Here is a 912,216-nt window from a genome sequence, read left to right as displayed (position 1 = left end):
GATACGGCAGTGCCCCGATCCGCTTCACTGCTGCGCCGTCGACGAACTGGTCGACCTGCTCGAGGTCGACCGGGCCACCCGCGGCCAGCGCCGCGATCATCGATGCGGCGCCGGCGGGCTCGACGCCCAACACCGCGGTGTTGGTGGTCCGCTCAGCCAGGTAGGTGGTGATGCCGGCAATGCACCCGCCGCCGCCGACCGGCACGACCACCAGATCCGGCTCGGTGTCGAGCTGGGCGAGGATCTCCATGGCGATGGTGCCCTGCCCGGCCATCGTGCGCGGATCGTCGAACGGCGGGACCAGGGTGGCGCCCGTGCGGGCGACGTCGTCGAGGGCGGCCGCGGCAGCCAGGTCGTAGGTGGCCCCGCCGACGATCAGGTCGATGAACTCGCCGCCGTGGTAGCGAATCCGGTCGCGCTTCTGCTTCGGCGTCTTGGCCGGCACATACACCCGGCCGTGCACTCCCATCAGCCGGCAGGCCAGCGCGAAGCCCTGCGCGTGGTTACCGGCCGACGAGCAGACGACCCCGGCGGACAGTTCGGCCTCGGAGAGCTGCTTGAGCAGGTTGTAGGCACCCCGCAGCTTGTAGGACCGCACGCTCTGCAAGTCCTCGCGCTTAAGGTAGACGTCGGCGCCGGTGGCCTGCGAAAGCCGGTCGCTGTACTGCAGCGGGCTCTGGCTGACCACGTCCGAAATTCGCTGACCGGCCTCATCGATGTCGGCCGCTGAAATAGGTGGGCTCAGCGGCGTCCTTCGAGAATCATGGCTCAGTTCAGCGGACACCGATCAATGGTGCCACCGTGGGCCCCAAATCAGTGAATCGTTATGCCGATGCGCGCGGTGAAACGGCGCGCCAGCAGCGCCACGAGCTCGGGGTGTGCGCCGAGCGGCTCGGTCGCCGCCTGTGCGCCGCAACCGGCCAGCTTGGTGTGGAACACCCCGGGCGCCAGCAGGTAGGACGCGATGAACACCCGCCGCCCCCGAGAGCGGATCCGGCCCACGAGATCCGCGACGGTCGGCGCACCGGTGGCGACGAACCCGAGATGCACCTCACCCACCCTGTCGGCCAACAGCGAGGCGGCCTCGACCAGTTCGCGCCGGGCCGCCGGATCCGAGGAGCCGGCAGCGGCCATCACCACCGCGTCGCCGGGTGACCAACCCACCTCGAGCAGCCGGGTGTGCATGATCTCGGCCAGCACCGGATCGGGTCCCAAGGCCGGGGTGATCGTCACGCTCGGGTGTCCGCTTTCGGCGACCCGAGCCGGGAGGTCGGTGTTGACGTGATAGCCCGACGCCAGGAAGGCCGGAACGACGATCGCTGGTGCCGTCGAATCGGCCAGCACCTCACGAGGATTGGGTCCGAGCACGTCGACGAACGCGGTACGCACCGGGCCGACATGGTCGGCGACCGCCGACGCGATCTCGGTGATCGTGTTCAGCCCCAGCTGATTTCGGGTGCCGTGGGCGACCAGGATCAGTTCGGATGTCATGACGCCTCCACATCCACCGCGAGTCGGTAACCGCGCTTGACGACGGTCTGGACCACCCGCGGGGCGGCCAGCGCCGAACGCAGCCGCGCCATCGCGGTCTCCACCGCGTGGGTGTCCTCACCGCCGCCGGGCAGTTCGGCGAGAAGTTCCTCTCGGGACACCACCAGGCCGGGCGCCACCAGCAGCCGGCGAAGCAGGGCCATGGCCGCCGGGGGCAGCACCTTGAGCTGGCCGTCGACCTCGACGCTGGCGCTGCGGACGCTGATGCGGTGACCTCCTGCGCTCAATTGTTTTGCCAGACCGGGCAATTCCTCGGTGATCAGGCGGGCCAGGGCGCCCAGCCGATAACGCTGCGGTGAGCGCGGTTCGACGCCGAGCCGGGCCAGGGGGCTAGCCGTCACCGGGCCGACGCAAAACACCGCCACGTTGTGGCGAAGTGCGTGGACCAGACAGTCCAGTGCGCCAATGGCTTTCGCGCGTTCCAGCAGAGAAGCGACAGCGGGCGCGCTGGTGAAGCTCACCGCGTCGACGTCGGAATTGACAATCATCGAGATCAGCTGGTCGATGCGCCGGGTGTCGTCGGGCTGTTCCCAGCGGTACACCGGCACCCGGACCACCTGGGCTCCGGCCCGGGTCAGCGCGTCGCAGATGTCGGTGTCGGGTTCCCATTCGCTGGCGGCGCCATGCAGTTGCACCGCGATGCGCAGTTGGTCCACGCCCTCGGACAGCAGCCGTTCCAGCACTTCCACCGACGATTCCGACTCCGGGCTCCACTCCTCGCACAACCCGGCCTGGCGAACCGCGCCACGGGCCTTCGGGCCACGGGCCAGGATGCGCGTCGACCCCAGTGCCGCGAGCAACCCGTCGTGCACGTCCCAGCCGTGGGCGGCCTCGACCCAGCCGCGGAACCCGATACCGGTGGTCACCACCACCAGGTCGGGTGGTTCGGCGATGAGCTGTTCGGTCACCCGGTGCAGTTCGACATCGTCGACCAGCGGCACGATCCGGATCGTCGGCGCGTGAACGACCGCGGCACCGCGACGCTCCAAGAGCGTGATGAGTTCTTCGGCCCGGCGCGCGGCGGTGACCCCGACGGTGAAGCCCGCCAGCGGGTCAGCGACTTCTGATCTCGACGAATCCATCGACCACCCTGACGTCGTAGACCGGCAGTGCGTGTGACTCGTCGTCGAGGCACCGACCGTCGACCAGGGAGAACACCTGCTTGAGCAACGGCGACGCCACGGTTGGCTCGCCACGCCGATCCCCGACCAATCCGCGCGACATCACCGCGGCGCGGCCGAACGGGTCGATATTGCCGACCGCGGCCAGTGTGCCGTCGGCCAGTAGGAACAACGCGGCCTGCTCGCCGCCGGGCAGCAGCACCGCGACGCCGCGACCGGGCAGCAGTGCGCTACGCGGGCAGGCGGTGGTCCACACATCGAGGTCGAGTCCGACCCGGGCATCCGCAAGAACTGTCATGGTTTGAAGCCTCCAAGAACCTTGATAGAGGGGTCGTGTTTCGCGGCTGTTACGTTCGGCTTTCGGCCACGTTGACGCTGCCGGGCATGCCCAGCAGTAGCGGCACCTTGCGGGGGCCACTTTCGTCGAACGCGACCGTCGGGTCCGACTCGTCGGGGGCATTGACGAACGACACGAAACGGGCCAGTTTTTCCTGGTCGTTCAGCACACCCGCCCACTCGTCGGAGTAGCCCTCAATATGTCGGGCCATCGCGTCGTCGAGGTCGGCGGCGATGCCCAACGCGTCCGCACACACCACGTCGCGGATGTGATCAAGCCCACCCTCGATGGTCTCCTGCCAAACAGCGGTGCGCTGCAAGCGGTCTGCGGTGCGGATGTAGAACATCAGATAGCGGTCGATGTAGCGGACCAGGGTGTCGGAATCGAGGTCGCCGGCCAGCAGCTGCGCATGTTTCGGAGTGGCGCCACCGTTGCCACCGACGTAGAGATTCCAGCCCTTCTCGGTGGCGATCACCCCGACGTCCTTACCACGCGCCTCAGCGCATTCTCGTTGACACCCGGAGACACCCATTTTGATTTTGTGGGGTGAACGCAGTCCGCGATAGCGCAATTCGAGCTCGACGGCCATTGCCACCGAGTCCTGCACGCCGTAGCGGCACCACGACGAGCCGACACAACTCTTGACGGTGCGCAGCGACTTGCCGTAGGCGTGACCCGATTCCATGCCGGCATCGACCAACCGCTTCCAGATCTGCGGCAGCTGTTCGACGCGGGCGCCGAACAGGTCGATGCGCTGGCCGCCGGTGATCTTGGTGTAGAGGTCGAAATCGCGAGCCACCTGCGCGATCACCATCAGCTGTTCAGGGGTGACCTCACCACCAGGCAGCCGCGGCACCACCGAATACGTGCCGTTGCGCTGGATGTTGGCCAGGAAGTGGTCGTTGGTGTCCTGCAGCGCGGCCGTCTGGTCGTCGAGAATGTGGTCCGACGACGTGGACGCCAGAATCGAGGCCACCACCGGCTTGCAGATGTCGCAGCCGGTCCCGGTCCCATGCTCGGCGATCAGTTTCGAGAACGTGCGGATACCGGTCGACGCGACGATCTGGAATAGCTCCGCGCGGGACTGCGCGAAATGTTCGCACAGCGCCTTGGACATGGCCACGCCCTGCGACTCGAGCATTCGCTTGAGCATGGGAATGCAACTGCCGCAGGATGTTCCGGCGGCGGTGGCACATTTGATCGCCGGCACGTCGTGTGCGCCGTCAGCGATGGCTCCGCAGATGGCGGCTTTGGACACCGCGTTGCACGAGCAGATCTGCGCCTCGTCCGGAAGTGCGCCCACACCGACCTCGGCGCCGGCCGGCGAGATCAGCGTGGCCGGGTCGGCAGGCAGCGGGCGGCCGACCAGCGGGCGCAGGGTGGCGTACGCGGTCGCGTCGCCGACCAGGACTCCACCCAGCAGCGTCGAAACATCGTCGGAAACAACGAGTTTGGCGTAGGTCTGGTTGACGGCATCGTTGAGCACGACTTCCAGCGCCCCGGGTGTGCTGGCATGGGCATCGCCGAAGCTCGCGACGTCGACGCCGAGGAGCTTGAGTTTGGTGGACAGGTCGGCACCCGGGAATTCGGCAGCGCCGCCGACCAGCCGGTCGGCCACCACCTCGGCCATGGTGTAGCCCGGCGCCACCAGCCCGTAGCAGCGGCCTTCCACGGCGGCGACCTCACCGATGGCGTACACCCGCGGATCATCGGTCGCGCAACTGATGTCGGTCAGCACCCCGCCCCGTTCGGCGATCGGAAGCCCGCTTGTCCGGGCCAGTTCGTCGCGCGGGCGCACGCCTGCGGAGAACACCAGCATCGCCCCGTCGAGCCGCTCACCGTTGGACAGCGACACCGTGATCCCGTCGGCGCTCTCGACGATCTCGGTGGACGCGACGTCGGTGTGCACGACGATGCCGAGATCGGTGATCAACCGGTTCAGCAGCGCACCGCCGCCGTCGTCCACCTGGATCGGCATCAGCCTCGGCGACCGTTCCAGCACATGCGGCGTGAGGCCCAGCAGGCGCAGCGCGTTGGCCGCTTCCAGCCCCAACAGACCACCGCCGACGACGATGCCGGTCGCCCCGGGCCGGGCCGTGGCAGCGGCCGCGCGGATGGCGTCGAGGTCTTCCAGCGTCCGGTAGACGAAGCAGCGGTCGGAGTCACTACCGGGAATCGGCGGAACGAACGGGTACGAGCCGGTCGCCAGCACAACCGCGTCGTAACCGATGCGCTCGCCCGCCGAGGTGACGACCTCACGGGTGTCGCGTTCGATCGCGACGGCCGGCTCGCCGATCCGCAGATCGACCAGATCGTCTCCGGCATAATCATTTCCGGGCAGGGCCAGTGTCGTGCGGTCCCAGCCGTCGATATAGGACGACAACCCGACCCGGTCGTATGCCGCCGTGGGCTCCTCACACAGCACGACCACCCGCCAGATCCCGTCGCGGTCGCGATCCCGCAGTGCCTCGACGAACCGGTGGCCGACCATACCGTGTCCGACGACCACGACGGTCCGGCTCGCGGGGCTCATGCGACGGCTGCGGCGCTGTCGACCGCGGGGTTGTCGGACGTGATGACAGCGGCCCTCTTGGGTGTGCGGACGTAGGCCACCCAGGTGATCGCCGCGCACAGCACGTAGAAGCCGAGGAACACCCAGAACGCCATGGTCGCGGACTTCGCCGGGGACAGATACGACGCCCGCAGGGCGATGTTCACCCCGACCCCGCCGAGTCCGCCGATCGCACCGGCGATTCCGATCAGCGCGCCGGACATCCGCAGTGACCACGCGCTGCGCTCGGCCGTGCCGAGATCACGGCTCTTCGACTTGGCCTCGAAGATCGACGGGATCATCTTGTAGACCGAGCCGTTTCCCATTCCGGACAGGACGAACAACATGATGAATCCGGCGATGAACGCGGCCATGGTGGCACCGGATGCCGGCCCGGGCGTCGCGTCATCGATCTCACCCGCGGCGACCAGCCACATGGCGGCGGCGATCATCGCGAAGAACGTGTAGAGGGTGACCTTGCCGCCGCCGAACCGGTCCGACAGCCAGCCGCCGAGCGGGCGCGACAGGGAGCCGAGAACTGGTCCGATGAACGCGATCTGGGCGGCGTGCAGCGATGCCTGCGCGGTCATCGCCGGGGTCACGGGTCCACCGTGGGCCAGCCCGGCCAGGAAGTTGATCTGCAGTACCTGACCGAAGGCGAAGCCGAACCCGATGAACGAGCCGAAGGTACCGATGTACAGCAGCGAGATCAGCCACGAATCCCGATGTGCCGCAACGTCGATCAGCGAGCGCGCGTCGCTGCGCTGGTTGGTCAGGTTGTTCATGAACATCGCTGCGCCGACGGCGGCCAATGCGGTGAGCACCAGGTAGACGGCGCAGACCAGATGCGGTGACCGGTTGCCCACGCTCGCGATGACCAGCAGCCCGACGATCTGGATCACAGCAACGCCGATGTTTCCGCCACCGGCGTTGAGTCCCAGCGCCCAGCCCTTGTACCGCTGCGGATAGAAGGCGTTGATGTTGGTCATCGAGGAGGCGAAGTTGCCGCCGCCCAGCCCGGCGAAGGCGGCCACGATCAGGAACGTCGTGTACGACGTGCCCGGGTGTGCCATGAAATACAGCGTCAGCACCGTCGGGACCAACAGCGCCAGCGCCGAGAAGATCGTCCAGTTGCGACCGCCGAAGTGGGCAGTGGCGAACGTGTACGGGATCCGCAGCAGGGCGCCCACCAGGGTCGGCACGGCCACGAGGAAGAACTTGCCTGCCGCGTCGATGTGGTACACGCCCTGCGGCATGAACAGCACCATCACCGACCAGATGGACCACACCGAGAAGCCGACGTGCTCGGCGAAAATCGACCAGATCAGGTTGCGGCGTGCGATTTTCGCGCCGCCGTTGTTCCAGGCTTCGACGTCTTCGGCATCCCAGTCGTCGATGTCGTAGCCACTGCGGGTGGGTGAAGTCTGCATGCATTCACGGTAGGAATTCATTGTTGCGCCTTCGCTGCACGCCGTGATCGCAGTGTCACAACCTTCTCACTTTGGCGCGGACGCCGCCGTGAGGTCAGTACACGTCGCGCAAATAGCGCTTGGTCGCAACGAGTTCCCGCTTGTAATCGTGGGTGGCCTCGGCACTCAAGCGCCCATGGGTCGCGATGATCGTGCTCAGCGCGGCGTCCACACCGGTGGCCATACCGGTCGCGTCGCCGCACACGTACAGGTGTGCGCCGTCCTGAAGCCAGCTCCACAGCAGCGCACCGTTGTCGATCATCTTGTTCTGTACGTAGATTCGCTTGGCCTGGTCGCGGGAGAACGCCAGATCGAGTCGGCTCAGGAACCCGTCGGACACCATCTCGGTGAGATCGTCGCGGTAGTAGAAGTTCTCGGCGCGGTGCTGATCACCGAAGAACAGCCAGTTGCGGCCGGAGTGGCCCAACGCGCGGCGCTCCTGCAGGAAGCCACGGAACGGCGCGATGCCGGTGCCCGCACCGATCATCACGACCGGTGCGTACGGATCGTGCGGCGGACGGAAATGCGGTGAGTGCTGAAGGAAGATCGGCGTGGCCGCATCGGCGGCACGATCGGCCAGATACGTCGAACACACTCCCCCGCGCCGGGCGCCGTGCGGTCCCTCGTAGCGCACCACCGACACCGTCAGCTGCACTTCTTCCGGGCTGATCAGCGGGCTCGACGAGATCGAATAGGACCGTGGCGTCAGTCGCACGAGCGCGTCCTGCCATTGCCGGGTATCGGCCCGCACCCCGAAGCTGCGGATCACGTCGATTCCGTTGCGCCCCAGGCGCCAGGTGTCCAAGTTCTCCAGTGCGCCGCGCAGGTGTCTGACGGTCGCCTTGTCGGTGGCGGCGTCGGCGAGGAAGCTCACCAGGTTCGGGGTGAGCCGGCAAATGTCGTAACGGGTCGTCAGCGCTTCACGCAGCGTGCAGTCCACACCGTCGACCTCGACCACCTCGTCACCCGGTAAACCGGTGACCGACAACCATTCCGACACATCGTCGTCATCGTTGATCGGCATCACGCCGAGCGAGTCGCCGACGGAGTAGCCGACCCCATGCTCGGAGATGTCGAAGCCGAACTCCCGCACCTCCTTGGCCGCCGACACGGGCGTGAGCCGGACGTTGCGGCTCAGCTTGGCATGGATGGGGTCGGCGCGGGTGAACCGTTTGGGCGCGGTGGCGATCGGAACCTCCACTGTTGCAGTCGGATTGATGAGCCGGACGATCCGGCGGGTCCACTGCCCGACCGCCACCTCGTCGTGGATCTCACAGTCGCTGCGGTCGACGACCCGGCGCCCACCCAGCTCGGCCAGCCGGGCATCCACTGCGCGGGCGTGTCCACAGAACTGGCCGTAGGAGCGGTCGCCGATACCCAGCACTGCAAACCGGACGCCGGGCAGCGCCGGTGCGTCGGGTGCCCGTAACCGGTCCCAGAACGTGACGCCGTTGTCCGGCGGCCCGCCGTCACCGAATGTGCTCGTCACCACGAATACATCTCGGACACAGTCGAGTTCGGCTGGGTCGACATCGGCCATCGACGCCAGATCGGCCTCGACACCGTTGGCCGCGAATTCGTCCACCAACCGGGCGGCCAGATCCTCGGCGTTCCCGGTCTGCGAGGCCCACAGCACGACGGGTCCGCCCGACAGTGCCCGCCGGTCAGACTGCGCCCGAACAGGAGTCATATCGAGGGGGTGCAGACGCACCGCGCACACCTTCAATTCCGGCTGCAGAGACTGCTGATCGACCGCGTCGCTGGTCACGGCGTTGACCGTGACATCGTCGCCGTGTTCGTCGTTCCAGTGAAACGGCGCAAAACACGTCCCCGGCCGGACCCGCTCGGTGACGACGGCGGGCAGCACGGCGCGGCCGCGCCGCGACGACACCTCCACAGGCTGGCCGTCGAGGATGTCGAGGGCTGCGGCGTCGGCGGGATGGACCTCCACGAACGGTCCGTTGTCCAGGCGAGTGAGCTTGGCGACCCGACCGGTCTTGGTCATGGTGTGCCATTGGTGCGGCAGCCGACCGGTGTTGAGCACCAACGGGAATTCGTCGTCGGGGCATTCGCGCGGTTCCATGTGCGGCCGGGCGTGGAACACGGCGCGGCCCGACGGGGTGGCGAACTTCAGTACCCCGTCGTCGAGGTAGCGGATCGGGTGGCGATTCTCGGTGTCGCCGGGCGCGCATGGCCACTGCACCGGTGCCTCCCGCAACCGCTCATAACTGATGCCGCGAATGTCGTAGCCGGTCTGGGGATTGGCGAACCCCTTGATCTCGTCGAAGATCTCTTCACTGGACCGATAGTCGAAGTGCGCACCAAACCCCATTGCGGCGGCGACCTGGCAGATCAGCTGCCAATCGGGCCGGGATTGTCCGGCTGGCGAAACACAACGCTGCACCAGGGTCAGGTTGCGCTCGGAGTTGACCATCACACCGTCGGACTCCGCCCACAGCGCCGCAGGCAACACCACGTCGGCATAGCGGTTGGTGGCGGTATCGGTATACGCGTCCTGCGTGACGACGAATTCAGCGGCCTCGAGCCCGGCGATCACGCCGGCTCGGTTAGGCACCGAGGCCACCGGATTGGTGCAGATAATCCAGCAGGCCTTGATGTCGCGAGAGGCCATCTGGGAAAACATGTCGACGGTGCCGCGATTCACCTCGGTGCGGATCGTCCCCGGTTCCAGGCCCCACATCGACTCGACGAACGACCGGTCCGCAGCCGAGACCACGGAGCGCTGACCGGGCAATCCGGGCCCCAGGTAACCCATTTCGCGCCCGCCCATCGCGTTGGGCTGGCCCGTCAACGACAGCGGGCCGCTACCCGTCCGGCAGATGGCGCCGGTGGCGAGGTGCAGATTGCAAATGGCGTTGGTGTTCCAGGTGCCATGGGTGCTCTGGTTGAGCCCCATCGTCCACAACGACATCCATTCGCCGGCTTGACCGATCATCGTTGCCGCGGTGCGGATATCGGCCTCGGCCAGACCGGTGAGTTCGGCGACCCGCGCAGGCGAATAGTCAGCGAGGAATTCCGGCATCGCCGCCCAGCCCTCGGTGTGCGCCGCGATGAAATCCGCGTCGATATCGCCGGATTCCACCAGCAGATGCAGCAGACCGTTGAGCAGCGCGAGATCGGTGCCGGGCCGCAGTTGAAGGTACAGGTCGGCCTTCTCCGCGGTGGCGGTGCGCCGCGGGTCGACAACGATCAGCTTGGCGCCGGCCCGCAGCCGGTCGGCCATCCGCAAGAACAGGATCGGATGGCAGTCGGCCATATTGGCGCCGATGACGAAGAACAAGTCAGCGCAGTCGAAGTCGTCGTAGGAACCCGGCGGGCCGTCAGCGCCGAGCGATTGTTTGTATCCCGTTGCCGCACTGGCCATGCACAGCCGCGAGTTCGATTCGATGTTGACGGTGCGGATGAAACCCTTGGCCAGTTTCGTCGCGAGATACTGGGCCTCGAGCGACATCTGGCCGGACACGTACAGGGCGATCGAGTCCGGGCCGTGGCGATCCGCGATGTCGGCAAGCCTGGCGCCCACGGCCGCGACGGCGTCATCGACGGATGCGGCGTTGAATTCCTCTCCGCGGGCGGGACGAATCAGGGCATTCATCGCGCGGCCGTCGGGGTTGCCCATCAATTCGGCGTGTGTGGCGCCCTTCGTGCACAACCGGCCGCCGTTGGTGGGATGAAGCCGGTCACCGACGACACTGGCGATGACCGGACCTCCGAGGCCGGATTTGGTGCGCACCTCGATGCCACACCCCACACCGCAATACGAGCATGCGGTGCGGACGTGGTCAGCGCAGTCATTTCCGACACCCACGGCGCCAGACTGCCGAGGGCACATTACGGAAGATGCCGCGACGCGTTATCGCGACAATAAAGCGGCCTCACATCGCCGGCGGCGCTCGTGTGAGAACTCGCCCGACGATGTAACACTTGTCAACATGGCGACCGCCTCCTACCACCATGGCAACCTCCGACAAGCGCTGCTCGACCACGGTGTGGCGCTGGCCCGGGCAGGTGGCCCGGATGCGGTGGTGCTGCGCGACGTCCAGCGCCTGGCCGGGGTGAGCAATTCGGCCGCCTACCGGCACTACGCCGACCGGCGGGCGCTGCTTGCCGCGGTGAAAGCCGATGTCATGGCCCAGTTGGGTGCGGCGATGGCCGAGGCGGTGGAGCAGGTTGGCGAGGACGGTCCGCCGAGAGACCGGGCGCTGGCACGGTTCCGTGCCACCGGCCAGGCCTACATCGATTTCGCCGTCGCCGAACCGGGTCTGTTCCGCACCGCGTTTGCCCCGGACGGCACCGAACCGAACGAAGAGACGGTGCCCGCCGACCGGCATCCGTTCCAGATCCTGCGCGGCTGCATCGACGACCTTGTGGCGGCGGGCATGCTCGACCCCACGCGCCGGGATGGCTTCGACGAGGCCGCCTGGTCCGCCGTACACGGTGCGGCGACCCTGTTCCTGGACGGCCCGTTGGGGATGGCGGGAACCGACCGCCAGCACCTGATCACCGAGCGCATCCTGGACACATTCGGCGAGAGCCTGCACTAGCGGGATGTTGACAGCGTCAACTTTGGCCTGGCATGCTCGAGCATGTTATCGCCGTCAACATGAAGGGCCGCGCCCGTGTCCGTCGACATCCAGCCACCCCCGACGTCGGCCAACACAGCACGTCGAGGCCGGCCCCTCGCGATCCTCGCGGTCGTCCTGGTCGCCGCCCTGGCGATCAACGTCGAGACCACAATCGTCAATGTCGCTCTGCCGACACTGAATTCGGCGCTCGGCGCCTCGACCAAAGCGCTGCAATGGATCGTCGACGCCTACAACCTGGCGTTCGCCGCCCTGGTGTTGGCCGGCGGCACCATCGGCGACCGGTTCGGCCGGCGCGGCACGCTGATCAGCGGCCTGATCCTGTTCGCGCTCAGCAGCATTGGCGCCGCGCTGTGTACATCCACCGGTCCGCTGATCGCGATGCGGCTGGTGATGGGAGTCGCCTCGGCGCTGATCTTCCCCACCACGCTGGCCATCATCACCGATACCTTCCGGGAGCCGCGTCAACGCGCGGCCGCCATCGGCGTGTGGGGCGCGGTCACCGGCCTGGGCGTCGCACTCGGGCCCATTCTCGGCGGCGCCCTGCTGGAGGTGTACTGGTGGGGCAGTTTGTTTCTCGCGCTGGCACCGATCGCACTGGTCGCCGCGCTGGCCGCCCCGATCGTCATCCCGGCCTCGAATCCCGGTCGGGAGCACCGGCTCGATCGCGGCGGGCTCGTGTTGTCGGTCATCATGCTCGGCGCGCTGGTCTACACGATCATCGAAGCGCCCGACCGCGGCTGGGCCAGTGCGCCCACGCTGGCCGGCTTCGCCGTCGCGCTGGTCGCTGCGGTGAGCTTCGCCTGGTGGGAGCGCCGGCAATCCGATCCGCTGATCGACGTCACCCTGTTCACCAATCTGCGGTTCAGCGCGGCCAGTGGCGCGGTGACCGTGGCGTTCTTCGCGTTGTTCGGGTTCATCTTCCTGATCACCCAGTTCATGCAGCTGCTGCAGGGCAACAGCCCGCTGGAGACCGGGGTGCGCATCCTGCCCGTCGCCCTGTCCATCGCTGTCGGTTCGATCATCGGAACCCGACTGGCGGTGACCCGAGTCGGCACCAAAGTCGTTGTCTTCGTTGGCCTTCTGTTGCTGGCCGCGTCCTTCGGCTGGATCGCGGCCAGTGACTTGGCGATCACCTACCCGACGATGGCGATGCAGATGGTGCTGTTGGGCGGCGGCCTGGGCCTGACGACAGCACCGGCCACCGACTCGATCATGGGCGTGGTGCGCCCCGAGCAGGCCGGTGCCGGCTCGGCGGTCAACGACGCCACCCGGCAGGTCGGCGGCACCCTCGGCGTCGCGGTTATCGGGAGCATCTTCTCCACGCTCTACATCCGGCATCTGGCCGACAGCCAGGCCCTCGGCGCGATGCCGGCGGGCGCTCAGTCGACAGCCCGCGAGGGTCTGGCCCAGGGGCTGGCGGTAGCGGGTCAGGCGCCGCCGCCGTTCGCTGCCGCGGTACGCAGTGCCGTCGACAACGCATTCCTCGCGGGGTTGCAGGCCGGGTGCCTGACGGCAGCCGTGGTCTGCGTGGTGGGGGCGGTATTCGTGCTGGCAGTACTTCCGGCGCACCCGAGAACGTCGTTACCCGAATCCTAGGTTTCGGTCACCCGAAATCGAGGTATAGTCGTGCCATGACGAGCTTGGATCAGGTGCAGATCGCGGGCGTTCCGTGGCCGCGCTACAAGCTCGTCGCGTTACTGCTCGGCATGATTGTCTTCGCCGTGGTCGGCGTTGTCACGATGAATCCAGCGCCCGCCGTGCTGATGGCCGCCGGCATCTCCACTTCTGTGTGGCTGGCGTTCGGCATTCGCCGCAAGCACTAACGCTCCAGCACCCGCTTCAACGTCGCCAGGTCGGCCGTCACCGCCGCCGCATCGGCGGCATAGTCGTCGTCGGTCATGTCCGGTCTGCGCCGCAAAGTGAACACCACCTCGCACCAGTGATCTCCGGCCTGGACCACTCGCAGCGGGTTGAACACCGGCTCGCCCGACGGCAGATTCACCACATGGTCGAGCACACCCAGGTCGTTGGCCGGGGTGAACTCGATGGTGATCTCCCCCATCGGCGACTGCGCGACCCACGTGTCGCCGACGCGGGTCACCTCGCTTCGGGCCAGGCCGGCCGCCCACTGCGGCAGATTGGCCGGATCGGATGCGTACCGGTACACGTCGGCAGCGCCACGGTTGATCCACGCGCTGATGTGCTGGGACTCCATGGATTCCACGTTACTGAGGGCAGTGAATCCCGCACGTGCAGGTGTCGATCGATGGACACGTGCACTTCAGCGCCCATTCGATGATTCCGCGGGCTCGGGCCAGGGTCGCCATCTGCGCATCGATGTCGGCGAGCTTGGCCTCGGCCAGCGCCCGGCTGGTTGGCCGCCCGGGGGCGTCGTCGTGCAGCAACACGGCGATCTCGTCGAGCGCGAATCCGGCCGCCTTGCACAACCCGATGACCTCGAGTCTGGTCAAGACGGCGTCGTCGTAGCGGCGCTGCCCGCCGGCTCGCGACGGCGCGGACAGCAGCCCGATCTTCTCGTAGTAGCGCAGCGTCGTCGGCGCGATGTCCGCGCGTCGTGCGACATCGCCGATGGTCAGTGCAGTGGTCATGGCCATCCTCCGCGGCAGAGCTTGACTTGGAGTCAACTCTAAGTCATTGACTGTGCGGTATGGATTCTCTGCACGCCAGCCGGTACGCCCTATTGCGCACCTACCGCCGCGACGGCCGCGGTGTCGACACCCCGATCTGGTTCCACCTCGACGGCGACACCCTGGTCTTCCGCACCAAGCTCGGACCCAAGACCACGCGGATCACCAACAACCCGCGCGTGGAACTGCGGGTGTGCGACTACAAGGGCCGCGTCCCCGACTCCGCGCCCACGTTCGCCGGGCAGGCCACCCTGCTGTCAGGCGGCGAGGCCGAAGTGGCGAATCGGCTGCTGCACAAGCGGTATGGCTGGCAGTACAACCTGGTGCCGCTGTTGCCGCTGCCCGGTGTCAACAACGTCGACGCCGCCTTGCCGTGGCGGGAGAAGTGGCAGCGCATGCGCAATCCGAACCTCTGGCCGGGCAGCGCGATCGTGCGGGTACAGCTAGGCCTCGAGTAACAACCGCACGGTCTCGCGCAGGTCGGTCAGGCGCTGTCGTCCCAAAACCTTCTCCCAATGCGCCTCGACTGCAAGGGAATTAGCACGCATGACGCGTAGGGCTCCCCGCCCGCGCGACGTCAGCGTGATCAGCAGCGCACGCGCGTCGGCATTGTCGGGCGATCGCTCGACATACCCGTGTGCCTCCAAAGCGCGGATCGCCTGCGCTACCGCTTGCCTGCTGACGCGCAGCCGATCGGCCAGATCCGACGCGTGCAGCGCGCCCCCGGCCAGTGGCACAAGGGCCACCGCCTGCGCGGGGCGCAAGCCGTCGAGGCCCGCCGCCGCGAATGCCGCGCGCAGGCCCGGACCGCCACTGGCGGCCAGCATGTGCACCAGGGCCGGCACAGTGGGCTGCCAATTCACCCCGGAGACCGATCGTTTCGCCACGACAGAGAAGTGTGCCATCGTTCCCAATTTTGACAAGTGACTTGTCAATCACGGCTGAGCGCGTAAGGATGATCCGGTGCGGACGCGAATGGCGTACATGATCGGCGTGACCTGTGCCGTCGTCCTGACCGTCGCCGGGTGCCTGGGTGGCGGCCGCGCGGCAGGCATGCCGGGACAGTCCACCCAATCGCTGTCCGTCGGCGGCGTGATGCGTTCGTTTCACCTGTATCGGCCCGACGGTCTCTCCGGACCTGCACCGCTGGTCGTGATGTTGCACGGTGGCTACGGCGACGGAGCACAAGCCGAGCGCGCCTATCACTGGGATGCGCAGGCCGACTCGGGACGCTTCCTGGTTGCTTATCCGGACGGCGTGGACCGGGCATGGAACGCGGGATCATGCTGTGGCCGACCGGCCCGAACCGGCGTCGATGATGTCGCTTTCATTACCGCCATGGTGGCCGCGATCGAACAGCAGATCCCCGTCGACACCACGAGGGTGTTCGTCACCGGCATGTCGAATGGAGCCATGATGGCACTGCGGTTGGCTTGTCAGAGCTCACTTTTCGCAGCAGTCGCACCGGTCGCAGGCACCCTGCTGACCGGGTGCTCCGGCGCGTCACCGACCTCGGTACTGCAGATCCACGGCACTGCCGATGACCGGGTGCCCTACGGCGGCGGCCCCGGCACGGCGCTCACCGCGTCGGGCTCACCGAGGGTCGACGGACCCTCCGTCGAGTCGGTCAACGCCGACTGGCGCACAATCGACGGCTGTGCGCCCCCGGTTTCATCGAGCAGTGGTGAGGTCACAACTCTGCGAGCCGACTGCCCTGAGGGCCGCACCGTGGAACTGATCGCCATCGCCGGCGCCGGTCATCAATGGCCGGGCGGCGTGTCGAACCCCGTGGTGGAGAAGATCGCCGGCCTGTCGCCGCCGTCGACGGCATTGGATGCGACGGCGGCGATCTGGCAGTTCTTCACCCAGCACGCCCGCTCGCGCTAGCCGCCTAGGCAGCCAGGTCCCAGCAGGGCCTTCAAGTCCCCCATCAGCGCCGAGGACGGTGTGACCCGCAGCGCCTGGTCGAGTTCCAGCGTGGTGATCCGGTCGCCGCTGATCAGCCGCAGGTGCACCTGGGCCGTGCCGGGATGGCGGGCCAGCACCTGCTTGAGCGCGGTCACCTTGTCGATCGTGCACTGCCGGGTGGGCAGGCTCACCGCCAACGGCCGGTTCGCCTGGGCGTTCGAAAAGTCTGGCACCACAAGCTCGTTGGCGATCAGCGACATCCGGTCATCCTGCATGCGGACCTTACCGCCGACGAGCACCACCGCGTCGTCGGCGATCTCGGCGCCGAACAGCGAGTAGGTCTGCGGGAAGAACATCACCTCAATGCCACCCGTGAGGTCCTCCAACTGCGCGGAGGCCCAGGGCATTCCGTTCTTGTTGACCCGCCGGTTGACGCCGGCGAGGATGCCGCCGACCCGCACCTGGGTGTCGTTGGCGACGTCACCGGCGAGAATGGCCGGGATCTGGGTGTCGACCTGGGCGTTCAGCAGGTGCGCCACCCCGTTGAGGGGATGCCCCGAGACGTACAGTCCCAACATCTCCCGCTCCAGGGCCAGCTTGTGCTTGTCGTCCCATTCCTCGTCGGGCACGCGGATGGTGAACGCGGAATCCCCCGTATCGCCGTCGTTATCGCCACCGCCGAAGAGGTCGAACTGGCCGATCGCCTCGGCCTTCTTGGTGCCCAGCACCGAGTCGACCGCATCGGTGTGGATCAGGAACAGACCCTTACGCGGATGCTTCAGCGAGTCGAAAGCGCCTGCCTTGATCAGAGATTCAGTGACCTTCTTGTTGCAGGCCGCGATGTCGATCTTGTTCAGGTAGTCGGAGAAGTCGGTGAACTTCCCCTTGTCGGTGCGGGTGGCGATCAGCGAGCTGACCACGTTGGCCCCGACGTTGCGGATGGCGCCGAGCCCGAAACGGATGTCGTCGTCCACCGAGGCGAAGTTCTGCACCGACTCGTTGACGTCGGGCGGCAGCACGGTGATGCCGAGCCGACGGCAGTCGGCGAGGTAGACGGCTGCCTTGTCCTTGTCGTCACCGACGGAGGTGAGTAGGCCGGCCATGTACTCGGCCGGGTAGTTCGCCTTGAGGTAGGCCGTCCAGTACGACACCAGCCCGTAGCCGGCGGCGTGCGATTTGTTGAACGCGTAGCCGGCGAACGGAAGGATGGTGTCCCACAGGGCTTTCACCGCTTTTTCGGAGAATCCGTTGGCGGTCATCCCCTCCTTGAAGCCCTGATACTCGGCCTCGAGGACCTCGAGCTTCTTCTTGCCCATGGCTTTTCGGAGCGCATCGGCCTTGCCCATCGAGTAGGAGGCGACCTTCTGGGCGATGAACATGATCTGCTCTTGATAGACGATCAGGCCGTAGGTCTCGGCGAGGATCTCCTTGAGTGGCTCCTCGAGCTCCGGGTGGATCGGCTTGATGGCCTGCCGGTTGTTCTTGCGGTCGGCGTAGTCGTTGTGGGCGTTCATGCCCATCGGGCCGGGCCGGTACAGCGCCAGAACGGCGACGATGTCGTTGAACTCGGTCGGCTGCATGCGCCGCAGCAGGTCGCGCATCGGCCCGCCGTCGAGCTGGAACACACCCAGGGTGTCGCCGCGGCCCAGTAGCTCGTAAGCCTTGGGGTCGTCGAACGGCAACGTGTCCAGATCCAGGTCGATGCCCCGGTTGGCTTTGATGTTCTCGATGCAGTCGCCGATGATCGTCAGGTTCCGCAGGCCGAGAAAGTCCATCTTCAGCAGGCCGATGGCCTCGCACGACGGGTAGTCCCAGCCGGTGATGACGGCGCCGTCCTGCGGCCGTTTCCACAGCGGGATCGCCTCGATGAGCGGCTCGGAGCTCATGATCACCGCGCAGGCGTGCACGCCGGCGTTGCGGACCAGGCCTTCGAGCCCGCGGGCGGTCTCGTAGATGGTGCGGACGTCGGGGTCGGTGTCGATCAGCCCGCGGACCTCGGCGGCCTCCTTGTACCGCTCGTGGTTCGGGTCGGTGATACCCGAGAGCGGGATGTCCTTGGCCATGATCGGCGGCGGCAGCGCCTTGGTGATCCGGTCGGCGATCGCGAAGCCGGGCTGGCCGTAGTGAACGCGGGCCGAATCCTTCAGCGCCGCTTTGGTTTTGATGGTACCGAAGGTGATGACCTGGGCGACCCGGTCGCTCCCCCACTTCTCGGCGGCGTAGCGCACCATCTCGCCGCGTCGGCGGTCGTCGAAGTCGATATCGATATCGGGGGCCGACGGGCGTTCGGGGTTGAGGAAGCGCTCGAACAGCAGACCGTGCGGGATCGGGTCGATGTTGGTGATGCCCAGCGCGTAGGCCACCAGCGACCCGGCCGCCGATCCACGGCCGGGGCCCACCCGGATGTCGATGGAGCGCGCGTAGTTGATCAGGTCGGCCACGATCAGGAAGTACGACGGGAAACCCTTGCCGCAGATGACGTCGATCTCGTAGCTGGCCCGCTCGGTGTACTCCGAGGGCACCCCGTCCGGGAAGCGCCGGCGCAGACCGGCCTCCACCTCGTGACGCAGCCAGCTGCCCTGGTCGTGCCCGTCCGGAACCGGGAAGATCGGCATCCGGTCGGTCGGGGTCCACACATCGGCGTAGGACTGCACCCGCTCGCCGATCAGCAGCGTGGAATCGCAGGCCTCCGGAACTTCGGCGTCCCACAGCGCGCGCATCTCGGCGGCTGACTTCAGGTAGTAGCCGTCGCCGTCGAACTTGAACCGGTTGGGGTCCGACAGCGTCTTGCCGGTCTGGATGCACAGCAGCGCTTCGTGGTTGTGCGAGGCGTCGCGGGTGACGTAGTGGCAGTCGTTGGTGGCCAGCGCCGGGATGCCGAGCTTGCGGCCGACCTCGAGCAGGCCCTCCCGGACCCGGCGCTCGATCGACAGGCCGTGGTCCATGAGTTCGAGGAAATAGTTGTCCGGCCCGAAGATCTCCCGCCACTTGGCGGCCGCCTCCAGCGCCTCCTTCTCGTGGCCGAGGCGCAACCGGGTCTGCACCTCACCCGACGGGCAGCCGGTGGTGGCGATGATGCCCTCGGCGTGCTCGGCGATGATCTCGGCGTCCATCCTCGACCACTTGCCGAGCTGGCCCTCGAACGAGGCGAGCGTGGACAGCTTGAACAGGTTGCGCAAGCCGGTCGCGTTCTCGGCGACCATCGTCATGTGGGTGTAGGAGCCGCTACCCGAGACGTCGTCGCTCTTCTGGCCCGGATCGCCCCACAGGATGCGGCGGGTGTCAAAGCGCGAACCGGGCGCGATGTAGGCCTCGACGCCGATGATCGGCTTGATGCCTACCTTGGTGGCCGCGTTGTAGAACTCACTGGCCCCGAACATGTTTCCGTGGTCGGTCATGCCGATGGCGGGCATCTCCAGGCGCTGCGCCTCGGCCAGCATGGGCGTGATCTTCGCGGCACCGTCGAGCATGGAGTACTCGGTGTGGTTGTGCAGGTGCACAAAAGATCCGGCAGACGTTCCAGTACCCATAGGCCCGTCAGTCTAGGGCCGCGCACCGACAGCCTTCGGCGTGTCGCGGCACGTGTCTAGGGTGATTCTCATGTTCGCCCGCAAGCCCCCGCTGCGCAGCGTGGGTACCGACCCCGACTACCGCTTCACACTGGCCAACGAGCGGACCTTTCTGGCCTGGTTGCGGACGGGGCTGGCGCTGCTGGCCGGCGCTGTGGCGCTGGCCAGCCTGGTCCACGATTTCGGTCCGCGTCCGTTCCGGATCGTGATCACGGTGCTGCTGCTGGTGCTGTCGTTGATCGTCACCGCCGGGGCATACGTCCGGTGGGATGGCGCCGAGCGGGCAATGCGCGAGAAGCGGCCGTTGCCGACCGATCCACTTCCCCGGATCATCGTCTCCGGGGCGGCCATCATCATCGTGGCCGCGGCAGTGCTGGTCTACCTCGCCGAGTTCGGTCGGTGACCGCGAGCCCGGACGCCACGGCGGTGGCCGAGCGGACGGCACTCGCCTGGCAGCGCACGATCATCGGAGTGCTCGCGATCGGTGCCCTGCTGGTGCGGTGGAGTGTGGTCGAACGGTTTCCGCTGTGGCCCGGCGTCCTGCTCACCGGCGCCGCCGCGCTCGGCAGCCTCGTTCTGGTCCGGCGGCGCTACCAACGGGTCCGCGACACCGTGCTGACCGGGCAGACACCGTTGTCGCGATACTTCGTCCCAGCGGCCACGGCGTTCATGATCGCGCTCATCGCCGGGGTGGGCGCGGCAATCCTCGTGGAGTACAGCCGCCTCTAGGCCTCGTCTTTGAGCATGCGCGCTATTTCGCGGGCCTGCTCCTCGCTCACGTCACCGGAGAGCTGCAGCACCTCGCCGTCGATCCGCTCGGTGATCTTCGGCGCCCACACGACCACATTGGCCCGCACGAACGCGACCTGCTGGTCGATGTGCGAGGAGGTGAACTCGGCGAACGCGCGCGCCGACTCCGGGGTCATGGTCACCTGGACCATCTGCTTGGCGGTCAACGGGTTCAGGAACGAGTCGACGTCGGTGAGCTGAACCGTCAGCGCCTGAGGCCCGAGTTCGTACACCGCGGACTTGAGGATGTCGCAGATCCGCAGCGGCGCCTCGGGGGGCGTCGGGGGCGGCGGGTCGCAGTCCCCCGGCCGGATGACGAAGGGGCCTCCGGTCACCGGCCGCAGCGACAGTGGCTTGATCGTCAGCGGCGGCGGCGTCGTGGTGGTCGTGGTCAACGCGCTGTCGAGGTCCTGATGCTTGTTCAACAACGGAGCCAGCAACACACCGGCGACCGGCACGACGATGGCGATCGCTGCCACCGCGGCGACGATCGCGATCATGATCCGCCGGTTACGGAGGGAGTTGTCCGTCATGCGCTCCTCGATCTACAGCGAACGTGCCGAGGAGAAGCTACCCCAATCGGGCATCGCGCGGCGCGTCCTTGACCCCGAACCGCGCGAACACCATTGCGCCGAGGGCGACCAGGGTCAGCAGCGCCAACCCGATGCCGTAACCCGGCAGCAGCAACTCGTAGGTGGCGCCCATGACCAACGGGGGGAAGTAGCCACCCAGTCCGCCGGCTGCGCCCACCAACCCGGTGACGCTGCCGACCCGCTCCGGCGGGGCAAGCCGCGCGACCCAGGCGAACACACCACCGGTGCCCAACCCGAGGAAGAACGCGAGACCGACGAAGTCGACACCGGCCGGCCACTCCAGCGGCGGGCGGAACGCCACCACGGCGGCCAGCACCGCGGTACCGAGCAACGAGATGCTCACGACGGTGCGCGGGCTGATCCGATCGGACAGGATGCCGCCGATCGGCCGCGCGACCACCGCCGCGATCGCGAATCCGGCGGTGCGGGTGCCCGCACCGGCGAGGTCGAACGAGTAGACGTCCTTCAGATACGTCGGCAGGTACGTGGAGAAGGCCACGAATCCGCCGAAGACCACGCCGTAGAGCAACGACATCTGCCAGGTCACCGGAAGCTTCAGCGCCGCAAGCAGTTTCGGTAACACCGGATCGAGGTTCGGCACATATCTCGGTGAGTTACGCATCCCGAACCAGCACAGCGTCGCGGTCGCGACCAGTGCCACGGCCAGGATGACGTGGGTGGTCGTGTAGCCGAACCAGGCGACGAACCGCGGGGTGAACGCCGACGACAGCGCGGTGCCACCCATGCCGGCACCGAACACTCCGGTGGCGAAACCGCGCTTGCTCGGCGCATACCACTGGTTGACGAACGGAATACCGATCGCGAATGTCGTGCCGGCCAGGCCCAGCAGGAAGCCGAACACCAGCATCAGCGTGAACGACCCGGCATTGCCGGCGAACGCGACCAGCAGAACCAGCGGCGCGGTGGCGGCGGTGATGATGGGGAACATCAGCCGTCCGCCGTAGTGGTCGGTGAGCGCCCCCACCGGAATCCGGCCGACCGCCCCCACCAACACCGGCGTGGCGATCAACAGCGCCTTCTGGTTGTTGTTGAGGTGCATGTGCTCGGCGTAGCGGACAGCCAACGGCCCGATGATGTTCCACGCCCAGAACGTCACGGCGAACGCCCATGTCGCCAGCGCGAGATTGCGCCCCCGCCCCGGCAGGGCGGCGTCGGTGTCGATCCCCGGCGCGCTCATCGGTCGCGGTCCGCGGTTCCGACCGCGCTCCACGCCGTTCGGGTGGGGCGGGTGCCGATCGGTCGTTGATCGCGGGACCGGTAGACGATGTAGGGCCGGAACAGGTAGTGCACCGGCGCGGTGAACGCGTGCACCAACCGGGTGTAGGGCCAGACCGCGAACAGCAGCATTCCGACGACGGCGTGGATGTGGAACTGAATCGGCGCGGCCGCCATCGCGGCGACGTCGGGTCGCAGCACCAGCACCGAACGGAACCACGGCGACACCGTCTCGCGGTAGTTCGCCGCGTCCTGGCCTTCGCCGATCGCCACCACCGTGGTCCACAAACCCAGCACGATCGCGCCGACCAGCAGCACATACATGAGCTTGTCGTTCTTGGTGGTCGCCATGAACACCGGCCCGGTGGTGCGACGGCGGTACACCAGGATCACGATGCCGGCCAGCGTGCACACGCCGGCGACCGCACCGAGTGACAGTGCCAGGAAGTGGTACAGGCTCTCGTCGACGCCGATCGCGTCGGTCCAGGACTGCGGAATCAGCAGGCCGACAACGTGTCCCACGACCACCACCAGAATGCCGAAGTGGAACAGCGGCGAACCGATCCGCAGCAGGCGCGACTCATACAGTTGCGACGAGCGGGTGGTCCAGCCGAACTTGTCGTAGCGGTATCGCCAGATCGACCCGCCGACGAGGCTGCCGATACACAGATACGGCAGCACACCCCAGAGCAGAATGGTCATGGCCGCCCCTGGTATCCGGTCAGGCCCACCAGTTCGGTGGGCGGTGGTGGCGCTTCTGTCGCATGGGCTGCCGGAAGCGTGTCGCACACCGCGGCGACGGCTCGGGCGTAATGACTTCCCTTGCTGTGCAGGCTCTTGTGAAGCATGTCCAGACTCGGGCGGTACTGCGCGAGCAGCGCGCGGCCGGCCTCGAGATCGCCGCGAGCCGCGAATTCCAGAACCAGCGGCAGGTAGTCGGGCAACTCGCCGTGGGTGTCGATGACGGCGCCGCTCTGGCGATAGACGGACTTGAAGCGGGCCAGCACCTCACCCCGGCGGCGAGTATCGCCGTCGGACCAATACGACAGATACAGCGCGTGTTTGGAGCTGAAGTCGAAGGTCTCGACGTAGTTGTTCTGAAGGTCGGCCAATGTCCGGGTCCTCAGCTCGGCGAGCAACTCCCCCAGCGTGACAACGGGTGGCGAATCACCGTGCTCGGCGAGCGCCGCCACACAGGCGGGGAGCATCGCGACGAACTCGGCCGTCGGATAATCGAGGCAGCGTGCCGCCACCAGGTATAGCACCCGGTGGTCGGGCTCACGTCGCCGAATTCTCACGGGAACAACCCTTCCGGCGCACCGTTGCCGTCCCAGTTCAGCAGGTTCACCCGCTCGGTGCGCAACTCCTCACTGGAGGCCGCCGCATCGCTGGTCTGGCGCTGCCGCAACGCGGTGAACGTCTCGACCGCCACAGGCGTCGGCCGGCCGCTGGCTTCCCCGAACGGCCCGGACTCGTACATCCCCGGACCGTCGTCGAAGTCCAGTGCGCAGCCCATCTCCTCCAGCTCGTGCGCCTGCTCCTGATAGGCCGTCGGAATCACATAGCGCTCTTCATATTTCGCGATCGCCATCAGTCGGTACATCTCATAGATCGTTTCCTCCGACATGCCGACGCCGGCAGCAACAGCCGGATCGCCCTCACCCCGCAGCGTGACGCCACGCATGTACGACCGCATAGCCGCCAGTTTGCGCAGCACCTCGGTGACGATGTCGGTGCGTCCGGCGGTGAAGAGCTCGGCCAGATACTCCACCGGGATGCGCAGTGCCTCGATGGCGCCGAACAGGTTCGCGCAATCCTCACCGTCGTGGCCCTGCGCGCTGAGCACATCGACCACCGGCGACAGCGGCGGCACGTACCAGACCATCGGCATGGTGCGGTATTCCGGATGCAGCGGCAGCGCAACCCGGTACACCTTGGCCAACGCGTACACCGGTGACCGGCGCGCGGCCTGCAACCAGTCCTCAGGGATGCCGTCGCGCCGGGCCGCCGCGGCCACCGACGGGTCGTGCGGGTCGAGCAGCACGTCGAGCTGTGCCTCGTAGAGCTTTTGAGGATCGGTGGTGGCCGCCGCCTCCCCGACCCGGTCGACGTCGTAGAGGAACAGGCCCAGGTAACGCAGCCTCCCGACGCAGGTCTCCGCGCACACGGTCGGCTGGCCGACCTCGATGCGGGGGTAGCAGAGCGTGCACTTCTCCGCCTTGCCGGAGCGGTGATTGAAATACACCTTCTTGTAGGGGCAGCCGGTGATGCACTGCCGCCACCCGCGGCAGCGGTCCTGGTCGACCAGCACAATGCCGTCCTCGGCCCGCTTGTAGATCGCCCCCGACGGGCACGACGCCATACACGACGGGTTGAGGCAATGCTCACAGATCCGGGGCAGGTAGAACATGAAGGTCTTCTCGAGTTCGAAGCGGACCTTCTCCTCGGACTCGCGGCGGACCTTCTCGACGATCGGGTCGCGGTCCCCGTATTCACTTGCCCCGCCCAGGTTGTCGTCCCAGTTTGCCGACCAGGTGACCGCGGTGTCTTTTCCGGTGATCAATGATTTCGGCCGGGCCACCGGGAAGTCGTCGCCCAGCGGGGCGTCCACCAGGCTCTGATAGTCATACGTCCACGGCTCGTAATAGTCCGCCAACTCGGGCTGGACCGGGCTGGCGAAGATGCCCAGCAGCTTGGCCAGCCGGCCGCCGGATTTGGGCCGCAGCTTGCCCCGCCTGGTCAGCTCCCAGCCGCCGCGCCAGCGATCCTGGTCTTCGTAACGGCGCGGATAACCCTGTCCCGGGCGGGTTTCCACGTTGTTGAACCAGACATACTCGGTGCCGGCCCGGTTGGTCCAGGCCTGCTTGCAGGTCACCGAGCAGGTGTGGCAGCCGATGCACTTGTCGAGGTTCATCACCATGCCCATCTGGGCCATCACCCGCATCAGTAGCTCACCTCCTGCGGTCGCTTGCGTACGGTGGCCACGATGTCGCGCTGGTTTCCGGTCGGGCCCAGGTAGTTGAACGTGTAGGACAGCTGGGCGTAGCCACCGATCAGGTGGGTCGGTTTGACCAGCAGCCGGGTCACCGAGTTGTGGATACCGCCGCGCCGGCCGGTGGTCACCGACTTGGGCACGTCGATGGTGCGCTCCTGGGCGTGATGCACATACACCAACCCGTCCGGGATCCGGGGCGACACGATCGCCCGGCCGACGAAAACCCCGTTGGCATTGACACATTCGACCCAGTCGTTGTCGGCGACGTCGATGCCGGCGGCGTCACCGGTGCTCATCCACACCGTCGGGCCGCCACGCGACAGCGACAGCATCAACAGGTTGTCCTGATACTCGGAGTGGATCGACCACTTGTTGTGCGGGGTCAGGTAGCGCACCGTCACCTGGGTCGAACCGTCGTCACCGAGCCGCGGCTCGCCGAACAGCCGGTGCATGTCCAGTGGCGGCCGGTAGATCGGCAGCGCTTCGCCGGCATCTTGCAACCAGTCGTGGTCGAGGTAGAACTGCATCCGGCCGGTCAGCGTGTGAAAAGGCTTGAGCCGCTCGATGTTCACGGTGAACGGCGCGTAACGGCGCCCGCCGGTCTCCGAGCCGGACCACTCCGGTGAGGTGATCACCGGGACCGGGGCGCGCTGCGTGTCGGCGAACGTAATGCGTTTCTCGTCCGATCCTTCGGCCAGGTCGTGCAGCTGCTTGCCGACGCGCTCCTCGAGACTGCGGAATCCCGCGACCGCCAGCGCGCCGTTGGTGGTTCCGGAGAACGACAGGATCGCCTCGGCCAGTTTGGCGTCGGTGTCGATCGCCGGTCTGCCGTCGCCGGCGCCGCCGAGCATCACCCCGTTGGTGTGCGCCAGCCGCGCTGTCTCGGCAGCTAGCGGGAACGTGACGTTCTTGACCGTGAACCCGGCGCTGTCGGCGAGCGGCCCGACGGTGGCCAGCTTGTCGGCGATCGCGGTGTAATCGCGTTCGACGACCGTGTAGATCGGCTTTGTCGGGCCGGGCGGCGGCGTCTCCCCCGGGGTGTCGTGCATCAGCGGTACGCTGACCAGGTCCTTGCGGACCCCCAGGTGGGTGCGTGCGAGTTCGGAAAAGCGCTGCGCCAGAAGATGAAACGCGTCGAAATCGGTCTTGGCTTCCCACGGCGGGTCGATGGCCGGAGTGAACGCGTGCACGAACGGGTGCATGTCCGTCGAGCTGAGGTCGTGCTTCTCGTACCAGGTGGCGGCGGGCAGCACGACATCGGACAGCAGGGTCGTCGACGTCATCCGGAAATCGGCCGACACCAGCAAGTCCAGCTTGCCCTCCGGAGCGCGGTCGTGCCAGACGACCTCAGATGGCCGGGGCGCGGCGGGATTTTCCTCACCGAGCACGTTGTGATGGGTGCCGAGCAGATTGCGGAGGAAATACTCGTTGCCCTTGGCCGAACTGCCCATCAGGTTGGACCGCCACAGCACCAGCGTGCGCGGCCAGTTCTGCGGCGCGTCGATGTCCCGGATCGCCGGCTCGAGTCGGCCGTCCCCCAGCGCCGCGGTGACGTACTCGGCGGCACTGCCGGCGGTTCCGGCCTCGACCGCGGCCTGTGCGTCCTCGGCGACCTGCAGCGGGTTGGTGCTGAACTGTGGGTAGAACGGCATCCAGCCGTTCGCGGCGGAGGTGGCGATCGCGTCGGCGGTGTGCGCACCGGCCAGATGGCCTTGGGCCAGTGGAGAGTTGAGCGAGTCGGCGAGGTAGCCGTCGTTGCGCCACTGGTCGGTGTGCATGTACCAGTACGAGGTGCCGGGCATGGTGCGCGGCGGGCGCGACCAGTCCAGCGCGTTGGCCAGCGATATCCAGCCGGTGATCGGCCGGCATTTCTCCTGCCCGACATAGTGCGCCCAACCCCCGCCGTTGCGGCCCATACAGCCGGTCAGGATCAGCAGTGCCAGGATCGCCCGATAGGTCACATCGCCGTGGAACCACTGGCAGATGCCGGCGCCCATGATGATCATCGACCGGCCCTGCGACTGCTCGCTGTTGGTGGCGAACTCGCGTGCGATGCGGATGCACTGCGCGGCAGGCACATTCGTGATCGTGGACTGCCACGCCGGGGTGTAGGGCGTGTCGGCGTCGTCGTATCCGTCGGGCCACTGGCCCGGCAGGCCCGGTCGCGCCACGCCGTACTGGGCCAGCATCAGGTCGAAGACCGTCGTGACCAGGTGGCCGCCGACCCTGCGGGCCGGCGCCCCGCGGCGCAACACCGAACCGGACCCGTCGGGCGCGTCGAACGCCGGTAGCAGCACCTCGACCGGGTCGGCCTGCGCACCGGTCATGGTCAGGGCCGGGGTGACACCGTCGAGGTCGAGGTTCCAGCGCCCCTTGCCCGATTCGGCGTAGCGGAATCCGATGGAGCCGTTGGGTATTACGGGTGCGCCGGTGTTCTCGTCGAGCAGCACCGTCTTCCAGGCGTCCTCGGTGGCGGTGTCATCGGACAGATCGGCGGCGGTGAGGAACTTGCCGGGTACGTAGGCGTCGTCGTGTGGATCGAGGCGGACCAGGAACGGCAGGTCGGTGTAGGTCCGCACGTAGTCGGTGAAGAACGGCACCGACCGTTGCACGAAGAACTCGGTGAGCAGCACGTGGCCCATGGCCATCGCGAGCGCCGCGTCGGTGCCCGGCTGAGCGGGCATCCACTCGTCGGCGAATTTGGTGTTGTCGGCGTAGTCGGGGCTGACGACGACGACTTTCGTTCCGCGGTAGCGTACTTCGGCCATCCAGTGCGCGTCCGGGGTGCGCGTCACCGGTACATTCGATCCCCACATCATCAAGTAGGTGGCGTCCCACCAGTCCCCCGACTCCGGCACGTCGGTCTGGTCGCCGAACACCTGCGGACTGGCGACCGGCAGATCGGCGTACCAGTCGTAGAACGAGGTCATGACCCCGCCGATGAGCTGGATGAACCGGGTGCCCACACAGTGCGAGACCATGGACATCGCCGGGATCGGCGAAAATCCGGCGCAGCGGTCCGGCCCGTAGGTGGCAATGGTGTTGACGTGGGCGGCCGCCGCGATCTCGACCGCTTCCTGCCAGGATGCCCGCACCAAACCGCCCTTGCCGCGCGCCTGTTGATAGCGGCGACGGCGGTCGGGGTCGGTGGTGATGTCTCGCCAGGCCAGCACCGGATCGCCAAGGCGCGCCTTGGCCTCCCGGTACATCTCGAGCAGCACCCCGCGCACGTAGGGGTAGCGGACCCGGGTCGGTGAGTAGGTGTACCAGGAGAACGCGGCGCCGCGCGGACACCCCCGCGGCTCGTATTCGGGGCGATCGGGACCGACCGAGGGATAGTCGGTCTCCTGCATCTCCCAGGTGATGATGCCGTCCTTGACGTACACCTTCCACGAACACGACCCGGTGCAGTTCACCCCGTGGGTGGACCGGACCACCTTGTCGTGGCTCCAGCGGTCGCGGTAGAAGACATCGCCGGCGCGCCCGCCGCGGCGAAAGACGGCCCGGCCGTCGTCCGACTCCGACCAGCCGGTGACATATCGGCCCAGCTTCAGCAGCGCCTCAGACGCAGAGTCCCCACCCATCACCACCATTGTGGCGCTTGGCAATACGCCGCAACGTGGCTTTGCGGAGAATTGTTCGTGTCACATGGGAACCGGGGCATCGAAGGCCGGGATGCTTCCGATGGAATCACCGCCAGCGCGATCATGGGTGTGACAAAACTCGTTGCGAGAATGCGGTTGGCGGTGTGTCGACCGCCGGCTGATTCCTCGCGTAGCGCCCGTAGATGACGCCGATGTCGAGAATGATCACACCCACCACCGAACCCAGTCGACGCAGGGCATGAAGACTGGCAAATATCAGTCAGACACCGAACACGACTAATAGGCAGCACCTACGTAGAAGCTCCCTAACGCTGGCGAACGGCCCACCTGATACCCACCCGATCATCACGTCGTGATCGCGACAATATCCGGACCGGGAGCACTCACGAAAACTAAGGTCGAAAGCCAGCGCCCCACCCGTTTGCTGGGTGAAGTAATCGTTCGCGGGGACCAAATGACGCCGTTAGTACGGCACCTGCACCCGAGACCGCCGCAGCGCATCACCGCTGAACACCAGCAACGCCAGCCAGATCAGCGCGAAGCCGACCCAGCGGGCAGGGGGCATCGGCTCGTGCGCCACCACCACTCCCCAGGTCATCTGCATGGCCGGATTCAGGTACATCAGCAGCCCGAGGGTGACCAGCGGAAGCCGCTGGGCGGCGGCGGCGAAGAAGAGCAGCGGGATCGCGGTGATCGGCCCCGACAGCATCATCAACGCGATGTGGCCCGGCCCGTTGGCGGTGAACTGGCCGTGCCCGCTCAGCTCCAGCACGGCGATGTAGGCGATCGCGAAGGGTGCCGCGATCGCGGCCTCGACCCCGACGCTGACCCGCGGATCGCATGCCACCACCTTCTTGACCACGCCGTAGAGGCCGAACGTCAAGGCCAGCCCCAGCGCGATGAACGGCGGGCCGCCGACCTCGATGCCCAGCAGCACCACCGCCGCCAGCGCGATCAGCACGGCCACCATCTGAGCCCGGTTGAGCCGCTCTCGGAAGATCAGCACTCCGAGCAGCACACTGACTAGTGGGTTGATGAAGTAGCCGAGGGCGCCGTCGACCACATGGCCGTTGTTGACCGCGAAGATGAAGATGACCCAGTTCGCCGACACCAGTGCCGACGCGCAGAACAGCAGCAGCCAGGTGCGCCCGGTGATCGACCGCAGATCGGACAGCTTGCGCATTGCCACCAGCACGCCGGCCATCAGTATCAGCGTCCAGATGATGCGGTGGGCCAGAACCTCAAGTGCCCCAGCCGGTTTCAGTAACGGGAAGAATGCCGGGAACAAGCCCCACGAACCGTAGGCGCCGATACCGTAGAGCAAACCGCCGGTCTTGGTGTCCTGTTTGGTGGCCGTCACGATTCGCCGCGCAGCACGTCAAGCGCATGCTGCAGATCGGCCGGGTAGGGCGCGGTCACCTCGAAGCGCCTGCCGTCGGCCGGGTGCGCGAACGCCAGCGAGCGCGCATGCAGCCACTGCCGCTCGAGGCCGAGTCGCTTGGCGAGCACCGGGTCGGCACCATAGGTCAGATCACCGGCGCACGGGTGGTGCAGGGCGGCGAAGTGCACCCGGATCTGATGGGTGCGACCCGTTTCCAGGTGAATATCGAGAAGACTTGCCGCCCTGAACATTTCGACGGTGTCGTAGTGGGTGATGCTGTGCCGTCCGGTCTCGGTGACGGCGAACTTCCAGTCGTGGCCGCGGTGCCTGCCGATCGGCGCATCGATGGTCCCGCTCGAGGGATCCGGATGTCCTTGCACCACAGCGTGATACCGCTTGTCGACGGTGCGCTGCTTGAACGCCCGTTTGAGCAGGGTGTAGGCCCGCTCGGACAAGGCGACCACCATGACCCCCGAGGTGCCGACGTCGAGGCGGTGCACGATGCCCTGCCGCTCGTGGATCCCGGAGGTGCTGATCCGGAAACCCGCGGCCGCCAGCCCGCCGAGCACCGTCGGCCCGTGCCAGCCGACCGTCGCGTGGGCGGCCACGCCCGGCGGCTTGTCGACGGCGACGATGTCGGCATCGGAGTACAGAATGGTCATGCCCTCGATCTCTTCGGGCGTGTTCTCCGGCGGCGGTGCTTCCTCCGGGATCTGCACATGCAGCCACGCACCGGCCTCGAGACGGTCCGACTTGCCGGCCCGCGCGCCGTCGAGTTCGACGCCGCCGTCCTCGGCGATCGCGGCCGCGGCCGTGCGCGAAAGCCCCAGCAGCCGAGCCAATCCCGCATCGACACGCATGCCGGCCAGACCCTCGGGGACCGGCATGGACCGTTCGGCCATCAGGCCGTCTCGGCCTTGTCGTCGCCTGCGGCCGGCTCTGCCTTGCGGCGACCGGTGGTGTCGAAGTCGTAGCCGAACAGCGACAGCGCGACCAGCAGAATGGCACCGCCGACGACCGCCGGATCGGCCACGTTGAACACCGGCCACCACCCGATCGACAGGAAATCGACGACGTGCCCGCGCAGCGGACCGGGCGAGCGGAAGAACCGGTCGACCAGATTGCCCAGCGCGCCGCCCAGGATCATCCCGAGCCCGACAGCCCACCACGGCGACACCAGCCGTCGGCCCATCCAGAAGATGCCGACAACGACACCCGTCGCAACCAGCGTCAGCACCCAGGTGTAGCCGGTGGCCATGGAGAACGCCGCACCGGAGTTGCGGACCAGCGTCCAGGTGACGGTGTCACCGATGATCGACACCGGCTGACCGGGAGTCAGCCACCGCACGGCCAGAACTTTGGTGATCACGTCGAGGGCCAGCACTACGCCCGCCACCGACAACAGCAGCCGCAGCCGTCGTGGCGACGATGACCGGCCGACCTGGTGGTCGGCGGTGTCGATCGCCGGTTCGGTGCTGCTACTGGATTCGTCGGTCACCCCCCCATCATTCCCTAGTCTGTTGGGCATGCCCCGACTCGTCGTCGTTACCACCGGCGGGACCATAGCGACCAGCGCCGACGGCGAGGGCGTCCTGCGACCCGTCCACAGCGGCGCGGAGTTGGCCGCCGGGCTGGATGCGCGGGTGATCGACCTGTTCACGCTGGACAGTTCCCAGCTGAGCCCGGCCGAGTGGCTGCGCATCGGACAGGCTGTCGCCGACGCCGCCCGGGACGCCGACGGTGTGGTCGTCACCCACGGCACCGATTCGATGGAAGAGACCGCGCTGTGGCTGGAACTCACCTACGACGGCGACGTGCCGGTCGTGGTGACCGGGGCCGCCCGGTCGGCCGACGACCCCGACGCCGACGGTCCGGCCAACCTCCGCGATGCCGTGGCCGTGGCGGGCAGCCCACTCGCCCGCGGCCTGGGGGTGCTGATCTGCTTCGCCGGGCGGGTGCTGCCCCCGCTCGGCACCAGCAAGGTCGGTGGCACCGACCTGTTCGGCGGGCGCCCGCCCGTGGGCCGGGTCAGCGACGGGACGTTCGGTGTGACCGCGCGCAAGGAGCGGGCCTACCTGGGCCCGGTCGCCGAAGCGGTACGCGTCGACATCGTGGCGGCCTATCCCGGCGCCGACGGGACGGCGATCGACGCGTTCGTCGACGCCGGTGCCGCCGGCCTGGTGATCGAGGCGATGGGGGCGGGCAACGCCGGGACGCCCGTCGTCGAGGCGGTGCGCCGGGCCAGTGCCCGCGGGGTGGCCGTCGCAGTGAGCACCCGGGTGCCCGGTGGGCGCACCGCGGCGGCCTACGGGCCCGGCCACGACCTGGTGGCCGCGGGTGCCGTGTTGGTGCCGCGGGTGCGCAGCAGCCAGGCCCGGGTGCTGGTGATGGCGGCGTTAGGGGTGGGGCTGCCGGTCGCCGGCGTCATCGAGCGCCTGGGCTGAGCGGGCCCGGTCTTCGATCTCGGCGACATAGTCGGCCCAGTCCAGGCTGTCGACCGGGTTGGCCTTGAGCAATTCGGGGTGATCGATGGGGAAGGTCCGCATCACCCCCGGTCCGCTGCCGCGGGTTTCGAATCGCACGCTGACCACACCGTGGCCGGCGCCCTGCACCCAGCCGTGGCCGAACTCGGGATGACGGACGTCGTCGCCGATGCGCCAGCCACCCGCGTCGGGCGCCCGCTCCGGTGTCGGCGCGGGAGTGTCCGGCGTATCGACGACCTCGGCCTCCTGCTGCTCCAGATCGGGGAACAACGATTCCTGGCGAACATCGGACAACCCCGAAAAGCCAACGCCGAGAAGGCGAATGGGGCCGACGTCCCGGGGGTCGAGCAGCAGCCGCAGCGCGGTGGCGGTCAATGTGCCGAGGTTGCCGGTCGCGTAGGGCAGCGTCGCCGACCGGGTCAGCGTGCTCATGTCGGACCGCTTGAGTTTGACGGTGACCGTGCGGGCGCCGCGACCGTCCCGCTCCAGGCGCCGGTGGGCGTGCTCGGCGATCGGGCCCATGGCCTCGCGCAGCTGCTCAATGGTGGTCAGGTCCGCGGGGAATGTCGACTCGGCGCTGATCTGCTTGGCCTCCGCGCGTTCGGCCACCGGGCGGTCATCGATACCGCGGGCCAGGCGGTGCAGCGCGGGCCCGACGGTGGCGCCCAGGACGCTGGCCGCCTCCGCGTCGGTCAGGGCGGCGAGCTGGCCGATCGTGTCGATGCCCAGCCGGTGCAGCTTGTCCTCGGCCACCGGGCCGATCCCCCACAGCCTTCGCACCGGAAGGGAGTCCAGCAGCGTGCGTTCCTCGTCGCGACGGACCACCCGGAACCCGTCGGGCTTGGCCAGATCCGACGCGATCTTCGCGATCTGCTTGCCCGACCCGGCCCCGACGGATGCCACCAGGCCGGTTTCCTCGCGGACCCGCCGGCGCAGCATCACGGCGAACTCCTCGACCTCCTCGGCGCTGGCGCCGGCCAGCTCGGCCGGCTCGCCGAACGCCTCGTCGAACGACAGCTGCTCGAGGACGGGCACCATGGCGCGCACGGTGTCCAGCACGCGGCGGCTGGCCACGCCGTAGACCACGCCGCGCGGCGGCAGCACCACCGCGCCGGCGCCGACCATACGACGGGCCTGGTGCATCGGCATCGCCGAGCGAGCACCGAACACCCGCGACTCGTAGCTGGCGCCGGCCACCACACCGCGGCCGCCGAGACCACCGACGAGGACGGGGCGGCCGCGCAGGGTCGGACGGGTCAGCTGTTCGACGGACGCGAAAAACGCATCCATGTCGAAATGCAGGACCCAGCGCTCCACGACACCCGATGCTATTGGCAGGCCGAATGCAGTAGCCGCTTGCTTAATGCCGCGGGCGTGGCGAGGCCCAGAATCACCGGCATGAGCACAGGACACCTCATCGGCTATGCCGGCGGACTGGCCGTGGCGCTGGGGGTCGGCGCCGCGGTGATCCTCAATGCCCCCGCCGCGTCGGCGGATGCGTCGTCGGCCACGTCGACCTCGTCCGGTCACTCGGGCACGGCCAAAACGGCGCGGGTCACCCAACGCACGAACACGGTGGCGTCGATGAGGCGTGCGCCAACGCGAAAGGCCAGCGCGCCAACGCCTTCGGCGACGCTACCGGCGCAACGGATGCGAGGCGAACAGCTGCCGGTGCGATTCGGCCGCCGGCGGCGGTCGGCAACACCCTGAGCGTCACCACCGACTACGACGCCGACAACAAACCAGTCACCCTGGTCGGGGTCGTCGACGCAACCGGAGCCCAGATCGGAACGAGGATCGTTATCGAGGGCACTCCCGGCACGCCCGCATACAGCACCGACGGCCAGCACGCCGTCATCACCACGGCGTTCGACGAGTCCGACTACAAGTCGACCTCCCATCTGGCTGTGATCAACACCGTCACCGGCGCGCAGGTCGGCACCACGCTGACGTTCACCGGTGACTCGACGTTCGCTCCGCCGCTGATTGTGACGGCGGACGCGTCTCAGGTTCTCACCGTCGGGGTCCTTTACGGCTCCGGTTCGTTCGCCAGATTGGTCGACACCACCGGCGGCGCGTGGGAAGGCTTCTTCTTGCGCGGGTATCCGGACCGCGCACCGCAACTGGCGTCCGATGGCGTCCACGCATTGATCACCACCGTCTACTACGACGCCGATCTCGGGGACACGTTGGTGACGGTCATGGACACCGCGACCGGTACGCCCGCCAGTATCTCGAAACCCACGGTTAGAGTCGACGGCCTTCAAGACCGGGCACCAATCGTGACCGCCGACGGCCACGCTGTGATCACGACCGCCTTCACCGACTCGGCGACCGGGGTCGTCTCCAATCGGGTCGCCATCTTCGATGCCACGACAGGCAGCCAGATCGGCACCACTCAAACGCTCGCGGGCACGATCTTGGATTCGCCCCCACCGACGCTCGACGGTGACAGCGTCGTGATTCACACCAGCACCGGAGCCACGACGACCATCGACCTGGCCACCGGCGCCGCGCGAACTATGCTGCCCCAGTGGCATTTCAACCCGGCGGGTTTCTGGAACACCCGAATCGGTGAAGCTGTCTACTCCGGCCTTCTCGTCGCCGGATTTCTCGGCTCCGCAATCATGGCGTTCTACGTCCTGCCCGCGATCCTCTGGTACCCGCGGCAATCGGAGACACCTTGCGGACGTTAGGGCTGCTGCCGGCCGCCGAGGCCGCGATCGGTTGACTCGAATCGACGCGTCGCCTCGGCCAACACCTGTTCGGCGTCGTCGAGTTCCTGCAGGGCGTCGTGGAGTTGGCGCTGCGCGTCATCGACCCGCTTCCGGCCGGTGTCGCGTTCTCGCTCGGCGGCGTGCACCAACGCTTCCGCCTTCTCGCGTTCTCTGTGGCGCTTCCCCTGCTCGCGCTTCTCGCGAGCCGTGGGTCTGGCCGGCTCCGGGGCGCGCTCCGCATCCTCGGAGGGCTCCACGCCCTCGGCGAAGCCGGACCAGCTCTCGGGCTTGGCGAGGCGGCCCAGCGCTGCGGCCACCTCAGCATCAGCGACGGCCGCCTGCAACGTGCCGACCACGTCCTCGCGCACGGACGCGGCGGGTTCAATGATCTGCGCCAGCTCAAAGCCTTTCGCTGCCAACGCATCAATGAGATGGCGCTGCTCTGCGGACAGTTCGCGGATGCGTTTCCCATCCATCTTCTGATGCGCGGCGCGCAGCCGCTCACCGAGTCCGCTCAGCTGCGGTCGCACCGAGGAATCCCGAATCGCAAGCAGGTTGACCACCCAGGCCGCCTTCGTCGGCTTGCGCGCGGCTTTGATCGCCTTGGTCGCCTCGGCGTCACCGTCCTGCTTGGCCCGCTTGCCCAATTCGGCGCGCTTCGCAGTGAACTTGTCGGGCGGTTGCGCATAGAGCTCGTCGAGCGCGTCGTCTGCCATGAGGCCCTGAGTACCCCCTGGGCTCCGATAGCGCAGTTCGTCGTGGCCCTAATGCGGTAGTCGGTTACTGCAAGCCGTCGTGTGCCCAAGACCCACGATTGAGTGAAGGATGACTACTCCGGGGGATTCACATGAGATCTGGGCGCCGTGTGGGCAGAGTTGGCGGATTGGCGATCGCGCTGGGTGTCGGCGCGGCGATATCGTGGGCCGCTCCGGCCGCGTCGGCCGACAACAGTTCCGCCGCCTCAGCTGGGTCTTCATCGATGCACAAAGCTGTATCGGCGCGGCCGAAGCCCGCCAACGCTGTTCGAGTCGGATCCACGCCGACCTCGAAGCGCGCGCAGCAGGCAGCGCGCGGAACGGTCAGGGCGCCGCAGCGACTGCTGCGGATCCTCGGCGGGGACTCTGGCGGTACCGACGACTCGCCGACGGCTTGGGCTTCGGCCGCGGTCGCGCGTCGTGAGCTAGCCCCTTCTGCGGCTGGCGCGGCCGCGTCCACCGCGCCAACGGTGGTAGTCATCGACCCCCAGTGGGATGGGAACGAGGTAACGGTGCACGATAGCGGCACCGGAGCTCAGATAGGTGACACCGTCATCCTCGACGGCAGCGAGCCGACGCTTACCTACGCCGCCGGTGGCACCCGCGCTGTGGTCACCAACACCGTCTACACCGGTTATTCGCACAAGACTGAGATCGCCGTCGTCGACATCACCACCGGCACCCAGCTGGGCGAGACGCGCGTCCTCGATGGCCGACAATTCAATTCTCCGCTGATCAATGCGGACGGCGTCCATGTACTTATCGCCGTCAATAAGCCGAGCACACACATCGCCGTTGACGATGTGGACACCACCGCGATCGTCGTCATCGACACCATCACCGGCGAACAAGCCGGCAAGACGCTCACAGTTGAAGGGACACGCGGATATTCGCTAACCGACGATGATCAGACCCATCTTGTGATCACCACAAGCCTCAGCGACTTGACTCATATCACGACCATCGATTCGGCCACCGGCGAGCAGACCGGTGCAACACTGACGTTCCCGGGCCAGATCCTCAGCTGGCCTGGGCCCACGACGAGCGCAGATGGCGCTCACGTCCTGTTCATCGTCAGCGCCGCCGACGAGACACGAGTGGTGCTGCTGGATATCACCACGGCCACCCAAACGGGTACCGGCGTCACGATTGCTGGCACCACCAGACTCAATCCGGTCAGCGACGGAACCCGCTTGACCCTCATTACCGCGGTCGGCGCCACGAACACCCACGGCAGCAGCACCCACGTCGCGGTGATCGACACCAGCACGGGCAAGCAAGTGGGCGTCACCACCGACCTCACCGGCACCGTCGGCGCCGGATCGGTGACACAAGCCGGCACGACAGTCATCGTTGAGACATTCGCTGGACTGAGGGCGACCGTTGACACCACCACCGGTACCGCGGTGGTGGATGTCGCAGGCTTCCCATGGGGTTTCGACCTGGAACGCCTTAGAGAAAAACTGCAGGAGCTCGGGCAGTCACGACTCGGGCGATTGGTACAGACATTGGCCTATGCGATCGCGGGTGTGACGCTACCCGTGCGCCTGGCGCTGGCTGCGGTGATTTTCTGGGGCGCGATCGGCCTGGGTGGGTGGTTCAGCAACATCGCGCCACCAGCAAGCGTTCAGACCGCCGCTACGCCTTCGTGATCGCGACGCGCACGCCGTCGCCGATCTCCACGCCGTCCTGGGGCTCGCCGAAATCGAAACTGGTCGCCAGGATTTCGCCCGAGATCAGATCGGCATGAGCCGCAGCCCAATCCGCCCGTTCGGCGGGCACCGCCATGAGCACCCGAATGCGATCGCTGACGTCCAGGCCGCTCGACTTCCGCAGGTCCTGCAGTTCGCGGATACGGTCCTTGGCCCAGCCCTCGGCTTCCAGCTCAGGGGTGACGGCGCCGTCCAGCACCACCAGGCCCGCACCGTCGGGCAGTGCGGCCGTCCACTCCGGGTCGGCGGCCACCAGCTTGGCTGTGAACTCCTCCGGAAGGAGCACGGCCGGGCCCGCGCTGAGCGTGCCGTCGGCGTTGAGGACATAGTCACCGGCCTTGACGGCCTTGATCGCAGCCTGGACGTCCTTGCCGATGCGTGGGCCGGCGGCGCGAGCGTTGACCGCGAGCTCGAAGCGGCCGTAGGCGGGCACGTCGTCGGTGAGCTCGACGGCCTTGACGTTGAGCTCGTCGGCGATCAGATCCGTGAACGGCTCCAGGCTCTGCGGGTCCTCCACTGCCACAGTGAGTTTCGGCAGCGGTAGCCGCACCCGCAGCTTCTTCGCCTTGCGCAGCGACGACGCCGTCGAGCACACGTCGCGCACCTGGTCCATGGCCGCGACCAGCGCCGGGTCGGCCGGGACGACCCCTGGCTCCGGCCAGTCGGTCAAGTGCACCGAGCGCTCGCCCGTCAGGCCGCGCCAGATCACCTCGGTGGCCATGGGCAGCAGCGGAGCCGCCAGCCGGGTGGTCACCTCGAGCACGGTGTGCAGGGTGTCGATGGCGTCGGGATCCTCTTCCCAGAATCGTGAACGCGACCGGCGCACATACCAGTTCGTCAACGCCTCGGTGAACTGGCGCAGCTGCTCGCAGGCCCCGGAGATGTCGCAGACGTCCATCGAGTCGGTGAGCTGGTCGCGCAACTCGGCGAGTTTGGCCAGGATGTAGCGGTCCAAGACGTTGGATGAATTCGTGCGCCAGGTACCGACTTTCGGCGCGTACAAGGTCAGGAAGCTGTAGGCATTCCACAGTGGCAGCAGCACCTGGCGGACGCCTTCGCGGATGCCCTGCTCGGTGACGATCAGGTTGCCGCCGCGCAGGATCGGCGACGCCATCAGGAACCACCGCATGGCGTCGGAGCCGTCGCGGTCGAACACCTCGTTGACGTCGGGATAGTTACGCAGCGACTTGCTCATCTTGGCGCCGTCGTTGCCGAGCACGATCCCATGTGACACACAGGTTTTGAACGCCGGCGTGTCGAAGAGCGCACTGGCGAGCACGTGCAGGGTGTAGAACCAGCCGCGGGTCTGACCGATGTACTCGACGATGAAGTCGCCCGGGAAGTGAGTCTGGAACCAATCCTGGTTCTCGAACGGATAATGCACCTGGGCATAGGGCATCGACCCGGAGTCGAACCACACGTCGAAGACGTCCTCGATGCGGCGCATCGACGAATTGCCGCTCGGGTCATCGGGATTCGGCCGCGTCAGCTCGTCGATGTAGGGCCGGTGCAGGTTGTCCGGCCGCACCCCGAAATCGCGTTCGAGCTCGTCGAGACTGCCGTAGACGTCGATGCGCGGATAGGCCGGATCGTCGGAAACCCAGACCGGAATGGGGGTGCCCCAGTATCGGTTTCGCGAGATCGACCAATCCCTGGCCCCCGACAGCCACTTGCCGAACTGTCCGTCCTTGACATGCTCGGGATACCAGGTGATCTGCTGATTGAGTTCGACCATCCGGTCGCGGAACTCGGTCACCTTCACGAACCACGACGACACCGCGCGGTAGATCAGCGGATTGCGGCAGCGCCAGCAGTGCGGGTAAGAGTGCTCGTAGGTTTCATGGCGGATCAGCACGGGTGCGTTGACCGCGGCCGCCCCGGTTCCGTTCTTCAGGTCACGGATGATCTGCGGATTGGCGTCGAACACGTGCTGGCCCTGGTAGTCGGGCACGGTCGCATCGAATCGGCCCTTGGAGTCCACCGGCGTGACCGGCACGATGCCGACGGTGTCGGTGGTGGCTTTGTCGTCCTCGCCGTAGGCGGGCGCCATGTGCACCATACCGGTGCCGTCCTCGGTCGTCACGAAGTCCCCCCGCAGCACCTGAAAAGCGTTGGCGGAGGACATGAAATACGGGAACGGCGGCAGGTAGTGCAGCCCGAGTAGCTGCTCACCAGTGACGGTGGCCAGCACCTCGGGGTCCTCCCCCAACTCGCGGGCGTAGGCGCCCAGCCGGGCCTGCGCCAGCACCAGGCGCCGGCCATCCACACCCACCACCACATAGGTGACGTCAGGGTTCACCGCGACGGCCTGGTTGGACGGCAGCGTCCACGGCGTGGTGGTCCACACCAGCAGGTAGGCGCCATCAAGATCGGAGCCGGCCTGGGTCACCCGGAAACCGACGGTGATCGCCGGATCCTGCCGGCTCTGGTAGACGTCGTCGTCCATGCGCAGTTCATGCGACGACAGCGGGGTCTCGTCGTTCCAGCAGTACGGCAACACCCGCACGCCTTCGTAGGCCAGGCCCTTGTCCCACAACTGTTTGAAGGCCCAGATGACCGACTCCATGAAGGACAGGTCCAGTGTCTTGTAGTCGTTGTCGAAGTCGACCCAGCGGGCCTGGCGGGTGACGTACTCGCGCCATTCGCTGGTGTATTTGAGCACCGAGGCCCGGCAGGCGTCGTTGAACTTCTCGATGCCCATCTCTTCGATCTGGGCTTTGTCGGTGATACCGAGCTGGCGCTGCACCTCGAGTTCGGCGGGCAGACCATGGGTGTCCCAGCCGAACCGGCGCTCCACCTTGTAGCCGCGCATCGTGCGATAGCGCGGCACGATGTCCTTGACGTAGCCGGTCAGCAGATGGCCGTAGTGCGGCAGACCGTTGGCGAACGGCGGACCGTCATAGAAGACGTACTCCTCGGCGCCGTCGCGTTGCGCGATGCTGGCGCGGAAAGTGTCATCGGCCGCCCAGTAGTCGAGAACCTCGAGTTCCAGGGCAGGAAAATTGGGTGAGCCACCGGCCGGCTTGGGGTAGCCATTCTCGGTCACGGGCGCGTTCGTCTCCTGTGCCAGGTGTCTGGACACGGGGACGACGACGCGCGGAGTGCGCGAGCGCCGCGGTACCACCCCGCTTACGCACGTCGACGTGCGTCGCTCTTGACAGGCTGTGACGGGCCCACCCGTTCGGTTCTACTCGGTCATCTCCGCGCCGCGGCGCGGGCCTTTCTTCCGAAGGCTCCCCGGTGATGGCCGGATCGGTGCCGTTGGAGGAATTCTAGCCGTTAGACGATGTCGTAGACCGGGGTGGCCTCGGAGGTCACGCTGATCAGGCCCAGGCGGAACTGATTGGCCAGTTCCTCGACCGTGCAGCGATTCAGCCGACGCGAGTCGTACCACCAGTCCATCTGCACCTCGCCCTCGGCGCGGTAGGCGAGAACGCCCAGCGCAGGACCGTCGGCCAACTGCAGCGGCCCGAGCGAGGGCTCCGGTGGCAACCCGAGGAACGAGAAGGCGACGTCGGCCGGCAACGCGTTGAGCCGGGCTGGCATCAGCGCTTCGCGGACGTCGGCCAACAAGGCGTCAGCGTCCATGCCTCGCTCATCGGCACAGCACAGCCGAAGCGGCTGAACCGTGGTCAGGCCACTGACCGTCACAAAGCCGACCCCGATGGTGCGGGCGATCGCCCGGCCCAGCGCGGCCAGGAGAATCTCCTCGACGCCGATGCGCGCAGCGTCGACGGCTCCGTCCAGTTCGGCGGTCAGTTCGTGGGACAGGGGCGCCGACAATCGGACCAAATCTTCTGGTCGAGGCCGGCCGGGAATCTCATCATCGACTACCCGCACATTGCTAGACGGGTAGGTCACGGGAGCAACCATGCCCCCACCGTAGCGGTCGTGTCCCATAAATGGGAGACCAATCCCACATGTGTGACGATGGTGTCAATAAATATATCAATTTGTCGTATCTAGTCACCGGTACCCATTACCGGGAGTTCGGGTTATTGTGAGCTGTGCCCAGGACCGATGAGAACGGACGCCAGCTCAAAACCCTCCTCGATTACCTCCTCGACGGAGACATCGAAGCCAGGGACATCTACGACGCACTGGGCACTTCCAGCAGCACTTATTACCGGCGGGTGAAGGAAAATGACTACCCGAACGCCGAGGAATTGCGACTGGTGGCCTCGCGCTTCGGGCTAAGTTATCCCGACTTGCAAGTTCGATTCGGACTCATGAGTCGCGAAGAACTTCAGCAATACTTCGAATCGTCTCCATTTACGGTGACGACAATTAATATGACAACTACGACGCGTAATCCCGTAAAACTCTCAGAATTGAAGCCTCGACTCGACGCGCCTCCGCTGTAGTATTTGCTGAAGTTATTCGGGGGCGTAAGGCGACGACGGCATGGGTCTTGGGGCATTGATCACGATCACGCTTGCGTGCGTGGCGTGGAGCTTGTGGATCAGGCGACTCACCTGGTCATGCCGGTGGGAAGTTGCCGCCACTCTCAACATCGCACTGCAGGGCGTGGCGGTGTTCCTGATGTCCCCGTTCGCCTCGGAAACCATCGGTCAGCTGCTGCACTCGCTGACCGGCGTGTGGAACCTCGAGGACTACATCGGCCATGACTGCTACGTCGTCGCCGCGTCCGCGATCGTCTACAACGCCCTCGGCCGGCTGCAGGACGACACTGCGACGCAGGCCGCATTTAAGCAATATGTCGAGCGTCCGGCGACGCTCTGCATTCCCTTGCTATTGGCAACCTTTTCGATGGGCAACGGCGCGAAGATTTATCGCTCTGACTTCTTCACCGTGCCCACCGACTTTTGGCTTTCGGCCTATTGGCTCTTGCTGTGCGGGATGCTGATCTATCTGCTCGGCTACGGGTCGCGGGCGCTGTTCGTCCTGCGCCAGGATCGGCGGTCGCGGCGGATCGCCAACATCTACCTGGTGTCGTCGGCCAGCGGCATCCTCGCCTGCACGATTCGCATCGTCACCGCCTACGTCCCTGCGCTGCAGGAGATCGAGGGCGGCACCCTGGTCTGGTTCTTCGCCTGCATCTGCGGCGCCGGTTTCGCCCTGACGTCCGCCCATTCGTGGCGCGTCAAGACCCGGTGGTTCACCCGGGCGCCAGGCTGACCACACGGCTCGTGGCTGTCCACGGCGCCGCCGCAGGCAGTGGTCCTTCCTGACTAGACCAGGTCGGCGGAAGGTATTCTGGGCCGATGAAATTCGCCGTGGCCGTCCATGGCACGCGCGGCGACATAGAACCCTGTGCCGCGGCGGGTCTGGAATTGCAGCGCCGCGGGCATGAGGTCTGCATGGCGGTGCCGCCGAACCTCGTCGACTTCGTCGAGGCGGTTGGGCTGTCAGCAGTCGCCTATGGTGTCGACTCGCAGAAACAACTAGATGCCGACGTTTTCAGAGATTGGTGGGCAATCCGCGATCCGCGAACGGTGCTGCGAGAAGCTCGAAGCTATGTGGTCGAGGGATGGGCACAGATGAGTGAAACCCTCACCGCCCTGTCGGAGGACGCCGACCTCATCGTGACTGGCACCACCTACCAAGAGGTCGCGGCCAACGTCGCTGAGTACCGAAACGTGCCACTGGCTGCATTCCACTACTTCCCTGCGCGAGCCAACAGCCAGGTATTGCCGATACCGCTGCCGGCGGCCGTCTACCGACCCATCTTCGCCGCCGCGGAGTGGGCGCACTGGCGCCTCCTCAAGCCGGCCGAGGACGAGCAGCGACGCCAACTCGGGTTGCCGCGCGCCACAACCCGCGCGAGCCAACGAATCGTGGAATCGGGCGCACTCGAAATCCAGGCATACGATGAGGTTTTCTTTCCGGGCCTGACGCGTGAATGGAAAGGCAAGCGTCCTCTTGTCGGCTCTCTGACGTTGGAGCTTCCCACCGAAGCGGATGATGAGGTGGCGCAGTGGATGGCGGCAGGAACGCCGCCGATCTACTTCGGTTTCGGCAGCATGCCGGTCGAGTCTCCCGCGGTCGCGATCGCCACGATCGCCGACGTCTGTTCCGAATTGGGCGAGCGCGCTCTCATCAGCGCCGGCGTCTGGGATGTGGCGGCCGATCCAGCAGCCCCGCATGTCCGGATCGTTCGGTCAGTGAATCACTCGGCTGTATTCCCCCGCTGCCGCGCAATCGTGCACCACGGCGGTGCGGGAACGACTGCTGCCAGTGTGCGGTCAGGGCTGCCGACGCTGGTGCTTTGGGTGGCGGCGGACCAACCCGTCTGGGCACACCAAGTGAAGCGCTTGGGGGTCGGATCTGCTCGGCGCTTCTCCCGCATGACCCGCGACGCGCTGACCAAAGACCTTCGGAGCGTCCTAGCCCCGGCATGCGTTGCGCGCGCACGGATTGTCGCCGCACAGATGACCACACCGGGGAACAGCGTCGCCACCGCGAGTGACCTGTTGGAGAAGGCTGCCAGCAACCATTCCCTGACGTGAATCATCAATCCATTCAATACAAATCGACAAGGTAAAATCGCTCGACATGTGGATGGCCGTGCTGCTGCTGGGCGTAGCGGTCAATTTCGAGCCGACGCGCATCGGTTTGATCGCACTGATGCTCACGCAGCAGCGGCCGATCCAGAAACTCTTCACTTTTGTGTGCACCGCGTTCGCCATGACCGCTGGCATCGGCCTGCTCGTCCTGTTCGTCTTCCACCACGGATTCTTCGGATCAACACACGTCAATGGCGCCAAACTGCAGATCGGTTTTGGTGCCGTCGTCTTGCTGCTCGCCGCGATTCTGGCAAGCAACGCTCCGCTCGGTTGGCTTCCTCGCCCACGCGCGGTGGATTCCGGTGCCAACGGCCACGACACCGCACCGCAGGCTCGGCCAGCACCCACCGTCGCTGGGAGGGTAGCCACAAAGGTGCGCAGCATTCTCAACGGAAAATCGCACGTATTGTCCGGCGCCGCGGGTGCGGCCCTGGCGCTACCCAGCGTCGAATACATGGCCCTACTGGCGCTGATCATCGCCTCCAACCAACCAGCGATCGTCCAAGCGGCGGCCCTATTCGCTTACGTCATGTTGGCCAACATGGTGGCGATGATCCCACTTCTGACCTACCTGGTCGCGCCGGACATGACGCGCACTCAGGTTGCGCGGTTCAACGGCTGGATCCGCAACCGTCGCCGTCGCGATGTCGCGGTTCTTTTGGCGACGATTGGCGGGATCCTGTTAGGCGTGGGCATCTACAATCTCTGACGCCGCACGGACCCGCAGCTATTCGATGACCCCGTTGAGCCCGAACTCGGTCAGTGTCCCGTCGACTAGATCCCGCAGCCGCTGCTTAGTGTTCTCCGCCCCGATCTCGTAGGCCTCGACCGAGATCACGACCTTGCCATTGACCCGCGCAGACACCACGACGAGCTGGCCATGCGACCGCTCGATCTCCCGCCGGGTCACGTTCTGGTCGAGGGCCCGCAGCACAACCTTCTCCGCGGTCGTGCTGTCGACCTGAGCGATCTGCGGCGGCAGATCGCCGAGGTTCGAACACGACACCGGCAGGTCTTCGGAGTAGGAGAACAGCAATTCGGCCACGCCCTTGACCGCGGCCTGGGGCAACCACGGCATCAACGGAAACAGCTCCATGGCCGGGTCGGTCTGCTCCTTGGCCATCTGTCGTGACTCGCGCACGACGGCGCGCGCCTCGGTCAGGTCGACGGTCACCTTGTCCGGGTCGACGGTGGCATTAGCGAAGGCCATGGCCAGGGCCCGATCGTCCTCCAGGCTTTCGCGCAGGTTGATGGCGATCACCAGCGTGACGGCGCCGTCGGACTTCCGGCGCCGGCCCAGCCGCTCGGCGAGCTTTGCGGTAACCCCCACCAACAGCGAATAGCCGTTGCCACCAAGGCTTTCCGCCCGAGAATCCCATTCTGCGATGTCGACGAAGGCCGCCACCGACGGCACGTGGACAATCTCGTCTTTGGACTCACCGCCGGCGCGCGCCTTCCTTGCCTGGGCGAAGTCACGCCGTTTGCTCCACACCAGCTTCGCGCCCTTGACCAAGGCCCGGCGCGCCTCCGGCAGGTCCCGCAGGGCCTGACGCGCGTCGGCGACCAACGCCTGTCGCCGGGTCCGCGAGCCCGGCCGGTCATATCCCCCATCGCGCACGTTCCCAGTGACCGCCTCGAAGATCGCCAGCCCGGCGGCGGTCCCGTCGCCGATCACATGCGAAGCCACCATGCTGATCGCGGTGGCGCCGTCGGTCAGCGGCTGGACCACCAGGTACCACGTCGGACCGTGCTCGGGATCGATCGGCAGCGTCGCGAGCTCGTCTGCCCAGTCCATGAGTTCGTCACGTGGACGCGGAGTTTCGTTGATCTGGATCTCCGACGGCGCGTGGCTGGGCTGGACCCATCGGGGCCGGCCGAAGGGAAGCGGTGAGCGCTCGATGCGCCGACCGCCGAGCGAGTCGGAGATATTGCGGTGGAAGCGCCGGAGGCCTTCGTAATCCACGGGATGTTCGTAAACCCATACAGCCTGCATGAGCTGGCCGCGACCGGTGGCGCGCATCAGCTCGAATGCCGTCTGATCGAAGAACTCGAGCCGATGCTCGCGGGTTTCAGTGGTCACTGCTGAACCTCACTCGATCACACCGGACAGCTCGAAGTCGGCCAGGGCCCTGGCGATGGCCTCGCGCAGACGTACACGGGAATTATCGGCGCCCGGTTGATAACGGAACACCGGCAAGATGACCCTACCGCCCAGCCGCGCGGACATCACCGACATCAGGCCACGCCGCCGCTCGAGAACACCAGAAGTGAGATTACGGTCGACTCCGCCGAAGTAGAAGCGATCGGCTTTCGTTCCGTCCACCCGCAGGACGTCGTCTGGCACATCGCCCATGTTCGAGCAGGAGACCGGCACGTCGACGGAGAAGTTGAAGGCCATGTCAGCCATCCGTCCCATCGCACGCTTGGGCAGGAACGGGATTAGCGGCAGCAACTCCACCATTTCATCAGGCTTCTCACGTGCGGTGATCAAGCCTTTCTTGATCGCCGTACGGGCGCTGGAGAGATCTTTGGCCACCGGATCTGGATCGAACGTGACGTTGGCGATCGTCACGACGTTGCCTCCGGTGTCACCCAAGTCTTCCCGGTCACTGACGGGAATCAACAGCGTCACCGCGCCGTCACTCGGCCGTGTCCGGCCGACATGCTGCGCGAGCTTTCCCGCAAACCCGGCTACCAGTGAAAAATGGTTTCCACCGAGCTCTTTCGCTCGTTGATCCCACTGGTCTTTGTCGATGAGCACCGCCGCAACGGTTGTCATCACCGACTCATGGCCGTCGCGGGCAGACGTGGCCGGCGCTGCACTCGGGCGCACCAGCTCATCCTTGCGCCGAGTCGCCACCTTGACCGCTTTGACCAGCGTCCGCCCGATCTCTGGCAGATCGGCAGCGAATTGACGGAGGTCTTGGGCAACCGCACGACCGCGGGTCCGGGAAAATCGGGTCGGATAGCCGAGGTCTATCCCGGTGCCGTTCACAGCCGCGATAACCGACGCGACGACCCCGCCACCGTCGACGATCGCGTGGGACACCACCAAGCTGACGACCGTGGTGCCGTCGGCAAACGACTGGACACCCATCCGCCAGGCCGGAGACCGCTCGGGGTCCAGCGGCAACTCCACCTGCTCATGCGCCCAGTCCCACAGCTCCTCTCGCGGCCGCGGCTGCTCGACGATTTCCAGCGGGGCCTGCGGGCCCGCCACCGATACCCATCGGTGACGACCGAACGGCAGAGGCGAACGCTCGATCAAGCGCCCAACCAACCCGCGCCCGAAGTTCTGGTGGAACCGCCGGACCCCGTCGAGGTCAATATCGTGCTCGTAGATCCAGATCAGCTGCATGACGGCCTCCTGGCCGGCACCACGCAAAGCTAACAACAACGCCTGATCGGCGTACGGGACTACATTGTCTGCTCTGGGTTCGCCCACCGGCATCAAACCGTCGCGGCGGGCACGCGAGACGACGAGACCAGCTCGGAACGGCCGTCTGCAACCCGAAGGTAAATGCACTTCATCAGTTCGACGAACTCGGCGACCGACTCGCGGGCGATCGGGTTATCTGGGTAGGCGACCGTGATGATCGTGCCGGTGGCCCGCCGGTTCACCCACATGCCGACCTGATTGGCCGCGCCCAAGTCCGTGTAGATGTGCCCGTTGAGCGCATACCACTGAGACATGATCACGGGGTTCAGCGGCGGCAGGCCCACGTCGAGGTAGGACAGCATCGGGACACCCGGACCGGCCGGGCGGATGCGTGGTGTCTCCTCGGTCTCCGCCAGCTCGTAGACCCGCTCGATCGGCACGTTCGCCAGCGGCATCCCCTGGTCGAAAGACTCCTGCGCAGCGCGCGCGACCTCGGCGAAGTTGCGCGCGGCGACCGGCACTGACAGCGGAACCACACCGGTGAACCAGCCCGTGGTCATGAACTCCGCGGGGGTGCTGCGGGTGGTGGTCGGGGTGATGACGTAGTAGTCGTCGTCACCGGTGACCTGCCGATGGGCGATCGCCGCGGCGGCAAACACACCACCGATGAAGCGGACACCGGCGGCGGTGCAGGCCGACTCGAAGCGGTCGGTCTCGTGCTCGTCCATCAGTTGTACGGTGAGCAGGTCACCGCTGCAGTGCACCGACGGATCGCCGAGCGGCAGCGGGAACGTCGGCATAGTCCCGCCGTTGTTCTCCAGGAACTCCAGCCAGCCGCGGACATCGGGCGAATCCATCGTCAGCTGCCTGGTGTAGTCGTGCTGACGCGTGCAGTAGTCCTGGTAACTGCCGGCCTCGGGCAGCCGCAGCGGCGCACCGCCACCGGCCAGCGCCTCGTAGTTCATGTGCATCTCCACGAACAGCGCCATCATCAGCATCGCGTCGGCGTGCAGGTGGTCGACGCTGACGTAGAACGTGAAGTGGTCCTCGCGCTGGATCACACCGAACCGGAAGCAGTCCCACTCCAGCGGACTCGGGGTGTCGAGCACGTGCTTCTTCCACTGGGCGGAGTTCATCTCGCCGTGCTTGGTGGCCACGAACTGGATGTCGTTCGGGTTTTCCACCGTGTGGCGGACGATCTGGTCGTCCTCGTCGAACTCGAACCAGCTGTGGAAGGTGTCGTGCCGGCGCAGGTAGGCGTTGATCACAAACGTCATCGCCCGCACGTCGCACTTGCCCGGCATGTTCCACGCCGGGATCAGCAGCCGCGCCATCTCCAGCCCGTTGGCCGTGTGATTGCGGTAGCTACGAATGTGCTGGCCCTGCTGATAGCTGGCAGGAGCGTCGCTGACCGGCGCGTCGAGCACCTTCTTCAGGCACGCCGGTGACGGGCTCCACGACACGACCTTGCCCGGTGCGTCTACCCAGTCATGGATTGCTGTTAGTGCAACCACCGTTAATACCCCTTCGACCCTATTAGCGGGATGCGCTTGACGTTATGACGCCGGCGAGTGTCTCGCACAGGCTCTCGGCCAACGACCTAACAGTCGTTATGTCCATCGAACGAACGCGTATCCCCGTTTCAGTTTCAATCCGCGTTCTTAGTTCTAGGTTGCCCAACGAGTCCAAACCGTATTCAGAAATCGGCCGATCCGGATCGATTGAACGCCGCAAAATCAGGCTGAGCTGCTCGGATACCAGACGACGAACTCGCATCGGCCAGTCCTCGCGCGGCAGGTCGTGCAGCTCGGCCCGGAACGTGCTGGTGTCGGCAGGCCGGTCGGCACTGGACTTGAAGGCCTCGGCGAACGGGCTGCGCCCGGCAAGCTCGGTGAGCCAGGGCGTCCCGATCATCGGCGCGTAGCCGCTGTAGGCGCGGTCGTGCCGCAGCAGCGCCTCGAACGCCCGTGCACCCTCCTCCGGGCTGATCATCGTGGTGTCGCCCGCTGCGGCCAGGTGCTTGCCGGCACCGATCTGGTCCCAGGCCCCCCACGCGACCGCCGTGGCAGGCAGGCCCTGCGAACGACGCCAGTGGGTGAAGCCGTCGAGCCAGCTGTTGGCGGCGGCGTACGCGCCCTGACCCGGCGACCCCAGCAGCGCAGCCGCCGAGGAGAACGAGCAGAACCAGTCCAGCGGCTGTGCCGTGGTGGCGCGGTGCAGGTGCCAGGCGCCGTAGACCTTCGGAGCCCAGTCCCGTTCGATCAGCTCATCGCTGATGTTCGGCAGGATCGAGTCCTCGACCACCGCGGCAGCGTGCAGCACGCCGCGCACGGCCAAGCCGGTCGCTGTAGCCACGGTCACCAGACGGTCGACGGTCTCCGACAGCGCGATGTCTCCGCTGACGACCTCGACCTCGGTTCCGGCGGCCCGCATGCGCTCGATCTCGACGAGCGCCTCGGGCTTCGACTCCGACCGCGAGTTCAGCACGATCCGGCCACAGCCGGCCGCTGCCATCTTCGCGGCGAGGAACAAGCCCAGGCCGCCGAGACCACCGGTGATGATGTACGACCCGTCGCGGCGGAACACCTTGGCCTGCTCCGGCGGGACCACCACATTGCTGTGGCCCACCTTCGGTACCGACAGCAGCAGCTTGCCGGTGTGCTCGGCGGCGCCCATCACGCGGATCGCGGTGGCGGCGTCGGCCAGCGGGTAGTGCGTGGTCTCCGGCTGCGGCAGAACACCGTCTGCGGTCAGCTGGTACACGGTGTTCAGCAGCTCGCGGATCTGCGCCGGATGCGTGGTGGCCATCAGCGCCAGATCGACACCGTAGAAGGACAGGTTTTTCCGGAACGGGAACAGCCCGAGCCGGGTGTCACCGTAGATGTCCTTCTTGCCGATCTCGACGAACCGTCCGCCGAAGGCCAGGATGTCGACGCCGGCCCGCTGGGACGCACCGGTCAGCGAGTTCAGCACGATGTCCACGCCGTACCCGTCGGTGTCCCGGCGGATCTCCTCGGCGAAGGCGGCGCTGCGCGAGTCGTAGACATGCTCGATGCCCATGCCGCGCAGGATGTCGCGACGCTCCTCGGTGCCGGCGGTGGCGAAGATCTCCGCGCCGATGTGGCGGGCGATAGCGATCGCGGCCTGACCGACACCGCCGGTGGCGGAATGGATCAGGACCTTGTCGCCGGCCTTGATCTTGGCCAGGTCGACCAGGCTGTGCCAGGCGGTCGCCGAGGCGGTGGAGACCGCCGCGGCCTGATCGTCGCGCAGACCCGATGGCAGCGTCACAGCCACGTCGGCGTCGCAGGTCACGAACGTGCCCCAGCAGCCGTTCGGCGACATGCCGCCGACATGGTCGCCGATCCGGTGGGAGGTGACGTCCGGGCCGACCGCGGTGACCACACCGGCGAACTCGATACCCAGCTGCGGGTGCAGACCCTCGAAGCTCGGGTAACGGCCGAAGGCCAGCAGCACGTCGGCGAAGTTCAGGCTCGACGCGGTGACCGCAACCTCGATCTGACCCGGCCCCGGCGGGATGCGGTCGAACGCCGCCAACTCCAGGGTCTGCATGTCACCCGGGACGCGGATCTCCAGGCGCATGCCGTCGCGCGAGTGGTCGACCACCGTGGTGTAGCGCTCGTCGGGCCGCAGCGGGTTCGGGAACAGATGCGCGGTGTACCACTCGCCGGCGCGGAAGGCGGTCTCGTCTTCCTCGGAACCGGTCAGCAGTACGCGGGCAACCAGCTTGGCGTCGACATCGTCGTCGACGTCGATCTGGCTGGGGCGCAGTTCGGGGTACTCGGCGCCGATCACCCGCAGCAGGCCGCGCAGGCCGGCCTGCTCCAGGTTGGGCCGGTCGTCGGCCAGCACGGTCTGGGCGTTGCGGGTGACGACGTAGAGCCGCGGCGCGTCACCGGCGGTGTCGGCCAGTTCGCGGGCGATGCGGACCAGGTGGCGGACCTGCTCTCCCCCGCGATGCGGCAGCTGCTCTTCGGGGCAGCCGGCGATGCGCGCCGGGGACACCACGACCACATTGTCGAAGCCGCCCTCGGAGAAGTACGCGGTCAGCTGCTCGGCGTTGGCGGCGTGGTCGGCCTGCTGCGGCCAGGACATCGTGGTGACGTCCGCGTCGTTGAGCTTGAGCGCGTCGGTGAGCGCCGAGGCCAGCAGGTCGACGGTGTCGGAGGTGCTGACCAGCAGCCAGGTCGCGGAGTTGGTCTGGGTGACCTCGGCGAGCTGCTGCTGGCGCCACTCGATGCCGAGCAGCCGCTCGTTGAGCACCCGCTCGCCTTCGTTGGTCTCCGACATGCCGCTGCCCATCCGCAGACCCTGGACGGTGAACAGCACCGTGCCGTAGTCGTCGAGCAGGTCCAGATCGGCCTGAACAGTAGAGCCGTCGAGCGAGGTGATCCGGGTCAGGCTGTAGCGGGCATTGCGGACCGCGCCGTACACGCGCAGGCGGTCCACACCCAGCGGCAGCAGCAGCCCGCCGTTGCCGGAGGCCTGCACACCCGGGTGCGCCGCGACGGACTGGAAGCAGGCGTCCAGCAGCGACGGGTGCACGCCGTAGGAGGTCTGCTGGTTGCGGATCGAGGTCGGCAGGCCGATCTCGGCCAGCACGGTGTCGGCGCTCTCATCCGCGGCGTTGACGGCCTGCAGCGCGGTGAACGCCGGGCCGAACTGCACGCCGCGGCCGTCGAACCACTGCCGGACGCCCTCGCCGTCGGCGCGGTTGGGATGCGCCTCGCGCAGCGCGTCCATGTCGTAGGGCTGGCGCTGCTCGCCGGCGTCCGCGGCGCTCAGCACCGCGCTGGCGCGCTGCTCGCGCTCGCCGTCGACGTCGGTCTCGACCACGAACTTCAGCACACCGCTGGCGTCCGCCTCCGCCGTCGCGCTGACCGGTGTCAGATCTTTCAGCAGCAGCATCGCGTCGAACGTGACGTCGCGGACCTCGGCATCGTCACCGAAGACGGTGCGCGCCGCGGCCAGCGCCATTTCGCAGTAGGCCGCGCCGGGCAGCGCCGCCACGTTGTTGATCTGGTGGTCGACCAGCCACGGGTGCGCGGCGGTGCCGACCTCGGCCGCCCAGGCGTGCCGCTCGGGCTCTTCCAGAAGCCGGACGTGCGAGCCCAGCAGCGGGTGGGCCGCGATCAGATGCGTTCCGCGGGTCTGGTTTTCGGCGCCGTCCGGGATCAGCACCAGGTTGCGGTGCGCCCAGGTGGGCAGCGGCGCGTCGACGAGCCTGCCGATCGGGTAGAGCACGGAGAAGTCGACCTTCGCGCCGGCGGAGTACAGGTCGCCGAGGAACTCACCCATGCCGTGCGGCACTTCCTGACCGCGCCGCATTCCGGCGAGCGCGGCGACGGTGATGTCCAGTGTGGCCGCGGTCTGATCGATGGCGCGGATCAGCAGCGGGTGCGGAGCCAGCTCACCGAACACCCGGAAGCCGTCCTCCAGCGCGGTCTGCACGGCAGCCGAGAAGCGAACCGTGTGGCGCAGGTTGTCGACCCAGTAGTCGGCATCGCAGTACGGCTGCTCGCGCGGGTCGAAGGAGGTCGCCGAGTAGTAGGGCACCTCGGGAGCCATCGGGGTGATGTCGTCGAGCATCTCGGAGAGCTCGTCGAGGATCGGGTCGACCTGCGGCGAGTGCGACGCCACGTCGACGTTGACCTCGCGGGCCATGATCTCGCGGGCTTCCCAACCTGCGACGATCCGGCGGACGGTCTCGGTGTCACCACCGATCACGGTCGACTTGGGCGACGCCACCACGGCGACGACGACGTCTTCGATGCCCTGCTGCTCGAGTTCCTCGCGGACCTGCTGGGCCGGCATCTCGACCGACGCCATCGCGCCCCCGCCGGCCAGGCGCAGGCACAGCAGCGAGCGGCGGCAGATGACCTTGACACCGTCTTCAAGCGACAGCGCGCCGGAGACGACGGCCGCGGCGACCTCACCCAGCGAGTGCCCGATCACCGCGCCGGGCGCAACTCCGTAGGAGCGCATCGTGGCGGCCATCGCGACCTGGACGGCGAAGATCGTCGGCTGCACCCGGTGAATGCCCTCGACGGTCTCGGGCGCGGTCATCGCCTCGGTGACCGAGAAGTTCGACTCGGCGGCGATCAGCGGCTCGATCTCGGCGACCTTCGCGGCGAAGACCGGCTCGGTGGCCAGCAGGCCGGTGCCCATCGAGGCCCACTGCGAGCCCTGGCCGGAGAAGATCCACACCGGGCCTCGGTCGTCGTGACCGACGGCGGGCTGGAACGGGTCGTCGCCCTCGGCGACCTGACGCAGGCCGGCGATCAGCTCGGCGCGGTCGTCGGCGATGACAGAGGTGCGCATCGGGCGGTGCCCGCGCCGGCGGGTCAGCGTGTAGCCCAGGTCCGACAGCGAGAGATCGTCACCGGCGGCCTCGACCCAATCGGCGAGGCGCCCGGCGGTGTTGCGCAGCTCTTCGACGGAGCTGGAGCACACCGGGAAGACCAGCAGGTCCTTGGCCGCGTCGGTCTTGGCGGCGTCGACGACCGCCTGCGGCTCTGGGGCCTGCTCGAGAATCGCGTGCACGTTGGTGCCCGACATGCCGTATGACGAGACGCCCGCGCGGCGGGGGCCACCGTCCTTCGGCCACGGAATGTTCTCGGTCGGGACGAACATGCCGGTCTTGACCTTGGCGTTCTTCTCCGACAGTTGGGTGAAGTGCACGTTCTGCGGCACGACGCCGTGGTGCACCGCCAGGACGGCCTTCATCAGGCCGAGGACGCCGGCGGCGGACTCGGCGTGGCCGAAGTTGCTCTTCACCGACGTCAGGGCGCAGGGGCCGTCGGTGCCGTAGACGGTGGAGACGCTGTTGAACTCGATGGTGTCGCCCACCGGGGTGCCGGTGCCGTGCGCCTCGACCATTCCCACGGTGGTGGGGTCGATGTCGGCGGCGGCCAGCGCGGCCTGGAAGACGGAGACCTGGGCGTCGCGCGACGGGGTCAGGATGTTCTCGGTGCGGCCGTCCTGGTTGGAGGCGGTGCTCTTGATGACAGCGAGGACGCGGTCGCCGTCGCGCTGAGCGTCGTCGAGGCGCTTGAGCACGACGATCCCGCACCCCTCGGCGCGGACGAAGCCGTCGGCGGCGACGTCGAAGGAGTGGCAGCGTCCGGTCGGCGAGAGCATGCCCTGCCCCGAGGACGAGGCGTAGAGGCGCTGATCCAGCATCAGCATCACGCCGCCGGCCAGCGCCATATCGCTTTCGCCGTCATGCAGGCTGCGGCAGGCCTGGTGCACCGCGACGAGGCTCGAGGAGCAGGCGGTGTCGGTGGTCAGCGCCGGGCCGTGCAGACCGAGCGCATGCGAGATGCGGCCCGAGGCCATGCTGAACGGATTGCCGGTGAAGGCGTAGGCCTGATCGAAGGCGCCGGCGTCGCTGGTGACCATCGCGTAGTCGTCGTGCGACATACCGATAAAGACACCGGTGGACGTGCCGGACAGCGACGACGGGGTGAAGCCCGCCTGCTCGACGGCTTCCCAGCTGGTCTCCAGCAGCAAGCGATGCTGCGGGTCCATCGCGGTGGCTTCTCGCTCGTTGATGCCGAAGAAGTCGGGATCGAAGCCGGTGACGTCATCGATGAAGGCGCCCCACTTGGACACCGAGCGGCCGGGCACCCCGGGCTCCGGGTCATAGAGATCGTCAGCATCCCACCGGTCGGCCGGAACTTCAGTGACCAGATCAGCGCCCTCGAGCAACGCCTCCCACAGCTTGTGGGGCGAGTCGATACCACCGGGCAACCGGCACGCCATGCCGACTACGGCGATGGGGGTGACAGATGTCTGACGCACGTCCGCTCACACCTCTCTTGGCACTGGGCAAGGCAACCAAACCGGTCCAGCTAGCTCAAAGCGCCGAGTCAAAGTTGCCAATGTCCTCGGTAGCCTAGCCGTTTTTCGTTAAGTGCGCGACAAATGTTTCGACTTTTTGATTCGGGTTTGGACAAAGTGACCTATGGCCCTAAGGGTGTCCCCCGGCCGGTGGATAAGCGATAGCTGATCTCCGGACAGCGCTTCGCCGCCAGATGTTCTCAGCGCTTCCGTTGGCTCAGCTAGAAAAGCCTCTGAACTGGGAATTTGTCGGTCCCTTTACGCCGGAGCAACCAATGGGACCGCGGCCCGCACCCCACCCTCGGGGGCACGGTGGAAGTTGCAGAGTGTTTCCTATCGCAATTCGGCCTCAATTTGGCATCGACAGCGTTATAGCAAATTTCAAATATCGTGTTTTTTAAATTTGGCCGACGGCCCTTAGAGATTCCGGGCGCAGCTCCATTCAATAATGCTAAACGTCATGCTGGACGGCACCTCGAGCGACCGTGATAGCGTGGCGACCCTGAGAGTTTCCGCTACCCCGCCTCAGCATCGAAAAACCTTCTAGCCTGCGGTTACCGATCTGTTACACAGAAGATGGCTACTAACCTGAGAGTAGGCTGAGATTTAATTATTAGAAGCGAGGAAAACGTGATTCAGACCACATCTAGCCGAGCTCCGATACTTCGATTACCCGCTCACCGATAACTTGGAGACCAAGTCAGCAAACGCTTCTGGATAAATGACCGGCTATTTGCAGACATTTGGCGAACTTTCTCCGAAATAAGCGCAAATTGTTGGCCCGGCGGGCGCCCGGTGACATTTATCACCCGTTTAAGGGCGTGTTGTGAAGTACCTGTGAAAGTTAGCTGGAGCCCCGAGGGGCGACGTTTGGCGAGGCCAGCGCAACCGCTGGAGACGCTCCGACCAGGCAACTTCCCGGGTACCTGGGCGCCACAGCAAGGGCTCGGATCGGTGATCTGGGGCGGGAGTTAGCCCGCGACAACGCCCGATGACGGCGCGGGGAACCGCGCGCCGAACTCGGTGACGGGCTGGAAGCCGTGCTTGCGGGCCGCGGCCGCGCCGCGCCGGATCAGCGCGGCGGTGGTGACGAAGCCGGCCTGGTCAGCCAGCACAAACGGGGTGAGCAGCCGATTGTGCACGAAACTGAAGGACAACCCCGCCTCCGGCACCGCCCAGCCGAGCGACCCACCCAGGCCGACGTGACCAAATCCGGGCATGATTCCCGCGATGGGCAGACCGTGATATCCGAGGTGGAATGCCATTGGAAGAATCAGGTTGCGATCCGGCGTTAGGTTGCGCCGCCCGGTGAGGCCCGCGACCAATTCGGCCGACAGATAGCGTTTTCCGTCGATTTCGCCGCCGTTGGCGATCGCACCGTACATGCGGGCCAGGCTGCGCGCCGTCGCGATACCGTTGGCCGCGGGCAGTTCGGCGTCCAGCAACGGCATCGCGCCCTGCACGGTGGCCTTCATACCGGGGAAGTACATGGAGCCGAATATCGCCGACAGCTCGAAGGCAGCGACCCGCGGCGCGATGGTGTTGAAGAACGGGTTGGGAATGTTCATCTGGGGGCCGATGATCGAGGCGGCCTTCGTCGGCGCGCCGGCCGGTGGCCTGCCCAGGTGGATCCCGTCGGTGTCGAGCGGCTCGGCCACCTCGGTGCGGATCAGCTCGCGCATCCCGACCCCGGTGACCGCGCGGGCGAGTCCAGACAGCAGCCAGCCGTAGGTCAGCGCGTGGTAGGCGGGCTTGCCGAAGTTCCGGCCGGGCGCCGCCGCCGCGATGCGTTCCTCCATCACGACGTGGTTGAGCAGGTCGCGTCGGCGCACCCCACGCAGATGGGCAAGACCTGCGCGGTGCTGCATCATCTCGCGCACGGTGATCGCAGCCTTGCCGTTGGCGCCGAACTCGGGCCAGTACTCGGCCACCGGCGCGTCATAGTCGATCAGGCCACGGTCCACGAGCCGGTGGATGACCGTTGAGGCCACACCCTTGGTCGCGGAGAACACCATCGCACCGGTGTCCGCCGACCAGCGTTGCCGCCCCCGTCGATCCGACCAGCCGGTCCAGACGTCGACCACCGGCTGGCCGTCGAGGTAGACCGCCAGCGCGCCACCGCCGAACCGCGGATGCGGAAACATCGCCGAGAAATTGCGCAGCGCGCAGGCGAAGTGCGGATCAGCAGCGCCCTGGAGTCCATGGGGCACTGTGTCGCTGCCGCGAGTTGCCTGAGTCACAACTGAGAATTTAACCGGCCTAAGCACATCTGTAACAAATCGTTGCCATTTCGTTAGCTTGACGCGCGGCCCGTCATGTTGACTGCTCAGCCGCGTCGAGGAGGCGCTGGGCTGCCAGCGCCGGAGTGAGTTCCCCGTCGCGCACCTGACGCTCGATCTCGGCGCGCTGCGTGCGAACAGCCGGGTGGTTCAGCACCCGATCGAGTACGGCATCGCGCACCATCGACCACGTCCAGTCCACCTGCTGCGCGCGCCTGCGGGCGTCGAACTCGCCCGCCTTGGTGAGCACGTCGCGGTGTTTGAGGACGGTGTCCCACAGCTCGGACAAGCCCGCGCCCTCGACTGCACTCATCGTCAAAACCGGTGGCCGCCAGAGGGTTTCGCGCGGATAGATCAGCCGGATCGCGGCCGTCAGTTCACGTGCGGCGGCCTTGGCCTCGGTCGCGTGTTTACCGTCGGCCTTGTTGACCACCACGATGTCGGCCAGCTCCAGCACACCCTTCTTGATGCCCTGCAGCTGATCGCCGGTGCGGGCCAGGGTGAGGAACACGAACGTGTCGACCATGTTGGCGACAGCCACCTCGGACTGCCCGACGCCGACGGTCTCGACCAGGATCACGTCGAATCCGGCAGCCTCGGCGAGCACCACCGTTTCCCGGGTGGCCTTTGCTACACCACCCAGCGTCCCGGATGTCGGCGACGGCCGGATGTAGGCGTCCGGGTGTACGGCGAGCCTGGCCATCCTGGTTTTGTCGCCCAGGATCGAGCCGCCGGTGCGGGTCGACGACGGGTCGACGGCCAGCACCGCGACTCGGTGCCCCTGCTCGATCAGGTACATGCCCAGCGCCTCGATGGTGGTCGACTTCCCCACCCCGGGCACGCCGGTGATGCCGACATGCAGCGCTGTGCCCGCATCCGGCATCAGCTCCAGCAGCAGCTGCTGAGCCTGATCCCGATGATCGGCGCGGGTCGACTCGACCAGCGTGATGGCCCGCGACAGCGCCGCACGATCGCCGCCGCGGATCGCCTCGGCCAGTCCTGCGACGTCGGCCGGCATCAGGTGAGCGTGTAGCCGAGCCGCTCGGCGAGCTTGTGCAGCAGGTCGACCGCGGCGTCGGCGATCACCGTGCCCGGCGGGAAGATCGCGGTGGCTCCGGCGGCGTAGAGCTCGTCGAAGTCACCCGGCGGGATCACGCCGCCGACCACGACCATGATGTCGGGGCGGCCCACCGCGGCCAGCGCGTCGCGCAGCGCCGGAACCAGCGTCAAGTGACCGGCCGCCAGCGAGGACACGCCGACGACGTGCACATCGTTGTCGGCGGCCTGTTGCGCCACTTCCTCCGGCGTGGAGAACAGCGAACCCACGTCGACGTCGAAGCCGATGTCGGCGAACGCGGTGGCGATGACCTTCTGGCCGCGGTCGTGGCCGTCCTGACCCATCTTGGCGACCAGGATGCGTGGCCGTCGGCCGTCGGCCTCGGCGAACTTCTCGACCAATTCCGTTGCGGTACTCACGTTGTGGGCCTTCCCGACCTCGTCGCGGTACACCCCCGCGATGGTGCGGATCTCGGCTTGATGCCGGCCGTACACCTTCTCCAGTGCGTCGGAGATCTCGCCGAGGGTGGCCTTGGCCCGCGCGGCGTTGATCGCCAGCGCCAGCAGGTTGTTGCCCAGACCGTCCTCCCCGGCCGGGCCGGAAGCCGTTGCGGCACGGGACAGTTCGGCCAGTGCGGCCTGGCAGGCCGCCTCGTCGCGCTCAGCCCGCAGCTGCGCCAACTTGGCGATCTGCTCGGCGCGCACCCGGCTGTTCTCGACCTTGAGGACCTCGATGTCCTGATCCTCGGTGACCTGGTACTTGTTCACCCCGATCAACGGCTGAGCACCGGAGTCGATGCGCGCCTGGGTGCGCGCGGCGGCCTCCTCGATGCGCAGCTTCGGGATGCCTTCGTCGATGGCCTGCGCCATGCCGCCGTGCTCGCGAACCTCGGCGATGTGCGCGCGGGCCTTCTCGGCGAGCTGATAGGTCAGCCACTCCACGTAATACGAGCCGGCCCACGGGTCGATCGGCCGGGTGGTGCCCGACTCCTGCTGCAGCAGCAGCTGGGTGTTGCGGGCGATGCGTGCCGAGAAGTCGGTGGGCAGCGCCAGCGCCTCGTCGAGCGCGTTGGTGTGCAGCGACTGCGTGTGGCCCTGGGTCGCGGCCATCGCCTCGACACAGGTGCGCGCGACGTTGTTGAACACGTCCTGGGCGGTCAGCGACCAGCCCGAGGTCTGCGAATGTGTACGCAGCGACAGCGATTTGGGGTTCTTGGCGCCGAACTCGGCGACCAGTTCGCTCCACAGCAGCCGGCCCGCACGCAGCTTGGCGACCTCCATGAAGAAGTTCATCCCGATGCCCCAGAAGAACGACAGCCGCGGGGCGAACTTGTCGACATCCAGCCCGGCGTCCCGGCCCGCCTTGAGGTACTCCACACCGTCGGCCAGTGTGTAGGCCAATTCGAGATCGGCTGTGGCACCGGCCTCTTGGATGTGATAGCCGGAGATCGAGATCGAGTTGAACTTCGGCATCTTGGCGCTGGTGTAGCCGAAGATGTCGGAGATGATCCGCATCGAGGGCTTTGGCGGATAGATGTAGGTGTTGCGGACCATGAACTCTTTGAGAATGTCGTTCTGGATGGTCCCCGCCAGCTTCTCCGGCGGCACGCCCTGCTCCTCGGCCGCCACCACGTAGAGCGCGAGGATCGGCAGCACCGCACCGTTCATGGTCATCGAAACGCTGACGGTCGAGAGGTCGATGCCGTCGAAGAGCTGGCGCATGTCCAAGATCGAGTCGATGGCCACACCGGCCATGCCGACGTCACCGGCGACGCGCGGATGGTCGGAGTCGTAGCCGCGGTGGGTGGCCAGGTCGAAGGCCACCGACAAACCCTTCTGGCCGGCCGCCAGGTTGCGCCGGTAGAACGCGTTCGATTCGGCGGCGGTGGAGAACCCGGCGTACTGCCGAATGGTCCACGGCTGGTTGACGTACATCGTCGGGTACGGCCCGCGGATGAACGGCGGTTCGCCAGGGAAGCTGTTCAGCGGATAGCCCGCCGCCACGACGGCGTCGCGGTCGGCGCCGACGTAAACCGGCTTGACCGCGATCCCCTCCGGTGTCTGCCACTCCAGCTGCTCAGCGGTGTAGCCGTGCGCCGAGGCGGCAGCCGCGACGTGCTCGGCGACAGCGGCCTCGGTGGGTGCCGTCGTGGGCTGGTCGCCGTGCAGGGGGACCTCGGCGAAGCTCGGTACAGTGCCCGTGGTTGACGCGGTCATGGATCAGGCCCCCAATCGGGTGAGCAGGGACGAAAGTGCTTCGACCGCATCTATTTTGGCGGTCAGGTAACCGTCTGGTTTGTCGGCGGCCTCGGCCACCGCCTTCTCGGGGCCGGCCAGGTAGATCTGGGTAAGGCCCGCGGCCCGCGCGGCGGCCACCACATCGGAGGCATCGGTGCCGTAGCGCGCGTCGGTGCCGCAGATCACCGCGACCGTTGCGCCGCTGTCGGCGACGGCCGCGGCGGTCCCAGCCGCGTCGACCGTGCCCGGGTTCACCGCCTCGATGCCGCCGGAAGCCAGCAGGTTGGCGGCGAACGTCGCACGGATGTTGTTCTCGGCCAGCGGGCCCAGCGGCAGGAGCAGGACCTGTGGCCGCGAGCCCGTGCGGTCGAGGAAGGCATCCGAGCGATCGCGCAGTGCCTCGAAGCCGGCCGCATAGCGGCGCACGGTCTCCGACGAGTCGAGGTGCGGCAGCGGAGGCTCGGCGAGGTTGGGGAACTCGTTCACCCCGGTGACCGCGGTGCGGCGGTGGGCGATGTCGTCGGCCCGGCGGGCCCGCACCTGCTCGATCTGTTCGGCGACGTGATCGGTGGCCGCGACGAATCCGCCGCGCGCCTCGATGTCCTGGAAGTGCGACCAGGCCTGTGCGGCAAGGTTTTCGGTGAGGTCTTCGACATACCAGGAACCGCCCGCGGGGTCGAGCACTCGCCCGACGTGCGACTCCTCCAACAGCAGCAGCTGGGTGTTGCGCGCGATGCGGCGGGCGAATCCCGCGCTGATGCCGGGGAAACCGCTGGGGATCGCCACATCGAACGGCAGCACGGCCACGGTGTCCGCTCCCCCGACGCCAGCGCCGAACGCCGCCAGCGTGGTGCGCAGCACGTTCACCCACGGGTCGCGCTGGGTCATCATCGGCAGCGAGGTGACCGCATGCACGGTCGCCGCCCCGCTGTCGGGTTGGCCGAGTACGTCGGCGACCCGGGCCCAGAGTTGGCGGGCCGCACGGAATTTCGCGATCGTCATGAACTGGTCGTCGTCGGCCACCAGCCGGAAGCTGATCTGGCGCAGCGCGTCGGCGATCTCGATGCCCGCGTCGACCAGCGCACGCACGTACTCCACGGCCGCTCCCAACGCGCCGGCGAGCTCCCAGGCCGCGTTGGCGCCGCGGTTGTGGAACGCCGGTCCGTCAACCGTGATCGCGCGAATCCCGGTACCGCCGGCGAGGTTCGCGGCGACCCGGGTGACCTCCTCGAGCTCCGGTGTGCTGAAACCGCTGAGCGGCGCGGTGAGCGGATCGGCACCCAGATCGATAGACAGTCCGGTTTCCCGGGTCGCTTCGCTCCTGCCCGCCGAAGTGGCGCGCTGGGTGTCGTCGGCGCCGGCCACCAGCGCCAGCACCGCCTCGGCGGCGGCACCGAACTGCGCCCCGGCGTCGAGGATCACCGGAGCGAGTTCGATGAACACTCCCTCGAGCAGCCGGTCCAGATCCGCTGCGGCGACACCGGTGTCACCGACCCGCAGCACCAAGGCGCTGACGCCCTCGCTCAGGGCGCCCAGCACCGCGGCATTGCCGTCGGCGACCTGGCCGGAGAAGCCGGGCCCCGGGAACACCTCGGCGACCTTCCAGCCGGCGATGACGTCGCGGCGGGCATCGCCGCCGCGGACGAACGGCCATGCGCCCGGCAGCGGCGACTCGGGCAACTCGTCCAGTGCGGTGTAGAGCGGCCGGATCGAAAAGCCCTCGTAGGTGGGAGAGTCCAGCAGCGTCTCGGGCTCGGCGGGCAGATCCGCGGGATCTTTCCGGCTGCTCTTGGCCAGCACGCCGGCCACCGCGGTGCGCCAGCGGGCGCGGCCTTCCTCAACCTCTACTGACACCGGCAACTCCTGTTGTCGCAGCATGCGGCAGCCCGTACGGGGACCAGCCATCAGACCATCAGGCTAAATGATCACTTCAGCCGTGACGTGGCCGACTACGGCTACCCGCCGGTAACCCCCGTCGCACCCGGCGAGCTGTCGCGCGAGGGCCGTAACCTTGGTGAACGTGACATCGAAGGCTCGCAGCACGTGGCGCAGTGTGCGCTCAGCGGTGATCTCCACCGCGCGTCAGGTATCCCGCACGCGCCTCGTCGTCACCGCGATCGCCTTTGTGATTCTCGTCGCAGTCGTCGTGTTGGTGCCGTTGCCCAGCGCCGTGCAGCTCCGGGATTGGGCGACATCGCTCGGCGCGTGGTTCCCGCTGGCCTTCCTGGCCGCCCACATCGTTGTCACCGTTTTCCCGTTCCCCCGCACCGCGTTCACCCTGGCCGCCGGCTTGCTGTTCGGGCCGGCGCTGGGTGTGGCGATCGCCGTGGTCGCCAGTGCGTTGAGCGCGCTGATCGCCTTGCTGCTGGTGCGGGCCGTGGGCTGGCAGTTCAGCAAGCTGGTCAGCCATCCCGCGATGGAAGCGGTGGACGCCCGGCTGCGCGCCCGCGGCTGGCAGGCGGTCTTCTCGCTGCGGATGATCCCGGCCGTGCCGTTCTCGGTGCTGAACTACGCCGCCGGCGCATCCGCCGTCCGGGTCATGCCGTACCTGTGGGCGACGGTGGCGGGGTTGATCCCGGGCACCGCCGCGGTGGTGTTCCTCGGCGACGCCTTGACCGGCAACGTCAGTCCACTACTGGTGCTGGTGTCGGTGTGCACCGCCGCCGTCGGCGTCGCCGGCCTGGCCTACGAGGTCCGAACCCATCGCCGCCACCACTCCGTAGGTCACCAGGAGGGTCGACGCGGCGACGAAATTCCGGCCGAAATCCCGCACTCGGACGTGTGAGCCGACGGCAAGCGAGAAGTACACGGTCAGCATCACCGCGGTGAACCGCGCCAACGCCGGGAACCGCCACACCGATGCCAGGCCGATCGCCGACGCGGCCTTGATCGGCGCAAAGATCCAGCGCTTGTCCACCGGAAAGCGAACGCCATCGAGACATTCGGTGACGAAGGGCGCCGGCAGTGCGCAGGCCACCGCGTCGGCTGCCTGCGCGGCCGCGAGAGCCGTGTAAATCCGCGCCGGCGTCGGCATCGGACTACTGATCAGAGGTGTGCCGCGGCGCGTACTGCGCGTCGGCCGGCGGTGCCTGCTGCTCAGACAGCGGCGGGTACGACACCGGTGGGGTGATCTGCTGCGGCGGCGGCACCGGAGCGGCACCGACGGCGGGCACGGTGGCGCGGGCCTCGGCCTCGGCCTTGGCCACCGCCTGGGCGATAGCCGGGTCGGTCTGCGTGTCGAACCAGTCGGCGACCTCGTCGTCGTCGTCTTTGGCGGGAGCGTCGTCCACCGGCGACGGCGTATAGCGGAACACCCCGTCCTCGCCGGGCGCGCCCAGCAGCTTGGTGAAGCCCTGCAGCGCCGAGCCGAAATCGCTCGGCACCAGCCACACCTTGTTGGCTTCACCCTTGGCCATTTGCGGCAGGGTCTGAAGGTACTGATAGGCCAGCATCTCCGGGGTGGGCCGGCCGGCCTTGATCGCGGCGAACGTCTTCTCGATCGCCTTGGCCTGACCCTGTGCCTGCAGGTAGGAAGCGGCGCGCTCACCCTGGGCCCGCAGGATCCGGGATTGCCGTTCGGCCTCGGCGGCCAGAATCGCGGCCTGCTTGGCGCCCTCGGCCGCCAGTATCTGCGCCTGCTTCTGACCCTCGGCTTGTTTGATCGACGCCTCCCGGCTGCCTTCGGCGGTGAGGATCATCGCGCGCTTCTCGCGGTCGGCGCGCATCTGCTTTTCCATCGAGTCCTGGATGGACGGCGGCGGATCGATGCTGCGCAGCTCGACGCGGGCGACCCGTAGGCCCCAGCGGCCGGTGGCTTCGTCGAGCACGCCGCGCAGCTGACCGTTGATCTGGTCGCGGCTGGTCAGTGTCTGCTCGAGGGTCATGCCACCGACCACGTTGCGCAGCGTGGTGGTGGTCAGCTGCTCGACGCCGACGATGTAGTTGCTGATCTGGTAGACCGCCGCCTGCGGGTTGGTGACCTGGAAGTAGACAACGGTGTCGATGTTGACCGTCAGGTTGTCCTCGGTGATCACCGGCTGCGGCGGGAAGGACACCACCCGCTCGCGCAGGTCGACGCGGGCGCGGACCTTGTCGATGAACGGGATCAGCAGCGTGAGCTGCCCGGAGACCGTCTTGCTGTAGCGCCCCAGCCGCTCGATGACGGCCGCTTCGGCCTGCGGTATCAGCGCGACGGACTTGGCGACGACGATGATCGCGAAGATCACCAGCACCGCCAGCAGGACCAAACCGGCTATGGCACCGTCCATGACGAGTTCTCCTTACTCGTTCTTCCAGACGACCGCGGTGGCACCGTCGATGTGCATGACGGTGACGTGATCGCCCGGTTCGTAGACATCGTTGTCGTTGTAGGGCCGCGCCGTCCAGATTTCGCCGTCGAGTTTCACCTGGCCTTCATGACGCGATATCCGGTCCAGCACCAGTGCGTTCTTGCCCTCCAGCGCTTTCACCGGTTCGGGCAGACCCTTGCCCGCGGTGAATTTTCGTCGCAGCGCCGGGCGCACCAGTACCAGCAGCAGTATCGAGACCACCAGGAACACCGCGCCGTCGGCCCAGACGGGCCAGTCCAGCAGCCAGCTCGATCCGGCGGCAGCCAGGGCGCCACCGGACAGCATCAGCAGGAACATGTCGCCGGTCAGTGCTTCGGCACCAGCAAGACCCAGGGCGAACACGAGCCAGATCAGCGCCGCGGGCATGGCGCCAGGATATCTCGGCAAACGGCACAGCGGTTGCAGAAAGCCGGTTCGGTGCCCAACCACTACACTGCGAGCATCATGTGGTGCCCAAGTGTTTCGCTCTCCGTCTGGGCCAATGCCTGGCTCGCAGGCAAGGCCGCGCCCGACGACGTCCTTGACGCGCTATCGGCTTGGGCGCCAACACATTCGGTGACCGCATACGATTCTGTTGCGGCCGGCCATACCGGCTTGCCCTGGCCCGATGTCGACGATGCGGGCGCCGTTTCGCTGCTCCAGACACTCCGGACCGTGGCCGGCCGGTCGATCGACGCCGGGCCGCCCGCGATCAGCCTGGCGCTGCCGGTGCCCGGCGACGTCCGCGGTCTGGCAGCCGGAACCCAGTTTCAGCGCGACGCGTTGGGCGCCGGCGAGGCGATCATCGTCACTAGCCCGCTGGGCGACACCATCGGCCTGGTCCCGGATTTCGAGTACGACGACACCGACGACGAGCTGCCCGACGGCGACCGGGTGCCCGAACTGTGTGCGCTGTCGTGGACCGTGTACTCGCTACCGGCCCGCCCCGTCCTCGATCACCTCGACCTCGGCGAGGCGGAGTACAGCCTGCGGTCGGCCGTGCGTTCGGCTGCCGAGGCGCTGGGCGCGCTGCAGCTCGGCGCCGCGGGCGGAATCGACGATCCGCGCGGCCTCGTCGAGCAGGTGCTGGAAACCGGACGCCACCACCGTGCCCCCGATCACGCTCCGACGCGGGCGCTTCGGGTGCTGGAGAACGCCGCACACGTCGACGCGATCATCACGGTCAGTTCGGGACTGATGCCGATCGGGACGCAGAGCGCGTCGGAAGCTCAGATCGCCAGCGACGCGCTGCGGCCGCTGGCGACGGTGGTCCGCTCGGCGCGGATCGCGGCGGTCACCGCGATCCTGCACTCGGCCTGGCACTAGCCGCACAGGCGGGCGTGCAGAACGCACCGTCGACGCTGGAGCCGTAGCCCGGAACAGGCTCGGCGCCAACCACTCTCGCCGGCTCGCGGCCATCGCGAACCTCGTCGACGAGGTCGAGGATCAGCCGTGCGAAGCGGCGCTGAGCATTGGGCGTCGACGCCCGCGCCAGCGCGACCCCGAGTGAGTCGGCCTGCTCGCGCAGCTCGTTGTCGAGATCCCACACCACCTCGATGTGGTCGGAGACGAAGCCCACCGGGCAGACCACCACCGCCTTGGTACCGGCCTGCGCCAGCTCCGAAAGATGGTCGCCCACATCGGGTTCCAGCCACGGCACCTGCGGCGGCCCGGACCGGGACTGCCAGACGACGTCGTAGTCGGCGTAGCCGGCCGCGGCGGCCACCAGCGAGGCGGTGTACCGAACCTGGCGGGCATACAAGTCGGGGGCGCACCGGTCGGCCGCGCGCAGCGGGATCGAATGCGCGGTGAACACCAGCCGGGCCTCGGCGCGCAGCGGTTCGAGCAGTGTCGCGGCGGCCGCCGCGATGGCGTCGGCGAACATCGCCACGAGCAGTGGGTGGTCGAAGAACTGCCGCAGCTTCACCAATTCCGGGGCACCGTCACCGACGCTGGCACGGGCGCGGGCGATGTCCTCCTGGTATTGCGCGCACCCGGAATACCCGCCCCACGCCGAGGTGGCGAACACCGCGGCCCGACGCACCCCCTCGGAAGCCATTGCGGCAACGGTGTCTTCGACCATCGGATGCCAGTTGCGGTTGCCGAAGTACACCGGCAACTGCTCCCCGCGCTCGGCGAGTTCGGCGCGGATCTCGTCGATCAGCGCGCGGTTGATGCCGTTGATCGGTGAGACGCCACCGAAATGCAGATAGTGCTCGGCCACCGAGGCCAGCCGCTCCGGCGGGATGCCGCGGCCGCGAGTCACGTTCTCCAGGAACGGCATCACCTGATCCGGACCTTCGGGGCCCCCGAAGGACAGGATCAGCAGCGCATCAAACGCCGTCACTACAGCAGCTGCGTGCTGGCGCCGCCGTCGGCGAAGATGATCGTTCCGGTGGTGGCGGGCAGCCAGTCGGACAACAGCGCGCAGACAGTCTTGGCGACCGGGGTCGGATCCTTCATGTTCCAGCCCAGCGGGGCGCGCTGATCCCAGCCCTCTTCGAGCAGCTGCATCTGCGCACCGGCCTCTTCACCCAGCGCGCCACCGACGATCGCGCTCATCGCGAGCGTGCGGATCGGGCCTGCGGCAACAAGATTGGAGCGAACTCCGACCTTGCCGGCCTCGCGGGCGACGAACCGGTTCACCGACTCGAGCGCGCTCTTGGCGACCGTCATCCAGTTGTAGGCCGGCATCGCCCGGGTGGGGTCGAAGTCCATGCCGACGATCCCGCCGCCGGGGTTCATGATCGGCAGCACGGCCTTGGCCAGCGAGGCGTAGGAGTACGCCGAGATGTGAATGCCCTTGGCGACGTCCTCGTACGGGGCGTCGAAGAACGGGTTGATGCCCATGCCGGTCTGCGGCATGAACCCGATCGAATGCACCACGCCGTCGATCTTGTTGCCCTCACCGATCACCTCGGAGATGCGGTCGGCGAGGCTGTCCAGGTGCTCCTGGTTCTGCACGTCGAGTTCCAGCAGCGGCGCCGGGTTCGGCAGCCGATCGGCGATCCGCTGGATCAACTTCATCCGGTCGAAGCCGGTGAGCACCAGTTCGGCGCCGGCCTCCTGCGCGACCTTGGCGATGTGGAATGCGATGGACGAATCGGTGATGATCCCCGTGACGAGGATGCGCTTGCCCTGCAGAAGTGTCATGCGAAGTCCTTATCTCCTAGTGGCGCTGTGCGTCCCGGGGCCTAGTGGCCCATTCCCATGCCGCCGTCAACGGGAATGACCGCGCCGGCGATGTAGCTCGCGTCCTCCGATGCCAGGAAGCTGACCGCACCGGCCACCTCCTCGGCGGTGCCGACCCGCTTGGCCGGAATGAAGTCCAGTGCGCCGGCCTGGATCCGCTCGTCGAGCGCACGGGTCATCTCCGTGTCGATGTAGCCCGGTGCCACCACGTTGGCGGTCACGCCGGCTTTGGACAGCTCGCGCGAGATGGATCGGGCCATCCCGATCAGGCCGGCCTTGGCGGCCGCGTAGTTGGCCTGGTTGCCGATCCCCCACATGCCGGACACCGAGCCGATGTAGATGATCCGACCGAACCGGTTGCGCTGCATGCTGCGTGACGCGCGCTGGGTCACCCGGAACGCCCCGGTGAGGTTGGCGTTGATGACCTCCTGGAACCGCTCTTCGGTCATCCGCATGAGGAAGGCGTCCTTGGAAATGCCGGCGTTGGACACCAGTACCTCGACCGGTCCCTGGTGTTCCTCGACCTCTTTGAACGCGCGGTCGATGGCCGCGGTGTCGGTGACGTCGCACTCGACACCGAACAGTCCCTCAGGCGCTCCGGAGCCACGGTGGGTGACGGCCACCTTGTGGCCGTCGGCGGCGAGCCGCTGGGCGATCGCCAGTCCGATGCCCCGGTTTCCGCCGGTGACGAGAACAGAGCGGGAGACAAACGGTGGTCTGCCGGCCGGTTTGGCGTCGGCCGATTCTGCGGCTGCGGTTTCGGACATGAGTGTCAACTTAGTGCCTGCCGTCGGCCGCACCGAAATCAGCCGGGCAGGCGCCGGTTGATCAGCAACGCGGCCAGGGCAGCGACAGCCAGGACCAACGCACCCAGCCGCAGCCAGCCGGTACTGGCGTCACCCTTGATGGTTTCGTAGCCGATCTGGTCCTGCAGTGAGGTGAAGACCTCCTTGAGCTGCTGCAGGCTCGACGCGGTGTAGGCGTTGCCACCCGACAGGTCGGCGATCTTCTTGAGCATCTCGTCGTCGACCGGCACGGGCTGACGCTGATCGTTGATCTCGACGTAGCCGTACGGCGTGCCGAACGACACCGTGGAGATCGGCACGCCTTGATCTTTGGCCGTGCGCGCCGCGGTGAACGCGCCCTTCGGGTTGTCCGGGTTCGACGGCACGGTTTCCTTGCCGTCACTCATCAGCACGATGCGCGCCGGCGGCGGGGTGTCCCCGCCACCGATCACCGCGCCGACGGTCGCGATCGCCTGCAACGAGGTGAAGATCGCCTCGCCGGTGGCCGTGCGGTCGGCCAGCTGCAACTTGTCGATCGCGTTCTTGGTGGCTTCGCGGTTGGTGGTCGGCGAGACCAGCACGGTGGCGGTGCCCGCGTAGGCGATCAGACCGAGGTTGATGCCGGGGGTGAGCTGGTCGGCGAACTGCTTGGCGGCCTCCTGCGCGGCGGCCAACCGGCTGGGTTCGACGTCGGTGGCCCGCATCGACTGTGAGACGTCGATCGTCAGCATCACCACGGCGCGGTTGCGCGGGATGCGCACATCGTGGGTCGGCCCCGCCATCGCGATCGTCAGCAGTACCAGCGAGGCGATCAACAGGATGGCCGGCAGGTGCCGCCACTTGTTGGGTCGTTTGGGCGCAACACTTTCCAGCAGGTCCATGTTGGCGAAGCGCAGGATCCGCTTCTGCCGGGCGAACTGCGCGATGACGTAGAGCCCGACCAGTCCCGCGATGACGAGCAGGAAGAGGAAGAACCACGGATGTTCGAAGCCGCCCAGCGTCATCGGCCCGAGCAACGGCAATGTCATTGGCTGCCCGCCAGTGCGCCGCGGCGACGGGACGCGACGAACCGCACGATGTCGGCGATCCAGTCGCGGTCGGTGCGCAGAGTCATCAGTGGTGCGCCGCAGCGGCGCAACGTGCGCGCCACCTCTTCGCGGTGCACCGCGGCCGCGCGGGCGAAGTCGTCGCGCAGCCGCTCGTCGATCGTGAATTCGCGGGTGACACCGGATTCGGTGTCCTGCAGGATCACATCGCCGACGGGCGGCAGTTCGACGTCCCGCGGGTCGAGCACCTCGATGCCCAGCACCTCATGGCGCGCGGCGATCGCCCGCAGCGGCCGCATCCAGGTGATCGGTCCGAGGAAGTCGCTGATCACCACCGCCATGCCGCGCCGGCGTTCGGGCCGGCGCAGTGCGTCGATCGCGGCGGCCAGATCACCGCGCACACCGGCCGGCGCCTTCGGCATCGTCGCGATCGTCCGCAGCAGGGTCTGCTCGTGCATCCGCCCGGAGAGCGCCGGGACTCGGGTGATCGCGTCGCCGTTGGCGATGATCGCGCCGATCCGGTTGCCGCCGCCGCTGTTGAGGTAGGTGATCGCGGCCGCGGCGGCCACCGCCAGGTCGCGCTTCTCGCAGCCGGTGGTGCCGAAGTCGAGGCTCGCCGACATGTCGACCACCAGCCAGGTTTCCAGCTCGCGGTCGGCGATCATCTGCCGGACGTGCGGGTGGGTGGTGCGCGCGGTCACCGACCAGTCCATCCGGCGCACATCGTCGCCGGGCTGGTACATCCGCGACTCCCCCGGCTCCGAGCCGGGGCCGGGGATCAAGCCGAGATGATCGCCATGCAGCACCCCGTCGAGCTTGCGCTTGACGGTGAGCTCGAGGGTGCGCAGCGCCGCCGAGAGCTTGGCGTCACCGATCTCACCGCGCTGAAACGACGGCGGGTGGACGGTTTCCGAGTCGCTCACCGACCGTTGGCACCTGCCCCGGCGGGAACCACCGGCGGCGCCGAATGCCCTTGCTGCGGAACGGCATTGACCTGAGGCAGCGCGACGGTCTGCAGGATCCGGTTGATCACCGTCTCGGCCTTGATGTCATCGGCCAGCGCGTCGTAGGTCAGCACCAGCCGGTGACGAAGGACGTCGGGGATGACGTCGATGACGTCCTGCGGGATGACGTAGTCACGGCCACGCACCAGCGCCAGGGCACGGGCGGCGGCGATGATGCCCAGCGACGCACGCGGCGAGGCGCCGAACGCGACCCATGCCTTGACGTCGGTGAGGCCGAACTGCTCGGGACGGCGGGTCGCGGTGACGACCCGAACCACGTAGTCGACCAGCGCGTGGTGCACGAAGTTGTTGGCGGCGACGTTCTGCAGCCGCAGCAGGTCACCGGTCTCGAGGATCTGCTTGGGCTCCGGCGGGGTGACACCCATCCGGTAGATGATCTCGCGCTCTTCCTCCGGCGACGGGTAGTCGACGTTGATCTTGAACAGGAAGCGGTCGCGCTGGGCTTCCGGCAGCGGGTAGACACCCTCGTTCTCGATCGGGTTCTGAGTGGCCATCACCAGGAACGGCTTGGGCAGTTCGTAGGTCTTGCCGCCGATGGAGATCTTGCGCTCGGCCATGACCTCCAGCAGTGCCGACTGCACCTTTGCCGGGGCGCGGTTGATCTCGTCGGCCAGCAGGAAATTCACCACGACGGGGCCGAGTTCAATGTCGAATTCCTCGCGACCCTGGCGGTAGATGCGGGTACCGATGATGTCGGTGGGCACCAGGTCCGGGGTGAACTGGATGCGGGCGAAGGTGCCGCCGACGACCTTGGCGAAGGTCTCGACCGCCAGCGTCTTGGCGACGCCCGGCACACCTTCGAGCAGCACGTGACCCTTGGCCAGCAGCCCGACCAGGATACGCTCGACGAGCTGATCCTGGCCCACGATGATGCGCTTGACCTCGAAGATCGCCCGTTCCAGGGTGTGCACCTCGCCGGCCAGACCGTTACCGCCGGACGGCGGTGCGGCCGGGGCTCCGCTCGGCCCGGCAAACGATCCGGGGCCTGCGGGCGACCCACCTGGTGACGTCATCGACTTCCTCCACGAGCTGTTGGGTTTGGCGGGCACGCCGTGCCCTGCCACAACTATTCCAGGCGTTCTGAAATCCGTCGACGTGCCCCGGTTCGCTGGCGCGTCGAGAACGGTCGCCCGTTACGTCTCGATGATGCGCGTCAGATAGGGCGTCATACCCGCGGTGCGCACCGGGCTGACGGTCACCTGCCCGGCCGCCGACGACGCCTCGAGCATCTGCCCGTTACCCAGGTAGATGGTGACGTGTTGGGTCCCGTTGGGGCCGTAGAAGATGAGATCACCGCGCTTGGCCTGCGACGGCGGGATGTGGCGGCCGGCGTTGTACTGGTCGCCGGAGTACTTCGGAATCTGAATGCCGACTCCGGCGAACGCGTACCGGGTGAAGCCCGAGCAGTCGTAGCCCACCTTGCCGGCGTCTTCCTCCACGCCGGCACTGGGCCCGTTGATCGCGCCGCCACCCCACGAGTACGGCACCCCGCGCTGGGAGGCACCGCGGGCGATCACGTACTCGATGGCCTGCGGTCCACGCACCCGCCCGCCGGGGAACGCCGACGGCGAGCCGCCACCGAAGCCGAGACCGGACAGGAACTTGCGGCCCAGGTCCATGGTCGCCTGGGCGGCCTGCTGAGTGACCTGAAGCGAGGCGTTCGCCACGGCGACCGGGTCACCGGGGGCGCCCGCACTCAGGATCTTGGGCAGCGTCGGATCCCACTCGCCCGGATCGGCATTGGCCGGGCTGGCGATGCCCAGCCCCAGCGTTAGTGCCGTCAGGACCGTCCCGACGAAGAGCCGTCGAGAAGTGTTGCGAGACATGGGTACAACTCCGTCAGTATTCGATGTAGCGGACGACGAACGGGGTCATGCCGCTGGTGCGCACCGGCGAGATCTTCACTGATGAGCCGGTGTAGGGAGCCTCGAGCATCTGGCCCTGGCCCAGGTAGAGGGTCACGTGCTGGCTGCCGCCGGGGCCGTAGAAGATCACGTCACCGCGGCGCATCTGCGACGACGGGATCTTGCGGCCCATGTTGTACTGCGAGCCCGAGTAATGCGGCAGCTTGATACCGACGCCGGCGAACGCGTAGAGGATCAGCCCGGAGCAGTCGAAGCCGACCGTGCCCGCGCCGCTGTCGATGCCGTTGCTGGGGCCGGTGGCGGTGCCGCCACCCCAGGAGTACGGCACGCCCATCTGCGACATGGCCCGTTTGATGACGTATTCGGAGGCCTGCGCGCCGTTGGCGTAGGGAATGATCCCGTTGGTGATGCCGGTGTCGTCCGGCTTCAGGATGCCGAGCTTCTGCAGGAAGCTCTTGCCCATCTGCTTGGTCGCGTTCAGCGAGGAGGACGAGATCTGCAGCACCGCGTTGATGATCTGAATCGGGTCGCCGGAGACGAAGGCGCTGGGCACCATCGGCAGCGTGGTGTCCCATTCCGAGGCGCTGCCGTAGGGCGGGACGGTCCCCGCGCCCGGCGCCTTGGGTGAACCGGGGGCGGCCGGATCCCAGCGATCCCCCGGGGTCGCCGGGCCGGTCGCCGCCGACTGCGGCACGGCCGCAGGCGAATTCGCCGGCGCCGACCACCGGGCGGCGTCGAGCTTGTCCTGCGCCGCCTTGCGTTCCGCGGCCAGCCGGTTGATCTCGGCCTGCTGGTCGCTGAACGTCTGCTTGGCCGCGGTCAGCGCGCTGACCGCGGACTGCTGGCTGGCTTCGGCGTCGGCGACGGCCTTGTCGGCGTTCTCCTTCGCCAGCCGGGCCGCGGACTCCTGGTTGATCCGCTCGGTGCGGGCCCGCTGCAGATCGGTCATCACCTTCTGCGAGCTGACGGCCAGCGTCTGCCCGGCCGACGCGGTGGACAGGATGTCCTCGGGGTTGGTCGCCATCACCAGCGACGCCGACGGGCCGTTGACATAGGTGGCCGCGGCGAAGACGTCGAATCGCTTCTGCGCGTCAGCAATTGCGGCGTTGGCGTCCTTGACGCCCTGCGCGCTCGCGTCAACCTTTTCCTGGGCCGCGGCCGCCGCGTCGCGCGCGGCCTGGACGTCGACCAGCGCCTTGTTCACGCTCTCCTGCTCGGCCTGCACTTTGGCGCCGATGTCCTGCAGCCGCTGGTTGGCGTCGGCCACATCGGCGATCAGTCCCGCGATGGTGTTCGGGGCGGCACCGGGCTCGGCCTGCGCCAGTCCGGGCATCGTGAACGTCATGGCGACGGACAGTGCCAACGGACATACCGGCTTGGCGATACGGATAGCCGGCCGGAAAAGAGAGCCGCGTTGGGAACGTCTCATTCGACCCTGGTCTCCTCTGCTCCACACAGTCACGCCAGTAACAGATGTCACGTCAGTCACATCAATAACAATGGCGACAGTTGCACCGTACGTCACATTTGTCGCAGAGGAAACTTCCGGCAAGAATTACATGTTTGTCATTTACGGGATGTTGCCGAAAAGTAATCTTATGGATTTGCCAGAGAGTGCTATTTTCCCTGATCAGCAGGGTTAGCGGTATTTTGCGAGCGGCGTGCCCGAAGCTGCAGAACTCGGGTTAAAACAGCCGCTACAGCCACCCCGATCACGAGCGTGATCGTTAATCCCGTCCAGGGAAAGTCGGGCGTTTGCAACTGGTCCACAAATGCCAGTGTGCCGACCACGGGATTGGGGGCCGTCTTGGCGACGTCCTGCCCCGCCTCGAGGATCACGCGGTCGTAGGTGCCGCTGTAAGTGCCGGCCCACCCGGGGCTGAGCACGAGCACCGTCGACCCCGGGTCCGCACTTCCGATCTCGGTGGCGATATCGCGCAGCGGGGTGTCGATCGCCGGGCTCTTGTCCAGCACCACGACCTTGAGGTCGATGCCCTGTTCTTTGGCCGAGGCCACAATCTTCTGCAGACCCGCCACGTCGGCGGCCGGGGCGGCGACGCCGTCGGCGGCGACGTCGGCTTTGACCGCGGCCAGACACTGGTCGACCGGAGTCGACGGCGCCAGGCCGGCACTGCTGCACACCTCCACAGGAATGAAGGTCGGCGCGTGCGGAATCGTCACGATCGGAAACCGTACCTCGCCGCCCGGACCCGGGGTGGCACCACGCGCCGGAGAAGACAAGACTGGGTGCTGGCCCGCTGGCGACGGTTGATACCCCTGCCGCCCGCTTAGCAGGACAACCGTACTGTTAGTATGGAGACGGATGTCGACACAGCCCGTCGGCATCGAGGACAACGCCGGGAGTTGATGTGAGCAGCGAAAATTCGTCGAATTCGTCCCTGAACACGTATCGGTCGCGCGACACCTTGAAGGTCGGCGACAACAGCTACGAGATCTATCGCCTCGACGCGGTTCCCGGCACCGAGAAACTTCCCTACAGCCTCAAGGTGCTGGCCGAGAATCTGTTGCGCACCGAGGACGGCGCCAACATCACCAAGGACCACATCGAGGCCATCGCCAACTGGGATCCGACGGCCGACCCGAGCGTCGAGATCCAGTTCACCCCGGCGCGGGTGATCATGCAGGACTTCACCGGCGTCCCCTGCATCGTCGACCTGGCCACCATGCGCGAGGCCGTCGGCGATCTCGGCGGCAACCCCGACCAGGTCAACCCGCTCGCCCCGGCCGAGCTGGTGATCGACCACTCGGTGATCATCGACGTATTCGGTAGCGCCGACGCGTTCGAGCGCAACGTCGAGATCGAGTACTCCCGCAACGGCGAGCGCTATCAGTTCCTTCGCTGGGGCCAGGGCGCCTTCGACGACTTCAAGGTCGTCCCGCCGGGCACCGGCATCGTGCACCAGGTCAACATCGAGTACCTGGCCCGCGTCACCATGGTCCGCGACGGCGTGGCCTACCCGGACACCTGCGTGGGCACCGACAGCCACACCACGATGGTCAACGGCCTCGGCGTGCTGGGTTGGGGCGTCGGCGGTATCGAGGCCGAAGCCGCCATGCTGGGCCAGCCGGTCTCGATGCTCATCCCCCGCGTCGTCGGCTTCAAGCTGTCCGGCGAGATCCAGCCCGGCGTGACCGCGACCGACGTCGTGCTCACCGTCACCGACATGCTGCGCAAGCACGGCGTGGTGGGCAAGTTCGTCGAGTTCTACGGCAACGGCGTCGCCGAGGTGCCGCTGGCCAACCGCGCCACCCTGGGCAACATGAGCCCCGAATTCGGTTCGACCGCAGCTATTTTCCCGATCGACGATGTGACCATCGACTACCTGCGGCTCACCGGCCGCAGCGAGGAGCAGCTGGCGCTGGTCGAGGCCTACGCCAAGGCCCAGGGCATGTGGCACAACCCCGAGCACGAGGCCAAGTACTCCGAGTACCTCGAGCTCGACCTGTCCACCGTCGTGCCGTCGATCGCCGGCCCCAAGCGTCCGCAGGACCGCATCGAGCTCTCCGACGCGAAGTCGGCGTTCCGCAAGGACATTCACAACTACGTCGAGAACGGCAACCCCGCCCCGCAGACCAAGCTGGACGAGGCCGTCGAGGAATCCTTCCCGGCCAGCGACCCGGCGGTGCTGTCGTTCGCCGACAACGGGTCGGAGCCGCTGCACTCCGCGGCCGCAGGCGCCGAGGGCCGGCCCACCAAGCCGGTCAAGGTGTCCTCGGACGACCGCGGCGAGTTCGTGCTCGACCACGGCGCGGTCGCGATCGCATCGATCACCTCGTGCACCAACACCTCCAACCCGTCGGTGATGCTCGGCGCGGCCCTGCTGGCCAAGAACGCCGTCGAGAAGGGCCTGACCGCCAAGCCGTGGGTCAAGACGTCGATGGCCCCCGGTTCCCAGGTGGTCAGCGACTACTACGACAAGGCCGGCCTGTGGCCGTACCTGGAGAAGCTGGGCTTCTATCTCGTCGGCTACGGCTGCACCACCTGTATCGGTAACAGCGGCCCGCTGCCCGAGGAGATCTCGAAGGCCATCAATGACAACGACCTGACGGTCACCGCGGTGCTGTCCGGCAACCGCAACTTCGAGGGCCGCATCTCCCCCGACGTCAAGATGAACTACCTGGCGTCGCCGCCGCTGGTGATCGCCTACGCGTTGGCCGGAACGATGGACTTCGACTTCGAGACCGATCCCCTCGGTAAAGACAGCGACGGCAACGACGTCTTCCTCAAGGACATCTGGCCGTCCTCAAAGGACATCTCCGACACCATCGCCTCGGCGATCAACGAGGAGATGTTCAAGAAGAACTACGCCGACGTGTTCAAGGGCGACGAGCGCTGGCAGAACCTGCCGACGCCGTCGGGCAAGACCTTCGACTGGGACGCCGACTCGACGTACGTGCGCAAGCCTCCGTACTTCGACGGCATGCCTGCCGAGCCGCAGCCGGTCAGCGATATCACCGGCGCCAGAGTGCTTGCCCTGCTGGGCGATTCGGTCACCACCGACCACATCAGCCCGGCCGGCAACATCAAGGCGGGCACCCCGGCCGCGCAGTACCTGGACAGCAACGGCGTGGACAAGAAGGACTACAACTCCTACGGTTCCCGCCGCGGCAACCACGAGGTGATGATCCGCGGTACCTTCGCCAACATCCGGCTGCGCAACCAGCTGCTCGACGATGTCTCCGGCGGCTACACCCGCGACTTCACCCAGCCGGACGGCCCGCAGGCGTTCATCTACGACGCCGCGCAAAACTATGCGGCGCAGAACATTCCGCTGGTCGTGCTGGGCGGTAAGGAATACGGGTCGGGCTCCTCGCGTGACTGGGCAGCCAAGGGCACCAGCCTGCTAGGTGTGCGCGCGGTGATCACCGAATCCTTCGAGCGCATCCACCGGTCGAACCTGATCGGCATGGGCGTGATCCCGCTGCAGTTCCCGGCCGGCGAGTCGGCGGCGTCGCTGAAGCTGGACGGCACCGAGGTCTTCGACATCACCGGTATCGAAGAGCTCAACAACGGCAAGACGCCGAAGACCGTTCACGTCAAGGCGACCAAGGAAGACGGCAGCGCAGTCGAGTTCGACGCCGTCGTCCGGATCGACACCCCCGGTGAGGCCGACTACTACCGCAACGGCGGCATCCTGCAGTACGTGCTGCGCAACATGTTGCGGGCCGGCTAGCTCCGACGTGCCCAGGGTCAGCGAGGACCATCTGGCGGCTCGCCGTCGCCAGATCCTCGACGGCGCACGGCGCTGCTTTGCCGAGTACGGCTATGAGCAAGCGACCGTGCGCCGCCTGGAGCAGACCATCGGTCTGTCACGCGGTGCGATATTCCATCACTACCGCGACAAGGACACCTTGTTCTTCGCACTCGCGCGCGAGGATGCGGCGCGGATGGCCGACGTCGCGGCGCGCGAGGGGCTCATCCAGGTGATGCGCGACATGCTGGCCGCGCCCGATCAATTCGATTGGCTGGCCACACGTTTGGAGATCGCCCGCAAACTGCGCAACGATCCGGTGTTCCATCAGGGCTGGACGGAGCGCTCAGCGGAACTGGCGTCGGCCACCTCCGAGCGACTGCGCAGACAGAAGCAGGCGGGCCGGCTGCGCGACGATGTGGCGCCCGACGTGCTGCAGTGTTACCTGGACCTCGTGCTCGACGGACTGGTCGCCCGGCTGGCCGCGGGCGAGGATCCCCAGCGACTCTCGGCAGTGCTGGATCTGGTGGAAGATTCAGTGCGGCAGCGCGAGCGCGCTAGCGACGCGTGACGTGGTTGGGGCCACCGCGGCTGCGCATGGTGGTCCCGGACTCGCGCAACAACGCGTGGATCGAGCCGTAGGAACGACCCGTCGACGCCACCAGGGTGCGAATGCTCGCCCCGCCCTCGTAGGCGTTCCGCAGGTTGTTCAACAACTGATCTCGAGCTTCGTTGGGCTTCCTCATGATCACCCTCCCCGGTGGATCCGCACCAATAGCCCACAGAGTAGGAGCGTGCGTCGGGGAGTTGGGAGAAATGACCGAAATCGTTTATGCCAGTTGTCAGGCGAGCTCGATGAGGTCCCGGTACTCGTCGGACCAGAAGTCCTCGGTGCCGTCCGGAAGTAGCACCACCCTTTGCGGGTCGAGCGCTTCCGCGGCACCCGGATCGTGGGTGACCAGTACGACTGCACCCTGATAACTGCGCAGCGCATCGAGAACTTGTTCGCGCGAGGCGGGATCGAGGTTGTTGGTCGGCTCGTCGAGAAGCAGCACATTGGCCGTCGAGGCCACCAGACCGGCCAGAGCCAGTCGGGTCTTCTCACCGCCCGACAGTGTTCCGGCCGGCTGCTCGAGCTGGGGGCCGGTGAACATGAACGCACCGAGCAGGCCGCGCAGGTCCTGCTCGCCGGTGTCCGGGGCGGCGTGACGGATGTTCTCCCACACCGTCGCGTTGTTGTCGAGCGTGTCGTGTTCCTGTGCGAAATAACCGATCTTGAGCCCGTGCCCGGGTTCCAGTCCGCCGGCGTCGGGAGTTTCGGTGCCGGCGATCAGCCGAAGCAGCGTCGTCTTACCGGCACCGTTGAGGCCCAGCACCACGACCCGCGAGCCACGGTCGATCGCCAGGTCGACGCCGGTGAACACCTCCAGCGACCCGTAGTTCTTGGTCAGTCCCTTGACCACGAGCGGCGTCTTACCGCACGGCGCCGGCGTCGGGAACTTGATCCGAGCCACCTTGTCGGCCACCCGCTCGGCGTCCAACTCGGCGAGCATCCGCTCGGCGCGGCGCAACATGTTCTGCGCGGCAACGGCTTTGGTGGCTTTCGCGCCCATCTTGGCGGCCTGGGTGCGCAGCGCACTGGCCTTCTTCTCGGCGTTGGCCCGCTCGCGGCGTCGGCGCTGCTCGTCGGTGGCACGGGCGTCGAGGTACTTCTGCCAGCCCATGTTGTAGACGTCGGCCTCACCGCGCACGGCGTCGAGGAACCACACGCGGTTGACCACGTCGGCGAGCAGGTCGACATCGTGGCTGATGACGACGAGTCCGCCGGTGTGGTTCTGCAGGAAGCCCCGCAGCCAGCCGATCGAGTCGGCGTCGAGGTGGTTGGTGGGCTCGTCAAGCAGCAGCGTGGTGGCCGAGCCTGCGCCAGTATCGCTGGCGGCGAACAGGATCCGCGACAGCTCGACGCGCCGGCGCTGCCCACCGGACAGGGTGCGCAGCGGCTGGGTGAGCACCCGCTCCGGCAGACCCAGGCTCGCGCAGATGCGGCCCGCTTCGCTTTCGGCGGCGTACCCGCCGAGTGCGGCGAAGCGTTCCTCGAGCTGGCCGTAGCGGCGAATGGCCTTGTCGCGGGCGGCGTCGTCGACCACCTCGGCCATCAGTGCCTGCTGCTTCTCCAGATCGGACAGCAGCGTGTCCAGGCCGCGGGCCGAGAGCACCCGGTCGCGGGCCAGCACATCGAGGTCGCCCTCGCGGGGATCCTGCGGCAGATAGCCGATGTCGCCGGTGCGCACGACGGTGCCCGCGTACGGTTCGCCCTTCCCCGCCAGGATTCGCATGGTCGTCGTCTTGCCCGCGCCGTTGCGCCCGACCAGACCGATGCGATCACCCGGCTGGATCCGCAGCGCGGGGCCTTCAGCGAGGAGCAGTGTGCGCGCGCCGGCGCGGACCTCCAGGTCCGTTGCGGTAATCACGCGCACTACTCCTTCATGTCTGGCTACTTGTCGTCGGTGAAGACCGGGGCGCGGTTCTCGGCGCGCGCAGCAACCGCCTCTTCGAAGTTGGCGGTGAGCAGGCGCACATAGAGCTGCCCGAGGCCCTCGGCCTGCATATGCCCTTCCAGGCTACCGGCGTCCAGTCCACTCCACAGCGTCCGCTTGGTCAACTCGGTTCCCGGCCGGGAGAACGCCGCGATGCGGGTGGCGATCTCGAAGCAGACCGGCAACAACTCGTCGTCGGCCACCTGGCGGGACACCAGCCCGATCCGTTCGGCCTCCTGCGCGTCGACGTCGCGGCCGGTGAGCATGATCTCGAACGCCCGCGACGAGCCGATCGCGCGCGGCAGCAGATAGCTCAGGCCCAGCTCACTGGCGGTCAGTCCGTTGTTGATCCCGGCCGCGCGGAAATAGGCGCCACTGGCGGCGACCCGAATGTCTGCCGCCAGCGCCAGACACAGCCCGCCACCGATGGCGGCACCGTTGACCGCGGCGATGATCGGCTGGGGCAGCTTGCGCATGGCGAGGATCACATCGTCGAGCACCTGCATCGAGCGCAGTCCGAACGACGGGCGGGTCAATCCCGCGACGTGCGGCACCGAACCGGCGGACTTGTGGTCGGCCCCGGAGGAGAAGCCTCGGCCTGCGCCGGTGAGCACAACCGCGCGCACGTCGTTCTCATGGGCGAGTTCGGCGAGGACTTCCCGCAGCGGCAACATGACGTCGAACGCCATGGAGTTCATCCGCTCGGGCCGGTTCAGGGTTACCAGAGCCACGCCTGCCTGCGGTTTTTCGACGAGGACGAAACCAGAGTCACGAATCACCGTTGCACGGTAACCCGCGCGAAAGCCTCGGGGGCAGGAGCGGAGCGACTAGGGGGAAGTACTACGTCTCGGATTGCGACTGAGACGCGATGGCCGCGTCGACGTCGAACTCCTTGACCTGGCGGATCAGATCCTCGAGCGCGGCGGGCGGCAGGGCGCCGGCCTGGTTGAAGATCAGCTTGCCCTTCTTGAAGGCCATCAGCGTCGGGATCGAGCGGATCTCGGCAGCGGCCGCCAGCTCCTGCTCGGCCTCGGTGTCGACCTTGCCGTAGACGACGTCCGGGTGCTGTTCGGACGACTTGGTGAACGTCGGCGCGAAGGCGCGACACGGTCCGCACCACGACGCCCAGAAGTCCACCAGCACGATGTCGTTGCCGGTGATGGTGTCGTTGAAGTTCTGTGCGGTCAGGTCTTGGGTAGCCACGTCAGTCCTAACGTCTGGGTCTCGCTGTGTGTTCCCTCTAGCTGCTAATACAAACGGGCCAGGGCGCTGGCCGCATCGAAACCGCCGAACTCGTCGAGCGTGCCCTCGCGCACCCGATTCACCCACGCGGGGTCGGCGAGCAGGGCCCGCCCGACGGCCACGATGTCGAATTCGCCGGCCGCGAACTGGTCGAGCAGCCGGTCGATGGACGACGGCGGTATCGGTCCGCTGCCCTCGCCGGGCCGGAATTCGGTTTCCAGGCCCACCGATCCGACGGCGATGACGGGCAGGCCGGTCACCTTCTTGGTCCAGCCGGCCAGGCTCAGTTCCGGGTTCTCGTCGGGGAAGCCCGGCAGGTAGTGCCGCCGCGTCGACGGGTGCAGGACGTCGACCCCGGCCTCCACCAGCGGGGCGAGTAGTTGCTCGAGTTCGCTTGCGCTGCCGGCCACCTGAGCGTCGTAGCGGTTCATCTTCCACTGGGAGAACCGGTAGATGATCGGGAAGTCGGGGCCGACGGCCGCCCGCACCGCGGCGACGACCTCGGCCGGGAACCTGGTGCGCGCCGCCAGCGAGCCGCCGTAGCCGTCGGTGCGGTGATTGGTGTGCTCCCAGAGGAATTGGTCCAGCAGGTAGCCGTGCGCGCCGTGGATTTCGACGGCGTCGAAGCCGACGGCCTTGGCGTTGGCGGCGGCCACCGCGTACGCCTGCGCGAGTTCAGGTAGCTCTTCGGCGCTCAGCGCGCGGCCGGTCGTGCCACCGGCGATGTCGATGCCCGACGGGCTGACCGGTGTCTGGTCGGGGCGGTCACCGTCATGCACGCCGCGCGCGACGCCCTGGTGCCAGAGCTGGGCGGCGATGGTTCCAGCGTATGAGTGGACGGTATCGGTGACGGCGCGCCAGCCCGCCAGCACGTCGTCGCCGTCGAGGTTGGGGACGCGGTCGGGCCAGCCGGCCGCGGGATGCGGGATGCGAACGCCCTCGGTGATGATCAGCCCGGTGCCGCCGGCGGCACGCCTGCCGTAGTAAGCCGCGACGTCGGGTCCGGGGACCCCGTCCGGTGAGGCGGTCCGGGTCATCGGCGCCATCGCAAACCGGTTGGGCACGGTCAGCGATCCGACGGTCAGCGGAGTGAACAGTTCCTGCGCGCGTGCATCATCCATGACCGGCTACAACCGCATCGGGTGGCGTGTTGATTCCGTTCGGCTCACTGTGATTTTCGCGCGGTGGTCTCGATGAGCGCGACGGCGCGCTCGCGGGCACAATCGGCGTTGACCAGCAACTGATCTCGGCGCCCGGGCCACCAGAACAGCTCGATACCCAGCAGCACGAGGTACACGCAGGACGCGATCACATCGCGCGTCGAGCCGAATGCCGCGTCCCACGCCGCGGTCCCGATCGCGACGACGAGGATCAGTGGCACCACCCACCGGAAGTGTCGGCCGGTTTCGGCGGATGTGTGCATCCCGTCGGCGAAGTCGACCACCGGTTGCGCCAGCGCCGGGTCGCCGATGCGTCCGCCCCAGCGGGTGACGCCCGCGACGCGTACACGCTGTTCACCGGTCAGCGCCTTGGCGCCGGGCCAGTGCTTCGCCATCCGCCAGCCCAGCCAGATGCCGTAGATCACGGTGATGATGGCGCCCGCCAGCAGACCCGCGAACCACAGTCCGGAGTCCAGCCACGCCAGCAGGCCGAGGAAGATTCCGGTGCCGAGGCCCACCACGGCACCGCGACCGATAGCACCGCCGCGCCAGACGAAGGCCGGGACGGTGAGCATCAGCTCAGATTAGACAGTGAACCCCAGCGCGCGGAGCTGTTCGCGACCGTCCTCGGTGATCTTGTCCGGGCCCCACGGCGGGTTCCACACCCAGTTGATCTTGGCCTCGTTGACCAGGCCGGCGCCGACGAGGGCGGTCATCGTCTGATCCTCGATGACGTCGGTCAGCGGACAGGCCGCCGAGGTCAGCGTCATGTCGATCTTCGCGACGGTTCCGGTGTCGCCCTTCTCGACGTTGAGGTCGTAGACCAGGCCGAGGTCGACGACGTTGATGCCGAGTTCGGGATCGACCACGTCACGCATGGCTTCCTCGATATCGTCCAGCAACTGATTGGGCTCGGTCATCGCTTGTCCTCCAAGTCTTTTCGATGCGATGCCTGGGCCACTGCGTCCTTGAACGCCAGCCAGCCCAGCAGTGCACACTTCACCCGGGCCGGATACTTCGCCACACCGGCGAAGGCCACTCCGTCACCCAGCACATCTTCGTCGCCTTCGACGGTCCCCCGCGACGACACCATCTCGCTGAACGCCGCCACCGTCTTGAGCGCGTCGCCGACGGTCAGTCCGATCACCTGATCGGTGAGCACCGACGTGGCGGCCTGGCTGATCGAGCACCCCTGGCCGTCGTAGGAGATATCGGTGACCTTCTCGCCGTCCTCGGACAGCGCCACCCGCAGCGTGACCTCGTCGCCGCACGTGGGATTGACGTGGTGCACCTCGGCGCCGAACGGCTCCCGCAGCCCGCGGTGGTGCGGGTGCTTGTAGTGGTCCAGGATCACTTCCTGGTACATCTGCTCCAACTTCACGAGAAAAACTCCACCGCTCGCTTCACCCCGGCCACCAGGCGGTCCACCTCGTCGAGCGTGTTGTAGACCGCGAACGACGCCCGCGCGGTGGCGGCGATGCCGAACCGGCGGTGCAACGGCCAGGCGCAGTGGTGCCCGACGCGTACGGCCACGCCCTCGTCGTCGAGTACCTGCCCGACGTCGTGGGCGTGCACACCGTCGACGACGAAGCTCACCGGCGATCCGCGGTGCTCCAGCGTCGTCGGCCCGATGATCCGCACCTGGGGTAGTGCTGCCAGCCCCTCGAGTGTGGCGGCCACCAATTCGTTCTCGTGCGCCTCGACCGCGGCCATGCCGATCGTGTCGAGATACCGTGCGGCCGCGCCCAACCCGACGACCTGCGACGTCATCGGGGTGCCTGCCTCGAATCGCTGGGGTGCGGGCGCGTAGGTGGCGGCCTCCATGGTGACCGTCTCGATCATCGATCCGCCGGTGAGGAACGGCGGCATCGCGGCCAGCAGCTCGCGCCGGCCGTAGAGCACGCCGATCCCGGTGGGGCCCAACATCTTGTGACCGGAGAACGCGGCGTAGTCGACGTCCAGTGCGCGGAAGTCCACCGGCTGATGCGGAACCGACTGGCAGGCGTCCAGAACGGTCAGTGCGCCGACTGCCTTGGCCCGCGACACCAGCTCGCCGACCGGCGCGATCGCACCGGTGACATTCGAATGATGGCTGAAGGCAACGACTTTCACCCGCCCGTCGAGCTGCAGCGAATCGAGGTCGATACGGCCGTCGTCGGTCACGCCGTACCAGCGCAGGGTCGCCCCGGTGCGCCGGGCCAGTTCCTGCCACGGGATGAGGTTGGCGTGGTGTTCCAGTTCGGTGGTGACGATGACGTCCCCGGGACCGACCGCCTTCTCGAAGCGCTCGTCACCCAGCACATACGACACCAGGTTCAGCGATTCGGTGGCGTTCTTGGTGAACACCAGCTCGTCGGTGTCGGCGCCGACGAACGCGGCGATATCGGCCCGGCCTCGTTCGTAGGCGTCGGTCGACTCCTCCATCAGCTGGTGCGCACCCCGGTGCACCGCGCCGTTGGAGGTGGTCAGAAACTCACGCTCGGCGTCGAGAACTTGCAGCGGCTTCTGCGAGGTCGCCCCGGAATCCAGGTAGGCCAGCTGATGTCCGCCCCGCATGACCCGATTCAGGATCGGGAAGTCGGCGCGGATGCCAGTGACATCCAGGTCCACCGAGGCGGTCATGTCAGGCTCCTGTCGGCGCGGCCTGCTGGGTGAACCGCACGTAGCCGTTCTCCTCGAGCTCGTCGGCCAGCTCGGCGCCGCCGGATTCGACGATCCGGCCGTCGACGAAGACGTGGACGAACTGCGGGCGGATGTAGCGCAGGATCCGGGTGTAGTGCGTGATCAGCAGGACCCCGGCGTGCTCGGCCTCGGCATAGCGGTTGACACCTTCGGACACCACGCGCAGGGCGTCGACGTCCAGGCCGGAGTCGGTCTCGTCGAGGATCGCGATCTTCGGCTTCAGCAGACCCAGCTGCAGGATCTCGTGGCGCTTCTTCTCACCGCCGGAAAAGCCCTCGTTCACACTGCGTTCGGCGAACTGCGGGTCGATTTCCAGGTCGGCCATTGCTGACTTGACCTCTTTGACCCAGTGCCGCAGCTTGGGCGCCTCGCCGCGGACGGCGGTCGCCGCGGTCCGCAGGAAGTTCGACATCGACACGCCGGGCACCTCGACCGGATACTGCATGGCCAAGAAGAGGCCGGCGCGGGCGCGCTCGTCGACGCTCATCGCCAGCACGTCCTCACCGTCGAGGGTGATCGACCCCGAGGTGACGTGGTACTTGGGGTGGCCGGCGATCGAGTACGACAGCGTGGACTTGCCGGATCCGTTGGGGCCCATGACCGCGTGGGTCTCCCCCGACTTCACGGTCAGGTTGACGCCCTTGAGGATTTCCTTCTCGGTGCCGTCCTCGTTGGCGACGCTGACGTGAAGGTCCTTGATTTCCAAAGTGCTCATGGCTGGGTTGCTTTCGACTCGGTGATGGCAAGTTCTCGTTCGATGGCGTCCGTGAGGCGCTCGCGCACCTCGGGGACCGCGATCTTGGCGATGATTTCGTTGAAGAAACCGCGCACGACCAGGCGGCGGGCCTGATCCTCGGGGATGCCGCGGGCGCGCAGGTAGAACAGCTGCTCGTCGTCGAAACGGCCGGTGGCACTGGCGTGTCCGGCGCCGACGATCTCGCCGGTCTCGATCTCCAGGTTCGGCACCGAGTCGGCGCGGGCGCCGTCGGTCAGCACCAGGTTGCGGTTGACCTCGAAGGTGTCGGTGCCGGTGGCCTCGGCCCGGATCAGCACATCGCCCACCCAGACGGTGTGCGCGTCGGGCTTCTTGGAGTCCGGATCCCCTTGCAGCGCACCCTTGTACAGCACGTCGGACTTGCAGTTCGGCTGGGCGTGGTCGACCAGGAGCCGGGACTCGAAGAACTGCCCGGCGTCGGCGAAGTAGGTGCCCAGCAGCTTGGCGTCCCCGCCGGGGCCGGTGAACCGCACCGTCGTACTCGTGCGCACCACGTCGCCGCCGAGGGTGACGTTCACGTGGCCCAGCACCGAGTCCTTGCCGAGCTTGGCGTGATGCGCGCTGATGTGGACCATGTCGTCGGCGAAGTCGGCGATCCAGATGACGCCCAGGCCGGCCGAGTCGCCGACGATGATCTCGACGTTGTCGGCGTAGGTGCCGCTGCCGCGCAGATCGACGACCACGATCGCACGGGACAGTTCCTCGACGCGGATCTGCAGGTGGCCGTAGGCCACCCCGCCCTCGCCGGGACCGTCGACGGTGATCTCGATGGGCTCGGCGACCTCGGTGTCCCGCGCGACGGTGACGATCGTCGCGGAGTTGAATGACGAAAATGCTTGAGCGGCAACCCGATCGCTGGGAACGCCGCCCTGACCGAGTCGCTCGTCGCCGCGGCGGACGGTCTCGACCGTCACGCCGGGGCGCTCGGTCACCGTGATCGGCGCGGAGCCGTTGGCGACGGCGGAGCCGTCGTGCAGACCGCGCAGTCGCTTGAGCGGGGTGAACCGCCAGATCTCGTCGCGACCGCCCGGCACCTCGAAGGCGTCGACGTCGAAGGAGCTGAATTGCTCACCCTTGTTGATGGCAGTGAGTCGCGAACCCTCCACTGCCTTGGTCAGATTGCTCACTTAACCGACCGCACCTTCCATCTGCAGCTCGATCAGCCGGTTCAGCTCCAGGGCGTACTCCATCGGGAGTTCCTTGGCGATCGGCTCGACGAAGCCGCGCACGACCATCGCCATTGCCTCGTCCTCGGTCATGCCGCGGCTCATCAGATAGAACAGCTGATCCTCGCTGACCTTGGACACGGTGGCCTCATGCCCCATCGTGACGTCGTCCTCGCGGATGTCGACGTAGGGGTAGGTGTCGCTGCGGCTGACCGTATCGACAAGCAGCGCATCGCATTTCACGCTCGAACGCGACCCGTGTGCGCCCTTGTTGACCTGAACCAGGCCGCGGTAGGACGCCCGACCACCGCCGCGCGCCACCGACTTGGACACGATATTGCTCGACGTGTACGGGGCCAGGTGCAGCATCTTGGCGCCGGTGTCCTGGTGTTGCCCTTCGCCGGCGAACGCCACCGAGAGCACCTCGCCCTTGGCGTGCTCACCGGTCATCCACACGGCCGGGTACTTCATCGTCACCTTCGAGCCGATATTGCCGTCGACCCACTCCATGGTGGCGCCGGCCTCGGCACGGGCGCGCTTGGTTACCAGGTTGTAGACGTTGTTCGACCAGTTCTGGATGGTTGTGTACCGGCACCGGCCGCCGGGCTTCACGATGATCTCGACGACCGCGGAGTGCAGCGAGTCGCTCTTGTAGATCGGCGCGGTACAACCCTCGACGTAGTGGACGTAGGCGTCCTCGTCGACGATGATCAGCGTCCGCTCGAACTGTCCCATGTTCTCGGTGTTGATCCGGAAGTAGGCCTGCAGCGGGATGTCGACGTGCACGCCCTTCGGGACGTAGATGAACGAGCCGCCCGACCACACCGCAGTGTTGAGCGCGGAGAACTTGTTGTCCCCGGCCGGGATCACCGTGCCGAAGTACTGCTTGAACAGCTCGGGGTGCTCCCGCAGGCCCGAATCGGTGTCGAGGAAGATGACGCCCTGCGCCTCGAGATCCTCGCGGATCGAGTGATAGACGACCTCGGACTCGTACTGCGCGGCGACGCCGGAGACCAGGCGCTGCTTCTCGGCCTCGGGGATGCCGAGCTTGTCGTAGGTGTTCTTGATGTCCGCGGGCAGGTCGTCCCAGGTGGCGGCCTGCTTCTCGCTTGAGCGCACGAAGTACTTGATGTTGTCGAAGTCGATGCCCTCGAGGTTGGAGCCCCAGTTCGGCATCGGCTTCTTGTCGAATGTGCGCAGCGCCTTCAGGCGGATGTCGAGCATCCATTCGGGTTCGCTCTTCTTGGCCGAGATGTCGCGCACCACAGCCTCGGAGAGTCCACGCTGCGCGCTGGCGCCGGCAACGTCGGAGTCGGCCCAGCCGTAGCCGTATTTGCCCAAGGAGGCAATGGTCTCCTCCTGGGTCAACGGCGTCTCCGGGGTGAGTGTCATGCGACGCTCCTTCTGGTCTAGTGGTGTACCGGTGTGAGCGGCACGTGGGTGGTGCAGGCACAGTCGCCGTTGGCGATGGTCGCCAACCGCTGTACGTGGGTGCCGAGGACCTCGGACATGGCCTGCTTCTCGGCCTCGCACAGTTCCGGAAACTCTTCGGCGACATGCGAAACCGGGCAGTGGTGCTGGCAGATCTGGATGCCCTGCATGGGTCCGCCCACCCGCGTCGTCGCCGCGTAACCGGCCTTCGTCATTGCGTCGGCTACCCGCTCGGCAGTCGATTCAACGTCGTCCGGACCTTCCGTTACTCCCGCGAGGATCGCATCGATCCGGCGCCGGGCGAACGTCTGAACAGCCGCGTCCCCGCCGATTTCGCGCAGTTGGCGGATCGCGGCGGACGCCAGGTCGTCGTAGGTGTGCTCGAGCTTGGCACGCCCTGCCGCGGTGAGCCGGTACCGCTTGGCGGGCCTGCCGCGGCCGGCCTGCTGCCACGCCGCCGCGGCATTCGCCTGCGCGTCGCCGGCTTCGATCAGTGCGTCGAGGTGCCTGCGGACACCGGCGGCGGAGATGCCCAGCCGCTGCCCGATCTCGGCGGCGGTGATCGATCCCGACTCGACCAGGAGCTGCACAATGGAGCGCCGGGTCTGTCCGTCGTGCACTGCGGTGCCCACCACGGGCACAGCATCAGCATCGGACGGGAATTTCACAACACCAGTGTTACGCAATTCCCCAACCAGGTCTAGCAAGGGCACCCTTAGCACGCTGAGGGCGAAAAAGCTGCCGGATAGAGTGCTGTGGTGGCAGCCCGCCAGCTCTCGCTGAGTTCATCGATCGCCCGTCTGCACGGCGATGAACGCACCGTCGGCGCGCCCCTGAATGATGCCGAATTCCGCGCGATGCGCCGGACTCGGCTCTTCGGCGCCACCGGAACGGTGCTGATGGCGATAGGTGCGCTCGGTGCCGGTGCTCGCCCGGTCGTGCAGGACCCCACCTTCGGGGTGCGGCTGCTCAACCTGCCGTCACGCATCCAGACCGTGTCGCTGACCATGACCACCACCGGCGCGGTGATGATGGCGTTGGCCTGGCTGATGCTCGGCCGTTTTGCGCTCGGCAGCCGCCGGATGACGCGCAGTCAGCTTGATCACACTCTGCTGCTGTGGGTGGTGCCGCTGCTGATCGCCCCTCCGATGTACAGCAAGGACGTCTACTCCTATCTGGCGCAGAGCCAGATCTCGGCCAACGGGCTCAACCCCTACAAGGTCGGCCCGGCGCCCGGGCTTGGCCTCGACCACGTCTTCACGCTCTCGGTACCCAGCCTGTGGCGCGAGACGCCGGCGCCGTATGGACCGCTGTTCCTCTGGGTCGGGCGGGGAATATCCGCGTTGACCGGCGAGAACATCGTGGCCGCGGTCCTCAGCCACCGGGTGGTGGTTCTGCTCGGCGTCGGCATGATCGTGTGGGCGGTGCCGCGGCTGGCCCGCCGGTGCGGGGTGGCCGAGGTCAGCGCGCTGTGGCTGGGAGCGGCCAACCCGCTGCTGTTGATGCATCTGGTCGCCGGCATCCACAACGAGGCGCTGATGCTGGGTCTGATGCTCACCGGCACCGAATTCGCCCTGCGCGGCATCGATTCGGCCAAGCCGCTGTGGCCGAAGCCGCTGCGCTGGCCGCAGGGACGGGACGATTGGGCACAGTGGGTGCCGCCGGCGATGCTCGTTCTGGGCGCCGTGCTGATCACGATGTCGTCGCAGGTCAAGCTGCCCGGTCTGCTGGCGTTGGGCTTCGTCGGCATGGCGCTGGCCTACCGCTGGGGCTCGAACGTCAGGGCGTTCCTGCTGGCCAGCACGCTGATGGCCACGCTGTCGCTGGTGGTGATGGCGATCATCGGCTGGGCCAGCGGCCTGGGATTCGGCTGGATCTTCACGCTCGGCACCGCCAACGTGGTGCGCAGCTGGATGTCGCCGCCGACGCTGTTGGCGCTGGGTACCGGCCAGGTCGGGATCCTGCTCGGGCTCGGCGATCACACCACGGCCGTGCTGTCGCTGACCCGCGCGATGGGTGTGCTGATCATCATGATCACGGTCACCTGGCTTCTGCTGGCCGTGCTGCGCGGGCGGCTGCATCCGGTCGGCGGCCTCGGCGTCGCGCTGGGCGCGACCGTGCTGCTTTTCCCCGTCGTGCAGCCCTGGTACCTGCTGTGGGCGATCATCCCGCTGGCGGCCTGGGCCACCCGTCCCGGTTTCCGCATCGCCACGATCGCGGTGTCACTCGTCGTTGGAATCTTCGGGCCGACCGCGAACGGCGACCGCTTCGCCCTGTTCCAGATCGTCGACGCCACGCTGGCCAGCACGGTGATCGTGTTGGTGCTGATCGCGCTGACGTTCCATCGACTGCCCTGGCGCAAGGTGCCCGGGACCAACGAGACGTTCAGCGGTCAGGAGCCGGACGCCCCGCCTGCCGAGCCGCCCACCGAACCACCGGCGCCGCGCCCCGCGCCCGGCGCATACGCTGAGTCACCGTGAGTTCCGGCCGCGAAATCCCCGTGCGACTGCGCGGGGTGTCCAAGCACTATGGGTCGACGACGGCCGTTGCGAACCTCGATCTCGAGGTGCACGCCGCCGAGGTGCTGGCGCTGCTCGGTCCCAACGGGGCGGGCAAGACGACGACAGTCGAGATGTGCGAGGGCTTCACGCGCCCCGACGGCGGCACGATCGAGGTGCTGGGCCTGGATCCGGTCGCCGACAACGCGCGCGTGCGCGAGCGGATCGGCGTGATGCTCCAGGGCGGTGGCGGCTACCCGGCGGCTCGGGCCGGCGAGATGCTGAACCTGGTGGCCTCCTACGCCGCCAGCCCGCTCGATCCGGCGTGGCTGCTGGATACCTTGGGGCTCACCGACGCCGCCCGCACCACCTACCGGCGGCTCTCCGGCGGCCAGCAGCAGCGCCTCGCGCTGGCGTGTGCGCTGGTCGGACGACCCGAGCTGGTGTTCCTCGACGAGCCGACCGCCGGCATGGACGCACACGCGCGGCTGGTGGTGTGGGAGCTGATCGACGCACTGCGCCGCGACGGTGTGACGGTGGTGTTGACCACCCACCAGCTCAAGGAGGCCGAAGAACTCGCCGACCGGATCGTGATCATCGACCACGGCTCGGCCGTCGCGTCCGGTACACCCGCAGAGCTGATGCGCGACGGCGCCGAGGGCCAGCTGCGGTTCTCCGCTCCGCGTCAGCTCGATCTGACACTGTTGGTCGTGGCCTTGCCGGAAGGCTATGCGGCCAAAGAGGTTTCGCCCGGAGAGTATCTCGTGGAGGGCAAGATCGACCCGCAGGTGCTGGCGACGGTGACGGCGTGGTGCGCGCGGCTCGACGTGCTGGCCACCGATGTCCGGGTAGAGCAGCGCAGCCTCGAGGACGTGTTCCTGGAGTTGACCGGCAAGGAGTTGCGTCCATGAGCGACGCGTACGGAGCGAATCATGGGCAGACATGGCGCAACCGAGCCTGCGAGGTAGCGCCATGACGAGCGAGCTCTTCCCGGCGGGCACCTTCTCCCCCGACCCGCGGCCCAGTACGGTGCCGCGGATGCTGGCCGCGCAATACGGCCTCGAGCTGAAACTGTTGCTGCGCAATGGCGAACAGCTGTTGCTGACGATGTTCATCCCGATCACGCTGCTGATCGGGCTCACCCTGCTGCCGCTGGGCTCGTTCGGCGCGCACCGGGTCGCGGTGTTCGTCCCGGCGATCATGGCGCTGGCGGTGATCTCGACCGCGTTCACCGGCCAGGCCATCGCCGTGGCGTTCGATCGCCGCTATGGGGCCCTGAAACGGTTGGGCGCCACCGCCCTTCCGGTGTGGGGCATCATCGCGGGCAAATCGCTGGCCGTGGTGACCGTGGTGTTCCTGCAGGCGCTGCTGCTCGGCGGCATCGGCCTGGCCCTGGGCTGGCGACCCAACCCGCTCGGCCTGCTGCTCGGCGCGGTGGTGATCGCGCTCGGCACAGCGGGATTCGCGGCGATGGGGCTGCTGCTGGGCGGGACGCTGCGCGCCGAGATCGTGCTCGCCGTCGCCAACCTGCTGTGGTTCGTGTTCGCCGGGCTGGGGGCGCTGACGCTGGAAACCAGCGCGATCCCGCGCGGGCTCGCCTGGGTGGCGCGACTCACCCCGTCCGGCGCCCTCACCGAGGCGCTGACGCGAGCGATGTCGTTGTCGGTGGACTGGTTCGGTATCGCGGTGCTGGCGGCGTGGGGTGCGGTCTCGGCCCTGGCGGCGCTGCGCTGGTTCCGGTTCACCTGAGGCTATTCGATCGCCTGGTTCGGCTCGGTCGCCAGCTTCAGCGGTTCGTGCTCGACGACTCGGTCGGCGCCCGGCAGATTCGCGCACCGCGACATGTACTCGTCGATGCCGCTGGCGATCTCCTGCCCGGGGGTGCCCCACCCCGGCTGGTAGCCGTACACGTCGGCGAGCGGCCGGTGCTGACGGTCGCCGTCGAGGATCTCGACGGCGTTCGGACTCAGCAGCGCGGGGTGACGGACCCCGGCCGCCTCCGAGACCTTCAGCAGGTCACGGCGCAACGTCATGATGTAGTTCGCCAGCCGATGTGACTTCTGCTCGGGATCCAAACCCCGAGCGAGCCATGGGTTCTGCGTCGCGACACCGGTCGGGCAGCGGTCGGTGTGGCACTTCTGGGCCTGGATGCAGCCGATCGCCAACATCGCCTCGCGCGCGACGTTGATGAGGTCGACGCCCAGGGCGAACGCCACGATCGCGTTGGCGGGCAGGCCGAGTTTGCCTGACCCGATCCAGGTGACCCGATCGGTCAGACCGGCCTGTGCGAACACCCCGTAAACCTGGGCGAAGCCGACCCGGAACGGGAACGACACGTGGTCGGCGAAGACCAGCGGGGCGGCGCCGGTACCGCCCTCGCCACCATCGATCGTGATGAAGTCGACGCCGCGCTGCCCGTCCCCCATCCGGGCGGCCAGCTCCTGCCAGAATCCGATCTCGCCCACCGCGGACTTGATTCCGACCGGTAGTCCCGTGGCGTCGGCGACCCGCTCGACGACGTCGAGCATCTCGTCAACATTGCGGAATGCGGTGTGCCGGGACGGGCTGACAACGTCCTTGCCCTCCTGGACACCCCGGATCCGGGCGATCTCGGCGTTCACCTTGGCACCCGGAAGGTGGCCGCCCAGACCGGGTTTCGCGCCCTGGCTGAGCTTGAACTCGACGGCGCGGACCGGGCCGGACTGCACGACGTCGATCAGCCGGTCGAGATCGAACTCGCCGCGCTCGTTGCGGCAGCCGAAGTAGCCGGTGCCGATCTGGAACACCAGGTCGCCGCCCTGGCGGTGATGGTCCGACAAGCCACCCTCGCCCGTGTTGTGCCAGGAGCCGGCGAGCTTCACTCCCTTGTTGATCGCCTGGATCGCCTGCGGGCTGAGCGAGCCGAACGACATCGCCGACACGTTGACCACCGACGACGGGCGGAAGGCGTGCCGACGTCCCCGGGGTCCGCCCAGTATCTTTCCGCCCGGCAGCTCGATGTCGCGCCCGTGGATCGGCGAGGCGGGGACGACGTCGGAGAAGGTGGCCTGCTTGATGATCGGATAGGAGGCGTTCTCGGTGTCGTTGTCCGTACCGAACGCGAAGTAGTTGTTGTTCTTCTTGGCCGACGTGTACACCCAGCGTCGCTGATCGCGACTGAACGGCCGCTCGTCGTCGTTGCTGGTGATGATGTACTGGCGCAGCTCCGGGCCGATCGACTCGAGCAGATATCTCGCCCGCGCGATCACCGGGAAATTACGGCGGAGGGCATGCTCCTTCTGGACGAGGTCCTGCAGAGCGATGCCGGCGAGGGCGGCGGGAACCAGTGCGGCGAGCGTCCGCTTCTTCATGCGGCCCACCCTGCCATCGGTCCGGCCCCGGCCGGTAGGGACCGGAGTCACCACGCCGGGGGTCGCACGGACGGCCCTACTACAGGACGTAGTTAGCGGTCCTCTACGATCGGGCCGTGCCCGTCGGACGGTTTTTCCTGCGACTGGTGGACCTGCTGCCACTGCCGAGCCTGCGCGTCCAGCGCATCATCGCCGCCGCGGTGATTCTGACCCAGGGCGGCATCGCCGTCACCGGTGCGATCGTCCGCGTCACCGCGTCGGGGCTGGGTTGCCCGACGTGGCCGCAGTGCTTCCCCGGCAGCTTCGTCCCGGTCCCGCACGCCGAAGTGCCCGGCATTCACCAGGCCGTCGAGTTCGGCAACCGGATGATCACCTTCCTGGTCGTGATCACCGCGATCCTGGCCGTGCTGGCCGTTACCCGCGCCCGGCGCCGCCGTGAGGTGCTCGTCTACGCCTGGTTGATGCCGGCGTCGACGGTGGTGCAGGCGGTGCTCGGCGGCATCACCGTGCTGGCCGGGCTGGCCTGGTGGACGGTGGCGATTCACCTGCTGGCCTCGATGGCGATGGTGTGGCTGGCCACCCTGCTCTACGTGAAGATCGGCGAGCCCGACGACGGCATCTCGACCGCGCTGGTGCCCAAGCCGCTGCGGCACCTGACGGTGCTCGGTGCGGTGACGCTCGCCGCGATTCTGGTCACCGGCACCTTGGTGACCGGCGCAGGCCCGCACGCCGGTGACAAGAGCCCGCAGCGGGTGGTGCCGCGACTCGAGGTCGAGATCCTCACACTGGTGCACATGCACTCGACGCTGCTGATCGCCTACCTGGCGCTGCTGGTCGGGCTTGCCGCCGGCCTTCAGGCGGTGTTTGCGCCGCGGTCGATCATGACGCGGCTGGCGGTGCTCGTCGGTCTTGTTCTGGCCCAGGGCTTGGTCGGTGCGGTGCAGTTCTTCACCGGTGTCCCGGCCGCATTGGTGGCCGTGCACGTCGCGGGCGCGGCGGCCTGCACCGCTGCCACCGCCGCGCTATGGGCGTCGATGCGACAGCGGACCGAGCCCAAGACGCTCGAGGGCTGACTCGACTTCGAGGGCGAAGGCACGCTGCTGAAGATCGCGGGTGCGTTCGTCGAGCTGACGCCAGCCCAGCCCCGGCTCGATCACCTCGAGCTCCAGCAGCAGCGGATTGTCGGCGCCGCCGATGAGATCGACTCGGGCGTAGAGAAATTCACTGATGTCGATGCCCAGATGGCCCGCGGCGGCGGCCAGCGCGGCCGCGCCGACGTCCCACATCTCGAAGTCGGGATCGGCCGGGGCCAGCGACTCCTCGACGTAAGTCCCGGAATCGTGCAGCGTGGGCGACTCCCCTTCCGGCGGCAGCATCGGCCCTTTGGTGAACGCGTGCGACTGCCGGCCGCCGAGGAACACCAGCGCGGTCTCCCCCTGCTCGACGCGGGCGTCGTAGGGCTGGATCAACGCGGTGCGTCCGCTGTCCTGCAGGGCGCGGACGTGCTTGCGCGCCGCGGCGGCGTCGACGAACCTGCCGGTGTCGATCGAGCCGGCACCGATGGCGGGTTTGACCACGATCTCGCCCTTGGGCAGACGCACGGTGTCCCCGGGTTCGACGAAGAACGACGCGATGGTGGGGACGCCCGCGTCGGCGAGGTCCTGCAGATAATGCTTGTCGCTGTTCCAGGCCACCACGTCCGGTGCGTTGAGCAGATGGCGCACCCGCCTGGTCCAGGCCAGGAATTCCTCGCGGCGTTCGGCGTAGTCCCACGCGGCCCGCAGGATCACCAGGTCGGCCGTCTCGGTCGGCGGGTCGTCCCAGGACAGCCAGCGGGCATGCAGCCCCCGGGTGCGCAGGGCGGCGATCAGCCCGTCGTCGTCACCGTCGCCCGTCACCAGTTGCGGGCATCCGGCCAGCACGATGCTCGGATGGAAGACATCGGGACGAGCCAGATTCGGGCGAGCACTCACACCGGGGATGATAGTGACCATGCATGCGATCGAAGTCGCCGAGACGGGCGGCCCCGAGGTCCTGAACTACGTCGAGAAGCCGCAACCCACGCCCGGCCCGGCCGAGGTGCTGATCGCCGCGGACGCGATCGGCGTCAACTACATCGACACCTATTTCCGTTCCGGCCTGTATCCGCGGGAGCTGCCCTTCGTGCTGGGCACCGAGGTGTGCGGCACGATCGCCGCCGTCGGAGACGACGTCGCCGCGATCAAGCCCGGCGACCGGGTGGTCACCGCGGTGGCGTCTGGTGCCTATGCCGACTTCTGTACGGCCCCAGCAGATTTCGTCGCCTACGTACCGGACTCGGTGCCGTCGGACGCGATCGCGTCGGCACTGCTGAAGGGGATGACGGCGCATTACCTGATCAAGTCGGTGTACGCGGTGCAGGCCCGCGACTTCGTCCTGGTGCATGCCGGCGCCGGCGGCGTGGGGCTGATCTTGACGCAGTGGGCCACGAGCCTGGGTGCGCGGGTGATCACGACTGCCTCCAGCCCGCAAAAGGCGGAGTTGTCGCGGCAGGCCGGCGCGATCGAGGTGCTCGACTATCCCGACGAGCCCGGCGAGTTCGCCGCCAAGATCCGCGACCTCACCAACGGTCACGGGGTCGCGGCGGTCTACGACGGGGTCGGCAAGACGACGTTCGACGCCAGCCTGGCGAGCTTGGCGGTCCGGGGCACCCTGGCGCTGTTCGGCGCGTCCAGCGGACCGGTTCCGCCGGTCGATCCGCAGCGGCTCAACGCCGCCGGGTCGGTGTTCCTCACCCGGCCCAACCTCGCCCACTTCACCCGGACGCCGGATGAATTCGCTTGGCGAGCGGGCGAATTACTGGACGCGATCGCCAGCGGCTCGATCACGATCACCGTCGGCGGACACTATCCCCTCGCCGAGGCGGCGCAGGCGCACCGCGATCTGCAGGGCCGCAAAACGACCGGCTCGATCGTCCTGCTGCCCTGACTCCACCACTCGGCGAAACCGACGATTCGCAGGATTTGTGCGAGTAGATCGCTGCAAATCGTCGATCTCGGTGTCTTAGAACAGGGTCGGCAGCGCGAGGGCGGAGTCGACGGCCAGCGCGACGAAGACCAGCGCCAGGTAGTTGTTCGAATGCAGGAACAACCGCAGCGGCTTGACCGGGTTGCCGCGGCGCACGCCGGCATGCAGGCGGTGCGCCATGATCAGGAACCAGCCACCGGCCAGCGCCGCCACCGAGCCGTACAGCCAGCCGGCAGCAGGCGCGAGCGCCAGCGTCGCGATCACGGTCAGCCAGGTGTAGATCAGGATCTGCTTGGTGACCTGAAGCTCGGTGGCCACCACGGGCAACATCGGGACGCCGGCGGCCGCGTAGTCGTCCTTGTACTTCATGGCCAGCGCCCAGGTATGCGGCGGCGTCCAGAAGAAGATGATCGCGAACATCACCAGGGCCTGCCAGCCGATCGTGTCGGTGACCGCCGACCAGCCGATCATCACCGGCATGCAGCCGGCCGCGCCGCCCCACACCACGTTCTGCGAGGTGCGCCGCTTGAGCAGCAGGGTGTAGATCAGCACGTAGAACGCGATCGTGGCCGCGGCCAGATGCGCCGAGAGCAGGTTGGTGGTCCACCAGAGCCAGAAGAACGAGCCGACCGACAGCGTCAGGCCGAACACCAGGGCGTGGCTGCGCGGCACCGTGGCCCGGGCCAGCGGGCGGCGCTCCGTGCGCTTCATCACCTTGTCGATGTCGGCGTCGGCCACGCAGTTCAGCGTGTTGGCGCCCGCCGCGGCCAGCAGACCACCGAACAGGGTGTTGAAGATCAGCGGCAGGTCGACGGTGCCGCGGCCGGCCAGCAGCATGGCCGGAATCGTGGTGACGAGCAGCAGCTCGATGACGCGCGGCTTGGTCAGCGCGAGGTAGCCGAGGAGCCGGTCGCGGAATCGAATGGGCGCCCCGTCAACGAGGTGCACTTCGCGAACTCTCACGCAACTGACTCCTGACCTGACGATCTACTACAGAGGATGGTAGTCGGCCGCGCGAGCACTTCCGCACGGACGGGTCGATTCACGGTCATTCCATCGTGATGACACAGTTTGCGGTGTAGAGCTTCACCCGCGGGTAACGCTGGTAGCAGCACTATGCAGCCACCCACCTTGCAGCATTAGGGTGAAGAGGACCACCCAGCTTGCCGCCCTTTGATCACGCCAGGAGCGAGTTTGTGACCACTGTCGAAGAGATCGCCACGCTGACCCAACCCCACCACCCCGAGGACTGGACGGAGCTGGACTCCAAGGCCGTCGACACGGTGCGGGTGCTGGCCGCCGACGCGGTCCAGAAGGTCGGCAACGGGCACCCGGGCACGGCGATGAGCCTGGCTCCGCTGGCCTACACGTTGTTCCAGCGGGTGATGCGGCACGATCCGAGCGATACCCACTGGCTGGGCCGCGACCGGTTCATCCTGTCCTGCGGGCACAGCAGCCTGACGCTGTATCTGCAGCTGTATTTGGGCGGGTTCGGCCTGGAGCTCTCCGATATCGAGTCGCTGCGCACCTGGGGCTCCAAGACGCCCGGGCATCCGGAGTTCCGCCACACCAAGGGTGTCGAGATCACCACCGGCCCGCTGGGCCAGGGTCTGGCCTCCGCGGTCGGGATGGCGATGGCCGCACGCTACGAACGTGGCCTGTTCGACCCCGACGCCCCGGCCGGCACCAGCCCGTTCGACCACTACATCTACGTCGTCTGCTCCGACGGCGACATCGAAGAGGGCATCACCAGCGAGGCCTCGTCCCTGGCAGGCACCCAGCAGCTGGGCAACCTCATCGTGTTCTACGACAAGAACCACATCTCGATCGAGCACGACACCGATATCGCATTGAGCGAGAACGTCGCCGAGCGTTACCGCGCGTACGGCTGGCATGTGCAGGAGGTCGAGGGCGGCGAGAACGTGGTCGGCATCGAGGCCGCCATCGCCGAGGCCAAGAAGGTCACCGACAAGCCGTCGTTCATCTCGGTCCGCACGATCATCGGCTATCCGGCTCCCACCAAGATGAACACCGGCGGGGTGCACGGCGCCGCGCTCGGCGACGACGAGGTGGCCGCCACCAAGAAGGTCCTCGGCTTCGACCCGGACAAGAAGTTCGAGGTGCACGACGAGGTCATCGCGCACACCCGCAAGCTCGTTGATCGCGGCCGCGAAGCCCACGAGAAGTGGCAGGGTGAGTTCGACGCCTGGGCACAGCGCGAGCCGGAACGCAAGGCACTGCTGGACCGGCTGCTCGCCCAGGAACTGCCCGACGGCTGGGATGCCGACATCACCTACTGGGAGCCGGGATCCAAGGCGGTCGCCACCCGTGCCGCGTTCGGCCAGGTGCTCAACGACGTCGCCCCGAAGCTGCCCGAATTGTGGGGTGGTTCAGCCGATCTCGCAGGCAGCAACAACACGACGATCAAAGGCGTCAAGTCGTTCGGGCCGCCGTCGATCTCCACCGACGACTTCACCGCCGACTGGTACGGCCGGGTGCTGCACTTCGGGATCCGTGAGCACGCGATGGGCGCGATCCTGTCCGGCATCGTGCTGCACGGCCCCACGCGCGCCTTCGGCGGCACGTTCCTGCAGTTCTCCGACTACATGCGCGCGTCGGTGCGACTGGCCTCGCTGATGGACATCGACACCATCTACATCTGGACGCACGACTCGATCGGCCTGGGCGAGGATGGCCCCACCCACCAGCCGATCGAGCATCTGGCCGCGCTGCGGGCGATCCCCAAGCTGTCGGTGGTGCGCCCCGGCGACCCGAACGAGACCGCGTACGCGTGGCGCAGCATCATCGCCCGCGGCAACGGTGCGGGCCCGGTCGGTTTCATCCTCACCCGCCAGGGCATTCCGGTACTCGAGGGCACCAGCGCCGAAGGCGTCCAGAAGGGCGGCTACGTCCTGGGCGGCGGCAACCCGGCCGACGACGCCGACGTCATCATCATCGCCACCGGCTCTGAGCTGCAGCTGGCCGTCGAGGCTCAGAAGTTGTTGGCCGCCAAGGACATCAACGCCTACGTGGTGTCGATGCCCTGTGTCGAGTGGTTCAACTCGCAGCCGCAGGAGTACCGCGACAGCGTGCTGCCTCCGGACGTGTCGGCCCGCGTCGCGGTGGAAGCGGGGGTGGCCCAGAGCTGGTACCGGTTCGTCGGCGACACCGGCGAAATCATCTCGATCGAGCACTACGGCGAATCCGCCGACGACAAGACCCTGTTCCGCGAATTCGGATTCACCGCAGAAGCCGTCGCCGACGCCGCGGAACGCGTGATCGACAACTAATCCACACGACCAACTGAAGGGGAACGTCATGGCACAGAATCCCAACCTCGCCGCACTGTCCGCGGCCGGGGTGTCCGTCTGGCTCGACGACCTGTCCCGGGACCGGCTGCGGTCGGGCAACTTGCAGGAGCTGATCGACACCCGCAGCGTGGTCGGTGTCACCACCAACCCGTCGATCTTCCAGGCCGCTCTATCGCACGGAAACGCCTATGACGCACAGGTTTCCGAGCTCGCCGAGCGTGGTGCCGACGTCGACGCGACGATCCGCACCGTCACCACCGACGATGTCCGCGAGGCCTGCGACGTGCTGCGGCCGCAGTGGGAGGCCTCCGACGGCGTCGACGGCCGGGTCTCGATCGAGGTCGACCCGCGCCTTGCGCACGACACCGACAAAACCATCCTGCAGGCCATCGAGCTGTGGAAGATCGTCGACCGGCCCAACCTGCTGATCAAGATCCCCGCCACCGAGGCGGGTGTGCCGGCCATCGCATCGGTTCTGGCCGAAGGCATTTCGGTGAACGTGACGCTGATCTTCTCGGTCGAGCGGTACAAGCTGGTGATGGACGCCTATCTGCAGGGCCTCGAGAAGGCCAAGGAAGCCGGCCACGACATCGCCAAGATCCATTCCGTCGCATCGTTCTTCGTGTCCCGGGTGGACACCGAGATCGACAAGCGTCTGGAGAAGATCGGCTCCGACGAGGCGCTCGCGCTTCGCGGACAGGCCGGCGTCGCCAACGCCCGACTGGCCTACGCCGCCTACGAGGAGGTGTTCCTCGGCGGCGACCGGTTCGGCGCCCTGCGCGATGCGGGTGCCCGGGTGCAGCGACCGCTGTGGGCATCCACGGGCGTGAAGAATCCGGACTACTCCGACACCCTCTACGTCACCGAGCTGGTCGCCCCCAACACGGTGAACACCATGCCGGAGAAGACGATTGACGCGGTCGCCGACCACGGCGTCGTCACCGGCGACACGATCACCGGCACCGCGACCGCCTCCCAGGAGGTGTTCGACAAGCTCGACGCCATCGGCATCGACCTGCGCGACGTATTCCTGGTGCTGGAGAACGAGGGCGTGGACAAATTCGAGAAGTCCTGGCAGGAACTGCTCGACGCCACCCAGGAACAGCTCAACGCCGCGGCCAAATGACGGACCGGCCCGTACCCGGGGTGGTAGCGCCCGCCCCGGCCTCCTGGCACAACCCGCTGCGCGACAAGCGGGACAAGCGGATGCCGTTGATCGCCGGGCCGTGCGGCGTGGTGATCTTCGGTGTCACCGGCGATCTCGCCCGCAAGAAGCTGATGCCGGCGATCTACGACCTGGCCAACCGGGGGCTGCTGCCGCCGTCGTTCTCCCTCGTCGGTTTCGCCCGACGGGACTGGGCCGACCAGGATTTCGGCGCTGTCGTGCACGATGCGGTCTGCCAGCATGCCCGCACACCCTTTCGTCAGGAGGTGTGGGATCGGCTGGCCGAAGGGTTCCGGTTCGTCCAGGGCTCCTTCGACGACGATGCGTCGTTCCAGCGGCTGGCCGAGACGCTGGAAAAGCTCGATGTGGAACGCGGCACGGGCGGCAATCATGCCTTCTACCTGTCGATTCCACCGAAGTCGTTCCCGGTGGTATGTGAGCAGCTGAAGAAGTCCGGGCTGGCCCGTCAGCAAGAGGGCCGGTGGAGCCGGGTGGTCATCGAAAAGCCGTTCGGCCATGACCTGCAGAGCGCCATCGAACTCAACAAGGTGGTCAACAGCGTCTTCCCCGAGGAGTCGGTGTTCCGCATCGACCACTACCTCGGCAAGGAGACGGTGCAGAACATCCTGGCGCTGCGGTTCGCCAACGAGCTGTTCGAGCCGATCTGGAACAACCATTACGTCGACAGCGTGCAGATCACGATGGCCGAGGACATCGGGCTTGGTGGGCGTGGCGGTTATTACGACGGGATCGGGGCGGCGCGCGACGTCATCCAGAACCACCTGCTGCAGCTGCTGGCGCTGACCGCGATGGAAGAGCCGGTGAGCTTCCATCCGAGCGAGGTCAGGGCTGAGAAGATCAAGGTGCTCTCGGCCACCTCGCCCGTGCAGCCGTTGGACCTGACCACCTCTCGCGGTCAATACGCCTCGGGCTGGCAGGGCGGCGAGAAGGTCGTCGGACTGCTCGACGAGGAGGGCTTTTCGAAGACCTCCACCACCGAGACGTTCGCCGCGATCACGCTTGACGTCGACACCCGGCGGTGGGCCGGCGTCCCGTTCTATCTGCGGACCGGAAAGCGGTTGGGCCGCAGGGTCACCGAGGTCGCCCTGGTGTTCCGTCGTGCTCCCCACCTGCCGTTCGACGCGACGATGACCGAGGAACTCGGCAAGAACGCGTTGGTGATTCGCGTTCAGCCCGACGAGGGCATCACGCTGCGGTTCGGCTCGAAGGTGCCCGGCAGCGCGATGGAAGTCCGCGACGTCAACATGGACTTCTCCTACGGTTCGGCGTTCGCCGAGGATTCGCCGGAGGCCTACGAGCGGCTGATCCTCGACGTGCTACTCGGCGAGCCGTCGCTGTTCCCCGGCAACGCCGAGGTCGAATTGTCTTGGGAGATACTCGATCCCGTGCTGGATTACTGGGCTTCACACGGCAAGCCCGATCCCTACGAGTCGGGCACCTGGGGCCCCGATTCGGCGTTCGAGATGCTACAGCGGTCCGGTCGTGAATGGAGGCGTCCATGATTCGCGCCGGCGCCGATGCAGAGCGAGGCACGAGCGATGAGGAGAAGCGGCGCTGATGATTGTCGACCTGCCCGATACGACCACCAACGAGCTCAACAAGAAGATCACCGCGCTGCGCGAAGAGGGCGGGGCGATCACGCTGGGCCGGGTGCTGACCCTGGTGGTGGCGCCCGACATCGAGGCCCGGGTGGAGGACGCCATCGAGGCCGCGGTCTCCGCGAGCCGGGAACATCCCTGCCGCATCATCGTGGTGGTTCCCGCCGACCGGTTGGCGAACGACGCTCGGCTGGACGGTCAGTTGCGGGTGGGCGCCGACGCCGGCGCCGGTGAGGTGGTGGTGCTGCGGATCTCCGGGCCGCTGTCTCATCACGCCAGCAGCGTGGTGCTGCCGTTCCTGCTGCCCGATACCCCGGTGGTGGCCTGGTGGCCGGGCGTCGCCCCGGCGGTCCCCGCCGAGGATCCGTTGGGCCGCTTGGCCATTCGCCGGATCACCGATGCCACGGGGACCGAAGACCCGCTGGCGGCGATCAAGAGCCGGCTGCAGGGCTACACCGATGGTGACACCGACCTGGCGTGGAGCCGGATCACCTACTGGCGTGCCCTGCTGGCGTCGGCGGTGGATCAGGCCCCGTACGAGCCACTGACGTCGGCGCTGGTGTCCGGCCTCAAGGATGAGCCGGCCCTCGACATCCTGGCGGGCTGGCTGGCCAGCCGGATCGACGGCACGGTGACCCGTGCGGTGGGCGAGCTGAAGGTGGAGCTGGTGCGCGACTCCGAGACGGTGACGCTCGCCCGCCCGCAGGAGGGCATCACCGCCACCCTGACCCGCACCGCACGCCCGGAGGCACTGCTGCCGTTGCCGCGCCGAGAGACCCGGGAGTGCCTGGCCGAAGATCTTCGCCGGCTCGATGCCGACGAGATTTACCACGAGGCGCTGGCGGGTATTGAGAAGGTGCAGTACGTCTAGTCCCGTCGCCGGAAAGGCCGCCGCATGAGCCAGATAGTCGAGACCTACCCGGACAGCTCAGCACTGGTGGCCGCCGTCGGCGACCGGCTGGTGGAGGCGATCACCACCGCGATCGCCGCGCGCGGGCAGGCGTTCATCGTATTGACCGGTGGCGGAACGGGAATCAACCTGCTCAAGCATGTCGGCGCGCACGACGAGGCGATCGACTGGTCGAAGGTGCACGTCTTCTGGGGCGACGAACGCTATGTGCCCGCCGATGACGATGAGCGCAACGACAAGCAGGCTCGCAAGGCGCTGCTCGACCACGTCGACATCCCGGACAGCAACGTGCATCCGATGGCGGCCAGCGACGGCGAGTTCGGCGACGACCTGGACGCGGCGGCGCTGGCCTACGAGAGCGTGCTCGCCGCCAACGCCGAATCCGGCGAATCGACACCGGTTTTCGATGTCCACCTCCTCGGAATGGGCCCGGAAGGTCACATCAACTCGCTGTTCCCGCACACTCCTGCCGTCGCGGAGACCAAGCGTCTGGTGGTCGGTGTCGAGGACTCCCCCAAACCCCCGCCGCGGCGGATCACGCTGACGCTGCCCGCCGTCACCCGCTCCCGCGAAGTGTGGTTGGTGGTGTCGGGTGAGGGTAAGGCCGAGGCGGTCGCCGAGGCGGTCGGCGGCGCGAAACCGGCCGACTGGCCGGCGGCGGGCGCGAAGGGCCGTGAGGCCACGGTTTGGCTTCTCGACACCGAGGCGGCCAGCAAGCTGCAAGACTGAGCCCATGGTTGACAAGCCGCCCCCGCCGCGCACCGGTCGCGACCGGATCAAGACCCTGGCCCAGGCCGCGCTCAACGCCGACGTCACCGTCGACCAGCTCGACACGATCCTGACTCAGATGAGCGAGTCCCTCACCGACCTCAACACCACGATGAGCGGGATGAACGGCACCCTCGAATACTTCGAGGAGACGCTGGGCGTGTTCAACTCCACCCTGACCCGCATCGATGAGCTCGCGCCCCGGCTCAACGCGGTGGTCGAGCGAATGGAAGGGATCGTCGACCGCATCGAGCGCATCGTGGGAATCGGTGAGGCGGTGATGTCACCGCTGGCGGCCACCGAGTCGGCGGTGCGCGTGGTGGTCAACGCGATGCGCCGCCAGGGTCGTTAGCGGGTCAGCCCATGGACCTGCACGTCAAGGCCAGGGCACATTGGTTCCTGGGCTACGGGCTTGCTCGTTCAGCGCTCAAGGTGCTCGCACATCGCGGTGACCCGTTCGCGCGTCTCCTCATCGACAGCGACCGTCCGGAGAACACCTATCGCCTCATCGAGCAGATCCGGCAGCAGGGGCGAATATCCACGGCGATCGCAAGTGCATGGGTGACCGCTGACGCTGAGGTTGTCCGAAATGTTTTGCGCGACGACAGATTCCGAACCATCAAACCGATCGATCGCTCCCCTTTCCGCATCGTTCGGTGGCTGGTCGCAAAGACAGACCCGGACATGATGAATCCGGTGGAACCGCCGTCGTTGTTGGTGGTGGATCCACCCGTGCACACTCGGTTGCGTCGCCTCGTCTCACGGGCTTTCACACCACGCGCGATCGACGGACTCCAGCACCGCATCCACGCGATCACCGACACGGTGCTCGACGACCTCGCCGGCCACACGCACTGTGACCTGATAGCCGCCTTTGCGGCGCGAATTCCCATCGAGGTCATCGCCGAGATGCTGGGAGTGCCCCGCGACGAGATCCCGCAGCTCCACGCGTTCGCCGAACCGGGCGCCAAGCTTCTCACCACGACCGTTCCCGCTTGGGACGACTTCCGAGCGGCGTCCGCCGCACTGCTCGAATTCGAGGGCTACATCGCCGCACATATCGAACGGCTCCGGCGCAGCGGTGCGGACGACAGCATCCTGTCCGCAGTCCTGCAGGACAGCGACCTGACCGAAGAAGAGGTCAGGATGTTCGCCGGCCTGCTCCTCGGCGCCGGATTCATCACCACCACACATGCATTCGGCAATGCGGTGGTGGCGCTTCTACGTCACCCCGAGCAGCTCGCTCATCTGCAAGCGCATCCCGAGGGCTGGCCGAACGCGGTCGAGGAGACACTGCGCTACGACTCCGTCGCCCAGATCGGGGTGCGGGTGGCGACCGAGCCTGTCGAGATCGAGGGCTGCAGCATCGACGAAGGGCAGGCAGTGTTCGTCGTCATCGCAGGCGCCAATCGGGACCCCGCGGTCTTCGACCGTCCTGACGAATTCGACACCACCCGCGCCAATGCCCGCGAGCACCTCAGCTTCAGCTCGGGAATCCACGTCTGTATCGGCGCAGCGCTGGCGCGCCTGGAATTGAACATCGGTCTGCACGCACTGTTTCGGCGATACCCACAGCTTGCTCTGGATGGCGAACCGACGCTCAACGAAAGTACCCTGCTGCGCGGAGTGAAACATCTACCCGTCAGCCTCGGGCCCGCGGCAGTCGTCAACGCTTCACCACCAGCCGTCGGCGGGGTCGGCGGCTGACCAGTCGGCCAGCACGGGCGGTGCGACCAGCGGCAGCGGTCCGATGAGTTCTGCGGTGTTTTCGAGTGAACAAGCCTGCGTCATAGTGGGTTTGACGCATCTCCTGCCGGTTTGGTTCCCAACCGCGGACGCAGTCGTGCCGGGTCGATGACCGCGTCCTTCGCGAGATCGTCGGCGAGTACGGTTGCGGCCGCGGTCAGACCGAGGAGGTCGATGCCGTATGGCGGGTCGGTGACGCTGCGCAGGAGGATCGACGCACGCGTCAGTAGCGCTGCGGCACCCTTGCGGTTACCGCGCTGGATGTGCGTGATGCCGACGGCGAGTTGGGCCAGGCCCTGCCAGAGCGTGCGCTCGTCGTCGGGACCGTTCTTCCACGCGGCCTCGAAAACCTCATGTGCGTGAAAGGCGCGTCCTTGGTTCAGCAGATCCTGTGCATAGGCCAGTGTTTCGGCCGGTGGTATCTGAAGATCGTCCGGAATGCGGGGCACTCCTTCGACACCTTCTGGTAGCGGCCGGCCGAGTTCGTCGCGGGCCCTGGCATTGCGGGGCCGGCCGGACTCGTCGCGGTCGCGTGCCATGGGGCTAGCCGCTGTTTCGCAGTGCCGACGCCAGCCCGCTCATCGTGAGAAGGATGCCGCGCTGGACCAGCTCATCGTCGTCCCCGGACCGGTAGCGGCGCAGCAGCTCGACCTGTAAGTGGTTGAGCGGCTCCAGGTATGGGAAGCGGTTGAACACCGAGCGGGCCAGGGCCGGATTGTCGGCGAGCAGATCGTCTTGCCCGGTGATCAGCTGGTGGATCCGCAGAGTGCGGCCGTGTTCGGCGACGATCTTGTCGAACACCCGGGCGCGCAACTCCTCGTCGTCGACCAGTTCGGAATACCGGGCGGCCAGTCCCATGTCCGCCTTCGCCAGCACCTGAGCCATATTCGACAGCACAGTGGCGAAGAACGGCCACTTCTTGTAGAGCTCCTGGAGCACCGCGAGGCCGCCATCGTTCTCGGCGATCCACTCCTCGACCGCGGTGCCTGTGCCGTACCAGCCGGGCAGCATGACGCGTGATTGACTCCAGGCCAGCACCCATGGGATGGCCCGCAGATCGGAGATCGACGTGGTGGGTTTGCGCGATGTCGGCCGGCTGCCGATGTTGAGTGAGCCAATCTCGCTCACGGGTGTGGATGCTTTGAAGTAGTCGACGAACCCCGGTGTCTCGTGGACCAATTCGGCGTAGGCCCGTTGCGCGCGGGCGGCGAGGTCGTCGAGCACCTGGTAGGCCTGTTCGGCGAGGTCACCAAGACCCTCGGTGTCCAGCAGCGTCGACTCCAGTGTGGCCGCCAACAGGGTCTCCAGGTTGCGATGGGCGATGCGCGGCTCGGCATACTTGGCCGCGATCACCTCACCCTGTTCGGTCAGCCGCAGCGAGCCGTTGACCGCACCGGGCGGCTGGGCCAGGATCGCGTCGTAGCTCGGGCCGCCGCCACGGCCGACGGTACCGCCGCGACCGTGGAAGAGCCGCAACCGGATACCGGTCTTGCGGGCCGATTCCACCAGATCCAGCTCGGCCCGATAGAGCGCCCAGTTGGCAGCGAGGTACCCGCCGTCCTTATTGGAGTCGGAGTAGCCCAGCATCACCTCCTGGCTTTCCCCGCGGGCGTGGATCATCGCGCGGTACAGCGGAAGATCCAGCATCGCTTCGAGAATCGACGCACCGCGCTGCAGATCGTCGATCGTCTCGAACAGCGGAACGATACCGACGGGCGCATAGACGTCGTCGCCCGAAACATCCAGCAGTCCCGCCTCTTTCAGCAGGATCGCCGCTTCCAGCATGTCCGACACCGACTGGCACATCGAGATGATGTAGTTGGGTACAGCTTCGGGGCCGAACACCTTGACCGCGCGGGCAGCGGCAAAGACGATGTCGAGTTCCTTGCGGGCCAGCTCCGACACTTCTGAGTCGTCACGCACCAGCGGACGGCGGGTTTTCAGCTCGGCGGTCAGAACGTCGACCCGCTCCGGCTCGGACAGCGACGCGTAATCGGGATGTACCCCCGCCCACGACAGCAGTTCGGCGACGACCTCCTCATGGACGTCGGAGTTCTGCCGCATATCCAGGCTGCTGAGATGAAACCCGAAGACATCCACGGCTTCCCGCAGTCTGGCCAGCCGGTCGTCGGCCAGCAGCGCGCTGCCGTTGCCGCGCAGCGATGCGTCGATGACGTCGAGATCTTTCAACAATTCGTCGGGGGTTGCGTAGGGCTCCATCCCCAAATCGAGGGTGTGCTGCGGCGTTCGGTCCAGAATGTCGTGACCGGTCGCCGTGAGGCGGGCATGCACCACCCGCAATGCCCGCCGATAGGGCTCGTCCATCCGAGCCGGCTCGGTGCAGGCATCGGCCAGGGCGACCAGCTTGTCGGTAGTCTTCACCAGCCGCGCCGACATCGACAGTTCCTGCTCGAGCTTGGTCAGTTCAGCGAAGTAGTGCCCCAGCGCGGTGTAGGCGGCGCTGCCGGTGGCCAGCCGCACCACCTCGGCGGTCACGTTCGGGTTGCCGTCGCGGTCGCCGCCGATCCACGAGCCCGGGCGCAGAATCGGTTCCGGCAGCAGGTCGGCGTCGGGCCAACGGGCGCGCAGCGCCTCGCGAACCTCGGCGTTCACCTTGGGAATCACCTCGAAGAACGCCGCCGGGTAGTACCGCAGACCCACCTCGATCTCGTCCTGAATCTTCAACCGGGACAACCGGATCAGCGCGGTCTGCCACAGCGTCAGGATCTGTCGGCGCAGTTCGGTCTCGACCGGCTGGCCGTCCTCGGTCTCGTCCTGACCGTGCAACCGCACCCGCATCAGTTGGGTGATCCGGTGTTGGGTGTCGAAGACCGTGCGCCTGCGGGTTTCGGTCGGATGGGCGGTGATGACCGGCGCGACGAGCGCACCTGTGAGTGCCGTCTGCACCGTGGCGGCGTCCAGGTGTGCGGCGTCGAGCTTCTCGTAGGTGGCGGCCAGGGTGCTGGCCTGCGGCGGCTCCCCCGCTGCGACGTGCACGGCCCGACGCCGCTCGCGGTGGATGTCCTCGGCGACGTTGGCCAAGAGCGCGAAGTGCGTAAAGGCACGGATCACCGGGATGGCCTGATGGACGTCAATGCCGTCGAACAGCTGGGCCAGCTCGGACCGGTCGATTTCGGATCGTCTGACGCGGAACGACTCGACGCGGGCCTTCTCCACGAGCTCGAACACCTCGTCGCCGTTCTGTTCGCGCACGGTGTCGCCGAGGATCGCGCCGAGCAGTCGGATGTCCTCGCGCATCGGCTCGGTGGCCTCGCGTCCCACCTGGGTGCGCTGTACCGCGCCGATCGGTTCCAGCGACGCGTCCGCAGCTTCAGCCATCCCTCAAGTATTCCGGTGCTCGGTGGGTACTGCAGGGCGTGGGGTTGAGCAGGTGGTCCCCTCGTGATCTTGCCCCGTGGACCTTGCGGCCGGCTTCAACTACTGTCCAGGAATGCCGTGGGGAGCGGCAGTTCAGCCGAATAGGGGGCCGTATCGTCCTGTGCTGAGAATTTTTGCGACGCCGGAAGCCGCACGTCGGTCCAAAGCCGATTTCGTACTGGTGCTCGTTCTCGTCGCCGTCGCCGTCTTGATTTATCTACCGAAACTCATGGCGGTCGTGCTGGTCGACCACGATGACGTCATCAGCGTCGTCACCGCAACGTGCAATCAGGGGAATTTCCTGAACTCGCCGCTGAAGGGCCAGTGGGCGGATGCCTCGCAGTGGCAGCGGTACTGGCAATTGAGCTCCCACTGGTGCTTTGGCCAGATCCAAAGCGCCATGGTCGATTACGACATCCACCCGCCCTTCTACTTCTGGGTGCTGCATATCTGGTTCGTGCTGTTCGGCGTCTCACTCGTCAGCGCTCTGGTGCTCAATCTCGTCGTCGTGTGTCTGACAGCGGTGATCATCTACGTCACCTGCCGGGTGCTGGCGGTGTCGAGCACCCTGAGCTTCCTCGCAACGCTGGCCTGGACGGTGAGCCTGCCGTCGCGGACCGCGGTGAGCGTCATCCGGCAGTACTCACTGTTCACCATGTTCACCGCGGCGTTGTTGCTCGTGGCCGTTCTCTGGCTGCAGAAGAAGCAGTTGCGCTATCTGGTCACGCTCTGTGTCGTGCTGGTGGTCGGGGTCCTGACGCACTTTCAGTTCCCGATACCCGCTGCCGTCACCGTTGCCTTGGTGGCGGCAATTCTGTGGCGGCGTCGCTCAGTGAGGGAGATCGCTCAGCTCGGGCTCGCTGTCGTGGTAGCGGCAGTGGCGTTCTATGTCGTGGAGCCGGGTTTCATGGAATCTGTTTGGCGGGCGCGCGAACAGGCGCAGTCCTTCACGTTCCCGCAACTGTTCCAGCGCGCCGGTGCAATCATCCCGACGGCGCTGCAACTCTTCAATCCCCTCGACTGGTCGCACCCGTTGCCCTACGGACTACTCGACTGGGCGCAGCCCCAGTACGTGGTGATCAACCTGCTGAGCATCGCCATCGGTGTAGGCACGACATATCTCGTGGTCAGGATCGTGGTGCGTGCCATCCGATCGGGGCCGCGCGGTGTGGACGGTTGGCTGACGGTCCAGCGGCTGCCGATCTGTGCGGGCGTGTTGTGCCTGCTGACAGCCTTCGCCATGTACGTCTCGTTCGTCAGCCCCGTGCAAGCGATAGGTCTGCAATACCTGTACTTCGTCACACCATTGCTGTTCGTCGGCGTGGCGCGAATGGCTCAAGACGGCCTGGATGCCCAAGACAGCCCGAGCGTCCGCTGGCAGCGGCTGGTGTCCGCGCTACCCGTGGTGCTGTTGGTGTGTGCGATTGTCTCGTCGGCGTTGTTCGTGGTTCACCGTTCGGAGCTCGAACCGGTTCGCGATATCGCGCGTGCCGACGCGTTGATCGTGGACTCCGACCACTTCGGCGTGCTGCCCGCGATCCTGTGGCATGCCGATCCGCACACTAAGGTGTTCGCCGCGTCCCAGGATGCCATCCTTGCCAAGCATCCCGACGCCGGTCCCGCTGTGGCAGCCCACGAGTTCTACTACGTCAGCTCGACGGCATATGAAACACCCGGGCCAAGCAAGAGCAGATTCTGCGATGGCTGAGGACTCTGGGCCACGGCGACGGGGCCGTGGTGCGGCAAGGAGTCGTCCCGCTGATCCCGCTGGGCGGCGATATCTACCGGTTCACTCGCTGACGCGGGAGCGGCCTACAGATCAGCTGTACTTGATCTGCAGTGCCATGCCGATGATGGACACCACCCAGATGCCGGTGACGAACAGCGTGAGGCGGTCGAGGTTCTTCTCCACCACGGTCGACCCGGACAGGCTGGACTGCACACCGCCGCCGAACAGCGTCGACAGGCCGCCACCCTTGGCGCGGTGCAGCAGCACCAGCAGCACCACCAGCACGCTGGTGACCACCAGGATGATCTGCAGAGTCAAAACCATGGCGACCAGACTACCTGGTCGAAGCGGTCATCACGGCAGCGGCCCACCTGCGGCGATAGCCGACAGGGTGGCGAATTGCTCCCCATCCAGCGACGCTCCACCCACCAACGCACCGTCGACGTCCTTCTGGGCGACGATCTCGCCGACGTTCTTGGCGTTCACCGAGCCGCCGTAGAGCACCCGGATACCGTCGGCAATCTCCGGCGTGGCGAGATTACCCAGCTCGGCTCGGATCGCGGCGCAGACTTCCTGCGCGTCGGCGGCGCTGGCCACCCGGCCGGTGCCGATCGCCCACACCGGCTCGTACGCGATGACGATGTCGGCCAGCTGTTCCTTGGTCAGCCCGGCCAGGGATCCACGCAGCGAGTTCACGTTGAACTCGACATGGTTGCCGGCCTCGCGGACCTCCAGTTGCTCGCCAATGCAGACGATCGGCGTCAGTCCGTGCCGGAACGCCGCGGCCGCCTTCTCGGCGACCACCGCATCGTCCTCGTGGTGGTAGGTGCGGCGCTCGGAGTGTCCGACGACCACGAACGTGCAACCGAGCTTGGCCAGGAACGCGCCGCTGATGTCACCGGTGTAGGCGCCCGAATCGTGCTGTGACAGGTCCTGTGCGCCGTAGGTCAGCCGCAGTTTGTCGCCGTCGACCAGGGTCTGCACACTGCGCAGATCGGTGAACGGCGGGATCACCGTGACGTCGACCTTGTCGAAGTACTTGTCGGGCAACGAGAACGCGATCTTCTGGACGAGCGCGATGGCCTCGAAATGGTTGAGGTTCATCTTCCAGTTGCCCGCGATCAGCGGTTTACGTGCCATGTTCTCAGGACTCCAGGACGTCGATACCGGGCAGTGTTTTGCCCTCAAGGTATTCCAGCGATGCACCGCCGCCGGTGGAAATGTGCGAGAAACCGTCCTCGGGCAGACCCAACTGCCGCACCGCGGCCGCCGAATCGCCGCCGCCGACCACGCTGAACGCACCCTTGGCGGTCGCGCCGACGATCGCCTCGGCAACACCCTTGGTGCCCGCCGAGAACGCCGGGAACTCGAACACGCCCATCGGCCCGTTCCAGAAGATGGTGCGGGCGTTGGACAGCAGTGTGCTGAACCGCTTCACCGACTCCGGTCCGATGTCCAGGCCCATCTTGCCGTCCGGGATCTGGTCTGCCCAAACGGTTTCCGGCGGCGAGTCGGCGGCGAACTTCTCGGCCACCACGATGTCCACCGGCAGATGAATCACGTCGCCGTAGGTTTCCAGCAGTTGGCGGCAGGTGTCGATCATCTCCTCCTGCAGCAACGAGGTGCCCACCGAAACCCCTTGTGCGGCAAGGAAGGTGAAGCACATACCGCCGCCGATGACGATGCTGTCAGCCTTGGTCGCCAGGTTCTCGATGACGGCCAGCTTGTCCGACACCTTCGACCCGCCCAGCACCACGGCGTACGGTCGATCGGTCGAGCTGGTCAGCTGCTGAAGCACCTTGACCTCAGCGGCAACCAGCGCACCCGCGTAGTGCGGCAGCAGGGTCGCGACGTCATACACCGACGCCTGCTTGCGGTGCACCACGCCGAACCCGTCGGAGACGAAAGCGCCGTCGTCGCCGACCGATTCGACCAAAGCCTTGGCCAGCTTCAGCCGCTCGGCGTCGTCCTTGCTGGTCTCCCGCGGGTCGAAGCGGATGTTCTCCAGCAGCAACACGTCGCCGTCGGTCAGTCCTTCGGCGCGAGCGAGCGCGTCGGTACCGACCACGTCACCGGCCAGCTGCACATGCCGGCCCAGCTTCTCCCCCAGCGCGGCGGCCACCGGCGCCAGCGAGAACTCGGGCTCCGGTCCGCCCTTGGGCCGGCCCAGGTGCGCGGTCACGATGACCTTCGCGCCGGCATCGGCCAGCGCCTTCAGCGTCGGGACCGACGCGATGATGCGACCCGGATCAGTGATCTTCCCACCGTCGAGCGGGACGTTCAGATCGGAACGCACGAGAACGCCCCGACCCGAAACACCCTCGGCCAGCAGGTCGTCGAGCGTCTTGACGGCCATGGTTGTTAGAGGGACTTGCCGACCAGTGCGACCAGGTCCACGAGGCGGTTGGAGTAGCCCCATTCGTTGTCGTACCAGGACACGACCTTGGCCTGGTTGTCGATGACCTTGGTCAGACCGGAGTCGAAGATCGAGCTGTGCGGGTCGGTGACGATATCGCTGGAGACGATCGGGGCGTCGTAGTACTTCAGGATGCCCTTGAGCTTGCCCTCAGCAGCGGCCTTCATCGCGGCGTTGATGTCGGCGGCGCTGGCCGACTTGCTCAGCTCGGCGGTCAGGTCGGTGACCGAGCCGGTGGGGATCGGCACCCGCAGCGCGTACCCGTCGAGCTTGCCCTTGAGCTCCGGCAGCACCAGGCCGATGGCCTTGGCCGCACCGGTCGAGGTCGGCACGATGTTCAACGCCGCGGCGCGGGCCCGGCGCAGATCGCTGTGCGGGCCGTCCTGCAGGTTCTGATCCTGGGTGTAGGCGTGGATCGTGGTCATCAAACCCTTGACGATGCCGAACTCGTCATTGAGGACCTTGGCCAGCGGGCCCAGGCAGTTCGTGGTGCACGAGGCGTTGGAGATGATGTTCTGGCTGCCGTCGTACTTGTCGTCGTTGACCCCGAGCACGATCGTGATGTCCTCATCGGTGGCCGGCGCGGAGATGATGACCTTCTTGGCCCCGGCATCCAGGTGGCCCTGGGCCTTGTCACGCTTGGTGAAGATCCCGGTCGACTCGACCACGATGTCGACACCCAAATCGCCCCACGGCAGTTCGGCCGGGCCGGCCTTGACCTCGAGCGCCTTGATCTTGGTGTCACCGACGACGATGGTGTCCTCGCCTTCGAGGCTCACCTCATAGGGCAGCCGGCCCAGGATCGAGTCGAACTTCAACAAATGCGCCAGCGTCGCGTTGTCGGTCAGATCGTTGACCGCGATGATCTCGACATCGGTGTTCTTGCCCTGCGCCTTCTGCGCATCCAGAGCCCGGAAGAAATTACGGCCAATACGGCCGAAGCCATTAACGCCAACCCGGATGGTCACGTCATCTCCTCATAGTTGCTTCGCCAGTTCTCGCGCCCAGCCTAGTGGCCTGCTCACCGGCGTGCGCGACCGCCTAGAGGTCACCCGATCTGGGGCCACTTTGGTCGGCCCGGGGCGAGCCGGTCCACCGTTCCCGGATCGCCGGCAACGTGCCGTTCTCCTCGAGCGTGGCCTGCGCGACGTTGATCCGGCCCAGTAACGCGGTGTCGCTCGTCGGCACCGCGATCGCGATCTTCTCGGTGGTGATGCCGCGCTGAACTACGGCGATGCCGGGTGTCGCCTCGGCCAGCCGGGTCAGCACCGGGTCCAGCTTCATGAAGGCGTCGCAGCGGCCCGTCGACAGATCGCGCAGCGCGCTGCGAATGCTGCCGTAGTCGTACACCCGAACCCGCGCGACTTTGCCGTCGGCCAGCAACCGGTTCGCGATCGGCTGACTGGTGTTGCCCTGCTGCACCCCGATCGTCAATCCCTCGAGATCGTCGATCGACGCGACGTCGGGCAGCCGGGTGGCGTCGACAGCCAGCGCCTGACCGGAGATCAGGTACGGATCGCAGAACGCGGCCTTCAGCGCGCGAGAGCCGGTGACGGTGGTGCCGGAGGCCACGCAGTCGAACTCACCGGAATCCAGCGCGTCGAAGATGCCGTTGAAATCGCGCCCTTGGTAGCGGATGAACTCGACGTCGGCGCCGAGCTGCTGGCCGATGGCGGCCAGGAGTTCGACGTCCAGGCCGGTGCCGTTCACATCGTTGAACGGTGGGTCCGGCAATGCCGCCCCGACGCGCAACACCTCAGGCATGGCACAAACGCTAGCCCCTGGTCTGCCGCCCCGGGTGACGACGCCGAGAAAATTGGGTCCGCGGGCAGTACGCGCGCGAAAATGCCTGGCGCACAGCACCGATAGCGGCGCGCGGCGTTCAGGGCGGCCGACGGCGTCACGAAACCATGTTCAGCACAGAGGCATTCGGCGGGGCGCGTCGACCATGCCGGCGCGCCGCCCAGGACGGTGCACCTGCCACGACGCCATTACGCTGTTGTGATGGCAAGCGTTCTGTCGGTGAATCTGTCGGCGCACGCTCGGACGAATCCGGACGCGAAAGCGCCACGACCGACCGGCATCGACAAGCGGCCCACCCGCGAAGCGGTGATGGTGCGTGCGCCCGGTCCGATGCGCAGTGGTCTGGGCAGCGGTCTGGTCGGCGACACGATCGGTAACCAGAAGCTCCACGGTGGTGACGACCAAGCCGTCTACGCCTATGCCCGCGAGGACCTCGACGAGTGGGCGGCCCGACTCGACCGTCCGCTGTCCGAGGGGATGTTCGGCGAGAACCTCACCACTTCCGGCGTCGACGTCACCGGAGCACTCATCGGCGAACGCTGGCGGGTGGGCACCGACGGTCTGCTGCTCGAAGTCTCCGCACCGCGCACACCGTGCCGCACGTTCTCGTCGTTTCTGGACATCCGGGGGTGGATCAAGACGTTCACCGAAGCCGGCAAGCCCGGCGCGTATCTGCGGGTGATCACGCCGGGCGAAGTGCGTGCCGGCGACAGCATCGTCATCGAGGACAAGCCGGATCACGACGTGACGATCGGCTTGGTCTACCGCGCCCGGATGTCGGACCCCAGCCTGCTCCCCCAGCTGTTGCCCGCCGACGCGCTGTCGGCCGAACTCAAGGCCTACATCGCGAAGAAGACGGCGTAGTCGAGTCGACCGATGCCGCCGAGGAACGAGGCGGAGGAGGAGCGAGACAATCGGGGCTAGGCGTCTTCCAGCAGATCCGGCGTGACGGCCGACTCGGTATCGGGGATGCCGTCCTGCTTGGCCTTGCGGTCCGCCATCGACAGTAGGCGCCGAATACGGCCGGCCACAGCATCTTTGGTCATCGGCGGATCGGCCAGCCGGCCCAGTTCCTCCAACGACGCCTGACGGTGCTCGACCCGAAGCTTGCCTGCGGCGGCCAGGTGATCGGGCACGGTGTCGGCCAGGATCTCCAGCGCGCGTTCGACGCGGGCGGCGGCGGCGACCGCGGCGCGGGCGGAGCGCCGCAGGTTCGCATCGTCGAAGTTGGCCAGCCGGTTGGCGGTGGCGCGCACCTCGCGGCGCATCCGCCGTTCCTCCCACGTGAGCCGGGTGTCCTGGGCGCCCATCCGGGTCAGCAGCGCACCGATGGCCTCGCCGTCGCGCACCACCACCCGGTCGGTACCGCGCACCTCACGCGCCTTCGCGCTCACCCCGAGCCGCCGGGCAGCGCCGACCAACGCCAGCGCGGCTTCCGGTCCGGGACAACTGACTTCGAGTGCCGACGACCGTCCGGGCTCGGTCAGCGAACCGTGCGCGAGGAACGCACCCCGCCACGCCGCCTCGGCGTCGCCGACGCTGCCGCCGACCACCTGCGCGGGCAACCCGCGCACCGGCCGGCCGCGCATGTCCAGCAGGCCCGTCTGGCGCGCCAGCGCCTCACCGTCCTTTGCGACCCGGACCAGATAGCGGGTGCTCTTGCGGATGCCACTGGCCGACAGCACATGCACCACCGCGTTGTACCCGTAGAGGTCGTAGATGTCCTTGCGCAGGCGCCGGGCGATGATGCCCAGGTCCACCTCGGCTTCGACCACGACCCGGCCCGACACGATGTGCAGGCCGCCGGCGAAGCGCAGCAGCGAGGCCACCTCGGCTCGGCGAGCACTCACGGAATTGACGACCAGCCGGCTGAGTTCGTCCTTCACCTCGGCAGTCATCGCCACGGGTCGTCACCTCTCGGTCCATTGGCTGTCGGTCCCTGCACCCCGTCCCCCTGTCGCCCTCCTCCGGCCTGCACGGACGCAGCAGAGGAAGGGGAAGGCGGCGCGGTGACCGTTGTCCGGGTGCGCACACCGTCAAGCGCTGCAGCCAGCTTGGCCGGGTCATGTAAAGGTGTACCAGGTCTGGACACGTCGGTAAACTGAACTGAAGCTTCCAGCAGGCTTGCGGTACGCCGCAGTTGGTCACGTTCCCGGTCAGACGGGACCCGGGTCGCGTCGACGACGATCTCATGCACCGAGAAGCCCGGTGCGTGCTGAGCCAGAACGTGCAGATGCCGCTCGGCGGAGAAGCCCGCGGTCTCCCCCGGCTCGGCGGCCAGGTTGAGCACCAGGGCCCGCCGCGCCGCGGTGGCCTTCAGCGCCGCCGCCAACTCCGGCACCAGCACATGCGGGATCACACTGGTGAACCACGAGCCCGGTCCGAGCACCACCAGATCAGCGGTCATGATCGCGTCGATCGCCTGGCGGGTGGCCGGCGGATCACCCGGCAACAGGCGCACCCGGCGGACCTTGCCCGGCGTCGTCGCGACCGCCACCTGCCCGCGGATCACCCGGCTCATCCGCGGATCGCCTTCCAGACCGGCCACGTCGGCTTCGATCTGCAGCGCGATCGGGCACATCGGCAGCACCCTGCCCTTGACGCCGAGAACCCGGCCCAGCTCGTCGAGCGCGGCCACCGGATCGGCCAGCAGCTCGTTGAGGCCGGCCAGCATCAGGTTGCCGATGGGATGCCCGGCCAGCGCGCCACTGCCGCCGAACCGATGCTGGATGATGGTCGCCCACAACCTGCCGTGCGGACTGTCGGATGCCAAGGCCGCCAACGCCATTCGCAGATCACCCGGCGGAATGATGTCGAGCTCGCTGCGCAGCCGGCCGGAGGACCCGCCATCGTCGGCGACGGTGACCACCGCGGTGACGTCGTGGGTGAGCCGGCGGGCCGCGGACAGCGTCGCGTACAAACCATGGCCACCGCCGAGGGCGACGATACGAGTCATTCGCGACCCAGATCGCGGTGCAGGACCCGGACGGTCAAGTGCTCGTTGCCATCCAGCAGGCCGGCGAGCGCTTCGGCCATGGCGACACTGCGGTGCTTACCCCCGGTGCAGCCGATGGCCACGGTCATATAGCGCTTCCCCTCCTTGCGATAGCCGTCGACGACGAGTCTCAGCAGCTGATGGTAGGTCTGCAGGAACTCCGCGGCACCGGGTTGACCAAGGACGTAATCCCGAACCGCCGAATGCTGCCCGGTGTGCGGCCGCAGTTCGTCGACCCAGTGCGGGTTCGGCAGGAAGCGGACGTCCATCACCATGTCGGAATCCATCGGCAAGCCGTACTTGAACCCGAACGACTCGACCGTCACGGACGTCTGCGCGACGGTCTCGCCGGCGAAGGCACGTTCGATACTGTCGCGCAGACCGTGCACCGACAGGGTCGAGGTGTCGATGACCAGATCCGCCGACGCCCGAACCGAGGCCAGCATCGCCCGCTCGGCGGCAATGCCTTCGGCCAGGGTCTGGTTGCCCTGCAGCGGATGACTGCGCCGGTTGTTCTCGTAGCGGCGGACCAGGATGTCGTCGGAAGCCTCCATGAACAGCACCCGCGAATGGATGCCGCGGGTCGCCAGCTCGTTGCGTACCCAGTCCAGGTCGCCGGTGAACCCCCGAGACCGGACGTCCATGACGACGGCCAGCTGAGTGATCCGCGACCCGGCGGTCAAACCGAAGTCCACCATTCGGGCGATGAGTTCGGGCGGCAGATTGTCGGCGACGTACCAGCCCAGGTCTTCGAGCACCTTGGCCGCGGTGCCCCGGCCGGCTCCCGACAGGCCCGTCACCAACACCACGTCGATACCCGATTCCTCGCCGGTCTGGCCGGGGCGCATGTCCTCACCTGTGCTGTGATCTGTCATCGCGTCGCCTGTTCAGCAGACTGATCCTCGCCGACCGGCTCGTCCTGCGCAGGCGATACCGACGAATCCACCGTCACGCCTAGCGCTTCCAGCACGGCGGCTGCCGTCGCGGTGCCGATCCCGGGCACCGCGGTGATCTCGTCGACACTGGCCTGGCGCAATCGCGCCAGCGATCCGAAGTGGGTCACCAACGCCTTGCGCCGGATCTCGCCGAGCCCCGGCACCGAGTCCAGCGCCGAGGCCGTCATCCGCTTCGAGCGCTTGCTGCGGTGGTAGGTGATCGCGAAGCGGTGCGCTTCGTCACGGACCCGCTGCAGCAGATAGAGGCCCTCGCTGTTCCTCGGCAGGATCAGCGGGTCAGGTTCCGCGGGTACCCACACCTCCTCGAGCCGCTTGGCCAGACCGATGACGGCGACGTCGGCGACGCCGAGGTCGTCGAGCACCGCCTGCGCGGCGTTCACCTGAGGAGCACCGCCGTCGACGACGTAGAGGTTCGGCGGATAGGCGAACTTGCGGGACTTGCCCTCGGCGGAGAACTCCTCGATGGGCTGCTGCTGCTCGTGGACGTGGCGGGCGAAGCGCCGTCGCGTCACCTCGGCAATCGAGGCAACGTCGTCGGAGCGACCTTGGCCGGCGGCTTCGCGGATCGCGAAGTGCCGGTAGTCGGACTTACGCGGCAGACCGTCCTCGAACACCACCAGCGAGGCCACCACATCGGTGCCCTGGACGTGGCTGATGTCGACGCACTCGATGCGCAGCGGCGCGTCGGCCAGTCCCAGCGACTCCTGAATGTTCTGCAGCGCAGCCGATCTGGCGGTGAAGTCGCCGGCGCGCTTGAGCTTGTGCTGCTGCAGCGCCTCCTTGGCGTTGCGGTGCACCGTCTCGGCCAGGGCCTTCTTGTCGCCGCGTCGCGGAACGCGCAGCGCCACCCGCGAGCCGCGCAGTCCGGACAGCCAGTCGGCCAGTTCCTCGGCGTTGGGCGGCAGGCAGGGCACCAGCACCTCGCGCGGTACCGGATTGGTGGATTCGTCTGCGGCACCGCCCAATTCGGCCTGGTCACCGTAGAACTGGGTGAGGAACTGCTCGACCAGCTGCGCCTCAGCGGATTCACCTGGCCCGCTGGGCTTTTCGACCACCCAGCCGCGCTGGCCGCGAACCCGGCCACCACGGACGTGGAAGACCTGCACAGCGGCCTCCAGGTCGTCGTCGGCGAACGCGACGACGTCGGCGTCGGTGCCGTCGCCGAGCACCACGGCCTGCTTCTCCAGCGCCCGCTTGATCGCGGCGATATCGTCGCGCAGCCTTGCGGCCCGCTCGAAGTTCAGCTCGTTGGACGCCGCGTTCATCTCGAGCTCGAGCTCGCGGGCGAAACGGTCGGTCTTTCCGGACAGGAAGTCACAGAAGTCCAGCACGATCTTGCGGTGCTCCTCGGCGCTGACCCGTCCCACGCATGGCGCCGAACACTTGTCGATGTAGCCCAGCAGGCACGGTCGCTCGATCTGGCTGTGCCGCTTGAACACTCCGGCCGAGCAGGTGCGGGCCGGGAACACCCGGGTCAGCAGGTCGAGGGTCTCGCGGATGGCCCAGGCGTGCGAGTACGGGCCGAAGTAGCGGACCCCCTTGCGGCGCGGCCCACGGTAGACCGACAGCCGCGGATACTCCTCGTTGAGGGTGACGGCCAACACCGGGTAGGACTTGTCGTCGCGGTACCGGACGTTGAACCGCGGGTCGAACTCCTTGATCCAGTTGTATTCCAGCTGCAGCGCTTCGACCTCGGTGTTGACCACCGTCCACTCGACCTTGGCGGCGGTGGTCACCATCTGACGGGTGCGTGGATGCAGCGCGGAGATGTCCTGGAAGTACGACGTCAGCCGGGGGCGCAGGCTTTTGGCCTTGCCCACGTAGATCACCCGGCCATGCGGATCCCGGAATCGGTAAACCCCCGGTTCCACCGGAATGGACCCGGGCGCCGGGCGGTACGTCGACGGATCGGGCACGTTTCCAGATTAGTCGGGGCTCCGACAGGCACTACCGTCGACAGCGTGCCAGCAGCGCGCATCACCCGCCTCACCGAGTCGGACTGGGAACAGTTCGCCGAGCTTCGGCTGCGTGCACTCACCGACACCTTCGGCACCGACGACAGGCAGTACCTCGTCGAGGCCCGCTTCACCCCGACCGACTGGCGCCGCCGGCTGCGTGACCACGCGCAGTTCGTGGCCGTGCTGGGCGACCGGCCCGTCGGCATGGTGGCCGCCTATCAGGAGAGCGCGGAAGCGGCCTACGTGTACTCGCTGTGGCTCGAGCCGGAGGCCCGCGGGCGCGGGCTGGCCCGCTCGCTGGTGTCGGCGGCCGTGGACTGGGCACGCCGACGCGGGGTGCGCACCGCGACTCTTCGGATGGCCCCCGACAACGCGGCGGCCCGCGCGGTCTACGAGAGCCTGGGCTTCACCGAGGTGCCCACCGGCGGCGCCAAATCCGAAGTGGTGATGCGACTCACGATCCCGTGAGGTCGGGCCGGTACTTGGCGAGTTGCGCGCGCAGCGTGTCCATCGATCGCACCGCCCGCTCGCCGTCGACCGACTGAATGGCCAACACCGCGGCGTACTCGTAGTCGGCCAGGTCGACTCGGGCCCACCGAGCGCCCGGCGGGAACGACACCCCGACGACGTCCGTCCACGGAATCACCCGCTCCAGAAGAATGTTGCGCACCCCGAGCCCGGCGGGCCCGATGCGCAGCCGCGGGGTGGCCAGCAGCAGGATCGCGGCAGCTAGGATCACCCCGAGCCCACCCATCGCCACCTGGTCGGCGGTCTGCAGGGTCGCCCCGGTGTAGCGGATCTTCAGCAGGAAACCCACCACGATCCCGGAGGCCGCGACGACAAACGCGGCGCCGTAGGCGACGTACGGCGTCACGCGAGGCCGCACCACGACATCCCAGTCGCTGGTGCTCATGCCCCGCGCAGGTGGCGCAGCGTCAGCGCGGTGGACAGCGCGGCAGCGGCGGCCTGTGCGCCCTTGTCCTCGGCGGAGTCGGGCAGGCCGGCGCGGTCGAGCGCCTGTTCCTCGGTATTGACGGTCAGCACTCCGTTGGCGACCGGAGTGGACGCGTCCAGCGAGACCCGGGTCAGGCCCTGGGTGACCGCGTCGCAGACATAGTCGAAATGTGGTGTCTGGCCGCGGATCACGACGCCGAGCGCGACGACGGCGTCATGGGTGCGCGCGAGTTCCTGTGCGACAACCGGGATTTCGATGGCTCCGAGCACCCGGACGACGGTCGGGTTCGGTTGTCCGGAGTCCTCGGCCACCCGGCGGGCACCGTCGAGCAGCGCGTTGCAGATCTTCGAGTGCCAGGTGCTCGCGACGATGGCCAGCGACACATCCGAGGCGTCCATCTCCGGAAATTCGGGGAGGCCGGCGCCTCTGCTCACTACAGGGCCCCGCCCAGGTCGCCGGGCACGACCTCGTCGTAATCGTCGAGTCCGGTGAGGTCGTGACCCATCCGGTCGCGCTTGGTCATCAGGTAGCGAATGTTCTCGGCGTTGGCGCGCACCGGCAGCGGCACCCGCTCGATGATGTGCAGCCCGTAGCCGTCCAGCCCGACGCGCTTGGCCGGGTTGTTGGTCAGCAGCCGCATCGAACGCACCCCGAGATCGACGAGGATCTGCGCGCCGATGCCGTAGTCACGCGCGTCGGCGGGCAGCCCGAGCTCGAGGTTGGCGTCGACGGTGTCGGCGCCGGCGTCCTGCAGCTGGTAGGCCTGCAGCTTGTGCATCAGGCCGATGCCGCGGCCTTCATGGCCGCGCATGTAGAGCACGATGCCGCGGCCCTCGCGGGCCACCATCGCCAGCGCGGCGTCGAGCTGCGGACCGCAGTCGCAGCGCCGCGAGCCGAACACGTCGCCGGTCAGGCACTCGGAGTGCACCCGGACCAGCACGTCGTGGCCGTCGTTCTCCGGCCCGGCGATATCGCCCTTCACCAGGGCGACGTGCTCGACCTCTTCATAGATGCTCGAGTAACCGACCGCCCGGAACTCGCCGTGCCGGGTTGGGATCCGGGCCTCGGCGATGCGCTCGATGTGCTTCTCGTGCTTGCGGCGCCACTCGATGAGGTCGGCGATCGAGATCAGGGCGAGGTCGTGCTCGTCGGCGAAGATTCGCAGCTCGTCGGTCTGGGCCATCGAGCCGTCGTCCTTCTGGCTGACGATCTCGCAGATCGCGCCCGCCGGCTCCAGGCCGGCCAGGCGGGCCAGGTCGACGGCAGCCTCGGTGTGGCCGGGACGGCGCAGTACGCCGCCGTCCTTGGCGCGCAACGGCACAACGTGGCCGGGCTTGGTGAAATCCTCCGCGACGCTGCCGGGATCGGCCAGCAACCGCATGGTCGTCGCCCGATCGGCAGCCGAAATACCGGTTCCCACACCGATTTTGGCGTCGACGGTGACGGTGTAGGCGGTGCCGTGCTTGTCCTGGTTGACCGCGTACATGGGCAGCAGGCCGAGCTTGTCGCAGATCTCGCCGGACAGCGGCACACACAGGTAGCCCGAGGTGTAGCGGACCATGAACGCCACCAGCTCCGGCGTCGCCTTCTCGGCGGCGAAGATCAGGTCGCCCTCGTTTTCACGGTCTTCGTCATCGATGACGACGACGGCCTTGCCCGCCGCGATATCGGCGACCGCCCGCTCGACGGTGTCCAGCCTCGTCATCGTTGCCTGCTCACTTCCGCTGTTGTGCTACTAGACAGTATGAACCACCTGTGGCGCGTGGTTATTGCCCGTCCTGTTGAGCGGTCCGCTCACTCGGCTGGCGGCCGTCAGAGAGACCGGTCTGCGCAGGCCAAGGCCATGGTGTGACGTACGTGACAGGATTGGCCAGCGGGGTGAACGACCGATGAACTGAGCCGACTCGAGAGCCTCGATGAGTTGACTGTGCGGTCTCATCCGTCCCAGACGGGGCGGCGAGTCGCGGATGAAATCGCACAGCCGGCAACGGCTGCACGCAGGAGCGCGCGGCTCGGTTGGATTCCCCGCTGGGCTCAATGCTCGGGCGCGCCATGGGGACCGGTCAGGTGCGGCTGCGACCTGCCGCGGATCCTGGTTTAAGAAGGACCGGGTCGACGCCGCGGTCGTGTCCGCGCCGATGATCGCCGCCATCGTCGACGGCACCGGGCAGATCATCTACTTTCTGGTCGCCCATGCGAGGCTGCGGCAGTTGGCGGGGTTGTAGTCATCTTCTTTGCCCCGCTAGCTTTCGTAGGCAGCTTTCGAACTGCATTAGTAGGAGCCGGTGCCGCTGTTGCCGCCGCCGTTCGCGTTATAGAGCACCCATGTGTTTTGAGGGTTCGACGTCACCCAGCCGTTGGTGACCTTGTAATAACCGTCGTAGAAGGCCAGCGTGACGGATGTCGGACCGCTGCTTGAGCTCCAACTACTGCCACTTCCATTGGCGCCCCAGATGAAACTTCCCGCGGTCCTGGTGTAACAGGGCCCCGAGACGGTGCCACCGCATTGCCCCAGAGATTGATACCCGATCTGCAGGTCGCCTTCCGCGTCTCCGATGTTGATGCCCGTGACTACAGGTGCGTTGATCCCCAGGACTTTGGTCCAGCCAGTGTTGGTCTGCGCGCCGCCGATCGTCGGTGCGCTGTTGTAGCCGGCAACTGGCAGGTAGACCGTCATGACGTTGGACTGGCCGCCGAGGCTGTCGTAGACCGCGTAGTAGAAGTAGTCCTGCGTCTGGTAGGTGGTTCCGTTGGACACGAAGGTATTTCCCACCCCGAGCTTGGCGCGGGCGTGGAAGTAGGCCTGGTCCTTGGTGATCGTGTAGGTGAACGTTCCGTCGGAATTGATCTGCACCTGGCCACCGTTGGCCGTGGTGGCGGAGCTGGGCCAGACAACCGTGAGCCCGCTGGCGACCGTCGCGCTGAGCTGCCCCGTGGTCGTCTGCTTCCACGTCGTGGTGTTCAGGTTGAACGTTCCCGTGGCACCGCTGCTGGTATCGACGCCCGACACGTACTTGGCGACGTCGAACGGATCCTTGGTGAGGGTGAGGACCGGCCCCGCCGGAATTGCCGCCGTCTTTATTAGCGTCGACTTGTTATTGCCGTCGGTACCGATGATGGTGAAGCTATCGGCCCCGACGCTGGTGCGCGTGTAGGTGTAGGTGCCATCCTCGTTCACCGTCACGCTGCCGTGGGTAGGCTGGGTGCCCAAGGAGTATTTCAGCAGGCCGGTGTCGCCGGTCGGAATGCTAAGGCCGCCCTCGATCACACCCGAGGACGGGTTCGGGGAGCTGTAGGTCAGCGTGCGGGTGACGGTGTTGTTCACCGTCACCGTCACCGGTGTTACTCCACCGTGGTCGTCAGCGACCTGCACCTGGAACGAGTCGGAGGCGACTCCCTCCTTCGGGATGTAGGTGATCGCGCCGGTCGACGTATTGAGTTGCACGATAGAACCGTTGGTGGTGTAGATCGAGCTGGTCGTCGCTCCCGTCGTGCCGGGATTGACCAGCGAGTAGGTCAACGGATCGCCATCGCTGTCGCTGGCAGCGACGGTGCTGCGCCGGATGCCGAGGCCGGAGGCAGCGCCGAATGTCGGCGTCCACGAGGGGGCACTGTTCGTCCCGCCGGGAATCTGAACCTTGACGGTGACAAGGTAATTCTGACCGTCAGCCCCCTTCACGGTTACATCAACCGTGTCGTAGGGGTTGCTCGACGTTCCCGCATGGAAGTAGTCGGCGCCGGGAAGTGTTTGAGTGTAGGAGAATCCGCCGCCAGCACTGTTGATAGTGACCAGGGCGCCCCACGCCGACGTGTACGTGTTACCGGCTGCCGGCGAGAAGCTCGCCGCGTTACCGTTCTGATCGACCGCGTGGAACGTGCCATAGGCGTAGGCGGAGCCCAGAACCTTGCTCGGGTAACCGGAATTGTATGTAGTGCTCGTGGTGAAAGAAGTGCCCGGCAACGGGGTGTTGGCAACGGTCAAAATTTTGACCTGGAAGGTGAGTGTGTAGGGAGCACCGTCCGCAGACGTCACCGGAATGCTGACGGTGTCGTATTGGCCGGCCGCCCCCGCCGCAAAGAACGCAGCACCGGGAAGCGTGTTCGTGTAGGTATATCCGCCGTCGTAGGTGTTGATGGTGACCAGGGCTCCCCATGCTGAGGTGTAGGTGTTGCCGTCGGCGGGCTGGAAGCTCACCGAGTTGCCGTCCTGATCGACCGCGTGGAACGAGCCTGCCGCGTACTGCGAGGCGGTCTCGGGGGTCAAACCAATTGTGTAAAGCCAACTCTCATACGTGGTAGTGCGAGTATACGTCTGTAGGGCGGCCATCTCCTGGAACCGCTTGTAGATCCCGACCAGGGCGACATAGGTCACGAGCGTGAACGGATTGACTTGGGCCGCAGTCCAAGTCGGCAATACGATGTCGAACGCCTCTGCGGGGCTGCTGTACACGCCACCACCGAGGGCAACCGACGCCGCGACTTTGAGTTCGAGACTGGTGGCGTCGTGCAGGTCAGCCCGGGTGACGGTCGCGCCGGTGGTCGAGTAGATGACGTCGATGGCGATCTGTTCCATGTCATAAACGCCATTGAGCATGTCGGTCAAAACCGTCGCAGTCCCGGCTACGGCTGCACCCATGATCTTGTACGGCGTGATCACACCCAGAGCACCCGCGCCGTCGGCGATCTTGAAGGGCGGCACAACGCGATTCAAGAAGTCGCCGATCGCATTGAGGGTGGTCGCGAAGGTATAACCCGGGATCGACGAGGTGAAGAAGATAGCCGCGAAATTGAGGGAATCCCGAATCCACCGCACCGGACCACCGACGGGCGCAGTCGCGATCAGTTGGTCGAGTTGAGTTGTGAGCGCGTCGAGACTCTGATCGATTGGATGATTGGTGATGTCGACGAAGTGAGCCGGCGGACCAGGCCAGCCAACGAGTCGCGCCAGCGCCCTCGCCACGACGCTCAGGTAAACCGGGTCCTGGCTCGGATCCGCAGCGGCCGTCGCGGCGGCGGTGGGAGCGGCCTTGACAGCGGCGGTGGTCGCCTTGGCGATCTTCGGCGTGGTGGTGATCGGCGTCGTGGTGACAGCCACAGTTGGCGTGGCGGGGCTCGCGGTGTCGGTGAAAGGCGGGTTCACAGTATCTTCGGTCGCGGTCGCGGTCGCGGTCGTGCCGTCGCTTGGCGACGTCGTTGACTCAGCGGCATCCGACGAGCTCGCCACGGTGACGGACGGCGTCGACGTGGTGACACCCGCACCCGAAGTGGTGGTTGCGCTCGAACCCGATCCACTCGCGGCAGGTGAGGTGCGGGGAGCTTTAGTCGACTGCTTGCTGGCAGGTTGCTTCCGCGCGGACCCAGCCGTAGAACTTCCACGAGTGGGTTTCGAGGACGTGCCGGAGTCATTGGTCGAGGTCGCCTTCGGCGCGGAGTCCGACGAGCCCGCGTCCGCGGAGGCCGACGCCACCCCTTGCCCGGCGGCAACCGTCAGGCCCACGCCAACCGCAGCCGCCAAGATCCCGTTGCGAGCTGCTTGCCTCCCAATGTGCACGGAGGGCTTTCGGTGGCGAGCAGCCTTCTTCCGGTGGCGACCCCCGCGCTTCTTGGAACTCACCAACTCTCCCGCTCATCCGAATTGTGACGAGACTCACGGCGCCGCGGCGCGAGAGACGCACGCCACTTAGGCGCTACCGCAACGTAACATTACTTAGAAAATTTTCCAAAGCTTGCATTGGTCAAGTTTTCGGAAAACGCTGCTACCAGCTCATTCGACGCGACCTGCGCGAGTTGACATCCTCGAGTGGTGCTGAGCGACCGCCCAGCCACTACATATTCAGCAAATTAACCTACTAATCAATTGATCAGGCTTCACGCCGCAGGTCAGAGCTGGCGGTCGCCGAGCAGTCGCTCCACGTATTTGGCGATGACATCGACTTCGAGATTCACCGGCGTGCCGACCGGTGCGCGGCCCAGCGTGGTCAGAGACAGGGTGGTCGGGATCAGCGACACCTCGAACCAGTCGTCACCGAGGCCGGACACCGTCAGCGAGATGCCGTCGACGGTGATCGAGCCTTTCTCCACCACGTAGCGCGACAGCTCCGTTGGCAGGGCGATCCGCACGATCTCCCAATGCTCGGACGGCGTGCGGGACACCACATGACCGGTTCCGTCGACGTGGCCCTGCACGATATGGCCGCCGAGGCGGCTGTTGACCGCCGCCGCGCGCTCGAGGTTCACCGCACTGCCGACGTCGACCGCGGCCAGGCTGGACCGGTTGAGCGTCTCGGCCATCACGTCGGCACTGAACTGACCGCCGGGCAGCACCTCGACGACAGTCAGGCAGACACCGTTGACGGCGATCGAGTCGCCGTGGCGGGCATCGGCGGTGACGACGGGCCCGCGGATGACGAATCTGGCGGAGTCGGCCAAGTCATCCTTTCCGACGATCTCACCCAGTTCCTCGACGATTCCGGTGAACACGCGCCCAATCTAGCCCTGGCGTGACGACACTCGCCCTCCCCTACTGAAACCGCAGGTCAAGCCCCATCCCATCGGTGCTCACCAGCCTGGTAGCCGCGGCGTGGTCACCCCGACCCTCTACGATGCACCTATGCCGACGTGCCGCCGAATGTTTGCCGTCCTTGCCGCCCTCTTCGCAACAGCAGCGCTGTTTGTGGCGGGCTGCTCGTCCTCGTCGAAGCCCTCCGAGCCGCTACCGGATGCGACCGGACTGCTGCAGCAGTCCATTCAGGTCACCAAGGGCCTCAAGAGCGCCCACCTCGACATCACTGTCGGCGGCAAGATCGAAGGCCTACCCGTCAAGAAGCTCACCGGCGATCTGACCAACGTCCCCGCGACCGCGGTGTCCGGAAACTCGACGATCTCGATGGGCGGCTCGGATGTCGACATCCAGCTGGTCGTCCTCGACGGCACCCTCTACGCCGCCCTGACACCCAACAACTGGCTCGACATGGGCCCCGCCAAGGACATCTACGACCCCTCGGTGGTCCTCAACCCCGACAATGGCCTGGCCAACTGGCTCGCCAGCATCTCCGATGCCAAGTCGGAGGCCAGTGAGACCATCAACGGCGTGGACACCGTCCGCATCACCGGCAAGGTCAGCGCCGACGCGATGAACAAGCTGATCCCGCTCAAGGCGACCAGCCCGCTGCCCGCCACCGTGTGGATCCAGAAGGCCGACCCGCATCAACTGGTGCAGGCCAAGGCCGACACCGGCAATGGCAGCAGCATCCAGATCACGTTGTCGGAGTGGGATAAGCCGGTCACCGTCACCAAGCCCGCCGTCTGACGGGCGCAGGCGATGGCTGAGTCTCTGGACACTGGCGCCCACCGGGCGCAAGCCTCCGGCCGCAGCCGCCGGATCGTGATCAGCGCGGGCAGCCTGGCCGTGCTGCTCGGGGCGCTCGACACCTATGTCGTCGTCACGATCATGGTCGACATCATGTCGACCGTCGGCATCCCGGTGAACAAGCTGCAGCAGGTCACGCCGATCATCACGTGGTACATGCTGGGCTACATCGCGGCCATGCCGCTGCTGGGCCGGCTGTCCGACCGGTTCGGACGCAAGCTGATGCTGCAGCTGTCGCTGGTCACCTTCGCGGTGGGCTCGGTCGTGACAGCGATGTCGACGGACCTGACCATGCTGGTGGTCGGCCGGCTCATCCAGGGCGTCGCCGCAGGCGCCCTGCTGCCCGTCACGCTGGCGCTGGCCGCCGATCTCTGGGCGGCCCGCAGCCGCGCCGCGGTGCTCGGCGGTATCGGCGCTGCCCAGGAACTGGGCAGCGTGCTGGGACCGCTGTACGGCATCGGCGTGGTGCTACTGCTGGGCAAGTGGCAGGACGTGTTCTGGATCAACGTGCCGCTGACGCTGATCGCGATGGTGGCGATCCACTTCAGCCTGCCGTCCCATGACCGCAGCGAGAACCCCGAGAAGGTCGACCTGATCGGCGGCATCCTGCTGGCGATCGCGTTGGGCTTGGCCGTGATCGGGTTGTACAACCCGAACCCGGACGGCAAGACGCTGCTCCCGCCGCACGGCCTGATCCTGGTGATCGGCGCAGTCGTCGCGGCCATCGCATTCTTCGTCTGGGAGCGGTTCGCCCGCACCCGGCTGATCGAACCGGCGGGCGTCCGGTTCGTGCCGTTCCTGGCCTCGCTGGGCACCTCGCTGTGCGCGGGTGCGGCGCTGATGGTCACGCTGGTCAACGTCGAACTGTTCGGCCAGGGCGTGCTGGGCAAGGACCAGACGCAGGCGGCGTTCCTGCTGCTGCACTTCCTGATCGCGCTGCCGGTCGGTGCGCTCATCGGCGGCTGGATCGCCACCCGGGTCGGCGACCGGATCGTCGCGGTAGTCGGCATGCTGATCTCAGCCGGTGCGTACCTGCTGATCTCGCACTGGGGTACCAATGTGGCGAGCGCCCGCCACGATTTCGGTTTCGTGTCGCTGCCTGTCATCGACTCCGACCTGGCGCTGGCCGGCTTCGGGCTGGGCCTGGTGATCGGTCCGCTCACCTCCGCCGCGTTGCGGGTGGTGCCGGCGGCTCAGCACGGCATCGCCTCCTCGCTCGTCGTGGTGGCCCGCATGACCGGCATGCTGATCGGCGTCGCGGCGCTGAGCGCCTGGGGCCTGTACCGGTTCAACCAGATCCTCGCCACGCTGCCCAGCCCGGGCGGCAACAGCCTGGCCGCCAAGATCGCTGGCGAAGCCGAGCGCTACCGCACCGCATTCGCCATGCAGTACGGCTCGATCTTCTTCGTCACCGTGATCGTGTGCCTGGTCGGCGCCGCACTGGCCCTCTTCATCGGCGGCAAGCAAGCACACCTCGACGAGACCGACGACGCACCGTCGCTGACCGCGTCGCACTGACTCACACGTCGCGGGCCACCAGGTCGGCCCAGGTGTCGCGGCGCACAACGAGTCTGGCGTTGCCGTCCGCGGCGAAGACCACTGGAATCCGGCGCGCCCCGTTGTACTGGTTGGACATCGTGTAGCAGTACGCCCCGGTGACGGGAACGGCCAGCAGGTCGCCGACGGCCGGATCATCAAGGGGCACAACGTCGATCAGCTGGTCGCCGGATTCGCAGTGTCTGCCGACCACAGTGACGTCGGCGCCGCCGCCCACCCGGTCGACGAGCGTGGCCTCGAATCGCTGGCCGTACAGCGACACTTCGAGGTTGTCACCCATGCCGCCGTCGACCGCGACGTGGGTGACCACCCCGTGTTTGACGGTGGTGACGCGGTAGACCGTGCACGCCGCAGCGGCGGTCATCGAGCGGCCGGGTTCGACGATGATGCGGGCCTCAGCGGGGATGAGGCTGCGGGCCTTCTCGATCATCGTCTGCGCGTAGACGTCCACCGGCGGCGGCCGATCGGCGTAGGTGTAGCGCACGCCGAGTCCGCCGCCGAAGTCGTAGACGTCGAAGCTCCCGAGTTCGGCGACGGGCTCCACGGCGGCGGCCAGCTGCTCGGCATCGAGCAGCTGCGAGCCGACGTGGGTGTGGACACCATCGCAGCGCAGCACCTTGCTGCGGCGGATCCTCTCGATCGCCACTCGCGCGTCCGCGGGCAGCAGACCGAATTTCGAGCCGGCGTGCCCGGTGGCGACGGCGGCATGGGTGTCGGCCTCGATTCCCGGCACCACGCGCACCAGGCACGCCTGCCGACGGCCAGGCTCGACGATGCGTTCCAGTCGATCGATGTCGTCGAAGTTGTCGACGACGATCAGACCGACACCACTGCCGACGGCCATCTCGATTTCCTCGTCGGTCTTCGCATTGCCGTGCAACAGCATCCGCGCCGGGTCGGCTCCGGCGGCCAGTGCAGTGACGATCTCTCCCCCGCCTGCGACGTCGAGCAGCAGCCCTTCCTCGGCGGCGAGGCGCTGGATTGCGGTGCAGGGAAACGCTTTCGACGCGAACGCCACGTCACTTCGAGCCCACCGATCGCGGAAGGCGCTCAGGTACTCCCTGGCCCGCTGCCGCACAGCATCATCGGCGACCACCATGACCGGGGTACCGAATTCGGCGGCGAGTTCATCCAGCCGGCAGCCGCCGACGCTCAGCACGCCACCGTCTATCCGGGAGCCGGCCGGGAACAGGCCCAGCACGTCGGGATCGCTCATCTGAATAATCTTGCTTCATCGGCGAGGGTATCGACCCACGAGTCGGCGGGTACCCGACCGATCATGAGCAACGAACTTTCCGGCAAGAAGATCGCATTCCTGGTTGCCCCCGAAGGCACCGAACAGGTCGAGCTGACCAAGCCGTGGGAGGCCGTCGAACAGGCCGGCGGCACCCCGGAACTGGTGTCCACCGAGGTCGGCAAGATCCAGGCATTCAACCACCTCACTCCCGCCGATACTTTCGAGGCCGACAAGGCCGCCGACGCGGTGTCGGTGTCCGACTACGACGGACTGGTGCTGCCCGGCGGTGTCGCCAACCCTGATTACCTGCGCACCAAGCCGGCCGCGGTCGAACTGGCCAAGAGCTTCTTCGACGCAGGCAAGCCAGTGGCCGTCATCTGTCACGGACCGTGGACGCTGGTCGAGGCCGACGTCGTCGAGGGACGCCGGATCACGTCCTGGCCGAGCCTGCAGACCGACCTGCGCAACGCCGGCGCCGACTGGGTCGACGAAGAAGTCGTGGTGTGCACCGGTGGCCCGAACACTCTGATCTCCAGCCGCAAGCCCGACGATCTGCCGGCTTTCTGCGGAAAATTGGTGGAAGCTTTCGCTGGATAGCCCTTCGTCGGTAACGTCGCATCCATGCGGGGTTCGACATGCTGATCGCTGCCTTGCGAGATTTACAGTGGCGCAAGCGACGTTTCGTGATCGCGATCGTCGGCACCGGTTTGGTGTTCGCGATGACACTGGTTCTCACCGGACTGGCCAACGGTTTTCGGGTCGAGGCCACCCGTACGGTCGACGCGCTTGGGTTCGGCAGCTATCTGGTGAAAACCGGTGCGCCAGGGCCGTTCCTGGGGTCGTCACCGTTCCCGGCCGCTCAGCTGCAGCAGGTCGCGAAGATCCGGGGCCTCACCGCCGTGGTGCCGCTGGTCTATGGCAGCGCTACCATGCCCGACGGCGGATCGGCCCGCAATGTCAACGTGTTCGGCGCGTTGCCGCGCGGCCCGGGAATGCCGCCGATGGCGTCCGGCCGGGTGCCGACCCTGCCCTACGAGATGGCGGTCTCGAGCACGATGAACCGACCAGTGGGAGCTCGCGTTGAAATCGGTTCCAAGACAATGGAAGTCGTCGGCATCGTCGATGACTCGACAGCACTGGCCGGCCAGCCCAACATCTTTCTCACCGTGGAGGGCGCCCAACAGCTGTTGTTCTCCGGCCAACAGCTGCTGTCCTCGATCGGAATGAACGGAACGCCCGCGTCAATACCGAGCGGCTTCCGCACCGTTGATCGCGCCGGCGCGGTCGAGGATCTGTCTCGTGCACTCAAGGGTGCACGTCAGGCGATGACGCTGATGGCCGGGCTGCTGTGGGTGGTCGCCGCGCTGATCGTCGGGTCGATGATCTACGTGTCGGCCATCGAACGCACCAGAGACTTCGCGGTTTTCAAGGCCGTCGGAGTACCGGCACGTTCGATCCTCGGCGGCCTCGCCGTGCAGGCGGTGATCGTCGCGGTACTGGCCGCGCTACTCGGCGGTGTGCTGTCGGTGGTCCTCGGCCCGCTGTTCCCGATGCGGGTGGACATCCCGACGGCGGCGTTCGTAGCCCTGCCGATCCTGGCCGTGGTGATCGGTCTGCTGGCCAGTGTGGCGGGCCTGCGCCGCGCGGTGACCGTCGACCCGGCGCTGGCGTTCGGAGGGCCCTGACGTGGCAGACCTGCGGATCAAAGACCTCGTCGTGGAGTACTCCCGCGGCGAGTACGCGGTGCGCCCGATCGACGGGCTGAGCCTGGACGTCAGCGCCGGTTCGCTGGCAATCCTGCTCGGTCCCAGCGGGTGTGGGAAAACCACGCTGCTGTCGTGCCTCGGCGGGATCCTGAGCCCGTCGGCCGGCCGCATCGAGTTCGGTGACGTCGACCTGACCAAACTCGACGAGCGCGAACTGTCGGTGTACCGCCGCAACACTGTCGGCATCGTGTTCCAGGCGTTCAATCTCGTCGCCAGCCTGACCGCACTGGAGAACGTGATGGTGCCACTGCGGGCGGCCAAGGTGCCGCGCAACGAGGCGCGGCAGCGGGCCGAGGAGCTACTCACCCGGGTGGGACTGGCCGACCGGATGCGGCACCGGCCCGGTGATCTCAGCGGCGGTCAGCAGCAGAGGGTGGCGGTTGCGCGGGCGATCGCGCTGGACCCCCCGCTCGTGCTGGCCGACGAACCCACCGCCCATCTGGACTACATCCAGGTGGAGGAGGTGCTGGGTCTGATCCGTGAACTCGCCTCCGGTGATCGGGTAGTGGTGGTCGCAACGCACGACACCCGGATGCTGCCGATGGCCGACCGGGTGGTGGAGCTGATGCCCCACCTGCCCTACACCGAGCACGAGCCGGAGAACGTGGAACTCAAGTCCGGACAGGTGCTCTTCGAGCAGGGCACCCTCGGTGACTGCATCTACGTTGTGTCCAGCGGTGAAGTCGAGATCGTGCGCGAATTGTCAAGCGGCGGTGAGGAACTGCTGAAGGTCGCCGGTCCGGGCGACTATTTCGGGGAGATGGGACCGGTGTTCGGGCTGCCCCGCTCGGCGACAGTCCGGGCGAGAACAGACGCGACGGTGGTCGGCTACACGGTGCAGGCGTTCCGGGAAAAGCTGGGCGCCACCGGATCTCGGGAGATCGTCGAGCACAAAGAGCTGGAAGATTAGTTCCCCGGCACCAGACTCAGCAGCAGATCCGGCCCGATCCGGTCCACACCGTCGTAGCGCCACCGCAGCGCCCGCGCGATGCTGGGCACACCGACGTCGTCGACGGCGGTGACCGGGCCGCCAAGCAGGATCGGCCCGACGTAGGCCAAAATCCGGTTGATCACGCCGGCCCGCAGGAACGCACCCGCCAGCGTCGGGCCACCCTCGAGCAGCACGTCGGTGCGGTCGGACAGCGCCTGGATCACCTCGTGCGGGTCATGGGTGCGGATCACCATCGTGTGCGAATCATCGTTGAGCACATTGGCTTCCGGAGAGATCTCCCGCTTGCCGACGACGACCCGCAGCGGCTGACGGTCGGCCAGCCCGCCGCCGGGCAGCCGGGCGGTCAGCGTCGGGTCGTCGATGTCCACCGTGCCGGTGCCGACCACGATCGCATCACACGCCGCGCGGCGCACATGCAGATCGGCGCGGGCGGCGTCACTGGTGATCCACTGCGAGGAGCCGTCGGCAGCGGCGCTGCGGCCGTCGACACTGGTGGCGAACTTCCATGTGACGTGCGGGCGTCCGGTGCGCTGCTTGTGCAACCATTCCCGCAGCGGGCCGCCTGCCACCTCCTCCGCGCAGACACCGTCGGACACCGAGATCCCGTTCTGGCGCAATCGATCTGAGCCACCAGTGGCAACCGGATTGGGATCGGCGACGGCGTAGACCACAGCGGCCACCCGAGCCTCGATCAGGGCATCGACGCAGGGCGGGGTGCGGCCGTGGTGGTTGCACGGCTCGAGGGTGACCACCGCCGTGCCACCGACGGCGCGCTCCCCCGCCTCACGAAGCGCCACCACCTCGGCGTGCGGACCACCGGCCGGCTGGGTGCCGCCGACACCGACGACCTCGCCCTCGGCACTCAGAACGACCGCTCCCACAGGCGGATTCGGATACGTCGAACCCTTGACCCGCTGCGACTGATCGATGGCCAGCCGCATTGCGGCCTCCACCTCCGCCGGCGTGGGTGCCGTCATATCCGCAGATGCTGCGATGCGGTGGCGGCCTGCCGGCGCAGCGCCTCGACCGCGGCGGCCGGGTCACCGGCGCCGTAGACCGCCGAGCCCGCGACGAAGCAGTCCACCCCGGCTTCGGCGGCCTGCTCGATCGTGTCGGCATTGATGCCGCCGTCGATCTCCACCAGGATCGTCAGCTCGCCCGAGTCGACCAGCCGCCGTGCCGTCGCGACCTTCGACAACACCTCGGCGATGAACCTCTGCCCGCCGAAGCCCGGCTCGACCGACATCACCAGCAGGGTGTCGAAATCGCGCAGGATGTCGAGGTAGGGCTCGAGCGGGGTGCCGGGCTTGACCGACAACCCCGCCTTGGCGCCGGCGGCGCGGATGTCGCGCGCCACTGCGACCGGGTTCTCGGTCGCCTCGGCGTGGAAAGTCACGTTGTACGCGCCGGCCTCGGCGTAGCCGGGCGCCCAGCGGTCCGGGTCGTCGATCATCAGATGGCAGTCCATCGGGATGTCGGTCGCCTTGAGCAGACTTTCCACCACCGGCAGACCCAGGGTGAGGTTGGGCACAAAATGGCCGTCCATCACGTCGACGTGCAGCCAGTCGGCGCCCTCGACCGCGGCGGCCTCCTCGGCCAGGCGGGCGAAGTCGGCGGACAGGATCGACGGGGCGATCAGCGGTTTCATGGCAGCCATTAAACAGTCTTCTGCAGAGCGGCCGCGAACATGGCGTCGGTGCCGTGCCGGTGCGGCCACAGCTGCACGTGCGGCCCGTCGCCGAGCTGCTCGGCCGGGGCGAACAGCGGCCGGGTGTCCAGCGCGGTGACGCGATGGCGGCGCAGCGCATCGGACACCACCCCGACGGTCTCGGCCAGATGAGGCGAGCAGGTGGCGTAGAGCACCACCCCGCCGGGACGGACCAGAGCGATCGCGGCGGCCAGCAGTTCGCGCTGCAGTTTGGCCAGCACCGGCACGTCAGCCGGGGTGCGCCGCCAGCGGGCCTCCGGACGGCGTCGCAGCGCCCCCAGCCCGGTGCAGGGTGCGTCGACCAGCACGCGGTCGAAGCTGCCCGGCTGTAGCGCGGACTCGCGGCCGTCCACCCGCAGCACCTCGACCGGCAGGCCGCGGGTGTTCTGCTCGACCAGCTCGGCGCGTCGCGGAGCCGGTTCGATCGCGGTAACGGTGCCGCCCTGCTGCGCGCCGTTCGCTGCGATCAGCGCGGTCTTGCCGCCCGGCCCCGAACACAGGTCCAGCCAGCGGCCGCCGTCCTCGCCGACCAGCGGCGCCAGCGTCAGCGCGCGGGCCACCAGCTGGCTGCCCTCGTCCTGCACCAGCGCCTTTCCCTCGCGTACGGCCGACAGCCGGCCCGGATCGCCGCCGCCGAGATACACCGCGTACGGCGAGTAGCGCCCGACGGTCCCGTCGACGCCGGCGGCGAGTTCTTCGGCGGTCAGCACACCTGGGCGTGCCGCGAGGTGTACGCCAGGGCGGGCGTCGTCGGCGGCCAGGGTGGCGTCCAGTTCACCGGCGGCGGCGCCGAGCGCATCGGCGAACGCCTGGGCGATCCAGCGCGGGTGGGCGTGCACGAACGCCAGGTGCCCGACCGGGTCGGTGTCTTTCGGCGGCGCCAGCTCGGCCACCCAGGACGCTTCGTCACGGCCGGCGATTTTCCGCAGCACTCCGTTGACGAAACCGGCTCGGACACTGTCGAATTCGATACCCGCCTGCTCGACCGTGGTGGACACCGCGGCGTGCTCGGCGACGTTGGTCCGCAACAGCTGATAGCTGCCGAGCCGCAACAGGTCCCGCAGCACCGGATCGATCTGATCGATGGGTCGTCCGGCCGCGGCGGCGATGACAGCATCGAGCAGGCCGAGGGTGCGGCAGCTGCCGTAGGCGAGTTCGGTGGCGAACGCCGCATCGCGGCCGTGGATGCCACGCTCGGCCAGCATCGCAGGCAGCACCAGGTTCGCGTAGGCGTCCCGTTCCGACACCGCACGCAAGACGTCGAACGCGGCCTGACGGGCCGGGTCCAGCGGGGTGCGGCGAGGTCGGCGCGGCGGACGTTGTTGGGTGCGGTCCCGCCCGGGTGGCGCGCCGGTCCGGTCACGTTTCTGAAAGCTCTTTCCGCTCTGCGGCTTTCGCTTGTCCGGACGCTCACTCATGACGCTCGTACCGTCTCGTCCAGCCGGGCGCCGCGCGCCCAGTCGGCGGCGTTCATCAGCTTCTTGCCGGGCGGCTGCACCTGGCCGAGCAGCACCGGCTGCGACGCGGTCCCGACCCGCACACCCGACCGGTCCACCGCGATCTGCCCCGGCGCCAGCGGTGCGGCCGACTCGTCGACGGTCACCGGGCCCACCTTGACCCGCAGGTCGCCGATCATCGTCCAGGCGCCGGGATTGGGCGTCACCGCACGGATCCGGCGGTCGACGACGTGCGCGGGCAGGTCCCAGGACACCCGCGCCTGCTCGACGGTGATCTTCGGTGCCAGGCTGACCCCCTCGGCAGGCTGCGGCACCGGCGTCAGCGTGCCGTCACCGATCCCGTCCAGCGTCGCCTCCAGCAGACCCGCACCCGATTCCGCCAGCCGGTCGAGCAGATCACCGGACGTGTCGGTTGGGCGGACCGTTTCGGTGACCACCCCGTACACCGGCCCGGAATCCAGGCTCGGCTCGATCAGGAAAGTCGTTGCGCCAGTGACCGAATCGCCGGCGGCAACCGCGGCCTGCACCGGCGCGGCACCCCGCCAGGCCGGCAGCAGCGAGAAATGCAGGTTGATCCACCCGTGTTCCGGCACGGCCAGTAGCGCCTCGGACAGCAGCGCGCCGTAGGCCACCACCGCGCAGCACTCCGGCGCCAGTTCGGTCAGCTCGGCGATGAACTCCGGTGAGTTCGGCCGCGCCGGGCGCAGGATCGGGATACCCGCCTCGTCGGCCAGCCGTGCGACTGGTGACGGCGCGGGCTTGCCGCGACGGCCGGCGGCGGCGTCCGGACGGGTGAGCACCGCGATCACGTCGTGGCGCGGTGAGTCGATCAGCCGCTGCAGCGACGGCAGTGCCGGTTCGGGTGTGCCGGCGAAAACGATTCGCATACCTCTACTTTGGCACCTGGTAGAACTCGCGTTGCGACACCCCGGCCATCGGTGCGACGAACATCGTCGGAATCGTGGTGATCAGCCGGTTCACGGTCGCCACCGCGTCGTTGTAGTACTGCCGGGCGAACGCCAGCTTGTCCTCGGTATCGGCCAGGTTCTGCTGCAGGTTCAGGAAGTTGTTCGACGAGTTCAGCTGCGGATAGGTCTGGCCCAGCGCCAGCACCTGGCCGACCGCGTTGTCGAACTCCTTCTCGGCTGAACTTCGTTGCGCGACAGACTTTCCCGCAGTCGCAGCCGCCAACGCCGTCTGCGCGTCGGCGACGTGGTCGAGGATCGCCTTCTCGTGGGCGGCGAACGTCTGCACGGTCTGCACGAGGCTGGGGATGAGGGACGCCCGCCGGGTGAGCTGCACATCGATGCCGCCGAGCGCCTCGTCGACGCGGACGTCGGCCGCACGAACCTTGTTGTAGCCCAGTACGAATCCGATCAGCACCAGGACAGCGAGCACCAGCACCACGATCAGCACGAAGCTCACCATGATCCGCCTCCTCCCCCGCCACCGCCGCCGCCTCCGCCGCCACTGCTGAACCCGCCGCCTCCACTGCTGGACGACGATGAGGACTGCGAAGCGGTGTACGCGCCGATCGACGACGACAATGCCGACTCGAAGCTGTCGAAACTAGCACCCCCGCTGGTCGCGGCATGCCAACTGGTGCCCGACGAGGAGTGATACCACTCGGGCTGCGGATCGACCTGACCGGTCGCGGTCTGGTACTTGCGTGCCCACAGCGCGGCCACTCCGCCGGCCACCGCGAACGGGATGTAGGCGGTGTAGAGGTCCTTGTGGGCGGCGAAATCGAACCGTGCCTCGGCGGAGTCGGTGGACAGCATCCGGTGGAAACCGCCGGCCTGCGACCACAGTTCGCGGCCCGCGGCGGTGCGCCGGCTACCCACCCCGTCGGTCCAGGACCGGGCCGAGAACAGGAAGAACAGCGCGAACGGCAGACCCCACAAGGTGATCGGGAAGAACAACCAGTTGAAGAACCCACACGCGGCCAGCAGCAGCGCGATGACGTTGAAGAACCGCAGCCACAGCTCCTTGGAGCGTTTTTCCATCAGGCCGTCGAACGCCCACTTCTTGACCGCGGCGGCCATGTCTTCCTTGGCGCGCGACAGCTTCTTGCCTGCCGTCACGGTGCCGTTGGCGTCGAACCGGGCGTCGGGGCCGATGACCTTGAGCGCCCCGGCGACATCCACGCTGACCGGATCGATGTCGGCCCAGGCGTCATACGGGGCGCTGCCGGTGATGGTCCACTTCTTGTCGCTGACCTGGTGCAGGGTGATGAGCTTGCGCTCTGCGAGGTAGAACAGGGTCGCCGTCAGGCCGTTGGCCGGCACCTTCTCGGTGCGGATGTACTCGCACTGCACGGGGCCGAGGCCGGGCGGCGGCGCGTACTGCAGCGGGAACCCGGGTGAGGGTTCGACCGTCGTCCGCCACCACAGGTAGGCGCCGAGACCGGCGGCCAGGGAGGCACCGAGCAGCCACAGCATCGCGGGTAGCGACCGGCCCAGGATCGGATCCCACTTATAGCTCCACGGCAGCTCGGTGCGCGCCGGGGTGGGCACGTCGACGCCGGCGCGCACCGTCACCGGCGTCCGCGGATCCAGATTGCTCGCCGCCAGATGAACCCGGTCACCGCTGACGGTCAGGTTGTCGCAGGCGCGACCGACGCCGTAGCCGACCGAGCATTGGGCGCCGGTCACTCCGCCGGGCAGCGAGATCGAGATGTCGGCCCGCTCGATGACGTTGTTCCAGGCCGGAGCGATGACATTCCAGAAGAACGCCGAGCGCGACGACGGATCGCCGGTCGTCGACGCGAACGTCTTGCCTGCCCCGGTGCCGCCCGGGTCGAGGACACCGTCGACGGTGTAGCGGATCCGGTAGACGTGCGTGCCGTAGTCCAGATAGCTGTTCGGATCGCCGATCTTGGCCACCCGGAAGCGTTTTCCGCTCTCCCAGGACAGCGTGTAGGGCACCGGGCGGTCGTCGAGAAGGATCTCGGTGATCTGGGGCGGCTGACGGATGTGGGTGTTGTTGAGGTTCGCGACGTCCCAGTACCGGAAGATGCCGTGGCGCCCGCTGGGAAATTCGCCGGTGATGATCTCGGTGGCGTCCATCCGGCCGTTCCCGTCGACGACGAACTCGGCGTGATAGTCGGAGATGACGACCGGGTCCGACACCGGGCCGCCCTGCGAACTCCCGGTGAAGACCAGCGGCCACAGCAACCCGATGACGATGAGCAACAAGGTGATCGACAACCCGATGACCCGGCCGGTCACCTTCATGTTCACCTCCGCGGTCAGATGGTCGACATCACCCTATGTGCAAAGGATCGATCTGTACCCGAACTGCCTCGTGGTCGTGGCGTGCGCTCGCGATCGCGATCGCGCTGCGCAGCGAAGCGGCCAGTGCCAGACCCTCGTCGCGACCGACCCGCACCAGCATCCGGATGACGGGTTCGCCGGGTGCGGTCGCAGGCGGCCGGCGGACACCCGGCGGCAGGTCGACGGGTCCGAGCTGGTCGGCGTCCTCGGGGAGCTCGGCGTGGTCGAGCAGCGCGCCGACCGCGGCCGCGCCGCCGTCGACCGCGGCCATGTGCACACTGGGCGGCAGCCCGACCTCGGCGCGCGCCTCCAACTCGGCCTCGGCGTGGCCCACCGGATCCCACTTGATCAGCGCCTGCACGGTCGGGATCGCCGATTCCGCGACGACCGCCACCACCCCGCCGTCACCGCGCGGCCGCACCTGCGCGGCAGCCGCCATCCAGCGCCGCAGGGTGTCCTCGGCCGCCCGCAGGTCCTGGCGTCCGAGCAGCGCCCAGCTGTCCAGCAGCAGCGCGGCGCCGTAGCCGCCCGGCACGTGCGGCTCGGCGCCGGGGGTCGCGACGACGAGGGCCGGCCCCGGTTCGATCTCGGTGTGCACGGCATCCCCGGCCGAGGTGATGACCGGCGTGCCGGGGAAGGCTCGGCCCATCTCTTCGGCGGTGCGCCGCGCCCCGACGACCACCGCGCGGATCGCGTCGGAGCCGCAGCGCCGGCAGCGCAGCGCGGTGTCCATCCGCCCGCACCACCGGCACACCGCCCCGGCGGCATCCCGCTCGGACAGCGACAGCGGTCCCATGCAGTGCCGGCACCGCGCGATCGTGCGGCAGCGCGCGCACGCCACCGATGGCACGTAGCCCCGGCGCGGCACCTGGATCAGCACCGGCGCCTCCTGCTCGAGCGCAGCGCGCGCGGCCCTCAAGGCGAGCGACGGCAACCGCGCCGAGCGCGCGGCGGGGTCGCGTTCCTCGGCGTAGCGCTCGTCGTCGAGCGCGACCACTCGTGGCGCGGCGGCCCGCACCAACGGCCGGGGCGCGACCAGATCGTGCGCCCAGCCGCTGCGCACCAGCGCGTGCGCCTCGGCGGTGCGGGCGTAGCCGCCGATCACCGCCGCACACCGCAGCTGGTGGGCCCGCAGCATCGCCACCTCGCGGGCGTGCGGATAGGGAGCCCGCGGTTCGGCGAGGGTGTCGTCGCCGTCATCCCAGACGATGACCAGGCCGAGCCGGTCGACCGGCGCGAACACCGCGCTGCGGGTCCCGATGACCAGCCGGGCGTGCCCGCGCAGCGCGGACAGCCAGCGCCGGTACCGCGCCGACGGACCGAGGCCGGCCGACAGCGCGACGACGGCGGCCGGGTCGATCCGGGCCGTGGCGGCCCGCCATAGCGCGTCGATGTCGCGCTGGTCGGGAACCACGGCCAGCACCCCGTAGCCGCCGCCGACCGCGGCCGCGGCCGCCTCGGCGATCCGATCGCACCACTGCTCACCGGGCAGCGCCTGCCACACCGCGCGGGCGGCCCGGCCCTCACTGAGGGCGGTGAGGAACTGTTCGCCGCGGGCGTATCGGCCCCAGCCGGCCGGGTCGACGGGCTCGACGACCGGCAGCAGCGGCGCATCAGCCTGAGTCTTCTCGGCCCGGGCATGACGCGGCGGAATGGCCAGCCGCAGGACGTCGGGGCGGGTGCCCGCGTAGCGCGCGGCGACCGCGTCGACGAGCCTGCGGACCTCTTGAGTGAGCACCGGCTCGGCCGAGATCACCCGGTCCAGCCAGCCGAGCTGGCCGACATGGTCGGTGTCAGAACGACGTTCGAGCACGAAGGCATCGACCAGCCGGCCGTGGAAGCGGACCCGTACCCGCACGCCGGGCTGGGCGTCGTCGGACTGTTCGGTCGACACCAGGTAGTCGAACTCACGGTCGAGGTGCGGCACCGACAACATCGGCAGCACCCGGGCGATGGGTTCGTGCTCGGCGGCGCGCCGGATCGGCATCGTCGAAGACTAACGACGAGGCCGACAAACGTTTAGTCGGCCGCCGCCCGGCCGAAGAAGAAGCCCGCGGTGATCAGTACCTGCGAGGTGGCGTACACCCACCAGATCGGCACCTCGAGAGCCTGCGAATCGAGCACGAACCGGCCGATGCCGATCATCCCGTCGGAGACGGCGAAACACACCGCCCCCAGCGCCGTCCACGGGGTGGGCAGCTTGGCCACCAGCGCCGCGCACACCATCGCCGCCAGCACCGCCATGTAGAGGATCACCGGGATGGTTAGGCCGTCCGACACCAGCCGCGGCCAGAACCAGATCAGCAAACCGACACAGGCACCAACGACGACGGCCGCCGCCGCCAGACGTGGTGGGGTGGGCGCGCGCAGCGGCAGCAGCGCACCGAGGTAGCAGAGGTGCGCCACCAGGAACGAGCCGAGGCCGAGCACGAACGAGGGCTGCCACCACGGCATCGCGAGGAAGAAGTCACCGCCGGCGGAGAACAGCAGCGCCGCGACCAGCCAGCGACGCTCCCGGATGATCGGATGCCACAGCGCGGCCACCGCGAGCAGCACGGCCGCCAGCGCCTTGACGGCGGGCTGGCCCGGGAACCGGCCGGTGAGGACCGCGTTGTGCGGCAGCGTCAGCGCCGCGACCGCCAGGAAGATTCCGTAGCCGACCGCGACGGCGGCAGCGGCTGCCCACCACGTTGTCAGTGTCCGTAAGTACGGTGACTTCATGCCCAGCTCGGAGAGACCGCCGGTGGATGCCATCTTGCAGAAGGTACTGGAAGCGGTTCCCTTTCAGTTGACCGTTGACGGCGGAATCGAGGAGGCGCGCCGCCGCCTGCGGGACTTGCCGCGCCGCCAGGTGCACCCTGACCTGCGGGTGGAGAACCACCAGATCGACGGGCCCGCAGGCCCGATTCCGATCCGGGTGTACTGGCCGGACGACGTCGACAGTCCGCCGGTGACCATGTACTTCCACGGCGGCGGGTTCGCCGTCGGCGACCTCGACACCCACGACGGCACGGCCCGCGAGCACGCCGTGGCCGCGGGCACTCTGGTGGTGTCGGTCGACTACCGGCTGGCCCCCGAGCACCCGTATCCCGCGGCGGTCGACGACGTCTGGGCCGCCACCCAATGGGTGGCGGAGAACGCCGACCGGTTCGGCGCGGACGCCTCGCGGCTGGCGGTGGCCGGCGACTCGGCGGGTGGCACGCTCTCCGCGGTCGTGACGCAGCTGGCCCGGGACAACAGCGGGCCGCCGATCGCATTTCAGCTGCTCTGGTACCCGTCGACGATGTGGGACAACTCGCTGCCGTCGTTCGCCGAGAACGCCGAGGCACCGGTGCTCGACAACGCCGCCATCGAGGCCTTCACCAAGTGGTATGCCGGCAATGTCGACCTGAAAAACCCGCCGGTCGGGCTGGCGCCGGGTCGCGCGGCCGACCTGTCCGGGCTACCGCCGGCCTACATCGCCGTCGCCGGTCACGACCCGTTGCGCGACGACGGTGCCCGTTACGCCGAGTTACTGAGCGCCTCAGGTGTAACAGTCGACCTGCATTTGGCCGACACACTGGTGCACGGCTACCTCGGTTACGCCGGGGTGGTACCGGCCGCCACCGAGGCGACCGACCGTGGATTAGCCGCTCTGCGCGCAGCGTTGCACGTCTGAGCGGACGAAAACGCACGGCTAGCAGCAAACCTTGTCGGGACCGTCCGGACAGGCCAGAATGGCACCAATCGCCACAATCGGGAGGATCAACCCCATGAAGATCGCTGAAGCCGCCGGAACCCGGCGCACGCTCGGCTTCTGTCTCGGCGCTGTCGCGGCAGGTTTGGCCTCGGCCGTCATCGCCGCACCGGCCGCCGTCGCCGCACCGGACTGCAGCAAGCCTGCCGTCGATGCCCAGGTCGCCCAGTCGCAGGGCGCCATCCAGGGCTACCTCAACAGCCACCCGGACGGACAGCGGATGCTGATGACCGCGGCGCTGCAGCCGCGCGCTCAGGCCAGTGCCACCCTGCAGGCCTACGCCCAGTCCAACCCGCAGGAGTACCAGGAGTTCACCGCACTGCTGGCCCCGCTGGGCACCCTGCAGAAGCAGTGTGGCGTCCAGGTCATCCCGCCGCAGTATCAGTGGGCGTTCGACCAGTTCGTCGGCTGATCGCCTCCGCTCATCAGTACAGCCCGGCCGTGACTCGACGGCCGGGCTGACTGTTTGATGCCGCTACAACGCACGCATCGAGTCCTGGAGTGGCTCACCCAGCAGAGCGCCCAGGCACCGGCCACGCCGGAGTACGGCTCCTGGCTGTTGGGCCGCGTCTCGGAGAGCCAGCGCCGTCGGCGCATCCGTATTCAGATCATCCTCACGGTGTTCGTGGTGGTGGCCAACCTCATCGGCGTCGCGGTCGCGATGTCGGTGATCACCTTCGCCATCCCGGTGCCCAATATCTTCGAGGGCCGCGCACGGCCGATCATCACCATCGTGGCCCCGGTCTATGTCGGGGTCGCGGTGATCATCGGCTGGATCTGGGCCACCCGTCGCGTCCTCGACGCACTGCGCTGGGCGATCGAGGACCGCGATCCGACGCCGCGCGACCTGCGCAACACCTTCAGCGCCCCGTGGCGGCTGACCGTTATCCCGTTGGTGCTGTGGGGTGTTGGCGCGGCGTTGCTGACCACCCTGTTCGGCTTGGTCGACACCGGATACATCCCGAAGATGTTGTTCGGGATCACGTTCAGCGGGATCGTGGTGTCGGCCAGCTGCTACTTCTTTACAGAATTCGCGCTGCGGCCGGTGGCTGCGCAGGCCCTCGAAAGCGGTAAGCCCGAGCATCGGGGCGGCCCGGGAGTGCTGGGGCGCACGATCATGGCGTGGGTGCTGGGATCGTGCGTGCCGGTCGCGGGAATCGCCCTGGCGGCGGGCTTCACCCTGACCCTGCGCAACATGAACGTCACCCAGTTGGCGTTCGCCGTGCTGCTGTTGGCCGGTGCCGCAGCGATTTTCGGCTTCATCCTGATCCTGATCGCGTCGTGGCTGATCGCCACGCCGGTGCAGGTGGTGCGCGCCGCGATGCAACGCGTCGAAGACGGTGACCTCGACGCGCATGTGGTGGTCTTCGACGGCACCGAACTCGGCGAGTTGCAGCGCGGTTTCAACACGATGGTCGAGGGCCTGCGCGAGCGCGACCGCGTACGGGACCTGTTCGGCCGCCATGTCGGACGCGACGTTGCCTTGGCTGCGGAGAAACGCAACATCAACCTCGGCGGCGAAGAATGTTGGGCCGCAGTGTTATTCGTCGACATCGTCGGATCGACACAGGTCGTGGGCAGCCGGCCGCCGGTGGAGGTCGTCGAACTGCTCAACAAGTTCTTCGGTGTCGTGGTCGACGAGGTCGAGCGCTGCGACGGCCTGATCAACAAGTTTGAAGGCGACGGCGCGCTGGCGGTGTTCGGTGCGCCGGTGGCGCAGGAGCAGCCCGCCACCAACGCGCTCGCCGCCGCCCGGGCGATCGCCGAGCGCCTGCGCCGCGAGGTGCCCGAGATCTCGGTGGGCATCGGGGTGGCCGCGGGCATCGTGGTGGCCGGCAATATCGGGTCGCATCATCGGTTCGAATACACCGTCATCGGCGACCCCGTGCACGAGGCGTCCCGGCTGTGCGAGATGGCGAAGAAGATCGGCGCCGGACTGCTCGCCTCGGGTCCCGCGCTCGAAGCCGCCGACGCCGCCGAGCAACGCTTCTGGAAACTCGACGACGAGGTCACGCTGCGCGGCCGGTCGACGCCCACCCGGCTGGCCGTTCCCGCGACGACCACTGAGGAATGATTTCGGTCCTCGTTGGCTTGTGAGAGTTGGCAATCCAACCCTTGAGCAACGGAGGAACTCGATGACCACTCCCCTGGCCGGCCGGCGTGCGCTGGTCACCGGCGGTTCGCGCGGGATCGGCGCCGAGATCGTGCGCCGTCTGGTCGCCGACGGTGCCGCGGTGGCGTTCACCTATCAATCCTCCGCGTCAATCCTCCGCGCAAACGGCACAGGCATTGGCCGACGAACTCGTCGCCGCCGGAGGCAAGGTCGTCGCCATCCAGGCCGACAGCGCCGACGCCGACGCCGTCGCCGCGGCGATCGACGAGACGGTCGCGAGCCTCGGCGGCCTGGACATCCTGGTCAACAACGCCGGCATTGCGCTGGCCGGGACGATCGACGAGTTCTCGCTGGAGGATTTCGACCGGCTCCTCGCAGTCAACGTGCGCGGCGTGTACGCGGCCATCCAGCGTGCGGTCCCGCATCTGGGCGAGGGCGGACGCATCATCACCATCGGCAGCGTCAACGCCGATCGGGCACCGATGAACGGGTTGGCCGTGTACGCGCTGACGAAAGCTGCGGTTGCCGGTCTGACCCGCGGCCTGGTTCGCGAGCTCGGGCCGCGCGGCATCACGATCAACACCATTCAGCCCGGGCCGGTGGCGACCGACATGAACCCCGAAGTGGGCGGGTTCTCCGATCAGGTTCGACCGTTCATCGCGGTCGGTCGCTACGGCCAGCCGCGCGATATCGCCAGTGCAGTCGCCTATTTGGCGTCACCGGAGGCCGGTTACGTCACCGGCGTCACGTGGAACGTCGACGGCGGCTTCGTCATCTGACGCCCTCGCCCAATCCGACGATTGGCAGACAAAGCGCGAGATGACGCCTGCACAACGTCGATCTCGGCGGTGACTCGGACAGAACTCAGCGGTGTGACTTCCACCGGCGATAGGCCTCGGGCATGCACACCGCGCAGGGCCGATAGCCCGCCGCGACGGCCGTCGGCTCGTCAGCGAAGAACACCCGGTGCGTCACATACTGGCCGGCCCCGATCGCCCGCAGCGCTGACGGACAGTCCAGACGTCCGTAGATCCTGGCCCGCCGGTGCCCACCGAGACGCCCCGGCGTCAGGCTCGAATACTGTTGACCATCAGCAGCGTTCAGGGTGTACAGCGTGGTCACGACGCGTCGTGGAAGATCAGTCCGAGCGTCATGCGTGATCCGGTGTGCAGGGTGGACACCCCGTGGCGGACCGGACCGGCCGCCCAGCCACGATTGGACAGCACCGGCCGCTCGCGGGTGGTGATCACCAGCCCGTGCCCGTGCGGTATGGAGATCGCCGTACCGCGGGACTGCGCGCGGACGCTGCTCGTACAGCAGGAATTCGCCTCCGGTGTAATCGATGTCCGGCCGGGTCAGATTGATGACGACCTGTAACGGAAACACCAACTCGCCGTAGAGATCCTGGTGCAGAGCACACCATCCACCGGCCGTGTACTTGAGCATCAGCGCGGTGGTTCTGGTCTGCCCGGCGCGATGGCAGATGTCCAGCCACTCGTCGAGACTGTCGGGCCAGGGCGGGTCGCGGCGCAGTTTGCGCCACCAATCCCGGGCGATCGGCAGCAGCCGCGGATACAGCGCGTGCTTGAGTTCGGCCACCGCCTGCGGGTACGGCCGGGCGAAGTACCGGTACTGGCCTTCGCCGAAGCGGTAGCGGGCCATGTCGATGGTGGACCGGAACCGGCTGTCCTCCGGATAGATCGCCGCCAGTTCCGCGGTCTCGCCGGGGCTGAGCAGCGGGCCGGTCAGTGCGCCACCGAGAGTTTCCAGTTCGGAAGCGACCGCGTCCCAGTCGGTGGCGGCGACGCGTTGGTCATACGCGACGCCGGTCATCACGCGGCCTCCAGATCGAGCAGCAGGCGCTTGGCCTCCGGCCCGCCCAGGTAACCGCCCATCGCGCCATCGCTGCGCACCACGCGGTGGCATGGAACGACAACGGGCAGAGGGTTTTTCGCACACGCCGTTCCCACAGCCCGGACCGCTTTGGGACTTCCCGCCAGGGCGGCGACAGTGGCGTAACTGGCGGTCTGGCCGTAGCCGATCTCGGGCAGGTGGTGCAGCACGGCGCTGCGGAACCCGCCGGCCAGCCGCCAGTCCAGCCGCAGATCGAAGCTGCGGCGAGTCCGAGCGAAGTACTCGTCGAGTTCGCGTGCCGCCGGGTCCAGTCGATCTGGCGCGTAAAGAATTCTGGGGCTTATCTTTTCGGCCAATTGCGCCAGCACCGCGTCGTGATCCTCGCGGGCGTAGGCGACGCGCAGCAGCCCGTGGTCGGTAGCGGCCAGCAGCAGCGGCCCGACCGGGCTGTCGATCACGCGGTAGGCGATGTCGAGCACACCCTCGCGCTGGGCCGCCGCGGCCAGCCGCTGATGCAAGTCGGCCAGCTTCCCGGGGGCGGGCTGCGTGATTCGCTCCAGATCGCGAATGAGGGCGTCGCTGTCGTCGGTCATGGGGTGTCTCCTCTCATGTCGAGGTAGGTACGTCGAAGTGTGGCGATGCCGTCACTGGCGGCGCGGCGGGCGGCGGCCGCAGTGCCGCCGAGGAGCCCGGCGACCTCGCTGTAGGGCAGCCCGGCGAGATAGTGGTAGGCCACGGCGTGCTTCTGTTTGGGCGGCAATTCCTCGACCGCGGCGGCGAGGTCGTCGAAGTCGGCCGTGCGGGGGCCCGGACACTCGGGGACCGTGTCGGTCGGGACGGCCCGCCGAGCGCGGGCCCGGGTGATGTCGACGGCTTTGTGGTGCGCGATCGTGACCAGCCAGGCCTCGAGATTGGCGTCCGCGGGGAGGTCGGGGTAGGCCTTCAGCGCCGCCAGAAAGGTTTCCGACCAGGCATCGTCGGCGTCATGCGCTCCCACGATCGCGCAGCAGACCCGAAAGACGCTGCCGCCGTGGTCACGCACCACGGTCTCGAATGGCGGTTTGACTCTCACATCACGTAGACGTTCCGGCGTCGGCGTTTGTGAGATGCATACGCCGAAACCGACGTTCTACAGGCGTGGTCTCGCATTTCGCCTGCCAAACGTCGGTTTGGGCGCAGAGAGTGAGCCGGGCGGCTAGACCGAGTTCTTCAGGTCATCGACCTTGTCGAGCCGCTCCCACGGCAGGTCGACGTCAGTCCGGCCGAAGTGGCCGTACGCCGCGGTCGGCGCGTAGATCGGTCGCAGCAGGTCCAGGTCGCGCACGATCGCGCCCGGGCGCAGATCGAACACCGCGGTGATGGCCTTCTCGATCCGAGCCGGGTCGACGGTCTCCGAGCCGAAGGTCTCGACGAACAGTCCCACCGGCGCGGCCTTGCCGATCGCGTAGGCGACCTGCACCTCGACCCGCTCGGCCAGGCCGGCGGCGACAACGTTCTTGGCCACCCAGCGCATCGCGTACGCGGCCGAGCGGTCCACCTTTGACGGGTCCTTGCCGGAGAACGCACCGCCACCGTGGCGGGCCCAGCCGCCGTAGGTGTCGACGATGATCTTGCGGCCGGTCAGGCCGGCGTCACCCATCGGGCCGCCGACGACGAACGTGCCGGTCGGGTTCACCAGCAGGCGGAAGTCCGAGGTGTCCATCGTGTCGTGGCCCAGATCGGCCAGCACGGTGTTGACAACCTTTTCGCGGATGTCCGGCGCGAGAGTGCCTTCGAGGTCGATGCCCGCGGCGTGCTGCGTGGAGAGCACCACGGTGTCCAGCCGCACCGGGGTGGTGCCGTCGTACTGCACGGTCACCTGGGTCTTGCCGTCCGGGCGCAGGTAGTCCAGCACCCCGCTCTTGCGCACCTCGGTCAGGCGGCGGGCCAGTCGGTGCGCCAGCGCGATCGGCAGCGGCATGAGCTCCGGGGTGTCCTTGATGGCGTAGCCGAACATCAGACCCTGGTCCCCGGCGCCCTGCAGGTCGAGCGGGTCGCCGGCACCCTCGACGCGGGTCTCGTGGGCGGTGTCCACGCCCTGGGCGATGTCGGGTGACTGGCGGCCGATACCGATGTTGACGCCTGCGGTCTCGCCGTCGAAGCCCTTCTCCGAGGAGTCGTAGCCGATGTCCAGGATCCGCTTGCGGACGGTGTCGTTGATGTCGGCGAACGCTTCCTTGGCCAACGTCGTCACCTCGCCGATCACGTGCACCTGTCCGGTGGTGACGGCGGTTTCCACCGCGACGCGCGACTTCGGGTCCGCAGCGAGCAGCGAGTCGAGGATCGAATCGCTGATGGCATCACAGATCTTGTCGGGGTGTCCCTCGGTGACCGACTCGCTGGTAAACAGCCGACCTGCGCTCACAGTGTCATTCCTTTCAAAAAACTTAGTTCGGCGAATCGTATCTCCGCCCCTGACAGACCAAACCGGCACGGTACGTTCCGCGCAAGGCTTATGCGCACTTTTCTTCTATTGCGAAGCTAGGCCTCGCGCCGTAGGAGAGTCGCGATCGCGTCCACGATACGACTTGCCATCAACGTCTTGGACCCGTGTTCCAACGCGGACTCGGTGCCGTCGGCGCCCAGCAACCATCCGTCGTTGTTGTCGACTTCGAACGCCCGACCCTCGCCGACCGCGTTGACGACGAGGAGATCACAGCCCTTGCGGGCCAGCTTGGCCCGGGCGTGGAACAGCACATCCCCGTTGGCGTCACCGGTCTCGGCGGCGAAGCCGACGATGGCCCGCATGTTGGGCAGCTGCCCGTCGGTGCGCTGCCGGACCGCCCCGGCCAGCACGTCCTCGGTGCGTACCAGTTCGATCGTCGGCCCCTCGGTGACGTCGGGCTTCTTCTTGATCTTGCTGGTCGCCACATGCGCGGGCCGGAAATCGGCGACGGCGGCGGCCATCACGAGCACGTGCGCATCCGGCGCGTGCTTGGTGACGGCCTCGTGCAGCTGCTCGGCGGAGGTGATGTGCAGGACGTGCACTCCGGCCGGGTCGGCGAGTCCGGCGGTGTTGCCGGCGATCAGCGTGACGTCGGCACCGCGCTGAGCGGCGACACGGGCAACCGCGTAGCCCTGCTTGCCGGAGCTGCGGTTGCCGATGAAGCGCACCGGATCGATCGCCTCGCGGGTGCCGCCCGCGCTCACCAGCAGCTTGACGCCGCTCAGGTCGAAGGGCATCGCGTCGGACCGGGCCAGCAGCAGCTCGGCGAAGGTGGTGATCTCTTCCGGCTCGGGCAGCCGCCCGGGGCCGGTGTCAGCGCCGGTGAGGCGCCCCGAAGCCGGTTCGAGCACGACCGCGCCGCGACTGCGCAGCGTCTCGACGTTGGCGACGGTGGCCGGGTGCAGCCACATCTCGGTGTGCATGGCCGGCGCGAACAGCACCGGGCAGCGGGCCGTCAGCAGCGTCGCGGTCAGCAGATCGTCGGCGCGGCCGGCGACGGCGCGGGCCAGCAGGTCGGCGGTGGCCGGCGCGACGACGACGAGGTCGGCTTCCTGGCCGAGCCGGACGTGCGGGACTTCATCGACGTCTTCGAACACGCCGGTGCGGACAGGATGCCCGGACAGCGCCTCGAAGGTCGCGGCGCCGACGAATCGCAATGCCGATTCGGTGGGGATGACGCGGACCTCGTGGCCGGCCTCGCTGAGCTGGCGGATCACCGAGCACGCCTTGTACGCGGCGATGCCCCCGGCGACGCCGACGATGATCCGCTTGCGGTTCATCAATGAGCCCCGGCTGGTGGGCTACTCGCCTTCGGTGTGCTCGAGCAGGTCACCGTGGATCTCGCGCATCGAGATCGACAGCGGCTTCTCCTGCAGGCCAGGCTCGACCAGCGGGCCGACGTATTCGAGGATGCCGTCGCCGAGCTGGTTGTAGTAGTCGTTGATCTGGCGGGCGCGCTTGGCCGCGTAGATCACCAGCGCGTACTTGCTCGACACCCGGTCCAGCAACTCGTCGATGGGCGGGTTGGTGATGCCCAAGGGCGTGTCATAGGCGGTTGCGGCACCCGGGGCCGGATCGTAGTGATCCGTGCTGGCTTGCGTCACGTAGAACTTCTTCCTGGCGGATGTATGTGTCTGATTCGGTGTGTGCGGCGGGTTATCGACGTCTCACGCCGGCTTCGGGGCTCTCAACTGTCCAAATTTCTCGAGCCCACCAGCAAGGATACCAATTCGGCGCAGGCCGACTCCAATTGACTGTTCACGACGACGACGTCGAACCGGTCCTGAGCTGCGAGCTCGGCACGGGCGGTGGCCAGGCGACGCTCGACTTGCTCGTGGGTTTCGGTGCCCCGGCCGGCCAGCCGCTGCTCGAGCGCCTCCCAGCTGGGCGGTGCGAGGAACACCGACAAGGCCTCGGGCATCGCCCGTTTGACGGCCTCGGCGCCGGCCAGGTCGACCTCGATCAGCACCGGATGTCCCGCCGCCGCGGCCTCGGCCACCGGCGCGGCCAGCGTGCCGGATCGGTGGAGGCCGCCGTGGATGTCTGCCCATTCGAGCAGGTCACCGCGGTCGATCAGGTGCTGGAACTGCTCGGCTGTGACGAAGTGGTAGTCGACGCCGTCCACCTCACCCGGGCGCGGGGCCCGGGTGGTGGCCGACACACTGAAGTGCAGGTCGGGCAGCTGCTCGCGCAGGCGGCGGACGACCGTCGACTTCCCTACCGCCGATGGCCCGGACAGCACCACCACTCGGCCATAGCCGCGGTGGTCGGGCGAATCGCCCGCGCTGTCCGGCCCTCCGCCGGCATCCACCTAGGCGGTGAAGTCGAACTTTTCCAGCAGTGCCTTGCGCTGCCGATCGCCGAGGCCACGCAGGCGGCGCGTCGGGGCGATCTCCAGCTCGGTCATGATTTCCTGCGCCTTGACCTTGCCAACCTTGGGCAGGGCTTCCAGCAGCGCGGAAACCTTCATCTTGCCGAGGACCTCGTCGGTCTCAGCGTCCTTGAGCACCTGCTTGAGGTTGGTGCCACCACGCTTGAGCCGATCCTTGAGCTCAGCTCGTGCGCGACGCGCGGCAGCAGCCTTCTCCAACGCGGCTGCGCGCTGCTCGTCGGTCAACTGGGGAAGGGCCACGGGTTCCTCCGTCTCATCACCATCATTGTTTTGCCTGGGCCGGGTACTTCAGCCAGCGACAGCGACCGTACCCACGCTCTCTGACGAAATCTAACCCCACCCCCTGCTTACCGGTGCAAAGCCGCAGGATATGGCCCAAGATCATGTTGTCCGGACACCTGTCGGGACAGTCGTCCGCAGGCCCGGCGGCGGCGCGCGGATCTTCGCGATCAGCTCGGAAAATGCCGTCCTACCTGCATGTTCAGCGGGCATGCGTGATTCGCCCGTGACCTCCCGTCACGCCGCCCGGGTGCGGCCGGGCCAAATTTCACCTCACAGGCAGGTCGCGGCGTGTCGGGCGTGTCGAAGCGACCCTGAGCGACCACTTAGCGCACGCACAGCTCGGCGAAAGATTTTGCATAGCCCCACTACCTAACGTGGCCGATGTCGGGGGTTCAGCCGAGTTGTTCGAACCTCGAAGGGACGTGCCATGTCCATCACTCATTCGACCCGGGTTGCCGCGCTGGCGGCCGGGATCACTATCGCGGGACTGACGGTGGGGGTAGCTCCTGCCCTGGCCGACCCCGGCCCCGGCCCCGGCCCGGGCCAGTGCGAATTCCAGGGCTGCCAGGGACCGGGCCAGCGCGGGCCTGACGGACCGGGAGGCGACCGCCGTGGCCCTGGTCCGGCCGACTGGCGGGGCGGCCCTGGTGGCGGGCCTGGCGGGCCGCAATGGCGCGGGGACGACGACCGCGGCTGGCGTCCCGGGCCGCCGCCGCCCGACCTGGGCTGGCGCGGCATCGACCAGGGGCGATGGGATCACCAGCCGTTCAACTACAACGGCAACTGGGTGAGCCCGGTGTTCGACCAGGGCTATCAGGCTTGGGGGTTCTGGCTCTTCGGGGTGTGGATCCCGCTGTGAGCTACCCGAGGTAGGCGACCGCGTCGCGCAGCCGCTCGGCTGCCGCCCGGATCGCGGCGACATCCGGGCCTGCACGCAACACCTCGCGGGACACCGTGGGCAGCAGTTGGCCGGGCCGGGCGCCCCCGAGACCACCGAGCGCCTCGGGGCGCCCGCCCTGGGCGCCGACCCCGGGCACCAGCACCGGTCCACCGAGCCCGCTGAGATCGGGCACCACGTCCAACGTGGCGCCGACGACGACGCCGACCGACCCCGGCCGGGCGGGATCGGCCCGATTGATCGCGGCGGCGTCGTCGACGATCGATTGCGCGACGGTCCGCTCCCCCGCTACCGCCCGCTGGATCGATGCGCCTTCCGGATTAGATGTCGCCGCCAATACGAACACTCCCCGCCCGTTTGCGGCGGCGAGCTCCAAAAGTGGCTGCAGTGAGCCGAATCCGAGATACGGCGACGCGGTGACGGCGTCGGCGGCCAGTGGTCCGTCACCGGCCCACGCCTGGGCATAGGCCGCCATCGTCGACCCGATGTCGCCGCGCTTGGCGTCGGCGAGCACCAGCACGCCGGCTTCTCGCAGTGCGGCCGTCGTGGTTTCGAGCACCGCGAAACCCGCTGAGCCGTAAGCCTCGAAGAACGCCACCTGCGGCTTGACGATCGCGAAGCCGGCGTAGGCCTGCACGCAGATCTCACTGAACCGGGCCAAACCGTCGGCGCTGACCGGCAGATCCCAGGCGCGCAGCAGTTCCGGGTGCGGGTCGATGCCCAGGCACAGCGGACCGCGCTCGGCGATCGCGGCAGCCAGCCGGACGCCGAACGTCTCAGTCATGACCGAGGGCGGCGTGCAGTTCCTGCAGCGAGCGCACGTCGATATCGCCGCGGATGCCGGCCTCGATCCCCTGCACGGCAGCCGAGGCGCCCTGCACGGTGGTGATACACGGGACGTTCATCGACACCGCGGCCGACCGGATCTCGTAGCCGTCGATGCGCGGCCCGGAGTTGCCGTACGGGGTGTTGATCACCATGTTCACGTCACCGGCGACGATCGCGTCCACCGCGGACATCGCCGGGCGGCCATCGCCGGGCTCCTCGAAATGCTTGCGCACGACGTCGCAGGGAATCCCGTTGCGGCGCAACATCTCCGCAGTGCCCTCGGTGGCCAGTACCCGGAAGCCGAGGTCGGCCAGCCGCTTGACCGGGAACACCAGCGAGCGTTTGTCGCGGTTGGCCACCGAGACGAAAATCGTGCCGGTGCTGGGCAGCGAGCCGTACGCGGCGGTCTGACTCTTGGCGAACGCGCTGCCGAAGTCGCGGTCGATACCCATCACCTCGCCGGTGGACTTCATCTCCGGCCCGAGCAGCGAGTCGATCCCGGAGCCGTCGGCCTTGCGGAAGCGGTGGAATGGCAGCACCGCCTCCTTCACCGCGATCGGCGCATTCGGCGCGGGCGTCGCACCGTCGCCGGTGGCGGCCAGGACCCCTTCGGCGCGCAGCTGAGAGATGCTGGCGCCCAGCATGACTCGTGCACACGCCTTGGCCAGCGGCACGGCGGTCGCCTTGGAGACGAACGGCACGGTGCGGCTGGCCCGCGGGTTGGCCTCCAGGACATAGAGGACGTCGTCCTTGAGTGCGTACTGCACATTGAGCAGCCCGACCACCCCGACGCCGTGCGCGATGGCCTCGGTAGCCCGCCGCACGGCCTCGATGTCGCTGCGGCCCAGCGTCACCGGCGGCAGCGCGCACGCCGAGTCGCCGGAGTGGATGCCGGCCTCCTCGATGTGCTCCATCACGCCGCCGATGTAGACCTCGGTGCCGTCGCACAGCGCGTCGACGTCGATCTCGATGGCGTCCTCGAGGAACCGGTCGACCAGCACGGGGTGTTCGGGCGAGAGCTGGGTGGCCCGGGTGATGTAGCCGTGCAGCGTCTTCTCGTCGTAGACGATCTCCATGCCGCGCCCACCGAGCACATACGACGGTCGCACCAGTACCGGATAGCCGATGCGGGCGGCGATCTCGCGGGCCTGCTCGAAGCTGGTGGCGGTGCCGAACTTCGGTGCGGGCAGGCCCGCGTTGTGCAGCACCTGCCCGAAGCGGCCACGGTCCTCGGCCAGGTCGATGGCCTCCGGCCGGGTGCCGACGATCGGCACGCCGGCGTCGGCCAGCCGCTGCGCCAGCCCCAGCGGCGTCTGCCCGCCGAGCTGCACGATCACCCCGACCACACCCGGGCCGCCCTGCCCGGACTGCGATTCGGCGTGGTACACCTCGAGCACGTCCTCGAAGGTGAGCGGCTCGAAGTACAGCCGGTCGGCGGTGTCGTAGTCGGTGGACACCGTCTCGGGGTTGCAGTTGACCATCACGGTTTCGAAGCCGGCCTCGCTGAGCGTGGTCGCGGCGTGCACGCAGCTGTAGTCGAACTCGATGCCCTGCCCGATGCGGTTCGGCCCGGAACCGAGGATCAGCACCTTCGGCCGCTCAGTCTGCGGGGCCACCTCGGTCTCGGCGGCGGGGTCCAGCTCATAGCTGGAGTAGTGGTACGGGGTCTTGGCCTCGAACTCCGCGGCGCAGGTGTCGACGGTCTTGAACACCGGGTGGATGCCGAGCCGCTGCCGCAGCGCACGGACCCCGGCTTCCCCGGCCAATTCGGTACGCAGCGAGGAGATCTGGCGATCCGACAGTCCACTGTGCTTGGCCCGGCGCAGCAGGTCCTCGTCGAGGACCGGCGCCTCGAGCAGTTCCTGCCGCAGCGCTACCAACCCGGCGATCTGCTCGACGAACCACGGGTCGACGCCGGAGGCCGCCGCGGTGTCTTCCACACTGGCGCCAAGGCGCAGCGCCAGCTCGATGTCGTAGAGCCGCCCCTCGGTCGGGGTGCGCAGCCGGTCCAGTACATCAGTCACCGAGCCGTCGTCGTCGCGGCCGGTCCAGAAACCGGCGCGGGTGGTCTCCAGCGAGCGCATCACCTTGCCGAGCGCTTCGATGAAGTTGCGGCCCAACGACATTGCCTCGCCGACGGACTTCATCGTGGTGGTCAGCGTGGGGTCGGCGCCGGGGAACTTCTCAAACGCGAACCGCGGCGCCTTGACCACCACGTAGTCCAGCGTCGGCTCGAAGCAGGCCGGGGTTTCCTTGGTGATGTCGTTGACGATCTCGTCGAGCGTGTAGCCGATCGCAAGCTTGGCGGCGATCTTGGCGATCGGGAAGCCGGTGGCCTTCGACGCCAGCGCGCTGGATCGCGACACCCGGGGGTTCATCTCGATCACGATGAGCCGGCCGTCTTTCGGGTCGACCGCGAACTGGATGTTGCAGCCGCCGGTGTCGACGCCGACCTCGCGCAGGATCGCGATGCCGAGATCCCGCATGACCTGGTACTCGCGGTCGGTCAGCGTCATCGCCGGGGCGACGGTCACCGAGTCACCGGTGTGCACACCCATCGGGTCGAAGTTTTCGATCGAGCACACCACCACCACGTTGTCGTGGTGGTCGCGCATCAGTTCGAGCTCGAATTCCTTCCAGCCGTAGATCGATTCCTCGATCAGCACGTTCGCGGTCGGCGACGCGGCGAGCCCGTCACCGGCCATCCGCTCGACATCCTCGACCGAGTACGCCATGCCCGAGCCCAGGCCGCCCATCGTGAACGAGGGCCGCACGACCACCGGCAGGCCGAGCTCGGCGACGGTGTCCCGGACCTCCTCCATGGTGTAGCAGACCCGCGACTTCGCCGACTCGCCACCGACTTTGGCGACGATATCCTTGAACCGCTGCCGGTCCTCACCGCGCTGGATCGCGTCGAAGTCGGCGCCGATCATCTCGACGTTGTAGCGCTCCAACACACCGTTTTCGTAGAGCGCGACGGCGGTGTTCAGCGCGGTCTGCCCGCCCAGGGTGGCCAGCACAGCGTCGATCTTGTTGCCGCGCGCGGCCTGCTGGGCGATCACCTTCTCGACGAACGCCGGGGTGATCGGCTCGACGTAGGTGTGGTCGGCGTACTCCGGGTCGGTCATGATCGTCGCCGGGTTCGAGTTGATCAGCGTCACCTCGAGTCCCTCAGCGCGCAGGACGCGGCAGGCCTGGGTGCCGGAGTAGTCGAACTCGGCGGCCTGCCCGATCAGGATCGGACCGGATCCGATGACCAGGACATGCTTGAGATCGTCGCGACGTGGCATCTACTTCTCCCCCGCCATCAGGTCGATGAATTGGTCGAACAGGTAGTTCGCATCATGTGGGCCGGCTGCGGCCTCCGGGTGGTATTGCACCGAGAAAGCCCGTCCATCAACGAGTTTGATGCCCTCGACGACACCGTCGTTGGCGCAGGTGTGACTGACGATGGCCGGGCCGAAGTCGGTGTCGAAGACCTCACCCGCTTCGCCTTCCAACGCGAAGCCGTGGTTCTGGGCGGTGATCGCGACAGTGCCGGTCTGGTGGTCGATCACCGGCACGTTGATGCCGCGGTGGCCGAACACCATCTTGTAGGTGGACCGGCCCAGCGCCCGGCCCAGGATCTGGTTGCCGAAACAGATGCCGAACAGCGGGATCCCGGCGCCGAGCACCTCGCGGGTGACCCCGACGATGTGGTCGGCGGTCGCCGGATCACCGGGGCCGTTGGACAGGAACACCCCGTCCGGGCGCAGGTCGGCGATCTGCTCGAACGTCGCGTTGGCGGGCAGCACATGCGTCGCGATGCCCCGCTTGGCGAAGTTGCGTGGAGTGTTGGTTTTGATGCCGAGGTCGATTGCCGCGACGGTGAACCGTTGTGCACCTTCGGCTTCCACGGTGTAAACGGCGTCGGTGGACACCTGGCCGGCCAGGTCGGCGCCGAGCATCGAGGGCTGGTTGCGCACCCGGCTCAGCAGCTCGTCGGTGCCGGCGAGCGCGGAGCCGGAGAACACCCCGGCCTTCATCGAGCCCTGGCTGCGCAGGTGGCGCACCACCGCACGGGTGTCGATGCCGGCAATCCCGACGATGCCCTGCCGCTTGAGTTCGTCGTCCAGGGTGCCGGTGGCCCGCCAGTTCGACGCGCGCGGCGACGGGTCGCGCACGACGTAGCCCGCCACCCAGATCTTGTCGCCACGGCTTTCGGCGTCCTCGTGGTTCCAGCCGGTGTTGCCGATCTGCGGGGCGGTGGCCACCACGATCTGCCGGTGGTAGCTGGGGTCGGTCAACGTCTCCTGATAGCCGGACATCCCGGTGGAGAACACCGCCTCGCCGAGAGTCTCTCCGACGGCGCCGAACTCGGTGCCGGTGTAGACCCGCCCGTCCTCCAACACCAGATGGGCTTTACCCGTCACGCTGCTTCTCCTGTTGTCGTCCACCGGGCGTAATCGCGGCGGTCGTCACCGCGAAAACCCGTATCAATCTCAGTGCCTGACGGCAGCCGCCACCGGATCGCCAAAATGCCTGCCGGCGAATCGGTTTTGTTCCGGCCACCGGGAATGACTTTCCCGGCCAGTCCGCGCTCGGTACGGATGGCGGTGATGGCATCCTGCGGGATCCAGATCGGGGTCGCGCCGGAACGCTCGAGCAGGATGCCCTCGGGATAGCGGGTCAACACCGCCTTCGACCGATAGCCTAGGTCGCCGGCGGCGATGCGTTCCAGCCAATTTGGCGCCAGCGTGCTGCCCACATAGAGGCCCCGGGTCGGCGCGACGGTGGCCGAACCGAGCAGATCGGGCAGCGCGGGCAGTTCGCCCAGCAGGTCGTGTTGCCGACGGGCCCGCTGCTTCCAGCCGCGCAGCATCCGGCCGATCAGCACGCCGATGATGACGACGATCACGAACGCGAAGACGAACGAGCCGATCGCCGTACCGGTATTCATGCCGGACTCTTCCCATTTCGCGCCGTCACAACGCCGCGCAGCAGCGTGGCAGTGACCGTCGCAGGCAACGTCATCGCCGCGAACGGGGTGTTGGCCGAGCGGCTGGCCAGCTCGGTGCCCTCGACCACCCAGGTGGCGTCGGGGTCGACGACGACGAGGTTGGCCGGCTCGCCCACCTCCAACGGGCGGCCCTGATCGTCCAACCCGACGATGCGGGCCGGGTTTTCGCTCATCACCCGCGCGACACCGCGCCAATCCAGCAGACCGGTCTGCACCATCGTCTCGACGACCACCGACAGCGCGGTCTGAAGCCCGAGCATGCCGGGCCGAGCCCGGGAGAACTCGCAGCACTTCTCGTGCTCGGCGTGCGGCGCGTGGTCGGTGGCCACGCAGTCCAGCACTCCGTCGGCCAGCGCCTGCCGCAGGGCCTGGGCATCGGTGGCCTCGCGCAGCGGCGGGTTCACCCGGTTCACGCCGTCGTAGGTGGCCAGCCGGGTGTCGTCGAGCAGCAGATGATGCGGAGTTACCTCGGCGGTGATCGAAATGCCCTGTCCCTTGGCCCATTTGATGAGTTCGACGGTTCCGGCGGTGGAGGCGTGGCAGATGTGCACGCGGGCACCGGCGTCACGGGCCAGCAGGGCGTCGCGGGCGACGATCGACTCCTCGGCGGCCCGCGGCCAGCCGGCCAGTCCGAGCCGCGCGGCGTTGGGGCCCTCGTGCGCAACGGCGCCGACCGTCAGCCGCGGCTCCTCGGCGTGCTGGGCGATCAGCACACCGAGGCCGGTGGCGTACTCCAGCGCGCGGCGCATCACCAGCGGGTCGTGCACGCAAATGCCGTCGTCGGAGAACATCTTCACCTGCGCCACACCGGCGGCCATCAGGCCCATCTCGGTGAGCTGCTTGCCTTCCAGCCCCACCGTCACCGCGCCGACCGGGTGCACGTCGACCAGGCCGACCTGCTGACCGCGGCACCACACGTGGTCGGTCACCACCGGGCTGTCGGCCACCGGATCGGTGTTGGCCATCGCGAACACCGCGGTGTAGCCACCCAGAGCGGCTGCGGCCGAGCCGGTTTCGATGTCCTCGGCGTATTCGCGGCCAGGCTCGCGCAGATGGGTGTGCAGGTCGACGAACCCTGGCAGCAACACCTGTCCGGTGGCGTCGATCACGTCGGCGTCATCGGGCACCGCAAGCTTGGGTCCGATCTCGGCGATCTGCCCGTCGGCGACCAGCACGTCGACCTCATCACCCTCGCCGTAGAGCCGCACACCGCGGATCACCACGCTCATACCGACACCGCCTCGTCCGTGCCGACCAGCAGATGGAAGAGCACCGCCATCCGGACGTGCACACCGTTGGAAACCTGTTGCAGCACAGCCGATTGCGTCGAATCTGCCACCGCGTAGGAGATCTCCATGCCGCGCAGCATCGGGCCGGGGTGCAGCACTACCGCATGTCCGGGAAGTACGGCCTGCCTGCGATCGGACAGCCCGTACCGGATGGAGTACTCCCGCTCGGAGGGGAAGAATCCGCCGTTCATCCGTTCGGCCTGTACCCGCAGCATCATCACCGCGTCGGCGGCGGGCAGTTCGGCGTCGAGATCGTGCGACACCGTCACCGGCCAGTCGGCCACCCCCACCGGCAGCAGCGTGGGCGGCGACACCAGCACCACCTCGGCGCCGAGCGTCGCCAGCAGCGACACGTTCGACCGCGCCACCCGACTGTGCAGGATGTCGCCGACGATCACCACGCGGCGGCCCTCGATGTCGCCGAGGCGCTGGCGCAGCGTCAGCGCGTCCAGCAGCGCCTGGGTGGGGTGTTCGTGGGTGCCGTCACCGGCGTTGATGACGCACGGCCCGGTGCCGTCGGGTTCCAGTGTCCACTCGGCCAGTTGCTGCGCCGCCCCGGAGGCCGGGTGCCGGATGATCAGCGCATCGGCGCCGGCCGCGCGCAGCGTCAGCGCGGTGTCGCGCAGGGATTCCCCCTTGGCCACCGAGGACCCCGAGGCGCTGACGTTGATCACGTCGGCGCTCATCCACTTTCCGGCCACCTCGAACGACACCCGGGTGCGGGTGGAGTTCTCGTAAAACATCGTGATGATCGTGCGTCCGCGCAGCGTCGGCAGCTTCTTGACCTCGCGGCCGAGCAGCGCCTGGCGAAACCGGTCGGCGTCGTCGAGGATCGCGGTGGCCTCATCGCGGGTAAGGTCCCCCGCCGAGAGCAGATGTCTGATCGTCATCTGGCGGGCCCTCCCTGCGGTGCGATCCAGATACCTTCCACGCCGTCGTCCTCGATCAACCGCACCTTGACGTTCTCGCTGCGCGAGGTGGGTACGTTCTTTCCGACGTAGTCCGCCCGCAGCGGCAGCTCGCGGTGGCCGCGGTCGACGAGGACCGCCAGTTGCACCACCTTGGGCCTGCCGATGTCGCGCAACGCGTCGAGCGCGGAGCGCACCGACCGGCCGGTGTAGAGCACATCGTCGACGAGGATCACCAGCGCGCCGTCGATGCCGCCCGCCGGGATGGAGGTCTCTTCGAGCGCGCGGGGCGGTTTGAAGTCCAGGTCGTCGCGGTAGAGCGTGATGTCCAGACCGCCGCGCTCGACGGTGACGCCGGCGAATTCGTGAATCTTGGCGGCCAGCCGGTTGGCCAGGGTGACGCCACGGGTGGGGATGCCGAGGAGGATGACGCGGGGTGCATCGGGGCCGTCGAGAGCGGTTTTCTCGATGATCTGATGGGCGATGCGGGAAACGGTTCGAGCGACGTCCGCATCGGACATCAATTCGCGGTCGGTAGAGCCCACGAGCTTTCCGGACCTCCTTCTCCGCCTCTCTGGACGGATCGTTAAAGGATGTCGAACTGCCGGGCAGCTTAACAGGTGAACGCCAACGATCGCGAAACACGCCGGTCAGTAGAATCCTGACGGTGAATCTCGGAGACAACCGCACCTCCGTCGTGCAGGCAGTCGACACCGGAGTGCTGGCCGGAGCGGTCACTCTCGCCTGGCAACGTGGAAATGTGTTGCAGGTCAACGAGATCGGCTACCGCGACGTCGAAGCCGGACTACCCATGCAGCGGGACACGATCTTCCGGGTTGCCTCGATGACCAAGCCGGTGACGGTGGCGGCGGCGATGAGCCTGCTCGAGGAGGGCAAGCTCACACTGTCCGATCCCGTCACCCGCTGGCTGCCGGAGCTGGCCGACATGCAGGTGCTGGTGGATCCGACCGGCCCGCTGGATCAGACGGTGCCGGCGCGCCGGCCGATCACCATCGACGACCTGATGACTCACCGCAGCGGGCTGGCCTACGTGTTCTCGGTGACCGGTCCGATCAGCCGTGCCTACGGCCGGGTCTCGTTCCGTCAGGACCAGGACCACTGGCTGGCCGAGGTCGCGCAGCTGCCGCTGGTGCACCAGCCCGGCGAGCGGCTCACCTACAGCCACGCCACCGACGTCCTCGGCATCGTCCTGTCCCGGATCGAAGGCAAGTCCCTGCAGGCCGTGCTCGCAGAGCGGATCTTCGAGCCACTCGGGATGCCCGACACCGGGTTCTTCATCTCCCCCGACAAACGCGCCCGGGCGGCCACGATGTATCGCCTCGACGAGGAGTCCGGCCTGCAGCACGACGCGATGGGCCCGATACCGGTCACCGAGCCTCGCTTCTGCCAGGGCGGTGCGAGTTTGGTGACGACCGTCGATGACTACCTGCGGTTCGCCCGGATGCTGCTGGGCGGCGGCACCGTCGACGGGGTACGGGTCCTCTCCGAGGAATCGGTGCGGCTGATGCGCGCCGACCGGCTGACCGAGGAGCAGAAGAAGTTCCCGTTCCTCGGCCTGCCGTTCTGGATGGGCCGCGGCTTCGGCCTGAACCTCTCGGTGGTCACCGATCCGGCGAAATCCGCGCAGTTGTACGGCCCCGGCGGGCTGGGCACCTTCAGCTGGCCCGGCGCCTACGGCACCTGGTGGCAGGCCGACCCGGCCAACGACCTGATCCTGATCTACCTGATCCAGAACTATCCGAACCTGAGCGCGCCGGCCGCCGCGGTGGCAGGCAACACCTCGCTGGCCAAGCTGCAGTCGGTACAGCCGAAGTTCGTCCGCCGCACCTACGGTGCGCTCGGCCTCTAGACCATCGCGATCGGCGAGACCGGCGCCCCGATCTCCAGCGCGCCGGCGAGTTCGCGGCTGACGTCGTAGTCGAATACCACGTGGCCGGAGATGACGTCGATGTCGCGCTTGGCGCGTTGCAGCGGATTGTGCAGGAAATGCGCACTGGCACCGGATGATTCGAGAAGGTCGGCGACGACGGCGCGGGATTCGTGCACGATGTGCGCGGCCGCGACCCGGGCCTGGGCCCGCACGGCGCGCGGTATCCGGGCACCCTCGTCGACCATGCCCTCGATTGTCTCGACGGTGTCGCTCAGCAGTCCGTGCAGGGCGCGCAGCCGCACCCGGGCGTCGCCGAGGCGGATCTGCGCGGCCGGCTGCTGCTTCTGCGCGACGCCCGAGTAGGCCAGCACCCGTTCGCCGAGGCGGGTGGCGAACCCGTCGGCGACGGCCTCGGCCGCACCCAACGCCGGCATTGCCGCGAGCAGTGCCAGCGCGGGGACCATCGGCCAGCGGTAGGCGCTCGCGTCGTGGAGCGCAGCCCCCGGCGCCGTCCCGCCGTACACGTCGATCACACCGACCAGCCGGTGTTCGGGCACGAAGACGTCGTTCACCAGCACGTCGTGGGATCCGGTCCCCCGCATTCCATCGGTGTGCCACACATCCTGCACCGCAACATCGTCGGCGGGCAGCAGCACCAACGCGGGATACATTCCGTCATCGGGCCCGCACAGCGCGCCCACCATCACCCAGTCGGCGGCCATGATCCCGGTGGCCCACGACCATCGCCCGGACAATCGCACCCCGCCGTCGACCGGGACGCCGCGGCCGGTCGGCGCCAACGGCGCCGGACACAGCACCGGGCCGCCGGCGAAGACCTCGTCCTGCGCCCGCTCGCCGAACAGCGCGAGCATCCAGTTGTGCAGCGTGTAGAAGCCCAACGTCCAGGCGCTGGACGCGCAGCCGTGCGCCATCCGCCGCACCGGTTCCAGGATCGCGGGGAACGGTGCCTGCTCACCGCCGTAGCGGGCCGGCAACAGCAGCCGGGCCAGGCCGCTGGCACGGAAGTCGGCGATGGTGGCGTCCGGGAGGCGGCGCAACTCTTCGGCCTCGGCCGCGCGCTGCGCCAGACATGCCACGAAGTCGTCGCTGATCATCAGCCGACGCTACCATACCTTTTGGTATGGTTCTTAATGCCGCAGCATGATGTCGAGGAAACGCTGTTGCTGCGCTGCGGCTTTCGGGCCGGGGGCGGTCGCGGACAGGTGCAGGAATCCCACGCCGGCCGCGAACGTCGCATCGGCTCGGACGTCGGCGTCGGCGGCGCTGAAGCCGTCGTCGAGGTAGGCCTGCCGCACCGCGCGGCGCACCCGCCGGTCGGAGGCCGACACCGCCGCGGCGATGTCGGCATCGGTACGCGCCCACTCGCGCATCGCCCGCTCCAGCATCCAATGCCGTTGACCGAGAAGGGCTCTCATCATGCGGGCGAGCCGCTCCCGCGGGGGCAGTTCGGCAAGGCCGGCGAACTCGGCGCGGTCGGTGTCGTTGACCTCGGCCCAGGTGTCGGCCATTGCCCGCCGGTAGGCGCCGATGTCGGCGAAGTGCCAGTAGAAGCTGCCCTTGGTCGCACCGACGCGCTCGCACAGCCGCCCGACGGTCAGCGCCTTGACACCGTCGGTGGCCAGCAGCGAGAAGCCGGCCTCCACCCAGTCGGTGGCACTCAGCCGACCGCCTGACCCACTCGGCATCAGGGTCGCCGCGCCGTCACACACCAGGACGCGGCCGGGACCAGATAGCCGGTCGGACTGCGGTATTGGTCCAGTGCGGCGACCACGCCGGCGACCGCCTCCCGGCGTGTGGTCGCGTCGGCCGCCAGGAACGCCGGCCCGAGCGGCCCGGCGCTCAGTACCCGCTCCGCCGCGGCGTGACCGTCACCCTCGAACAGGAAGGGCGCGTCGACCGGGCGGATCGTCACGTCGACGAAGCCCGCGCCGGTCAGCAGCGCGGTGGTCGCATCGGGGTCGGCCATCGAGAACGGCCCGGGTTGGCCGGGTTCGGGCAAGGGCGGCCGTTGCGCACCGAGGATCGGCAGTGCCGTCGCGGTCGTCAGCACCATCCAGAGATTGTCGAGCAGCTGCTGCCACACCGACGCGGCCAGTCGGCCACCGGGGCGCAGCGCTCGAAAGATGTTGCGCAGAGCCGACTCTGGATCGTCGAAGAACATCAGTCCGAATCGGGCGTGCACGGCGTCGAACGGCACACCGGCGCCGGCCACCTCGGCCAGGTCGGCGGTCCCGGCATCGGCGGTCACCGCCACACCATGCACACCGGCCGCCGACATGCGTCGAGCGGCGGCGGCCACCATCTCGGCAGCCACATCCACCGCGGCCACCCAGCCGTCAGGGCCCACCTCGGCGCCCAGCGCGACCGCCGCGAGCCCGGCCCCGCAACCCACGTCGATGACCCGTTCGCCCGGAGCGGCGGCCAGCGCAGCCCGTGCCGCCCAGCCGTGCTCGCCCATCGCGGCGTCCATGGCTTCCGCGTGCTCGTCCCAGACCGCGGCCAGGGTCGCGAAGTGCTCCTCGGCGTCCATGCCGGGGAGATTACGCCTCGGGCGTCGCGCCCCGGACCGCGGCGGCGGCCGCACGGATCTGCGGGGTCACCAGCATGACCTGGCCCAGCACCCCGTTGACGAAGCCCGGCGACTCATCGGTCGACAGCTCCTTGGCCAGCTCGACCGCCTCGTCGACGGCCACCGGCTCCGGAACGTCCTCGGCGTGCAGCAACTCCCAGACCGCCACTCGCAGGATCGCCCGGTCCACCGCGGGCAGCCGCTCCAGCGTCCAGCCCTGCAGGTGCGAGGTGATCAACTCGTCGATGTGGGCCGAGTTCGTCGTGACGCCCCGGGCGACGGTGACCGTGTACGGATTCAGCGCCGACACCTCGGAGTTGGCCTCGGCCAGCGCGATGCGCGCATCGGCCACCTCGGCCGGCGTCAGGCCGCGGGCCTCGGCCTCGAACAGCAGGTCGACGGCGCGCTTGCGCGCCTGATGCCGACCCTTGTCGGCCTTGCGGTCGGCCATATCAGGCGTTCACACGCCCCAGGTAGCTGCCGTCGCGGGAATCGACCTTGAGCTTGTCGCCGGTGTTGATGAACAGCGGCACCTGGATCTCGGCCCCGGTCTCCAGCGTCGCGGGCTTGGTGCCCGCGCTGGACCGGTCGCCCTGCAGGCCGGGCTCGGTGTGGCTGACCTCGAGCTCGACCGTCACCGGCAGCTCCAGGTACAGCGGCGACCCCTCGTTGAACGCAATCTGCACCGGCATGCCCTCGAGCAGGAAGCCGGCCATGCGACCGACCAGCGCCTCGGGCAGCGGGTGCTGCTCGAAGTCCTCGGAGTCCATGAACACGAAATCCGAACCGTCGCGGTAGAGGTAGGTGGCGTCGCGCCGGTCGACGGTCGCGGTCTCCACCTTCACACCGGCGTTGTAGGTCTTGTCGACGACCTTGCCGGAGAGGATGTTCTTGAGCTTGGTGCGCACGAACGCCGGGCCCTTACCCGGTTTGACGTGCTGAAACTCGATGATCTGCCAGAGCTGGCCGTCGATGTTCAGCACGAGGCCGTTCTTAAAGTCGGCAGTTGATGCCACAGTCGGTCGTTCTCCTAGGTCAGGACAGCCAGTTCCTTGGGGAACCGGGTCAGCAGTTCGCTCCGGTCGCCGAGGACCAGGGTGTCCTCGATGCGGACACCGCCACGGTCGGGCAGGTAGACACCGGGTTCCACGGTCACCACGGAGCCAGCAAGCAGTGTACCGGCGGCAGCGGAGTTGATTCCCGGTGCTTCGTGGATCTGCAATCCGACGCCATGCCCCAGGCCGTGGCCGAAGAACTCGCCGTATCCGGCGTCGACGATCACCTGCCGAGCCGCGCCGTCCACGTCACGCAGTTCCGCGCCGACGTCCAGGGCCTCCCGGCCTGCCCGCTGCGCCGCGGCGACCAGCTGGTAGATCTCCCGCTGCCAGTCCGCCGCCGTGCCCAGCACGAAAGTGCGGGTCATGTCGGAGTGGTAGCCGCCGACCAGTGCGCCGAAGTCGATCTTGACGAAGTCACCGGCGGCCAGCACCGCGTCGGTGGGCCGGTGGTGCGGGATCGCCGAGTTGGCGCCGGTGGCCACGATGGTCTCGAACGACGGGCCGTCCGCGCCGTGCTCGAGCATCAGCGCCTCGAGCTGCCGACCGACCTCCTTCTCGGTGCGCCCGGGCCGCAGCCCGTCGCTGCTGACCAGCACCAACAGCGCCGCGTCGGCGGCCTCGCAAGCCAGCCGCAGCAGCGCGAGCTCACCGGCATCTTTGATCTCGCGCAGCGCCTCGACCTTGCCGGACGCGCGGACCAGCTCGGCTGCCGGCTGGTCGTCGACCTCGCCGGCCAGCACGTCGAACCCGTCGACGGTGACGACGTGGCTTTCGAAGCCGATCCGGCGGGCCCCGTCGGCCACCGCGCGGCCGACCAGGTGGCGTCCGCAGGCCCGTTCGATCACGGTTTCCAGGTCCGGCGCCTGCTGCGCGGCCTGCGTCCGATAGCGAGAATCGGTGGCCAACACGTCGGGCGTGTCGCCGGCGAACACCAGTAGCGCCGCGTTCGACCCGCTGAAACCCGACAGGTAACGCACGTTGACCAGGTCACTGATCAGGATGGCGTCCAATCCGTCGGCCGCCAGCTTGGCGGCCAGCCGGTCCCGACGTTGGGAATGTGTCACGTTCGCTGACGGTACTCGCTACGCTCATCACTCATGACTACGTGGTTGTTGCGCGGCCTGGCGTTCGCTGCCGGCATGGTGATCGTTCGTATCGTGCAAGGCACGCTGATCAACATCTACGAGACCAAGGCGGGACTGATCAGCATCGTGCTGGTCGTGCTGTTCGGTATCGCGTCGTTCCTGTGGGGCCTGATCGACGGGCGCGCCGACGCCAACGCCCAGCCCGACCCGGACCGCCGTCGCGATCTGGCGATGACCTGGCTGCTGGCTGGACTCGTCGCCGGCATCCTCAGCGGCCTGGTCACCTGGATCATTTCGCTGTTCTACAAGAACGTGTACGCCGAAGGGCTGATCAGCGAGGTCACCACCTTCGCGGCGTTCACCGCGCTGATGGTGTTCGTGCCCGCGATCGCCGCCGTGGCGCTCGGCCGCTTCCTGGTCGACCGCAAGCGGCCGCCGCAGGAACGTCGCCGCGAGGACGGCAGCACCGGTGACGTGTTCGACGCCGCACGTGAGGACGACCGCACGGGACCCATCGCGGGCCTCGGGCACAACGAGTCCGCCGCCACCGAGGCGCACACCTCGCCGGTGGCCACCGCCGAGCGCGACGAGCCGACCGAGCAGATCGACATGACGGGCAAGTCCGACAAGTCGTAGTCTCCCGAGCGTGCGGATTGTCGTCGAAAATCTTGGATGAAGCGCCGATAAGCTGCATGCTCGCGGCATTTGACGGCCACACCCGAAGGGTCCTCGCCCAGGCTGGCGTTATCGACACAAAGCGCGAGCAACCCTCGCGGTAACTACAGCCTCGCCGAGAGCTAGATCGCGTCCAGCGGCGCCCAGGCGCTGACGTCGAACTCGTTGTCGCGCGCCACGATCACCGGTCCCCCATGGCCCGGGTAATGCGCGGGAAAGACCGTGGCATGGGCCTGCGCCGCCTCGGTGAACACCCGCCTGCGGGTTCCGCGGGCGGCGGCCGCATCGACGTCGAACGCGCACGCGTCGTCGGGCCGCCGGATCTGGATCGGGCAGTGTGTCAGGTCGCCGACGAACACCGCGGGGCTGCCCGCGTCGAGCCACAGCACCGACGAGCCCGGCGTGTGTCCGGCCGCCGGGCGCAACCGCAGCGACGCGCTGAGCTGCAGGTCGTCCGACCACAGCTGGGTCTGTTCGGTCACCGGAATCACGCTGTCGGCCAACACTGTTCGCATACCGTCGTTCTCGCCGTCGCCACCGGGGCCGAAGAAACGGTAGTCGGCTTCGGGCATCACGTAGCGGGCGTTGGGAAACGTCGGCACCCATCGCCCGTCGACGAGTTGGGTGTTCCAGCCGACGTGGTCGGTGTGCAGGTGGGTGTTGACCACGATGTCGACGTCCGCCGGGTCGAAGCCGGCCTCGCCGAAGGCGGTGAGGAAATCCGTCGACAGATGGTCCAGGGGCGGCATGTGCGGCCGCTCGCGGTCGTTGCCCACGCCGGTGTCGACCACGACGATCAGACCGTCGACCTCCACCACCCACGATTGCATCGCTATGCGCCACTGCTCGGCGTCGCGGTCCCAGAAGTGCGGCTTCAGCAGATCGGCATTGTCGGCCCACGCCTGCGCCGGGGTGTCGGCGAACAGCGATGTCCGCATCTGGATCTGCGTTTCGAGGACTCGCGTGACGCTGGCCCCGCCCAGCGTCATCCGATTGTTCACGACTGGTCGAGCGTCGTTTCCAGGGTGGCCAGGTAGCGCAGCGCCAGCAGGTAGCCCTGGATACCCAGCCCGACGATCACGCCGGTCGCGACTCCGCTCAGATAGGAGTGGTGCCGAAACTCTTCCCGCGCATGCACGTTCGAGATGTGCACTTCGATCAGCGGGGCCTTGAGCTCGGCGCACGCGTCGCGCAGCGCGATCGAGGTGTGGGTCAGCGCGCCGGCGTTGAGGATCACCGGGTCGCCGGCGTCGGCGGCCGCGTGCAGCCAGTCGATCAGCTGACCTTCGCTGTTGGATTGACGGACCACCGCGGTCAGCCCCAGCTCAGTGGCCTGGGTTTCAACCAGCGTGACGAGGTCGACGTAGGTCGTGCTGCCGTAGATCTCGGGCTCGCGCCGGCCGAGCCGGTCCAGGTTCGGGCCGTTGAGCACCAAAACCGTTGTCATCGAGCCACCTCCGCATACGCCGCCGCCAGCAGTGCCGGGTCCGGGCCTTCCAGGCGACCCGGCTTGGCCAGGCCGTCGAGCACCACGAATCGCAGCACTCCCGAGCGGGTCTTCTTGTCGCCGGCCATGCTCTCGACGAGTTCGGGCAGCGCGTCGGCGTCGTAGCTCACCGGCAGGCCCAGCGCGGTCAGCACCGTGCGGTGGCGGGCGGCGGTCTCGTCGTCGAGTCGCCCGGCGAGCCGGCCGAGTTCCGCGGCGAACACCAGCCCCACCGATACCGCCGCGCCGTGGCGCCACTGGTAGCGCTCACGGCGTTCGATGGCGTGGCCCAATGTGTGTCCGTAGTTGAGGATTTCGCGCAGCGCCGACTCTTTCTCGTCGGCGGCCACCACCTCGGCCTTGACGGCGATGGCCCGACGGATCAGCTCCGGCAGCACGTCGCCGGACGGGTCGACGGCGGCCTGCGGGTCGGCCTCGATGAGGTCCAGAATCTTCGGGTCGGCGATGAAGCCGGCCTTGACGATCTCGGCCATCCCGGCGACGAGTTCGTTGTGCGGCAACGTCTCCAGCATCGCCAGGTCGACCAGTACACCCGCGGGCTGATGGAAGGAGCCGACCAGGTTCTTACCCGCCTCGGTGTTGATTCCGGTCTTGCCGCCGACGGCGGCGTCGACCATCGCCAGCAGCGTGGTCGGCACGTGCACGATGTCGACACCGCGCAGCCAGGTCGCGGCGGCAAAGCCGGCCACGTCCGTCGCCGCACCGCCGCCGAGACTGACCAGTGCGTCCTTGCGACCGATTCCGATGCGGCCCAACACTTCCCAGATGAACCCGACGACCGGCAGGTCCTTGCCTGCCTCGGCGTCGGGAATCTCGATACGGTGGGCGTCGACGCCGTTGTCGGCCAGATGCGCGCGGATCGCCTCGGCGGTCTGGGCCAGCGTCGGCTGGTGCAGGATCGCCACCTTGTGCCTGCCACCGAGCAACTCGCCGAGTTCACCGAGCAGGCCGGTTCCCACGATCACCGGGTAAGGCGGATCGACGGCGACCTCGATGGTCACCGGCGATGAGGACTCTGTCATTTGCGAACTCCGGCGCGGCGGGCGGCCAGCGCCGCCGGCGTGGCGGGCGTGACCGGGGTGGACTCCACTGGCTCAGTGGGAGATGTTGGGGCAGAACTCTTCTCGGACGTCGACGACGAGCGGCGCCACGGCGGCCTGCGCCGGCGCGGCGGTTGGGGATTCTCCAGCCGCGAAATGATATGGCGCACAACCGCACCGGGGTTGCGACGGTTGGTGTTGATCCGGATCGTCGCGACCCGCCGGTAGAGCGGCACCCGCTCGTTCATCAGCGTTCGGTACTTCTCGGCGTGGTCAGGCCCGGCCAGCAGCGGGCGCACGGTGCTGCCACTGGTCCGGCGCACACCTTCGGCCGCGCTGATCTCCAGGAACACCACCGTGTGGCCGGCCAGCGCGTCGCGCACCCCGGGTGTGGTGACCGCGCCGCCGCCAAGCGACAGGACGCCGTCGTGGGTGGCCAGCGCATCGCGGATGACCTCTTCCTCGATGCGACGGAATTCCTTTTCGCCTTCGTTGGCGAAGATGTCAGCGACGGTGCGCCCGGTCTTCTCCTCGATGGCGGCGTCGGTGTCCAGCATCGCCACACCCATCGCCTTGGCCAACCGCCGCCCGATGGTGGACTTCCCGGAGCCGGGCAGTCCGATCAGCACGGCTTTCGGCGCCATCGCGCTACCCCGACGCCCGAACTGGCGACTCCGACGGCATCCGCTCAGTGACCGCCTGCAGGTAGCTCTCGACGTTGCGGCGAGTCTCCGCCAGCGAGTCACCGCCGAACTTCTGCAGCACCGCGCGGGCCAGCACCAGCGCGACCATTGTTTCGACCACGACGCCCGCCGCGGGCACCGCGCACACGTCGGAACGTTGGTGGATGGCGACGGCCTCGTCGCCGGTGGCCATGTCGACGGTGGCCAGCGCGCGCGGCACGGTGGAGATCGGCTTCATCGCCGCCCGCACCCGCAGCGGCAGGCCGTTGGTCATGCCGCCTTCGAGCCCGCCGGCCCGGTTGGTGGAGCGCACCACGCCGTCGGGGCCCGGGTACATCTCGTCGTGCGCCTGGCTGCCACGGCGGCGCGCCGTCTCGAAGCCGTCGCCGATCTCGACGCCCTTGATGGCCTGGATGCCCATCACCGCGCCGGCGAGCTGGCTGTCGAGCCGGTTGTCGCCGCTGGTGAAGGAGCCCAGGCCGATCGGCAGGCCGTGCACGACAACCTCGACGATGCCGCCCAGGGTGTCGCCGTCACGTTTGGCGGCCTCGATCTGGGAGATCATGTCGGCCTCGGCGTCCTTGTCGGACGCCCGGACCGGGCTCTCGTCGATGCGGGGCAGATCGTCGGCGGCCGGCGGCGGTCCGTCGTAGGGCTTCGACGCGCCGATCGAGATGACGTGCGAGAGCACCTCGACGCCGAGCGCTTGTCGCAGGAAGGACCGGGCGACGGTCCCCGCCGCGACGCGGGCCGCGGTCTCCCGGGCGCTGGCCCGCTCGAGGACCGGGCGGGCGTCGTCGAACCCGTACTTGAGCATGCCTGCGAAATCGGCGTGGCCGGGCCGCGGACGGGTCAGGGGCGCGTTGCGCGCGACATCCAGATCTTCGGCGTCGACCGGGTCGGAGGCCATCACGGTCTCCCATTTGGGCCACTCGGTGTTGCCGATCTCGATGGCGATCGGACCGCCCAGCGTCTCGCCGTGGCGGACGCCGGCCAACACGGTGACCTGGTCCTGCTCGAACTTCATCCGGGCGCCGCGGCCGTAGCCCAGCCGACGACGAGCCAGCTGCTCGGCGATGTCGGCCGACGTCACGCGCACACCGGCGACCATGCCTTCGACCACGGCTACCAGCGCGCGGCCATGAGATTCACCGGCAGTCGTCCATCGCAACACGCGTCCCATCTTCCCACGTCGGCCACGGCAGACCCAATCTGCTTTCCCGGCGCCGGGGGTTCGCCGCGCAAGCAGCGGGTAACCCGCCACGCAGGAGGACATCATGCGCAACGCGGTCATCGTCGCCGCAGCTGGCTGCGTGATGTTCCTGGTGGCCCTCATCAGCGGCAGCGTGTGGGCCGCGGTCGGGGTCATCGCGTTGGCACTGACCGGATTGTTGCTGCTCATCCGCGACGTGCGGCGAGACGAACACAACGAGGAGGTGGCCGACATCGCGCCGATCTTGACGCCGGAGAACTTCGCTCCCGACATCGCCGACAGTGACACAGCCGACGTAACGGAGGCCGGGTCCGAAGGGGATGAATACGGTGACGACGATTTCCCGTTCGGCGAGCCCCTGCCGGCCCCGGCGGATGACAACACCCGTATCGCCTAAGTCCTGAAAGGACTCGATGACCACCGCACGACTACATACCGATTCGCGCTCTCTCGACCAGGCCCGCCGCACCGTGGACGCGGTGTCGGCCGCGTTCTCCGCGACCGTGGTCGGCCAGGACAATCTGCGGGAATCGCTTCTGATCGGACTCGCTGCCGGCGGCCACGTGCTGATCGAGAGCGTGCCGGGGCTGGCGAAAACCACCGCCGCGCGGGTGATCGCCGACTCCATCCACGGCGGCTTCCACCGCATCCAGTGCACGCCGGACCTGCTGCCAAGCGACATCATCGGCACCCAGGTGTACGAGGCCGCGACCAACCGTTTCGTCACCCAGCTGGGCCCGGTGCACACCAACATCGTGCTGCTCGACGAGATCAACCGCTCCAGCGCCAAAACGCAGAGCGCGATGCTCGAAGCGATGGAAGAACGGCAGACCACGATCGCCGGCACCGTCTATCCCATCCCCGAACCGTTCCTGGTGGTCGCCACCCAGAACCCCGTCGACCAGGAGGGCACCTATCCCCTGTCGGAGGCGCAGACCGACCGGTTCATGCTCAAGGACGTCGTGGCCTACCCGTCAGTGGCCGAAGAGGTCGAGATGATCCACCGGATGGATGCCGGGCTGTTCGACAAAGATCATCGCCGCGGCGCGGTGGTCGGACTCGACGACATCCGCACCCTGCAGCAGGTGGTGCGCTCGGTACAAATGGATCCGGCGCTGATGCGCTACGCCAGTCAACTGGTGGCCGTCAGCCGCAACCCGCAGGTGTATCTGGACCCCAAGCTGGCCCGGCTCGTCGAGTACGGCGCCAGCCCGCGCGCCACGATCGCGTTCTGCCGGGCCGCCCGGGCGCTGGCCGTGCTGTCCGGGCGCGGGCATGTCATCCCCGACGACATTGCCAAACTCGCCCACCGCATCCTGCGGCACCGGCTGATCCTGGGCTTCGAAGCGGCCGCGTCCGGAATCACCTCCGACACGGTGATCGACGCCATCCTGCACGCGGTTCGAGTGCCCTAGAGGCATGACTGCCCATCTCAGCCGGGCCAAACGGTTCTTCGGCACTGACACCCGCGGGCTCCTCGAAGGTGGCCGCTACGCCCTGTTGCACACCCGCAGTATGGAATTCGACGACCTGCGGCCGTACGTGCCGGGCGACGACGTTCGGGATATCGACTGGAAGGCCACCGCGCGGTCGGGCACGGTGTTGATCAAGCGCTTCGTGTCCGAGAAACACCACAAGATCCTTCTGGTCGCCGACGCCGGCCGGAACATGACCGCACTGGCGGCCGGCGGAGAAGTCAAACGCGATGTGGCCGAGGCAATTCTGGGTGCCTTCGGGTTGATCACACTCGGCCGTTCCGATGAGATCGGGATGGTGTACGGCGACGCCAGGGGCTGTGCCAGCATCCGGGCGGGCCGCGGCGAGACGCACATCGAAGGCATGCTCGCCCATTTCTACCGGCACATCACGACCAATCCCGGGCCGAGCGACATCGAGGCCCAATTGCGCTACGTCGCAACGCATTACCGGCGCCGCATGCTGGTGGTCGTGGTGTCCGACGAACCGGACGTCACCGCCGGGCTCGATGAGGTCACCGGCCGGCTGGCGGCCCGACACGACATGCTCTGGGCCTGTGTGTCCGATATGCCTGCGGTCAGCGGTGACAGCGACGGCTACGACGTGGCGACCGGTGCGGTGGTGCCCAGCCGGACTCGGCTGGGCCGCCGGGTCGAGGCGGCGTACCGCCGCGCCGAACATCGTCGGCGAGCCCGCCTTGAGGCGTTCCTGACCGCACACGCGATCCCGTTCACGACAATCGGCCGCAGCGACGAGATCCGGCCCCGGCTCACCGCAATGACGGAGGTGTTCGCCCGTGCCGGGTGACCTGCTGCGGTTCGTCAGCGGGCCCACCGCGTACTCGTCGTGGTGGCTGTGGCTCGCTATGGTGCTGCTGCTCCTTGTCATCGGTTGGTACGCAGCCGTTTTCGTGGCAACACTGCCGAATGCCCGGATTCGGGCGCTGCCCGCGCTTGGCGATCTGCATGCCCGGCTGACGCGGCGGCGCTTCGCAGGCAGCATCCGGCATATCACCGACCGCAGGCGCCGCGGCGAACTGTCCGACGCGCAGGCCTACGACGAGATGAGCCACACCGTCCGCAGCTTCCTGCATCAGACGACCGGGGTGCGGGCACAGTACCTGCACGTCGACGAGATCGCCGCGGGGACGCTGGCGGCGGCCGCACCGCTGATCGCCGCGCTGCGCGATGCGCGGTTCGACACCGCCGCGGACGCCGACCCCGACCGGCTGGGTGCTCAGGCCGAGGAGTTGATCCGCTCGTGGACCTGAGGTGGTGGCCGATCGCGGTGGCCGCGGTGGTCGCGCTGGCCGTTTGCGTGGTGCTGGCAATCGCGGTGCGTAGTGCGAAGGCCGATCGGCTACTACGGCCGCTTGCGCACGTCGACCGGCTCACCGCACTGCCCGAGTACGCCCGGATCCGCCGGCGCGAGACCGCATTGGCGGTGACGACGATCGCACTGCTGATCGTCCTGTTCCTGACCGCTGGGCTGACCGCCGCACGGCCGTCGGGATCGGGACGCGAGTTCGACGCGCTTCACCCCGAGGACGTGATGCTGTGCGTCGGCGCGCCGGTCACCGACGGCACCACCGCGCAGTTCCTCAACCACTTCGCCCGCCAGGCAACGACATTCGACGCTCAGCGGATCGGGCTGACCTCCCCGACGGTCCGGGTGTTGCCGCTGACCCGCGACTACCAGTACGCCGCACAGCGGCTCGGTGACTACGGCTCGCCGAACGCGCAGCAGACCGCCGAGTTCGCCAAGACGGTGAATTACTCCGACTATGCCCCGACCCTGCGAGACACCCTGGCACTGTGCATGACCGGGTTCGGCACCGAACCGACCACGCACCGACGTTCGCTGATTTATCTGGGCCCCAGCACGTTCGGGCCCGGTGACGAACGGTCGCTGTTCAGTGATCAACACGTCGCCGAGATGGCGGACAAGGCCGGCATCCAGGTGAACGCGATCGCGAGGGTGGACGTCAGTGATGCCGCGCAGCGCGGTGACACCGAGCTCGGTGCGCTCACCCAGCGGACCGGCGGACGGTTCTTCCGCTATCACGCGACGGGACCGGGCGGATCCGACCCCACGCTGAACGATGACCTCGACGCGATTCGCGCCAACCCTGCACCGGTGGTGCTGCCCGGCGGCGCGCGGATCACCGGGCAACTGCCCGACGAACCCGGCCCCCTGCTCATCGCCGGGCTGGTGGCAGCCGCCCTGCTGGGTGTCGCCTTGGTGGTGGTGCGGCGATGAGTGTGCACCCTGTGTTGCCGATGGCGCTCCTGCTGGTGCTGGCCGCCGTGATCGTCGCCGCCCGGGCGGTGACGTTGTCGGCGGTGCTGGCGCATCCCGGCGACCGGCGCCGGCCGGCGCTGTTGCGCTGGGGTGCAACCACATTGGCGTTGCTCCTGCTGGTCGCCGCGGCAGCGCGACCCGGTATCGACTCCCCCGCCCAATCCCACCCGGACCGCGATGTGGCCGCGGCCAGCCAGGGCGCAAACACCAACGTGTTCTTCGTCGTGGACCGGTCGGTGGACTCGCGCGTCTCCGACTACGGCGGAGCAACGCGGATGTCCGGGATCCGCAACGATATGGCCGCGATCGTCGACACCTACCCGAAGGCACGGTTCGCGGTGATCGGGTTCGCATCGGCACCGGACATCGCGTGGCCGCTGTCCGAGGACATCTGGAGCCTCAAGGCGGTCATCGCGGGCCTGTCTCCCTACGTCAGCGTGGCACCCGACGCCGCCTCGCAGGTGAATGCCGGTGCGGCCGCGAACCTGCTGCGCTATCAGCTCATCCAGGCCAGCCAGCAATATCCCGGCGCCCGGAACCTGGTGTTCTACCTCGGCGAGGGTGCCGGTGGGTCGACGGCACCGCAGGCCGCCTTTGAGGTCGGCGACCGGGTCTCCGGCGGAGCGGTCTTCGGTTACGGCACCGCGGCCGGCGGTCCGATCCCGGGTGCCTACGTCGACGGTGCGGTCACGTATCTGTCCGACGCCCGGTCGGGCGCGCCCGCGATCTCGGCGCTCGACGACATGCGATTGCGCCGAGTCGCAGACGAACTCGGCGTGCAGTACGTGCATCGTGAGCCCGCGCAGCCGGTGACCGGTGCGCTGCCGCAGCTGAAGCCGGACAGCGGCACGCAGAGCGCGTCACTGTCGTCCACCCCGGTCCCCGACCGCGTCGAGCTGTACTGGTTCTTGGCGCTGTTGGCCGCCATTGCGCTGCTGCCGGAGATCTACCTGACGGTGCGGGAGTTCTGGCGCACCCGCACATCGCGGAGGGAGGCGCGATGACTGCGGGTCGAGTGCGACTGCGGCGTCGGCTGCTGCTGTGGTCGGCGCCGGTGGTTCTGCTCGCGGTAGCCGCGGTGATCAAGATGATTTCGGTTGTGCTGGTTGGCGATTCGGCGGTGACACATTTCAACCGTGGCGACGGCGCGGCGCTGCGCGCCGATGCGTCGAGGCTCGGTGTGCTCAATCTGATCGAGCCCGCGAAGGCGCCGTTCGCGCGGGGATCCGCCGCGGTGCTGGAGGGTCGCCTCGACGAGGCCGACACCGACTTCGCCCGTGCGCTCGCCGACGATCCCTCGTGCCCGGTGCGGGTGAACGCCGAACTCGTCCGCGAAACACAGGGCGACGTGGCGGCCGCCGCCGGCCGAACCCCGGCAGCCGAGGAGCGTTACCGGAGCGCGCTGCGCCTCGTGACCGAGGCGCCCGCGAACTGCTTCGCAGGCAACGACGATTCACAGGCCGACCGGCGGGCGGTCCGCGCTCAGGCCGAAGCCCGCCTCAACGCGAAGATCGCTGGGCTGCATACGGTTCCGCCGCCACCGGAACTCAATGCCGCACCGCCGCCACCGCCGCCTCCCCAACCCCCCGCCGGTGTCGCGCCCGCCGAATCCAATACGCCGCCACCGGCATTGGGTCCGTCAGGCCAAGGCCTGTCGGACATCTCCCCCGACCGGCTGCCCAGCCCCGGAGCTCAGCCCTCGCCCCCGCATCAGCTGGGCGGCGGCGATCCCCTGGACCGGTTGCGCCAACTGCTCACCGACGCCGCATCGTCGGGCAGCGATGCGGGGTGACGACTGTGGGGCCTATGCAGTGAAATCACCGAATTTCTCTGCAGGAGGCCCACACTCGGGAGAGCATTCACCACACCACCAGCGCGGCCGCCGCCACGCTGGCCAGGCACATCGACGGACCGTGCGGCACCGTGGCCGTCCGGTCTCGCATCACCACGACAACGGCCGCCATCGCGGTCAGCACCGGCGCGCCCAGGGCGGCCAGCAGCCACACATCCGGCCCGAACGCTCCGGTCAGCCCGCCCACACCCAGTGCCAGTTTCACGTCACCGGCGCCCAGGCCGCCTGGAATCACCAGGTGCACAGTCAGATACAGCGCGGCCAGACCGAGGGCACCGGCCAGCGCAGGGACACCGCGGCCGCACACCAGCGCAGCAACCAGCACCGCGGCGGCACCGGGCAGCGTCAACGCGTTGGGCAGCCGCCGCTGACGGACGTCGAACACGGTCAACGCCACCGCCCACAGCAGCACGACCCCCACCAGACAAGCCCGCATGGCGGGACGTTAACCCAGTGCGGCCGCCATCTGCTCACGCGGCGCCGGTCGGCCTGTGAATTGTTCGACCTGACTGAACGCCTGGTTCAGCAGCATCTGCACACCGCTGATCACCTCACCGCCGGCGTCCTGCACGGCGGCGGCCAGCGGGGTGGGCCACGGGTCGTAGATGGCGTCGAGCAGCACCGGAACGCCCGCGAACACCCCGGCGTAGGCGGCGGCGGCGTCGGCGGGGATGGTGCTCACCAGGACGTCGGCAGTGGCCACCACCGCAGCAAGCCCCGGGTCGGTCAGGTCGCAGAACTCGGCGGTGATGTCGACCGCTCGGCCCAGCTCCAGCAGCCGGGCCGCCTTATCCCGGTTTCGGGCGACGATGGTGACCTCGGTGGCACCGAGGTCCGCCAGCGCGACGACCGCGGCGGGCGCGGTCCCGCCCGCGCCCAGCACGATCGCGCGCCGAAGATGACGGACGTGCCCCAGCGCACCGGCCACCCCGTCGATGTCGGTGTTGTCGGCGCGCCAGCCATGATCGGTGCGCACCAGGGTGTTCGCCGAGCCCACCAGCTCGGCGCGTTCGGTGCGCTCGTCGGCGACCTGCAGCGCCGCGAACTTGCCCGGCATCGTCACCGAAAGCCCCACCCACTCGGGCCCCAAACCCCTGACCAGCGTGGGTAATCCGGCGGCCGTGCACTCGATCCGCTCGTAGGTCCAGTCGGTCAGGCCGAGCGCGCGGTAGGCCGCCAGGTGCAGCAGCGGCGACTTGGAATGCGCGACCGGCGAGCCGAGGACTGCCGCCTTACGCGCCGTCACTAGCGTGCCGGCCCCGACATATTTGCGCTCTTCACTTCGTTCATCGCGCGGAGTCCAGCACGCCATTGCGCTTGGCCAGCTCGATGTTCGCCAAATGTTGCTGGTAGTCCCGGGTGAACAGCGTGGTGCCCTCGGTGTCCACGGTCACGAAGTACAGCCAGTCACCGGGCTCGGGGCGCTCAGCCGCGGCCAGCGCATCCTGGCCCGGCGAGCAGATCGGCGTAGCCGGCAGACCCTCCATCGCATACGTGTTCCAAGGGGTCACCTGCGCCCGGTCGGCGTCGGTGGTGGCCACTTCCTGGCGGTCCAACGGATAGTTCACCGTCGAATCGAATTCCAGTTTCTGCGGCACGGCCAGCCGGTTGTAGATCACCCGCGCGACCTTCGCGAAGTCATGGGGTTTGGCCTCGCGCTGCACCAGCGAGCCGACGATCAGGATCTGATACGGCGACATGCGCATCGCCGCGGCGGTATCCAGCAGTCCGACGCTCACATAGTCTTCGGCGCTCTGGCCGACCAGCTTGGCCACGATCTCCTGTGGCGACGCGGCCGGGTCGACGTTCCACGTGCCGGGCGCGATCAATCCCTCGAGCCGACGATGGTTCTTGCCCAGTGCGATCACGGGTTGCGTCGCCCACTCCGGCACGTTCAACTGCGCCGGCGGCGCCTGCTCGGCCACCCGGCGCAAGTCCTCGGCGGACACGCACTTCTGCTGACCGTTCGCCGGGACGCAGGTGGACTTGGAGATCAGCGTGAAGATGCCGTCGGTGACCTTGCCCGAGCCGACCTCGGCGATGTCGTCGAGCTGACGACCCTCCGGAATGACCAGCTTGCCCACCCGGTTGTGCGGATCGGCCAGCCGATCCACCGCCGCTGAGGCCGACATCTCGGTGCGCACCGTGTAATAGCCCGGCTGGATCGCGGCGATCGCGTCGTTGTTCTTGGCCGCCTCGACGAAGCCCTTGATGTTGGAGATGACGTTCTTGTCGCGCAGCGTCTGCCCGATCTGGGTGGTGGAGTCCCCGTCGTGGACCTGGATGACGACGTCGTCCTTGCCCTCGCCGGAGTACCCGCTGTCCCCACTGAAGAGCTTGGCGCCCAGGTAGACCGCAGCGACCACGATCACCACCAGCAGGGCCGCCGCACCGGCGCCGATTGCCCTGCGCCGGTTGCGGTTTCGCTTGGCACGGACCCGCTCGAGGCGGCTCATCTTGCCCCGCGGCGGTCCGACCGCGACCGGGCCGGAACGATCGTCGTAGTCGTCAGGCATCGTCGCCCTCATCTGTGTCGGCGATAGTCGCGTTGCGGCGCTGGTCGAGCCAGCCCTGCAGGATTCCCACCGCGGCGGCCTGGTCGATCACGCCGCGTTGGGACTTGGCACGTACACCGGCTTCTCGCAGCGACCGCTGCGCGACCACCGTCGTCAATCGTTCGTCGGCCAGCCGCACCGGCACCGGCGCGATCCGCTCGGCCAGCGCGTCGGCCACGTCGACCGCGTCCTGCGCCGATGTGCCGGCCCGGTCGGCCAGCGTGCGCGGCAAGCCGACGATCACCTCGACGATGTCGTGTTCGGTGACCAACGCGGCGAGCCGCCGCAGATGCTTACCGGTCCGCTCCCGCCGCACCGTCTCCACCGGGGTGGCGAGGATGCCGTCGGGGTCGCTGACCGCCACCCCGATCCGTACCGTGCCCACGTCGACACCGAGCCGACGCCCCCGCCCCGGATCGTCTGCGCCGGGCCGGTCGGGCACACGGTTCTGTGCGGACAGCACTGACGCTAGCTCCGCGCGATCTCTGCGCGAACCGCCCCCAGTGCCGCATCGATTCCGCCCGGGTTCTTCCCGGATCCCTGTGCCAGATCAGCCTTGCCGCCGCCCCGCCCGTCGACCGCCGAGGAAATCTGCTTGATCAGGTCGTTGGCGCGAAGCCCCGCGTCCTGTGCGGCGGGGTTGGTGGCGACGACGAACGGAACGGTGCCTTCGTCGCCTTCACTGATGAGCACCACGACACCGGGTTCGGAACCCATCTTGCCGCGAATGTCACCGACCAGGGAGCGCAGATCACCGGCGTTCATCCCGGCCGACATCCGCTGCGCCACGAGACGGACCTTACCCACCTGCTCGGCACCTGCGGCGGCGTTCGCCGCGGCGGCCCGCGCGGTAGCCAGCCGAACCCGGTCGAGTTCCTTCTCGGCGGCCTTGAGCCGCTCGACGAGATTGGCCACCCGCGCCGGCACCTCTTCCGACGGCACCTTCAGCGACGTGGCCAACCCGGCCATCAGCGCGCGCTCCTTGGCCAGGTGCCGGAACGAGTCCAGTCCCACGTAGGCCTCGACACGGCGCACACCGGAGCCGACCGACGACTCACCCAGAATGGTCACCGGACCGATCTGCGCCGAATTGTGCACATGGGTGCCGCCGCAGAGTTCCAGCGAAAACGGCCCGCCGATCTCGACCACCCGGACCTCGTCCGGGTACGACTCGCCGAACATCGCCATGGCGCCCATCGCCTTGGCCTTCTCCAGCTTCTCGTTAAAGGTGTGCACCTCGAAGTCGGCCTGCACGGCCTCGTTGGTGACTTCCTCGACCTGTGCGCGCTGCTCGTCGCTCAACGCGCCCTGGTAGTTGAAGTCGAACCGTAGATAACCAGGACGATTCAGCGATCCGGCCTGAACGGCGTTGGGCCCCAACACCTGTCGCAGTGCGGCGTGCACCATGTGGGTTCCTGAGTGGCCCTGGGTGGCGCCGCGACGCCACTCCGGGTCGACGGCCGCGGTGACGGTGTCGCCCTCGACGAACTCGCCGGACTCGACGTTGACGCGGTGCACCCACAGGGTTTTCGCGATCTTCTGCACGTCGGTGACCGCGGCCTTGGCCGCACCGCCGCCACCGGTACCGCTGATCCACCCGGCATCGGCGATCTGCCCGCCCGACTCGGCATACAGCGGGGTGCGATCCAGCACGATCTCGACGCGCTCCGCGGCCTGCTCACGACCGCCGTGGGCCACCACCGGCACCCGCTTACCGTCGACGAAGATTCCGAGAATCCTTGCCTCAGAGGTCAATTCGTCGAAGCCGGTGAACTCCGTCGGCCCGGCGTCGACCAGTTCACGGAACGCCGAGAGGTCGGCGTGCGCATGCTTGCGGGCCGCGGCATCGGCCTTGGCGCGGCGGCGCTGTTCGGCCATCAGCTCACGGAAGCCGAGCTCGTCGACGCTGAGGCCGGCCTCGGCGGCCATCTCCAGCGTCAGCTCGATCGGGAAGCCGTAGGTGTCGTGCAGCGTAAACGCCTCCGAACCGCCCAGCACGCTCTTACCCGCGGATTTCGTTGCCGCAGCGGCATCTTCGAACAGCTTCGACCCCGACGCCAGCGTCCGGTTGAACGCGGTCTCCTCGGCCACCGCGATGCGCTGGATCCGGTCGAAATCGCTGACCAGTTCGGGATACGACGGACCCATCGCGTCGCTGACCGTGACCATGAGCTCGGCCATGATCGGCTGCTCGACACCGAGCAACTTGGCCGCGCGGATGATGCGCCGCAGCAACCGGCGCAGCACGTAGCCGCGGCCCTCGTTACCGGGGGTGACGCCGTCGCCGATGATGATCGCCGCGGTGCGGCTGTGATCGGCGATCACCCGGTAGCGGACGTCGTCCTCGTGCGACCCCTGGCCGTATCCGCGCGGTGCATACTCGGCGACCTTGTCGATGACCGGACGCAGCAGGTCGGTCTCGTAGACGTTGTCCACGTTCTGCAGCAGGCAGGCGATGCGCTCGACACCCATACCGGTGTCGATGTTCTTGCGGGGCAACGGCCCGAGGATCTCGAAGTCCTCCTTCGACGTGCCCTCGCCGCGCTCGTTCTGCATGAACACGAGATTCCAGATCTCGATGTAGCGGTTCTCGTCGGCTTCCGGGCCGCCCTCGACGCCGTACTCGGGGCCGCGGTCGTAGTAGATCTCCGAGCACGGACCACACGGCCCGGGAATGCCCATCGACCAGTAGTTGTCGGCCATGCCGCGGCGCTGGATCCGCTCGATCGGCAGACCGGCGACCTCCTGCCACAGCTGCACGGCCTCGTCGTCGTCGTAGAAGACCGTCGCCCACAGCCGCTCCGGGTCGAACCCGTAGCCGCCCTCGGCGACCGGTTTGGTCAGCAGGGTCCACGCCAGCTCGATCGCACGGCGCTTGAAGTAATCGCCGAACGAGAAGTTGCCCGCCATCTGGAAGAAGGTGTTGTGGCGGGTGGTGATACCCACCTCGTCGATGTCGGGGGTGCGAATGCATTTCTGGATGCTGGTGGCCGTGTCGTACGGCGGGGTGCGCTGCCCGAGGAAGAACGGCACGAACTGCACCATGCCCGCGTTGACGAACAACAGGTTCGGGTCGTCGAGGATCACCGAGGCACTCGGTACCTCGGTGTGGCCTGCTTGCACGAAGTGATCCAGGAATCGCTTCCTGATCTCGTGTGTCTGCACTGGGTTTCCTTGCGTTCTTAGGTGCGGCTCGACGGACGCTTCGACCGCACTACATTACCGGGCGCCTTCTGCTCAGCCGCCGACGAAGCTCAGCCGGACCGATCGGCGCGGATTGTCCCGGTTCAAGTCGACGAGCACGACGCTCTGCCAGGTGCCCAGCAGCGGCGTGCCGTCGGCCACCGGGACCGTCACCGACGGCGCGACGATCGCAGGCATGACGTGGTCGGCGCCGTGTCCGGGTGACCCGTGGGAGTGCCGGTAGCGGTCGTCGCGCGGCAGCAGGCGTTCGAGGGTGTCGAGCAGGTCGTCGTCGGAGCCGGCCCCGGTCTCGATGACGGCGACGCCGGCGGTCGCGTGCGGCACGAACACGTTGAGAAGTCCATCACCACGGCCACGGCAGAACGACCGCACCTCGTCGGTGAGGTCGACGATCCGCCGCCGGGAGCTGTCGATGTCGAGCACGTCGGTGTCCACGAAATCCAAGCCTACGGACGTGTGCCAACCTCGGCGAAACCGTTGCCACCTCATATCGGGTGGAGGAAGGTGAAGGGTGCCGGTGGCGCCACCGGGGCGCTGCCCCGAAGTCGAAGGGGGTGGACCGTGCACGCACGCTCTACCACGTTTGCCGCGCGCCCGGAATCCATCGACGCCGGAATCGCGGTGTTCCGCGACGAGGTGATGCCGGCGTTGCAGGCCATGACCGGATGTGTGGGCATGTCACTTCTGACCGACCGTGAATCCGGCCGCTGCATCGTCACCACCGCCTGGGAGAACAGCGCGGCGATGCACGCCAGCGCCGCGGAGGTCCGGCTGTTCCGCGACCGGGCGGCGCAGGTACTGGGGGCCACCCCATCGGTGGACGAGTGGCAGATCGCGGCGCTGCACCGCGATCACCGCTCCGGCGACGGCGCGTGCGTCCGGGCCACGTGGCTGCAGGCCAGACCGGACCAGTTCGATCAGGCCGTCGAGTTCTACAAGACGACCGTGTTGCCGGAGATCGAGCAGCTCGACGGGTTCTGCAGCACCAGCATGATGTGTGATCGCTCGTCGGGCCGCGTCGTGGTGTCGACGACCTACGACAGTCACGACGCGATGGAACGCAGCCGCGACGCCGCGCGGTCGCTGCGGACCGCCCTGCTGCGGGATCTGGGTGCCGATCAGCTCGACGTCGGCGAGTTCGAGCTGGCCATCGCCCGGCTGCGCGTACCGGAAATGGCCTAGAGGGGTGACTTAAGTCTCTGCACATGGATCCGGGCCGGGGCTAGTTTTCGGGCCATGGGCAAGCAGAGACCGGTACTGGCCGCGGGGATGGCGCTGGCCGGCATCGCCGGGGTGTACCGCTGGGTGATTCGGCCGAAGATGTACGCCTGGGGAGCCACGGCCGACGAGGTCGCCGCGGAGCTTCCCGGAGACCGTCTGGTCGAACCGGGGCCGCGCACCACCCGCGCGATCACGATCGACGCTCCGGTCGAGGAGGTCTGGCCCTGGCTGGTGCAGATCGGTGAGAACCGTGGCGGTTTCTACAGTTACGACGTTCTCGAACGGCTGGTGGGTGCCCGGATTCGGAATGCCGACGTCATCCACCCGCAATGGCAGGAGCTACAGGTCGGCGACACCGTGTGGCTGGCGCAGCGCTACGGCCATTCGGCCAGACAGGTCGTCGCGGAGGTGGAACCGATGTCGCATCTGGTGCTGATGTCGCCGCCGGACTACCAACGGATGCACCGCGGCGAGAAGGCATCCGGCGCATGGGCGTTCTATCTGATCCCGCAGGGCGGGCAGACCCGGCTCGTGGCCCGCGGCAGTGGCGGTCCCGTCGGGCAGAGCGCCTTCGACATCGTGCATTTCGTGATGGAGCGCGGGATGCTGCGGGGCATCCGGCGGCGAGCACAATCCGCGCGAGCCGACGTCAGACCGGTATCGCTTCCACCACACTGATCGGCGACGCGGTCTCCACCACGCCGGTCAGCCGGAAGCCGGCCTGCGCGAGCAGCTCGCGGTACTGCTCGGTGGTGCGTTCCCGGCCGCCGGCGACGACCAGCATTTCCAGATCCACCCACTTGCCGATGAAATCCCCGTCGTGGTCCGGGATGACGAATTCGAGGAGCAGCAGTGTCGCGCCGGGTTTGATCGCGGCCCGGACGTTGCGCAGGATCGTCAACGCTTGCTCGTCGGCCCAGTCGTGGATGATGTGCTTCATCACGTAGGCATCGCCACCGCCGGGCACCGACTCGAAGAATGAGCCGCCCTGTACCTCGACGCGGTCGGTGAGCCCGAACTCGGCGAGCAACTTGGGTGCGTCGGCGACGACCTCGGGCATGTCGTAGAGGACGCCGCGGGCCGTCGGGGTGGCGGCCAGTATCGCGGCGAGCAGCCGCCCGTGCCCGCCGCCCACGTCGACGATCGTCGGGTAACGGCTGAAGTCGTAGCCGGCCACCACGGGCTGCACCGCGAACTCCGAGATGCTCGTCATCGCGTTGTTGAACAACTCGGCGAATTCCGGGTCCTCGCCCAGATACTCGAAGAATTCCTTGCCGCGCAAGGACTCGACGACGGGTTTGCCGGTCGTGACCGCGTCGAGTAGATGGGTCCAGTGCTCGCGCTGCTGGCGGGATCCGTAGAACAGCCCCGCGCCGCGCATCGACACCGCCGAGTCGGTCCGCAGCGTCTCGCCGAGTGCGTTGAGTCCGTAGCGGCCGTCGCGATGCCGCCGGAACACCCCGCGGCTGACCAGGGCCCGCATCAAGCGGTTCACCCCGTCGGGGTCGGCGCCGACGCGTTCGGCGAGGGTGGCTGCCGGCAGCGGACCATCGGCCAGCGCGTCGGCAATGCCGAGAGCACTCGCCACCTGGATCGCCTGGGACACCCACGTTCCGAGCAGCAGCTCGAGCATCTGGGCCGGGGCCGGGGCCATGCGGCGGCTCAGCCGGGTCAGCTGGCTTCGCACGTTCTCGACGAGCCGTACAACTCGCGCCGGTGGGACCTTGTCGGTCATGGGGTGTCGTCCTCCTGCAGGGTCAACGCCTGCGCCTGATGATCGCCCGCAGCTTGTCCAGCCGACTGGCGATCTCGCGCTCCGCGCCGTGATTGGTCGGCTTATAGTAGTCGACGCCCACCACCTCGTCAGGCGGATACTGTTGCGGCACAACGCCGTCGGGGTCATCGTGCGGGTACCGGTAGCCGACGGCGTTGCCGAGCTTGGCCGCCCCCGCGTAGTGCCCGTCCCGCAGATGTGCAGGCACCAAACCCGCCTTGCCGCTGCGGATGTCGTTCATCGCCGCGCCGAGCGCGGTGGTGACCGCATTGGATTTCGGCGCGGTGGCCAGGTGTACGGTCGCGTGCGCCAGCGTCAGCTGCGCCTCGGGCATGCCGATCAGTTGGACGGTCTGCGCGGCGGCGACCGCGGTCTGCAGCGCCGACGGGTCGGCCATCCCGATGTCTTCACTGGCCAGGATCATCAGCCGACGCGCCACGAAACGGGGGTCCTCCCCCGCGACGAGCATGCGCGCAAGATAGTGCAGCGCGGCGTCGACGTCGGAGCCGCGGATCGACTTGATGAACGCGCTGATGACGTCGTAGTGCTGATCGCCGTCGCGGTCATAGCGGACGGCGGCCTTGTCCAACGACTGCTCGATGGTCTCGACGCTGACGTGCTCGCCACTCTCAGCGGCGACTTCCAGCGCGGTCAGCGCGCGGCGGGCGTCACCGGCCGACAGCTGCACGAGCAGGTCGACGGCGTCGTCGTCGACGGTGACGGCACCGCCAAGACCGCGGGGGTCTTCGATGGCGCGCAACACCACGGTGCGGATGTTGTCCGCGGTCAGCGGCTGCAGTTGCAGGATCAGCGAGCGCGACAGCAGCGGCGCGACGACGGAGAACGACGGGTTCTCGGTGGTGGCGGCCACCAGCAGCACGACCCGGTTCTCGACCGCCGCGAGCAGGGCGTCCTGCTGGGTCTTGGAGAACCGGTGCACCTCGTCGATGAAGAGCACGGTCTGCTCGCCGTACGCCGCGGCGCGGCGCGCATTGTCGATGACGGCACGCACTTCCTTGACGCCGGCGCTCAGCGCCGAGAGCGCCTCGAAGCGCCGTCCGGTGGCCTGAGACACCAGCGACGCCAGCGTGGTCTTACCGGTGCCGGGCGGGCCGTAGAGGATCACCGACGCCGCGCCGGAGCCCTCGACGAGGCGGCGCAGCGGCGAGCCCTGGCGCAGCAGATTCTCCTGACCGACGACCTCGTCGAGGCTCGCCGGGCGCATCCGTACCGCCAGCGGAGCCGACGTCGGCGCGGCCGAGCTGCCGTCGGCATCGCCGGGCACGTCGAACAGGCTGTCGGACACGCCCTCAGACTTACCACGTTCGTAAGGTGGTCGTCGTGACCGCACGCGGCTGGGCCCTGTTCGCCGCGATGAGCGTCATCTGGGGTATCCCGTACCTGTTGATCAAGGTGGCCGTCGACGAGGTGTCGGTGCCGGTGCTGGTGTTCACCCGGTCGGCGGTCGGCGCGGTGCTGCTGTTGCCGCTGGCGGTGTCGCGGGAGAACCGCGCCCTGCTGCGCAGGCACTGGAAAGCAGTGGCGGCCTTCGCGTTCTTCGAGATGATCGCGGCCTGGCTGCTGCTATCGGACGCGGAGCGGCACCTGACGAGCTCGCTGACGGGGCTGCTGATCGCCGCCGCGCCGATCATCGCGGCGGTGTTGGACCGTCTGACCGGCGGTGAGCGGCTAGGCCCTGTCCGGATGGCTGGGCTTGGCGTCGGGCTGGCCGGGGTCGCGGTGCTGGCCGGGCCCGGCTTGTCGGCGGGCGGGGCGTGGCCGGTCATCGAGGTGCCGCTGACCGCGACGTGTTACGCGATCGCGCCGTTGATCGCCGCGCGGTATCTGGCGGACGTGCCCGGCCCGGCGCTGACCTCGGCCTGCCTGGGTCTGGCGGCGCTGGTGTATCTGACTCCGGCCGCTCTCACGTGGCCGTCGCACGCCCTGACCGGACACGCTTATGCGGCGATCGCGGCTTTGGCCGGGATATGTACGGCGCTGGCGTTCGTGGTGTTCTTCGCACTGATCAGGGAGGTGGGAGCCACGCGCGCGCTGCTGTTCACCTACGTCAATCCGGCGGTGGCGCTCATCGCCGGGGTGGCGCTGCTGCGCGAACCGCTGACCTGGTTCCACATCGCCGGATTGGTGCTGATCCTGACGGGCTCGGTGCTGGCGAGCCGGATGTCGTCAGAACACGTCACCGACCAGTAGCCGGCATGCCACGTCGACATCGGCGAGCGCGTCCTCGGGCCGCAGCGCGCCGCCGACGGTCCACGTGAGGATGCCGAACGCGGCCTGCTGCACCAGCCGCGAGCGGCGCAGTTGTTCGTCGGTCGGGTTGTCGATACCGGCGATCTCGAGGATGAGGTCGCGCAGTGTGGGGTCGTCGGGCGCATCGGCCTGCGCGCGGACGATCTGCGTCGAGGTGATCATCGCGTGGGCAAGATGTTTGTGCCGCAACAGGTTTCGACAGGCAGCGACCATCAGATTGGCAATGTCGTCGGCGGCGTCACCGCTGGGTGGTGGCGGTCGGAAGCGAGCCACTTGGTCGTCGAGCACCGCCGCGAACACGTGATGCTTGGACGGGTAGTAGCGGTACAGGGTGCGGAGCGCGACGCCGGCGTCGGCCGCGATCTCCTGGGCCTGGATGCGATCGATCTCCCTGGCCAAACCCAGTCGGGTGGCCGCGGACAGGATCGCGCCACGGCGATTCTCCTGGTCATCGGTCGCCGGGCGGGCCGGCGCCCGGGGCTCTCCGATCCGCGGCACGCCCTCAGTATCGGGCATGAGGTAGGTCACCGCGCACCGGTACCGATCAGCGGGACGCTCGTCACGGTTTGGTTCGGGGCACGCCACGATCGGTAGATGTCCTATGCGAAATATGGCCCGTGGGCGGTGATCGCCGGCGGTTCTGAGGGCGTGGGCGCGGAGTTCGCGCGCCTGTTGGCCGAGTCGGGCGTGAATCTTGTTCTGGTGGCCCGCAAACCGGAGCCGCTGGCGGTGACCGCGGCTGCGTGCCGCGGGCTGGGCGTCGAAGTACGCACCGTGGCAACCGATCTCGTTGCTCCAACTGCGGTGTCAGAATTGACCGCGCTGACTGACGGGCTCGAGGTCGGGCTGTTCATCTACAACGCGGGCGCCAACACCTGCAGTGCCGAGTTCTTGGACGCTTCGCTGGCGGATTTTCAACGGGTCATCGACCTGAACATCACCACGATGATGGCGCTGACGCAGCATTACGGACGCTTGATGCGCGAGCGGCGGCGCGGCGGGATCCTGTTGGTCGGCTCGATGTCCGGGTATCTGGGCTCGGTGCGCCACACGGTGTACGGCGGGGTGAAGGCCTATGGGCGGATCTTCGCCGAGGGCCTGTGGCTGGAGTTGCGCGACTACGGCGTCGACGTTTTGGAGCTGGTACTCGGGGTCACCCGCACACCCGCGATGGAACGGGTCGGGCTGAACTTCGACGTGCCCGGAATGCGAGTGGCCGACCCGGCCGACGTTGCACGCGAGGGCCTGGAGCAATTACCGAACGGCCCGGTGTTCGTGGCCGGTGGTAACGCGGAAGATGTTGCGCGGCGCGATGATCCGGACCGCACGAAGGTGGTGGCCGGCGCGCACCGGATGATGCAGAAGCTGATGGGGCTGACGTAGTCGCCGAGCGTGCTGGTTACCGTCGAATTCTCGTCACGAATCGACGACAGGGCGCACGCTCGACGAGCTAGTTGTTCGCGCCCGCCAGGGCGCGAGCGATCCGTGCGGCCGACGCGGCGACCAACGGCTGGCATCGCTGCGCGAGCACCCGGTCTGAGGTGACCAGCCCGATCGCCGCACGCGAACCGACCGTCGCCGCCACCGACACCATCGGGGCGGCGTAATCGCCGTGACGGACGACGACCCGGCGGCGGACCTTGTGCAGTTCGCCCCACCACGCGGCATCGGGCTCCCAGCCCTGGACGTAGCTCAACTCGGCGACCACATCCTCCGGCGACAGCCCGGCCAGCGCGGCAACGCCCAGTGCCACCCGGTGCGCCGGAATGCGCGCCCCCACCGACGTGGGTACCTGGCGCGCCGACGGCCCGCCCAACTTGTCCAAGTGAACGACCTCGCCGCGGTCCAGCAGACCCAGGTGCACCACCGCACCCGTGCGCACCTGGATCTCGTGCAGCACCGGCGCCGCGACCGACCGCAGTCGCACGTCGGCGCTGTCGCCGGCACCCCACGCCGAGGTGCGCGCCCCGAGCCGGTACCCGCGACCCGAATGGGTCAGCCACTGCAGTCGCACCAACTGGTCGAGGATGCGGTGCGTGGTCGAGCGGGGCAGGTGCGCCCGCGCGGCGATCTGGTCCAGGGTGAGCCCTGCTGACGTGTCCTCGAAAGCGTCGATGATGGCCGTGAACCGGTCGAGCATCGAGGCCGGCGCAGTGTCGGTCAGAGCCGCGGTCATCGGCACTCCTGTCGGCTTGGGGAGAATTCGTTCTACCGCACCGTAGCGGTCTCGATCACCGAGACGCAAGCATTCGGTCGGTGTGGCGCCGGTTAGAACAGCACTGTGCGGATCGGACTGTCGACGCCGATGGTGATGCAGCTGCCCGGAGTCTCCTCTGAGTGGGAAGTGTCCGCAGGAGTCGCCGACCTCGCCCGCATCGCCCGCACCGCCGACGAACTGGGCTTCGACCACCTCACGTGTGCAGAGCACATCGCCGTTCCGGTCGGCGAAGGCGGGCAGCGCGGTCTGACCTATTGGGATCCGCTCTCGACTCTGGGATTCCTGGCCGCCCACACCAGTCGCATCACGCTGGCGACATCGGTCGTCGTGCTCGGCTATCACCACCCGCTGGACATCGCCAAGCGGTTCGGCACGCTGGACCGGCTCAGCGAGGGCCGGCTTGTACTCGGAGTCGGCGTTGGGTCACTGGCCGAAGAGTTCAAACTGCTCGGCGCCGAGTTCGACGGCCGCGGCGAACGGGCCGACGACGCGATCCGCGCGTTGCGCGCCTCGCTGTCCACCACCCGGCCGTCCTACCGGGGCAGCCACTACGAGTTCGACGGGTTCGCCGTCGAACCCTGCGCCGTGCAGGAGCACGTGCCGATCTGGGTGGGCGGGCGTACTCTGCGCTCGCTGCGCCGGGCGGCACGTCTGGCCGACGGCTGGATTCCCTTCGGCCTCACTACCGCCGACGTAGAGGCGATGCTGGCAAAAGAAGACCTTCCGCCTGGGTTCGAGGTGGTGCTGTCCACCGGCCAGGCCGTCGACCCGGTTGCCGATCCCGACCGAACTGTCAAGCGGCTCATCGCGTTACGCGACGTCGGCGCCACGGCCGTCACATGCTCGGTGAGCTCCGACTCCCCCGGCCACTATTGCGACCAGCTCGCAGCATTGAAGGACCTGGCCGCCGAACTGTAGAGAGGACGCCGTGAGCGACACCCTGGAGAACCTCGAGAAGCGGTTAAAAACCCTTGAGGACGAACGTGATATCGCCCGGCTCATCGCCTCCTACGGGCCACTGGTGGACTCCGGTGACCCCGACGCGGTCGCCGCACTGTGGGCGGTGGACGGCGGCTACGACACCGGCGACTGGCAGATGTCGAGTCGCGCCGACGTCGCGGCGATGGTGCGCTCCGAGCAGCACCAGGGGTTGATCGCCCGCGGCTGCTGTCACTTCTTCGGCCCGCCCGCGGTCACCGTCGACGGTGACCGGGCCGTCGCGATCTGCCAGTCCATGCTGCTGGTACGACGGGAGGCGCGCGGCTTCGCCGTGGCTCGCGCCGGTGTGCACCTCCTCCACTTGCAGCGCAACGAGAGTGGCTGGGAGATCGTCAGCCGCACCGCCCGCCAGCTCGACGGCAGCGGCCAGGCCATCGAACTGATCGAAGCGGGGTTCGCCCGATGAGCGGCGTGTTAGACGGCAAGGTCGCACTGGTCACCGGCGCCGGCGCGGGAATCGGTGCGGGCATCGCCCGTCGCTTCGCCGATGAGGGCGCACGCGTGGTGGTGGCCGAATTCGACACCGCGTCAGGTGCTTCGATGGCCGACGAGATCGGCGGACTGTTCGTCGCCACCGACGTGTCGAAGCGGGACCAGGTGGAGAACGCCGTCGCCGCGGCGGTTTCCGAATACGGGTCGATCGATGTCCTGGTGAACAACGCCTGGGGTGGCGGCGCGATCGGACGCGTGGAGAACAAGACCGACGACGAGCTCGCACACGGTCTGGCCGTCGGGTACTACGGCCCCTTCTGGGCGATGCGCGCGGCCTTCGGCCACATGAAGGAACGCGGCTGGGGCCGGGTGATCAACATGTGCAGCCTCAACGGCGTCAATGCACACATCGGCTCGCTGGAGTACAACGCCGCGAAGGAGGCGCTGCGCACCCTCACCCGGACCGCCGCGCGGGAGTGGGCACCGACCGGGGTGACCGTCAACGCGATCTGCCCGGCCGCCAAAAGCCAAGCGTTCCTGGCTGTTACGGCTCAGCATCCCGAGATCGAGGCGATCGCCGACGCCGCCAATCCGATGGGCCGGATGGGTGACCCGTACGACGACATCGCCCCGATCGCGGTTTTTCTGGCCAGCGAGGGCTCGCGCTATCTCACCGGCAACACCCTGTTCGCCGACGGCGGCAGCCACATCAACGGCGTGGCCTGGGCGCCTGACTTAGGCGATTAGCGAAGCGGCAGGCCGGTCAGGGCCCGTGCGATCACCAGTCGCTGAATCTCGCTGGTGCCCTCGAAGATCGTGAAGATCTTGGCGTCGCGGTGCATGCGCTCCACCGGATAGTCGCGGGTGTAGCCGTTACCGCCCAGGATCTGGATCGCCTCGTCGGTGACATAGACCGCGGTCTCGCTGGCGAACAGCTTGGCCATCGATCCCTCCGCCGAGGCGAACGGCTTGTTGTTGCGCATCATCCAACCAGCCCGCCAGATCAGCAGCCGGGAGGCGTCGATGCGGCTCTTCATGTCGGCGAGCTTGAAGCCGGTGCCCTGGAAGTCACCGATCGGGCGGCCGAATTGCTCACGCTGGCAGGCGTATTCGAGGGCGTACTCGTAGGCGGCCCGAGCCACGCCGAGCGCCATCGCGCCGACCGCAGGCCGGGTGCGCTCGAAGGTCGCCATCGCGGCCTGGCCGGAGGTGCGCTTGCCTTCGCGGGCGCGGGCGATCTTCTGTTCGAATTTCTCCATCCCGCCCAGGATCAGGTTGCCCGGCAGACGCACGTTGTCGAGCACCACCTCGGCGGTGTGCGAGGCGCGGATGCCGTGCTTCTTGAACTTCTGCCCCTGCGAGAAGCCGGGCGTGTTCGGCGGAATGATGAAGGTGGCCTGACCGCGGGTTCCGAGCTCGGGATACACGGAGGCGACGACGATGTGGACATTGGCGATACCGCCATTGGTGGCCCAGGTCTTCGTGCCGTCCAGCACCCATTCGTCGGTGGCCTGCTCGTAGCGGGCGCGGGTGCGCACGGCACCGACGTCGGACCCGGCGCCGGGCTCCGAGGAGCAGAACGCGGCCAGATGCGGATCACCGGGCGTGCCGAACATCTCCGGCAGCCAGTGGCCCAGTTGCTCGGGGGTGCCGTTGGCGGCCAACGCCGCGGCGGCCAGCCCGGTGCCCAGGATCGACAGGGCGATACCGGCGTCGCCCCAGAACAGCTCTTCGAACACGGTGATCATCCCGAGGCCGGACGGTTCGGCGGACATCTCCGCGAACAGCTCGGGGGTGTACAGGCCGACCTTGGCGGCCTCCTGGATCAGCGGCCAGGGGGTTTCTTCGCGCTCGTCCCACTCGGCGGCCGCGGGTCGCACCACGTCGGCGGCGAACTGGTGGACCCAGTCGCGGACGTGGACGACTTCTTCAGGCAGTTCAAGGGAGAAAGTCATGGCTCTAGCAGGCTCCGGATCATCTCGTACCGCGTCGGCCGCATCGAGTGACGACCAGACTGCAGTCGGCGGTAAATCTCGTACAGTGAACGACTGTACACCGAGCGGTGCCTTATCGAGCCTGCGACGTTCGTCACACGCGCAATCAGGCGGGTTGCGTTACGAAATCGATAAGCTCCTCGACCCGGCCGATCAGCGCCGGCTCCAGATCGGTCCAGTCGCGGACCGAGGAGCGGATCCGTTGCCAGGCCCGCGCGATATCGGCCTGGTCATTGTGCGGCCACTTCAGCGCCGCACAGATCCCGTGCTTCCACTCGACAGTGCGCGGAATCGACGGCCACTCCCTCAGGCCCACCCGCTCGGGTTTGACGGCCTGCCAGATGTCGACATACGGGTGACCGACGACCAGCGTGTGCTCACCGCCGGGCCCGCGCCGGACCTCCTCGGCGATGCGCGCTTCCTTGGAGCCCGCCACCAGGTGATCGACCAGGACACCGAGCCGTCGGCCCGGACCGGGACGGAACTCCTTCACGATGCCGGCCAGATCGTCGACGCCACCGAGATATTCGACGACGACACCTTCGACGCGAAGGTCCTCGCCCCACACCTGCTCGACGAGTTCGGCGTCGTGGCGCCCTTCGACGTAGATGCGGCTGGCCAAGGCGACCTTGGCGCGGGCATCGGCGACCTTCACCGAGCCGGATTTCGTCCGCTGCGCCGCCGCGGGCGCCGCCCTGCGCAATCCGGTCAGGATCACCGGCTTGCCTTCGAACAGAAAGCCGGGACCGAGCGGGAACACCCGTCGCCGGCCCTTGCGGTCCTCGAGCTCGACGCGTGATCCTTCGACACCGACGACCGCACCGACGAAGCCCGACTGCGGATCCTCGACGACCATGCCCAGTTCGACGGCCTGTTCGGTGGATCGGGTCTTGTGTGCATTGTGCGGGTTGTTGGCCAGTACGTCGGCGCCATAGCGATCAGCCACCCGGCGATCGTAGGGGCCCCCGCTGCGAATGTGGCCCTGCGGCACGGCGCGTCGACATATCCTCTCGGCAACAGTGAGGGGTCGATCGTGCTCAAAGTTGCGGTGTCGCCAGACATGATGGGCGGTGATGTCGACGAGGGGTACGGCAAGGTGGCCGACGCCTTCCGCGCGAACCTGGCCTCCGGCAAGGAGATCGGCGCGGCGGTGGCCGTGTACCGGGACGGTGACAAGGTCGTCGACTTGTGGGGCGGTTACCGCAACGGGCTGACCAAGGCGCCGTGGCAGGCCGACACGATGGTCAACATGTTCTCCACGACGAAGGGCATCACCGCGCTGGCCTTCGCCGTCGCGGTGTCGAAAGGACTGCTGTCCTACGACGCCAAGGTCGCCGATTACTGGCCGGAATTCGCCCAGGCCGGCAAGGGCGATATCACCGTGCGTCAACTGCTCGCCCACCAGGCCGGTCTGTGCGCACTCACACCCCCGCCACGTCTGGCCGACATCGCCGACCCCGAGCGACTGGCGCCGATCCTGGCCCGCCAGGCGCCGGCGTGGCGGCCGGGTACCCGGCATGGCTACCACGCGATCACGCTCGGCTGGTACCAGTCCGAGCTGATTCGCCGCACCGACCCGGCCGGGCGGACGGTGGGCCGGTTCCTGGCCGACGAGATCGCGGCGCCGCTCGAGCTGGATCTGCACATCGGACTGCCGCCCCACGTCGATCGCAGCCGAATTGCCTTGTTACATCAGTGGAAGCGAGCCGAATCGCTGCTCCACTTGAACGTGATGCCCGCGGGCTTCGCGATAGCCGCGTTGAACCCGGTCGGTCTGGCCGCCCGCACCACCGCGGTGCCCAGCGATGTGAAGCCGTGGGACGGCGACTACAACCGCGATGCGGTCCGTGCGGTGGAAATGCCGTCCAGCAACGGGATTGGGACGGCACGAGCCGTGGCCAAGTTCTACGGCGCCGCTGCCACCGGCGGCGCGGAGTTGGGCTTGACCGACGACGTTCTGCACGAGCTGATGGCGCCTGCCAGAGAACCCAGCGGCGGCATCCGCGACAAGGTGATGAACGTCAAGGTGTTGTTCTCGTTGGGATTCTGCAAGCCCTACCCTCTCGTGCACTTCGGCTCGTCCGACAAGGCCTTCGGAACACCGGGTTTCGGTGGATCATTCGGGTTCGCCGACCCCGACACCGGGGTGGGTTTCGCGTACGTGATGAACCGGCTGGGCTTTCATCTGGCCAGCGACCCGCGTGAACTTGGGCTGCGCCAAGCGGTGTTCCGCGACGTGCTCGGAGCGCGGCCGCAAACGTAGCAGGCGTGACACGACGCACACTTGACTTGAAGCGCTTCAAGTTCGCCATAGTGGAGGCATGCCGACCACCCCGTTGACCAGGGACCTGACCATTCAGGAGGTATCCCGTCAGAGCGGTCTCACCGAGTCTGCGCTGCGCTACTACGAGCGAATCGGACTGATCGACCCGGTGCCCCGCGATGAGAGCAGCGGTCATCGCCGGTACCCACCGAAGGTCGTCGAGGCCATCGAATCGCTGAGCTGCCTGCGCAGCACCGGCATGAGCGTGCACGACATGCGCACCTACGTCGACAATATGCGTCGCGGCGCGGCGGCCGCCGCCGATCAGCGGCAACTGTTCGACGACCACGCCCGGCGCCTCGCCGATGACATCGCCCGACTGCAGGTGCGGCAACAGTATGTGGCCGCCAAAGCGCAGCTATGGGCGGCGCGTGAACGAGGCGACTCCGCCACTGAAGATGCTCTCGTGCCCGGCATCATCGCTCTCGGAGCGGAGCTGATGTCAGAGGAGAAGATCGGTGCCTGAACTCAGCCGGGTGCTGGTGACCGGCGGCTCGGGGTTCATCGCGGGCCACCTGATTCTCCGGTTGCTCGCCGACGGGTACCGCGTTCGCACGACGGTCCGAAACATCAATCGCGAGAACGATATCCGCGCAACCCTCGGCCGAGCCGGCGCCGAGGTCGATCGACTGGACATCGTTGCCGCCGACCTCACGTCTGATGGCGGCTGGGACGAGGCCGTGCGCGGCTGCGAATTCGTCCAACACGTGGCATCGCCGTTCCCGGCGCGCCAACCGGACAACGAGGACGAGATCATCATCCCGGCCCGGGAAGGCACACTGCGGGTTCTTGAGGCAGCGTCGGCGCATCGAGTGCGCCGCGTCGTGATCACCTCATCGTTCGCCGCCATCGGCTACAGCCCCAAGCCGTCCGGACAGCCGTACGACGAGACCGACTGGACCGACACCAACGACCCGGTCAGCCCGTACGTCAAGTCCAAGACGGTGGCCGAGCGCGCGGCATGGGACTTCGCGGCCCGGCCGGGCAGTCCCGAAGTGGCCGTGGTCAATCCGGTCGGAGTGTTCGGGCCGCCGCTCGACGGCAACCTGTCGACCTCCGTACAGATCATCGACGCTCTGCTGCACGGGCGACCTCCGCTGCTGCCCCGCGCCTCGTTCGCGGTGGTCGATGTCCGCGATGTCGCCGACCTGTTGATCCGCGCCATGACCGATCCCCGGGCCGCCGGTCAGCGCTACCTGGCCGCGGCGGGCCAACCGGTGACGCTGCCCGACATCGCCGCTGTGCTGCGCCGGCGGCTCGGCGCCGCGGCGGCGGCAGTGCCCCGCCATCAGCTGCCCGACTGGGCGGTGCGCGCGGCGGCGCGATTCGCCCCGCCACTGCGCGAACTGTCCGGTCTGCTCGGAACGCCGAAGGCGGTGAACAACAGCAAGGCCATCACGCAGCTGGGCTGGCACCCGCGGCCGATTGCCGACACCGTCACCGCGACAGCAGACGGCCTGCTGCGACTCAGCTCTGCTGTTGCTGCTGACCGCTGATCGCCGCGTCCAGCTTGGTCGGCGACGACGTCACCTCATCGATCACGGTGTGAATGAAACGCATCTTCTCGAGGACCGGAACCGGCAGCACGAACGGGTAGAGATCGTCTTTGCCCATCGACCGGTTCACCATGTTCAGCGACCACGCCAGCGGTAACCACATCTCGAGAATGTTGTCGAAACCGCTGGGCCCCAACACTCGTCGCTCGTAGGTGGCATTGGCCGGGGCGATGCCGAACGCCGCAGCGGTGTCCAGGGTGTCGCGGATGTGCAGGTAGTGTGCGAACGTCTCGGCCCAGTCCTCCGCCGGATGCATGGTGGCGTAGGAGGACACGTAGTTCTCCTCCCACCCGGGCGGCGCACCCTCGCTGTAGTGCCGGTCCAGCGCGGCCTGGTAGTCGGCGTCCGGATCACCGAACAACTCGTTGAACCGTTCGAGGTAATCGGGGGACGTTCCGACGAGCCGGTAGAAGTAGTAGTGACCCACCTCGTGGCGGAAATGGCCCAGCAGCGTGCGGTACGGCTCGTCCATCGAGGTTCGTAACTGCTCGCGATGGACGTCGTCGCCCTCGGCGAGATCCAGAGTGATCAGACCACTGTCGTGGCCGGTGAACACCTTCTCGTTGGCGCTGGACAACAGGTCGAAGGCCAGTCCGTACTCCGGGTCTTCGTCGCGGCCGACGATCGGCAGCTTGAGCTCGTACAGTTCGGCGATCAGCCGCCGCTTCGCCCGCTCGGCCAGCGCGAACGCGGCCAGTGCCGCGGTGTCGTTGTCGTTGGGCCGGGTGCGGGTGAGCCGGCATGACGCACACAGCTGCCGGACCGGCTCGACATGGACCAGCCAGTTGCATTCGGCCAGATGGAGATTGGCGCACAGCTGGAACTCGGCGGCGTCGACGGCTCCACCGTGTTCGCTGTCCTCTCCGGAGGCGATCACCAGAAAGGCCATGTCGTCCAACGAGAATCCGACCGAGCTTCCGCACGACAGGCACACCGAGTTCTCGAATGCCAAGTGCTGGCCACAGTTGGGACAGATGAAATCACGCATGCAGAACACCCCCGTCGTATGGTGCGACGTCCACCGAGACGTCGATCACGCTGTGTTCGGAATCGGTGTAGATGATGCCGCGCAACGGCGGAATGTCGGCGTAGTCCCGACCCCAGCCGACGGTGATGTAGCGCTCGTCGACCAGTTGGTCGTTGGTGGGATCGAGGCCGAGCCATTCGTTTTGCGGGGTCCACACCGCGGCCCATGCATGGGTGGCGTCCACGCCGTGCATCCGTTCCTTTCCCGGCGGCGGGTCGGTGGCGAGGTATCCCGACACATAACTCGCCGCCAATCCGTTGGCGCGCAGGCAGGCGATCGCCAGCCGGGCGAAGTCTTGACATACCCCTTCTCGCGCCAGCAAAACCTGGCTCACCTGGGTGGACACCGTTGTGGACCCCGACTTGTAGGTGAAGTCGGAGAAGATTCGGGAGTTCAGATCACGAAGCACCTCGACCAGCGGGCGGCCCGGCTCGAAACTCGGTGCGGCATACTCGCGTACCTCATCAGTGATCTCGGGTGGCCGCAGGTCGAGGCTGAACTCGGAGGCCAGCGCGCCGTTGTGACCGACGGGACGGACGGCTTCCCAGGGTGACAACGCCCAGGCCGCCCCGTAGCGCTCGGCCGGCGGCGGATCGACCTCGACGACCGAGCGGCTGGTGACGGTCAGCGCCCGGTGGTGTTCGGTGACGTGGAAGTACGAGCTGATGTTGCCGTAGACGTCCAGGCTGGTGGACCGGTCGGCCGGTATCGGGTCGATCTCGAGTTCGTATGCGAGACAACGTTGTCCGGCGGTGTCGCGGGGTGTGAGGTGGCCTCGGCCGTACGAGCTCGTGACCACATCGGAGTAGCCGTACTCGGTGCGATGCGTGATTTTGTAGGTGCGAGTCACGGCATCACCCGCATCTGGTCCGGCCCCCACAGCGGCTGCATCCCGCCGGGCAGCGACAGCTGGGTCTGGTTGATGACGTCGGACAGGTCACGCAGCGCGCTGTGCATTCCACTGAGCAGCCCGTCGAGCTCATGTCGGCGTCCTTCGTCGTCGACGTGCTCGAGCTCGGCGGGATCCAGCCTGCGCAACCGGGTGCTGATCTCGTCGACCAGCCGTTCCGGCCGCGACGAGCCCGACGCTCCGGGCAGCATGCGTAGATTCGACCGCAGCCGTTCCAGTTGATACACCAGCGATCTGGGATTCTCCCCGTCGAACAGCACCAGGTCGGCCACCGCAGCGACACTGACCTTGCCGAGGTTGCGCCTGCGGTAGATCACCGACGACTCACACACCACCAGAGCGGATTCGGTGATGGTCTGCTCGGCACCCGGGCTGCGCACCGTGGTCAGCGTGGCGCGCAGCAAAGCCGACAGCGCCAGCCCGCGCTCGATGCGCTTGCCGATGTCCATCATCGTCCATCCGGCGTCGCGCACCATCGACTCGGCGGCCACACCGGACATCGCCAGCATTCCGGCCAGGGTCTGTTGCTGGGCGGCGGCCAGCTGGGTGTCGTCGATCCGCGCCCCACGCGCCGAGCCGGCCTCGGTCAGTGCCCGCTCGACGGCGCCGAGCACCATCCAGGTGTCGTTGGACATCTGGTCGCGCACGGAACGGGCGGCCAGCCCCAGCCGTTCCACAGAATGGGCCAGCGATCCGGGGCGTTGTCGGTCGACGGTCAACGACCAGAGTGTGCGCCACGCGGCCGATACCGCCTCGGCGTAGGTGCCGGCCGCCTCGGTTTCGATCCCGGTGACCGCACCCAGCGCCTCCAGCAGGACGGGCACGCATTCGCTGCCCTCCATGTCCTGCCGGTAGCGATATTCGTGGTAGCGCTCGCGGGTGACGATCAGCAGCCGGGCCAGGTTCTCGGCCCGCTCGCCGTAGCGGCCCATCCAGAACAGGTCGGACAACACGCGCGGAGAGCTGATCGACCGGGTGCCGCTGGGCAGTTCCACCGGAGGCACGGTCAGCGTATCGACCCTGGCGCGAGTCGGGGGGCGAACCCAGACATCCTTGGCGGCAAGGGTTTTCAGGGCGTAGGCGGAATTTCCCGGCGCCAGCACATAGCCAAGCCCGCCGATCATCGGCGCATACCCGCCCCGCTGCGACACCGTGAACAACCGCATGCCGACGCTGGCCGCCGACAACCCGCCCGGAAAGTGGTCGGTGGGCGCGGAGGAGAACTGCGGCAGTTCCTGCCCCACCCATTGCCAGGGCTGGTCCTCGATGCGCGCGGCCAGTTCCTCCCGCTGCGCCGACGACAACGCCGGACCCACAATCGTCTCGCCGCCGACGGTCGACTTGATCAGCAAGTTGTTCAGCCGCGCCAACAGATGCGAACGCTCCCGCTCGAAGCCGCCCCAGTACAGCTGTGGGGTGTCCAGCAACGGCTTCTCCCCCAGCAGCCGATCCGCCAGCTGCGGCAGGAAGCGTTGCAGCCCTGGGCTTTCCAAGACTCCGGCACCGAGCGTGTTGACCACCGTCACCGCGCCGCGCCGCTGCGCCTCGACCAGTCCCACCACCCCGAGTCGCGAATCGGGCCGCAGATCCAGTGGGTCGGCGTATTCGGCGTCGACCCGACGCAGCACCACATCGACCCGCTTCAGCGTGCCGAGCGACCGCATCAACAGCTTGCCGTCCCGCACCACCAGATCGGCGCTCTCCACCAACGGGAAGCCCAGCACCGATGCCAGATACGCCTGGTCGAATGCGGTCTCGGAGTGGATACCGGGACTGAGGACCACAACCACCGGATCTTCGGCGGCCTCGGGTGCGGCCTCGATGAGCGCCAGTCGCAGCGCCTGGGCGAACGGCGAGCTCGGGCGCGGACCGATGCGCTCGTAGACATCGGGCACGGCATGCGCGACGACCCGGCGGTCTGCCAGTGCATACCCGGCGCCCGACGGCGCCTGCGCCCAGTCGGCGTTGACCATGAACCGTCCGTCGGCGGCCCGGCTCACGTCGCAACCGAGCATGAACAACTGATGGCGGCCGGGGTTCTCGATGCCGCGGGCGGCACGGATGTAGCCGGGGTGGCCGAACAGCAACTGGGGCGGCAGGATTCCGGTGGTGATCGCACGCCGCTCGCCGTACAGATCGGTCAGGACGGCGTCGAGGAGCCGAGACCGTTGCAGCACACCGGCTTCCAGGGTCTCCCAATCGGCTGCGGACACCACCAGCGGTATCCCGTCGAGATGCCAGGTGCCGGGCGTCGCGATGCCTTCGCCGTCCACCTCATCGATCTCGATATAGGTGATGCCGTCGTTGTCGACGAGCCCGCGCACCACGCCGCGCAACCGCTCGAGCCCGGCGCGGCCGCGCTCGCCGATCAGATCACCGAGTTCCTGCCACGACGGACGGATGGTGCCGGTGGCGTCGACGAACTCGTCGTACCCGGTGCCGCCGAAGGCTCCGGCGCCGCCGCGTGGGAGGTCGAACAGGGCGTCCTGGGCGCGCGCGGCACGGTACCCGGCGAGCAGACGGTCCGGGTCGTGGCTGGGCCGGCTCAGTCCCGAACCGGCAGCGGACAGCGACAACGGCCCACCTCCTGATTCTGAAGAGCTTTGCGCACGCACCTGGCCCGCCCCGAGCATATTCGGGTCGGTGGACCCATCAGTTCTGCAGCACCGTGCGGGCCCGTCGCAGGTCGAGAATCCCGGGGGCGCCGACGTCGGTGGCCTGGCGGGCCACCTTCTCCCGGATGTCGGCGACGTCGACCTTGCCCGGGGTGAAGCCGGTGGCCTCGAACCGTCGGCCGCGGCGGGATTCGGCCTCGACCGCGTTGACCGGCGGGGTGTCGTAGGCCCGACCGCCCGGATGGGAGACGTGGTAGGTGCACCCGCCGCGTGAGGTTCCGGTGGCCATGTCGACGAGTTCGAAGCGCAGCGGGCCGTCCACGGTGATGGTGGGGTGCAGCGCACTCGGTGGCTGCCAGGCCCGGTAGCGCACACCGCCGACGAGGACGTCGGGGTTCTCGGTGGCCAGCATCGGGATCGGGTAGCCGTTGCAGGTGAGGACGTGGCGCTGCCGGTCCGCGCCGATGGTGCGAACCTGGATGCGCTCCACCGACGAGTCGACGTAGCGCGCGGTGCCGGTGCCGGTCGATTCCTCACCCAGGGTGTTCCACGGTTCGATCGCACCGCGCAGCTCGATCTCCACCTGGTCGAACACCGCCGTGCCCACCCGGGGGAACCGGAACTCGGTGAATGGGTCCAGCCAGCTGGTGTCGAAGTTGACGTCGTGCGCGCGCAGATCCGCACAGACATCGGCGATGTCGTGAATGATGAAGTGCGGCAACAGGTATCGACCGTGCAGGTTGAGCCCATGTCGGATCAGCGGCGCCCGCAGGGGCTCGTCCCAGAACCGGGCCACCAGCGCACGCACCAACAGCGACTGGACCATCGCCATCTGGAAGTGCGGGGGCATCTCGAAACCGCGCAGCTCGAGCAGGCCGAGCCGGCCGCGCGCACTGTCGGGGCTGTAGAGCTTGTCGATGCAGAACTCGGCGCGGTGGGTGTTGCCGGTGATGTCGGTGAGCAGGTGCCGTAGCGCACGATCGGTCACCCACGGCTTGATACCGGTGGCCGACACCCGGGCGATCTCGGCGAAGGCGATCTCGAGTTCGTAGAGCGCTTCCGAGCGGCCCTCGTCGACTCGCGGGGCCTGCGACGTGGTGCCGATGAACCGGCCGGCGAACAGGTAGGACAGCGCCGGGTGGCGCTGCCAATAGGTCAGCAGCGACACCAACAGATCGGGCCTGCGCAGCAGCGGCGAGTCGGCCGGGGTGAGCCCGCCCAGCGTGATGTGGTTGCCGCCGCCGGTACCGCTGTGGGTTCCGTCAACGTCGAACGATTCGGTCGACAGGCGGGCCTGGCGCGCCTCGTCGTAGAGGGTCTGCAACTGATCCCGCTGTTCGGCGAAGCTGGCCGCGGGCGCGACGTTGACCTCGATCACACCGGGGTCGGGCGTGATCGACATCGATTGCAGCCGCGCGTCGGAGTGCGGGCCGTAGCCCTCGATCACCACCGCGCAGCCGACCTTCGCTGCGGCCGCTTCCACCCGTGAGATCAGGTCGACGAAATGCTCGAGTTCCTCGGTCGGCGGGATGAAGATGTACAGCAGACCCTCGCGAACCTCCGCCCCCATCGCGGTGGTGGGCGCGGCCTCGGCTTCCTCGATGCCGGCCTCGGCGGCTTCCGGATCGACCGGCAGTACACGGGCCCCGCTGGCAATCGGGTCACCGGGGGCCGACGGCCGCGGCGGCTGCCAGCTGATCGAGTTCAGCGGCAGCCGCAGGCCGGCCGGCGAATCGCCCTCGAGCAGGACCACCCGACCGCGGCGCAACCGCCAGTCAGCGCTCGCCCAGCCGCTGTCGTCCTCGCGGCGGTGCAGCGGCAGCAGGAAGGCGGCCGGTTCGGTCACCGGCTCCTCCAGCCGTGCCAGTAGCGCCGCCCGGGCAGACGCGCTGTCGGATTCCAGATCGTCGTCGGATGAGACCGGGTGGCCGGCAGGCTGGCGCACGGCGTGGGCCAGCCGGCTCAGCGGGTCTTCGAACACCGGCCGCACCTGGGTGGCCGGCAGTCCGAGGCCATCGGCTACTGCCGACAAGATATGTTGCGCGGCTTCAGGATTCACGTCGGCGGGGTCCGCACCCCACGGGTCGGCCAGCAGTCCGGCGTCATTCCACAGCGGCTGGCCGTCGCGGCGCCAGTGGATTCCGATCTGCCAGCGCGGCAACGGTTCCCCGGGATACCACTTGCCCTGGCTGCGCTGCACCAGACCGCCCGGCGCCCACACCGCCTTCAGCCGGGCGGCCAGCGCCGAGGCACGCTCCCGCTTGTGCGGCCCGTCGGCGGCGGTGATCCACTCCTCGTCGACCTGGTTGTCGATCGAGACGAACGTCGGCTCGCCTCCGATGGTCAGCCGCACATCCGCATCGGCCAGCCGCTGGTCGATACGGGCGCCGAGCGCGTTGATCGCAGCCCAGGCGGCGTCGGTGTAGGGCAGCGTGACGCGCGGATCCTCGTGGACGCGGGTCACGATGTTCGCGAAATCCAGTGTGGTCTCGGCGATCCCGGTGGCACCGGTGATCGGCGCGGCCGACGACGGGTGCGGGGTGGCGGCCAGCGGAATGTGCCCCTCCCCGGCGAACAGACCGGAGGTGGGATCCAGGCCGATCCACCCGGCACCGGGCACGTACACCTCGGTCCAGGCATGCAGGTCGGTGAAATCGGCGGCCGGGCCGGATGGTCCGTCGAGCGCCTCGACATCCGACGTCAGCTGGACCAGGTAGCCGGACACGAACCGGGCCGCCAACCCCAGTTCGCGCAGGATCGACACCAGCAGCCAGGCGGAGTCGCGACAGGAGCCGATCCCGGTGCGCAAGGTGTGATCCGGGGTCTGTACCCCGGCCTCCATCCGCACGCTGTAGCCGACGTCGCCGTTGACCGCCCGGTTGAGCGCCACCAGGAAATCGATGGTCCGGGTGCCGGGGCTGACGACGAAGTCGCGCACCCACGAACCCACCAAATCCCCCGGCCCCGACCCTTCCTCACCTTCGTCGACCGGCCGCAGGTACGGCTCGAGGTCGTCTTTGAGTGCCTTGGGGTAGGTGAACGGGAACGTCTCGGCGTAGTCCTCGATGAAGAAGTCGAAGGGGTTGATCACCTTGAGATCGGCGATCAGCCCGACCTTGATGGTGAGTTCCCGTGTCCGGGTGGGAAAGACGAGCCGGGCCAGAAAGTTGCCGAACGCGTCCTGCTGCCAGTTGACGAAGTGGTCGGCCGGCTCGACCTCGAGTGAGTAAGCCTCGATGGGCGTGCGGGAATGCGGCGCCGGGCGCAGCCGGACGATGTGCGGGTGCACCTCGACCAATCGGTCGAAGGTGTAGCTGGTCCGATGCTCCAGCGCCACTTTGATGCCCATAGGCCGCTAATCCCATCACAAGACATCCGAGCGCGCAGGGCGCACGAGCTACGACTGTCAGCCCGCTGGGCGGGTCTCGTGTCGGCGCCGCACCGCCAGCACCAGCACTCCGGCCAGGGTGATGCCCACCAGGTTGACCACCAACTGCGCCGCGGACTCCAGCGCGACGTCCCACTCTCCGACCGATGCGGCGACCACTGCGAAGCCCGCCGCGGGCACCGTGGTCACCGAGATGAACACCCCGACGAGTGCGGCCGACTTGGCCGACACCAGCGACAGCATGCCCGCCGCACCCGCGAGAAGCGCCACGACGAACGACAGCGGGCCGACCTGAAAGATGAAGTCGACGTCGGTGAGCTGACGGGTGCTGCCCAGCTTGATCCAGCCCACCGCCTCCCCACCGAGGACGAACGCCGCAGTGGCAGCCATCGCGACCGGGAACCCGACCAAGAGCGCGATCGACGCGCGGCGGGCCAAGACCAGCCGCCTGCGGACCAGCGCGACCGCCAGTGCCGCCAGCGGGCCGAACTCCGGACCGACGACCATGGCGCCGACCACCGTCACCGGTGAGTCGGTCACCACGCCGACGGCTGCGATCATGCATGCCAGGCACAAGAACAGCAGGAACGTGACGTTGAGCGTCGACTCCTCGCGGGTGCGGGCGGACAGTTCCTCCCACACGATCGCATCACCCGGGTCGCCGTCGGCTTCCTTCTCGGCGCGGTAGGCCGCGTTGGACACCACGGTGTCGACCAGGTCGAGGGTGATCGCTCCGCGGCGGCGCAGATCTAGCGCCTTCAGGTCGTCGATGACGTCGTTGGCGCTCTCCCGCGCGATGTCGGCGGAGATCTCGTCACCCGGCGGGTCCAGCGCGGCGCCCCGATGCACCACGAGATGCGTCACCCCGGGGTGCCGTCGAAGAGCCTCGACCACCTTGTCACGAAGGTCGTCCGGCGCGATCACCCGCAGATGCAGCACAACCGCGAGACTACTTCGCCGGGGGTGCGAGAATTGTGCGTGTGGATCGGCCCAAGCCGCGCTGGATACCCGCCCCGTTGCAGGCCTCGCTCGGCAAGCGCTGGGTGCAGGCCGTGCTGGTGATAGCGGTGTTCGCGCTCATCGGTGTGGTGTTCATGCTGACCACCGAGCGCAAGGACACCGCGTTCTGGGCCGGCTACACCGACGGACAGCGCTGGGTCGACTCAGGCGGTTACCAGGCTCACGAGGAGTCGATCGCGCAGTACTGCGCCACTGCGGCCGCGAACAGGCCCGCCAGCTACCGACGAGGCTGCATCGACGGCGCCCACAACGCCATGTCCGACATGAAAACGCTTCACTAGGACTGAGATTGGGCCGGGATCGGCTCGGTGGTCTCGGTCCTCGGCGACGGCCACGGGCTCGGCACCGGACGCGGACGCACCCGCTGCGGCCACCAGAACCACCGACCCATCAGGGCCGCGATCGACGGCGTCATGAACGAGCGGATCACCAGCGTGTCGACCAGCAGACCCATACCGATGGTCGTACCGACCTGCGCCAGGATCGTCAGCTCACTGAAGGCCATCGCGGCCATCGTCACCGCGAACACCAGGCCGGCCGAGGTGACCACCGATCCGCTGCCGCCCATCGCCCGGATGATGCCGGTCTTGAGCCCGGCCGGGATCTCCTCCTTGAGGCGGGCGACCAGCAGCAGGTTGTAGTCCGAACCGACCGCCAACAGGATGATCACCGCCATGATCAGCACCATCCAGTGCAGCGGCCGACCGATCAGGTCCTGCCAGATCAGTACTGACAGGCCGAACGACGTGCCCAGTGACAGCACCACCGTGCCGACGATCACCGCCGAGGCCACCACGGCGCGGGTGATGATCAGCATGATGATGAAGATCAGGCACAACGCGGCCACACCGGCGATCAGGATGTCGTAGTCGGCACTGTCCTGCATGTCCTTGAAGCTGGCCGCGGTGCCGGCGAGGTAGATCTTCGAGCCCTCCAGCGGGGTGCCCTTGATCGCCTCGAACGCGGCGTTCTTGATCGGCTCGACGTGCTTGAGGCCCTCCGGCGACATGGGGTCACCCTCGTGGGAGATGATGAACCGCACCGCTTTTCCGTCCGGCGAGATGAACATCTTCATACCGCGCTTGAAGTCCGGATTGTCGAACGCCTCCGGCGGAAGGTAGAACGAGTCGTCGTTCTTGGCCTCGTCGAAGGCCTTGCCCATCGCGCTCTGGTTTTCCTGCATGGCCGCGATCTGATCCTGCTGACCGGACTGCGTGCTCTGCATCGTCAGCTGCATCGTCCGCATCGACCGCATCGTGTCGATCATCGGCGGCATCAGCGTGCGCATCTGGGCCGTCAGCAGATCCAGCTTGTGCAGATCGGGCACCAGCTGCTGGAAGTCGTCGGTCATCGTGTCGATGCCGTCGAGGGTGTCGAACACCGACCGGATCGACCAGCACACCGGGATGTCGAAGCAGTGCGGTTCCCAGTAGAAGTAGTTGCGGATCGGCCGGAAGAAGTCGTCGAAGTCGGCGATGTGGTTGCGCAGTGTCTGGATGTCGGCCAGCGTCAGGTCCATCTTGCCGACCATGCTGTGGGTGACGGCGTTGAGTTGACCCAGCAGGTCGTACATCTGCGTCATCGTGGCGATGGAGACGTTCATGTCGTCGCCCATCTTCAGCATGTCCTTCATGCGGTCCTGCATGTAGGACTGGTTCAGCGTCTGCGTGGTGCCCTGCATGCCGAGCAGGAACGGGATCGAGCTGTGCTCGATCGGGCTACCCAGCGGTCGGGTGATGGTCTGCACCCGCCCGATGCCGGGGGTGTGGAAGATGGCCTTGGCTACCCGGTCGATCACCAGGAAGTCGGCCGAGTTCCGCAGGTCGTGGTCGCTCTGCAGCATCAGCAGCTCGGGACTCAGGCGAGCTTCCGGAAAGTGCCGTTCGGCGGCGGCGAACCCTTCGCTGGCCGGGATGTCCGGCGGCAGGTAGTGCCGGTCGTTGTAGTCGGTGTGATAGCCCGGCAGCGCGAGCAGCCCGATCAGGCAGACGAACGTCGTCGCGACCAGGATCGGTCCCGGCCAGCGCACGACGGCGGTGCCGATACGGCGCCAAAAGCGTTCGCGCGACGCCCGTTTGGGCTCCAGCCGGCCGAAGCGGCTGGCGATGGTGACGACGGCGGGGCCCAGCGTCATCGCGGCGGCGACCACCACCACCATGCCGACGAACAGCGGGATGCCCATCGAGTTGAACATCGGACTTCGAGTGAAGTGCAGGCAGAACAGTGCGCCGGCGATCGTCATGCCGGAGCCGACGATCACGTGGCCGGTGCCGTGATACATGTCGTAGTAGGCCGCCTCGGCGGTGGCGCCCTTACTGCGGGCCTCTTGATAGCGGCCGAATAGGAAGATCACATAGTCGGTGCCAGCCGCGATCGCCACCATCGTGAGCAGGTTGACCGCGAACGTCGACAAGCCGATCAAGTGGTGGTAGCCGAGGAAGGCCACCACGCCGCGGGCCGCCGCCAGCTCGAGGAACACCATGAACAGCGCCAGCAGCACAGTGCCGATTGAACGGTAGACGAACAGCAGCATCACGGTGATGACGCCGAACGTCAGCAAGGTGATGATCTGCAGGCTCCGGTCGCCGGCGATGTGGGTGTCGTTGATCAGGGCGGCCGAACCGGTGACGTAGGTCTTGAGCCCGGGCGGCGTTGGCACGCTTTCGACGATCTTCTTGACCGCTTCGACCGACTCGTTGGCGATGCCCTCACCCATGTTGCCGACCAGATAGGCCTGGACGTACGCGGATTTGCCGTCCGCGCTCTGCGAGCCGGCCGCGGTCAGCGGGTCGCTCCAGAAGTCCTGGACATGCTCGACGTGCGCCTTGTCGGCGTTGAGCTTCTTGATGATTTCGTCGTAGTACTTGTGCGCGGCGTCGCCGAGAGGCTGATCGCTCTCGAGCACGATCATCACCGAGGTGTTCGACTTGAACTCCTGGAACGTCGCACCGATCGTGCTCATCGCGATCGACGATGGCGCGTCCATGGCCGACATCGGCACTGACTGCTGCTGGCCGACGACCTCGACCTGCGGCACCACGATGTTCGTGATGACGGTCAGTGCCAGCCAGCCCAGGAGGATCGGCACCGACAGCCAGCGCACCCACTGCGCGATGTGCGGCCGTTTACCCGGCTCGGTCTGCGGCTTCTCGTCCTTGTTGAGAATGATCATGCGGACTTGACCAGGCAGAAGGTCTGGGCGTTCACCCCGGTGTTGGTCTTCTCGTCCTTGAGTTCACCGTTGACCGTGATCCGGCAGCCGATGGTGTCGCTGTCGCCCTGGGCGACGATATTGGCCGAGGCTGCCGGCGCGGTGGTCGTCAAGGTCAGAGACCACGGAAGGGTGACGTCCCGCGCGATCTGCGGCTGGGCGTCCAAGTCGAGATAGTTGATGGTCGCGACCGTCCCCGGCGGGCCGTAGATCTCGTACACGACGGTCTTGGGGTTGAACGGCTTGGTGTCGTTGGCCAGGCCGCTGCCGGGCCGGGTGGTCTCGGTCTTGCCGAACACACCGTGCAGGCGGTAGACGCCGAATGCTGCGATCAGCACCACGAGGATGATCACGATCGGCAGCCACACCTTCCGCAGCGCCTTCAGCGGGCCGCCACGGCGGGCCTTTTCACGCTTGGCGCGTCGGCCACCCGGCTCGTTCTCCCGCTGCTGAGGGCCGGCTTGGGCGTTGTCGCCTGCAGGCGCACCCGAGGAGGTGTAGGTCTGGCTTTCCAGCGTCACGACCGGTCCCCCTTCTGGCCTTGCAGTTCAGCCTGTCGATTTACCGCGGCTGCATTTAGCACCGCTACATAGTAGGACTAACGGATCTCGTCAGCATAACCCGTGTGATCAGCCTCATGGGTGACAGAATTTTCTGACCGGCGTCACAGCACCTTGGTGGGGGTCAGCCCGAATTCGGCGAAGATCTGCAGGACGGGTGCGGTCAGCAGCTCTTTGCTGTTCGGCCCGCCGGGCCGCCACGCCGCCACCGATAGTGAAACTTTCCCGTTCACCTGCCCGGACGCCAGGAACAGGGTCCCGCCGAGGTGGTCGAGGATCGCCGGGGTGGTCCTGGATTCGATCTGGCGGAGCAACAGATAGTCGGCGTCGGTGCCATCGGGGCGGTTCACCTCGGCCGCGAGTTTTCCGAGGTTGGAGCAACCGACCGGCGCGCCCGCCCCCAGCGCCATCCCTTCCAGGCCGCGCGCGAGGCGGGCCGGGATCAGCGGCGCGAGCGCCACCGGCCCCAGCAGGTCGAAAGTGCTCTCGGACAACGCGGCCAGGCTTCGCTTCAGTTCGGCGCGCACATCGCACAGGCTCGTCGTGACTCCTGCCGGGTCGATCATCACCGTCATCCCGCTCAGCGCATTGGCCCGGGTGTCCCCTGGCGTCCGTTCGCTGACCGGGAACTGCAGCCTGACCATGCCCTCGTCGTCGACCCGGCCGAACGCCTGCCCGAGCTTCGCGGCGATCGCGGCGAACAACGAATTACTGGTTCCGCCAAGGCTTTCCATGCGGCTTTGCCACTGGTCCTCGCCGAAATAGGCGATCATCGACGGCACGGTGACCAGCGCGCCGTCGTCGATCTTGCTCGGCCGTGTAGAGCGCCCGGCCGACGACTTGACCTCGCCGAGGCTGTTCTTGCCCAGGCGGGCCGCGGCGGCGATGGCCTTGGCGAAATCAGGAACGGAGCGCACGACCTCGACGGCGTCCTCGCGTAGCGCCTGGCCGCGGGTGCGCGAGTTCGGCGGCGGGTAGCCCAGGTCCCACGTCTCACCACTGGCGGCCTGTTTGATTGCCAAGGTGAGCCCGAGTCCGTCGCATATTGAGTGCGAGGCGATCAGCGTGATCGCAGCACCACCCTCGATGAGCGGCTGCACCGCCAGGCGCCAGGACGGCCCGGCCTGGGGGTCGATCGGGATGCGCAGCTGCTCGTCGAACCAGTCCAGGATCCCCTCGTAGGGGCGGGGGGTATCGGCGAGGTCGAGGTCCTCGGGACCGGTCCAGGCGACCCAATGGTCACGGCCGAATGGCAATGCGGATCGCTCGATCCGGCGCCCGAGCAGGCCGCGGCCGAGGTTGCGATGGAACCGGCGCAAGGCGTCGAGGTCAACCGGATGCTCGTAGATCCAGCCGTACTGGGCCAGCGGTCCACGACCGAGTGCCCGCAGTCCGAGGAAGGATCCCTGATCGATGTAGGCCAGCGTGGATTCCACGCCGCCATGTTATGCGGGGGCGCCGCTACTTCGCGGTAGGCGCCGTGCCTTTTCTCTTGAGCTCCACCCCGAGCTCGTCGGGCGGCACGAGATGGCCTTGCGCGCACCGGATTTCAACACTTGCGTCAGCACCACAGTTCAGATGAGTCAATCGCAGCCGGCTGTCGGCTGCCAGATGCCGCCGGCCCCACTCGAACATCGACCACACCACCGGCATGAGCTCGGTGCCGGCGTCGGTGAGCACGTATTCGTCGCGCACCCGTTGCCCCGGCTCGCGGTAGGGCCGCCTGGTCAGCAGGCCGGCGTCGACCAGTTCGGTGAGTCGCGCGGAAGTGGCCGCTTTGGTGATGCCCACCCGGCGGGCGAAGTCGTCGAACCGGGTGGTGCCGTAGTAGGCCTCACGCAGGATCAGCATCGCCGACTTGGTGCCGATGACGGCCATGGTCTTCTCGATCGGGCATTTGCCGATCGCCGACCAGGCGTCGCGATCGGCCAAGGGGCCCTGTAGCACTGTCACGTAAGTCACTCCATTTCTGAGTTGTTTTCACTATACCTAGGTGTTATAGCTGGGTATAGAGAGCAGTACTCAGCGACGAGTTCAGGAGGACAACATGGCCGGTTACTCAGGACGGGATGCCGTCATCGTCGGGGCGGTCCGCACCCCCGTCGGTAAGGGCAAGCCCGGAGGCGCACTGCATGGGGTGCTGCCCGCCGATCTGCTGGCGCACAGCCTCTCCGAGCTGGTCGCACGCACCGGTGTCGACCCGGCCGAGGTCGACGACGTGATCGCCGGCGCGGTGTCGCAAATCGGCGACCAAGCGGTCAACATCGCCCGCAACGCGCTGCTGGGCGCGGGCTTTCCGGAGTCGGTGCCGGGTACGACCGTCGACCGCCAGTGCGGCTCGAGTCAGCAGGCGATCTCGTTCGCTTCTCAGGGCGTCATCGCCGGCGCGTACGACGTGGTGATCGCCGGCGGTGTGGAGTCGATGAGCCGGGTGCCGATGGGCTCGTCGGTGCTGCCGGGCAGTGATCCGTTCGGAACGCGCTTCGCCGAGCGCTACTCCGAAGGTCTGGTGCCGCAGGGCATCAGCGCGGAGCTGATCGCCGCACGCTGGGGACTCTCGCGCACCGAACTCGACGAGTTCTCCGCCGCCAGCCACGAGAAGGCCGCCCGGGCCACCAAGGACGGTTTGTTCGACAACGAGCTGGCGCCGATCGCGGGTCTGCAGTTCGACGAGATCATCCGTCCGGGCACCACGGTCGACACCCTCGCCGGGCTCAAGCCGGCGTTTTACAACGAGGCCTACGCGGCGCGCTTCCCGCAGATCAAGTGGGAGATCACGCCGGGAAACTCCTCGCCGCTGTCCGACGGCAGTGCGGCGGTGTTGATCACCACGTCGGAGGTCGCGCGCCGGCACGGCTGGAAGCCGCTGGCCCGCATTCACACCACGACCGTCGTGGGCTCCGATCCGCTCTACATGCTGACCGGTGTCATCCCTGCGACCGAGAAGGTGCTGAGTCGCGCCGGCCTGACGCTGGCGGATATCGACCTGTTCGAGGTGAACGAGGCGTTCGCGCCGGTCGTGTTGAGCTGGGCCCGCGACACCGGAGCCGACCTCGCCAAGACGAACGTCAACGGCGGCGCGATCGCGATCGGTCACCCATTGGGTGCCAGCGGTGCGCGCATCATGACCACGCTGGTCAACGTTCTGGAGCAGCGAGGCGGGCGGTACGGGCTGCAGACGATGTGTGAGGGCGGCGGCATGGCCAACGCGACGATCATCGAGCGGCTGTAGACCGTGGCCACCGAGACCCGGTTCGACGGGGTCCGAGTGCGCTACGACAGTGCCAAGAGTTACGACGAACTGGTTGCCGCGCTGCTCGCCGATATCGGCGAGCAGCCGGTGCCGATCAACGACATCTCCGCCGCCCCCGGCGATTGGCATTCGTACCAGCACGCCGTCGAGAAGTATGTCGGCCCAAGCGGATTCATGTTGTTCGCGGTCCTCGACCACGGCGTGTGGATCAGCAAGGCCGGCATCGAGCGCAAGGTGTTGCGGGTGATCCTCGGCAACCCGTTGATCGCGATCACGATGATTCGCCACGACGTGACCGCGGGCCTGTTCGCCCCGGTCGAGCTGTTGATCCTCGACGAGGGAACCGGCAGCAGCCTGACCTACGTCAAACCGTCGTCGTTGATGGTCGTCGAGCCGAACCGGCCGCTGCTCGAGGCCGCCGAGGCGCTCGACGCGAAGCTGGCGGCGCTGGCCGCCAAGGTGGTCTAGCCAGTTCGGCGCGATTTCCGGGGTACAGCCCCGTGTTCTGTTCGGGGACATCGCTGACAGTTGTATGTCTCGGGACATCGCTGACACCTGGGTAGTGGCTGGGACCAGCATGGTTCATGGCCCAGAAGGTGACGGCGATGGACATTCGCATGGCTGCAGCATTGGCCGGGCAGATCGAGAACGTGGCGCAGTTTTGCCGCGATAGCGGTATCAGTAGGCAGACGTTCTACAAGTACCGCCGACGATTCCGCGAGGACGGTATCGCGGGGCTGCAGGAGCTCTCGCGGCGTCCGTTGAGGTGTCCGGGTCAGACTCCGGTCGAGATCGAGGAACTGATCGTGTTGCGGCGCAAGCAGTTGATTGAGCAGGGCCTCGATCACGGCGCCCAGTCGATCGTGTGGTCGCTGCAGCGCGACGGTGCCGCGGTGCCGTCGGTATCGACGGTGTGGCAGGTCCTGACCCGCCGCGGGGCGATCACCCCGCAGCCGCAGAAACGCCCGAAGTCGGCGACCAAGCGGTTCGTCTTTGATCGGCCCAACGAGTGCTGGCAGTCCGATTGGACCGGTTGGGCGCTGGCCGATGGCGCTGCGGTGGGTATCGCGGGCAGTCTCGATGATCACTCCCGCTACATGGTGGGGTTGCGTGCCTGCGCTGGTGATGCCGACGCCGCGCTGGTCTGGGAGGTGATCCTGGCCGGCATCGACGAATGCGGGATTCCGTCGATGTCGTTGTCAGACAACGGACTTGTCTACACCGGACGGTTCCGCGCCTATGAATCGGCGTTTGAGACCAACCTGCGGGCACTGGGCGTGCGGACCATCAATTCGGCGCCATTTCACCCGCAGACCTGCGGCAAGATCGAACGGTCCTGGAAGACGTTGAAGAAATGGCTCACCGCCCGCGACCCCGCCGCCACCCTCGACGAGCTCAACGCCCTGCTCGAGCAGTTCCGCAGCTTCTACAACCACCAGCGGCCCCACCGCGCCCACCGAGGCGCCACCCCCGCCGAAGTATTCCACGCCACCGCCAAGGCCCGGCCCGCTGACCGACCGGTACCGGCCCCAGTTATGGTCAGCCGCCACACGGTTGGCGAAACCTCGGGATACATCTTCGTCGCGCCCTACAAAGTCAACGTCGGACTGCGCTGGGCCGGCCACGACTGCGACGTCATCCGCGACGGCGAGCACATCACCATCCTCAGCGGCACGGCCCTGGTCCGATCCTTCACCGCCGACCCCACTCGCAACTACCAGCGCAGCGACAAAACCACCCGGACCTACCGCACCCGCGAACCCAAACCGACATCATGAATGTCAGCGATGTCCCGAGACATAAGTGTCAGCGATGTCCCGAGACACCACACGGGGTACAGCCCCGGAAATCGCGCCAGACTTGCGGGTGGAGGCAAAGCCATGACCCGCTACGAGCAGTATCCCGAAGACCCGCGACTGGCGGACCCCGAGTATGCCGAACGCGCGCTGAGGGGCGACTGGACGTTCATGAGCCAGCGCGAAGAGGAAGAGTTCCTTTCAGCCTTCGGTAGCCGCAAAGAGCGTAAGGCGATCAAAGCGCGCCGGAAAGCACTCAAGAAGGCCAACAAGCCAAGCTAGTCAGGTGGTCTGAAAGTTGGGCGTCACATCGCCCGACTGCGTCACATCGCGTAGCGGCGGACGATTTCCGGTTCGATGATGACCCGCAGCCAGTCCTCGTCGCGCATCTGGGCCAGATCCTGTGCCCGGATCGGATCGTCGAGATCCCAATAGCGCGCCGCCAAACGCTCGACGAGTTCCCAGGCTCCGTCGGAGGCCAGGGTTGTCGGGCCGGCCACCGACACCCAGCGTTCACGCTCCCCGACCGGCGCGGCCACGACCAGAGATGCGCGTGGATCGCGGCGTAGCTGACGCACCTTCGGGGTGTCGGACCCCGTGAAGAGTTGGACGTGACCGTTGGTGGTCACCTCGAACCACACTGGGCGAGGCTGTGGCGGCGATGCGCCGGCGGCGGTCGAGAAGAATCCGCAGAGCGGACGAGCGAGAAACGAAAGGTCTTGCGGGCTCAACGTTTCGGCGGTCATCGGCTCAGGCGCGGGTCAGCTCGAACAGTGGGATGACCCGGCTGGTCTTGGACTGATATTCGCCGAACCCGGGCGCTGCCGCGACCACCTGCGGGTAGAGCTCGTTGCGTTCGTCGAGCGGAAGCTCGCGAACGGTCACGTCGTAGGCGTCGGTGCCGATCTCGATATGCGCCCGCGGGTTGGCCCGCAAGTTGTGCACCCAGTCGGGGTTGGTGTCCGCGCCGGCCTTGGACCCGATGATGATCAGCTTGCCGTCGACGTTGAAGTAGGCCAGCGGCGCCAGCCGGGGCTGCCCCGACTTCGCGCCGGTGGTGTGCAGGAGCAGCAGCGGACGCCCTTCGAACGGCCCGCCAACGACTCCGGCGTTGGCCCGAAACTCCTCGACGATGTTCTTGTTGAACTCGTTCATGTACGCGGCATCAGGGGTATCGCTCATGGCTTGTCCAGCTTCTCGGGCTTGAAATCTATTCCGGATTCCTTGCGCTGCTGCGGCGTGATCGGGGCAGGCGCGTCGGTGAGCGGGTCGACACCGCCGCCAGACTTCGGGAACGCGATCACTTCGCGGATCGAGTCCACCCCGGCCAGCAGCGCCACGATACGGTCCCAGCCGAACGCGATGCCGCCGTGCGGTGGTGCGCCAAAGGTGAACGCGTCCAACAGGAATCCGAACTTGTCGCGGGCCTCCTCGTGGCCGATGCCCATCATCGCGAACACCCGCTCCTGGACATCGCTGCGATGGATACGAATCGAACCGCCGCCGATCTCGTTGCCGTTGCAGACGATGTCGTAGGCGTTGGACAGCGCGCTTGCAGGATCGCTGTCGAAGGTCGCTTCGGACTCCGGCGCCGGCGAGGTGAACGCGTGGTGCATCGCGGTCCAGGCCCCGGCGCCGACCGCGACGTCGCCCGACGCCGTCGCCTCCGCGGCGGACTCGAACATCGGCCAGTCCACCACCCAGGTGAACGCCCACGCGTTCGGGTCGATCAGGTCGAGTCGCTTGGCGATCTCGATACGGGTGGCACCGAGCAGAGCCCGGGCGCCCTTGGGCGTGCCCGCCGCGAAGAACACGCAGTCCCCCGGGCTGGCCCCGACATGAGCCGCCAGTCCGTCACGCTCGGCGTCGGACAGGTTCTTGGCGACCGGACCGCTCAGTTCGCCGTCCTCGCCGATCAGCACATAGGCCAGACCCTTGTGCCCGCGCTGCTTGGCGAATTCCTGCCAGCCGTCCAGTGTCCGGCGCGGCTGCGACGCCCCGCCGGCCATGACGACGGCGCCCACGTAGGGCGCCTGGAACACCCGGAACGGCGTGTCCTTGAAGTACTCGGTGCACTCGACGAGTTCGACGGCGAAGCGCAGATCCGGCTTGTCCGAGCCGAACCGGCGCATCGCGTCGGCGTAGCTGATCCGCGGGATCGGGGTCGGCAGGTCGTAGCCGATCGTGGACCACACGGCCCGCAACACCTCTTCGGAGACCGCGATGACATCGTCGGCGTCGACGAAACTCATCTCCATGTCCAACTGGGTGAACTCCGGCTGGCGGTCGGCGCGGAAATCCTCGTCGCGGTAGCAGCGCGCGATCTGGTAGTAGCGCTCCATGCCCGCGACCATCAACAGCTGCTTGAACAGCTGCGGGCTCTGCGGCAGCGCATAGAACGACCCGGGCTGCAGCCGGGCCGGAACCAGGAAGTCGCGCGCACCCTCCGGCGTCGAACGGGTCAGCGTCGGGGTCTCGATCTCGACGAAGTCGTGAGTCGCCAGCACCGAGCGCGCGGCCGCATTCACCTTGGAGCGCAACCGAATTGCGTCACCGGGACCGCCATGCCTGCGCATGTCGAGGTAGCGATACTTCAGCCGGGCTTCCTCGCCGGCCTGCTCGTCGAGCTGGAACGGCAACGGGGCGCTCTCCCCCAGCACCGTCAGCTTCGTCGCGTTGACTTCGATCTCACCGGTGGGGATCTCGGCGTTGGCATTGCCCTCGGGGCGGATGCCGACCACGCCCTCGACGGCCACGCAGAACTCGGCGCGCAGCCGGTGCGCCTGCGCCAGCACATCGGCGTCGTGGAACACCACCTGGGAAACACCCGACGCGTCGCGCAGATCGATGAAGATGACGCCGCCGTGGTCGCGCCGGGTGGACACCCAGCCGGCCAGTGTGACCGTCTGTCCGGCGTCGGAGGCCCGCAACGAACCTGCGGCGTGAGTGCGCAGCACTAGGAACTCCCTGGTGGTCGGAAACCGTGGCTAACGGAGGATCAAGAATCGAGGGATCAGTCTATGAGGTCTACCCGACCGAACATCCGTCACCTCGATGTATGGTCTCCCACGGAGGTAGCCCCGATGACCACGATGTATCCCTGTGAACGCGTCGACCTGGACTGGATCAAGGACGCACCGTTCCGCTTCTCCAACAGCGTCGACCTCGCGATCACGCCCGAGCAGCTGTTCGACGTCCTCGCCGACGCCGACTCCTGGCCGCAGTGGGCGAAGGTCATCACCAAAGTCACCTGGACCAGCCCCAAGCCGTACGGCGTCGGCACCACCCGGACCGTCGACATGCTCGGCGGACTGGTCGGTGACGAAGAATTCTTGGCGTGGGAGCCGTTCCGCTACATGGCTTTTCGGTTCAACACCTGCTCGAACAAGGTGGTGGCCGCGTTCGCCGAGGAGTACACGGTGACCGAAACGCCGGGCGGCTGCCGGCTGACCTGGACGCTGGCGCAACAGGCCAACGGGCCGGCCCGGTTCGGGCTGATCCTCGGCGGCCCGCTGATGAACCTCTCGTTCAAGTGGTTTCTGGCCAACCTGCGTCGCTACACCGACAAGCACTACAACTAGTAGAGCCCCTGCCACGCCTCGCGGCGCAGCGCGTCGGGATCGTCGACAGAGACGTCGCGGCTCGAGCGGATCACGCGGGTGGACCGCGTCGCGGTGTCATAGCGGGGCCAGTCCTCCAGCGCGCCGTGGGTGGCGAAGTTCAGCCAGGTGCGTTGCATCCGACGGCCCACCGCGGGCTGCACGCGCCGGCCGAGCGGATGGATCTTGCGGCCCAGGTACGAGCCGTAGCTGTGTTGGATGTGCACGATTTCGCTGCCGTGGGTGGCGCCGAGGCCGAGCATCCGCAGCGTCCACGTGGTGTGGTCGAAGCGGTAGACGTGGGTCATCGCGTGCGGGCTGTAGGCATCGGCAAAGGCCCAGGTGGGCGCCCCGAACATCACATCGGAACCCACCGCCACCTGGGCCCGACGGCGTGGATAGTCGGGATAGCCCGCCAGCACCCGGTCCCGCGCCTGCGGGGCGACCCGCTCGAAGTAGGCGTCGATCCCCTCGGCGGTGGTCGGCAGCATCGGCGGCTTGGACCAGGCGAACATCGACGCCTCATGGCTGTTGGTGCCGACGATCAGCGGGACCGGATTGACCTCGCCGACGCGGGCGGCCTCGATCGGATGTTTCGGCAACAGGTCGACGCCATAGGTGAGGCCGTAGGCCAGTGTCGGGGTGGCCTCGGCGCTGCGGCGCTGCATCTCCCCCGCGGCGCGGCGCAGCACCCGCTGCGGCAACACCGGGAACGCGGCCGGGTCGGCACCGACGAGCTCGACGAACTCATGAGCGCGCTTCGCCCGCGCGGCCCGGTCGGCGATCAGCGGCAGCGCCGGACTCTGGGCGATCGCGCGGGCGAACAGACCCTCACCGGCCGGGCTGGCGAGCAGCGCCAGCACCGATGTCGCCCCGGCGGATTCGCCGAAGATGGTGACGCGGCGCGGGTCACCACCGAATGCGGCGATGTTGTCCTGCACCCAGCGCAACGCCGCGATCTGATCCCGCAGGCACAGGTTGTCGGCGAAGCCAGCGCCCAGATCCCCGAGTTCGAAACCGCCGAACACGCCGAGCCGATAGGTCACGTTGACCACCACGACGTCTCCGTTGGCGGCCAGCCGCGAACCGTTGTAGAGCTGCAACTGCCCCGCGCCGTAGACGAAGGCGCCGCCGGGAATCCACACCATCACCGGCAGCGGGGTCGTCGTGTCCGGCGCCCAGACGGTCAGCGTCAAGCAGGCCTCGTCGCGGATCTTCGGGTCGTCGCGTCCGCCGCCGACGAACGAGCGGCCCTGCGGCGGCACGGGTCCGTGCTCGACGGCATCGCGCACCCCGGCCCACGGCTGCAGGGGAACCGGCGCGTGAAACCGGCGCTCCCCGATGGGTTGTTCGGCGTAGGGAATGCCGCGCCACACCCGCACGCCGCTTTCGGTGGTACCCCGCAGCGCACCAAGCGAGGTGTAAACCACGGTCGACGGATCCGCGACGACGGTCACGACTGAATCGTAGTGTGGCAAGGTGAACGACTTGGGTAACCGCAGTGTGAGTCCCGATCTCGAGGAGTGCTGATGACCTTCAACGAGGGAATGCAGATCGACACCAGCACCACCTCGACCGGTGGCGGCGGCCGAGGCATAGCGATCGGCGGTGGCCTCGGCGGCCTCGTGGTAGTGCTGCTGGCGGTGTTCCTCGGCATCGACCCCGGCAAGGTGACCGTTCCGCAGCAGGCCCTGCCGCCGGGTGCCGAGCAGTCGGGGTACGACCTGAGCAAGTGCAAGACCGGCGCCGACGCCAACCAGTACGTCGAATGCCGCGTGGTGGCCACCGGCAACTCCGTCGACGGCGTGTGGAGCGACCTGCTCAAGGGATACACCCGGCCCAAGATGATGCTGTTCAAGAATCAGGTGCAGACCGGGTGCGGCCCCGCGACCAGTGATGTCGGGCCGTTCTACTGCCCGGTCGACAAGACCGCGTATTTCGACACCGACTTCTTCCAGGTTCTCACCGATCAATTCGGTTCCAGCGGTGGACCATTGGCACAGGAGTACGTCGTCGCCCACGAGTACGGCCACCATGTGCAGGATCTGCTCGGCGTGCTCGGCCGCGCCCAACAGGGTGCGCAGGGCGCAACCGGCGGCAGTGTCCGCACCGAGCTGCAGGCCGACTGCTATGCCGGGGTGTGGGCGCACTACGCCGCGATCACCAAACAGCCGGGGACCGATGTCACCTATCTACAACCCTTGACGGATAAGGACATTGCCGACGCACTGTCGGCGGCAGCATCAGTGGGTGACGACCGGATCCAGAAGCAGGCCACCGGGCGGGTGAACCCCGAGGCGTGGACCCACGGTTCGTCTGCCGAACGGCAGAAGTGGTTCACCACCGGCTACCAGACCGGCGATCCCAAACAGTGCGACACCTTCGCGGCGCGCGATCTGGGCTAGCTGTTCGCCTGCAGCTGATCCGCTTCCGTACGAGCCGGATCACCGCTTACCGTTCGACACATGGACCGCATCCAGGTGACACCGGTGCTGACGATGTTCCGCATCGGCGGCTGGCAGTCCTACCTCGTCGACGACGGCACCGAGCGATTGCTGATCGACACCGGCGCACCCGACGGCAGTGCTGAACTTCTTTCCGCCTGTGGCACATTAGATTTGGTGATTCTCACCCACGGCCACGTCGACCACTGCGGGTCAGCCGCCGCGGTGCACGAGCGCACCGGTGCGCCCATCGCCGCCGGAGCCGGCGATGCCGAGGTCATCCGGGGCGGGCTGGTCGCGCCCGCACCGAACTTCGAAGACTGGGAAGTGCCGATCCATCAGAGTGTGGCGGCCGGTCTTCCGCCGGCAGCGCCGGCCGTACCGGTGGCGATCGAACTGCAGGGCTCGGAGGTCCTCGACATCGTCGGCGGTGCGCACATCATCGCCGCGCCCGGCCACACCGACGGCAGCATCGCAGTCCACCTCCCCGCGCACGGCATCCTGTTCACCGGCGACACCGTGGCCAACGTGGGCGAGGTGACACTCGGGGTGTTCAACCGGGACCGGGAACGCACCGCAGAATCGTTCCGCGCACTCGCTGAAATCGACTGCCGAACAGCCTGTTTCGGACATGGAGAACCCATCGCCGCGGATGCCGGGCGGCTTCTTCGCGACGCGGCCGCCCGGATCGGCTAACCGGCTTCGGGCAGCTGCGCGGTGACCTCGGCCCGGTCCGCGTCAAAGCTGAAATACCCCTGGATCGTCGAGGTTTCCGGTAGTGGGTCGCCGTAACTCCAGGCGACGTCGTCCACACCGCCGGCGGCCCAATAGGTCGCATACCCCTTGTAATTGCAGTAGCTCGAGGTCGCCGTCTGCCTCAGCAGGTCGGTGCGCACATGCTCCGGGGCAACATAAAGCCGTGGCGCCAGGGCGGTTTCGAACACGATCACGGTGTCGTCGGTGTCCACCAGAACCTCACCGGCAACCGTGACCCGGAGCCGCCGGCCGGTGGGCCGGCAGTCCACCCGGTGGTACGGGTTGGGCGGATAGTGCACGAGGGGGCGCCCCTCCTCCAGCCAGGTATCGACAGCATCCCACGGCACCCGTACATACCCGGGCGCCTCCGGCTCGGGTTCGGTTGGCAGACCGGCTGTTTCGCCGACCGGGAACACGTAGCTCAGTGCCGCACCGGCGCGGTGCACCAGCAGCGCGCGCTCGGTGTCGATGACGGTCTGCCCGTCGCGAATCGCCTGCACCCGGCGCGGGTGCGGTTCGACGTACACGATCGGGTCGGCCACCGGCGCGGAGAACCAGCCGGCCCGATCCGGGCCGAGCGGGCCGCGTCCGGCGACCAGACTCACCGCGGCCCTAGATCCGGGCTTCGGCGGCGATGGCGTTGTCGGAGGTCCGCAGCGGCCGGATCAACGCATCCTGGGTGAACGACGCGATCAACTCACCCTCTTCGGTGTGCACCGCGCCGCGGATGTAGGACATGCCGGCACCAACCTGGGTGCTCTCGTGGGTGTAGAGCAGCCAGCCAGCCCAGCTGACCGGCTCGTGGAAGCTCACCGTGACGGTCATCGGCGCGGTCGACACGGTGAAGTGTGACTGCGCGGTGCCGATGCCTTCGTGTGCGCGCATGGTCGTCGAAATACCGAGATGCCCGGTGAAGTAGGCGATCAACGCCTTGGCCAGATCGTCACGCGACGGGATGGGGTCGTAGTGCAGCCAGGCGTAGACCTCCGGGGGTCCGACCTCGTCGGGGCTGTTGATGTCGATGACGTCGACGAGCTTGACTTGCCTTCCGCCCATGGGCATTTCGCAGACATTGGCCTCGTTGGGCCCGGCCACCTCGGGGCGCGGCAGGTGGTGGCGGATCACGTCCGGGGTGGGCACATCGGCCAGCACGGTGAACGTCATGCAGCGCTTGTCGTTCTGCGAGGCGGTGATGATCGCCGAGGCCGTCGAGCGCCCCTCGGAGACGACGTCGATGTCGAGAATGACCGGCGGACCCACCAGGACTGCGCGTGCGAACACACTGTGCACCGAGCGAATCGACTTGCCCTCGAAGCGCTTTGCGGCGGCGACGATCACCTGGGCGAGAACCTGGGTGCCCTCGACGACCTGCCGCTCGTCGGCGTCGGCGATACCGGTGGGGGCGATGTAGCGGTCCTGGCTCTCGGCTTCGACGTCGAAGAGATCGAGCAGGCGCGCCACTGTCCAGTGGTTGGCGGCAGAGTCCGTCATGTGTTCCCTCACCTTGTCGTGTTCCAAGACGGTAACGTCATTCTCGTCACTGTAACCCGACCGATAAGCTGACCCGATGGCCAAGGCCAACGAACGAACGCCCGCGGCGGTGCGCGCCGATCCCGACTCGCGGGAGAGCCGATTCATGCGCTCGGCGTTGTCGATTCTGGCCGAGACGGGCCGCACCGACTTCACCGTCCTCGAGGTCGTCGAGCGCTCGAAGACCTCGCTACGGTCGTTCTACCAGCACTTTTCCACCAAGGACGAGCTGCTGTTGGCCTTGATCGACACGATCATGGCCGAGTCGACCAAGCACTGGCGTAACGAGACCGACGACCTGCCGGCCGCCGAGGCGATGCGGGTGTTGATCGACCGGATCTGCACGCCGGCCGAGTCCACCAAGCAGGACAGCATCAACCGCGGCCTGACCTACTACAACGACCATCTCGCGGAGTCGCTGCCCACGGAGTACTCCCGGGTGCTCTCCCCGCTGCATCAGCTGATCGGCGAAATCCTCGAGCGCGGGATCTCCGAGGGGACGTTCCGGTCCGATCTGGCAGTTGAGACCACCGCCGCGCTCATCATGCAGGCGGTGCTGGGCGCGATGCGGCTGCGCAGCCTCGGCGCCGAACTCAACGGTGTGCCCATCGATGGCGCGCACATCTACGACTTCTGCGTGCGCGGCCTGCTTCCCTGACCTGTTCGCCCTGTTCAAACAGCCTTTTTCGGCCGAGCTGTTTACCCAGCTACCATCGTGGTAACGTCATTACCGTTATCGACCAATCAGACTCTCTGGAGGCGAACATGCCCTCGCGCGAGCTTCCCTATCCCGTATTCGACGCCGACAATCACTTTTACGAGCCGAAGGAAGCGCTGACGCAATTCCTGCCGGACAACCGCAAGGGCGTCATCGACTACATCGATGTCCACGGCCGCACCAAGATCGTCGTCCGCAACACGATCAGCGACTACATCCCCAACCCGACCTTCGAGGTCGTCGCCCGCCCCGGCGCCCAGGAGGAGTACTTCAAGCACGGCAGTGGCGGCAAGAGCTTCCGCGAGATCATGGGCAAGCCGATGAAGGCCATCCCCGCCTTCCGCAACCCCGAGGCGCGCCTCGAGGTGCTCGACGGGCTGGGCCTGGACTACACGATCATGTTCCCGACGCTGGCCAGCCTGGTCGAGGAGCGGCTCAAGGACGATCCGGATCTGATCCTGGACATCATCCACGCGCTGAACCAGTGGATGTATGAGACCTGGCAGTTCAACTACGAAGGCCGGATCTTCTCCACCCCGGTCATCGATCTGGCCGTCGTCGATCGGGCCCTCGAGGAACTCGAGTGGTGCCTCGAGCGTGGGGCGAAGACCGTTCTGGTCCGGCCGGCGCCAGTACCCGGCTACCGCGGCACCCGCTCGCTCGGGCTGCCCGAGTTCGATCCGTTCTGGGATGCCTGCGTCAAGGCCGGCATCCCGGTCTGCATGCACGCCTCCGACAGCGGTTACGCCGCCTACCTCAACGACTGGGAGCCCGCCGACGAGTTCCTGCCGTTCAAGCCGACGGCGTTCCGGATGGTGTCGATGGGCAAGCGCCCCATCGAGGACACCATGGCAGCGCTTGTCTGCCACGGCGCGCTGACCCGCAACCCGGATCTGCGCATCCTGTCGATCGAGAACGGCGCGTCCTGGGTGCCCTACCTGTTCTACCAGTTCAAAGACGTGTATTCGAAGATGCCGCAGGAGTTCCCCGAGGACCCGATCGAGGCGTTCAAGCGGGCCGTCTACGTGGCGCCGTTCTGGGAGGACGACTTCAAGAAGATGTCGGAGCTGTGCGGTGTCGACCGCATCATCTTCGGCTCGGACTGGCCGCATCCGGAAGGCTTGGCCGACCCGATCAACCTCGTGGACGATCTGGTTGCCCAGGGCCTCACCGAACAAGAGCAGCGAAAGGTGATGGGCGGCAACTTGGTCGACCTGTTCAAGGTCCCCAACGAATCGGTGCACAAGCCCGACGTGCCCGCGCTCGTCATCGCATGACGGACGTGTCCTCCCCCGAACAACTGCTGTTCGCGTCGACGACGCAGGCGTTCCTGGAAAAAGAAGGGTCGCTGAGCCGGGTCCGCGAGTTGCACGCCGCGGACTCGTCCTTCGACAGCGCGTGGTGGCAGCGGGCCGCCGAGCTCGGCTGGGCCAGCCTGCTGGTTCCGGAAGAGCTTGGCGGCGGGAGTGTTTCGGGTGACGGCGTGGCCGATCTGGCCCTGGTGGCCGAACAGATCGGACACAGCGTGGCACCGGGTCCGCTGCATCCGGTCAGCACCGTGCTGGCGGGTCTGGTGGAGGCGCCGGACGGACATGGCGACACCATCGAAGCGTTGGTGTCCGGCGAGCTGATCGCATCCTGGGCGGTCTACGAACCGCGCCGCCCGCTGTCTCCGCTGCAGCCGGGGGTGACCGCGACGCGCACCGACTCGGGCTACCGCATCGACGGTGTGAAGGATCGTGTCGAGGCGGGCAGCGAAGCCGGCGTCTTTCTGGTCGTGGCCGACCTGGACGGCAGTCCTCGCCAATTTCTGGTCCCCGCCGACCGCGCCACGGTCACCGGGCAACGCTCGGTCGACATGGTAAAGCGTTATGCCCGGGTGGAATTCAACGGCACCGAGGTGGACGAGTCCGCCGTCGTCGGCGATGCCGCGTCAACGCCGGCGATCATCGAGCGGCAGCGGCAGGTCGCCCTGGTGCTCCAGTGCGCGGAGATCGTCGGGATCCTCGACACCGTGCTGGCGATGACGACCCAATGGATGTTCGATCGCCACAGTTTCGGCAGACCGCTGGCGTCCTATCAGGCACTCAAGCATCGGCTCGCCGATATGAAGATGTGGTTCGAGGCGTGCCGAGCGACCACCGCGGCTGCGGTCGCTGCTGTATCGGCACGCTCGGATGACGCCCCCGTGCTGGTCAGTGTCGCCAAAGCCTATGTGGCCGAACGCGCCCCGGTGATGTTGCAGGATTGCGTGCAGCTGCACGGCGGGATCGGTGTCACCTGGGAGCACGATCTGCACTTGTTCCTGCGCCGAACCGTGCTCTACCGCGCGCTCTACGGCTCACCCGACGACCACCACCGCGCCGTCTACGCGTTGAGCGCCAAGACCGTTGGACAGGAGGCTTCGGCATGACCGACGTTGCGACCACCACGGCCACCGAATCGATCGATGAATTCGCCGCCCGGGGCCGTGCGTGGCTCGCGGACAACATGCCGCGGGTCGATCCCGACAACCTTCCGGTCGCCCTGCGCGCCGAACAGTCCTCCTGGGACCGTGCCAAGGAGCTGCAGAAGCGCTTGTACGAGGGCGGTTTCGCCGGCCTGTGCTTTCCCCGCGAGTACGGCGGACAGGGCCTACCACTGGCCTATCAGAAGGCATTCACCGCCGAGTGCCGCGGCTACGAAATGCCACTGATCCTCAACGTGCCATCGTTGACCATCTGCGCGGCAACGATTCTGGACATGGGCACCGAGGCCCAGAAGCGTGAGCGCATCTCGGCCGCCATCCGGGGTGACGAGATCCTGTGCCAGCTGCTGAGCGAACCCAGCGGCGGCTCCGATCTCGCCGGCGTCATCACGCGCGCCGACCGGGTCGGCGACAAGTGGATCATCAACGGCGCCAAGACCTGGAGCACCAGCGCGTTCGCCGCCGACTATGGCCTGATGCTGGCCCGCACCGACTGGACCGTGCCCAAACACCAGGGCCTGACGATGTTCCTGGTGCCCTTGAACTCCCCCGGCATCACCATGCGCCGCATCAAAGAGGTCAACGGCAACGAGGAATTCTGCGAGGAGTTTTTCGACGGCCTCGAACTGGGTGACGACGCCGTCGTCGGCGAGGTCAACAACGGTTGGGAAGTCGCGTCGAGGCAGCTGCACCACGAGCGCCGCGCGGTCGGCGGCGGGTCGGAGTTCGCCAGCGGCACCGACTCGGACAACGCCGAGGAGATGCCACCGGATCACGTGGCCTACGCCGAGGTCACCGGCCAGGGCGACGACCCCGCTGTGCAGGCGCTCGCCGGTCGGGCGTTGGTCCGCCGGATCGTCAAGAATCAACTGATCGACCATGTGGGCAGTGCCATCGGCAACGGTTCCCTGCCGCCCAACGCCGGCACCTTGATTCGCCTATTCCAGGCTGAGACAACCGAATTGGAAGTCGACACCGCGCTGGCGATCGCCGGGACCGCCGGCGTGATCGACGAAGGCGAAGAGCTGTCAGGCTTGCTGGACAGCATCGGCGTGCGGTACCTGTCCCGACAGACCGGCTCCCTGGGCGGCGGCAGCAGTGAGATGGCCCGCAATGTGATCGGCGAACGGATTCTGGGCTTCCCCCGCGAATTCGCCGCCGACAAAGGCGTGCCGTTCAATCAGGTCAAACGCGGCCGCACCTAGGCCCGTTCACACTCGCAGGTGCGACGCGCCGAGACCCGCGACACCGTCGCGGGCGAACGCGGACCAGTAGCCGCGCACGCGACGCGCCAGTGCACGGTCGATGGCGTTGGGTGTCGAGCCGAGCATCGGCGCGTCGGCCCAGCATTCGGACTCGAACAACAGCGGCAGTTCGATGCAGTGGCAGGCGCCCAGTGGTGCGCCGGCCGGTGACCAGTCGACGCGGCAGGTCGCGGCGTTGCCGCCGTGCGCGGTCCACGTCGTGGCCAGTCTGCGCGCCGGGTGGCCGAAGATGCGCCGTGTCATGACGGCGCCGGCGGCGCGGGCCAAGCCGATCCGTTGAAGTCTTCGGGTGTGCGGATTCATCGCGAGGAACGGACCGGCATCGTTTGCGGTGAACCCCACGAGTATCTCGACGTGTGGCGCTGTGTCGCCGATACGACGGTGGCTATCGGGCAGTGGATCCAGGCCGGCGATGGGTGCGTACGGCAACCCGCCGGTAAGCCCGAAGCGCTGCGCGGCTGTCACAGCGGCGGTTTGAGCGTCGAGCAGCTGTTCCACGCTCGCGTCCGCCGGTGCGACGCCGCCGAGCGCATCGGCTACCGCCAGCCGCATCGCCGCGGTCATCGGCTCTCGGCCCTCGAGCAGGCCGAGTGGGGCGCTTTGGATGATGGCCCGGTGGAAGACGCCCGCAGATTCCGCAGACAGCATCAGCGAGAAAACCGAGTCGCCGCCCGCTGACTGGCCGAAAATCGTGACCCGCGAAGGGTCCCCACCGAAGGTGGCGATGTGCTGCTTAACCCAACGCAGCGCGACGATTTGGTCGCGCAGTCCCAGGTTTTCGTCTCCGTCTGCACCCGGGTTGAGGTAGCCGAAGATGCCGAGCCGGTAGGTGACCCGGACAACCACGACGCGACCCTCTGCGACCAGGAGGTCCGGATCGTACTTGGGCGCCTCCCCGCTCCCCGACATGTAGGCCCCGCCGTGGAACCACACCATCACCGGAAGGTTCTCGGCGTTGCTCGGTGCCGTGATGCTGAGTACCTGACACGCTTCGCTACGCGGAAGTTGGTCGATGACGGGACCGGTCACGAAATTCAAGCGGGACGGCAGCTGCGGACACGCCGGGCCTCGCTGCGTGGCGTCGTATACGTCGGTGTGCGGCGAGGCGAGGATGGGTGCGGTAAATCGCTCAGCGGTGGCATAGACGATGCCGCGCGCATTGATCAGGACGCCGTCGTCGTCGACGAGTAACGGTCCGCAACTGGCTTCCACTACCCGCTGTGTCACTGAATCACCGTACATCCGAGGCACTTAGAACAGCGTCGGCTGCGGCTCCGGCTGCGCGACGGGCTTCGGTGGCGCAGGTGGGGTGAACAATCGGCGGTCGCCGGCCAGCTTGTGCTTGGCCACCAGCGGTGCGGCCCGCTGCCGCAACGTGTCCCGGTAGTCGGCGGGCAGGTAGGCGCCGCGCCGGTACAACTGCCGATAGGGCGCAACGAGTTCGGGATGTGAGCGGGCCAGCCAGCTCATGAACACGCCGCGCGTCGAGCTGCGCAGGTGCAGACCGAACACCGTCACACCGGTCGCGCCGGCCGCGGCGATCTGGCCGAGCAGGCTGTCGAGATGCTCTGCCGAATCGGTCAGGTACGGCAGCACCGGCGCGACCATCACATGGCAGTCCAGCCCGGCGTCACGCACGGCGGCGATCAGGCCAAGCCGCGCCTGCGGGGACGGGGTGCCGGGTTCGACATCACGGTGCAGGTCGGGGTCGCCTACGGCCAGCGAGATCGCCACCGATACCGAAACCTGTTGTGCAGCATCGGCAATCAGATCCAGATCGCGACGCAACAACGTGCCTTTGGTCAGGATCGACATCGGGGTGCCCGCATCGGCCAGCGCCGTGATGATCCCCGGCATCAACGCATAGCGACCCTCGGCCCGCTGGTACGGGTCGGTGTTGGTCCCGAGTGCGACGGTCTCCCGGCGCCACGACGGGCGGCCCAGTTCCCGGCGCAGGACGTCGACGATGTTGGTCTTGACCACGATCTGGCTGTCGAAGTCCGCGCCCGGATCGAGTTCCAGGTACTCGTGAGTGGGGCGGGCGAAGCAGTACCGGCAGGCGTGCGCGCAGCCGCGGTAGCCGTTGACGGTGTAGGTGAACGGCAGCATCGAAGCGGCTGGAATCTTGTTCAGCGCCGACTTGCACAGCACCTCATGGAACGTGATGCCCTCGAATTGCGGGGTGCGGACACTGCGCACGAACCCGATGCGCTGCAGACCGGGCAAAGCCCCGTCGTCGACCGCTATCCCCTGGCCGCTCCATCGCACCGTTCTATTCGAACGCACGTTCGATGGCGTGTCAAGGGCTCGTCAGTCGTCGAGTTCCCCGGCGATGCCGCGTTCGAGGGCCGCGGTGGTCCGGTCGGGCAGGACCAGCAGCCCGTCGAGCTCGCCGCGGGCCAGGTCGTAGGCCCGTTCGCGTTCCTGCGGGGTGGCGCCGCTGTCGGCGGCGACGCGAAGCAGGCTCTGCGCGCGGGTCATTCGCTGCTGGTCTTCCCTGGAGAAGTCACCGCGACGGCGCCGCCGGGCCTCGTTCTCGGCGGCCTCGAACGCGGTGCCATAGGCCTCGACGGCGTCGAGGTACTGGCGCGCGGCCTCCGGGTCGTCGAGGAGGTCCTCGGCCTTGCCCGGACGCAACAGTTCCGCGCGCAGCTTGGCCCGGTGGAACGCCACCGTGAGCGGATCTCGCATGTCGGTCATCGCCGGGAAGTCGAGCAGTTTGGCGGCGTCAAGCTCGTACTCCAGCCAGCGGGCGTCGGTGCGACTGTGCTCGTCGATCACTCGGGTGACGGTGCGCCATTGTGCCGCTTGACTTTTCCGGCTCGCCAGTTGCGGGGCCGGCGGCAGCTCATCCGATTCGTTCTGCCGTCTGATCGCGGAGACGCCTCGCACGGCGGCATAGATCGCGCCGGCCAGCGGCACGATCACGAGCAGCAGCTCGAGCAACCGGAATATCAGCCCCACCTCGCCAGGATGCCACCTGGTCAGCCGGGTCCGTCGCTGGCGGCGGCCAGCAGCGGGACCAGTACATCGCCGACCGGGGTGGCCAGCCCGTGCTCGGCGGCCTTGCGGACGATGACTCCGTTGCGGATGTCCCATTCCAGCCGGCGCCGGGCTTCCCGGTCGGTGAGGATGGACGTCGTCAGGTCCTCGGGTGCGGTCGCGAACATCTCCGCCATTTGGTCGATCACGGCGTCCGGCAACCGTGCGCCCTCCGCGCGGGCCACGGCCAGGCATTCGGTCAGATAGCGGCGCGCCAGGGCGGCGACATCGTCGCGCCGGAACATGCCGGATCGCCGCCCGGCCAGCACCATGAACCCGGCCAGGGCGTTGACCAACAGCTTGCGCCACGCCGCGGTGATGAAGTCGGGATCGAGTTCGACCGTCATCCCGCCCGGGCGCAGCACCGCCGCCAGGGTCTCCGCATCCTCGCCGTCGGGTAGCACCAGGCGCGCTTCCGTGCGCAGCCGCACCCAGCCCTCCGGCTGTCTCTCGGCCGAGAACCACACGACCGCGGGCACGATATGCGCGCTCGGACTGAATCGGCCGACCCGCTCGATCTGCTCGACGCCGTTCTGCAGGACACACACGATCGTGTCGCCGGTGCACAGCCGCTGCAACCAGGCGGCCGCGTGCTCGTTCTGGGTGTCCTTGACCGCCAGGAAAACCAGGTCGACGGGACCCGCAACGTCGGCCGGATCGGTCAGCACCGGGCCGGGCACGACGATCGCCTCCTGGCTCTCGGGCCGCACCTCGATCTCGTCGCGCGGCGTGTGCCCGCACACGGTTACGGCATGACCGGCGGCGTGCAGCAGCGCCGCGACGGTAGAACCGATCGCGCCGGGACCGACAACAGCTATCGAGGTGCCCACCGCTCCCAGCGTACCTACGGTGGATGCGTGGCCGAGCCGTCGTTGCGCCGGGCGAACCCGTCCGATGCCGAGTTCATCGCCGAGCTCGCCGAGCGGGCCTACGAGAAGTACGTCGCACGCATCGGCCGCAGGCCGGCGCCGATGGACGCCGACTATGCCGCGCTGATCGGCGAGGCCACTGTGTGGGTGCTGACGCGTGGCGGGCAGCTGGTCGGCAGCCTGGTCACCTGCGTGAAAGACGACCATCTGCTGCTCGACGCCGTCGCCGTCGATCCTGAGGCACAGGGCCTCGGATACGGGGCGCTACTGCTGCGCCGCGCGGAGGACGACGCCCGCGAGGCCGGCCGAACGGAAGTCCGGCTCTACCCCAATGCGGCGATGACCGAGAACATCGCGATGTACCCGCGCTTCGGCTATGTCGAAACGCACCGCGCCGGTCAGGACGGGTTCCGTCGGGTGTTCTTCAGCAAGCGGTTATGAGGTCCACTTGCTCAGGTAGCACTGCGGGCTGTACGGCGCGTCCTGCGCTACGGCGACCTGGCCGTCGATGGAGACCTCGCAGTGCGCGTTCGGCGCGCCCTGTCCACCGTGCGTCGTGCTCGCCACCTGCAGGAATGCCCACTGCGGGTCCTCGAGGGTGGTCTGGAAAACCCACGGTGCATCCGGCGACACGGTGATGGTCTCGCGCTTCATGAACGGATTGGAGTCGGCGTTGAAGGCGTCTTTGCTCGGCGGCTGCGCCGTCAGATAGGTGATGGTGAAGTCGTACGTGCCGCCCGTCGCGAGCGTGTAGGTCACCTGGTGTCCGGGCGCCGGATCGGCGCCGGCTACCGCGCTAGTGCCCGCAACACCGGCAGCCGCCAACACCAGCGCCGCCCCGACTCTTGCTGTCACATTTCGCATATCGCCCATATCGACGACGCTACCGACATCGTTACCCGTGTCGGGGCGCCCGGGGTACCAGCGAATGACTAGCAGGTTAACGCGTTCGTCACACACAGATATGTCACAGAAACTTACCCGCTCTAACGTCCGGGTCGACACAAACCCTGGGTCGGGGGCCAACAGGTCTGTCGTGGCCCAAAGCTTGTCGTTCCCAACATGAAAGGGCCTCTATGCAACGCCGGCGTTCCGCATTGAATCGATCATTCCTGGCCGCCACAGGTGTGGCACTGACGGCAGGACTGGTGCTGTCCGGCTGCGGCAGCAAGGCCAGCGAAACCGACACAGCAAAGTCTGAGTCATGCGTGGACACGTCCGGGTCCAATATCAAGGTGGGTTCGCTGAACTCGCTGTCAGGGACGATGGCCATCTCCGAGGTCACGGTGCGCGACGCCATCAAGCTCGCCGTCGACGAGATCAACGCCAAGGGCGGTGTGCTGGGCAAGCAGATCCAGGTCGTCGGCGAGGACGGGGCCTCTGATCCTGCGGTCTTCGCCCAGAAGGCGGAAAAACTGATCAAGGACGACTGCGTAGCCGCGGTATTCGGCGGGTGGACGAGCTCGAGCCGTAAGGCCATGCTGCCGGTCTTCGAGAGCAACAACTCCCTGCTCTACTACCCCGTGCAATATGAGGGCCTGGAATCGTCGAAGAACATCTTCTACACCGGCGCCACCACCAACCAGCAGATCGTGCCGGCCCTGGACTTCCTCAAGGAAAAGGGCGTCACGTCGCTGTACCTGGTGGGTAGCGACTACGTGTTCCCGCAGACCGCCAACCGCATCATCAAGGCGTACGCGGCGGCCAACGGCATCGAGATCAAGGGCGAGGATTACACGCCGCTGGGCTCGACCGACTTCTCCACGATCGTCAACAAGGTGCGGGCGTCCAACGCGGGTGCGGTGTTCAACACCCTCAACGGCGACTCCAACGTCGCGTTCTTCAAGGAGTACACCAACGCCGGGCTCACCCCGCAGAAGATGCCGGTGGTCTCGGTGTCGATCGCCGAGGAAGAGGTCCAGGGCATCGGCGCGCAGAACATCGCCGGCCAGCTGACCGCGTGGAATTACTATCAGACGCTGGACAATCCGGTGAACAAGGCCTTCGTCAAGGCGTTCAAGGACAAGTACGGGCAGAACCGGGTGACCTCTGACCCGATGGAAGCCGCCTACGTGTCGGTGTACCTGTGGAAGAACACCGTCGAGAAGGGCAAGTCGTTTGACGTCAAGGCGATTCAGGACAACTGCGGCGGCGTGACATTCGACGCCCCTGAAGGCTTGGTCACCATCGACGGCGGGAACCACCACATCACCAAGACCGCCCGGATCGGCGAGATCCATCCCGACGGGCTGATCTACACGATCTGGGAGTCCCCCGGCCCGATCACGCCGGACCCGTACCTGAAGTCCTACCCGTGGGCCAAGGGCCTGTCGGCCTAGCACCCGCATGGAAGTCCTTGTCGGACAGCTGGCGACGGGATTGAGCCTCGGCTCGATCCTGTTGCTGGCCGCATTGGGGCTGTCCCTGACCTTCGGCCAGATGGGCGTCATCAACATGGCGCACGGCGAGTTCATCATGGTCGGCTGCTACACCGCCTTCGTGGTGCAGAAGGTGATCTCGAATACCGGTGCGTCGCTGCTGGTTTCGCTCGTCGTAGGATTTGTGGTCGGCGGCCTGCTCGGGGTTCTGCTGGAAGTCACCTTGATTCAGCGGATGTACGACCGGCCACTGGACACGCTGCTGGTGACGTTCGGTGTCGGGCTGATCCTGCAGCAGGCAGCCCGCAGCATCTTCGGTGCGCCCGCGGTCAACGTAACCGCACCGGCGTGGCTGTCCGGCGGCGTCGAAATCCTCGGCGCGGTGGTGCCCAAGACCCGGATCTTCATCCTGGTGCTGGCGGTGGTCAGCGTCATCGTCCTGGCGGCGGTGCTCAAGATGAGCCCGATGGGGCGGCGTATCCGTGCCGTCGTGCAGAACCGGGATCTGGCTGAGACCAGTGGGATTTCGAGCCGCCGCACCGACATCACCACCTTCTTCATCGGTTCGGGGCTCGCCAGCGTGGCCGGTGTCGCACTCACGTTGATCGGGTCGACGAGTTCGACGATCGGGCAGAGCTATCTGATCGACGCCTTCCTGGTTGTCGTCGTCGGCGGTCTCGGCCAGATCAAGGGCACCGTGATCGCCGCATTCGCACTCGGGTTGATGAACTCCTTCATCGAATACAGCACCACCGCATCGCTGGCAAAGGTGATCGTGTTCGTGATCATCGTGATCTTCCTGCAGGTGCGCCCCCAGGGCTTGTTCACCGTGCGGACAAGGAGTTTGGTATGAGGACGCTGCTCGGCCGATGGCAGACATGGGCAGGCTTCGCCGTTGCCGCGATCGTGCTGTTCGGTGTTGCGCCTGCGATGCTGTCCAGCTTCCGGCTCGGCCTGCTCGGGCAGTACCTGTGCTATGCGATCGTCGCCGCCGGCATCGGTCTCGCCTGGGGCCGCGGCGGCATGCTCACCCTCGGCCAGGGCGTGTTCTTCGGGCTGGGCGCCTACATGATGGGCATGCACCTCAAGATCGCCGACGCCGAGATCCGCAAGCAGCCCGTCCCGGACTTCATGCAGATCGCGGGAATCCCTGCGCTGCCGTCGTATTGGGAGCCGTTCTCGTCCGCGGCATTCACCATCGCCGCGATCGTGGTCATTCCGACCGGCATCGCGGCTCTGCTCGGCCTCGGGGTGTTCAAACGCCGAGTCAAGGGCGCCTATTTCGCGATCCTGTCCCAGGCCCTGGCCGCGGCACTGGCCATCCTGCTGGTCGGGCAGGCGACGGTGGGCGGCAGCAACGGGCTCAACGGTTTTCGCACATTCTTCGGTTTTCGGCTTTCCGATCCGGTGAACCGGCAGATGCTGTACTTCATCGCAGCGGGCACCCTGCTGGTGGTTGTCGCGGTGGTACGTCAGCTGATGCAGAGCCGCTACGGTGAACTTCTGGTCGCGGTGCGCGACGGCGAGGAGCGGGTGCGCTTCCTCGGCTACGACCCCGCCACCATCAAGGTCGTGGCCTACACCGCCGCCGCACTGTTCGCCAGCATCGCCGGCGCGCTATTCGCACCAATCATCGGTTTCATCACCCCGGCTCAGGTCGGAGTCGTGCCCTCCATCGCGTTCCTGATCGGGGTCGCGATCGGCGGCCGCACCACCCTGCTCGGCCCCATCCTCGGGGCGATCGGTGTGGCGTGGGCGCAAACCGCGTTCTCCGAACGCTTTCCGTCCGGGTGGATATACGCCCAGGGAATCCTGTTCATCGTCGTCGTCGGCTTCTTCCCGGCCGGGCTGGCCGGCATCGGAGCCCTGCTGCGCCGGCGTCGCCGCGCCAAGGCCGTCCCGCTCGCCGGTGACGTCCCGCAGCCGCAGGCCGAAACCGTCGGAGCCACATCATGACCGAGACCGCCGAACCGGTAGCCGGCGGCAATGTCGGCATGGGCACCGAATACCTCGAAGTCCGCGGACTGACCGTCGACTTCGACGGATTCAAGGCCGTCAACAACGTCGACCTCACCCTGTTCCAGGGCGACCTGCGGTTCCTGATCGGTCCGAACGGGGCAGGCAAGACCACCGTCATCGACGCGATCACCGGTCTGGTACCGGCAGAAGGCTCGGTCAACAAGTCGGGTGTGGACCTGCTCGGCAAGAAGGTGCATCAGATCGCCCGGCGCGGCGTGGGCCGAACCTTCCAGACCGCCAGCGTCTTCGAGCAGCTGACCGTACTGCAGAATTTGGACATCGCTGCGGGAGCGGGACGGTCGTGGTGGACACTGCTGCGCCGGCGGCGCGGGGTGCTGCCCGCCATCGAGGAGGCGCTCGACACGATCGGACTGACCGAGCTGGCCGACCAGCCGGCGGGGGTGCTGGCCCACGGCCAGAAGCAGTGGCTGGAGATCGGCATGCTGCTGGTGCAGAACGCTGACGTGCTGCTGCTCGACGAACCCGTCGCCGGAATGAGCGGCGAGGAACGCGAGGAGACCGGAAACCTGTTGCGCCGCATCGGCTCCTCGCGCACCGTGGTGGTCGTCGAGCACGATATGGATTTCATGCGGGCATTCGCCACGTCGGTGACGGTGCTGGCTCGCGGTCAGGTGATCGCCGAAGGGTCGGTCGCCGAGGTGCAGGCCAACCCGAAGGTTCAGGAGGTCTACCTCGGCACCGCCGCGGCAGGAGACTTGGAGGCGGTCGAATAGTGTTGCAGCTCATCGATGTCCGCACCGGATACGGGCGCTCACAGGTCATCCACTCCGTCAGCATCGAGGTGCCCTCGGACGGCGTCGCCGCGGTGATGGGCCACAACGGCGCGGGCAAGACGACCTTGCTGCGGGCAGCGGTCGGTCTGTTGAAATGCAGCTCGGGCCAAGTGCTGCTGCACGGCGAGGACGTGACCCGGTTGCGGCCCAACGCGAGGGTGGCCCGTGGACTGGCGTATGTGCCGCAGGGGCAGCAGTCCTTCGGGCAGCTGACCACAGCCGAAAATCTTCAGGTCGTCGCCGACGGTCGCAAGAACGGTAAGCAGTTGATCGACGAACAGCTCGACCTGTTCCCGGCGCTCAAGGAACTGCTGACCCGCCGGGCGGGTCTGCTCTCCGGCGGTCAGCGCCAGCAGTTGGCCATTGCACGAGCGCTGATCACCAGCCCCAAGATACTGATTCTCGACGAACCGACCGAAGGCATCCAACCCTCGGTGGTCGCCGAGATCGAGGCGGCGATCACCGCGCTCACCCGCCGCGGTGATCTCGGTGTGCTGCTGGTCGAACAGCACATCGGGTTCGCACTCGAGTCGGCTCAGCGCTACTACATCTTGGAGGCCGGGCGGGTCACCTCCAGCGGCACCGGCGGGTCGGCATCGGAGTCCGACGTCCGTGCGGCGATGGCGATCTAAACTTGCGACCGTGAGCTCTGTCACGGCAGTGAACAAATCCTCTGCCCGGCGCGTCCGTAGTTAAGTGACCAATCGTCCTCCCTGGGGAGTGAATACGGCGGTCAGCCGCCGGTCGGTTCTGGTCGGGCTCGGGGCGGTCGGCGCCTTCTTGGCCGTCGACCTCGGTGCCGTCGCCTACGCCAACAAATGGATCGGGTCCGGGATGACTCGACAGACATTCCTGGACGGGTTCCTCAGCGTCTACGGACGCCACCTCGGCTTCCGCAAGAACCACGCCAAAGGCGTCATCGTCACCGGCTACTTCGACAGCAACGGCAAGGGACAGGAACTCAGCCGTGCCGCGGTGTTCCGCCCGGGTCAGTACCCCGTCGTCGGCCGGTTCTCGCTGGCCGGTGGCAACCCCACCGTCGCCGACACCCCGGGCGCCGCCCGCGGGCTCGGGCTGGCGTTCGGATTTCCCGACAGCCGGCAGTGGCGCACTGCGATGCTGAACCTGCCGGTGTTCCCGGACAATTCCGCGCGCGGGTTCTACGACCGGTTGCTGGCCTCCAAGATCGTCCCCGGTACCGGGCAGCCCGACCCGGCGGCGATGAAGGCCTTCCTGGCCGCCCACCCCGAGACCGCCGCCGCCAACGCCATCATAAAGCAGCATCCCCCGTCGGCGGGCTTCGGCGACAGCACCTTTCGCAGCCTCAACACGTTCTTCTTCGTCAACAACGCAGGCGAGCGCTCGGCGGTGCGGTGGTCGCTCGTGCCGCAGCAGACCGCCCCGCCGCCACGACCAGGCGACGCCAACGGATTGTTCGACGCCGTGGTCCGCCAGCTGCGCGCCGGTCCGTTGCGGTGGCGGCTGATGATCACCGTCGCCAACCCCGACGATCCGCTGACCGACCCCACCCTGGCCTGGCCCGACGACCGGCACAGCATCGAGGTCGGCACGCTCACCCTCACCTCCGCGGCGACCGAGGCGTTGGGCAACGCCCGCGACATCAACTTCGACCCACTGGTCCTCCCCGACGGCATCGAGCCCTCCGACGACCCGCTGCTGTCCGCCCGGTCCGACGTCTACGCGGCGTCGTATCGGCAGCGCACCGGCGAACCGACATCACCGTCAGCGGTTCAGGTGACCGAGGTCAGCGCATGACACCGGTCGACCGCTATCCCGTCCGCACCCGAATCCTGCACTGGCTGACCGCTATTGGAGTATTCGCCGCGTTGTTCATCGGGTTCGTGATGGTCAACTCGCTGGGTGGCTACGGCGCGCTGCTCGGCGTGCACGTGACACTCGGGGTGTCGATCCTGGTGATCGTGGTGATCCGGGCGGCCAACCGCTTCACCCACCGCACCCCGCGGCTGCCGGACACGGTGGGCTCCGTCGAGCACCTGCTGGTCGTCGGCTCCGAGATCGGGCTGTACGCCCTGCTCCTGGCGCAGCCGCTGGTCGGGTGGGCGATGGTCTCGGCTGCCGGCCGGCCGGTCGTCGTGTTCGGATCGCTGCCCCTACCGCGGATCGCGCCGTTCGACGCCGACCTGTTCTTCCTGCTGCGGCAGACACATTCAGTGCTCGCCTACCTGCTGGTGGCCGCGATCGCCGCGCACGTCTCGGCGGTGCTGCTGCACACCCTCACGCTGCGCGACCGGATGTTGAGCCGGATGACCTTCGGCAGGCGGTTCGACGCAGAGGAGCCATGATGCGCCCGGTACGGATCGTCGCAGCGGCCGTCCTGGCCGCCGGCATGCTGGTCGGCGGTCCCGGCACGACCGCGGGTACCTGCGCGTGCGGCGGCATCGTCAGCCCCGACCTTGATGCGCGGGTGACCGGTGAACAGAGCCTGGTCGCCCTCGACGGCAACGCCGAGACCATCGTCATGCGCCTGGATCTGCACTCGGTGGCCGACAACGCCGCGCTGATCGTGCCCACCCCGACGCCGGCCACAGCCAGCCAGGCCGAACCCGGGTTGTTCCGCGAGCTCGAGCGGCTCACCGCACCCCGGATCGAACACGGCGGAACCGGACACAGCGGCCTCGAGGAGGCCGGCGCCGTACCCGGCGGCGGGCCGACGGTGGTGGCGCAGGTGCAACTCGGCCCGCTGGAGGCGACCACGCTGACCGGCGGCGACCTGACCGGCGTACGGCACTGGCTGGACTCCAACGGATACACGATGCGCCCGGAGGTCACCGCTGCGCTCGACCCGTACCTGAAACAGGGCTGGTCGTTCGTGGCCATGCGACTCACCGGCGGCGCACCGCTGAGCGGCCAGCTGGACCCGGTCCGGCTGGACTTCACGTCCGACCGGCAGGTGTATCCCATGCGAATGTCGGCCGTAGCCAAGGACACTCAACGGGTGACGATCTACACCCTCGGACAGCATCGAATGCAACGCACGGACGCCGACGCCTCCCGGCAGGACGTGACCGTCGACTACGCCGGATCGATCGAAGGCCGCACCACCGATCAGTCACTCACCGAACTGAGCACCAGAAATCCGTACCTGCCAAGATTTCGACAACCATCACCGAACCATCCTCGATCGCAACCGATTTCATCTTCTCCCGCGCCCCCAACGACGACCCGTATCAGCGCGTCATCGGCCGCGATGACGGCGACGCCGACGTGGGTGCCTTCCTCGTGGCGTTGGGCGCATCGGCGATCGTGGTCGTGCTGGCGGCGGCCGTGGGAACGATCTGGTTCGTCCGCTATCGGCGCTCAGCCCGCGTCGAGTAGGTGGGTGCCGTCGGACGGCGAGGCCACCGCGGCGCGCAACCGGCCGAACAGGTCGATCGCCGACTGGACCGTCTGATCGACCAAGGGACCGAACTCACCGTCATCGGCGCGATAGCGTCGTTCGGCGATCACCCCGACCAGCCGCGGATCCGACGACGCGAACACGGTCGCGGCGGCGTGGGAATCGGCGTCGTTCCACTGCTGAATAAGCGTCGCGACCCCGGCCCGGTGATCGGCCGGGTAATAGCGCTCGGCGGTGATGCTGATGTGTACGGCAGAACCGAGCGGCTGCATGTGCACATGCAAACGACCGTGGTAGGCGTTGACGAGGAAAAAGAACTCGTCGTCGTGGTGACCACGGAAATACCGCATTTGCCGGCTTTCCAGATAGCTCTCGATGAGCTGGGTGCCGACTGCGCCGTTTGCGGTGTTCATACCTGTTCAACGGCCCGCACGAACGACACGGTTCCCAAACCGGCCAAGGTTGCGCCAAGAATCTCGTGAGAATTGGTTAAATGGCGGGGAGCTACACCCCAACTTTATATTCATGTCCCGAAAAGCCGATTGACCGGTGCCGAATGATTGCATCGGAAATCTTTCGGTTTTGTCGTGCACGTCAGGTCACAAGGTAGTAACTTCTGCCGCAGCAGTAACTCCGATGACAAGGGACATGACAATGATCAAAGGTTTGTTGACGGCGGCTGCTGCCGCCGGAGCCATCGCGCTCGTCGGCGCGCCCGCTGCCTGGGCGATCACCAACGCCGAGGCCGACTACATCAAGGACCTGACCAGCGCCGGTATCGGCGGTGACCAGGCGGCCCTGATCGCCGACGGCCACACCATCTGCTCGGCGCTCGCGCAGGGTGCGGATCCGAACGAGCTGTCGCAGACCTACTTCAAGAACTCCGGGTCGATCAGCCACGCTCAGGCGGATGCGGCGATCAACTTCGCCAAGACCGATCTGTGCCCCGCGGGCTGATCGGCCCCGGATCACCGAGCGCGGCTGGCCAGTTCTAGGCCAGCCGCGTAATCACTTCGGCGACAACCGAGTCGACCGGGATATCGACCTGCGTGCCGTCGGCGAGATCTTTCACGCCCACGGTGCCGGCCTCGATGTCCCGGTCGCCTGCTACCAGGGCGATGCGTGCGCCGGAGCGATCGGCGGCGCGCATCGCGCCTTTGAGCCCACGGTCGCCGTAGGCCAGATCGACCCGCACACCTTCGGCCCGTAAGAGCGCCGCCAGCCTCGCCACCACCAACTTGGCCTGCTCCCCCAGCGGCACGCCGAAAACGTCGCAGCGGCTTGGGTTTCCGACGGTCTTGCCTTCGGCACGCAGCGCCAGAACCGTGCGGTCGACGCCGAGCCCGAACCCGATACCGGACAGGTCCTGACCGCCGAGCTGGCGCATCAACCCGTCGTAGCGGCCACCGCCGCCGATGCCCGATTGCGCGCCTAGACCGTCGTGCACGAATTCGAACGTGGTCTTGGTGTAGTAATCGAGGCCCCGCACCATTCGCGGATTGATGACGTACGGCACCCCGAGCGCGTCGAGGTGCGCGAGCACGGTGTCGAAGTGTTGCTTGGCCGCGTCGGAGAGATGGTCGAGCATCACCGGCGCATCGGCGGTCGCCTCGCGCACCGCCGGGCGCTTGTCGTCAAGCACCCGCAGCGGGTTGATTTCAGCCCGCCGCCGGGTGTCCTCGTCCAGATCGAGCTTGAACAGGAAGTCCTGCAACAACTCTCGATACTGCGGACGGCAGGTGTCGTCACCCAGCGAGGTGATCTCCAGGCGGAAATCCCTGAGCCCCAAGGACCGGAAGCCGGCGTCGGCGACGGCGATCACCTCGGCGTCCAGCGCCGGGTCGTCCACACCGATGGCCTCGACCCCCACCTGCTGCAGCTGCCGGTAACGGCCGGCCTGCGGGCGCTCGTAGCGGAAGAACGGGCCCGAATAGCAGAGCTTCACCGGCAGCGCGCCGCGGTCCAGGCCGTGCTCGATGACCGCGCGCATCACGCCCGCGGTGCCCTCGGGCCGCAGGGTCACCGACCGCTCACCACGGTCGGCGAAGGTGTACATCTCCTTGGACACCACATCGGTGGATTCACCGACCCCGCGCGCGAACAGCGCGGTGTCCTCGAAGATCGGCAGTTCGACGTCGCCGTAGCCGGCCAGCCGGGCCGTCCGCAGCAGGCCGTCGCGGACCGCGACAAACTCGGCCGACTCGGGCGGCAGGTAATCAGGGACACCCTTGGGTGCCTGGAATTCGCTCACTTCAGACCTTCGAGAAATGGGTTGGTACGGCGTTCGAGGCCGATCGTCGTGGATTCGCCGTGCCCCGGTAATACCAGGGTGTCGTCGTCGAGCACCAGCAATTTCTCGACGATCGAGCCGAGGAGGTCGCGGCCGCTGCCGCCCGGCAGATCGGTACGGCCGACCGATTGTTTGAACAGCGTGTCGCCGGTGAACGCCATCGGGTCCTGAGAGCCGGCCCGATCCACCCGGAACACCACCGACCCCTTCGTGTGGCCCGGCGTGTGGTCCACGGTCACTGTGATGCCACCGAGTTGGATCTTGTCCCCGTCGCGGTCCAGTTCGACCACCTGTTTCGGCTCCCGGAACAGCGCTCCGAGCGCGATCTGACCAAGCCGGGGACCGAACCCACGGATCGGGTCGGCCAGCATGAAGCGGTCCTCCGGGTGGATGTACACCGGGCAGCCGAAGGTGTCGCCCACCTTCTGCGCCGACCAGATGTGGTCGATGTGCCCATGGGTGAGCAGAACCGCGGCCGGGGTCAGCCGATTCTCGTCGAGAATGCGCTGCAGGGTGCCAAAAGCACGCTGGCCTGGGTCGACGACGATGGCGTCGGCCCCGGCGCGTGGGGCCAGCACGTAGCAATTGCATGCCAACATGCCGGCCGGAAACCCGGTGAGCAACACGTCGTCCAGTTTCCCATCCCGTGATGGCGAGGGTCGTGGCCGGTGTCTTCAGCATGAACTGGCACACTCGTTGCCGACTCAACCGCAACTCAACGGAGGACCACCACGGTGCCCACCAACGAACAGCGACGTGCGACAGCCAAGCGCAAGCTCGAGCGACAGCTGGAGCGCCGTGCTCAACAGGAGAAGCGTCGACAGTTGTTCGTCGTGATCGGCGGCATCGTCGCGATCGCGGTCGCCGCGGCCCTGGTCGTCACGTTCGTGCTGACGAACAAGGACGATAAGGACAAGACCGCGTCGGGCGCCACCAGTACCGCCCCGGTCGAGTCCGATGCGCCGACGACCGCTCCCCCCGCCACCGGCGGCCTGCCGGCGTTCAAGCCCAGCGCGAACCTGGGCTCCAACTGCCAGTACCCGGCATCACCGGAACCGGCCTCGAAGAAGGTCGACGCGCCCCACAGCGGCAAGGTGCCCACCAACCCCGCGACGGTCAGCGCCAGCATGAGCACCAATCAGGGCAACCTCGGCCTGGTGCTGGACAACGCGAAGGCTCCGTGCACGGTCAACAGCTTCGCCAGCCTGGCCCAGAAGGGCTACTTCAACGACACCCCCTGCCACCGGCTGACCACGTCACCGTCGCTGTCGGTGCTGCAGTGCGGCGACCCGACGGGCAGCGGAACCGGCGGACCTGGCTACCAGTTCGCTAATGAGTACCCCACCGACCAGTACCCACCGAACGACCCGGCCCTGCAGCAGCCGGTGGTCTACCCGCGCGGCACGCTGGCCATGGCAAACGCCGGGCCGGGCACCAACGGCAGCCAGTTCTTCCTGGTCTATAAGGATTCGCAGTTGCCGCCCAACTACACCGCGTTCGGCACGATCGACGCGACGGGACTGGCGACGCTGGACAAGATCGCCGCGGCCGGGGTGGCCGGCGGAGGTCAGGACGGCAAGCCGGCGACGGATGTGCGGATCAAGTCGATCCTGCTGGACTAGCCGGCGATGAGCCAGCCTCCGCCGTACTACCCGCCGCAGCCACCGCACTACGGCTCGCCGTACGGGCCCGGGCCGTATCCCTATCCGGCGCCGCAACCGACCAACGGGATGGCGATCGCGTCGCTGATCTGTGCGTTCGTGTTCGCCCCGCTGGGCATCGTGTTCGGCCACATCTCGCTGTCGCAGATCAAGAAATCCGGTGAGGAAGGCCGCGGGCTGGCCATCGCGGGACTGGTGATCAGTTATCTGGTGACGGTCCTGAGCATCGTGGTGATCCTCGCCGGGGTGGTCTTCTTCTCCTGGATGGCCCGGGAGCTGGAGAAGACCGGCGGGGCCGGCATCCCGCGGACCATGCCGGGAGGGAGCGGTCAACTGCCGCCGTTCAATCCGCCGGCCACCCTCGGCGCGAACTGCCAATACCCGGCCACGGCCACTCCGGCCGACAAGCCGGTCAAGCCGCCGGCGCCTGGCAGAACGCCGACCACACCGGCGACGGCCGACGCGACGATCGTCACCAACGCGGGGCCGATCGTCGTGCACCTCGACAGGGCCAAGGCGCCATGCACGGTCAACAGCTTCGAAAGCCTGGTCCGGCAGAACTATTTCGACAACACGCCCTGCCATCGGCTCACCGACGAACCGTCGATGTCGGTGCTGCAATGCGGCGACCCGACCGGCCAGGGCAGGGGCGGGCCGGGTTACCGGTTCGCCAACGAGTACCCGACGAACCAATTCCGGCCATTCGACCCGCAACTCAGGCAGGCCGTCAAATATCCGCGTGGCACGCTGGCCATGGCGAACGCCGGACCCGACACCAATGGCAGCCAGTTCTTCATCGTCTACAAAGATTCGATGCTGCCGCCGACGTACACCGTGTTCGGCCAGGTCGACAAGACCGGGTTCGCGATCGTCGACGACCTCGCCGTGACCGGTATCGCCGACGGTTCCCACGACGGGAAGCCGGCGAGACCGGTCACGATCAAGTCGATCCGGCTGAACTGAGCCAGGACCCTTAGCCGGGCAGCCCCTGCTCTTCGGTCGGCAACGGCGCGGGCCCCTTGATGGCCGGTGTGGCCGCGGGGAGCTGGCCGGCGGGCTGATTCGGCGACTGGGTCACGGTGACCCCGGTCGACATCTCCGAGCTGATCAACGAATCGGACGGCTGCGGATCGACGGCTACGGCGGCGAATGCCCCCAGCGAGATGAGGGCGCCGGCCCCGACGGTGGCGGACAACACGTGAAAGCGCTTCATATTCAATCTCTTTCCAAGTTGGTCTTGGCACTGAACACGCTTGGATACAAGTCGTTGCGTCGACTGAATATTCCGGCTATCGCGTTGAAATAATCTGCGGCGCAGACGCGTTGGACCGCTCGTTATGGCCATTAGTTTGCAAAGAATCGTTCGTATCGTTTACGGCGCGCTGGCCGCCGCCGCCTTCCTACTTGCCCCGACCGCCCTGTTCAACACGCCGACCGCCCAGGCCGCACCCGTCGCGCAGGGCTGCTACAACGGCGTGATCCCGTGGAATCCCTACCTGAAGAGTTGCAGCTTGCCGTCCACGCAGCCCCGCGTGCGTGGCGCCGCGCCGGATGCCACCGCGATCATCGCCTGCCGCAACCATCCCGGGTGCCTGTCCTGGTACGTCAACGGCGGTCCGTAGACCGCGGGCGTGATCAGGCCGCGCTCGTCACCCGGTAGACGTCGTAGACGCCTTCGACATTGCGTACCGCGTTCAGCACGTGGCCCAGGTGCTTCGGATCGCCCATCTCGAAAGTGAAGCGGCTCACGGCAACTCGATCATTGGACGTGGTCACCGAGGCTGACAGGATGTTGACCCGCTCGTCGGCCAGCACTCGCGTGACATCGGAAAGCAGCCGGTGCCGGTCGAGCGCCTCGACCTGGATGGCCACCAGGAACACCGACGTCGGCGACGGCGCCCAGTTCACCTCGATGATGCGCTCCGACTGTTGTTGCAGCGACGCGGCATTCGTGCAGTCGGTGCGGTGCACACTGACCCCGCCGCCGCGAGTCACGAAGCCCATGATGTTGTCGCCCGGCACCGGTGTGCAGCACTTGGCCAGTTTGGTCAGCACCCCGGGCGCGCCCGGCACGGCGACCCCGGTGTCGTCGGTGCTGCGCTGACGCACCGGCATGGTCGCCGGCGTGGAGCGCTCGGCCAGTTCGTCTTCGGCGCTCTCAGCCCCACCGAGCTGCGCCACCAACCGCTGCACGACGTGCCGCGGCGAGACGTGGCCCTCCCCGACCGCCGTGTACAGCGCGGAGACGTCGGCATACCGCAACTCCTGGGCCAGGGCCGACATCGCTTCGGCGTTGACCAGTTTCTGCAGCGGCAGCCCGCCCCGACGCACCTCGCGGGCGATCGAATCCTTGCCCGCCTCGAGTGCCTCGTCGCGGCGCTCCTTGGCGAACCACTGTCGGATCTTGGCCTTGGCCCGCGGGGACACCACGAATCCCTGCCAGTCGCGCGACGGTCCGGCATTGGGCGCCTTGGAGGTGAAAACCTCGACCCGCTCGCCGTTTTCGAGCTTGCGCTCCAGGGCGACCAGGCGGCCGTCGACCCGCGCGCCGATGCAGCGGTGGCCGACCTCGGTGTGCACGGCGTAGGCGAAGTCGACCGGTGTCGAGCCGGCCGGCAGGGTGACGACGTCCCCCTTCGGGGTGAACACGAAGATCTCCTGCACCGCAAGGTCGTAACGCAGCGATTCCAGGAACTCGCCGGGGTCCGCGGCTTCCCGCTGCCAGTCCAGAAGCTGGCGCATCCAGGCCGTCTCGTCGATCTCGGCGGACGCGTGCGGATGCGGAACACCGTTGCGGCCCTTGGATTCCTTGTACCGCCAGTGCGCCGCGATACCGAACTCCGCGGTGTCGTGCATGTCGCGGGTGCGGATCTGCACCTCCAGCGGCTTGCCTTCCGGCCCGACGACCGTGGTGTGCAGCGACTGGTACACCCCGAACCGCGGCTGGGCGATGTAGTCCTTGAACCGGCCGGGCATCGGCTGCCACAACGAATGCACAACGCCGACAGCCGCGTAGCAGTCGCGGATCTCCTCACACAGGATCCGCACACCGACCAGGTCGTGGATGTCGTCGAACTCTCGGCCCTTGACGATCATCTTCTGATAGATCGACCAGTAGTGCTTGGGCCTGCCCTCGACGGTGGCGTTGATCTTCATCCCCGACAGCGCGGCGGTGATTTCGACGCGGACCTTGGCCAGGTACGTGTCGCGCGACGGCGCCCGGTCGGCGACCAGCCGGACGATCTCCTCGTAGCGCTTGGGATGCAGGATCGCGAAGGACAAGTCCTCCAGCTCCCACTTGACGGTGGCCATGCCCAACCGATGCGCAAGGGGCGCAATGACTTCCAGCGTTTCGCGGGCCTTGCGGGCCTGCTTCTCCGGCGGCAGGAACCGCATGGTGCGCATGTTGTGCAACCGGTCGGCCACCTTGATGACCAGCACCCGCGGATCCCGCGCCATCGCGATGATCATCTTGCGGATGGTCTCGCCCTCGGCCGCGTTACCCAATGCGACCTTGTCCAGCTTGGTCACCCCGTCGACCAGGTGGGCGACCTCTTCACCGAAGTCGGTGGTCAGCGTCTCCATCGCGTAGCCGGTGTCTTCGACGGTGTCGTGCAGCAGCGCGGCCACCAGGGTGATGGTGTCCATGCCGAGCTCGGCCAGGATGTTCGCGACGGCCAGCGGGTGCGTGATGTACGGGTCGCCCGAGCGGCGCATCTGATCGGCGTGCTTGGCCTCGGCCACCTCGTAGGCGCGCTGCAGGATCGACAGGTCGGCCTTCGGGTAGAACTCGCGGTGCACCGCGACGAGCGGTTCGAGGACCGGGTTGACCGTGCTGCGCTGCGAGGTCATCCGCCGCGCCAGCCGGGCGCGCACCCGCCGCGATGCGCTGCTGGTGGTCTTCGGGGTGTCAGCCCGCGGCTCCGCGGGCGGGACGTCGGAGATCGGCGCGGGCGCGGCGGTCACGGCGCCGTTGTCCTCTGCCATGCCGTCACCTCCTCGCCACTGCCGAACCGACTTCGAGGATATCTCCCCCACGCCGACCGAGTGGCGAGCCTGGGCTGGTGCCGTCTGCGCTCAGATGGTTTGCAGGCTGGTCACCTGCAGGGGTGCGACCCTCTCGCGGCCGCCGAGGCCGGGCAGTTCCAGTACCACCGCGGCGGCGGGCACGTCGGCGCCCCCGGCCGTCAGCAGCGCGCGCGCGGCGGCCAGGGTCCCGCCGGTGGCGAGGACGTCGTCGATGATGACCACACGCCGGCCGGCCAGCTCGATCCCGTCGGCGGGGATCTCCAAGGTGGCCGTGCCGTATTCGAGGGTGTAGGTCTCGCTGTGCACCGGGGGCGGCAGCTTTCCGCCCTTGCGGACAGCCAGCACACCGATGCCGAGACGATGGGCGACCGCACCGCCGAGCAGGAACCCGCGGGCGTCGATGCCGGCGACCAGGTCGGCGCCTTCGGCGATTTCGGCCATCGCGTCAGTCACCACGGCCAGCCCGTGCGGGTCGGCCAGCACCGGGGTGAGGTCTTTGAACTGGATGCCCGGTTCCGGGAAGTCGGGCACCTCGCGGGTCAGCGCCTTGAGGACGTCGGTGACCGAAGCCGTCATTTCTCGAACACCCATCTGTCCATGTTCCAACCCGCGCCCCACTTGGTCGGATTGCCTTCGACGGCGTACATCTTCTTGGATGCCAGCACCGTGCGCTGCTGACGGTACAGCGGCAGGGTCGGCATGTCGCCCCACAGGATGGGCGAACTGTCGGCCAGCAGCCGGGCCTGTTCCTTCGAATCGGACGTGATCGCGAGCGCGGAGATGATGCCGTCGATCTGGGGGTTGGCATAGCGCGGCAGGTTGTTGCCGTTGCCGGCGAACAGCGTGTACGCGTCCAGCGCCGACGATCCCGTCGACCCGCTGCCGGTCGCGCCGCCGGTGCTGGCCAGCAGGACATCGAGCTTGCCGTCACGCAGCGCTTGCGGCCCCGCCGAATCCGAGGTCGCATCGACGACGGTGATGCCGGCGGCGGCACACGATTTGGTGATGGCGCCGACGGTCGCCGCCAGGCGCGGGTTGGGCGCCTGGTAGCCGATCCGCACGGTCAGCGGCTGGCCGCCCAGAGCGTCGCGGGCGGCGCCGGGGTTGGCCGGACCGAAGTCGGCGCCGATCGCCACGCCTTCGATCGCGCTGAAGGCGTCGTCGCTGGCCGGGTTGAGCCGGACGTTCGAGATCGGCGCTTCGGCGTTCAGTGCGATGAGGTCGCGCGGGGTGCACAGCGCGACCGCGCGCCGGGCCGGTGTCGCGGCCAGCGGTCCGTCCGGAGCGAAGATCAGCTGCTCGATCCCGCCGGACGGCAACTGGTGGCGGTCGTATCCGTCGGGCGTGGTCAGCGTGCCCGACGATCCGGTGGCCACGTCGACGACCTGAAACGTGCCGTTGTTGATCCGGTCCTGCACGTCGACGCCCCGCGGCCACACCGTGATTCGCTTGGTGATCGGCTTGGCACCCCACCAGCGATCGTTGGCGGTCAACACGACCGCACCCTCGGGCAGCACCGAGTCGATCTTGTAGGGCCCCGAGGACGGAAAGAGCTTCAGGTCGATACCGGGCTTGAGGTCCCACGTCGTGTTCCACGCCTGGGCGATGCGGTCGACGGCCGCCGGGTCGCCGCCCTGGATCGTGCGGGTGATGTCGACACCGAGCACGTCACCCAGCACGTGCGACGGCATCATCGACGTGGCGGTGAACAGCTGCAGATAGTCGGTGATGGCCCGGCCGGGAAAGTACGTCACCCGGGCCTTCTTCTGCCCCGGCTGGCAGTCGATGGTGTCGATGTCGAGGTAGCCGGCGCGGCTGGCGGCGTCGAAGGCCGGGAACCGCCCCGACTGCGCGGCCCACGCCAGCACCATGTCGTCACACGTCACCGGTTTGCCGTCGGAGTACACGGCGTTGTCGGCGATTTGGTAGTCGAGGACCAGCGGATCACGGCCCACCACCGACACCGATCCGAAGTCGTGATCGGCCAACACCTGTCCGTCGGGTCCATGAAAGTTGAACCCGGTGAGCACGCGGGCGAACGCCTGCGGCCCCGCCGACGCCGCCCCGCGCACCGTATTGGTGTTGTAGGAGACCAGCATGCCGTCGACGGCGTAGTTGATCTGGTCGGCCGGGCTCCCCGAACATGCCGTCAGGAGGCCCGGCGCGATCAACCCCAGAACAGCGGCCACTGCGACAGCGGCGGCGCCCCGGCGCCTGACTGCCATGACGCGCTATCGCCCGCGGGGGCTGCGTTTGCCGGTCGGCCGGCCGGGACGGGCCGGACGGGCACCCGGCGAGGGCTTGTTGCCCACGCTCGGTGTGCCACCGATGGCCGCCTCGGCCGGGACCGCCTCGGCGGCCTCGTCCAGATCGGCCCCGCCGCCGGTGACGACGTCGCTGGCCGTTGCAGACGGCTTGCGGCGGTTGAGCACCCGGCGGGTGTGGGTGCGCACCAAATCGGTGCGCTCGCGCAGCGACACCAGCAGCGGGGTCGCGAAGAAGATCGACGAATAGGTACCGACGATGACACCGACCAGCTGCACCAACGCCAGGTCCATCAGGGTGCCGACACCGAGCAACCACACCGCGACCACGATCAGCGCCAGGATCGGCAACACCGAGATCAGGCTGGTGTTGATAGACCGCATGAAGGTCTGGTTCACCGCGAGGTTGGCTTGTTCGGCGAACGTTTTGCGGGTGGTGTGTTCGAAGCCGTGGGTGTTCTCCTCGACCTTGTCGAACACGATGACCGTGTCGTAGAGCGAGAAGCCCAGAATCGTGAGCAGGCCGATCACCGTCGCCGGGGTGACCTCGAAGCCGACGATCGAATACACCCCGGCCGTGACGACAAGGTCGAACACCACCGTCGCCAGTGCCGAGATCGCCATGTACCGCTCGTAGCGGAAGGTGATGTAGATGGCGGCGAGCACGAGGAACACCCCGAGTGCGATCAGCGCCTTCTTGGTGATCTGGTCACCCCAGGTCTCCGAGACCGCCGAGTCGCTGATGGTCGTCTTGTCGGGCTGACCGTTACCGCCCTTGGGCTGGAAGGCATCGAACAGCGCGTCGCGCAGCTGCTCGGTCTGCTGGTTGGTCAGCGCCTCCGAACGGATCTGCACGGTGGCCGAGCCGCCATTGCCGACAAGCACGACCGACTCCGGCGACCGGCCCAGTGTCTTACTGAAGACGTCCTCGACCTGCTGAGTCGTGGCGAGGCCATTTTGGCCTGCGACCGGCATCGCGACTTTGGTTCCGCCCTCGAAGTCGATACCGAAGACGAAACCTTTCAGCGCGATACTGGCGATGCAGGCCAGCACGATAAGGCCGCTGATGGCGTACCAGAGCTTGCGCTTACCGATGACCTCAAAGGCGCCGGTGCCGGTGTAGAGCCGGACGAAGAAACCGTGCTTGGGCGCGCCGCCGGCGTCGGTGGCTTCTAAATCGGGTGCTTCGACGGCGGTGGATGCCGTGTCGTCAGTGGTGTTCTCGGCCATGTGAGTTACCTCCGTCCCGTCGCAGTGGCAGCGGCTCGGCGTTCCCGCGCGATCTGCTGCACCGCACCGAGACCGTTGAATGCCGGTTTGGCCATCGTCGGCGACTTCGACGCCAGGTACACCATCGGCCAGGTCACCAGGAACACCACGACGACGTCGAGGATGGTGGTCAAGCCCAGGGTGAACGCGAAGCCCTTCACCTGACCGACGGCCAGGAAGTACAGCACCGCGGCGGCCAGGAACGTGACCGCGTTGCCGGACAGGATCGTCTTACGGGCGCGCGCCCAACCGCGCGGCACCGCCGAGCGGAACGAACGCCCTTCTCGGATCTCGTCTTTGATGCGTTCGAAGAACACCACGAACGAGTCGGCGGTGGTGCCGATACCGATGATCAGACCGGCGATGCCGGCCAGGTCGAGGGTGTAGTTGATGTATCTGCCGAGCAACACCAGGATGCCGAACACCATTGCACCGGAAGCGACCAGCGACAGCGCGGTCAACAGTCCGAGCACCCGGTAGTAGAGCAGCGAGTACAGCAACACCAGCGCCAGACCGATGGCGCCTGCGATCAGACCGGCCCGAAGCGACGCCAATCCCAGTGTCGCCGAGACGGTTTCGGCCTCCGAGGATTCGAAGGACAACGGCAGCGATCCGTACTTGAGGACGTTGGCCAGTTGTTTGGCGGTGTCAGCGGTGAACGGCGGATTGCCGCCGCTGATCTGAGTGCGCCCACCGGGGATGGCCTCGCGGATCTGCGGGGCGCTGACCACCTGGGAGTCGAGCGTGAACGCGGTCTGGGTGCCGATGTTGGCGGCGGTGAAGTCAGCCCATGTGGTCGACGCCTGGTCCTTGAACTCCACGTTGACGACGTAGGCGCCACTCTGCTGGTCGAAGCCGGACGTCGCGTCCTTGATCTGGTCGCCGCTGATGATCGACTTGTCCAGGACATAGATGTACTTGTGGTCCTGCGAGCAGGCGACCAGCGGCAGGTTCGGATCGTCGTTACCGGCCAGGATGTCCGGCTGGTCGCACTTGCCTGCCATGTACTGCACCGCGATCAGCAGCAGGTTCTGGTTGGTGCTCTGCCGCAGCTGCTTCTCGAAGCTGATGCGAGCGGCCAGATCCTTGCGCGGATCCGGCGGGGCAGGTTGTCCGGGCGGGGCCGGCTGGCCGGGCGCGGGGGGCGCCGGGGCGGCCGTCGGCGGCTGACCCGGGCCGGGCGCAGGCGCGGGCGGGGCCGGTGTCGGCGACGGGGCAGGCTCTTCGGGGTACGGACGTGGCTGCGGCGCCGGAGCAGGTGCCGGCGCCGGTGCGGCGGGCGGGGCGCCGCCGGCTTCAGCCGGTGCAGGCGCGGGCGCTCCGGGAGCGGGTGCGCCGGGTGCCGGTGCGGGCACCGGGCCTCCAGGCCCACCGGCGCCGGGCACACCCGCGGCTTGCATCTGTTGCTTGATGGCCTCAACGGGGATCGGCTGGCCGATCACCGGGCGGATGAACAGCCGCGCGGTCTGACCCAGGTTGCGGGCTTCGTTGCCGTCGTTACCGGGCACGGTGATGACGAGGTTGTCGCCGTCGATCACGACTTCAGAGCCCGACACACCCAGGCCGTTGACGCGGGCGCCGATGATCTGCTGCGCCTGATTGAGCGCGTCACGGGTGGGACGGGATCCGTCCGGCGTGCGCGCCGTCAGGGTGACGCGGGTTCCGCCCTGCAGGTCGATGCCCAGCTTGGGACTGGTGCGCTTGTCCCCGGTCAGGAAGACCAGCAGGTACACCCCGATGAGCAGGACCAGGAACAGCGCCAGCCAGCGGTAGGGATGCACCGGCGCCGAAGACGATGCCACGTTGTTGTCTCTCCTAGGTTTGTGCCGCGTCCCGCGGTGCGGTCCTCAATCAACTCCCGCTAGAGGGTACGTGGCGGGCCTGGCGATCAGTCTTTGGTGAGGCGGTCCGCGTCGGACTCGGTGAGCTCGGTGGCTCCCGACTCGAGGACACCGTCCTCGTCGGCATCCGTGGCCTCGTCCTCGATGCGGTCGCGGATGGCGAGCTTCATCCAGGTGGTCACGACGCCGGGGGCGATCTCCAGGTCGACGTTGTCGTCGGTGATGCCGACGATGGTGGCCTGCAGGCCGGAGGTGGTGTGAACCCGGTCGCCGATGGTCAAGGACTCGTGCAGGTCGATCGTGGCCTGCATGGCCTTGCGCTGGCGCCGGGAGGCGAAGTACATGAATGCGCCCATGATGATGATCAGGGGCAGGAAGACGAGCAGGTCCATGGCGGAACGATTCTTTCGTATCGGGTGCTGGGTTCAGCGCGCCGCGACCATCAGGTCACGGGCTTCATAGCTGACCAGTCTGCCATTGTGCCGGTCCGGCTCCGACCGGCACCGCGGTGGAAGATGGTCGGATGGACCTGATCGACACCCTGCGCAGCACCGGGTCGGTGCGCGACTTCACCGACGAGCCGGTAGACGACGCGGTGCTGGCGCGCGTTCTGGACACCGCGCGATTCGCCCCCAGCGGAGCCAATGCGCAGGCCTGGCGGCTGGTCGTCGTCAAAGACCCGGTTCTTCGGGGAGCTCTCCGCGATCTCTATCGCCGGCCGTGGGTCGAGTACTTGACGCTGACCGCCGCCGGATTGCGGCCGTGGTCGCCGGTCAACGACCCCGCCGCCGAGGCGGCCGCCCTTGCCGCCGGAACCGCGCAGGCCGAGGAAGCCGCGGCCGCCGGATTGGCTGCCCACCTCGACGAGGTACCGGTGCTGCTGGCACTGTTCGCCGACCTGTCACAGTTGGCCGCCGTGGACCGCGACCTCGACCGCTACTCGCTGGCCGGTGGTGCGTCGGTCTATCCGTTTGCGTGGAGCATCCTGCTGGCCGCCCGCGCCGAGGGGCTCGGCGGCGTCCTGACGACGATGCTCATCCGGAAGGAAGACGAGGTCAAGCGGCTGCTGGGCGCCGAGGACCCGCTGGTGCTGGCCGCGGTGATCGCGCTGGGCCACCCCGTTCGCCAGGTGCGTCGGCTCACCCGTCAGCCGGTGGCGTCGTTCGCGACGGTCGACCGGCTCGACGGCGCTCCGTTTCCAGCAGGCAACGCCGACTGATTACGTTGATTCAGTCGCTCTGGGCGACGTAATCCATTGTCGAATCGGGCTATCAACCAAGTTTTCAGTTGCATCGCGCTGTTGGATGACTAGGCTCGAAGTACCCGCTTCGCGCCACGCCATTCGTCTAGGAGACCAGAAGTGACCACCCTCGAGCAGAGCCGCAAACTCGTCACCGAGATCCCGGGCCCCGGGTCCGTCGAACTGAGTAAGCGCAGGGTCGCCGCGGTTTCACACGGCGTCGGCGTCACCATGCCCGTCTATACCGCGCGGGCCGCCGGCGGGATCATCGAGGACGTCGACGGCAACCGGCTGATCGACCTCGGCTCGGGCATCGCGGTGACGACGATCGGCAACGCCTCGCCGCGCGTGGTGGAGGCGGTCCAGGCGCAGGTCGCGGACTTCACGCACACCTGTTTCATGGTGACGCCCTACGAGGAGTACATCGCCGTCGCCGAGCACCTCAACCGGCTCACCCCGGGCTCCTACGAGAAACGCTCCGCACTGTTCAACTCCGGGTCCGAAGCCGTGGAGAACGCGGTCAAGATCGCGCGTTCCTACACCCGCAAGACCGCGGTGGTGGCGTTCGACCACGCGTATCACGGGCGCACCAACCTGACGATGGCGCTGACCGCCAAATCGATGCCCTACAAGAGTGGTTTCGGGCCGTTCGCGCCGGAGATCTATCGCGCTCCCCTGTCCTATCCCTTCCGCGACGGCCTGATCGACAAGGAATGGGCCACCGACGGTGAACTCGCCGCCGAGCGGGCGCTGAACATCATCGACAAGCAGATCGGTGCGGCCAACCTGGCCGCCATCATCATCGAGCCGATCCAGGGCGAGGGCGGCTTCATCGTGCCCGCGCCCGGTTTCCTGCCGGCGCTGCGGGCGTGGTGTTCGGACAACAACGTCGTGTTCATCGCCGACGAAGTGCAGACCGGATTCGCCCGCACCGGAACGATGTTCGCGTGTGAGGACGAGGGCATCGAGCCGGATCTGATCGTGACAGCCAAGGGCATCGCCGACGGTCTGCCGCTGTCGGCGGTGACCGGGCGCGCCGAGATCATGGACGCTCCGCACGTCAGCGGTCTCGGCGGCACCTACGGCGGCAATCCCCTGGCCTGCGCCGCCGCGCTCGCCACCATCGAGACCATCGAACTCGACGGCCTGGTGGATCGCGCGAAGCAGATCGAAACGGTGATGAAGGACAAGCTCGGCCGGATGCAGGCCGACGACGACCGCATCGGTGATGTCCGCGGCCGCGGCGCGATGATCGCCGTCGAACTGGTGAAATCGGGTACCGCCGAACCGGATCCGGAGCTGGCGAAGACCTTATCCGCCAAGGCGCACGCCCAGGGCGTGGTGGTGCTGACGTGCGGCACCTACGGCAACGTGCTGCGGTTCCTGCCGCCGTTGGCCATCAGCGACGAGCTGCTGACCGAGGGCCTCGACGTGCTGGCTGAGATCCTCGCCGAACTCTGATGGTCCAGAACTTCATCGACGGCGAGCTCGTCGACTCGGTGAGCGGGGCGACGATGCCGATCGTCGACCCGTCCACCGGTGAAAAGTACGGCACCGCTCCGATTTCCAACGAACAGGACATCGACAGCGCGTACGCCGCGGCGAGCCGGGCGTTCGCCGACTGGAAGCGCACCACACCGTCGCAGCGACAGAAGGCGCTATTGGGGTTCGCGGACGACGTGGAGAAGGCAGCCGCTGACCTGGTCGCCGCCGAAGGCCGCAATACCGGTAAGCCCAACCATGTGACGCTGGCCGAGGAGATCCCTCCGATGGTCGACCAGATCCGCTTCTTTGCCGGTGCGGCAAGGGTTTTGGAGGGCAAGTCGGCCGGCGAGTACATAGCCGACCACACGTCGTGGATCCGGCGCGAGCCGGTCGGGGTAATCGGTCAGGTCGCGCCGTGGAACTACCCGATGATGATGGCGATCTGGAAGTTCTGCCCAGCCATCGCCGCGGGCAACACGGTCGTGCTCAAACCCAGCGACACCACCCCGGTCACCACGGTGATGCTGGCCGAGATCGCCGCCAAGCATTTCGGGCCCGGTGTGCTCAACGTCGTCTGCGGTGACCGGGTGACCGGCGCGGGCGTGGTCGCGCATCCGACTCCGCAGATGGTGTCGATCACGGGATCGGTCGCCGCCGGCCGCGCGGTTGCGGTCAGCGCCGGTGGGCATCTCAAACGCACTCATCTCGAACTGGGCGGCAAGGCGCCGGTGATCGTGTTCGACGATGCCGATATCGCCACTGCCGCAGAGGGAATCGCGGCGGCCGGCTACTTCAACGCCGGCCAGGACTGCACCGCGGCGACTCGGGTGCTGGCCCGAGCCGGTATCGCCGAGGACCTCACCGCCGCGCTCGCCGAACAGGCCGGCAGCGCGGTGACCACCTTCGGGCGCCCCGCCGACGACGAGGACGCCTGGGTGCCGCCGGTCAACAACACCAATCAGCTGGACCGGGTGCTCGGCTTCCTGTCCGACGTGCCATCGCACGCGACGGTGGCCGCCGGCGGAAAACGGCAGGGCGACAAGGGTTTCTACGTCGAGCCGACCGTGATCGGCGGTCTGCGCCAAGACGATCGGCACGTACAGGAGGAGATCTTCGGCCCGGTGATCACCGTCCAATCGTTCGCCGACGAGGACGAGGCCATCCGCTGGGCCAACGGCACCGAGTATGGGCTGGCGTCCTCGGTGTGGACCAAGGACGTGTCGCGGGCGATCCGGGTGTCCAATGCGCTGGACTTCGGCTGCGTGTGGATCAACACCCACATCCCACTGGTCGCCGAGATGCCGCACGGCGGTTTCAAGGCCTCGGGCCACGGCAAGGATCTGTCGATGTACGGGTTCGAGGACTACACCCGCATCAAGCACGTCATGGTCTACACCGGCTGAGCGGCTCGGCTCCCCCTCTATCGCCCAAACCGACGTCTCGCAGAGGAAGTACGAGTGCAGCCCTGCGCAACGTCGAGCTCGGCGCAACCGCAAGTCTTCGCGACGAGGACCGCGACCCGGCGGCGAATCTCGTCGCGGTCAAGCCCAGCGCGATGAGCTCGCTCAGTTCGTCGTCGGCGGGCCGCCGGCAGCGCTCGGCGATGAGAACGTCGACGTAAGAATTCAACTCGTCGACCGCCTTGGCAGACGGGAGTTCGTCGGCCCATCGCCAGAACAGCACCCGATCGTCGTCCGGCACGCCCAGCGTCGTGCAGATGTCGGCGATACGGACGAAGTCATCGTCGGGAACGAACGTGGCGGTCATGCAGTCAACAGTGACCCGAAAACCTCGTCGCGCCACCGGGTTTGTGGCGGAGATCGCACAGTGACCTCGGTTACGCACGAAGCCACCCACCGCGCGCTGGCGGTGGGTGGCTCCTCGGGGCGATCTTTTAGTGGGCGACCGGTGTCCGGCGATGACCGCCGAACATGTCACGCCAGCTGCGGTGCCGGCGCGGTTCGCCCTCGACGACGTCATCGGCAGCGTGATGCCGACGCGGCTCCATGACCTCGGTCGGTGCGGCGGCAACCGGTTCGGCGGCAACGGGTTCGGCGGTCACCGGACGGGTGGCGTAGCGGACGTCACGCAGGCTGTGCACCGAGACCCGGCCCAGCGCCATTGCGCCGAAGAAGATGATCAACGCGCCCAGCCCGCTGAAGAACGTCAGCTCCAGCGCGACCTGACCGGCGGTGCTGCTGGCCGCCGGCCCACCGAAGTCACCCAACCCCCACGGGCTGGCGAAGAGTCGGCCGACGACGAACCATGCGCCGGCGATGACGGCCAGCCAGCCGCCGAGCATCGCGGTCGCGCGGTTGCGCGACATCAGCAGGAGCAGGCCGCCGACTACGGCGACGGCTCCGGGTAGAACCTCGAGCCAGCCCCGGGCCGTGGTCCACGTCCACGGCGTGTCCGGGTCGTAGGCGAAGTTGAAGTACGGCCCGACGAACGGAATCAGGGCTCCCCACAACCCGAGCAGAACGAGCAGAAATCCACTGGCCGCGCCTCGGCTGCGCGCGATCTCCATCCGACCCGCGCGCGGGTCCAGGCGAGTGTCTACGTCTTTCATGACGCCTCCTTGAGTCAAGGGTCTATCCCGTGATGGACGTCGGGTACCCGTGTGTCGCAGACCTCTAACGAAGCTGATGGCCGCGGACCGAGAGCAAGTTCACAGGCCCGATTCGTAGCATCGTGGTCAACTGAGGAATAACGTTAGTTTTGCTAACGTAGTTTTATTTGGGCACAACGAAGCGCCCGCCAATCTTCTTCTCACCAGCTTGTCAATGGAGTCTCGTCATGCCGATTGATACTCGCGAAGCCCGTTTTGAGCAGCGCGTTGCCGATCTCTACGCGAACGACCCGCAGTTCGCCGCCGCCGCACCGGACCCCGAGGTGACTGCGGCCGCCGAGCAACCCGGACTGCGTCTTCCCGCCATCATCAAGACCATTTTCGACGGCTACGCCGATCGCCCTGCCCTGGGCCAGCGCGCGGTGCGGTTCCACCAGGATCCACAGACGCAGCGCACCACCGCCGAACTGCTGCCCGAGTTCGACACCATCACCTACCGTCAGCTGTGGGACCGCGTGCAGGCGGTGGCCGGCGCCTGGTCGACCGGCCCCGTCGCCGCCGGTGATCGGGTGGCCATTCTCGGCTTCACCAGCGTGGACTACACCGTCGTCGATCTTGCGCTGACGCAACTCGGTGCGGTGTCCGTGCCGCTGCAGACCAGCGCCGTGACCATCCAGCTGCAGCCCATCATCGCCGAGACCGAACCCGTGGTCATCGCGTCGAGCATCGACTATCTCGATGATGCCGTCGAGCTCGTGCTGGCCGGCCCGGCCCCGAAACGCTTGGTGGTCTTCGACTTCCGGCCCGAGGTCGACGACCAGCGCGACACGCTGGCCGCGGCGAAGGCCAGGCTCGACGGCGTCGAGGTGGTCACCCTCGCCGACGAGATCGACCGCGGGACAGGCACGCCCGTCGCGGCGGCCGATGCCAGCGAGGACGACCCGCTGGCCCTGTTGATCTACACCTCCGGCAGCACCGGCGCCCCGAAGGGCGCGATGTACCCGGCCCACAAGGTGGCCGATATGTGGCGCGCTTGTGCCGCGCACGGGGACGACAAGCAGGGCGCGTTCCCGGCGATCGTGCTGAGCTTCATGCCGATGAGCCACGTGATGGGTCGCGGTGCGTTGTACGGCGCGCTGAGCGCCGGCGGCACAGTCTATTTCGCCGCCCGCCCCGACCTCTCGACGTTCTTGGAGGATCTGGCACTGACCCGCCCGACCCAGCTGAACCTGGTTCCACGCGTATGGGACATGATCCATCAGGAGGTCCAGAGCGAGGTCGATCGGCGAGACGACAGCGCGGCACAGGTCCTCGCCGAGAAGCGCGCCGGCCTCCTGGGGAACCGATTCGTCTCGGCGATCACCGGCTCGGCACCGATCGCGCCGGAACTGAAGGCGTGGGTCGAGGACTTCCTGGACATGCACCTGGTCGAGGGCTACGGCTCCACCGAGGCCGGCGCGGTGTTCGTCGACGGCGTGGTGCGCCGCCCACCGGTCACCGACTACAAGCTGGTCGATGTCCCCGAATTGGGTTACTTCGGAACGGATTTACCGCACCCCCGCGGTGAACTGCTGGTCAAGTCGACGCAGCTGTTCCCCGGCTACTACAAGCGGCCCGAAGTCACCGAAGCGATGTTCGACGAGGACGGCTTCTACCGCACCGGTGACATCGTCGCCGAGACCGCGCCCGACCATCTGCAGTACGTCGACCGGCGCAACAACGTGCTGAAGCTGTCGCAGGGTGAGTTCGTCACCGTCTCCAAGCTGGAAGCCGCATTTGGGCGCAGCCCCGTGGTGCACCAGATCTATTTGTACGGCAACAGCGCACGGCCGTATCTGCTCGCGGTGATCGTGCCGACCGCCGAGGCGGCGGAGGGCCGCGACGCTGCGGAACTCAAGTCCCTGATTGCCGAGTCCCTGCAGGAGGTGGCCCGCGGCGCCGGGTTGCAGTCCTACGAGATCCCGCGTGACTTCCTCATCGAGACAACGCCTTTCACTCTTGAGAACGGACTGCTGACCGGTATCCGCAAGCTGGCGTGGCCGCGGCTGAAGGAACGCTACGGCTCGGCACTCGAGCAGTTGTACGTCGATCTGGCCGAAGGACAGGCCGACGAACTACGCGCCCTGCGGCAGAGCGGTGCCGACGCACCGGCGCTGGTGACCGTCACTCGCGCGGCCGGCGCGCTGCTGGGTGCAGCGACCGCCGATCTGCAGCCCGATGCGCACTTCACCGATCTCGGCGGAGACTCGTTGTCGGCATTGACCTTCGCCAACCTGCTCAACGAGATCTTTGGGATCGAGGTCCCGGTCGGCGTGATCGTCAGCCCCGCCAACGACCTGCAAGCGATAGCCGGCTACATCGAGTCCGAGCGCAGCTCGGGCAGCAAGCGGCCGACCTTCGCCTCCGTCCACGGGGCCGGTGCCACCGAAGCGCACGCCAGTGATCTCACGCTCGACCGCTTCATCGATGCCGCCACGCTGGCCGCCGCACCGCAGCTGCCGGGGCCGGCCAGCGAGATTCGCACCGTATTGCTCACCGGCGCAACCGGATTCCTGGGTCGCTACCTGGCACTGGATTGGCTGGAGCGGATGAACCTGGTCGACGGCACGGTGATCTGCCTGGTGCGCGCCAAGGACGACGCCGCAGCGCGCGCTCGCCTCGACGCCACATTCGACAGCGGCGACCCGAAGCTGCTCGAGCACTACCAGCAGCTGGCCGCCGACCACCTCGAGGTGATCGCCGGAGACAAGGGCGAGGAGAACCTCGGCCTGGACCAGCAGACCTGGCAGCGACTGGCCGACACCGTCGACCTGATCGTCGACCCAGCCGCGCTGGTCAATCACGTCCTGCCGTACCGGGAGTTGTTCGGGCCCAACGCTGTTGGCACCGCTGAGCTCATCCGGATCGCGCTGACCACGAAGCAGAAGCCGTTCATCTACACCTCCACAATCGGCGTCGGAGCCGGTATCGCACCGGGACGTTTCGTCGAGGACGGCGACATCCGCGAGATCAGCGCGACTCGGGCGGTCGACGACTCTTACGCGAACGGCTACAGCAACAGCAAGTGGGCCGGCGAGGTGCTGCTGCGCGAGGCGCACGACCTGTGCGGCCTGCCGGTCTCGGTGTTCCGCTGCGACATGATCCTGGCCGACACCACCTACGGCGGACAGCTGAACCTGCCGGACATGTTCACCCGGATGATGCTGAGCCTGGTGGCCACCGGCATCGCCCCGGCCTCGTTCTATGAGCTCGACGCCAACGGCAACCGCCAGCGTGCGCACTACGACGGCCTGCCGGTGGAGTTCATCGCCGAGGCGATCGACACGCTGGGTGCGCACGTCACCGACGGGTTCGAGACCTACCACGTCATGAACCCCTACGACGACGGCATCGGGCTCGACGAGTTCGTCGACTGGCTGATCGAGGCCGGCTACCCGATCCAGCGGATCTCCGAGTACGGCGCCTGGTTGCAGCGGTTCGAAACGGCGATGCGGGCATTACCCGACCGCCAGCGCCAGGGCTCGCTGCTTCCGCTGCTGCACAACTATCAGCACCCGGAGCGGCCGATCCGCGGATCGATCGCCCCGACCGACCGGTTCCGCGCCGCCGTTCAGGACGCGAAGATCGGTCCGGACAAAGACATTCCGCACATCTCGCCGGAGGTCATCGTCAAATACATCACCGACTTGCAGCTGCTGGGTCTGCTGTAGCGAACTCCACCCAACACCAGGGCCGCGATCAACGAGGATCGACGGCCCTGGTGTCATTTCGTCGCAAAGACCCTCGCCGGGCGGTTCGCCGGGACGCCTAGTACTATTTCCGACAGACTCGCAGCCTCCGGGGGCCGGCTGTGGGCGGTTCGGGAGCATATGCACAAGGACATGGGCATGGCCGCGTGGGTCCGGCGGTGGTGGCACCAACCCGACCAATACGACTGGCTGTCGGAATATCTCGCGTCGCGCCATCTGCAGCGCTTCAGTCGGATCCTGATCGCGTCGGTCGTCGTCATCCTCGGTGTGGTGCCCCTCGTGATGCTGTTCAGCTCGTCTGGTCCACAGGGTCAGGTCCACCGCACTGCCGCAGTCGTAATGTCAGCCCTGTCGTTCGGCGGGGCGTCCGCCTGGCTCGTCGGCTGGCCGAGCCGCCGTCAATCCGTGCTCTTCGCCATCGGTGCCAACGCGGGTGTGACTCTTGCGGTCGTGATCGCCGGGACACCGGCCACGGGGTTGCTGGCGTGTGCCACCTTCGCTCCCATTGCCGGCTATGTCGGCTTGTACCACTCCGGCCGGCTGCTGGCGGCGACGCTGCTCAACGCCATCGTCACCACCCTCTTCGCCGGGGTGCGGATTGCTGCGGCCGGCGACACCGCGATGGCTGTCGGACATGTGCTGGGTGTCCTGATCGCAGTGCTCGCTGTCCCGTTCGGAACCCAATTGCTCCTGCACCTGCTCACCCTTGACGCCAGAATGTCGAACACCGACCCGCTGACGGGACTGCGCAATCGCCGGGGCTACGACCAGTCAACCCTCACGCTGATCGCCGCGGCGGAGCGGCCACAGTCGCAGTGGCTGGCTGTGACTCTCGTCGACTTGGACGGCTTCAAGCAGATCAACGACACCCACGGCCACGGCTACGGCGACGCGGTGCTGATTGCCGTCGCGGACAATCTGCGGCGCGCCAGCGCCATGAATTCGGTGGTGGCCCGGCTTGGCGGTGAGGAATTCCTCATCGCCGAGCTGATCGGGCCGGACGACGCCGCGGGCACCGCCGAACGGTTACGCGCCGCCGTGGAGGCCGCGGCGGGTGAGGTGACCGCCAGCGTCGGCGTCGCGTCGATGGCACTGACGGATATCGGCGGCACCGTGGCCGCCGCGCTCACCGAGCTCGTCAGCCAGGCCGATGCGGCGATGTACGAAGCAAAACGGGCCGGCGGCAACCAGATTCGGGTGCGGGAAGCCGCCAGCCGAAGTCGGTGAGCGCGGGCGAAACTCAGGAGCTTTCGGTCGAATCCTTCGACTCATGCAGCACCGCGAGGATCTCGCCGATGCGATGACCGTGTTCGACCGGATGCCGCAGGGGCCGGTCGGCCCGGATCCGGTAGTAATTGCGCCGCCCTTCGCGCAGCCGGTCGAGATAACCCGCCTCGACCAGGTCGGCGACGATGCGCTGGGCCGCGCGTTCGGTCACTCCCACGCGCTCGGCGACGTCGCGCAAGCGGATCCCCGGATCGCGCGCGATGCACAGCAGGGTGTGCGCGTGGTTGGTGAGAAACGTCCACTCCCCCATACCGGAATCGTAGTTCGTCACTAGCAATACCTGAAACAACACGCGCCATCACGTCGTCAGACCCATATGCGACACATATTTCCCGAAGCTTGACATACGTATTTCAATACCCGTACTTTCCGTCGTATGTTGACCTCCTGGAACCCGCTTCTCGCCATGATGCTGACCGCACCGGCGACGTTCGCGCTGGTAGCGGCGGTCTGCAAACCACTCAGCGGCCGAGCGGCGGGCCGCGGCGGCGCGCTGGTCGCGGGCTTCGGCTTCCTGGCAGCTGCTGCGATGGCCGTCAACGTCGGCCGCGAGGTGCCGGTGACCGCAACCCTCGGTGGCCTCGGAGTTACCGTCGATCGGCTGGCCGCCGTGCTGCTGCTCCTGGTGTTCGGCGTCAGCACCGTGGTTCAGGTCTTCGCCATCCGGTACCTGGCCGGTGATCGGCGTGCCGGCTGGTTCACCGCCGGGGCGTCGCTGCTGACGTCGGCTTCAGCCGGCCTGGTCACCGCGACAACTCTGATCGGGCTCGCGATCAGCTGGACGATCGCAGGCATCGCCCTTTGCCTACTGCTCGGCATGTACTGGCACTTGCCCGCCGCCCGGGACGGCGTCCGTCGCACCGCCACCGCCTTCGTGATCGGCGACCTCGCGCTGTGGGCGGCCGTGGTGTTGGCGACGGCCCACTGGGGACTCGTGGACCTGCTCGCGCTGAATGCCGCGGACCTCGCCGGGCCCCTGGTGCCGCTGATTGCCTGCCTGGTGGTGATCGCCGCGCTCTCCCGATCCGCCCAGTGGCCCTTCCACCGGTGGCTGCCGGCCACCCTCGCCGCACCTACGCCGGTGTCCGCGCTCCTGCATGCCGGCGTGGTCAACGCCGGAGGCATCCTGCTCGTGCGCCTGGCTCCCCTGGTTTCCACAGATGCAGCTCGGATCCTGACGATCGCCGCGGGTGCCGCCACGCTGACCTACGGTGCGGTGGTCATGCTCGTGAAGGCGGATGTCAAAGGCGCGCTGGCGAATTCGACGATGGCCCAGATGGGCTTCATGATCCTCACCTGCGGCCTGGGCCTATGGGCGGCAACGATCTTCCACCTCGTCGCCCACGGGTTCTACAAAGCGACGCTGTTCCTGTCCTCGGGGTCGGCAATCGCTCAGCGGCGGCGGGCTTCCGCACGACCACCGGCACGAGCCATGAGTCGGCGGCGGCGCGCACTCACCGCCCTCACCGCCTCGGTGCTGCCGGCGCTCGCCCTATACGCCGCGGCGCAAGCGATTTCGCTGGCGCCCGGGCAACACACCGCGGAGCAGGCTCTGCTGGCCTTCGCGTGGGCGACCGGCGCAACCGTCACCTGGGGCTGGCTGACGAGGCGTCGCGGCATCGCCGCAGGGATTGCCGCGGCAACCTTGCTGTTCGCCGCAGCTATCGCGTACCTCGGCCTGATCACGGCCGTCGGGCACTTCCTCGCCCCGTCGCTGCCCACGCCCACCGCGCCAGCCGCTCTCGCCTGGAGCGTCGCCGCCGCCGTGAGCGCGGTACTGGCCGGGTTGGCGGTCCTGCGGCGAATGCCCGCCACCGCGATCCACCGCGCGATCTATGCGCGAGCCATCAGCACCGGATACATCGCTCCCTCCTCGCCCACCCACCTGACAGGAGCCCGCTCATGACCGTCACCGACACCGTCTCCACCGCCACCCGCCGAGCCCACCTGCGCAGCGACGTGGCGCTCGCCGCCCGGGTGTTGCCCACGCACTATCCACTGGGAACCTTCATCGCGGTCAACCCGTTGGCAGGCCTGGAAGCCATGCCCTTCGAACAGGCGATCCGCCGGGCCGGTGACCTCTACGGCATGCCGGCAACGCTGGCGCCCAACACGTTTCGCGAGCTGTACCGCGCGGGGCGCATCACCGACGACGACCTCGATGCGGCGATCATCCGCCGCTACCCCAATCTGCCCGGCCTGCCGACGCTGCAGCTCGGCGCGCACGAGGTCCGGCCGGTGACATTGTTGAGGGCCGATCTGCTGCACGGGCCCGGGCAGACAGAACACGTGCGTCGCTATCGGACGTGCGCTGAACAACACGATCCGCAGGCCGCCCACACCATCGACACCCAGGTGGGGAAATGGTGCTCGGCGTACTTCGGTCACGGCGCCTGGCCGATGCCGGGGCGGCAGAACGGGTTCTACTCGGCGTGGCGGGCGCTCGCATCCGGCGACCACACACTGAAGCGTGCTGTCCGCCAACGGCTTCGCGAGGTGCCGGCGCGCCCGGACGATGCCACCCTGGCCGCGCTGGACATGCTGGGTGTGCCGGACGAGGCGCGAATCGCCTACCTGCAGGCACATCTGACCTGCCTGCCCGGCTGGGCGGGGCACATCCAGTGGTGCAGCGGCACCGACGCCGGGATCGACCTCATGGCGTATCTCGCCGTTCGACTGACCTACGAGTGCGCACTGCTCGGCGGCGATCAGCAGTACCGGACCCTCGACCCAGCCCCAGAGCCGACGACACCCACGGCGCGTGACCGCGCCAACCACCTCGTCCGGTTCTGGGAGCTCGCCGGTGTCACCGAGGGTGAGCTGGGCGCGGCGGCACGGGTACTGGCAGCGCTGCCGGTAGCCGCACGGGAAATGCTGTGGCAGAACGCTTTCGAAGAAAGCTATCGCAATCGGTTGCTCAGCACCCTGCACGTCGAGCGGCACGAGTCCAGCGCGTCTGCGCATACGCAGCTGGTGACGTGCATCGATACCCGCTCGGAAGGACTACGACGCCACCTCGAGTCACTCGGCGGCTACGAAACCCTGGGCTTCGCCGGCTTCTTTGCCGTGGCCATCAGATTCACCGACCTGCTCGGTGGCGCGGCCAGCGATCTGTGCCCGGTCCTCATCGCGCCGAACTACGACATCACCGAGGCACCCTCCCGACACGGCGTCGAATACGCGGCCCGTCGGATCTCCGGTGCACTCGACCTGGCGGGCGCCGAATCGGCGTTTCACACCGCCAAAGAGGCACTGGCAGCACCCTTCACGCTCGCCGAGGTCGCGGGGTGGGTGGCCGGGCCACTGGCAACCATCAAGACGCTCACCCCCGGGCTGGCCGGTGCCCTGCGCCAACGGTTGCACCGCTGGGCGGTGCCCCACGCGCCGACAGTGCTCAACGTCGACGCCATACCGCTGGCCGAGCGTGTCCTGTACGCCCAGGTGGCGCTGACCACGATGGGCCTGGTCAGCGGGTTCGGCCGCCTGGTAGTGCTGTGCGGGCATGGGAGTTCGACCGAAAACAACCCGTACCAGGCCGCGCTGGAATGCGGAGCGTGCGGCGGACAGGCGGGCGGCCCCAATGCCCGCACCGCCGTGGCGATCCTGAACGAACCCCAGGTGCGAGAGGAACTGCGCAGCGCGGGTATCGACATCCCGGACTCGACGTATTTTGTTGCCGCGCAGCATGACACCGCTACCGATCGGGTGTCGATCCTCGACCGGCATCTGATTCCGGCCGATTATGCCGACGACGTCGATCGCCTGGTCGCTGACCTGGGTCGTGCGGGAGCGGCGTTGGCAGCCGAACGGTGCGCGACGCTGCCGGGGGCACCGCCAACGCTCTCCCCGCAACGGGCGGCCCGGCACGTCGCGGCCCGGTCGACCGACTGGGCCCAGGTCTACCCGGAATGGGGTCTGGCCGGGAACGCGGCCTTCATCGTCGCGCCCCGTGATGTCTCTGCCGGGCTGAATCTGGAGCGGCGCACGTTCCTGCACTCCTACGACCCGGATGTGGATCCCGACGGCGCAGCCCTGGAGACCATCCTCACCGCGCCGCTGGTGGTCGCTCAATGGATCAACTGCCAGTACTACTTCTCCACCGTCGCGCCGGACGTGTTCGGGGCTGGGACCAAAACCATCCACAACGTCGTCGGCACAGCCGGCGTGCTGGCCGGGCACAGCGGCGACCTGCAACTGGGTCTGCCATGGCAGTCCCTCGCCGACGGTGACCAGTTGCGGCATGAACCGCTCCGGCTTCACGCGGTGGTTCAAGCCCCACTGGACCGCATCGACACTATCGTCGAACGAAACCCCATCCTGCAGCACCTGTTCGGCAATGACTGGGTCGGGCTGGCCGCACGCGAGTCGTACGGAACACCCTGGCACCGGTGGACCCGCAACGGTTGGCAACCCTGGTTCGAATCCCCCTCCACTGCACAACTCTCGACGAGGAGATGATCCCATGACCGCACCCGCACTGACCAAGATGACCAAGATCGAGGTGGTGGTCCCCGGCGGCGAAGCCCCCGCCGTACGCGACCTCATTCAAAGCGTTGGCGCTACCGGATACACCAGCGTGTCAGGCGTTTCGGGCCTCGGGCACCACGGTTACCGACAGGGTCGGCTGCTCTTCAATCAGCAAGCGGCGCTGGAACTACTCATCACCGTTGTCCCGGAATCGAAAGTAGGTGCTCTCTTGGCCGGCCTGCGCCCGCTACTCGACGCGTCATCCGGGGTCATGTTCGTCACCGAGACCTACGTCAGCCGGCCCGAATACTTCAGCTGATTTCTCACCCCACCACAGAAAGGATCATCATGTCCGACCCGAAGAATGCCTGGCACCAGCTGCGTGCCGGAAACGAGCTCTTCTACGTACCGGCCGCAGGCCGCCGCCGCAATCCGATCGTCCACACCCCGACTGCCGCGGTATTCCGGTGCGCGGACTCACCGGTCGGCAGTGCGATGGCCTTCGGCCAGAGCTGGGGCTCCTTGCTCGAGGTCAGCACCTGGGGCCACGTGATCGACTCCGGTGTTCTGGCCACTATGGAGTACGCAGTCGATACCCTCGCCGTACCGCTGATCGTGATTCTCGGCCACGACGAGTGCCCTGCCGTGCGCGCGGCGATGCGGGCCTGGGATGAGGCGGTGATACCGGACGGAGCCGCCAGAATCCCTGTGCAGCAAGGGATCGCGTCCATCGTGCGGCGGGGTGTCGGGACCGACTCGGTCAAGGCCGTCACCGCCGCGCACATCGTGGAAACCGGCGTGGCGCTGACCGAGCGCTCACCGAAGATCGCCCACCACGTCGACACCGGCCGGTGCGCGATTGTCTGCGCCGGAATCGATTCCGATAGCGGGCACCTGCGCACGTACGCGACCATCGGGCCGGTCGGTGACGTGTCGGATAGCTTGCTGGAGTGCGTGTGAGTCAGATGAGCGCGATCACCAGCAGCACGACGGCGACCAACGGAAATGCCCCCTGAGTCACCGCCGCACGGGCCTTGTCCGGGGCGGACGCCAGCAGCACGACAGCGGCGGCGAGCATGGACCCGACGCCGGCGAAGATCAGCGCCGCACCGATTCCGGTGTGGCCCTGCAGGATTGCGATAATCCCGACGATACTGACGATCGCCAGGAACAGGTTGTAGAAGCCCTGGTTGAGGGCCATCAGTTTGGTGGTCTCGGCTTCCTCGGCGGTGGTGCCGAACACCGCGCGGGTGCGCGGCGTGGTCCACGTCAGCGACTCCATCGTGAAGATGTAGACGTGCAGCAGCGCGGCGAGGCCGGCGAAGATCACTGCGGCGATGACCATCGGCGCTCCCATCACTCGAAAAGGCCGGCCTGCCCCAGCCCGCTGGCCCGCGGCGGAGGAACCATGCCGAGGTGGGTCCAGGCTAGCGGCGTCGCCACCCGGCCGCGGGGAGTCCGCGCGATCATTCCGGCGCGCACCAGGAACGGTTCGCAGACCTCTTCGACCGTGGTGGCTTCCTCCCCCACCGCGACGGCCAACGTCGACACCCCGACCGGTCCGCCGCCGAAGCTCTTGGTCAGCGCGGTGAGCACCGCCCGGTCGAGCCGGTCCAGCCCGAGTTCGTCGACGTCGTACACCGCCAGCGCGGCCTTGGCGATATCGCGGGTGATCACACCGTCGGCGCGCACTTCGGCGTAGTCGCGCACCCGCCGCAGCAACCGGTTGGCGATACGCGGCGTTCCCCGCGAGCGGCGGGCAATTTCCGAACCGGCCTCGGCGCCCAGCTCGATGCCGAGGATCCCCGCCGAGCGGGCCAGCACCCGCTCCAGCTCGGGCGGCTCGTAGAAGTCCATGTGCGCGGTGAACCCGAAGCGATCCCGCAGCGGCCCGGTCAGCGCGCCCGACCGGGTCGTGGCACCGACGAGCGTGAACGGCGCGACCTCCAGCGGAATCGACGTCGCCCCAGGACCTTTGCCGACCACGACGTCGACCCGGAAGTCCTCCATCGCCAGGTACAGCATCTCCTCGGCGGGCCGGGCGATGCGGTGGATCTCGTCGATGAACAGCACATCGTGCTCGACGAGATTGGACAGCATCGCGGCCAGATCCCCGGCCCGTTCCAGCGCCGGCCCGGAGGTGACCCGCAGCGACGAGCCCAGCTCGGCGGCGATGATCATCGCCAGCGAGGTCTTGCCCAAACCCGGCGGACCGGACAGCAGGATGTGATCCGGTGTGCCGCCGCGGTTCTTGGCGCCTTCAAGAACCAGTTGCAGCTGTTCGCGCACCCGCGGCTGACCGATGAACTCGCGCAGCGACCGGGGCCGCAGACTGGCGTCGATATCGCCTTCGCCGACGGTCAGGGCCGGCGAGACATCACGCTCGAGTGCCTCGTCCTCCTCGTCTTCGAACCGGCTCATTTCTTACCCAGCATCGACAGCGCCGCCCGCAGCGCACTCTGCGTGGTCGCCTCCGGATCACCGGCCAGCACCTTATCGGTGGCTTCCTCCGCCTGCTTAGCCGCAAAGCCAAGTCCGACAAGGGCTTCCACCACCGGGGCGCGTACCGCGTGACCACTGGCCGCGGCCACCCCGCCGCCACCGGTGACCGGGCCGATCTTGTCCCGCAGTTCGAGCACCATGCGTTCGGCACCTCGCTTGCCGATACCGGGTACCCGCGTCAAAGCGGTCACGTCACCGTCGGCCAGCGCCTGGCGCAGCGCCGTCGCGTCGTAGACGGCCAGCGTCGCCAACGCGATCTTCGGGCCGACCCCGGACACCCCGAGCAGCGTCGAGAACAGGTCGCGGGCGTCGGAATCGGCGAAACCGTAGAGCGTCTGCGAGTCCTCGCGCACGATCATCGCGGTGATGAGCCGCGCCTCGGTACCGCGCCGCAGCGTCGACAGTGTCGACGGCGTGCACATCACCTTGTAGCCCACGCCGGCCGCCTCGATGACGGCATGGTCGAGCGCGATGTCGATCACCTCGCCGCGCACCGAGGCGATCACGCGCGGGCCGCCTTCAGTCGCGCCTGATACGCCCGCTTCTGCTCGGCAGCCATCGCCTCGGCCTTGGCCATCCGCGCGATCATCGGGGCGCGCCAGCAGTGGCAGATCGCCAGGGCGAGTGCGTCGGCGGCGTCGGCCGGGGTCGGCTTCTGCTGCAACTGCAGAATCCGGGTGACCATCGTGGTGACCTGAGCCTTGTCGGCGCGACCGTTACCGGTGACCGCCGCCTTGACCTCACTGGGGGTGTGGAAGTGCACGTCGATGCCGCGGCGCGCGGCCGCCAGCGCGATCACGCCACCAGCCTGCGCGGTGCCCATCGCGGTGTTGGCGTTCTGGTTCGCGAACACCCGCTCGATCGCGATCACGTCCGGCAGGTGAGTGTCCATCCAATGGTCGACGGTGTCGCTGATCGTCAGAAGCCGCCGCTGCAACGGCTCGTCGGACGGAGTCCGCACCACGTCGACGTCGAGCGCGATGACCTGGCGACCGCCGCGACTCTCGATCACCGAGAGGCCGCAGCGCGTCAACCCAGGGTCGACTCCCATCACCCGCACGGATCGCCTTTCGACTACGAACAGCTGTTCGATCACAGTAGCGGGCCGGGCCGACAGGACCGGTCAGGACACGCTGTAGGGCATCCCGTCGCGCATCGACTGGGCGATCTCCTCGATCCGGGCGCCGGAGCGCTTCCAGCCGGTGACCTGCTCGCGGCCGACCTCCTCGCCGTCGCGCGCGGTGATGATTGTCCACGGCACGCCGCACCACTTGGCCAGTAGCCAGAACGGCCACAGCAGCATGAACGGCAGCACGATCAGAAAGATCAGCATGTCGAGGGTGGCGAAGCCGGTCTCCCACGGGATCGTCTTCCACCACCAGCGACGCACCGTCCAGCGGACCCCGTCGGGGTCGGTTACCGTCACCTGGGACATCGTCACCTCCGATACCTGCCCGCAGCGTACGGTTCTTTTCCATGGTCTCGGGCGGTTCCCGCACAGTACGGAGCTTTTGCCGAGTGTGCCCGTCGGTGTGCGGCATCCTCGTCGACATCGACGACGACCGGGTGGTCGCCGTCCACGGTGACCGGGACAACCCCTTCTCCCGCGGCTACACCTGCCCCAAGGGCCGCGCCCTGCCGCTGATTCACCATCATCCCGATCGGCTCGAACGGCCGATGATGCGCACCGACGGCCGGCTGACCGAAACCACCTGGGACGCTTGCCTCGACGAGCTCGGGGCCACGTTGCGTGCCATCATCGCCGAGCACGGTCCCGCGGCGGTCGCCGTCAACTTCGGCACCGGCATCGGCATGGACGCCGCCGGCTACCGCATCGCCGAGGCGCTGCACCGCGCGATCGGTACACCGGCGAAGTTCAGTCCGCTGACCATCGACGGCACCGCCAAGGTTCTGGTCGCGGAGTTGATGGGTGGATCCGCGGGGCTGACCGGACGGCCCGATTACGAGAACGCCGAGCTGGTCATCTTGATCGGCAGCAATCCGGTTGTCTCTCACGGTCATACCGTGGGGATGCCCAATCCTCGCGGATTGTTCCGCGACCTCGCCGCGCGTGCGCAGCTGTGGGTGGTGGACCCGCGTCGCACCGAGACCGCCCGGCTGGCCACCCGCCACCTCGCGCCGCGGCCGGGCACCGACTACGCGGTGCTGGCCTACCTGGTGCGCGAGATCGTGCGCGAGGGCGCCGATACGTGCGTACCGGTCCAGGACTTCGACGTGCTGGCCGCCGCGGTCGAGCCGTTCACCCGCGAACATGCCGCCAGCCTCGCCGACGTCGACCCCACCGATCTCGACGACCTGCTCGCCGCCGTCCGCCGGGCCGGGCACATCGCGATCGACACCGGTACTGGTGTCACCATGTCGGCGAGTGCGAATGTCACGCAATGGCTTTCGTGGGCGCTGCTGATTCTCACCGGCTCGATGAACACCCCCGGCGGGGAGTGGTTCCACCCCGGGTACGGCTATCAGCTGGAGATGTTCGAGCTGCCCATTGCGCCGCCGGAGGGCAAGTCCAAGCCGGGTCCCCGCAGCCGGCCGGACACCCGCGCGTTCATGCGCGAATGGCCGTGCGCGACACTGCCGGACGAGATCGAGGCAGGCAATATCCGCGCACTGCTGAACCTCGGCGGCAGCCTGCTCACGGGTTTCCCGGCCACCGACGCGCTGCGGGCGGCGTTGCCGAAGCTCGAGGTGTTGGCCACCACCGAGATTCTGCCGACCGAGACGACGGCGCTGTCCACGCATGTGCTGCCCACCAAGGATCAGCTCGAGCGTCCGGACGTCACACTGTGGGACTTCATGAGTACGCGGATCTCCGCCCAGCACACGCCGGCGATGATCGCGCCGGTCGGTGAACGCCGCTCGATGTAGTGGGTGCTCGCCGAGATCGGCGCACGGCTGGGCCACGACATCGCCGACACGTCGATGACCGACGAGGAGATGCTAGGCAAGCTGAATGCCGGTGGTCGCGGGAGTTACGACGACCTGGTCACCACCGGGTGGGCCGAGGCCGAGCGGGAGCTGCCTGCCGCGTGGATGCAGCGCCATGTCGAGCGTCTCGGCGGCTGGCGGCTGGCACCGCAACTCCTGGTGGACCAGTTGCACGATCTGCGCCACCCGACCGGTCCGGTGCTGGTGCCGCGCCGCCAATTGCGAAGAGTCAACGCGCAATTGGAGTACCTCGGCGAACAGCCCGAGATTCTGGTGAACCCCGACGACGCGGCTGCCGCAGGCGTCGTCGACGACCAAAAGCTGGTGGTGCGCACCGAATACGGTGAAGTCACCGGGATCGCGAGACTGGACCCGTCGGTGCGCAGCGGTGTGGTGTCGGTGCCGCACGCGCACGTCGGCGCCAACGTCAATCTGTTGACCAGTAAGGACGACCTGGATCCGGCGACCGGGATGACGCGCTACTCAGGGGTGCCGGTCAGCCTGCATCCGGCCTGAGGTCACTCCTCGATCTGGGCCAGGATCTCGTCGGGGATATCGGCGTTGGTGTAGACGTCCTGCACATCGTCGCTATCCTCAAGCGCGTCGACGAGCTTCATGATCTTGCGGGCACCCTCGGCATCCAACGGCACCGTCACCGACGCCTGGAAGCCGGCCTCGGCGGAGTCGTAGTCGATACCGGCGTCCTGCAGCGCGGTGCGCACGGCGACCAGATCGGTCGGCTCGGAAATCACCTCGAAGCTGTCGCCGAGGTCGTTGACCTCTTCGGCGCCGGCATCCAGGACCGCCATCAGCACGTCGTCCTCGGACAGGCCGTTCTTCTCCAGCGTCACCACACCCTTGCGGGAGAACAGGTAGGCCACCGAACCGGGGTCGGCCATGTTGCCGCCGTTGCGGGTCATCGCGACCCGGACCTCGCCGGCGGCGCGGTTGCGGTTGTCGGTCAAACACTCGATGAGCACGGCCACACCGTTGGGGCCGTAGCCCTCGTAGGTGATGTTCTGCCAGTCGGCGCCGCCGGCTTCCTCACCACCGCCGCGCTTGCGGGCGCGCTCGATGTTGTCGTTGGGAACCGAGGACTTCTTGGCCTTCTGGATGGCGTCGTACAGGGTGGGGTTACCGGCCGGGTCGCCGCCGCCGACGCGCGCCGCGACCTCGATGTTCTTGATGAGCTTGGCGAACATCTTGCCGCGCTTGGCGTCGATGACAGCCTTCTTGTGCTTGGTGGTCGCCCACTTGGAATGGCCGCTCATCGGGTTCTTCTCCGTACTGTCCGTTCTGCCGTAACCCGACGAGTCTACTGGGCCGACCCAACGCCCATTGCAATCGTCGTGCGCCGAAGCCTGTTCGCCGGCCGGGCAGGCGGATAGATGTGGAATGCGTGTCCACCATCGCCGAACCACGCGCCGACGCCGACGAGGCATCCTCGAGCACCATCCGCACCGCGCTGCTCTCCAGCCTGATCGGCACGACGATCGAGTGGTACGACTTCTTCCTCTACGCCACCGCGGCCAGCCTGGTGTTCAACCAGGCCTTCTTCCCCCACCAGAGCTCATTGGTCGGAACGCTGTTGTCGTTCGCCACCTTTGCGGTCGGCTTCGTGGTGCGCCCGATCGGCGGGTTCGTGTTCGGCCACATCGGCGATCGCATCGGCCGCAAGAAAACGCTGGCGCTCACCATGTTCCTGATGGGCGGGGCCACCGCACTCATGGGCGTGCTGCCCACCGCCGAGCAGATCGGCTTGCTGGCCCCGATCCTGCTGCTGATCCTGCGCATCGGCCAGGGCTTCGCACTCGGCGGCGAATGGGCAGGCGCGGTGCTGCTCGCCGTCGAGCACAGCCCGGCCAAGCGCCGCGGATTGTTCGGCAGTGTGCCGCAGGTTGGCCTGGCGCTGGGCCTTGCGCTGGGCACCGGCGTCTTCGCGCTGCTGCAGGTTGTCCTGCCGGCGGGGTCGTTTCTGAGCTACGGCTGGCGGATCGCGTTCCTGTTCAGCCTTGTGCTGGTGGTGTTCGGGGTCGTGGTGCGCCTGAAGGCCGCCGAGACGCCGGCGTTCGAGAAGCTCAAGGAGCAGGACCAGCGGTCGGCGGTGCCGCTGCGCGAGATCTTCCGCCGCCCGACCGTGCGCTCGACTGTGCTGGGCATGCTGTCCCGCTGGGGTGAGGGGGCGGCCTTCAACACCTGGGGCGTGTTCGCGATCTCGTACGCGACGGCCACCCTGCACCTGGGCAAGGTGCCGGTGCTGATCGCGGTGACCGCGGCGGCGCTGGTGATGGCCGCGCTGCTGCCGGTGTCGGGGCTGCTGGTCGACCGGTTCGGCGCGAAAGTCGTCTACGGCACCGGCATCGCCGCGTACGGACTGGCGGTGTTCCCGGCGTTTGCGTTGTTCAGCACCCGCAGCCTCGCCGCCTACGCGATCGCGCTGATTGTGGTGTTCGGCGTGATCCACGCCTGGTTCTACGGGGCGCAGGGCACGCTCTACGCGTCGCTGTTTCCCACCCGGGTCCGCTACACGGGTCTGTCGACGGTGTATCAGCTTTCCGGCGTCTACGCCTCGGGCCTGACGCCGCTGATCCTGACGGCGCTGATTGCGGCTGCCCACGGAAAGCCTTGGCTCGCTTGCGGTTACCTCGTGTTCACGGCGGTCGTCAGTGTGATCGCGACCCGCCTGCTTCGGCCCGGTGACTTCGAGGAGGAGCCGGCCGCGAAACCCGTTGCCGCCGCAGCGGTTTAGCTCAAGTCGCCGTCGATGTAGCGCTGCAAATTCGGCGCAACCGCCGCGACGAGCTCGTCGTCGCTCATCGATGCGATCGGCTCGATCTGCCAGATGTAGCGCATCATCGCCAATCCCATGATCTGCGATGACACCAAGCCGCTGCGCACTTGACGATCCCTGTCGTCGACCCCCAGGCCCGACACCCCCATCAGCTGACCCTCCACCACCCGGCGCAGCTTCTCCCGTGTGCTCTGTTCGTGCGCCGCGGTCTGCAGCACCGAGCGCAGCACCGAACCGATCTCGTCGTCGGCCCATGCGCCGAGCATCAGCCGGATCAGCGCGGCACCGAGGTCGGGCACTGGGGTCGTCCAGGTCGCCGCGACGCTCTCCAGCCAGTGCTGCGGAGGATTCGTCGCCGCATCGAGCAGCCCCTCCTTGGACCCGAAGTAGTGGTACACCAGCGCCGGGTCCACGTCGGCGGCCCGAGCCACCGCCCGGATCGTGGTGCCGGCCGAACCGTTCTGGGCGAACTCACCGCGCGCGGCGTCGAGAATCCGCGCCGCCAGCACCCCCTTCTCGTCGCGGGGTCCCGGCGCGGTCACCCTCTTCGCCATGCGCTGCACCTAACCACGAGATTCATATTGCGTTGAGACTAGTTTCATCGTAGCGTGAAACTAGTCTCAACAGAACGTGAAAATAGGAGTCGGGGATGTCAGCCACCAGCGTGTCGGGTATCGACGCAGGTCAGCGCCAGCTGAACGGTCCACAGACGACTGGCAGGCAATACCGAAACCTCAGCGCACCGGAGCACCGCATCACCACCGACATCAACATCGCCGTCCCGATGCGCGACGGCGTGACGCTGATGGCCGACGTGCACCGCCCCGATACCGACGGCCGCTTCCCCGCGCTGATCGCCGCGTCGCCCTACCCCCGGCAGATCCAGGATCTCGGCGCCCCGGCCGGATTCATCGAAGCCGGCGCCACCGACTTCTGGGTGCCGCGCGGCTACACCCACGTCATCGCCAACTTGCGCGGCACCGGCGGATCCGGGGGCACGTTCGGCTTCTTCGACGCCCAGGAACGCCAGGACTTGTACGACCTCGTGGAGTGGGTGGCCGCCCAACCGTGGTGCGACGGCAACGTCGGGATGATCGGCATCAGCTATTTCGCGATGACCCAATTGGAGGCCGCGGTCGAACGCCCGCCCCACCTCAGAGCGATCTTCCCGGTGGCCGTCACATCGGATCTGTACGAAGGCGCGGTACACCACGGCCTGTTCAGCTCCTCGTTCGTCACGCCCTTCCTGTCGATGCTCGGGCTCACCGCCGCCCGCAGCGACGCGTTTTGGCGCAGCCGCCCGCTGGGTGTGGCGCGGTGGGCACTCAACACCCCGCCGCTGCACCACAAATTCGCGACGATGAACGGCGAGGCGGCGGTGACGATGATGCGTGGGCTGCTCAAGGTGCCCCACGATCCGCATCCGTGGGACGAACTGTGGCTCGACGCAGCAGTCAGGCACCCGACTCGCGACGCCTGGTGGGACGAACGCAACCTGCTGCCGTTACTCGAAAAGATCGATATCCCAGTCTATTTGGGCTGCGACTGGCAGAACGCGCCACTACACCTGCCGTCGACGTTCTCCACCTACGCCGCCCTGACCAACAGCGCCACCGTCCGGATTGGGATGCTCGGTGAATTCGGCCTGACCTGGCCGTGGGAAAGCCTGCACATCGAGGCCCTCGCCTGGTACGACCATTGGCTCAAGCGCGGTGACACCGGGATCCTCGACGGCCCGGCCGTCCGCTACGTACTGCCCGGCGCCGAGGGGTGGCGTACATCCGAATCCTGGCCGCCGCCAGGCACATTCCATGAGCTCGCGCTACGCGCCGACGGCGGGCTCGACGATGTCGAAGGCGACGCGGGTGGACGCGACCTCATGACGCTCGGCGCCGGGCTGGGTCGCGCCAAGCCCAGCGCGATCGATCCGCCTTCGGCACTAACCTGGATCACCCAACCGCTGCCCGAGCCGCTCGACGTCGTAGGGAACATCGAACTGCGGTTGGTCGCCAGCAGCACCGCCGCCGATACCGCCTGGATCGTCACGCTGTCCGACGTCAGCCCCGACGGCACCGCGGAGCCGGTGACCGCCGGGTGGCTGCGGGCCAGCCTGCGCGCGGTCGACGAGGCCGCCAGCCGGCCCGGCGCCCCGGTACTCCCCTGCCGGCACGCCGAGGCAGTGCCCGTCGGTGTCGACGTCGAGTATCGAATCCCGTTGGTGCCCAACGCGCGCCGATTCGACACCGGCCACCGTATCCAGATCGCGATCACCAGCGACGACCAGGATCCCGACACCCCGGCCATCATGAATTTTCGGCACGCCAGTGTCGGCACCAGCAGCGTCAACACCGTCCGCTCATCGTCCCGGCTGCTGCTACCCGTGCTCGCCTGAAGCAATGCGATCATGTACGCCATGGACCAGGCGACATACGACAAGGGACGGCAGATCCGCGCCGCGGTGCTCGGCGAGGAGTACGTCGCCAACGCCGAACGGCAGGCCGACGACTTCAGCAAGCCGCTGCAGGATCTGCTCACCGAATACTGCTGGGGTGCGGTGTGGGGCCGCGAGGAGTTGCCGCTCAAGACCCGCAGCATGCTCAATCTGGCGATGATCTCGGTGCTCAACCGCCCCCACGAACTGAAAACCCATGTGCGCGGGGCACTGACCAACGGTGTCACCCGCGAGGAGATCCGCGAGATCCTGCTGCAGGTGGCGATCTACGCCGGAGCGCCCGCCGCCGTCGACGGCTTCCGCGTCGCGCGCGAAACCTTCGCCGAACTCGACGCCCAATGAGCGACGCCATCGACGTCGGCTTCATCGGGTTGGGCAACATGGGCTTTCCGATGGCCGCCCGCCTGATCGAGGCCGGCCATCCGCTGGTGGTCTTCGACACCCGCCCCGACATCGTCGCCAAGGCGGTCGCGTTGGGCGCCCAAGCGGGCACCTCCCCTCGCGACATCGCCGACCGCGCCGAGACCGTGCTGGCCAGCCTGCCGTCGGTACAGGCCTCCCGCGACGTGGCGACCGGTCCGGACGGGGTGATCAAGGGTCAGCGCGTCAGACGCTTTGTCGACCTGTCCACCGTCGGCAGCACGGCCGCCCAGGAGATCCAGGGTCGGCTGTCCGCGCGTGATATCGCGATGCTCGACAGCCCGGTCAGCGGCGGTGTCGGTGGAGCCACCAGAGGCGCACTGGCACTGATGGTTTCGGGACCGCGCGACGAGTTCGAGGTTGTCGAACCGATCTTGGCCAACCTGGGCACCCCGTTTTTCGTCGACACGAAACCAGGCGCCGGCCAGACGATGAAACTGGTGAACAACCTGTTGGCCGCCACAGCGCTGGCCACCACCTGCGAGGTCGTGGTGATGGGTGTGAAGGCGGGGCTGGATCCGTCGGTGATGATCGACGTGATCAACGCCGGCTCGGGCGCCACCAACGCCAGTCGCGACAAGTTCCCGAAGTCGATTCTGCCGCGCACCTTCGACTACGGATTCGCCACCGGGCTGATGGTGAAGGACGTACGGCTCTATCTCGAGGAGGCCACCTCGCTCGGTCTGCCAACCGAAATGGCCGCAGCGGTCGGACGGGTGTGGGAACTCGTCATGAACGAAGAGGGCCCGGACTCGGACTTCACCTGTGCGATCAAGCCGCTCGAGGCGGCCGCGGGTGTGATCGTCGACGGCCGACCCACCAGCTAGTTACAGCGCGCGCCACCAGCTGATCGGCCGCTCCGCAGCCGAATTGCTCTGCCACGCCGGACGCCACAGCCCCGCCGACGATTTCGCGCCGTGCTGCTCGAGCACTTGATGGATCCGCCGACTCAACCAGTTGCGTGACATCATCACGACCTCCTACCGCCGCGCCCCGCGCCGAGACATCGAGTATGGGCAACTCTCCCGGCACAGCGGGACTGCCCAGGTTGACGTCGTCTAAACGTCGTGCGACAAATTGGCTGCGTCAGCCGCCGAAAAGCAGGTACAGGCCGGTGAACGTGTAGGCCACCATGGTCAGCATCATGGTCAGCTGGCCGGTGATCTGATGCCTTTTCGGCAACAGACGGATAGCGGCGTCGTGCGCGGCAATCACCCCGCCGATGTGTCCGGCCACCACAAAGCACACCTTGAGGGTGGCCAGCACTGCCGGGTGTGCGGACAGCACATAGGCCACTTCGACGTCGTGCAGGCCGAAGAGCGCGATCACGGCCTGCTGTCCCTTTTCGACGAGGTACGAAAGATAGTGCGCGAACACATATCCGACGACGATGGGGATCAGTGAGTGAGCCATCAGCCCGGGCAGCTCCCGGCGGCGCGCGCGATCGATCCCGCCGGTGGCCTGGGCGGCGCCCCAGAAGGTGGCGGCCACCACGAGCACGAACACCAGCAATCCGATGCTGCGCGTGACGGCCGTATTGATCCCGATACCGTCGGCGAAGTTGCGCCAGTCGGGGCTCGCCGAAAAACTGTCGAACGCGGTCGACCCGAGCAGAACGGCCAGCACGGCAAGGGTTCCCGGCCGCACCGGCAGGGTCCGCAGATGGTTGAACGGGTTGACCACGGCGATCTGTCCGCTCATCCGGTTGCGGCCGAACACCGCGAGCCGGGACGCCACCACGCTGTAGACGTCGAACGGGTCGGCGCGCGACAGCCAGCGCGGGCCGCACAGCAGCGCTCCACCGAGCGTGACGACGACATAGCAGGCGAGCCAGATCTTGATGGCCGTCAGCGACCCCGGGTCCGGGCTGGCGAGTTCCAGCCACACGAACGCGAACAACCCCGCCGCGCCCGGCCAGTATCCGAGCCCCTCCGGGTAGTTGCGCAGCGCGCGCACCGGTAGCACTCGACGGACGGTGCGCAGCGGCGAGACGGCGCGCCACACCGGACCGATGAGCACCGATAGCGTGGGGACGCCCACCCACAGCAGCACGTAGAACGCGCCCGGCAGCGCGTTGCCGGTGTCCTGCGGTCCGACGATGGCGACGGCGATGACCCACACCGCCAGCGCCAGAGCCAGCCCGGCCACCACCGATCGGGTCATGGGTGAATCGACCGCCCGCGTCACCCAGCCCGGCAGCGGGCGGCCCGGGCGGTCAGGGTCGAATCGTGGTGTGCGCCAAGCGAAGGCCACCACTGCAAAGGTGAGCGTCAGCGCCCATGCCGCACCGATGAGGGCGTACGAGTACGGAATCGGCAGATCGGTCGAGCCACCGAGGCCGTGCGCCAGTAGCGTGACGCCCGGCTGACTCACGGCTGGACTTGGATCGTGGCCACCGTCCGGTCGAGGTGGTGCAGTTCGACCGCGACACTGCCCGGGACGCCCACGCTAAACGAAAACTCCTGATCCGCTTTCGGTTTGACCTCAAACTCGTGTTCCGGGGTGGAGTGCACGTGCAGTTCGTCGTCGGCGTCACTGGTGACCCGCAGTGTGATCGGCTGGTTCACCTTGGCGGTCAACGTCGCGTTGGTGGGCGTCACGGTGCCGTGAGCGATCGTGATTTCCACGACCGGACCGGCGGCCTGCGGCACCGGCGGCTTGTTCGAGGTGCATGCCACCGCGGTCGCCAGGACGGCGCTGACGGCAATCAGCGTGCCCACCTTCACGTGTCGTCCCCTTCCGAATCGGCGCCCGCCTCGCCGCGACGGCGGTCGCGGATGGCAATGAACAACACCACACCCACCAAGATGACGGCCGGCGTCAGCGCGGGCAGTGCCAGCACCAGTGCATGGTGGGCGCCGTAGGTGACGATCACACCTGCGGCCCCACCGTCGGCCGCGGCTCCTCGAGTCGCGCGGGCTCCTCTTCGGTCCGGTTGATCCGGCCACCGCCCCATGTCAGCGCGGCGATCAGGATCAGCGTGCAGATCAGCACCACCACGCCACCCGCGGCGAACAGCCACGTCGGGTGGTTGAGGTTGCGCTCGCGCTGCAGGATCGTGATCTCCGGAACGAAGGGCCGGGTCATGTTCAGTTCGGCCGGCACCGCGGGTGCGTCGATGCCCGGGTCCTCAGGCAGGTAGATCGGGACACCAGCCATCAGCGTGCCGTCCTGCACGCGCAGCAGGGTCTTCCACTGGCCCCAGATCGGCACCGGGCGCGTCGAGCGGTAGTGCCCGGGGCCGACTCGTTCGAGCCGGTCGACGACCAGGCCGCGCTCGTTCGACAGACCACCCTGCCAGGACAGGATCGTGACCCAGTCCGGGTTGTCGCTGACCAGGCCCGGCGGGTTGATCCGCACGTCGGCGTTGGCCATCCGCTGCCCCGGCGGGCTCGGGATGTCGGTCAATGTGATTGTGGCCGTGTCATTTTGGGGCACCTCGGTGCGCAGCCCGTTGAACACGGCGCCACCGATGGCCAAAACCGTGACGACGACGATGGTGATGCCGATCGCCGGGCGGGGCAGACGCTGGCCGTTGAGGACCATCGACAGCAGCGCGCCGCACAAGCCCATCATGATCGCGACGGGGACCGCCATCGCCAGCGCTTCGGGCCACATGCTCGTCGGCCACGGATAGTGGTACACCGCGCCGACCCACAGCGACTCCAGCCATAGCCCGACGGTGCCGACACCCAGACCGGCCAGGGCACCGAAGACGATCGGCCGCTTGGCCAGCGAGGTGAGGGCGAGGAGCTCGACGACGACCGCGGGTCCGAGGTACAGCGGGAACCAGCTCGTGGGTGCGCCCAGGATCGGGCCGACGACGAGGGCGACTCCCCCGCGCAGACCGATCGCCAGCAGCGCTGCGATGATCGCCGCACCGCGGCCCAGTGTCAGGCGTGCGGCCACCAGCGCCATCGCGGCCGCGGCGGCGATCATCATCGGCTGCAGCACCAGCCGGAACTGTTCGACGCCGAAGTCGTATTCGATCTGGAAGACCGACAGACCGACGACCAGGCCACCGAACGACAAGTACTGCAGGAATTTCACGAACCGGCTGTCCGGTGGGGCGTCGGCGCCCATTGCCCGGCGTCCCTCGTACTCCAGGTACAGCACGGCGACCAGGGACAGACCCGCGCCGCCGATCAGCATCAAGTGCGTCGGGCCCCACAGCGTGACGTCCTGACCGAAGATCCGGTGCCACACGTCGTCGAGTGGGAAGCCGATCAGCGCGTAGAGCCCGCAGCCGGCCATCAGCAGACCACCGACCGGGGCGTACCAGTGTCGGGTGATCCGCACCGCGGCCGAACCGGGCTTGTCATACGGGATCACGACGGCCAGGACGCCCGCGATGAACAGCAGGAACAGCCCGAACAGGATGAAGTAATGCGCCGGGTTGGCCAGCGGTCCGGGGTCGCGGCCCTTGCCGATGTGCAGGCTCACGTCCCAGATGAAGCCGAACAGCGCGCAGATCAGCGTCGCCGAGAACAGCATGATGCTCAGCGCCACCCACGGCGGCCGCTTGAATCTGTTCCCGCCTCGCTCGGCGATGTTCTTCAACCAGGTGATGCGCTTGGTGCGGTGCTGATAGCCGATCCACAGCAGCACCGCGGTGACGATCGCCGCCACCACCGACAAGCCGATCACCTGATCCAGCGCCGCTCCTCCACCCTCAGAGGTCGCAGCCAGAATCGTCGTACGTTCCCCACCGATCATCGTTGATTCACTCCGCGGTCGAAGCCATGCCGGGTCACGGCCTGAAACTGTCCGCCGGAATACCCAGTACCGGCGGTCTCTACACGGAGTTTTTCATGCCGCTAGGCGCGGTGGGCGACCACGTCGACGAACAGCTTGTGCACACGCCGGTCACCAGTCATTTCAGGGTGAAAAGCGGTCGCCAGGACGCGGCCTTGGCGGACCGCGACGATGTGGTCGTCGGCGCGGGCCAGGACCTGAACGTCGGGCCCGACCCGCTCCACCCACGGCGCCCGGATGAACACCGCGTGTGCGGGGCCGTCGAGCCCCTCGAAGGGGATGTCGCCCTCGAACGAATCCACCTGACGCCCGAAGGCATTGCGCCGCACGGTCATATCGATGCCACCCAGGGGCACCGCCTCGCGGCCTTCGGCGCCGGCGTCGAGGATCTCGCTGGCCAGCAGGATCATGCCCGCGCAGGAGCCGTAGGCCGGCATACCGTCGGCCAGCCGCTTGCGCAGCGGGTCGAGCAGGTCGAATTCCCGCAGCAGATGGCTCATCGTTGTCGACTCACCACCGGGGATGACCAGGCCGTCGACGTTGTCGAGCTCACGTGCGCGACGCACCGTCGACGCCTCGGCGCCGGCCTCGCGCAGCGCGGCCAGATGTTCGCGGGTGTCACCCTGCAGGGCGAGCACGCCGACGCGAACGGTCATGGCCCGGCGTATCCGCGCTTGTAGCGGGTCAGCCCCTCCTGCATGACCGCCGCGACCATCTCGCCGTACTGGTTGAAGATCTTGCCCTGGGTCAACGACCGGCCGCCGCACGACGACGGCGAGGACTGGTCGTAGAGCAGCCACTCGTCGGCGCGGAACGGCCGCATGAACCACATCGCGTGATCCAAGGAGGCGACCATCAGATGCTTGCGTTCCTCGACGTGGTTGACCTGCGCCGAACCGAGCAGGGTGAGGTCGCTCATGTAGGCGAGCGCGCAGATGTGCAACACCGGATCGTCGGGCAGCGGGTCCTTGTGCTTGAACCACACCTGCTGCTGAGACGCCTTGCCCGGCAACAGGGCCACCTGATCGCGCGGCACGATGCGGACGTCCCACTCCTCGAACTGCGCGAAACCCGCATCGTCGAAGACCCCGCCCTTGGAGATGAACCCGGGCAGGTCGTCCGGCGGAGGTGCGGCGGGCATCTCGTCCTGGTGCTCGATGCCGCTCTGATCGGTCTGGAACGACGCCGACATCGAGAAGATCGTCTCGCCGTGCTGGACGGCGTTCACCCGGCGGGTCACGAATGAGCCGCCGTCGCGCAGTCGCTCGACGAGGTACACCGTGGGCTTGGTCGCGTCACCGGGCCGAAGGAAATACCCGTGCAGCGAGTGCACCTGGTACGTGGGATCGACGGTGCGCACGGCCGACACCAGCGACTGCCCGGCCACGTGACCGCCGAACGTGCGCTGCAGGAAACCGGAGTCCGGGCTGAACACCCGGCCGCGGTAGATGTTGACCTCGAGCTGTTCCAGATCGAGGATCTCTTCGATAGCCACCGTCGACTACCAGCCGCGCTGAGCGAGTCGGTGCGGCTCCGCGATCTCCTCCACGTTGATTCCGACCATGGGCTCACCCAGCCCCCGCGACACCCGCGCCAGCACGTCGGGGTCGTCGTAGAACGTGGTGGCCTTGACGATGGCGGCAGCCCGCACCGCGGGGTCGCCCGACTTGAAGATGCCGGAGCCGACGAACACACCCTCGGCGCCGAGCTGCATCATCATCGCGGCGTCGGCGGGGGTGGCGATACCGCCCGCGGTGAACAACGTCACCGGCAGCTTGCCCGCCCGGGCCACCTCGACGACGAGGTCATACGGCGCCTGCATGTCCTTGGCCGCGACGTAGAGCTCGTCCTCCGACAGCGACGTCAGCCGGCGGATCTCCGCGCCGATCGACCGCATGTGGGTGGTGGCGTTGGAGACGTCCCCAGTGCCGGCCTCGCCCTTGGACCGGATCATCGCCGCACCCTCGGTGATGCGGCGCAGCGCCTCACCCAAGTTGGTCGCACCGCAGACGAACGGCACGGTGAACTTCCACTTGTCGATGTGGTGGGTGTAGTCGGCCGGGGTCAGGACCTCGGACTCGTCGATGTAGTCGACGCCGAGGCTCTGCAGGATCTGCGCCTCGACGAAATGGCCGATCCGCGCCTTGGCCATCACGGGGATGGTGACCGCGGAGATGATGCCTTCGATCAGGTCGGGGTCGCTCATGCGGGCCACGCCACCCTGGGCGCGGATGTCAGCCGGGACGCGTTCGAGCGCCATGACGGCCACTGCCCCGGCACCCTCGGCGATGCGCGCCTGTTCGGGGGTGACGACGTCCATGATGACGCCGCCCTTGAGCATCTCCGCCATACCGCGCTTGACCCGAGCGGTACCCGTCTGCGCGCTGGCCGAGCCGTTGGATCCAGCCGCGGTAGCTCCGGTTTCCACTGTCAGTCCCTTCGTTTGATACGGATCCAGTCTAAAGGGCGATGCCAAACTGAATTTTTCGCGCCTTCAGTGGATCGGGTGCAACTCTTTGTCGGCGCCGCCAAGGCCGTCGGCCAGCAGGTTTGCCTCCTCGAGCAGTTCCCCGAGCTGCAGCGGATACACCGTCTGCCCGTTCGTGGCCAACTGATCGATCGTGGCGGAGTCACACCATCGGTGGCCGTGAATGTACCGCAGTTCCAGCTGCGTGCGCCCGGCCGTGGTCGGTTCGAACCGGCTAGTGCGATGCACGAAGTAGAACTCCTGGCTGGCGATGACCGTGCCGTTGAAGTCGATCAGCTTGTCCCGGCGCCACACCGGGCCCACCATCGCGGCCGGGTCCACCCGCAGCCCGGTCTCTTCGGCGATCTCGCGGACGGCGGCATCGACCAGCCGCTCCCCCGGCCACACCGCTCCGCCGACGGTGAACCACCAGCGCGGCGCCTCGCCGTCGCCGGTGAAAGCCGGATCGGATCCGCAGAACAACAGCACCGCACCTTGCTCGTCGAGCAGCACCACCCGCGCCGAGGTGCGGCGGTCCAGCTCGTCGGGCCCATCCGGGGTCGTCTCGGGAACCCGCTCGGCGATCTCGAAATAGGTCGGCAGCGGGGCGGTGCCGGCCAGCCGCAGCCATCGGACCGGACGGCGTTCGCGCAGCGCGAGGGTGTCGCGCACGGCGTCGTTGTGGAACCGCCGGGCCAGCAACACGCGGGCTTCGGCGTCAGCGAGTTCGGCGACCAGGGACACCGGCATCGACGTCGGATCGACCCTGGCAAGCGCCGCGGACAGCTCGTTCTCGGCGGCTTCGCGGCCGGTCCGCGGTGCCCGCTCCGCGGCATCAGCCAGCGCCGCGAGCCGCTTGCCTTCCGGGCGTCCGCGGTAGGTGTCGGCGGCCACCGCGCGGGCCACCACCGCGCGCCGTGCCAGCGCCGCGTCGAGCGCCTGCCAGGACAGGTCGTAGCGGATGTGCAGGCGATCCAGCCGGCTCGCGGTCTGCAGTGCCAGCAACGCGCTGACCACCAGCACGATGATCAGGACCGCGGTCAGCGACCAGTACAGCGCGGCAGGCATTACGAGGCCACCTGAACTTTGACGCCCGCCAGCGCCACCGTCTCGTACACCCGCATGATCTGGTCGGCCACCACCGGCCAGTCGTAGCGGCGCACCGCGACGTCGGCGGCGCTGACGTAGCGGGTGCGCAGGGCCTCGTCCCCGAGCACCTCGATCAGGGCCTCGGCCATCGCAGCGGAGTCGTCGACGGGGACGAGCCGGCCGGCCTCGCCGTCGAGCAGCACTCGCCGGAACGCGTCGAGATCGCTGGCCACCACCGGGGTGCCCGCGGCCATCGCTTCGACGAGCACGATGCCGAAGCTCTCGCCGCCGGTGTGCGGGGCGCAGTACACGTCCGCGCTGCGCAGCGCCGAGGCCTTCTCGGCGTCGTCGACCTGGCCCAGGAACCGCAGGTGTCCGGCGAGTTCGCCGCACTCCTCCCGCAGCTTGTCCTCGTCGCCGCGCCCGACGATCAGGATTTCGATGTCCTCGAATGTTTCGACCAGCCGGGGCAGCGCGCCGACCAGAACCGCCATTCCCTTGCGCGGCTCGTCAAAGCGGCCGAGAAACAACACTGTCTTGCCGGCACGCGGATAGCCGTCGAGCCGCGATGCCGACGCCAGTGCCGAGACGTCGACACCGTTGGGGATCTCGACGGCGTCGGAACCCAACGCCTCCATTTGCCACCGGCGCGCCAGGTCGGATACCGCGATCCGGCCGACGATCTTCTCGTGATACGGCCGCAGGATTCCTTGAAACACGCTGAGCGTTAACGACTTTGTGGTCGAGGTGTGGAATGTCGCGACGATCGGACCTTCGGCTGCCTGCAGCGCCAGCATCGACAGGCTGGGGGCGTTCGGCTCGTGCAGATGCAGTACGTCGAATTCCCCGCTGATGAGCCACTTCTTGACGTGACGGTGAGTGGCCGGGCCGAACCTCAGCCGGGCCACCGAGCCGTTGTAGGGAATCGGCACGGCCTTACCGCCGGAGACGACGTACTCCGGCAGCTTCACATGCGGCGACGACGGGGCCAGCACGCTGACCTCGTGGCCGCGCTCCCGCATCACTTCGGCCAGTTGCAGGATGTGCGACTGCACCCCGCCGGGCACGTCGAACGAGTAGGGGCAGACCATCCCGATCCGCATCAGGGCTCCCTCAACCTGGCCTGTCGCTCATCGGACAGGTCGGCCAGCCATTGCGGCTGCAGCATGTGCCAATCCTCGGGGTGTTCAGCGATATTCGCACCAAACCGGTCGGCCAGGGCCTGGGTGATCACGCCGACGTCGCGGCTGGAGCAGTCCAACTCGGGATAGAAGTCGACGGCCCAACCTTTCTCGGTGAACCAGGAGTGCACCGGAATCAGCGCCGCGCCGGTGTCCAGCGCCAGCTTGGCCGAACCAGCCGGCATCCGGGTGGCCTCGCCGAACAGGTCGACCGGCACCCCGGAGCGGCTCAGGTCCCGTTCGGCCATCAGGCACACCACGCGATTCGCCTGGAGCCTCTCGACCAACACCTCGTAGGCCGGCCGTTCGCCGCCGGTGAGCGGCAGCACCTCGAAGCCGAGGCTCTCCCGGTAGTCGAGAAATCGCTTGTACAGCGACTCCGGCTTGAGGCGTTCGGCAACGGTGGTGAAGGTGCCGTTGGCCTGGACCAGCCACACCCCGGCCATGTCCCAGTTGCCGCTGTGCGGCAGCGCGAGGACGGCACCGCGCCCGGCGGCCAGCGCGGCCTCCAGGTGTTCCTTACCGGTCACCGCTTCGTCGATCTGGGCGCCCAGTTTCTTGTGGTCCATCGTCGGTAACCGGAATGCCTCCCGCCAGTACCGGGCGTAGGAGGCCAGCGAGGCGCGAACCAACGAGTTCGGCACCTCAGCTGCCGTGGTGCCGATGACCCGGGCCAGGTTCTTGCGCAGCTGCTCGGGACCGCCGCCCTGCGCCGCATACCAGGCGCCGGCGTCGAAAGCGTTGCGCGCGAACAGCTCCGGCATGGCACGGACCAGCCGCCAGCCCGCCGCGTAGCCCAGGTCGCTGATGTGCTCGGTGCGCGGCAACCGATTACGGCTTGCCGTCCAGAGCTGCCCTGGAGTGGCGATCATGATTCGCCGCTTTCCGGTTCGTCACCGACCGGCTGCGCGGCGGCGGGCGGAATCTTGTCCATCGCGCCGGGGCTGGATCGCACCGAGTGCACGCGCTGGCCGACCGTCACCAGGCTGGTGACCGCCAGCAGCCACATCCCGATGGGCAGCAGGATCGGCATGGGGAACAACGGAAAGTCGGAGAGCCCGGCGCCGACCAGCACGATGATCAGTCGCTCGGGGCGTTCGATGAGGCCGCCACCGCCTTCGAGCCCGCTGGCCTCGGCGCGCGCCTTGACATAGGAGATCACCTGCGAGGTCACCAGGCAGATCATCGTGGCCACCGCCAGCGACGAGCTGTGCATGCTGAAGACCACCCACCACAGCAGACCGCAGAAGATCGCGCCGTCGCTGATCCGGTCACAGGTGGCATCGAGGACCGCGCCGAACCGGGTGCCCCCGCCGCGCTGGCGGGCCATGGCGCCGTCGAGCATGTCGGCGAGTACGAAGAACCAGACGGCGACCGCACCCCACCACAGCTGACCGATCGGGAACAGGATGAGCGCGGCCAGCACCGAACCGGCGGTGCCGATGATCGTCACCATGTCCGGGGTCAGCCCGACCTTGAGCGCGGCCTTGGCCACCGGCGTACTGAGCTTGGCGTACGCCGCCCGGGTCATCAGGTAGAAGTCGCTCACGACTGCGCCGCCCATTCGTCGGCCAGCAGCTTGCGGGTGTCGCGCAGCAGTTGCGGAATGACCTTGGTCTCTCCGACGACCGTGATGAAGTTGGCGTCGCCGGCCCAACGGGGCACCACATGCATGTGCAGGTGCTCGGCCAGCGAGCCGCCTGCGGACTTGCCGAGGTTGAGACCGACGTTGAAGCCGTCCGGACTCGACACCGACTTGATGACGCGAATTGCCTTCTGGGTGAACGCCATCAGCTCCGCGCTCTCACCCGTACTGAGGTCTTCCAGTTCCGACACCCGCCGGTAGGGCACCACCATCAGGTGTCCGGGGTTGTACGGGTAGAGATTGAGCACCACGTACACCTGTTCGCCGCGGGCCACCACCAGACCGTCTTCGTCCGAGAGCGTGGGGATGTCGGTGAACGGTTGCGGCGATCCCGCGGACCCGCCCGCCGCCTTCTGCGCGGGCACGTCGAGGATGTAGCTCATCCGGTGCGGTGTCCACAGCCGCTGGAGGCGATCGGGCTCGCCCGCGCCCCGATCGATGTACGCCTGCGCGTCGTCAGCCACCGTCGACCTTCACCAGTTCGGCTGTGGGCGCGGCATTCTCGCGGTCGGCGATCCATTTCACGATCGTCTCGATCGCCTGCTCGCGAGGCACGCCGTTGATCTGGGTGCGGTCACCGAACCGGAAGCTCACCGCCCCGGCCTCCACGTCGCGGTCCCCCGCGAGCAGCATGAACGGCACCTTCTGGTTGGTGTGGTTGACGATCTTCTTCGCCATCCGGTCGTCGCTGGTGTCGACCTCGACCCGCACACCCCGTGATTTGAGTTCGGCGGCAAGGTCTTCCAGATACGGTACGTGAGCCTCGGCGACGGGGATGCCGACGGCCTGCACCGGCGCCAGCCACGCCGGGAAGGCGCCGGCATAGTGCTCGGTGAGTACCCCGAAGAACCGCTCGATGGAGCCGAACAGCGCGCGATGGATCAAGACGGGGCGCTGACGCGACCCATCGGCGGCGGTGTACTCCAGCTCGAACCGGTCGGGCATGTTGAAGTCGAGCTGGATGGTCGACATCTGCCAGCTGCGGCCCAGCGCATCCTTGACCTGAACGGAGATCTTGGGCCCGTAGAACGCTGCGCCCCCGGGGTCGGGCACCAGCTGCAGACCGGACGCCTCGGCGACCTGACGCAGCGTTTCGGTGGCCTCGTCCCACATCTCATCGGAGCCGACGGCCTTCTCCGGGTTCTTCGTCGACAGCTCCAGGTAGAAGTCGTCGAGGCCGTAGTCGGCGAGCAGCTCGAGCACGAACCGCAGCAACGAGGCCAGCTCGTCGCGCATCTGCTCGCGGGTGGTGTAGATGTGCGAATCGTCCTGCGTCATGCCGCGCACCCGGGTCAGGCCGTGCACCACGCCGGACTTCTCGTAGCGGTACACCGAGCCGAACTCGAAGAGCCGCAACGGAAGTTCGCGGTAGGAACGTCCCCGTGACCGGTAGATCAGATGGTGCATCGGGCAGTTCATCGGCTTGAGGTAGTAGTCCTGCCCCGGCTTGCGCAGCTTGCCGTCCTCGTCGAACTCGGCGTCGATGTGCATCGGGGGGAACATGCCGTCGGCGTACCACTCGAGGTGACCCGAGGTGATGTAGAGCTGTTCCTTGGTGATGTGCGGGGTGTTGACGAATTCGTAGCCGGCCTGCTCGTGCTTGCGCCGCGAGTAGTCCTCCAGCTCACGCCGGATGATTCCGCCCTTCGGGTGGAAAACCGGTAGGCCCGAACCCAATTCGTCGGGAAAGCTGAACAGGTCCAATTCGACGCCGAGCTTGCGATGGTCGCGGCGCTGCGCCTCCTCGATCAGTTCGAGGTGGCGGTCCAGGGCCTCCTGCGATTCCCAGGCCGTGCCATAGATGCGCTGCAGGCTGGCATTGTTCTGATCACCCCGCCAGTACGCCGCCGAGCTCCTGGTGAGCTTGAACGCCGGGATGTAACGCGTCGTGGGGATGTGCGGTCCACGGCACAGGTCACCCCAAACCCGTTCGCGCGTGCGGGGATTGAGGTTGTCGTAGGCCGTGAGCTCGTCCCCGCCGACCTCCATGATGTCGGCGTCCCCGGACTTGTCGTCGACGAGTTCCAGCTTGTACGGCTCGTTCGCGAGCTCGGCGCGGGCCTCGTCTTTGGACTCGTACACCCGCCGGGCGAACAGCTGACCGTCCTTGACGATCTTGGCCATCCGCTTCTCGAGCTTCTCCAGATCCTCGGGGGTGAACGCCTCGGGCACGTCGAAGTCGTAGTAGAAGCCATCGGTGATCGGCGGGCCGATGCCGAGCTTGGCCTGTGGGAACAGCTCCTGCACCGCCTGGGCGAGGACATGCGCTGCCGAGTGCCGAATGACGCTGCGGCCGTCCTCGGTGTCGGCGGCGACCGGAATGACCTCGACGTCGGTGTCCGGCGTCCAACTCAGGTCGCGCAGCCTGTCCTCGGCGTCGCGCACGACGACGATCGCACCGGGTTCACCGCGGCCCGGAAGGCCCGCGTCGCGCACCGCCGTGCCCGCGGTAGTCCCGGCAGGCACCCGGATCGGGGCTGCTGGACCGGGGTGTGCGGGGGCGCTCATTGCTGGCCTCTTTCGGCGTAGTGGGGCTCAAACCGATTCTCGCCAGGGGCGGCGGGAATCGCCGACCATGCTATCGGGGTGCTGGTCAGGCGCCGAGGCCGATAGGGCTGTCCAAGGCGGGATGATCGAAGCCGAGCAGTCCCGCCGACCAGCCGACCGCGCCGAACAGCCACAGCGTGGCGACCACCACCGCGGCGGTGAACACCGCGCCCAAGGCCTGCACCCACCTACCCTGCCTGCGGAACCATCCCATCGCACTGTCGTAGCGGTCTTTGGTGAACGACAGGGTGCGGTGCGCCCAATAGAACTCGCTGGCCAGAATCGCCAGGCCGACGAACACGATCGCCCAGCCGGGGCCGGGGTACGGAATGGCGACGATCCCGACAGCAAGGACGGCGAGCCCCACGACGCCGACCACGGCCCGGTAGGCGAAATCGGCGACCGGCCGCGTCCGCAGCCGCTCCCGCCGGTGCTTCCATCGGTGCAGTAGCTGCTTCATGGTTGCCCCGGTTTCAGCAGCACGAACAGTCCTTCACCGTCGGCCAGCAGGTCGTCGCCGTCCAACAGCCGGATGTCGACGTAGATCTTGCGGCCCTCGGTCCGCAGCACCCCGGCCTCGACCTGGAGTTCCCTCTCGATCGGAACGATCTTGCGGTAGTTGACGTGCAGATAGGCGGTGCGCTGATAGGGCCCGCCGGTCAGGACGAACGACGCCTTGCCCAGCACCGAGTCGAAGAGGTGGGCGATGAGGCCGCCGTGCACCGCTCCGTTGCGGCCGAGGTGGTAACGCCGGAACCGGGCCCAGCCGCGCAGCCGCCCGTCCTCGCCGATCTCGGTCTCGTTGGGAATCGACAGAATGTTGCCGCGCATCGGCAGGTCGGTGCGACGGCCCGACGGCGTGGTCCACTCGTCGGCGTCATACGGCGCCAGCAGCGCCGACACCTGCTCGAGAAGATCAGCGGCCCGGGTGATCACCTCGTCGGGCGCGTCGACGGCGCGCGCGTGATCCTGCAGGTCGCGCACCGCGTCGATGAACCGGCCGTAGTCGGGCCCGCCCCTGCCCGTGGGCACCGGCGGGTTGAATCCGCCACCGGCATGCAGGGCCGCCGTCATGTCCTCTACCACCTGGTTACCGTATGCCGCCGGATGCGGCGTACTCACTTCGACAGTACGGAATGAGAAGCTGGTGCCCGTGAAGCTCAGCGACCTGGCCGGCCGCGAGTTGACCTACGCAGAGGTCGGCGCGACGGCCGCGGCCCTGCCGGCGGGCTACCGCCACGTGCGGTTGTCTGCACGCATCGGCAGCGGCCGATCTCGCTTCGAGAAGGCCGCCGACGCGGTGATGCGCTACGGAATGCTGCGGGGTGCGGGCCTGCGGGTGGTCGCGACGACTGATGTTGCCGAAGTGGGCACCGACGTACTCGGGCGGCTGGGACCGTTCGCCGCGCCGTGCCGGGTGGTCTATGTGGTCGACGAGCCGAACCGCCGCGGGTTCGCCTACGGCAGCCTTCCCGGCCATGCCGTGTCCGGTGAGGAGATGTTCGGGGTGCGCTTCGATCCCACCGACGAATCGGTGCATGCCGAGGTGGTGGCGTTCTCCACGCCGGCGACGTGGTGGAGCCGGCTCGGCGCGCCGGCGGCCGCGCTGGTTCAGCGGGTGATCACCCGGCGCTATCTATCGGCGGTCTAGGCGCAGCCGACGCTCTGCCGATGTTGCGCCCTCCACTGTGGCGGGTATGGGACTGTCATGCCGGTCGGTGATGACGTAGATCTGGCGGATGCGGCCGCTCGCATCGCCGAAGTCGCCCGCACCCTGTACGAGCGGCGAAGTCTCGACGGCGGTGTGGTCGCCGAACTGGTGGAACATGCTGCGGTGGAACTACCCGGCGCGGACTACGCCAACATCACAGTGACGGCAAGCCAATACGAAATCGACACCCCGGCGGCGACGCATCCGTGGGCGGTCCAGGTCGACGACATCCAGCGTCGGACTCAGGAAGGTCCGTGCGTGTCGTCTGCGTGGGAGCACCGCATCGTTCATGTCGAGGATTTGTCACATGAGACTCGCTGGCCCAGATTTTGCGCCGAGGCGCTCGACGTCACGCCCGTGCGCAGCATCATGGGTTTTCAGCTGTTCCTGACCGGCAAGTCCATGGGGGCGTTGAACGTCTTCTCCGAACGCCCCCATGCGTTCGACGAACGAACCCGCCAGCTGGGTTCGTTGTTCGCCGCGCACTCGGCTCTGGTGTGGGATGCGGCGCGGCGGGAGTCGCAGTTCCGCGAGGCGTTGGCCAGTCGCGACATCATCGGCCAGGCCAAGGGCATGATCATGGAGCGCTACAGCAAAGACGCCAACCAGGCGTTCGAGATGTTGCGGCAGCTGTCGCATGACACCAACGTGCCCCTGGCCGAGGTGGCGGCCAAGATCGTCGATGCGGCGCAGGCAAATCCGCGCTGACGGTTCGTCGCGGCCGCCGGGGGTATCCGTCGCTCCGACGAACCGTTAGGAGCGACATGAGCTTTCCCAAGCAACAGCAGAAGCCACCGGGCACTCAGTCCGAGATGAATCCCGTGCCCGACTGCGGTGAAGAAAGTTATCGGGGATCCGGTCGGCTGGCCGGCAAGCGAGCGGTGATCACCGGCGGTGACAGCGGTATCGGGCGTGCTGTCGCAATCGCCTACGCGCGCGAAGGCGCCGACGTGCTGATCGCCTACCTCAACGAGGACGGCGACGCCAAGAAAGTCGCCGGTTATGTCGAGCAGGCCGGCCGGCGGTGCGTGCTCGTGCCCGGCGACCTATCCGATCCCGCGCACTGCCGAACCGTAATCGACCGCGCTGTCGACGAATTGGGCGGGATCGACATTCTCGTCAACAACGCCGCCTATCAGATGACGCACGAGAGCCTCGAGGACATCACCGACGAAGAATGGGACTACACGTTCCGGGTCAACATCGGTGCGTACTTCCACCTGGCCAAAGCCGCGCTGGCCCATCTGAAGCCCGGGGCCGCGATCATCGGCAGTTCGTCGGTGAACTCCGATATGCCCTCGCCGACGCTGGCGCCCTACGCGGCCACCAAGGCCGCGATCGCGAACTTCTCGGCAAGCCTGGCACAGTTGTTGGGCGAGAAGGGCATTCGCGTCAACAGTGTGGCGCCGGGGCCGATCTGGACACCGCTGATTCCCGCGACGATGCCCCCCGAGAAAGTCGAATCGTTCGGCGAGAACACTCCCCTCGGACGGGCGGGTCAGCCCGCCGAGCTGGCACCGATCTACGTCCTGCTGGCGTCCGACGAAGGCAGCTACATCTCCGGCGCCCGGGTAGCTGTCACCGGCGGCCGGCCCGTGCTGTAGCCCCCGCGACCGCGCCGGGGTGTGAAAATCGCGGCTACCGGCTATTTCACTGCCGTGGCTGCTTCTGGTTTCACTCGTGCGGTGATTGTCGTGCCCGCTCACAACGAGTCCTCGGCACTGCCGGCATGTCTGACGGCAATCTCGGTTGCGGCCGAGCGGGCCGGTATTCCGGTGTCCGTCGTGGTGGTCTTGGACAGCTGCGACGACGGCAGCAGCGCCCTGGCGGATCACTTCGGTCCCGATGTGCACTTCGTGGAAATCGATGCCCACAACGTCGGAACAGCTCGAGCCGCCGGCTTCTCGTTCGCCCGCGACCACGGGCTGACCGGGCCTGACGTCTGGTATGCGACCACCGACGCAGACAGCAAGGTGGATTCCAGCTGGTTGGTGCGCCAGCTCACCGCACAGGCCGACTTGGTGCTCGGTGTGGTGCGGATCGCCAACTGGCGGCAGATCCCGATCAACGCGGTCCGTCGGTACCTTCGGGCCTATCACGCCAAGATCCACCCCGGCCGCGTTGCCCACGATCACATCCACGGCGCGAACATGGGTTTCACGGCCGACGCCTACTGGCACGTCGGCGGATTCGACGCGCTGCCGAGCGGCGAGGATGTCGATCTGGTCAAGCGGTTCGAGGTGGCGGGGTACCGGATCCGCCGCGATACCCGCCTGTCGGTGGCCACCTCCGCACGCCAGATCGGGCGCGCCCCAGCCGGGTTCGCCGCCCACCTTCGGGGGATGCTGGCCGAGCCGGAACGTGACACCGCGTGACCACCCCAACCGTGCTGCGGTGGCTGGATGCCGGTGAGCTGAACCTGCCGTTGCCCGGCTCGGGGGCAACATTGGTGCGCTGGCAGAGGCTGGTCGACCTGTGCGAGCTCGATGTGGTCGCCGGCCGACTCGCTGAGGCACACACCGACGCCGTTGCGATCTTGGCCGAACTTCACGGGCCACAGGTAAGCCCGGGCCGGCTGTGGGGTGTCTGGGCGGCTGAGGCCCCCGATGCCACCGTCGTCGCCCGCCACGACGGTGACGTCGTGGCGCTCAGCGGGACCAAGGCGTGGTGCTCCGGTGCCGGGCTGTGCGCCGATGCGTTGGTGACGGCCCACACCGAGACGGGTGCGCGCGGTCTCTACGCGGTCGACCTGCGCGGCGCCGGCGTTCAGCCGCTGGAAAGCACCTGGCGCAACGCCGGTATGGCCGACTCGGACACCCGGTCCGTGCGGTTTGCGGGCGCGCCCGCCATCCCGGTCGGCGCACCGGGCGACTATCTGACGCGGCCCGGCTTCTGGCACGGCGCGGCCGGGGTCGCTGCCTGCTGGCTGGGCGGTGCGCGCGCCGTGGCTGCCCCGCTGTATCGCGCCGTAGCCGAGAAGCAGCGCGAGAATCCGCACGCCGCAGCCCATCTAGGCGCGGTGGACACAGCACTGGCCGCGGCCGCCGCGTTGATGGCCAGCACAGCTCAACAGGTCGACGCCGCCCCGCAGAGCACCGGCGAGGTGGCGGCCCGACGGTTGCGCGCGGCGGTCGAGACGGCAGTCGACGAAGTCATCGCCCGCACCGCCAGGGCGCTGGGCCCGGCACCGCTGGCACTGGACGAATCGCACGCACGCCGCGTCGCGGATCTGAGCATGTATGTCAGGCAGAGTCACGCCGAGACGGATCTTGCGGCGCTGGGCGTGCTGGTGGCCCGGTGAACGTCGCCGCGGCAAGCAATGTGGCCCGGTTCGTCGCAGAACCGATCGCAGGCGGGGGGACATCGGCCGACGAATGGGAGCAGTGGCAGGAACCGCTTCCGCCTCTGCCGTTGGATCAGTGCCCGGCTCTGGTCGTGGTGGCACCCCATCCCGACGACGAAGCGCTCGGTGTCGGCGCAGCGGCGAGCGCACTCGCAGCTCGCGGTGTCGACGTGCACACGGTCATCGTCAGCGATGGTGGTGCGGCCTATCCCGGCATGTCCGGGGCCGAGCAGACGCGGCTCGTAGAACGCAGACGTGATGAGTCACTCACGGCGGCAGCGATTCTGGGCCTTCCGGTGCCGCAGTTTCTCGGCCTGCCGGACGGCGGGCTGACCGAGCGTGAATCCCAGCTGGCCGACATCCTCACCGGCGTGCTCGCCGATCGAGCCTCGGGCACGTGGTGCGCGGCGACCTGGCGTGGAGACGGCCATCCCGATCACGAGGCGGTCGGTCGCGCCGCCGCCACCGCCGTGTCTCGGGCCGGAGCCGTGCTCGTCGAGTACCCCGTGTGGATGTGGCACTGGGCCCACCCCGGCGACGAAGCCGTGCCGTGGCATCGCGCAGCGCGGCTCACCATGGATTCGGTTGCAGAGCAACGTAAAAGCGCCGCCATCGCGGCTTTCCGCAGCCAGCTGCACACCGATGTCGCCGGCCGCGATCCGATCCTTCCGCCCTATGTGGTGGCGCGGCTCGAGCGCGTGGGCGAGGTGTTCTTTCGGTGACAGCCGGTTTGCCTCGCAGCTACTTCGACGCCCTCTATGCGGAGTCGACGGATCCCTGGGATCTCGCCACGCGCTGGTACGAGCGCCGCAAATATGCGATCACCCTCGCCCTGCTGCCCCATGAGCGTTACCGGCACGCGTTCGAGCCGGGATGTTCGATCGGCGTGCTCACCGACCACCTGAGCGCTCGTTGCGATCGTGTGACAGCCACCGATGTCGCCGACGCGGCACTCACGCGCGCCGACGCCCGGCTGCGCGCCAGTGGGCGTCGCGATGCCGTGACCCTGCTGAATCAGTCATTCGATTCTGACTGGCCCGCAAGCGATTTCGACCTGGTCCTGATATCCGAGCTGGCCTACTACTTCGACGCCGCGACACTGCGCGCAACGGTGGACCGAGAGTTTCCTCGGCTACAATCGCCGGCCACCATCGTCACCGCGCACTGGCGTCACCCGGTGGCGGACTATCCGCTGTCCGGCGACGCGGCCACCGCGATCATCGCCGCGGCACCCGGATTGACTCGGATCGGCGGTTACCGTGACGACGACGTCGTCATCGAGATCTTTCACACCGGCTCAGCACAGTCGGTCGCAGCGCGCACCGGTGTTCCTGGGGCGCAGCCCCGCTGAATCACTCGTACGCCGGGTATTTCGCATCTCTGAGCCGGCGAGCGAGATGCACCGCGTTACGTGCGGCCGCCGCGGTCGCTGAGGCGATCGCCTCGGGCACTTCGTCGAGATCCTTGTAGTCCGTGGACTGCATCGCCTCGCCGTTCCAGTAGGTGCACCCTTGCGCGGGAATGCTAAAGCCCACGTCGTTGAGTGCTTGAAACAGGTCGGCAACGACTTTGTGCGCGCCGTCCTCATTGCCCACGACGCTGACGATCGCCACCTTGCCGACCATGGCCGGGCGACCCTCGTGATCCTTGTTCGACAACTCGGCGTCCAGGCGTTCCAGGACTCGTTGCGTGACGCTGGAGGGATGACCGAGCCACACCGGGGTGCTGATCAACAGGATGTCGGCGTCGAGCACCTTGGTTCTGATACCCGGCCATTGATCGCTGTCGCCCATGTCCGCCTCGACACCCGGGGCGATGTTGAAGTCGACGGCGCGAACCACTTCGCACTCCACCGACAGTTCCCGCAAGGTGGCGAACACGTGCTCGGCGATCAATTCACTGCTGGACGATGACGGGCTGGGTTTGAGGCTGCACACCAACGCCAGCGCTGTGAGAGGTCCTTCGGTGGTGGTCATTTACGCCGGGATGCCCGCTCCCCGGCGGGACAAACCTCAGGGCGCCACGTTGAGATTCGGCATCGGCGGTAACCCGGGGATTCGCGGTGGCGGTGGCAGACCGGGGATCAGGGGCCGTCGTGTGGTGGTGGTGTCCCACTCGGTCGTGGTCGTCGGAACCGTCGTCGTGGTCGTCGGCGTCGTGGTCGTCGTGGTGGTTGTCGTCGTCGTTGTCGTGGTCGTCGTGGTTGTGGTGGTGGGCGGCGTTGTGGTGGTCGTGGTCTCGACAGTGACGACGGTGGTCGGGGTCTGCGGTGGCGGGGCCTGCTCGGTGACGGTCTGCACCGGCGGGTTGGTCACCGTCGCGGTTTCAGCGGTCGGTGGCGCAGGCGGCGGACTGCTCACGACCGAGGTGACCGCGGTAGCCGGGAGGGGCTTGACCGATGGCGTATCGGGTGTGCTGGTTCCGGTGAGCGTGTAGGCGAAACCGCCGACGGCCACGGCGGCGACCGCGGCCGCACCGCCGAGCAGCAGTGGCACGCTGCGCGCCAGGCCTGACCCTCGCTTCGTGGCAGGCTCGTCGTCGAGGATCGCCAGGTCGTCGTCCTCGTCGCCATACCCGCGGTAGTCGTAATCGCCGTAGGCATAGGTCTGTTCGTAACCGCCGGTCTCGACGGGCGCCTCGTCGTTGGACCACGCCAGTGCCGCGGCCATCGTCGCCGACTGCGGACCGACGTCGGCGATCAGCGGCGCCGGAGCCATCCCGGTCGGCGCGTCTGCGGCCAGTTGGCGGGCCGCGGCCTGGCTCGCCCCCAGCGCGGCATCCAGATGCGGATGGGCGGAGACGGTGACCGGCATGTGCAGATGGTTCGAAAGCTGTTGCACGACAACCGTTGTCGCTCCTTCGCCGACGGCCGCGACGGCACTGATGTCGGTGCGTGCGATCGTGGCGCGATCGAGTACGCCATCCAGGGCGTGCAGTATCTGCTGGCCGTCGCCGGAGAGCTCGGCGAAGCGCACCGTCTCACCGATCTGACGGTAATCGGCAGCGCCGTCGGCGAGCGTGACGGAGGTAACGTCCGACGCGAAGTCGCACACCACGATCACACCGTTGCGAGGCAGACCGGGACCGGTCTGCAATGAGCGGAGTGCGGCCGCCGCATCGGAAACGAGCATCGGCGGGGCGACGGCCGAGGCGAGCGCAGGCAGATTCCAGAGGGCGTCGCGCAGAGCGTCGCGGCGGCCGGGACCCCAGTGCGCCGGAACCGCCACACCCGATACCGCCGCCAAGCCGGAGCCCTCGGCGTCGGCCAACCCGGACAACGCCGCGGCGAGCAGTTGCTCGGCGCGGTAGGCAAACCCGTCGTGTGTCAAGGGTGTCGGATCGCCGACGCGGTCGACGAAATCGGTCCACAGGTGATCACCGATCATGACCTCGGCGGGCCGGACGACCGGTGTGGCGCCGGCGCGCGCGGCGACCAGGCTGGTCGTGCCCACGGAGATACCCAACGGTTCGGTCATTCGGCCATGATCACCACGGCTCGCGAAGAATGTCACTCAGGCGCGCCGATTCGCCGCCTTGCTATGACCTAACTGTGATTTTGCTTGTTGCTCATTGTGTTTGCGCATGCCGATCGAGGTACGAGCAGATCACATCGACGAGCGCGGTCAATTCCCGATTGCTGCGCTGCGGGCCTTCCATCACCAGTTGGGTGATCACCAACCCACGCATGGTGGCCCAGATCAGGTCGCCGATCGCCGCGGCGTGCGGATTGTCCAGTCCCTCGGCGATATCACGGCTCAAATCTGATATTGCCCTTTGTAATTCGACCAGGTGGCGGGTGCCTCGCTTGTCGCGCATGGCTCGGGTGCCGATCAAGATTTCCAGCGAGGCGCGCGACGTCGGACTGGAGAATGCCTCCCACGCGGCGTGGACCACCAACTCGACCCGCTTGCGCCGGGATTGCGCGGCCGACGGGGGTGGCAGGTTACGCAGTAAGTCGAGCAGTTCGGCGAAACCCCGGTCGACGACGGCCATCAGCAGTCCGTCGCGGTCGCCGAAGTGATACTGCACCACGCCCCATGTCACGCCGGCCCGTTCGGCGATGTGCTTGGCGCTGGCCGCGGCGAACCCCTCCTCGAGCACGCAGCGCACCGTCTCGTCCAGCACCGCCTCGCGGGTTCGGTCAGCGCGCAGTTGATTACCACCGGGTGGCCGCCGCGGCGCGATCTTCGGAGTCACCACATCACCGTGTCCGCATGCGCCGCAGGCAAATCCTTCACCGACAACACACCCGGCGGTGCTGCGCACACCGCATCGATGGCGTTGACGGCGCGGGCGGCCGTCGAGATCACACCACCGTCGTTGTGGTCGACGCCGTCGAGCCCCAGATGGGTGTTGATCTCCACCCCGGGGCTGCCGTGTACCACCACGCGGTGTACGCCGAGCCGGCCGTCCGGCGGATACGGCCACTCCGGCGCGGTGACCGGGGTGAGCCGGTTGACGTGTTCCATGGTGATGACCGGCTGCCCGTCACGGATTCCCTCGACCGCGAACCGCACAGCGGCGACGTGGCCGGGCGCCACGCTCATCATCGTGCAGTCGATCTGCTCCGGCGTCACCCAGCTTTCGTGCCGCTCGCGCACCTCGTCGAGTTGGACGCCGAGTACATCGGCCAGCGAGCGGACCTGACCGCCCCACAGCGAGGTCAGCACGCCGGGCGCGAACATGATCGGGGTGTGGTCCGGTGTGGTGCCGAAACCGAAACTCACACCGGTGAATTCAGCGTCGTCATAGCTGCCGTAGTCGCAGATCTCGGACACCGTGATCGCGGTGGCCCGCCCGGCAAGCGTCAGCGCCGTGTAAACCAGGCTGTCACCGGAGTAGCCGGGGTCGACCCCGTTGATGTAGAGCGAGGTGCCGCCGTCGGCGCACGCCTGGGCCAGCGGTTCGCGGATCCACGCATCGGCGTGCTGCGGGGCGACCAGCCACACCATCGAGGTGCCGACGACGTTGGTCCCCGCACGCAGGAACCGGCAGATCTCCTCGATCGCCTCCCGCGGGCGCATTTCGGCCTGCGAGGTGTAGACGACACAGTCGGCGCCGAGAGCCACCAGAGCGTCGATATCGTCGGTGGCGACGACGCCGGTGGGCTCGTCGCGCCCGCAGATCTGCGCGGCGTCGCGGCCCACCTTGTCGACGCCGTGCGCGTGCAGGCCGACCAGTTGCAGGCCGGGCCGATCGATGATCATCGGCAGCGCATGCTTGCCGACGTTGCCGGTGGAGAACTGGATGACGCGCTTCACAGCAGATCCGTGATCGTCTTGAGGCCCGCCTCGTACAGCACGCCGGGCATCATGCCGCCGTCGATCTCGATCGTGGTGCCGTTGATGAAATCGGCTGCGCCGCTACACAAGAACACGACCGCACGGCCGATCTCCTCGGGTTCGCCTGCCCGGTGCATCGGCACGGCGTGAAAGTACTTCTCCCCCGTCGGGTCATCCTTGGGCAACACGAACGACTTGAAGTTGTCGGTCATCGTCGGCCCCAGCGCCAAACAGTTCACCCGCACTTTTGGCCCCCATTCCTCGGCCAGCGATCGGGTCAGGTGATTGAGGCCGGACTTGGCCGCGCCGTAGGACACCAGTGTCGGCGAGCCGGCCGGATGTCCGGCGCCGCTAGAGATGTTGACGATCGAGCCGACGCCGTCCTGCTCGCGCATCTGCCGGTATGCCCGGATGGCGAACCACATCGGGCTGATCAGGTTCATCTGAATGGCGAAGGCGTGGAACAACACTGTGCGTTCGTATTCGTCGTCGGCCGTGGGTGCGCCCTGGATGTGGGAGACGAGGCTCGGGATGCTCTCGACGTTGGGGGCGGGCACGGTGCCACCGGCATTGTTGACCAGGATGTCGATGCGCCCGTAATCGGCCACCACCGCGTCGACGAATGCGTCGATCGCCCGGTAGTCGCCCTGATCGCAGACGCGTTGGGAGGAACGAGCCAGCCAGTCCGGGTTGTCGGCCACCCCCGGGATCGCGTCCAGCGGCCCGCGTGAGCAGCCCACGACAGTGGCTCCGGCACGCAGCAATTCGTGCGCGATACCCAGCCCCACACCCCGGCTGGTGCCGGTGACAACGGCGACCTTGCCGTCCAACGGTCGGTCCACTGTGAGCTACCTCTCCACCGATTCTCATTAAGCGCTCAATATGATTACATGCTCAATGTTATTGGGCAATGAGTTGGAGGACAGCGGTATGGGCTTGCGCGGAGAGGCCGCGATCGTCGGCTACACCGAACTCCCCTCCACCAAGCGACCGACCGGCCCGCTGGAGTTCACCCTCGAGCAGTGGGCGCGACTGGCGGCAGCCGCTTTGGACGACGCGGGGTTGTCGGCGTCCGATGTGGACGGCATCTGCACCACGCATCTGCAGGAGTCGCAGATCTTCGTGCCGTCCACCGTCATCGAATACCTGGGCATCAAAGCCAATTTCGCGGAGATGGTCGACCTGGGCGGAGCCAGCGCCGTGGCGATGGTGTGGCGCGCCGCGGCGGCCATCGAGCTGGGGCTGTGCAACGCGGTGCTGTGCGTGATCCCCGCGACCCCGCTGACCCCCGTGAGCGCGCAGAAACCACTGGATGTCAGCGAGCTGATGTACTTCGGGGCGTCGAGCAACCGATACGGTTCGCCGCAGGCCGAATTCGAGATCCCCTACGGCAATCTCGGCCAGAACGGCCCCTACGGCCAGGTGGCGACGCTCTACGGCGCCACCTACGGCTACGACGAGCGGACGATGGCCAAGATCAGCGCCGACCAGCGGGTCAACGCCAATCACACGCCGGGGGCGATCTTCCAGAACGCACCGATCACCGTCGACGATGTGATCAACAGCCCCGTCATCGCCGCACCGCTGCACATGCTGGAGATCGTGATGCCGGTGATGGGTGGCGCGGCTGTGCTGGTGACCAATGTCGACCTGGCCCGCCGCAGCGCCAACCGGCCGGTGTGGATCAAGGGATTCGGCGAGCGGGTGCCCTACAAGACGCCCACCTACGCCCAGGATCTCCTGCAGACGCCGATGATCAAGGCTGCGGCGTCGGCGTTCTCGATGGCCGGGCTGACACCGGCCGACATGGACATGGTGTCGATCTACGACTGCTACACGATCACCGTGCTGCTCAGCTTGGAGGACGCCGGGTTCTGCCAGAAGGGCAAGGGCCTGCAGTTCGTCGCCGAGCACGATCTGACGTTCCGCGGCGATTTCCCGATGAACACCGCCGGCGGGCAACTGGGTTACGGGCAGGCCGGCACGGCCGGCGGAATGCACCACATCTGTGATGCCACCCGCCAGATCATGGGCCGCTCAGGCGCCACCCAGGTCAAGGACTGCCACCGCGCATTCGTCTCCGGTAATGGCGGCATCTTGAGCGAACAGACCACCCTCGTCTTGGAAGGCGACTAGCCATGGGCGATTTCGACAGGCCGATGCCGATCCCAACGCCGACCACCCAACCGTTCTGGGACGCACTGGCCGAACACAAGATCCGGATCCAGTACTCACCGTCAACCCAGCGGTACGTGTTCTATCCCCGGGTGCTCGCACCGGGCACATTGGCCGACGATCTGCAGTGGCGGGAGATCTCCGGCGCCGCGTCGCTGTACACCTTCACCGTGGCCTACCGGCCGGTCGCACCGCACTTTGCCGACAATCTGCCCCAGCTACTGGCGGTCGTGCAATGGGATGAGGGACCGCGGTTCTCCACCGAGATCGTCAACGCCGAACCGGCGGACCTCGAAGTGGGGATGCGCCTGGCGCCGGTGTTTTTCGACTATCCCGATGCCGGCGTCACGATGCTGCGCTACGAGCCGGCCTGAAAGCTATCCGACTTTGGCGTCGTCCGCGGCGTCCTGGACGGCGTGAAACTGCTCGAAGCGCAGGCACACCGTGGTGCCCAGCGCCGAGGAGTCGATGGTGACCTGATCAGCGAGGGCGCGCATCAACGGGATGCCGCGGCCGCGCGACCTACTCTGTGTGGCGGGCGTGGACTCGCGCCAGTGACCCTGATCGGCGATCGTGACCGTCAGGTTGTCGCCGTCGCGGACGGCTTCCACGTCGATGGTGCCGACCCCGCCTTTGAGCAGGTAGGCAAACTCGGCCGTATTGGCCAGGGCCTCGTTGACCGCTAGCACTACGTCGCTGAAACGAACTCGGTCGATATCACCGCAGGCCCGCAGCCAGGTCGCGAACTCGTCACGAACCCTGGCTGCGTTGTGCGCGTCAGCGACGACATCGTTGCGTATGAAGCGGTCACCGTCGGCTGAGGGGCTTGAGTAACTCGGTGTCGTCATGGCAAATCTCTTATACCCAACTTCCGAGAATTACTCACCAAGTGCGGCGCGCGCCTCATCGAGTGTCGCGTAGAGGCCGATGATGTCGGCCAATCCGACCAACTTGAGCGGCCGGCTTGTCGCAGGCCCACTGGCCACGACGCCGAAGCCGATCTCCGCCGCCGCCTTGTCACGGGCAGCGACCAGAACGCCCATTCCGGCCGAAGCCAGGAAGTCGACCTCGGACAGGTCGACGATGATGGCGCCCGGGTTCTTCGTCAGCGAGGTGGCGATGCTGGCCTCCAGCTGAGGCGAGGTCAGCATGTCGACCACGCCCGTTGCAGATATGACGACAGTTCGCCCGAACCACTCCTCGTTGATGACGCAGCCGGTATTCGCCGCTGTCGTTGTGCCGGTGGTGGCAGTGGCTTGTTCGTCCAAGATTCACCTCACTACGCGCGCCGGACGGCGCGCTCGCAATCACATCATGCCTGCGAGGCTTCCGTCTGAACCTGGCAAGAACTTACTAGCTCTTTGCGCCGAGCTGCTTGCGGCGCGTTGTCTACGCCCAAAATTCTACCGGGCCGACCTTCCCAGGCTAACGCACCGCGCCAGCGGATGCGTCAACGACAGTGAGCGCCAGGAACGCCACATCGTCGTCGGGACGCAGTACAGCGACCAGTTCGGCCAGTTCTGCCACCAGCTGGGTGGCGGGCATTCCGACCCGCTCGGCCAGGAAAAGCCGCAGCGCCGGTTCACCGAACGTGGTGTGCCCGTCGGGCCGGGCTTCCACGATCCCGTCGGTGTAGAGCAGCAGGGTCTGACCGGGGCTCAGCAACGTCTCGCACGCCTCGAATGTGGCGTCTGCGACTGCGCCGATCAACATGCCGCCCGACGAGCGAACCGGTCGGATGGCCCCGCTGTCGCGATCCAGCAGCAGAGCCGGCAGGTGTCCCCCGGTCGCCAGGGTGATTCGGAAGCCGTCTGCTTCGGGCCGCAGCTTGCCCGACAAGACGGTGCAGAACCGTCGTTCTTCGGCATCGGCGATCAACGCGGCATTGAGCTCGTCGAGGCCGTCGGTGGGGTCGTCATAGTGCTGTGCGGCGGCCCGCAGCGTGTGCCGGACCAGCGCGGTGACGGCCGCCGCGCCGGCGCCGTGTCCCTCGACGTCGCCGAGAAAGAAAGCCCACTCGTTGCGTGCCACGCCGAAGACGTCGTAGAAGTCGCCGCCCACCCCTCCGGAGGCGGCCGGGTGGTAGTGGGCGGCCATCGACAAGCCGGGAATCGCCGGCAGCGCCGACGGCAACAGGGCGCGCTGCAGCACGGCGGCGTACTCCTGCGCGGTGTCGCGTAGCTCGCGTTCGGCACGCACGGTCGTCAGGGCCGAGAGCCGCTGCTCGAGTGCGGTCATGACCATCGCGGCGAGATCCTCCAGCACGGTCAGCTGGTCGTCGGTGACGTCGCCCGGTTCGGTGTCGAGCACACTGACGGTGCCCAGCTGATGGCCGTCGGCCGTCGTGATCGGCGCCGCCGCGTAGAACCGGATACCGAATCTGCCTGTGACACTCGGATTTCGGGACGCGTACGGATCTGCGGCAGCATCCCGCACCACGTAGGTGCGGTGGTCACGGATGGCCACATTGCACAGCCCGGCGTCGCGCGGGATCTCGGTGACGCCCTCGACGCCGTACATGGCCTTGAAGAAGATGCGGTCCTCGTCGACGAAAGTGATCGAGGCGATGGGCTTGTCCAGGGAGCGGGCAGCCACGCGGGCGATGCGGTCGAACGCCGGGTCGGGTTCGGTGTCGAGGATCGCGTACCGGTGCAGGGCCCGCACTCGTTCGGCTTCGACCGCTTCGTCGCTGCGGGTGGAGAAATCAGTGGTCACCATGGGCTTTCCGCCGTCCGGCTAGTTGATGTTTCAACCCTACCCTCCGCGCCGAAACCCACAAACCGCCGAGAAACTGCGGGTAAACCGCTGCAATTCGTCGATCTCAGCAGTCTCGAGCGGTCACCTTCCTATACTGGACTCATGTCTAATAAGCCGTCGCCGACGCTGCCGCCGGGACCCTCGCTTCCGCCTTCGATACAGGCCGCGTTGATGCTGCGCTATTGGCCGCCTTTCGTGTCGGCCTGCCGTCGGCGCTACGGCAAGACGTTCACGCTGCGAATCGCCCAGATGGGCACGCTGGTGTACCTGGACGACCCGGCCGACATCAAGCAGGTTTTCGCCGGCGACCCCGCGATTTACCATGCGGGCGAAGCGAATTCGATGCTATCGGGGCTCCTCGGTCCGGCGTCGGTGCTGGTGGTCGACGATGAGGTCCACCGAGACCGACGGCGGCTGATGCTGGAGCCGTTCCACCGCGACGCCGTCGCACGACAAACCGAGGTGATGGCCGAGATCGCGGCGACCAATATCGCGAGCTGGCCGGTCGGCAAGCCCTTCTCGGTGGCACCGAAGATGTCTCAGATCACCCTGGAGGTGATCATGCGCCTGGTCATTGGTGCGAGCGATCCGGCGAGGCTGGCCGCGTTGCGCGAGGTGCTGCCGAGGCTGTTGAACCTGTCGGCCTTCGAGTTGCTCGCCATCGGGTCGCCCGGCCTGCAGACGAAGCTGCCGTGGCGCGGGGTGCGCCGCCGCATCGACGAGGCCGACCGTCTGCTGTATGCCGAAATCGCGGAGCGTCGCGCGGATCCCGACCTGGCGTCGCGCACCGACGCCTTGGCCATGCTGGTGCGCGCGGCCGATCAGGACGGGCGCACGATGAGCGACTCCGAGTTGCGCGACCAGTTGATGACGCTGCTGGTCGCCGGCCACGACACCACGGCGACGGGTTTGTCGTGGGCACTGGAGCGGCTGACGCGCCATCCCGCGGTGCTGGCCAAGGCGGTACGCGCTGCGGACGCGGGCGACGACGAATACCTGGACGCGGTGGCCAAGGAGACCCTACGCAATCGGCCCGTGGTATTCGATGTCGGCCGAATCTTGAAGCAGCCCGTGGAAATTGGCGGGTATCACCTACCGGCCGGGGTCATGGTGGCGCCTGGCGTGGGCCTGGTGCATTCCGATGAGCGCGTCTATCCCGACGCGGACCGTTTCGACCCGGACCGGATGATCGGCGCCACCTTGAGCCCGACGACGTGGCTGCCGTTCGGCGGCGGGGCGCGCCGCTGCCTGGGAGCGACGTTCGCGATGGCCGAGATGCGGGTGGTACTGCGCGAGGTGCTGCGCCGGGTCGAGCTGGAGACGACAACGGCGCGCGGTGAAAACCAACGGGTCAAACACGTGATCCTCGAGCCCAAACGGGGCGCACGGATCACGGTGTCGCGATTGCGGACTCCAAGCCCGACCACGGATGTACGGATGACCGGCCACACGATCTGAGCGGCTTCACCACACGCCGCCACCCAGGCGAAACCGCCGCCGAGTTTCGAAATCGTCGATTCTGTGAATTATCTGCGTGCCGTTTCCCAACCGAAAGAGGTTCCCAGTGAAGCGAATCGTGCATTCCGTGCTTGCGGCGTCGGCGGTGGGCGTCGTCCTGAGTGGCTGTTCAGCCTCGGAAATCGTCAACACCGGTGGCGACACCAAGTGCAAGGACTTCCTGACTCAGGACGAGAAGAAGCAGAACGACGAAGTCAGCAAGATGCTCAAGGACAAGAGCGGGCAGGATCCGTCGAACCTGGAGATCACCGCCACAAAGACTTCGGTCACGCTCTACTGCCAGACAATGGGCAAGGAAGACACCAAGATTTCAGAGGCGCCGCACGGCTGAGCAAGTCGTCGCCACCGTCGAACATCCTCGGAGACAACGTAATTCGCGGTTGAATCAGTTGGATACTGATTCCGACACGCGCATTGCTGCGCTTGGCCGGACATCGAACGTATGTTCTACTGGACGCCATCACCAGCCGCTGTCCAGGAGGAGATTCGACGTGACCATGACTGTAGACACCTACGCGCCGTCCACCGACGCCCAAACGCCGGACGTGGCGCCTCGCCCGATCGCAGCGACGACACCTGAATCCCCGGCGCCGTCGCCCTCGGGATCTTCCGAGCCCGCCAAGGCGCCGGCTAAGAAGGCAGGCAAGAAGACCAAGACGATCGAGCTCACGCTCACGGTGACGGGTACCGCCGACGGTGAGTGGCGTGCTGATCTCAAGCGCGGCACGGTCTTCGTGGCTCGTAACCTTGCGGTTGCCGCGGCCGCGGTGTCCCGGGCGGCCAAGGAACTGCATGAGGATCTGGCCACTCCGATCGACGAGGTCATCGAAGAGGCGCGTTCGGAGCAGGCCGCCAAGGTCGCCGCGCTCGAAGCCGAACTGGAAGCTGCCCGCAAGGCGCTCGCCGATCTGGACTGAGGACCTCGACTACGCTGTGTAGCGCCGATGCCGTCGGGGCGCTTTGCTGGCGTGGCACACGATGATCGTTGGTCGCGGCGCACGCCGCGTGTGCTTGGAGGTTTTTCCCATGCGTTCTCTCAGCGTGGCAGTAGTTGCCGCGGTTGCCGCCATATCCGTCTCTCCCGGGCTGGCGGCCGCGGCGCCGAAGGATTACTGCGCCGATCTGAAAGGCGGCAACACCGGCAGTACGTGCGAGATCCAGCTCTCCGACCCTGCGTACAGCGTCGACATCAGCATTCCGCTGGATTACCCCGACCAGAAGTCGGTCGCCGACTACATCTCCCAGACGCGTGACGCGTTCATCAACACCGCCAAGGCCGGCGGGTCGCCGTCGTCGTTGACGATCAAGCCGGCGGAGTACAGCTCGGCGGTTCCGCCTCGCGGCACGCAGGCCGTGGTGTTCACCGTGACCCAGAAGGTCGGCGGTGCGAGTTCTCAGACCACGTACAAGGCGTTCAACTGGGATCAGACCTACCGCAAGGCGATCATCTACACGGCCGCGCCGGACGACAAACAGAACACGCCGTTGTGGCGCGTGGACGATCCGTTGAAGACCGTGGCGCCGATCATCCAGTCCGAGCTGCAGCAGCAGCTCGCACCCCCGCCGCCGGTCGCGCCCCCCACACCGCCCGGGCAGCCGGCGTCGACCACACCGACGACCACCACCACGCCGCCGCCTCCCCCGCCGCCGTTGGCGTTCGCGCCGGGAGCGCTGTACAACCCCGCCAACTACCAGAACTTCGCGGTGGTCAACGACGGCGTGATCTTCTTCTTCGACCAGGGCGTGTTGTTGCCCGCCTCGGCCGGGGCGTTGCACGTGCTGGTGCCGCGGTCTGCGATCGACCCGATGATCGCCTAAGGCAGCATCACCGATTCACGACGCGAGTGCGGCGGCACCCACCGTCTTCGGCGGTCTCGCCATTGCTCGCGGTGCCCGCCGCGCGGGGTGCGCCACTGCAGGCCGGACCGGTCGCGAGTCCGCCTCCGGCCCAGCCTGGCTGCGCAGCATCGCCAAGGTGCGGTTCAGCAGCCGGGACACATGCATCTGAGAAATGCCGAGGTGCTGGGCGATCTGCGTTTGAGTCTTGTCGCCGAAGAACCTCATCATCAACACGGTTTGCTCGCGCTCAGGCAGCGCCTCGATGAGCGGGCGCACCGTCTCCACGTCGACCACCTTCGCCAACCCGGCGTCCAGACATCCCAGCGAGCTCGACAGCGTCGCACCGTCCCCGTCCCCGCCGGCGGGTGCGTCCGTCGACAGCGTGGAGTAGTTGCTGCCGGCGATGAGGGCGTCAACCACCGTTTCACGATCGATGCCCAGGTGCTCGGCAAGTTCGGACGGCGTCGGCGCCCGGCCGCTGCGTTGCGATAGCTCCGCGCGGGCTTGAATCAGTTGGCCCTGAAGTTCTTTCAGTCGACGCGGAACCTTCAACGCCCAGCCGCGGTCACGGAAGTGCCGGCGAACTTCACCCATGATGGTGGGGACGGCGAACGGTAGGAACTCGGTGCCTTTGTCGGGATCGAAGCGGTTGACGGCATTGACCAAGCCGACAGAAGCGGCCTGGAAGAGGTCGTCGTATTCCTCACCCCGGCCCCGGAAGCGCCGTGCCACATGCTTGGCCACAGGAAGCATCCGCTCGATGATCTCTTCGCGCTGACGGAAAAATTCATCACTACCGTCAGCTAAGTCCTGCAGACGCCGGAACATGCCATCCACATCGGCGTACTCATTGCGCGTTTCAACGCTGGACATCGGGTTACCTCGATCCGCCCCGCTTGCTCATTTCGCCGCGGCTCGAATCTGAACCCGGATGTCTTGTACCCCAACAGTGCACAACGCAAACACGTTCGAACCGCCGCGACACTCGGCGGCGGTGCGCGAAGGCAATTGGCGTGAGCATTCTCGGCGACCCGACTGGTGCTGAATGCGTTCGGGCACAAGCCTTTTGAATCGCCTACGTCGTCGGCGGCGGAACCTCTCGGGTGGTGCAGGTTTATCGAGCCCTGTTAGTGGACATGATGGCGGGGTGGTACCGGAGAAACCTCCGACGGTGAAACAAGCTCAGCTGAAAGCCGCAGACAGCATGGATGAGTCCGCGCTCAGTCAAGATCGGCTCGCGGATTCATGCGAACGACTCGCAGCGACCAGTCCGAATAAGGACTACCACCTCGAGCGCGCCCGACGGCACCGACGCATGGCCGAAGACGACCGCCAGTTGGCAGGGGAACTGCGGCGGATCGCGGACCAACCCTGACGCGGTCAGATGGGCCCCTACGACAGCGATGATGTGGTGGTCCCGGCTGGTATCGAACCAGCGACCTTCCGCGTGTGAGGCGGACGCTCTCCCACTGAGCTACGAGACCGGGGGTGGCGCACACCAGGAGGTGTCGAATTCGCCGACCAGGAACACTAGCACGGCAAGGCCATCCGCCTGGAATGCGCTCGTCGCGACACGTGAACAGTGGGGATTTGTGTGGCTTCGCTTGCGTCGACTATTGTCGTGCTTCGCAGCGAGCGACGATCTCGTTCGAGGCGTGCGGATGTAGCGCAGTTGGTAGCGCATCACCTTGCCAAGGTGAGGGTCGCGGGTTCGAATCCCGTCATCCGCTCGAAGGTGCAAGTGCGGCATCAGACCCAACGGTGGAGTGGCCGAGTGGTGAGGCAACGGCCTGCAAAGCCGTGCACACGGGTTCGATTCCCGTCTCCACCTCCAAGAGATTTGTCCCGCGCGATTAGCTCAGCGGGAGAGCGCTTCCCTGACACGGAAGAGGTCACTGGTTCAATCCCAGTATCGCGCACCAGTAATTATGCAGGTCAGAGCCTATTTCTAGCTTTTCTGACTGACTCTGTGCCAAATACATGCCAGATTGTCACGGCGGCCTCGGTGTCAGACCCATCGAGGAGAGTGCACGGCATGACTACTTCAACCACATCGCCCGACAACACCGTCCAGAGCTGGCGCGACCTCGCCGACCAGCTCACGCCTGAGCAGATTGCCTACGTCGAACACTGGGAAGCTCATCCCGAGATCCCGCCACGCGCCGATGGCTTACCCGTTGATCCCGAGCACCATCGCAGCTCCCTGATATTCACGGCAACGGAATTCGCGTGGCGAAACGCCGCCGCGGTGCGCTACGCGCACATCGCACCACCTCCCGGCGCCACGTTTGTCGGCGACTGGGCTGGCGACTTGTGGGATTCGGGCGATCCCGCCACGCGAATCTTCGAGGGCACCAAGCGCACCTGTGGACATATGGATGTCAGGATCGGCGGGTGGCAGGACAGCAACGGCCACACCGACTGGCAGATCACAGTCGACTCGAACGAGAAGTTCAACGATGGACAGATGACCAGCGCGGTGGCGCGCCAGGTCGCTGCCGCAATCGTTGAAGCCGCCGACGAGCTCGACCGACTCAGCGCTTGACCAACTGGCACCGACCCCGGCTGCCCCACGGAACATGGGTGGCCGGGGTCGCTCTCGTTGTCTATGTCTGTCGTGGCGGCCCCCACCGGCCCCTGCCAAGCTGGGCAAGTAACCTCGCCTAGCTGGCGTCGTCGAACGGCATATTTTCTAGGGGTCAGAAGGCGGAGGGGATCCTGGGTGGGCGAAGATGCAAAGGTGGGGGCCACTGAGCGGATGACATACGTCGAGCGGCTACTGGCCGAACTCGATGTCATCGAGCGCGCATACGTCGATATCCTCAATGCGAGCAGCATCAAGAACATCGACCCCAACCGCAGCGGCAGCGGGATCATCTTTATTGGCGCTGCAAAGTGGGGCTGGGAGTCGAGCGACAACGATCTCGAATCTGCCCGCATGGCACTGCTCCGTCAGATCCGGGACTGGCAGCCCCGCTTCCGGCTCCTCTTTCCACACCCCACACCCAAGGTGACTAACCGGCTCGACAAGAGCTTCGACCGGCTGGAGAACTGGCTCACTCGCAGTGGCAAGAGCCGCTCCGTCCCAGCAACTATCGCCGAAGCGCTTCAGACGATCAAAAACCACATCCAATCGCTACGCGCCCTGGTGGAGTTGCTGCCAGCCGATGAACATCTTGTCCGGCTCGTCGTAGACACCAACGCACTCATCGACAACCCCGACCTCGCTGCCTACACCGGCGAACTCGGAGACAGGTACGTCGTCCACCTAATCCCAGTCGTGCTACGGGAGATCGACGACCTGAAGCGTGCGGGGCGAAACGAAGCTGTGCGCGAAGGCGCCAAGCGCGCGGAAAGGCGACTCAAGGGCCTTCGCACCAACGGCGACATGCGTATTGGGGTCCGCGTACAGGGCGACGTAACAGCGAAGTTCGAACACATCGAACCTCGCTCAGATGCCCTGCCAGACTGGCTTGACCTAACCGTCCCAGACGATCGCCTCGTCGCCTCAGCGTTGTTGCTGCAGTCGCAACACCCGGCATCCGCGATGCACGTCGGCACCAGTGACATCAATCTGCAGACGAAACTCAGCGCCGTCGGGTTGCCCTTTGTATAGCCGCCGGCCATGTAACGGAAGTGGTTTCGCTTGACACGATCGGTTAGGCCGTCGTCGGGATGGATATCAGTCGAAACACGTTGGGATGATCACCACGTGTGAGCCGGGTGCGGAACCACAGCAATGCGCTGCATTGCCCGGTCGCCGACGGTTCGACCCCACCAGAAATATTGACGGGGAGGTGGGTAACGAGTCGCGACGAACGTCACGAGTCTTTTTTCCCGACCGAAACCCGACCGAAACTATTGCTCACCCCAACGGAATTCACTGCAAAACAACGGCTTTCACGCAATGCGATGTCCAAGCTCGACCGCCACTTGATCGGTGAGGGCTTCGCGCGCGATGCGTTCCGACCCTCGTAATCGCTCAAGCGTGCGCCTTGGACTCTCCTCCGAGTATCGCTCACGATCCGCCTCTTCCCACTGGATCTGCTGAACGGTCACAAGGACGTCTTGAACGACGTCCTGCCAGTCCTTCATGCGCACACGGACGTCACCAGACCCGAATGCGTTGACGAGCGCCTGCGTGTGCGCTTGCTCTGCCAGTGAAGGCAATTCAGCAGGGACTGGTCGTGGCGGGACAGTGTCCCACAGCGGATACACCATCCGTACCCACTGCCCGACCCGCTCGGCCATGTCCAGCATGCCTATGTAGGCGTTTTCAAGCCGCTCTTGTTCGCGGGCCTCTCTTGCGCTCGCTCTGGCGTCATCGCGGGCCTGCTTACCAGTCAGCCACGTGAAAAAAATGCCGGCCCCACCGATTGATATCGCTACTGTCGCTGTCGCCACAGGGGCGACCCACTCCCACGCCATGTGGCCGAGTCTCGCGCATGGTCGGCGCTCAGATCAGGGGTTTCGTCCCGACAGCATCGTGCGCGGAATATCCCCAGGCGTCGGAACTCAGCGACTAGCGCTGACAGGCCGTCGCGATTGCCTGAGCAAACTGGAATTCGGACAGCGGCGACGGCTTACCGCCGAGCTTTGTAACGAGGGCTTGTCTCTCTTGCGCGTGCCTGTGTACGACGGAGGCCGCGAACTCTCTGAAGGCTTCATCTTCCGCTGGCGTCCAGTCGTCGCGGTCTATGTAGCCGTCGAGCTCAGGGTGGAGGCGCAAGAACTGATCGTAAAGTTTGGCATTTTCGCGGCTTTGCGCAGCACGGAGCGCCACCATGCGGGGGTCTTGGTAGATACCCATGTGGTAGCCACCTCCCTTTCACAAGTAACGCACTCCATACCATTCTGCCCGACGCATCATGGTTCTGCCTAGATTGGGCGCGTCTGCGGTCGATAACCCCGCCAACCGCTGTGGAGACGGCAAGTCATCTATGTAGACGTGGAGCGAGTCGATGACGGCTCGGAGTAGTGCCTGGTCACTTGGCGTCGTGGCGGGATGTGACTCCATCCGCTCGGCGACTTTGCGGACATTTTCCAGCGATCTTTCCAGCTTCCAGGGGGTCGGATCCCAGTCATAGCCTGCTCTTGCCCAAACGTAGCCTCCGTCTTCGAGGGTGGCTTGCAGTTCAACCCTCGCAACACCGGACGCCCGATAGTAAGGCTCGATTTCCCGCCACAGACTCGTCGAGAAGCCCCGCCGACGTGCCCTCGGGTAAAGATAGAGCAGGTCATGGTTGGCGACGATTTCTGAGGTTTCTACGTCCCGGCTGAACCTGCGAATGAGCCCACCTACCGGCTCAGGTGGATCGCCCGCCTCTCCTGCTTGTGCGTCGTCGTAAACGCTGCCGTCCAGTCGGACTGTGCCAGTATGCTCACCAACGAGCTGCACTGAGAAGGGCTCGTACCGGCCTGATAGGTCCTGTGCCAACCTCTCAGCGGAGATATTTCCAACCCTGGCGCCAGCCTGCCAAGCGCTGATGACGATAGCTACTGATTCAGCGCACAGCGGTCTCGCCGCGCGGACGCTCCAGTGTTGTGCTCGGTAGGCGTCACAGTCATTTGTGTGCGGCTGATTTTCCGGCATGTCGGAAAAGATCTTCTCTTACTCCTGAGTCAGGCCGGGCACAAAACACGCGGAAACCACAGAGACCTCACGTTCAGAGGCCCTGTTTTTTGAGGAGCGTTCAGAGGCCCTGTTTTTTGAGGAGAAAGCCCAGTTGAGATCTTTCGCGGTGTGTACGGAGTCTGGGGATTCTGGACTGACAGCTGGAGGACTACAGAGTTAGCCATTCCTCAATGAACACGGTGAGCGCCAGCACCGCGAGATGGCGACCGGGGCGCCGGTGAGGCCCTGCACCGAATTCGAGGTGACCGCTTACCTGATTGACGCTCGCGGCCCGACGCATAACTCCACGCGTTTAGCCAGCCGGTATCAGGACGCCGGCCACGGTTGTCGCCGCGGTGGTATGCCAAACGAGGGTTGGAAACGGTGACTCCAGCCGCAGCGGATCGTCGACGAAATCTGCGATTCGGTGCGGGTCTGCGCACAGCTTGTCGACGAGTTCGGGGTTGTGATAGAGGTCACCGAACGCGGTCTGCAGAGCAGTCGAGAGGCCCTCGAATCCGCCGTTACGAGCCATTCGACCACCGAAATCACGTCGGCGTCGTCGAGGGTATCTGACAGCCCAGCCAGAAAGGGTGTGCGCCACTCGGCGACGGCGTCAGGCAGTTCGCGACCGTCCGCTTTGCCGGCCAGCGCCAGGATCGCCTGCTCCGCAAGCGTGTTCCCGATGTCGGTCAGCGTCCGGGTCGGTGAGCGCGCCCCTGTCCAGGGAAAGATTTTCGGCCTGGGTAAAAAAATCCTGAATCGCGGTCATTTGGCCGATGGGGTACCCACCCCGAACATTCTTTGGGGGGCCGGCCAGGCGCAGGCGAGACCGCCAATCAGGCTTTCCCTCCCCCGGCGGAATGCGCCGAGTGCCATATCACCACTGCCACTGGTCGGCCGGGATGTTGGGCGAGCCGTCCTCGTTGGAAACACTGTGGCCAATCTCGTTGAAGGGCACAGCCATCTCGTCGGGCAGGTTGTTCAGCACTTCGCCCATGCCGGGATCGGCGGTGAGCAGGTTGATCCAGTGATCCTTGCGGGCCGGGGTGATCTTGCCCTTCTGGACGGCGTTGGTGACCGTTTCCTCAATGCGCTGGCGCGCCACCGTAGCCTTGATCTGTCGGCCCTCCGCGGCCTCGGCACGGAGCGCCTCAGCGGTGGCGACATCCATCGCTTCGAGGCCGGCGGCCTTGGCTGCAGCCACGATGGCTGACGGTTGCAGGTCCGCGGGCCCGCCGTTGGCGACGGCGTCCTTAGCTGTCGCCAGAGCGACCGCGATGTCGGTGGTGTTGGTGGGCAAACCGAGGGTCTCGAGCAGTTCGGCTGCCTGCTAGTCGTCGAAGGTGAGCGCCATGATGGTTCCTCCTTATCCGGCGAGGCCGGTCAGTTTCTTTGCAGCAAAGGGGCGATCGACGCCCATAGCGGGCACGACGTAGGCCTGGACCCACCAGGAGCGGGTGGCCTTGTCCTCCCAGACATCGACCGTCAGGGGCGCCTCGAATCCGACGGTGCCGACTTGGCCCGACTCGATTGCCCAGCCGACGCCCGGCGTGATGCGCGGGTTGGAGAACAGGCCTACACCGGCGCTATCGAGCATGCTCTGGAGCTTGTCGCCGTACGCGACGCGCAGGCTGTGTGCTTCGTTCGGATGCACAACCAGCAGATCATGTTTCACGCCGAGCTCTTGCAGATCCGAGGCGAGCTGGGCAGCGGAGAGGTCCGCGGTGGGCAGCTCGCCGGAAGGGGTCAGCGTCGTCGGGTCACCGACGGTGACGAGATTCGACCAGTCATGCCCAGTGACGACGTTGGCGCCGCTGATCGCTGCCTCGACGGTGGCGATCGCCTTGACATCGAGCTTGCGGGCGATGGTGTTCGCGAGCTGGGTGCTCTGTTGCGTGAGGTAATTGACGTCGTTGCGTAGAAGCGTCTCCTGGCCGATCTGGAACTTGCCGCCCCAGTCTTCGACCTTGGCCAGCGTCGGGTCGGGGTCGACGCCTTCGACCACCTTGTACTCCGACAGGGCGTTGCGCTTCTCGACGTCGCTGGTGAAGAAATCCGACGCCTGGATGACGGTGTAAAGCATCCCGCCGCCCTGGATCGGCACGCCGAGGTGCCGGAAGAACTTGGGCAGGAGGATCTGCGAGTCTGCGAGTTGGGCGATTTTGGCCCGAATGATGGTCGGCTGCTTGAGCGCGATGTCGACGGTGAGCCGGCGCCCGTTCAGCTCGGGGATAAGTGCGTTGGTCATCTCGATTCCTCTCAGTACAAGCTGATCTCGGCGACGGCGCCGGATGATGCGCCAGTGATGGCATATCCGACAGCCACACCGCTGGACTTGGTGACGGCCTTCGCATTGGCGCCGACTTCGACTTCGGCGTTGGCCGCGATGCTTCCGCCGGCGGTGACCTTGACGACCCGGGAGTTGCCGCGGATCAGCGTCACGAGATCACCGGATGCTGCGTCATTGCCAGCGACGCCGCAGATTCGGCCGGCCGCGGTGGCCGGGGCTACGGCGATGTTGCCGCCGCTCGTACGGCTTCCGGAGATCGCGAGGAACGTCCGTGCGGTGACGGTGGCGGTGGCCTCGGCCGTGATGTTCGCGCCCGGGTCATAAACCGACGCGTTCGTGATGGTGGTGGACATTTCAGCCTTTCAGTTCGGCGGTGAGTCGGTGGTTTCGTGCACGCCTTGCCGCAGCGACCGCTACGGCGCGCGAGAGTTGCGTCGGAACCGCGTTGTTGTGCACCGTGGTTGCCGACTCGACGCGGTCGGCCAAGCCTGCGGTGACGGCCGCGTCTGCGCTGTACCAGGTTTCGGTGAGCATGGCCTGGCGCCAGTGGTCTGGCGTGCCGCCTGCGCGGTCGGCGTAGACCTGCGCGATGGTCTGGCTCAGCGTGTCAAGGACGTTCGCCATGGCGCCCATGTCGGAAGCGCGGCCTACGACGATGCCGCTGGCGTCGTGGATCATCATCTTGGCGTAGCGGTTGATCACGATCTCGTCGCCCGCCATCGCGATAAAGCTGGCCGCCGAGCCGGCCAGTCCGTCGATGTAGACGGTGGTGTTAGCCGGGTGGCGCTTGATGGCGTTGTGGATCGCGATGCCGTCGAAGACAGAGCCGCCCTCGCTGTTTATGCGGATGTCCAGTGTCGGGGCGGTCATTGCTTCGAGCTGATCTGCGAACCGAGCTGCGGTGATGCCACCAAGGCCGATGCTGTCGTAGATCCGCAGTTCAGCCACGCTCAACTCCGCAGCGCTGCCCGCTTCTCGGCAAGGGCGACAACGGAAGCCGCCGGATATACCCACCCCCGACCGGCACGGTGACGCGGTAGGCGCCCCCGGCGCGCAAGATCGCGGACATTCGACTGCGTGCATCCCAGGATGCTGGCCGCTTCTCGACTGCCGACGAGGTCATACTGGGCAATGTGGCTCGAATCCTGTTGCGCGTCAACTTTTCTTGCGCTAGGCGGAGTGTTTTCTTGCGATAGCGCAAGTTTCGCGACCCTCTGCAGCCGCGCGATGAAGTCGGCCAGTGGCGGGGTTGGGTGGCGATCCAGCAGGAGGACATCGAATGCATCGAGCAGGTATTGCGCCTCGGCCGGCCCCAGCAGCACGCCGCTGACTCGCTCGATCATGACCGGACCTGCATCTCGAGCCAGAGCCGATCGATCTCCCGACGCAGGGAGGTCAACGCCTGCCCAGTCGGATTGCGCCCGAACTCGCTGCGCAGCAGCTCGAGCTCCTCGACAAAGTCGCCGGGAGTGATCCCCTCGATACGCATCGCACCCCGCAAGCCGCGGGTCTGTCGACCATCACGCAGCGTGTGGGCCAGGTGGAACTGCGCTGCACGCCAACGCAAATGCAGCAGTTCGAGGACGTCACGAGGCATTGCGCACCTCCTCGGCGACACGCAGCAGCTCCTCTGCGAACTTGACTGCTTCGTCGGCGGTCGCGGTGTAGCGCTGCCACCCAATACGGAAGCGCACCCGCGGAGATCTCTCCTGCGACCACACTTCGGCGTCGATGTGGTTCTTGGCGGCGTCGATTCTCATCGGCCGCCCTCAATTCTCTCGGAGATGTCGGTCAGCACGCCTAAAAGCCGCAAAGCTTCTGGCGCGGTTAGATCGCCTGGATGGATGCGCTGCCAGTGACGAGCGATCTCGCCGAGCAGAGGGAGCATCAGGGGGTCGTATTCCGACTCCCGTCTCACCGTCTCAGTCTCACTCCCCGGTTCTATAGAACCGGGGGTGAGATGAGACAGACGGTCGGGTGAGACGAGACTGAGACGGCTTGAGACAGAGTTCATTTGACCGCTAACTTGTAGAAGGGGCGTTGATCTGTGCCGGTGTTGATGAGATCGCCTCGTTTTACGAGGTCATTCAGTGCTCGGTAGAACGTGGCGCGCTGCAGGTCGCTCGTATCCCGCAATGCCGTTGCCGTCGCACCTGTATCGGCGAAGTGAGACGCGAAGTGAGACAGCAGGGCGTCAGATCGGTGCTCGTGTCGCAGGGGGTGAGACGCGGCAACTGTGACGCTGCCGGTGCCGGGTATCGGATCGAGTTTCAGCGAGTGAATGTCCTGTTGAGGGCCATCTTTTCGCTTCTCCCGGCTGAGGATGATGGAGCCGTTCTCGGCGTCTCGCGACACTGAGTAGACCGTGTCAGCGCCGGCCTCGAATGCCGAAGATCCTCGGAAGGTCCGGCCATCCTTGCCGCTATGGTGCACCCCCAACACCACGCCGCGACCGCCGGGTGTCTGCTCGCGCAGCCGAGTGAGAGCATCGACGACAACCCCGCAATCCCTCGCTGAATTCTCGTCGGCGCCCACCATGCACCGCGCGAGCGTGTCGATGACGACGAGGCCATAGCCGTTCCATTCCACCAGCGCGGCTAGTCCGTTCATGTCGCCGTAGTGGGTGAGGTTGACTGGCCGAGGGAGCACATCGAAGGTGCCGTCGGGGATGGTCCTCTGCCAGCCCGACTCCCAGGCCTGTAGGCGCGCCTTGAGGCCAAACGCGCCCTCGGCCGCCACGTACAGAACCCGGCACGCCTCGGTCATCCGCGCTTGCCACGGTCGTGCTGTGGCCACGCTGGCGGCCCAGTCCAATGCAATGAAGCTCTTGCCGGTACCCCACATCCCGTACAGGAGTGCGACGGTTCCGCGATCGAGTACGTCGTCGATAAGGGGCTCGGGATCGGGCAGAGTGGTGAGTGCCGATCGAGAAAGCAAGAGTTCGGCCAATGCCGGCGGTCCGTGCTCCTCCGGCGGCGGCTGCGATGGTCCGGGATCGTCAGCGGGCCAATCGGGTTCGACCGCGGTGCCACGAAACACCGGGTCGCTGAATAGCTCGCTACCCATCTTTACCCCGCAGGGTGGCAAGACGGTCGGCGCAATCCCGCACAGAGGTGGCGGCCCGTTCGACCATCGGAGCAATATCCGCCTCAGCACCCTCGGCGATGGCAGACAGTGCCGCACCTGCCGCGGCAGTCCGACGTCGCAACGAGTCCGCCACCGAGGCGATCGCGTACTGGCGCACTGCAGCGGGGTCAGCACCGGACGTGGTTGCGGCCTTGAGCTGTTCGGCCACGGCTGGGGTCAACGATCCGGCTCGTTTCAGCTCGGCGAGCACCAGCTGCGGGCTGTGCGCTTGGTGCGCGTAGACCATCGAGCGCACCGTCGCGAGAATCTGTGCAAGCGCAGGGTTCTCAATGTCGTCATCCCGAACGAACGCCAGCGACACCAGCGCCAGATGATCGGACTCCCACAGCGCCGCACCGACCAGCAGCACGTCCACGCTGGGATGCGGGCCTATGGGCGGGATCTGAGCACTCATCGGTCACCACCGGCCGGATCTTCGTCGACGAGTCCGAGGTCGGCGTGCGCCTCCTGCGGCCGGCTGGCGCTAGACTTGGCGGTATCGGTGATGTTGTCTGAGGGCCGGTCCTGTGGCGGGGCCGGCCTTCTGCCGTTCAAGCGGCACCGCCGAACGGCTTCATTGCGCCGTCAATCTCGTTTAGGTCGAGGCGGACCAGACGGCCGCCGCTACGGTATCCGGTCAGTCGCCCGTCCGCGATCATCTGACGGATCGTGCGATCGGTGACTTGGAGGTATTCGGCCGCCTCAGCGATCTTGACGTAGCGACGACGAGCCGATGGTGTGGATTGAGGCACCACGGAACCAGCCTTTCTGGGCTGATTCGGTTGCCTACACCGCGCCCGACTGGAACCGGGCTTTCGCGCACCGCGAGGTCTCTGCCGTGAAGTGTACGAGCTATCCGCGGAACATGAAGTATTTCCGCCTGCTGCCGATCTGCGTGTTGGCAACGAATGACCGCAGGCGCTCTACTACCGCGTCTGGGTCTGGCAGCTCGACGACTCCGTGCTCGGGACAAACGAAGTGGCCGACTAGGTCGATTGAGATCTCTTGCGAGCCCGCGTCGTAACGCCGGGCGACCCGGCGGTCATCCTCGACATACCGAAGTGTCTCGCGGTCGAGGTCGTCGAACTTCCGATCCTGTTGTTGCTCCAGGGTCTCGCCGGTGCGGGCGTCGCGCAGAACCGTTCCGGGCGGGAAGCCGAGGCTCTCCTCTGTGTGCCGAGGCGTGTAAGGGACGGTGCGGTCACCGAACTTATTGTGCATCAACGCCTTATCGCCGCGAATCTCTCCAACGACCTTGTGACAGTTGTCGATGCCGCACACCAGTAGCACCGTCGCCGCATCCGGCCGCATCAAGCTCCCCCGTTCTCTGCAATCTTCGACAGCAGCGCGGCAATCTGCCGGTCTCGACCTTGCGCCGCGTGCTGATACCGCATCGCAGCTTGGGGCGTCGAGTGACCTAGTCGCGCCATCAACTCCGCGAGACTGGCCCCGGTCGCGGCGGCCAAGACGGCGCCGGAGTGCCGCAGATCGTGCCAGCGGAGGTCGCCGCGGCCAGCCGTGTCCCGCGCTCTATACCAATGTCGATATAGCGTCGACGGCTGCAGGTGGCCACCAGTCTCGTTCGCGAAGATTAGCGAGTCACGCTTGCGACCAACGAATTTCGACAGGTGTGACTCAATCTGCGGGATGATGTGCGGCGGTATGGCGACGTCGCGCACTCCCGCGTCTGATTTCGGCGTGGTGATGTCGAATGTGCCACCGTTGGTTCGCACCGCTGCGCGTCGGATGCGGATTACTTCATCGGATAGGTCGACGTCCCCCCGCCGCAGTTCGACCGTCTCGCCGAAGCGAAGAGCGCACCAGGACGCCAGGGTCACCATGAGCTGTAATCGCTCGGGCATCGCCGCTGTGACTGTGGCCAGCTCGTCAACGGAGGCGGGTCGAATCTTATGCACTCGCTTGGCCCGGCCCGCGCCGGTGATCCTGCATGGATTTGCGTCGATCAGCTCGTCGGCGACAGCGCTACCCATGATGGTGCGCAACAGGCTGTAGGCGTGGCTACGCATAGTTGGCCGATCCGCAAGCGTCGCGGCGTACCACTCGCGAACATCTTTCGGCGTGATCGAGGCAAGCTGTCGATTCCTGAAGGTTTCGAGTAGGTGGTCGTCGAGGATGGCCTGGTAGTGCTCCCGAGTACGCGCCTTGATCGGACGGCCAGCGACCTGACGACCGGCGAGCCACGTGGCAGCGTAGGCGCCGAAGGTGACCTTTTCGGGTTGGGCCACAGATGCCGGGTTCCACAGCTTGGCGTCGATCTCGCGTCGGCGGTCAGTCAGCCATGCCTCGGCATCGACCTTGGCGGCGAAAGTCTTCGGAGCCTTGATGTAATTGCCGTCGGGATCGGTGAACCTGACCTGATACCGACCGGACGGCAACTTGCGAATGTTGCCGAAGCCGCGCTTCTCCCGCTTGTCGGTGTCCCGCGCCAAACTGCGTGCCAAATCCGCCGCCTCACCGGAGCAACAATGGGACGAACCCAGTACCCGTTTCGTGCCAAATACGTGCCACATGAGCATACGGCATGTTCCGGTTGACTCCGCTTGGCTCACGCGATACTGTCCAGCGTGTCAGCAGTTCAGAGGCCATCTGCGCTGATCAGACAATTAATCCAGGAACACCGAGACCGCCTACTTCAATCCCAGTATCGCGCACCACGTGTATTCGCAGCTCAAATGCTATATCTGACACCCGCTTTCGCACCTTGTGAGCTATGAATGGGCAAATACTCCGCCGTGAGCATCTGATGCCGCAGTTGCGAGGGTCTGAGGACGGGCCGCGTTCACAGCGGTGAAGTAGGGGCCAGGAACGCCTGTCAATCGGCGAGAGGACTATGAGCTGAGCACGCGCCAGGCCGAACCCGGCTTGTCGCGACGCGATAATGCCCGTTTGTTATGTAAACGAGTTAGCTAGCTGGTACTAATTGTCCCAGTCGCTGATTACCGGGGGGATCTTGTGGCATTGAATCATGGCAAGCGTGGGGCCGGTCGGCATCGGGCTCGGGTACACCGTCAGCCGTACGGGTGGCTGGGTATCGGAGCACTGAGCCTCGGGGTCGGTGCGGCGTTGGCGACCGGAACCGGAATTGCACATGCTGAGGGCCCCGGATCGTCGGATGGCTCACCGTCGGCCACAGCGAGCCCGGCCAGTAAGCACAGCTCCCCGAAAACCATGGTGGGAGGTCACCAGCGCAGGACGTCCACAAGCACGGCGCAATCGTCATCGCAACCAGTGGTGCCCAGAACGACGACGAGTGGGTCCGGCTCTGCTGCCGCTGCAGTCGCAGCTGTGTCATCGACCGAGCAACCGGTGGCTGCTTCCGCACTACGGAGACGATCTACCCTGCGGCCTGCCAGCCCTAGCGGGACGTTCTCCGGTCCACCCATCCAGGCGCAAGCTTTGGTCACAGCCTCTGCAGCCTCGGTAGCCAGTGACCAACGACCCATCATCCACGCGCAGGCAAGTGTTGATCCAGTCACCGGCTTCTTCCAATCCCTAAATGCGTTTTTCAACAACCAAACTCCGACACTCAACCCTCACCAGACCGGTCAGAAGAGTTCGGGTGTGATAACTGGAGAGCTGGGAGCCGTTGACCCCGATAGCCCGACGTTGACCTACTCGATCATCAAGGAGCCGGTTCACGGCACGGTTCACATTGATCAGGCCAGCGGCATTTATACCTACACGCCTGATGCCACTTGGGCGCACCTGACCGGCGGTCCAGATACGTTCACGGTGTCGGTCAGCGATGCCGCGAGCGGCTTCGCTATCCACGGGCTGCCCGGGCTACTGCACTTGTTGACCTTTGGACTGATCGGCACTTCCGGTACGACCAGTAATCGCACCCTCAACGTCACGGTAACGCCAGTCAACCACGCGCCCACCCTGACGGTGACCACGACTCCGAACGTCGATGGCACCACGACGATCTCAGTCGTCAAGAGCGATCTTGACGGCGATAGTGTGTCCACCACCGCGACGGTCGCCAACGGCCATGGCACCCTCACCGCCACCCCAGGTGGATACACCTTCACCCCGGATGCCGCCTATGCGCACAGTCTCATTACCGGAGGATCGACGGCACCCGGCTCAGACACAGTCACGATCACTGGCACCGACGGCCACGGCGGGACAACCAGTTCCTCGACTGCCGTTACGATCACCCCGACAAACGCCAATCCCACTCTGACCGTGACTGCCACCCCCAACGCCGATGGCACTACGACGATTTCGGTCGTTAAGGGAGATGTCGATGGCGACACCGTGGCCACCACCACCAGCCTGGCAGCCGGTCACGGCACCGTGACCACCGCACCAGGCGGCTACCTGTTCACTCCTGACCCCACCTACGCCCACAGTCTCAGCAGCGGTGGATCCACAACCCCGGGATCCGACACCTTTACCGTCAGCGCCACCGACGGCTACGGCGGCAGCGGTAGCACAACCATCGTCGTTTCGATAACGCCCTCCAACAGCAACCCCACTGGGGGTGGCGTTACCGATCGCTCGACTAATAGCGTCAGCGGACAGGTATCAGGGACGATCATTGATGTAAGCGACCTCGACGGCGATACGTTGAGCTACAGCGTTTCCAGCGCCGGTAACGGCAGCGTCACCGTGACGGCAAACGGAGAGTTTACCTACACCCCAACTGCCAACGCTCGACGAGACGCATACCTATCCGAAGCAACTAGCACCGATCTGTTCGACCAGTTCTCCGTAACGGTTACTGACGGCCATGGTGGTGCCGTTGTCGTGCCGGTGACTGTGGCAGTGAGCCCAGCCCTGGCCACCTACGTGCAAGGCGACATTTTGCGCGATCCCTCGACGGGGTATGTCGCCATCCGTACATCCTTCGATGAGAGCACCTACCCCAACATGGCGTGGCTCGTAGCCAGCTCCTCGATCGGGGCAACACTTGCCTCGACGTCACAGGTGCAAGGCTGGGACCCACTCTTTCTCGTCGGAGCTGTTCCGGTCACCGTTCCCATTAGCCCGTCCGTGAGCTATCCCACCAACTCAGTCAAGTGGGATCCTCAAACCGGTGACGTGGCCATCCGGACCATCTTCGACGAATCCGATGCCCTGTTCGCCCCCAAGGCATGGCTAGTCGCCACGCCAACCACGGGAGCATTCTTCGCCCAGAGTTCACAAGTGGCGGGCTGGGACGACCTTCTCGTTCCCAACAGTTCGCCGAGCATCCTGAACTACACCACGGATGCTCCTGCCGCCAACGGAGCTGTCACGGGCCAGATCACCGCCAGCGATGCCGATGGAGACGTGCTGGCCTACAGTGCGCCCACTTCGACGGCCCACGGCTACATCGTGGTCACGCCGGGATCCGGAGCGTTCACTTACTACCCCACCGCAGGCGCACGCGAAAATGCCGCCCAGGTTGGGGCCGACCAAACTGACACGTTCACCGCAACAGTTACCGACGGTTTCTTTACATCGAATTCGCCCGTGACTGTCGCGATCGACCCAGCATCTGCTCCGGTTGCCGGCGATATTCGAGCGGAGTTTGACGGGACACGGCGCGCCATCTACGCGCCGAACGTCACCGCGTTCGGCGACTGGCTAGGTTTCGACCCTGCAATTGGCGGCATGTGGCTCACAGCCGACCAAGTCGACAACTGGGTTGATGTAGCCCTGCCGACCACTGCCGAGACACCCGGGACGGGTCCGTACTCGCCAGGAGACATCAAAATCCCCCCGAACTCAACCGCTGGCGCCCTCACCGAGTACGCAATCAAGACGGGGCCAACGATAAATAGCACCGCCAACTGGTTCGTATGCAGCACTCAGAACGCGTGTGGCAGCGTGCCAGACAGCTATGTTGCTGGGTGGGTCGACGTGAAATTGCCTACCGCATAATCCATTTCGAACTAGGTCTGAACCGCTAACATTCGCCCATGCCGCTGCGGATCGGTGAGACCTTCGCCGGATACCGAGTGCTGCGGCTGCTGGGTTCCGGGGGCATGGGTGAGGTCTATTTGGTCCAGCACCCCCGCCTGCCACGCCAAGACGCCCTGAAGGTGTTGCGAGCCGACATCTCCAGTGATCCCTCGTTCCGAGAGCGGTTCATCCGCGAAGCTGACCTAGCGGCTGGATTGCGACACCCGCACATCGTTGGCATCCATGATCGCGGCGAGCACGACGGCCAGCTGTGGATCGCAATGGACCACATCGACGGCACGGATACCGCCCAACTCATCGAGCAGCGCTATCCCGCAGGGATGCCAGTTGATCTCGTCTTGCGAATAGTGACCGCCGTGGCCAGCGCCTTAGACTATGCCCACCGGAAGGGCCTACTGCACCGCGACGTCAAACCGGCCAACATCGTGGTCGCCGACCTTGAAACCGACGACCCGAGCATCTTCCTCACCGACTTCGGCATCGCCCGCCCACTCGAAGACACCAACGGCCTGACCACAACCAACATGACGGTGGGGACTGTCGCGTACGCAGCGCCAGAACAACTGATGGGCGAGCCGATGGACGGGCGAGCTGACGAATACGCCCTGGCCGCAACGACGTACAACCTGCTGACGGGCGCACAACTGTTTCCGCACTCCAACCCCGCCGTCGTGATCAGCAGACACCTCAACACGACACCGCCCAGTCTGGCTGACTTTCACCCGGACTGCGCACGCCTTGACGACGCACTCCACAAAGGACTGGCCAAAAACCCGGCTCACCGTTTCGCAAGCTGTTCGGCGTTTACGCAGGCCTTGACCGCTGCTTTGCCTGGACAGGCAGGTGCGTCTGCCAACGCAACGACCCAAGCCGCAGTCCAATTCCGAACAGCCGCCCCCACCAGCGGTGGAACGCTAATTAAACCATCCGCCACTCGATCTCGGCTTGTCCTGGGCGGAGTCGCTGTAACCGTCGTGTTGATCGGCGTTGTCGGGATGCTGTGGCGGCCATGGCAGCACCCGCAAGCGACCACCGCCGTAATTGCGTCGCGCACTGACTCGACGACGACCACGGGCACGACCACACCGCCACCGTCTGTGGCAACCACAACGCCAAGGGCTCCAACGGTCACAGAAGCGGTGCTTCCGGTGCACCCGCCAGCGAATTCCGGATGCACCGGCTCCGTAACGGCGCACTACGATTTCCAGCACCCGCAACTTGGTCCGATGCGGATCTTCCTGCTCCTGGGGGAGAACAGAGTCAGGATGGACTCGGGGTGCGTTTCAGTTGTCTTGCCGTCGGGGGACGCGCTCTCTCCGATCTCACTCGATGCTGGTCTTGGGCTGGGATTCGCTGACCCACCTACGGATGCCACGGGCAATGTATTCATTGAGTTTCGCTCGATGTCAGCCCACGCGCCACCACAAGTGTTGGTGCTTGTTCCCACTACTTCCGGATTCGACCAATTGGGTCGAGATTTGATCGACGTCGAACTCGTGGGTCCCGGAGCGGACGGCAAGTACCAGCTTCGGCACTCCATGAACGACTGCACACCCTCATGTGCCGAAGGAACGTGGACCCACGAGACCCTGCGGTGGGACGGGAGCGATTACGTCGCTTGAGATCTACCCAACCCTGTTTCGTCGAATGTACGGCCTCGACTGAGAGTTGCTCGACGGTGCCGAAGGCGCCTGAGGTGCGCGCCATTGCCTTGGGCCTTTCCGCGATAAAGAGGTGGGTGGAACGTGGGCTGAGGAGTGCCCACGGGCTAACGGTGGGCTAATTACAGCACACTCTTTTCCGCACGCTTCCACAGGCTTCCACACACTAAATGCCCTACTATTAGCTGACTTTTGCGATATGCACTGATCACAGCTTCAATGCTAGCAAACTTAAAATGAGATTCAATCCCAGTATCGCGCACCACGCTTTACGCAAGCTGAGGCCATTTCCCGCCCGATCAAGTTCGCACCGCCTGAAAGACCGTTGAGGTTTCGTTGGCCGCCCCTCGTCGGGCCGATCATCTTCGACAACCGTGCCGCACTCAGACCCACCAGTTCGAGCACGGTGACGTCAGCGGGCCGAATGTCCTTGTCTGCAAAGGACGTAGCTTCGGCGCGTGCAAGCCTGGCGCAGCTACACCCGCTCTGCGGTCATGTTCATATCGACCGTCCCCTGGCAGGCACCGCTAAAGATCTCGGTGTGCATCGTGCCGGCGAGGGACCCGTCGGCCTGAGGGGTATAGCGCACCTCGGCATGGGCTGGATTCCACTGGATCGACCCGTCGGGCATCATGCATTGCCATTGGAAGTCGCTGGCTTGCGTCCAGGCCGACCCGTCCCAGGTGAACTGAACTGGCTGCGGAACCGTCGGGTTGCTCGGCGGAGGACCGCTCGTGATCGTGGCGGTGCACTTTCCGACCGCACAGGTCGATTGCAGCCCATAGGTTTCGGTGTGCTGCTGCTCGGGCTGACCGGCCGCCACGCTCGTGCCGCCCTTGGGGCCGACGATGAACGTGATGGCGTAGTCGCCGTTCCAGGACGCGGCGTCGGCGAAGGCGACGGGAGGAAGCCACAGGGCAGTCGCCACCGACGCAGCGCATAATCCGGCGAGGGCAATCACGCTGCGACGATCGATGCGAGCCACGGCTCGATAGTAAGGTGCAAGCAAACAAGACCAATAGTCTTAAAAATGTTCCCCTGGCACCGCCGACGGTCGTACGCTCCAACCATGACCGCTCCCGCGCAGCTGCCGTTCCGTCAGAGTCATCCACTGCGCTCACCCGACGACCTCGTCGCGCTGCAGGGCCTCGGTCCGATCCACAAAGTCCTCACCTCCGTCGGCGACGAGGCCTGGCTGGTAACTGGCTACTCGCTCGTGCGCCGGCTGATGGACAACGAACTCCTCGGCCGCACCCACCGCGACCCCGCCAACGCCCCGCGTAGCCGAACCTCGGCGTTGTTCGGCGGCCCCATCGGAGATTTCGACTCCGAGCCCACCGACCACGCCAGGATGCGCCAACTGCTGCAGCCGCACTTCGGCCCCCGGCACATGCGCACTCTGCAACCGAAGGTCGAGGGACTGTGCGCCGACCTGCTCGACGATATGGAACGCCAAGGCCCGCCCGCCGACCTGTTGACCGACCTGGCGCTGCCCCTGCCCATCCTGGTGATCTGCGACCTGCTCGGCGTCCCCTACGCCGACCGGGACCGCTTCCGGCTCTGGGTCGACGACGCCGCCTTCTCACCCGACGACGACGTCTCCCTCAAAGGCCTCGAATCCCTGATCGGTTATGGCATGGAGTTGGTGAGCGCCAAGCGCGCCCACCCGGACGATGACGTCATCTCCCGCCTGTGCGACGAGCCGGATCTCGCCGACTTCGAGATCGCCACCCTGGCGATGCAGCTGCTGTTCGCCGGACACGAGACGACGGTGACCCAGATCTGGGTCGGTTCGTTGGTGTTGTTGAGCAATCCCGACCAATGGCAAGCGCTGCTGCACAACCCCGACCTCGTCCCCAAGGCCGTCGAAGAGATTCTGCGCGCCGGCATGACCGGCGGAGTCGGCGTACCGCGCTACGCCCGAGGCGACATCGACGCCGACGGCGTGACGATCCGCGAAGGCGACCTGGTGCTGCTGGACCCGGGAGCGGCCAACCATGACCCGGACGTCTTCACCGACCCTGATCGCGTCGACCTCGCCCGCACCGGCGCCGCACACGTCGGCTTTGGATACGGCCTGCACTACTGCCTCGGCGCGGCGCTGGCACGCCTGGAGCTCAAGACCGTCTACTCCCAGCTCATCCCCCGGTTCCCGACACTGCAACTGTGCACCGATCCCGCCACCCTGAACGCGGGCTTCCATTCGTTGTCGCACGGCCTGGTCGCACTGCCCGTGACGTGGAGCTAAGAACCACGACGCGTTCCTGCGAGAACACTTCCGCCTGCCTGTGACCCTGCTGGCCAGACCTGTCAATCCGTCGCCGGTCAACTACGGTCCTGCGCTATGGCGGGGGTCAGAAGAACACTGATGCCCCACCAAGCACAACCTTACCTCATCGTCAATTTTTCTGGTGAAAACGGCCGCTGACCGCCACCTTTGCCGTAGATTTTTGACGACGCTGAGAACACAGCCGACCGGTCGGGGCCCGGTAGCGCAATCACACCGAAGTCCGACCGTCACAAGCGGGTCCCCAGGGATGGGCTACGCGAAGTGGCCACCCCCTTGGGCCACCGGCCCCCGCCCCTGGGGACCACTTGGTCTACAGACTCACGTCCACGCCGCCCGAGGTTGGCTCCACCGCGCCCGCGGTGAGCACGTCGCCCGGCGACAGGTCGCTGCGGCCGAGGCCCGAAAACAGCAGCCCGACGTTCGCCCCTTCCGCCGCCTCGTCCATCTTCTTGCGGAAGCTCTCGATCGCGTCGACGTGAACCGCCCGGTTCCCGTTGATCCGCACCTCGTCGCCGACCGCGATCTGACCGAGCTCGACGCGGCCGGTGGCGACGAGGCCGCGATTCTTGATGACGAACACGTCCTGCACCGTCAGACGGAACACGCGACTACCACATCCCCGGTGGGTGGTCCTCCGACCACAGACAGTCACCGTTCATCGTGATCGTGAACAGCTTCGGCAACACGGTCAGCTGCAGCGGCTGGCCGGCCTCCCCGAGCGAATGCACAACGGGCGCAAGCTCTCCCGGACCGATCACGGTCACCTGATCGGCGCCGCACACCGCGGCCGGGTTCAGCGGGGTGGCGGTCCACGACCCCGAGCGCAGGTTCGGGTTGCGGAAACCCTGACCGTGCAACGTTATTCCGGAGCCATAGCTCAGCCATCGGCTGACGGGATCGAACGGGTCGAGCACCGGCGCCCAACTGCCCGACGCCTGGCACACCAGGAAGTCACCGACGTTGGGCAAGCGGGTCATCACGTCCGCGAGATCCGCCGGGCAGGGCGCGCCGGCCTGCGGCGCCGCGACATCGGCGTGTGCGGGCGCCGTCGCGAACGCCAGCGCGGCGGTCGTCGCCGTCGCGGCCAGCAGTGCACCGCAACGCCACATGGTCAGCCGTACAGCTCGTCGATGTTGTCGTGGAAGTTCTCCACGACCGCTTTGCGCTTGAGCTTTAGGCTCGGCGTCAAATCGCCTGCCTCGACCGTCAACTCGCGATCGATGACCGCGAACCGCTTGACCTGCTCCCACCGGTTGAGATGCTTGTTGAGGGTTTCCACGTACCCTTCGACCATCGCCCTGGTCTTCTCGTCGCGGGCGACCTCTTCGAAGGGCTTGCCTTCCATGCCATTGCGGTCGGCCCATTCACGGATGGCCTCAGCGTCGAGGCTCACCAGCGCGACGCAGTACGGCTTGCCCTCGCCGTAGATGATGATCTCGCTGGCGAACGGGCAGATGCCTTTGAATGCCGCCGAAATCGCCGAGGGCGCAACATATTTGCCCTGCGAGGTCTTGAACATGTCCTTCTTGCGGTCGGTGATCCGCAGGAAGCCCTCGGCGTCGAGCTCACCGATATCGCCGGTGTGGAACCAGCCGTCGGAGTCGATGGCCTCGGCGGTCGCCTCAGGCAGGTCGTGGTATCCGCTCATCACGCCCGGTCCCTTGAGCAGCACCTCGCCATCGCCGGCGATCTTGACGTCCGTGTACGGCAACGTCCACCCGACCGTGCCGAACCGATACGCGTGCAGGCGATTCAGCGACGACGCGGCCGACGTTTCGGTCAGCCCATAGCCTTCCAGGACGATGGCACCGACCGCGTCGAACCACTGCGCGATGTCGCGATCCAGAGCCGCCGACCCGGAGATAAAGAACCGCAGCCTGCCGCCGAAGCGCTGCCGGATGGTGTTGAACACCAACCTGTCGGCGAGCTTGTGCTGCAACGCCAGCAGTGGTCCGACCCGGTGGCCGGCCTGCCGGGCACGCGAGACCTGCAGGCCCACATCGCTGGCCCAGTCGAAGAGCCGCTTCTTCGCCCCGCCCTCTTCGGCCATGGTCTCGGTGATGCGGCCGTGCACCTTCTCGAAGATGCGCGGCACAGCCCCCATGAACGTCGGCTTGATGACCGCCAGATTCTCGACGATCTTGTCCACCCGGCCGTCGATGACCGTCGGGAAACCCATCAGCAGCGGCATGGCCAGCATCACCTTGCCGAACGAGTGTGCCAGCGGCAGCCACAGATAGTTGAGGTCCTGATCGGACAACACATTCAGCGAATCCAGTGCCGCCGCAGTGTAGGTCCACGCCTCGTGGTGCAACCGCACACCCTTCGGCTTGCCGGTGGTGCCGGAGGTGTAGATCAGAGTGGCCAACTGCTCGGGCGGGATCGCGTCGATCCGGTCGGTGACCGCGGTGGGCTGGTCAGCCAACAGCTGCTTGCCCAATTGCTCGAGATTGTCGAGCGTGATCACCCAGTCGTCCTCGCTGGTGCCGTCGATGATCACCACTTTCTCGACGGCGGGCAGATCGGCACGGTTGGCGGTCAGCTTGTCGACCTGAGACTGGTTCTCCGCCACCACAACGCGGCTGCCCGAGTTCGCGACGATGAACGCGGTGTCCTCGGCGTTGGTGCTCGGGTAGACCGTGGTCGTGGCCGCGCCCGCGGCCAGGATGCCGAAGTCGACGATGACCCACTCGTAGCGAGTCCCCGACGCCAGCGCGACTCGATCCTCGGGGTTGATCCCCAAAGCGATGAGGCCCGCGGCGATCAGTTCGACACGTTCGCCAACCTGCGCCCAGGTGACACTGGTCCACCCGTCGTTCTCGGGATAGCGGAACGCTTCAGCGTTGGGGGTAGCCGCGACGCGATTCAGGAACATCCGCGGCACCGACGGCGCCCGGTTGTCGATCTTGCTCACGTCGGGCCGCTCTTCGGATTTACGCGGGCCTGCCATGGCGCGAGTTTATGTCGCGCCGCGCCGCCCGTGGGGGAATCGGGAAGCCCGAGCAAAGCGATTCACCGTCCGATCCGTGGGTACGCGGCGCCCATGGACCAAGCGCAGGCACCGCTGCTGGAGGCGATCGAGGACTACCGCAGGAACGACCGTTACGGCTTCACCCCACCCGGACACCGTCAAGGACGCGCAATCGATCCCCAGGTTCGGGAGGTGCTCGGCCTGCAGCCCTTCGCCGACGACCTGCTGGCTTTCAACGGCCTCGACGACCGGCTGTCGCGCGACCAGTATCTGCTGCACGCCGAACAACTGATGGCCGAGGCCGTCGGCGCCGAGGACGCATTCTTCTCGACGTGCGGCAGTTCGCTGTCGGTGAAAGCGGCGGCAAGGCCGCGGGCATGGCGATCCCGGACGCGACCGACCCGTCGCTGGACTGCTTCCGGGTCAGCGACGCGGGCTAGGCCTGTTCGATTTCGGCCGGCTCACGGTCCGCGGCGAGGTTGGCCAGCCGCCAGGTCGTTTCCCGGTTGCGCGGCCAGAAGCCGGCGAGCTGGATTCGGTCGGGCACGAACTTCATCGGCCCCTCGACCGCGACCTCGATCATCTCCACGCGGCAGCCGCCCTCGATATCGCTCAGCCGCAGCGTGATTCGTGCAGCGCCGACCGGACCCAGCTTCGCGAGCAGCACCAGTTCTTCCTGCGGTGTGCAGCTGAGCACCACGGTCTCGTCATTGATCACGGCCGGCCACACCCCGATCGAGTGCAGAATGCGGGTGCCCGGCGCCGGCCAGTCGGCGTCGACTGCACGCATGCGGCTATTGCCCACCACCCATTGCGAGTAGGTCCACCCGTCGGCCAGCACTTCCCAGACCCGTTCCCGTGGCGCGTCGATGTCACGCGTAACGCTCGTTGGCATGGTGCGCGAGTACCCGCTCCGCAGGAAAACATTCGTCAACCCGTGGTTGACGAATGCGCATCGTCAACTTACGGTTGACGCATGGAAGACAGCGCACGCATCGCCTACCCCGTCCGCCTCGACGACCTCATCGATGCCATCAAACGTGTGCACACCGACGCCCTCGACCAACTCGCCGACGCTGTCCTGGCCGCTGAGGCCCTCGGCGACATCGCCGACCATCTGATCGGCCATTTCGTCGACCAGGCCCGCCGATCGGGTGCCTCCTGGACCGACATCGGCAAGAGCATGGGCGTGACCAAACAGGCCGCCCAGAAACGCTTCGTGCCGAAGATGACGAATCTGGACGCCAACGATCTCGACCCGGAACAAGGCTTCGCCCGGTTCACGCCGCGGGCCCGCGCGGCCGTCGTCGCCGCCCAGAACGCCGCACACAAGGCGGGCAACACCGAGATCACCGCCGACCACCTGCTGCTGGGTCTGCTCACCGATCCGGCCGCGCTGGCCACTGCCCTTCTCCGTGCCCAGCAGATCACCGCCGACGCCGTGCGTGCCGCCATCACGTTGCCGCCGCGGGCTGCCGAGCTGCCGGCCCTTATTCCGTTTGATGCGGGCGCCCGCAAGGCATTGGAGCTGACCTTTCGCGAAGCCCTTCGGCTGGGCCACAACTACATCGGCACCGAGCACATGCTGCTGGCCTTGATGGAGGCCGAGGACGACGACGGCCCCCTGCACCGGCTGGGTTTCGACAAGGCCCGCGCCGGCGCCGATATCGCGGAGATGCTCACCGCGATCACCGCGGCCAAGGAGTCTTGAGCTCGGTCCCGTGGTCAGGCGTCGCGGTTGCGCCGACCCTTGTCGGCCACCAGATCACTGAGTCTGCGGTCCCAGTCGGCATACCGGAGACGCTCGAGCCGCCTGCGGTACAAGGCCCACAGCCCGGCCCCCGTCCCGGCGACGGCAGCCCAAAAGCCCACCGCTGCAATGGCGGCCACGGTGACCGCGTCGCTGTGGGACAGCGGGGCCACGGTGGGGGTTCCCGTCGCGTCGACCCAAATCCTGGTCCGGTCACCGGCCTTCATCTCTTCGTCCGTGAACACGACCCCAGAATGATCGCGGCCGTCGAATTGCCACATCAGCGGGGTACGCAGGGAGGCCTGATACGGCAGTCTGATGATCGTGGTGTTCTGCGTCGCGATCGCATCGACGTGTTGAACACGACGCTGCTGCCCGCCGCGGTATGGGTGCGAGCGTCGAAGACCGCGGTACCCACTGCGCCCGCCAGCGGTAGGGCCAGCAGCGCCACGATGAGCACGACCACCAGCGCGCCGGCTTCCAAGCGATCACTGCCGCGCACGATGGGGTTGCGACCGATCAGCCGCTGTAGCCAACGCCCCGTCGTGAGTGTGAACGTCTGCATGGGAAGTGTCTCTCTGGTCGCCGCGGCCGGCCTAAGCCGCATGCCGGAGGTGCTTGGCAACCGCCTCGACGGTTCCCTTTTCCTTGGACCGGCGGGCGGCATATCCGATGAAGGTCAGGTACACGCCGATCACCGCCATGACGACATACACCGCCGTCAAGGCTGCGTGCCAACCGATCATCCGGTTCGCCATCGAGGCAAAGGCGGCGGGAAACGCGATCAGGATGACGCCGCGCACGACCATCATCCATCCCAACACCGATACGAGGACCTCGGCCGGGCTGCGCCAGTACTGGTGGAACGCGACGACCGCGATGCCGCCCAACAACACGAAAGCCCCGGTGACCCAGGGCCATACGGCACTTGCGGTGAATTGCGCCAGCAGCGCGGTCATCTCCGACCCGCGCAGCGCCGCAATGATGGCGATGGCTGCGACGAAGGGCCCGATGACGCGGGCGAACATCCTGGTTCGTCCGCGGGGCTCGTGATTGATGTTCATGTGTGTCCTCCTTCGGCCCTGCAGTATTGATGCAACCACCGCTCGACCCGGGTCGGCAGGGTCGAAAGCCACCGGTGCCACGCCATGGCTCGGCGCCCGTCGCGATCGCGTTCGGCGACCTTGTCCCTCAGCTGGAATGACCAAAGACCTTCGAGATCGGGGCGGCCACCGCGTTACGCTCAGCCCATCGGTCGAACGCTGCTGATCATCCGAGCGGAAGAGCCGCGCGGACAGCATGTTTCCCGGCGAGGAGCACATGATGTCCAACGAAATCACCCAGCAGGGCATCCTCGTCGGGGTAGACGGATCGGTGCATTCCGATGCGGCGGTGGAATTCGCGGTCCGCGAGGCCGTCATGCGCAACGTCGAACTGAGCATCGTCCACGTCGTCAGCCCCATCATCGGCGGGTATAGCGGCATCGGCATGTCTGTCGCGCCCTTGCCCGAAGACATCGGCCTCCAGATGGAGGATGAAGCGCGTCAGATCGTCGACGACGCCGTGCGCCTCGCCCGCGAAAGTGCCGCGGGCGCAGCGCTACAGGTCAGGGCCGAGACGCCGTTTTCTCCCGTGGCGTCGGCTCTCATCGACATGAGCAAGCAGGTACAGCTGGTCGTGGTGGGCAGCCGCGGGCGGGACGCGTGGCAGCGCGCGCTGCTTGGCTCGGTGAGCACTGCACTGGTTCACCATGCGCACTGCCCGGTTGCCGTTGTGCACGGGCGGGTGTCGCCCGAACACGCCCACGCGCCAGTTGTCGTCGGTATCGACGGGTCGCCGGCCTCCGAACGCGCGACCGAACTTGCCTTCAACGAGGCCTCGCTGCGTGGCGTCGACCTCGTCGCACTGCATGCCTGGAGTGATTCGGTGCTGCCCGGTATCGACTCGATTCCGATCGCGGCAATCCGTGCCGAGGCCGAAGAGACCCTCGCCGAACGGCTGGCGGGCTTTCAGGAGCGCTACCCCGACGTCGCGGTGCGCCGGCTCCTGGTAACCGACTCCCCCTCGCGCAACCTCCTGGCGGAGTCCGAGTCAGCGCAACTGCTGGTGGTGGGCAGCCACGGCCGGGGCGGCTTTGCCGGCATGCTCTTGGGCTCGGTGAGCTCGAAGGTCGTCCACGAAGCTCACACCGCGGTGATCGTCGCCCGCCAAGACTGAAGCACCCGTCGATCGACGTCATTCCGCCGTCAGTGGCGCTCTCCAGATCAATTGGGTGCCACCGGATTCGACGTCGGACAGCCGGAAGACACCACCCACCGACTCTGCCCGCCGGGCGAGGTTGCGCAGACCGCTGCTGCGCTTGTTGTCCGCGGGTATTCCGCTGCCGTCGTCGGTGACCACGATGCTGAGGTTGTCGCCCACGGCGATGCTGACAGTGATCTTGTCGGCGCCGGAGTGCCGGACCGCGTTGCTCACGGCCTCGGTCACCACGGCTTCCGTGTGTGCGGCCAGTTCGGGGGCGATGATGCTCAGCGGGCCGGTGAGATTCAATGTCGCGGCGACGTCGCGGTTGCTCGTCAGTTGATCGAAGACGGTGTGAATGCGCGCCGCGAGCCCCTCTCCGGAATCCGCTGGATGCTGCAAATTGAAGATCGTGGAGCGGATCTCGGTGATGACAGCCTGCAGCTCGTCGACCGACCGCGAGAGCCGCTGCGCCAACTCAGGTTCTCGTATCCGAGCGATCGCACCCTGCAGATCCAATCCGACGGCAAACACCCGCTGGATCACCTGGTCGTGCAGATCATGGGCGATGCGCTCCCGATCGCCGAGAAGCGCGAGCTCAGCCGCATAATGCCGTGCCCGGTCGATTGTCAGGGCGATGGCCGCGTGGCCGGCGAAATCCCCTACCAGGTTGAGGTATTCGGTGCCGAACCGCGGAGCGTTGACGCTGCGCGCCACCACCAGCACCCCCAGGCTCTGCCCGTCAGCGCACAACGGCGCGACGACCGCCGGACGTTCGCCAACATCGGTGAACGCCTGGATCGGCTTGCGGAACGTCTCGGTGATCAACGGCTCGCCGGAGCGAAACACCGACCCGCTGGTCGACCCTTCCACCGGAATACGTTGGCCCAGTACCTCATCCGCATATCGGCCAACAGCAGCAGACACCACGAGCGTGTCCACCTCGTCGGCGGGCTGATCAGCATCCTCCGGAAAAAGCACGATGGCCTGCTCTGCCTCGGTGAGCTCACATACCCGCTCGGCGATGAGCTGCAACGGTCTGAAGTGCTTCCCGTCAGAAAGGATGGCGGCCGTGATTTCACGACTTGCACTCGTCCACAACGACGCAATGCGCGTTACCTCGAACAACCGGGCGTTGTCGATGGCGACCGCCGCAACCGAGGCCAGTGCCTGCGCGGTCACTTCGTCGGACTCGCTGAAGGAGTGCCCGACCCGATCATCGGCGACGTAGAGGCTGCCGAAAACCTGCTCGCGGATTCGGATCGGGATGCCGAGGAACGCTCGCATCGGCGGGTGCCCGTCCGGAAAGCCCGCCGAGGCCGGGTGTTGCGTCAGATCGTCGAGCCGTAACAGCTCAGTCCGTTCGCGCAGTTCGCCCAGGATCCCCTTGCCGACCGGAAGGTGGCCAATGCGCTCAACGGACTCGTCATCCATCCCGTCGTGGACGAAGGAAGTCAGCAAGCCGTCGCTACCCCATACCCCGATTGCGCCGTACCGCGCCCCCGTCAGGGTCAATGCGGCACTGATGATCCGGTGCAGCGTCGGATCCAGCTCCAGGTCGGAGCTGATCTCGATCGCCAGTTGGAGCAGCAAGCCCATTTGGTCGCGGTCGGCGGCCAGCTCGTCGAGCTGATCATGAATCCGGCGCACATCCCCCGAACGCTCCCGACCGAACTGCAACCCACGCCTACTTTCGCTGATCAACCCCGTCCCCCGCGCTGTGCCGGTGCCACTCACCGGATTGTGACAGTCCGATCTTGCCCACGACAGGGCGCGCGCCCATGCGTTTCAGCAAAATCCGATGTCGGCGCGTGCTGTTACAGATATCCGTAATGCTCGCTTGGATACCGCGCCGTTGCGCACGGGGTAGAGGCACCCGTGCCGGCCGGCACCGCCCTCGATGACCTTCTCCCCTAACTCGCGAACGTCTGTCGCGACACGATATCGACACGGCGATCGAGGAGGGCACGTGATCGAGTTACTGGCCGGCTTGCCAGATGACGTCGTCGCCTTCGCACTTCACGGCACGGTGTCCAAGGCCGATTACGACAATGTGCTGATCCCGGACATCAAAGCCAAACAGCTTCAGCACAACAGAATTCGGTTGTATTGCGAATGCGGGCCAGACTATGCCGGAATCGACCCCGATGCACTGTGGGAAGACACTGAGTTCGGCTTCGACTACCTCTTCGACTGGGACCGCGCAGCGATGGTCACCGACGCCGACTGGATGCGACAGGCAGTGAAGTTCTTCGGCGGTGTCTTCGGCTTCCTGGCCCCGGTCGGACAGTGGTGCGTGTTCCCGCACGCCGACATCGACACCGCACGCGAGTGGGTCGTAGGGACGGTTCGGGAACCCGACTTTATTCACCTCGAGTGAAGGAGGAGAAATGTCTGCAGATACGACGCAGCGGGGAATCGTGGTGGGTGTCGACGGCTCAGCGGTCGCGAAGACCGCCGTCGGCTGGGCGGCACGCGAAGCCGCCCTCCGCAACGTTCCTCTGACGATCGTCACGGTGATCAACCCGATGATGGCAACCACCATCCGTGGGGTGCCGATCATGTCGGAAAGCTATCTGAGCTGGCTGGAAGACGAGGGCCGCACAGCGCTCGGCGACGCCCTCAAAGCCGTCGAAGACGGTACGTCGACTACGCGGTCTATCGAGGTCCGCACCGAGATGCTGACAGGCCCGGTCGCCGCGACGCTGGTCGAGATGTCCCAGGACGCCGATCTGATCGTGGTCGGGAGCCGCGGCCTCGGCGTGATCGCCCGCGTCCTGCTCGGGTCGGTCAGCACCGCACTGATTCATCACGGGCGGTGTCCCGTCGCCGTGATCCCGCGCAACCCCCTGCACACGCCCTCCCCGGCACCGGTAGTTGTCGGGGTCGACGGATCACCGGCATCAGAGGCGGCGACCGCGATCGCGTTCGACGAAGCCTCGCGCCGGGGCGTCGAACTGGTCGCCCTACATGTCTGGAGCGATACCGAAATGCTGGGCTTCCGGGTACCCGACTGGTCGATCGTGCAGGCCGAGGCCAATGAGCTTCTGGCTGAACGGCTTGCCGGATGGCGCGAACGGTACCCCGACGTGACGGTGTGCCGTGTCGTCGCATGCGATGAGCCGGCGCGCCGGCTGATCGAGCAGTCCCGGTCGGCCCAGCTGGTGGTTGTCGGCAGCCACGGCCGTGGTGGTGTCATGTCAACGTTGCTGGGTTCGGTGAGCTCGGCGGTGGTTCACGCCGCTGAGGTGCCGGTGATCGTGGCGCGCCGGTGAGGGTACGGCTGCGATGCATGGAGCCGGAGGTCCCAGGTTGTCAGGCCCTTTGTCGACCCCGACCCACCGCATCAGGGTCCACCGGCCCTACCGCACTCGGAGAGTCCGTCGCAGAGTGGGGCCATGACGACAGCGATGCTTCGCTTGGGCGCAACCGCCGCAGTTCTGATGGCGGCCAGACAGTTCTTCCGCAACTGGGGCACCACCAAAGACGAGTGTTCGATGGCGTTGCCCGGCGACGACCTGGTCGGTCAACCTGCGGTGGTGACGACCGAAGGGGTGACGATCGAGCGGCCGCCGGACGCGGTGTGGCCGTGGCTGATTCAAATCGGCCAGGACCGCGCGGGTTTCTACGCATACCAGAAATTGCAGACGTTGGCCGGGCTCGACTACCACGACGCCGATGAGATTCACCCGGAATGGCAGCACCTCGCCGAAGGCGACACCGTTCGTCTGGCGCCCCGGGGTTGGCTCGGTCTGAAAGACGGCATCGTGGTGACGGTGGCCCGGCTCGAGGCGGGCCGATCGCTCGTTCTCCGCACCGCGGGCAGCCGAAACTTCTGGGACGCCGTCTGGTCGCTGAACGTGGTGCCGTCCGGTAACGACCACACCCGCCTCTTGATCCGCACCCGGGTACCGCTGCGTCAGCCGGGAGCCGTGTTGGGCGCCGAACTGATCGCGCCGGCGAAAGCTTTCATCACGCGGGCCATCCTGCTCGGGATCAAACAACGGGCGGAGAGCGAAGCCAGCACGCACTCGCCGGCCGTCCCCGCGACATCGCCTATTTCGCCAGCGTGACGCGCAGAAATTTATCAATGCCCAGCCGACGGAAGCCCCGGCGCCGTCGAGGTGAGAGCAACGCTGCCGCCGATGTCGCATCGATGATCTCCGGTGCCACGACGTCGTAGGTCGAGCCTGCCGAGGTGATCGTTGCACGGCCGGCCGCAAGCACGTTGCGAACCCAGTCGACCCCCGTGCCGTAGGGCAGCGGAACGACAAAACCGTCCGATACCGGATCCGCCACCACCGGGGTGACGTAGCTCTTGCCCGACTTTCGGCCGGTGTGCCGAATGACGCTGGCATACCAGTGTTTACGGCCTGCCAGCTGTAGCATCGCCGGATTCAACACATACTTGTTGAAGGTGCGCACGAGGTCTCGGACCGAGTCCATGGCGGTGTCGCGCATTCTCCGAATACTGGCACCGATGGCCGTCCCCAGGCAGAGCCGAGGCGTCCCTAGGCCGTGGGACATCGTGCGGTGGCTCTGTTGACTTTCGTCTCTATTGTCGCCGCGAGCGGCTGGAAACGATGGGGTGGTCCCACCCGACCGAGAGGGGCCGACAATGACGTCGACTTTCCATAGGACCATGAACCACGAAGAACTCGAGATCGTTGCGTGGGGATTTCTCCGTAGTGAGTTCACATCGGAGATCTATTGCGATTGGCCGATCGACCGCCGAGTCGACGCCTATCTCCTCCATTACGGACCGGCGCAGCTGCTGAATGACGGGTCCGCCTACAACGCACTTCTCGACCGCATCATGGCGAATATCGGTCCCGCCTTGCGCAAGGGAGTGCTCCCTTCACCGGAGGGATAGCACCGTGACGGTTATCCACAAAGCAGCCAAAGACTGGAAAGTCGACCCGAACTTCGTCGACTACGAGGGAACGCGCCGGGGATTCGACTGGTCGTCGGCGCCCGACGTGTGCGCCGGCATGGGGCCCGGAGCCTGCAACATCGCCTATGCGGCTGTCGATCGTCATCAGGACGGCCCGGCGGCGTCACGCACCGCGCTGCGATTCGTCTCGGCTCTCGACACCGACGGCGCAGTGGCCACCCGCGACATGAGCTACGGCGAGCTGGGCCGGTTGACCCGACAGTTCACCAACGTGTTGCGGTCGCTCGCGATCGGCCGAGGTGACCGAGTGTTCACACTCATGGGCCGCACCCCGGAGCTCTACATCAGCATCATGGGCGCGCTGCGCAACGGAAGCGTTGTGTCACCGTTGTTCTCGGCGTTCGGACCGGAGCCGATCGCGACCCGGCTCAGCATCGGCGAGTGTGACGTGCTCATCACGACCAAGGCGATCTTTCGCAAGAAACTGGCCAAAATCCGCGACCAGCTGACGTCGGTGCGACACATCCTGGTGGTCGACGACACCGTCGACAACGACGCCGCGCGCGGGACGCTGAACTTCTGGCACTTGATGGACAAAGCCGACGACAACGCACCCATCGAGCCGACCACGGCCGACGATCCAGCGCTGCTTCACTTCACCAGCGGCACCACCGGCACCCCGAAGGGTGCCTTGCATGTCCACGGTGCCGTACAGATGCACTACCTCACAGGTCTGTACGCCCTTGATCTCCACCCTGAGGACATCTATTGGTGCACAGCCGATCCCGGCTGGGTGACCGGGATGTCCTATGGCGTGATCTCCCCGCTGCTGCACGGTGTCACCTCGATCGTCGACGAGGCCGAATTCGATGCCACCCGGTGGTACACGATCCTGCAGTCGCAGGGCGTATCTGTCTGGTACACCGCGCCGACGGCGATCCGGATGCTGATCAAGGCCGGCCCAGAGCTTGCGGCTCAGTTCACGTTCCCGCATCTCCGGTTCATCGCCAGCGTCGGCGAACCGTTGAACGCGGAGGCCGTGTGGTGGGGGCAACGTGTGCTCGGATTGCCCATCCACGACAACTGGTGGCAGACCGAAACCGGCGGCATCATGATCGCCAACACCCCCGCGTTCGACATCAAGCCGGGCTCGATGGGCCGGCCGCTGCCCGGCATCGATGCGTGCGTCGTGCGTCATCGCGACGACGGATCGGTGTCGGTCATCGACGAACCGGACGTCGAAGGCGAGCTGGCACTCAAACTCGGCTGGCCGTCGATGTTCCGGGAGTACCTGCACCAAGAAGACCGCTACCGCAAGTGCTTCACGGACGGGCTGTACCTCACCGGTGACCTCGTCAAGCGTGACTCCGACGGGTACTTCTGGTTCGTCGGCCGCGCCGACGACGTGATCAAGTCGGCGGGTCACCTGATCGGGCCGTTCGAGGTGGAGAACGCGTTGACCGATCACCCGGCGGTCGCCGAAGCAGCCGTTATCGGCAAGCCGGATCCGACCGTCGGCGAAGTCGTGAAGGCATTCGTCACTCTCAAAGACGGTTTCTCCGCCGACGACGAACTACGACTTGACGTGCTCGGCCACGCGCGCAAACACCTCGGTGCCGCGGTCGCGCCCAAGGAGATCGAGTTCGTCGACTCGCTGCCGCACACCCGCAGCGGAAAGATCATGCGGCGGCTGCTCAAAGCCCGTGAGCTCGGGCTGCCCGAGGGCGACATATCCACCGTGGAAACGATGGCCGAAACCCACGCGCCGGCGGTGTCGTCGTGACCGATCGCGAGCTTGTGCTCAACCTCCTCTCCGACATGGTTCGGGTTCGCCGGATGGAGGAGAAATGCGCAGAACTGTACAGCGAGAGCAAGATTCGTGGCTTTCTGCACCTGTACGTCGGTGAGGAGGCGGTAGCGGCAGGTTCGTTGCGCGCACTGCGCCCCGACGATGCGGTGGTAGCGACCTATCGCGAGCACGCACACGCGCTGCTTCGCGGCATCCCGATGAAGTCGATCATGGCCGAGATGTTCGGTAAGCAGGAGGGTTGCTCGCGCGGCAGGGGCGGCTCGATGCACCTCTTCGACGCCGCCACCCGCTTCTACGGTGGCAACGCGATCGTCGCAGGCGGGTTACCCCTTGCCGTCGGCCTCGGTCTATCCGACGCCGTGAAACACCGAAATCGGCTGACTGCGTGTTACTTCGGTGACGGAGCGGTCGCGGAGGGTGCGTTTCACGAGTCACTGAACATCGCTGCGTTGTGGCGGTTACCGGTGCTGTTCTGTTGCGAGAACAATCTGTACGCAATGGGTACGGCACTGGACCGGGCCCAGTCGCAGACCGACCTCACCGCCAAGGCAGCGGCCTACAAGGTGCCGACTTTGTCGGTGGACGGGATGGATGTGACCGCCTGCCTCAACGCCGCGCAGTACGGTTCCGAGCACATCGAAAGCGCCGGCGGCCCGTTCTTCATCGAATTCCGCACCTACCGATTCCGCGCGCATTCGATGTTCGATCCGGAGCTCTACCGCGGCAAGGACGAAGTCGGGGAGTGGCGCAAGCGCGACCCGATCCAGCTGTTCAGCGAGAAGCATCTCCAGAACGGCAGCACCACACCCGCCGACATCGCAGCGATCGAATCCGCAGCGGATGACGAAGTGGCGGAGGCGGTCGCCTTCGCCGACGCGGGGACCTGGGAGAGCGTTGACGATCTCGAGCGCGACGTGTTGACCCCGCCACAGGAGGTTGCCCAATGAAGACGACATACCGCGCCGCCCTGCACGACGCGCTGCGCGACGCACTGAACGACGATCCGAGCGTGCTCCTGCTCGGTGAGGACGTCGGCCGCTACGGCGGCACCTATGCGGTGTCCAAAGGCCTGCTCGACGAGTTCGGCCCGGACCGGGTGCGCGACACCCCGCTGTCGGAGTTGGGTTTCGTCGGCGTCGGAATCGGCGCGGCGCTCGGCGGTCTTCGCCCCATCGTCGAAGTCATGACCGTGAACTTCAGCCTCCTTGCCCTCGACCAGATCGTGAATACCGCTGCGGCGCTGCGACATATGTCCGGCGGCCAGTTCTCGGTGCCACTGGTCGTCCGCATGGCGACCGGAGCCGGCAGGCAGCTGGCCGCCCAACATTCGCACAGCCTGGTACGCCCACATTCCCGGCATCAAGGTCGTAGCTCCGGCGACTGTGCAGGACGCGTACGGCATGCTTGGCACCGCCCTCGCCGACCCCGATCCGGTGATCTTCTTCGAGCACGTCGCGCTCTACAACACCGCAACCGACGTCGACAACCTGGTCCCCACCGACATTTCCCGCGCCGCCATCCGGCGGTCCGGATCCGATGTCACGGTGATCACCTACGGTGGCTGCCTGCCCAAAGCCCTGGACGCGGCCAACGAACTGTCACTGGCCGGAATCGACTGTGAGGTCATCGATCTGCGCGTGCTGCGCCCCCTGGACACCGACACGATCCTCGAATCCGTCCGCAAGACACATCGGGCCGTTGTGGTCGACGAGGCCTGGAAAACCGGCAGCCTGGCCGCCGAGATCAGCGCACGCATCGTCGAAGGCGCATTCTTCGACCTCGATGCACCGGTGGCCCGGGTGTGCAGCACCGAGGTGCCGATGCCGTATGCCAAACACCTCGAGCAGGCCGCGTTGCCGCAGCCGGACAAGATCGTCGCGGCGGTCGAGGGCCTCCTGGGCGCATCGTCATGATCGATTTCCAGATGCCGGCGCTCGGAGCCGACATGGATGAGGGAACGCTCAACGAGTGGCTCGTGCAGCCCGGTGACACCGTGTCCCGCGGACAAGTGGTCGCGGTGGTGGAAACCACCAAGGCCGCGGTGGAGATCGAATGCTGGCATGACGGCACCGTCCATGAACTGCTGGTGCCGGTCGGCGAAACGGTCCAGGTGGGAACCCCCCTCGCCACCCTGCTCGAACCCGGGGAGAGCGCCGAGAGCATCCCCGAAAAGCGCGTCGCACCCACACCAGTGACCGAGGCCGCCGAACCACGAGAACCGTTGCCCGCAATGCCAACTCCGGCCGCGCCGCCCAGCCACGGCCCCCGCCCCGGAGACCGCGCCTCATCATCGTCGATGGGTCTCCCCTGCCGCACGTCGTCTGGCTCTGTCGCTCGGCGTCGATGTCGAAGCGGTGACCGGGACCGGCCCACAGGCAGCGGTCACACTCAGCGATGTCGAACATGCGGCGGCGGTGGTGGCGATGCCACCGGCGGCCAAGCCCGCTGTCAAGGATCGCGCCACCGAGATGCGCAAGTCGATCGCCGCCGCGATGAGCCGGTCCAAACGGGAGATCCCGCACTACTATCTCGCCGACGAGATCCTCCTGGACAAGGCGCTCACCTGGTTGGCCGATCGCAATGCCGAGCGGCCCATCACCGAGCGCATTCTGCCTGCGGTACTGCAGCTGAAGGCTGTTGCCGTGGCGGCCCAACGGTTCGGCGAGTTCAACGGGTTCTGGCGCGACGACGGGTTCGAAGGCGCATCAGCGGTTCACGTCGGGGTGGCGATCTCGCTACGCGGAGGCGGACTCGTCGCGCCCGCCATCCACAATGTGGCCGAGAAGAATCTGTACGACCTGATGGGTGGGCTGACCGACCTGGTCGCCCGCGCGCGTGCCGGTTCGCTACGCAGCTCCGAGGTGTCGGATCCGTCCATCACCGTGACCAACCTCGGCGATCAGGGCGTCGATACCGTATTCGGTGTCATCTACCCGCCGCAGGTGGCCCTCGTCGGATTCGGGCGGCCAACGCAACGGGTGTGCGCCGTCGACGGCGGAATCCGGATATGTACCACCGTGCAGGCGACGCTGGCGGCCGACCATCGGGCCAGCGACGGCCACCGAGGCGCGCTGTTCTTGTCCGCGATCAACGAGTTGCTGCAGCAACCCGAGCTCCTAGAGAAATGACTTGACCATGGCTGACAACGATATTCGCGCCGAGATCCTCTCCGTCTTGACGACGATCGCGCCAGAGGTCGACGCCGACGAGATCAGTGACGACGTATTGTTGCGCGACCAGGTGGATCTCGACTCGATGGACTGGCTGAACTTCCTGATCGGCATCCACAAACGACTGCAGGTGGATATCCCCGAGGCGGACTATCAGTCGCTACGGACGCTGTCCGACGTCACTGACTACGTCAGTCACCGTTTGGCGCAGAGCTTCTGACCCCCGCGGACACAGCCGATAACTGGGCGACCGCCTGTTCGATACCCCGCGCCAATTCGTCGACATCGGAGGTGGTGTCGTAGTCGGCGATGATGCCGAACACCAGACTGTCCGCATAGCTGAGAATCGCAATGCCGGTGCGAAGTTGAAGCGCGATCGGTGGAATGGGTAGGACACTCACAACTTCCCGGCCCAGGATTCGGGATCGCTGACGCGGTCCGGGAACATTCGTGGCGACGGTCACGACTCCGCGTTGCGGCAATCGCGTGAGCAGCCGAACCGCCCATGCCGTCAACGGGAACGGCAGGAGACCAATCGACGAAATGAAGCCACTGCCGGCTTGACGCTGGCCGCTGCCCTTGGCGGTGGTCAACCGGCCGTGCACCTCGTGCAGCTGGTCAACAAGATCTTCCTTTTCCACCGGAAGGCACGGCAGCATCAGCGACACGCGGTTATCGACGGCCTCTCGCGCGTCGTTGGATCGAATAGACACCGGCACCAGCGTCCGCAGCGAGTTGCGCCGCGGCCGCTCGCCCCGCCGAACCAGCGCCGCCCTGAAGCTGGCGGTGATCGCAGTCAGCGCGACATCGTTGACGGTGACGCCGAATTCGTGGCAGATCGTCTCCACCTCCTCGAGGCTCACCCGCGCGGCGCTGTAACGACGCATCGTGCTGACCGGGCCGGCCAGCGATGATGTGGCCGCCGGGCGGAGCAGGCCGCCGGTGATCTCGACGACACCCCCGACGGCCAACGTTGCCGCGTTCGTCACGCCGACGGCAGCCTGCCAGATGCCGGATGCCCAATCCAACGGGTTCAGGCTGACTTTGGGGACGCGCACACCGCGGTCTGTCGGCTCGTGGGCGGCGCGGATCTCGCTCGCGAACGTTGCACCTTCCCCATCATCGCTGAAACTGGAGAGCAGATGCATGGTCGCGATGCCGTCCGCGACGCAGTGATGAATCTTCACCAGAACTGCCCACCGGCCGCCGGCCAAGCCCTCGATGATCCAGCATTCCCACAACGGACGGTCGCGGTCCAAGCGGCGCTCCATCACGTCCGCGACGAATCGGAACAGACTCTGGTCATCACCGGGGTCCGGCAGCGCCGCGCGATGAACGTGATGGGAGAGATCGAAATTGGGATCCTCGACCCACTCCGGTGGTTCGAGGTCGAGCACATGGGTGCGCACCATCTGTTTGAACCGGGGAATGCTCACGATCCGGTCGGCAACGTTGTCCACCAGTGACGCGAAGTCTGGCATCGGTCCTTCGATCACCGACACGCCGCCGACCGCCAAACTCACATGGCGGTCCGAATCCTCGGCCTCGAGGAAGCCAGCATCCAGAGTGCTCAGATGCTCCACGAAACCCACTCTGCGCCCGCAGGAAAGCACCGGCAAGGGCCCAAGGTCCCGGTCGCCGATGTCCAATGATCCCTATCAGATCACCCGTGACTGACCCACGATGGATCAATGACGCGCAAGCGTTGGTTGATGATGGAACCGTCGGGAAGCGATGAGGCAGCGCCTTATCGCACTCGAGTGGCCGGCGCCGGCAGGCATTTGCCACCCACTCACCTCACGACCGACGAGTTGATGTCGGCGACGCGACACCGTACCCACATCGACCTCGAACGGCTGACGGGAATTCGCGAACGCCGAGTGTCGGTGGGCGATGAGGACTCCTATAGCCTCGCGACCGCTGCGGCATTGGACTGTCTGGCGAAGGCTCAGCGGCAACCCGATTCGATCGACGCCGTGATCAGTTGCAGCATCACGAAATTCCGGGACGGCCTCACCCAGTGGTTGGAACCGACGATGAGCAGTGCGGTGGCCCAGGCCATCGGCGCCGAGACGGCCTTGACGTTCGACGTCTCCAACGCCTGCGCCGGCATGCTGACCGGCGTCACCATCGCGAACAACTGGATCCGGCAGGGCATCATCGAGCGGGCGTTGGTGGTCAGCGGCGAGTACATCTCCCAGCTCGGGCAGAACGCGGCCCGTCACATCCGCTCGATCATGAGCAAGGAGCTGGCCTGCCTGACCCTCGGTGACGCAGGCGCGGCACTCCTGCTGGAGCGTGCACCGGCCGGTTCGGCCGGCATAACTCTGGCCGGCTTCACCACCGTGGCCGATTACAGCCGACTGTGCCTGGCTTACCCCAAGGGGCCCGATCCCGGCGGCCGTATGTTCACCGATGCGCGCGGCATCCACCGGGCGGCGATGTCCAACACCCCACTACTGCTGCACGAAGTGCTCGAGACAGTCGGCATCTCGATCCACGACATCGATCATGTGATCACCCATCAGACTTCCGCTCGGGCGATCCGCAAGGGCATGGCCACGCTCGCCGACGATTTCGGCGACAACCCGCGACACGATGCGGTTATCACCGTCGACAGATACGGCAATACCGCGTCCACCACGCACACGGTGGCGCTGGTCGAGGAACTCGAAGCGAAACACATTCGGCCTGGGGAGACCATCGCGCTCATCGCTCTGGCGTCCGGACTCGAAATCGGCGTGGTCTTGCTGACTTTGGACGAGGAACTGGTGGGTCGATATGGGCACTGTGATTGAACAGGTCGCCGTGGGCGAGAGCCGGTGGCGGCACCGGCACAGCGCCCTGCATCTCGCGGTCGACACCGCACAGGATTGCCTACGCAAGGCGGCCCGCCACCCTCACGACGTCGACCTCCTGGTCAACGCGGGAATCTATCGCGACCGCAATCTCGGGGAGCCGGCACTCGCAGCGCTGATCCAAGAGGACATCGGCGCCAATCCCGAAGACCCGCATGCGGGCACGCACGGAACATTCTCCTTCGACGTCGCCAACGGCGCATGCGGCCTGCTGTCCGCGCTGCAGATCGTCGACGGCTTTCTCACGTCAAAGACCATCGACTGTGCGATGGTCGTGGCAAGCGACGCCGATCCCGGCCGCGGTATGAGTGAACACTTTCCGTTCGCACCGGCCGGCGCGGCACTGCTGTGCAGCCGGACCGACGAAGCCGCCGGACTCGAGCAGGTGCACTGGGCGAGCGTTCGAGACCGCAGCGAAACATTCAATGCCACAGTGGGTCTCAGAGACCACAAGAACGTCCTCCGCTTCCACCAGACCCTCCGGCGCGACGACGAGTTCGCCACCGCCGCGGCTGACGCCGCGCAGCGCTGCCTCCGCGCGTCCTCGCACACCATCGCAGACGTCGACGTCATCGTCGCTGCGCCTGCGTGGCCCGGCTACCGCGCGTCGTTGGCCGAGAAGTTGGGGGTGGCCGCTGATCGAGTCGTGGTCGCCGACGACGAAACAATGCACACCGCATCCCTGGCGGCGGCCTTCTCTCGGGCGACCTCGGACTGTGGCGGTGGCGACCTTGTGCTCCTGATTGCGGCGGGGGCCGGGATAACTGCAGGCGCAGCTCTGTACCGCATGCCGCGGTAGGTGGGCCCAGTCAGCGCCCTCGAGCCCTCCGACGGAGCACGGAAGGACCTTTGACGGTTATCTGGGGACCCAAGACCATGCTCCTGGCTGCTACCGGTCGCGCACCATTACCCCATGACGAACGCGGTCATCGACGCCGCAGGCTTGGCCGAACTGGTGTCCGCGCTGATCGACCGCGGGTACCGGGTGGTGGGCCCCACCGTCTCCGACAACGCGATCGTGCTGGCCGAGCTCGAGTCGGCCGACGAACTTCCTCTCGGCTGGGGCGTCGACGTGGGCCCCGGCCACTACCGGCTGCGCCGTCGGGATGACGACGCGGTCTTCGGCCATTCGGCGGGACCGCAGTCGTGGAAGCAGTTCCTGCACCCGCCGCGGCAGCGAGTGTGGTCATCGGACGGTGCTGCCCCCGAGGATTCACCGCGATATGCCTTCCTCGGGGTGAGGGGATGCGATCTCGCGGCGATCGCGATACTCAACGGAGTGCTCGGCACGGGCAGCCACCCGGACCAGGGATTCGTGGGACGGCTCGGCCGCATCTTCGTGGTAGCCGTCAACTGCACTGAACCCGGCGGCCTGTGCTTTTGCGCATCCATGGGAACCGGGCCTCAGGTCGGCCCGGGCTACGATCTTGCACTCACCGAGTGCGTCGACAGCAGCGGACGCCACTACCTGGTCGACGTCGGCAGTGACGAGGGTGCGCAGGTGTTGGCCGCGCTCCCCCAGCGGGATGCCGGCCCCGACGAAATCGCTTCCGCGAGAACCCAAGTGACCGATGCCGCACAGCACATGGGTCGGCAGATGCCGACCACAGACCTACGGGAACTGCTGATCGAATCGCGGGAGTCCCCACACTGGGACGAGGTCGCCAGTCGGTGTCTCACCTGCGGCAACTGCACCATGGCGTGTCCCACCTGCTTCTGCACCAGCGTCACCGACGTCACCGATCTCACCGGTGAGCACAGCGAACGATGGATGAGTTGGGCGTCCTGTTTCGAGTTCGACTTCACGTTCGTTCACGAGGGCAGCGTGCGGCAGTCCGGGGAATCGCGATATCGGCACTGGATCTCCCACAAACTAGGCACGTGGCACGACCAGTTCGGGAGCAGCGGATGCGTGGGCTGTGGCCGATGTATCGCGTGGTGTCCGACCGGAATCGACATCACCGAAGAGATGCACGCCCTCGCCCGGGAGCGCGACGGCGATGACTGACACCGTCACCTGGCCGGCATCGCCGTCAGCGATGAGCCCGGTCCCCTATCGGGTGCGCAAAGCCGTGTCCGAGAATCGCGATTCCTCGACGTTGGAGCTCGAACCGGTGGACCGGCCGCTACCCGCTCCCCTGCCGGGCCAATTCATGATGATGTACGCCTTCGGGATCGGCGAGATCGCGATTTCCGTCAGCGGTCTCACCGTCGGTGCCGACGCCACCATCACCCACACGATCCGGTCGGTGGGCGCGGTCAGCCGCGCGTTGCACGACGCGCAACCGGGAACGGTGATCGGAATCCGCGGCCCGTTCGGCACCGATTGGGGCCTGCGGGCCGCGACGGGGCGCGACCTCGTGATCGTCGCCGGCGGTGTCGGACTGGCCCCCCTTCGCCCCGTCGTCCTCGGCGTGCTGGCCGACCGCGCCGCCTACGGCACGGTCACCCTGATCGCCGGGGCGCGTTCTCGCGACGATTTCCTGTTCAGTGACGAGTTGCAGCGATGGGCCGCCAGCGACGCCATCGATGTGCACCTGACCGTCGACGTGCCGGTGCAGGGGTGGCCCGGCGAGATCGGATTCGTCACCGAACCGCTGCGCAGGCTGCCGCTGCGGGCGGAGAACACGTCGGCGTTCCTGTGCGGCCCCGAACCGATGATGCACAACAGTGCCCTCGAGCTGATCCGAAAGGGCTTGGCTCCCAGTTCGATCCGAGTCTCGCTCGAACGCAACATGCAGTGCGGAGTCGGTTGGTGCGGACACTGCCAATTGGGTTCACTGCTGTTGTGCCGAGACGGACCGGTCGTCGGATATGACATCGCCGCGCCGCTACTCGCAGTCAAGGAGTTGTAGATGAGCAGCACTCCCACCTTGGCGGTGTGGAAGTTCGCTTCCTGCGACGGATGCCAGCTCACGTTGCTGGACTGTGAGGACGAACTGCTGACCCTGGCCGGACAGGTGCGCATCGCGACCTTCCTGGAAGCCTCCAGCGACGTCGTCGCAGGGCCCTACGACGTGTCGCTCGTGGAAGGTTCGATTACCACTGCCGCCGATGAGCGGCGGATCAAGGCGATTCGCGAGCAGTCCACGATCCTCGTCGCGATCGGCGCGTGCGCGACAGCGGGCGGCATCCAGGCCCTGCGCAATTTCGCCGATGTCGACGAATTCGCCTCAGTCGTCTACGCGAAGCCCGAGTACATCGACACGCTCGCGACGTCCACGCCGGCATCGACACATGTGACGGTCGACTACCAGTTGCAGGGTTGCCCCATCGACCGCGGCCAGCTTCTGGACACGCTCGCCGCCCTATTGGTAGGGCGTAAACCTCGGCTGCCGGCCAAGACGGTGTGCACCGAATGCAAGATGCGTGGAGTGACCTGTGTCGTTGTTGCCGAGGGCATTCCGTGTCTCGGCCCGGTGACCCACGCCGGCTGCGGTGCCTTGTGCCCGTCGCACCACCGTGGTTGCTACGGGTGTTTCGGACCGGCTGCGACACCCAACACCGGCGCCCTGATCCCGGTGCTGAATCGAGACGGGATGTCGGACGCCGGTGTGGACCGCGTCTTTTCGACGTTCAACGTCACCGCCTTCACCGCCGAACGGAACGATCGATGACTCCTGAGGTCCGCACTCTGACAGTGGGCGCCTTGACGCGCGTCGAGGGCGAAGGGGCGTTACATGTCACGTTGGTGGACGGGGCGGTCGACAGCGTCGAACTCAACATCTATGAGCCGCCCCGCTTCTTCGAAGCCTTCCTGCGCGGCCGCGCCTACACCGAACCACCAGATCTCACCGCACGTGTCTGCGGTATCTGCCCGGTCGCGTATCAGATCAGTGCATGCAACGCGATCGAGGACGCCTGCGGGATTTCGGTCGGACCGGAACTGGCCGCCCTGCGCCGGCTGCTGTACTGCGGCGAATGGATCCACAGCCACGCCCTACACATCTTTCTGTTGCACGCGCCGGATTTCCTGGGCTATCCGGACGCCATCAGTATGGCCAGGGATCATCCCGATCTCGTCAAGCGCGGCCTGGCGATCAAGAAGACCGGCAACCGGTTGATGGAAGTGATCGGCGGCCGGGCCATTCATCCGATCAATGTTCGACTGGGCGGCTTCTATTCGGTTCCTCGCGCACGCGACCTCGAACCGTTGGCGCAGATGCTGCGCCGCTCGCTCGACGACGCTCTCGAAACATTACGAGTGATAACCGAATTCGAGTTTCCCGACGTCGAGTTCGACCACGAGTTCCTCTCGCTGTCCGACGGGGACCGATACCCCATCGAGAACGGCTCGATCTTGCGCAGCGCCGGATCGGCCTTCGACATCGCAGATTTCAGTGACCACATCGTCGAAGCACAGGTGAAGCATTCCACCGCCCTGCACGCGACATTGGACGGCAAGCGGTACCTGACCGGTCCGCTGGCCCGCTATTCACTCAACTCCGCGACGCTGTCCCCCGTCGCGGCCGAGGCCGCCACAGCCGCCGGACTCGGGCCGATCTGTCGAAATCCGTTTCGCAGTATTGTGGTTCGCATTGTCGAGGTGGTCTACGCCATCGAGGAATCGTTGCGGATCATCGCCGAATACGAGCGTCCGTCGAAGCCGTTCGTCGACGTGCCGGTGCGCGCCGGCATCGGGCATGGCGTCAGCGAAGCCCCACGTGGGCTGCTTTACCACCGTTACGAGATCGGCGGCGACGGTCTGATACGTGAGGCGCTACTGGTGCCGCCGACGTCGCAGAACCAGGGCGCCATCGAGTATGAGATGGCAGCGCTCGTCGCGGCGAACTTGTCGCTCGAGGATGCACCGTTGACATCGTTGTGCGAGAGGTCGATCCGCAATCACGACCCGTGCATCTCGTGTTCGGCACACTTTCTGACGCTGACGATCGACCGCACATGACAGGCGGCGTTCTCGTGATCGGGATCGGCAACGAGTATCGGTCCGACGATGGGGTGGGTTTGGCGGTCGCCGCCGACGTCGCCGCGCGGCAGCTCCGCGGTGTCGAAGTGCTGTCGGCGCCGCCCGACCCGGGACTGATGCTCGACGCGTGGACCGGACTGCCGCTCGTCGTTGCGGTGGATGCGGCCGCCGGACCCGGCGCGGTCGCAGGCCGGGTTCGCCGTTGGGTTCCCGGCGAACAACCACAGCCCACGGTCGTCAGCTCGCATTCGCTTGGGCTGCCAGAGATCTACGCGTTGGGTCAGACCCTAGGTCGGATACCGCGCAGGTTGGTGGTCATCACCGTCGAGGTCAAGGATGTCGGCTACGGTGTCGGGCTATCGGCAGTCGTCGCCGCCGCGGTGCCCGCGGCCGTCGAGTCGTCCTCGCCGAAGTGCAGAACGTGCAGCCGGCATCTTCGTCCACCCCGCCCCCACGTGTCGATGCCTGAGCGCGCGGCGCCCCGTCCGGGGTTCGGTCGGGTGGTCATCGTTGCGTCGGCTGGGGGTATCCCGGCCGTCAGCGCGGTGCTGGGCGGACTTGCCGGCGACATCACCGTGCCGATCAGTGTGGTGCAACATCGGGCAGCGCCGCAGGACGACCACGATGCGTTGGCTGAAATCCTGTCGCACCGCACGCGATTGGCGGTGCGTGTCGCGGTCGAGGGCGGGTCGGCAGCCCAACCGGGCATCACGGTCGTGCCGGGTCACACCATGGTGACCATCGACTCCCGAGGACGCTGGGCATTTGGCCGCCTCCCGTGGAACAACCGGCCGGGAGACGCTCTGCTGGTCAGTTCGGCCGCGGCATCGCCGACGATCGCCGTCATTCTGACCGGAATGCTGAATGACGGCTCGGAAGGGTGCCGCGCGGTGCAGTCAGGCGGCGGCCTGGTGATCGTCGAGGATCCACGCGACGCGAGCGCCGCCGATATGCCGAACAGCGCCATCGCAACCGGCTGCGTCGACGCTGTTCTTCCGCTGCGCGATATCGCCGCCGCGCTGTCGGTCCTCACCCAGACTGATCCGGCCGCTTAGTGATCGGCGTCGGATTTGGTCAGTACGTGGTCGGCGGTCTTGAGCAGGCTGCGGTGAAACTTGTACTGTGCCGAGATCAGGTCGTCGGCCAATTCCAGGGCGGCCTCCACGATCTTGTTACGCAGCGGCGCAACGGATTCGGGGATGGCTTCATCGACGGTGCTGCGGAATTTGCGCAATGCCGCCCCAGCGGCGTGCTGGCCGGCTTTGGCCGACTCACGCAGCTCTTCGGCGAGGTCAGCGGTCGGTGAATCAGGGACGCTCTGCTGCACTGTCTCGGTCATGACAGGACTCCTTGTCTCTCTATTAGGACTGTGAGACAAGCCTATTCGGGTCGCGGATCGGGCACACCGGGCGAAGGTCCCCTGACTGGCGTGCGATAGTCCACGATTCTTGATGCCCGGGTCCGCTTCGGCGTGATCGCCGCAGAACTACTGCCCGCGCGCGATGAGGACGGGTATCCGTACGGACTGGACGACCGCGGCGCTGACGGAGCCGAGCAGCATGCCGGCGAACCCGCCGCGGCCGTGGCTGCCGACCACGATGAGTTGAGCCTGTTTCGATTCCTCGATCAGACGATCGGCGGCCCCATGGCCGACGACTACCCGGCGGACGACGACGTCTGGGTAGCGTTCTCCCCATCCGGCCAAGCGCTCGCCGAGCACTTCTTCTCCCTGGCTTTCGATTGCCGGCCAGTCGACGTCGGGATAGTTCCAGCCATCCCAGTTCGTGCAGGCGTGGACCGCCACCAGTTCGACTCCGCGGCGGGACGCTTCATCGAACGCGATCGCAGTTGCCGATTCCGAACAGGGTGACCCGTCGATACCGACAACCACTGGAGCGGCCGCGGGCGGATACACATTGTCATCGTGGATCACCGCGACCGGGCAATGGCCGTGATGGCTCAGTGCCGACGAGACCGAGCCCAGCAAGCGCCTGGCGCGGCCACGGCCATGGGCTCCCACCACGACCAGTTGGGCGTCTTTCGACAGATCCGCCAGCGTGATCGCCGCGACCCCATTCATCATTTCGCTGTTGATCTCGATGGGGTCGGCTTCGGTCACGCGGCAGGCCATTGCCCGAGCCGACTGCAGGATGTCGCGCCCCTCGTCTTGCTGCCAGACTTCGAAACCAGACGGGACTTCCACGCCGGGAAACACGCTCACCGTTGGGGAGACGACATGCAGCAACGTCAACGGCACCTTGTGTAAGGCCGCTTCGCGGACCGCCCATCCGACAGCGACCTGTGCTGCCGGCGATCCGTCGACGCCGACGATGATGCCGTGGTGCGTTGTGGTTGCCGCCATGTGCCTCTCCTATCGCTTACACCAAGAACGCGGAGCCGTCCAAGCGGTGGAGGCCGTCGGTTAGCGGTCGTCGTGGAGTCGCCGGTAAGGGGTCGGCGTTCACCGGTGCCCAGCCCACCCGCAGCATGATCTGAGGGAATTGTTCGCCGCCGAATACGTCCCCGCGGACCGCCTCTCGAGTGTCCGTGATCTCAAGTACCTCCGAGACCGCGCACGAGGCCAGGCCTTGAACGGTCGCGGTGAGCATGACCGTGCTGGCCGCCTCACCGGCGCGCAATTGGCACCCGATATCGTCGTCCGCCGTCCCGAGGGCGAGCAGGACACCGTTGTCCTCGGCTGCGGGCGCATCGGCGGGTTGGTCGAGTGTCGACTCGAAGAAGATCCGGCCAGGCACCACCGCGGCGCCATCGATGAGTGGAACATTTTGCGCGGGTACACCTTCGGTCGCCGCGTAGCGGCCGGTCCACGCCATCAGCTCGTCAACATAACCGGTGTCCGTGCTGTGCCTGGCCACTGCCTGTTCCAGCAGTGCGACAAACTTGTCGGTGGTCTCGATCCGCCGCATCGTGACACCGAGGCGTGCCGCCCGAGCACCCATCAACGCGATGTCCCCCATCGCAACGGGCCAGGAGCTGTAAATCCGCCGATCGGTTCGGCGCCGGGGTATTGCCGCAGCCATGGCGATATCGGCCTCCGTCGGCGATCCACGGTGGACCTCCACGGACGCCAGGTGCTCGGGGTCGTCGGGATTCGGGATCCGGTGGACGGAGGCGCGCCAACCCAACGCCGCCAGAGCGACGGTCGCGTGATGCAGGGCGGCCCCGCAGCTGACGATCAGGTCGCGGCAGTCCGGATCGGTATGCGGCAGACGAAGGTCGAGGCGCGAATACAAGTTGAGGCTATGCGAACCGACCCGCCACTCCCAGGGCTGGGTGTTGTGAATCGACGGCGCGCGGCCGGCCAGCTCCAAGGCCGCACACAGGGTGGCGTCGTCAGGAAAATTCGTCGTCATCAACTCCCACCACCTTCGCTGTTGTCCGACCAACCGACGATGCCTGGGCGGCGGCACAGCAGGCCAGAGCCGCAAGTCATCAAAGTTGATGACCCGCGGTCTGCGGGTCTTGTCCGGATTTCCCACCGACGAGCGCAGAACCCGCCTGGTGAACGTGCGAATCCGACACCGGCACCGCTGAGGACTAGTGGGCCCTCGGGCAGGGACTTTCGCCCCTGCGTACCGCCAATTTTTGACGGTAGCGTCGAAAGCGTCCCGGCAACCTGACAGGAACCGGCCATGCCCAAGCGAGAATATGTCGCGCCGTCCGTAGTCGTCGGCGTGGACGGTTCACGGTGGGCTATCGAGGCAGCATGCTGGGCCGTCGATGAGGCGATTCGCCGGGACATCCCGCTGCGGTTGGTCTATGCCCTCGACCCGGGAGAAGGCGGCACCGACGATGCTGGGGCGCTCGCCCGCCGGTTTGCCGCGGCTCAAACGGCTGTGCGCTGTGCGGCCGCCGCCATCGAGTCGACCGACGAACCAGTCAAGATCGAGGCGGAGATCGTCCATCAACCGCCGGTGCCCGCGTTGCTCGACGCCTCCGGAGGCGCCGCGCTGTTGTGCGTCGGTGCCATCGGACTCAATCATTTCCGCGACGGCCACGTCGGCTCCACCGCCACTGCGCTGGCGGCAGGGGCGCACTGCCCGGTGGCCGTCGTCAGGGGACACGACCCGGTGCCGTCGGCACAACGCTGGGTAGCCGTCGAGTTGGACGGGTCAACGGGTGATGCCGTCCTGCGGCACGGGTTCGACGAGGCGCGGTCGCGGAGGGCACCGCTGCGAGTACTGACCATTTGGCGGTCGCGATATCCCGATATCCATGACGACCATGCGGTGGCCGCCGGAAACCGAGATGCCAAGGCGGCGTTGGAACGCCGCCTGAAGTGCTGGCGCAGTAACTATCCCGACGTCAACGTCAGCACTGCGGCTGTGCACGGGAACTCACTGAGTTATCTGATGGCGCAGGGTAATTCGATTCAGCTGCTGGTGGTGGCCCACGAACGCGGCGAAGGTATCGCAGAACTGCTCGGAGCGGCGGGCAATGCGGTGCTTCAGCGCGCCGATTGCTCGGTATTGATCTGCGAGCCGCAGAACCGGTTATGAGCCACAACAGCACTGATCACCAGATTATGGAGGACACAACATGGTGAAAGTCTTTCTCGTAGATGATCACGAGGTGGTCCGCCGCGGGCTCATCGACCTCCTGAGTGCGGACCCGGATCTGGAGGTCGTCGGCGAGGCCGGATCAGTCGCCCAGGCGATGGCCCGAATCCCCGCGGCGAAGCCGGACGTCGCAGTGCTCGATGTGCAGTTACCCGATGGCAACGGTGTCGAGCTGTGCCGCGACTTACTCTCTACCCTTGCCGATTTGCGATGTTTGATGCTGACCTCCTACACGTCCGACGAGGCCATGCTGGACGCAGTGCTGGCGGGCGCCAGCGGATACGTGGTCAAAGACATCAAGGGTATGGAACTGGCGCAAGCGATCAAGGACGTCGGCGCAGGCCGCTCGCTGCTCGACAACAGGGCTGCCGCGGCGTTGATGGCCAAGTTGCGTGGCACGACGAAGCGATCCGACCCGCTGTCGGACTTGACCGATCAGGAACGCACCTTGCTGAATCTGCTCGGCGAGGGCCTGACCAACAAACAGATCGCCGACCGTATGTTCCTCACCGAGAAGACCGTCAAGAATTATGTCTCGCGGCTCCTTGCGAAGCTCGGGATGGAGCGACGCACGCAGGCCGCAGTCTTCGTCGCCAAACTGGACCAACCCAGCCACGAGCACAGCAGGTACTGACTTCGGCCGGCCGACATGGCCGCCCCGCACAGTTCAGCGCCGTACCAACAGGACCGAGCAGTCCGGATACCCCAGGATGGGATGACAGTTCGGCACACTGAGCGAGGCGATGGTGTCGGCATCCGATCGTCCAACGACCGCGAGACCGATATGTCCGTCTCCCGAATTCCGGTCGTGCTCGCCACCCCAACCGGTGCCGGCCGGGACCGTCTCCACGTGAACGTCGGGATACCGCCGGATCCAGCTGTCCACCCGCCGATCGATCTGGCGCACGGTCGCTTCGCGCAACCGCCCCTCCTCCATGGCCAGATGCACCACATCATCGTTGTCGGCCTCGTCGGAGAGCACCACCGACACCACTCCCCCGACGCGTGCGCTGCCGTCGTCACGACTGCGGATGATGGCCACCGGACATCGCGCGTATGCGGCCAGGTGGCTGGCTGTCTCACCGAAGAGTCGTCCCCCTGCGCAATGCGGCGGCCGTGCGCCGATACACACCATGGAGGCGTTGGCCGACTCACGTTCAAGCGCAGTCCCCGGGGGTCCGACGACGATCGCCGTCTCGATGAGCAGAGTGGGGTGCATACTTTTGGCGACGTCGTAGGCGTCCACAAGAGCGGCGTCACACTCGCCGGCGGCGTCGCCGCGCGGGGCGCTGCGCACCGCCCGCACCAGCCGCAGCGTCACCCCGCGGGTGACGGCCTCGGCCACCGCCCAGCTGACCGCATTGAGCGACCATCGGGAGCCATCGACACCCACTACGACGGCACCAGGCAGTTCAACGGCGTGAACGACCATGCTTGCGCACGCTACCGATCGGAAGACCACGTGCGCGAGAGTCTTTCGTCGTCCGATAACACCGCTCCCGCATCCGCGTCGAAGCCGCGCGGAGGACTTTGTCCTCTAACCGAACTTTCCTGGCGACGAGACGATGGTCATCCGTGGAAGAAACGAGGTAATGCCCCGTGGCCGAAGGATTTCCGATCACCATCGATCGCCGCTACCACGATGCGATGCTGTTCAACCTCGACTGCGTTCTCGCCGGTCATGCTGGGCGGCCACACAACGCCGAGGCTGTCCCCACCACCGTGATCGCCCTGCTCCGCGAGCTCCGTGATCTGGGCGTCGGCACCGGCGCCTACTCGACCAGCTCGGACTGCGCCGAACTGCTGCGAACAACAGGGTTGTCTGATTGGTTTTCCGTGCACGCGGACGGCATCCTCGTCGCGGCACCGGGCGAAGCCGGCGCGCCGAACCCCGCGCCGCTCCTCGAGGTAGCCCGGCGGCTCGGTGCTCGGCCCGAGCGATGCGTGGTGGTCGACGACACCTGCACCACGATCGCAGCAGCCCGGGCCGGCGGGTTCGCGATGATCGTGGGTACCGCGCGGTTCGATCACACAGCAGAACAGTTGGCCGCCGGAGCGGATGTCGTGGCCGGAGATCTCGCTGATTTCGAACTGCGCACGGGTGACCAGCGGGTCTCGGCGCTCCCTCACGCGCTGCGCAGCATCGCTCAAATCGAGTCAGTGCTCCGTGGGCGCTCGCCGGCCTTCTTCCTCGACTTCGACGGCACGGTGTCCGACATCGTCGACGACCCCGCCGCCGCGACGCTGACGAACGGTGTGGCGCACGCCTTGACTGCGCTGAGTGGCGTGTGTCCGGTGGCGATCGTCAGCGGCCGTGCCTTGAGCGACATCCGTTCGAGGGTGGGCCTTCCCGGGCTGTGGTATGCGGGGACGCACGGTACGGAGCTTCTCGGTCCCGACGGCCAGATGTATCGCCATCCCATCGCCGACGAATCCGTGAGTCTCTTGCGGAAAGCGACTGAGGATTTGGCCGCCGTGCTCGAGTCGATCCACGGCGTCGCGATCGAAGACAAGCAGCTGTCGGTGGCCGTGCATTTCCGCATGGCGGCGCCGGAGCGAGTGCCCGACGTTCTCGCGGCAGTTCAGTCCGCCGGCCGACGCCATAACCTGCAGGTCACACACGGCCGGAAAGTGATCGAACTTCACCCGCGCGGCAAGTGGGACAAGGGCGACGCGGTCAACTGGATCATCGATCACCTTGATGCACCCAACGCAATCCTGCCGGTTTACCTGGGCGACGACCTCACCGACGAAGATGCCTTCGAAGCCATCAAACACAACGGCGTCGGGGTCCTCGTCCGGCACAACGAGGACGGCGATCGTTGCAGCGCAGCGGATTTCGCTGTCAATTCTCCTCACGAGACAAGCCTTCTGCTGAAGCGCCTGGTCGGCGAGCTGGCACCTGAGGCAGCACAAGACGCCGACGGTTGGGCGCTCGTCTATGACACCTATGAACCCGAAAACGAGCGTCTCCGTGAGGCTCTGTGCGCCGTCGGAAACGGCTATCTGGTGACCCGTGCGAGCGCAACCGAAGCGCGCCGGGGACCACTGCACTACGCGGGTACCTACGTGGCCGGCGTGTACAACCGCCTGACCGACGTGATCCGCGATGTGAGCATCAGCAACGAGAGCATCGTCAACCTGCCCAACTGGATTCCCCTGACGTTTCGCATCGACGACGGCCCCTGGTTCGACATCGACGGTGTCGACGTGGTGTCTTACCGGCAGACGATGGACATCAAGCATGCAGAATCGTTGCGCGAGTTACGCTTTCGCGACAGTGCGGGGCGGTGCACGTTGCTGACCCAACGGCGCTTCGCGTCCATGCACGATCCTCATGTGTGCGCGTTGCAGACAACGCTGGTCGCCGAGAACTGGTCGGGCACCATCGACATACGCTCGACGATCGACGCCACCGTCACCAACTGCGGAGTTCCGCGCTACGAGTCGCTGTCGGGGCAGCACCTCGGCGGCATCGCCATCAGTGAATTGGGCCAAGGATCCGTTCTGGTCGACGCCATGACGGTCCAATCGCGAATCCCGGTCGCCGTGGCGACCCATACCAGCGTGCGGTGCGGTGAGCGGCCCGCAACCGCGACCTATCACTTTCGCGATCAGGCCGACTCCGCCGGACACGACATCACCACCGACGTGGTCGTCGGCCAGCCGGTGACCGTGGACAAGGTCGCCGTCGTGTTCACCGGCCATGATCGAGCGATTTCGGTGCCCAGCGAGGCGGCGACGAATCGGCTGACGGAATTGGGTTCCTACGCCCAACTCTTCGACACACACAGTGCCATGTGGTTGCAGCTGTGGCGGAAGTTCGACTTCTCGATCGGAGGGTCGGCGCAGTCCGACCAACAAATTCTGCGGCTGCACATCATGCATCTGCTGCAGTCGGTTTCGGGCTACACCGCCGATCTCGATGCCGGCGCACCAGCACGCGGACTGCACGGCGAGGCCTATCGGGGGCACATCTTCTGGGACGCGATGTTCATCGCGCCACTACTCACGCTTCGCGTGCCGCAGATATCGCGATCCATGTTGGGCTACCGGAGCCGGCGACTTCCGGAGGCCCGCCGCGCCGCGCGTGCCGCGGGGTACGAAGGCGCGATGTACCCCTGGCAATCCGGCAGCGACGGGCGCGAGGAAAGCCAGCAGATGCATCTCAATCCGATGTCCGGACGGTGGCAGCCGGACAGCAGCCACCTCGCGCACCACATCGGCTCGGCCATCGCCTACAACGTCTGGCAGTACTACCAGATCACCGGCGACCGTCAGTACTTGATCGACCAGGGTGCCGAACTTTTGGTGGAGATCGCCCGGTTCTGGGCCAGTCGCGCTCGATACGACAGCGACCGAGGCCGCTTCGTCATCGACGGTGTGATCGGTCCTGACGAATTTCACTCCGGATATCCCGACCGTCCGCACAGCGGGGTCGACAACAACGCCTACACCAATGTGATGGCGGTGTGGGTGATTCTGCGCGCCCTCGAGGTCCTGCAGAAGCTGCCGTTACCCGATCGGCTCGATCTTCTCGATCGGTTGAATGTCTCCAGAGCTGAACTCGCACAGTGGGAATCGGTCAGCCGCCGGATGTATGTGCCCTTCCATGATGGAGTGATCAGCCAGTTCGAGGGCTACGACGACCTCGAGGAACTCGACTGGGCGGCCTACCGCAAGCGTTACACCGACGTCGGCCGGCTGGACCGGATCCTCGAAGCGGAGAATGACGACGTCAATCGGTACAAGGCGAGCAAGCAGGCCGACGTCCTCATGCTGTTCTACCTGCTGTCCGCCGACGAGTTGCGGCAACTGTTGGCCCACTTGGGTTATCAGTTCCTACCGCACCAAATTCCACGAACGATCGATTACTACACCTCGCGGACCTCGCACGGATCCACGTTGAGCGCAGTCGTGCACGCCTGGGTGTCAGCACGAGGCAACCGCGAACAAGCCCTGCAGTATTTTCGGCAGGTGCTGCGATCGGACATCGCCGACGTCCAAGGCGGTTCCACGGCGGAGGGCGTTCATCTGGCCGCCATGGCGGGAAGTATCGACTTGCTGCAGCGGTGCTTCACCGGCCTGGAAACCCGCGGCGACCGGTTGGTGCTGGGGCCGATGTGGCCTGAGAATGACGGTCCGCTGAGTTGCTCACTGTGGTATCGCGGGCATCGGTTGCATCTCGTCATCAATGGCCGCAAAGCTGACGTCACCGCCGACCCGACGGGGGCGCCGACGATCGAAGTGGAATGCCGTGGCCGCATTCATCGCCTTGCCTCAGGGCAGACCATTCACATCACGTGAGCCGGGGCCGGCCCCGAGCGCGACGAGGTGAAGCCGAAAGCGCGCTCAGAGGCCGGATTCACTGCACTCGGCGACCGCCGCCGTCGCAGCTTCGACGCGGCCGAGGTAGCGCTCCACCACATCCTTGTCGATCGCCGACGTACCGGCCGTCTGCAGCTTCGCGGTGGCAGCGGCGATGCCGTAGCGGACCGCGGCATCCATCTCCCACCCACGAGACAGCGCGACAACGATCCCGGCGACCATCGCATCTCCGGCGCCGACCCCGCTGACGGTGGGAACGGCGATGGAGGCGAAGCGACAGCTCTGCTCCCCCGTCACGAGCAACGCGCCGTCGGCGCCGAGCGACACCACGATCACCTCCGCGACGCCGCGGTCGATCAACTCCCGAGCGGCATCGATCTGTTCGTCCTCGGTCACCAGTTGCCGGCCCACGCACTCCCGCAACTCGCGCACACTCGGTTTCAGGAGAAATACGCCCGATGTGATGTGCCGCAAGCCTCCACCGGAGGTGTCGAGTATCAGGCGGGTGTTGTGCCGGCGGCACAGATCGGCCACCCGCTGATAGAAGTCCGTCGGGGCGCCGGGCGGCAAGCTGCCGCTCGCGACCACGAAGTCGGCTCCCGCTGCGACAGTTCCGAGTATCTCGAGGCAGCGCGACTGTTCCTCGGCCGTGAGCACAGGGCCGGGCAGCACGAACCGGTACTGCCGGCCCGTCGAGCTTTCGTTGACGGTGAAGCTCTGCCTGGTGACGCCTTGCACCGCGACGACGGTGCTCGGCACCCGTGCGGCGTCGAGGAGCTCCACGAGGTGGGCCCCGATCGGACCACCCGAGGTGAGCACGGCACAGACGTCGGCACCGAGTGCGCACGCGAAGCGGGCAACGTTGACTCCACCACCGCCCGCGTCGTAAGTCTCGGTGTGACACCGGATCTTGTCGGTGGGCATGACACGCTCTGCTTCGGCGGTCACGTCCAGTGCCGGATTCATCGTCAGGGTGACGATCGACGGCCCGTTCACAGGCCGGTCGGATAGGTCTCGGGGGTCTCGCCTTCAACCCAGACACTGTTGCGTTCCAACGGTTGCAGGGCGGTCGTGCGATCGATGTGAATGATGGCGTCGAACTGCTCACCCGGCCGGACGTGGTAGTAGTGACTCTGCCGTTCGGTCGCGGGTTGATAGATGACCCCGATCGCGCGACCGAGACGAACAGTGTCCAGTGGTTCGGCCGCTTCTCGACTGAGCAGGGCCGACACCAGGAACTCTGGACGGTCGACCTCGTGCAGCAGTTCCTCGATGCTGCCGTTGAGCGCCGGCCGGACCACCTTCCGCTCGGCCACGGCACCCCATTCGCTGGCGGCAGTGACCGTGCCCGAGTAGGTGGTGAATCCGATCAACACGGCCTGCTCGCCATAGCCCTCCCGGACCAGCTGGCCCAGCGTCAACTGCCCGTCGGCACCCACCTCGGTGGCCCGGGCGTCACCGACATGAGAGTTGTGTGCCCACACCACGATTCGGGCGGGTTCGCCGTCGTGGTGATGCAGGTGGGCACGCAACGCCTTCAAGGTCTGGAACATGTGCTGGTCCCGCAGATTCCACGAGGAGACCCGGCTACCGAACATCGACCGGTAATAGACCTCGGCGTTGCGGACGGTCTGCGCATTCTGCTGCGCGTAGAACAGTTCGTCTTCGGCGAGGAGTCCGTCACGGCGCGCATACTGCAGACCGGTGCGCTGCAGTTCGACCAATTGGTCGACAACCTGTCGCTCGCAGGACATCCCGGCGCCGAACGCGGCGGCGAATCCGTAGGCCTGACCGTCGTCGGCACCGGCGTGATCGAAACAGGCGTAGCGTTCTCGAGCCCGCTGCGCCGCATCGGGGTCCACGTTCTCCAGGTAGTCGATGACCTCCTGCATCGACCGATGCAGGCTGTAGAGATCGAGACCGTAGAACCCCGCCTCACGTCGCCCGTCGGCGCGGCACTGCGCGTTGTGGGTGCGCAGCCAGCCCGCGAAATCCCGGACGGTCGTGTTGCGCCACATCCAGGCCGGGAAGCGCTCGAATCCTTTCAGCGCGTCGTCGGCCGACGCATCGTCGCCGCGCCCGCGGACATACCGATTCACCCGGTACGCGTCGGGCCAGTCGGCCTCGGCGGCCACCGCACAGAAGCCCTTTTCTTCGATCAACCACTTCGTGATCTCCGCTCGTGCCTCATAGAACTCGCGAGTGCCGTGCGAACTCTCACCGATCAGCACGACTCGCGCATCGCCGACGATCTCCTCGAGCGCCTCTCGCGGAGGCACGCCCGAGGGCGCATCGACTGCACAGCGGCCGATCACCTCCGCGGGCGTCTCCGCGATGCGCAGCCGTGCGGTGCCGATACCGACCGTCGGAGTGGCAAGCAGTTCCCGAACTTCGTCGTCGGTGACCTGCTCGAAGTTCCAGAACGACTCCCCTACGGCCAGGAACGGAGTGGGCATCGATGCGCAGACGAGATCGTCGACCAGGCCGGCGAATTCGCGGCAGGTGGATTGCGGCGCGGCGGGAACGGCGATCACGATCTCCGCCGGGTCCATCTCCCGCAATGCCTGGACGGCGGCGAGCATGCTGGCGCCGGTGGCCAGGCCGTCGTCGACGAGGATCACCGTCTTGCCCGCCAGGTCCAGCGGCGGGCGCCCGCCACGGTAGGCAGCTTCACGCCGGACCAGCTCGCGGGCCTCCCGCTCGGTGGCGTCGCGCAAGTCCTGAGTCGTCACCCGCAGGGCCCGAATGACGTCGTCATTGACCACCACCCGCCCGCCGGAAGCCAACGCACCCATGGCGAACTCGGCGTGCCCCGGTGCGCCCAGCTTGCGCACGATGAACGTGTCCAGTGGAGCCCCCAGCGCCGCGGCGACCTCCCATGCCACCGGCACGCCGCCGCGGGCCAGACCCAGCACCACGAGGCCGGCGCGACCGCGATAGCCATCCAACAGGTGCGCCAGAACGCGGCCGGCTTCCCGACGATCACGGAAGATCCGCCGCGGATGCTGCTGCGGTGTCGTTCGCGCCGTGGTCATGAGTTACTCCGTTCCTTGGTCGGTGCGTTCCCGGGCAGTCATCCGCGAAACTCGAGCACGTCCCGCAACGGCCGGCGCGGGGTGACCGGGGGTGACTGCGTGATCACCGGTGCCAACCCGATACGGATCAGCAGTTGCGGATTGTCTTCGGCACCGGTCAGCGCGCGGACCACGTCACGACTGGCCTCCAACTCGGTGAGATGGGTCAGCGTGCACGTGGCCAAGCCGGCCTCGGTGGCCTCCAGCAGCACGTCGGAGAGCACCTCTCCGCAGTCCAGAGCGGCACGTCGCGAATCCTCGTAGGTCGAGAGCACCACGATCGTGGACTGGTCGTGGGAGACCTCCGGGCGCCGGTCGGGGTGTTCGGTCGCCGGGAAGACGCGGGCCACGTCGACCCGATCGCGCTCGGCGACCGACACCAGGCTGCTGTAGGGGACGCCGTCGGACACCTCGTACGGCGCTGTCCACCAGGCCAATTCGGCGTGATAGGAAGCGTCGTAGCGGCGCAGCGACTCGGTCAGGCGGGACGCCTCGGCCAGTTGCGGACGCAGCGAGTCGGGCAATACCCGCAGCGTGACCCCATCGGTGTCGATCGTGCTGCGCAGTACCGCCTCGAACGACGTCCAATCCGGTGGTGGCGCCAGCGGTAGCCGGTCCGTGCGCCGGGCCAGGATCGCATCGGCGCGCCTGCGCACGGCATCAGTGACGAACTCCAGCGCACTGAAGTCGACCGTCGCAAGATGGTCGGGTTCGTTGGGATTGGGAAACTTCGAGATGATCGCCTGCCAGCCTGCGGCGGCGACGGCCACCCGGAGATGGTCGAGGACGGCGCCGCAGCTGATCACGGCCTCCCGGCCGGACAGATCGGTGGCGTGCGGCACCCGGCTGGCATCGAGAAACAGTTTCAGCGAAGGCCCTTCGGCAACCCACTGCCACGGCTGACTGTTGTGCACCGAGGGTGCCCGGCACGCCAACTCCACCGCGTTCGCGATCACCTGGGGATCGAGCGCCGACATGGCCATGGGAAATCACCGCCTTCTGTCTGAATTGACCCTATGTCTGCGCACCCCGCCTGCCAGGGGTCGGAAGTCATCTCGATGGGGACCTAGCTTCAAGGCCTTTGTGCTCTCGAGGTAAGGACCTTGCACCCGCAGGGAGTGGCCGGAGTACCGCTGTGTGCGGGACGTGGGTCAGGCGAGGATCGACGGTATGGGATGGCACCCGCGGATCGCTGAAACGCACACGGGAATGGTGTTCTTGGTCGGTGACCGGGCGTACAAGATCAAGAAGCCGGTCCTCACCGATTTCCTCGACTTCTCCACCGTCGAGCGCCGCGAGTCCGCGTGCGCCGACGAGGTGGCGCTGAACCGCCGCCTGGCACCCGACAGTTACCTCGGCGTCGCCCACTTCACCGACGCCGACGGGGTCGCCGAACCGGTGATCGTCATGCGTCGCCACCCCGACGAGCTGCGACTGGCGACGATGGTGATCCGCGACGAACCGGTCGAGGATCACCTGGCCGCGGTGGCGGTGATACTCGCGCGATTCCATGCTGAGGCGGCGCGGAGCCGGGAGGTGGACGCCCAGGGCCGGGTCGACGCGATCGCCGCGCGCTGGCAGGAGAACCTGGTCGAGCTGCAGCGCTACGCCGAGCGCGGGGACGCCGGAATCGACGCCGATATGGTCGCCGAAATCGAGCGACTGTCAACGCAATTCATCACAGGCCGGTCGGTCATGTTCGCCCGCCGCATCAGCGACCACAAGATCGTCGACGGCCACGCCGACCTGCGGGCCGACGACATCTTCTGCCTGCCGGACGGTCCGGCCCTACTGGACTGCCTCGAGTTCGACGATTGCCTGCGCTACGTCGACGTCGTCGACGACGCGGCGTTCCTGGCGATGGATCTGGAGTTCCTCGGCCGCACTGATCTAACGGAGATGTTTAAGCGTCGCTACGTGAAGTCATCGGGCGACGATGCCCCGGACTCGCTGTGGCACTTTTACATTGCCTACCGCGCGGTCGTGCGCGCCAAGGTCGACTGCATCCGCCACGAGCAGCAGGACGAAGGTGCAGTCGCCGATGCACGGCGCCATCTGGCGATCGCGCGTGACCACTTGCGCGCGGGAGCGGTGCGACTGATCCTGGTCGGGGGCGGCCCCGGCACCGGCAAGACCACGTTGTCGCGGGCCCTGGCAGAAGAAATCGGCGCACAGGTGATCTCCACTGACGACGTGCGCGCCGAGATGGTGCGACTTGGCGAGATTGCCGGCACACCAGGGGTTCTCGACGAGGGGCTCTACACCGGCGAGAACATCGACGCAGTGTACGACGGTGTGTTGCGCCGGGCCCATCTGAGCCTGTGCGAAGGGCGAAGCGTCGTCCTCGACGGAACCTGGCAGGATCCCCGCCACCGCGCGCTGGCCCGGAGCATGGCCGCCGACAGCGGCGCGGTGGAAATCGAGTTCGCCTGCACCGCACCCCTGGATGCCACCGTCGCCCGCGTCAAAGACCGGGTGCAGACCACGTCGCAGGTGACACCCGAGATCACGGTCGCCCTGGCCGATCGCGGCGACGACGTCTGGCCAGACGCGCACCCCATCGATACCACCGGCCCGCAGGCCGATTCCCTGGCACAGGCCAAGGAAATCTGCGCGCTGGCCCTATAACTCAGTCCCGCAGAACAATTGGAGGCGATCCCCGATGCCGAACCGCTACGTCGAAGACATCAGCAACCTGAGTATGAGCGACGCGGAGGAAGCCGGCGGTAAGGGCGCCAACCTCGGCGAGATGGTGGCTGCGGCGCTGCCGGTACCACCGGGTTTCGTGCTGCTGCGCGACTGCTACCGGGCCTCGATGACCGCCGGCGGCGTCGCCGACGAGCTCAACGCCGCCCACCGCGCCGCGTTGGCCGACGTCCGGCCCGAGGAGCTCACCGACATGTGCCATCGCATGCAGGCTCTGGTGGCCAAGGCGGGCATGTCCGACGAGGTTCGCGAACCCGTGCTGGCCGCCTACCGTCGGCTCGGCCCGGACGCTGTGGTGGCGGTGCGCTCGTCGGCGACCGGTGAAGACGGCCGGGATGCGTCCTTCGCGGGGATGAATGCCACCATCACCAATGTCAGCTCCGAGCAACAACTCCTCGATGCGGTGCAGGAATGCTGGGCGTCGCTGTTCAGCCCGCGCGTGGTCACCTATCGCGCCAGCCGCAAGTTCACCGGCGACCCGGCCATGGCCGTCGTCGTGCAGACCATGATTCCGTCCGAGCGCGCCGGCGTCGCCTTCACCGCCGACCCGACAACGGGTGCACGGGACCGCGTCGTCGTCGAAGCCGCCTTCGGCCAAGGCGAGGTGGTGGTGTCGGGATCCGTGGAGCCCGATACCTATGTGGTCGCAAAGGACACCGGCGAGATCGTCTCGCAGCGCCTGGGGAACAAGGCGATCAAGATCGTCCGCGGTGCCGACGGTCGGGACCAGCAGATCACATTGCCCGAAGCCGAAGCCCGAGCGCAGGTGCTCACCGATCGGGAGCTGCGCGACATCGTGGCAATGGCGATCGCGAGCGGACGGCACAGCGGCTGTCCGCAGGACACCGAGTGGGCGATCGCGGCGGGCAAGATCTGGATGTTGCAGACCCGGCCGATCACCACCCTGCACCCGGCCACCACGTCGAGTTCGGAAGGCCACGAGGTGATCGCGCGCGGACTGCCCGCCGCCCCGGGTCTGGCCACGGGCGCGGTCCGGGTGCTGAGCAACCCCGCCGAGGGCAGCGCGCTGGTCGACGGCGAGGTGCTGGTGGCCAAGATGACCAACCCGGACTGGTTGCCGACCATGCGCCGCGCCTCGGCGCTGGTGACCGACACGGGCGGGATGACCTGTCACGCCGCCATCGTTGCCCGCGAACTGGGCGTGCCCTGCATCGTCGGCGCGCGCACCGCGACCACGGACCTCAAGGTCGGCACCGTCGTGACGGTCGACGGCACTCACGGTCACGTGCTGGCCGGCCGCGCGGTCGGCGGAGCCCAGAGCACGCCGGTCGTCGAACCGACGGCCGCTGCGGTCACCGCCACGGAAGTCACCGCGACCAAGGTCTACGTCAACCTCGCCATGCCGGACAGCGCTCAACGGGTCGCCGCCCAGGACGTGGACGGCGTCGGACTGCTGCGCGCGGAGTTCATCCTCACCGAGGCACTGTCCAACCGGCATCCGCGTGATCTGATTGCCCGCGGTGAGGGCGAATCACTGGTGAGCTCGCTGGCGAAGGCAGTCGGTCAGATCGCGTCGGCGTTCGCGCCACGGCCGGTCGTCTACCGCGCCACCGACTTCCGCACCAACGAGTTTCGTCATCTGGAGGGCGGCGAGGCGTACGAGCCCGTCGAGCACAACCCGATGATCGGTTACCGCGGTTGCTACCGCTACGTCAAGGAGCCCGACGTCTTCGCCCTCGAGTTGCGGGCGCTGGCACGGGTGCGCGAGCAGTTCCCCAATCTGCACTTGATGATTCCGTTCGTTCGGACGAAGTGGGAACTCGAGGAGTGCCTGTCGCTGGTCGACGCCAGTCCCCTGGGCCGCCAGCGCGGGCTGCACCGGTGGGTGATGGCCGAGGTGCCGTCGGTGGTGCACTGGCTACCGGAGTATGTCGGAATGGGCATCGACGGGGTGTCGATCGGCAGCAACGATCTGACCCAGTTGATGCTCGGCGTCGATCGGGACTCCGATGTGTGCGCGGAACTGTTCGACGAATCGGATGCCGCGGTGCTCGACGCGATCGGGCAGATCATTTCCACCGCCCGTCGATTGGGGATAACCTCTTCGCTGTGCGGTCAAGCACCCTCTACCAAGCCGGCATTCGCCGAACATCTTGTGCGAATGGGCATTACCTCTGTTTCGGTCAACCCCGACGCGGTCGGGCAGGCCCGGCGCACGATCGCCGCGGCCGAGCGACGTCTGCTCCTGGAAGCGGCGCTGGCCGGTGACGGTAACCGTTCCCGATGAGCTGGGTAAATCCCCAGCACTGACCGCCACGGCGGTCGCGGCGGCGCCGCTGGCCGATGTCCTCGACAGCCTGGGAAGCTCTACCGACGGGTTATCCAGCTCCGAAGCGGCCGCCCGGCTGGCGAGGCTCGGGCCGAATTCACTTCGGACGCATCGCGTCAGCGCCTGGGCCGTGCTGCGCAGGCAGCTCAACAATGCCGTGCTGGCCCTGCTGGCGGGAACCGCGGTGTTGTCGTTCTTCCTCGGCGACTCCACCCAGGCCCTGATCATCGGTGTGATCCTGGTGGTCAGCATCGGACTGGGCTTCGTCAACGAATACCGCGCCGAACGGGCAACCGCCGCACTGCATTCCCGAGTGCGTCATCATGCGGTGGTCCGCCGCGACGGTCACTACGCCAAAAAGGACGTCAACGAGCTGGTGCCGGGCGACGTCATCGAACTCACCCTCGGGGAGTTGGTACCCGCCGACGTGCGTCTGATCACCGTGAACGGACTCGAGTGCAACGAAAGCATCCTCACCGGCGAGTCCACCGCCACCGAGAAGTCCATCACCCCAGTGGCTCCCGATGCATCGCTGGCGGACTGTGCCGATCTCGCCTTCATGGGAACTGTGGTGTCCGCCGGAGACGCGACCGCGGTGGTCTATGCCACCGGCCTGGACGCGCAATTCGGTAAGATCGCGGCCGGACTGGGCGAACGGCAACCCGAAACCGACTTCCAGACCGGGCTCCGCCGGTTCTCGTATCTGCTTCTGCACGTGGCGATCACGCTGACGGTGATGATCCTCGCGATCAATCTGCTCCTGCGCCGTCCGGCGATCGACTCGGTACTGTTCGCTCTGGCGATCGCGGTCGGCATCACGCCGCAACTTCTGCCCGCCGTCGTCAGCACCAGCCTGGCCACCGGATCGCGACGCCTGGCCCAGCTCAAGGTTCTGGTCAAGCGGCTGGTGTGCATCGAAGACCTCGGTGACATCGACATCCTCATCACCGACAAGACGGGCACTCTGACCGAGGGCCGGATCACTCTGATCGAGGCCGTCGATACCTCCGGTGCACCCTCGGACGCATTGCTGCGCAAGGGTTTACTCGCTACCGACGTCGACCCCGCGTGCGGCGGCACGAGCGCCAACGAGATGGACGCCGCCCTGTGGGATTCCGACGCCGGGCGGCGGGTGGTCACCAAGGGCGCCCAGCGGGTCGCCGAGCTTCCCTTCGACCACACCCGCCGCGCGACATCAGCTCTCGTCGACGATGCCTGCGGACGGGTGCTGATCGTCAAGGGCGCCCCCGAACAGCTTCTCGTCCACTGCCCGGTCGTGCCGGAACGCGCACAGCATGTGCTGGACGAACTGTTCAGCCAGGGGCGACGTGTGGTGGCGGTCGCCAGCCGGCCCGCGCCCGAGCTCACCGCGATCACCCCCGCGGACGAGGCGGGGCTGACCCTCGACGGCTTCCTGGTCTTCGCCGACCCGCCCAAGGCCGCCGCACGCGAATCGCTGGCGCGGCTGGCCGAGCTGGGCATCGAGGTGAAGGTCGCCACCGGAGACAATGCAGTGGTAGCCGAAAAGGTTTGTGCCGAACTCGGTTTGGCATCCAAGGGGACGGTCTCGGGTGCCGAACTGGCCGGCCTCGATGACGCCGCCTTCGAGTCCACCGTCCGAAACACCAGCGTATTCGCCAGGATCTCCCCCGAACAGAAAGCGCGGTTGATCACCGTTCTGCGGCGTACCGGCCGATCGGTGGGGTTCCTCGGCGACGGCGTCAACGACGCACTGGCGCTGCATGCCGCGGACGTCGGGATCTCGGTCGACACGGCCACCGATGTCGCCAAAGACGCTGCCGACGTTGTGCTTCTGGAGAAGGATCTGGGCGTGCTCGCCACCGGGGTGGCCGAGGGCCGGCGCATCTTCGCCAACACGATCAAATACGTCTTGATGGGCACGTCGAGCAACTTCGGCAACATGTTCTCGGCGGCAGCGGCCTCGGCGGTCCTGACGTTCCTGCCCATGCTGCCCAGCCAGATTCTGTTGAACAACTTGCTGTATGACTCGTCCCAGCTGGCGATCCCCAGCGACCGGGTCGACGAAGAGCAACTGCACGCCCCGTCACATTGGAACATCGCGTTCATCCGGCGGTTCATGCTGACCTTCGGTCCCATCAGCTCACTGTTCGATTTCATGACCTTCGGGCTGATGCTCGGTGTCCTGCACGCCGGGCCGACCGAGTTCCGGACCGGATGGTTCGTGGAGTCGCTAGCCACCCAGACACTGATCATCTTCGCGATACGTACCCGTCGGGTGCCGTTCCTGCGCAGCCGACCCGGCGGCTGGTTGACCGCGGCAACCTTCACCGCCATCACACTCGGTGTCGTACTGACCATCTCGCCGGTGGCCCACGCCCTTGGCTTCACACCCCTGCCGTGGCAGTTCTACGGCGCGCTGGCCCTGCTCACCATCGCGTACCTCGTCCTGGTCGAATTCACCAAGCGAGTGTTCTACGCGGAGCCGATCCACCCGGCCGGCCCACCGCCGCGCGTCCGCGGTCGCGAGCACCGAATCGGCCGCCGGGCTGCACGATTCAGCCACGACGGCCGGCTACCGCAGCCGCACTGATATGGGCCGCCGTCCCTCAGCGAGGTGCGTGGGCGCGCAGGACGGCAAGCCGTTGTTGATAGTCGGCCTCGTCGATCTCGCCGCGGGCGAACCGGGCAGCCAGGACCTGTTCCGGCGACTCCGGGTACGCCGGGTACCGCGGGTCGGGGCCCGGCTGGGACGACCCGGCAGAGAACCGCACCAGCGCAACAATTCCGGCGACGAGTAGAACCCAGAACAACACCATGCCGATGGCCATGCCCGCATACCCCCAACCGCTCATGCCGTGGTCGAACCAGAACATCATGGGAACCACTCCCTCCTCTGAGCTCCGGCGGTGTCAGCTTCCAGCCTGCCCCGGGCCGATGGGCGTTTGGTGTTGGTTCGGTAAAGATTGGCTCAAGGCCCCAACCCGGCGCAGCGGCGCGGCACGATGATGGCATGGATGTCAGATCGCAGGCGGCTCCGGACGGCGCTGACCAGGGCTATCGCGCGTTGGTGGTCGACGACGAGAAGCCGCTGGCCGACGTTGTCGCCAGCTACCTGGAGCGCGAGCACTTCGAGGTGACGGTGTGCCTGTCCGGCGTGGACGCGCTGAGCGTGGCAAGACAGGTCGACCCGGATGTGGTGGTGCTCGACCTCGGGCTGCCGGGCATCGACGGTCTCGAGGTGTGCCGGCAGCTGCGGACCTTCTCCGACGCCTACGTGGTGATGCTGACCGCCCGCGACACCGAGGTGGACACGATCGTCGGGCTGTCGGTGGGGGCCGACGACTACGTGACCAAACCGTTCAGCCCTCGGGAGTTGGTCGCCCGGATCCGGGCAATGCTGCGCAGGCCGCGCTCGGTGAGCGCTCCTGCCGCACCCCTGGGTGAACCACACACCGAGTCGCCGCCGCGGGTGTTCGGTCCGCTCTCCATCGATGTGTCGAGTCGCCAGGTACTGCTCGACGACACGCCGATCTCGTTGACACGCACGGAGTTCGACATCCTGGCCGCGTTGTCGTCGCGGCCAGGTGTGGTCTGGACCCGCCGTCAGCTGATCGACGCGGTCTGGGGCGAACCGTGGGTGGGTAACGACCACCTCGTCGACGTCCACGTCGGGCACGTGCGGCGCAAGCTCGGCGACAATCCCGCCGAGCCCAAGTTCGTGTTGACCGTGCGTGGCGTGGGCTACCGGATGGGAACCGGACAGTGAACACGCTCAGCGGATTCGGAATGCGCCGACGTCTGTTGCTGGCCCAGTGCGTGGTTCTGGCCGCCGCCGGGGTGACGACCTGGGTTGTCGCGTCCGCGGTCGGGCCCCCGTTGTTCCGGGAGCATCTCACCATGGCCGGCGTCGCTCACGGCTCCAATGAGCAGTACCACGCCGAACAGGCGTATCAACACGCCACGGCGCTGTCGATCGCGGTGGCCACCTCGGTGGCCGCCCTGACCGCGCTGATTGCCACCTTCTACCTCAGCCGCCGCTTGCAGCAATCGATCGCCGAAGTGTCCGGTGCGGCGGCGGCCGTGGCCGAGGGGCGCTACGACATCCGGGTGGCCCCGCCCCGACTGGGCCATGAGTTCGACGAACTGGCAACAGCTTTCAATCAGATGGCCGAACGGCTGCAGGCGGTGGAATCGAGTCGGCGGCAGTTGTTCGGCGACCTGGCCCACGAGATCCGCACACCGGTGTCGGTGCTGGAGGCATATCTAGAAGCCGTCGAAGACGGCGTGCGGACGCTTGACCAGCCCACTATCGCGATGCTGCGTGAGCAGACCGGCCGGTTGGTGCGATTCTCGGCCGACGTCGCAGCCCTGGCCCAGGCCGAGGAGGCACACGCCACCATCACCCCGGCCTGGGTCGACGCCGCCGAGATCGTCAGATCGGTCCGCGACACGGCGGCCGATCGCTACGCCGCCAAGAACGTCGCCCTGAACATCCACGTGGACGATGGAATTCGCCTGTGCGCGGATCGGCAACGGGTGGCGCAGGTGTTGGGAAATCTGATCGACAATGCACTGCGCCACACGGCCTCCGGCGGGCACGTCACCGTCACCGCGAGCCGGGTCGCCGCCGAGGTGGTCTTCGGCGTCACCGACGACGGCGAAGGTATCGCCGCCGAGCATCTGCCGCATGTCTTCGACCGCTTCTACCGGATCGACTACGCACGTGACCGTCAGCGAGGAGGCTCCGGGATCGGATTGGCGATCGCCAAAGCGCTCACCGAAGCCCACGGCGGGCGCATCAGCGTGGCCAGCCGTGGAGCGGGCCACGGCTCCGTCTTCACGGTGACGCTGCCGATAGTGCCTACGGTCGCAACGCACGACGGCCGGACCGTCGACATGTGACTCGTCGCCGTCGGGTCAGTCATCCTCGAGCAGCGTCAGCGCCAACCGTGGGCAGCGCGCGACGGCGCGTCGCGCGTACTTCACCGAGCGGTCCGGCACCGACGGTTCCCGCGAGTTGTCACGGGACCTCGGGTATCCCCATTCGTCACGGCCCAATAGCTCCGGCAGAAGTTCGCTGCACAGTCCGCGTCCGTCGCAGCGTGTCCAATCGATGTGCAAGCGCAGCGTTGTCGTCGCCGTCCGGGTTCCCATCATCGCCGCCTGTTCGCATCGTCGGCCGGCCACCCGCCAATGGTGTGCACCAGCCGGTCACGGTCTACCAGCCGGGCGGGAAGGCGCTGCGCCCGTATCCAGTCGAGGGCCCGCCATCCGCGGATCACCGCAGCGGTGCTCACCGTGTTGGCCGCCAGACAACTCCGCGCCACGACGCTCACCGTGCGCCACACCGGTTCCGCGGACCAGCCGGTCTTCGGGTCGACGATGTGGTGCACCGCCTGCTGGCCGCGCCGCCAGCTGCGGCGCAGGGTGCTCGAGGTGGCCAGCGCCCACCCGGACTCCAGCGCGACCATAGCCGACGGTTCGTCGTCGCCGTCGCAGACGAGCACCTGCCAGCCCTCGGTGGGTGCCTGCCCGGCCGTGGCGATATCACCGCCGAGATTGACCAACACACCCGCGCCGGTGACGCGGTGCACCCGTGCGGCGCAGCGGTCGGCGGCGACGGCCTTGGCCGTCGAGCCGAGGTCGAGGACGACCCCACGGGGCACGCTGGCCACCCGCCCGGCGAGACCGATCATCTTCCAATCGGCCGATTGGGTGATCGACGATGCCAGGGGCACAGCGGAAGTCATGCCGGCGATGTCTCGGTCATACCCGAGCTCGATGAGCCTGGCGCCGATCGTCGGGTCCACGTCCCCATCGGTCTGCTGCGCCGCCAGGAGTGCCGCACCCAGCAATTCGGCGAGTAACTCACTGACCTCCGTGGGCCGGCCACGCTCTGCGAGCGCATTGATCTCCGAATCGGGGTTGAACCGCGATGCGGCCAGCTCGATGGCGTCGAGTTCGGAATCCACGGTGCACCGCGCGGTCCCGAGCACGTCGGGGTCGGTGACGATGATCTGCATGTCCATCGTCCAACGCTGCCAATGGCTTTCCGCGGTGGGCAGGTCACGTCCGGCGGCCCGCGTCTCGGCAGCGATCATGATCCGGCTGAGTCCATGAATCGAATGGTCACACCCGAAACTTTGAATTCTCGAAGAATTCACCCCGCCCCCACTGTGGACGCGTGATTGCCGCCGCAGGCACTGCTGGCAACATGCTGGGCGGACGACGGGAGTTGACTGCCAATCACGTCGTGAATCTGGTTGAGAATCTGTCGTTTTGGCGATACCTCGCAGTTTCGGTCCGTCGCCGCCGCGGCCTGAGCTGCTCGTCTTTGTTGGCTCAAAGAAGCTGACATCAGCTTGTAACGCATGGTTTCGACCCGTTCACACCTAGAGCCGATGGTCGTCGCGACAGCATGTGGTCTACGCACAGTGGTGCGTCGACTGAGTACCCGAAAGGACAGAGTGTCCCTCGCTGAGAAGGTGTTACGGGCCGCGCTGCTCGTCCCCGTCTTCGCGGCGCTGTCTCTGGTGCTTCGGGCCCATGACCGGCTGGGCCGGGCCCTGGCGTTGCCGGGACACACCGGCTTCGGCGCGGTGCTGACGTGCCGCCTACCGGATCTCATTGCCACCTACATCTGGGTCTTCCAGGAGTGGGAACCGGACTTGACCCGGTTCATCGCAAGCAGACTCGGCGACGGCGACGTTTTCGTCGACGTCGGTGCGAACATCGGCTACTACTCGCTGCTCGCGGCCGGTCCGGTTGGAGTTGGTGGCCGGGTCGTGGCCGTCGAGGCGTCCCCGACGATGTTCAGCGATCTGCACCACAACGTTGTGGTCAATGAGCACGGGGATCGCATTCGAGAGGTGAACATGGCGGCCGCCGCAAAGACCGGAACGCTGACCGTCTTCACCGGTCCGCGGCACAACGCCGGTATGACGACCACGCTATCGTCTCGTGGCCTGCATGCCGAGTCGACGGTCGAGGCCAAGCCGCTCGAGGAGATTCTGACGTTCCAGGAGATCACCTCGGCGCGGCTGATCAAGATCGACGTGGAGGGCGCCGAGCCCGATGTTCTGGCGGGAATGCGCAACCTCATCGGCACACTGCGCGACGATGCCGAGATCGTGGTGGAACTTTCGCCTCAGTGGTGGCCGGACCGGCTGCTCACACCGGCCGACGTGCTCCGGCCGTTCGTCGAGGCCGGTTTCAATGTGTACGCCATGGCCAACAGTTACGCCGCGTGGCGCTACCTCTGGCCCAACGATGTACGCGACGCCATCCGAGTACGCGAGCCGCTCACCACGCGGGCATCACGACTCGACCTCGTCTTGTCGCGTCACGACGGCGATCGCCTCCCGATCGACGGCCGCCGGAGTCGCTAGTCGCGTTGTGCGGCAGGCAGACTCAGCGTGAAGGTCGACCCCACGCCGGGTGTCGACTCGACCGACACCTCTCCACCGTGGGCGTGGGCGATCTCGCGCACCAAGGCCAACCCGATGCCATAGGACTGCCTGCCTGCCCGGGTGGTGTGCTCGGCGCCGCGCGCGAAGCGGGTGAACAGAGTCGCCATGGTGTCGGCGTCGATTCCGACACCGTCATCGGCGATCTCGGCCCGGATCATCGGACCCTGCCGGCTCAGCCGCATCTCGACCACGCCACCGGAATGTTCGTGACCGAGGGCATTGTCCACCAGCGCGGTGAACGCACGACGGAGCGCAGCGCGGGACCCGATGACATCGAATGAGTCTGGCTCGTCCGGTATTTCGAAGCGCAGAGTCACGCCAAGGGCTTCGGCATACGGCGCCAGGCTGTGCTGCACATCGGCCGCCACCGACGCCAGATCGACCCGGTCGCGGGGCGTGTCACCGGCCGTCATCGTCGCCGACGCGAGCAGGTCGTCGACGATATCGCTCAGCGCCCGGGTATCGGCGACAAGGGCGTCGGCCTCCGCACGAATCGCCTCGCCGTCGGCACTGCCGGCCCGCCTTGCCAGCAGCTGGGCTCGGGTGTGCAGCACGGTCAGCGGAGCCCTCAACTCGTGCGAGGCGTCGGCGACAAACCGCCGCTGCAGCGCCAGAGCCTGGGCCAGCGGACGCACCGAACGGCGGGTGAACAACACCACCACCGCGACCGATGCCAGGATGCCGGCCAACTCGGCGAACGCCACCGACATCAGCAGACGGTTGCGGCCCGTGTGGAAGGGGGCCAGATCCATCATCGCGACCACGCGACCCTCGGGCCGATCCACAACCAATGCGCGGTAGTGGCGCCCGTCGCTGTGGATGTCGCCGAATCCCGTTCCTCCGGACAGCAGCGCCACACCGGGTTGCCCGCCGTCACTGGTCGACACCGCACCGTTGTTGTCGCGCAACGCAAGTTCCATGTCGGGTGGCGGGTCATTGGCGTCGTCGGCCGACATGGCCAATGTCTGCAATTCGGCGTCGATCTGACGATTCTGCGCACGGACATACACCGTGAACACCACCCCGCCGACCACCAGCAGCACCAGGGCAAGGGCGACCGAAGCCTGGATCGCGGCGATCCGGCCCGCCCGCCGCACCACGGCGAGATCCCCAGCGGGGGTCATTCGAGCCCGAACCGATAGCCGGCACCGTGCACCGTGCGGATCACCTGCTTGCCGAGTTTGCGTCGCAGATAGTGGACGTAAAGATCGACCGCCCCGCCGGACTCGACGCCCTCGAACACCGAATCGAGTAACTGGGCCCGGCTGAACACCCGCTTGGGTGCGGCCATCAACGTCGCGAGCAGCGAGGCTTCCCGCTCGGACAACTCCACCTCACCGTGGTCGACTGCCGCACCGGTCACCCGGCGGGTCACCCGGTCCAGCCGCAAGCCGCCGGCCGCGACGACGGTCGCGGAGTTGTCGATGCGCCGCAGCAGCGCCCGCACCCGGGCCAGCAATTCGGCGACCTCGAAGGGCTTGACCAGGTAATCCTGCGCACCCGCATCGAGGCCTTCGACGCGGTCCTCCACCGCGCCGCGCGCCGTGAGGATCAGGGCGGGCGTCGCGACCCCCTTGGATCTCAGTAGCGCGATCAGGTCCGAGCCGTCCATCACCGGCAGCCCGCGATCCACGATGAGGGCGTCGTAGCGGCCCGTCAGGCCGCGGTGCAGGCCCTGCTGCCCGTCGTACGCGGTATCGACGTGGTACCCCTCGTCGGTGAGCAACTCGGCCAGCATCGCGCTCAGCGCGTGGTCATCCTCGACGACCAGAACCGCGGGGGTGACGTTGGGCGTGGGCACTCAGCGAGAGTGCCACGCGGCGCGACACATCGCCGCCGAACACGCCTTCTTCCGGCCTTTTCCGGGCGTCAAAGTAAATGACCTTGTCCTCTTAACGCAGGATGCGAATGTCACGACGATGACAACAGGACCGTCGAGGAGGGCGCGTGATCGAGGGTGTGGTGCCCAACCCACCGTGGTGGCTGCGGGTGCGGCCGCTTGTCGAACCGGTTCTGTTGGCCGTGACGGCGGCGGCGTTGCTCCTGGGCGGCATCGCCTGGCTTGCCGGCTGGCGCGACGTCGCCGTCAGTTGTTGGATCGCCGGGACGTTGTCCGCGGTGGTGCCTGCACTGGCCTGGGTGGTCCACTCGCTGTACCGGGGCCGCGCCGGGGTCGACCTGCTGGCGGTGCTGTCGCTGGTGGGCACGCTCTGGGTGGGCGAATACCTGGCCGGTGCGCTGATCGCGGTGATGCTGTCCACCGGCCGCTTTCTGGACGCGGCAGCGCAACGACGAGCCTCGAAGGATCTGCGTGCCCTGCTGACGCGTGCGCCGCGCTTCGCGCGCCGAAAGACCGGTGCCGCAGTCACTGTCGTCCCACTGGCCGACGTCGCGATCGGTGACGTGCTGGTGGTCGGGCCCGGCGAGGTGGTGCCGGTGGACGGACGGATCGAGGGCGCCGCGGCGGTGCTCGACGAGTCGGTCCTGACCGGTGAGCCCTTGAACGTCGAGCGGGCAGTCGGCGAGCCGGTGCGCAGTGGTGTGGTGAACGCCGCCACGGCCTTCGACATCCGCGCGACGGCCACTGCCGACGACAGCACCTACGCCGGCATCGTGCGGTTGGCACAGCAGGCCGGCTCCGAAAGTGCGCCCATTGTTCGGCTGGCGGACCGATATGCGGCGGCCTTCTTGCCGGTGGCCCTGGTGGTGGCGGGCATCGCGGGCTTGGCCAGCGGATCGTGGACCCGGGCGGTGGCGGTGCTGGTGGTGGCGACGCCCTGTCCCCTATTGCTCGCCGCGCCGGTGGCGATCGTGTCGGGCTTATCGCGGGCGTCGCGCCACGGTGTCGTGGTCCGCAGCGGCGGCGCACTCGAAAACCTCGGTCACGCAGAGACGTTAGTGATGGACAAGACGGGCACCCTCACCGCAGGTCGTCCCGTCGTGGTTGACGTGCTCCCTGCCCCTGGGCACGATCGCAGGGACGTTCTGCGGCTCGCCGCATCCGTCGATCAGATGTCTCCCCACGTGCTGGCCGAGGCGATCGTCACCGAAGCGCTTGCGCAGAACATCCCGCTGTCGTTGCCCGTCAACATGATCGAGCATCCGGGACGAGGCGTCGTCGCCACCGTCGACGGTGCCCAGGTTTCGGTGGGCAAACCCCCGGCCGCTGCACCGGACGCCGGGTGGGCCCGTGCGGCCGTCAATCGCGCGAGCCTCGACACGGCCGCGATCGCATGGGTGGCTGTCGACGGGCGGGTGATCGGCGCGGTGCTGTTACGAGATCCCCTGCGCCGCAGCGCTCCCCGAACCATGCGGCGGTTGCGTGCGGCCGGCTTTACCCGATTGGTCATGCTCACCGGGGACCGGGCAGCGCCCGCGCGCGAAGTGGCCACTGTGCTTGGTCTCGACGAGGTGTACGCGGATCAGAGCCCGGCGGACAAGGTCACCGCCGTACGCGCCGAACGGGAGAAGGCCGTGACGGTCATGGTGGGCGACGGCGTCAACGACGCCCCCGCACTGGCCGCTGCCAGCGTCGGGGTCGCGATCGGCGCGCGCGGGGCCACCGCGTCCTCGGAAGCCGCCGATATCGTGTTGACCACCGATCAATTGGACCGGCTTGCCGACGCGATGGACATCGCCCGGTGGTCGCGGCACATCGCGGTGCAGAGCGCGGTGGTCGGAATGACCTTGTCGTTACTCGCGATGGGCGTCGCCGCCTTCGGCTGGCTGCCGCCCGCACTGGGAGCGCTGCTGCAGGAAGCCATTGATGTCGCAGTGATTCTGAACGCACTACGTGCGCTGCGCAGCGATCCGACGACCGGACTCCGCCTGCCCCGCGATACTGAGGAGATGCTGCGCCGATTCGATGTCGAGCACGACGCGTTGCGCGATGCGCTGTCGCTGCTTCGCGATGCCGCCGATCAACTCGCGGCCGATACCGGTGAATCAGCGATCGGCGCGCTCGCCGATGCCTACCGCTTCCTCACCGAGAAGCTGTTGCCGCACGAGGACCGCGAACAGAACGAGCTCTATCCCGCGCTGGCCACACCGTTGGGCAGTGGTGAAGCCACCGCGACCATGAGCAGGACCCACGCCGAGATCCATCGACTGACCGACCGGATCGGCAATCATCTCGACTTGTCCCGCTCCGTCGGAGAGGTCCAGCCTGATCAGATCGACGACTTGCGCGCCTGCCTGTACGGACTTCATGCCTTGCTGCGCCTGCATTTCCTGCAAGAAGAAGAGAACTACTTCACCCTCGTCGCCCCGGATGCGGCCGGACCGGTCACCGACGACCGCGCGCGTCGCGATCAGCGCGGCATGCAGAGCTGATCTGAGCAGTGGACCTTCAGCAGATCGAGCCGTTCCTGGTGGCGCTGGCGATCGGACTGTTGCTCGGCTTCGAGCGCGAACGCAGCCACAGCCGCAAACTGCCGGCCGGTTCACGATCGTTCGCCCTGCTGTCACTTGTCGGTGCGGTGGCCGCCAGCTTCAACCTGTGGAGTGTCATCGCCGGAATGGTGTGCGTCGCAGCATTTTTGGCACTCGCATATCTGCGCACCAGCCAGCAGGACCCGGGGACCACCACCGAGATAGCCGCTTTCGCGGCGTATCTGCTCGGCGCACTCGCCTACACCAAGCCCGCGCTCGCCGTCGCCCTGGCCGTGATCGCGACGGTGTTGTTGTTGTCGAAGTCTCGCATTCACCGCTTCGCGCGCGAGATCATCAGCGAGATCGAACTCGAAGACGCCATCAAGTTCTTCGTGGTCGCGTTCGTCATCCTGCCGCTGCTCCCCGATCGCCCGATCGGCCCCTACGGTGTCCTGAACCCGGCAAAGGTGTGGCTGCTGGTCGTACTGCTCACCGGAATCGGCTGGATCGGCTACATCGGAGTTCGTGCGCTGGGCCCCCAGCGTGGCCTGCTCGTCACCGGCTTGGCCGGCGGGTTCGTCTCGGCCAGCGCGACAACGGCATCGATGGGTCGCGCCAGCCGGGGCGCAGTCGGGTATCGCGCCCCGCTGGCTGGAGCGCTGGTGGCCAGCGGCGCCACGTTCGTGCAGCTTCTGCTGGTGATCGGTGTCGTCGACGTCGAGGTGCTGCGCAGGCTGTGGCTGCCGGTCACCGCAGCGGGCGTCGTCTTGTTCGCGGTCGCATTCTTCGTCTACCGAAGCGCCGCCGCCGAACAACGCCGCGAGCCCGCACCGGACGACACCACCGGATCCACGCCGACCGCCCGACCGTTCGCGCTGCGGCCCGCTCTCATCCTGACCGCAGTCCTGACCGTCGCTCTGCTCATCGGCCGTTGGGGCGCCGCCGTGTTCGGACCGCAGGGCGCCATAATCGCCGCCTTCGCCGCCGGCCTTGCCGATGCCCACGCCGGCTCGGTCGCGGCGGCAAGCCTTGCCGCCAAAGGTGATATCACCGTCGACACGGCGCTGATAGCAATCGCGGCCGCGCTCGGATCCAATCTGCTCGTCAAGATCGTGCTGGCCTTCACCGCCGGCGGCCGGCGTTTCGGACTCGGGTTTCTGGCCGGCATCGCAGGCCCGGCGATCGTGTTCGGTGCGGCCCTGGCTGTCGTTGTGAACACCGGATGAGCTGTCAGGACTCGGCCGGCGGGACTGGCTAAGTCGACGCTGCTGTCTCAACGCTTGCGGCTGCAGCTGCCAGCCCGCCTACGCCAGGTGTAGCAGCCCCATCTCTCGCCTGTCGCGGTGCAGACGCTACGCGCTGACACCCGAGAAAACTGCCCCCGGCGTCAAATTTTCGCAAATTGGCTCACCCTCCGACCGTCAGCGTTTGGTGCCACCCACCGAACTGCCGACGGAATCCGCCGGGGCAGGATGTTCCTCAGGCTTCTTTGCGACGTGAGACTCCGTGCGCATCCGTTCGCGCATGTGCGGGTAGTGCAGCTCGAACGCCGGTCGCTCCGAACGGATCCGCGGCAGCTCGGTGAAGTTGTGCCGCGGCGGCGGGCACGACGTGGCCCACTCCAGCGAGTTACCGTACCCCCACGGATCGTCGACCGTCACCACCTCACCGTAGCGCCAACTGCGAAACACGTTCCACACGAACGGAATTACCGAAACACCCAGAATGAATGCACCGATGGTCGACACGATGTTCAGCGTCTCGAAGCCGTCGGACGGCAGGTAGTCGGCGTAGCGCCGCGGCATACCCTCATCACCCAGCCAGTGCTGCACCAGAAACGTGGTGTGAAAGCCGATGAACGTCAGCCAGAAGTGCAACTTGCCCAGGCGCTCGTCGAGCAGCCGGCCGGTCATCTTCGGGAACCAGAAGTAGATGCCAGCATAGGTGGCGAACACGATCGTGCCGAACAGCACGTAGTGAAAATGCGCGACGACGAAGTAACTGTCGGTCACGTGGAAGTCCAGCGGCGGGCTGGCCAGCAGCACACCCGACAGACCACCGAGCAAGAACGTCACCAGAAAGCCCAACGAAAACGCCATCGGCGTCTCGAAGGTCAGCCGGCCCTTCCACATCGTGCCGATCCAGTTGAAGAACTTGATCCCGGTCGGTATCGCGATCAGGAACGTCATGAACGAAAAGAACGGCAGGAGAACCGCTCCCGTCGCGAACATGTGATGGGCCCACACCGACACCGATAACACGGTGATTGCCCACGTCGCCAACACCAGGCCGTTGTAGCCGAACACCGGCTTGCGCGAGAACACCGGGAAGATCTCGGTCACGATGCCGAAGAACGGCAAGGCCACGATGTACACCTCGGGATGGCCGAAGAACCAGAACAGGTGTTGCCACAGGACGGCACCGCCGTTGGCGGGATCGTAGATGTGCGCACCCAGGTGGCGGTCGGCGAGAAGTCCGAACAAGGCGGCCGTCAACAGCGGAAACGCAAGCAGGATAAGCACGCTGGTGGCCAGGATGTTCCAGGTGAAGATCGGCATCCGGAACATCGTCATACCCGGGCATCGCATACACACGACTGTGGTGATCATGTTGACCGCGCCCAGGATCGTGCCCAGCCCGGAGGCGATGAGGCCCACCGCCCACAGGTCGCCGCCCGGCCCTGGCGAGTGCATCGCGTCGCTCAGTGGTGTGTAAGCCGTCCAGCCGAAGTCGGCGGCACCGCCGGGAACGATGAAGCCGGCAAGCACGATCAGACCGCCAAAGGCGAACAGCCAGAACGACAATGCATTCAGCCGCGGAAATGCGACATCCGGCGCGCCGATCTGCAACGGCAGCACCACGTTGGCGAACCCGAACACGATCGGCGTCGCGTACAGCAGGAGCATCATCGTGCCGTGAATGGTGAACAGCTGGTTGTACTGTTCGTTGGACAGGAACTGCAGCCCCGGAACCGCTAGCTCGCTGCGCATCAGCAGCGCCATCAGACCGCCGGTCATGAAGAAGCCGAACGAGGTCACCAGGTACATCTGACCGATCCGCTTCGGGTCGGTCGTGGCGATCAGGTCCACCACGGCCGCGCCCAGCGGGCGGCTGCGCGGCGGGAAGGGTCGGCTCGCGATGCCGGGCCGTGGAAGTGAGAGGGTCATGCCGACACGGTCCGCGTCTTCTGGTCGAGGCGTTCCCGTTGTGGGACAACGGTGTACTTCGGGTCGTGAGCCGAGGCCACCCCGGCATGGAAGATCGCGAACCGTGTGCACGCCGACCCCGCCAGTGCGGCGACGCCGGCCAGCACTGCGGCGCCTCGTGAGCGGTGGCCGGCGGCCGCGGCTGTGACCGCCGCGGTGAGCATGAGCGCTTTGGCCGCCTTGTCCAGCCGCCCGGCGGTGCCGGTGTGCAGCGCTTCGGCGGACAGGCCCATGCTGCGTGACATGATCTCGGACGCGGTGAGTTCGACGGCCGAGCCGATGATCACCGCCCGCCGGGCCGGCCCCGACTCACGCAGCGGCGCGGCCACCATGCCCAGCCCGCCGGCGGCCGCGGCCGCCGATCCGACGAACACGAACGGCATCTCACGATGACCGTCATGCCAGGCCGGCACCGCAGTATCGGCGATCAGCGCGGCGGTGTAGGACGCGACCGCGGGCCCGAGCAGTCCGGCGCCCACCGTCGCCACCCGGCCGGTACGTGGGAACAACCCGGTGACGGCGCACGCCGCCGCGACGCCGGCCTGCGGCCCGTAGGCCGACAGCACCCACGACCCGACGCTCATCGGCGAGCTCGGCTTGAACACCCGCAGCATGTTGACGAACCGGCCGGGCCGACCCAGATCGTGGACCAGCGCCACCAACGACGTCAGGATCGCCACGAGGGCAGCGAGTTTCGCGGGCATCGCCAGCCGTCGGCGTCCCGTCAACTCGGCCCCGGCCGCGAGTACCGACGATCCGCCGGCAAGTCCGCCGAGGAACAGGTAACCCGCGATGTCGAGTGCTGACCAGGTGGGTCCGTTGAGAATCGGTTTGCCGTAATAGGATTCGAACGTCGCGTCCGGCACCAGGGCCCGCTCGCCGCGCCGACCGCGCCTGCGCCGCCCCGGGACTCGCCCCGCCGCCCCGGTCACCGCTTCCCGGTCCGGCGGATCGGTGTAGTCGCGGCGGACGTCCGTCTCGTCGCTGGGACTCATCGCCGGCCGCCCAGGAACGTCGCACCCAACGCCGTCAGCATGCCGACCGCCGCGATCCCGACGTTGCGCCACATCTCCGGCAACGATCGCGTCGGCACCACCGGATCCGGCGGCAAGCCATAGACTTCCGGCTCGTCGAGCAAGAGGAAGAACGCGCCCGTCCCGCCGACTCCGTCGCCGGGATCCTCGCCGTAGAGCCGTGCGTCGGCGACTCCGGCGGTGTGCAACTGCTCGAGGCGGGCCTGCGCACGCTCCCGCAGCACGGACAGCTCGCCGAACTGGATCGAGTCGGTCGGGCAGGTCTTCGCACACGCCGGTTCCAGACCGTCGCCGATGCGGTCGTAACACATCGTGCACTTCCACACCCGTCCGTCACCGGCGCGCTGATCGATCACTCCGAACGGGCAGGCCGATACGCAATAGCCGCAGCCGTTGCAGATGTCTTCCTGTACCACCACGGTGCCGAATTCGGTGCGGAACAGCGCGCCGGTGGGACAGACATCCAGGCACCCCGCATGGGTGCAGTGTTTGCACACGTCCGACGACATCAGCCATCGGAACGCACTGGGCTCGGAAGTGGCTGTCTCCCCTGGCTTTTCCAGACCCGGCATGCCGAGGTCCACCCGGCCTGCCGTCTGCTGATTGCCCAGCGGTTTGCGTTGTTCGATGAACGCGACGTGACGCCAGGTATCCGCACCGAGGCCGACGCTGTTGTCATACGACATTCCGGTGAAGTCCAGGCCGTCGTCCGGCACGTGGTTCCATTCCTTGCACGCGACCTCACAGGCCTTACACCCGATACACACCGAGGTGTCGGTGAAGAACCCGTACCGGGGTTTCTCCTCCGGGTAACCGCCGTCGCCCGGCGGATCCCCCTGAGTCAGCATCTTGTCGAGATCCATATCGCTCACACCTCCGTCCCGGTCAGGTCGGTGATCCCGGCCCGCCGCTGGTAGTCGGTCACCAGGGCGTCGGCCGCCGCACCACGCGGGCGCCGTCCCGCACGGATGTCTGCGGTGAACGCCTTGACCTCTTGAATGTGCGAACTGGGATCGAGCACAATCGCCGACAGTTCGTTGGCGGCATCCCCGCTGCTGATCCCGTTGGGCCCCCAGTGGTAGGGCAGGCCGATCTGGTGAACAACTCTGTCGCCCAGCCGAAGCGGTGCGATCCGGTCGGTCACCAGGACCCGGGTTTCGATGACCCCGCGCGGGCTCACCAGGGTGGCCCAGCCGCCGTTGTGCAGTCCCCGTTCGGCGGCCAGTTCCGGGGATATCTCGCAAAACATCTCCGGCTGCAGCTCCGACAGGTAGGGCGACCACCGCGACATGCCGCCCGCCGTGAAGTGCTCCGTCAGCCGGTAGGTCGTCACCACATACGGGTAGACATCCGCGCCGTCATCCTCAGGCCCCGGCGTGTAGCGATTGTGCTTGTCGGGGAACGTGAATCGCACCGGATTGCGCTGCTGACCATAGAGCGCGTTGGCCACCGGCGAGTCCTGCGGCTCGTAATGCGCAGGCAACGGCCCGTCGACCACACCGGCCGGCGCGTACAGCCAGGCTTTGCCGTCGGCCTGCATGATGAACGGGTCGATACCGGACAGCGCCTCGATACCGCTGGCACCCTCGGGCGGACGGTAGTCCGGCGACTTGTCGACTTCGAAGTCGGGCACGTCGTACCCGGTCCACTTGCCCGCATCGGCATCCCACCAGACCAGCTTCTTGCGCTCGCTCCACGGTGTCCCGTCGGGTGCCGCCGACGCGCGGTTGTAGAGCAGTCGCCGGTTGGCCGGCCACGCCCATCCCCATTCCGGTGAGATCCAGTCCTGCTCGGTGTAGGGCTTGCGGCGCGCCGACTGGTTGACGCCCTCGGCATGGACCCCGCAGTAGATCCAGCACCCGCAGCGGGTGCTGCCGTCGTTGCGCAACTGGGTGTAGGCACTCAGTGGCTGTCCGTCGCTGTCGAAGCCGTTGATCTCGGCCAACACCGCGTCGGCATCGGGTTCGTCCAGTGCACCGACGGTGGGATAGTCCCACGTGAGGTCCAGGATCGGCCGGTTGCGCGGATCGGTTGAGCCGAACAGCCGTTGGCGGATGATCCGGCCCAGGTGGTACATGAACCACAGCTCGCTGCGGGCGTCCCCGGCCGGCTCGACGGCCTGCTCATGCCACTGCAGCATCCGGTTGGTGTTGGTGAAGCTGCCCGACTTCTCGGTGTGCGCGGCGGCCGGGAAGAAGAACACCTCGGTGGCCAGATCCTCGGTACGTAATTCGCCGGATTGGATCTCCGGGCCGTCCTTCCACCAGGTGGCACTCTCGATCAGCGAGAAGTCGCGCACCACAAGCCATTCCAGGTTCGCCATACCCAATCGCTGCATCTTGGCGTTCGCCGAACCGACCGCCGGATTCTCGCCGAGCAGGAAGTAGCCCTTGCACCGGCCGGCGATCTGCTCGAACACCGTGTCGTAGGTGCTGTGCGAGCCAGTCAGCCGCGGCAGGTAGTCGAAACAGAAATCGTTGTCCTCAGTGGCCGCATCGCCCCACCACGACTTGAGCAGGCTGACGAAGTAGGAGTCCATCTGCGACCAGAAGCCCTTGCGGGCGGCGTCGGCGTTGATGAATTCGGTGCGACTCTGCTGGTGCTCGGCGTACGGCATCGGCAGGTAACCGGGTAGCAGATTGAAAAGTGTTGGGATGTCGCTGGATCCCTGAATGCTCGCGTGGCCACGTAAAGCCTGGATGCCACCGCCGGGTCGGCCCATGTTGCCCAGCAACAGCTGCAGGATGCAGGCGGTGCGGATGTACTGCGACCCGGTGCTGTGCTGGGTCCAGCCGACGGCGTAGACGAATTCGCTGGTGCGCTCCGGCCCGGAATTCTCGGTCAGCGCGTCACAGACTCTGGCGAACACGTCCGGGGCGATCCCGCACACCTGCGCCACCATCTCGGGGGTGTAGCGGGCGTAGTGGCGCTTGAGGATCTGCAGCACGCAGCGCGGGTGTTGCAGCGTCTCGTCGCGCTGCGGCGTGCCCTCCATCGCGGCGCCACCCGAACCGTGCTGCTCGCCGCGCCCACTGGACCGGACGTCACCATTGGCGTGGCCACGTTTACCGGAGGCCGCCGCCACGCTCATGCCCTCGTACTGCCAGTCCTCGCTGTCGTAGTGCCGCTCCTCGGCGTCGAAACCGGCGAACAGACCGTCGAGATCGTCGGTGTCGGTGTACTTCTCGTCGACGATTGTGGCGGCGTTGGTGTATTTGACCACGAACTCGCGGAAGTACTTGTCCTGCGAGAGAACATGATTGATGATGCCGCCCAGGAAGGCGATATCGGATCCGGCGCGGATCGGCACATGCAGATCGGCCAGCGCGCTGGTCCGGGTGAACCGCGGGTCGACGTGGATGACCACCGCGCCGCGGGCCTTGGCCTCCATCACCCATTGGAAGCCGACCGGATGGCACTCGGCGAAATTCGAGCCTTCGATGACGATGCAGTCCGCGTGCGGAAGGTCCTGCAGGAAGGTGGTGGCCCCGCCGCGGCCGAACGAACTGCCCAGCCCGACAACGGTGGAACTGTGGCACACCCGCGCCTGGTTCTCGATCTGCACCACCCCGAGCGCCGTGAGCAGCTTCTTGATGAGGTAGTTCTCCTCGTTGTCCAGCGTCGCCCCGCCCAGGCTGGCGATGCCCATGGTGCGCGCGGTGCGCTTGCCGTCGACCTCCTCCTGCCAGGTCTCATCGCGGGTCGCAAGGATCCGGTCGACCACCATTTCCATGGCGGTGTCCAGATCGAGCGGTTGCCAGTCGGTGGCGTGCGGTGGCCGATACAGCACCTGGTGCAGTCGACCCTCACCGGTGGTCAGCTGGAGGCTCGCCGCTCCCTTCGGGCACAACCGGCCCCGGCTGACCGGGCTGTCCGGATTGCCTTCGATGTGGACGACCTTCTCGTCGCGGACATAGACGTGCTGCGCGCAGCCGACCGCGCAGTAAGGACACACCGAACTCACCACCCGGTCGGCGGTCGCGGTCCGGGGCTGCAGCGTCGCCGATCTGCGGGACTGCACGGCTGCCGCCTTGCCCATCGGATCCGATCCGGTGAACTGCCGGTACACCGGCCACTCTTCGATCCAACGCCGAATGCCCACGCAGCTCTCCGTCCACCCGCCCTACCGGTCGAGCGGACGTACCCGCTGCCAAGGCGACCAAACTCGGTTGGCTCACCTTCCCAGCGACCCGACAGCAGGCTGAGCAGGTGTGCCATCATGCCTGTGGGGGTGAGGAGGAGCACGTGCGTTCTCTACTGTCTGCGGTGCTGGCCGTACTGACACTCGTGGCCCTGGGGGGCACCGCCCCGGCCGCGGCGGTCGACGCACCGATCGGGCGTCTCGGTGACACGCTGCGGGTACAGACGAACGGGATCATCGCTGACGTCACCGTCACCGATATACAGCCCTCGGACGTCCCGCCGGGCTTCGGCTATCCCCCGCACTCGCCGCGTTTCCAGATCTACTCCGGCACCGTGGTGGTGCGGCCGGTCGCGGTGCCGAGTCCATCCGTGCTGGCGACGACATTCTCCTTCCGCGGGGTCACCCAGACCGGCGACGCCTATCTGCCGCGGAACTCCGATGCGCCGGACGCACTTCAATACGCGCTGCAGAACGCACCGCAGGGCTCGACCGTCGGTGGCCGGGTGTTCTGGGACTGTTACCGCGATCTGGTGTCCACCGTGGTCCTGATCAATCCGCACACCGGTGAGCACCTGGCCCAGTGGAACCTGTAAACCTGGCCGCTACCAAGAACTTTGACGCCGCGCAGATAGCCGAAGCCGTCGGCGCCGACGTCGGCGAGCTCGCCGAACTGGCCGCCGTCACCTTCCCGCTGGCGTGCCCACCGACCTCGCCACCCGATGCGATCGCAGCCTTCATCGCCGCCAACCTGTCGCCCGAGCGATTCGCCGACTACCTGGCCGACCCGTCGCGCACCGTGCTCGCCGCCCGCATCGGGGGCCGAATGGTCGGGTACGCCATGCTGATCGACGGTGCCGGTACCGACCCCGACGTCGCCAAGGCGCTCACCCTGCGGCCCGCGATCGAACTGTCCAAGCTCTACGTGCTCGCCGACAGCCACGGTTCGGGCGTCGCCGCCGCACTCATGAACGCCGCGGTGACCCACGCGTCCCGCGCCGGAGCGCGCTGTCTGTGGCTGGGTGTCAACCAGAAAAACCGTCGCGCGCAACGGTTCTACGGCAAACACGGCTTCGCCGTCGCCGGCACCAAGACGTTCCCCATGGGGCCGCACCTTGAACACGATTTCGTCATGACGCTGCAGCTATAGCCGGCGCCACGAATGTGACGGTTGCTCGACTGCGGCCCTGGTTTAGCAACGGGACCGTAAGGTGAACTCCGTTGGCTGATCACACCAGGCCGGATCTAGCCGAAAGGACGTTTGGGTGGACGTTGGATCAGCATCCGGCCCCGACGATCGTGTCGGTGATGATCTGGCGAAAGTCGACTGGGCGTCGACTCCGCTAGGTCCCGCCGCGGACTGGCCGCAGAGTCTGCGAACCGCCGTCAGCCTCGTGCTCTCCTCCCGGTTCTCCATGTGGATGGGCTGGGGACCGGATCTCACGTTCTTCTGCAATGACGCCTACCGGCGCGACACCCTGGGCCGGAAATACCCGTGGGCGCTGGGCCGCCCTCTCCACGTGGTCTGGAGCGAGATCTGGGACGACGTCGGTCCGCGGGTCCACCGGGTCCTGGCGACCGGCCAGGCGACCTGGGACCAGGGATTGCTGCTCTTCCTCGAACGGTCGGGCTACCCCGAGGAGACGTACCACACGTTCTCCTACAGCCCTCTGCGCGACGATTCCGGCCAGGTGGTCGGTGTCCTGTGCGTGGTCAGCGAAGAAACCGACCGGGTGATCGGTGAGCGCCGGCTGGCCACCTTGCGTCACCTCGGCTCGGATCCCTCCGTGGTGCGCACCGAGCAGGAGATGCTGGCCTTCGCGGCTCGCCAGCTCGCCGGCAACCAGCGCGATCTGCCGTTCAGCCTGACCTACCTGTTCGACGACGCCGGCGGCGCACGCCTGGCCGGTGTCAGCGGCATCGCCGCCGATCATCCCGCCGCGCCGGCGGTGATGCCCGCCGACGGCTCGGGAATCTGGCCCGTCGACGAGCCGGCTCAGGGTCGATCCGTTGTGGTCGACCTCGTCGGAGAACCGTTCACCGATCTGCCGACCGGCGACTGGCAGGAGCCGCCGACGCACGCGCTGGTGACTCCGCTTCAAGCCCAAGGCGGTACGCCGTCGGGTTTCCTGGTCGCCGCGCTGAACCGCTATCGGCCGCTCGACGACGAGTACCGCGGCTTCATCAACCTGGTCGCCGGCCACATCGCGACCGGGGTCTCCAGCGCCCGCAGCTACAGCGAACAGCAGCGGCGGGCCGACGAGCTCGCCGAGCTCGACCGTGCCAAGACGACGTTCTTCTCCAATATCAGCCACGAGTTCCGCACCCCGATCACGCTGATTCTGGGGCCCGTCGGCGAGCTGCGCGCCCACCCCGGCGTCGACGAGCACGCCCAGCAGGAATTGGATGTGATCCAGCGCAACGGCCTGCGCCTGGCCAAATTGGTCAATACCCTGCTGGACTTCTCCCGGATCGAAGCCAATCGTGTTCAGGCGCACTATGAGCCGGTAGACCTGGCCGAGGTGACCGCCGAACTGGCCAGTGTGTTCCGCTCAGCCATCGATCGCGCCGATCTGCAGCTGATCGTCGACTGCCAGCCCTTGACCGAGCCGGTGTACCTGGACCGCGACATGTGGGAAAAGGTCATCCTCAACCTGCTGTCCAACGCGCTGAAGTACACCTTCGACGGATCGATCACGGTGCGCGTCGTCCGTGACGGCGACGAGGCGGTGGTGAGCGTCGCCGACACCGGGATCGGTGTCCCTGCCGCCGAGATGCCGCGGCTGTTCGAGCGGTTCCACCGGATCAACAGTGCCCGCGCCCGATCCACCGAGGGCAGCGGTATCGGGCTGGCGCTGGTGAAGGAACTCGTCGGCTTGCACGGCGGCAGCATCACCGCCGAGAGCGTCGAAGACGCCGGCACCACCTTCACCATCCGGCTACCACTGGGGGCCGGGCATCTGCCGGCCGAGTCGCTCAGCCCGGCCGGGACCAGCCGCTCGTCGAACATCGCCGAGCCGTACGTGCAGGAGGCATTGCGCTGGCTGCCCGACGGCGACGACGGCGGCCTGCCCGCGGTGCCGGATCCGACGCCGGCCGTCGTCGCACCCCGGCGTGTTCTGGTGGCCGATGACAACGCCGACATGCGCGAGTACCTGGTCCGCCTGCTGCGCGGCGCCGGATATCACGTCGATGCCGTCTCCGACGGTCAGCAGGCCCTTGTCCGCATCCGGGCTGACCGTCCCGACCTCGTGGTCAGCGACGTGATGATGCCGCGCCTCGACGGCCTGGCACTGGTGACCGCGCTGCGCAACGATCCGCACACCGTGGGCGTACCCGTGCTGCTGCTGTCGGCGCGGGCCGGTCAAGAGGCCTCGATCGAAGGCCTGCAGGCCGGTGCCGACGACTATCTTGTCAAGCCGTTCGTGGCCGCCGAACTGCTGGCCCGCGTGCGCGCCAACATCGAACTGGCCCGGCTCCGCAGCCACCACACCCGCTGGCGCACGGCGCTGGTGGAGTCCCTGCAGGAGGCGTTCTTCGTCTGCGACGAAGTCGGCGCCGTCATCGAGATCAACAAAGCGTTCACCGATATCCTGGGCTTCGGGCCCGAGGATCTGCCGTATGCGCCGGAACATCCGTGGTGGCCGAACGCCGACACCCAGCCCGAAGCGCACCGGCTGATCGTCGACGCGTTCGCCGGCATCCCGGAGAAGCCGCTCGGCAGCTACACCATTCCGGTGAACCACCGCGATGGGCACCGGGTGTGGATCACCGCGAACATCGCCCACGCCCAGGACCCCGAGACCGGCCGCGGCGTCATGGTCGGCACGTTCCGCGACGTCACAGCCGAGCATTACAGCGTCCAGCGCCAGACCGCCCTGGCGACACTGAATCAGCAACTGGCCCAAGCCGATGCGGTGGACGACGCCCTGCACGGCGCGTTGGAGCAGCTGCGCGGGCAGTGGTCGGCACTGCGGGTCTTCGCCGCGATCTTCCCGGTCCGGGCCAACACCGCCGCGCCGGGACCGGAGCGCCCCGAGTTCGCCGGCGATGCGAACGAGGCGCTGTGGGAAAGCCTTTCGACACAGGTGCGGGAACGGATCACCGAGCTGGGCAGCACCGGGAACCTGCTCACCCCCGACATCAGCATTGCCGGGTCGGCGGGCATCGCACTGCAACATCCGCGCGGCATTCTGGTGATCTGGATCGATCTGCCCGAGGAGCGGCCGTTCACCCCCGAGGACATGACGTTGCTGACCGTGCTCGCCGGCCGGCTAGGGCAAGGCCTGCAGCGAGTTCACCAGGTTGACCAACAGCGCGAAACCGCGCTGGCACTGCAACATTCGATTCTCGGCCCAGCTGACCTGCCCGCCGGGTTCGCGGTGCGCTACCAGCCGGCCTCGCATCCCCTGCAGGTGGGCGGTGACTGGTACGACGTGATCGCGCTCGACGACGGCCGGATCGCTCTGGTCGTCGGTGACTGCGTGGGTCACGATCTGACCGCGGCAACGGTGATGGGACAGCTGCGCAGCGCTTGTCGCGCGCTGCTGCTCGAACGATCCAGTCCCGCAGCGGCATTGGCGGGTCTGGACCGCTTTGCCGCCCGACTGCCCGGCGCGCAGTCCACCACCGCGTTCTGCGCGATCCTGAATCCCGACACCGGGGAGTTGGTGTATTCCAGCGCCGGGCACCCGCCGCCGATCATGGTGTGCGCCGACGGCAGCACCAGCCTGCTCGAAGGCGGCCACTCCCTCGCACTGGGTATCCGGCCGGACCGGCAACGCCCGCAGGCCGAGGTGGCCCTGCCCGCGCAAGCCACCCTGCTGCTCTACACCGACGGCCTCGTCGAGCGCAGACGCCACTCGCTCGACGACGGAATCTACCAGGTTACCAACGTCATTCGCGATGACAGCGCCCTGGATCTCGATCAATTGGCCGACCAGATAATGACAAGCCTGGCCCCGCCGGGCGGATATCAGGATGACGTCGCCTTGTTGATCTACCGACATCCCAAACCGCTAGAAGTGACCATCCCGGCCGATGCCATGCATCTGGCTCCGGCTCGAGCAGCACTGCGGGACTGGTTGACCGCGGCCGGCATCGACCACGACCAGGCGCAGGATGTGCTCGTCGCCGCGGGCGAAGCGGTCACCAATGCGATCGAGCATGGCTACCGCCACAGCGAGGGCACCATCACCCTGCAGGCCACCTCCGACGTCGACCTGCTTCGCCTGACCATCACCGATTCCGGCTCCTGGAAGCCCAAGCAGACCGGATACACCCACCGCGGCCGTGGCATCCAGATCATGGAAGCGTTGATGGAGGATGTCGCGATCCTCCCCGACGCCACCGGCACCGTCGTCCGCCTGTCGACGAGGATCCGCCGATGAGCACGCCGCTGAACATCCGCATCGAACGAGCCGCCGACGGCCAGCTCGCTCTGCTCGCCACCGGTGAGATCGACGCCAGTAACGTCGGCGATTTCGCCGAGGCACTCAACGCCGGGGCCGGCGACGGCACCGACGTCCTCACCGTCGACCTCAGCGCGGTGGACTACCTGGACAGTGCGGCCATCAATGCCCTTGTCCCCCACGCCGAGTCGGTGCAGATCATCGCCAACCCGGTGCTGATGCGGGTGCTGCTGGTCAGTGGTCTGGGCGAGCTCACCAAGATCCGCTCGGCAACCGAATCCGACGACTGAGCGACTGAGCTAAAGCCCACCCGGACTGGTCAGCGCCAGCAGCCGCGACGTCGCCCGCAGGTACTTCTTGCGGTAGCCGCCGGCCAGCATCTCCTCGGAGAAGATCGTGTCGAGTTTGGCGCCGGAGGCCACCACCGGGATGCCGGCGTCGTACAGCCGGTCGGTCAGCGCCACCAGTCGCAGCGCCACGTTCTGGTCGTCGATCGGATGCACACCGGTGATGTACACGCCCCGCACGCCCTCGATCAGCGTGAGATAGCGCGACGGATGCATGGTCGCCAGGTGCGCACACAGTGCATCGAAGTCGTCGAGGGTCGCCCCGGGTTGCTCGGCGGCCTTGGCGGCCACCTCCTCATCGGAGAGCGGTTGCGGCGCCGGCGGAAGTCCGCGATGCCGGTAGTCCGGGCCTTCGATCCGCACCGTGGTGAAAATGCTTGCCAGCGTGTTGATTTCGCGCAGGAAATCCTGGGCGGCGAACCTGCCCTCGCCCAGCTGTTCGGGCAGGGTGTTGGACGTCGCCGCGATCGAGACTCCGCGCTCGACGAGCTGTGACAGCAGCCGCGAAATCAGGGTGGTGTTGCCTGGGTCGTCGAGTTCGAACTCGTCGATGCACACCACCACGTAGTCGGCCAGCAGGTCGATGCACTCCACGAATCCGAAGACACCGGCGAGCTGGGTCAGCTCACCGAATGTGGCGAAGGCCCTGGGATGTTCGGCCGAGTCGGGTAGTTGCCGGTAGGACGACGCCAGCAGATGGGTCTTGCCGACGCCGAAGCCGCCGTCGAGATAGATACCGGTGCCGGGCACGGTCTCCCGCTTGCCGAAGAGCTTCTTCTTTCCGGCCCGCCTGCGCTCCGCCTCCTCACAGAACGCAAGGCAGGCGTCGACCGCGGCGGCCTGGGTGGGCTCGGCCGGGTCGGGCCGGTAGGTCGCGAAGCTGACGTCGGCGAACGTGGGCGGCGGGACGAGTTGGGCGACGAGCCGCTCCGGGGACACGGTCGGGTGCCGGTCGACGAGGCGGTCCATGACACGAACCCTAACGACGTGCTGCAATCGACGTCATGGCCGACCCGAGCTCGAGCGACCCGGATGGGACGTACTTCACACTGCTGGACGACGCCGGCCCCATAGACGACGACCGGCTCTACGAGCTCTATGCCTACCCCCACGACCTGACCCGCTGCCTGGTTCGCGGCAACGCGATCATCAGCCTCGACGGCGGCGCCGCCACCGACGGCACCTCGGGCGGTCTGGGTGGTCCGGGCGACCGGCGGCTGTTCCGGGTCCTGCGCGAACTGGCCGACGTCATCGTCGTCGGCGCAGGCACCGCGCACGCCGAGAACTATTCGGGCGCACAGATGACGGTCGCCCAGCGCGGCAACCGGCAGCGGCGCGGCCAAAGCGAGGTTCCGCCCATCGCACTGGTCACCCGCTCCGGGCGGGTCGACAACGACTGGCCGGTGCTGACCCGCACCGAGGTGACACCGCTGGTGCTTACCTGCCACGACGTCGCCGCGGACACCAGCTCGCGACTGGGCGGCGCGGCCGAGGTGATCGCCTGCTCCGGCGACGATCCGGCCGAGGTGGACCCGGCGGCCGCCCTGACCGCGCTGGCCGAGCGCGGGCTGCGCCGGGTGCTGTGCGAAGGCGGACCCACCCTGATGGGCACCTTCGTCGAACACGGCCTGCTCGACGAGCTGTGCCTGACCACCGCTCCCATGCTGGTCGGCGGTGACGCCCCGCGGATCGCGGCGGGCTCCGGCCACGTGCTGACCGCGCTGCGCCGCAAGCACCTGTTGTCCGACGCCGACGGTTATCTGTACGGGCGCTATACGCGCGTCGGCTGAGCTATCCAGGCGTGCGGTGTCGCTAGGGTGGTGGGCATGCGCGATCGTCGGGTCTGCGCCGCGGTCAGCCTCGGCACCGCGGTGTTGACGGCTCTGCTGACCGGATGTGCCCCGTGGCTGGCGGCAAACCCGCAGTTCGCCAGCGACCATGCGCACAACCCGTCAGGGCCGACGACCACCAAACCGGCCGGCGGCCCCCCGGCCATCGCGGTGCCCAAGAACGAGTTGGGCTGGAAGGACTGCACCTCGAAGGTCTTCGGTGACGCCGGCGCGCCGCCGGCGCCCGGAGTGATTCTGGAGTGCGCCAACTACGACGCCGATCTGGACCCGATCGCCGGAGCCACCGGGACGGTGAGTATCGGTGTGGTGCGGGCGCGATCGGTGCAGACCCCGCCCGACGCCGGCCCGCTGGTGTTCACCACCGGCACCGACATCCCGTCGTCCATGCAGCTGCCGGTGTGGCTGTCGCGGTCGGGCGCCGACGTCCTGAAGAGCCATCCGATCGTCTCGGTGGACCGCCGCGGCATCGGCTTGTCCAGCCCGGTGGACTGCCGCGATTCGTTCGACCGCCAGGAGATGCGCGACCAGGCCCAGTTCGAGTCCGGTGACGACCCGGTGGCCAACCTCGGCGCGATCACCATGACCGCGACGACGAGCTGCACCGACACCATCGCCCCCGGCGACTCCGCCTACGACAACGCCCGCGCCGCCGAGGATCTCGAACGACTACGCAGCACCTGGGATGTCCCGGCCCTCGCGCTGATCGGCGTCGGCAACGGCGCCCAGATCGCCCTGGCCTACGCCGGCTCGCATCCCGACAAGGTGGCCCGGCTGGTGCTCGACTCCCCCGTGCCACCCGGTGTCAACGCCGAAGCCGCGGCCGAAGAGCAGGTCAAGGGCCAGCAGGCTGCCCTCGATGCGTTCGCCCAGCAGTGCGTGGCCGTCAACTGCGCGCTCGGACCCGACCCCAAGGGCGCCGTCGACTCGCTGCTGGCCGCCGCCCGCGCCGGCCGCGGCCCGGGCGGGGTGTCGGTGGCCGTACTGGCCAACGCGATCGTCACCGCGCTGGGCTTCCCCAGCGGCGACCGGATCGGCAGCACCGTGAACCTGGCCAACATCCTCGCGGCCGCCCGCGGTGGTGATGCCAACCAGCTGAACAGCCTGATCAACCGGGCCGAAGCGATGCGCGACAGCGACGGCCAGTTCATCAACTCGTGCAGTGACGCCCTGAACCGCCCGACGCCCGACCGGGTACGCGAACTCGTTGTCCAGTGGGGCAAGCTCTATCCGCAGTTCGGCACGGTCGGCGCGCTCAGCCTGGTGAGGTGCCTGAACTGGCCGAGCGGTGCCGCACCCAAGGAGCCCAAGGACCTAAAGGTCAATGTGCTGCTGCTGGGCGTGCAGAACGATCCGATCGCCGGCAACCAGGGTGTGCCCGCATCGGCGGCGACGATCATCAACGCCGGCGCGGCCAGCAAGCGGGTGATGTGGCAGGGCATCGGCCACGGAGCCAGCATCTACACCGCCTGCGCGCTGCCGCCGATGATGAGCTATCTGGACAGCGGCAACATGCCCCCGACCGACACCTACTGCCCTGCCTGAGCATCTGAGGCAGCCGGTCGGTGTACGGTTCCGACGTGGCGCTAGCTGACTCATCGCGATCCGGCCTGCTGGCCGCATTCCGCCCTCGGACCAGCCCGCCCAGCACGTCGGCGATTCTGCGTTCGGTGCTGTGGCCCATCGCAATCATGTCGATCATCCACCGCAGCTATGTGCTGTCGTCCAACGGCTACATCACCGACGACTTCGGACCCGTCTACCGGGCGGTGTCGAACTTCCGTCGCGGCCTCGACATCTACAACGAACACTTCGACTACGTCGACCCGCACTATCTGTATCCGCCCGGCGGCACCCTGCTGATGGCGCCGTTCGGCTATCTGCCGGTCTTCGCCTCGCACAACTGGTTCGTGTTCTTCAACACCGTGGCCATGATCATCGCCGCGTGCCTGCTGGTCCGGCTGTTCAAGTTCCCGCTGAGCTCGGTGGCCCTGCCCGCGCTGCTGCTGGCCATGTTCTGCACCGAGTCGGTGACCAACACGCTGGTGTTCACCAACATCAATGGCTGCATCCTGCTGTGCGAGGTGCTGTTCTTCCGCTGGCTGCTCGACGGCAAGGTCATTCACCAGTGGTGGGCGGGCGTGGTGATCGGGCTGTCACTGGTGGTCAAGCCGGTGCTCGGGGTGTTGTTGCTGCTGCCGCTGTTGAACAAGCAGTGGCGGACAATCGTCGCCGCGATCGCCGTGCCGGTGGTGTTCAACCTGGCGGCGTGGCCGCTGGTGGCCGACCCGATGAATTTCGTCGAGCGCACCCTGCCGTACATCTTCTCCACCCGCGACTACTTCAACAGCTCGGTCCTGGGCAACGGGGTGTACTACGGGCTGCCGACGTGGCTGATCCTGCTGTTGCGCGTGATCTTCCTGGTGCTCGCCGTGGCCAGCCTGTGGCTGCTGCACCGCTACTACAAGCACCGCGACCCGCTGTTCTGGATGCTCACCTCGTCGGGCGTGCTGCTGATTGCGTCGTGGCTGGTGCTCTCGCTGGCCCAGGGCTACTACTCGATGATGCTGTTCCCGTTCCTGATGACCGTCGTGCTGCCGAATTCGGTGGTGCGCAACTGGCCGGCCTGGCTTGCCACCTACGGGTTCCTGACGATGGACCGCTGGCTGATGTGGCGCTGGCCGACGACGGGACGCTTCCTGGAGTACATGAAGATCACCTACGGCTGGTCGCTGATGCTGATCGTGGTGTTCTGCGTGCTGTATTTCCGCTATGCCGACGCCAAGGCCGAGGACCGGCTGGCCGACGGCATCGATCCGCCGTGGATGCGAGAACCCCGGGCGGACGCCACGGTAACGTGAACCCATGAGTTCGATCCCAGCCCCCAAGCTCGAACTGACCGACGACGAGTGGCGCAAACGGCTGAACCCGGCCGAGTACGCCGTACTCCGCGAGGCCGGCACCGAGCGCCCCTTCACCGGCGAGTACACCGACACCAAGACCGAAGGTGTGTACGTCTGCCGGGCGTGCGGCACCGAATTGTTCCGCAGCACAGAGAAATTCGAGTCGCACTGCGGCTGGCCGTCGTTCTTCGACCCGTCGCACTCCGAAGCGGTGATCCTGCGTCCGGATGACACCCTCGGCATGCACCGGGTGGAAGTGCTGTGCGCGAACTGCCACAGCCACCTCGGTCACGTCTTCAGCGGCGAGGGTTACCCGACGCCCACCGATCAGCGCTACTGCATCAATTCGATTTCGCTGAAGCTGGTGCCGTCCGAGGAGTAGCGGCCCGCCGGGGCCCGAAGCGTTCCAGCAACGTGTCGAAGTCGATAGGCGCGCCGTAGAAGTAGCCCTGCCCGATATCGCAGCCGTGCTTCTGCAACCACGCCGCCGTCTGCGCGTTCTCGACGCCTTCGGCCACCGTGGTCATCCCGAGCGTGTGCGCGAGGTTGACCACAGCGACCACGACGGCCGCCGCGGTGGGATCGGTCAGCACCGGCGCGACGAAGTAACGGTCCAGTTTGACTTCGTCGTTGGGTAGGTCGCGCAGATACGACAGCGTCGAATATCCCGTGCCGAAATCATCGATGGCTACCCGAATGTGTTGTTCGCGTAGCTGATTCAGCACGTGCCGGGTTTGAGCGAGGTCACCGAGCACCATGTTCTCGGTGACCTCGATCGTCAGCTGCGACGGCGGAAGGCCACTCGCCGAGAGGGCGGCCGCGGCGCGACCTGGCACCGTCGCATCGGCCAGGAGCGGGGCGAACAGGTTCACCGCAACTGAGGCCTCGATCCCGGTCGCCCGCCACTGAGCGCAGTCTTCACAGGCCTTGCCGAGCACGAGGTCGGTCACCTCGTCCATCATCCCGTTGCGGCGGACCATCGGCAGGAAGTCCAGCGGCATGAGCACACTGCCGTCCGGTTGGGGCCACCGGACCAGGGCTTCGAAACCAACGAGATCGCCTGTATTCAACCGGAATTGGGGTTGATAGCCCAGCGTGAGCTCGCCCCGGTTGACCGCGTGCCGGAGATCGCTCAGCAGGGTCAGCACCGCCGATCCGCTGCGTTCGGGTACGTCGGTGGTGCGGAACAACTCCCGGTCCACGCGCGTCGAGGCCATCTCGGGAGTGAACAGGTGCACGCCGCCCGACCCCGCCCACTTCGCCGAATACATCGCGGTATCAGCCTGTTTCAGCAACGTTTCGGCGTCCAGCCCCGGATCGTCGGCCTTGGCGAGGGCCAGCCCGGCACTCGGCCGGATCGCCAGTTCGTGCCCGTCGACCATGAACGGCGCGGTGAAGGCGTCCACCACGCGGGCCCCTACCCGCTCGGAATCGTCGACCGGTCCGGTCATGACGACCGCGAACTCGTCGCCGCCGAGACGCGCCACCGTGTCATCGGGGCGCACGGCGCGGGTGATCCGGTCCCCCACCAACATCAGCAGCCGATCCCCCGCGGGGTGGCCGTAGCTGTCGTTGACGAGCTTGAAGTCGTTGAGGTCCAACACCATCAGCGCAACCGGTGCCCGGTCGCGCTCCCGACGTTCCATCACCTCGGCCAGCCGCTCGTTGAATCCGGTGTAGTTGGCCACCCCGGTGAGCGGATCCCGCAGCGCCTGATCGGCCATCTCCGCCAGCAGCCGCTGGTTGTCACTGATCGCCAGGAACTGGCGGATGAAGATCGCGCACGCCAGACAGGCACCAAGCACCATCACCGGGCGTGAGGTCAAATCCACCATCGGCTCGGTCATCGCGGCCAACAGCACAAGAATTGCGGTGAGGCCGGGCAGCCAGACCGACGCCCAGGCCGACTCTGTGCGAACCTTCGGCGGCGGCGCCGTCGGCTGTCGAGCCGTGAGCGCGGCGATCATGATCAAGAACATTCCGGCAATCCAGCCGGTGTCGACGAACGACCCGTGCGGGTAGACGTGTTTTACCGTGATGTAGGTGTAGACGCTATCGGACAGGATGACCCCCAGCAGGCCGGCTGTCAGCAGCACCAGAGTCGCGCGCTGACTTGACGGGCCGCGCACTATGAGCAGCAGACCCAAGGTCAACACGACGATCTCCAGCGCCGCATACACCGCTGGTAGAAATTGCGTCAGTTGTTTGTCTGTACCGCCCGCTTTGTACACCTCGTCCATCACCACGAGCCAGAACACCAAGAAGAACGAGCCCGCGACGACCATGCCGTCGAGGAGGAACCGGCCCAGGTGTCGCTTGGTCAAGCCAGTGGGAAAAAGTAAGAATGCCGCACCGCATCCGATCGGGAAGAGAACGAAGGGCCACGTCTGACTGGTGGTCAGCAGACGCCCGCCGAGAATCGATTCCACATAGATGACTGATGCCGCGCCCACCGCCCACCCGAAGAGGCCGACCGTCAGACAAATCCACGCGATCCGATAGCGACCCGTCGAGGACCGCGCTGCCCAGCCCGCACTGCATGCAGCAAGCGACGGGGCGGCGAGGAAAAGGACGTTGTTGATTCGGTTGAGCGCGGCCGGCGGCACCCAGTCTCCGATGAGCCACATGGCGATGGCGGCACCGGCAGCAGCGATGAAGACGGCAGCCCGTCCGTTGCGCATACCACCCCCTCACCGCCACGTTCACTGCCGCGAATGTTTCGGCGAAGACGGCTTTTACAGCAGTGTTACGTTAGCAACGCCGCCCCTGCAGAGAACCGGAAACGGCAGTCTTGACCATTTCCAGCAACTCGTCCGGCGGTAGCGGAAGCGCGTAGAAAAAGCCCTGGCCGATATCGCAGCCGAGTTCGCGCACCAATGCCGCGGTCTGTTCGTCTTCGACGCCTTCCACAACGACCGTCAACCCCAGCACATGAGCCAGGTCGACCACCGCCCGCACCACCGCGGCGGCCCGTTGGTCGATCAGGATCGAAGCGATGAAGGTGCGGTCGAGCTTGACCTCGTCGATCGGCAGGTCGCGCAGATAGGACAGCGCGGAATAGCCACTGCCGAAGTCATCGATCGCGATCCGGATCCCGTTGTGCCGCAGCTCTTCCAGCACAGTGCGCGTCCGCTCCGTGCTGTCCATGAACAGCTCCTCGGTGATCTCGACAGTCAGAGCCGACGGGCGCAGGCCGTGATCGGCGAGCGCGTGTGCGATCGTCTCCGGCAGATCGACGTTGGCCACCGACGGCGCGAAGAGGTTGACCGCCACGGAGACGTCAGCTCCGGCCCGGTGCCACGACCGGGCGTCGTCGAGCGCTTTGCCGATCACCAGTTGGGTGACCGAGCCCATCAGCCCGTGCCGGCGGACCAGAGGCAGGAACTGGTCCGGGGCCAGCACAGTGCCGTCCGGCTGGGGCCAGCGCAGCAGCGCCTCGGCACCGACGATCTCGCCCGTGCGCAGATCGAACTTCGGCTGATACACCAGTGTGAGTTCGCTGTGCTCGATGGCCACCCGCAGCTTGCCGAGGAGCTGGATCGCCGCAGCGGCCCCGAGGCCGGGCTGCGGCGGGGGTGCGCCGAACAGTCGCTTGTCGTCGGCATCGGCGAGCAGCTGCATTTCGGGGGAATACGTTTGCACAGCGCTGGCCCGAGACCGCTTGGCCGTGTACATCGCGATATCGGCACGCTTGAGCAGCTGCTCGACGGACAGGTCCGGTTCATCTGGCTCGGCCGTCGCCAGTCCGATGCTGGGCCTGATCAGCAGCTCGTGACCGCTGAGCAGGAACGGTTCCTCGAATGCTTCGACGACGCGGTGACCGACACCTTCGGCCGTCTCGGCACCGCCGTCGACCAGCACCGCGAACTCGTCACCGCCGACCCGGGCAACCGTGTCGCTGGCGCGCACGCAGTTCAGCAGCCGATGGGCAACTCCGATCAGCAGATCGTCACCGACCAGATGACCGAGGTTGTCGTTGACCAGTTTGAAGTCATTGAGGTCCACCGCCACCACGGCCAGCGGGAGCCCCTCGCGCTCGTGCATCCGCATCGCCTGCGCGAGCCGTTCGTTGAACAGCGCGCGGTTGGCCAGCCCAGTCAGCGAATCGTGCAGTGCCTGGTCGACGACCGTGGCCACCAACCGTCGGTTCTCGCCCACCGACACGAATTGGCGAGCGATGACGATCACCACCAGCAGGGCCGTCACTACCAAGACCACTCGAGACTCGAGCAGCGGCGCGGGTTTTGCGGCCAGAACGAGCCCGGCCAGGATCAGCGGAGCGAACGGCAGCCACACAGATGCCCACCCGGGCAGGGCCACCGCACTGCCGTGCTCGTACGCACCCTGGCGACCTGCCACCGCGGCCACGGCAATGAGTAAAAGGCCTGCCGCCCAGCCGATGTCGATGACATTGCCGGAGGCATACTCACTCTTGGCAGTCAGATACACAAAAGCGCTGTCGGACAACGCAAAACAGGCCAATCCCAACGTCAGCAAGGTCAGCGACAGCCGGTAGGGGCCACTCACCCGCACCAGGACCACCCCGGCGACCGTGAAGATCACCAGATCCGATATCGGATAGGCAAGGGAGACAATGAATGCCAACCGATCCGACTGGTCGGAGTGGTAGAGCGGCGCCAGGATCGTCACCCAACTCACCAGGAACAGCGATCCCGCGACGATCATCCCGTCGAGAAACAGCCGCCACCGCGATTGGGTGGTGTGTCCGACCGGGAACAGCAGCAGCGCCACGCAGGCACCGACGGGGAACACCAGATATGCCGCGTCGGCGATCGAGGGGAACGGGACCTCGTGCAGGCGTATTTCGTAGTACGCCCAGAGCGCTTCTCCGATCCCCCACCCGAGTAAGCCGATGGCCAGGGACAGCCATGCCAGTCGCATTCGGCCCTCGACCGCCCGAGCCGTCAGCAGCGAGAAGGTGACAGGCGGAACCGACATCGCCACGAAGACGAGGTCGTCGATGAGCGACAGATGCGGGCCGAATGGCCAGTCACCCAGAATCAACACCAGAAACGCGGCAAAGACGGCCGCCGCACCAACAGCGACATAGGAAGTCCTGGGCATGGCGAGAACCTTCCCCACGCCCCCAACGCATTATCTGACGGCACCGTCAGTCTAACTACGGCATCAGCTCGATTTGGGGAACATCAGCATCTGACCAGTGGCTCGAGCCACGCCGGACCGAGCAGGCCAACGTCTCCCGGGCACCGGATTCTCTGCACCTGATCAACACGTCGCGCAATTTGTCGGCCGTCAACGGCGGGCTGAAGTAGTAGCCCTGCCCGATGTTGCAGCCGTGCTCTCGAAGCCAATCCGCTGTGGTCGCGGTCTCGATGCCTTCGGCGACGGTGGTCAACCCCAGCTCGCCGGCCAGATTGAGTACTGCCCGCACGACGGCGGCCGCCCGCCGGTCGGCGGGGATCGGCGCGATGAAGTGGCGGTCCAGCTTGATTTCATCGACAGTCAGATCCCGCATATACGACAGCGCCGAGTACCCGCTGCCGAAATCATCGATGGCGATCCGAATTCCGTTCTGCCGCAATTGATCCAGCACCGTCTTGGTGCGGTCCATGTTGTCGAGGAACAGGTCCTCGGTGATCTCGACGGTCAGCTGCGACGGACTCAGGTCGCGGTCGGCCAGCGCCTTGGCGAATTTGCCGGGCAACCGTAGGTCGGCCATCGACGGCGCGAAGAGGTTGACCGCCGTCGGCACTTCGAGCGAATCGGTATTCCAGCGCACGACGTCATCGAGGGCCTGGTTGACCACCAGATCGGTGATCGAGCCCATCAGCCCGTAGCGGCGCACGAGGGGCAAGAACTCGTCGGGCGACAGCAGGCCGCGCCGGGGATGCGGCCAGCGCACCAGCGCTTCCACCCCCACGATCGACCCCGTGTCGAGGTCGAACTTCGGCTGGTACACCAGGGTGAGTTCGAGGTGGTCGATGGCCTGACGGAGCTCGCCCAGCAACCGGATCGTGCCGGCGCCCGTGCGGGACGCCGGCATCGGCCCACTGGCGAACAGGTCACTGTCCGGTGTCTCCACCAGCAGCATCTCCGAGTTGAAGAGGTGCACACCGCCACTGCGGGACCGCTTGGCCGAATACATCGCGATGTCCGCACGCTTGAGCAGATCCTCGGCGAGCAGATCGGGTTCGTCCTGCTCGGCGACCGCCAGTCCGACGCTGGGCCGGATCAGCAGATCCTGCCCGTCGACGATGAACGGCTCGTCGAACGCCTCGACCACACGGTGAGCGATCAGCTGCGAATTGTCCACCCGGCCCTCGATCAAGACCGCGAACTCGTCACCGCCCAGGCGCGCCACCGTGTCACCGGCTCGCACGCTGGCGACGATCCGGTCGGCGACCAGGCTGAGCAGCTCGTCACCGACCGGGTGACCCAGGGTGTCGTTGACCACCTTGAAGTCGTCGAGATCCATAACGAGAACCCCGACCGACAAGCCTTCACGTTGACGCATCTGCATGGCGTGATTCAGACGGTCGCGGAACACGATGCGGTTGCCGACACCGGTCAACGGATCGCGCAGCGCCTGCTCGGCCACCGTCGCGAGCAGGGTACGGTTCTCGCTCATCACCAGAAGCTGCCGCGCGCTGAACGCCAGCAACAGCACGATCCCGATGACCGGTATCGGCCCCGCCCTGATCTCCTCGGGAGACTCGGTGTACACCGCCGCGCTGGCCAGCAACAGCGGCACGAACGGCAGCCACACGGATGTCCAGGAAACCGGTTGCGCGACAACAACATCGCGATGGGCGAAGCTGCGTCCGGTGACGGCTGCAGCGACGAACAATCCCAGCCCGCCAAGCCATCCCAGGTAGAGAAGCGCATCAGCCGTCGGCTGTTGCGTCGCTGTCAGGTAAACGAATGCGACGTCGGAGATCGCGATAGCCAGCATTGCCGACGTCAGCAGGGCCAGAGTCCGGCGCTGCCCAGCTTGGGCACGCATCACGACCAGGACACCGATGGTGAGGACAGCTGCGTCCAGCACCGGATAGCTGGCGGAGATAGCCACTTTGAGCCCGTCGTCCGGGGCGGCCTTCCCGACCTTATCCAGCACGGTGATCCAGCCGACGATGGTGAACGATCCGGCGACCACAAGCCCGTCGACGACCAACCTGGTCCTCGATGCGCGACTGAACCCGGACGACAGCAGCAGCAACGCGATCGCGACAGCAATCGGCAACACGAGATACGCGATGTCCGCAATCGATGGGTAGGGATGCTCGACCCGGAACAGCCGATAGAAGAGCCAGAGAACGGCGCCGAGGGTGAACGAACCGAGACCGATTGACGTTGTCACCCATGCGATTCGCACCCGGCCGCGATTGGTCCGGGCGGTCATGGCCGAGGCCACTGTCGCGACGGCGGCCAGCGCGATCATCAGGTTGTCGGCGCTGGTGGCGAGCGACAGATGGGACCCGCTCAACCAATAGGCGAGTGTCACCACAAGCCAGATCGGCAAGACGCACAGGGCAAGGCCGACGACCAAGGCTATGGCCTGCTTCGCCCTCAGCCCTCTCACCCGGGCCCCCGATCGTGTGTCGGCCGTGCAGAACTCACGTTGCCGCAATCGTAGCGAACTCGGAGCTGCCGAACAGGGACTTGGCAGGCGCGTTTGCTACGGGAGCTTGGCGACCAACTCTTCGACACCGATCCGCGGACCGGTGAAGAACGGAGTCTCCTCGCGCACATGCCGACGGGCCTCGGTGGCCCGCAGGTCACGCATCAGGTCGACGATGCGATACAGCTCCGGAGCCTCGAAAGCCAAAATCCACTCGTAGTCGCCGAGTGCGAAGGCCGGCACCGTGTTGGCGCGCACGTCCTTGTAGCTGCGGGCGGCCATACCGTGGTCGGCGAGCATCTTGCGGCGATCATCGTCGGGCAGCAGATACCAGTCCAGCGAACGGACGAACGGGTAGACGCAGACGTAGTTGCCCGGCTCCTCGCCGGCCAGGAAGGCCGGGATGTGACTCTTGTTGAACTCGGCCGGCCGGTGCAGTGCGACGGCGCTCCACACCGGGGTCACGGCCCGGCCCAGCGTGGTGGTGCGGCGAAAGTCGTTGTAGGTCGCCTGCAGGGACTCGATCCGCTCGGCGTGGGTCCAGAACATGAAGTCGGCGTCGGCGCGCAGACCCGCGACGTCGTAGATGCCGCGCACGACGACGCCGTTGTCCTCCTGCTGTTTGAGGAAGGTCGCGGTCTCGTCGGCGATCGCGGCGCGGGACTCTTCGTCAAAGCCCAATTCGCCCGGCTCCGCCGCGAAGGTCGAGAACATCACGTAGCGGATCGTGGCGTTGAGCTCGTCGAAGTCCAGTTTGGCCATGGCACCATCGTGCCACGCGCCCCTGCCGCTATCGGCGGATGGTGGCAGCCGCCACAGCTTCGGCGGCCCGGCCCGCCACCCCCACACAGGCGGGCACGCCGATGCCGTCCAGATAGTTGCCCGCGATCGCCAGCGTGGGCGGCAGCCCGGCCCTCAGCTCGGCGGCCAGCTCGCGGTGCCCGGGGGCGTACTGCGGCATCGCGTCCAACCAGCGGTGCACCCGGACATCGACCGGGTCCACCGCGATGCCGAACACGGTCAACACATCGGCCAGCGCCCAGGACTGCAGATCGGTGTCGGAGGTCGTTCGGGCAATCTCGTCACCGAACCGCCCGAACGACAGCCGCAGCAATTCGGCGTTGCCGCGCGTCCCCCACTTGCGGCTGGACAGCGTTATCGCCTTGGTGTGCAACGGTTCTCCGCTGGCGACCAGCACACCGGACTGCGCGGGCAGCGGCGTACCGCCGGGGACGGCCAGTGCCAGCACCGCGGCCGAGGCGACCGGAATCCGGGCGGCCGCCGCCGCGGCGTTGGGCGCGACGTCGGCGACCAGCGGCGCCAGCCGCGGGGCCGGCACCGCCACGATCACCCCGTCGGCACGCCAATGCTGGCCCTCGTCATCGCGTAGATTCCAGCCCGTCCCGTCGGGGGCGATGTGCTGGATCGAGGTCGGTACCCAACGCAGCCGGCTGCGGGTCACCAACGTGTCCAGCAGCACCTGGTAGCCGCCGTCGATTGCACCGAACACCGGACCTTGCGTACTGCCCGGCAGCGCGCGCCGCCCGGCGTCGGTCAGGCTCGTGGCCCCCGCGTCGAGGGCGGCGGCCAGCGTCGGCACCGCGGAGCGGATGCCGATGGTGGCCGCCGAACCGGCATACACGCCGGACAGCATCGGGTCCACCGAGCGGGCGACGACCTGCTCGCCGAACCGGTCGGCGACCACCGCGCCGACCGCCGGATCCGCGCCGGCCTGCCAGTGCAGCGGCCGGCTGGGTTCGGCGGCCATCTGCGCGATCGTCGCGTCGTCGACCAGGCCGGTCACCGAGGCCGCGGAGGTCGGGATGCCGTTGACGGTGTCGGGCGGCAGCGGATGCAGGCGCCCCTGGCTGTAGATGGTCGGGCGGACGCCGGTGGTGCTGATCTGACGGCCGGCCAGGCCCAGCTCACTCAGGAGCGCGGGCACCTCGGGGCGGCGCACCACGAACGCCTCGGCGCCGATATCCATCGGCTGGCCCGCGATCCGTTCGGTGCGCAGAATGCCGCCGAGGCGGTCGGCCGGGTCGAACACCGTGATCTCGGCGTCCGGGCCAGCCAGCACGCGCAGTCGATAGGCCGCGACCAAGCCCGAAATGCCGCCCCCGACAACGCAATACCTCACAACGAATGCACCAGATGCACCAAGTCCGTCAGCAGCCCCGGGTCGGTCGCCGGCAGGACGCCGTGCCCCAGATTGAAGATGTGCCCAGCCGCACCGGCGTCGACCGCCAGGCGTCCGTCGTCGACCACCGAGCGCGCGGCCTGCTCGACCACCGGCCAGCCGGCCAGCAGCACGACCGGGTCCAGGTTGCCCTGCAACGCCACATTCGGACCGACCCGCAGCGCCGCATCGGCCAGCGAAGTGCGCCAGTCGACGCCCACGACGGTCGCGCCGGCCTCCCCCATGGCGCCCAGGAGCTCGGCGGTGCCCACCCCGAAATGCGTCATCGGCACCCGGTAGTCGGCCAGCGCGGCGAAGACGCGGGAGCTGTGCGGCAGCACATGGGTGCGGTAATCGGCCAGCGACAGCGTGCCCGCCCACGAATCGAACACCTGGATGGCGTCCACACCGGCGTCGAGCTGCACTTTCAGGAAGGCGATCGTCAGATCGGTCAGCAAGCCCATCAGCGCATGCCAGGTCGACGGGTCGGCGAACATCATCGCCTTGGTCCGCTCGTGCAGCTTGCTGGGGCCACCCTCGACCAGGTAGGACGCCAGCGTGAACGGGGCGCCGGCGAAACCGATCAGCGGTACCTCGCCGAGCTCGTCCACCAGCGTTGCCACCGCGTCGGAGACCGCGCTGACCCGCTGTAGCTCAAGACCTTTCAGAGCCGCCACATCGGCCGCGGTTCGCACCGGGTTGTCGATGACCGGGCCGACATCGGGCACGATGTCGAGTTCGATGCCCGCCGCGCGCATCGGCACCACGATGTCGGAGAACAAGATCGCCGCGTCCACCCCGTGCCTGCGCACCGGCTGCAGGGTGATCTCACTGATCAGGGCCGGGTCGAAGCAGGCCTGCATCATGGTGTTCTTGGCACGCAGTTCCCGGTACTCCGGTAACGATCGGCCGGCCTGGCGCATGAACCACACCGGGATGCGGCTGGGTTTGCGGCCAGTGGCGGCGGCCAGGTAGGGCGCCTCGGGCAGCTGGCGACGGGTACTCATCGCGTCCATGTTCCCACGAGCCCGCGCGCCCAGCCCACGAGCCCTGATGGCACCAAATCGGCGCGCCTGCCCACTCGACCTCGACGATAGGGCTAGCGTCATTTGGCGTGACCACTGCGGAACCCGCGCTTTTCCGCGAGGCGGTGGCGGCGATGAACACCGCCCAGGTACGGGCGGAGATCGAACTCGGTCCCATCCGTCCACCCCAACGTCTCGCGCCGTACAGCTATGCGCTGGGCGCCGAGGTCAAGCACCCCGACTCCGACATCGTCCCGGAGACCTCCGACGGCGATGCCTTCGGCCGGTTGATCCTGCTGCACGATCCCGACGGCTCGGAAGCCTGGGACGGCACCATGCGCCTGGTCGCCTACATCCAGGCCGATCTCGATTCCAGTGAGGCCGTCGACCCGCTGCTTCCCGAGGTCGCCTGGAGCTGGCTGGTCGACGCGCTCGACAGCCGCTCCGAGCACGTCACCGCCCTCGGCGGAACCGTTACGGCCACCACCTCGGTGCGCTACGGCGACATCTCCGGCCCCCCACGCGCGCATCAGCTCGAGATGCGTGCGTCGTGGACGGCCACCACCATGGCGCTCGACACTCATGTCCAGGCGTTCTGTGAGGTCCTCGAACACGCTGCGGGCCTGCCGCCCGTGGGAGTGACGGACCTGGGTTCTCGCTCACGCGCCTGACATGTCCGAACACGATGATGACGCCGCGGACGCGGCGCCCGATGCCGCAGCCGACGAAGCCGCCGAGGCGACTCCCCTGCTCTGCCCGTCCGGGGGCGTGCCACCGGTGTCGGTCAGCGTCGACGAGATCGCCCGCGCCGCCGACCAACTCGCGAAGGGCAGCGGACCGTTCGCCGTCGACGCCGAACGCGCGTCGGGGTTCCGTTACTCTAACCGCGCCTACCTGATCCAGATCCGGCGCACCGGCGCGGGCACCGTACTGATCGACCCGGTCAACCACGGCAGCAGCCCGATCGACGTGCTGCGGCCGGTGGCCGAGGTGCTGGCCGAAGACGAGTGGATCCTGCACGCCGCCGATCATGACCTGCCGTGTCTGGCCGAGGTGGGGATGCGGCCGCCGGCGCTCTACGACACCGAATTGGCCGGCCGCCTCGCCGGTTTCGAGCGGGTGAACCTGGCGGCGATGGTGCAGCGCCTACTCGGGCTCGGCCTCGCCAAGGGTCACGGCGCGGCGGACTGGTCCAAACGCCCGCTGCCCGACGCCTGGCTGAACTACGCCGCACTCGACGTCGAGGTGCTGGTGGAGCTGCGCGAGGCGATCGCCGGCGAGCTGGCCGGACAGAACAAATCAGATTGGGCCGCAGAGGAATTCGAATATCTCCGGTCCGCCGAGCCGACGGTGACCCGCCGCGACCGGTGGCGGCGGACGTCAGGCATCCACAAGGTTCGCAACCGCCAGGCGCTGGCCGCGGTGCGCGAACTGTGGACCGTGCGCGATCAGATCGCGCGGCGGCGGGACATCGCCCCGGGACGGATCCTGCCGGATTCGGCGATCATCGCCGCAGCCGTGGCCGACCCGAAGACCGTCGAGGAGCTGACCAAGCTGCCGATCTTCGGCGGGCACAAACAGCGCCGCAGCGCCCACGTCTGGCTGGCCGCTCTTGAGGCGGCCCGCACCAACCCCGACCCGCCCGACAGCGCCGAACCGCAGAACGGTCCGCCGCCCGCGGTGCGCTGGGCCAAACGCAAACCCGAGGCCGCCGCACGCCTGGACGCCGCGCGTGCGCGCCTGTCCGAGCTCTCCGAGCGGGTACACGTGCCCACCGAGAACCTGGTCTCCCCCGAGCTCATTCGCAGGCTGTGCTGGGACTGGCAGGAAACCAACGACGTCCGCGGAGCGGTCGAGACGTTCCTGCGCGACGGCGGCGCAAGGACATGGCAGCGAGCACTGGTCGTGCCAGTACTCACCGAAGCGCTGAGTTCACCTGCCGCCGAAGCGGATTGACTCAGTTCGTCTTCTCGGCGGAGTCGCTGACGGTGTCCTCGAGCGTGCCGAGTGCGGCCACCCACCCGGTGACCTGACGGGCGATGTTCTGCTCGGTCAGGCCGATCTCCTCGAGCACCTCACCACGGCTGGCGTGGTCGAGGAACTGTTGCGGCACACCGAGATCGCGGCACGGCACATCGATGTCGGCGGCACGCAACGCGGCCGACACCGCCGAGCCGACTCCGCCGTGCACACCGTTGTCCTCCATCGTCACCACCAGCTTGTGGGACGTGGCAAGGGGCGCAATCGCGTCGGGCACCGGAAGCACCCAGCGGGGATCGACCACCGTCACCCCGATGCCCTGATTACGCAGTCGCTGTGCGACTTTCAGTGCCATCGGCGCGAACGAGCCTACCGCGACGAGCAGGACATCGTTGCTCAGGCCCTCGTCCGGCCGCGCCAGGATGTCGAGACCGGACACCCGCTCGAGCGCCGGAATATCCTCGCCCACTTCACCTTTCGGGAAGCGGATCGCGGTCGGACCGTCGTTGACCTCGAGCGCTTCGCCGAGTTCCTCCCGCAGCCGCGCGCCGTCGCGCGGCGCGGCCACCCGCATCCCCGGAACGATTCCCAGGATCGACAGGTCCCACATGCCGTTGTGGCTGGCGCCGTCGTTACCGGTGATGCCGGCACGGTCGAGGACCATGGTGACCGGCAGTTTGTGCAGGGCGACGTCCATCATCATCTGATCGAACGCTCGGTTGAGGAACGTCGAGTAGATCGCCACCACCGGGTGCAGGCCGCCCATCGCCAGCCCCGCCGCCGAGGTCATCGCATGCTGCTCGGCGATGCCGACGTCGAACAGCCGGTCCGGGAAGCGTTCGCCGAACGCCGACAACCCGGTCGGGCCGGGCATCGCCGCGGTGATCGCGACGATGTCGCGCCGCTTGGTGGCGTAGGAGATCAGCGCGTCGGAGAACACCGACGTCCAGCCGGGGGCGGCCGACTTGGTGGCCAGCCCGGTGTCGGGGTCGATCACGCCGCACGAGTGCATCTGCTCGGCTTCGTCGTTCTCGGCCGGCGCATAACCCATGCCCTTGCGGGTCACCACGTGCACGATCACCGGCGCCTTGAAGCCACGCGCGTACCGCAGCGCGGTCTCCACGGCGTGCTCGTCGTGGCCGTCGATCGGGCCGACGTACTTCAGGCCGAGGTCGGTGAACAGCACCTGCGGGGACAGCGCGTCCTTGATGCCGGCCTTCACGCTGTGCATGGCCTGATAGCAGGCTTCGCCGATGACCGGCATACCGCGCACGGCGACCCGGGTGCGCTCCAGCACCCGCTCATAGCCCGGCTGCAACCGCAGTCCGGCGAGATGGTCGGCCAGGCCGCCGATGGTCGGCGCGTAGGAGCGGCCGTTGTCGTTGACGACGATGATCACCGGCCGCTTGGCGGCGGCGATATTGTTCAGCGCTTCCCAGCACATACCGCCGGTGAGTGCGCCGTCACCGACCACGGCCACCACGTGGCGGTTGCGGTGGCCGGTCAGCTCGAAGGCCTTGGCCAGCCCGTCGGCGTAGGACAGGGCCGCCGACGCGTGGCTGGATTCGACCCAGTCGTGCTCACTCTCGGCCCGCGCCGGATAACCCGACAGGCCGTCCTTCTTGCGCAACGAGTCGAACTCGGCGGCGCGGCCGGTGAGCATCTTGTGGACGTAGGCCTGGTGGCCGGTGTCGAAAAGGATAGGGTCGTGCGGAGAGTCGAAGACCCGGTGCAGGGCCAGCGTCAGCTCGACCACACCGAGATTGGGCCCGAGGTGGCCGCCCGTGGCAGCGACCTTGTGGATCAGGAACTGGCGAATCTCGGCAGCCAGCTCGGTCAGCTGCGCCTGGGACAGGTGTTGCAAGTCGGCAGGGCCGCGAACCTGTTCAAGCATTCGGCCAGTCTACGCACCGTCGTAGTGATCAGTCCTGTCCAGACGCGTAGACGTCGGGCACACCGTCGTGGTTGTCGTCGCGGTTCTCCAGCTCCCAGACCAGGCGGTAGTGGCGGTTGCGCAGGCGCAGCACAACCGCCGCGAGGATCGCGGCCAGCAAACTTCCCGCGAGCACCGCGACCTTGACGACATCGTGGCGTTCGGAGCCCGGATCGTAGGCCAATTCGCCGATCAGCAGGGATACCGTGAAGCCGATCCCGGCGAGCATGGACATGCCCAACACGTCGACCCAGCGCAAAGCCGAATCGAGACTGGCGCGGGTCACCGCGGACAGTAGCCAGGTGGTGCCGAACACCCCGACCGTCTTGCCGACCACCAGGGCCGCGACGATGCCCATCGCGATCGGATCGGACAGAGCTGTTATCAAACCGTCATAGCCGCCGAACGTCACACCGGCGGCGAAGAACGCGAACACCGGCACCGCGAAACCCGCCGACACGGGGCGTATCCGGTGCTCGAAGTGCTCGGCCAGCCCCGGTCCGGCGTCCGGACCGCCGGCCGCCGCGCTGCGCAGCACGGGCACCGTGAAACCGAGCAGAACACCCGCGACCGTGGCATGGACGCCGGATTCGTGCACGAAGGCCCAGGTGAGCGCCGCCAGCGGAAGCAACAGCCACCAGGACCGAATTCGCCGCTGCACGAGGACCGCGAACAGCGCCAGCGGAATCAGCGCGACCAGCAGCGCGGTGACGTTGATCCTGTCGGTGTAGAACACCGCGATCACGGTGATCGCCAGCAGATCGTCGACGACGGCCAGCGTGAGCAGGAATGTCCGCAGTGCCCCCGGCAGATGGGTGGAGAGCACCGCGAGTACCGCCACCGCGAACGCGATGTCGGTGGCCGTCGGAATCGCCCAACCCCGGGTGGCGCCGTCGCCCACGTGGAATGTGAATGCGACGAAGATCACCGCGGGCAGCACCATGCCGCCCACCGCCGCCGCGATCGGCAGCGCGGCGCGACCGGGATCGCGGAGATCGCCGGCGACGAACTCCCGCTTCAGTTCGAGGCCGACGACGAAGAAGAAGATCGCCAACAGTCCGTCGGCCGCCCAACCGCCCAGTGTCAGGTCGAGGTGCAGCCCGATCCGGTCGGTGCCGACATGGAGGTCGCCGAGCCGGTGGTAAGCGGCAGACCACGGGGAATTGGCCCAGATCAGGGCGATCGCGGCGGCCGCCAGCAGCAGCGCCCCGCCGACGGTCTCCCTGCGCAGAATCGTGCTGATGCGCGAGGTTTCCGACCACGAGCCCCGCGAGAACAACGCCCGGGGCAGCAACGGCTTGCGGTCGGCCACGATTGCCCTCCACTGTCGACGAACACGAAAAAGACCGCCGACCAGACTTCCCGGCACACCGGGGAGCCACTCTAGCGGCCGGTGACCGATCGCACCGCGTCCAGCGGCACCCGGCGCTCACGGTCAGACGCCGGCCAGACGTACGGCAGATCGTCGGGCACCCCCGGGAAGTGTGGGCCGTAGTGCAGTGGGTCCTTACGCAGCAGCGCCGACTGATGGCTGCGGTGGAAGTCCTGGTCGCCCAGCCACGGTGGCAACTCCCCTGCCGCGGCGAGTTCAGCCTGCGGGCGCGGCGAACTCAGGCCGGTGTTCTGCGTCAGGTCCACCACGAGCGTCGCGGCACAGGTGTCGCCCCGGCCCGTCGCACACCACACCGCGCAGACGTCGAGACCGTAGGTCACCAGTGCCTCTTCGTATCCCGCCCACATCGCGGCGGCAGGGTGATGCCGCCAGCCGTAGCCGGGCACGGTCAGCGCGCGAAGCACCTGGATGGCTTCGACGCGCTGCTTGCCGAGCCGTTTCGGATCGAGCACCCGCGCCGACGATCCGAAATCGGCGTACGGCAGAAACGTCTGCATCACGCAGGCATACCCGCGCTAGCGCGTCAGTACCGCCACACACTCGACGTGATGGGTGAGCGGGAACGAATCGAACACCCGCAGCTCCTCGACCGTGTAGCCCTGCTTACGGTAGAGCCCGACGTCGCGTGCGAATGACGCTGCCTCACAACCGATGTGGATCACCCGTGGCACCTCGGCGTCCGCCAGCTGGTCGATGATCTCGCGGCCGGCGCCCGATCTCGGCGGGTCCAGGACGGCGACATCGGCACGGCGTCGCTGTGTACTCAGTGCCCGGCGCACCGAGTCGGTCACCACCGAGACGGTGGCGAGGTCGGCCAGTGCCGCGTGCGCCGCCCGTGACGAGCCGCGTGAGGTGTCGACGGTGATCACCTCACCGGTGTCCCCGACACCGTCGGCGAGCACCGCGGCGAAAACGCCCGCGCCGCCGTACAGATCCCACGCGGTCATCCCGCGCTCCAGGCGCGCCCACTGCCCGATCAGTCCGCTGTAGATACGCGCCGCGTCGCGGTGCGCCTGCCAGAACGCCGTGACCGGTATCTGCCACTCTCGGGCGCCGACGCGTTGCACCGCTTCGTAATTGCCTTCCACGACTCGGGTCGAGGGCTTGCTCTTGCGGCCCGACCGCGGGCCGGACTGCACGACGTGCCGGTCGCCGTCGTCGTCGATGGCCACGTGTACGTGCGCACCGGCCGACCACGTCATGTCCGCGAGGCCGTCGAGCATGCCGGCAGGTAGTTGGGCGCAGTCGAGATCGGTGACGAGTTCCGAACTGTGGTAGCGGTGGAACCCCACGCGGCCTTCTCTGGTGGTGTCCAGCCGCACCCGGGTGCGCCAGCCGTGGGCCGCGCCGTCACCGAGCGGTTCGGCCACTCCATCCCAGGCGAAATCTCCGAGCCGGGCCAGCTGATTGGACACGACCTGACCCTTGAGCACCCTGGCCGCCTCGGGGGCGGCGAAGGCCAGATCGCAGCAACCGGCCCCGTCGACACCGGCGATTGGGCACAGCGACTCCACCCGGTCCTCGGACGGCTCGAGGATCTCGATTACCTCTGCGTGCCAATAGGATCCGCGGTCACCGGTCACCCGTGCCCGCACCACCTCACCGGGCAGGGCATAGCGGACGAAGACCACCCGGCCGTCGTGCCGTGCCACACAGCTACCCCCGTTGGCGGCCGCGCCGGTGTGCAGTTCCAGCTCGACCGTGTCCCCCTGGCCCACTATCGCGTCACTCCAAGAAGCCCCGTCGCACATCACCCGGTGCGTTCTGCGCCTGCAGCTCGTGTACTCGCTCCGACGAATTCAGTTGCCACGGAACCGAAGTCACCATCACATTCGGCATGAACAACAGCCGACCCTTGAGTCGCAACGCGCTCTGGTTGTGCAGCACCTGTTCCCACCAATGGCCCACCACGTATTCGGGGATGAACACGGTCACCACCGTGCGCGGGGCTTCCTTGCTGATCCGCTTGACGTAGTCCAGTACCGGACGGGTGACCTCACGGTACGGGGAGGCAACAACTTTCAGCGGGACGGTGATATCGCTGTCTTCCCACTTGTGCACCAGCTGGCGGGTCTCGGAGTCGTCGACATTGACGGTGATGGCCTCCAGCACATCGGGCCGGGTGGCCCTGGCATAGGACAGTGCGCGCAACGTCGGCATATGCAGTTTGGAGACGAGCACGACGGCATGGTTGCGGCTGGGCAGGACCACATCGCCCTGCTCGGCCTCCTGCTCGGCCAGCTCACGAGCCACGGTGTCGTAGTGCTTGTGGATCGCCTTCATCAAGATGAAGAGGCTGGACATGGCCAGGATGGCGATCCACGCACCGGCGACGAACTTGGTGACCAGAACGACGATCAGCACGGCACCGGTCGCAATGAAGCCGATCGTGTTGATCACCCGCGACCGCATCATGTGGCGGCGGGTGCGCGGATCGGTCTCGGTACGCAGGTGTCGCGTCCAGTGCCGGACCATGCCGATCTGGCTGAGGGTGAACGACACGAACACGCCGACGATGTAGAGCTGGATCAGCGCGGTGACTTCGGCGTTGAACGCGAGGACGAACGCGATCGCGGCCATCGCCAGGAAAAGAATGCCGTTGGAGAACGCCAGCCGGTCACCGCGGGTGTGCAGCTGGCGGGGCAGGTAGCGGTCCTGAGCCAGGATCGACCCCAGCACCGGGAAGCCGTTGAACGCGGTGTTGGCCGCCAACACCAGGATCAGCGCCGTGACACCGGTGATCAGCCACAGACCCAGCGGGAAGCCGGCGAATACGGTCTCGGCCAGCTGGGCCACCATCGTCTTCTGGTGGTAGTCGGCGGGTGCGCCGCCAAGCTGCTCGGCCGGCCGTTCGGCGATCTTCACGCCGATCTTGGTGGCGAGCACGATGATGCCCATCAGCAAGGCGACCGCAATCGTGCCCAGCAGCAGCAGCGTGGTTGCGGCGTTCTTCGACTTGGGTTTACGGAACGCGGGCACGCCATTGCTGATCGCCTCGACACCGGTCAGCGCCGCACAGCCCGACGAGAATGCGCGTGCGACAAGGAACACCAGCGCGAAGCCCATGACATCGCCGTGTTCGGAGTGCATGGAGAACTTGGCCGACTCGGCCTGCAGGTGGTCACCGAGTACGTAGATCTGGAAGAAGCCCCAGATCAACATGATGAACATGCCGATGATGAAGGCGTAGGTCGGGATCGCGAACGCGGTGCCCGACTCGCGAATGCCGCGGAGGTTGGCTGCGGTCAACAGCACGATCGCCGCCACGGCGAACCACACCTTGTGCTGGGCGATGAACGGGAACGCCGAGCCGATGTTCGACATCGCCGAGGCCATCGACACCGCGACGGTGAGCACGTAGTCGACCAGCAGGGCGCTGGCCACCGTCAGGCCCGCTGTCGGCCCCAGGTTCGTGGTCACCACCTCGTAGTCACCGCCGCCGGAGGGATAGGCGTGCACGTTCTGCCGGTACGAGGCCACCACCACCAGCATGACCAGCGCCACCGCCACCCCGATCCACGGCGCCATCGCGTAGGCGGACAGGCCCGCCACCGACAGCACCAGGAAGACTTCCTCCGGCGCGTAGGCCACCGACGACATGGCGTCAGAGGCGAAGACGGGCAAGGCGATGCGCTTGGGCAGCAACGTGTGGCTCAGCTTGTCGCTGCGGAACGGCTGCCCCAGGACCAGCCGACGTGCGGCGGTCGAAAGCTTAGACACGAGTGCCAAGAGTAGGCGCTAGCCGGTTTGGCTGTAGCGTTCCCCATACGGTCGGGTCGGCGGATGTCGAAGTCGAGAGGACACCAGGTGCGGGTAGTGGTGATGGGGTGCGGCCGCGTCGGCGCGGCGCTGGCTGACGCTCTGTCGCGGATCGGCCACGAAGTGGCGATCATCGACCGGGATCCCACGGCGTTCCACCGGCTGTCGCCGGACTTCTCCGGCGAGCGGGTGCTGGGCATGGGATTCGACCGAGAAGTGTTGCTGCGCTCCGGAATTCAGGACGCCGACGCGTTCGCCGCGGTGTCCTCGGGCGACAACTCCAACATCATCTCCGCGCGGGTGGCGCGCGAAACGTTCGGTGTGCAGCGCGTCGTCGCGCGCATCTATGACGCCAAGCGCGCCGCGGTCTACGAGCGACTGGGTATCCCGACGGTGGCCACCGTGCCCTGGACCACCGACCGGCTGCTGGGCGCGCTGGTGCGCGACACCGAGACGACGAAGTGGCGCGACCCCACCGGCACGATGGCCGTCGCCGAGGTGGCGCTCCACGAAGGCTGGGTGGGCCACCGGCTGACGTCCTTGGAGGAGGCGACCGGTTCCCGGGTGGCCTTCGTGATCCGGTTCGGCACCGGGATCCTGCCCGAACCCAAGACCGTCCTGCAGGCCGGTGACCAGGTCTACATCGCGGCGGTGTCCGGGCGCGCCGCCGAAGCGCTGGCCATCGCGGCGCTACCGCCCGGCCCCGACGTCGAAGAGGGGCACTGACATGGGTGACAAACGACTCAAGGTGGCGATCGCCGGCGCGGGTGCGGTCGGCCGGTCCATCGCCCGCGAGCTCTTGGAGAGCGAGCACGAGGTGACGCTCATCGAGCGCAACGCCGAGCACCTCGACGTCGACGCGATCCCGGCGGCGCACTGGCGCCTCGGTGATGCCTGTGAGATCAGCCTGCTGGAGTCGGTGCACCTGCACGACTTCGACGTCGTCGTCGCCGCCACCGGCGACGATAAGGCCAATGTGGTGCTGTCCCTGCTGGCCAAGACGGAGTTCGCAGTGTCCCGCGTCGTGGCCCGGGTCAACGATCCCCGCAACGAGTGGCTGTTCGACAGCTCGTGGGGCGTCGACGTGGCGGTGTCCACGCCGCGGATGCTGGCCTCGCTGGTGGAAGAGGCCGTCGCCGTCGGCGACCTGGTCCGGCTGATGCAGTTCCGCCAGGGCCATGCCAACCTCGTCGAGATCACCCTGCCCGACGACACCCCGTGGGGTGGCCGGCCGGTACGCAAGCTGATCCTGCCGCGCGACGCCACGCTGGTGACGATCCTGCGCGGTCAGCGGGTGATCGTGCCGGAAGCCGACGAACCGCTCGAAGGCGGCGACGAACTGCTGTTCGTGGCCGCGCCCGAGGTGGAAGAGGAACTGCGCAAGACCGTGCTGTCGTCGTCGACCTAGCGGTCGCGGCAGGCCGCGGTCGCGACCGACTCCGGGGATCGACCGCGATCGTCGCGGATGCCGACCGCCGACACGATGCCGGCGATCACCAGCAGTGCCGCCGAGGTCAGCACGCCGCGGCGAAAACCGTCCAAACTCACTGCGTCCCCGACGATCACAGCGGTGAACGCGATAGCGATCAGTCCCGCCACCCGGGCCACCGCGTTGTTGATCGCCGAGCCGATGCCGCTCTGGGCCGGGTCCACCGCCGCCAGGATCGCGGCCGTCAGCGGTGACACCGTGACCGACAGCCCGATCCCGAACAGCACCAGACCCGGCACGGTTTGCACCCACACGTTGCCGTGGGCCAGCGCCATCCACCCGAAACCCGCCGCCGCGATCACCGGCCCCACCGCCATGAAGCGGCGGGGTCCGTGCCGGCCCGCCAGTTCACCGAAGCGGGCGGCCAGCAGGAACGACAGCACGGGCACCGGCAGTGTTGCGAGACCGGCCTGCGCGGGTGAGAGCCGGCCGACTTCCTGAACGAACAGCGCCACCAGAAGCATCCCGAGCGTGATGCCCGCGTAGAGGAAGACGGTGGCCACGTTGCCGACGGTGAAGTTGCGGGCACTGAACACTGCGGGCGGCAGCATCGGATGGGTCGTGCGCCGCTCCCACCAGCCGAACGCGATCAGACAGGCGGGCCCGGCGATCAGGCCCGCGACGATGAGCGGGTGGTGCCAGCCCAGCCGCTGCTGCTCGATCATCGCGAAGACCATCGCGCTCAGACCCACCGCCGTGAGCACGGCGCCGACAACGTCGATACGCCCGGGCCGCCGGACCGGTTCGTCGCTCAGCCTGCCGGCCAGGACCATCGTCACGGCCAGCGGCACCACGTTGACCGCGAACACCCAGCGCCAGCCGAGGGTTTCGACCAGCAGGCCGCCCAGCAGCGGACCGATCACGAACGCGGTGCCGGTCCACGCCGTCCAGATCCCGATCGCGCGGGATTGCTCTCCTCCGGTGAATTTGGCGTTGATCATCGCCAGCGAGCTGGGCACCAGGAACGCCGCACCGAGCCCCTGCACGCAGCGCCCGATCACCAGCACCACGCCGTTCGGGGCCACCGCGCACACCAGGGACGCGACGCCGAACACGACCAGCCCGGTCCGTAGCACCGTCAGCCGTCCGAACGTGTCGGAGATGGCGCCGGCAACCAGGATCAGGGCACCCAGGGTCAGCAGGTAGCCGTCGACCACCCACTGCTGGATGACCAGACCGCCGCCGAGTTCAGCGCTGATGGCGGGCAACGCGAGGTTGACCACCGAGCCGTCGAGGAAGGCGACGAACGACGCCAGCACGGCGACGGCGACCAGCAGGCGGTCGTCGCGGGCAGTCACCGAAGATCAGTCGCCGGTGGGCGCCGACGGAGTCTCGTGGCTGTGCGCATGCGCGGCGTGGATCGCCCGCTGCGCGGCGCGGATCGCCAGATAGGTCACCAGAGCGGCGACGGCGGTCAGTGGCCAGCCCATCGCGATGCGGGCCACCCCCAGCCAGCCGGTCTGGTCGAGGTCGTAGAGGTGACGCTGCACCACGAAGCGCGCCGCGAAGACCAGCACCCAGGTCAGCGTCGCGATGTCGAAGGCCAGCACGGCGCGCCGGTTGCTGCGCCAGGCGCGGTCCTTGCTTTGCAACCAGCTCCACGCATAGCCCACGATGGGACGGCGGATCAGCACCGAGACTGCGAACACCCCGGCCCAGATCAGTGACGTCCAAATGCCAAGTAGGAAATAGCCTTTCGAGGCGCCCACGATCCAGGCGATCAGCGCGCTGATCCCCACGCCGATGAATCCCGAGATGGCGGGCTGCACGGAATCGCGGCGGTAGAGCCGCCACACCAAAATCAGGGCGGCGACGCCGAGCGCAGCGCTGATGGCGGACACCAGGCCGAACGCGGTGTTCACCGGGACCAGCACCGCAACCGGCAGTGCCGAATAGATCAGCCCGCTGACGCCGCCCATCTGGGCCAGCAGCGCCTGGGCCGCCGTCCGCTCCTCGGGGGTCTCGGCAACGTCGTCGGGGGTCGAGCCGTCGGTGCGATCGCTGTCTTCGACGGGACGGCTCAAGTCTGGATCTCGTAGTGCGGGTTGTAGATGGCCTTGGTGCCGTTCTCCAAAGTGCCCAGCCGGCCACGCACCTTCAGTGCCCGGCCCGATTCGATACCGGCGATGCGGCGCTGTCCCAACCAGACCAGTGTCACGGTGTCGGTGCCATCGAAGAATTCGGCGCGCACACCGCCGGCGCAGCCCTTGGCGTTGGTTTCGACACTGCGCAGGGTGCCCACCATGGTGACCTCTTGGCCTCGCTGGCAATCGATTGCTCGCTGGGCGCCGGAGTGGGCGGCTTCGTCAGTGAGCTCTTCGACGTCGCGCTGCTCAGGGTCCTCCGTCAACCGACGGGTGAGACGTCGGACGAAACTTTCGGCCGTAGCCATGGCCTCTCCTGATACTCCAGCGGATCACAATGCCAACGCAACGGTAGACCTCTTGGTTCCCCGACGCTACGTGGCATACCCGCGGCGGCCGTTGCTAATACGTCACAGGGCACGATCATGAGATGAGCATCACTTTCCGGGGAGTCACAGCGGTGCTGCTGCCCGGCACGGGTTCCGACGACGACTACGTGTACCGGGCGTTCGCCGGGCCGCTACACCCCGTCGGCACGGTGGTCGCGACGCCTGCGCCGCAGCCTGCCCGGCTGGTCGCCGGCTATCTCGAAGCGCTCGATGACGCCGCCCGCAACGGCCCGATCCTCGTCGGCGGGGTGTCGATCGGCGCGGCCGTGACGCTGGCCTGGGCACTGGCACACCCCGGGCACGCGGTGGCGGTGCTGGCCGCGTTGCCGGCGTGGAGCGGAGCGGCACACGAGGCCCCGGCCGCGCTGTCGGCCCGGCACACGGCGCATCAATTGCGCACCGAGGGCCTGGTCGCCACCACCGCGCAGATGCGGGCCTCCAGCCCGGCCTGGCTGGCCGACGAGCTGGCCCGCAGCTGGCTGGGTCAGTGGCCGGAGCTGCCCGATGCGATGGAGGAAGCCGTCGGGTATGTCGCCCCCAGCGTCGCCGAGCTGGAACGGCTCAGTGTGCCGATGGGTGTGGTGGGGGCGACGGACGACCCGATCCATCCGCTGGAGGTGGCGGTGGAATGGGTGGCGGCGGCACCGCACGCGGCGCTGCGGACGGTCAGCCTCGACGACTTCGGCCCGAACCCGGAGGTTCTGGGTTCGGCCTGTGTGGAGGCGCTGATCGAGGCGGCCGACTAGCCGCCGGTGCTGGAGCTGCGCAGCTGTTGCATGGCCGAGCCGGAGGCACTGCGCCGCTCGGTCGGCATCTCGCCCTGGCCCTGCTGCTGCATCAGCGCCTGCTGAGCGGCCGCCATCTGCGCCTGCTGCGCGGCGGCCTGCCGCAGCTGCTCGAGCATCGGCTCGGGCAGCTGGACCTGCAGCGGGGTGCGCACCGGTAGTGGGGTGTCACCGCGACGAACCACGGTGTCGCTCAAGGCTTCTCGCGCCTCGGCAACCAGGTTTTCCATCGCCTCGGGCGCGCCGTTGACCACACAGCGGATCATCCAGCGGTAGCCGTCGACGCCGATGAAGCGGACCACTCCGGCACCGGTGCCGACCACCTCACGACCCCACGGGCCGTCCTCGATGGACACCCGCGCGTTGTCCTTGCGCAGCGAATCAGCCAGCTCGCTGGCGACCTCGCGCCACAATCCGGGCGACTTTGGCGCCGCGTAGGCGGCGATCGTGAACCGGCCGTGCGGCGTGACCACCCATACCGCGCTGGGCACTCCCACCTCGTTCAGCTCAACCTGCACCTGGCCGGCCGCTGGCATCGGTACGAGCACCGAGCCAAGGTCCAGCCGGGCTTCGGCGGCGTCGGCCGGGTTGTCGAAGTCCTCGATGTCGAACGGGCCGCCCTCGTAGTCGTTGCCGCCGCTGTCGACGTCCTCGACGTCCTCGACGGCGACGTCCTCGACCGCCGGGGTCTCCGGCGTCGCGTCCGCGCCCGCTTCGTTCTTACGTCTGCCGAATGCCATCACAAACTCGCATGTCCGCCGGAGGATCCGTAGCCGCCCTCGCCACGGGTGGTGTCAGCCAGTCCGGCCTCGTCGAACGAGGCCACCTCGACCAGCTCTGGAAGTTCGACCCGCTGGACCAGCAACTGGGCGATGCGGTCGCCACGCCGGATCGTGATCGGCGTCGCGGGGTCGAGGTTGATCAACGACACTTTCACTTCGCCGCGGTAACCGGCGTCGATCGTGCCGGGGCTGTTGACGATCGAAAGTCCAACGCGCGCAGCCAAACCGGAGCGCGGGTGGACCAGACCGACCATGCCGTGCGGGATCGCCACGGCGATCCCTGTGCCCACCAGGGCGCGCTGGCCGGGCGCCAGGTCGACGTCCTGCGCGCTGAACAAATCCACGCCCGCATCGCCGTCGTGGGCGCGGCTGGGCATCGGGAGATCGCGGTCCAGGCGAACCACCGCGAGACTGGTCGGCACGATGCGAAGACTACCCTTGGCCGCGTGTCTGGTTCGCGTGTGACCTCGCAAACCGTGCGGTACCGCGAGCGGCTGTGGGTGCCGTGGTGGTGGTGGCCGCTCGGCCTGGCTCTGGCCGCCCTGATCGCCAAGGAAGTCACCATGGGTGTGCGCACCCTGCCGGTGTGGCTGCCCTACGCCCTGCTCGGCGCGGTCGCGGTCGGCGTGCTGCTGTGGATGAGTCGTACCGAGGTCCGGGTCGTGACCGACGGCGCTGAGGTCGAACTGTGGGCCGGTCAGGCGCATCTGCCGATGTCGGTGGTCTCCCGCTCGGCCGAGATCCCGCGATCCGCGAAGTCGGCGGCGCTGGGCCGCCAGCTCGATCCGGCAGCGTTCGTGCTGCATCGCGGCTGGGTGGGCCCTCTGGTTCTGGTCGTGCTCGACGACCCGGACGATCCGACCCCGTATTGGCTGGTCAGCGCCCGCCATCCGGACCGGGTGCTCTCCGCATTGCGGAGCTGATCAAGCGGCGCAATCGGTGCAGAGCAACACACCGTTCTTGTCGCTGGCCAGTCGGCTGCGGTGATGCACCAAAAAGCAGCTGGAGCAGGTGAACTCGTCTGCCTGCTTCGGAACAACGCGTACCGATAGCTCCTCGCCCGACAGATCGGCACCGGGCAGCTCGAAGTTCTCCGCGGAGTCCGTCTCATCGACATCCACCACGGCCGACTGCGCCTCATTGCGGCGAGCCTTCAATTCCTCGAGCGAATCCTCGGACACCTCGTCAGTCTCGGTGCGCCGCGGGGCGTCGTAGTCGGTAGCCATCTTGTCGTCCCCTCGTAACCTCAGCATGGCTTTGTATCAGCGTGGAACGGATCCGCCAAACTATTCGTGCCCGGATCCCCCTTACGTCGTGTGTGATTTACGTCACATGTATTCAATCCGATGAATGGGCGTGTTGGACGAGGATCGGGCGACTGCCTCTAGAGTGCATCCGTGGTCGCTCAAATCACGGAGGGCACGGCCTTCGACAAGCACGGTCGCCCGTTCCGTCGACGCAACTACCTGCCCGGACTCATCGCGCTGGGCGTGATGTTCGTGATCACCGCCATCGTGTGGGGGTTTGTGCTGACCCGCCCCGTCGATGTGCGGGAAGCCGCGACCTGCAACCCGCCGCCACCGGCCACCGATCCGGCCGCCCCCAAGCTCGGCGAGCAGGTGTCGCACTCGTCGATGATCGACGTCGCGCCGGCCAAGCTGGTCGACACCAAGATCCGGGTGCTCAACGCCAGCGGCCAGGGCGGACAGGCCGGTGAGGTCGCCGGCGCGCTACGCGACCTCGGCTTCGCCCAGCCCACCGCGGCCAACGACCCGATCTACACCAACACCCGGCTGACCTGCCAGGGCCAGATCCGCTTCGGCTCCAGCGGACGGGCCGGTGCGGCGGCGGTGTGGTTGGTGGCGCCCTGCGTCGAGCTGTTCCAGGACGATCGCAAGGACGACTCGGTTGACCTGGCGATCGGCACCGACTTCACCACGCTGGCGCACAGCGACGACATCGACGCCGTCCTGGCCGGGCTGCGTCCCGACGCCACCGAGCCCGCCGACTCGACCTTGCTGACCAAGATCCACAACGGCACCTGCTGACTAGGGCAGCGCCCGCAGTCCCCCGGATCGCTCCAGCGCTTCGGTGAGCGCGGCCGCGACCCCGGGCGCCGCCGCCACCAGCAGGCCGCCCTCCTCGCCGGGCTCCGGCAACGCCACCACTGCGCCCGCCTCGGTGGCGATCAACGCCCCGGCCGCCCAGTCCCACACGTTCAGGCCGTGTTCGTAGTGGGCATCCAGCCGACCCGCCGCGACCAGGCACAGGTCCAGCGCTGCTGAACCGATCCGGCGGACGTCGCGCACCTGCGGCAGCAGCTGGGCCAGCAACGCCGACTGCTCGGCGCGCCGCTGCGGTGCATAGCCGAAACCGGTGCCCACCAACGCCATCGACAGGTCGCTCACCGTGCTGGCGCGCAACCCCCGGCGCTGCCCGGCGCCGAGCACGTGGGCGCCGGAGCCGACCGCTGCGGAATAGATGTCACCGCTGACCACGTCGGCGACCGCACCCGCGACCGACACTCCGTCGATCTGCGCAGCGATCGAAATCCCGTATGCCGGAATGCCGTACATGAAGTTGACTGTGCCGTCGATCGGGTCGATCACCCAGCAGACCGCGCCGTCGACCCCGGCGGCCGGACCTCCGCCTTCCTCGCCGAGGATGACATCGTCCGGTCGCAGCGCACCGAGCCGATCACGCAGCAGCAGTTCGGTTTCGGTGTCGACAACAGTCACCGGGTCGGTCGGCGTGCTCTTCGTGCGGATCGCGTTGGCGCCGATCGAGTCGTCCTCGCTATCGAAGACCTCCGCGCGCCGGCGGCGGACGAATGCGGCGGCTTCGGCGGCCAACTGCTCGGCCAGCACGCGTAATTGTTCTGCCCGGTTGTCGCTCACCTGACCATCGCAGCACAGGAATCCCGACACCCAAAGGGCGGCGCAGCCACTAGTGTGTGGAACGCGTAGACCGCCCGCCTCGCCGAGGAGCAGCCCATGCCCGACACCGAATCCCCCACCCCCGGATCGAACCGCGGCTTCGGCGTCGATGTCGGTGGCAGCGGGGTCAAGGGCGGGATCGTCGATCTGGACACCGGCAAACTGATCGGCGAGCGGTTCAAGTTGCTCACACCGCAGCCGTCGACACCGGAAGCAGTCGCCAAGACCGTGGCCGAGGTGGTCCGGCACTTCGACTGGACCGGCCCGCTGGGTGTCACCTACCCCGGCGTCGTCGTCAACGGCGTCGTGCAGACCGCGGCCAACGTCGACAAGGGCTGGATCGGCACCAACGCCTCCCAGATCATCAGCGACGCACTCGGCGGCCAGCAGGTGACCGTGCTCAACGACGCCGACGCCGCCGGCGTCGCCGAACAGCGCCACGGCGCCGGACGCAACCGGGACGGCGTGATCGTGTTGCTGACCTTCGGCACCGGAATCGGATCCGCGGTGATCCACGGCGGCCAGCTGCTGCCCAACACCGAGTTCGGCCACCTCGAAGTCGACGGCAAGGAAGCCGAGCATCGGGCGGCCTCCTCGGTGAAGGAACGCAAGGACTGGAGCTACGAGCGGTGGAGCCAGGAAGTCACGAAAGTGCTGGTCACCATCGAGAACGCGATCTGGCCCGACCTGTTCATCGCCGGCGGCGGCATCAGCCGCAAGGCCGAGAAATGGATACCGCTGCTGAAGAACCGGACCCCGGTCGTGGCCGCGGAGCTGCTCAACGAGGCGGGCATCGTCGGGGCCGCGATGGCGGCTCAGACCGACGTCACACGCTGATTTTTCCTTGCTCGGCGCGGTTCGGGCCCACAGTGTCGTTACAATGGTCAACGGCGGCCGCCTACCGGATATAGCGGCGAGAATCCACCACGAGATCCACGCCAATAGTCCTCATAGCCGACGCTTTCGGTGGCGCGCCCACGCCCACCGAGAGCCAGCACGACCGAAAGGGTGTACGTGGCAGCGACCAAGGCAAGCCCGGCAACCGAAGAGCCGGTGAAGCGCACCGCCACCAAGACTCCCGCGAAGAAGCCGGCAGCCAAGGCAGCCAACGGTTCCGCGCCGGCCAAGCGTGCCACCAAGGCCGCTCCCCGCGCAGCCGAGGCCGGCGATTCCGAGATCACCGATGTCACGGCCGCCCCGACCAAGGCGCGTGCCACCAAAGCAGCCGCCAAGAAGGCGCCGGCCACCCGTGGCCGGGCCAAGAAGGACGCCGCCCCCGCCGACACCGATGCCGAGGCCGGCACCGATGACGAACTCGACGGCGAGCTCGACGGCGACCCCGAACTCGACGTAGCCGACGACGATCTGGAACTCGACGACCTCGAGGACGTTGCCGACGACACCGACGACTCGTCGGACGACGACAGCGACGACGAGACCGAGGAAGGCGCCGCGACCAAGGCTGCGCCCGCCGCCGAGGGCGAGTCCGGCGACGACGAAGACATCGCCGAGCCGTCCGAGAAGGACAAGGCCTCCGGCGACTTCGTCTGGGACGAAGAGGAGTCCGAGGCACTGCGGCAGGCCCGCAAGGACGCCGAGCTGACCGCGTCGGCCGACTCGGTGCGCGCCTACCTCAAGCAGATCGGCAAGGTCGCGCTGCTGAACGCCGAGGAGGAGGTCGAGCTCGCCAAGCGGATCGAGGCCGGCCTCTACGCCACGCAGCTGATGGCGGAAAAGACCGACAAGGGCGAGAAGCTGCCCGTGCAGCAGCGCCGCGACATGCAGTGGATCTGCCGCGACGGCGACCGCGCGAAAAACCATCTGCTGGAAGCCAACCTGCGTCTGGTGGTGTCGCTGGCCAAGCGCTACACCGGCCGCGGCATGGCGTTCCTGGACCTCATCCAGGAAGGCAACCTCGGTCTGATCCGCGCGGTCGAGAAGTTCGACTACACCAAGGGCTACAAGTTCTCGACCTACGCCACGTGGTGGATCCGCCAGGCGATCACCCGCGCGATGGCCGACCAGGCCCGCACGATCCGTATCCCCGTGCACATGGTCGAGGTCATCAACAAGCTCGGCCGCATCCAGCGTGAGCTGCTTCAGGACCTGGGCCGCGAGCCCACGCCCGAAGAGCTGGCCAAGGAAATGGACATCACGCCGGAGAAGGTGCTGGAGATCCAGCAGTACGCGCGTGAGCCGATCTCGCTGGACCAGACCATCGGCGACGAGGGCGACAGCCAGCTCGGAGACTTCATCGAGGACTCCGAGGCCGTCGTGGCCGTCGACGCGGTGAGCTTCACGCTGCTGCAGGATCAGCTGCAGTCGGTGCTCGAGACGCTCTCCGAGCGCGAGGCGGGCGTCGTGCGGCTGCGGTTCGGCCTGACCGACGGGCAGCCGCGCACCCTCGACGAGATCGGCCAGGTGTACGGGGTCACGCGTGAACGGATCCGGCAGATCGAGTCGAAGACCATGAGCAAGCTGCGCCACCCCAGCCGCTCGCAGGTGCTGCGCGACTACCTCGACTGAGGTCAAGCCGATTCAGCTGTGCCACAGCCGTTTTCAGTCGGCAGCACGCGCTGCCGGTTGCATTCTGCTGACCTTGGCCGCAGCGTGCTCCCACGGCCCCGCGCCGCATGCCGCGCAGACCGAAACAGTGCGTGCCGCGCCGATGCCGGTCGCTCCGGTGCGCCCGCCCAGCCCGCCCACGCCCGACATCCCGGCGGTCTCGAAAATCATGACCGCCGCGGTGGCCGCGAACCGATTGCCCGGTGCCGTCGTCGTGGTCGGGCACAGCGGCAAGGTCGTCTTCCGCAGGGCCTTCGGCGTCCGGAAGCTGGCCGGCGAACGGGGCCTCGACGGAGCGCCCGCCCCTGCTGAGCCGATGACCGAGGACACGATCTTCGACCTCGCCTCGTTGACGAAGCCGCTCGCCACCGCAACGGCCGTCATGCAGCTCTACGAGCAGGGCCGGCTAGGCTTCGACGACCCGGTGCAGCGATACCTACCCGGCTTCAACCTCGGCAACGATCCCAAGCGCGCCGAGGTGACCGTGCGCATGCTGCTCACCCACACCTCCGGCGAAACCGGCGACGTCGAGCTCAAAGACCCGTGGGGACTGGATGCACCAGACCGGACGGAGGGCTTTCGTCGCGCGCTCACGACGCCGCTGGAATCCGCTCCGGGCGAAGTGTTCCGCTACTCCGACATCAACTTCATCCTGCTCGGCGCACTTGTCGAGCAGCTCACCGGCGAGCCCGAAGACGACTACGTGCAGCGGAACGTGTTCGCCCCGCTGGGTATGACCGAAACCCGTTATCTCCCTGTGGCGAAGGTCTGCGGTCCGCACACGATTCGCGGTGCGGCGGCGTACTGGGCACCCACCAGAGTCACTGAATGCGCTGCGGGACAATGGGATACGAATCTCCTGCCGCTCATCGCGCCGACGGCGTGGGATGAAGAGAACCCCGGCGACCCCAGTCGCAACCCCGATTTCGGCAACCTGCTGCGCGGTACCGTGCACGACACGACGGCACGGCGAATGGGTGGAGTGGCCGGACACGCCGGGGTGTTCTCGACCGCCTCGGACGTCAGCGTCTACGCCCAGGCATTGCTCGACCGACTTGCGGGCCGGCCGAGCGCGTTTCCGCTGCAGCAGTCCACCCTCGAATTGATGACGTCGCCGCAGCAGCCCGGGCACAGCGCGGGACAACTCGACGCGGCCAACGCTGCGGCCGCCGGAGAAAAGCCCGAGCGGCATCCGGCGATTCCCGGGCAAAACCTTCGCGGCTTCGGCTGGGACATCGATACGGGCCAATCCACCACGCGCGGTGCGGTCTTCCCCATCGGCAGCTTCGGTCACACCGGCTTCACGGGCACCTCCCTGTGGCTGGATCCGGGCTCGGACACCTACGTCGTCCTGCTGTCCAACGCGGTCCACACCCGGGGCAGTGCACCGATCTCGCCCTTGCGTGCAGAGGTGGCGACCACAGTCGCGCAATCACTGGGCCTTTACGACAGCGCTCGCCCAGGCGGCTGACCGGCCGCACGTCGGCGTCGCGGCATGTCTCCCACTAATTGTCTCCTCTGTCAGCAAATACCTGTGCGGTGCGCTTCGGCAGTGTCATGATCTCGGAGAATCAGCTCTTCCCGGATCTCTCAACCTGAAGGGACTCCCGTGCTTTCTGACTCTGCTTTCCGGTCGAAGTGCACCACTGCGAGGTCAGCGCTATACCTCGCCGTCGGGGCGGCATTCGCTGGGGCCGGCCTCTTTTTGGCGGGTTCCGCACAGGCGGCGCCGGGCAACGACGCCTCGCCCGACGGACTCCAGTGCCTCATGACCAACACCGATTGCCCATCCGGCGTCGAGGTGCCGGCCCGACCCGCCGCGGTTACCGCGAATGCGGTCGCCCCCACTGCGCTGGCCGCCGCCGTCAGCAACATCTCCGTACGAGACATTCCCATCATCGGGATATTCATCGGGAACGGCGCCGACGCGCAGCCAGGCTGCGTCGGCAGTGCTTGCAACGGCGGCAACGCCGGACTGCTCATCGGCAACGGCGGGAACGGGCTCGACGGCGGCAACGGCGGAGCCGGCGGGTTCTTCTTCGGCCGCGGCGGGAACGGCGGCGCCGGTATCGCAGGCGTCGAGGGCTCCCTTCCCGGTGACGACGGGGGCCACGCCGGGAACGGCGGCAGCGGTGGCGCCGGTGGCTTCTTCTTCGGCCGCGGCGGCGACGGCGGCGTCGGCGGAACGGGCGGCAACGGCGCCGGCGGAGGTACCGGAACCCCGACATTCGGCGGCAACGGCGGCGACGGCGGCAACGGTGGTGATGGCGGGGCAGCCGGACGGGGTGGCTTCTTCGGGCTCTTCGGCCTGGATGGCCATACCGGCAACGGCGGCAACGGCGGTACCGGCGGAGTCGGTGGCGGTTCGTTCACAACACAATTCGCGGGCGTTGGCGGCAACGGCGGCAGTGGCGGTAACGGCGGTGCGCTGGGCGGGAGCGGCGGCACCGGCGGGGCCGGCGGTCTCGGCGAATCCGGCGGCGACGCCGGCAACGGCGGCAAAGGTGGCGCCGGCGTTACGGGCGGAGCAGGCGGCACGGGCGGCGCAGGCGGCTTGGCCGCCACGGGCAACGGTGGCCTCGGCGGCAACGGCGGCCAGGGCGGCACCGGGACCAGCACCGGCGGGGCGGGCGGAGCCGGCGGCTACGGCGGTACCGGCGGCCCGGGCAGCAGCGGCTTTGCCGGCGGCGCAGGCGGCACCGGCGGAGCCGGCGGCCAAGGCGGTGCCGGAGCCACCGGCGGTGCCGGCGGCACTGGCGGCAACGGCGGCTTCGGCGGCGTCAACTTCGACTTCGGACAGAACAACACGGGCGGGGCCGGGGGCACCGGTGGCGCCGGTGGGACCGGCGGAGTGGGCACGGTGGGCTCCGGCGGCCGCGGTGGCACGGGCGGAACCGGCGGCTTCGGCGGCAACGCCGCAAACGGACAGACCAATACCGGTGGCGCCGGCGGCTCCGGCGGAACCGGCGGCAAAGGTGGCGCGGGCGCCAACGGGGCCAATCCGGGCAGCACCGGGGGCAGCGGCGGTGCGGGCCAAGCTCAATCCGGCGGCGTCGGCGGCAAGGGCGGCACCGGCGGCGGAGGCGGCACGGGCGGCGCAGGCTGAATCACGCTCAGCCACCCAAAATTCAGGTGCGCGGGCATGCCGCACCCGCATACCCTGGCGCCGTGTCCAGCAGGGTGAATGTGTCCTCGGAATCGACCTACGAACGTGCGGTCGGGTACTGCCGCGCGGTGCGGATCGGGCCGCACATCGCGATCTCGGGAACCACCGGAGCGGGCGACGATATCGTCGAGCAGACCCGAAATGCTTTGCAGCGCATAGGGTCCGCGCTATCCGACGTCGATGCCGCCCTATCCGACGTCATACGGACCCGGATCTACGTCACCGACATCTCTCAGTGGCGCGCCGTCGGCGCGGTGCACGCCGAGTTCTTCGGCACCGTTCGACCGGCGGCGACCATGGTCGAGGTCGCCGCGCTCATCGAACCCGGGTTGTTCGTGGAGATCGAGGCCGACGCCTACGTCGACGGCTCGAACGGCTGAAACCGGCCGTCCGGCCCCGGCCGGTACGGGGTGACATTCATCACGGCACTGATCGGCAGCCGGCCATACAGATGCGGGAACCTCATCGACTCCGGGTCCGTTGGAACACCAGGTTCCCAACGCAGCGGCGAATCCAGCTTCTGCGGATCGATGTGTAGGAGCACCAAATCGGTGCGACCGGCGTAGAGCCGGTTGGCCGGCAGGTGCACCTGCTCACGCGTCGAGAGATGGATGAATCCGACTTCGGTCAGAGATGCGGGGCAAAGTTCGCCAACGCTGTGGGCGGCTTCCCAGTCTCGCTCTCCGCACAGGTGGAGTAAGAATTCCGGATTCGGGTACATACGACCACACTGCAGTACCCGCAACACGACGAGGCGTGAGACACGACACAGCGTTAAACCCCTGGGGAACAAGGCCCAAACGAAGAACGTCTGAGACAGTAGAGATACGTGACGGTGGCGCCCAGTCACCGACGCGATGAGCACCTTACGGAGGAGCTATGAACGCAACGTTGACCAGTCCCGAATTGACCAGGGCTGATCGCTGCGACCGCTGTGGAGCAGCGGCTCGCGTGCGCGCCAAGCTCCCGTCGGGCGCCGAACTCCTGTTCTGCCAGCATCACGCCAACGAGCACCAGGCCAAGCTGATCGAGCTGGCCGCGGTGATCGAAGTCAGCCCGTCGGAGGCGTAGTAGCCGCTCACGGCCGCGTCGCTGGGCAGGACCGCTGTCGTCAGGAATGCTGGACTGGTCATGACTGACCAATCCGCCAAACCGTCTCGCCATCACATATGGCGGATCTCGAAACGGACATTGTCCAAGAGTTGGGACGACTCGATTTTCTCCGAGTCGGCTCAGGCCGGTTTCTGGTCGGTGCTGTCGTTGCCGCCGCTGCTGCTCGGGATGCTGGGCAGCCTGGCCTACATCGCGCCGCTGTTCGGGCTAGACACCCTGCCCACCATTGAGAACCAGCTGATCAACTTCGCGAACAGCTTCTTCTCGAAGAACGTGGTCAACGAGATCATCGAGCCGACCGTTCGCGACATCGTGGCCGGGGCGCGCGGCGAGGTGGTGTCATTCGGCTTCGTGATCAGCCTGTGGGCCGGCTCGTCCGCCATCTCGGCGTTCGTCGACTCGGTGGTGGAAGCCCACGACCAGACCCCGCTACGGCATCCGGTACGGCAGCGGTTCTTCGCGCTCGGGCTCTACGTGGTGATGCTGGTTTTCGTGATCGCCAGCGCACCGTTCGTAGCGCTCGGGCCGCGCAAGATCTCGTCGTACCTGCCGGACAGCTGGGACAACCTGCTGCACTACGGCTACTACCCCGCCCTGGTCTTGGCGCTGGTGCTCGCCGTGACGATCCTCTACCGGGTATCACTGCCCAAACCGCTGCCGACCCATCGGCTGGTGTGGGGAGCAGTCCTGGCGACGACCGTGTTCGTGGTCGCGACGATGGGCCTACGGTTCTACCTGACCTGGATCACCAGCACCGGCTACACCTACGGGGCGCTGGCCACCCCGATCGCATTCCTGCTGTTCGCGTTCTTCCTCGGCTTCGCGATCATGATCGGGGCCGAACTCAACGCCGCGATCGAAGAGGAATTCCCCGCGCCGATGCCGCACGCCGATCAGGTCCGAACGTGGCTGCGGCGCAGGGCGAAAGCCCGCAGTGACGGCGACGCCGAGGCCGAGCAGCCACAGCCGGCGCCGGACGACACCGCTGAAGCCGCTCCCGTCAGCCCTTCTTGAGGTTCTCGTAGACCCGCTTGCAGTCCGGGCAGACAGGCGAGCCGGGCTTGGCCGCGCGGGTCACCGGGAACACCTCGCCGCACAGCGCGACGACGTGGGTGCCCATCACGGCACTCTCGGCGATCTTGTCCTTCTTGACGTAGTGGAAGACCTTGGGGGCGTCGTCGTCGGTCCCGTCGTCGACGCGTTCGTCGGTGTCGGTGCGTTCGATCGTCTGGGTCTGCATAGAAGACATTGTGCCCGGTAAGACAGCCGTAAGAAACCGGCATGCATATCGATCACGGAATGTGGAACAGTGGAGGTATGAAGCGTGAGCTGGGATTCGACGACGAGGGTCGGCCCGTGCTCATCACCGCCGCGGCGACGCCCTATGAGGAGCAGCACCGCCAGCGCGTGCGGAAGTATTTGACGATCATGTCCTTTCGGATCCCGGCGCTGATTTTGGCGGCCGCGGCGTACGGCCTGTGGCACAACGGCCTCATCTCGCTGGCGATCATCGCGGTGTCGTTGCCGCTGCCGTGGATGGCCGTACTGATCGCCAATGACCGTCCGCCCCGACGTGCCGAAGAACCCCGTCGCTTCAACGACACCCCGCACCGGACCCAGCTGTTCCCGCGTGCCGAACGTCGCGCGCTCGAGGCCGGGATCCCGGCAGCGCAACCGCATTCGGCCGGTGGGGCCGACCGCGGTTCCCACTGACCCCCGGTAGCGTCCTTTCTCAGGACATTCTCAGGGCTCCTCGGTATTCCCGCACTTCAGAGGGTGTGAACCCGCAACCTTGCGGGAACTCTTAGCTCCGATCGCACGTTGAACGCTTTGACAGATGCAGCCGATCAGGAGGCCACCATGGCAAATGCCACCACCACCCGGTTCGACAGCGATCTGGACGCTCAGAGTCCAGCCGCCGACCTGGTGCGCGTGTATCTGAACGGCATCGGTAAGACCGCGCTGCTCACCGCCGAGGACGAGGTCGAGCTGGCCAAGCGCATCGAGGCCGGGCTCTTCGCCCAGCACCTGCTGGAGACCAAGAAGCGGCTGTCCGAGAACCGCAAGCGCGATCTCGCCATCATCGTGCGGGACGGGCAGGCCGCCCGCAGCCACCTGCTCGAGGCCAACCTGCGTCTGGTGGTGTCGCTCGCGAAGCGCTACACCGGCCGCGGCATGCCGCTGCTGGACCTCATCCAGGAGGGCAACCTCGGTCTGATCCGCGCGATGGAGAAGTTCGACTACACCAAGGGTTTCAAGTTCTCGACGTATGCCACCTGGTGGATCCGTCAGGCCATCACCCGCGGTATGGCCGACCAGAGCCGCACGATCCGGCTGCCCGTCCACCTCGTGGAGCAGGTCAACAAGCTGGCGCGGATCAAGCGTGAGATGCACCAGAGCCTGGGCCGCGAGGCCAGCGACGAGGAACTCGCCGAAGAGTCGGGCATCCCGGTCGAGAAGATCAACGATCTGCTGGAGCACAGCCGCGACCCGGTAAGCCTCGACATGCCGGTCGGCAGCGACGAGGAGGCTCCGCTCGGCGACTTCATCGAGGACGCCGAAGCCATGTCCGCGGAGAACGCGGTCATTGCCGAGCTGCTGCACACCGACATCCGCCACGTGCTCGCCACGCTCGACGAGCGCGAGCAGCAGGTGATCCGGCTCCGGTTCGGCCTCGACGACGGCCAGCCCCGCACCCTCGACCAGATCGGCAAGCTGTTCGGCCTGTCCCGCGAACGGGTTCGCCAGATCGAGCGCGAGGTCATGGCCAAGCTCCGCAACGGTGATCGGGCGGATCGGCTGCGGTCCTACGCCAGCTAGATAAGCAACCCCCCAAGTGTGCCCGTCGGCGATGCCGGCGGGCACGCTGCCGTGGGCGGCAGTGTTGCACATCCGTTTTCCCAGCTAGCCAAGTAGACTCGGGACAGACGAAGGGTGTCCTTATGAACGATCTGGTCGATACCACCGAGATGTATCTCCGCACGATCTACGACCTCGAGGAAGAGGGCGTGATCCCGCTGCGCGCACGCATTGCCGAGCGCTTGGAGCAGAGTGGCCCGACAGTCAGCCAGACCGTAGCCCGGATGGAACGCGACGGCTTGCTTCAGGTCGCCGGCGACCGCCATCTCGAATTGACCGAGAAGGGCCGCGAACTCGCGGTCTCGGTGATGCGCAAGCACCGCCTCGCCGAACGGCTTCTGGTAGACGTCATCGGCTTGCCGTGGGAAGAGGTCCACGCCGAGGCCTGCCGCTGGGAGCACGTCATGAGCGAGGACGTCGAGCGCCGCCTGGTGCAGGTTCTCGACGACCCGACCGTGTCTCCGTTCGGCAACCCGATCCCCGGCCTGTCGCTGCTGGGCCTGGACATGAGCCAGTTCGAGGACGCCAACCTGGTCCGCCTGACCGAGCTGCCCGCCGGCTCCCCCGTCGCCGTGGTGGTCCGTCAGCTCACCGAGCACGTCCAGGGTGACGTCGAACTGATCGGCCAGCTCAAGGAAGCCGGCGTGGTGCCCAATGCCCGTGTCCAAGTGGAGAACAGCCCGCACGGCGGTGTGACCATCCTGATCGGCGGCCACGAGAACGTGCACCTGCCCCACGAGATGGCCCACGCCGTCAAGGTCGAGAAGGTCTAGCCTCCCTCAGACCGCGCGGCGGCCGAACGTGCGCCGCGGCGGAAGCCGCACCCCGAGCCGCTTGGCCAGCCGATACCCGGTGCCGGCCAGCTCGCGAATCTGTTCGGGTCGCAGGCCCGACTGCAGCGCCGTGTCGAGCATGTCCGCCATCCGGTGCTCGGGATCGCTGCGCAGCGCGGCCTCCAGCGACAGCCCCGCCAGCGGCCCGTCGCCCCGGGCGTACGCCGAAAAGGCCAGCAGCACAAGCGCTTCGGTGCGCCAGGGGTCGGGCAGTGTGCGCGACAGCACCGCCCACAACGCTTCGGCGTTCGCGGCGTCGGCGCCGACGGCCAGCGCGTAGAGCGTGTCGCGCACGTCGACGTCGGTCAGCGCGCACGCCAGCATCGCGAGCTCGGACTCGTCGAGCTCGGCCCCGGCATTCACGCGGGCGGCGAGCGCCATGGCTGCTTCGACGTCGCGGCGACCGCACCCGTCGGGATCGGCCCGCCAGTCGGCTTCTCGCGCCTGCGCATGCTCAGAGATGGCCGGCACCAGCGACGCCGCGCGGCCGGCGTCGGCAACAGCAACCACCGCCTGCAGATCGGAACGACGTGGATACAGTCGCCGACCCTCCAGCACGGCGGCCGCGGCCAGTGGCGAGGCCATCGGATCCTCCACCGCCCCGAAGGCACCGCAGCCGTCGACGCAGTGCCATCGGCCACCCGCCTCGATCCGGTCGACGACGTGGGTGGCATAGATCTCCATGCCGTGAGCGGACAGCGCGGTCGACAGGTCATCGCAGATGTCGCGATAGTCCTGATTGCACATCGGGCACGGGGCGCCCTCGGCATCGACGATCACCACCACGACGGTGTCCCCACCCGACGCGGCGGCGAGTTCGGCGAGGTGAGAGAGGTCATCGCCGATCGTCTTGGACAGGTCGACGCGCATGACGGCGCCCATCTCGCCGCCTTCGAGGGCCACCAGCACCAGTGACTTCTCCGGCACGAAGCCGAGAACGGCGGGCAGGGCGGCGATCAGCGCGCCGGGACGGGTGAAGCGATAGTCGGGTTCGTGTGTGGTCATGGCCAGACGGTCGCAACCGGCGCCGACCAAACCGCGCCGTCGAGCACCGATTAGCCCAGGGTTGGGGATGAAGTCGGATCTGGGGATCGATCCGCGAGGGCCGCGACGCATTGTTCATGTCGTATTGACACGGTCGGCATGCGAGATTCGGCAAACCGGCGTACACCTTGTCCTCATGAGTGTGGAATACGACCTCGTCGTGATCGGCTCGGGACCCGGCGGCCAGAAGGCGGCCATCGCCGCGGCCAAGCTGGGCAAGACGGTGGCCGTCATCGAGCGCGGGCAGATGCTCGGTGGTGTCTGCGTCCAGACCGGCACCATCCCGTCCAAGACGCTGCGTGAGGCCGTGCTCTACCTGACCGGTATGAGCCAGCGCGAACTGTACGGCGCCAGCTACCGGGTCAAGGACAAGATCACGCCCGCCGACCTACTGGCCCGCACCGAACACGTGATCCGCAAAGAGGTCGACGTGGTGCGAAACCAGCTGATGCGCAATGGAATTGAGCTCTACGTCGGGCACGGCCGGTTCGTCGACGAGCACACCGTCGAGGTGGAGGATCCCACCCGCGCCGAGCACATCACCGTCAGCGGCCGCTACATCATCATCGCCACCGGCACCAAGCCCGCCCGGCCCGCCGGCGTCGAATTCGACGAGAACCGGGTGCTCGACTCCGACGGCATCCTGGATCTCAAGACCATCCCGGGTTCGATGGTGGTCGTCGGCGCCGGGGTGATCGGCATCGAGTACGCCTCGATGTTCGCCGCCCTGGGCACCAAGGTCACCGTCGTGGAGAAGCGTGACACGATGCTGGACTTCTGCGACCCCGAGATCGTCGAGGCGCTGCGTTTCCACCTGCGTGACCTGGCGGTGACGTTCCGGTTCGGCGAGGAGGTGACCGCCGTCGACGTCGGCTCGGCCGGCACCGTCACCACGTTGGCCAGCGGCAAGCAGATCCCTGCCGAGACCGTCATGTACTCGGCCGGACGGCAGGGCCAGACCGACCACCTGGACCTGGCGAACGCCGGCCTGGAGGCCGACAACCGCGGCCGGATCTTCGTCGACGAGAAGACGTTCCAGTCCAAGGTCGACCACATCTACGCCGTCGGCGACGTCATCGGCTTTCCCGCCCTGGCCGCCACCTCGATGGAACAGGGCCGGCTGGCCGCCTACCACGCATTCGGCGAGCCGACAGCCGGCATGACCGTGCTGCAGCCGATCGGCATCTATTCGATCCCCGAGGTGTCCTACGTCGGGGCCACCGAGGTCGAACTGACCAAGGCCGCGATCCCCTACGAGGTCGGGGTCTCCCGCTACCGCGAACTCGCCCGCGGACAGATCGCCGGCGACTCCTACGGCATGCTCAAGTTGCTGGTGTCCACCGAGGATCTCAAGGTCCTCGGCGTGCACATCTTCGGCACGGCGGCCACCGAGCTGGTGCACATCGGCCAGGCGGTGATGGGTTGCGGCGGGACCATCGAGTATCTGGTCGACGCGGTCTTCAACTACCCGACATTCTCGGAGGCCTACAAGGTCGCGGCCCTGGACGTGATGAACAAGCTGCGCGCCCTGAACCAGTTCCGCCGCTGACCGCTCAGCAGTCGCTGTCGAACGACGTCGGCGCGTCGTCGCCCGGGCCGCCTGCCTCGGCGCGGGCCAGCAGGGCGGCGGTCGCCGCGTCGAACGGCGACGAGTACGAGATGTTGTCCTGGCAGCCGCCGCCGTCGCGTCCGCCGATCACGCCGGTCACCGTCGCGCCGGCGATCCACGGGCCGCCACTGGTCCCGTCACCGAGGCCGTTGCAGCGCAGCCAGGGATAGCCCCCGTCCACGCCGGCGGTCGTGTCACAGCCCAGCGGCGGTCCGCCGTCGCCCAGCGGGTAGCCGATCACCGTGACCGGACCGGAGGGGGCCGTGCCCAGCGTCAGGGCCTGACCGGTCACGGCTTCGATGCTGCCGCCGGCGGGTCGGCTGACCCGCGCGACGGCGTAGTCGGCCTTGGGGTCCTGGGTGGCGACCCAACGGGGGTCGAGGTACACGGTGTCGACGGTCCAGACAGCACCGGGAGCGGCGCTCTGGTCGAATCCCGGCACGAACGTGGTGGGCAGGCCGGCAGCCAAGCAGTGCGCGGCGGTCAGAATCAGGTCCTGGCTGGTGGAGTGGATCACCGAGGCGGTACAGGTGTGGGTATCGGTGCCGCCGAGGAACAGGGCGCCCACGGCGGGGCGGGGCGCCACCGGCCGGGCGTCGGTGACCACCGATTGCGCCGCACTGGGCTCCTCGGCGGCTTTGGCCCGCGGTTCGGCCGTCGAACGGCAGCCGGCGACCAGAACCGCGGCCAAGGCCAGGTTCAGTGCCACCGATGCAGTTCGCATGGCTCGATCATGCCCGATTGGGGCGTTGCGGACCTGCCTCGAGGATTGACACCGGGGAACGGCGGGCACGCCACCTGCGTTGTGCAACACGGGCGCAATGACAGCGCTCACCCGAATCTGTGCCCGATGTCGCCGGCCCAGCGGATCCTGCGAGACACTGGTTGTCACGGTAGAAGGGGACGACGACGTTCCCGGGCACCGCGAGGAGGCGGAGACGATGACTGACGAGCAGGGACAGCAGTACCAACCCGAGCAGACCGGAATGTACGAACTGGAGTTTCCGGCGCCGCAGCTGTCCGCGCCCGACGGGCGCGGACCGGTGATGATTCATGCTCTTGAGGGGTTTTCCGACGCCGGCCACGCCATTCGCCTGGCTGCTGATCACCTCAAGGCCAAGCTCGACACCGAGCTGGTGGCCTCCTTCGCCATCGACGAGCTGCTCGACTATCGGTCGCGCCGGCCGCTGATGACGTTCAAGACCGACCACTTCACCGACTACGACGATCCGCAGCTGAACCTGTACGCCCTGCGGGACAGTCTGGGCACACCGTTCCTGCTGCTGGCCGGGCTGGAGCCGGACCTGAAGTGGGAGCGGTTCGTCACCGCCGTCCGCCTGCTGGCCGAGCGTCTCGGGGTGCGCCAGACCATCGGGCTCGGCACGATTCCGATGGCGGTCCCCCACACCCGGCCGGTGACGATGACCGCGCACTCCAACAACCGCGAGCTGATCACCGACTTCACCCCGTGGGTCGGCGAGGTGCAGGTGCCGGGCAGCGTGTCCAACCTGCTGGAGTACCGGATGGCCCAGCACGGCCATGAAGTCATCGGCTTCACCGTTCACGTGCCGCACTACCTGGCCCAGACCGACTTCCCGCCGGCCGCTGAGGCACTGCTGGAACAGGTCGCCAAACTGACTTCGCTGCAGGTACCGCTGCGCGCCCTGACCGATGCCGGCGAAGGTATCCGCACCAAGATCGACGAGCAGGTCGAGGCCTCGCCGGAGGTCGCTCAAGTGGTGACGGCCCTGGAGCGCCAGTACGATGCTTTCGTTGCCGCTCAAGAGAACCGGTCGCTGCTGGCGCACGACGAGGAACTCCCCAGTGGCGACGAGTTGGGCGCGGAATTCGAGAAATTCCTCGCTCAGCACGCCGAGGACTTCAAAGACGGTTTCAACGACACCGGCGAAACCTGACGAAGCCCACCGCACCGATGATGGGGTTGGCCATGACGCAACAGAAGTCTCAGCGAAAGCCCAATCTGCAACCGGTGCGGGACGTGACACCCACACTGCACTTCCGGACCATTCACGGTTACCGGCGGGCGTTCCGGGTGGCGGGCTCCGGTCCGGCGCTGCTGTTGATCCACGGGATCGGTGACAACTCGACGACCTGGCATTCGGTGCACAGCACGCTTGCCCAGCGGTTCACCGTGATCGCCCCGGACCTGCTCGGGCACGGACAATCCGACAAGCCGCGGGCCGACTACTCGGTGGCGGCCTACGCGAACGGCATGCGCGATCTGCTCAGCGTCCTCGATCTCGACAAGGTCACCGTGGTCGGGCATTCGCTCGGCGGTGGGGTGGCGATGCAATTCGCTTACCAGTTCCCGCAATTGGTCGAGAGGCTGATCCTGGTCAGTGCCGGCGGCGTGACCAAGGAAGTCAATGTCGCACTGCGGGCGGCCTCGCTACCGATGGGCGGTGAGGCGTTGGCGCTGCTGCGGCTGCCGATGGTGCTGCCCGCGTTGCAGGTTGCCGGCCGTGTCCTGGGCAGCGTGTTCGGCTCGACGGGTCTGGGTCGCGACCTGCCCGACGCGCTGCGCATCCTGGCCGACCTGCCCGAGCCGACCGCATCGTCGGCGTTCACCCGCACGCTGCGCTCGGTGGTGGACTGGCGCGGGCAGGTGGTCACCATGCTGGACCGATGTTATTTGACCGAATCCGTTCCTGTGCAACTCATTTGGGGCGATCAAGATGCGGTGATCCCGGTCAGCCATGCACGGATGGCACATTCGGCCATGCCGGGCTCGCGGCTCGAGATCTTCGGCCGCTCCGGGCACTTCCCGTTTCACGACGACCCCGAACGCTTCGTGGAAGTCGTCGAGAAGTTCATCGATTCCACCGCTCCCGCCGAATACGACCAGGACGCCCTGCGGGACCTCCTGCGCAGCGGGCTGTCCGGGCGCGCGGTCACCGGTTCGCTGGACACCCGGGTCGCGGTGCTCGACGCGTTGGAGGCCGACGAGCGCAGCGCCACCTGACTCAGCGGTCGTACAGTCGACATATGACCGTCGACGTGACTGTGCTGCGGGTGTTCACCGATGCGGGAGGCGACTTCGGCAATCCGCTCGGCGTGGTGGACGCGGCCACCGTGCCCGCCGGTGAACGACAACGCATCGCCACCGAATTGGGTTACAGCGAAACGATATTCATCGACCTGCCGACCGATGGATCGACCACCGCGCACGCCCGCATCTTCACCCCGGCCACGGAACTGCCCTTCGCCGGGCATCCCACGGTCGGTGCGGCCTGGTGGTTGCGCGACCGTGGCACGCCGATCCGCACCCTTCAGGTGCCGGCGGGCATCGTCGGAGTCAGCTACGACGACGACCGCACCGCGATCCGCGCTCGCGCGGAATGGTCACCCGAATTCGCCATTCACGATCTGCGTTCGGTGGACGAGGTGTTGGGCGCCGATCCAGACGACTACTCCGATGACGCCGAGCATTACATCTGGGCGTGGGTGGATCGCGATGGAGGACACATCCGGTCGCGGATGTTCGCCTCCGACCTCGGCGTTCCCGAGGATGAGGCGACAGGCTCGGCGGCGGCGCGGATCACCGATTACCTCAGTCGCGACCTGACCATCACACAGGGCAAGGGCTCGCAGATCTATACAACATGGGATCCGGAGGGATGGGTGCTGATCGCTGGCCGCGTGGTCAGTGACGGTGTGCGACAGCTGGATTGAGAAGGTTCAGCCGGAGGTGCCGACGGCGCGATGGGCGCGCAGCGCCTCGATCTCGCGCTCGAAGTCCTCAGCGGAGCTGAACGAGCGGTACACCGACGCGAACCTCAGATAGGCGACTTCGTCGAGTTCGCGAAGCGGCCCAAGAATGGCCAGGCCGACCTCATGGCTGGGGATCTCCGGGGAACCGGCCGCCCGCACGGTGTCCTCGACCTGCTGAGCGAGCAGATTAAGTGCGTCGTCGTCGACGTCGCGGCCCTGACAGGCTCGGCGCACGCCGCTGATGACCTTTTCTCGGCTGAACGGTTCGGTGACGCCGCTGCGCTTCACGACCGCGAGCACTGCGGTTTCCACGGTGGTGAATCGCCGGCCGCATTCGGGGCAGGACCGGCGCCGCCGGATGGCCTGACCTTCGTCGGTCTCGCGGGAGTCGACGACGCGGGAGTCCGGGTTGCGACAGAACGGACAGTGCATGACCGCTCCTTCGCTCCGCCGTGGTCCGATGATTCGAACCACTGAGAGCCTACCTGCGCCGTCTGTCGAGCGGCCACGGCCAGCACGGTGGTCAGCCGATCGGCGCGATGAGCGTCTGCCCGGCGTCCAGTGACGCCGACTCGAGCTTGTTCAGGTCGCGGATGCGTTGCATAACCTGTCCGGCGGGCGCATCCGGTGCGACCCGCCCGGCCAGCTGCTGCAGCGTCTCCCCTGCCTGCACCTGAACGACGGCGAGCTGGTCGGGCATCTGTTCGCTGGCCGCCGGCGAGCCACTGAAGTGGCCGACCATGCCGAGCCACAGCGTGATCAGCGCGGCCACCCCGGCCAGCGCGATCGTCACAGCGGTGCTGACCGGCCTGCGCGTGTGCGGAGCCCGGGAGAAGGCGACACCGGTGCCGCGGTACTGGATCGGCGCGATCGCCGGCCGGGCCGGGTGCGGCCGGTAGGCGCGAGGTCCTGCCGGACGGCGCCGAGCTGGGGCGACGGGCGCGCCGGACGTCCGCCGGTAAACCGGTGCCGGGATGAAAACCTGTCGATCATCGATGACTGTCATGTCTGAAGTCCTTCCCTCGAAGCCGCCGCTGTTCGCTCTTGTGTTCGAAATATACTCGATCATGCGTTCGAAAACCGAACATGTGAGCGAGCGTGTTCGAAGGATAAATCCGACCACCGACAAGTTTTGTTCCGATCACCGTCGATCCGGACCGGATCGCGACACGGTCGAACAAATGTTTGAATTTCTCGACATGCGCGACTACATTCGGCCCCATGAGCGACCGCAGTGAGACATCGGGTACCGACACAAGCCGCCGCGATAACGCCGACTCCGGGCTGACGGAGCGGCAGCGAACCATCCTCGAAGTGATCCGGGCTTCGGTCACCAGCCGCGGCTATCCCCCGAGCATCCGGGAGATCGGCGACGCCGTCGGCCTCACCTCGACATCGTCGGTGGCGCACCAGCTGCGCACCCTCGAGCGCAAGGGCTACCTGCGCCGCGACGCCAACCGACCCCGAGCCGTCGACGTCCGCGGCGCCGATGAGTCCGTCACCCCGGTGCGCACCGAGGTCGCCGGTTCGGATGCCCTGCCCGAGCCGACGTTCGTGCCGGTTCTCGGGCGCATCGCCGCCGGCGGCCCGATCCTGGCCGAGGAGGCCGTCGAGGACGTCTTCCCGCTACCGCGCGAACTGGTCGGCGAGGGTTCGCTGTTCCTGTTGAAGGTCGTCGGCGAATCCATGGTGGACGCCGCGATCTGCGACGGTGACTGGGTCGTGGTCCGTCAGCAGAACGTGGCCGACAACGGCGACATCGTCGCGGCGATGATCGACGGTGAAGCGACGGTCAAGACGTTCAAGCGTACGGGTGGTCAGGTCTGGCTGATGCCGCACAACCCGGCGTTCGACCCGATCGACGGCAACGCCGCCGCCATCCTCGGCAAGGTCGTCACCGTCATCCGCAAGGTCTAGCCGGAGGAGGCGAAAGCCTCACTCCGCCTTGTGGAATCCATTCGCCTGCGCGAGTTCCTCACTGGCGAACCACACCTCGGGCACGGTGTCGTTGTAGAGCGCAGAGTCCGGGGTGTAGTACAGCCCGGAATGCGTATTGGCCTTGACCACATAGCCTTCCGGCGCCTGATAGGGGTCAGACAGCGGAAGGTGGATCGCCGGGCGGTTGGCTGCCGCTTCGGTGTGGACATCCGACGACAACACCTCGGCGGGCGCCGTGGACGCGTCCTCTTCGTCCTCGATGTCGACCACATCGGACTCGACGATGTCGTCGGGGTCCGGCTCGACCGGCTCGGGCTCCGGCTCGAGCTCCGGTTCGGCGGCGCGACGACGCCGCGGCGTGCCGAGCTCACCCAGGTTGAGCCGCCACATCGACTGCGACTCCCCGAGGTTCACCGCTGCATGACGGCCGGAATCGCTTGATTCCTCGTCGTCGAGTTCCTCGACCTCGGCGTACTCCAGTTCGGCAGGGGCCTCGTCGATGTCATCGGCCTCGTAGCCGCCGGCCTGCTCAGCCTCGTCGGGTATGCGGGTCGGCGTGGTGTCGATCGAATCCTGATCGCCGTCGAACACATCTTCGGGGCCCGGCTGCGACTTCTCGCTGTCCTCGGGCGCCCAGCCGAATCCCGGCGCCGCGGCGACCTGTGCGCCGCCACCGTCGGGATAGGTCGAGAACCGCGAGGCGGCAGAGGCCTCGGGCGCGCCGACGGCCTCATGCGGCCAGTGATCGTCGTCGTCGTAGTCCGAGTCGTGAAAGTCGTCCTCGATCTCGTCGCCGGCACGGCGGCGCCGCTGCAGCCACAGCAGGCCCAGCCCGATCACGGCCAGCAGCAACAACACCGGGATGATGATCAGCAGCCACCACCAGTGGAATGCGGACCCCTTGCCGGAGGTGGCGCCCGACGGGCCGGCCTGTGCCCCGGCTGCGGCCGGCACCTGCACACCGGCCAGCGACCCGGCCAGCTCCGGCGGTTTGGTGGTGAATGTGTTGCTGGCCTTGTCCCAGGAGATCTCGCCCCCGCTGAACTTCTGGGTCACGGTGTCGCCGTTGACACTCTGCTCACCGGTCGGCACACCGAGCTTGCCCGTCGCCCCGCCCAGCTTGGCCCAGGCGGCGTTGATCGCACCGCGGACCACGATGGCGCCGTTGTCGGGCGTCCAGAAGATGACCGGCTTGTCGGCCGCGCTGAAGGCGCTGACCCGGCTGTTGGGCGCGCCGCCGTCGGCTTCGGTTCCGGTCGGCAGGCCCAGATCGCCGGTCGGTCCGCCGGCGGCTTCGTACTTGGCCAGGATCGCGCCGGTCACCGCATGCGCGCCGGTGGCCGGTGAGTAAAAGATCTTGCCGCCGGCGTAATCCTGTGCGGCGCCGTCAGTGCCGATGGGCTGCTGGGCACCCTGTCGGGCACCGAGCGGTCCCGAGAGCCCGCCCGCGGCGCGCCAGGCCTGGTTGATCGCCGTCGTCGCGTCGCTCGGCACCTCCACACCGGCCAGGTTGTTGGCCAGTTCGGGCGGCACGGTGCTGAAGGTCTTGGCGGCGGTGTCATACGAGATCTCGCCGCCGGTGAACTTCTGGCTCACGACGCTGCCGTTGTAGGTCTCGTCCGCGGTGGGCACGCCCATCGTGCCCGCCGAACCGCCGAGCTTGTCCCACGCCGCATTGATCGCGCCGCGCACGACCCAGGCGCCGGTGTCGGGAGTCCAGAAGATCGCCGGCTTGTCGCTGGCACTGAAGGTGCTCACGCGACTGTCCGGTCCGACCAGGCCGGGCACCGAATCGATGGTCGGGAAGCCGAGGTCGCTGTCGGCGGGACCGCCGAGCGCGGTGTACTTGTCCAGGATCGCCCCGGTGAGCAGGTGCGCGCCGGTGGCCGGGGTGAAGAAGATCTTGCCGCCGCTGAAGTTCTGGGCGAACCCGTCGCCGACGGCGTAGACGTCGCCGTCCTTGGTGCCTACCGAGGAGGTATCACCACCGGCCGCCTGCCACGCCTGATTGATGGCATCGCTGGCGTCACTCTGGGGGTCCGCGATCGCGCCGGGCGCCCACAGCAGCGCAGCCGCAGCCGTCGCGAAGACGCCGAGCGCCATCCGCCCGACGCCTCTACTGAGACGACTTCCAAGCCTGGTCATGCACTCTCCCCGTAGTTTCGGTCAAGATGCTTCCCCTCATCCTCCGTGTCAACTGTGCTTCAGCACCTCACGACACGCGGCGTTTCTCAGAGATAACCGACGCGTTGACGGGCCAAAATACGCGAAAAGCCCAGGACAAACCTGGGCTCGTCGCCGGCACCCGACGCATCGGTAGCCGCTCGCACATGACCGAAAGAGCAGTTCAGCGCCCTTCGCCGGGCTAGACGCCCAGGCTGCGGCCGATGATTTCCTTCATGATCTCGGTGGTGCCGCCGTAGATGGTCTGGACGCGGGCATCGAGATACGCCTTCGCGACCGGATATTCCCGCATGTAGCCGTAACCGCCGTGCAGCTGCAGGCAGCGGTCGACGAGATGGACCTGCTTCTCGGTCGAGTACCACTTCGCCATCGACGCCTGCTCGGCGGTCAGCTTCTTGTCGAGGTGCAGCCGGATGAATTCGTCGACCATGATGCGGACGGCGGTCGCTTCGGTGGCCAGCTCGGCCAGCAGGAAGCGGCTGTTCTGCTGGCTGCCGATCGGCTTGCCGAACGCCTTGCGCTCCTTGGTGTACTGCAGCGTCTGCTCGAGGACGCTCTCCATGGCCGCGGCCGCCATGACCGCGATGTTGAGGCGCTCCTGCGGGAGGTTCTGCATCAGGTAGATGAAGCCCTGACCCTCCTCACCGAGCAGGTTCTCCGCCGGAACCTTGACGTCGGTGAAGGACAGTTCGGCGGTGTCCTGGGCGTCCAGGCCGATCTTGTCCAGGTGGCGGCCGCGCTCGAAGCCCTCCATACCGCGCTCGACAACCAGCAGCGAGAAGCCCAGCGCGCCCTTCTCCGGGTCGGTCTGGGCCACCACGATCACCAGGTCGGCGTTGACGCCGTTCGTGATGAACGTCTTCGAGCCGTTGAGCACGTAGTGGTCACCCTGCTTGACCGCGCGCGTCTTGATGCCCTGCAGGTCGCTGCCGGTGCCCGGCTCGGTCATCGCGATCGCGGTGATGTATTCGCCGCTGCAGAACTTGGGCAGCCAGCGCTGCTTCTGCTCCTCGGTGGTGAGCTCCAGCAGATACGGGGCGACGACGTCGTTGTGCAGCCCGAATCCGAGGCCGCTGTAGCGGCCGGCCGCGGTCTCCTCGGTCAGGATCACGTTGTAGCGGAAGTCGGCGTTGCCACCGCCACCGAACTCCTCCGGCACGGCCATGCCGAGGAAGCCCTGCTTGCCGGCCTCGAGCCAGACCCCGCGATCGACGATCTTGTCCTTCTCCCACTGCTCGTGGAAGGGGGCGACGTGCCGCTCGAGGAACGACCGGTAGGCCTCGCGGAACAGCTCGTGCTCGGGCTCGAACAGGGTCCGCTCGTACTTGACGGTTGCGTTCTTCTCGACAGCCATGGGTTCCCTCCGGACGGCGTGGGGTTTGCGCACGAGAATAACCAACCGGATGGTTGGTCGCCAAAATCACAGGTCGGGGCGCCGCCGCCTAGAATCACTGGGTGCCTGACGCCCGCAGGAGCCTCACCCACTGGGGAGCGTTTCACGCTGAGGTCGCCGACGGCGAGATCGCAGGCGTCACCCCGTTCCCCGGGGACACCGATCCCTCTCCCCTGCTCGGCAACATCCCCGGGTCGCTCAAGCACTCGTCGCGCATCGCCACGCCCGCCGTCCGCCGCGGATGGCTGCGCGACGGCCCCGGGCCCAGCACTGCACGCGGCGCCGACGAGTTCGTCGCGATGGACTGGGACGAACTGACCGAGCTGCTCGCCGGCGAGCTGCGCCGGGTCGTCGACACCTACGGCAACGAAGCGATCTACGGCGGGTCCTACGGCTGGGCCAGCGCCGGCCGGTTTCACCACGCACAAAGTCAGGTGCATCGGTTCCTGAAAATGCTTGGCGGATACACCTTTTCGCGGCACTCATACAGCTTGGGCGCCACCGGGGTGATCATGCCGCGGGTGGTCGGCACCCACGATGACCTGTTCAAGCGGTCCACCGAATGGAACGTCATCGTCGAACACACCGACCTGCTGGTGTGCTTCGGCGGGGTGAATCTGAAGAACACCGGCATCAACCACGGCGGCACCACCGGGCATCCGGCACGCGAAGCGCTGCAACGGTTCCGCGCCAAGGGCGGACGCATCGTCTCGATCAGCCCGCTGCGCAGCGACGTCGACGGCGACTGCCGCTGGCTGCCTGCGGTACCGGGCACGGACGTGGCGATCATGCTGGCGCTGGCGTACGTGCTGGCCACCGAGAACCTGGCCGACCGGGAGTTCCTCGAGATCTACTGCACCGGCTACGAGCGATTCGAGCGGTACCTGCTCGGCACCGACGACGGCGTGCCGAAATCACCGCAGTGGGCTGCCGAGATCTGTGGGATCGACGCCGCTGTCCTCACCGAGCTGGCCACGACGATGGCCTGCAAGCGCACGATCGTCACCGTCAGCTGGTCACTGCAGCGGCTGCGCCACGGCGAGCAGGCTCCCTGGATGGGACTGACCCTCGCGGCGATGCTCGGCCAAATCGGGCTTCCCGGAGGCGGATTCGGCCACGGGTACGGCTCGATGAACGAGCCGGGCCTGCCGCCGCTGCGGTACCGGCTGCCGGCACTACCGCAGGGCTACAACCCGGTGCAGACGTTCATCCCCGTCGCGGCCGTCAGCGACATGCTGCTGCACCCGGGTGAGAATTTCACCTACAACGGGCGCATCCTGACCTACCCCGACATCAGATGCGTGTACTGGGCCGGCGGCAATCCCTTTCACCACCACCAGAATCTGTCCCGGCTGCGGCGGGCACTCGGGCGGGTGGACACCGTCGTGGTGCACGAGCCGTACTGGACGCCGATGGCGCGGCATGCCGATATCGTCGTGCCGTCGACCACCGCGTTCGAACGTGACGACTTTTCCGGGTCCCGCAACGACCCGCTTCTGGTGGCGATGCCCGCGCTGGCGCCGCCGTTCGCCACGTCCCGCGACGACTACACCACCTTCGCTGCGCTCGCACAGCGACTCGGCTTCGGCGAGCAGTTCACCGAGGGACGCACCGCCCGACAGTGGTTGCAGCACCTGTACGAAAAGTGGTCGGCAGAAATCGATTTCGCTGTTCCCGAGTTCGACCAGTTCTGGGCCGACGGCGTCGTGCGGCTTCCCGTCGAGACCGGACTCACCCTGCTGGCCGACTTCCGCGCCGACCCGCAGGCACACGCACTGGCCACACCGAGCGCCAAGATCGAGATTTTCTCCGACGACATCGCCGGGTTTGACTACCCGGACTGCGCCGGCCACCCCCGCTGGTATGAGCCCACCGAGTGGCTGGGTGGGGAACGTGCCCAGCGTTTTCCGCTTCACCTGATCGCCAACCAGCCCGCCACCCGGCTGCACGGCCAGCTCGACGGCGGTGCGGTCAGTCAGGGCGCGAAGGTCGAAGGCCGCGAGCCGATTCGGATCCACCCCGCCGATGCCGCACAGCGGGGCCTGGTCGGCGGTGACGTGGTACGGGTGTTCAACGACCGCGGGGCATGCCTGGCCGGCGTGGTGATCGACGAGGCGCTGCGGCCGCAGGTGGTGCAGCTGTCGACCGGCGCGTGGTACGACCCGCTGGATCCGGCCGACCCGGACGCGATGTGCGTGCACGGCAATCCCAACGTGCTGACCGATGATGTCGGCACCTCGTCGTTGGCTCGCGGGTGCACCGGCGCCGCCGTGCTGGTTCAGGTCGAGAAGTTCACCGATCCGCTCCCGCCGGTGCGGGCGCATGAGCCCCCGGTGATTCGGTAGCAGTTTTTCTCAGCTTTTTCTCACATTCGGCTCACGCCATAAGTGCGCTCATGCCATGATCGCAGCAATCTCGATATCGACGAAGAGAGTTTGCTGATGCGTAAAAATCTCCGCACCGCCGCGCGCTCGGCGATGGTCGCCGCCCTGGCGATGCTCGCGGCCGTCGTTCTTGCCATCACCAGCACGATCACCTCGGCGGTCAGCCTGGCGGCGGTGGCTTTGATCGTCCCGGGCACGGGCACCCCGGATCCCTCGGTGCCGCCGCTTGGCACTAACTACATGGAAAACGCAGTGAACTACTACATCCAGCCGCTGGATCCGGCCTGCGCGACGGTCTGCACGCCCGAGCCGGTGCCCTACATCGCGCAGTTCTGGCCGTTCCCGTTCGCGGGCTGGGGCGGTCTCAACGGCGCCAAGTGGAACGTGTCCGTGGCCAGCGGTGTGCAGAGCCTCAACGACCAGATCGCCGCCGCCAACACAGCCGACCCTGGCGGCGACATCGTGATCTTCGGATACTCGCAGGGCGCGACGGTGTCGAACATCGTCAAGCGGCAACTGGCCGACGCCAACGGCGGAGTCATCCCCGACCGGTACTCCTTCGTCCTCATCGGTGACCCCCAACGCCCGAACGGCGGCCTGTTCGAGCGGCTGGCGCTGCTCGGCACCGTGCCGATCCTGGACGCCACGTTCGGCCAGCCGGCCCCCACCGACACCACGGTGCTGCCCGCGGTGAACACCACCGACATCGCGTTCCAGTACGACGGGGTCGCCGACTTCCCGGCCAACCCGCTCAACGTGCTGGCCGACCTCAACGCGCTGGCCGGGTTCTGGTACATCCACGGCAACTACCTGTCGCCGCGGGGCACCCAGCCGGCCACCGAACTCCCCTACGGCTACACGATTCCGGAGCTTCAAGTGGCGATCGACTGCTCGCAGAGCCCGAAGAACTGCCAGACCTACAACGACACGCTCTACATCACGATCCCGGCCAAGACCCTGCCGATCATGCAGCCGCTGCTGGACATCGGCGCGGCGACCGGCACCACCGCGATCATCAAGCCGTTCGTGGACCTGATCTCGCCGGTCACCCGGGTGCTGATCGAAACCGGTTATGACCGAAGCAATTACGGCCGGCCGACGCCGTTCACCATCTTCACTCCGATCGACCCGGTGAAGCTGAGTGTCGACCTGGCCAAGGCGGCCGTCCAGGGTGTCCGCGACGCACTGGGTGACCTCGGTGTGGCGGTTCCGGCGGCGCCGTCGACGCCGGCGGCGACCCCCACGAGCACGCTGGCCGCCGCAACCACCAGCGCGTCGGCAAGCAGTGAGCCGACCGCCCAGAAGTCGGGCACCGAGACCGCCTCGAAGCCGGTACAGCGCAAGGCCTCCAGCCGTCCCAGCCTGACCGCCAAGTCCGAGAAGCCCAAGACCGACGACACGGTGAAGAGCACCGGTAAGCCGGCGAAATCTGGCCTGGGCAAGAGCGGAAAGCCCTCGGCGGCAAGCGCTTCCGCTCAGGAAAGCTCGGCGAAGGACGCGGCCTAGCTGGCGTAGTCGCGCAGGCCGGCGGCCAGCGCGGCGGGCACCCGAGCTTTCAGGCGGGTGCCCGCTTCGGTGTGCTCGACGGCGTCGACATGTCCGTCGCTGTGCAAGCGCGCGACGAGATCGCCGCGGTCATACGGGATCGTCACGTCGACGGTGACCTCCCGCGGCTCGACGAGCTCGCCAAGCCGACTGCGCAGGCGCTCCAGTCCCTCGCCGGTGTGGGCCGAGACGAAGACCGCGCCGGGCAGCGCCCGACGCAGCTGTGCCAGCGTCAGGTCGTCGGCGGCGTCGATCTTGTTGACCACCAACAACTCCGGAGCCGGGGGTGCGTGGTGATCGTTCTGCACCTCGCGGATCACCTGCCGAACCGCCTCGATCTGGGCCAGCGGGTTGCTGTCGGACCCGTCGACCACATGCACCAGCAAGTCGGCGTCGACAACTTCTTCCAGTGTGGAGCGGAACGCCTCGACCAACTGAGTGGGCAGGTGCCGGACGAACCCGACCGTGTCGGTCAGCACGAACGGCCGTCCGTCGTCGAATTCGCCTCGGCGAGTAGTGGGTTCGAGGGTGGCGAACAACGCGTTCTGGACCAGTACACCGGCACCGGTCAACGCGTTGAGCAAGCTGGATTTGCCCGCGTTGGTGTAGCCGACGATCGCGATCGACGCGGTGTCGCTGTACAGCCGGCGGCTGCGTTGCGTGTCGCGGATCTGCTTCATGTCTTTGATCTCGCGGCGCAACTTGGACATTCGCTCGCGAATGCGGCGCCGGTCGGTCTCGATCTTGGTCTCACCGGGGCCGCGGGTACCCACACCTCCGCCGGCCCCGCCGGCGCGGCCACCGGCCTGCCGCGACATCGACTCACCCCAGCCGCGCAGCCGCGGCAGCATGTACTCCATCTGGGCGTAGGCCACCTGCGCCTTGCCTTCCCGGCTGGTGGCGTGCTGGGCGAAGATGTCGAGGATCAGTGCGGTCCGGTCGATCACCTTGACCTTGACCACCTTTTCCAGCGCGTTGAGCTGGGCGGGGCTGAGTTCGCCGTCGCAGATCACGGTGTCGGCGCCGGTCGCGATCACGATCTGGCGCAGCTCTTGAGCCTTGCCGGAGCCGATGTAGGTGGACGGGTCGGGCTTGTCGCGGCGCTGGATGAGTCCTTCCAGCACCTCGGAACCCGCGGTCTCGGCCAGTGCGGCCAGCTCGGCGAGGCTGGCTTCGGAATCGGCCGCGGTGCCCTCGGTCCACACCCCCACCAGGACGACCCGCTCCAGGCGCAGCTGGCGGTACTCGACCTCGGAGACGTCGGTGAGTTCGGTGGACAGCCCGGCGACGCGCCGCAGCGCGGCGCGGTCCTCGAGCGCGAGTTCGCCGACGCTGGGGTCGGAAGAGTCAGGTTTCGTCATAGGCCTTGCGTGTCAGAAGCGGTAATCGATGGTGTCACGCCTGTCCAACGTGGCGCATCCGAATAACGTGCCGTCAGTGCTGGGCCGCCCACCAGGCGTCGGCGAGTTCGCCGTGCGCAACGAGGACCGACGGGCCGCGCAGCGAGCTGGAGGTGTGGCTGACCTCGACGGTGACCTCGCCGCCGGGGATGCGGACCCGCATGGTGCCCGTCGACAGGTTGAGATGGTTGAGCGCGGCGACCGCCGCGGCCACCGTCCCGGTACCGCAGGAGCGCGTTTCGCCGACACCACGCTCGTGTACCCGCATGGTGACCGCGCCATCACGGGCAATGGTCAGCACCTCGACGTTGACGCCGTCCGGGAACTGGCCGCGGTCGAACACCACCGGCGCGGCGACGTCGAGCGCGGCCAGCGCCTGTTCGGTGAGGCCGGGATCGAGGCAGGCCAGGTGCGGGTTGCCGACGTCGACGCCGACACCGGTGAAGTGCCTGCCGCCGACGGTGGCGGTGCCGGTCCCGAGCAGGTTGACCTTGCCCATGTCGACGGTGACCTCGGCCTGCAGCCCGTCGGCGTGGTGTACGACGACCGGCCGCGGACCGGCCAGGGTGCCGACCACGAACTCGTCGCGCTTCTCCAAGCCGCTCGCCCGCAGGTAGTGCGCGAACACCCGGACCCCGTTGCCGCACATCTGCGCGATCGAGCCGTCCGCGTTGCGGTAATCCATGTACCAGTCACCGGCATCGACCCCTTCGGGAAGCCGATCCAGCACACCGGCGTCGACGACGGCCCCCGCGGTCGTGACCCGCAGCACGCCGTCGGCGCCCAGCCCGCGGCGCCGGTCGCACAGCGCGGCCACGGCGGCGGGCGCCAGGTCCAGCTGTGCGGGCAGGTCGGGCAGCAACACGAAGTCGTTCTCGGTGCCGTGCCCCTTGGCGAAAATCACGAGTTCAGGATACGTCCCGCCACCGGGAGACCACCTGGTCGGCGAGGTCAGCGGCCGCACCGCCGAGCCAGTGGATGCGATGGTCGCGGCGAAACCACGATCGCTGCCGACGCACGTAGCGCCGGGTGCCGATGAAGGTCAGTTCGCGAGCCTGGGCCAGTTCCTCCTCGCCGCCCCCGGCGTCGAGCGCGGCGAGCACCTGGGCGTAGCCGAGGGCGCGGGCTGCGGTGACGCCCTGGCGAAGTCCGCCGCCGAGCAGCGTGCGCACCTCGTCGACCAGGCCGGCCTCGAACATGAGGTCGGTGCGCCGCGCCAGGCGGTCGTCGAGAATGCTTGTCTCCCAATCTAACCCGACGATCAGCGTACCCCAGCGGGGCGCTCCGATCCGGGGGGCCGACGCGGCGAACGGCTGGCCGGTCAGCTCGACGACCTCCAGTGCGCGCACGATCCGGCGGCCGTCGGTGGCCAGGATCGCCGCCGCGGCGGCCGGGTCGCGGCGGCCCAGCTCGGCGTGCAGCGCGCCCACCCCGATCTCGGCGAGCCGCTGTTCCCACCGGGCGCGCACGTCGGGGTCGGTGGCCGGGAACGCCCATTCGTCGAGCAGCGACTGGATGTAGAGCATCGACCCGCCGACGATCACCGGTGGCGCGCCGCGGGCCGCGATGGCCTCGACGTCCGCGGCGGCGGCCTCCTGATAGCGCGCGACGGTGGCGGTCTGCGTGACGTCGAGGACGTCGAGCTGGTGGTGCGGGATGCCGCGCCGCTCGTCGACGGTGAGCTTGGCGGTGCCGATGTCCATGCCGCGGTACTGCTGCATGGCATCGGCGTTGACGATCTCGCCGCCGAGCCGTTCGGCGACGTCCAGTGCCAGTGCCGACTTGCCGGTCCCGGTCGGCCCGATGACCGCGATGGGCCTGCTCACGGTTTCCAGACGCCGACGAAGTAGCCCACGCCGTACGGCGCGCCGTGCATCAGCTCGGTGGTCGAGCGTGGCGCGGGTCCGGTCAGCCCGGCCAGCACCTGATAGGCGACCCGGCCGACGATGCCGCCGGGAAGCCGGGTCAGCGCGTCGACATCACCTGCGCTCAGCGCCGCGTGCAGCGCGGCCTGAACCGGCACCGAGTCGGGGTCGTAGCCGCCGGGCGCCGACGGGGTCAACGTGTTGGCGCCGTCGGCCACCACCAGGACACCCACCGGCGCATCGATGGCGTCGATCTCGGTGCGTAGCGCGCGGCCGTAACCGATCGCCGTCCCCGCGTCGTGCTCGGCGTCGTACACCCGAACCTGGGCGCGGGCCGATGGATTGGCCTGCCCGCGAAGCCAGCCGGTGACCAGTGCGCACAACGGCAACGCCCGCACCGCGCCACCCGCGTCCGGGGACAGCGCGACGGGGACGTCGACCCCGTACCCGGCGAACGTTCCGCGGGTATTCGGCTCGATGACGTCGTCGGCCGCCCCGACCCCGATGGCGATCCAGCGGTCGGGCAGCTCGACGACAGCCGCCAGCGCTGCGGCGCGGAACCCGGCGACTTCGGCGGCGGCGCCGGCCAGCTCGGGCACCAGGACGGGCGCCGACGGCGTCAGGACAACGGCGGACAGCACGCCCAACACGGTAGTGGCCGTCAGCCCGCCACCGGCTCGGCGGCGGGCTCGGTCTGCGACGTGGCTTCGCCGTGGGCCAGTGCCGCGGTGGCGCACACCATCACCGCGACGGCCGTGATCAACATGAACCAGCCCGTGTCGCCGGGCCTCAGCGTCTCACCGAGGACGAAGATGCCCAGGACCGAGCCGACGATCGGTTCGGCCACCGTCATCGTCGGCAGCGACGCCGCCATCGACCCGGCCCGGAACGCCGATTGCTGCCACGCGGTCGCGGCCACCGCGACCAGCGCCCACGCATAGAGCTCGGGGCTCATCAGCACCGCCACGATGCCGTGGTCGATACGGCCGACGACACCCTTGGTCAGCACCGCGAACAGCCCCCACAGCGAGCCGGACACCAGCGCCAGCAGCACCGCCGCGGCGGGCTTTCCGGTCAGCACCTTCGCCCCGATCACGCACGCGATCAGCGCCGGGCCCATGATGGCGGCCACCCAGATCCACAGCTCGAGGCCCGCGCGGGAATGTCCTTCGGTGGGGTTGCCGACGGTGACGATCACCGCCACCGACGCCGCCAGCAGCACCGCCCACAACCATTGCGTGCGGGTCACCCGGCGGTGCGCGAAGTAGGCGCTCATCGGCAGGGCGAATAGCAGCGAGGTGACCAGCAGGGCCTGGACGAGAAGCACCGACCCGAACCCGAGCGCGGCCGCCTGGAATCCGAAGCCGGCGCCACCGGCCACACTGCCCAGCCACCACGTCTTGTCGCGCAGCAGCCGCTTGAACAACGCGATCGGGCTCACCTGCTCGTCGGTGACCTCATGTGCGGACCGCTGCTGGATCACGTCACCGACCGCGATGAAGAATGCGGCACACAACGCAAGCAGGACAGCGATATCCGCCTTTGCCATCAGTGATCTCCTCCACCCTCGACGCCGCCAGCGTGCCCGGCGATCACAAGAGTCCGCAACCTCAGACCAGCCAACCCGGGCGCACAGGTGGCATCGACCTGGTTCAATACCAACGAGGACGGCGGCCGAAGCCACGGACGCCGGCCACGGGAGTAATGGCGCCGCGTCGCGCGGCAGATGCGCGGGCTTCCCGCGCGGAGGGTAGGTGAGGCGAGTCCATGACCATTGACGAACCCAGCGCCGGCGGATCCCCGAAACCGGCCCCCCGACCGGGACCGCCGCGACCCGTCCCCAAGCCGCACGCCCCCACTTCCCCACTGGCGGTGCCGCCGTCCAGCGACCCGCATCGGTTCGGTCGCGTCGATGACGACGGAACGGTCTGGCTGATCACGTCGGCCGGTGAGCGCACTATCGGCTCGTGGCAGGCCGGCGACACCGAAGCCGCCTACGCCCACTTCGGCCGGCGCTTCGAGGATCTCGCCACTGAGGTCACGCTGATGGAGACGCGGCTGGCCTCCGGCACCGGCGACGCCCGCAAGATCAAGGCGGCGGCCGCCACACTGGCCGAAACCTTGCCCACCGCAAGCGTTCTCGGCGATCTGGACGCACTGGCCGCCCGGCTCGCCGCGATCCGCGACCACGCCGAGGAGACCGCCGCGGCCGATCGCGCCCGACGCGACGAGCACCGCGCCGAGCAGACCGCACGCAAGGAGGCGCTGGCCGCCGAGGCCGAAGAGCTGGCGGCAAGCTCGACGCAGTGGAAGGCCGCCGGCGACCGGCTGCGCGCCATCCTCGACGAGTGGCGGACCATCACCGGTCTGGACCGCAAGACCGACGACGCGCTGTGGAAGCGTTACTCCGCGGCGCGGGAGACCTTCAACCGGCGCCGCGGCTCGCACTTCGCCGATCTGGACCGGGAACGCGCCGGCGCCAAACAGGCCAAGGAACAGCTGTGCGTGCGCGCCGAGGAGCTGTCCGGGTCCACCGACTGGTCGGCGACAGCGTCGGCGTTCCGCGATCTGCTCGCCCAGTGGAAGGCAGCAGGACGGGCGGCCAAGGATGTCGACGACGCCTTGTGGCACCGGTTCAAGGCGGCACAGGACACGTTCTTCGCTGCGCGCAATGCGGTGAACGCCGAGCGCGACACCGAATTCCAGGCCAACGCCGCCGCCAAGGAAGCGTTGCTGGCGGAGGCGGAGAAGCTCGACACGTCGAACCTGGACGCGGCCCGCGCCGCGCTGCGGACGATCACTGACAAGTGGGATGCGATCGGCAAGGTTCCGCGGGAGCGGTCCGCCGACCTGGAACGCCGGCTGCGCGCGGTGGAGAAGAAGGTGCGCGACGCCGCGGACTCGGGGTGGACCGACCCGCAGGCGCAGGCCCGCGCCGAACAGTTCCAGGCTCGCGTGGAGCAGTACGAGCGGCAGGCGGAGAAGGCCGAAGCCGCGGGACGCACCAAGGATGCGGCCGAGGCCCGGGCCAACGCCGAGCAGTGGCGGCAGTGGGCCGACGCCGCGGTGGAATCGCTGGGTAAGAAGCGCTAGGTCGCGGCCGGCGGCTGCTTGCCTTCGCGGCGGTCGAGGTCTTCGAGCAGTGTGCGCGATTGACGTTCGCTCGCGGCAGCGCGCCGCTGTTCCTCAGCGGCCAGCTGCACCGCGGTGCGGGTCCAGACCACGCGCGCCCAGTGGAAGGTCAGCAGGATAACCGCCAGCCAGCCCAGCAGCAGGCCGATGCCCGGGCCGGGATGTCCGTGCACGGCGGTCTGACGCGACCAGACGGCCAGCAGCCCGAGCGCGCTGGACAGCGCCGAACCGGCCAGGGCGATCCACGCCAGGAACCAGCGCCGGGTGGTCAGCGCCAGCATCGAGAAGCCCACCCCGAACACCAGCGCGAACCAGGTGAACAGCCGCGACGGCAGCGCGATACCCACGCTGAGCGCCTTGCTGTCGCCCATCAGCACGTCGACGCCGCGGGCGCCGCCGGTGTGCGGCAGGATCAGCGACACCAGCAGGACGAACACCAGGATCGCCACCACCATGGCTCGGGCGCCCGGCTGGATCTCCCCGGCCACCTTGCGTTCGGCCTTTTCCAACTCTGCGCGGTATGCCTCGAAGTCACTCATAGCTGGCATCCCGTCGTCTCCTCGATCTGCGGTCGGCCGACCGGTGGCAGGCCCAGCCCGACCGTGCGGGGCCGCTGCCCGGCCGCGTGTGCGTCGCCGGCGCGGGTGCGGCGGTGACTGAGCAGCGGCGCATCGGCGATCAGGTGGTGCGGGGCGGCGCCGGTGACGGTGGTGGTGACGATGTCACCGGGACGAGGGGCGGCATCCCCCGGGGTGAAGTGCACCAGCCTGCCGTCGCGCGCGCGTCCGCTCATCCGAGATGTGCTGGCGTCTTTGCGGCCCTCGCCGGTGGCCACCAGCAACTCGACCTCACGGCCGATCTGGGCGGTGTTCTCCTCGAAGGAGATCTGCTCCTGCAGTTCGATGAGCCGGTCATAGCGTTCCTGCACAACAGCTTTCGGCAACTGACCGTCGAGTTCGGCGGCCGGGGTGCCGGGCCGCTTGGAGTACTGGAAGGTGAAGGCGGCACTGAACCGGGCCTGGCGCACCACGTCGAGGGTGGCGGCGAAGTCGTCCTCGGTCTCGCCGGGGAAGCCGACGATGATGTCGGTGGTGATCGCGGCGTGCGGCATCGCCGCGCGCACGCGGTCGATGATGCCGAGGTACTTCTCGGCGCGGTAGGACCGGCGCATCGCCTTGAGCATGCGATTGGATCCGGATTGCAGCGGCATGTGAAGGGCCGGGCAGACATTCGCGGTCTGGGCCATCGCGTCGATCACGTCGTCGGTGAATTCGGCCGGGTGCGGTGAGGTGAAGCGGACCCGCTCCAGGCCGTCGATGTCGCCGCACTGGCGCAGCAGTGCGGCGAAGGCGCCCCGATCGCGCGGCGTGCCCGGGTCGGCGAACGAGACGCCGTAGGCGTTGACGTTCTGGCCCAGCAGGGTGATCTCCAGCACGCCCTGGTCGACCAGCGATTGCACCTCGGCGAGGATGTCGTCGGGGCGACGGTCGACCTCTTTACCGCGCAGCGACGGCACGATGCAGAAGGTGCACGTGTTGTTACAGCCCACCGAGATGGAAACCCATGCCGCGTAAGCGGATTCACGTGCCGCAGGCAGAGTCGAGGGGAATTCCCGCAGCGACTCCTCGATTTCGACCTGCGCCTGCCGGTTGTGCCGGGCGCGGTCGAGCAGGGCAGGCAGCGAGCCGATGTTGTGGGTGCCGAAGACGACGTCGACCCAGGGCGCCTTCTGCAGCAGTCCCTCACGGTCTTTTTGAGCCAGACAGCCGCCCACTGCGATCTGCATGTCAGGGTCGGCCTGCTTGCGCGGCGCCAGGTGGCTGATATTGCCGTACAGCTTGTTGTCGGCGTTTTCCCGGACTGCGCACGTGTTGAACACCACCACGTCGGCGTCGGTGCCCTCGGGCGCGCGGTGGTAACCGGCGGCCTCGAGCAGGCCGGCCAACCGCTCGGAATCGTGGACGTTCATCTGGCAGCCGTAGGTCCGGACCTGGTAGGTGCGACCGTCTCCCGAACCGGGCAGTTCGCCCGCCGGATTGTTGTTGGTCAGCACCGATGTCACATGCTCATCGTACGGAGCGGTCCGAGGGACAGAGAAATCGCGGATTGATCAACGCTCGGCAAACTTGGGGTTACCTGGGTAGGGTCTGAATGCATGGGGCGCGACGGCGAACAGCCGATGATCTCGATTCAGGGCGTCAACAAGCACTTCGGCGACCTGCACGTTCTGAAGGACATCAACCTCGAGGTCGACCGCGGCCAGGTCGTGGTGGTGTTGGGTCCCTCGGGTTCGGGCAAGTCGACGCTGTGCCGAACGATCAACCGTCTGGAGACCGTGGATTCCGGCACGATCACCATCGACGGTGAGCAATTGCCTTCGGAGGGACGCAAACTGGCGCAGTTGCGCGCCGACGTCGGCATGGTTTTCCAGTCGTTCAACCTCTTCGCGCACAAGACCATCCTCGACAACGTCGCACTGGCGCCGGTGAAGGTGCGCAAAGTCAGTAAGGACAAGGCCCGCGAAAACGCGCTGTCGTTGCTGGAGCGGGTGGGGGTGGCCAATCAGGCCGACAAATATCCTGCCCAGCTGTCCGGCGGTCAGCAGCAGCGGGTGGCCATCGCGCGTTCGCTGGCGATGAACCCGAAGGTGATGTTGTTCGACGAGCCCACCAGCGCGCTCGATCCGGAAATGATCAACGAAGTGCTGGCCGTCATGAGCTCCCTGGCGTCCGACGGAATGACGATGGTCGTGGTCACTCACGAGATGGGTTTCGCCCGTCGCGCCGCCAACCGGGTGGTGTTCATGGCCGACGGAGCGATCGTCGAGGACGCCCCGCCCACCGAGTTCTTCGACAACCCGCGCTCGGAGCGCGCCAAAGACTTTCTCGGCAAGATCCTCAACCACTAAGGGCGAAAGGAACACCTGCTATGCCTGCACTCCCCCGTCTTTCCTGGCGGCTTGTCGGCGCTGCGGCGCTGGCGGTCGCGTTGCCGTTCGCCGCGACCGCGTGCGGCGGTGGCGGCAGCGGCGACAAGCTGGTGATCGGCACGAAGTTCGACCAGCCCGGTCTGGGATTGAAGAACCCGGACGGCACGATGAGCGGCTTCGACGTGGACGTGGCCAAGTACGTCGCCAAGGAACTCGGCTATCCCGAGGACAAGATCGAGTGGAAGGAATCGCCGTCCGGGCAGCGCGAGAACCTGATCCAGAACGGCCAGGTGAAGTACATCGTCGCGACCTACTCGATCACCGACGCGCGTAAGCAGAAGGTCGACTTCGCCGGGCCGTACCTGGTGACCGGCCAGTCCCTGCTGGTGCGCTCCGACAACAACGACATCACCGGCGCAGAGTCGCTGCAGAACAACAAGAAGCTGTGCTCGGTCAGCGGATCCACCCCGGCCCAGCGGATCAAGGACAAGTACCCGGGCGTCCAGTTGCAGCAGTACGACACCTACTCGGCGTGCGTCGAGGCGCTCAAGAACGGTGCGATCGACGCGGTGACCACCGACGAGGTGATCCTCGCCGGGTACGCCGCGCAGTCGCCGGGCGCGTTCAAGATCGTCGGCAAGCCGTTCTCCGAGGAGCGCTACGGCATCGGGCTGAAGAAGGGTGACAAGGAGTTGTGCACCAAGATCAGCGATGCGGTGAAGAAGATGGAGGCCGACGGCTCCTGGAAGGCCGCGTTCGACAAGAACCTCGGCCCGGCCGGCATCACCGCTCCGGCGCCGCCGGCACTCGACGGCTGCTGAGGTCGCGCGGGCGTGGAGGTCTTCAGCGAGTATCGCGGCCAGATCTTCGAGGCGTTCTGGACCACGATTCAGCTCACGGTGTTCTCCGCGATCGGAGCGCTGATCCTCGGTACGGTGCTGGCCGCGATGCGGCTGGCACCGGTGCCGATGCTGAATTGGCTGGGCACCTTGTATGTCAACGTGGTGCGCAATACCCCGCTGACGCTGATCATCTTGTTCTGTTCGTTCGGACTGGCGCAGACGCTGGGCATCACGCTGGTGGACGCGACGTCGGCAACGTCGATCGAGGACAGTAACTTTCGGCTCGCGGTGCTCGGGTTGACGGTCTATACCGCGTCGTTCGTGTGCGAGACGGTGCGTTCGGGGGTGAACACCGTGCCGTTGGGCCAGGCCGAGGCCGCGCGCTCGCTGGGCTTCACGTTCGGCCAAAACCTGCGAATGATCCTGCTGCCGCAGGCATTTCGGTCGGTGATCATTCCGCTCGGGTCGGTGTTGATCGCGCTGACCAAGAACACCACGATCGCGTCGGCGATCGGGGTGGCGGAAGCGGCGCTGCTGATGAAGGGGATGATCGAGAACACCGCGGCGCTGGTGACGGTGGGCACCATCTTCGCGCTGGGATTCGTGATCCTGACGCTGCCACTGGGCCTGCTGTTCGGGTGGTTGGGTAAGCGGCTGGCGGTGGCCCGATGAGTACGGCCTCGGTTCTCTTCGACGCGCCGGGTCCGCGGGCGCGGGTCCGCAACCGGATCATCTCGGTTGTCACGATTGTCATTGCGGCGCTGATCGTTTGGGCGGTGGTCGCCAAGCTCGCGAGCAAGGGTCAGCTGACGGCGGCCAAGTGGGAGCCGTTCCTGACCGGCAACCTGTGGAAGACCTACGTGCTGCCGGGTATTGAGGGCACGCTGACCGCCGCGGGGCTCTCGATCGTGCTGGCGCTGATTCTCGGCTTCCTGCTGGGGATGGGACGACTGTCGCATGTCGGCTTCATCCGGTGGCCCTCGGCGGTGATCGTGGAGTTCTTCCGCGCCGTGCCGGTGCTCATCATGATGATCTTCGCGTACTTCCTGTTCGCGCTGTACGACGTGTTCATGTCCACGCATCTGGCGCTGGCCGGTGTGGTGACGGGTCTGACGCTCTACAACGGTGCGGTGATCGCCGAGATCGTCCGCGCCGGGGTGAACTCGCTGCCCCGTGGGCAGAGCGAGGCCGCGGCCGCGCTGGGCTTGCGCTGGGGACAGACGATGCGGTCAATCCTGTTGCCGCAGGCCATCACATCAATGCTGCCGGTGCTGGTATCACAGTTGGTGGTCGTGCTGAAGGACACCGCGATCGGCTACCAGATCACGTTCGTCGAGATGGTCCGCCAGGGCACGGTCGTCGGGTCGAGTTACGGCAACTACATTCCCGCGCTGATCGTGATCGCCCTGTTGATGATCAGCGCGAACTTCGCGTTGTCGGTGGCGGCCACGCGCCTGGAGCGACGGTTGCGTCGTTCCAAGCGTGCGGGTGTCCCCCAGCAGACACAGGCGGCGTTGGAGCCGGGTGACTAGGCCATGAGCACGTTGTCGTCTGATCTGCGCACACTCAGTTATGAGGCGTACATCTACTTCTATCCATTGGTGACGATGGATATCTCGCGGCTGCAGACATTGAACCGCACAGGGGTGGGTGCCGGCCCGCCCAACGAGTTTCACCACATCCGCGAATACCCCGACGCCGACTTCCGAGCGGTGGTGCGGCCCAACTTCGACACCCTGTACTCGTCGGCGTGGCTCGACCTGACCCAGGGACCGGTGATACTCGACGTTCCCGACACTGATGACCGGTATTTCATGCTTCCGCTGCTGGACATGTGGACCGATGTCTTCGCCAATCCCGGGAAGCGAACCTCCGGAACCGGGCCGCAGCGGTACGTGATCGTCGGCCCCGGCGACACCGGCGAACTGCCGCAGGACATTCCGGTCATCCACGCGCCCACGCCGCATGTGTGGATCATCGGCAGAACCCAAACCAACGGGCCGGCCGACTACGCGGCCGTGCACGCTGTGCAGGACGGCTATACACTCACGCCGCTGGCAGCGTCGACGTTCGTCCGGGATGAGACCTACGACGTCGCCACCGAGCCGCTGCGCAAGGTGAACGCGATGGCAGCGCTCGACTATCTCACCTATGCCGCGGACTTGCTGAGCGTGAATCCCCCTCACCCGACCGACTTTTCGATCCTGGCCCGGCTGTCCGGCCTGGGCATCGAGGCGGGTAAGTCGTTCGGTGCCCAGCGGTTCTCCGCCGAGCAACGCGCCGAGATCGAGGCCGGCGCACAGGATGCACTGGCCGCCATCACGTCGTCGGCCCCGACGTTGGGCACCATCGTCGACGGGTGGATGACCCTGAGCGAAGGCATGGGCGTCTACGGCAATGCCTATCTGCGGCGTGCCGTCGTCACCCTGGTAGGACTGGGAGCCAACCCTCCCGAGGACGCGGTGTATCCCATGCTGGTGACCGACGCCGACGGCCAACCACTGGCCGGCGAGAACGATTACGTCATCCACTTCGACGCAGGCAAGCTGCCGCCGGTGGATGCCTTCTGGTCGGTGACGATGTACGACGCCGAGGGTTACCAGGTCGCCAACGAGATCGATCGCTTCGCGATCGGTGATCGGGATGCGCTGCAGTACAACGCCGATGGTTCACTCGATCTGTACCTGCAGCACAGCAACCCAGGCCCAGAGAAGCTATCCAACTGGCTGCCCGCGCCGCTGGGGACGTTGGGCGTCACGATGCGGCTCTATGCCCCGCGCCGCGAGGCCATCGCCGGGACATGGCATCCGCCCGTGGTCCGGAAGGTCTGAGCACTCTTCAACTCCTAAGCTGCTCAAGGAGTTTGGAACCAGACTCCGGAGTCCGCACGCTGCATCGGCGACTTAGAACGGTCCGCCGACCTGGATGCCTTGGTTGACCTCGTCGATGGCTTGTTCGGTCAGGTTCAGCGCGGCGACTCGATGACCGCCCTTATTCTCTGAGGCCGCCCGCAATTCGTCGGCCGCCAGCTGAAGGTAGCCAACGCCGTTGTTCATGGCAGGACCGATCTGCGGTGGCGGCGGCGGGAAGTAGCCGTCGAAAGGTCCACCGGCGAACTCGATGCCCATGTTGACCTGATCGATGGCTTGCTGGGCGAGGTTGATGGCCGTGACGCGGTGGCCGCCCTTGTCATCCTGGGCGGCTTGCAGTGCGCCGATCGCCTGCTGCAGGTCGTTACGGGCGCCATACATGTCGGGCTGGTCGGCGTGGGCGATGCCCGCCCCGGCGGTGGCCAGAGTCAGTGCGGTCAACATCGATGTGATGCCCAACTTGATCGTTGCACGAGGCATGTCTGCGGGGTCCTCTCCCAGAGCGTGCGTGGCTAGGCGAGAAGTATTGCACGAGCGCCCAGATACGATCCCAAAAACGGGCTCGGAGAGAATCATTCACAGGAAGCCGCGCGGCCTAAACCTTCAATTTGGCGCACCGTTGCAGTAGTTCGGCTGACGGCGGCTGATAGAAGCTCAATACCGCGTGCTCGCAACCCAGTTCGGCGAACTGCGGCAGCTGAGCCAGCTGAGCGTCGACCTGTCCGGGGTCGCTCGGGTACAGGAAGATCTGCACCGAGCGACGGATCTCGGCGGGGTCGCGGCCGACTTCGGCGCAGGCCTCGTTCAACCGCGCGTTGGTCTCCCCCCACTTCTGCGCGTCGTCGTGGCTGGGCATGTTCCACTCGTCGGCGTGCCGGGCGATCACCCGCAGCATTTTGGGCTGCGATCCGCCGATGACGATCGGCGGGTGTGGGCGTTGTATCGGCTTGGGTTCGCAGAGGGCATCGCGCAGCGTGTAGAACTTTCCCTCGAACGTGACCGACTCCTCGGTCCAGAGTCGGCGGATCACGGTCAGCGCCTCGTCGAGCATCGCGACTCGTGTTCCCGGACTGGGGAATTCGATGCCATACCCGCGATGCTCGGCTTCATGCCAGCCCGCCCCGATACCGAAGTCCAGTCGGCCGCCGCTGATGTGATCGACGGTGACGGCCATCTTGGCGAGCACTGCCGGATTGCGATAGGCACCCCGGTCACCATGCAGCCGATCCGGGCCTGCCGGATCACGACGGCCATCGCGGCCAAGGTCGTCCAACCCTCATGCGTCGGCATCGTGTTCTCGACCAACCCGTAGAAGTGGTCGTAGTTCCAGATGCCCTCGAACCCGAGCTCACCGGCGGTCCGCCAGAATCGCTCGAGCTCGGGATAGTCGAAGGTGGGCGCGAGCTTGGCCGAAATCCGCATGCGATGAAGCCTAGCGACTAGACCCGCCTGCGCTCCCGTTCTGCTGCCAGCCCCTCACTGACCACGGCCACCGCCATGCTCTGGTTGTAGCCGCGCCGGGCCAGCATGCCGACCAGCCTGCGCATCACCCTGGCGTCGTCGTCGCCGTCCAACTTCTCCCGGCGCAGCTTCTGCTCCACCAACTCCTCGGCGCGTTGCCGCTCGGCACCGGCGTCGATACCGTCGAGCGCCGAAGCAATCACGTCGTCGTCGACACCCTTGGTCCGCAGCTCAGCGGCCAAGGCGCGCTTACCTTTTCCGGCTCGCGCCCGCCTGGACCGAACCCACTGCTCGGCGAAGTCCGCATCGTCGATCAGGCCGACGGCGGCCAGCCGGTTGAGTTCGTTCGCGGCGATATCGTCGGGATATCCCCGCTTGGCCATCTGGCCGGCGAGCTCGGATCGGGTCCGCGGCCGCACGGTGAGCAGGCGCAAACACAATGCGTGCGCCTGCTCCGCGCGGGTCTCAGAAGTCGACTGGGGCGGGGAGGACGTCATCGACGAGTTCATCGGTCATCACCGCACCGATCCCGAGCTTCTCTTTGATCTTCTTCTCGATCTCGTTGGCCACGTCGGGGTTCTCGTTCAAGAAGTTGCGGGCATTCTCCTTGCCCTGCCCGAGCTGCTCACCCTCGTAGGTGAACCACGATCCGGACTTGCGGATGAAGCCGTGCTCGACGCCCATGTCGATCAGCGAGCCCTCACGGCTGATGCCCTTGCCGTAGAGGATGTCGAACTCGGCCTGCTTGAACGGCGGCGACACCTTGTTCTTGACGACCTTCACGCGGGTGCGGTTACCGACCGCGTCGGTGCCGTCCTTGAGCGTCTCGATCCGTCGCACATCCAGGCGGACCGAGGCGTAAAACTTCAAAGCCTTACCACCCGTTGTGGTTTCGGGCGAGCCGAACATCACGCCGATCTTCTCGCGCAGCTGGTTGATGAAGATCGCGGTGGTACCCGAGTTGTTCAGCGCACCGGTCATCTTGCGCAGCGCCTGGCTCATCAGCCGGGCCTGCAGGCCGACGTGGCTGTCACCCATCTCGCCCTCGATCTCGGCGCGGGGCACCAGGGCGGCCACCGAGTCGATGACCAGGATGTCGAGCGCCCCGGAACGCACCAGCATGTCGGCGATCTCGAGCGCCTGCTCACCGGTGTCGGGCTGGCTGACCAGAAGGGCATCGGTGTCCACGCCAAGCTTCTTGGCGTAGTCCGGGTCCAGCGCGTGCTCGGCGTCGATGAACGCCGCGATGCCACCGGCAGCCTGGGCGTTGGCAACCGCGTGCAGCGCGACGGTGGTCTTACCCGAGGATTCCGGGCCGTAGATCTCGATAACGCGGCCGCGCGGCAGGCCGCCGATGCCGAGGGCGACGTCGAGGGCGATCGATCCGGTCGGGATGACCGAGATCGGCTGGCGCACCTCCTCGCCGAGGCGCATCACCGAGCCCTTGCCGAAGTTCTTGTCGATTTGCGCGAGTGCGAGCTCGAGGGCTTTCTCGCGATCAGGTGCCTGCGGAGCCATGGTGATACCTCTTCCGGTAGTCGTTGGTGACCGGTTCTCGGTCGGTTGGTCGTGACGCTAGATCACGCCACCGACAAGCTTCACCAGACTAGCGAACAGGTGTTCGAAAGCAAGGAGGCGCGCCGCCGCGTGTCGGCTACCACTGATCGCGCGGCACGTCGAAGTCCGCGCACAGCGCCCGCCACACGTCGCGGGGCTCCACACCGTCCTCGATGGCCTGCGCGGCGGTGCGTCCGCCCAGCTGGGTCAGCACATGATCCACCAGCAGCGAGCCGCCACGAACCGGGCCGAATTGCCCTTCGACCAGTTCCTGGAATTCCGTCAGCCGCACGCCACCAATTTACCCAGCCACCCGCATCGCTTCATGGCACACCCGTACCGGATCGGTGACTCCCGCGATGCTCTCGCCGGCGCGCCGGGCCGCCTCCCGATACCCCGGCGCCGACAGCACTTCACCGACCTCGGCTACCAGAGCCTCGGCACTCAGCGGGCGGATCAGACGCGCACTGCCTTGTCGCACAACACGATTGGCCAGCTCCCATTGGTCGCCGCCGCCGGGCAGCACCACCATCGGCACCCCGGCGAGCAGCGTCTTGGACAACATCCCGTGCCCGCCGCCGCAGATCACCAGATCGGCGTGGGTCAACAGCTCGTCCTGGCGGCCCAGCCCAACACTCGCCCACGCCGGCACGTCCAACTCCTGGCCGCCGAGCCGAGAGATCACCACCCGGGCACCCGCGGGCAGGGTGCGACCGGGCACCAAATGTTCCAGTACCAGCTCAGCCACACCTCCGGCCCCGGTGGTGGCGGTCGACGGCGCCACCACGATCACCGGGCCATCCCCGGGCGGCACGGGCAGCACCGCATCCGTCGGCTCGAAGTGCAGGGGGCCGACGACGACGGCCTCGGCCGGCCAGTCCGGTCGTGGCACCTCGAGTGCGGGCAGGGTGGCGATCAGCCGTCGGACCGGTCCCGGGTCGCGGGCCGGCAACCCGATCTCGATCCGGGCCGCCGAACGCTGACGCTCCCCTTCCTTGACCGACCGTGCGGTCAAGGCGCGCATGATCGTGTCCCGCAATCGGCCGCGAATCCCGGTGCCGGGCGCCAGGCCGCTGCCCAACGGTGGCAGGCCGCGCGACGGCAGGTACAGCGGGTGCGGGCACAGCTCGACCCATGGAATGTCGAGCAGCTCGGCGGCCATCCCGCCGCAGGCGGTGATGACGTCGGAGACGATCAGATCGGGCGTGAGTTCGCGCAGTACCGGCACGTTGAGCACGGCCATCCGCGCCGCGCGTTGGTGAATCTTCGCGCCGGCGTCGGTGTCATCGTCGTCCTCGGTGACATCGAGACCCACGAGTTCGACGGCCTCGATGCCGGCGGCGCGGGCGGTGTCCAGCCATTCGGTGCCGGTCAGCAGTATGGGGTGATCCCCCGCGTCGGCCAGCCGCAGGCACAGTGCGATCGCGGGAAACGCATGACCCGGGTCCGGACCTGCCACCACCGCGACGCGCACGGGCCTACCCTGCCATAGCCGTTCGCAATAGGCTGGCGAGCATGACCGAGCAAATCACCAACGTGAGCTCCGATATCGACAACGCCCATACCGTCGAGGTCTTCCTGCACGCACTGCAGGATCAGGACCTGGCCACCGCCGATGCTCAGCTCGACGACAATCTCATTTACCAGAACGTCGGTTTCCCCACCGTCCGCGGCCGTAGGCGGACCATGAAACTGTTCAAAGGCCTGCAGCGGCCCAGCTTCGGCTTCGAGGTGAAGATCCATCGCATCGCAGTCAACGGCCCGGTGGTGCTCACCGAGCGAACCGATGTGCTGCGGCTGGGCCCGGTGCGGCTGCAGTTCTGGGTGTGCGGTGTCTTCGAAGTGAAAGACGGCCGAATCACCTTGTGGCGGGACTACTTCGACATGTACGACATGACCAAGGCGACCGTCCGCGGCCTCATCGGCGCGGTGATCCCCGGCCTGCTCCCGACGCTCTAGGCGCGGCGGAGCTGGCCCAGCTCGTCGAAGGCCTGCGCCCACCCCATCAGGCGGTCGGTCGCGTTCGACAGCTCGTTACGGTAGCGCTGCTGGGACATCGGCGAGCTCGACATCCCGCCGGCGTTGGCGGCCGACACCAGTTGCGCTGCCGCGGTGACCATTTCGTTGTACTGCCGCACCCCGGTGTTGAGCTGCGCGGTGAACGCATTGATGGTCGGCGCCAGATACGACTGCGAATGCGGCGTCTCGATCGCGGCGCGCTCCATCGAGACCACCTCGTCGGCGGTGGCGGCCATCGTCGCCGCGGTGCGGTCCGCCGCCGCGACGAGCTCGCGAATCTCCTCCGGCGGCAACATGTTTCCGCGCTGCATCACACCCAGTAGCGAATGAAATCCCCGCTCGGAGGCACCCAGCGCCGACATCGACGGGCGCGCCACCGATCCGTGCGGCGGCAGCCGACGTCCGCTGACCTGACGTTGCGGCGGCAGCGGCTCGCCGCGCAGCCAGCGGTAGCGCAACAGGAACAAGGTCGCGGGCACCGCGGCACCGGCGGCGATCACACCGGTGATGATCAGACCCCACACCGGCACGCTCCAGGTGGCGAGCAGCCCGGTGACCGCAACCCAGAAAATCGTCGCAAACGAGAAGAACACGCCCAAGCGCAACGCCCACCGCCGCTTGCGCAGCAGCCGGGCCCGCGGATCGGAGACGGCACTGAGCTTCTGCGCCGCCACGTCGGCGTACTCGCTGACGGTGTCGATACCGCGCTGCATGGCCGAACGCCATTGGCGCGATACGAATCCCGGCTTGTCCGGTGTCACCGCCATCGAGATCGCCTCCTACTGGCCGAGGGGTTTCTCGGGCTCGGGTGTGCTGGCCGGCGTAGCGGGGGTCGCGGGCGCAGCGGTGCCGCCGGCAGGTAGCGCGTCCCCGCGCATCGAGGCGCGAATCTGCTCGAGCCGGGAATGGCCGGCCATCTGCACGCTGGCCTGCTGGACCTCCATCATGCGGCTCTGCACGGAGTTCTGCGCGAGCTCCGCCTCGCCCATCGCGGTCGCGTAGCGGCGTTCGATCTTGTCCCGCACCTCATCGAGGCTGGGCGTGTTGCCGGGCGCGGCGAGCTCGCTCATCGAGCGCAGCGAGGCGCTGACCTGCTCCTGCATCTTGGCCTGCTCGAGCTGCGACAGCAGCTTGGTGCGTTCGGCGATCTTCTGCTGCAGCATCATGGCGTTTTGCTCGACAGCCTTCTTGGCCTGCGCGGCGGCCTGCAGCGCCTGGTCGTGCAATCCCTTGAGGTCTTCCACGCTCTGCTCGGCGGTGACCAGTTGCGCGGCGAACGCCTCGGCGGCGTTGTTGTATTCGGTGGCCTTGGCGGCATCTCCGGACGCCACCGCCTGATCGGCCAGGGTCAGCGCCTGGCGAACGTTCACCTGCAGCTTCTCGATGTCGGCGAGCTGACGATTCAGCCGCATCTCCAGCTGACGCTGGTTGCCGATGACCTGCGCGGCCTGCTGAGTCAGCGCCTGGTGCTGACGCTGGGCGTCTTCGATCGCCTGCTGGATCTGCACCTTCGGGTCGGCGTATTCGTCGATCTTCGAGTTGAACAGCGCAGTGAGGTACTTCCACGCCTTGACGAACGGATTGGCCATCAGTTGCTCCGTCTTTGTATCGGGTGCCGCAGTTCGGTGGTCGTGCCCAATTTATCGGTTAACCATGCCCGGCCACACCCTTGTAGGCATGTGACCCCGGTCTGACTGGTCGAAACCTCAGGCCACCGCCATCGCAACGGGATGCGGGATGACGACCTTGGTGGTGACGTCGATCGAGCTGTCCTGGGCCGGCACGGCGGTCAACCGGGCGATTCGCTCGCGGTTGGCCATCTTCTCGCCGGCATCGGTGAGCACCCGCGACAGCGGGACGTCCAAAGCCGTGCAGATCGCACTGAGCAACTCGCTGGAGGCTTCCTTGCGGCCACGCTCCACCTCGGACAGGTATCCCAGGCTCACTCGGGCCGAATCGGACACCTCACGAAGGGTGCGTCCCTGCGAAGTGCGGGCGTCACGCAGCACGTCGCCGATCACCTCACGCAGCAGTACCGCCATCGGGTGTCCTCCTCCAAGAGTTGCAACGACTACTACAACGCCGCGCACTCTCGATTTGGTTCCCAGAAACCTCAGGTTCGCTTCACCAGGTCGTGCAGCCGTCCGATCGCCTCGTGGACGGCGGCCAGCCGGATGTCCCAGCGTGAACCGTCCAGCCGCAGTTCGACGACCTCCGTCGTCCCCGGACCGGCCAACCCGAGGAACACGGTGCCGACGGGATGGCCGCCGTGCGGCTCCGGTCCGGCCACCCCGGTCAGGCCCACTCCCCACGTCGCCGCGCAGCGCTCGCGCGCCCCTTCGGCCAGCGCAGCCGCGGTGGGTGCCGCGACCGGGCCGACGTCATCGAGCAGTTCGCGTGAGACGCCGGCCAGCGCGATCTTGGTGTCGACGGTGTAGGTGACCAGGCCACCGCTGAGCACGGCACTCGCACCGGGCACGCCCGCCAGCGTCGCCGCGAGCAGGCCGGCGGTCAGGGACTCCGCGGTCGCCACGGTGTCACCGCGGGCGGTCAGCAGGGCGACGAGCGCGCGAGCGCCGTCATCGACCAGCGGATCGCTCACGGGAGTCCTTGACCGCCGACACCACATAGTCGACGCCGGTGAGCACCGTCAGTACGACCGCGGCCCATATGATCACCCAGGCCACGATGTGCCAGGCCGGCGGCCAGTTGTGTAGCGGCAGGACGAACAGCCCGATCGCGACAGCCTGCACCAGGGTCTTGAGTTTGCCGCCACGCCCCGCGGGGATCACCCCGTGCCGCAGCACCGCGAACCGCAGCAGGGTGATGCCGAGCTCACGAATCAGGATCACCACCGTCACCCACCACGGCAGGTCGCCGAGCATGGAAAGTCCGATCAGTGCCGCGCCGATCAGCATCTTGTCGGCGATCGGGTCGGCGAGCTTGCCGAACTCGGTGACCATCCCGTAGGTGCGGGCCAGCGAGCCGTCGAACCGGTCAGTGATGACCGCAACCGCGAAGATGATGAAAGCCGTTACCCGACTGGCTGTTTCATGGCCGTCGCCGGCGAAGAGGAACAGCAGGAAGATCGGAACCAGCACCAGACGGATCCCGGTCAGCAAGTTGGCGACGTTGGCCACCCGCACGCGCGGGACCGCCGGACCGGTTTGGGGTTGTCCCGACACGGCATCAGAATATCGGTTGGCAGTCGGGCGCCTCACGCCCGATACTCTGCACCCGTGAGCCCTGACGTCGTCGTCCGCCGCGCCCGTACGTCGGATGTCGCCGATATCAAGCGTCTCGTCGACATCTACGCCGGCCGCATCCTGCTGGAGAAGAACCTGGTCACGCTGTACGAAGCGGTCCAGGAGTTCTGGGTGGCCGAGTATGCCGGCGAGGTCGTCGGGTGCGGTGCGCTGCACGTGCTGTGGGCTGATCTCGGTGAGGTCCGCACGGTCGCCGTCGACCCGAAGGTCAAGGGCCGCGGCATCGGTCATGCGATCGTCGACCAGCTCCTCACGGTCGCTCGCGAACTGCAACTGCAGCGGCTTTTCGTGCTGACCTTTGAGACGGAGTTCTTCGCCCGCCACGGTTTCGCCGAGATCGAGGGAACGCCGGTGACCTCTGAGGTGTACGACGAGATGTGCCGGTCCTACGACATCGGTGTCGCCGAGTTCCTCGACCTGTCGTACGTGAAGCCGAACATCCTCGGCAACACCCGCATGCTGCTCATCCTCTGACGTTGAGTGAGCGCTGACGCATCTCTTCGCGCCGGTTTTTGCGACATCAGCGCTCAATGAATGGCCCTGTGGATAGCCGCATGCGCGCTAGCAGGTCGGCAGGCACCGTTGACCAGCGTGACGCAGATTTTCATTGGCTCAGAGGCGCTGGCCGCTAACCAGGTGAACCGCTACCAGCTCGCCAAAACCCATCAGCGCGTCTTTCCCGATGTATATGCGCCGCCCGGCGACCTGACCCTGCTGGACCGCACCAGGGCGGCGTGGCTGTGGTCGGGAAGAAAGGCCATTGTCACCGGTCGTGCAGCAGCGGCACTGCATGGCGCCAGATGGGTCGATCCCGACATCCCGATCGAGCTGAACTTCACCAACAACCGCAGTCCACGCGGGATCGTCACACACCGCGAAACCCTGCTGGCAACAGAACTGACCTGCCGCGACGGCTTGCCCGTCACGACGATCCCCCGAACCGCATTCGATCTGGCGCGTCGCGGCAATCCCCGTCGCGGTATCGCGGATCTGGACGCGCTGGCCAATACAACCCGCTTCAGCGTCAACGACGTCCTCTCACTCGCCGACGCCCACCCGCATCTGCGAGGCGTCCGACGAGTGCCGTCCATGTTGGATGCCGTCGACGCCGGCGCGCAGTCGCCGCGAGAGACGTACCTGCGACTCGATCTCGTCGACGCGGGCTTCCCACGGCCCCAGACGCAGATCCCCGTGGCTCGACCTGGCGGCCGCTGGTATTACCTCGACATGGGTTGGCCCGAGATTCTGGTCGCGGTCGAGTACGACGGTGAGCATCACCGCACGAGCAGGACCGCCTACTCCATCGATGCCGAGCGGCAGGACTATCTGATGTCGGTCGGCTGGATAGTGGTGCGCGTGCTGGCGGATCACCAGCGCAGTGATGTCATCCGTCGTGTGCGGCGAGCATGGGACGCCCGATTACACCGAGCAGCAAGTTGATTGAGCGCTCACGCTTCATCTCCGCGCGGAATATGAAGCGTGAGCGCTCAATGAATGACTAGAAGTCCTCGTCCTCGTAGCTGTCGTCGTCGTCCTCGGCGCCCCCGCCGCGGATCGCCATCAAGGTCGCGGCGAGTTCGTCGGGCTTGACCAGTACCTCGCGCGCCTTCGAGCCTTCCGACGGCCCCACGATGCTGCGGGTCTCCATCAGGTCCATCAACCGGCCGGCCTTGGCGAAGCCCACCCGCAGCTTGCGCTGCAGCATCGACGTCGAGCCGAATTGCGAGGACACCACGAGTTCGACGGCCTGCAGGAAGACGTCCATGTCGTCGCCGATGTCGGGGTCGACGTCGGTGCGCTCCCCGGTCGGCTTCGCGGTGGTGACACCTTCGGTGTACTCAGGCTCGGCCTGGTCCTTGCAGGCCTGCACGACGGCGTGGATCTCCTCGTCGCTGACGTAGGCGCCCTGCAACCGCTCGGGCTTGCTGGCGCCCATCGGCAGAAACAGGCCGTCGCCCATGCCGATCAGCTTCTCGGCGCCCGGCTGGTCGAGGATGACCCGGCTGTCGGTCAGCGATGACGTCGCGAACGACAGGCGCGAGGGCACGTTGGTCTTGATCAAGCCGGTGACGACGTCGACCGACGGCCGCTGGGTGGCCAGCACCAGGTGAATACCGGCCGCACGGGCTTTCTGGGTGATCCGCACGATGGCCTCTTCGACATCACGCGGGGCGGTCATCATCAGGTCGGCGAGCTCGTCGACGACGGCAAGGATCAACGGGTAGGGCTTGTACACGCGTTGGCTGCCCAGGGGCGCGGTGATCTCCCCGGAGCGGACCTTGGCGTTGAAGTCCTTGATGTGGCGCACCCGGGAGGCCTGCATGTCCTGGTAGCGCTGCTCCATCTCCTCGACCAGCCAGGCCAGCGCCGCCGCCGCCTTCTTGGGTTGGGTGATGATCGGCGTGATCAGGTGCGGAATGCCTTCGTAGGGCGTGAGTTCCACCATCTTCGGGTCGATGAGGATCATCCGCACTTCCTCGGGGGTGGCGCGGGCCAACAACGACACCAGCATCGAGTTGACGAAGCTGGACTTACCCGAGCCGGTAGAGCCGGCCACCAACAGGTGCGGCATGTCGGCCAGGTTGGCCGACACGAAATGGCCTTCGATGTCCTTGCCCAGCCCGATCACCAATGGGCGATGGTCGCCGCGGGTCGAGGGTGCGGTGAGAACGTCTGCCAGACGGACCATTTCGCGGTCGGTGTTGGGCACCTCGATGCCGACGGCGGACTTGCCGGGGATCGGCGCGAGGATACGGACGCTCTCGGTCGCCACCGCGTAAGCGATATTGCGTTGCAGCGCAGTGATTTTCTCGACCTTGACGCCGGGGCCGAGCTCGACCTCGTAGCGGGTGACTGTCGGGCCGCGGGTGCAGCCCGTCACCGACGCGTCAACCTTGAACTGGTGGAGAACGTTCGAAATCGCGTCCACCATCTGGTCGTTGGCGGCGCTGCGTCGCTTCGGCGGGTCACCGGCCACCAGCAGGTCCAGCGACGGCAGGGTGTACGGGCCCTCGACGACGCGATCCAGGACCTTGGTCTCCTGCTTGGCGACGTCCTCCTTGGGCGGCGCCGGCTTCTTACGTCGCGTCTTCACCGGCTCGGGAACCGTCGGCGCGTCCTCGTCGAGCGGGTAGTTGTCCAGCGGCGTGCCGACCGGACCCTGCGCGCCGGGCCAGGCCGGCGCCTCGTCGGTGTAGGACCGCGGGTCGTCGTAGTAACCGTCGGAGAAGTCTTCCGTCTCAGCGGGCGCGGCGTCCTCGGGCTCGTCGTCGTAGTACTCGTCGTCCTCGTCGTAGTGGTCGCGCGTGCTGAACATCGCGTAGAGCGTGTCGGGCACCTCGCGGATCGTGGTGCCGGTCAGCAGCAGCAGCCCGAACAGCGCGGCAAGGATGAGCAGCGGGGTCGCGATCCACGCGGTCAGCCCGTCGGACAGCGGACCGCCGATGGCGAAGCCGATGAAGCCCGCGGCGCGTTGGCGCGCGCCGGGGTCCTGGGGCGCCCCCGACCACAGATACCACAGCCCCAGCACCGGCAGCGCGACCATCGCGCAACCCAGAATCAGGCGGGGCCGCGCTTCAGGATTGGGTTCGGTGCGCATCAGCAGTACCGCGATGACGGCGATCGCGATCGGCAGCAGGACAACCGCGCCGCCGACCAGGGTTCGCAGCACCGAGTCGATCCAGGCGCCGACGGGCCGGGCGGCGTCGAACCAGGAGCTGGCCGCGATCACCACCGCGACGGCCATCAACCCCAGGGCGATGCCGTCGCGGCGGTGACCCGGCTCGATGTCGCGGGCTCGACCGACCGATCGGGCGGTCGAGCCCGCCCCCTTGGCCAACATCAGCCAGGTCGCCCGCGCGGCCCGTCCACCGGCGGCCGCCGCGGTGGCGACGGGCGAGGAGGTGCGCTTCTTGGCGGGCTTGCGTCGCGGCGCCGGCTTGGCCGGCCGTGACGCACCCTTTGACCTGGTCGTTCGCGCGCTTGAGCGAGCGGCCGTCTTGTTCGCCATGCGGGCAAGCCTAGTCGCAGATGCCCCATCTGCACCATCCGCAACACCCGTTACGCGGCGCGTCGTTGCCAACCTGCGACCAACGCCCGAAATCGTGCCCGCGCCGCTGACTGGGACCCCTTCTTGCGGCATTACAAAGCAGGTCTAACGTAAGCGCCGTCACACCTACTCGAAGCCGCTGAGGAGCTCGCTCATGCCCGTCGTCGTCGTTGCCAGCTTCACCGTCAAGCCCGAATCCGTCGACGCTGTGCGCGAGGCCTGCAAGAAGGCCGTCGCGGCGGTTCACGAGGAGCCCGGTTGCGACCTCTACGCCGTGCACGAAGGCGACAAGACGTTCGTCTTCGTCGAGCAGTGGGCCGACGAGGACGCGCTGAAGACTCACAGCACCGCACCGGGCGTGAGCACCCTGTTCGGCGAGATCGGTGAGCACCTCGACGGCGCTCCGGACATCAAGATGCTGCAGCCCATCCCGGCCGGCGACCCCGCCAAGGGCCAGGTCCGCCCGTAAGCATGGGTGGACTCGACGGCAAGGTCGCACTGATCACCGGTGCGGCCCGCGGCCAGGGCCGAGCGCACGCGCTGAAGCTGGCATCGGAAGGTGCCAGCATCATCGCGGTCGACCTCTGCGACCAGATCGCCAGCGTCCCCTATCCCCTGGCCACCCCGGAGGACATGGCCGCCACGGTCAAGCTCGTCGAGGACACCGGGGCGCGCATCGTCGCCTGTGAGGCCGATGTCCGCGACCGGTCGGCGTTGAAGTCGGCCGTGCGCAAAGGCACCGAGGAGCTGGGCCGGCTCGACATCGTGATCGCCAACGCCGGGATCGCCCCGATGGCCGACGAGAACGCGTGGCAGGACGTCATCGACGTCAACCTGACCGGGGTCTATCACACCGTCGACGTGGCAATGAAGCCGATGATCAAGCAGGGCGACGGCGGCGCGATTGTGCTGACCAGCTCGGTGGCCGGCTTGGTCGGCATCGGAGCTCCGGTCGCCGGATCACTGGGCTACACGGTCGCCAAGCACGGCGTGGTCGGTCTGATGCGGGCGTACGCCAATTTCCTTGCCCAGTTCAATATTCGGGTCAACTCGGTGCATCCGGCCGGGGTGAACACACCGATGATCGACAACGAGTTCACCCGCTCCTGGCTGGAAGGCTTCGCTCAGCAGTCGCTCGGCGGCCCGGATATGAGCAATCCACTACCGGTGGAGACCCTGGAACCCGAGGACATCGCCAACGCGGTGTACTACCTGGTGTCCGACGCCGGCCGCTACGTCACCGGCGTCACGCTGCCGGTCGACGCCGGGTTAACGAACAAGCGCTGACCACTAGCATCGGGTGACGATGACACCCGATCTGGAGCTGACCAGCATCCCGGCCTGGGCGGTCGAACCCAGGTGTCCGGCCGCCGATCTCACCGGCCGTCAATGGACTGTGCTGGCCATCGGAGCCGACGCCACCGGCATCGCCGAGCAGTGGCGGGCCCAGATCAACGCCGAACATCCCGATGCCGAGCCGCGAGTGCATCACGTCGCCGACGCAACCGCGGCTTGTGCGGCGTTGGACGCCGACCTCACCGACGCGAAAGTCGGATGGCGGCTGCTCGTGGCCGGACCCGCGCACGTGTGCCTTCGCGTGCGCGCCCATGCGATGGAACTTGGGGCCAACGACGACGAAATCGTCGTTGCCAGTACGGAAGTGGACACTCGCGAGATCTACTGCGCGCACTGCCGCACCACCATGACCGCGACGGTGGGGCTGACCGACGAGATCTCCTGCCCCGGCTGCCGCCGTCAGTTGTACGTCTACTACCACGTCTCCCGGCGCCTCGGTGCTCACCTCGGATTCGCGACCACCGGCACATGACCACGCTGACGTTGACGGTCGTCGACATCGACGACACCGTCCCCGGGATCAGGACTCTGACCCTGGCCGATGCCGACGGCGGCGTACTGCCGTCGTTCACGCCGGGCAGTCACCTGGTGATCGAATGCGCCGGCGGCGCCAACGCGTACTCACTGACCGGGGAGACCGCCGCACCCCACCACTATGTGGTGTCGGTTTTGGAATGCCCGCAGGGCCGGGGTGGATCGCGTTGGATCCACCGGCAACTCGGTGTCGGCGACACCGTCGTCGCGCATCCGCCGCGTAGTGCGTTCGCCCCGGTGTTGCGGGCGCGCCGCCACCTGTTGATCGCCGCCGGAATCGGGATCACCCCGATGATCTCGCATCTGCGCAGCGCCAAGCGGTGGGGACGGGACGTGCTGTTGCTCTATGTCTTTCGTGAGGGGCGGGGCGCATACGTCGACGAGATCGGCTCGCTGACCGACAACGCCTCGTTCTTCACCGACCGCGCGGCCTTCCTCGCCGAACTGGCACCAGTACTGGCAGGCCAGCCGTTCGGCACCAACGTCTATATTTGCGGTCCAAGCCAATTCATCGACGACGTCGTCGCAATGGCTGCCGAGTTGGGCTGGCCGCCGAGCCGCATCCATGTCGAACGCTTCGGCGGGGAGTTGGCGCCCGGCGACCCGTTCGAGGTCGAATTATCGTCAAGCGGACAGGTTTTCACCGTCGAGTCGGGTGTCTCACTGCTGGAGTGCCTGACCACACGCGGTCATAGCATCCCGAACCTGTGCCGGCAGGGTGTCTGCGGTGAGTGCCGAGTCACCGTGCGCTCGGGCACCGTGATGCACCGCGACCTCTTCCTCACCGACGACGAGCGGCGTCACTCGATGATGGCCTGCGTCTCCCGCGCCCGTGGCCGAGTGGAGTTGGAACTGTGAGTCGGCTGGTGTCCGCGGCGGATCTCATGGCGGCATTTCCCTTCCCGTACACAGCCGACTCCTACCGCTACAGCACCAACATCGCCCCCGCCCGCGGTGTCGTGACCACCGCAACCGGGCGCTGGGGTCAGCGGGTGGTGGACATCGACAGCGAGTACACCCGCGAAGTCGCCGAGCGCCGCCGCATTGTGGCCGCGGATCCGTCGCGGCATGCGGTGCTGCCGCATATGCGGATCGCCGCCTGGGACACCATGGTGCTGCTGATGACCGAACTCGCCACCTCGTGCCCGGCGACCATGTCCCTGACCCGCGACGGCGACACCTGGCACTGGCGCAACGAATTATTGCGCATCACACAGGATTTCGTGATCAGTGACGAAAGCAGCCTGCCGTGCGATCCGCTGGCCTTCATCGCCGGGCAAGTGCAGGAGGACATCGTTCTGCTTGACCAGCGCGACGGAGACCTGTTCGCCGACGCCGGCGTGGTCACCTTCGCCGCCGGCTGGTCGTTCGGATTCGACGTCGGGATGACGTTCCTGGAGATACACGGCCCGGTTCCGCGGCTGCGCGAAACCGGCGTGATCACTCGAGCCCGCGAGTTCCTGATGCGCCTGCAACCAGGCGACATCTACCGCCGGACCAACTGGTCGATGACGGTGGGACGTCGGCTCGATGTCTCCACCGAGGCCGCACCGGAGTGGCTGCCGGACCGCGCGCACCTCGACGCCGTCGACGACGACACGTTCGGCCGGCTCATCCACCTTCGGGTGGAGGTCCAGCATGTGATCCGGCTGCCGGAGTCGGGTGCGATCTGCTTTCTGATCCGCAGCTACATGCTGCCGCTGGCCGACATTGCCACGGTCGACGAGTGGCGCACTCGGACCGCCGCGGTGCTGGCCGAATTGCCGGACGACATGGCCGAATACAAGGGCCTGAGCGGCTTTCGGGACCGCGCGGTGGCCTGGCTGCACAAGCACTGAACCGCGCCGGGTGCGCTGTGGCTTTGTTGGTATCCGTAGTCGGACGTGGGCTCTGTACTGGTCGACATGACAACCTCGGCAGATCCCACCAGCGCCAGCGCCTACGACACCATTGCCTCGGCCGACTTCCACACCATGCCTTCTGTCGACTCGTGGCACCCTGCCTGGTCACGCAGCCCGCTCGGCGACCCCGCCGACGCGGAGGAACCGCAGGTGGTGCGGTCGGGCCAGGCTCCGGTTGCGGCTGCAGTGGCTGCAGCGGTGCTCGCCTTCGGGCTGCTGGGCGTGGTGGCGTGGGACCATGCCGGTGACAGCCGGTCCGCCGTTGTCACCGTGGTCCCGGCCGCTGCGCATCCCACGGCCCCGTCCGCCGCATCCGTACCCGCTCCGAGGGCGAACGCGGACGTGTTGGTGACCGCCCCGCCCGCACTGCCGGACATCCAGCCCGCGCCGCCGGTTGTCCGTACGGCCGCCGCGCCGGTACATCAGTCGGTGGTCGCCGCCCCGCCTCCGAGCCCCGCAGCCGATGCGCCGTTGCCACCACCGGATGCCCCGGCTCCCGCCGCACCTTCGGTGAACGCCACACCCGTGGTGATCGTCAACGTCCCGTTGCCGCAGCTCCCAGCGCCCTCGCCGGTACCGCTTCCCAAGCTGCCACCGCCACCGTCGGTTCCCCCGGCCCCACCGCCGCTGCCCACCCTCAAGCTTCCAACCCCGTCACTGCCCGCGTTCTGCCTGCCACCGAAACATCTCGTCAACGGCCAATGCGCCTGACACTGCAGTGGCGAACAGCGCACCGACGATGGCAGACCCATGATTGAATCCGACCATTCGGAAGGGAGTTGACCCATGACGAACGTCGGACCACACGATGACCCGCAGGCGCGAATAGCCGACCTGGAACGTCAACTCGCCGAGGCCAAGGCCACCCAGCAGGCACAGCGCAATAGTCAACCGAATCAATGGATTTCCGCGCCATCGCAGTTCGCCGGAGCGTCCGTTCGACGCCCGACGGGCACCTGGCGCGGGGCGAACCTGCTGGGTGCCATCGCCGGACTGATCGGGCTGTGCGGCGGCGGTGCGTCTGCGTTGACTGCGGTCCTGCCGTCGAGTGCGTTGTGGACCAGCGCCATCGTGTGCGGCGCACCGAACCAGCTCATGGTGAACACCTCCAACTACAGCTACAGCCCGAACCAATCTGGAACCACAGTCGATTTCGTGTGCCTGCGTACCGACGGAGCGCACGACGCGAGTTGGTTCACCATCACCGCCCTCCAGTCGGTGTTGGTCGCGCTGATCGCCGCCGGCGCGGTAGCCGTCGTACTGGCGGCGCGCCGTGTGCGACAGAACCAGGAGCTCTCCAGGCGGTTTGCGGTCACCGCCGGCGTCCTCGGTGTGATCGCAGTCGCCACCGCGACATTCGTCCTGTGGACCGGACTCAGCGGCCGGAATAGCCCCACACAGATGCCACCGGGTGGCACATTGACAGTCGACGGCAACGGCCAGTCGAAGTCGATCGCCTGCAACGACGGACATTTGACGGTGACCGGCCGCGATATGACCGTCACGGTCACCGGCCACTGCGCCCGGCTCTCGATCGACGGCGTGATCAATCACATCACCATCGACTCGGTTGATGCGATCGACGTCGACGGGCTACAGAATGTGGTGACCTATCACTCCGGAACCCCGACGATCACGCAGTCGAACGATCAGAACACCGTTGGACAGAACTAGATTTCGATGACCGTCGGCACGATCATCGGCTGGCGGCGGTAGGTCTCCCCCACCCACTTTCCGACCGTGCGGCGCACGACCTGCGCGATGCGCACCGGGTCGGTGACATTGTCGGAAGCAAGCGATTCCAGCTCCGCTTCAACATTGCGCGCCACCGGCTCCAGCGCCTTGGGATCTTCGGAGAAGCCACGCGAGTACAGGTGTGGCGGTCCGGCCGGCCGGCCGGACTCCCGGTTCAGGACGACGACGATCGCGACGAAGCCCGAGCTGAGGATGAGCCGCTCGCCCAATGTCGCCTCGCCCACGTCGCCGGAGATCAGTCCGTCGACGAACATCTTGCCGACCGGCACGGCACCGGCGATCGACACCCGGCCACCGACGAGGTCGACGCTGACGCCGCTCTCGGCCACCACGATGTTCTCTTCGGGCACACCGCTGCGCGCGGCCAGCTTGGCGTTGGCCCGCAGCATGCGCCACGTCCCATGCACCGGCATCACATTGCGCGGCCGCACCCCGTTGTAGAGGAACAACAGCTCACCGGAGTAGGCATGGCCCGAAACGTGCACCCGCACTTGCTGATTGGTGACCACTCGGGCACCAATCTTGGCCAGGTCGTCGATGACTCCGTAGACCGCTTCTTCATTGCCGGGGATCAGCGACGACGACAGAATGATCAGGTCATCGGAGGTGATCGTGATGCTGCGGTGCTCCCCGCGCGACATCCGGGACAGCGCCGCCATCGGCTCGCCCTGCGTACCGGTGGTGATCAGCACGACCTGCCCGGGGGCCATCTCCTCGGCCATCGCGATGTCGACGACGTCGCGGTCATCGACATGTAGGAAGCCCAGCTCGCGGGCGATGGCCATATTCCGCAGCATCGACCGGCCGACGAACGAAACCCGCCGGCCCAATGCTATTGCGGCATCGACGATCTGCTGCACGCGGTCGACATTGGAGGCGAAGCACGCCACGATGACCCGCTGCCCTTCGGCGCCGCGCATGAGCCGGTGCAGATTCGGGCCGACCTCGCTTTCCGACGGCCCCACGCCGGGGATCTCGGAGTTGGTCGAGTCGCACAGGAACAGGTCCACCCCGGCGTCACCCAACCGCGACATGCCCGGCAGATCGGTGGGGCGGCCGTCGAGCGGCAACTGGTCGAGCTTGATGTCACCGGTGTGCAGGACGGTGCCTGCACCGGTGTGGATGGCGATCGCCAGTGCATCGGGGATCGAGTGGTTGACCGCGAAGTACTGGCATTCGAACACGCCATGGGTGCTGCGCTGTCCCTCGGCGACCTCGACGAACGAGGGGGTGATCCGGTGCTCACGGCATTTCGCGGCCACCAGCGCGAGGGTGAACTTGGAGCCCACCACCGGGATGTCTCCGCGCATCTTGAGCAGGTACGGAATCGCCCCGATGTGGTCTTCGTGGGCGTGGGTCAGCACCAGGGCTTCGATGTCGTCGAGGCGGTCCTCGATCAGCCGCAGGTCGGGAAGGATCAAGTCGACGCCAGGCTCATCGTGGTTCGGGAACAGCACCCCGCAGTCAATGATCAGCAGTCGGCCAAGATGCTCGAAAACGGTCATGTTGCGGCCGATTTCGTTGATGCCGCCCAGCGCCGTCACGCGCAGACCTCCCGGGGCCAGCGGCCCGGGAGGCGACAGCTCCTCGTTCATCGCAAGACGGCCGCTGCGCGGAGGTCGGCGGCGAGTTCGTCGAGCTGCTCGGCGTTGGCCGGCACCTGCGGCAACCGCGGATTGCCCACCTCGATGCCCTGCAGCCGCAGACCCTCCTTGGCGAAGGTCACCCCACCCAGCCGCGTCTGCGCGGCGTTCAGCGGAGCCAGCGTCACCGCGATCTTGCGCGCGGTAGCCACATCACCGGAGTTGAACGCGCTCAACATGTCTCGTAGCTGGCTCGCCGCCACATGGCCCCACACACTGACGAAACCAACGGCACCCATCGCCAGCCACGGCAGGTTCAGCGCGTCATCGCCGGAGTAGTAGGCCAGTCCGGTCTCGGCCATGATCTGCGCGCCGCCGTGCAGATCGGCCTTGGCGTCCTTGACCGCAACGATGTTGGGATGCGCCGACAGCGTGCGCATGGTGTCCCAGTCGATCGGGATCACCGAGCGCGGCGGGATGTCGTAGAGGATCACCGGCAGGTCGGTGGCATCGGCGACGGCGGTGAAGTGCGCGACCAGACCGGCCTGCGGCGGGCGGGAGTAGTACGGCGTGACGACAAGCAGGCCGTGTGCCCCCTCGGCGGCCGCGGCCTTGGCCAGGTGCACGCTGTGGGCGGTGTCGTAGGTGCCGGCACCGGCGACGATGCGGGCGCGATCGCCGACGGCCTCGAGCACTGCCGCCAGCAGCGCACGCTTCTCGTCGTCGGTGGTGGTCGGCGACTCGCCGGTGGTGCCGGACAGCACCAGCCCGTCGCATCCGGAGTCGACGAGGTGGGTGGCCACCCGGGCGGCGGCGACCGTGTCCAGCGTGCCGTCGGGCTTGAACGGCGTCACCATTGCGGTCAGTACGGTGCCCAACCGGGCGCTGACGTCGAATCCGCTGGTGCTCACGGACACCTAGATTACCCGCTCCGCTCAGGCCTCTGTCGCCAGCGGGGACGTCGCGACCTCGGTGCCGTCGGCCAGTTCGGTGATCTCGAAATCGGCGAAGACCGCGGGTGCGGTGTCAGCCAGCTCGCGCAGGCAGGCGATGGCCAGGCGACGAATCTCGACATCGGCGTGTTCGCTGGCCCGCATCGCGATGAAATGGCGCCACGCGCGGTAGTTGCCGCTGACCACGATGCGGGTCTCGGTGTCGTTGGGCAGCACGGCACGGGCCGCCTGCCTGGCCTGTTTGCGACGGAGCACGGCATTGGGCTGGTCGGCGAACTTGGCTTCCAGCCGGTTCAGCAGCTCGAGGTAGGCCGCCCGGCTGGCGTCGGCCGCCTCGAGCAGGATCTGCTGCAGCTCCGGGTCGTCCTCCAGCCCGGGCGGCACGACAACCTGGGCGTCGGTCTCGGGCACGTAGCGCTGCGAGAGCTGTGAGTAGGAGAAATGCCGGTGCCGGATCAGCTCGTGGGTGCAGGACCGGGAGATGCCGGTGATGTAGAAGGACACCGAGGCGTGCTCGAGTACCGAGAAGTGACCGACGTCGATGATGTGCTTGAGGTACGACGCATTGGTGGCGGTCCGCGGGTTCGGCTTGGACCAGCTCTGGTAGCAGGCCCGGCCGGCGAATTCGACGAGCGCTTGGCCGCCGTCGGCGTCGGTGCTCCACGGCACGTCGGCGGGCGCCAGGAACTCGGTCTTGGCGATCAGCTGCACACGCAGCGGCGCGGTCTCGGCCACCGGCTCACCTTAATCCGATGTCACTGAGGCACATCTTCGGCGTAGCGAATCTGATTCCCGCCGCTGCGTTTGGCCGCATACATGGCGCTGTCGGCTCGCGCGATCAACCACTCGATCAGTTCCAGTGGTTTGAGCGCGGGGGCGCGGATCACCGTCGAAGCCAGGCCGAAGCTGGCCGTCACGCCCCATGGCACCGCGGCGATGGCCTTGCGCAACTCTTCGGTGCTGTCCCGGGCTTCGTCGAGAGTGCACAGCTGCGCGAAGAGGAATTCCTCCCCGCCCACTCGTGCGATTGCGGTGTTGCTGCCACTGACATGCCTGAGGCTGTCGGCAACGGCGACGAGAACCATGTCGCCGGCCGGGTGGCCCAACGTGTCGTTGAGCTTCTTGAAGCCGTCGAGGTCGATCATGGCCACGGTGAAATAGGGCCGAGACCGGTAGTCAGCGTGACGCAACAACGCCTGGGCAGACCGGAAGAAGCCGCGGCGGTTGGGCAAGCCGGTGAGCGTATCGGTCGACGACTTCAGGGAATCGACCGACAACCAGTGCACCATCACCTGCCCGCAGAAGGGGACCGCCAATATCCCGCCACACAGGATGAGCAGCTTGGCCGCCGCCATCGCCGTATCGCCGGCCATGGCGATCCGCACGGCGCTGACAACCGCCGTCGCCACGCCCGTGCCGAGGGTCAGCACGAGAAAGGGTGCGGTGTGGAAGAAGGCGACGTAACCGGCCAGCCCCACAAAGGCCACGGCGCCGATCATCGCGGTGCGCGGGTCGGCTTCCGCCAGAACACCCGCCGCGATACACGCATTACCCGCGATCGAAAACACTTGAGACTGAACACGAGTCGGCCAACGGTATAGGTACGACACCGAGATCACGGCCAGCCCCGCGCTGGCGACGTACGCGGCGATGCGCTGCGCCGGGGTCTGCGGTCCGGCGGGGCTCGCCAACGTCAGCGCAATGGCCGCGGCGATGGTCAGCAGCACCACGAACATCAGCCAGCGCATGAACGGCAGGAGCCGGCGGCCCTTCAGATAGGATGTCAGCCAGTCGTAGTGATCGGGCTGCCGCCACCACAGGCCGATGCCGTGCACTTGTCCCTGCGCCCCCGTGCTGTGATCGTGGTTGCCACCGATGGTAGTGATATCGGCAGGCCGCGATAGCAACTTCACTCAGTCCGGTCGGACCCGAACAAGGAGGCACATGCCAGACGTGCGCTGGGGAACCGAGATCGAAGCGTCCGGCTACGCCGGCCACCCGGGTGTGCAGTACTCCCCTCGGCCAACCACATTCGCGGACCTCTTCGCCGAGTCGCAGCGGTGGGCCGACCGCACGTTTCTGGTTCACGGTGAACGACGCGTGTCGTTCGCCGCATTCTCCGACGCCGTGAACGCCGGAGTCGGTGAACTGCGGGACGCGGGTGCCCGGCCCGGAGACCGGATCATGCTGTACGCCTACAACAGTCCGCAGTGGGTGATCGCCCTCTGGTCGGCCTGGCTGGGCGGCGCGGTCCCGGTGCTTGCCAATCGCTGGTGGAAGCAGACCGACGTCGACCACGCCATCGAACTGCTCGAGCCGCGTCTCATCTTGACCGACACACCGCTGGGCGGCGTGCGGGTGACAACCCGCGACATCGGCTCGTTCGCCGCCGCCCAGTACCCCACGGACGCCGGCTCGTACGAAATCGATGATCCGGACGCGACGTCGGCGATTCTGTTCACCTCGGGCAGCTCCGGCCTGCCCAAGGCGGTCGAGCTGTCGCGACGTGCCGTCATCGCCAACCAGCACAACATCCTGGCCGTCACGAAGCGGCTGCCGCATCAGCTCAATCCGGATGCGCCACAGACGGTCTCGTTGGCGAGTACGCCGATGTTCCATGTCGGTGGGCTGTCGAATCTGTTGAGCAACCACCTCACTGGCGGCCGGGTGGTGATTCCCGAAGGTCGGTTCGACGCCGGTCAAATCCTCGGATTGATCGAACGCGAGGGCGTGCACAACTGGGGCGGTGTGCCGACCATGGCGATCCGGGTACTCGAACACCCGGAGTTCGACTCCTTCGACCTGTCGACGTTGCGGTCATTCCCGCTCGGCGGGGCGGCGGTACCCACCGCACTGCTGGACCGGATGCGGATCCGGCTGCCGCAACTCGCCAGTCGCGGGCTCGGAAACACCTGGGGTATGACCGAAGCCGGTGGATTTCTCACCGCCGCAACGGGTCGCGACCTGGAGAAGTATCCGGGCACGGTGGGACGCCCCTATCCGGTGGTGGAGCTGGCGATCGACCGGCCGGACGCCGAGGGAGTCGGGGAAGTCCTGGCCCGCTCACCAACGGTGATGAACGGCTATGTCGGCATCGACGACGGGACCGTCGACGACGAGGGCTGGCTGCACACCGGCGATCTCGGCCATCTGACGGACGGCTATCTGTTCATCGACGGCCGCGCGAAGGACATCGTCATCCGCGGCGGCGAGAACATCGGCTGCGGCCAGGTGGAAGCCGCATTGTCGAGCCATCCGGCGGTGGTCGAGGTGGCCGCCATCGGGCTACCGCATCCCGACCTCGGCGAGGAACTCGCGGCGGTCGTCGTGCACCGCCCACGTGATCTCGCGCCCACCGAGGACGAACTGCGCGCTCACGTCTCGGACATGTTGGCGCACTTCGCGATTCCCACACGATGGCACATCAGCACCACCGCGCTCCCGACCCTGCCGGGTGAGAAAGTCGACAAGAAGAGCCTCGCCGAACTATTTCGATGACGCGGACATGTACGCGAAATCGACGCCATGGCTGTTGATCGCACTCCATCACGACCCTGATGCAGATCTCGGCGACAGGCCCTACACGTGACGCCGCAACGCGCCGACGAGGTCGCCACGCTGACCGACCGTGACCGTGCCCAGCCCCAGCCAGCCCGCCATCGACTGCAGTTCGGCCGCCAGCCGGGGCGCGACCAGGGCCGGGTTCTGGCCCGGCTCGGTGAACGCCCCGACCACATTGAGGGCGTCGCCTGCCCGTTCGGCCTTGAGGTCGACGCGGCCGACCAGGCGCCCGTCCAGCAGGAACGGCCACACGTAGTAGCCGAACTTTCGCTGCTTCTCGGGCACGTAAATCTCTATCCGGTAATGGAATTCGAACAGCCGCTCGACGCGCGGACGGAAGAAGATCAGCGGGTCGAACGGACACAGCAGCGCCGTACCGCGATCCGCCCGGGGCACCGTCACACCGCTCGCCAGGTACGCCGGCGCTGACCAGCCGTCGACCTCGACCTCTTCGAGCTCACCGGAGGCGACCAGCGCGGCGACCGCGGGCTTGCTCTGCTTGGGACTGAGCCGGAAGTAGTCACGCAGATCGGGTTCGGTGGCCACGCCGAGCGCGCTGGCTGCACGCAGGATCAGCTCCCGCACCGCTTCGGCGTCGTCGACCTCGCGCGAGAACACCTCGGGTGGCAGCGCCTTCTCGGTGAGGTCGTAGTGCCGGGCGAACCCGGACCGCGTCGCCGTCGTCAGCGCGCCCGACGACCACAGCGCCTCGGCCACCCACTTGGTGTCGCTGCGATCCCACCACGGGCCCTTGCGGCGCGCCCGCTCGCCTTCCAGATGCGCTTCGATCTGGCCCGCGGTGCTCGGACCGAGTTCGTCGACGGCAGCCAGGATGTTCTCGGCCAGCTGCGGATTCTTCTTGACGATCTCCTTGCCCCACCGGCCGTGGGTGTATTCCCGCATCCGCCACCGCATCAGCGGCCAGTCCTCCACCGCCATCAGCGCGGCCTCGTGCGCCCAATACTCGACCAGCAGCCGCGGCGCCCGCGCGCTGTGACTCCACGCCGCAGAATCGAGGACGTCCCGGTCGTAGGGGCCGAGCCGACTGAACACCGGTGCGTAGTGCGCGCGCACCGCCACCGACACCGAGTCGAGTTGCAGCACCTGGATCCGGTTGATCAGCCGGCGCAGATGCGAGCGGGTGACGGCACCACGGGGTTTGGGCTCGGCCAGGCCCTGCGCCGAAATGGCGACGCGGCGGGCCTGATCTGCCGACAGCCGGGTCATGCCCGCAGGTAGGAGTGGAACCGGTAGCGCAGCCCCGAACGACTGTCCTGCCAGGGGCCGGACTTGCCGACCCAGGATTCGTCGAGCACCGGGGCCAGCGCGTCGTCGTCTTCCAGGCGCAGGTCGATCTCGACCTCGGTCACCTCGCAGTGCGTCGCCGCGGGCAGGGCCAGGTGATAGACCTCCGCCCCGCCGATCACCCACATGTCGGCGTCGTGCACCTCGTCCAGCCCGGTCACCACCGTCGCTCCGTCAGCCATGTAGTCAGCTTGCCGGGTGAGTACGACATTTTTGCGGCCCGGCAGCGGACGCACCGAAGCCGGCAGCGACTCCCAGGTGCGCCGGCCCATCACGACGGTGTGTCCCATCGTCAGGTCCTTGAAGCGGGCCAGGTCCTCCGGAAGGCGCCAGGGAATCCCGCCGTCACGGCCGATGACACCCGAGGTGGACTGCGCCCAGATCAGGCCAATACTCATACGGCGACGGGCGCCTTGATCGCCGGGTGCGGATCGTAATTGCGGATCTCGACGTCTTCGAAAGTGTAGTCGAAGATCGAATCACGCTGCGCCAAAACAAGTTCCGGGTACGGGCGAGGATCACGGCTCAGCTGCTCGGTGACTTGCTCGACGTGATTGTCGTAGATGTGACAGTCCCCGCCGGTCCAGACGAACTCCCCGACATCCAGTCCAGCCTGAGCGGCCATCATGTGGGTCAGCAAGGCGTAGCTGGCGATGTTGAACGGCACCCCGAGGAACAGGTCCGCGCTGCGCTGGTAGAGCTGGCAGCTCAGCCGTCCGTCGGCGACATAGAACTGAAAGAGCGCGTGGCACGGGGCCAAAGCCATCTGCGGGATCTCGCCGACGTTCCACGCCGAGACGATGATCCGGCGGCTGTCCGGGTCGGTGCGCAGCAGATGCAGCGCGGCGCTGATCTGGTCGATATGGTCCCCGGACGGCGTCGGCCACGACCGCCACTGGACGCCGTACACCGGACCGAGATCACCTGTCGGCGAAGCCCATTCATCCCAGATGCTGACACCGTGCTGCTGTAGCCAGGCGACGTTGGAGTCGCCGCGCAGGAACCACAGCAGTTCGTAGACGATCGACTTGAGGTGCACCTTCTTGGTGGTGATCAGCGGGAAGCCGGCCGAGAGGTCGTAGCGCAGCTGGTGGCCGAACACGCTGCGGGTACCGGTGCCGGTCCGATCGGATTTCGGTGTGCCCTGCTCGAGCACAAGTCGCAGCAGATCCTCGTACGGCGTGGCGATCGGCACCCGCTCAGCTTACGTCTGCGGGCAGAGAGTACAAACGAAGCCATGCCGACCATCTCCGACACTGTCACCACTGCCGACGGAACCTGTCCGGTCACCCTCGCCGTCCCCGCCGGGCAGGGGCCCTGGCCCGGGGTGATCATGTATCCCGACGCCGGCGGTACCCGCGCCACGGGCGTCGACATGGCGGCCCAGCTGGCCGACCTGGGCTACGCGGTGCTGGTGCCCGACGTCTATTACCGCAGCGGTGACTGGGCGCCGTTCGACATGGAGACGGTGTTCAGCGACAAGAGTGAGCGGCAACGCCTGTTCTCGATGATCGGCAGCGTCACCCCGGACGCGATGGCCTCCGATGCTCGGGCGTTCTTCGACTACCTGGCGGCGCGCCCCGAAGTCACCGGCGAGACGTTCGGCACCACCGGCTACTGCATGGGTGGCCGGACGTCGTTGACGGTCGCGGGCCGGGTGCCCGAACGCGTCGCGGCGGCGATGTCGTTTCACGGTGGCGGCCTGGCCACCGACGATCCGGGGAGCCCGCATCTGCTGGCCGATCAGATCACGGCAGCGGTCTATGTGGGCGGGGCCCGGGACGACGCCTCGTTCACCAAGGCCCAGGCCAAAACGCTCGACGACGCTCTGACGGCGGCCGGCGTCGAGCACACCATCGAGTGGTATCCGGCCGAGCATGGATTCGCGGTCCCCGACAACGGCCCCTACGACGAGGCCGCGGCGAAACGGCACTGGGATGCGATGAAGGACTTCTTCGGGGCGCACCTAGTCCGCTGAGTTGTGGTCGCGGCTGCGACGCAGGCTGGCCAGCGCGCGAATGACGCCGCGCGATGCGTAGACGGCGACGAGACCCGACAGCGCGATCAGGAAGATGAACGTCACCAGCCAGTTGGTGCGGCTGTGCGGGACGTTCCACCAGACGATCGTGAACAGCACCGCGCAGACGAACACCACGATGTCGCGCCAGTTGCCTTTGTAGGACGACGCGATCTCGCGCAATTCGCGGCTCTTCTCGGTGGCGTCGATCAAGTCGACGATGCGTTCGTTGATGCTCTGGCGCAGCCTGGCCCGCAGATCGACGTTGTCTTCGGGCAGCTTCTCGAGCAGTTCGAGATCGGCCTTGATAGCGCCACGGACATCAGGTCCGCGGAGGTTGCCGGCGGCGACGCCGAGCAGCGCTCCGCCTGCGATCGGTGCGGCTCCCAATGCGATCTCGGCGATTCCCGACATGCAGAAGACGGTAGGGCCGGGCGGCCCGCCGGTCCAGGAAGCGAATGAAATCGTGTCGCTCCGCGCAGGTGGGTCGGGTTGGCGACCCGACGGAGATGCGTCGCAGTAGGCGAGCTCGCAGGTCGGATGACGTATTTTGATACGGCGAACAGAGCACGACTGGAAGGCGAGACCGATCCCAGCCACACGTCAGCAAAGCGACAACGCCAGGCGCCGCATAGAACGTCGCGCAGCAGATCACCGGGCGTCCAACGAGCGCTGGCGCAGCATCCTGGCTGGTGCGACTGAGGTGTTCCGCCGTGAGGGGTTTGCCCGCGCCCGGCTCGAAGACGTGGCCGCCGAAGTCGGCATCAATCGGGCATCGCTGTACTACTACGTTGGAACGAAGGAAGAGTTGCTGATCGCGCTGGTCGAGGAGCCTGCGCGTGAAATGACCCGCCACTGCCGTGAGGCGTTGGACTCCGACGGGCCTGCCGACGTCAAACTGCGGACCGCACTGCACTGTTTTGTCGAAGATCTGCAGAAGTACCCAGAGCTGTTCTTGCTGTTCAGCGAGAGCCAGCACATCGCCGGGATTCCCGACGCCGAAGGCATCAGCAGGAACGCCCAGGACTACGTGGACACGCTGCTTGCCATCATTGATGAGGGTGTGAAGGCCGGCGTTTTCCGCGGCGACCTGGATGCAGGGCTCGTGATGCACGGGATACTTGGCATGTTCAACTGGATTCACAAGTGGTACGTGCCGGGCGGGCGTCGTTCACTGACGGAGATCGGCGAGGTGTTCGCCGAGATGATTTTCTCGGGCTTGCGCCCTTGAATTCGGTTCCTGCCGAGAGGAATTCACCATGCCATCGCTAGACCAGGTCTCCCGCGCCGAGGTCGCCGACGACTTCACTCGCGGCATGTACGACTTCATGTTCGGTGATCGCGACCCCGTTGCCGAACCCGGCACAATCGGCGGGACGCGCGGTGACTGGTGGACCGTGATGGCGAACTCCCCCGCGGCGCTTCGGCATGCCGTGCGCGGATTCCGCTTGTACCGCGAGGAAGTCGGCATCCGCGCCGACTATCGCGAGCTTGGCCAGATCCGGGCGGGCTGGGTAGTCGGTAGCCAGTTCGTGTTCTCCCAGCACTGCAAGGCCTGCCGGGCGGCAGGGATTTCGGAGGACAAGATCGCCGCGGTCCCGTCGTGGCAGACCGCGGATTGTTTCGACCGCGCCGAGAAGCTGTTGCTGGCCTACACCGACTGCCTGGCCGGCCAACAGGGCCGCGTGCCCGACCAATTGATGGCACAACTGCGGGAAGTGTTCAGCGACAAGGACATTCTGGAATTCACCTACACCACCACCATGTACGTCATGCACGCGATCATGTCGCGCGCATTGCGACTGGAATTCGATGATCGTGACGACCCGGTGGTGGAGGTGGACGACGTCGAAGGCGGCGGAGTCCTCGACATTGGGGCGGCAACCTCCGGTGACGATTAGCGCGACGGTACCGCCTGCCGATTGAAGACCCTCTGATCACAACGGCCAACTCCCCGTGTGCGACGGAAGACGCAGCGGGACGGCTGATTGCAGTGGGCGTGGTGCGGTTGTCGTGATGGCGTCGAGCATCAGGGTCACGTAGCGCCGCCAGCCGTCGCTGGTGGGATCCATGGTCCACAGCACGCTGTTGAGCATCGCGATGATGCGGGGAAGGTCGTCGGCGACCAGGTCGGCCCGCACCACACCCGCCTCCTGGGCTCGGCGCATCAGCTCGTAGAGCGCCTCGTCGAGTCGCGCCGACACGTTGTCGAGTGCATCGGCTTTGCGCGCCGCGGCCAGGATGCTGTGTTCGCGCGCACCCAGCGAGATCGCGGCTTCGACGATGTCGGTGAGGCCTTGAAGCGGGTCGCCGTTCTGCCGGGCCTTTTCGATTGCGGGCAAAAGGTTTTCGGCGATGCTCTGGTCGAGGGCGGCACGGATCAGATCACCCTTGGTGGGAAATCTGCGATACAGGGTTCGCTCCCCCACCCCGGCGCGACGAGCTACCAGTTCCATATGGGCGTCGGGGCCCACTTCGGCATAAACCTCGCGGGCGGCATGCAGTATCCGCTCGGCGTTGCGTGCCGCGTCAGCTCGTACACGCGTTGTCGTCACCACGTGACCGGCAGTTCCTTCAGGCGCCAGATGGCTTGGTCGTTCATGAAGTCCAGGTTTTCTTCGGGCCCGGCCAGCCGCAGGGTCGGAAGCCGGCGCGCCAGGGTGGTCAACGCGATGTCCAATTCTGTACGCGCCAGGTTCTGTCCGACACACTGATGCACTCCATACCCGAAGGCCAAGTGGCCGCGCAGGTTTCGGTCCATGTCGAATGTTTCGGGGTGATCGACGAACGCCGGGTCGTAGTTCCCCGCGGTCAGGTTCATCATGACGTGCTCGCCCTTGCGGACCAATTGTCCGCCCAGTTCGAAGTCCTCGGTCGCGATCCGGTCGACCAGCCCGCTGTGCACGATCGTCAAGTACCTCAACAGCTCGTCGATGATCTGGAGCCGGACGTTCGCGTCGTCACTGTCGCGCAGCCGGGCGAAGGCGTCCGGATTCTTCAACAGCACCAGCGTGCCGAGTGCGATCATGCTGGCCGTGGTCTCGTGACCGGCCTGCAGCATGACCCATCCGGTCATCGCAGCCGTCATCACACTGATCTCACCGTTCGCGACGTACTGGGTCATCAAGCGCGACAACAGGTCGTCGCCCGGCTCGTCCTTCTTGCGCTGCAGTAGTTCGGTGATGTACCCGATCATCGTCATGATCGATGCGGTTCTCCGCTCGTCAGTCGTTTTGACGTCGAGACCCGCGACGCTGTGCTCCTCGAAGTACTCGTGATCCTCGTAGGGCACGCCCAACAGCAGACAGATCACCAGCGACGGCACCGGCAGCGCGAAGTCGCGAACGAGATCGCAGGGCGGCCCGGCCGCAATCATCTTGTCCAGGAAACCATCGACGAGCTTCTGGATGTCGGGCGCCATCTCCTTGGCGCGCCGGACGGTGAAGTCCATGGTGAGCATGCGGCGTAACCGGTTGTGCTCGGGATCGTCGGTGCGCGCGAAGAACACCGGCATGTCGTCGTCTTCACCGGGTGGTTTGACCGACTCGGGAAGGGTGTTGGCGCTCATCCGCGGATCGGTGACCGCAGCCCGAATGTCCTCGTAGCGGCTGGCCACCCAGGCCGGCTGTCCGGTGAAGAGGTTGGTCGCTCGGCGCAGCCCTGGCTCCGCCCGCCACGCAGCAAACTCTACCGGCGGATCGAGCGGGCACCGGGGTGCCCGTGGGGCAGGCATCGTGGGCAAATCGACGTCGACCTGATTCGTTACGGTGTCTCCTCGCCCAGAGTTCACATCCGACAGTTGACTGCCACTTCGGTGAGCCTAGATGCGCCCGACCAGGCAGTCAACGGGTCTCCGATCTGGCGCGTAGCGGGTGGTTCGTCATTACGATGTATGAACAGGCCCTGGGGGGTTAGCCATGCATTTCCGAATCGACCCGCGAATTCAGCACGCAGCTGTTCCATCGACGGTCCTCGCAAAGATGCGTCCGCTGACGTGACGACTCCGGTTCTGGACCTGGACGGCCGCGTCGTCGACCGCCGACAGGAGATCGACGAACTTCGAGCGGCAGTGGCAGCAGCGGGGCGGACCGGCGGGGGCTGCTTGTTGTTCAGCGGTGCTCCGGGTGTCGGCAAGTCCACCCTGATCCAGGCCTTTGGCATCGAGGCGTCCAAGGGCGGCTGCGTGTTCGCTTATGGACGCTGCCGAGCCGATGCGCCCGCGCCGTACTCGGCGTTGGCCAGCGCGCTCGGCTCCGTCGTACGCAGCATGCAGGCCACCGGGCCCGCCGAGCGCGCGCGTTGGCAAACCGAACTCGTCAGTGACATGTCGGGCACCGCCGGCACCCTCGCCGAACTCGTCCCCGAATTGGCCACTCTCCTGGGCGATTTCGGGCACGCCGACGATCTTGATGCGGCGGACTCGCGCCGTCAGCTACACCGGGCCATCATTCGGCTGCTCTCCGCCACAGCCTCTTATCGGCCGGTGGTGCTTGCGGTTGACGACCTTCAGTGGGCTGACCGAGACACGCTGCTGCTACTCGCCGAACTCTTGACGGTGTCCCTCCGCAACGTTCTGCTCCTGGGCGCGCACCGGGCGGGTGAGTTCGATCCGATCGCCGCGGCTCTGAAATCCGATGGCCTGCAAGCTATCCAGCTCGAACCGCTGGCCCGCGAAGATGTCGAGGAATTGCTCGCCGACGTCTGCGGCCGCAGCGTGGAGGTGGGCGACGTGGCCGCAGAGTTCCATTATCGGACAGGCGGCAATCCGCTCCAGGTCCGGCAACTCTTCTACCGCGCTCAGCGCGAAGGCGCGCTCACGCCCGTCGGCCCGGGGGGCCAGCCCAGCTGGGACCTTCGGGTTCTCACGTCTATCGAGGTCTCCGCGACCACCGCCGAATTCCTGGCCCGCTATCTCGACCAGCTCCGCCCCACCGACCGGGAAGTGTTGAGTTCACTGGCGTGCATCGGCGACGAGTTCGACCTCGATGACGCCACCGCCGCCGCGGCGCAGTCACCCGACGTCGTGGCGCGTGCACTGTGGGCATGCCTCGAGCTTCGACTGATCGAGGCCCTTGATGCCCGCGGTCAGCGGATCACCAACGCCATCAGCCGTGACGCCCACTACCGATTCAGCCATGACCGGGTGGCTGAAGCGGCACGCGCGGGGTTGTCGGACGACGATGCCCGCGCGATCCATCTCCGCATCGGCCGACGGCTGATCGCTCTCGGGGACGACCGGGTCTTCGAAGCTGCGCGCCACGTGAGCATTGCTGGTCTCGGTCTGACGGATGATGCCGAACGCACCGGCTTCGTCGAAGTCGTCGGACGCGCCGCGCGAAAAGCCCGGGCCCAGGCTTCTTTTCCGTTGGCCCTGGATTACTGCCGCAGTGCGCTGGACCTGCTCGGCGAGCAACGGTGGGCCACCCACTTCACGCTGACGCGGCAGTTACACCTCGACGCCGCCGACGCCGCCTTGCTCGTCGGTGATGTGGCGACCCTCAACGCATTGCTCGACGAGGCCGAGGAGTTCCTGGACCAACCGCCCGACCGTGCGCGAATCGCCTATCTACGCCTCAAAGGGCGTGTCGTGGAGAACCGCCTCCAAGATGCGCTCGAGATCGGGCTTCGCGCGCTCGATGAACTCGGTGAGCGGGTAGCGGCCGACGCCGGCAAACCGCGCATGGGTAATGCCGTCATCCGGATGAAGATGACGATGCGACGTTGGAGCAACGAACGACTGCTGGACCTACCGCACTGTGAGGACGAGCGAGTCATCGCGCTGCACCCGATTCTCGCCGAGTTGTGCAACATGGCCGTTCTCATCCGGCCGAACATCCTGCCCCTGCTCGTTCGGAAGCAACTCGATCTCACTCTCGCTCATGGCCACACGCCGTCATCACCGTTGGTGATCGCCGGGTACGGCATCGTCCTCGTATTGCTCGGTGACTACGAAGGTGCCCAGCGCTTCGGCGAGGCCGGCAGGTCGCTGGCGGCGCGTCCGGAATTCCGTGAGGCCCGCCCGCAGACGGTGTTCATGCACTTGGACTACATCAAGCATTGGCGCCATCCGATCCGCGACGGATTGGGCCAGCTCCGCGAGGCCATCGAGGAGGCACTCGACCAAGGTGACCAGGAGAACGCCGGATTTCTGGTCACGGTTCTGCTCTCGCAGTCGTTCTGGCTCGGCCGTCCGCTGGCGGAGATCGACGCCCTGGCGCGATCGCTGATCCCGCACATCCGTTCCCAACCGGTGCCCAGTGCACTCAGCCAAGGGATGCAGCAGATCTGTCTCAACCTCATGGGGCGCAGCGATGATCCGCTTCTGCTCGCTGGCGAGAGCGGCTATGACGAGCGCGAGATACTGCCCGCAGCCCGGCGCGAGGGCGACACGGTGGCACTCGCGGCGGCCGCGGCGATGCGGCAGGGACTGCACTTCTGGACCGGCGACCACGCCGGCGCGGTCGCCGCCACACATGAAGCAATGGAGCACATCGACGGCCTGACGGGAGTGCCCGCCTCACAGCTCGTTTACATGCTCGGTGCCCTCAGCATGATCCACTCCGCACCAAAGGATTCCGCGACGACACGCTTCGTTCGCCGCGCTCTGTCTCTGCACCGGAAGTGGGCGGCTGGCGCACCCGAGAATTATGCGGCGCCCTACGCCTTGATCCAAGGCGCGTGGGCGCGAGCGCACGGGCAGAACACCAAGGCAGATCGCTTCTTTCACGAGGCGATCGCCCTTGCGGAAGAGAATCAGCTTCCCATCGTGGGCGCCTACACTCATGAGGAAGCAGCTGCCCTCTACACGGAGACGGGGCGGGCGAGTCTTGGCGAACACATGTTGCGCTCGGCATACCAGCGATGGCTGAACCTCGGTTTCGTGGTGCGCACCGACAAGCTGGCACGGGACCACCCCTGGCTACTTCGCCGTGACCTGACGGGTTCGGCCGGGATCGATCCGGTCGGGGCACATCAACTGCTTCACTCAATGTCCGCCGCTCGGACTGCGGACACTCTGGCCAACATCATTCTCGGGTCGGTGGCTGACACGACCGGTGCGGATCGAGTTCTGTTCCTCACTGGTGAATCGGAACACCTGACGGTTCGGGCCATCAACGACCGAGGCGCCATCTCGATCATCGATGGGCCATGGACCGAGGTCTCATACGATGCGGATGTCGTGCGTCGGGTGATCGAGGACGGCTCCCCCGTGATCGTTGCCGCGGATCGCGCAGCAACCAAGCCGTCAACACTTGCCGCTCCAATCATTCTGCACGACAGGATAATCGGCGTGGTCTATGCCGAGAAGGGCGAATCCGCAGGAGTTTTCAGCACCGTCGACGAACAGGCCGTCGCCTTCTTATGCGTCCAGGCGGCCGCGCCGTTGTGGAATTTCCAGCTCGAAGCACGGCTGCGGGCCGCCGACGAGTACCGGCAATCGCTGATCGACGTGCAATCGCGCTTCGTGCCCAATGAACTGCTGCGGATCCTCGACATCGACGACCTCCGCCGCGTGCGCAGCGGTTACCGCGTCGAACGTGAGATGACCGTGCTGATCAGCGACATCCGCAGTTACACGACCATGATCGAGGACATGGATGTAGCCGAGGCAGGCAACTTGGCATCGGGCTTCATGCGCGCGGTGGAAATGCCGATCATCGGCTACAACGGCATGATCCAAGACATGCGCGGTGACGAGATCGTCGCCGTCTTCGAGTCCGAGGCGGACGCCGTCCGAGCGGGGTTGGGCATGTTGCGCTCCCTGCGCGAGCACAACCAAGAACGCAAGGCTCGCGGTTCCGAGGAGCTGCGGGCCGGTATCGGGATCAATACCGGCACCGTGGGGGTCGGTCTGGTCGGCGGAGTTAACCGCATGGTGCTCACCCTGATCGGCGACGCAGTTAACCTCGCCGCGCGGATCGAGAGCACGAACAAGCGATATGGTTCCGCGTTGCTGATCTCCGACCAGACGTATAGGCGCATTGCCCATCTGGAGGAGTTCAGCGCGCGGCGCATGGAGATGGTCAGGGTGGTCAACCGAAAGAAGCCGGTCGTCATTTATGAGGTGTACGAAGCGGATTCACCAGATCTTCGGGATGCGAAGCGTGCTGCGCAACCCGCCTTCGACGAGGCGTTCGCCCTGTTCGATGCGGGTCACGTCGATGGAGCGCGAGCCGCTTTCGAGCGCTGCCGCGCGTTGCTGCCCGACGATCCGGTTGCGCCATTGCATTTAGCGCACTGCGACGCGATCTCGCGTGGCGAATTGGACCCCGGTCAGGAGATCGTTCTGCTTAGCAAGTAGTTCACTACTCCATTTTGGAAATTCGGTGAATTGATTGCGCGCGCGTCGATTTCCTCTGCCATGATCGAGGCGAAAGATCTACGACTTGTCGGGGGTTCGTAGTTATGTACATGAGTGCTGAGCGATTTGCTTTGGCCAACCAGGCGGTTCGCGAGACTTTCGCGCAGTGCAGCATTGTCTGGCAATCCATCCCGCACTGGGACGTGGGCGACCCTGGTCAGATCACGGTCGCTGACGGCAAATTCAGCCCTCCCGGCTTTAAAAACCTCATCTATAAGCGGAAGAGGTTTCAGGTCACCCTCGCCCAGGCGAATGCACCGACCCCTGATGCGCTGCTCACCGAAGTGATGGCGAGGACGAAAGTGCTCGCAAGAATTTTCGACAACAACATCCTGCCGAAGCTCTATACCAATGCCACGCTGAGTCTGCCGACGAACAACGGGGCCACCGATCTCTTGAACCAGCTGATCCTCGCCCGCGCGCACGTGGAGGACGGTGGGTATCGGGCGCCTTCCTGCCTGATCACGAATACGATTGGACTCACCAATCTCAGCCAGATTTCGGGTGGAACTTTCATCCTCGAGCCACTGCTCGCCGCAGGGAATATCAACGCGCTGCACCGGACCTCGAAGCTCAACGGAGACGACAAACACACGCGAATCGTTGTGCTGGGGCGGCGGCGGCGGATTCCGCAGGGCGCAGCCCCGGAGGCATCGCCCGGTGAAGAGCCGGTGGACGTGGCGGTGAGCGTTCCTCCCAGCCTGGAGATCGATGGCGAAACCGGTGGGGGCAACATACGGCTCACTGCACGAATCCGCTACGCGTTGAGGATCACGGATGACCGCGGCCTCGCCAACATCCACGAGCCCTGAGTCATTCGCTGGCGAACCGAACCCGATGGTGGCCCGCCAGCTCGACGACTATCTCGCGCTGTGTAAAGAGGCCTGCGACGGGGAGATCGCTCGACTCTACGGACCGGATGAACGCCAAGAAGGCGGCCTCTACGACCTCATCCTCGATTACCCACTACGGGGCGGAAAGGCCCTTCGGCCGGCGCTGAGCATCGCGGCGTGTCTTGGACTCGGCGGCCATCTCGAAGCCGTGCTGCCTACGGCCGCCACTCTGGAGCTCTATCACAATGCATTCCTGATCCACGACGACATCGAAGACGAATCCTGGTGGCGGCGTGGCAAACCCACGTTGCACATCGACCACGGCGTGCCAATCGCCATCAATGTCGGCGACGCCATGCTTTCGCTGTCGCTGCAACCGCTGCTCGACAATGTCGAACGCGTGGGACTCGGGCCGGCGCTGCGCATCCTGCGGGCCGTCGCCAAGATGACCCGGCTCACTGTCGACGGACAGGCCCTAGAGCTCGACTGGGTGCGGTCGAACAGGTGGCGGCTCAATGATGCCGACTACCTGAAGATGGTGGAGCTGAAAACCAGTTGGTACACGTTCATTACTCCCCTGCAAGCCGGCGCGATCGCGGCCGGGGCGGCGCCCGATCGCATGGAACCGTTGGAGTCTTTCGGCCGCCATCTCGGCGCAGCCTTTCAGATAACCGACGATCTGCTCAACCTTCGTGGCGACCCGGAGGAGTACGGCAAGGAGATTGGCGGGGACATCTGGGAGGGCAAGCGCACCCTCATGCTGTTGCACACCGTGCGGCACGCCGAACCATCGGATCAGGCTCGCGCCATGGCGATTATGGCGAAGCGCCGCCCCAGTGTGGATGGCGAACTGGGTGTGACAGAGCTCCTCGATTCGCTGACTACTCGAGGCGAGCTGTCCGAGTCGGGACGCGCCGAACTCGAGGGGCGCCTACAGCAGCACCGGCCGTCGGAGTGCAAAAGCATCGATGATGTTCGGTGGCTCTATGAATTGATGCACGATGTCGGCTCGCTGAGACACGCACGCGATGTCGCCGCGGCACATGCCGAGAAGGCAGCGGCGGTGTTGGCAAGCCTGGACTGGTTCCCGCACAGCCGCCACCGTGACATGCTGGCCGATCTCGTGGACTACGTACACGGGCGAACGCGATGAGCCCCGAAGAGATGGCCGGGATGCTGGCGGAACTCGAGCGTGTCCGCGAGCTCACCCTTGATCTCATCGACCGCGCGACACCACAGTTGCAGCCGCCGCCACCCGACGAAGCCGACGGCACAGCGCGAGCTACTTTCGACCTCCTACTCGGCGCACGGCGCGCGGTCCTCGGTAACCCCGCGGCCGCCCGGAAGATACATGACCTCCTCGTCGCCGAAGGACGCCGATACGCGGACACCCCTCGGGGAGCCCGCCTACGTGACGGACTGATCGCCTCGGAATCGGTGGAGAACCTTCGACGGGTCTGGGAGATGGTCAGCCTCAACGTCCTTGGCGGCCCCGCCAGTCCTAGCGGAACCCCGGACGCCTGGGCGGATCTGCTGGTCGATGCTCTGGTCGGGCACGGCCTTGACGACTCCACGCTGGCTCGTTTGCGGCCCGAGGGGTTCGCATGACGCTCACCGATCCGCAGGAAGCACTGGCCGATAGAAGCGATTTCTTCGGCTATCTGCTGGGCATTGCGGCCCTGGCGCACATGGTTCGCACCATGGCTGCCGACGGTGACCAGGAGCCTCGACCCGCCGCTGACTGCGACGACTTCGTGTATGCACTGCTCGGGCTGGCGAGCACCGGTGCTGCAATCGAGCGAATGGCCAACTGTGTCACCCCATCGCAGAACCCCCATGAGGTCACCGCCACGAGGTTCCTGCGATGACCGCGGTACTCGCCCGCAGCGACTTCCTGCGAACCCCGATCCTGGCCGCGGCACGGCCCGCTGGGTTCAAGGAATGGCATCACTTTGTGATCCATGGGCACGGCGTGCGGATACTGATCAACTTCAGTCTCAACAACGAGGTATTCGGCACCGATGACGTCCGGCTCGCACCGCGCGTCATCGTGATCGCACATGACGAGAACTGGGCCGGTGCCATCGAGCGATTCGACGAGCACGCTGTAGCGGTATCCGCCGACCTCGGCGCGCTGACTATCGGTACCAACCGGATGACCATCCGGCCCGACGGTTATCGCGTGTCGATTGATCTCCCCGACAATGCGATTCAGGGCGACGTGCATTTCAGCTCGACCAGTCAGCCGTTCGCGGTCCGCAACGAGCCCGCGGGCGACGGCCGGATCAGCTGGCTCTTTGTGCCGAGGCTGCGCGCGCAGGGCTGGTTGCACATCGGCGATCGAGAACACCGTTTCGACGACGACCTCGCCTATCACGACCATAACTGGGGCCGATTCCGGTGGGGCGACGACTTCGGCTGGATATGGGGAACCATCCTGCCCAGCGGGCCCGAGAACCCGTGGTCAATGGTGTTCGTGGAGATCACAGACCGCAACTGGCTGCGCTCGGTGTCGCGGTCGCTCTATGTATGGCATCACGACGAGCCGGCCGCGATATTTCGTCACGCCGCAGTGCAGACGCGCTCGAACGGGAGGCTCCCCCGCCCGGCCGACTGCACCCTGCCACCACCGATGCGGCTACTGCTCGACGGTGAAGTACCCGGTGTCCCAGAGCGAATCGCCATCAATGCCACCCGCGCCGGCGATACAGTGCGCGCAGAATTTCACTCACGTTCCTATGCTCGACTGGCGCAACCCAGCGAAGTGCGTCTCGACCGCTCAACCGTGCTCTGCGAAACCGACGGAACGGTGCGGGCGAGCGGCACGGTCAACGGCGAGACCTTCGAATTTGAGGGCACCGGTGTATTCGAGTTCCTCTATGGCTGAAAACATTTCATCGCTCCTTCGCCGGTCAGTCGAACATCTGCGAGAAGATGTCCCCGGCAGCTACCGACTGCTGGTCGCCGAACTCGGCCCAATGGTTGTCGAGCTCGATGTCGGCGATGAAGTGTTCTCTATCCGCGGTGGCGATCATCTGCAGGTGTCTGCCGGTTCCGCGCAGACGGTCAGCGTCCGCATCACCACGTCGCGAACGACCATCCTGGACCTCATCGACGCCAAGGTCGGCCTGGATGACGCCGTCGAGGCCGGCATGGTGACGGTACGCGGCTCGCTCGATGACATCCAACGCGCCCACGCTTCGCTACGGGCGTATGTGCACGCCGCGGTCAGAGCGGCAAGCGTGCCCGCGCTGCTGTCGGATCTGAGGGTGGGTACGCCATGACCGACGGCATCACAACACCGGGATCCTGCAAGCGCCGTCCCACCGTAGCGGTGATCGGCGCCGGCATCGCCGGGTTGACCGCCGCTCAGGAACTCGCCGAGCGAGGGTTCGTCGTCACGGTGTACGAGGCAGAACACGACGAGCGCAACGGATTGGGCCCCAAATCTGCCGGTTCGTACCCGCCTGTCAAGCTCGGTGGTCTTGCCGCATCTCAATATTCGACGGTCGGCACACACAACGGAAGTGACGCTGAGCTGAGACCGTTCCCCGGGCGCCGGGGTCACCCGCCCTCGCCCGGCCGGGCCGTGGCGGGTGAGCATGGCTTCCGCTTCTTCCCGGCGTATTACCTACACATCTGGGACATGTTTCAGCGCATCCCGGTGTACCAGAACACCCATCGGGCCGACGGCACGTCGCACTGGACGCCGACCTCACGCACCGTTTACGACAACGTCCGGCGAGTCGTCACCCAGGGCGCCACCGCCGACGGCGAACCCTCGCTCATCTTTCCTCGCGAACTGCCGCGGAGCCCTGCCGAATTCCTCAGTGTCTTAACGCAACTCACGACGTTCGGATTCGCCCCGACAGATGTCGCGATCTACGAGAGCCGGCTGCTGCGCTACCTCGTCACCAGCCCGCTACGCCGCGCGTTCGAACTGCAGAACGTCTCGGCATACGACTTCTTCGTCGGGCACGATCCCCAGAGCGGGACGAACAGATATACCTATACGCCGCGGTGCGACAAGCTATTGCGTCAGATGCCAAGAGTTTTGGTCGCCCTCGACTCGCGCTGGGGTGACGCGCGGACGAATCTCAGCACGAATCTGCAGCTGTACCTGAGCATGGACCGCCGCGACAACAAGGCCGACGGCGTGCTCAACGGTCCCACCACCGAATCGTGGTTCGACCATTGGTATCACCACCTCCTTGCGCTCGGCGTCCGCTTCGTCCATACGGCGGCGCTTCGGCTTGACCCGCCGGCGCTCGACCCGAAACAGCCGCCTCATCTACGGCCGCGTGCGCAGATCACGTTCACCAACGGCGCCCGGGTGACCGCGGACTACACGGTCGTCGCGGTCGATGCACCGGCGGCCGAATACCTCGCTTCCGCATTGCACGCCGGAGGCACCGGCGGTACTGCAGCCAAGCTGGCAGGATTCACCACCACAGCTCCCCCGCCCGATGGCCCGCTGCAACCCCGCGACACCCGGCCGAAGCAATGGCGAGACCCCTACTCGATGGACCAGCTGGGCCGAGTCCCCTGGGATCGGTTCCAAACACTGTGTGGGATCCAGTATTACTTCGATACCGAGTTTCAACTTGTCCGCGGCCACATGCTCTACGTCGGCAGCGAATGGGGTCTCTCGTCGGTCAACCAGAGCGGATTGTGGGAGAAGCGACCGATTTTGGACCGCGACGGCCACGTCTCGGTGCTCTCGGTCGACATTGGCGATTTCAATACCCCGTCGTCTCACGTGGTCGACGAGTTCGGCCAGGCCAAGGCGGCACGCGACTGCACCGCCGACGAGATCGCCTCAGAAGTGTGGCGCCAGATCACCACCGCCCTGGCCGGCAATTCCAGCTCGGCCGGACATGGGGTCGTGCCGACGCCGATGTGGTACGCGCTCGATCGCGGTCTCGTGATGGGGGGCGGCCCCGGTCAGGGTCAAGGCCGGGTGGTCCGCAACAAGACGCCATACTTGGTTCCCATCGTGGGAGACTGGGGCAACCGGCCCAGCGCCGAGCCGTGGAATCCGCACGGAACGTCGTGGAGCTTCATTCCGCCCGAGGACGTCTGGCACAAGAACCTTGAGCTGGCCAATGTCTGGCAAGCGCGTCATGGCGGCTACCAAGTGCACAACAACTCGGTGGTCTTCGCGGGCACGTGGAACAAGACATTCACTCGGTTGACGTCTATGGAAGCCGCATGTGAGTCGGCCCGCCACGCGGTCAATGCCATTCTCGACCACTACATCTGGGTGGAATCGGGCGGTGCCGACCGCCGGGAGAAGAGCCCGCCGCTTGAGTGGGTGTTCCCGTACGGGTTCCTCGATCAGAGCCTGTCGAGTCCGATCCGGATGCCCACCCCCGCAGGCGATTACTGCTATGTGTTCGACATCGAGAATCGCGAGCCCGCGGACACCCGCCCCCTACGCAATCTCGATTCAGATTTCTGCGAGCGGTCACTGCCGCATCCCTTGGACATCGTGGCTCCCTACCCGCTCGGCATCCCTACACCTCTTCCGACCGCACCTGCAGGAGGCTGAAATGTTCACACCTTCACCTGATTATTTGCAGCAGCTGTTCGCCTATCTTCAGGCAGGACAACAGCTTCTGCAGCAGTGGACCGCTCTGGCGGGTAGCCCGCCGCCCCCTGCTAACCCGTTCATGCCGCCCGCCGCACCGGCGGCTGGACAGCCCATGCCCGCCACACCGTTCCCGGCGCTGCCCGCGCCTACCGCGCCGGACTACGCCCAACAATTGTTCAGTTACCTGCAGGCGTGGCGTCAGTACCTCGAGCAGGCCGCGAGCCCGTCACCGGCGACATCGCCGACATCGCCCACTGCGCCGGCACTCGGTGGCCTACTGCAAACGGCTTCTACCCCCCATCACGCTGGCGGGTCAGACACACCGACACCGCCCCCGGACAACACCGGTACCAAGAGCAATATGATCAAGGACACCAGCTCGGGGTCGAAGCTGCCGGATCCGAACATAGCGGTCCCACCCGCCCTGAAATCTCAAACGCAAGTACCTGATTCGGAGAAGGAGGGCGTGCAGGTACTGATTCCGCCGTTCCTAAATACCGGCAACCAGGTCGACCGCCTCGGTGAACGGGTCCGCGGGCAGGACTCGGCCGCCTCGGCGGTACAGGCAGCGGCGCCTGGACAGGCATCAGACCGAACTAGCCCGCGAGCTGCTACAGCGTTCCAAAGTGCGATAGATCGCGTTAATCCCGCTCTGGTGCAACCGATGATTGCCAAAACGCTGTTCTCGCCGGGGTTCGAAACATCCTCGGGCTAAGCCCAATTCATTCCATCAGCCCAGCCGCCACCGTCGCGCCAAGATTCCAGCACGCCTCCAGGTCATCCTTGGTCGGCTTGCCGGACACGATGACCGTCTCCGCCGCCCGCGCCCAGCCCAGCCCCGCGGTAATACCGTCGATGGCCCGTTCGGCTCCCTCGGTGCCCTCATTGCCGTGCAGGTAGACCCCGAACGGCCTGCCGCGGGTGGAGTCCAGAATTTGGTAGTACGACTGGTCGAACGCGTGCTTGAGTGCACCACTGATGTAGCCGAGATTGGCTGGGGTGCCCAGCAGATAACCATCGGCGTCGAGCATGTCGGCGGCCGAGCACGTCAGCGCGGGCCTACGCACCACCTCGACACCGTCGATCTCGGGGTCGGTGGCACCGGAGAGGACCGCCTCGAACATTTCCTGGCAATGCGGCGACGGCGTGTGGTGCACGATCAGCAGACGCTTCACTGTCGGCCTCCAAGTTCAATTGAATTCAAAACGACCCGTTTGTTGGCATTGCCGCCGGATATAGGACGCCCCGCACACAGCCGCGTCGCAGCCCGGCGCGGCCCAATCTCAACGAAGGAGATCTTCCCATGCGTAAGAGCATTGCTGTCGCGGCTACAGCTGGAGCTTTGCTGTTCGGCGGTGCTGGCGTTGCGCACGCCACCGTCGCACCGGCACCGGCACCGGCGTCGACCACGGCAACGTTGGCCCAGGACAACGACAACAACCAGGGCAGCGACAAGTCGGGCCTGTGGGGCCTCCTGGCCTGCTCGGTTTGGGGGGACTCGCAGGACTCAAGCGTCGCAACGACGTTCACCACGCCGCGGGTACCACCGGTACGACAGGTACCGGGACCGTCCGCCCATAAGTCGTGATCACGGGGCGAGCCCCCGCCGGCGAGCGAGCCGGCGGGGGTAAGCTCACGACTCCGCTTGCAGGGCAACAGCTTTGCGCATTGTCTCGCGAGCACGACCGCGATCACCGGCGTAGTCGTAGGCCCGGGCCAACCGGTACCACCGCAGCCAATTGTCCGGGTCGGCCTCCAATTCGGCGCGCACACTGTCGAATAGCGCGTCGGCAGCGTCGCGCTGGATGCGTCCCGAGGGCGTCCGTGGCAGCTGGCTGACGTCGAGCTCCATCCCTGCTTCCACGGCCAGCCGCGCCAACCGTTGATGGGCGAACCCCGCCCGCAACGTCGCCACCATTGCCCATGCACCGATCACCGGCAGGATCAGCACCCCGATGCCTAGCGCGATCGCCACGGGCGTGCCACTGGCGATCAGCATGACCCCGCTGCGGCCCAGCAGCAGGAAGTAGACCACCAAGGCCGCACACATGAGACCGATCAGCAGCTGAATGCGCACGGCAGGGTTCACAGGTCGAGCAGCGGTTCGATTCCGATGGTGAGGCCGGGCCACGCGGCGACCTGGCGGACGGCGAGCAGGACGCCCGGCACGAACGAGGTCCGGTCGAGGCTGTCGTGGCGGATGGTCAGCGTCTCCCCCAAGGTGCCGAACAACACCTCTTGGTGCGCAACCAGTCCGGTCAACCGGATGGAGTGCACGGGCACGCCATCAACGTCGGCGCCGCGGGCGCCTTCCAGGCCGGTACTCGTGGCATCGGGGTTGGGCGGCAAGTCTTTTCGCGCCTCGGCGATCAACCGCGCGGTCCGGGTTGCGGTACCCGAAGGGGCGTCAGCCTTCTGCGGGTGGTGCAGTTCGATCACTTCGACGGACTCGAAGTAGGGCGCGGCCTTCTGCGCGAAGTGCATCGACAGCACGGCACCGATCGCGAAGTTGGGAGCGATCAGCACGGCGGATTCGGGCTTGTCGGCCAGCCATGAGCGAACGGTGTCCAGGCGCTCGTCGGTGAAGCCGGTAGTGCCGACGACGGCGTGGATTCCGTTGTCGATGAGGAACTTCAGGTTGTCCATAACGACACTTGGGTGGGTGAAGTCGATGACCACTTCGGTATCGCTGTCGGTCAGCAACGACAGCGCGTCCCCGGCGTCGACTTCAGCGCTGAGCGTCAGATCGTCGGCCGCCCGGACGGCCTCGCACATAGTGGTTCCGACTTTGCCTCTGGCTCCCAGGACCGCAACTCGCATACCTGCAGCCTATCGAGGCCCGGGTCACCCTCATCTCAATGCATCAATCGCTGCCCGTCGCATGTTGCTAGGACATACCATCGGTCTGGGGAGGTCGGGGATGTTCAAGAACTCTGGGTTGGCCGTAGCAATCAGCGCCGCGTTGATCGCGGCAGCGCCGGTGAGCAATGCCGCAACGGTGCTCACGATCGAGGGCGGTTTCGTCGGGATGCAGCACTTTGTGCACTTCGTGCCCACACAGTTGCACGGCGACCTGTGCAAGAGCCCGAATCACTGTCAACCCGTCGATTACTTCGCGTTTCCCACCGACGCCTTCACCGCTCAGGGAGCGACGAACGTGCAGCAGGCCATCACGCGTCTGCCTGCTGACGAGCAAATTATCCTCTTCGGGCACAGCCAAGGCGGACAGGTCGTGTACTCCGACCTGCGACGGTTTGCCGCGGACCCGGCCAGCGCGCCAGACCCCTCGCGACTGACCTGGGTCTCGATCGGCAACCCGGAGAATCCGTACGGCGGGCGGCGACCCAAGACCGAACATCCGACCACGCCGTGGCTGCCGCCAGACACCGCGTATCAGGGCACCGAAGTCATCCGGCAGTACGACGGGTGGGCCGACTGGCCGGACGACACACGCAACCTGCTTGCGGTCGCCAATGCGTTCGCCGGAATGTTCTCCATTCACACCAACTACCGCAACGTCGATCTGAACGATCCGAACAACGTCCGGTTCACCCCCGACGTGGCCGGGCAGCCCGGCAATGTCACCTATGTCTGGGTGCCGACGAAGACCCTGCCACTGGTCGCCTGGGCCGGACCGCTGGCCCCCGCGCTGGACAAAAAGCTGCGACCGATCATCGAGGCGGCTTACCACCGACCGGTCGACATTCCCGATCCGGACGTGCCCTCGTCAGCCGCGGACCAGCCGTCTCGATCCGCTGCTGCGCCGGCCAAGGCAGCATCGACGAAACGCGCCAAAGCCGGTTCCGGCAGCGCCAAGTCGACAAGCCAGCCCACATCGAAAGGCTCGACAGCGTCGTCGGCTCGCCGACGGTAACGCCACGGTGATGGTCGGAGCTCAAAGTCAAGTAGCCAGTGCAACGTTCATGCGGCTTGGCTGATGAGAGTGGCCAGGCGTTGGGCTGGGGTGTCGAGGTCGAGGGTGGGTCGGGGTTGAATCGCCCTGGCTTTCCCGGAGGCTCGGGCTATTGGATTCCGATCAGTGGTTGGTCGGTCCGGTGTGCATCGTAGAACGCGGCTTCGAACTCGGCAGGCGGGATGTCACTGAGGTAGCTGTGCAGGCGGCTGGTGTTGTGCCAGTACACCCAACTCAGGGTGGCCAGCTCTACGTCCTCGACGGTTTTCCACGGCCCGCTGCGAGCCGGTCCGTAGATCAACTCGGCCTTGTAGTACCCGTTCACCGCCTCCGCGAGGGCATTGTCGAAGCTATCCCCGACGGTTCCGATGGAAGGGACAGCCCCGATCTCGGCGAGCCGTTCACCGTAGCGAAGAGACGTGAACTGCGACCCCGCATCCGAGTGACATACCAAGTCGCGCAACGTAGTTCCGCGTGACCATCGTGCCATCTCCACAGCGTCGAGCACCATCGAGGTCCGCATATGCGACGCCGCCCGCCAGCCCACGATCATCCGTGAGTACGCATCGACGATGAAGCACACATAGGCCACCCCGGCCCAGGTAGGCACGAATGTCAGGTCCGTCACCCAAAGCTGATTGGGGGCGCTCGCGGTGAACTTGCGTTTCACCAAGTCCGGGTGCCGCGCCGCGGCTGGGTCGGGCTTGGTGGTGCGAACCCGTTTGCCGCGCCGGACTCCTTCAATTCCGGCGGCCCGCATCAGCCGAGCCACCTGGTCACGGCCGACGTCGTGGCCGTGCCGGAGGGCGGTTTTCCAGAGCTTGCGGGCCCCATAGACGCAGTAATTGTCTTCCCAGAGCTGCTGCAACGCCGGCCCCAGGACGGCGTCACGCTGGGCCCGCGCTGACGGCGCCCGAGTCTTGGCGTCGTAGTAGGTGCTCGGGGCCACCTGCAGGCCTGCGCTGCGCAGGACGGTGCAGATGGGCTCGACCCCGAACGCCTCCCGGTTGGCGTCGATGAAATCGACTATTTCTTGTGTTGGCGGTCGAGCTCCGCCCCGAAGAAACTCGCCGCACGCTTCAGAATTTCGTTGGCCCGCTTGAGTTCTCGAATCTCTTGCTCGAGTTCTTTCACCTTCGCAGATTCCGTTGTCGTCACACCCGGTGCGTGGCCGTCATCGATGTCGGCCTGGCGCACCCAGGAGCGCACCGATTCCATCCCGTACCCGAGCTGGCGGGCCACCCGCGCCACCGTGCCCTGCTCGGTCCCCAGCTCTTCGCGCAGCGTGCGGACCATACGCACCGCCGCGGCCTTCTCCTCTGAGCTGTAACGGCGCGTCGTGGGCTTCCCGGGCGACTGTTCCTTCGGCATACCTGCATCCTCGTTTCCAAGGTCAGGAGCCTCCAACATTTCCAGGGCGATTCAGGGTCGGCTGTTGAGTTTGTCTTGGATTCGTTTGAGGTCAGCTTTGGTGTGGCCGCTGAGATCGGTGCCCTTTTCAAACCAGAACCGCAGCAGTCGATTGGTGTTCTCGTTGCTGCCGCGTTGCCAGGGTGAATGCGGGTCGCAGAAATAGACCGGGGCCTGTAGCTGCAGGCTGATGTCCTGCCAGCCGGCCATTTCGCTACCCCGGTCCCAGGTGAGGCTGCGGCGTAGGTGAGCGGGCAGGTCGTTCATCGCCTCGATCATCGCGGTGGCCACCGAATCAGCGGTGTGATCGGCCGGTAGGTGCAGCAGGATGGTGAACCGGGTGCTGCGCTCCACCAACGTCCCGATCGCGCTGGTGCCGCGGCTGCCCAGGATGAGATCGCCTTCCCAGTGCCCAGGCACCGCACGGTCCTCGACGACGGCAGGACGCTGGCTGATGGTGATCACGTCGCTGAACTTCCCGCGGCGTTCGCTGTGGTCACGGGGCTTGCGGGCGGTGCGTTTGGTCGACAGGCACTTATTGAGGTCAGCACGCAGCTGACCGCGGCCCTGGACGTAGAGGCACTGATAGATCGTTTCGTGGCTCACCCGTGCCAGCCTGTCATCGCCGTGATCACGCGCCAACACCTCGGCGATCAGTTTCGGGCTCCACCCGTCATCCATCCAACCCTCGATGGCTCTACACAACGCACGGTCTTCGAGCTTGAAAGCTTTAGGCCGCTTGGCTTTCTGTGCGGCACGGGCGTGAGCCATCAGGGCGTGATAGTCGCCGTCATCGTTGCGGTTTCGGCGGATCTCGCGATAGATCGTCGTGCGGTCACGACCGAGCTTCTCCGCGATCTTGGCCGCACTCAGGCCAGCATCGCGGCCGCGCATGATCTCGACCCGTTCCTCCACACTGAGTCGGTGGCCACGCCCGCCAGGCAGCATCTTGTTGCCCGGTTCGAGCAGACCACGCTGACCGCGTCCGCCGATCTGGATCGTCATGGCCCCAGCCTCACGCCACCACATCGACGCTGCCGTCGTCGACACGCCCATCTGCCGTGCCGTCGGGATCAGCGGCTCGCCTTGGCACACCCGATCAAACAACTCCCGCCGGGTCGACCTCGGATGCGGATAACCACTCGGCACGATGACCTCCACGAATCAACCAATGATGCGTTGACCGTATGAACCTGCCGAGCGATCTCCCGCCCCGGCGTTACGTTCGACAGCCGCCCGCCGCCGCTGACTTACAGCGGCGCGGCGCCGCGCAGATGCTCGAAGATGAGCGACGTCTGGGTGCCGGACACGTCGGCATCGGCATTGAGGTTCTCGACGACGAATGACCGCAGATCATCGGTGTCGCGGGCGGCCACGTGGATGATGAAATCGTCGGCGCCGGCCAGGAAGTACACGTCCATCACCTGCGGCTTGCGCCGGATCTGCTGAATGAAGTTGAGGATCTTGCCGCGGGCATTTGCCTGCAGGCACACCGAGATCATCGCCTGCAAGTACAGGCCGATCGCAGCCGGATCGATATCGGTGTAGAAGCCGCGGATCACCCCGATGTCCTGTAGTCGCCGCACCCGCCCGTGACAGGTCGACGGAGCGATGCCGACCGCGTCGGCCAGCGCGCTGTTCGAAATCCGGGCATCGGCGTGCAGCGCCGCGAGGATTCGCCGGTCGACGTCGTCGAGGTCCGCCCGAACATCCTTCGGAACCGAGGGCGGGCGGACATCAGATTTCGTTGATCGTTCGACCATAGCGCGATCTTACCGAATATTTGTCGTCATGATTGCCATCACATCGAATGTTCTTCACACTTGGTGTAAGCAAACCCCAATCAAGGAGCGATCATGCGCGTCGGCATCCCGACCGAGATCAAGAACAACGAATACCGCGTCGCCATCACCCCCGCTGGGGTTTCCGAGCTGGTTCGCCGCGGCCACGACGTCATCGTCCAGGCCGGCGCCGGCGAAGGATCCGCGATTCACGACGCCGACTTCAAGGCCGCCGGTGCGCAGATCATCAACAGCGCCGACCAGGTGTGGGCCGAGGCCGATCTGCTGCTCAAGGTCAAGGAGCCGATCGAGGCCGAGTACTCGCGCATGCGCAAGGACCAGACGCTGTTCACCTATCTGCACCTGGCCGCGTCGCGGCCGTGCACCGACGCCCTGCTCGCCTCGGGCACCACGTCGATCGCCTACGAGACCGTGCAGACCGCCGACGGCGCCCTGCCCCTGCTGGCCCCGATGAGCGAGGTCGCCGGCCGCCTGGCTGCACAGGTCGGTTCCTACCACCTGATGCGCACCCAGGGCGGTCGTGGCGTCCTCATGGGTGGCGTCCCCGGCGTCGCCCCGGCCAAGGTCGTCGTGATCGGCGGCGGCATGGCCGGCGACAACGCCGCTGCCGTCGCGTGGGGTATGGGCGCGCACGTCACCGTGTTCGACCTCAATATCAACATCCTGCGCAAGATCGACGCCGAGTACGGGGGCGCCATCGAGACCCGCTACTCGTCGCGGCTCGACCTCGAGGACGCCGTCAAGCAGGCCGACCTGGTCATCGGCGCCGTGTTGGTGCCGGGCGCCAAAGCACCCAAACTGGTCACCAATGCGACTGTGGCACAGATGAAGCCGGGCGCAGTCTTGGTCGACATCGCCATCGACCAGGGCGGCTGCTTCGAGGACTCGAAGCCCACCACGCACGACGACCCGACGTTCCGTGTGCACGACGCGGTGTTCTACTGCGTGGCCAACATGCCCGGCGCGGTCCCGCGCACGTCGACCTACGCGTTGACCAACGCGACCATGCCGTACGTGATCAAGCTCGCCGACAAGGGTTGGCAGGACGCTTGCCAGTCCGACCCGGCGTTGGCCAAGGGCTTGTCGACCCACCACGGGCAGCTGCTCAACCATGAGGTCGCCCACGACCTCGATCTGCCCTACACCGATCCGGCCGGCCTGCTGGCCTGAAAGCCTTTGTGAGCCACTAGCTCACCCGCACAGCGAACCGGGACTGCTCACTGCAGCGTCCCGGTTCGTTGGTGTTCAGGGCCGGGACATACCCTCCGGCGGATGGCCCAGGCAGATCAGCGCACCCAGCGGATCGCGCAGTACCGCGAGGGTGCCCCACGGTGTGTCCTCGCCGGGCATGAGGATCTGCGCGCCCAGCGCCTCGGCCTGTTTCACGGTCGCGGCGACATCGTCGACGGTGATGTAAACCTGCCAGAAGGACGGGACCTCGGCCGGAAAGAGCTTGGCGGCGTCCATGATTCCCGAATACGCGCTCTCCCCGACGAAGACCTGACCGTAGCGCTCGGGCCCGACGGCATCTGGGGCGCCGCCGGTGCCGATCTCCTCGATGCGTGCGCCGAGGACCGTCCGGTAGAACGCCAATGATGCGTCGTAGTCCTTACTCTGGCATTCGAACCAGTACGGGGTGCCGTGCTCTCCCCATTCGGTGAAGCCCGAATGCGTGCCGGGCTGCCAGAACCCGATGACGGCGCCGGCGGGGTCGGTGACGACCATCATCGAACCCAGGTCGCCGACCGCCATCGGCGGCACCATGACCGTCGCACCCGCCGCTTCAGCCGCCGCGACGGTGGCGTGGGCGTCCGCGGTGTTCAAGTACACCGACCAGATGTTCGCCGGACCCTCGCCCATCGGCGGGACCATCCCGGCCACCCGCTTACCGTTGCGGGTGAAATTCTGGTAACCACCGAACTCGGGGTTGGCTGGTCCCTCGAGGTTCCAGCCGAAGATCTGCTCATAGAACTCCGCAGCACGCGCGGGATCACTGCTCATCAGGTCGAACCAGATTGGCGCCCCGACCGGGGCAGCGTAGTCACTCACGATGAATCCTTTCGGCTGGTTTTCTCCTAGGACTGACACCCACCGCGAGGAAAACTCATCGCGGACGCATCACCTCGGGCAGCGCCAACGCGGCGACCTCCGCGATGAGCGGACGCAGCGGTTCGGCGTGCGCGTCGTCGGATTGGGTGCGGGTCATGATCGCCAACAAGATTCGTTCGCCGTTGGGGCCGAAGGCGATCCCGACGTCGTTGGTACTGGCGTAGTCACCGGAACCGGTCTTGTCGGCGGTCGTCCAGTCGGGCGGTAAGCCGCCCCGCATGCTGGAGGTGGTGTTGGCACGCATCCAGTCGTCGAGCTGCGTGCGGTGCGTCGTGTCGAGAACATCACCGGTGAGCACCCTCGCGATACCGCCGCCGAGCGCTCGGGGCGTGCTGGTATCGCGCGGATCGCCAGGAAGGGCCGAATTCAGTTCGGTCTCCCAACGATCGAGCCGACTCCGGTCATCACCGATACTCCGAGCGAACGCGGTGATCGCCGGTGGTCCGCCGATGACCCGCAGCAACAGGTTCGCCGCGGTGTTGTCGCTGACTTGCAGGGCGGCCGCGCACAGATCCGACAATGTCATTGGCTTACCGGCATTCGGCTCGGTACGTGGGGAGTTCGGCTTCAGCTCGGCGGGCTCAACCACCACGGTGTCGGTCAACCGCAGCTCCCCCGCTTGAGCCTTCTGCAGCACTCGAGCCGAAAGGTAAGCCTTGAACGTCGAGCACATCGCGAACAGGTCCCCGTCGCGATGCGCCAGTTCGACTTTCGACTCCAGGTTCTGCGCATATAAGCCGACGAGGGCGTTGTGCCGCTTTTCCAACGCAGCGATGCGCTGGTCGACAGGTGGCAGTGGTTCGGCCGGGTCGCTGAGTGTCGGATGAGCTGGCGCGGTCTTGGTACCGCACGCCGCGACGACGGTCAGCGCCGCACCGGCGACCAGAAAGCGTCGGCGGGCCAGGCTCATTCCGCGTCCCGGGCCAATGCCGCCACGATGTCGGCCGCGCTTCCTCCACTGATGTACCGCCACGATGTGCCCGCCCACAGATTGGTGCCGTGCGGGTCGCCGGCGGCCACCGCGGCGCGGCGCAGTGGGCCGGTCATCTGGTTGACTTCCGGATAGCCCAGCGGCGCCACATCGTCATAGCGGGCGGTGAAGTTGTTGGCCAGTCCGCGCGCATACCGCCCCGAGAATGCCCGTGTCACCACGGTTTCGGTGAAGCTGACGTCGGTCAGCGCCGCGCGGTGGGCGGCGTTGGTGCCGGCCTCGTCGGCCAAGAGGAACGCGGTGCCTGCCTGGGCGGCGGCTGCTCCTGCGTCCAGCACGCGGCGGACATCCGCGGCGCTGGAGAGGCCACCGGCCGCGATCACCGGCAGATCGTAGGCCGCGCGGATCGCCACCAGCAGTGAATCAAGAGGGGCGTCACCGGGGAGCGCGACGGGGTCGAACGTCCCACGATGGCCACCCGCCTCCGGGCCTTGCACCACGAGGGCGTCGGCGCCGGCGGCCACCGCCACGCCCGCCTCGTCGAGGCTGGTGACGGTCACCGCCACCACGACGCCCCGGTCACGCAGACGGGCAATGGTTTCCGGACTCGGGCAGCCGAAGGTGAACGAGGCGACCTCCGGCGCGGTGTCGGCGACCACGTCGAGCTTGGCCTGCCAGCCGTCGTCGTCGGCGTGCGGTTCGGGAATCTCGGCCCCGTAGTGTTCGGCCAGCGGAGCCAGCTGCTCGCGGTAGCGGGCCAACGCGTCGGGCGTCGCCGCAGACGGCCCGGGCACAAAAAGATTCACGCCGATCGGTGCTGACGTCAGCGCGCGGGCCGCGGCGATGATGTCGGCGAATTTGTCGGCCGTCAGATAGCCGGCCGCAACGAATCCCAAGCCGCCGGCGTTGGACACCGCGGCCGCCAGGGCGGCCGTGCTTGGACCGCCTGCCATTGGTGCACCGAGAATGGGTACCGCCAAATCCTGCAGGCTGAAAGGCACGGCTAGCTCCTGATGGTCCGAAGTGGCTGTGGCAGAGAACGTTTGGACTTGTGCGGCCCCAGGACGGCGGCACCGAAAGGCTTGGTCAGCACCTGTCGGGCGATCGCATTGACCTCATCGAGGGTGACCGCGTCGATGTGCTCGAGTGTGCTGGAGACGCTGCGGTACTCGCCGTAGTTCAACTCACTGCGGCCCAGCCGATGCATCCTCGACGCGGAGTCCTCAAGGCCGAGCACCAGGCCGCCGCGGATCGAACCCTTGGCAATCCGGCACTCCGCTTCGGTGATGCCGTCGCGCGCCACACCCTCGAGAACCTCGGTGGTCAACCGGACCACCTCGTCGAAGCGTTCGGGAAGGCACGCCGCATACACCGACAATGCCCCGGCATCAGAGAAGGTGTCAACAGAGGAGTACACCGAGTAGGCCAGGCCGCGGTTTTCTCGAATCTGTTGGAACAGCCGTGAACTCAGGCCGCCGCCCAACGCGGTGTTGAGCACCGACAGCGCCCAGCGGTGCGGCCAGTTCCGGCCGGGCACCCGCACGCCCAGCGACAGATGGGTCTGCTCGCCGTCACGGGTGATCAGCTGCAGATTGGGCGCACCGGTCAGCCGTCCGGTGCCCTTGCGCGGCGGCTGGGGTTTGCGGCCTTTGACCAGGTGCCGCCCGAAGTGCTTGCGCACCAGGCGGACAACCTCGTCATGATCGACATTGCCGGCCACCGCCACGACCATTCGCTCCGGGGTGTACCGGCGCACGTGGAAGGAGTGCAACTGCGAGCGGGTCATCCCGGAGACGGAATCGACGCTGCCGATCACCGGCCGTCCGACGGGATGGTCGCCGAACATGGCGGTCAGAAACACATCGCCGAGAGCGTCTTCGGGATCGTCGTCGCGCATCGCGATCTCTTCGAGCACGACATCGCGTTCCAGTTCGACGTCGTGGGATGCGCACACACCGTTGAGCACTACGTCAGACACCAGATCGACAGCCAGCTCGAGATCGTCGTCCAGCACGTGCGCGTAGTAGCAGGTGTGTTCCTTGGCGGTGAATGCGTTCAGCTCACCGCCGACAGCGTCGACGGACTGCGCGATGTCGACGGCCGTGCGAGTCGGGGTCGACTTGAAGAGCAGGTGCTCGAGGAAGTGCGCAGCACCGGCGACTGTAGGACCTTCGTCGCGGGAACCGACGTTGACCCACACACCCACCGACGCCGAACGCACCGATGGCACGAATTCGGTGACGACTCGCAGCCCGCCGGGAAGCACCGTGCGCCGCACCGCAACCGGCGCCTCATCGAGACGCCGGCCGCGGCGAAGTGCAGGACTCTTAGCTGCTGGCGGTCGCGGCATCGGCATCAACGGGCGCCGGTGCGTCATCGGGCGCGCCAGCGCCTTCCTCATCGACCAGGATCAGCGAGATCTTGCCGCGGTTGTCGATGTCGGCGATCTCGACACGGAGCTTGTCGCCGACCTTGACGACATCCTCGACCTTGGCGATCCGCTTGCCCTTGCCCAGCTTCGAGATGTGGACCAAGCCGTCACGGCCGGGCAGCAGGGAGACGAACGCACCGAAGTCGGTGGTCTTGACCACGGTTCCGAGGAACCGCTCGCCGACCTTGGGCAGCTGCGGGTTGGCGATCGCGTTGATGCGGTCGATGGCCGCCTGAGCCGACGGACCGTCGGTCGCACCCACGAACACCGTGCCGTCGTCCTCGATCGAGATCGAAGCGCCGGTCTCCTCGGTGATCGCATTGATCATCTTGCCCTTGGGGCCGATGATCTCGCCGATCTTGTCGACCGGCACCTTGATCGCGGTGACGCGAGGTGCGTACGGGCTCATCTCGTCGGGCGCGTCGATGGCCTCGGCCATCACCTCGAGGATCGTCAGACGCGCGTCCTTGGCCTGCGACAGCGCACCGGCCAGCACCTGCGACGGGATGCCGTCGAGCTTGGTGTCCAGCTGCAGAGCGGTGACGAAGTCCTTGGTGCCCGCGCACTTGAAGTCCATGTCGCCGAAGGCATCCTCGGCACCGAGGATGTCGGTCAGCGTGACGAACCGACGCTCACCATCAATATCGTCGGACACCAGGCCCATCGCGATACCGGCGACCGGGGCCTTCAGCGGCACACCGGCGTTCAGCAGCGACAGGGTCGAGGCGCACACCGAACCCATTGAGGTGGAACCGTTGGAGCCCAACGCTTCCGAGACCTGACGGATCGCGTACGGGAATTCCTCGACGCTGGGCAGCACCGGCACCAGAGCGCGCTCGGCGAGCGCGCCGTGGCCGATTTCGCGGCGCTTCGGGGAGCCGACGCGGCCGGTCTCACCGGTCGAATACGGCGGGAAGTTGTAGTGGTGCATGTAGCGCTTGGAGGTCTCCGGCCCCAGCGAGTCAATCTGCTGGGCCATCTTGACCATGTCGAGAGTGGTGACACCCATGATCTGGGTCTCGCCGCGCTCGAACAGCGCGCTGCCGTGCGCCCGCGGAATGATGGCGACCTCGGCCGACAGGGCGCGGATGTCGGTGACACCGCGACCGTCGATGCGGAAGTGATCGGTCAGGATGCGTTGCCGCACAAGCTTCTTGGTCAGCGAGCGGTACGCCGCGCCGATCTCCTTCTCGCGGCCGGCGAAGGTCTCGCCGAGCTCGCCGAGCACCTCGTTCTTGATCTCGTCGGTGCGGTCGTCACGCTCCTGCTTACCGGCGATGGTCAGCGCCTGCGACAGCGGCTCCTTGGCCACGTGGGCGACCGCGGTGTAGACGTCGTCCTGGTAGTCCGGGAACAGCGGGTAGTCGGCGACCGGCTTGGCAGCCTTGTCCGCCAACGCCTTCTGCGCATCGCACAGCACGGCGATGAACGGCTTGGCGGCTTCGAGGCCCTCGGCCACCACGGCCTCGGTCGGCGCACCGGCGCCACCGGCAATGAGCTCGATGACGTTCTCGGTGGCCTCGGCCTCGACCATCATGATGGCGACGTCGTCACCGGCCTTGCGGCCCGCGACGACCATGTCGAAGACGGCGGTCTCGAGCTGCTCGACGGTGGGGAACGCAACCCACTGGCCGTCGATCAGGGCCACGCGCACGCCACCGACCGGACCGGAGAACGGCAGACCGGAGATCTGGGTGGACGCCGAGGCGGCGTTGATCGCCAGCACGTCGTACAGATCCTTGGGATCCAGGCTCAGGACCGTGACCACGACCTGGATCTCGTTGCGCAGACCCGAGATGAAGGTCGGGCGCAGCGGACGGTCGATCAGACGGCAGGTCAGGATCGCGTCAGTGGAGGGACGGCCTTCGCGACGGAAGAACGACCCGGGGATGCGCCCGGCGGCGTACATCCGCTCTTCGACGTCGATCGTCAACGGGAAGAAGTCGAAGTGTTCCTTCGGGGCCTTGCTGGCGGTGGTCGCGCTCAGCAGCATGGTCTCGTCGTCGAGGTAGGCGACGACGGCGCCGGCAGCCTGCTGAGCAAGCCGGCCGGTCTCGAAACGCACGGTGCGGGTGCCGAAGCTCCCGTTGTCAATGACGGCGGTCGATTCGAACACGCCTTCGTCGATTTCAGCTACAGACATAGAAGTCCGCTGCGCCTTTCTGATTTCACTGTTCAGCTGTTTCGCGTCATCACAGGAATCCAGTCGGCTACGGCCGTCGATCGAAGCGGCCGGGCGCTTCCCAGGAATTGGGGCCCGGCAGCCACTACCGAAGACCGCCCGATCAGGGAAGCTTCGCTATGACACGCAGGAACGGGACACGCGGATATGCATGCACCGCACCCGTTGCACGAGCCGGACAGCGGCTCGCAACGCCCCTATGTTACACGGCGGGTCTTCGCCTCAGCGGCGAAGACCAAGGCGCTCGATCAGCGAGCGGTAGCGCGCGACATCGAGGTCGGCGACGTACTTGAGCAGCCGGCGACGGCGGCCGACCAGCAGCAGCAGACCGCGCCGCGAGTGGTGGTCGTGCTTGTGCTGCTTGAGGTGCTCGGTGAGGTCGGCGATGCGCTTGGTCAGCAGCGCCACCTGGGCTTCCGGCGAACCGGTGTCGGTCTCGTGCAGACCGTACTGGCCCAGGATTTCCTTCTTCTGCTCGGCGGTAAGCGCCACGAATACATCTCCATCAATCGGTGCCGCGCGGGAAACAAGTCGAGAAATACGTGGGCCGCCGCGGACTGCAGCACCGCCGTATCGAACGCCGACTCTAGCAGCGTGAGCACTGCGAACCGAAATCCTGGCCGGCGAGACCTTGACAACATACAACCAATCGGTTGTATGTTGTGGGAGTGACCGTAGATCTGGAAGACCGGGCGGACGCCCTCTTCCATGCGCTTGCCGACCGAACCCGCCGCGACATCATGCGCCGGGCACTGGCGGGCGAGCATTCGGTCTCTGCACTCGCGGGCAAGTACGACATGAGCTTTGCCGCAGTGCAAAAACACGTCGCCGTGCTGGAGAAAGCCGGCCTGCTCACCAAGCGGCGCCACGGCCGCGAGCAGCTGGCCAGCGGCGACGTGGCGGCTGTGCGTTCGGTGGCGGCCATGCTCACCGAACTCGAAGAGGTCTGGCGCGGCCGCATCGCGCGCATCGACGAACTCATCGCATCTGAGAAGGAGAACGACTAATGCCCGTCACCGGCGTCACCCACGATCTGGAGAACCTGACGCTGACCATCACCGCCGATTTCGCGGCACCGGTGCAACGGGTGTGGCAGATCTACGCCGACCCGCGGCAGCTGGAGAAGGTGTGGGGACCGCCGTCGCACCCGGCGACCTTCGTCGACCACAGCCTTACCCCGGGCAGCCGCGTCACCTACTTCATGACCGGGCCGGACGGCGAGAAGTACACGGGCTACTGGGACATCACGAGCGTCGACGAACCGACCAGCTTCGCGTTCCGCGACGGCTTCGCCGACTCCGACTTGAACCCGAATCCTGACATGCCGGTCTCGGAGAACACCTACACCTTCACCGAGCACAACGGCGGCACGCGCGCGGTCTACGTGGCCAAGTTCGCGTCCGCCGAAGGCCTTCAGCAGGTGCTGGACATGGGTGTGGTCGAGGGCTCCACGTCGGCGATCAACCAGATCGACGAACTGCTCGCGTCCTGAGCGTCAGTCCTGTGCCGACAGGATCGCGCGGGCCTTCTCGGTGTCCTTGCCCATCGCCTCGACGAGGTCACTGACCGAGTCGAACTTGAGCTGACCGCGCAGCCGGGCGACGAAGTCGACCGCCACGTGCTGGCCGTACAGGTCGGCGGCGGTGTCCAAGACGAAGGCCTCCACGGTGCGGGTGCGCCCGGAGAACGTCGGGTTGGTGCCCACTGAGACGGCGGCCTGATACCGCTCCCCCGGGACCACCGACCCGGTCACCGGGCCGTGACCCAGCACGGTGAACCACGCCGCGTAGACGCCGTCGGCGGGGATCGCGGAGTACATCGGCGGTGCGACGTTGGCGGTCGGGAAGCCCAGGACGCGGCCCCGCCCGTCGCCGCGGACCACCACGCCCTCGACCCGGTGCGGGCGGCCCAACGCCTCGGCGGCCGTCACCACGTCGCCTGCGTCGACGCATGACCGGATGTAGGTCGACGAGAACGTGACGGTCTCGCTCTGGTGGTGTTCGGCGACCAGCGACATGCTCTCGACGGCGAAGCCGAACCGCTCGCCGGCCTTGCGCAGGGTGCCGACGTTGCCTGCCGCCTTCTTGCCGAAGGTGAAGTTTTCCCCGACGATCACCTCGACGACGTGCAGACGCTCCACCAGCAGTTCGTGGATGTAGCGGTCCGGGGTCAGCTTCATGAAGTCGGTGGTGAACGGCACCACCAGGAAGACGTCGATCCCCAGTTCCTCGGCGAGCTCGGCGCGCCGCGTCAACGTCGTCAGCTGAGCCGGGTGGCTGCCCGGGAACACCACCTCCATGGGGTGCGGGTCGAACGTCATCAACACCGTCGGCACCCCTCGCGAGCGACCGACCTTGACCGCACGCGCGATCAGCTCGGCATGCCCGCGATGGACACCGTCGAAGACGCCGATGGTCACCACACATCGGCCCCAGTCCGAGGGGATCTCGTCCTGTCCGCGCCAACGATCCACGTCGGCAAGCCTACGGCGCGCCGCCCCGGCCGGACACGCTAGATCCCCAGATCAGGTGATGATTGCCTAAACTTTTGGATGTGAGTCCTGACGAGAGCCCCAACCCCGGGGTACACGACCTGACGACGGTCGCCCAGGACTACCTCAAGACGATCTGGTCGGCCCAGGAGTGGTCGCACGAAAAGGTCAGCACCAAGCTGCTGGCCGAACGCATCGGAGTGTCGGCCAGCACCGCCTCGGAGTCGATCCGCCGACTGGCCGACCAGGGCCTGGTGGACCACGAGAAGTACGGCGCGGTGACGCTGACCGAGCGGGGCCGGCTCGCAGCGCTGGCGGTGGTCCGCCGGCACCGACTGCTGGAAACCTTCCTCATGCAGGAACTCGGCTACAGCTGGGACGAGGTGCATGACGAGGCCGAGATCCTCGAACACGCGATCAGCGACATGATGCTCGACCGGATCGACGCCAAACTCGGTCACCCGACCCGCGACCCGCACGGTGACCCCATTCCCAACGCCGACGGCCGGGTGCCGACTCCCCCGGCGCGGCAGCTATCGGCATGCGTCGACGGCGAACTCGGCACAGTGGCGCGAATCTCCGATGCGGATCCGGAAATGCTGCGCTACTTCGACACCGTCGGCATCAGCTTGGACTCGCGCCTGCGCGTGCTGGCCCGGCGCGACTTCGCCGGCATGATCTCGGTGTCGGTCGAATCCTCCGACGGCGCAGCAAACACCGTGGACTTGGGAAGTCCTGCTGCCCAAGCCATTTGGGTCGTCGGCTAGCCGGTCAGCGTCGCCGGGCGGACCACCACGACCGACTTGGTACGCGAACCGCGATCCTCCAACAGCGCAATCACCCGACCCTCGGGATCGGTTGCGGCATAGACACCCTCGATGCCTGCCGCGACCAGGGGACGGCCGTGGCTGGCGTCGTCGGCTTCAGCCTCGGTGATGTCGCGGCGCGGGAACGCCAACAGGCACGCCTCGTCAAGGGAGTAGCTCAGCAGCGGATGCTCGGCCAGTTCGTCGAGCGATCGGGCATGATCGAGCCCGTAGCCGCCGACACGGGTGCGGCGTAGCGCGGTCAGGTGTCCCCCGACGCCGAGGCTCTCGCCCAAATCTCGTGCCAGAGCCCGGATATAGGTGCCTGAGGAACAATCGACTTCGACGTCGAGGTCGACGAACGCGCCGTCCCGCCGCGTACCCAGCCCCTCGAACCGCTCGATGTGAACCCGCCGCTCGGCGAGCTCCACCTCCCGGCCTTCGCGCACCAGCTGGTAGGCGCGCTTTCCGCCGATCTTCACCGCGCTGACCGCAGACGGCCGCTGCGCAATCTCACCGCGCAGGCTCGCGATGCCGGCCTCGATCTGGTCGTCCGTGACGTCGACAACGGAAAAGGACTGCAGCACTTCCCCTTCAGCGTCATCAGTGGTGGTGGACTGACCCAACCGGATGGTCGCGGCGTAGGACTTCGAGGTGGCGGTCAGCAGCCCCAGGATTTTCGTAGCCCGCTCGATGCCGATGACCAGCACGCCGGTGGCCATCGGGTCCAACGTTCCGGCATGGCCGACCTTGCGGGTGCCGAAGATCCGGCGGCAGCGGCCCACCACGTCGTGGCTCGTCATTCCGCCGGGCTTGTCCACCACGACAATGCCGGGCGCTGGACTGCTCACAAGACGATCGCCGTCAGGACCAGCCCACCACCCACCGACCACCGACCGGCCAATTCGTTCAGCGGCGGGCCCACGCGTGCAGCGGGGTCGATCAGAATGCGGGACACGAAGGTTCCGGTGACGCCGGAGGCATCGACGTCGAAGGTGATGTGGGCGTCTTCGAACCCCAGCCACCGCTCGGTCAGCGGGAACCACGCCTTGTAGGTCGCTTCCTTGGCGCAGAACAGGATTCGATCCCAATTCAGTCCACCGGACAGCGCGCCGATCTCATGACGCTCAACGGGCAGGCTGATCGCGTTCAGCACCCCATCGGGCAGCACACCATGCGGCTCGGCGTCGATCCCGACCGAGCGCACCGCAGAGCTGCGCCCGACCACCGCCCCGCGGTAGCCCTGGGTGTGGGTCAGACTTCCGACCACGCCGTCGGGCCAGCACGGTTGACCTTTGTCGCCTTTGAGAATCGGCACCGGCGGAAAACCCAGCTGCCCCAACGCGACCCGCGCGCAATGACGAACGGTGACGAACTCATTGCGCCGCTTGGCCACCGACTTGGCGACCAGCGGCTCTTCCTCGGGCAGCGGTGCCAGGTCCGGCGGATCGTCGTAGGCCTCGGCGTACACCAGCTCGGCGAGATCGGGCAGCACCGCCCGCATCAATTCGCTCATGCGCGGCGGCTACGGAGACGCTCGCGCAACTTCGCCGATTGCTCCGCCATCTCCTGGGTGATGACGAAGTGTCCACCGAAGTCGTTGAGGTAACCCGGCGCGTACTGCGGGTCGGGCAAGATCTGCCGCAACCACCGATAGGGCTTGCGGCGCCGCCACTCTCGGGGATAGCCGACGGACACTTCCTCGAAGCGCACCTCGTCGTACCAGGTGGTTCGCGGGATGTGCAGGTGACCGTAGACCGAGCAGACCGCGTTGTACCGGGTGTGCCAGTCCGCCGTCTCGACCGTCCCGCACCACAGCGAAAACTCCGGGAAGAACAACACATCGCAGGGTTCACGGCGCAGCGGGAAGTGGTTCACCAGCACCGTCGGAGTCATCCAGTCGAGTTCCTCGAGCCGGTTCCTGGTGTAGCGCAACCGGTCCCGGCACCACGCATCACGGGTGGCGTAGGGCTCACTGGACAACAGGAACTCGTCGGTCGCCACCACGTTGCGGTCCCGGGCGATCGCGAGGCCCTCAGCCTTGGTCGTCGCGCCCGGGGGCAGAAACGTGTAGTCGTAGAGCAAGAACATCGGCACGATCGTCGCCGGGCCACCCTGCTCGGTCCAGACCGGGAAGGGATGCTCCGGGGTGACGATGCCCATCTCGTCGCACATGTTGACCAGATAGTCGTAACGGGCCCGACCGAACACCTGGACCGGATCCTTGCCGGTGGTCCACAGCTCGTGATTGCCCGGCACCCAGATCACCTTCGCGAAACGCCGGCGCAGCAGATCCAGCGACCAACGGATGTCGTCGGTGCGCTCGGCGACGTCACCGGCGACGATCAGCCAGTCGTCCGGCGTCGAGGGGTACAGCGATTCGGTGACCGGCTTATTGCCGGTGTGACCCGTGTGCAGGTCACTGATCGCCCAGAGCGTGGGTGCCACAACACGCCAGCCTACTTGCGCACGTCCGGTTAGACTGCCAGCGGTCGGGGCTGACCACAGAGGGGGAGACATGGTCGCCGCAGTGCGCCTCTCCGTCAGCCTGTTGGCACTCGTCGCCGCGGCAGTGTTCACCATCCGAACCGGGCCGCCGACGGATGCCGAGCACACACCAGTGGAGCTGCGGTCCACCGACGCCCCGATCAGCAACGTCATCACCACCACGAATCCCAAGCCGTTCGACCCGTGCAACGACATCCCGTTGGACGTCATCGCAGGCCTGGGCCTCGAAGCCAGCCCGCCCACCCCCATGGAGAGCTGGCGCTGCCAATACGACGCGGGCAACTACCAGATGGCTGTCGAACCGATCATCTGGCGGACCTACGCGCAATCGTTGCCCCCCGACGCGGTCGAGACCGACATCAACGGCCACCGCGCGGCCCAGTTCTGGGTGATGAAGCCCACCGACTGGAACAACCGGTGGTGGTTCTCGTGCATGGTCGTGTTCAAGACCAGCTACGGCGTGATCCAGCAGTCGCTGTTCTACTCTCCCGTCTACTCCAACCCCGATGTCGACTGCATGCAGGAGAACCTGATGCGGGCTCAGCAGCTCTCGCCGCACTACATATTCTGAACGGTGTGCGCAGCAGCCGACCTCGAAAGTTTGTCGACCGCACCCTTTCCCGCGTTCTCCGGATAACACCCCCGACCACGGCGTACGTCGTGCATCACGGCGTCGAGGTGCCCATGCGCGACGGTGCGGTGCTGCGCGCCACCCACTACGCGCCCGTCGGCGCCCCGCTCGGCACCATCCTGGTCCGCTGCCCCTACGGCCGGGCGTTCCCGTTCTCGCTGATCTACGCCCAGCTCTACGCCGCGCGCGGCTATCACGTCCTGCTGCAAAGCGTGCGGGGCACGTTCGGATCCGGCGGTGACTTTGTGCCGATGGTCCACGAGGCCGACGACGCCGCCGACACCGTGGTGTGGCTGCGCAGGCAGCCGTGGTTCACCGGCACCTTCGCCACCATCGGGTTGTCCTACCTGGGCTTCACCCAGTGGGCGCTGCTGTCCGATCCCCCGCCGGAGCTGGTCGCCGCGGTGGTCACGGTGGGTCCGCACGACTTCCACGCCTCCTCGTGGGGCACCGGGTCGTTCTCGCTGAACGACTTCCGGGGCTGGTCGGACATGGTCGGGCACCAGGAACAGACGATGTCTCGCCGCCTGGCGTTCCAGACCAGCGCGGGACGCCGGCTGGAACGGGCCACTCTCGGCCTCCCGGTGGGCGCCGCCGGCCGGGATCTGCTCGGCGAAGCATCACCCTGGTTCGAGTCGTGGATCGACCATCCGGCGGTCGATGACCCGTTCTGGGACACCATGCGGATGACGCAGGCACTTGACCGCTGCGAAGTACCGGTCCTTTTGATCGGCGGCTGGCAGGACCTGTTTCTGGAGCAGACCCTTGAGCAGTACCGCCACCTGCGCGGCCGCGGGGTCGACGTCGCGATGACCATCGGCCCGTGGACGCACACCGACATGATCGTGAAGGCGGGCGGAACCACCGCCACCGAAACGCTGAACTGGCTCGGCACGCATCTGGCCGGCACTGCCACCGCAGCCCGCCGCAGTCCGGTGCGGGTACACGTCGGTCATCACGGCTGGCTCGACCTGCCGGACTGGCCGCCCGCCACCGGTGAAGGTGTGCTGTACCTGCAGCCGGGCGGCCGGCTGGCCGCTGCACCGCCACCGGCCGATGCCGCGCCCTCACGGTTCCGCTACGACCCCGCCGACCCGACCCCGACCATCGGCGGCCGACTGCTCTCCCGCAGAAGCGGCCGCCGCAACGACGCGCCGCTGGCCGAGCGCGCCGACGTGCTGAGTTTCACCAGCGGCCCGCTGGACGCCGACCTGTACGTGTTCGGCGAGCCCGCGATCGAGCTGGCGCACGACGCCGATATCGAGCACGTCGACGTGTTCGTACGCATCAGCGAGCTCGATGCCCGCGGGCGTTCTCGCAACCTCAGCGACGGGTACCGGCGGCTGAGCGCGCGATCCCAGGGGCCGATCCGCATCGAACTCGACGCCATCGCGCACCGCTTCCCGGCCGGAACACGGATCCGGGTGCTCATCGCCGGCGGCTCCCATCCGCGGTACGCCCGCAACCTGGGCACGGGCGAACCGGTGCTCACCGGGCAGCGGATGGTCCCGGCACTGCACACCGTGCACCACGGAGCCGGCGGAACGTCGAAGCTGATCCTGCCCGCTTCTGCGCATCTGCCGTCAGGTGACGGCGGCGCGAACGCGGGCGGCGATCGCATCTAGCGTCGCGGAGTCATGCACCGGATCCCCGAGTTCGGTCGTCGCGGGTAGCTGCACCCAGCTGGTGCAGCCGCGGTAGTGCGGCTCGCGCGCCAGCCGGATCGGCTCGGCGAGCGCAACGGCTTGCACCACCAGCACCGTCAGCTGATGACGGGGGCGGAAGTCCAGCCGGTCGGCTTGCACCGATTCGGCCGTCCAGATGTGCAGATCCTCGATGCCGGCCAGCCCATCGGCATTGGAAACAGCCACGGCGGCAACGACTTTGGCAGCAGCTCGGATCACGATGTGGGTTTCGGTGCTGTCGGTCTCGGCTTCCGCGAGAAGGTCGCGATGTTCCGGACGAACCCGGTCGGCATGGCTGTGCGCGACCGTCGGGAACAACAGGAATTCGTCGGCTGCCACGGCGAACCGCTTCTCGTGAATGCCGCCCTTACGCAGCAGTACCGTCTGCCGCCCGTCGAGCAGCGCGTGCACTGCCGCACTCCACTCCTTGAGGGCGGTCGTCACGTCGATGCAAGCCTCGCCCGCACCTCGGGGCGGCGCAGCGGCGGAACGGTTTTCGGTGGCTGGCGGCGGGCGGGAAGCTCGCCCAGCAGTCGGGTCGTGGTGGCCGCGACCTCGGCGACCGCGATCTCGAAGGCCTCGGCGTTCGCCTCGGACGGACGAGTGATCCCGCTGACCTTGCGCACGTACTGACGAGCGGCCGCGGTGATCTCTTCGTCGGTGGCCGCCGGCTCCAGACCGCGCAGCTCGGTGATGTTTCGGCACATAGGGTCCAGCATGCCTTCCTTCGGACGAGAGTTCAGCCCGCGCGCGCTGATCGGATTGCTATCCCGCACCCATCTCACTCACATCTTCTCGGCCTAGCCTGGCCGCCAGCACGGCGAATTCGCGCGACGAGAAGGGTGCACCATGACTGCGGGAGCTGCACCGCCTCGCGCTCGAATGAGCAAACGGTCGGCCGGGAGGCCGCGGGGCTCGAACACCGATGTGCGCCGCGAGATGATCATTGCCGCGGCGATGCGCGTCTTCGCCTACCGCGGGTATGACGCCGCCAGCATGCAAGAAGTCGCCGACCTCATCGACATCACCCGTCCGGCGGTCCACCACCATTTCCCCGGCAAGGCGCCGCTCTACCGCGCGGCTCTGGAGCGGGCGTGCGCCACCGCCATGACACCGGACGCGGTGCAACCGTTCAGGCAGTTCACGCCCGAGCAGAGCGACCTGCGCGTGGCGTGCGCGCTATTGGGGACCTCCCTTGCCCAATCGCACCGGATCGCTGAGATCGCGCCCCGGATCGCCGGCGTCGCGGCCGACCTGCGACGCCTGTGCGCCGACGCGCTCGGCTCGACCGGTGACGAGCAGCAGGTCGATCTGCTCGTCACCGTGATCGTCGGCCGATGGGTCCTGATCGCATGCGACCTCAGTTGGCTGGATCTCGACATCGACGTGGACCGTTTGTGAGCAAACTCCTAATCGTCGGCCCGGCACGTTTGCGCCGCGAGGACATCCCGTCGGAGTAGATTGACGGCTGCTCTGCGATGAGCGGGTCATGCATGTGGGTGAATCCATGCAACGAGGGTCGGAGGTCCGGTTGCGAATGCGACGGATACGCCGAACCATCTCAGCCCTCACCCTGCTCGCAGGGGCTGCCGTTGCGTCGGGCTGTGGTGGGCCGGGCAATCTGGCGCACGTCGCCAATAACCTTCAGTCCGCGCTGATCTCGATGCCGGGGGTGGCGGACGCGTGGGTGTACCACGATGAGAGTTACGCCGAGGGCGTTGTCTTCACCGTCGTGGTCGACGTTCCGACCGCGACGCGGACCCAGTTGATCGCCGTCGCCGACCGGATCGCTGCGACCCGCATCAGCCAGATCTCGAACTACACCGAGGACGTCGAATTCTGGGTGACGCCAAACAAACCCGTGACAGTCCGACGGGAATCGACCATCGATCCCGTGCAGATGGCCGACGACGCCGAGCGAATCCGTACGATCGCTGCGCACACCGACGGCCGGGTCGACTGGTTCCGCGACGACGATGGCGACACCCGGCTGTCGGTCACCGAGAGTCACACACCCGGGTCCGACCTCCTGAGCACTGTTCGGCGAACCGTCGACGACGGCGACGTCACCATGACGGTGTCACCCGCTGCGCCGTCGTCGCTGACACCCCGGATGCGGGTGTCCTTTCCGCTGAGCGAGCAGGCCCACACCTTGATTGAGCGGTTCGTCGACACCGTTCCCGTCGACATCTTCGGGATGCGGATCGACAACGACGGCCTCCGCGTCCTGCAGGCCATGGTGCCCGCCGATCCGGCTGTCGCCGAGCAGGAACTGTCCACGGTCATCCGGGAGAGCAGGCCCGTGTCGGCAGGCCCGATGTGGTTGGCGTGGTACGTCCCGAGTGCGCTCGGCGGTGTGCCGATGTTCGGCGGTCTCGTCCAAGTCCGCGACTGTTCGACCGCAACCGCGCAGATCCGCCAGGCGTCGCTGCGGTCGAACGACGAGGAGGGTTCCTCCCTGCAGACCCGCCTGCAATCGATGATCGACACCTGCGCAATGCCTGAGCAGGTCGCCACCGAGGTGGGGCCACGGCAGGTCAGTACCGGCGTCTCGCCTTCTCCCCCAACGCCTTTGGCTCGGCGCCAGACTCCGGCCAGTGTGCGGACCGTTACCCTCCCCGCCGTTGCCGACCTTCGGGCATCCGCAGGCAATACGGGAAGCCACACCTCCCCCGCCCACGCCGCGCGTCGGCCGCTACCCGCGTCGGCCCCACCGTCGGCGGCGGCCGTGACTCCGATCGCTCCGGCTGGCAGCGGTCCGGTCAGCGTCCCCGGGGGTTCCCCGCACCCCGCGACCGCACCGCACCGCTCGACAACCCGGACGGCACGACTGGGCCGTTAGCCGTGCCGATACGGTGTCCCTATGACCGGCGACGACATCCTGCTCATCGAGACCACCGACCGCATCCGCACGGTGACGCTGAATCGGCCCAACTCGCGCAACGCGCTGTCGACGGCGCTGCGCAACCGCTTCTTCGGTGCGCTGCGCGAGGCGGACGCCGATGACGAGGTCGACGTCATCATCGTCACCGGTGCCGATCCGGTGTTCTGCGCAGGGCTTGACCTCAAGGAGCTCGGTGACACCACCGAACTGCCCGACATCTCCCCCAAGTGGCCACCGATGACCAAACCGGTGATCGGTGCGATCAACGGCGCCGCGGTGACCGGCGGGCTGGAACTGGCGCTGTACTGCGACATCCTGATCGCTTCCGAGCATGCCCGTTTCGCCGATACCCACGCCCGGGTGGGACTGCTGCCGACTTGGGGGCTCAGCGTGCGACTGCCGCAGAAAGTCGGTGTCGGGCTGGCCCGCCGGATGAGCCTGACCGGTGACTATCTGTCCGCCGAGGATGCGTTGCGTGCCGGACTGGTGACCCAGGTCGTCGCCCATGACGAGCTGCTGCCGACCGCCCGGTCGGTGGCCGCCTCGATCGTCGGCAACAACCAGAAAGCCGTGCGCGCCCTGCTGGCGTCGTATCACCGCATCGACGAGGACCAAACCGGTTCCGGGCTGTGGATCGAAGCGATGTCGGCCAAGAAGTGGATGGCGGCAACGTCCGGTGACGACATCGCCGCCAGCCGCGCCTCGGTCATCGAACGCGGCCGCAGCCAAGTCAAATAGCCTGTACCTAAACAGCTTTCGCGGTGTCGATGAGGCTCTGCCACTTCGCCAGCGTGCCGGCATCTTTGGCGATGATGTTGCCGATCTGCAGCTGACTCAACGTCACGCCCTGCAGCGTATAGCTGCTGTTGTTACCGACGATGGTGATGACCACCGAGCCCGATGTGTCGCTGACATCGAACTGGGTGGCCTGCATCCAGACGAAGTCCAGCGTGTCCTTGGCGGGGTCGAAGGCCAGCGTCTGGTTGCTGCCCCAGGTCCAGGTGATGGTGGTGGTCGTGCCGCCGGTCACCGGTGTGCCGCCGCCCCCGCCGCCACTGGATCCGCCTGCGTCGTAGTTGACGACATTGATCGTGCCGTAGTCGTTTAACACCATGCTGAACGCGCCCTGTGGATCACTCAGGCCGGACGCGCCGGTGGTGGCCTGCCCGAGGGTTCCCGGGGTGTCGCGCAGCACCTGCCACATCGACAGCATCCCAACGCCGTTGGCCCGCGCGAAGTCCTCGAGCGCCTGCGCATCGGACACGGTGAACACCTCGGTGGTGACGTCGTTGACACCGAGCATCGGGGTGATGCCGATATTGCTCCAGCCGAATGTCAGCCCCCGTGCCGAATACATCGTCTTGAGCTGCGAGTAGGTGGACTGTGCTGATTCAATCGCGTAGGCGCCCATGGCTTTTGCGTACGGTCCGCTGGTGGGTGCGGCGGATTCTCCATAGTCCATCGCCATCACGTTCACGCCGTCGAGTTTGACTCCGGCGGCCAGGGCCGCGTCCACCACCTTGAGGCCATCGGCGGTCAGCCCGCTCGGCAACACCGGCAGCGTGTACCAAATCTGCACCTGCGGTTTCTGCTTCTGAAGTAGCGCCAGGGCTTGGCTGTTCAACGTGATCGATGCCGAGTCGGCCACGGCGGCGCCCTCGATATCGAAATCGATATGGGTCACGCCGTAGGTGTCGATGACCGCGGCGTAGGCGGCGGCCAGTTCCTGAGCGGTGCGGCCCTTGGCGGCGTAGGCCTGCGCGATGCTCGTGCCCGATGCGCCGCCGAAGGAGATCATCACATCACCGCCGGCCGCCTTGAACGTGGCGATCGACGTGTTGATCGCCACGGCCTGTTCGTTCGTCGAACTCGGTTCCAGCGCAGCCAATCCCGCCCACGCGAGGTTGCCGTTCTGGTCTGCTTGCATGAAGCCGAGCGTCACCAGTGAGGTGCCGTAGGTCTTCGACAGCGTCAGCAGGTTCGGCACCGGGTAGGCGCCCATATCGATGTACGGGGCGAAGAAGCTCTTGCCCCACTGCGCGGTGCCACCGGGCGTCGAGGAATCGTCGTTCAGGATTGTGCCGAGCGCCGATGCGTCCGCGATGGTGGCACCGACGGGGTTCGACAGCGTGACGGTGAATGTCTCGTTCGGCTCGACGGAGGCGTCGACCAGCACGTTCACCTTGATGACCTGTTCGACCATCCCCGGTGTGAAGGTGACGGTGCCCGAGTTCGCCTTGTAGTCCTGGCCCGCTGTCGCCGACCCGTCCGACGTGGCGTAGTTGAGGGTGACCGTCGAGGTCGACGCTTGAGAGAGCTTCACGGTGAAGGACAGGATCGTCGTGGCCCCGCTGGCACCTTCGGACACCGACGCGTCGCTGATCGACGCGCTCGGCACCGTGGGAACGGTTTTGTCATCGTCGTCGATGATGGTGCCTGTGGCCGTTGCCCGGCCGATCGTGGCGCCGAACGGGTCGGACAGCGTGACGGTGAACGTCTCGGCCGGTTCGATCGTGGTGTCGCCGAGCACGTCGACGTTGATCACCTGGGTTGTCACCCCGGGGTTGAAGACCAGCGTGCCCCCGACATTGACGTAGTCCTGCAGGGCTGTCGCCGACCCGTCCGCCGTCAGGTAGCTGACCGTGACCGTCCTGGTGGTCGGCTTGGACAGCGTCACCGTGAATGAGGCAGTGGTGACGCCGCCGGTGCCCTCGAGAACGCTGGTGTCGGTGACGGAAATGCTGGGCACTGCCGCCTGCGGGTGCAGAAGGTTTTCGATCTCCTTGCGGATCAGGGCCAGCACGCCGGTCAGCAGCTGCAGCGGCGACGGTGGCAGGTGCTTGATTCCGAACAGCGAGAGGAATTTCGACAGGATGTCCGACGGCCGGATCGCGGCGACCGCAGTATGCCGTACCGGCGTCACTGCCGCCTTGGGCGCCGACACAGTGGCCTCACCCGGATCCGCGGCGGCTGCTGAAACCGATACTGCGGGCGCCGAACTCGCTGGACCCGCAGTGCGTTCGGGTGCTGATTCGGTGGGCGCGGCGGGCTTGGTGCTGTCGGAGGTGACGACGCGCGCATCGAGACGGCTGGGCACATCCGGCCGCGACGCCGAGGGTGTGCGGGCGGGCTTCTTGGGAGCGCCGCACTTGGCAGCGGACGGCGCCTGCGCCCCGCGGCGCGATGAGCCCACCGACGCCTTCGATGGTTTCGACGGTTGGGCCGCCGAGCCACTGTCCGGGGTGTCAGCTACTGCCACACCGGGGTGGGTGGCGACCGCGAGACCAAGACCGAGCGCAAACGCCGTTGAACCGAACCGGTATCCAAAAGCAGTTGAACTCATGGCACCCCCGTAGCCGGACAGAATGTCAGCAACGTTCAGTATTAGCGCATCGCCCGGGCGGGCGGAACGAAGTCAGCAAAAATTGATGCTTAGGTAAGCGACATATTGGAGTTCGCATTCTCTAGGCCTGGCCGCATGAATGAGGCGCATGAGGTGTGCGGCAGCGACGAGTGGCGGCAGTTGATGCGCGAGCAGATTCTGCCCTGGGTGCTGGGCGATGTCGACCTCGGCGACGACGTCCTGGAGGTCGGACCGGGCTACGGCGCCGTCACCGACGTGCTGAGCACCACGGTGCCGCACGTGACGTGTGTGGAGATCGACGAGAAGCTGGCCGCGATGCTCACCGAGCGGTTCTCCGGTGTGCCGGCTGTGGAGATCCTGCGCGGCGATGCCACCGAGCTGGATTTCCCTGATGGCCGATTCTCGGGCGCAGCCTGTTTCACGATGCTGCACCACGTCCCGACCGTCGAGCTGCAGGACCGGCTGCTCGCCGAGGTCGCCCGGGTGCTGCGGCCGGGTGCCGCACTGGTGGCCAGCGACAGCATCGGCAACGACGACATGGAAGCCGCCCACGAGGGCGACACCTACAACCCGGTCGACCCGGCCGGACTCGAGCACCGGCTGGCCGCCGCCGGCTTCGAGCGAATCACTGTGCGCACGAACGACTTCGGCTGGGCAGCGATCGCCCACCGCTAGCCGGTGCCGGGCACCAGCCAACGTCCAGAGAAGGCCCGCCAGCCGACGAAGACCAGCCGCAGCACCATGAAGGTGCTCAGCCCCGACCAGATCCCGAGCAGACCCCAGCCGAACACCAGCGACAACCAAATCAGCGGCAGAAAGCCGATCAGCGCGCTGACCAACGTCGCGGTGCGCATGAACGCCGCATCGCCGGCACCCAACAGCACACCGTCCAGCGCGAAAACGACTCCGGCGACCGGCAACTGCGCCACCATGAACCACCACGGCACCCCGATCGCGGCGAGCACCGAGCGGTCGTCGGTGAACAACGACGGCAGCACCGAGGCGCCGACCGCGAACACGGTCGCGAGCACCGCCGCGGCGATCGTGGAGAACACCGTCACCCGCCACGCCACCGACTTCGCATGCTCTGTCCGGCCCGCGCCGAGCGCGGCGCCGACCAACGACTGTGCGGCGATCGCGAGCGAATCCAGCACCAGCGCAAGAAAATTCCACAGCTGCAGCACAACCTGGTGTGCGGCGACGGCCGCCGCGCCGAACCGGGCGGCCACCGCGGCCGCCGAGACGAAGCACGCTTGGAAGGCCATGGTGCGCACCACCAGATCGCGGCCCATCACCACCTGCGCCCGCAGCACCGACGTGTCCAGTCGCAGCGGAACTCTTTCGACCAGCAGCGCACGGCAGAACAGGATGGCCGCCAGCCACTGCCCCACGAGATTGGCGATCGCCGAGCCGGCCAGCTCCAGTCGCGGCAGACCCAGCCAGCCGTAGACCAGCAGCGGGCACAGCACGGCCGAGACGCCGAACCCCACCAGCACATAGCGCAGCGGACGCATGGTGTCCTGCACCCCACGCATCCAGCCGTTGCCTGCCGCGGAGATCAGGATGGCGGGGACACCGAAGATCGCGATGCGCACCCACGGCATCGCGGCGGAGGCGATATCGCCGCCGCTGGATTTCGTGCCCGCGATCGCCGACACCAGTGGAACCGCGGCCAGCTGTACCGCGGCCACGATCGCGACGCCCATCGCCAGCGCCAACCAGGTGGCCTGCACGCCTTCACCGACAGCAGAGGTCCGGTCGCCCGCGCCATAGAACCGGGCGGAGCGTGCCGTCGTCCCGTACGACAGGAACGTGAGCTGGGCGCTGACCACCGAGAGAATCAGGCCGCCAATCGCCAGGCCCGCGAGGCTCAATGCGCCCAACCGGCCGACGATCGCGATATCGAAAAGTAGGTAAATCGGCTCAGCCGCAAGGACTCCGAGCGCGGGAAAAGCGAGTGCGGCGATGCGCCTGCCAGTGACGGCCGCGTCGTCGGCCGAGTCAGTCATCGAATTTCACCTTTTGCACTCGAAGTGCGAGTAGATCGCTGCCAAAGGTGAAATTCGATTGTGGGCGGCGCCGACTCAGCCAAGAGCGGCGGTCAGCTGCGCCACCACGTCGTCGATCGGTCCGGCCGCGGAGTAGCCGGCGGCCAGAGTATGTCCGCCGCCGCCGAAGCCGCTGGCGAGTGTGGCCAGGTCATAGCTCTTGGCCCGCATCGACACCGACCAGTGTCCGGGTTCGATCTCCTTGAAGACGGCGGCGACTTCGGCTTCGTGAGTCGTGCGCACGATGTCGACGATGCTCTCAACCTCTTCGGACCGGTTCGCCATCCAGTCCTCGTTGGCGACCACCGCGTAGACCAGTCCTCGCCCGCCGGCCGCCTCAGGGATCAGCTGCGCACTGGACAGCACCCGGGACAGCAGCGGCAGCCACACGAACGGGTGGGTGTCGAACAGCTCCCGGCTGATCGCCGCGTTGTCCACGCCGAGTTCCACCAGACGCGCGGCCAGCCGCAGCGCGGCCGGGGACGCCCACCGGAACGAACCCGTGTCCGTGGTCAATCCGGCGTACAGGCACGACGCGACGTCACGGTCAATGGTCTTGCCCCACGCGTCGAGCAGCTCGGCGACCACCATGGTGGTCGAATCTGCCTTCGGGTCAACAAGATTCACGCTGCCGAACAGCGTGTTCGACTTGTGGTGATCGATGACGAGCACCGCGCAGCCGAGCTGGGTGAACTCCGACAGTGCGCCGAGCCGGTTGACGCTCGGAGCATCGACCGTCACCACCAGATCGACGTCGCGGCGCATGTCACCGGGAGCCACGAGCAGATGACCACCGGGCAGCATGCGCAGCGACTCCGGCAGCGTCGACGGCGTCGCGAAACTCACCTCGACATCGACACCCTCGCGCTCGAGGATCAGCGCCAAAGCCAGGCCGGCGCCCACACTGTCGGCGTCGGGATGGACGTGGCAGATCACGCCAACCACGCTGGCGCCGCGCAGCACCTCCACGGCGCCATGCGCATCCACCCGCCCGCCGAGGCGGGGGATCTCAGTCGTCGAGTCGATCGCGGTCACCGGCGTCCTGGTCGTCCTGCGAAGAAACGCTGCTATTTCCCGGGTCGCTGCGCTCCAGCCCAACGTCCCCCTCTTCTCCTACCACACGGTAGGGCTGCGCGTCTCCTGCAGGAGTGGCCCCGGCCCGGATCCGGGCCACATCGGCGTCGGCGGCGCGCGCCTTGGCCAACAGCTCCTCCATCCGGACGGCGGCATCCGGCATGGTGTCCCGCACAAAGGTCAGCGTCGGCGTGAAGCGGACGCCAGTGCCGGCACCGACCTTCGTGCGCAGAACGCCCGTCGCCTTCTGCAGCGCGGCGGCCGCACCGGCGTAGTCCGGCTCCTCCTCGATCGCGCGGCCCATCACCGTGTAGTACAGCGTGGCGTCGTGCAGATCTCCGGACACCTTCGCATCGGTGATCGTCACCCCGGCCAGCCGGGGATCCTTGATCTCGAACTCGATCGCCGAGGCAACGATGGTGGAGATTCGCTTCGCCAGTCGCTTCGCCCGTGCGGGGTCAGCCACCTTAGGTGCGCTCCTTCTCGACGAGCTCGTAGGTCTCAATGACGTCGCCTTCCTTGATGTCGGAGTACGTCAGCGTCAGACCGCATTCGTAACCCTCGCGCACCTCGGTGACGTCGTCCTTCTCCCGCCGCAGCGACGAGACCGTGAGGTTCTCGGCGACGACGACGTTGTCACGCAGCAACCGCGCCTTGGCGTTGCGGCGCATGATCCCGGACTGCACGAGGCAACCGGCGATGTTGCCGACCTTGGACGACCGGAAGATCGCGCGGATCTCGGCACGGCCGAGTTCCTTCTCCTCGTAGATCGGCTTGAGCATGCCCTTGAGCGCGCTCTCGATCTCGTCGATCGCCTGGTAGATCACCGAGTAGTAGCGGATCTCCACACCCTCGCGGTTGGCCAGCTCGGTGGCCTTGCCCTCGGCACGGACGTTGAAGCCGATGATGATCGCATCCGAAGCCGACGCCAGGTTGACGTTGGTCTCGGTGACACCACCGACACCGCGGTCGATGACGCGCAGTTCCACCTCGTCGTCCACCTGGATGCCCAGCAGGGCCTCCTCGAGCGCCTCGACCGTACCGGCGTTGTCGCCCTTGAGGATCAGGTTCAGCTGGCTGGTTTCCTTCAGCGCCGAATCCAAGTCTTCCAGGCTGATCCGCTTGCGGGCACGGGCGGCCAGCGCGTTGCGCTTGCGCGCGCTGCGCCGGTCGGCGATCTGGCGGGCGATGCGGTCTTCGTCGACAACCAGGAAGTTGTCGCCGGCACCCGGCACCGACGTGAAGCCGATGACCTGCACGGGCCGCGACGGCAGCGCCTCGGTGACGTCCTCGCCGTGCTCGTCGACCATGCGGCGGACGCGGCCATAGGCATCACCGGCCACCACCGAGTCGCCGACCCGCAGCGTGCCGCGCTGGATCAGCACAGTCGCCACCGGGCCGCGGCCACGGTCGAGGTGGGCCTCGATAGCCACACCCTGGGCTTCCATATCGGGGTTGGCCCGCAGGTCCAGTGCCGCGTCGGCGGTCAACAGCACCGCTTCTTCCAGCGCCTCGATGTTGGTGCCGTTCTTGGCCGAGATGTCGACGAACATGGTGTCGCCACCGAAGTCCTCGGCCACCAGGTTGTACTCGGTGAGCTGCGCCCGGATCTTGGCCGGGTCGGCGCCCTCCTTGTCGATCTTGTTGACCGCGACCACGATCGGCACGTCGGCGGCCTGCGCGTGGTTGATGGCCTCCACCGTCTGCGGCATGACACCGTCGTCGGCGGCGACCACCAGGATGGCGATGTCGGTGGCCTTCGCGCCGCGGGCACGCATGGCGGTGAACGCCTCGTGACCCGGGGTGTCGATGAAGGTGATGAGCCGCTCGACGCCGTCGTGCTCGACACCGACCTGGTAGGCACCGATGTGCTGGGTGATGCCGCCGGCCTCGCCCTCGCGGACGCTGGCCTGACGGATGGTGTCCAGCAGTCGGGTCTTGCCGTGGTCGACGTGACCCATGACGGTGACGACCGGCGGGCGCACCTCGAGGTCTCCCTCGTCGCCCTCGTCCTCGCCGTAGGTGAGGTCGAAGGACTCGAGCAGCTCGCGGTCCTCGTCCTCGGGCGAGACGACCTGCACGTTGTAGTTCATCTCGCTGCCGAGCAGCTCCAGGGTCTCGTCACCCACGGACTGGGTGGCGGTCACCATCTCGCCGAGGTTGAACAACGCCTGCACCAGCGCGGCCGGGTTGGCGTCGATCTTCTCGGCGAAGTCGCTCAGCGACGCACCACGGGCCAGCCGGATGGTCTCGCCGTTGCCGTGCGGCAACCGCACACCACCGACGACCGGGGCCTGCATGTTCTCGTATTCGGCCCTTTTCGCGCGCTTCGACTTACGGCCGCGACGCGGGGCACCGCCGGGACGACCGAACGCACCGGCCGCGCCACCGCGCTGACCGGGACGACCGCCGCCACCACCGGGACCACCACCACCGGGACGACCGCGGAAGCCACCGGCAGCGGCTCCGCCGCCGCCACCGCCGCCGGGACCGCCGGTGCGGTAGTTACCGCCACCACCGCCACCGGGACGACCGCCACCGCCGGGGCCGGGCCGGGGCCCGCCACCGGGACGCGGAGCACCGGGCCGACCGGTCGCACCGGGCCGGGCGCCGGGCGGACGAGGAGGCATGTTGCCGGGTGTGGCTCCACCCGGACGCGGCGCGCCGGGACGCGGACCACCGGCGCCGGGCCCGGGCCGCGGGCCCTGCGGGCGCGGCGCGGGACGCTCGACCGGCTGGGCCGAGGAGAAGGGGTTGTTGCCGACGCGCGGCGGCCGGGGCATGCCCGGCTTGGGTGCGGCCGGTCCCGGACGAGGACCGGGGGTCGGCGCGGGGCCGGGACGGGCCGGTGCCGGCGCGGCCGAAGCCGCGGGGGCGGCGGGGGCCGCAGGCGCGGGCGGCGCCGGAGGCGGCGCAGCCGGGGCCGGGGCGGCCGGCTTGGGTGCCGGCGGCGCGGGCGGCGCGGTTGCGACAGCGCTGTCGGACACGGGTGCCGCGGGCTTGGGCGCCGGGGCTCCGTTTCCGGCAGCCTTCGCCGGCGCGGCCTTGGCCGGGGCTTTGTCTGGCTTACCGCCGCCGAACGATTCCCGCAGACGGCGGGCGACGGGGGCTTCCACCGTCGATGACGCGGATTTGACGAATTCGCCCTGATCGCTCAGCCGGGCGAGAACTTCCTTACTGGTGACACCGAGTTCCTTGGCCAACTCGTGTACGCGGGCCTTACCTGCCACTACATCTCCTACTCAAGAGGCGACAGCGGTGGTAGGCCGCGCCTCGGGTTTAGCTACGACGCATGGTCATCGTCGGGACTTCACGGTGTGCTCATGTTCTTCGCTGCCTGTTCTCTTGCCGGGCTGGCTGGGTCAGTCAGCGCCCGTCTGGGCTCTGACGTACTCGACCACCGCGGATGTATCCGGTGAACCGGTGATGCGCAACGCTCGCCCGAAAGCTCGCCGTCGAAACGCTGCCTGAAGGCACCGGTCGTCGGGGTGCAGCCACGCACCCCGCCCAGGGAGGTTACCTGCCTGATCAACGGTTAGGGCGCAATGGCCGTTCCCGTTCGACACAGCCACCACTCGGAGGAGATCGACGGCCAACTCTCGCTTCCGGCACCCGACACATGTCCGCACCGGTCCTTCGGTACGTCGATGCGGTCTCTCGGGAGCCGGAGTCTCGCGCTGGATCACGGCACAGTCTACCGTCATCGCGGCACTGCTCAGAACCACCCTTGGCTGGGAGTCGTCAGTTCACTTTGTCCTGATATTTCGAATATCCGCCACGCCCGACGACGCCGGTCTGGTCGGCCGGCAACGCCCCGACCCGGATGCCCAAAGACATGGCCCGGTCCAGGTTGATGTAGATCCCGGCCCCCTGGCGGCCGGTCGCGACGATGCCCTCACCGAAGCGACGCAGCGCCTCGTCGAGCTGATCGAACAGGTCGGCGGCGGCGTCGAAGTTCGAGTAGGCGTCGGCAGTCTTCTCGGCACCGAGAAACTCGAAGGCGGCTCCTCCGAGCAGGATCGACATGTCCTTGCACGCGGTGGCGCGGACGTCGAACGTCTCGCCCGAGGGAACGGCGTACTCGAGTCCGACCACACCGGCCGGGCAGTCCAGCGTCTGCCATTCCCCATAGTTGTTGAACCGGTGCGCACGCACGCCCGTGTCGTGGGTGTAGAGCCATTGGTAGCCGTGCCAACTCGGCGGATAGTCACCGACGCGCACCACGCCGACCACCAGGTCGCGCCGTCCCGCGGCCTGCGCGAGCGCGGCGGACAGCTCCCTGAGCCCCAAGGTGGCGGCCAAGTCGTCGGGCCGGCCCGTCCAGATGATCCGTCCGCACTGCATCACCTGCGTTCCACCGGGCCCCGACACCGTGACCGAGTACGGGCCGCCACCCGAGCCGGCGATGTTCAACACCGTGGAGTTGAACATCCAATGGACGTGATCTCCGAGCGCCTCCGCAAGCCGGGACCACAGGACCCCCGCCCCGCCGTGCGGGTAGAGGAATCTGTCCGTCGGCTCATCTGCTCGAGGCGAGGCCCGCAGCCGAGGCAGCGCGGTGGCCAGCACCGAGGCGAATCGCGGCGAGAGGATGCGCTGCGACGCCCACGCCGCGGGGATCTTCCGTGGATCGACCCCGAAGACCTTTCGGGCGTGCGGCGCCATGAACGTCTCCGAAAGGTACGGGCCGTACCGGTTCTTCACCCAGTCGTCCAGCGTGTCGTCAGTCCGGCCGGCGGGTGCCGTCAACTTCCAGGCAATCAGCGAGGCAGCACCGCGGATGCGTACCGACAACGGCGCCGCGTGGCGGAATTGCTGCCAGTCGAACGGATAACTGATGACATAACCGTCTCGCAGGATGCCGCTGCGCCGATCGATGTCGGACATCGGGATGCCCCCGAGCCGATCGGCCAAATCGCGCCACATCCTCCGCTGCTCGGCGGTCGACGACAGGAGCCGGTGACCACCGATGTCGACCTCATGGCCGGCCACCGTCGCGGCGCGCGCCAACCCTCCCACCTGACCGGTGTGCTCGACGACGGCTACCGAAGACCCGGCGGCCACACACGCGTCCGCCGCGGTGAGCCCGGTCGGGCCGGCGCCCACGACAAGCACGTCGACGGACTGCGGAGCCCCGTGGTCTGACAACGAAATTTCCCCCCTGTTGACGATGGGTGTACCCACCGATCACCGACGCAGTACACCCGAGCGCCTCAACGCTCGGCTCGCGTCAGTGCTCCACGTCGTGAGACGCGGCGGGGTGCGGGTCGCCTTCGGGTGCCGCCGCGTCGCTGCGAATGTCGATGCGCCATCCGGTCAATCGGGCGGCCAGTCGGGCGTTCTGCCCCTCCTTGCCGATCGCCAACGATAGTTGGAAGTCGGGCACCACGACCCGCGCCGCGCGGGTGGTGGCGTCGATGACGGAGACCGAGACGACCTTGGCCGGCGACAGGGCGTTGGCGACGAATCGCGCTGGGTCCTCGTCGAAGTCGATGATGTCGATCTTTTCGCCGGACAATTCGCTCATCACGTTGCGCACCCGCTGGCCCATCGGGCCGATGCACGCACCCTTGGCGTTGAGCCCGGGAACCTTCGAGTTGACCGCGATCTTGGATCGATGCCCGGCCTCGCGGGCCACCGCGACGATCTCTACCGACCCGTCGGCGATCTCGGGCACCTCGAGCGAGAACAGTTTGCGGACCAGGTTGGGGTGCGTGCGCGACAACGTGATCAGCGGTTCGCGGGCACCGCGGCTGACCCCGACGACGTAGCAGCGCAGCCGGTCGCCGTGCTCATAGGCCTCGCCGGGCACCTGCTCGGCCGCCGGGATGACGCCTTCGGCGCCTTTGGTCTCGCTGCCCAGTCGCACAACGACCAGGCCGCGGGCGTTGGCGCGGGCGTCGCGCTGGATCACGCCGGCGACGATGTCGCCTTCCCTGGCGGAGAATTCGCCGTAGCTGCGCTCATTCTCGGCGTCGCGGAACCGTTGCAGCATCACCTGTCGGGCGGTCGTGGCCGCCACTCGGCCGAATCCCTCTGGCGTGTCGTCCCATTCGCTGATCAGATTGCCATCGGCGTCGGTCTCGCGCGCAATCACTTGCACGACACCGCTTTTGCGGTCGATATCGATGCGGGCGTCGGGCTGATGACCCTCGGTGTGCCGGTAAGCGGTCAACAGAGCCGACTTGATGGTGTCGAGCAGCTCGTCAACCGAGATGCCGCGGTCGATCTCGATCGCATGTAGGGCGGTCATGTCGATGTTCATGCTTCGGCCTCCGTTCCAGCTGCTCCCGCAAGTTCCAGTTCGCGCGGCTTTGGCGGTGAAAATTCCACCTGGACAACAGCTTTGACGATGTCAGCCAGCGGAATCCGGCGCACCGTCCAGTCATTGCGGTTTCGCACCACGAGGTCGACTGCGCCGTCGGACACGATGCCGAGCCGGCCGGTGACGGTGGTTCCGTCGGCAAGTTCGGCGTCGACCAAGCGCGCGTGCGCGCGACGGAAATGCTTCTCGGCGGTCAGCGGCCGCTCCACTCCCGGTGAGGTGACTTCGAGAACGTAGGCATCGTCGTTGTCCAGGCCGTCGAGCAGCGCCGAGGCCGAACGGGAGAGTTCGGCGACGATGTCCAAGTCCAGCGGCTTGTCGCCGTCGGCGATCACGGTGATGCGCGGCGGCTTCGGGCGGGTGTCGATCACGACATCTTCGATTTCGTATCCGGCGCGCACGAACTCACCATCGAGTAGCTCGATCACCTGCTTCTGGGTTGGTAGCCCCGTAGAACGGCCAGCCACGGCGAGCTCCTCATCTTGAGTTGTGCTGATCAGCTGCGTCGGATGCAGGGCTCTCCAGAGAGCCAGCCCTCAACGATACGCCAGCCCACGCCACCGCAATGGCAGGATGTTGGCGTGCTGAGCCGAGATCCCAGGCCTTTCCCAGGCATCTCCCGTCGACGAGTTCTGGTCGGCGGGGGCCGCGGCTTGGCACTGCTCGCGGTGTTGGGCGCGGCAACGACCGCCTGTGACGCGGCACCGCCTCCCGAACCCGATCCGCTGGAGCAGCAGGCCGAGCTGGCCCGCCACGACAGCGAACTGGCCGCCGCCGCGGCGAAGACCGCTCCCCCGTCACTGGCTCCGGCGTTGACCGAGGTTGCGGCCGAACGCGGGCGGCACTTCACGGTGCTGAACGCGGAGGTCGCCCGGCTGTCCGGCAAACCAACGTCGTCGACAAGCGCGACATCTCCGACCACCACATCGGCGGCCGCCACGCCGCCACCCACGGCTGCCGACGTCGTCGCCGCGCTGCGCAGCTCGGCGGACAGCGCCACCAAACTGGCACCCACTCTGTCCGGGTATCGGGCCGGGCTGATGGGATCGATCGCGGCGTCCTGCGTCGCCGCGTACACGGTGGCACTGCCGCCGGGGAAGGCCGGGCAGTGACCTCACCGACGTCTCCGACGCCGTCGACCACACAAAACGCCGACCGGCCGTCCGATGCCGCCGCCGGTGCGCTGTTCGACGCGGTGGCCGCCGAGCACGCGGCGATCTACGGCTACGGCATCGTGTCGGCCCACAGCTCCCCCGACGAGAACGACCTGGTCTCGGAGGCGATGGCGCAACACCGTGAACGTCGCGAGGCGGCCATCGCGATGCTGAGTGGCCGCTCGGCCAACGCGCCGGTGCCGGCCGCGGGTTATCAGCTGCCGATGACGGTCAACACGCCCACCGACGCCGGCAACCTCGCGATCCGCATGGAGGACGACTGCGCGACCGCCTGGCGCGCAGTCATCGAGCAGGCGAGCACCGATCAGGACCGCACGTTCGGGGTCGGGGCGCTGACCGAGACGGCCGTTCTGACCGCGCGCTGGAAGCAGGTGCTCGGCGTCAAGCCGGTGACGGTCGCATTCCCCGGCGGCACCGAGTAGTCAGGACGCCAGCGCCGCGGCGATATCCGCGACCGCGCCATCCACACCGATCTCGCGCTTCTCGCCGGTGAACCGGTTACGCAGCTCGACCACGCCGTCGGCCCAGCCGCGACCGACCACGACGATCCACGGCACCCCGAGCAATTCGGCGTCCTTGAACTTCACGCCGGGTGAGGCGGTGCGGTCGTCGAACAGCACCTCCAGGCCGAGGCGGTCCAGGTCGCGGGTCAGCTCCTCGGCCCCGGTTCGCGCTTCGGCGTCCTTGTTGGCGATCACCACGTGCACGTCGAACGGCGACACCGACGCCGGCCAGCGCAGGCCCAACTCGTCGTGCTGCTGCTCGGCGATCACCGCGACCAGCCGCGAGACCCCCACCCCGTAGGAGCCCATGGTCAGGCGCACCGGCTTACCGTCCTCGCCGAGCACGTCGGCGGAGAAGGCGTCGGTGTACTTGCGGCCGAGCTGGAAGATATGGCCGATCTCGATGCCGCGGGCCGACACCAGCGGGCCCGCGCCGTCGGGCGACAGGTCACCGTCGCGAACTTCGGCGGCCTCGATGGTGCCGTCGGCGATGAAGTCGCGGCCGGCCACCAGGCCGACGACGTGCTTGCCGGTTTCGTCGGCGCCGGTGATCCACACCGTCCCGTCCACCACGCGGGGATCGACCAGATAACGAACACCGTTGGCCAGCAATGCTTTCGGGCCGATGTATCCCTTCTTGAGGAAGGGGTACTTGGCGAAGTCGGCGTCCTCGAGCATCGCATAGTCGGCCGGCTCCAGCGCGGCGCCCAAGCGCTTGTCGTCGACCTCCCGGTCGCCCGGCACACCGATCGCCAGCAGCTCCCACTCGCCGCCCGGCGCACGGACTTTGAGCAGCACGTTCTTGAGTGTGTCGGCGGCGGTGATCTCCCGGCCCAGGCCCGCGGAGTTCGCCCACTCGACCAACGACGCGATGGTCGGGGTGTTCGGTGTGTCGTGCACCGTGGGCTCGGGCAGGCCGTCGAACGGCCGCGACTCCGGGACAGCGGTGACCACCGCCTCGACGTTGGCCGCGTACCCGGACTCGAGGCAGCGCACGAAGGTGTCCTCGCCGATCTCGCTTTCGGCCAGGAACTCCTCGGACGCCGAACCACCCATTGCACCGGACACGGCCGAGACGATCACATAGCGAATTGCCATGCGCTTGAACATGTTCTGATAGGCGTCGCGGTGTGCGTGGTAGGCAGTTTTGAGGCCGTCGTCGTCGACATCGAACGAGTACGAGTCCTTCATGATGAACTCGCGGCCGCGCAGGATGCCCGCGCGGGGCCGGGCCTCGTCGCGGTACTTGGTCTGGATCTGGAACAGCGTCAGCGGGAAGTCCTTGTAGGAGCTGTACTCCCCCTTCACCGTCAGCGTGAAGAACTCCTCGTGGGTAGGGCCGAGCATGTAGTCGTTATCGCGGCGGTCCTTGAGCCGGAACACCCCGTCGCCGTATTCCGTCCAGCGGTTGGTGGTCTCATACGGCGCCTTCGGCAGCAGCGCCGGGAACAGGATCTCCTGGCCGCCGATCGCGACCATCTCCTCCCGCACGATCTTCTCGACCTTGCGCAGTACCCGAAGGCCCAGCGGCAGCCACGTGTAGAGGCCCGGGGCCACCGGCCGGACATAGCCAGCACGGATCAACAGTTTGTGGCTAAGCACTTCGGCGTCGGCTGGGTCGTCGCGCAGGGTGCGCAAGAACAGCTCGGACATGCGGGTGATCACAGTGGAACAGCCTAGCGATGAGCACTCGCACGAAGAGCCGAGGACTCCGGTGCCGGTGACCGTTCTCGCGGAGCCCTCCCCGCGGCGTGCACAGTTTCCCGCGCGTGCCGCCGCCGTGGCGTGTTGTGATGTGCGGACACACGCATGACCCGGGAGGTGCGCAGTGTTACCGGAAGCGTCCGACAGCCACACCGACGGCTCGGGTCCACCCGCTGTCGTCGCCCGTGGCATCCGTATGCGCGGACCGTGGGGACCGGTATACGGTCCGATCGACCTCGAGATACCGACCGGCGGGGTCAACGTCCTGATGTGCCCGGCCGGCTCGGGACGCACGGCACTGCTGACGACGATCGCCGGGCGGATGGCGCCGCAGTCCGGTGAACTGACCGTCTTCGGTGCCAACAACACTCACGAGATCTTCACCCGATCCGCCCTCGCCGGGATCGACGAGCTAGACACCGTTCCCGAGTCGGTGACGGTTCGCGATCTGATCACCGAGCAATTGCGTTGGGACGCAGCGTGGTACCGCATCGTCCGACGCGCTGACACGAATGCACTGACAGCCACGTGCGCGTCCGTGTTCGGTCCGCATCCGCTGCCTCCGCTCGACGAGTATTTCGAAGAGCTCTCCGAGCTCGACCGGTTGCTCCTTCGCATCGCCCTGGCCAACACCAAGCGCCCCCCGTTGCTCGTCGTCGGCAATCTCGATTTCGTCACCAGCGACCTCAATCGGGACCTGCTCATCGGGCGACTGATCGAGCTTGGTTGCGAACAGACCATCGTCACGGCCACGGTCAACGGGGTGTCAGGACACGATGTCCGGTCACAGATCCCGGTGGCCAACGCCGATCGCGCCGAATTGTCGGAAACCCAGAAAGGGACGGGTTGACCATGCTCGCCGGAATGTCACTGGGCACCGACCTCAAGCGCTACTCCCGGGGTCTGCTACCCCGCATCGCCCTGATCACCATCGTCCTGATGCCACTGCTGTACGGGGCGATGTATCTGTGGGCATTCTGGAATCCGTTCGCCGCGGTCAACAAGGTTCCCGCCGCCCTGGTCAACGAGGATCGCGGCACCCAAGCGCAGGGCAAACCCCTACGGGCCGGTGACCAGGTGGCACAGGCGCTCAAGAACTCCGGCCAGTTGCAGTTGCACGAGACGTCGGCGGCAGACGCGGCCAAGGGGCTGGCTGACGGCACCTACTACTTCACGATCACGATCCCGGCCGATTTCAGCGCCGACATCGCCTCGCCCTCCGGCAATGAGCCCACCCCGGCCAACCTGAAGTTCACTTTCAACGACGCCAACAACTACCTCGGCTCGATCATCGGTCAGAACGCCGCGCGGGAGGTCATCAATCAGGTCAATTCCAGTGTCGGCGAGCAGACCGTTGGCACGGTGCTGACCGGGCTCACCGACGCCGGAGCCGGCCTCAAGGCCGCAGCCGACGGCGCCGACCGGCTGGCGTCCGGGTTGGACACCGCCGACGCCGGGGCCCATCAGCTCGCCGCCGGATCGACCACCCTGGCCACCAGCATGGCGACCGCTCGAGACGGCGCAGCCCAATTAACCACCGGCACAAAGCAGTTGAACGCCGCCGTCACCAAGGCGACCGATCCACTGGTGCACGTGCTCGCGCGGGTCGACGGGTTGGGACTGGATCCGGCCGAGGTCGGCGCGGTCGCCGAGCACCTCAGCGGTGCGGTGCGCTCGACCTCCGACCGAATAGCCGCGTTGAACATCGATCAACGGCAGGCCGCAGCCCTCGTCGATCAGGCGGTGGCCACGCTGTCGAACAACCCAGACCCCACGGTGCGCGATGTCGGGACAGTCCTCGCCGGTGCCCAGCGGCTGCTTCGGACCCAAGGGATCGATCCCGCGACCGACGACGGGCTCGCCCGACTGCGCGACAGCGCAGCCCAACTCGAAAACGAGTTGGGCGACCCCACGAGCAGGTTGCGGACCTTCCTCACCGCGGCGGTCGACGGTTCGCTGCGCGCTGATGTCCTGAAGCTGCGCAGCGGCGTCCAACAGCTCGATTCCGGCACGCAGCGGCTCAGCGCCGGCCTGGTGGCGCTGACCGACGGCAGCCGTCAGCTGGCGGAGGGCGCGCAACGGCTGGCCGATGGCACCGGCCAGCTACGCGACGGCAGCCAGGAGCTGGCCGGCAAGCTACGCGAAGGATCGACGCAGGTGCCGTCGTGGACGCCGCAACAGCGCGAGACCGTAGCCAAAACCGTTGCCTCCCCAGTGAATCTGGACATGGAGACGCACAACCCGGCGGCCACCTTCGGCACCGGATTCGCTCCGTTCTTCCTTCCGCTGGCGCTGTTCATCGGCGCGCTCATCATCTGGATGCTTCTGACGCCGTTGCAGTCCCGGCCGATCATCAACGGGCTGGGGGCGCTGCGCGTGGTGCTGGCGTCGTACTGGCCTGCCCTTCTCGTCGCGGTGAGCCAGGTTTTGGTCATGTACGTCGTGGTGCACTACGGCGTCGGGCTGAAGGCCCGCTATCCGGTGGCGACGGTGGCGTTCCTGATCCTGGTCATCGCCGCGTTCCTCGGCATAATCCAGGCGTTCAACGCCGTGTTCGGCGTGGCGGTCGGGCGCGTGGTCACGCTGGCGTTCCTGATGCTGCAGCTGGTGTCGGCCGGTGGCATCTATCCGGTGGAGACCACCGCCAAACCCTTCCAGGTGATCCACCCGGCAGACCCGATGACCTACGCCGTCAACGGTTTACGCCAACTCATCAACGGCGGGATAGACCACCGATTGTGGATTGCGGTGGCGGTGCTGTCCGGCGTTCTTGCCGCATCGCTGGCGGCCACCGCATGGGCTGCCCGCCGGAACCGCCAGTACACGATGGAGCGGCTGCACCCGCCCATCGAGGTGTGAGCCCGATGCCCTCTAGGGTGAGTGAGTGACAACCGAATCGTCGCCCACAGGTTCTGCTGGCTCTTCTCTCGCGGCCCAAACTTACGCCGGTCGGATGCCGTCGCACGTCGGCGACATGGCGGTCGAGACTCACGGCATCGCGCCGGTCCCACCCGAGAACCGGTACGGAACCGCGCGCCGCCTGTTCACGGTCTGGTTCGCCCCGCAGGTCAACATGACGGTGGTGTTCACCGGCACGCTGGCCGTGGGGCTCGGGCTCGGTTTCTGGCTGGGCCTGCTGGCGATGGTGATCGGGACGGTCATCGGTTCGTTGGTGGTGGGCTATCTGTCGACCTGGGGTCCACGCACCGGCACCGCCCAACTTCCCAACGCGCGCATGGCCTTTGGTGGCACCGTCGGGGTGGTCGCGGTGATCCAGTGGTTGTCGTCGATCGCCTGGGACGGCTTGGTCGGCCTGTTCGGCGGTGAAGCCCTGGCCGAACTGGTGGGCATGCCGTTCTGGCTGGCGGTGGTGATCGTGCTCGCGGCGCAGGGCGCTGTCGGCGTCTTCGGTTACGAGGTCATCCACCGCGTGCAGGCGGTGATGACGGTCGTGTTGATCGCCACCTTCGCGGTGTTCGCGTGGAAGCTGATCAGCGGCCACCAGGTGATCTCGCTGCCCACTCTCGGTGGCGCGGACCTGGCCGGGGCGTTCGTGCTGGAGGTCACGATCGCGCTGAGCCTGGCGATCTCCTGGGCCAGCTATGCCTCCGACTACAGCCGGTATCTGCCGGTGTCCACCTCACGCACGGCGGTGTTCGGCTATACCTTCGGCGGCTTGGCGGTGGCCTACATCGCCGTCCAGGCCATCGGGGTGGCCGCGGCGGGCACGCTCACCGATCAGACCGCGCAGGGCGTGCGCGAGATCATGGGTGGCGGGGTGCTGGGTGCGATCGCGCTCTTGGTGATCGCGCTGGGGTCGGTGGCCTCCAACGCGATGAACGACTACAGCGGGTCGCTGGCGCTACAGACTGTCGGCGTTCGGGTGCGACGACCGGTGTCGGCGGTCGTGGTGGTGATCATCGCGTTCGCGCTGATCATGTGGCTGCACTCCGGTGACATGGCCACCCGCTTCCAGGGTGTGTTGCTGTTCGTCAGCTACTGGATTCCGGCGTTCGTCGCAATCGTGGCGATCGACTGGCGTTATCGCAGTGCCGGGCGCGCCACCGTCGATCCGGCCGCCGAGGTCACGCCCCGCACCGACGCCATCGTCGCGCTGGCGGCGTTCTTCGTGGCGTTCGCCGCGGCGGTCCCGTTCATGCACACCAACCTGATCGTCGGCCCGGTCGCCACCGCTCTGCACGGCGCCGATCTGGCGTACTTCGTGAACTTCCTTGTGGCAGCAGCGGTTTACGGTGGTTACCGGGTGATGCGAGCGCGCCGGTCCTAGAGCTCGAAGCGGCGCTGCAGCGCGTCGAGGAGCCGACGGACCTCGTTGATGCGCGTATTGAAGCGTTGCAGGTCGCGGCGCAGCCGAATCTCGCTGTGCTCGCTTCTCGCGGTGCGGAGGCGCGCGGCGTGACTTTCGAGTTCGTCGAGCTCCCGCAGCAAGATCTCCTCGAATACCCGGGCCTGCGCCTGGTCACCGGAATGCGAGGACCCGCCAGGCCTGACCTCGAGGTCCTCGTGTGAAATCGCCACCACGCTCATCGCCCATAGCCTGGACCGCATCGAGGCGCGGGCAGTTACCGCGTCGTACCGGTCGGGTAAGCATCAGTTCACGCTGACGCGAGCCGCGGTGTGAGGCGGCTAGAGTTCGCCGGCCTCGACGGCCTCGCGGGTGTGCTGGGCCGCGGCGATGTCGCGAGTGGAGAATCCGATGCCCAGCGCGGCCACCCCGACCAGGACGGCGATGCCCGCCACCCACAGCAGCGAATAGGTGTATCCCTGGCCGAGGGCGTCGAGCTGGGCGGGCGTCATGTACTTCACGGGCCCCGTCGTGCCACCCAGATACAGCGTGCGGGAGGTCTGCACCGCCTGGACGATCACCAGCACGAGCGGCCCGCCGAGGTTGAACACCATGAGCGTCACCGACGAGACGGGGCCGATCTCGCGCGGCCCCACATTGGCCAGCGTGCACAGCGGCAGGATCACCGAGATGATGCCGATGCCCAGCCCGCCGACGACAATCGGGACGAACAGGTCGGGGAAATACGGGATCGACCGGTTCAGCGTCGACCCGTAGAGCATGGCCGCCAACACCAACAGGCCGCCGCCGAGGATCACCCAGCGCGGCGGGATCCGCAGCGCCAGTTTGGTGGCCGCCACGTTGCCCACCACGAACGCGGCCGCGAACGGCATGAAGCAGATCCCGGCGCGCAGCGGCGAATAGCCGAGCACGTCCTGGACCAGCAGACCGATCATCACACTCAGCGTCAGCATCACGCCGCCGGCCATGAAGTAGGCCACGAAGGATGCGACCCGGCTGCGGTTGTCGAATATCGAGAACGGCACCAGCGGGTTGTCGGCGCCGCGCTCCACGATCAGGAACGAGACGAAGAACACCACAGCGGCCACACCCGCGCCGATCACCCACGGGTCGATCCAGCCGCGCGGCGGCCCCTGGGTGAAGACGAGGACGGCCGACGTACACGCCAGGGTGGCCAGCAGGGCGCCGGTGGCGTCCAGCTTGAGCCGTTCGTGCCGGGTTTCCTCAAGCCGGGTCAGCCCGACGACGATGATGAAGATTCCGATCGGCACGTTGACCAGGAAGGCCAGCCGCCAGGACAGACCGGTCACCGCACCGCCCGCGACGAGGCCCAGCACCGACCCGAGGCCCTGCATGGCCGCCGAGACGGCCAAGGCCTGATTGCGGGCATGCCCGACGGCGTAGGTGGTGGCGATCAGCGCCAGACCGGTCGGTGCGGCCACCGCGGCACCCATGCCCTGCACGGCGCGGGCGACGATCAGCGTCCACTGGTCGTTGGCCAGCCCGCAGGCCAGGGAGGCGATCGTGAAGACGCCGACACCGGAGATGAACGCGCGTTTGTGACCGACGGCGTCGCCGACGCGGCCGCCGAGCAGCAACAGCCCACCGAAGGCCAACACATAGGCGGTGATCACCCAGCTCTTGGAGGCATCGGACAGGCCGAGCTCGGCCTGCATGCGCGGCAGCGCGACGATCACGATCGTGCCGTCCAGCGTGGACATCAGCTGCATGCCGGTGATCGCGACGATCGCCAGCCCCAGCACTCTGGTGGAAAGCGGGCGCGCGGTCGGCTGAGGACCGCTCGCACCAGACATGGGTGACTACCCTACTGGCCGCCGAGGCGGCGGTTGCTGAACCCTGGCGGAGTTACAGCTCGCCGGCGTCGATCGCTTCCTTGACTTCCTGGGCGTGCGCCACCTGTGCCGCGGTGTAGCCGATGAACAGCGCGACGGCGCCGACGATCACCGCGACGGCGGCGACCCACAGCAGGCCGTACGTGTAGCCCTGATCCAGGGCGTGCAGTTGCGCCTCGTTCATCTTCTTCACCGGTCCGGTGGTGCCACCCAGGTACAGGGTGCGCGAGGTGATGACGGCCTGAATGATGGCCAGCACCACGGGACCGCCGAGGTTCTGGAGCATCAGCGCGATCGCCGAGACCGGGCCGATCTGGTCGAAGCCAACACCCGCGATGGCCGACACGGTCAGCGGCACGACGATCATGCCGATGCCGAAGCCGCCGACGGTGATCGGCAGGACCAGGTTCGGGAAGTACGGGATGCCGCCGTTGAGCGTGGAGCCGTAGAGCATTGCTCCGAGCACCAGCACGCCGCCGGCGATCACCAGGATCCGTGGCGGGAAGTACGACACCAGCTGCGAGGACGCGCCCAGGCCGATGCCCAGCGCGATCACGAACGGGATGAAGCCGACGCCAGCGCGCAGTGCGCTGTAGCCCATGATGTCCTGCACGTACAGGCCGATCAGCACCGTCAGCGTGAACATCACGCCACCGGCGAGGAAGACCGCCGCGAAGGTGGCCAGCCGGTTGCGGTCACGGAACAAGGTAAACGGCACAACGGGGTTGACGGCACGGCGCTCGACGAACACGAACGCGACGAAGGCCAGGACGGCCGCGGCCCCGGCGGCCAAGGTGACCGGCGACAGCCAGCCGTTCTCGGGCGCCTGCGCGAAACCGAACACCGCCGCGGTACAGCCGACGGTCGCCAGCAGCGCGCCGGCGGCGTCCATCTTCATCCGCTCGCGGTGCGTTTCGCGCAGGGTCCGGCGGGCCAGGTAGATCATCAGCAGGCCGATCGGGACGTTCACCAGGAACGCCAGCCGCCAGGACACCTCGACCAACGCGCCGCCCACGACCAGACCCATCACCGAGCCGATACCGGTCATGGCGGCGAATACCGCGGTCGCGGCGTTGCGTGCCGGCCCCTTCGGAAATGTGGTGGCCACCAACGCAAGTCCGGTCGGAGACGCGATCGCGGCGCCGACACCTTGCAGCAGCCGGGCGATCACCAGCGTCGCCTCGTCCCACGCGACGCCGCACAGGACCGACGCGATCGTGAAGAGCGCGACACCGACGATGAAGGTGCGCTTGCGGCCGATCGTGTCGCCGAGGCGGCCGCCCAGCAGCATCAGGCCGCCGAACGTCAGCACGTAGGCGGTGATGACCCAGCTGCGTCCCGCATCCGACAGCGCCAGCTCGTCTTGGATCTTCGGCAGTGCCACGATTGCCACGGTGCTGTCCATCGTGGCCAGCAACTGCATGCCGCCGATCGCGGTCACCGCGGCGAAGAAACGGGGCGAGGGCAGCCAGCTCGGAATGTACTTGCTCGTCTTAGCCAGGGCTGCCGGCTCGAGGCGCATGGGGACCGCGCGCTCAGAACTGTTGGCGGTCGTCCGCGCAGCGTCGTTGAGGGCCGTCATACCGAGCTACCCTACAGTAATCTTAAGAAGAGATTAAGCCGCGAAAGCCGCTACCGGACCGATCACGATGATCGCCGGGGGCCTAATACCGTCGGTTCGAATCCGATCCGGCGCATCGCGCAGCGTTGTGCGCAATACCCGTTCGGCCGCGGTGGTGCCGTGTTGCACCACCAATACCGGAGTTTCCGCAGGTCGGCCGCCTGAAATCAGTGCCTCGGCAAATAATTCGATGCGTTCGACCGCCATCAACAAAACTAGCGTTCCCGACAATTGCGCCAGCGCATTCCAATTCACTAACGATTCCGGATGGTCAGGGCGTAAATGGCCGCTGACCACGACGAATTCATGATTCACAGCGCGATGGGTGACCGGCACTCCGGCCATTGCCGGCACCGATATGGCGCTGGTCACACCCGGTACGACTGTGACCGGTATCCCGGCCTCGGCACAGGCGAGAACTTCCTCATATCCGCGGGCGAACACGAACGGGTCGCCGCCTTTGAGGCGGACCACGAAGCGGCCCTCGCGGGCGCGTTCTATAAGAACTTTGTTTATGGCTTCCTGAGCCATCGCCCTTCCGTACGGAATCTTCGCGGCGTCGATCACCTCGACGTGCGGACCCAGTTCGGCGAGCAGTTCCGGCGGGGCCAGCCGGTCGGCGACGACGACATCGGCGCGGGCGAGCAGCCGCCGACCGCGCACGGTGATCAGCTCGGGGTCACCGGGGCCACCGCCCACCAGGGCGACGCTGCCGGGGGTGACGTCGTCGGGGTCCTCGGCGGTGATCAGTCCCTGCTGCAAAGCCTCGTGGATCGCCGAGCGGATCGCGGCCGAGCGCCGGTGTTCCCCGCCGGCCAGCACACCGACGAGAAGTCCGTCGTGGGCGAACGACGCCGGCGTGACGGCGCTGCCCTCCCGGGCGTTGTCGGCGCGCACACAGAAGATATGCCTGCGGTCGGCCTCGGCGACGACGGCGGCGTTGACGGCCGGGTCGTCGGTGGCGGCGATAGCATACCAAGCGCCCTCGAGGTCGCCGTCGCGGTAGTCCCGCAGCTGCAGAGTGATGCCCGGGTTCGTTGTCGTCAGAACCTCGACGGCCGGCGTCGCGGCCCGCGCGACCACGTGCACGTCGGCGTCGTCGGCCATCAAGAGCGGGATCCGGCGCTGGGCCACCGTGCCGCCGCCGATCACGACGACCTTCTTGCCGGCCAGGCGCAAGCCGACGAGGTAGGCGTTCTCGGTCACCCGGGCAGCTTAGTCAAGGCAGCGTGTGCCACAAATCGAGCAACCGAGTGCGGTTGGGCCGCGGGATGCGTGTGGAGGTACGACGCATGCACCCCGGCCCGCACCGCCCCCTCCCGCACCGGCTGGCCGTCGTGGCGCAAGAAGGCCCACGCGGGTTCCGGCGTTTCGGCGAATTCACTTGTGGTGCGGTGGAATTCGTGTCCAACGACTCGCTGGCCCGCGGTGTGCAGCGACGAGTCGGACATCGCGACGGCCTCCCGGTAGCCCAGCGTGAGCCTCGGGGTGAACCGGGCCGACCCGGCCAGCACGCCGCACATGGGGTGACCGTCGAGGTCGTCCATCAGATACGCCAGTCCGCCGCATTCGGCCTGCACAGGTGCGTGGCGGGACAGTTCGTGGATCTCGGTGCGCAGCGTGCTGTTGGCCGACAAGTCGGCCAGGTGTTGCTCGGGGAAACCGCCCGGCAGCACCAGCGCTGCGGTCCGTTCGGGCAGGCCGTCGGTGAGCGGGTCGAACTCGACGACGTCGGCGCCGGCGGCGCGCAGCAGCTCCGGGTGCTCGGCGTAGCCGAAGCTGAAGGCCTTGCCTGCGGCCATCGCAACCACCGGCCTGTCCGCCCTCGGCTCACCGACCACGTCCTCGGGCGCCCATGCCGGCGCAGACACCCGCGAGCCGCCGAGGGCCAGGACGGCGCGCAGATCGACGTGGCGGGCAATGAGTTCGGTCATCGCGGCGACCGCGGCGCGGGCCTGCTCACCGTGCTCGACAGCGGTCACCAACCCCAGATGACGCGAGGGCACCGCCAGCTCGTCGTGACGGGGAATTGCACCGAGCACCGGCACCCCGACCACCTCACACGCCTGGCGCAGCACCTCTTCGTGGCGGTTGCTGCCCACCCGATTGAGGATCACTCCCCCAATGTGCACGCCCGGGTGAAAAGTCGAAAATCCTTGCAGCACAGCGGCAATACTGTGCGCCTGACCGCGCGCGTCGACGACCAGCACAACGGGAGCACCGAGGAGTTCGGCGACGTGCGCGGTGGAACCGCGCGCCGGAGTGACCGGATCTTGGTCGATGCGGCCGTCGAAAAGGCCCATCACACCTTCGATCACGGCGATGTCGGCGTCGCGGCTGCCGTGCCGGTACAGCGGGCCGATCAGCTCCTCGGGCACCAGGACCGGGTCCAGGTTGCGGCCAGGCCGGCCCGCGGCCAGCGCGTGGTAGCCGGGGTCGATGAAATCCGGTCCGACCTTGAACGGCGCGACCCGATGCCCGGCTGCCCGCAGCGCACCGATCAAACCCGTTGCGATGGTGGTCTTTCCGCTACCCGAGGCGGGTGCGCCGATCACGACGGCGGGGATGCTCATCAAGCTCACCACTCAATGCCGCGCTGGCCTTTGCGGCCGACGTCCATCGGGTGCTTCACCTTCGTCATCTCGGTTACCAGGTCGGCGGCGTCAATCAGCCGTTGCGGGGCGTCGCGGCCAGTGATCACGACATGCTGGCCGCCGGGCCGGTTGAGCAGCGTCTCGACCACATCTTCGACGGCCACCCAGCCCCACTTGAGCGGATAGGTGAACTCGTCGAGTACATAGAAGTCGTGTCGTTGGTCGGCGAGCCGCGCGGCGATTTCGGTCCAGCCTTCGGCCGCCGCTGCGGCATGGTCGTCGTCCGAACCGGCTTTGCGCGTCCAGGACCAGCCCGAGCCCATCTTGTGCCATTCCACCGCGCCACCGAGCCCCTGCTCGTCGTGCAGCCGCCCGAGCGCCGCGAACGCCGACTCCTCACCGACCTTCCACTTGGCGCTCTTGACGAACTGGAACACCGCCACGCTCATCCCGGCATTCCACGCGCGCAACGCCATTCCGAAGGCGGCGGTGGATTTTCCTTTGCCGGGACCGGTATGCACTGCCAGCACCGGGGTGTTGCGCCGGGCCCGGGTGGTCAGCCCGTCATCGGGCACGGCGAGCGGCTGACCCTGCGGCATGGACGTAACCTTTCCGAACGCTCAGGCAGCGCGGCGCACGGCCTGTGCCAGATAGTCTGCGCGCAGCTGCTCCAGTTGCAGCATGGGGGCTTCCAGATGGTCGGCGAGGTCGGCGGCCAGGCCCAGCCGCACGTAGGACGTCTCACAGTCCACCACCACTGCGGCGGCACCCTCGGCCACCAGTCGGCGCGCAGCAGAACGGCTGCGCCCCAACGGATCCGGCCCACCGGTGGCCCGGCCGTCGGTGAGCACTACCACCAGCGGACGGCGGGTGCGGTCGCGCACCCGCTCGCGAACCACGATGTCGCGGGCCGCCAACAGCCCGTGCGCCAGCGGGGTGGTTCCGCCGGTGTCGAACCGGGTCAGCCGCCGCGACGCGATATGCGCCGACGTCGTCGGCGGCAGCAACACTTTCGCGCCGTCCCGGCGGAAGGTGATCACGGCGACCTTGTCGCGGCGCTGGTACGCGTCACGCAAGAGCGAGAGCGCAGCACCCGACACCGCGGACATTCGGTCACGGGCGGCCATCGACCCGGAGGCGTCGACCACGAAGATCACCAGGTTGCCTTCCCGGCCCACCCGGATGGCGCGGCGGATGTCCTCAGGGTGTGGTCGCAACCGGCCGTTGCCGGCCGCATTCAGCACGGTGGCGAACAGGTGCAGGCCGTGGCCTTGCTCGGGGGCGTCGGTGGCTTTGATGACCGCGCCGGAGCGGTTGCGGGCCCGCGACCGCCGGCCGGGGTTGCCCTCCCCCACGCCGGGAACGGTCAGCGCCCGGGTGCGAAACGTCGCCGCGGGCGGCGCCGCCGGCTTCGGCGCGGAGGATGAATTACCTTGCGGCGCAGACAGTCGCGCAGACCCATCGCTGCGCTGTCCACCACCGGGCGGATCGGGGTCGGGCTCCGGCTCCGACTCAGGACCGCTCTCGGTCGCGGCCAGCGCCTCATCGAGTTGCGCGGGGTCCAGACCCGGGTCGTCGAACGGGTCGCGCCGGCGCCGGTGCGGCAGCGCCAGCTCGGCGGCCACCCGGATGTCCTCACTCGTCACGACGATATTTCCCGTCGCTTCGCTCGCCCCAGCATCCGCACCCCGCCAGGCCGCGTGCGCCACCGCCGTACGCGCCACGACGAGGTCGGCACGCATGCCGTCGACGTCGAACGCCGCGCACAGCGCCGCGATCCGGTTCAACTCGGCGTCCGGCAACGTCACCGCGGCCACGCGCGCACGGGCGTCGGCGATCCGGGCGGCCAGCTCACTGTCCTGTCCGGCGTGCAGCGCGGCGAAGCCGGCCGGGTCAGCCTCGTAGGCCAATCGCTGGCGGATCACGTCACTGCGCACCGCCACGTCGCGCGAGGCATGCACGTCGACGGTCAGCCCGAACCGGTCGAGCAACTGCGGACGCAGCTCACCCTCTTCGGGATTCATGGTCCCGATGAGCACGAACCGCGACTCGTGCGAGTGCGAGATTCCGTCGCGCTCGATGTGCACCCGGCCCATCGCGGCGGCGTCGAGCATGATGTCGACGAGGTGGTCGTGCAGCAGGTTGACCTCGTCGACGTAGAGCACACCGCCGTGGGCGCGGGCCAGCAGGCCCGGCGAGAACGCATGCTCGCCGTCGCGCAGCACCTTCTGCAGATCCAGCGAGCCGACCACCCGGTCCTCGGTGGCCCCGATCGGCAGTTCGACGAGCCGCGACCCGGAATCCACCTCGGCGAGAATCGCGGCCAGTGCCCGCACCGCGGTCGACTTCGCGGTGCCCTTCTCGCCGCGGATCAGCACGCCGCCGATTTCGGGGCGCACCGCGCACAGGATCAGAGCCAGTCGCAGCTGGTCGTGCCCGACGATCGCGCTGAATGGAAAAGCGGGTGCGCTCACGGCTTTTCGGCCAGGATCGGTGCGGCCGGACGCAGCATCGGAACGTGCGGGATGCCGTCCTCGACAAATTCTGCGCCGTCGACGACGAAGCCGTGGTTGGCGTACATATCGACGAGGTAGGTCTGGGCGTTGATCCGGCACGCGTGGTCGCCGACGTCGGCCAGCGCGGCCTGCATCAGCCGGGTGGTGTGCCCCTGACCGCGGGCGGCCCGCTGGGTGCAGACCCGCCCGATCCGAAAGGCCTTCTCCCCGCCGGCGTGCTCCTCCATCAGCCGCAACGTGGCGATCACCGTGCCGTCGGGTTGCTCCAGCCAAAAGTGCCGAGTCTCGGCCAGCAGGTCACGGCCGTCGAGTTCCGGATACGGGCACGCCTGCTCGACGACGAACACCTCGACCCGGAGCTTCAGCAGCTCATAGAGAGTCGCCGCGTCGAGGTCCTTGGCCCAGGAGCGGCGCAACGCGACCGTCACACCACCCCCGCGGGTTCCGGATCGCCGGAATCCGAAGCGACGGGCGTGCTGTCGGGGCCGGCGGCCTGGGCAGCACGGCCCGCGCGGGTTCCGCTCTCCAGGCCGAGAACCTTCGTGCCGTGCGCCCATACCTCACCGAACAGATCCGGGTTCTCCGACAGCTTGACCCCCAGCGAGGGCACCATCTCCTTGAGCTTGGGCAACCAGCTCTGGTAGCGGTCGGCGAAGCAGCGCTCCAGCACCTCGATCATCGCGGGGACCGCGGTGGAGGCACCCGGGGAGGCGCCGAGCAGGCCGGCGATCGAACCGTCGGCGGCCGCCAGCACCGTGGTGCCGAACTCGAGCACCCCGAGCTTCTTGGAGTCGCGGCGGATCACCTGCACCCGCTGACCGGCGATGTCCAGCTCCCAGTCGGAATCCCTTGCAGTGGGGGCGAATTCGCGAAGATTGTCGACACGGTCGGCTTCGCTGAGCGCCAGCTGGCCGATCAGGTACTTCAGCAGCCCCATCTCGGTGAGACCCACACCGATCATCGAGGCGAGGTTGTTGGGCTTCACCGACAACGGCAGATCGGTGACCTTGCCCTCCTTGAGGAACTTCGGCGACCAGCCGGCGAACGGGCCGAACAGCAGCCACGAACGGCCGTTGATGACGCGGGTGTCCAGGTGCGGCACCGACATCGGCGGGGCGCCGAGCGGCGGCAGCCCGTACACCTTGGCCTGGTGGGCGGCGGCCAGTTCGGCGTTGCCCGTGCGCAGCCACTGCCCACTGACCGGGAAGCCGCCGAAGCCCTTGGCCTCTTTGATGCCGGCCTTCTGCAGCAGCGGCAGGGCGCCGCCGCCGGCACCGACGAAGACGAACTTGGCCGACAGCTTGCGCTTCTGGCCGGTGCGCCGGTTGTGGACCTTGACCGTCCAGCCGCCGCCGGACTCCTTGTGCAGGTCGAGCACGTCGTGCCCGAACAGCGTGGACATGCCCCGCTCGGTGCCGAACGCCAGCAGCTGGCGGGTCAGTGAGCCGAAGTCGACGTCGGTGCCGTCCTGCGTCCAGTTCAGGCCGACCGGCTGGGAGAAGTCCCGGCCCTTCGCCATCAGCGGTAACCGGCGGCTGAACTCGTCGCGGTCGTCGATGAACTCCATCGTGGCGAACAGCGGATTGCGCACCAGCGTCTCGCGTCGGCGGCGGAGATAGTCGACGTGCTCGGCGCCCTGCACGAAGCTGACGTGCGGGATGGGGTTCAGAAAGCTGCGAACGTCGGGCAGGATTCCGTGCTCGTGGGCATAGGCCCAGAACTGGCGGGTGACCTGGAACTGCTCGTTGACGTTGATGGCCTTGGCGATGTCGATGGTGCCGTCGGCCTTTTCCGGGGTGTAGTTCAGTTCGCACAGCGCGGAGTGGCCGGTACCGGCGTTGTTCCACGGATCGGAGCTCTCGGCGGCGGCCGCATCCAGGCGCTCGACCAGCGTGATCGACCAGTCCGGCTGGACCATCCGCAGCAGCGCGCCCAAGGTGGCGCTCATGATTCCCGCGCCGACCAATACGACATCGGTCTTGGTGGTATCTGACACCGGATCGTCGTCCTTTGCTCTAGCTGTCTAGATAGTCAGGTTATCCCGCCCGACACTGACTTATTCGCGAGAGTCGCCAGCACCACACCCCCGCCCTGCTCACAGTTAGGGTAGGTGCCGTGACGACAGCGCAGGCCGAATGGGCCGACGATGTCCTTCCCGGCTACCAACAGGCCACGATGGCGTTGGGGCCGGACCCCGACGGTGAGGGCGATCTGTTCGCCACGCTGGTGCGCCGCGCGGACGGCGAGCCGGCCGCGCAGGCCGTCCTGGCGGTACACGGATTCACCGACTACTTCTTCAACACCGAACTGGCCGACCACTTCACCGGCGCCGGGTTCCGGTTCTATGCACTCGACCAACACAAGTGCGGCCGGTCCTGGCGCGAAGGCCAGACCCCACACTTCACCACCGACCTGGCCCGCTATGACCGCGAGCTGGAGCGGGCAGTCGCGGTGATCGCGACGGAGAACCCCGGCGCCACGATCCTGGTGTACGGGCACTCGGCCGGCGGGCTGATCGTGTCGTTGTGGCTCAACCGGGTGCGGCGCCGCCATGCGACCACGGCACTCTCGATCGGCGGTCTGGTGCTCAACAGCCCGTGGCTGGATCTGCACGGGCCGGCGATCCTGCGCACCCGGTTGACGTCGACCGCCATCGGCGCCATGTCGCGGGTACGCAAAACGCGGGTGGTTCGCGGCACAAGCAAGGGCGGCTACGGGCTGACGCTGCACCGTGACTACCACGGCGAGTTCGACTACAACCTGCAGTGGAAGCCGCTGGGCGGATTCCCAGTGACGTTCGGCTGGATCCACGCGATCCGCCGCGGCCATGCCACGTTGCACCGCGGCCTGGATGTCGGTGTGCCGAACCTGATCCTGCGCTCGGATCACAGTGTCACCGAGAGCGCCGACGCGGCGGCCATGCAGCGCGGCGACGCGGTACTCGACGTCACTCAGATCGCGCGCTGGGCGGGGTGCATCGGCAACCGCACGACAGTCGTCCCCATCCGCGACGCCAAGCACGATGTGTTCCTGTCGCTGGCCGAACCACGTGCGCAGTCCTATCGCGAGCTGTCCAGCTGGCTTGATTTCTATCGTGCGCATCTGGCGTCGGCCTCATCGGCTGCCGGTCGGGGTTAAGGGGATTTCGTTGGAACACTTCGACATTGCGATCATCGGGACCGGATCGGGCAACTCGATTCTCGACGAGCGCTACGCCGACAAGAAGGTCGCGATCTGCGAGCAGGGCGTCTTCGGCGGCACCTGCCTGAACGTGGGGTGCATCCCCACGAAGATGTTTGTCTACGCCGCCGAGGTGGCTCAGACCGTACGCGAGGCCGCCCGGTTCGGCATCGATGCCAGCATCGACCGGGTGCGCTGGACCGACATCGTCTCGCGGGTGTTCGGCCGGATCGACCCGCTGGCGATCGGCGGTGAGAACTACCGACGCTCCTCGCCGAATGTGACTGTCTACGACAGCCATACCCGCTTCACCGGGCGCAGCGGTGACGGGTACCTGCTGCGCACCGACGCCGGCGACGAGTTCACCGCCGATCAGGTGGTGATCGCCGCCGGGGCACGGGCGATGGTGCCCGACGCGATCGCCGGCTGCGGAGTCGATGTTCACACCAGCGACACGATCATGCGCATCCCCGAGCTTCCCGAGCATCTGGTGATCATCGGCGGCGGGTTCGTGGCAGCCGAATTCGCGCACGTGTTCTCGTCGTTGGGTAGCCGGGTGACGATCGTCATCCGCGGCGCCGCGATGTTGTCACACTGCGACGACACGATCTGCGAGCGCTACACCGACATCGCGGGCAAGAAGTGGGAGATTCGCAGCCACCGCAACATGACCGGGGCGCATCTGGACGGCTCGCAGACCGTCGTCGAACTCGACGACGGATCGGAAATCGCCGCCGATGTCGTTCTGGTAGCCACCGGCCGCAAGCCCAACGGCGACCTGCTCGACGTGCACAACGCCGGGGTGAAGCTCGACGAGAACGGCCTGGTTGCGGTCGACGAGTACCAACGCACTACGGCACGAGGCATTTTCGCGCTCGGTGACGTGTCGTCGCACTATCAGCTCAAGCATGTCGCCAACCACGAGGCGCGGGTGGTGCGGCACAACCTGCTGCAGGACTGGGACGACACCGATGCGCTGATGTACTCCGATCACCGGTTCGTGCCGTCAGCGGTATTCACCGATCCGCAGATCGCGTGTGTCGGGCTGACCGAAAACGAAGCGCGCGCAGCCGGTTACAAGATCAACGTCAAGGTGCAGGACTACTCCGATGTGGCGTATGGCTGGGCGATGGAGGACACCACCGGCTTCGCCAAGATCATCGTCGAGCAGGACAGCGGGAAGATTTTGGGTGCTCACATCATGGGCCACCAGGCGTCGTCGTTGATTCAGCCGCTGATCCAGGCGATGAGTTTCGGGCTGCCCGGCCAGGAGATGGCCCGCGGTCAGTACTGGATTCACCCGGCGCTGCCGGAGGTGATCGAGAACGCGCTGCTGGCGTTGTGCGGCGAGCCGCCCTGGCCGCCGTCGCGCCGGCACTGACGGGTCACCTCCCTCTCGCGAGCAGACGCAAACGCCTCCGAAAACCGGCGTGTTGCGGACCCTTTGTGTCTGCTCGCGGTGGTCAGTGCGCCCTCCGCTTGACGTGACACACACAACACTCCACACTTGCAGTCATGTCCGGTCAGAAATCCACAGAAACGGTCAGCTGAGTGCTTCCCGTCGCGCGCCAGGAGGCGATCGTGGCGGCGGTCAGCTCCGGCCAGGTGATCAGCACTGACGACCTGGTGCAGCGGCTGGGCGTGTCGGCGGAAACCGTGCGCCGAGACCTCGCGCTGTTGGAGGAACGCGGTGTGATCCGCCGGGTGCACGGCGGTGCTGCCGCGGTGGACCAGCGCCGAGCGATGGAACCGTCGTACACCGAACGCTCGGTCATCCGGCATCAGGCGAAAGCGCAACTGGCCAAAGTCGCTGTGGGACTTCTGGAGAACGGTCAGACCGTCGTCCTCGACATCGGTACGACCGCGGTCGCGGTCGCCCAGGCGATTCCCCGAGGATTCACGGGCACGGTCATCACGCCGTCGCTCCCGGTCGCCGTCGAGCTGGCCGACCGTCCCGGCATCGAGGTCCTGCTCGCCGGCGGACGCGTCCGCGCCGGAGACCTGGCCTGCTCGAACGCGCATACCAAAGCCTTCTTCGCCGACGTCTATCCCGACATCGCACTGCTCGGCTCTGGCGGGGTCGATGCGCGCGCGGGACTCACCGACTTTCATCTCGACGAGATCGACGTGCGGCGCACGATCATCGCCAACAGCGCGCGCAACTACATCCTGGCCGACTCCTCCAAGCTCGGGCAGGTCGCGCCGCATCGCGTCTGTCCGCTCAGTGCGGTGAACGGCCTGATCACCGACCAAAGCACCGATGCCGCAGTCGCGGCGGCCTTCGAAGAGACGGGAGGTGTGGTCTTGTCAGCGCGACCCGCAACCGCGGCCACCGCCTGAAACGCTTCACCAAACGGGTGCGGGCGGCGTTGCAGCGCCGCCCGCCGGACCGAGCCTCATATCCGAAACAGTCTCCAGTCAGAAAGACCGATCCAGTGACCCATCCTTCCACACCGCCCAGCGAGAACATCGTCATCGCCGGCACCTACACCGACACCCTGGAGCGCTCCACCGGACGATTTGCGTCGTTCGCGGTGGCGTTCGCCTTTGTCTCGATTGCCACCGGCATCTTCACCACGTACGGAAGCGTCTTGAAAAGCTCTGGCCCGCTCGGCATTTGGACGTGGCCGATCGTGATCGTCGGACAGCTGGCCGTATCCCTGCTGCTCGGCGCCCTGGCCGCCCGCATCCCGGTGACCGGGTACGCCTATCAGTGGGTGTCGCGGCTGGCCAACCCGATCCTGGGCTGGATCACCGGCTGGATCTCCTTCACGTTCCTGGCCATCGTCGCCGTCGCGGTGGACTACACCGTCGCTGCGACGGTCGTCCCCGCGTTGTTCGATTTCACCGGTACAGCACTGACGTCGTTCCTGATCACCGCCGCCATCCTGCTGCTGCAGGGCCTTCTGGTCGCGGTCTCGACCAAGTGGACCGAACGAGTGAACAACTTCGCGGTCAGTGCTGAACTGATCGGCATGGTGGCACTGGTCGTCCTGCTGTTCATCGTGGGTGTCATCACCCACAAGTTGTCGGCGGGCAACTTGTTCTCCCGCGGCGACATCCCGGCCGAGGGTTACTGGAACTTCGGCACGGCGACCGCGGCCGGGCCCTGGATGCTCGGCTTCCTGCTCGGCGCGTTCACCATCGTGGGGTTCGAATCCGCCGCCAACCTGGCCGAAGAGACCAAGCGACCGGAAGTCGTTGTGCCACGGGCAATGTGGCAGGCCGTGCTGGCCTCGGGAGTGCTCGGCTTCCTGTTCCTGCTGGTGGTGACCGCCGCCGTCAACGACCCCACGGCTCTGGCCGAGTCGGGAACTCCGATCGCCGACGTCATCCGTGACATCCTCGGCTCATTCGTCGGCACGGCCCTGCTGATCCTGGTGGCCATCGCGATCTTCGCCTGCGGTCTGGTGATCGTGATGAGCGGCGTGCGACTGACCTGGGCGATGTCGCGCGATCAGCGGTTCCCCGGGTGGCAGGCCCTGCACAAGGTGTCCCCCCGCACCAAGACCCCGCTGAATGCCACGATCGCGATGACCACGATCTCGGCGGTGATCCTCGGCGTCTTCTCCACCAGTACCGACGCGCTGTTCATCCTGTTCTCCGCGGCGACTCTGCTGCCGGCCGTGATCTACGCCATCACCGTGGCGCTGTACATCGCCAAACGGCGTCAGCTGCCGCAGAGCGCCGGCTTCAGCCTCGGCCGGTGGGAGGCTCCGATCATCGTCGTGGCGGTGGCGTGGCTGGTGTTCGCGCTGTCGCTGTTCCGCGACGCGTCGTTCCGGCAACCGTGGCTCTACGTTTTGGTGATGGTGGCGATCGGCGCGGTCTATCTGGGCTACCTGCTGATCACGCGCGGCCGCGACGGGCTGAAGATGCCCGAATTGCGTTCCATCGATGCCGAACTCGACCAGGCGGCCGGCGCGAGGGCTGTCGCCGAGGACGTGCCGCGATGACCGTCCTGGCCATCGATCAGGGCACGTCGGGTACCAAGGCCATCGTCGTCGACCCCGACGACGGGGTGGTGGGGTTGGCCGAGGTGCCGGTGCATCCGCGGTATCTCAACGGCGGCGGCGTCGAACAGAGCCCGGACGAACTGCTCGACTCGGTCCTGACGGCCGGCCGGGGCGCGGTTGCCCAGGCCGGCCGCCCGATCGAGGCGGTCTCGCTGGCCAACCAGGGCGAGACGGTGCTGGTGTGGGATCCCGACACCGGCCGCGCCTTGACCCCGGCCATCGTGTGGCAGGATCGCCGCGCCGAATCACTGTGTGCGGCCTTGAGTGGATCGGCCGAGATACTGGCCGCCCGCACCGGACTGGTGCTCGACCCGTACTTCTCGGCGCCGAAGATGGCGTGGCTGCGTCGCAACGTCGAGACCGCCGGAGTGGTGAGCACCTCCGACACCTGGCTGCTGCATCAGCTGACCGGAGCATTCGTCACCGACGCCACCACCGCCAGTCGCTCCCTTGCCGTCGACCTGGGCGCCCATGAGTGGAGCCGCGAACTGCTGGCGCTGTTCGAGCTCGACGGCGAACGCCTGCCCGATATCGTCGGTAATGACGAAACCATCGGCACGACAACCGCATTCGGCGGTGAGATTCCAGTCGGCGGGATTGTCGTCGATCAGCAGGCAGCCCTGTTGGCGGAGGCCTGCTTCGAGCAGGGCATGGCCAAATGTACCTTCGGCACGGGCGCCTTCCTGTTGGCCAACACCGGCACCACCGGTGTTCATTCGACGACGGGACTGACCTCCTCGGTGGCCTGGCGGATCGGCGGCCGGGACACCTTCTGTGTCGACGGCCAGGTGTACACCGCGGCCTCCGCCGTTCGGTGGCTGTGCTCACTCGGCATCATCGGCGGTGCCGAGGATATGGACGGTATCGCCGCGCCGGAGAACGACGGGGTCCTGTGTGTGCCGGCGCTGGCCGGGCTGGCCGCCCCGTGGTGGAAATCTCAAGCGACCGCGGCTATTTCGGGGATGACGTTGTCGACGGGCCGCGGGCACCTGGTGCTGGCCGTGCTGCAGGGTATCGCCGCCCAGATCGCCGAGCTGGTCACTGCCATCAACGACGACACGACCACGCCGTTGACCACATTGCGCGCCGACGGCGGCCTGACCCAGTCGACGGTCCTCATGCAGGCGTGCGCCGACGTCCTCCAGATCCCGGTCGAGGTGTACCCGTCCGCTCACGCCACCGCGCTTGGCGCGGCGGCACTGGCCCGTCTGAGCCAGCACCCGAATCAGGCGCTGCCCGAGGTGGTCCCGGAGTGGACACCCGCGGCGACCTACGAACCAAGCTGGACTCAACCGCAGGCCAACGAGTTTCGCGATCGGTGGCGCGATCTGGCCGCCACCACGTATCTCACCCAGGAGCATTTATGACCACCCCCACCGCCTACGACCTCGTCGTCATAGGCGCCGGCATCGTCGGATCGGCAATCGCGCGTGAACTGTCCGGGCACCAGCTCTCGGTGGCGCTGATCGAAGCCCGCAACGACGTCGGTGACGGCACCAGCAAGGCGAACACCGCGATCCTGCACACCGGCTTCGACGCCAAGCCCGGCACCCTGGAATCGGAGCTGGTGCACCGTGGATACCACCTGCTCTCCGACTATGCCGAGCACACCGGCATACCGGTCGAACACACCGGCGCCATCCTGGTCGCCTGGGACCAGGAGCAGCTGGACGCCCTGCCCGACTTGAAGGCCAAGGCGGAAGCCAATGGCTATCAGCATTGCCAGATCATCGATGCCGCAGCCGTTTACGCCGACATCCCCGACCTCGGGCCGGGCGCCCTCGGTGGATTGACAGTTCCCGACGAATCCATCATCTGCACGTGGACGGTCAACCTGGCGCTGGCCACCGACGCCGTCAACCGCGGCACCGTGCTGCTGACCGACCATCGGGTCGACGGCGTCGACATCGGGCCTGACACCACGACGCTGCACACCACCCAAGGTGACGTCGCCGGACGCTGGATCGTCAACGCGGCGGGACTCGGCGCTGACCTCATCGACGCACTCTTCGGCTACCAGCGTTTCACTGTCACCCCGCGCCGCGGCGAACTGATCGTGTACGACAAACTCGCCCGCACCTTGGTGAACAAAATCGTGCTGCCGGTGCCGACGTCGCGCGGCAAGGGTGTCCTCGTCAGCCCCACCATCTACGGCAACGTGATGCTCGGCCCCACCTCCGAAGATTTGCACGACCGCACCGCCACCGGCACATCCGAGGCCGGTTTCGACTTCCTGCTGAGCAAGGGCCGGGCTCTGATGCCGCGACTCTTGGACGAGGAGGTCACCGCCACCTATTCCGGACTGCGCGCGGCCATCGACCACGGCGACTACCTGATTCAAGCCGACCCTGCGCAGCACTACCTGCTCGTCGGCGGTATCCGGTCCACGGGTCTCACCGCCGGTATGGCGGTGGCCGAATACGTTCGCGATCAACTCGCCGAGGCCGGCTTGGTCATGACACCAAAGGCCGCGTTGCCGGATCCCCCACGGATGCCGAACCTCGGCGAGGCGTTCCCCCGTCCCTACCAGCTGCCCGAGGCCATCGAGGCCGACCCCGCATACGGGCGGATTGTCTGTTTCTGCGAACGCGTCACCGAGGGTGAGATTCGCGACGCCTGCCATTCGGTGATCCCACCCACCGCGTTGGAAGGACTGCGGCGGCGCACCCGCGTGATGAACGGCCGCTGCCAAGCGTTCTTCTGTGGCGCGGAGGTGCAGGCGTTGTTCGAACGTGAAACGTGCCAGGAGAGCAGGCGATGACCACCACCGAAGCGGTCGACGTCGCCATCGTCGGCGCCGGTCCGGCAGGGCTGACCGCCGCCACCGAGCTCGCGCGCAACAGTGTGTTGAATGTCGTTGTCCTGGAACGCGAGTCAGAGGCAGGTGGGATTCCCCGCCACAGCGATCATCCCGGTTACGGCCTGCGGGATCGCAAGACGTTCATCAGCGGACCCGCTTATGCACGGCGACTCACCACCGACGCGCGCAACGCGGGCGCGACGATCCGGACCAGCACCATGGTCACCGGTTGGGCCGATGACCACACCCTCGAACTCACCTCGCCCCGGGGGCGCCACACCCTGACCGCACGGGCGATCGTCTTGGCCACCGGTGCCCGCGAGCGCCCGCGCGCGGCGCGGATGATCCCCGGAGATCGCGGCGCCGGCATCTACACCACCGGGCTGCTGCAGAACGCCGTGCACCTTAAACATCGCACCGTCGGGCGCCGCGCCGTGGTCGTCGGCGCCGAACTCGTGAGCTACTCGGCCGTCCTGACCCTCAAGCACGTCGGTTGCCAAACCGTGCTCATGACAACCGAATACCCGTCACCGGAGTCCTACGGCCTGTTCAACCTGGCCGGCCGTACACCGTTGCTGGGATTGCAGGTCGCCACGCGCACCAAGGTCGTGCGGATCATCGGCAAGCCGGCAGTCACCGGTGTCGAGGTCGAGGATCTCCGCACCGGACAACGCCGCATCGTCGACTGCGACACCGTCGTGCTGACCGGTGATTGGATTCCCGACCACGAGCTCGCCCGCAGCACCGGCCTGGACATCGACCCGGGAACACTCGGTCCCGTGGTCGACACCGCATTACGGACCAGTCGGGCGGGTGTCTTCGCCATCGGCAACCTGTTACACCCCGTCGACACCGCCGACATCGCTGCCCTCGACGGCCACCACGTCGCCGACCAGGTTCGCGCCCACCTCACGGGGAATCGGTTCAGCGACAATGCAGTTCGCATTCTTGCCGACGCACCGCTGCGCTGGGTGGCACCCAACCTGGTGCGCCCCGGCGACCCGGCGCCCGCCAGGCACCGCCTCCTGCTATGGACCGATCGACTGGTCCGCCTCCCGAAGGTCGTTGCCCGCCAGGACGGCAATATCGTAGGGCGCAAGACCCTCCCCTGGCCCGCCTCGCCAGGACGGGTGTTCCGCGTCCCGTCCAGCATCCTCGATCGTATCGACGAACGTGGCGGACCGGTGACGTTGTCGCTGGCCAACTGAGGACTCAGCGAGCGGAAACGACGAAGCCCCAGGGCAATTCGAGCCGGTGGGCCGCCAACAGATCGGCGTTGGAGAGCACGGCGGTGACAGTGTCGTCGGCCACCACCACACCGCCGTCCAGCACGATGGCCCGGTCGCACAACTGAGCGGCGTACGGCAGGTCGTGGGTGACGATCACCATGGTGGCGGGCAGCGCCGCCAGCGTCTCGGCCAGTTCGCGGCGCGCCACCGGGTCGAGGTTCGCCGACGGCTCGTCGAGCACCAGGATCTCCGGCTCGCACGCCAGCACCGTGGCCAGTGCCGCGCGGCGGCGCTGGCCGCCGGACAGATGCGCGGGACTGCGATCGGCGTGCTCGGTCATCGATACCACGTCCAGGGCGGCGGACACCCGGGCGGCTAGCGCGTCACCGGTGACCCCGAAGTTGGCCGGTCCGAACGCGACGTCCTGGGCGACCGTCGGCATGAACAGCTGATCGTCGGGGTCCTGGAACACCAGCCCGACCCGGCGACGGATGTCGCGAAGAGTCGTGCGATTCAGCGCGATTCCGCTGATCTCTATCGCGCCCGATGTCGCGGTGAGTACACCGTTGAGGTGCAGCATGAGCGTGGTTTTGCCCGCCCCGTTGGGGCCGAGGATGGCGACCCGCTCCCCCGCCGCGATGGTCAGGTCGACGCCCTCGAGCGCGACACGGCCGTCGGGATAGCGGTAGTGCAGACCCTCGACGCGGATCGCCGGCGCGCTCATCGCAGTACCCACGCCGAGGCGGCCACCGCGGCCGCCGCCACCGCCGGTGACAACGCACCGACCCACTGCACACCGGAGGCTCGCGGTCCGGCACCGACGATCGCCAGTTCGGGCACCTTGCCGTCGAAGCCCCGGGACACCATCGCCAGATACACACGTTCACCACGCTCGTAGGAACGCAGGAACAGTGCGCCAATACCTTTCGCGATCGCGCCGGCCTGATGGATCGCCCGTGGCGAATCACCGCGCGAGATCCGCGCCATCCGCATCCGGCCGACTTCGGCTGACAGCAGATCGATGTAGCGGATCATCAGCACGAGCATTGAGGTCACCAGGCCCGGCATCCCGAGCCGGCTCAGCGCCAGCGGCAACTCCCGTGCCGAGGTGGTGGCGGCGACCGTCAGCGAGGCGGCCACGCCCAGAGTGCCTTTGACGACGATTCCCCACGCCGCCCACAACCCGGCCACCGACAGCTGCAGGCCGCCCACCGCGACGCGTTCCCCGCCTTCGGCGAACGGCAGCAACACGGCCAGCACGATGAACGGCGCCTCGATGAGCATCCGCGGCAGAATCCACCGCAGCGGGATGGCAGCCACCCGCCAGACCACCAGGACGATTCCGGCGTAGACCGCGAACGGCCAGATCATCTCGCGTGGGGTTGCCACCACCGCGAGGACGAACAGCACCAGCCCGGCGATCTTGACCTCGGCGGGCGCCCGGTGCACGACCGATTCACCGTCGCGATAGAGCGGGTGGGAGTGCCCGGCACCCATCTGGTCAGTCCTTCGCGCGGCGGCTGCGGGCGATCAGCCAGAACCCGCCGAACGCGATGCCGAGCACGACGACAGCGCCGATGATGCCGGCGAGTCCACTTGTCGCCGGGTGCCCGAAGATCGTGTAGTCGGCCAGGGGCGACGTCGACATGGCGTGTTGGGTCGCATGCTGGGCGATGCAGTTTCCGGTCAGTTGTTCACCGTGACCGGTCTGGACGACCTGGCAGCCCTGCAGGGTGGCCGAGTCCAGTCCGTCCGGGCTGGAGCTGGCGAAGTAGGACACCACCCCGGCGATCAGCAGGATCGCGACCCCGAAACCAGCCCAGAACTGCCAGCGCCGGGCCGTGTTTGCACTCATGCGGGCACCGCCGCCCGCTCGCGGTCACGGCGCAGCAGGTAAACCAGATCCGGTCGGGACCGGGCGACGGCCACCACGGTCACGGCGGTGATCAAGCCTTCACCGATGCCGATGAGGACGTGGGTGCCGAGCATGTACGCCGCCACCGTGCTCAGCGATGTCGGCGCGGCACCACCGATCGCGTATTCGATGACGAAACCCATTGATGCGCAGACCGTTCCGAACAGAGCCGAAAGGAAACCGATGACGCCGAGCGCGGGGACCGAGTCAGGGCGACGTCGTCGCACCAGCGCGTAGAGGAGCCGGGCGGCGGAGTATCCCGCGGCCACACCGATAATCGCCATGTTCGTGATGTTCATCCCGAGCGCGGTGACCCCGCCGTCGGCGAACAACAGGGACTGCACCACCAGCACGATCGTGATGCACAGGACGCCGGTGTACGGGCCGATTAGGATCGCGGCGAGCGCGCCGCCGAGGAGATGCCCGCTGACGCCGGGCAGGATCGGGAAGTTGATCATCTGCACCGCGAAGATGAAGGCGGCGACCAGGCCGGCCAACGGGACGGTGCGCTCGTCGAGTTCGGTGCGCGCCCGCCAGCCGCAGAACGCCACCACGGCGACCGCCACGACTCCGAAAACCACGGAGGTAGGCGCGTTGACCAGGCCATCGCTCATGTGCATGGCCGTGATCTGGACGCTCAACATGCCTCCTCGCGATCGGGTGTGTGCCCGGTGGTCCAACCCTAATCCGCGAGCCTGATATCTGTCTACCTGTACAGATAATCGAGTGGACCGATCACCTCACTCCGCGTGGGCGGCACCGATCCAGTGCAGCAGGTCGTGCACGGTGTGATCCTCGAGGCGGTAGCTGACCTGCCGTCCCACCCGCGTCGAGGTGACCCAACCCTGCTGACGCAGCACCCGAAGTGCCTGTGACACGGCGTTTTCCGATCGGCCGACAGCGGCGGCGAGATCACCCACGCAGATTCCGGGTGCGCGGTGCAGACCGAGGAGGATCTCCAGCCGGTGCGGGTCGGACAACAGATCGAAGCGCTGAGTCCAGCTGTGGATGTCGACGTCGGCCAGCGCGGACGAGGCACGCTCGACCTTCGCCGTGTCGCCGGGGGCATCCATGCCTAGGAATCTAGCCCAGCGAGCGGGTCGAACTCGGGACGCTGGAACAATCCGGCCCGTTCGCGCGACTATTGATGCGTGGACTGCGATGTCGCCCGGGAGGCGTTATCGGCCCGGATCGACGGCGAACGTGAACCCGTTCCCGCGGCCCGGGTCGACGAACATCTCACCAGCTGTGACGAGTGCAGCGCGTGGTACGCGCGAGCGGTCGAGCAGACCCAGCAGCTGCGGCGGCTGGCCGGCCGATCCCAGGTCGCGGCCGTCGCCACTCCGAGTCCGTCGGTGCGGACGCCCCGTCCGGCAGCCGGCACCTGGCTGCGGTGGACGCTGGCGGTCGTCGGGGTCGTGCAGGTGGCGCTGGCAGTAGCTCAGGCCCTGGGCGTCAACGTTGGGACCTCGGGCGCCGCCCACCACGCGATGATGGGCGGGCATCTACTCAACGAGTCGACGGCGTGGTCGGCGGCGCTGGGTGTGGTGATGATCGTCGCCGCCGCGCGGCCGACCGCGGCCGCGGGTTTGGCCGGCGTGCTGTCGGTGTTCACCGCGATCCTCACCGCTTATGTGATCAGCGACGCGGTGTCGGGTGCGGTGAGCCTCGACCGGATTCTGTCGCACCTGCCGGTGCTCATCGGAACCGTCCTGGCGCTGCTGCTGTGGCGGACCGCGCGGACGTCCGGTCCCGAGCCTCGGTCCGACGCGGTGGGCGTCACCGCCGACGTGGTGTTGCCCGACAACGCTTCTCGCGGCCGTCGGCGCGGGCACCTCTACCCCACCGACGGCGCTGCCTGATCGTCCTCTCGCCCAAACCGACGCTCCGCAGAAGAAGGCCGAGACGCGGCCTGCACAACGTCGGTCTCGGCGCAGGTTCTTATAGCATCACGCCGAACATGATCGCCATCCCGGCGGCCATCATCGATTGGCAGAGGATCCCGAGCGGGCGCGCGGCCTCGACCGGCTCACGCTCCATCCGCACAGCCAAGTAGCGATACAGCCAGAACACCGCGGCCAACGCGAAGCCAATGGTGCACACCCAGTTCAGCGTCGCGATATATGGCGGATAGCCGACGCTGTGGTCGGTGCCCGCCGCGTCGGTGCCGCCCATGTCCATCCCCGGCATGCTCGCGTGCCCGGCATGGCCGGACGCTCCCGCCGAAGGGCCAGCAGGCGCGACGTCGGCGGTAAAGGACGCCTGCCCTGGCAGCAACCGGCCGTTCATCACCGCGTACATCCAGGCCATCGCCAGCATCATCAGCGCGTGATAGACGCCGGCGATCCGGTGACCAGCGCAGATCGGGCTCACTGTGACCGCAACGAACCAGAGGGTCGCAAGCAGGAAGAACACCATCGGCGCGACGGTGGGCAGTGCGGCTCCCCACGGCCAGGCCATCACCGCCATCGCCACCGCCATCACAACGTGCAGGAACTGGCTGACCACAGTGGCCGGCCGCCGGTCGCCGACGACGAGCGTCGACAGGCACTCCGCTGCGGCGATCACGAACAGGAGCGTGACGACCCAGCGCAGCGTCAGGTCAGCGATCACCGGTCGATTCCTTCTCTGCTCCGCACGTCAGCATTGGTCGATCCATCGCACCAGAAAGTTCCCATTGCGGCGACTCGACTACGACAAGCAGTCGTAGACTCGCGTCGATGGAAGCCACCCGCGCAGGCACCCGACCAGCAGGTCGGTGGATCCTGGGCGGCTACCTCGCCACAGTCGCCGCGCTGGTCGCCTACGCCGTCGTGTCCGGCGAACGCCGCTTCAGCGCCACCGGCGACTCCTACCCCGGTGCGCCGACCAGCGTCGCCGAACTGATCGGATACTTCACCGCGACCCTGGCCGGCGCGATCTGTCTGGGCTCGCTGGTCTTCGTCATGATCACCGCCGAGCCCGACGAGCGCGGTGTGCTCGACGCGTCGTCGTTCCGAGCGCACCTGCTGGCCGAGCGACTGGCTCCGGTCTGGTTGGTGACCGCGCTCGTGATGATCCCGGTGCAGGCGGCCACTGCGTCGGGTGTATCGGTCGCCCGGTTGATTGGTGGTGGCGGCCTCGGAACTGCCCTCGGCGCATCGGAAATGGCGCGCGGCTGGATCGTCGTGGCGGTGATCGCGGCCGTGGTGACCGTCAGCCTGCGTGCGACGGTGCGCTGGGTGTGGCATGCGGTGCTGCTGATTCCCACGTTCATCGGCGTGATCGTGCTGCCGGTCAGCGGTAACGCGGGCCAGGGCCCCGATCACGACTACGCAACGTCTGCGGTGATCGTGTTCGCCCTCGCGCTGGCGGTGTTGACCGGTGTGAAGATCAGCGCTGCCGTCTCGCCGCCGAAAGCCGAACTGCGGCGGCGGGTTCGGGTCGTTGAGCTCACGGCCGGCGTGGCGGCGCTGGTGTACGGGGCCCTGCTATTAATCCTGTTGGCAACGCCGACCTGGTTTGGTTCGGACTACGGACGATTCGGCGCGCTGGCCGCGGTGGCCCTGCTCGGCACCCTGTTCGCGAAACGAGCGGCAGGCGCACTGGGCGCCGTTCTCGCGGTGGCGGCCGTCTCCGTTATGGCAATTCAGACCGCGCCACGGCTGCTGACCCACCAATTCACCGCATGGGATGTCTTCCTCGGCTATCAGCTCCCGGACCCCCCGAGTGCGCTTCGGCTGCTGACGGTTTGGCGCTTCGACGTCCTGCTCGGGGTGGCGGCCATCGCGCTGGCCGTGGGCTATGTGATCGGCTACCTCCGGTTGCGACGGCGCGGCGACGGCTGGCCGCCCGGTCGTCTGGCCGCGTGGCTGTTGGGTTGCGCCGCGCTACTGTTCGCCACCAGCTCGGGTACCCGGGCGTACGGCTCGGCGATGTTCAGTGTGCACATGGCAGAACATATGGCCCTGAACATGTTCATCCCGGTGTTCCTGGTTTTGGGCGCGCCGATCACCCTGGCGCTGCGGGCGCTTCCTGTCGCAGGCGCCGGCCGTCCGCCCGGGCCGCGGGAATGGCTGCTCTGGCTGGTGCACTCTCCGGTATCGCGGTTCTTGTCCCATCCCGCAACGGCTTTCGTGTTGTTCGTGGGCTCGCTGTACGCGGTGTACTTCACCCCGGTGTTCGACACCCTGGTGCGTTACCACTGGGGTCACGAGTTCATGACCGTGCACTTCCTGATCACCGGGTACCTGTTCTTCTGGGGCATCATCGGCATCGACCCCGGCCCCAAGCGGCTGCCCTTCATCGGACGCCTCGGACTGTTGTTCGCGGTGATGCCGTTCCACGCGTTCTTCGGAATCGCAACGATGACCATGACATCGGTGCTGGGCGGCACCTTCTACCGCAGTCTGCGGCTGCCCTGGCTCACCAGCCTCGGCGACGACCAACATCTCGGCGGTGCGATCGCCTGGGGCTCGAGTGAGCTTCCGGTGATCGTCGTGGTGATCGCCCTGGTGGTGCAGTGGGCGCGCCAGGACCGTCGGACCGCCGCCCGTACCGACCGGCATGCCGATGCCCACTACGACGACGATCTCGACGCCTACAACGCGATGCTGCAGGAGCTGGCCAAAAACCGGCGCTGAGCCAGCGTCTCAGACGAGAACCGTCTTCGTCGTGACGGCGGCGAAACGGTCCTGGACATCAGCCCAGTTGACGACGTTCCAGAAAGCCTCGACATAGTCGGCTTTGACGTTCTTGTACTGCAGATAGTAAGCGTGTTCCCACATGTCGACCTGCAGCAACGGAACGATGCCGGGTGGAACGTTCGCCTGCTGATCGTAGAGCTGGAACGTCAGGAGCGCGCCGCGGAGCGGCTCATAGCCCAGCACCGCCCAACCGGAGCCCTGCAGCCCGTTAGCAGCGGCGGTGAACTGGGAACGGAATCCGTCGAACGATCCGAACGCGTCATCCATCGCCGCCGCCAGTTCACCGACCGGCTTGTCACCTCCGTTGGGCGACAGATTCTTCCACCAGATCGAGTGGTTGAGGTGGCCGCCGAGATGGAATGCCAAGTTTTTCTCGTTGAGGAAGATCGCGGCGTGGTCGTCGTTGGCGCGCGCTTCTTCGAGTTTGGCGAGCGCGTCATTCAGGCCCTCGACATACGTCGCGTGGTGCTTGCTGTGGTGGACCTCGTTGATCTCACCAGAGATGTGGGGTTCCAGCGCGCTGTAGTCGTAGTCGAGCTCAGGCAAGGTGTAACCGGTCATCACATCAGCTTATCTGTTCAGGTGTTCAGATGATAGAGTGACGTCAGGCAGGCCGGTCGCGGGCGACGAGTCGATGCAGCACATCGCCAAAGCTTCACATTGAGGTGGCAGCCCGCGTCCGGCTTCGCCACAAGCTCGCGCGTGACACCGGTACGACAAGATCAGCGCTCAACCAAGGTCGGCAGAAGAAGTGTGCCGACTCACTCGATCGGTTCGTCACCCAAGATCGTGGTGCGCAACATCATTCGACCGGAGTCGTCGGCGTATTGCCCGGCGCGGTGCAGCACACCGCGGTTGTCCCAGATGACGGTGTCGCCCACCGACCAGCTGTGGCGATAGACGTTGTCCGGGCCGGTGGCCTTCTCCAACAGATCGGCCAGGATGGCCCGACCCTCGTCGACGTCCATCCCGACGATGTAGTCGGCCGAGGCGCCGAGCACCAGCGACTTACGTCCACTGCGGTGCGTCCACACCAGCGGGTGCTCGTGCGTCGGACGGGATCGCCACCGCGCCAGGTCCTCGGCCGTCGGGTTCGGCGTGATCTTGCGCTGCGAGGCCTCCAATGAGTGCACCACCCGCAGCGGCCCGAGCCGCTCCTTGTCCTCGTCGGACAACACGTCGTAAGCGGTATAGGCACTGGCGAATTCGGTGTCACCGCCTTCAGCGGCCACCTGTTTGGCCGATAACAGCGTGGCCTTCTGCGGGCATTCGTCGTTCGTCGGGGTGCAACCGTCGATATGCCAGAGGAACGCGGCGCGCAGGTATTGGGCGCTGGCATTCTTGGTCTTGTCCATCGTGATCGGATAGATGCCCGACACCGGATGGCGGCCATCGGCGGACCGGTCCACCTCGCCGAGGCGGGAGCAGAACGCGACCTGCGCCTCCGGGGTCAGGTTGAGGCCGGGGAAGACCAGAACTCCGTTGTCCTCCAACGCATCCAGGACGGCCTCGGCAGTGTTGTCATCGGTGCCGAGTTGATCGGAGTTCAGTCCGGTCACCTCGGCCCCGACCGTTGAGGTCAGCTTGGTGATGGTGAGCGTGCTCATGAGACCTCCTAGGGTCGGGGTTCGCTGACGCGCACCATCTCGGCGTCGCATGCGTCGACGGGCCGCGGCTGGTGCATGATCTCGACCGACATCGCCACCATGATCAGCGAGTAGATGAGGTACAGCAGGTTGGTCGCATCCTGCGGCAGCTCGTCGAGCGAGAACTTGTCGCAGTATTCGATCGCTTCTTCCAGGCGGGGAAAGAACGCGTTGTAGAAGTGCTCCATGTCGGCCATGCTGCTGTTGACCCGCTGCTCCCACCGCTCGGTCTCAGTGGCCAGGCACCACACGGGAGCGAACTCCTCGAGTTCGGCAAACGCGCTGGGCAACATCGCTTCTGACATGCCTATGCCCCCGCCCCGGTGGTCTCGCGCTGATAGTCATCGACCCAGTCGACGACGGCTTTGTGCAGATGCCGGACCAGGATCTCCTGGTCGTTGAGCGGGAAAGCGTCGACGACACCGGTTTCCAGTGCGGCCTGGGTGCCCCCGAGCATGCCGGCGTCCTGCAGCGCGAACTCTTTGAGCACGACCGACGCCACCTCGTGTTCGATACGCTCCCGGACAGTGCGCGCCGGGCTGAAGTACGTGAACGCCTCGAAACGGTGCGTGTTGTGCGAGGTGGGCCAGTAGCGATAGAGCAGATACCAGCCGCCGTAGATCAGAATCTCGATGTTGGGGAAGATCTGGAAGTTCGAGATGCCCCACGGCTCGATGTTGCCGGGGTTCAGACCGGGCGGCAATTCACCGATATCCGGTGTGCGCCAAGGCCCGACAAGTCCGCTCTGGGTGGCGAGCTCGATCGGATACATGTACTCCGGCGGCAGCAGCCAGCGTCGGGTTCCGGCGGTTGACACCACCCGGTGTGGCCCGTCGAGTTGGAAGTGTGCACAGGTGAATCCGGCGTTCGGGACGCGCACCTCCGGCGGCACCTGTTGGGGGTGCAGGGACGGCACGTGGTAGTACTCCTGGAAGGCGTCGGCGAAGATCTTCCAGTTGCTGTTGTTATTGGCCACCCACTCGTAGCGCTCAGTCAGCTTCTCGAACGGGTAGGCGTCGAGCGCAGTCACCATGGGCCCGAGGAACTCTCGCAATGTTTGGCGGGGCTCACGGTCGAGGTTGATGAAGATGAAGCCGTTCCACACGTCGCAGTGCACCGGGCTCAGCCCGTACTGCTCCTGGTCGAGGTCGAAGAACTCCCCGCTCTGCTGGACGAAGTTCAGCGCACCATCCAGCCCATAGCGCCAGCCGTGGTACTTACAGGTGAATTGGCGGCAGGTGCCACGGACCTCTTCGGTCGGATAGTCGTTCCACGCCAGCTTGTTTCCTCGGTGCCGGCAGATGTTGTGGAAGGCGCGGATGACGTCATCCTTGCCCTTGACCACGATCACCGACGCCCGCGCGACCTCGATCTCCTTGGTGAAATAGCTGCCGACACGCGGCAGTTCCTCCACCCGGCCGACGTTGAGCCAGGCTCGCTTGAAGATCGCCTCACCCTCGAGCTTGTAGAACTCCGGCGAGGTGGAGTCTTTGAACGAGATCGGGCCGGTGCCCAGATCCGGGTAGTGCTCGGTCCAGCTGCCTTCGGCGGGCTTGGGCCAGGTGACGGCGGCCATGGGAACCTCCTGGTATCGGATTAGGTTGCTGACAAGTGCTGTGCGGCAGCCGTTCTCACATCACTGCGCCACCGTTGACGCCGATGGTTTGACCGGTGACGAAGCCGGCTTCATCGGAGCTGAGGAATCCGACCATCGCGGCGATGTCGTCGCCGGTGCCCAAATGTCCGATGGGGATGTTGGCGGCCATCTGCTCGGTCGACGGCAGGATTCCGGCGGCTTGTTGCTGATGCTGCATCGGCGTCTCGATGCCCGACGGCGGGATGTTGTTCACCGTGATGCCGCGCGCAGCGTACTCGCGGGCCAGGGACCGGGTCAGGCTCAGTACCCCGCCCTTGGATGCCGCGTAATGGGCCATTTCCGGAGACCCCCGCTGGGCACTCGACGACGAGATCATGATGATCCGTCCCCAGCCGGCGGCGAGCATGTCCGGCACCGCGAGCTGGCAGGCGTGAAAGGTACCGGTCAGGTTGACCGCGATGACCCGCTCCCAGTCCTCGACGCGCATATCCACGAACGGCGCGAAGCCGAACAGTCCGGCGCTGGTGACCAGAATCGTCGTCGGCCCGAGCTCGGAACGCACCTTCGCGAACGCGTCTTCCATCACCGGGCGGTCGGCGACGTCGGCGCCGACTCCGATCGCGGTCACACCTTCGGCACGGAGGTCGTCGGCAACTCGTTGTGCCGCAGACTCGTTGAGATCGAGGACGGCGACGTTGTTTCCGCGGCGCCCGAGTTCGTGGCATGTCGCTTCACCCATACCCGACCCGCCGCCGGTGACCACCGCAACCCTGCTCATTGACGCTCCCTCACTCGTAGACGATCCGCACGGTCTTGGTCGTGGGCATCGCCTGACACGTCAACACCCAGCCGTCGGCAACTTCGTCGTCGTCGAGCGCGTTGTTGTTGAGCATCCGCGCGGCACCTTCGGTGACCTGCGCGATACACGTTCCGCAAGAACCGGTTTCGCACGACGACGGCGCCTTCAAACCCGCCATCCGCGCAGTCTGCAGCAACGTGTTACCGGACCGGTAGTCCGCGGTCGTGGTGCGCCGGTCCAGCTCGATGATCACCTGATCGGTAACTTCGTCGCCGGCTGCCGGCGCCGCATCGACCGGCGTGGCCGCGACGAACCGCTCGAGGTGCACCTGAGCGGCGGGCACCTTCGAGTCCCGCAACGTGGCCTCCACCGCATCCATGAACAGCGTTGGGCCGCAGACGAAGTATTCGGCGTCGCCGACGCCGGCGAGAAAAGTCCTCAGCGCGGTCGGGGTCACCACACCGTGCTCACTGTCGAGGTGGTGGTGTACAGCGATCCGGTCGCCGTATTCCTCGGCGATGCCGCGCAGTACCCCGGCGAAGATCACCGAGTCCGCGCTGCGGTTGGCATAGAACAACCGAACCCGCCGGCCGGTGGTCGCCAGCGCTGTGCGGATGAGCGAAAAGACCGGGGTGATACCGCTTCCGCCCGCGAAGGCCACGATGTCCCGGTCCGAGGAATCCAGAACGAAGCGGCCCTGCGGGGCTTCGGCGTGGATCTCGGCACCGGCCACCACGGTGTCGTTGATCCAGTTCGACACCACCCCGCCCGGGTCACGCTTGACGGTGATCCGCAGGGGTTCGGCCAAGGCCGGCGACGACGACATCGAATAGCAGCGCCGGTGCTCCACGCCGGCAACCGTCACCCGCAGGGTCAGGTATTGGCCGGCGGCATAGCGGAACCGGTCTTCGTGGTCGGCGGGCACATCGAAGACCAACGAGACACAATCGGCGGTCTCGGACTGCACATCGGAAATCCGGAGCCGCACGACATCGTCGCCGCTGAGTGTTGTTCCCATCGCGGCCAAGGATATCAAGTACTTGTCATTGGTATCAAGCACTTGATTTCAGCGTCAGTCGGCGTCCGGGTGCAGAGTGAAGGAGACCTCGCCGTGCCCTTGTACGACAATGCGAACCAGCAACTCCGCCAACGTCTTCCGCTCTTCGGCGGTCAGCACGGAGAACAACTCGTCATGGGCGGCGACGGCGTCGGCATTGGCGGCGGTAACGGTGCGCCGCCCCTTCTCGGTGAGGTAGGCACGCTGGATGCGCCCGTGCTCGGGATCGGGCTTACGTTCGATCAGACCGTTCTTTTCCAGCGTGGCCAGCGCCAGCTGAGCCCCCTGGGGGCTGATCAGCAGCCGGCGACCGAGTTCGGCCCCGGACAAACCCGGTTCGTCGGCGAGCTGACGCAACAGACCGGTTTGCGCACTCGTGACACCGTGTTTGCTCATCGCTTCGTTGACGGTGTGCCCTGAGTAGTGAAACGCCTGCTTGAGCAGCCAGAGGAGATTCTCTTGTCCGTTTTTCATTGCGCTGCCGCCTGTTTGTAGACCTCGCCGCCCTTCATGACGAATCGCACGTCGAGGGTCGTCGAGATGTCCGCGGAGGGATCTCCGGGTACCGCGATGATATCGGCTAGATTCCCCGGTGCCAGACGTCCGAGTTCGTCGGCCTCGTCGATCAGCTCGGCGCTGGTGATAGTGGCCGCACGCAGCGCCTGCATCGGCGTCATCCCGCGATTCACCAGCGCGACGAGCTCCTTGGCCTGTTGACCGTGCGGTATCGCCGGGGCGTCGCTGCCGCAGGCGATCTTCACCCCGGCGGCGATCGCCTTGGGCAGCATCGCCTTGGCTTGTGGGAACACGGTCTCGGCCTTGCGCCGCAGTTCCGGCGCGATGCGGTCGATCGCCATCGCCTCGGTCAGATACGTGGTGGAGACCAAGAAGGTGCCGTGGTCCACCATCATCTGGATGGTCTCGTCGGAAGCCAGGAAGCCGTGCTCGATGCAGTCGATCCCCGCGCGGATGCACGCCTGGATCGCGCTGTCCCCCACCGCATGTGCGGCGACACGAAGGCCGGCCCGATGGGCCTCGTCGGCGATCGCGGCGAATTCGGCGTCGGAGAACTGCTGAGAACCCGGCGAGGTGCTGTGCGACATGACGCCACCGGAGGCCGACACCTTGATCAGCTTGGCGCCATGGCGGATCTGATACCGCACGCACGCCTGCACATCGGGCACGCCGTTCGCAATACCCTCGGCCACGCTCAGCGGCATGATGCCCGGGGCCAGTCGCTGGAACACCGTCGGATCCAGATGCCCGCCGTAGGGCGTCACCGCATGCCCGGCCGGATAGATGCGTGGCCCGATATGCCAGCCCTGGTCGATCGCGCGTTGCAGGGCGACGTCGAGCAGATATCCGCCCGTCTTGACCATCAGGCCGAGGTTGCGGACGGTGGTGAACCCGGCCTCCAGCGTGGTGCGCGCATTCACTGCGCCGCGCAGCGTGCGGTAGGCCGGATCGTCCTGCACCCCGTGCATCGGACTGGGCAGCCCGTCGGGACCGCCCGGGCCGCCGATGAGCAGGTTGAGCTCCATGTCCATCAGCCCGGGCAGCAGGGTGACGTCACCGAGGTCGATGACAGTGGCCGAATCCGGCAGCGGCGAGGGTGGATTCACGGCGGTGATGCGATCGCCGTCGACGACGATGACGGCCGGCGACCGAACCTCCCCGGCCTCGATGTCCGCCCACCGGGCCGCTTTGAGAACAGTCGCGCTCACGGGACCGGTTCGATGACGCAGTCCAGCGCGGTCGCGCCGGTGTCCGGAACCTTGGGCTGTTTCCAGCACTCCACCGGGAACGACACGATGATCATCGAGTACAGCAGGTGCATCAGATTCAGCACATCTTCCGGCAGATCGTCCAGAGAGAACTTGTCGCAGTACGCGATTGCCTCTTCGGCGCGCGGAGTGATGGCGTCGTAGAACGCCTGCATCTCGGCCATGGTGCTGGCCAGCCGCTTGGCGTAGCGCTGCGATTCCGATGGCAGACACCAGTCGGCGAACTCTTCGAGATCGGCGAATTCCTCGGGCAGTTTGGCCATCGTCACACCTCGGCTTTCTTGCGCTGGTACTCGTCAACCCAGTCGGCCGTCTCCTTGTGGAGGTGCCGCAACAACACTTCCTGGTCGTTGAGCAGGAACTTGTCGACGTAGCCCGACTCGACCATCATCTGCGTGGCCTCAAGGGTATTGGCGTCCTGCAGGCCGTACTCCTTGAACGAGGCGGCGGCCAACTCCTGCGCTATGCGTTCCCGCGGGCTGCGCGGCTGCGGGAAATACGCCGAGCCTTCGAAGATGTGGGTGTTATGCGAGGTGGGCCAGTAGTGGTACGTCAGGTACCAGCCCTGCCCCCAGATGAGGATGACGAAGTTCGGGAAGAGCTGGAACGAGTCCAGCCCCCACGGATTGCACTTGGCCGGGTTCAGGCCCGGTGGCATCTCGCCGAGGTCTGGTCCGTCCCACGGCCCGAAAAGTCCACTGCGGCAGATGTCTTCGATCGGCTTGCGCATCTCGGAGTCCATCTCCCAGACCCGCACTCCCGACGTGCTCACCAGGCGGTGTGGGCCGTCGATGCGGTAGTACGGGGCCTCGAACCCCGCTTCGGCCGCGGCTTGCGAATACTTCGTCGGTGACTGGTTCGCGTGCAGTACCGGCGCGTGATAGAACTCCTGGAACGCATCGAGGTACAGCTTCCAGTTCGCCTTGACCTCGCATCGGTAGTAGAACCGCGACGTCAGCTTGTCGAAGGGATAGCCCTCCAAGCCGGTGATCATCGGGCCGAGGAACTCGGTCAGCGACTGCTCGGGCACGGGCGCGAAGTTGACGAAGATGAACCCCTCCCAGACATCACAGTGCACGGGCACGAGGCCGTAGCGGTTCTTGTCCAGGTCGAAGAACTCCTCCTCCTGCTGAACGAAGGTGAGGTTGCCGTCCAGGTCGTAGCGCCAGGCGTGGTATTTGCACACGAATTGCCGGCAGGTCCCCGAGCTTTCCGCCCGCGGGTCGTCATCCCAGACCAGCTTGTTGCCCCGGTGCCGGCAGATGTTGTGGAATGCGTTGACCTTGCCGTCACGGTTGCGCACCACGATGATCGAGGTGTTGACGACCTTGAGTTCTTTGGTGAAGTAGTTGCCGGTACGTGGAATCTGTTCCACCCGGCCCACATTGAGCCAGGCGCGCTTGAACACCGCCTCACGTTCGAGTTCGTAGAACTCCGGGCTGATGGAATCCTCGTAGGACACCGGACCGGTCCCCAGCTCGGGGTAGTGCTCGGTCCAGCTGCCTTCGGCGGGCTTGGGGAAGCGAGGCAACGTCTTCTCCTTCGACGGGTGGATACCGTTCGACGCTATTGCTGCCTCAGAAGAATAACAAGTAGTTGATATTGATCGATAGGGGTTGCCCAGAGATCAGCGCCGAATCGTCTCGCGGATGACGGTGGCGAAGCGCTGCCCCATACGTTCGTGAGCTCCCGGCCCCGGATGCAGCCGATCGACAAGCGGGAACTCGGCGAAATCGGTCGGCCCGTAAAGGTCGAGTCCGTCGACGTAGCGCAGATGCGGGTCGGCGGCCGCGCGTTGGCCGACGATACTGGCGAGCTCGTCGCGGATGACGCTGAGCGTGAGCTTGCCTGCCGACACTTCGGTCGGATCACCGGTGGCGGCGAAAGCCAGTGTTCCCCCGCTGAAGTCCGGGGCAAGCGGTCCCGGCGTGTGTTCATGGATCGGACAGTGCACCGCGGAGACGACGATGATCGGCGTGGTCGGGTGGCCGTCGCGGATAGTGTCGAGGAAGCCGTGCACGGCCGGACCGAACGCGCGCACCCGCATCAGGTCGGCGTTGACGATGTTGATACCGATCTTGACGCTGATCAGATCGGCCGGAATATCGCGCATCGTGCGGGCCGTGAAGGGGTCCAGCATCGCCGCCCCGCCCATCCCGAGGTTGACCAGTTCGACGTCGGCGCGGGCCGCAGCCACCGCCGGCCAGGTCCCCGTGGGCCGTACGGCGTTGGACCCGTGACTGATGGAACTGCCGTGATGCAACCAGACGGGCCGCGAGATCGGCGAGGCCTCCAGCGGGCGGTCGCTCCGTAGCGCGATGAGTTCAGTGATCTCGTTGTGCGGCAACCAGATTTCGACCGTCTTGTGCCGATCCGGAAGGTCGGCGAAGCGAATCACGCTCGGCGCGCCGGGGATCAGTTCCTCCGTACCGGCGGTGGCATCCTTCATCAGCACATTGCCGCCGGACAGGCTGGCGTGCGCGGTCAACTCCCCGTCGACGACCAGATCGTAGACACCGTCGGGTCGCATGGGCATGCCCCGATAGGCAGGCCGGGTACGTAGTGCTTCGAGTTCGATCTCGGTGGCCCGCGTGTCGAACACCAATCGGCAACCGGCAGGCTGAGATTCGGCCATCGCCAGCTGGGGGTCATAACACTGCGCCCTGGCCCATGCGGGCAACCGGTGCGGCAGCAGGCCGTGTGGCGTCTATTCGAGTTCCTGGGCACCGCGCAGGAACTCGAGGGATATCGGCGTAGTGACGCGCACGGATTCAGCCGACGACGGTGTAATCCTCGTCGGCGAGTGCAGCCCGCACCTGCTCGACGGTGATATCGCCGTCGACCCGCACCACCGATGTGCCCTCGGCGTCGAGGTCGATCTCGACGCCGTTGACCGCTGGCAGTTCGGTGAGCGCTTCGGTGACCACCCGCACACAACTCTGGCAGTGCAGGCCGGTGACCTCGAATGTCTGTGACACGAAATATGCCTTCCGTTAGCGGGCGTCGAAGTTACGCAGCCGCAGGCTGTTTGAGACGACGAAGAATGACGAGAACGCCATCGCCGCACCGGCGATGAGCGGGTTGAGCAGCCCGGCGGCGGCGATCGGAATGGCCGCCACGTTGTAGCCGAACGCCCAGAACAGATTGGTCCGGATCGTGCGCATGGTGGCCTTGGCCAGGTCGAGGGCCTGCGGGACGATGTCGAGATCGTCGCGCACCAGGATGATGTCGGCGGCGCCGATCGCCACGTCGGTGCCGCGCCCGATCGCCAGGCCCAGGTCCGCCGACGCCAGCGCGGGGCCGTCGTTGATGCCGTCGCCGACCATGGCGACCACTCGGCCCTGTTCGCGCAGTTGCTCGATGACGTCGACCTTGCCTTCCGGCAATACCTCGGCGATGACTTCGTCGATGCCGACCTGCGCCGCCACCGCGCCGGCGGCGGCGGCGTTGTCACCGGTGAGCAGTACGGTCCGCAGCCCCCTGCGGTGCAGGGCGGTCACCGCGTCCGACGCGGATTCCTTGACCGCGTCGGCTACCGCGATCGCCGCGCAGACCTGTCCGTCCACCGCGACGAATACCACTGTCTCCCCGCGGGATTCACCACTGCGCCGAGCTGACTGAACCGACTCGGGCACGTCGGCCTGCCCGGCGACCCAGGACGGGCGTCCGACTGTCACCCGGTGCCCCGACACCGTGCCGGCGACCCCGCGACCTGGATGGGCACGGAAATCCTCCACCGGCCGACGCTCGTCGGTGGCGGTCGTGATGGCCACGGCGACAGCATGTTCGGAGGCGACCTCGACGGCCGCGGCCAGCGCCAGCACCTCCTCAGGTGACCGGTCGTCGGTGACGGTCACCTCGGTGACCGCAAGATGCCCGGTGGTCAGCGTGCCGGTCTTGTCGAACACCACGGTGTCCACCGCACGGATGGCCTCCAGCGCCCGATAGCCCTTCAGGAAGATGCCGAGCTGCGCGCCGCGCCCGGAGGCCACCATCATCGCAGTCGGGGTCGCCAACCCCAGAGCGCAGGGGCAGGCGATCACCAGTACCGCCAGTGCGGCCGAGAACACCCGGTCAGCGTCGGCTCCGGCCAACAGCCAGCCCACTGCGGTCAGTGCCGCGATCAGGAACACGACCGGCACGAAGACACCGGCGATCCGGTCGGCCAGCCGCTGAGCGTCAGCCTTCTGGGCCTGTGCTTCTTCGACCAGCCGGACCATCCCGGCGAACTGCGTGTCGGCCCCCACGGCGGCGGCCTCGACGATCAACCGGCCGTCGAGCACTACCGTCCCGCCGATCACCGGCCCACCGGGCCGGGCGCGCGAGGGTTTGGCCTCGCCGGTCATCGCGCTCATATCGATCGCGGCGTCACCCTCGACCACCAGCCCGTCGGCGGCGATCGTCTCGCCGGGACGCACCACGAACGTCTGCTGCTCTTTGAGTTCGTCGGCGGGCAGCACCATTTCGCTGCCGTCGGCCAGCAGCACCGACACATTCTTAGCGCTCAGCGCGGCGAGCGCCCGCAGCGCGCTGCCCGCCCGCGACTTGGCTCGCGCCTCGAAGTACCGGCCGGCCAGGATGAAGACGGTGACACCGGCGGCCACCTCCAGATAGATGGCGTCACTGCTCAGCAGCGCCTGCCAAATGCCTGCGGCCTGCCGATCGTGGTGGCCGATGAAGATCGTGTAGAGCGACCACAGCGTGGCAGCGGTGACCCCGACCGAAATCAGCGTCTCCATCGAGGCGGTGCCGTGGCGGGCGTTGCGCAGCGCGACCCGGTGGAACGGCCAGGCCGCCCATGTGACGATCGGCGCCGCGAGGGCGGTCAGCAGCCAGCCCCAGCCGGTGAACCGGGTGCTGGGCACCACCGCGAACATCACCGACAGATCGGCCAGCGGCACGAACAGCACCGCGGCGATGGCCAGTCGGCGCAGCAGGCTGCGGGCCAACGTGTCGTCGGGGTCCACCGGTTCGGTCGCTGTCGCCGAGCGCGGGGCGGCGTCATAGCCGGCCTTACGGATCACCTCGCACAGGTCGTCGGTGGCCACCGTTTCGGCGATATCGACGCTGGCCACCCGGGTGGCGAAGTTGACCGACGCGCGCACCCCGTCGAGCTTGTTCAGCTTGTTTTCGACCCGGGCGGCGCACGCCGCGCACGACATCCCTGAGACATCGAGTTCGACACGATGGGCGACGTCAGCCACGCCGCTGGCGGCTGTGCCGCCCACGACCGACATCGTCATCGCTCTCCTTGGTTGAGTGGGGACCCGACCGAAGAGTCGTCTGCCGAGGCCGTCAGGTTCCCGGCCACCCAAAATACGCTCCGGCAACAGCCCCGGAACGTGCCGGTCACGCTGATCCCCTACTCTCACTGAACGTGGCCGAACGCAACGACGACCCGGTGACCGCACTGGCACTGGCCGCCGGCCGAGGTGATTCCGCTGCTCTCGACGCGTTCATCAAGGCCACCCAGCGCGACGTGTGGCGCACTGTCGCTTTCCTCGGTGATCCCGGTCACGCCGACGACCTGACGCAGGAGACGTTCCTGCGTGCGCTGGGCGCACTCCCCCGCTTTTCCGGGCGATCCTCGGCCCGGACCTGGCTGCTGTCGATCGCCCGCCGCGTGGTCGTGGACCAGATCCGCCGCAATCAGGCACGACCGCGCACCACGTCCGCGATCGATGTCGAGCAGGTGCTCGACACCCGGCGCAGCGCCAGCCGGTTCGAGGACATCATCGAGATCAGGATGTTGCTCGACGGTCTGGACTCCGATCGCCGCGACGCCCTGATGCTGACCCAGGTGCTGGGACTCTCCTACGCCGAGGCGGCCGAGGTGTGCGGCTGCCCGGTGGGCACCATCCGTTCCCGGGTGGCGCGCGCCCGCGAGGATCTGCTCAGCGCCGCCAATCGCGAGGACGAGGTCGGCTGAGCCACCGCAGTTTGTTTGTCGCTCGACAACTGTTGTTCCCCGGTTAATACACCGCGCGGGGGGGGAACAGACACCGGTGACGTCTTTACCCTCACTGGCACTGGTGGCCATTTTCATCGCGTCCGCGGCCGTCATCTGGATCGCCGGGATCGAGTTGTCGCAAACGACCGACGTGCTCTCGCAGCGCTGGCATCTCGGTTCCGCACTCGGCGGGGTGATCTTGCTGGCGATCGCGACGAACCTGCCGGAGATCGCGATCACCGCCAGCGCGGCGCTGTCCCATCACGTCGACGTAGCCGTGGGCAACATCCTCGGTGGCATCGCGATCCAGACCGTGGTGCTGGCCGTTCTCGACGCCGCAGGCACGCGCCCGCGTAAACCCTTGACCTACCTGGCCGCATCGCTGACGTTGGTACTGGAAGCCGGGCTCGTGGTGGCGCTGCTGGTGATCGTGGTGATGTCCACTCAGTTGCCGAGTTCGTTGATCGCCTGGCGACTGACCCCCGGTGCAGTACTCATCGTCGTGGTGTGGGCGATCGGCCTCTTCCTGATCCGGCGGGCCGGACATGGACTGCCGTGGCACGAATCCGGGCACGCGCCGGACAGCCAAGAGAAGCCACCCGGGCACTCCACGGCGACCAACGAGAAGACCGCGACGACAAAGGGCGTCACCACCGGCCGCACCGTCACCGTTTTCACCATCGCAGCCGTCGCGACACTGGTAGCCGGTGTCGTGATCGAACGCAGCGGTGAAGAGGTGTTCGGCCGCTGGGGAATGTCTGGGGTGCTGTTCGGCGCCACCGTGCTCGCCGCCGCCACGTCACTGCCTGAGCTGTCGACGGGCTTGGCGTCGACCCGGATGGGCGACTACAAGCTGGCGATGAGCGACATCTTCGGCGGCAATGCCTTCCTGCCAGTCCTGTTCCTACTCGCGACGCTGCTATCCGGTTCGGCAGTGCTGCCGACCGCCCATCACACCGATATCTACCTGACCGCCCTGGCAGGCCTGCTCACCGTGGTGTACATGGCGGGATTGATCTTCCGCCCACAGCGGCAGTGGCTACGGATGGGACTGGATTCGATTGCCGTGGTGATCCTGTACCTCGTCGGCATCCTCGGGTTGGCGTTCATCAGCGGATAACCCTTGTCTAGTGGCAATCATTACTCATCAGCAAGGAATGCCGGCCACGCGCAGCGGGTAAGCAGTCCACATGCGTGCGTTGACAGTACAGCCCGGCCAAGCCGATTCACTCGCCGTCGAGGACATCGACGAGCCCACCGCCGGACCGGATGAGATGCGCGTGGCCGGCCTGGCGATCGGTGTCTGCGGAACGGACAAGGAGATCGCCGCCGGCGCGTACGGCTGGGCTCCGCCGGGACGTGATCGCCTGGTTCTCGGCCACGAGTCGCTGGGCCGGGTGCTCAGCGCGCCCGACGGCAGTGACTTCATCGAAGGCGACCTGGTGGTCGGCGTGGTGCGTCGACCCGATCCGGTGCCCTGCGGCGCCTGCGCCCACGGTGAGTTCGACATGTGCCGCAACGGCCGCTACACCGAACGGGGTATCAAAGAGATCGACGGATACGGCAGCGAAATCTGGTGTGTGGAAACCGATTACGCAGTCAAAATCGACGACGCTCTGGCCGAGGTCGGCATGCTGATGGAACCGACCACCGTCGTGGCCAAGGCATGGGAACAGGTGTACCGCGTCGGGCAACGGGCCTGGTTCGAACCGCGCACCGCGCTGGTCACCGGCGCAGGCCCGATCGGTCTGCTCGCGGCCCTCCTGGGCGTCCAGCACGGTCTGGAAGTCCACGTGCTGGACCGGGTCACCGACGGGCCCAAACCGGGCATCGTGGATGCCCTGAACGCCACCTACCACCACACCAGCGTCGAAGAGGCGGTCGGAAAGGTACAGCCGGATATCGTCATCGAAGCCACCGGGGTGGGCTCGCTGGTGTTCGACGCCATGAAGGTCACCGGCTCCTACGGCATCGTCGCGTTGACGGGTGTCTCTCCGACGGGCCGCAACCTCACGGTGGATGCGGGCGGGCTCAATCGCGACATCGTTCTGGAAAACGACGCGGTGGTGGGTTCGGTCAATGCCAACCTGCGCCATTACCGGCAGGCCGCCGAGGCGCTGGCGAAAGCCGATCCGACGTGGTTGGCCAGCTTGATAACCCGGCGCGTGCCGCTGCGTGACGCGACGAAGGCGTTCGCCGCCGGTGATGACGACGTCAAGGTCGTCATCACCCTCGATGAATCGCGTTAACGCTTGGTCGCGGTCACCACCAGGTACTCGGCCGAATAGGCGGTGCGCCCGGCCTCACCCGACTGGTTCCACGTCTCGAGGAACGTGAGGAAATCCCGGTCCAGGTCGGCCACCCGTTCAGGCTGATCCTTGCTGAATGCGTACGCGGCGATGGTCGGGCCGTAGTTGCGCTTCCAGTACTCGCGGAACTCCACCGGACTGGGGCTGTGCTCCATGAGTGTGGTCTGGCGTCGGAACGTGAGATCGGTGACCTTGTCGCCGAACAACTCTCGCACATGGTCTTCGTCGCCCCACAGCGGTGCGGGAGAGGCGCCCGGCAGCGGCGGTGCGGCGTACGGCTTCATCGTGGCGAACAACTGGCCGATGAAGCCCTGCGGCGTCCAGTTGATCATCCCGATCGTTCCACCAGGACGGCACACCCGCACCAACTCATCGGCCGTCGCCTGGTGGTGTGGTGCGAACATCGCCCCCAGGCACGACAACACGACATCGAAGTCGTTGTCGGCGAAGGGAAGTGCTTCGGCGTCGGCCTCGACCCACTCGAGCTCGACGCCGCGGGCGGCGGCGATTCGGCGCCCGGCGTCGAACAGCTCCGGGGTGAGGTCGCTGGCCGTCACTCTCGCGCCGGCCTCCGCGGCCGGGATCGAGGCGTTTCCGGACCCCGCCGCCACGTCGAGCACCCGCTGTCCCGGACCGACGCCCACCGCCTTGACCAGCTCTGGGCCCAGCGAACCAACAAGCTCGGCCGCCACCGACGGGTAGTCGCCCGACGCCCACAGCGCGCGGTGCTTGGCCTTGAGCGCGCGGTCGGTCGAATTATTCTGCTCTGCTCCGGTGCTCATTCCAGTTCTCCTTCACAGTCGTCATGCGCACAGGATGCGCGTACCTGTGGCACGAGAAGGAGAATTGGCCAGAAAGCCGCGGGTTGGAACTAGTCCAGAAAGCCGTGCAGCAGGGCTGCCGAGCCGGCGACGTGCGCCTGCATCGCGGCACCGGCGGCATCCGGGTCGCCGGCGAGGATCGCGATGACGATCGCCTCGTGCTGTTCGTCAGAGTGGGCAATATTGCGGCGCAGCAACGGAATCTGGTCGAGCAATGCGTTCAGCCGCATCCGGTTCTCCGCCACCAGCGGCACCAGCGACGCGGATCCGGCGGCCTCGGCGATCGCCAGGTGCAACCGCGAGTCCAGCCGACGATAGTCGTCCGCGCAGGCGCACCGAACGTCGGACAGCCGCGACCACAACCCCTCGCGCTCGGCGGCGGTCAATGTTCGGGTCGCGGCCATCCGGGCCGCGCCGACTTCGAGGATCTCGCGCAATCGCAGTGCGTCATCGATGTCGGCACGGCTGAACCGCACCACCCCTTCGGTCTGGGCGGGCAGCGACTCGGCCAGGAACGTGCCGCCGTAACGGCCGCGGCGCGACACCAGATAGCCGGCGTCGGCCAGTGACTTGATCGCCTCCCGGACCGTGTCGCGGCTGACGCCGAGCCGAGTGGCGAGTTCGCGTTCAGGTGGCAGCGAGTCGCCCGGCGTCAGCACGCCGAGCTTGATCGTCTGCAGCAGCCGGCCCACGGTGTCCTCGAACGCGTTGCCGAGGCGCACCGGACGCAGCAGCGCCTCATGGGCCTGCTGCGGTTCCGGGTCGGCCACCATGACGATTACAGCGGCGTGACGTAGTGGCCGGTGATGCCGCCGTCGACCAGGAAGCTCGACCCGGTGATGAACGACGAGTCGTCACTGGCCAGGAACGCCACCGCGGCGGCCAGCTCCTCCGGTTCGGCGAACCGGCCCATCGGCACGTGCACCAGCCGGCGGGCCGCCCGCTCGGGATCCTTGGCGAACAGCTCCCGCAGCAGCGGGGTGTTCACCGGGCCGGGGCATAGCGCGTTGACCCGAATGCCCTGACGCGCGTACTGAATTCCGAGTTCGCGCGACATCGCCAACACGCCGCCCTTGGACGCGGTATAGGAGATCTGCGAGGTGGCCGAACCGTTGACCGCGACGAACGACGCGGTGTTGATAATCGAGCCCTTCTGCGCCGGCACCATGTGCCGCAGCGCCGCCTTGCAGCAGAAGAACACCGACTTGAGGTTCACGTCCTGCACCCGGTCCCACGCGTCGATGCCGGTGTTCTCGATGAGGTCGTCGTCGGGCGGGCTGATACCGGCGTTGTTGAACGCGATGTCGACCCCGCCGTGCAGCTCGAACGCGGTGTCGAAGAGCTTGTCCACCGCTACCTGGTCGGCGACGTCGACCTGAACGAATGTCACGTTCAGGTCGTTGGCGACGGACTTGCCGGTGGTCTCGTCGAGATCCCCGATGACGACGATCGCGCCTTCGGACCGCATCCGCTTGACGGCGGCGAGGCCGATCCCGCTGGCACCACCGGTGACGACGGCGACCTTGTCCTTGAGTCGCTGGGACAGATCCATCTAGCTCTCCTCTACGGCAAAAAAGACGTTCTTGGTTTCGGTGAAGTGCAGGGGTGCGTCCGGCCCGAGTTCGCGGCCCAGCCCGGACTGCTTGAATCCACCGAACGGGGTGTTGTACCGGACCGACGAATGCGAGTTCACGCTCAGATTGCCGGCCTCGACCGCCCGCGACACCCGCATCGCCCGCGACAGGTTGTCGGTCCAGATCGAGCCGGACAGACCATATTCGGTGTCGTTGGCCAGTCCGATGGCATCAGCCTCGTCCTCGAACGGCAGCACCGTGACGACCGGGCCGAAGATCTCCTCGGTGACGGTGCGGTCGGTGCGCTGCGGGGTGAGCACCGTCGGCGGGAACCAGTAGCCGGGCCCGTTGGGCGCGGAGCCGCGGAAGGCGACGTTGGTGTCATCGGGCACGTAGGCGGCCACCGACTCGAAGTGCTTGCGGGACACCAGTGGGCCCATCTGGGTGTCCCGGGCGGCCGGATCGCCGACCACCAGGCCCTTGACGGCCGGCTCGAGCAGTTCCATGAACTTGTCGAACACACTGCGCTGCACCAGGATCCGGCTGCGCGCACAGCAGTCCTGCCCGGCGTTGTCGAACACGCCGTAGGGGGCCGTGGCGGCGGCCTTCTCCAGATCGCAGTCGGCGAAAACGATGTTGGCACTCTTGCCGCCGAGCTCCAGGGTGACCCGCTTGACCTGGTTGGCGGCCCCGGCCATCACCCTCGTGCCGACCTCGGTCGAGCCGGTGAACACGATCTTGCGCACATCCGGGTGGCTGATGAACCGCTCACCGACCACCGAACCCCGCCCGGGTAGCACCTGAAACAGGTCCTGCGGCAGACCGGCTTCCAGCGCGAGCTCACCGAGCCGCATCGAGGTCAGCGGCGTCCACTCGGCCGGTTTGAGCACCACCGCGTTTCCCGCGGCCAGCGCGGGCGCGAAGCCCCACGCCGCGATCGGCATCGGGAAGTTCCACGGCGTGATCACCCCGATCACACCCATCGGCTCGTTGAAGGTGACATCCAGGCCGCCAGCGACGGGAATCTGCTTGCCCGACAGGCGTTCCGGAGTGGCTGAATAGAACTGCAGCACATCGCGAACATGGCCGGCCTCCCACTCGGCAGCCCCGATGGGGTGCCCGGAGTTGGCGACCTCGAGCGCGGCGAGCTCACCGACGTGGGCGTCGACCGCGGCGGCGAAAGCGCGCAGCGCGGCGGCCCGCTCCGCGGGAGCCTGCCTGGCCCAGGCCTTTTGCGCGACCTTGGCACGTGCGACCGCGTCGTCTACCCCGGCGGCGTCGGTCAGCTCGACCGTGCGCAGCGCTTCTTCGGTCGCCGGATTGACCAGTTCAGTGGTACTCAATTCACTCTCTCTGTTGTAGAGGTTCGGGCGGCTTCGACCAGTCCGGCGAACACCCGAAGGTCGTCCAGGGTCTCCTCGGGGTGCCACTGCACGGCCAGGACGAAATCGTCGCCAGGCAACTCGACAGCCTCGATCACGCCCTCACTGTCGAGAGCGCTGATCATCAGCCCGTCGCCGAGCCGGTCGATCGCCTGATGGTGGTAGCACTGCGCGTTCGTGCCCTCACCGATCAATCCTGCCAGCCTGCTGCCGGCCACCGTGCTGATTGAGGAGGTGGTGAACACCGCGTTGCCCTGCTGATGGCGGGTATGCCCGACGACATCGGGCAGGTGCTGATGCAGTGTGCCGCCCAGCGCGACGTTGAGAACCTGTGCGCCGCGGCAGATTCCGAGCACGGGAAGATGCCGGTGAATCGCGGCGCTCACCAAGGCGAGCTCCCACGCGTCGCGAACGCGGTCCGGCTCATCGGTGCTGGGATGCGCGTCGTGACCGTAGGCGCCCGGGTCGACGTCCCTGCCGCCGGTGATGATCAGGCCGTGGATTCCGCCGAGGATCTGGTCGACGATGCCGGCGTCGACGGGTTGCGGCGGCAGCAGCGTCGCGATGCCACCGGCCAGCGTCACACCTTCGATGTAGATGCCGGGCAGGAAGCTGGCGTGCACATCCCAGATGCCGGTCTGAGCCTGCTGCAGGTAGGTGGTGAGGCCGATGACAGGACGCAGCCGGGCCTCGTTCTCAAAGCCGCTCAAAGCCACGCACCCTTTCCCAGTCGGTCACGGCCGAATTGAACGCGGCCAGCTCGACGCGGGCGTTGTTGAGGTAGTGCTCGACGACCTCGTCACCGAAGACTTCGCGGGCCACCGTCGATCCCTCGAACAGCGCAGCAGCCTCGGCCAGCGTGGTCGGCAAGCGCTGCGCGCCACTGGTGTAGGCGTTGCCCGCGACGGCGTCGGGCAGTTCGAGCCCGTTGTCGATTCCGTACAGACCACCGGCGATCAACGCGGCCACGGCCAAATACTGGTTGACGTCACCGCCGGGCGCCCGGCACTCCATCCGCATCCCGTTTCCGTGACCGACCACCCGCAGCGCGCAGGTCCGATTGTCCAGACCCCAGGCGATCGCGGTCGGCGCGAAGCTGCCGTCGACAAAACGTTTGTAGGAGTTGATGTTCGGCGCGTAGAACAGGGTCAGTTCACGCAGCGTCGCCAACTGGCCGGCGATGAAGCTGCGGAACATCGGTGACATGCCGAGCTCATCGTCGTCGTCGGCGAACACCGCCGACCCGTCCTCGCCGCGCAGCGAGATGTGGATATGACAGCTGTTTCCTTCGCGCTCATCGTATTTCGCCATGAACGTCAGGCTCTTGCCGTGCTGGTCGGCGATCTCCTTGGCGCCGTTCTTGTAGATCGTGTGGTTGTCGCAGGTGGTGCGGGCATGGTCGTAGCGGAAGCCGATCTCCTGCTGACCGAGGTTGCACTCGCCCTTGACACCCTCGCAGTACATGCCCGCGCCGGCCATCCCGCGGCGGATGTCACGCAGCAGCGGCTCCATCCGCGTCGAGGCCAGCATCGCGTAGTCGATGTTGTAATCGGTGGCCGGCGTCAGCCCCCGGTAGCCGGACGCCCAGGCCTCTCGATACCCGTTGTCGAACACCATGAATTCCAGCTCGGTCGAGGCATACGGCACCAGACCGCGTTCGGTGAGCCGGTCGATCTGGCGATTGAGGATGCTGCGCGGCGCCTGGACCACCGGACGGCCGTCCGTCCACGACAGGTCGGCCATCACCAGCGCAGTGGCAGGCTGCCACGGAATGCGGCGCAGCGTCGCGAAGTCGGGCGTCATCACCATGTCGCCGTAACCGGTCTCCCAGCTCGAGATCGCATAACCGTCGACGGTGTTGTTGTCGACGTCGACAGCAAGCAAATAGTTGCAACACTCCGCGCCGTGCGCGGCGACATCGTCGACGAACAGCTCGGCCGAGATCCGCTTGCCCGTCAGCCGGCCCTGCATATCGGCGAACGCAACGATGACCGTGTCGATCTCACCGGCGGCCACCAGGCTCTCCAGCTCGGCCTGCAGCAACAGACCGGGCCGGCGTCGACCAGCACCCTCAGTCGTCACGCGCGCCCCTCTCGATAGCACCGGAATGATTAGACGGAAAGTCAACCATTGGACATCGCCACGGCGGCGACATCGTCCTCCAGATTTACACGATTGTCACTCCAAAGGTAGGACACCAGACCAATAGCGCTCTATTGTCCCTACTCAGGAGAGCGCCGGTGGACGCCTCTTCGTCAGCACGCCCAGAAGGAGACACCGTGCCAGAGGGTCACGAACTACTCGACGACGACGAAAAACACCTCGCCAGCCTCGGGTATACCCAGGAGCTGCACCGGTCGTGGTCCGGCTTCAGCAATTTCGCCATCTCGTTCTCGATCATCTCGATCCTGGCGGGCTGCTTCACCTCATTCGGCCTCGGCTGGAACAACGGCGGCCCCGCGGCCATCGCCTGGGGCTGGCCGATCATCTCGGTCTTCATCCTGCTCATCGGTCTGTGTATGTCCGAGCTGGTGTCGGCCTTCCCGACATCGGGCGGAATCTATTGGTGGGCAGCCAAACTCGGCGGCCCGAAGGCCGGGTACTACACCGGCTGGCTCAACCTGATCGGCCTGATCGCGATCCTGGCCTCAGTGGCCTACGGGTCGGCCACCTTCCTGGACCTGACGCTGGGCACCTTCAGCGAGGACTGGCTGGCCGGCTACAGCCTGACCCGGACATTCATCCTGTTCCTCGTCATCCTGGTCATCGTCGCGACCATCAACATCTTCTCCAGCCACCTGCTGGCCGTGATCAACAACATCTCGGTCTGGTGGCACGTCGCGGGCGCGGCGGCCGTGATCGTCATCCTGTGGGCACTGCCCGAGCAGCACGCCAGCTTCTCCACGGTGTTCGCGACGACGGTCAACAACACCGGCTTCTTCGGCGGCTCCACCTCGGGCTTCGGCTTCCTGCTGTTCGTGCTGCCGATGTCGGCGATCCTGACCCAGTACACGATCACCGGCTACGACGCGTCGGCCCACCTGTCAGAGGAGACCAAGAGCGCGGCCGATGGCGCCGCCAAGGGCATCTGGCGCTCGATCTTCTACTCGGCGATCGGTGGCTGGATCCTGCTGCTGACCTTCCTGTTCGCAGTGCAGGACGTCGACGGCGTGACCAAGGGCGGCGGCGCTGTCGCCACGATCTTCAGCCAGGCGATGGACTCCAAGTGGGTCGGCATCGTGTTGCTGATCTCGACGGCCGGCCAGCTGTTCTGCACCACGGCCTGCCAGACCAGCGCATCGCGCATGCTGTTCGCGTTCAGCCGTGACCGGGCGGTGCCCGGACATCAACTCTGGGCGAAGCTCAGCACCAGGAAAGTGCCCGCCAACGCGGTGATGGTCACCGCGGTGATCGCCGTGATCATCACCCTGCCCGCGCTGGTGAAGGTCGACATCAACGGCGCCCCGGTGCCGGTCGCGTTCTTCGCGGTGGTCTCGATCGGCGTGGTGGGCCTCTACCTCTGCTTCGCGGTGCCGATCTACTTCCGCTGGAAGGCCGGTGACTCGTTCCCGCTCGGCCGGTGGAACCTGCGCGGGCACCACAAGTGGATGGCGCCGTTGGCCCTGGCCGAAATCATCATCACCTCGATCATCGCGATGTTCCCGACCTCGCTCGGCGGTGCTCCGTGGGATGACAGCTTCGAGTGGAAGTACGTGAACTACACCCCGTTGCTGGTCGGTGGCGTGCTGATCCTGCTTTTCATCTACTGGCATGCGTCGGTGAAGAACTGGTTCACCGGCCCGGTGCGGCAGATCGACATCACCGGTGAAGAGCTGGAGGGGGTTTCCTAAGACTCAGGAGACCACACCCCAGGCCCTCCGTGAGGCGGGCCCCGCGCCCCTCGTGCCCCAGGCCGAGGGGCGCGGTTTATGTGACTGGGGTCTCGGGCCGGTTAGGACTCGTTCCGCGCGGGTAAATAGGAGGGCCGAACTCAGCGAAACAGACGGGATAGGTCGGAACCGATGTGTGGAGCGGCGGGCGAGGTCCGTCTCGACGATCAGGCCCCCGACGTGGCCGCGGTGGCGGCCATGGCGGAAACGATGGAGCCCCGCGGGCCGGACGCCGCGGGCGTGTGGTCGCAGGGCCGGGTGGCGCTCGGCCATCGTCGGCTGAAGATCATCGACCTGTCCGAGGCCGGTGCACAGCCGATGGTGGACGCCGACCTCGGGCTGACGATCGCCTGGAACGGCTGCATCTACAACTACGAAGCCCTGCGCGACGAGCTCGCCGGGCACGGTTACCGGTTCTTCTCGCACAGCGACACCGAGGTGCTGCTCAAGGCGTACCACCACTGGGGTGACAAGTTCGTCGACCGGCTGTACGGGATGTTCGCGTTCGCCATCACCGAGCGCGACAGCGGCCGTGTGCTGCTCGGCCGCGACCGGCTGGGCATCAAACCGCTGTACATCAGCGAGGACTCGCACCGCATCCGGTTCGCGTCGTCACTTCCCGCGCTGCTGGCCGGCGGCGGCGTCGACACCCGCATCGACCCGATCGCCCTGCACCACTACCTGACCTTCCACTCGGTGGTGCCCGCCCCGCGAACCATCCTGTGCGGAGTCCGCAAACTCTCCCCCGGCACGCTGCTGGCCATCGAGCCCGACGGCAAGCGACGGGAAATCACTTACTGGTCACCGGATTTCAGCCGCCGCGAAGACCGCGCGGACTGGAGCGAACGCGATTGGGAGGACGCGGTTCTCGACGCCCTACGAGCCGCCGTCAAGCGCCGTCTGGTCGCCGACGTGCCCGTCGGCTGCCTGCTTTCCGGCGGGGTGGACTCGAGCCTGATCGTCGGTCTGCTCGCCGAAGCCGGACAACACGGCCTGTCGACGTTCTCCATCGGCTTCGAGTCGGTCGGCGGGGTCAAGGGCGACGAGTTCATGTACTCCGACATCGTGGCCAAGCGGTTCGGCACCGACCACCATCAGATCCGCATCGACACCGCCCGCATGCTGCCCGCCCTCGAAGGCGCGATCGGCGCGATGAGCGAGCCGATGGTCTCCCACGACTGCGTGGCGTTCTACCTACTGAGCCAGGAAGTCGCCAAGCACGTGAAGGTGGTGCAATCCGGCCAGGGCGCCGACGAGGTCTTCGCCGGCTACCACTGGTATCCCCCGATGGCCGAACCCGACGCCGCCAGCGTCGATGGCTCCGTCGCGCGCTACCGCGGGGCGTTCTTCGACCGCGACCATGACGGGGTGGCCGCACTGCTCTCCGATGAGCGGCTCAGCGGCCGCGAGGATCCCAGCCTGACGTTCGTCGCCGAGCACTTCGCCAAGCCCGGAGCGCAGACCGGTGTGGACCGCGCCCTGCGCCTGGACACCACCGTGATGCTGGTCGACGATCCGGTCAAACGCGTCGACAACATGACGATGGCGTGGGGGCTGGAAGGCCGCGTGCCATTCCTCGACCACGACCTGGTCGAGCTGGCAGCGACCTGCCCGCCCGAGCTGAAGACCGCGCACGGCGGCAAGGGCGTACTGAAAGAAGCTGCCCGCCAAGTCATTCCGGCCGAGGTGATCGACCGGCCGAAGGGGTACTTCCCGGTGCCGGCGTTGACCCATCTGGAGGGGCCGTACCTGGAGATGGTGCGCGACGCGCTGTACGCACCGCAGGCCAAGGAACGCGGCCTGTTCCGGCCCGAGGCCGTCGAGCGGTTACTGGCCGATCCCAATGGCCGGCTGACGCCGCTGCGCGGCAACGAGCTGTGGCAGATCGGGCTTCTCGAGCTGTGGTTACAGCAGCACGGAATCACCGGGCCGGCCGCATGACCGCGCACACCGAGGCCATCACGATGGGGCTGCACGACGCCTCCCCCCAAGAGCTGGTCCGGGAGATGTCGGATGACGTGGTGCTCGAACTCGGTTGGGGCAGGCTGATATTCGGTCAGACCTTCGCCGATCCCGACAAGCTGGCCGCCGTGCTGCAGCATGAGGAGCAGGGCCGCCGCGACATCTGCATCTACGCGCGCGAATCGCATGTCCTGGTGGCCAAGTCGCCGGCCGAGCTCTTCATCGATCCCAGCCACACCTACCGCTGGCGGCTGCACCCCGACGAGCCCGAGGGCCCCGCTCCGGTCGGATTCACCGTCCGCCCGCTGCGCGATCAGGCCGAGGCCGACGAGATGAACCGGGTGTACGTGCGCTGTGGCATGGTGCCCGCCCCCACCGAACTGATCTGGAACAACCACCTGCACTGCGACGCGGTCGAGTATCTGGTCGCGGTCCGCGACGACGACGGATCGGTGGTCGGAACCGTCACGGGTGTGGACCACAAGCGGCTGTTCAACGACCCCGAGGACGGCTCGAGTCTGTGGACACTGGCCGTCGACCCGACCGCCAGCCTGCCCGGGATCGGCGCATCGCTGACCCGCACGTTGGCCGCGGTTTTCCGCGGGCGGGACCGCGCCTACATGGATCTGTCCGTGGCCTACGACAACGAGGCCGCGATCGCGCTGTATGAGAAGCTCGGCTTCCAGCGCGTGCCGGTGCTGGCCGTCAAACGCAAGAACGCGATCAACGAGCCGCTGTTCACCCCCGCGCGGGAGACCGTCGACGACCTCAATCCGTATGCGCGCATCATCGCCGACGAGGCCATGCGCCGCGGTATCCACATCGAGGTGCTCGACGCCGAGACCGGTGAGATGCGGTTGTCGTACGGCGGGCGCAGCGTGGTGACCCGGGAGTCCTTGAGCGAATACACCTCCGCGGTGGCGATGAGCCGCTGCGACGACAAGCGGCTGACCCGGCGCATCGTGTCCGAGGCAGGCATCGTCGTGCCGAAAGGCAGGCTGGCCACCTTCGATGCCGAAGACCACGCATTCCTGGCCGAGGTCGGCGACGTCGTCGTCAAACCGACGCGCGGTGAACAGGGCAAGGGCATCACCGTCGGGGTGGACAGCCCCGAAGCGCTGGATGCCGCACTGGCCCGCGCCCGCGAACAGCACCCTGAGGTGTTGATCGAACAACGCGCTCCCGGCGACGATCTACGCCTGGTGGTGATCGACGGCAAGGTCGTCGCGGCCGCACTGCGGAAACCGGCGGCGATTGTCGGGACCGGTAAGCACACCATCAGGGAACTGATCGAGACGCAGAGCCGTCGCCGCGCCGCGGCAACCGGCGGCGAATCGCGCATCCCGCTCGACGATGTCACCGAAGCGACGGTGGCCGAATCCGGTTGGTCATTCGATGACGTTCTGCCCGAAGGCGAGCGGCTGCGCGTGCGCAAGACGGCGAACCTGCATCAGGGCGGCACCATTCACGACGTGACAGCGATCGTGCATCCCGAGCTGTGCCGGGTGGCCGTGGTGGCCGCCGAGGCCATCGGCATTCCGGTCACCGGCATCGACCTGCTGGTGCCCGACGTGACCCGCGACGAGTACGTGTTCGTCGAAGCCAACGAACGCCCCGGCCTGGCCAATCACGAGCCGCAGCCGACCGCACAGGCTTTCGTGGATTTCCTGTTCCCCGGCCAGCCGGGTCTACCGCAGGCGTGGACCCCTCAGGAAGCGACGGACGCGCCGCCGCGCTGACCTCACCAGGTGCTGGTGCGTAACACGATCTCGGCGGCCAGCTGCGCGGTGGACTCCGCGGCGTTGCGCCGGCCGGTGAACTCCACCAGTCGGTAGTCGCTGTAGACGTAGCGCTGGCTGGCCCGGGCCAAAGCGCGTGCGGCGGGAGTGCTGACCAGCGCGGTGGTGTTGATCTCCACCGGCGGGCAATCCTCGTCGCGGACCACGCCGTTCTGGTCGGGAACACGCGGGTGCCCGCGGTCGATGACGACGAGACCGGTGAACCGGTCCAGACGGGTGGCGGCCAATTCCCACGCGAGCTCGGCGCCGGCGCGGTCGCCCACGAGGATTCCCCAGCGGACGTCGAGTGCGTCGAGGATGCCGATCACCGCTTTGGGATGTAGCCGTGGGTCCGCGCCGATGACAACCGTGCGCACCGACGCCGTGTGCAAGCGCTGACAGACCCCGTCATAGGCGGCCGGTGCGTGCTGGGCGGCTCCCAGGATGACGACGTAGGGGCCCTTCTCCGGGCCGGTCACGCTGACCGGGACGGGGAACCCATCGACAGTCACCATTGTCGAAGGCATTTCGCCACGTTACTGCGAAAGTGGCTTTCACGAGGCAGTTTCCGCAGGGTTCCTCATCTCCTACTCAGGTCGCGCGACGGATCTTCACAGACTGTTTGGCAAATACATCCAGAAATGTCTGTGGCAGTGACGCTTTGGCGTCGATGCTGGGATCAGGTGTGGGAAAAGCGATTCCGAAAACTCCATACCTGCCCACATTCTGGAATGCCATGTAAACACTACTGGCCGAACCCATCAGCTGCATCGTTTGCTGGTATGCCAATGCGTCGTCACTCAAGCCGGGGAGGTCGGTGGTGGTGATGGGGATGCCCTTGCTGTTGGTGTCGAAGTACGTCTCGAACTTCGCGCAGCGGCCGGCGGCTGCCTCGAGCCTGTCCAGATCCAACGGCCACGACAGCACCGTCATCACGATGCGGGCACCGTTGTAGGAAGCCGAGTATTTCGCCGCGCTGCCCGGCCCGCGCTCGGCCGAGTCGGCGATGACATTGGTCAGGGCATTGGCACAGCCCTCGGGGCGGGACCGCATCGACGGCGGACTACCGGAGTTGTCCGGTTGGCCGAGTTGTTCGACGATGCGGTCGTACTGCACGCCGGGCGGGAAATCGCCCGGGCCCAGCGCGGCCTTCTCCAGTGTGGCGCCCGGCCACGTCGCGGTACCGGACACGGTCGAGCCGCAGCCGGCCAGCAACACCGCGCCCACCGCTGCGACAGCTCCAAGCGCCCGACCCGACATCGTTTCAGGCTACCGGTGCAATCGGGTACTCACCGTCGGTCGCACGGCACCGCCACCGTTGAGCAGTGACAACAGCGCGTCGATGTCGACGTGCTCGACGAGTAGATCGGCCATCAGATCAAGCTGGGCATCCCGGCGGGCGGGCACCTGGGTGTCGGCCGCAACCTCGAAACCGGATCGTCCGGCGGACGCGGCGGCGGTGGTGAGCCAGTCGCGCCGGAATTCGTCGTTGTCCAACAGGCCATGCCAATGGGTGCCGAACACCGCGCCGCGGACGTAGCCCTGGGCGCTGCCGTCGGCGTCGAACCAGCCGTCCTCGCCGCAGCGGGACACCCGGCCGTGATGGATTTCGTAGCCGCTCAATGGACTCTGCCAGTGCCGCAGCACCTTCTCCGGCGCGAAATCGACGTCCAGGTCGAGCAGTCCCAGCCCCGCCACATCGCCGGAGCGGGTTTCGACGGTGTCGCCGATCCGGTGCCCCAGCATCTGAAAGCCGCCGCAGATGCCCAGTACCGGGCGGCCCGCGGATGCGTGCGCGATGATCGCGTCGGCCAGCCCTCGTTCCCGCAACCACATCAAGTCGGCGACGGTGGCCTTGCTGCCGGGGATGACGACGACATCGGCGTCGGCCAGCTCGGCGGGCTCGCTCGCCCACCGGACCAGCACCCCGGGTTCGCAGGCCAGCGCTTCGATGTCGGTGGAATTGGAGATGCGCGGCAGCCGGATCGCCGTGACCCGCAGCCACTGCTCGCCGCGCGGCGGCGCCGGAACCCCGACGACGTGGCCGGCCACCACCGACACCGAGTCCTCCGCGTCCAGCCACAGTTCGTCGCTGTACGGGACGATGCCGTAGGTGGGGCGCCCGGTGAGCTCGGCGAGCTGGTCGAGGCCCGGCGCCAGCAGCGCGGGGTCGCCGCGAAACTTGTTGACGATAAAGCCCGCGATCAGCGCCTGGTCTTCCGGCGACAGGACGGCGACCGTGCCGAACAAGTGGGCCAGCAGCCCACCGCGATCGATGTCGCCCACGATCACCACGGGAAGGTTGGCCGCGCGCGCCAAGCCCATGTTGGCCAGATCCGTTGCCCGCAAGTTGATCTCGGCCGGCGAGCCCGCGCCTTCACACAACACGACATCGAATTCGGCTCGCAGCGATGCCAATTCATCGGCAACCACTCCGGCAAGGCGGTCACGGTGCTCGATGTAGTCGCGCGCGCTCACCTGCGCCACCGGGTGGCCCTTGACCACCAGCTGCGAGGTGCGGTCACTGCCGGGTTTGAGCAGCACCGGGTTGAATCGGGTGCTGGGCGCCAGGCCCGCCGCGCGGGCCTGCATGCCCTGGGCCCGGCCGATCTCGCCGCCGTCGACGGTGACCACCGAGTTGTTGCTCATGTTCTGCGCCTTGAACGGCGCCACCCGAATTCCCTTGCGCGCCAACAATCGGCACAAGCCGGCGACGACCATCGACTTGCCGGCGTCCGAGGTGGTGCCCGCGATCAGCAGCGCGCCGCCAGTCACGGTGCGAGCGTCAGTATTTCCGCGCCATCCTCGGTGACGACCAGGGTGTGCTCGAATTGCGCCGTCCACTTACGGTCTTTGGTGGCCACCGTCCAGCCGTCGTCCCAGATCTCGTAGTCCAGTGCCCCGAGGTTAATCATCGGCTCGATGGTGAACGTCATCCCCGGCTCCAGCACGGTCTCCACCTCGGGCTGGTCATAGTGCAGCACCACCAGACCGTTGTGGAACGTGGTGCCGATGCCATGGCCGGTGAAGTCGCGAACCACGTTGTAGCCGAAGCGATTTGCGTATGCCTCGATCACCCGGCCGACGACCGACAATGCCCGGCCGGGTTTGACCGCCTTGATGGCGCGCATCGTCGCCTCGTGGGTGCGCTCGACAAGCAGGCGGTGCTCCTCGCTGACGTCACCGGCCAGGAACGTGGCATTGGTGTCGCCGTGTACACCGTTGATGTACGCGGTGACATCGATGTTGACGATGTCGCCGTCCTCGATAACGGTCGAGTCCGGGATGCCGTGGCAGATGATCTCGTTGAGCGATGTGCAGCACGACTTCGGAAATCCCTTGTAGTACAAGGTCGACGGGTAGGCGCCGTGATCGATCATGTAGTCGTGGGCGATGCGATCCAGCTCGTCGGTGGTGACCCCGGGTGCGACCGCCTTGCCTGCCTCGGCCAGCGCCCCGGCGGCGATCCGCCCGGCGATGCGCATCTTCTCGATGACCTCGGGGGTCTGGACCCACGGTTCGCTGCCTTCGGCGACGGTCGACTTGCCGACGTATTCGGGCCGCTCGATCGCCGTGGGGACCGGCAGTTCTGGTGAGACCACTCCGGGCCGGAGTGCAGTGCGTACAGCCATGTCGCCAGCCTAATGGCGCCGCAACAGCGGGCGCTTGGGACCGCGGACGTTGACCGACCCCATCACCACCCGCCCGGTGAGCACGACATGCGGGCTGCCCTCGGCCGGAGGTTCCTTGCGGCGGTCACGGGCACTGCCGGCGTAGACCGTGACATCGTCAATCGATGCACTGGCACCGTCGGGCAACCGGAGATCGAGCGACCCGCGCACCAGATCGAGTTCGATCACCACGACGGGTCCGGCGAACCGGGCGTTGGTCAGGTCGAGGTCGACCGAGCCGACGCGGCGCACCAGCGCCAGCCGGGTCGGCACGGTCCACTCCCCGTGCCGCTTGAGCGAGCCCATCCAGCCCCGGAGTTCCACCCGGTCCGCCGCCGAGGTGACGATGGCGCCCGGCCCGGGCAGATCGTCGACCAGAGCGTTGAGATCTTCGTGCATCCGGGCCGCCGACACCTGCGCCGAACGCTCCTCGAATTCGCCGATATCGATCAGCCCCAGCGCGACGGCGTTGTGCAGCCGCCGCAGCGTTCCGTTGCGATCAGCGTCGGAAACCCGCAGCCCAGGGGTGTGCTCGATTCCAGTCATGGCCATTCCACGGTACCTGTTCCACCTCGGCTAGCCTGGGCCGATGAGTGCGTCGATCTCTGGGCTGCCGCGCCGAACCGTCCTGATCGGGGCCGCCGTCGTACCGATCGCCGGCTGCAACGCCAACACCGGTGAACTCGTCGCACCGCCGACGACCGCAGCGCCGGGTCAGGTTCTGGCCGCCACCACCGAGATCCCGGTGGGCTCGGGCAAGGTCGTCGGCGACACCGTGGTGACTCAGCCGACAGCCGGGGTCTTCGACGCGTTCGTCGCCCGGTGCACCCATGCCGGCTGCAAGCTGTCCTCGGTCACCGACGGCAGGCTCGACTGCCCGTGTCACGGCAGCCGTTTCGGCCTCGACGGCGCGGTGCTGCGCGGGCCGGCCATGACGCCGTTGACCGCGGTGGCGGTCAAGGTCGCCGGCGGCAACGTCGTCGCCGGCTGACTCAGAGCCGGGCGGCCGCCCCGGTCAGCACGTCCTGCGCGCCCAGCCAGGTGTCGCGGACGATGTCGGCGACCGGGAGAACCTGGCCGATGCGTGACGAGACCTGGCCGGTGTTGGCCACACTGGCCTCCATGTCGCCTTCAAAGTAGAGCTCGGTCACGCCGCTGATCAGCGGCGCGGTCGCGCCTTCGGTCGACACCCGGCGAGCCAGACCGACATGCAACACCCGCATCGTCGGATTACCGGGCAAGTCGAGCAGGATCGTCCCGGAGTCGTCGGCGGCGACGATGGCGTCCTTGAAGTTCGCGTGCACGGCCGCCTCCCGGCTGGCCAGCATCCGGGTGCCCATCTGCACACCCTCGGCACCCAGCACCACCGCGGCGGCAGCCGAGCGGGCGTCGCAGATTCCACCGGCCGCGATCAGCGGCAGATCGACCTGTTCGGCGATCAGCGGGAGCAACACCAGGGTGGACGCCCCGAGCGCCGACTTGAAACCGCCACCCTCGACGCCCTCGACCACCAACGCATCCACGCCGGCGTCGACAGCCTTCAACGCCCCTTTCAGCGAACCCACCACGTGCACCACCGTCATGCTCGCGTCGTGCAGTCGCGCGGTGAACAAGGCCGGGTCGCCCGCGGAGGTGAAGACATGCCGGACGTTCGCCTCGGCCAGTACATCGACGATCGACGGATCCCGCTTCCATCCTTGGATCATCAGGTTCGCGCCGACCGGAAGGTCGGTGAGATCGCGCACCCGGAGCAAATCGGCGCGACCTTCCGGCGTGAGGGTTTCGATCACCCCGAGTCCGCCGGCCTCGGACACCGCGGCGGCGAGCGACGCACGCGCGATGTAGGTCATCGGCGCTTGAACCACGGGGTAGGTGACCCCGAGCAAACTCTGAATCCGGTTGGTCACGCCTCATCTAAACACCCGGGAAGCTCCGGTCTCGACCAGGCAACGACCCGCGAACGTTTTGAACATGCAGGTGCAATTCTGGCAACGGATATATACTGACTTGCACATCTTCTAGCTGCATATTTGGAGGTCTCACGATGCGCTATCAAATAATTGCTCGCCGCATGTCGCCATCCCACAGTGACGACTATCGCCACGTCGTGGAGGTTCAGTACCGCGTCGGCGGTGACATCGGGAGCTGCCGGCGCGAGCAGATGGTCAACCGACTCGGCCGCGGCGACACCGCGTATATCGCGGGCGATGACTACCACTCAGAGGTCGGCGTCTTCGACCTGTTCAGGTCCAGGGCCCTGCGGCGGGACAAGTATCTGCGGAGCTACGGTCACGACGACCACTGGAACGACAGCCTGCTGCAGTTGCCGGCGTTCTGAGGCCGGACCCGCGGTCAGGCCAGATAGTCGGCGGGAAGCTCCTGCAGCATCATCTTGACCATCCGGACGGCATACTCCGAACTACCGCCACCCACGATCAGCGCCGCGAACGCCATGTCACCGCGGTAGCCGGCGAACCAGGCGTGCGAGCCGCCCTCGAACTCCGCCTCCCCCGTCTTACCGCGCACGTCGCCGGCGTCGTTGATGTCCTTGGCGGTGCCGTTGGTCACCACCAATCGCATCATCGGGCGCAAGCCGTCGAGCATGGCCGGCGAGATCGGCGGATGATCACCGGTCTCGGCGGTCTGGCTGCCCACAATCAGGTGCGGGCTGGGCGTCTTGCCCGCCGCCACGGTCGCGGCCACCAGTGCCATTCCGAAGGGCGTGACCAGGACCTTGCCTTGGCCGAAACCGTCCTCGGTGCGTTCGGCCAGGTTCACCGTCGGCGGCACCGTGCCGGTGACCGTGGTCAATCCATCGATCGTGTAGTCCGGGCCGATGCCGTACTGCGAGGCGGCGACGGTCAGCGCGGTCGGGGGCATCCGGCTGGCCAGTTCGGCGAACGTGGTGTTGCACGAGTTCGCGAACGCCTTGGACATCGGGACCGTGCCGAGGTCGAACTTGTTGTAGTTCGGCACCGTTCGGTGGCCGATGTCGATCTCACCCGGGCAGCCGAGCAGGGTGTTGGGCGTGGCCATGTTGCGGTCGATGGCCGCGCCGGCGGTGATGATCTTGAAGGTCGAACCCGGCGGGTACAGGCCGGTGGTGGCCGCCGGGCCGTCGGCGTCGGCCGCCGCGTTCTGCGCGACACCGAGGATTTCACCGGTCGACGGCTTGATCACCACCAGCATCGCCTTGCGGCCCTGGGTGTCGACGGCGTGCTGCGCGGCGTTCTGCACCGCGCGGTCCAGCGTGATGGAGATCGACGGCGCCGGGGTCGGCGCGACCTCGTGCAGCACGTCGATGTCGGCGCCGTTCTGGTTGACGCTGACCACTTTCCAGCCGGCCTCGCCGTCGAGCTGGTCGATCACCGCCTTCTTCACCTGGTTGATGACGGCCGGGGCGAAGTGGTCGTCGGTCGGCAGCAGGTCGGCCTGCGGAGTGACGACGACGCCCGGCAGCATGTCCAGCGCTTGGCCCACCTTGTCGTGGTCCGCCGGTTTCAGCGTCACCAGATCCAGCGGCGCGCTCGAGGAGCTGGCCTGTTCCGCCAGACGCTGCGGGTCCAGGGTGTTGTCGAACTGGCGCAGCTGGTCGGCGACCACCCGCGCGGTGGACATCAGCGCGCTGCCCGCCTTGGCGGCGTCGAGCTGATAGCGGTAGAGGTTGGCCGGGGCCAGCACGTCGGTACCGCCAAGCTCATTGACCGACGCCCGGCGAGGCGCTTCGGCACGCAGTGAAAAATGTTGATGCTCACCGAGTTTGGGATGCAATCCGGTGGGGGTCCAGCGGACGCGCCAGTTGCCCTCGTCGCGGATCATCTGCAGCACGCCGTCGTAGGTCCAGGTTCGCTTCTTCGGCAGCTGCCAGGTGAAGCGGTAGTTCACGCTGCCCGTGTCTTCGGTGTAGCGCGAGCCGAGGATCTGGGCGTCGAGGTGGGTGGCCTGCAACCCGGCCCACGCCTCGTTGAGCGCGGCCTGGGCATCGGCCGGCTTGTCGGAGAGCTGAGCCGCCGACGCGGTGTCCCCCTTCGTGAGGTCGGCGAAGAACTTCTCCGCGGCCGGCCCCGGCCCGTCCGGGCGCGGGGTGCACGCCGACAGCGTCGCCGATGCCGCCACCACCGCCAAAACCGAGATGACGCCTGTGACTCGTGTTGCTAATGAGGTGCAAGTAGCCATTGGGGCAAATGTTATGAGCCCGTGACCCGAAAGTGCCGCAAACACACCGACGCCCGACGCCTCAAGTCGGGCCGTCGGGCGTCGGGGCAGGGTTCGTCAGGTGACGGCGGCCAACGAGTACTGCTTGGCCCAGGCGACTTCCATCGTCGCGCCGGCGGCTATGTCCGGCCCCATGGTGTCCAGCTGGATGCACAAGTGCATGGCGCCCGGCGGGAACTGCGACTTGTTGGTCGAGGTGAATAGCGGCACCCCGTCCACGTAGGTAGTGATCTGCGTGGATGTCCACTTCACCGCGTAGGTGTGCCACTGAGTCGCGTCGACCGCCACGCTGGCCCTGATCTGTTTGTTGGACGGGCCGTAGTGCAGAACCGAGTTCACCGTCTGGCGCGTCGGGTCGTCCCACATCTCCATGAAGTCGACTTCGCCGCCCTTGGGCCAGTTTTCGGCGTCGGGCCACAGCAGCAGAACCGGGTCGTAGTTGGCCGCGCCGGCGGGAACGCGCAGACGCACCTCCCAGCCGCCGTACTTCTGGCCCGGCGTCCACGCGATGCCCTCGTCATTCCCCTGCGCGTCGCCGGTGATCGTCATCGTCCCGTTCGAGAACGACAGCGCAGACGGCGTGCGGGTGCCTTCCGGATACGTCCCGGTGTAGACGACGAACTGCGACAGCACCGAGGCGTCGGTGAAGTTGACCGTGCGTGACGGCGCTCCCCAGGTGGCGGGACCGGTGCGTGGCGCCGCCGTTCCGGTTGCCGGGGCGGCGGTCCTGGCCGCCGTGGCCAAGGAGGTCTGAACTTGCTTGAAGAATGCGTTGACCGCAGCGGTCACCATGGCCACCGGGTTGGGCAGCGGCGACTTCACCGGCGTGGCGGTCTTGGCGACGGGGGTGGCGTTGGCCGGCGAGGCGCTCGCCTGCGTCGAGCTGGTCAGCGCAGCGGGGCGAACAGTCGGCGTGGCGGCTGATCGCGTGCCCGAGGTGGTGGTCGCGGCGGACTTGGCCGGCCGGGCCGAGTGACCGCTCGCGCTCGGGCCCGCCGCATTTCGGGGTGCCGAATGCGCGGACGGGGACGATCCCGATCCCGACGCGGTGTCCGCCGCGGCGGCGCCGGCCCCGGACAGCAGTGCCGCACCGATGCCGAGCGCCGCGACCGCACCGCCGGTCCATCCCGCACAGGTCGCCGGCGTGAAAGACTCTCGCCCCATGTTTCCCCCTACCCTGCTCGCGCGGCGCGGGGCGCCACACGGCGGTCACCCCGACACCGGCCCCTGTTGGCGCGACTTCGTCGCGCTACAAAGATAGCGCCAATTGACGCCGACAAAAGCCAACTCGCGGAATTCATTTGAGCCGACAACTTTTTCGAGTCGGTCAGGCGATCGACGCCAACGAATACTCTTTGACCCACGCCACCTGCATCTGCGCTCCGGCGGAGATGTCGGGGCCCAGCATGTCCAGCTGGATAGCCAGGTGCATCGGGCCGGGCGGGAACATCGAGGTGTCATTGGTGGTGAAGATCGGCGTGCCGTCGACATAGGTGGTGATCTCGGTGGGTGTCCACTTCACCGCGTAGGTGTGCCACTGCGTGGCGTCCACCTTCATGGTCGCGCCCGCCTGCTGATTGGTCGACGAGTAGTGCAGAACGGAGTTCACCGCCTGCCGGGACCCGTCGCCCCAGATCTCCATGAAGTCGATTTCGCCACCGGTAGGCCAATTTTCGGCGTCCGGCCACAGCAGCAGCACGGGGTCGTAGTTGGGTGCACCGGCGGGGATCTTGACCCGGACCTCCCACGCGCCGTACTTCTGACCCGGCCCCCAAGCGATCCCGGCGTCGTTGCCTGCCGCGTCGCCGGAGAGCGTCATGACGCCGTCGGCGAACGAGATCTGATTCGGTGTCCGATTGCCGTGCTGGGTCGCGCCGTTGTAGACCCACCAATCCGACAGCACCGACCAGTCGGTGAAGAACGCGGATCTCGTTGGCGTGCCCCATGTTCCGGTGCCTGGGTCGCCGGGCGGCGGAATCGTTCCGGTCACCTTGGCGGTGAGACTCGCCTTCGAGCCCCATCCCGGAACGAGCAGGCCCATCAGACCGTGATAGCGACCGGCCATGGCGTCGCTGACCGATGCGGTGAAGATGTCGCCGGTCGTCGGGTCGAAGCCCGACCCGGGTGTGTAGGTGAACTTGCCGGTGCCGTCGACCTCCACCGTCCCGTCGGCGGCGGTGCTGACGGTGTATTTCAGCGTGTCCCCGTCGGCGTCGCTGCCGATGACCTGTCCGGTGATCGTGCCGTCGCCGTTGATGACGTTCTTGGACGCGTCGTAATAGATCGTCGGCGTGCGGTTGAAGAATGTGACCTGGATCTGGCGGGCGAATGCGCTGAAGATGCTCAGTGGATTGGCCGCTGCCGCAGCGCTTTTGGTGGCCTTAGCCGACTCCGACGGTTGAGCCGCCGCCGTTGCCGAGGCGGTTGTTTGCGGCGCTGCCACCACCTTGACCCGCCGCCCGGTGGACCCGACTCCCGCCGCCGGCGCCGCGGTGCGCCGCGCGGCCACCGCTTTCTTCTGCGGGCCTCGCGTGGCAGCAGTGGTGCGCGACGACGGATTCGAATGGGCCGCACTGGACTGCGACGAAGCGGACGACCCACCGTCAGCTGCCGCGATCCCACATCCCACGGTGATCGACGCGCCGACTCCTACCGCCATCAGCGCCCCGGCCACCCAACCCGAGCACGGCAAACCAGAAACAGGACCCCGCATGTCGACCCCCCGATCCGACAACGCGAGCAGACCGCAAATCCCCAGGGCCCCCCCGCGAACTCCCGACATAGACGCGACTTACATCGCGTCGCACCTACATTAGGCGGGAGTGGGACGATCTCGTCTCAGATCAGGCAAATGTGAATGTGACGAAATCAGTCGAGCAGGACCGTCGCGAACATCCCGACCTCGGCGAAGCCCACCCGGGCGTAGGCCGCGCGTGCGACCTCGTTGAAGCTGTTGACGTACAGGCTGGCGATGCGCCCGCTGTTGACGACCGCGGCAGCCACGGCCGCCGTGCCCGCGGTGCCGAGCCCGTGGCCACGCCACTCCGGGTGCACCCACACGCCCTGTATCTGACCGACCACCGGAGACTGCGATCCCACCTCGGCCTTGAACACGACCTGGCCGTGCTCGAAACGGGCATAGGCGCGCCCCGCCGCGATCAGACTGGCGACCCGGCGCCGGTAGCCCCGACCGCCATCACCGATACGCGGGTCGATGCCGACCTCACCGATGAACATGTCGATGGCGGCGACCAGGTAGGCGTCGAGCTCGTCGACCCGCACGCGCCGCACCGCCGGGTCGATCCGGGACGACGGCGCCACCCCCAGCGCCATGAGTGGTTGACGGTCGCGGACGTCGCGGGCGGGTCCCCACGCGTGCTGCAGGCGGTCCCACATCGGTAGCACCAACTCGGCCCGCCCGACCAGAGACGAGCAGCGGCGCGCGGTGCTCATCGCCTTATCGGCGAATGCATGCAGGTCGGGCTGCGCACCGCGCAGCGGGATCAGGTTGGCCCCGGCGTAACACAGCGATTCGTCCGCGCGCCGGCGCGTCCACAGCTCTCCGCCGATCGCCTGCGGCTCCACCCCATGCTCGGCGACCCGCGCCGCCACCATGCAGGAGCCCACCGGATCGTCGGCGAGCACGCGGCCCACCGCCGCGGCATCGCGCGCCATTGAGACCCGTCGTTCGTCGACCAGACGAAACAGTGGCGGAGCCGACATGGGCGTTACTTTCTGCGGATCGACAACCCCGGCGGGTTACGCCATCAGCTTACGGTCACGACCGGCGAACCGCTGGCAGATGTATCCGTGCCGCGCTGGTCCTCGGCGAGTCTCATTGCCTCTTCAATCAGCGTCTCGACGATCTGCGCTTCCGGCACGGTCTTGATGACTTCGCCCTTGACGAAGATCTGTCCCTTGCCGTTGCCCGACGCCACGCCCAGGTCCGCCTCGCGGGCCTCGCCCGGACCGTTGACGACGCAGCCCATCACGGCCACCCGCAGCGGCACGTCGAGCCCGTCCAGACCGGCCGACACCGCGTTGGCCAACGTGTAGACGTCGACCTGAGCCCGGCCACACGACGGGCAGGACACGATCTCCAGACCGCGCGGTCGCAGATTCAGCGACTCCAGGATCTGGATGCCGACCTTGACCTCCTCGACCGGCGGTGCCGACAGCGAGACGCGGATCGTGTCGCCGATCCCCCGCGACAGCAGCGAACCGAAAGCGACCGCCGACTTGATCGTGCCCTGGAACGCCGGCCCCGCCTCGGTCACGCCGAGATGCAGTGGGTAGTCGCATTTTTCGGCCAGCTGCTCGTAGGCGGCGACCATGACGACGGGGTCGTTGTGCTTGACGCTGATCTTGATGTTGCCGAAGCCGTGCTCCTCGAACAGCGAGGCTTCCCACAGCGCGGACTCGACGAGCGCCTCCGGGGTGGCCTTGCCGTACTTCTCCAGGAACCGCTTGTCCAGTGAGCCGGCGTTGACCCCGATCCGGATCGGAATGCCGGCGGCGCCCGCGGCCTTGGCGACCTCGCCGACCCGCCCGTCGAACTCCTTGATGTTGCCGGGGTTGACGCGCACCGCCGCACAGCCTGCGTCGATCGCCGCGAAGATGTACTTGGGCTGGAAGTGGATGTCGGCGATCACCGGAATGTTGCTGTGCTTGGCGATCTCGGACAGCGCGTCGGCGTCTTCCTGGCGCGGGCACGCCACCCGGACGATGTCGCAGCCCGCGGCCGTCAGCTCGGCGATCTGCTGCAACGTCGAGTTCACGTCATGGGTCTTGGTGGTGCACATCGACTGCACCGAGATCGGGTAGTCGCTGCCGACACCGACGTCGCGCACCATGAGCTGACGGGTCTGTCGGCGCGGCGCCAACACGGGCGCCGGCGGGGCGGGCATGCCCAGGCCAATGGAAGTCACGTGGGTTCTCCTACTGGAACAGTCGGATCGGGTTGACCAGGTCGGCGGTGACGGTCAACAGCATGTAGCCGACCACCACGACGAGGATCACGTAGGTGGCGGGCATCAGCTTCAGGTAGTTGACCGGCGCCGCGGCGACTTTGCCGCGCGCCGATCGGACGAGATTGCGGATCTTCTCGAAGACCGCGATTGCGATGTGGCCGCCGTCGAACGGCAGCAGCGGAACCAGGTTGATCGCGCCGAGCACGAAGTTCAGCTGGGCCAGGAAGAACCAGAACGCCACCCACAGCCCGTGATCAACGGTGTCGCCGCCGATGATGCTGGCGCCCACAACGCTGATCGGGGTCTCGGGATCACGCTCGCCGCCGCCGATGGAGTGCACCAGCGCGCCGACCTTGGTCGGGATCTTCGCCAGCGACTTGCCCAGTTCGACGGCGAGATCACCGGTGAACGCGAACGTCGCGGGCACCGCCGACAGCGGGTTGTACTGCGTGGGGGCGAACACCTCGGGCGCGACGCCGATGGCGCCGACGGTGGTCGGCGCGGTCGCATCTTTGGAGGTCCACCGCTGCGTCGCGGTGACGTCGACGGTGGTGGTGAACTCGCGGGACTGCCCGTTCTCAACACGGTCGACGGTGAACACGGCGGGGCCGTTCACCTTGCGCACCGCGGCGACGAGCTCGTCGAAGGTGCCGACCCGGGCGTCGCCGACCTTTGTGATGACGTCGCCCTTCTTGATTCCCGCCAGTGCCGCCGGCCCTGGCCCGGTGCAGTCTCCGGCCTTGTCTTTGCTCACTTGCGGTGCGACACAAGCGGTTTCGCCAACCATCGCGTTCGTGGGCTGATGGAGATTCGGCAGGCCCCAGACGATGGCGATCCCGTAGATCAGCACCAGACCGATGATGAAGTTCATCGCCGGCCCGGCGAACAGCACCGCGACGCGCTTCCAGGTGTCCTGCCGGAACATCGCGTAGGGGCGCTCTTCTGGCGTGAGTTCCTCCACCGACGTCATGCCGGCGATATCGCAGAAGCCGCCGAGTGGGACGGCCTTGACGCCGTACTCGGTGGACCCGAGCTTGTTGGGCCGGTGCGTCGACCACAGGGTCGGTCCGAAGCCCACGAAGTAGCGGCGCACCTTCATCCCGGTGGCGCGCGCCACCCACATGTGGCCGCACTCGTGCAGCGCCACCGAGATGAGGATGCACAGTGCGAACAGCGCGATGCCGAGAACGAACATCATCGGATTGAAGCGACCTCCTGTGTGACGGCCTCGCGAGCCCGTTGCCGGGCCCAGCGCTGCGCGTCAAGTACTTCCTCCACGGTAGCTGGTTCGGCGACCCACTGGTCCGCAGCGTGCAGCACGTCGGCGATTGTTCGCACGATGGCCGGGAAGGTGATCTGGCCGTCGAGGAAGGCCGCGGCGGCCTCTTCATTGGCGGCGTTGTAGACCGCGGTCAGGCAGCCGCCGGTTGCTCCGGCGTGCCGGGCCAGGTCGACGGCCGGGAACACCGACGCGTCGAGCGGCTCGAACTCCCAGGTCGACGCCGTGGTGAAGTCGCAGGCCGCGGCCGCATTCGGCACCCTCGCCGGCCAGCCCAGCGCCAGCGAGATCGGCAGCTTCATATCCGGCGGGCTGGCCTGGGCAATCGTCGAGCCGTCGGTGAACGTGACCATCGAGTGCACGATCGACTGCGGATGCACCACGACCTCGATGCGGTCGTAGGGCACGCCGAACAGCAGGTGCGTCTCGATCAGCTCGAGACCCTTGTTGACCAGCGACGCCGAGTTCAGCGTGTTCATCGGGCCCATGTTCCAGGTGGGGTGGGCGCCGGCCTGCTCGGGTGTGACGGGCTCGAGTTGTGCGGCCGACCAGCCGCGGAACGGACCGCCCGAGGCGGTGAGCACCAGCTTGGCGACCTCATCGGCGGTGCCGGAGCGCAGGCACTGGGCCAGCGCCGAATGCTCGGAGTCGACGGGCACGATCTGGCCGGGCTGCGCTGCCTTGACGACCAGCGGTCCGCCCGCGACCAGGGATTCCTTATTGGCCAGCGCCAACCGTGCGCCGGTGGCCAGCGCGGCCAGGGTGGGCTCCAGTCCCAGCGCCCCGACCAGGGCGTTGAGCACGACGTCGGCCTCGGTTTCCTGTACCAGCCGGGTCACCGCATCGGGTCCGCTGTACGTGACGTCCCCGACTTTCTCGGCCGCGGCCGGGTCGGCGACGGCGATGTTGGTCACGCCGGTCTCGGCGCGCTGCCGAGCCAGCAGGTCCGGGTTCCCGCCGCCGGCGGCCAGACCGACGACATCAAAGCGGTCCGGGTTCTCGGCGATGACCTCCAGCGCCTGGGTTCCGATGGAACCGGTACTGCCCAGGATCAGGACCCGGAGACGGTTGGCGGGGCTCACCCAACAATTGTGCCGCGTGTGACTGGGTGCTTTGAAGCAAGAAGACGGATGTGACACATGTGTGACACGGACCCGTCCCGACCGATCCTCGGCGTAGGGGCTTCCGAATTGCCTGTGCGTTGCCAAACCGGTCGGGGACCAACCGGAACAGATCCACACGACAAGGGAGTCATCTATGGCATTTCACCGCACCGTACTGAGCGCCGCCGGGCTGACGGCGGCCGCCGTACTCTTCGCCGGCTGCTCGTCCACCAGTACGACGGCCGAGTCGTCGACCACCAGCGCGGCGGCCACCACCAGCACCACCACGACCACGTCGGCGGCGGCAGCACCGGCCGGCTCGCTGGTCGGCCCCGGCTGCGCGAGCTACGCCGAGCAGGTGCCGACGGGGCCGGGTTCGGTCGCCGGCATGTCGAAGGACCCGGTGACGGTGGCGGCGAGCAACAACCCGCTGCTGAAGACCTTGACGTCGGCGCTGACGGGCAAGCTCAACCCGAACGTCAACTTGGTCCAGACCCTCGACAGCGGCCAGTTCACGGTCTTCGCTCCCACCGACGACGCGTTCGCCAAGATCGATCCCGCCACCATCGAGAAGCTCAAGACCGATTCGAACCTGTTGACCTCGATCCTGACCTACCACGTGGTTCCGGCGCAGGCGAGTCCCGCTCAGGTCGTGGGAGAGCACAAGACCGTCCAGGGTGCGACCGTCACCGTGACCGGGTCGGGTAACGACCTGAAGGTCAACGACGCGAAGGTCGTCTGCGGCGGTGTCCAGACCGCGAACGCGACCGTCTACCTCATCGACACGGTGTTGATGCCCCCTGCCCAGTGATCCTGCCCATTCACGCGACGACCACAACACATCCCGAATGGTGCGCTGAACCTCTTCCAGCGCAACGCTTTACGAAAGGAATGATCGAATGTCGATGAAGATGTCCAAGAAGGCGGGCTCGCTGGCCGGTCTCACCGCAGCCACGGCTTTCGGCCTGTCGGTGGCGCTGAGCCCCGTCGCCGTCGCCGACAATCACAGCGGTCCGGTCGGGCCGGGTTGCGCGGCGTATGCCCAGCAGGTGCCCACCGGCCCCGGTTCAATCAGTGGCATGTCCATGGCGCCGGTAGCCGTTGCGGCGTCCAACAATCCGATGCTGACCACACTGACGGCGGCGTTGTCCGGCAAGCTGAACCCGGAGGTGAACCTCGTCGACACCCTCAACGGCGGTCAGTTCACCGTGTTCGCGCCGACGGACGACGCCTTCGCAAAGATCGACCCGGCCACCATCGATGCGCTCAAGACCAATAAGGACTTGCTGACCTCGATCCTGACCTACCACGTGGTTCCCGGCCAGGCCGCACCCAACAAGGTGGTGGGCACCCACACGACGGTCCAGGGCCAGGAGCTGACCGTCACCGGTTCGGGCGATCACCTTCAGGTCAACGGGGCCAACGTGGTGTGCGGTGGAGTGCGCACCGCCAACGCGACGGTGTACCTGATCGACACGGTGCTGATGCCGCCGGCGCAGTAGGCTGGCGGGACCCGCACGTCAGCCGGCGTCGTCGATCGACAACTCCGGCGGCGTGCGGGTCAATCCCCGGGTCAGCACCAGCAGGTAGACGATGCCGATGCCTAGCCAGCTCAGGCCCAGGATGAGGGCCTTCTCGTCGAGCTGGGTCAGCAGGTAGACGTCGATGATGACGCCCGCGGCCGGCAGCAGGACGTAGCGCCACGGGTTGAGGCGGTCAGAGCGGTGGCGGGCGAAGTAACCGATGACGGCGACGTTCACCAGAGCGAACGCGGTGAACGCGCCGAAGTTGATGAACGACGTCGAAGTGGCCACGTCGAGGAAGATCGCGGCCAGCCCGATGATGCCGACGAGCACGATGTTGGCCGCCGGGGTGTGGAATCGCTCGAGGATCATCGCGAACATCCGTCGCGGCAGCACACCATCACGACCCATCGCATAGAGCAGCCGCGACACCGCGGCCTGGGCCGCGAGCCCGGAGGTGAACTGGCCGAGGATGAGCGCCGCCAGGAACACCGCACCGAACAGGCTGCCGCCGATGGTCTTGGCGATGTCTTCGGCCAGCGAGTCGACGTTGTCGAACGTGCCGCCCGGCGAGACCAATGTGACGAAGTACGAGACGACCACGAAGATCGCACCGCCGATCAACGCGACCAACACGATCGCCCGCGGGATCGTCTTCTCCGCGTCGTAGGTCTCCTCGGTCAGCGTGCTCACCGCGTCGAAACCCAGGAACGAGTACGCGGAGACGGCGGCACCGGCCGCGATCGCGGCGAAGCCGCCCGCGCCCGTGAAAGGTGTTGTGGAGACCAGTGTTTCAGAGTGGGAGACCAGATGCGCGATCGAGAGCGCGACGAAGATGGCGAGGATGAGCAGTTGGAAGGTCATCAACACGAAGTTGGTGCGGTCGGCGACCTTGAGCCCGATGATGTTGAGCGTCGAGGTGATGAGGATGAACGCGACGATCCACACCCAGAACGGCACCCCGGGGAACTCACCGGACAGATACGCCCCGCCGATGAGCCAGATCACCAGCGGCAGGAACAGGTAGTCCAACAAGATCGCCCAGCCGACAACGAATCCCAGCCGGGCGTCGAGCGACTTGCGGACATAGGTGTAGGCCGAGCCCGAGACGGGATAGTGCTTGGCCATCAATCCATAGCTCAGGGCGGTGAACAACATCGCCACGGTCGCCAGCAGGTAGGAGCCGGCGCTGGCGCCGTTGGACTTCTCGGCGATCACGCCGAAGATGCCGAGAACGATGATCGGCGCCATGTACGCCAGACCGAAGAGCACGACCGAGTGCAGCTTCAGGGTCTTCTGCAAGCCGTGATGATGCTCAGTGGTCACGCTTCCCCATTCCCGGAGACGGCAGCATAGAAACATGCCCACACTGCTGTGGTTCCGCCGCGACCTGCGCCTGCACGATCTACCCCCATTGCTGGAGGCCGCCGCCGACGGGAACGAGGTCCTCGCCTGCTTCGTACTGGATCCGCGGCTGGAGAAGTCGTCGGGCCCCCGACGCCTGCAGTTCCTCGGCGATTCCCTGCGCGCACTCTCCGACGCCCTCGACGGCCGGCTGCTGATCACCCGCGGGCGACCCGAGGAACGAATCCCGCTGTTGTGCAAGCAGATCGATGCCACCGAGGTGCATGTCTCGGCCGATTTCAGCCCGTTCGGCGTGCGTCGCGACGAGGCGGTGAAGGCCGCTCTGACCGAGGCCGGAGCGACGTTGCAGCCGACCGGCTCGCCGTATCTCGTCGCGCCGGGCCGAGTCACCAAGGACGACGGAACCCCGTACAAGGTGTTCACTCCGTTCCTCGCCAAGTGGCGTGAGGTCGGCTGGCGCAAACCCGCACCCTCGGCGTCGGCGACGGTGAACTGGATCGACCCCGCGGGGCTGGCGCCGAAGCTGCGGGTCGAGGCCCCCGACCCGGGCGCCGACCTGGATCTCGCAGCCGGTGAGGCCGCGGCGCTGGCCGGCTGGGCGGAATTCGTCGACTCGGGCCTGGGTGACTACACCGAGGACCGCAACCGTCCGGACAAGCCGGGCACCAGCCGGATGTCGGCGCATTTGAAGTTCGGCACGATCCATCCGCGGACAATGGCCGCCGATTTGAGCTTTCGCGCTCAGGGTCCGGCCACGTATCTGCGCGAGCTGGCGTTCCGCGACTTCTACGCCGCGGTGCTCGACCGGTGGCCGGACAGCGCCTGGTGGAACTGGAACCGCAACTTCGACGCCATCGAGGTCGACACCGGGCCGGAGGCCAAGAAGGCGTTCGAAGCCTGGAAGGAGGGCCGCACCGGATTTCCGATCGTCGATGCGGGGATGCGCCAGCTGCGCGACTCGGGCTTCGTGCACAACCGGGTGCGGATGATCGTGGCGTCGTTTCTGGTCAAGGATCTGCACCTGCCGTGGCAGTGGGGCGCACAGTGGTTTCTCGAGCAGCTGGTCGACGGGGACATGGCCAACAATCAGCACGGCTGGCAGTGGTGTGCGGGCTCCGGCACCGACGCGGCGCCGTACTTCCGGGTGTTCAACCCGACCACGCAGGGGCAGAAGTTCGACCCCAACGGCGACTACGTGCGGCGCTGGGTGCCGGAGCTGGCCGATGTCGACGACGTCCACAAACTCAAAGGCGGCCCGCCGCCCGGTTACCCGGAGCCGATCGTGGACCACGCCGCGGAGCGCGCCGAGGCGTTGCGCCGCTACAGCCAGATCGGCTGAGCCCGCGCTGACGGCATGTGCCAGAATTACCGGCAGTTGCCGTCGCTAGACAGGAGCCGCAATGGTCAGCACCGAGGTGGAGCGCTACACAGAGGTCGATCCGGCCGACGTACCCTCGGCCGCCTGGGGTTGGAGCAAGATCAACCCGCGCACCTGGCACGCGCTCGGCATCTTCGTCACGCTGTTCCTGCTGGCGATGCTGAAGGGTAATCACGTCGGCCACGTCGAGGATTACGTGCTGATCGTCTTCGCGGTCCTGGTGTTCGGTGCGACCGTCCGCGACTGGTGGGGCCGTCGCCGCGGCTGGATCCGCTAAGAACCTTCTGCCGAGATCGACGTTTTGCGGCGATCTTCTCGCACTTTTCGTGCGAAACGTCGGTATGGGCGAGTTGGTGGGCAGTTAGCCGCTTGCGGCCAGCTGACCGCAGGCCGCCGCGATCTCCCGTCCGCGGGTGTCGCGCACCGTGCACGACACGCCCTGCGCCCGAACCCGCCGGACGAACTCGCGTTCCACCGGCTTAGGGCTGGCATCCCACTCGCTGCCCGGGGTCGGGTTGAGCGGAATCAGGTTCACGTGCGCCAGCGGTCCGAGCGCTTGGTGCAGCTTCTTGCCCAGTAGATCGGCGCGCCACGGTTGGTCGTTGACGTCGCGGATCAGCGCGTACTCGATCGACACCCGCCGGCCGGTCTGGTCGGCGTAGTAGCGCGCGGCGTCCAGCACTTCGCTGACCTTCCAGCGGTTGTTCACCGGCACGAGGGTGTCGCGCAGTTCGTCGTCGGGCGTGTGCAGCGACAGCGCCAGCGTCACCCCGAGGTGTTCGTCGGCGAGTTTGCGGATGGCCGGCGCCAGCCCGACGGTCGACACCGTCACCGACCGCGCCGAGATCCCGAAGCCCTCCGGCGCCGCGGCGGTGATGCGCCGCACCGCGGCCAGCACCCGGTTGTAGTTGGCCAGCGGCTCGCCCATGCCCATGAACACGACGTTCGACAGGCGATCGCCGAACTCGTCGCGCAGCGTCACCGCCGCCGCCCGCACCTGCTCGAGGATCTCCGCGGTGCTCAGGTTGCGGGTCAGCCCGCCCTGGCCGGTCGCGCAGAACGGGCACGCCATGCCGCAGCCGGCCTGCGACGAGATGCAGACGGTGTTGCGGTTCGGGTAGCGCATCAGCACCGACTCGAAGGTGGTGCCATCGTGGGCGCGCCACAACGTCTTTCGGGTCTCCCCCTTGTCGCACTCGATCTCGCGGGCCACCGACAGCAGCTTCGGGAAGAGTGCGTCGGCGCATGCGTCGCGGACTGCGGCGGGCAGGTCGGTCATCTGCTGCGGATCGGCCAGCAGCCGCCCGTAGTACTGCTGCGCCAACTGCTTGGCCCGAAATGCCGGCAGCCCGAGCTCGGCCACCGCGGCCGCGCGGCCATCGGCGTCGAGGTCGGCAAGATGCCGCGGCGGTAACCCACGCCGCGGTGCCTCGAAGACCAGCTCTTGTTTCATCATGTCCAGTATCCCGGACGCAGGAGCTACACCAGCAGCGTCAGCACGATCCACCCGGCGACCGCCGACGGCAACATCGCGTCGATGCGGTCCATGATCCCGCCGTGGCCCGGCAGCAACGTCCCCATGTCCTTGATGCCCAGGTCGCGTTTGACCTGCGACTCGACCAGATCCCCGAGCACGCCGGTGATCACCAGCATCAGCCCGAGCGGCAGGCCGACCCAGGCCGGCTTGTGCAGCAGGAAGGTGACGGAAAGCACGGCCGCGGTGATACCGAACAGCAGTGAGCCGCCGAGGCCCTCCCACGATTTCTTGGGGCTGATCGCCGGGGCCAGCAGATGCTTACCGAACAGCACGCCGGCGATGTAGCCGCCGATGTCGGCGAAGACGACGGTGGCGATGACGATGAAGACCCGGACGCCGCCGTGGTCCTGGAAGATCAACAGCGAGGTGAAGCTCGCGAACAGCGGCACCCAGGTGGCCAGCAGCACCGTCGCGGCGATGTCGCGCAGGTAGTTGACCGGCTGCTCGCGCAGACCCTGGCCGACCAGGCGCCACACCATCGACACCACGATCGTGCCGCCGTAGGCACCGAGTGTCCCCGCCACTCCCCACGGCCAGGCCAGCCAGATCATCGCCTGGCCACCGAGCAGCAGCGGGACGACGGGCATCGCGTAACCGTGCTCGCGCAGCTGGCGCACCACTTCATGGGTGGCGATCGCGATCGCGATGGCCAGCAGCGGCAACCACCATTTCGGCGCGAACAGCAGGCTGCCGATCGCCATCGAGCCGAGCACGACGCCGACGGCGATCGCAGCGGGCAGGTCACGCCCGGCGCGCGAGCTCTTGGGCGCTGGCTGCGCGGCCGCGCCGCCGGTTTCGGTTTCCGCCACTTCGATGCGTTGCTGAAAGGTGGCTACACCTCCAGCAATTCGCCTTCCTTGTGCTTGACCAGCTCGTCGATCTGACCGACGTAGGTGGCGGTGGCCTTGTCCAGGTCCTTCTCCGCGCGACCGACCTCGTCCTCGCCGGCCTCGCCGTCCTTGCGGATGCGGTGCAGTTCCTCCATGGCGCGGCGGCGCACGTTGCGCACCGACACCTTGGCGTCCTCACCCTTGGACTTGGCCTGCTTGACCAGATCGCGGCGGCGTTCCTCGGTCAGCTGAGGGATCGACACCCGAATGATGTTGCCGTCGTTGGTGGGGTTCACACCCAGATCCGAGTTGCGGATCGCGTCCTCGATGGCGCGGAGCTGCGAGGCCTCGTAAGGCTTGATGACGACCATCCGCGCCTCGGGCACGTTCACGCTCGACAGTTGCGTGATCGGCGTCGGTGAACCGTAGTAGTCGACGACGACGCGCGCGAACATGCCGGGGTTGGCGCGTCCGGTTCGGATGGACGCCAAGTCGTCGCGGGCCACCGCGACGGCCTTCTCCATCTTCTCTTCGGCGTCGAAGAGCGCCTCTTCGATCATGTAGTGGTCCTCCTCAGCCGCTGACCAGAGTTCCGATCTTCTCACCTGCGACCGCCCGGGCGATATTCCCGTCGGTGAGCAGGTTGAAGACCAGGATCGGCATGCCGTTGTCCATGCACAAGCTGAACGCCGTCGCGTCGGCCACCTGCAGGCCGCGATCGATGACCTCGCGGTGGGTGATCTCGGTGAGCATCTGCGCATCCGGGTCCTGGCGCGGGTCGGCGGTGAAGACGCCGTCGACCGCCTTGGCCATCAACACGATGTCGGCGCGGATCTCCAGGGCGCGCTGCGCGGCGGTGGTGTCGGTGGAGAAGTAGGGCAAGCCGATGCCGGCGCCGAAGATGACGACCCGGCCCTTCTCGAGGTGGCGCACCGCGCGCAGCGGGATGTACGGCTCGGCGACCTGGCCCATGGTGATGGCGGTCTGCACTCGGGTGACGATGCCTTCCTTCTCCAGGAAGTCTTGCAGCGCAAGGCTGTTCATCACCGTGCCGAGCATGCCCATGTAGTCCGAGCGGGTGCGTTCCATGCCGCGCTGCTGCAGCTGTGCACCGCGGAAGAAGTTGCCGCCGCCGATCACGACCGCGACCTGCACGCCGCTGCGCACCACCTCCGCGATCTGGCGGGCGACCAGTGCGACGACGTCGGGATCGAGCCCGACCGAGCCGCCGCCGAACATCTCCCCACCGAGCTTGAGCAGCACCCGCCGATACTGCGGGCGGATCTCCCGCGAAGGCGTCGCCTTGGCACCGTTGCTGCTGGCCGTCTCCCCCATCAGACTCCTCGGACTAGTCGGATTCCTGGCATGAGAGTGCCATCCCGGCGACATTCGGGACGGCACTTCCATCCTGCCTCATCGCGCCAACTGCCGATTTCCCGGGTTGTGCCTGGTGCGCACGTCACCACAGCACAGCGATACCCGCCGCGGCGAACGATAAGACCCCGACCGAGGCGAAGACCGCACGCGGCACGGGCTCGCCGGTGCGGCGCTGGCGGGCGTTGCCCATTCCGAGTAGACCGCCGATCACCACGAGGATGGCCAGCTTGACCCCAATTTTTGGATAGTTCAAGACAATTCCGGCCGGCCACGGCGCGGCCAGCGCCACACCGGTGAGCAGTGAGATCAGCAGGCCGTAGTCCATCAACCTGGTGGTGCGAAAGCGTCGAGCCGCCGCCTCGGCCGCCCAGGCGCCGAACGTGACGGCGAACCCGACGATGTGCACCAGCACAACTACGTGACGTAGTAGTTCCATGTCGGTGAGACTACGACACCCGGCTCTCAGCCGAGATGAGCTTGAAGCAACCAGGCCGGCATCGACTTGCGGCCCTTCGGTTCGTCGCGCAGATCCCCGCCGGCGAACTCGACCATGTGCGCCATCTCTTCTGGCACGTTCGCATGGATGCGCGCGGGCCGAATGTCGTCGATCACCCAATACGGTTCGACGGCGGCGCGCAGCTCGTCGTCGGTCACCGGATGCGCGGGCCCGTTGGCGGGCATCGCTCGGGCGTCGAAGACCAGGACGAAGTAGGACGCCCCGGGGGCGGCCGCGCGCACGATCGAGCGCTGATAACCGTCGCGGAGCTCCACCGGCATCGAATGGAACAGCGTCGAGTCGACGATCGTGCCGAATCTGCCGTCGTAGCCGCCGAAGTCGCTGATATCGGCGACCTCGAAGCTGGCGTTGGCCAGGCCACGCTTGGCGGCCTCGGCGCGGGCGAGCTCGATCGCCGTGGGCGAAAGATCAAGGCCGACGGTGGTGAAGCCGCGTTCGGCGAGATACATCGAGACCGCCGCCTCCCCGCACCCGGCGTCGAGGACGTCGCCGTGGAACTTGCCCTGCTCAATCAGTGCGGCGATTTCGGGTTGAGGTTCATCGATGCTCCACGGCGGACGAAAGCCCGCGAACTCCGGAGCCGACTGCCGGTAGGCCGTATCGAAGAGATCTTCTGGCGTCATACTCCACGACTATCAACGAAGTTGATATATGTCAATATACTTGACATGGGTGCAGGTCACGACGAGCCGCTGGGCTACCTGCTGCACCGAGTGGCCTCCGCGCTGCGCGCCGAAGTGAGCTCCGCCGCCCTCGAACCAGCCGGCCTCTCGTTCCCGCAATACATCTGCATGCGGATCCTGTCCCGCTTCCCCGACCGCTCGAACGCCGAACTGGCCCGCGACACCGGAGTCTCGCCGCAGGCGATGAACATGGTCCTGCGCAGCCTGGAGGAACGCGGGCTGGTCACCCGCCCGGACACCGTGGCATCGGGACGCTCGCTGCCCGCGAAGCTGACCCGCTCGGGTGTGGAGCTGTTGGAGCGCACCGACACCGGCGTACGCGCGGCCGAGCAGCGGCTGATGGTCGACCTGTCCCCCGAGCAGCGGCGAGAATTCCGAACGATTCTCGCCGCCCTCAGGTCACGCTGATCAGCCGCTGGCTGCCTCAGTGATGGCCGTGGCACGCCTTCGGCGGTGACGGCGGCAGGTCCAGCGCGGGGTTACCGTCGAAGAAGCCGATCGGCTTCAGATGGAAACCCACGTACGCGCACGGCATCACCGGCCAGTCCTCCGGCCGGACGATGTGGTGAGCGCCGAGGGTGTACCACAGCACCACGTCGGTGTCGTCCAGCGGAGCGTCGTCGGCGACGAACTCCGGCAGCCCCTGGGCGTCCGCCGACTGATACATGTAGTCGCCGGCGGCGAACTTCTCCGCCGGGTCGTACTTCGTCACCCACAGGTTGTGCTGGACGAATTTCGCCCGGTCGTAGATGTAGGAGCCTTCCTGCACCATTACCGGAACGATCTCTCGCGGCACCAGCTTGTAGGCCACCGGGCTGCCGAGTTCGTTCTTCTTGGACGGGTTGGTGACCTTCCAGTACCGGCCGGTGTTCCAGTTCCAGTCCCGGGCGCCTTCGGCTTCCGAGGCGACCAGCGTGTCCTTGGTGATCCAGGCGTTCTTGTGCGGGTTGAGCTCCGGATCGGGTTCCACAACCGAATCCACCTCGTAGACACTGTTTTTCGCACCGTCGACGGTCATGTCGAGTCGGAAGTTGAAGAAGTGCTGGTGGTTCGGACCGTAGATGCCCGGGGCGACGAGCTTGCCCCACCGCGGCGACTCCCCTTCCTCGACCGCACCGGTGGTGAGCACGCCGGAGAGTTTGACCTCGACCTCGATCGACGCGTCGTTGTAGAAATACCAAAAGAATCCGTACTCGTAGTTGCCCACGGTGCAGATCATCGACACGACGAGCCGCCGTGAGCGCCGGACCTCGACCTCACCGGTACGGAAATCCGTGTGTTTCCAGGAGATTCCGTAATCCTCCTCGTGCATACAGATCGCGTTCGGGATCGTCACCGCGTTGCCGTCGGAATCGTTGACGGTGCCATCGAAGTAGAAGATCTCGCCCAGGCAGTCGCAGCCCAAGGTCAGCGGGTTTGCCGAGAACCCCATGCCCACTTCACCCATATCGAACACGTTCTTGTTCCAGTGGGTCGGTGACGTGTCGCCGTAGGGCACCACCATTTCCGAGAGCGATCCCCGGTACAGGATGGGACGGGTCTCACCCCGGTCGGTATAGGTCACCTCGTGAATCGTCAATCCCTCGCGCGGGTTGAAGCCGACACGCAGAGACCACTTCTGCCACTGCACCTTCCAGCCGTCGACGGTGAAACTCGGCCCGTCCGGCTGGGTGATCTCGATGGTCTTGACATCGTCACGAAACTCGGTGAACGCGGGCCGGTTGTCGGCGTCGAACATGAACTGCGCCGAGTAGTTGCCCGCCTTGGGCGGCAGCGGAACGACGCCGTGGTCCTCGACGTCGAGCACCGTCATGGTGTCGAGGTCGAACGTGACGATCACCCCTTCGACCGGGCGCGCGTAACCGTGCTCGGAAGGCGCGGCTCGCATGAACGTCAGCGGCCGGCAGATCAGCGGTGAGTTCTCGTAATGGTCCTGCGCACCGTAATAGCCCGCGGGCCAGGGATCGATCATGGCCAGGTCGAAGTCGGTGATGCCCCGCTTGCGCATTGCTTCCTGCCACCGCGGATCGGCGCGGACGACCTCCTCCACGCCCGTCATGTGCTCGACCAGATACGACGGGAAACGCCCGGGAATCGCCGTCCAGGACTCCACCACCCGGGCGCCGATGTCGACGACCGATTCGTAGACCAGCTTGGCCGCGGCGTCGTACATGGTGCAAAACGCGCGCCGCGGCACATCGGTCAGCGACTCGAAGGTCAACTGCTCGTTCTTGTCCGGCTCGGCGAGCTGGATCATCACGAACTTCAGTGTCGCAGTGGCATAGTCGGACTCTTTGACGATCGCGGCCGCCGCCTGGATTTCGGCCCCGCTGAGGGGGTCCAGAGGGTAACCGGCACGGTCATCGGTCGTTGCCGTGCTCAGCACGGTGCTGTCCATGGTCATTCGAGCTAAACCGCCTCAGGGCTTGGTGTTTCGGATTTCTTGAGATCCAGCACGGCCAGATGGGCCAGTGCGTCTTCGGAGCTCATCTTGTGCGCCGATCGCCGGCCGAAGATGTAGACGATGACGCCGAGGGCGAACATGCCCGCCGCGATGCTGCCGGTCCACATCATCCAGGTGCTGTCGGGCACATCCTTGATCCACGACTTGGCGAACGAGTAGTACACGCCTCCGAGCGTGCCCAGCGTGCCGATGGTGACCGTGATCCAGACGCCGACCATGCCGCCCGGGATGCGCCAGAACTTCTCGGCCGCATAGCGATCGGCGTACTTCTCTCGGGCCAGGATGACCGGGAACAGGAAGAAGAACCCGGAGATCAGCCAGGCGATGGACAGACCGCCCTGCAGGAACACCGTGACGTTGGCCATGCTGCTCTGCGAGTACAGCCCCACGATCAACAGCGAGGAGAGCACACCCTGAATCAGCACCGCGGTGACGGGGTTGCGCGTACGCGGGTTGAGGTGGGTGAAGATGCGCGGCAGGTGACGCTCTAAGCCGGAGACGAAGATCAGCCGCGAATAGGTGACCTGGTAGCTCATCAAGGCCACGAACACGATGCAGGCCAGCACAACGGCAGCCACTTCCATCACGCCCTTGGGCGCAGCAGTGCCGAGCATCCCGATGACGCCGGTGACCGGATCGACCTGATCGGCCGGCAGCACCATCACGGTGCCGAGGGTGGTGAGCAGGTAGATCAGGATCAGCGCAATCGATCCGTACACCACCATCTTCGGACCGCTCTTACGTACCGAGAGGAACTCCGCACCCATGTTGTACGGCGTCTCGACACCGACCAGATAGAGCAGCACGGTGCCGTACAGGAAGCCGGCGCCGGCGAAGTCGGGCACCAGCGCGGCGTGCGCGGTGAACGGCTGGGCCGAACCGTTGCGGAACGCATAGATGACGCCGGAGATGAAGATGACGGCGGTCAGCGCCCAGTAGACGACGAAGACGGTATTCATGATGCGTTGGTTGGCAGCGAGTTTCGCCAGCGCCAAGCCGATGACGGCCCACAGCAGCGCCACCTGCAGGATGATCGACAGCGTCAGGCCCAGTTCGGCGTGGAACGCCAGCAGCAGGAACTGCAGGATGATCGCGGGTGAGGATGCGGAGTTGAGTACCACCGGAATCCACGACAGGTAGCCGCCGATGAATCCCCAGGTTTCGCCCATGGTTCGGGTTGCCCAGATGTAGACACCACCTTCCCCGGGCCACAGGTTGCCGAGTTCGGCGACCGCCATACCGGCGGGGATCAGGAAGGTGAGGATGCCGAGTATCCACATCGGGATCGCGGTCCAGCCGCCGGCCGCCATGATCGACGAGCCGGTGATCCAGCAGATGATGAAGACGTAGGTGGCGGTGAGGCCGAAGGTCGTCATCACCTTCGGCAGCACCTGCTCGGGGACGAGCTCTGTGGTGAGCAGCTTGTCACGCCCAGCAGACGCCGGCGCGTCCATTTGTTGCGTCATACGTGTTTACTCCCAATCCTTGTGGATCAGTTGATGATTTGTCCGTCTCTCATCCGGACGACACGGCTCGCTTCATCGGCCACCGTGGGATCGTGGGTGCTGGCGACTACCCTCACGCCCAGCGTCGAGCACAGGTCACGCAGAATGCGCACCACCGTCTCCCCCGTGCGGTGGTCCAGGTTCGCAGTCGGTTCGTCGGCCAGTACGAGCGTCGGGTTGCTGATCAGTGACCGCGCGATCGCGGTGCGCTGCTGCTCGCCGCCCGACATCTTGGTCGGCTGGTGGTGCACCCGGTGGCTCAGGCCGACCAGGTCGAGAAGTTCCAGCGCCCGCTGGCGCAACGCCTTGCGGTCGTAGGGTTCGAACATCAGTGGCAGCTCGACGTTTTCCACCGCGGACAGGAACGGGATCAGGTTGTAGCTCTGGAAGATGAACCCGATGGTGTCGTGCCGCAATGCCGCGAACTGGCTTTCGGTGAGCCGGGCGGTGTCGCGGCCGGCGATCAGCACCGAGCCCTTCGTCGGGCGGTCCAGGCCGCCGATGATGTTCAGCAGCGTGGACTTGCCGCTTCCGCTGGGTCCCATCAAGCAGACGAATTCGCCTGGCATGACGGTCAATTCAGCGGCTATCAGCGCTTTGACGACTTCGTCGCCGAGCTTGTGCAGCTTCCAGACATCGCTGATCTCGATCACCGGCGATGGGTCGGTCACCGATGCGACGTCGGGAAGGGCATCTTCGACTGCGGTCATGTCTAACCTCCGGTCGACAGGGAGTGGACGGGGGGACGCGACGCCGCGTTCCACGTGGGTATGACACTGGTCGCCAAGGCGGCGACGATGCTGACGGCGACGGCGATCACCGCACCGAATCCGAGGCCGGTCGCCGAGACGCCGGTGGGCACCAGACCGAGTGCGCCCAGTGCGACGGCGGCCACGGCCGCCAGCACCACGCCGACCAGCGCGCCGAGGGTGGCCGCCACCGCCGGTTCGACCAGCAGCGCGGCGATGACGGGCCGGCGCGGCACGCCGGTGGCGCCGAGCACCCCGAGTTCGCGGGTGCGGTGCGCGATCGTGCGGGTGGTGGCCACGGCGACTTCGACGACACCGACGAGCAGCACTGTGATCGCGATCAGGATGACGGCACGGCCGATCTCACTGGCGTGGCCGAGTGAGGCCGACTGTTCTCCGATGCCCGCGGACATCCCGAAGACGATCACCACGAGGAACGCGCCCGTCGCGGTGGTGACGATCGGCAGCACCATCTCGCGAACCCGCCGTCGCGCCGAAAGCCATCCGTAGGAGAGTCCGAACGTCATCATCAGCGAGCTCCAAGCAGGTCGACCGGACGGTTTTGAAGGAGGCGGTGCACGGGTATCAGCGCGCCGACAATCGACATCGCGGGTAGGAACCCCGCGACCATCCCGGCTGCCTGCAGCCAGGCCACCGGAGTGGCGATGCCCGGAATCACCAGCCACACAGCGATTCCCGCAGTCAATACACCCACCGCATAGGCGGCCACGAACACCACCGCGGATTCCACGAGGAAGAAATAGAGCACCTCGTCGGCCAGGCCGATGCTGGACATGATGCCGAATTCCCGCCGGCGTTCCTGCACGGCCGCGAGGAAGGACGACACCGCGATGATGAAGCCGAGGACCAAGCCGATGATCGAGATGATGCCCAGCGTCGAACTGGTCACCTTGCCGGAGAACAGTGCCGAGAATTTCTGGTCGAATGTCAGCGGGCCGGTTCCGCCCACCGTGTCGTAGATCAGTCCGGCGCCGGCGGGATCGGGCTTCACCGATGGATCGGAGGTCGACCGCAGACCGACGGCATCACCGAATGTCGTGCCGAGACTGCGGCTCTTCTCCTGGCCGGCCGGTGCGAAGACCGTCCACCAGCCGTTGCTGCCCACCACCGACTGCGCCAGTGGCGCCGGCACCGTGACGGACTCCCCCTGCCCACGCACCCGCACCGCGAGACTCTGTCCGCCAACGGTGATTCGGTCGCCGTCGCGCAGGCCGAGGCGCTGCGCTACCCCGGCCCCCAAAGTGGCTTCACCGGTTGGATTTTCGTCATTGCCCCGTAACGAGACGGGAGTCCCGTTGATGTCGGTGACCCCCGACAGGGTCTTGATCGCCCGCCACCCCTCAGGGGCGTCGATCACCGGGGCCGGACCGTCGGCCACGAGGGCCTGCACGGTGCTGTCGTAGTGCACCCCGGCAGCGGGCACCGCCCACAGCTGTGCCCCACCGATCACGTCGGTCACCGAATCGGCGCCGGTGATGGCGAAACTCGACGAGATCGTGCGCACCACCGTCACACACGTGATCGCCAGCGCAATACCAAGGACCGACAACACAAATCGCTCCGGCCGTCGACGGATGTTCGCCCAGGCGAACCGGAGCAGACGCACGAACGTCTTGTTCCCGGAAGCAGGGGCGATCACCGATGGCCGCGAAATCGTTGTGGAGGAAGAGGTTTCCACATCGAAAATATTCGGCGTGCACTGTTTCGGCCACCGAATCCGTGGATGTCACTCGAGTTACGTGAGCACCCGAGCTGTTAAATCAAGGTGTCTGCGAGCGTTGCTGCGCGTTGTCGATGCGCGGCCACGGCTGTGCCGCCTCGAGTTCGTAGGCCAGCTCGAGCAGCCTGCGTTCATGCCCGATCGGGCCGGCCAGCATCATGCCCATCGGCATACCGGACGCCGATTGGGCCAGCGGCAACGAGATTGCGGGCTCACCGGTGGCGTTCTGCAGCGGCGTGAATGCCACCCAGTCGATCAGTCGGTCGATGATCTGCTGGTAGTCCGCGGTGGGGTCCAGGTGCCCGATCCGAGGCGTTTCCTCGGCCAGCGTGGGCATCAGGATCACGTCGTAGGTTTGATAGAGCCGATCGGTGACGCGCCGCAGCCTGCGCAGGCGGGTGATCGCGATCGGCAACTTGTGCAGGTTGCGGCTGGCGTACCGATCGAGACCGAGAGTGAGGTTGTCCAGCTTGGTCTTGTCGAAACTGGCCCCGAACGTCCGCTGCCCGGTGCGCACCAGCGTCATCGCCAACAGTGCCCAGTACAAGAGGAAGTCGTCCAGGAAGTAGCGCGGCACCGGCGGCTGGTCGAGGTATTCGACGTTATGGCCAAGGCCGGCAAGCACTTCCGCGGTCTTGAGGGTGGCGTCGCGGACGCTCGGCGCGGCCTGCCGCAGCACCGACTGGGTCACGACGGCGACGCGCAGCCGGGTAGTACCGGGCCCGGTGACCGCGCCGATGGGTGGCAGCTTGCGGTTGCGCCACACGCGCTCGGCTTCACGGTAGAACGCTGCGGTGTCGCGCACGCTGCGGGTCAGCACACCGTCGTTGACGATGCGCACCGGCATCTGCCGGGTCATCTTATCCAGCGGCAGCCGACCGCGAGAGGGCTTGAGGCCCACCAAGCCGTTGCAGGCGGCGGGAATTCGGATGGACCCACCGCCGTCGTTGGCATGGGCGATGGGCACCACGCCGGCGGCTACGAAGGCACCCGAGCCCGACGAGGACGCCCCGGCGGTGAAGTCGGTGTCCCAGGGGTTGCGGACCGCCCCCAGCCGCGGATGCTCCGCTGAGGCACTGAACCCGAATTCCGAGAGCTGGGTCTTGCCCAGCGGCACCAGACCGAGAGCCAGATAGAGGCTGGCGAACTCACCGTGCGCGGGCTGAGGGCGCGGCTGCCAGGCGTCCGTGCCCTGCATCGTCGGCATGCCGTCGACGTCGACGTTGTCCTTGATATAGGTGGGGACGCCGTCGAAGAAGCCGCTGCCACCCGCGTACGCGCGCGCCAGCGCCCGCTCGAAGGTCTCATGCGCGAGCCCGTTGAGGATCGGGTTGACCCGCTCGGTGCGGGCAATGGCGGCCTCGACCAATTCGGGGCGGGAGACCTTGCCGGTGCGGAGGGCGTCGACCAGGGCCACGGCGTCCAGGGTGCCGAGCGCGTCGTCGCGGTAGGCGTTCACATGCTGCATTCCGTCGACGCTAGCAGGCACGTGTTGAATAACGGCGGTTCCCCAGGAATGGCAAAACCCCGCGTCTCCGGGATCGCCGGATGTGACGCGGGGTTTTGTAATGAGCGGTTGGTGCGCCGCCCAAGTCTTACTGCTGGCCGACCTCGAAGCGGACGAACCGGGTGACCGTCACGCCGGCCTCGTCGAGCAGCGCCTTGACGGTCTTCTTGTTGTCGGACACCGACGGCTGGTCGAGCAGCACGACGTCCTTGTAGAAGCCGGTGACGCGACCCTCCACGATCTTGGGCAGCGCCTGCTCGGGCTTGCCCTCGGCCTTGGCGGTCTCCTCTGCGATACGACGCTCGTTGGCGACGATGTCCTCCGGCACGTCCTCACGGGTGAGGTACTTGGCCTTCAGCGCGGCGATCTGCAGCGCCACGGCGTGCGCGGCCTCAGTGTTATCGCCGGTGTACTCGACCAGGACACCCACGGCGGGCGGCAGATCGGCAGCCCGCTTGTGCAGGTAGGCCTCGACGTTGCCGTCGAAGTACGCCGCGCGGCGCAGCTCGAGCTTCTCGCCGATCTTGGCCGAGAGCTCCGCGACGGCCTGCTCGACCGTCTTGTCACCGATCTTGGCGGCCTTGAGAGCGTCCACATCGCCGGCCTTGGCGGCCGCGGCGGCATCCACCACGTCGTTGGCCAGCTGCTGGAACTCGGCGTTCTTGGCGACGAAGTCGGTCTCGGAGTTGAGCTCGATCAGCGCGCCGCCCTTTGCGGCAACCAGGCCTTCGGCGGTGGCGCGCTCAGCGCGCTTGCCGACGTCCTTGGCACCCTTGATGCGCAGCGCCTCGACAGCCTTGTCGAAGTCACCGTCGCTCTCGGCAAGGGCGTTCTTGCAGTCGAGCATGCCCGCACCGGTGAGCTCCCGAAGCCGCTTGACGTCGGCAGCGGTGTAGTTAGCCATGTGGCCCTTCCCTAAGAACTAAGAAGTTTCAGTGGTGGTTTCGGTGGCGACCGGCCCGGCGTCGCTGGGGGCCGACGCGGTGGCGCTGGCGAGCAGCTCCTGCTCCCATTCGGCCAGCGGCTCGGCTCCGGCCCCGGCTTCGGAGCCGGACTTGTCGCCCGCACCCGAGCGGGCCTGCAGGCCTTCGGCCACCGCGGACGCGATCACCTTGGTCAGCAGCGCCGCCGAGCGGATCGCATCGTCATTGCCCGGGATCGGGTAGTTGACCTGATCCGGGTCGCAGTTGGTGTCCAGGATCGCGATGACCGGGATGCCCAGCTTGATGGCCTCGCTGACCGCCAGGTGCTCCTTGTTGGTGTCGACGACCCAGATCGCCGAGGGCACCTTCTGCATGTCGCGGATACCGCCGAGGCTGCGCTCGAGCTTGTTCTTCTCGCGGGTCAGCATCAGGATTTCCTTCTTCGTGCGACCCTCGAAGCCACCGGTCTGCTCCATCGCCTCGAGCTCCTTGAGGCGCTGCAGACGCTTGTGCACGGTGGAGAAGTTGGTGAGCATGCCGCCCAGCCAGCGCTGGTTGACGTAAGGCATCCCGACGCGGGTGGCCTCGTCAGCGATGGACTCCTGAGCCTGCTTCTTGGTGCCGACGAACAGGATGCTGCCGCCGTGGGCGACGGTCTCCTTGACGAACTCGTAGGCCTGATCGATGTAGGTCAGCGTCTGCTGCAGATCGATGATGTAGATGCCATTGCGGTCGGTGAAGATGAACCGCTTCATCTTGGGGTTCCAGCGTCGGGTCTGATGCCCGAAGTGGGTGCCGCTGTCAAGCAGCTGCTTCATGGTTACAACAGCCATGATGGCCATATCCTTTTGTGTCGGTTGTCGCCCGGCTTCGGGTGAAGCCAAGCCCTGGCGCCTGAGGCGTGCCGACCCGTCGTTTCCGACGAGACCAACCGGCATGCGTGGTGCAAGTGTCGATGTAGCGAACTTGCGGAACAGGCGCGCGAAGTCAACCCGCTCGCGCGAGTTGCGGATCAAAGTTTACACCGCTCGAGGGGGTGCTTTGTCCACAGCGCCACGCCGGTCCACAGCCCGGGCTCCGGCGACTTCCGTCCGCCGGCATATCCCGCTGAACTGGAGCGATGCGCGTCGTTGCGGTGCTGGCGGCCGCCGTGCTGCTGTGCGCGCCGCCCGGACGGGCCGACGCCGGGCGGCTGGTGTGGCCGCTGCGGCCCCCGCCCGCGGTGACCAGGGCCTTCGATGCACCGTCACCGGATTGGCACCGCGGTCATCGCGGCGCGGACCTGGCCGGGGCTGCTGACCAGCCCGTTTATGCCGCCGGCGCGGCAACGGTGGTGTTCGCCGGGACGCTGGCCGGGCGGCCGGTGGTGTCGCTGGCGCATCCCGGCGGGCTGCGCACCAGCTACGAACCGGTCGAGGCGGTGGTCCGGGTCGGTCAGCAGGTCGACGCGTCGACGGTGCTGGGTCGGTTGCTGCCCGGGCACGCGGGCTGCCCAGCCGCCGCCTGCCTGCATCGGGGAGCGATGTGGGGCCCGGCGTCGCGGGCCGACTACGTCGACCCACTGGGGCTGCTGGCCAGTACGCCGGTTCGGCTCAAGCCGCTGGCGCGGTGAGCGTGTAGGCGTCGCGCGACATCTGGAAGGCGTTGCCCGTCTTGCTGTCGGCGCAGGTAACTCCGGCGGGATCGACCGTGCAGGTGATGCTGCCAACTGATCGCCGGTCGCCGTAGTGCAGCGTCGGCGGCGCGTACTGCCCACTGAAGAACAGCTGGCTCATCACGAATCCGAAGCACGGCGCCTGACCCTCGGCGAGCTGAAGGTTCTCCCCTCCCGGTTCGCCGATGGCGCCGGGGACATTCGCGCGCGGGCAGGTGTGGGACTGCGGGGCGATCCACCTGTGCTCGTCCGCCTTGCACCACGCGAAGGCTGACCCGTCGGGCGCGGTGCCGAGTTGGCAACCGATGTTTCCCGACGGAGCCAGGAACTGGATCTTGGAGTGCGCTGCCTGGGCGGTGGGAGCCAGGACGCCGGCCGTCACCGCTGCGGCCACAGTGAGCGTCGCGATCTTGTGCATGCGCCCAAGCAGACGCCGCCGCAGCAGCTACCGAACCCAAGTTCTGAGGCGTCCGTAGGCTGGTGAGCAATGAGTATTGCGCCCGATACGACCGTCGTCCTCGGCCACCGATTCGCCACTGAGGTGCCCGAAATCGCGCTGCGCTGGCAGGCCGAAGCCGCCCCCGATCCGCGGCTGCTGGTCCTCAACGAGACGCTGGCCGCCGAGCTCGGCCTGAACCCCGAATGGCTGCGCGGCCCCGATGGGATCGGGCTTCTCGTCGGGACCCAGCTGCCCGCGGACGCCGAACCCGTCGCGCAGGGGTATGCCGGTCACCAGTTCGGTGGCTATGTGCCACGCCTCGGCGACGGGCGCGCCCTGCTGCTGGGTGAGCTGGTCGACACCGAGGGCCGGTTGCGCGATCTGCATCTCAAGGGATCGGGTCGCACACCGTTCGCCCGCGGCGGCGACGGCTTGGCCGCCGTCGGGCCGATGCTGCGCGAGTATGTCATCAGTGAAGCGATGCACGCCTTGGGAATTCCGACCACCCGCTCACTGTCGGTGGTCGCCACCGGACGCACGGTGCAGCGCGAAACGGTGTTGGACGGCGCGGTCCTCGCCCGGGTCGCGTCGAGTCATCTGCGCGTTGGCAGCTTCCAATATGTCTCTGCCGCAGGCGAATCGGAGGTGCTGCGCCGACTCGCCGACCACGCGATCAGCAGGCACTACCCCGCCGCCGCGGACGCCGACAAGCCGTACCTCGCCCTGCTGGAGTCGGTGATCGCCGTGCAGGCGGACCTGATCGCGCAGTGGATGCTGGTCGGGTTCATCCACGGCGTGATGAACACCGACAACATGACGATCTCGGGCGAGACGATCGACTACGGGCCGTGCGCATTCATGGACACCTTCGACCCGAAGACGGTGTTCAGTTCGATCGACTCGTGGGGCCGCTACGCGTACGGCAATCAGCCGACGATCGCCGCGTGGAATTTGGCCCGCTTCGCCGAGGCGCTGCTCGGGCTGATCGACGACGACCAGGATCGCGCAGTCGAGCGGGCAACGGCGTCGCTGCAACAGTTTCCGCAGCTGTATTCCGCGGCGTACGCGGCGGGCATGCGCCGCAAACTCGGACTCAGCGAGAACGTCGACGATGCTGCGGCGCAGAAACTTTGCGAGGACCTCGTGGCGCTGCTCGAGAGTGAGCGCGTCGACTACACGTCATTCTTCCGCCGACTTGCCGGCGGTGTGGTGGAACCGGCATTCGAGGCGTGGGCCGGCCGGTGGCGCGAACTGGATCCCGATGTCGAGGCGATGCAGCGGGCGAATCCCGTCTATATCCCCCGTAATCATCTGGTCGAGGAAGCGCTGACGGCCGCGTCCGCAGGTGACATGGAGCTGTTCGACCGGCTACTGCGTGTGGTGAGTTCTCCCTACGACGAACGCCCGGGATTCGAGCGTTACGCCGATCCCGCCCCCGAAGACTTCGGCAACTGCTTCCAAACCTTTTGCGGCACTTAAGCGTTCAGGCGCGCGGGTGCGCCTGATCGTGCACCGCGCGCAGGCGCGCGACGGTCACGTGGGTGTAGAGCTGCGTGGTGGCCAGCGAAGAATGACCCAGGATCTCTTGGACGATGCGCAGGTCGGCGCCACCTTCGAGCAGGTGGGTGGCGGCGCTGTGGCGCAGACCGTGCGGACCGATATCGGGCGCGCCGTCGACCGCCGACATGGTTTGGTGCACGACGGTTCTGGCCTGGCGGGGGTCCAGTCGCTTGCCGCGGGTGCCGAGCAGCAGCGCTGGGCCCGAGTCAGCGGTCGCGAGTTCGGGTCGGCCGTCGCTCAACCAGGCGGTCAGCGCGGCCAGCGCCGGCGCTCCGAACGGCACGGTGCGCTGTTTGTTGCCCTTGCCCAGGACGCGCAGGACCCGCCTGCCGGTGTCGACGTCGTCGATGTCGAGGCCGCAGAGTTCGCTGACGCGGATGCCGGTGGCGTAGAGCATCTCGACGATCAATCGGTCGCGCAGCGCGAGCGGGTCGCCTTGCTCGGCACCCAGGTCGGCAGCGGCCATGGCCGCCATGGCCTGGTCCTGGCGCAACACCGCGGGTAGCGTGCGGCGGGCCTTGGGTAGCTGCAGCCGCACGGCCGGGTCGTCGGCCAGCAGTCCGCGTCGGGTCGCCCAGGCGGTGAACGTCTTGACCGCCGAGGTGCGGCGGGCCAGGGTCGTGCGGGCCGCTCCGCTCGCGGACTGGGCGGCCAGCCATGAGCGCAGGATCGGCAGGGTCAGACCTGCCAACCCGGCGCCGGGCGCGCGTTCATCGAGAAAGGTGAACAGCGATCTCAGATCGGTGAGATAGGCCCGTTGGGTGTGCTCGGAGCGGGCGCGCTCCAATGCGAGGTGCTCGGCGTACTCGTCGAGGATCGCCGCGTAGTCGCTCGGGTCCACGCCTCTACGTTCGCACCCGCGAGCGTTACCGCGGCCGACCGACGCGGCACCGTGTCCTGCCTGTTACCAGTCGCAGACCGGGTGAGGCATCAGTTGCTGCGCTTGAACGGATTCCAGCGCGATCGCGGCGTCTCGCTCGCCGCGTGACCCGGGCACCACTGCCCGGCAGGCACACCTCGGCGTACGGCGTCGACGTGCATACCGCACCCCGCCCAGGTCGTCTTTCCACACTTACGACAAGTGACGGCACGACACATGAGATTTCCTTTCGATACCGCTGGCTAGGCCAGGCTCAGGAACAGCTTCTCGAGTTCTTCGATGGTGAGGTCGTTGGCGCCGACCGCCTTGTCATCCGACGGGTCGAGGCAGTCTCGCAGCCCACTAGCGATGATGGCGAATCCGGCCCTGTTCAACGCTTTTGATACAGCAGCGAGCTGGATGACGACGTCTTTGCATCCTCGTCCGTCCTCGATCATGCCGATCACACCGCCGAGCTGGCCGTGAACGCGCCGCAATCGGTTCAGCGCCGCCTCCACAGCGACATCACACCGGGGCTGCTGATTCTCGACGCCCGCGTCGTCGACTTTCGGATCTCGCATAGTTTCTGTATACCATACCCCCTATGGTATTACTACTGAGGACAACGGCTGCGGAATGCGGCCAGAGTCCGGTGGTACCTGCGAGGAGATGACCTTGTGCTCTAAACGCAGCGTGTCGATGCCGTGACGATGACGAAACGACGGTCGAGGAGGGCATACCCCCAATGTTTGGCTTGCTGAAACGGTTCTGGGTGGTGGCGATCGTCGTCATCGCCCTGGTAGCAGCGGTCGGCGTGGTCAGCCGGCTCCGAACGTTCTTCGACTCCGACAAGCCTTACACCACCGCCGAGATGCCGGCCGACGCGATCAAGCCGATCAACACCAAGCGGGTGACGTATGAGATCGTCGGCCCGCCAGGCGCTTCCGGTCGGGTGAGCTACCTCGACGTCAACGGCAAGACCCGAGAGGCGGCCTTTACCGAACTGCCGTGGTCCGTGACAGTGAGCACGACCGACCCCGGTGTCCTGGCCAATGTCGTCGCTCAGGGTGACACCGACGCACTCGGCTGCCGCATCCTGGTCGACGACAAGCTCGTCGCCGAAAACTTCGCCAATGGCCGCGACGCCCAGGCCTTCTGTCTGGACAAAGCCGCATGAGCGCGCACGAGAAGGACACTCGCACCCGGGTTCCCCGCACCATCCGAGCGCTCGCGGTCCCGCTCATCCTGGTCTGGGTGGCCTTCACCGCCGCGGTGAATCTGCTTGTCCCTCAGGTCGAGAAGGTCGGCATGGCCAATGCCGTGTCGATGTCACCACAGGATGCTCCCTCGGTGATCGCCGCCAAGCGGATGGGACAAAAGTTCGGTGAGTCGACCTCTGACAGCATCGCGATGGTGGTGCTGGTCGGCGATCAACCGCTGGGTGAGGCCGCGCACCGGTACTACGAGACGCTGGTGGGCAAGTTCAACGCCGACACTAAGCACGTCGAGCACGTTCACGACTTCTGGGGTGACATGATCACCGCCGCAGGCGTGCAAAGCAGTGACGGCAAGGCCGCCTACGTCCAACTGAACCTCGCCGGCGACCAGGGCAGCACCGAGGGCAACCATTCGGTGGACGCCGTCCGCAAGATCATCGCTGACACCCCTCCCCCGGCGGGCCTGCACGCCTATGTCACCGGGCCTGCGCCGCTGACCACAGACTCACTCGAGGCGAGTGACCGCGGCATGATCAAGATGACTGTGGTCACGATGATCGTCATCACCATCATGCTGGCTCTGGTGTACCGGTCCTTCAGCACGGTGCTGCTCATTTTGGCGATCGTGGGGATCGAGATGGGTTCTGCCCGTGGCGCGGTCGCGGTGATCGGCCACTTGGGCATCATGGACTTCTCGACGTTCTCGGTTCCGCTGATGACAGCGTTGTCGATCGCCGCGGGTACCGACTACGCGATCTTCCTGATCGGCCGCTACCACGAGGCCAGGCAAAATGGCGAGGACCCGGAATCGGCCTACTACACCGCTTTTCACGGGGTTGGGCATGTCATTCTGGGCTCAGGCCTGACCATCGCGGGCGCCATGCTGACGTTGCGCCTGACCCGGCTGTCCTACTTCAACTCGCTGGCCTACCCGTCGGCACTGGCGCTGATCATCGTCGTGGCCGCGGCGCTCACCGTGGCCCCTGCCATTCTGGTCGTGGCCAGCCGCTTTGGACTGCTGGACCCCAAGCGGATGATGAAGACCAGGGGGTGGCGCAAGGTCGGCACCGCAACGGTCCGCTGGCCCAAACCGATCTTGGCCGCGGCAACCAGTGTCGTGCTCCTCGGCCTACTCGCCATGATCGGCTACAAGACGAGCTATGACGACCGGCACTACATTCCCGACGACGTGCCGGCCAACGTTGGCTACACCGCAGCCGAAAAGCACTTCAGCACAGCCCGGCTCAATCCCGACATCATGACGATCGAGTCGGACCATGACATGCGCAATCCAACCGACATGATCGTGCTCGACCGGATTGCCAAGGCGCTGTTCAGGATCAAAGGCATCGCAATGGTGCAGAGCATCACGCGGCCTCTGGGCTCCCCCATCGCGCACAGTTCCATTCCGTACCAGATCAGCATGTCCTCGGTGCCGATCACCCAGAACCTTCAGTTCTTGAAGGAGCGGGTCGGTGACATCAGCAAGATGAGTGATGACATGGGCACGATGATCGCTTCGATGACGCAGATGCAGGCGTTGATGGTGAAGTTCTCCACCGCCATGCACACCACCGTCGGCTCGGCCAACGGCATGGTCGACTCCGCGCATCGCAGCGTCGCTGACATGAACACCATGAAGGCCACCCTGGACCAGATGCGGGATAACATCGCCAATTTCGATGACGAGGTGCGGCCGTTCCGTAACTACTTCTACTGGGAGCCACACTGTTTCAACATTCCGGCCTGCTTTGCGGTGCGTTCGGCGTTCGACGCCATGGACGGCGTCAACACGTTCAGTGACAACATGGCCGCGCTGCAGACCGACATGACCGCGATGGTCGACGGTATGGACAAGATGGTCAATGGCATGGGCGACATCGACGCGCTGGTGCCCCAGATGGTGCAGGAGTTCGGCCCGATCATCACGACCGCCACGACGATGCAGCACACGCTGCAGACCATCCACAGCAGTTTCGACGGGCTCATCCAGCAGATGCAGCAGATGACCGACACCGCGACCGCGATGGGTGAGGCATTCGATGCCTCCAAGAGCGACGATTACTTCTATCTGCCACCGGAAGTGTTCGCCAACCCCGACTTTCAGAAGGGGCTCAAGCTGTTCCTCTCCCCTGACGGCAAGGCGGCGCGGCTCATCGTCACCCACGATGTGAACCCCGCCTCCGAGGCGGGCATTTCGGTGGTGGACGACCAGCTGACGGCAGCGCACGAGGCGATCAAGGGCACCTCACTGGCCAACGCCGATGTCTACCTCACCGGGACCGCGGCCACGTACCGCGATGTGCAGGCAGGGGCGAAGTACGACACCATGATTGCCGCGTTCGCTGCTCTGACCCTGATTTTCATCGTGATGCTGATCATCACGCGCGCCCTGGTGGCGTCGATGGTGATCGTCGGCACGGTCGTGATCTCGCTGGGTGCCGCGTTCGGCCTGTCGGTGTTCATCTTCGAACGGATCGTGGGCATCGAATTGAACTGGATCGTGCTGGCATTCGCGGTGATCATCCTGATGGCCGTCGGCAGCGACTACAACCTGCTGTTGGTGTCGCGATTCAAGGAGGAGATCGGTGCCGGCATCAACACCGGCATCATCCGGTCCATGGGCAGCACCGGCACCGTGGTGACCGCCGCGGGACTGGTGTTCGCCTTCACGATGGGTTCGATGATCTCCGGCGACCTGCTGAACGTAGGCCAGGGCGGCATGACGATCGGCATCGGGTTGTTGCTCGACACGTTGATCGTCCGGTCGTTGATGACACCGTCGATCGCCGCGATCCTCGGGCCCTGGTTCTGGTGGCCGCTGCGGGTGCGCCAACGCCCGGCCTACAGCGAGCGGATGCCCGCAGTGTCCAGACCCGAGGCCAGGGAGCCGGACGCCGACGACGACACCCAGGTGCTCGCCCCGGCCTAACCGTCCCCGGCTTCGGCTTCGGCGAGTTCCTTCTTCCACTGCCGGAAGGTCTCTTCGGTGCGGCCGCGCCGCCAATAGCCGGAGATCGACGCCCACTTAGCGTCGACGCCGCGCTCCTTGCGGATGTAGGGCCGCAGGTTGTGCATGACGGCTTGGGCTTCGCCGTGAATGAAGACCTGGACTTGGCCCGGCAACCACGGGGTGGTGGTCACGGCCTCGATCAGCGGGGCGTGATCACCGGCCCGGTCGTCGCCGATGAGATCGGCGCGCCCGCCGCGGTAGATCCAATTGATCGCCACGGATTCCGGTGCGTTGAGCTCGACTTCGTCCTCGGGTCCGGCGACTTCGATGAAGGCTTTGCCAACAGCATTGAGCGGCAACGCTTCCAGAGCAGCGCTGATCGCGGGAAGGCCCGCTTCGTCACCGGCGAACAGGTGCCAGTCGGCGGCCGGGTCCGGCGAGTACGCTCCGCCAGGTCCCATCAGGTGGATGGTGTCGCCGGCTTTGGCGGCAGCGGCCCACGGCCCGGCCACCCCGTGCTCGCCGTGGACCACGAAGTCGACGGTGATCTGGCGCGCTTCGGGATCGACGCGGCGCACCGTGTAAGTGCGCACGGTGGGCTGCTGTTCGGGCGGCAGCACCTTGAAGCTGTCCAGCGTCAGCGGTTGCGGCAGCGACGAGACGTCGACGTCGTCACGTACGAAGACGAACTTGACGTAGGAGTCGGTGAACTCACCAGGTGTGAAGGTGTCGAACCCGGTGCCACCGAGGACGACCCGCACCATGTGCGGGGCCAGCTGCTCGGTGCTGACAACCTGGAATGTGTGTAGTGGTCGACCGGCCACATCGCCTCCCGACGAGAATCGTTAGCCAACCGCCTTGACTATACGTTTCGACCTCGGGTTGTGGCCGTCCACGTCGGTCAGGGCGGTGTACGCACCAACCGCCAGCAGCCGTCGTCGCGGCGGGCCAGCCCGGCGATCTCGAGCATCGCCAACGGGCCGAGCACCGCGGTGGGCGCCAGGCCGGAGGCCACCGCGATCTCGTCGGCACTGCGCACACCGCGGGCGGGCAGCGCCTCGTACACCTGTTTCTCGGCATCGCTCAAACCGTCGAGCGGACCTGTCGGCCGCGGCTCCTCATCGGCGAATTCGCCTGCTCGGCCGACCAATTCAACGACCTCGTCGGCCCGCGTCACCAGCTCGGCACCGCCGCGCAACAGCACATGACACCCCATCGACGAGGCCGACGTCACCGGGCCGGGCACTGCGCACACCACCCGGCCCAGAGCCCGTGCCCACGCCGCGGTGTTCGCCGCCCCGCTGCGCACCCCCGCCTCCACCACCACCGTGGCCGCACCCAGCGCCGCGACCAGGCGATTGCGGGTCAGAAAGCGGTGCCGCGCCGGCCGCACGCCCGGCGGATACTCCGTGAGCAGCAGGCCCGCATTACTGATCCGGTGCAGGAGCGACGAGTGTCCGGCCGGATACAGAACGTCGATGCCGCCGGCCAGTACCGCCACCGTCGGCCCGTCGGCGGCCAGCGCAGCACGATGTGCGACGCCGTCGATGCCATAGGCGCCGCCGGAGACCACGGTGACCTCACGCTCGGCCAACCCGTTGGCCAATTCGGCTGCGACGTGTTCGCCGTAACTCGAACATGCGCGGGTCCCGACGATGGCCGCCGATCGCTCGGCGACCTCGTCAAGCCGGGCCGGTCCGATCGCCCACAGCGCCAGGGGTGGTCGGCCCTGCGGCCGCTCTCGCACGGCCGCCCCACCGAAGCCCGTGAAGGCCAAGGTCGGCCACTCGTCGCTGTCGGGGGTGATCAGCCGGCCACCGCGCCGCTCCAGCAGGTTGAGATCAGCTTCCGCCGCGTGGATATCGCGTCGGGCGGCCGTGCGTTCGCGCAACGCGTCGCTCACCTCGCCGGCAGCGACCCGCTGGGACGCTTCCACCGGGCCGACCTCGCCGACCAGCGTCGCGATCTCGTCGCAGGGCGGTTCGGCCACCCGGGACAGATACGCCCATGCCAGGGTGGTGACGTCGTCGGTCATGGCTTCGCTCCTGCCTGGCGGAAGCTCAGGGCCACGGCGACGTCGTCAACATTGGGCATCGTTCGGCCGGCCAGATCCGCCAACGTCCACGCGACCCGCAAGGATCGGTCGACACCACGAATGCTCAACACACCGCGTTCCAGTGCGGTCTTCAGTGGCGCCATCGCGGTGCTGTCGAGCCGGAACTTTCGGCGCAACACCGAACCAGTCACCTCGGCGTTGGTGGTGAAACCATAGCGACGCCAACGTTCGGCGGCCGCCGCGCGGGCCTGTCCGACCCGATCACGCACGGCCGCAGTGCTTTCCGCGGCCTCGGGCGCGAAAGCACCGGCACGCACCGTGTGCATCTCCACCCGTAGGTCCACGCGATCCATGAGCGGGCCGGACAGCTTGCCGAGATAGCGTCGCTTGTCCAGCGACGTGCAGATACAGTCCTTCGGGTCGGTCTTGGCGCACGCGCAGGGGTTGGCTGCCATCACAAGTTGGAACCGCGCCGGGTAACACGCCACACCGTCACGTCGGGCGAGCCGGATTTCCCCGTCTTCCAAGGGTGTTCGCAAAGACTCAAGGACACTGACCCGAATCTCGGCGCACTCATCGAGGAACAGGACGCCGCGGTGCGCGCGACTGACCGCACCCGGGCGAGCCATGCCCGAGCCGCCGCCGACAAGTGCCGCCACACTCGACGAGTGGTGCGGTGCGATGAACGGCGGCCGGGTGATCAGCGGGGTGGTCTCCGAGAGCATACCGACCACCGAATGAATGGCCGTCACCTCCAAGGCCTCGCTTTCCGTGAGTTCGGGCAACAGCCCCGGGAGGCGTTGCGCCAGCATTGTTTTCCCGACACCAGGCGGACCGGTGAGCATGAGATGATGCGCCCCCGCAGCGGCGACCTCGACCGCGAACCGGGCGTGGCTCTGGCCGACGACATCGGCCAGGTCGGCGACCTGCTCGGCCTGCGATACCCGCGCGTCGACCCGGTCGGCGAGAGCGGCCTTTCCCTTGAGCCAGCCCTGCAACTGCTGCAGTGTGCGAACCCCGAGGACCTCGATACCGTCGACCAGGCTGGCCTCGGCCAGGTTCACGATGGGCACCACCACGGTGGGCCAGCCCTGCTTCTTGGCGGCCAGCACCGCGGGTAGTACGCCACGCACTGGGCGAATCCGCCCGTCGAGTGCCAACTCTCCCAACAACACCGTCTTCTCCAGTCGATCCCACTGCTTCTTGTGACTCGCCGAGAGCACGGCGGCGGCGATGGCGATGTCATAGAGCGAGCCGGTTTTGGGCAGGGTGGCCGGCGAGAGGGCCAGGGTCAGGCGCGACTGCGGCCAGTCGTTTCCGCAGTTGGTGATGGCCGCACGCACGCGATCGCGGGACTCACGCAACGCGGCATCGGGCAGTCCCACGAGATGGACGCCGGGCAGCCCCGAGGTGATGTCGGTCTCGATCTCGACGATCTCACCGTCCAGCCCGCGCACCGCGACCGAGTAGGCCCGTCCCAATGCCATCAGCCGACCCCACGCAGGTGGGTGATCTCCGGAGTGCGCTGCCGACCGATGCGCACCCCGATCACATCGATGCGCACGGCCGCCCAACGCTGATCCTGGCCGGCCAACCAAATTCCGGCCAGCCGGCGGATGCGACGCACCTTCGCGGGCGTGACCGCGTACTCCAACCCGCCGAACCCGTCACCGGTGCGGGTCTTCACCTCCACGAACACCACCGCGCGATCTCGGGTGGCGGCGATGATGTCCAGTTCGCCGTAGCGGCACCGCCAATTGCGGGTCACGATCCGCAACCCGAGCGCCTCGAGATGCTCGACCGCCAGCTGCTCCCCGAGCGCACCAAGTTGATTGCGCGTCAACGTCGTCATGGATGCAGCGTCGACCACCCGTCCGACACCCGTCGACACCGATGACCCGAAATTGCGTGAGAACCGTTAGTTATCCCCAGATCCGGGTTCATCCACAGCGGAGTTCAACACGCTGATGAGGTGGACCTCTGCTGTCGCCATGCACACCGAAGCCGGGTGTCACACGCCACCGAACTCACGTGATGGGATACAGCACGAAGCGGCCCCACGCCACCAAGGCAAACACGCAGATGAATACGACATCACCGAACATCGACACCCATTCACTGCGCCGGAAGCGAGTCGTCGCAGCACCCGCCATGAACAACATCAGCCCGGTGGCCGCCAGTGGAACCAATGTCGGCGCGACGTTCACCAGCCCGGGGAGCACCAGCCCTGCGGTGCCGAGAAATTTGATGGTTCCAATCGCTTTGACGTGAGCAGGGCTGAAATCATCGACCCAATGTTGACTGGCCGACAGAGCCCGATAGCGGGCTTTACTCAGCAGGATCTGGCTGGCACCGCCGACGGCGAACGCAACCGACAGTATGCCGGCAACAACCCAAAGCATCGTGTTCATGATCTCGCTCTCTGTGGTTACCTCAGTCCTTCCGGACTCGTCATTGGTGATGACGGGTTCCGCCGACGCGAGGTAACAACATGACGCATGACACCAGCAGAGAGCAGCAATTCGAAGCGCAGCGAGGACGCTTGCTGACCATTGCGCACCGAATCCTGGGTTCATACGCCGACGCCGAGGACGCTGTGCAGGAGGCGTGGCTGCGCTTCGCGCGGCAAGACCCGGCATCGGTCGACAATCCCGCCGGCTGGCTCACCACGGTTATCGGTCGTGTCTGTATCGACATGTTACGCGCCCGCGCGGCCAGGGCCGAGGTTCCGTTTGGCGATGGTTCCCCCGAACTTGTCGTCGCCGATGACGTCGACGGGCCGGAAGACTCTGCTGTGCTGGCCGACTTGGTGGGCATCGCACTGTTGGCTGTGCTGGGGTCACTCGGCCCTGAGGAACGGCTGGTGTTCGTTCTGCACGACATGTTCGCCGTCCCGTTCTCCGACATCGCCGGCATCGTCGGCAAGACGACGGGTGCGACGAAAATGGCCGCAAGCCGTGCGCGGCGGAAGGTCCGCGCGGCACCGACGTCCCCATCCGCTCTCCACGAGCAGCGTGCCGTCGTCGATGCATTCCTGCAGGCCGTCCGCGATGGTGACTTCGACGCCCTACTCGACGTTCTCGCGCCCGACATCAAATGGGAGCACCACACCGCACGCGGAGTCACTGTCACCGTCGGCGCCGCCGAAGCGGTCGATGCGGTGCGCCGCGGACGACGCGCGAAGGTGACCGCGCGGCGCGTTCTGGTCAACGGGACGCCGGGAATTGCGGCATGGAGCAGCCGGGGTAAACCCCTTGGCCTCATGGTGTGCACGGTGAAAGACGGTCGACTGAGCGCTATTTCATCGATCACCGACCCCGTGCGTCTGGCGACGCTGGCTCTGCCGGAGCCCTAGAGCGGTCCGAACCCGCGTTCACCCCGCGGCCTCACACCAGATCAATCGCCTCCGCGATCGACGGCAGCACCCGCGCCGGCCGGAATGGATAGCGCTCGACATCCTCGATCGTCGTCGAACCCGTCAGCACCAGAATGGTTTCCAGTCCCGCCTCGATACCGGCCACCACATCGGTGTCCATCCGGTCGCCGACCATCACCGTGCTTTCCGAATGGGCCTCAATGCGATTCAACGCACTGCGAAACATCATCGGGTTCGGCTTGCCGACGAAATACGGCTCCCGCCCGGTCGCCTTGGTGATCAACGCGGCCACCGACCCAGTCGCGGGTAGCGGCCCCTCGGCGGATGGACCGGTCACATCCGGATTGGTGGCGATGAAGCGGGCACCCCGACCGATCAACCGGATCGCTTTGGTGATCGCCTCGAACGAATACGTCCGTGTTTCCCCGAGCACCACAAAGTCCGGGCCCGTATCGGTCAGCGTGTACCCCGCCTCGTGCAGCGCTGTCGTCAACCCCGCCTCACCGATCACATACGCCGACCCACCCGGCAGCTGATCGTTGAGGAACGCCGCCGTGGCCAGCGCGGAGGTCCAGATCGCCGCCTCCGGCACGTCCAGCCCTGAGCGCGCCAACCGCGCCGCCAGATCACGCGGGGTGTAGATCGAATTGTTGGTCAAGACCAGGAACCGGCGCTGTTTGTCGATCAGGCACTGCAAGAATTCCGCGGCCCCGGGTAGCGCGTGCTCCTCGCGGACCAGGACGCCGTCCATATCGGTCAGCCAGCATTGCGGCGTCGCACGCATGGCCCTCCCTTCGCGCATGTTCTCAGCATCAGTGTTCCCCGACACCGAGCTGCCAACCCCGTGATCAAGCAGCGGAGTCATGACGCGAGTCCGGCCGCCGACCCACGCAGGACCACTCGGCCACCTGTACACGTCTGGGTGAACCCGGACAACGACATCGCTCGAAACGCGCTGTCATCGCTGACCCGCGGAACATCCTGTGCGCCTATCGAATCCGTGCCATACAGAACGTTCCATCCTACCGATCCGTTGTCGTCGGAATGGACAGCCAGCAACGCGTCCCGCGCCGACATCTGATCGAGCAACGTACCGAGGATCTGGTCGGGTTCGACCAGTACCACCACCGGCTCCGCCCCCGCGGACGACAGTCGGGCTACCTCGTCGCGCAAACCGGTCTGCTCGGCCAGCAGGATTTGCAGCAGCATCCTCTCGCTGGATTTATCCCGGTGCACGGCACCGACTTTGGTGCGCACCCACATTCCACTGACCAAGCCTTCGATGTGTTCGACGACCGGCGGTAACGCACGCCGGTCGACGTGCAGCCGGACCGACAGGCAGGTCCGATATGACGCACGCGCTTCAGTCAGCGTGTTCATACCGCCGGCGCACCCGCTCGCAACGCCGCGGAAGGTGATCTGCGGCTGATGGTCGGGGTCGTAGCGAAAGATCACGTGCTCGGTCATCAGCTGGCCTCGCGGCGGACGGCTCGCTCTCCCACGACGATCGTGAGACGTTGCCGCGCAGGCAGATACACATCGACGCACAGGGGCTCACGCAGCCGGCGAAGAGCCATCAGGGCTCGGATCATGACGACACCACCGAAGGACGACGCTGCAGTGCCACCGAGACGGTCAACACCACCAGTCCGGTGACAGCAAGCACCGCGCCCGCCGCCGCCGGAGCGGTGTAGCCGTAACCCGCGGCGATGACCAGCCCCCCGATCCACGCACCTGACGCATTGGCGATATTCAAGGCCGAGTGATTCAGTGCCGCGGCCAACGTCTGCGCCCGCGCGGCGACATCCATCAGCCGGGTCTGCAACGCCGGCGCAATAGCCGCGCCACTCGCACCGATGCCGAACAGCAGCACCATGGCGGTGAACGGGTTGTGCGCGGCGGCCACGAAGACCGCCAGCACCACCGCCAACGACGTCATCGAGAGGTACAGCCCGCGGATGACCGAGCGGTCGGCCACCCGACCGCCGGCGAAGTTGCCGACCACCATGCCGACACCAAAAACCATCAGGCCCAGGGGAACCCAGGAGCGCGGCACTCCCGACACGTCGGTCAACGTGGTGGCGATGTAGGTGTAGACGGCGAACATGCCGCCGAAGCCCACCATGCCGATCAGCAGCGCCAGCCACACCTGCGGGCGCCGCAACGCGTCCAGTTCGGTGCGAGTGCTCGTGGCGTGACCCCGGCCGATATCCGGCAGCCACATCCAGATCGCCACCAACGTCAACAAGCCGATAGCGACGACCAACGCGAACGCGCTGCGCCAGCCCAACAGTTGCCCCAGCCAGGATGCCAGCGGCACCCCGACCACGGTCGCCACCGTCAGCCCCGTCATCACCTGCGCGACCGCCTTGGCCCGCCGCTCGGGTCCGAGGAGCCGCGCGGCCACCAGCGCGGCGACGCCGAAATACGCGCCGTGTGGGAGGCCGGCAAGGAAGCGTGCTCCGATCAGAACGGGATAGTTGGGCGCCAGGACGGTGGCCACGTTGCCGATGGCGAACAACGCCATCAGGCTCATCAGCACGATCTTGCGGTTGAACTTCGCGGTCATCGCGGCCAGCACCGGGGCGCCGACCACAACGCCGAGCGCATAGGCGGAAATCACATGGCCCGCGGTCGGCTCGGAGATGTGCAGTCCACCGGCGATCTCGGGCAAGAGGCCCATCGCGACGAACTCATTGGTGCCGATGCCGAACGAACCCAGCGCCAGGGCCAGGATGCCCAGCCCTGTTCTTGTCGGGCACAACGTGGGAGAAGCCGCCGGCGCGGCGGGTCGGGAGGTGAGTGTCACGGGAGCTATCGCCTTTCTGTGCGGTGGCGGTTGCTGCCGCAGTGCAGCGCTCGATCCCTGCCCCGACACTAGCGCCACTTACACCGCTCAACCAACCGACTTTTGTTTTATTTCGGTGAAAGTGACGGGTGTCTCCATCGCTATGCAGCACAGATAGTTCTTGGTTCAATGGAAAGGTGCCCGTCACCAGGCGTTCTGCCGCCCCCGCTACCGCCGGGGAGATCTTCGGGCTCATCCGTGACGGTGTCGCCACCACCCGCACCGAAATTCGGGAACTGACCGGTCTGTCCAGGACGGCCGTGGGAAGCCGCATTGCCGCACTCGGGCGCCGCGGCCTGGTCTCCGAAGGAGAAGAGGGACCGTCGACCGGCGGCCGGCCCCCCGCACTGGTCCGGTTCAATGCCGAGGCCGCAGTGGTGCTGTCAGCAGCCATCGGACGAAGTCGCACCCGATTGGCTGTCTGCAACCTCGCCGGCGACATCCAGGCGCTGGCCGATATGGACTCTGAGATCCGCATCGGCCCCGACGACCTGATGCCCGACCTGGTCAAGCGACTGGAGGTTCTGCTCGACGAGACCGGCAGGCCCCTTCAGGACGTACTCGGTGTCGGGGTCTCGCTGCCTGGAACCGTCGACCAGCAGCGTGGCTGCAGCCTGGCGTCGCCGGTGATGAGCGGATGGGACGGCGTCCCGCTGGAGCCGTACTTCCGCAACCTGACGTCGGCGCCGATCGTGCTCGACAACGACACCAACGTCCAGGCCCTCTCGGAACGTCGCGGCCCGCTGAAGATTCACGACGACCTGCTGCTGATCAAGGCATCCACCGGACTCGGCGCCGGGATCGTGTCCGGCGGGGTACTGCAACGCGGCGCCGTCGGCGCGGCCGGCGAGTTCGGCCACAACAAGACCGCCGCTGCAGCAGGCATCCCGTGCCGATGCGGCGACACCGGATGCCTGGAGGCCGTCGCCGGCGGGTGGGCGCTGGTCCGCACGCTGCAGGAGCAGGGCCGAGCCGTGAACCACATTCGCGATGTCGTCGAACTGGCCAATCACGGCGACGGCGAGGTGCGCCGGCTACTGCGCGAAAGTGGCCGCCACGTCGGCGAAGTGATCGCCGCAGCGGTGAACCTCCTCAATCCCGAGGTGCTCGTCGTCGGCGGCGACATGTCAGGCGCCTACGACGTCTTCGTGGCCGGGTTACGAGAGACGTTGTACGGCAACGCAACTGCGCTCGCGACTCGGCATCTTCAGGTCGTCCCGTCGACCTATGGCGATAAGGCGGGCAATATTGGTAGCGCGGCGCTGGTCTTGGAAAAGATCTTGTCCGCGGACGCGATCGACGCATCGCTGCGCTGATGACCTATTGGCGCACCCGGTAGCCCAGATCGGCGAGGATGCCGAGCTCGACCGGACTGAGCACCCGCACTTCCGCTCCGTCACCGTCGTCGCCAGGATTCATCATCTTCTTGTTCTCACCGGTGAAGACGTGGCCATTCAGGTGCGCGACATTGCTGACGTTCCACTCCGGGTCGGTGAGCAGCGGCACCGGTTTGCCGTCGTAGGCCGCCATCGCATTCGGCCCGCCGAAGAACAGTCCGCCGTCGCCGCCGGTGAGATTCGGCTCGAAAGCGGTGTTGAACGTGTAGTCGTCGTTGATCACCTTGGTGCCGTCGGCAGTCACGATGAAGCTGTCGAACGTCGGGTGGTTCTTGCCCTGGGGCGACCCCGGGCCCGAGATGCCGGTGTCGAAGCCCAGCGTGTGCACCAACTCGTGCATGATCGTCGCCTTGAAGTCGTCCTTGCCTTCGGTGACGGCGTCGTCGCTCAGCGCCCAGTTCGCGTTCCAGTTGACGTCGATATCGCCGTCGGGCAAGGCGCCGTTGGCATCCTCACCGGTGATCAGCTTCTGCTGGACCACCGTGCGGAAGTACCCGGGCGAGTCGTCATCGACGCGATCGCTGGCAGCCTGCGCGAGGTGGTTCGGTTCGTTGTCGTCGGCGACCTTGTAGGTGATGGTGACGGGTTTGGGAACCTCGAGATAGGCGGCGACGGCGTTGGCGGCGTCAGTGAGCGAGGCTTTGGCCTCGTCGGTCCAGTGCGCATCGCCCTCGGGGTAGATGAAGTCGAAGGTGACGACGTTGTCGGTGCCCGCCGTGAGGTGGTCGGGCTTGTCCGGGCTGGCCGCGGCGACACTCGGCGTCACCGCAGATTCGGCCGCCGTCGGCTGCGCCTCAGGCTGAGTGGACGAACATCCCGCCACGACCGCGCACACGGTCGCACTCGCCGCCCCTACCCGCAACCACACCGTTGACGACATACTCCCCCTTGAGTTAGGACGGAGTGTACGTCAGCGATTCGTCGCTCACACGTAAATGCGTTGCGCGGTAGCGTTATTCGGGCAGCCGCAGCTCGGGCTTCTCGACCTCTTCGATGTTGACGTCCTTGAACGTGATCACCCGGACCTGCTTGACGAACCGCGCCGGGCGGTACATGTCCCACACCCAGGCATCGGTCAGGCGTAGCTCGAAGTACACCTCGCCGTCGGTGTTGCGCGGCACCAGCTCGACGCTGTTGGCCAGGTAGAAGCGGCGCTCGGTTTCCACGACGTAGCTGAACTGCCCCACGATGTCCTTGTATTCGCGGTACAGCGAGAGCTCCATCTCGGTCTCGTACTTTTCGAGATCTTCGGCACTCATCGGTTCAGCGGCCCTCTTTGTCTTCGGTCGTGGTGCTATCCATCTTGACTCACACCTGATCGTCTTGCTGCGGGGGTGGGCACTCCATCACCATCTCCGTACCACCGGAGCGGGCCACCCGCCGCACATTGATGTAAGAAAACCTGTGCTGACGGCACGGTCCCAGGTCGTTCAGCGCCGCACTGTGCGCCGGCGTGCTGTATCCCTTGTGCTCGGCGAAGCCGTAACCCGGATGTTCGTCGTCCATCGCCACCATCAGCCGGTCCCGGCTGACCTTGGCCAGCACGCTGGCCGCGGCGATACAGGCCGCCGCGGCGTCCCCGCCGATCACCGGCAGCGACGGCATCGGCAACCCCGGCACCCGGAATCCGTCGGACAGCACATATCCCGGTCGCACCGACAGCCCCGCCACCGCGCGGCGCATGCCCTCGATGTTGGCCACGTGCACCCCGCGCCGGTCCACCTCGGGCGCCGGTATGAACACCACGTGATAGGCCAGCGCGTAGCGCTTGATGATCGGGAACAGGCGCTCCCGCTCGGCGTGGTTCAGCTTCTTGGAGTCATCGAGCGCGGCCAAACTCTCGAGACGATTCGGGCTCAGCACACAGGCCGCCACCACCAGCGGGCCTGCGCACGCACCCCGGCCGACTTCGTCGACCCCGGCCACCGGGCCCAAACCGCTTCGGTACAAAGCGGATTCGAGGGTCCGCAGTCCTGACGATTTGCGGATCACCGTCCGCGGCGGCCACGTCATCGCCGGCACGGATCAGCCCTGCTGCGGGTCGAACGAGGACACACCACCCCAGCGAGACGGCGGCCACGCGATGAACCGCGCCTTGCCGATCACGTTGCTCACCGGCACGGTGCCGGCCGTCGGGTCGCCGGTGCACAAAATGCCCTTCTGGGCGTCGGCGGGTGTGCTGGTGCAGTGGGCCCGCGAATCCGCCGAATGCGTGCGGTTGTCCCCCATCACCCACAACCGGCCGTCGGGCACCTTGACCGGACCGAACTCGTTGCCCAGGCACGGGTACACCAGCGGGTCGGCCATCATCGTCTGCGCGTTGAGGTACGGCTCGGTGAGCGGCTTGCCGTCGACGGTCAGCCCGGTGTCGGCGCGGCATTGCACCGTCTGGCCGCCGGTCGCGATGACGCGCTTGACCAAGTCGTTCTCGTCGGGCGGCACGAACCCGACCACGGACAGCGCGTTTTCGATGTAGCGCACCACGGTGTTGGTGGACCGGATCGACTTGTATCCGACGTTCCAGTTCGGTGGCCCCTTGAAGACGATGACGTCACCGGGACGCGGGTCACCGAACCGGTAGGTGACCTTGTCGACCATGATCCGGTCGCCGACGCAGCCTGCGCAGCCGTGCAGGGTGGGCTCCATCGATTCCGACGGAATCAGGTACGGACGCGCGATGAACGTCAGCATCACGTAGTAGAGGACTATCGCGATGGCGACGAGGATCGCGCCTTCGCGCAGCGCGGACTTCTTTTTCTTTTCCCCCGTCTCAGGGGTGTCGTCAGCGGCTTTGCCGCCCGGAACGTCCGTCTGCGTGGCGTTGTCCGGAGTGGAGTCGTCCGAGCCCGTTGTGTCGGTCACGTCGTTAGCGTAGTCAGACCAGCTGACTGCTCACGCCGCGCACGCGTCGGAGCTCAGCGCTTTTCCTTGATCTTGGCCTTCTTGCCCCGCAGCTCGCGCAGGTAGTACAGCTTGGCGCGACGAACGTCACCGCGGGTGAGGACCTCGATGTGGTCGATGTTGGGCGAATGCACCGGGAAGGTGCGCTCGACGCCGACGCCGTAGCTCTCCTTGCGCACGGTGAAGGTCTCGCGGATGCCGCCGCCGGAACGACGGATCACGACACCCTTGAAGACCTGAACGCGTTGCTTGTTGCCCTCGATGACCTTCACGTGGACATTGATGGTGTCCCCGGGGCTGAAGGTCGGAATGTCGTCGCGCAGCGACGCCTGGTCGACGAAGTCCAGCGTGTTCATCGGTGACACTTCCTTGCGGTTCGCGGCGCAGCCACCTGCCTGCGCAAAACGCGCTGGCGGTCGCCGGGCCGATGGATTCGGGCACGTGGTGTATGGCGCAGCAGGCGGAAAAGTCCCAGCCCGCGCGGCAACTGCTCAATTGTGCCAGATGCACCGCGAGCAGTGAAATCGCGCGACCCGCCGAGGTGCCGTTGATCTGTCAGTCAGCTAATCGCGCGGTGTAGAAAAGATACCGTTAACCTGGACTACGGTCGGGCGGCAACGCGGCACCCCGGATCTCAGCGTTCCACCAGGCCCTCAAGGAGATGGACATGCGACGGCATCTGTCGATGCTGGTCACGGGCACCGCAGCGGCACTGATCGGCGTCCTGGTGGCCGCCTCGTCCGCAGAGGTGAACGCGGGCGCCAGCGACGCAGCGGCCCGCCCGGTGAATCTGCTGTCTGCCGATCCGAATGCCATCGCGCAATCTCCCGCCATCGATCCCCTGCCCGACGCACCCCCGGCATCGTTGGCCAATCTGGACGTGCTGGCCAAGCAAGCCGCCTCCGAGGCCGCTCAGGACGGCGCCGACATCAGCTTCACCCTGTTGGACCGAAGGACCGGGAAGGTCCTCACCGGCGGTGACGACGCCCCCTTCCCGGTGGCCTCGGTCAGCAAACTGTTCATCGCCGACGACCTACTGATGCAGGTGGCCAAGGGGCAGCGCCAGCTGACACCCGAGGAGCAACAGTCCTTTGACGTGATGCTGCGGTCGTCCGACGACAGCGCCGCGGAGGTGTTCTGGGGCGAGGGCGGCGGCAACGCAATCATCAGCCGGGTCACCGCGCGCTATGGACTGTCCTCGACCACCGCACCGTACGACGGCAACTGGTGGAACACCATGAGCACCACCGCCGATCTGGTCCGCTACTACGACATGCTGCTCGACGGCGCGGGCGGTCTGCCCGCCTCGCAGGCCGCCGCCATCCTCGGCGATCTGTCGGCGTCGACTCCCACCGGCGTGGACGGTTACCCGCAGCGGTTCGGCATTCCCGACGGGTTGTTCGCCGAACCCGTTGCGGTGAAACAAGGTTGGATGTGCTGTTGGAACGGCGGCAACTGGCTGCACATGTCCACCGGCGTGATCGGCTCGGACCGTCGCTTCGTTCTGGCCATGGCCTCACTGCAGCCGGTCGACGACGCCACCGCGCGCAACACCATGACCCAAGCCGTCAAGACGATGTTCCCCGGCGGGCGGATCTGATCCCGCATCACCACTAACGGCGCGGCGGTCCCGGCGGCGGCTGACGGAATTCGGCCCGCGCCCGAAACGGCCGGGTCGGTTCGTTGCCTGCCGTTGTCGCCACCGCCGTCGCGCTCGCCATCGGGCTGGCCAGCCGTGTTGTCGGCGCGGTCGGACTGGCCGCACGCTGCGGACCGAGCACCATCGGACGGGTGGCCTGGGCGCTCTCGTCGTCGTTCTGTTCCAGCACGCTGCGCGCGATCCGCTCGATCGCGCCCTGCACCTGCATCCGGTCGGGCCTGCCTTCGAAGGCAGGCGAGCGGGTGAGGGTGTCGGTGATCCAGCTCGCCAGCATGTTGCGCGCATGGTTGACCTCAGCGGCGCCGGCCGCGGTGAGCCAGAGTTGATCGCCGCTGCGCTGGGCGTAGCCGGTCGCGACCAGCCGGTCGAACGTCGGCTCCAGAATTTCGACGGGCACCCGGTGCTGCGACGCGACGGCGCTGAGGTCCGCCGCACCGGCCACCTGTGCGTGCCGGTAGATCTGCAGCGCCGCCCACATCAGCGGGACGTCGAGGCGGGTGCCGCCCGCCCGGGCAAGGGCCGGCAGGTGCTGGCCCCGGCTTTCCCGCAGTAGCCGGCTGACCGCCACTTCCAGCACCTTTTCGGCCGGTTCGGTGGTCGGCATACCGAACCCTTCGCCGAGGTCGGTGCTGCCGGTGGCGGCCGCGTCGCGCAGCGGAACCTGTTTGAGGAACAGCGCCAGCACGAAGCCGACGATCGCCACCGGCGCCGCGAACAGGAACACCTTGCTCAACGAGTCGGCATAGGCGTCGATGATCGGCGCGGCCGCCGCGGGCGAAAGCTTGTGCAACGCCTGCGGTGACTGCGCGGCCTCGGGTGAGGCGCCACTGGCGGCCAGGGCCGGCGGCAGCCGGTCGGCCAGAAAGTTGCTGAACAGCGAACCGAAGATCGCGGCACCGAACGAACTACCGATCGTGCGGAAGAACGTGACACCCGAGGTGGCGACACCCAGATCGGTGAAGTCGACGGTGTTCTGCACGGTCAGGATCAGCACCTGCATGCTCAGCCCGATCCCGGCACCGAGGACCAGCAGGTCCAGCGACTGCACGAGCGTGGAGGTATGGGCGTCCATCAGCGACAGCAGAATGAACCCGACCGCCATGATCGCGGTGCCGGCGATCGGGAAGATCTTGTAGCGCCCGGTGCGACCCACGATCACACCACTGGTCAGCGATGTGGCCAGCAGGCCCAACACCATTGGCAGCGTGTGCAGGCCCGAGACTGTGGCCGACACCCCGTCGACGAACTGCATGTACGTCGGCAGGAACGTCAGCGCACCGAGCATCGCGAAGCCGACGACGAACGACAGCACACAGCACACCGTGAACACCGGGTCGGCGAACAGCCGGATCGGCAGAATCGGCTCGGCCGCACGCTTTTCGACGAACACGAAAGCCACCAGCACCGCCACCGAGCCGACGAACAGTCCGATGATCGTCGGCGAACCCCAGGCGTAGGTGGTCCCGCCCCAGCTGGTGGCCAGGGTGAGTCCGGCCGCGCCGAGGCCGACCAGCACGATGCCGGGATAGTCGATGACCGGCCGGGCCGTGCGGCCCAGCGCCGGAATCGCCACCGCCGCGACGGCCAGCACCACGACGGCGACCGGGACGTTGATCCAGAACGCCCACCGCCACCCGATGTGGTCAGTGAACAGCCCGCCCAGCAGCGGGCCCACGACGGTGGTGACGCCGAAGACCGCGCCGAGGGCGCCCTGGTATCGGCCGCGTTCGCGCAGCGTAATCACCTCGCCGATGACCGCGACCGCGGTGACCGTGATGGCGCCACCGCCGATCCCCTGCAGCGCCCGGGAGGCGACCAGCATGGACATGGATCCGGCCAGACCGCACAGCACCGAGCCGGCGAGGAAGAACAGCACCGCGGCCTGGAAGACCGTCTTGCGGCCGAAGGTGTCGCCGAGCTTGCCGACCACCGCGGTCACGATCGTGGACGCCAGCAGATAGCTCGTGACCACCCAGGACTGGTGGCCGGCTCCGCCGAGGTCGGCGACGACGGTGGGCAGCGCGGTAGCGACGATGGTCTGATCGAGGGCCGCCAGCAGCATGCCGAGCACGACAGCCAGAAAGACGAAATTGCGCTGCCGGCCCGTCACCTGCGCAGCCGCCGGTGCTGGCGGAGCGCCGGTGGATGGACGAGTCACGCACTCTTTCATACCCTGCAGCATCACCGGGTAACCGCCGACGGTGCCGTGCGCTCAGTCACCAGGACCGCTCTTCAGACCGGTGAAATCCGGGCGGCTGCAACGCAACCAGCCAAAAAGTCTGCACGCGACCGAGTTACCGTCGCGCAACCTCAGTTGTTGGTCGTCGCTATCCGCAGGGTGAATCCGCCGCGATGGCGATGCAGCGTGACATCAGCGCACATTTGGTGGGCCAGCCATAGTCCGAGACCGGCGCCTGTGGTGTCGGAAGCGCGCAGAAGACCGGCATAAGGATCCGTCGGGCCGGCGCCCGCGTCGGTGACATGGGCGACGAGCCGATCGCGGTAATTCCAGATCCGCAGCGTCGTCGGCGCGGTGCCATAGACCATCGCGTTGTCCACGCCCTCGCTGACTGCGAAGATCATGTCGCTCACCGTTGAGTCGCCGAGCGCCGTCAGAGATTGCTCGGCGATGCGCCTAACCGCAGACCGCGCCGCGTCTGCGGTGGGATTCGTCAGCGTGATAGACGGCGGTTCGGGTTCGGGCGGTGGCGGGTTGTTGATGAGGCCGGCAAGAAATCCGGTGGGGTCGACGAAGTCTGGGTTGATCACATGCCCACCGTCAACGGTGGCGAGATGCGGATGGGTACGGGTCACGTCGGCGAGCACCTCTGCGGGCGTGTGGCGCACGTCGTAGGGGCACAAACCCCACACGGGGTACGCGTTGTAGGCGTCGTTGACGGCGGCTTCGTACCGCGCCCACCACCCCCACTCCACACCGACACCGGGATGCGGGACGTCCCCGACGATGCGGATCTGAGTGGCACCCTTGCGCGTGTGCTCTGCCATCAACTCCTGGTACGCGCGGATCGAGGCGGCCGGCCGGGCATATTGCATCTCCCCCGACAGGAAGGAAATGCCGCGGGTTTTCGTCAGCGCCGAACGGACCAGTTGGCTATTGGCCTCACCCAAGGTGACGAGCGTTGGTTCTCCGGCGGCTACCCCGTCGGCGAGGAACGGCAGCACGATCGCAAGAAATTCGTCGTCGCTGCCGTACAGCGCCGCCTCGTGAAAGTAGCCTTTCGTCCCTGATGCTGCGCCCGACCTCACGCTGACTCCCCCACGCCGACGAAATCGAGATTCATCAGCTGGACGATCCGTGCCACCAAGTAGCCGGGATTGCGAAGGACTATCCGCGCCTGGTGTTGCCGCCCGAGTTCGTCCAGTTCGACGATGGCGTGATGATCGACGAAATCAAGGCCGGCCACGTCGATGTCGACAGGCTCGCCCTGCGCTAAATCGGTGCGGCGCAACGCCTTCCGAAACAGGGTCTGCACCGACCGGTCAATCTCGCCCGCCAGCGCCACGCCCGATTCGGCCGCATGCCATCGGAACATTGTTCTGGCGTTGCTGACCGGATGCATGCAGGCCAGCTCCGCGACCGCGTCGGCCCCGAGCACTGCCCGGTCATACCCGCACATCGCCGAGAACGGGTGACCGATCATGTACCGATCGATCTGGTGTTCATAGCGGGCGAAGGCATCTAGCTGCGCCGGTGTTACAACCAGCGGCGTGGCATCGGCCGCAACCCGTAGCCCAGCAAAGCCGGCCGCCAGCGCCGCCGACGTGGCCGCCGCATACGCCGCCACCTGCTTGACTCCGGACACGACATGCCCCACGCCGTACGTGCCTCGAACCGACTCTATGTGCACCGCATCGGCACGATCCGGGGCCAGCTCGCCGAGCAGCCACTCCCTCAGATCCGCGATTTCGTCCGACGAACCCGCCGACACATACCGGACCTGGAGTCCTTGGGCCAGGCCGTCGGCCAAAAAGGCCTTGGCCTTCGTCGCAAAGGTAGCGGGGTCGTCATAGGCCAAACACACATGGTCTCGTGGGCCGAAGCCCTCCACGGAGCCCATGACCATCGATGCCCGCACTGCTCCAGCATAGGCTCACGCAGTCGGGCCGTGTTCGATTAAGAGCAACGCCTCAATCCAATAAGTCAGGCCGGCGTTCTCGCGTGCGTTGCACCGCCTGCTCGTGACGCCAGGCGGCGACCTTGCCGTGATCGCCCGAGAGCAGCACATCCGGCACGGCCAGCTCACGCCAGATCGGCGGCCGGGTGTAACTCGGCCCTTCGAGCAGACCGTCCTTCTCCGGTGAGTGCGAATCATCCTGATGCGAGCGCGGATTGCCCATCACGTTCGGTAGCAACCGCACCACCGCCTCGATCATCACCAACGCCGCCACCTCACCGCCGGCCAGCACGTAGTCACCGATCGACACCTCTTCGACCCGCATCCGCCGGCGCGCGTCCTCGGCCACCCGCTGATCGATGCCTTCGTAACGGCCGCAGGCGAAAACCAGGTGCCGCTCCCCCGTCCACGCTTGCGCGTCGTTCTGGGTGAACAGCCGCCCCGCCGGCGTCGGGATCACGAGAACGGTTTCCTCAGTGCAGATCTCGTCGAGAGCCGCCCCCCACACCGGGGCTTTCATGACCATGCCGGGACCGCCGCCGTACGGGGCGTCGTCGACCGAGTGGTGCACGTCGTGAGTCCAGCGGCGCAGATCGTGCACGGCAAAATCCACGATGCCCGACTCGATCGCCTTGCCCGGCAGGGACTGTCGGACGGGGTCGAGATACTCGGGAAAGATCGAGATGACGTCGATGCGCATCTCAGCCCAGACTGTCCAGGTCCAGAAGCCCGTCCGGAGGATCGATTTCGACGATGCCGTCGGCCAGCGACACCGACGTCACGATCGCACCGACGAACGGCACCAGCACTTCGGCACCGTCAGCGCCGCGCACCGCCAGCAGTTCCCCGCCTGCGGTGTGCAGCACTTCGGTGATGGTGCCGACGGCGCGACCATCGACAGTGCGCACCGCCAACCCCTCGAGTTGGTGGTCGTAGAACTCGTCGGGATCCTCGATCGGCGGCAGCTCCGCGGAATCGACGACAAACAGGTTGCCCCGCAACTCGTCTGCGGCATTGCGATCGGAGACGCCCGCCAACCGGACCAGCAGCCGCCCGCCGTGCGGACGGACCGCCTCGACGACCACGTCGCGCCCACCTCCGCCACGAGATGGCTTGAGGTGCAAGGTGTTACCTGGCGCAAAACGCTCGTCGGGGTCGTCCGTGCGGACGTCGACCACCAGTTCGCCGGTGATCCCGTGAGCCTTGGCCACCCGCCCGACGACGAGTTCCATTGCGTTACTGGTCGGTGTCCACCACGTCGACGCGAATCCCGCGGCCACCGATGCCGGCGACCAGGGTGCGCAACGCGGTCGCGGTGCGACCACCGCGGCCGATCACCTTGCCGAGGTCATCGGGATGGACGTGGACCTCAACCGTGCGTCCCCGCCGGTTGGTGACCATGTCGACGCGGACGTCGTCGGGATTGTCGACGATCCCGCGGACCAGATGCTCCACGGCGTCGACGACGACCGAGCTCATTCTGCGGCGGCCTCAGTGGACTCGGCAGCCGGCTCAGCGGTCTCGGCGGCCGGCTCAGCGGCCTCGGCCTTCTTGGCCGGAGCCTTCTTCTTCTTGGGCTGAGTCGCCTCGCCACCCGGGGCGCCATCGGCCTCGGCGAGTGCGGCGTTGAAGAGGTCGAGCTTGCTGGGCTTGGGCTCCTTGACCTTCAGCGTGCCCTCGGCGCCGGGCAGACCCTTGAACTTCTGCCAGTCACCGGTGATCTTCAGCAGGTTGAGGACCGGCTCGGTGGGCTGGGCGCCGACGGACAGCCAGTACTGCGCGCGCTCGGAATCGATCTCGATAAGGCTCGGCTCTTCCTTGGGGTGGTAGCGGCCGATGACCTCGATCGCGCGGCCGTCACGACGGGTGCGCGCGTCGGCGACAGCGATGCGGTACTGGGGGTTGCGGATCTTGCCAAGCCGGGTGAGCTTGATCTTGACAGCCATGAACTAACTCCTGTGGGTATCACGCTGCAATTCAGCGATGCCGGCGGATTGCCGGATCCGGTTTTGCCTCGCGCGCGTGACCAGCCCGCAGCCATAGTCGCGGGTCGGACAGCCGCCCATTGTGCCAGACGGCGCTGGTCAGGTGTTAATCGCGAGAGCAGCCCCCGCGGCGCTCAGACGATCTTCTGGATGCACTTCTGCTCGACGCGACGCGTCATGCGCCAGCCGTCGGGCGTGCGGACGAACGCGTCGTCGTACCAGAGCCCGCAGAACATGATCTGACCGTCGTCACCGAGCGCCATCGGGTTGAACAAGATCGTTCGCGACGTCGCGGTATCGCCGTTGAGGCGGATGTCGAAGTTGCCGAGCATGTGGAAGTACGCCGGAAAGTTCGGCAGCACCTCCGCCAACCAGGCCTTGATGTCGGGATAGGCGCCCGCGATCCCGCCCAGTTCGGTGTAGTCGATGTGGGCGTCGGGGGTGAAGACGCGATCAAGGTCGTCGAACCGGCGGCTGTCGATCGCCGTGGAGTAGTCCACCAGCAGCTGCTGGATCTCCAGGCGATCCGAAATCTCTTCAAGACTCAGCATGCGCGTGATTCAACACCGGATGGCTGCGCTCGGCTGGCGGGGTCCACACCTGCGGGACACTTTCTACTAAGGTTTGCCTAACCAAATCTTCGGAATGGAGCTCGCTGTGCCGGAACCCGGCTTCTCACTGATCATTGGCTACGCGAGTGACATGGGCACCGCCGAATACATCGCCATGCAGCTGGCCGACGCCGTCAAGGCGGCCGGGGTCGACGTCACCGAGATCGAACTCAACGATGTGGCGCTCGACGACGTCCGGGCAGCCACCCACCTCATCGTGGTGGCCTCGACGTTCGGCGAGGGCGAAGTGCCCGACAACGGCACCGTGTTCTGGGAGGAGCTGTCCGCCTCCGACGCCCGCTTCGACGGTCTCCGCTACGCGGTCCTGGCACTGGGCGACAGCTCCTATGAGTTGTTCTGCAATGCCGGACGGATCATCGACGCCCGACTGGCGGAGATGGGCGCGCAGCCATTGGCCGACCGGGTCGAATACGACTGCTACCGCGAGGGCGACGCCAAGGGGTGGATCGCCGACATCGCCACGATCCTCGCGGAGGCCGCCACCGCCGCACCCGCCTCGGCGCTGCCGGCGGCACCGAAGCCTGCGTCGAGCCGCCGTCCCGAATTCACCCCGTGGACCGACGCGCACCCCTTCACGGCGACCGCCGTGGTGAACCGGCTGCTGACGTCGCCGGAGTCCGATAAAGAGGTCCGCCACATCGAGCTGGATCTCGGCGATTCCGGAATCACGTATCAGGCCGGTGATTCGGTGGCGGTGCACCCGGTCAACTCCCCCGAGTTGGTCGAGGCGATGCTGGCCAAGCTGGGTGTCGACGACAGCTACGTCTTCGGCGACACCGGCCTACCGCTGGGCGAACTGCTGGCCGGTCATCTGGAGATCTGCGCTCCGTCGCGAGCCCTGCAGGCGCTGGTCGCCACCCGCGCCGACGACTCAGAGGCTGCGGCGGCGCTGGGGTCCACCGACGCGACGGTGGTCTCGTCGTGGCTGCACGGTCGCGACGTGCTCGACCTACTCGAGCTTGCCGAGCTGGAGCCCGACGAGGTTCTGGAGACGTTGCGGCCCTTGCAATTTCGCGACTACTCGATCGCGTCCAGCCCGCTGGTCCATCCCAACCACCTGCACCTGACCGTGGCGACCGTGCGGTATCAGTGCCGTGGGCGCGCCCGCGGTGGCGTCGCCTCCACATTTTTGGCCGATCGCGGGCAGCAGGTCCGAATCCATCTACGCCCCAACCACAATTTTCGGCTGCCCGCCGCCGACGTGCCGATCATCATGGTCGGGCCGGGCACCGGCATCGCGCCGTTCCGGGCGTTCCTGCATGAGCGCCAGGCGACCGCCGCGCCGGGCAAGTCCTGGCTGTTCTTCGGCGACCGGCGTCGTGCGACCGATTTCCTCTACGGCGATGAGCTCGTGCAGTTCCGGGACTCCGGCGCGCTGAGCCGGCTGGATCTGGCGTTCTCCCGCGAGACCGACGCGCCGAAAACATACGTCCAACACCGGATGAAGGACAACGCCGCTGAGCTGTTCGACTGGCTCGCCGAAGGTGCGCACCTGTATGTGTGCGGCGACGCCGACCGGATGGCCAAGGACGTCGACCGCACCCTGCACGAGATCGTCGCCGAGGCCGGCGGCATGGACGCCGCCGCGGCACACTCCTACGTCAACGAGCTGATCAAGTCGCATCGATACATGCGGGACGTCTACTGATTCTCAGCGGGTTAGGCTCAGAGCCCATGCGCAGACTTCTCGCGGGCCTGGCGACGTCGCTCAGCTTATTGACGGCAACGGCAGGAATTGCCAACGCGGACAACATCGATCAGCCCGCGGGCTCGGTGCCGATTCCCGATGGTCCCGCGCCCGCATGGATCATCGCCGACATGGACACCGGCCAGGTGCTCGCCGGCCGTGACATGTATGCCGCCCACCCGCCGGCCAGCACGATCAAGACCCTGCTCGCCCTGACCGCGCTGGATGAGCTACCTGATCTGAACGCGACCGTGGTGGCCAGCAACTCCGACACCCTCGTCGAATGCAATTGTGCGGGTGTGCGACCCGGACGCGTGTACACCGCGCGTCAGCTGCTCGACGGGCTGCTGCTGGTGTCCGGTAACGACGCCGCCAACACTCTGGCCGACATGCTCGGCGGCTACCAGGCTGCGGTCGACAAGATGAACGCGAAGGCCGTCGCGATCGGGGCGACCAACACCCACGCGACCACACCGTCGGGACTGGACGGAGCGGGTGGTCCGGGGTGGACCACCCCGCACGATCTGGCCGCGATCTTCCGTGCGGCGATGGCCAATCCGGTGTTCGCACAGATCACCGCGCAGCCGGTGGCGATGTTCCCCGGCGAGACCGGTGACAGGCCGCTGGTGAATCAGGACGAGCTGCTGGCGCGCTACCCGGGTGCGATCGGCGGTAAGACCGGCTTCACCGACGCCGCCCGCAAGACGTTCGTCGGCGCCGCCGACCGTGGCGGCCGCCGCCTGGTGATCGCGATGATGTACGGCCTCATCCGTGAGGGCGGGCCGACGTATTGGGATCAGGCAGCGGCACTGCTGGATTGGGGTTTTGCGCAGAACCCATCCGAGAGCGTCGCCGCGCTCTAGATCGCCCGGCTAGCGGTGTCCGCCGCCCGAATTGAATCCCGGCTGAGCAGCGTCACCTTCGCTGATCTGGTACGGCGGGGTGGCCAGGTCGTTCGGGGTGGCCACGATCGCCGAGTTGTTATCCGACGGCGGGGCACCGGCGGAAGCCTGGTTGTCCGGCACGACCTGGAAATTCGAATCGGAGTCCGGCACGACGACCGGCGCCGCGGTGCTGCCGGGGGCACCCGGTACCCAGGCGAGGAGGTCGCGGGTGCCGTCGTTGAAGACGACGCTGTTCGGGATATCGCCGACGACGTCGAAGTAGAGCATTCCGCCATTCGACGCCCCCCAGATAGAGGGGTAGAAATCGCCGGACTCAGCCCGGGCCCCGAAGCGCTCGATGAACGGCGGGTAATTGCCACCGAACCCGTCGATCGTCAGCTTGGCCGAATACAACTTGCCGTTGTGTGGCACCGGGTCCGAACTGGGCTTGAGCTTGCCGACGGCGTAGCCGATGTAGGGCAAGCCATTTGGCCCGTTCAAGGTTTCCTGCTCGCCGAACACCCTCACGCTGTCGACGGCCCAGGCCGGCGCGGCGGTGACGCCGGCAACGCCGAGCGCGGCGACGGTGGCGGTCACTGCGGCCAGTTTCGCGATCTTCACGGTGTCTCCCAGCTGATCGATGCCAACATTTCCAGGGTTGTTTCCACTGACTTTACTGTGACGTACCTCTCACCGCCCAGACAATGCGGTGTCTGCGTGATCCATCCCGACGACGCGTAAACCCGTCGCGCGTCATCGCAACACATTCGAGACGCGCTCGCGTCATTGCCGAGGCGGGCGCTGATTAGCGTCGGCAGTCATGCCGGCCCGCCCGTTCGTCGCGATGCTGGGCATCGCCATGTCCTTGGTGCTGGTCGCGCCGGCCGCGGCTGCGCCCACCCCGCAACCGGCGGGGGCGGTGACCGCGCCGCCCGACGGTCCGGCGCGGGCATGGCTGGTCGCCGACCTCGACAGCGGCCAGATCCTCGGCAGCCGTGACCCTTACGCCGCACATGCGCCGGCCAGCACCATCAAGCCGCTGCTGGCGATGGTGGTACTCGACCAGTTATCGCCCAACGCCGCGATCCGTGCGACCGCCGCGAACGTCGGCGTGGAGTGCTCGTGTGTCGGGCTGGTACCCGGCCAGGTCTACACAGCACGCCAACTCCTCGACGGACTGCTGCTGGTGTCCGGCAACGACGCGGCCAATCTGCTGGCCGACATGCTCGGTGGTCAACAGGCCGCCGTGCAGAAGATGAACGCCAAGGCCTATCAACTCGGCGCACGCAACACTCGGGCGGGTTCGCCGTCGGGGCTGGACGGACCGGGTTGGGAGTCGGTGACAACACCGCACGACCTGGCGGTGATCTACCGGGAAGCGTTGCGCTATCCCCTGTTTGTCCAGATCGTCCACCAGCACTCGGCGCTGTTTCCCGACAAGTCCGGGTTCAAGGAGATCAAGAACCAAGATCGCTTGCTGCGCAGCTATGCCGGGTTCATCGGCGGCAAGAGCGGCTACACCGATCTCGCCCGCGAAACCTACGTCGGCATGGCCCAGCGCAACGGCCATCGGCTGATCGTGGTCGAGATGTACGGCGACGACGACCTGTGGAACCAGGCCGGTCAATTACTCGACTGGGGCTTCAGCCACTACCCGGCGTGAACCACCGCAAACGCGGCGCTATTCGCTTGACATCGGAAAGATCAACAATTCAGCAATATTGCCGAATTGACGTCCATTCGAGCTAATTAGCTCTACTCTCAGGTCGGCCCATGGGCCGTTCTTATCAGCGTTGGTTTCGGGACGGGGATCGTTGATGGAGTACAGCACGGGTCAGACGCGCAGGCGCAGAGCCGCACACAAATTCGCTGCGTGGCTGGCGGCGGGCACGATCACCGCGGGCCTCGGCGCCGCGATGGTGGGCGGCACCGCCGTCGCATACGCCGACACCGGATCGTCCGGGTCCGCGTCGCACTCCAGCTCGGAGGCATCGAACTCCACTGCGACAAAGCGTGATTCAACCGGCTCGTCGCGCCGGTCGGTCGCCAAGCTCGCACCGAAGCCCGGCCCCGCCAGCGCGGGGGCAAGCGAGCCGAGGTCCCGGTCCCTCTCCCTGGTTCCCGACTCTGCCGCGGTCAAGCCCAAAGCCGCTGCGACACCGCAGCAGCCGACACCCCAGCAGATTCTTCAATACACGTTCTTCAACAGATCACCGTCGGTTACTCCTACTCAGAGCGCGCAAAGCGGTGAGAACAAAGAGATCACCGGCGCGCTCAACGGCACCAGCAACAACGGGCTCGGCCTGACCTACAAGCTCACGCAGAACACCAAGTACGGCGATCTCAGCTTCGACCAGAGCACCGGGCAATACACCTACGTCGCCCGCCAAGACTTGATCACACCGGGAATCACCGATCAGTTCACCGTCGCGGTCAGCAACGGCGCCGGCGCCAAGCTGCCGGGTGTACTCGGCCAACTTCAACTCGCCCTGCACTCGATGGCTGTCGCCCTCGGGGCGGCCAAACCGGACACCGTCGAAAAGACGATCACGATCGCGGTCACCGGCACCGGCCAGTACGGGACTCCCGACACGAACGCGAAGTGGTACCAGGACCAGCAGGTCGACAACAGCTGTGTGCTGGTTGCCGACGCGGGGATCATCGGCCAGCTGACCGGGGATCTGCCGACCGAGCAATACATGATCACGCTGGCGAAAAACACGACGAGCGTGTCGAACCCGCCGCGAAAGATGTACCTGGGCACCCAGGCGGAAACCAAGTTTGCCGGGCTGACGATCGTTGACGGCGTGGCCCTGTTGAAGCAGTTCGGTATCGACGGGACCTATACGACGTACAAGACCGTGCCGCGGGGCGGCCAAACGCGACAAGAGGCCGCGCAGGTCAAGGCCGCGGACGGGAACCGGGCACTGACTGCCCTCTCGGCTGCCCTTGCCGCGGGCAAGGCGGCGATGGTCGACGTCGATGCAGATTCGATCGTCAAGGCAGCCAACGGGCAGGTCAGCGACACCATCGCAACGGAAACCAACCACATGGTCGTGGTGACCGGCGTCGACATCAAGGCCGGACTGGTCTACCTCAACGACGGCAATCTGAGCAAGGGCAGCGTCGGCATCCCCATGAAGGCATTCCTGGATTCGTGGGGCGCAGATAACTTCGGGCTCGTCACCGCGCAGAAGGCAGTGTCCGAGGCGTCGTTGCCCGCCGCGACCGTGACCCTGTCCATCGCCGCCTGACCCGCGCCCGCATTGATCCAGAACTGAGAGCGATATTTCGGCGAAATCTTCGCTCTCAGTTCTGGATCAACGTCAGTAGACCCGACCGCGCAGTATCACCCGGTCAGGGTTGGCCAAGATGTCGGCGCCGCCGCGGGGGTCCTCGGTGAAGCACACCAGATCCGCGGGCGCACCGTCGTCGAGAACCGGCCGGCCGAGCCAGCGACGCGCATCCCAGCACGCCGCGCCGAGCGCATCGGTCGGGTTCATCCCGATGCGCTTGAGTGCCTCGACCTCGTCGGCGATGCGGCCGTGCACGATCGTGCTGCCGGCATCGCTGCCCGCATAGATCGGCACGCCTGCCTCCCGGGCGGCCGCCACCCGCGGATAACAGCTGGCATAGAGGTCGCGCATGTGGGCGGCGTAGGTCGGGTATTTGCTTGCGGCGTCGGCGAATCCGGGGAAGTTCTCGATGTTGATCAGGGTCGGCACCAGCGCGGTGCCGTGCTCGACCATCATCGCGATCGTGTCGTCGGTCAGGCCGGTGCCGTGCTCGATGCAGTCGATGCCCGCACCGATCAGTCCCGGCAGCGCGTCCTCACTGAACACGTGGGCGGTGACCCGGGCACCCTCGTCGTGCACGGCGGCGATCGCCGCGCGCAGAACGTCGTCGGACCACAGCGGCGCCAAGTCCCCCACCGAACGGTCGATCCAGTCGCCGACCAGCTTGACCCAGCCGTCGCCGGCCCGGGCCTGGGCGGCCAGCGCCTCGGGCAGCTGCCACTCATCCTCGAGTTCGATGGCGAAGCCGCGCGAATATCGCTTGGGGCGCGCCAGATGTCGGCCGGCGCGGATGATCCGCGGCAAGTCGTGGTGATCGTCGAGACTGCGGGTGTCGGTGGGCGATCCGCAATCGCGCAGCAGCAGCGCGCCGACCTCACGTTCCCGCTCGGCCTGGGCGATGGCCTCCTCGAGCGGGATCTCGCCGTGCTCACCCAGCCCGACGTGGCAGTGCGCGTCGACCAGGCCGGGCAGAATCCAGCCGCCGTCGAACACGGTTTCGGCATCCGCGACCGGTTCGGCACGCAGGATGCCGTCGACGATCCACCACTCGACGAGCTGGCCGTCGGGCAGACTACGGCCCCGGACGTGGAGCGCGGGCACTACTTCTTGCCCGGGAACTTCAGCTTGGACAAGTCGAAATCGGCCAGCCCGGGCGGCAATTCGTTGAGGCCTTCGGGCATACCGGACAGGTCCGGGAAGCCGCCGGCGAGCAAGGGATTCTGCTTCGGCGGCGTCGGACCGCGGTTGCCCTTCTTCTTGCCCGCCTGCTTGTTCTTGCCCTTGACGTTCTTCTTCGACGAGCGACGCCCGAACGGCATGCCCATCGCTCCGGCCATCTGCGACATCATCTTTCGTGCTTCGAAGAAGCGATCGACGAGCTGGTTGACCTCCGACACCGTGACACCGGAGCCGTTGGCGATACGCAGCCGGCGTGAGGCGTTGATGATCTTCGGGTCGGCCCGCTCCTGCGGCGTCATACCGCGGATGATCGCCTGCAGGCGGTCGAGCTGCTTGTCGTCGACGGCGGCCAGCGCGTCTTTCATCTGGCCCGCGCCGGGCAGCATGCCGAGCAGGTTGCCGATCGGCCCCATTTTGCGGATGGCGAGCATCTGCTCGAGGAAGTCTTCCAGCGTGAGTTCGCCGGAGCCGATCTTGGCGGCGGCCTCCTCGGCCTTCTGCTGATCGAAGACCTGCTCGGCCTGCTCGATGAGGGACAGCACGTCGCCCATGCCGAGGATTCGACTGGCCATCCGGTCGGGGTGGAAGACGTCGAAGTCCTCGAGCTTCTCGCCGGTCGACGCGAACAGGATCGGCACGCCGGTGACCTCGCGGACCGACAGCGCCGCACCACCGCGGGCGTCGCCGTCCAACTTGGTCAGCACCACACCGGTGAACCCCACTCCGGACCCAAACGCCTCGGCGGTGGCCACGGCGTCCTGACCGATCATCGCGTCGAGGACGAACAGGGTCTCGTCCGGGCGCACGGCGTCGCGGATGGCGGCCGCCTGCGCCATCAGCACGTCGTCGATGCCGAGGCGGCCCGCGGTGTCGACGATGACGACGTCGAAGTGCTTGGCCTGCGCCTCGGCCAGGCCGCCGGCGGCGACGGCGACGGGATCGCCGGGGCCGGCCCCCTCCGTGTCGGCGGCGTCGGGCGCGGTGCCCGGATGGGGGGCGAAGACGTTGACGCCGGCGCGTTCACCGACGATCTTGAGCTGGTTGACCGCGCCGGGCCGCTGCAGGTCGCAGGCCACCAGCAGCGGGGTGTGGCCCTGACCTTTGAGCCACTTGGCGAGCTTGCCGGCCAGCGTGGTCTTACCGGCGCCCTGCAGGCCGGCCAGCATGATGACCGTCGGCGGGTTCTTGGCGAAGGCCAGCTGACGGGTCTCGCCGCCGAGGATGCCGATGAGCTCCTCGTTGACGATCTTGACGACCTGTTGGGCGGGGTTGAGCGCGCCGGAGACCTCGGCGCCGCGCGCCCGCTCCTTGATGCGGTTGACGAAAGCGCGCACGACCGGCAGCGATACGTCGGCCTCCAGCAGCGCCAGCCTGATCTCGCGCGTGGTGGCATCGATATCGGCGTCGGTCAGCCGGCCTTTGCCACGCAGGCCGGCCAGCGCACCGGTCAACCGGTCGGACAGGGATTCAAACACGGGGTAAGCCTAGCGGTCGACGTCCGGCACCGAGATCGACGCCATGGTCGCGCCTAGGCCGCCATTACGACCATGGTGTCGGTTTCGCGCGGGACTAGCTGGCTTCCTCGGCGGGCTTGGCGGGCGGCGGAGTGGGCAGCACCTCGAAGAGTTCCCGCTCCAACTCGGACCGGGCGGTATCGGCGGTGTGCGACGCGGGCACCGAGATGCCGAACGCGTCGACCACCGACGATCCCAGCGTGGTGATCTTGGCCCAGCCGATGTCCGCGCCGGCCCGCTCGAACACGCCGGTCAGCATCGCGAGCAGCCCGGTGCGGTCGGTGGTGCGGATCTCGACGATCAGCTGGCCCTCCTCGCTGCCGGCGTGCCACAGGATGCGCGGCGGCGCCGGCACGGCGTTGATCGGCACCGCCGGCTTGTGCTCCCCCACCCGTCCGGTGCCGTACTGCGCCGCCTCTTGGTCGCGCTTCTCCAACGCGGACATGACGTCGAGCTCGCCGCGCAGGGCGAGGATGAATTGCTGACGCAGGAGCTCGGCGGCGGGCGGCGCGCCGAAGTGGGGCGAGACCACGAAGGTGTTGATCGCCGTTCCCCCCGCGCTGTTGACCGATGCCGAATGCACCCGCAGCGAGTTGAGCGCCAGGACTCCGGCGGCCTTGGACAGCAGACCGCGGCGGTCCGGGGCGATCATCGCCACGTTGAACGTGTGCACGCTCTCCCCCGGCGTCATCTCGACGTGCACGCCGCCGTCGGCGGCAAGCGAAAGATGATGCGGGTCAATGGGATCCGCCTGCGGTTGCGGTTCACCGGCGATCATCAAGCGGCAGCGCCGGACCAGGTCGCCGATCAGCGAGGCCTTCCAGTCCCCCCACACCCCGGGACCCGTGGCCAGTGAATCCGCCTCGGCCAGCGCATCGAGCAACTCGAGCAGCACCGGGTCGCCACCCAGTGCATCGATGACGCCCGAGATGGTCTTGGGATCCTGCAGGTCCCGGCGGGTCGCGACGTCGGGCAGCAGCAGGTGATACCGGACGATCGCCGAGAGCACGTCGATGTCCGAGGGCCACAGGCCCAGCCGGGTGCCGACCTGCACGGCCAGCTCGGCGCCGATCACACTGTGGTCCCCGCCGCGGCCCTTGCCGATATCGTGCAGCAGCGCGCCCAGCACCAGCAGGTCCGGGCGCGACACCCGCGTGGTGAATGTGCTTGCCCGCGCGACGGTTTCAACGAGATGCCGGTCGACGGTCCAGATGTGCACGACGTCGCGGGGCGGCAGGTCGCGCACGGCCCCCCACTCAGGGAAGAGTCGCCCCCACAACCCGGTGCGGTCGAGCGCCTCGATGGTGGCCACCGTGGTCGGACCCGCGGCCAGCAACACCAACAAGTCCTTGAGTGCGTCGCGCGGCCAGGGGGTGCGCAGTTCCGGCGCCGAGGCCGCCAGCCTGCTCAACGTCGAGGCCGACATCGGCAGCCCGGTGGTCGCCGACGCCGCGGCGACCCGCAGGATCAGGCCCGGGTCGCGCTCGGGGCGGGCGTCGCGCGCCAGGATCACCTCGCCGGCGAATTCCACCACCCCTTCGTCCAGCGGGCGCCGAGTTGGCCGGCGCAGCACCGAAAGTCCGCGCTTGGGAAGGGCGTTGGCCGCGGTGCGCAGGCCCGCATCGACGTAGTAGCTGATGGTGCGCGCGGCGTCGGAGAGCACCCGGGCCAGATCGAAGCGGTCACCGATGCGCAGCGCCGCACCGATCTCGTCGGCGAACTGGGCCAGCAGCTGGTCGCGGCCACGCTTGGACGACCGGTGAAGTTCGGTGCGCACATTGAGCAGCGACAGATGCGCGCCGCCCAGCGAGCCGGTCGGTGACACCAGCGAGTGGCTCGGGTACACGTCGGCCAGCTGGGCGATCGCCAGCGCATTGAGCAGCTGGACATCACGCAGGCCGCCGCGGCCGCATTTGAGGTCGGGCTCGGCACGGTGCGCGATCTGACCGCTGCGCTGCCAGCGTGCCTGGGTGTGCTCGACGAGTTCGTCGAAGCGGGAGGCGATCCCGGTGCGCCACTGCCGTCGCGCCCCGCCGATCAGCAGCTGAGACAGCTCGGCGTCGCCGGCGATGTGCCGCGCCTCCAGCATCGCCAGCCCGGCCGAGATGTCCTCGTTGGCCACCGCCAACGCCTCGGGCACCGTGCGGACACTGTGATCGAGCCGAATATTGGCGTCCCACAACGGATACCACAGCAGTTCGGCCACCTGGGTGACGATGTCGGCGGGCATGTTGTCGTGCAGCAGCATGAGGTCGAGATCGGAGTACGGGACGAATTCGCGGCGGCCCAGGCCGCCGGTCGCGACGATGGCGAAGCCGCTGGTGGCGGTGATCCCGATCTCGGTGGCCTTGGTGGTCAGCCAGAACTCGTGAAGGTCCAGCAGGGCGTCACGCAGTGCAGCCGAATCCAGTTGTCGCTGACCGCCTTCCAACAGTTGCTTGTTGGCGGCGGCCAGATCTTTCGCGGGTTTGGACGAACCCGCCGCCGGTGCCTCCCATCGGGAAGCGCCGGCGGCGGAATCTCTTGATTGCTTTGTCATCTCAGTCCTCCAACGGCCGACCCTCGATCAACGCTCACTCGGTGTGGCCGCGAAAGAACCTCACAACGTGTGCGTCAGAGAGCGTCGGACCCACGCTCACCGGTGCGGACCCGAACAACGGTCTCCACCGGGCTGACCCACACCTTGCCGTCGCCGATCTTGCCGGTCCGTGCGGCCTGCACGATGACGTCCACCACCTTGTCGACGGCGGAGTCATCGACGATGACCTCCACACGCACCTTGGGCACGAAGTCCACCGAGTACTCCGCACCGCGGTAGACCTCGGTGTGACCCTTCTGACGTCCGTAGCCCTGGACCTCGCTGACGGTCATCCCGAGGATTCCCGTCTGCTCCAGACCCGTCTTGACGTCTTCCAGCGTGAACGGCTTGACGATCGCAGTAATCAGCTTCATTTCCCTCATTCCTCCGCGCCGTGACGTCCGAGAACCGAGCCGGTGCCGGCGGTTGCGAAGTCGTACGCGGTCTCCGCGTGCTCGGCTTCGTCGATGCCGGATGCCTCTTCCTCGCGATCAAGCCGCAGTCCGATGGTGTACTTCACGATCAAGGCCAAGATAGCTGTCCCGATGGCGGAGTACCCCAGAACCGCGAAGGCACCGATGGCCTGCTTGATCAGCTGATCGAAGCCACCGCCGTAGAACAGGCCGGAAACCGCGGCCGGGGCCTCCGAGGTGGCGACCAGGCCGACCATCAGGGTTCCGAACAGACCACCGACGAGGTGCACGCCGACCACGTCGAGCGAATCGTCGAAGCCCAGCTTGTACTTCAGGCCGACCGCGAGAGCGCAGACGATGCCGGCGCCCGCGCCGATCGCCAGCGCGCCAACCACATTCACCGACGAGCAGGACGGGGTGATCGCGACCAGGCCGGCCACGATGCCCGATGCCGCACCCAGCGTGGTGGCGTGACCATCGCGAATCCGCTCGGTGAGCAGCCAGCCCAGCATCGCGGCACCGGTGGCGACGGTCGTCGTGATGAACGTGACACCGGCAATTCCGTTGGAGCCCACCGCAGAACCGGCGTTGAAGCCGTACCAGCCGAACCACAGCAGACCGGCGCCGAGCATCACGAACGGCAGGTTGTGCGGGCGCATCGGGGTGCCCGGCCAGCCGAGGCGCTTACCCAGGATGATCGCCAGCACCAGGCCCGCGGTACCGGAGTTGATGTGCACCGCGGTTCCACCGGCGAAGTCGATTGCCTTGAGCTTGTTGGCAATCCAGCCACCGGTCTCACCGGTGACACCGTCGAAGGCGAACACCCAGTGGGCGACCGGGAAGTACACGAACGTGGCCCACAGGCCGGCGAAGACCAGCCAGCCGCCGAACTTCAGGCGATCGGCGACTGCGCCCGAGATCAGGGCGACGGTGATGATGGCGAACATGAGCTGGAAGGCGACGAACACCACCTGCGGAATGGTTCCGGCCAGCGGGATCGAAACGGCCGCATCCTCCGGTTTGAGTTGCAGGTAGGTGCCACCGATCAGCCCCTTGAGGCCGAAGTACTGAGTGGGATCGCCGAACAGATTGAACTTGTCATTGCCGAACGCCAGCGAATAGCCGTACAGCACCCAGAGCACTGTCACCACGCCCATGGCACTGACGCTCATCATGATCATGTTGAGCACACCCTTGGCACGCACCATGCCGCCGTAGAAAAAGGCCAGACCAGGCGTCATCAGCAGCACGAGCGCGGAGCTCGCAAGCATCCATGCTGTGTCGCCGGTGTCCGGCACGCCCATCACCGGGAATCCATCCACTCGCAGTTTCTCCTTCACCCATGCCACGGTTAGGCACCGTTGACCTAGGCCAAGACAATGCGCAGTGGTTGTTTCAGCCGAGACGCCTAGGTGTTTCGCGCGTGTGAACGGATCGGCAGTCTTCGTTTCGCCGGTGTTACATCCCGCAATTGACGCCGCCGCGAACGCTTTCCGAGCTATCCGAGCAGCGCGTCGACGAAAGCGGCTGGCTCGAACGGGGCGAGATCGTCGGGGCCCTCGCCCAATCCGACGAGCTTGACCGGTACACCGAGTTCCTGCTGAACGCGGAAGACGATGCCGCCCTTGGCGGTGCCGTCGAGTTTGGTGAGCACCACCCCGGTGATGGCGACGACGTCAGCGAACACCCGGGCCTGCGCCAGACCGTTCTGCCCGATCGTCGCGTCGAGCACAAGCAGCACCTCGTCGACGGCCGCCCGTTTTTCCACGACGCGCTTGACCTTGCCGAGCTCGTCCATCAGACCGGTTTTGGTGTGCAGCCGCCCGGCGGTGTCGATGACGACGACGTCGGCGCCGGCTTCGATGCCCTTGTCAACCGAATCGAAAGCCACCGACGCCGGATCGGCCCCCTCCGGGCCACGGACGACGTCGGCGCCGACCCGCGACGCCCAGCTCTGCAACTGGTCGGCGGCGGCCGCGCGGAAGGTGTCGGCCGCACCGAGAACGACGCGGCGCCCGTCGGCCACGAGAACGCGGGCCAGCTTGCCGACCGTGGTGGTCTTCCCGGTTCCGTTCACGCCGACGACCAACAGCACCGACGGCTTGTCCTCGTGCGGCAGCGCCTTGATCGAGCGGTCCAGGCCGGGGTTCAGTTCGGTGATCAGCACGTCACGCAGAATGGCGCGGGCGTCGGCCTCGGTGCGGACGGTGGCGCTGGCCAACCGGCTGCGCAGCTGCTCGATCACCGAGGTGGTGACCACCGGGCCGAGGTCGGCGATCAGCAGAGTGTCTTCGACCTCTTCCCACGAGTCTTCGTCGAGGTCACCGCCGCCGAGCAGGCCGAGCATGCTGCGGCCGAGCGCGTTCTGCGATTTGGCGAGCCGCCCGCGCAGCCGTTCGAGCCGGCCTTCAGCTGGCGCGATGGTGTCGATCTGGGGACCGGCCGGCGCGGGCGGTGCCTCCGCGGCCGGTGCGGGCTGGGCTTCCGGCTCGACCGGAGGGGCCGGCGGCGCTACTCCGGTGTCACGGGCAACCGGTTCCTCGGCGACCGGCGGCTCGGGCAGCCGTACGTCTTCGATCGGACGCGTGATCGAGTCGCGCGGGATGGCGGCGTCGTCACCGACTCCCGGCAGCCCGGTGGTGTCGATGGTGGGCGGCTTGGGTGCCGGCGCTTTCGGGGGCGCAGTTGTTGCTGACGATTGTGTGAACGAAATGCCCGACGATGCGCTGTATCCGCCGGATCGGTCGATCGGTGTGGGACTCTCTGAGCTGCGGCGCAAACTGATTTGGCGTCGCCGGTAGCGAACCAGACCGATGATGAGTGCAGCGACGACCAGGACGGCGATGACCGCGATAGCGATCCAGAGACCCTCTGACACCGTGCCATTGTTTCAGGGCGCGGAGTGCCGACGAGTCGCCGGTGGGCAACGGGGTATGTAGTGACGATGGACCGGACGGGGATGGCGAGCCGCAAGCTGCGCCACATCGACGCCTGCCTGCACGGACCAGTTGAATACGAAACGGTCACCACCGGGTTCGAGAACTACCGGCTGCCCTACAACGCCCTGACCCAGACGAATTTGGGCACCGTCGACCTCAGCACCGGTTTCCTCGGCTCGCAGCTGCGCGCCCCCGTCCTCATCGGGGCGATGACCGGCGGCGCGGAGCTGTCCCGGACGATCAACCGCAACCTTGCCGAGGCGGCCCAGAAGCTTGGCGTCGGCATGATGCTCGGCTCGCAGCGCATCATGCTTGACGACCCCGATGGCACGGTGGCGGCATCGTTCAGCATTCGCGACCTCGCCCCCGACGTTTTGCTGATCGGCAACATCGGGCTGGCTCAGCTCTCCGATGACGTCGCACCGAAGATCGCGGCCGCACTGGACAGGATCGGCGCCGACGCGCTCGCGGTCCACACCAACCCGCTGCAGGAGGCGATGCAGGCCAACGGCGACACCGACTTCAGCGGTTCACTGGAGCGGTTGCGCCGGCTGGCCGACGACCTGCCCTACCCGATCCTGCTCAAGGAGGTCGGGCACGGCATCGGGTCGGCGGCCGCGGAGCGGCTGCGGGACCTGCCGATCGCCGCGGTCGACGTCGCCGGTGCGGGCGGCACGTCGTGGGCGCGGGTCGAGCAGCTGGTGCGGTACGGCGAGGTGTGCTATCCGGCGGTCGCCGAATGGGGTGTGCCGACCGCGCAGGCGCTCACCGAAGTTCGCGCCACGCTGCCGAACATGCCGCTGGTGGCTTCCGGTGGCATCCGCACCGGGGTCGATGCCGCGAAGGCCCTGATGCTGGGCGCCGATGTGGTGGCGCTGGCCCGTCCGCTGCTGGCCCCGGCGATCGAGTCGCCGGCCGCGGCGCTGGACGCGCTACACGGCTTCATCGAAGAACTTCGGGTGTGCCTGCACGGCTGCAGCGCGGCGGACCTGCCCGCGCTGCGGCGGCTGAGCCTCACACCCTGCGGCTGAGCCTGTCGACTGCGCCCTGCAGGGTCGGAACGACATCGAAGATCTCGGTCAGCCCGACCAGCTTGAGTGGCCGACTGGTGCCTGGCCCGTCGGCGACCACCGCAAACCCGATGTCCGGCGTTGCCGCCTCGTACGCGTCGACGAGGACCTGCATACCGGCCGAGCCGAGGAAGTTCAGGTCGGTCAGGTCGACGACGAGGGCGGCCGGTCGCTGGTCGAGAGTGCTGGTGAGTACCTGCCCGAGACGCGGCGACGTCAGCAGGTCGAGTGCGCCCGAAGCACTGACGACAGCGATTTCTCCCAGCCAGTGCAGGCGGGGATCGTATGCGTCCAAAGCCACCCTTGCGCGATCGGTGCCCGGGTGCCGGGCGTCAACTTATCGAAAGGCTGCTGGTTGAACCCCGGCGAACAGATTAGCTCACGGTGATGAACGGACTGGGCCAGCACCTGCGGGCGAGATTGGCGCTAGCGTGGGTGGTGATGGCAAACCAGTCCGCGCCCGAGGTCGCGCACCGCGACGTCGAGGTAGCACTGGACGGATCGCTGAATCTGCGTCGAACGGCACTCACGTTGCTCACCGCCGTCCGGCCTGCGCTGGCGGACTGGGCGGTACTGGCGATGCCTGATGAGCCCACCGGCGGCCTGGCGCTGCACGGCGGCACCAGCGTCACGTTCTCCGCTGTCATCTCCCGATCGTCGGCCAGCGAGCGCGGGATCGATCAGGTGCTGCGCACCGGCCAGCGACTACACCGCCACGTCGACCACGACATGTCACCGGCCGAGATCGGCACCCGATTACGCCATTCCGGCCTGGCCGAGGAACTCGCACGGCTGCGTCCGGTCGACGTGTTGACCCTGCCGCTGACCGCCCGTGGCGCGACGCTGGGTGTGTTCGTCCTCGCCCGCACCGAAGGCCGACGGTTCGACGCAGACACCATCGTGGAAGCCGAGCGGGTGGCCGCCAGGGCCGCGCTCGCCCTCGACTCCGCGCGGCTCTACGAAGAGCGCGGCCGGTTGGCCACGGTGCTGCAGCGCACGCTTCGACCCCCACAGCTGCCGCAGCTGACGGGGTTCTCGGTCGCCGCGCGGTATCGGCCGGCCGTGGAGCATCTCGAAGTCGGCGGCGACTTCTACGACGTGCTGGGTACCGACGACGACCTTCTCATCACCCTGGGCGACGTGTGCGGCAAGGGCGTGGACACCGCCGCACTCACCTTGCAGGCGCGCCAAACCATCCGTACCGCAACGCATTTCGATCGGTCCCCGGATCGGGTGCTCAACGCGTTGAATTCGGTGCTGTGTGACCAGAAGGTCGGCGCGTTCGTCACGGCGCTGTACGCCCGGGTTCGCCGCGGCCTCGACGGTCAGCCCGCCGAAGCCGATATCGCCGCCGCCGGGCATCCCGGTCCAATTCTGATTCGCGCCAGCGGTCACGTCGAGCAGGTCGACGTCTCCGGCATCGCGGCCGGGGTGAAAGCTGGTGTGCCGTACCGCCCCGCGAGGGTCCAGTTGCATCGCGGCGACACCCTGCTGATGTTCACCGACGGTGTCGAGGAGGCCCGTCGGGAGGAACGTCTGTACGGAGTGCCCCGACTGCTGGAAATCTTGCCCGCCTACGCCGGCGCCGGCGGCGAGGTGATCTGCGAAGCCGTCGAGCGCGACGTCCTGGAGTACCTCGACGGTGATCCCCACGACGACATGGCGCTGCTGGCGGTCACATGCGAGAGGTGACGCGGCTCGCGGAGTACCAGAAGGCGTTGGCCACCAGGAACCGAGTGCAGGCGACCGGCATCGTCACCGATCTGCTCAAGAACGGCGCCGACCCGGTGGCCGTGCTGACCGAGGTGATCGCCGCCTCGCAGCGCGACGTCGGACTGCGTTGGCAACGCGCCGAATGGACCGTCGCCGACGAACACGCCGCCACCGCGATCTCGGTCGCCGCGACCCGCGCTGTCGGCGAGCACGTGAACGGAATTCCCCTGCGGGACAAGTCGGTTCTGGTGGCCTGCGCGGAGCGGGAATGGCACGAGTTGCCGGCCATGATCATCGGGTGCGCGCTGCGTGCGAACGGCTGGGACACCACTGTGCTGGGTGCTGCCACCTCGCCGATGCGGCTCAGCCAACATCTCGCCGACAGCGGACCCGATGCGGTGGCGATCAGCTGTTCGGTGCTGGGAGCACTGCCCACCACGCGCCGCTTCATCGAGGCGGCCACCGCGGCCGGAGTGCCAACACTGGTCGGCGGTCCCGCGTTCGGGTACGACAATGTCAGAGCCCACGCGCTGGGTGCGACCGCCTGGGCCTCAGACGCCTACGCCGCGGTGTTGACCATGGAGGCGTTACCCACGATTGCCCCTGCCCTGCCGGAGATCTTGCCGACGGCCGCCAGCGAGCAGGCCTTCCTCGACCTGCATCACCGCCGAATCGTCGAGGCGCTGCGCGACCGGTGGTCACTGACGCGCGAACCGCACCCGAACGCAGCCTTCGCCGACCTGGCCAGTGACACGTTGAATCAAGCCCTGCACGCATTGTCCGCGGCGCTGCTGACTTCAGATCCCCGGCCGATCACCGAAACCGCCTGGTGGATCGGCGATGTGCTGGCGGCCCGCGGCGCCGACCCCGCGGTGGTGGCGGAGCTGGCGACGCTGCTCGGCGATGTTCTCGACGACTCGCCACTGGCGCGCGAACTTGTGCGGGCGCACTTCCACATCGAGAACGACTGAGCTACACCGGCTTACGAGCTCGCGCTGGCGACCAGTTCCTCGCCGCGCATCCGCTGCGAGATCACCGTGGTGATGCCGTCGCCCTGCATCGTGACGCCGTAGAGAGCGTCGGCGATCTCCATGGTCGGCTTCTGGTGGGTGATCACGATCAGCTGGGACTGTGCCCGCAGCTGTTCGAACAGCCCGATCAGCCGGCGCAGGTTCACGTCGTCGAGGGCGGCCTCGACCTCGTCCATCACGTAGAACGGCGAGGGGCGGGCCCGGAAGATCGCCACCAGCATGGCCACCGCGGTCAGCGACTTCTCGCCACCGGAGAGCAGGGAGAGCCGCTTGACCTTCTTGCCCGGCGGCCGCGCTTCGACCTCGACACCGGTGGTGAGCAGATCGTTGGGGTCGGTCAGCAGCAGCCTGCCCTCGCCGCCGGGGAACAGCGTCGCGAACACCTGCTCGAACTCGCGCTCGACATCGGCATAGGCCTCGGCGAACACCTGCAGGATGCGCGCGTCGACATCGGCGATCACGTCGAGCAGGTCCTTGCGGGCGGCCTTGACGTCTTCGAGCTGCGTGGCCAGGAAGTTGTAGCGCTCTTCGAGGGCGGCGAACTCTTCCAGTGCAAGCGGATTCACCCGGCCCAGCTCGGACAGTTCACGCTCGGCCCGCTTGGCGCGCCGCTCCTGCGTCGGACGGTCGAACCGCATGGGCGCGGGTGCGGAGACCTGCTCGCCGCGTTCCTTGGCCTGTTCGTATTCGGCCATCTCCAGCTCCGACGGCGGCAGTGCGATATCGGGGCCGTATTCGGCGATCAGGTCGTCGGCAGCCATGCCGAACTGCTCGAGCACCATCTGCTCGAGCTGTTCGATCCGCAGTGCCGCTTGAGCTTTGGCCACCTCGTCGCGGTGCAGCGAGTCGGTCAGCGCGGTGATCCGGGTGTTCAGCGCGGTGACCTCCTCCCGCGCGGCGGTCATCGCGGTGGCCCGCTCCTGGCGTTCGGCCGCCAGGGCGTCGCGGCGTCGGGACGCTGCCGCGACAACGCCGCTGAGGTGCTCGGCGACGCGGCGGCCGGATTCGGCCACCGCGGCCGCGACGGCGGCGGCATGCTCGCGAGCCGCGCGGGCCCGCTGAGCGCGGATGCGCGCCTCCCGCTCGGCCGCCGCTGCCCGGCGCAGCGAATCCGCCCGTCCACGAACGGCATTCGCGCGTTCCTCGGCGGTGCGCACGGCCAACCGCACCTCCACCTCGACGGCACGGGCTTCCTCGGCGGCGGCCTGCATGTACTGGCGGTCCTCCGGTGCGTCCTCGACCTCGGTCTGCCCCTCCTGGGCGGCGGCCAGCCGGTTCTCGAGTTCGGTGAGCTCCTCGACCGTCTGCAGCCGCCCGGCCTCGAGCTCGTCGCGCTGGGCCTGCTGACGGCGCCACTCCCCCTCAGCCGCACGGGCTTCCTGCCCGAGTCGGCCGAGCTGCTCGTAGATCGCCGCGATCTCGGCATCGGATTCGTTGAGTGCTGCCAGCGCCTGCTCGGCGGCGTCCTGTCGCTCACCCTGCTCGGTGAGCGCACCCGCCAGCGCCGCCGACAGCTCATCGACCTGGGTCTCGGCTGCGGCGAGTTCGCTTCTGGCCTTGTCGATTTCGCCGGTGATCTCCAGCGTGCTCGGTTTACGGTCGGAGCCGCCGGTGACCCACCCCGCGCCGACCAGGTCTCCGTCGAGGGTGACCGCGCGCAGTGTGGGCCGTGCCGCGACGAGATCCAGCGCGGCGCCGAGGTCGTCGACGACGGCGACGTCGGCGAGCATCGCCGTCATTGCGCCCTGCAGCCGCTCGGGCGCCTCGACCAGATCCAGCGCCCACAGCGCGCCGGCGGGCAGCGAACCGAACTGGCGCGGCGCAACGGGCCAGTCCCCCAACACGATTGCGGCGCGGCCGCCGTCGGCGTCCTTGAGCGCTCGCACGGCCGAGCGGGCGGCGTCGAAGTCATCGGCGGCCACCGCGTCGGCGGCGGCACCCAGCACCGCCGCCAGCGCCGCCTCGTAACCCGAACGCACTCTGACCAACTTGGCGATCGTGCCGAACAGCCCTGCACCGCTGCGGTTTTCGGTCAGCCACGCCGAGCCGTCCTTGCGCTCGAGACCCACGGCCAGCGCATCGATGCGGGCCCGCAGGGAGGCCACCTGTCGTTCGGCGGCGCGCTCGGCGGCCTGCAACTCGGCCACCCGTTCGTCGGCCAGGCGTAGCGCGGTGATCGTGCGGTCGTGATGTTCGTCGAGGCCGATTTCACCCTGATCGAGTTCACCGACGCGGCCCTGCACGGTTTCGAACTCGGCCCTGGCCTGCTGGGTGCGGGCGGCGGCCTCTTCGATCGCGTTGGTCAGCCGGGCGACACCCTCGTCGATGGACTCGACCCGGGCGCGCACCGTCTCCACCTGACCGGCCAGCCGGGCCAGCCCTTCGCGGCGGTCGGCTTCGGCTCGGACGGCGGCTATGTGTGCGCGTTCGGCCTCGGCGGCCGCACGTTCGCGCTCACCGAGTTCGGCGCGGGCGAACTCCAGCCGCGATTGCGCCTCGGCCAATTCGGCCAGCAGCTCCTGCTCACGGGCGGCGACCTCGTCGGCCTCGGCGTCCAGCGCATCGGGGTCCGGGCCGGTACTCGCGGTGGGCTCGGACTCCAAGTACTGGGCCCGCTCGGAGGCGATCCGGACGGTGGCGCTGACCCGTTCGGCCAGCGCGGACAGCCGGAACCAGGCCTGCTGGGCGGCATCGGTGCGTTCCGACAGCGTCGCCACCGCGGCCTCGTGGGTGGCCAGCGCCTCACTGGCGATGTCGAGGCGTTTCGCGGCCTCGTCGTGCTCGCGGCGCAGCGTGGTCTCGGTGTCGTCGGCGCCGGCGAACTCCGCACGCCGGGTGACCAGGTCGTCAGCGGCCAGGCGTAGGCGCGCGTCGCGCAGATCGGCCTGGATGGTCTGGGCGCGGCGGGCCATCTCGGCTTGGCGGCCCAGCGGCTTGAGCTGACGGCGCAGCTCGGTGGTCAGGTCGGTGAGCCGGGCCAGGTTGGCGCCCATCGACTCGAGCTTGCGGACCGCCTTTTCCTTGCGTTTGCGGTGTTTGAGCACACCGGCGGCCTCTTCGATGAAGGCTCGTCGGTCTTCGGGCCGCGACTCAAGGATCTGCGAGAGCCGACCCTGGCCGACGATGACGTGCATCTCGCGGCCGATACCGGAGTCGCTGAGCAGTTCCTGGACGTCCATCAGCCGGCAGCTGCTGCCGTTGATCTCGTACTCGCCCGCGCCGTCGCGGAACATCCGCCGGGTGATCGAGACCTCGGAGTACTCGATCGGCAGCGCATTGTCCGAGTTGTCGATGGTGAGCGTGACCTCGGCGCGGCCCAACGGCGCCCGCGACGACGTGCCGGCGAAGATGACGTCTTCCATCTTGCCGCCGCGCAGCGTTTTGGCTCCCTGCTCGCCCATCACCCAGGCCAGCGCGTCGACGACATTGGACTTGCCGGAGCCGTTCGGCCCGACCACACAGGTGATGCCGGGCTCCAGGCGCAGAGTCGTCGCCGCGGCGAAGGACTTGAAGCCCTTCAGCGTCAGACTCTTGAGGTACACGGCGAGCCAGACTACCGCTCGCTAAAGCCGCTGATGGGTTCGCCGCGCGGTGACCAGTCGACAACAACATTGTCGACGTGCCCCGGTGTTTTCCCACTATGCAGCAGCTGTAACAGCTGTTCACATGCGTCACGCGACCCTTGCGCGACGACCAGCACCCGGCCGTCGGCCTGGTTCTTCGCATAACCGGTCAGACCCAGCTCCAGCGCCCGCGACCGGGTCCACCAGCGGAAGCCCACGCCCTGGACGTGGCCGTGCACCCAGGCGGTCAGCCGGACGTCAGGATCGGCCAACGTCATCCACCTCGAAGCGGACCTCGGTGCCCGATTTGAGGGTGCGACCGACCGTGCACACCTGGTCGATCGCGCGGTTGACCACCACCACGAGGCGTTCGATCTCCTCGGCCGAGAGCCCGGACAGGTCGATCTCCAGCTTCTCCTCGAGCAGCGGGTAGCGCTCCTGGTCCCGGTCGGCGGGCCCGGAGACCCGGATCACCGCCGGATAGTCGTCACCCAGGCGGCGGCGCAGCGGCTGATCGCTGCTCAATCCGCTGCAGCCGGCCAGCGCGATCTTCAGCAATTCGCCGGGGGTGAACACACCCTCGTCGGTCTCCGAGCCGATCAGCACCTCGGCGCCGCGGCTGCTGCGCCCGGTGTAGCGGCGGATGCCGGTGCGTTCCACCCACAGGTCAGTCATGTGTCTCCTTGCGCCCAAACCGACATATGGCCGGAAAAGTACGAGTAAATCACTGCACAACGTCGATCTCGTTCGGTGTCACCGTCGGGGGCGGGGTTTGGCCGGTTTTGTTTGACACCGTGGACAGTAGAACGACGAGCGGTTCATGAACTTCTCGCGGCGGATCGCGGTGCCGCAGCGCGGGCAGGGCAGATCCTCGCGGCCGTAGACGTTCAGTGACCGGTCGAAGTACCCGGACTGCCCGTTGACGTTGACGTACAGCGAGTCGAACGACGTGCCGCCCTGGCCGAGTGCCTCGCGCATGACCTCGGTAGCCGCGTCGAGCAGCTCGCCAAGCTGGCGGCGGGTCAGGTTGGCGGCCAGCCGCGCCCCGTTGATCTTGGCGCGCCACAACGCCTCGTCGGCGTAGATGTTGCCGATTCCCGACACCACGGTCTGATCGAGGAGTTGCCGCTTGATCTCGGAGTGCTTGCGGCGCAACACCGTAACGACGGCATCGCGGTCGAACCGCGGGTCCAGCGGGTCGCGGGCGATATGGGCCACCGGCTCGGGTACCCGGCTGCCGTCGACGTCGACCAGGTCGGCCAGCTGCCACCCGCCGAACGTGCGCTGGTCGACGAAACTCAGCGCGGTGCCATCGTCGAGCAATGCCGCGATGCGCAGGTGATTGGTGTTGGGCACCGGCCCGAGCAGCATCTGTCCGCTCATCCCCAGATGCACGACTAAAGCGGTCTCGTCAGAGAGGTTGAGCCACAGGTACTTTCCACGCCGGTCGGTCCCGGTGATCTGCGCGTCGAGCAGCCGGGCGGTCAGATCGGCCGCGCCGGCCTCGTGCCTGCGCACGGCCCGCGGGTGGTGCACCCGCACCGCGGAGATCGACCGGCCCGCGACATGCGCCTGCAGACCGCGCCGGACGACCTCGACCTCGGGTAGTTCAGGCATCAGAACATTGAATACGACTGTGGCTCAAGCGTTGTCCAACGTATTCCAGGCCGCGGCGGCCGCCTTCTGCTCGGCTTCCTTCTTCGACCGGCCCACGCCGTGGCCGTACTCGGTGTCCATCACCATGACCACGGCGGTGAACTCCTTGTCGTGATCGGGCCCGGTCGAGGTGACCACGTAGGACGGCGGTCCCAGACTGCGCGACGCGGTGAGCTCCTGCAGGCTGGTTTTCCAGTCCAGGCCCGCGCCCAGGGTCGGGGCGGTGTCCAGCAGATTGCCGAACAACCGCAGAATCACCTCCCTCGCAACGTCGATGCCGTGCTGCAGATACACCGCGCCCAGTAGTGACTCCATGCCATCGGCGAGAATGCTGGACTTGTCGGCCCCGCCGGTGTTGACTTCGCCGCGGCCCAGGAGCAGGTGTGCGCCCAGCCCCTCGTCGGTGAGGCCGCGTCCCACGTCGGCCAGCGCCTGGGTGTTGACGATGCTGGCGCGCAGCTTGGCCAGGTCACCTTCGGTGCGCTCCGGGTGGCGGTGGAACAGCTCATCGGTGATCGTCAGGCCGAGCACCGCATCGCCGAGGAATTCCAGCCGCTCATTGGTGGGCAGTCCGCCGTGCTCGTAGGCGTAGCTGCGATGCGTCAGCGCCAGCGTCAGCAAGTCTTCGGCCATGTCGACGCCCAATGCGGCCAGCAGGTTTTCGCGTGGTGGGCTCACGAAGTACCAGCCCCCGGCTCGGGGGCGTCGGGATCTTCGGCGGGGAACATGCCCGCCAACTTGGCAAACCGCGGATCGATCACGTCGTGCTGGTGATCCGGTTCGGCGCTGAGTGAGACACCGCACTGCGGGCACAGACCCGGGCAGTCGTCCGAGCACACCGGGGCGAACGGCAGGGCGAGCCCGACGGCGTCGACGATCGACTGTTCGAGGTCGATGGTCTGGTCGATGACGTGGCCGACTTCGTCTTCCTCGGTGGTCGATTCCGTGGCGCTGTCGGGGTAGGCGAACAGTTCGGTCAACGAGATCTCGACATCACCGGTGACCTCGGTCAGGCAGCGTGAGCACTCACCGCGGGTCGGCGCGTACACCGTGCCGGTGACCAGAACGCCCTCCGATACCGATTCCAGCCGCAAGTCCAGGGTCAGGTCCGCACCGCGTTCGATCGCGATCAGGTCCAGTCCAATGCGCGACGGACTGGGCACGGTCTCGTGCAACTCCAGCATGGCTCCGGGGCGCCGGCCCAACCGGGAGATGTCGAATACGAGCGGCGACCGTGACTTGTGCTTTGCGTGAGCACTGTTCAGCGTCGCCATAATCCGATCTTAAAACCCGGCGCGGTGCGAATCAGCCGGTAGGCACGGGTCGCGCCGATCAGCGCTGTACGTAATCGTGTGTTCCGGCGGCGGTGCGCAGCTGATGACGACCGCGGCTCACCGAGCGCAGGGTGCCGTTGAGGTAGTCCTCGAACTGGGCGAGCTTGTTGTCGACGTAGATGTCGCACTCGCCGCGCAGCCGGTCGGCTTCCGCGTGGGCGGTGTCGATCAGTCGAGTCGACTCGGCGTTGGCCGCCTGCACGACCTCGGTCTGCGAGACCAGGCGCTGCTGCTCCTTGATGCCTTCCTGCACGGCCTTCTCGTAGGAGATGTTGCCGTTCTCCACAAGCCGGTCGGCCTCGGCCTTGGCCCTGCTGGTGGCCGCCTCGTACTCCCGCTTGGCCGTGGCCGCCAGGCGTCCGGACTCCTCGCGGGCCTCGGCGACCATCCGCTCGCTGTGCTGGCGGGCCTCGGCCACCATCCGGTCGGCCTGGGATTTGGCTTCGGCCAGCAACCGGTCGGCCTCGGCGCGCGCATGACTCAGCAGCGAGTCGGCCTCGGCGGTCGAGTTCGACACCATCGAGTCGGAGTGCTCCTTGGCCTCGCGCAGCAGCGAGTCGCGGGCGTCCAACACATCCTGAGCGTCGTCGAGTTCGCCGGGGATGGCGTCCTTGATGTCGTCGATGAGCTCCAGCACGTCACCGCGCGGAACCACGCAACCAGCCGTCATCGGAACGCCGCGGGCCTCTTCGACAATCGCGCTCAACTCGTCGAGTGCTTCAAAAACTCGGTACACGGCGCCGCCCTCCTGGCGTAGTTGGTAGTGACCAGTGTGCCTGGTGTTACGCCTGTGACTGCGGTGGCGGGCCGGTGTGTCGGAAAGACTTTTTTGCTAACCGCACCGGTCAGAGGGCGTCCCGCCGGTGATTATGTCGGCCTGACGCCCCCTGCGGTGCAATTCCGTCGCTACTTGAGGGCCGCCGCGATCACGTCGCGGGCGCGGTCGAGCATCGAGGCGAACGGGCCGACCGCGAAATTCAGCTTCGCCGATTCGACACCGGGATGCGGACGGGTCGGTGCGATCGCCTGGGCTGCGCGTACCGCGCCCACCATCCGCTCCAGGTCCGGCGCGTCCAGTTCGGACTGCAGCTTGTTGAACTCCTCGTTCTCCTCGTGTTCGGCGTGCTCGATCACCGCGTCGCGGAACTTGGCGAGCTCGTCGAGGAACTCCTTGGAGTCGATGTCCATCTTCTCCAGCGCGGAGAGTTGCTCCTTGGCCTCATGCTCCTCGTTGAGCCGGGCGTCGACGATGCTGTCGCCGTCGGTCACCTCCATCCGCGCCCGCGGATGAACGACCATCTCTTCGGCGGTTTCGTGGACGGCCAGGAGCTGCCGCAGGTCGACGAACGCCTTCTCCCTGGCCTTGGAATCCGAGGCGTGCAATACCTCGTCGAACATGTCCTTGATCAGGTTGTGCTGATCCTTGAGGAAGTCGACGACGTCGGTCGTGGACTGTACGAATGTTTCAACCACAGCAATACCTCCGCTGCATTGGGGCTTGTCGGCGCGGGGCTGTGCGCCAACCACGCGATACCCGGGGCACCTCGGCCCAAAACGTCAGCGGTCGCGATCGGCCAGCTTGGCCTGCAGGCGACGGTTCACCGACTCCGGCAGCAGCGCTGACACGTCACCGCCCAAGGTGGCGACTTCTTTGGCCAGCGACGAGGAGACGAACGAATACTGCGGTGTGGTGGCTACGAAGAAGGTGTCCACCCCGGCGATGTGCTTGTTCATCTGGGCCATCTGCAGCTCGTACTCGAAATCGGTTCCGGTACGCAGACCTTTGACGATCGCGGTCAGCCCGCGCTGTTTGACGAAGTCGACGACCAGGCCCTGGCCGGACTCGGCGCGCAGGTTCGGCAGATGCGCGCATGCTTCGTCGATCATCGCGATCCGCTCGTCGATATCGAACATCCCCGACTTCTTGGGGTTGATCAGCACGGCGACGATCACCTCGTCGAATTGCGCTGCGGCCCGCTCGAAGACGTCGATATGACCCAGCGTCACCGGATCGAACGATCCCGGGCATACCGCGCCACTCATAGCGGATGACGCTAGCAGGCCGCGATCTCGATGCGGGTATCTCCGTAGCGCCTGGCGTCCCATGGCGTCCACCCCGGCGGCCAGGTGATTTCCGGGGATGACGCCGGCCGCTCGATCACGACCACGCACTCCGACCGCAGCCAGCCGCCCTGCTCCAGACTCTCCAGCAATGCTTCGATCTCGGCGGTCGACACCCCGTACGGCGGGTCGGCCAGCACCAAGTCCACCGGCCGATCGGACCCGGCCGCCAGAACCGTCGCGACCGCACCGCGTCGCACCGTCGCACCCGTCAGTCCGAGGGTTTCGATATTGCGTTTGATGACAGTGACTGCGCGCGAATCACTTTCGACGAAGAGCGCGGACGACGCACCACGCGACAGGGCTTCGAGACCGAGTGCGCCAGACCCGGCGTAGAGGTCGAGCACCCGAAGACCGTCGAAGTCCCGGCGCGCGGCAAGGACATTGAACAGCGCCTCACGCACCCGGTCGGTCGTCGGCCGGGTACCCCGCGGCGGCACCTCGAGGCGCCGGCCGCCGGCGCTGCCCCCGACGATGCGGGTCAGGCCGATCCCCCGGTCAATCCCTCCGAACCGATCACCACCAGCAGGTCGCCACCTTCGACCTGGGCGGTGCTGCCGACGGCGACGCGGGTGACGGTGCCACTCTTTGGTGCGGTGATGGCGGCTTCCATCTTCATCGCCTCGATGGTGGCGATGGTCTGACCCGCTTTGACCTTCTCGTCGACGCTGACCCCGACGGTGACCACCCCGGCGAACGGGGCGGCGACGTGATCGGCGTTGTTGCGGTCGGCCTTCTCGGCGGCCGGCACGGTTTCGGCGATGTTGTTGTCGCGCACCATAACCGGACGCAGCTGGCCGTTGATGATGCACATGACGGTGCGCATGCCGCGCTCGTCAGGCTCGGAGATGGCCTCCAGCCCGACGATCAGCTCGACGCCGCGCTCGATCTCGATGCGGTGCTCGTCGCCGTGGCGCAGGCCCGACCAGAACTGGTTGGCGCTCAGGCCCGAGGTGTCGCCGTACTCCTCACGATGCGCCTCGAATTCCCTGGTGGGACCGGGGAACAGCAGCCGGTTCAGCGCAGCTTGGCGGGCCGGACCGGGTTCGCCGAGCACCTTCTCGTCCTCGACCGACAGCGGCTGCTCCGGCTTGGCGGCGCCGCGGCCCTCCAATGCCTTGGTGCGCAACGGCTCTGGCCATCCGCCGGCCGGGTCCCCCAGCTCGCCGCGCAGGAACCCGATCACCGAGTCGGGGATGTCGTGACGGGCCGGGTCTTCGGCGAACTCCTCGGCGGTGATGTCCGCGCCGACCAGGGCCAGCGCCAGATCTCCGACCACCTTGCTCGACGGGGTGACCTTGACCAGCCGGCCCAGGATCCGGTCGGCGCCGGCGTAGGCGTCCTCGATGTCCTCGAAGCGTTCACCCAGGCCCAGCGCGATGGCCTGTGTGCGCAGGTTGGAAAGCTGGCCGCCGGGGATCTCGTGGTGGTACACCCGGCCGGTCGGCGCAGGCAGGCCGGCCTCGAACGGGGCGTACACCCGGCGCAGCAGTTCCCAGTACGGCTCCAGGTCGCACACCGCATCGAGGCTGATGCCGGTATCGAAGGGCGTGTGTGCCGCGGCGGCGACGATCGCCGACAGCGGCGGCTGGCTGGTGGTGCCCGACAGCGGGGCCGCGGCACCGTCGACCGCACTCGCCCCGGCATGCCAGGCCGCGGTATAGGTGGCCAGCTGACCGCCGGGGGTGTCGTGGGTGTGCACGTGCACCGGCAGGTCGAAGCGGCTGCGCAGCGCAGCGACCAGCGTGGCCGCCGCCGGCGGGCGCAGCAGCCCGGCCATGTCCTTGATCGCCAGTACGTGTGCGCCGGCGGAGACGATCTGCTCGGCCAGCCGCAGCCAGTAGTCCAGCGTGTACAGCGTTTCGGCGGGGTCGGACAGGTCACCGGTGTAGGACATCGCGACCTCGGCGACCGCCGAACCCGTCGCGCGTACCGCATCGATGGCCGGTCGCATCGACTCAACGTTGTTGAGCGCGTCGAAGATTCGGAAGATATCCACGCCGGTGCGGGCAGCCTCGTCGACAAAGGCGTGCGTCACAATCTCCGGATACGGGGTGTAGCCCACCGTGTTGCGGCCGCGCAGCAGCATCTGCAGGCAGATGTTCGGGATCGCCTCCCGCAGCGAGGCCAGCCGCTCCCACGGATCTTCCTTCAAAAACCGAAGCGCCACATCGTAAGTCGCGCCACCCCAGCATTCGATCGACAACAGCTCAGGGGTCATCCTGGCGATGTAGGGCGCGACTTTGAGCAATCCCGACGAGCGCACCCGTGTCGCCAGCAGCGACTGGTGGGCGTCGCGGAACGTCGTATCGGTCACGCCGATTGCGGGAGTTTCCTTGAGCCACTGGGCAAATCCCTGCGGGCCGAGTTCGTCAAGGCGCTGCTTGCTGCCCGGCGGTGGGGGTGCCGTGATGTCGATATCGGGCAGCTTGTCCTGCGGGTAGTACCGGGGCCGGTCGCGGTAGGGCGAGTTGACGGTCACCTCGGCCAGGAACTTCAACATCTTGGTGCCGCGGTCCGCCGAGGTGCGCGCGGTCAGCAATTCCGGGCGCTCGTCGATGAACGAGGTGGTGATCCGGCCGGCCTGAAAGTCCGGATCGTCCAGAACCGCTTGCAGGAACGGGATATTCGTGGACACACCGCGAATGCGGAACTCGGCCACCGCCCGCTTGGCCCGGGCCACCGCGGTCGGGAAATCACGACCGCGACAGGTCAGCTTGACCAGCATCGAGTCGAAGTGCGCAGCGACCTCGGCGCCGAGATGGGTTCCGCCGTCCAGGCGGATACCCGCCCCGCCCGGCGAACGGTAGGTGGTGATCCGGCCGGTGTCGGGCCGGAATCCGTTGGCCGGGTCCTCGGTGGTGATGCGGCACTGCAGGGCCGCACCGTGCGGTGCGATGGTCGCTTGGCTGAGCCCCAGATCGGTCAGCGACTCCCCCGACGCGATCCGCAGCTGCGCCGAGACCAGGTCGACATCAGTGATCTCCTCGGTCACGGTGTGCTCCACCTGGATCCGCGGATTCATCTCGATGAAGACGTGGCGCCCACGCTCGTCGAGCAGGAACTCGACGGTGCCGGCACAGGTGTAGCCGATGTGACGGGCGAAGGCCACGGCGTCCGCGCAGATCTGGTCGCGCAGATCGGGATCCAGGTTGGGTGCGGGCGCCAGCTCGATGACTTTCTGGTGTCTGCGCTGCACGCTGCAGTCACGTTCATAGAGGTGCATGACGTTGCCGTAGGTGTCGGCCAGAATCTGAACCTCGATATGGCGCGGGTTCACCACCGCCTGCTCGAGGAACACCGTGGCATCGCCGAACGCCGACTCGGCCTCGCGACTGGCGGCCTCGATGGCCTCGGGCAGCGCCGACGGCTCGGTGACCCGGCGCATCCCGCGGCCACCGCCACCGGCGACGGCCTTGACGAACAGCGGGAACTCCATCGACCGGGCGGCCTCGACCAACTCGTCCACCGAGGCCGACGGAGCCGAGGACGCCAGCACCGGCAGACCGGCATCCCGGGCCGCAGTGATCGCGCGCGCCTTGTTTCCGGTCAGCTCGAGGATCGAAGCATCGGGACCGACGAACGTGATCCCCGAAGCCGCGCACGCCGCCGCAAGTTCCGGATTCTCCGACAGGAAGCCGTAACCGGGATAAATCGCGTCGACGCCGGCGGCCTGAGCGGTAGCGACGATCTCCTCGACCGACAAATACGCCCGCACCGGATGCCCGATATCACCGATCTGATAGGACTCATCAGCCTTCAGTCGATGCAACGAATTGCGGTCCTCGTAAGGAAAGACCGCCACCGTTCCGATGCCCAGTTCGTACGCGGCGCGGAATGCTCGGATGGCGATCTCACCGCGATTGGCGACGAGGACTTTGGAAATCACCCGGAAACCCTACCCTTGTCGCCTCGCCCGCGCCCGGTGACTAGATGAGCGTGGACCAGTAGTTCCAGAACCGCACGAGGATCAGCAGAAGCAGAGCGGTGAACCACAGCGTCACCAGCGACCACCGCCAGGTGTAGAGCACCCGGGCCACCACATTGCCTGCCAACGGGCGCAACGCGATCGAGGAGACCACCACCAGCAGGGGCACGGTGACCGCCCAGACGACCATGCAGTACGGGCAGAGCGCGCCGATGCGGTACAGCGTCTGGAAGATCAGCCAGTGGATGAACACCACGCCCAACGCGGTGCCGATCATCAGTCCCGTCCAATACCACCGCGGCAGCCGCACGTTCGTCACCGCGAGGAGGCCGGTGACGACGACGACGGAGAACGCGGCGATGCCGATCAGCGGGTTGGGGAAGCCGAACGCCGACGCTTGCGGCGTGATCATCACCGAACCGCACGACAGCACCGGGTTGATGCTGCAGCTGGGCACATAGGCCGGGTTGACCAGGATCTCGATCTTCTCGATCGTCAGGGTGGCCGAGGAGATCAGGCCGATGACACCGGCGATCAGCACCCACCAGGCACTGGTCCGGCGCACCGCGACCCCAGCCGACGGGTCTTTCGACTCGACGGGTTCGGTCGGTTCGACCGGTGCCGGGGTCGCCACGCTCATGACGTCGGGGCCGGCGTGGGCGGGGTCGGGCTCTGCGGTGTCGGGGCGGCGTCCAGGCCGGGCACGTTGCCGACGACCGCCTTCACCTTGGCGATCAGGTCCTCCGGCGAGGCCGGGCTGATGTCTTGCCCGTTGAGCCGGATGGTCGGGGTGGCGGTGATCTTCGACGCCGCGGCCAGGCCCTCGACCATGTCGCTGTGCTTACCGGAGTTGATGCACTGCGGGACGCTGCCCGCCGCGCCGGCCTGCCGGGCGGTCTCGATCAGCGCCCTGTTGTCCGGCGCACTGCTCGAACCTTCTTCGGGCTGCTGGGCGAACAGCGCGCTGTGGAAGCGGACGAAGGCGTCCTTGTTCTCGTCGGCGACGCAGTAGGCCGCGTTGGCCGCACGCGTCGAATAGTTCTTGTTCGCCGAGGAGTTCAGGATCGCAACCATGTTGTAGTCGGCGGCGATGGCACCGGTCTCGATCAGCTTGCTGATCGTCGGGCCCATGACCTTCTCGAAGTCCCGGCAGTGCGGGCACTGGAAGTCCTCGTAGAGCGACAGGACCGCCTTCGGCTCGTCGGTGCCGTCCTTCTTGATCAGCTGGCTCGAGGTGATCCGGACCGCCTGCGCGTTGCCGGCCGCCGCGGTCTTCTTGTCGTGGCTCATCACGATGTAGAGCACCAGAGCGACGGCGAAGATGACGACGATCGCGGTCAGCCCCAGCTGGATAGCCAGGTTGCGCTTACGGTCCTGGGCTTTCAGGTCGTAGCGGGGGGTGCTTTTCTTGTTGGTGGCCACGGGTCAGCTGATCCTCGCTGTCAAGACTGCAGTGTTAGCGCCTCTAGAGTACCGGCGGCCCGTGTGGCGACTGATCAGGCGCGAGCGAGGTGCGCGCGCAGCGCCGAGATCATCTCAGCGTTGCACCGGCTGACCTGTCCGCCCAGCGCGTTGAGGTTCAGGAATGCATGGGTCATCGGGCCCATCTGCCTCGTGTCGACGGGCACCCCCGCTGCCTGCAGTTTTGCGGCGTACTGTTCGCCCTCGTCGCGCAGCGGGTCGAAGCCCGCGGTGACGACGAGCGCCGGTGCGAGCCCGCTGAAGTCGTCGGCCAGCAACGGCGACACCCGCGGATCGGTGATGTCGACGTCGGAGCCCTCGACGTAGGCGTCGGCGAACCAATCCATGTTGGCTTTCGACAGCAGGAAGCCGTCGGCGAACAGGGTGCGCGAGCGGGTCCCGCCGCGCAGGTCGGTGACCGGGTAGATCAGCCACTGCAGGCTGGGCTGCCGGCCGCCGCCATCGCGAGCGAGCTGGGCCACCACCGCCGCCAGGCAACCACCGGCGCTGTCGCCGCCGACGGCGATGCGGTCCGGATCAGCGCCCAGATCCGCGGCGTTCAACACCGCCCACAGGTAGGCGGCGTAGGCATCGTCGGCGGCGGCGGGCGCCTTGTGCTCGGGTGCCAGTCGGTAGTCGATCGCCAGAACGTGCACGCCGGCGTCCCGGCAGATGAGCCGGCAGGCCGAATCATGCGTTTCGAGGTCACCGAAAACGAATCCCCCACCGTGGTAGAAGACCAGCAGCGGCGCGCCGTCGGCGTCGGCGGGGCGATAGTGCCGGGCTGGAATGATCCCGGCCGGACCGGGGATGTCGATCGGGTCGATCGCAGCGACATGGACGTCGGCCTCATCGAGGCTCGCGGTCGCTTCCCGGTTCTGCCGCCGGGTGGCGATCGGATCACCGGTGACCGCGAGGCTGCTCATCCCCGTCGCCCGCTGGGCGGCCAGCATCATCTGGATGGACGGATCGAGGGTGTTTCCGTCGATCGTGATCGCGCGGCCACCCGATAGGAGCCGCTTGAGCGCGCTCGGCAGGTGTGGAATGAGCTTGACGCCGGCTCGGTTCACCACCGGCAGCGCCCGCTTCACGAATCGGCCCTTCGGAGTCCCGGACACGGTTTTCGTCATCTCCTCGGTTCTGGTGTGCAGACCGGTATCGCCGCAGCGTACGGGACCACGACTGCCGGCGACCGGCCAACCCCGCGCGCAGTCACCGGTTGACGAATCCGACAATTCGATCATTTCTCGGCGGCGGCGCGCCGGGCCTGCTCAGACGACATATCGCCGTGGGTACTATCGTCACCCGAAGTCGGTTGACCCGTAGCCGATTGCGACGGGTTCTGTCCCCGACTCACTTCGACTCCACAGACAGGTGACATGATGCCGGCGGCCGCGATCCCCACCGTCACGCTCAACGACGACAACATTCTCCCGGTTCTGGGCCTCGGCGTCGCCGAGCTGTCCGCCGCGGAGGCCGAGAGCGCGGTGGCCAGCGCCCTGGAGGTCGGGTACCGGCTGATCGACACCGACAAGGGCAATGAAGAGGCAGTCGGGCGCGCCATCGCCGCGTCGGGCATTGCCCGTGACGAACTGTTCATCTCCACCAAGCTCGCCACCGAGGATCAGGGTTTCCAGTCCTCGCAGGACGCGATCAGGGCCAGCGTGCAACGTCTCGGTCTGGAGTATGTGGACCTCTACCTGATGGACTGGCCCGCCGAGGCCAACGGCAAGTACATCGACGCCTGGGGCGGAATCATGCGGGCCCGTCAAGACGGCCTGATCAAGTCGATCGGTGTCGCGAACTTCACTGCCGAAAACCTCTCGGACATCATCGACTTGAGCTACTTCCCGCCGGTGGTCAACCTGGTCGAACTGCATCCGCTGCTGAATCAGTCCGAGCTGCGCGGTGTGCACGCCGGGCATTCGATCATCACCGGAGCGTCCATCCCGTTGGCTGAGAGCAAGCTGCTGGAACTGCCCGCGGTTGCGGAAATCGCTGCGGCTCATGGCAAGTCGGCAGCGCAGGTGCTGATCCGTTGGAGCCTGCAGCAGGGCGATATCGTCATTCCCCGCGGCACCGATCCGGCACAGATCGCCGGGAATGCCGACGTGTTCGACTTCGACCTCACGCCCGAGCAGATCGAGTCCCTGGGCGGGCTCGACGACGGGACCCGGTTCGTGCCGAATCCGGCAACCTAGGCCCCGCCGTCGATACCGCTGCGACTCAGGCGTCCAGCAGCCAGTCGTTCGGGCTGAACAACTCGCAGTGCACCTGCTCCTTCGCGATGCCGCGGGCGGTCAGCTGTGCGCGCACCGCCTGCACGAAACCATCGTTGCCGCACAGGTAGATCTCGGCGCCGTCGGCGATCTCGATGTCCTCGAGGTTCATCAGTCCCTCGTGAATCCTGGCGTTGTCACCGTCGACGCCTTCGGCATACCAGAGATCCAGGCTGCCGTCGGGCAGGATGTCGACCAGTTCGCGGTGCCGCTTGCGCAACGGGTGCGTCTCCTCACTGCGGTCGGCGTGCAGAACCTGCACCGGCGCCGTGTAGCCGTGTGCGACAAGGCATTCCAGGATTGAGACCATCGGCGTGATGCCGATACCGGCGGAGATCAACACCACGGGAGCGCCGCTGCGCGGCTCGGGCAGATCGCCGAACGGCACCGTGACGTCCAGCAGGTCACCGACCCGGACATTCGAGCGGATCCAGTTGGACACCTCGCCCGCCGGGCTCTGGTCGACGGCGTCGACCGGCTTGACCGCGAAGGTCAACTCGGCGGCACCCGGAGCGTTCACCAAGCTGTACTGACGCAGCTGACGCGCACCGTCGGGAAGTGTCACACCAACCGAAACATACTGCGCAGCAAAAGCGTTCGAGATTCCCTCAGCACCTACGGTCACCAGCACAGCCCCCGACGGGTCGTCTTCTCGGGCGGTGACCCGCAGCCGGCGGAAGACGTCGCCGGTGTCGACCCCGGCACGGGTGTAGAGCTCACGCTCCAACCCGATCAGCGTGTCGGCCATGATCCAGTACACCCGGTCCCACGCCGCGGCGACCTCGGCGGTCACCGTGTCGGCCCCCAGGATCTCGACGATCGCGGCGAACAGGTGCTCGTGCACGATCGGGTACTGGTCGGCGGTGACGCCCAGTGAGGCGTGCTTGTGGCCGATGCGCGAGAGCAGTTCGCTCGGGTGCGGCAGATCCGGATCGACCAGATGCGTCGCGAAGGTCGCGATCGACGCGGCCAGCGCGCGCTGCTGCGATCCCTGAGCCTGGTTGCCGCGGTTGAACAGGTTGCGCAGGAGTTCGGGATGTTGACCGAACATCCGCCGATAGAACGCCACCGTGATCTCATCGACGTGCGCGCCGACGAGCGGCAGTGTCGCCTTGATGATCTCGGCGTGCTCGGGCTCAAGTTCGTGAACCTCGGCCGCTTCGATTGCGGTGGTGGTCATTTCGGATCCTTTCACTTCAGTTGTAAAACGACGGGCAGCATCTGGCTGCCGACGAGGTCGGAGATGGTGTAGCGATCGAGTTCGGCGTAGAACGCCTCCTTGGCGTCGGCGAGCACTCGCCGCAGCCGGCAGCCCGCGATCAGCGGACACGCCGATTGCCCGGTGCAGTCGACGACTTCGCGGTCACCTTCGAGGCGGCGGACCAGCCAGCCGAGCGATGCGTCGCGCCCGGCTTCGGTGAGTTCGAGGCCACCGGTGCGGCCGCGGCGGGAATGCACCAGCCCCAGTTCGGTCAGTCGCGAGACCGCCTTGGCGACGTGATTCTCCGACGCGCCGGCGGCCGCGGCGACCGTTCTGGTGGTCACCCGCTGCTCGCGGGTCTGACCGGTCGCGAGCAGCATCATGGCCCGGAGGCCTAGGTCGGTAAACCGTGTGAGCTGCATGAACCTGACGGTAGTTTATTCCGCATCTGGAATGCGCATTTAACCGATGTGGGCTTGAATACACGAATCGGTGCGGATTTTTGACCTGCGAGGACGTTGGATTATGCCTCCGCGCTGCCGGCCAGCCACTCGTCCCAGGGCACGCTCCAGTCCCCGTTCTGCCATATCTGCAGCGGTTGTCCGCCGGTATTGCGAACTTCGACAACGTCTCCAGGCTGGGAGAAATCGTAGAACCACCGCGCGTTGCCCGTGTTGACGTTGAGGCAGCCGTGCGAAACGTTCGTATTGCCTTGCGCCCACACGGTGCTTTCCAGCTGGTGGATGTAGATCCCGTCCGTACTCAGGCGCACCGCGTAATGGATGGTCTCCTTGTACCCGAGGCGTGAGTTGATGGGCAGGCCGTAAGTTGAGGAGTCCATGACGACGGGATTGGCCTTGTCCATTACCGTATACGTCCCTGGTTGTGTCCAGAACGAAAAGGTCTGGTCGCCAACGGTTTCCGTCCCACCCATGCCCATGGAGGTGGGTATGGTGCGAACAAGCTGACCGTTGTTGTAGACCTGGATGGTCTTGGTGGAGTCGTCGGCGACAGAGACGTGCGCATCGCCGATAGCGAACGACACCTTGGTGTCTTCCTGGCCGTAGAGGCCCCCGCCGAGATTGGCTCCGTAGACGTTTGCCGCTGCCGACACTGTCGTTCCGGAGCGGTAATAGTGTTGCGGCCGCCAGTGAGCGTTCTGATCGTCTACCCAGTACCAGGAGCCTTGCACCGCAGGCTTTGTGGTCACCACGAGGCGACGCTGCGCGGCGGCACGGTCGGTGATGGGTTCGTCGAAGTGGGCGACCACGACGACACCCACACCGTAGGTGCCGCCTTCGGTCAGCTCCGCGCCCGAGGTGGTAGTCAACGTCACCTTGGTCTGGTTGCCTGGTGTGAGCGTGCTGAACGTCGACGTCTGCGTGGCGGGCACACCGCCGACACCGCGACTGTTCACCGTCAGCGTGTAGGTGCGCCCATAGCCGAGCGGCACGCTCGGCTTCCACACCTGGGCATCCGGAGTCAGGACACCCGGCACCGGCTTGTCCTCGTCGTTGGTCATCCGGACGTCGGTGAGAACGCCATCCGCCGCGGCCACCCGCACCGCCCCGAGCGGGTCGACACCGGCAGCGCCCGGGCCCGGCACGATCGTGATCCGCGCCGGCGCCGGAGGCGGAGCCGCCACAGTCGGCTCGGTGGTGGAACGACCGCCGATCCACCAGCCGAGAAGCACGGCGATCAGCACGATCGCGACGGTGGCACCAACGATGACAGGACGGCGGCGGACGGCCACGGCATGACTCCTCGAAAGTTCTTGCAGGGCAGGGATGAAGGGCGTCAGGCGGTCAGATCATGGGCGGCGGCATTGCCGAACTCGTCATCGACGAGTACCACGCTGCGTTCGGGTGAGTCGATCAGCGATGCAGCGATCGAGGCCCGGTACCCGGATCCGCAATGAACCCATACCTGCCCGCGCGGCACGTGGTCGAGCCGAGCGATCAACTCGTGCAGCGGAATGTTGACGGCTCCGGCGATATGACTGTCGTCGTATTCGTGGCGTTGCCGCACGTCGAGAACGGTGAGATCTTCCACGCCGTGGATCTTGGCCAGGTCGGCGAAGTCGGCGACGCGGTAGCCCGCCAGCGATTCGCCGTCCGCCAAAGCCGCGATATCGCCGGCGGCCGAGCCGGTTATGTTGTCGACACCGATGCGGGACAACTCCCGACGCGCCTTCAGGATCTGGTCGACATCGTCGCCGACGAGCGTCAGCGGGGCGCCCCAGGCGTAGAGCCAGCCCAGGTAGGTCACGAATTGGGTGGACAGTTCGAATCCCATCGTGCCCGACAGGTGTCGGGCAGCGAACGCCGTGCGGCTGCGGAGGTCGACGACCCATTCGCCCGCGTCGATACGGCGGCGCAGTTCTGCGGCGTCGACCGGTTCGGGTAGCGACAGGTCGACCGGCGCGGGACCGTCGGCGTTGATGACGCCCATGTGGGCGTAGTACGCGGGATAGTCGGACAGGCCGGCGATCAGCTGATCGACATAGGTCTGTTCGTCGTTGGTCAACGCCGGGTTGGTGGTGCGCTCCTGGGCGATCGTCGACGAGTCGCCGCTGGCCGGGCTGGCCGAGCAGAAGCTGCCGAACCCGTGCGTGGGATAGATCTGCACATCGTCGGTGAGTTCGGCGGCCAACCGGCGCACGGAGTGGAACTGCGCGTGCGTCAACTCCTTGGTGTATTCGGCGCCGATCAAATCGGTGCGCCCGGTGGTGCCGTGCAGCATCGAACCGCCGGTGAAGACCCCCGCCGCTTTACCGGCCGCATCGTGGAGCACGTAGCTGACGTGGTGATGGGTGTGGCCTGGCGTGTGCATCACCGAAAAACGGAACGGGCCCACGTCGATGACGTCACCATCGCCGACGGCGCGGCGGTCGTAGCCCACGTCGTCGCCGGCTGCCACGACGTATTCCGCGTCGACCGTGCGCGCCAACTCGAGCCCACCGGTGATGTAGTCGTTGTGGATGTGCGTCTCCAAGACGTGGGTGATCGTTGCGCCGCGGTCGGCGGCCAGCTCCAGAACGCGGTCGATGTCACGTTGCGGGTCGATGACGGCAGCCACGTTGTCCTCGCAGACCAGGTAACTGCGATCGCCCAATCCCGACGTGTCGATGATGGTGACGTCCATGTTTGTTTCCTCCGTTCGAATGTGTTCCGTGCGGCCGTGCGCGTCAGCGCAGCCAGAGGGTGTCGACGACGACGAACGCCGCGACGGCGAAAACCAGTACGGCGAACCACCGCTGCAGCCGGCCGGTGTACAGGCGGGTGCCTAGGTGTCCGGCGGCCAGTGACGCGGTGGTCGCGGTGGCCGCGAACGCAGCCGCCACGGTCCAATTGATGTGCAGGCCCTGCAGGTGCGACACGACTCCGGCGGCTGAATTGGCCACAATGATCAGCAATGAGGTGCCGACGGCGACGGGCATCTCGACACCAAGCATGAGCACGAGGGCAGGAATGATCAGGAATCCGCCGCCAACGCCGAAGAGGCCCGTGAGCAATCCCACCGTTGCGCCTGCCGGGATGGACCGCGGTGCGCATCGCTGCCAGTCGATACCGCCGGCGGTATCGCACGCTGTGCCGGTTGACCCGTCCTCCCTCAGCATCCGGACCCCGGCCAGCACCATCACCGCGGCGAAGCCGAGCAGCAGCGCCGACTGAGGCAGGTGCGACCCGAGCGCCGAACCGGCGAATGTGGCCGGAATTCCCGCCGCGGCGAACACCGCCGCCAGCCGCCACTCGACGTGGCGTGCCCGAACCTTCGGCAGAGCACCCACCGCCGAGGCGATACCGATCACCAGCAGTGACACCGGAATCGCCTGCGCCATGTCGAGTCCCACGGCGTACACCAATGCCGGCACGGCCAGGATGGAGCCGCCGCCGCCAAGCAGGCCCAGCAGCACTCCGATAATCGTGCCGAATAGCAGGGCTAGCGCGATCGTCATGGTGGCCTTGCAGTGTCAACCCGGTATGACGGGGAACTCATCCGACATGCCCGCCGTCGCCAGCCCAGGAGCCCCCCGCTCATCGCCCCGTCGGGCAGCCAAACTCTGTAAGCGATTGCGCATCAACATGATTGATACGGGTCTCACGCTCATGACAGTTTCCCCTTGTCGATCCGGTTATCGGCTACTCATCCAAACCTGCTGTCGACCTACATACCCCAGTAGGTATATTTCAATCATGTACCGACAATGAGATCGCCGCACCGACCAGAGGGCCTGCGCAGCCAGCGGGCCTGTTCGATATCGATCTGCGGCCGTCTGCGAAAGGAGACACCATGTCCACCGCAGTCCCCGAGGTAGACGTGACCCGCGCGCTCGCTCTGCTGGCCGGAAGCGACGCGCGACTGCTCGATGTGCGCGAAGACGACGAGTGGGCGGCCGGGCACGCCTCGATCGCTCGGCATATGCGGTTGGGCGACCTCGATCCGCGCCAGTTCACCGAGTCCGGGACGGTAGTGGTGACCTGCCGCTCGGGCAACCGGTCACGTACAGCCGCAGCAGCGTTGGTTGACGCCGGCGTCGACGCCGTCAACCTCGACGGCGGGATGTTGGCCTGGGCCCGGGCCGGCCAACCCCTCGTCCGTGACGACGGTATGCCCGGCACTGTGGCCTGACAATTCGCCGTCGCTTCCGTCCGACACCGATCTGGAAGGACATCTGATGTGGGGCAAACGATCCGACATGATCATCCACGACGCAGATCCGTTCAACGCCGAACCGCCGCCGCAAGCCCTTGCCGCCGAGGCCATCACTCCTGTCGATGTCTTCTACAGTCGCAACCACGGAACCATCCCGGACATCGGCGCGCAGGACTGGCAGCTATCTGTCGGCGGCCGCGTCGCTCGACCACATGTGTTCACCCTCGACGAGATCCGCCAGCGGTTCGCCCGCGCCACGGTCATCGCCACCATGCAGTGCGCGGGAAATCGTCGAGCTGGGCTGATCGCGGTCCGCAGCATCCCTGGCGAAGATCCGTGGGGCTCTGGTGCCGTGTCAACCGCCGAATGGTGTGGCGTCCGCCTCGCCGACATTCTGGACGATGTCGGCGCCGAGGACGCCGACGGGTTGCATGTCGCTTTCGACGGTCCTGACGTCTCCTACCTTGCCAACCCTCCGCAGAACTACGGCAGTTCGATCGACATCGTCAAAGCCCGAAGCCCCGAAGTGCTGCTTGCCTGGAGCATGAACGGCCAGCCACTCCCACGCGTGCATGGCGGACCGGTCCGCGTCGTCGTGCCCGGCTACATCGGCGCCCGCAGCGTCAAGTGGGTCACCGCCATCACTGTCGGCGACGCTCCCACCGACAACTACTTCCAGGCCAGCGCCTATCGGATCGTCGCGCCCGACATCGACCCCGAAACGATCGCGCCGGGTGACGGCATCTCGTTGTCGACGCTGGCACTGAACAGTGACATCCTCAGCCACCGCGATGGCGATCAGGTACCAGCGGGAGCGCTGACCCTTGTCGGCTACGCCCAAGCCGCCGATGGCCGTCGCGTCGCCCGCGTCGATGTCTCCACCGACGACGGAATCACGTGGGGCCAAGCCGATATCAACCTGCCTGCCGGCCGGTGGGCGTGGTGCCGCTGGACATACACCGTCCAATGCCACCCCGGTCGACTTGCGGTGGCGGTCAGGGCATTCGACGACACCGCCGCTACCCAACCGGAAAGTGCTGCGGCACTGTGGAATCCGAAGGGTTACCTGAACAACTCCTGGGCCCGCATCACCCTCAACGTCACCTGAGCCACCTTGGAAGCAGATCATATGCCGGCACAGCCTGCCCCCACGGCGAAGAGCCGCCGCCGCGACATCATCCTTCTCGGCATCGCAGTCATCGCGGCCATAGCTTTGGCCGCAGCGCTGCTGATGCGCCACACTCACCAGGACAACGGCTCCACGCCGAGAAGCACTGTCGCCGTTGCCCCGCCGACATCGTCAACAACCGGACCCCGTCCAGCGCTTGGCCCACTCGGTGAGGTAGCTCGTCGCCAGACCGGCGACCCGTTGGCGCTTGGCTCACCGGATGCGCCCATCGTCCTGGTGGAATTCGCCGATCTGCGCTGTCCATTCTGTGCGGAGTTCTCCCGCAACACCGAACCGGTCCTGGTCCAGCGCTACGTCAGCAGCGGTGTCCTCCGCATCGAGTGGCGTGACATGCCGATCTTCGGGCCTCAGTCCAGGGATGCCGCCCGCGCAGCCCGCGCTGCCGCTGCGCAAGGCCGATTCTGGCCGTTCGTGCAGACCGTGTACTCCACTGCACCGGCCACCGGTCACCCTGACCTCTCTGCCGCGAAATTGCACGACATCGCCCGACAAGTTGGTGTCCCCGACCTCGCCCGATTCGATACCGATGCCGCATCCACGCACTTCGACGCCGCCATCGACGCCGACCTCGCACAGGGACAAAGTCTCGGGATTCCTTCCACCCCAGCCTTTTCGATGAATGGACATCCTGTCCTCGGAGCTCAACCGACGGACGTGTTCACCACCCTGGTTGACGACCTGGCCGCCGGAAAGCCGACGGAAAAGTGATTCACGTCGGCGTCATCGGCGCGTTCCTGGGCGGCCTGTTGGCTCTGCTCAGCCCGTGCTCGGCATTGCTACTACCCTCCTTTTTTGCGTACGCCTTCACCGACGGAAGGACCATCCTGGCCCGGACGGCGATTTTCTTGGCCGGTCTGGCCACGGTGTTGATCCCGCTCGGAGCGGGAGTCGGCGCAGTGGGAGCAGCCATCACCGCCTACCGCACTCAGACGACTCTGGCTGCCGCCGTCGTCATCATCGCCCTTGGCGTTGCGATGATATTGGGCAAGGGCTTCACAGTGGGCCGCGCACAGCGCACCGCCGGATCGCTACGCGTCCAGGGACCACTATCGGTATTCGCACTCGGCACGGTGTACGGTCTTGCCGGCTTTTGCTCGGGCCCCTTGCTCGGCGCCATTCTCACCGTCGCCGTCGTCGGATCGGACCCCCTCTACGGCGCTCTGCTCATGGCCGTCTACGCAGTCGGTATGACCGTGCCGCTGGCACTCTTGGCCTTGACGTGGGACAGGCTGCGCATGGGTGAAAAGTCTTGGTTACGTGGGCGACCACTACGCATCGGACCGCTGCATGCGCATACCAATTCCGTCATTTCCGGTGTGTTGTTCGTCGGCATCGGTGTCTTCTTCCTCACCACCGCAGGCACCGCCAACCTCGGCGGCATCCTGAGCGCCGAAACCGAAGTAGCCGTTCAAGGCTGGCTGCGGCGTGCTGTCGCGGACCCCGACCTCGTGCTCGGCGTCGGCCTGGTCGCCAGTCTCGTGGCGGTCGCCGTGCTGGCTGTGCGGGTGCGTGCCGCCAAGCGAGACAATGCAATCGAGCCACGGCCTTCGCAGGACCGCGTCGAAGACAGCCGATTCTGATTCATTACCCGCTCGGGCAGGTGGCGGCGGCCTTGCGAAGTTCGTCGGCCGACGCCTGGTCCACCGGCAGTGCGTAACCGCGCAGGACGGCGATGAACTGCATCGCGTACTGGCACCAGAACGCATGGTTGGGCGGCATCCAGGTGCCCGGCGGCTGGTCGCCCTTGTCCTGATTCACCTGACCCTCGACCGCGAGCAGATTGGCCGGGTCGTTGGCGAACCGGATTCGCATGTCGTCCGGCCAATTCCGGGCGCCCATGTCCCATGCGTACGCCAGCGGGACCAGGTGGTCGATCTGCACGGCGGCACCGACCTGCGCGCCGCGGGTGAACGGAATCGTCTCGCTCGTATAGGGGTCGTGAAGGACACCGGTCGCCACCGCCTGCGGGCAGCGTTTAGTGAACACGAAGGTCTTGTCGACGAGATCGCGATCGAGGATGTCGTCGCGGGTGTCGCAGCCGTTGTGCCCGCCCGGCGCGGAATTGTTGTCATCCCAGGCATCGCCGAACGCTGCGCGCCGGTAGTCGTAGCCGCGAACCCGCTGGGGAACGATCACAATTCCGTCGAGCACGTCGGTACCCGGCGCCACCGTTGGCACGTCGGCGCGAGCGATCATGGCGTCGGGATGGCTGGTCGACGACATCACCTGCACCGAGACGATCACCGACAGCGCGGCAATCACCGCCAGCCACATCAGCGGCCGACGTCTCACGATTTGTCCAGATAGTCGATCCGGTCACCGCCGGTGAACTGCCCGGCCAGGACCGCCATCCCACGGTTGGCGGGGTCGCGGGCGTAGATCGACTGGGCCACTTCGCGCGCATCCACGATGACCTCGAGGTGCTCGGCCAGCGACAGGAACCGCAACGTGATCGGGCGCCCGGACTGATTGAGCCCCAACACATCTCCTTCGCGGCGCTCCTGCAGATCCAGATCGGCCAGCGCAAAGCCGTCCAGCGTGCTCGCCACCGCGGTCAACCGTTCGCCGGCCTTGGATCCCTCCGGGAGTTTGGTGGCCAGCAGGCAGAGGCTGGCGTGCGAGCCGCGCCCGATGCGCCCACGCAGCTGGTGCAGCTGGCTGATACCGAACCGGTCGGCGTCCATCACCACCATCACCGTCGCGTTCGGTACGTCCACGCCGACCTCGATGACGGTGGTGCACACCAGGACGTCGATGTCTCCCGCGCGGAACGCGGACATCACCGCGTCCTTCTCGTCTCCGGAGAGCCGGCCATGCATCAGACCCAGCCGCAGCCCGGCCAGCGGCCCGCGACCGAGATGATTGAACAAGTTGATGACGGTCTCGGCGGGCGGACCCGCCTCCTGCTCGCCTGATTTGTCGTTTTCGTCGATGCGGGAGGCGACGACATAGGCCTGCCGGCCCTCGCCAACCTCTTCGGTGATCCGCTGCCACGCCCGGGCCAGCCACTGCGGCTTGTCCTTGATGAAGATCGTGTTGGTGGTGATCGGCTGGCGTCCGCGTGGAAGTTCGCGCAGCGTCGAGGTTTCCAGATCGCCGTACACCGTCAGCGCGACGGTGCGCGGAATGGGCGTGGCCGTCATCACCAGCAGATGCGGTGTCAGCCCTTCAGGGGCCTTGGCGCGCAACCGGTCTCGCTGCTCCACACCGAACCGGTGTTGTTCATCGACGACGACGAAGCCGAGTTTGTGGAATTCGACGGCGTCCTGCAGTAGCGCGTGGGTGCCGACGACGATGCCCGCCTCCCCCGAGGCCACCTCGTCGCGCACCTGACGTTTCTGGGCAGCCGACATCGACCCAGTCAACAGCGCAACCCGGGTGGCGCCGTCCTCGCCGCCGAGCTGGCCGGCCATCGCCAACGGCCCGAGCACACTGCGGATCGATTGGGCGTGTTGGGCGGCAAGGACTTCCGTCGGCGCCAGCAGCGCGCACTGGTAGCCGGCGTCGACCATCTGCAGCATCGCCACCACCGACACGATCGTCTTGCCGGAGCCGACCTCACCCTGCAGCAGCCGGTTCATCGGCTTGCTGGCGGCCAGCTCGGCGGCGACGACGTCGAGCACCTCGCGCTGACCCGCCGTCAGCGCGAAGGGCAGTCGCGCGATCAGCGCGGCGGCCAAACCGTCGTCGCGGTACGGGGCGACCGGTCCGGATTCGGAGAGCTCGCCGTGGCGGCGCTGCGCCAGCGCCCACTGCATGCCGACCGCCTCGTCGAACCTCAGACGCTCGCGGGCGGCCTCCCGTTCGGGCTCCCGTTCTGCCACGTGGATGGCGCGCAGCGCCTCGTCCTCGGAGATCAAACCGCGCTCGCGCACAACGCTTTCCGGTAACGGATCGACAATCGGATCCAGCACCGCGAGCACCTGCTGTACGCAGGCGTAGATGTCCCAGCTCTGCAGCTTGGAGCTGGCCGGGTAGATCGGGAAGAAGTCGCGTTCGAACGCCGACATCGCCAGCTCCCCGCTCTGCGTCGTCGAGGTGTCGGCGATCGTCTTGAGCGACTTGCTGCCGAACACCCGGCCGTTCGGCGAGTTGAGCACCAAAAAGTCCGGGTGGGTCAGCTGCATATTGCCCTTGAAGAAGCCAACTTCGCCCGACAGCATGATGCGAACGCCTTTGACCAACTGATTCTTGAGCCACTTGGCGTTGAAGAACGTGGCGGTGACCTTGCGTCGGCCGGTCCCCAGAGTGATCACCAAGTATTCGCGCTTGGGTGAGCGATTGGTCCAGCGGACGTCGGCCTTGTCGATCTCGCCGACCAGCGTGATGTGCTCGCCCTCTTCCGGCGGCGCCTCGTCCTCGTCCCAGACCGACATCCCGTGGATGTACTTGCGCGGGTAGTGCCGCATCAGATCGTCGACAGTGCGGATGCCGAAAACGTCGTCGAGCAGGCCGGCGGCCTTGCCACCGACGATGCCGTCAAGCCGGTCGGTGAGGGTGACCATGGCTACTCCACCCCGATCAGCAGCGCGTCGCCGCGGTGGCCGGTGGCATACGTGGCGAATTCGATTCCGGGATGGCGCCGGTGGACGTGATCGGCCAAGGCGTCAGCGATCGCCGGATCGACGCCGTCGCCGATCAGCACGGTCACCAGCTCGCCGCCGGCCACCAACAACAGATCGATCAGCCCGGTGGCCGCACCGGTGACATCGTCGGCGACCACCAAGACCTCGTCACCGGCGATACCCAGCCCGTCACCGGGTTCACAGCTGCCCGCCCACGTCAGCGCCTGCTCGGTGGCGGTGCGCACCGACCCGTGCCGGGCGGCCGCGGCCGCCCTGGCCATCGAGTAGCCGTCATCGACGGCCTGCCGGCCCGGGTCGTGGACGGCCAACGCGGCCAGCCCCTGCACCATCGAACCGGTCGGCAACGCGACAACGTCGATGCCCCAACCGATTCCGGCGGTACACCCGGCAACCAGCTCCTCGGCCGCCACATACCCGTTGGGCAGCACCATCACCTGGGCGGCGCCGGCATCGACCAGCCCGCGCAGCAGGTCGCGGGCGACGACACCGTTGGCCGGATCGGCCAGTTCGGTGTCCGGACGCAGCACGCAGGCGCCCTCCTGCTCGAAAAGCTCTGCGGCACCGTCACCGTCGACGACGGCGAGCACCGCGCGGTCCCGGCTCCAGCTGCCCGGCGAGACCCGGGCTGGGCCGGTGCTCAGCACCGAGATCTGAATCCGGCTGACCGAGCCGGCCGCCAGGCCGGCCTCGACGGCGGCGCCGGCGTCGTCGGTGTGGACGTGCACCGAGTACCGGTCGGCCGAGGCGGCGATCGCCACCGAATCCCCGAGTTGCTCCAACCGCGTGCGCAGCGGGTCAAGCGCGGCCGCATCGCAGTCGGCGAGCAGATACATCACCTCGAATTGCGGTGGAGCCGGATCCGCGGGTGCGGCGCTGTCGATGCGCGGTGGCCCCGGTTGATAAGCGTGCCGGTGTGGCGCGTGCCCGGTGACCGTGGCGGTCAGGGCATCGAGAAGGACCAGGAATCCGCGGCCCCCGGCGTCGACAACGCCGGCCTCGGCCAGCGCGTCGAGCTGCTCGGGCGTGCGCTCCAAGGCCGTGACGCCGGCCTCGCCGCTCGCAGTCAGTGCCTCGGCCAGGCTTGCGCCGTCGGCAGCCCACTGCTGGATGGTGTCGGCGACGGCCTGCAGCACCGACACGATGGTGCCTGCCACTAACTGGCCGCCCATCGAGGACACCACCAACCCGACGGCGTGGCGCAGCGCGGCACCCAACAGAACCGCGTCGATGTCGGCGAGCCTGCCATCGGAGTCGGTGGCCGCGGCGGCGGTGACGTCGGCCAGCCCGCGCAGAATCTGGGACAGGATCACCCCGGAATTTCCCCGGGCGCCGTGCAGTGCCCCTTCAGCCAGCGCGGCGGTCACCTCTCGGACACCGGCCGAGCCGGTCACCGACTCCGCTCCGGTCAGCGCAGATCGCATGGTGAAGAGCAGGTTCGTCCCGGTGTCCGAGTCGGCCACGGGGAACACATTGAGCCGGTTGATCTCGTCGGTGTGGGTGATCAGATCACCGACGGCGGTGTGAGCCCAATCGCGCAGGGCCGATGCGTCCAGCCGCCGGTCCGGCATGGCACCTCCTCGCGATCCCTGGCCCACCACACGGCTTTGTCGCGCCAGCCTAACCAGTCCGCCCGACACCGCGATGCCACCGGCACACAGGACCGGCGGATGTTAGGGTCACCGCAGGTCAGCGAGGCTCGGACGGGTTCGTTCGAGCGTGGGACCGGCTCATTTTGGCGTTCGGTTCGCCGGACGGCTATCCTAGTCAGGTTGTCGGGTCACCCGTCGTGCGGTCGTTGGCCCCCAGACACAGTTCGACTACTGACTTAGAGGAGTTCTACATGGCTGCCGTGTGCGACGTCTGCGGAAAGGGCCCCGGCTTCGGCAAGTCGGTGTCGCATTCCCACCGCCGGACCAGCCGCCGGTGGAACCCGAACATTCAAACCGTGCACGCCGTGACCCGCCCGGGTGGCAACAAGCACCGCGTGAACGTCTGCACCTCCTGCCTGAAGGCCGGCAAGGTCAGCCGCGGTTAATCCGCTTTTCCTTCACGCCCAAACCGACATTTGGCAGCAGAAGCTCGAGTAAAGCTCTGCACAACGTCGATCTCGGCGTGGGTTACGGCAATCGCCAGTCGATCGGCTCCGCGCCCATTCCGGCCAGCAGTTCGTTGGCCCGGCTGAACGGGCGCGAGCCGAAGAATCCCCGTGACGCCGACAGCGGCGACGGATGCGGCGACTCGATCGCCACGCAGCGACTGCCGTCCAGCATGGGTTTGAGCGTCGACGCATCCCGTCCCCACAGGATCGCCACCAGCGGTTGATCGCGTGCCACCAGTGCGCGGATGGCGCATTCGGTGACCGCCTCCCAACCCTTCCCCCGATGTGACGCCGGCGTGCCGGGCCGCACGGTCAGCACCCTGTTGAGCAACATGACGCCGCGCTGCGACCACGGCGTGAGATCGCCGGTGGACGGCTGCGGGTGCCCGAGGTCGGCGGTGTATTCGGTGAAGATGTTCGACAGGCTGCGTGGTAGTGGCCGCACATCGGGCGCCACCGAGAAGCTCAGGCCCACCGCGTGGCCGGGCGTCGGATACGGGTCCTGGCCGACGATCAGCACCCGCACCTCATTGAACGGAAAGGTGAAGGCGCGCAGCACGTTCGGCCCGGCGGGCAGATAACGCCGGCCGGCGGCGATCTCGTCGCGCAGGAACTGCCCCATCTGGGTGACCTGATCGCTGACTGGGGCGAGCGCCTGCGCCCAGCCCTCCTCGACGAGTTCGGTCAGCGGCCGGGCGGTGGTCGTCACCGGGGTAACCTAACGCGCGCCGTCAGTCGAAGGATTGCCAACCCGCCGGACCGGCCCAGTCCCGGCCGTCGACCAGCACACCGGGTGCACCGTCGCGCACCGTGCCGATCACCCGCCAGCCGGGCGGCACCGTGCCGGGAAAGCAGGCGACGAGGGCGTGATCTTCGCCACCGGAGAGCACGAGCGTCAGGGGGTCGACACCCACGACAGCGGTCGCGGCGGCGATGGCCTCGACGTCGGCTCGCAGCGCGTCCGTGGCGAGGTCGACGAGAACCCCGGAGCCGTGGGCGATGTGGCCGAGATCGGCGAGCAGACCGTCGGAGACGTCGGTCATCGCCTGCGCGCCGGCATCGGCCGCCCGCACACCCTGCCCATAGGGCGGCTGCGGCACGAGGTGCCGCTGCCGCACCTCGTCGAATCCACCAATGTCATTGCGGCACAGCAGGTATCCAGCCGCCGAGCGGCCGAGCTCACCCGCGACGGCCACCACCGACCCGGCTCGCGCCCCGCTGCGCAGCACCGGCGCTCGACCACCGAGATCGCCGAACGCGGTCACCGACACCACCCACTGCGGGCTGGCGACCAGATCACCACCGACGATCCCGGCGCCCAATGCGCCTGCCTCCTGCCACATCCCGTCGGCCAGCTCCTGAGCCCGCGACGCCGGGGTGTCGGGTGGGGCCCCGAACGCGACGACGAACGCGCTCGCCCGCGCACCCATCGACTCGACGTCGGCGGCGTTCTGCGCGATCGCTTTTCGGCCGACCTGCTGCGGTGACGACCAATCGAGCCGGAAGTGCCGCCCCTCCACCAGCATGTCGGTGGTGACCACGACCCGACCGTCCGGCATGTTCACCACTGCGGCGTCATCGCCCGGCCCGACCGTCACGTCCGCTGGTTGACGACGATGGGCCACCAGCCGGTCGATCATCGGGAACTCGCCGAGCTGACGCAAAGTGGGGTCACCACCGTCGGCCACGAGGTCTGCCCTCCTGTTGTCGCCCAGGCTGATCGGCACGGCAACCTGCGGTACGTTGGGGCCTTGCCGGCACCGTGACATGCCAGTCTAGGTCGGCGCCGCGCGCGAGCGGCTATCGAGACGAGGAGGCGGCGGGTGGTGGAGGCCTACATACTGATCCAGACCGAGGTCGGCCGCGCCGAGGTCGTCGCCAAGCAGGTGGCCGAGCTGCCCGGCGTGCTGTCATCGGAATACGTGACCGGACCGTACGACGTGGTCGCCCGGGTCGGCTCGGACACCAAAGACGAGCTGACCGCCTCGGTGGTGCCCAGCGTGCAGCAGGTCGCCGGGATCACCCGAACGTTGACCTGCCCCATCGCCGATGCCGACTGAGCCCCTGCCCGCCGTCACCGAAGACAGCCTGTCGGACGGTCCACCACGCGCGCTGCTGATCGCCGGGATCATCGTGGCGGTGGTGGCGATCGGTGCCGTCCTGGGCATCGCGGCCACCCGTAAGGCTCCGGTTCAGCCGGTGGTCATCGCCGCCGTTCCGGCGCCGCAGGCCGAATCCGCGACCTGTCGCGAGGTCGTCAGTGCCCTGCCCGACAACCTCGGTGAATTCCACCGGGTCGCGGCGGCCGACCCCGTGCCGGCCGGCACTGCGGCCTGGCGTGGTGCGGCCGACAACTATCCGGTCATTCTGCGGTGTGGCATCGACCGGCCTGCCGAGTTCGTGGTCGGCTCCCCCATTCAGGTGGTCAACGCGGTGCAGTGGTTTCAGGTCACCGATCCCGGTACCGACCGCAGCACCTGGGTCACCGTGGACCGCCCGGTCTACCTGGCGCTCACCCTGCCGAAAGAGTCAGGGCCGACGCCGATTCAAGCGTTGTCGGATGTGATCGCGCGGACCATGCCCGCGGTGCCGATCGCGCCGAACCCGCCCCGGTGACTCAGCGCAGTCCGGTTCCGCGGGCCAGCGCGGTCTCGACCATGGTGCCGACGAGCGTCGGATAGTCGATGCCGCTGGCGGCCCACATCCGCGGATACATCGAGATCGTGGTGAAGCCCGGCATGGTGTTGATCTCGTTGATCACCGGCCCGTTCTCGGTGAGGAAGAAGTCCACCCGCGCCAAACCCTGGCAGTCCAGTGCGTTGAACGTACGAATTGCCAAGTGCCGCAGCTCTTCTGCGACATCGTCGTCGACTTTGGCGGGCACGTCGAGTTCGGCGCCGTCATCGAGATACTTGGTCGCGAAGTCATAGAAGCCGTCGTCGCGGCCGCCGATTCCGGCGACCCGGATCTCACCGATCGCGCTGGCTTGCACTGACCCGTCCGGGAATTCGAGGACGCCACACTCGAGCTCACGGCCCTCGATCGCGGCCTCGATGATCACCTTCGGATCGTGCTGGCGGGCATCGGCGATCGCCGCGGGCAGCTCGTCGGGGCTCATCACCCGATTCACCCCGATCGACGAACCCCCGCGCGCGGGTTTGACGAACATCGGAAAGCCAAGGCGCATGATGTCATCGAGCGTGGGCGCCTTCTCCTGCGGCCGCAGTACGACGTGATCGCCGATCGGCAGTCCGTCGGCGGCCAGCAGCTTCTTGGTGAACTCCTTGTCCATGCCGGCCGCACTGGCCAGCACGCCGGCACCCACGTACGGCACGCCGGCGAGCTCGAGCAGCCCCTGGATGGTGCCGTCCTCGCCGTAGGGTCCGTGCAGGATCGGGAAAACGACGTCGACCGCGGCCAGCACCTCACCGGCGGCCTGTCCCAGCGACACCAGTTCCCCGTGGCGCTGCGGGTCGGCCGGCAAGGCCAGCGCGGTGCCCGACTCGCCGCTGACTTCGGGCAGTGTGCGGTCGGTGATGGCCAGGGTCTCGGGCTTGCCGTCGGTCAGGACCCAGGAGCCCTGCGGGGTGATGCCCACGGCGACGACCTCGAAGCGTTCCGGGTCCAGATTCCGCAGGATGCTTCCGGCTGACACGCACGAGATCGCATGCTCGGAGCTGCGGCCTCCGTAGACGACGGCGACGCGGATACGAGAGGTCACAAACTAGAGAGGCTACAGCCCAGCCGGTATGAGCACGATTTGGCGCTGTGAGCAGCGCCTATTGGGCGTCGAGGGCTGCGACGACGTCAGCGACCAGGTCATCGGTGTCCTCGATGCCCGCCGAGATCCGGGCGAATCCGTCGGCTACCGGGTCGCCCCACCGGGCCCGTCGGTCCACCGAGGTGTGGATGCCACCGAAGCTGGTCGCCGCCACCAGCAGCTCGCTGCGTCGCACCAGCGCGTGGACGGCGGCCTCGTCGGCGAGTTCGATCGACACCAGTCCCCCGAACCGCCTCATCTGGCCGGCGGCCAGCGGGTGCGACGGGTCGCCGGGCAACCCCGGGTAGCGCACCGAGCGGACTCCTCGATGACCCTGCAGTGCGGTCGCCAGGGCGAGGGCGTTGGCGCACTGCCGCTCGAACCGCAGGCCGACGCTGCCGAGGCTGCGCAACACCAGCCACGCCTCGAAGGACCCGAGGATCGCCCCGGCCAGCAGCCGCTCGCGTTCCACCGCGGCGATCAACTCGGAGTCGCTGCCTGCGATGTAGCCGGCCAGCATGTCGCTGTGCCCGGCCAAGGCCTTCGTGGCGCTGGCCACCACCAGGTCGGCACCCAGCGCCAGCGGTTGCTGACCCAGCGGCGTGGCGGTGGTGTTGTCGACCAACAGTCGCGCGCCGCGGCGGCGGCAGGCGTGGGCCAGCCGGCGCAGATCGACGACATCCAGCGCGGGGTTCGTCGGGGTCTCGGCCAGCACCACATCGGCGGTCTCGGCGGCATCACAGATCTCGTCGGCGGTGGCTTCGCGGACGGTGATGCCAAGTGGTGCAAGGCTTTCCGTGGCATAACGGCGCACCTGGTAGTAACCGTCGGCCGGCACCACCAGCACTGAACCGGGTGTGGCCGTCGCCCGCAACGCCGCGGTGATGGCCGCCATGCCGGAACCGAAAACCAGTGCCGCCTCAGCGCCTTCGAGCTGTGCCAGCGCAGACTCCAGCTGCCGCCAGGTCGGGTTGGAGCCGCGACCGTAGGTGTTCTGTTCGCTGCCCTCGTCGTCGGAGAGGTGGTACGCCGACGCCAGAACCGGGCCGGGACCAACCGGATCACCCGGAACCGGTAGGGAACTCACAGCTTTGACGGCGCGGGTCGAGTCGCCGAAGTGGTCGCTCATTCCGGTTTGGTGCTGCGGCCCAGCAGCAGCGCCACCGCCTGGTCGACCGATAAACCCTTGTGGCACACCCGGTGAACCGCATCGGTGAGCGGCATCTCGACGTCATAGCTGGCGGCCAACGCCAGGATCGACTCACACGACGTGACACCTTCGGCGACGTGCCCGCCGGCGGCCAGCTGAGCGGCCTCCATCGTCCCGCCGCGCCCGAGTCGCTCACCAAAGCTGCGGTTGCGCGAATGCGGTGACGTGCAGGTGGCGACCAGATCGCCCACCCCGGCAAGGCCGGCCAGTGTCGCCGGCTTGGCGCCGACTGCGATGCCGAGCCGCATGATTTCGGCCAGCCCGCGGGTGATGATCGCCGCGGCGGTGTTCTCCCCGAGACCCACTCCGGCGGCCATGCCGCAGGCCAGGGCGATGACGTTCTTGCACGCGCCGCCGATCTCGGTGCCGATGACGTCGGCGTTGGTGTACGGGCGGAAGTATCCGGTGCTCAATGAGCGCTGCAGGGTGATCGCCCGCCCGGAGTCGGTGGAGGCCACCACGGTCGCGGCGGGCTGGCCCTGCGCGATCTCGTCGGCCAGGTTCGGGCCGGAGACGACCGCAACCTGGCTGGGGTCGACGCCGGTGACCTGCACGATGACCTGGCTCATCCGCATCAGGCTGCTCAGTTCGACACCCTTGGCGAGGCTCACCAGGGTGGCGCCGTCGGCGATCAGGCCGCGCCACTGTTCGAGATTGGCGCGCAACGTCTGCGCGGGAACCGCGAGCAGCACCGTGGTGAGTCCGTCGAGAGCCTCGGCCGCATCGGTGGTCGCGCGGATCGCGGTAGGCAGCGCGATATCGGGTAGATAGCCACTGTTGGTGTGTGTGGTGTTGATCGCCTCGGCGACTTCGGCCCGCCGTGACCACAGCCGCACCTCGGAACCGGCATCAGCCAGCACCTTGGCCAATGCGGTTCCCCAGGCGCCCGCGCCCATCACCGCCGCAGTGCCCACCGTGCTGGTCATGGTCATTAACGTAGCCCACGCCGCTGCGACCGCTCGGCGACCAGGAATGCACTAGGCCCGAACGACGCTGAGAGGATGGTGAGCATGAGCGGCGCAGCCGATATCGGCGTGATCATCGCGGTGAAACGCCTCGCGGCCGCCAAGACCAGACTCAGTCCGGTGTTTTCGGCGGCCACCCGGGAGCAGGTGGTGCTGGCCATGTTGGTCGACACCATCACCGCGGCCCGCGGAGTCGACGCGGTGGCTTCGATCACCGTGGTGACCCCCGACGACACGGCGGCAGCGGCAGCCCGTGAGCTCGGCGCGGAGGTGCTGGCCGATGCGACGCCGCCAACCGAGCCCGACCCGCTCAACACGGCCGTGCGGTTCGCCTGGGCGGCGGTGAGCGAGAAGACTCCCAATACCGTTGTGCTGCAAGGTGATCTGCCCGCGTTGCAGACTCACGAACTCACCGAGGCGGTGGCAGAGGCCCGGGCACACCGGCGCAGCTTCGTCGCCGACCGCCCCGGCAGCGGCACAGCGGCGCTGTTCGCGTTCGGTGTTCCGCTCGATCCACTGCTCGGCCGTGATTCGGCCCGGCTGCACCGCGACTCCGGCGCCGTGGAACTGACCGGCGCGTGGCCGGGACTGCGCTGTGACATCGACACCGTCGAGGACCTGGAGGCGGCTCGGCTGCTCGGTGTCGGTGCGGCGACGACCAGGGCAATCGCGCACCACTGATGGTTAACAACGCTTGAACGGACATCGACTTTAGGCTGCGCCGGTCCGCACGACCCTCCGATGGGGGATGATCGAAAGTGTGACGGAGACGGAAACCGAAGCGCGATCGACGGAAGACGACTGGCAGCCCGGCGAGGCCGCGCCGGAGGCACCCCCCGCGGCCACGGCCACCGCCGTCGACAATGAACTGCCCGAGGACCGCTACCTCAACCGCGAGCTGAGCTGGCTCGATTTCAATGCCCGGGTGTTGGCGCTGGCGGCCGACACCTCGTTGCCCCTGCTGGAGCGAGCCAAGTTCCTGGCGATCTTCGCGTCCAATCTCGATGAGTTCTACATGGTCCGGGTGGCCGGGCTGAAACGTCGCGACGAGATGGGTTTGTCGGTGCGGTCGGCCGACGGGCTGTCCCCGCGGGAGCAACTGCGCCGCATCGGCGAACGCACGCGCCAGATCTCGTTGCGCCAAGCCGAGGTCTTCATCGAGTCGGTGCGTCCGGCGTTGGCGGACGAGGGAATTCAGATCGTCACGTGGGCCGACCTCACCGACGCCGAACGCCGCGAACTGTCGACGTACTTCCATGAGCAGGTGTTCCCGGTTCTCACACCGCTCGCCGTGGACCCGGCACACCCGTTCCCGTTCGTGAGTGGGCTGAGCCTCAACATGGCGATCACCGTCAAGTCCCCTGACGACGGCGGCGAGCACTTCGCCCGTATCAAGGTGCCCGACAACGTCGACCGGTTCGTTGTCCTCAAGGGCACCGACGGCGATAGCGACGTCCGATTCCTGCCCACCGAAGAACTCATCGCCGCTTTCCTGCCGGTGTTGTTCCCCGGCATGGAGATCGTCGAGCATCACGTCTTCCGCATCACCCGCAACGCCGACATGCAGGTCGAGGAAGACCGCGACGAAGATCTGCTGCAGGCGCTGGAACGTGAACTGGCACGGCGCCGATTCGGCTCGCCGGTGCGCCTCGAGGTCGCCGACGACATGACCGAGCACATGCTCGAACTGCTGTTGCGTGAGCTCGACGTACATCCCGGCGATGTGGTGCAGGTGCCGGGGCTGCTGGATCTTTCGTCGCTGTGGCAGGTGTACGACGTCGACCGCCCCGCGCTCAAGGACCGCCCGTTTGTGCCGGCCACCCATCCGGCCTTCGCCGAACGCGAGACGCCGAAGAGCATTTTCTCGACGCTGCGCGATGGCGATGTGCTGGTGCACCATCCGTATGACTCGTTCTCGACGAGTGTGCAGCGCTTCATCGAACAGGCCGCCGCCGATCCGAATGTGTTGGCAATCAAGCAGACGCTGTACCGCACCTCGGGCGACTCCCCCATCGTCAACGCGCTCATCGATGCGGCCCAGGCGGGTAAGCAGGTGGTCGCGCTGGTGGAACTCAAGGCGCGCTTCGACGAGCAGGCCAACATCAAATGGGCTCGCACGCTGGAAGATGCGGGCGTACATGTCGTTTACGGGCTGATCGGGTTGAAGACGCACTGCAAGACCTGTCTTGTCGTGCGCCGCGAAGGGTCGACGATCCGTCGTTACTGCCATATCGGCACCGGTAACTACAACCCGAAGACCGCACGGTTGTACGAGGACGTCGGCCTGATCACCGCCGCCCCCGACATCGGCGCGGATCTGACAGACCTGTTCAATTCGCTCACCGGCTATTCCCGCAAGGTCAGCTATCGCAACCTTCTGGTCGCCCCGCACGGTGTGCGCAAGGGAATCATCGAACGGATCGAACGCGAGATCGAGGCACACAGTCAGGGCGGCAACGGCCGGATTCGGCTGAAGGCCAACGCCCTTGTCGACGAACAGGTCATTGACGCGCTGTACCGCGCATCGCAGGCCGGGGTGCGCGTCGAGGTGGTCGTCCGCGGCATCTGCGCCCTCAAGCCGGGCGCCGAGGGATTCTCCGAGAACATCGTCGTGCGCTCGATTCTCGGCCGCTTCCTGGAGCATTCGCGGATCTTCCACTTCAACGCGATCAACGAGTTCTTCATCGGCAGCGCCGACATGATGCACCGCAATCTCGACCGTCGGGTCGAGGTGCTGGCTCAGGTGAAAGACCCGCGGCTCACCGCGCACCTCGACGAGATCTTCGAATCGGCGATGGATCCCTCGACGCGGTGCTGGGAACTGGGACCCGACGGCCACTGGACCGCGTCGCCGCAGGACGGCCGACAAGTCCGCGACCATCAGGTGTGGCTGATGGAACGACATCGGCAGCACTGAGTGCATCCTGCAGTTGCGACCACCGGATCCGGCCCCGTCCAGGGACCCGAATTGATTTGCGGGAGTTGAGGTGGCCAAGAGAGCGTCACGTGACAGCTCGAGGACCAAATCGACGAAGAAAGCGGCGACCAAGAAGGGCAAGACTCTGCAGCGGCGGGTCCTCGCGGCCGGCGCTGCGCTGTGGCGGCCTGACCCGGATACCGGCGAGCTACATGTCGCGGTGATTCACCGGCCGCGCTACGACGACTGGTCGCTGCCCAAGGGCAAAGTCGATCCCGGTGAGAACGAACCGGTCGCCGCGGTGCGCGAAATCTGGGAGGAAACCGGTCAGCGCTGTCAGCTGGGCCGGCGTCTGATTCAGACGCACTATCAGATTCCGCAGGGCACCAAGATCGTTCACTACTGGGCGGCACGCGCGCTGGGCGGCGAATTCACTCCCGGTGCGGAAGTCGATCTGCTCGAATGGCTGCCGGTCGAGGATGCGGCGAAGCGCCTCACCTACCCGCACGACCGGGACGTGCTCAAGGCGTTCACCCGACAACCGGCCGACACCACGACGGTGTTGGTCGTGCGGCACGGCACGGCGGGCATCAAGTCCCGCTACAAGGGCGACGACCGAAGCCGACCGCTGGACAAGAACGGTCGCGCGCAAGCGGAATCGTTGGCCGGCCAGCTGATGGCCTTCGGGGCCACCGATATCTATGCCGCCGATCGGGTTCGGTGCATTCAGACGGTCGAACCGCTGGCGCAGGAACTCGGCGTGACGATCTCCGCCGAACCCACGCTCACCGAAGAGGCGTACGCCGGCGATCCAGACGCCGCGCACAACCGCATCATCAAGATCGCCGCACACGGTGGCACACCGGTCATCTGCACGCAGGGCAAGGTGATTCCCTACCTGCTGGCATGGTGGCGCGGCACCGACAAGCCGGACAAGTCACGCAATCGCAAGGGCAGCACCTGGGTGCTGTCCTTCGCCGGGGACCGGATCGTGGCCGCCGACTACATCGACAGCCCACTGGCGACGAGGCCCTGACACGCGAATACGCCGCGGGCGTTGAGCCCGCGGCGTATTCAACTTCTGTGTTTAGCGACGGCCCTTCTTGGCCGGAGCCTTCTTAGCCGGAGCCTTCTTGGCCGGTGCAGCCTTCTTGGCGGGCGCGGCCTTCTTGGCCGGAGCCTTCTTAGCCGGAGCCTTCTTGGCGGGCGCGGCCTTCTTGGCCGGAGCCTTCTTAGCCGGAGCCTTCTTGGCCGGTGCAGCCTTCTTGGCGGGCGCGGCCTTCTTGGCCGGAGCCTTCTTGGCCGGTGCAGCCTTCTTGGCGGGAGCCTTGGCAGCAGCCTTCTTCACGACCGCCTTGCGAACGGCCTTCTTGACCGCAGCCTTCTTGACGGCGCCGCCGACAGCACCGCGCTTGACGGCGGGGCCTTCCGACGGAAGCTTCTGTGAACCAGAGACGACGGCCTTGAATTGAGCGCCGGGACGGAAAGCGGGAACGGAAGTCGGCTTAACTTTGACGGTTTCGCCGGTGCGCGGATTGCGCGCCACGCGAGCGGCACGGCGCCGCTGCTCGAAAACGCCGAACCCGGTGATGGTCACGCTGTCGCCCTTGTGCACCGCGCGCACAATGGTGTCGACGACGTTCTCCACCGCCAGTGTTGCCTGCCGACGATCTGAGCCCAATTTCTCCGTGAGTACGTCGATGAGCTCTGCTTTGTTCATTCAATTCCTCCGAAGCCAGTGGTCCACTTTGGACCGACTGCAGAACACGGTAAACCCAAGAGCTGCATATTTCCAAGAGCCACGCCCAATTTCAGGCTCTACTTAGGAGGATTTCAGCAATCCGCTTGCCGCCCTAGGGCGGTGAATCGAGGGGGTCGGAACCCCCTTTTTGGGGCGGGATTTCGGCATCCCGCACCGTTCAGGAGGGCGTCGAAATACGCGGCTTCCAACTCGGGCGGGCGGCCTCGAAAGCTTCGATTTGATCGCGTTTCCGCAGCGTAAGGCCGATATCGTCGAGACCTTCCAGCAGTCTCCAAGCTGTGTAATCGTCAATCGTGAACGGCACCACGGCCGTTCCCGCGGTGATATTTCGATCTTGAAGATTGACAGTGATTTCCAGCCCCGGATTCTGCTCGATGAGCTTCCAGAGAAGTTCAACATCATCTTGAGCGACTTCGGCCGCCAACAGTCCGGCCTTGCCCGCGTTGCCGCGAAAGATGTCGGCGAAACGGGACGAGATGACGACCCGGAATCCGAAGTCCATGAGCGCCCAGACCGCATGCTCACGCGACGAGCCGGTGCCGAAGTCGGGTCCGGCGACCAAAACCGAACCCCGGTCGAAGGGGCTGAGATTCAGAATGAACGAGGGATCGTTGCGCCACGCGGCGAACAATCCGTCCTCGAAACCTGTTCGGGTGACCCGCTTCAAATACACCGCCGGAATGATTTGGTCGGTGTCGACATTGGACCGTCGCAACGGAACGCCGATGCCGGTGTGGGTGTGAAAGGCCTCCATCGTGTTCTCCTTAGCAGGTCTAGTTTTTAGAGATCGGCGGGCGAGGACAGCGTTCCGCGCACCGCGGTCGCGGCGGCGACGGCGGGCGAAACCAGATGTGTGCGGCCGCCCTTGCCCTGCCTGCCTTCGAAATTCCGGTTGGATGTCGACGCGCAGCGTTCGCCCGGCGCCAGCTGATCGGGATTCATTCCCAGGCACATTGAGCAGCCGGCCTGCCGCCAGTCGGCGCCGGCGGCGGTGAAGATCTCGCCCAGCCCTTCGCTTTCGGCCTGCGCCCGCACCCGCATCGATCCCGGCACGATCAGCATCCGCACCCCGTCGGCGACCTTGCGGCCCCGCAGGACGTCGGCCACCACCCGCAGATCTTCGATGCGTCCGTTCGTGCACGAGCCGACGAAGACGGCGTCGACGCCGACCTCACGCATCGGAGTGCCCGCCCGAAGGTCCATGTATGCCAACGCCTTCTCGGCGGCCTGCCGCTCGGCATCGCTGGTCATCAACTCGGGATCCGGCACCGACTCGCCCAGCGGCACACCCTGACCGGGGTTGGTACCCCACGTCACGAATGGGCTCAGCGTCGTCGCGTCGATGTAAACCTCGGTGTCGAATTCGGCGCCCTCGTCGGTCTTCAGCGCCTCCCACGCGGTCACCGCGGCATCCCAGTCCACACCCGTCGGCGCGTACGGACGGCCGCGCAGGAATTCATAGGTGGTCTCGTCCGGAGCGACCATTCCCGCGCGGGCGCCGGCTTCGATACTCATATTGCAGATCGTCATCCGGCTTTCCATCGACAGCGATTCGATGGTGCTGCCGCGATATTCGATGACGTAGCCCTGGCCGCCGCCGGTCCCGATCTTGGCGATCACCGCCAGGATGATGTCCTTGGCGCTCACCCCGGGAGGCAGTGCGCCGTCGACGTTCACCGCCATGGTCTTGAACGGCCGCAGCGGAAGTGTCTGAGTGGCAAGCACATGCTCGACTTCCGACGTGCCGATCCCCATCGCGATCGCACCGAACGCGCCGTGAGTGGAGGTGTGGCTGTCGCCGCACACGATCGTCATCCCGGGTTGGGTCAGACCGAGTTGGGGTCCCATCACGTGGACGATCCCCTGCTCGGCGTCGCCCATGGGATGCAGCCGGATGCCGAACTCGGCACAGTTGTGCCGCAATGTCTCGACCTGGGTCCGGGAGATCGGGTCGGCGATCGGCTTGTCGATGTCGACGGTCGGAACGTTGTGGTCCTCGGTGGCGATCGTGAGGTCCGGGCGGTGCACCGGACGGCCGGCCAGCCGCAGCCCGTCGAAGGCCTGCGGGCTGGTCACCTCGTGAATGAGGTGCAGATCGATGTAGATCAGATCGGGTTCACGCGACGCACCGGTGCCGGTTCCGGCGACCACGACGTGGTCGTCCCACACCTTCTCGGGCAGTGTCCTGGGCTTGTCGGACTGAGCCATCAGTTCTCACTTCACTTTTCGACTCCCGGAACATAAGTCTGGATATCTCACATTTCGGGACGCTAGTATCTCTCTATGAGACAGGATAGCGGCATCGGCGTGCTCGACAAAGCCGTGGGCGTACTGCACTCGATCGCCGATTCACCGTGCGGCTTGGCCGAACTCTGTGAGCGGACCGGCCTGCCGCGGGCCACCGCGCACCGGCTCGCCGCCGGCCTCGAAGTCCACCGTCTGCTGGCGCGCGACAACGCGGGACGCTGGCGCCTCGGGCCCGCCATCTCCGAATTGGCCGCCCACGTCAACGATCCCCTGCTGGCGGCAGGCGCCACGGTATTGCCGAGGCTGCGGGAGATCACCGGTGAGAGCGTTCAGCTCTACCGCCGCGACGGCACCACCCGGATCTGTGTCGCAGCCCTGGAACCGCCTGCCGGACTTCGCGATACCGTGCCCGTCGGAACGCGCCTGCCGATGACGGCCGGGTCCGGGGCCAAAGTGCTGCTGGCGTTCAGCGACAACGCCACCCAGCAAGCCGTGCTGCCGACAGCGAAATTCACCGAACGCACGCTGGCCGAGGTCCGCCGCCGCGGCTGGGCTCAGAGTGCAGCCGAGCGCGAACCCGGGGTGGCCAGCGTCTCGGCGCCGGTGCGCGATCGCACCGGCGCGGTGGTCGCGGCGGTGTCGGTGTCAGGCCCTATCGACCGGATGGGTCGTCGGCCCGGGGCCCGCTGGGCGGCCGACCTGGTGGCCGCCGCCGATGCGCTCACCCGGCGACTGTGATCCCCGCGACAGCCGTGCGGGACGGCCTGACAAACTGACGCGATGGGAACGAATCAGCGCAACCAGATCGTCATGTCGGACGCCGAGATCGCCGACTTCGTGGCACGCAGCCGCACCGGCACGATGGCCACCATCGGGGCCGACGGACAGCCGCATCTCGTCGCCATGTGGTACGGCGTCCTCGACGGTGAGATCTGGGTCGAGACCAAGGCCAAGTCGCAGAAGGCGGTCAATCTCCGTCGCGATCCGCGGGTGAGCTTCCTCATCGAGGACGGTATGACCTATGACACGCTGCGCGGCGTCTCCTTCGAAGGCGTGGCCGAGATCGTCGACGACCCCGACACCATTTTCAAGGTCGGTGTCAGCGTGTGGGAACGCTACAACGGGCCATACACCGACGACCTCAAGCCGGCCGTCGACATGATGATGAACAAGCGGGTCGCGGTGCGCATTGTGGCCAAGCGCACCCGCTCCTGGGATCACGGCAAGCTCGGCCTGCCCGCGATGCCGCTGGCCGGTTCCACCGCGCCCACCGAGTAGTCCTGCCGTAGAACGACGAATCGCCCGGTCGGATGACCGGGCGATTTCGTTTGGTAGCCCCGATGGGATTCGAACCCACGCTACCGCCGTGAGAGGGCGGCGTCCTAGGCCGCTAGACGACGGGGCCGGAACCAAATCTGTGGCACGCCTTGCGGCGTACCGGGTTGCCAGCATAGCTCAGAGGCCGTTGCCGACATAATTGCTGGGGTACCAGGACTCGAACCTAGAATGGCTGAACCAGAATCAGCTGTGTTGCCAATTACACCATACCCCATTGGCTGCCTATAACCGCTGGTCAGGCACCCTTATCCCCTGCTTGGCGAGGGATTGAGTGCCGCTGCCCAGTGGTTGCGGGCCGACGAGCAGACTACCAAAGATTTCAGGCGTCTTTTTCCACGGCCCCGGCGTGGTCGCGTGACTCGCGCAGTCGCTGCAGGCTCCGCTCACGTCCCAGCAGCTCCAGCGATTCGAAGAGCGGCGGGCTGATGGTGGATCCGGTGACGGCCACCCGGATCGGGCCGAACGCCTTGCGCGGCTTGAGCTCGAGGCCCTCCAGCAGTGAAGCCTTCAGTGCCTCCTCGATGGCCGGCGTCGTCCACTGCGCCGCCCCCTCGAGCGCGGTGATCGCCGCGTCGAGCACTGGAACCGCGTCGGGGCGCAGCTCCTTGGCCGCGGCCTTGGGATCCAACTCGTAGGCGTCGTCGTCGAAGAACTTCAGCAGTCCCCACGCGTCGGAGAGCACCACGATGCGCGTCTGCACCAGCTGCGCGGCGGTGGCGAAGCCGGCATCGTCGAGCCCCGTGTCGTGGCCGTGAGCCTCGAAGTAGGCGCGCAGCCGCGCGGCGAAGTCCGCCTCGTCGAGACGACGGATGTGTTCGGCGTTGATGGCGTCGGCCTTCTTCTGGTCGAACCGTGCCGGGTTGGAGTTCACGTTCACGACGTCGAACGCGGCGACCATCTCGTCGAGGGTGAAGATGTCGCGGTCCTCGGCAATCCCCCAGCCCAGCAGCGCCAGGTAGTTCAGCAGCCCCTCGGGCAGGAAGCCGCGGTCGCGATGCAGGAACAGGTTCGACTCCGGGTCGCGCTTGGAGAGCTTCTTGGTGCCCTCCCCCAACACCGGTGGCAGGTGCGCGAATTCGGGTACCCGCTCTGCCACCCCGATACGAATGAGGGCCCGGTATAGCGCGATCTGACGGGGCGTCGAGGGCAGCAGATCCTCGCCCCGCAGGACGTGGGTGATCCTCATCAACGCGTCGTCGACCGGATTCACCAAGGTGTACAACGGTTCTCCGGTCGCCCGGGTCAGGGCGAAATCGGGAACCGTTCCGGCGGCGAACGTTGTCGTGCCACGAACCAGGTCGTGCCAGCTGATGTCTTCGGCCGGCATCCGCAGCCGCACCACCGCAGTGCGCCCCTCCGCCTCGTAGGCGGCGCGCTGCTCCTCGGTCAGATCGCGGTCGTAATTGTCGTAGCCCAGTTTGGGATTGCGCCCGGCCGCGACGTGCCGCGCCTCCACCTCCTCGGGAGTGGAGTAGGCGAGGTAGGCCTCGCCCGCGTCGAGCAAGCGGGTCAGCACATCGCGATAGAGCTCGGTGCGCTGCGACTGCCGGTAGGGCTCGTGAGGGCCGCCGACCTCCGGGCCTTCGTCCCAGTCCAGGCCCAGCCACCGCAATGCCTCCAGCAGTGCGTTGTAACTCTCCTCGGAGTCGCGCGCGGCGTCGGTGTCCTCGATGCGGAACACGAACGTCCCGCCGGTGTGTCGGGCATAGGCCCAGTTGAACAGGGCGGTACGCACCATCCCGACATGCGGGATGCCGGTCGGCGACGGGCAGAACCGTACGCGCACCGTGTCGTTGGCGACCGCGGTCATCAATTGCCCTTCCGGATAACAGGATTGGTCAAGGTGCCGATGCCCTCGATGCTGATGCTGACGGTGTCACCGTTTTCGATGGGCCCCACCCCTTCCGGTGTGCCGGTGAGAATGAGATCGCCGGGCAGCAGCGTCATGACCGCGGAGATCCACTCGATGATGGCCCCGATGTCGTGGATCATCATCGAAGTCCGGCTCAGCTGGCGCACCTGGCCGTTGACCTCGGTGCGGATCTCCAGATCGGAGGGATCGAGATCGGTGACGATCCACGGGCCGGTGGGACAGAACGTGTCGTGCCCCTTGGCGCGCATCCACTGTCCGTCGGCCTTCTGCTGATCGCGGGCGGACACGTCGTTGGCGATCGTGTAGCCCAGGATGTTCTCCGCGGCACGGGCGGCCGGGACGTCCTTGCAGGGCCGGCCGATCACGACGGCGAGCTCACCCTCGTGGTGCACCGGTGAAGCGTTGGCGGGCAATTGAATTGGTACGCCGGGGCCGATGATCGACGTGTTGGGCTTGAGGAAGATCACCGGGTCCTCCGGCGCCTCGCCGCCCATCTCCTCGATGTGGGCAGCGTAGTTCTTGCCCATGCAGACCACCTTGCTGGCCAGGATCGGCGCCAGCAGGCGGACATCGGCCAGCGGCCAGCTCCGGCCGGTGAACGTCGGCGTGCCGAATGGATGTTCGGCGATTTCACGAACGATTTCACTCCCGGGGTCTCCTTCGATGCTGACGAAGGCGACCCCATCGGGGCTGGCGATTCGACCCAGGCGCATGCGAACAGACTAGTGCTGCGGTTTCGCCGAGCCGAAAGCCCCCGACCGGCGTTGAGTGAGTAACCACGTGCGCCCCTTCTCGCACGTTCTCTGCGCCAGCGCTCACTCAACAGTCTATCTCATATAGTGAGATATTGATTCCGCATTGTGGGACGTGCGTGGAATCATGGGCTCATGGCCGTCGCAACGATCAGCACCGTGCGGCGCTGGATGATGCTCGTGATCGCGTTGTTCGCCACGTTGTCGGCCAATGTCTTCATCAACGGGGCGGCTTTCCTGATCCCGACTCTGCACACCACGATGGGTCTCGACCTGGCCAAAGCCGGTCTGGTGTCAGCGATGCCGAGCTTCGGCATGGTGGTGACGCTGATCGCCTGGGGTTATGTGGTGGACCGGGTCGGCGAGCGCTTCGTGTTGTCGGTCGGCTCCGCGCTGACCGCGGCCGCGGCGCTGGCGGCCGCGTCGTCACACTCCCTGGTTCTGGTCAGCGTCTTTCTGTTTCTGGGCGGAATGGCGGCGGCGAGCAGCAATTCGGCCAGCGGACGACTGGTCGTCGGGTGGTTTCCGCCACACCAGCGCGGATTGGTGATGGGTATCCGCCAGACCGCGCAACCGCTGGGAGTCGCGTTCGGCGCGTTGGTGATTCCTCGGCTGGCGCAGTCCCACGGGGTCGGCGTCGCGTTGCTGTTTCCGACGATCGTGTGCGCGGTGGCGGCCGTGATCTGCGCCATCGCCGTGGCCGACCCGTCGCGCCCGCCGCGCGCCGAGGCGCCGGCCGAGCACCTGGCCAACCCCTATCGCGGTTCGGCATTGCTATGGCGCATCCACGCCGTGTCGGTGCTGTTGGTGGTGCCGCAGTGTGTGGTGTGGACGTTCACGTTGGTGTGGCTGATCGTCGACCGCGGCTGGTCCGCGGAGGGCGCCAGCCTGATGGTGATGTTCGCGCAGGTGCTGGGAGCGCTCGGCCGCATCGCCGCGGGCCGCTGGTCGGACCGGCTGGGTCTGCGGCTGCGGCCGATCCGGACGATCGCGATCGCCGCGGCGACGGCGATGTTCCTGTTGGCGCTGACCGACGCCCTGCACTCCCCGCTGAGCATCGCGGTGATGGTCGCGGCGTCGGTGATCACGGTCAGCGACAACGGGTTGGCGTTCACCGCGATCGCCGAGATCGCCGGACCGTTCTGGAGTGGACGCGCACTGGGCGCGCAGAACACCAGCCAACTGCTGACGTGCGGGCTCGCCCCACCGTTGTTCGGCGCGCTGATCGGTGTCGTCGGTTACCCGATCGCGTTCGCGGTGTGCGCGCTGTTCCCCGTCGTGGCGGTGCCGCTGGTGCCGGCCGACCCCGCTCGCCGGGACTAGAGCGCCGCGCGGATCCGGTCGCCGACCTCACGGGTCGACAGCGTCTCGTTCCCGCGGGTCGCCAGATGGTTGGCGACAGCCTTGTCGACCCGGGCAGCCGCGGCGTCCTCGCCGACGTGACCGAGCAGCAGAGCCACCGACATCACCGCCGCCGTTGGATCGGCGATGCCCTGCCCGGCGATATCGGGCGCACTGCCGTGCACTGGTTCGAACATCGACGGATTGGTCCGCGTGGCATCGATATTGCCGCTCGCAGCCAGGCCGATTCCACCACACACGGCCGCCGACAGGTCGGTGATGATGTCGCCGAACAGGTTGTCGGTGACGATGACGTCGAACCGCCCCGGATCGGTGACCATGTGGATGGTGGCGGCGTCGATGTGCTGGTAAGCGACCTCGACGTCCGGGAACTCGGAGCCGACTTGCTCGACTACCCGTGCCCAAAGGCTGCCCGCGAAGGTCAGCACATTCGTCTTGTGCACCAACGTCAGATGCTTACGCCGGGACTGGGCGCGCGCGAACGCGTCGCGCACCACCCGTTCGACACCGAACGCGGTGTTGACGCTGACTTCGGTGGCCACCTCATGCGGGGTGCCGACGCGCAGCGCGCCGCCGTTACCGGTGTAGGGGCCTTCGGTGCCTTCGCGTACGACGACGAAGTCGATTCCCGTCACGCCGGACAGCGGGCTGGCCACCCCGGGGTACAGCCGGCCCGGCCGCAGGTTCACGTGATGGTCGAGGGCGAACCGCAGTTTGAGCAGCAGGCCGCGTTCCAGCACACCGCTGGGCACCGACGGGTCTCCGATGGCACCGAGCAGAATCGCGTCGTAGCCGCGAAGTTCCTCGATGGTCTCGGCAGTGAGCAGCTCGCCGGTCGCGTGGTAGCGGCGCGCACCGAGGTCGTACTCGGTCTTGTCCACGCCGGGCAGCACCACATCGAGCACCTGCAGCGCCTCGCCGATCACTTCCGGGCCGATACCGTCGCCCGCGATCACCGCCAATTTCATGACAGGTCCACCACTTCCAGGGTCGTCGCGCCGACGGCGTCACGGATCGCCGACCGGACATCGTCGGAGACGTCGCGCTCGAGCCGCAGCATCAGGGTCGCGGCTGTGCCGCTGGTGTCCTGGCTCAGCTGAGCCGCCAGGATGTTCACATCGGCATTCCCGAGCAGGGTGCCGATCTTGCCGAGCGCACCCGGCTGATCGGAGTAGTGCAGCACCAGGTTCACGCCCTCGGCGCGCAAATCGAAATTGCGCCCGTTGATCTGGACGACCTTCTCGACCTGCTGCGGCCCGGACAGGGTTCCGGACACATTCGTCGCGGTGCCGTCGGGCCCCACCACCCGCACATCGACAAGGCTGCGGTGGTTGGGGCTCTCGCTGGCCGTGATCAGCTCGCTCTGCAGACCGCGTTCCGCGGCCAGGTTCGGCGCGTTGACGAACGTCACCTGCTGATCGGTCACCGTCGAGAAGAAGCCGCGCAGCGCCGAAAGCTTCAGCACCTCAACGTCTTCCGAAGCGATCTCACCGGAGACCCGCACCGACAGGTTCGACGCGGCGCCGGTGGACAGCACGCCGACGAGCAGGCCGAGCTTGCGGACCAGATCCAGCCACGGCGCCACCTCTTCGCTGACGGCGCCGCCGCCGACGTTGACCGCATCCGGCACGAACTCCCCCGCGAGCGCCAGCTTTACGCTCGCCGCCACATCGGTGCCGGCCCGGTCCTGGGCTTCGGCGGTGGAGGCACCGAGGTGTGGGGTGACGACCACTTGCGGCAGCTCGAACAGCGGGCTGTCGGTGCACGGCTCGGTGCTGAACACGTCGAGACCCGCGGCGAACACATGACCACTGGTGATCGCGTCGGCCAGGGCCTGCTCGTCGATCAAGCCGCCACGGGCGGCGTTGACGATGATGACGCCCTTCTTGGTCTTGGCCAGTGCCTCCTTGCCGAGCAGACCGGCGGTCTCCGGGGTCTTGGGCAGGTGAACCGAGATGAAGTCCGCGCGGCCGAGCAGTTCGTCGAGCGGGAGCAGCTCGATGCCGAGCTGGGCGGCGCGGGCCGCGGGCACATACGGGTCGTAGGCGATGACGTGGGTGCCGAAGGCGGCCAGCCGCTGGGCGACGAGCTGCCCGATCCGGCCCAGGCCGACGACGCCGACGGTCTTGCCGAAGATCTCGGTGCCGGAGAACGACGAGCGCTTCCAGGTGTGCTCGCGCAGCGTCGCGTCGGCGGCGGGGATCTGCCGCGCAGCCGACAGCATCAAGGCCAGCGCATGCTCGGCGGCGCTGTGGATGTTCGACGTGGGCGCGTTGACCACCAGCACCCCGGCTGCGGTGGCGGCGTCGACGTCGACGTTGTCCAGACCGACGCCGGCGCGGGCGATGATCTTCAGCTTGGGCGCGGCGGCGATCACCTCGGCGTCGACCGTGGTGGCCGAGCGCACCAGCAGCGCGTCGGCGTCGGCGACCGCTTCCAGCAGTTTCGGCCGGTCCGGGCCGTCGACCCAGCGCACCTCGACCTGGTCACCCAGGGCTGCGACGGTCGACTCGGCGAGCTTGTCTGCGATCAGTACAACGGGCAGATTCACGCCGGTCAGCCTAGTGTGTCCCGGTCAGTAGACGACCATCGGCCAGCCGTCGGAGCGACGCTGGTCTACTAATGGCGTGGACGTCACCGTCGTCGGCAGTGGTCCCAACGGGATGGCCGCTGCCGTCATCTGCGCGCGAGCCGGTTTGAGGGTGCGTGTGATCGAGGGTCAGCCGACGTTCGGCGGCGGTGCCCGCACTGCCGCCGACCCGGAGTACGCCGGGATCCGCCACGATGTCTGCTCAGCGGTGCACCCGCTGGCGCTGGCGTCACCGTTCTTCGCCGAGTACGACCTGGCCGCCCGCGGGGTGCAGCTGGTAGTGCCGGAGATCTCCTACGCCAATCCCCTGCCGAACCGTCCCGCCGCCATCGCCTACCACTCGCTGGAACGCACCTGCGCAGAGCTCAGCGACGGCAGCTCCTGGCGCCGGTTGTTCGGACCGCTGGCCGAGCACCCCGATGGTGTCGTCGGATTCTTCCTCGGCGACAAACGGTCACTGCCGCCGGATCTGATCACCACCGTGCGATCCGGTCTTCGCGTTCTCGCTCAGGGCAGCCCGGCATGGGGCGTGCTGCGTGGCGACGATGCCCGGGCGTTATTCACCGGTGTTGGCGCGCATGCGATTTCGACAATGCCGTCGCCGGTCAACAGCGGCGCGGGAATCATGCTCGGCACGCTCGCGCACACGGCGGGCTGGCCGGTGCCGGTCGGCGGCAGCCAGGCGATCATCGATGCGATGGTGGCCGACCTGCGCGCCCACGGTGGCGAACTCGTCGTCGGCGAGCCGGTGACCTCACCTCCCCCCGGCGTGGTCATCTACGACACGGCGCCGACGGCGCTATTGGACATCTACGGCTCGCAGGTGCCGGACAAGTACGCAAAATCGTTGCGCCGCTACCGGTTCGGCCCCGGTGTCTGCAAGGTGGATTTCGTGCTCTCCGGTGACATCCCGTGGCGCGACGAACGATTGGCCAGCTCCCCCACCGTGCACATGGGTGGGTCCCGGGCGCAGATGGCGCTGTGCGAAAAGGAGATCGCGTCGGGCAGGCACGCCGAATGGCCGATGACGCTGGCCTCGCTGCCCCACCTGTCGGATCCGTCGCGCATCGACTCCGCGGGACGGCGGCCGCTGTGGACCTACGCGCACGTGCCGGCGAACTCGGCCACGGACGTGACCGAGACGATCATCGGGCTGTTCGAGAAGGCCGCCCCTGGTTTCCGCGATCTGGTGCTGGCATCGCGCTGCACCACCGCCGCGCAGATGTCGGCACACAACGCCAATTACGTGGGCGGCGACATCATCGTCGGTGGGGCAACGTTGTTCGCCGCGATGGTCGGCCCCACGCTGCGCTGGAATCCGTGGACCACCCCGATCCCGAAGGCGTACCTCTGCTCGTCGGCGACGCCGCCGGGCACCGGTGTGCATGGCATGTCCGGTTACTACGCCGCGCGCACCGTGCTCAAGCGTGAATTCGGGCTGCCGCTGCCGTCGCTGGCTCCGTAGTTCCCGCGGCTGCTACGAAACCTGGTCGAACAGCAGCGCGAGCTGCCCGGGCGAGATCGACACTCCGCACTGATTGCGCAGGTCGCGCAGCGGCCGGGCGATGTTCTGCAGGTCGTTCAGCTCGCCGAGGTGGCCGGCGAAGTATCCCCGCACCGAGGCCCGCGCGTCCTCGGGCGACTGACTGGCCGCGGCGGTGAGCACATCGTCAGCGCCGGGATGGTTGGCCAGATAGCCGCCGGCCTCGGCCAACACTCCGCTGGCCGTCGAGGACAGTCCGCTGGCGGTGCAGGGCGCGGCGGCGGCGGTCGGCATCGCGGCGGCGGCTCCGACACCGAGGGCACAGGTCACCACCGCACCGAACGCAATACCTCTAAGTGTCATGCCGAACTCCTTTGCCGTCACGATGATCGCCCGAAGCGGTTTGCACGACGGAGTACCCACGACTCGACTCCCTATACAGAAGCCCTTACTGTTGTAACTTCGGGAATTCCGCCACCCGGGCTGTAGGGAAGCCCTAGCATCAGCGGACATGACCATCTCCCCGGCCACGACCACTCCCGAGTCGGTCGCCGTGCGCGTTGCGATCCCGTTGCGCGAACGCCGCTACGACTGGTTCTTCATCGTGGTGTTCACGGTGTTCATCGGATCCTCGTTCACCGGTGACATCGTGAACATGGTGGGCCGCCCCGACCCGGACTCGGACTTCTTCCTCGCCCGGATGGTGTACCAGGTCTACGCCGACGGCACCGATCCCCTGCTGATCGCCAACCCACGGTTTCTTCAGGTCGGTGCCAGCGTGTCCGCGGTCGTCTTCGGCACCTTCTACGTGGTGGCTGTCTATGCCTTCATCCGCGGCCGCGAGTGGATCCGCAAACCGTCGTTCATCTATACCGGGATGGTCGTGCAAACCACGTTCATCGTGGTGATGGTCGGATTCGCCGGGGACGCACCGCTTTTCCAAGCGGTGTGCAACACGATCTACGACTACACGTTCACCAACGTGCCCAAGGCGCTGGCCTACAACCTGCCCTACATCGTCGTGCCGATTCTGCTGACCGCGCGGATGTGGCGGGCGCATCCGTTCACTCGCCCCGAACGCAGTTCGGCGCGCTAACCGGTGCTGAACACCGGTTAGCGCGCCGAAATCTGACGAAACTAGGCGGTTTCGGTGATCGGCCGGTCGACCCAGCTCATCAGGTCGCGCAGCTTCTTGCCGGTGACCTCGATCGGGTGCTCGGCGTTCTTCTTGCGCAGCGCCTCAAGCTCCTTGTTGCCACCCTCGACATTGGCGACGAGCCGCTTGACGAAGCTGCCGTCCTGAATGTCCTTGAGGATGCCCCGCATCCGCTCCTTGGTGTCGGCATCGATGACGCGCGGGCCGGAGATGTAGCCACCGAACTCCGCGGTGTCGGACACCGAGTAGTTCATCCGGGCGATGCCGCCCTCGTACATCAGGTCGACGATCAGCTTGAGCTCGTGCAGCACCTCGAAGTAGGCCATCTCGGGGGCGTAACCGGCCTCGACCATGACCTCGAAGCCGGCCTTGACGAGTTCCTCAGTGCCACCGCACAACACGGCCTGCTCACCGAAGAGATCGGTCTCGGTCTCTTCCTTGAAGTCGGTCTTGATGACGCCGGCGCGGGTGCCACCGATGCCCTTGGCGTAGGACAGCGCAAGCGCCTGGCCCTCGCCCTTGGGGTCTTGGTCGACGGCGATCAGGCAGGGCACACCCTTGCCGTCGACGAACTGGCGGCGCACCAGGTGGCCGGGGCCCTTGGGGGCGACCATGCCGATGGTGACGTTGGCCGGCGGCTTGATCAGCCCGAAGTGGATGTTGAGGCCGTGACCGAAGAACAGCGCGTTGCCGTCCTCGAGGTTGGGCTCGATGTCGTTCTTGAAGATCTCGGCCTGCGCGGTGTCAGGAGCCAGCAGCATGATGACGTCGGCCCACTTGGCGACCTCGGCGGGGGTGTCGACCTCGAGGCCCTGCTCGGTGACCTTCTCGCGCGACTTGGAGCCCTCCTTGAGGCCGACCTTGACCTGCACACCCGAGTCGCGCAGGCTCAGCGAGTGAGCGTGGCCCTGGCTGCCGTAACCGATCACACCGACCTTGCGGCCCTGGATGATCGACAGGTCGGCGTCATCGTCGTAGAACATCTCAACTGACACGATTGAACTATCCTTTTCGTTGTTTTCTTCGGTGGGGTCTTTTACTTGGCGTTCGTCATGCCGCGCGGACCGCGCGACAGTGACACCACGCCGGATTGCACGATCTCGCGCACGCCGTAGGGCTCGAGCACCCGCAGGAACGCTTCGATCTTCTCCTGGGTACCGGTCGCCTCGATCGTCAGCGACTCGGTGGACACGTCGATCACCTTGGCGCGGAACAGGTTCACCGCCTCGATGACCTGGCCCCGGGTACCGGCGTCGGCGCGGACCTTGATCAGCGCGAGCTCGCGGTGGACCGAGTTCTCGGAGTCCTGCTCGACGATCTTGATCACGTTGATCAGCTTGTTGAGCTGCTTGGTGATCTGCTCGAGCGGCGTCTCCTCCGCGGTGACGACGATCGTCATCCGCGACATGTTCTTCTGCTCGGTGGCGCCGACGGCCAGCGACTCGATGTTGAAGCCACGCCGGGAGAACAGCGCTGCCACCCGGGCGAGCACACCGGGCTTGTCTTCGACCAGCACCGAAAGGGTGTGGGTGACCGTGTTTCCCGCCATCAGGCCCGTCCCTCCTCGTTGTCATCGAACAGCGGGCGGATGTTGCGCGCCGCCATGATCTCGTCGTTGCCACAGCCCGCGGCGACCATCGGCCACACCTGCGCGTCGGCGCCGACGATGAAGTCGATCACCACCGGGCGGTCGTTGATGGCCCGAGCCTGGTTGATCACGTCGATCACGTCTTCCTCACGCTCGCAACGCAATCCGACGCAGCCAAGGGCTTCGGCCAGCTTCACGAAATCCGGGATGCGGTGGCTGTGCGTGGCCAGATCGGTTTGGCTGTACCGCTCTTCGTAGAACAGCGTCTGCCACTGACGCACCATGCCCAGGTTGCCGTTGTTGATCAGCGCGACCTTGATCGGCACGCCTTCGACCGCGCAGGTGGCCAGCTCCTGATTGGTCATCTGGAAGCAGCCGTCACCGTCGATCGCCCACACCTCGGCATCGGGCCGGGCCATCTTGGCGCCCATGGCCGCCGGGACGGCGTAGCCCATGGTGCCCAGACCACCGGAATTCAGCCAGGTGCGCGGGTTTTCGTAGGAGATGAACTGCGCCGCCCACATCTGGTGCTGGCCGACACCGGCCACGTAGATGGCGTCCGGCCCGGCGATCTTGCCCAGTTGGGAGATCACGTATTCCGGGCTGAGGCTGCCGTCATGCTGCGGGTCGTAGCTCAGCGGATAGGTGGCCTGGATGCCGTTCAGGTACTCCCACCAGGCGTCCTGGTTGGCGCGGGGATCTGCGCCGATCTTGCGCAGCGCCTCGATCAGTTCGGTGATCGCGAGCTTCACATCGCCCACGATCGGCACGTCGGCGTTGCGGTTCTTGCCGATCTCGGCCGGGTCGATGTCGACGTGGATCACCTTCGCCTCGGGCGCAAAGGAATCCAGCTTGCCGGTCACCCGGTCGTCGAACCGCGCACCCAGGGCGATCAGCAGGTCGCTCTTCTGCAGGCCGGCCACCGCGGCGACCGTACCGTGCATGCCCGGCATACCCAGGTTCTGCTGGTGGCTGTCCGGGAAGGCACCGCGGGCCATCAGCGTGGTCACCACCGGGATGCCGGTCAGCTCGGCCAGCGTCCGCAACTCTTCGGTTGCCTCGCCGCGGATCACGCCGCCGCCGACATAGAGCACCGGCTTGCGCGCGGCGGCGATCAGCTTGGCGGCCTCGCGGATCTGCCTGCTGTGCGGCTTGGTGTTGGGCTTGTAGCCGGGCAGGTCGATCTGCGGCGGCCACGAGAAGGTGCACTGCCCCTGCAGGATGTCCTTGGGGATGTCCACCAGGACCGCCCCGGGTCGGCCGGAGGCGGCGATGTGGAACGCCTCGGCGATCACCCGCGGGATGTCGTCGCCGTTGCGCACCAGGAAATTGTGCTTGGTGATCGGCATCGTGATGCCGGAAATGTCGGCTTCCTGGAAGGCGTCGGTCCCGATCAGGCTGCGACCGACCTGCCCGGTGATGGCGACCACCGGGATGGAGTCCATCTGCGCGTCGGCCAGCGGGGTGACCAGGTTGGTGGCGCCGGGACCCGAGGTGGCCATCATGACGCCGACCTTGCCGGTGGCGTGGGCGTAGCCGCTGGCGGCGTGCCCGGCGCCCTGCTCGTGGCGGACCAGCACGTGGCGCAGCTTCTGCGAGTCGTAGAGCGGGTCGTAGACCGGCAGCACCGCGCCGCCGGGGATGCCGAAGATGGTGTCGACACCGATCTCCTCCAGCGAGCGCACCACCGCCTGGGCGCCCGTGAGCTGCTGCGGGGCGACGCGCTTGGCGGCCGCCGTCCCGTTCTTACCGGCTGAATGTGCTGCGCCTGAGCTGGCGGCGGTCGCCGACGGCTCGGGTGGTCGCGTGGTGGGAGCGCTCACGGTGTCGTCCTTTTCGATCCTGTTCGTTCCTTCGGGCAAGAAAAAACCCCCGTCAGCTTCGGCGGCTGATCGAGGGTTGCGCGCTGGTGCGTGTGGCTATGCCCGTGTCGGGGCAAGCGCGGCACCAACGCGCTGGCCAATTACTACGAGCATTCCGCCGGTCTTCATAACCTGCGACGGTAGCCTCCGCACTGGTCAAGCGTCAAATCCCGATGCGGGTCGGCGAGGCGCCCCGCCGGGTGGTGGGATGATGGCTGCCATGCCCTCCCGTCGTGCACCTGACGATTCGACCACCAAACCGGCGGTGATCCGGATGTCGCCGATGGCGCATTTCGCCTCCGGCTTCCTAGCACTTGGGCTGTTGGTGATGATCACGGTGTTCCCCACCTGGGGTGCGGTGTTCATGGTGCTGCCGATCCTGGCGTCGGCGGCGATCGTGCGTCTGCGCACGGTGGCCGACCGCGACACACTGACGGCCCGCACGCTATTGAGCAGCCGCACCGTCGGCTGGGATGAAATCGACGGTCTCCGCTTCGACCGCACCTCGTGGGCGCGGGCGCATCTGCGCGACGGGTCGGAGATGATGCTGCCCGCGGTGACGTTCGCGATGCTGCCGCTGCTGGCCGAGGCCAGCGGCGGACGGGTGCCCAACCCGTACGACTAGTTAGGCGAGCGGGTTGTTGCCGTGCAGGAACACCCACGCCGCGATGCCGCCACCGATTCCGAGCAGCAACGCAATGAACGACCCGATGAACGGCCGCCTGGCCCACCCGCGTCCGCCGTCGAAACCGAAGCGGCCGGGGCCGACCAGGATGATCGCGGAGGTCGCGACGATCAGCACCAGCAGGTACTCGATGCCGTCGGGCCCGAAGACCGCGAGGTAGCCGTCCTGGCGCTGCGCCGAGATGATCGTGAGCAGGCTGTTCACCAGGTATGCGATGCCGCCGGCGGCGGCGACCGGGGTGAACAGTCCGAGCACCAGCAGCACCCCCACGAGGATTTGGGCCCCGGCGCCGACATAGGTCAGCACACTGGCGTGCTGATATCCGGCGTCGGCGAGCGCGGTCTTGAAGCCGTCCAGGCCCTGGCCGCCCCACCACCCGAACGCCTTCTGCAGTCCGTGGCCGATGAACGCCGCGCCGATGACGACGCGCAACAGGAACAGGCCGATGTCCTGGGTGCCGCGGCGGCCGGCGGCCTTCGCGCGCTCCTCGGCGTCGATGGGTTCGATCTCCATCGGCGTGGCCTGCGAGGGCGTCGGATCCAGATGAGGCTGCACGTATGGCAACGGTTCCGGGTCGTGCAGCAGGCCGTAGCCGGTCGACTGCGCCGAACCCGGCAGTCCCGAGCCGTAATGCGGGATCGTCGTGGTCTCGAAATCGCCACCGTAGGTGGCTGAGGGCAGATCGTCCTCCGGGTCGACCAGCTGGGCCGACGCCGGTCGGGCCGAGGAGTCGTCGGGGCGCTGCCAGTGCGGATCGGGGCCTTGACTCGTCACGCAAGTCAGAGTAAGTGCAGTTCGCCGCAAATCGGGGATTTGAGCGGCGCTTCTAGCGGGCAATATTGCCTGGATTTCAGGCCGCGACCGGGCCGTCGTGGCGAACATCGGCGCGCTGTCCGTAACCTGACGGGCATGCAGCTACGCCGGTCGGTTCGCGGAGTGCTGGTCGGGCTCTGTGCAGCGTCGGTCGTGGCGGGCTCGTCGGCGGGCTGCGCGAAGTTCAACAACGACATCTCGCAGCCCTTCACCACGGCTCCGCAGCTGGCGCCCGGACCGTCGTCGACGCCACCACCTCCGCCTCCCCTGCCGCCCAAGCCGTTCCCGAAGGCGTGCCCCGCGCCAGGAGTGATGCAGGGATGCCTGGAGAGCACCAGCGGTCTGATCATGGGACCGGACAGCAAGACCGCCATCGTGGCCGAACGCACGACCGGTGCGGTCAAGGACGTGTCGGTGAGTGCTGAGCCGAAGATCCGCACCGTCATCCCGGTCGATCCGAGCGGCGATGGCGGATTGATGGACATCGTGCTTTCGCCCACCTACTCGCAGGACCGCCTGATGTACGCCTACATCAGTACACCGAGCGACAACGAAGTGATCCGGGTAGCGGACGGCGACATCCCCAAGCCCATCTTGACCGGGATCCCCAAGGGTGCCACCGGCAATAGCGGTTCGCTGATCTTCACCAGCCCGACGACGCTGGTCGTCCAGACGGGCGACGCCGGTAACCCGGCATTGGCCGCGGATCCGAAGTCGTTGGCGGGCAAGGTGGTTCGCCTCGAGCAGCCGACGACGGTGAACCCCGCCCCGCCGACCACCGCACTGTCGGGCATGGGGCCGGCAGGCGGTATGTGCATCGACCCGACCGACAAGTCGCTCTACATCACCGACCGCTCGCCGGCCGGTGACCGCCTGCAACGCATCTCGCCGGACGCCAAGACCACGACGGTGTGGACGTGGCCGGATCGTCCCGGCGTCGCGGGCTGTGCGGCGTTGGACGGCACGATCCTGGTGAACCTCGTCAACGCCAAGCAGACTGTCGCGGTGCGACTGGCGAAGGGCACGGGTTCGGTGACCGGTGAGCCCGAGGTGGTGCGCCAGGACACCCACGGCCACGCCTGGGCATTGCAGGTGGCTCCGGACGGAAACATTTGGGGCGCAACGATCAACCGCACGGCCGGCGATGCCGAGAAGCTCGACGACGTCGTCTTCCCGCTGTTCCCGCAGGGCGGCGGCTTCCCGCGCAGCAACGCCGACAACACCTGACGCGCGGACCAAACGGGTCTCCCAGGGCCCCCCACCGGCGGGCAACATCCGCAGGTGACGGCCCCGGACGCCGGCGGGTTTCTGGTAGCGTCTACCAAATATTGGGTCAGCCGGGTATCGGATCTCAGCCGTTGGAGGAGCCGTGGGGCGGTCGCGCATGACGCCGAAGCTGGGCGCCGGCCACGCCTACGACGACGGCACGCGTCGCACCGAGATCCTGCAGACCGCGGCGTCGATCATCGCGACCTCGGGGCTGCGGACGTCGCTGCAGGAAATCGCTGACGCCGCAGGCATTCTTCCCGGCAGCCTCTATCACCATTTCGACTCCAAAGAAGCGATCCTCGTCGAGCTGCTGCGCCGCTACCACGAAGATCTGGACCGAATCGCCGACGAGGCGCAGGGCCGGCTCAACGATCCGGAATTCCGGCCGGCCTTCGACCAGATCGCCGATCTGTGCAAGGCGATTGCGCACTGTTCGGTCACCCACCGCGCCGCACTGCAGATGTCGTTCTATGAGGGACCGAGTTCGAATCACGAACTGACCACGTTGGCAGCGCGGCGGCCCACGGCGCTGCTGCAGTCGATGCTGGAAACCCTGCGGGCGGCGCGTTGGAGCGGTTACCTGCGCTCCGACGTCGACCTCGCCGTCCTCGCCGAGCGGATCGTGCAGACGATGCTGCAGATCGGGCTCGACGTCATCCGCGGCAATGCCGGCCCCGACAAGTCGGCGATTCTGCTGTGCCACATCCTTCTCGAGGGCTTGGCTACCGGCTCCCCAAGCGACGAACAACTCGATGGGTCGGCGGCGTTCAAGGCCGCCGACGCGGTCGTGCGGTCCTGGACCGACGACGCCGACGCCGAGCCCGACGACAAGGCCGCGCACGTACGGGCCATCGCCAGAACGGAATTCGGCAAGAAGGGCTACGAGGTCACGACCGTCCGGGACATCGCGTCGGCCGCCGGCATGGGCACCGGCACCGTGTACCGGTTGATCGGGTCGAAGGACCAGTTGCTCGCGTCGATCATGCAGTCGTTCGGCGAGAAGGTCGCGATGGGGTGGTCCGAGGTGTTGGCCGCGGACTCCACGATCGTCGAGAAACTGGACGCGCTCAGCTGGATCAACACCAACGCGATGGACCGCTTCGCCGACGAGTTCCGCATCCAGCTCGCCTGGATGCGCCAGTCTCCCCCGGACACGCCCAATCCCGGTTGGTTGTTCACCAAGCGGGTCCGCCAGATGAAAACCCTTCTCTCCGAGGGCATCAGGTCAGGCGAGATCAGTATCGACAGCCCGTCGAACGATCTGCTGGCGCGCTCGGTGATCGGCGTCGGCTGGATTCCCGAAAGCATCCTGCGTCAGGTGGGTACCCGCGCTTCGCTGCTGTGTGTACGCGACACCATGCTGCGCGGCGTCGTCAACGACCAGGCGTGACCGTCGAGGCTGTTGTTACCGCGCGGACGTGCGAGTGACAGTGTCGATAACAACAGGCTCGGCGGAGACTCAGGCCCCTACTGCGGATCGAACAGCACCGGCAGCGATGTCGGTGACCGGAATACCTGTCCGCGGATGTGCGGATCGTCGCCGTCGGGGTCCATTCGCAGGTTGGGCAGCCGGTCCAGGAGAAGGTTGACGGCGGTGCGCATTTCGAGGCGCGCCAGGTGCATGCCGAGGCACACGTGGACGCCATACCCCCAGCCGAGGTTGCTGCGCGGCTCACGGAAGATGTCGAATTTATCCGGGTCGGGGAAACGATCCTCCTGACGGTTCGCCGCACCCAGCATCGGCATCACCGAGGCGCCCGCCGGGATCGGCACCCCACCCAGTTCGGTGTCCCGGGTGGCGACGCGAGTGATGGTCAGCAGCGGCGGATTCCACCGCACGCCCTCCTCGATGGCCTGAGGCAGCAGCGACCGGTCATTGCGCACCGCGTCGAGCTGAGCAGGGTCGGACAGCAACGCGAACAGCAGGTTTCCGAGCGACCGGTAGGTCGTCTCGACACCGGCGGGCAGCAGCAGCCGCAGGAACGAGAAGATCTCCTCGTCCGCCAGCTTCTCCCCGTCGATCTCGGCTGCGGCCAGCAGGCTGATGAGGTCGTCACGCGGTTCCGCTCGGCGGGCTTCCAGGATGGGCCGGTAGTACTCGACCAGCGCGGCCGAAGCCGCCAGTCCCCGTTCGGGATTCATGATCCAGCTAAGCAGCGAGATCGACCAGCGCTGGAACTGCGGGTAGTCCTCCTCGGGCAGTCCCAGCAATCCGGCGATGATCCGGCTCGGGTAGGTGAACGTGAACTCCTTGACCAAATCGGCTTTACCGTTGGCGGCGAAGCCGTCGATCAGCTCGTTGCCCACCCGTGCGACCAGTTCGTCCTGAAAGCGCGCAAGAGACTTCTGCGAGAACGCCTTCGAGATCAGCGCCCGCAGCCGGCCGTGAACCGGTTCGTCCATGCCCAGCATCACCCGCTCACCGAGCACCGGGCCGAATGCGGCGATCACACCCGAGGACGAAAACGTCTCGTTGTCGCGCAGCATCTGCTGCGCTTCCTCGAATCGGTACACGATGAAAACAGGTAGGCCGGCCTCGCCGGGCATGTTGGACCCTTCGATCCGCTGCACCGGCTCTTCTCGACGCAACCGCGCCAACTCCGGAAACGGGTCGCGCACGTTGCCGGACACAACGTCGTCGAACGAGCCGAAGTCGTCGAGGTCGTCGAAAAGTTGCTCCATACCGCACTCCTTGAGAATCGTGAACTCGTTGTCAGCCAGCTTTTTTCGCCAGCGCGCAGGCACCTTCGCCCGGTGGTGGCGGCGTCACGTCGGGTCGGCCGTCGGGCAGGCCCTGCTGCCACGTCGACCACTTGCCCACCGAGAACGGGCCTTGCGCTCCCGCCTTCTCGTAGTTGCCCTGCGGGTCGTACACCTTGGCCTCGGGATAGGGCCACGGGCAGGCCACCGACGTGGCCGCACCACTGGCCTTGATCACCCAGAACCAGCCGCCGTATGCGAAGTACGACACGTTGATGATCGCGAACATCACGAGGAAGGTGCCGAGTACCGGCTTGGTGGGGAACAGCTTGGCCTTCGCGGCGAGCTTCTCCGCCACCGACTTCCCGGTGTCGTCGCGGTAGACCAGGATGGCCGCCGGGATCATCACAAAGGTCACCGACAGCGACTCCCACAGCAGGGGGAACTGGAAGGTGGTGCCCGGGAACAGTGTTCCGAACGGGATCGCCTGAGAGTAGATATACAGCCCGGTGCGGACCAGGCTGATCTCCAGGATGGCGTCGAAGATGAAACCGATCATGAGCACCAGACCGCCAAGACTGATCAGGGGATGCCGGGTGACGAAGGACTCGGGACCGTACTTGGCCTGCAGCTTGCGCAGAATCCAGATCGCCGGGAAATACGGACCGAAATAGAATGTCACATAACCGAATACGATGAACGGCTCGACCGTCGGTGACATCATGATCAAGTACCAGGATTCCGGCCAGTGCAACAGCATCGGGTTGTACACCGCGTACGGCGACCAGTTCATGATCGGGTCCTGCCACACGATCAGCGTCGTGCACAGCACCATCAGCAGCACCGGGCTCCCGGGGTTCCTCCGCCACCCGCGAATGAAGACGATGGTGAGCACCGCGACCATGATCGCGGCACCGATCTGAGGCACCAGCTGCCAGTGATCCCAACCGTTGAGGAACTCGACGGGACGGGGGCGCCCTTCGACGTTCGGGTTCGCGACCCGAGGGTCGACCTGCGTGCGACCGACCGCGACGAACAACCCGAGGAAGCCCAGCCAGGCGACAAGAGCGATCACCCGGCCCCAGTTCGGGCCTGATCGCTCCGACTCGGTGGGTACCGGTGCCGGGGCGGATTCCTGCGTTGTCATCGGATCAGCCTTCCTCTCCGAAGCGATCCACCAGATGCGAGTTGACGCCGTCGGCATCGAGGGTGCGCGCCACCAGATATCCCGCTCCCATCCATGCGCGACGCGTCCATTTACCCAGCGACACACGGGTTCCCGGCGCACCCGAGGCGGCCGGCATCATTTTCACCCGCTCCAGCGCCTCCTTGACACCGCGCGGGCTGAGCGGATGCGAATCGGCGAACGCGCGGACCAGGGTGGCAGCCACGTCGTGGTTGACCACCGTCACGCAGTACTCCGGCCGGCTGCCGCCGTAGCGCGCGGCGTACCGGTCGAGCCACGCCTGCCCGATCGGATTGCCCTCGTCGTACTGGTCCACCCCGACCCACCCCATGAAGGCGTTCCACATGATCGGGTTGACCCACGCGTTCTGGAAGGCGGTGGTGGTGAACCGTGGCGGATCCCAGTTGAGCGCCTCCAGCACCGGATTGACGAAGACGATGCCGAAGCCGAAACCCAGGTGCACGACGGCTTCTGCCTTCGCCTCGTGCAACGACCGGACCGCATCATCGACGTCCTGCGCGGTCTGGGCGATCGCCGCCTCGGCGACGATGCGAATACCCTTGCGCCGACAGGCACTTCGCAGGTTTTTCAGGTAGCTCTCACCGATAAGACTCTGTTCGACCAGCACGCCGATCTGGCTCAGCCCGCGCTTGGCGACGAGGTCGGCGAGGAAGATCGGCTCATCGGTCATCGAGCCTTGGGGAAACGAGAACGTCCACTCGCCGAGCCAGTCGTCGGTGCCGGTGACGCTGATCGCGGGAACTTTGAAGCGGTCCTCGATCGCCTCACGCAGCGGCACACAGTTGTCGGTGATGTTAGGCCCGAACACCACCAGGCAGCCCTCGTCGACGAGTTCGCCGTAGGCGTCGATCACGGCCTTGACGCTGCCCTTCGGCAGCCCCTCGACTTCCTTGTAGATCATCTGCACCGGCCGGTCGAGGTAGCCGTCGGCCATGGCCTCTTCGAAGACCAGGTCGAAGCATCGGGTGAAGGACGACAGCAGCTCTTCGGGAAAGCCGGGGGGCAGTGTGAAGTCCATCAGGTAGCCGACCTTGATCGGCTCCGCGGTGCTCTCGTAGGACATTCGATCTCCTGGATCGCTAGTGGGGTGCGGTGAGGTAGACGTCGATCATCTCGGCGAGTCCGCGGCCGACCACCGCATCGTCGGTCAGCGGACCTGCGATCGCCGCGAGTGCCGCATCGCGCATCGACAACCCTTCGGCGATCAGCCGGCCGGCCGCGATCAGTACGCGGGTGGAGGCAACTTCGCGAAGCCCACCGGTCTCGAGGCGGCGTACGGCCTGGCCGAAGCGCACCAGTTCTGCGGCTACCGCGGGCTCGATTCCCGCCTCGCGGGCCACGATGCCCTCCTCGACTTCCGGTGTGGGGAAACCGAATTCGATAGCAACCATGCGCTGGCGGGTGGAATCCTTCAAATCCTTCAGCACGCTTTGATAGCCGGGGTTGTAGGACACGACGAGGCCGAAACCGGGTGCGGCGTCGAGTGTCACGCCGAGCCGCTCGATGGGCAGCTGGCGGCGATAGTCGGCCAGTGGGTGCAGAACCACGGTCGTGTCCTGGCGCGCCTCCACCACCTCGTCGAGGTAGCAGATCGCACCCTCGCGCACCGCTCGGGTCAGCGGGCCGTCGACCCAGACAGTCTCATCACCCCGCAGCAGATAGCGGCCCACCAGGTCCGCCGTGGTGAGGTCGTCGTGGCACGCCACGGTGATCAGCGGCCGGCGCAGATCATGGGCCATCGCCTCGACGAATCGGGTCTTGCCACAGCCGGTCGGCCCCTTCAACACCAGCGAAAGCCCTTGCCGGTAGGCCGCCTTGAATACGGTCTCCTCGTTACCGACCGGCTGGTAGTAGGGACGCTCTCCATCAGGGAGGTAGGCAGCCCCGTTCTGGTGCTCGAGCTCGCCCGGGAGCTGTGGCATGACTTTCGGTCCCTTCCCCGCATCGCTGCGGTGGTTGGCAGCCTATCGCGGAACAGATGTTTGTTTCAAGCACGCGGCACGGATGCGCGTCGGCGCACCTCGGCGCCTCGGACGGCCGACCGGAACAGCGGTCCGATGACACTCGTGAGCTGCTCAGGTCGGCCCACGACCGCGTATGCGGCACTACCGAAGACGGTGCGGAGTTCCGCCGAATCGACGCTCGCTCCGACGGTGAGGCACACGCAACCGGTGCCGCCCCGGCGGGCCTCCGTCAGCGCTCGGCGTGCGTCGGCCGCGCCGTATCCGCGCTCGTAGCCATGGTCGTAGGCAAGTCCATCCGACACCACGACGAGCAACCGACGCGACGTGCCGCCGCGCTCCTCCAGCACCCTGGTTCCGTGCCGGATTGCGGCCCCGAGGCGCGAATACGCCACTGGGCGGACGCTGTTGAGTTTGCGCAACACCTGGCTGTCCAGATGATCGTCCATCCGCTTGATCGGCATGACGTTGACCGCCGCTCGGCCCTGAGAGTTGTAGGCGTACAGGGCGACGCGATCACCGAGATCGTTCAGCGCGACGACGAGATTGGCCGCGGCGACCCGCTGCTGCTCGTGCACCGTCTTACCGACCGTGCCGGCCTCAGCCGACGATCCGGACACGTCGAGCAGCACCAGCACCGACAGGTCTCGGCGGCGACGCAGGCTGTCCAGGTACACCGCCTCGTCCGGCGCCGAACCGGCCCGCACCTCTACCCGCGCGCCGACGGCTGCGTCGATGTCGATGTCATCGCCCTGAGCCTGTCGATGCCGCCGGTGCAGACCCATCCCGAGGCGCGCCAATGGCCGGCGAAAGGCGATGGCGTCGTCGATCGCCGCCGACGCAGCGAGTTCGACCGACGGTTCGACCTCGCGCACCGTGCACCAATCCGGGCGGTATCGCTTGTTGTTGACGTCCCATTCCGGGTACCGCACGCCGCCGGCTGTGGCGTCCGGCCCATCCTCCGCGCTCGCTGAGGCGGTGGACGACACGGCGCCGGTGCCGCGGTTGGCCGCGTTGGTGCGATGCGTGGGTGCATCCGCGCCTGGCGGCCCGCCGCCGGAACTGCCCGCACGGGTAGACGACAGCATCTTCTTGAGCCACTTGCCGATGAAGCCGCCGCCACCGACGGGGCTGCTGAACAGGTCCGGTTCGTCTCCGTCCGTGGGCATTTCGCCGTCGTCGAGCTCCTCGAGCTCAGTTGTGCCGTCGCGCCGGGGAACGTGGCCTTGCGTGTCGCGGTCGGTCGTGTTGACGCCGCGGCCGATCAGCTCGAGCACCCGTTTCGGCCGGATCTCACCGAACTGTTCGGGCGCCGCCGCGATTGCCGCGGAGCCTGTGGCGATCTCCAGTGATTCCGCGGGCGAACGGCTGCGGCCGGCCACGTCGGCGTCGACCAACGACGCCAGGCGTGCGGGCAGTAGGTCGGCGTTGGCCAGCAGCGCACGATGCCCTTCCACGGCCAGGTACCGAGCCGCCACCCGGTTCTTGCGGCCGATCGCCCGGACGACTCCCGCGTCGAGACTGCCCGCCGCGATCAGTGAGGCCTGCACGGCGATCGCCTCGACAATCGCTGTGTGGTCCGTGGCGGGATCGACGTAGATCGTCTGCCCGTCGGTCCACGGCGATGACCCCGACTCACCAGGCGCGACGTCCACCGCATGGCCGGCTAATGCCGACGCGACGACACCTAAGCAAGCGAGCCGCTCGTCGTCGATCACCGAGCACCTCCGCCTGCCCCGACCCGCCATCGGATTTGTTGACCAAATATCTGTTCCAACCGTAGAGTTCGACCGAACGGCAGTCAACTGACCGGTTCGCGGTGTCGGGGTCGCGGTTCTGAAGAGTCGAATTGACAGGGTGACGACATGATCGACTTCACTGGCCAGGCGGTGATCGTGACGGGCGCCGGGCGTGGACTCGGCCGGTTGTACGCGCTCAATTTGGCGAAGCGTGGCGCGGCTGTCGTGGTCAACGACCTCGGCTCCACCATGCGCGGTGAGGGTGTGGATTCCACGGTCGCAGACTCGGTGGTCGACGAGATCACCGCTGCCGGCGGGCGGGCGGTGGCCTCGTACGACTCGGTCGACACCCCGGCGGGTGGTGCCGCGATTGTCGCGGCCGCGGTGAATGCGTTCGGCCGTCTCGACGCCGTGGTCAGTAACGCCGGCATCTTCGGCAGTGTTGCGTTCGAGGACCTTTCGCACGACGACTGGACCCGAATGCTGCGTGTGCACCTCGACGGCGGTTTCCACCTGTCCCAACCCGCCTACCGGGTGATGAAGGCCGGAGGCGGCGGACGGTTCGTGTTCATCTCGTCCTCGGCGGGTGTTTTCGGCCAGCCGATGGAGGCCCACTACGCGGCGGCCAAGGCCGGTCTCATCGGGTTGACCAATGTGATTGCGATCGAAGGCGAGGCGTTCGGTATCCGCGCCAACTCCGTTCTGCCGACCGGCTTTTCACGGATGGTGACCGAGACCGTCGGCGACGAGAAGTTCCTGGCCGAATCGGGCTTCATGCGCGCCATTCGGCCAGAGCTGGTGGTGCCACTGGTCGTGTATCTGGCGAGCACGACGTGCACGTTCAGCCATCGAATGTATTCGGCCTGTGCTGGGCGTTACGCTCGCGCGTTCATCGGACTCAGCGAGGGCTGGCTGGCCGACGCCGATACCGAGCCGTCCGCGGACGACATCGCCACCCATCTCGACCAGATATCGGCTACCGAGAAGTTCATCGTGCCGAACTCGATCGTCGATGAAGTCCTCGAAGTCTGCGATCGCCGCGGCATCAGCGCGATGCCCGGCGATGCGGACGTCGAATTCCCCGAACCGCAGAGGAGCTGACCGTGAATATGGCTGACGAGGTGTTGCCCATGACCGGAGGGATCCGTCCTATGACCGACCGCTATCGATTTCATAAAGGAATCGACACGGCCTTGTTTTGACCGCGCGACCCGATACGGTCTTGATGGCCAATCAAGATCGACACGGACGGGGAAGCGTTGTCACCGAACATCCACCGCCAGGTGTCGGCCGGCGTCGCCGCGTTGATCTTGTCGAGCTGGTGTGCCAGTCCCCTGGCGGGCGCGGAACCGGCGGCGACCCCAGGAGTACCCTGCGGCAGCATCATTGAGCAGCTCGCGGCCGCCCCGGAAGTGTTGCCGGAGATGCTCACCGGCGCACTGCCGGACGCAGCGGCAGCGCCAGCAGCGCCGGTCGCCGCACCCGTCGCGGTGCCGGTCGCGGCAGCGCCCGTCGCGGCTCCGGCTCCGGTCGCTGCCGCACCGGTGGTCGCCGCGCCGATCGCCGACAGCGCGCTGGCCCCGGCACCGCCGGCCGCGGTACCCGTCGTTCCGGCGGCAGTGCTACCGGTACCAGTGGCTCCCGCTCCGGTCGTAGTCCCCGCTGTGCCTGCGGCGGCCCCGATTCCAGCTGCAGCACCGGTTCCCGTGGCAGCCCCGATTCCTGCCGCCGCACCGGTTCCTGTTGCTGCCCCGGTTCCGGCTGCAGCCCCGGTTCCTGTTGCTGCCCCGGTTCTGCCCGCCGCACCTTTCGAGGCACCCGCACCGCCAGTTGTGGCGCCACCGGTAACCGCTCCTCCGATCACCGATGTGACTCCGGTGGCCGACATTTCGCCCGTGCCACCGGTCGCGGCTCCCGTCGCCGACGCCGCACCGGTCGCCGAGGCCGCACCCGTCGTGGAGGCCGCCGCGGTACCTGCTGCTCCCGCACCGCCGCCGACCGCACCGGCTGCGGGGCCGGAGCTGTTCTCGCTCAACGTCGATGCGGCTCCGCCGCCGGCAACAGCGATCGCGCCTGCCCCGGAAGCTGCGGCAGCGGTGCCTGACGCCGCGGCGGCACCGATGGCCGCTCCGGTCGTCGACTCCGCGGCCGCCATCCCGGCTCCGGTCCCACCCGCTGCGGTTCCCGTGGTCGTGCCGCCGGCACCGCTCCCCCTCGGCGCCCCCGTTCCCGTCGTCGCCGCCCCCGCGGGACCTGTTGCGGCCCCGCCGATTCCGGCTGCCCTGACCACATTGCCCGACACTGCGGCACTGGCTCCGCCGCTGCCGGTTCAGGCCCTTGTCGACGCTGTGCCGGGCGGAGGGCTGCTACCCGACCAGATACCGCTCCCTCACGACCTGGTCTGTGAGGGCACCGCGTGGTCGGCTGCGTCGGCGAGCGACGGCACCCACCACGACCAGCACGCGGCACGGCCGCCCCTCTGGGTCGACGAGCCGCGAGGGTAGCTGCGCGCTAAGGCCCTGACGGCCATGGTTGTTAGAGGGACTTGCCGACCAGTGCGACCAGGTCCACGAGGCGGTTGGAGTAGCCCCATTCGTTGTCGTACCAGGACACGACCTTGGCCTGGTTGTCGATGACCTTGGTCAGACCGGAGTCGAAGATCGAGCCGTGCGGGTCGGTGACGATATCGCTGGAGACGATCGGGGCGTCGTAGTACTTCAGGATGCCCTTGAGCTTGCCCTCAGCAGCAGCCTTCATCGCGGCATTGATGTCGGCGGCGCTGGCCGACTTGCTCAACTCGGCGGTCAGGTCGGTGACCGAACCGGTGGGGATCGGAACCCGCAGCGCGTACCCGTCGAGCTTGCCCTTGAGCTCCGGCAGCACCAGACCGATGGCCTTGGCCGCACCGGTCGAGGTCGGCACGATATTCAACGCCGCGGCGCGGGCCCGGCGCAGATCACTGTGCGGGCCGTCCTGCAGGTTCTGATCCTGGGTGTAGGCGTGGATCGTGGTCATCAAACCCTTGACGATGCCGAACTCGTCATTGAGGACCTTGGCCAGCGGGCCCAAGCAGTTCGTGGTGCACGAGGCGTTGGAGATGATGTTCTGGCTGCCGTCGTACTTGTCGTCATTGACCCCGAGCACGATCGTGATGTCCTCATCGGTGGCCGGCGCGGAGATGATGACCTTCTTGGCCCCGGCATCCAGGTGGCCCTGGGCCTTATCGCGCTTGGTGAAGATCCCGGTCGACTCGACCACGATGTCGACACCCAAATCGCCCCACGGCAGTTCGGCCGGGCCGGCCTTGACCTCCAGCGCCTTGATCTTCGTCTCACCGACGACGATGGTGTCCTCGCCCTCCAGGCTCACCTCATAGGGCAGCCGGCCCAAAATCGAGTCGAACTTCAACAAATGCGCCAGCGTCGCGTTATCGGTCAGATCATTGACCGCGATGATCTCGACATCGGTGTTCTTGCCCTGCGCCTTCTGCGCATCCAGAGCCCGGAAGAAATTACGGCCAATACGGCCGAAGCCATTAACGCCAACCCGGATGGTCACGTTGTCTCTCCTGTCGAGTGTTCGCAGTACCGCCACACCGTAGAGGTCGCCGCACGCGGGTGGTGTCCCCCAGATTGGGGGGACCACCGTGGGATACCGATGTGCGGTACCGCGATATCACCCCGGACGACCCCCACCACGGGGTGGTTGCCATGGCCGTCGATCGACAACCTGGACCCATCCGCTGGTATGAAGACGAAGGAGCACAGCGATGATCACGCACTTACGCAGCACCGCCGGGCTCAGCTCTCGCCGGCTGTCCACGGGTGATCGGGTGCGAGTGGCATCAGGCGTGTACGGCAATCCCGGCAGGATCCGGTCAATCTCGGCCGGGCACATACTCGTTCAGTACGACCACGGCGGTCGCGAGGTCATCGACCCCACGCGCCGGCCGGTCTGGGTGATTTCAGCCGCCGGAACACTGTGAGCCTCCAACGAATGATGAGCGCCATCGACGGCGCGATGGTGTCGGTGACGCTGTCCGGCCCGCCGTTGGGCCGCACGATCATCATGCTCGAAGAACCGGCCCGAAACCCGGTAGCTCAAGACGCCTTACGGGAACGCCTGCAGGTTGCGATGTTTCGCATCGTCACTGTCCCAATCGTCGACGGGCTGAACGCGAAGTCGATCATCGGGTTCCTGGACGACCTGCGGATCACGAGCGGACTGCTCGTCGGTGACGGCGCCGGGGCGGAATTGGCATGGGATCTCGCGGCGGCCCATCGCGAGCGTTTCACCGGGCTGGTGGTCATCGATCGCGGCCACCCGCGGGTGCCCGATTCCGACGGCATCGTGCGGGACGGTGATTGCCCCGCGGTAGTCGTCGACACCACTGTTCTGGTCGAGGGCAGATCGGCACACGGCGTTGCCCGTGCGAGCAGACGTCACGTGCACGCGGACTTTCGACTCGTCGACCTTGCCGGGCCGCCCAGTTCGCAGCACTTCACCGCGCAACTGGCCACCGAGATCGTGATGCGGGCACTGTCATGCTGACATCGGCACGCTAACCAAAGCCCCAGCGCTTCAGGGCCTCTCGACTGCGCCGGTCACCGGCCATCACAATGGAGGCCCCGTCTCGCCACACCGAGTCCGCGACTACCCGCAGCGCCGACAGTGCGTCGCCGCCACCCAGGGACGTCACCGTCACGGCACCGTCGGCAACAGTCGCGTTCCAACCAGGTTGTGGGCCGACCCGCATGCGGGACAACGGTTCGTGGAGGCCACGCAGGTCTTCGGCAAGGTATGTGGGGCGTCGACCTTCAGGCGCGAGGATCAGATCTGCCGGTGTACTCACACCGCTGAGCACGAGCATGCTCGGTAGACCGGCGGCATTGGCTGCCGCGATGTCGGTGTCGAGCCGATCACCCACGACCAATGGTGCGTGGGACATGCCGCGAGCCAGAGCATCTCGAAGCATCGTGGGCGCTGGCTTGCCGACCACCTGGGGCTCCACCCCGGTCGCGGCTCGCAGCGCTGCCACCATCGAACCGTTGCCCGGCAACAATCCGCGTTCGGTCGGCAGGGTCACGTCGGCATTCGTCGCAACCCACAATTCACCATCGCGAATGGCAAGCGTGGCCTCCGCCAGGTCTGCCCAACACGTGTGAGGTGAATGGCCCTGCACCACAGCGACGGGTTCGTCGCTGTGGGAACGCACCGGCCGCAGCCCGACGAGAGCGATCTCGGCGGCAAGCGAATCGGTGCCCACCACCAGAACCCTGGAATCGGGCGGCAGTTGGCGGCTCAGTGCACGCGCGGCGCTCTGGGCGCTGGTCAAGACATCGCCCGGTTCCGCCGCGAACCCGATGCCCACCAGGTGATCTGCGACCTCGCCGGCGCTTCGGGACGCGTTGTTGGTCACGAAGACTTTGCGCGCGCCGGCGGCCGCTAGCGCTGCCACCGCCCCCGGGGTGGGCGAGTGACCGCGGAAGACCGTTCCGTCTAGATCCAGCAGGAGGCAGTCATGCGCAGCGGCGAGGGACTCGGACGCCTCAGCCGTCCGGTCGTCGACATTTGTCATCGATCAACAAATTCTCGGAAGCTGTTCGCCCAGTTCACGTTCGATCACTCTGGTGGTGCCGAACGGGGTGCGACCGACCACCATGCCCGGGTGCTCCTCGACCGCGCGGCCGATGATCACCGCCCCGTTGCCCTCAGGTCGGGATCGCATGGCCGCCAATACCGCTTCGCTGTGTGCCGGGTCGACGAATGCCACCAGCTTGCCCTCGTTGGCGACCTGGAGCGGATCGAGACCCAGGAAGCTGCAGGCCGACGCGACCGTGTCCGGCACGGGGATGAGCTGCTCGTCGAGTTCGACTCCGACACCCGCGGTCCGGGCGATCTCGACGGTGGACGCCACCAACCCACCGCGGGTGGGATCGCGCAGCACGTGTACGGCATTCGGGTCTGGGACTGCGGCGAGCATCGCCGCGACCAGCAGATGCAACGGCGCGCTGTCGGTGGTCACCGTCGTCCCGAAGTCGATGCCCTCGCGCACGCTCATGATCGCCACACCGTGCTCGCCAATGGCGCCCGACACGATCACGTGGTCGCCCGGGCGAGCTTGCTCGGGTCCGATACGCACCCCGTCAGGTACCACACCGACCCCGGCGGTGTTGATGAAAAGCCCATCGGCGCTGCCCTTTCCGACGACTTTGGTGTCGCCGGTGACGATGCCAACCCCGGCCTCGGTGGCCGCCTTGCCCATCGTCTGGGCGATGGCGCCGAGCACCTCGAGCTCCAGACCTTCCTCGATGATGAATCCCGCCGTCAGCCCCAGAGGCTGCGCACCGCTGCACGCCAGATCGTTGATCGTGCCGTTGACGGCCAGATCGCCGATGTTGCCGCCGGGGAAGAACAACGGGTTCACCACGTAGGAGTCGGTGGTCAGCGCGATACGTCCGCCGGCGACGGACAGGACTGCGGAGTCGCGGGCCGGCCCGCCCGCCGATCCGAACGCCGGCAGAAAAAGATTCTCGATCAGCTCTTCGGAGAGGATCCCGCCGCCGCCGTGGCCCAGCACGATCCGCTTGGTCTCCCGCAGTGGCAACGGGCACACCCAGTCCGACGGATCGATGCCGACCGAATCAGACATTGGCGGCGGTCTCCAGCCGGCGGAACTGGTAGTAGGCCGCACATGCTCCCTCGCTGGACACCATGGTGGCGCCCAACGGCGTGCGGGGCGTGCATGTCTTGCCGAACGCCGGGCACTGGTTGGGCTTGAGCAGACCCTGCAACACCTCGCCGCTGTGGCATTCGGCCGACTCCTGCACCTGCAGGTGACCTACGCCGAACTTGAGCTCGGCGTCAAACTCGGCATAGCGCGGCGACAGCGCCCACCCCGACTTGGGAATCATGCCGATGCCACGCCACTGCCGATCGACCACCGAGAACACGTCGGCGAGTGTCTGCTGCGCCACCGTGTTTCCGGCGTCGCTCACCGCCCGCGGATAGGCGTTGCGCAATTCGGCCTTGCCTGATTCGAGCAGATCGACGACCTGGCGCACTCCCTCGAGCAGATCGAGAGGCTCGAATCCGGTTACCACGATGGGCACTCCGAACCGCTCGACGAGCGGGCCGTATTCACCCGTGCCCATCACCGTGCAGACATGACCCGCAGCCAGGAAGCCCTGCACCCGGTTGGTGGGTGAGCTCAGGATCGCGGTCATCGCCGGGGGAACCAGCACATGCGAGATCAGCACTGAGAAATTGGTCAGGCCGAGTCGCTGTGCGTGCAGCACCGCCATGGCGTTGGCCGGTGCGGTGGTTTCGAATCCCACGCCGAAGAACACCACCTGCTTGTCGGGGTTGTCGGCGGCGATCCGGGTGGCGTCCAACGGCGAGTAGACGATGCGGACGTCGCCGCCGCGGGCACGCACGCTGAACAGGTCGTGGCGGCTGCCGGGCACCCGCAGCATGTCACCGAACGAACAAAAGATCACGTCGTCGCGCGCGGCGATCTCCAGTGCCCGGTCGATCATCTCCAGCGGGGTGACGCACACCGGGCAGCCGGGCCCGTGGATGAATTCCACTGCGCCGTCGAGCAACTGGTCGATGCCGTTGCGGATGATTGAATGCGTCTGCCCACCACAGACTTCCATGATGGTCCAGGTTCGGGTGGCGCGCCGCCGGATCGCGTCGACCAGGTTTCTGGCGGCGGCCGGATCGCGGAATTCGTCGAGGTACTTCATGCCGGTTCCCTCCTGCCCTGCCCTTCGGTGCCGCCGAGTTCTTCGTCGAGCACGCCGAGGTCTTCGAACATCTTCAACGTTTCGTTGGCCGATGCTTCATCGAGCCGGGTGATCGCGAAACCCGCATGAACGATGGTGTATTCACCGATCTCCATATCGGGCAGATACGCCAGGCACACCGTCTTGGTGGTGCCGCCGAAGTCGACGGTCGACATCCGGGTGCCGGCCTCCTCCCAGATTTCGATCACCTTGCCGGGGATTCCGAGGCACATACGCCATTCCTTTCCGGTACAGCCGCTGCGTACTCGTCGGCGAGCAGCGCGGCGGCGATGGTGGCCTGGCCCAGCGCCAGGCCACCGTCATTGCAGGGGACGATTCGGTGGCTGAGGACGTCGAACCCGTCCTCGGTGAGCGTGTGCCGCAGCCCCTGCAGCAGAAGGCGATTCGCGAACACGCCACCGGTCAACCCGATGACCGAAACGCCCGCCGCCCGAGCACTTTCGGCGGCTGCCACCGCGGTCGCACGGATCACCGCCTGGTGGAAACCGGCAGCCAGATCGGCGAGCGCGGTGCCAGACCGCATGCCCTCGACGATTCCGGCGATCACCGGCGCGGGATCCAGGACACCGTCGGCGACATCGAAATTCAGCGCGGTGGGGTGTCCGTGGCGGGCCAGATGCTCCAACTCGATCGCGGCCTGCCCTTCGTAGCTGACCTCCTGACATACGCCGAGCAGGCTTGCCACCGCATCGAACAATCGGCCCATGCTGGTGGTGCGGACGCAGCCGAGACCGCGAGGGATCTGCTGGCGAAGTATGTGCAGCGCGGTTTCGTCGAAGCTCGCCACCGGCGGCAGCTCGCCCGTCCACTCGATACCGGCCCGGTACAAGAGATCCAACGCGGTGCGGGCTGGGTGACGGACCGCACCGTCGCCGCCAGGCAGTGCGAACTCCCGCAGGTGGCCGACCCGGGTGAAGTGAGAAGCATCGGTGATCGCCAGAAGTTCACCGCCCCAGATGGTGCCGTCGGTGCCGTAGCCGGTGCCGTCATAGGTGACCGCGATGACCGGCGTGCCCAGCCGCCGATGCTCGGCAAGCAGGGCGACCGCGTGCGCGTGATGGTGTTGGACGGCGACGACGGGCCGACCGAGGGCGTAACGGTGTGCCCACGCGGTGGTGGCGTACCCGGGGTGCATATCGCAGGCGATCACGTCGGGTGTGCGATCGGTCATGAACGCCAGATGCTCCAGCGCCGACTCGAAGCAGACTTGCGTGCGCGGGTCCGCCATATCGCCGAGATGCGACGACATGTGCGCGTGCCCGTCCGCGCCAACCAGGCAGAACGTCGTCTTCAGGTCGCCGCCGGTGGCGAGGATGACGCGATCGGGCAGCGGCCCGGGCACCGACACCGGGAGCGGGGCGTAGCCGCGGGAGCGACGCAACGGCACCTCGTTGCCGTTGTCGATGGTGACCACCGAGTCCTCGCACGACACATAGATGGGCCGGTCGTGGGTGAGCACCGCGTCGGCGAGCCCCTCGATCCAGTCCAGGTCGTCGTCGCGGAACACGATCGGGGATCCGCCCCGGTTGGCCGAGGTCATCACCAGCGGCACAGAGCCGAGCCGGTCGAACAGCTGGTGGTGCACCGGCGAGTAGGCCAGCATCACGCCCAGCTCGGTCAGGCCGGGCGCCACCTCGTCGGCGATGCCGCTCCCCCGGCGGGCCACCAACACGATCGGCGCCGACGGTGAGGTCAGGGCGTCGACCCCCGCGTCGTCGAGCACCGCGATCTCGCCGGCGGCCCCGACATCCGCGGCCATCACTGCGAACGGTTTGGCCGGCCGGCTCTTCCGTCGGCGCAGCTCTGCCACGACGGCGGCGTCGTCGGCGCGGCAGGCCAGGTGGAAGCCGCCGATCCCCTTGACCGCGACGATCAGCCCGTCCCGCAGCGCGGCGACCGCCGCACCGATCGGGTCATCGTCCCGGGCGGGGCCGCCCACGGGCTGCCAGCGCAGCCGGGGCCCGCAGTCCGGGCAGGCGATCGTCTGCGCGTGATAGCGGCGATCCAGTGGATCGTGGTACTCCGCGTCGCACGCCGGGCACATTGGGAAGCCGGCCATTGTCGTCGCAGGACGGTCGTATGGCAGGTCGGTGATCACGGTGTAGCGCGGCCCGCAGTTGGTGCACGTGATGAACGGGTGCCCGTGGCGGCGGTCCGCCGGGTCGCGCATCTCGCGCAGGCAGTCCGCACACACCGCGATGTCCGGTGGTACCAGGGTGCGCGACTCGTCACCCTGTTGGCTGCCGACGATATCAAACCCGTTGGCGCCGTTCGGGTCCACGTACCGGGCGTGCACGCGGTCGATGCGCGCCGCCGGTGGTGTGCGGTCCCGGATCGCCGCGATCGCCGCTTCCACATCGGCGGCCGGGCCCTCCAACTCACAGTGGACCGAGCCGGCGTCGTTGTACACAAATCCACCCAGCCGGAACTCGGCGGCGATCCGCGCGACCGCCGGTCGAAACCCGACGCCCTGCACCACACCGGTGATGTTCAGATGCACTCGCACCATCATCGGATCGCTGTCACCTCAGCCCGCCGAAACAGAAGGCCACTCGCGTCGATGGGCTGTCCACGCGGGTAGATCACACCAACGCTAAACCCGCCTCGTGATGACCACAATCACAATTTCGCAGCGAAAGTCTGCGTTTTTCCGTCCAAAAGGCCCTCGGCTGCGCCCGCGCCGCGCTGTAGGGTGCAGACCTGCCCGACTCGGAGAATGGAAAGACCGACAATGCACGAATTGTCGCTGTGCCACGCGATCGCCGGGGTGGTGAGACCCTACGCGGCCGGCCGGCGGGTCGATGTGGTGCGGGTGCAGATCGGCGCGCTGCGTCAGGTGGTGCCCGACTCACTTTCGTTCTGCTGGACGCTGGTCCGCGACGACGAAAGCATGCCCGAGGCCGAGTTGGAGCTCGAATTCGTCGCTGCCGAGGTGGACTGCCGCGGCTGCGGAGAGCATTCGGAGATCACCTCCCGATGGAGCGTGTGCTGCCCGCGCTGCGAGAGCGCCGACGTGGAGGTCGTTCGGGGCAACGAGTTCCTGGTCACCTCACTGGACGTGACGTGACCGGGGAAGCGAAAGGTTTTCAGCATGGGTAGGTTCCACCGCCACGACGACGGCACCGAGCACAGCCACGAGCACGACGAGCACGGGCACCATTCCCACGATCACGGCGACCACAGTGGTTACTCCACCGGCTCGCAGCGGGTCGAGGTGCTCGAACACATCTTCGCCGAGAACGACACCCGGGCCGACATCAACCGGGCAGCCTTCGAGAGCAACGGAATCCGGGCGCTAAACCTGATGAGTTCGCCGGGATCGGGAAAGACGACGGTGCTGGCCGCGACCCTCGACGAGTTGGCGAACGATTTCGCCGTCGGTGTGATCGAAGGTGATATCGCCACCGATCTGGACGCGGCGAAGCTCGGTGGCCGCGGTGCGCAGATCTCTCTGCTGAACACCAACAACGGCTTCGGCGGCGAGTGCCACCTGGATGCACCGATGGTCAACCGCGCACTGCAGGGTTTGGACCTGCCGCTACTGGATCTGGTGATCATCGAGAATGTCGGCAATCTTGTCTGTCCCGCGGAGTTCGATGTTGGTGAGCACGCCAAGGCGATGGTCTACTCGGTGACCGAAGGCGAGGACAAGCCGCTGAAGTATCCGGTGATGTTTCGTTCGGTCGACATCGTGCTGCTGAACAAGATCGACCTCGTTCCGCACCTCGATGTCGATGTCGACACCTATGTGTCCCGGGTCCGCGAGGTGAATCCGACGGCGACGATCCTGCCGGTGAGCGCACGCACCGGGGAGGGTATGTCCGATTGGTTCGATTGGCTCCGTAACTTCACTTCCGCGACACAACGCTGACCTACGCGCGACGTCGAAATTAACGCGCGTACCGGGTTTTTCGCAGCTGGCTGCTCTTTACCGGTTTATCAGACTTCGAGGACGCACGGCCAGCCTTCTCCCACCAATTCGCAAGCGTTGACAACGACCTGGCCTGGGAGTAGACCCAGAAACTAACGCCGCGCAAGAGGGCCGACGGTCGACTCCGGCGGCGCCAGGGACGGACGACTCCCGTCCCGGGAAGCTGCGAGCATGCCGACGGAAGCAGCAGTCAAAGCGGAACAAACTCTGATCCACGTCCTCTGGATCAATGCAGGCCTCAGTTGCGATGGTGATTCGGTGGCGTTGACTGCCGCCACCCAACCCAGCGTCGAAGAGATCGCCCTCGGCGCGTTGCCGGGCCTGCCCCAAGTCGCGGTGCATTGGCCACTGATCGATTTCGAGTGCGGCCCCAGTGGCGGTGCGGATGACTTCCTTGAATGGTTCTTCCGGGCCGACCGGGGTGAGTTGGAGCCGTTCGTGCTCGTCGTCGAGGGCTCGATCCCCAACGAACAATTACATACCGAAGGGTATTGGTGCGGCTTCGGCAACGATCCCGCGACCGGCCAGCCGATGACCACGAGCGCATGGCTGGACAGACTGACGCCCAAGGCCACCGCGGTGGTGGCGGTGGGAACCTGCGCTGCCTACGGGGGCATCCACGCGATGGCTGGAAATCCCACCGGCGCCATGGGCGTTCCGGATTACCTCGGCTGGGACTGGAAAAGCAAGGCCGGCATTCCCATCGTCTGTGTACCGGGTTGCCCGATCCACCCAGACAACCTGTCGGAGACGCTGACCTATCTGCTTTACATGGCGACCGGGCAAGCGCCGATGATCCCGCTCGACGACGCACTGCGTCCACAATGGCTGTTCGGCAAGACCGTTCACGAGGGGTGCGATCGGGCCGGGTATTACGAACAGGGCGATTTCGCCACCGAGTACGGTTCGCCAAAGTGCATCGTCAAGCTTGGATGCTGGGGCCCCGTCGTGAAATGCAATGTGCCCAAACGTGGCTGGATCAACGGCGTCGGTGGATGCCCGAATGTCGGCGGCATCTGCATCGGCTGCACCATGCCGGGCTTCCCGGACAAATTCATGCCGTTCATGGACGAGCCGCCCGGCGGCAAGCTGTCCACAGCGGCTTCAGGGCTCTACGGTTCGGTGATCCGTAACTTGCGCGAAATCACGGGCCGCACAGTCGATAAAGAGCCGCGGTGGCGGCACAAGGGCAAGGAACTCACCACGGGTGCCCGGCGCACCTGGTAATCAATTGGATCGAAGGTAGTAGTTCGATGACAACGATCATTCCTGAGCCGTCGCAGATCAAGAACGAACCGGGCGCCCTCGTCGAAATGGCGTGGGATCCCATCACCCGGATCGTCGGCAGCCTCGGCATCTACACCAAGATCGACTTCGACAACCGGGAAGTCGTCGAGTGTCACAGCACATCGTCGATCTTCCGCGGTTACTCGCTCTTCATGAAGGGCAAAGACCCGCGCGACGCACACTTCATCACCAGCCGGATCTGCGGCATCTGCGGTGACAATCACGCCACCTGCTCGTGTTACTGCCAGAACATGGCCTACGGAGTCAAGCCGCCGCACCTGGGCGAATGGTTGATCAACCTAGGCGAGGCTGCGGAATACATGTTCGACCACAACATCTTTCAAGAGAATCTGGTCGGCGTCGACTACTGCGAGAAGATGGTCTCCGAGACCAACCCCAGTGTGCTGACCAAGGCAGAAAATGCCGTGGCACCGCACGCCGATATGCACGGCTATCGCACGGTCGCCGACATCATGCGCGCGCTCAACCCGTTCACCGGCGAGTTCTACCGGGAGGCGCTGCAGGTCAGCCGATACACCCGAGAGATGTTCTGCCTCATGGAAGGCAGGCACGTACACCCGTCGACCCTGTATCCCGGCGGAATTGGCACGACAGCCACGATCCAACTGATGACCGACTACATGACCCGGCTCATGCGTTACGTCGAGTTCATGAAGAAGGTCGTGCCCATGCACGACGACCTCTTCGACTTCTTTTACGAGGCACTGCCTGGCTACGAGAAAGTCGGCCTGCGCCGCACGCTGTTGGGGTGCTGGGGCTCGTTCCAGGATCCCGAAGTGTGCAACTTCGCATATAAGGACATGGAGGATTGGGGCCGGGCGATGTTCGTCACCCCTGGTGTGGTGGTTGACGGCAAACTGGTCACCACCTCGCTGGTCGACATCAACCTCGGTATCCGAATCCTGTTGGGGCACTCCTACTATGACGACTGGAACGACCAGGAGATGTTCGTGCACACCGACCCGCTGGGAAATCGGGTGGACCGCCGACACCCGTGGAACCAGCACACGAACCCCCGGCCCCAGAAGCGCGACTTCGACGACAACTACAGCTGGGTGATGTCACCTCGGTGGTTCGACGGCACCGACCATCTGGCTCTGGACACCGGTGGCGGCCCCCTGGCCCGGCTCTGGTCGACGGCGCTGGCGGGGCTGGTCGACGTCGGCTACGTCAAAGCCACCGGCAACAGTGTCCAGATCAATTTCCCCAAGACAGCCCTCAAGGGTCCCGTCGAATTCGAGTGGAAGATACCGGTCCACGGCAGCAACACCATCGAACGCAACCGGGCTCGCACCTACTTCCAGGCCTACGCCGCGGCATGCGCGCTGCACTTCGCGGAGAAAGCCCTCGTCGAGATCCGGGCCGGGCGCACCAAAACGTGGGAGAAGTTCGACGTCCCCGACGAAGGCATCGGGTGCGGCTTCACCGAGGCGGTGCGTGGTGTGCTGAGCCACCATATGGTGATCCGGGACGGCAAGATTGCGAATTACCACCCCTATCCCCCAACGCCGTGGAATGCCAATCCTCGCGACAGCTACGGCACCCCGGGTCCGTACGAGGATGCGGTGCAGGGCCAACCCATCTTCGAGGAGAACGATCGGGAGAACTTCAAGGGCATCGACATCATGCGCACGGTCCGCAGTTTCGACCCATGCCTGCCCTGCGGGGTGCACATGTACCTGGGCGACGGCAAGTCGCTGGACAAGCTGCACACCCCGACGCAATCGCTGACCGGGGAGTGACGGATGGACGCAGATTCGCACTGGCGGTCGGCGGGTGAACGGATACAAAGCCTGCTGGACGCCAGCGCGGTCGGCGGCCCGATCGCCTCGGCACGCGCCGAGCAGTTGGTGCGTGAAGTGGTTGATCTGTATGGGACCGCGCTTGCCCGGGTCATCGAGCTTGTCGATGGGGCGGCAACCGATCGGCTGGCGGCCGACGACCTGATCGCCAGCTTGCTGCTGGTGCACGGCGTGCATCCGCATGATGTGACGCGCCGAGTGTCGCACGCCCTGGACAGCGTCCGGCCCTACCTCGGGTCACACGGCGGCGATGTCCAGCTGCTGGATGTCAGCAACGGGGTTGTGCGGCTGTCATTTTCGGGGAGCTGCAAGAGCTGCCCCTCGTCGGCGCGCACGCTGGAGCTGACGGTCGAGGACGCCGTTCGAGCCAGTGCGCCGGAGATCACCACAATCGAGGTCGTGCCCGCGGAACCGGCTGCCGGTACCACGCTCTTTCCGGCCGCGTCGCTGATGTCACGGCTCCAGGACACCGGCGGTCACCGAACCACCTGGCACCCGGTGCCCGAACTTGCCGAGCTGGAACCCGGTGAGGTCGCGGGTTTCGCAGTCGGCGACACGGTCGTGCTGGCCTGCCGAGCTGCCGAGAAGGTGCTCGCTTACCTCGATTTCTGCCCGGGTTGCGCCGGTTCCCTGGCCGGTGCACGCCTGTCGGGTGATGTTCTGCGGTGCCCGCGGTGTCACGCGCGCTACGACGTCCTCCACGCCGGCGTCGGAGTCGCCGGTACCGGTGAACATCTCGAACCGGTGCCGATGCTCACCCGAGATGGTGTGCTGTCCCTTGCCGTGACGGGTGAACCGATCGGAGCCTCGGCATGACCACGTCAACTATGGAGGTATTGGCCAGGATCCGCAGCACGCGCACGGCGGCGCCGTCCACGGACGAACGGTGCGAGATGTGCGCCGACCCCATCGCCGACCGACATCAACACGTCGTGAATGTCGCCGCGCGCCAGCTGATGTGTGTGTGCCGTGGTTGCTATCTGCTGTTCACCGATGCCGCTGCCGCGCTGCGGTACCGGGCGGTGCCCGACCGCTACCTGTCGTTCCCCGACTTCACGCTGGGCCGTGCGCGGTGGGAGGCGCTACAGATCCCGGTGGGTTTCGCGTTCTTCTTCCGCAACTCCGGGCTGGACCGCACCGTGGCGTTCTATCCAGGACCTGCGGGCGCCACCGAATCCGAATTGGACATGGCGGCCTGGTCGGCGGTGGCGGGTGATCCGCGGGTAGGTCTGCTCGCCGACGACGTCGAGGCACTTCTGGTGCGGGTCCCCGATTCCGGGGGGACTCCCGAATGTTTCCTGGTACCGATCGACGCCTGCTACGAATTCGTCGGCGGGTTGCGCCTGCTCTGGCGGGGATTCGATGGCGGCACTCAGGCACGGGAGTTCATCGATAGTTTCTTCGCCGGGGTCGCCGCGCGCAGTGCGGTGCGACTGCCATGACAGCGGACGTGACATTCCAGGTGCTCGACGTGACGCCCGAACGTTACGCGGTGACACCCATTTTGGCCGCCGAGATCGGCATCACCACCGCCGGTGAAGCACCGATTCAGGCCATCGCACTGCGCTGCCAGGTCCGCATCGACCCGCCCCGTCGCTCCTATACCGACGAGGAGGCGGCTGGGCTGCTCGACTTGTTCGGCCCCCGCGAACGCTGGGCAGCCACTCAACGCAATTTCCTGTGGCTGCACGCGGCAGCCATGGTGCCCGGCTTCGTCGGGACGACTCGGGTAACTCTGCCGCTGGCGTGCACCTACGACGTCGAGGTCGCCGGGGCCAAGTACTTCCACGCGTTGCGCGACGGCGTGATCCCCCTGCAATTCCTGTTCAGCGGGACAATTTTCGATGCCGGCGAGCCGACACTGCGCGTACGACAGGTGTCCTGGGAGTGCGAGGACTCCTTCGACATGCCGGTCGCCGTGTGGCGCGACCTGGTCCATCAGCACTATCCGGACTCCGGTTGGGTGCGTCTGTCGAAGGACACCATCGCTGAGCTGTGCTCGTTCAAGTCGGCGCGCGGTCTGCTCAGTGTCGATGAGGCGGTCGCCGCACTGCTGAGCGGCACCGCGCAGCCCATGCTGTGCACCAACGGATCCGGCCGGGAGAGACCGTGAACACCGGCTGGGACCGGGCCCGCACCATCGCCGACGCAGTGCTCTACGAGGGATATCTGCTGTATCCCTACCGGGCATCGTCGCCGAAGAATCAATGTCGCTGGCAGTTCGGCGTTCTCGGTCCGCCGGGCGCCGCGGAAGCCGGGATCGGCGAGGAAAGGTCGCTGGACACCCAGTTCCTGATCGCGGGTGGTGGCAGCCTTACGCTGGTCGTACGGTTTCTTCAGCTACAGCGCCGTCAGACCGAGACCCTCGAGGACGGGAGCTGGGTCCCCGTCGACGAACTCCGGACACCCGGCGGACACTGGCTGAGCTGGGATGAGGCCGTGGAATGCGAAATCAACATCGGCACACTAAAACTCGATGACAAGCATCGATCGTGGACACTGCCCTTGGCGGTATCCGGAGGGACCGCTGTCGAGGAAATCAGCGGGGGCCGGCTGGTACGTACCCGACGTGACCTATCTGCTGAGGTGACCGTCGACGCGGTCCGCGACGACCATCTGCACCGCATCAGCCTCTCGGTCGAGAACATTACGGCACCAGCCGCCGATCCAGCCGGCGCGATCGCCGGCTCGATGATCGGCACGCACGTCATCGCCGAATCCACTGGCGGGCAGTTCGTCTCGTTGCTGGAACCGCCACCGGACGCGACCGCCGCCGTGACGCGATGCCGGCACCGCAGATGCTTTCCCGTGCTCGCCGGCGCACCCGGCGAGAACGACCTCCTGCTGATCTCGCCGATCATCCTGTACGACCATCCCCAGGTGGCCGAGCAGAGCAACGGCGCCCTCTACGATTCGACGGAGATCGACGAGATCCTCACCCTGCGGGTGATGACCATGACCGACGAGGAAAAGTCGCAAGCGCGCGCCACTGACCCGCTGGCGGCCGCGATAATCGACCGCTGCGATGCAATGTCGCCCGAGGCGATGCAACGGCTGCACGGTGTGCTCCGTGACCCGCGTGCCGGGACGACGCCCCCCGCAGGGCTCGTCCCCGAAGTTCCCGACGGTGTCAACTGGTGGGATCCGTTAGCAGACGAGGAGGTACGTCCAGAGGTCGACGCCGTCCTGATCTCCGGTGTACCGGTGGCCCGTGGTAGCCGCGTGCGGCTTCGGCCCAGTCGCCGCGCCGACGCCCAGGACATCTTCGTGACCGGACGGAACGCGCACGTCACCTCTGTCCACCAAGACGTCGACGGCAACACGCATGTCGGCGTGGTAGTCGACGACGATCCCGCCGCCGACCTGCACGAGTGGTACGGACGCTACCTCTACTTCGCTCCTGACGAGGTCGAGCCGCTCGACCTGCAAACGTCTGATCACGAAAGGAGTTCGGCATGGCAGTCATAGGGTGGGTCGCCACGTGCGTGGTCGCAGCAGCCATAGTGGCCGGCGCGGTGATCGGGGTCCGTTCTATCCCCGACGTCCAGCGCTACCTGCGGATCCGGCACATGTAGCGATCCAATGCCGTCACGCATCCTGGTCGCTGGAATCGGGAACATCTTCCTCGGCGACGACGGGTTCGGGTCAGAAGTGGTCCGCCTGCTCTACGCAACCGATGGCGCCGAGCCGGACTTGCGGGTCACCGACTACGGAATCGGTGGCATGCATTTGGCTTACGACCTGCTCGACGCCTGGTCGGCGCTCGTCCTCGTCGACGCCCTGCCCGACCGGGGCTCGCCCGGCACGGTGCACGTGTTCACTGCCGATCACGAGACCTCCTGCCTGGCCACCGCGCTGGATGCCCACAGTATGGACCCCGGCGCGGTGTTCGCCAGTCTGAGAGCCCTGGGCGGGACCGCGCCTCCCACTGTTGTGGTCGGCTGCGAGGTCGCCGACATCGCCGACGGAATCGGGTTGAGCGAGCCGGTCCGCGCGGCCGTTCCCGCGGCGGTGGACGCTGTTCGAGCGGCGATCGTGATGGTGCGGCAACGATATACGGCGCAGGAGGTGTGAGCAGATGTGCCTGGGCATACCCGGTAAGGTGATCAGCCTCGTCGAGGGTTACGGGGGCCAGCTGGTCCTAGCCGATGTCGCCGGCGAGTCGCGCCGCGTGAACATCGGCATGCTGCCCGAGGAGACATTCGCTCCGGGTGACTGGGTCATCATTCACATGGGCTTCGTGGTCGAGAAGACCGATGAACGGGGCGCCGAGGCGGCGCTGACCGGTCTGCGGCTGATGGGCAGCGGAATCGACGAGGCCCCGTGACGGCACGACTGACGGCCGATGCTGTGGGATGGGAGTTGTTCGCCCGCTTCGCTTTCCCACCCAACGAGCTGGGCTACTGCGGGCCTCCGGATGCGTCGGTTCTCCTGTCCGGCCGCTCGCGTGCCGACGTCGCCGGACATGCCCAGGGTTTCGACGGCGCCTGGGCATACCTCGAAGAAATCGCGGCAGCGGCCGGTATCGACGATCCGCTCGACACCGAGGTGGTGCGCAGCTACTGGGTGGGCGGACCGCTGCTCGACGCAGTGAATTGCGGCACCCTCACCGCGAGGCTGCGCACCCTTTTCGCCAACCAGCCCACCGGCATACTCGACAGCGTCGGCTCCCACGGCCTGGCCCATCACAGTTTTCACGTGTTAGTCGTCTATCCCTGGATACGGTTCCTCAGCGGCGACCCGACCACACCGCTGCGGATACTGCAGGCGTGCCGGATCCGCTGGGGAACGGTCGACTGGGTCGACGACGAACATCTCGGTTTGCTTTCCCAGCCGCTGCAGTTCGACGGATACCGCCTGTTCCTCGGTGCCGAGGTGCTCGAGACGGCACGCTGGCGGCGCGATGGAATCACGCTGGCGCCACGACCGGAAAGTGGCGATAGGATCGCTGCCCACTGGGATTGGACATGCGGCCGGCTCAGCGAGCAAGAGGTCACCGCACTGGCGGCAGCTACGGCGTCGACGCTCGAACTGGTGAACTCGGTGCGCCGCTAGCGCCGCAGCACACCGATCACGGCCGCCGTCAGTGCCACGGGATCGATGGGATGCGGCACGGCCGCGTCGGCGCGCGACCAGCGCGCCAACCAGTCGTCGCCTGCCCTGCCGGTCAGGACGATCAGCGGGGGGCATAGGTCGAGCTCATCCTTGAGCTGCTTGGCGATCCCCATCCCTCCCGCGGGAGTGGCTTCACCGTCGAGAATCGCCGCATCGATGTCACCGGAATCCATGCACTGCAGGAGCATCGCCGGAGTCGCCACCTCGCGGTAGCAGAAATCGGGCAAATCCCCCGCCGGGCGGGATCCCAGTGCCGCGATGACGCGCTGTCGTGCTGCACGGTTGTCGCTGTACACCAGCACGGAGACGGGTGTGGTCATGGTGAGAGCGTAAGCCAGCAATCGCGTTCGGTGACACGGCAATACACCATCCCCCCGTCGGGCCACCCGCCCGGGGGATGGGCGGACGCTCGTGTCTCCGGGACCATCGAATCGACTCGAGGTCGCGGGTTATCCCGCGCGCGAGGACCGATAAGGAGGCCGCAGGTCATGCTCGCGAACCACACCACGCTGGTGCGATTCCTGATCGAGGAGCGCCGCCACCACCCCGATGCCAGCGGCGAACTCAACGCGTTGATCCTCGATGTTGCCCTTGCCTGCAAGGCGATCTCGAACCGGGTGGCCCAGGGTGAACTCGGCGGCGTCCTGGGCTCCGCTGACGCCGTGAACGTTCAAGGTGAAGTGCAGCAGAAGCTCGACGTGCTGGCCAACGAGTACTTCCTGCGGGCCTGCGAATGGGGCGGACAGGTGGCCGGGATGGTCTCGGAGGAGATCGACGACCCCTATCCCCTGCCGATCCAGTATCCGCGAGGGAAGTACCTGCTGATCTTCGACCCGCTGGACGGCTCGTCCAATATCGACGTCAATGTCTCTGTCGGCAGCATCTTTTCGATCCTGCGCGCGCCGAATCCGGGTGCCGACCCCTCGCTGGAGGACTTTCTGCAGCCGGGCACCGAGCAGGTGTGCGCGGGGTACGCGATCTACGGCCCGTCCACCATGCTGGTGCTGACCGTCGGGACCGGTGTGTACGCGTTCACCCTCGATCCCGGTTTGGGTGAGTTCTTCCTCAGTCGTGCACAGATCACGATTCCCAGCCACACAGGAGAATTCGCGATCAACGCCTCAAACCGCCGGTTCTGGGAGCCGGCGGTGCAGCGTTACATCGACGAGTGCCTGGCCGGCCAGACGGGCACGCGAGCCAAGGATTTCAACATGCGCTGGGTGGCGTCGCTGGTCGCCGAGACCCACCGCATCCTGACCCGCGGCGGGGTGTTCCTCTACCCGCGCGATTCGAAAGACCCGTCGAAACCGGGCCGGCTTCGCCTGCTCTACGAGGCCAACCCGATCGCATTCCTGGTTGAACAGGCAGGCGGACTGGCGAGCACCGGCCGTGGCCGCCTGCTCGAGGTTCCACCCACGAGCCTGCATCAGCGGGTTCCGCTGATCTTCGGTGCCGCCGAGGAGGTTCGGCGCATCGAGCACTACCACACCGACAGCAATGACAGGCCGGACGGCCTGCCGCTGTACGGCATTCGTGGCCTCTTCCGGTCTTCGGTGGGCTGAAAGGAGCTCCGATGTCTCGTCTTCATCCGATCATCTCGGTGACCGGCTCGTCCGGTGCCGGCACGACGTCCGTCATGCGCACGTTCGATCAGATCTTCCGCAGAGAAGGCATCAACGTGGCCTACGTGGAGGGCGACAGCTTCCACCGCTTCGACCGTGCCGAGATGAAGCTTCAGATCGCGGACGCGCACGCCCGCGGCGACCACACGTTCAGTCATTTCGGGCCGGAGTCCAATCTGTTCACCGAGTTGCAGGATCTGTTCTGCTCCTACGGCGAGACCGGGACGGGCAAGGTGCGCAAGTACTTACACGACGCCACCGAAGCTGCCCCCTACAACCAGGAGCCGGGCACCTTCACACCATGGGAGACGCTGCCCGACGACACCGACATGCTGTTCTATGAGGGTCTCCACGGCGCGATCGTCACCGAGGACGTGGACGTCACCCGCTACGCGGACTTGAAGATCGGCGTGGTCCCGGTGATCAACCTGGAGTGGATTCAGAAGCTGCACCGGGACAAGGTGTCCCGCGGGTACACCTCCGAAGCGGTGACCGACACCATCTTGCGCCGGATGCCCGACTACGTGAACTTCATCTGTTCCCAGTTCTCGTATACCGATGTGAACTTCCAGCGTGTCCCGATGGTGGACACGTCCAATCCGTTCATCGCCCGGTCGATCCCGACGGCCGACGAGTCCATGGTGATCATCCGGTTCCGCGACCCGCACGGCATCGACTTCCCGTATCTGCTGTCGATGCTGCACGATTCGTTCATGTCCCGAGCCAACACCATCGTCTGCCCCGGCGGCAAGATGGATCTGGCGATGCAGCTCATCTTCACCCCGATGGTGCTGCGGCTGTTCGAACGCCGCAAAGCTGAGCTGACCGTGCGCTGACTCAGCGCACGAAAGCCCCGGCGGCATTCGCCAGATCCAGCAGTGGCTGGGGCAGAACTCCGAACACCACTGTGACCCCCGCGGCCGTCGCGATGGAGATGCCGGTCAATCGATCCGGTGTGTGCACCCGCGCGGGCTGCATGGGGGTGTCGTCGGCGTACATCATCACCACCACCTTTGCGTAGACGAAAGCGGTAACGGCACTGGCGATCACGCCGACCAGCACCAGCAGGAGCTGACCGCCGTGCGCTGCCGCAGAGAACACCGCGAACTTGCCGATGAATCCACTGGTGAGCGGGATGCCGGCGAAGGCGAGCAGGAACAGCGAGAACACCACCGCGGTCAGCGGGTGCCGCCGTCCCAGCCCCGCCCAGTTCGCGATCGCCGTCTCCTCGGTGCCGGTGTGGTTGCGCACCAGGCCGATCACGGCGAAGGCACCCAGGGTGGCCAACGCGTAGGTCGCCAGATAGAACAGCGTTGCCGACAGTGCGGTGCCGTCCGCGGCGATGACGCCGGTGAGAATGAAGCCTGCCTGTGCCACGGCCGAATAGCCGAGCAACCGCTTGAGATCTGTCTGTCCGACTGCCAGCACCGCGCCCGCCACCATCGTCACCATCGCGATCAGCGACAGCACGGGGCGCCAGTCATGGTCGAGGCCGGGCAGTGCGACGTAGAAGATCCGCAGCATGGCCCCGAAGGCGGCGACCTTGGTGGCGGCGGCCATGAACGCGGTGATCGGGGTGGGGGCGCCCTGATAGACGTCGGGGATCCAGGAGTGGAACGGCACCGCACCGACCTTGAACAGCACGCCGACGGCCACCAGTGCGGTACCGGCGAGAGCGAGCGCACTGTCGGTGCCGGTTTCGACGGCGCGGGCGATGCCGGGCAGGCTCAGGGTGCCGGAGTAGCCGTACAGCAGCGCGATGCCGTAGAGGAAGAAGGCTGACGAGAACGCGCCCAGCAGAAAGTATTTGAGTGCGGCTTCCTGGGACAGCAGCCGCCGGCGTCGGGCCAGTCCACACATCAGATACAACGGAAGCGAGAACACCTCCAGCGCCACGAACATCGTCAGCAGGTCCCCCGCGGCAACGAAGATCAGCATTCCGGCCACCGAGAACATGGCCAGCGGGAACACCTCGGTCTGCACGGTGTTGACGCGCACCGCCGTCATCTCCGCGACGCTTCCTGGCACCGTCGATGCCTGCGGCGTGAACGACACCGAGCCGCCGCGCGCGTCACGTTGCGCGACCAACGCCATCGAACCCAGGCCGACCATCAGCACGACACCCTGAAGTAACGACGCCGGACCGTCGGAGATGACCGCGCCGGAGACAGCGGGACCGACGGTGCCCGCCAGCGCGACGACGGCGACCAGCCCGGTCGCCAGCCCGGCCAAGCTGACGCAGAGCTGCAGTAGGTAGCGGTGTCGGCGTGGCGCGAACGCTTCGATGAGCACGCCGGCGACGGCGGCACCGAGAATGATCAACATCGGTGAGAGCTGGCCGTATTCAACGCTGGGTGCAGTCATGGGTGTGCCCCTTCCGCGACGGCGGGTGCCGGGTCGGATACACCGACGGTGGTCAATGTGTGGGCGACCGCCGGGTTGATGACGTCGAGGGCGATCTTGGGATAGACCCCGAGTCCGATCAGCAGTGCGATCAGCGGCGTGACCACGAGCAGCTCCCGTGTGCCGAGGTCCCGGACTGTGTCGTTGCCGCGGGTGACCGGGCCGGTCATCATCCGTTGGTAGAGCCAGAGTATGTAGACCGCTGAGAGCACCAGCGCGACGGAGGCGATGACGGCGAAGGCGGGGTAGCGGGTGAATGTGCCGATGAGGACCAGGAATTCACTGATGAACGGCGCGAGTCCCGGAAGCGCGAGGGTGGCCAGGCCGGCGACGAGGAAGGTGCCTGCCAGGATGGGCGCGACTGTCTGGATGCCGCCGTAGTCGGCGATGAGGCGGCTGCCGCGGCGGCTGACGAGGAATCCGGCGATCAAGAACAGTGCGGCGGTGGAGATTCCGTGGTTGACCATGTAGAGGGTGGAGCCGGCTTGGCCTTGGCTGGTCATCGCGAAGATGCCGAGGATGATGAAGCCGAAGTGGCTGATCGAGGTGTAGGCGATCAGCCGCATGACATCGGTCTGGCCGATAGCCAGGACCGCGCCGTAGACGATGCCGATCACGGCCAAAGCGATGACGACCGGGCGGAACCATGTTGCGGAATCCGGGAACAGCGGCAGGCAGTAACGCAGCATCCCGAATGTGCCGACCTTGTCCATCACCGCCATCATCAACACCGCCGACGACGGCGTCGCCTGAACGGCGGCCCCGGGTAGCCAGGTGTGAAAAGGCCACAACGGCGCCTTCACCGCGAACGCGATCAGGAAACCGAGGAATAGTGCATGAGCGACAGCGGGATTGACGGTGAACGTTCCCGCGGTGACAGCGTCGGCGATGGCGCGGTAGTCGAACGTTCCGCCGTCGAATGCCGTGCTGCGCGAGGTGAGGACGTAGAGGCCGATGACCGCGGCAAGCATGGCGAGTCCACCGCACAGGCTGTAGACCAGGAACTTCAGCGCGGCCCTGGATCGTCCGGCACCGCCGAAGCCGCCGATGAGGAAATACATCGGGATCAGCATGGCCTCGAAGAAGATGAAGAACAGCAGGATGTCCAAAGCCACCAGGGCCAGCAGCACCATGCCTTCGACGGCCAGGGTGAGCGCGACATAGGCGTTGACCGACCGCGAACGACCGTCGGCATCGTGCCAACCCGCGATGATCAACAGCGGCACGAGCACCGCGGTGAGTACCACCAGGGCCAGTGCGATGCCGTCGACGCCAAGGATGTATCCGGTTCCGAAAGACGGTATCCACGGATGGTTTTCGACGAACTGGAACTGCTCGCCGGCCGGATCGAACCGCACCGCGATCACGATGGCGATGACAAGGACACCGATCGCGACGGCCAGCCCGGTGAACCTCGCGGAGCGACCCGTCGTCGCGGGAAGGATCGCGATCAAGCCGGCACCGGTGAGCGGGATCAGCCACAGCAGGCTCAGCCACGGGATCTGATTCATCACAGCCTCACCATCACCAGCATCGCGACCACCAGAGTGGCACCCAGAAAGATCGACAGCGCGTAGGAGCGGGCAAACCCGGTTTGCATGCGACGCACCGAGTTCGACGCCAGAGCCACCGCTGCGGCAATACCGTCCACCGCTGCATCGATCCCCCGCCGCTCGACAGCAACCAGTCCCCTGGTGACTGCGCGGCCGGGCCGCATGAGGGCGGCTTCGTTGAACGCGTCGCCGTACAGATCATTAAGCGCGGCCACCGTCGCGGCTGAAACCCATTCGGAGGCAATCGGGTTGACGGGCTTGCGGAGATACATCCGCACTGCGACCGCGATGCCGATGGCGACGACGCCGAGTGCGGTGACGGTGATGATCCAGGCGGGGATCAGGTGTTCGGTTTCGTGGTGGCCGACGACGGGTTCGAGCCAGTGTTGCAGGGTGCTGCCGATGGCCAGCAGCGCGCCGGCGCCGACGGAGCCGATCGCCAGGATGATCATCGGCGCGGTCATCGACGCAGGCGATTCGTGCGGGTGGGTGTCGGGCTTCCAGCGGCGTTGGCCGAAGAAGGTGAGCAGCATCACGCGGGTCATGTAGAAGGCGGTGATCCCGGCACCCAGCAGTGCGGCACCACCCAGTAGCCAACCTTCGAGTCCGCCGGAGTTGAAGGCGGTTTCGATGATGGCGTCTTTGGAGAAGTAGCCGGCGAACGGCGGCACACCGATGATGGCGAGGTAGCCCAGCCCGAAGGTGACGAACGTGATGGGCAGCAGGGTGCGTAGGCCGCCGTAGCGGCGCATGTCGGTTTCGTCGTCCATGGCGTGCATGACCGAGCCGGCGCCCAGAAACAGTCCGGCTTTGAAGAAGCCGTGGGTGAGCAGGTGCATGATCGCCACCGCATATCCGGCGGGCCCTAGCCCGGCGGCGAGCACCATGTAGCCGATCTGGGACATCGTGGAGGCGGCCAGGGCCTTTTTGATGTCGTCTTTGGCGCAGCCGATGATCGCCCCGAATAACAGGGTGACCGCACCCACGGTGACGACGGCGGTCTGGGCGGCCGGGCTGTGGTTGAAGATCGGCCCGGAGCGGACGATCAGGTAGACGCCGGCGGTGACCATGGTGGCGGCATGGATCAGGGCGGACACGGGGGTGGGGCCTTCCATGGCGTCACCGAGCCAGGACTGCAACGGCACTTGGGCGCTCTTGCCGCAGGCACCGAGCAGCAGCAGCAAGCCGACGGCGGTCAGGACACCGTGACTCATTTGGGGGACGGAGTCGAAGACGGTGCTGAAGGTGACCGAGCCGAGGGTGGCGAACAGCACCATCAACGCGATGGCCAAACCCATGTCACCGACCCGGTTGACCACGAACGCCTTTTTCGCCGCGGTCGCCGCCGACGGTTTGTATGACCAGAAGCCGATCAGCAGATACGACGCCAAACCGACACCTTCCCACCCCATGTAGAGGCCGAGGTAGTTGTCGGCGAGCACGAGTAGCAGCATCGCGGCGACGAACAGGTTGAGGTAGGCGAAAAAGCGGCGCCGGCCGGGATCGGTCTTCATGTAGCCGATCGAATAGATGTGGATCAGCGCGCCGACTCCGGTGATCAGCAGCACGAAACACATCGACAGCGCGTCGAGTTGCAGACCGAAGTCCACGCGCAAAACACCGACGGGCACCCAGGAGAACAACACGTCGTGCACCGCGCGGTCCCCGCCGGGCAGCCCGAGGAGGTGGGTGAACAGCACCGCGCCGCAGGCGAAGGCGCCGAGCACCGCCGCACACGCCAGCAGATGCCCCCACGCGTTGGTCGCTTTACCGCCCAGCAGCAGGATGACGGCCCCGGCCAAGGGCAGCGCGATGGTCAACCACACCAGTGTCTGCATATCAGTGCCGCAGCAGGTGGGCGTCGTCGACGTTCGCCGAGCGTCGGGTCCTAAAGATCGTCATGATGATCGCCAGGCCAACCACGACTTCGCAGGCGGCGACCACCATGGTGAAGAACGCCACCACCTGCCCATCCAAGTGGCCGTGCATGCGGGAGAAGGTGACGAACGCCAGGTTCGCGGCGTTGAGCATCAACTCCACACACATGAACATCACGATCGCATTGCGCCGCAACAACACCCCCGCCGCACCAATCGTGAACAACAACGCCGACAAATACAGGAAATAATCGGGAGTCATTGGCTCACTTCCTGATTCAGCGTGCCGTCATTCTCGTGATCGCGCGTAACGAGCAGAGACAAGACGGTGCCATCGCGGGTGAGAGTTCGGCTCACCGAGAGCGCGCAGTCGCTTCCGTCCGGCAGTCGCGCCGGGGTGTTGACGGCATTGTGCAATGCGTACACACCCGGGCTGGGTAGCGGGGTGGCGCGCGCCCCGGTTTGGAAGCGCTCGATCACCAACTCGCGCTGAGTCTTTCGCCGCTCGAAGCGCTCCCGGTGCGCCAGCACCATCGCCCCGAGCGCCGCGGTGATCAACAACGCACTGGTCAACTCGAACGCCCACAGATCACGGGTGAAGATCAACGTCGCCAGGCCTTGCACATTGCCGCCCGCATTGGCCTCCGCCAACCCGGTGACTCCCGACGTCGCCACGCTGCCGATTCCGGCGATCAGCAGAATGCCGAACCCCAAGCCAGTGAGGGCCGCGGCCACACGTTGCCCGCGGAGCGTCTCGATCAGCGAGTCGGCCGAGTCGACACCGATCAGCATGAGAACAAACAGGAACAGCATCATTACCGCGCCGGTGTAGACCACGATCTGCACGACGCCGAGGAAGAGCGCATCCTGCGCGACGTACAGCACCGCAAGGTTGATCATCGCCGCGCCGAGGAACATGGCCGAATACACCGCTTTTCGACTCACGACAACGCCGACGGCCGCCACCAGTGTCAGTGGCGCGAGGATCCAGAACATCACAGCTGTCATCGCGTCGATTCCTTCACGTGTCCCAGGTAGTAGTCGTCGTCGGTCACCCCGGGTGCCATGGCGTGCGGGGGTGGTTGCATCCCGGGTTGCAATGGGGCCAGTAGTTTGTCCTTGCCGTAGATGAGGTCGGAGCGGTTGTCGTCGGCCATCTCGTAGACGTTGGTCATCGTCAGGGCGCGGGTGGGGCAGGCCTCGATACACAGTCCGCAGCCGATACAGCGCAGATAGTTGATCTGGTAGACCCGCCCGTAGCGTTCACCCGGGGAGAAGCGTTGCTCCTCGGTGTTATCCGCACCCTCGACGTAGATCGCGTCGGCGGGGCAGGCCCAGGCGCACAGCTCGCAGCCGATGCACTTCTCCAGCCCGTCGGCGTAACGGTTGAGTTGGTGGCGGCCGTGATAGCGCGGGGCGACCGGCCCCGGCTTCTCGGGATACTCCTCGGTGATAGGACGCTTGAACATCGTCCCGAACGTCACGCCGAAACCCTTGACCGCGCCGAGGAAGTCAGGCATCTCCGCTCCCCCACGATGCGACGGCGACCTGCTCGTGTACCTGTTTTCCGTTGCGCATCGGCACTCCGTATGTCGGGGCCGGCCACACCGCGGCGTTCCGCTGCCCAGGAAGGGGTGGCACAGGAAATCCACCGGCCATCGGGTCGAACTCTGCTGTCTGCAAAGAGGTTCCACCTGTTCGCCGGACTCGGGTCACGCGCCGAACGCCAACGACAAGGGCCAGCAACACCGCAGCGGCGATCAGATTTTCGACGAGGCCGCTGTGGCCGATGCTGTGCAGGACGGCGACGATCATGATCCAGACCAGGGAGACGGGGATGAGTAGTTTCCAGCCCAGCGCCATGAACTGGTCGTAACGCAACCGCGGCAAGGTGGCGCGAAGCCACATGAACACGAACATGAACGTCCACACCTTGGCCACGAACCAGATCAGCGGCCACCAGCCGGTATTGGCGCCGTCGATCAGGCTGATCGGCCACGGGGCATGCCAGCCACCCAGGAACAGGGTGGTCGCCAAGGCCGAGACGGTGGTCATGTTGACGTATTCGGCGAGCATGAACATCGCGAACTTCAGCGACGAGTACTCGGTGGGCAGGTTCATACGGTCAACGCATCATTGGTTGATTCGTGGAGGTCATCGTGCCGAGTGGTTATCCGCATCCGAGGTCGACCCGGCGGGAGTTGTTTGATCGGGTGTGCCAAGGCGAGCCGCTGATCCCGACGGCACGGCAGATGGGCGTGTCGACGACGGCAGCGTCGATGTGGTGGCGTGAGGCTGGGGCCATGACGATCCAGATCGGCGGACGCGGTCAGCGTGGTCTGCTCGAACCGGGCAACAAGATGCTGCCTGGCGGGCGTGGCCACCGACTCAGTGTGGAGGAACGGGTCGAGATCATGCGCGGCCGCGATGCTGGCCTGAGTGCGGCCAAGATCGCGGAGAAGCTCGGTCGTGACCGCACGACGATCTATCGCGAGATCCGCCGAAACCGCAACGATGACGGCGACTATCACGCCCTGATGGCTCACGCCCGTGCCGCACAGAAAGCCAAGCGGCCTAAAGCTTTCAAGCTCGAAGACCGTGCGTTGTGTAGAGCCATCGAGGGTTGGATGGATGACGGGTGGAGCCCGAAACTGATCGCCGAGGTGTTGGCGCGTGATCACGGCGATGACAGGCTGGCACGGGTGAGCCACGAAACGATCTATCAGTGCCTCTACGTCCAGGGCCGCGGTCAGCTGCGTGCTGACCTCAATAAGTGCCTGTCGACCAAACGCACCGCCCGCAAGCCCCGTGACCACAGCGAACGCCGCGGGAAGTTCAGCGACGTGATCACCATCAGCCAGCGTCCTGCCGTCGTCGAGGACCGTGCGGTGCCTGGGCACTGGGAAGGCGATCTCATCCTGGGCAGCCGCGGCACCAGCGCGATCGGGACGTTGGTGGAGCGCAGCACCCGGTTCACCATCCTGCTGCACCTACCGGCCGATCACACCGCTGATTCGGTGGCCACCGCGATGATCGAGGCGATGAACGACCTGCCCGCTCACCTACGCCGCAGCCTCACCTGGGACCGGGGTAGCGAAATGGCCGGCTGGCAGGACATCAGCCTGCAGCTACAGGCCCCGGTCTATTTCTGCGACCCGCATTCACCCTGGCAACGCGGCAGCAACGAGAACACCAATCGACTGCTGCGGTTCTGGTTTGAAAAGGGCACCGATCTCAGCGGCCACACCAAAGCTGACCTCAAACGAATCCAAGACAAACTCAACAGCCGACCCCGACCCACCCTCGACCTCGACACCCCAGCCCAACGCCTGGCCACTCTCATCAGCCAAGCCGCATGAACGTTGCACTGGCCACTTGACTTTGAGGTGTGAAACCCGCCCACCAGTTCACCTTCGGCCTCGGGCAGGTCGAACGGTGCCCGGTTGGTCTCACCGACCATCGAGGTGACGTACACCGCGAACGACGGCAGCAGCAGGAACACATACCAGGTGTGTTCCTGGGCGGCGACGATCCCGGAGGTGGACATGGTGCCGGCGTAGAGGAACACCGCCGCGAACGACAGGGCCATGGCGATCTCGTAGGAGATGACCTGCGCGCTGGATCGCAGACCGCCCAGCAGCGGGTAGGTCGAGCCCGACGCCCACCCCGCCAGGACGATGCCGTACACCCCGATCGAGGTGACCGCCAGAATGTGGAGCACCGCCACCGGCAGATCGGTCAACTGCAACGGCGTCCGGTGACCCAACACCGACACCACCGGACCCAACGGGATCACCGCAAACGCCATGAAGGCGGGAATCACCGAAATAACCGGGGCCATCAGATAAATCGGCTTGTCCACCCCGGCCGGGACCAAGCCCTCCTTCAGCGCCAGCTTGATGCCGTCGGCCAGCGACTGCAGCAACCCGAAGGGACCCACCCGGTTCGGGCCGTACCGCATCTGCATGCGGCCCAGGATCTTGCGCTCCAACAGGATGGCCACCAACACGGTCAGCATCAGGAAGGCGAAGACCGCGACCGCCTTGACCACAATCAACCACCACGGATCATGGCCGAACACACTCATATCCGGGTAGCTCATGCGGTCCTCTCCCGTTCAATGCGCACCACCGCACCCGCGGTCACTCCGAGCTGTTCATGCACGGCACTCCCCGGTGAGTTCATCGGCAGCCACACCACACCGTCGGCCATCTCGGTGACCACCAGGGGCAGGCTGATCGCGCCCCGATCCGTCGAGACGGTCACCACATCACCTTCGGCGGCGCAGATCCCGGCCGCCGTCACCGCCGACAACCGCACCACCGCCGGCCGCGCCGTACCCGCCAGAAACGGCTCCCCATCCTGTAACCGGCCGGCATCCAACAACAACCGCCACCCCGCCAGCACCGCCTCACCCTGGGCGCATTCGGCGGGTGGTGTCGGCAGGTAGTCCGCCAGCGACGAGTGCATGCCATCCCAGCTGCCGAGACGACCGATCTCCGCGTGAACCGTTGCGGCGTCGGGTGTACCGAGGTCGATACCCATTGCTGCTGCCAGGTTGTGCAGGATCCGATGGTCGGACGCGTCGCTGGTGGAAAGAGCAGCTTCGAAGGACCTGGGGCGGCCTTCCCAGTTCAGGAATGACCCCGTCTTCTCGGCCACCGTCGCGACCGGGAACACGACGTCGGCGCGATCGGTCACCGCGCTTCGCCGGACCTCCAGACTGACGACGAATCCGGCCGACTTGATGGCCGCCAGCATGGCGGGCGGGTCGGGCACGTCCGCCGGATCCACCCCGCCGACGAGCAGGGCACCGGCTCCCAAGGTCACCATCTCGCTGAGGTTCAGTCCAGGGCGGTCCGGCAAACCGGTTGTGCCCCAGACACGTTCGACCTGCTCACGCGCACGCGCATGCTGGACGGGCCGGCCACCGGGCAGGAGATTGGGTAAGCAGCCGGTTTCCACGGCACCACGATCACCGGCACGGCGCGGAATCCAGGCCAGCCGCGCTCCGGTCTGTTGAGCCACTCGAGTCACGGCCGACAACGCGCCGCGACTGGTGGCCAGTCGTTCCCCGACCAGGATGATCGCGTCCGGCGGTAGCGCGCCGGTCAGGCCGCCGAGGGTCACCGCTTCCTGCCCGGGTTCGGTCAGCACCACGTTGGCACCCAGCTTGACCGATCCCGGTGAGGCGAACGGTGCGATCGTCACGATCCGCAGCCCGCGCTTGCGGACCGCTTTGCGCAGCCGCAGGAACACGATTGGGGATTCGTCCTCTGGTTCGAACCCGGCCAGGACCACCAACGGTGCGGCCTGCAGGTCGGCGTAGCTCACGTCGCGGCGTCCGGCGACGTGTGCCGCCAGGAACTCCTGTTCCTCGACCGAATGTGGGCGGGAGCGGAAGTCGATGTCGTTGGTGTCCAGGGCGATTCGTGCAAACTTGGCGTAGGCGTAGGCGTCCTCGGCGGTGGCACGGCCGCCCACCAGCACACCGGCCCGGCCGGACCTCAATCCCGCGGCTGCCACCGCGATGGCTTCCGACCACGACGCCGGACGCAAGCGTCCCGACTCACGGATCATCGGGGTGGTGATGCGGTCTCCGACCCGAGCGTAGGTGAAGGCCCAACGACCCTTGTCACAGTTCCATTCCTCGTTGACTTCCGGGTCGTCACCGGCCAACCGGCGCAGCACCACGCCGCGGCGGTGATCGGTGCGCTGGGCGCATCCGGAGGCGCAGTGCTCACACACGCTGGGGCTGGACACCAAATCGAAGGGGCGGGCCCGGAACCGGTAGGCGGTTCCGGTCAATGCCCCGACCGGACAGATCTGCACCGTGTTGCCGCTGAAGTAGGAATCGAACGCCTCACCCGGGCCGATCCCCACCTGCTGCAGGGCGCCACGCTCGAGCAGCGAGATGAACGGATCCCCGGCGATCTGCTCGGAAAACCGTGTGCAACGGGCACACAACACACACCGCTCCCGATCCAGCAGCACCTGACTCGACAAGTTGATCGGCTTCGGATAGGTCCGCTTCACCTTGTCGAATCGGCTCTCCGTGCGTCCACTGCTCATGGCCTGGTTCTGCAGCGGGCATTCACCGCCCTTGTCGCAGACCGGGCAGTCCAACGGATGGTTGATCAACAGCAGTTCCATCACCCCGTGCTGCGCCTTATCGGCGGCCTCGGAGGTGAACTGGGTGCGCACCACCATGCCGTCGGTGACCGTGGTGGTGCAGCTGGCCATCGGCTTGCGCTGGCCCTCCACCTCGACAAGACACTGCCGGCACGCCCCCACCGGATCCAGCAGCGGATGATCGCAGAACCGCGGGATCTGCACACCCATCAACTCCGCCGCCCGAATCACCAACGTGCCTTTAGGCACTCGAACGTCGACATCGTCGATCGTGACCGTGATCATGTTGACGTCGATCAACGTCATCAGGCTCCCACCTCCTCCGGCGCGGCGAGCATCGCCGCGCGTGGGTCGAACGGACAGCCACCGCTGAGGTGCTCTTCGTACTCGGCGCGGAAATGTCTGATCGACGAGATCACCGGCGAAGCCGCCCCATCACCCAACGCGCAGAACGACTTTCCGTTCAGCGTGTCGGCGATGTCGAGCAGGTTGTGCAGGTCCGCATAGGTGGCCCAGCCGTTCTCGAGGTCGGCATAGATCTGGCTGAGCCAGTAAGTGCCCTCGCGGCAGGGTGTGCACTTGCCGCAGGATTCGTGGGCGTAGAACTGGGTCCAGCGCCGCACCGCGCGCACAACACAGGTGGTTTCGTCGAAGATCTGCAGTGCCTTGGTACCCAGCATCGAACCGACCGACGCCATGCCTTCGTAATCCAATGGCACGTCCAGGTGTTCGGCCGTCAGCAGTGGAGTCGACGACCCGCCCGGCGTCCAAAACTTCAGCTCGTGTCCGGCCCGGACTCCACCGGCGTGTGCCAGCAACTCACGCAACGTGATCCCTAGCGGAGCCTCGTACTGACCCGGTTTCGTCACATGCCCCGACAGCGAGTAAATGGTGCACCCCGGTGATTTCTCAGTGCCCATCGAAGTGAACCACCCGACGCCGTTCAGCAGGATCGGCGGGACGCTGGCGATGGATTCGACGTTGTTGACCACCGTCGGGCAGGCGTACAGCCCGGCTTCGGCGGGAAACGGTGGGCGCAGGCGGGGTTGGCCACGCCGACCCTCCAGCGAATCCAGCAGAGCGGTCTCCTCACCGCAGATATAGGCGCCCGCACCCGCATGCACGATCAGATCGAGGTCGAACCCCGAACCCTGGATGTTCTCCCCGAGATAGCCTGCCTCGTAGGCCTCGGCCACCGCGGTCTGCAACCGGCGCAGCACCGGCACCACCTCGCCGCGCACATAGATGAAGGCGTGCCGGGCCCGGATGGCATAGGCCGCGATGATCGCACCCTCGATCAAGGAGTGGGGTGTCGCATACATCAGCGGAACGTCCTTGCACGTACCGGGTTCCGACTCGTCAGCGTTGACCACCAGATAGTGCGGCTTGGCATCGTCCTGCGGAATGAACGACCACTTGGCACCGGTCGGGAAGCCCGCACCGCCGCGCCCGCGCAGACCGGACTCCTTCACCGTGTCGATGACCTCGACGGGTGTCATCGTCAGCGCCTTGGCGAGGGCTTGGTAGCCGTCGTGGCGCAGGTAATTGGTGAGGGTCCATGATTGCGGCTCGTTCCAGTGACGGGTCAGCACACGATCTAGCGCCATCTCAGACCTCGTCCCGATCGGCGGGAGCGAGCCCCGCCAATGTTCGTGCGGTGCTGCGGAAGGGGCACAGCTGCGCGCCCCGAGTGGGGTGCGGTGCGCGGCCGGCGCGGATGTCGTTGATGAGTTGTCGTGCGCTGGTGGGGGTTTGGTTGTCGAAGAATTCCCAGTTGATCATGACCACCGGGGCGTAGTCGCAGGCGGCGTTGCACTCGATGTGCTCTAAGGTGATGCGGCCGTCGCCGGTGGTGTCCCCGGCGTGAATGCCGAGCTCGGTCTCCAAAGTGTCCAATATGGCGTCACCGCCCATGATGGCGCACAGGGTGTTGGTGCACACCCCGACCAGATAGTCGCCGGTGGGGGTGCGCCGGTACATCGAGTAGAACGTCGCCACCGCGGCGACTTCGGCCTCAGTCAAGGCCAGTTGTGCCGCGCAGAAGGCGATTCCGGCGGTGGTGAGGTAGCCGTCTTCGGCTTGCACCAAATGCAGCAGCGGCAGCAGCGCCGAGCGGGCCTGCGGGTAGCGGGCCATGATCACCGCCGCATCGGCGGCCAGCCGGGCGGTAACCTCGCCCGGGTAGGTGGCCGGTCCGCTGATCGGCGGCCCGGGTTCGTCCGGGCGCGGCCCCAACACCAGATCGATGCTCATCGGTCGACACCTCCCATGACCGGATCAATGGAGGCGACGGCGGCGATGACGTCGGCGACCATGCCGCCCTCACACATCGCGGCCACCGCTTGCAGATTGGTGAACGACGGATCCCGGTAATGCACCCGATAGGGGCGGGTGCCGCCGTCGGAGACCATGTGCACCCCCAACTCGCCGCGCGGGGATTCCACCGCGATATACACCTGCCCGGCCGGCACCCGGATCCCTTCGGTCACCAATTTGAAGTGGTGGATCAACCCCTCCATCGAGGTGCCCATGATCTTGGCGATATGCGCCGGCGAATTCCCCAACCCGTCCGGACCCAATTCGAGGTCGGCGGGCCAGGCGAGTTTCTTATCACTGATCATCACCGGCCCCGGCTCCAACCGATCCACACACTGGGCCACGATCTTCAATGACTCGTGCATTTCACCGACCCGGATCAGATACCGGCCGTAACAGTCCGCCCCGTCATCGGTGATGACGTCGAAGTCATAGGTCTCATACCCGCAATACGGTTGAGTCTTCCGCAGATCGTGCGGCAGCCCGGTCGAGCGCAGCACCGGGCCGGTGATCCCGAGCGCCATGCAGCCGGTCAAATCCAGGTAGCCGATGCCCTGGGTGCGGGCCTTCCAAATGTAGTTCTCGGTCAACAGGTCTTCGAGCTCGCGTAACCGGCCCGGCAAAATCTTGAGTAGGTCCCGTACCCGCTGGGGTCCGTCGTCGGGCAGGTCGGTGGCCAACCCGCCCGGGCGGATATAGGCGTTGTTCATCCGCAACCCGGTAATCGCCTCAAACACACTCAAAATCAGCTCGCGTTCGCGGAAGCCGAAGAACATCGGGGTCATCGCCCCCAACTCCATCCCCCCGGTGGCCAACGCCACCAAATGACTGGAGATGCGGTTGAGTTCCATCATCATCACCCGCACCACACTGGCCCGAGCCGGGATGTCATCGGTGATGCCCAACAGTTGTTCCACACCCAGGCAGTAGGCGGTCTCGTTGAAAAACGGGGACAGATAATCCATCCGGGTCACAAACGTCACACCCTGGGTCCAGGTGCGGTACTCCAGGTTCTTCTCAATCCCGGTGTGCAAATACCCGATCCCACACCGGGCCTCGGTGACCGTCTCACCCTCAATCTCCAAGATCAACCGCAACACCCCATGCGTCGACGGATGCTGCGGACCCATATTCACCACAAGTCGCTCAGCGCGGTCCTCGACCGCCGCCGAAGTGAGGGCATCCCAATCGCTGCCGTTGACTGTGAAGGTTGTTTCGACCATCAGTTGTACGACCTTCTCTGGTCGGGAGGCGCGACGCTTGCGCCGTGGTAGTCGACCGGCACTCCGCCCAGCGGATAGTCCTTGCGCTGCGGATGACCCACCCAGTCGTCGGGCATTTCGATACGCGTCAACCCGGGATGACCGTCGAACACGATCCCGAAGAAGTCGTAGGTCTCCCGCTCATGCCAATCAACCGTCGGATACACCGAAAACAGTGACGGCACATGCGGATCGGCATCCGGACACGCCACCTCCACCTGAACCCGCCGATTATGCGTGATCGACATCAACGGATAGAACGCATGCAACTCCCGACCCACATCCTGCGGATAGTGCACACCCGAAACACCACAACACAATTCGAAGCGCAACGCGGGCACATCCCGCAGCGCGCGGGCGACCACGAGAAGCAGTCCCCGCGTGACGTGCAGGGTGAGTTGCCCCGCGTGGACGACAACGCGTTCCACCGCGTAGCTGAACTCGTCGCCTAGTGCGAACGAGAGCTCGTCCACGACGTCGTCGAAATAGCCGCCGTAGGGCCGCGGTGTGCTGTCCCACTGGGGTTTACGGCGAACCAGTCGCCCGTATCCGGACACGTCGCCGCTCACCGCAGCAGCCCTTTGAGTTCCAGGGTGGTCGGTGCGGCCAGCGCAGCCTTTTCGGCTGCGGCGACAGCCTCGGCGCGGTGCACCCCCAACGGCATCTCGGCGATCTTGGCGTGCAACGCCAAAATCGCGTTCAGCAACATCTCCGGACGCGGCGGACACCCGGGCAGATAGATGTCCACCGGCACCACATGATCCACACCCTGGACCACCGCATAGTTGTTGAACATGCCGCCACTGGAGGCACACACCCCCATCGCCAGCACCCACTTCGGTTCAGCCATCTGGTCATACACCTGGCGCAACACCGGCGCCATCTTCTGACTCACCCGCCCCGCCACGATCATCAGATCGGCCTGCCGCGGCGTGGCCGAAAACCGCTCCATCCCAAACCGGGCGATATCAAACCGCGGCGACGCCGTCGCCATCATCTCAATGGCACAACACGCCAACCCGAACGTCGCCGGCCACAACGAACCCTTACGCACAAACCCGGCGACCTTCTCCACCGTCGACAACAAGATGCCGCCCGGCAGTGCTTCCTCTAATCCCATTCCAGCCCACCCCGACGCCACACATACCCGTACGCCACAAACACCGTCGCCATGAAGATCAGCATCTCCACCAGCGCGAACGTCCCCAACGCATCAAACGAGACCGCCCACGGATACAAGAACACGATCTCGATGTCGAACACGATGAACAACATCGCCGTCAGGTAATACTTGATCGGGAACCGCCGACCAGCCGGCTCCCCGGCCACCGGCTCAATCCCGCACTCGTAAGCTTCCAGCTTCGCCCGGTTGAACCGCCGAGGCCCGACCACCAGCGCGATCACCACCGACACCACCGCAAACCCAGCCGCAATCACCCCCAACACCAGGATGGGCAGAAACAGAGTCAAATCCCCTGCCCTCCTTCTCCACTGGCGGCGCGCACCGCGCCCGACGACGCCGAGCGGTAGGCGTATGTCTACCGTTCGCCGCTGCGTAGGTATCCCCCGTTAGGGGGGAGAAGCATGGTGAGGCGCAGGGGGATTTTTGGTACCCGCCAGTAACTTTCGTTCGCTCAGCGCACCGCGAGGTCGAGATGGGTGTGCCGCCGCGCAAGTACACTGGGCAACCATGGACCGACGTCGACGGTGTCGATCCAGGTCGTGCGATCGAGCAACAGGCTCAGGACTGTCGTCGCTTCGAGGCGTGCCAGTGGCGCTCCGAGACAGAAGTGCACACCTCTGCCGAATGACAGATGCCCCTTGGCGTTCGGCCGGCCGAGCCGGAATTCATCCGGGGCCTCGAAGTGGTCCGGATCGCGGTTGGCGGCTCCCCACAACAACAAGATCCGGGAATCGGCGGGCATCGCCACGCCGCAGAGATCGGTGTCCCGCAGCACGTGACGGTAGTGGGCCCGAAATGGCGGCTCCAGCCGGAGCGTCTCCTCGATGAAGCTGCCCAGCAACTCGGGGCTATTGCGAAGCTGCTCTTGCAGATCCGGGTTGCCGGCCAACAGCGACACCGCTGTGCCGAGCAACGACGCCGTGGACTCGCCACCGGCGCTGAACAGTGACACCAGGATGAGTTGCGCAGTGAACTCGTCCAATTGGCCGTCCAGGCAGGCTCTGGCCAGGTCGCCGATCAGGTCGTCGTGCGGATCGGCCATCGCCAGGCCGAGTTGGTCGACGATGTAGCCGGAAAGTTCAGTGATCGCGGTCATCGATGCGGCGAGCTCATCAGCCGACATGAGGCCGTCGAGCAGCTGGGTGGTCGCGTATCCCCAGTGCGCCAATCGATCGGTATCGACCTCGGGCACTCCGATGAGGCGGGCCACGATCGCCATGGGCAGACGGTTGGCGACCGTGTCCATCCACTCGATGCGGCCGTCGACGACGCCGGTAGACCATTGGTGCTCGAACACGTCGGCGATCAATGAGCCCAGGGCGGCAACATGTTTGGCTGTGAACTGCGAGAGCACGAGCTTGCGGTGCACCGCATGTACCGGGTCATCGGCAGTCACCAGGATGTGGGTGGTGCCGCCGACTCCATCCATGGGAAACGGCGCCACACCGCCTTCGGTGGTGTAGGTCATTGTCGCTGTCAGGTTCGAGGAGAAATCCTGTGGGCGCGCCGCGACGTCAGTGATGGCCGGCCAGGTGCAGGCAAGATAGAAGTCGGAGTCACCGACCCGATGGACCGGACCTGTGGAACGCAGTCGCTCGTAGAGCGGATAGGGATCCTGGATGCACTCCGCGCTGAAGAACTCTGCGGGGTCCACCGGAGCCGTGATCATGCGATCAGACCGAGCAAACCGGGATCGAACGTCGCCCGTGCGGCGACTGACGCCGCCGCCGCGGACACCACCAGAGCAGCGTCGCCCTCGTACCCTTTCGGGAACACGATCTCCGCGCTGTCGGCGTTCTCTCGATGCGCCATCAGCCAATCGTAGAGCAGCCAGTCCACCGCACACGTCACCGTCAACGGATCCGCCTCGGGTGAACGGGCCGCCGCCACCACCGCCTGCAGTGCGTCACGATGCTCCTTGCGGGCGGCCTCCTTGTTCACTCCCGAACTGTCGAAGAACAACATCCCCAGCGTCAGCGGAAACCGTTGACCCGCTTCAGTGCGCACCACCCAGCGGCCGCCCTTCCACGGCTTGTCCTGATCGAGAAAATGGAATTCACCGAAACCGCCGATGACGCCGATCGACGGATCATCGAGCTCCCCGTCGAACGGCGCGGGTCCCAGCAGATCCAGCGGCAGCCGTGCGCGGATCGAGAACAAGGCCGCGGTCCCGATGATCTTTCCGGCCCGCAGATCGGCAGCCAAGCCGGTCTGCTCCAGTGCCGCCGCATATTCGAAACACAACCGGTCCAACGTGCGGTGAAGCTCGAGCAGGCCGTCACGCTCCTCGGCATCCGCGGGTGGCCGACCGCCACCGAGAATCTCACCGAAGCGGCCCGCGGCGATGATCAGCGCATCGTCGAGTGCCTCGAGATGAGTGGCCACCAACCGGTCGGGTTCCTCGTCACCGACCACGAGGTTCTGCAACGAGGTCGGGGAGCCCGACGGTGTCGCCCAGTAAAAGCCGATCTGGCCGTCCTGCTGGATGATTCGGGGTCTCACGTCCGCCGCCAGATCATCACCCGATTGTTGCCGGAATCTGCAATTGCCAGCATGTCACCGCGCAGGGACAACCCATACGGCCAGCACAGCGTGTCGCGTTGCACTGACGTCCAGCGGTTCTCGCCGTTGGAGCTGAAATCCGGTTGAGCCAGCACATGGTCAGCACCCCGCCCGTCAATCGGCAGTCCGTCCCACAACAGGACCCGATTGTTGGCGGTGTCGGCCACCGCCAACCGCTCACCATCCAGGCACGCCGAATACGGGAAGCGGAAGCGATCAGATGTGTGTGGCCCGTAGGGCCATTCGAGCGCGCTGGTGAAGTCCGGTTGGCCGAGCACCGTATCGGCGTCCCGGTCGGCGCCCGGCGGTGGCGACCACCCCAGCAACCGGTGATCACCGGCGTCTGCGACCAGCAGCAGATCGTCGTGGCCGGTGATGTCGTGGGGCCAGCGGAACGTGGCCGGACCGACCTCACCACCCCGATTCTCCTCCCGCGCGGACGCATCGGGCTGCCCCAGCACCACGTCGGCGGGCTGATCGGGTTCGGGAATGCCGTTGCGCCAGCCGAGGACTCGCCGGTTGCCGGTGTCCGCGACCCAGAAGGCCGAGCCGATGATGCCGATACCGAACGGCCAGTACAGCGTCGAGGCCGAACAAACACCACCACGGTTCTCCGTCACCGAGGCGGCGTCGGGCTGTCCGAGCACCAGATCGGGTGCCACGTCACTGCTCTGCGGCACGGTGTTCCACACCAGAATCCGATGGTGCCAGGCGTCCGCGACCACCAACCGACCGTCGTGCACCAGGACGCCGGCCGGCAGGTTCATCCCGCGTTCCGGGCCGCGGCCGCCCGCCGCGCGGCCTTCCGACTCACCGTTCGGCTGACCGAGCACGACGTCGGCGGGCTGCTCGTCGTCCTCGGGTAGTCCGTGCCAGATCAGGACACGGTGATTGCCCGAGTCGGCCACCACCACGTGCCGCTCGCCGACATAGACCCCGCGCGGTGAATACATCCACGCCATAGACGGTTTCGCCGGTGGCAATGCCAGCCCACCGGGTGCGGGTGCGCCTAGCCACAGGGCAGGTGACCAGCCGTCGGTGAGATCGACATCCGGAATCACATCAGCGCGAGTGCCGAGACCGCTGATGTTGTGCCGAACGGTGTAGCGGCTCATCCGCCGACGCGGACCCAGACGACGCCGTCGTCGACACGCAGCGGCAACTGTTCCAGCTGGGCGCCCGGCGCGCTGAGGCACTCCCCCGATGTCGCGTCATAGCAGAATCCATGCCACGGGCAGGTCAACGTGTTACTGCTGAGGTCCAGCACAGCGTTGTCCAAGGGCAGTGCCTCGTGCGCACATTCGTTGCGGTAGGCCGACAGTCGCTGGCCGGCGTTCACCACGATCACCTCGGCGTGCTCGCCGGTAGCCGTGGTCAGACTCAACGGTGACAGTTCGTCGACAGCCAGATCGACGGCGGGGCCGACCTTGACCCACCCTTCACCGGCCGGGTCGCGTCCGATTCGCAGCGCCTCGATCGGAATCAGGGTGGGCGTCGGTTCATTCGGCAACACCTCCACCGCCGCGATCGACGGAACTCCCTGCACCAGAGCCTCTTCGACGAGGTTCCGCAACGTCACCGACGACATCGAACAACCGTTGCAGGCCCCCTCCAGGCGGACGAACGCGGTGCCGTCGTCGACCCGCACCAGTGTCACATCCCCACCGTGGCTGTTCAGTTGCGGCCGTACCGAAGCCAGCACCTGGTTGGCGTGGGTCACCGGGTCGGGTCGCACGATCCCGTGCAGCGACAACAACAGATGAACGGTCGGATCGTCGACCAACTCGAACAACACGTCTCGGGCCGAGTCGTCGGAGCGCATCCGGCGCACCATCGTCACCAGACCGGCACGGTGAATCTCCTCGATCGCCGCCTTCAGCTCCTCGGCCACCTCGCGCGCCGCGGGATCCAAGGTGCCCAACGCGGCGACGGCCTCGTCGACGCGTGTGGCGAGGTTCTCGAAAGTCGGCTCAGCGACTGGTCGCTCAGTTGTCGTCGACATCGCTGCCGTCCGTCCTGCCCAGCGTGATCTGCCGAGCGATCTCGTCGAGTACGCCGCGCACCGTCCGCACCGAGTCGCCGTCACCGAGCTCCTCGAACAGGAACCGGGCTTCGTACAGCTTGGCTTTGGCCTGGTCGAAAGAACCCAGGTGCGCCAACACGTTGCCCTGATTGGCCAGCACCCTCGCCCGGCCCATTGGATCGCTCTCGCGGTCGCGGGCCTCGAGGACCGCTTCGTAGAGTTCCACGGCCTCCACCAGGTTGTCGGCCTGGTGCTTCGACGGTGTGTACACGAGCGAATTCGCCAGGTTCAGCTGCACACTGGCCCACTGCTCGGGATACTCCTCGCGGGTGTAGACCTTGAGCGCCGAGCGCAGCGACTGCGCAGCGATGCCCAACCGCAGCTGGCCGGAGGCCTCCGTCATCGGCATCGTGAGATATGCAGTCGCCAGATTCGCGTGCGCCGACGCCCACAGCAGCGGGGCTTCCTCGCGCAGGATCAGCTGCAACGCCGAATGGTAATGCGGCACAACGGCTGCCAGCAGCTCAGGCCGGTCGGGCGCCTGTTCGTGCAGAAGTCCCGCCAGGTTCAGGTGAAGTTCGGCCCTGGTGACCCGTAATCCGTCGGCACCCTCGAGGGCTTTCAGCGCCGTCTCGAACCGCCGCACGGCGTCCGGGTGGCCGCCGTGCGCGGCGATCGACGCCGCCGCACCGAGCAGAACACCGCACAGCGGTTTGGATACACCCGCCGCGTCGTCAGCCGCCTGATCGAGCAGCGCGGTCGCCCGCGCCGCGTCGCCGTCGTTGAACGCGCTACTGGCTTGGGTCGATAACACCAGAGCCGCGAGCTCGGCGGTGGCCGACCCTAACTCCGGTGCGACATCCGAGCGGCCGACGGCGAACAGCACAATATCCACCAGAACCGCGAATTCGCCCAGGACCGAGCGTAGTTCGTCGGGATTGTCACCGTCCGGGTCCATCACGAAGCGGTTGTAGCGGCTGACCGGGTCATCACCGTCCAGCGCTGCCAGCGCCCCGTCGCGATCGCCGGCCAGGGCGAGCTCATGCGCCCGCAGCGCGGCGGGCCAGTGCGGTACGTTGCCGGTGAGCAGCACCGCGCGAGCTTCCTCGGTTTCGGCCCCTGCGGGAATCAGCATGTAACCCAGTGGAAGTGGGAACGCCCCCAGCGGCTGTGGTCGCACCGCAAGGACCTCGGTGTCGACGGGTTCGGTGTTGGCAAGTGTGGTCACAGCTGTTCTCCCGTCATCCGTGGATGGGTCCGCGGATATCGCGCTCGGCGGCGCGTTTGATCAATCGAGCCGACAGTTCGGCGCGGGCTTTGGTGTTGTGGGTGTCGATGCGCTTGCGCACCACCCCGTCGGCGGAGACCACCACGATGTCGACCGCCCAGCGACCGCGCTCCTCAACGACGACGGTCTGCACGTCCAGGGCCTCGTCGGTGGAGCTGTCGTTGCGGGGGGTGGTCTTCGGCCGAGGCTCTTCACACATGAGGATCACCGCGCCGACCCCAGCGGAATCCGCAACGCTTGCTGTGCATCGTCCCAGAATGCCTGACGATCGCCGGTGACGGGGCGGTCTGCGAGCACCTCGCGAACCAGCAGGGATCGGTCACCCGCGGGGTTGCGTTGTTTCAGCAGCAGCCCGCCGCTGCGGGGTCCGCGTAGCGGGATCAACCAAAGGTCTTCCTCACGCACCATCGCCGCCACGGCATCCGACGGGAATCGGCTGGCCGCCAACACCGCATCGAGTCGGATATAGCCGTCGCCGGTGAACTGCACCGAGATGTCGTCGCCGATCTGCGGCCGCAGTGGACCCAGATAGTCGCGCTCGAGAAGCTCGATCACCTGCTCCATCCCGGCCTCGACCGGTTCCGACAGGTCGGCACCGAGCTCGACACCACCCGCCTCGATAAGGAACACGGTGATATCGCTCGGACACGCATCGGCCAGCACCCAGCGGGCGAAGGCGATCGCGTGATCCCACCGGAACGAGTGGGTGTGCAAACCATGCAGCGGTGGCAGATCCGCCAGTTCCTCGCCGGGCACCCGGTAGACGGTTCCTGGCGCGGCACCGGTGGCCGAGGCGTCGACTATCACGACGCGCTCGGCGCCCCGCATCTGGAACGCCACGTCCATGCCTGCGGTGCCACCGTCGACCAGGCGAGCCCCGGTGGGCACACCGCGCTCCCAGAGATGCCGGACCAGAACCGGTCCAACCCCGTCGTCACCGCGCAGCAGATTGCCGCAGCCCACCACCAGAACCGCACACCCAGGCGGTCCGATATCCGAAGGGGTTTGGATATCGGAACCGCCTGGGTTGCTGCGGGAGTCGTGCGCCCCAGGCTCGATCGCCGGGATCACACCATTCCGTTTATGACGAACTTCGAGAGCTCCTTGCCTGTCTTACCGTCGTAGGCGTGCACGGTGCACACCAGGCAGGAGTCGAAGCTGCGTGCCACGTGGCCAAGTTCGACGGGATCGCCCGGATCGACGATCGGTGAACCGACCAACGCCTTCTCGATCGGGCCCAGCACTTCGTTGCCGTCTCGCGGCCCGATGTTCCACGCGGTCGGGGTGATCACCTGGTAGTTCTTGATCTTGTTGTCTTCCAGGACGATCCAGTCGCTCAGCGAGCCCCGCGCCGCCTCGGTGGAGCCGAAGCCCTTGCCCTCGGCGTATTCGGTGGGCTTGGTGTAGAAGCTTTCCTTGAGGTCGAGCTGGTCGAGCCAGGACTTGACCCACTTGTAGTACTTGGGGGCTTCGTGCATCCGCGCCAGCTGGCGGACCAGCACGCTGGGACCGATCTTGTTCATGATGTCCACGAACAGCGGATCATTGTCCTGGTGCGCCCCGGCATTCGGTCCGCCGGCCGCGATCCGGCGCGCCAGCGGCCCCGCTTCCAGCGGAATGTTGCCCAGGTCGCCGACGGTGTAGCGCGGCGACTTCGCCCAGCTGTACTTGCCCTGCTTCTTGCCGGCTTCGGGATCGACCGGGATGGTCTCGCCGTCGAACGGATGCAGTGGCGTGCTGCCTTCGTAGAACGAGTGGGTGACATCCTCGCGGACGTTGGCTTGATCGAACTCGTACCACTGGCCCTTGGCATAGATGCCGCCCCGGCCGATCAGCGCCGCGTTGCGGCCCTCGATGGTGGGGTTCTCGTAGAGCGTCGGGTCGAAGTAGGTGCCGGTGGCGATGTAATTGCCCACACCCTGCCCGTACTTGTCGAGGCCGATGTCGAGGGCGTAGCGGATGAAGAACCCGCAGTCGCTGTTGTATTGGGACTCGTTCTCATCGACCCAGGCCAGGACGTCTTCCCAGGTCTTGTTCTCCAGCCACCGGTCGATGCTGCACCCCAGCCACTGGCCCTCGAGCCAGTTGTCCTTCCAGTGCTCCAGGATCGCGATCGAGCGGGTGACGTCCGACAGCGTGGGCGCCGACATCACACCGCCGGGGACCATGAAGCTCGAGTGCGGCCACTGTCCGCCGAAGATTGCATACACCTCGACGGGCTTGTTCGAAAGCACAACGCCAGGTTGGTAACTGGTGCCGACGTATGGCGCGAAGCGGCGGACGGCCTCGTCGTAGAGCTTGGACTTGGCGTAGTTCTTGTTGGTCAGGTCGATCGCGAAGAGCGCGTAGAAGTAGCGCGGGATCGACTGCAGGGTTTCGCAGGCCTGGGCGATGTTGCGGATCAACGTGGCGTTCGGCGGCATGTGGGTACGCCACGCGGTGTCCAGGGCATAGGCCGACTTGTATAGATGGCTGCCTCCGCAGATACCGCAGATGCGGGGACAGACGACGAGACCGGACTGCGGGTCCTTGCCCCGCAGGATGATCTCGAAGCCGCGGAACATCGCGGCTTCCGTCCAGGCCGAGGTGACGACACCGTCGTCGATGGTGACCCGGACGTCGAGGTCACCCTCGACACGGCCCAGTGGGCTGACGTAAAGGTCGAGCGCGGTCATGAGAAAGTCCTCCAAAAGGTGAAAGCTGAACCAGGGCTGGTGGTTTCGCAGCGGCTAGACGACGAACATGTCCTCTTTGGACCACTGCGGTGCGGCGATGCGGGCCGCCGCCGCGTGTGCCATGTACGTCAGGTGGTCGGATCCCTCCGGCACTTCCTTGGGGATCACGCCGCCGACCTTCTGGGTCTTGAACAGCGTCCCGGGCGCCAGGTCGAAGTGCGGGAACTCCGGCTCGGTGCAGCCTAGGCAGGGCATGCCGGCCCGGGTCTTGGACGACTGCCGGTTCCACAGGATGCGGTTGCACGGCGAATGCGTCATCGGTCCGCGGCAGCCGAACTCGTAGAACAGACAACCGGTGCGGGTGCCCTCGCCGAAGGACATGGTCGATTGCTTGTATTCGAAGAACTGCACACGGGTGCAACCAGTTTGGGTGAACGTCTTGAAGAACGTCTCGGGCCGGTGCAGCTCGTCGAGGGCGATGTCACCCGCCCGGCCGGTGGCCAGCGCGACGATGATCTGGGTGATCCAGTCGGGGTGCGCGGGGCAGCCCGGGATGTTGATCACCGGAAGGCCCATCTTGGACCGGAAATCCGGCCCGAGGAACCCGCCCTTGTCCCGCTTGTGGAACTGCAGACCGGTCGATGCCGACGGATTGGGTTCCATCGCGGGGATGCCACCCCAGCAGGCGCAGTCACCGATCGCGACGACGATCTGCGCGGCGGCGGCCAGGTCGGTGACCCAATCCTTCATCGGCCGGTCGGCGAAGATGTCCATCCGGCCGGTGCCGTTGGGCGCTTCGATGACGCTGCCCTCGAAGACGAAGATGTCCAGCGGACGTTCACCCTTGGCGCAGTCCCAGAACACCTTCTGCGCATTGGCGCCGAGCTCCAGGCCCAGTGACGGATGCCAGATCAGATCCAGGCCGAAGTCGACGATCAGGTCGACGACGTTGGGTTCCTCGGCGTTGAGAAACGACATGGTGTTGCCACTACATGCGCCTCCCTGAAACCACAGAACGGAAGCCATATACGAACTCCTCTCAGAGGACGACCGAGGGCGCGGCCGAAATGGGTTGGGCTGAAACGACTGTGCGACGGGGCGTCGGACAAGCGCGGGGCACTATTGACCAACCTGGCGACCGAAGGCGCGGGCTACTTGAATCATGAAGCCCAGGCCTCGTGCCACGTCAGGGTCCTTGGTCACCTTCCAGAGCCCGAATAGGCCCTTTGGTCCTCCGGGGTCGGCGGCCGCGGCCTCCTTGCCCTCGGCGACCGCCTGCCCCACCTGGAGCAGCAGAGTATTGAGGGCAGGCGCCGCAACGACGAGCGAATTCGACAGCGTCACAAGGGTTTGTGTCAACCCCTGGACGTCGACGCCCTTGAGCGCCTCAGCGCCCGGCAGCACGCCCGCAACCGAAACGCCCTTGAAGTCGTTGACCGCCGATGTCAGCGAGTCGGTGATCAGATCGCCGCGCCGGACGAAACCGTCCAGTCCGGTGACCAGGACAGCGAGCAGGTCGGCATGGTCGAGCAGGGCGTTCAGCGACGCGGCGACCGTCGGATCGTCGAGCCGGTCACGAATCTGATCAGCCGGCGAAACCGCGACTGCCTGCCCGTTAGCCGTCATGCAAACCTCCCGATCGCTCCTGCTCGCATCGCCACTGGCAAATGTGGCCTCCGTCACAAGCTAGCGGGCCGTTGACACGATGCCTATCGCTTTCGCGCAGTAGCTGTCAGGATTACGCAGAGTTCAGTACGCTGGTGCGCGCTGGGAAGCTGGGAGGCTTGCGTGATTACCGCGGATACTTTAACCAAAACTTCATTTTTCGGCCGGAAAATCCGTGGTCAGAGCTAATGTCGCGCCTCACCCGCCTCGGCTACATCGACGTCCGTCGCACCAGCAATCCGGTGCGCCGCAAGGTCCGCTCCCGGGGTGTGCCGCCGGCGCTGGCCCACAATGAGATCTTCTACACCGAGGACGTCCCGGAGGCGTCCCGACTGATCGCCAAGACCCTCGGGCCGCTGAGCCTCACGGTCGCGCCCAACCAGGTCAGCGGGTTTGCTGCCACGATGCACGGCGTGCGGTTGCGCAACGTCAGCATGCTCTACCTGGACGTGCATGTGGCGGCGGCGATCGACATCCCGATGCTCGGCCCCTACTACGGCGTGCACATGCCGATGAACGGGCGTGCGATCGTCGAGCATCGCGGAAAAACGTTCGAGGCCAATACGATCCGCTCGGCAGTAACCAGCCCGGGGGTGTCGCTGCGGATGGCTTTCGACCACGACTCCCCGCAGCTGATCATCAGGGTGGAGGAACGGGCGATGGCGGCGCATCTCACGCGCCTGCTGGGCCGAAGCCTCAAGCGCCCGCTGGTGTTCGAGCCCGAGTTCGACATGGCCACCGAAGCCGCCATGCGGTGGCACACCGCCGTCCAGCTCATTCACACCGAGGTGTTCCACGAGGGTTCCCTGATCCAGCGGGGCCAGGGCATCGGTGCGGTGGAAGAACTCGTGATGAGCAGCCTGCTGCAGTTGCAGCCGTCGAATTATCACGAGGAGTTCCTCGCGCCACCGCCGTCCGACCAGCGTCGGGCCGTGGTGCAGAACGCGATGAACTACGTCGACGACCACCTGGCCGAGCGGATCACGATGGACGCCATCGCCAGAGCCGTGCACATGAGCGTGCGATCCATCCAGCAGGGTTTCCGCGAGGAACTGGGAATGAGCCCGATGAGTTTCGTTCGGGAACGCCGCCTGGAACGCGTGCACGAGGAGCTGGCCGACGCGCTGCCCTCCGACGGCGTGACCGTCACCCAGGTGGCCGAACGCTGGGGGTTCCATCACCTGGGCAGCTTCGCCGTCGAGTACCGCAAGCGTTGGGGCGAGGCGCCGTCAGAAACTCTGCGGCGCTGATCTATTGGCTAGGAAGCGGCGCTGCGGACCGCGCTGATCGGGCGCCAGCCCAACCCGCGCTCCGCGACCAGATGTTTGACCAACAGCTGGGTCGACATGGTCGGGGTGAGCTGACTGACCAGATGCCACGGCCGGTTCAACGGCGTGCCGGCAACCGGGATCTGCACGAGGGCCCCGCTGTCCAGCTGGGCCGCAACCGCCTGCTGGGACACCAGCGTGACGCCCAGACCCGCCCCGGCGGCGGCGACCACCGCACCATGCGAACCGAGTACCAGCAGCGGCGGCCTCACGTCGAGATCGTCGAGCAACGCCATCGTGGCCGACCGGGTGCCAGAGCCCGGCTCGCGCAGCAGCCAAGTCGCCGATGAGGGCTCGAAATTCGTTGCCGCAGACGGTTGCCCGACGACAATCAGGGTATTCGGGCTCACCGCACGCACTCTGGTCTTCTTGCGCAGATCATCAGGCGGGCGGCCGGCCACCACCAGATCGACCTCGTGGCGGGCGAGCATGGGCCATACCGCGTTGCGCGAGGCCACCTCAAGGTGAAGCACCACCCCCGGGTACCTGGCCCGAAACGACGCCAGTGCCGCCGGGATCAACAGCTCACCAGCTGTCGTGACGGCGGCCAGGCGGACCGAGCCGTTCTCGGGGTCGGCCTCCCCGCGGGCAGCCAGAATGGCCTCATCGTGCAGGCCGAGTATTCGGCGGGCGTATTCGACGTAGCACTGACCGGCCGCCGTCAGCTTGACACCCCTGCCGTCTCGGTCGATCAGCGCGATACCGATCTCAGCCGATAGCGCCCGCACAGCCGACGATATCGAGGATTCGGTCACCACCAGACGCTCAGCGGCACCCCGCACCGATCCGGTGTCGGCGAGCTCGACAAGTGCGCGCAGCCTGGCCTTCGTCGTCATCGCGGTACCTGCCCTTCGCCACCGTCGAATACGCGGCTGCTCAACAGATCCGCGGGCTCGATCGTCGACAACTCTGCCAGGCCGACGGCGCCGGGCTGCGCCAACAGCCGCCGCGCGTGTCGAAGCCGCGCCCGCTCCAGCGCATTGCGGACGCTGCGGGCGTTGGCGAACCAGGGCTGATCCACCCGCAGGCGCAGGTAGTCGCCGAACACCGACGCGGCCTCCTCGGAGAACCCATACCCCATGGCTTCGCTCATCAATGCGGCGATCTGACCGAGTTCGTCGACGGTGTAGTCCGGGAACGAAATATGGTGGGCGATACGGCTTTGCATGCCGGGATTCGCTGAGAAGAACTGGTCCATCTTGTCGGCGTATCCGGCCAGGATCACCACGAGATCGTCGCGGTTGTTCTCCATCACCTGCAGCAGGATCTCGATCGCCTCGGAACCGTAGTCACGTTCGTTCTCGACCTTGTAGAGGTAGTAGGCCTCGTCGATGAACAGCACGCCGCCCATCGCCCGCTTGATGACCTCCTTGGTCTTGGGTGCGGTGTGCCCGACGTACTCCCCCACCAGGTCGTCGCGGGTGACGCTGACCAGATGACCGCGCCGCAGATAGCCCAGCCGGTGCAACAGGTCGGCCATCCGCAGCGCCACCGTGGTCTTGCCGGTGCCCGGGTTACCGGTGAAGCACATGTGCAGGGTGGGTTGCACGGCGTCGATACCGAACCGCGCCCGCATCCGGTCCACCAACAGCAGTGCGGCGATCTCGGCGATACGTGTCTTGACTGGCTCGAGGCCCACCAGCTCGGCGTCGAGCCGGCCAAGAACATCGTCAATACCCGAATCATGTCGGGCAGCAGCGAGATCCACGACGGCATCGGCCGACAGCACCTCGGGCTCCGTGTCGTCGGACCGAAATCCGAACGACACCCGTGGATTGGCGGCCGTGGTCACCGTCGCCTCACTCGCCGGGGTATCGCCGGCCAGCCGGGCGATCGGTGGCGTAGGCGTGCGTGGTGTAACCAATCGTGCGGTTGGCCCGCTCGGCCCGATCCAGCCGGAAGCCGGGCTCATCCGGTGGCCGGTTCACGATGAAGGACAGTGCCGTGGTCTGCCTGCCGAGGCTGGCGTCATAGGCGTTGAGCCGGATGTAGTGGTCCGGGTAGGCGGCGCGGCAGGCGTTGACCTCCATCAGCACTCCCGCGGCGTCCATCAGATCGAACATCGGCAGGCCCCACATCTCCCAATAGATGTTGCGCGGGTGCGGATCGTCGGTGAACTCCACCGACAGCGGCCAGCCGTGACTGAGCGCGTAATCGATCTGCGCGGTGATCTCCTCGTCGGTGAAATCGGGCAGATAGGAGAAGGTGCCCTGGGTGATTCGCATACTCATCTCCTCAGATGCTCGTCGGGGTGGCGACGACGTCGGGGGTGTCGGTGGATTCGTAGTTGAAGGTGATGTCACCCCAGGTCGCCAGCGCGGTGTCCAGTGCACGATTGCGGCTGGCGGCCTTCTTCAGAATGTCAGGGCCCTCTTTGTAGTAGTCGCGACCTTCGTTGCGCGCCTTGATCATCGCCTCCAGCGCGACCCGGTTGGCCTCGGCCCCCGCCGCGATGCCCATCGGATGGCCGATCGTGCCGCCACCGAACTGGAGCACCACGTCCTCGCCGAGGTAGTGGATCAGCTGGTGCATCTGGCCGGCGTGGATACCACCGGAGGCCACCGGCATCACTCCGGGCATCGACGCCCAATCCTGATCGAAGAACAGGCCTTTCACCGGATCGGCGTCGACGTGGTCCAGCCGCAGGGTGTCGTAGAACCCGGCGGTGGTGTTGGGGTCGCCTTCCAGCTTGCCCACCACGGTGCCGGCGTGGATGTGGTCGACACCGGCCAGCCGCATCCATTTCGAGATCACCCGGAAGCTCACACCGTGGGTCTTCTGCCGGGTATAGGTGCCGTGACCGGCCCGATGCAGGTGCAGGATCACGCTGTTGTCGCGGGCCCACTTGGCCATCGACTGGATCGCGGTGTAGCCGATCGTGAGGTCGATCATCACGATCGCCGAGCCCAATTCGGCGGCGAAATTGGCCCGCTCGTACATCTCCTCCATGGTCCCGGCGGTGATGTTGAGGTAGTGGCCCTTGATCTCGCCGGTGGACGCCTGGGCGCGGTTGACCGCCTCCATGCAGTAGAGGAACCGGTCCCGCCAGCGCATGAAGGGCTGGGAGTTGATGTTCTCGTCGTCCTTGGTGAAGTCCAGTCCGCCGCGCAGGGCCTCGTAGACCACACGGCCGTAGTTGCGTGCCGAGAGTCCGAGCTTGGGCTTGGTGGTGGCGCCCAGCAGCGGGCGGCCGAACTTGCCCAGATGCTCACGCTCCATGACGATTCCGTGCGCGGGTCCCTGGAAGGTCTTGACGTACTGGGTCGGGATCCGCATGTCTTCCAGCCGCAGTGCCTTCAGCGGTTTGAACCCGAAGACATTGCCGATGATCGAGCTGGTGAGGTTGGCGATCGAGCCCTCCTCGAACAGGTCCAGGTCGTAGGCGATCCAGGCGATCCACTGCCCGGGTGTGCCCGGCACCGCGTCGACCCGATAACACTTGGCCTGATAATGCTCGAACGTCGTGAGCCGGTCGGTCCACACCACCGTCCAGGTCGCCGTGCTGGACTCGCCCGCGACAGCGGCGCCGGCCTCTTCGGGTGGCACACCGTCCTGCGGGGTGATCCGGAACGCGCACAGGACGTCGGAGTCCTTCGGCACGTAGTCCGGCTGCCAGTAACCCATCTCTGCGTAGGGGATGACCCCCGCGTTCCATCTCTGCGTCATGCTTCGAATGCTGCCCGTCCAACACTGAACCTGTCTATCTAGAATTCTGCCCTAACTCTTGACTGATTACTTCACTATTGATCACTCCCCCGAACCGTCCACCGCTTGGGTGAGGTTTGACCGCTCGACCGTCCCTACCGTGACCGGAGCACGACGAGCAGACGCAAAGTCACACGTTTCGAGGCACTTTGGGGTGGCCGTGTGTCTGCTCACGCCCGAACCCGGAACCAGGGAGGCTCGCCATGACCACGATTCGACAGATCGCCCAGCAGATGACCACATTCGGCAAGGGCATTCTGGCCGCCGACGAGAGCATCGGCACGATGTCGTCCCGGCTGAAGAACGCCGGCGTCGAACCCACCGCGCTGAGTCGTCGCGACTACCGTGAATTGCTCGCGACGGCACCGGATTTGGCGTACGGCGTCTCGGGCATCATCTTTTGCGATGAGACGCTGAATCAGACGTTCGCCGATGGCACTCCCTTTCCCGACGCGTGCCGCGCCCGGGGGATCCTGCCCGGCATCAAGGTCGACACCGGTGCCAAACCCTGCCCCGGCCTTCCCGGTGAGACCGTTACGGAGGGGCTCGACGGCTTGGCCGAGCGTTTGGCCGAATACGCGAAAACCGGTGCGGCGTTCGCGAAGTGGCGTGCGGTGTTCACCATCACCGACAACACACCCAGCCGCGGTTCGATCGTGACCAACGCCAATGCGCTGGCGCGCTACGCGGCGGCCTGCCAGGAGGCGGGCTTGGTCCCGATCGTCGAACCCGAGGTGCTGATGGCCGGCGCCCACGGCATCGGGCGCTGCACCGAGGTCACCGCCGCCGTCCACCAGAGCGTGCGCGAGCAACTGGCGCTGCTCAATGTCGACCTGGCCGGGATCGTGCTGAAGCCGAACATGGTCACCGAAGGTGACGATCATCCGCACCCGGCCACCCCCGACGAGGTGGCCGCCGCCACGGTCGACGTGCTGCGCAGCTGGCCCGGCGACCTCGCGGGGGTGGCATTCCTGTCCGGCGGTCAGCCCCCGCAGCGGGCCACCGCGAACCTGGCCGCGATGCAGAGCTACGACACTCCGTGGCCGCTGACCTTCTCGTTCGGCCGGGCACTGGTGTCACCGGCGCTCGCGGCCTGGCGCGGCGACGAGGAACGAATCGGCGACGGTCAGGCGGCGCTGTCGGCGCACGTCGCGGCCAACGCGGCGGCGGTGCGGATGCGCGGCGAGCTTCAGTCGGTCTGAGCCGGATCGCTGACGTCGAGCGGAATCGTCACCGTCACAGTGGTTCCCGAGCCGGGCCGTGCCCGGACCGCGAGCCTACCGCCGACGAGCTCGGCCCGCTCGGCCATCGACAACATGCCGTAACCGCCGACATTATTGGTGCCCGGCACCCGTTCCTCGCCCGGGTCGAAGCCAATCCCGTTGTCGGACACCTCGAGCCGGGCGACACCGTCGGCGACGGTGAACGACACCGTCGCCGTCAGCGCGCGTGAGTGCTTGACCACGTTCTGCAAGCTCTCCTGAGCGATGCGGTACAGCGCGACCTCGATGTGCTCGGGCAGCCGCTCGTCGGCGAGCTCGAGTTCCAGATCCACTTCCATGATCGACGAGGCCAGGCTGGCCAGCCCGCCAGCCAGGCCGAGGTCGTCGAGCACCGGAGGGCGCAGACCGCCGATGGCCGAGCGGGCCTCGGCGAGTGTGAGATCGGCCAGATCACGCGCCTTCTCGATCTGTTCGACGGCCTCGGCCGTCTCGGCGTCGTCGACGGCCCGCGCGGCGGCGTCCAGCCGGTAGGTGAGGCTGACCAGGCGTTGTGAGATGCCGTCGTGGATGTCGGCGGCCAGCCGGCGGCGCTCGCTTTCCTGAGCGGCGATCACCTGCTCGGCGAAGTTCTCGTGGGCCCGCTCGCGGGCACTGAGCTGCCGGTGCAGCCGCGCCTGGTGCAGCGCTCCGGCGATCAGCCGCCCGATCACCAGCAGCAGCTGGATGTCACGCGGGGTGAAGTCACGTCGAGAAATGGTGTGTACGTTGAGAACTCCGACCAGACCGCCGGGCTCGGTCTCCATCGGCGCCGAGGCCATCGAGGTGAAATCCGACCCCCGCAGCGACACGATCGGCACGTAGCGCGGATCGTCCTCCTTGTTGCTGATGATCACCACCGGCTCGCGATGGCTGGCCACCCAACCCGAGACCCCCGACCCCAGCGGCAGCCGCACCCGGCCGACCTGCTCGTCGAACGGCGGAGTGGCACCGGCCAGAGTCAGCGAGCGGTCGGTGTCGTCGAGAACGTGGACGAAGCACACGTCGGACGCGGTGGCGGCGGTGATCATCCGGGCGACGGCGGCGGCCATCGGTTCCACTCCGGGTCCGCTGGAGGTGGCGGCGATGATGTCGAGCAGCAGCGCCACCTCGCGGTCGGCGTCGACCAGGCCGTGGACGTCGTGAGCGCCGAGGCCCCCGGTCGGCATCACTGGAAGATGCCCTCCCGCAGGGCGGTGGCCACGGCGCTGGTGCGGTCGCTGACCCCGAGCTTGCGGTAGATCGACCGAAGGTGGCTCTTCACGGTCTCGTCACCGATCACCAACTTGGTGGCGATACCGCGGTTGGACAGCCCGGTCACGACGAACGACAGGATCTCGCTTTCGCGTTGAGTCAGGCCGTGGCGCGCACCCGGCCAGAACTCGTCGCGTTGCAATCGGGCCGCCGTGTCGACGGCACGGGCCGCCAGGCCGGGGTCGATCGCCGTCGCCCCGCCCTGCACCAGTTCGAGCTGCCGCACGAGTTCGTCACTGCTGATGCCCTTCAGCAGATATCCCGACGCGCCGACCCGCAATGCCTGGAACAGATACTGCTCGTCGTCGTAGACCGACAACAGGATCACTTTGCGCTCGGGGTCGCGCTCGCGAACCGCGCGGCACAGATCAAGACCGCTGGCACCCTGCATCCGCACGTCGCACAGCACGATGTCGGGCTTGAGGCTGGCGATCACGTTCAGCGCCATGTCGACACCCACGGCCTCCCCCACCACCCGCACTCGATTCTTGAACGGGGAGAGCATGGCCTTGAGACCTTCGATGACCATCTCGTGATCGTCGACGAGAACGACTCGCACAGGTCCATTCGTCGTCGGTGCGGTCATGCGACCACGATAAGGCACAGGTCTTTTCAATCCCGGCAACTTAACTCGATCGGTCCCCCCTTCGGGGGACATCAGCCCGGGCCTGCCGGTCCTAGCATTCGCCCCAGAAACGAGGAGGTGCGCGCTGATGAGCGTGAGGACGATATCGGCACCCAAGCTGGTGGCCTCGGTGCTGCCGGCGGACTTCGCCGAGCTCGGCCGTGACGTCGAGCAGATCGACAAGGCCGGGATCGACCGCATCCAATGGGATGTGATGGACGGGTCATTCGTGCCCAACCTGACGTTCGGGCCGGACGTGATCGCCGCCAACCGCAGCCGCACCCCGATCGGCTTCGAGGCACATCTCATGGTCGACGACCCCGATCCGATGTTGCACCGCTGGGTCGACGCGGGATGCCAGATCGTCATCGTGCACGCTGAAGCCTGCCGCCATCTGCATCGAACCCTGTCGCACATCAGGGATCTCGGAGCACTGGCGGGAGTGGCGCTCAACCCGGCGACACCACTGGACGCCGTTGTCAACGTCCTCGACGTGACCGATCTGTTGCTGGTGATGACGGTCAACCCCGGCTTCGGCGGCCAACGCTATCTGGCCGACATGGAACCCAAGATTGCCGCGGCGCGCGCCGAGATCGACCGGCGTGGCTTGGATATCGAGCTCGAGGTCGACGGCGGAATCAACACCGCGACCATCGGTGCGGCCGCCGCTGCCGGAGCCGACGTGTTCTGCACCGGTTCCGCATTGTTCAGTGGACCGGGCAGCATGAACGACCGCGCGGATGAAATGCGCACCGCCGCAACGCAACGGCTGGTCCTGCGATGACCGTGGCCCCAAGCGTCGAGGACGAAGCCCGAACCGACGAGCTGGATCTTCTCGCGCTCAACACGATTCGGTTCCTGGCCGCCGACGGCGTGCAGGCCGCCAACAGCGGTCACCCCGGCTTGCCGCTCGGCGCGGCCGGCATTGGATGGACGTTGTGGTCGCGACATCTACGCCACGACCCGGCCAATCCGAACTGGCCGGACCGGGACCGGTTCGTGCTCTCGGCAGGCCATGGCTCGATGCTGCTGTACGCCCTGCTACACGTGTTCGGTTACGACCTGCCCGCTGACGAGCTGCGCCGGTTCCGCCAGCTCGGATCCAAGACTCCCGGACACCCCGAGTACGGCCACACCCCCGGCGTCGAGACCACCACCGGCCCGCTGGGTCAGGGACTGGCCAACGCGGTGGGAATGGCTCTGGCCGAACGAATGTTGGCGCAGCGCTGCAACACCGACGAGCACACCGTCGTCGATCACCGCGTGTGGGTGCTGGCCGGTGACGGCTGCCTGATGGAAGGCATCAGCCACGAGGCGGCATCGCTGGCCGGGCGACTCGGTCTCGGCAAGCTGGCAGTCATCTTCGACGACAACAACATCACCATCGACGGGCCTGCGCAGCGCAGTTGCGCCGACGACGTCGAAGCCCGCTTCACCGCCTATGGATGGCACGTGCTGCGCGTCGAGGACGGCAATAACGTGCCTGCCCTCGATCGCGCATTTGCCGCGGCGCGGGAGAACGAGGACCGGCCGACGTTCATCCGGGTGAAGACCACCATCGGCTACGGCGCACCCGGAGTCGAGGGCACCTCGAAAGCCCATGGCAGTCCGCTGGGGCCGCAGACACTCGCCGCCATGCGGGCCCGATTGGACTGGCCGGACACCGAATTCCACGTTCCGACAGCGGTTTCCGATACCGCGTTGGCCGCCGCCACGCAAGGCGGCGCCGCCCGCGCCGTCTGGGAGCAGATGCACGCCGACTGGAAAGAGGCGAATCCGGGACTGGCACAACACTTCCCGCTCGACCGGGTGCCGGAACCGGCGACCGTGGACGTCCTGACTCAGCTCAGTGGCGAGGTCGCGGAGTCGACCATGGCCACCCGCAAGGCCTCCGGAGCGGCGCTGACCGCGCTCGCCGAGGTGTACCCCGGACTGATCGGCGGATCCGCCGACCTCGCGGCGTCGACCAACACCGCGATCCCCGGGGGCGATATCGCCCCCGGGGACTACGCGGGACGCACCATTCACTTCGGAATCCGCGAGCACGCCATGGCCGCGGTCATGAACGGAATCGCTCTGCACGGCGGACTGCGACCGTTCGGCAGCACGTTCTTGGTGTTCGCCGACTACCTGCGCCCCGCACTTCGCCTCTCGGCGCTGATGCGGTTGCCGGTCCTCTATCTGTTCACCCATGACTCCGTGCACGTCGGCGAGGACGGGCCCACCCATCAGCCCATCGAACAGCTCGAGTCGCTGCGGCTGATCCCCGGGCTCACGGTGCTGCGGCCGGCCGATGCCGCCGAGACCGCGCTGGCCTGGGAACTCGCAGCCGCCAACCTGGACGGGCCCACCGCGCTGGTCCTGTCCCGCCAGGACCTGCCGGGACTCGGCGCCGCCGGCCTCGAGGACATCCGCGTGCACGGCGCCCGCACCGTCCGCACCGCACTGGACCGGGCCGACGTCGTGCTCGGCGCATCCGGTTCCGAGGTCGCCCTGGCGCTGCAGGCCGCCGACCTACTGGCCGAACGCGGCGTGGATGCCGCCGTCACATCGGTGATGTGCCGGGAGTGGCTTGAGGCCGCGCGCGACCCGAACGATCGCCCCGAGACGCCCACGGTGTGGATCGAAGCGGGCGTCCCGACCGGCTGGCGTGCATTGGCCGGGCCGGGTGACGCCGTGGTGGGCCTCAGCCGCTTCGGTGAGAGCGGGCCCGGGCCGCAGGTCGCCGAACACCTCGGCTTGTCGGCGGCCGCGGTGGCCGAGACCGCACTGCGAACCCTCGGCCAATCCACCGGCAAACCCCCGGATAGCGATGGCTGACAAGATGATTCGCATTCGTCGCGCCTCGCACGAGGACCGTCGTCGGCCGGTACTGCTGGCCATTGCCGGAGATAGCGCGGCAGGCAAGTCGACGGTCGCCCAGGGGATCGTCGACGCCCTCGGCCCGCAGCGATGCACGATGTTGTCCACCGACGACTATCACCGCTACGACCGCTACGAACGCGCGCACAAACCGTTCACCGCGCTGCACCCGGACTGCCACTACCTGCCGATCCTGGCCCAGCACCTGCAGTTGCTGGCCACCGGCCAACCGATCCTCAAACCGGTCTACGACCACAGCACCGGGCGGTTGATCCGTCCGCAGCTCGTCGAGCCCGCCGAGGTGATCATCGTCGAGGGGCTGCTGCCGCTGCACAGCAAGCTGGCGCGGGCCTGCTTCGACGTCACCGTCTACCTCGACCCACCCGAGCAGATCCGGCGGTCCTGGAAGATCACCCGTGACACCACCAGCCGTGGCTACACCGAGGAGCAGGTGCTGGCCGAATTGGTCGAACGGGAGGCCGAATCAGCGCAGTTCATCCGCCCCCAGCGCTCGCACGCCGACATCGTCGTCCGCTTCGCCCCCATCGAGGCGCGCGACGACGCGCCCGGCACGCCACTCTCGGCGTCGTTGCTGCTGCGCACCACCATCCAGCAGCCCGACCTCTCGGAGGCGCTGGCGCCGGGAATGGCGCGCACCATCCACATGCGCCTCGCCCGCGATGGTGACGGGCGACCGGTCGACAGCGTGCACGTGCACGGCTACGCCAGCCCGGAGGAAAGTGCCACCGCCGAGAAGATGGTGTGGCATGCACTCGGCCGCGACGGGTCGGCGGTCCCCGAGGCGCTGGGCCGGATCGGCGCCGACGAACGCAGCACCCCGCTGGCCATCACCCAGATGGTGCTGATGCACCACGTTCTGGCCGCCGGCCGGTAGGTAGATGGAGGCCGACGATGGCATGGGTGACGTTTGGCTACGCCAACCCCCCTATCGGGGGATGCCGGTGGGCATCGGCCCAGCTCATACTGCGTGTGTGGCGGTCATGCACGCGGACACCATTACCAGGAACCGCTCGTTCTGGTGGGATCGGGCGCGGTGCGCCTATGCCGACGTGCCCGCTCTAGAAGCCGTCATCTTCGACGTCGACGGGACGATCGCCGACACCGAACGCGACGGTCACCGTCTGGCCTTCAACGCCGCCTTCGCCCACCACGGGCTCAACGTGTACTGGGATGTCGCCGAGTACGGCCGGCTGCTGCGGATCACCGGCGGCGAGCGCCGGATTGCCGCCGACCTGCTCGATCGCGGGTACGGCCAGGCCGCCGGCGAGTTGGCCACCGCGGTGCACCGCACCAAGACCGCGTTGTTCCGCGACTCGATCCTCAACGGCGACATCGACCCCCGGCCGGGGTTGCTGGACCTGATCTGGGGTCTGCACTGCGCCGGCATCCGCATCGGGATCGCGACCACCGGGCGTCGTTCGTGGGTGGAGCCGCTGGTTCGTCAGCTCATCGGTGACGGCGTGGTCGAGGTGACGATCACCGGCGACGACGTCACCAGACTCAAGCCCGATCCGGAGGCCTACCAGCGGGCGCTGCACGAACTGGGGATCCGGCCCGATGCCGCGATGGCCATCGAAGACTCCGCCGTGGGACTACGGGCCGCCAGGGGTGCTGGGCTGGCGACGGTCATCGTCACCACCGACTACACCGCCCACCAGGACTTCACCGGGGCGGCGGCGGTGCTGCCGGGCTACGACGGGCTCGAGCCGCTGTCGGCGCGACACTGCAAGCGGTTGCATGACCGCTGGTGGCTCGGCCAGCGCCAGTAGTTCTACGACTGGCCGCAGGCCGCCATGACGAGTTCGCGTACGCGCGCGGCGTCGGCTTGACCCTTGGTCGCCTTCATCACCGCACCGACGATCGCACCGGCCGCCTGCACCTTGCCGCCGCGGATCTTCTCGGCGATGTCGGGGTTGGCGGCCAGCGCCTCATCGACGGCGGTCTGGATCAGCGAGTCGTCCCGCACCAGTGCCAGCCCGCGATCGGTCATCACCTGCTCGGGCTCACCTTCACCGGCCAGTACACCCTCGACGACCTGACGGGCCAGCTTGTTCGACAGCTTGCCCTCGTCGACGAGCGCGACGACCTTGGCGACCTGGGCCGGGGTGATCGGCAACGCTGCGAGTTCCACGCCCGCTTCATTGGCCTTCTGCACCAGGAAGTTTCCCCACCAGGCCCGCGCCTGTTCACTGGGCGCGCCGGCCTCGACCGTCGCGCTCACCAGCTCGACCGCACCGGCGTTCACCAGGTCGCGCATCACCTCGTCGGAGATGCCCCATTCGTCCTGAATTCGCTTGCGGGACAACCACGGAAGCTCCGGAATGGTGTCACGTAGCCGCGCCACCAATTCGTCGCTCGGCGCGACCGGCTCGAGGTCGGGCTCCGGGAAATACCGGTAGTCCTCGGCGGTCTCCTTATCACGCCCTGGCGAGGTGAAGCCCTCCTCGTGGAAGTGGCGGGTCTCCTGATGGATTGTGCCGCCGTCGACGAGAATGGCTGCCTGACGGCGCATTTCGTAGCGGACCGCCACCTCGACGCTCTTGAGTGAGTTGACGTTCTTGGTCTCGGTGCGCGTGCCGAATTCGGCCTGACCGATCGGGCGCAGCGACACGTTGGCGTCACAGCGCAGTGAGCCTTGATCCATCCGGACATCGGAGACATCCAGTGCGCGCAACAGATCTCGCAGCGCGGTCACGTAGGCGCGCGCCACCTCGGGCGCGCGTTCGCCGGCACCCTCGATGGGCTTGGTGACGATCTCGATCAGCGGAACGCCAGCCCGGTTGACGTCGAGCAGCGAGGTCGTCGCGCCGTGAATGCGCCCGGTGTCGCCACCGACGTGCGTGAGCTTGCCGGTGTCCTCCTCCATGTGCGCGCGCTCGATGGCGACGCGGAACGTGCTGCCGTCGTCCAGCGGGACATCGAGGTAGCCGTCGAACGCGATCGGCTCGTCGTACTGCGAGATCTGATAGTTCTTCGGTTGATCGGGGTAGAAGTAGTTCTTCCGCGCGAACCGCGACCACGGCGCGATGCTGCAGTTCAGCGCCAAACCGATGCGGATGGCCGACTCGACGGCGGCCTCGTTGAGCACCGGCAACGCGCCGGGCATACCGAGGCAGACCGGGCACACCTGGGTGTTGGGCTCGGCGCCGAACGTCGTCGCGCAGGGGCAGAACATCTTGGTGGCCGTCGACAGCTCGACATGCACCTCGAGCCCGAGCACCGGGTCGAAGCGGGCGATGACGTCGTCGTAGTCGAGCAGGTCAGCCTGCGCAGCAGCAGTCATGACGTCAATCCTAGTGGGGCCGCTTTTCCCCGCGAGCAGACAGCGACCGTTGTGAGCGCCGTGCCCGCGTGCTCAGATGGCTGCGTGAAGAAGCTGATCAATGACCCCGCCGATGTCGTCGGCGAAGCGCTTCTGGGACTCGCGGCCGCCCACGGTGACCGGCTGCGGGTGGACCACGACAACCGAGTGGTCTTCCGAAAGGATGCCCCGGTGGCGGGCAAGGTCGGTCTGGTCTCCGGCGGCGGATCGGGGCACGAACCGATGCACGGCGGATTCGTCGGGCTCGGCATGCTGGATGCCGCCTGCGCCGGTGAGGTGTTCACCTCCCCCGTGCCGGATCAGATCATCGCCGCTACCCGCGGAGTCGACGGCGGCGCCGGCGTGCTGCACATCGTGAAGAACTACACCGGCGACGTGATGAATTTCGAGATGGCCGCCGAAATGGTCTCTGCCGAAACAGGAATCGACGTGGTGGCGGTGATCACCGACGACGACGTGGCCGTGCAGGACAGCCTGTTCACGGCGGGCCGGCGTGGGGTCGGAGTGACGGTACTGCTGGAGAAGATCGCCGGCGCCGCCGCCGAGCAGGGCCGGCCCCTGGCCGAGGTGGCCGAGATCGCCCGCACGGTCAACGCCCAAGGCCGAAGCATGGGCGTGGCACTCACCTCCTGCACCGTGCCGGCGGCCGGCAAGCCGACATTCGAGCTCGGCGACGACGAGATGGAGCTGGGCATCGGCATTCACGGCGAGCCGGGACGCCGGCGGATCCCCCTGGCTCCCGCCAAGGAGATCGCTGCGCTGCTGGTCGACCAGATCGTGGCGGACCTGCCGTTTCGGGCCGGGGATCCGGTGATCGCCTTCGTCAACGGCATGGGCGGTACGCCGCTGCTCGAGCTCTACGTGATGTACCACGAGGTCGCGCACCTACTCGGCAAGGCGGGCATCACGATCGCGCGGTCGCTGGTCGGCAACTACATCACCTCGCTGGAGATGGCGGGCTGCTCGGTGACGCTGCTCAAGGTCGACGACGAGCTGGTCCGGCTGTGGGATGCCCCGGTGAACACGCCCGGCCTGCGGTGGGGTGCCTGATATGGCCATGACGGTCGAGACCTTCGGCGCCTGGCTGCGGGAGTTCGCCGCCGCCATCCATGCCAACGCCGCACTGCTGACCGAGCTGGATTCGGCGATCGGGGACGCCGATCACGGCACCAACATAGACCGCGGCATGGCCGCCGTCGTCGCCGTGCTGGACGACACCACGTTCGACTCCGCCGACGCGCTGTTCAAGAAGGTCGGCATGACACTGGTCAGCAGTGTCGGCGGGGCCAGCGGACCGCTGTACGGAACGTTCTTCCTGCGGCTGGGTGCCGCGCTGCAGGGCGCCGACCCGGTCGACGCGACGACGTTTGGTGTCGCGTTGCGCGCCGGAGTGCAGGGTGTGCAGGCTCGCGGCAAGGCCGAGCTGGATGACAAGACGATGTACGACGCGCTGGCCGCGGCCGCGGCCGCCTACGACACCGCCGCGGACCAGGGCATCGCGGCGGCACTGGCAGCCGCGGCCACCGCAGCCGCCGAGGGCCGGGACCGCATCACGCCGCTCGTCGCGCGCAAGGGCCGGGCCAGTTATCTTGGGGAACGCAGTGCGGGCCACCAGGATCCGGGCGCGACGAGTGCCACCCTGCTGCTGGAGACCGCAGCGGCAGCGCTCTCGTGATCGGTCTGGTCGTCGTGTCGCACAGCCGGGCCCTGGCGCGGGCCGCCGTCGGCTTGGCCGAGGAGATGACGCACGGCACCGGCCCGACCGTGGCGGTGGCGGCCGGGTTGGACGAGTCGACCTTTGGAACCGATGCCACGGCCGTGGCCGCCGCGATCGAACAGGCCGACAGTCCCGACGGTGTGCTGGTGCTGATGGATCTCGGCAGCGCGGTGATGTCGGCGGAGCTGGCCCTGGAACTCCTCGACAGCGACGTGGCCGCACGGGTCACGCTGTGCTCCGCACCCCTGGTCGAGGGGTTGGTGGCCGCCGTCGTCACCGCCGCGGCCGGCGCGCCTCTGCCCGACGTGGCCGCCGAGGCACTGCGCGGGCTGGCGGCCAAGCAGGAACACCTCGGCGACGTCTCACCCCCAGCCGCAGCACCCGAGACTGGCGACGCACACGACGTCACTCGCGACGTAGAAGTGGTGAACGCCAACGGGTTTCACGCCCGTCCCGCGGCGAAGCTGGTGACCCAACTGAGCACCTTCGACGCGACGGTGACCATCACCAACCTGACCCGTGACATCGGCCCGGTGGCCGCCGACAGCATGATCATGCTCGTCAGCCTCGACAGTCGGCTGGGCGATCAGCTGCGGGTCAGCGCCAGCGGGCCGGCCGCCGCCGACGCGGTGGCCGCCGTTGTGGACTTCGTCGCCGCGGGAATGGGCGAATAGCTCAGCCGAAGAACGCGGCGGCGTCGTCGTAACGGGTCTGCGGCACCAGCTTCAGCTGACGCACCGCCTCGGCCAACGGAACCCGGCCAATGTCCTGGCCGCGCAGCGACACCATCATCCCGTACTCGCCGGCATGCGCGGCGTCGGCGGCGTTCACCCCGAACCGGGTGGCCAGCACCCGGTCGTAGGCCGTCGGGGTGCCGCCGCGCTGCACGTGGCCGAGCACGGTGACCCGAACTTCCTTCTTGATGCGCTTCTCCACCTCGACGGCCAGCTGCTGGGCCACCCCGGTGAAGCGTTCGTGACCGAACTCGTCGGTACCGCCCTGCCGCAACTGCATCGAGCCCTCGGCGGGCTTGGCGCCTTCGGCGACCACGATGATGAAGCTGGACTCCCCGCGCTGGAAGCGCTTTTTGACCAGCCGGCACACCTCTTCGACGTCGAACGGCTGCTCGGGAATCAGCGTCATGTGCGCGCCGGACGCCAGCCCGGCACTCAGCGCGATCCAGCCGGCGTGCCGTCCCATCACCTCGACGAGCATCACCCGCTGATGCGACTCGGCCGTGCTGTGCAGCCGGTCGATGGCATCGGTGGCGATCTGCAGAGCGGTGTCGTGGCCGAATGTCACGTCGGTGCAATCGATGTCGTTGTCGATGGTCTTGGGCACACCGACGACGGGCACACCCTCCTCGGACAGCCAGTGCGCGGCGGTCAGCGTTCCCTCGCCACCGATCGGGATGAGCACGTCAATCCCGTTGTCTTCCAACGTTTGCTTGATGTCGTCCAGCCCGGCGCGCAACTTGTCCGGATTCGTGCGGGCGGTGCCCAGCATGGTGCCGCCCTTGGCGAGCAACCGGTTGTTGCGGTCGTCATTGTGCAACTGGATCCGGCGGTCCTCGAGCAACCCCCGCCAGCCGTCGAGGAACCCGACAACCGACGACCCGTACCGGGCGTCGCAGGTCCGCACCACAGCCCGGATCACCGCGTTCAGGCCCGGACAGTCACCCCCACCGGTCAGCACTCCGATACGCATGGGACCTATCCTGCCCCGTCAGACCGCCGTTGGCAGCGAACCGCGGGCAGTCTCATAGGCGGCTCCTACCCGATAGAGCCGATCGTCGGCCAGGGCAGGCGCCATGATCTGCAGCCCGACCGGCAGATTGTCATCGGCCGAAAGACCGGACGGCACCGACATTCCGCAGTGCCCGGCCAGGTTCAACGGCAGCGTGCACAGGTCGAACAAGTACATCGCCAACGGATCGTCGACCTTCTCCCCCAGCCGGAACGCGGTGGTCGGGGTCGCCGGGGACACCAGCACGTCCACCTTCTGGTAGGCGGCGTCGAGGTCGCCCGCGATCAGGGTCCGGACCTTCTGGGCCTGGTTGTAGTAGGCGTCGTAATAGCCCGCCGACAGCGCATAAGTGCCAATGATGATGCGGCGCTTGACTTCTGGGCCAAATCCGGCCGCCCGCGTCAGGGCCATCACCTCTTCGGCGCTGCGAGTGCCGTCGTCACCGACCCGCAGGCCGTAGCGCATGGCGTCGAAGCGCGCCAGGTTGCTCGACACCTCCGAGGGCAGGATCAGGTAGTACGCCGACAGCGAGTAGTCCAGGTGCGGGCAGTCGACCTCGCTGACCTGTGCGCCCAGCGCTTCGAGCTGCTCGACGGCGGCGTTGAACGAGGACAGCACGCCCGGCTGGTAGCCCTCGCCGTTGCGCAGCTGCTTGACCACACCGATCCGCACACCTGACAGGTCGCCGGTGGCGCCGGCCTTCGCGGCCGCGACGACGTCGGGAACCTGCGCGTCGACCGACGTGGAGTCGCGCGGGTCGTGCCCGGCGATCACCGAGTGCAGCAGCGCGGTGTCCAGCACCGTGCGGGCGCAGGGCCCGCCCTGGTCCAGCGACGACGCGCACGCCACCAGCCCGTACCGCGACACCGTGCCGTAGGTGGGTTTGACCCCGACGGTGGCGGTCAGCGCGGCGGGCTGGCGGATCGAGCCGCCGGTGTCGGAGCCGATGGCCAGCGGTGCCTGGAAGGCGGCGAGCGCGGCGGCGCTGCCGCCGCCGGAGCCGCCGGGCGTCCGGTCGGTGTCCCACGGATTGCGGGTCGGGCCGTACGCGGAGTTCTCCGTCGAGCTGCCCATGGCGAACTCGTCCATGTTGGTCTTGCCGAGGATCGGGGTCCCGGCGGCGCGCAGCCGCGCGGTGACGGTCGCGTCGTACGGCGAAGTCCAGCCCTCGAGGATCTTCGAGCCGCATGTCGTGGGCATATCGGTGGTGGTGAAGACGTCCTTGAGCGCCAGCGGCACACCGGCCAGCGGTGACGGCAGGCTCTCCCCGGCGGCGACGGCGGCGTCGATGCGCGCGGCGCTGGCCAGCGCCTCGTCGGCGGCGACGTGCAGGAAGGCGTGGTAACGCTCGTCGGTGGCGGCGATCTGATCCAGGCAGGCCTGGGTGACCTCGACCGAGGAGACCTCCTTGGCCGCGATCTTTTCGCCGAGGGTGGCGGCGTCGAGTCGGATCAGGTCGCTCACTGGGACTCCCCGAGAATCTGCGGCACGGCGAACCGGCCCTCGGCCGACGACGGCGCCTCGGCCAACGCTTCCTCCTGCGTCAGGCACGCCTGGACCACGTCGGGCCGGGTGACGTTGACGTCTTTCAGCGGGTTGTCGGTCGGCTTCACATCGGACGTGTCGACGGCCTGAATCTGGCTGACGTGCTCCAAAATGGCGTCGAGCTGGCCGGCGAAGCTGTCGAGTTCGTGGTCGGTCAGGGCCAGCCGGGCCAGCTTGGCTAGCCGGGCGACGTCGTCGCGGGAGATCTGGGACACGGTGATCAAGCCTAGGTGACTGCACTTCCTCGCCCAGACTGCAGGTGTTGCACACGAACGTCGAGAGCAGCCGCGAACAACTGCAGTGTCAGCGCTGACCCTGCCGGAATGCTGAGTCTGCGCGGCTATGAAACAGTGTCCGCGTGCCTTCGTATCTGCTGCGGGTCCAGCTGGTCGACCGGCCCGGTAGCCTCGGCTCGCTCGCCGTCGCCCTGGGCACCGTCGGCGCCGACATCCTGTCCCTCGACGTCGTCGAGCGCGGAGCCGGCTGGGCGATCGACGACCTGGTGGTCGAACTGCCGCTAGGCGCGATGCCCGACAGGTTGATCACGGCCGCCGAGCAGATCAAGGGTGTGCGGGTCGACACCATTCGGCCGCACACCGGGCTGCTGGAGGCCCACCGCGAACTGGAGCTGATCGACCACATCGCCGCGGCCGGCAGCCGGGACGCCAAGCTGCAGGTGCTCGCTGAGGAGGCCCCGCGCGTGCTGCGGGTGGGCTGGTGCACGGTGGCGCGCAACTCGGAGTCGGGCGTCGAGCGCATTGTCGGCAGCCCCGGTGCACCGGAGACCCCGGCCACGTCGGCGCCGTGGCTGCCACTGACGCACGCCGAGGCTCTCGACGGCACCGCCGAGTGGGTGCCGCAGGTGTGGCGCGACATGGACACCACACTGGCCGCCGCGCCGCTGGGTGATCCGAATACCGCTGTGCTGCTTGGCCGCCCGGGCGGCCCGCTGTTCCGTCCGTCCGAGGTGGCCCGGCTGGGCTACCTGGCCGGGATCGTCGCGACGATCCTGCGCTGACTCACTCGTCGGCGTCGGAATCGGCGTCGGCGGGCGGCGGGCCCTGTTCCAGCAGGGTGCGAAACCCGTCCTCGTCGAGGATCGGTACACCCAGCTCGACAGCCTTGTCGTACTTCGAGCCCGGCGAATCTCCCGCCACGACGTAGGAGGTCTTCTTCGACACCGAGCCGACCGCCTTACCGCCGCGGCTGATGATCGCCTCCTTGGCCTCATCGCGGGAGAAGTTCGGCAGCGACCCGGTGACCACGATCGAAAGCCCTTGCAGCGTAGGCGTTATCGACGAGTCGCGAACGTCTTCCATCCGCACGCCGGCCGCCCGCCACTTGTCGACGATCGCGCGATGCCAGTCGACGGCGAACCACTCGACCAGGGCGGCCGCGATCGTCGGTCCGACACCCTCGACGTCGGCGAGCTGTTCCTCGGACGCCGCCATGATGGCGTCGAGGCTGCCGAACGCCACCGCCAGCGCGCGGGCCGCGGTCGGCCCGACGTGCCGGATGGACAGCGCCACCAGGATCCGCCACAGCGGCCGGTCCTTGGCCTGTTGCAGATTGACCAGGAACCGGGCGCCGTTAGCCGACAGCGCACCGTCCTTGGTCTTGAAGAAATCCGAGGTCAGCAGGTCGGCGCTGGTGAGGCTGAACAGGTCACCTTCGTCGGTGATGACCTTGGCCGCCAGCAACGCGGTCGCCGCCTCATAGCCCAACCCTTCGATATCCAGCCCGCCGCGCCCGGCCAGGTGGAACACCCGCTCGCGCAGCTGCGCGGGACACGACCGAGCGTTGGGGCAGCGGATGTCGACGTCACCCTCCTTCGCCGGGGCCAAGGGGGTGCCGCACTCCGGGCAGTGGGTGGGCATCACGAATTCGCGCTCGGAGCCGTCGCGCAGGTCGACGACGGGACCCAACACCTCGGGGATGACGTCACCGGCCTTGCGGATCATCACCGTGTCGCCGATCAGGACACCCTTGCGCTTGACCTCCGACCCGTTGTGCAGGGTGGCCATGCCCACGGTCGACCCGGCGATCTTCACCGGCGTCATCATCGCGAACGGGGTGACGCGGCCGGTGCGGCCGACGTTGACCTGAATGTCGAGCAGCTTGGTCTGGGCTTCCTCCGGCGGGTACTTGTACGCGCACGCCCAGCGCGGCGCGCGGGAGGTGGCGCCGAGGCGGCGTTGCTGAGCGAAGTCGTCGACTTTGACCACCACACCGTCGATTTCGTGCTCGATCTCGTGGCGGCGCTCGCCCCAGTAGACGATCTTCTCCTCGACAGCGGCGAGCCCCGCCACCCGAGTGGTGTGGTCGGAGACCGGCAGACCCCAGGCCTTCAGGGCGAAGTAGGTGTCGTGCAGGGAGGCGGGGGCATAGCCTGCCGAAAACTCCGCGCGGCCCAGGCCGTGGCAGATCATCCGCAGCCGCCGCCGCGCGGTGACCGCCGGATTCTTCTGCCTCAGTGAGCCGGCCGCGCTGTTGCGCGGGTTGGCGAACGGCGCCTTGCCCTCCTCCACCAGGCTGGCGTTGAGGTTCTCGAAGTCAGCCACCCGGAAGAACACCTCGCCGCGCACCTCCAGGAGCGCAGGCACGGGGTATTCATCTGTCCCGGTGAGGTTTTCGGGGATGTCGTCGATGGTGCGGGCGTTGTTGGTGACGTCCTCGCCGACCCGGCCGTCACCGCGGGTGGCGGCACGCTCCAGCCGGCCGTTGCGGTACACCAGGGCGATCGCGACACCGTCGATCTTCAGCTCGCAGAGGTACTGCGGGTCTTTGCCGATCTCGGCTTCCACCCGGTTGGACCAGGCCGCCAGCTCCTCGGTGTTGAACACGTCGTCGAGGCTGAGCATGCGTTCGAGGTGGGCTGCCTCGGCGAAGTCGGTGGCGAACCCGGCACCGCCGACCAGCTGGGTGGGCGAGTCGGGAACCCGAAGCTCGGGGAAGCGCTCCTCGAGGGCGAGCAGCTCGTTGAACAGCTTGTCGAACTCCGCGTCGGACACGATCGGCGCGTCCTTGATGTAGTAGCGGAACTGATGCTCACGCACCTCTTCGGCAAGATCCTGCCAACGCCGCCGCACATCCGGATCGATGGGATCAACCTCGGGATCGGACGTCTGTGAAGCCACCCTCGCAGGCTATCGGAGCCCACCGACGCCGTCGGCCATGGGAAGGTGGGATCCATGCCGCATCCGATCATGTTCGACGACGCCGACCCGATCCTGGCCCGGGTGCGCGAGATCGCGCTGGCGTTGCCCGAGGCCACCGAGAAGATCTCGCACGGCCGGCCGACGTTCTCGGCGCCGAAGATGTTCGCCGTCTACGGCGGCAGTCAGAGAAACCCCAGCGGCCCGATGATCCGGTACGCCCACGCACTGCTGGTGAAGGTGGACGACAGCGAGCGCGAAGCGCTGCAGCAGGATCACCGGTTCTTCTACCCGGCGTATCTGGGTCCGTACGGCTGGCTGGGCCTGGACTTCGACGCCGCCAAGATCGACTGGGCCGAAGTCGCCGAGCTGATCGATGCCTCGTTCCGACTGCAGGCCCCCGCGCGATTGGTCAAGCAGCTGGACAGCTAGCTCGCCAGCGCCACCTCTCGGTCTGGAACCCGTTGCGGCCGTGCAAAATTAGCTCGTGCTACGCGCGCAAGGATCGACGGTCGCATCAGCCGGGCCGGCGAATCGAGCATGCTCAACACCCGGAAGAACTGGCTGTTGACCACCAGATCCGTCTCGACGGCAGTGAGCACCATGTCGGCGAACTTGTTGTTGATCCGCATCCCGACGGTGCGCTCACCCTCGATTTCCGGCAGCGAGAGGTCTGCGCTGACGGCATTGCGCCACGCCACCCGGACGACCTTGCTGGCGGCCCGGAAGAACCGCCGCGGTAGATCCTGGTCGCCTCCGCGCAGACAACGCTGCAGCGCGAGCGCTTCCAAAGCCGCCACCGTCATCCCTTGTCCGTAAATCGGGTTGAAGCTGCACACCGCATCACCAGTGACGATGAACCCCTGGGGCCGCCGGTGCATCTCGTCGTAGCGGCGCCACCGGCTCGACGGGGTGCGGTAGTGCGCGGTGTTCCCGACCGGTGCGGCGGATTCGAGTACCTCGAGAAGGTGCCTCGGGAGTCGTCGCCGCGCGAGGCGCAGCATGCCGGCAAAGTCCTCGACAGGCGCGTTGCCCGCCATCACGCCGACAGTCATCAGCCAGGTGCCGTTCTCGTGGTTGAGCAGGGCGACGGTGGTCGTCTCTCCGGGCTTGGGGAAGGTCGCCACCATGTGTTCGTGGATCGCGCCGGCCGGAATTCGCAACCATTGACTGGTGTAGCACAGGTTCACCGTCAGCTCGTCCTCGCGCGGGCGGCCGTACCCCAGATCGTCCAAGAACACCGGCGCCCGGGATCCTCGGCCGCTGGCGTCGATGACCAAGTCCGCGTCCAACTCCGTGGCCGCCTCGGTGGCACCCCGGCGCGCGACCAGCACTCCGGTCACCCGCCGACGGTCCGGTGACGACGTCAGCCCGACCACGTCGTGGCCACTGAGCACAGTGACGTTCGACAACGCTGAAAGACGCTTCAGCACATGCCAGTCCAGGAATGGCCGGCTGGGCATGTACGCGGCCACCGGATTGGGTAGGCATCCAGACCGCAGGAACCGATGCCCGCCGTACTCGACGTACACCCGGCCGAGGTCGCCGTCGCTCCAGACCGGCGCTCCGTCGGCGACCATCTCGGCGAGGACACCGGGAAGGAGTTCGTCGAGGATGGCGACCCCGCCCGCTTGGAGCACGTGACCATGAGCGGCCTGTGGCACTCCGCGGCGGTGCACCGGCCGCGCGGGCGGTATATCGCGGTCGACCACCACCACCGACCGATAGTGTTCGGCGGCCACCCTGGCGGCGAGCATGCCGGCCATGCTCGCGCCGAGTACAACAGCCCGTTCACCCAGTACCGCCATGTCCCACCCCTGACGTCGAACCATCGCTGATCCGAACGCTAGGGGCACAGACGTCGGGCGCTACGAGTAGTCGACCACTTGATTTTTCCCGGACGGGTACGCAGGACGGTCAGATCGCGTCCGGATCATCAGCGACCGCGGTCGCCGCCCGCTGGCACAACCCGATCGCGACCCGCGCCCACGCAGCGTCGGACCCGGCCAGCCCGCAGGCCGGGCTGATGCCGACGCGGTCGCGGATCGCGTTGCGGGAGAATCCGATTCGATCGGTGATCGCGACGGCCGCTGCGGCCACCTCCTCGGCGGACGGCCTGGCCGCCGGGGCACTCGTCGGCACCAGACCGAACACCACTGCACGGCCCGAGTCCAGGAACTCCCCCACCCCGTCGTAATCAGCATCGCCGAGTGTGCTCACATCCACCGCGACAGCATGGATACTGCTGCGCTGCAGGACATTCCATGGGACGTCCGCGCAGCTGTGCAGCAGCACCTCGGTACCCGCGCCGGCCACGCACTCGTCGAGCAGGCCGATCGCCACCGCCTCGTCGACCGGATGCACCGGGTTCAGCGCCGTCACCCCGGTCAGCCGGCCGGCCAGCGCCGCCGACAGCACCGGCTCGTCGTATTGCACGACTACCGTCGTGGCCAACCGCCGGGCCAGCTCGGCCCGGTGCCTTGCCACCCCCTCGGCCAGTGACGACGCCAGATCGCGCACCGCACCCGCGTCTGTCAGCGCCCGATGACCGTTGGACAGCTCCAGCTGCGCGGCCAGCGTGATGGGACCCGGTGCCTGCACCTTGACCGGCCGCCCCGAATCAGGGCCGCCGGCCTTCTCCCAGGCCTCCTCGATGGCGTCGATGTCCTCGTCGAGCAGGCTCTTCGCCCGCCGGGTCACCGCACCCGGGCGCGCCGCGATCCGGTAGCCACGCGGGACGGTGTCGATGGCGATGTCGACCAGCAGTGCGCCGGCCCGGCCGATCATGTCCGCACCCACGCCGCGGGCCGGCAGTTCCACCAGATGCGGCAGTTGATGCAACTCCCCGACCATGATCTCGGCGGCTTCCCGCGGCGCCGACCCCGGCCACGAACCGATACCGGTGGCCGCCGCGAAAACACTCACCGGGCAACCGTATTGGACACACCCGGCGCGCCGCACGGCCGGGGGCATAACGTGATGGGATGACGGTGCGCGCTGCAGTGGCCTGCTGCGCAGCGGCGGCCCTGCTGACGGGCTGCACCCAGTGGGTCGACGGGGCGCCGCTGCGCGCCCTGGGCGAGCCGCCGTTCAGTCCCCCGGGCATCATCGACGTCGACCAGGTGATGCTCAGCCAGGCGCAGGTCCAGGCGATCACCGGCGGCGGCCAAGACGTGACGATCATCCCGAGCATGGACGGCAAGTCGATGGTGGACGTCGAGCCCCTCGCCGAGGCGGTGCCCCGGGATTGCCGCTTCCTGTTCGCCGAGACCGACACCTTCGGGACCGACGTCGAGGACTTCCACAAGACCAGCTTTCAGTACCCGCCGCGGCGCGCACTGATCTCCGAAGCGGCCGCGGCCTACCGCGACGGGGCCACCGCACAGCAGGCGTTCAACACCCTCTCCACCACAGTGCATCGCTGCGCCGACGGGTCCATGGGCGCCGGGCTGGTCGGTGACGTCGACGGCGACACACAGTCGCTGAGCACCCGGCCCGGTCGGTGCGGCCGCAACTACCGGCTGAAGTCTTCGGTTCTGGTGGAGGTCACGTTCTGCGGTTTCGGTGATTCGGTGCCCGAGATCATGATGACGAACATCCTCAACAAGATTCCCGGCGGCTGATCGTCGCGCTGGCGATCACCTCGTCGCCGGCCGGGTCAGGCCGGTAGAGCACGAGTGTCTGTCCCGGCGCGACGCCGCGCAGGGGGGTGCGCAGGGCCACGTTCAGCTCGTCGCCGACCACTTCGGCGACGGCAGGCACCACACCGCCGTGGGCGCGCACCTGCACCTCGCATTCGACCGGTCCGGCGAGCGCGACACCGGAGGTGAACACCGGGCGCGTGCCGGTCAGCGACCGCACTTCGAGGTCTTCTTTCGCGCCCACCCGCACCGTCTGCGATTCGGCGTCGATCGCGGTGACGTAACGCGGCAGACCGTCGGGTCCGGGGCCGGCGATGCCGAGGCCCTTGCGCTGGCCGATGGTGAATCCGTGCACCCCGTCGTGCTCGGCCAGCACCGCGCCGCTGGCGTCGTCGACGACCGTTCCGCGTCGCACCACGATCCGCGCGCCGAGGAACGCCTGGGTGTCACCGGAGGGGATGAAGCAGATGTCGTGGCTGTCCGGCTTCTCGGCGACGGAGAGCCCGCGGTCTGCGGCTTCCTGGCGGATCGCCGGCTTGGGAGTGTCACCGATCGGGAACGCGGCGTGGCGCAACTGCTGAGCGGTCAGCACGCCGAGCACGTAGGACTGGTCCTTATCGACGTCGACCGCGCGACGCAACCGGCCCTCGGAGAGCCGGGCGTAGTGCCCGGTGGCCACCGCATCGAAGCCCAGGGCCAGCGCCTTGGCCGCCAGCGCGGAGAACTTGATCTTCTCGTTGCAGCGCACGCACGGGTTGGGGGTTTCGCCACGCTCGTAGGAGGAGACGAAGTCGTCGATCACCTCTTCGGCGAACCTGTCGGCGAAATCCCATACGTAGAACGGGATTCCGAGCACGTCGGCGACCCGGCGGGCGTCCCCGGCGTCCTCTTTGGAGCAGCAGCCACGCGAACCGGTCCGCAGCGTGCCGGGCTGACGGGACAGCGCCAGGTGCACGCCGACGACCTCGTGGCCGGCGTCGACCATTCGCGCGGCGGCCACCGAGGAATCGACGCCACCGCTCATCGCTGCCAGCACCCTCATTGCAGCGCCCCCAGCGACGAACTGGCCAGCGCAGCCTGACGAGCCCGCTCGACGACGGCGGGCAGCACCCGCAGGGCGGCGTCGATATCGGCTTCAGTGCTGTTGTGACCCAACGAGAATCGCAACGATCCGCGAGCTGCTTCGGGGTCGGCGCCCATGGCCAGCAGGACATGCGACGGCTGGGCCACCCCGGCCGTGCAGGCCGATCCGGTCGAGCACTCGATTCCGTTGGCGTCCAACAACATCAGCAGCGAGTCGCCCTCACAGCCGCGGAACGTGAAGTGGGTATTGCCCGGCAGCCGACGATCACCCAGCGCGCCGTTGACCTGTGTATCGGCGATCGAACCCAGCACACCGCTGATCAGTCGCTCGCGCAGGCCGCGCAGTCGGGCGCCGGTGGCGTCGAGCGATTCGACGGCGGCGTCGGTCGCCGCCGCCATCGCGACGGCGCCCGCGACATCCGGTGTGCCGGAACGGACATCGCGCTCCTGCCCGCCGCCGTGCAGCAACGGGACGCAGGCGGTGGCGCGGCGCAGCAGCAGCGCACCCACACCGGTCGGTCCGCCGAACTTGTGTGCGGCCAGGCTCAACGCCGAGAGCGAGGAGCCGGCGAAGTCCACCGGAATGTGTCCGACCGCCTGGACGGCGTCGCTGTGCATCGGAACGTCGAACTCGGCGGCCACCGCGGCCAGTTCGGCGATCGGCATGATCGTGCCGACCTCGTTGTTGGCCCACATCACCGAGACGACCGCCACGTCGTCGTGTTCGGTCAGCGCGTCGCGCAGCGCACCCGCCGTCACCGACCCGTCGGGTTCGGTGGGCAGGAACGTCACCTCGGCGCCCTCATGTTCGGCCAGCCAGGTGACGGCGTCGAGAACCGCATGGTGTTCGACGGCGGTGGTGACGATGCGGCGGCGGGCGGGCTCGGCGTCGCGCCGCGCCCAGTAGATCCCTTTGACAGCGAGGTTGTCGCTCTCGGTGCCGCCTGCGGTGAAGATCACTTCCGACGGCCGGGCGCCCAGGCGCGCCGCGATGCTCTCGCGGGCCTCCTCCATTCGCCGCCGGGCGTCGCGGCCCGAGGTGTGCAACGACGACGCGTTACCGACGGTGGCCAGGGCAGCCGTCATCGCCTCGATGGCAGCGGGATGCATCGGGGTGGTGGCAGCGTGGTCGAGATACACCGGACCGGCGGTCGGGCTCATAGCCCGTCCAGGATACCGGCCCCGGCAGGACGCCCTAACCACGCCGAACGTCACTCCAGCGTGACGCTCGACGCCCAACGTGACTCGGGGGTGACGTTCGGCGTCGAAATCAGCCCGCCAGCGCGTGACTGTGCTCGAAGCGCGGGGCGATCTGCCCCCGCACGGCCACCTCGCAGCGCGCCGCCAGTTCGCGCCGGTCGGCGCCGGGCAGCTCCAGGGAGGCCACCTCGACGTCGACGACGGTCACCCGGGTGCGAACCGTGCGGCTCAGCGACTGCCACAGCGTGTCGTCACCGACGAACGCGGTCACGGTCGATGGCCTGCCATCGCGGTGGTGATAGGTCAGCCGCAGCGGCTGGACCGGCCGACCCGCATCGACGGCGGCCTGGAACATCGCCGGACGGAACTGGCCGTAGGCCAGGCCGCACCAGGTGGTCCCTTCGGGGAACGCGACGACGGTCTGGCCGTTGCGCAGCCGTTCGGCCACGGTGGCGACCACCTGCGGCAGCCGGCGCAGGCTGGCCCGGTCGATTGGGATGACCTTCATGATCCGGGCGGCCAGGCCCACGGCGGGCCAGTCGATCAGATCGGCGCGGGCGACGAATGCGCCGGGCAGCACCGAGCCGATGACGAAGATATCCACCCAGGACACGTGGCCGCTGACCACCAGCACACCGCGCAGGTTGCGAATCGGGCCGCCGGACACCGTGATTCGCACACCGAGACAGCGCAGAAAGGTGCGGCAGTAGAACCGCTGCACACGCCCGCGACCGGGCATCGGCACCGCGAGCAGCGGCACCACCATCAGCATCATCAGCGCCGCCGTGATGCGCGTGGTCGCGCGAACCGTCGCGACCATCCGCCGCGACGGCGGAGCATCACCGGCGCGCACACAGCTGTCGTCACATAACGCCCGCGGCAGCCAGGCGTGCTCGGTCGTCGTCATGCCGCCCCCTCGACTCCGTCGGCCATCTCACTGGCCGCCGATACCGACCTCAGCCTGGTCAGGTAGCGCGTATCGGCCTGCCGCTTGTCCAGCAGGGCCGGGAAATCACCGACACCGAACTCGGGATCGTGGGCCGGCTCTCCGCACACCCGCGCGCCGAGCCGCAGATAACCGCGCATCAGCGGCGGCATGGTCGGCCTGGTCGGCGGCGCGATGTCGTCGAGGCCCACCCCGCCCAGCACCACCGGGCGATACGGGTACACCGTGTGTTCCGGGGCGGCGGCGTGACGGCGCAACACGAAGTCGCGGACGCCGCGAATCTGAGTACCTGGCGGTGCACCCGCCGGGTCTTCCGAGTGCGTCGGCACCGACACACATCCGGTGACGTAGTCGTATCCGCAGCGGTCCAGATAGGCCAGGATGCCGGCCCACATGAGCAGCACCACCGCGCCGTTGCGGTGGTCGGCGCGCACCACGGCGCGGCCCATCTCCACCAGCGACGGCCGCAGCGCGTCGAGCGCGCTGATGTCGAATTCTGTTGCGGTGTAGAGACTTCCGGCGGCGATCGCACCGGGCGGCGGCAACATGCGATAGCAGCCGACGAGTTCTCCCGAGGTGTCCTCACGCACCAGGAGGTGATCGCAGAATTCGTCGAACCGGTCGGCGTCACGGCCGTCACCCTCGGCGGGCAGTGCGTAACCGGGTTCGGTGGTGAACACCTGATGGCGCAGCCGCTGGGCCGCATCGATCAGGGTGGGGTCGGTGGACAGCAGCAGCGAGTAGCGCGGGCCGCGCAGTGCGGCGGATTCGGTGTGGTCGGGGGCTATGAGTACAGATGCAGTGCTCATAACTGCACGGTTGCTGAGGCGTTCAGCGGGATGTCAACGCCCGCGTGACGTGTTCGTGCACGCTCGATGACCAATAAAAGCGAAGGGCCCCCGAACACCGGAAACCGGTGCCGGGGGCCTTTCCGACGTGATTAACCCTTGCGGGCCTTGACCGCCTCGGTCAGCTGCGGCGTGACGTTGAACAGGTCACCGACGATGCCGAGATCGGCGATCTCGAAGATCGGGGCTTCTTCGTCCTTGTTCACGGCGATGATCGTCTTGGACGTCTGCATACCGGCGCGGTGCTGGATCGCGCCCGAGATGCCCAGCGCGATGTACAGCTGCGGCGAGACCGTCTTGCCGGTCTGGCCCACCTGGAACTGGCCCGGGTAGTAGCCGGAGTCCACGGCGGCACGCGAGGCACCCACGGCGCCACCGAGCGAGTCGGCGAGCTCCTCGACCACCGAGAACTTCTCGGCGCTGCCGACACCGCGACCACCGGAGACCACGACACTGGCCTCGGTGAGCTCCGGGCGGTCACCGGCCACGGCCGGCTCGCGCTTGGTGATCTTGGTGGCGTTCTCGCCCTGGGCGGGCACCTCGACGTTCACCTGCTCGCCGGCACCGGCCTGCGGCGCAGCGTCGACGGCGCCGGGGCGCAGGGTGATCACCGGGGTGTCACCGTTGGCCTTGGCCTCGACGGTGAAGGCGCCACCGAAGATGCTGTGGATGGCCGAGCCACCCTCCTTCACCTCGACGACGTCGGACAGCACGCCCGCGCCGGTCCGTGCGGCCAGCCGGCCGGCGATCTCCTTGCCGTCGGCGTTGGCAGCCAGCAGCACGGCGGCCGGGGTGGCCGACTCCACCAGCGACGCCAGCACGTCGACGAACGGGGTGATCAGGTAGGCCTCGGCGTCATCCGACTCCGCGACGTAGATCTTGGCCGCACCGGCCTCCTTGAGCGCGTCGACCAGCGGCGCGGCGGTGCCGGGGGCACCGATCACGACGGCGGACGGCTCACCCAGGGTGCGAGCGGCGGTGATGAGCTCGGCGGTGACTTTCTTCACCGCACCTTCAGCGTGCTCGACGAGCACAAGTACTTCAGCCATTGCTGTTCAGCCTCTTAGTCTTTCGAATGTCCGGGGAAGGGTTAGATGATCTTTTGAGCGACCAGGTACTCGGCGACCTTGGTGCCGCCGTCGCCTTCGTCGGTGACCTTCTCGCCTGCGGTCTTCGGCGGCTTCGGCGTCGAGGACACCACCGACGTACCGGCGTTGGCCAGGCCGACCTCATCGCCCTCCACGCCGATCTCGGCCAGCGTCAGGGTGGTCACTTCCTTCTTCTTCGCGGCCATGATGCCCTTGAAGGACGGGAAGCGCGGCTCGTTGATCTTCTCGGTGACGCTGATGACCGCGGGCAGTGAGGCCTCGACGGTGAACACACCCTCGTCGGTCTCGCGCTCGCCGCTGATCTTGCCGCCCTCGACGGTGACCTTGCGCAGATGCGTCAGCTGGGGCAGGCCCAGGTACTCGGCGATGATGGCCGGGACCGCACCGCCGGTGCCGTCGGTGGCCTCATTGCCGGCGATGACCAGCTCGGTGCCCTCGATGGCGCCCAGCGCGCGGGCCAGCGCCCAGCCGGTCTGCACCATGTCGGATCCGTGCAGGCCCTCGTCGAGCAGGTGCACGGCCTTGTCGGCGCCCATCGACAGCGCCTTGCGGATCGCCTCGGTGGCGCGTTCGGGGCCAGCGGTCAGCACGGTGACGGTGCCCGCGGCGTCGCCTTCACGCTCCTTGATCAGCAGCGCTTCCTCGACGGCGCGCTCGTTGATCTCGTCCAGCACGGCGTCGGCAGCGTCGCGGTCGAGGGTGTAGTCACCGTCGGACAACTTGCGCTCGGACCACGTGTCTGGGACCTGTTTGATCAGGACCACGATGTTCGTCATGAGTCTTCTACGTCCTCCTGGCAGGCGTCCCGCGGCCAGAGAAGGTCGCAAGACTTTTTGGTCATTCCGCAACACACATCATGTTACCCATCGGTAACTTAGAGTGGTTCGCAGAAACACCATAGCTGGTCGAAGTTTGTGTATTAGCAGCCCATCGGTACCGAGCAGTTCGCGAACCGCCAACTTCGGGTTAGCCTGCCTTGCAATGAGCGCATTCGTAACTGACGCAGGTGACAGCGGTCTTCCGCTCACCGGCGAACGGACTATCCCCGGGCTGGCTGAAGAGAACTACTGGTTCCGCCGCCACGAGGTCGTCTATCGCCGCCTGCTGGACCTTTGCGCAGGTCGTGACGTGCTGGAAGCCGGGTGCGGCGAGGGCTACGGCGCCGACCTGATCGCCTCGGTCGCGCGCCGGGTGGTGGCCGTGGACTACGACGCCGCCACCGTTGCACACGTGGGTGCGCGCTATCCCCGCGTCGAGGTCGTCGAGGGCAACCTGGCGGCGCTGCCGCTGCCCGACGCTTCAGTTGACATTGTGGTGAACTTCCAGGTCATCGAACATCTGTGGGATCAGCCACAATTCGTGGCCGAATGCGCGCGGGTACTGCGACCTGGCGGTCTGCTGCTGATGTCGACACCGAACCGCATCACCTTCTCCCCCGGGCTGGACAGCCCGGTCAACCCGTTCCACACTCGCGAGCTCAACGCGCGCGAACTCGAGGAGCTGCTGACCGACGGCGGATTCCAGATGCGCTCGATGAGCGGGGTCTTTCACGGCCCGGGTCTGGTTGCGATGGACGAGCGCCACGGCGGCTCGATCATCGGCGCGCAGATCGAGCGGGCGTTGGCCGACGCGGCGTGGTCCGACGATCTGCTGGCTGACGTGGCGGCCGTGCGCTGTGAGGACTTCGACATTCTCGACTCCGGCGAGCGCGACATCGACGAAAGCCTGGATCTGGTGGCGATCGCGGTGCGCGTATGAGGTCGGAGCAGGTGCCTGGCCAGTTCACCCTGGTCCTGCACACCCACCTGCCGTGGCTTGCCCACCACGGCCGCTGGCCGGTCGGCGAGGAATGGCTCTACCAGTCGTGGTCGGCGGCCTATCTGCCGCTGATGCGGGTGCTGCGGACACTGGCCGCCGAGGGCCGGCGCGGCGTGCTGACCTTGGGCATGACCCCGGTGGTCACCGCGCAGCTCGACGATCCCTACTGCCTGGACGGCATGCACCGCTGGCTGGCCAACTGGCAGCTGCGGGCACTGGAAGCAGCCACCCTGCGCACCCCGACCGGTGCCGAGGCCGGCACCGCGACGACTCCGGAAGCGTTGCGCGAGTTCGGCATTCGCGAGTACGAGGAAGCCGGTCGCGCACTCGATGAGTTCGGCACGCTCTGGCGCCACGGCGCCAGCCCTTTGCTGCGTCAGCTGATCGACGCCGGCACCGTCGAACTGTTGGGAGGGCCGCTCGCCCACCCGTTCCAGCCGCTGCTCAATCCGCGGTTGCGCGAATTCGCGCTGCGCGAAGGACTTGCCGATGCCGGCCAGCGGTTCGCGCACACGCCGAAGGGCATCTGGGCACCCGAATGTGCTTACGCCCCAGGCATGGAACACGACTATGCCGCCGCGGGCGTCGGGCATTTCATGGTCGACGGGCCTTCGCTGCACGGCGACACCGCGCTGGGCCGGCCGGTCGGGGCGACGGACGTGGTGGCGTTCGGCCGCGACCTGCAGGTCAGTTACCGGGTGTGGTCCCCGAAGTCGGGTTACCCCGGGCACGCCGCATACCGCGACTTCCACACCTACGACCACCTGACGGGACTCAAGCCGGCCCGGGTCACCGGCCGCAACGTCGACTCCGATGCGAAGGCGCCCTACGACCCGCAGCGTGCCGACAAGGCGATCGACAGCCATGTCGCCGATTTCGTCGGCGTCGTCCGCCAGCGCCTGATCTCGGAGTCACAACGCATCGGTCGTCCCGCGCATGTGATCGCCGCCTTCGACACCGAGTTGTTCGGCCACTGGTGGTACGAGGGCCCGATCTGGCTGGAGCGGCTGCTGCGCGCACTGCCCGAGGCCGGTATTCGGGTGGGCACGCTCAACGACGCGCTGGAGGCCGGGTTCGTCGGTGCGCCCGTCGAATTGCCGCCCAGCTCTTGGGGATCCGGCAAGGATTGGCAAGTGTGGGCCGGCGAGCAGGTGGCCGATCTGGTGCAGCTCAACACCGAGGTCGTCGACACCGCACTGGCGACGGTCGATAAGGCCCTGGCGCACAACGGATCCTCCCCCAGCCGGGATTTCGTCGCCGACCAAATCCTGCGCGAAACGCTACTGACAGTGTCCAGCGACTGGCCGTTCATGGTCAGCAAGGACTCCGCGGCCGACTACGCGCGCTACCGCGCGCACCTGCACGCCCATGCCGCCCGCGAGATCTCGGACGCGCTGGCCTCGGGACGCCGCGACGCGGCCGAGCGGCTGGCCGCCGGCTGGAACCGGGCCGACGGATTGTTCGGCGCACTCGACGCACGACGGTTGCCCCGATGAAGATCCTGATGGTGTCGTGGGAGTACCCACCGGTGATCATCGGCGGATTGGGCAGGCACGTCTACCAATTGGCGACCGCGCTGGCCGCTGACGGTCACGAGGTCGTGGTGCTGGCCCGACGGCCGTCGGGCACCGATCCCAGCACACACCCGACCACCGACGAGGTCCACGAAGGCGTGCGGGTGATCGCCGCCGCGCAGGACCCGCACGAGTTCGACTTCGGTCGCGACATCATGGCCTGGACAATGGCCATGGGCCACGCCATGATTCGCGCCGGTCTGACGTTGCAGGCCAAGGGCTGGCAGCCCGACATCGTGCACGCCCACGACTGGCTCGTTGCCCACCCGGCCATCGCGCTGGCCGAGTTCTTCGATGTGCCAATGGTTTCCACCGTCCACGCCACTGAAGCCGGGCGGCACTCCGGCTGGGTGTCCGGGCAGATCAGCCGTCAGGTGCACGCCGTCGAATCCTGGTTCGTTCGGGAGTCCGACTCGCTGATCGCCTGCTCGGCGTCGATGGCCGACGAGATCTCCGAACTGTTCGGCCCCGATCTGGCCGAGATCGTGGTGATCCGCAACGGGATCGATTCCAGCCGTTGGCCCTTCGCGCATCGCCAAGCTCATCCTGGGCCGCCGGAACTGCTGTACATCGGCCGGCTGGAATACGAGAAGGGCGTGCACGAGGCCATCGCCGCACTGCCCCGGATCCGGCGCACCCATCCGGGGACGACGCTGACCATCGCCGGTGACGGCACCCAGCAGGACTGGCTGGTGGAGGTGGCTCGAAAGCACAAGGTGCTCAAGGCCGTTCACTTCGCCGGTCTGGTTGACCACGACGAGCTGCTTCGGCTGATGCGCCGCGCCGACGTCGCCGTGCTGCCCAGCCACTACGAGCCGTTCGGCATCGCCGCACTCGAAGCGGCCGCGGCGGGCATTCCCCTGGTCACCTCCAACGTCGGCGGACTCGGCGAGGCGGTGATCGACGGCGAGACCGGGGTGTCCTTCCCTCCGCGCGACGTCACGGCGCTGGCCGCGGCGGTACGTCGCGTTCTCGACGATCCCGTCGCCGCACAACAGCGGGCGATCGCCGCACGGGAACGGCTGACCTCCGATTTCGACTGGCACACCGTGGCCGCCGAGACCGCGCAGGTGTACCTGGCCGCCAAGCGCCACGAACGTGATCCACTGTCGCGCCGGCCGATCGTCGAGCACGCCCTGCCGGGGCGCTCATAGTTCGACGGGCGTCGAATCATTCCGCACCTAGCGTGCGGATATGCCTTCAACTCGCTCCTCGACGCTGACTCTGGTCGCCGCCTACCTCGGGCTGGTGCTGGGCCTGATCGACAGCAACGCCGTCAATCTGGCGCTGCCCGCGATCAGCACCGACCTCGGTGGCGGCCTGACGGCCGCGCAGTGGACAGTCGACGCCTACAACCTCACGTTCGCGGCGCTGTTGCTCGGCGCCGGTGCATTCGGTGACGCGGTCGGCCGGCGCAGGCTGTTGCGTCTCGGCGTCGTCGTGTTCGTGGCCGCGTCGCTGTGCTGTGCCCTCGCACCGTCGCTGCCGGTCCTGCTGACCGGTCGCGCAGTACAGGGTCTGGCAGCCGCGGTCATGCTGCCGCAGGGGCTGGCGATCGCGGCGGCCGCCTTTCCCGACGCCGCCGGCCGGGCCCGCGCCACCGCGGCGTGGGCGATCGCGGCGGCGTCCTCGACGGCGCTGGGCCCCATCGTCGGCGGGGTCCTCACCCAATCCGCCGGCTGGCGCTCGATCTTCTGGCTCAACGTTCCCGTCGGCGTCGCCGCGTTGGCGATGACCTACCGGTATCTGCTGGAATCGTCGGATCCACGCCACTCCCGCCTCGACGTCGGCAGCCAACTGCTGACCGCCGTCGGCCTGGCGACGCTGACGCTCGCGCTGGTGCAGGGCCGCCACCTCGGGGTGATGCCCACGAGCGGGCTCGCCGTCGTTGCCCTCGCGTGCCTCGCGGGATTCGTCGTGCGGCAGCGCAGCATTGCCCGTCCGATGATCCCGCCGGACCTGCTGCGCCGGCGATCGACGGCGGTCGGGCTGTCCGCCACGTTCGCGATGACGTTCGGCACCTACGGTCTGGTGCTGATCAACAGCATCGCTTTCCAGCAGCAGCGCGGTGCCGGCCCGCTGGCCACGGCGTTGGAGTTCATTCCGATGCCGCTGACCTATCTCGTGCTGATCCCGGTGGTCACCGTGGCGGCGCGACGAACCGGTCCCCGGATTGCGATCACCGCGGGCCTGATGACGCTGGCCGGCGCCCAGCTGCTGTACGGCCTAGCCGGGCCGACCGCGCCGATCTGGCTGATCGAGGCGGCCCTGGTGCTGACCGGCGCGGGCCTGGCCATCACGACCGGGCCGGCAGTGAGCCTGGCGCTCGCGGCGATCCCGTCCGAGCGGACCGGGCTGGGGTCGGGACTGGTCAACCTGTCGCGGCTGACGGGCATCACGGTCGGCACAGCGGCGCTGGGCTCCCTGTTCGGCTCCGGTGGCGGGGTGATCGCCGCGACGGTCGTCGGTGCGGCCGTCCAGTTGATCGCCGCGCTGGTGTCGGTGCGGTGGGGTAAGCCAGAGGATGTGCCCGTTTCACCGGCACCGAAGGAGGCCTGTCATGCGTGACGCCGCCGAACTGCCCAGCGTCGGCGACGCGGACATCGCCGCGGTCGCGTCCCTGCTGGCCGACCCGGCGCGGTGCAGCGTGCTGCTCGCACTCGACGACGGACGGGCGCTGCCGGCCAGCGTGCTCGCCGACGAGGCCGGCGTCAGCCGGCCCACCGCCAGCAGCCACCTGGCCAAGTTGACCGCGGCCGGACTGCTGCGGGTCGAGGCCCACGGGCGGCACCGCTACTACCGGCTGGCCGGACCGCACGTCGCCGAGCTGCTGGAGAATCTGGTTCGGCTCTCGCCGCCGCGCCCGGTGCGCTCACTGCGCGAAGGCACCCGCGCCGCGCGGCTGCGCGCCGCGCGCACCTGCTACGACCACCTCGCCGGCCGGCTCGGTGTCGCGGTCATGGGCTCGCTGCTGGACCGCGGCGCCCTGATCGGTGGTGACGGGCGCTACGACCCGGACCGCGACGTCCACGACTCGCTGAGCAACGTCGGACATGACGTCCGCTACGAGCTGACCGGCGCGGGACGCGACTTCCTCAACGGCCTCGGCGTCGTGCTGCCGACCGGCGGCCGGCCGCTGATCCGCTATTGCGTGGACTGGACCGAACAGCGCCACCATCTCGGCGGCGGCATCGGCCGAGCACTGCTGGACCGCTTCCTGTCGGCGGGCTGGCTGGCGCGCACCGCGCGCGGACGCGCCGTCACCGTGACCGCCGCCGGTCAAGCCGTACTGGCCGACTCGTTCGCCATCGACTGGTAGGGCTGAAGCCGCTGTTCGGCCGCGAGGCCTCACGGCGTCCAGATCAGCAAATCCTCCATGCCGTTGTTCATGGTGATCGTGGTCGGTGCCGGCCCGGTGACGTCGAAGTGGATCTTGCCTGTCGCCGTCGCGCCCTGCGGGATCGTGGCACCGCTGATGTTCGACGGCGCGGCCACCATCCACAGCACCCGGTAGGCGGCTTGATTCGGAGCGACCGCGTTGAACTGCGAAATGGCAGGCGTGACCGGGCCACTGATCGCGTTGACCGTTGCGGTCGCCTCCCAGAGCTTGCCGGCCACCGGATAGCCCGGCATCACGTCGCTGCTGGGTTTGAGGCCGCTGACCTTCCAGCTCAACGAGACCTGGCCGACGCTGTCGGTCATCGTCAGCGCGCTACCCAACTTGCCGACGACGGGAAAGTTCGTCGCCGCCGAAAACGGTGCGGCCGCCAGCGCGATGATTGCGCTCAACGCGATGGCCAGTACAGCCTTGATGGAACTGGAAATTTTCACACTGCCCTCCCCGATGAAGACATCAATGGACGTCTCTGGCATAACTCCGGAGAAACGCCCGAAGATAGTGCCCAAAGACCCACGGAGAGGGGACTTAAGCCTCTAGACGCGAGGCCTTCTTGCGTTCAATATCCGCCAGCGCTGCCGCGAGCTCGGCACGCTGGGCCGCTGAGGTGTCCCAGGCGAGCTTACGGTTCTTGACCACCTTGGCCGGTGAGCCGACGGCGATCGAGAAGTCGGGGATGTCGCCCTTGACCACGGCGTGGGCGCCGAGGACACAGCCCCGCCCGATCGTGGTGCCGCGCAGGACGGTCACCTTGGCGGCGATCCAGGTATCCGGCCCGATGCGCACCGGGCTCTTGATGATGCCCTGGTCCTTGATCGGCATCTCGATGTTGTCCATCTTGTGGTCGAAGTCGCAGACGTAGCACCAGTCGGCCATCAGCGCCGAGTCGCCCAACTCGATGTCGAGATAGCAGTTGATGACGTTGTCGCGGCCCAGCACCACCTTGTCGCCGAACCGCAGCGAGCCTTCGTGGGCGCGGATGGTGTTCTTGTCGCCGATGTGCACCCAGCGACCGATCTCCAGCTGCGCCAGTTCCGGGGTCGCATGGATCTCGACGTCCTTGCCGAGGAACACCATGCCGCGGGTGATGATGTGCGGGTTGGTCAGCTTGAACTTGAGCAGCCGCCAGTAGCGCACCAGGTACCAGGGGGTGTACGCGCGGTTCTTGATGACCCAGCGCAACGACTCCTTGGTCAGAAACTTCGCCTGACGCGGATCGCGCAGGCGCGAGCCCCTCCACCTCTTGTGGACCGGCGAGCCCCACATCGACGTCATGGGCTGAGAGCCTAACGGAGGTTCGGCGCGGGTTACCCTCGCCTGTACTGTCCCGTTTCGGGATCGACGTGATGGGAAGGTGACACGGGTGCTGCGGCGATTGCTGACTTCGGCGTCGGCCGCGCTGGTCGTGACCGGCCTGGCCGGTTGCGGCAACACCGACTCGTGGGTCGACTCCACCGCCGCGCACGGCTGGTCGGCCCAATACGGCGACGCCGCCAACAGCAGCTACACCGCCACCGGCGGCGCCTCCGCCCTGCGGCTGAAGTGGAGCCGCTCGGTCAAAGGTGAGTTGGGCGCCGGCGCCGCGTTGGGCGACGGCAGCTATCTCGCAGTGAACGGCCAAACCGCAGGCGGCTGTTCGCTGATGGTGTGGGAGAACGACAACAACGGCCGGCAACGGTGGTGTACCCGCATGGTGCTGGGCGGCGGATTCGCCAGCCCGCTGTTCGACCAGTTCGACAACCTGTTCATCGGCCAGCCCGGCATGATGCAGTCCTACCCGCCCACCCAGTGGATCCGCTGGCGCCAGAACGTCATCGGAATGCCCACGACCGCACGGTTTCTCGGCGGTGGCCAGTTGCTGGTCGTCACCCACCTCGGGCAGGTGCTGGTGTTCGACTCACACGGCGGCGACGTGACCGGCACGCCACTCGATCTCGTCGAGGGTCTCGACCCGACCGACTCCACCCGCGGGCTGACCGACTGCGCCCGCGCATTGCCGCAATGCCCGGTGGCCGCGCCACCGGCCTACGCTGCCTCGACCCACACGATCGTGGTGAGCCTGTGGCAGCCCGGTGCGAAAGCGTCCACGCTCGTCGGCCTGCAATACCACCCGGGCCAGACGCCGATCCTCACCCGCGAATGGACCAGTGACGCGATCGCCGACGGTGTGCTGGCCGCACCGGTGGCGTCGGCCGACGGCAACACCGTGTACGTCACCGGGCGCGATCGCAAGCTGTGGGCACTGAAAACCTCCGATGGCAAGGTGAAATGGTCTGTGCCACTGGACTTTCTGCCGCAGACACCGCCGTCGGTGTCACCCGATGGACTAATCCTCCTCGGCGGCGGCCCCAACACGCACCTCGTCGCACTCAAGGACGTGGGCGATCACGGCCAGGTGGCCTGGCGCCGCGACGATGTCACTCCGCTGAGCACGTCGAGTCAGGCCGGCGGCGTGGCGTACACGGTGGCCGCCGGTTCGCCCGCGGGACTGTCACTGCTGGCCTTCGATCCCGCCGACGGCCACACCCTCAACAGCTATCCCCTGCCGCAGGCCGACGGCTTCCCGGTCGGAGTGTCGGTGGGCCGCGACCGCCGAGTGGTGGTGGCCACCAGTTCGGGCCAGCTGTACAGCTTCGACCCGGCCTAGCTCAGTTGCAGCGGCGGCAATGCACTCCGCGGCACCGACGCCGAGGTTGCCCCGGCATCCGACGGCAGCAGCTCACCCTGACCGAAGAAGAAGATCACCGCGTCGTCGGTGATGGCGAAGTTCTGGTAGTGCGACGGGTCCAGCCCGTCGCTGGTGGCGATCGCCCCGGTGAGACCGGTCTGGCGCTCCAATTCGCGTTGCACGACCGGGAATATCGCGTTGACGGCCTTGGCATCCGGCGGGAAGAGCGTGTCGAAGGCGACCGGCTTACGGTGCGCGACATCGTAGTTGAACGCCTTGTACCAGGTGGTCGGGTGGGCGCCGCCGACATCCTGGAACAATTTGAGCACCACGCTCTGAGTGCCGCCGGTGGGCGGTCCCGAGGTGAATGACTGTGTAGTGACGTCCATTTCGTAGGCCACGTTCCGCACGGCGGGGGTCTGCGCGACGTTGGTGAAGCCGTCGCGGTTCTGCGTCAGATAGTCCAGGATCGCCTGCTCGTCGGCGTAGTTGGTCGGGAACCGCAAGTCCATGGTGTAGCCGGAATCGGCGGCATGCACATGGCAGATGTTGTCGGCTTCCGGAGTACCGCCCATGGCCGCACAGTCGGTCGCGGCGGCGGACACCCCGATGGTTTGCTCGCCGATCAGAACAGCCGCGGCCAGCAATGCGGTCAGGGTCAGAATGCGCATGTGTCGATCGTCCTCGCGCTGTGAAGACGGCACCGTAGCCGTTGCCCGCCAGCGTACCCGCGCTACGTGAGTGCGGCCGATGCTCTGCACAGGAACACCGAAGTACGCTCTCCCGCGCCGGTACCGATCCGGGTGATCACCAGCGACAACGCCGTCCGGCCGGACGGTCGCAGCCGCCGCCGCAATGCGTCGGGGTCGATGTCGACGCCGCGCACCAGGATCTCCAGCTGCCCACAATCGCGCTGCGAGAGTGCTTGGCGCAACACCTTTTCGCGCAGCGGCAGCTCGTCGAGCACTTCGAAGCCGCGCACCCCGGCAGGCACGTGATCGCCGCTGAGGTAAGCGATCTCCGGATCGAGTTGCCAGAGCCCGTGCCGGGCGGCGTAGTGACGGACCAGTCCGGCGCGCACGATCGCCCCGTCGGGGTCGACGATCCAGCGTCCGGCCGGGCGGGTCGGGCAGTCGTCGGGATCGGCGTCGGTGACCACCTCGTCGCGGTCCAGAACGCAGGCCCGGCGGCGCACCGCCGGGGTGGCCAGCGCGGGCGACCACAGACATGCCTCCCGCACCGAACCGCCTGCCGAGGTCACCTCGATCTCACCGTCGAAACCCAGCTGTCGAACGGCGTCGAAATCGATTCCGGGCGCGCACTTTACAACCGTGGCGCGGCCGCGGTAGGCGTCGAACAATGCATCCAGCGGCGGCACGTAGTCGCGCGGGTCGAAGCGACGCCGGCCGCCGGACCGGCGCGCCGGATCGAGCAGCACCACGGCGTCGCGGCTGACCGGACGCAGCGCGTCGGCGCGGCACAGCGTCACGTCGGGCACGTTGTGGTGGGCCATCGCCAGCCGGACCTCGTCGATGTCGCTACCGACGATCATCGCCGCGGTAGAGCGCAGCGCGGCCAGCTCGGTACCGATCGAACAGGTCGCGTCGTGCACCACCGCGCCGGCCAGCCGGGCGGCACGGTGCCGGGCCACCGGCGCGGCGGTGGCCTGCTGCAGCGCATCGTCGGTGAACAACCACTCGGACACCTCCGCCAGGTCACCGAGTTTGGCGACGGCCTTGCGGCGCAACAGCGTCGTCTCGATCAGTGCGGTGCCGCGCTCGCCGAACCGCTTACGGATCGCGGCGACGTCGGCGAGCCGGGTGGCATCGGTCAGCCGGTAACCGGCGACCTCGGCCAACGCCGCCACACCGGCGTCACTGGAAAGGTAGGTGACGTCGTCGCGCCCGAACGTCAGGACGGCTTGACCCCGGTGATCATCACGTTGTAGTACCAGCCCTTGGGCACCACGCGGCGCCAGATGTTGTCGTCCACCCAGCTCAGGCCGATCCAGCTGTTGAACGCGAACTTGGCATAGCCCCAGCCCAGCTTGCCGGGCGGTACCGCGGCCTCGAAGGTGCGCAGCGGCCACCCGAGCATCGCGGCGGTGAACTCGGTGGTCGACGTCGACACGTCGACGGCGCCGGCACTGCGGGCCATCCGCTCGAGGTCCTCGGGGTCGAAGGTGTGCAGATCGACGACAGCCTCCAGCGCCGCGGCGCGCGACGACTCGTCGAGCTCGGCTTGCGGCCGGCGCCAGCCCTGCAGGCCGGGCAACTTGGTGGCGTTGGTGGCGACCCGCCACGTCAGCGTCGACAGCGACCGCGCGTAGGTGTTGCCGACACTGGTGGGTTCCCCGGCGAAGACGAACCGGCCACCGGGCTTGAGCACCCGCACGACCTCGCGCAGCGACTTCTCCACGTCCGGAATGTGGTGCAGTACCGCATGACCAACGACGAGGTCAAAGGTGTCGTCCTCGTAGGGCACGCCTTCGGCGTCGGCGACCCGGCCGTCAATGTCCAGGCCCAGGTTCTCACCGTTGCGGGTGGCGACCTTGACCATGCCCGGCGACAGGTCGGTCACCGAGCCGCGCCGGGCCACCCCCGCCTGGATCAGGTTGAGCAGGAAGAAGCCGCTGCCACAGCCCAGCTCCAGTGCACGGTCGTAGGGCAGCTCGCGCAGCTCCTCGGGCGGGACGGTGGCGTCGAAGAGGTTGCGGGCGTAGTCCACGCAGCGCTTGTCATAGGAGATCGACCATTTGTCGTCGTAGCTCTCGGCTTCCCAGTCGTGGTACAGGATCTGGGCGAGCTTGCTGTCCTTGAGCGCGGCCTCGACTTGTTCCGCAGTGGCGTGCGGTTGGGGGGCCGGGTCGATCGTGGTCATCAGGGCAGCCTAACTGGAATCGCCGGCGGCGAAGACCTCGCCGTAGCGTTGCGCCTGCTCACCGGCATCGAGGCGGCCGTCGATCAGCGCCTTGGCACCGGCGAGCGCGCTCGGCGGCGCGTCGACGAAGCTGCTCGCCCACGCTGCGGCACCGTCGAAGACGTGGTCGGGGGCCACCATCTCGTCGATCAGCCCGATCGCCAGCGCCTCCTTGGCGTCGACGAAGCGGCCGCTGAATGCCAGGTCCTTCGCGCGGGCCGGACCGATCGCGCGGGCCAGCCGTTCGCCCCCTCCGCCACCGGGAACCAGGCCGGCCAGGATTTCGGTGGCGCCCAGCTTCACGTTGTCGCCGCTGACCCGCCAATCGGCGGCCAGCGCCAGGCCCAGGCCAGTCCCCAGCGCGTAGCCTGTGATCGCCGCGACCGTCGGCTTCGGGATCGCCGCCACCGCATCGAGGGCGTCGCGGCGCAGCCGATCGGCGGCCTCGGCTTCCCCACGATTGAGCGTGCGCAGTTCTGGGACGTCGTCGCCGGCGGAGAAGATCTCGTGCCCGCCGAACAGGATCACCGTCGCGATGTCGGCGCGACCGGCCACCTCGGCGGCCGCATCGATGAGCTCCCGGTAGGTCTGCCGGGTCAGCGCATTGGTCGGCGGCCGCGACACCAGCAGCACCCCGACCCCAGGGTGCTGCTCACCGACGTGCACATGGGCGAACTCGCGCACCTCAGTCGCCGCCGTAGCCCTGCGGCGCGCGGCGGTTGCGGGCCTCGTTGTAGCGGTCGCTGTTGAAGAACTCGATCTCCCAGTTGCCTTCGCGCACAGCAAGATTGGGCTGCACAACCACAATCTGGCGCTCCAGGCCCAGCACCTCGTCGACAGTGCGCCCGGCCAGCGAGTCCAACTGCGTCCAGGTCGGCGGCAACAGGAAGGACCGCGCTTCGGCGAAATCCTCGAGCGCATCCTCGGGGCTGGTCCACGCGGCGTGCTCGGATTCGGTGTTCTGCCCGTCGGCCCGCTGGCCTTCCGGCAGGGCACCGACGAAGAAGTACGTGTCGTAGCGGCGGGTGCGCTCTTCTTCAGGGGTCACCCAGTTGGCCCACGGCCGCAGCAGGTCGGCGCGCAGCACCAGGCTCTCCCGGCGCAGGAATTCCGAAAACGACAGGCTGCGATCGACCAGGGCGCCGCGTGCCTCGCGGTAGACCGAGGCGTCGGCGACGATGCGGTCCGGATCGTCGGCCGGTCCGGCGAACAGCACCCCGGATTCCTCGAACGTCTCGCGGGCCGCCGCGCACACCAGCGCTTCGGCCAGGTCCTCGTCGATGCCGAAGCGCTGTGCCCACCACTCCGGCCCCGGGCCGTACCAGGCGATGTCGGAGTTGCGGTCGCGGTCGTCGACCCCCCCGCCGGGAAACACCATGACGCCGCCGGCGAACTCCATTGCCCGGTGCCGGCGCATGAGAAAGACCTCGACACCGTCCTGTGGTGTGTCGCGGATCAACATGACCGTGGCCGCCGGACGGACCGGCAGCGGTTCGGGTTTGTCGCTCATCAGCGCCTCCTGTGGGCGGCGCGACTCCGCACCCGCCGGGCGAAGTAGCGACCGTCGATGACATCCAGCGCGATCGATTGCCCGAACGCGGTGGACAGATTCTCTGCTGTCAGCGTGTCACGCAGCAGTCCACCGGCGACCACCTGACCCTCGGACAGGATCAGGCAGTGGCTGAAGCCCGGCGGGATCTCCTCGACGTGGTGGGTCACCAGCACCAGCGCCGGCGCGTCGGGGTCGGCGGCCAGATCGGCCAGCCGGGCGACCAGTTCCTCGCGGCCGCCGAGGTCCAGTCCCGCCGCGGGTTCGTCGAGCAGGAGCAGTTCCGGATCGGTCATCAACGACCGGGCGATGAGGACGCGTTTGCGTTCGCCTTCCGACAGGGTCCCGTACGTGCGGTCGGCGAGGTGTTCGGCGCCGACGCTCTCCAGGGTGTCGACGGCCCGGGCGTAGTCGACGTCCTCGTAGTTCTCCCGCCACCGGCCCAGCACGGCGTAGCCGGCGGAGACGACCAGATCGCGGACCAGTTCATCGTCGGGCACCCGTTGGGCCAGCGCCGCGCTGCTCAACCCCACTCGCTGGCGCAGTTCGGCCATGTCGGTCCGGCCGAGTCGCTCCCCGAGCACATGGGCGGTGCCCGAGGACGGGTGTTCCATCGCGGCCGCGATGCGCAGCAGCGAGGTCTTACCGGCACCGTTGGGCCCGATCACCACCCAGCGTTCGTCGAGTTCGACCTGCCAGGTGATCGGTCCGACCAGGACCCGGCCCCCGCGGCGCAGCGATACTTTCCGGAAGTCGATCAGCAGGTCGGGGTCGACCTCGTCGGCGGCATCGGGCACTGCACCATCGTGCCGTATTCGCCCGCGTCCGCACGCCTGGGGTCGCTGCCCTTTCGGGTCTTGGAGAGGATGTTCGCCCAGCCGCTCGCGGCCAGTACCGGTTTCGGTGTCAGGTGCAGCACCAGCTGAACCATCGGCCCGATACCGAAGGCGTAAATGACGGTCCCGACGCCGACGCTGCCGCCCAGCATCCAGCCCACGCTCAACACGGTGGCCTCGATCGCGGTTCGCACCAGCCGTACCGAAACACCGGTCCGCGCAACCAATCCCGTCATCAATCCGTCGCGGGGTCCCGGCCCCAGGCCGGCACCGACGTACAGCACGGTCGACACGGCGTTGAGCAATACCGCGCCCAGCATCAGTGCGATCCGAACCGGCACCGATTCAGGTGCGGTCAGAACGGCCAGGCCGGCGTCGACGGTCACCGCGATCACGATGACGTTGGCGACGGTGCCGATGCCGGGCTTGTTCCGCAACGGAATCCAGGCCAGCAGCACGACGACGCCGACCACCGCCGAGGCCACCCCGATGGTCATCGGCGTGTGCCGGGTCAGCCCCTGGTGGAACACATCCCACGGATCGAGGCCGAGCCCGGCGCGCACCATCATCGCCATCGAGAAGCCGTAGCCGGCCAGGCCGGTCAGCAGCGCGATTCCGCGCAGTGCCGCGCTCACCGGTGGTCGGAGAAGCGCACGCGCAGGGCGTCGAGGTCGGCGCGCATCCGGCGGGCGTCGGCGTCGACGTCGTCCCATCCGGTCGAGGAGGGATTCCAGGGGCCGTGACCGGGGTCGAGCAGTGTCGCGAGGCGAGAGGCCACTCGGGAGAACCATGTACTCATGAGGACCATCCTGTCGAGCCACTGGCTTGCCGTTCAATAGCCAGTTGGCCCATACTGGCTTGCAAATGACGACGACGATGACCGCCAGGACCCTCGATCCGGACCTTCTGGTCCGGGAATTGGGCAACTGGCGTACCTCCAGCAAGAGTGGCCCGACCTACCAGGCGCTGGCCGACGGGCTGCGGATGCTGATCGTCGACGGCCGATTGCCGGTCGGGTCGCGCCTGCCCAGCGAGCGGGCGTTGGCCGATGTGCTGCGGGTGTCCCGGACCACCGTCACCGCGGCGTACACCGAGCTCAACGAGAGTGGATATCTGCACGCCCGGCGCGGCGCCCGCAGCACGGTGGCTCTCCCCCATACCCCTGTCAGTGCGCCCAGCGATACGCCGGCCACGATCAACCTGGCGTCGGCCGCACTCGCCGCCCCGGCCAGCGCCGTGCAGGAGGCATTCACCGAGGCAGCCCAAGAGGCCGCGTCGTATCTGCACGAGACCGGCCACGATATGCGCGGGGTGCTGACCCTCCGCACCGCGATCGCCGAACGCTATTGCGCCAGAGGGCTGCCCACCACGCCCGACCAGATCATGGTGACCAGCGGTGCGCAGCATGCGATCGCGCTGATCCTGGCGACCTACGTACAGCCGGGCGATCGTGTGCTCGTCGAGCAGCCCACGTATCACGGCGCGCTCAGTGCGATCGCGACTGCCGGCGCCCGGCCCGTGCCGGTCGCGATGACAAGGGAGGGTTGGGAACTCGACGCCGTGCACGCCGCCGTTCGTCAACTCGCCCCGACGCTGGCGTACTTCGTGCCCGATAACCATAATCCGACAGGTTTCTCGATGCCACCCGCCGATCGCAAGCGAATTTGCGACATCGTCGCCGAGACCCGTACGCGCACAGTCGTCGACGAAACGCTCACCGACGTCTGGCTGGATACGCCGATGCCGCCGCCGGTCGCCGCGTCGATGAGTTCGCGCACCGACCTGCTGATCACGATCGGATCGATGTCGAAGTCGTTCTGGGGCGGGATGCGCATCGGGTGGATCCGGGCCGAGCCGAGCGTGCTGGCCACCATCCGCGCGATCCGGCCCTCCATCGACCTCGGCACCTCGGTGATCGAACAGCTCGCTGCCGCAAGGCTTCTCACGCTTCGCGCTGACGACGTCCTGCCCGAGCGCCGCGAAATCCTCAAAGGCCGAAGGACACTGCTGCTCAACCTGCTCGAGCAGCACCTACCGGAATGGCGCCCGCTACCGGGCACCGGCGGGATGTCGCTGTGGGTGCAACTGCCCGCGCCGGTGAGTTCGGCGATGTGTGCGTCGGCGTCCCGGCTGGGGGTCGAGTTGCCGCCCGGCCCGCGCTTCGGTGTCGATGGCACGCTGGAGCGTTTTGTGCGAATTCCCTTCGCACTGCCCGAAAACGAGTTGACCGAGGCGATCGAACTGCTCGGCCGGGCCTGGCGCAGCATCACCGGTTCAGCCACCGTCGAGTCGACGGCCGTGGTGATCTAAGGCGCCCACTCACCTCTCTTCGCGCCGAAACCGACGATTCGCAGAAGAAGTGCGAGTGATCGTCTGCAGAACGTCGAGTTCGGTGCCTGGGCGCCTACTCCGGCGGGATCTCCACCCGGCGCAGCACGCCATCGACGGCGTCGGCCGCCTCGATCTCGGCGCGGGTGATGCCAAGGATGAACAGCACGGTGTCCAGATAGGGGTGGCTCAGCGAGGCGTCGGCGACCTCGCGCAGCGCGGGCTTGGCGTTGAAAGCCACGCCCAGCCCGGCGGCCGCCAGCATGTCGATGTCGTTGGCGCCGTCGCCGACGGCCACCGTCTGCTCCATCGGAACGCCGACCTGACGGGCAAAGTCGCGCAGCGCCTTGGCTTTTCCGGCCCGGTCGACCACCTGACCGACGACCCGGCCGGTGAGCTTGCCGTCGACGATCTCGAGTTCATTGGCGGCCACGAAGTCCAGCATCAGTTCATGCGCCAGCGGGTCGATCACCTGCCGGAAGCCGCCGGAGACGACGCCGCAGTAGAAGCCCAGACGCCGCAACGTCCGGATCGTGGTGCGCGCGCCAGGAGTGAGTTCAATCTGCTCGGCGACCTCGTCGAGCACCTCGGCGGGCAGACCGGCGAGGGTTTCCACCCGGCGATGCAGGGACTCGGCGAAGTCCAGCTCCCCGCGCATGGCCGCCTCGGTGACGGCCGCGACCGCCTCCTCCGCGCCCGCGTGCGCTGCCAGCATTTCGATGACCTCGCCCTGGATCAGCGTGGAGTCGACGTCAAAGACGATGAGCCGCTTGGCCCGTCGCTCCAGGCTGTAGTTCTCGACGGCGATGTCCAGCCCCTGTTCGGAGGCCACCCGCGCCAGGACGGTGCGAAGTTCCCCACCGACCCCGGCCGGAACCGACACCCGCAACTCCAAACCGGTCACGGGGTAGTCGGAGACGCCGCGGATGAAGTCGATGTTGACCCCGAGTGCGGCGAGGCCGCGGGCCACCACACCGAAAGCCGCTGCGGTGATGGGTCTTCCGAGCACCACGATGGTGTGAGTGGACGGCTCGCGAATGATCGGCATGTCGTCACTGCGCTCGATCGTGACATCCAGCCCGACCCGGTGAATGGCATCGGTGACGTCGTCGCGCAGCTGCGCCCCGTCGGCCACGGTGGCCTCACCGGAGACCAACACTCCCAGGGTCAGCCGCCCGCGGATCACCACCTGCTCGACGTTGAGCAGCTCCACTTCATGGCGGGCCAGCACTCCGAACAGTGCTGAGGTGACCCCAGGCTGGTCGACACCGGTGACGGTGATCAGCACCGACACCTTGGACATGCTCATACCCCGAGGCTTGCGAATCCCGAGTTAGGTGCGGACGTTCTCGTTGTCCAGGCGCGTCACGTCCCCGTCGGCGGGGCCGTGCGCGCGCCCGACGTGGGCCTCTGCGCGCATCCGCTCGATCATGTGCGGGTAGTGCAGCTCGAACGCCGGTCGCTCCGAACGGATCCGGGGCAGCTCGGTGAAGTTGTGCCGCGGCGGCGGGCACGAGGTGGCCCACTCCAGCGAGTTGCCGTAGCCCCACGGATCGTCGACCGTGACGACCTCGCCGTACCGCCAGCTCTTGAACACGTTCCAGGCGAACGGCAACACCGAGACACCGAGGATGAACGCGCCGATGGTCGACACGATGTTCAGCGTCTCGAAGCCGTCCGACGGCAGGTAGTCGGCGTAGCGGCGCGGCATACCCTCGTCACCCAGCCAGTGCTGCACCAGGAACGTGGTGTGGAAGCCGATGAACGTCAGCCAGAAGTGCAGCTTGCCCAGCTTCTCGTCGAGCAGGCGGCCGGTCATCTTCGGGAACCAGAAGTAGATGCCGGCGTAGGTGGCGAACACGATCGTGCCGAACAGCACGTAGTGGAAGTGCGCGATCACGAAGTAGCTGTCGCTGACGTGGAAGTCGATCGGCGGGCTGGCCAGCAGCACACCGGACAGACCACCGAGCAGGAACGTCACCAGGAAGCCCAGCGAGAACAGCATCGGCGTCTCGAAGGTCAGCCGGCCCTTCCACATGGTGCCGATCCAGTTGAAGAACTTGATGCCGGTGGGCACCGCGATCAGGAACGTCATGAACGAGAAGAACGGCAGCAGGACCGCGCCCGTGACGTACATGTGGTGTGCCCACACCGCCACCGACAGCGCCGCGATGCTGATCGTGGCGTAGATCAGCGTGGTGTAGCCGAAGATCGGCTTGCGCGAGAACACCGGGAAGATCTCCGAGACGATGCCGAAGAACGGCAGCGCGATGATGTACACCTCGGGGTGCCCGAAGAACCAGAACAAGTGCTGGAAAAGCATGGTTCCGCCGTTGGCGGGGTCGTAGATGTGCGCACCGAGGTGGCGGTCAGCGGCCAGACCGAACAGCGCGGCGGTCAGCAGCGGGAACGCGACCAGTACGAGGATCGACGTCACGAAGATGTTCCAGGTGAAGATCGGCATCCGGAACATCGTCATGCCGGGGCAGCGCATGCAGACCACGGTGGTGATCATGTTGACCGCACCCAGGATGGTGCCCAGACCACCGACGGCCAGGCCGAGGATCCACAGGTCACCTCCGGCGCCCGGGCTGTGCATGGCGTCCGAAAGCGGGGTGTAGGCGGTCCAGCCGAAGTCCGCGGCACCACCGGGGGTGATGAAGCCGGCCAGCGCGATCATCGCGCCGAACACGAACAGCCAGAACGACAGCGCGTTCAGCCGCGGGAAGGCCACGTCGGGGGCGCCGATCTGCAGCGGCAGCACCAGGTTGGCGAACCCGAACACGATCGGCGTCGCATAGAACAGCAGCATCGCGGTGCCGTGCATGGTGAACAGCTGGTTGTACTGCTCGTTCGACAGGAACTGCAGCCCGGGTACGGCCAGCTCGGCGCGGATGAACAACGCCATCAGGCCGCCCATGAAGAAGAAGATGAAGCAGGCGACGCAGTACATGATGCCGATCAGCTTGTGATCGGTGGTCGTGACGAGCTTGTAGACCAGGTTGCCCTTGGGACCCATCCGTGCAGGTGCGGGTCGAGTGGCCTCGAGTTCTCCCCGCGATGGCACAACGGCAGTCAACTGTCCTCCAAAGATCGTTAGCGCCGAGAACGTGTACTTGATCCTAACCGTCGCTCGCTGCCAATGGGGTGTGGGTCCTACATTCTGTCGTATTCGTGGCGCCGACACCTCCAGCCGCAGCTCAGCGACCGTGCAGGAGCCGGGTGTTACCGTCGGCGTCGTGCTGATCGGTGGTGGGCGTGCGGGTGTCGTGATGGCCGCCGGGGCGGTGCTGGCCGCGGTCGCCATGACTGTCGCGAGCGGCTGCTCCTCATCGCCGTCGACGCCCCCGCCGCCGGGCGCCCGCAGCCTGGTCACCAGCACCACGAAGATCGCAGGTGCCGGCGTGCTGGGCAATCAGCGCAGGCCCGACGAATCGTGTGCACCCGAGCCGGCCCGACTCGACCCGGGCGCGCCCGATCCGCAGCGCATCGTGGTGCTGGCCGGCGACGAGCTCGACGCGCTGTGCGCGCTGGGCCTGCAGTCGCGGATCGTCGCGGCCGCCCTGCCGGACGGCTCGACCAGCCAGCCGTCGTATCTGGGCACGGTGATCCACGATCTGCCCGGTGCCGGTACCCGCAGCGCACCGGATCTCGCCGCGGTCGCGGCCGCCAAGCCGGATCTCATCCTCGGTTCGCAGGTCTCAACGCCGCAGTCCTTCCAGGCGCTGTCGGCCATCGCCCCGACCGTGTTCACCGACGCCCCCGCCGCCAGGTGGCAGGACAACCTGCGGGCCGTCGGGACGGCGACCGGGCGGGGGCAGGCCGCGGGCGATCTGGTGGGGGCGTTCACCGAGCAGGCCAAGCAGAAGGGCATCGCGAACGACGCCCCGCATTTCCAGGCCTCGATCGTCCAATTCACCGACACCACGATGCGGGTGTACGGCGCGGAGAACTTCCCGGCTTCGGTGTTGGCCGACGTGGGAGTGGATCGCCCTGCCGCACAACGCTTTACCGACAAGCCCTATGTCGAGATCGGCATCACCGAGGCCGATCTGGGCCGCTCCCCCGACCTGTCGGCCGCCGACGGCGACATCATCTATCTCTCGTTTGCCTCGCCGGCGGCCAAAGATCGCGCACCGGCTGTCCTCGACAGCGGGCCGTGGCGCAAGCTGTCGGCCAACCGCGACAACCGCGTCTTCGTCGTCAACAACGAGGTGTGGCAGACCGGCCAGGGTCTGGTCGCCGCCCGCGGCATCCTCGATGACTTGCGCTGGCTCAACGCGCCGATCAACTGACCCTCCGCCGCCGAATTTCACGTTTCGCGGCCGAAGTGCGAGTGCGGCGCGACAAAACGTGAAACTCGACGGTCCCAGGTAAGTTCACACCCGTGTTCCACGTGCTGACGATCACCTACGAGAAGCCGCTCGACGAGGTCGACCAGACCCGACCCGCGCACCTTGCCTTCCTAAACGACGAGGTCGCCGCCGGCCGCCTCCTGCTGGCGGGACGCCTTGAGACCGGCACCGGCGGTGTCCTGATCACCACGGACATCAGCACCGAGGACGCCCAGAGCATCATCGACCGCGACCCGTACACGCTGGCGGGCGTCGTGAGCTATCAGCGGTTATCGTTCAACGGCGGGGTTCGCGCAGCCGGGCTGTAAACCTCGTCACGTCGGGATTACCACCCCACCCCGACGGGTTATGCCTCATGGTCGCAACGTTGCGACAACTTGCACTCAAAACGCTGAATCGATCAGTGCTGCCTGAAACGCGATCACGAGGACACGATGAGCACAGTTACCGCTTATGCCGCCACGTCGGCAACCGAACCTTTGACCAAGACCACGATCACCCGCCGCGACGTGGGTGCGCACGACGTGAAGTTCGACACTCACTTCGCCGGCATCTGCCATTCCGATATCCACACGGTGCGCGGCGAATGGGGCCAGGTCGAGTACCCGATGGTGCCCGGTCACGAAATCGCCGGTGTAGTAACCGACGTCGGGCCGGAGGTCACCAAATACAAAGTGGGCGATCGGGTTGGCGTCGGGTGCTTCGTCGATTCCTGCCGCGAGTGCCCGAGCTGTAAGGCCGGCCTCGAGCAGTACTGCAGCAATCCCGGAATGATCGGGACCTACAACGGAGTCGGCCGCGACGGACAGCCCACCCAAGGCGGGTACAGCGGTTCGATCGTCGTCGACGAGAACTACGTCCTGCGGATTCCCGACGGCATCGAGTTGGATGCCGCGGCGCCACTGTTGTGCGCCGGCATCACGCTCTACTCGCCGCTGCGGCACTGGAATGCCGGGCCGGACAAGAAGATTGCGGTCATCGGCCTCGGCGGCCTGGGACACGTGGGCGTGAAGCTCGCCAAGGCGATGGGCGCCCATGTCACCGTGCTGAGCCAGTCGCTCAAGAAGATGGAAGACGGTCTGCGCCTCGGCGCCGACGAGTACTACGCCACCAGCGATCCGGCGACCTTCGAGAAGCTGGCCGGCAGGTTCGACCTGATTCTCAACACGGTTTCGGCCAACCTGGACCTGAACGCCTACCTGGGCCTGCTCGCCCTCGACGGCACGCTGGTCGAACTCGGCATGCCCGAACATCCGATGGAAGTGCCTGCCGGCGCACTCATCATGGGTCGGCGCAGCCTCTCCGGTTCCCTGATCGGTGGAATCGCCGAGACCCAGGAAATGCTGGACTTCTGCGCCGAACACGGCGTGGCCCCCGAAATCGAGGTCATTCAACCCGATTACATCAACGAGGCCTACGAGCGAGTCCTGGCCAGCGACGTGCGCTACCGGTTCGTCATCGACACCGCAGCGCTGCGCGGCGAATAAGTCAGTCGTCGAGGGTCTCTTCGGCCACACCGGCCAGCGGCCAACCGGCCGCGGCCAGTGTGGCCGCCACCCGCTTGACGTTCTCCGGTCCGGCGTCGTGGTGACTGACGTCCTTGATGAACTCGGCGATCTCGTCCTCGTTGATCCCGCCCTCGAGTGCCGGTGAATCCTTGGCGGTGATGTGGGCGACGACCTCTTTGATCTGTTCCTCGGTCAGCGGGGTCGAGCGCAACAGCGCCAACAGCGGGACCCGGTCCGGGCCGGGGACGCCGTTGGGGTAGCCGGCCCGCAGCCAGTTCAGGATCGAGTTCAACAGCGACGTAGCGGTCACGACGCTCAGTCTCTCGGTTGCACGCGACCGGCGCCAGCACCGATTGGACAGTTCGCCGCCGGTTCACACCTCGTTCACCGGTCGGCGGCGCATTTCGCCAGGAAATTCACGACCGAATCGGCGAACAGATCGTTGCGGTCGCCGGCGACCATGTGACCGGCTCCGGCCACGTCGACGAACTCGACCTGCGGGAACCGCTGGAGGAACTCGTCGGCGCGTTCCTGGGTGACGAGGTCACTCGTCTGACCGCGCACCAGCAGCATCGGAGTACCGGCAGCCACAATCGCTCCGACCGCCGCGTTGATGCGATCGACTTCGGTCACCTCGATGGGTGGGCGCGATGCGGTGCCGTCGATGAACTTCGGATCCCAGTGCCAATACCAACGGCCGTCACGGTGACGCAGATTCGCGCGCAGGCCGTCGAGATCGTCGGGCCGGGGACGATGCGGGTTGTACTCCTGAATCATGTCGGCCACTTCATCGAGCGATGCGAAGCCGGATTCCATGCGGTCGTACATGAACTGGTGAATGCGCTCGGCGCCGGACGGGTTCATGTCCGGGACGATGTCGACGAGAACCAGCGCGCGCAGAGCCTCGGGCGCCAGCTCGCCGGCGAGCACCATGCCGGTGAATCCGCCCAGCGAGGCGCCGACGAGCACGGGGCGTGGTGGCAGGTGCCGCATGACTTCGAGCACGTCCCCGGCGAAGCTGACGACCCGATAGTCCCCGTCCGGCGACCAGTCGGATTCGCCGTGCCCGCGCAGGTCGACAGTGACCGCCTGCCAACCGCGGGCAGCCACCGCCGCGGCCGCTCGACCCCAGGATCGGCGGGTCTGCCCGCCGCCGTGCAGAAACACCACCGCCGGCGCGCCCGGATCACCGATGCGTTCCGCGGCGATGCGGATGCCGTCGACACCAGCCGCGTCGAACCGTTCGGATGAGCTCACGCCATCAGCATCCATGATGAGATGCCCCGGCTCAAAGCATCGGTCCCAGCCGATTGACGTCTTTGGATGTCGATAACCGGGACGAACGGCTCTACGGTGTGCGCCGGCCCGACACCGACAGTGAGGGGGTGAGGCGACGAACCCCATGACCCACCGGGCTGTGTTTCCCCGGGTGACCCGCGCGGCGGAGCGCCCGTGGTACGTGCTGGGCCGGATCGGCGATCAGGCGCTCTTCTACGCCAAAGCGATAGCAGGCATCCCCGCTGCCGTGCGCTTCTACCGCATCGAGATCGTTCGCCTGGTCGCCGAAATCAGTATGGGCGCAGGGGTCTTGGCGATGATCGGCGGCACTCTGGTGGTCGTCGGATTCCTCACCGTCGCGACCGGCGGGACTCTGGCCGTGCAGGGCTACAGCTCGCTGGGCGACATCGGGATCGAAGCGCTCACGGGATTCCTGGCGGCGTTCATCAACGTGCGCATCTCGGCACCTGTCGTGGCCGGAATCGGGTTGGCCGCCACATTCGGTGCGGGTGTCACCGCCCAGTTGGGAGCGATGCGGGTCAACCAGGAGATCGACGCGCTGGAGGCCATGGCGATCCCGCCACTGGCGTTCTTGGTCAGCACCCGGATCGTCGCCGGGATGGTGTCGATCGCGCCGCTGTATGCGATCGCGGTGATCCTGTCTTTCCTTGCCAGCCAATACACAACGGTCGTGCTGCTGGGGCAGTCGGCAGGTCTGTACCAACACTACTTCTCGACGTTTTTGAGTCCGATCGACCTGCTGTGGTCGTTCGTTCAAGCCATCCTGATGGCCATCGCAATCCTGTTGATCCACACCTACTTTGGCTTCAACGCCTCCGGCGGCCCATCAGGTGTCGGCGTCGCGACAGGTGACGCCGTGCGGACTTCGCTGGTCGTCCTGGTGTCGGTGACGCTGCTCATCTCACTGGCCATCTACGGCAGCCAAGGACGTTTCAATCTGGCCGGTTAGCAACCGAACCCGCGTGTCGGGCCAAGGACTAGGACTAGAAGTCCCAGTCCTCGTCCTCGGTAACGACGGCCTTGCCGATCACGTACGACGAGCCCGACCCGGAGAAGAAGTCGTGGTTCTGCGCAGCGCCCTGGTCAGGGACTTGAAAATGGCTTGAGCTGCGAAAACATCTACCTGCACGTGCCTCTAGACACCTCTAATATTCGGCACATTGTGGGCAAAATGTGGGCAGCAAACTGCAGCACTTCTACCCGGTTTGAAGCTCGTGTGTCGACCAGCGGCCCAACTCCGAGCGCCAGGCGATGCGCACCCAAACCTGCTGGCGCTCTCGGCGGTCGATCTCTTCGGCGATCATCTCGTCCTGCTGGCGGCGGCTCTCGCGCACCCAGTCGCCGAATGATCCAGGGCCTGGGTCCGGCGTGGGGACTGGTGGCGGCGGCCCAGGCACCGGTCGAGGTCCGCTCCGCTCTCGCTGCGGTAGACGGAACTCCACGTAGCCATCTGAAGGACCCAATAATGGGTGCTTGCCGCCTGTCGGGGGTGCCAAAGTCTCTGCCGTGACCTCCACGCGATCCTCACCGTCCCACGCCAAGAATGTCACTTCGTGAGCAGTGTCTTGACCTGAGTTGTAAGCGTAGAAGTGACCAGGATTGGTGTTCTCCCAACGTCCTACGACCCACTCCACGATTGACCGCTCGGTGGCCAGAGCGTTGGCCTGCTGGGCTAGAGCATTTGCGGCACGGGCTTGCGCAATCGTCTTTAGGCCGTAGTGCACTGTCGCCCAAAGCGAGCCCCCGGCCAAGACGACTGTGGCGATTGTGAGCAGGAGCATTGTCAGGTCCACGAATTGAAGGCTATGGCGTCTTGCCGACAAACACTCGAACAGGCCAGTCGTGCTGAGCGTTTCATCGCCTTTGGCGCTGTCAGGCCGTATGTGCTACTCGCATCCGGCAAAGGCAGAACGTCAGATCGCAGTCCTATTGGGTCGCCTGACGCCCACCGAAGTCAACGGCGGCCCTCGACCGCCCAGCGCGGTGGCATCTCGCGTTGCAGTTTGTTCAAATGCGAGACCAGCTCGGCCCAGCGCCAGTTGAAGCCTTGGCACCGGCGTGATCCAGGTTGCTCCATACTGACGGCACCATCATCGAAGGGGGAACTGATGAGCAGGTGCGTGGCGGTGCTTCTGATAGTGGCCTTCGGACTCGTCGGCTGCGGTAGCGATCAGAAGTCCTACGACTTCGGTCACGACAACCTGGTGTACGCGGCACGCCCTTTGTGGCGCGCTGCCCAGTCCAGCCCACAGTCCTTCGATAACGTCCGCAGCATTGAGGATGCCTGCAAGATTGCCTTCGACACCGATCCCGCCAAAGGGGGCTACGACTCCGATGATGTCGTCAAAGGGTGCGCTGACGCGCTGAGGGGAAAGTGATGGCCATGCTCAAGTTCGTAGTCGCCGTGCTGGCCGCTACGGGGATCGCCTTCGGGACGGCTCCGGTGGCCTCGGCCTCCGAGGACGCTTTCATCCAGGCGATCAGCTCGCTGAACTACTACGCGATCAACTGTCCTGGGTGCGCCCAGGATGCGCTGAATGTCGGGTACCGGGTGTGCAAGACGTTCGACTCCGGTGGCCAGAGCGCGGCGATCCAGGCGGTCCTGAAGGCCTACAACGGGCCGGGTCAGTCGAACGCGGAGTATCACGCGACTCTGTTCGCGACGTACGCGGCGCACGAGCTGTGCCCGCAGCACGACGGCGAAATCGCACCGATCTGATGGCCAAAGCAGAACAGTTGGAGCGTAGGTACTTTGGACTGATGACTGAAGGAACTGTGACTGGCAAGAGCACCGCTGAGAATGAGCTGGCCGAACTCGCTCGCCAGGCCGCGTGGGGGCTGATGAAGGGAGGCCACCTCGACATGTGGGAAGACGGGAAGGCTGCTCTGAGTCAGCGTCTCGACACTCTCGAAGCCGCCGAGCGGGCGGGAATCCACATCGACCGCGCAGCGGAGGGCATCGGCCAGATCTACACCCGCGCTGAGGTCGACGGCGCGTCCTGAGCTTGGGGTCTGCCCGCTACCATCGAATCAAACACCGGAGTGGACATCTCAGCAAACTTCGTCCTCACGGTAAAAGATAGAAACCGTAGCGTGAGAGGCGCTAGTCCGCCGGTACGAGCTTCTCGCAGAGCCACAGCAGGCTGTCGTCGTCCACCGTGGCAACAACACCCCGAAGGCATTGATCGACCGGGACGTTGCCGCGTAGGTCGCCAAAGGGGTCCGGTAGATACTCGGCGGGCCGATCGAAGACGACCGCAGACAGGCACCAGTCCAGAGAGTTCCTGATGTACCCCATCCCGGATTGCGAGGCTCGAACCTTGTCGGCGTCAGGCCAATACGGTTCGCCGTTGTCGCTGAGAAACACGTCGATATGCCGCACCCTGCTGTCGGCAGGCAAGGGCACAATCCCCTTCATGGCCTTCTTGAACGGCCTGTCGGAACCACCTGCCGCAGGCGCACCCGGTGCGAACACATCAGGCTCCACGCTGAATCTCACGACGAGCTTCGCGTGGTCGCCAACCTGATGGCCCTCGAAGTGCAACGGCAAGGTGCTGTCGGGAGTGAGCCAGCGTCCCCCGGCAGCGGCGGCACGGTCAGCGCGATCCTGATTGGTGCGCTCACGGTCGAAGCGAAAGTGAGCCTTGCCGATGTGCTGCGGTCTGGGGTCAGGGCCGTGCATGCTGACCTTCATCAGCTGCACAGCGGGATTCAACGACTTGATGTAGAACGACGTCGTAGTCCACTCGATGAACCAATGCCATCCGTCTATGGCCGTGCCGTCGTTGGTGGCCATGAACCACTCAATACGCGGATGCTGGTCCATTCCCGGATGCCCGTCCCAACCCGGATACGGCGCTTCATCAAACACGAACTACCTCCGTCGGCTAGATCTCCTTCAGGAAGGATGACGTCTAACCAGGTCCGCCGACCCGCGCCACGCCAGTTACCGATGCCTGTACTCGCAGAGGCACAGCGCCACCAATGGGACGGAGGCACCGGGGACCAGCGGTTCAGCACAGCATCGTTGCTCGATCGCTCCCGGTCTGGAACGTCATCGGCCAAGGCCTCAGCCCGAAGTCATTGCCATTGAGCGGCTTGTCGGTTCGGTACTTTACGAGTTCACGGACCCGTATTGCGAGGACAGCAGCATCGACGAGGATAGCGATGGTTCGGACTGAGTCTGAGGTTGTCGCGACCTGTGATTACAGGGTGGTCATAGTGTGAAGCAATCCAATTTCCCTATGAGAGGACGTAATGGCAGCGCCAGAGTGCATGGTCGAGGGGTGCGGAGCGTCCGCGTTAACAATCGACGACCTGACACCCGATCGCGAGTGGGCGAGCCTTCCTGGCGAGGTGATCGTGTGCAATCACCACCGGGACGAGTTGGCTAAGCCGGAGACAGAATGGGTCTTGATCCGAGATGACCGGAAGGTGTACGTCGGCGACCAACTCCGCAAGCTCGACGAATACATCTTGCTGGAGGCTCCACGCGAATTGATTGGAACCGGCTCGAATCGCGAGTTCAGCGATGAGGCACGCGATGACGGTTGGTACTTGCCACTCAAGGTCCGTAAGCGTGGCGATCAGCGAGAGCAGACGCTGACGATCGTGATTCCGGCGGATGAGCTGTTGCGGGAGCTGGCGGCCCTGATCCAGGACATCTAGCCGAGGCGGCACCGCAAGAGGTCTCGGTCGTCGTGGACGTGGCGGCGACGCGGGCACCACAATTCAGGTTCGGCTTGCGGACGGGCGATGAGACGATCGGTCCAAACCTCAAGTTCGACGGTGCAGCCCGGCGCGAGTTGTCTCGGTCAAGGCGTAGCTTGCACTTTGAGACAACCCCCGAGGGGGCCTCAACGCGCGTTGATCCGTCGACCGCGTGGCAACGGTCCACAAGTCGCAACCCGCTTCTCGACGTGCTGTTTGAGTCACCGGAAGGAACATGATTCATGCCCAAGGGACCTGAATGCCAGGTCGAACGCTGCAAGTTCCCGGCGACGAAGATGCATCGCCTCAAGGAACAGAGCGGTCCATTCGACTACCCCACCGATTTTGCCGTGTGCGACATCCATAAGGACAAACTCTCCGACTCTGCAACCGAGTGGATGCTCCTCTATGAGGACGACGGAGTGCGACGCCTGTTAGTCGGGCCGATGCTGACTGAGTTGGACGAATTTTTGGTGCTGGCACCGATTACCAAACTGACGGTGTACTCGCAGAGCAGCCGCGTAGTCAGCCACCCGGAGAGCAACGGGTATTACCTGCCAATCCGCGTCCGTCGTCGCGGTGGCGAGGAGGAGACTTTGACGCTCGTGCTCCCCTTCGATGCACTTGTAGAGACCGCCGACTTTCTGCATGGCATTGCGCATCGGAACGACAAAGTTGACGAACCGTGACCGATCCAGACGCTCAGGTAACGGAGTTCAACTCGTTGGTCGCGTCGCGTATCGACCGTTTCGCCAAGACTATGGAGTTCGGGAACGACACCGCAGACCGCTACAGACAAGTTCTGCTTGATCATCAGCCGGTAGATGGTCGATCAAACGCACCCTGTGCCGCTCCGCACACCGAGAGTGCTCCTTGGCCTTGCCGAGAAGTACGGCGTCTTAGCAAGGCTGAAACTTATCCCACCAGTGTCCAGGCCGCCGCGCGGTGGCTGGACGTCCTGGCGAGCATGCGGGAAATGATCGGGGCGACGATACCGCAGGCCATCGACAACATTGAGCACCACCTTCAAGTGGGCAGCCGGAACGCTGAGTACAACCGGCGTTTCGCGTTCAGTGCATTTACGATGCCGTTCACTTACGCTCTCGCCGCGACACCCCCGCGTAGCGGCAGCGAGGCCGAAACGGCAATCGCTCCTCTGGTCGAAGCCGTGGACCTTGTCATGACCGATCCTGATGTCCGGGGCGCAATGGCCAGGTTGGAAGAAGCTATGGCTTCGGCTGAAGTGGCGCTCGGCTCGATGCTGGCTGATCCCGAACCGGCCACGGTCACCGAGCTGGTCGACGAGTTGAAGCGGTCTCTCAAGGTGTCGATGCTCTCTGCGCTACTTGGTTCTTCGGGAATCGTCGAACTGGCGGACGCCGAGTTGAACGCCCGCCTCGAAGAACTCAAATACCCGCCACCGCAGGCTCGTTGGGTCGACTTGGCCAACGTTCCGGTCAGTGTGGTCGGCACACCAAGTGACACCACTATCAGCATCGAGGAGGTCTATCAGTCGGCAGCACCAGGGGTGCAGGGGCTTCTCCAAGCTATGCGCGGTGAAGTGTCTCCTCCTCGAAGTACCGAGGTCCAACGCATCCAAGGTTCTCAGTGGATCAGCTTCATCTTTGCCGAATGGAACGACCACTACCGATTCGAGCTTGCCAAGGTGTGGGACTGCAGTCACCGTGACTACCAATTTCCTCTACTTGGGGAGCTGGGCAAGATTCGGAACGACATGATCCACAACGGCGGTATCGCAAAGCGCGCCACTGCCAACTGTCAATTGCTGCGGTGGTTTACCGAGGGTCAGCGGATGCATCTGACCGCGCCGATGTACCTGGAGGTCGTGCAGCTCTGGCCGTGGAACGAACTGCTGGGCCAACCGACACCAAGTCAAGATTCGCGGAACCAGTATGGGGGACGTGCGCCGTTGAATTTGATCGACGCGGTTCAACGGGCCGCAGCCGTCGATGGGATCAATGAGGGGGACCCGTTTGGTGGTCCAGTCGCTATGCAACTTGGGGTTGATGGGTCGTGGCCCACTGTAGGGCAAACTCGTTCGGGGTGAGTTCGCCGTGGGCGGTGTGGGGTCGGTTAGCGTTGTAATCACGGCGCCAGTCCTCGATGATCACCCTGGCCTCGAGCAGCGAGTCGAAGCGCCATGCGTTGAGCAGTTCATCGCGCAGGCGCCCGTTGAACGATTCGATGAAAGCGTTCTGCCACGGTGATCCGGGATCGATGAAAAGTGAACCGGCACTGTTGAATCGGCACCAATCGGCCACGGCGTGCGCGACGAACTCGGGACCGTTGTCGAACCGCACGTAGTGCGGGGCCCCATGCATGAGGGCCAGACGGTCCAGCACAGCGACCACGCCATCGGCATCGATGGATCGATCGACCTCGATTTCGAGGGCTTCGCGGGTGAACTCGTCGATGACGTTGAGCAGTTTGATCGTGCGCCCGTCAGCGGTGGTATCAAACTGAAAGTCCATCGCCCAGATCACATTCGGACGGATCGGGGACATCGCGCCCACGACAACACCGACCCCGGTCAGGCGCTTCTTGCGGCGCCGTTGCGGCACCCGCAGGCCCTCCTCGCGCCACAGCCTGCGAATTCGTTTGTTGTTGACCTTCCAGCCAGCACGGCGCGCCATCTTCGCCGCCCGGCGCCACCCCCAGCGCGGCCGGTCGGTGGAGAACCGGCGCAGCCAGGCCCGCAGCTCGGTCTCTTCGGTGGTGACCGATGCCGGGGTCAGGCGCATCGTGGAACGGTGCAACCCGACGACCGCACAGGCACGCCGTTCGGACACCCCGAACCGCTCACGCAGCGCTGTCACAGCGTTGCGTTTGCGGTTCGGGGTCAGAAGTTTCCCGCCGAGATCTCCTTGAGCATGTCGATGTCGAGGGCCTGGTTGGCGACCAGCTTCTTCAGGCGGGCGTTCTCGGCCTCGAGTTCCTTGAGCCGCTTGGCGTCGTTGGCCTTCATGCCGCCGTACTGGGCCACCCAGCGATGCCACGTCGATTCCGCGACCTCCAGATGCCGGCACACCTCAGCCAGCTCCTGACCCGACGCGAGCAGCTTGTTGCCCTCGGCCAGCTTGCGGATGATCTGATCCGGCGTATGCCGCCGGCGCTTGTTCGATGCCATGTCGTCGTCGATTCTTCCTGCCCGAGCACTCGGGCAACAGAGTCCCACAACGACTGGACCACTACGACGGGCTCACCTCATCAAGCCCGATGACGTGATCGAGGAAGCGTTGACGCTTTGGTTGCAGCGTGGTGAGTAGCTGTTTCCAAAGATCGAGATCGGCAAGTGTGCGAAGCCGCGGCGAGTGGCGTGGAGTAGCTTGCAGTTTTCGTTCGCAACTCACATCCCACTGAGCGCCAATGTCCGCCCCTTCGTGATCGCCGGGACGACGACCTCGTGCAAGTAAGCGCACTTCAATGACGACCAATTTCCACGAGACGGGTGCCGAAGTGACACCCAGGCGAACCGGTTCCCGTCCAACTCGCAGGCGACGACATTCGGAGCAACAGTTTTGGTGACCCCGAGGGTGGAGAAGAGCGTGCTGTCGAGGCCCGCCCCTTGCGAGACCACAAGCGTTGGTTGAAGGATTTCGAGACTTGCGCGCAAGTGCCGTGAGCATGACTTTCGCATTACGCTGGTTGCCCGCGACTTTGCAGTTCCGTGATCCACCGCTGAACACAGGAGCAGGTTGGTCATCGCGTATGCGTCGAACAGGTGCGCGCTTGTTCCGTCGGCGAACTGGACGTGCTCAGTATCTGCGTCGACCGGCAGACCGAACGCCAGGCGGAGCGCGAACGTCACCCCCCTCATATGCTGATTCCGTTGGCCGAAAGTCAACTTGCCGGAAGCGAGTACGTCCTGAGTGCGCTGCTCGACCGTTCGATGCTGCTTCGGTTCCCCTGTCTCCATCGGGAGAACCATTACCCGGTGCGGAGTGCCGTTGACACGCATGTCGAAGCACGGGCCGACCATGTGCCCTTGGGCTTCGTAGAAGCTGGCACCACCCTTCTCCGCAGAGGATCGGCAGGCCCTAGCCGACTTGCACACGAAACCCTCGTCGTGGTTCCAGACATTCGCCGACAGATACGACTCAAGGCGCGCCTTCCGCTCCTCCGAGGCGGCGCGATCGACCGAGAGAGCTTGCGACGCAATCGCCAATCGGTCGGCGTCGCTCCGTAGTTGGGCGATGTCTTGATGCGGGGTGCGCCAGACCTCGGGATCGAGTGCTGCAGGCCCGACGGTGGTGAGGTCATCGGGGATGGGCACTCCGACGTCCGATACACGTACCGTGACAGCCTCATCACGACTGATGGCGGTGACCACAACCGCATCGGTAAGCACGGCGGGATCGACGGTCAGCAAGCCTTTGTCGATGAGCTCCATGAGCATGATGTGGGTGTAGATCACGCGGTCGCAGATGCGGGCGATGCCGGGCGCAGCCGCGTAGTACCGCTCGTCGATGCTCAAGTCGCGGACTACGGGAGACCTCGGCGACTTGGCGTAGATGACGTCACCGTAGAGCCAGGCGTACATCAGCTTGCGGTCGGTGACAGTCCCGCTGGGCGTGGCGACCCAATAGGCCTGGGCGGCCAGATTGCCGTCGATCACGTCCTGCCAGTAGTCGCGCCACCACCGCAGGTCGATCTCATCGTTGAGTGTGTCGGTGCCTACCAGTTGTTCCAGGGCGTCGAGCGCCGTGCCGTAGCAAATCGGCTCCGACGCAAGAATCAATGGGCGCACCCGACTCGCCAGAGACTCCAACGCCTCCTCGGGCGGGTACTCGACTTGCAGCCGGTGGCTCTCCTCGCCGGTCTTGGTGTTGACAGTAACCATGATCGTTACCTCGCCTGTGTGCAGCTTGGCCATCAACGCCGCCTGCTCACGAATCAGCGTGTGTGCCATGACCCGTCGGGTGCGCAGCAGGAAGCCCTCGATCACGGATTGGGGCGTCAATCGTGCGGAGGCCATGGCGCGATGCTATTGGGATAGATAAGTGTTGTAGGCGTGGAAGCCGAATCCGATTCTGAAGATCGTCTTGCGTTAGGCGGGCGAGCCCCCGGCCACCTCGGCTTGGGGGCAGCGGGGGAACTTCTCTTCGCCAGCCGGATCGCGCTTTTCGGCTACCAGGTGTACCGGCCACTTGCCGACGATCGCGGGGTGGACCTGGTTGTTGACGTCGGTGATGGCCAACATGCGATGGTTCAGGTGAAGTCCGTCCACTCCGGCAGCTACGTCTTTATGAGGAAGTCGACGTTCGCGTTGAAACCCTGGGTCGCTGTCGGTGTCGTGGTTTTCGACAAGGATCACGAGATCTGGCCGAGCTTGTACTTGATTCCGGCGACGGCGTGGCTGGAGCCCGTCAGCCCGCTGGTCGATCACGAGTACGAAGGCAAGAAGTCAGCACCCGAGTTCGGCTTGAGTATCCGCAAGAACTGGAAGCAGGATTTGGATCAGTGGAACGCCACCGAGGCACACATTGAGGCAGTCCTAGAAGCGGCGCGTCGCCGGTAACCGTCAGGCGGCGGTGCCGTCGGCGAGGTATCGGTACACCGTGGCGCGAGAAACGCCGAGCATCTTCGCGATGTCGGTGGCGGCAATGCCCTTGTCACGCAAGCCCCTCGCCTTCGCGGCATCGGCGTCATCGACCTTGCGGGGCCGCCCACCTTTACGTCCGTTGGCGGCTGCGGCGGCGAGACCGGCGCGGGTGCGCTCGATCATGGTGTCGCGTTCGAGTTGAGCGAAAGCGGCCATGATCGTGAGCATCGCCTTGCCCATCGCGCCCTCGGTGTGAAGGCCCTCGGTGATGCTGCGGAAGCCGATGCCGCGTGACGTCAGTTGATCGACGACCGTCAACACGTGCTGGGTGTTGCGACCGAGACGGTCGAGCTTCCACACCGTGAGGACATCGCCTTCGCGGAGGTGATCGAGGCAGGCATCGAGACCGGGACGGTCCGAAGTGGAGCCGCTGACGCCTTGGTCCCGGAACACACGTTCAACCCCAACATCTTTCAGCGCATCGAGCTGCAGCGCCATGTTCTGGTCGGCGGTCGAGACCCTCGCGTACCCAATGACTGCCATTGCACCCCTGTCTCATAAACCCATCGGATTCCAGGTATTAAGAATATCAGTTATGAGACTGGTTTTCGAGACGCATGCAAGAGCCCTTTGTTCCAGCTCGCCCGGCGCAGACGTCCAGTGCGCCTATTTCTCGGCAACCCATCGTTTTCGAGACTCGGGAGCGCCCGTCGGCTATGTCACTGATTGGTGAGGCTCAAACCGTGATTACCGATACGGTGTTGCTTCCAGAGTTCGCCACATAAACGTGTGATCCGTCAGGGCTCACCGCGATTCCTTGTGGTCTGGTACCGACGGGGACGGTGTTCACGACGGTGTTGGTGCTGGTGTTGATCACCGACACGGTGTTGCTTCCGCCGTTGGTGACGTACAGCCGGGTGCCGTCGGGGCTGATCGCCATTTGTTCTGGACCGGCCCCGACGGGGATGGTGCCGGTCACGGCGTCGGTGCTGGCGTCAACCACAGACACGGAGCCATCCGTGCTGTTGGCGACGTAGACATGGCTGCCGTCGCGGCTAACTGCCACCGCGACGGGGAAGTTGCCCGGTGTTCCGACCGGGATCGTGGCGACGGTCTGCAGAGTGGGTGGGGCGATGTACGGGGTTGAGTTGAGGTACTCGGTGACGCGGTACACCGTCAACGTGCCATAGGAGCCCGCCTTGCTTGGGACACTCGCCACGTACAAGCGGGTGCCAATGCCGCTGTTGGAGTATGCGATTGCTTGCGGGTAGGTCCCCACGGGTCCGACAGTGGTGCTGCCCAGGACTGCCCCTGTGGGCGAATAAATGGCCGTTATCGTCCCGTATTGGCTGTTGTTCGCGGGCACCTTGATGACATAGGCATAACCGGAGGAACCCAGCGCGATCCCGTCTGGTCGCCCTCCGACGTTGATCGTTCCTCCGCTGGTACTTTGGCCGTAAATGAGCGATATCGTTCCGTCGCTCATATTGACGACATAGACGCCGCCATCGCCGCGCACCGCCACCGCGCCAGGGGTATGGCCGACCGTCGAGGAAGTCGCGGTCCAAAGCACCGTATTGGTTGCGGTATCGACTGCCGACAGGGTGTTGTCCGTCAAGTTGGTGACATAAAGCTTGCTGCCATCGGGGCTCAGTGCGACCGAAGTCGGTGACTGGCCGACGGGAATGGTGGCCGTGACGGTGGGAGTGCTGGGGGCGACGGTGGGAGTTGCCGGTAGGACGGGGACTGTGACTGTCTCGCTGGACGAGCGCACGCCATTGAAGGCAGTCACGGTGAAGGTGTCGATCGTCGTTGAGGTCGCGGTCTGGCGTTGAGCTTGCGTAGGGGTGTAGGCGTAGGCCCCGGTATCGGTATCGATGCTGACCGTGCCGCCGCCGCTGCTGGTGGCTGGGGTGCTGTAGGTCAGGGTCCGTCCGGCGGTGTCGGTGAACACTGCTCTACCGGTGATGACCCCGGTTTCGGTGTTTGGGTTGCTGACGGTGGGTGTACCGGCGATGAGGGCACCGGGATCGACGGGCACCGTGACGGTTTCAGTGGCGGTGCGCACCGAATTGAAGGCAGTCACGGTGAAGGTGTCGGTTGTGGTGGCGGTGGCGGTCTGACGTTGGGCTTCGGACGGCATGTAGGTGAAGACGCCGGTGAAGTAATTGAGAGTGACGGTTCCGCCGCCGTTGCTGGTACTTGTGAATACCGGGCCGTTGGGTGTGATGGGCGGAGGCGCGTTCAGAGGGTATTGCTGGTCGCCCGGCGTGTAGGTCAGGGTCCGCCCGGCGGTGTCGGTGAATACCGCGTTGCCGGTCACCACCCCGGTGCTCACGTTGGGGCTGCCGACCGTGGGGGTACCGGCCACGGGGGTGCCGGGATCGACGGGCACCGTGACGGTGACTGAATTGGTCGACAGGCCTTCGTGCACGGTGGCTGTGAAGGTGTCGGTGGTGGTGGCCGTGGCGGCTTGGCGGGCAGCCTGGTTTGGGGTGTAGATGTAGGTGCCATCGCTGGCTACGGTCACAGTGCCCTGGCTGGGCTGGCTGTGGGTGAAGGTCAAGCCAGTCCCAGTCGCGAACCCCAAGGATCCAGTCACGGTGCCGGTGTTGAGGTCGGGGGTCCCGACAGTGGGGGTTCCCGGCGGTGGGGCTGAGTCGAACGTGTTGCTCAGACCTTTGGCCAGCGAGTACAGGAACCGCTGGATCTGGTTTGTCGGTTTGGGGTTGGTCGTGCTCATCCCGCCCAGTGACAACAGCAGCCCCTCAAGGGCCTTCGCCACCGACGCCAACGGTGACCTGGACCAAGGTGCTGTCGAGGAGACAACGGCCTTGGCTGTGGGGGCTTGGCCGGGAGCCGCAGCGGATTGCGACTCAAGCACCGCACTGATCGCAGCCGCCGGGGCCGAAGAGCCGCTACTGACAGTCGTAACGGTTCCTACCGCCGCAGCGGAGGGGTAACGAACAGAGGCCGCGCGTCGCGCTGATCCGGCACCTCCAGAGTTTGAGAACAGCGAAACCGAATTGCTGCCGCCAGTGGCCGAGATCAACTCTGAGGCGAATTGTTTCGGTGTCGTCGTCTCGGAGCGCGCTGCCGCGACACTCGTCGCCGGATTCGAGGTACTCGATTGAGCGGAAGGCCCCGTCGAGCCGGTCGCGCCCCGAGAACCGCTGGTGTTGACGCCCAGCCTGCGCTGGCTGCTGGTCGCCACCGGGCCAGCAGCACTTGCCGCACGAGTCGAGCCTCCCGCGTCGCTTCTAGTCGAGTGCGGCGATGCGCCGGACTGGGCTGTGTCCGCCTGTGCGACAGCCGACCCGCTCGCCAATGCCGCACCGATGCCGAGTGTGATCGCGCCGGTACTCAACCAGGCATACGGCTCACGGTGACCAAAAGTCTTGGTGCGGTGACGACCTCTACCGCCCTTGGCCTGCGCTGAGGATTTCGCTCTGTGCCCACCAGCCATTGCCGCTGCCCCCGATTCCCTGTCACAACGCTGGAAGATGTATATCAGAACGCTGTCAGTCGGGGCAGCAAGGCCAGCAAACCTCCATAAGGCGCTTGCGCTTTCATGCGATCCGATGACTACACATAGACGAAATTGTCAGGCGATCGCGACAATTCCGAAGGGAGCCCTTCGAGACACACACATTCACTCCACGCTCCGTCCGACCCGGCAGCGCAACCCACCAGCGGATTGCTCTTTGCCTTACCGCTTACGGCTAGTTGCTCCGCTCCGGGGATTATTATTCAGGAATTCATATCGGCTATTGCGGATTTGCGATTAGGGCAATAAACCGAGACGGCTTGAGCTATCAGTGTCGACGACTCCGACAGCGAGTATCCATAACCCATGAGCGCGGAGCGCATCTCCTGCCAGGACACGCCATGCGCCAATCCCTCGACGCAAACCTCATGGGCTTGGTGTATGAGAACGCTTGCGTTGGTAATCGACCAACCGGCGGAGGTGAGAGCGGCGAGAAATCGTTGGTCCTGACCATTGTCGGCTCGCGCAGTTCCGCATAACGCCAATGCAAGAACGCTCGCGACCAGCACGCCAGTTGCGAATTTATCACCTGCACCGTTGAATTTTGAACCTCTAGTCCGTTCGCCACGCGCCTCGTAGGTCTGGCGGTCGTTACGATTCGGTCCCGCAGTGCACGTCATGTCGGAGAATCCCCAATCTTCATCGGTGTGGATACGATCCAAACAACTTGGAATACAGCTACGCCCCTTCGTTAATTGCTGAGGCGGTCGACGCAGCCCGCGACAACGTCTTCCGCCACGAAATCGTTCTTCACCCAGAGGACCGCGTCAGCGGCCTGTCGACATAACTCGTTAGGCCCCCCTTGGAGACCCTGTTTCATGAAAGTGATAGCCAACGGGCTGACCTGTTCGCGTCCATATTGGTAAGACGCGCTGTCGCGAGAACCACCCGACGCGACGACGGCGAAGACGACCACGATGACTATCCCGAGGAGCGCCAATCCGATCCACCCGGCAATCGGCACAGACGCCCAGGCGAATGGCTTCTTGGGGGCGATGCGAGCATCAGTCCAGCTCGACCCATCGAAATAGCGCTGACCACCCTTCCCGTCGGGGTCGGGATACCAGCCGGGATTTGCTGTCATCGCTCGGTGGTCATGGGTAGCCGACCTCGGGGCACAGATTGTCCACCGCGACGTGGATCAGCGAGCCGACGACCGCGCCAGACGGTAAGCCGAGGCCGGACGAGGCCCAGGTCTTCCATACTGCGACCTTGGCTTCATCGGATGACCCGCCGCCGCGTCGGACCTGGCACGCCTGATAGCCCAGTTGGAGGACGAACGGGTCCGGTGGCCGAGGGCGAGTGAGGTACTGATCCACGTCCGTCAGGTACCGCTGCTCGACGGCTGTGGGTGCCCACGGTTCAGCGGTGGCCGGAATTGCAGACACACAAGCGCCCAGGAGAGCGATCGTCGATGCTAGCCCGTAGGCACTGATGCCGAGCTGTCGTAGCGCCGCCAAGTTAGCCCCTCCCCAGATGCCTTGTGAGTGTGTGCGACTCGGTCCGAGCCAACCCACAGGAGAGTTGATGCTACTTATAAGTCTGTAGACCTTCAAGTAGCGGACCGGCAACGTCGCATGGCGTTATGGAAGGCGAGCTGCAGCGGATCGTGGGTCGCAACCTGCGCAAAGCGCGACTGGAGCGTGGCTACAGCCAAGAGGCGTTCGCTGATTACATGGGCGTTCATCGCACCTACATGGGCAGTGTGGAGCGAGGCGAGCGCAACCTGACGCTCCAGACGCTGGAGAAAATCGCCGACTTCATCGGCGTCGACCCGAGACGGCTACTGGATGAAGTTGATGAGCAGTGACCCAGACGCCGGTCCATGGGTCGACTGCTGTGGGGGGCTTGGAAGTACTCGCGCTTCGCCTGACAGCAGCTACGAGTAGTAGTCGACATCCTCATCGTGGTTTATGCGAGTAATGATGCCCGCCTGCATGGCCTCGATCAGGTAATCGGTGAGGTTCCAACCGCCTACCCATTGATCTGGGTCGAGCGTCGCGGCCTCAGCCTCGATCGTGGCGGCCAGCTCTTCGTGGGTGTACAGGACACCGCTCATCTCGTACATCGCATCAGCGTCCACAGGTATCGCCGCCGACGATATGGGCTGTGATTACCCCAAAACGCCTCGTTGTCAGGCGACTTAGCGTTCCGACTCGAACCGTCACAAGGAGCTTGCTGAAAAAATAGGGCATATTGCGCTCTGTAGCACCGCTTTTCATCATCGCGCTTAGCATTTTACCAGCTCAGGGAGATAACGCCCCTACACCAAGTCACGGCTGGTTGGGACTGCCCCGAGTTCAGTTGACTCGCGGGGTGTGAATTTCAGGCCGCGGTTGCGACTGGTGTGTGGAGCAGTTCGAACTCTATCGGGGTGAGCCTGCCGAGTGCGCGTTGCCGGCGGCGTCGGTGGTAGGTCCGCTCGATCCAGGACACGATCGCCAGGCGTAGTTCGGCGCGGGTGGACCATCGGTGTCGGTCGAGCACGTTGCGTTGCAGCAGGGCGAAGAACGACTCCATGGCGGCATTGTCACCGCATGCTCCGACTCGACCCATCGATCCGTGTAATCCGTTGTGTGACAGTGCCTGGACGAACTTCCGAGATCGAAATTGGCTGCCTCTGTCGGAGTGGACAATCGTCGACACGGGCGACCGCAAGGCCACGGCGTTGGTCAAGGCGGCCACCGCCAGTGAGGACTTCATGCGGGAGTCGATGGAGTAGCCGACGATCCGGTTGGAGTAGACGTCTTTGATGGCGCAGAGGTAGAGCTTGCCTTCGTCGGTGCGGTGCTCGGTGATGTCGGCCAGCCAGACCTGGTTGGCGGCCGGGGCGCTGAACTGACGTTGCACGAGGTCGTCGTGTACTGGTGGTCCGGATCTGCGGTTCAGTCCACGCTTCTTGGCGAAGATCGACCAGATTCGTTCCTGCGAACACAGCCGCGCGACGCGGTTCTCGCCGGCGGTGATCCCACGCTCGGGCAACTCATCAGCGATGAACCGGTACCCGAAGGCGGGGTCATCGGCGTGGATGTCGCGGGCAGCGTTGATCAGATGCGCATCGTCCCAATCACGCTGTGACACGGGCGCTTTGCGCCATTTGTAGAACGCCTGGGTGGAGAATCCCAGGACCCGGCAGGTCACCGTGACGGGTATCCCGTCGGCGGCAAGGTCAAGGACCAGCGGGTACATCATTTTGGGTTGGCGTCCCGCGACAAGTATCCGACCGCGCGGCGCATCACCTCGGCTTCCTGCTCGAGGAGCTTGATCCGCTTGTGCGCCTCACGCAGCTGCACTGCTACGTCCTCGCCGGCTGCGGCAGGACCGGGCCGGTCGACACCGTCCTCGCGGTCGGCAATCTTGAGCCAGCGGTGCAGGCAGGCCTCCGAGATCCCGAAGTCCTTCGCGATCTGACGCAACGGCGCCTCACCCTTGCGGGCCACGGCGATGACATCAGCACGGAACTCGGCAGGAAACGGCTTCGGCACGAGATTGATCCTTCCAGCGAGGACGAATCCTCACAGGTCAGGAGTCAACCAAACCGGGGGCAGTCCCGTTTGGCGGTTCTAGTAGCTATAACTTGGCTTTCATTTCATCCCGTTTTACGCCCACTACAGGGTAAGTAGAGCTGTTGCGGCCCAGCTCTTCTGGAGCTGCGTGCGCGCTACGCAACTCCAGAACCGGGTCGAGAAAATAGGCGTCGAAACACCCAAGCACCTATTCATATTTCCGTGCAAAGACGTTTCCGCGAACCTCCGGTCAACGTCGCCGGTGCTTGCAATCCGCTACCGGTAGTCGGGGCCACCCGCTCCTAGATCCGCTGGCGTAGCTCCTATCCGTGCAGTCTAGATCGTCGAGCAGGATTCATGGCGGCCTACCCAGACTGATCATCTTCTCTGAAGCTTCCATCGCGGTTGTCGTAACGCTGTACATCTGCTGCTCAGTGCCGTGTTTCCCCATGTGGATAGGGAGAGGGGGTGGAGTGGTCTGGGAACTGACTTCGGAGGTGGCAGTTGAGGTAAGGGTTTGAGCCATAACTTCTTTGAGGTGTTCCGCATCGCACTGGGGAACAAGGAAAGAGTCATGCACCACCAGCGGACAGCGACCGGTCTTCTCGATCATCGTCAACATGATCCGTACGGCCATGTCACTGTCGGCCTTCATCAGCTCCGCACCGCAGCCGGTCCCGAAGAACTCCTTCACCCGGTAGTGCTTGCGCCTGATCGCTGCGACCAATTGCGAGGCCGTTGCTCTCAACGCCGTAGGGCTGCGGTGATGCAGCCCGTTGTCCAGTGCCAGCTCCTCGTCATCTTCCAGTTCCTTGGCGATCGCACCGATCTCGGTGCCGTCGGCGTTGATCGCAATCAGGGTGGCCCGTTTGACCAGCCTGCGGCTGTAGCCCTGGATGGCGTACAGATCACCGTCAGGCTGGCGCTTGCCCGCCTGGTGGTAGATCAGGCGCATATGCAGGCTGTCGAAGTCCAATTCAACCATCGGGGACACAGTGCCGTCATCAAGAAGCAGCTCGATCTGGCCACGCTTGTGCTCGGGCATCTGCTGGTACGAGCTGCCCTGATGGTAGAGGCGGCCACCCCGACGGAAGTTCTGGTTGAAGATGCGAGCGGCGGGCGGGATGAACATCTCGGTGCCTTTGAAGAAGCAACGCTGATCTGCCAGGTGAGCGTTGATGACCTTCATCTGCTGCCGCATCAACCGGATCTCGTCCGTGTCGTAAAAGCCAATCGCCCCACCAACTTTGTCACGCAGCAGGATCTCGTCCTTCAGCATCGCGCCTTTACGCGCACTCACGTCGACCAACCCGCCGACAAGGCTCATCAACTTGGGTGTTGCCCGAACGATGGACTGCTTCCCGAAATGCCATAGCCCCGTGCGCCCCTCGGCGTAGCCGTGGTCCATCAGCCAGTCGACCGCATCAACCACCCGCCGGTAGGTCATCAATGGGTCGCCCTCGTAGCGGTCGAAGTATGTGCTTCCCCCGAAATCGTGGAGGGTTTCCTATGCCGCTTCCGGCTCGGTCTTGGATTCCCTGATCTCGTAGTTGACGGGCGATAACCCGTCTGCCGAACTGTGCCGGCGTTGGTGGTTGTAGAAGGTGTAGCACCAGTCGATGACCACAGCCTGCGCCTGGATAGTATCACGGAAGGTATTGCGGGACAGCACTTCCCACTCCAGCGAGGAGAAGAACGCCTCCGCGGCGGCATTGTCGAAACACGACCCAACCCGGCCCATCGACTGCCGGATACCCAACCGCCGACACACCCTCGTGAAGCTCTTGGCGGTATAGGTGCTCCCACGGTCGGTGTGGAATATGACCCGCTGCGACTCGTCGTCGCGCCAAATCGCCTGACGGCCACCGCGGGCTGTCACGGCCATCTGGATGGCCGCGCACGCCAGCTCGGCGTCGGGGTGCAGGCCCATCGCCGCACCGAGTAGCCGGCGGCTGTAGAGGTCGATCACGGTGGCCAGATACAGCTTCCCGGATTCGGTCGGGATCTCGGTCATATCACCCACCCATTTGCAGTTCGCCGCGGCGGCGGCGAAGTCCCGTTTGAGCAGGTCGGGGAATTTCGGTGCGGTCTTGTCCTGGCGGGTCAGCCCGCCACAGCGCTTGATACGGCGCGCGACCAGGCCCTGGCGGCGCATCGAGTCGGCCACCGTCTTCTCCGACACCGTCCATCCGAGATCGCGCAGGTCAGCCACCAGTCGCGGCGAACCGTGCAGTCCCCTGGCCTTCCCGAACGCTGCCTTGACCGCATCGTCGATCTCGACACGGCGCCGATCAGTATCGGTATGCACCCCATCAACCGACTCCGCACGGCCGATCCACTTGTAGAACCAGGACACGCCGACACCCAACAATGTGCAGGTAAATGTATGAGGCACACGGTATTTGGTCCTCTGGTCGGCGATGAAGCGGGCCACACTCACTTCGTCGCCTCCTTCACCCACAGGACCACGGATCGCTTGAGGACATCACGCTCCATCCGCAACTCCGCGACCTCGCTGCGCAGGCGCTTGAGCTCGTCGAGGTCGTCGCGGGTCAGCTCACCGCGGCCTTCACGGGCTTCCCGCGCCCGCGCGACCCAGTTGCCCAGCGTGCCCTCGTGTACCCCCAGATCACGCGCGACCGCCGCGATCGGCTTGCCCGTCTCCTCGACGATCCGGACAGCACCCTCACGGAACTCCCGGTCGTACTTCTTCCGTTTCTCTGGCATCTCGATCCCTATTGTTGATGCCTCCACGGTCTCGGGGGAAGTTCAGTAGCTGTAGTTCTTCTGCGAGCGGGAGTACCGCAGCGGCATGCCCGTAGCGCGCTCCTCGGCCACAAGCGAGCATGCAACCATCGCCACTGCGTCCTTGGTTCCCCCCATCGCCCCAGCCACGAGCTGAAGCTGCTCTGCACTCCATCCGCCACGCAGCGGATTGTGCTGGCCTCGAAAAGGACCGATGAGTTCAATCAGCCTGCGGGGCTTCGTAGTAAGCTCATTGGAGTCCTGGGCATTGGACTTGTGGGCCGTCCTGGTGGCATTGCCGCCGGGGCGGCTCTCTTCGTGTGGGGGACTCATGTGGGCATCATCTCTTGGCATTGTCGACGTTCGGGCTGAGTGAACGGCGCGGCAATCACCGCGCACCGCCCTGGACGTTGCCGTCTACCCACGCCTGAACGTCTTTCCAGCGGTACCTGATCGAGCGGCCCAGCTTGATGTACTGCGGACCGTGACCCTCATATCGCAGCCGAGCCAGTTGGTTCTGGGTTGTACGCAGGAACGCAGCCACCTCGTCGGCCTTCGCGAGGCCGACGTCAGGCGCACTCACCGGTCACCACTCTCGCGGAGCAGCGCCGAGACGCGCTCGACCTGCTCGGTGGTCAGAGTTGGTGCCCCGGTGATGATCTCGCCGAGGTGGGCCATTAGACGAGCAGTAATCAGCTCACGGTGAGCTGACACCACAGCAGGGTGGTCAGGGTGATGGTTGCGCTTAGCTTGGCTGTAGCGACCAGAAGCGCGCAGGACGTCCAGAACGTCACTCATGATGAAGAACCTCGCGACAGTAGGAAACTGCCGCACGGCTCCCCAGGACGGGCCGGTAGTCCGACACTTCCGGTTCCTGGCGGTGTGCGCTGCGCCTGGTGCCTCACCCAGGTGATGCCGCGTTGATCCCGGAAGGATCGCCCGTTAGGACGACCAATCTTGTCGGACCTTCATCGTCCGGGACGCTTGTGCCATCAACTGTACAGGGTCCGAACCGCTGCACACTAGGCAGATACGATGGGAGATGCTATGTCGCTGAGATGAGATATGTTGGGCCACAGATATTTTCGTCTAGCTACTAGAACGAATGGCCGCCGTGCGCGCCTGGTCCAGGGCGGTAGCGACAGCTTCGAGGTCGTCGTCGAAGAGGTCGGCGTACAGGTCGAGCGTCATTGCCGCGCTGGCGTGCCCGAGCATGCGTTGTACCGCCTTGACGTTGGCACCCGCGCTGACAGCCAGGGATGCCGCTGTATGGCGCAGGTCGTGCGGAGTCACCCGAGGTACCCCAGATGCCGCGACCGCTTTGGCGAACCATCCAGAGATGGGGTGGGGTCGCCGCAGGTGCTCGCCATCACCAAACAGTAGGTCTGCCCGACTCTTGTTCTCGCACAACCGCGCCAGCATCGGCACGAGAAACTCCGGCAGCGGTACCGTCCGCTGTTTGTGAGCTTTTGGGCTGCCGACATGGATGCCCGTGCCCGACTGCACGGCGTTCTCGTGGATAAGTGCGCGCTTGCGCAGCAGATCCAGATCGCTGATCCGCAGACCGATGGTCTCGCCCCACCGCAGGCCTGTGTAGGCCAGTGTGAGTATCAGCGCGCCGTTCGCGCCCGCAGCGTCAGCCAGCGCATCGACTTGTTGATGGCTGAGATAGACGGGCCTCTTGCGCGCCGTCTTCGGTAGTGGCAGCCCGGCGGCAGGGTTTTTCGGGATCAGGTTGTCGGTGACCGCGTCAGCGAGGATCTGGGCGAGCACATAGTGAGCGCGCTTGATGGTCGCGGGCTTGATGGCCTTGGCTTCATCGCTGGCACGTCCAAGCTCAGCGATCCAGTGACCGACGACGCTGGGTTTGATGTCTCCGAGGGCGACGTGGCCCCAACGCGGTTTGACTCTTACGCGCCAAGCAGTCTCCATGACGGCGTACCCGGACGGCTTCAGGTGGCCCTTCTGCCGTTCGAGCCAGGCCTCGCCTAGATCGTCCAGTGTCTTGCGGGCGTCGGCAGGGTTGACGTACTCCCCTTTGAGCTTGGCCACCTCGACGGTGTTGGCGAACCGCTCGGCATCCCGCTTCGTCTTGAAGCCGCGCTTGTCGGTCTGGCGGTTGTCCGGTGTGCGATAGCGAACCCGGTACCGCTTGCCCTGCTTCGTGTCATACGCCGCCACCACTGCCATGCCCACCAGCGTAGAGAAATGTGGGCAAAATGTGGGCAGAAGCTTCGCGCGACGGTTCCGAGACAAGCAAAAGGGCGGACCGTTTCCGATCCGCCCTCAGCTCAAATATCGCCCTGAACAGTAACTTCAGAAGTTCCAGTCCTCGTCCTCGGTGACGACGGCCTTGCCGATCACATACGAGGAGCCCGACCCGGAGAAGAAGTCGTGGTTCTCGTCGGCATTCGGCGACAACGCCGACAGGATCGCCGGGTTGACGTCGGTTTCGTCGCGGGGGAACAGCGCCTCGAAGCCCATGTTCATCAACGCCTTGTTGGCGTTGTAACGCAGGTACTTCTTGACGTCCTCGGTCAGACCGACCGAGTCGTACAGATCTTGGGTGTACTCAATCTCATTCTCGTACAACGCATACAGCAGTTCGTAGGCGTAGTCCTTGAGGTCCTGCTTGCGCTCCTCGGTCTGGACCGCGTACCCCTTCTGGAACTTGTAGCCGATGTAGTAGGCGTGCACGGCCTCGTCGCGGATGATCAGCCGGATCAGGTCTGCGGTGTTGGTCAGCTTGGCCCGGCTCGACCAGTACATCGGCAGGTAGAAGCCGGAGTAGAACAGGAACGCCTCGAGGAACACCGAGGCGATCTTGCGCTTGAGCGGATCGTCACCGCGGTAGTAGTCGAGGATGATCTGCGCCTTGCGCTGCAGGTTGACGTTCTCCTCCGACCAGCGGAAGGCCTCGTCGATCTCGGTGGTCGAGCACAGGGTGGAGAAGATCGAGCTGTAGCTCTTGGCGTGCACCGACTCCATGAACGTAATGTTGGTCAGCACCGCCTCTTCGTGCGGGGTGAGCGCATCGGGGATCATGCTGACCGAGCCGACCGTGCTCTGGATGGTGTCCAGGAGCGTCAGGCCGGTGAAAACGCGCATCGTCAGCTGCTTCTCGTCGGCGGTCAGCGTGCCCCACGACGGGATGTCGTTGGATACCGGCACCTTCTCCGGCAGCCAGAAGTTACCGGTCAAGCGATCCCAGACTTCCGCGTCTTTCTCGTCAATGACACGGTTCCAGTTGATCGCCGTCGCCCGGTCGATCAGCTTCGTTCCATCGCTCACCGAAACCCCACTTCACCACGCTGTTTGCCCCGTTTCCGGCTGACGACCAAAACACTACCCCTGGGGTCGGACAACACGCCGCAACACAACAACTTGTGTTTCACAGACCTCGAATCCACAGGTCCGGCGCGCGCCGCAAATCACGTCGGCGTGTCGGGTCAGCGCACCCCGGAGAAGCGGTACTCCTCGCGCTTCAGCGAGCGGGTTGCCAACCAGTACTGCCACGTCATGCCGCTCCACAGCGTGCGGTTCTTGCCGTGCTCGTCGAGGTACCAGCTGCTGCAGCCGCCGGTGCTCCACACCGCGTCCTGCAGATCGTCCTGCAGTTCGGCGTTGAACGCGTCCTGCGCCGAACGCGTCGGCGCCAGCGCCTGCGCGCCGGCCTTATCAACGGCTCCGATCGCCTGGCCCACGTAGCGGATCTGCGACTCGATCATGAACACCACCGAGTTGTGCCTCAGCCCGGTGTTCGGCCCGAGCAGGAAAAACAGGTTCGGCATGTCGGCGACGGTGATCCCGCGGTGCGCCTGTACGCCCTCGCGGTTCCACCGGTCCACCAGATCCTCACCGCCGGGACCTTTGATGCCGACGTAGGTGTAGGAGTCGGTGACATGGAAGCCGGTCGCGAACACGATGACGTCGACGGCGCGTTCGGTCCCGTCTTCGGTGACAATGCCGTGCGGGGTGATCCGGGCGATGCGATCGGTCACCAGCTCTGAATGAGGTTTGGCGATAGCGCGGAAGTAGTTGTTGGAGAACAGGACTCGCTTGCAGCCGACCTGATAGGCCGGGGTCAGCCGACGCCGCAGCTCGCGATCACGGACCTGGTGGCGGATGTTCCACTTGCCGGCCTTCTCGCCGAGCACCAGCAGCTCCGGACGTTTGGTCATCGCGAATCCGAGCGCCTCTTGGAACCAGTAGATGCCGGTGCGCAACGCAGCACGCGTCCCGGGCACCGTGCCGAACGCGTTGCGCATCCAGTGCGGGATCGGGTTGTTGGATCGCGGCAGCACCCACGCCGGGGTGCGCTGATAGAGCTGCAGCGCACCGACCTTGTCGACGATCTCCGGGACGAGCTGGATCGCACTGGCGCCGGTGCCGATGACGGCGACCTTCTTGCCGGTGAGGTCAACGCTGTGATCCCACTGCGCCGAATGGAACGCCTCCCCTTCGAAGTCGGCGAGGCCCTCGAAGTCGGGGATGGACGGGATGTGCAGCGCGCCGGCCCCGGAGATCAGGAACTGCGCGACGTACTCACGGCCGTCCTCGGTGAAGACGTGCCAGCGATACTCGGCGTCATCCCAGTGGGCACGCTCGACGCGGGCGCCGAAGTGGATGTAGCGCCGCAGGCCGTGCTTCTCGGTCACGCCCCTGAGGTAGTCGAGGATCTCCGGTTGCAGGGACCACATGTAGGTCCAGTCCGGCTTGGGCTCGAAGGAGAACGAATAGAGGTGTGCGGGGATGTCGCACGCACAGCCGGGATAGCTGTTGTCGCGCCAGGTGCCGCCGACGTCGTCGGCCTTCTCCAGGATCAGGAAGTCGACGCCGCGCCGCTGCAGCTCGATGCCCATCCCCAGCCCGGAGAATCCGGTGCCGATGACCAGCGCCCGGGTGTGCACGGGTTCGGTGGTGGTGTCGGCGACGCTCGGTTCTGCAACGGTCATGGGAACCAAAATACCCAATACCGGCGGTATCGGGTTAGCCGTTTCAGCTGACGGCGGCGCGCCTCTGCATGGCGTCGTGAATCGGGCGGTCGGGATCGAGATTGACGCCCAGCACGTCAGCGGTGCCGTTGACCGTGCCGAGCATGATCGTGGTCAGGTGATTGATGAACTCGTCCGTCGGCATCCGGCGCTGGCTGTCCGGGTCGGGACCCAGCCACCAGTCGGTGGCCGCCGAGCACGCGCCGAAGGCAGCCGCCGCAGCCAGTTGCAGCGCGGCGGGATCGAGCTGCATGCCGCGCAGCTCGTTGTTGAACGTGTCGGCGAACGCCATCGTGATCTCACGGCCCTCGTTGAGCGCCCGTTGGGTGGATTCCGACTGCTCGGGGAAGCGGCCCTGCAACATGAATCGCAACACGTTGGGGTGCTGCTCGACGAGGTTGACGTACTCGGCAACCCCTCGGCGGACCACCTCGCGGGTCGGGTCGGTGGCGGCGTCGATGTTGGAGAAGATCGCAGCCCACAGCATGTCGCGCAGCCGTTTGCCGATGGCCTGGAAGAGGTCGGACTTGTCGGTGAAGTGCCGGTAGATCTTCGGCTTCGCGGTGCCGGCCTCTTCGGCGATCTCGCGGAGGCTGACCTCGGGTCCATGCTTGTCGATCGAGCGGAAGGCGGCGTCGACGATCTCGGCGCGCACCTTCTTGCGATGCTCACGCCAGCGCTCGCTGCGCGCGTCGACCTTGCCGGGCTCGGAGCCGGCACGCGATCTGGACACTTTGCGCACGTCACGCACTGTACCCGCAGCGACGGCTGACCAGGGCCGACCTCGCGTGACGACAATTACATCGGTCTGACGCCGGCTCTCGCCGAGCGGAGCGATACCCCGATCTCGGATAGCATCGGGACAACCGATTATCGAAGCGAGAGAGACGTAGTGACCGAGCGATTCGACCTGGTGGTAGCAGGCGGGGGGCCATCAGGATCCGCGGCCGCATGGCAGGCCGCGCAGACCGGCGCCAAAGTGGTGGTGCTGGACAAGGCGCAGTTCCCGCGGCCCAAGCCCTGCGGTGACGGCCTCACGGCCCGCGCGGTGAGCTATCTGCAGAAGATGGGCTTGGCCGACGAGGTCAACACGTTCCATCGGGTCAACCGCGTGACGGTCTTCAGCCCGTCACAGTGGGAACTGTCGTTCCCTAAGCGTCCGGGGATGCCCGACCACGGCCACACCGTCAGTCGCGAGCACCTCGACACGTTGCTCCTCAAGCACGCCGAATCGGCGGGGGCTCAGGTGCGCCAGGGCGCCGAGGTGGCCGGACCCGAGCTCGATGCCAACGGCCGAGTGGTCGGCGTGGTGCTCAAGAGCGGCGAGAAGGTGCTCGGCGACGCGGTGATCGCCGCCGACGGCGCCTACTCCCCGATCAAGCGGGCGCTGAAGATCGACTCGGAGTACAACGGCTACTCGGCGATCGCGATCCGCTCGGAGATGCCCGCCAACCGTCCCGACTCGGACAGCCTCGACATCTATTTGAAGCTGGCGTTCCAGGGCGACCAGCTGCCGGGCTACGGCTGGGTGTTCCCGATGGGCAACGGCGTGTTCAACATCGGCCTCGGCTACGTGAACAGCTACAAGAATTGGCAGTCGATCAACGCCACCCAGTTTCTCGGCGACTTCCTGCGCACCCTGCCGCCGGAGTGGGAACTGCCGCCGATCGAAGAGCTCAAGAAGAACAAGAGCGTGCGGGCGTGGCGGTTGCCGATGGGCTTCACGGCGTGGCCGCCGTGGCGTCCTGGCGTGCTGTTCACCGGTGACTCGCTCGGCGCGGGAAAGCCGGCGTCCGGTGCGGGCATCTCGAAAGCCCTGGAATCGGGCCTGGCTGCCGGCGAGTGCGCAATTGCTGCGCTGCAGAACGGCGGACCCGACGACTTCACCAACTACGCGCAGCGCATGGAAGCGGCGTGGGGCCGGGAGTACAAGCGGGGACGCTACTTTCACAAGCTGCTGGGCTATCCGCAGGTCGCCAACGCGGGAATCAAGCTGATTGACAACAACCGGTTCCGCGACGTGATGCTCAGGGCGCTGTACAAGAAAGCCCAAGGGCCGCAACACAGCTTCTGAGAGCTCGCGTGCTCGACGACGGCTCGATAACAATGACGCCGGGGCTCACCGACGACGAGTTGAGGCGTATCGAGCGCGAATTCGGCTTCGAGTTCGCCGACGACCATCGCGCTTTTCTGGCTTCGGCTCTGCCGATCGGCGATGGCTGGCCGGATTGGCGGTCTGCACCGCGGCGAAGCCTGCAGCAGCGACTCAGGCTGCCCGTCGACGGGATCTTGTTCGCCGTCGAGTGGCGGGACTTCTGGGGTGCCGATTGGGGTGCCCGCCCGGCGCGCATGAAGGACGCGCTGCGCAGCGCGAACTATCATCTGGAGCGGGTTCCGCAGCTGGTGCCGCTGCACGCCAATCACTATCTGCCCGCAGGCCGCGGCACCTCCGGGCATCCTGTGCTGTCGGTGTATCAGACGGACGTAAGTTGCTGCGCTGCCGACCTTTCCGACTATGCCGACCCCGATCCGTCGCGCGTGCCGACGCCGACCGTTCCGTTCTGGTCTGACCTGATCGGCTAGGCGCCAAGCGGATTGAGCTGATCAGCTGTGGCGTCGTCGGCTGCCGTCGAGATACTCAGCGCCTCGTAGCGTTCGTCGGCCGCAAGCAGATCACGACCGGCAGCGGTGGCGTAGCGGTAGGCGTCGGGGCCAACGAGCAGTCGGGCCGGCGGGGCTTCCATGTCGACGATGTCCATAAGCAGCGCCGCGACTTTCACGGGATCGCTGGCGCCGAGGTTCGCGGACTGGCTCAGTTGCGTGGCAGCTCCCACGGTCGCCTCGTACTCGGGACGGACCGAAGCGATGCGCGTCGACGAGCCCGCCCAATCGGTACGCATCCCACCGTGTTCCAGCACCGTCACCTTGATGCCGAGCGGAGCGACCTCCTGGGCGACGACCCCGGAGTAACCAGTGACGGCCCACTTGGACGACTGGTAGGCCGCCAGGCCTGGCCGTGTCAATCGGCCACCGACAGAGGAGATTTGGATGATGTGGCCGGCACGCTGGGAGCGCATGACGGGCAGCACCGCTTGGGTGAGTCGGACGACGCCGAAGAAGTTCGTCTCGACCTGTGCGCGAAAGTCGTCGAAATCGACGTCTTCGGCGGCGGCCATATTGGCGTATCCGGCGTTATTGACTAGAACATCGAGGCGCCCCCACCGCTCGAGCGCGGTGTCCACGGCTGCGCGGATGTGCTCCGCGTTGGTGACGTCCAGTTCGACGACGGCCAGACGTTCGGGTTCGCCAGCCACCAGGTCGTCAAGCGACGCGGTGGAACGAACGCCCGCGACCACGCGATGCCCGGCGGTCAGGGCCGCCTCGGTGATGGCGCGTCCGAGCCCGCGAGATGCTCCGGAGATGAGAAAAACGTGCGACATGACGATGACCTTTCGTTGATGATTGGTTGGGTTCAGCTGACGTTGCGGATGGTGCCGCCGTCGACGCGAAGGTCGGCACCGCTGATGTATCCGGCATGCGAGCTGGCGAGGAAGCACACCGCGGCCGCGATCTCCTCAGGCCGACCGAGCCGGCCGATGTCGTTGGGGAACCACGTTGTGGCCGCGGCCTTTTCGATGTCCGGCCAGGTAGGTCCCCAGCCGTTGGCGGCGGCAGCCTGCATCACCATGTCTCGTGTGCTGTCGGTGAGGATCGCTCCCGGGGCGACGATATTGGCTGTGACGCCGGTGCCGGACAACTCGCGTGCGAGTGACACGGTCAGGTTGTGGCGAGCGGCCAAGGTCGCACTGTAGTGAGGCTGCTCCGCGACCGGTTGAACAGCCAGGCCGCCGCCGATCTGGATGACCCTGCCCCAACCCCGTCGGCGCATGCCGGGGACCACATGCGCGATCATCCGTACGACGGAGACGACATTGATCTGGTGAATGCGTGTCCAGTCGTGGGTGGAGAGGTCCGCCCATGATGCGCCGTCGTAGTAGCCGGCATTGTTGACCAGGATGTCGACATTCCCCGCGGCCTGCGCAACCGCGGCAGCCCCGTCCTCGGTCGAGAGATCACCAAGCACGGCGACGGCCTCGCCGTGGTTCGCGCGGATCGCGGATACCACGGCGTCGGTTCGATCGGCGTCGCGTCCGTGCACGATCACGGACACGCCCTCCGAGGCGAGCATCTCGGCGATCGCGCGGCCGAGGCCCGCGCTCGAGCCGGTCACCAGCGCCCGCTTGCCTGCTAATCCCAGTTCCACCGCGGCCTCCTTGTCTACACCCGTATACCTTCGATGTATACGAACGTAGACTTTTGCGGGTTAATTCCCGAGGAGCTCAGCGATCATGGGTTCGAGCACACGTGCGACGTCGGCGGCCTTGCCCCTGGTGAGGGCCCGGGTCCCGACCACCCCGCGCATCATGAGCATTCCGCTGATCACCGCGAGCAAGATCTCGCTGCGTAGTTGCCGGTCCGGGGTGTCCAGTTGCCGCGCCAATCTCGCGCCGACGTGGCGTTCGATGGCTGCACGCACGATCGCCATGGCGGCCGGATTCGACGCCGACCTCAGCATGATCAGAAACGGCTGCGGCGCGTCCGCGTTGGGCCCGCTCTTCGCCACCAATATCCTGACGATGTCACCGACGAGGTCGTCAGACTGTTCGCCGATGAATACCGGTGTGGCGAAAGCAGTTTCGACGGCCTCGGCGAACAGTCCCTCCTTCGAGCCGAAGTACCTGTTCACCAACATGGCGGTGACGCCGGCGTCGTGAGCGATCTGACGGACGCCCACGCCGTCATAACCGGCGCGGGCGAAGTTGTCGATCGCCGAGCGCAAAATCGCCTCGCGGGTCGCAGCCGCGTTTCGCGTGGGTGGTGTGGATGTGGCGATGGGGTCTCCTCCCGTCACTGCAGCGGGGAACCCGCGATGGGCTGAAGCATCTGCGTGTGTGTCGCAATGATGAGTGATGCGTCGAACTGGCGGTGGTCTTCGACGAAGTCCTCACTGTTGCGGTAACTCTCGGCCAAGGCGCGCGGATCGCCGCCCGAGTAATCGACGAGCGCGAGGACGCGTGGCTCGTCGGCAGACAGTTCGGTCCACACACCGTGCACGGTGATGCCGTACGTGCGCAATGTGCGAATGTGGCGAGGCCAGAACTCCGAGACATAGCTCCGCAGGGCGCCGGCATCGGCCAACGTATATGTCCGCAACTCCATCACCCCACAAAGTCTACGGGCGTAGATCAGTCAGATGTTGGTTTCGTCGACGGGCACCCCACTGGCCGGTGCGGCCGCGCCACCGTCGTCGGTTGCGGTGAGGGCGCTGTCGAGCCCCAGCGTGTACGACGTCATCGACAGCGAGCCGTAAGCACAGCCGTCGGTGAGCACCCCGACCCCGCCGCCGTCGGCGGCGGCCAGTCCCGCGAAGTACAGCAGCGGCAGGAAGTGGTCCGGGGTAGGCACCGCCGCCGTGTAGTCGGAGTGTTCGCGCAGCCGGACGGCGGCGGCCGGGTCGGTCTGCAGCTGCGCCCGCGCCTGGTCATCGAAGCGTTGCGCCCAGTCAAAGGCCTTGTCCCCCATGCCCGGATCCATGCCCGCCAGGTTGTGGACGACGTTGCCGCTCCCCAGGATGAGCACGCCCCGCTCGCGCAGCGCCGCCAATTTGGCGCCGAGTTCGAGGTGGTACTCCAGCGGTTTGTAGGCGTTGATCGCCAGCTGAACCACGGGCACCGACGCGTCCGGAAACGCGTGCACCAACACCGACCAGGTGCCGTGGTCGATCCCCCAACTGTCGACGTCGGCACCAACCCAGGTCGGTTCGACCACGTCGGCGACCTCCTCGGCGAGCTCCGGCAGTCCCGGTGCCGGATACTGCACATCGAAGAGCTCGGCCGGAAAGCCGTAGAAATCGTGGATCGTTCGCGGTGTGGCCATCGCGGTGACGGCGGTGGCGTTGATGTACCAGTGCGCGCTGACGACCAGCAGCGCCCGTGGGCGCGGCACCGCCTGCCCGAACGCCCGCCACGCCGAGGTGTAGCGATTGAGCTCCAGGGCGTTCATCGGGCTGCCGTGTCCGACGAACGCCGCCGGCATGAGTGCGGCCATGCGTCTAGTTAACCGCAGGCCGCCGCCTTACTCACTGTGAGTGAGCTGGTCGGCGAAAGCGGCGCCGGCACTGCCGTTGAGCTTGGCTGCGTCGAAGCCGTATCCGACGGCGTCACCGCGGACCGCGCGCAGCGGGTCTTCGAAGTCGCGGAAGTACCCCATCGCCCAGGCGCCCTCCTGGTAGCCGATCAGCTTCAGCAGGTCGTCATCGAGTGTGCGCGCCACTTCGGTTGGTACCGAAAGGAATTGGTTCTCCTCCTGGCGCACCCACCCGACGCAGTAGTTGACGTTGATGGCACGCCGGACCTTCTGGCTGCGGTTGGCGGCGCCGCTGTGCACGATCTTGCCGGAATAGAGCAGCACCGAACCCCGCGTCATCTCGGCCTGCACGCACTCGTCGTCGGCGTAGTCCGTCGGTTTCTTGTTCCCGACCTGGCTTCCCGGGAGGACCCGGGTCGCGCCCATTTCGGCGGTGTAGTCGGTCATCGCCCACAGCGTGTTGCACTGCACGTGGTAGTCGTCAGGAAACGGATAGAAGTCGAAGGCATTCTGGTCGCGGTGCAACGCCTGGTCCGATTCGCCGGGTTCGATCGAGATGACCTGGGTCAGCATCAGCTGAAAGGCACTCGCATGGCCGAGGAAGTCCTGGCACACACCGAGGATCGACGGGTTCTGAATCAGCGTGCGGCAGGCCGGTGATCGGGCTACGAGCGCACCGGTGCGCCGGGTCTTGCGGCCGATCATCGCGTTGTAGCCCATTGGCGTCGCGTCGAGGTAGGGCGCCAGTTCGTCGCCGATGGTGTCCATCAGCGATTCCGGCACCAGGTTGTCGACGATCACGTAGCCGTCACGGCGGAGGTGGTCGGCCAGGTCGGCCGCCGACGTGGAGGCTGGGACGTGCGTCAGCTCGGTCATCGCTCGAGTATCTCGAAGCGTGTGTGTTGACCAGGTAAAACAGCGTCACACGCGGGTTAAGGCCGCCGCCGCTTGGTGGTGCCCGGCGTGCGGGCGACCTTGCCCGCGGCAGCGCGGGCGGCCTGTTTGGCCAGTGTCTTCTCCCGCGCGGTGCGCTTCGGTGCCGGCTGCGCCTGCCCCCGCGACGACCCGGGTCTTCTCCCCCGCACGATCCCGGTGAATTCGTCGACCAGTACCGACGGCGGACCTTCCGGGAAGGCAAGCGCCACAGCACAAGTCGGTGCGCCGGTGATCGGCCGGTAGGTGAGATCCCGACGGTGGTACAGCCGGGCCAAAGACTGCGGAACGATCAGCACACCCAAGCCGGCTGCGACGAGTTCTATTGCCGCCTCGGTGGTCTCGGGCCGGTGATCGATCGGCTTGCCGGGAGCCTCCGGCCAGGCGACGACGTCGTCGAGCGGCAGCAGGGTCGGCTCACCGTCGAGGTCCGCGGAGGTGATCTCGTCGGTTGCGGTGAGAAGGTGATCGGTCGGCACCACGGCCACCGTCGTCTCCTCATAGAGCGGGATGACGGACAACCCGGACGTGTCGGTCGGGAGGCGCAGCAATGCCACGTCGACCGCGCGTGCCCGCACGTCGGCTGCCGCGTCCGCCGCGGTGACAGCACACAGCTTCAGCGGCACCCCGGGCTGACGCTCCGCCCAGATCCGTGCCCACTTCGCGGGCGTCGCGCCCGGGACGTACCCGAGCGTGAGCGAGGACTGGGTCACCGCCTCAGGCTACCGATACTCTGATGCCATGAGCAGGCCGAACGCGCAGTCGATGAAACCCGCCACGGCGGCAAAGAAGCTGGACGTGTACCTGCCGGCGACGCCCGAGGAGTTCCAGGCAAACGCGATCACCCGCGACGAACTGGCCGCGCTGCAGGCCGACCCGCCGCAGTGGCTGAAGGACCTCCGCAAGAACGGTCCGCACCCGAAGAACCTCGTCGCGGCCAAGCTCGGCGTCTCGATCGCGGGGCTGACCCGCGGCGGTGTGACCGAGGCGCTGACCACCGAGCAGATCGACGCGGTGCTCGCCGACAAGCCCGACTGGCTGGTCGCCGAACGCGAGAGCTACCAGAACGTGCTGGCCGAGGAACGGCGTCTGAAGGCGCTGCGCGCCGAGAAGACCCGTTGAGACCGCAATGAGAGCGAAGAAATCAGCGAATAGTCGCTCTCACTACGGTCTCAACGCAGTAGCGGCAGCCACCATCGGCTATGTCGGCTACTCCCTGGTGATGCTGCGGCTCGAAAATCGGATGCGTCGTACCGGCGGGCCAGGAATCATCCCGTTCGAGCTGGCAGGCACCTCCACCAAAGCCGAGGCCATCATGGACCGGTGGGGCGCAGACGGCCAGCGCGCAGCTCGCCTATCCATGTGGCTCGACTTCGGGTACATGACCAGCTACGGAATTCTGCTGGGCCTGCTCGTCGACCGGCAACGTCGACGCCGGGGTCACCCGGCGTGGTTACCAGCCCTGGCTGCCGCCGCAGTCGCGGGTGATGCAGTCGAGGGCGTCGCCCTACTGCGCGTGCTCGACCGACGAGATGTCGCAGTGAACGCGCGCCGTGCCCAAGTCGCAGCCTCGATCAAATTCGCCATTCTTGCGGTGGCGCTCGGGTATTCGTTCTACCCCGCCTCGGCGTCCATCCAGAAGATCTGCCAGGAATGGCCGTCGAGGTCGTTGTAGCTGCGGCCGTACATGGATCCGTGGTCTTCGGCATCACCATCGGTGCCGCCCGCAGCGAGGGCGCGATTTACCAACGCGTCCACCGCTTCACGACTGTCGACGGTGAGGCAGACGACGCACTCCTTGACCTTCGTGGCGTCGGCGGTCTCCACCGGGTGCAGTGAGTCGAACACGTCGCGCTGCACCAGCATCGCGAATTGATTGTCGCCCAGCACCAGCGTCACTGAATTGTCGCCGCTGAACTGGTCGTTGAATGCGTATCCAAGATCGGAGAAGAACCGTCGCGAGCGCTCGACATCGGCGACAGGCATGTTGACCAACATCATTGCGTGCACGGGTACCTCCGGTGGCTATGCGGGATCCCGGTGGATGCCGTCGGAGAGATAGACCGGAGCCGATCGCGAAAGTCATCGCCACCGCATTGATTGAGCTGCTCGCCCGGAAGGGCTTGCGCGATTGACAGAGTCGTCCAGCAGCCGCGAGAACACTTAAATACTCGACTTCTGTTTCAACTCAGTGCTAGTCAGTCCGGCTCTTCTATGCAGTAGGGACACTTGTCGCTCTTGATTCCCCGATTCGTGTGATACCGAGTGTGCGCACTGCGTTTGCTTGACGGCCTAGGCCGTCCCTTTCGCGCAGCTGACATCTTCGCCCGAGTCTCATCGCTCGCACGCCGGCCATAATTCGGGTTGCCCGTGCCTCGCCTCTGTTTGGACAGAGTCTCGCGAGCTTCTTGCGACATGACGTGGCCGAAACTCGGGTGGTCGCTTCCGAACTTCCCGAAGTTGGGGTTATCCGGTCCTGAGTTCTGCCCCTTTCGCGTTCTGGACCATTTCACACGTTGCTCAGCCGCGTGAGTCTTGCCGTAGAAAGGATTTTCAGCAGCGAATCGACTGACGCCCTTCCGTCCGGTCGATCGAACCCTCGCGGCTTCCCGCATCTCGGCGGTCCACTCGATACCCATAGGACCGAGTCCGCCTTCGGACAGATTGAGCAGCGGGTGCCCGTCCTGACGAAGCAACCTAATCCAGAAGATTTCCTCCCGACCGAGGTTGTCGAGACCTTCCACGCAGTCGAGCAGATCGACATCAATTTCATCGCCCTCATGGGCCCGCAGCCAATCGTAAAACGGCGTCTTCCTACCAGACCGAGCGATCTTGAGATGTTGCCTTAAGCGAACCTCGGCGGATTTAGTCGTAAGTCCTACATAGCGATACACCGACTCCGACCGGAGTCTGATCCCGTAGATCACGCCTCCGGTCGGAAGTTCAGCCGCCATGAGGCGACGATAAGCCTGACGTCTGACACGTGCGGATGGCAAGACCCCTTGAGACAGCAGTGAGGGCGAAGATTGCGCGGAATCTTCGCCCTCACTGCTAACTCAATCGCGCGCTACAGCATGCAGCTGACGCAATTTTCCACTTGTGTCCCCTCCAGAGCCATCTGGCGAAGGCGGATGTAGTAGAGCGTCTTGATGCCCTTGCGCCAGGCGTAAATCTGCGCCTTATTGACCTCGCGGGTGTCGGCGGTGTCCTTGAAGAACAGCGTCAGCGAAAGCCCTTGGTCCACATGCTGAGTGGCCGCGGCGTAGGTGTCGATGATCTTCTCGTAACCAATTTCGTACGCATCCTGGTAGTACTCCAGGTTGTCGTTCGTCATGTAGGGCGCCGGGTAGTAGACGCGGCCGATCTTGCCTTCCTTGCGGATCTCGACCTTGCTCGCCACCGGGTGAATCGAGCTCGTCGAGTGGTTGATGTACGAGATCGACCCGGTCGGCGGAACGGCCTGCAGGTTCTGGTTGTAGATACCGTGTTTCTGCACCGACTCCTTGAGCCGCAACCAATCCTCTTGGGTCGGAATGCGAATGCCCGCCTTGTCGAACAGCTCGCGCACCCGCTCCGTCGCCGGCTCCCACACCTGCTCGGTGTACTTGTCGAAGAACTCACCGCTGGCGTACTTGGACTTCTCGAAGCCCTTGAACGTCGCGCCGCGCTCGATCGCGATCTTGTTCGACGCGCGCAGCGCGTGGTAGAGCACCGTGTAGAAGTACATGTTGGTGAAGTCGATGCCCTCTTCGGATCCGTAGAAGATCCGTTCGCGCGCAAGGTATCCGTGCAGATTCATCTGCCCGAGACCGATGGCATGCGAATCGTTGTTGCCCTGCTCGATCGACGGCACCGACCAGATGTGCGTCTGGTCGCTCACCGCGGTCAACCCGCGGATGGCCACCTCGATGGTCTGCGCGAAGTCCGGCGAGTCCATCGCCTTGGCGATGTTCAGCGAGCCCAGGTTGCAGGAAATGTCCTTGCCCACCTTGGAATACGACAGATCCTCGTTGAACTCCGAGGGCGTCGACACCTGCAGGATTTCCGAGCACAGGTTGGAGTGCGTGATCTTGCCGTCGATCGGGTTGGCCCGGTTCACCGTGTCCTCGAACATGATGTACGGGTAACCGGACTCGAACTGCAGCTCGGCCAGCGTCTGGAAGAACTCGCGCGCCTTGATCTTGGTCTTACGGATCCGGCCGTCGTTGACCATTTCGTGGTACTTCTCGGTGACCGAGATGTCGGCGAACGGAACGCCATACACGCGCTCGACGTCGTACGGCGAGAACAGGTACATGTCCTCGTTCTTCTTCGCCAACTCGAACGTGATGTCCGGAATCACCACACCCAACGAGAGCGTCTTGATGCGGATCTTCTCGTCGGCGTTCTCCCGCTTGGTGTCCAGGAAGCGGTAGATGTCCGGGTGATGCGCGTGCAGGTAGACCGCACCGGCACCTTGGCGCGCACCGAGCTGGTTGGCGTAGGAGAACGAGTCCTCCAGCAACTTCATGATCGGGATGACGCCAGAGCTCTGGTTTTCGATGTTCTTGATCGGCGCGCCGTGTTCGCGGATGTTGGTCAGCAGCAACGCAACCCCGCCACCGCGCTTGGACAGCTGCAGCGCCGAGTTGATCGAACGGCCGATCGACTCCATGTTGTCCTCGATGCGCAGCAGGAAGCAGCTCACCGGCTCGCCGCGCTGCTTCTTGCCCGAGTTGAGGAACGTCGGGGTGGCCGGCTGGAACCGGCCGTCGATGATCTCGTCGACCAGCTTCTCGGCCAGCATGGTGTCGCCGGCGGCCAGCGTCAGCGCCACCATCACCACCCGGTCCTCGAACCGCTCCAGGTAGCGCTTCCCGTCGAAGGTCTTCAGCGTGTAGGAGGTGTAGTACTTGAAGGCGCCGAGGAAGGTCGGGAACCGGAACTTCTTGGCGTAGGCGCGATCGGTCAGCGTCTTGACGAAGTTGCGCGAGTACTGGTCGAGAACCTCACGCTCGTAATAGTTCTCGCGGATCAGGTAGTCGAGCTTCTCGTCCTGATTGTGGAAGAACACGGTGTTCTGGTTGACGTGTTCGAGGAAGTACTGGCGTGCGGCCAGGACATCCATGTCGAACTGGATCTTGCCGTCCGCGTCGTACAGATTCAGCATCGCGTTGAGCGCGTGGTAGTCGGTCTCCCCCGGCAACGCGTGCCCTGACGTCGTTACAGGCTCAGCAGCTGTGACTGTAGGTGGCACGTGTCCTCGTCCTTCCAGAATTTCGTTAATTCCGCACGAACGGCTTCCACGTCCTCTGCGGTTCCCATCATTTCGAAGCGGTAGAGCAGTCGCACCTTGCACTTGTGCGAAACCAGCCTGGCCGCAAAGCAGTACTCGGCACCGAATTGTGTGTTGCCGGCCCCCACCACTGCGCGGATGTGGGACCGATTGTGCGGATTGTTCAGAAACCTGATGACCTGCTTGGGGACGTAACCCTTGGCGTCGAGCGTCGGGCTGTCGCCCCGGCCCCTGCCATAGGTCGGCAGGAGCAGAACATACGGCTGGTGTACCTCGATGCGCTCGTGAAGGGGAATCCGGATGGCCGGCATACCCAGCTTCTGCACGAAGCGGTGGGTGTTCTCCGAAACGCTGGAGAAGTACACCAACCGCTCCGGGCCTGCCAGGCTCGGGCTGCCATCCGGATTCATCACTTCTCTTTCCGTGGCGCCCGGGCCGCTAAGCGCTCAGTGCGGTACCGGCGAGAGCCTTGATCCGGTCCGGCCGGAAGCCGGACCAGTGCTCACCGCCGGCAACGACGACCGGCGCCTGCAGGTAACCCATGGACATCACGTAATCGCGGGCCTCGGCGTCCTCGCTGATGTCGACGACGTCATAGGTCAGACCCGTCTTGTCCAGGGCCTTGTAGGTCATGTTGCACTGCACGCAGGCGGGCTTGGTGTACACGGTGATGGTCATCTGCG

General features: G+C 66.9%; 882 protein-coding genes, 6 tRNA genes, 12 pseudogenes and 1 other annotated feature (1 of these 901 cut by a window edge). Of the genes and pseudogenes, 344 read left to right on the top strand and 556 right to left on the bottom strand.

Going from position 1 to position 912,216, the window contains the following annotated elements; all coding sequences use genetic code 11:
• The 7 genes from ilvA to K0O64_RS13660 form a co-directional block, all read right to left on the bottom strand.
• Window positions 1-784 carry the 5' portion of a threonine ammonia-lyase IlvA gene (ilvA, locus tag K0O64_RS13690; protein ID WP_096311396.1) on the bottom strand. 509 nt of this gene lie to the left of the window's left edge, so the window shows 784 of its 1,293 coding nt (coding positions 1-784); the start codon lies at window positions 782-784; the stop codon falls past the left edge of the window.
• 29 nt (window positions 785-813) lie between these two features.
• Window positions 814-1,491: a sirohydrochlorin chelatase gene (locus K0O64_RS13685; protein WP_096311395.1), complete on the bottom strand. Its 678-nt coding sequence runs from the start codon at window positions 1,489-1,491 to the stop codon at window positions 814-816.
• Entirely contained in the window at window positions 1,488-2,633 is a 1,146-nt protein-coding gene (locus tag K0O64_RS13680; protein ID WP_071945077.1) for a uroporphyrinogen-III synthase, read from the bottom strand. Before K0O64_RS13680 ends, K0O64_RS13685 begins: the two co-directional genes overlap by 4 nt.
• Window positions 2,605-2,970, bottom strand: a complete 366-nt coding sequence (nirD, locus tag K0O64_RS13675; RefSeq protein ID WP_071945079.1) for a nitrite reductase small subunit NirD — start codon at window positions 2,968-2,970, stop codon at window positions 2,605-2,607. The genes K0O64_RS13680 and nirD overlap by 29 nt, the downstream gene beginning before the upstream one ends.
• Window positions 2,971-3,019: 49 nt before the next feature.
• Window positions 3,020-5,542 carry a nitrite reductase large subunit NirB gene (nirB, locus tag K0O64_RS13670; protein ID WP_071945081.1) on the bottom strand — a complete coding sequence of 841 codons (2,523 nt, stop codon included), beginning with the start codon at window positions 5,540-5,542 and terminating at the stop codon, window positions 3,020-3,022.
• Window positions 5,539-6,990 (bottom strand): MFS transporter, encoded by a 1,452-nt coding sequence (locus K0O64_RS13665; RefSeq protein ID WP_096311394.1) that lies wholly within the window; start codon window positions 6,988-6,990, stop codon window positions 5,539-5,541. The genes nirB and K0O64_RS13665 overlap by 4 nt, the downstream gene beginning before the upstream one ends.
• A 94-nt stretch (window positions 6,991-7,084) precedes the next feature.
• Window positions 7,085-10,882, bottom strand: a complete 3,798-nt coding sequence (locus K0O64_RS13660) for a bifunctional nitrate reductase/sulfite reductase flavoprotein subunit alpha (protein ID WP_096311393.1) — start codon at window positions 10,880-10,882, stop codon at window positions 7,085-7,087.
• Between the two features lie 100 nt (window positions 10,883-10,982).
• Between K0O64_RS13660 and K0O64_RS13655 the strand changes: the two genes are divergently transcribed.
• The 3 genes from K0O64_RS13655 to K0O64_RS13645 all read left to right on the top strand — a co-directional run bounded on the left by K0O64_RS13655 (window position 10,983) and on the right by K0O64_RS13645 (window position 13,459).
• The gene (locus K0O64_RS13655; protein ID WP_096311392.1) at window positions 10,983-11,594 is read left to right on the top strand and encodes a TetR/AcrR family transcriptional regulator; all 612 of its coding nucleotides are present in this window, start codon (window positions 10,983-10,985) and stop codon (window positions 11,592-11,594) included.
• Between the two features lie 75 nt (window positions 11,595-11,669).
• The gene (locus K0O64_RS13650; RefSeq protein ID WP_225933710.1) at window positions 11,670-13,232 is read left to right on the top strand and encodes an MFS transporter; all 1,563 of its coding nucleotides are present in this window, start codon (window positions 11,670-11,672) and stop codon (window positions 13,230-13,232) included.
• Between the two features lie 35 nt (window positions 13,233-13,267).
• Window positions 13,268-13,459: a hypothetical protein gene (locus tag K0O64_RS13645; RefSeq protein WP_071945090.1), complete on the top strand. Its 192-nt coding sequence runs from the start codon at window positions 13,268-13,270 to the stop codon at window positions 13,457-13,459.
• Here the strand turns inward: K0O64_RS13645 and K0O64_RS13640 are convergent.
• Both K0O64_RS13640 and K0O64_RS13635 read right to left on the bottom strand, forming a co-directional pair.
• Window positions 13,456-13,851, bottom strand: a complete 396-nt coding sequence (locus K0O64_RS13640) for an SRPBCC family protein (RefSeq protein ID WP_096312853.1) — start codon at window positions 13,849-13,851, stop codon at window positions 13,456-13,458. The genes K0O64_RS13645 and K0O64_RS13640 overlap by 4 nt on opposite strands.
• 10 nt (window positions 13,852-13,861) lie before the next feature.
• Complete coding sequence (locus K0O64_RS13635) at window positions 13,862-14,245, bottom strand: MerR family transcriptional regulator (protein WP_096312852.1); 384 nt, start codon at window positions 14,243-14,245, stop codon at window positions 13,862-13,864.
• A gap of 59 nt (window positions 14,246-14,304) precedes the next feature.
• Between K0O64_RS13635 and K0O64_RS13630 the strand changes: the two genes are divergently transcribed.
• Window positions 14,305-14,742, top strand: coding sequence for a PPOX class F420-dependent oxidoreductase (locus K0O64_RS13630; RefSeq protein ID WP_071945092.1), 438 nt, complete (start codon window positions 14,305-14,307; stop codon window positions 14,740-14,742).
• On the opposite strand, the gene K0O64_RS13625 is transcribed toward K0O64_RS13630, so the two are convergent.
• A complete protein-coding gene (locus K0O64_RS13625; RefSeq protein ID WP_225933747.1) occupies window positions 14,728-15,129 on the bottom strand; it encodes a MarR family winged helix-turn-helix transcriptional regulator in 402 nt (133 codons plus the stop codon). The two genes, K0O64_RS13630 and K0O64_RS13625, sit on opposite strands and share 15 nt — an antisense overlap.
• Before the next feature lie 130 nt (window positions 15,130-15,259).
• Between K0O64_RS13625 and K0O64_RS13620 the strand changes: the two genes are divergently transcribed.
• Complete coding sequence (locus K0O64_RS13620) at window positions 15,260-16,171, top strand: CE1 family esterase (protein WP_096311390.1); 912 nt, start codon at window positions 15,260-15,262, stop codon at window positions 16,169-16,171.
• Here the strand turns inward: K0O64_RS13620 and dnaE are convergent.
• A complete protein-coding gene (gene dnaE, locus K0O64_RS13615; protein WP_096311389.1) occupies window positions 16,168-19,722 on the bottom strand; it encodes a DNA polymerase III subunit alpha in 3,555 nt (1,184 codons plus the stop codon). The two genes, K0O64_RS13620 and dnaE, sit on opposite strands and share 4 nt — an antisense overlap.
• Window positions 19,723-19,792: 70 nt before the next feature.
• Here dnaE and K0O64_RS13610 point away from each other — a divergent pair, with 70 nt between their 5' ends.
• Together K0O64_RS13610 and K0O64_RS13605 are read left to right on the top strand one after the other, a co-directional pair.
• A complete protein-coding gene (locus K0O64_RS13610) occupies window positions 19,793-20,164 on the top strand; it encodes a DUF202 domain-containing protein (protein WP_071945100.1) in 372 nt (123 codons plus the stop codon).
• Entirely contained in the window at window positions 20,161-20,490 is a 330-nt protein-coding gene (locus K0O64_RS13605) for a DUF202 domain-containing protein (RefSeq protein WP_096311388.1), read from the top strand. Before K0O64_RS13610 ends, K0O64_RS13605 begins: the two co-directional genes overlap by 4 nt.
• On the opposite strand, the gene K0O64_RS13600 is transcribed toward K0O64_RS13605, so the two are convergent.
• The 9 genes from K0O64_RS13600 to lspA all read right to left on the bottom strand — a co-directional run bounded on the left by K0O64_RS13600 (window position 20,487) and on the right by lspA (window position 31,858).
• On the bottom strand, window positions 20,487-21,083 hold the full coding sequence (locus K0O64_RS13600) for a SecDF P1 head subdomain-containing protein (RefSeq protein ID WP_096311387.1): 597 nt from the start codon (window positions 21,081-21,083) through the stop codon (window positions 20,487-20,489). The genes K0O64_RS13605 and K0O64_RS13600 overlap by 4 nt on opposite strands.
• Window positions 21,084-21,120: 37 nt before the next feature.
• Window positions 21,121-22,341, bottom strand: a complete 1,221-nt coding sequence (locus tag K0O64_RS13595) for an MFS transporter (protein ID WP_096312851.1) — start codon at window positions 22,339-22,341, stop codon at window positions 21,121-21,123.
• Entirely contained in the window at window positions 22,338-23,081 is a 744-nt protein-coding gene (gene narI / locus K0O64_RS13590) for a respiratory nitrate reductase subunit gamma (RefSeq protein WP_071945106.1), read from the bottom strand. Before narI ends, K0O64_RS13595 begins: the two co-directional genes overlap by 4 nt.
• Window positions 23,078-23,677 (bottom strand): nitrate reductase molybdenum cofactor assembly chaperone, encoded by a 600-nt coding sequence (gene narJ, locus K0O64_RS13585; protein WP_217353568.1) that lies wholly within the window; start codon window positions 23,675-23,677, stop codon window positions 23,078-23,080. Before narJ ends, narI begins: the two co-directional genes overlap by 4 nt.
• Window positions 23,674-25,323 carry a nitrate reductase subunit beta gene (gene narH, locus K0O64_RS13580; RefSeq protein ID WP_096311386.1) on the bottom strand — a complete coding sequence of 550 codons (1,650 nt, stop codon included), beginning with the start codon at window positions 25,321-25,323 and terminating at the stop codon, window positions 23,674-23,676. The genes narJ and narH overlap by 4 nt, the downstream gene beginning before the upstream one ends.
• Entirely contained in the window at window positions 25,323-28,958 is a 3,636-nt protein-coding gene (locus K0O64_RS13575; RefSeq protein WP_256385484.1) for a nitrate reductase subunit alpha, read from the bottom strand. The genes narH and K0O64_RS13575 overlap by 1 nt, the downstream gene beginning before the upstream one ends.
• A gap of 484 nt (window positions 28,959-29,442) precedes the next feature.
• Window positions 29,443-30,339 (bottom strand): EamA family transporter RarD, encoded by an 897-nt coding sequence (rarD, locus tag K0O64_RS13570; protein WP_096311384.1) that lies wholly within the window; start codon window positions 30,337-30,339, stop codon window positions 29,443-29,445.
• Window positions 30,336-31,262 carry an RluA family pseudouridine synthase gene (locus K0O64_RS13565; protein ID WP_096311383.1) on the bottom strand — a complete coding sequence of 309 codons (927 nt, stop codon included), beginning with the start codon at window positions 31,260-31,262 and terminating at the stop codon, window positions 30,336-30,338. Before K0O64_RS13565 ends, rarD begins: the two co-directional genes overlap by 4 nt.
• On the bottom strand, window positions 31,262-31,858 hold the full coding sequence (gene lspA / locus K0O64_RS13560) for a signal peptidase II (RefSeq protein ID WP_096311382.1): 597 nt from the start codon (window positions 31,856-31,858) through the stop codon (window positions 31,262-31,264). Before lspA ends, K0O64_RS13565 begins: the two co-directional genes overlap by 1 nt.
• A gap of 28 nt (window positions 31,859-31,886) precedes the next feature.
• Here lspA and K0O64_RS13555 point away from each other — a divergent pair, with 28 nt between their 5' ends.
• A complete protein-coding gene (locus K0O64_RS13555) occupies window positions 31,887-32,804 on the top strand; it encodes an asparaginase (protein ID WP_096311381.1) in 918 nt (305 codons plus the stop codon).
• Here the strand turns inward: K0O64_RS13555 and K0O64_RS13550 are convergent.
• Window positions 32,757-34,133, bottom strand: a complete 1,377-nt coding sequence (locus K0O64_RS13550; protein WP_230986045.1) for a DNA polymerase IV — start codon at window positions 34,131-34,133, stop codon at window positions 32,757-32,759. The two genes, K0O64_RS13555 and K0O64_RS13550, sit on opposite strands and share 48 nt — an antisense overlap.
• Before the next feature lie 108 nt (window positions 34,134-34,241).
• Between K0O64_RS13550 and K0O64_RS13545 the strand changes: the two genes are divergently transcribed.
• Both K0O64_RS13545 and K0O64_RS13540 read left to right on the top strand, forming a co-directional pair.
• Window positions 34,242-34,553: a hypothetical protein gene (locus tag K0O64_RS13545; RefSeq protein WP_125477435.1), complete on the top strand. Its 312-nt coding sequence runs from the start codon at window positions 34,242-34,244 to the stop codon at window positions 34,551-34,553.
• Window positions 34,554-34,750: 197 nt separating this feature from the next.
• Window positions 34,751-35,539, top strand: a complete 789-nt coding sequence (locus K0O64_RS13540) for a hypothetical protein (protein ID WP_096311379.1) — start codon at window positions 34,751-34,753, stop codon at window positions 35,537-35,539.
• On the opposite strand, the gene K0O64_RS13535 is transcribed toward K0O64_RS13540, so the two are convergent.
• Window positions 35,536-36,276 carry a hypothetical protein gene (locus K0O64_RS13535; RefSeq protein WP_096311378.1) on the bottom strand — a complete coding sequence of 247 codons (741 nt, stop codon included), beginning with the start codon at window positions 36,274-36,276 and terminating at the stop codon, window positions 35,536-35,538. The two genes, K0O64_RS13540 and K0O64_RS13535, sit on opposite strands and share 4 nt — an antisense overlap.
• Before the next feature lie 127 nt (window positions 36,277-36,403).
• Window positions 36,404-36,796, bottom strand: coding sequence for a hypothetical protein (locus tag K0O64_RS13530; protein WP_125477434.1), 393 nt, complete (start codon window positions 36,794-36,796; stop codon window positions 36,404-36,406).
• A gap of 31 nt (window positions 36,797-36,827) precedes the next feature.
• Between K0O64_RS13530 and K0O64_RS13525 the strand changes: the two genes are divergently transcribed.
• Window positions 36,828-37,967: a hypothetical protein gene (locus K0O64_RS13525; RefSeq protein ID WP_071945130.1), complete on the top strand. Its 1,140-nt coding sequence runs from the start codon at window positions 36,828-36,830 to the stop codon at window positions 37,965-37,967.
• Here K0O64_RS13525 and ileS read toward each other — a convergent pair.
• Both ileS and K0O64_RS13515 read right to left on the bottom strand, forming a co-directional pair.
• Window positions 37,954-41,073, bottom strand: coding sequence for an isoleucine--tRNA ligase (ileS, locus tag K0O64_RS13520; protein ID WP_096312848.1), 3,120 nt, complete (start codon window positions 41,071-41,073; stop codon window positions 37,954-37,956). The two genes, K0O64_RS13525 and ileS, sit on opposite strands and share 14 nt — an antisense overlap.
• Before the next feature lie 233 nt (window positions 41,074-41,306).
• Window positions 41,307-41,900 (bottom strand): hypothetical protein, encoded by a 594-nt coding sequence (locus K0O64_RS13515; protein WP_125477433.1) that lies wholly within the window; start codon window positions 41,898-41,900, stop codon window positions 41,307-41,309.
• Window positions 41,901-42,034: 134 nt separating this feature from the next.
• Between K0O64_RS13515 and K0O64_RS13510 the strand changes: the two genes are divergently transcribed.
• The 4 genes from K0O64_RS13510 (at window position 42,035) to K0O64_RS13495 (ending at window position 45,263) form a co-directional block, all read left to right on the top strand.
• A complete protein-coding gene (locus K0O64_RS13510; protein ID WP_096311376.1) occupies window positions 42,035-42,391 on the top strand; it encodes a transcriptional regulator in 357 nt (118 codons plus the stop codon).
• 40 nt (window positions 42,392-42,431) lie between these two features.
• Window positions 42,432-43,166: a hypothetical protein gene (locus tag K0O64_RS13505; protein WP_096311375.1), complete on the top strand. Its 735-nt coding sequence runs from the start codon at window positions 42,432-42,434 to the stop codon at window positions 43,164-43,166.
• A gap of 86 nt (window positions 43,167-43,252) precedes the next feature.
• Window positions 43,253-44,497 carry a glycosyltransferase gene (locus K0O64_RS13500; RefSeq protein ID WP_096311374.1) on the top strand — a complete coding sequence of 415 codons (1,245 nt, stop codon included), beginning with the start codon at window positions 43,253-43,255 and terminating at the stop codon, window positions 44,495-44,497.
• 46 nt (window positions 44,498-44,543) lie between these two features.
• Complete coding sequence (locus K0O64_RS13495; protein ID WP_174714124.1) at window positions 44,544-45,263, top strand: GAP family protein; 720 nt, start codon at window positions 44,544-44,546, stop codon at window positions 45,261-45,263.
• An 18-nt stretch (window positions 45,264-45,281) separates the two neighbouring features.
• Here the strand turns inward: K0O64_RS13495 and K0O64_RS13490 are convergent, their stop codons facing one another.
• From K0O64_RS13490 to mutA, 8 genes are all read right to left on the bottom strand, one after another.
• The gene (locus tag K0O64_RS13490; RefSeq protein ID WP_220046423.1) at window positions 45,282-46,634 is read right to left on the bottom strand and encodes a hypothetical protein; all 1,353 of its coding nucleotides are present in this window, start codon (window positions 46,632-46,634) and stop codon (window positions 45,282-45,284) included.
• Between the two features lie 9 nt (window positions 46,635-46,643).
• Window positions 46,644-47,912 (bottom strand): hypothetical protein, encoded by a 1,269-nt coding sequence (locus K0O64_RS13485; RefSeq protein WP_225933708.1) that lies wholly within the window; start codon window positions 47,910-47,912, stop codon window positions 46,644-46,646.
• A 92-nt stretch (window positions 47,913-48,004) separates the two neighbouring features.
• Window positions 48,005-49,447 (bottom strand): condensation domain-containing protein, encoded by a 1,443-nt coding sequence (locus tag K0O64_RS13480; RefSeq protein WP_096311371.1) that lies wholly within the window; start codon window positions 49,445-49,447, stop codon window positions 48,005-48,007.
• Window positions 49,448-49,469: 22 nt separating this feature from the next.
• A complete protein-coding gene (gene pks2, locus K0O64_RS13475; RefSeq protein ID WP_096311370.1) occupies window positions 49,470-55,757 on the bottom strand; it encodes a sulfolipid-1 biosynthesis phthioceranic/hydroxyphthioceranic acid synthase in 6,288 nt (2,095 codons plus the stop codon).
• Between the two features lie 1,010 nt (window positions 55,758-56,767).
• Entirely contained in the window at window positions 56,768-58,036 is a 1,269-nt protein-coding gene (gene lipL, locus K0O64_RS13470) for an esterase/beta-lactamase LipL (RefSeq protein ID WP_198044374.1), read from the bottom strand.
• 73 nt (window positions 58,037-58,109) lie between these two features.
• Window positions 58,110-59,093, bottom strand: a complete 984-nt coding sequence (meaB, locus tag K0O64_RS13465; RefSeq protein WP_071945150.1) for a methylmalonyl Co-A mutase-associated GTPase MeaB — start codon at window positions 59,091-59,093, stop codon at window positions 58,110-58,112.
• Window positions 59,093-61,348 carry a methylmalonyl-CoA mutase gene (gene scpA / locus K0O64_RS13460; RefSeq protein ID WP_071945152.1) on the bottom strand — a complete coding sequence of 752 codons (2,256 nt, stop codon included), beginning with the start codon at window positions 61,346-61,348 and terminating at the stop codon, window positions 59,093-59,095. Before scpA ends, meaB begins: the two co-directional genes overlap by 1 nt.
• 3 nt (window positions 61,349-61,351) lie before the next feature.
• Window positions 61,352-63,247, bottom strand: a complete 1,896-nt coding sequence (gene mutA / locus K0O64_RS13455) for a methylmalonyl-CoA mutase small subunit (protein WP_083542632.1) — start codon at window positions 63,245-63,247, stop codon at window positions 61,352-61,354.
• 136 nt (window positions 63,248-63,383) lie between these two features.
• On the opposite strand from mutA, the gene K0O64_RS13450 reads away from it, so the two are divergent.
• On the top strand, window positions 63,384-64,154 hold the full coding sequence (locus K0O64_RS13450; protein ID WP_083542633.1) for a TVP38/TMEM64 family protein: 771 nt from the start codon (window positions 63,384-63,386) through the stop codon (window positions 64,152-64,154).
• On the opposite strand, the pseudogene K0O64_RS30300 reads toward K0O64_RS13450, so the two are convergent.
• The 3 genes and pseudogenes from K0O64_RS30300 to K0O64_RS13435 all read right to left on the bottom strand — a co-directional run.
• Window positions 64,068-64,403, bottom strand: a pseudogene (locus K0O64_RS30300) (DoxX family protein); the annotation flags it as partial. The gene K0O64_RS13450 and the pseudogene K0O64_RS30300 sit on opposite strands and share 87 nt — an antisense overlap.
• A gap of 4 nt (window positions 64,404-64,407) precedes the next feature.
• Window positions 64,408-65,637, bottom strand: a complete 1,230-nt coding sequence (locus K0O64_RS13440) for an SPFH domain-containing protein (RefSeq protein ID WP_071945155.1) — start codon at window positions 65,635-65,637, stop codon at window positions 64,408-64,410.
• Window positions 65,638-65,649: 12 nt separating this feature from the next.
• Window positions 65,650-66,084, bottom strand: a complete 435-nt coding sequence (locus K0O64_RS13435) for an NfeD family protein (RefSeq protein ID WP_071945157.1) — start codon at window positions 66,082-66,084, stop codon at window positions 65,650-65,652.
• 78 nt (window positions 66,085-66,162) lie between these two features.
• On the opposite strand from K0O64_RS13435, the gene K0O64_RS13430 reads away from it, so the two are divergent.
• Complete coding sequence (locus K0O64_RS13430; protein WP_071949874.1) at window positions 66,163-67,023, top strand: Rv1486c family protein; 861 nt, start codon at window positions 66,163-66,165, stop codon at window positions 67,021-67,023.
• On the opposite strand, the gene K0O64_RS13425 is transcribed toward K0O64_RS13430, so the two are convergent.
• From K0O64_RS13425 to K0O64_RS13385, 9 genes are all read right to left on the bottom strand, one after another.
• Window positions 66,992-68,044 (bottom strand): ferrochelatase, encoded by a 1,053-nt coding sequence (locus tag K0O64_RS13425; RefSeq protein WP_071945159.1) that lies wholly within the window; start codon window positions 68,042-68,044, stop codon window positions 66,992-66,994. The two genes, K0O64_RS13430 and K0O64_RS13425, sit on opposite strands and share 32 nt — an antisense overlap.
• Window positions 68,044-68,850 (bottom strand): NADH-dependent enoyl-ACP reductase InhA, encoded by an 807-nt coding sequence (inhA, locus tag K0O64_RS13420; protein ID WP_071945161.1) that lies wholly within the window; start codon window positions 68,848-68,850, stop codon window positions 68,044-68,046. Before inhA ends, K0O64_RS13425 begins: the two co-directional genes overlap by 1 nt.
• A 41-nt stretch (window positions 68,851-68,891) precedes the next feature.
• Complete coding sequence (gene fabG1 / locus K0O64_RS13415; protein WP_071945163.1) at window positions 68,892-69,656, bottom strand: 3-oxoacyl-ACP reductase FabG1; 765 nt, start codon at window positions 69,654-69,656, stop codon at window positions 68,892-68,894.
• A gap of 38 nt (window positions 69,657-69,694) precedes the next feature.
• Window positions 69,695-70,702, bottom strand: a complete 1,008-nt coding sequence (locus K0O64_RS13410) for a VWA domain-containing protein (RefSeq protein WP_071945165.1) — start codon at window positions 70,700-70,702, stop codon at window positions 69,695-69,697.
• Entirely contained in the window at window positions 70,699-71,643 is a 945-nt protein-coding gene (locus K0O64_RS13405) for a DUF58 domain-containing protein (RefSeq protein ID WP_071945167.1), read from the bottom strand. The genes K0O64_RS13410 and K0O64_RS13405 overlap by 4 nt, the downstream gene beginning before the upstream one ends.
• The gene (gene moxR1, locus K0O64_RS13400) at window positions 71,640-72,758 is read right to left on the bottom strand and encodes a chaperone MoxR1 (RefSeq protein ID WP_071949875.1); all 1,119 of its coding nucleotides are present in this window, start codon (window positions 72,756-72,758) and stop codon (window positions 71,640-71,642) included. The genes K0O64_RS13405 and moxR1 overlap by 4 nt, the downstream gene beginning before the upstream one ends.
• A gap of 120 nt (window positions 72,759-72,878) precedes the next feature.
• A complete protein-coding gene (gene ripB / locus K0O64_RS13395; RefSeq protein ID WP_071945169.1) occupies window positions 72,879-73,571 on the bottom strand; it encodes an NlpC/P60 family peptidoglycan endopeptidase RipB in 693 nt (230 codons plus the stop codon).
• A 13-nt stretch (window positions 73,572-73,584) separates the two neighbouring features.
• Entirely contained in the window at window positions 73,585-75,039 is a 1,455-nt protein-coding gene (gene ripA / locus K0O64_RS13390; RefSeq protein ID WP_071945171.1) for an NlpC/P60 family peptidoglycan endopeptidase RipA, read from the bottom strand.
• A gap of 188 nt (window positions 75,040-75,227) precedes the next feature.
• A complete protein-coding gene (locus tag K0O64_RS13385) occupies window positions 75,228-75,791 on the bottom strand; it encodes an Rv1476 family membrane protein (protein ID WP_096311368.1) in 564 nt (187 codons plus the stop codon).
• A gap of 188 nt (window positions 75,792-75,979) precedes the next feature.
• Between K0O64_RS13385 and acnA the strand changes: the two genes are divergently transcribed.
• Both acnA and K0O64_RS13375 read left to right on the top strand, forming a co-directional pair.
• Window positions 75,980-78,805, top strand: coding sequence for an aconitate hydratase AcnA (acnA, locus tag K0O64_RS13380; RefSeq protein ID WP_096311367.1), 2,826 nt, complete (start codon window positions 75,980-75,982; stop codon window positions 78,803-78,805).
• A 7-nt stretch (window positions 78,806-78,812) separates the two neighbouring features.
• A complete protein-coding gene (locus tag K0O64_RS13375; RefSeq protein WP_071945177.1) occupies window positions 78,813-79,394 on the top strand; it encodes a TetR/AcrR family transcriptional regulator in 582 nt (193 codons plus the stop codon).
• On the opposite strand, the gene K0O64_RS13370 is transcribed toward K0O64_RS13375, so the two are convergent.
• The 13 genes from K0O64_RS13370 to K0O64_RS13310 all read right to left on the bottom strand — a co-directional run bounded on the left by K0O64_RS13370 (window position 79,381) and on the right by K0O64_RS13310 (window position 90,538).
• A complete protein-coding gene (locus K0O64_RS13370; protein ID WP_047333396.1) occupies window positions 79,381-79,569 on the bottom strand; it encodes a helix-turn-helix domain-containing protein in 189 nt (62 codons plus the stop codon). The genes K0O64_RS13375 and K0O64_RS13370 overlap by 14 nt on opposite strands.
• Before the next feature lie 96 nt (window positions 79,570-79,665).
• A complete protein-coding gene (locus K0O64_RS13365; RefSeq protein WP_096312845.1) occupies window positions 79,666-81,294 on the bottom strand; it encodes an ABC-F family ATP-binding cassette domain-containing protein in 1,629 nt (542 codons plus the stop codon).
• A 23-nt stretch (window positions 81,295-81,317) separates the two neighbouring features.
• Window positions 81,318-82,139, bottom strand: coding sequence for an enoyl-CoA hydratase (locus tag K0O64_RS13360; protein WP_096311366.1), 822 nt, complete (start codon window positions 82,137-82,139; stop codon window positions 81,318-81,320).
• Between the two features lie 61 nt (window positions 82,140-82,200).
• Complete coding sequence (trxA, locus tag K0O64_RS13355) at window positions 82,201-82,563, bottom strand: thioredoxin (RefSeq protein ID WP_096311365.1); 363 nt, start codon at window positions 82,561-82,563, stop codon at window positions 82,201-82,203.
• 44 nt (window positions 82,564-82,607) lie between these two features.
• Window positions 82,608-83,723 (bottom strand): NADH:flavin oxidoreductase, encoded by a 1,116-nt coding sequence (locus K0O64_RS13350; RefSeq protein WP_220046422.1) that lies wholly within the window; start codon window positions 83,721-83,723, stop codon window positions 82,608-82,610.
• Window positions 83,724-83,767: 44 nt separating this feature from the next.
• Window positions 83,768-84,337: a hypothetical protein gene (locus K0O64_RS13345; RefSeq protein WP_096311363.1), complete on the bottom strand. Its 570-nt coding sequence runs from the start codon at window positions 84,335-84,337 to the stop codon at window positions 83,768-83,770.
• Window positions 84,338-84,346: 9 nt separating this feature from the next.
• Window positions 84,347-84,682, bottom strand: a complete 336-nt coding sequence (locus K0O64_RS13340) for a metal-sulfur cluster assembly factor (RefSeq protein WP_096311362.1) — start codon at window positions 84,680-84,682, stop codon at window positions 84,347-84,349.
• Entirely contained in the window at window positions 84,679-85,143 is a 465-nt protein-coding gene (gene sufU / locus K0O64_RS13335; RefSeq protein ID WP_096311361.1) for a Fe-S cluster assembly sulfur transfer protein SufU, read from the bottom strand. The genes K0O64_RS13340 and sufU overlap by 4 nt, the downstream gene beginning before the upstream one ends.
• Window positions 85,140-86,384: a cysteine desulfurase gene (locus K0O64_RS13330; RefSeq protein ID WP_096311360.1), complete on the bottom strand. Its 1,245-nt coding sequence runs from the start codon at window positions 86,382-86,384 to the stop codon at window positions 85,140-85,142. Before K0O64_RS13330 ends, sufU begins: the two co-directional genes overlap by 4 nt.
• Window position 86,385: 1 nt before the next feature.
• The gene (gene sufC, locus K0O64_RS13325; RefSeq protein ID WP_071945194.1) at window positions 86,386-87,159 is read right to left on the bottom strand and encodes a Fe-S cluster assembly ATPase SufC; all 774 of its coding nucleotides are present in this window, start codon (window positions 87,157-87,159) and stop codon (window positions 86,386-86,388) included.
• Entirely contained in the window at window positions 87,156-88,346 is a 1,191-nt protein-coding gene (gene sufD / locus K0O64_RS13320; protein WP_096311359.1) for a Fe-S cluster assembly protein SufD, read from the bottom strand. The genes sufC and sufD overlap by 4 nt, the downstream gene beginning before the upstream one ends.
• Window positions 88,347-89,777 (bottom strand): Fe-S cluster assembly protein SufB, encoded by a 1,431-nt coding sequence (gene sufB, locus K0O64_RS13315; RefSeq protein WP_096311358.1) that lies wholly within the window; start codon window positions 89,775-89,777, stop codon window positions 88,347-88,349.
• Window positions 89,778-89,794: 17 nt separating this feature from the next.
• On the bottom strand, window positions 89,795-90,538 hold the full coding sequence (locus K0O64_RS13310; RefSeq protein WP_096311357.1) for a helix-turn-helix transcriptional regulator: 744 nt from the start codon (window positions 90,536-90,538) through the stop codon (window positions 89,795-89,797).
• Between the two features lie 36 nt (window positions 90,539-90,574).
• On the opposite strand from K0O64_RS13310, the gene mptB reads away from it, so the two are divergent.
• The 3 genes from mptB to K0O64_RS13295 all read left to right on the top strand — a co-directional run bounded on the left by mptB (window position 90,575) and on the right by K0O64_RS13295 (window position 94,063).
• On the top strand, window positions 90,575-92,296 hold the full coding sequence (gene mptB / locus K0O64_RS13305; protein ID WP_164520070.1) for a polyprenol phosphomannose-dependent alpha 1,6 mannosyltransferase MptB: 1,722 nt from the start codon (window positions 90,575-90,577) through the stop codon (window positions 92,294-92,296).
• Between the two features lie 20 nt (window positions 92,297-92,316).
• Window positions 92,317-93,225, top strand: a complete 909-nt coding sequence (locus K0O64_RS13300) for an ABC transporter ATP-binding protein (protein ID WP_096312844.1) — start codon at window positions 92,317-92,319, stop codon at window positions 93,223-93,225.
• 61 nt (window positions 93,226-93,286) lie between these two features.
• Complete coding sequence (locus K0O64_RS13295) at window positions 93,287-94,063, top strand: ABC transporter permease (RefSeq protein WP_071945204.1); 777 nt, start codon at window positions 93,287-93,289, stop codon at window positions 94,061-94,063.
• A gap of 2 nt (window positions 94,064-94,065) precedes the next feature.
• On the opposite strand, the gene K0O64_RS13290 is transcribed toward K0O64_RS13295, so the two are convergent.
• Entirely contained in the window at window positions 94,066-95,664 is a 1,599-nt protein-coding gene (locus K0O64_RS13290; protein WP_096311355.1) for an FMN-binding glutamate synthase family protein, read from the bottom strand.
• A gap of 116 nt (window positions 95,665-95,780) precedes the next feature.
• Between K0O64_RS13290 and K0O64_RS13285 the strand changes: the two genes are divergently transcribed.
• Window positions 95,781-96,737 (top strand): COX15/CtaA family protein, encoded by a 957-nt coding sequence (locus tag K0O64_RS13285; protein WP_096311354.1) that lies wholly within the window; start codon window positions 95,781-95,783, stop codon window positions 96,735-96,737.
• On the opposite strand, the gene K0O64_RS13280 is transcribed toward K0O64_RS13285, so the two are convergent.
• Window positions 96,687-97,637 (bottom strand): ATP-grasp domain-containing protein, encoded by a 951-nt coding sequence (locus K0O64_RS13280; RefSeq protein ID WP_425574796.1) that lies wholly within the window; start codon window positions 97,635-97,637, stop codon window positions 96,687-96,689. The genes K0O64_RS13285 and K0O64_RS13280 overlap by 51 nt on opposite strands.
• A gap of 19 nt (window positions 97,638-97,656) precedes the next feature.
• Here K0O64_RS13280 and K0O64_RS13275 point away from each other — a divergent pair, with 19 nt between their 5' ends.
• A complete protein-coding gene (locus K0O64_RS13275; protein ID WP_071949879.1) occupies window positions 97,657-98,631 on the top strand; it encodes a quinone oxidoreductase family protein in 975 nt (324 codons plus the stop codon).
• Between the two features lie 75 nt (window positions 98,632-98,706).
• On the opposite strand, the gene K0O64_RS13270 is transcribed toward K0O64_RS13275, so the two are convergent.
• A complete protein-coding gene (locus K0O64_RS13270; protein ID WP_071945212.1) occupies window positions 98,707-99,633 on the bottom strand; it encodes a heme o synthase in 927 nt (308 codons plus the stop codon).
• A 233-nt stretch (window positions 99,634-99,866) separates the two neighbouring features.
• On the opposite strand from K0O64_RS13270, the gene tkt (K0O64_RS13265) reads away from it, so the two are divergent.
• Genes tkt (K0O64_RS13265) through K0O64_RS13235 form a run of 7 tightly spaced genes read left to right on the top strand, consistent with a single transcriptional unit; the run spans window position 99,867 to window position 108,150 of the window.
• Window positions 99,867-101,960 carry a transketolase gene (tkt, locus tag K0O64_RS13265; protein WP_071945214.1) on the top strand — a complete coding sequence of 698 codons (2,094 nt, stop codon included), beginning with the start codon at window positions 99,867-99,869 and terminating at the stop codon, window positions 101,958-101,960.
• 28 nt (window positions 101,961-101,988) lie between these two features.
• Window positions 101,989-103,107, top strand: coding sequence for a transaldolase (gene tal, locus K0O64_RS13260; RefSeq protein WP_071945216.1), 1,119 nt, complete (start codon window positions 101,989-101,991; stop codon window positions 103,105-103,107).
• Window positions 103,104-104,669 carry a glucose-6-phosphate dehydrogenase gene (gene zwf, locus K0O64_RS13255; RefSeq protein ID WP_096311352.1) on the top strand — a complete coding sequence of 522 codons (1,566 nt, stop codon included), beginning with the start codon at window positions 103,104-103,106 and terminating at the stop codon, window positions 104,667-104,669. The genes tal and zwf overlap by 4 nt, the downstream gene beginning before the upstream one ends.
• 55 nt (window positions 104,670-104,724) lie before the next feature.
• Window positions 104,725-105,636, top strand: coding sequence for a glucose-6-phosphate dehydrogenase assembly protein OpcA (gene opcA / locus K0O64_RS13250; RefSeq protein WP_071949880.1), 912 nt, complete (start codon window positions 104,725-104,727; stop codon window positions 105,634-105,636).
• A gap of 24 nt (window positions 105,637-105,660) precedes the next feature.
• Window positions 105,661-106,404, top strand: coding sequence for a 6-phosphogluconolactonase (gene pgl / locus K0O64_RS13245; RefSeq protein ID WP_096311351.1), 744 nt, complete (start codon window positions 105,661-105,663; stop codon window positions 106,402-106,404).
• Between the two features lie 4 nt (window positions 106,405-106,408).
• Window positions 106,409-106,795 carry an ATPase gene (locus K0O64_RS13240; protein WP_071945222.1) on the top strand — a complete coding sequence of 129 codons (387 nt, stop codon included), beginning with the start codon at window positions 106,409-106,411 and terminating at the stop codon, window positions 106,793-106,795.
• 11 nt (window positions 106,796-106,806) lie between these two features.
• Window positions 106,807-108,150 (top strand): cytochrome P450, encoded by a 1,344-nt coding sequence (locus tag K0O64_RS13235; protein WP_071945224.1) that lies wholly within the window; start codon window positions 106,807-106,809, stop codon window positions 108,148-108,150.
• 80 nt (window positions 108,151-108,230) lie between these two features.
• Here K0O64_RS13235 and K0O64_RS13230 read toward each other — a convergent pair whose 3' ends face one another.
• Together K0O64_RS13230 and ppc are read right to left on the bottom strand one after the other, a co-directional pair.
• Complete coding sequence (locus K0O64_RS13230; protein ID WP_071945225.1) at window positions 108,231-108,728, bottom strand: DUF309 domain-containing protein; 498 nt, start codon at window positions 108,726-108,728, stop codon at window positions 108,231-108,233.
• Window positions 108,729-108,732: 4 nt separating this feature from the next.
• Complete coding sequence (gene ppc, locus K0O64_RS13225; RefSeq protein WP_071945226.1) at window positions 108,733-111,528, bottom strand: phosphoenolpyruvate carboxylase; 2,796 nt, start codon at window positions 111,526-111,528, stop codon at window positions 108,733-108,735.
• 160 nt (window positions 111,529-111,688) lie between these two features.
• On the opposite strand from ppc, the gene K0O64_RS13220 reads away from it, so the two are divergent.
• On the top strand, window positions 111,689-113,275 hold the full coding sequence (locus K0O64_RS13220; RefSeq protein WP_071945228.1) for a glycosyltransferase family 39 protein: 1,587 nt from the start codon (window positions 111,689-111,691) through the stop codon (window positions 113,273-113,275).
• Window positions 113,276-113,386: 111 nt separating this feature from the next.
• Here K0O64_RS13220 and secG read toward each other — a convergent pair whose 3' ends face one another.
• From secG to K0O64_RS13195, 5 genes are all read right to left on the bottom strand, one after another.
• Complete coding sequence (gene secG, locus K0O64_RS13215; RefSeq protein ID WP_047330334.1) at window positions 113,387-113,620, bottom strand: preprotein translocase subunit SecG; 234 nt, start codon at window positions 113,618-113,620, stop codon at window positions 113,387-113,389.
• 30 nt (window positions 113,621-113,650) lie between these two features.
• Complete coding sequence (tpiA, locus tag K0O64_RS13210) at window positions 113,651-114,436, bottom strand: triose-phosphate isomerase (RefSeq protein WP_071945230.1); 786 nt, start codon at window positions 114,434-114,436, stop codon at window positions 113,651-113,653.
• Window positions 114,437-114,440: 4 nt separating this feature from the next.
• Window positions 114,441-115,652, bottom strand: coding sequence for a phosphoglycerate kinase (locus K0O64_RS13205; RefSeq protein WP_071945232.1), 1,212 nt, complete (start codon window positions 115,650-115,652; stop codon window positions 114,441-114,443).
• Window positions 115,653-115,657: 5 nt separating this feature from the next.
• Window positions 115,658-116,680, bottom strand: coding sequence for a type I glyceraldehyde-3-phosphate dehydrogenase (gap, locus tag K0O64_RS13200; RefSeq protein WP_071945234.1), 1,023 nt, complete (start codon window positions 116,678-116,680; stop codon window positions 115,658-115,660).
• Window positions 116,681-116,753: 73 nt separating this feature from the next.
• Window positions 116,754-117,476: an ABC transporter substrate-binding protein gene (locus tag K0O64_RS13195; RefSeq protein ID WP_071945236.1), complete on the bottom strand. Its 723-nt coding sequence runs from the start codon at window positions 117,474-117,476 to the stop codon at window positions 116,754-116,756.
• Between the two features lie 240 nt (window positions 117,477-117,716).
• On the opposite strand from K0O64_RS13195, the gene K0O64_RS13190 reads away from it, so the two are divergent.
• Window positions 117,717-118,379, top strand: coding sequence for an MOSC domain-containing protein (locus K0O64_RS13190; RefSeq protein WP_071945238.1), 663 nt, complete (start codon window positions 117,717-117,719; stop codon window positions 118,377-118,379).
• 56 nt (window positions 118,380-118,435) lie between these two features.
• Here the strand turns inward: K0O64_RS13190 and whiA are convergent, their stop codons facing one another.
• Genes whiA through uvrC form a run of 4 tightly spaced genes read right to left on the bottom strand, consistent with a single transcriptional unit; the run spans window position 118,436 to window position 123,382 of the window.
• Window positions 118,436-119,413, bottom strand: coding sequence for a DNA-binding protein WhiA (gene whiA / locus K0O64_RS13185; RefSeq protein ID WP_096312843.1), 978 nt, complete (start codon window positions 119,411-119,413; stop codon window positions 118,436-118,438).
• On the bottom strand, window positions 119,410-120,471 hold the full coding sequence (yvcK, locus tag K0O64_RS13180; protein ID WP_220046421.1) for a uridine diphosphate-N-acetylglucosamine-binding protein YvcK: 1,062 nt from the start codon (window positions 120,469-120,471) through the stop codon (window positions 119,410-119,412). The genes whiA and yvcK overlap by 4 nt, the downstream gene beginning before the upstream one ends.
• Window positions 120,468-121,385 (bottom strand): RNase adapter RapZ, encoded by a 918-nt coding sequence (rapZ, locus tag K0O64_RS13175; protein WP_071945244.1) that lies wholly within the window; start codon window positions 121,383-121,385, stop codon window positions 120,468-120,470. The genes yvcK and rapZ overlap by 4 nt, the downstream gene beginning before the upstream one ends.
• Window positions 121,382-123,382, bottom strand: a complete 2,001-nt coding sequence (gene uvrC, locus K0O64_RS13170; RefSeq protein ID WP_071945246.1) for an excinuclease ABC subunit UvrC — start codon at window positions 123,380-123,382, stop codon at window positions 121,382-121,384. The genes rapZ and uvrC overlap by 4 nt, the downstream gene beginning before the upstream one ends.
• 45 nt (window positions 123,383-123,427) lie before the next feature.
• Here uvrC and K0O64_RS13165 point away from each other — a divergent pair, with 45 nt between their 5' ends.
• The gene (locus tag K0O64_RS13165; protein ID WP_071945248.1) at window positions 123,428-123,892 is read left to right on the top strand and encodes a GNAT family N-acetyltransferase; all 465 of its coding nucleotides are present in this window, start codon (window positions 123,428-123,430) and stop codon (window positions 123,890-123,892) included.
• Here K0O64_RS13165 and K0O64_RS13160 read toward each other — a convergent pair.
• From K0O64_RS13160 to K0O64_RS13150, 3 genes are read right to left on the bottom strand one after another with little or no spacing between them, the layout of a single operon-like run.
• Entirely contained in the window at window positions 123,879-124,337 is a 459-nt protein-coding gene (locus K0O64_RS13160; protein ID WP_071945250.1) for a PH domain-containing protein, read from the bottom strand. The two genes, K0O64_RS13165 and K0O64_RS13160, sit on opposite strands and share 14 nt — an antisense overlap.
• The gene (ribH, locus tag K0O64_RS13155) at window positions 124,334-124,813 is read right to left on the bottom strand and encodes a 6,7-dimethyl-8-ribityllumazine synthase (protein ID WP_096311350.1); all 480 of its coding nucleotides are present in this window, start codon (window positions 124,811-124,813) and stop codon (window positions 124,334-124,336) included. Before ribH ends, K0O64_RS13160 begins: the two co-directional genes overlap by 4 nt.
• Window positions 124,813-126,084, bottom strand: a complete 1,272-nt coding sequence (locus tag K0O64_RS13150; protein WP_071945254.1) for a bifunctional 3,4-dihydroxy-2-butanone-4-phosphate synthase/GTP cyclohydrolase II — start codon at window positions 126,082-126,084, stop codon at window positions 124,813-124,815. Before K0O64_RS13150 ends, ribH begins: the two co-directional genes overlap by 1 nt.
• A 394-nt stretch (window positions 126,085-126,478) precedes the next feature.
• Between K0O64_RS13150 and K0O64_RS29900 the strand changes: the two are divergent.
• Window positions 126,479-126,604, top strand: a pseudogene (locus K0O64_RS29900) (hypothetical protein); the annotation flags it as partial.
• A gap of 47 nt (window positions 126,605-126,651) precedes the next feature.
• Here the strand turns inward: K0O64_RS29900 and K0O64_RS13140 are convergent.
• Window positions 126,652-129,474, bottom strand: coding sequence for an Ig-like domain-containing protein (locus K0O64_RS13140; RefSeq protein ID WP_096311348.1), 2,823 nt, complete (start codon window positions 129,472-129,474; stop codon window positions 126,652-126,654).
• Here K0O64_RS13140 and K0O64_RS13135 point away from each other — a divergent pair.
• Window positions 129,407-130,063: a hypothetical protein gene (locus tag K0O64_RS13135; protein ID WP_125477432.1), complete on the top strand. Its 657-nt coding sequence runs from the start codon at window positions 129,407-129,409 to the stop codon at window positions 130,061-130,063. The genes K0O64_RS13140 and K0O64_RS13135 overlap by 68 nt on opposite strands.
• Window positions 130,064-130,259: 196 nt before the next feature.
• Here the strand turns inward: K0O64_RS13135 and K0O64_RS13130 are convergent, their stop codons facing one another.
• Complete coding sequence (locus K0O64_RS13130; protein ID WP_096311346.1) at window positions 130,260-130,859, bottom strand: riboflavin synthase; 600 nt, start codon at window positions 130,857-130,859, stop codon at window positions 130,260-130,262.
• A gap of 130 nt (window positions 130,860-130,989) precedes the next feature.
• Between K0O64_RS13130 and K0O64_RS13125 the strand changes: the two genes are divergently transcribed.
• Window positions 130,990-131,688 (top strand): LppX_LprAFG lipoprotein, encoded by a 699-nt coding sequence (locus tag K0O64_RS13125; protein WP_071945262.1) that lies wholly within the window; start codon window positions 130,990-130,992, stop codon window positions 131,686-131,688.
• A 12-nt stretch (window positions 131,689-131,700) separates the two neighbouring features.
• The gene (locus K0O64_RS13120; RefSeq protein WP_071945264.1) at window positions 131,701-133,266 is read left to right on the top strand and encodes an MFS transporter; all 1,566 of its coding nucleotides are present in this window, start codon (window positions 131,701-131,703) and stop codon (window positions 133,264-133,266) included.
• A 1-nt stretch (window position 133,267) separates the two neighbouring features.
• Here the strand turns inward: K0O64_RS13120 and lysA are convergent, their stop codons facing one another.
• Window positions 133,268-134,521: a diaminopimelate decarboxylase gene (gene lysA / locus K0O64_RS13115; protein WP_096311344.1), complete on the bottom strand. Its 1,254-nt coding sequence runs from the start codon at window positions 134,519-134,521 to the stop codon at window positions 133,268-133,270.
• Window positions 134,522-134,584: 63 nt separating this feature from the next.
• Here lysA and K0O64_RS13110 point away from each other — a divergent pair, with 63 nt between their 5' ends.
• Genes K0O64_RS13110 through K0O64_RS13100 form a run of 3 tightly spaced genes read left to right on the top strand, consistent with a single transcriptional unit; the run spans window position 134,585 to window position 137,218 of the window.
• The gene (locus K0O64_RS13110; RefSeq protein ID WP_096311343.1) at window positions 134,585-135,139 is read left to right on the top strand and encodes a type 1 glutamine amidotransferase domain-containing protein; all 555 of its coding nucleotides are present in this window, start codon (window positions 134,585-134,587) and stop codon (window positions 135,137-135,139) included.
• Window positions 135,140-135,177: 38 nt separating this feature from the next.
• The gene (locus K0O64_RS13105) at window positions 135,178-136,227 is read left to right on the top strand and encodes an ABC transporter permease (protein WP_071945270.1); all 1,050 of its coding nucleotides are present in this window, start codon (window positions 135,178-135,180) and stop codon (window positions 136,225-136,227) included.
• 1 nt (window position 136,228) lies between these two features.
• The gene (locus K0O64_RS13100; RefSeq protein ID WP_096311342.1) at window positions 136,229-137,218 is read left to right on the top strand and encodes an ATP-binding cassette domain-containing protein; all 990 of its coding nucleotides are present in this window, start codon (window positions 136,229-136,231) and stop codon (window positions 137,216-137,218) included.
• On the opposite strand, the gene ribD is transcribed toward K0O64_RS13100, so the two are convergent.
• The 8 genes from ribD to K0O64_RS13060 are packed head-to-tail and all read right to left on the bottom strand — an operon-like array spanning window position 137,215 to window position 146,421.
• Window positions 137,215-138,237: a bifunctional diaminohydroxyphosphoribosylaminopyrimidine deaminase/5-amino-6-(5-phosphoribosylamino)uracil reductase RibD gene (ribD, locus tag K0O64_RS13095; RefSeq protein ID WP_096311341.1), complete on the bottom strand. Its 1,023-nt coding sequence runs from the start codon at window positions 138,235-138,237 to the stop codon at window positions 137,215-137,217. The two genes, K0O64_RS13100 and ribD, sit on opposite strands and share 4 nt — an antisense overlap.
• On the bottom strand, window positions 138,234-138,917 hold the full coding sequence (rpe, locus tag K0O64_RS13090) for a ribulose-phosphate 3-epimerase (RefSeq protein ID WP_164520069.1): 684 nt from the start codon (window positions 138,915-138,917) through the stop codon (window positions 138,234-138,236). Before rpe (K0O64_RS13090) ends, ribD begins: the two co-directional genes overlap by 4 nt.
• Window positions 138,917-140,386, bottom strand: coding sequence for an RsmB/NOP family class I SAM-dependent RNA methyltransferase (locus K0O64_RS13085; RefSeq protein WP_225933707.1), 1,470 nt, complete (start codon window positions 140,384-140,386; stop codon window positions 138,917-138,919). Before K0O64_RS13085 ends, rpe (K0O64_RS13090) begins: the two co-directional genes overlap by 1 nt.
• On the bottom strand, window positions 140,383-141,312 hold the full coding sequence (gene fmt, locus K0O64_RS13080; protein ID WP_096311340.1) for a methionyl-tRNA formyltransferase: 930 nt from the start codon (window positions 141,310-141,312) through the stop codon (window positions 140,383-140,385). Before fmt ends, K0O64_RS13085 begins: the two co-directional genes overlap by 4 nt.
• A 4-nt stretch (window positions 141,313-141,316) precedes the next feature.
• Complete coding sequence (locus tag K0O64_RS13075; protein ID WP_096311339.1) at window positions 141,317-141,853, bottom strand: LemA family protein; 537 nt, start codon at window positions 141,851-141,853, stop codon at window positions 141,317-141,319.
• Window positions 141,847-143,661 (bottom strand): DUF2207 domain-containing protein, encoded by a 1,815-nt coding sequence (locus tag K0O64_RS13070; protein WP_096312840.1) that lies wholly within the window; start codon window positions 143,659-143,661, stop codon window positions 141,847-141,849. Before K0O64_RS13070 ends, K0O64_RS13075 begins: the two co-directional genes overlap by 7 nt.
• Before the next feature lie 28 nt (window positions 143,662-143,689).
• Complete coding sequence (locus K0O64_RS13065) at window positions 143,690-145,687, bottom strand: primosomal protein N' (RefSeq protein WP_096311338.1); 1,998 nt, start codon at window positions 145,685-145,687, stop codon at window positions 143,690-143,692.
• A gap of 32 nt (window positions 145,688-145,719) precedes the next feature.
• Window positions 145,720-146,421 carry a lysoplasmalogenase gene (locus tag K0O64_RS13060; protein ID WP_096311337.1) on the bottom strand — a complete coding sequence of 234 codons (702 nt, stop codon included), beginning with the start codon at window positions 146,419-146,421 and terminating at the stop codon, window positions 145,720-145,722.
• Here K0O64_RS13060 and K0O64_RS13055 point away from each other — a divergent pair.
• From K0O64_RS13055 to K0O64_RS13040, 4 genes and pseudogenes are all read left to right on the top strand, one after another.
• Window positions 146,420-147,358, top strand: coding sequence for an alpha/beta hydrolase (locus tag K0O64_RS13055; protein ID WP_096311336.1), 939 nt, complete (start codon window positions 146,420-146,422; stop codon window positions 147,356-147,358). The genes K0O64_RS13060 and K0O64_RS13055 overlap by 2 nt on opposite strands.
• A gap of 94 nt (window positions 147,359-147,452) precedes the next feature.
• Complete coding sequence (locus K0O64_RS13050) at window positions 147,453-147,848, top strand: hemophore-related protein (protein WP_071945284.1); 396 nt, start codon at window positions 147,453-147,455, stop codon at window positions 147,846-147,848.
• Between the two features lie 57 nt (window positions 147,849-147,905).
• A complete protein-coding gene (locus K0O64_RS13045) occupies window positions 147,906-149,510 on the top strand; it encodes an adenylate/guanylate cyclase domain-containing protein (protein ID WP_071945286.1) in 1,605 nt (534 codons plus the stop codon).
• A gap of 61 nt (window positions 149,511-149,571) precedes the next feature.
• Window positions 149,572-150,328 (top strand): annotated as a pseudogene (locus tag K0O64_RS13040) (3-oxoacyl-ACP reductase family protein).
• 85 nt (window positions 150,329-150,413) lie between these two features.
• Here the strand turns inward: K0O64_RS13040 and K0O64_RS13035 are convergent.
• From K0O64_RS13035 to mihF, 9 genes and pseudogenes are all read right to left on the bottom strand, one after another.
• Window positions 150,414-150,662, bottom strand: a complete 249-nt coding sequence (locus K0O64_RS13035; RefSeq protein WP_217353579.1) for an Ada metal-binding domain-containing protein — start codon at window positions 150,660-150,662, stop codon at window positions 150,414-150,416.
• 5 nt (window positions 150,663-150,667) lie between these two features.
• Window positions 150,668-151,382: pseudogene (locus tag K0O64_RS13030) on the bottom strand (2OG-Fe(II) oxygenase).
• Entirely contained in the window at window positions 151,382-151,996 is a 615-nt protein-coding gene (locus tag K0O64_RS13025) for a methylated-DNA--[protein]-cysteine S-methyltransferase (RefSeq protein ID WP_096311334.1), read from the bottom strand. The pseudogene K0O64_RS13030 and the gene K0O64_RS13025 overlap by 1 nt, the downstream one beginning before the upstream one ends.
• Window positions 151,993-152,475 carry an RNA polymerase sigma factor gene (locus tag K0O64_RS13020; protein ID WP_096311333.1) on the bottom strand — a complete coding sequence of 161 codons (483 nt, stop codon included), beginning with the start codon at window positions 152,473-152,475 and terminating at the stop codon, window positions 151,993-151,995. Before K0O64_RS13020 ends, K0O64_RS13025 begins: the two co-directional genes overlap by 4 nt.
• A 123-nt stretch (window positions 152,476-152,598) precedes the next feature.
• The gene (metK, locus tag K0O64_RS13015; RefSeq protein WP_071945294.1) at window positions 152,599-153,807 is read right to left on the bottom strand and encodes a methionine adenosyltransferase; all 1,209 of its coding nucleotides are present in this window, start codon (window positions 153,805-153,807) and stop codon (window positions 152,599-152,601) included.
• Between the two features lie 116 nt (window positions 153,808-153,923).
• Complete coding sequence (coaBC, locus tag K0O64_RS13010; protein WP_071945296.1) at window positions 153,924-155,168, bottom strand: bifunctional phosphopantothenoylcysteine decarboxylase/phosphopantothenate--cysteine ligase CoaBC; 1,245 nt, start codon at window positions 155,166-155,168, stop codon at window positions 153,924-153,926.
• A 21-nt stretch (window positions 155,169-155,189) separates the two neighbouring features.
• Entirely contained in the window at window positions 155,190-155,492 is a 303-nt protein-coding gene (gene rpoZ / locus K0O64_RS13005; protein WP_036338010.1) for a DNA-directed RNA polymerase subunit omega, read from the bottom strand.
• Between the two features lie 83 nt (window positions 155,493-155,575).
• The gene (gene gmk, locus K0O64_RS13000) at window positions 155,576-156,199 is read right to left on the bottom strand and encodes a guanylate kinase (protein ID WP_083542639.1); all 624 of its coding nucleotides are present in this window, start codon (window positions 156,197-156,199) and stop codon (window positions 155,576-155,578) included.
• Window positions 156,200-156,520 (bottom strand): integration host factor, actinobacterial type, encoded by a 321-nt coding sequence (mihF, locus tag K0O64_RS12995; RefSeq protein WP_005146193.1) that lies wholly within the window; start codon window positions 156,518-156,520, stop codon window positions 156,200-156,202.
• 469 nt (window positions 156,521-156,989) lie between these two features.
• Between mihF and K0O64_RS12990 the strand changes: the two genes are divergently transcribed.
• On the top strand, window positions 156,990-157,421 hold the full coding sequence (locus K0O64_RS12990; protein WP_096311331.1) for a hypothetical protein: 432 nt from the start codon (window positions 156,990-156,992) through the stop codon (window positions 157,419-157,421).
• Window position 157,422: 1 nt separating this feature from the next.
• Here K0O64_RS12990 and pyrF read toward each other — a convergent pair whose 3' ends face one another.
• From pyrF to pyrR, 7 genes are read right to left on the bottom strand one after another with little or no spacing between them, the layout of a single operon-like run.
• Window positions 157,423-158,244, bottom strand: coding sequence for an orotidine-5'-phosphate decarboxylase (gene pyrF / locus K0O64_RS12985; RefSeq protein WP_096311330.1), 822 nt, complete (start codon window positions 158,242-158,244; stop codon window positions 157,423-157,425).
• Window positions 158,237-161,578 carry a carbamoyl-phosphate synthase large subunit gene (carB, locus tag K0O64_RS12980; protein ID WP_071945302.1) on the bottom strand — a complete coding sequence of 1,114 codons (3,342 nt, stop codon included), beginning with the start codon at window positions 161,576-161,578 and terminating at the stop codon, window positions 158,237-158,239. Before carB ends, pyrF begins: the two co-directional genes overlap by 8 nt.
• Entirely contained in the window at window positions 161,579-162,700 is a 1,122-nt protein-coding gene (carA, locus tag K0O64_RS12975) for a glutamine-hydrolyzing carbamoyl-phosphate synthase small subunit (RefSeq protein ID WP_096311329.1), read from the bottom strand.
• Window positions 162,697-163,227, bottom strand: a complete 531-nt coding sequence (locus K0O64_RS12970) for a PH-like domain-containing protein (RefSeq protein ID WP_071945306.1) — start codon at window positions 163,225-163,227, stop codon at window positions 162,697-162,699. Before K0O64_RS12970 ends, carA begins: the two co-directional genes overlap by 4 nt.
• Window positions 163,224-164,516, bottom strand: coding sequence for a dihydroorotase (locus K0O64_RS12965; RefSeq protein WP_096311328.1), 1,293 nt, complete (start codon window positions 164,514-164,516; stop codon window positions 163,224-163,226). Before K0O64_RS12965 ends, K0O64_RS12970 begins: the two co-directional genes overlap by 4 nt.
• Window positions 164,513-165,466 (bottom strand): aspartate carbamoyltransferase catalytic subunit, encoded by a 954-nt coding sequence (locus K0O64_RS12960; protein ID WP_071945310.1) that lies wholly within the window; start codon window positions 165,464-165,466, stop codon window positions 164,513-164,515. The genes K0O64_RS12965 and K0O64_RS12960 overlap by 4 nt, the downstream gene beginning before the upstream one ends.
• Window positions 165,463-166,029, bottom strand: a complete 567-nt coding sequence (gene pyrR, locus K0O64_RS12955; protein WP_071945312.1) for a bifunctional pyr operon transcriptional regulator/uracil phosphoribosyltransferase PyrR — start codon at window positions 166,027-166,029, stop codon at window positions 165,463-165,465. The genes K0O64_RS12960 and pyrR overlap by 4 nt, the downstream gene beginning before the upstream one ends.
• Before the next feature lie 122 nt (window positions 166,030-166,151).
• Between pyrR and K0O64_RS12950 the strand changes: the two genes are divergently transcribed.
• On the top strand, window positions 166,152-167,354 hold the full coding sequence (locus K0O64_RS12950) for a serine hydrolase domain-containing protein (RefSeq protein WP_096311327.1): 1,203 nt from the start codon (window positions 166,152-166,154) through the stop codon (window positions 167,352-167,354).
• On the opposite strand, the gene K0O64_RS12945 is transcribed toward K0O64_RS12950, so the two are convergent.
• The 6 genes from K0O64_RS12945 to K0O64_RS12920 are packed head-to-tail and all read right to left on the bottom strand — an operon-like array spanning window position 167,351 to window position 172,087.
• The gene (locus K0O64_RS12945) at window positions 167,351-168,490 is read right to left on the bottom strand and encodes an acyl-CoA dehydrogenase family protein (RefSeq protein WP_071945316.1); all 1,140 of its coding nucleotides are present in this window, start codon (window positions 168,488-168,490) and stop codon (window positions 167,351-167,353) included. The two genes, K0O64_RS12950 and K0O64_RS12945, sit on opposite strands and share 4 nt — an antisense overlap.
• Before the next feature lie 33 nt (window positions 168,491-168,523).
• The gene (locus K0O64_RS12940; protein ID WP_096312839.1) at window positions 168,524-169,081 is read right to left on the bottom strand and encodes a TetR/AcrR family transcriptional regulator; all 558 of its coding nucleotides are present in this window, start codon (window positions 169,079-169,081) and stop codon (window positions 168,524-168,526) included.
• Window positions 169,081-169,926, bottom strand: coding sequence for a class I SAM-dependent methyltransferase (locus K0O64_RS12935; protein ID WP_096311326.1), 846 nt, complete (start codon window positions 169,924-169,926; stop codon window positions 169,081-169,083). The genes K0O64_RS12940 and K0O64_RS12935 overlap by 1 nt, the downstream gene beginning before the upstream one ends.
• A 10-nt stretch (window positions 169,927-169,936) precedes the next feature.
• Complete coding sequence (nusB, locus tag K0O64_RS12930) at window positions 169,937-170,416, bottom strand: transcription antitermination factor NusB (protein WP_071945320.1); 480 nt, start codon at window positions 170,414-170,416, stop codon at window positions 169,937-169,939.
• A 1-nt stretch (window position 170,417) separates the two neighbouring features.
• Window positions 170,418-170,981: an elongation factor P gene (gene efp / locus K0O64_RS12925; protein WP_071945322.1), complete on the bottom strand. Its 564-nt coding sequence runs from the start codon at window positions 170,979-170,981 to the stop codon at window positions 170,418-170,420.
• 14 nt (window positions 170,982-170,995) lie between these two features.
• Window positions 170,996-172,087 carry a M24 family metallopeptidase gene (locus K0O64_RS12920; RefSeq protein WP_096311325.1) on the bottom strand — a complete coding sequence of 364 codons (1,092 nt, stop codon included), beginning with the start codon at window positions 172,085-172,087 and terminating at the stop codon, window positions 170,996-170,998.
• Between the two features lie 33 nt (window positions 172,088-172,120).
• On the opposite strand from K0O64_RS12920, the gene K0O64_RS12915 reads away from it, so the two are divergent.
• Window positions 172,121-172,744 (top strand): B-4DMT family transporter, encoded by a 624-nt coding sequence (locus K0O64_RS12915; protein ID WP_071945326.1) that lies wholly within the window; start codon window positions 172,121-172,123, stop codon window positions 172,742-172,744.
• Window positions 172,745-172,905: 161 nt separating this feature from the next.
• Here K0O64_RS12915 and K0O64_RS12910 read toward each other — a convergent pair whose 3' ends face one another.
• From K0O64_RS12910 to aroC, 5 genes are read right to left on the bottom strand one after another with little or no spacing between them, the layout of a single operon-like run.
• Window positions 172,906-173,772, bottom strand: a complete 867-nt coding sequence (locus tag K0O64_RS12910) for an MBL fold metallo-hydrolase (protein WP_164520196.1) — start codon at window positions 173,770-173,772, stop codon at window positions 172,906-172,908.
• Window positions 173,773-173,780: 8 nt separating this feature from the next.
• Window positions 173,781-174,230 carry a type II 3-dehydroquinate dehydratase gene (gene aroQ, locus K0O64_RS12905; RefSeq protein ID WP_071945330.1) on the bottom strand — a complete coding sequence of 150 codons (450 nt, stop codon included), beginning with the start codon at window positions 174,228-174,230 and terminating at the stop codon, window positions 173,781-173,783.
• A complete protein-coding gene (gene aroB / locus K0O64_RS12900; RefSeq protein ID WP_071945332.1) occupies window positions 174,227-175,312 on the bottom strand; it encodes a 3-dehydroquinate synthase in 1,086 nt (361 codons plus the stop codon). The genes aroQ and aroB overlap by 4 nt, the downstream gene beginning before the upstream one ends.
• The gene (locus K0O64_RS12895; protein ID WP_096311323.1) at window positions 175,309-175,974 is read right to left on the bottom strand and encodes a shikimate kinase; all 666 of its coding nucleotides are present in this window, start codon (window positions 175,972-175,974) and stop codon (window positions 175,309-175,311) included. The genes aroB and K0O64_RS12895 overlap by 4 nt, the downstream gene beginning before the upstream one ends.
• Before the next feature lie 4 nt (window positions 175,975-175,978).
• Window positions 175,979-177,187, bottom strand: a complete 1,209-nt coding sequence (aroC, locus tag K0O64_RS12890) for a chorismate synthase (protein ID WP_164520067.1) — start codon at window positions 177,185-177,187, stop codon at window positions 175,979-175,981.
• A 103-nt stretch (window positions 177,188-177,290) separates the two neighbouring features.
• On the opposite strand from aroC, the gene K0O64_RS12885 reads away from it, so the two are divergent.
• Genes K0O64_RS12885 through K0O64_RS12855 form a run of 7 tightly spaced genes read left to right on the top strand, consistent with a single transcriptional unit; the run spans window position 177,291 to window position 182,795 of the window.
• Window positions 177,291-177,623, top strand: coding sequence for a hypothetical protein (locus K0O64_RS12885; protein WP_096311321.1), 333 nt, complete (start codon window positions 177,291-177,293; stop codon window positions 177,621-177,623).
• A 16-nt stretch (window positions 177,624-177,639) separates the two neighbouring features.
• Entirely contained in the window at window positions 177,640-178,641 is a 1,002-nt protein-coding gene (locus K0O64_RS12880) for an AAA family ATPase (protein ID WP_096311320.1), read from the top strand.
• Between the two features lie 4 nt (window positions 178,642-178,645).
• A complete protein-coding gene (locus K0O64_RS12875) occupies window positions 178,646-179,509 on the top strand; it encodes a DUF58 domain-containing protein (protein ID WP_096311319.1) in 864 nt (287 codons plus the stop codon).
• Window positions 179,499-179,972 carry a hypothetical protein gene (locus K0O64_RS12870; RefSeq protein ID WP_096311318.1) on the top strand — a complete coding sequence of 158 codons (474 nt, stop codon included), beginning with the start codon at window positions 179,499-179,501 and terminating at the stop codon, window positions 179,970-179,972. The genes K0O64_RS12875 and K0O64_RS12870 overlap by 11 nt, the downstream gene beginning before the upstream one ends.
• Window positions 179,963-180,961 (top strand): vWA domain-containing protein, encoded by a 999-nt coding sequence (locus K0O64_RS12865; RefSeq protein WP_071945346.1) that lies wholly within the window; start codon window positions 179,963-179,965, stop codon window positions 180,959-180,961. Before K0O64_RS12870 ends, K0O64_RS12865 begins: the two co-directional genes overlap by 10 nt.
• Window positions 180,958-182,007, top strand: coding sequence for a vWA domain-containing protein (locus K0O64_RS12860; RefSeq protein WP_096311317.1), 1,050 nt, complete (start codon window positions 180,958-180,960; stop codon window positions 182,005-182,007). The genes K0O64_RS12865 and K0O64_RS12860 overlap by 4 nt, the downstream gene beginning before the upstream one ends.
• Window positions 182,004-182,795, top strand: a complete 792-nt coding sequence (locus tag K0O64_RS12855) for a hypothetical protein (protein ID WP_096311316.1) — start codon at window positions 182,004-182,006, stop codon at window positions 182,793-182,795. Before K0O64_RS12860 ends, K0O64_RS12855 begins: the two co-directional genes overlap by 4 nt.
• Window positions 182,796-182,862: 67 nt before the next feature.
• Here the strand turns inward: K0O64_RS12855 and K0O64_RS12850 are convergent, their stop codons facing one another.
• The 6 genes from K0O64_RS12850 to K0O64_RS12825 all read right to left on the bottom strand — a co-directional run bounded on the left by K0O64_RS12850 (window position 182,863) and on the right by K0O64_RS12825 (window position 189,049).
• Window positions 182,863-183,291: a prepilin peptidase gene (locus K0O64_RS12850; protein ID WP_096311315.1), complete on the bottom strand. Its 429-nt coding sequence runs from the start codon at window positions 183,289-183,291 to the stop codon at window positions 182,863-182,865.
• A 9-nt stretch (window positions 183,292-183,300) separates the two neighbouring features.
• Window positions 183,301-184,101 (bottom strand): shikimate dehydrogenase, encoded by an 801-nt coding sequence (locus K0O64_RS12845; protein WP_071949886.1) that lies wholly within the window; start codon window positions 184,099-184,101, stop codon window positions 183,301-183,303.
• A gap of 40 nt (window positions 184,102-184,141) precedes the next feature.
• Window positions 184,142-185,371 (bottom strand): endolytic transglycosylase MltG, encoded by a 1,230-nt coding sequence (locus K0O64_RS12840; protein WP_096311314.1) that lies wholly within the window; start codon window positions 185,369-185,371, stop codon window positions 184,142-184,144.
• Window positions 185,364-185,870 carry a Holliday junction resolvase RuvX gene (gene ruvX / locus K0O64_RS12835; protein WP_096312837.1) on the bottom strand — a complete coding sequence of 169 codons (507 nt, stop codon included), beginning with the start codon at window positions 185,868-185,870 and terminating at the stop codon, window positions 185,364-185,366. The genes K0O64_RS12840 and ruvX overlap by 8 nt, the downstream gene beginning before the upstream one ends.
• Window positions 185,871-185,878: 8 nt before the next feature.
• The gene (alaS, locus tag K0O64_RS12830) at window positions 185,879-188,575 is read right to left on the bottom strand and encodes an alanine--tRNA ligase (RefSeq protein ID WP_096311313.1); all 2,697 of its coding nucleotides are present in this window, start codon (window positions 188,573-188,575) and stop codon (window positions 185,879-185,881) included.
• A gap of 72 nt (window positions 188,576-188,647) precedes the next feature.
• Complete coding sequence (locus tag K0O64_RS12825) at window positions 188,648-189,049, bottom strand: secondary thiamine-phosphate synthase enzyme YjbQ (protein WP_071945359.1); 402 nt, start codon at window positions 189,047-189,049, stop codon at window positions 188,648-188,650.
• Between the two features lie 126 nt (window positions 189,050-189,175).
• Between K0O64_RS12825 and K0O64_RS12820 the strand changes: the two genes are divergently transcribed.
• Together K0O64_RS12820 and K0O64_RS12815 are read left to right on the top strand one after the other, a co-directional pair.
• Window positions 189,176-189,796, top strand: a complete 621-nt coding sequence (locus tag K0O64_RS12820) for an antibiotic biosynthesis monooxygenase (RefSeq protein ID WP_096311312.1) — start codon at window positions 189,176-189,178, stop codon at window positions 189,794-189,796.
• Window positions 189,797-189,850: 54 nt separating this feature from the next.
• On the top strand, window positions 189,851-190,513 hold the full coding sequence (locus K0O64_RS12815) for a hypothetical protein (RefSeq protein ID WP_096311311.1): 663 nt from the start codon (window positions 189,851-189,853) through the stop codon (window positions 190,511-190,513).
• Here K0O64_RS12815 and K0O64_RS12810 read toward each other — a convergent pair.
• Together K0O64_RS12810 and K0O64_RS12805 are read right to left on the bottom strand one after the other, a co-directional pair.
• Window positions 190,485-191,570, bottom strand: a complete 1,086-nt coding sequence (locus K0O64_RS12810) for a methyltransferase (RefSeq protein WP_096311310.1) — start codon at window positions 191,568-191,570, stop codon at window positions 190,485-190,487. The two genes, K0O64_RS12815 and K0O64_RS12810, sit on opposite strands and share 29 nt — an antisense overlap.
• Before the next feature lie 22 nt (window positions 191,571-191,592).
• Window positions 191,593-192,915, bottom strand: a complete 1,323-nt coding sequence (locus K0O64_RS12805; RefSeq protein WP_096311309.1) for a replication-associated recombination protein A — start codon at window positions 192,913-192,915, stop codon at window positions 191,593-191,595.
• A 35-nt stretch (window positions 192,916-192,950) separates the two neighbouring features.
• Here K0O64_RS12805 and K0O64_RS12800 point away from each other — a divergent pair, with 35 nt between their 5' ends.
• The gene (locus tag K0O64_RS12800) at window positions 192,951-193,820 is read left to right on the top strand and encodes a DMT family transporter (protein ID WP_096312835.1); all 870 of its coding nucleotides are present in this window, start codon (window positions 192,951-192,953) and stop codon (window positions 193,818-193,820) included.
• Here the strand turns inward: K0O64_RS12800 and K0O64_RS12795 are convergent.
• Complete coding sequence (locus K0O64_RS12795) at window positions 193,797-194,396, bottom strand: TetR/AcrR family transcriptional regulator (protein ID WP_225933706.1); 600 nt, start codon at window positions 194,394-194,396, stop codon at window positions 193,797-193,799. The two genes, K0O64_RS12800 and K0O64_RS12795, sit on opposite strands and share 24 nt — an antisense overlap.
• 78 nt (window positions 194,397-194,474) lie before the next feature.
• Between K0O64_RS12795 and K0O64_RS12790 the strand changes: the two genes are divergently transcribed.
• Window positions 194,475-195,263, top strand: a complete 789-nt coding sequence (locus K0O64_RS12790; RefSeq protein WP_096311308.1) for an SDR family NAD(P)-dependent oxidoreductase — start codon at window positions 194,475-194,477, stop codon at window positions 195,261-195,263.
• Window positions 195,264-195,330: 67 nt separating this feature from the next.
• Here K0O64_RS12790 and K0O64_RS12785 read toward each other — a convergent pair whose 3' ends face one another.
• Window positions 195,331-196,056 carry an IclR family transcriptional regulator gene (locus K0O64_RS12785; RefSeq protein ID WP_071945374.1) on the bottom strand — a complete coding sequence of 242 codons (726 nt, stop codon included), beginning with the start codon at window positions 196,054-196,056 and terminating at the stop codon, window positions 195,331-195,333.
• Between the two features lie 105 nt (window positions 196,057-196,161).
• On the opposite strand from K0O64_RS12785, the gene K0O64_RS12780 reads away from it, so the two are divergent.
• From K0O64_RS12780 to K0O64_RS12770, 3 genes are read left to right on the top strand one after another with little or no spacing between them, the layout of a single operon-like run.
• Window positions 196,162-197,016, top strand: coding sequence for an LLM class F420-dependent oxidoreductase (locus K0O64_RS12780; protein ID WP_096311307.1), 855 nt, complete (start codon window positions 196,162-196,164; stop codon window positions 197,014-197,016).
• A gap of 10 nt (window positions 197,017-197,026) precedes the next feature.
• Window positions 197,027-197,503, top strand: coding sequence for a nuclear transport factor 2 family protein (locus K0O64_RS12775; protein WP_096311306.1), 477 nt, complete (start codon window positions 197,027-197,029; stop codon window positions 197,501-197,503).
• Entirely contained in the window at window positions 197,500-198,276 is a 777-nt protein-coding gene (locus K0O64_RS12770) for an SDR family NAD(P)-dependent oxidoreductase (protein ID WP_096311305.1), read from the top strand. The genes K0O64_RS12775 and K0O64_RS12770 overlap by 4 nt, the downstream gene beginning before the upstream one ends.
• Here the strand turns inward: K0O64_RS12770 and K0O64_RS12765 are convergent.
• On the bottom strand, window positions 198,273-199,484 hold the full coding sequence (locus K0O64_RS12765; protein WP_096311304.1) for an acyl-CoA dehydrogenase family protein: 1,212 nt from the start codon (window positions 199,482-199,484) through the stop codon (window positions 198,273-198,275). The two genes, K0O64_RS12770 and K0O64_RS12765, sit on opposite strands and share 4 nt — an antisense overlap.
• Window positions 199,485-199,629: 145 nt before the next feature.
• Window positions 199,630-200,469: a DUF3097 domain-containing protein gene (locus K0O64_RS12760; RefSeq protein ID WP_096312834.1), complete on the bottom strand. Its 840-nt coding sequence runs from the start codon at window positions 200,467-200,469 to the stop codon at window positions 199,630-199,632.
• Between the two features lie 84 nt (window positions 200,470-200,553).
• Between K0O64_RS12760 and K0O64_RS12755 the strand changes: the two genes are divergently transcribed.
• From K0O64_RS12755 to K0O64_RS12745, 3 genes are read left to right on the top strand one after another with little or no spacing between them, the layout of a single operon-like run.
• Window positions 200,554-201,786, top strand: a complete 1,233-nt coding sequence (locus K0O64_RS12755; RefSeq protein WP_096312833.1) for a serine hydrolase domain-containing protein — start codon at window positions 200,554-200,556, stop codon at window positions 201,784-201,786.
• A gap of 58 nt (window positions 201,787-201,844) precedes the next feature.
• Window positions 201,845-202,312, top strand: coding sequence for a MerR family transcriptional regulator (locus K0O64_RS12750; RefSeq protein WP_071945384.1), 468 nt, complete (start codon window positions 201,845-201,847; stop codon window positions 202,310-202,312).
• Window positions 202,305-203,342 carry an SDR family oxidoreductase gene (locus tag K0O64_RS12745; RefSeq protein WP_071945386.1) on the top strand — a complete coding sequence of 346 codons (1,038 nt, stop codon included), beginning with the start codon at window positions 202,305-202,307 and terminating at the stop codon, window positions 203,340-203,342. Before K0O64_RS12750 ends, K0O64_RS12745 begins: the two co-directional genes overlap by 8 nt.
• Here the strand turns inward: K0O64_RS12745 and K0O64_RS12740 are convergent.
• From K0O64_RS12740 to K0O64_RS12720, 5 genes are read right to left on the bottom strand one after another with little or no spacing between them, the layout of a single operon-like run.
• Entirely contained in the window at window positions 203,314-204,390 is a 1,077-nt protein-coding gene (locus K0O64_RS12740) for a zinc-binding metallopeptidase family protein (RefSeq protein WP_071949891.1), read from the bottom strand. The genes K0O64_RS12745 and K0O64_RS12740 overlap by 29 nt on opposite strands.
• On the bottom strand, window positions 204,383-205,309 hold the full coding sequence (locus K0O64_RS12735; protein ID WP_071945388.1) for a transglutaminase family protein: 927 nt from the start codon (window positions 205,307-205,309) through the stop codon (window positions 204,383-204,385). The genes K0O64_RS12740 and K0O64_RS12735 overlap by 8 nt, the downstream gene beginning before the upstream one ends.
• Window positions 205,276-207,972, bottom strand: coding sequence for a circularly permuted type 2 ATP-grasp protein (locus K0O64_RS12730; RefSeq protein WP_096311303.1), 2,697 nt, complete (start codon window positions 207,970-207,972; stop codon window positions 205,276-205,278). Before K0O64_RS12730 ends, K0O64_RS12735 begins: the two co-directional genes overlap by 34 nt.
• A gap of 19 nt (window positions 207,973-207,991) precedes the next feature.
• The gene (locus tag K0O64_RS12725; protein ID WP_096311302.1) at window positions 207,992-211,303 is read right to left on the bottom strand and encodes a transglutaminase family protein; all 3,312 of its coding nucleotides are present in this window, start codon (window positions 211,301-211,303) and stop codon (window positions 207,992-207,994) included.
• Between the two features lie 57 nt (window positions 211,304-211,360).
• A complete protein-coding gene (locus tag K0O64_RS12720; protein WP_220046420.1) occupies window positions 211,361-212,281 on the bottom strand; it encodes a DUF389 domain-containing protein in 921 nt (306 codons plus the stop codon).
• Between the two features lie 41 nt (window positions 212,282-212,322).
• On the opposite strand from K0O64_RS12720, the gene K0O64_RS12715 reads away from it, so the two are divergent.
• A complete protein-coding gene (locus K0O64_RS12715) occupies window positions 212,323-212,643 on the top strand; it encodes a hypothetical protein (RefSeq protein WP_220046419.1) in 321 nt (106 codons plus the stop codon).
• On the opposite strand, the gene K0O64_RS12710 is transcribed toward K0O64_RS12715, so the two are convergent.
• The 4 genes from K0O64_RS12710 to K0O64_RS12695 all read right to left on the bottom strand — a co-directional run bounded on the left by K0O64_RS12710 (window position 212,640) and on the right by K0O64_RS12695 (window position 218,086).
• On the bottom strand, window positions 212,640-215,534 hold the full coding sequence (locus K0O64_RS12710) for an MMPL/RND family transporter (protein ID WP_220046418.1): 2,895 nt from the start codon (window positions 215,532-215,534) through the stop codon (window positions 212,640-212,642). The genes K0O64_RS12715 and K0O64_RS12710 overlap by 4 nt on opposite strands.
• The gene (locus K0O64_RS12705) at window positions 215,531-215,959 is read right to left on the bottom strand and encodes an MmpS family transport accessory protein (protein WP_071949892.1); all 429 of its coding nucleotides are present in this window, start codon (window positions 215,957-215,959) and stop codon (window positions 215,531-215,533) included. The genes K0O64_RS12710 and K0O64_RS12705 overlap by 4 nt, the downstream gene beginning before the upstream one ends.
• A gap of 278 nt (window positions 215,960-216,237) precedes the next feature.
• A complete protein-coding gene (locus K0O64_RS12700; protein ID WP_096311297.1) occupies window positions 216,238-217,569 on the bottom strand; it encodes a condensation domain-containing protein in 1,332 nt (443 codons plus the stop codon).
• Window positions 217,570-217,594: 25 nt separating this feature from the next.
• On the bottom strand, window positions 217,595-218,086 hold the full coding sequence (locus K0O64_RS12695) for a winged helix-turn-helix transcriptional regulator (protein ID WP_096312832.1): 492 nt from the start codon (window positions 218,084-218,086) through the stop codon (window positions 217,595-217,597).
• A gap of 94 nt (window positions 218,087-218,180) precedes the next feature.
• Here K0O64_RS12695 and K0O64_RS12690 point away from each other — a divergent pair, with 94 nt between their 5' ends.
• The 4 genes from K0O64_RS12690 to K0O64_RS12675 all read left to right on the top strand — a co-directional run bounded on the left by K0O64_RS12690 (window position 218,181) and on the right by K0O64_RS12675 (window position 221,464).
• Window positions 218,181-219,365 carry a thiolase family protein gene (locus tag K0O64_RS12690; protein WP_096311296.1) on the top strand — a complete coding sequence of 395 codons (1,185 nt, stop codon included), beginning with the start codon at window positions 218,181-218,183 and terminating at the stop codon, window positions 219,363-219,365.
• 3 nt (window positions 219,366-219,368) lie between these two features.
• Complete coding sequence (locus K0O64_RS12685) at window positions 219,369-219,854, top strand: DUF302 domain-containing protein (protein ID WP_096311295.1); 486 nt, start codon at window positions 219,369-219,371, stop codon at window positions 219,852-219,854.
• A 116-nt stretch (window positions 219,855-219,970) separates the two neighbouring features.
• On the top strand, window positions 219,971-221,164 hold the full coding sequence (locus K0O64_RS12680; protein WP_071942352.1) for an integrase core domain-containing protein: 1,194 nt from the start codon (window positions 219,971-219,973) through the stop codon (window positions 221,162-221,164).
• Window positions 221,165-221,266: 102 nt separating this feature from the next.
• Window positions 221,267-221,464, top strand: coding sequence for a hypothetical protein (locus tag K0O64_RS12675; protein ID WP_096311294.1), 198 nt, complete (start codon window positions 221,267-221,269; stop codon window positions 221,462-221,464).
• Window positions 221,465-221,505: 41 nt separating this feature from the next.
• Here the strand turns inward: K0O64_RS12675 and K0O64_RS12670 are convergent, their stop codons facing one another.
• Genes K0O64_RS12670 through aspS form a run of 3 tightly spaced genes read right to left on the bottom strand, consistent with a single transcriptional unit; the run spans window position 221,506 to window position 224,139 of the window.
• A complete protein-coding gene (locus K0O64_RS12670; protein ID WP_096311293.1) occupies window positions 221,506-221,928 on the bottom strand; it encodes a pyridoxamine 5'-phosphate oxidase family protein in 423 nt (140 codons plus the stop codon).
• A gap of 4 nt (window positions 221,929-221,932) precedes the next feature.
• On the bottom strand, window positions 221,933-222,364 hold the full coding sequence (locus K0O64_RS12665) for a nitroreductase family deazaflavin-dependent oxidoreductase (RefSeq protein ID WP_096311292.1): 432 nt from the start codon (window positions 222,362-222,364) through the stop codon (window positions 221,933-221,935).
• Window positions 222,361-224,139, bottom strand: a complete 1,779-nt coding sequence (gene aspS, locus K0O64_RS12660; protein ID WP_096311291.1) for an aspartate--tRNA ligase — start codon at window positions 224,137-224,139, stop codon at window positions 222,361-222,363. The genes K0O64_RS12665 and aspS overlap by 4 nt, the downstream gene beginning before the upstream one ends.
• 135 nt (window positions 224,140-224,274) lie before the next feature.
• Here aspS and K0O64_RS12655 point away from each other — a divergent pair, with 135 nt between their 5' ends.
• Window positions 224,275-224,763 (top strand): SRPBCC family protein, encoded by a 489-nt coding sequence (locus K0O64_RS12655; protein ID WP_071949894.1) that lies wholly within the window; start codon window positions 224,275-224,277, stop codon window positions 224,761-224,763.
• Here the strand turns inward: K0O64_RS12655 and K0O64_RS12650 are convergent.
• Window positions 224,760-226,238, bottom strand: a complete 1,479-nt coding sequence (locus K0O64_RS12650) for a carboxylesterase/lipase family protein (RefSeq protein ID WP_071945413.1) — start codon at window positions 226,236-226,238, stop codon at window positions 224,760-224,762. The two genes, K0O64_RS12655 and K0O64_RS12650, sit on opposite strands and share 4 nt — an antisense overlap.
• Before the next feature lie 72 nt (window positions 226,239-226,310).
• On the opposite strand from K0O64_RS12650, the gene ypfJ reads away from it, so the two are divergent.
• Both ypfJ and K0O64_RS12640 read left to right on the top strand, forming a co-directional pair.
• A complete protein-coding gene (gene ypfJ, locus K0O64_RS12645; protein WP_071949895.1) occupies window positions 226,311-227,186 on the top strand; it encodes a KPN_02809 family neutral zinc metallopeptidase in 876 nt (291 codons plus the stop codon).
• A gap of 60 nt (window positions 227,187-227,246) precedes the next feature.
• The gene (locus K0O64_RS12640) at window positions 227,247-227,921 is read left to right on the top strand and encodes an MBL fold metallo-hydrolase (RefSeq protein ID WP_071945414.1); all 675 of its coding nucleotides are present in this window, start codon (window positions 227,247-227,249) and stop codon (window positions 227,919-227,921) included.
• Here K0O64_RS12640 and K0O64_RS12635 read toward each other — a convergent pair.
• On the bottom strand, window positions 227,918-228,586 hold the full coding sequence (locus tag K0O64_RS12635; RefSeq protein WP_071945416.1) for a DUF427 domain-containing protein: 669 nt from the start codon (window positions 228,584-228,586) through the stop codon (window positions 227,918-227,920). The two genes, K0O64_RS12640 and K0O64_RS12635, sit on opposite strands and share 4 nt — an antisense overlap.
• A 7-nt stretch (window positions 228,587-228,593) precedes the next feature.
• Window positions 228,594-229,472 carry an acyl-CoA thioesterase gene (locus K0O64_RS12630; protein WP_071945418.1) on the bottom strand — a complete coding sequence of 293 codons (879 nt, stop codon included), beginning with the start codon at window positions 229,470-229,472 and terminating at the stop codon, window positions 228,594-228,596.
• A 76-nt stretch (window positions 229,473-229,548) separates the two neighbouring features.
• On the opposite strand from K0O64_RS12630, the gene K0O64_RS12625 reads away from it, so the two are divergent.
• The 4 genes from K0O64_RS12625 to K0O64_RS12610 all read left to right on the top strand — a co-directional run bounded on the left by K0O64_RS12625 (window position 229,549) and on the right by K0O64_RS12610 (window position 233,901).
• Window positions 229,549-230,169: a TetR/AcrR family transcriptional regulator gene (locus K0O64_RS12625; RefSeq protein ID WP_071945420.1), complete on the top strand. Its 621-nt coding sequence runs from the start codon at window positions 229,549-229,551 to the stop codon at window positions 230,167-230,169.
• A gap of 107 nt (window positions 230,170-230,276) precedes the next feature.
• Window positions 230,277-231,506, top strand: coding sequence for an amidohydrolase family protein (locus K0O64_RS12620; protein ID WP_096311290.1), 1,230 nt, complete (start codon window positions 230,277-230,279; stop codon window positions 231,504-231,506).
• Window positions 231,503-232,642 (top strand): acyl-CoA dehydrogenase family protein, encoded by a 1,140-nt coding sequence (locus tag K0O64_RS12615; RefSeq protein WP_096311289.1) that lies wholly within the window; start codon window positions 231,503-231,505, stop codon window positions 232,640-232,642. The genes K0O64_RS12620 and K0O64_RS12615 overlap by 4 nt, the downstream gene beginning before the upstream one ends.
• Window positions 232,639-233,901: an acyl-CoA dehydrogenase family protein gene (locus K0O64_RS12610; protein WP_096311288.1), complete on the top strand. Its 1,263-nt coding sequence runs from the start codon at window positions 232,639-232,641 to the stop codon at window positions 233,899-233,901. Before K0O64_RS12615 ends, K0O64_RS12610 begins: the two co-directional genes overlap by 4 nt.
• 6 nt (window positions 233,902-233,907) lie before the next feature.
• Here K0O64_RS12610 and K0O64_RS12605 read toward each other — a convergent pair whose 3' ends face one another.
• From K0O64_RS12605 to K0O64_RS12590, 4 genes are read right to left on the bottom strand one after another with little or no spacing between them, the layout of a single operon-like run.
• The gene (locus K0O64_RS12605; RefSeq protein ID WP_225933704.1) at window positions 233,908-235,188 is read right to left on the bottom strand and encodes a carboxylesterase family protein; all 1,281 of its coding nucleotides are present in this window, start codon (window positions 235,186-235,188) and stop codon (window positions 233,908-233,910) included.
• Between the two features lie 24 nt (window positions 235,189-235,212).
• The gene (locus K0O64_RS12600; RefSeq protein WP_071945427.1) at window positions 235,213-236,229 is read right to left on the bottom strand and encodes an Rv2578c family radical SAM protein; all 1,017 of its coding nucleotides are present in this window, start codon (window positions 236,227-236,229) and stop codon (window positions 235,213-235,215) included.
• A 42-nt stretch (window positions 236,230-236,271) separates the two neighbouring features.
• Entirely contained in the window at window positions 236,272-236,925 is a 654-nt protein-coding gene (locus K0O64_RS12595; protein WP_071945429.1) for a hypothetical protein, read from the bottom strand.
• Between the two features lie 20 nt (window positions 236,926-236,945).
• On the bottom strand, window positions 236,946-237,833 hold the full coding sequence (locus tag K0O64_RS12590; protein ID WP_071945431.1) for an oxidoreductase: 888 nt from the start codon (window positions 237,831-237,833) through the stop codon (window positions 236,946-236,948).
• 27 nt (window positions 237,834-237,860) lie between these two features.
• On the opposite strand from K0O64_RS12590, the gene K0O64_RS12585 reads away from it, so the two are divergent.
• Complete coding sequence (locus K0O64_RS12585) at window positions 237,861-238,313, top strand: GNAT family N-acetyltransferase (protein ID WP_164520066.1); 453 nt, start codon at window positions 237,861-237,863, stop codon at window positions 238,311-238,313.
• Here the strand turns inward: K0O64_RS12585 and K0O64_RS12580 are convergent.
• Window positions 238,308-238,745: an Rv2576c family protein gene (locus K0O64_RS12580; RefSeq protein WP_164520065.1), complete on the bottom strand. Its 438-nt coding sequence runs from the start codon at window positions 238,743-238,745 to the stop codon at window positions 238,308-238,310. The two genes, K0O64_RS12585 and K0O64_RS12580, sit on opposite strands and share 6 nt — an antisense overlap.
• A gap of 203 nt (window positions 238,746-238,948) precedes the next feature.
• On the opposite strand from K0O64_RS12580, the gene urtA reads away from it, so the two are divergent.
• From urtA to K0O64_RS12540, 8 genes are all read left to right on the top strand, one after another.
• Window positions 238,949-240,211, top strand: coding sequence for an urea ABC transporter substrate-binding protein (gene urtA, locus K0O64_RS12575; protein ID WP_220046416.1), 1,263 nt, complete (start codon window positions 238,949-238,951; stop codon window positions 240,209-240,211).
• A gap of 7 nt (window positions 240,212-240,218) precedes the next feature.
• Complete coding sequence (gene urtB / locus K0O64_RS12570) at window positions 240,219-241,103, top strand: urea ABC transporter permease subunit UrtB (protein ID WP_220046415.1); 885 nt, start codon at window positions 240,219-240,221, stop codon at window positions 241,101-241,103.
• Complete coding sequence (gene urtC, locus K0O64_RS12565) at window positions 241,100-242,206, top strand: urea ABC transporter permease subunit UrtC (protein ID WP_220046414.1); 1,107 nt, start codon at window positions 241,100-241,102, stop codon at window positions 242,204-242,206. Before urtB ends, urtC begins: the two co-directional genes overlap by 4 nt.
• A complete protein-coding gene (gene urtD, locus K0O64_RS12560) occupies window positions 242,203-243,003 on the top strand; it encodes an urea ABC transporter ATP-binding protein UrtD (protein ID WP_096311282.1) in 801 nt (266 codons plus the stop codon). Before urtC ends, urtD begins: the two co-directional genes overlap by 4 nt.
• A complete protein-coding gene (urtE, locus tag K0O64_RS12555; RefSeq protein WP_071945446.1) occupies window positions 243,003-243,695 on the top strand; it encodes an urea ABC transporter ATP-binding subunit UrtE in 693 nt (230 codons plus the stop codon). The genes urtD and urtE overlap by 1 nt, the downstream gene beginning before the upstream one ends.
• 64 nt (window positions 243,696-243,759) lie before the next feature.
• Window positions 243,760-244,839, top strand: coding sequence for a catalase family peroxidase (locus K0O64_RS12550; RefSeq protein ID WP_225933703.1), 1,080 nt, complete (start codon window positions 243,760-243,762; stop codon window positions 244,837-244,839).
• Window positions 244,836-245,387 (top strand): cytochrome b, encoded by a 552-nt coding sequence (locus K0O64_RS12545; RefSeq protein ID WP_096311281.1) that lies wholly within the window; start codon window positions 244,836-244,838, stop codon window positions 245,385-245,387. Before K0O64_RS12550 ends, K0O64_RS12545 begins: the two co-directional genes overlap by 4 nt.
• Window positions 245,387-246,496, top strand: coding sequence for a DUF2330 domain-containing protein (locus K0O64_RS12540; protein WP_220046413.1), 1,110 nt, complete (start codon window positions 245,387-245,389; stop codon window positions 246,494-246,496). The genes K0O64_RS12545 and K0O64_RS12540 overlap by 1 nt, the downstream gene beginning before the upstream one ends.
• On the opposite strand, the gene K0O64_RS12535 is transcribed toward K0O64_RS12540, so the two are convergent.
• Window positions 246,403-246,855, bottom strand: coding sequence for a YbjN domain-containing protein (locus K0O64_RS12535; RefSeq protein ID WP_220046412.1), 453 nt, complete (start codon window positions 246,853-246,855; stop codon window positions 246,403-246,405). The genes K0O64_RS12540 and K0O64_RS12535 overlap by 94 nt on opposite strands.
• A gap of 241 nt (window positions 246,856-247,096) precedes the next feature.
• Between K0O64_RS12535 and K0O64_RS12530 the strand changes: the two genes are divergently transcribed.
• Window positions 247,097-247,399, top strand: a complete 303-nt coding sequence (locus tag K0O64_RS12530) for a DUF732 domain-containing protein (RefSeq protein WP_220046411.1) — start codon at window positions 247,097-247,099, stop codon at window positions 247,397-247,399.
• Between the two features lie 34 nt (window positions 247,400-247,433).
• Here the strand turns inward: K0O64_RS12530 and hisS are convergent, their stop codons facing one another.
• Both hisS and K0O64_RS12520 read right to left on the bottom strand, forming a co-directional pair.
• A complete protein-coding gene (gene hisS, locus K0O64_RS12525) occupies window positions 247,434-248,693 on the bottom strand; it encodes a histidine--tRNA ligase (protein ID WP_096311278.1) in 1,260 nt (419 codons plus the stop codon).
• Window positions 248,690-249,358, bottom strand: coding sequence for an MBL fold metallo-hydrolase (locus K0O64_RS12520; RefSeq protein WP_071945459.1), 669 nt, complete (start codon window positions 249,356-249,358; stop codon window positions 248,690-248,692). The genes hisS and K0O64_RS12520 overlap by 4 nt, the downstream gene beginning before the upstream one ends.
• 108 nt (window positions 249,359-249,466) lie before the next feature.
• Between K0O64_RS12520 and K0O64_RS12515 the strand changes: the two genes are divergently transcribed.
• Both K0O64_RS12515 and K0O64_RS12510 read left to right on the top strand, forming a co-directional pair.
• Complete coding sequence (locus K0O64_RS12515) at window positions 249,467-250,354, top strand: peptidylprolyl isomerase (RefSeq protein ID WP_096311276.1); 888 nt, start codon at window positions 249,467-249,469, stop codon at window positions 250,352-250,354.
• A 6-nt stretch (window positions 250,355-250,360) separates the two neighbouring features.
• The gene (locus K0O64_RS12510) at window positions 250,361-251,356 is read left to right on the top strand and encodes a peptidylprolyl isomerase (RefSeq protein WP_220046410.1); all 996 of its coding nucleotides are present in this window, start codon (window positions 250,361-250,363) and stop codon (window positions 251,354-251,356) included.
• A 10-nt stretch (window positions 251,357-251,366) separates the two neighbouring features.
• On the opposite strand, the gene K0O64_RS12505 is transcribed toward K0O64_RS12510, so the two are convergent.
• Window positions 251,367-251,606, bottom strand: a complete 240-nt coding sequence (locus K0O64_RS12505) for a hypothetical protein (protein ID WP_220046409.1) — start codon at window positions 251,604-251,606, stop codon at window positions 251,367-251,369.
• Between the two features lie 136 nt (window positions 251,607-251,742).
• On the opposite strand from K0O64_RS12505, the gene K0O64_RS12500 reads away from it, so the two are divergent.
• Window positions 251,743-252,015 carry a hypothetical protein gene (locus K0O64_RS12500; RefSeq protein ID WP_225933702.1) on the top strand — a complete coding sequence of 91 codons (273 nt, stop codon included), beginning with the start codon at window positions 251,743-251,745 and terminating at the stop codon, window positions 252,013-252,015.
• A gap of 13 nt (window positions 252,016-252,028) precedes the next feature.
• Here the strand turns inward: K0O64_RS12500 and K0O64_RS12495 are convergent, their stop codons facing one another.
• The 6 genes from K0O64_RS12495 to yajC form a co-directional block, all read right to left on the bottom strand.
• Window positions 252,029-254,380 (bottom strand): RelA/SpoT family protein, encoded by a 2,352-nt coding sequence (locus K0O64_RS12495; protein ID WP_220046407.1) that lies wholly within the window; start codon window positions 254,378-254,380, stop codon window positions 252,029-252,031.
• Between the two features lie 90 nt (window positions 254,381-254,470).
• Entirely contained in the window at window positions 254,471-254,998 is a 528-nt protein-coding gene (locus K0O64_RS12490) for an adenine phosphoribosyltransferase (RefSeq protein ID WP_083542643.1), read from the bottom strand.
• Window positions 254,995-256,647: an ABC transporter substrate-binding protein gene (locus tag K0O64_RS12485; RefSeq protein WP_220046406.1), complete on the bottom strand. Its 1,653-nt coding sequence runs from the start codon at window positions 256,645-256,647 to the stop codon at window positions 254,995-254,997. The genes K0O64_RS12490 and K0O64_RS12485 overlap by 4 nt, the downstream gene beginning before the upstream one ends.
• 6 nt (window positions 256,648-256,653) lie before the next feature.
• Complete coding sequence (secF, locus tag K0O64_RS12480; protein WP_220046405.1) at window positions 256,654-257,916, bottom strand: protein translocase subunit SecF; 1,263 nt, start codon at window positions 257,914-257,916, stop codon at window positions 256,654-256,656.
• A gap of 5 nt (window positions 257,917-257,921) precedes the next feature.
• A complete protein-coding gene (secD, locus tag K0O64_RS12475) occupies window positions 257,922-259,757 on the bottom strand; it encodes a protein translocase subunit SecD (protein WP_220046404.1) in 1,836 nt (611 codons plus the stop codon).
• Between the two features lie 86 nt (window positions 259,758-259,843).
• Window positions 259,844-260,188 (bottom strand): preprotein translocase subunit YajC, encoded by a 345-nt coding sequence (yajC, locus tag K0O64_RS12470; RefSeq protein WP_220046403.1) that lies wholly within the window; start codon window positions 260,186-260,188, stop codon window positions 259,844-259,846.
• 131 nt (window positions 260,189-260,319) lie between these two features.
• On the opposite strand from yajC, the gene K0O64_RS12465 reads away from it, so the two are divergent.
• The 3 genes from K0O64_RS12465 (at window position 260,320) to K0O64_RS12455 (ending at window position 263,924) form a co-directional block, all read left to right on the top strand.
• Complete coding sequence (locus K0O64_RS12465) at window positions 260,320-261,015, top strand: nitroreductase family protein (protein WP_220046402.1); 696 nt, start codon at window positions 260,320-260,322, stop codon at window positions 261,013-261,015.
• Window positions 261,016-261,156: 141 nt separating this feature from the next.
• A complete protein-coding gene (gene gabT / locus K0O64_RS12460) occupies window positions 261,157-262,497 on the top strand; it encodes a 4-aminobutyrate--2-oxoglutarate transaminase (RefSeq protein ID WP_220046401.1) in 1,341 nt (446 codons plus the stop codon).
• On the top strand, window positions 262,497-263,924 hold the full coding sequence (locus tag K0O64_RS12455; RefSeq protein ID WP_220046400.1) for a gamma-aminobutyraldehyde dehydrogenase: 1,428 nt from the start codon (window positions 262,497-262,499) through the stop codon (window positions 263,922-263,924). Before gabT ends, K0O64_RS12455 begins: the two co-directional genes overlap by 1 nt.
• Here K0O64_RS12455 and K0O64_RS12450 read toward each other — a convergent pair.
• Both K0O64_RS12450 and K0O64_RS12445 read right to left on the bottom strand, forming a co-directional pair.
• Window positions 263,905-264,288 carry a cytochrome P450 gene (locus K0O64_RS12450; RefSeq protein WP_220046399.1) on the bottom strand — a complete coding sequence of 128 codons (384 nt, stop codon included), beginning with the start codon at window positions 264,286-264,288 and terminating at the stop codon, window positions 263,905-263,907. The genes K0O64_RS12455 and K0O64_RS12450 overlap by 20 nt on opposite strands.
• A gap of 127 nt (window positions 264,289-264,415) precedes the next feature.
• Window positions 264,416-265,090 (bottom strand): hypothetical protein, encoded by a 675-nt coding sequence (locus K0O64_RS12445; protein ID WP_220046398.1) that lies wholly within the window; start codon window positions 265,088-265,090, stop codon window positions 264,416-264,418.
• A gap of 227 nt (window positions 265,091-265,317) precedes the next feature.
• Here K0O64_RS12445 and car point away from each other — a divergent pair, with 227 nt between their 5' ends.
• Both car and K0O64_RS12435 read left to right on the top strand, forming a co-directional pair.
• Window positions 265,318-268,800: a carboxylic acid reductase gene (gene car / locus K0O64_RS12440; protein WP_071945491.1), complete on the top strand. Its 3,483-nt coding sequence runs from the start codon at window positions 265,318-265,320 to the stop codon at window positions 268,798-268,800.
• Window positions 268,801-268,977: 177 nt separating this feature from the next.
• Window positions 268,978-270,066: a GGDEF domain-containing protein gene (locus K0O64_RS12435; protein ID WP_071949898.1), complete on the top strand. Its 1,089-nt coding sequence runs from the start codon at window positions 268,978-268,980 to the stop codon at window positions 270,064-270,066.
• A 13-nt stretch (window positions 270,067-270,079) separates the two neighbouring features.
• On the opposite strand, the gene K0O64_RS12430 is transcribed toward K0O64_RS12435, so the two are convergent.
• Window positions 270,080-270,376 (bottom strand): helix-turn-helix transcriptional regulator, encoded by a 297-nt coding sequence (locus K0O64_RS12430; RefSeq protein WP_071949899.1) that lies wholly within the window; start codon window positions 270,374-270,376, stop codon window positions 270,080-270,082.
• Window positions 270,377-270,502: 126 nt separating this feature from the next.
• Between K0O64_RS12430 and K0O64_RS12425 the strand changes: the two genes are divergently transcribed.
• Genes K0O64_RS12425 through K0O64_RS12410 form a run of 4 tightly spaced genes read left to right on the top strand, consistent with a single transcriptional unit; the run spans window position 270,503 to window position 275,553 of the window.
• Complete coding sequence (locus K0O64_RS12425; RefSeq protein WP_083542645.1) at window positions 270,503-272,032, top strand: proton-conducting transporter transmembrane domain-containing protein; 1,530 nt, start codon at window positions 270,503-270,505, stop codon at window positions 272,030-272,032.
• A complete protein-coding gene (locus K0O64_RS12420) occupies window positions 272,029-274,584 on the top strand; it encodes a DUF2309 domain-containing protein (protein WP_071945495.1) in 2,556 nt (851 codons plus the stop codon). The genes K0O64_RS12425 and K0O64_RS12420 overlap by 4 nt, the downstream gene beginning before the upstream one ends.
• Window positions 274,585-274,588: 4 nt before the next feature.
• Window positions 274,589-274,912, top strand: a complete 324-nt coding sequence (locus K0O64_RS12415) for a P-II family nitrogen regulator (protein ID WP_071945497.1) — start codon at window positions 274,589-274,591, stop codon at window positions 274,910-274,912.
• A gap of 29 nt (window positions 274,913-274,941) precedes the next feature.
• Window positions 274,942-275,553, top strand: coding sequence for a carbonic anhydrase (locus K0O64_RS12410; RefSeq protein WP_071945505.1), 612 nt, complete (start codon window positions 274,942-274,944; stop codon window positions 275,551-275,553).
• Between the two features lies 1 nt (window position 275,554).
• On the opposite strand, the gene K0O64_RS12405 is transcribed toward K0O64_RS12410, so the two are convergent.
• The 5 genes from K0O64_RS12405 to K0O64_RS12385 all read right to left on the bottom strand — a co-directional run bounded on the left by K0O64_RS12405 (window position 275,555) and on the right by K0O64_RS12385 (window position 278,521).
• Window positions 275,555-275,938, bottom strand: a complete 384-nt coding sequence (locus tag K0O64_RS12405; protein WP_071949900.1) for a DUF1304 domain-containing protein — start codon at window positions 275,936-275,938, stop codon at window positions 275,555-275,557.
• Between the two features lie 11 nt (window positions 275,939-275,949).
• Window positions 275,950-277,014, bottom strand: coding sequence for a Holliday junction branch migration DNA helicase RuvB (ruvB, locus tag K0O64_RS12400; RefSeq protein WP_071945507.1), 1,065 nt, complete (start codon window positions 277,012-277,014; stop codon window positions 275,950-275,952).
• Window positions 277,011-277,601, bottom strand: coding sequence for a Holliday junction branch migration protein RuvA (gene ruvA / locus K0O64_RS12395; RefSeq protein ID WP_071945509.1), 591 nt, complete (start codon window positions 277,599-277,601; stop codon window positions 277,011-277,013). Before ruvA ends, ruvB begins: the two co-directional genes overlap by 4 nt.
• A complete protein-coding gene (ruvC, locus tag K0O64_RS12390; RefSeq protein ID WP_071949901.1) occupies window positions 277,598-278,155 on the bottom strand; it encodes a crossover junction endodeoxyribonuclease RuvC in 558 nt (185 codons plus the stop codon). The genes ruvA and ruvC overlap by 4 nt, the downstream gene beginning before the upstream one ends.
• 63 nt (window positions 278,156-278,218) lie before the next feature.
• On the bottom strand, window positions 278,219-278,521 hold the full coding sequence (locus K0O64_RS12385) for a hypothetical protein (RefSeq protein ID WP_225933701.1): 303 nt from the start codon (window positions 278,519-278,521) through the stop codon (window positions 278,219-278,221).
• 50 nt (window positions 278,522-278,571) lie between these two features.
• Here K0O64_RS12385 and K0O64_RS12380 point away from each other — a divergent pair, with 50 nt between their 5' ends.
• The gene (locus K0O64_RS12380) at window positions 278,572-279,984 is read left to right on the top strand and encodes a molybdopterin-containing oxidoreductase family protein (RefSeq protein WP_225933700.1); all 1,413 of its coding nucleotides are present in this window, start codon (window positions 278,572-278,574) and stop codon (window positions 279,982-279,984) included.
• A 3-nt stretch (window positions 279,985-279,987) separates the two neighbouring features.
• Window positions 279,988-280,560: a molybdopterin dinucleotide binding domain-containing protein gene (locus K0O64_RS29895; protein WP_225933699.1), complete on the top strand. Its 573-nt coding sequence runs from the start codon at window positions 279,988-279,990 to the stop codon at window positions 280,558-280,560.
• A 2-nt stretch (window positions 280,561-280,562) separates the two neighbouring features.
• Here the strand turns inward: K0O64_RS29895 and K0O64_RS12375 are convergent, their stop codons facing one another.
• Entirely contained in the window at window positions 280,563-281,315 is a 753-nt protein-coding gene (locus K0O64_RS12375; protein WP_071945511.1) for a YebC/PmpR family DNA-binding transcriptional regulator, read from the bottom strand.
• Window positions 281,316-281,443: 128 nt separating this feature from the next.
• Here K0O64_RS12375 and K0O64_RS12370 point away from each other — a divergent pair, with 128 nt between their 5' ends.
• Window positions 281,444-282,793 carry an MFS transporter gene (locus K0O64_RS12370; RefSeq protein WP_071949903.1) on the top strand — a complete coding sequence of 450 codons (1,350 nt, stop codon included), beginning with the start codon at window positions 281,444-281,446 and terminating at the stop codon, window positions 282,791-282,793.
• Here the strand turns inward: K0O64_RS12370 and K0O64_RS12365 are convergent.
• Entirely contained in the window at window positions 282,790-283,389 is a 600-nt protein-coding gene (locus K0O64_RS12365; protein WP_071945513.1) for a TetR/AcrR family transcriptional regulator, read from the bottom strand. The genes K0O64_RS12370 and K0O64_RS12365 overlap by 4 nt on opposite strands.
• Before the next feature lie 95 nt (window positions 283,390-283,484).
• On the opposite strand from K0O64_RS12365, the gene K0O64_RS12360 reads away from it, so the two are divergent.
• From K0O64_RS12360 to K0O64_RS12350, 3 genes are read left to right on the top strand one after another with little or no spacing between them, the layout of a single operon-like run.
• A complete protein-coding gene (locus K0O64_RS12360) occupies window positions 283,485-285,227 on the top strand; it encodes a CocE/NonD family hydrolase (RefSeq protein ID WP_096311265.1) in 1,743 nt (580 codons plus the stop codon).
• A 21-nt stretch (window positions 285,228-285,248) separates the two neighbouring features.
• The gene (locus tag K0O64_RS12355; RefSeq protein ID WP_071949905.1) at window positions 285,249-285,629 is read left to right on the top strand and encodes a carboxymuconolactone decarboxylase family protein; all 381 of its coding nucleotides are present in this window, start codon (window positions 285,249-285,251) and stop codon (window positions 285,627-285,629) included.
• Window positions 285,630-285,637: 8 nt separating this feature from the next.
• A complete protein-coding gene (locus K0O64_RS12350; RefSeq protein ID WP_096312827.1) occupies window positions 285,638-286,534 on the top strand; it encodes an NAD(P)-dependent oxidoreductase in 897 nt (298 codons plus the stop codon).
• Here the strand turns inward: K0O64_RS12350 and K0O64_RS12345 are convergent, their stop codons facing one another.
• The 16 genes from K0O64_RS12345 to K0O64_RS12270 all read right to left on the bottom strand — a co-directional run bounded on the left by K0O64_RS12345 (window position 286,535) and on the right by K0O64_RS12270 (window position 300,465).
• Window positions 286,535-286,678, bottom strand: coding sequence for a hypothetical protein (locus K0O64_RS12345; RefSeq protein WP_164520062.1), 144 nt, complete (start codon window positions 286,676-286,678; stop codon window positions 286,535-286,537).
• Between the two features lie 115 nt (window positions 286,679-286,793).
• On the bottom strand, window positions 286,794-288,080 hold the full coding sequence (locus K0O64_RS12340; protein WP_096311264.1) for a hypothetical protein: 1,287 nt from the start codon (window positions 288,078-288,080) through the stop codon (window positions 286,794-286,796).
• Window positions 288,077-288,385 (bottom strand): cupredoxin domain-containing protein, encoded by a 309-nt coding sequence (locus K0O64_RS12335; protein WP_225933745.1) that lies wholly within the window; start codon window positions 288,383-288,385, stop codon window positions 288,077-288,079. The genes K0O64_RS12340 and K0O64_RS12335 overlap by 4 nt, the downstream gene beginning before the upstream one ends.
• A 44-nt stretch (window positions 288,386-288,429) precedes the next feature.
• Window positions 288,430-288,582, bottom strand: a complete 153-nt coding sequence (locus K0O64_RS12330) for a hypothetical protein (protein ID WP_096311262.1) — start codon at window positions 288,580-288,582, stop codon at window positions 288,430-288,432.
• Window positions 288,579-290,423: a hypothetical protein gene (locus K0O64_RS12325; RefSeq protein WP_096311261.1), complete on the bottom strand. Its 1,845-nt coding sequence runs from the start codon at window positions 290,421-290,423 to the stop codon at window positions 288,579-288,581. Before K0O64_RS12325 ends, K0O64_RS12330 begins: the two co-directional genes overlap by 4 nt.
• Before the next feature lie 101 nt (window positions 290,424-290,524).
• Window positions 290,525-291,118, bottom strand: a complete 594-nt coding sequence (gene pdxT / locus K0O64_RS12320) for a pyridoxal 5'-phosphate synthase glutaminase subunit PdxT (RefSeq protein ID WP_071945520.1) — start codon at window positions 291,116-291,118, stop codon at window positions 290,525-290,527.
• Window positions 291,115-291,957 (bottom strand): acyl-CoA thioesterase II, encoded by an 843-nt coding sequence (tesB, locus tag K0O64_RS12315; protein WP_071945522.1) that lies wholly within the window; start codon window positions 291,955-291,957, stop codon window positions 291,115-291,117. The genes pdxT and tesB overlap by 4 nt, the downstream gene beginning before the upstream one ends.
• A gap of 6 nt (window positions 291,958-291,963) precedes the next feature.
• Complete coding sequence (gene pdxS, locus K0O64_RS12310; RefSeq protein WP_096311260.1) at window positions 291,964-292,890, bottom strand: pyridoxal 5'-phosphate synthase lyase subunit PdxS; 927 nt, start codon at window positions 292,888-292,890, stop codon at window positions 291,964-291,966.
• Window positions 292,891-292,956: 66 nt separating this feature from the next.
• Window positions 292,957-293,997, bottom strand: a complete 1,041-nt coding sequence (locus tag K0O64_RS12305; protein ID WP_096311259.1) for an NUDIX hydrolase — start codon at window positions 293,995-293,997, stop codon at window positions 292,957-292,959.
• On the bottom strand, window positions 293,997-295,121 hold the full coding sequence (locus K0O64_RS12300) for a glycosyltransferase family 4 protein (protein WP_096311258.1): 1,125 nt from the start codon (window positions 295,119-295,121) through the stop codon (window positions 293,997-293,999). Before K0O64_RS12300 ends, K0O64_RS12305 begins: the two co-directional genes overlap by 1 nt.
• The gene (locus tag K0O64_RS12295) at window positions 295,121-296,071 is read right to left on the bottom strand and encodes a phosphatidylinositol mannoside acyltransferase (RefSeq protein WP_096311257.1); all 951 of its coding nucleotides are present in this window, start codon (window positions 296,069-296,071) and stop codon (window positions 295,121-295,123) included. The genes K0O64_RS12300 and K0O64_RS12295 overlap by 1 nt, the downstream gene beginning before the upstream one ends.
• The gene (gene pgsA, locus K0O64_RS12290) at window positions 296,068-296,748 is read right to left on the bottom strand and encodes a phosphatidylinositol phosphate synthase (protein ID WP_096312826.1); all 681 of its coding nucleotides are present in this window, start codon (window positions 296,746-296,748) and stop codon (window positions 296,068-296,070) included. The genes K0O64_RS12295 and pgsA (K0O64_RS12290) overlap by 4 nt, the downstream gene beginning before the upstream one ends.
• The gene (locus tag K0O64_RS12285) at window positions 296,745-297,308 is read right to left on the bottom strand and encodes an ATP adenylyltransferase (protein WP_225933698.1); all 564 of its coding nucleotides are present in this window, start codon (window positions 297,306-297,308) and stop codon (window positions 296,745-296,747) included. Before K0O64_RS12285 ends, pgsA (K0O64_RS12290) begins: the two co-directional genes overlap by 4 nt.
• Window positions 297,301-299,352 (bottom strand): threonine--tRNA ligase, encoded by a 2,052-nt coding sequence (gene thrS / locus K0O64_RS12280; RefSeq protein WP_096311256.1) that lies wholly within the window; start codon window positions 299,350-299,352, stop codon window positions 297,301-297,303. The genes K0O64_RS12285 and thrS overlap by 8 nt, the downstream gene beginning before the upstream one ends.
• Window positions 299,353-299,437: 85 nt before the next feature.
• Complete coding sequence (locus tag K0O64_RS12275; RefSeq protein WP_096311255.1) at window positions 299,438-299,851, bottom strand: TIGR02611 family protein; 414 nt, start codon at window positions 299,849-299,851, stop codon at window positions 299,438-299,440.
• Window positions 299,848-300,465 (bottom strand): PaaI family thioesterase, encoded by a 618-nt coding sequence (locus K0O64_RS12270; protein WP_096312824.1) that lies wholly within the window; start codon window positions 300,463-300,465, stop codon window positions 299,848-299,850. The genes K0O64_RS12275 and K0O64_RS12270 overlap by 4 nt, the downstream gene beginning before the upstream one ends.
• 79 nt (window positions 300,466-300,544) lie before the next feature.
• On the opposite strand from K0O64_RS12270, the gene K0O64_RS12265 reads away from it, so the two are divergent.
• From K0O64_RS12265 to K0O64_RS12235, 7 genes are all read left to right on the top strand, one after another.
• Window positions 300,545-301,042, top strand: coding sequence for a DUF1990 domain-containing protein (locus K0O64_RS12265; protein ID WP_071945537.1), 498 nt, complete (start codon window positions 300,545-300,547; stop codon window positions 301,040-301,042).
• A 57-nt stretch (window positions 301,043-301,099) separates the two neighbouring features.
• Entirely contained in the window at window positions 301,100-301,810 is a 711-nt protein-coding gene (locus K0O64_RS12260) for a GAF and ANTAR domain-containing protein (protein WP_071945539.1), read from the top strand.
• A 56-nt stretch (window positions 301,811-301,866) separates the two neighbouring features.
• Window positions 301,867-302,706, top strand: a complete 840-nt coding sequence (locus K0O64_RS12255) for an SDR family oxidoreductase (RefSeq protein WP_096311254.1) — start codon at window positions 301,867-301,869, stop codon at window positions 302,704-302,706.
• A gap of 81 nt (window positions 302,707-302,787) precedes the next feature.
• The gene (locus K0O64_RS12250; protein ID WP_096311253.1) at window positions 302,788-303,477 is read left to right on the top strand and encodes a glycosyltransferase family 2 protein; all 690 of its coding nucleotides are present in this window, start codon (window positions 302,788-302,790) and stop codon (window positions 303,475-303,477) included.
• Window positions 303,474-304,403, top strand: coding sequence for an acyl-CoA dehydrogenase family protein (locus tag K0O64_RS12245; protein WP_096311252.1), 930 nt, complete (start codon window positions 303,474-303,476; stop codon window positions 304,401-304,403). The genes K0O64_RS12250 and K0O64_RS12245 overlap by 4 nt, the downstream gene beginning before the upstream one ends.
• Window positions 304,400-305,167, top strand: a complete 768-nt coding sequence (locus K0O64_RS12240; protein ID WP_071945545.1) for a PIG-L deacetylase family protein — start codon at window positions 304,400-304,402, stop codon at window positions 305,165-305,167. Before K0O64_RS12245 ends, K0O64_RS12240 begins: the two co-directional genes overlap by 4 nt.
• Window positions 305,164-305,796, top strand: coding sequence for an SAM-dependent methyltransferase (locus K0O64_RS12235; RefSeq protein ID WP_096311251.1), 633 nt, complete (start codon window positions 305,164-305,166; stop codon window positions 305,794-305,796). Before K0O64_RS12240 ends, K0O64_RS12235 begins: the two co-directional genes overlap by 4 nt.
• A gap of 1 nt (window position 305,797) precedes the next feature.
• On the opposite strand, the gene K0O64_RS12230 is transcribed toward K0O64_RS12235, so the two are convergent.
• The 5 genes from K0O64_RS12230 to K0O64_RS12210 all read right to left on the bottom strand — a co-directional run bounded on the left by K0O64_RS12230 (window position 305,798) and on the right by K0O64_RS12210 (window position 310,569).
• Entirely contained in the window at window positions 305,798-306,421 is a 624-nt protein-coding gene (locus tag K0O64_RS12230; RefSeq protein WP_071945549.1) for a flavodoxin family protein, read from the bottom strand.
• A 36-nt stretch (window positions 306,422-306,457) separates the two neighbouring features.
• Entirely contained in the window at window positions 306,458-307,921 is a 1,464-nt protein-coding gene (locus K0O64_RS12225) for a hypothetical protein (RefSeq protein WP_156909769.1), read from the bottom strand.
• Window positions 307,922-308,012: 91 nt separating this feature from the next.
• Entirely contained in the window at window positions 308,013-308,642 is a 630-nt protein-coding gene (locus K0O64_RS12220; RefSeq protein ID WP_071949910.1) for a TetR/AcrR family transcriptional regulator, read from the bottom strand.
• Window positions 308,639-309,706 carry an NAD(P)H-dependent amine dehydrogenase family protein gene (locus tag K0O64_RS12215; RefSeq protein ID WP_071945557.1) on the bottom strand — a complete coding sequence of 356 codons (1,068 nt, stop codon included), beginning with the start codon at window positions 309,704-309,706 and terminating at the stop codon, window positions 308,639-308,641. The genes K0O64_RS12220 and K0O64_RS12215 overlap by 4 nt, the downstream gene beginning before the upstream one ends.
• Complete coding sequence (locus tag K0O64_RS12210; RefSeq protein ID WP_071945559.1) at window positions 309,703-310,569, bottom strand: SDR family NAD(P)-dependent oxidoreductase; 867 nt, start codon at window positions 310,567-310,569, stop codon at window positions 309,703-309,705. Before K0O64_RS12210 ends, K0O64_RS12215 begins: the two co-directional genes overlap by 4 nt.
• Before the next feature lie 88 nt (window positions 310,570-310,657).
• Between K0O64_RS12210 and K0O64_RS12205 the strand changes: the two genes are divergently transcribed.
• Window positions 310,658-311,863 carry a thiolase family protein gene (locus K0O64_RS12205; RefSeq protein ID WP_071949911.1) on the top strand — a complete coding sequence of 402 codons (1,206 nt, stop codon included), beginning with the start codon at window positions 310,658-310,660 and terminating at the stop codon, window positions 311,861-311,863.
• A gap of 2 nt (window positions 311,864-311,865) precedes the next feature.
• The gene (locus K0O64_RS12200) at window positions 311,866-312,276 is read left to right on the top strand and encodes a Zn-ribbon domain-containing OB-fold protein (protein WP_071945561.1); all 411 of its coding nucleotides are present in this window, start codon (window positions 311,866-311,868) and stop codon (window positions 312,274-312,276) included.
• Between the two features lie 3 nt (window positions 312,277-312,279).
• On the opposite strand, the gene K0O64_RS12195 is transcribed toward K0O64_RS12200, so the two are convergent.
• The 3 genes from K0O64_RS12195 to K0O64_RS12185 all read right to left on the bottom strand — a co-directional run bounded on the left by K0O64_RS12195 (window position 312,280) and on the right by K0O64_RS12185 (window position 314,620).
• Entirely contained in the window at window positions 312,280-312,750 is a 471-nt protein-coding gene (locus K0O64_RS12195) for an ATP-binding protein (RefSeq protein ID WP_071945563.1), read from the bottom strand.
• Window positions 312,751-312,780: 30 nt separating this feature from the next.
• Window positions 312,781-313,170 carry an STAS domain-containing protein gene (locus K0O64_RS12190; protein ID WP_083542646.1) on the bottom strand — a complete coding sequence of 130 codons (390 nt, stop codon included), beginning with the start codon at window positions 313,168-313,170 and terminating at the stop codon, window positions 312,781-312,783.
• Window positions 313,171-313,327: 157 nt separating this feature from the next.
• Window positions 313,328-314,620: a PP2C family protein-serine/threonine phosphatase gene (locus K0O64_RS12185; RefSeq protein WP_096311249.1), complete on the bottom strand. Its 1,293-nt coding sequence runs from the start codon at window positions 314,618-314,620 to the stop codon at window positions 313,328-313,330.
• Window positions 314,621-314,761: 141 nt separating this feature from the next.
• Here K0O64_RS12185 and K0O64_RS12180 point away from each other — a divergent pair, with 141 nt between their 5' ends.
• The 4 genes from K0O64_RS12180 to K0O64_RS12165 all read left to right on the top strand — a co-directional run bounded on the left by K0O64_RS12180 (window position 314,762) and on the right by K0O64_RS12165 (window position 317,995).
• Window positions 314,762-316,117 carry a cytochrome P450 gene (locus tag K0O64_RS12180; protein ID WP_096311248.1) on the top strand — a complete coding sequence of 452 codons (1,356 nt, stop codon included), beginning with the start codon at window positions 314,762-314,764 and terminating at the stop codon, window positions 316,115-316,117.
• 115 nt (window positions 316,118-316,232) lie between these two features.
• Complete coding sequence (locus K0O64_RS12175; RefSeq protein ID WP_372507923.1) at window positions 316,233-316,508, top strand: hypothetical protein; 276 nt, start codon at window positions 316,233-316,235, stop codon at window positions 316,506-316,508.
• A gap of 166 nt (window positions 316,509-316,674) precedes the next feature.
• Entirely contained in the window at window positions 316,675-317,094 is a 420-nt protein-coding gene (locus tag K0O64_RS12170; RefSeq protein ID WP_174714181.1) for a DUF6319 family protein, read from the top strand.
• 109 nt (window positions 317,095-317,203) lie between these two features.
• On the top strand, window positions 317,204-317,995 hold the full coding sequence (locus K0O64_RS12165; RefSeq protein WP_071949914.1) for an RsiV family protein: 792 nt from the start codon (window positions 317,204-317,206) through the stop codon (window positions 317,993-317,995).
• A gap of 15 nt (window positions 317,996-318,010) precedes the next feature.
• On the opposite strand, the gene K0O64_RS12160 is transcribed toward K0O64_RS12165, so the two are convergent.
• Window positions 318,011-318,889, bottom strand: a complete 879-nt coding sequence (locus K0O64_RS12160) for a SigB/SigF/SigG family RNA polymerase sigma factor (protein WP_275085023.1) — start codon at window positions 318,887-318,889, stop codon at window positions 318,011-318,013.
• Window positions 318,890-319,425: 536 nt separating this feature from the next.
• A tRNA-Val gene (locus K0O64_RS12155) sits at window positions 319,426-319,500 on the bottom strand.
• A gap of 173 nt (window positions 319,501-319,673) precedes the next feature.
• Here K0O64_RS12155 and K0O64_RS12150 point away from each other — a divergent pair.
• The 5 genes from K0O64_RS12150 (at window position 319,674) to K0O64_RS12130 (ending at window position 321,632) form a co-directional block, all read left to right on the top strand.
• Window positions 319,674-319,746 (top strand) — tRNA-Gly (locus K0O64_RS12150).
• Window positions 319,747-319,776: 30 nt separating this feature from the next.
• Window positions 319,777-319,850, top strand: a tRNA-Cys gene (locus K0O64_RS12145).
• A gap of 13 nt (window positions 319,851-319,863) precedes the next feature.
• Window positions 319,864-319,938: transfer RNA gene (locus tag K0O64_RS12140), tRNA-Val, on the top strand.
• A 113-nt stretch (window positions 319,939-320,051) separates the two neighbouring features.
• Entirely contained in the window at window positions 320,052-320,561 is a 510-nt protein-coding gene (locus tag K0O64_RS12135; protein ID WP_096311247.1) for a hypothetical protein, read from the top strand.
• 213 nt (window positions 320,562-320,774) lie between these two features.
• Entirely contained in the window at window positions 320,775-321,632 is an 858-nt protein-coding gene (locus K0O64_RS12130; RefSeq protein WP_096312821.1) for a PIN domain-containing protein, read from the top strand.
• 284 nt (window positions 321,633-321,916) lie between these two features.
• Here the strand turns inward: K0O64_RS12130 and K0O64_RS12125 are convergent, their stop codons facing one another.
• The 15 genes from K0O64_RS12125 to K0O64_RS12055 form a co-directional block, all read right to left on the bottom strand.
• A complete protein-coding gene (locus tag K0O64_RS12125; protein WP_125477430.1) occupies window positions 321,917-322,420 on the bottom strand; it encodes a hypothetical protein in 504 nt (167 codons plus the stop codon).
• 118 nt (window positions 322,421-322,538) lie between these two features.
• Window positions 322,539-322,826, bottom strand: coding sequence for a hypothetical protein (locus K0O64_RS12120; RefSeq protein ID WP_096311245.1), 288 nt, complete (start codon window positions 322,824-322,826; stop codon window positions 322,539-322,541).
• A 1,117-nt stretch (window positions 322,827-323,943) separates the two neighbouring features.
• A complete protein-coding gene (locus tag K0O64_RS12115; protein ID WP_096311244.1) occupies window positions 323,944-324,165 on the bottom strand; it encodes a hypothetical protein in 222 nt (73 codons plus the stop codon).
• Between the two features lie 345 nt (window positions 324,166-324,510).
• Entirely contained in the window at window positions 324,511-324,933 is a 423-nt protein-coding gene (locus tag K0O64_RS12110; protein WP_230986019.1) for a hypothetical protein, read from the bottom strand.
• A gap of 66 nt (window positions 324,934-324,999) precedes the next feature.
• Entirely contained in the window at window positions 325,000-325,881 is an 882-nt protein-coding gene (locus K0O64_RS12105; RefSeq protein ID WP_096311242.1) for a major capsid protein, read from the bottom strand.
• Window positions 325,882-325,892: 11 nt separating this feature from the next.
• Window positions 325,893-326,276 carry a capsid cement protein gene (locus K0O64_RS12100; RefSeq protein ID WP_096311241.1) on the bottom strand — a complete coding sequence of 128 codons (384 nt, stop codon included), beginning with the start codon at window positions 326,274-326,276 and terminating at the stop codon, window positions 325,893-325,895.
• 1 nt (window position 326,277) lies between these two features.
• Window positions 326,278-326,871 carry a head maturation protease, ClpP-related gene (locus K0O64_RS12095; RefSeq protein ID WP_096311240.1) on the bottom strand — a complete coding sequence of 198 codons (594 nt, stop codon included), beginning with the start codon at window positions 326,869-326,871 and terminating at the stop codon, window positions 326,278-326,280.
• 2 nt (window positions 326,872-326,873) lie between these two features.
• A complete protein-coding gene (locus K0O64_RS12090; protein ID WP_096311239.1) occupies window positions 326,874-327,266 on the bottom strand; it encodes a helix-turn-helix domain-containing protein in 393 nt (130 codons plus the stop codon).
• Window positions 327,263-327,520: a hypothetical protein gene (locus tag K0O64_RS12085; protein ID WP_096311238.1), complete on the bottom strand. Its 258-nt coding sequence runs from the start codon at window positions 327,518-327,520 to the stop codon at window positions 327,263-327,265. Before K0O64_RS12085 ends, K0O64_RS12090 begins: the two co-directional genes overlap by 4 nt.
• Complete coding sequence (locus K0O64_RS12080) at window positions 327,510-327,683, bottom strand: hypothetical protein (protein WP_164520061.1); 174 nt, start codon at window positions 327,681-327,683, stop codon at window positions 327,510-327,512. The genes K0O64_RS12085 and K0O64_RS12080 overlap by 11 nt, the downstream gene beginning before the upstream one ends.
• A gap of 250 nt (window positions 327,684-327,933) precedes the next feature.
• A complete protein-coding gene (locus K0O64_RS12075) occupies window positions 327,934-328,872 on the bottom strand; it encodes an AAA family ATPase (RefSeq protein ID WP_164520060.1) in 939 nt (312 codons plus the stop codon).
• Between the two features lie 109 nt (window positions 328,873-328,981).
• The gene (locus K0O64_RS12070; protein WP_096311236.1) at window positions 328,982-329,464 is read right to left on the bottom strand and encodes a hypothetical protein; all 483 of its coding nucleotides are present in this window, start codon (window positions 329,462-329,464) and stop codon (window positions 328,982-328,984) included.
• 136 nt (window positions 329,465-329,600) lie between these two features.
• The gene (locus tag K0O64_RS12065) at window positions 329,601-329,804 is read right to left on the bottom strand and encodes an excisionase family DNA-binding protein (RefSeq protein WP_096311235.1); all 204 of its coding nucleotides are present in this window, start codon (window positions 329,802-329,804) and stop codon (window positions 329,601-329,603) included.
• A 97-nt stretch (window positions 329,805-329,901) separates the two neighbouring features.
• The gene (locus tag K0O64_RS12060) at window positions 329,902-330,330 is read right to left on the bottom strand and encodes a hypothetical protein (RefSeq protein WP_220046397.1); all 429 of its coding nucleotides are present in this window, start codon (window positions 330,328-330,330) and stop codon (window positions 329,902-329,904) included.
• Between the two features lie 29 nt (window positions 330,331-330,359).
• Complete coding sequence (locus tag K0O64_RS12055) at window positions 330,360-331,499, bottom strand: tyrosine-type recombinase/integrase (protein ID WP_225933697.1); 1,140 nt, start codon at window positions 331,497-331,499, stop codon at window positions 330,360-330,362.
• 739 nt (window positions 331,500-332,238) lie between these two features.
• Here K0O64_RS12055 and K0O64_RS12050 point away from each other — a divergent pair.
• Together K0O64_RS12050 and K0O64_RS12045 are read left to right on the top strand one after the other, a co-directional pair.
• On the top strand, window positions 332,239-334,941 hold the full coding sequence (locus tag K0O64_RS12050; RefSeq protein WP_096311233.1) for a cadherin-like domain-containing protein: 2,703 nt from the start codon (window positions 332,239-332,241) through the stop codon (window positions 334,939-334,941).
• 38 nt (window positions 334,942-334,979) lie between these two features.
• Window positions 334,980-336,605 carry a serine/threonine-protein kinase gene (locus K0O64_RS12045; RefSeq protein WP_096311232.1) on the top strand — a complete coding sequence of 542 codons (1,626 nt, stop codon included), beginning with the start codon at window positions 334,980-334,982 and terminating at the stop codon, window positions 336,603-336,605.
• A 514-nt stretch (window positions 336,606-337,119) separates the two neighbouring features.
• On the opposite strand, the gene K0O64_RS12040 is transcribed toward K0O64_RS12045, so the two are convergent.
• On the bottom strand, window positions 337,120-337,629 hold the full coding sequence (locus K0O64_RS12040) for an Rv2253 family sensor-like surface protein (RefSeq protein ID WP_220046396.1): 510 nt from the start codon (window positions 337,627-337,629) through the stop codon (window positions 337,120-337,122).
• Window positions 337,630-337,713: 84 nt separating this feature from the next.
• On the opposite strand from K0O64_RS12040, the gene K0O64_RS12035 reads away from it, so the two are divergent.
• On the top strand, window positions 337,714-338,892 hold the full coding sequence (locus K0O64_RS12035) for a cytochrome P450 (protein ID WP_096311230.1): 1,179 nt from the start codon (window positions 337,714-337,716) through the stop codon (window positions 338,890-338,892).
• 352 nt (window positions 338,893-339,244) lie between these two features.
• Here the strand turns inward: K0O64_RS12035 and K0O64_RS12030 are convergent, their stop codons facing one another.
• The 3 genes from K0O64_RS12030 to K0O64_RS12020 are packed head-to-tail and all read right to left on the bottom strand — an operon-like array spanning window position 339,245 to window position 341,884.
• Window positions 339,245-339,538, bottom strand: coding sequence for an EF-Tu/IF-2/RF-3 family GTPase (locus K0O64_RS12030; RefSeq protein WP_220046395.1), 294 nt, complete (start codon window positions 339,536-339,538; stop codon window positions 339,245-339,247).
• 4 nt (window positions 339,539-339,542) lie between these two features.
• Window positions 339,543-340,043 (bottom strand): hypothetical protein, encoded by a 501-nt coding sequence (locus tag K0O64_RS12025; RefSeq protein WP_220046394.1) that lies wholly within the window; start codon window positions 340,041-340,043, stop codon window positions 339,543-339,545.
• A gap of 2 nt (window positions 340,044-340,045) precedes the next feature.
• Complete coding sequence (locus K0O64_RS12020; RefSeq protein WP_220046393.1) at window positions 340,046-341,884, bottom strand: AMP-dependent synthetase/ligase; 1,839 nt, start codon at window positions 341,882-341,884, stop codon at window positions 340,046-340,048.
• 93 nt (window positions 341,885-341,977) lie between these two features.
• Between K0O64_RS12020 and K0O64_RS12015 the strand changes: the two are divergent.
• Window positions 341,978-342,268: pseudogene (locus tag K0O64_RS12015) on the top strand (ornithine decarboxylase); the annotation flags it as partial.
• A gap of 73 nt (window positions 342,269-342,341) precedes the next feature.
• On the opposite strand, the gene K0O64_RS12010 reads toward K0O64_RS12015, so the two are convergent.
• Window positions 342,342-342,800 (bottom strand): SRPBCC family protein, encoded by a 459-nt coding sequence (locus K0O64_RS12010; protein ID WP_071945583.1) that lies wholly within the window; start codon window positions 342,798-342,800, stop codon window positions 342,342-342,344.
• Between the two features lie 81 nt (window positions 342,801-342,881).
• Here K0O64_RS12010 and K0O64_RS12005 point away from each other — a divergent pair, with 81 nt between their 5' ends.
• On the top strand, window positions 342,882-343,616 hold the full coding sequence (locus tag K0O64_RS12005) for a Clp protease N-terminal domain-containing protein (RefSeq protein ID WP_220046392.1): 735 nt from the start codon (window positions 342,882-342,884) through the stop codon (window positions 343,614-343,616).
• Between the two features lie 14 nt (window positions 343,617-343,630).
• Here K0O64_RS12005 and K0O64_RS12000 read toward each other — a convergent pair whose 3' ends face one another.
• From K0O64_RS12000 to K0O64_RS11990, 3 genes are read right to left on the bottom strand one after another with little or no spacing between them, the layout of a single operon-like run.
• The gene (locus K0O64_RS12000; protein ID WP_434085468.1) at window positions 343,631-343,969 is read right to left on the bottom strand and encodes an Rv1733c family protein; all 339 of its coding nucleotides are present in this window, start codon (window positions 343,967-343,969) and stop codon (window positions 343,631-343,633) included.
• A complete protein-coding gene (locus tag K0O64_RS11995; RefSeq protein ID WP_220046390.1) occupies window positions 343,936-344,220 on the bottom strand; it encodes a hypothetical protein in 285 nt (94 codons plus the stop codon). The genes K0O64_RS12000 and K0O64_RS11995 overlap by 34 nt, the downstream gene beginning before the upstream one ends.
• A gap of 31 nt (window positions 344,221-344,251) precedes the next feature.
• A complete protein-coding gene (locus K0O64_RS11990) occupies window positions 344,252-344,719 on the bottom strand; it encodes a hypothetical protein (RefSeq protein ID WP_220046389.1) in 468 nt (155 codons plus the stop codon).
• A 259-nt stretch (window positions 344,720-344,978) separates the two neighbouring features.
• Here K0O64_RS11990 and K0O64_RS11985 point away from each other — a divergent pair, with 259 nt between their 5' ends.
• Window positions 344,979-345,872 (top strand): universal stress protein, encoded by an 894-nt coding sequence (locus K0O64_RS11985; RefSeq protein WP_220046388.1) that lies wholly within the window; start codon window positions 344,979-344,981, stop codon window positions 345,870-345,872.
• A gap of 18 nt (window positions 345,873-345,890) precedes the next feature.
• On the opposite strand, the gene K0O64_RS11980 is transcribed toward K0O64_RS11985, so the two are convergent.
• Window positions 345,891-347,495, bottom strand: coding sequence for a GAF domain-containing sensor histidine kinase (locus K0O64_RS11980; protein WP_220046501.1), 1,605 nt, complete (start codon window positions 347,493-347,495; stop codon window positions 345,891-345,893).
• A 370-nt stretch (window positions 347,496-347,865) separates the two neighbouring features.
• Between K0O64_RS11980 and K0O64_RS11975 the strand changes: the two genes are divergently transcribed.
• The 3 genes from K0O64_RS11975 (at window position 347,866) to K0O64_RS11965 (ending at window position 349,969) form a co-directional block, all read left to right on the top strand.
• Complete coding sequence (locus tag K0O64_RS11975) at window positions 347,866-348,276, top strand: SpoIIAA family protein (RefSeq protein WP_220046387.1); 411 nt, start codon at window positions 347,866-347,868, stop codon at window positions 348,274-348,276.
• Between the two features lie 10 nt (window positions 348,277-348,286).
• Window positions 348,287-349,171: a universal stress protein gene (locus K0O64_RS11970; protein ID WP_220046386.1), complete on the top strand. Its 885-nt coding sequence runs from the start codon at window positions 348,287-348,289 to the stop codon at window positions 349,169-349,171.
• A gap of 123 nt (window positions 349,172-349,294) precedes the next feature.
• Window positions 349,295-349,969 carry an SRPBCC family protein gene (locus K0O64_RS11965; RefSeq protein ID WP_220046385.1) on the top strand — a complete coding sequence of 225 codons (675 nt, stop codon included), beginning with the start codon at window positions 349,295-349,297 and terminating at the stop codon, window positions 349,967-349,969.
• Here the strand turns inward: K0O64_RS11965 and K0O64_RS11960 are convergent.
• Complete coding sequence (locus tag K0O64_RS11960) at window positions 349,953-350,357, bottom strand: nitroreductase family deazaflavin-dependent oxidoreductase (RefSeq protein ID WP_220046384.1); 405 nt, start codon at window positions 350,355-350,357, stop codon at window positions 349,953-349,955. The two genes, K0O64_RS11965 and K0O64_RS11960, sit on opposite strands and share 17 nt — an antisense overlap.
• A gap of 181 nt (window positions 350,358-350,538) precedes the next feature.
• On the opposite strand from K0O64_RS11960, the gene K0O64_RS11955 reads away from it, so the two are divergent.
• The 6 genes and pseudogenes from K0O64_RS11955 to K0O64_RS11930 all read left to right on the top strand — a co-directional run bounded on the left by K0O64_RS11955 (window position 350,539) and on the right by K0O64_RS11930 (window position 355,990).
• Complete coding sequence (locus K0O64_RS11955; RefSeq protein ID WP_225933696.1) at window positions 350,539-350,769, top strand: hypothetical protein; 231 nt, start codon at window positions 350,539-350,541, stop codon at window positions 350,767-350,769.
• A 4-nt stretch (window positions 350,770-350,773) separates the two neighbouring features.
• Window positions 350,774-352,573, top strand: coding sequence for an acetate--CoA ligase (gene acsA, locus K0O64_RS11950; protein ID WP_220046382.1), 1,800 nt, complete (start codon window positions 350,774-350,776; stop codon window positions 352,571-352,573).
• Window positions 352,574-352,608: 35 nt separating this feature from the next.
• The gene (gene pdhA / locus K0O64_RS11945; RefSeq protein WP_230986039.1) at window positions 352,609-353,547 is read left to right on the top strand and encodes a pyruvate dehydrogenase (acetyl-transferring) E1 component subunit alpha; all 939 of its coding nucleotides are present in this window, start codon (window positions 352,609-352,611) and stop codon (window positions 353,545-353,547) included.
• Window positions 353,544-354,513 (top strand): annotated as a pseudogene (locus K0O64_RS11940) (alpha-ketoacid dehydrogenase subunit beta). Before pdhA ends, K0O64_RS11940 begins: the two are co-directional and overlap by 4 nt.
• A pseudogene (locus tag K0O64_RS11935) lies at window positions 354,510-355,728 on the top strand (dihydrolipoamide acetyltransferase family protein). The pseudogenes K0O64_RS11940 and K0O64_RS11935 overlap by 4 nt, the downstream one beginning before the upstream one ends.
• Before the next feature lie 7 nt (window positions 355,729-355,735).
• The gene (locus K0O64_RS11930; RefSeq protein WP_096312817.1) at window positions 355,736-355,990 is read left to right on the top strand and encodes an acyl carrier protein; all 255 of its coding nucleotides are present in this window, start codon (window positions 355,736-355,738) and stop codon (window positions 355,988-355,990) included.
• Here the strand turns inward: K0O64_RS11930 and K0O64_RS11925 are convergent.
• Window positions 355,962-357,353, bottom strand: coding sequence for a WS/DGAT/MGAT family O-acyltransferase (locus tag K0O64_RS11925; protein WP_096312816.1), 1,392 nt, complete (start codon window positions 357,351-357,353; stop codon window positions 355,962-355,964). The genes K0O64_RS11930 and K0O64_RS11925 overlap by 29 nt on opposite strands.
• A 108-nt stretch (window positions 357,354-357,461) precedes the next feature.
• Here K0O64_RS11925 and K0O64_RS11920 point away from each other — a divergent pair, with 108 nt between their 5' ends.
• The 7 genes from K0O64_RS11920 to K0O64_RS11890 all read left to right on the top strand — a co-directional run bounded on the left by K0O64_RS11920 (window position 357,462) and on the right by K0O64_RS11890 (window position 364,610).
• A complete protein-coding gene (locus tag K0O64_RS11920) occupies window positions 357,462-358,568 on the top strand; it encodes a 3-oxoacyl-ACP synthase III family protein (RefSeq protein ID WP_071945611.1) in 1,107 nt (368 codons plus the stop codon).
• Window positions 358,552-359,427 (top strand): 3-oxoacyl-[acyl-carrier-protein] synthase III C-terminal domain-containing protein, encoded by an 876-nt coding sequence (locus tag K0O64_RS11915; RefSeq protein ID WP_096311218.1) that lies wholly within the window; start codon window positions 358,552-358,554, stop codon window positions 359,425-359,427. The genes K0O64_RS11920 and K0O64_RS11915 overlap by 17 nt, the downstream gene beginning before the upstream one ends.
• A gap of 114 nt (window positions 359,428-359,541) precedes the next feature.
• Window positions 359,542-360,636, top strand: coding sequence for a 4Fe-4S dicluster domain-containing protein (locus K0O64_RS11910; protein ID WP_071945612.1), 1,095 nt, complete (start codon window positions 359,542-359,544; stop codon window positions 360,634-360,636).
• Complete coding sequence (locus tag K0O64_RS11905) at window positions 360,629-361,483, top strand: FAD/NAD(P)-binding protein (protein WP_071945614.1); 855 nt, start codon at window positions 360,629-360,631, stop codon at window positions 361,481-361,483. Before K0O64_RS11910 ends, K0O64_RS11905 begins: the two co-directional genes overlap by 8 nt.
• On the top strand, window positions 361,484-362,245 hold the full coding sequence (locus K0O64_RS11900) for an NADH-quinone oxidoreductase subunit B family protein (protein ID WP_071945616.1): 762 nt from the start codon (window positions 361,484-361,486) through the stop codon (window positions 362,243-362,245).
• The gene (locus K0O64_RS11895; protein WP_071945618.1) at window positions 362,242-363,534 is read left to right on the top strand and encodes a Ni/Fe hydrogenase subunit alpha; all 1,293 of its coding nucleotides are present in this window, start codon (window positions 362,242-362,244) and stop codon (window positions 363,532-363,534) included. Before K0O64_RS11900 ends, K0O64_RS11895 begins: the two co-directional genes overlap by 4 nt.
• Complete coding sequence (locus K0O64_RS11890) at window positions 363,531-364,610, top strand: hydrogenase maturation protease (RefSeq protein WP_220046381.1); 1,080 nt, start codon at window positions 363,531-363,533, stop codon at window positions 364,608-364,610. The genes K0O64_RS11895 and K0O64_RS11890 overlap by 4 nt, the downstream gene beginning before the upstream one ends.
• Here K0O64_RS11890 and K0O64_RS11885 read toward each other — a convergent pair.
• From K0O64_RS11885 to K0O64_RS11875, 3 genes are all read right to left on the bottom strand, one after another.
• Window positions 364,607-364,894, bottom strand: a complete 288-nt coding sequence (locus K0O64_RS11885) for a hypothetical protein (protein ID WP_096311212.1) — start codon at window positions 364,892-364,894, stop codon at window positions 364,607-364,609. The genes K0O64_RS11890 and K0O64_RS11885 overlap by 4 nt on opposite strands.
• 147 nt (window positions 364,895-365,041) lie before the next feature.
• On the bottom strand, window positions 365,042-365,917 hold the full coding sequence (locus tag K0O64_RS11880) for a universal stress protein (protein WP_220046380.1): 876 nt from the start codon (window positions 365,915-365,917) through the stop codon (window positions 365,042-365,044).
• Between the two features lie 16 nt (window positions 365,918-365,933).
• Complete coding sequence (locus K0O64_RS11875) at window positions 365,934-366,929, bottom strand: Acg family FMN-binding oxidoreductase (protein ID WP_220046379.1); 996 nt, start codon at window positions 366,927-366,929, stop codon at window positions 365,934-365,936.
• 279 nt (window positions 366,930-367,208) lie between these two features.
• On the opposite strand from K0O64_RS11875, the gene K0O64_RS11870 reads away from it, so the two are divergent.
• Together K0O64_RS11870 and dosR are read left to right on the top strand one after the other, a co-directional pair.
• Window positions 367,209-368,075 (top strand): universal stress protein, encoded by an 867-nt coding sequence (locus K0O64_RS11870; protein ID WP_071945629.1) that lies wholly within the window; start codon window positions 367,209-367,211, stop codon window positions 368,073-368,075.
• A gap of 40 nt (window positions 368,076-368,115) precedes the next feature.
• Entirely contained in the window at window positions 368,116-368,769 is a 654-nt protein-coding gene (dosR, locus tag K0O64_RS11865) for a hypoxia response regulator transcription factor DosR/DevR (protein ID WP_071945632.1), read from the top strand.
• A 33-nt stretch (window positions 368,770-368,802) separates the two neighbouring features.
• Here the strand turns inward: dosR and K0O64_RS11860 are convergent, their stop codons facing one another.
• On the bottom strand, window positions 368,803-369,567 hold the full coding sequence (locus K0O64_RS11860) for a universal stress protein (protein ID WP_071945634.1): 765 nt from the start codon (window positions 369,565-369,567) through the stop codon (window positions 368,803-368,805).
• A gap of 215 nt (window positions 369,568-369,782) precedes the next feature.
• Between K0O64_RS11860 and otsB the strand changes: the two genes are divergently transcribed.
• Entirely contained in the window at window positions 369,783-373,442 is a 3,660-nt protein-coding gene (gene otsB, locus K0O64_RS11855; protein WP_071949921.1) for a trehalose-phosphatase, read from the top strand.
• Between the two features lie 45 nt (window positions 373,443-373,487).
• Here otsB and K0O64_RS11850 read toward each other — a convergent pair whose 3' ends face one another.
• From K0O64_RS11850 to K0O64_RS11840, 3 genes are read right to left on the bottom strand one after another with little or no spacing between them, the layout of a single operon-like run.
• Window positions 373,488-374,459, bottom strand: coding sequence for a 1-phosphofructokinase family hexose kinase (locus K0O64_RS11850; protein WP_071945636.1), 972 nt, complete (start codon window positions 374,457-374,459; stop codon window positions 373,488-373,490).
• Window positions 374,456-376,498: an erythromycin esterase family protein gene (locus K0O64_RS11845; RefSeq protein WP_071945638.1), complete on the bottom strand. Its 2,043-nt coding sequence runs from the start codon at window positions 376,496-376,498 to the stop codon at window positions 374,456-374,458. The genes K0O64_RS11850 and K0O64_RS11845 overlap by 4 nt, the downstream gene beginning before the upstream one ends.
• A 38-nt stretch (window positions 376,499-376,536) precedes the next feature.
• Window positions 376,537-377,520: an Acg family FMN-binding oxidoreductase gene (locus tag K0O64_RS11840; protein WP_071945640.1), complete on the bottom strand. Its 984-nt coding sequence runs from the start codon at window positions 377,518-377,520 to the stop codon at window positions 376,537-376,539.
• 187 nt (window positions 377,521-377,707) lie between these two features.
• Between K0O64_RS11840 and K0O64_RS11835 the strand changes: the two genes are divergently transcribed.
• From K0O64_RS11835 to mgtA, 3 genes are read left to right on the top strand one after another with little or no spacing between them, the layout of a single operon-like run.
• Entirely contained in the window at window positions 377,708-379,165 is a 1,458-nt protein-coding gene (locus K0O64_RS11835; RefSeq protein ID WP_071945642.1) for a bifunctional aminoglycoside phosphotransferase/ATP-binding protein, read from the top strand.
• Between the two features lie 34 nt (window positions 379,166-379,199).
• Window positions 379,200-381,491 carry a phosphoenolpyruvate synthase gene (gene ppsA, locus K0O64_RS11830; RefSeq protein ID WP_071945644.1) on the top strand — a complete coding sequence of 764 codons (2,292 nt, stop codon included), beginning with the start codon at window positions 379,200-379,202 and terminating at the stop codon, window positions 381,489-381,491.
• The gene (mgtA, locus tag K0O64_RS11825; protein WP_225933695.1) at window positions 381,469-384,105 is read left to right on the top strand and encodes a magnesium-translocating P-type ATPase; all 2,637 of its coding nucleotides are present in this window, start codon (window positions 381,469-381,471) and stop codon (window positions 384,103-384,105) included. The genes ppsA and mgtA overlap by 23 nt, the downstream gene beginning before the upstream one ends.
• Before the next feature lie 16 nt (window positions 384,106-384,121).
• Here the strand turns inward: mgtA and K0O64_RS11820 are convergent, their stop codons facing one another.
• Window positions 384,122-384,391, bottom strand: coding sequence for an SHOCT domain-containing protein (locus K0O64_RS11820; protein ID WP_071945646.1), 270 nt, complete (start codon window positions 384,389-384,391; stop codon window positions 384,122-384,124).
• Between the two features lie 134 nt (window positions 384,392-384,525).
• Between K0O64_RS11820 and K0O64_RS11815 the strand changes: the two genes are divergently transcribed.
• Both K0O64_RS11815 and K0O64_RS11810 read left to right on the top strand, forming a co-directional pair.
• A complete protein-coding gene (locus tag K0O64_RS11815; RefSeq protein WP_071945648.1) occupies window positions 384,526-385,281 on the top strand; it encodes a response regulator in 756 nt (251 codons plus the stop codon).
• Window positions 385,282-385,301: 20 nt separating this feature from the next.
• Window positions 385,302-386,417, top strand: a complete 1,116-nt coding sequence (locus K0O64_RS11810) for a sensor histidine kinase (protein WP_071949923.1) — start codon at window positions 385,302-385,304, stop codon at window positions 386,415-386,417.
• 15 nt (window positions 386,418-386,432) lie between these two features.
• Here K0O64_RS11810 and K0O64_RS11805 read toward each other — a convergent pair whose 3' ends face one another.
• Entirely contained in the window at window positions 386,433-386,669 is a 237-nt protein-coding gene (locus K0O64_RS11805) for a ferredoxin (RefSeq protein ID WP_071949924.1), read from the bottom strand.
• Window positions 386,669-387,616: an FAD:protein FMN transferase gene (locus tag K0O64_RS11800; protein ID WP_071945650.1), complete on the bottom strand. Its 948-nt coding sequence runs from the start codon at window positions 387,614-387,616 to the stop codon at window positions 386,669-386,671. The genes K0O64_RS11805 and K0O64_RS11800 overlap by 1 nt, the downstream gene beginning before the upstream one ends.
• A gap of 366 nt (window positions 387,617-387,982) precedes the next feature.
• Between K0O64_RS11800 and K0O64_RS11795 the strand changes: the two genes are divergently transcribed.
• Window positions 387,983-388,903 carry an FkbM family methyltransferase gene (locus K0O64_RS11795; RefSeq protein ID WP_198044381.1) on the top strand — a complete coding sequence of 307 codons (921 nt, stop codon included), beginning with the start codon at window positions 387,983-387,985 and terminating at the stop codon, window positions 388,901-388,903.
• On the opposite strand, the gene K0O64_RS11790 is transcribed toward K0O64_RS11795, so the two are convergent.
• Together K0O64_RS11790 and K0O64_RS11785 are read right to left on the bottom strand one after the other, a co-directional pair.
• Complete coding sequence (locus K0O64_RS11790) at window positions 388,900-390,108, bottom strand: sensor histidine kinase (protein ID WP_225933694.1); 1,209 nt, start codon at window positions 390,106-390,108, stop codon at window positions 388,900-388,902. The two genes, K0O64_RS11795 and K0O64_RS11790, sit on opposite strands and share 4 nt — an antisense overlap.
• A complete protein-coding gene (locus K0O64_RS11785; protein ID WP_071945654.1) occupies window positions 390,105-390,785 on the bottom strand; it encodes a response regulator transcription factor in 681 nt (226 codons plus the stop codon). The genes K0O64_RS11790 and K0O64_RS11785 overlap by 4 nt, the downstream gene beginning before the upstream one ends.
• Window positions 390,786-390,931: 146 nt before the next feature.
• On the opposite strand from K0O64_RS11785, the gene K0O64_RS11780 reads away from it, so the two are divergent.
• Window positions 390,932-393,316, top strand: a complete 2,385-nt coding sequence (locus K0O64_RS11780) for a heavy metal translocating P-type ATPase (protein ID WP_225933693.1) — start codon at window positions 390,932-390,934, stop codon at window positions 393,314-393,316.
• An 8-nt stretch (window positions 393,317-393,324) separates the two neighbouring features.
• Window positions 393,325-394,581 carry an MgtC/SapB family protein gene (locus tag K0O64_RS11775; RefSeq protein ID WP_071945656.1) on the top strand — a complete coding sequence of 419 codons (1,257 nt, stop codon included), beginning with the start codon at window positions 393,325-393,327 and terminating at the stop codon, window positions 394,579-394,581.
• A gap of 195 nt (window positions 394,582-394,776) precedes the next feature.
• On the opposite strand, the gene ctaD (K0O64_RS11770) is transcribed toward K0O64_RS11775, so the two are convergent.
• The 4 genes from ctaD (K0O64_RS11770) to fdh are packed head-to-tail and all read right to left on the bottom strand — an operon-like array spanning window position 394,777 to window position 401,634.
• Window positions 394,777-396,522, bottom strand: coding sequence for an aa3-type cytochrome oxidase subunit I (gene ctaD / locus K0O64_RS11770; protein ID WP_071945658.1), 1,746 nt, complete (start codon window positions 396,520-396,522; stop codon window positions 394,777-394,779).
• Window positions 396,519-397,556: an NrfD/PsrC family molybdoenzyme membrane anchor subunit gene (nrfD, locus tag K0O64_RS11765; protein ID WP_071945660.1), complete on the bottom strand. Its 1,038-nt coding sequence runs from the start codon at window positions 397,554-397,556 to the stop codon at window positions 396,519-396,521. The genes ctaD (K0O64_RS11770) and nrfD overlap by 4 nt, the downstream gene beginning before the upstream one ends.
• Window positions 397,553-398,458 carry a 4Fe-4S dicluster domain-containing protein gene (locus K0O64_RS11760; protein WP_198044420.1) on the bottom strand — a complete coding sequence of 302 codons (906 nt, stop codon included), beginning with the start codon at window positions 398,456-398,458 and terminating at the stop codon, window positions 397,553-397,555. Before K0O64_RS11760 ends, nrfD begins: the two co-directional genes overlap by 4 nt.
• Before the next feature lie 5 nt (window positions 398,459-398,463).
• Window positions 398,464-401,634 carry a formate dehydrogenase gene (gene fdh, locus K0O64_RS11755; RefSeq protein ID WP_198044421.1) on the bottom strand — a complete coding sequence of 1,057 codons (3,171 nt, stop codon included), beginning with the start codon at window positions 401,632-401,634 and terminating at the stop codon, window positions 398,464-398,466.
• Between the two features lie 206 nt (window positions 401,635-401,840).
• On the opposite strand from fdh, the gene K0O64_RS11750 reads away from it, so the two are divergent.
• The 4 genes from K0O64_RS11750 to K0O64_RS11735 all read left to right on the top strand — a co-directional run bounded on the left by K0O64_RS11750 (window position 401,841) and on the right by K0O64_RS11735 (window position 407,437).
• Window positions 401,841-402,332 carry a hypothetical protein gene (locus K0O64_RS11750; RefSeq protein WP_071945664.1) on the top strand — a complete coding sequence of 164 codons (492 nt, stop codon included), beginning with the start codon at window positions 401,841-401,843 and terminating at the stop codon, window positions 402,330-402,332.
• A gap of 35 nt (window positions 402,333-402,367) precedes the next feature.
• Entirely contained in the window at window positions 402,368-402,886 is a 519-nt protein-coding gene (locus K0O64_RS11745; RefSeq protein ID WP_156909932.1) for a GNAT family N-acetyltransferase, read from the top strand.
• 115 nt (window positions 402,887-403,001) lie between these two features.
• The gene (locus K0O64_RS11740; protein WP_220046378.1) at window positions 403,002-407,126 is read left to right on the top strand and encodes a SpoIIE family protein phosphatase; all 4,125 of its coding nucleotides are present in this window, start codon (window positions 403,002-403,004) and stop codon (window positions 407,124-407,126) included.
• Entirely contained in the window at window positions 407,123-407,437 is a 315-nt protein-coding gene (locus K0O64_RS11735) for an STAS domain-containing protein (protein ID WP_071945668.1), read from the top strand. Before K0O64_RS11740 ends, K0O64_RS11735 begins: the two co-directional genes overlap by 4 nt.
• Before the next feature lie 9 nt (window positions 407,438-407,446).
• Here the strand turns inward: K0O64_RS11735 and zapE are convergent, their stop codons facing one another.
• On the bottom strand, window positions 407,447-408,463 hold the full coding sequence (gene zapE, locus K0O64_RS11730) for a cell division protein ZapE (RefSeq protein ID WP_071945670.1): 1,017 nt from the start codon (window positions 408,461-408,463) through the stop codon (window positions 407,447-407,449).
• A 35-nt stretch (window positions 408,464-408,498) separates the two neighbouring features.
• On the opposite strand from zapE, the gene K0O64_RS11725 reads away from it, so the two are divergent.
• The 4 genes from K0O64_RS11725 to msrB are packed head-to-tail and all read left to right on the top strand — an operon-like array spanning window position 408,499 to window position 412,626.
• The gene (locus K0O64_RS11725) at window positions 408,499-409,284 is read left to right on the top strand and encodes a pyrimidine reductase family protein (RefSeq protein ID WP_071945672.1); all 786 of its coding nucleotides are present in this window, start codon (window positions 408,499-408,501) and stop codon (window positions 409,282-409,284) included.
• A gap of 36 nt (window positions 409,285-409,320) precedes the next feature.
• The gene (locus K0O64_RS11720; RefSeq protein WP_071949929.1) at window positions 409,321-410,886 is read left to right on the top strand and encodes an alpha/beta fold hydrolase; all 1,566 of its coding nucleotides are present in this window, start codon (window positions 409,321-409,323) and stop codon (window positions 410,884-410,886) included.
• 20 nt (window positions 410,887-410,906) lie between these two features.
• Window positions 410,907-412,202, top strand: coding sequence for an arabinofuranan 3-O-arabinosyltransferase (gene aftC / locus K0O64_RS11715; protein ID WP_220046377.1), 1,296 nt, complete (start codon window positions 410,907-410,909; stop codon window positions 412,200-412,202).
• Between the two features lie 4 nt (window positions 412,203-412,206).
• A complete protein-coding gene (msrB, locus tag K0O64_RS11710; RefSeq protein WP_071945676.1) occupies window positions 412,207-412,626 on the top strand; it encodes a peptide-methionine (R)-S-oxide reductase MsrB in 420 nt (139 codons plus the stop codon).
• On the opposite strand, the gene K0O64_RS11705 is transcribed toward msrB, so the two are convergent.
• The 6 genes from K0O64_RS11705 to hemE form a co-directional block, all read right to left on the bottom strand.
• The gene (locus tag K0O64_RS11705; protein ID WP_096311198.1) at window positions 412,586-414,925 is read right to left on the bottom strand and encodes a putative bifunctional diguanylate cyclase/phosphodiesterase; all 2,340 of its coding nucleotides are present in this window, start codon (window positions 414,923-414,925) and stop codon (window positions 412,586-412,588) included. The genes msrB and K0O64_RS11705 overlap by 41 nt on opposite strands.
• A 70-nt stretch (window positions 414,926-414,995) precedes the next feature.
• On the bottom strand, window positions 414,996-417,329 hold the full coding sequence (locus tag K0O64_RS11700) for a putative bifunctional diguanylate cyclase/phosphodiesterase (protein WP_071949930.1): 2,334 nt from the start codon (window positions 417,327-417,329) through the stop codon (window positions 414,996-414,998).
• Between the two features lie 55 nt (window positions 417,330-417,384).
• Window positions 417,385-419,745 carry a putative bifunctional diguanylate cyclase/phosphodiesterase gene (locus K0O64_RS11695; RefSeq protein ID WP_225933692.1) on the bottom strand — a complete coding sequence of 787 codons (2,361 nt, stop codon included), beginning with the start codon at window positions 419,743-419,745 and terminating at the stop codon, window positions 417,385-417,387.
• A 156-nt stretch (window positions 419,746-419,901) separates the two neighbouring features.
• The gene (hemQ, locus tag K0O64_RS11690) at window positions 419,902-420,606 is read right to left on the bottom strand and encodes a hydrogen peroxide-dependent heme synthase (RefSeq protein WP_071945682.1); all 705 of its coding nucleotides are present in this window, start codon (window positions 420,604-420,606) and stop codon (window positions 419,902-419,904) included.
• 28 nt (window positions 420,607-420,634) lie between these two features.
• Window positions 420,635-421,984 (bottom strand): protoporphyrinogen oxidase, encoded by a 1,350-nt coding sequence (locus tag K0O64_RS11685; RefSeq protein WP_220046376.1) that lies wholly within the window; start codon window positions 421,982-421,984, stop codon window positions 420,635-420,637.
• On the bottom strand, window positions 421,981-423,030 hold the full coding sequence (hemE, locus tag K0O64_RS11680; protein WP_096312804.1) for a uroporphyrinogen decarboxylase: 1,050 nt from the start codon (window positions 423,028-423,030) through the stop codon (window positions 421,981-421,983). The genes K0O64_RS11685 and hemE overlap by 4 nt, the downstream gene beginning before the upstream one ends.
• Window positions 423,031-423,182: 152 nt before the next feature.
• On the opposite strand from hemE, the gene K0O64_RS11675 reads away from it, so the two are divergent.
• Both K0O64_RS11675 and K0O64_RS11670 read left to right on the top strand, forming a co-directional pair.
• On the top strand, window positions 423,183-423,719 hold the full coding sequence (locus K0O64_RS11675) for a DUF3000 domain-containing protein (protein ID WP_230986038.1): 537 nt from the start codon (window positions 423,183-423,185) through the stop codon (window positions 423,717-423,719).
• Between the two features lies 1 nt (window position 423,720).
• On the top strand, window positions 423,721-425,004 hold the full coding sequence (locus K0O64_RS11670) for an HRDC domain-containing protein (RefSeq protein ID WP_220046375.1): 1,284 nt from the start codon (window positions 423,721-423,723) through the stop codon (window positions 425,002-425,004).
• A gap of 1 nt (window position 425,005) precedes the next feature.
• On the opposite strand, the gene dxs is transcribed toward K0O64_RS11670, so the two are convergent.
• The 5 genes from dxs to K0O64_RS11645 all read right to left on the bottom strand — a co-directional run bounded on the left by dxs (window position 425,006) and on the right by K0O64_RS11645 (window position 432,083).
• Window positions 425,006-426,922, bottom strand: coding sequence for a 1-deoxy-D-xylulose-5-phosphate synthase (gene dxs / locus K0O64_RS11665; RefSeq protein WP_220046374.1), 1,917 nt, complete (start codon window positions 426,920-426,922; stop codon window positions 425,006-425,008).
• 28 nt (window positions 426,923-426,950) lie between these two features.
• A complete protein-coding gene (nhaA, locus tag K0O64_RS11660) occupies window positions 426,951-428,273 on the bottom strand; it encodes a Na+/H+ antiporter NhaA (protein WP_096311194.1) in 1,323 nt (440 codons plus the stop codon).
• A gap of 71 nt (window positions 428,274-428,344) precedes the next feature.
• A complete protein-coding gene (locus K0O64_RS11655; RefSeq protein WP_220046373.1) occupies window positions 428,345-428,851 on the bottom strand; it encodes an MSMEG_6728 family protein in 507 nt (168 codons plus the stop codon).
• A gap of 18 nt (window positions 428,852-428,869) precedes the next feature.
• Window positions 428,870-430,105, bottom strand: coding sequence for a class I SAM-dependent RNA methyltransferase (locus tag K0O64_RS11650; RefSeq protein WP_096311192.1), 1,236 nt, complete (start codon window positions 430,103-430,105; stop codon window positions 428,870-428,872).
• Window positions 430,080-432,083 carry an APC family permease gene (locus K0O64_RS11645; protein ID WP_220046372.1) on the bottom strand — a complete coding sequence of 668 codons (2,004 nt, stop codon included), beginning with the start codon at window positions 432,081-432,083 and terminating at the stop codon, window positions 430,080-430,082. The genes K0O64_RS11650 and K0O64_RS11645 overlap by 26 nt, the downstream gene beginning before the upstream one ends.
• A 78-nt stretch (window positions 432,084-432,161) precedes the next feature.
• Between K0O64_RS11645 and K0O64_RS11640 the strand changes: the two genes are divergently transcribed.
• Together K0O64_RS11640 and K0O64_RS11635 are read left to right on the top strand one after the other, a co-directional pair.
• On the top strand, window positions 432,162-432,839 hold the full coding sequence (locus K0O64_RS11640) for a potassium channel family protein (RefSeq protein ID WP_071945698.1): 678 nt from the start codon (window positions 432,162-432,164) through the stop codon (window positions 432,837-432,839).
• A 1-nt stretch (window position 432,840) separates the two neighbouring features.
• Complete coding sequence (locus K0O64_RS11635; protein WP_096311190.1) at window positions 432,841-433,521, top strand: potassium channel family protein; 681 nt, start codon at window positions 432,841-432,843, stop codon at window positions 433,519-433,521.
• Here the strand turns inward: K0O64_RS11635 and K0O64_RS11630 are convergent.
• Genes K0O64_RS11630 through K0O64_RS11620 form a run of 3 tightly spaced genes read right to left on the bottom strand, consistent with a single transcriptional unit; the run spans window position 433,518 to window position 435,994 of the window.
• Entirely contained in the window at window positions 433,518-434,900 is a 1,383-nt protein-coding gene (locus K0O64_RS11630; protein ID WP_096311189.1) for an MFS transporter, read from the bottom strand. The two genes, K0O64_RS11635 and K0O64_RS11630, sit on opposite strands and share 4 nt — an antisense overlap.
• Before the next feature lie 6 nt (window positions 434,901-434,906).
• Window positions 434,907-435,626 (bottom strand): DUF3159 domain-containing protein, encoded by a 720-nt coding sequence (locus tag K0O64_RS11625; RefSeq protein ID WP_425574757.1) that lies wholly within the window; start codon window positions 435,624-435,626, stop codon window positions 434,907-434,909.
• Window positions 435,623-435,994 (bottom strand): OB-fold nucleic acid binding domain-containing protein, encoded by a 372-nt coding sequence (locus K0O64_RS11620; protein WP_096311188.1) that lies wholly within the window; start codon window positions 435,992-435,994, stop codon window positions 435,623-435,625. Before K0O64_RS11620 ends, K0O64_RS11625 begins: the two co-directional genes overlap by 4 nt.
• Before the next feature lie 122 nt (window positions 435,995-436,116).
• On the opposite strand from K0O64_RS11620, the gene K0O64_RS11615 reads away from it, so the two are divergent.
• Window positions 436,117-436,821 (top strand): alpha/beta fold hydrolase, encoded by a 705-nt coding sequence (locus tag K0O64_RS11615; RefSeq protein WP_096311187.1) that lies wholly within the window; start codon window positions 436,117-436,119, stop codon window positions 436,819-436,821.
• Here the strand turns inward: K0O64_RS11615 and K0O64_RS11610 are convergent.
• Entirely contained in the window at window positions 436,818-437,600 is a 783-nt protein-coding gene (locus tag K0O64_RS11610) for a DUF3710 domain-containing protein (RefSeq protein WP_220046371.1), read from the bottom strand. The two genes, K0O64_RS11615 and K0O64_RS11610, sit on opposite strands and share 4 nt — an antisense overlap.
• Window positions 437,600-438,064, bottom strand: a complete 465-nt coding sequence (dut, locus tag K0O64_RS11605; protein WP_096311185.1) for a dUTP diphosphatase — start codon at window positions 438,062-438,064, stop codon at window positions 437,600-437,602. The genes K0O64_RS11610 and dut overlap by 1 nt, the downstream gene beginning before the upstream one ends.
• A 24-nt stretch (window positions 438,065-438,088) precedes the next feature.
• Between dut and K0O64_RS11600 the strand changes: the two genes are divergently transcribed.
• Entirely contained in the window at window positions 438,089-438,565 is a 477-nt protein-coding gene (locus tag K0O64_RS11600; protein ID WP_096311184.1) for a DUF3093 domain-containing protein, read from the top strand.
• Here the strand turns inward: K0O64_RS11600 and K0O64_RS11595 are convergent, their stop codons facing one another.
• Window positions 438,566-438,868, bottom strand: coding sequence for a DUF4193 domain-containing protein (locus K0O64_RS11595; protein WP_071949933.1), 303 nt, complete (start codon window positions 438,866-438,868; stop codon window positions 438,566-438,568).
• A gap of 171 nt (window positions 438,869-439,039) precedes the next feature.
• Between K0O64_RS11595 and cei the strand changes: the two genes are divergently transcribed.
• A complete protein-coding gene (cei, locus tag K0O64_RS11590; RefSeq protein WP_071945715.1) occupies window positions 439,040-439,690 on the top strand; it encodes an envelope integrity protein Cei in 651 nt (216 codons plus the stop codon).
• Here the strand turns inward: cei and K0O64_RS11585 are convergent, their stop codons facing one another.
• The gene (locus tag K0O64_RS11585; protein WP_071945717.1) at window positions 439,691-440,539 is read right to left on the bottom strand and encodes an inositol monophosphatase family protein; all 849 of its coding nucleotides are present in this window, start codon (window positions 440,537-440,539) and stop codon (window positions 439,691-439,693) included. It abuts the gene before it with no gap.
• A gap of 96 nt (window positions 440,540-440,635) precedes the next feature.
• On the opposite strand from K0O64_RS11585, the gene ppgK reads away from it, so the two are divergent.
• From ppgK to K0O64_RS11560, 5 genes and pseudogenes are all read left to right on the top strand, one after another.
• A complete protein-coding gene (gene ppgK / locus K0O64_RS11580) occupies window positions 440,636-441,415 on the top strand; it encodes a polyphosphate--glucose phosphotransferase (RefSeq protein ID WP_071945719.1) in 780 nt (259 codons plus the stop codon).
• Between the two features lie 177 nt (window positions 441,416-441,592).
• The gene (locus K0O64_RS11575; RefSeq protein WP_071949934.1) at window positions 441,593-443,104 is read left to right on the top strand and encodes an RNA polymerase sigma factor; all 1,512 of its coding nucleotides are present in this window, start codon (window positions 441,593-441,595) and stop codon (window positions 443,102-443,104) included.
• Window positions 443,105-443,246: 142 nt separating this feature from the next.
• Complete coding sequence (locus K0O64_RS11570; RefSeq protein ID WP_220046500.1) at window positions 443,247-444,614, top strand: serine hydrolase domain-containing protein; 1,368 nt, start codon at window positions 443,247-443,249, stop codon at window positions 444,612-444,614.
• Window positions 444,615-444,995: 381 nt separating this feature from the next.
• Window positions 444,996-445,994, top strand: a pseudogene (locus K0O64_RS11565) (hypothetical protein); the annotation flags it as partial.
• A 317-nt stretch (window positions 445,995-446,311) separates the two neighbouring features.
• Window positions 446,312-446,689: a RidA family protein gene (locus K0O64_RS11560; protein WP_225933691.1), complete on the top strand. Its 378-nt coding sequence runs from the start codon at window positions 446,312-446,314 to the stop codon at window positions 446,687-446,689.
• Here the strand turns inward: K0O64_RS11560 and K0O64_RS11555 are convergent.
• Window positions 446,665-447,030 (bottom strand): DUF952 domain-containing protein, encoded by a 366-nt coding sequence (locus tag K0O64_RS11555; RefSeq protein WP_220046370.1) that lies wholly within the window; start codon window positions 447,028-447,030, stop codon window positions 446,665-446,667. The genes K0O64_RS11560 and K0O64_RS11555 overlap by 25 nt on opposite strands.
• A 158-nt stretch (window positions 447,031-447,188) precedes the next feature.
• Between K0O64_RS11555 and K0O64_RS11550 the strand changes: the two genes are divergently transcribed.
• Entirely contained in the window at window positions 447,189-447,380 is a 192-nt protein-coding gene (locus K0O64_RS11550) for a DUF7455 domain-containing protein (protein ID WP_071945727.1), read from the top strand.
• 60 nt (window positions 447,381-447,440) lie between these two features.
• Window positions 447,441-448,436: a YihY/virulence factor BrkB family protein gene (locus tag K0O64_RS11545; RefSeq protein WP_096311180.1), complete on the top strand. Its 996-nt coding sequence runs from the start codon at window positions 447,441-447,443 to the stop codon at window positions 448,434-448,436.
• Here K0O64_RS11545 and K0O64_RS11540 read toward each other — a convergent pair.
• Window positions 448,423-448,662 (bottom strand): DUF3039 domain-containing protein, encoded by a 240-nt coding sequence (locus K0O64_RS11540; protein WP_047330092.1) that lies wholly within the window; start codon window positions 448,660-448,662, stop codon window positions 448,423-448,425. The two genes, K0O64_RS11545 and K0O64_RS11540, sit on opposite strands and share 14 nt — an antisense overlap.
• A 59-nt stretch (window positions 448,663-448,721) precedes the next feature.
• Between K0O64_RS11540 and K0O64_RS11535 the strand changes: the two genes are divergently transcribed.
• The 3 genes from K0O64_RS11535 (at window position 448,722) to K0O64_RS11525 (ending at window position 451,054) form a co-directional block, all read left to right on the top strand.
• Window positions 448,722-449,135, top strand: a complete 414-nt coding sequence (locus tag K0O64_RS11535; RefSeq protein ID WP_174714176.1) for a DUF3099 domain-containing protein — start codon at window positions 448,722-448,724, stop codon at window positions 449,133-449,135.
• 117 nt (window positions 449,136-449,252) lie between these two features.
• Window positions 449,253-450,242 (top strand): sigma-70 family RNA polymerase sigma factor, encoded by a 990-nt coding sequence (locus K0O64_RS11530; protein ID WP_262871779.1) that lies wholly within the window; start codon window positions 449,253-449,255, stop codon window positions 450,240-450,242.
• A 122-nt stretch (window positions 450,243-450,364) separates the two neighbouring features.
• Entirely contained in the window at window positions 450,365-451,054 is a 690-nt protein-coding gene (locus K0O64_RS11525) for an iron-dependent transcriptional repressor DtxR (RefSeq protein ID WP_071945735.1), read from the top strand.
• A 6-nt stretch (window positions 451,055-451,060) separates the two neighbouring features.
• Here K0O64_RS11525 and K0O64_RS11520 read toward each other — a convergent pair whose 3' ends face one another.
• Window positions 451,061-452,119: a DUF4192 domain-containing protein gene (locus K0O64_RS11520; protein ID WP_096312801.1), complete on the bottom strand. Its 1,059-nt coding sequence runs from the start codon at window positions 452,117-452,119 to the stop codon at window positions 451,061-451,063.
• Between the two features lie 175 nt (window positions 452,120-452,294).
• On the opposite strand from K0O64_RS11520, the gene sthA reads away from it, so the two are divergent.
• A complete protein-coding gene (gene sthA, locus K0O64_RS11515) occupies window positions 452,295-453,707 on the top strand; it encodes a Si-specific NAD(P)(+) transhydrogenase (RefSeq protein WP_071945737.1) in 1,413 nt (470 codons plus the stop codon).
• 4 nt (window positions 453,708-453,711) lie between these two features.
• Here the strand turns inward: sthA and K0O64_RS11510 are convergent, their stop codons facing one another.
• Window positions 453,712-454,491 carry a trypsin-like serine peptidase gene (locus K0O64_RS11510; protein ID WP_071945739.1) on the bottom strand — a complete coding sequence of 260 codons (780 nt, stop codon included), beginning with the start codon at window positions 454,489-454,491 and terminating at the stop codon, window positions 453,712-453,714.
• A gap of 217 nt (window positions 454,492-454,708) precedes the next feature.
• Here K0O64_RS11510 and K0O64_RS11505 point away from each other — a divergent pair, with 217 nt between their 5' ends.
• The 3 genes from K0O64_RS11505 to K0O64_RS11495 are packed head-to-tail and all read left to right on the top strand — an operon-like array spanning window position 454,709 to window position 457,460.
• The gene (locus tag K0O64_RS11505; RefSeq protein WP_071945741.1) at window positions 454,709-455,683 is read left to right on the top strand and encodes a proteasome assembly chaperone family protein; all 975 of its coding nucleotides are present in this window, start codon (window positions 454,709-454,711) and stop codon (window positions 455,681-455,683) included.
• Between the two features lie 32 nt (window positions 455,684-455,715).
• Window positions 455,716-456,750: an alpha/beta fold hydrolase gene (locus K0O64_RS11500; protein WP_096311176.1), complete on the top strand. Its 1,035-nt coding sequence runs from the start codon at window positions 455,716-455,718 to the stop codon at window positions 456,748-456,750.
• A gap of 23 nt (window positions 456,751-456,773) precedes the next feature.
• Window positions 456,774-457,460, top strand: coding sequence for a PhzF family protein (locus tag K0O64_RS11495; RefSeq protein WP_096311175.1), 687 nt, complete (start codon window positions 456,774-456,776; stop codon window positions 457,458-457,460).
• A gap of 6 nt (window positions 457,461-457,466) precedes the next feature.
• Here K0O64_RS11495 and nrdR read toward each other — a convergent pair whose 3' ends face one another.
• Together nrdR and K0O64_RS11485 are read right to left on the bottom strand one after the other, a co-directional pair.
• Window positions 457,467-457,931: a transcriptional regulator NrdR gene (gene nrdR, locus K0O64_RS11490; RefSeq protein WP_047330084.1), complete on the bottom strand. Its 465-nt coding sequence runs from the start codon at window positions 457,929-457,931 to the stop codon at window positions 457,467-457,469.
• Between the two features lie 91 nt (window positions 457,932-458,022).
• Window positions 458,023-458,505 (bottom strand): LysM peptidoglycan-binding domain-containing protein, encoded by a 483-nt coding sequence (locus K0O64_RS11485; protein ID WP_220046369.1) that lies wholly within the window; start codon window positions 458,503-458,505, stop codon window positions 458,023-458,025.
• 215 nt (window positions 458,506-458,720) lie between these two features.
• On the opposite strand from K0O64_RS11485, the gene lexA reads away from it, so the two are divergent.
• Entirely contained in the window at window positions 458,721-459,416 is a 696-nt protein-coding gene (lexA, locus tag K0O64_RS11480; protein WP_071945749.1) for a transcriptional repressor LexA, read from the top strand.
• Window positions 459,417-459,434: 18 nt separating this feature from the next.
• Here lexA and K0O64_RS11475 read toward each other — a convergent pair whose 3' ends face one another.
• Together K0O64_RS11475 and K0O64_RS11470 are read right to left on the bottom strand one after the other, a co-directional pair.
• Window positions 459,435-461,582 (bottom strand): LGFP repeat-containing protein, encoded by a 2,148-nt coding sequence (locus K0O64_RS11475; RefSeq protein ID WP_220046368.1) that lies wholly within the window; start codon window positions 461,580-461,582, stop codon window positions 459,435-459,437.
• 220 nt (window positions 461,583-461,802) lie between these two features.
• Window positions 461,803-462,975: an acyl-CoA dehydrogenase family protein gene (locus K0O64_RS11470; protein WP_071945753.1), complete on the bottom strand. Its 1,173-nt coding sequence runs from the start codon at window positions 462,973-462,975 to the stop codon at window positions 461,803-461,805.
• A gap of 101 nt (window positions 462,976-463,076) precedes the next feature.
• On the opposite strand from K0O64_RS11470, the gene K0O64_RS11465 reads away from it, so the two are divergent.
• Together K0O64_RS11465 and K0O64_RS11460 are read left to right on the top strand one after the other, a co-directional pair.
• Window positions 463,077-465,359 (top strand): molybdopterin-dependent oxidoreductase, encoded by a 2,283-nt coding sequence (locus tag K0O64_RS11465; protein WP_071945755.1) that lies wholly within the window; start codon window positions 463,077-463,079, stop codon window positions 465,357-465,359.
• A gap of 96 nt (window positions 465,360-465,455) precedes the next feature.
• A complete protein-coding gene (locus K0O64_RS11460) occupies window positions 465,456-466,904 on the top strand; it encodes a PE-PPE domain-containing protein (protein WP_071945758.1) in 1,449 nt (482 codons plus the stop codon).
• Here K0O64_RS11460 and hflX read toward each other — a convergent pair.
• The 5 genes from hflX to K0O64_RS11435 form a co-directional block, all read right to left on the bottom strand.
• Window positions 466,901-468,304 (bottom strand): GTPase HflX, encoded by a 1,404-nt coding sequence (hflX, locus tag K0O64_RS11455; RefSeq protein WP_071945760.1) that lies wholly within the window; start codon window positions 468,302-468,304, stop codon window positions 466,901-466,903. The genes K0O64_RS11460 and hflX overlap by 4 nt on opposite strands.
• A gap of 73 nt (window positions 468,305-468,377) precedes the next feature.
• A complete protein-coding gene (gene dapF, locus K0O64_RS11450) occupies window positions 468,378-469,247 on the bottom strand; it encodes a diaminopimelate epimerase (protein ID WP_071949937.1) in 870 nt (289 codons plus the stop codon).
• Window positions 469,248-469,251: 4 nt separating this feature from the next.
• On the bottom strand, window positions 469,252-470,178 hold the full coding sequence (miaA, locus tag K0O64_RS11445) for a tRNA (adenosine(37)-N6)-dimethylallyltransferase MiaA (protein WP_425574825.1): 927 nt from the start codon (window positions 470,176-470,178) through the stop codon (window positions 469,252-469,254).
• Window positions 470,166-470,849 carry a class III extradiol ring-cleavage dioxygenase family protein gene (locus K0O64_RS11440; protein WP_071949938.1) on the bottom strand — a complete coding sequence of 228 codons (684 nt, stop codon included), beginning with the start codon at window positions 470,847-470,849 and terminating at the stop codon, window positions 470,166-470,168. The genes miaA and K0O64_RS11440 overlap by 13 nt, the downstream gene beginning before the upstream one ends.
• A 20-nt stretch (window positions 470,850-470,869) precedes the next feature.
• Complete coding sequence (locus K0O64_RS11435) at window positions 470,870-471,757, bottom strand: DMT family transporter (protein WP_071945764.1); 888 nt, start codon at window positions 471,755-471,757, stop codon at window positions 470,870-470,872.
• A gap of 218 nt (window positions 471,758-471,975) precedes the next feature.
• Between K0O64_RS11435 and K0O64_RS11430 the strand changes: the two genes are divergently transcribed.
• Window positions 471,976-473,301: a DUF349 domain-containing protein gene (locus K0O64_RS11430; RefSeq protein WP_071945766.1), complete on the top strand. Its 1,326-nt coding sequence runs from the start codon at window positions 471,976-471,978 to the stop codon at window positions 473,299-473,301.
• On the opposite strand, the gene K0O64_RS11425 is transcribed toward K0O64_RS11430, so the two are convergent.
• Together K0O64_RS11425 and miaB are read right to left on the bottom strand one after the other, a co-directional pair.
• Window positions 473,298-473,879 carry an Rv2732c family membrane protein gene (locus K0O64_RS11425; protein WP_372507713.1) on the bottom strand — a complete coding sequence of 194 codons (582 nt, stop codon included), beginning with the start codon at window positions 473,877-473,879 and terminating at the stop codon, window positions 473,298-473,300. The genes K0O64_RS11430 and K0O64_RS11425 overlap by 4 nt on opposite strands.
• Window positions 473,876-475,402 carry a tRNA (N6-isopentenyl adenosine(37)-C2)-methylthiotransferase MiaB gene (gene miaB / locus K0O64_RS11420; protein ID WP_174714117.1) on the bottom strand — a complete coding sequence of 509 codons (1,527 nt, stop codon included), beginning with the start codon at window positions 475,400-475,402 and terminating at the stop codon, window positions 473,876-473,878. The genes K0O64_RS11425 and miaB overlap by 4 nt, the downstream gene beginning before the upstream one ends.
• Before the next feature lie 117 nt (window positions 475,403-475,519).
• On the opposite strand from miaB, the gene K0O64_RS11415 reads away from it, so the two are divergent.
• From K0O64_RS11415 to K0O64_RS11395, 5 genes are read left to right on the top strand one after another with little or no spacing between them, the layout of a single operon-like run.
• The gene (locus tag K0O64_RS11415; RefSeq protein WP_071949940.1) at window positions 475,520-476,248 is read left to right on the top strand and encodes an amino acid ABC transporter ATP-binding protein; all 729 of its coding nucleotides are present in this window, start codon (window positions 475,520-475,522) and stop codon (window positions 476,246-476,248) included.
• 20 nt (window positions 476,249-476,268) lie between these two features.
• Window positions 476,269-477,090: a glutamate ABC transporter substrate-binding protein gene (locus K0O64_RS11410; protein WP_071945770.1), complete on the top strand. Its 822-nt coding sequence runs from the start codon at window positions 476,269-476,271 to the stop codon at window positions 477,088-477,090.
• A 12-nt stretch (window positions 477,091-477,102) separates the two neighbouring features.
• On the top strand, window positions 477,103-477,783 hold the full coding sequence (locus K0O64_RS11405; protein ID WP_071945772.1) for an amino acid ABC transporter permease: 681 nt from the start codon (window positions 477,103-477,105) through the stop codon (window positions 477,781-477,783).
• The gene (locus tag K0O64_RS11400; protein ID WP_071945774.1) at window positions 477,780-478,643 is read left to right on the top strand and encodes an amino acid ABC transporter permease; all 864 of its coding nucleotides are present in this window, start codon (window positions 477,780-477,782) and stop codon (window positions 478,641-478,643) included. The genes K0O64_RS11405 and K0O64_RS11400 overlap by 4 nt, the downstream gene beginning before the upstream one ends.
• Window positions 478,644-478,646: 3 nt before the next feature.
• A complete protein-coding gene (locus K0O64_RS11395) occupies window positions 478,647-479,942 on the top strand; it encodes a DUF1254 domain-containing protein (RefSeq protein ID WP_071945776.1) in 1,296 nt (431 codons plus the stop codon).
• A gap of 72 nt (window positions 479,943-480,014) precedes the next feature.
• Here K0O64_RS11395 and K0O64_RS11390 read toward each other — a convergent pair whose 3' ends face one another.
• The 6 genes from K0O64_RS11390 to K0O64_RS11365 all read right to left on the bottom strand — a co-directional run bounded on the left by K0O64_RS11390 (window position 480,015) and on the right by K0O64_RS11365 (window position 484,473).
• Window positions 480,015-480,461, bottom strand: coding sequence for a hypothetical protein (locus tag K0O64_RS11390; RefSeq protein WP_174714116.1), 447 nt, complete (start codon window positions 480,459-480,461; stop codon window positions 480,015-480,017).
• A gap of 115 nt (window positions 480,462-480,576) precedes the next feature.
• Window positions 480,577-481,254: an LLM class flavin-dependent oxidoreductase gene (locus K0O64_RS11385; protein ID WP_225933690.1), complete on the bottom strand. Its 678-nt coding sequence runs from the start codon at window positions 481,252-481,254 to the stop codon at window positions 480,577-480,579.
• 166 nt (window positions 481,255-481,420) lie between these two features.
• Window positions 481,421-481,939: a recombination regulator RecX gene (gene recX / locus K0O64_RS11380; protein WP_071945780.1), complete on the bottom strand. Its 519-nt coding sequence runs from the start codon at window positions 481,937-481,939 to the stop codon at window positions 481,421-481,423.
• Window positions 481,908-482,960, bottom strand: coding sequence for a recombinase RecA (gene recA, locus K0O64_RS11375; protein ID WP_071945782.1), 1,053 nt, complete (start codon window positions 482,958-482,960; stop codon window positions 481,908-481,910). Before recA ends, recX begins: the two co-directional genes overlap by 32 nt.
• 136 nt (window positions 482,961-483,096) lie before the next feature.
• Window positions 483,097-483,291: a DUF3046 domain-containing protein gene (locus K0O64_RS11370; RefSeq protein WP_071945784.1), complete on the bottom strand. Its 195-nt coding sequence runs from the start codon at window positions 483,289-483,291 to the stop codon at window positions 483,097-483,099.
• Between the two features lie 9 nt (window positions 483,292-483,300).
• Complete coding sequence (locus K0O64_RS11365) at window positions 483,301-484,473, bottom strand: glycosyltransferase (RefSeq protein ID WP_071945786.1); 1,173 nt, start codon at window positions 484,471-484,473, stop codon at window positions 483,301-483,303.
• A 41-nt stretch (window positions 484,474-484,514) separates the two neighbouring features.
• Between K0O64_RS11365 and K0O64_RS11360 the strand changes: the two genes are divergently transcribed.
• Window positions 484,515-484,958 (top strand): limonene-1,2-epoxide hydrolase family protein, encoded by a 444-nt coding sequence (locus tag K0O64_RS11360; protein WP_071945788.1) that lies wholly within the window; start codon window positions 484,515-484,517, stop codon window positions 484,956-484,958.
• Here the strand turns inward: K0O64_RS11360 and pspM are convergent.
• The 5 genes from pspM to pgsA (K0O64_RS11335) form a co-directional block, all read right to left on the bottom strand.
• On the bottom strand, window positions 484,955-485,785 hold the full coding sequence (pspM, locus tag K0O64_RS11355) for a phage shock envelope stress response protein PspM (protein WP_071945790.1): 831 nt from the start codon (window positions 485,783-485,785) through the stop codon (window positions 484,955-484,957). The two genes, K0O64_RS11360 and pspM, sit on opposite strands and share 4 nt — an antisense overlap.
• A gap of 12 nt (window positions 485,786-485,797) precedes the next feature.
• Window positions 485,798-486,607 carry a phage shock protein PspA gene (pspA, locus tag K0O64_RS11350; RefSeq protein WP_071945792.1) on the bottom strand — a complete coding sequence of 270 codons (810 nt, stop codon included), beginning with the start codon at window positions 486,605-486,607 and terminating at the stop codon, window positions 485,798-485,800.
• A 117-nt stretch (window positions 486,608-486,724) separates the two neighbouring features.
• The gene (gene clgR, locus K0O64_RS11345) at window positions 486,725-487,060 is read right to left on the bottom strand and encodes a transcriptional regulator ClgR (RefSeq protein WP_071945794.1); all 336 of its coding nucleotides are present in this window, start codon (window positions 487,058-487,060) and stop codon (window positions 486,725-486,727) included.
• A 71-nt stretch (window positions 487,061-487,131) separates the two neighbouring features.
• A complete protein-coding gene (locus K0O64_RS11340) occupies window positions 487,132-487,620 on the bottom strand; it encodes a CinA family protein (RefSeq protein ID WP_071945796.1) in 489 nt (162 codons plus the stop codon).
• Window positions 487,598-488,203 (bottom strand): CDP-diacylglycerol--glycerol-3-phosphate 3-phosphatidyltransferase, encoded by a 606-nt coding sequence (gene pgsA / locus K0O64_RS11335; RefSeq protein WP_071945797.1) that lies wholly within the window; start codon window positions 488,201-488,203, stop codon window positions 487,598-487,600. Before pgsA (K0O64_RS11335) ends, K0O64_RS11340 begins: the two co-directional genes overlap by 23 nt.
• Before the next feature lie 54 nt (window positions 488,204-488,257).
• Here pgsA (K0O64_RS11335) and K0O64_RS11330 point away from each other — a divergent pair, with 54 nt between their 5' ends.
• Together K0O64_RS11330 and K0O64_RS11325 are read left to right on the top strand one after the other, a co-directional pair.
• Window positions 488,258-488,758, top strand: coding sequence for an amino-acid N-acetyltransferase (locus K0O64_RS11330; protein ID WP_071945799.1), 501 nt, complete (start codon window positions 488,258-488,260; stop codon window positions 488,756-488,758).
• A gap of 117 nt (window positions 488,759-488,875) precedes the next feature.
• Entirely contained in the window at window positions 488,876-489,724 is an 849-nt protein-coding gene (locus K0O64_RS11325; protein WP_071945801.1) for a type IV toxin-antitoxin system AbiEi family antitoxin, read from the top strand.
• Window positions 489,725-489,782: 58 nt separating this feature from the next.
• Here the strand turns inward: K0O64_RS11325 and K0O64_RS11320 are convergent, their stop codons facing one another.
• Window positions 489,783-492,293: an FtsK/SpoIIIE family DNA translocase gene (locus K0O64_RS11320; protein WP_096311168.1), complete on the bottom strand. Its 2,511-nt coding sequence runs from the start codon at window positions 492,291-492,293 to the stop codon at window positions 489,783-489,785.
• A gap of 193 nt (window positions 492,294-492,486) precedes the next feature.
• On the opposite strand from K0O64_RS11320, the gene K0O64_RS11315 reads away from it, so the two are divergent.
• From K0O64_RS11315 to K0O64_RS11285, 7 genes are all read left to right on the top strand, one after another.
• Complete coding sequence (locus K0O64_RS11315; RefSeq protein WP_071945804.1) at window positions 492,487-492,801, top strand: putative quinol monooxygenase; 315 nt, start codon at window positions 492,487-492,489, stop codon at window positions 492,799-492,801.
• A gap of 2 nt (window positions 492,802-492,803) precedes the next feature.
• Entirely contained in the window at window positions 492,804-493,619 is an 816-nt protein-coding gene (locus K0O64_RS11310; RefSeq protein ID WP_071945806.1) for a mycofactocin-coupled SDR family oxidoreductase, read from the top strand.
• 19 nt (window positions 493,620-493,638) lie between these two features.
• Complete coding sequence (locus K0O64_RS11305) at window positions 493,639-494,160, top strand: dimethylamine monooxygenase subunit DmmA family protein (protein ID WP_071949941.1); 522 nt, start codon at window positions 493,639-493,641, stop codon at window positions 494,158-494,160.
• The gene (locus K0O64_RS11300) at window positions 494,157-495,080 is read left to right on the top strand and encodes a PDR/VanB family oxidoreductase (RefSeq protein WP_071945808.1); all 924 of its coding nucleotides are present in this window, start codon (window positions 494,157-494,159) and stop codon (window positions 495,078-495,080) included. The genes K0O64_RS11305 and K0O64_RS11300 overlap by 4 nt, the downstream gene beginning before the upstream one ends.
• Before the next feature lie 5 nt (window positions 495,081-495,085).
• Complete coding sequence (locus K0O64_RS11295; protein WP_071949942.1) at window positions 495,086-496,060, top strand: heme-dependent oxidative N-demethylase family protein; 975 nt, start codon at window positions 495,086-495,088, stop codon at window positions 496,058-496,060.
• A gap of 66 nt (window positions 496,061-496,126) precedes the next feature.
• Window positions 496,127-496,834, top strand: coding sequence for a hypothetical protein (locus tag K0O64_RS11290; protein WP_071945810.1), 708 nt, complete (start codon window positions 496,127-496,129; stop codon window positions 496,832-496,834).
• A 75-nt stretch (window positions 496,835-496,909) separates the two neighbouring features.
• Window positions 496,910-497,797, top strand: coding sequence for a DUF3060 domain-containing protein (locus K0O64_RS11285; RefSeq protein WP_071945812.1), 888 nt, complete (start codon window positions 496,910-496,912; stop codon window positions 497,795-497,797).
• Here the strand turns inward: K0O64_RS11285 and K0O64_RS11280 are convergent.
• From K0O64_RS11280 to K0O64_RS11265, 4 genes are read right to left on the bottom strand one after another with little or no spacing between them, the layout of a single operon-like run.
• Window positions 497,794-499,473 (bottom strand): ribonuclease J, encoded by a 1,680-nt coding sequence (locus K0O64_RS11280; protein WP_071945814.1) that lies wholly within the window; start codon window positions 499,471-499,473, stop codon window positions 497,794-497,796. The genes K0O64_RS11285 and K0O64_RS11280 overlap by 4 nt on opposite strands.
• Window positions 499,470-500,378 carry a 4-hydroxy-tetrahydrodipicolinate synthase gene (gene dapA / locus K0O64_RS11275; protein ID WP_220046367.1) on the bottom strand — a complete coding sequence of 303 codons (909 nt, stop codon included), beginning with the start codon at window positions 500,376-500,378 and terminating at the stop codon, window positions 499,470-499,472. The genes K0O64_RS11280 and dapA overlap by 4 nt, the downstream gene beginning before the upstream one ends.
• A gap of 18 nt (window positions 500,379-500,396) precedes the next feature.
• Window positions 500,397-501,149: an FAD-dependent thymidylate synthase gene (gene thyX, locus K0O64_RS11270; RefSeq protein ID WP_096311167.1), complete on the bottom strand. Its 753-nt coding sequence runs from the start codon at window positions 501,147-501,149 to the stop codon at window positions 500,397-500,399.
• 20 nt (window positions 501,150-501,169) lie between these two features.
• Complete coding sequence (locus K0O64_RS11265; protein ID WP_071949943.1) at window positions 501,170-502,249, bottom strand: GGDEF domain-containing protein; 1,080 nt, start codon at window positions 502,247-502,249, stop codon at window positions 501,170-501,172.
• Between the two features lie 109 nt (window positions 502,250-502,358).
• Between K0O64_RS11265 and K0O64_RS11260 the strand changes: the two genes are divergently transcribed.
• Complete coding sequence (locus tag K0O64_RS11260; RefSeq protein WP_096311166.1) at window positions 502,359-503,912, top strand: class I adenylate-forming enzyme family protein; 1,554 nt, start codon at window positions 502,359-502,361, stop codon at window positions 503,910-503,912.
• A gap of 81 nt (window positions 503,913-503,993) precedes the next feature.
• Here K0O64_RS11260 and K0O64_RS11255 read toward each other — a convergent pair whose 3' ends face one another.
• The 3 genes from K0O64_RS11255 to K0O64_RS11245 are packed head-to-tail and all read right to left on the bottom strand — an operon-like array spanning window position 503,994 to window position 506,475.
• Window positions 503,994-505,202 (bottom strand): winged helix-turn-helix domain-containing protein, encoded by a 1,209-nt coding sequence (locus tag K0O64_RS11255; RefSeq protein WP_096311165.1) that lies wholly within the window; start codon window positions 505,200-505,202, stop codon window positions 503,994-503,996.
• Window positions 505,199-505,678: a dihydrofolate reductase gene (locus tag K0O64_RS11250; protein WP_071945824.1), complete on the bottom strand. Its 480-nt coding sequence runs from the start codon at window positions 505,676-505,678 to the stop codon at window positions 505,199-505,201. Before K0O64_RS11250 ends, K0O64_RS11255 begins: the two co-directional genes overlap by 4 nt.
• Entirely contained in the window at window positions 505,675-506,475 is an 801-nt protein-coding gene (locus tag K0O64_RS11245; protein ID WP_071945826.1) for a thymidylate synthase, read from the bottom strand. Before K0O64_RS11245 ends, K0O64_RS11250 begins: the two co-directional genes overlap by 4 nt.
• Before the next feature lie 42 nt (window positions 506,476-506,517).
• Here K0O64_RS11245 and K0O64_RS11240 point away from each other — a divergent pair, with 42 nt between their 5' ends.
• The gene (locus K0O64_RS11240; protein WP_096311164.1) at window positions 506,518-507,258 is read left to right on the top strand and encodes a dienelactone hydrolase family protein; all 741 of its coding nucleotides are present in this window, start codon (window positions 506,518-506,520) and stop codon (window positions 507,256-507,258) included.
• Here K0O64_RS11240 and K0O64_RS11235 read toward each other — a convergent pair.
• Window positions 507,247-507,711 (bottom strand): hypothetical protein, encoded by a 465-nt coding sequence (locus tag K0O64_RS11235; RefSeq protein WP_096311163.1) that lies wholly within the window; start codon window positions 507,709-507,711, stop codon window positions 507,247-507,249. The two genes, K0O64_RS11240 and K0O64_RS11235, sit on opposite strands and share 12 nt — an antisense overlap.
• 136 nt (window positions 507,712-507,847) lie before the next feature.
• On the opposite strand from K0O64_RS11235, the gene K0O64_RS11230 reads away from it, so the two are divergent.
• Both K0O64_RS11230 and K0O64_RS11225 read left to right on the top strand, forming a co-directional pair.
• On the top strand, window positions 507,848-508,528 hold the full coding sequence (locus K0O64_RS11230) for a TetR/AcrR family transcriptional regulator (protein WP_225933689.1): 681 nt from the start codon (window positions 507,848-507,850) through the stop codon (window positions 508,526-508,528).
• 28 nt (window positions 508,529-508,556) lie between these two features.
• Window positions 508,557-509,198: a carboxymuconolactone decarboxylase family protein gene (locus tag K0O64_RS11225; RefSeq protein ID WP_071945832.1), complete on the top strand. Its 642-nt coding sequence runs from the start codon at window positions 508,557-508,559 to the stop codon at window positions 509,196-509,198.
• Between the two features lie 36 nt (window positions 509,199-509,234).
• Here the strand turns inward: K0O64_RS11225 and K0O64_RS11220 are convergent, their stop codons facing one another.
• Together K0O64_RS11220 and K0O64_RS11215 are read right to left on the bottom strand one after the other, a co-directional pair.
• The gene (locus K0O64_RS11220) at window positions 509,235-509,852 is read right to left on the bottom strand and encodes a TetR/AcrR family transcriptional regulator (protein ID WP_225933688.1); all 618 of its coding nucleotides are present in this window, start codon (window positions 509,850-509,852) and stop codon (window positions 509,235-509,237) included.
• Complete coding sequence (locus K0O64_RS11215) at window positions 509,849-511,030, bottom strand: cytochrome P450 (protein WP_096311161.1); 1,182 nt, start codon at window positions 511,028-511,030, stop codon at window positions 509,849-509,851. Before K0O64_RS11215 ends, K0O64_RS11220 begins: the two co-directional genes overlap by 4 nt.
• A 261-nt stretch (window positions 511,031-511,291) precedes the next feature.
• Here K0O64_RS11215 and K0O64_RS11210 point away from each other — a divergent pair, with 261 nt between their 5' ends.
• The 6 genes from K0O64_RS11210 to K0O64_RS11185 all read left to right on the top strand — a co-directional run bounded on the left by K0O64_RS11210 (window position 511,292) and on the right by K0O64_RS11185 (window position 519,379).
• On the top strand, window positions 511,292-515,599 hold the full coding sequence (locus K0O64_RS11210) for an AAA family ATPase (RefSeq protein ID WP_225933687.1): 4,308 nt from the start codon (window positions 511,292-511,294) through the stop codon (window positions 515,597-515,599).
• Between the two features lie 110 nt (window positions 515,600-515,709).
• Entirely contained in the window at window positions 515,710-516,471 is a 762-nt protein-coding gene (locus tag K0O64_RS11205) for a hypothetical protein (protein WP_225933686.1), read from the top strand.
• Window positions 516,472-516,496: 25 nt separating this feature from the next.
• The gene (locus K0O64_RS11200) at window positions 516,497-517,645 is read left to right on the top strand and encodes a polyprenyl synthetase family protein (protein ID WP_071945840.1); all 1,149 of its coding nucleotides are present in this window, start codon (window positions 516,497-516,499) and stop codon (window positions 517,643-517,645) included.
• Window positions 517,642-518,100, top strand: a complete 459-nt coding sequence (locus tag K0O64_RS11195) for a hypothetical protein (RefSeq protein WP_071945842.1) — start codon at window positions 517,642-517,644, stop codon at window positions 518,098-518,100. The genes K0O64_RS11200 and K0O64_RS11195 overlap by 4 nt, the downstream gene beginning before the upstream one ends.
• A complete protein-coding gene (locus K0O64_RS11190; RefSeq protein WP_071945844.1) occupies window positions 518,097-518,360 on the top strand; it encodes a hypothetical protein in 264 nt (87 codons plus the stop codon). Before K0O64_RS11195 ends, K0O64_RS11190 begins: the two co-directional genes overlap by 4 nt.
• Entirely contained in the window at window positions 518,357-519,379 is a 1,023-nt protein-coding gene (locus tag K0O64_RS11185; protein WP_071945846.1) for a hypothetical protein, read from the top strand. The genes K0O64_RS11190 and K0O64_RS11185 overlap by 4 nt, the downstream gene beginning before the upstream one ends.
• A gap of 25 nt (window positions 519,380-519,404) precedes the next feature.
• Here the strand turns inward: K0O64_RS11185 and K0O64_RS30170 are convergent, their stop codons facing one another.
• On the bottom strand, window positions 519,405-519,527 hold the full coding sequence (locus K0O64_RS30170; protein ID WP_256385480.1) for a hypothetical protein: 123 nt from the start codon (window positions 519,525-519,527) through the stop codon (window positions 519,405-519,407).
• A 6-nt stretch (window positions 519,528-519,533) separates the two neighbouring features.
• On the opposite strand from K0O64_RS30170, the gene K0O64_RS29890 reads away from it, so the two are divergent.
• From K0O64_RS29890 to K0O64_RS29885, 3 genes are read left to right on the top strand one after another with little or no spacing between them, the layout of a single operon-like run.
• Window positions 519,534-519,776, top strand: coding sequence for a hypothetical protein (locus K0O64_RS29890; RefSeq protein ID WP_225933684.1), 243 nt, complete (start codon window positions 519,534-519,536; stop codon window positions 519,774-519,776).
• A complete protein-coding gene (locus K0O64_RS11175; RefSeq protein ID WP_071945850.1) occupies window positions 519,773-522,043 on the top strand; it encodes an FAD-dependent oxidoreductase in 2,271 nt (756 codons plus the stop codon). The genes K0O64_RS29890 and K0O64_RS11175 overlap by 4 nt, the downstream gene beginning before the upstream one ends.
• A gap of 1 nt (window position 522,044) precedes the next feature.
• Window positions 522,045-522,800 carry a hypothetical protein gene (locus tag K0O64_RS29885; RefSeq protein ID WP_225933683.1) on the top strand — a complete coding sequence of 252 codons (756 nt, stop codon included), beginning with the start codon at window positions 522,045-522,047 and terminating at the stop codon, window positions 522,798-522,800.
• Window positions 522,801-522,807: 7 nt separating this feature from the next.
• Here K0O64_RS29885 and K0O64_RS11170 read toward each other — a convergent pair whose 3' ends face one another.
• A complete protein-coding gene (locus K0O64_RS11170; protein ID WP_071949946.1) occupies window positions 522,808-523,209 on the bottom strand; it encodes a flavodoxin family protein in 402 nt (133 codons plus the stop codon).
• A 179-nt stretch (window positions 523,210-523,388) separates the two neighbouring features.
• Between K0O64_RS11170 and K0O64_RS11165 the strand changes: the two genes are divergently transcribed.
• Window positions 523,389-523,673, top strand: coding sequence for a hypothetical protein (locus tag K0O64_RS11165; protein WP_225933682.1), 285 nt, complete (start codon window positions 523,389-523,391; stop codon window positions 523,671-523,673).
• A 45-nt stretch (window positions 523,674-523,718) separates the two neighbouring features.
• On the opposite strand, the gene K0O64_RS11160 is transcribed toward K0O64_RS11165, so the two are convergent.
• Together K0O64_RS11160 and dapB are read right to left on the bottom strand one after the other, a co-directional pair.
• A complete protein-coding gene (locus tag K0O64_RS11160; protein WP_071949947.1) occupies window positions 523,719-524,135 on the bottom strand; it encodes a tetratricopeptide repeat protein in 417 nt (138 codons plus the stop codon).
• 35 nt (window positions 524,136-524,170) lie between these two features.
• Complete coding sequence (gene dapB / locus K0O64_RS11155; protein ID WP_071945852.1) at window positions 524,171-524,905, bottom strand: 4-hydroxy-tetrahydrodipicolinate reductase; 735 nt, start codon at window positions 524,903-524,905, stop codon at window positions 524,171-524,173.
• A 100-nt stretch (window positions 524,906-525,005) separates the two neighbouring features.
• On the opposite strand from dapB, the gene K0O64_RS11150 reads away from it, so the two are divergent.
• Entirely contained in the window at window positions 525,006-525,959 is a 954-nt protein-coding gene (locus K0O64_RS11150) for a PE-PPE domain-containing protein (protein ID WP_071945854.1), read from the top strand.
• Between the two features lie 148 nt (window positions 525,960-526,107).
• Here the strand turns inward: K0O64_RS11150 and K0O64_RS11145 are convergent.
• The 3 genes and pseudogenes from K0O64_RS11145 to aldR form a co-directional block, all read right to left on the bottom strand.
• A protein-coding gene (locus K0O64_RS11145) for an IS3 family transposase (protein WP_156909772.1) occupies window positions 526,108-527,369 on the bottom strand; the annotation gives its coding sequence in 2 pieces (ribosomal slippage) (window positions 526,108-527,066 and window positions 527,066-527,369; 1,263 coding nt in all).
• Window positions 526,939-527,070: a sequence feature (AL1L pseudoknot), on the bottom strand. It overlaps the preceding gene by 132 nt.
• 54 nt (window positions 527,370-527,423) lie before the next feature.
• Window positions 527,424-528,557, bottom strand: a pseudogene (locus tag K0O64_RS11140) (IS30 family transposase); the annotation flags it as partial.
• A gap of 101 nt (window positions 528,558-528,658) precedes the next feature.
• A complete protein-coding gene (aldR, locus tag K0O64_RS11135; RefSeq protein WP_071945858.1) occupies window positions 528,659-529,171 on the bottom strand; it encodes an HTH-type transcriptional regulator AldR in 513 nt (170 codons plus the stop codon).
• Between the two features lie 93 nt (window positions 529,172-529,264).
• Between aldR and ald the strand changes: the two genes are divergently transcribed.
• Window positions 529,265-530,380, top strand: coding sequence for an alanine dehydrogenase (ald, locus tag K0O64_RS11130; protein WP_071945860.1), 1,116 nt, complete (start codon window positions 529,265-529,267; stop codon window positions 530,378-530,380).
• 75 nt (window positions 530,381-530,455) lie between these two features.
• On the opposite strand, the gene K0O64_RS11125 is transcribed toward ald, so the two are convergent.
• From K0O64_RS11125 to rpsO, 6 genes are all read right to left on the bottom strand, one after another.
• Window positions 530,456-531,259 (bottom strand): VOC family protein, encoded by an 804-nt coding sequence (locus K0O64_RS11125; RefSeq protein ID WP_071945862.1) that lies wholly within the window; start codon window positions 531,257-531,259, stop codon window positions 530,456-530,458.
• A gap of 55 nt (window positions 531,260-531,314) precedes the next feature.
• On the bottom strand, window positions 531,315-532,229 hold the full coding sequence (bla, locus tag K0O64_RS11120; RefSeq protein ID WP_071945864.1) for a class A beta-lactamase: 915 nt from the start codon (window positions 532,227-532,229) through the stop codon (window positions 531,315-531,317).
• The gene (locus K0O64_RS11115) at window positions 532,226-533,251 is read right to left on the bottom strand and encodes a nitronate monooxygenase (RefSeq protein WP_071945866.1); all 1,026 of its coding nucleotides are present in this window, start codon (window positions 533,249-533,251) and stop codon (window positions 532,226-532,228) included. Before K0O64_RS11115 ends, bla begins: the two co-directional genes overlap by 4 nt.
• A 2-nt stretch (window positions 533,252-533,253) precedes the next feature.
• On the bottom strand, window positions 533,254-534,600 hold the full coding sequence (locus K0O64_RS11110; RefSeq protein ID WP_071949948.1) for a M16 family metallopeptidase: 1,347 nt from the start codon (window positions 534,598-534,600) through the stop codon (window positions 533,254-533,256).
• Window positions 534,578-536,824 carry a polyribonucleotide nucleotidyltransferase gene (locus tag K0O64_RS11105; protein WP_071945868.1) on the bottom strand — a complete coding sequence of 749 codons (2,247 nt, stop codon included), beginning with the start codon at window positions 536,822-536,824 and terminating at the stop codon, window positions 534,578-534,580. Before K0O64_RS11105 ends, K0O64_RS11110 begins: the two co-directional genes overlap by 23 nt.
• 261 nt (window positions 536,825-537,085) lie before the next feature.
• Entirely contained in the window at window positions 537,086-537,355 is a 270-nt protein-coding gene (gene rpsO / locus K0O64_RS11100; RefSeq protein WP_005148712.1) for a 30S ribosomal protein S15, read from the bottom strand.
• A 176-nt stretch (window positions 537,356-537,531) separates the two neighbouring features.
• On the opposite strand from rpsO, the gene K0O64_RS11095 reads away from it, so the two are divergent.
• The gene (locus K0O64_RS11095) at window positions 537,532-537,870 is read left to right on the top strand and encodes an ArsR/SmtB family transcription factor (RefSeq protein ID WP_071945870.1); all 339 of its coding nucleotides are present in this window, start codon (window positions 537,532-537,534) and stop codon (window positions 537,868-537,870) included.
• Window positions 537,870-538,355, top strand: coding sequence for an SRPBCC family protein (locus tag K0O64_RS11090; RefSeq protein ID WP_071945871.1), 486 nt, complete (start codon window positions 537,870-537,872; stop codon window positions 538,353-538,355). Before K0O64_RS11095 ends, K0O64_RS11090 begins: the two co-directional genes overlap by 1 nt.
• 3 nt (window positions 538,356-538,358) lie before the next feature.
• On the opposite strand, the gene K0O64_RS11085 is transcribed toward K0O64_RS11090, so the two are convergent.
• A complete protein-coding gene (locus K0O64_RS11085; RefSeq protein ID WP_071945873.1) occupies window positions 538,359-539,336 on the bottom strand; it encodes a bifunctional riboflavin kinase/FAD synthetase in 978 nt (325 codons plus the stop codon).
• 80 nt (window positions 539,337-539,416) lie between these two features.
• Here K0O64_RS11085 and mntR point away from each other — a divergent pair, with 80 nt between their 5' ends.
• Entirely contained in the window at window positions 539,417-540,121 is a 705-nt protein-coding gene (gene mntR / locus K0O64_RS11080) for a manganese-binding transcriptional regulator MntR (protein ID WP_083542657.1), read from the top strand.
• On the opposite strand, the gene truB is transcribed toward mntR, so the two are convergent.
• Genes truB through pptH form a run of 3 tightly spaced genes read right to left on the bottom strand, consistent with a single transcriptional unit; the run spans window position 540,118 to window position 542,608 of the window.
• Complete coding sequence (gene truB / locus K0O64_RS11075; protein ID WP_071945877.1) at window positions 540,118-541,011, bottom strand: tRNA pseudouridine(55) synthase TruB; 894 nt, start codon at window positions 541,009-541,011, stop codon at window positions 540,118-540,120. The two genes, mntR and truB, sit on opposite strands and share 4 nt — an antisense overlap.
• The gene (gene pptT / locus K0O64_RS11070; RefSeq protein WP_071945879.1) at window positions 541,008-541,676 is read right to left on the bottom strand and encodes a 4'-phosphopantetheinyl transferase PptT; all 669 of its coding nucleotides are present in this window, start codon (window positions 541,674-541,676) and stop codon (window positions 541,008-541,010) included. The genes truB and pptT overlap by 4 nt, the downstream gene beginning before the upstream one ends.
• Entirely contained in the window at window positions 541,673-542,608 is a 936-nt protein-coding gene (pptH, locus tag K0O64_RS11065; RefSeq protein WP_071945881.1) for an ACP phosphodiesterase PptH, read from the bottom strand. Before pptH ends, pptT begins: the two co-directional genes overlap by 4 nt.
• Window positions 542,609-542,678: 70 nt before the next feature.
• Here pptH and K0O64_RS11060 point away from each other — a divergent pair, with 70 nt between their 5' ends.
• Complete coding sequence (locus tag K0O64_RS11060) at window positions 542,679-543,239, top strand: DUF3558 domain-containing protein (RefSeq protein ID WP_071945883.1); 561 nt, start codon at window positions 542,679-542,681, stop codon at window positions 543,237-543,239.
• An 89-nt stretch (window positions 543,240-543,328) separates the two neighbouring features.
• Window positions 543,329-544,924: a CocE/NonD family hydrolase gene (locus K0O64_RS11055; protein ID WP_225933680.1), complete on the top strand. Its 1,596-nt coding sequence runs from the start codon at window positions 543,329-543,331 to the stop codon at window positions 544,922-544,924.
• Here K0O64_RS11055 and K0O64_RS11050 read toward each other — a convergent pair.
• Together K0O64_RS11050 and K0O64_RS11045 are read right to left on the bottom strand one after the other, a co-directional pair.
• Complete coding sequence (locus K0O64_RS11050) at window positions 544,883-545,428, bottom strand: DUF1802 family protein (protein WP_071945887.1); 546 nt, start codon at window positions 545,426-545,428, stop codon at window positions 544,883-544,885. The two genes, K0O64_RS11055 and K0O64_RS11050, sit on opposite strands and share 42 nt — an antisense overlap.
• Window positions 545,425-545,691 carry a DUF2277 domain-containing protein gene (locus tag K0O64_RS11045; protein WP_071945889.1) on the bottom strand — a complete coding sequence of 89 codons (267 nt, stop codon included), beginning with the start codon at window positions 545,689-545,691 and terminating at the stop codon, window positions 545,425-545,427. Before K0O64_RS11045 ends, K0O64_RS11050 begins: the two co-directional genes overlap by 4 nt.
• A gap of 232 nt (window positions 545,692-545,923) precedes the next feature.
• Here K0O64_RS11045 and K0O64_RS11040 point away from each other — a divergent pair, with 232 nt between their 5' ends.
• The 3 genes from K0O64_RS11040 to K0O64_RS11030 all read left to right on the top strand — a co-directional run bounded on the left by K0O64_RS11040 (window position 545,924) and on the right by K0O64_RS11030 (window position 548,606).
• Entirely contained in the window at window positions 545,924-546,385 is a 462-nt protein-coding gene (locus K0O64_RS11040) for a TetR/AcrR family transcriptional regulator (RefSeq protein WP_198044383.1), read from the top strand.
• 106 nt (window positions 546,386-546,491) lie between these two features.
• A complete protein-coding gene (locus K0O64_RS11035; protein ID WP_156909773.1) occupies window positions 546,492-547,826 on the top strand; it encodes a DUF1499 domain-containing protein in 1,335 nt (444 codons plus the stop codon).
• A 21-nt stretch (window positions 547,827-547,847) separates the two neighbouring features.
• Window positions 547,848-548,606, top strand: a complete 759-nt coding sequence (locus K0O64_RS11030) for an enoyl-CoA hydratase (protein ID WP_071945895.1) — start codon at window positions 547,848-547,850, stop codon at window positions 548,604-548,606.
• A 7-nt stretch (window positions 548,607-548,613) separates the two neighbouring features.
• Here K0O64_RS11030 and K0O64_RS11025 read toward each other — a convergent pair whose 3' ends face one another.
• Window positions 548,614-551,211 (bottom strand): chitinase, encoded by a 2,598-nt coding sequence (locus K0O64_RS11025; protein ID WP_083542659.1) that lies wholly within the window; start codon window positions 551,209-551,211, stop codon window positions 548,614-548,616.
• Window positions 551,212-551,346: 135 nt separating this feature from the next.
• On the opposite strand from K0O64_RS11025, the gene K0O64_RS11020 reads away from it, so the two are divergent.
• Window positions 551,347-551,907 carry a class I SAM-dependent methyltransferase gene (locus K0O64_RS11020; RefSeq protein WP_071945899.1) on the top strand — a complete coding sequence of 187 codons (561 nt, stop codon included), beginning with the start codon at window positions 551,347-551,349 and terminating at the stop codon, window positions 551,905-551,907.
• On the opposite strand, the gene K0O64_RS11015 is transcribed toward K0O64_RS11020, so the two are convergent.
• The 8 genes from K0O64_RS11015 to rimP form a co-directional block, all read right to left on the bottom strand.
• The gene (locus K0O64_RS11015) at window positions 551,904-553,241 is read right to left on the bottom strand and encodes an MATE family efflux transporter (protein WP_071945901.1); all 1,338 of its coding nucleotides are present in this window, start codon (window positions 553,239-553,241) and stop codon (window positions 551,904-551,906) included. The genes K0O64_RS11020 and K0O64_RS11015 overlap by 4 nt on opposite strands.
• A 75-nt stretch (window positions 553,242-553,316) precedes the next feature.
• Entirely contained in the window at window positions 553,317-554,315 is a 999-nt protein-coding gene (locus K0O64_RS11010) for a DHH family phosphoesterase (RefSeq protein ID WP_071945903.1), read from the bottom strand.
• Window positions 554,290-554,820, bottom strand: coding sequence for a 30S ribosome-binding factor RbfA (gene rbfA / locus K0O64_RS11005; RefSeq protein WP_071945905.1), 531 nt, complete (start codon window positions 554,818-554,820; stop codon window positions 554,290-554,292). The genes K0O64_RS11010 and rbfA overlap by 26 nt, the downstream gene beginning before the upstream one ends.
• 1 nt (window position 554,821) lies before the next feature.
• Entirely contained in the window at window positions 554,822-557,584 is a 2,763-nt protein-coding gene (gene infB / locus K0O64_RS11000; protein ID WP_071945907.1) for a translation initiation factor IF-2, read from the bottom strand.
• A 132-nt stretch (window positions 557,585-557,716) separates the two neighbouring features.
• Window positions 557,717-558,058 carry a YlxR family protein gene (locus K0O64_RS10995; protein ID WP_096311149.1) on the bottom strand — a complete coding sequence of 114 codons (342 nt, stop codon included), beginning with the start codon at window positions 558,056-558,058 and terminating at the stop codon, window positions 557,717-557,719.
• A gap of 37 nt (window positions 558,059-558,095) precedes the next feature.
• Entirely contained in the window at window positions 558,096-559,502 is a 1,407-nt protein-coding gene (locus tag K0O64_RS10990; protein ID WP_164520052.1) for an NAD(P)-binding protein, read from the bottom strand.
• An 82-nt stretch (window positions 559,503-559,584) separates the two neighbouring features.
• Window positions 559,585-560,619: a transcription termination factor NusA gene (gene nusA, locus K0O64_RS10985; RefSeq protein WP_071945911.1), complete on the bottom strand. Its 1,035-nt coding sequence runs from the start codon at window positions 560,617-560,619 to the stop codon at window positions 559,585-559,587.
• Window positions 560,616-561,146 carry a ribosome maturation factor RimP gene (gene rimP, locus K0O64_RS10980; protein ID WP_071945913.1) on the bottom strand — a complete coding sequence of 177 codons (531 nt, stop codon included), beginning with the start codon at window positions 561,144-561,146 and terminating at the stop codon, window positions 560,616-560,618. Before rimP ends, nusA begins: the two co-directional genes overlap by 4 nt.
• Before the next feature lie 114 nt (window positions 561,147-561,260).
• Here rimP and K0O64_RS10975 point away from each other — a divergent pair, with 114 nt between their 5' ends.
• Window positions 561,261-561,791 carry a hypothetical protein gene (locus tag K0O64_RS10975; protein WP_096311148.1) on the top strand — a complete coding sequence of 177 codons (531 nt, stop codon included), beginning with the start codon at window positions 561,261-561,263 and terminating at the stop codon, window positions 561,789-561,791.
• Window positions 561,788-562,276, top strand: a complete 489-nt coding sequence (locus K0O64_RS10970; protein ID WP_096311147.1) for a ferritin-like domain-containing protein — start codon at window positions 561,788-561,790, stop codon at window positions 562,274-562,276. The genes K0O64_RS10975 and K0O64_RS10970 overlap by 4 nt, the downstream gene beginning before the upstream one ends.
• Here the strand turns inward: K0O64_RS10970 and K0O64_RS10965 are convergent, their stop codons facing one another.
• Window positions 562,277-564,022 (bottom strand): proline--tRNA ligase, encoded by a 1,746-nt coding sequence (locus K0O64_RS10965; protein WP_096311146.1) that lies wholly within the window; start codon window positions 564,020-564,022, stop codon window positions 562,277-562,279. It lies immediately after the preceding gene.
• A gap of 235 nt (window positions 564,023-564,257) precedes the next feature.
• Here K0O64_RS10965 and K0O64_RS10960 point away from each other — a divergent pair, with 235 nt between their 5' ends.
• From K0O64_RS10960 to K0O64_RS10950, 3 genes are all read left to right on the top strand, one after another.
• Complete coding sequence (locus K0O64_RS10960; protein ID WP_096311145.1) at window positions 564,258-564,911, top strand: ATP-binding cassette domain-containing protein; 654 nt, start codon at window positions 564,258-564,260, stop codon at window positions 564,909-564,911.
• 14 nt (window positions 564,912-564,925) lie between these two features.
• Entirely contained in the window at window positions 564,926-566,920 is a 1,995-nt protein-coding gene (locus K0O64_RS10955; RefSeq protein WP_096312798.1) for a YhgE/Pip domain-containing protein, read from the top strand.
• A 94-nt stretch (window positions 566,921-567,014) separates the two neighbouring features.
• Complete coding sequence (locus tag K0O64_RS10950; RefSeq protein ID WP_096311144.1) at window positions 567,015-568,349, top strand: purine-cytosine permease family protein; 1,335 nt, start codon at window positions 567,015-567,017, stop codon at window positions 568,347-568,349.
• Here K0O64_RS10950 and K0O64_RS10945 read toward each other — a convergent pair.
• From K0O64_RS10945 to mqo, 9 genes are all read right to left on the bottom strand, one after another.
• Window positions 568,346-568,609, bottom strand: a complete 264-nt coding sequence (locus K0O64_RS10945) for a hypothetical protein (protein WP_096311143.1) — start codon at window positions 568,607-568,609, stop codon at window positions 568,346-568,348. The two genes, K0O64_RS10950 and K0O64_RS10945, sit on opposite strands and share 4 nt — an antisense overlap.
• A 99-nt stretch (window positions 568,610-568,708) precedes the next feature.
• On the bottom strand, window positions 568,709-570,202 hold the full coding sequence (locus K0O64_RS10940; protein WP_096311142.1) for an MFS transporter: 1,494 nt from the start codon (window positions 570,200-570,202) through the stop codon (window positions 568,709-568,711).
• Between the two features lie 52 nt (window positions 570,203-570,254).
• Window positions 570,255-571,823, bottom strand: coding sequence for an MFS transporter (locus tag K0O64_RS10935; protein WP_071945931.1), 1,569 nt, complete (start codon window positions 571,821-571,823; stop codon window positions 570,255-570,257).
• Window positions 571,824-571,856: 33 nt separating this feature from the next.
• Entirely contained in the window at window positions 571,857-573,068 is a 1,212-nt protein-coding gene (cobA, locus tag K0O64_RS10930; RefSeq protein ID WP_096311141.1) for a uroporphyrinogen-III C-methyltransferase, read from the bottom strand.
• Complete coding sequence (locus K0O64_RS10925; protein WP_220046366.1) at window positions 573,065-574,435, bottom strand: cobyrinic acid a,c-diamide synthase CobB; 1,371 nt, start codon at window positions 574,433-574,435, stop codon at window positions 573,065-573,067. Before K0O64_RS10925 ends, cobA begins: the two co-directional genes overlap by 4 nt.
• A 5-nt stretch (window positions 574,436-574,440) precedes the next feature.
• Window positions 574,441-575,055 (bottom strand): cob(I)yrinic acid a,c-diamide adenosyltransferase, encoded by a 615-nt coding sequence (gene cobO / locus K0O64_RS10920; RefSeq protein WP_096311140.1) that lies wholly within the window; start codon window positions 575,053-575,055, stop codon window positions 574,441-574,443.
• A 21-nt stretch (window positions 575,056-575,076) separates the two neighbouring features.
• Window positions 575,077-576,930, bottom strand: coding sequence for a VWA domain-containing protein (locus K0O64_RS10915; RefSeq protein WP_220046365.1), 1,854 nt, complete (start codon window positions 576,928-576,930; stop codon window positions 575,077-575,079).
• On the bottom strand, window positions 576,927-577,400 hold the full coding sequence (locus tag K0O64_RS10910) for a GNAT family N-acetyltransferase (RefSeq protein ID WP_071945939.1): 474 nt from the start codon (window positions 577,398-577,400) through the stop codon (window positions 576,927-576,929). Before K0O64_RS10910 ends, K0O64_RS10915 begins: the two co-directional genes overlap by 4 nt.
• Window positions 577,397-578,968: a malate dehydrogenase (quinone) gene (mqo, locus tag K0O64_RS10905; protein WP_096311138.1), complete on the bottom strand. Its 1,572-nt coding sequence runs from the start codon at window positions 578,966-578,968 to the stop codon at window positions 577,397-577,399. Before mqo ends, K0O64_RS10910 begins: the two co-directional genes overlap by 4 nt.
• 179 nt (window positions 578,969-579,147) lie before the next feature.
• Here mqo and K0O64_RS10900 point away from each other — a divergent pair, with 179 nt between their 5' ends.
• From K0O64_RS10900 to K0O64_RS10870, 7 genes are all read left to right on the top strand, one after another.
• The gene (locus K0O64_RS10900) at window positions 579,148-580,110 is read left to right on the top strand and encodes an alpha/beta hydrolase (protein WP_071949951.1); all 963 of its coding nucleotides are present in this window, start codon (window positions 579,148-579,150) and stop codon (window positions 580,108-580,110) included.
• 10 nt (window positions 580,111-580,120) lie between these two features.
• Entirely contained in the window at window positions 580,121-581,533 is a 1,413-nt protein-coding gene (mtr, locus tag K0O64_RS10895; RefSeq protein WP_071945943.1) for a mycothione reductase, read from the top strand.
• A 170-nt stretch (window positions 581,534-581,703) separates the two neighbouring features.
• On the top strand, window positions 581,704-582,492 hold the full coding sequence (locus K0O64_RS10890; protein ID WP_071945945.1) for a DeoR/GlpR family DNA-binding transcription regulator: 789 nt from the start codon (window positions 581,704-581,706) through the stop codon (window positions 582,490-582,492).
• 95 nt (window positions 582,493-582,587) lie between these two features.
• Window positions 582,588-584,108, top strand: a complete 1,521-nt coding sequence (locus K0O64_RS10885) for an amino acid permease (RefSeq protein ID WP_096311137.1) — start codon at window positions 582,588-582,590, stop codon at window positions 584,106-584,108.
• Complete coding sequence (locus K0O64_RS10880) at window positions 584,105-585,535, top strand: FGGY family carbohydrate kinase (RefSeq protein WP_220046364.1); 1,431 nt, start codon at window positions 584,105-584,107, stop codon at window positions 585,533-585,535. The genes K0O64_RS10885 and K0O64_RS10880 overlap by 4 nt, the downstream gene beginning before the upstream one ends.
• Window positions 585,532-586,929, top strand: coding sequence for an NAD(P)/FAD-dependent oxidoreductase (locus K0O64_RS10875; RefSeq protein ID WP_220046363.1), 1,398 nt, complete (start codon window positions 585,532-585,534; stop codon window positions 586,927-586,929). The genes K0O64_RS10880 and K0O64_RS10875 overlap by 4 nt, the downstream gene beginning before the upstream one ends.
• Window positions 586,926-588,176, top strand: coding sequence for an NAD(P)/FAD-dependent oxidoreductase (locus K0O64_RS10870; protein ID WP_220046362.1), 1,251 nt, complete (start codon window positions 586,926-586,928; stop codon window positions 588,174-588,176). Before K0O64_RS10875 ends, K0O64_RS10870 begins: the two co-directional genes overlap by 4 nt.
• A 4-nt stretch (window positions 588,177-588,180) precedes the next feature.
• On the opposite strand, the gene K0O64_RS10865 is transcribed toward K0O64_RS10870, so the two are convergent.
• The 5 genes from K0O64_RS10865 to K0O64_RS10845 form a co-directional block, all read right to left on the bottom strand.
• On the bottom strand, window positions 588,181-588,921 hold the full coding sequence (locus K0O64_RS10865; protein ID WP_220046361.1) for an energy-coupling factor ABC transporter ATP-binding protein: 741 nt from the start codon (window positions 588,919-588,921) through the stop codon (window positions 588,181-588,183).
• Entirely contained in the window at window positions 588,918-589,694 is a 777-nt protein-coding gene (cbiQ, locus tag K0O64_RS10860; RefSeq protein WP_220046360.1) for a cobalt ECF transporter T component CbiQ, read from the bottom strand. Before cbiQ ends, K0O64_RS10865 begins: the two co-directional genes overlap by 4 nt.
• 4 nt (window positions 589,695-589,698) lie before the next feature.
• On the bottom strand, window positions 589,699-590,052 hold the full coding sequence (locus tag K0O64_RS10855) for a PDGLE domain-containing protein (RefSeq protein ID WP_220046359.1): 354 nt from the start codon (window positions 590,050-590,052) through the stop codon (window positions 589,699-589,701).
• Window positions 590,049-590,756 (bottom strand): energy-coupling factor ABC transporter permease, encoded by a 708-nt coding sequence (locus K0O64_RS10850; protein ID WP_220046358.1) that lies wholly within the window; start codon window positions 590,754-590,756, stop codon window positions 590,049-590,051. The genes K0O64_RS10855 and K0O64_RS10850 overlap by 4 nt, the downstream gene beginning before the upstream one ends.
• A gap of 96 nt (window positions 590,757-590,852) precedes the next feature.
• Entirely contained in the window at window positions 590,853-591,185 is a 333-nt protein-coding gene (locus K0O64_RS10845) for an ArsR/SmtB family transcription factor (protein WP_071945963.1), read from the bottom strand.
• A gap of 78 nt (window positions 591,186-591,263) precedes the next feature.
• On the opposite strand from K0O64_RS10845, the gene K0O64_RS10840 reads away from it, so the two are divergent.
• A complete protein-coding gene (locus K0O64_RS10840) occupies window positions 591,264-591,974 on the top strand; it encodes a DUF2275 domain-containing protein (protein WP_220046357.1) in 711 nt (236 codons plus the stop codon).
• A 79-nt stretch (window positions 591,975-592,053) separates the two neighbouring features.
• Here the strand turns inward: K0O64_RS10840 and K0O64_RS10835 are convergent, their stop codons facing one another.
• The gene (locus K0O64_RS10835; RefSeq protein ID WP_096311128.1) at window positions 592,054-592,725 is read right to left on the bottom strand and encodes a DUF5134 domain-containing protein; all 672 of its coding nucleotides are present in this window, start codon (window positions 592,723-592,725) and stop codon (window positions 592,054-592,056) included.
• Window positions 592,726-592,832: 107 nt separating this feature from the next.
• Here K0O64_RS10835 and K0O64_RS10830 point away from each other — a divergent pair, with 107 nt between their 5' ends.
• Window positions 592,833-594,734: a cytochrome c oxidase assembly protein gene (locus K0O64_RS10830; protein WP_096311127.1), complete on the top strand. Its 1,902-nt coding sequence runs from the start codon at window positions 592,833-592,835 to the stop codon at window positions 594,732-594,734.
• A gap of 9 nt (window positions 594,735-594,743) precedes the next feature.
• On the opposite strand, the gene K0O64_RS10825 is transcribed toward K0O64_RS10830, so the two are convergent.
• The 13 genes from K0O64_RS10825 to K0O64_RS10765 form a co-directional block, all read right to left on the bottom strand.
• Complete coding sequence (locus tag K0O64_RS10825) at window positions 594,744-595,358, bottom strand: superoxide dismutase (RefSeq protein ID WP_096311126.1); 615 nt, start codon at window positions 595,356-595,358, stop codon at window positions 594,744-594,746.
• Between the two features lie 200 nt (window positions 595,359-595,558).
• On the bottom strand, window positions 595,559-596,404 hold the full coding sequence (locus tag K0O64_RS10820; protein WP_096311125.1) for a TauD/TfdA dioxygenase family protein: 846 nt from the start codon (window positions 596,402-596,404) through the stop codon (window positions 595,559-595,561).
• A gap of 8 nt (window positions 596,405-596,412) precedes the next feature.
• Window positions 596,413-596,748 (bottom strand): hypothetical protein, encoded by a 336-nt coding sequence (locus K0O64_RS10815; protein WP_071945977.1) that lies wholly within the window; start codon window positions 596,746-596,748, stop codon window positions 596,413-596,415.
• A gap of 2 nt (window positions 596,749-596,750) precedes the next feature.
• A complete protein-coding gene (locus K0O64_RS10810; RefSeq protein WP_096311124.1) occupies window positions 596,751-598,019 on the bottom strand; it encodes an aromatic ring-hydroxylating oxygenase subunit alpha in 1,269 nt (422 codons plus the stop codon).
• Between the two features lie 55 nt (window positions 598,020-598,074).
• A complete protein-coding gene (locus K0O64_RS10805) occupies window positions 598,075-598,818 on the bottom strand; it encodes an SDR family NAD(P)-dependent oxidoreductase (protein WP_096311123.1) in 744 nt (247 codons plus the stop codon).
• Between the two features lie 10 nt (window positions 598,819-598,828).
• Window positions 598,829-599,857, bottom strand: a complete 1,029-nt coding sequence (locus K0O64_RS10800; protein ID WP_096312795.1) for a ferredoxin--NADP reductase — start codon at window positions 599,855-599,857, stop codon at window positions 598,829-598,831.
• A 54-nt stretch (window positions 599,858-599,911) separates the two neighbouring features.
• On the bottom strand, window positions 599,912-600,370 hold the full coding sequence (locus tag K0O64_RS10795; protein ID WP_071945988.1) for a MarR family winged helix-turn-helix transcriptional regulator: 459 nt from the start codon (window positions 600,368-600,370) through the stop codon (window positions 599,912-599,914).
• Window positions 600,367-601,620, bottom strand: coding sequence for a metal-dependent hydrolase family protein (locus K0O64_RS10790; RefSeq protein ID WP_096311122.1), 1,254 nt, complete (start codon window positions 601,618-601,620; stop codon window positions 600,367-600,369). The genes K0O64_RS10795 and K0O64_RS10790 overlap by 4 nt, the downstream gene beginning before the upstream one ends.
• Window positions 601,617-601,943, bottom strand: a complete 327-nt coding sequence (locus K0O64_RS10785) for a hypothetical protein (RefSeq protein WP_096311121.1) — start codon at window positions 601,941-601,943, stop codon at window positions 601,617-601,619. Before K0O64_RS10785 ends, K0O64_RS10790 begins: the two co-directional genes overlap by 4 nt.
• 2 nt (window positions 601,944-601,945) lie before the next feature.
• On the bottom strand, window positions 601,946-603,211 hold the full coding sequence (locus K0O64_RS10780) for an aromatic ring-hydroxylating oxygenase subunit alpha (protein WP_096311120.1): 1,266 nt from the start codon (window positions 603,209-603,211) through the stop codon (window positions 601,946-601,948).
• 96 nt (window positions 603,212-603,307) lie between these two features.
• A complete protein-coding gene (locus tag K0O64_RS10775; RefSeq protein ID WP_321189726.1) occupies window positions 603,308-604,282 on the bottom strand; it encodes an SGNH/GDSL hydrolase family protein in 975 nt (324 codons plus the stop codon).
• Window positions 604,283-604,451: 169 nt separating this feature from the next.
• Window positions 604,452-604,658 (bottom strand): heavy-metal-associated domain-containing protein, encoded by a 207-nt coding sequence (locus K0O64_RS10770; RefSeq protein ID WP_071946000.1) that lies wholly within the window; start codon window positions 604,656-604,658, stop codon window positions 604,452-604,454.
• 15 nt (window positions 604,659-604,673) lie between these two features.
• Entirely contained in the window at window positions 604,674-606,923 is a 2,250-nt protein-coding gene (locus K0O64_RS10765; RefSeq protein WP_425574804.1) for a heavy metal translocating P-type ATPase, read from the bottom strand.
• Between the two features lie 134 nt (window positions 606,924-607,057).
• Here K0O64_RS10765 and sigC point away from each other — a divergent pair, with 134 nt between their 5' ends.
• The 3 genes from sigC to K0O64_RS10750 all read left to right on the top strand — a co-directional run bounded on the left by sigC (window position 607,058) and on the right by K0O64_RS10750 (window position 609,879).
• Window positions 607,058-607,609 (top strand): RNA polymerase sigma factor SigC, encoded by a 552-nt coding sequence (gene sigC, locus K0O64_RS10760; RefSeq protein WP_071946006.1) that lies wholly within the window; start codon window positions 607,058-607,060, stop codon window positions 607,607-607,609.
• Window positions 607,610-607,685: 76 nt separating this feature from the next.
• Window positions 607,686-608,750 (top strand): sodium:calcium antiporter, encoded by a 1,065-nt coding sequence (locus K0O64_RS10755; RefSeq protein WP_096311118.1) that lies wholly within the window; start codon window positions 607,686-607,688, stop codon window positions 608,748-608,750.
• A gap of 70 nt (window positions 608,751-608,820) precedes the next feature.
• Window positions 608,821-609,879, top strand: a complete 1,059-nt coding sequence (locus tag K0O64_RS10750) for a glucose 1-dehydrogenase (RefSeq protein ID WP_096311117.1) — start codon at window positions 608,821-608,823, stop codon at window positions 609,877-609,879.
• Here K0O64_RS10750 and K0O64_RS10745 read toward each other — a convergent pair.
• From K0O64_RS10745 to K0O64_RS10720, 6 genes are all read right to left on the bottom strand, one after another.
• Window positions 609,876-610,721, bottom strand: coding sequence for a class I SAM-dependent methyltransferase (locus K0O64_RS10745; RefSeq protein WP_096311116.1), 846 nt, complete (start codon window positions 610,719-610,721; stop codon window positions 609,876-609,878). The two genes, K0O64_RS10750 and K0O64_RS10745, sit on opposite strands and share 4 nt — an antisense overlap.
• Window positions 610,722-610,810: 89 nt before the next feature.
• A complete protein-coding gene (locus K0O64_RS10740) occupies window positions 610,811-611,533 on the bottom strand; it encodes a FadR/GntR family transcriptional regulator (RefSeq protein ID WP_071946018.1) in 723 nt (240 codons plus the stop codon).
• 5 nt (window positions 611,534-611,538) lie between these two features.
• Complete coding sequence (locus K0O64_RS10735) at window positions 611,539-612,312, bottom strand: 3-oxoacyl-ACP reductase (protein WP_096311115.1); 774 nt, start codon at window positions 612,310-612,312, stop codon at window positions 611,539-611,541.
• On the bottom strand, window positions 612,313-613,677 hold the full coding sequence (locus K0O64_RS10730; RefSeq protein ID WP_096311114.1) for an aldehyde dehydrogenase family protein: 1,365 nt from the start codon (window positions 613,675-613,677) through the stop codon (window positions 612,313-612,315).
• Entirely contained in the window at window positions 613,674-614,426 is a 753-nt protein-coding gene (locus K0O64_RS10725) for a gamma-glutamyl-gamma-aminobutyrate hydrolase family protein (protein WP_164520051.1), read from the bottom strand. The genes K0O64_RS10730 and K0O64_RS10725 overlap by 4 nt, the downstream gene beginning before the upstream one ends.
• On the bottom strand, window positions 614,413-615,798 hold the full coding sequence (locus K0O64_RS10720; protein ID WP_096311113.1) for a glutamine synthetase family protein: 1,386 nt from the start codon (window positions 615,796-615,798) through the stop codon (window positions 614,413-614,415). The genes K0O64_RS10725 and K0O64_RS10720 overlap by 14 nt, the downstream gene beginning before the upstream one ends.
• A 197-nt stretch (window positions 615,799-615,995) precedes the next feature.
• Here K0O64_RS10720 and K0O64_RS10715 point away from each other — a divergent pair, with 197 nt between their 5' ends.
• The 3 genes from K0O64_RS10715 to ngg all read left to right on the top strand — a co-directional run bounded on the left by K0O64_RS10715 (window position 615,996) and on the right by ngg (window position 621,307).
• Window positions 615,996-617,567 (top strand): amino acid permease, encoded by a 1,572-nt coding sequence (locus K0O64_RS10715; RefSeq protein WP_096311112.1) that lies wholly within the window; start codon window positions 615,996-615,998, stop codon window positions 617,565-617,567.
• 171 nt (window positions 617,568-617,738) lie between these two features.
• On the top strand, window positions 617,739-619,547 hold the full coding sequence (locus tag K0O64_RS10710; protein ID WP_071946032.1) for an N-acetylglutaminylglutamine amidotransferase: 1,809 nt from the start codon (window positions 617,739-617,741) through the stop codon (window positions 619,545-619,547).
• Window positions 619,544-621,307 (top strand): N-acetylglutaminylglutamine synthetase, encoded by a 1,764-nt coding sequence (gene ngg / locus K0O64_RS10705; RefSeq protein WP_096311111.1) that lies wholly within the window; start codon window positions 619,544-619,546, stop codon window positions 621,305-621,307. The genes K0O64_RS10710 and ngg overlap by 4 nt, the downstream gene beginning before the upstream one ends.
• A 2-nt stretch (window positions 621,308-621,309) precedes the next feature.
• Here the strand turns inward: ngg and K0O64_RS10700 are convergent, their stop codons facing one another.
• The 5 genes from K0O64_RS10700 to K0O64_RS10680 form a co-directional block, all read right to left on the bottom strand.
• Window positions 621,310-621,873: an alpha/beta hydrolase gene (locus K0O64_RS10700; RefSeq protein WP_071946039.1), complete on the bottom strand. Its 564-nt coding sequence runs from the start codon at window positions 621,871-621,873 to the stop codon at window positions 621,310-621,312.
• Window positions 621,874-621,937: 64 nt separating this feature from the next.
• Window positions 621,938-622,606, bottom strand: coding sequence for a hypothetical protein (locus K0O64_RS10695; RefSeq protein ID WP_096311110.1), 669 nt, complete (start codon window positions 622,604-622,606; stop codon window positions 621,938-621,940).
• Between the two features lie 9 nt (window positions 622,607-622,615).
• A complete protein-coding gene (locus tag K0O64_RS10690; RefSeq protein WP_096311109.1) occupies window positions 622,616-624,121 on the bottom strand; it encodes a cobyric acid synthase in 1,506 nt (501 codons plus the stop codon).
• The gene (gene map, locus K0O64_RS10685; protein ID WP_096311108.1) at window positions 624,118-624,978 is read right to left on the bottom strand and encodes a type I methionyl aminopeptidase; all 861 of its coding nucleotides are present in this window, start codon (window positions 624,976-624,978) and stop codon (window positions 624,118-624,120) included. The genes K0O64_RS10690 and map overlap by 4 nt, the downstream gene beginning before the upstream one ends.
• A gap of 9 nt (window positions 624,979-624,987) precedes the next feature.
• Window positions 624,988-625,563: a DUF1707 SHOCT-like domain-containing protein gene (locus K0O64_RS10680; RefSeq protein WP_096312792.1), complete on the bottom strand. Its 576-nt coding sequence runs from the start codon at window positions 625,561-625,563 to the stop codon at window positions 624,988-624,990.
• Window positions 625,564-625,606: 43 nt separating this feature from the next.
• Between K0O64_RS10680 and K0O64_RS10675 the strand changes: the two genes are divergently transcribed.
• Window positions 625,607-626,008 (top strand): QcrA and Rieske domain-containing protein, encoded by a 402-nt coding sequence (locus K0O64_RS10675; RefSeq protein WP_164520050.1) that lies wholly within the window; start codon window positions 625,607-625,609, stop codon window positions 626,006-626,008.
• Between the two features lies 1 nt (window position 626,009).
• On the opposite strand, the gene K0O64_RS10670 is transcribed toward K0O64_RS10675, so the two are convergent.
• A complete protein-coding gene (locus K0O64_RS10670; RefSeq protein ID WP_096311107.1) occupies window positions 626,010-626,924 on the bottom strand; it encodes an NAD(P)H-dependent flavin oxidoreductase in 915 nt (304 codons plus the stop codon).
• Between the two features lie 164 nt (window positions 626,925-627,088).
• Here K0O64_RS10670 and K0O64_RS10665 point away from each other — a divergent pair, with 164 nt between their 5' ends.
• Window positions 627,089-627,355 (top strand): hypothetical protein, encoded by a 267-nt coding sequence (locus tag K0O64_RS10665; protein ID WP_096311106.1) that lies wholly within the window; start codon window positions 627,089-627,091, stop codon window positions 627,353-627,355.
• A 14-nt stretch (window positions 627,356-627,369) separates the two neighbouring features.
• On the opposite strand, the gene K0O64_RS10660 is transcribed toward K0O64_RS10665, so the two are convergent.
• The 7 genes from K0O64_RS10660 to dxr form a co-directional block, all read right to left on the bottom strand.
• On the bottom strand, window positions 627,370-629,193 hold the full coding sequence (locus K0O64_RS10660; RefSeq protein WP_096311105.1) for a penicillin-binding transpeptidase domain-containing protein: 1,824 nt from the start codon (window positions 629,191-629,193) through the stop codon (window positions 627,370-627,372).
• A 96-nt stretch (window positions 629,194-629,289) separates the two neighbouring features.
• Complete coding sequence (locus K0O64_RS10655) at window positions 629,290-630,396, bottom strand: glycoside hydrolase family 16 protein (protein WP_225933679.1); 1,107 nt, start codon at window positions 630,394-630,396, stop codon at window positions 629,290-629,292.
• 163 nt (window positions 630,397-630,559) lie between these two features.
• On the bottom strand, window positions 630,560-631,891 hold the full coding sequence (locus K0O64_RS10650) for a family 16 glycosylhydrolase (protein ID WP_220046356.1): 1,332 nt from the start codon (window positions 631,889-631,891) through the stop codon (window positions 630,560-630,562).
• A 209-nt stretch (window positions 631,892-632,100) separates the two neighbouring features.
• A complete protein-coding gene (locus tag K0O64_RS10645; protein ID WP_096311101.1) occupies window positions 632,101-632,955 on the bottom strand; it encodes a GNAT family N-acetyltransferase in 855 nt (284 codons plus the stop codon).
• A gap of 44 nt (window positions 632,956-632,999) precedes the next feature.
• Complete coding sequence (ispG, locus tag K0O64_RS10640; RefSeq protein WP_164520193.1) at window positions 633,000-634,139, bottom strand: flavodoxin-dependent (E)-4-hydroxy-3-methylbut-2-enyl-diphosphate synthase; 1,140 nt, start codon at window positions 634,137-634,139, stop codon at window positions 633,000-633,002.
• Between the two features lie 31 nt (window positions 634,140-634,170).
• Window positions 634,171-635,400 (bottom strand): M50 family metallopeptidase, encoded by a 1,230-nt coding sequence (locus K0O64_RS10635; protein WP_096311100.1) that lies wholly within the window; start codon window positions 635,398-635,400, stop codon window positions 634,171-634,173.
• Window positions 635,397-636,563: a 1-deoxy-D-xylulose-5-phosphate reductoisomerase gene (dxr, locus tag K0O64_RS10630; protein WP_096311099.1), complete on the bottom strand. Its 1,167-nt coding sequence runs from the start codon at window positions 636,561-636,563 to the stop codon at window positions 635,397-635,399. Before dxr ends, K0O64_RS10635 begins: the two co-directional genes overlap by 4 nt.
• A 175-nt stretch (window positions 636,564-636,738) precedes the next feature.
• Between dxr and K0O64_RS10625 the strand changes: the two genes are divergently transcribed.
• The gene (locus K0O64_RS10625; protein ID WP_096311098.1) at window positions 636,739-637,395 is read left to right on the top strand and encodes a fasciclin domain-containing protein; all 657 of its coding nucleotides are present in this window, start codon (window positions 636,739-636,741) and stop codon (window positions 637,393-637,395) included.
• Between the two features lie 94 nt (window positions 637,396-637,489).
• Window positions 637,490-638,086, top strand: a complete 597-nt coding sequence (locus tag K0O64_RS10620; protein ID WP_396931991.1) for a fasciclin domain-containing protein — start codon at window positions 637,490-637,492, stop codon at window positions 638,084-638,086.
• A gap of 18 nt (window positions 638,087-638,104) precedes the next feature.
• Here the strand turns inward: K0O64_RS10620 and K0O64_RS10615 are convergent, their stop codons facing one another.
• A complete protein-coding gene (locus tag K0O64_RS10615) occupies window positions 638,105-639,433 on the bottom strand; it encodes an APC family permease (protein ID WP_225933678.1) in 1,329 nt (442 codons plus the stop codon).
• 34 nt (window positions 639,434-639,467) lie between these two features.
• On the opposite strand from K0O64_RS10615, the gene K0O64_RS10610 reads away from it, so the two are divergent.
• A complete protein-coding gene (locus tag K0O64_RS10610) occupies window positions 639,468-640,811 on the top strand; it encodes a cryptochrome/photolyase family protein (RefSeq protein WP_220046355.1) in 1,344 nt (447 codons plus the stop codon).
• Window positions 640,812-640,872: 61 nt separating this feature from the next.
• A complete protein-coding gene (locus tag K0O64_RS10605; RefSeq protein ID WP_071946092.1) occupies window positions 640,873-641,127 on the top strand; it encodes a DUF2631 domain-containing protein in 255 nt (84 codons plus the stop codon).
• 84 nt (window positions 641,128-641,211) lie between these two features.
• On the opposite strand, the gene rlmN is transcribed toward K0O64_RS10605, so the two are convergent.
• From rlmN to K0O64_RS10575, 6 genes are all read right to left on the bottom strand, one after another.
• Complete coding sequence (gene rlmN, locus K0O64_RS10600) at window positions 641,212-642,303, bottom strand: dual-specificity RNA methyltransferase RlmN (protein WP_220046354.1); 1,092 nt, start codon at window positions 642,301-642,303, stop codon at window positions 641,212-641,214.
• A 26-nt stretch (window positions 642,304-642,329) separates the two neighbouring features.
• The gene (locus tag K0O64_RS10595; RefSeq protein ID WP_220046353.1) at window positions 642,330-643,196 is read right to left on the bottom strand and encodes a phosphatidate cytidylyltransferase; all 867 of its coding nucleotides are present in this window, start codon (window positions 643,194-643,196) and stop codon (window positions 642,330-642,332) included.
• Window positions 643,197-643,219: 23 nt separating this feature from the next.
• Complete coding sequence (gene frr, locus K0O64_RS10590; protein WP_071946101.1) at window positions 643,220-643,777, bottom strand: ribosome recycling factor; 558 nt, start codon at window positions 643,775-643,777, stop codon at window positions 643,220-643,222.
• 13 nt (window positions 643,778-643,790) lie between these two features.
• Window positions 643,791-644,552, bottom strand: a complete 762-nt coding sequence (pyrH, locus tag K0O64_RS10585; RefSeq protein WP_220046352.1) for a UMP kinase — start codon at window positions 644,550-644,552, stop codon at window positions 643,791-643,793.
• 124 nt (window positions 644,553-644,676) lie between these two features.
• Complete coding sequence (locus K0O64_RS10580; RefSeq protein WP_220046351.1) at window positions 644,677-645,030, bottom strand: Fe-S protein; 354 nt, start codon at window positions 645,028-645,030, stop codon at window positions 644,677-644,679.
• 26 nt (window positions 645,031-645,056) lie between these two features.
• Window positions 645,057-645,734, bottom strand: a complete 678-nt coding sequence (locus tag K0O64_RS10575; RefSeq protein ID WP_220046350.1) for a class I SAM-dependent methyltransferase — start codon at window positions 645,732-645,734, stop codon at window positions 645,057-645,059.
• Window positions 645,735-645,779: 45 nt separating this feature from the next.
• On the opposite strand from K0O64_RS10575, the gene K0O64_RS10570 reads away from it, so the two are divergent.
• Window positions 645,780-646,202, top strand: coding sequence for a MarR family winged helix-turn-helix transcriptional regulator (locus K0O64_RS10570; protein WP_220046349.1), 423 nt, complete (start codon window positions 645,780-645,782; stop codon window positions 646,200-646,202).
• Window positions 646,203-646,218: 16 nt separating this feature from the next.
• Here K0O64_RS10570 and K0O64_RS10565 read toward each other — a convergent pair whose 3' ends face one another.
• The 8 genes from K0O64_RS10565 to rpsB all read right to left on the bottom strand — a co-directional run bounded on the left by K0O64_RS10565 (window position 646,219) and on the right by rpsB (window position 655,516).
• A complete protein-coding gene (locus tag K0O64_RS10565; RefSeq protein ID WP_220046348.1) occupies window positions 646,219-648,198 on the bottom strand; it encodes a primary-amine oxidase in 1,980 nt (659 codons plus the stop codon).
• A 5-nt stretch (window positions 648,199-648,203) separates the two neighbouring features.
• Window positions 648,204-649,724, bottom strand: coding sequence for an APC family permease (locus K0O64_RS10560; protein ID WP_220046347.1), 1,521 nt, complete (start codon window positions 649,722-649,724; stop codon window positions 648,204-648,206).
• 26 nt (window positions 649,725-649,750) lie between these two features.
• A complete protein-coding gene (locus K0O64_RS10555) occupies window positions 649,751-650,473 on the bottom strand; it encodes an ABC transporter ATP-binding protein (protein ID WP_220046346.1) in 723 nt (240 codons plus the stop codon).
• Window positions 650,474-650,475: 2 nt separating this feature from the next.
• Window positions 650,476-651,042, bottom strand: coding sequence for an FtsX-like permease family protein (locus K0O64_RS10550; protein WP_220046345.1), 567 nt, complete (start codon window positions 651,040-651,042; stop codon window positions 650,476-650,478).
• Window positions 651,042-652,211 (bottom strand): FtsX-like permease family protein, encoded by a 1,170-nt coding sequence (locus tag K0O64_RS10545; protein ID WP_220046344.1) that lies wholly within the window; start codon window positions 652,209-652,211, stop codon window positions 651,042-651,044. The genes K0O64_RS10550 and K0O64_RS10545 overlap by 1 nt, the downstream gene beginning before the upstream one ends.
• Window positions 652,212-652,293: 82 nt before the next feature.
• Window positions 652,294-653,721, bottom strand: coding sequence for an amidase (locus tag K0O64_RS10540; RefSeq protein WP_096311086.1), 1,428 nt, complete (start codon window positions 653,719-653,721; stop codon window positions 652,294-652,296).
• A 127-nt stretch (window positions 653,722-653,848) separates the two neighbouring features.
• Window positions 653,849-654,664 carry a translation elongation factor Ts gene (gene tsf / locus K0O64_RS10535; protein WP_096311085.1) on the bottom strand — a complete coding sequence of 272 codons (816 nt, stop codon included), beginning with the start codon at window positions 654,662-654,664 and terminating at the stop codon, window positions 653,849-653,851.
• Between the two features lie 18 nt (window positions 654,665-654,682).
• Entirely contained in the window at window positions 654,683-655,516 is an 834-nt protein-coding gene (gene rpsB, locus K0O64_RS10530) for a 30S ribosomal protein S2 (protein WP_071949957.1), read from the bottom strand.
• A 287-nt stretch (window positions 655,517-655,803) separates the two neighbouring features.
• On the opposite strand from rpsB, the gene K0O64_RS10525 reads away from it, so the two are divergent.
• Entirely contained in the window at window positions 655,804-656,295 is a 492-nt protein-coding gene (locus K0O64_RS10525) for a M23 family metallopeptidase (RefSeq protein WP_220046343.1), read from the top strand.
• Here K0O64_RS10525 and K0O64_RS10520 read toward each other — a convergent pair.
• The gene (locus K0O64_RS10520; protein ID WP_096311083.1) at window positions 656,276-656,755 is read right to left on the bottom strand and encodes a hypothetical protein; all 480 of its coding nucleotides are present in this window, start codon (window positions 656,753-656,755) and stop codon (window positions 656,276-656,278) included. The two genes, K0O64_RS10525 and K0O64_RS10520, sit on opposite strands and share 20 nt — an antisense overlap.
• Before the next feature lie 69 nt (window positions 656,756-656,824).
• Between K0O64_RS10520 and K0O64_RS10515 the strand changes: the two genes are divergently transcribed.
• Window positions 656,825-658,255 carry a protein adenylyltransferase SelO gene (locus K0O64_RS10515; RefSeq protein WP_096311082.1) on the top strand — a complete coding sequence of 477 codons (1,431 nt, stop codon included), beginning with the start codon at window positions 656,825-656,827 and terminating at the stop codon, window positions 658,253-658,255.
• A 4-nt stretch (window positions 658,256-658,259) separates the two neighbouring features.
• Here K0O64_RS10515 and K0O64_RS10510 read toward each other — a convergent pair whose 3' ends face one another.
• From K0O64_RS10510 to K0O64_RS10505, 3 genes are all read right to left on the bottom strand, one after another.
• Window positions 658,260-659,153, bottom strand: a complete 894-nt coding sequence (locus K0O64_RS10510; RefSeq protein WP_425574805.1) for a tyrosine recombinase XerC — start codon at window positions 659,151-659,153, stop codon at window positions 658,260-658,262.
• Between the two features lie 113 nt (window positions 659,154-659,266).
• The gene (locus K0O64_RS30425) at window positions 659,267-659,434 is read right to left on the bottom strand and encodes a DUF8730 family Cys-rich protein (protein WP_096311080.1); all 168 of its coding nucleotides are present in this window, start codon (window positions 659,432-659,434) and stop codon (window positions 659,267-659,269) included.
• Window positions 659,435-659,458: 24 nt separating this feature from the next.
• On the bottom strand, window positions 659,459-659,776 hold the full coding sequence (locus K0O64_RS10505) for a metal-sensitive transcriptional regulator (RefSeq protein ID WP_096311079.1): 318 nt from the start codon (window positions 659,774-659,776) through the stop codon (window positions 659,459-659,461).
• A 164-nt stretch (window positions 659,777-659,940) separates the two neighbouring features.
• On the opposite strand from K0O64_RS10505, the gene K0O64_RS10500 reads away from it, so the two are divergent.
• Window positions 659,941-660,372: an MmpS family transport accessory protein gene (locus K0O64_RS10500; RefSeq protein ID WP_096311078.1), complete on the top strand. Its 432-nt coding sequence runs from the start codon at window positions 659,941-659,943 to the stop codon at window positions 660,370-660,372.
• Window positions 660,369-663,344, top strand: coding sequence for an MMPL/RND family transporter (locus tag K0O64_RS10495; protein WP_096311077.1), 2,976 nt, complete (start codon window positions 660,369-660,371; stop codon window positions 663,342-663,344). The genes K0O64_RS10500 and K0O64_RS10495 overlap by 4 nt, the downstream gene beginning before the upstream one ends.
• On the opposite strand, the gene K0O64_RS10490 is transcribed toward K0O64_RS10495, so the two are convergent.
• The 5 genes from K0O64_RS10490 to K0O64_RS10470 all read right to left on the bottom strand — a co-directional run bounded on the left by K0O64_RS10490 (window position 663,341) and on the right by K0O64_RS10470 (window position 667,832).
• Window positions 663,341-664,189 carry a siderophore-interacting protein gene (locus K0O64_RS10490; RefSeq protein WP_096311076.1) on the bottom strand — a complete coding sequence of 283 codons (849 nt, stop codon included), beginning with the start codon at window positions 664,187-664,189 and terminating at the stop codon, window positions 663,341-663,343. The two genes, K0O64_RS10495 and K0O64_RS10490, sit on opposite strands and share 4 nt — an antisense overlap.
• A 77-nt stretch (window positions 664,190-664,266) precedes the next feature.
• Complete coding sequence (gene dprA / locus K0O64_RS10485; RefSeq protein WP_096311075.1) at window positions 664,267-665,400, bottom strand: DNA-processing protein DprA; 1,134 nt, start codon at window positions 665,398-665,400, stop codon at window positions 664,267-664,269.
• Entirely contained in the window at window positions 665,397-666,908 is a 1,512-nt protein-coding gene (locus K0O64_RS10480; protein WP_096311074.1) for a YifB family Mg chelatase-like AAA ATPase, read from the bottom strand. The genes dprA and K0O64_RS10480 overlap by 4 nt, the downstream gene beginning before the upstream one ends.
• Window positions 666,908-667,273: a YraN family protein gene (locus tag K0O64_RS10475; RefSeq protein WP_096312789.1), complete on the bottom strand. Its 366-nt coding sequence runs from the start codon at window positions 667,271-667,273 to the stop codon at window positions 666,908-666,910. The genes K0O64_RS10480 and K0O64_RS10475 overlap by 1 nt, the downstream gene beginning before the upstream one ends.
• Before the next feature lie 175 nt (window positions 667,274-667,448).
• Window positions 667,449-667,832, bottom strand: a complete 384-nt coding sequence (locus K0O64_RS10470; protein ID WP_096311073.1) for a DoxX family protein — start codon at window positions 667,830-667,832, stop codon at window positions 667,449-667,451.
• 80 nt (window positions 667,833-667,912) lie between these two features.
• Here K0O64_RS10470 and K0O64_RS10465 point away from each other — a divergent pair, with 80 nt between their 5' ends.
• A complete protein-coding gene (locus K0O64_RS10465) occupies window positions 667,913-668,776 on the top strand; it encodes a sigma-70 family RNA polymerase sigma factor (protein ID WP_096311072.1) in 864 nt (287 codons plus the stop codon).
• 31 nt (window positions 668,777-668,807) lie between these two features.
• On the opposite strand, the gene K0O64_RS10460 is transcribed toward K0O64_RS10465, so the two are convergent.
• The 3 genes from K0O64_RS10460 to K0O64_RS10450 form a co-directional block, all read right to left on the bottom strand.
• Window positions 668,808-669,581 (bottom strand): HAD-IIA family hydrolase, encoded by a 774-nt coding sequence (locus K0O64_RS10460; protein WP_096311071.1) that lies wholly within the window; start codon window positions 669,579-669,581, stop codon window positions 668,808-668,810.
• Between the two features lie 77 nt (window positions 669,582-669,658).
• Window positions 669,659-670,264 (bottom strand): hypothetical protein, encoded by a 606-nt coding sequence (locus K0O64_RS10455; protein ID WP_096311070.1) that lies wholly within the window; start codon window positions 670,262-670,264, stop codon window positions 669,659-669,661.
• 121 nt (window positions 670,265-670,385) lie between these two features.
• Complete coding sequence (locus K0O64_RS10450; protein WP_096311069.1) at window positions 670,386-671,606, bottom strand: MFS transporter; 1,221 nt, start codon at window positions 671,604-671,606, stop codon at window positions 670,386-670,388.
• A gap of 176 nt (window positions 671,607-671,782) precedes the next feature.
• Between K0O64_RS10450 and K0O64_RS10445 the strand changes: the two genes are divergently transcribed.
• Window positions 671,783-672,961: an ROK family protein gene (locus K0O64_RS10445; RefSeq protein WP_096311068.1), complete on the top strand. Its 1,179-nt coding sequence runs from the start codon at window positions 671,783-671,785 to the stop codon at window positions 672,959-672,961.
• 4 nt (window positions 672,962-672,965) lie between these two features.
• On the opposite strand, the gene K0O64_RS10440 is transcribed toward K0O64_RS10445, so the two are convergent.
• The 5 genes from K0O64_RS10440 to rplS all read right to left on the bottom strand — a co-directional run bounded on the left by K0O64_RS10440 (window position 672,966) and on the right by rplS (window position 676,299).
• Complete coding sequence (locus K0O64_RS10440) at window positions 672,966-673,922, bottom strand: zinc metalloprotease (protein ID WP_125477424.1); 957 nt, start codon at window positions 673,920-673,922, stop codon at window positions 672,966-672,968.
• Window positions 673,923-673,995: 73 nt separating this feature from the next.
• Window positions 673,996-674,301 (bottom strand): DUF2469 domain-containing protein, encoded by a 306-nt coding sequence (locus tag K0O64_RS10435; protein WP_071946215.1) that lies wholly within the window; start codon window positions 674,299-674,301, stop codon window positions 673,996-673,998.
• A 49-nt stretch (window positions 674,302-674,350) separates the two neighbouring features.
• Window positions 674,351-675,064: a ribonuclease HII gene (locus K0O64_RS10430; protein WP_096311066.1), complete on the bottom strand. Its 714-nt coding sequence runs from the start codon at window positions 675,062-675,064 to the stop codon at window positions 674,351-674,353.
• 3 nt (window positions 675,065-675,067) lie between these two features.
• Window positions 675,068-675,904 carry a signal peptidase I gene (lepB, locus tag K0O64_RS10425; protein WP_096311065.1) on the bottom strand — a complete coding sequence of 279 codons (837 nt, stop codon included), beginning with the start codon at window positions 675,902-675,904 and terminating at the stop codon, window positions 675,068-675,070.
• 53 nt (window positions 675,905-675,957) lie between these two features.
• The gene (gene rplS, locus K0O64_RS10420) at window positions 675,958-676,299 is read right to left on the bottom strand and encodes a 50S ribosomal protein L19 (RefSeq protein WP_071946221.1); all 342 of its coding nucleotides are present in this window, start codon (window positions 676,297-676,299) and stop codon (window positions 675,958-675,960) included.
• 311 nt (window positions 676,300-676,610) lie between these two features.
• Here rplS and K0O64_RS10415 point away from each other — a divergent pair, with 311 nt between their 5' ends.
• A complete protein-coding gene (locus K0O64_RS10415; RefSeq protein WP_096312788.1) occupies window positions 676,611-677,543 on the top strand; it encodes a serine hydrolase in 933 nt (310 codons plus the stop codon).
• Window positions 677,544-677,556: 13 nt separating this feature from the next.
• On the opposite strand, the gene K0O64_RS10410 is transcribed toward K0O64_RS10415, so the two are convergent.
• From K0O64_RS10410 to K0O64_RS10375, 8 genes are all read right to left on the bottom strand, one after another.
• The gene (locus K0O64_RS10410) at window positions 677,557-679,773 is read right to left on the bottom strand and encodes an MDR family MFS transporter (RefSeq protein WP_096312787.1); all 2,217 of its coding nucleotides are present in this window, start codon (window positions 679,771-679,773) and stop codon (window positions 677,557-677,559) included.
• 140 nt (window positions 679,774-679,913) lie between these two features.
• Window positions 679,914-680,870: an anti-sigma factor RsbA family regulatory protein gene (locus K0O64_RS10405; RefSeq protein WP_096311064.1), complete on the bottom strand. Its 957-nt coding sequence runs from the start codon at window positions 680,868-680,870 to the stop codon at window positions 679,914-679,916.
• Window positions 680,867-681,640, bottom strand: a complete 774-nt coding sequence (locus tag K0O64_RS10400; protein ID WP_217353564.1) for an MEDS domain-containing protein — start codon at window positions 681,638-681,640, stop codon at window positions 680,867-680,869. Before K0O64_RS10400 ends, K0O64_RS10405 begins: the two co-directional genes overlap by 4 nt.
• 112 nt (window positions 681,641-681,752) lie before the next feature.
• Window positions 681,753-682,439: a tRNA (guanosine(37)-N1)-methyltransferase TrmD gene (gene trmD, locus K0O64_RS10395; protein WP_096311063.1), complete on the bottom strand. Its 687-nt coding sequence runs from the start codon at window positions 682,437-682,439 to the stop codon at window positions 681,753-681,755.
• A gap of 1 nt (window position 682,440) precedes the next feature.
• The gene (rimM, locus tag K0O64_RS10390; RefSeq protein WP_096311062.1) at window positions 682,441-682,971 is read right to left on the bottom strand and encodes a ribosome maturation factor RimM; all 531 of its coding nucleotides are present in this window, start codon (window positions 682,969-682,971) and stop codon (window positions 682,441-682,443) included.
• Window positions 682,972-682,975: 4 nt separating this feature from the next.
• Window positions 682,976-683,218, bottom strand: coding sequence for an RNA-binding protein (locus K0O64_RS10385; RefSeq protein ID WP_003928628.1), 243 nt, complete (start codon window positions 683,216-683,218; stop codon window positions 682,976-682,978).
• Entirely contained in the window at window positions 683,215-683,685 is a 471-nt protein-coding gene (gene rpsP, locus K0O64_RS10380; protein ID WP_096311061.1) for a 30S ribosomal protein S16, read from the bottom strand. Before rpsP ends, K0O64_RS10385 begins: the two co-directional genes overlap by 4 nt.
• Window positions 683,686-683,858: 173 nt before the next feature.
• Entirely contained in the window at window positions 683,859-684,275 is a 417-nt protein-coding gene (locus tag K0O64_RS10375; RefSeq protein WP_096311060.1) for a nuclear transport factor 2 family protein, read from the bottom strand.
• Between the two features lie 94 nt (window positions 684,276-684,369).
• On the opposite strand from K0O64_RS10375, the gene K0O64_RS10370 reads away from it, so the two are divergent.
• On the top strand, window positions 684,370-686,004 hold the full coding sequence (locus K0O64_RS10370) for a diflavin oxidoreductase (RefSeq protein WP_096311059.1): 1,635 nt from the start codon (window positions 684,370-684,372) through the stop codon (window positions 686,002-686,004).
• Window positions 686,005-686,030: 26 nt separating this feature from the next.
• Complete coding sequence (locus K0O64_RS10365) at window positions 686,031-686,906, top strand: D-alanyl-D-alanine carboxypeptidase family protein (protein WP_096311058.1); 876 nt, start codon at window positions 686,031-686,033, stop codon at window positions 686,904-686,906.
• Between the two features lie 9 nt (window positions 686,907-686,915).
• Here K0O64_RS10365 and K0O64_RS10360 read toward each other — a convergent pair whose 3' ends face one another.
• Window positions 686,916-687,548: a DUF1942 domain-containing protein gene (locus K0O64_RS10360; RefSeq protein WP_096311057.1), complete on the bottom strand. Its 633-nt coding sequence runs from the start codon at window positions 687,546-687,548 to the stop codon at window positions 686,916-686,918.
• Between the two features lie 199 nt (window positions 687,549-687,747).
• Between K0O64_RS10360 and K0O64_RS10355 the strand changes: the two genes are divergently transcribed.
• Together K0O64_RS10355 and K0O64_RS10350 are read left to right on the top strand one after the other, a co-directional pair.
• On the top strand, window positions 687,748-688,590 hold the full coding sequence (locus K0O64_RS10355; protein WP_096311056.1) for a D-alanyl-D-alanine carboxypeptidase family protein: 843 nt from the start codon (window positions 687,748-687,750) through the stop codon (window positions 688,588-688,590).
• A 154-nt stretch (window positions 688,591-688,744) separates the two neighbouring features.
• A complete protein-coding gene (locus tag K0O64_RS10350; RefSeq protein WP_096311055.1) occupies window positions 688,745-690,181 on the top strand; it encodes a hypothetical protein in 1,437 nt (478 codons plus the stop codon).
• Window positions 690,182-690,253: 72 nt separating this feature from the next.
• Here K0O64_RS10350 and K0O64_RS10345 read toward each other — a convergent pair whose 3' ends face one another.
• The 6 genes from K0O64_RS10345 to ftsY all read right to left on the bottom strand — a co-directional run bounded on the left by K0O64_RS10345 (window position 690,254) and on the right by ftsY (window position 698,785).
• The gene (locus K0O64_RS10345) at window positions 690,254-691,324 is read right to left on the bottom strand and encodes a metal-dependent hydrolase family protein (protein WP_096311054.1); all 1,071 of its coding nucleotides are present in this window, start codon (window positions 691,322-691,324) and stop codon (window positions 690,254-690,256) included.
• Window positions 691,324-692,877, bottom strand: a complete 1,554-nt coding sequence (ffh, locus tag K0O64_RS10340) for a signal recognition particle protein (RefSeq protein ID WP_096311053.1) — start codon at window positions 692,875-692,877, stop codon at window positions 691,324-691,326. The genes K0O64_RS10345 and ffh overlap by 1 nt, the downstream gene beginning before the upstream one ends.
• Before the next feature lie 94 nt (window positions 692,878-692,971).
• Window positions 692,972-695,455 (bottom strand): [protein-PII] uridylyltransferase, encoded by a 2,484-nt coding sequence (locus K0O64_RS10335; RefSeq protein WP_096311052.1) that lies wholly within the window; start codon window positions 695,453-695,455, stop codon window positions 692,972-692,974.
• A 74-nt stretch (window positions 695,456-695,529) separates the two neighbouring features.
• Window positions 695,530-695,868, bottom strand: a complete 339-nt coding sequence (locus K0O64_RS10330) for a P-II family nitrogen regulator (RefSeq protein ID WP_036339085.1) — start codon at window positions 695,866-695,868, stop codon at window positions 695,530-695,532.
• A 5-nt stretch (window positions 695,869-695,873) separates the two neighbouring features.
• Complete coding sequence (locus K0O64_RS10325) at window positions 695,874-697,211, bottom strand: ammonium transporter (protein WP_071949963.1); 1,338 nt, start codon at window positions 697,209-697,211, stop codon at window positions 695,874-695,876.
• A 194-nt stretch (window positions 697,212-697,405) separates the two neighbouring features.
• Window positions 697,406-698,785, bottom strand: coding sequence for a signal recognition particle-docking protein FtsY (ftsY, locus tag K0O64_RS10320; protein ID WP_096311051.1), 1,380 nt, complete (start codon window positions 698,783-698,785; stop codon window positions 697,406-697,408).
• A 66-nt stretch (window positions 698,786-698,851) separates the two neighbouring features.
• Between ftsY and fni the strand changes: the two genes are divergently transcribed.
• Window positions 698,852-699,877 (top strand): type 2 isopentenyl-diphosphate Delta-isomerase, encoded by a 1,026-nt coding sequence (gene fni / locus K0O64_RS10315; protein ID WP_096311050.1) that lies wholly within the window; start codon window positions 698,852-698,854, stop codon window positions 699,875-699,877.
• Here fni and K0O64_RS10310 read toward each other — a convergent pair.
• The gene (locus tag K0O64_RS10310; protein WP_096312785.1) at window positions 699,861-700,211 is read right to left on the bottom strand and encodes an STAS domain-containing protein; all 351 of its coding nucleotides are present in this window, start codon (window positions 700,209-700,211) and stop codon (window positions 699,861-699,863) included. The two genes, fni and K0O64_RS10310, sit on opposite strands and share 17 nt — an antisense overlap.
• 146 nt (window positions 700,212-700,357) lie before the next feature.
• Here K0O64_RS10310 and K0O64_RS10305 point away from each other — a divergent pair, with 146 nt between their 5' ends.
• The gene (locus tag K0O64_RS10305) at window positions 700,358-701,608 is read left to right on the top strand and encodes a PP2C family protein-serine/threonine phosphatase (RefSeq protein WP_096312784.1); all 1,251 of its coding nucleotides are present in this window, start codon (window positions 700,358-700,360) and stop codon (window positions 701,606-701,608) included.
• Window positions 701,596-702,600 (top strand): cobalamin B12-binding domain-containing protein, encoded by a 1,005-nt coding sequence (locus K0O64_RS10300; protein ID WP_096311049.1) that lies wholly within the window; start codon window positions 701,596-701,598, stop codon window positions 702,598-702,600. The genes K0O64_RS10305 and K0O64_RS10300 overlap by 13 nt, the downstream gene beginning before the upstream one ends.
• Window positions 702,601-702,611: 11 nt before the next feature.
• On the opposite strand, the gene smc is transcribed toward K0O64_RS10300, so the two are convergent.
• The 14 genes from smc to K0O64_RS10230 all read right to left on the bottom strand — a co-directional run bounded on the left by smc (window position 702,612) and on the right by K0O64_RS10230 (window position 717,853).
• Window positions 702,612-706,202, bottom strand: a complete 3,591-nt coding sequence (gene smc, locus K0O64_RS10295) for a chromosome segregation protein SMC (RefSeq protein ID WP_096311048.1) — start codon at window positions 706,200-706,202, stop codon at window positions 702,612-702,614.
• Window positions 706,203-706,213: 11 nt separating this feature from the next.
• Window positions 706,214-706,495 (bottom strand): acylphosphatase, encoded by a 282-nt coding sequence (locus tag K0O64_RS10290; RefSeq protein ID WP_174714115.1) that lies wholly within the window; start codon window positions 706,493-706,495, stop codon window positions 706,214-706,216.
• Window positions 706,482-706,898 carry an OsmC family protein gene (locus tag K0O64_RS10285; protein ID WP_096311046.1) on the bottom strand — a complete coding sequence of 139 codons (417 nt, stop codon included), beginning with the start codon at window positions 706,896-706,898 and terminating at the stop codon, window positions 706,482-706,484. The genes K0O64_RS10290 and K0O64_RS10285 overlap by 14 nt, the downstream gene beginning before the upstream one ends.
• Before the next feature lie 78 nt (window positions 706,899-706,976).
• Window positions 706,977-707,840: a DNA-formamidopyrimidine glycosylase gene (gene mutM / locus K0O64_RS10280; protein WP_096311045.1), complete on the bottom strand. Its 864-nt coding sequence runs from the start codon at window positions 707,838-707,840 to the stop codon at window positions 706,977-706,979.
• A 24-nt stretch (window positions 707,841-707,864) separates the two neighbouring features.
• Window positions 707,865-708,512 carry a ribonuclease III gene (rnc, locus tag K0O64_RS10275; protein ID WP_396931997.1) on the bottom strand — a complete coding sequence of 216 codons (648 nt, stop codon included), beginning with the start codon at window positions 708,510-708,512 and terminating at the stop codon, window positions 707,865-707,867.
• A 41-nt stretch (window positions 708,513-708,553) separates the two neighbouring features.
• Window positions 708,554-709,153, bottom strand: a complete 600-nt coding sequence (locus K0O64_RS10270) for a YceD family protein (protein ID WP_096311043.1) — start codon at window positions 709,151-709,153, stop codon at window positions 708,554-708,556.
• Window positions 709,154-709,211: 58 nt separating this feature from the next.
• On the bottom strand, window positions 709,212-709,949 hold the full coding sequence (sepIVA, locus tag K0O64_RS10265) for a cell division protein SepIVA (RefSeq protein WP_071946266.1): 738 nt from the start codon (window positions 709,947-709,949) through the stop codon (window positions 709,212-709,214).
• Window positions 709,950-710,119: 170 nt separating this feature from the next.
• Entirely contained in the window at window positions 710,120-710,686 is a 567-nt protein-coding gene (locus K0O64_RS10260; protein ID WP_096311042.1) for a hemerythrin domain-containing protein, read from the bottom strand.
• 84 nt (window positions 710,687-710,770) lie between these two features.
• A complete protein-coding gene (gene coaD, locus K0O64_RS10255; protein WP_096311041.1) occupies window positions 710,771-711,256 on the bottom strand; it encodes a pantetheine-phosphate adenylyltransferase in 486 nt (161 codons plus the stop codon).
• 11 nt (window positions 711,257-711,267) lie between these two features.
• Entirely contained in the window at window positions 711,268-711,819 is a 552-nt protein-coding gene (rsmD, locus tag K0O64_RS10250; RefSeq protein WP_096312783.1) for a 16S rRNA (guanine(966)-N(2))-methyltransferase RsmD, read from the bottom strand.
• Complete coding sequence (locus K0O64_RS10245) at window positions 711,816-715,223, bottom strand: pyruvate carboxylase (protein WP_096311040.1); 3,408 nt, start codon at window positions 715,221-715,223, stop codon at window positions 711,816-711,818. The genes rsmD and K0O64_RS10245 overlap by 4 nt, the downstream gene beginning before the upstream one ends.
• A 40-nt stretch (window positions 715,224-715,263) precedes the next feature.
• Window positions 715,264-715,902 carry a vitamin K epoxide reductase family protein gene (locus K0O64_RS10240; protein ID WP_071946300.1) on the bottom strand — a complete coding sequence of 213 codons (639 nt, stop codon included), beginning with the start codon at window positions 715,900-715,902 and terminating at the stop codon, window positions 715,264-715,266.
• Window positions 715,899-716,684 carry a DsbA family protein gene (locus K0O64_RS10235; RefSeq protein ID WP_096311039.1) on the bottom strand — a complete coding sequence of 262 codons (786 nt, stop codon included), beginning with the start codon at window positions 716,682-716,684 and terminating at the stop codon, window positions 715,899-715,901. Before K0O64_RS10235 ends, K0O64_RS10240 begins: the two co-directional genes overlap by 4 nt.
• Before the next feature lie 74 nt (window positions 716,685-716,758).
• On the bottom strand, window positions 716,759-717,853 hold the full coding sequence (locus tag K0O64_RS10230; protein ID WP_096312782.1) for an alpha/beta hydrolase: 1,095 nt from the start codon (window positions 717,851-717,853) through the stop codon (window positions 716,759-716,761).
• A 249-nt stretch (window positions 717,854-718,102) separates the two neighbouring features.
• Between K0O64_RS10230 and K0O64_RS10225 the strand changes: the two genes are divergently transcribed.
• The gene (locus tag K0O64_RS10225; protein ID WP_096311038.1) at window positions 718,103-718,924 is read left to right on the top strand and encodes an aldo/keto reductase; all 822 of its coding nucleotides are present in this window, start codon (window positions 718,103-718,105) and stop codon (window positions 718,922-718,924) included.
• 25 nt (window positions 718,925-718,949) lie between these two features.
• Here K0O64_RS10225 and K0O64_RS10220 read toward each other — a convergent pair whose 3' ends face one another.
• The 5 genes from K0O64_RS10220 to K0O64_RS10200 all read right to left on the bottom strand — a co-directional run bounded on the left by K0O64_RS10220 (window position 718,950) and on the right by K0O64_RS10200 (window position 724,161).
• A complete protein-coding gene (locus K0O64_RS10220; RefSeq protein ID WP_096311037.1) occupies window positions 718,950-720,182 on the bottom strand; it encodes a globin domain-containing protein in 1,233 nt (410 codons plus the stop codon).
• Window positions 720,183-720,193: 11 nt separating this feature from the next.
• Entirely contained in the window at window positions 720,194-720,625 is a 432-nt protein-coding gene (locus tag K0O64_RS10215; RefSeq protein ID WP_096311036.1) for an RrF2 family transcriptional regulator, read from the bottom strand.
• Window positions 720,626-720,726: 101 nt separating this feature from the next.
• Window positions 720,727-721,956, bottom strand: coding sequence for a L,D-transpeptidase (locus tag K0O64_RS10210; RefSeq protein WP_096311035.1), 1,230 nt, complete (start codon window positions 721,954-721,956; stop codon window positions 720,727-720,729).
• Between the two features lie 44 nt (window positions 721,957-722,000).
• Window positions 722,001-723,347, bottom strand: a complete 1,347-nt coding sequence (locus K0O64_RS10205) for an MBL fold metallo-hydrolase (RefSeq protein WP_096311034.1) — start codon at window positions 723,345-723,347, stop codon at window positions 722,001-722,003.
• A gap of 43 nt (window positions 723,348-723,390) precedes the next feature.
• Entirely contained in the window at window positions 723,391-724,161 is a 771-nt protein-coding gene (locus K0O64_RS10200) for a sulfite exporter TauE/SafE family protein (protein ID WP_096311033.1), read from the bottom strand.
• A 335-nt stretch (window positions 724,162-724,496) separates the two neighbouring features.
• On the opposite strand from K0O64_RS10200, the gene K0O64_RS10195 reads away from it, so the two are divergent.
• The 4 genes from K0O64_RS10195 to K0O64_RS10180 are packed head-to-tail and all read left to right on the top strand — an operon-like array spanning window position 724,497 to window position 727,628.
• Window positions 724,497-724,835: a rhodanese-like domain-containing protein gene (locus K0O64_RS10195; protein WP_096311032.1), complete on the top strand. Its 339-nt coding sequence runs from the start codon at window positions 724,497-724,499 to the stop codon at window positions 724,833-724,835.
• A gap of 46 nt (window positions 724,836-724,881) precedes the next feature.
• The gene (locus K0O64_RS10190; RefSeq protein WP_096312781.1) at window positions 724,882-725,967 is read left to right on the top strand and encodes a sulfite oxidase; all 1,086 of its coding nucleotides are present in this window, start codon (window positions 724,882-724,884) and stop codon (window positions 725,965-725,967) included.
• Window positions 725,968-725,988: 21 nt separating this feature from the next.
• Window positions 725,989-726,756 carry a DsbA family protein gene (locus K0O64_RS10185; RefSeq protein WP_096311031.1) on the top strand — a complete coding sequence of 256 codons (768 nt, stop codon included), beginning with the start codon at window positions 725,989-725,991 and terminating at the stop codon, window positions 726,754-726,756.
• Window positions 726,753-727,628: a cytochrome c biogenesis CcdA family protein gene (locus tag K0O64_RS10180; RefSeq protein ID WP_096311030.1), complete on the top strand. Its 876-nt coding sequence runs from the start codon at window positions 726,753-726,755 to the stop codon at window positions 727,626-727,628. The genes K0O64_RS10185 and K0O64_RS10180 overlap by 4 nt, the downstream gene beginning before the upstream one ends.
• A 4-nt stretch (window positions 727,629-727,632) precedes the next feature.
• Here K0O64_RS10180 and K0O64_RS10175 read toward each other — a convergent pair whose 3' ends face one another.
• From K0O64_RS10175 to K0O64_RS10165, 3 genes are read right to left on the bottom strand one after another with little or no spacing between them, the layout of a single operon-like run.
• Entirely contained in the window at window positions 727,633-728,340 is a 708-nt protein-coding gene (locus tag K0O64_RS10175; RefSeq protein WP_096311029.1) for an HNH endonuclease family protein, read from the bottom strand.
• The gene (gene recG, locus K0O64_RS10170; RefSeq protein WP_096311028.1) at window positions 728,337-730,553 is read right to left on the bottom strand and encodes an ATP-dependent DNA helicase RecG; all 2,217 of its coding nucleotides are present in this window, start codon (window positions 730,551-730,553) and stop codon (window positions 728,337-728,339) included. Before recG ends, K0O64_RS10175 begins: the two co-directional genes overlap by 4 nt.
• Before the next feature lie 2 nt (window positions 730,554-730,555).
• A complete protein-coding gene (locus tag K0O64_RS10165; RefSeq protein ID WP_096311027.1) occupies window positions 730,556-732,202 on the bottom strand; it encodes a fatty acid kinase ATP-binding subunit FakA in 1,647 nt (548 codons plus the stop codon).
• A gap of 272 nt (window positions 732,203-732,474) precedes the next feature.
• Between K0O64_RS10165 and rpmB the strand changes: the two genes are divergently transcribed.
• Window positions 732,475-732,669: a 50S ribosomal protein L28 gene (rpmB, locus tag K0O64_RS10160; RefSeq protein ID WP_071946318.1), complete on the top strand. Its 195-nt coding sequence runs from the start codon at window positions 732,475-732,477 to the stop codon at window positions 732,667-732,669.
• Window positions 732,670-732,751: 82 nt separating this feature from the next.
• Here rpmB and K0O64_RS10155 read toward each other — a convergent pair whose 3' ends face one another.
• Both K0O64_RS10155 and K0O64_RS10150 read right to left on the bottom strand, forming a co-directional pair.
• Window positions 732,752-733,441: a uracil-DNA glycosylase gene (locus tag K0O64_RS10155; RefSeq protein ID WP_096311026.1), complete on the bottom strand. Its 690-nt coding sequence runs from the start codon at window positions 733,439-733,441 to the stop codon at window positions 732,752-732,754.
• A gap of 22 nt (window positions 733,442-733,463) precedes the next feature.
• Complete coding sequence (locus tag K0O64_RS10150) at window positions 733,464-734,459, bottom strand: thiamine-phosphate kinase (protein ID WP_225933677.1); 996 nt, start codon at window positions 734,457-734,459, stop codon at window positions 733,464-733,466.
• 96 nt (window positions 734,460-734,555) lie between these two features.
• Here K0O64_RS10150 and K0O64_RS10145 point away from each other — a divergent pair, with 96 nt between their 5' ends.
• Entirely contained in the window at window positions 734,556-734,792 is a 237-nt protein-coding gene (locus K0O64_RS10145) for an Lrp/AsnC ligand binding domain-containing protein (protein WP_071946322.1), read from the top strand.
• Window positions 734,782-735,348 carry a DUF3515 domain-containing protein gene (locus K0O64_RS10140; RefSeq protein ID WP_096311024.1) on the top strand — a complete coding sequence of 189 codons (567 nt, stop codon included), beginning with the start codon at window positions 734,782-734,784 and terminating at the stop codon, window positions 735,346-735,348. The genes K0O64_RS10145 and K0O64_RS10140 overlap by 11 nt, the downstream gene beginning before the upstream one ends.
• 1 nt (window position 735,349) lies before the next feature.
• Here the strand turns inward: K0O64_RS10140 and K0O64_RS10135 are convergent, their stop codons facing one another.
• The 3 genes from K0O64_RS10135 to K0O64_RS10125 are packed head-to-tail and all read right to left on the bottom strand — an operon-like array spanning window position 735,350 to window position 738,616.
• Window positions 735,350-736,453: a D-alanine--D-alanine ligase family protein gene (locus K0O64_RS10135; protein WP_071946326.1), complete on the bottom strand. Its 1,104-nt coding sequence runs from the start codon at window positions 736,451-736,453 to the stop codon at window positions 735,350-735,352.
• Window positions 736,454-736,511: 58 nt separating this feature from the next.
• Entirely contained in the window at window positions 736,512-737,621 is a 1,110-nt protein-coding gene (locus K0O64_RS10130; RefSeq protein ID WP_220046342.1) for a cystathionine gamma-lyase, read from the bottom strand.
• Window positions 737,618-738,616 carry an NAD(P)H-dependent glycerol-3-phosphate dehydrogenase gene (locus tag K0O64_RS10125; RefSeq protein ID WP_220046499.1) on the bottom strand — a complete coding sequence of 333 codons (999 nt, stop codon included), beginning with the start codon at window positions 738,614-738,616 and terminating at the stop codon, window positions 737,618-737,620. The genes K0O64_RS10130 and K0O64_RS10125 overlap by 4 nt, the downstream gene beginning before the upstream one ends.
• A 96-nt stretch (window positions 738,617-738,712) precedes the next feature.
• Here K0O64_RS10125 and cofC point away from each other — a divergent pair, with 96 nt between their 5' ends.
• From cofC to mutT1, 3 genes are all read left to right on the top strand, one after another.
• On the top strand, window positions 738,713-739,348 hold the full coding sequence (gene cofC, locus K0O64_RS10120; RefSeq protein WP_071949972.1) for a 2-phospho-L-lactate guanylyltransferase: 636 nt from the start codon (window positions 738,713-738,715) through the stop codon (window positions 739,346-739,348).
• A 67-nt stretch (window positions 739,349-739,415) separates the two neighbouring features.
• Entirely contained in the window at window positions 739,416-741,584 is a 2,169-nt protein-coding gene (locus K0O64_RS10115; protein WP_071946331.1) for an RNA degradosome polyphosphate kinase, read from the top strand.
• 70 nt (window positions 741,585-741,654) lie between these two features.
• Window positions 741,655-742,620, top strand: a complete 966-nt coding sequence (gene mutT1, locus K0O64_RS10110) for an 8-oxo-(d)GTP phosphatase MutT1 (RefSeq protein WP_096311022.1) — start codon at window positions 741,655-741,657, stop codon at window positions 742,618-742,620.
• A 51-nt stretch (window positions 742,621-742,671) separates the two neighbouring features.
• On the opposite strand, the gene K0O64_RS10105 is transcribed toward mutT1, so the two are convergent.
• From K0O64_RS10105 to leuC, 3 genes are all read right to left on the bottom strand, one after another.
• Complete coding sequence (locus tag K0O64_RS10105; RefSeq protein WP_096311021.1) at window positions 742,672-743,304, bottom strand: HU family DNA-binding protein; 633 nt, start codon at window positions 743,302-743,304, stop codon at window positions 742,672-742,674.
• A gap of 199 nt (window positions 743,305-743,503) precedes the next feature.
• Window positions 743,504-744,100 carry a 3-isopropylmalate dehydratase small subunit gene (leuD, locus tag K0O64_RS10100; RefSeq protein WP_071946336.1) on the bottom strand — a complete coding sequence of 199 codons (597 nt, stop codon included), beginning with the start codon at window positions 744,098-744,100 and terminating at the stop codon, window positions 743,504-743,506.
• Window positions 744,101-744,126: 26 nt separating this feature from the next.
• On the bottom strand, window positions 744,127-745,554 hold the full coding sequence (leuC, locus tag K0O64_RS10095; RefSeq protein ID WP_096311020.1) for a 3-isopropylmalate dehydratase large subunit: 1,428 nt from the start codon (window positions 745,552-745,554) through the stop codon (window positions 744,127-744,129).
• Between the two features lie 75 nt (window positions 745,555-745,629).
• Between leuC and K0O64_RS10090 the strand changes: the two genes are divergently transcribed.
• Together K0O64_RS10090 and K0O64_RS10085 are read left to right on the top strand one after the other, a co-directional pair.
• A complete protein-coding gene (locus K0O64_RS10090; protein ID WP_071946340.1) occupies window positions 745,630-746,331 on the top strand; it encodes an IclR family transcriptional regulator in 702 nt (233 codons plus the stop codon).
• Between the two features lie 42 nt (window positions 746,332-746,373).
• Window positions 746,374-746,871 carry a pyridoxamine 5'-phosphate oxidase family protein gene (locus K0O64_RS10085; protein WP_096311019.1) on the top strand — a complete coding sequence of 166 codons (498 nt, stop codon included), beginning with the start codon at window positions 746,374-746,376 and terminating at the stop codon, window positions 746,869-746,871.
• Window positions 746,872-746,922: 51 nt separating this feature from the next.
• Here the strand turns inward: K0O64_RS10085 and K0O64_RS10080 are convergent.
• The 4 genes from K0O64_RS10080 to K0O64_RS10065 all read right to left on the bottom strand — a co-directional run bounded on the left by K0O64_RS10080 (window position 746,923) and on the right by K0O64_RS10065 (window position 749,517).
• Window positions 746,923-746,998, bottom strand: a tRNA-Glu gene (locus K0O64_RS10080).
• A 75-nt stretch (window positions 746,999-747,073) separates the two neighbouring features.
• A tRNA-Gln gene (locus tag K0O64_RS10075) sits at window positions 747,074-747,145 on the bottom strand.
• Window positions 747,146-747,250: 105 nt separating this feature from the next.
• Window positions 747,251-748,741, bottom strand: coding sequence for a glutamate--tRNA ligase (gltX, locus tag K0O64_RS10070; protein ID WP_220046341.1), 1,491 nt, complete (start codon window positions 748,739-748,741; stop codon window positions 747,251-747,253).
• Window positions 748,741-749,517 carry a fumarylacetoacetate hydrolase family protein gene (locus tag K0O64_RS10065; protein WP_071946346.1) on the bottom strand — a complete coding sequence of 259 codons (777 nt, stop codon included), beginning with the start codon at window positions 749,515-749,517 and terminating at the stop codon, window positions 748,741-748,743. The genes gltX and K0O64_RS10065 overlap by 1 nt, the downstream gene beginning before the upstream one ends.
• Window positions 749,518-749,691: 174 nt before the next feature.
• On the opposite strand from K0O64_RS10065, the gene K0O64_RS10060 reads away from it, so the two are divergent.
• Window positions 749,692-750,879, top strand: coding sequence for an MFS transporter (locus tag K0O64_RS10060; protein WP_096311018.1), 1,188 nt, complete (start codon window positions 749,692-749,694; stop codon window positions 750,877-750,879).
• Here the strand turns inward: K0O64_RS10060 and K0O64_RS10055 are convergent.
• Together K0O64_RS10055 and serA are read right to left on the bottom strand one after the other, a co-directional pair.
• Complete coding sequence (locus K0O64_RS10055; RefSeq protein ID WP_071946350.1) at window positions 750,876-751,886, bottom strand: 3-isopropylmalate dehydrogenase; 1,011 nt, start codon at window positions 751,884-751,886, stop codon at window positions 750,876-750,878. The genes K0O64_RS10060 and K0O64_RS10055 overlap by 4 nt on opposite strands.
• Window positions 751,883-753,469: a phosphoglycerate dehydrogenase gene (gene serA, locus K0O64_RS10050; protein ID WP_096311017.1), complete on the bottom strand. Its 1,587-nt coding sequence runs from the start codon at window positions 753,467-753,469 to the stop codon at window positions 751,883-751,885. Before serA ends, K0O64_RS10055 begins: the two co-directional genes overlap by 4 nt.
• A gap of 76 nt (window positions 753,470-753,545) precedes the next feature.
• On the opposite strand from serA, the gene K0O64_RS10045 reads away from it, so the two are divergent.
• Window positions 753,546-754,973: a phytoene desaturase family protein gene (locus K0O64_RS10045; RefSeq protein WP_071946354.1), complete on the top strand. Its 1,428-nt coding sequence runs from the start codon at window positions 753,546-753,548 to the stop codon at window positions 754,971-754,973.
• Between the two features lie 12 nt (window positions 754,974-754,985).
• On the opposite strand, the gene K0O64_RS10040 is transcribed toward K0O64_RS10045, so the two are convergent.
• Window positions 754,986-755,414 carry a hemophore-related protein gene (locus K0O64_RS10040; RefSeq protein WP_344792305.1) on the bottom strand — a complete coding sequence of 143 codons (429 nt, stop codon included), beginning with the start codon at window positions 755,412-755,414 and terminating at the stop codon, window positions 754,986-754,988.
• A gap of 88 nt (window positions 755,415-755,502) precedes the next feature.
• Here K0O64_RS10040 and K0O64_RS10035 point away from each other — a divergent pair, with 88 nt between their 5' ends.
• A complete protein-coding gene (locus K0O64_RS10035) occupies window positions 755,503-756,087 on the top strand; it encodes an EXPERA domain-containing protein (RefSeq protein WP_220046340.1) in 585 nt (194 codons plus the stop codon).
• A gap of 41 nt (window positions 756,088-756,128) precedes the next feature.
• On the opposite strand, the gene ilvC is transcribed toward K0O64_RS10035, so the two are convergent.
• Genes ilvC through K0O64_RS10020 form a run of 3 tightly spaced genes read right to left on the bottom strand, consistent with a single transcriptional unit; the run spans window position 756,129 to window position 759,558 of the window.
• Window positions 756,129-757,130 (bottom strand): ketol-acid reductoisomerase, encoded by a 1,002-nt coding sequence (gene ilvC / locus K0O64_RS10030; protein ID WP_174714175.1) that lies wholly within the window; start codon window positions 757,128-757,130, stop codon window positions 756,129-756,131.
• Window positions 757,131-757,183: 53 nt separating this feature from the next.
• A complete protein-coding gene (gene ilvN / locus K0O64_RS10025; RefSeq protein ID WP_071946362.1) occupies window positions 757,184-757,696 on the bottom strand; it encodes an acetolactate synthase small subunit in 513 nt (170 codons plus the stop codon).
• A complete protein-coding gene (locus K0O64_RS10020) occupies window positions 757,696-759,558 on the bottom strand; it encodes an acetolactate synthase large subunit (protein ID WP_220046339.1) in 1,863 nt (620 codons plus the stop codon). The genes ilvN and K0O64_RS10020 overlap by 1 nt, the downstream gene beginning before the upstream one ends.
• A gap of 259 nt (window positions 759,559-759,817) precedes the next feature.
• Between K0O64_RS10020 and K0O64_RS10015 the strand changes: the two genes are divergently transcribed.
• Window positions 759,818-760,222, top strand: coding sequence for a PH domain-containing protein (locus tag K0O64_RS10015; protein WP_198044386.1), 405 nt, complete (start codon window positions 759,818-759,820; stop codon window positions 760,220-760,222).
• On the opposite strand, the gene K0O64_RS10010 is transcribed toward K0O64_RS10015, so the two are convergent.
• On the bottom strand, window positions 760,223-761,056 hold the full coding sequence (locus K0O64_RS10010; protein WP_225933676.1) for a DoxX family protein: 834 nt from the start codon (window positions 761,054-761,056) through the stop codon (window positions 760,223-760,225).
• A 135-nt stretch (window positions 761,057-761,191) separates the two neighbouring features.
• On the opposite strand from K0O64_RS10010, the gene K0O64_RS10005 reads away from it, so the two are divergent.
• Both K0O64_RS10005 and K0O64_RS10000 read left to right on the top strand, forming a co-directional pair.
• Window positions 761,192-762,322 (top strand): PQQ-dependent sugar dehydrogenase, encoded by a 1,131-nt coding sequence (locus tag K0O64_RS10005; RefSeq protein WP_071946371.1) that lies wholly within the window; start codon window positions 761,192-761,194, stop codon window positions 762,320-762,322.
• 157 nt (window positions 762,323-762,479) lie between these two features.
• On the top strand, window positions 762,480-763,754 hold the full coding sequence (locus K0O64_RS10000; protein ID WP_220046338.1) for a TetR/AcrR family transcriptional regulator: 1,275 nt from the start codon (window positions 762,480-762,482) through the stop codon (window positions 763,752-763,754).
• A gap of 77 nt (window positions 763,755-763,831) precedes the next feature.
• On the opposite strand, the gene K0O64_RS09995 is transcribed toward K0O64_RS10000, so the two are convergent.
• From K0O64_RS09995 to K0O64_RS09975, 5 genes are all read right to left on the bottom strand, one after another.
• Complete coding sequence (locus K0O64_RS09995; protein WP_220046337.1) at window positions 763,832-765,046, bottom strand: cytochrome P450; 1,215 nt, start codon at window positions 765,044-765,046, stop codon at window positions 763,832-763,834.
• Between the two features lie 31 nt (window positions 765,047-765,077).
• Entirely contained in the window at window positions 765,078-766,211 is a 1,134-nt protein-coding gene (locus tag K0O64_RS09990) for a spirocyclase AveC family protein (RefSeq protein ID WP_096311012.1), read from the bottom strand.
• Between the two features lie 4 nt (window positions 766,212-766,215).
• Window positions 766,216-767,334 carry an ABC transporter substrate-binding protein gene (locus K0O64_RS09985; protein ID WP_071946377.1) on the bottom strand — a complete coding sequence of 373 codons (1,119 nt, stop codon included), beginning with the start codon at window positions 767,332-767,334 and terminating at the stop codon, window positions 766,216-766,218.
• Window positions 767,335-767,350: 16 nt separating this feature from the next.
• A complete protein-coding gene (locus tag K0O64_RS09980) occupies window positions 767,351-768,193 on the bottom strand; it encodes a CbbQ/NirQ/NorQ/GpvN family protein (RefSeq protein ID WP_071946379.1) in 843 nt (280 codons plus the stop codon).
• Between the two features lie 65 nt (window positions 768,194-768,258).
• Window positions 768,259-769,950 (bottom strand): nitric oxide reductase activation protein NorD, encoded by a 1,692-nt coding sequence (locus tag K0O64_RS09975; protein WP_425574802.1) that lies wholly within the window; start codon window positions 769,948-769,950, stop codon window positions 768,259-768,261.
• A gap of 147 nt (window positions 769,951-770,097) precedes the next feature.
• Here K0O64_RS09975 and K0O64_RS09970 point away from each other — a divergent pair, with 147 nt between their 5' ends.
• Both K0O64_RS09970 and K0O64_RS09965 read left to right on the top strand, forming a co-directional pair.
• A complete protein-coding gene (locus K0O64_RS09970) occupies window positions 770,098-771,072 on the top strand; it encodes an SDR family NAD(P)-dependent oxidoreductase (protein WP_071946383.1) in 975 nt (324 codons plus the stop codon).
• 158 nt (window positions 771,073-771,230) lie between these two features.
• Window positions 771,231-772,475, top strand: a complete 1,245-nt coding sequence (locus K0O64_RS09965; RefSeq protein ID WP_220046336.1) for a hypothetical protein — start codon at window positions 771,231-771,233, stop codon at window positions 772,473-772,475.
• A gap of 31 nt (window positions 772,476-772,506) precedes the next feature.
• Here K0O64_RS09965 and gap (K0O64_RS09960) read toward each other — a convergent pair whose 3' ends face one another.
• Window positions 772,507-773,529, bottom strand: coding sequence for a type I glyceraldehyde-3-phosphate dehydrogenase (gap, locus tag K0O64_RS09960; RefSeq protein WP_220046335.1), 1,023 nt, complete (start codon window positions 773,527-773,529; stop codon window positions 772,507-772,509).
• A gap of 211 nt (window positions 773,530-773,740) precedes the next feature.
• Between gap (K0O64_RS09960) and K0O64_RS09955 the strand changes: the two genes are divergently transcribed.
• Window positions 773,741-773,956, top strand: coding sequence for a hypothetical protein (locus K0O64_RS09955; protein WP_071946391.1), 216 nt, complete (start codon window positions 773,741-773,743; stop codon window positions 773,954-773,956).
• 11 nt (window positions 773,957-773,967) lie between these two features.
• Window positions 773,968-774,522 carry an alpha/beta hydrolase gene (locus K0O64_RS09950; RefSeq protein ID WP_220046334.1) on the top strand — a complete coding sequence of 185 codons (555 nt, stop codon included), beginning with the start codon at window positions 773,968-773,970 and terminating at the stop codon, window positions 774,520-774,522.
• A 10-nt stretch (window positions 774,523-774,532) separates the two neighbouring features.
• Here K0O64_RS09950 and K0O64_RS09945 read toward each other — a convergent pair whose 3' ends face one another.
• Genes K0O64_RS09945 through hypF form a run of 5 tightly spaced genes read right to left on the bottom strand, consistent with a single transcriptional unit; the run spans window position 774,533 to window position 780,291 of the window.
• Window positions 774,533-775,549, bottom strand: a complete 1,017-nt coding sequence (locus K0O64_RS09945) for an HAD-IIA family hydrolase (protein ID WP_220046333.1) — start codon at window positions 775,547-775,549, stop codon at window positions 774,533-774,535.
• Between the two features lie 3 nt (window positions 775,550-775,552).
• A complete protein-coding gene (gene hypE / locus K0O64_RS09940) occupies window positions 775,553-776,623 on the bottom strand; it encodes a hydrogenase expression/formation protein HypE (protein ID WP_071946397.1) in 1,071 nt (356 codons plus the stop codon).
• On the bottom strand, window positions 776,616-777,719 hold the full coding sequence (gene hypD / locus K0O64_RS09935; protein ID WP_220046332.1) for a hydrogenase formation protein HypD: 1,104 nt from the start codon (window positions 777,717-777,719) through the stop codon (window positions 776,616-776,618). Before hypD ends, hypE begins: the two co-directional genes overlap by 8 nt.
• Complete coding sequence (locus K0O64_RS09930) at window positions 777,716-777,991, bottom strand: HypC/HybG/HupF family hydrogenase formation chaperone (protein ID WP_071946401.1); 276 nt, start codon at window positions 777,989-777,991, stop codon at window positions 777,716-777,718. Before K0O64_RS09930 ends, hypD begins: the two co-directional genes overlap by 4 nt.
• Window positions 777,964-780,291, bottom strand: a complete 2,328-nt coding sequence (gene hypF / locus K0O64_RS09925; RefSeq protein WP_220046331.1) for a carbamoyltransferase HypF — start codon at window positions 780,289-780,291, stop codon at window positions 777,964-777,966. Before hypF ends, K0O64_RS09930 begins: the two co-directional genes overlap by 28 nt.
• A gap of 219 nt (window positions 780,292-780,510) precedes the next feature.
• Here hypF and K0O64_RS09920 point away from each other — a divergent pair, with 219 nt between their 5' ends.
• From K0O64_RS09920 to K0O64_RS09870, 12 genes are all read left to right on the top strand, one after another.
• Complete coding sequence (locus K0O64_RS09920) at window positions 780,511-780,846, top strand: hydrogenase maturation nickel metallochaperone HypA (RefSeq protein WP_220046498.1); 336 nt, start codon at window positions 780,511-780,513, stop codon at window positions 780,844-780,846.
• A gap of 24 nt (window positions 780,847-780,870) precedes the next feature.
• Window positions 780,871-781,650: a hydrogenase nickel incorporation protein HypB gene (hypB, locus tag K0O64_RS09915; RefSeq protein ID WP_220046330.1), complete on the top strand. Its 780-nt coding sequence runs from the start codon at window positions 780,871-780,873 to the stop codon at window positions 781,648-781,650.
• Between the two features lie 231 nt (window positions 781,651-781,881).
• Window positions 781,882-782,937: an NADH-quinone oxidoreductase subunit B family protein gene (locus K0O64_RS09910; protein WP_071946409.1), complete on the top strand. Its 1,056-nt coding sequence runs from the start codon at window positions 781,882-781,884 to the stop codon at window positions 782,935-782,937.
• Between the two features lie 26 nt (window positions 782,938-782,963).
• Window positions 782,964-784,760, top strand: a complete 1,797-nt coding sequence (locus K0O64_RS09905) for a nickel-dependent hydrogenase large subunit (protein ID WP_220046329.1) — start codon at window positions 782,964-782,966, stop codon at window positions 784,758-784,760.
• A 3-nt stretch (window positions 784,761-784,763) separates the two neighbouring features.
• Entirely contained in the window at window positions 784,764-785,636 is an 873-nt protein-coding gene (locus K0O64_RS09900; protein ID WP_220046328.1) for a NifU family protein, read from the top strand.
• Window positions 785,633-786,262: a DUF5947 family protein gene (locus K0O64_RS09895; protein ID WP_220046327.1), complete on the top strand. Its 630-nt coding sequence runs from the start codon at window positions 785,633-785,635 to the stop codon at window positions 786,260-786,262. Before K0O64_RS09900 ends, K0O64_RS09895 begins: the two co-directional genes overlap by 4 nt.
• Window positions 786,259-786,933: a DUF6084 family protein gene (locus K0O64_RS09890; protein ID WP_220046326.1), complete on the top strand. Its 675-nt coding sequence runs from the start codon at window positions 786,259-786,261 to the stop codon at window positions 786,931-786,933. Before K0O64_RS09895 ends, K0O64_RS09890 begins: the two co-directional genes overlap by 4 nt.
• The gene (locus tag K0O64_RS09885; RefSeq protein ID WP_220046325.1) at window positions 786,930-788,288 is read left to right on the top strand and encodes a hypothetical protein; all 1,359 of its coding nucleotides are present in this window, start codon (window positions 786,930-786,932) and stop codon (window positions 788,286-788,288) included. Before K0O64_RS09890 ends, K0O64_RS09885 begins: the two co-directional genes overlap by 4 nt.
• Window positions 788,276-788,395, top strand: a complete 120-nt coding sequence (locus K0O64_RS30370) for a DUF6893 family small protein (RefSeq protein ID WP_096310999.1) — start codon at window positions 788,276-788,278, stop codon at window positions 788,393-788,395. Before K0O64_RS09885 ends, K0O64_RS30370 begins: the two co-directional genes overlap by 13 nt.
• Before the next feature lie 7 nt (window positions 788,396-788,402).
• Window positions 788,403-788,894, top strand: coding sequence for a hydrogenase maturation protease (locus K0O64_RS09880; protein WP_071946421.1), 492 nt, complete (start codon window positions 788,403-788,405; stop codon window positions 788,892-788,894).
• A gap of 4 nt (window positions 788,895-788,898) precedes the next feature.
• On the top strand, window positions 788,899-789,147 hold the full coding sequence (locus K0O64_RS09875; RefSeq protein ID WP_071946423.1) for a HypC/HybG/HupF family hydrogenase formation chaperone: 249 nt from the start codon (window positions 788,899-788,901) through the stop codon (window positions 789,145-789,147).
• Window positions 789,144-789,875: a DUF6390 family protein gene (locus K0O64_RS09870; protein ID WP_220046324.1), complete on the top strand. Its 732-nt coding sequence runs from the start codon at window positions 789,144-789,146 to the stop codon at window positions 789,873-789,875. The genes K0O64_RS09875 and K0O64_RS09870 overlap by 4 nt, the downstream gene beginning before the upstream one ends.
• Here K0O64_RS09870 and K0O64_RS09865 read toward each other — a convergent pair.
• Window positions 789,872-790,255, bottom strand: a complete 384-nt coding sequence (locus tag K0O64_RS09865) for a response regulator (RefSeq protein WP_220046323.1) — start codon at window positions 790,253-790,255, stop codon at window positions 789,872-789,874. The two genes, K0O64_RS09870 and K0O64_RS09865, sit on opposite strands and share 4 nt — an antisense overlap.
• 168 nt (window positions 790,256-790,423) lie before the next feature.
• On the opposite strand from K0O64_RS09865, the gene K0O64_RS09860 reads away from it, so the two are divergent.
• Both K0O64_RS09860 and K0O64_RS09855 read left to right on the top strand, forming a co-directional pair.
• Window positions 790,424-791,497, top strand: a complete 1,074-nt coding sequence (locus K0O64_RS09860) for a class 1 fructose-bisphosphatase (protein WP_220046322.1) — start codon at window positions 790,424-790,426, stop codon at window positions 791,495-791,497.
• Window positions 791,498-791,508: 11 nt separating this feature from the next.
• Window positions 791,509-792,393, top strand: a complete 885-nt coding sequence (locus tag K0O64_RS09855; RefSeq protein ID WP_071946431.1) for a phosphoribulokinase — start codon at window positions 791,509-791,511, stop codon at window positions 792,391-792,393.
• Between the two features lies 1 nt (window position 792,394).
• Here the strand turns inward: K0O64_RS09855 and nuoN are convergent, their stop codons facing one another.
• The 7 genes and pseudogenes from nuoN to K0O64_RS29880 all read right to left on the bottom strand — a co-directional run.
• A complete protein-coding gene (gene nuoN, locus K0O64_RS09850) occupies window positions 792,395-793,921 on the bottom strand; it encodes an NADH-quinone oxidoreductase subunit NuoN (protein WP_220046321.1) in 1,527 nt (508 codons plus the stop codon).
• Window positions 793,918-795,471: an NADH-quinone oxidoreductase subunit M gene (locus K0O64_RS09845; RefSeq protein ID WP_220046320.1), complete on the bottom strand. Its 1,554-nt coding sequence runs from the start codon at window positions 795,469-795,471 to the stop codon at window positions 793,918-793,920. The genes nuoN and K0O64_RS09845 overlap by 4 nt, the downstream gene beginning before the upstream one ends.
• Complete coding sequence (gene nuoL, locus K0O64_RS09840; protein WP_220046319.1) at window positions 795,471-797,351, bottom strand: NADH-quinone oxidoreductase subunit L; 1,881 nt, start codon at window positions 797,349-797,351, stop codon at window positions 795,471-795,473. Before nuoL ends, K0O64_RS09845 begins: the two co-directional genes overlap by 1 nt.
• A gap of 1 nt (window position 797,352) precedes the next feature.
• Window positions 797,353-797,652, bottom strand: a complete 300-nt coding sequence (gene nuoK / locus K0O64_RS09835; protein ID WP_071946439.1) for an NADH-quinone oxidoreductase subunit NuoK — start codon at window positions 797,650-797,652, stop codon at window positions 797,353-797,355.
• Entirely contained in the window at window positions 797,649-798,398 is a 750-nt protein-coding gene (locus tag K0O64_RS09830) for an NADH-quinone oxidoreductase subunit J (RefSeq protein WP_220046318.1), read from the bottom strand. The genes nuoK and K0O64_RS09830 overlap by 4 nt, the downstream gene beginning before the upstream one ends.
• Window positions 798,395-798,910, bottom strand: a complete 516-nt coding sequence (nuoI, locus tag K0O64_RS09825) for an NADH-quinone oxidoreductase subunit NuoI (RefSeq protein ID WP_071946441.1) — start codon at window positions 798,908-798,910, stop codon at window positions 798,395-798,397. The genes K0O64_RS09830 and nuoI overlap by 4 nt, the downstream gene beginning before the upstream one ends.
• Window positions 798,903-799,499: pseudogene (locus K0O64_RS29880) on the bottom strand (complex I subunit 1/NuoH family protein); the annotation flags it as partial. The gene nuoI and the pseudogene K0O64_RS29880, both read right to left, overlap by 8 nt.
• A gap of 50 nt (window positions 799,500-799,549) precedes the next feature.
• On the opposite strand from K0O64_RS29880, the gene K0O64_RS09815 reads away from it, so the two are divergent.
• A complete protein-coding gene (locus tag K0O64_RS09815) occupies window positions 799,550-800,749 on the top strand; it encodes an IS30 family transposase (RefSeq protein ID WP_071949663.1) in 1,200 nt (399 codons plus the stop codon).
• 14 nt (window positions 800,750-800,763) lie between these two features.
• On the opposite strand, the pseudogene K0O64_RS09810 reads toward K0O64_RS09815, so the two are convergent.
• The 18 genes and pseudogenes from K0O64_RS09810 to K0O64_RS09725 form a co-directional block, all read right to left on the bottom strand.
• Window positions 800,764-801,492: pseudogene (locus tag K0O64_RS09810) on the bottom strand (NADH-quinone oxidoreductase subunit H); the annotation flags it as partial.
• On the bottom strand, window positions 801,489-803,828 hold the full coding sequence (locus tag K0O64_RS09805) for an NADH-quinone oxidoreductase subunit G (protein WP_220046317.1): 2,340 nt from the start codon (window positions 803,826-803,828) through the stop codon (window positions 801,489-801,491). The pseudogene K0O64_RS09810 and the gene K0O64_RS09805, both read right to left, overlap by 4 nt.
• Entirely contained in the window at window positions 803,828-805,129 is a 1,302-nt protein-coding gene (gene nuoF, locus K0O64_RS09800; protein WP_220046316.1) for an NADH-quinone oxidoreductase subunit NuoF, read from the bottom strand. The genes K0O64_RS09805 and nuoF overlap by 1 nt, the downstream gene beginning before the upstream one ends.
• Before the next feature lies 1 nt (window position 805,130).
• Window positions 805,131-805,775: an NADH-quinone oxidoreductase subunit NuoE gene (nuoE, locus tag K0O64_RS09795; protein ID WP_220046315.1), complete on the bottom strand. Its 645-nt coding sequence runs from the start codon at window positions 805,773-805,775 to the stop codon at window positions 805,131-805,133.
• Window positions 805,772-807,061 (bottom strand): NADH dehydrogenase (quinone) subunit D, encoded by a 1,290-nt coding sequence (gene nuoD / locus K0O64_RS09790; RefSeq protein WP_220046314.1) that lies wholly within the window; start codon window positions 807,059-807,061, stop codon window positions 805,772-805,774. The genes nuoE and nuoD overlap by 4 nt, the downstream gene beginning before the upstream one ends.
• Window positions 807,061-807,669 carry an NADH-quinone oxidoreductase subunit C gene (locus tag K0O64_RS09785; RefSeq protein WP_220046313.1) on the bottom strand — a complete coding sequence of 203 codons (609 nt, stop codon included), beginning with the start codon at window positions 807,667-807,669 and terminating at the stop codon, window positions 807,061-807,063. Before K0O64_RS09785 ends, nuoD begins: the two co-directional genes overlap by 1 nt.
• Entirely contained in the window at window positions 807,666-808,220 is a 555-nt protein-coding gene (locus K0O64_RS09780; protein WP_047329601.1) for a NuoB/complex I 20 kDa subunit family protein, read from the bottom strand. The genes K0O64_RS09785 and K0O64_RS09780 overlap by 4 nt, the downstream gene beginning before the upstream one ends.
• Window positions 808,211-808,570, bottom strand: a complete 360-nt coding sequence (locus K0O64_RS09775) for an NADH-quinone oxidoreductase subunit A (protein ID WP_220046312.1) — start codon at window positions 808,568-808,570, stop codon at window positions 808,211-808,213. The genes K0O64_RS09780 and K0O64_RS09775 overlap by 10 nt, the downstream gene beginning before the upstream one ends.
• A 164-nt stretch (window positions 808,571-808,734) precedes the next feature.
• Entirely contained in the window at window positions 808,735-809,952 is a 1,218-nt protein-coding gene (locus K0O64_RS09770; protein WP_220046311.1) for a cytochrome P450, read from the bottom strand.
• Complete coding sequence (locus tag K0O64_RS09765) at window positions 809,949-810,785, bottom strand: hypothetical protein (protein WP_220046310.1); 837 nt, start codon at window positions 810,783-810,785, stop codon at window positions 809,949-809,951. The genes K0O64_RS09770 and K0O64_RS09765 overlap by 4 nt, the downstream gene beginning before the upstream one ends.
• On the bottom strand, window positions 810,782-811,960 hold the full coding sequence (locus tag K0O64_RS09760; RefSeq protein ID WP_096310980.1) for an NHL repeat-containing protein: 1,179 nt from the start codon (window positions 811,958-811,960) through the stop codon (window positions 810,782-810,784). The genes K0O64_RS09765 and K0O64_RS09760 overlap by 4 nt, the downstream gene beginning before the upstream one ends.
• Complete coding sequence (locus K0O64_RS09755; RefSeq protein ID WP_096310979.1) at window positions 811,957-812,847, bottom strand: NifU family protein; 891 nt, start codon at window positions 812,845-812,847, stop codon at window positions 811,957-811,959. Before K0O64_RS09755 ends, K0O64_RS09760 begins: the two co-directional genes overlap by 4 nt.
• Window positions 812,831-814,096 (bottom strand): tetratricopeptide repeat protein, encoded by a 1,266-nt coding sequence (locus K0O64_RS09750; protein ID WP_220046309.1) that lies wholly within the window; start codon window positions 814,094-814,096, stop codon window positions 812,831-812,833. The genes K0O64_RS09755 and K0O64_RS09750 overlap by 17 nt, the downstream gene beginning before the upstream one ends.
• 13 nt (window positions 814,097-814,109) lie before the next feature.
• Window positions 814,110-814,355 carry a hypothetical protein gene (locus tag K0O64_RS09745; protein WP_220046308.1) on the bottom strand — a complete coding sequence of 82 codons (246 nt, stop codon included), beginning with the start codon at window positions 814,353-814,355 and terminating at the stop codon, window positions 814,110-814,112.
• 5 nt (window positions 814,356-814,360) lie between these two features.
• The gene (locus tag K0O64_RS09740) at window positions 814,361-815,122 is read right to left on the bottom strand and encodes a hydrogenase maturation protease (RefSeq protein ID WP_220046497.1); all 762 of its coding nucleotides are present in this window, start codon (window positions 815,120-815,122) and stop codon (window positions 814,361-814,363) included.
• A 101-nt stretch (window positions 815,123-815,223) separates the two neighbouring features.
• On the bottom strand, window positions 815,224-816,831 hold the full coding sequence (locus tag K0O64_RS09735) for a nickel-dependent hydrogenase large subunit (RefSeq protein WP_220046307.1): 1,608 nt from the start codon (window positions 816,829-816,831) through the stop codon (window positions 815,224-815,226).
• Window positions 816,832-816,885: 54 nt separating this feature from the next.
• Window positions 816,886-817,857 carry an NADH-quinone oxidoreductase subunit B family protein gene (locus K0O64_RS09730; protein WP_071946465.1) on the bottom strand — a complete coding sequence of 324 codons (972 nt, stop codon included), beginning with the start codon at window positions 817,855-817,857 and terminating at the stop codon, window positions 816,886-816,888.
• A gap of 93 nt (window positions 817,858-817,950) precedes the next feature.
• On the bottom strand, window positions 817,951-818,514 hold the full coding sequence (locus K0O64_RS09725) for a helical membrane plugin domain-containing protein (protein WP_225933673.1): 564 nt from the start codon (window positions 818,512-818,514) through the stop codon (window positions 817,951-817,953).
• A gap of 170 nt (window positions 818,515-818,684) precedes the next feature.
• Here K0O64_RS09725 and K0O64_RS09720 point away from each other — a divergent pair, with 170 nt between their 5' ends.
• Entirely contained in the window at window positions 818,685-819,746 is a 1,062-nt protein-coding gene (locus tag K0O64_RS09720; protein WP_096310975.1) for an AraC family transcriptional regulator, read from the top strand.
• Window positions 819,747-819,754: 8 nt separating this feature from the next.
• On the opposite strand, the gene K0O64_RS09715 is transcribed toward K0O64_RS09720, so the two are convergent.
• Genes K0O64_RS09715 through K0O64_RS09700 form a run of 4 tightly spaced genes read right to left on the bottom strand, consistent with a single transcriptional unit; the run spans window position 819,755 to window position 823,490 of the window.
• Window positions 819,755-820,660 (bottom strand): LysR family transcriptional regulator, encoded by a 906-nt coding sequence (locus K0O64_RS09715; RefSeq protein WP_096310974.1) that lies wholly within the window; start codon window positions 820,658-820,660, stop codon window positions 819,755-819,757.
• Window positions 820,657-821,616 (bottom strand): CbbX protein, encoded by a 960-nt coding sequence (gene cbbX, locus K0O64_RS09710; RefSeq protein ID WP_096310973.1) that lies wholly within the window; start codon window positions 821,614-821,616, stop codon window positions 820,657-820,659. The genes K0O64_RS09715 and cbbX overlap by 4 nt, the downstream gene beginning before the upstream one ends.
• A gap of 7 nt (window positions 821,617-821,623) precedes the next feature.
• Window positions 821,624-822,049: a ribulose bisphosphate carboxylase small subunit gene (locus K0O64_RS09705; protein WP_096310972.1), complete on the bottom strand. Its 426-nt coding sequence runs from the start codon at window positions 822,047-822,049 to the stop codon at window positions 821,624-821,626.
• Between the two features lie 10 nt (window positions 822,050-822,059).
• A complete protein-coding gene (locus K0O64_RS09700; RefSeq protein WP_071946474.1) occupies window positions 822,060-823,490 on the bottom strand; it encodes a form I ribulose bisphosphate carboxylase large subunit in 1,431 nt (476 codons plus the stop codon).
• Window positions 823,491-823,732: 242 nt separating this feature from the next.
• Between K0O64_RS09700 and K0O64_RS09695 the strand changes: the two genes are divergently transcribed.
• Complete coding sequence (locus K0O64_RS09695) at window positions 823,733-824,731, top strand: class I fructose-bisphosphate aldolase (RefSeq protein ID WP_096310971.1); 999 nt, start codon at window positions 823,733-823,735, stop codon at window positions 824,729-824,731.
• On the opposite strand, the gene K0O64_RS09690 is transcribed toward K0O64_RS09695, so the two are convergent.
• Both K0O64_RS09690 and K0O64_RS09685 read right to left on the bottom strand, forming a co-directional pair.
• Window positions 824,719-825,957 carry a GAF domain-containing sensor histidine kinase gene (locus K0O64_RS09690; protein ID WP_220046306.1) on the bottom strand — a complete coding sequence of 413 codons (1,239 nt, stop codon included), beginning with the start codon at window positions 825,955-825,957 and terminating at the stop codon, window positions 824,719-824,721. The genes K0O64_RS09695 and K0O64_RS09690 overlap by 13 nt on opposite strands.
• Window positions 825,957-826,628 carry a response regulator gene (locus K0O64_RS09685; protein ID WP_096310969.1) on the bottom strand — a complete coding sequence of 224 codons (672 nt, stop codon included), beginning with the start codon at window positions 826,626-826,628 and terminating at the stop codon, window positions 825,957-825,959. The genes K0O64_RS09690 and K0O64_RS09685 overlap by 1 nt, the downstream gene beginning before the upstream one ends.
• A gap of 127 nt (window positions 826,629-826,755) precedes the next feature.
• Here K0O64_RS09685 and rpe (K0O64_RS09680) point away from each other — a divergent pair, with 127 nt between their 5' ends.
• From rpe (K0O64_RS09680) to K0O64_RS09665, 4 genes are all read left to right on the top strand, one after another.
• Entirely contained in the window at window positions 826,756-827,451 is a 696-nt protein-coding gene (gene rpe / locus K0O64_RS09680; protein WP_096310968.1) for a ribulose-phosphate 3-epimerase, read from the top strand.
• Window positions 827,448-829,487: a transketolase gene (gene tkt, locus K0O64_RS09675; protein ID WP_096310967.1), complete on the top strand. Its 2,040-nt coding sequence runs from the start codon at window positions 827,448-827,450 to the stop codon at window positions 829,485-829,487. The genes rpe (K0O64_RS09680) and tkt (K0O64_RS09675) overlap by 4 nt, the downstream gene beginning before the upstream one ends.
• Window positions 829,480-830,424, top strand: coding sequence for a phosphoribulokinase (locus K0O64_RS09670; RefSeq protein ID WP_096310966.1), 945 nt, complete (start codon window positions 829,480-829,482; stop codon window positions 830,422-830,424). Before tkt (K0O64_RS09675) ends, K0O64_RS09670 begins: the two co-directional genes overlap by 8 nt.
• A gap of 106 nt (window positions 830,425-830,530) precedes the next feature.
• Window positions 830,531-831,319: an HAD-IA family hydrolase gene (locus K0O64_RS09665; RefSeq protein WP_096312776.1), complete on the top strand. Its 789-nt coding sequence runs from the start codon at window positions 830,531-830,533 to the stop codon at window positions 831,317-831,319.
• 2 nt (window positions 831,320-831,321) lie between these two features.
• Here K0O64_RS09665 and gatB read toward each other — a convergent pair whose 3' ends face one another.
• On the bottom strand, window positions 831,322-832,833 hold the full coding sequence (gatB, locus tag K0O64_RS09660; protein ID WP_096310965.1) for an Asp-tRNA(Asn)/Glu-tRNA(Gln) amidotransferase subunit GatB: 1,512 nt from the start codon (window positions 832,831-832,833) through the stop codon (window positions 831,322-831,324).
• Window positions 832,834-832,917: 84 nt separating this feature from the next.
• Here gatB and dhaK point away from each other — a divergent pair, with 84 nt between their 5' ends.
• Genes dhaK through dhaM form a run of 3 tightly spaced genes read left to right on the top strand, consistent with a single transcriptional unit; the run spans window position 832,918 to window position 835,263 of the window.
• Window positions 832,918-833,922: a dihydroxyacetone kinase subunit DhaK gene (dhaK, locus tag K0O64_RS09655; protein WP_096310964.1), complete on the top strand. Its 1,005-nt coding sequence runs from the start codon at window positions 832,918-832,920 to the stop codon at window positions 833,920-833,922.
• Window positions 833,923-833,929: 7 nt separating this feature from the next.
• The gene (gene dhaL, locus K0O64_RS09650) at window positions 833,930-834,547 is read left to right on the top strand and encodes a dihydroxyacetone kinase subunit DhaL (RefSeq protein ID WP_096312775.1); all 618 of its coding nucleotides are present in this window, start codon (window positions 833,930-833,932) and stop codon (window positions 834,545-834,547) included.
• Window positions 834,544-835,263 carry a dihydroxyacetone kinase phosphoryl donor subunit DhaM gene (dhaM, locus tag K0O64_RS09645; protein ID WP_096310963.1) on the top strand — a complete coding sequence of 240 codons (720 nt, stop codon included), beginning with the start codon at window positions 834,544-834,546 and terminating at the stop codon, window positions 835,261-835,263. The genes dhaL and dhaM overlap by 4 nt, the downstream gene beginning before the upstream one ends.
• A 1-nt stretch (window position 835,264) precedes the next feature.
• On the opposite strand, the gene K0O64_RS09640 is transcribed toward dhaM, so the two are convergent.
• The 3 genes from K0O64_RS09640 to gatC are packed head-to-tail and all read right to left on the bottom strand — an operon-like array spanning window position 835,265 to window position 838,095.
• Window positions 835,265-836,296, bottom strand: a complete 1,032-nt coding sequence (locus tag K0O64_RS09640; RefSeq protein WP_071946493.1) for an ATP-dependent 6-phosphofructokinase — start codon at window positions 836,294-836,296, stop codon at window positions 835,265-835,267.
• An 18-nt stretch (window positions 836,297-836,314) separates the two neighbouring features.
• Window positions 836,315-837,799 carry an Asp-tRNA(Asn)/Glu-tRNA(Gln) amidotransferase subunit GatA gene (gene gatA / locus K0O64_RS09635; protein ID WP_071946495.1) on the bottom strand — a complete coding sequence of 495 codons (1,485 nt, stop codon included), beginning with the start codon at window positions 837,797-837,799 and terminating at the stop codon, window positions 836,315-836,317.
• Complete coding sequence (gatC, locus tag K0O64_RS09630) at window positions 837,796-838,095, bottom strand: Asp-tRNA(Asn)/Glu-tRNA(Gln) amidotransferase subunit GatC (RefSeq protein ID WP_071946497.1); 300 nt, start codon at window positions 838,093-838,095, stop codon at window positions 837,796-837,798. Before gatC ends, gatA begins: the two co-directional genes overlap by 4 nt.
• Before the next feature lie 143 nt (window positions 838,096-838,238).
• Here gatC and K0O64_RS09625 point away from each other — a divergent pair, with 143 nt between their 5' ends.
• Window positions 838,239-838,898, top strand: coding sequence for an ACT domain-containing protein (locus K0O64_RS09625; protein WP_096310962.1), 660 nt, complete (start codon window positions 838,239-838,241; stop codon window positions 838,896-838,898).
• 1 nt (window position 838,899) lies between these two features.
• Here K0O64_RS09625 and ligA read toward each other — a convergent pair whose 3' ends face one another.
• On the bottom strand, window positions 838,900-840,981 hold the full coding sequence (ligA, locus tag K0O64_RS09620) for an NAD-dependent DNA ligase LigA (protein ID WP_096312774.1): 2,082 nt from the start codon (window positions 840,979-840,981) through the stop codon (window positions 838,900-838,902).
• Window positions 840,982-841,071: 90 nt separating this feature from the next.
• Between ligA and K0O64_RS09615 the strand changes: the two genes are divergently transcribed.
• The gene (locus K0O64_RS09615; RefSeq protein WP_220046305.1) at window positions 841,072-841,467 is read left to right on the top strand and encodes an MmcQ/YjbR family DNA-binding protein; all 396 of its coding nucleotides are present in this window, start codon (window positions 841,072-841,074) and stop codon (window positions 841,465-841,467) included.
• On the opposite strand, the gene K0O64_RS09610 is transcribed toward K0O64_RS09615, so the two are convergent.
• Together K0O64_RS09610 and K0O64_RS09605 are read right to left on the bottom strand one after the other, a co-directional pair.
• Window positions 841,464-842,843 (bottom strand): FAD-dependent oxidoreductase, encoded by a 1,380-nt coding sequence (locus K0O64_RS09610; protein WP_220046304.1) that lies wholly within the window; start codon window positions 842,841-842,843, stop codon window positions 841,464-841,466. The two genes, K0O64_RS09615 and K0O64_RS09610, sit on opposite strands and share 4 nt — an antisense overlap.
• A gap of 109 nt (window positions 842,844-842,952) precedes the next feature.
• Window positions 842,953-843,960: a uroporphyrinogen decarboxylase/cobalamine-independent methonine synthase family protein gene (locus tag K0O64_RS09605; RefSeq protein WP_220046303.1), complete on the bottom strand. Its 1,008-nt coding sequence runs from the start codon at window positions 843,958-843,960 to the stop codon at window positions 842,953-842,955.
• 59 nt (window positions 843,961-844,019) lie between these two features.
• Between K0O64_RS09605 and K0O64_RS09600 the strand changes: the two genes are divergently transcribed.
• Complete coding sequence (locus K0O64_RS09600; RefSeq protein ID WP_220046302.1) at window positions 844,020-844,658, top strand: sensor domain-containing protein; 639 nt, start codon at window positions 844,020-844,022, stop codon at window positions 844,656-844,658.
• Here the strand turns inward: K0O64_RS09600 and mnmA are convergent.
• The 6 genes from mnmA to K0O64_RS09570 all read right to left on the bottom strand — a co-directional run bounded on the left by mnmA (window position 844,636) and on the right by K0O64_RS09570 (window position 850,638).
• Window positions 844,636-845,718 (bottom strand): tRNA 2-thiouridine(34) synthase MnmA, encoded by a 1,083-nt coding sequence (gene mnmA, locus K0O64_RS09595; protein WP_220046301.1) that lies wholly within the window; start codon window positions 845,716-845,718, stop codon window positions 844,636-844,638. The two genes, K0O64_RS09600 and mnmA, sit on opposite strands and share 23 nt — an antisense overlap.
• The gene (locus K0O64_RS09590; RefSeq protein WP_220046300.1) at window positions 845,715-846,920 is read right to left on the bottom strand and encodes a cysteine desulfurase family protein; all 1,206 of its coding nucleotides are present in this window, start codon (window positions 846,918-846,920) and stop codon (window positions 845,715-845,717) included. Before K0O64_RS09590 ends, mnmA begins: the two co-directional genes overlap by 4 nt.
• 109 nt (window positions 846,921-847,029) lie before the next feature.
• Window positions 847,030-847,866: a lysophospholipid acyltransferase family protein gene (locus K0O64_RS09585; protein ID WP_220046299.1), complete on the bottom strand. Its 837-nt coding sequence runs from the start codon at window positions 847,864-847,866 to the stop codon at window positions 847,030-847,032.
• Entirely contained in the window at window positions 847,863-848,714 is an 852-nt protein-coding gene (locus K0O64_RS09580; protein ID WP_220046298.1) for a GNAT family N-acetyltransferase, read from the bottom strand. The genes K0O64_RS09585 and K0O64_RS09580 overlap by 4 nt, the downstream gene beginning before the upstream one ends.
• Before the next feature lie 131 nt (window positions 848,715-848,845).
• Window positions 848,846-849,802, bottom strand: coding sequence for an electron transfer flavoprotein subunit alpha/FixB family protein (locus K0O64_RS09575; RefSeq protein ID WP_071946523.1), 957 nt, complete (start codon window positions 849,800-849,802; stop codon window positions 848,846-848,848).
• Window positions 849,803-849,843: 41 nt separating this feature from the next.
• Complete coding sequence (locus tag K0O64_RS09570) at window positions 849,844-850,638, bottom strand: electron transfer flavoprotein subunit beta/FixA family protein (protein ID WP_071946525.1); 795 nt, start codon at window positions 850,636-850,638, stop codon at window positions 849,844-849,846.
• A 136-nt stretch (window positions 850,639-850,774) separates the two neighbouring features.
• Between K0O64_RS09570 and K0O64_RS09565 the strand changes: the two genes are divergently transcribed.
• Genes K0O64_RS09565 through K0O64_RS09545 form a run of 5 tightly spaced genes read left to right on the top strand, consistent with a single transcriptional unit; the run spans window position 850,775 to window position 856,573 of the window.
• The gene (locus K0O64_RS09565; protein WP_425574831.1) at window positions 850,775-851,620 is read left to right on the top strand and encodes a class I SAM-dependent methyltransferase; all 846 of its coding nucleotides are present in this window, start codon (window positions 850,775-850,777) and stop codon (window positions 851,618-851,620) included.
• Window positions 851,617-853,176 (top strand): 1,4-alpha-glucan branching protein domain-containing protein, encoded by a 1,560-nt coding sequence (locus tag K0O64_RS09560; RefSeq protein ID WP_220046296.1) that lies wholly within the window; start codon window positions 851,617-851,619, stop codon window positions 853,174-853,176. The genes K0O64_RS09565 and K0O64_RS09560 overlap by 4 nt, the downstream gene beginning before the upstream one ends.
• Window positions 853,173-854,408, top strand: a complete 1,236-nt coding sequence (locus K0O64_RS09555; protein WP_220046295.1) for a glycosyltransferase family 4 protein — start codon at window positions 853,173-853,175, stop codon at window positions 854,406-854,408. Before K0O64_RS09560 ends, K0O64_RS09555 begins: the two co-directional genes overlap by 4 nt.
• Window positions 854,409-854,448: 40 nt before the next feature.
• Window positions 854,449-855,822, top strand: a complete 1,374-nt coding sequence (locus K0O64_RS09550; RefSeq protein ID WP_071946534.1) for an MFS transporter — start codon at window positions 854,449-854,451, stop codon at window positions 855,820-855,822.
• Entirely contained in the window at window positions 855,815-856,573 is a 759-nt protein-coding gene (locus K0O64_RS09545; RefSeq protein ID WP_071946536.1) for an ArsR/SmtB family transcription factor, read from the top strand. The genes K0O64_RS09550 and K0O64_RS09545 overlap by 8 nt, the downstream gene beginning before the upstream one ends.
• A 29-nt stretch (window positions 856,574-856,602) precedes the next feature.
• Here K0O64_RS09545 and K0O64_RS09540 read toward each other — a convergent pair whose 3' ends face one another.
• Together K0O64_RS09540 and K0O64_RS09535 are read right to left on the bottom strand one after the other, a co-directional pair.
• On the bottom strand, window positions 856,603-857,085 hold the full coding sequence (locus tag K0O64_RS09540) for an MPT63 family protein (RefSeq protein WP_071946538.1): 483 nt from the start codon (window positions 857,083-857,085) through the stop codon (window positions 856,603-856,605).
• 94 nt (window positions 857,086-857,179) lie between these two features.
• Window positions 857,180-857,926: an acyltransferase gene (locus tag K0O64_RS09535; RefSeq protein WP_071946540.1), complete on the bottom strand. Its 747-nt coding sequence runs from the start codon at window positions 857,924-857,926 to the stop codon at window positions 857,180-857,182.
• An 88-nt stretch (window positions 857,927-858,014) separates the two neighbouring features.
• Here K0O64_RS09535 and K0O64_RS09530 point away from each other — a divergent pair, with 88 nt between their 5' ends.
• Window positions 858,015-859,298, top strand: coding sequence for a BamB-related PQQ repeat family beta-propellar protein (locus tag K0O64_RS09530; protein WP_096310947.1), 1,284 nt, complete (start codon window positions 858,015-858,017; stop codon window positions 859,296-859,298).
• Here K0O64_RS09530 and K0O64_RS09525 read toward each other — a convergent pair.
• From K0O64_RS09525 to K0O64_RS09490, 8 genes are all read right to left on the bottom strand, one after another.
• Window positions 859,295-859,990: an esterase gene (locus tag K0O64_RS09525; protein ID WP_071946544.1), complete on the bottom strand. Its 696-nt coding sequence runs from the start codon at window positions 859,988-859,990 to the stop codon at window positions 859,295-859,297. The genes K0O64_RS09530 and K0O64_RS09525 overlap by 4 nt on opposite strands.
• A gap of 62 nt (window positions 859,991-860,052) precedes the next feature.
• Window positions 860,053-861,273: a THUMP-like domain-containing protein gene (locus K0O64_RS09520; protein ID WP_425574834.1), complete on the bottom strand. Its 1,221-nt coding sequence runs from the start codon at window positions 861,271-861,273 to the stop codon at window positions 860,053-860,055.
• Window positions 861,231-862,199 carry a class I SAM-dependent methyltransferase gene (locus K0O64_RS09515; RefSeq protein WP_071946546.1) on the bottom strand — a complete coding sequence of 323 codons (969 nt, stop codon included), beginning with the start codon at window positions 862,197-862,199 and terminating at the stop codon, window positions 861,231-861,233. The genes K0O64_RS09520 and K0O64_RS09515 overlap by 43 nt, the downstream gene beginning before the upstream one ends.
• A gap of 9 nt (window positions 862,200-862,208) precedes the next feature.
• Entirely contained in the window at window positions 862,209-862,922 is a 714-nt protein-coding gene (locus K0O64_RS09510; protein ID WP_220046294.1) for an enoyl-CoA hydratase, read from the bottom strand.
• Window position 862,923: 1 nt separating this feature from the next.
• A complete protein-coding gene (locus K0O64_RS09505; RefSeq protein ID WP_220046293.1) occupies window positions 862,924-863,748 on the bottom strand; it encodes an NUDIX hydrolase in 825 nt (274 codons plus the stop codon).
• Window positions 863,748-864,584: an ABC transporter ATP-binding protein gene (locus K0O64_RS09500; RefSeq protein WP_071946552.1), complete on the bottom strand. Its 837-nt coding sequence runs from the start codon at window positions 864,582-864,584 to the stop codon at window positions 863,748-863,750. Before K0O64_RS09500 ends, K0O64_RS09505 begins: the two co-directional genes overlap by 1 nt.
• Window positions 864,545-865,258 (bottom strand): membrane protein YczE, encoded by a 714-nt coding sequence (gene yczE, locus K0O64_RS09495; RefSeq protein WP_220046292.1) that lies wholly within the window; start codon window positions 865,256-865,258, stop codon window positions 864,545-864,547. The genes K0O64_RS09500 and yczE overlap by 40 nt, the downstream gene beginning before the upstream one ends.
• Window positions 865,255-865,422 (bottom strand): hypothetical protein, encoded by a 168-nt coding sequence (locus K0O64_RS09490; protein ID WP_096310941.1) that lies wholly within the window; start codon window positions 865,420-865,422, stop codon window positions 865,255-865,257. The genes yczE and K0O64_RS09490 overlap by 4 nt, the downstream gene beginning before the upstream one ends.
• Window positions 865,423-865,487: 65 nt before the next feature.
• On the opposite strand from K0O64_RS09490, the gene yczR reads away from it, so the two are divergent.
• Window positions 865,488-866,933, top strand: a complete 1,446-nt coding sequence (gene yczR, locus K0O64_RS09485; RefSeq protein ID WP_220046291.1) for a MocR-like transcription factor YczR — start codon at window positions 865,488-865,490, stop codon at window positions 866,931-866,933.
• Between the two features lie 94 nt (window positions 866,934-867,027).
• Here yczR and serB read toward each other — a convergent pair whose 3' ends face one another.
• Together serB and ctaD (K0O64_RS09475) are read right to left on the bottom strand one after the other, a co-directional pair.
• Window positions 867,028-868,260, bottom strand: a complete 1,233-nt coding sequence (serB, locus tag K0O64_RS09480) for a phosphoserine phosphatase SerB (RefSeq protein WP_220046290.1) — start codon at window positions 868,258-868,260, stop codon at window positions 867,028-867,030.
• A gap of 24 nt (window positions 868,261-868,284) precedes the next feature.
• Window positions 868,285-869,970, bottom strand: a complete 1,686-nt coding sequence (gene ctaD / locus K0O64_RS09475; protein WP_071946560.1) for an aa3-type cytochrome oxidase subunit I — start codon at window positions 869,968-869,970, stop codon at window positions 868,285-868,287.
• Window positions 869,971-870,190: 220 nt separating this feature from the next.
• On the opposite strand from ctaD (K0O64_RS09475), the gene K0O64_RS09470 reads away from it, so the two are divergent.
• The 3 genes from K0O64_RS09470 to K0O64_RS09460 all read left to right on the top strand — a co-directional run bounded on the left by K0O64_RS09470 (window position 870,191) and on the right by K0O64_RS09460 (window position 872,793).
• A complete protein-coding gene (locus K0O64_RS09470) occupies window positions 870,191-871,246 on the top strand; it encodes an iron-siderophore ABC transporter substrate-binding protein (protein ID WP_225933672.1) in 1,056 nt (351 codons plus the stop codon).
• Window positions 871,247-871,338: 92 nt separating this feature from the next.
• Window positions 871,339-871,614 (top strand): YciI family protein, encoded by a 276-nt coding sequence (locus K0O64_RS09465; protein ID WP_071946562.1) that lies wholly within the window; start codon window positions 871,339-871,341, stop codon window positions 871,612-871,614.
• 126 nt (window positions 871,615-871,740) lie between these two features.
• The gene (locus tag K0O64_RS09460) at window positions 871,741-872,793 is read left to right on the top strand and encodes an NAD(P)-dependent alcohol dehydrogenase (RefSeq protein ID WP_220046289.1); all 1,053 of its coding nucleotides are present in this window, start codon (window positions 871,741-871,743) and stop codon (window positions 872,791-872,793) included.
• A gap of 1 nt (window position 872,794) precedes the next feature.
• Here the strand turns inward: K0O64_RS09460 and K0O64_RS09455 are convergent, their stop codons facing one another.
• Window positions 872,795-873,124: a DUF3349 domain-containing protein gene (locus K0O64_RS09455; protein WP_096310936.1), complete on the bottom strand. Its 330-nt coding sequence runs from the start codon at window positions 873,122-873,124 to the stop codon at window positions 872,795-872,797.
• Between the two features lie 74 nt (window positions 873,125-873,198).
• Window positions 873,199-874,071, bottom strand: coding sequence for an alpha/beta fold hydrolase (locus tag K0O64_RS09450; protein WP_425574832.1), 873 nt, complete (start codon window positions 874,069-874,071; stop codon window positions 873,199-873,201).
• Window positions 874,072-874,216: 145 nt separating this feature from the next.
• Between K0O64_RS09450 and K0O64_RS09445 the strand changes: the two genes are divergently transcribed.
• Window positions 874,217-875,062 (top strand): MlaE family ABC transporter permease, encoded by an 846-nt coding sequence (locus tag K0O64_RS09445; protein WP_071946573.1) that lies wholly within the window; start codon window positions 874,217-874,219, stop codon window positions 875,060-875,062.
• Between the two features lie 34 nt (window positions 875,063-875,096).
• Here the strand turns inward: K0O64_RS09445 and K0O64_RS30365 are convergent.
• Both K0O64_RS30365 and K0O64_RS09440 read right to left on the bottom strand, forming a co-directional pair.
• Window positions 875,097-875,189, bottom strand: a pseudogene (locus K0O64_RS30365) (hypothetical protein); the annotation flags it as partial.
• Window positions 875,190-875,309: 120 nt separating this feature from the next.
• A complete protein-coding gene (locus tag K0O64_RS09440) occupies window positions 875,310-875,447 on the bottom strand; it encodes a hypothetical protein (RefSeq protein ID WP_164520047.1) in 138 nt (45 codons plus the stop codon).
• 774 nt (window positions 875,448-876,221) lie between these two features.
• Between K0O64_RS09440 and K0O64_RS09435 the strand changes: the two genes are divergently transcribed.
• From K0O64_RS09435 to K0O64_RS09425, 3 genes are read left to right on the top strand one after another with little or no spacing between them, the layout of a single operon-like run.
• On the top strand, window positions 876,222-876,491 hold the full coding sequence (locus K0O64_RS09435; protein WP_096310934.1) for a hypothetical protein: 270 nt from the start codon (window positions 876,222-876,224) through the stop codon (window positions 876,489-876,491).
• Window positions 876,491-876,832 carry a DUF732 domain-containing protein gene (locus K0O64_RS09430; RefSeq protein ID WP_096310933.1) on the top strand — a complete coding sequence of 114 codons (342 nt, stop codon included), beginning with the start codon at window positions 876,491-876,493 and terminating at the stop codon, window positions 876,830-876,832. The genes K0O64_RS09435 and K0O64_RS09430 overlap by 1 nt, the downstream gene beginning before the upstream one ends.
• A 41-nt stretch (window positions 876,833-876,873) precedes the next feature.
• Window positions 876,874-877,116 carry a hypothetical protein gene (locus K0O64_RS09425; RefSeq protein ID WP_125477422.1) on the top strand — a complete coding sequence of 81 codons (243 nt, stop codon included), beginning with the start codon at window positions 876,874-876,876 and terminating at the stop codon, window positions 877,114-877,116.
• Window positions 877,117-877,216: 100 nt separating this feature from the next.
• Here the strand turns inward: K0O64_RS09425 and K0O64_RS09420 are convergent, their stop codons facing one another.
• A complete protein-coding gene (locus K0O64_RS09420) occupies window positions 877,217-877,984 on the bottom strand; it encodes a hypothetical protein (RefSeq protein WP_164520046.1) in 768 nt (255 codons plus the stop codon).
• A 386-nt stretch (window positions 877,985-878,370) separates the two neighbouring features.
• Here K0O64_RS09420 and K0O64_RS09415 point away from each other — a divergent pair, with 386 nt between their 5' ends.
• The 3 genes from K0O64_RS09415 to K0O64_RS09405 all read left to right on the top strand — a co-directional run bounded on the left by K0O64_RS09415 (window position 878,371) and on the right by K0O64_RS09405 (window position 880,891).
• Window positions 878,371-878,781, top strand: coding sequence for a hypothetical protein (locus K0O64_RS09415; protein ID WP_125477420.1), 411 nt, complete (start codon window positions 878,371-878,373; stop codon window positions 878,779-878,781).
• Between the two features lie 284 nt (window positions 878,782-879,065).
• Window positions 879,066-879,512, top strand: coding sequence for a hypothetical protein (locus K0O64_RS09410; protein WP_125477419.1), 447 nt, complete (start codon window positions 879,066-879,068; stop codon window positions 879,510-879,512).
• Window positions 879,509-880,891, top strand: coding sequence for a hypothetical protein (locus K0O64_RS09405; RefSeq protein WP_096310928.1), 1,383 nt, complete (start codon window positions 879,509-879,511; stop codon window positions 880,889-880,891). The genes K0O64_RS09410 and K0O64_RS09405 overlap by 4 nt, the downstream gene beginning before the upstream one ends.
• On the opposite strand, the gene K0O64_RS09400 is transcribed toward K0O64_RS09405, so the two are convergent.
• Together K0O64_RS09400 and K0O64_RS09395 are read right to left on the bottom strand one after the other, a co-directional pair.
• Window positions 880,833-881,971, bottom strand: a protein-coding gene (locus K0O64_RS09400) for an IS3 family transposase (protein ID WP_096310927.1) whose coding sequence is annotated in 2 segments (ribosomal slippage) — window positions 880,833-881,701 and window positions 881,701-881,971 — 1,140 coding nt in all. Because the reading frame shifts where the segments join, the coding sequence is not laid out codon by codon here. The genes K0O64_RS09405 and K0O64_RS09400 overlap by 59 nt on opposite strands.
• A 219-nt stretch (window positions 881,972-882,190) precedes the next feature.
• A complete protein-coding gene (locus K0O64_RS09395) occupies window positions 882,191-883,717 on the bottom strand; it encodes a hypothetical protein (RefSeq protein WP_220046288.1) in 1,527 nt (508 codons plus the stop codon).
• Between the two features lie 138 nt (window positions 883,718-883,855).
• Between K0O64_RS09395 and K0O64_RS09390 the strand changes: the two genes are divergently transcribed.
• Window positions 883,856-884,362 (top strand): DUF4365 domain-containing protein, encoded by a 507-nt coding sequence (locus tag K0O64_RS09390; RefSeq protein WP_125477418.1) that lies wholly within the window; start codon window positions 883,856-883,858, stop codon window positions 884,360-884,362.
• A 3-nt stretch (window positions 884,363-884,365) separates the two neighbouring features.
• Here the strand turns inward: K0O64_RS09390 and K0O64_RS09385 are convergent, their stop codons facing one another.
• The gene (locus K0O64_RS09385) at window positions 884,366-884,929 is read right to left on the bottom strand and encodes a recombinase family protein (RefSeq protein ID WP_096310923.1); all 564 of its coding nucleotides are present in this window, start codon (window positions 884,927-884,929) and stop codon (window positions 884,366-884,368) included.
• Window positions 884,930-885,122: 193 nt separating this feature from the next.
• On the bottom strand, window positions 885,123-887,129 hold the full coding sequence (locus tag K0O64_RS30165) for a beta-propeller fold lactonase family protein (RefSeq protein ID WP_256385488.1): 2,007 nt from the start codon (window positions 887,127-887,129) through the stop codon (window positions 885,123-885,125).
• Between the two features lie 433 nt (window positions 887,130-887,562).
• On the opposite strand from K0O64_RS30165, the gene K0O64_RS09375 reads away from it, so the two are divergent.
• The gene (locus tag K0O64_RS09375) at window positions 887,563-887,775 is read left to right on the top strand and encodes a hypothetical protein (RefSeq protein WP_164520044.1); all 213 of its coding nucleotides are present in this window, start codon (window positions 887,563-887,565) and stop codon (window positions 887,773-887,775) included.
• 361 nt (window positions 887,776-888,136) lie between these two features.
• Here the strand turns inward: K0O64_RS09375 and K0O64_RS09370 are convergent, their stop codons facing one another.
• The 3 genes from K0O64_RS09370 to K0O64_RS09360 are packed head-to-tail and all read right to left on the bottom strand — an operon-like array spanning window position 888,137 to window position 889,321.
• On the bottom strand, window positions 888,137-888,595 hold the full coding sequence (locus tag K0O64_RS09370; protein WP_125477417.1) for a DUF732 domain-containing protein: 459 nt from the start codon (window positions 888,593-888,595) through the stop codon (window positions 888,137-888,139).
• A gap of 29 nt (window positions 888,596-888,624) precedes the next feature.
• Complete coding sequence (locus tag K0O64_RS09365; protein WP_096310920.1) at window positions 888,625-889,017, bottom strand: DUF2510 domain-containing protein; 393 nt, start codon at window positions 889,015-889,017, stop codon at window positions 888,625-888,627.
• 10 nt (window positions 889,018-889,027) lie between these two features.
• The gene (locus tag K0O64_RS09360) at window positions 889,028-889,321 is read right to left on the bottom strand and encodes a DUF732 domain-containing protein (protein ID WP_164520043.1); all 294 of its coding nucleotides are present in this window, start codon (window positions 889,319-889,321) and stop codon (window positions 889,028-889,030) included.
• Window positions 889,322-889,518: 197 nt separating this feature from the next.
• Between K0O64_RS09360 and K0O64_RS09355 the strand changes: the two genes are divergently transcribed.
• Window positions 889,519-889,743 (top strand): helix-turn-helix domain-containing protein, encoded by a 225-nt coding sequence (locus tag K0O64_RS09355; protein WP_096310918.1) that lies wholly within the window; start codon window positions 889,519-889,521, stop codon window positions 889,741-889,743.
• Between the two features lie 69 nt (window positions 889,744-889,812).
• Here K0O64_RS09355 and K0O64_RS09350 read toward each other — a convergent pair whose 3' ends face one another.
• The 11 genes from K0O64_RS09350 to K0O64_RS09300 form a co-directional block, all read right to left on the bottom strand.
• On the bottom strand, window positions 889,813-889,992 hold the full coding sequence (locus K0O64_RS09350; RefSeq protein WP_125477416.1) for a hypothetical protein: 180 nt from the start codon (window positions 889,990-889,992) through the stop codon (window positions 889,813-889,815).
• Between the two features lie 266 nt (window positions 889,993-890,258).
• A protein-coding gene (locus K0O64_RS09345) for an IS3 family transposase (RefSeq protein ID WP_096310916.1) occupies window positions 890,259-891,418 on the bottom strand; the annotation gives its coding sequence in 2 pieces (ribosomal slippage) (window positions 890,259-891,127 and window positions 891,127-891,418; 1,161 coding nt in all).
• A 376-nt stretch (window positions 891,419-891,794) separates the two neighbouring features.
• A complete protein-coding gene (locus tag K0O64_RS09340; protein ID WP_220046287.1) occupies window positions 891,795-892,886 on the bottom strand; it encodes a hypothetical protein in 1,092 nt (363 codons plus the stop codon).
• A gap of 60 nt (window positions 892,887-892,946) precedes the next feature.
• A complete protein-coding gene (locus K0O64_RS09335) occupies window positions 892,947-893,879 on the bottom strand; it encodes an IS3 family transposase (protein ID WP_096311457.1) in 933 nt (310 codons plus the stop codon).
• Window positions 893,876-894,166, bottom strand: a complete 291-nt coding sequence (locus K0O64_RS09330; RefSeq protein WP_096310540.1) for a transposase — start codon at window positions 894,164-894,166, stop codon at window positions 893,876-893,878. The genes K0O64_RS09335 and K0O64_RS09330 overlap by 4 nt, the downstream gene beginning before the upstream one ends.
• Before the next feature lie 406 nt (window positions 894,167-894,572).
• On the bottom strand, window positions 894,573-894,767 hold the full coding sequence (locus K0O64_RS09325) for a helix-turn-helix transcriptional regulator (RefSeq protein WP_096310914.1): 195 nt from the start codon (window positions 894,765-894,767) through the stop codon (window positions 894,573-894,575).
• Window positions 894,764-894,982, bottom strand: a complete 219-nt coding sequence (locus K0O64_RS09320; protein WP_125477415.1) for a hypothetical protein — start codon at window positions 894,980-894,982, stop codon at window positions 894,764-894,766. The genes K0O64_RS09325 and K0O64_RS09320 overlap by 4 nt, the downstream gene beginning before the upstream one ends.
• Before the next feature lie 291 nt (window positions 894,983-895,273).
• Window positions 895,274-896,374, bottom strand: coding sequence for a site-specific integrase (locus K0O64_RS09315; protein WP_096310913.1), 1,101 nt, complete (start codon window positions 896,372-896,374; stop codon window positions 895,274-895,276).
• Between the two features lie 126 nt (window positions 896,375-896,500).
• Entirely contained in the window at window positions 896,501-897,475 is a 975-nt protein-coding gene (nrdF, locus tag K0O64_RS09310) for a class 1b ribonucleoside-diphosphate reductase subunit beta (RefSeq protein WP_096310912.1), read from the bottom strand.
• 158 nt (window positions 897,476-897,633) lie between these two features.
• Window positions 897,634-899,139: a flavin-containing monooxygenase gene (locus K0O64_RS09305; RefSeq protein ID WP_096310911.1), complete on the bottom strand. Its 1,506-nt coding sequence runs from the start codon at window positions 899,137-899,139 to the stop codon at window positions 897,634-897,636.
• Window positions 899,140-899,182: 43 nt separating this feature from the next.
• Window positions 899,183-899,920: a TetR/AcrR family transcriptional regulator gene (locus K0O64_RS09300; protein ID WP_096312771.1), complete on the bottom strand. Its 738-nt coding sequence runs from the start codon at window positions 899,918-899,920 to the stop codon at window positions 899,183-899,185.
• A gap of 150 nt (window positions 899,921-900,070) precedes the next feature.
• Here K0O64_RS09300 and K0O64_RS09295 point away from each other — a divergent pair, with 150 nt between their 5' ends.
• Together K0O64_RS09295 and K0O64_RS09290 are read left to right on the top strand one after the other, a co-directional pair.
• On the top strand, window positions 900,071-901,252 hold the full coding sequence (locus tag K0O64_RS09295) for a geranylgeranyl reductase family protein (RefSeq protein WP_096310910.1): 1,182 nt from the start codon (window positions 900,071-900,073) through the stop codon (window positions 901,250-901,252).
• Between the two features lie 8 nt (window positions 901,253-901,260).
• Window positions 901,261-901,761 carry a hypothetical protein gene (locus K0O64_RS09290; RefSeq protein ID WP_096310909.1) on the top strand — a complete coding sequence of 167 codons (501 nt, stop codon included), beginning with the start codon at window positions 901,261-901,263 and terminating at the stop codon, window positions 901,759-901,761.
• Here K0O64_RS09290 and K0O64_RS09285 read toward each other — a convergent pair.
• Genes K0O64_RS09285 through K0O64_RS09255 form a run of 7 tightly spaced genes read right to left on the bottom strand, consistent with a single transcriptional unit; the run spans window position 901,758 to window position 906,971 of the window.
• Window positions 901,758-902,618 carry an SDR family NAD(P)-dependent oxidoreductase gene (locus tag K0O64_RS09285; protein ID WP_096310908.1) on the bottom strand — a complete coding sequence of 287 codons (861 nt, stop codon included), beginning with the start codon at window positions 902,616-902,618 and terminating at the stop codon, window positions 901,758-901,760. The two genes, K0O64_RS09290 and K0O64_RS09285, sit on opposite strands and share 4 nt — an antisense overlap.
• 32 nt (window positions 902,619-902,650) lie before the next feature.
• A complete protein-coding gene (locus K0O64_RS09280) occupies window positions 902,651-903,442 on the bottom strand; it encodes an SDR family NAD(P)-dependent oxidoreductase (protein ID WP_096310907.1) in 792 nt (263 codons plus the stop codon).
• 60 nt (window positions 903,443-903,502) lie between these two features.
• Window positions 903,503-904,090: a TetR/AcrR family transcriptional regulator gene (locus tag K0O64_RS09275; RefSeq protein ID WP_225933671.1), complete on the bottom strand. Its 588-nt coding sequence runs from the start codon at window positions 904,088-904,090 to the stop codon at window positions 903,503-903,505.
• Entirely contained in the window at window positions 904,087-904,398 is a 312-nt protein-coding gene (locus tag K0O64_RS09270; protein WP_096310906.1) for an NIPSNAP family protein, read from the bottom strand. The genes K0O64_RS09275 and K0O64_RS09270 overlap by 4 nt, the downstream gene beginning before the upstream one ends.
• Window positions 904,399-904,428: 30 nt before the next feature.
• The gene (ygiD, locus tag K0O64_RS09265) at window positions 904,429-905,274 is read right to left on the bottom strand and encodes a 4,5-DOPA-extradiol-dioxygenase (protein ID WP_096312769.1); all 846 of its coding nucleotides are present in this window, start codon (window positions 905,272-905,274) and stop codon (window positions 904,429-904,431) included.
• A 39-nt stretch (window positions 905,275-905,313) separates the two neighbouring features.
• Window positions 905,314-906,201 (bottom strand): phytanoyl-CoA dioxygenase family protein, encoded by an 888-nt coding sequence (locus K0O64_RS09260; RefSeq protein WP_096310905.1) that lies wholly within the window; start codon window positions 906,199-906,201, stop codon window positions 905,314-905,316.
• A gap of 56 nt (window positions 906,202-906,257) precedes the next feature.
• Window positions 906,258-906,971, bottom strand: coding sequence for a LysR substrate-binding domain-containing protein (locus tag K0O64_RS09255; RefSeq protein WP_096310904.1), 714 nt, complete (start codon window positions 906,969-906,971; stop codon window positions 906,258-906,260).
• A gap of 28 nt (window positions 906,972-906,999) precedes the next feature.
• Between K0O64_RS09255 and K0O64_RS09250 the strand changes: the two genes are divergently transcribed.
• A complete protein-coding gene (locus tag K0O64_RS09250) occupies window positions 907,000-907,380 on the top strand; it encodes a DUF5997 family protein (RefSeq protein ID WP_096310903.1) in 381 nt (126 codons plus the stop codon).
• Between the two features lie 100 nt (window positions 907,381-907,480).
• Window positions 907,481-907,933, top strand: a complete 453-nt coding sequence (locus K0O64_RS09245) for a hypothetical protein (protein ID WP_125477413.1) — start codon at window positions 907,481-907,483, stop codon at window positions 907,931-907,933.
• Here the strand turns inward: K0O64_RS09245 and K0O64_RS09240 are convergent.
• From K0O64_RS09240 to K0O64_RS09220, 4 genes are all read right to left on the bottom strand, one after another.
• Window positions 907,873-908,244 (bottom strand): VOC family protein, encoded by a 372-nt coding sequence (locus K0O64_RS09240; RefSeq protein WP_321189725.1) that lies wholly within the window; start codon window positions 908,242-908,244, stop codon window positions 907,873-907,875. The two genes, K0O64_RS09245 and K0O64_RS09240, sit on opposite strands and share 61 nt — an antisense overlap.
• Window positions 908,245-909,325: 1,081 nt before the next feature.
• Window positions 909,326-911,494 (bottom strand): class 1b ribonucleoside-diphosphate reductase subunit alpha, encoded by a 2,169-nt coding sequence (nrdE, locus tag K0O64_RS09230; RefSeq protein WP_096310900.1) that lies wholly within the window; start codon window positions 911,492-911,494, stop codon window positions 909,326-909,328.
• Window positions 911,461-911,943, bottom strand: coding sequence for a class Ib ribonucleoside-diphosphate reductase assembly flavoprotein NrdI (gene nrdI / locus K0O64_RS09225; RefSeq protein ID WP_096310899.1), 483 nt, complete (start codon window positions 911,941-911,943; stop codon window positions 911,461-911,463). The genes nrdE and nrdI overlap by 34 nt, the downstream gene beginning before the upstream one ends.
• A 28-nt stretch (window positions 911,944-911,971) precedes the next feature.
• On the bottom strand, window positions 911,972-912,211 hold the full coding sequence (locus K0O64_RS09220; RefSeq protein WP_071946603.1) for a redoxin NrdH: 240 nt from the start codon (window positions 912,209-912,211) through the stop codon (window positions 911,972-911,974).
• Between the last annotated feature and the right edge of the window lie 5 nt (window positions 912,212-912,216).

Origin of the sequence: Mycolicibacterium pallens (genome assembly GCF_019456675.1) — a bacterium.
GTDB classification, from domain to species: domain Bacteria; phylum Actinomycetota; class Actinomycetes; order Mycobacteriales; family Mycobacteriaceae; genus Mycobacterium; species Mycobacterium crocinum.
Note: the sequence above shows the minus strand (reverse complement) of the source record. Positions and strands in the feature narration are given on the sequence as shown.

What these genes read in the sequence shown, in the direction of transcription:
- K0O64_RS11260 (WP_096311166.1), top strand. Translation starts at nt 502,359, where the DNA reads ATGCCAGACGTGCGCTGGGGAACCGAGATCGAAGCGTCCGGCTACGCC.
- ripA (WP_071945171.1), bottom strand. Translation starts at nt 75,039, where the DNA reads ATGAGACGTTCCCAACGCGGCTCTCTTTTCCGGCCGGCTATCCGTATC.
- K0O64_RS10285 (WP_096311046.1), bottom strand. Translation starts at nt 706,898, where the DNA reads ATGACTGACCTGTGGGTGGAACGCACCGGCATCCGCCGCTACACCGGG.
- K0O64_RS11980 (WP_220046501.1), bottom strand. Translation starts at nt 347,495, where the DNA reads ATGGGCTTGCTGCTCCAACTGGCGATCGAGATCAGCTCCGACCTGGAG.
- K0O64_RS10335 (WP_096311052.1), bottom strand. Translation starts at nt 695,455, where the DNA reads ATGACAAAGCAATCAAGAGATTCCGCCGCCGGCGCTTCCCGATGGGAG.
- K0O64_RS13435 (WP_071945157.1), bottom strand. Translation starts at nt 66,084, where the DNA reads ATGCCCGCGGCGCTGATCTGGCTCGTGTTCGCCCTGGGTCTTGCTGGT.
- K0O64_RS12895 (WP_096311323.1), bottom strand. Translation starts at nt 175,974, where the DNA reads ATGGCGCCGAAAGCCGTGCTGATCGGACTGCCCGGCTCCGGGAAGTCC.
- K0O64_RS10305 (WP_096312784.1), top strand. Translation starts at nt 700,358, where the DNA reads ATGGCAAACCAGTCCGCGCCCGAGGTCGCGCACCGCGACGTCGAGGTA.
- K0O64_RS11965 (WP_220046385.1), top strand. Translation starts at nt 349,295, where the DNA reads ATGACGACAGCGATGCTTCGCTTGGGCGCAACCGCCGCAGTTCTGATG.
- K0O64_RS10195 (WP_096311032.1), top strand. Translation starts at nt 724,497, where the DNA reads ATGTCCACCGCAGTCCCCGAGGTAGACGTGACCCGCGCGCTCGCTCTG.
- K0O64_RS10465 (WP_096311072.1), top strand. Translation starts at nt 667,913, where the DNA reads ATGACGCATGACACCAGCAGAGAGCAGCAATTCGAAGCGCAGCGAGGA.
- nrdR (WP_047330084.1), bottom strand. Translation starts at nt 457,931, where the DNA reads ATGCACTGTCCGTTCTGTCGCAACCCGGACTCCCGCGTCGTCGACTCC.
- K0O64_RS10950 (WP_096311144.1), top strand. Translation starts at nt 567,015, where the DNA reads ATGCCGTCGCACGTCGGCGACATGGCGGTCGAGACTCACGGCATCGCG.
- nuoD (WP_220046314.1), bottom strand. Translation starts at nt 807,061, where the DNA reads ATGGTCGAAACAACCTTCACAGTCAACGGCAGCGATTGGGATGCCCTC.
- K0O64_RS09700 (WP_071946474.1), bottom strand. Translation starts at nt 823,490, where the DNA reads ATGACGCAGAGATGGAACGCGGGGGTCATCCCCTACGCAGAGATGGGT.
- K0O64_RS12295 (WP_096311257.1), bottom strand. Translation starts at nt 296,071, where the DNA reads ATGATCGCCACTCCAGGGCAGCTCTGGACGGCAAGCCGTAATCGGTTG.
- K0O64_RS10065 (WP_071946346.1), bottom strand. Translation starts at nt 749,517, where the DNA reads ATGCGCCTGGGTCGAATCGCCAGCCCCGATGGGGTCGCCTTCGTCAGC.
- K0O64_RS11815 (WP_071945648.1), top strand. Translation starts at nt 384,526, where the DNA reads ATGGATGTCAGATCGCAGGCGGCTCCGGACGGCGCTGACCAGGGCTAT.
- K0O64_RS11555 (WP_220046370.1), bottom strand. Translation starts at nt 447,030, where the DNA reads ATGTACCCGAATCCGGAATTCTTACTCCACCTGTGCGGAGAGCGAGAC.
- K0O64_RS10845 (WP_071945963.1), bottom strand. Translation starts at nt 591,185, where the DNA reads ATGGATGCCCCCGGCGACACGGCGAAGGTCGAGCGTGCCTCGTCCGCG.
- pdhA (WP_230986039.1), top strand. Translation starts at nt 352,609, where the DNA reads ATGGTTCGGGTTCGCCGGATGGAGGAGAAATGCGCAGAACTGTACAGC.
- K0O64_RS12130 (WP_096312821.1), top strand. Translation starts at nt 320,775, where the DNA reads ATGACATACGTCGAGCGGCTACTGGCCGAACTCGATGTCATCGAGCGC.
- K0O64_RS10190 (WP_096312781.1), top strand. Translation starts at nt 724,882, where the DNA reads ATGTGGGGCAAACGATCCGACATGATCATCCACGACGCAGATCCGTTC.
- hypB (WP_220046330.1), top strand. Translation starts at nt 780,871, where the DNA reads ATGGGTAGGTTCCACCGCCACGACGACGGCACCGAGCACAGCCACGAG.
- moxR1 (WP_071949875.1), bottom strand. Translation starts at nt 72,758, where the DNA reads ATGACGTCACCAGGTGGGTCGCCCGCAGGCCCCGGATCGTTTGCCGGG.
- K0O64_RS13440 (WP_071945155.1), bottom strand. Translation starts at nt 65,637, where the DNA reads ATGGACGGTGCCATAGCCGGTTTGGTCCTGCTGGCGGTGCTGGTGATC.
- K0O64_RS12505 (WP_220046409.1), bottom strand. Translation starts at nt 251,606, where the DNA reads ATGAAGCGCTTTCACGTGTTGTCCGCCACCGTCGGGGCCGGCGCCCTC.
- K0O64_RS11510 (WP_071945739.1), bottom strand. Translation starts at nt 454,491, where the DNA reads ATGCGAACTGCATCGGTGGCACTGAACCTGGCCTTGGCCGCGGTTCTG.
- urtB (WP_220046415.1), top strand. Translation starts at nt 240,219, where the DNA reads ATGGAAGTCCTTGTCGGACAGCTGGCGACGGGATTGAGCCTCGGCTCG.
- K0O64_RS09745 (WP_220046308.1), bottom strand. Translation starts at nt 814,355, where the DNA reads ATGTGTGAAGAGCCTCGGCCGAAGACCACCCCCCGCAACGACAGCTCC.
- K0O64_RS10495 (WP_096311077.1), top strand. Translation starts at nt 660,369, where the DNA reads ATGAGCGCGCACGAGAAGGACACTCGCACCCGGGTTCCCCGCACCATC.
- sufB (WP_096311358.1), bottom strand. Translation starts at nt 89,777, where the DNA reads ATGACACTCACCCCGGAGACGCCGTTGACCCAGGAGGAGACCATTGCC.
- K0O64_RS09780 (WP_047329601.1), bottom strand. Translation starts at nt 808,220, where the DNA reads ATGGGATTAGAGGAAGCACTGCCGGGCGGCATCTTGTTGTCGACGGTG.
- K0O64_RS11725 (WP_071945672.1), top strand. Translation starts at nt 408,499, where the DNA reads ATGGCCGACCCGAGCTCGAGCGACCCGGATGGGACGTACTTCACACTG.
- K0O64_RS09585 (WP_220046299.1), bottom strand. Translation starts at nt 847,866, where the DNA reads ATGACGACGACCGAGCACGCCTGGCTGCCGCGGGCGTTATGTGACGAC.
- K0O64_RS10850 (WP_220046358.1), bottom strand. Translation starts at nt 590,756, where the DNA reads ATGTTGAGCGTCCAGATCACGGCCATGCACATGAGCGATGGCCTGGTC.
- K0O64_RS10300 (WP_096311049.1), top strand. Translation starts at nt 701,596, where the DNA reads ATGCGAGAGGTGACGCGGCTCGCGGAGTACCAGAAGGCGTTGGCCACC.
- K0O64_RS13685 (WP_096311395.1), bottom strand. Translation starts at nt 1,491, where the DNA reads ATGACATCCGAACTGATCCTGGTCGCCCACGGCACCCGAAATCAGCTG.
- K0O64_RS13645 (WP_071945090.1), top strand. Translation starts at nt 13,268, where the DNA reads ATGACGAGCTTGGATCAGGTGCAGATCGCGGGCGTTCCGTGGCCGCGC.
- K0O64_RS13575 (WP_256385484.1), bottom strand. Translation starts at nt 28,958, where the DNA reads ATGGGTGGGGACTCTGCGTCTGAGGCGCTGCTGAAGCTGGGCCGATAT.
- K0O64_RS13545 (WP_125477435.1), top strand. Translation starts at nt 34,242, where the DNA reads ATGAGCACAGGACACCTCATCGGCTATGCCGGCGGACTGGCCGTGGCG.
- trmD (WP_096311063.1), bottom strand. Translation starts at nt 682,439, where the DNA reads ATGCGCATCGACGTCATCTCGATCTTTCCCGAGTATCTCGACCCCGTC.
- K0O64_RS10870 (WP_220046362.1), top strand. Translation starts at nt 586,926, where the DNA reads ATGACCACCACCGAAGCGGTCGACGTCGCCATCGTCGGCGCCGGTCCG.
- K0O64_RS12025 (WP_220046394.1), bottom strand. Translation starts at nt 340,043, where the DNA reads ATGTGGCGTTGCGGTGCACTGCTGGCCGCGACGGCGACGACCGCCGCG.
- K0O64_RS11045 (WP_071945889.1), bottom strand. Translation starts at nt 545,691, where the DNA reads ATGTGCCGAAACATCACCGAGCTGCGCGGTCTGGAGCCGGCGGCCACC.
- K0O64_RS10220 (WP_096311037.1), bottom strand. Translation starts at nt 720,182, where the DNA reads ATGACCACCACCGCAATCGAAGCGGCCGAGGTTCACGAACTTGAGCCC.
- K0O64_RS10225 (WP_096311038.1), top strand. Translation starts at nt 718,103, where the DNA reads ATGATGCCGGCGGCCGCGATCCCCACCGTCACGCTCAACGACGACAAC.
- K0O64_RS13125 (WP_071945262.1), top strand. Translation starts at nt 130,990, where the DNA reads ATGCCGACGTGCCGCCGAATGTTTGCCGTCCTTGCCGCCCTCTTCGCA.
- inhA (WP_071945161.1), bottom strand. Translation starts at nt 68,850, where the DNA reads ATGACACTTCTGCAGGGCAAGCGCATCCTCGTCACGGGGATCATCACC.
- K0O64_RS10090 (WP_071946340.1), top strand. Translation starts at nt 745,630, where the DNA reads ATGAGACAGGATAGCGGCATCGGCGTGCTCGACAAAGCCGTGGGCGTA.
- tsf (WP_096311085.1), bottom strand. Translation starts at nt 654,664, where the DNA reads ATGGCTAACTACACCGCTGCCGACGTCAAGCGGCTTCGGGAGCTCACC.
- K0O64_RS10055 (WP_071946350.1), bottom strand. Translation starts at nt 751,886, where the DNA reads ATGAAATTGGCGGTGATCGCGGGCGACGGTATCGGCCCGGAAGTGATC.
- K0O64_RS11870 (WP_071945629.1), top strand. Translation starts at nt 367,209, where the DNA reads ATGCCCAAGCGAGAATATGTCGCGCCGTCCGTAGTCGTCGGCGTGGAC.
- lexA (WP_071945749.1), top strand. Translation starts at nt 458,721, where the DNA reads ATGAGCGACCGCAGTGAGACATCGGGTACCGACACAAGCCGCCGCGAT.
- K0O64_RS12200 (WP_071945561.1), top strand. Translation starts at nt 311,866, where the DNA reads ATGGGCGATTTCGACAGGCCGATGCCGATCCCAACGCCGACCACCCAA.
- K0O64_RS13595 (WP_096312851.1), bottom strand. Translation starts at nt 22,341, where the DNA reads ATGAGCGCGCCGGGGATCGACACCGACGCCGCCCTGCCGGGGCGGGGG.
- K0O64_RS11900 (WP_071945616.1), top strand. Translation starts at nt 361,484, where the DNA reads ATGAGCAGCACTCCCACCTTGGCGGTGTGGAAGTTCGCTTCCTGCGAC.
- ribD (WP_096311341.1), bottom strand. Translation starts at nt 138,237, where the DNA reads ATGACGGCACCCACGCCGGCGGAGGTGGAGGCCGCAATGCGGCTGGCC.
- coaBC (WP_071945296.1), bottom strand. Translation starts at nt 155,168, where the DNA reads ATGAACCGCAAGCGGATCATCGTCGGCGTCGCCGGGGGCATCGCCGCG.
- K0O64_RS30165 (WP_256385488.1), bottom strand. Translation starts at nt 887,129, where the DNA reads ATGAGCACGACCAACCCCAAACCGACAAACCAGATCCAGCGGTTCCTG.
- K0O64_RS13630 (WP_071945092.1), top strand. Translation starts at nt 14,305, where the DNA reads ATGGATTCTCTGCACGCCAGCCGGTACGCCCTATTGCGCACCTACCGC.
- K0O64_RS10550 (WP_220046345.1), bottom strand. Translation starts at nt 651,042, where the DNA reads ATGATGACGTTCGGACTCTCCTACGGATGGCTTTCGGCGCGACGGCGG.
- dapB (WP_071945852.1), bottom strand. Translation starts at nt 524,905, where the DNA reads ATGCGAGTTGCGGTCCTGGGAGCCAGAGGCAAAGTCGGAACCACTATG.
- K0O64_RS13240 (WP_071945222.1), top strand. Translation starts at nt 106,409, where the DNA reads ATGGTTGACAAGCCGCCCCCGCCGCGCACCGGTCGCGACCGGATCAAG.
- ppgK (WP_071945719.1), top strand. Translation starts at nt 440,636, where the DNA reads ATGCCCGACACCGAATCCCCCACCCCCGGATCGAACCGCGGCTTCGGC.
- K0O64_RS11315 (WP_071945804.1), top strand. Translation starts at nt 492,487, where the DNA reads ATGCCCGTCGTCGTCGTTGCCAGCTTCACCGTCAAGCCCGAATCCGTC.
- K0O64_RS13485 (WP_225933708.1), bottom strand. Translation starts at nt 47,912, where the DNA reads ATGCAGCTGATCTGGATCTACGAGCACGATATTGACCTCGACGGGGTC.
- bla (WP_071945864.1), bottom strand. Translation starts at nt 532,229, where the DNA reads ATGAGCCTGGCCCGCCGACGCTTTCTGGTCGCCGGTGCGGCGCTGACC.
- K0O64_RS13075 (WP_096311339.1), bottom strand. Translation starts at nt 141,853, where the DNA reads ATGGTGAGCTTCGTGCTGATCGTGGTGCTGGTGCTCGCTGTCCTGGTG.
- K0O64_RS10525 (WP_220046343.1), top strand. Translation starts at nt 655,804, where the DNA reads ATGCGCGTCGTTGCGGTGCTGGCGGCCGCCGTGCTGCTGTGCGCGCCG.
- K0O64_RS11595 (WP_071949933.1), bottom strand. Translation starts at nt 438,868, where the DNA reads ATGGCTACCGACTACGACGCCCCGCGGCGCACCGAGACTGACGAGGTG.
- scpA (WP_071945152.1), bottom strand. Translation starts at nt 61,348, where the DNA reads ATGACCGCGTCAACCACGGGCACTGTACCGAGCTTCGCCGAGGTCCCC.
- ilvN (WP_071946362.1), bottom strand. Translation starts at nt 757,696, where the DNA reads ATGGCGGGAAACACGGTCACCCACACCCTTTCGGTGCTGGTCGAAGAC.
- recX (WP_071945780.1), bottom strand. Translation starts at nt 481,939, where the DNA reads ATGACGTCCTCCCCGCCCCAGTCGACTTCTGAGACCCGCGCGGAGCAG.
- K0O64_RS12855 (WP_096311316.1), top strand. Translation starts at nt 182,004, where the DNA reads ATGACTGCGGGTCGAGTGCGACTGCGGCGTCGGCTGCTGCTGTGGTCG.
- K0O64_RS09415 (WP_125477420.1), top strand. Translation starts at nt 878,371, where the DNA reads ATGGCAGCGCCAGAGTGCATGGTCGAGGGGTGCGGAGCGTCCGCGTTA.
- K0O64_RS11175 (WP_071945850.1), top strand. Translation starts at nt 519,773, where the DNA reads ATGACCGACGGCATCACAACACCGGGATCCTGCAAGCGCCGTCCCACC.
- K0O64_RS12380 (WP_225933700.1), top strand. Translation starts at nt 278,572, where the DNA reads ATGGTCTCGGGCGGTTCCCGCACAGTACGGAGCTTTTGCCGAGTGTGC.
- K0O64_RS11470 (WP_071945753.1), bottom strand. Translation starts at nt 462,975, where the DNA reads ATGGCTGTCGAGAAGAACGCAACCGTCAAGTACGAGCGGACCCTGTTC.
- K0O64_RS11225 (WP_071945832.1), top strand. Translation starts at nt 508,557, where the DNA reads ATGCCATCGCTAGACCAGGTCTCCCGCGCCGAGGTCGCCGACGACTTC.
- K0O64_RS12420 (WP_071945495.1), top strand. Translation starts at nt 272,029, where the DNA reads ATGACCGTCACCGACACCGTCTCCACCGCCACCCGCCGAGCCCACCTG.
- K0O64_RS10035 (WP_220046340.1), top strand. Translation starts at nt 755,503, where the DNA reads ATGACCATCTCCCCGGCCACGACCACTCCCGAGTCGGTCGCCGTGCGC.
- K0O64_RS10560 (WP_220046347.1), bottom strand. Translation starts at nt 649,724, where the DNA reads ATGACGCAACAAATGGACGCGCCGGCGTCTGCTGGGCGTGACAAGCTG.
- K0O64_RS10700 (WP_071946039.1), bottom strand. Translation starts at nt 621,873, where the DNA reads ATGCCTTCGACAATGGTGACTGTCGATGGGTTCCCCGTCCCGGTCAGC.
- K0O64_RS13500 (WP_096311374.1), top strand. Translation starts at nt 43,253, where the DNA reads ATGAAATTCGCCGTGGCCGTCCATGGCACGCGCGGCGACATAGAACCC.
- K0O64_RS11860 (WP_071945634.1), bottom strand. Translation starts at nt 369,567, where the DNA reads ATGGTCGTTCACGCCGTTGAACTGCCTGGTGCCGTCGTAGTGGGTGTC.
- K0O64_RS12495 (WP_220046407.1), bottom strand. Translation starts at nt 254,380, where the DNA reads ATGGCAGAGGACAACGGCGCCGTGACCGCCGCGCCCGCGCCGATCTCC.
- K0O64_RS12345 (WP_164520062.1), bottom strand. Translation starts at nt 286,678, where the DNA reads ATGATGTCACGCAACTGGTTGAGTCGGCGGATCCATCAAGTGCTCGAG.
- K0O64_RS13275 (WP_071949879.1), top strand. Translation starts at nt 97,657, where the DNA reads ATGCATGCGATCGAAGTCGCCGAGACGGGCGGCCCCGAGGTCCTGAAC.
- K0O64_RS10440 (WP_125477424.1), bottom strand. Translation starts at nt 673,922, where the DNA reads ATGTCGTCAACGGTGTGGTTGCGGGTAGGGGCGGCGAGTGCGACCGTG.
- pspM (WP_071945790.1), bottom strand. Translation starts at nt 485,785, where the DNA reads ATGGCGGTGACACCGGACAAGCCGGGATTCGTATCGCGCCAATGGCGT.
- K0O64_RS13550 (WP_230986045.1), bottom strand. Translation starts at nt 34,133, where the DNA reads ATGGATGCGTTTTTCGCGTCCGTCGAACAGCTGACCCGTCCGACCCTG.
- K0O64_RS11615 (WP_096311187.1), top strand. Translation starts at nt 436,117, where the DNA reads ATGAGCATCACTTTCCGGGGAGTCACAGCGGTGCTGCTGCCCGGCACG.
- K0O64_RS13235 (WP_071945224.1), top strand. Translation starts at nt 106,807, where the DNA reads ATGGACCTGCACGTCAAGGCCAGGGCACATTGGTTCCTGGGCTACGGG.
- secG (WP_047330334.1), bottom strand. Translation starts at nt 113,620, where the DNA reads ATGGTTTTGACTCTGCAGATCATCCTGGTGGTCACCAGCGTGCTGGTG.
- K0O64_RS13085 (WP_225933707.1), bottom strand. Translation starts at nt 140,386, where the DNA reads ATGAGTGAGCGTCCGGACAAGCGAAAGCCGCAGAGCGGAAAGAGCTTT.
- K0O64_RS10415 (WP_096312788.1), top strand. Translation starts at nt 676,611, where the DNA reads ATGCGACGGCATCTGTCGATGCTGGTCACGGGCACCGCAGCGGCACTG.
- K0O64_RS12365 (WP_071945513.1), bottom strand. Translation starts at nt 283,389, where the DNA reads ATGGCGAAGAGGGTGACCGCGCCGGGACCCCGCGACGAGAAGGGGGTG.
- K0O64_RS12170 (WP_174714181.1), top strand. Translation starts at nt 316,675, where the DNA reads ATGACTGTAGACACCTACGCGCCGTCCACCGACGCCCAAACGCCGGAC.
- K0O64_RS09690 (WP_220046306.1), bottom strand. Translation starts at nt 825,957, where the DNA reads ATGCCGACCGGGGGCCTCGGCGCTCACGACGTCCACGGCCTGGTCGAC.
- K0O64_RS12080 (WP_164520061.1), bottom strand. Translation starts at nt 327,683, where the DNA reads ATGAGAATCGACGCCGCCAAGAACCACATCGACGCCGAAGTGTGGTCG.
- nuoK (WP_071946439.1), bottom strand. Translation starts at nt 797,652, where the DNA reads ATGACTCCCGATTATTTCCTGTATTTGTCGGCGTTGTTGTTCACGATT.
- ispG (WP_164520193.1), bottom strand. Translation starts at nt 634,139, where the DNA reads ATGCCCGCCCCGCCGGCGCCCGTGTTGGCGCCGCGCCGACAGACCCGT.
- K0O64_RS09365 (WP_096310920.1), bottom strand. Translation starts at nt 889,017, where the DNA reads ATGACAGCAAATCCCGGCTGGTATCCCGACCCCGACGGGAAGGGTGGT.
- K0O64_RS11435 (WP_071945764.1), bottom strand. Translation starts at nt 471,757, where the DNA reads ATGGCAAAGGCGGATATCGCTGTCCTGCTTGCGTTGTGTGCCGCATTC.
- K0O64_RS10015 (WP_198044386.1), top strand. Translation starts at nt 759,818, where the DNA reads ATGCCCTCCCGTCGTGCACCTGACGATTCGACCACCAAACCGGCGGTG.
- K0O64_RS11655 (WP_220046373.1), bottom strand. Translation starts at nt 428,851, where the DNA reads ATGCAGACGTTTCTGCCGTACGCCGATTTCGGATCGTCGGCGCGGGTG.
- K0O64_RS12960 (WP_071945310.1), bottom strand. Translation starts at nt 165,466, where the DNA reads ATGACGATCAGACATCTGCTCTCGGCGGGGGACCTTACCCGCGATGAG.
- K0O64_RS11415 (WP_071949940.1), top strand. Translation starts at nt 475,520, where the DNA reads ATGATCTCGATTCAGGGCGTCAACAAGCACTTCGGCGACCTGCACGTT.
- K0O64_RS10810 (WP_096311124.1), bottom strand. Translation starts at nt 598,019, where the DNA reads ATGGCCGCCGTCACCTGGCCCAAGCCCGCCGAAGGCAGCTGGACCGAG.
- K0O64_RS11320 (WP_096311168.1), bottom strand. Translation starts at nt 492,293, where the DNA reads ATGGCGAACAAGACGGCCGCTCGCTCAAGCGCGCGAACGACCAGGTCA.
- K0O64_RS10105 (WP_096311021.1), bottom strand. Translation starts at nt 743,304, where the DNA reads ATGAACAAAGCAGAGCTCATCGACGTACTCACGGAGAAATTGGGCTCA.
- ctaD (WP_071945658.1), bottom strand. Translation starts at nt 396,522, where the DNA reads ATGACCCTCTCACTTCCACGGCCCGGCATCGCGAGCCGACCCTTCCCG.
- K0O64_RS10735 (WP_096311115.1), bottom strand. Translation starts at nt 612,312, where the DNA reads ATGGATCTGTCCCAGCGACTCAAGGACAAGGTCGCCGTCGTCACCGGT.
- K0O64_RS11235 (WP_096311163.1), bottom strand. Translation starts at nt 507,711, where the DNA reads ATGTCGGGAATCGCCGAGATCGCATTGGGAGCCGCACCGATCGCAGGC.
- whiA (WP_096312843.1), bottom strand. Translation starts at nt 119,413, where the DNA reads ATGACTGCCGAGGTGAAGGACGAACTCAGCCGGCTGGTCGTCAATTCC.
- K0O64_RS12730 (WP_096311303.1), bottom strand. Translation starts at nt 207,972, where the DNA reads ATGCTCGGGGCGGGCCAGGTGCGTGCGCAAAGCTCTTCAGAATCAGGA.
- K0O64_RS13160 (WP_071945250.1), bottom strand. Translation starts at nt 124,337, where the DNA reads ATGAGCACCAGCGACTGGGATGTCGTGGTGCGGCCTCGCGTGACGCCG.
- K0O64_RS10660 (WP_096311105.1), bottom strand. Translation starts at nt 629,193, where the DNA reads ATGGCTACTTGCACCTCATTAGCAACACGAGTCACAGGCGTCATCTCG.
- K0O64_RS12620 (WP_096311290.1), top strand. Translation starts at nt 230,277, where the DNA reads ATGCCCTCGCGCGAGCTTCCCTATCCCGTATTCGACGCCGACAATCAC.
- K0O64_RS10995 (WP_096311149.1), bottom strand. Translation starts at nt 558,058, where the DNA reads ATGACGGTAGACTGTGCCGTGATCCAGCGCGAGACTCCGGCTCCCGAG.
- K0O64_RS11250 (WP_071945824.1), bottom strand. Translation starts at nt 505,678, where the DNA reads ATGAGTATTGGCCTGATCTGGGCGCAGTCCACCTCGGGTGTCATCGGC.
- K0O64_RS13295 (WP_071945204.1), top strand. Translation starts at nt 93,287, where the DNA reads ATGACGAGCGAGCTCTTCCCGGCGGGCACCTTCTCCCCCGACCCGCGG.
- K0O64_RS12275 (WP_096311255.1), bottom strand. Translation starts at nt 299,851, where the DNA reads ATGAAGCAGCTACTGCACCGATGGAAGCACCGGCGGGAGCGGCTGCGG.
- K0O64_RS09315 (WP_096310913.1), bottom strand. Translation starts at nt 896,374, where the DNA reads ATGGCAGTGGTGGCGGCGTATGACACGAAGCAGGGCAAGCGGTACCGG.
- K0O64_RS13290 (WP_096311355.1), bottom strand. Translation starts at nt 95,664, where the DNA reads ATGAAGAAGCGGACGCTCGCCGCACTGGTTCCCGCCGCCCTCGCCGGC.
- K0O64_RS09865 (WP_220046323.1), bottom strand. Translation starts at nt 790,255, where the DNA reads ATGACCACACCCGTCTCCGTGCTGGTGTACAGCGACAACCGTGCAGCA.
- fabG1 (WP_071945163.1), bottom strand. Translation starts at nt 69,656, where the DNA reads ATGTCCGAAACCGCAGCCGCAGAATCGGCCGACGCCAAACCGGCCGGC.
- K0O64_RS10875 (WP_220046363.1), top strand. Translation starts at nt 585,532, where the DNA reads ATGACCACCCCCACCGCCTACGACCTCGTCGTCATAGGCGCCGGCATC.
- K0O64_RS11105 (WP_071945868.1), bottom strand. Translation starts at nt 536,824, where the DNA reads ATGTCTGTAGCTGAAATCGACGAAGGCGTGTTCGAATCGACCGCCGTC.
- K0O64_RS12880 (WP_096311320.1), top strand. Translation starts at nt 177,640, where the DNA reads ATGACCACCGCACGACTACATACCGATTCGCGCTCTCTCGACCAGGCC.
- opcA (WP_071949880.1), top strand. Translation starts at nt 104,725, where the DNA reads ATGATTGTCGACCTGCCCGATACGACCACCAACGAGCTCAACAAGAAG.
- pyrF (WP_096311330.1), bottom strand. Translation starts at nt 158,244, where the DNA reads ATGACTGAGACGTTCGGCGTCCGGCTGGCTGCCGCGATCGCCGAGCGC.
- K0O64_RS13330 (WP_096311360.1), bottom strand. Translation starts at nt 86,384, where the DNA reads ATGACCGCCTCGGTGGACCTGGATGTCACTGGCATCCGCGCCGACTTC.
- recG (WP_096311028.1), bottom strand. Translation starts at nt 730,553, where the DNA reads ATGGTCACCCTCACCGACCGGCTTGACGGCATCGTCGGTGGCAAGGCC.
- hemE (WP_096312804.1), bottom strand. Translation starts at nt 423,030, where the DNA reads ATGAGTACCCGTCGCCAGCTGCCCGAGGCGCCCTACCTGGCCGCCGCC.
- K0O64_RS12165 (WP_071949914.1), top strand. Translation starts at nt 317,204, where the DNA reads ATGCGTTCTCTCAGCGTGGCAGTAGTTGCCGCGGTTGCCGCCATATCC.
- K0O64_RS09985 (WP_071946377.1), bottom strand. Translation starts at nt 767,334, where the DNA reads ATGTCCTACGAGAGCACCGCGGAGCCGATCAAGGTCGGCTACCTGATG.
- K0O64_RS12765 (WP_096311304.1), bottom strand. Translation starts at nt 199,484, where the DNA reads ATGACTTTCTCCCTTGAACTGCCTGAAGAAGTCGTCCACGTCCGCGAC.
- K0O64_RS13495 (WP_174714124.1), top strand. Translation starts at nt 44,544, where the DNA reads ATGTGGATGGCCGTGCTGCTGCTGGGCGTAGCGGTCAATTTCGAGCCG.
- K0O64_RS09600 (WP_220046302.1), top strand. Translation starts at nt 844,020, where the DNA reads ATGACGGTGCGCGCTGCAGTGGCCTGCTGCGCAGCGGCGGCCCTGCTG.
- K0O64_RS12750 (WP_071945384.1), top strand. Translation starts at nt 201,845, where the DNA reads ATGCCGACCACCCCGTTGACCAGGGACCTGACCATTCAGGAGGTATCC.
- leuC (WP_096311020.1), bottom strand. Translation starts at nt 745,554, where the DNA reads ATGGCTCAGTCCGACAAGCCCAGGACACTGCCCGAGAAGGTGTGGGAC.
- K0O64_RS12305 (WP_096311259.1), bottom strand. Translation starts at nt 293,997, where the DNA reads ATGCCTGCCGCGCTGTACTGGTCGCTGACCGCGGTCCTGATCATCGTG.
- K0O64_RS12690 (WP_096311296.1), top strand. Translation starts at nt 218,181, where the DNA reads ATGGCCGGTTACTCAGGACGGGATGCCGTCATCGTCGGGGCGGTCCGC.
- K0O64_RS11400 (WP_071945774.1), top strand. Translation starts at nt 477,780, where the DNA reads ATGAGTACGGCCTCGGTTCTCTTCGACGCGCCGGGTCCGCGGGCGCGG.
- K0O64_RS09245 (WP_125477413.1), top strand. Translation starts at nt 907,481, where the DNA reads ATGCTGCGGCTCGAAAATCGGATGCGTCGTACCGGCGGGCCAGGAATC.
- K0O64_RS11955 (WP_225933696.1), top strand. Translation starts at nt 350,539, where the DNA reads ATGAACCACGAAGAACTCGAGATCGTTGCGTGGGGATTTCTCCGTAGT.
- K0O64_RS11425 (WP_372507713.1), bottom strand. Translation starts at nt 473,879, where the DNA reads ATGAGTGACTTCGAGGCATACCGCGCAGAGTTGGAAAAGGCCGAACGC.
- K0O64_RS10880 (WP_220046364.1), top strand. Translation starts at nt 584,105, where the DNA reads ATGACCGTCCTGGCCATCGATCAGGGCACGTCGGGTACCAAGGCCATC.
- K0O64_RS10505 (WP_096311079.1), bottom strand. Translation starts at nt 659,776, where the DNA reads ATGCGAGATCCGAAAGTCGACGACGCGGGCGTCGAGAATCAGCAGCCC.
- K0O64_RS09240 (WP_321189725.1), bottom strand. Translation starts at nt 908,244, where the DNA reads ATGCCTGTCGCCGATGTCGAGCGCTCGCGACGGTTCTTCTCCGATCTT.
- K0O64_RS10115 (WP_071946331.1), top strand. Translation starts at nt 739,416, where the DNA reads ATGATCGAAAGTGTGACGGAGACGGAAACCGAAGCGCGATCGACGGAA.
- K0O64_RS11835 (WP_071945642.1), top strand. Translation starts at nt 377,708, where the DNA reads ATGGGATGGCACCCGCGGATCGCTGAAACGCACACGGGAATGGTGTTC.
- K0O64_RS11020 (WP_071945899.1), top strand. Translation starts at nt 551,347, where the DNA reads ATGAATGAGGCGCATGAGGTGTGCGGCAGCGACGAGTGGCGGCAGTTG.
- K0O64_RS09735 (WP_220046307.1), bottom strand. Translation starts at nt 816,831, where the DNA reads ATGACCGCGCTCGACCTTTACGTCAGCCCACTGGGCCGTGTCGAGGGT.
- K0O64_RS09560 (WP_220046296.1), top strand. Translation starts at nt 851,617, where the DNA reads ATGAGGTCGGAGCAGGTGCCTGGCCAGTTCACCCTGGTCCTGCACACC.
- K0O64_RS11735 (WP_071945668.1), top strand. Translation starts at nt 407,123, where the DNA reads ATGAGCACGCCGCTGAACATCCGCATCGAACGAGCCGCCGACGGCCAG.
- K0O64_RS10500 (WP_096311078.1), top strand. Translation starts at nt 659,941, where the DNA reads ATGTTTGGCTTGCTGAAACGGTTCTGGGTGGTGGCGATCGTCGTCATC.
- K0O64_RS09615 (WP_220046305.1), top strand. Translation starts at nt 841,072, where the DNA reads ATGCCGCATCCGATCATGTTCGACGACGCCGACCCGATCCTGGCCCGG.
- K0O64_RS10945 (WP_096311143.1), bottom strand. Translation starts at nt 568,609, where the DNA reads ATGAGCGTGGTGGCGATTTCACACGAGGACCTCGAGGTCAGGCCTGGC.
- K0O64_RS11090 (WP_071945871.1), top strand. Translation starts at nt 537,870, where the DNA reads ATGCCCGTCACCGGCGTCACCCACGATCTGGAGAACCTGACGCTGACC.
- K0O64_RS09980 (WP_071946379.1), bottom strand. Translation starts at nt 768,193, where the DNA reads ATGCCACAGCTCCCGGGCGAGCTCGAGCACCAGAACGGGGCTGCCTAC.
- K0O64_RS09715 (WP_096310974.1), bottom strand. Translation starts at nt 820,660, where the DNA reads ATGACGACGAAGGCCAGGCTGCGCGCACTTGTCGAGCTCGCCGACACC.
- K0O64_RS11475 (WP_220046368.1), bottom strand. Translation starts at nt 461,582, where the DNA reads ATGACCAGGCTTGGAAGTCGTCTCAGTAGAGGCGTCGGGCGGATGGCG.
- nusB (WP_071945320.1), bottom strand. Translation starts at nt 170,416, where the DNA reads ATGGCCGACCGCAAGGCCGACAAGGGTCGGCATCAGGCGCGCAAGCGC.
- rpmB (WP_071946318.1), top strand. Translation starts at nt 732,475, where the DNA reads ATGGCTGCCGTGTGCGACGTCTGCGGAAAGGGCCCCGGCTTCGGCAAG.
- K0O64_RS10130 (WP_220046342.1), bottom strand. Translation starts at nt 737,621, where the DNA reads ATGAGCGACCACTTCGGCGACTCGACCCGCGCCGTCAAAGCTGTGAGT.
- K0O64_RS09955 (WP_071946391.1), top strand. Translation starts at nt 773,741, where the DNA reads ATGATCACGCACTTACGCAGCACCGCCGGGCTCAGCTCTCGCCGGCTG.
- K0O64_RS09990 (WP_096311012.1), bottom strand. Translation starts at nt 766,211, where the DNA reads ATGACAACGCAGGAATCCGCCCCGGCACCGGTACCCACCGAGTCGGAG.
- gatB (WP_096310965.1), bottom strand. Translation starts at nt 832,833, where the DNA reads ATGACTGCTGCTGCGCAGGCTGACCTGCTCGACTACGACGACGTCATC.
- ngg (WP_096311111.1), top strand. Translation starts at nt 619,544, where the DNA reads ATGACCGCGCACACCGAGGCCATCACGATGGGGCTGCACGACGCCTCC.
- K0O64_RS09920 (WP_220046498.1), top strand. Translation starts at nt 780,511, where the DNA reads ATGCACGAATTGTCGCTGTGCCACGCGATCGCCGGGGTGGTGAGACCC.
- K0O64_RS12355 (WP_071949905.1), top strand. Translation starts at nt 285,249, where the DNA reads ATGGACCAGGCGACATACGACAAGGGACGGCAGATCCGCGCCGCGGTG.
- K0O64_RS11840 (WP_071945640.1), bottom strand. Translation starts at nt 377,520, where the DNA reads ATGGCCATGTCGGCGCTCGATCCCCAGGTGATCGCGAACGCGGTGGAG.
- K0O64_RS12450 (WP_220046399.1), bottom strand. Translation starts at nt 264,288, where the DNA reads ATGACCGCCACGTTCGTTCCCGACGATGACTTCGTCCGTATCGCCGAC.
- mutA (WP_083542632.1), bottom strand. Translation starts at nt 63,247, where the DNA reads ATGCTGCGACAACAGGAGTTGCCGGTGTCAGTAGAGGTTGAGGAAGGC.
- K0O64_RS13635 (WP_096312852.1), bottom strand. Translation starts at nt 14,245, where the DNA reads ATGACCACTGCACTGACCATCGGCGATGTCGCACGACGCGCGGACATC.
- K0O64_RS11240 (WP_096311164.1), top strand. Translation starts at nt 506,518, where the DNA reads ATGCCGACCATCTCCGACACTGTCACCACTGCCGACGGAACCTGTCCG.
- K0O64_RS10940 (WP_096311142.1), bottom strand. Translation starts at nt 570,202, where the DNA reads ATGTCTGGTGCGAGCGGTCCTCAGCCGACCGCGCGCCCGCTTTCCACC.
- recA (WP_071945782.1), bottom strand. Translation starts at nt 482,960, where the DNA reads ATGGCTCCGCAGGCACCTGATCGCGAGAAAGCCCTCGAGCTCGCACTC.
- narI (WP_071945106.1), bottom strand. Translation starts at nt 23,081, where the DNA reads ATGACCATTCTGCTCTGGGGTGTGCTGCCGTATCTGTGTATCGGCAGC.
- K0O64_RS12640 (WP_071945414.1), top strand. Translation starts at nt 227,247, where the DNA reads ATGGACCGCATCCAGGTGACACCGGTGCTGACGATGTTCCGCATCGGC.
- K0O64_RS11390 (WP_174714116.1), bottom strand. Translation starts at nt 480,461, where the DNA reads ATGCCTCGTGCAACGATCAAGTTGGGCATCACATCGATGTTGACCGCA.
- K0O64_RS12035 (WP_096311230.1), top strand. Translation starts at nt 337,714, where the DNA reads ATGACCGCTCCCGCGCAGCTGCCGTTCCGTCAGAGTCATCCACTGCGC.
- K0O64_RS09220 (WP_071946603.1), bottom strand. Translation starts at nt 912,211, where the DNA reads ATGACCATCACCGTGTACACCAAGCCCGCCTGCGTGCAGTGCAACATG.
- hemQ (WP_071945682.1), bottom strand. Translation starts at nt 420,606, where the DNA reads ATGGCCAAACTGGACTTCGACGAGCTCAACGCCACGATCCGCTACGTG.
- K0O64_RS13370 (WP_047333396.1), bottom strand. Translation starts at nt 79,569, where the DNA reads ATGAGGAAGCCCAACGAAGCTCGAGATCAGTTGTTGAACAACCTGCGG.
- hflX (WP_071945760.1), bottom strand. Translation starts at nt 468,304, where the DNA reads ATGACGAAACCTGACTCTTCCGACCCCAGCGTCGGCGAACTCGCGCTC.
- K0O64_RS12785 (WP_071945374.1), bottom strand. Translation starts at nt 196,056, where the DNA reads ATGACCGCGGCTCTGACCGACACTGCGCCGGCCTCGATGCTCGACCGG.
- K0O64_RS09515 (WP_071946546.1), bottom strand. Translation starts at nt 862,199, where the DNA reads ATGACCACGATCGACCCGGCCCCCCAACCGCACGCCACTGCGGAACAA.
- rlmN (WP_220046354.1), bottom strand. Translation starts at nt 642,303, where the DNA reads ATGAAACAAGAGCTGGTCTTCGAGGCACCGCGGCGTGGGTTACCGCCG.
- K0O64_RS10610 (WP_220046355.1), top strand. Translation starts at nt 639,468, where the DNA reads ATGCCCACACTGCTGTGGTTCCGCCGCGACCTGCGCCTGCACGATCTA.
- urtD (WP_096311282.1), top strand. Translation starts at nt 242,203, where the DNA reads ATGACCGAGACCGCCGAACCGGTAGCCGGCGGCAATGTCGGCATGGGC.
- K0O64_RS09545 (WP_071946536.1), top strand. Translation starts at nt 855,815, where the DNA reads ATGCGTGACGCCGCCGAACTGCCCAGCGTCGGCGACGCGGACATCGCC.
- ctaD (WP_071946560.1), bottom strand. Translation starts at nt 869,970, where the DNA reads ATGGGTCCCAAGGGCAACCTGGTCTACAAGCTCGTCACGACCACCGAT.
- K0O64_RS11810 (WP_071949923.1), top strand. Translation starts at nt 385,302, where the DNA reads ATGCGCCGACGTCTGTTGCTGGCCCAGTGCGTGGTTCTGGCCGCCGCC.
- K0O64_RS10385 (WP_003928628.1), bottom strand. Translation starts at nt 683,218, where the DNA reads ATGAGCTCGGTCGTCGTCGACGCCGTGGAGCATCTGGTCCGCGGGATC.
- K0O64_RS09490 (WP_096310941.1), bottom strand. Translation starts at nt 865,422, where the DNA reads ATGAGTACATGGTTCTCCCGAGTGGCCTCTCGCCTCGCGACACTGCTC.
- ppsA (WP_071945644.1), top strand. Translation starts at nt 379,200, where the DNA reads ATGCCGAACCGCTACGTCGAAGACATCAGCAACCTGAGTATGAGCGAC.
- K0O64_RS10820 (WP_096311125.1), bottom strand. Translation starts at nt 596,404, where the DNA reads ATGAGCACGCTCACCATCACCAAGCTGACCTCAACGGTCGGGGCCGAG.
- K0O64_RS30170 (WP_256385480.1), bottom strand. Translation starts at nt 519,527, where the DNA reads ATGATCGCCACCGCGGATAGAGAACACTTCATCGCCGACATCGAGCTC.
- K0O64_RS09950 (WP_220046334.1), top strand. Translation starts at nt 773,968, where the DNA reads ATGATGAGCGCCATCGACGGCGCGATGGTGTCGGTGACGCTGTCCGGC.
- K0O64_RS11280 (WP_071945814.1), bottom strand. Translation starts at nt 499,473, where the DNA reads ATGAACGAGGAGCTGTCGCCTCCCGGGCCGCTGGCCCCGGGAGGTCTG.
- K0O64_RS09460 (WP_220046289.1), top strand. Translation starts at nt 871,741, where the DNA reads ATGAGCACAGTTACCGCTTATGCCGCCACGTCGGCAACCGAACCTTTG.
- K0O64_RS10140 (WP_096311024.1), top strand. Translation starts at nt 734,782, where the DNA reads ATGCCGACTGAGCCCCTGCCCGCCGTCACCGAAGACAGCCTGTCGGAC.
- pptT (WP_071945879.1), bottom strand. Translation starts at nt 541,676, where the DNA reads ATGAGCGAATTGATGCGGGCGGTGCTGCCCGATCTCGCCGAGCTGGTG.
- K0O64_RS09760 (WP_096310980.1), bottom strand. Translation starts at nt 811,960, where the DNA reads ATGAGCCGCTACACCGTTCGGCACAACATCAGCGGTCTCGGCACTCGC.
- nuoN (WP_220046321.1), bottom strand. Translation starts at nt 793,921, where the DNA reads ATGACTGCACCCAGCGTTGAATACGGCCAGCTCTCACCGATGTTGATC.
- K0O64_RS11200 (WP_071945840.1), top strand. Translation starts at nt 516,497, where the DNA reads ATGGTGGCCCGCCAGCTCGACGACTATCTCGCGCTGTGTAAAGAGGCC.
- K0O64_RS11845 (WP_071945638.1), bottom strand. Translation starts at nt 376,498, where the DNA reads ATGACCACGGCGCGAACGACACCGCAGCAGCATCCGCGGCGGATCTTC.
- yczR (WP_220046291.1), top strand. Translation starts at nt 865,488, where the DNA reads ATGACGACGACGATGACCGCCAGGACCCTCGATCCGGACCTTCTGGTC.
- K0O64_RS11290 (WP_071945810.1), top strand. Translation starts at nt 496,127, where the DNA reads ATGACAACCTCGGCAGATCCCACCAGCGCCAGCGCCTACGACACCATT.
- K0O64_RS10355 (WP_096311056.1), top strand. Translation starts at nt 687,748, where the DNA reads ATGCCGGCCCGCCCGTTCGTCGCGATGCTGGGCATCGCCATGTCCTTG.
- K0O64_RS13620 (WP_096311390.1), top strand. Translation starts at nt 15,260, where the DNA reads ATGGCGTACATGATCGGCGTGACCTGTGCCGTCGTCCTGACCGTCGCC.
- hypD (WP_220046332.1), bottom strand. Translation starts at nt 777,719, where the DNA reads ATGAAGTACCTCGACGAATTCCGCGATCCGGCCGCCGCCAGAAACCTG.
- nuoL (WP_220046319.1), bottom strand. Translation starts at nt 797,351, where the DNA reads ATGCAGACACTGGTGTGGTTGACCATCGCGCTGCCCTTGGCCGGGGCC.
- K0O64_RS10955 (WP_096312798.1), top strand. Translation starts at nt 564,926, where the DNA reads ATGTCACTGGGCACCGACCTCAAGCGCTACTCCCGGGGTCTGCTACCC.
- K0O64_RS13430 (WP_071949874.1), top strand. Translation starts at nt 66,163, where the DNA reads ATGTGGTGCCCAAGTGTTTCGCTCTCCGTCTGGGCCAATGCCTGGCTC.
- K0O64_RS10215 (WP_096311036.1), bottom strand. Translation starts at nt 720,625, where the DNA reads ATGCAGCTCACACGGTTTACCGACCTAGGCCTCCGGGCCATGATGCTG.
- K0O64_RS09555 (WP_220046295.1), top strand. Translation starts at nt 853,173, where the DNA reads ATGAAGATCCTGATGGTGTCGTGGGAGTACCCACCGGTGATCATCGGC.
- aroQ (WP_071945330.1), bottom strand. Translation starts at nt 174,230, where the DNA reads ATGACAACGGTTTTGGTGCTCAACGGCCCGAACCTGGACCGGCTCGGC.
- K0O64_RS11525 (WP_071945735.1), top strand. Translation starts at nt 450,365, where the DNA reads ATGAACGATCTGGTCGATACCACCGAGATGTATCTCCGCACGATCTAC.
- K0O64_RS11150 (WP_071945854.1), top strand. Translation starts at nt 525,006, where the DNA reads ATGTTCAAGAACTCTGGGTTGGCCGTAGCAATCAGCGCCGCGTTGATC.
- K0O64_RS10580 (WP_220046351.1), bottom strand. Translation starts at nt 645,030, where the DNA reads ATGGAACTACTACGTCACGTAGTTGTGCTGGTGCACATCGTCGGGTTC.
- K0O64_RS12085 (WP_096311238.1), bottom strand. Translation starts at nt 327,520, where the DNA reads ATGCCTCGTGACGTCCTCGAACTGCTGCATTTGCGTTGGCGTGCAGCG.
- K0O64_RS11705 (WP_096311198.1), bottom strand. Translation starts at nt 414,925, where the DNA reads ATGCGCAACGGACGGGCTGCCGTCTTCATCGCTGCTGCCGGTGCCGCC.
- K0O64_RS10645 (WP_096311101.1), bottom strand. Translation starts at nt 632,955, where the DNA reads ATGTCGGCTCCGCCACTGTTTCGTCTGGTCGACGAACGACGGGTCTCA.
- K0O64_RS13640 (WP_096312853.1), bottom strand. Translation starts at nt 13,851, where the DNA reads ATGGAGTCCCAGCACATCAGCGCGTGGATCAACCGTGGCGCTGCCGAC.
- aldR (WP_071945858.1), bottom strand. Translation starts at nt 529,171, where the DNA reads ATGGTCGAACGATCAACGAAATCTGATGTCCGCCCGCCCTCGGTTCCG.
- K0O64_RS12545 (WP_096311281.1), top strand. Translation starts at nt 244,836, where the DNA reads ATGACACCGGTCGACCGCTATCCCGTCCGCACCCGAATCCTGCACTGG.
- K0O64_RS10230 (WP_096312782.1), bottom strand. Translation starts at nt 717,853, where the DNA reads ATGACGAAAACCGTGTCCGGGACTCCGAAGGGCCGATTCGTGAAGCGG.
- dhaL (WP_096312775.1), top strand. Translation starts at nt 833,930, where the DNA reads ATGACGGTCGAGACCTTCGGCGCCTGGCTGCGGGAGTTCGCCGCCGCC.
- K0O64_RS09340 (WP_220046287.1), bottom strand. Translation starts at nt 892,886, where the DNA reads ATGACCTACCGGCGGGTGGTTGATGCGGTCGACTGGCTGATGGACCAC.
- lysA (WP_096311344.1), bottom strand. Translation starts at nt 134,521, where the DNA reads ATGAGCGATCCCGACGTGCTGGGCCTGTTCCCGGCCGGCTCCCGGATA.
- K0O64_RS10900 (WP_071949951.1), top strand. Translation starts at nt 579,148, where the DNA reads ATGGCGTTGGGGCCGGACCCCGACGGTGAGGGCGATCTGTTCGCCACG.
- K0O64_RS10005 (WP_071946371.1), top strand. Translation starts at nt 761,192, where the DNA reads ATGCAGCTACGCCGGTCGGTTCGCGGAGTGCTGGTCGGGCTCTGTGCA.
- K0O64_RS10515 (WP_096311082.1), top strand. Translation starts at nt 656,825, where the DNA reads ATGAGTATTGCGCCCGATACGACCGTCGTCCTCGGCCACCGATTCGCC.
- K0O64_RS11805 (WP_071949924.1), bottom strand. Translation starts at nt 386,669, where the DNA reads ATGGGAACCCGGACGGCGACGACAACGCTGCGCTTGCACATCGATTGG.
- K0O64_RS12510 (WP_220046410.1), top strand. Translation starts at nt 250,361, where the DNA reads ATGAGCCAGCCTCCGCCGTACTACCCGCCGCAGCCACCGCACTACGGC.
- K0O64_RS12425 (WP_083542645.1), top strand. Translation starts at nt 270,503, where the DNA reads ATGTTGACCTCCTGGAACCCGCTTCTCGCCATGATGCTGACCGCACCG.
- K0O64_RS09435 (WP_096310934.1), top strand. Translation starts at nt 876,222, where the DNA reads ATGAGCAGGTGCGTGGCGGTGCTTCTGATAGTGGCCTTCGGACTCGTC.
- K0O64_RS09305 (WP_096310911.1), bottom strand. Translation starts at nt 899,139, where the DNA reads ATGACCGTTGCAGAACCGAGCGTCGCCGACACCACCACCGAACCCGTG.
- K0O64_RS09550 (WP_071946534.1), top strand. Translation starts at nt 854,449, where the DNA reads ATGCCTTCAACTCGCTCCTCGACGCTGACTCTGGTCGCCGCCTACCTC.
- K0O64_RS12840 (WP_096311314.1), bottom strand. Translation starts at nt 185,371, where the DNA reads ATGCCTGACGACTACGACGATCGTTCCGGCCCGGTCGCGGTCGGACCG.
- K0O64_RS09410 (WP_125477419.1), top strand. Translation starts at nt 879,066, where the DNA reads ATGCCCAAGGGACCTGAATGCCAGGTCGAACGCTGCAAGTTCCCGGCG.
- K0O64_RS11025 (WP_083542659.1), bottom strand. Translation starts at nt 551,211, where the DNA reads ATGAGTTCAACTGCTTTTGGATACCGGTTCGGTTCAACGGCGTTTGCG.
- K0O64_RS11160 (WP_071949947.1), bottom strand. Translation starts at nt 524,135, where the DNA reads ATGTGTGCGGCCTTGGTGGTCTACTTCCTGCTGCTGGGCCGCAGCGGG.
- K0O64_RS11430 (WP_071945766.1), top strand. Translation starts at nt 471,976, where the DNA reads ATGACCATTGACGAACCCAGCGCCGGCGGATCCCCGAAACCGGCCCCC.
- K0O64_RS10165 (WP_096311027.1), bottom strand. Translation starts at nt 732,202, where the DNA reads ATGCCGGACCGGCGGCTGGACGCATCGGCCCTGCGCGATTGGGCTCAC.
- K0O64_RS09970 (WP_071946383.1), top strand. Translation starts at nt 770,098, where the DNA reads ATGATCGACTTCACTGGCCAGGCGGTGATCGTGACGGGCGCCGGGCGT.
- K0O64_RS09570 (WP_071946525.1), bottom strand. Translation starts at nt 850,638, where the DNA reads ATGACGAACATCGTGGTCCTGATCAAACAGGTCCCAGACACGTGGTCC.
- K0O64_RS13535 (WP_096311378.1), bottom strand. Translation starts at nt 36,276, where the DNA reads ATGGCAGACGACGCGCTCGACGAGCTCTATGCGCAACCGCCCGACAAG.
- K0O64_RS10000 (WP_220046338.1), top strand. Translation starts at nt 762,480, where the DNA reads ATGACGCCGAAGCTGGGCGCCGGCCACGCCTACGACGACGGCACGCGT.
- K0O64_RS12940 (WP_096312839.1), bottom strand. Translation starts at nt 169,081, where the DNA reads ATGCCGAGTGGGTCAGGCGGTCGGCTGAGTGCCACCGACTGGGTGGAG.
- K0O64_RS12050 (WP_096311233.1), top strand. Translation starts at nt 332,239, where the DNA reads ATGGTGGGAGGTCACCAGCGCAGGACGTCCACAAGCACGGCGCAATCG.
- K0O64_RS11395 (WP_071945776.1), top strand. Translation starts at nt 478,647, where the DNA reads ATGAGCACGTTGTCGTCTGATCTGCGCACACTCAGTTATGAGGCGTAC.
- K0O64_RS09890 (WP_220046326.1), top strand. Translation starts at nt 786,259, where the DNA reads ATGACAGCGGACGTGACATTCCAGGTGCTCGACGTGACGCCCGAACGT.
- K0O64_RS11185 (WP_071945846.1), top strand. Translation starts at nt 518,357, where the DNA reads ATGACCGCGGTACTCGCCCGCAGCGACTTCCTGCGAACCCCGATCCTG.
- K0O64_RS09505 (WP_220046293.1), bottom strand. Translation starts at nt 863,748, where the DNA reads ATGAGCGACAAACCCGAACCGCTGCCGGTCCGTCCGGCGGCCACGGTC.
- nusA (WP_071945911.1), bottom strand. Translation starts at nt 560,619, where the DNA reads ATGAACATCGACATGACCGCCCTACATGCGATCGAGATCGACCGCGGC.
- yvcK (WP_220046421.1), bottom strand. Translation starts at nt 120,471, where the DNA reads ATGACTCGTATCGTCGCCCTCGGCGGTGGCCATGGTTTGTACGCGACG.
- K0O64_RS10710 (WP_071946032.1), top strand. Translation starts at nt 617,739, where the DNA reads ATGTGTGGAGCGGCGGGCGAGGTCCGTCTCGACGATCAGGCCCCCGAC.
- K0O64_RS11875 (WP_220046379.1), bottom strand. Translation starts at nt 366,929, where the DNA reads ATGACGACGAATTTTCCTGACGACGCCACCCTGTGTGCGGCCTTGGAG.
- K0O64_RS13065 (WP_096311338.1), bottom strand. Translation starts at nt 145,687, where the DNA reads ATGCCGATCCGGCGCGCCGCCGAGCACGAACCCATCGCCCGGGTGCTG.
- K0O64_RS12415 (WP_071945497.1), top strand. Translation starts at nt 274,589, where the DNA reads ATGACCGCACCCGCACTGACCAAGATGACCAAGATCGAGGTGGTGGTC.
- K0O64_RS10750 (WP_096311117.1), top strand. Translation starts at nt 608,821, where the DNA reads ATGCGTGCGTTGACAGTACAGCCCGGCCAAGCCGATTCACTCGCCGTC.
- K0O64_RS09285 (WP_096310908.1), bottom strand. Translation starts at nt 902,618, where the DNA reads ATGTCGCACGTTTTTCTCATCTCCGGAGCATCTCGCGGGCTCGGACGC.
- K0O64_RS13610 (WP_071945100.1), top strand. Translation starts at nt 19,793, where the DNA reads ATGTTCGCCCGCAAGCCCCCGCTGCGCAGCGTGGGTACCGACCCCGAC.
- K0O64_RS11060 (WP_071945883.1), top strand. Translation starts at nt 542,679, where the DNA reads ATGGTCGCCGCAGTGCGCCTCTCCGTCAGCCTGTTGGCACTCGTCGCC.
- thrS (WP_096311256.1), bottom strand. Translation starts at nt 299,352, where the DNA reads ATGAGCGCCCCCGCACACCCCGGTCCAGCAGCCCCGATCCGGGTGCCT.
- gltX (WP_220046341.1), bottom strand. Translation starts at nt 748,741, where the DNA reads ATGACCGCGGTCGCCAACGACACGGTGCGCGTACGGTTCTGCCCGTCG.
- K0O64_RS09930 (WP_071946401.1), bottom strand. Translation starts at nt 777,991, where the DNA reads ATGTGCCTCGGAATCCCCGGCAAGGTGATCGAAATCTGGGAGGAGGCC.
- K0O64_RS12070 (WP_096311236.1), bottom strand. Translation starts at nt 329,464, where the DNA reads ATGAGTGCTCAGATCCCGCCCATAGGCCCGCATCCCAGCGTGGACGTG.
- K0O64_RS12490 (WP_083542643.1), bottom strand. Translation starts at nt 254,998, where the DNA reads ATGACGGCTTCGGTCACCGACGTCCTCAAGGCGCTGACCCGCGAGGTG.
- K0O64_RS10475 (WP_096312789.1), bottom strand. Translation starts at nt 667,273, where the DNA reads ATGACGACGTTGACGCGCAATCAACTTGGTGCGCTCGGGGAGCAGCTG.
- K0O64_RS11540 (WP_047330092.1), bottom strand. Translation starts at nt 448,662, where the DNA reads ATGCAGACCCAGACGATCGAACGCACCGACACCGACGAACGCGTCGAC.
- K0O64_RS10815 (WP_071945977.1), bottom strand. Translation starts at nt 596,748, where the DNA reads ATGTCAGAAGCGATGTTGCCCAGCGCGTTTGCCGAACTCGAGGAGTTC.
- pdxT (WP_071945520.1), bottom strand. Translation starts at nt 291,118, where the DNA reads ATGACCGTTCGCGTCGGCGTGCTCGCCCTGCAGGGTGACACCCGCGAA.
- clgR (WP_071945794.1), bottom strand. Translation starts at nt 487,060, where the DNA reads ATGGCGGTACTGCTGCGTGAGGTGATCGGCGACGTGCTGCGTGACGCC.
- K0O64_RS12195 (WP_071945563.1), bottom strand. Translation starts at nt 312,750, where the DNA reads ATGACGACACCGAGTTACTCAAGCCCCTCAGCCGACGGTGACCGCTTC.
- urtC (WP_220046414.1), top strand. Translation starts at nt 241,100, where the DNA reads ATGAGGACGCTGCTCGGCCGATGGCAGACATGGGCAGGCTTCGCCGTT.
- mutM (WP_096311045.1), bottom strand. Translation starts at nt 707,840, where the DNA reads ATGCCTGAACTACCCGAGGTCGAGGTCGTCCGGCGCGGTCTGCAGGCG.
- K0O64_RS10575 (WP_220046350.1), bottom strand. Translation starts at nt 645,734, where the DNA reads ATGACGCCAGAAGATCTCTTCGATACGGCCTACCGGCAGTCGGCTCCG.
- K0O64_RS12225 (WP_156909769.1), bottom strand. Translation starts at nt 307,921, where the DNA reads ATGACCGAACCGTTGGGTATCTCCGTGGGCACGACCAGCCTGGTCGCC.
- K0O64_RS09770 (WP_220046311.1), bottom strand. Translation starts at nt 809,952, where the DNA reads ATGATCACGGCTCCGGTGGACCCCGCAGAGTTCTTCAGCGCGGAGTGC.
- sufC (WP_071945194.1), bottom strand. Translation starts at nt 87,159, where the DNA reads ATGAGCACTTTGGAAATCAAGGACCTTCACGTCAGCGTCGCCAACGAG.
- hypF (WP_220046331.1), bottom strand. Translation starts at nt 780,291, where the DNA reads ATGATGGTGCGAGTGCATCTGAACATCACCGGTGTGGTGCAGGGCGTC.
- cbiQ (WP_220046360.1), bottom strand. Translation starts at nt 589,694, where the DNA reads ATGGGTGCCGGGCACTCCCACCCGCTCTATCGCGACGGTGAATCGGTC.
- pgl (WP_096311351.1), top strand. Translation starts at nt 105,661, where the DNA reads ATGAGCCAGATAGTCGAGACCTACCCGGACAGCTCAGCACTGGTGGCC.
- K0O64_RS09320 (WP_125477415.1), bottom strand. Translation starts at nt 894,982, where the DNA reads ATGAGTGACGTTCTGGACGTCCTGCGCGCTTCTGGTCGCTACAGCCAA.
- K0O64_RS10480 (WP_096311074.1), bottom strand. Translation starts at nt 666,908, where the DNA reads ATGGCATTGGGACGGGCCTACTCGGTCGCGGTGCGCGGGCTGGACGGT.
- K0O64_RS11520 (WP_096312801.1), bottom strand. Translation starts at nt 452,119, where the DNA reads ATGACCACACACGAACCCGACTATCGCTTCACCCGTCCCGGCGCGCTG.
- K0O64_RS11255 (WP_096311165.1), bottom strand. Translation starts at nt 505,202, where the DNA reads ATGACCCGGCTGTCGGCAGATCAGGCCCGCCGCGTCGCCATTTCGGCG.
- K0O64_RS11505 (WP_071945741.1), top strand. Translation starts at nt 454,709, where the DNA reads ATGACTGACGAGCAGGGACAGCAGTACCAACCCGAGCAGACCGGAATG.
- K0O64_RS10745 (WP_096311116.1), bottom strand. Translation starts at nt 610,721, where the DNA reads ATGAGCACCGGAGCAGAGCAGAATAATTCGACCGACCGCGCGCTCAAG.
- K0O64_RS12325 (WP_096311261.1), bottom strand. Translation starts at nt 290,423, where the DNA reads ATGATCGGTGGGGAACGTACGACGATTCTGGCTGCGACCTCTGAGGGT.
- K0O64_RS12610 (WP_096311288.1), top strand. Translation starts at nt 232,639, where the DNA reads ATGACCGACGTTGCGACCACCACGGCCACCGAATCGATCGATGAATTC.
- K0O64_RS12020 (WP_220046393.1), bottom strand. Translation starts at nt 341,884, where the DNA reads ATGGCAGGCCCGCGTAAATCCGAAGAGCGGCCCGACGTGAGCAAGATC.
- K0O64_RS13600 (WP_096311387.1), bottom strand. Translation starts at nt 21,083, where the DNA reads ATGACGGACAACTCCCTCCGTAACCGGCGGATCATGATCGCGATCGTC.
- K0O64_RS12675 (WP_096311294.1), top strand. Translation starts at nt 221,267, where the DNA reads ATGACCCGCTACGAGCAGTATCCCGAAGACCCGCGACTGGCGGACCCC.
- K0O64_RS10460 (WP_096311071.1), bottom strand. Translation starts at nt 669,581, where the DNA reads ATGCGTGCGACGCCGCAATGCTGGCTGACCGATATGGACGGCGTCCTG.
- K0O64_RS10800 (WP_096312795.1), bottom strand. Translation starts at nt 599,857, where the DNA reads ATGGGAACAACACTCAGCGGCGACGATGTCGTGCGGCTCCGGATTTCC.
- K0O64_RS13555 (WP_096311381.1), top strand. Translation starts at nt 31,887, where the DNA reads ATGCCCCGACTCGTCGTCGTTACCACCGGCGGGACCATAGCGACCAGC.
- K0O64_RS29885 (WP_225933683.1), top strand. Translation starts at nt 522,045, where the DNA reads ATGTTCACACCTTCACCTGATTATTTGCAGCAGCTGTTCGCCTATCTT.
- K0O64_RS09330 (WP_096310540.1), bottom strand. Translation starts at nt 894,166, where the DNA reads ATGCCAGAGAAACGGAAGAAGTACGACCGGGAGTTCCGTGAGGGTGCT.
- K0O64_RS13505 (WP_096311375.1), top strand. Translation starts at nt 42,432, where the DNA reads ATGGGTCTTGGGGCATTGATCACGATCACGCTTGCGTGCGTGGCGTGG.
- K0O64_RS13050 (WP_071945284.1), top strand. Translation starts at nt 147,453, where the DNA reads ATGAAGATCGCTGAAGCCGCCGGAACCCGGCGCACGCTCGGCTTCTGT.
- K0O64_RS13665 (WP_096311394.1), bottom strand. Translation starts at nt 6,990, where the DNA reads ATGCAGACTTCACCCACCCGCAGTGGCTACGACATCGACGACTGGGAT.
- K0O64_RS10565 (WP_220046348.1), bottom strand. Translation starts at nt 648,198, where the DNA reads ATGACCATGGACAGCACCGTGCTGAGCACGGCAACGACCGATGACCGT.
- K0O64_RS11485 (WP_220046369.1), bottom strand. Translation starts at nt 458,505, where the DNA reads ATGACAGTCATCGATGATCGACAGGTTTTCATCCCGGCACCGGTTTAC.
- K0O64_RS11890 (WP_220046381.1), top strand. Translation starts at nt 363,531, where the DNA reads ATGACAGGCGGCGTTCTCGTGATCGGGATCGGCAACGAGTATCGGTCC.
- otsB (WP_071949921.1), top strand. Translation starts at nt 369,783, where the DNA reads ATGCTGTTCAACCTCGACTGCGTTCTCGCCGGTCATGCTGGGCGGCCA.
- K0O64_RS09910 (WP_071946409.1), top strand. Translation starts at nt 781,882, where the DNA reads ATGCCGACGGAAGCAGCAGTCAAAGCGGAACAAACTCTGATCCACGTC.
- K0O64_RS12260 (WP_071945539.1), top strand. Translation starts at nt 301,100, where the DNA reads ATGCCGGTCGGTGATGACGTAGATCTGGCGGATGCGGCCGCTCGCATC.
- K0O64_RS11930 (WP_096312817.1), top strand. Translation starts at nt 355,736, where the DNA reads ATGGCTGACAACGATATTCGCGCCGAGATCCTCTCCGTCTTGACGACG.
- K0O64_RS10370 (WP_096311059.1), top strand. Translation starts at nt 684,370, where the DNA reads ATGGAGCTCGCTGTGCCGGAACCCGGCTTCTCACTGATCATTGGCTAC.
- K0O64_RS12430 (WP_071949899.1), bottom strand. Translation starts at nt 270,376, where the DNA reads ATGGGGGAGTGGACGTTTCTCACCAACCACGCGCACACCCTGCTGTGC.
- K0O64_RS10785 (WP_096311121.1), bottom strand. Translation starts at nt 601,943, where the DNA reads ATGGCCAAACTGCCCGAGGAATTCGCCGATCTCGAAGAGTTCGCCGAC.
- K0O64_RS11460 (WP_071945758.1), top strand. Translation starts at nt 465,456, where the DNA reads ATGCGTAAAAATCTCCGCACCGCCGCGCGCTCGGCGATGGTCGCCGCC.
- K0O64_RS12615 (WP_096311289.1), top strand. Translation starts at nt 231,503, where the DNA reads ATGACGGACGTGTCCTCCCCCGAACAACTGCTGTTCGCGTCGACGACG.
- rplS (WP_071946221.1), bottom strand. Translation starts at nt 676,299, where the DNA reads ATGAACACGCTGGACTTCGTCGACCAGGCGTCGCTGCGCGACGACATT.
- K0O64_RS11500 (WP_096311176.1), top strand. Translation starts at nt 455,716, where the DNA reads ATGACGCAACAGAAGTCTCAGCGAAAGCCCAATCTGCAACCGGTGCGG.
- K0O64_RS09845 (WP_220046320.1), bottom strand. Translation starts at nt 795,471, where the DNA reads ATGAATCAGATCCCGTGGCTGAGCCTGCTGTGGCTGATCCCGCTCACC.
- K0O64_RS11015 (WP_071945901.1), bottom strand. Translation starts at nt 553,241, where the DNA reads ATGACTGACTCGGCCGACGACGCGGCCGTCACTGGCAGGCGCATCGCC.
- K0O64_RS12485 (WP_220046406.1), bottom strand. Translation starts at nt 256,647, where the DNA reads ATGGCAGTCAGGCGCCGGGGCGCCGCCGCTGTCGCAGTGGCCGCTGTT.
- K0O64_RS09895 (WP_220046327.1), top strand. Translation starts at nt 785,633, where the DNA reads ATGACCACGTCAACTATGGAGGTATTGGCCAGGATCCGCAGCACGCGC.
- K0O64_RS12100 (WP_096311241.1), bottom strand. Translation starts at nt 326,276, where the DNA reads ATGTCCACCACCATCACGAACGCGTCGGTTTATGACCCGGGCGCGAAC.
- carB (WP_071945302.1), bottom strand. Translation starts at nt 161,578, where the DNA reads ATGCCACGTCGCGACGATCTCAAGCATGTCCTGGTCATCGGATCCGGT.
- K0O64_RS10825 (WP_096311126.1), bottom strand. Translation starts at nt 595,358, where the DNA reads ATGACCGGTTACACCTTGCCTGAGCTCGACTACGACTACAGCGCGCTG.
- K0O64_RS11360 (WP_071945788.1), top strand. Translation starts at nt 484,515, where the DNA reads ATGACCGAGCAAATCACCAACGTGAGCTCCGATATCGACAACGCCCAT.
- dprA (WP_096311075.1), bottom strand. Translation starts at nt 665,400, where the DNA reads ATGACCGACGACGTCACCACCCTGGCATGGGCGTATCTGTCCCGGGTG.
- dnaE (WP_096311389.1), bottom strand. Translation starts at nt 19,722, where the DNA reads ATGGGTACTGGAACGTCTGCCGGATCTTTTGTGCACCTGCACAACCAC.
- rpsB (WP_071949957.1), bottom strand. Translation starts at nt 655,516, where the DNA reads ATGGCTGTTGTAACCATGAAGCAGCTGCTTGACAGCGGCACCCACTTC.
- K0O64_RS09350 (WP_125477416.1), bottom strand. Translation starts at nt 889,992, where the DNA reads ATGAGCGGTGTCCTGTACACCCACGAAGAGCTGGCCGCCACGATCGAG.
- K0O64_RS11410 (WP_071945770.1), top strand. Translation starts at nt 476,269, where the DNA reads ATGCCTGCACTCCCCCGTCTTTCCTGGCGGCTTGTCGGCGCTGCGGCG.
- K0O64_RS12815 (WP_096311311.1), top strand. Translation starts at nt 189,851, where the DNA reads ATGGGCAAGCAGAGACCGGTACTGGCCGCGGGGATGGCGCTGGCCGGC.
- K0O64_RS10765 (WP_425574804.1), bottom strand. Translation starts at nt 606,923, where the DNA reads ATGACGATGTCGGTCGTGGGCGGCACAGCCGCCAGCGGCGTGGCTGAC.
- rimM (WP_096311062.1), bottom strand. Translation starts at nt 682,971, where the DNA reads ATGGAACTCGTCGTCGGGCGGGTGGCCAAGGCTCACGGGATCACCGGC.
- K0O64_RS11670 (WP_220046375.1), top strand. Translation starts at nt 423,721, where the DNA reads ATGTCCGAACACGATGATGACGCCGCGGACGCGGCGCCCGATGCCGCA.
- K0O64_RS12770 (WP_096311305.1), top strand. Translation starts at nt 197,500, where the DNA reads ATGAGCGGCGTGTTAGACGGCAAGGTCGCACTGGTCACCGGCGCCGGC.
- rpe (WP_164520069.1), bottom strand. Translation starts at nt 138,917, where the DNA reads ATGGCTGCCATGAAACCGCTGATCGCCCCGTCGATCCTGTCCGCCGAC.
- K0O64_RS09945 (WP_220046333.1), bottom strand. Translation starts at nt 775,549, where the DNA reads ATGACAAATGTCGACGACCGGACGGCTGAGGCGTCCGAGTCCCTCGCC.
- K0O64_RS11305 (WP_071949941.1), top strand. Translation starts at nt 493,639, where the DNA reads ATGACACCCGATCTGGAGCTGACCAGCATCCCGGCCTGGGCGGTCGAA.
- K0O64_RS11720 (WP_071949929.1), top strand. Translation starts at nt 409,321, where the DNA reads ATGCGCGATCGTCGGGTCTGCGCCGCGGTCAGCCTCGGCACCGCGGTG.
- K0O64_RS11195 (WP_071945842.1), top strand. Translation starts at nt 517,642, where the DNA reads ATGAGCCCCGAAGAGATGGCCGGGATGCTGGCGGAACTCGAGCGTGTC.
- K0O64_RS13230 (WP_071945225.1), bottom strand. Translation starts at nt 108,728, where the DNA reads ATGGCACGCGACCGCGACGAGTCCGGCCGGCCCCGCAATGCCAGGGCC.
- K0O64_RS10740 (WP_071946018.1), bottom strand. Translation starts at nt 611,533, where the DNA reads ATGGTGGCCGACCCGGAACCGCAGCAGGCCCATGAGGCGCTGCTGCGT.
- K0O64_RS12945 (WP_071945316.1), bottom strand. Translation starts at nt 168,490, where the DNA reads ATGATCAGCGACGACTTCGTGGCATGTCTGGCGCAGCGCGCGGCCGAG.
- K0O64_RS09580 (WP_220046298.1), bottom strand. Translation starts at nt 848,714, where the DNA reads ATGAGCACTGCATCTGTACTCATAGCCCCCGACCACACCGAATCCGCC.
- ilvC (WP_174714175.1), bottom strand. Translation starts at nt 757,130, where the DNA reads ATGTTCTACGACGATGACGCCGACCTGTCGATCATCCAGGGCCGCAAG.
- pspA (WP_071945792.1), bottom strand. Translation starts at nt 486,607, where the DNA reads ATGGCCAATCCGTTCGTCAAGGCGTGGAAGTACCTCACTGCGCTGTTC.
- K0O64_RS13350 (WP_220046422.1), bottom strand. Translation starts at nt 83,723, where the DNA reads ATGGATGATGCACGCGCGCAGGAACTGTTCACTCCGCTGACCGTCGGA.
- K0O64_RS12990 (WP_096311331.1), top strand. Translation starts at nt 156,990, where the DNA reads ATGTCCATCACTCATTCGACCCGGGTTGCCGCGCTGGCGGCCGGGATC.
- K0O64_RS11205 (WP_225933686.1), top strand. Translation starts at nt 515,710, where the DNA reads ATGAGTGCTGAGCGATTTGCTTTGGCCAACCAGGCGGTTCGCGAGACT.
- K0O64_RS12910 (WP_164520196.1), bottom strand. Translation starts at nt 173,772, where the DNA reads ATGACGCTGGGCGGGGCCAGCGTCACGCGAGTCCTCGAAACGCAGATC.
- K0O64_RS10935 (WP_071945931.1), bottom strand. Translation starts at nt 571,823, where the DNA reads ATGACGGCCCTCAACGACGCTGCGCGGACGACCGCCAACAGTTCTGAG.
- K0O64_RS09685 (WP_096310969.1), bottom strand. Translation starts at nt 826,628, where the DNA reads ATGACCGCACCGACGACGAATGGACCTGTGCGAGTCGTTCTCGTCGAC.
- K0O64_RS09830 (WP_220046318.1), bottom strand. Translation starts at nt 798,398, where the DNA reads ATGACAGCTGTGATGTTCTGGATCCTCGCGCCACTGACACTGGTGGCG.
- K0O64_RS11960 (WP_220046384.1), bottom strand. Translation starts at nt 350,357, where the DNA reads ATGCGCGACACCGCCATGGACTCGGTCCGAGACCTCGTGCGCACCTTC.
- K0O64_RS09575 (WP_071946523.1), bottom strand. Translation starts at nt 849,802, where the DNA reads ATGGCTGAAGTACTTGTGCTCGTCGAGCACGCTGAAGGTGCGGTGAAG.
- K0O64_RS10325 (WP_071949963.1), bottom strand. Translation starts at nt 697,211, where the DNA reads ATGGGCGTGCCGGACACCGGCGACACAGCATGGATGCTTGCGAGCTCC.
- K0O64_RS12630 (WP_071945418.1), bottom strand. Translation starts at nt 229,472, where the DNA reads ATGACGGACTCTGCCGCCAACCACTGGACAGTGGCGCGCCTGCTCGAT.
- K0O64_RS11165 (WP_225933682.1), top strand. Translation starts at nt 523,389, where the DNA reads ATGCGTAAGAGCATTGCTGTCGCGGCTACAGCTGGAGCTTTGCTGTTC.
- K0O64_RS11570 (WP_220046500.1), top strand. Translation starts at nt 443,247, where the DNA reads ATGCCGGTCGCTCCGGTGCGCCCGCCCAGCCCGCCCACGCCCGACATC.
- nuoI (WP_071946441.1), bottom strand. Translation starts at nt 798,910, where the DNA reads ATGCCTGACTTCCTCGGCGCGGTCAAGGGTTTCGGCGTGACGTTCGGG.
- ruvB (WP_071945507.1), bottom strand. Translation starts at nt 277,014, where the DNA reads ATGAGCCGGTTCGAAGACGAGGAGGACGAGGCACTCGAGCGTGATGTC.
- K0O64_RS09855 (WP_071946431.1), top strand. Translation starts at nt 791,509, where the DNA reads ATGTCTCGTCTTCATCCGATCATCTCGGTGACCGGCTCGTCCGGTGCC.
- K0O64_RS11995 (WP_220046390.1), bottom strand. Translation starts at nt 344,220, where the DNA reads ATGCAGACGTTCACACTCACGACGGGGCGTTGGCTACAGCGGCTGATC.
- K0O64_RS10865 (WP_220046361.1), bottom strand. Translation starts at nt 588,921, where the DNA reads ATGAGCGCGCCGGCGATCCGCGTCGAGGGTCTGCACTACCGCTATCCC.
- K0O64_RS10960 (WP_096311145.1), top strand. Translation starts at nt 564,258, where the DNA reads ATGCGCGGACCGTGGGGACCGGTATACGGTCCGATCGACCTCGAGATA.
- K0O64_RS12375 (WP_071945511.1), bottom strand. Translation starts at nt 281,315, where the DNA reads ATGAGCGGCCATTCCAAGTGGGCGACCACCAAGCACAAGAAGGCTGTC.
- K0O64_RS12795 (WP_225933706.1), bottom strand. Translation starts at nt 194,396, where the DNA reads ATGCCCGATACTGAGGGCGTGCCGCGGATCGGAGAGCCCCGGGCGCCG.
- nuoF (WP_220046316.1), bottom strand. Translation starts at nt 805,129, where the DNA reads ATGGCGCTAGATCGTGTGCTGACCCGTCACTGGAACGAGCCGCAATCA.
- K0O64_RS09260 (WP_096310905.1), bottom strand. Translation starts at nt 906,201, where the DNA reads ATGACCGAGCTGACGCACGTCCCAGCCTCCACGTCGGCGGCCGACCTG.
- K0O64_RS12540 (WP_220046413.1), top strand. Translation starts at nt 245,387, where the DNA reads ATGCGCCCGGTACGGATCGTCGCAGCGGCCGTCCTGGCCGCCGGCATG.
- K0O64_RS10455 (WP_096311070.1), bottom strand. Translation starts at nt 670,264, where the DNA reads ATGACCGAGCACGTGATCTTTCGCTACGACCCCGACCATCAGCCGCAG.
- K0O64_RS12670 (WP_096311293.1), bottom strand. Translation starts at nt 221,928, where the DNA reads ATGACCGCCGAAACGTTGAGCCCGCAAGACCTTTCGTTTCTCGCTCGT.
- K0O64_RS09875 (WP_071946423.1), top strand. Translation starts at nt 788,899, where the DNA reads ATGTGCCTGGGCATACCCGGTAAGGTGATCAGCCTCGTCGAGGGTTAC.
- K0O64_RS11800 (WP_071945650.1), bottom strand. Translation starts at nt 387,616, where the DNA reads ATGATCGCTGCCGAGACGCGGGCCGCCGGACGTGACCTGCCCACCGCG.
- K0O64_RS10060 (WP_096311018.1), top strand. Translation starts at nt 749,692, where the DNA reads ATGGCCGTCGCAACGATCAGCACCGTGCGGCGCTGGATGATGCTCGTG.
- K0O64_RS12655 (WP_071949894.1), top strand. Translation starts at nt 224,275, where the DNA reads ATGTATCCCTGTGAACGCGTCGACCTGGACTGGATCAAGGACGCACCG.
- K0O64_RS09445 (WP_071946573.1), top strand. Translation starts at nt 874,217, where the DNA reads ATGACCCACCGGGCTGTGTTTCCCCGGGTGACCCGCGCGGCGGAGCGC.
- K0O64_RS11110 (WP_071949948.1), bottom strand. Translation starts at nt 534,600, where the DNA reads ATGCCGCGACCGCCAGCAGCTAAGAGTCCTGCACTTCGCCGCGGCCGG.
- K0O64_RS13105 (WP_071945270.1), top strand. Translation starts at nt 135,178, where the DNA reads ATGCTGATCGCTGCCTTGCGAGATTTACAGTGGCGCAAGCGACGTTTC.
- aroB (WP_071945332.1), bottom strand. Translation starts at nt 175,312, where the DNA reads ATGACAGAGTCCTCATCGCCGGTGACCATCGAGGTCGCCGTCGATCCG.
- K0O64_RS12090 (WP_096311239.1), bottom strand. Translation starts at nt 327,266, where the DNA reads ATGATCGAGCGAGTCAGCGGCGTGCTGCTGGGGCCGGCCGAGGCGCAA.
- K0O64_RS10375 (WP_096311060.1), bottom strand. Translation starts at nt 684,275, where the DNA reads ATGCTGAGTCTTGAAGAGATTTCGGATCGCCTGGAGATCCAGCAGCTG.
- K0O64_RS09705 (WP_096310972.1), bottom strand. Translation starts at nt 822,049, where the DNA reads ATGCGAATCACCCAGGGCACCTTCTCCTATCTGCCCGATTTCACCGAC.
- tkt (WP_096310967.1), top strand. Translation starts at nt 827,448, where the DNA reads ATGACCGTGGCCCCAAGCGTCGAGGACGAAGCCCGAACCGACGAGCTG.
- ppc (WP_071945226.1), bottom strand. Translation starts at nt 111,528, where the DNA reads ATGGCTGAAGCTGCGGACGCGTCGCTGGAACCGATCGGCGCGGTACAG.
- K0O64_RS10855 (WP_220046359.1), bottom strand. Translation starts at nt 590,052, where the DNA reads ATGAGTGCAAACACGGCCCGGCGCTGGCAGTTCTGGGCTGGTTTCGGG.
- K0O64_RS12965 (WP_096311328.1), bottom strand. Translation starts at nt 164,516, where the DNA reads ATGAGCGTGGTGATCCGCGGTGTGCGGCTCTACGGCGAGGGTGATGAG.
- serB (WP_220046290.1), bottom strand. Translation starts at nt 868,260, where the DNA reads ATGAGCATGTCCAAGGTGTCGGTGCTGATCACCGTCACCGGTGTCGAC.
- K0O64_RS13655 (WP_096311392.1), top strand. Translation starts at nt 10,983, where the DNA reads ATGGCGACCGCCTCCTACCACCATGGCAACCTCCGACAAGCGCTGCTC.
- K0O64_RS13120 (WP_071945264.1), top strand. Translation starts at nt 131,701, where the DNA reads ATGGCTGAGTCTCTGGACACTGGCGCCCACCGGGCGCAAGCCTCCGGC.
- K0O64_RS10365 (WP_096311058.1), top strand. Translation starts at nt 686,031, where the DNA reads ATGCGCAGACTTCTCGCGGGCCTGGCGACGTCGCTCAGCTTATTGACG.
- frr (WP_071946101.1), bottom strand. Translation starts at nt 643,777, where the DNA reads ATGATCGAAGAGGCGCTCTTCGACGCCGAAGAGAAGATGGAGAAGGCC.
- K0O64_RS12405 (WP_071949900.1), bottom strand. Translation starts at nt 275,938, where the DNA reads ATGGTCATCGCCGCAGTGATCTTCGCCGGCCTCGCCGCGCTGCTGCAC.
- K0O64_RS12725 (WP_096311302.1), bottom strand. Translation starts at nt 211,303, where the DNA reads ATGGGCATCAAAGTGGCGCTGGAGCATCGGACCAGCTACACCTTCGAC.
- K0O64_RS12535 (WP_220046412.1), bottom strand. Translation starts at nt 246,855, where the DNA reads ATGAACACCGCAAACGGCGCAGTCGGCACCCAGCTCATCGAGAGCTAT.
- K0O64_RS09270 (WP_096310906.1), bottom strand. Translation starts at nt 904,398, where the DNA reads ATGGAGTTGCGGACATATACGTTGGCCGATGCCGGCGCCCTGCGGAGC.
- K0O64_RS10205 (WP_096311034.1), bottom strand. Translation starts at nt 723,347, where the DNA reads ATGGACGTCACCATCATCGACACGTCGGGATTGGGCGATCGCAGTTAC.
- K0O64_RS12445 (WP_220046398.1), bottom strand. Translation starts at nt 265,090, where the DNA reads ATGAAAGACGTAGACACTCGCCTGGACCCGCGCGCGGGTCGGATGGAG.
- K0O64_RS10200 (WP_096311033.1), bottom strand. Translation starts at nt 724,161, where the DNA reads ATGACGATCGCGCTAGCCCTGCTATTCGGCACGATTATCGGAGTGCTG.
- fdh (WP_198044421.1), bottom strand. Translation starts at nt 401,634, where the DNA reads ATGGGCAAGGCGGCAGCCGTGCAGTCCCGCAGATCGGCGACGCTGCAG.
- K0O64_RS11535 (WP_174714176.1), top strand. Translation starts at nt 448,722, where the DNA reads ATGTGGAACAGTGGAGGTATGAAGCGTGAGCTGGGATTCGACGACGAG.
- K0O64_RS12120 (WP_096311245.1), bottom strand. Translation starts at nt 322,826, where the DNA reads ATGGGTATCTACCAAGACCCCCGCATGGTGGCGCTCCGTGCTGCGCAA.
- K0O64_RS13055 (WP_096311336.1), top strand. Translation starts at nt 146,420, where the DNA reads ATGCCCAGCTCGGAGAGACCGCCGGTGGATGCCATCTTGCAGAAGGTA.
- K0O64_RS09860 (WP_220046322.1), top strand. Translation starts at nt 790,424, where the DNA reads ATGCTCGCGAACCACACCACGCTGGTGCGATTCCTGATCGAGGAGCGC.
- K0O64_RS13060 (WP_096311337.1), bottom strand. Translation starts at nt 146,421, where the DNA reads ATGAAGTCACCGTACTTACGGACACTGACAACGTGGTGGGCAGCCGCT.
- K0O64_RS10925 (WP_220046366.1), bottom strand. Translation starts at nt 574,435, where the DNA reads ATGAGCATCCCCGCCGTCGTGATCGGCGCACCCGCCTCGGGTAGCGGA.
- K0O64_RS10680 (WP_096312792.1), bottom strand. Translation starts at nt 625,563, where the DNA reads ATGACTGGAATCGAGCACACCCCTGGGCTGCGGGTTTCCGACGCTGAT.
- K0O64_RS11790 (WP_225933694.1), bottom strand. Translation starts at nt 390,108, where the DNA reads ATGACCCCCGCTGGGGATCTCGCCGTGGTGCGGCGGGCGGGCCGGATC.
- K0O64_RS09590 (WP_220046300.1), bottom strand. Translation starts at nt 846,920, where the DNA reads ATGAGCCCGACCGCCGGTCCGGTGTATCTCGACCACGCTGCCACCACC.
- K0O64_RS11620 (WP_096311188.1), bottom strand. Translation starts at nt 435,994, where the DNA reads ATGGCTACGGCCGAAAGTTTCGTCCGACGTCTCACCCGTCGGTTGACG.
- K0O64_RS11040 (WP_198044383.1), top strand. Translation starts at nt 545,924, where the DNA reads ATGATCATTGCCGCGGCGATGCGCGTCTTCGCCTACCGCGGGTATGAC.
- mnmA (WP_220046301.1), bottom strand. Translation starts at nt 845,718, where the DNA reads ATGAGGGTGCTGGCAGCGATGAGCGGTGGCGTCGATTCCTCGGTGGCC.
- K0O64_RS10675 (WP_164520050.1), top strand. Translation starts at nt 625,607, where the DNA reads ATGAGTGCGTCGATCTCTGGGCTGCCGCGCCGAACCGTCCTGATCGGG.
- cofC (WP_071949972.1), top strand. Translation starts at nt 738,713, where the DNA reads ATGAGCGGCGCAGCCGATATCGGCGTGATCATCGCGGTGAAACGCCTC.
- K0O64_RS12010 (WP_071945583.1), bottom strand. Translation starts at nt 342,800, where the DNA reads ATGCCAACGAGCGTTACGCGTGACATCGACGCGCCACGGGAACGGGTC.
- K0O64_RS11300 (WP_071945808.1), top strand. Translation starts at nt 494,157, where the DNA reads ATGACCACGCTGACGTTGACGGTCGTCGACATCGACGACACCGTCCCC.
- K0O64_RS12455 (WP_220046400.1), top strand. Translation starts at nt 262,497, where the DNA reads ATGGTCCAGAACTTCATCGACGGCGAGCTCGTCGACTCGGTGAGCGGG.
- K0O64_RS12970 (WP_071945306.1), bottom strand. Translation starts at nt 163,227, where the DNA reads ATGAATACCGGTACGGCGATCGGCTCGTTCGTCTTCGCGTTCGTGATC.
- K0O64_RS11285 (WP_071945812.1), top strand. Translation starts at nt 496,910, where the DNA reads ATGACGAACGTCGGACCACACGATGACCCGCAGGCGCGAATAGCCGAC.
- K0O64_RS11970 (WP_220046386.1), top strand. Translation starts at nt 348,287, where the DNA reads ATGTCTGCAGATACGACGCAGCGGGGAATCGTGGTGGGTGTCGACGGC.
- K0O64_RS12180 (WP_096311248.1), top strand. Translation starts at nt 314,762, where the DNA reads ATGTCTAATAAGCCGTCGCCGACGCTGCCGCCGGGACCCTCGCTTCCG.
- K0O64_RS11885 (WP_096311212.1), bottom strand. Translation starts at nt 364,894, where the DNA reads ATGACCGAGACAGTGCAGCAGAGCGTCCCTGATTCACCGACCGCTGAC.
- K0O64_RS11910 (WP_071945612.1), top strand. Translation starts at nt 359,542, where the DNA reads ATGACGAACGCGGTCATCGACGCCGCAGGCTTGGCCGAACTGGTGTCC.
- pyrH (WP_220046352.1), bottom strand. Translation starts at nt 644,552, where the DNA reads ATGGGGGAGACGGCCAGCAGCAACGGTGCCAAGGCGACGCCTTCGCGG.
- K0O64_RS10655 (WP_225933679.1), bottom strand. Translation starts at nt 630,396, where the DNA reads ATGGGGCGAGAGTCTTTCACGCCGGCGACCTGTGCGGGATGGACCGGC.
- K0O64_RS13195 (WP_071945236.1), bottom strand. Translation starts at nt 117,476, where the DNA reads ATGCCTGAGGTGTTGCGCGTCGGGGCGGCATTGCCGGACCCACCGTTC.
- K0O64_RS12810 (WP_096311310.1), bottom strand. Translation starts at nt 191,570, where the DNA reads ATGACCGACAAGGTCCCACCGGCGCGAGTTGTACGGCTCGTCGAGAAC.
- K0O64_RS11700 (WP_071949930.1), bottom strand. Translation starts at nt 417,329, where the DNA reads ATGCCCAGGACTTCCTATGTCGCTGTTGGTGCGGCGGCCGTCTTTGCC.
- K0O64_RS11880 (WP_220046380.1), bottom strand. Translation starts at nt 365,917, where the DNA reads ATGGCGGCAACCACAACGCACCACGGCATCATCGTCGGCGTCGACGGA.
- K0O64_RS12850 (WP_096311315.1), bottom strand. Translation starts at nt 183,291, where the DNA reads ATGCGGGCTTGTCTGGTGGGGGTCGTGCTGCTGTGGGCGGTGGCGTTG.
- nrdI (WP_096310899.1), bottom strand. Translation starts at nt 911,943, where the DNA reads ATGAATCCGGATGGCAGCCCGAGCCTGGCAGGCCCGGAGCGGTTGGTG.
- K0O64_RS09880 (WP_071946421.1), top strand. Translation starts at nt 788,403, where the DNA reads ATGCCGTCACGCATCCTGGTCGCTGGAATCGGGAACATCTTCCTCGGC.
- K0O64_RS11650 (WP_096311192.1), bottom strand. Translation starts at nt 430,105, where the DNA reads ATGTGCGACGGGGCTTCTTGGAGTGACGCGATAGTGGGCCAGGGGGAC.
- K0O64_RS12435 (WP_071949898.1), top strand. Translation starts at nt 268,978, where the DNA reads ATGGCCGCGTGGGTCCGGCGGTGGTGGCACCAACCCGACCAATACGAC.
- K0O64_RS13345 (WP_096311363.1), bottom strand. Translation starts at nt 84,337, where the DNA reads ATGCTCACCGTCCCGGCCTTCGTCTGGCGCGGCGGTGCTATCGGTCGC.
- K0O64_RS13410 (WP_071945165.1), bottom strand. Translation starts at nt 70,702, where the DNA reads ATGACATTGCCGTTGCTCGGGCCGATGACGCTGGGCGGCTTCGAACAT.
- K0O64_RS10665 (WP_096311106.1), top strand. Translation starts at nt 627,089, where the DNA reads ATGTCGCCATCCCACAGTGACGACTATCGCCACGTCGTGGAGGTTCAG.
- K0O64_RS13190 (WP_071945238.1), top strand. Translation starts at nt 117,717, where the DNA reads ATGGCAAGCGTTCTGTCGGTGAATCTGTCGGCGCACGCTCGGACGAAT.
- map (WP_096311108.1), bottom strand. Translation starts at nt 624,978, where the DNA reads ATGGCTGTACGCACTGCACTCCGGCCCGGAGTGGTCTCACCAGAACTG.
- K0O64_RS09385 (WP_096310923.1), bottom strand. Translation starts at nt 884,929, where the DNA reads ATGGCAGTCATTGGGTACGCGAGGGTCTCGACCGCCGACCAGAACATG.
- K0O64_RS13680 (WP_071945077.1), bottom strand. Translation starts at nt 2,633, where the DNA reads ATGGATTCGTCGAGATCAGAAGTCGCTGACCCGCTGGCGGGCTTCACC.
- dxs (WP_220046374.1), bottom strand. Translation starts at nt 426,922, where the DNA reads ATGCTTGAACAGGTTCGCGGCCCTGCCGACTTGCAACACCTGTCCCAG.
- nirB (WP_071945081.1), bottom strand. Translation starts at nt 5,542, where the DNA reads ATGAGCCCCGCGAGCCGGACCGTCGTGGTCGTCGGACACGGTATGGTC.
- K0O64_RS11990 (WP_220046389.1), bottom strand. Translation starts at nt 344,719, where the DNA reads ATGAACATCAATCACGAGCCCCGCGGACGAACCAGGATGTTCGCCCGC.
- K0O64_RS11985 (WP_220046388.1), top strand. Translation starts at nt 344,979, where the DNA reads ATGTCCAACGAAATCACCCAGCAGGGCATCCTCGTCGGGGTAGACGGA.
- K0O64_RS12185 (WP_096311249.1), bottom strand. Translation starts at nt 314,620, where the DNA reads ATGGTGACCACTGATTTCTCCACCCGCAGCGACGAAGCGGTCGAAGCC.
- hypE (WP_071946397.1), bottom strand. Translation starts at nt 776,623, where the DNA reads ATGTCTGATTCGGTCGGCATCGATCCGTCGGACTGGGTGTGCCCGTTG.
- secF (WP_220046405.1), bottom strand. Translation starts at nt 257,916, where the DNA reads ATGGCCGAGAACACCACTGACGACACGGCATCCACCGCCGTCGAAGCA.
- tal (WP_071945216.1), top strand. Translation starts at nt 101,989, where the DNA reads ATGGCACAGAATCCCAACCTCGCCGCACTGTCCGCGGCCGGGGTGTCC.
- K0O64_RS10350 (WP_096311055.1), top strand. Translation starts at nt 688,745, where the DNA reads ATGGAGTACAGCACGGGTCAGACGCGCAGGCGCAGAGCCGCACACAAA.
- K0O64_RS09430 (WP_096310933.1), top strand. Translation starts at nt 876,491, where the DNA reads ATGGCCATGCTCAAGTTCGTAGTCGCCGTGCTGGCCGCTACGGGGATC.
- K0O64_RS11550 (WP_071945727.1), top strand. Translation starts at nt 447,189, where the DNA reads ATGAACGCAACGTTGACCAGTCCCGAATTGACCAGGGCTGATCGCTGC.
- K0O64_RS12935 (WP_096311326.1), bottom strand. Translation starts at nt 169,926, where the DNA reads ATGGACGCCGAGGAGCACTTCGCGACCCTGGCCGCGGTCTGGGACGAG.
- K0O64_RS13070 (WP_096312840.1), bottom strand. Translation starts at nt 143,661, where the DNA reads ATGAAGGTGACCGGCCGGGTCATCGGGTTGTCGATCACCTTGTTGCTC.
- K0O64_RS10620 (WP_396931991.1), top strand. Translation starts at nt 637,490, where the DNA reads ATGAAGATGTCCAAGAAGGCGGGCTCGCTGGCCGGTCTCACCGCAGCC.
- K0O64_RS10555 (WP_220046346.1), bottom strand. Translation starts at nt 650,473, where the DNA reads ATGACCGCAGTCGAAGATGCCCTTCCCGACGTCGCATCGGTGACCGAC.
- K0O64_RS13205 (WP_071945232.1), bottom strand. Translation starts at nt 115,652, where the DNA reads ATGGCCGTCAAGACGCTCGACGACCTGCTGGCCGAGGGTGTTTCGGGT.
- K0O64_RS10185 (WP_096311031.1), top strand. Translation starts at nt 725,989, where the DNA reads ATGCCGGCACAGCCTGCCCCCACGGCGAAGAGCCGCCGCCGCGACATC.
- K0O64_RS11905 (WP_071945614.1), top strand. Translation starts at nt 360,629, where the DNA reads ATGACTGACACCGTCACCTGGCCGGCATCGCCGTCAGCGATGAGCCCG.
- K0O64_RS12530 (WP_220046411.1), top strand. Translation starts at nt 247,097, where the DNA reads ATGATCAAAGGTTTGTTGACGGCGGCTGCTGCCGCCGGAGCCATCGCG.
- sthA (WP_071945737.1), top strand. Translation starts at nt 452,295, where the DNA reads ATGAGTGTGGAATACGACCTCGTCGTGATCGGCTCGGGACCCGGCGGC.
- rnc (WP_396931997.1), bottom strand. Translation starts at nt 708,512, where the DNA reads ATGGCCGAAGACTTGCTGACGCTGGCGCTGACGCATCGCAGCTACGCC.
- nuoE (WP_220046315.1), bottom strand. Translation starts at nt 805,775, where the DNA reads ATGAGCATCGATCTGGTGTTGGGGCCGCGCCCGGACGAACCCGGGCCG.
- K0O64_RS10470 (WP_096311073.1), bottom strand. Translation starts at nt 667,832, where the DNA reads ATGAACACGATGCTTTGGGTTGTTGCCGGCATACTGTCGGTTGCGTTC.
- K0O64_RS13340 (WP_096311362.1), bottom strand. Translation starts at nt 84,682, where the DNA reads ATGACCGAGCCCAATCAGTTGCTGGACGATATCGAGGAAGCCATGCGT.
- rpe (WP_096310968.1), top strand. Translation starts at nt 826,756, where the DNA reads ATGAGCGTGAGGACGATATCGGCACCCAAGCTGGTGGCCTCGGTGCTG.
- K0O64_RS11915 (WP_096311218.1), top strand. Translation starts at nt 358,552, where the DNA reads ATGGGCACTGTGATTGAACAGGTCGCCGTGGGCGAGAGCCGGTGGCGG.
- K0O64_RS09995 (WP_220046337.1), bottom strand. Translation starts at nt 765,046, where the DNA reads ATGGAGCAACTTTTCGACGACCTCGACGACTTCGGCTCGTTCGACGAC.
- car (WP_071945491.1), top strand. Translation starts at nt 265,318, where the DNA reads ATGCCGATTGATACTCGCGAAGCCCGTTTTGAGCAGCGCGTTGCCGAT.
- K0O64_RS11545 (WP_096311180.1), top strand. Translation starts at nt 447,441, where the DNA reads ATGACTGACCAATCCGCCAAACCGTCTCGCCATCACATATGGCGGATC.
- K0O64_RS12045 (WP_096311232.1), top strand. Translation starts at nt 334,980, where the DNA reads ATGCCGCTGCGGATCGGTGAGACCTTCGCCGGATACCGAGTGCTGCGG.
- urtA (WP_220046416.1), top strand. Translation starts at nt 238,949, where the DNA reads ATGCAACGCCGGCGTTCCGCATTGAATCGATCATTCCTGGCCGCCACA.
- K0O64_RS11495 (WP_096311175.1), top strand. Translation starts at nt 456,774, where the DNA reads ATGACCGTCGACGTGACTGTGCTGCGGGTGTTCACCGATGCGGGAGGC.
- K0O64_RS11215 (WP_096311161.1), bottom strand. Translation starts at nt 511,030, where the DNA reads ATGCCTGCCCCACGGGCACCCCGGTGCCCGCTCGATCCGCCGGTAGAG.
- K0O64_RS10240 (WP_071946300.1), bottom strand. Translation starts at nt 715,902, where the DNA reads ATGAGCGTGGCGACCCCGGCACCGGTCGAACCGACCGAACCCGTCGAG.
- K0O64_RS10635 (WP_096311100.1), bottom strand. Translation starts at nt 635,400, where the DNA reads ATGATGTTCGTTCTCGGCATCGCGCTGTTCGCACTGTGCATCCTCATC.
- K0O64_RS09805 (WP_220046317.1), bottom strand. Translation starts at nt 803,828, where the DNA reads ATGACGTTGATCGACGTCAACATGATCACGGTCACGATCGACGATGTC.
- K0O64_RS10650 (WP_220046356.1), bottom strand. Translation starts at nt 631,891, where the DNA reads ATGGCGGTAGGAGTCGGCGCGTCGATCACCGTGGGATGTGGGATCGCG.
- K0O64_RS09640 (WP_071946493.1), bottom strand. Translation starts at nt 836,296, where the DNA reads ATGCGTATCGGAGTGCTGACCGGTGGGGGTGACTGTCCGGGCCTGAAC.
- K0O64_RS12005 (WP_220046392.1), top strand. Translation starts at nt 342,882, where the DNA reads ATGGAAGACAGCGCACGCATCGCCTACCCCGTCCGCCTCGACGACCTC.
- K0O64_RS11920 (WP_071945611.1), top strand. Translation starts at nt 357,462, where the DNA reads ATGACGCGCAAGCGTTGGTTGATGATGGAACCGTCGGGAAGCGATGAG.
- K0O64_RS12115 (WP_096311244.1), bottom strand. Translation starts at nt 324,165, where the DNA reads ATGGCTCGTAACGGCGGATTCGAGGGCCTCTCGACTGCTCTGCAGACC.
- K0O64_RS13150 (WP_071945254.1), bottom strand. Translation starts at nt 126,084, where the DNA reads ATGACGAGGCTGGACACCGTCGAGCGGGCGGTCGCCGATATCGCGGCG.
- K0O64_RS09665 (WP_096312776.1), top strand. Translation starts at nt 830,531, where the DNA reads ATGCACGCGGACACCATTACCAGGAACCGCTCGTTCTGGTGGGATCGG.
- K0O64_RS12300 (WP_096311258.1), bottom strand. Translation starts at nt 295,121, where the DNA reads ATGCGGATCGGGATGGTCTGCCCCTACTCGTTCGACGTGCCCGGCGGG.
- K0O64_RS09730 (WP_071946465.1), bottom strand. Translation starts at nt 817,857, where the DNA reads ATGGCTTCCGTTCTGTGGTTTCAGGGAGGCGCATGTAGTGGCAACACC.
- K0O64_RS11675 (WP_230986038.1), top strand. Translation starts at nt 423,183, where the DNA reads ATGAACACCGCCCAGGTACGGGCGGAGATCGAACTCGGTCCCATCCGT.
- K0O64_RS10085 (WP_096311019.1), top strand. Translation starts at nt 746,374, where the DNA reads ATGGGAACGAATCAGCGCAACCAGATCGTCATGTCGGACGCCGAGATC.
- K0O64_RS11310 (WP_071945806.1), top strand. Translation starts at nt 492,804, where the DNA reads ATGGGTGGACTCGACGGCAAGGTCGCACTGATCACCGGTGCGGCCCGC.
- K0O64_RS12255 (WP_096311254.1), top strand. Translation starts at nt 301,867, where the DNA reads ATGAGCTTTCCCAAGCAACAGCAGAAGCCACCGGGCACTCAGTCCGAG.
- K0O64_RS12915 (WP_071945326.1), top strand. Translation starts at nt 172,121, where the DNA reads ATGACTACGTGGTTGTTGCGCGGCCTGGCGTTCGCTGCCGGCATGGTG.
- K0O64_RS09905 (WP_220046329.1), top strand. Translation starts at nt 782,964, where the DNA reads ATGACAACGATCATTCCTGAGCCGTCGCAGATCAAGAACGAACCGGGC.
- K0O64_RS11610 (WP_220046371.1), bottom strand. Translation starts at nt 437,600, where the DNA reads ATGGCATTCGGCAGACGTAAGAACGAAGCGGGCGCGGACGCGACGCCG.
- yajC (WP_220046403.1), bottom strand. Translation starts at nt 260,188, where the DNA reads ATGGACCTGCTCGTCTTCCTGCCCCTGATCATCATCATGGGCGCATTC.
- K0O64_RS13660 (WP_096311393.1), bottom strand. Translation starts at nt 10,882, where the DNA reads ATGTGCCCTCGGCAGTCTGGCGCCGTGGGTGTCGGAAATGACTGCGCT.
- K0O64_RS12135 (WP_096311247.1), top strand. Translation starts at nt 320,052, where the DNA reads ATGACTACTTCAACCACATCGCCCGACAACACCGTCCAGAGCTGGCGC.
- K0O64_RS13045 (WP_071945286.1), top strand. Translation starts at nt 147,906, where the DNA reads ATGCCGCTACAACGCACGCATCGAGTCCTGGAGTGGCTCACCCAGCAG.
- K0O64_RS10520 (WP_096311083.1), bottom strand. Translation starts at nt 656,755, where the DNA reads ATGCACAAGATCGCGACGCTCACTGTGGCCGCAGCGGTGACGGCCGGC.
- K0O64_RS11635 (WP_096311190.1), top strand. Translation starts at nt 432,841, where the DNA reads ATGGGTGACAAACGACTCAAGGTGGCGATCGCCGGCGCGGGTGCGGTC.
- K0O64_RS12580 (WP_164520065.1), bottom strand. Translation starts at nt 238,745, where the DNA reads ATGGGCGATATGCGAAATGTGACAGCAAGAGTCGGGGCGGCGCTGGTG.
- K0O64_RS09525 (WP_071946544.1), bottom strand. Translation starts at nt 859,990, where the DNA reads ATGCGCATTCTGACCCTGACCGCATTGCTGGCCGCGGCTGTTCTGATC.
- ygiD (WP_096312769.1), bottom strand. Translation starts at nt 905,274, where the DNA reads ATGCCGGCGGCGTTCGTCGGACACGGCAGCCCGATGAACGCCCTGGAG.
- K0O64_RS12740 (WP_071949891.1), bottom strand. Translation starts at nt 204,390, where the DNA reads ATGCGTGATTTCATCTGTCCCAACTGTGGCCAGCACTTGGCATTCGAG.
- rpsP (WP_096311061.1), bottom strand. Translation starts at nt 683,685, where the DNA reads ATGGCTGTCAAGATCAAGCTCACCCGGCTTGGCAAGATCCGCAACCCC.
- K0O64_RS09355 (WP_096310918.1), top strand. Translation starts at nt 889,519, where the DNA reads ATGGAAGGCGAGCTGCAGCGGATCGTGGGTCGCAACCTGCGCAAAGCG.
- ald (WP_071945860.1), top strand. Translation starts at nt 529,265, where the DNA reads ATGCGCGTCGGCATCCCGACCGAGATCAAGAACAACGAATACCGCGTC.
- fmt (WP_096311340.1), bottom strand. Translation starts at nt 141,312, where the DNA reads ATGCGAATCGTTTTCGCCGGCACACCCGAACCGGCACTGCCGTCGCTG.
- K0O64_RS09670 (WP_096310966.1), top strand. Translation starts at nt 829,480, where the DNA reads ATGGCTGACAAGATGATTCGCATTCGTCGCGCCTCGCACGAGGACCGT.
- K0O64_RS13110 (WP_096311343.1), top strand. Translation starts at nt 134,585, where the DNA reads ATGAGCAACGAACTTTCCGGCAAGAAGATCGCATTCCTGGTTGCCCCC.
- K0O64_RS10270 (WP_096311043.1), bottom strand. Translation starts at nt 709,153, where the DNA reads ATGGCGACGCTGAACAGTGCTCACGCAAAGCACAAGTCACGGTCGCCG.
- zwf (WP_096311352.1), top strand. Translation starts at nt 103,104, where the DNA reads ATGACGGACCGGCCCGTACCCGGGGTGGTAGCGCCCGCCCCGGCCTCC.
- K0O64_RS10410 (WP_096312787.1), bottom strand. Translation starts at nt 679,773, where the DNA reads ATGAAAGAGTGCGTGACTCGTCCATCCACCGGCGCTCCGCCAGCACCG.
- K0O64_RS12105 (WP_096311242.1), bottom strand. Translation starts at nt 325,881, where the DNA reads ATGACCAACGCACTTATCCCCGAGCTGAACGGGCGCCGGCTCACCGTC.
- K0O64_RS09395 (WP_220046288.1), bottom strand. Translation starts at nt 883,717, where the DNA reads ATGGCCAAGCTGCACACAGGCGAGGTAACGATCATGGTTACTGTCAAC.
- tpiA (WP_071945230.1), bottom strand. Translation starts at nt 114,436, where the DNA reads ATGGCACGTAAACCGCTGATCGCGGGCAACTGGAAGATGAACCTCAAC.
- K0O64_RS12360 (WP_096311265.1), top strand. Translation starts at nt 283,485, where the DNA reads ATGTCAGCCACCAGCGTGTCGGGTATCGACGCAGGTCAGCGCCAGCTG.
- msrB (WP_071945676.1), top strand. Translation starts at nt 412,207, where the DNA reads ATGAGTTCGATCCCAGCCCCCAAGCTCGAACTGACCGACGACGAGTGG.
- K0O64_RS09900 (WP_220046328.1), top strand. Translation starts at nt 784,764, where the DNA reads ATGGACGCAGATTCGCACTGGCGGTCGGCGGGTGAACGGATACAAAGC.
- leuD (WP_071946336.1), bottom strand. Translation starts at nt 744,100, where the DNA reads ATGGAGGCCTTTCACACCCACACCGGCATCGGCGTTCCGTTGCGACGG.
- K0O64_RS11760 (WP_198044420.1), bottom strand. Translation starts at nt 398,458, where the DNA reads ATGGATCTCGACAAGATGCTGACTCAGGGGGATCCGCCGGGCGACGGC.
- K0O64_RS09755 (WP_096310979.1), bottom strand. Translation starts at nt 812,847, where the DNA reads ATGTCGACGACAACTGAGCGACCAGTCGCTGAGCCGACTTTCGAGAAC.
- K0O64_RS12625 (WP_071945420.1), top strand. Translation starts at nt 229,549, where the DNA reads ATGGCCAAGGCCAACGAACGAACGCCCGCGGCGGTGCGCGCCGATCCC.
- K0O64_RS10435 (WP_071946215.1), bottom strand. Translation starts at nt 674,301, where the DNA reads ATGAGTGCCGAAGATCTCGAAAAGTACGAGACCGAGATGGAGCTCTCG.
- K0O64_RS10605 (WP_071946092.1), top strand. Translation starts at nt 640,873, where the DNA reads ATGGTCAGCACCGAGGTGGAGCGCTACACAGAGGTCGATCCGGCCGAC.
- K0O64_RS09425 (WP_125477422.1), top strand. Translation starts at nt 876,874, where the DNA reads ATGACTGAAGGAACTGTGACTGGCAAGAGCACCGCTGAGAATGAGCTG.
- rapZ (WP_071945244.1), bottom strand. Translation starts at nt 121,385, where the DNA reads ATGACAGATCACAGCACAGGTGAGGACATGCGCCCCGGCCAGACCGGC.
- K0O64_RS11035 (WP_156909773.1), top strand. Translation starts at nt 546,492, where the DNA reads ATGCAACGAGGGTCGGAGGTCCGGTTGCGAATGCGACGGATACGCCGA.
- K0O64_RS10805 (WP_096311123.1), bottom strand. Translation starts at nt 598,818, where the DNA reads ATGAGCAGGGTTGCGGTGGTCACCGGCGGCGGGTCGGGTATGGGTGAA.
- dosR (WP_071945632.1), top strand. Translation starts at nt 368,116, where the DNA reads ATGGTGAAAGTCTTTCTCGTAGATGATCACGAGGTGGTCCGCCGCGGG.
- K0O64_RS11030 (WP_071945895.1), top strand. Translation starts at nt 547,848, where the DNA reads ATGACCGGCGACGACATCCTGCTCATCGAGACCACCGACCGCATCCGC.
- K0O64_RS12885 (WP_096311321.1), top strand. Translation starts at nt 177,291, where the DNA reads ATGCGCAACGCGGTCATCGTCGCCGCAGCTGGCTGCGTGATGTTCCTG.
- meaB (WP_071945150.1), bottom strand. Translation starts at nt 59,093, where the DNA reads ATGCCGGCCGACGTCGCAGGACTGGCCGAGGCGATCCGCGGCGGCGAT.
- K0O64_RS10830 (WP_096311127.1), top strand. Translation starts at nt 592,833, where the DNA reads ATGGAAGCCACCCGCGCAGGCACCCGACCAGCAGGTCGGTGGATCCTG.
- K0O64_RS12465 (WP_220046402.1), top strand. Translation starts at nt 260,320, where the DNA reads ATGGACCTGATCGACACCCTGCGCAGCACCGGGTCGGTGCGCGACTTC.
- K0O64_RS12270 (WP_096312824.1), bottom strand. Translation starts at nt 300,465, where the DNA reads ATGACGGCGGCCCTGCATGCCGGTGGCGGATTCAACCCGCCGGTGCCC.
- K0O64_RS12860 (WP_096311317.1), top strand. Translation starts at nt 180,958, where the DNA reads ATGAGTGTGCACCCTGTGTTGCCGATGGCGCTCCTGCTGGTGCTGGCC.
- K0O64_RS09610 (WP_220046304.1), bottom strand. Translation starts at nt 842,843, where the DNA reads ATGGCGGTACTGGGTGAACGGGCTGTTGTACTCGGCGCGAGCATGGCC.
- K0O64_RS13025 (WP_096311334.1), bottom strand. Translation starts at nt 151,996, where the DNA reads ATGACCGACGACAGCGACGCCCTCATTCGCGATCTGGAGCGAATCACG.
- fni (WP_096311050.1), top strand. Translation starts at nt 698,852, where the DNA reads ATGGACCGGACGGGGATGGCGAGCCGCAAGCTGCGCCACATCGACGCC.
- K0O64_RS09695 (WP_096310971.1), top strand. Translation starts at nt 823,733, where the DNA reads ATGACCACGATTCGACAGATCGCCCAGCAGATGACCACATTCGGCAAG.
- K0O64_RS12710 (WP_220046418.1), bottom strand. Translation starts at nt 215,534, where the DNA reads ATGATCATTCTCAACAAGGACGAGAAGCCGCAGACCGAGCCGGGTAAA.
- K0O64_RS12680 (WP_071942352.1), top strand. Translation starts at nt 219,971, where the DNA reads ATGGCCCAGAAGGTGACGGCGATGGACATTCGCATGGCTGCAGCATTG.
- coaD (WP_096311041.1), bottom strand. Translation starts at nt 711,256, where the DNA reads ATGAGTGGCGCGGTATGCCCGGGATCGTTCGATCCGGTGACGCTGGGT.
- narH (WP_096311386.1), bottom strand. Translation starts at nt 25,323, where the DNA reads ATGCGGGTGATGGCCCAGATGGGCATGGTGATGAACCTCGACAAGTGC.
- K0O64_RS12160 (WP_275085023.1), bottom strand. Translation starts at nt 318,889, where the DNA reads ATGTCCAGCGTTGAAACGCGCAATGAGTACGCCGATGTGGATGGCATG.
- K0O64_RS10570 (WP_220046349.1), top strand. Translation starts at nt 645,780, where the DNA reads ATGGGTGCAGGTCACGACGAGCCGCTGGGCTACCTGCTGCACCGAGTG.
- K0O64_RS13515 (WP_125477433.1), bottom strand. Translation starts at nt 41,900, where the DNA reads ATGGTTGCTCCCGTGACCTACCCGTCTAGCAATGTGCGGGTAGTCGAT.
- K0O64_RS12665 (WP_096311292.1), bottom strand. Translation starts at nt 222,364, where the DNA reads ATGAGCGATACCCCTGATGCCGCGTACATGAACGAGTTCAACAAGAAC.
- nirD (WP_071945079.1), bottom strand. Translation starts at nt 2,970, where the DNA reads ATGACAGTTCTTGCGGATGCCCGGGTCGGACTCGACCTCGATGTGTGG.
- zapE (WP_071945670.1), bottom strand. Translation starts at nt 408,463, where the DNA reads ATGGACCGCCTCGTCGACCGGCACCCGACCGTGTCCCCGGAGCGGCTC.
- K0O64_RS11820 (WP_071945646.1), bottom strand. Translation starts at nt 384,391, where the DNA reads ATGATGTTCTGGTTCGACCACGGCATGAGCGGTTGGGGGTATGCGGGC.
- K0O64_RS12230 (WP_071945549.1), bottom strand. Translation starts at nt 306,421, where the DNA reads ATGACCACCACCGAAGGACCTCTCACAGCGCTGGCGTTGGTGTGCAGC.
- K0O64_RS30370 (WP_096310999.1), top strand. Translation starts at nt 788,276, where the DNA reads ATGGCAGTCATAGGGTGGGTCGCCACGTGCGTGGTCGCAGCAGCCATA.
- K0O64_RS11895 (WP_071945618.1), top strand. Translation starts at nt 362,242, where the DNA reads ATGACTCCTGAGGTCCGCACTCTGACAGTGGGCGCCTTGACGCGCGTC.
- K0O64_RS10625 (WP_096311098.1), top strand. Translation starts at nt 636,739, where the DNA reads ATGGCATTTCACCGCACCGTACTGAGCGCCGCCGGGCTGACGGCGGCC.
- K0O64_RS12875 (WP_096311319.1), top strand. Translation starts at nt 178,646, where the DNA reads ATGACTGCCCATCTCAGCCGGGCCAAACGGTTCTTCGGCACTGACACC.
- K0O64_RS11190 (WP_071945844.1), top strand. Translation starts at nt 518,097, where the DNA reads ATGACGCTCACCGATCCGCAGGAAGCACTGGCCGATAGAAGCGATTTC.
- nrfD (WP_071945660.1), bottom strand. Translation starts at nt 397,556, where the DNA reads ATGAGTCCCAGCGACGAGACGGACGTCCGCCGCGACTACACCGATCCG.
- K0O64_RS09720 (WP_096310975.1), top strand. Translation starts at nt 818,685, where the DNA reads ATGTCGCGCCTCACCCGCCTCGGCTACATCGACGTCCGTCGCACCAGC.
- K0O64_RS09535 (WP_071946540.1), bottom strand. Translation starts at nt 857,926, where the DNA reads ATGACGTCGATGTGGGGCTCGCCGGTCCACAAGAGGTGGAGGGGCTCG.
- K0O64_RS13565 (WP_096311383.1), bottom strand. Translation starts at nt 31,262, where the DNA reads ATGGCCGAACGGTCCATGCCGGTCCCCGAGGGTCTGGCCGGCATGCGT.
- K0O64_RS12410 (WP_071945505.1), top strand. Translation starts at nt 274,942, where the DNA reads ATGTCCGACCCGAAGAATGCCTGGCACCAGCTGCGTGCCGGAAACGAG.
- K0O64_RS10330 (WP_036339085.1), bottom strand. Translation starts at nt 695,868, where the DNA reads ATGAAGCTGATTACTGCGATCGTCAAGCCGTTCACGCTGGAAGACGTC.
- K0O64_RS13530 (WP_125477434.1), bottom strand. Translation starts at nt 36,796, where the DNA reads ATGACTACCACCGTTGGCGCGGTGGACGCGGCCGCGCCAGCCGCAGAA.
- K0O64_RS10695 (WP_096311110.1), bottom strand. Translation starts at nt 622,606, where the DNA reads ATGTCGGGTCGGGCGCTTGGAGCTGTCGCAGCGGTGGGCGCGGTGTTG.
- K0O64_RS09250 (WP_096310903.1), top strand. Translation starts at nt 907,000, where the DNA reads ATGAGCAGGCCGAACGCGCAGTCGATGAAACCCGCCACGGCGGCAAAG.
- K0O64_RS12790 (WP_096311308.1), top strand. Translation starts at nt 194,475, where the DNA reads ATGTCCTATGCGAAATATGGCCCGTGGGCGGTGATCGCCGGCGGTTCT.
- ripB (WP_071945169.1), bottom strand. Translation starts at nt 73,571, where the DNA reads ATGTCTCGCAACACTTCTCGACGGCTCTTCGTCGGGACGGTCCTGACG.
- K0O64_RS30425 (WP_096311080.1), bottom strand. Translation starts at nt 659,434, where the DNA reads ATGTGTCGTGCCGTCACTTGTCGTAAGTGTGGAAAGACGACCTGGGCG.
- K0O64_RS10795 (WP_071945988.1), bottom strand. Translation starts at nt 600,370, where the DNA reads ATGAAAAACGGACAAGAGAATCTCCTCTGGCTGCTCAAGCAGGCGTTT.
- ypfJ (WP_071949895.1), top strand. Translation starts at nt 226,311, where the DNA reads ATGACCTTCAACGAGGGAATGCAGATCGACACCAGCACCACCTCGACC.
- K0O64_RS10540 (WP_096311086.1), bottom strand. Translation starts at nt 653,721, where the DNA reads ATGCAGCATGTGAACGCCTACCGCGACGACGCGCTCGGCACCCTGGAC.
- K0O64_RS12205 (WP_071949911.1), top strand. Translation starts at nt 310,658, where the DNA reads ATGGGCTTGCGCGGAGAGGCCGCGATCGTCGGCTACACCGAACTCCCC.
- cobO (WP_096311140.1), bottom strand. Translation starts at nt 575,055, where the DNA reads ATGCCGCAGGGTCAGCCGCTCGCCGTGCCCGATGACGGGCTGACCACC.
- K0O64_RS11170 (WP_071949946.1), bottom strand. Translation starts at nt 523,209, where the DNA reads ATGTTCGAGGCGGTCCTCTCCGGTGCCACCGACCCCGAGATCGACGGT.